Genomic DNA, 922,746 nt, shown 5'->3' with positions numbered 1-922,746 from the left:
CGTCTAGCAGCTCTTTTACGCCAAAATTATGCAGTGCACTACCATAAAATACGGGTTGCAATTTACCGTCTAGGTAATCTTTCTCATTAAATTCTGGATAGATACCTTCTACCATTTCAAGTTCTTCTCGTAATGTTTGAGCGCTTTCAGTTCCAATTAGGTTGTCTAATGCCGTATCATTTAAATCGTCTATAGAAGTAGTTTTATTAATGTCTTTAGAAGACTCTCCAGTAAACAATCTTATGTTTTTTTCAAAAAGATTATAAATTCCTTTAAGATCATATCCCATTCCTATAGGAAAACTCAATGGTGTCACTGTGAGTTGTAACTTTTGCTCAATTTCATCTAGTAGGTCAAAGGCATCTTTTCCTTCCCTATCCATTTTATTGATGAATACAATCATAGGAATGTTGCGCATTCTACAAACTTCAACAAGTTTTTCAGTTTGCTCTTCCACACCTTTTGCAACGTCTACTACGACTATGACACTATCAACAGCTGTTAAAGTTCTAAAGGTGTCCTCGGCAAAATCTTTGTGTCCTGGTGTATCTAGAATATTAATCTTTGTGTCATTATATTCAAATGCTAGAACCGATGTAGCTACCGATATACCACGTTGACGCTCGATTTCCATGAAGTCACTAGCCGCACCTTTTTTAATTTTATTGCTCTTTACGGCTCCTGCTTCCTGAATAGCACCTCCATAAAGAAGAAGTTTTTCTGTAAGTGTAGTTTTACCTGCATCTGGGTGAGAAACAATACCGAAGGTACGTCTTCTATTAATTTCTTTTTGTAAGGACATGAATGATTAATTATTCGGAAATGCAAAAATACAGCATCCTTGATTAATCAATGGATTGTTTGATTGATTTGCTAATTTCTATTTTTTATAAAGTTGTCTATGGATAACTCATGAAATAACCAATTTTTTATAATTAACAATAGGGATATAACTGATGTTTTTTATCGAACTTGTAAAATGTTAATTATCACTATTTAAACGATAAAAATTGTCATTTTAACGATTTTTTATGATCTTAACAGTAATATTTCTAAACTAGGCATTACATCGAATATATTTATTTATTATCGAATGATTCTATCAAGTTAATAAAAAGAATTATGAATAACACTACTCAGTTTTTTAAAAATATACCGATTGCAAAAAAACAAGCATTTATTAAGGTGCTACTATTTTTTCTATACGGGTTCTTTCTTAATAGTATGTATTCACAAAGTCCTGTAGATTTAAAAAAGACTTTTATTTTTTCTACGGATGATGTTGAGGATGTGTCCAAAACAGTTAATGTCTATAAAAAGATTATTTCATCAAAAAAGAAATCTAAAACTTCACCTTCCTTTACATCCAAAACGGTTACTACTCTAGATCTAAATGGACCATTCCCAGGTAATGATTATAGTTTAGATGTTCTTATTAATTTTATATACCAACCTGCTGCCTTAGACTGGCAACTTGTAACCACATCAGGATCTTTTACCAGTGCAACTATTACATTCTCTCAAAATCCAACTGGTGCTCCTAATGGTGTTTACGATAATGGTCAAGAAAGATTAGTTATATATAATGAAGCAGGAACTGGTATAATTTCCGCTCCGTTTTTAGGAAACACTTCGAATCCAGCCCCATTTGGGCCGTTTAATGTTGTTTATGGTACTAATAGTTTTACTATTACTAGTATAGATGGTATTACCTACAATATAACAGAAACAAATGGTAATCCTATTCTAACCGATAACTTTGAAACTTTTTTATTAAACTTTAGATATTTACATCAAGGTACAGGTGTGGTAACAGAAGCTATACGTTATATGCAAATTAGCGTCACAGATCCTGTTAACACTCTATCTGCGACTACAGAACTATTCCCTCATTATCCACCTGTAGTTATAGATGATACGGCATCAATAACAGCAAATGCTGCGGCACCAATAACGGGTAATTTATTGTCCAACGATACTGATAATTCGCCAAATCCACCAGGAAATGTGTTAAGTGTTGCAGATGTTAATGGATATGTGGCAGAAGTTGGTATGCCTTATAATTCAACCTATGGTACCTTAACTGTTCAAAGCGATGGTTCCTATAGTTATCAGGTAGATACAAGTAACATAGCAGTTCTTGGTATAAGGAATGGTGAGACATTAGAAGATATAATTGCTTACCGAGCAGCAGATGGTCTCGGATTCAGTGATACTGGATTCATTACAGTTACAATTAATGGAGTGACTGAGCCACCAGTAGCAACAGATAATGCAAATTCTGTTATTATAGGTTCTAGTCCTACAGCAACTGGTAATGTTATTACAGACGATGATGGTAATGGTCCGGACAATACAGATAGACCATTTGCAAGGTTTATTTGGGAGAATGAGTTTTCTGCCACAGGTGGTGAAGTTGGATATTCTCCTCCTATAGATGGTGAAAATAGATTAAATACTACAACAGGTGTAACTATATCATTTACATCAACAGATCCTGATAATGTAGGTACTATTAATAGAAATCAAGTTGTTCATCAAACTAGAACAAATGGAGGGCATACGGGATATTTAGGATATCAAATTAATGGTGCTACTAACCCTGTAGCTTCGACAACTACAACAATTGATTTTGATGCTCCAATTGTAAGTTTAAGTTTTGCGGCTTCTGATATAGACCAAGACCAAAGCTTTAATACAACATGGCAAGATCAATTCACCGTGACCGCATTTTTAGATGGGGTTCCTGTGGCCTATAACGCACAGGTTGCAGGAACAGTAATACAAAGTGGGAATTCATTTTATGGAACAGGTTCGGTTCCTGCCTCTGAGGCAATGGGTAATGTAAATTTCTTTTTTCCCGATCCTATAAATCAGGTTGTTATTGAATATAATTATGGCCCTGACGTTACAGTGCCAGATCCTAATCCTCAAATTGCTGCAATAACAGATCTCATTTGGCAAGCAACTGATGTTCCTAGAGTGTCAGAGGTAGATAATGATACAGCAAATGTTGGTAATGTTATTGCAACCACTTATGGATTTATTACAGTTAATTCAGATGGATCTTATACTTACAATGTAGATCCTGCTAATCCAGCGGTCGTGGCATTAAGTCCAGGTTCTACGCTCACAGATACAATTCCTTATCAACTTATAGATTCCTTAGACAACTCAGGTGCAACTTCGGACGCAAACCTGATTATTACAATAATTCAACCAGCCCAAGCAGACGCTAATGATGACGATTTTTCTTCTTCTCCAATTAATGGTACATCAGGTGGGACAACTGCAACAGTGTTTGGTAATGATACCAGTAATGCAGATCCCGCTAATGATGCAAATATTAATGATAACATTAGTATTACTAATGATGGAGGTTTAACAGGTGTCACGATTAATACAGATGGTACTATTAATGTTCCACCAGGAACAGCTGGAGGTTCGTATACAGTAACCTATCAAATTTGTTTAAATTCTCCGGACGACTCGGTATGTGACTCTGCTATTGTTACTATCGAAGTTTTTGAGTCTCCCGTTGCGCAAGATGATGTGAGTGTTGATAATAATGTAGGTGTTACTGTATTTGTAAATCCTTTTGCAGATAATGGTAACGGAATAGATAGTGATCCTGATGGAACCTTAGATCCTACTTCTGTCAGTCTTGTAGTTCCTTCGGGTGTAACCATGATCATTACTGATAGTGATGGGGATTTTATTGGATTTACTGTCCCAGGTGAAGGAACTTGGGAAGTTAATCCGATAAATGGAGAAATAAGTTTTACACCAGAAACAGGTTTCAATGGTTCTCCAACTCCAATTCAATATACAGTCGATGATAATGATGGTTATATTTCCAATCCAGCTTTTGTAACTATAATATACAATATTCCACCAGTAGCAGATGATGAGATTCTATCAGACCAAACGATCAATACACCGATTACGGTAGATGCGTTAGCAGGCGATGATGATCCAGATGGTGATAATGCAAACTTGACAATCACTGAGGTAGAAGGTCAGGCGATATCGGTAGGTTCACCAGTGACATTGGCTGATGGTACGGTAGTAGAATTAAATCCAGATGGGACCTTAAATGTTATTCCAGCGACAGACAGCACAGAGCCAATCAGTTTTGAATACACAGTTGCAGATGAAGACGGTTTAACCGATACAGGTATGGTAGATATAACTTTCACTCAGTTACCACCAGTAGCAGATGATGAGAGTTTAACAGATCAAGCTATAAACACACCTATTAATATCAATGTGTTAGACGGTGATGATGATCCAGACGGCGACAATGCTAATTTGACGATTACCGAGATTATTGATCCAGTAACAGGAGTAGTAACTCCGATAGCACCAGGATCGACAGTAACCTTAAGTGATGGTACTACGGTAACCCTTCAGACAAACGGGACCTTAGATGTTACACCGGCGACAGACAGTACGGAGCCGATTAGTTTTGAGTATACCCTAGAAGATGAAGACGGTTTAACCGATACGGGAATGGTAGATATAACCTTCACTCAGTTACCACCAGTAGCAGATGATGAGATTCTAGCGGACCAGACGATCAATACTCCAGTGACGGTAGATGCGTTAGCTGGCGATAATGATCCAGATGGTGATAATGCAAACTTGACAATTACCGAGGTAGAAGGTCAGGCGATATCGGTAGGTTCACCAGTGACTTTGGCTGATGGTACGGTAGTAGAGTTAAATCCAGACGGAACCTTAAATGTTATTCCAGTAACGGATAGCACTGAGCCGATTAGTTTTGAATACACAGTTGAAGATGAAGACGGTTTAACCGACACGGGCATGGTAGATATAACCTTCACTCAGTTACCACCAGTAGCAGATGATGAGATTCTATCAGATCAGACGATCAATACACCGATTACGGTAGATGCGTTAGCAGGCGATGATGATCCAGATGGCGATAATGCAAACTTGACAATCACTGAGGTAGAAGGTCAGGCGATATTGGTAGGTTCACCAGTGACTTTGGCTGATGGTACGGTAGTAGAGTTAAATCCAGATGGGACCTTAAATGTTATTCCAGCGACAGACAGCACAGAGCCGATCAGTTTTGAATACACAGTTGCAGATGAAGACGGTTTAACTGATACAGGTATGGTAGATATAACTTTCACTCAGTTACCGCCAGTAGCAGATGATGAGAGTTTAACAGATCAAGCTATAAACACACCTATTAATATCAATGTGTTAGACGGTGATGATGATCCAGACGGCGACAATGCTAATTTGACGATTACCGAGATTATTGATCCAGTAACAGGAGTAGTAACTCCGATAGCACCAGGATCGACAGTAACCTTAAGTGATGGTACTACGGTAACCCTTCAGACAAACGGGACCTTAGATGTTACACCGGCGACAGACAGTACGGAGCCGATTAGTTTTGAGTATACCTTAGAAGATGAAGACGGTTTAACCGACACGGGAATGGTAGATATAACCTTCACCCAGTTACCACCAGTAGCAGATGATGAGATTCTATCAGACCAGACGATCAATACTCCAGTGACGGTAGATGCGTTAGCTGGCGATAATGATCCAGATGGTGATAATGCAAACTTGACAATTACCGAGGTAGAAGGTCAGGCGATATCGGTAGGTTCACCAGTGACTTTGGCTGATGGTACGGTAGTAGAGTTAAATCCAGACGGAACCTTAAATGTTATTCCAGTAACGGATAGCACTGAGCCGATTAGTTTTGAATACACAGTTGAAGATGAAGACGGTTTAACCGACACGGGCATGGTAGATATAACTTTCACTCAGTTACCACCAGTAGCAGATGATGAGATTCTATCAGATCAGACGATCAATACACCGATTACGGTAGATGCGTTAGCAGGCGATGATGATCCAGATGGTGATAATGCAAACTTGACAATCACTGAGGTAGAAGGTCAGGCGATATCGGTAGGTTCACCAGTGACATTGGCTGATGGTACGGTAGTAGAATTAAATCCAGATGGGACCTTAAATGTTATTCCAGCGACAGACAGCACAGAGCCAATCAGTTTTGAATACACAGTTGCAGATGAAGACGGTTTAACCGATACAGGTATGGTAGATATAACTTTCACTCAGTTACCACCAGTAGCAGATGATGAGAGTTTAACAGATCAAGCTATAAACACACCTATTAATATCAATGTGTTAGACGGTGATGATGATCCAGACGGCGACAATGCTAATTTGACGATTACCGAGATTATTGATCCAGTAACAGGAGTAGTAACTCCGATAGCACCAGGATCGACAGTAACCTTAAGTGATGGTACTACGGTAACCCTTCAGACAAACGGGACCTTAGATGTTACACCGGCGACAGACAGTACGGAGCCGATTAGTTTTGAGTATACCCTAGAAGATGAAGACGGTTTAACCGATACGGGAATGGTAGATATAACCTTCACTCAGTTACCACCAGTAGCAGATGATGAGATTCTAGCGGACCAGACGATCAATACTCCAGTGACGGTAGATGCGTTAGCTGGCGATAATGATCCAGATGGTGATAATGCAAACTTGACAATTACCGAGGTAGAAGGTCAGGCGATATCGGTAGGTTTATCAGTGACTTAGCCGATGGTACGGTAGTAGAGTTAAATCCAGACGGAACCTTAAATGTTATTCCAGTAACGGATAGCACTGAGCCGATTAGTTTTGAATACACAGTTGAAGATGAAGACGGTTTAACCGACACGGGCATGGTAGATATAACCTTCACTCAGTTACCACCAGTAGCAGATGATGAGATTCTATCAGATCAGACGATCAATACACCGATTACGGTAGATGCGTTAGCAGGCGATGATGATCCAGATGGTGATAATGCAAACTTGACAATCACTGAGGTAGAAGGTCAGGCGATATCGGTAGGTTCACCAGTGACATTGGCTGATGGTACGGTAGTAGAATTAAATCCAGATGGGACCTTAAATGTTATTCCAGCGACAGACAGCACAGAGCCAATCAGTTTTGAATACACAGTTGCAGATGAAGACGGTTTAACCGATACAGGTATGGTAGATATAACTTTCACTCAGTTACCACCAGTAGCAGATGATGAGAGTTTAACAGATCAAGCTATAAACACACCTATTAATATCAATGTGTTAGACGGTGATGATGATCCAGACGGCGACAATGCTAATTTGACGATTACCGAGATTATTGATCCAGTAACAGGAGTAGTAACTCCGATAGCACCAGGATCGACAGTAACCTTAAGTGATGGTACTACGGTAACCCTTCAGACAAACGGGACCTTAGATGTTACACCGGCGACAGACAGTACGGAGCCGATTAGTTTTGAGTATACCCTAGAAGATGAAGACGGTTTAACCGATACGGGAATGGTAGATATAACCTTCACTCAGTTACCACCAGTAGCAGATGATGAGATTCTATCAGACCAGACGATCAATACTCCAGTGACGGTAGATGCGTTAGCTGGCGATAATGATCCAGATGGTGATAATGCAAACTTGACAATTACCGAGGTAGAAGGTCAGGCGATATCGGTAGGTTCACCAGTGACTTTGGCTGATGGTACGGTAGTAGAGTTAAATCCAGACGGAACCTTAAATGTTATTCCAGTAACGGATAGCACTGAGCCGATTAGTTTTGAATACACAGTTGAAGATGAAGACGGTTTAACCGACACGGGCATGGTAGATATAACCTTCACTCAGTTACCACCAGTAGCAGATGATGAGATTCTATCAGATCAGACGATCAATACACCGATTACGGTAGATGCGTTAGCAGGCGATGATGATCCAGATGGCGATAATGCAAACTTGACAATCACTGAGGTAGAAGGTCAGGCGATATTGGTAGGTTCACCAGTGACATTGGCTGATGGTACGGTAGTAGAATTAAATCCAGATGGGACCTTAAATGTTATTCCAGCGACAGACAGCACAGAGCCAATCAGTTTTGAATACACAGTTGCAGATGAAGACGGTTTAACCGATACAGGTATGGTAGATATAACTTTCACTCAGTTACCACCAGTAGCAGATGATGAGAGTTTAACAGATCAAGCTATAAACACACCTATTAATATCAATGTGTTAGACGGTGATGATGATCCAGACGGCGACAATGCTAATTTGACGATTACCGAGATTATTGATCCAGTAACAGGAGTAGTAACTCCGATAGCACCAGGATCGACAGTAACCTTAAGTGATGGTACTACGGTAACCCTTCAGACAAACGGGACCTTAGATGTTACACCGGCGACAGACAGTACGGAGCCGATTAGTTTTGAGTATACCTTAGAAGATGAAGACGGTTTAACCGACACGGGAATGGTAGATATAACCTTCACCAGTTACCACCAGTAGCAGATGATGAGATTCTAGCGGATCAGACGGTCAATACTCCAGTGACGGTAGATGCGTTAGCTGGCGATAATGATCCAGATGGTGATAATGCAAACTTGACAATTACCGAGGTAGAAGGTCAGGCGATATCGGTAGGTTCACCAGTGACTTTGGCTGATGGTACGGTAGTAGAGTTAAATCCAGACGGAACCTTAAATGTTATTCCAGTAACGGATAGCACTGAGCCGATTAGTTTTGAATACACAGTTGAAGATGAAGACGGTTTAACCGACACGGGCATGGTAGATATAACTTTCACTCAGTTACCACCAGTAGCAGATGATGAGATTCTATCAGATCAGACGATCAATACACCGATTACGGTAGATGCGTTAGCAGGCGATGATGATCCAGATGGTGATAATGCAAACTTGACAATCACTGAGGTAGAAGGTCAGGCGATATCGGTAGGTTCACCAGTGACATTGGCTGATGGTACGGTAGTAGAATTAAATCCAGATGGGACCTTAAATGTTATTCCAGCGACAGACAGCACAGAGCCAATCAGTTTTGAATACACAGTTGCAGATGAAGACGGTTTAACCGATACAGGTATGGTAGATATAACTTTCACTCAGTTACCACCAGTAGCAGATGATGAGAGTTTAACAGATCAAGCTATAAACACACCTATTAATATCAATGTGTTAGACGGTGATGATGATCCAGACGGCGACAATGCTAATTTGACGATTACCGAGATTATTGATCCAGTAACAGGAGTAGTAACTCCGATAGCACCAGGATCGACAGTAACCTTAAGTGATGGTACTACGGTAACCCTTCAGACAAACGGGACCTTAGATGTTACACCGGCGACAGACAGTACGGAGCCGATTAGTTTTGAGTATACCCTAGAAGATGAAGACGGTTTAACCGATACGGGAATGGTAGATATAACCTTCACTCAGTTACCACCAGTAGCAGATGATGAGATTCTAGCGGACCAGACGATCAATACTCCAGTGACGGTAGATGCGTTAGCTGGCGATAATGATCCAGATGGTGATAATGCAAACTTGACAATTACCGAGGTAGAAGGTCAGGCGATATCGGTAGGTTTATCAGTGACTTAGCCGATGGTACGGTAGTAGAGTTAAATCCAGACGGAACCTTAAATGTTATTCCAGTAACGGATAGCACTGAGCCGATTAGTTTTGAATACACAGTTGAAGATGAAGACGGTTTAACCGACACGGGCATGGTAGATATAACCTTCACTCAGTTACCACCAGTAGCAGATGATGAGATTCTATCAGATCAGACGATCAATACACCGATTACGGTAGATGCGTTAGCAGGCGATGATGATCCAGATGGTGATAATGCAAACTTGACAATCACTGAGGTAGAAGGTCAGGCGATATCGGTAGGTTCACCAGTGACATTGGCTGATGGTACGGTAGTAGAATTAAATCCAGATGGGACCTTAAATGTTATTCCAGCGACAGACAGCACAGAGCCAATCAGTTTTGAATACACAGTTGCAGATGAAGACGGTTTAACCGATACAGGTATGGTAGATATAACTTTCACTCAGTTACCACCAGTAGCAGATGATGAGAGTTTAACAGATCAAGCTATAAACACACCTATTAATATCAATGTGTTAGACGGTGATGATGATCCAGACGGCGACAATGCTAATTTGACGATTACCGAGATTATTGATCCAGTAACAGGAGTAGTAACTCCGATAGCACCAGGATCGACAGTAACCTTAAGTGATGGTACTACGGTAACCCTTCAGACAAACGGGACCTTAGATGTTACACCGGCGACAGACAGTACGGAGCCGATTAGTTTTGAGTATACCTTAGAAGATGAAGACGGTTTAACCGACACGGGAATGGTAGATATAACCTTCACCAGTTACCACCAGTAGCAGATGATGAGATTCTATCAGACCAGACGATCAATACTCCAGTGACGGTAGATGCGTTAGCTGGCGATAATGATCCAGATGGTGATAATGCAAACTTGACAATTACCGAGGTAGAAGGTCAGGCGATATCGGTAGGTTCACCAGTGACTTTGGCTGATGGTACGGTAGTAGAGTTAAATCCAGACGGAACCTTAAATGTTATTCCAGTAACGGATAGCACTGAGCCGATTAGTTTTGAATACACAGTTGAAGATGAAGACGGTTTAACCGACACGGGCATGGTAGATATAACTTTCACTCAGTTACCACCAGTAGCAGATGATGAGATTCTATCAGATCAGACGATCAATACACCGATTACGGTAGATGCGTTAGCAGGCGATGATGATCCAGATGGTGATAATGCAAACTTGACAATCACTGAGGTAGAAGGTCAGGCGATATCGGTAGGTTCACCAGTGACATTGGCTGATGGTACGGTAGTAGAATTAAATCCAGATGGGACCTTAAATGTTATTCCAGCGACAGACAGCACAGAGCCAATCAGTTTTGAATACACAGTTGCAGATGAAGACGGTTTAACCGATACAGGTATGGTAGATATAACTTTCACTCAGTTACCACCAGTAGCAGATGATGAGAGTTTAACAGATCAAGCTATAAACACACCTATTAATATCAATGTGTTAGACGGTGATGATGATCCAGACGGCGACAATGCTAATTTGACGATTACCGAGATTATTGATCCAGTAACAGGAGTAGTAACTCCGATAGCACCAGGATCGACAGTAACCTTAAGTGATGGTACTACGGTAACCCTTCAGACAAACGGGACCTTAGATGTTACACCGGCGACAGACAGTACGGAGCCGATTAGTTTTGAGTATACCCTAGAAGATGAAGACGGTTTAACCGATACGGGAATGGTAGATATAACCTTCACTCAGTTACCACCAGTAGCAGATGATGAGATTCTAGCGGACCAGACGATCAATACTCCAGTGACGGTAGATGCGTTAGCTGGCGATAATGATCCAGATGGTGATAATGCAAACTTGACAATTACCGAGGTAGAAGGTCAGGCGATATCGGTAGGTTTATCAGTGACCTTAGCCGATGGTACGGTAGTAGAGTTAAATCCAGACGGAACCTTAAATGTTATTCCAGTAACGGATAGCACTGAGCCGATTAGTTTTGAATACACAGTTGAAGATGAAGACGGTTTAACCGACACGGGCATGGTAGATATAACCTTCACTCAGTTACCACCAGTAGCAGATGATGAGATTCTATCAGATCAGACGATCAATACACCGATTACGGTAGATGCGTTAGCAGGCGATGATGATCCAGATGGTGATAATGCAAACTTGACAATCACTGAGGTAGAAGGTCAGGCGATATCGGTAGGTTCACCAGTGACATTGGCTGATGGTACGGTAGTAGAATTAAATCCAGATGGGACCTTAAATGTTATTCCAGCGACAGACAGCACAGAGCCAATCAGTTTTGAATACACAGTTGCAGATGAAGACGGTTTAACCGATACAGGTATGGTAGATATAACTTTCACTCAGTTACCACCAGTAGCAGATGATGAGAGTTTAACAGATCAAGCTATAAACACACCTATTAATATCAATGTGTTAGACGGTGATGATGATCCAGACGGCGACAATGCTAATTTGACGATTACCGAGATTATTGATCCAGTAACAGGAGTAGTAACTCCGATAGCACCAGGATCGACAGTAACCTTAAGTGATGGTACTACGGTAACCCTTCAGACAAACGGGACCTTAGATGTTACACCGGCGACAGACAGTACGGAGCCGATTAGTTTTGAGTATACCTTAGAAGATGAAGACGGTTTAACCGACACGGGAATGGTAGATATAACCTTCACCCAGTTACCACCAGTAGCAGATGATGAGATTCTATCAGACCAGACGATCAATACTCCAGTGACGGTAGATGCGTTAGCTGGCGATAATGATCCAGATGGTGATAATGCAAACTTGACAATTACCGAGGTAGAAGGTCAGGCGATATCGGTAGGTTCACCAGTGACTTTGGCTGATGGTACGGTAGTAGAGTTAAATCCAGACGGAACCTTAAATGTTATTCCAGTAACGGATAGCACTGAGCCGATTAGTTTTGAATACACAGTTGAAGATGAAGACGGTTTAACCGACACGGGCATGGTAGATATAACTTTCACTCAGTTACCACCAGTAGCAGATGATGAGATTCTATCAGATCAGACGATCAATACACCGATTACGGTAGATGCGTTAGCAGGCGATGATGATCCAGATGGTGATAATGCAAACTTGACAATCACTGAGGTAGAAGGTCAGGCGATATCGGTAGGTTCACCAGTGACATTGGCTGATGGTACGGTAGTAGAATTAAATCCAGATGGGACCTTAAATGTTATTCCAGCGACAGACAGCACAGAGCCAATCAGTTTTGAATACACAGTTGCAGATGAAGACGGTTTAACCGATACAGGTATGGTAGATATAACTTTCACTCAGTTACCACCAGTAGCAGATGATGAGAGTTTAACAGATCAAGCTATAAACACACCTATTAATATCAATGTGTTAGACGGTGATGATGATCCAGACGGCGACAATGCTAATTTGACGATTACCGAGATTGTTGATCCAGTAACAGGAGTAGTAACTCCGATAGCACCAGGATCGACAGTAACCTTAAGTGATGGTACTACGGTAACCCTTCAGACAAACGGGACCTTAGATGTTACACCGGCGACAGACAGTACGGAGCCGATTAGTTTTGAGTATACCCTAGAAGATGAAGACGGTTTAACCGATACGGGAATGGTAGATATAACCTTCACCCAGTTACCACCAGTAGCAGATGATGAGATTCTAGCGGATCAGACGGTCAATACTCCAGTGACGGTAGATGCGTTAGCTGGCGATAATGATCCAGATGGTGATAATGCAAACTTAACAATTACCGAGGTAGAAGGTCAGGCGATATCGGTAGGTTCACCAGTGACTTTGGCTGATGGTACGGTAGTAGAGTTAAATCCAGACGGAACCTTAAATGTTATTCCAGTAACGGATAGCACTGAGCCGATTAGTTTTGAATACACAGTTGAAGATGAAGACGGTTTAACCGACACGGGCATGGTAGATATAACCTTCACTCAGTTACCACCAGTAGCAGATGATGAGATTCTATCAGATCAGACGATCAATACACCGATTACGGTAGATGCGTTAGCAGGCGATGATGATCCAGATGGCGATAATGCAAACTTGACAATCACTGAGGTAGAAGGTCAGGCGATATCGGTAGGTTCACCAGTGACTTTGGCTGATGGTACGGTAGTAGAGTTAAATCCAGATGGAACCTTAAATGTTATTCCAGCGACAGACAGCACAGAGCCAATCAGTTTTGAATACACAGTTGCAGATGAAGACGGCTTAACTGATACAGGTATGGTAGATATAACTTTCACTCAGTTACCACCAGTAGCAGATGATGAAGTAGCTACTACAGATACAGAAACCTTGATCAATATCAGTGTATTAGACGGTGATGATGATCCAGACGGCGACAATGCTAATTTGACGATTACCGAGATCATCGATCCAGCAACAGGAGTAGTAACTCCGATAGCACCAGGATCTACAGTAACCTTAAGTGATGGTACTACGGTAACACTTCAAACTAATGGAACATTAGACGTTACGCCTGGATCAAATTTAACAAGTGTTAGTTTTGACTATACGCTAGAAGATGAAGATGGATTAACTGATGTAGGTAATGTATCCATAACTGTTGTTATTGATTGTGACGATGTAACATCTGGAACGGTTGATGTCTGTCTAATTTTGACCAGCGATCCAGCAAACTCAATTGGTTTTGAGGACTGTGATGGTGACGGTGTTACTAATTCTGCAGAATGCGCAGACGGAACGGATCCAAACGATGCGTGTAGTTATGATCCAGCAAGTGTAACAGTATCAGTAACAAGTGGTGTAGATTGTGACGGAGATGGAGTAACGGATGCTGATGAGATAGCAGCAGGAACCGATCCAAACGATGCATGTAGCTACAACGTAGCAGATATTACGGTATCAGTTACTAGCACAGTAGACTGTGATGGCGATGGAGTGATAGATGCCGATGAGATTGCAGACGGAACCGATCCAAACGATGCTTGTAGTTATAACGTAAGTAGCGTAACTGTACCAGTAACCAGCACAGTAGACTGTGATGGAGATGGAGTAATCGATGCTGATGAGATCAATGGTCCAGATGGAGATCCAGGTACACCAGATGGTACTAACCCTAACGATCCATGTGATTACAACTTGTCACAAATAACAGTAGCAGTAACAAGCACAGTAGACTGTGATGGAGATGGAGTAACCGATGCTGATGAGATAGCAGACGGAACCGATCCAAACGATGCGTGTAGTTATGATCCAGCAAGTGTGACTTTAGCAGTAACAAGTGGTGTAGATTGTGACGGAGATGGAGTAACTGACGCTGATGAGATAGCCGCAGGAACCGATCCAAACGATGCATGTAGTTATAATGTTGCAGATATTACAGTATCAGTTACTAGCACAGTAGACTGTGATGGCGATGGAGTGATAGATGCCGATGAGATTGCAGACGGAACCGATCCAAACGATGCTTGTGATTATGATCAAGGTAGTATTACAGTTCCAGTGACCAGCACAGTTGATTGTGATGGAGATGGAGTAACGGATGCTGATGAGATCAATGGTCCAGATGGAGATCCAAGTACACCAGATGGAACTAACCCTAACGATCCGTGTGATTACAACGTGTCACAGATAACAGTATCAGTAACGAGCACAGTAGATTGTGATGGAGATGGAGTAACGGATGCTGATGAGATAGCAGATGGAACTGATCCGAACGATGCGTGTAGTTATGATCCAGCAAGTGTAACAGTAGCGGTAACAAGTGGAGTAGATTGTGACGGAGATGGAGTAACTGACGCTGATGAGATAGCTGCAGGAACCGACCCGAACGATGCGTGTAGTTACAATGTTGTAGATATTACTGTAGCAGTAACAAGTACTGTAGACTGTGATGGAGATGGAGTGACAGATGCTGATGAGATTGCAGACGGAACCGATCCAAACGATGCTTGTAGTTATAACGTAAGTAGCGTAACTGTACCAGTAACCAGCACAGTAGATTGTGACGGCGATGGAGTAACTGATGCCGATGAGATCAATGGTCCAGATGGAGATCCAGGTACACCAGATGGTACCAACCCTAACGATCCATGTGATTACAACGTGTCACAAATAACAGTAGCAGTAACAAGCACAGTAGATTGTGATGGCGATGGAGTAACCGATGCTAATGAGATAGCAGACGGAACTGATCCAAACGATGCGTGTAGTTATGATCCAGCAAGTGTAACAGTATCAGTAACAAGTGGAGTAGATTGTGACGGAGATGGAGTAACGGATGCTGATGAGATAGCAGCAGGAACCGATCCAAACGATGCATGTAGCTACAATGTTGCAGATATTACGGTATCAGTTACTAGCACAGTAGACTGTGATGGAGATGGTGTGATAGATGCCGATGAGATTGCAGACGGAACCGATCCAAACGATGCTTGTAGTTATAACGTAAGTAGCGTAACTGTACCAGTAACCAGCACAGTAGACTGTGATGGAGATGGAGTAATCGATGCTGATGAGATCAATGGTCCAGATGGAGATCCAGGTACACCAGATGGTACTAACCCTAACGATCCATGTGATTACAACTTGTCACAAATAACAGTAGCAGTAACAAGCACAGTAGACTGTGATGGAGATGGAGTAACCGATGCTGATGAGATAGCAGACGGAACCGATCCAAACGATGCGTGTAGTTATGATCCAGCAAGTGTGACTTTAGCAGTAACAAGTGGTGTAGATTGTGACGGAGATGGAGTAACTGACGCTGATGAGATAGCCGCAGGAACCGATCCAAACGATGCATGTAGTTATAATGTTGCAGATATTACAGTATCAGTTACTAGCACAGTAGACTGTGATGGCGATGGAGTGATAGATGCCGATGAGATTGCAGACGGAACCGATCCAAACGATGCTTGTGATTATGATCAAGGTAGTATTACAGTTCCAGTGACCAGCACAGTTGATTGTGATGGAGATGGAGTAACGGATGCTGATGAGATCAATGGTCCAGATGGAGATCCAAGTACACCAGATGGAACTAACCCTAACGATCCGTGTGATTACAACGTGTCACAAATAACAGTAGCAGTAACGAGCACAGTAGATTGTGATGGAGATGGAGTGACCGATGCTGATGAGATAGCAGATGGAACCGATCCAAACGATGCGTGTAGTTATGATCCAGCAAGTGTAACAGTAGCAGTAACAAGTGGTGTAGATTGTGACGGAGATGGAGTAACGGATGCTGATGAGATAGCAGCAGGAACCGATCCAAACGTTGCATGTAGCTACAATGTTGCAGATATTACGGTATCAGTTACTAGCACAGTAGACTGTGATGGCGATGGAGTGATAGATGCCGATGAGATTGCAGACGGGACCGATCCAAACGATGCTTGTAGTTATAACGTAAGTAGCGTAACTGTACCAGTAATCAGCACAGTAGATTGTGACGGCGATGGAGTAACCGATGCTGATGAGATCAATGGTCTAGATGGAGATCCAGGCACACCAGATGGTACCAACCCTAACGATCCATGTGATTACAACGTATCACAAATAACGGTAGCAGTTACAAGCACAGTAGATTGTGATGGAGATGGAGTAACGGATGCTGATGAGATAGCAGATGGAACTGATCCGAACGATGCGTGTAGTTATGATCCAGCAAGTGTAACAGTAGCGGTAACAAGTGGAGTAGATTGTGACGGAGATGGAGTAACTGACGCTGATGAGATAGCTGCAGGAACCGACCCGAACGATGCGTGTAGTTACAATGTTGTAGATATTACTGTAGCAGTAACAAGTACTGTAGACTGTGATGGAGATGGAGTGACAGATGCTGATGAGATTGCAGACGGAACCGATCCAAACGATGCTTGTAGTTATAATGTAAGTAGCGTAACTGTACCAGTAACCAGCACAGTAGATTGTGACGGCGATGGAGTAACTGATGCCGATGAGATCAATGGTCCAGATGGAGATCCAGGTACACCAGATGGTACTAACCCTAACGATCCATGTGATTACAACGTGTCACAAATAACAGTAGTAGTAACAAGCACAGTAGATTGTGATGGCGATGGAGTAACCGATGCTGATGAGATAGCAGACGGAACCGATCCAAACAATGCGTGTAGTTATGATCCAGCAAGTGTAACAGTATCAGTAACAAGTGGAGTAGATTGTGATGGAGACGGAGTAACGGATGCTGATGAGATATCAAACGGAACCGATCCAAACGATCCATGTAGTTACAATGTTGTAGATATTACTGTAGCAGTAACAAGTACTGTAGACTGTGATGGAGATGGAGTGACAGATGCTGATGAGATTGCAGACGGAACCGATCCAAACGATGCTTGTAGTTATAACGTAAGTAGCGTAACTGTACCAGTAACCAGCACAGTAGATTGTGACGGCGATGGAGTAACTGATGCCGATGAGATCAATGGTCCAGATGGAGATCCAGGTACACCAGATGGTACTAACCCTAACGATCCATGTGATTACAACTTGTCACAAATAACAGTAGCAGTAACCAGCACAGTAGATTGTGATGGCGATGGAGTAACCGATGCTGATGAGATAGCAGATGGAACCGATCCAAACGATGCGTGTGATTATGATCAAGGTAGTATTACAGTTCCAGTGACCAGCACAGTAGATTGTGATGGAGATGGAGTAACGGATGCTGATGAGATTAATGGTCCAGATGGAGATCCAAGTACACCAGATGGAACTAACCCTAACGATCCGTGTGATTACAACGTGTCACAGATAACAGTATCAGTAACGAGCACAGTAGATTGTGATGGAGATGGAGTGATAGATGCCGATGAGATTGCAGACGGAACCGATCCAAACGATCCTTGTGATTTTGATCAAGGTAGTATTACAGTTCCAGTGACCAGCACAGTTGATTGTGATGGAGATGGAGTAACGGATGCTGATGAGATCAATGGTCCAGATGGAGATCCAAGTACACCAGATGGAACTAACCCTAACGATCCGTGTGATTACAACGTGTCACAAATAACAGTAGCAGTAACCAGCACAGTAGATTGTGATGGAGATGGAGTAACCGATGCTGATGAGATAGCAGACGGAACTGATCCAAACGATCCGTGTGATTTAAATGTTGGAAGTATTACGGTTGCTCAATCAGGAGACTATTTGTCAGCAGACTGTGATGGTGATGGAGTGACTAATGGAGACGAATTAACAGCAGGAACAGATCCTAATGACCCATGTGATTACGATGCATCACAACAGGATGTGTCTGTTACTTCTCCAGCGTGGCAAGGTGCTGATTGTGATGGTGACGGTGTTTCAAACGGTACCGAATTAAATGATGGATCCGACCCACAAGATCCTTGTAATTATGATGTGAACAGCCAAGATTTAACATTAGTAACATCAGTTTGGAATGCGCTAGACTGTGATGGTGATGGTGTTACTAACGGTGATGAAATAATCGATGGGACTGATCCAATTGATCCTTGTGATCTAATAGTAGGAAGTATTACTTTAACTCAAGGAGGCGATTTTCTAGATGCAGATTGTGACGGTGATGGAGTTACTAATGGTGATGAGATCGCAGACGGTACTGATCTAAATGACCCTTGTGATTATCTTACCACTAGTCAGACAATAACTCCAAGTGATGAATGGGCTATGTTAGATTGTGATGGTGATGGAGTAACTAACGGACAGGAATTAATAGACGGGACTGATTCTCAAGATCCATGTGATTATGACTCAATATCACAAGACGTAAGTCTAGCATCAGGAGCATGGGATGCCTTAGATTGTGATGGAGATGGCGTATCCAATATTGATGAATTATTCCCTCCAAACGGTGGAGATCCTACAGATCCACAAGATCCATGTAGCGTTAATCTAGATGATCAATCAACAACACCTTCTCAAGAATGGTTAGATGCAGATTGTGATATGGATAATGTTCCAAATGGAGTGGAACTTACAAGAGGCGATACAGATGGAGATGGTGTTCCAGATGTTTTTGATACCGATGATGATGGAGATGGTGTAGATACGATTTTTGAAGACTATGATGGTGATAATGATCCTACCGATCAAGACTCTGATGGAGATGGCATACCAGACTACCTAGATACAGACGATGATGGCGATGGAATTGATACTATGGATGAAGGGCCAAATCCAGATGGAGATGGTAATCCAAACACAGGAGATACTAGTGATATCGATGGTGATGGAATTCCAGATTATCTAGATTCAGATCCACGTCGAATAAGAGTATGGAATGCAGTTACGCCTAATGAGGATGGTAGAAATGATTATTTCATATTAGAAGGAATTGAGAATTTTGAGAATACAGTTCATATCTATAATAGATGGGGTATTGAGGTTTATAACACTGAGAATTACGATAATGAAACTCGTAGGTTTGAAGGTGTTTCAGAAGGACGAGTTACTGTCGAGCAAGGTGAGAAATTACCGACTGGTACATACTTCTATGTAGTAGAATATATAGATGATTTTGGGAAAACTCAGAAATTGGCCGGTTATTTATACATCAGATAAAATGAAAATAAATCTAGGCTTAGATGGAAGTCTAAGTCTAGATTAATTATTAAGAATACAAGCATGAAAAAATTAATAGTTGTCTTTGTTTTTTTCGCTTTCGCGAAAGCGTTAACAGCTCAACAGGATCCACAGTACAGTCAGTATATGTATAATCCGATAGTTATAAATCCGGCCTATGCTGGTAATCGCGGTGTAGCGAGTATAGTTGGATTACATCGTAGTCAATGGGTTGGATTGGATGGAGCACCACGCACACAAACTTTGTCGTTTCATACTCCTATTGCCAATAGTAGAGTAGGGTTAGGTTTGAGTGTTGTGAATGACGAAATAGGACCAGCTGATGAGACCTATGTAGCGGCAGATTTTAGTTATACGATTCCCGTAGGAGACGAGGCAAGATTAAGCTTTGGACTTAAGGGAGGAATCCACGTGTTAAATGTTGATTTTAATAAGCTAAATATTTTTGATCCAGGAGATCCTAGATTGAGTGAGAATGTAGACAATAGATTGTCACCTACTGTAGGATTAGGACTGTATTATCATACGGAGAGGTTTTACGTAGGATTGAGTTCGCCTAATTTATTACAGACGGATCATTTTGATGAAGATAACGACACGAGTTCAGCCACGTTTATAGCAGAGGAGCGTATACACTTATTTGGAACCGTGGGATATGTTTTTGATTTAAATGATAACATTAAGTTCAAACCAGCTGGACTAGTAAAGATGGTACAAGGAGCACCTTTACAGGTTGACTTAACGGCAAATTTCTTATTCAACGATAAGTTCACAGTAGGAGCGGCCTATAGATGGAGTGCTGCTGTTACTGGATTAGTAGGATTTCAAATAAGTGATCAAATGATGATAGGATTTGCCTATGATCGCGAGACTACAGAATTAGGTAATGCGATATACAACGACGGTAGTTATGAATTATTCTTGCGATTTGAATTGTTCAACAGCTACGATAGAATTATCACGCCAAGATTCTTTTAATAAAATTAAAAAGTTACAATGAAATATTTAATTGTTATACTAGGATTAGTTTCCACGATATCTCTCGCTCAAGATAGAAATGTAATAGAGCCAGATAAAGTATATGATGAGTATGCTTTTATAGATGCACAACAAATGTATTTAAATATGGTGGAGGACGGTTACGGGACAAGTAATGTCTATAAAAAATTAGGAGATACTTATTACTTCAATAACGACTATTCAAATTCACACAAATGGTATACAAAACTATTTGAGAATAACGATGGGGCGATAGAAAGTGAATACTATTTTAGATATGTTCAAAGTTTAAAAGCGGTAAAGGATTACGATAAGGCTGATGCGTTATTAATAGAGTATCAAAAAATTAAAGGAGCTGATTCTTTTACTGAAATTTTTGTAAACGATAAAAATTATCTTGAGATGATTGAACTTCAATCATGGAGATATAACATTAAAAATTTAGAGATAAATAGTGAGTCTCAGGAATTTGGAACCGCTTATCTTAATGGGAGTAATGAAGTGGTATATGCAAGTTCAAAGGATTCTGCTTCTATGATTAACAGACGTCATAAATGGAGTGAACGACAGTTTTTAGATTTATATGTTGCTCAAATTGATAGTGCAAGTTTAGAACTTGTTAATCCTAGAAAATTTGGAAATGGCGATCAAAAATTGAATACTAAATTTCATGAAAGTAATGCAGTATTCACGAAAGACGGTCAAACGATCTATTACACCAGCAATAATTATTTCAATAAAAAGTATAAGAAAAGCAAAGATGAAATAAATAAGTTGAAAATATTTAGAGCTAGTAAAACAGAAGACGGATGGGGAAATATAGAAGAACTAGCAATCAATAGTGACGAGTGGTCAACAGCTCACCCAGCTTTAAATGAAGAAGAATCTAGGTTGTATTTCTCTAGCGATAGACCTGGAAGTGTAACAGGTTTGGATGGAAAGAGTAGTTCAGATATCTGGTATGTTGAAATAGATTCGACAGGCACCTTATCAGAGCCTGTGAATCTTACTGCTGTAAATACAATAGGAAAGGAGTTATTCCCATTTATTTCAGAAAAAGAGGATCTTTATTTTTCATCTACGGGACACATGGGATTAGGAGGATTAGATGTTTTTGTGACTTCACTTGCAGAAGCCCATGATAGCGAAAAGTTAAAAATCACCAATGTAGGAAAACCAATTAATAGTTCTTACGATGACTTTTCATTTGTCATTAAGGATAGCACTATGACGGGTTACTTTAGTTCAAATAGAAAATCAGGACAAGGTCTTGATGATATATATAGTTTAAGGCAAAACAAGCCTTTAGCTTGTAAGGACGAAATAGTAGGAGTAGTAACAGATGAAGAAACGGGAGAATTGATCCCAGGAGCAACCGTTGTTCTTTTAGATGTAGATAATAACGAGGTAGAACGAGTAATTGTTAAAAAGGACGCGGCCTATTCCTTTACAGTGCTATGTGAATCAACATATTCTATCCAAGCATCCAAAGAAGAGTATGCTCCTTCCGATGCAGTGACAACGACGCCAGATGTTATTGCTACGATAGTATTACCTATATCTTTAAAAAGATCTATTGATGATAAAATCCAAAAATTCCAAGTCGGTGATGATCTAGCTAGCGTGCTCGATATACCTATGATATATTTTGACTTTGATAAATCTAATATAAGACCTGATGCAGAAGTTGAACTGCAAAAAGTGTTACAATTTATGAAGGCATTTCCTACTGTTAAAGTAGATATTAGATCCCATACAGATAGCCGTGCGCCAGATTTATATAATATGAAATTAAGTGATCGCAGAGCCAAGTCTACTAGGGCTTATTTAATAATGAAAGGAATCAATGCAGATAGATTGACAGCTCAAGGTTATGGAGAATTTCAATTGGTTAACGAATGTTCAAATGGTGTTGATTGTACCGAGGAGCAACATCAACTTAACAGAAGATCTGAGTTTATCGTGGTAGGTAAATAATTAAATTAATCTTATAGCTGCAGTTTTAATTCTATTATTGAATATACATTTTCTAAATATGTTATTCCTATGCTTTGTTGGGCCATTGTAAAGGTTTTAGGAGAAAATGTTTCAATAATTAAAGTTTGACTGCGGCTTTTAACTGCTAGTTGCTTGTTCATTATATTTGTGAAATACAAAAGGTAAATCATGATTACACTTAAAGATTTAGCCAGCACTCTAGGTGTTTCAGTATCTACTGTTTCTAAGGCATTAAAGGATAGTCCAGAAATTAGTCAGGATACTATTAAAAGAGTGAAAGAAATCGCAAAAGAATTAAATTATCGCCCAAATACACTAGCACTTAGTTTAAAAAATAGACAAACTAAAACCTTAGGTGTAATCATTCCAGATATCTTAAACCCTTTCTTTGCAAACACCTTATACGGGATTGAGCAACAGGCAAATAAATTGGGGTATAATATTATTACATGTATCTCAAATGAGTCCTTTACAAAAGAAAATGACTCGATAAACTTATTGTCAAATGGTAGTGTTGATGGATTTATACTCTCAATTTCACAAGAGACCCAGGCCAAAGATGATTTAAACCACCTGAAAGATTTACTTAGACAAGATGTTCCTATAGTAATGTTTGATAGGACCTCACAATCGATTGAATGTGATAAGGTGGTAATAGACGACTTTATGTCGACCTTCAACGCTGTTAATATGTTCATTGAAGAAGGTCGTAGGAAGATAATACTTATAAATACTTTAGGTGATTTAAGCGTTGCAAAACTTAGGGTTTTAGGATATAAAACCGCTCTAGAAAAATCAAGTAATACTAATCAAGAACCTATCATCATCAATGTTGACAATGCAAAAGATGTAAGAGGATACATAAAAAATATGTGTGAAGTACATCCTGATGTTGATGGAGTCCTATGTATTGATAATAAATCGGGATTAGTAGCGGTAAGCGCTCTTAATAGACTCAATTATAACATTCCTAAAGACGTATCAATTGTAGGTTTCTCTAGCGAGGAATTTTCATATTTGTCGGATCCTGTTCTATCTACAGTTACTCAACACGGTGAAGAAATAGGTGCCGTTGCGGTAGATATGCTAGTTGATCGTTTAACTGGGAACAAGAAAAAACCAGTTTCTACAACTACAGTAGATTTTACGATTGATCACAGAGGAACTACCCTAAAAAAGTCCTAGATCGGGATATTCAATCAGTGATTTATCATCAATTCTCTTAACAAATTACTAAGAGGTTGATTAAACTTCTTTTGTAAATTTGAAACAAAATTTTATAAATGGAGCAAGTCATACTGGTAAATGAAAACGATGAAAAAGTAGGCCTTATGGAAAAAATTGAGGCCCATGAAAAAGCATTATTGCATCGTGCGTTTTCCGTATTTGTAGTAAATGATAAGCAACAAATTATGTTGCAGCAACGAGCATTACACAAGTATCATTCACCAGGCTTATGGACTAACACATGTTGTAGTCATCAACGAGATGGTGAGACTAATATTGAAGCAGGTAAAAGAAGATTACAAGAGGAAATGGGATTTTCTACAGAGCTTAAAGAGCTTTTCAATTTCATATACATAGCTCCGTTTGATAATGGCCTTACAGAACACGAATTAGATCACGTGATGATAGGTTACTACAATAACGAGCCTGTAATTAATCCAGATGAAGTGGCAGCTTATAAATGGATGACAGCTCAAGAAATTAAAACTCATATGGATGAAAATCCACATGAGTATACAGCTTGGTTCAAAATTATTTTTGATAAATATTACAAATTCATCTCATGAGATTAACAGCATATCGTAAAGCGCATTTTAATGCAGCACATAGACTGTTTAGACCAGATTGGTCTAGTGAACAAAACGAATCAATATTTGGGAAATGTAGCAATCCACATTTTCACGGTCACAATTACGAATTAGAAGTAGGTGTGACAGGTGAAGTTGATCCAGAAACTGGTTATTTGATTGATTTGAAAATACTTAAAGATATCATCAAAGAACAAGTAGAAGATGCATTTGACCACAAAAATCTCAATGAAGAAGTTCCTGAATTTAAAACCTTAATTCCTACGGCAGAACATATTGCCTATGTCATTTATCAAAAAATAAAACCTAAATTAGATCCTAAATACGATTTGAGTATTAAATTATACGAGACACCTCGTAACTTTGTTGTATATTCAGGTGATTAATGAAACTATATCCGCTACAGTTTAAACCTATTTTTAAGTCCAAAATTTGGGGTGGAGATCAATTAAATACACTCAAAAAAATCAATCCACCTATTAACCAATTAGGAGAAAGTTGGGAAATTAGTGTTGTGCCCGATGATGAATCTATTATTACCAATGGTAATTATAAGGGGCAATCGCTCACAGAATTGATTGAACAATATCCCTTACAACTGTTAGGAGCTACTAGTGTAAACAGATTTGGAAATCAGTTTCCTTTGCTTATAAAATATATAGACGCAGCACAAGATTTGTCCATACAAGTGCATCCTGATGATAGTGTAGCGCAAAAGAAACATAATAGTTTTGGTAAAACTGAGATGTGGTATATCATGCATGCCGATGAAGGTGCCCGATTAATTATGGGTTTTAATGAGGATTGTGATAAGGGCGCTTTCGCGAAAGCGATACAAGAAAAATCCTTATTAGATTTATTAAATAAACAGCAAGTTAAAACAGGCGATGCATTCTTTATCAAGCCTGGATTAATTCATGCTGTAGGTGGTGGAATAACCCTTGCTGAAATTCAACAAAGTAGTGATGTTACCTATCGGGTCTATGATTTTGACCGCAAGGATGATGAAGGTAATACCAGAGAATTACATATTCAGGATACCATTGATGTTGCTGACTATAACAGAGTTAAAGGTCACCATATTAATTATGATCCCTTAAAAACTGGTAGTCAAAATCTTGCGATAAATAGATACTTTAAAACAGACTATGTGAGTTTTGATGATCACTACCAGATAAACCCAGCACAGCTCGAATCTTTTGTAGTGCTTATGAATGTGGGTAATACAATTATCGAAATTGAGGTAGATGATGAAAATGTAACCTTAAAACCAGTAGAAACCGTTTTATTGCCAGCGAGCCTAGTAGCTGTTGATTTGCATTCAACCGTAGGTGCAAAAGTGCTACAGGTTTCTATATCATAAGATTAATAAATAGGTTATTTTTGCCATAAATTCACAATTATGGCAAGCATAAGACACTTAAAGCAAGATATCAACTATGTACTAGGCGATATCATTGATGCGGCAATTATCCATCAAGGAGCGCATCCAGAATCTGATCATAAAAAATCTGAAGAAATTATAGACGATAGTATAAAAACTTTTGACGCTCTTATCGCACGTGTTAACGACCGCAGCGTAGAAAATAGAGCAAGTCATCTAAAACAAGTGAGAGTTGATTTACAAAACGAAGCTAACCAATTAGCTGATCGTATAAACGCTCTATAGTTCTTTATTAGTTTTAATTAATTCAGACAGTTGTTTTCCATAACGACTTGTCTGAATTTTTTTTGGCATCATTTGATAAGCGCTATCCAGTAGATCTGCCTTTGCATCAAATGCATCTTTTACAAGGATATATGGAGATACTTCGTAATCTTTGTGCAATTGAGCATAGTTAATCGCATATAGGACTTTTTTACGCAGGTATTTATCGTAAGCAGTTGTAAGTGAATCAATTTTTTCCTGAGAAACGTCTTCCATTGCATTCAATTGCATACTGCGTTGTACTAACTTAGTATAGACCTGATTTAAAGGTTTTTTGTTCGTCTCATAAATATTTAAAATATCTTGATTCTTTGAACCAGTAATTTGAGCGTTATCTTCAAACATCTCTAGGTCAGTTTCTATATTGATAATCGTATCCTCGGCAAAAAATTGTATACGGTCATCATATTTAACGCCATCTTTAATATCTAGATATAGATATAAAATTTCTGGATTTTCTAGTGGAGTCGTTAATTTAAATACAGGCTCACCATCTATTTTTATACTATCAACGTTGACGATGGTTGTATCTATTAATTTTTGAAGATATACGGTTCCTTGTTTTAGCCCTTTAATATTTCCATTAACGGTAAGAGTGCCTTTTGAATCAGAACAAGCCGTGATTCCAGCCAATAAAAGAATTAAGATGATGAGATTTTTCATTTCAAAAATTTGAGGTGCAAATATGCATTATATCCTTGTAAAATACTAGGCTGTTGCTGCCAGTTGCATAAGAATTGTGCAGGCAATAGCTCCTAGAGTTCCTACTACATATCCAAATACAGCAAGTAGAACTCCCACGCTGGTTAAAGATGGGTGAAACTCGGCAGCTACAACTGGAGCGCTGGCAGCACCACCTACATTTGCTTGACTTCCCACAGCTAGGAAAAAGTAAGGAGCTTTAATAAGTTTTGCCACGATTATTAATAACATCGCATGGAAAAACATCCACACCAGGCCGATTAGAATTAAGAATGGATTATCCATTATTTTAGTTAAGTCCATTTTCATTCCTATCGTGGCTACTAGTATGTAAATGAATATTCCGCCTATTCTACTTGCTCCTGTGCCTTCATAACGTTTAGCTGGAGTAAAAGAAAGTAAGATTCCAATCAAAGTAGCTATAGCAATAATCCAGAAAAAACCACTAGTCAAAAAGGACAAATAAATGTTACTAGCTATCGATTCATTTGCTTGAAAAGTTGAAGACAGAAACTCTGAAAGTAAGTGTGATACTGCCACAGCGCCAAAACCGATTCCAGACATTACAAAGATATCTGTGACTGTAGCTTCTCGCTTTACAGCAGTAGTATAATCGCTAACTTTTTGTTTGAGTTCTTCTATAGCTGTGTTATCAGCTTTGGTCCATTTATCGAACAGTTGACTTTTACCGATACCGAAAAGCAAAATTGCCATCCATAAGTTTGCTACAACAATGTCTACGATTACCATACCACCATATTTATCTTGGCTATATTCATATACTTCTAACATGGCAGTTTGATTTGCTCCACCACCTATCCAGCTTCCAGCTAGTGTAGCTAGTCCTCGCCAAACAGCGTCTGTGCCTTCACCACCTATAGCCTCTGGTACAAACGAACCTATTAATAGTACTGCTAGTGGTCCGCCAATAATAATTCCAGCGGTACCAGTCAAAAACATAAGTAGTGCTTTTGAACCTAAATTAAAAACGGCTTTAAGATCAATGGAAAGGGTCATAAGAACAAGTGCTGCTGGAAGTAAGTAACGACTGGCCATGTAGTAAAGGTAAGACTCCTTTTCAACTAGCTTTCCATTTTCAATAATTTGCCACGATTCACCAGATATAATTCCAGTTGTGCTCAAAAAACTAGGTAATAAATAGCACATGAGTAAGGCGGGAACATAAGTAAAGAATTTTTTCCAAAATCCGTCTTCTCTTGACGAGGCATAAAACACAATAGCAAGACAAATCATTAAAAGTCCAAAGACTATTGCGTCATTGGTGATTAATGGTGCTGGGTTTTCAATTTTAGGAATATCCATTGATACAGGCTTGTTTTAAAGGTTGCCTGCAAAATACAATGAAACGAGAATAATTTGTAACTATTCTGTTACAAACGTATGTACTTGATTAATTAGTTCAGGGTGAATAGGAAAGTTGGGCTCCACATAGCTTTTTGCTGCAACAATTTCATCATCACCAACTTTTTTAAATACATAATTCATGCCTGTAATAATCACCTTTTTAGAACTAGGTGATGCTTTATGTAACAGTTCAGTTTGCATGGTAGAAACCTGTCTGTTCTTATCACCGTTTAATAAAAGAATCGGACATTCTATTTTTTTTATCAGTTTTGTTGGGTCATATTTCATCCAACTTTTCATAAAAGGTTGGATTCCAGGATTTGCTACATTCCAAAGATCTCGTTCAATGTTTTTAACAGGTTTTTCCTGCTTTTTTATTTTGTCAAAGGTTGCTCTTGCTACCTTATCTAGACCTGGGATTTCTTTAGATATTTGATCTACTATTAAATCATCGATAGACTGGCCGTGACCTGCAATAGAAATTACCCCAGAAATGGATTCGTCATAAACTCTCATAGCTATCAGTGACCCTTGGCCATGTCCTAATAAATAAATCTTAGAGAATCTATCATCCTTATTAAAAGTTTTTACGGTAACTCTCGCATCGGTAATGAATGTGTTTAAAGTAACCTCATCCGTAGGTTTTCTATTTTTCATTAGTGTAAGAGTACGCTTATCATATCGATAACTAGCAATACCCTTAGATAACAAACTGTCTGCTAATTGTTTGTAGTGATTGCTTCTTGTTCTAGGCTCATTTCCATCTCTATCAACAGCGCCTTGTCCTGCAATAAAAATCACTAGCGGTACTGGTTGCAATGTATCGGGAACCAGCAGAGAACCTTGAATATTATCATTAATATTATAGATAGTAGGATCGATTTGTTCCTTTTGCAATTGACCTTTACTGAAAACGTCTTGTGCGTTTAAAGAAATACTTACAATAAATAAAGTGAATACTAGAAAATACTTCATTAGCTCTTACCTGGTTTTTGATATAAATAATAACTGTATGCAAAACTTGCAATTGCTATGCCAATGGTAGTTGACATGACAATAATAAACGTTGTTTGCATGGAGAATAGTATACTAGAAATTACAATTACGATCCCTGCTATTAAAAACCAGTATCCACCATAAAGATGTGTTTTTTTCCATACATCATTACTCTCTAGCGTCCATGGCGTGCGTATTCCAATGAAATAATTAGGTTTAATATGTCTCATATATAATCCCAATAAAACAAACAATAATCCCACACCAGCAAAGATTAATCTAGGTAGTTCTTTACTGAAGGTTGATGAATTTGTATGTGAACTGGCGTAAATAATGATCATGCAGATGGCACTCATAAAAACTGTAAGGCCTAATCTAAGTCCTGGCCATATCCTAGAATTATTGTTTTTAGGATCTAGTTGAGGTAGGTACTTAAACAAAAAATACATGACGCCACATAAAAGGATAGGAAGTATCCACAATTCCTTTTTGCTTCCCATTCTATCCACTTGTCCGCTAGAATTAAAATGCATGGCTACTTCTTCTGGTAATTCGCTGTAAATAAAGCCTAAATAAAGAAACGGGATTAGATTAAGAGCAATAATTAAGTACTCTATAAAATTTTTATTTTGCATATTTAAAGGTAAAAAAAATGAGTATTATCTTCTACTACCAATGTAATGAATAAATATTGAAGCGACTATATCACTATGGCAAGAGCAAAAGACATAATCAAAAACTTAGACGAAAGAGCTATAGATCGTATAGTAGAAATGGGCTGGGAAGACCGCACTCCATTTGATGCTATCGAGGCTCAATTCGGCGTTTCTGAAGGCGAGGTTATCAAAATCATGCGCAATCAAATGAAACCTAGTAGTTTTAAAATGTGGCGCGAGCGTGTTCAAGGTCGTTCTACAAAACATAGAGCACAACGCATGGAAGGCATTGATAGATTCAAGTGTTCTAGACAGCGATCTACAGGTAATAAAATAGCCAAACGTTAATCGCTAATTACCTTTCTAAAGGTTAAGTTCAATCGCGGTTTTATAGTCTTTTTCGTTTTGGCAATTTGATGTTTATAAAAATGTTGCGTGCCACCGCTCATTATTAGCACACTGCCGTGCTCTAGTTTAAACTTATATCGGTGTTGTTTAAGCGTGTTATGTTTCAGGTGAAAAAATCGTTCCTCACCAAAACTTACTGATGCAATTGTTGGATTTTCACCTAGAGCTTTTTCATCGTCTGCATGCCATCCGTTAGAATCATTCCCATCTCTATATAAATTAAGCAAACAAATATTGAAGTCGGTTTGAGCAAGTTGTTCAACATCTTTTTTAATCATGGCTAACGTTTTGGTCCAGGGTAAGGGTTCAAATTCAATACCCGAATATCCATAATTCAATTTTGGATCACCATATAATTGAGTAAGCCTAGGTTCTAGGTGCTCTTTTCCAAACAACTTTATTTTGTTCTGGCGCCATTTCGTTTCCTCAATAATTATACGCTGTAATGTGTCCGCTTTCGCGAAAGCGTAATAATTACCTACATAATGTAGTTCACCATCAGGTAGTTCGGGAAGATTACTAGAAAACAACTTATTATGCATGCATATAAAAACTAAAGGAAACCATAGCAAGATAGGGTAGTGGGTTATTATCTTGCAAGGCTTTTAAACAATAAATATGTACACTTCTAGAATAGCCGGAATGGGAAAGTATGTCCCTGAAAATGTGGTGACTAATGATGATCTTTCTAAATTAATGGATACAAATGATGCGTGGATTCAAGAGCGTACAGGTATTAAGGAACGACGTCATATTAAAAAAGGCGATGGAAATTCAACTGCAGTAATGGGTGTAAAAGCTGCCGAAATTGCTCTTGATCGAGCTGGAATATCTAAGGATGAGATTGATTTAATCATTTTTGCAACCCTATCTCCCGATTATTACTTTCCAGGATGTGGTGTCCAAGTACAAGATATGATGGGAATTCACACTTGTCCAGCCCTTGATATACGTAATCAATGTAGTGGTTTTATTTATGGAATCTCTGTAGCTGATCAATTTATTAAAACAGGTATGTATAAAAATGTACTTTTAATAGGATCAGAAAATCACAGCGGTGGATTAGATTTTTCTACTCGTGGTCGCGGTGTAACCGTAATTTTTGGTGATGGAGCAGGAGCCGCCGTTCTTACCCGATCAGAACAAGAAGGTCATGGAGTACTTTCAACACATTTACATAGTGAGGGGAAACACGCGCTAGAACTTTCTCTTAAAGGTCCTTCTACTAACCATTGGGTTCCTCAAATAATTGAGGAGAATCCACAAGAAGATATTCCTTACTACCCATATATGAATGGCCAGTTTGTATTTAAAAATGCAGTAGTCCGTTTTAGTGAAGTGATAATGGAAGGATTGAAAACTAATGGATTGGATGTTAATGATATTGACATGCTTGTGCCACATCAGGCTAACTTGCGTATCTCGCAGTTTATTCAAAAGAAATTTCAATTATCTGATGACAAAGTATACAACAACATACAGCGCTATGGAAATACGACTGCAGCCTCTATCCCAATAGCGTTGTGTGAAGCGTGGGAAGAAGGTAAAGTAAAAGAAGGAGATACGGTCGTTCTTGCAGCCTTTGGAAGTGGATTTACTTGGGGTAGTGCAGTAATTAAATGGTAGTTATCTTAGAAAAACTGATTAGTTATTCTATTTGAATTCTTTATATAAACAAAATCCCGAGCCTGCAAGCTCGGGATTTCTAGTTATCGTACAATAACACCAACCATTAATTATGAATTATACGAAACGTTAACCTTTGAATTTTTCTTTTTCAAACAATTCAATTATCAAATAAATCGTAAAGGGTTTATCACGTCCTTCAATTAAAAGACGCTAACTTTGTTGAAATGTTACAGCTTAAATCTTAAATATGTCTAAAAAAACACTTGTATTAGGAGCATCGCTTAAAACAGACCGTTACTCAAACATGGCTATAAATAGACTGGAATCTTATCAGGTTCCTACCGTAGCCATAGGTTTGAAAACTGGTGAGGTTGCAGGAGTAGCTATTGATACTGATCAACCCCAATATGAGGATATTCACACGGTGACTTTATATTTAAATCCAAAGAGACAGCAGCCCTATTACGATTACATTTTAAGTCTAATGCCTAAACGTGTCATTTTTAATCCTGGCACAGAAAACCCTGAATTTTATGAAATTCTAAGGTCAAATGGTATAGAGGTAGAAGTGGCGTGTACTTTAGTAATGCTAGGTACAAATCAATATTAATTATGTGCTGATTTAGAAGGTAGTAATATTGACGCAATCAATAACAACGAAAAGGTGATTGCACCATTTAATAAAAGAATAAAAAACCCAAATTCAAATCCCGCTTTTTCGGCTAGTACACTCACGGTATAGGCAATAAATGGAGATATTATCGCTATAACAGGAACGCTGTATCGATGAGGTTTAAACGAAGTGAGTATTCCAAAGCTAAACAAACCTAAAAGTGGTCCATAGGTGTAACCAGCAAAAACAAAAAGTTTAGTAATTACACTGGCATCTTGGATCACGTATTCAAAACTTACTATCACAAGAATTAATAGGATTGAAAACGCGATATGTGTTAACATACGTACTTTCTTTTGCCTAGATTCAGAGTAGTTTTTTTCTACGTTTAAAATATCGACAGAAAATGAGGTGGTAAGTGAAGTTAGAGCACTGTCAGCACTACTATAAGCAGCGGCAACAAGTCCTAGCATGAATACCAGTCCCAGTCCTATTCCCATATCACTTTGTAGCGCAATTGCAGGGAACAAGCTGTCCTTAGAAGCTTGAATGTTTTCTGCTTTGGCAAAAGCAGTTAATAGAACTCCTAGTACTAGGAATAATAAATTAACTACGGTAAGTACAATCGTGAACCAAAACATATTCTTTTGAGCGTCTTTGAGACTGCGACAAGTCAAGTTTTTTTGCATCATATCTTGATCTAATCCTGTCATTACAATTGCTATAAATGCACCAGATAAAAATTGTTTCCAAAAATATTGATCACTTTTCCAATCATCAAAAAAGAATACTTGAGAGTAGTTACTGCTGTTTATATAGTCAATTAAGCTATTAATAGAAGAAAATTCTAGTCTCTCATAAAGAAAATACAAGGCTACACCTACGGCTATAAGCATAAATAAAGTTTGCAAGGTGTCTGTCCATACAATTGTTTTAATACCGCTTTTAAACGTATACAACCAGATAAGAATAACAGTAAGAGTTACCGTTTGCCAAAATTCAATCCCTACTTGCATAGGATCAAAAACAAAAGTTTGAAGTACGCCTGCCACCAAATAAAGCCTAAAACTCGCTCCTACAACTCTACTCAATAGGAAAAAGCTGGATCCGGTATATTGAGCTGATTTTCCGTATCTATCATGCAGATAGGTATAAATACTAGTTAGATTGAGTCTGTAATACATGGGAAGCAAGACTGTTCCTATTACAAGATACCCTAAGGTATACCCAAGTACTACTTGAAAATACCCCATAGAATCTGCCTCAACATTACCAGGAATACTTATAAAGGTTACACCGCTCAATGAAGCACCTATCATCCCAAAGGCAACTATATACCATGGTGAAGAACGGTTACCTCTAAAAAAGGTTGCACTATCATTTTTACGACCTACTAAAAAGGAAATGCCGATTAGTACGGCAAAATAACCGATGATTGTAAATAATATCTGATTAGGACTCACTAACTTATTTTAATGGCGAATTTACAAAAGACATTGTTAGATATAAGATAGTAAAAATCTATAATTGGGAAATTAAGGTACTGGGTCATGACCACTGCCACCCCATGGATGACAGCTAGAAATACGTTTAATGGCTAGCCAGCCACCTTTAAAAAAACCATGCTTAATAAGAGCTTCTTTGGAATAGCTAGAACATGTAGGAGTGTATCTACAACTAGCAGGAGTAAAGGGAGATATCGCATTTTGATAAACCCAAATTATTCCTAGAAAAGGATATGTAAGCCACTTTTTCAATCTAATTTATTCGTATATAAAATTAAACAAGTTCAACATGAATTAAAAATGTGGCATTTTAATTTCTAGTTTAGAACTATTTATAACTATGCATAAATAGTAATCCCTTTAATCAACTATAATGATAATCATTTAAAAAACGATGATATCAAGATAGCTTTAAGTCTAAGCGCTTATAAGGTATAAGTAGTTCCGTCTGGACCATCTTTAAGTTGAATTCCAGCCTCTAGTAATTGATCCCTGATTTTGTCACTTGTTGCAAAATCACGATTTGCTCTAGCTTGTGCTCTTAAATCAATTAACAATTGCATAGCTTTATCTAAGTGTTCTGTTTCATCACCAATTAAGGATTCTTGAGAACTTTTTAGACCTAAAACATCATAGAAAAAATCCCTGAAAGTTTGCTGCAACACGGTTAAGTCCTCTTGATTTATAGATTCGGAACCGCTGTTAATTTTTTGAATTAAACTCGCTCCTTCAAATAATTCTGCTACTAGGATAGGAGTGTTAAAGTCATCATTCATTGCTGCATAACATTTCTCTTTCCATTCATTAATGGAAAAGCTACTAGTTTGAGAAACGGGTAATTTGTCTAATAAAGTAATAGCTTCATTAATACGATTATAACCTTTTTCAGCCGCTAGGATAGCATCATTACTAAAATCTAAAACAGATCGGTAATGAGCTTGCATCATGAAGAAACGCACTACACTAGGTGAAAAACCTTTTTCCATGAAGTCGTTATCACCGGTAAATAGTTCTTTAGGTAAAATACTGTTACCAGTTGACTTTGACATTTTCTTGCCATTAAGAGTCAGCATATTAGCATGTAACCAATAGTTTACAGGACTACAACCGTGTGCTGCTTCACCTTGAGCAATTTCACATTCATGATGTGGAAATTTAAGATCCATTCCACCACCGTGAATATCAAAGGTGTCTCCTAAATATTTACTGCTCATCACAGTACATTCTAGATGCCAACCGGGAAAACCATCACCCCATGGGCTAGGCCATCTCATGATATGATCTGGATTTGCTTTTTTCCACAAGGCAAAATCTTGAGCATTTTCTTTTTCATCCTGAGCATTAAGATCACGTGTGTTTGCGATCATATCCTCTAGATTTCTGCCGCTTAATTTTCCGTAACGATGATCAGTATTGAATTTAACGACATCAAAATAGACAGATCCGTTACGCTCATACGCATAACCTTTGTCAATGATGTTTTTGATAATTTCAATTTGCTCAACAATGTGTCCAGTTGCAGTAGGTTCAATGCTAGGTGGTAAGGCATTAAATTGCCTCATTACATTATGAAAGTCTAGGGTATACTGCTGTACCACTTCCATAGGTTCTAGCTTTTCTAGTCTAGCTTTTTTGGATATTTTGTCTTCTCCTTGATCAGCATCATCTGTTAGGTGGCCAGCATCGGTAATATTACGTACGTATCGAACTTTATATCCTAGATGCTTTAGATACCTAAATATCATATCAAAGCTTATGAAAGTACGACAATTCCCTAGGTGTACATTGCTGTATACAGTAGGTCCACATACATACATACCTATTCTTCCCGGCGTTATAGGAGTAAAAACTTCCTTCTGGCCATTAAGTGAATTGTAAAGCTTTACTTCATTGCTTTGGTATAATTCCATAATGTTGATTTATAAGGTAAAGATATTAGATGTTACGCTTTCGCGAAAGCGTAATCAATAACAAACTATCACGTAAAGAAGGTGATTCTAGAATTTGGTTTCTAGACTTATGTAATTCAGAAATTCCTTTTTAACTTCTGGCTTTTTAAATTCGCCTCCAAACTCACCCGTAACGGTACTACTTTCAATGTCGCGAATACCTCGACTATTTACGCAAAGGTGTTTTGCATCAATCACACAGGCAACATTCTCTGTTCCAAGAACTCTTTGAAGTTCCCTCACTATTTGGATATTTAATCGCTCTTGCACCTGCGGTCTCTTAGCATAATAATCTACAATACGATTCATTTTTGAAAGTCCAACCACAGTTCCATTTGAAATGTAGGCAACATGAGCACGTCCTACTATAGGTAGTAAGTGGTGTTCACAGGTAGAATACAATGTTATGTTTTTCTCGACTAACATTTCATTGTATTTGTATTTATTGTCAAAGGTGCTTGCCTTTGGTTTTTTATCGGGTCTTAATCCTCCAAAGATCTCATTAACAAACATTTTTGCAACCCTTTTAGGTGTTCCCTGCAGGCTGTCATCGGTCATGTCCATTCCCAATGTTTGTAAGATGTTATGAACATCTTTTTTAATACTCTCTATCTTTTCCTCATCGGTAAGACTAAAAGCGTCTTCACGTAGCGGTGTTTCTTCACTGGACCATGAGTGATCGTGGTCGTTTATATCATCCAAAAGATCTTCTACTTTCATAAAATACTATCGCTTTAAAAGCGTTAAAATGCGGTTGCAAAGATACAACTAAGGTCTTTAATTTAACTAATTAGAGTAGTAGGCGTGTTAATAATTAGCTTACAGTTAACGCTATGTTAATGAAAATTAAGATATTTGTTACTTACTCAAGATTTAATCTAAGTTCAAAGCAATGATTTCTATTAAAAAACTCTTGTTGAGTTTGCTCTTTTTTACAGTGGCAATCACAGCATACAGCCAGGTTCAAACTATTAATATGCCCACCAATGCAACTGAGAGATATGTAGGTTGTAACAATGCTTTTTTAAATGATAGTGGCGGTCCTGCAGGAAATTATGGAAATAATGAAAATGGTGAACTTATTTTATGTCCTATTATTCCGACAGATAGAATGCAATTCAATATAGGACTTATTGATATAGGTCCTAATGATGTTTTAACTATTTATGACGGTGATGATAATACAGCACCTGTTCTTTACACTGCATCAAATACAACTACTGCGCCAGGAGTGATAGAAGCATCTCCTACTAATTCGACCGGTTGTTTGTTTATCACCTTTGTCTCTGATGGTACAAATACGAATAATGCAGGTTGGAGAGCGACGCGAGGTTGTTTTGATCCTTGTCAAACCATTACGCCTTCTATTACAACAACTCCAGCAACCGATGCAGACGGAATTTTAAGAATATGTCAAGGTACTACTGTGAATTTTGACGGAAGCGCAACTTTTAGTTTAGATGGAACAGGAGCAACATACGAGTGGGATCTAGGAAATGGCAATGGAACAGTAACTGGGCAAATGGTGAGTGAAACGTATGCGAGTCCTGGAATATACAACGTTCAATTTACTGTAACTGATAATATTGGCTGTACTGATAGAGAGGAAATAGACTTAATAATCTTTGTTTCAACAGATCCTGATTTTACGGGTACTCAACCTGATGACACCACCATTTGTTTTGGAGATAGTACCGACATTACTGGAGTGGTCACGCCGGTTGAATTTGCGATAAACCCAACTCCGCCTGTCGCAGGACAAACTTTCCTTCCTGATGGTAGTGGTGTTTCCTATCAAACCTGTATAAATGTTGATATTTTTACTCCAGGTGCAGTGGTAACTAATGCATCTGATATCGTAGATATCTTCTTAGAAATGGAGCATTCCTATTTAGGAGATCTAGAGGTAACTATAATTTCTCCAAATGGGCAAACAGCAGTTCTTCATCAATATTCTAATGGTGGCGGAACATTTTTAGGAATCCCAATAGATAATGACTCAGACCTGAGCCCTGGTAGAGGATTTTTATACTATTTTACCGAACAACGAGCAGCGACACAAACATGGGCTCAGGCCGCAGCTGCAAACGCGACTATTCCTGCTGGTGATTATCTTCCATTTGATCCTTATACTAATTTAATAGGAAGTCCATTAAACGGTCAGTGGTGTATAGATATAGTAGATAATTTAACTTCGGACAACGGTTATATTTTTCAATGGGGTATTACTTTTGATCCAGCAATAATACCAGGTGAGTTCAATTTTACACCTGGTAGTAGCGCAACTAGATGGTTGCCAGATCCTTCTATTACAGCCACAAATGGTGATGTGATAACAGTAACACCTACTACTGAAGGTCTTAACTGTTATACTTATGAATTTACGGACAGCTTTGGTTGTATTTATACAGAACAGGTTTGTATAACTGTAGAACAGGAAATTCTCGATGCTGCACCAAATGACATTGTTGAATGTGGAACTTTAGGTACTACCGCTGTTGACCTTACGGTTAATACACCTATTGTATTAAATGGTTTAAATCCGGCCGATTTTTCAGTCGCTTACCATAATACCTTAAACGACGCAGAGAACGCAACTAACCCTATTGCAAATCCTAGTGCATACGTAACAACTACTTCTCCAGAGACTGTCTATGTCTCTATTACAAACCTAGCAAATAGTTGTATTGAAGTAGATCCAGCTGGTTTTCAAGTGTCGATTATAGACTTTGGAACAGTAACGATTCCAGATATTAACAGCTGTACGGCCCTTGTTAATTTTGACTTACAAGGTTATGTAAATAGTAGCTTGTCTGGCGGCGGCGGTGGAACGGTAGGAACTAATTTTACGATGACATTTCACACCTCGCAAGCAGATGCTACAACTGGAGCAAATCCTATACCGCTTCCTTATAACCAAGCTTCTGGTACTGTAACTATTTGGATAAGAATTGTGAGCACTGCTGATCCTTCTTGTAACGCAGTATTACCTTTTGATATAACAGTTAATCAAACCATTACAGGTCCGGTTAACGATATAGTGGTATGTGATGATGCTAGCAATGACGGTGTTGAGGTTTTTGATCTTACTACTCAAGATGCAGATGTTCAATCGGTAACTGGTGGTAACGTTACCTATTTTGAAACTCTGGCAGATGCTTCTGCAAATACAAACGCTATTACTAACCCAACTGGATACTCTAATATTTCTAATCCTCAAATTATTTACGCTAGGTTGGAAAATCCTATTGATCCATCATGTTCTGATGTAGCACAATTTGCAATACAAGTTGATTATTTAGGAGTGTATAATACAGCCTCTGATATGGTTGTGTGTGATGATGTCACTAATGATGGAATAGAAAACTTTGATTTAACTACTCAAGAAGTTGATATCTTAAATGGTCAAAATTCAGCAGATGTTACTATAACATACCACCTTTCTCAAGGCGATGCAGATGCTAATATCAATGCTATTGCAACTCCTTCTTCTTACACTAATGGAGTTGTAGGTGGTGAACAAATTTTTGTACGAGTAGAAGGCGTGCCTAATGCTGCTTGTTATACTACTGGAAGTTTCAATATTGTGGTTAATGAATTACCAGTAGCAACCACGCCAAATGATATGGTGGTTTGTGATGACACCAGTAATGATGGGGTAGAAATTTTTGACCTTACCTCACAAGACGCCAGTATTCAAACGATAACAACTGGAAATGTTAGTTACTTTGAATCAATGGCCGATGCTACTTCAAATACAAATCCAATTACTAACTCAACAGCTTATTCAAATACTTCAAATCCGCAAACAATCTATGCTAGGTTAGAAAATTCTAGCAATACCGCTTGTTTTGATGTAGTTCAATTCGCATTACAAGTGGATTATTTAGGTGTTTTTAATACAGCACAGGATATGATTGTTTGTGATGATACAAGTAACGATGGTATTGAAATATTTGATTTGACCTCGCAAGAAGTTGATATTCTAAATGGACAAAATCCAGTAGATGTTTTGATAACTTACTATCTTTCTCAATCAGATGCTGATGCTGCGACTAATGCTATAGCTTCTCCAAGTTCTTATACAAACAGTACAATAGGAGGAGAGCAAATTTTTGTAAGGGTAGAAGGTGTGTCTAATGGTTCGTGTTTTACAACAGGTAGTTTTAGTCTTGTTGTTAATGAGTTACCGGTGGCAACAAGTCCTGCAGATCTAGTGGTTTGTGATGATCCTTCTAACGACGGCATTGAGAATTTTAACTTAAGTTCACAAGATGCGGCAATTTTAAACGGATTGAACGCAGCAGATTATGTGATAACTTACTTTTCTTCTCAAGCTAATGCTGATTCAAATACCAATACTTTAAATTCAACAAGTTATGATAATACTGCAGCTACAGAGACCATTTATGTAAGAATGGAAAGTGTAGTAAATGCGACCTGTTTTTCGACAGTTAATTTTGATATAATTGTTAATCCAGCTCCTTCTATTATTAATGGTAATGATTTAGAATTGTGTGATGATATTTCAGGAGATGGAATAGAAGTTTTTGACTTATCTCAAAACGATGCCGTGATATTGAATGGTTTAAATCCTGCTGATTATACTATAACTTATCATGCGTCTCAAACCGATGCAGATTCATCTATAAATCCTTTAAATACCAATTATTCAAATACTTCCACTTCTGAAACGATTTACGCTAGCGTAGTGAATAATACAACAGGTTGTTCAAATACATCAAGTTTCAACATCACCGTAAATCCAATTCCACAAACGGTTACGGTTTCAGATCTTGAAGTATGTGACGATGATAATGATGGTGTAGGTATGTTTTCTTTAAGCGATCGCACTGCAGAAATAACTAACGGTCAATCGGGAGTAGTAACATTTTATGAGTCACAAGCCGATGCTGTTTCACAAACAAACTCATTAGATGGTAACAGTTACAATAATATTTCTAATCCACAAACCATCCATTATCGATTAGAAAATGCTTCAAACGGTTGTTTTGCTGTAGGTACTTTTGAAATAGAGGCACTTGCAGCGCCTAATGCGTTTGTTGCAACACCACTTGAATCATGTGATGATGGAACTGGAATAGCTACGGTAGATTTAACTACTGCTATCCCAGAGATAACAGGAGGACAAACAAGTGATGTAACCTTCCATGAAACCTCTCAAGACGCCCAGGATGGCATTAACCCATTGAATGCTAATTATGATTTTAGCGGTGATACAACTGTATTCGTTAGGGTTGAAATCCCAGGTTTAGGCTGTGAAGGATTTACCACCTTAGATTTATTGTTTAATGATTTACCAGATCCACAATTACTGCCGCAATATATTTTGTGTAGAGATGAAAACGGAGTTCTTATAAATGGACCTGAATTACTTGATACAGGTCTTAATAATCAAGATTATTCTTTTGAATGGACTCGAAATGGTACAATCATAGCTGGTGCATCTGATTCCTTTTTGAATGCAACAGAAGATGGAGATTATGAAGTGGTGGTGACAGACTTGTTTACTGGCTGTCAACAAACTGAAAGTACTAATGTACGTTTTTCGGGAATTCCTCTTTCCTATGATGTTGAGGTTACTACAGACCCTTTTGATTTTTCACATGATATTTTTGTAACTACAGAAGGTCCAGATCAATATTGGTTTAGTTTAGACGGTGGACCTTACCAAGATTCACCATACTTTAATGACGTAAGTCCTGGACCTCACACAATGGCAATTGCAGAACGAACTGGTTGTGGTGAAGTAGTTGTAGAGGTGTTTGTATATGGGTATCCTGATTATTTCACTCCTAATGCAGACGGCTATCACGACACTTGGAATATTATTGGAGGTGATAGACTACCAGGAACACAGGTATTCATTTTTGATCGTTATGGGAAATTCCTAAAACAAATAGCAACCGATGGTCCTGGTTGGGACGGAACTTTTAATGGAGAGCCTTTACCAAGTTCTGATTATTGGTTTAAAATTGAATATCAATTTGAAGGACAATCCGCAGAGGCTACTGGGCACTTTGCTTTAAAAAGATAATCTCTTCATGGTATACATTATTAAAGCCCGCATTTTAAATGCGGGCTTTTGCTTACTAGGTTTTAAAACTGCTTATTATTTATTTGATTACGCTTTCGCGAAAGCGTAATAACTAAACACTACCAAGCACAATTATTATAAAAATCATTTAATCCTAGGTATAAAAAAAGCTGCATCTATTGGAAATGCAGCTTTTTTCTTGTTAAGAGTTGACCTGTTATAAATTAAATCCTAAGGTTAATACGATATTAGTTAGACTGTTTTGTACGTTCCCAGAGGTGTCTAATCCTCCAGAAGCAAGGTTTTGAGAGAAATCTTGTTCGGAGTAATCATAAGACAAATCTAGAACTGTATTTCCCCATGAATATCCCAAACCTAAACTATAACCTGTAAGATCATCCACAATACTCTTATCCTTGTAAGGCGAATCAATCATTCTATAACCACCACGCAGTGACCAATTTTTAACGCGATATTCTCCACCTATTCTCAAAGTGGTAGCTGTGTCTAGATTGTTGGAAATAAATTGGTTGTTTTGAGAAAAAATGAAATCGTTTTCTGGAGAAAACTTCATATTCGTGTAATCTCTTATACCGTAGTCCAGACTTATAATCCCTTTTTTGCCAAAAACATAACTAGCACTTGCAGTCCAACTTCCTGGAAGCCTTAAATCGTAAGGGGCAAATAAGTTTTCTACCCTAGGAGCAACTACAGCATTAATGTTAGCTCCTGATGCTTCGATCTCCTGAACTAAGTTATCTTCAATAGTATACCATGTTGGCGACTCATAAGACAGGCCTAGTCGAAATTGCTTTGTAACCTTTGCTATCGTACCTAATTGAAAACTTACACCACTACCGTCTGTTCTTAATACATTGTCAAATCTAGTTCTAGAAACATTACCATTGCTGTTTTCGGTTGCGCGAGTAAACTTTTCATTAAATAAATAATGAATATTTACATTAAGACCTAAGCTAAATTTATTATCAATTTCTAAAGCTCCATTAAAAGATGTTTTGTTTTGATACCCATTAGAGTCTTCAAAATATGTCTGGTTGTATGGACCATTACCAGTGTTTGATACGTAATCAATATTATTTGGGTCGGTATCATCAACAGCGTTTATTATAAAAGCTTCATATCCTAAGAAGGCTTGTTGTGCGTCAAAACCTACATTTTCCCCAAGGAATCTATAAAGACCGCTTACTGTTTCTCCATTTTGTAACTGTAAATTGTCAAGAGTAATACCGTTAGCATTATTCAAGAAATATTGAGAAATAGAAGTGTCACTTACACCATTAAAAAAGAGCCTAGTGTCATAATTTCTTAAAGCGTCGTAATTGATACCTAGAGAAAATTTAGTAACACCAGATTCATTGTTGCCTTCAAAAACTAGGACACCACCTACTTGATTGATAGTTACATCAGTACTACCATCATTTGAAGTGCTTCCAAAGTAATCTGTGTCGGCATCTTGATTAAATACATTTAAACTTAATGAAACGTAATTATTTGCAAATACTGTTGAACCAGCAGGATTTACTCCAATTGCAGATAAATCGCCTCCTAATGATCCCATTGCTCCGCTAAGAGCTCTAAATCTAGCTGTTCCATATATATCTTGTGGAGTGTAAGTAAGTCCTTCTTGAACAGATTGAGCGCTTGAAAAAAGCGCACCCAGTGCGAGCGCGCCTATAATTATTGCCTTTTTCATATAATTTAACTTTCTAATTATCCTCTACGACCTCTAGAGCTTGATGAACGTCCACCACCTGAAGATCTACCACTAGATCCGCCACCTCTCATTCCTGAGGATCTTGAAGAGCTACCACTGCTTCTCATACCTGAAGAACGGCTTGTTCTTGAGCTACCAGATCTCATTCCACTGCTACGAGAACTAGAACTTCTTGTTCCTATTCTGGTACTACGTGTAGAGCTTCTTGATGTTCTTGAAATACTACTATTTCGAGAGGTTCTACTACTTCTAGATATCGAACTACTTCTTCTGTTTGAGGTGCTTCGTCCAGAATAGTATCTACCATTTGTGGTATTTCGACTTCCATAAGCGGCTCTACCTCTTGTATTTGAGTTTAGGCTATAACCTCTTGAAGATCTACCTCTATTGACATAAGCGAAATTATTTTGGTTGTAACCCCAGCCAGAGTTATTGGTATACCAACCATTTCCGTAACCCCAGCCTGGGAAAAATCCCCAATTATTCCAGCTGAGCCAAGCATAGTTATTCCAACCCCAAACAGGTGACCAATACCCGAATCCACCCCAGGCCCAGTTGTTAAACCTATAGCCAGGAGCACCAAAAATTCCCCACCTTGCTGAACCCCAACCGAATCCTGGGTTGTATCCCCAATTGTTCCAACCCCAACCAGGTGCTAAACCCCATCCATTATCTATATAATTTATATTAATTTGAGATGGATTTTCTCCCCATGCAGGATTACCGCCACCATAGGTAGCTGTAGCATCTGGGTTTGAAGAATCATAACTACCTCCAGAATATGATTCCACATCAGTAAATACACTGTCGACTTCAAAGTTACTCCCAAATTGTTCACCTTCTTGTTCAAAAAGTCTTTCATAGTAGCCTGCGCTGTCATCTTGATATGTAGGAGTGTTCTCAACTTTTACCGATTCTGATTCACCATAGATGCCATCGTTATACGAAATGTTGTTATAGGTACCACAAGAAATGATCATAAAACTTAAAGCGAATAACAAAATCGCTGATTTCCATTTTTTTCTAAAATTGTAATTGATACTCATAACTTTTGATTTTTTTGATAGCATTTGATAAAAATAAGTAGTTTTGTTATCCTAATAATAAGGATTAACAAACTTCTAATCTAAGCACAATATTTGTGCCAAAAAATTAATAAATGTCTAAAAACCTAACAAGTAGAGCAGAGGATTACTCCAAATGGTATAATGAACTAGTAGTAAAAGCTGACCTCGCAGAAAACAGTGCTGTAAGAGGATGTATGGTTATCAAACCTTATGGGTTTGCTATTTGGGAAAAAATGCAAGCAGAATTAGATCGTATGTTTAAAGAAACAGGTCATCAAAACGCTTATTTTCCTTTGTTTGTTCCTAAAAGCCTGTTTGAAGCGGAAGAAAAAAATGCTGAAGGTTTTGCTAAGGAATGTGCTGTAGTAACTCATTATAGACTACAAAATGATCCTGAAAATCCAGGAAAATTACGAGTAGATCCACAAGCTAAATTGGAAGAGGAGTTGGTTGTGCGACCTACCAGTGAGGCAATCATATGGAATACTTATAAAGGATGGATTCAAAGTTATAGGGATCTACCTTTATTAATAAACCAATGGGCCAATGTTGTTAGATGGGAAATGAGAACAAGGCTGTTTTTGAGGACTGCAGAGTTTTTGTGGCAAGAAGGTCATACAGCTCATGAAACTAAAGAAGAAGCGATTCAAGAAGCAGAGTTAATGAATAATGTTTACTCTGATTTCGTTCAAAATTTCATGGCGATTCCAGTGGTTAAAGGTTTGAAAACTGAAAGTGAACGATTTGCCGGCGCCGATGAGACTTATTGTATTGAAGCTCTAATGCAGGATGGTAAAGCTTTGCAGGCAGGTACAAGTCACTTTTTAGGTCAAAATTTTGCCAAGGCATTTGATGTTAAGTTTACCTCTAAAGAAGGGAAGCAAGATTATGTATGGGCAACGTCTTGGGGAGTTTCTACTAGATTAATGGGTGCTTTGATTATGACTCACAGTGACGATAAAGGTTTGGTGCTGCCTCCAAATCTAGCACCAAATCAAGTTGTCATAGTACCCATATATAAAGGAGAAGATCAGTTGAAGGAAGTTACAACCGTTGCAGATGAGATGATGAAAGATCTTAGGTCACTAGGAGTAACTGTTAAATATGACAATCGAGATACCTTAAGACCAGGAGCAAAGTTTGCACAGCACGAATTACAAGGGGTTCCATTAAGAATTGCGATTGGCGCAAGAGATATAGCAAATGGAACGGTAGAACTCGCTAGAAGAGATGACCTGACTAAAGAAGTGGTTCCTTCAGAAGGAATAGCGATGCGTGTGAAAGAATTACTCAAAGAGATTCAAGAGTCATTGTTCAATAAAGCATTAGATTTTAGAGATAATCACATTACTAAAGTTGAAACATTTGAAGAGTTTAAAAACGTTTTAGAAAACAAAACGGGCTTTATAAGTGCTCATTGGGATGGGACGGCAGAGACAGAAGATAAAATTAAAGAACTGACTAAGGCCACGATTAGGTGTATCCCTCTTGATGCTAAGGAAGAACAAGGAACTTGCGTATTCTCTGGGAAACCTAGTACAAGAAGGGTATTGTTTGCTAAGGCTTATTAGGGGTCTAATTAATTGAAATTGAGAATATTAAAAATAACTTGAAAAATTTATTCATTTTTTTTACTTAATAGTTTGGCAAATCGTAAAAAGCTCTTATTTTTGCATCCGCTAAACGAGCAAAACTCAATGGCCCGTTCGTCTATCGGTTAGGACGCCAGGTTTTCATCCTGGAAAGAGGGGTTCGATTCCCCTACGGGCTACAATAAAACAAGTCTTTAGATAGACGATTTTTACAAAGATTATGGCAAATCACAAAAGTGCTTTAAAAAGAATTAGAAGAAACGAGACTGCTAGACTTAGGAATAAGCACCAGCACAAAACAACTCGTAATGCTATCAAAAAATTACGTGAGACTTCTGATAAAGGAGCTGCTGAAAAATTATATGTTGAAGTATCATCTATGATTGATAAATTAGCAAAAAAGAATATTATTCATTCTAATAAAGCAGGTAATTTAAAGTCTAAACTTGCAAAGCACGTTAATGCACTTTAATTAGTATCTGTTTAAAAAAATCAAAAGCTCGCTTCAAGCGAGCTTTTTTATTTATATAGTTTGTCTAAGCTACTGCGATTTAATAAACTTCCAAGTAATGATGTCATTATTAGACGTAACCGTTAGGAAATATACACCAGTAGCCAAGTTTGAAATGTCAATTTTGGTGAGGTTTTGATTTATTTCATGATGCTGCAGTAATTGTGTTCCAGATAGACTAGAAATAGTAACCGATTTTTCCACATCACCATTTCCTTCAATAAATATAAAGTCTTTGGATGGGTTAGGGTAAAACTCAATTTGAGATTGTTGATTTGGATCTAAGCTAAGGGTACTACTACCATATAGTTGTCCATAAACTTCATATTCTTGATTTACCATCATACTTCCACTTGAAGTATCCTCTGCTTTGTACACAATTAAAAGTGCCGCTTGACCGTTACTAACAATTCTGGGTAAAAATGCACTTCCATCAGCATTAACTGGTGCTGCAGATACACGCAACAATGAATTTCCTGTCACTCCTGTAGTAGTTACGGTTCTCATGAATATTTCTCTTTCGAACCTGTTTGAGAAAAAAGGATTTGCGTTGAAAACGACATAAAATGTATTGTCGTTCGGGTTCCAATCAACATCTGCAGCTGCAGCAAAATGTCTAGTGGACTGGGCACCTACTAGACTAATTTCAAACTCAGGGACTAGAATATTCATGGAATCATCATAGATAACTCCAAATACATCTATTTCTCCTGCTCGAGAATTATCAGCTTCATAAACAAAGATGTACCGATTGTCTGTCGTACTGTATGCAGCTCTTACCCATTTATTACCAAAACTGTTGCTGTTTATACTTCCTCTATTACTTAATTGATATTGGTTAACTAGATTACCATTTTCACTAACAATGGTAACAAAAGCCTCTTCTTGATTATTAATAGGTGATGCAACATAGGTAACAGCATATTCTCTTGCATTGGGATTGAAGATCACATCGGGTATGGACCCGTTGGTTTGTATACCGTTGGCAGAGTTGGTTATAGGAAAACTTGTGCCTATTTGTAAGCCATTTTGATTAAGTCTTTGACCATAAAGTTCCAAAGATCCATTAGCAGTACTTGTTGCTTGACTTACCATTATATAAGTCATAAAATATTCATTTAACAAGGAGTTATATACAAGAGCTGGTGTACGTGCATCGATTGAAGAATTTCCACTAGAGCCGGAATTTGTTATTCTATAATCACTCGATATTATAGAACCATTTTGATCTAATACCACACCATAAATTTCACTTTTATTGGCGTTAAGTTGTCCTTGGTAAACCACAAGAAAAGTATTGTTTGAGGAATTAAAAGCTACTCGAGGAAAACGATTCTCCAATGGAGCTTGTCCTAGATTTAAAGATGATATGAGAATATCATTCCCTAATACATTTCCGTTTAAATCGATAAATCGTCCAATTATTTGACTGTTATTTGCTACGACTCCATTGAAATCTGTATCGGCGCTTTCCCATACAGCAAGATAAGTGTGGTTGTTTGAATTGTAGGCTATGTCTGGAAAGTCAACACTTGGTGTAGTGTTTCCAAATCCTCCAGCATCACTTATTCTAAAATCATCGGGACCATAGAATTGAGCTTGACAAATGAAGGTGGTAAATAGTAAAATGTAAAATGTTTTCATGAGATTAGTTTACCATTAATGGCATCTCTATGAAATAGGTTAACAAGGGATTATTGTTTTTTTCGCTTTCGCGAAAGCGTGATATAGAGAACTATCAATAATAGTATGAAAGGAATCACATACCATAGGTTTTCCAACGGTGAATCTGAATAAATTATAGGGTTAGTGTCTCCAGTAAGTATGAAACCAGCCCAATAATAGGGATGTTTAAATTCTTCTTCGACTTGATTAGATACATATTCTTCCTGAGCTAGTCTAAGTGCAACATCTTTGGGTTGACCTTTTTTAAGATGAGAATAGAAGCTCTTCATAATAATCGATGTCTCTCTATCAGGAACACGCCACAAACTTGTTATGGTTGCTCTTGCACCTGCATATTGAAATGCTCGAGAAAGACTCATTGCACCTTCAATAGGATCTATTTTACCATAAGCAGTATTACAGGCGCTTAATGTTACTAAATCGGCATTTAAATGCAATTTGTAAATTTCCTCTAGGTTTAGAAAATCCTCATCTTTTTCACCCTGAAATAATAACCTTGCATCGTAATCATTCTCTTCGTCAATTACAGCATGCATAGCGAGATGGTGAACATTGTGGTTGGGTGCGTTCTCAATATATTTCTCTTTAGTAGCATCTTCATCAATAAAAAGAGTACCGTCAAATAATTTAGAAATATAGGTTGCTTCGTCACGTGCAAAGGGTAATGAATAAGAGCCAGATCGTTCAATAACAGCTGCTAGACTGTTGCTTACATTTGTGTAGGATGGTGTAATAATGAGCGAAGATGATGGTCTATGATCGCCATCAAATTGATGACTTTGAAGTTGCAATGAATAGCTTATATTTTTATCAGCATAATTTGAGACTAAGTAATGGAGCGGTAGGTTTTGAGTAGCGCCATATCGTGTAATTGTGACGTTAGTAAATTGTTTGTTGCCAATATTAATTGTGGGTAGTAACGGCTCTTTATTAGCGATTGACTGGATGGTCCTATGATTTATATTATTAAACTCCTCGTTGTTAAGTAGTCTAATGGTATAAGGATTTTGACTTACAGAATATAAATAAAGGCCATCGTCACCATTATAGTATACATGAGAGGTTTGCTGGCTTGCCAAACTTTTAAGAGATGAAATGGTAATTTGACCTTGCTTGTTAGTTGATAGGTAAGGATAGTTCTCTTCTATGTTTTGATTAACGTTATTAAGATCATTAACCAGTGTTGGATAACTAAATTGAGTTATAGAGTCCTTAGATTGTTCTTGAGAGATTTTCTTTATCCTTTTTTCGAGAGAGTACTTTTGCGAAAGCCACCTGAGGAGAACGGAATCATTTTTTACATTCTTATACAACCGTGACTTTAACTTTATTTCAACGGAATGGTTTTGTTCTAAAGCTATTACCGTTTTAAAAATATCGTCTTCATTTAAGGCATTTAATTGAGACAGTTCATCATCGATTTGAACCAGAGCGTTATTGATTTTGTCAATTTGTATTACATAATTACTATTATTATTTACTATTAAATTCATCTGATTTATTAATCCAGTACTTAATAGAAATAGCTCTTTACTTTTATGTAGTAATACGTCGTCCTGATTGTTAGTCGCTGTTTTATGAAGAGAATGGGCAAGCTTGATAAACCTTTTTACAGATGATTCACTTAAAGAGGTTTCTTTAAGTAATTCAGGTTTATTGATAAACGAATCGATATTTGAAATGCCTAGATGTTCATAGTAATCATTTAGACTTCTGATAATTGAATCTTTATTTCTTGATTGTATTTTAACCAAAGTGTTTAGAAAATAGTTATCTCTTATATGGTAACTGTCTTCAAGGGTTTTTGATTTTTCTAGATGCTTATTCAAATAAAATACAGCACTATCTATTCTTTCGTTTGCAAGATGGTACTCGACAAGGTTTTTATACGCATTAATAGGGTTGATGTAATTATCATTTTGAAAATTACTAACAAGTTTAATAGCTTTATGTAATAGAGTTGCTATTTCCTTATCGGATGAGTCAACATGTTTTAAAAGGTATCTTGCCTTGCGCTCGTAAGCTATCCTTTGCCAGTGAGCCATAGTAATGTATTCATCAGAAAATTCAGAATATTCATTTCTAGAAGTTTGATAAATACGACTGGATTCGTCATAATATTTAAAGAATAGGGAATCAGATTTTACGTTTGTTGCATGCATCATGTACCTGTCCATGAGGATTTGTTTATCTATTGCATCTCTTTCTGCAGGTAGGTTTTCATACATGTGTAGATAAAGTTGAAACTTATCGTAATCACCTAATGCATGATAAGTGTCTGATACGTTATCGATTAAATCTAGAATTTGAAACAGATAATCCTTTCCTTTGTATTTTGGGGTTAAAAGGGGTTCAATTTCCTTGAGTACTTTAATTTTTTCAAATCCGTTATCCATTACTTGTGTACAGGAAAGATGGTTTTGATAAAGAGATAATTTTGCTGTTTCTAAAAATTCAAGATTTTCTGGGGTAGATTCTGTTTTGATTAAAGAGTCAATTTTTCTTACAGTGGGCTTTATGTAATCATCAATCGCAACACTACAGTCACTAGTTCTAAGCAATCCATTTACCAAGTAATCAATTGCTGGTAATTCTATTTTATAATCTTTATACTCTAAAGAATTATAAATCTTTAAGAACTGCTTTATTTTCAGGACCGCATTTTCTACATCATTTTGGTAGTATCTAAATGAGTAATTAAGTTTATAAATTTCATTTAAATAATTTAAGTCTTTAACCTTTACCTTGTCATAATAAAAGGTTGTGCTGTCTAAAAGTGAAATGAGTGATGGATTAATATTATTAACAGCTATACTATCCTGAACTTGTTGATAGAACTTTTTACTCAAAGAGTCATTAACTTTATCGGTTTCAATAATATTCTCAACGTGAGTATTTATCTGTTTGTTAAAGCTGCTGTCTTCAGTTTTTTTACAAGCCAATAAGAAAAGCATAAGACTAGATGTCAAAAGGTAAGAGATGATTATGCTTGTTTGGTTGGTTCTCATAGCCTAAAAAATTAAGGATTTATTCTTTTAAAGTTTGTAATAGAGATTGAGCCTTTTTGTAGTTATAGCTTTGATTATCAATTATTTTATCAAGTACCAAGATTGCTTTTTCCTTCTCACCAATTTTTACGTAAGAAAGGGCTAGGTACCAACGTGATCTTGCGTAGAAGTCATCTTGTAATTTTTGATGTTTTTTATATAGCTCAATTGCTGAAGTATAATCTTCATTTCCCAGCGCGGCATTAGCTTGATAAAACAAATAGAAGCTTTGATTATCTTGATTGTATATGCTGTCAAATTGTTTATATGCCACTGCATAATTTTTACTTTCATAATTGTAAAAAGCTCGACTCACTTGATCATCTCCTATTGTTTCGCCTCTTTCTATATTTACTATTACATTGCGATAAGGAGTGTAATATTGGTTATAAACTTCGTCATTTGAAGGAGAACTATTCCATAACAATATAAATAGCAAGATGCTAGCCGCCGCAACAAATGGTATGATTGTTTTTATAGATAATTTTCTAGATAATTGCTGTTTATCTCCATGTGTACTTTCGAGTTTGTCAAACAAATTCCTCAATTCTGCAGATTTTGATTTAATTAATGCAGCACGCATATCAAGTGCGTCTTGATAGGATTTTTTGAACTCTAGGTCAGTATTAACGAGTTTTTCAAATTCATTTTTCTGATAATCGTTAGCCTTATTATGTATAATTAATTGTATGAGCTGTTCTTTATCCATCTGCTTTGTTTGCTAATTCTTTAAGTTGTTTTAAACACCTGCTTTTTTGTGCTTTGACTGTATTTTCACTACTATAATTCTCGGTTGCTAGTATTTCTTTAATACTCAAACCTTGTAAATAAAATAACTCAAGAATATTTCTGCATCTAGTGCCTATATTGTTTAATGCGGTGTATAATTTATTTTGATTTTCAGTCAATGATTGTTCTTCAAAGAACATCATGGGGTTTTCTTGTTTAATGTCATTATCAGTATCAAGGTTAACATAAGTACCTTTAGATTTATAGTATTCCATCATCTTATAATTCCCTATTCCAAATAAATAGGTCTTTAAGCTACTAGTAAGTGTAGTTAATTTACCGGTAGCGACATTTTGATACAGTTGAACAAAACTGTCTTGATATAATTGATCAACATCATGTAGTGGAATACCTCGTTTAAGAGCGTATCCTTTAAAATCTTGCTTGTAATGCAAATAGATTTTTTCATAATAGGATCGATCTCCAGATTTTAGAAGGTAAATGGTCTCTTCTTGTTGATGATTCATTATCCGTTGGTTAGAGGAATTAAAGTTACAAATTTTTAGGTTTTGTTAACCTTTTATTCCTGCTCTTCATTAAGGAGTAAATCAATTAAAAACTCTAATCATGAAAAATCTTTGTACCCTGTTAACGTGCTTATTTATGTTAACAGCCTTTAATGGTCAAGCTCAATTCTTTAAAAAATTAAAGAAGAAAATTGATCAAAAAGTCCAGCAGACTGAAAAGAAAATAGAAAAGAAAATAGATAAAGGAGTAGACGACCTTTTATTTGGCAACGATAGTGCGAATGATACTTCACCTATAGTGAAAGAAGAATTAGAAATGGTTGAGTTTAAAGACTCAATGTATTATGACAATCAATCTACTTTAAAATCATATTCAAAATTTGATTTTACACCAGGAGAGAATCTTCTCTACTTTGAAGATTTTTCCAATGTGCTTATTGGAGATTTTCCCACTAGCTGGCATACAAACGCAGGAACTGAAGTAGTAAAGCTCGAGGAATTCAATGAAAAATGGCTAAAAATTGGGGCAGGATCAAGGACTATCGTTATAAGTGAGATCGCCAATAATTTACAATCCGATTTTACACTAGAATTCGACTTTGTTTATGATTTTAAAATGGACGAATATGCATTTAAGCGACACTTTGATGTCATACTTAGTGATCTTGAAGATCCATATAGTTATTTGTCAAAGCCTTATAAAGGTAATTCTTACACCTATTTGCGTATAGGCGCAGGCTCTGGCGGTGGTGGTAAAGGAGCGATACTTTACAAAAAGACAACAAGTAGATCTACAGATGCGTCTACAAAACAACCTCATGCGGTATTATCAAACAAAACTGCACAACCTTATCAAAAGCACCACGTTTCAATTGTAAAAAAGGATACTCGCATAAAAATGTATATCAATAGTGAAAAAGTAATTGATATGACCCAAGCGGTACAACCGGATGTGCTGTATCAAACAATCCGATTTGCTAGTAATGTTTCACCGGCAAATCAACATTTTTATATCAGTAATATTAAATATGCTGGACAGGTTGAAATTCCTACAAGTTTGTTTCATAACGACTCTTATCAAGCTCATGGAATAACATTCCAGTCAGGAAGCGCAAGTTTAAACCCAGAATCCTACGCTACTATCAAGGCAATTGCTCGAGAGATTGAGAATAATCCTGAGAATTCATATCAAATTATAGGTCACACTGACAGTGATGGGCAATATGATGATAACATCACGCTTTCGCGAAAGCGTGCAGAATCAGTTTATAATGTCCTCATTAATGATTTTAATATCACCCCAGATATCTTGTCAATAGATGGAGTTGGTGATGCGCAACCACTTACAAATGAAACAACAGCGACGGCCAAAGCAATAAATCGTCGCGTAGAAATAAGAAAAATTTAATCAATCAATCATGAAAAAAACAGTAATAACGGCAGCCGTATTTATGGTTGTCACAGCCCTAGCTATGGCCGGAAATGAAGTAATCAATGCTAAAATTAAGGATGGAGTTTACACATCAGATCATGGAGATATTCACATTTTAAACTCAAGATCAAATAAGAAAACGGTAGGCCTTTACAAAGGAGTAGGTCATCTGTTACTATCCAATTTTACCATTTCAGGTCGAGGAAGAGTCTACACAGGTAGCTTTTCAAATGGAAAAAAAATTGGACAAGTTTCTTTCACTCCACAATCTAATCAAGCTTGGAAAGGAGATTGGAAATGGAAAACAACCACAGGTAGAAATAAATGGGATGGTAAATGGGATGGAACTTTTAAAACCAGTTCAAAACTTAAAGGATTACACATGTGGAACACCTTTAAAACAGATTTCGGTACACTAGACCTCATTCATAATCCTGAAGGTAAAGTTGCTGGTTTCTTATATAAGGATGGTCAGGAGTACTTTGTTCACGGTGGTTTTAGTGGTGGATCTCAAATGAAGTTCTACGCCTATATTTCAAATTCAGAAGACACAATAAAGACCAGCGGTCCTTTTGATATAGTGATGGATTGGGATTATGGCCTATATGGAACTATCACTTCTAAAGGTAGGCAGCATACTAATATACGAGGAAGTGAGAACGGTCAGACTGTAAATATTACACTACAAACCATTAAGAATTATAAAAATCGCGGTTTAATGCATGGTGAGGAAAGGGGTAAGGTCACAATAAGCGCCTCTTTATTTGATGAAAAAGGAAGGCATTGGACACACACATTATATAAAGATCAATCTAATATTACCTATAAAGAAAATAAAGAAAAACAGGTTGATCAACAATATAGCAATCTTGTTAATTATTATAATGGTGGTAAAGGATATTACAAAAATCCAATTCTCAACTTAAACTTCACGCATAAAAGACTACGTAGCATTAGTAATGCTTCAGATCGTTTAGTGGCTCATTCAATACCTATGAAGGATATATTGGATTATTTGACCTACAAAAGAAATTCTAATAGCTTTCAAAATGCTCCCGATGGTCGTAAGAAGATCTCAAATTCAGATCACACTTTTTGGCTCTCAGAATCTAACGGTAAACGCAAGGTACGCGGTTATGCCTTCATTAAATACGGCAATAATGATAAATGGGCGTACTTCTATACAATTCAACTTAATTAAATCAATATGAAAACTTCAAGATTAATTGCAATTGCGATATTACTTTTTGGTATCGCTTTCGCGAAAGCAGAATCAAATACAACATCAAACATGGAACCTACTACGGTTCTCAACTGGACAGGAACCTATGAGACTAATTTTGGTCAAATTATCCTATTGCAAAGAGGTAATTACGTGGTAGGCACATATAGTGATCGAGGAACTATAAGGTCTATCAGAAAAAGCGGAAGAAAGCTAAACGTTGTTTTTGATAACAATGGAACCTTAGGCTACGCATACTTAGAAAAAACTGTGTTAGGTTTTAAAGGCACCTGGAAATGGAGTACAGGTGTAGTACAAGGAGATTGGAACGGGAAAAAAGTAAGCGATGCACCACAGAATTACCATAAAGGAAAATGGAAAACTAAATTCGGTACGCTAGACTTTATTGATAGTAAGTCTGGATTTATGGTCGCTCATTATGGAGATAAGGGAGGAATGATTTGGGGTAAGAAAAATCCATCGACCCGAATTTTTAAAGGTCAGTTTAAAAATAAAGAATCAGGTAAAATCAGGCCATGTTCCTTTATTTTTTCTAACAGTTCATTCAAAGGTAAATACGATAATTTGGAATATGGAAGTTGGAATGGTAACCGTACACAGTTACCAAATTCTGATGTAAGAACAGGAACAAATCTAGGAAAGGAGTATAAGATTAAAATCACCCTAAATGGTTTTAAATGTTGGAATTCAGACAATTTAAGAAAACGAGAACGTGGTTTTTTAGGTTTTAGAAATCAATTAAAGATGGGAAGTAATCTACAAGATTATGAAAAAAGAGAGAATACAGGAAAGGATTCTTGGATCTTAAAAAGTATTAACTGGCGTCAATGGTACAGTAGTAATGATATCAATAACTATCCAGAAGGACAATTATTTAATACGAGCGGTTACTTTGTTTACAACGTTTATGAAAAACAATTACCCAAAATATCTATGGCAAATGAGTTTGTATTTATAGAAAGTCTTAGAGCTCTCAAACGCAGTGATTTTAGATCAAAAAGAAATATTGATATGAAAGCGGTTATTGATTTGTTAACCGGTAAAACTAGTGAAAGCAATTATGCTCGTGGTAGTAATGGTAGATTCAGAATTCCAGATAGTCCTGATCACTTTAAAATTGAAGTGAAAAATGGTAAGCGTATATTAAATGTATATGGTGATATAAAAGAGCCCAAGAAGAAGAAAATTCATTTTGGATACTATTACACTATTGAGCTTATATAAAAAGAAAAATCCCGCACTAGCGGGATTTTTTTTATTCTTTGTTAGCGTTTAAATTATCTCTAGGTTGTGTGTATTCTTTCTTGTCCTTAACCTGATGATTAATTTTTTTGCCATGCGTTTCTTCTAGATTAATGGCTTGTTCTTTTTTGCTCGTTTTTTCCGGCGTTTTTCCTTCTGTATTCATAATCTTTTCTTTTAAAGATAAAGAAGTTTACGTATTAATAAGAGTATAATAACTGGTTTAACAAAGGATTACATCTTGTTTAATTATTTGTTAGCTTTTTTTGCATCTAATAATTGTCTATTAAGCCTTTGCTCTTTTTCAAGCGCATTTCTGCGGTAATTCTCATATTCTTCTTCTATTTGAGCCAATTGTTCTTGAGCAGTTGATGTTAAACTGTTGCTGTTTTTGAATTTATAGATAAAGCTTATTAGTAATATGGTTAAAATCCCAATTATTGACCATAGAATAATATTATACATACTTTTCTCTAGTTGAATACCTAGCAATTCCATACTATCTTGTCCTTTTTCCAGGGCGGCAATGTCAATTTTACTAGCTTCCATTTGATCGTTCAACTCTTGTATCTGGCTTACTTGATCTTCGATACGCTTATTCAAGTTATTAATTTCAATATCTTGATCTTCTGCAGTTGTTGTGACTTCTTTTTTAAGCTTGTTAATCTTATCAATTTCAATAACTCTATATTCTTGATATCTGTTAGAGGATTCTATAACTTCATTGAACTTATTATTCAATTTTTCATGGGTCGCGATGGAATCCTGTGCTAGGATGGATGTGTGTGTAATAAATAGTATTAGTAAAAAGAAATAGAATTTCATGTTTAGGGATACTTAAAAGTTTTGTTTCAAAGATTTTGCAAAAATACGCAGTATTACAACGAACTATTTTTAATATTATTCTAAATAAAAAAGACGCCTAATTAGGCGTCTTTAATTATTGGTTTGTTGTTGTATCTTTTAGTTGTCTGGGTTTCCATTACCACAGTCAGACATACAGTGTGTGTTAGTACGAATGTTGAACTGATCTTGAACTTCAGCACCGTCTACCCATATTCCGTGAGTTTGATCTATACAACCGTGCTCATTTACACTGTAGATTACAGCGTAAACTGATGTACAGTAACAATCTCCGAAATGGTTATTGTTGAATCTATACTTTACACTTTCTGTATAAGCTCTAAAACAGTTACGGATTCCATAGAAACATGGGTTGATTAAGTTGTTACTGTCTCTAGGTAAGGCATCACAAGTAGAATCTACATTCATATAGATTGAATGTAAGTACCATCCATCATTCAATTCTAATTCAAGATATGTTTTATTAGAGTCCATATTTACAGTGAATTCACCGTATCTTTTTGAGTTGGAAACTTTAAGAGCTTCTCCTACAAAACAAGCTCCAGAGTTAGAACCACCAATGATTCCAAATTTTCCTTCTTCCACTTCTGTAGTCATCGCTTCATAAGGAACAGGAGAAACTGATTGTTCAGGATTAATATGTTGTGAGATTAAATTGTCTGCAAGAGCAATATTTTCAACATGATCTATAAATTCTTGCTCGCTTAATTTTGCAATTTCTATTTGATCATTCTGACCTTCTAGAGCGTTTGCATCTTCAACTTGTGAACAAGAAGCAGCTAGTAAAACGATAGCAAATAAATAGTATAATTTTTTCATCACGATTGTAATTTGTGGTCCAAAAGTACAATTACAAAATACTTAACAAGTCTTAATTTATGATTTTTCGATTAGGACTCTTTTAAACACGTTAAACTGAATGTTTTGATAAAAAGGTGATTTTTTTACTCTTTAAAAGTTCTTATTTATCAGGGAAATGACGCTTTTGAAGAGTGTTTTTTTAAAATATTTCACATTTGATTAAATGTGGGTATTAGTCAATCGACCAAAGTGATTAAATCAGGATGAAGTGCAAAAATAAAGCCTCAATGTGAATTGAGGCTTTATTTAATAGGGAAGAATGTTTAATCATTCATACTAATTAGAAACTCTTCATTGTTTCTTGTCTGTTTAATTCGTTGTGATATAAACTCCATAGCCTCAACCGGATTCATATCAGCTAGGTATTTTCTCATAATCCACATACGTTGTGATACGCTTTCATCAAGAAGTAAGTCGTCTCTACGTGTAGACGATGAGGTTAAATCAATGGCAGGGAATATTCTACGATTAGAAATATTCCTATCTAACTGTAGTTCCATGTTACCGGTTCCTTTAAATTCTTCAAAGATAACCTCGTCCATTTTTGAACCAGTTTCTGTCAATGCCGTTGCTATGATGGATAATGATCCACCACCTTCTATATTACGAGCAGCTCCAAAGAACCTTTTAGGTTTGTGTAAAGCATTAGCGTCCACACCACCAGAAAGTACTTTACCGCTGGCAGGTTGAACAGTGTTGTAAGCTCGTGCTAGCCTGGTAATAGAATCTAATAGGATAACAACATCATGACCGCATTCAACCATTCTTTTTGCTTTTTCTAGAACAATGTTAGCTACCCTTACGTGATCATGCGCCTCTTTATCAAAAGTTGAAGCAATTACTTCTCCGCTTACATTGCGTTGCATGTCTGTTACTTCCTCAGGACGTTCGTCTATAAGTAATATAAGTTGGTATACTTCAGGATGATTGGCTGCTATAGCATTTGCTATATCTTTAAGTAGCATTGTTTTACCCGTTTTAGGTTGCGCCACAATCATACCACGTTGCCCTTTTCCTATAGGGGCAAATAAATCCATTACTCTAGTTGAAATACTGGATTGTCTCTCGGCTATATTGAATTTCTCATCTGGAAATAATGGAGTGAGGTGTTCAAAAGATACTCTATCTCTAACAACCTTTGGATCTAATCCATTGATTTGAGAAATCTTAATTAAAGGAAAGTATTTTTCACCTTCTTTAGGTGGTCGTACCATACCTAATACTGTGTCACCTGTTTTTAATCCAAATAATCTTATCTGTGATTGAGAAACATAAATATCATCTGGGCTAGATAAGTAGTTGTAATCACTGCTTCTTAAAAATCCATAACCATCAGGCATCATGTCAAGAACACCTTCACTCTCGATGATTCCATCAAATTCAAAATCTGGATCTCGATAGCGATTACGGTTATCTTTATTTCCTTTAGGAACATTGTTACCGCTGTTGTTGTTTCGGTTATTGTTCTTATTGCGATTGTTGTTCTTATTTCTAGTGTCATTATCGTTACGATTCTCATTACGATTCTCGTTACGATTGTCATTAGACTTTTTATTATTCTTATTAGAATCGTTGGTTTTTGTTTCTTCTGTGTTATTCTCTTTTTTAGAAGGCTGACTTTTATTAGAAGAAGTGTTAGATTCCTTATCCTTTTCTGCTGACTTTGGATTGTTGTTTTTTCTTGGTCTACGTTCTTTCTTTTGTTCGATATTTTTAGTAGGCGCAGTCCTTGATTCCTTTTTTGGATCTGGTTTAGACTGCTTTTTAGGTGAATCTTCACTTTTGTTGTCTAGGTCTAGGTTTTCTAGAACTTTAGGGTTTTCTGCTTGAACATCTAGAATTTTGTAAACTAAATCCAACTTGCGCAGGGATCTATACTTAGGTACGTTTAAATCCTTGGCAATTTCCTGTAATTCAGGTAATTTCTTTGATTTTAAATCAGCTATTTGAAACATTATTTGTTAAATGATAAGATTATAAGGGAACTAAATCAATTTTATCAGAAAAAATTGACGCGTCTAGGTGGTCTAGAAAACAGTAGTTTAACACCTAATACACTGCAAGTATACTTAAAAAAATGATATTAACTACTGTTTTTAATGGCTAAGTTTTATTTTTGCTCAATAGAAAATATGTAATGATACAACGTATACAATCTATTTACTTAATACTGGCAGCACTAGTTTCTGGTGTATTAGTTTGGGTAGTAGATGCTTATCTTAATGGCGATAGTAATGAATTTCTAGGTGTAGACGATTCAGTTTACTTTGGTACTTTTATGGTAAGTGCTGTTTTATCTATATTTGCAATCTTCCTATTTAAAAATAGGCAGTTACAATTTGTTATCAATAGACTCAATATACTGATTAATCTTATTTTGCTAGGAGTTTTTGTATATCGAGCCCTAACTTGGTCTGGAGGAACGGCGGTTTCTGAGAAAGGCCTTGGGATGTTCCTTCCTGTATTATCTATCGTTTTACTTGCCTTGGCAAACAAGGCCATACGGAAGGATGAACAACTCGTAAAATCAGCGGACCGATTGCGATAACGATTTTATCTTAGTGATATTAGTGAAAAAACCTGCGAGGCGCCACCTTGCAGGTTTTTTGTTTTAAAACAATTTAAAGCTCGCTTTCGCGAAAGCGTAGTAGAAAAATCACGATTCATCTAGAACGATTTACCTGTCCTTTTCAATAACCTCAAGATTACTAATCTTACCAGCATTAATTTCAAATCGCAACATTGTTCGTTTTTTATGAAATCCATGAATACCTACGGCGCCAGGATTCATGTGCAGGCAATTGATCTTTTTGTCCATCATAACTTTAAGAATATGACTGTGACCACAGATAAAAATATCTGGTGGATTATGGTATATCTGCTCTTTTACTCGCATATTGTAACGACCTGGATATCCACCTATATGAGTAATCCATACGTCCATACCACCGCAATTAAACCGTAAGTGTTCTGGAAATTGTAATCGCGCTTTGTCATCGTCAATATTACCATACACAGCCTTAAGTGGTTTTATTTGGGACAACTGATCGGTCACCGTTAAATCACCAATGTCTCCTGCGTGCCATATTTCATCTGTCTCGAGCGCATATTTTAATATGAAATCATCAATATGGCTGTGTGTGTCAGAAAGTAATAGGATTTTCATGAAATTTACTTTATCGCAAAAGTAAGGAGTAAAGCAGTCAATAGTTACCTATTTTCCTCAAACAGCCGCTTATCTTTGCAGTATGAAATCGAATCGGTTTTTTATAGAATTTGCCTATAATGGAACAAATTATCACGGCTGGCAACGACAGCCAGATGCTATTACCGTTCAAGAAAAACTGGAAGAAGGTATGCAGCTGCTGTTGCGTGAGTCTATATCACTTGTAGGAGCTGGTAGAACTGATGCTGGTGTTCATGCAAAACAAATGTTTGCGCATTTTGAACTAGATGATCCTAACAAATTGGATAATATCGTTTATAAACTAAATAGATGGTTGCCAGATGATATATCGGTCTTTACTGTTGTTAATGTGAATGAAACAGCTCATGCAAGGTTTGATGCTACTGCACGCAGTTATGAGTATCATTTTCACTTAAGACCAGATCCTTTTTTCAATAACAATTCACACATTCTATATAGATTGCCTGATTTTAATAAAATGAATAAAGCAGCTCATTTGTTACTAGAGTATAACGATTTTGAATGCTTCTCTAGGTCAAACAGTGACGTACACACGTATTTGTGTGATTTAATGAATGTATCATTTGAGCATCAAAAATACCATGTCATTTTTCATATTAAAGCTAACCGATTTTTGAGAAATATGGTAAGAGCCATTGTAGGAACCTTATTAGAAATAGGGTATGATAAAATGTCGGTTGAACATTTGCACGAGGTTCTTAAATCCAAAAACAGATCCATGGCAGGTCCTAGTGCACCAGCCCAAGGACTTTACCTGAGCAGGGTTCATTATCCGGATCATATTTTCAAAATAGAAGATTAAATTGTGATATCGTTAAAATCGATAGAATAATCAGCGCTTAAAAGGGTTATTGTCTTACTTTTAAAAAATAAAATTTGAAGCTTTAAAGAAGCTAAAATCATATGGCAGATAAAACAACAGGAAATGCATTTAGCCTGCGTTTATTTAAACGCATCCTAGCCTATACAAAACCTTATCGTTTTACGTATTACTTTGTAGCCTTGAGCGCAATTTTACTTGCAGCAGTTTCAATCGCTATGCCTTATTTGTTCAAGGTGGCTATCGACGAACACATAGTTCCAAAAGAGTATGAAGGTTTTACCACTGTGCTCGCAATGATGATAGGTGCTTTAATGATAGAGGTGCTGTTGCAGCTTAGTTTTATATTTTATGCAAACTGGTTGGGCCAGCAGGTTATTAGAGATTTACGCTTGAAGCTTTTTGACCACATGATGGGTTTCAAAATGAAATATTTTGATACTAGTGCAGTTGGAAAATTAGTAACACGTGCAGTAAGTGATATTGAAACCATTGCAAGTATATTTTCACAAGGTTTATTTGTGATGATATCCGATCTACTTAAGATGGTTGTTGTCTTAGGTTTTATGTTCTTTTATAGTTGGCGATTAACCCTAGTGGCATTAATAGTGATGCCCTTTATTTTGTATGCCACACGAGTATTTCAAAAAGCTATGAAAAAGGCGTTTGAAGAGGTGCGTACTCAGGTTAGTAATCTTAATAGTTTTGTTCAAGAAAGGGTGACCGGTATGAAAATTGTTCAAATTTTCAATCGCGAAAAAATAGAATACGAACGTTTTAAGGAAATCAATAACAAGCATCGCAACGCATGGGTGCGCACCGTATGGTACAACTCTATCTTTTTCCCAATTGCCGAAATGGCCTCAAGTATTACTATTGCTCTTATCGTTTACATAGGATTTGTGGTTAATTTGGACCAAGGTTCTCTTTTAGTAGAAATAGGTACCATTGTTATGTTCATAGATTTATCTCAAAAACTATTTAGACCTTTGAGGCAGATAGCCGATAAATTCAATACCTTACAAATGGGAATGGTGGCAGCAAATCGTGTGTTTACCATAATTGATACCGATTCTAAGATTGAAGACGAAGGTACCATGCTGGCAGAAAATCTTAAAGGTGCTATTGAATTTGAGAATGTGAATTTCGGTTATGTAGAAAATGAACCAGTTATAAAGAATTTGTCATTCACAGTTAATCCAGGCGAGACAGTAGCTATAGTAGGAGCGACAGGTGCTGGTAAATCCACAATCATTAATTTGTTATCGAGATTTTATGAAATTAACAGTGGTGTGATTAAGATTGATTCCGCTTCCGCGAAAGCGTACCAACTACACTCACTGCGGTCACAAATTGCAGTTGTTTTACAAGACGTTTTTCTCTTTGCCGATACTATTTTTAACAATATTACACTGCAAGATCCATCCATCACCGAAGAAGACGTAATTGAAGCTGCTAAAAAAATTGGAGTTCATGACTTTATTATGTCTTTGCCTAATGGTTATCAGTACAATGTGAAGGAGCGTGGCGTTATGTTAAGTTCTGGTCAACGTCAATTGATCGCCTTTTTGAGAGCCTACGTGAGTAAGCCTAGTATTTTAGTTCTAGACGAAGCTACAAGTTCTGTTGATGCTTATAGTGAACAATTAATTCAAGATGCCACAGACATCATTACCAAAGGACGCACGTCCATAGTTATTGCGCACCGATTGGCTACTATTAAAAAAGCAGATAAAATAATTGTAATGGATGCTGGTGAAATAGTCGAGATAGGTTCACATAAAGAATTGCTGCAAAAAGAAAATGGCTATTACCGCAATTTATACGAGGTTCAATTTTTACAGCAAGAAGTAGCCTAAATCAGGAATTTAAATACAATCATTCCTATAATCATAGCTAGAACAACAAGTATAATAAGACCTATATAAGAAACTATAGCTACTACAAAGAATAGTAAACTTCTCATTACCGTTTGGGCCAGATCTAGTTTAAAAAGTTGTTGATACACATAAACGTTGTACAAAAAAAGCGTGAGCAATGTAAATATTGTGTATACTCCATAATAATCTGGTGCAAGAACTAAAATAGCTATAGCAATAGGTGTAGTAGCAATGGCATATTGACTATAGGAATACATTTGAATGACCAGCTGTTCGGTATAATTGTATTTCTTCTTTCCCCAAAATGTTATTCTACCCCAAAGAGCATATATAGGTATTGATAACAAGACTATTATAGACATGTAGTTTTGAGTAAACTCAGTAGATTGAGAAAAAGCATTTGCCTGAGTTATCGCGTCTTTTTCAGGAATGCCCATTCTTTTGTACATATCAATTAAATCGCTCGTATTTAAAAATTCTATTTCGGTATGTTTCATTACAAATACCGTAATTCCAGTGAAAAACAAGCTTATAAATAAATACCTGATAGCGTCTACATAATTCATGCGACGTCCCTTAATGTATCCATTGATGACATCACGAGGTTTGGTAAACATATCTAAAAAAGTTCTCACAAATTTTGTGTCTATCCCTAAATACATATCGCCAAAATCAGCTGCTACATTGCGCATTGTGATTCTGTTTTCAATCCATTTTGAACCACAATTAGAGCAATAGTTGTGCTTCTCGTAGAAGATGTGGTTACAATTTTTACAAACTCGTTCCATTAATTTGTTTTAAATGCTTTTAGGTATTCTGGATTGATCAAATAGATGCCGCCTAGAACAAAAACCGCTGTAATAATGATAAATATTATTTGAAGTGTACTAAAGATGATACTCGATAGAATGGCTTTGAGTACCGTTTGTCCTAAACTTAATTTGAAAATTCTTTTGTAATACCAGCCTATTTGAATGACGCTAATAAGAGATATTGGGATGGATGTTGCTCCATAGCTAATATCAAGTACAATCATTAAAGGTGTAAAAATTACAGTAACCATATTGAGTAGCCCAAAAGCATATACAAATAATACAAGATGTTCTACAAAATTATACTTACGTATATCAAAAAATACAAGCCAGCCAGTAAACGCGTACAAGGGCAAGAATAAAGAAGTTAACGCACCCAAATAGTCATAGAAATAGTTGAATAACTCGAGTTTGTTCGTTTCACTTATATCGACTAGGTTTAATAATTCTGGGAAAAAGTTCTTAAGAATAAACATTTGAAGACCGATGAGTGTAAGACTTATTAAGTACCAATTTATGGGATTTACAAATCTTTTACGTTGACCTTTTATGTAGTTGTCAATTACAATTTCTGGTTGAAGTATAAGAGCTTTGAAAGTTGATATTAATACATTGTCAGTACCCAGGTATCGATCAAAAAATTCTCTGGTAATCGTATTTATGGTAAGCCGTTTTGTAATCCATTTTGAGCCACATTTTGGACAGTAATCATGTCCATGATATAGCATTTGGTTGCAATTTCTACAGCTACGTTCCATAAATTAGGATAATAAAGTCTTCATTTTTTCGGCGAGTTTATTCTCGTCTTGAAACGTTTCTAATTCCTCTTCATGAGCTAGAGATACTTGGCCTGTTTCTTCACTTACAATAACCGCTATAGCATTTGTCCTTTCAGTAATACCTAGAGCTGCTCTATGTCTAAGGCCAAATCTACTAGGTATTTGTTTACTATTGCTTACCGGTAAAATGGCTCTAGTGGCAGTGATTTTATTATCCTCTACAATCACAGCGCCATCATGTAAGGGACTGTTTTTATAAAAGATACTACGTAGTATTGGAGCATTGACAAGAATGTCCATATTGTCTCCTGTGTTTTTTGCAAAATCCATAGAAACGTCCCGTTTAATAGCGATAAGCGCGCCTGTTTTGGTTTTACTTAATGTAAAACAGGCGCTTACAATTTCATCTACAACATGATGTTGTGCTGTCGAATCTTCTCTAAAAAACTTCAATTGGCGTAGCAACTTTTTTCTACTAGTGAAGTTTGTTGTTCCTATCATCAATAAGAAACGCCTGATTTCTTGTTGAAAAACTACAACTAGGGCAATAAAACCAGCACCTACAAAGGCACCTAGTGTTAACCCTAAAAGCTTCATTTCAAGAGTAACCGTGATTTGATAAATCACCAAAAAGATAATGATCCCGATGAAGATATTAATCGCAGCAGTTCCTTTAACTAACCGGTATATGTAGTAAACCAAAAAGGCAAATAATACAATATCAATTAAATCTACAATTCTAAAATCAGGTAGGCCCATAAGTTGTAAAAATAGAAATTAATTTTCTTGCAGTTCTTCAAATAGTTTAATGCATTCCATGGCAGGCGCCACATCATGTACTCTCAAAATTTTAGCACCTTGTTGTAAACAAATCATGTGTAGGGCAGTAGTTCCATTTAACGCTTTGTCCGAGGTTGTATCCAATGTTTTATATATCATTGACTTTCTTGAAACTCCTGCTAGAATAGGAACTTGGTGCGCTTGCAATAAACTCATGTTTTTAAGCAAAGTGAAATTTTGCTCTCTAGTTTTAGCAAAACCAAAACCAGCGTCAATTACTATATCATTGATTCCTAGCGCGCGTGCTGCAGCGATTCTATCAGAAAAATAATAATTTATCTCATGAATGAGGTCATCATATTCAGTAAGAGTTTTCATAGTTTGTGGTGTGCCGCGCATGTGCATCATAACATAAGGTACTTGTGCTTCTGCTACCACGGGTAGTATGGATTGGTCAATAAGTCCTGCGCTTATATCATTGACTAGGCTTGCGCCGTGTTGTAGGGCCTTTTTAATCACGCTTCCGCGAAAGCTGTCACAACTCAACCCTTTAATGTTAAAGCTTTTTGCAACAAGTTCGATGACAGGAATAACTCTTCTAATCTCTTCTTGCTCACTAATATCAGTCCCATCAGGTCTAGAACTGTAACCACCTATATCAATGAAAGTGGCTCCTTCATCGAGCATGCGTTCCACTTGGGTGAGTACATCTTTATCAGACTTGAGCTTACCACCATCATAAAACGAGTCTGGAGTAACGTTTACAATACCCATGGTATGAGCTTTTGAAAGATTGATTAGTGTGCCAGCACAATTGATAGTCGACATGAAATAGGGTTATGTGAAAAAATGAAACTAAATTTACACCAAATTTAAACCTTTATGTCAGATACAAGTAAGCAATACGATGTCGTTATCGCACAATGTCGCGAGTTGTTTTCTAATAAAATGAAAGATTATGGAGCTGCGTGGCGCATTCTCAGGCTTCCATCGCTTACTGATCAAATTTTTATCAAAGCGCAACGTATAAGAGGTTTACAAACATTAACCGAATCAAAAATTGACGAAGGTCAAGAAAGTGAGTTTATTGGAATTATCAATTATTCATTAATGGCGCTCGTACAATTAGACAAAGGTGTAGTGGATCAACCAGATTTAAATCTGGAACAGGCACTAGAGCTTTACGACCATCATGCTTCAATTACTAAACAATTAATGATGGATAAAAATCACGATTATGGTGAGGCATGGCGTGATATGAGAGTAAGCTCGCTTACCGACCTCATACTGCAAAAACTGTTACGAGTAAAGCAAATTGAGGATAATGAAGGTAAAACCCTTGTTTCTGAAGGTCTGGATGCAAATTATCAAGATATGATCAATTATTCTGTGTTTGCTATGATACATTTAGGAGACTCATAATACATGAATTTCTCATCAAAAATATTAGAAGAGGCTGTTAACCAAGTGTCTCAATTACCTGGAATAGGTAAGAGAACAGCATTGCGTTTAGTCCTGCACTTAATGCGACAGCCAGAACAACAGACCGATGCGCTCGCTCAATCCTTATTGAGTATGCGCAACGACCTCAAATTTTGCAAAAAGTGTCACAATGTAAGTGACAACGACCTTTGTGAAATTTGTATTAGTCATAATCGTGATCAAAACTTAGTTTGCGTGGTAGAAGATATACGCGACGTAATGGCCATAGAAAACACTAGTCAGTATAAGGGTTTATATCATGTTTTAGGTGGGAAAATAAGTCCCATGGATGGTGTAGGACCACAAGATCTTAATATTCCTAGCTTGATTAACCGTGTAAAGGAAGAAGGAATACAGGAGCTTATTTTTGCGCTTAGTCCTACTATTGAAGGAGATACTACTAATTTTTATATCTACAAACAACTGTCAGATCTAGAGGTGAATACATCAACCATCGCACGTGGTATCGCAGTAGGAGACGAGTTAGAATTTGCCGATGAGGTTACCCTAGGTCGCAGTATATTGCATCGAGTGCCCTATGAAAACTCTATGAAAAGCTAGATGGAGTTAAGTGTAGTAATTCTCAATTATAATGCAGCACCGTTCTTACGCTTATGTTTGGATAGTGTCATTAGAGCTACACAAAAAATTTCTAGTGAGATTATAGTCGCTGATAACTGTTCTACTGACGATAGTGTTCAACTGGTTAGAGAAAAATATCCGCAGGTAACCTTATTGCCTTTTGGCTCAAACTATGGTTTTTCCAAAGGAAATAATCTAGCCGTTAAACAAGCTCGTGGTACTTACTTATGTATTCTCAATCCCGATACCATAGTTGGTGAAAATGTGTTTTTGAATTGTCTCGCTTTCGCGAAAGCGAACTCATATTTAGGATTTGTAGGGACCCAACTCATTGATGGATCAGGCACCTTTTTACCAGAAAGCAAAAGGCATTTACCTACTCCAAAAGTTGCAAGAGCAAAATTTTTAGGCCACGACGACAAGTATTATTTCAATGATATTGATAAAGATTCAAGAGGTCCTGTTGAGATCCTGGTAGGAGCCTTTATGTTTTGTAGGAAGAAAGTTTACCAAGATTTAGGAGGATTTGATGAACGATATTTTATGTATGGCGAGGATATAGATCTGTCATACACCGCATTAATCAATAATTTGCAAAATTATTATTTAGGTGACGCTCTCGTTGTTCATTTTAAAGGTGAGAGTACTGTAAAGGATAAAAAATACCTAAAGCGCTTTTACGGCGCGATGGAATTGTTTTACGACAAATATTTCAAACGCAATTTACTTGAAAAGCTGGTTGTTAAAATAGCAGTAAAAGTTTTATCCATTAAGCCTATAAAAAATACTCAGCCTAATCCAAAAATTAAGAAAAAGATTCTGGTGACAAATCAGGTTAATAAAGGGTTGCCTAGTTTTGATGAGGTGTGTTCTATGGATACATTGCCTGCGACTTCTTGTAGCAATACTGCGTTATATTGGGACATTAATTCCCTTTTAATAGAAGATGTCCTTCACTATATGAAAGATAACCCTAGGTCATTCTTGTATAGATTTTTAAGTTTGGATAGGAGTACAGCGGTAGGAAGTGACGACAAAAACAGTCAAGGAAAAATAGAAATATTTTAAAATTAATCTTGATTTATTGAGAATATCGTAATTGATACTTATCGAATTCTTAATTTGTTGTGAATACACTAAACGCTCTATTTAATTGCTTACTTTTGTAAACTAATTGAAAACGTTATAGTAGCTGTAAAATCATGGCAACATTTGAATTAAAATTACCTAAAATGGGAGAATCGGTAGCAGAAGCTACCATAACCACATGGCTTAAAAATGTAGGTGACACCATAGAAATGGATGAACCTGTACTAGAAATAGCTACCGACAAGGTAGATAGTGAAGTGCCTAGTGAGGTAGATGGTGTTCTTAAAGAAATCCTATTTCAAGTAGATGATGTAGTTCAAGTAGGACAAACTATTGCGATTATAGAAACTGACGGAGATTCAGCTACAGACGCTGCATCATCCTCCAGTAACGATTCTACGCCGGCCGAGGCAACTGTACAACCTGTTGAGGCTGTAAAAGCCGCTACAGCACAAGTTGATAAAGGAATGGCTACTGCTGGTAAGGTGGATAACGACTACGCAAACAGCGATTCTTTTTACTCTCCGCTTGTTAAGAATATTGCCAAAGAGGAGAACATTTCACTAGAAGAATTAGAGGCGATTAATGGGACAGGAAAAGATGGACGCGTTACTAAAAACGATATCCTAGCTTACGTAGAAGATAAAAAAGCTGGTAAAACAGCTCCAGCACCTGCAGCAGCTACAACAGCTGCAGCTTCAAAACCTGCTGCTGCTCCAGTTAAGGCTGCTCCAGTATCAGTCAATGGAGAAGATGAGATCATTGAAATGAGTAGAATGGGTAAACTAATCTCTCATCACATGATAGCTAGCGTGCAAACTAGTGCACACGTACAAAGTTTTATAGAGGCAGATGTAACCACAATATGGAACTGGCGTAAAAAGAATAAGGATGCTTTCAAAGCTAGAGAAGGCGAGAATTTAACCTTTACACCAATCTTTATGGAAGCTGTAGCAACAGCTCTTAAGGAATTTCCAATGATGAACATATCAGTTGATGGTGATAAAATAATAAAAAGGAAGAACGTTAACCTAGGTATGGCAGCTGCTTTACCAGATGGAAACCTTATTGTTCCGGTAATCAAAAATGCAGACCAACTTAATTTGGTCGGAATGGCAAAATCGGTTAACGATCTTGCAAATAGAGCTAGAAATGGTAAATTAAAACCAGACGATACACAAGGTGGTACCTATACGGTGACCAATGTTGGTACCTTTGGTTCTGTACTAGGAACACCAATCATTAACCAACCACAAGTTGGTATTCTAGCACTAGGTGCGATTAGAAAAGTGCCAGCAGTAATAGAAACTCCAGATGGTGATTTTATAGGTATAAGAATGAAAATGTTCTTGTCTCACAGTTATGACCATAGAGTAGTAAATGGAGCTCTAGGTGGACAGTTTGTTCAACGAGTGGCGCAGCTACTAGAAAGTTTTGATCCTAATAGAACTATTTAAATACTTGAAAATTATAGTTAAACTAAAAAAACCACCTAAGTATTTAGGTGGTTTTTTATTAAATTGCTACGTATGATTAAATATTTTTTTCTCCTATTAGCCTTTTTAATTATCAACTCACACACAAGCATTCACGATTTAAGAACTTTGTATCTGTTTACTATGCCTAATACTGATGCACAACCGGGTGATTATTATAAAGATATTCATAATGATCAAGATAAATTTGTTGGAACTTGGGTATATGAAGATAGCTACAGAAAGGTAGAAATATCTATTAATCAACGAGAACGTGAAGGTTTTGGTTGGAAGACTAAGTGCTTTGTAGATTTATTACAACTCGAATATAAATATTATGAAAATGGTGTGCTGGTTAAAGAATCTGATCCTCGATTTAGGATAGGAGATGATGCCTTCCAGCAAATAGTTTTTACCAAAGTTAATTTAAATCAAGAGATCCATTTAAATGGGCAGTCTGTGGGAGCAGACCTTGGTTATAGTGTTGTATACGGAAGGTATGATGAGTATTTCGGTGAGTTGTGTGAACATCCAGGTTTCAAACAGTTTTCACTTAAGTATGAAACCACAACAAATAACGTTAATGGTACAACCACCGTAGGATCTATTCATTATAAGAGATTTGGTAGAAGTATTAAACAAAATGCTTTTGGTCGTGGTTGTGAGTATGATTTTGTGCTACCAGAAGAAATGACTTTAATAAAGCAATCTTAATATTAACCATGTACTATAATTCAAACCACCTAAGTATTTAGGTGGTTTTTTATTTAATCATCTTGATAAAACCCTTATAGAAAGATTTATTTTTGCAACATGGAAAAAGACTTGTATTTGCCGCAGATAGAATTTTTTAAAGGAGCACGAGTACTTCACTATTTTGAGTTTGTTGAACCTCAGGAATACAAAGATCCAGAGTTTTTTACCGTAAAAGAAGTTCATGCTTTGGTCATATGTGACTATGAAGGTGAAGAAACCATGCTGTTCTACCTAGACGATGGTCTAGAAGTGAATGTAGAGTTTGAATTTATGATTCCTTCACAAGCTAAAGAACAAGCCAAAGCAGATTTTTCAGGTATCGATATACAGTGGAAAAATAAATAATCTATCCTTCGAGTAAGTTGATTAAACTCTATCAATTCATTATCAGTTTTTTTTAATCAACGTATCTTATTAATAACCTAGTGTCTTTCAATTATATGTAAAAAGAGCATGGTTGTTTATTACATCATTATTTATAGAGATGCTCAAATTGTCTAGCTATTTTTACCGCATCGTGATAGTGAATGACGTGTTTTCTAGCTTCTTTACCTAGTTCAATTATGGTGCTGGGATTTTCTATAAGTTCGCTCAGTTTATCTACAATATCCATCACATCTGGCGTTGCGTCGATAACAGGAATTTTATCAATGTTATGAAATTTAAAATAAGGTTCACCTGCACCTGCAAAAACAACTTTGCCTCGTAACATGGCTTGCAAGGCGTTGTATCCTTGGTCATAGCATAGTACTTGATCCAGTAAAACATGTGCTTTTTTATAGCTGGTAATGTAATCGGTATAGGGTAAATCTTCAGCTATGGTAATATTCACTTTACTCTTGTATTTCTCTTTTACAATCTCTAGAGCTTTCTCAAAATAATTGATACCTTTTTTCCAGTAATTACCGCGATTAATACCCATAAATATTTCAATCACACTAAGATCGTGGTTTATCTCGTCTGGGATATTTTCAACGACTACAGGAGCAGCTATGATACTAGTTGCCTTATTTTGATCAGTGAGTGCCATGGCATAGTCCGTATTACTGGGAACGATATTCACACAACGCTTCATCAATTTGTTATAATTATCGCGATATCCTTTACCCAAATATTTGTAGGTGTGATCAAGAACTGCTTTTCCTTCTGGAGCATTTTCGGCTGCCTTAAGAATTGAATAGTCTTTATGTTGGTTTACTAGGTAGCTGCTGTATTCACAATCATCACCACAGGCAATTAAAAAGACCTTACTGTTGTTTTCCAGTAATCGTTGCATCATTTGCCATTCTATGTTGGGTGCACAACCTAATGCGTTTGAATTAATGAATTGAATTATATCAAAATTTGCTAGTTTTTTTTCGCTTTCGCGAAAGCGAGCTAATCTCAAATAGTCTTCTAGATTGTTACCAGTAAGTTTCCACCACGCTACTTTTATCTTTTCTCTAAACCAATTGCGCCTAAAATAATCGCTACCTAAGTCGACGTCTACGGGAAATTTTTTAAACCCATCACCATCACCAGCAATAACAACCTCGTGACCTAGAGATTGTAAACCGTGTTTAAGGGCATTGTGGTAACCGCTGTACTCGCCTATGAGTAAGATGCGCATAAAAAACTATCTTTGAGGTAAAGATAACACGCTTGAATAGATACACCATTGATGATTTAGAGATTCTCATTGCGACTATGAATCGCGGTGATCTTAGTTTTTTGGAACGTATTTTTTCAAAGCCAATAAGTGAAATTACTGAGAATATCATTATTGTCAATCAAGGTACGGTAGTTTTGGACAGTGAATACTCCAATATACAAGTAATCAATGATGCGCAATTAGGATTATCTCGCAGTAGGAATATAGCAATTCAAAATGCAAGTAAACCCTTGTGTTGGATTCTAGATGATGATGTACAGCTATTGCCAGGCGCAATTGAATCAGTCATTGAGTCGCATAACACAAACAATACAGCTATAATAACTTTTAAAACAAGGAGTGATGATAATGAGCCGTATTATACGCTGGGTGATGTTAGTAAACAGCATGATAGGAAAAGTATAAGAAAAGTGCTTTCTCCAGAAATTACTTTCAAGCATAAAGAGATTATCAATAAATTGAGTTATGATGAAAGATTTGGTCTAGGAAGTACGTTTGAAGATTCAGAGAATTATATATTCTTAAAAGAGGCTCTAGATAAAGGTGTCTCGTTGATGTCTGATCCCAAGTTCGTTGTTAAGCATCCTAAAACAACAAGTAGTGACATGGTTGTCACAGATAGGGTTATAAAGGCAAGAGGTGCTTTAGCCGCGTTTGATAATCGACCGGTTAAATTAATGGCATTGAAATATATGTTTTTCTTACTACGTAAGGGATATGTTGTTAATTTGCCTGTGTTACTCAAAAAGTATCAGGTGTTTGTTCAAGGAGCCAATGCCTATCTTAAATCATCCAAGTAATGAAGTTAGAAATATTAGACATACCAAAAATAACCGACCCTAGAGGAAATCTTGCGGTAATTGAAAAAGACTCTATTCCTTATAAAATAAATAGGGTTTATTACTTGTATGATGTTCCTAGTGATTCATACCGCGGTGGACACGCGCATAAAGAATGTTTGGAATTGTTGATTGCAGTAAGTGGTAGCTTTACTGTTACTTTATTTGATGGTAAAACTACTCAAGAGGTTGTTTTAAACAAACCAGATAAAGGACTTTTAATTCCTACCATGATGTGGCGAGAACTTAAAGATTTTTCGAGTGGTTCTATGTGCCTAGTGCTTGCCTCGCATGAGTATAGTGAGTCAGATTACATAAGAGTAAAAAAAGACTTCGTCAAAGCTGTTACAGGTGATAGCTAGTTATATGAATACTAGTCTTTTCTTGTTTTAAATTGATGTAAGTAGTAAAGTAATTTACCAGGTAAATTTAGTAGAAATAATTGCTTTACGGTAAGCGAGTTTTTATCAATTTTCTTTTTGATCTCTTCAAAGGAATCAGATTGCCCATACATTTTGTGTTCTATAGCAATGCGCCAAAGATTGGTTTGAATAAAAGCATGCAAGGGTAAGTTATTACTATCATCTAAATGGATGAATTCTGGGTGCTTTCTGTCTTTTATTGCAATAGACGAGCTTCCTGATAAGGTTCTGTCTATGTGAACTGTAACCGAGGTGTTAAAGCCAATTTTATAGAGTTTTCCTAGACGAATAAATAATTCTGTATCCTCACCATGAGTGAGCTGTGTATTGTAGTTACCTGTTTTCTCAAAAACTTCAACATTACAGGCAAAGCTAGAACTACTCAAAGGAAAACTTTTAAATGAGTAAGTAAACAAATCCTCTAGAATTTGTGTTGTTTCTACGGGTTTTGAAAAAACATTTGATTTTATATAGTTGTTAAAGTGAGTGATATAATTACTCGCGACAACTTGAATGTCTTTGTACTGTTTAAAAAGCTGATCCAGAAGTTCCAAATGATTGTTTTCCCAGTAATCATCTGCATCTAAAAAGGCGATATACTGGTGTTCATGATCAACAGCATAGTTAATAGCGATATTTCTTGCATTGCTTACACCTTTATTAATTGTAGTTACGATATTGATTCGTGAATCAGAGAAACGTTCTTCAACTATCGCAATACTATTATCGGTGCTACCATCATTGACTATCAACAAGTCAAATTCTGTTAGACTTTGGGATAATACACTTTTTAAACACCTTTCTATCGTGCTTGATTTGTTATAAAGTGGTATTGCAACTATCCAATTCATGCTTTTATTGACTTTATAAAATGGTATAATTTTAAAATGTCAAAAAACCTAAGATTAGGATTTTTTCCTAGAATATTTTGTTCTAATCTAGGTTTAAAAAATGTAACCACGCTTGTGAAAACGCTGCTTAGACCTAATGAGTTTATCCGTTCATAAAGAGTTATTACCGGTCTAGATGCTCCATCCAGTTGACCATTTTTATATTGTAAAGCGGTGTTTTTAATTCCTTCAATGGACTTATTATAAAAAACTCTGTTTTCTTCTAAGCCTAAATGTATAATGCGAGTGGACGCATGATTGATTTTAATTTGCTCTTCTTTAAATCGTTTGGCGAGCCAGATATCTAGTCCATAACCCTTAGGTACATTTTTAGAAATGTCTAAGAACTGCTTTTTTTGAATAATGAAACAAGCAGAAACGAAGTATTTATAGATCTCATTATTATTACTAGGTTTACGTTGTTCTCTTGAAATACCATATTTCCATCTTAAAGAATGGTTGGGATTATTAAGGGTCTCTTGGTAAGTTACCGTAGCGTATACTAATTCAAATTCATCAAGATGAACGAGGAACGAGCTTGTGAAATTAATAGTTGGTATTTGTATATCTGCATCAATAAATAAAATCCAATCGGTAGTGGCAGCTTCTGCTATTTTTCTGCGGCTTTCTACGTCACCTAAATTTTGAATACCGTTTAAACAGGTTACTAGTTTGTGTGAGCTCACATTTATAGGAATAGTAGATGCATCGTTATAAATGATAATTTCATGAATAACATTGCTGTAATAACGTACTAATTGATCAATTAATCTATTAGGATCATCATTGAAGGTTGGTATTCCTATGGTGATTTTCAATATTAAACCGCTTTTTGAACCACTTCAAATATTTCCCCATTGTCACATTTTAATGTCTTTGAGGGATATTTTAGAATAAGTGCATAATCATGCGTGGCCATGAGAATAGTATTACCATTTTTATTTATGGTTTGTAGAACTTCCATCACCTCAACACTTGTTTGTGGATCTAGATTACCGGTTGGCTCGTCAGCAATGATAAGTTCGGGATCATTAAGCAAAGCTCTGGCTATAGCCACTCGTTGTTGTTCTCCGCCGCTTATTTCATAAGGGTATTTAAAACCTTTGGTTTTCATACCTACTTTATTAAGAACCTCTTCAATTTTATCGTTCATTGCTTTTTTGTCCTTCCAGCCTGTTGCTTTGAGCACAAATTTTAAATTTTCATTGATGTTGCGATCGGTAAGTAATTTGAAATCTTGAAAAACAACTCCTAGCTTACGACGCAGGTGTGGTATTTCTTTTTCGCGCAAGCGAGCTAAATCAAAATCGACAATAGTACCGGATCCTTTTTTTAAAGGTAGATCACCGTATAAGGTTTTCATTAAGGAGCTTTTACCGCTTCCCGTTTTACCTATTAGGTATACAAATTCTCCTTTTTCAATATTCAAATTGATGTTTTTGAGAATCATAGTGTCTCGTTGAAAAATATCAACTTCATTTAAAGATAAAACAGGGTTTGACATAAAAAACAGTTTCTTACAAAGTTAATCATTGATGTGGAAAACATTATGAATAATTAAACAGTCTTTCCTGCGTTGTATTGTAGTAAGTGTCTAATTTTACCTTACCATAAAAAAGGATTTATGTTAAAGAAAATTGCTATCGCGGCTATTCTAATCATGGGAATCGCCATGCCGTTGCAGGCTCAACAATCTAAAATTTATATTGATGATCTAGCGATGTATAATCAAGCGCTAGATTTATATGACGAGAATCAATACCTAGCAGCACAACGGCTGTTTGAGAAGGTGTCACGCGAGGTAGATGATGAAAGTATACAGTCTAATGCCGCTTATTACATCGCAAATTGCGCAGTCAGACTTAATCAAAAAAATGCAGACCAACTCATAGAGCAGTTTGTGGAGAAATACCCGACTAATCCTAAAAAAAATAACGCCATTATTGATGTGGCCGATTATTACTTTGATAATGGTAACTACAATCGCGCAGCAAAATGGTATACTAGGGTTGATAAAAGCACGCTTTCGCAAAAACAAACGACTAGATACTATTTCAACACAGGATATACTCTCGTACAATCAAAAAAATACGACGAAGCAAAAAAGTATTTAAACAGAGTGAGCGATGATCCTACCTATGGAAGCAAAGCAAAATATTATTTGGGTTACATCGCTTATGAAGGAAATGAACTGCAAGAAGCAAGTGATTTGTTTGATCAAGTTGAAGAGTCACCAGAAGTTGATGAAAAGCTATCTTATTATCAAGCCGATCTTAATTATAAACTAGGAAACTTTGATAAAGCTATTCAACTAGCCCAGGAGCAATTACCCAAATCTAACCGCAAGGAACAATCAGAGCTTAATCGTATTATAGGTCAATCCTTATTCAATCAAGAAAAGTATAACGAGGCATTGCCCTATCTAGAAAAATATGAAGGTACCCGTGGCAAATGGAATAACAACGACTACTATCAATTGGGATACGCTTATTATAAAATGGGCAATTATTCTATGGCTATTGAGACTTTTAATAAAATAGTTGACGGGACTAATGCTACAGCACAAAATGCCTACTATCATTTAGGATTAAGTTATATTAAAGTTGATCGACGCGAGGATGCACTTAATGCTTTTAAAAAAGCAAGTGAAATGAATCTTGATGAAAAAATTACAGAAGATGCTTCTTATAACTATGCAAAACTTAGTTATGAAAACGGGAATCCTTACGATAGTGTGCCATCTGTAATATTAGGTTATTTGGAATCATATCCCGAAAACCAGCATTCTGATGAAATGAATGAGTTTTTAATCGATTCTTATTTCTCTTCAAAAAATTATGCCGAGGCTTTAGACCTTCTAGAAAATGGCAGAATTAAAGGAAATGAAGCGACTTATGCAAAGGTTGCCTTTTACCATGCTATCAACTTATACAATGATTCCAAATATAGCGATGCAGTTAATCAACTAGATAAAACTGTAAAGTATACAAATCAGGGTGAGCTTAAAAAACGTGCTTATTTCTGGAGAGCAGCTTCTTACTATATGGTAAACAATTATCAGGCAGCACTTGATAATTATAAAATGGCAAAGGCATCTTCATCTCGTATTATCGAGGATGATCTTATTGATTACGATTTAGGATACACTTATTTTAAGCTCAAAGAATACGATAATTCGATAACTACATTTACTTCATTTACAAATAAACCAAATGTAGATCAAGTAAGATTGAACGATGCTTACTTAAGAATAGGAGATGCTAATTTTGTGACTAAGAAATACTGGCCAGGAATGGAAGCTTATAACAAGGCTATTTCAATGAATGGAAGAAATGCAGATTATGCCGCATTTCAAAAAGCCATTTCTTATGGATTTGTAGGTAAGCCAGATAGAAAAATTGAAGATCTTAAAACCTTTTTGAATAAATTTAAAAGATCACCTTATAGAGACGATGTGTTGTATGAATTAGGTAATACCTATATCAACAATAATCAGGTTAATAATGGATTACAAACCTATGATCAGTTAATCAGTGAGTTTCCACGTAGTTCATTTACCTCACCAGCGATGATGAGAAAAGGGTTGCAACTTTATAACGATGGTAAATTAGATGCAGCTCTTAGCGTTTTTAAACAAGTAGCAAGTAAATATGCTGGCACACCGCAAGCTGCAGAAGCAATTAGCAGCGCCAGACAAGTTTATATCGATCAAGGTAAAACGGCAGAGTATGCTACCTGGGTAAGAAGTTTAGAAGGTGTTGAAATTACAGATAGTGAACTTGATGATACAGCCTATGAAAGTGCAGAACAGCCTTTCGTGCGAGGTGATATGCAAGGTACCGCTCGTGAAATGAAAAAGTATTTAGATCAGTTTCCTAATGGTAAACATGCCGTTCAAGCTCATTTTTATTTAGCACAGGCACAGTTCTCTTTAGATCAAAAACAAGAAAGTATACCTCATTATGAGTACGTGATTTCTAAAGAACGTAGTCAGTTTACCGAACAAGCATTGGCTCGATTAAGTGAGATTCATTTAAGTGATAACGCTTTCGCGAAAGCGATACCAGTTCTTAAACAATTGGAACAACTAGCAGATTTTCCTCAAAATGTTTCTTATGCAAGGTCTAATTTAATGAGGGCTTTTTACGAAACTGAAGATTATTCACAAGCCATCGTTTATGCAAATCAGGTGTTGAATGATGCAACTGCAGAAACTGCTGTGAAAAACGATGCTCAAATTGTTATCGCTCGTTCTTCATGGAAACAGAACAAGGAATCTGATGCAAGAGCCGCTTATGAAAACGTAAGACAGAATGCGACTGGAAATCTAGCGGCAGAAGCAACTTACTTTAAAGCTTATTTTGAAAATAAAGATGGTAATCACGACGAGGCAATTGCAACGGCAAACAGCCTAAGTAAAAACTATGCTGGATATAAATTGTGGAGTGCCAAAGGCCTGGTTGTTATGGCAAAAAGTTATTACGCCAAAGGTGAGACACTAAACGCTACTACTATTTTAGAAGCTGTCATTAAGAATTTTACTAAGTATCCAGAAGTGGTGGAAGAAGCTCAAAAAGAACTAGATTTTATTAAAACTAAGGAAGCAAAAACAAACTCATCTGTAGTGCCAGCGAGTCAAAATTAAAGTGAGAAACACAGTTATTGAATTGCTTAAAAAATTGAATCATATGAAATTTTATATATCATTTTTAATCTCGACTGTAATACTAGGGACTAGTGTTGCTATAGCTCAAGAAGAAGAGGAAAACCAGCTTAACGGTGGTACCATTACTGTAGTCAAACCTTATGATCCTACCATAAGCGACGCATTTAAGGTGAAAAGCGTTCCTAATGTAAATGATACTACCAAAGTCAAGAAAAAGCCTGTTACCTACAGTATATTCTCTGTGCCAGTAGCTAGTACGTTTACACCTGCTACAGGAAAATTAGATCGTTTAAAACCTAAACGTAAAGAAAAATTTTATCGTAATTATGCTCGCTTAGGTTTAGGTAATTATGTAAATATACTTGGTGAATTTGCAACTAATTTTGAAATTGATAGAGATAGTGATGTAAGTGTGTTTTTTAACCATAATTCTTCTCAAGGTGGTATTGATGAGGTACGACTGGATGATTCGTTTTCTGATACCGGTCTAGACGTATCTTATGGAACTAGATCTAGAGATATGAACTGGAGCATTACTGCTGGCGGTAGGTATCAAACTGCAAACTGGTATGGTGTTTATGATAACGTGCCTACTCAACCAGAAGAAGATCTAGATGTTGCAACTTCTTATTTTAGTTATGGAATAGGAGGACGAGCTAGCTTTTTTGATAGTGTATTTAAGGAAGCTGATGTACAATTGACCGGAGTGAGTTCAGGAAATGATGCGAGTGAATTTAGAGCAAGATTGCGACCACAACTAGGTTTTGATATTATGGATACTGAGGTTGGTCTAGGTGTGGAATTGGATTATTTAAGCAGTTCGTTTGATCAACAAGTTTTTATTCCTGTTGCAACTGATTATGGATTATTCAACGCTGGTTTATACCCTAGTGTCAATTTATACGGTGATAATTACAAGGTAGAACTAGGAGCACGCGTGAACTATGCTACCGATATAGAAAATTCAGAATGTGATATTTATGTATATCCAGACATAACAGCAAGTTATATCCTCGCAGAAGAAACCGTAGTTGCCTTTACCGAGATTGGTGGTGGATTTGACGTAAACTCATTACAACAATTTGCAGATGAAAATGTGTTCATAGCTCCGGCACTTACTATTGCGCCTACAGACAGACAGCTAGATGCAATTGCTGGATTCAAAGGAAAACTAGGAGTATTTGGTTATAAAGTATTTGGAGGTTATAGAATTGAGAAAAATCGTAATTTTTATATTACCGATGACGGTTCACGTTTTACTATTGGTGATTTACAATCTTATGATTACGGGAATGTTTTTTATACTTCCTATGGAGATTTGAATACAGTATTATATGGAGCTTCTTTAGGAGTGACCTTAAATACAGCGCTCGATGTAACTTTAAATGTTACAGGAAGATCTTTTGATGTAAGTGAAGGTGATGCTTTTGAAAATATAGCATCCAATCTGCCAGAACTTACTGCAGATCTAACAGCTAATTATAAAATTGATGAAAAATGGAGTACAGGCCTAACTTTATATTATGTTGGAGAGAGAGATGCCTATAGAATAGGAGTTGGAAAAGAGACCATTGATGGATTTGTTGATTTAAACCTAGACGTCAACTATAAAATCAACCCTAAGTTAACCGCTTTTTTAAGAGGGAATAATCTCACCGGTGGTAACTACCAATACTTTAACGGTTATCCAGTTCAAAATTTACAGGTCTTAGGAGGAATCGTCTATAAGTTTGATTTTTAATTTTCGCTTTCGCGAAAGCGAGTGAGTAATACCCATAAATAAAGCACTGATTTTTTCAGTGCTTTATTTGTTTTAAAACATCAAACAATGTGAATTGAATCGTGGGATATAGCTATTCATTATATGAAACTTTGATAACTCTGTATTATTTTTAACCCATGAGAAGAATACTACCTTTATTGCTAGCTATTAGTTTAATAGCCTGCGAAAAAAAGCAATCAATAGATTTATTAATAACTAACGGAACCATTTATACCGTTGACGATAATTTTTCTACCGTTGAGGCTATGGCTATATCAAATGGTCAAATTGTAGCTACTGGTGATAGTAAAGATTTGATTGAAAAGTATGAAAGTAAAACTATCCTAGATGCCTCGGGTAAGTTCATCTACCCAGGATTAATAGATGCGCATTGTCACTTTTTTGGTCTAGGACAGCAAGCACAGCGAGTAGATCTTATGGGGACTACTAGTTTTGAAGACGTAATACAGCGAGTAGTAACTTTTCAAAATGAAAATAATCGTGATTTTATAATTGGTCGAGGTTGGGATCAAAACGATTGGGAGATTAAAGAATTTCCAAGTAATGAAAAATTAAACGAGCTTTTTCCAGATATACCTGTTGCACTCACCAGAATTGACGGTCACGCAATGCTAGCAAATCAGGCAGCTCTTGATGCTGCGGGAATAGATTCTAATACTCCAGCAGATGGTGGAGCAATTATCATGAGCGATGGTAAACTTACAGGAGTACTCGTAGACAATCCTATGGAGTTAGTTGAGGCTGTATACCCTAAACCATCTACTCAAGATATGGTTGACGCTCTTTTAACTGCTCAAAAAGAGAATTTTAAATATGGACTTACTACCGTAGATGACGCTGGTCTTCATAAAGATGTTATTGAAGTGATTGATAGTTTACAACAAGTTGGTGATCTAAAAATGAAAATGTATGTCATGATTAGCAATACTCCTGAAAATTTAGATTATTACCTAAACAAAGGAATTGTTAAGACCGATAGACTTAATGTTAGATCTGTTAAATTCTATGCCGATGGAGCGCTGGGAAGTCGTGGAGCAGCCCTTAAAGAACCCTACAGCGATAAACATGATCATTATGGAGCCTTGCTTAGTCCTATTTCAAAAATAAAGGAAATTGCATCTCGTATAGCAGCAAGCGATTATCAAATGAATACCCATGCAATTGGTGATAGCGCAAACTATGTTGTTCTAGAGACTTATAAGGAATTATTGAATGGTAGTTCTAACAGAAGATGGCGCATCGAGCATGCTCAAATAGTAGATCCTTATGATTTTAACAGCTTTAATCAAGATAATATTTTACCATCGGTGCAGCCTACTCACGCCACTAGTGACATGTATTGGGCACAAGATAGAGTAGGAGCTGAGCGTATTAAAGGTGCTTATGCTTATAAAACCTTATTAAAGAAGTCAGGAATAGTCGCTCTAGGAACCGATTATCCTGTAGAACAAGTGAATCCTTTCTTAACATTCTATGCCGCAGTTGCTAGACAGGATACAAGCGGTTATCCAGAAAATGGTTTTTTACCTGAACAAAGTTTGACTAGAGAAGAAACTTTAAGGGGTATGACTATATGGGCTGCCTATTCCAATTTTGAAGAAAATGAAAAAGGTAGTCTTGAAAAAGGTAAGGCAGCAGACTTTATAATCACTGAAAAGAATTTAATGACTATTCCAGTAGAGCAAATTCCAGATTTTAAAGTAAATGCTACCTATATTAATGGTGAAAAAGTTTATTCTGTAGCAAACAATTGATTCATATCCTTAAAGGCTTTAAACTCAAGAGCATTCCCACTAGGATCTAGAAAAAACATAGTAGCTTGTTCACCTGGCAAGCCTTCAAATCTTATATAGGGTTCAATAATAAACTCGATGTTTTTTTCTCGTAATGCTTGCGCAAAAGTGTGGAAAATATCCCATTCTAGTACCACACCAAAATGAGGTACAGGGACAGACTTACCATCGACAGCATTGTGAGATAATCCTGGAGCATTGTCCGATATATGAATAACCAATTGATGTCCAAAGAAATCAAAATCTACCCAATGATCACTGCTACGACCTTCTTTGCATCCTAAAGTATCACGGTAGAAGGATCTAGTTGTTGTTATTTCTTTTACAGGAATTGCTAGATGAAAAGGAGTGAGTTTCATTTTTGTAAGTTTTGTTGCTTTAATTTACTATTTATTTAATAAGAAGTTGAACAGCAATTAGCTAAATCCTTTTTTGAATAATTTCCTTACGCGCTAAAAGTTCTATTCAAAAAAACCACCTTTTTACAGGTGGTTTATCATGTAATTTTTAGGTTTATTATAAAATTCCATCTACAATTCCATAATCCACAGCCTCATCTGCGCCCATCCAATAGTCGCGATTAAAGTCTTTCATAACTTTTTCATAAGGTTGACCGCAATTAGCCTCGTAAATTTTAGCAAGGATATCACGTGTCTTAAGTATTTCTTGAGCTGTTATTTCAATATCGGCACTAGTACCTCTTCCACCACCACTAGGCTGGTGAATCATCACTCTACCATGTTTTTGTATAAAACGTCTTCCTTTTTCACCACCAGAAAGTAAAAGAGATCCCATACTAGCAGCTAGACCACTACAAACAGTACTTACAGGACTTTTTATTTCTTGCATAGTATCATATATTGAAAATCCAGCCGTAACATAGCCTCCTGGACTATTGATTACAAATGTTATTTCTTCATTACTTATTGAGTCTAATAAAAGTAATCGGTCTACACAGTGCCTCGCCGACTTGTCATCTACCATTCCCCAAAGAAAAACTTTACGTTGTTCTATAAAATTGTCGTCTATTCTATCTTGAAGTTTGATCGTTTTACTCATGTATGAAATTTATTTAGGCTAAAAATACGTAATTACGCTTTCGCGAAAGCGAGATATAACAAAAATTTACCGCTATATCACTCCTTCGTCTTTGCCATATTCGTTTTTATAAATTTTAATAATTAAAAGTAATAAGCTTACTAATAGTGGACCAAAAACTAATCCGATGAACCCAAACAGTGGAACACCGACCAGAACACCGATTAGGGTAACAACAGGATGGATGTCAGCTAGCTTTTGTTGGACAATCAGTCTAAATACATTGTCCGTCGCACCTACAACCGCTGCTCCATAAATTAAGATTCCTATGGCTGCTCCTGTATCACCCTTGGCAAATAGAAGTGCTGCAACAGGTATAATCCCTAAAGCCGTACCAACGAAAGGTATCATGCTACCAATTACAGTTATGACAAACCAAAAAAATGGATTTTCTACTCCAAAGATAAAATAGCCAATAAGTGCCACTATTCCTTGTAGAAGCGCTACCAGTGGAATTCCTATAGCATTTGACTTTACAAGATTGTTGCTTTCTTTTCCTAGTAATTCAATATTTCTTTTTTTAAGTGGTAGGTAAATGAGAATAGCTTCCTTCCATTTTTTGCGATTAATAAGCATAAAATAGAGTATAAAAAACATTACCGAAATGGAGAAAATGGTTTGAAAACCTGAACTTGCAATGTCTTGAATATGTGTTGCGATCCAATCCTGGATAGCTTCCATATTAATGCTGTCGGATAAACTCATCGACGTTAGTTCTTCCAGCTTTACTAATTCACTTTTAATAGTTTCGGCTATTTTGTTGCTATTATCCAGTGCGGTTTTTACACGACTGCTTAAAAGGTAGGACATACCAGCTAGTGGTATTACCAGCGCAATGAATGTAAGGAGAAGCAACAGTCCTGCTGTAAGACTCGCATTCCAATTTTTTTTCTCTAGCTTAATTTGTAATGGCTCTAGAATAACGTATAGGGTGACTGCTCCCATTATTCCACCTATATAGACCATCATTTCCTTGCTTATAAGAATAAGTAAAGCAACAATGACGGTAAGTATGAATAACTGTCTTATGGTTTCTGGCGGAATGCGGTTGCTCATTTAGTGATTTCTTAAAGCTTCAATTAATTCCTGCTTATCCATCTTGGAACGCCCTTCTATTCCTATTTCTTTTGCTTGATCATATAGCTCTTCCTTGGTTCTTTCTTCATAGGGTTTTGCTTTACCACCTTTTTCACCGCTATTTTCAGAATTTGCTATTCTTGCAGCTTTTTCCTTACTGTAGCCTTGATCTTTTAAGGCTTCATACTGCTCTTCGTTTTTAATGCTAGGTCTTGACATTTTTATTTTAAAGATACTATGACCTTACACTAGCTAGAGTTAAAAAAGCTGCAATTAGGATTTTTCTAAGAATTTAAGGACTTGTTCAATGACTTCTGGAGTATGTAGGCTGTGACCACCAGTTTTTGATGTATAAACAGTGCTATTAGTAAAGCCAGTAGCAATATTATTCATCGATTCATAGGGTACGATTAAATCTTTTGTGTCGTGAATTAAAAGTACGGGCGTTTGAATTTTTGTTGCAAAGGAAGATGTCTTAAACTCAGCAATGTGGTATCCAAATTTTTCTTTTAAAAGTTGATCGAGAAGATTCCATACTCGCTTGTTGAATCCTACTACTTGTTGATAACCTTTCATGATAACCTCTAGCTCATCAGGACTGCCTAAAAGAATTATTTTTTTTATGAAGTCGTGAGGTGTTTCGCTTTCTTGTAATACAGTAGCCATAGCACCTACACTATGAGCTATTACAACTTCTGGTTCATATAACTCGATAATACTTCTTATAACCCTAGAGTATTTGATCGCGTTAAAAAATTTACCAGTAGTTTTACCATGAGCCGGTGCATCAATGGCGATGATGTTGTAATCTTTTTTTTGTAAGGGTTCTATTAAATAGCGCCATCTTGCGCTATTTGATTCCCATCCATGAGGTAATAGAATCGTAGGTCCATCTCCTTCCCAATGGTAAAGCATTACTAAACCATCTTCATACGAAACACGTTGTTGACGAGCGGTATTTAAAAATTCTTGCTGTTGTGATGTTATAAATCCCTTTCTTGGGATGCTAAAGACGTCTAGTGCAAGTTGAGCTGCTTTTTTTGGTGCTATTACCGCAAGGATATTAAAATAAAAGCCATACAACTTTGGTATGGCCTTAGATAAGAATTTTTTCATGGTACTCTTTTTACCAGCTTACAAATACGTGAACCGGTTTTTCATTATCAGGAATCATTGTTTTTTCTACCGTGGCACTCATATCGTACTTAACTTCTACCGGTAAATTATCCTTGCTTACTGTAAAATAAAAATTTTGATCATTGACCCATACTACCGCGTCGTCAATCATGTTATCTACATTAGAGATTTTATAAGCAGCAGCGATTTCCTTAAAGGTACTGTTGATTGTTATTCCTTTTTCGGTCTTATAACGATCATCGTGTATTCTAATATTCGCTATAGTTGATGTGCTATCCAGAGCTTGTAAAGGAGAGATGGATAACAAGTGCTTACCACCTTTCTCATATACCTCAATATCAGCTGCTCCATTAGAAAATTCATCTCCTTTAATAGGATTGATAATACTATCATTTGCAAATAAGCTGTCTAGTTGGTACACTTTAGTATCCTTTGTGATGTGTCCTACACGATCTTTATTCCATTCAAAAGGATCTTGTGTTTTACCACAACTAGTTAAAACGGCAGCTATTACAGCAATAAAAAGTAATTTCTTCATAATTTTCATTCTACCGCAAAAGTAGGAATTTGAGTTGTTACTTAATTGGTTTTTAAGATTATTTAAGCGCTTTACCTAAAATTCCTAAAACGCCCCTTATAAATGTAGCGCTTGTAAGAACTTTTACAATTGGATTTTGTCTTGTGCTTCTTCTCGAGCTAGATCTACTCGCTTTTTCCTTTTCTTTTTTAGCTTTTTCTTTTATGTCTTCCTCGTGAGCTCGTTCTATTTTAGCTTGTAAAATTTCTTCGGCACTTTCTCTATTAATATCCTCGTTGTACTTGTCTGTCAACTCCGAATCTGCAATTAAATCCGATAACTCTCTATCGGTAAGTACGTCCATTCTACTTTCAGGAGCTCTTAATAGGGTAGCGGCAAGTGGACTAGGTCTTCCTTTTTCATCTAGAGCACTTATTAAAGCTTCTCCTATTCCAAGTGAAGTTAAAACCTCTGCAGTGTCATAAAAATCGGTTTCTGGATAATTTTGTGCCGTCAGTTTTATCGCTTTTCGATCTTTAGCCGTAAATGCTCTTAAAGCATGCTGGACTTTTAATCCTAGTTGACTTAATACACCATCAGGAATATCAGTAGGATTTTGAGTTACAAAGTACAAACCGATACCTTTACTACGAATCAATTTAACGATGCTTTCGATTTGATCTAGTAAAGCTTTGCTAGCATTGTCAAATATGAGGTGAGCTTCATCAATGAATAAAATTAATTCAGGTTTGTCGCTATCGCCTTGCTCTGGAAAAGTAGAATAAATCTCAGCAAGTAATGAAAGCATGAAGGTAGAAAATAACTTTGGCCTATCCTGAATATCAGTAAGTCGAATTACATTGACATATCCGTGTCCGTTTTTATCCTTGCGAACTAAGTCTTTTACCTCAAAGCTACGTTCGCCAAAAAACCTATCAGCACCTTGTTGCTCCAGTTCTATTAATTTCCTTAGAATTGCTCCAGTTGATGAAGTTGAAATGCGGCCGTAATTTTCAGTAAATTCTGCTTTCCCGGCACCAGTAGCATATTGCAAGACTTTTCTTAAGTCATTTAAATCTAATAAAGGCAATTTATTATCATCACAATATTTAAAAACTACAGAGATAATTCCTGCTTGGGTTTCAGTAACATCTAGTATTCTAGAGAGCAATACTGGACCAAATTCACTTACTGTAGCTCTTAGTCTAATTCCGTCTTGTTCTGATATGGTCATTATTTCGACTGGCGACTTACGTTTTTTAAAATCTAACCCAATCTTTTCATGTCTTTCGTCAATTTTGGGATGACCTGGACTTTCTGCGGCTACACCAGATAAATCACCTTTGATATCCATTAGTAGACTAGGAACACCTTGTTGAGAAAGCTGCTCTGCAATGATTTGTAATGTTTTAGTTTTTCCTGTACCAGTAGCTCCTGCGATCAGGCCGTGGCGGTTCATTGTTTTAAGAGGGATTTTTACATGTGATCCTGTAATCGCTTCACCATCTAACATGGCGGCGCCCATTACAATGCTTTCACCTTTCGGATTATAACCAGTAGAAATTACTTCAGTGAATTTTTCTCTATTACTCATCTATTACAGTATATATGATTGAGGTAAAAATATAATCATTTGTTCAACTACGAAAAAAAAGGAAGTCTATAAAAAGGATAATATCTATATGTGGTTGTGGAAATAAGATGATTCCATCGATATAAGTTATCGTGAATTACTTATGTTACCTACCAATATATTGTATTTTTGTGGCATGAATCAAGAAGTAGTGCAGGATCAAGTAGAAAAAGGCCTTATGTTGCCATTAATGGAAGAATTCTACACGATTCAAGGAGAAGGATCACATACAGGAAGAGCGGCTTACTTTATAAGAGTAGGCGGCTGTGATGTAGGTTGTCATTGGTGTGATGTAAAGGAAAGTTGGGATCCAGAGAAACATCCGCCTACTGCTATAGATAAAATTATAGAAAACGCTTCAAAATACAGTAAAACAATTGTGATTACTGGTGGAGAACCGCTCACTTGGGATATGGGACCATTGACCCAAGGTCTTAAAGAAAGACAAATGCAGGTGCATATTGAAACTAGTGGAGCCTATCCGTTAACGGGTGATTGGGATTGGATTTGTTTATCTCCTAAAAAGGTAAAAATGCCTGTTCCTGAAATATATCCTAAAGCCCATGAGCTTAAAGTGATTGTATACAATAAACATGATTTCGCTTTCGCGAAAGCGGAAGCAGAAAAAGTTTCTTCAAGTTGTAAATTATACATACAACCAGAATGGTCGGTGAGAGAAAAAATGATCCCATTAATTACAGATTTTGTGATGCAAAATCCTGAATGGCAAGTCTCTTTACAAACACATAAATATTTAAATATTCCTTAAAAAACGTATTTAGAGCAGTTTTAAAACACTTTTTTCAAACACAAGTATATTAATACTGTTGATAACTTCGTTTATTAAAAGCTCTAAAATCAATTATTTACTTTAATTGGTTGTTATCTTTGTTTTTGTAGCAAATTTTATACAGACAAATGAGCGAAGAAAACAAGAAGAATTATGGTGCCGATTCTATTCAGGCACTTGAAGGAATGGAGCACGTGCGCATGCGTCCTTCTATGTATATTGGAGATGTAGGAGTAAGAGGTTTACACCATTTAGTTTATGAGGTGGTAGACAATTCCATTGATGAGGCACTAGCTGGTCATTGTGATAATATCGAAGTTATTATTAATGAAAACAACAGTATTACTGTAACTGACGACGGTCGTGGTATTCCTGTAGGTATTCATAAAAAAGAAGGAGTAAGTGCACTTGAAGTTGTAATGACTAAAATAGGTGCCGGAGGAAAATTTGATAAAGACTCCTATAAGGTTTCTGGTGGATTGCATGGTGTAGGTGTAAGTTGTGTTAACGCACTTTCCGATCATTTGAAGGCAACAGTGCATCGTGATGGGAAAATTTGGGAGCAAGAATACGAGAGAGGTAAATCTCTTTATCCCGTAAAAGCAGTTGGCGATACTGATAAAACAGGTACAGTGGTAACCTTCCTGCCGGATCGCAGTATTTTTCAACAAACTACAACTTATAGTTACGATACTCTTGCAAATCGTTTAAGAGAACTAGCATACCTTAATAAAGGAATCACAATTATACTTACCGACAAAAGAGAAACCGAGGAAGATGGTTCCTTTAAAGGTGAGACATTTCATTCTCAAGAAGGACTTAAAGAATTTATACGTTTCCTAGATGATACCAGACATCCAATAATCGAGGATGTAATCTCTATGGAAGGCGAGAAGAATGGTATTCCTGTTGAAGTAGCTATGATTTATAATGATAGTTATGCAGAGAATTTACATTCTTATGTGAATAACATTAATACGCACGAAGGTGGTACTCATTTAAGTGGTTTCCGTCGTGGATTAACAGGAACCCTTAAAAAATATGCCGATAACTCGGGAATGTTAGATAAATTGAAGTTCGATATCACAGGAGACGACTTCCGTGAAGGTCTTACAGCTATCGTTTCTGTCAAAGTTGCCGAACCTCAATTTGAAGGTCAAACAAAAACTAAATTAGGTAACAGGGAAGTTACAAGTGCTGTCTCGCAAGCGGTATCTCAAATGCTAGAAGATTATCTTGAAGAGCATCCTAATGATGCCAAGGTAATTGTACAAAAGGTGATTCTTGCAGCGCAAGCTAGACATGCTGCTCGCAAGGCTCGCGAAATGGTACAGCGTAAAACCGTAATGAGTGGTGGTGGACTGCCAGGTAAATTATCTGACTGTTCTGAAACTGACCCTACTTTATGTGAAGTATTCCTTGTTGAGGGAGATTCTGCAGGTGGAACAGCAAAACAAGGTCGTGACCGTAATTTTCAAGCTATACTGCCACTACGAGGAAAGATTTTGAACGTTGAAAAAGCGATGTCACATAAGGTCTTTGAAAACGAAGAAATCCGAAACATTTTTACCGCATTAGGTGTTACTATAGGTACTGAAGAAGATTCTAAAGCCTTAAATTTAGAAAAGTTACGCTATCATAAAATTGTCATCATGTGTGATGCCGATGTCGATGGATCTCACATTTCTACTTTAATTTTGACATTCTTTTTCCGTTACATGAAGGAGTTGATTGAGAACGGTTACGTGTATATCGCAACACCGCCATTATACCTAGTTAAAAAGGGAGCTAAAAAACGTTATGCTTGGAATGATAAAGAGCGTGATGAAATCGCCGAAAGTTTCGGTGGTGGAGCAAACATTCAACGTTATAAGGGTCTTGGAGAAATGAATGCAGATCAGTTGTGGGATACCACAATGAATCCAGAATTCAGAACTCTAAGAAGGATTACAATTGATAGTATGCCCGAGGCTGATCGTATTTTCTCAATGTTAATGGGTGATGAGGTGCCGCCTCGTCGTGAGTTCATAGAGAAAAATGCGGTTTATGCTAACATTGATGCATAACAACATTCAAACTTAATTAAGCGCCTTTACCGAATGGTAAGGGCGTTTTTGTTTACTAAAAAGACCGTTTTAAGTAATTTTGTCTTTCTTTGGGATTAAATATTTATGTTATGAAGAATACGATATTCATATTATGTGTTTTGTTCGCTTTCGCGAAAGCGAAATCACAAGATAATTTTTCAGAAATACTTGCAGCCGGTGTTGATGCTGCAAATCTATACGCAAAAGATTATGCTACACCTGCAGCAGAATCTCTTACCTTTAATATAGCATCTGGATGGTACGATGATGCTCGAGTGTTGAAACCTGGTAAATTCAAAATTCAATTACGAGCGCAGGCAACATTTACCCCAGATGAGAAAAAGACGTTTTTACTGGATCCTACAGAATATGAGCGCATTATTCAAGAAAGTTATAATAATACCAATGGACCTGTAGCCAATATTAATGTTTCGTTTGGTGATGGCTCAACAACTCCTAGGTTAATCGCAACCGCACTAGGAGAAAATGAAATGCCACAACAACTTGTTGTGGAATCTAGAGAAGCCAATACAGGAGCATTGTTACAAAGAGATGAGATTGATCTAGCTCAAGGTTTAAGTTCAGAAGGATTAGAATTTGTTCCTACTGCCTTCTTACAAGCAGGAGTAGGATTAGGCGCAGGTCTTGAACTTAAAGCCAGATTTGTTCCAAAGGTAAAAACAGATGAATTTGAAACTGGATTTTACGGTGGTGCTTTACAATGGGAGTTTACTAAACTTTTTGATAGAGAAGATGGTAATGGAGTAATTAATGGTGCTCCCATCACTATTTCGGCTCTTGTGGGCTACAGTAGGTTAGATGCTTCTTATGATTTTGAAGATGGTGCAATTGTAGATGGAAGAAATCAAAGTATTGAAACTCAAGTCGATGTTTTTAATGTAAGTTTAATCACAGGTACAAATTGGGACGTTTTTAATTTATATGGTGGTATCAATTACATTTCTGGAAGTACAGAGACAAGACTACTAGGTGATTACACTTTTACCAGCAATACGGTTATTTTCCCTGTAAGTACCACGGTGAGTGATCCTGTGACAGTAGAGTCTGATACAACAGGGTTATTAGGAACTGTAGGTGCAAAATTAACTTTGGGAGCATTTAATTTACATGCAGATTATACCTTTGGTGAATTCAATACGGCTACTGCGTCTATTTTTGTTCGATTATAATCGTGTACCACCTACTTTTACAAGGAATTATGAACACAATTAAGTTTCATAGGTTATTTTTGTAGGACTATTGAAAAATACATTTAATTTAACTAAAATCATACATAAATGAAAGTTACCGTAGTAGGAGCTGGAGCAGTAGGTGCCAGCTGTGCAGAGTATATCGCAATTAAAAATTTTGCAAGTGAGGTAGTGTTACTTGATATTAAGGAAGGTTTTGCCGAAGGTAAAGCTATGGACTTAATGCAAACCGCATCTCTTAATAATTTTGATACAAAAATCACAGGAACTACTGGTGACTATTCAAAAACTGCAGGTAGTGATATCGCAGTAATTACTTCGGGTATTCCTAGAAAACCAGGAATGACTCGTGAGGAATTAATAGGAATTAATGCAGGTATCGTAAAATCTGTAGCAGCTAGTCTAGTAGAACAGTCACCTAACGTAATTCTAATTGTGGTTTCTAATCCTATGGATACCATGACTTATCTAGCACACCAAGTAACTGGTCTACCTAAAAATAGAATTATAGGTATGGGTGGTGCCCTAGATAGTGCTAGATTTAAGTACCGTCTAGCTGAAGCTCTTGAAGCGCCAATAAGCGATGTTGATGGTATGGTAATCGGTGGGCACTCTGATAAAGGAATGGTTCCATTAACAAGATTAGCTACTCGTAATTCTGTGCCAGCAAGTGAATTTCTTTCTGAGGAAAGACTAGAGCAAGTTCTTCAGGATACAAAGGTAGGTGGAGCAACTCTTACAAAATTATTAGGTACTAGTGCTTGGTATGCTCCAGGTGCAGCAGTATCTGGTCTTGTGCAGGCTATCGCTTGTGATCAAAAGAAAATCTTCCCTTGTAGTGCTTTGTTAGAAGGTGAATATGGATTGTCTGATCTTTGTATAGGTGTTCCGGTTGTTTTAGGTGCAAATGGGATAGAAAAGATCGTAGAAATTGAATTGAGTGATGCAGAAAGAAGTGCATTAACTGAAAGTGCAGAAGGTGTTAAGAAAACAAATGGATTGTTGGCTTAAACTATCATTATAATATAAAAAAAACCGCTTCAATGTTGAAGCGGTTTTTTTATGACCATTTTTAAATTTTAAGCGATTCTTAAGTAAGGATTGATGTTGGTTTTATCGCTTTCGCGAAAGCGTACTTAACAAAGTCGTTTTTTAAATAGATTCCTTTTTTGGGATCCTAGATCTTGTGTAATCACCTTGTATGTAATGAATTACTAATAAAGTAGGTTGTTGTGAATAGCTGTTAGAGTCTACTTAAATAAAGAGCTGGAAAGTGTTATATTTGGCGCGTGAGAATGAAATGGATCTTATCAATTATCGCTAGCCTATTTTTAATAGGCGCGTGTGCTTATTATTCACCTGAAGAGGTTGAGTATAAAGTGGAGATAGGATTTACTAGTAATGTTACCAGAGATTTTCAAAATGCTGTTTTTGAAGAAGTAGCACAATATTTAAAAACTACTAACGAGGATGTTACACTTATTAGAAGTGGTAATTCTATCAAAATCGAGCTAAGGGGTGATTCGCAAAATGCGGAAAAGTGGCGAGCTCAAGTTGCTCAGGTTGTTCAGAATTACTTTACAATTCGATTACAAGGCTATGAGGGATCTGTAGATGTTTCCGTAGCTCAAGTTCTTGAAAATGAAATTCCTTCTTCTGGTTTAGGAGATGATGTTGTAGTCTTTGAAATGAAAAACTCTTTAGAGAGAACTCCTCAAAGCGTGCTCCATGCCATTGAGTTAGAGGCGTTGATTCTAAGCAGTAATTATAGATTAACAGCACATACATTTAATAATTACAATTCAGGTGTTTCGGGATCTTTTATAGATCAACTACCCGACAGTCGTGCAGGACCTATCGCATTTGTATAATCGTTTAAGCTATTACGATGATGGTAGTAATAGTTTATTCTTACCATCACTTAACAGATTAAAATCTGTTACCAATTATCAATTAATTTATAGAAATCATGCAAAACAAAGGATTGATCAGATTTTTTGCGATCATTTTTGCTGTAGTAAGTATTTACCAACTTACCTACACATTTATTACAAACAAGGTAGAAGACGATGCAGAAGCATACGCAGCTACCGTAGTTCCAGCAGATGCTGAGAACAAATCACAACTTAAAAGCGAAGCAGTAAAAAGTTACTTAGATTCAGTAGCAAAAAAAGACGTTTGGGGTGGTTATACCGATTATGAAAGTGCCAAAAAGCAAGAGCTTAAAAAAGGTCTGGATTTAAAAGGTGGTATTAACGTAATTCTTCAAATTTCAGTAAAAGACATTCTTATCGGAATGGCAGATGAGTCAAATGACCCTGCATTTAGAAAAGCTCTTGCTGCTGCAGACGAGCGTATTAAGGATGGACAAGATGACTACATTAACTATTTCCTGGAAGAATTTAATAAGATTGAAGGAGCTCAACTAGCGTCTCCAGATATTTTTGGAACGCCAGAAATGGAAGATGCATTTGAAATTGATTTTCAATCTTCTAATGCAGATGTAGCTGCTGTGCTTAAAGAGGAATTAAAAGACTATTTAACTAGTGCTCTTGATGTAATTAGAAAACGTATTGACCAATTTGGTACTACTCAACCAAATATTCAACAACTAGGGACATCGGGTCGAGTATTAATCGAATTGCCAGGAGAAACTGATGTAAAACGTATTAAAGATATTCTTACTAAGGCTGCTCAGTTAGAATTTTGGCATGTTTACAAGCAAGGTGAGATTAGTGATTATATTGTTGCTTCTAATAATTATTGGAAGGAAAAATTAGCGGCTACTAGTAATGTAGTTGAGGCTGATGCTGTTGCTGGAGATTCAACAGTTGTTGAAGAAGAAGATCCTGCTGACTTAAGTGCACTTTTAGATGGTGATGATGAGACAAGCGAAGAGGTAGCAGAAACTAATTTAGACGAAAATCCAATTTTAGGAAGGTTAGTTCGTCCATCATTTATTGGTGGTTTAGGAGTTTTCCGCGCAAGCGATATTGATCTTATTTTAGATTATTTAAATGATCCTCAATCAAGAGCGAGACTTTCTCCTGAAACTCGTAATGCAAAATTTGCTTTTACTTTACCTACCCTTGATGAAAATCTAGGATTTGAAGTATCAGATTTATTTGCTCTTGTTGGTAACGCAGAAGATGAAGCGCCACTTGCAGGTGGTGTTATAACCGATGCTAAACAGGATTATGATCTTGGTGCAAAAGTGATCGTGAGTATGACGATGAACGGCGAAGGGTCAAAGGTTTGGGAAGAAATGACTGGATATGCCTTTAACAATCGTTCACAAGTTGCGGTTGTTTTAGACAACACCGTTTACAGCGCGCCTAGTGTAACAACAGGTCCAATCTCTGGTGGAAGTACTCAAATTTCAGGAAGCTTTACTGTTCAAGAGGCTAAAGATCTTGCTACAGTTTTAAGAGCTGGTAAATTACCTGCAAAAGCAGAAATTATTCAAAGTGATGTAATTGGACCATCATTAGGTCAAGAAGCTATTGATAGTGGTTTAATGTCATTTGCACTGGCACTTGTTTTAGTTCTTATATGGATGTTCTTCTACTATGGTAGAGCAGGTTTGTATGCAGATATAGCACTTGTGGTAAACATCTTATTCATATTTGGAGCATTAGCATCTTTAAAAGCAGTTCTTACTTTACCTGGTATCGCCGGTATCGTACTTACAATTGGTATTTCGGTTGATGCTAACGTACTTATATTTGAACGTATACGTGAAGAACTTGCTAAGGGTAAATCACAAGCCGATAGTATTAAAGATGGATTTAATAATGCATTAAGTTCCATTTTAGATGCGAACATTACTACATTGTTAACCGCTATCATACTTTACATTTTTGGAACAGGTCCTATTCAAGGATTTGCAACTACCTTAATGATTGGTATTCTTACTTCGCTATTTACAGCGGTATTTATTACTAGATTATTTGTTGATGGTTACGTTAAGAACGGTAAAACGTTAACGTTTGCATCTGGTGTAACAAAGAATTGGTTTAGAAATGTAAATATTGACTTCTTGAAGAAGAGAAAGGTAGCTTATTTAATTTCTTTGGTGGTTGTTATAGGTTCTATTGCTTCTTTGGCAATCAACAAATTAAACTTAGGAATTGATTTCTCAGGTGGTCGTACGTATGTCGTTCGATTTGATCAAGAAGTAAATGCTACTGAGATTACTAAAATATTAAGCTCAGAGGATTTCTTAGGTTCTGCCGAGGCTAAAACTTATGGTGATGCAAATCAGCTTAAAATCAGTACAAAATATGGTATTGATCAAGACGACAGTGTTATAAGTGATGAGATTGAAAACAAGTTGTATGTGGCTCTTAAAGATTTCTTACCGGCTGATATGACTCAAGCGCAATTTGCAGATGTAGGTTCTGAAGTAAAAACATCAGGAATTATGTCTAACTTCCAGGTAGGTCCTACTATCGCCGATGATATCCTTAAAGGATCTATCTATGCGATTCTAGGTTCATTGGCAGTTGTATTCTTATATATTCTAATACGTTTTAAGAGGTGGCAATTCTCTTTAGGAGCTGTTGTTGCTGTTTTCCACGATGTGGCTATAGTTCTTGGTGTATTCTCTGCGTTGTACAAAGTTTTACCTTTCAATATGGAGATCGATCAAGCATTTATTGCAGCTATTCTTACGGTAATTGGTTACTCACTTAATGATACGGTTGTAGTATTTGATAGAATTAGGGAATTTATCAATGAAAGAACTGGAATGGCATTTGGTGAAACGGTGAATAGAGCGATTAGTAGTACTATATCTCGTACATTGAATACCTCGTTAACTACTTTAATTGTACTGCTTGCTATTTTTACTTTCGGTGGTGAGTCTATTAGAGGATTTATGTTTGCTTTAATTGTAGGTGTGGTTGTAGGTACATATTCTTCTGTTTTCATTGCGACTCCAGTAATGTATGACACAATCAAAAAATCAAATGGTAAAATTGAAGCCGATAAAAAGGATGAAGAATAAATTCAATTAGATAATAGTAAGAAAAGCCTCTTAATTATTTAAGAGGCTTTTTTCTTTATATGATCAGTTCAATAGTATAACTGATCGTTGTAAATATTATGTTAATTCAATTTAGAAAAATTACTAAATAAATGCGACAAAATGATTAATTTGCAGTTTCAATACATAGTAAACCAAAACCTATGAAACTTAACATCTTAACTATTCTTGCATTTTTATTTATAAGCGTTGGGGTAAGTGCTCAGAACACCTTTATAATGAATGATGCTAATTACACTTCCTGTTCCGGAAGTTTTACCGATTCTGGTGATTTAACAGGTAATTATTCTAACGGAGAATCCTTTGTAACAACAATATGTTCTCCATTTCCATTGGACGCTATTCAAGTATCCTTTAATTCTTTTGATTTAGCCTCAGGAGATTTACTTATCATTTATGATGGAGACACCGCTACAAGTCCAATTATTGGGGTGTTTTTAGGTACTAATTCGCCAGGTACGGTGATTGCTTCACCACCTGCAACAAATCCATCAGGTTGTTTAACTTTTAGATTTATATCCGATTCATCCAACACAGCTCCCGGATGGGAAGGTACTATTCAGTGTGTAACTAACTGTCAATCTATTAGTAACACCGTTACTTCTACACCTGCGCCAGACGGTGACGGTATTATTAGAGTATGTCAAGGTGATACGGTATCTTTTACTGGGACTACACAATTCAGTCAAGATAGTACTGGAGCTACCTATGAATTCAGACTTGCAGATGGAACTGTAGTTTCTGGTCAATCTGCTTCAGAGGTATATAATTCACCTGGAATTTATGAGATTGATTATGTTGCGTTTGATCAATTAGGCTGTCGTGATAGACAAACTATCGATGCAACTGTAATAGTAAGTACTACACCTGATTTTTCTGGTGTTGTAGCTGCAGATACTTCCCTTTGTTTTGGAGAGTCCACGACTATAACTGGTAACGTATCTACAACTCAATTTTTTGCTGATGTTGCTCCTCCAATAACGGGACAGACTTTTCTTCCGGACGGAAGCGGTGTAGCCTATCAAACTTGTATTGATGTTTCAGGATTTCCTGCAGGTTCTACATTTGCAAGCGCTAGTGATTTAGTTAATGTATTTATAGATATTGAGCACTCCTACATGGGTGATTTAGATATTACTTTGACGGCTCCAAATGGATCTCAAGTAAAGTTTTTAACTTTTCCGAATTCTGGTGGTGGACGTTATCTAGGTAATGCTTTAGACGATGGTACTACCACTCCAGGTGTAGGTTTTGTTTATACGTTCACTGAAGCTGCAACTCAAACTTTGGATCAATCAACTGGACCAGTTGCATTTGGAACTCCTATGCCTGCTGGTAGTTACTCTCCAGAGGATCCATTCTCTAACTTTATAGGTACTCCTCTTAATGGTCTGTGGTGCCTAGATATTGTAGATAATTTATCTATTGATAATGGATATATTTTTGAATGGGGAATTAACTTTAATCCTGCCATTATTCCAGCTGCAGGAAGTTATGAGCCTTCTGAGGTACTTACTGAATGGCAAACCAATGCAGATATCACTGCTCAAACAGGAAATGATATTACAGTAACGCCTAGCGTTGCCGGACAAAATTGTTACAGTATTGATTTTACAGATGATTTCGGATGTACTTATACAGAAACTATTTGTATAGATGTTGCTCCTGAAATTACGTCGACTACTCCTAATGATATTATAGTTTGTCAATCCTCTGGTGCTGCAACTGTTGATCTTACTGTAAGAAATACAGATGTCCTTAATGGGCTTGATGCAACTTTGTATGATGTGACTTTTTATAATTCACAAGCCGATGCAGATGCCGATTCTAATCCTATTTTAAATAGTACGGCTTATGATGTGACAACAAACGAAACTGTTTTTGTGAGAATAACTGATAATACTTCTGGTTGTTTTAATACAGAGACACTTGATGTTACCTATAACACATCAGCATTTAATTCAGTAAATGACCTTGAGGCATGTGATGACCTATCGGCAGATGGTATTGAAAATTTTGATTTAACAAGTCAAGAAGCTGGTATTCTAGGTTCTCAAGATCCTGCTGATTATGTAGTTTCTTATTTTAATACTCAAGCTGATGCTGACGCAAATACCAATGCTATCACAACGCCACAATCTTATGATAATGTTTCAAATCCAGAAACAATTTACGTAAGAGTTTCTAACGCACAGGATCAAGATTGTTATGCAACAGGTACGTTCGATCTAGTTGTTCTTGATTTGCCGAATATAGGAACAGCGTCTGATCTTACAGAGTGTGATAATGCGCCACTGGACTTAAGAACTGCATTTGTATTATCAGCTCAAGATAATGCAATTTTAAATGGTTTAAGCCCTGCTAATTATTCTGTTACTTATCACCTTTCTATAACGGATGCCGAAGCAGGATCAGGATCATTATCAGATACAGATGATATCAATGATGGATCTACTATATACGCTAGATTAACAGATGCTAATACAGGATGCTTCAATGTATCAACCTTTGATGTAGAAGTTGAGACATGTGAGGTGATTTTACCAGAAGGTTTCTCTCCAAATGGAGATACTATAAATGACACTTTTGTTATACCAAATATTGAACAGTTTACAAATTTTGAACTTAAGGTCTTTAACCGTTATGGTACGGTTATTTATGAAACTAGAGCTCAAAACTACCAGGAGTTTGCAGGTATACCTAATAAAGGACCGCTTGCAGGTGATGGTTTATTACCTGTAGGTACTTACTTCTATACGATTCAATTTAATGATAGCGAAGTTGAAGATGTAGCTAGATGGTTGTACATTAATTATTAAACTTTATCTATAGATAGATTTTAAACTGTCTTTAGTCTCTCATAAAAAACCTCTTTGAATCAAATCAAAGAGGTTTTTTTTATTGACTAGAATTGAATGATTGCGTTTGATAGGACGTCAACTATAATTACTTAGTTAGTATTGACTATTTAATACGATTGTATATAAGGTGATCTCCGGCCTTCCAGTCATTTTTAGAGGTCGTTCCAGCAGGAACTTCAATTACCTTATCAATTACATAATAGCTTTGATGAATAGAATCAGAATAGGGTGTAGTATTCTCATATATCTGCGTAATTGAATTGGTCGAATCTACATAAACTATGTCCAAAGGAATGGACGTATTTTTCATATAGAATCCCGCTTGATAGTTGTGCTTTAATAAAAATAGCATACCTTGATTAGGCAACAAACTATCACGCCACATCAAACCTTTGGCGATTTGAAGGTCAGTTTCTGCTATTTGAAGCTTTATAGAGCTCAAAGTATCTAACGTATTTTGATCAATTATATACGCCTTTGCTTGGTATTTGAATGTTAAATCTTCTTCAGAAAACTGTTGATTAAATGGTTTTTTACAACCTATCATACAAAATAACATTGCACTCAGGAAGATTTTGGTCTTTTTCATCAATATCTATCTATCCTTAACCAGTGTTTGCTGTGGTCTGAACATTAAGTATAAACCAATAAGGATAAAAGGAATGCTTAAAAGCTGTCCATTGTTTAAAAATATTCCAAACATTTCCCAACCATCATGACTTGTTTGCTCCTCTTTAATATACTCTATAAAGAATCTTACTGTAAATAGTAGTACAAAGAACATTCCTAGAAGATATCCTTGTTTATTCCTTTTGTCTGTTTTCCAATAAGTAAAGTACAAAATTATAAATACGAAAACATAACAAATAGCCTCATACAGCTGCGCAGGATGTTTCACGGGAACTTGTTCCAATAATGTTGCAAATTGTGGGTTGTTCACCAACTCGTCAATAGCTTTATCTCTGTCTGGAATTTGAGTTTGCTGTAACAATGAGTTCATCTTATCGGTGCTCTCTCTTACAAATTTGAATCCAAAACCATTGGTTACATCACCATTTATTTCACTATTAAATAAATTACCTAATCTCACAAAAGTTCCACCAATTGCCGTAGGTATTACAATACGATCCAAAATCCAAAAAGGCGTTTTACGATTTAGATGTTTGCGACTATAAAAGTACATGGCAATGATAATTCCTAGTGCAGCACCATGACTAGCCATTCCCATGAAACCTGTGAACTCAAATTCAGGTTCAAACCTAAAAGGTAGAATTACATGTAAAAAGTCATTGAAAAACACCTTTGGTTCATAAAATAAAAAATGGCCAAACCGAGCACCCACAATACAACCTATTACTGTATACATAAATAATGGGTCCAGCTTTTCAGTGGATAGTTCCTCTCTTTTAAAAATAGGTTTAATAATATACCAGCCTAGAATAAAGGCAATAACATAACTTAAGCTATAAAAATGTAATTTAAAAAATCCTAAATCTATTCCTTCAAGTGGATTCCAGACTATGTATAATGATTGCATGTAGAATATTTTCTGGGACTAAGTTAAGGTAATCCTCTTAATTTAATGATCTTATTTCTTCCATTTGATATTACAACCTATACTAGGTTTTTGCTCTGGTGAAACCACTTTGTTACCTAGTAGAGCATCTAGAGCTTCTCGCAATGATCTGCCAGTAAGTGGTATGCCGTTCCCTGGTCTTGAATCATCTAATTGTCCACGGTATACAAGCTTTTCATTTCGGTCAAATACATAAATGTCAGGAGTGCAAGCAGCGTCATAATTACGAGCTACCTCTTGCGTTTCATCATACAAGTAAGGGAAAGGATAGTTTTCTCGATCTGCAACTTCTTTCATAAAATTAGGACCATCCTGTGGATAGTTTTCTATATCGTTGCTAGAAATCGCTACAAAACCAAAACCAGCAACACGGTAATCATTTGCCACACGAACTAACTCATCATTTACATGGATTACAAAAGGACAATGATTACAAATGAACATGACAACAGTCCCGTATTCTCCTTTTATGTCTGTAAAATTCATGTGATTTTCAGTTACCGTGTCTAATAAAAAGAAATCTGGTGCTTTTGTGCCCAGTGGTAACATGTTAGAAGGTGTAAGAGCCATTTGTTTTTATTTATAAGTAGTAAAGTATGTCGGTTTGTTACGCTTTCGCGAAAGCGGAATAACTACAATCTTTAAAGTAATTTATTAATATTTGTTTACAAATTTAATGGTGAATGTTAATCATTTAAACAGAATTGTTATCTCATATCTTAAAACCCTATTAAATCCCTCGGGCTTGTCCTAGAACATTATTATCTTGAAAATAAAAATGAAAAAATCATACGATACCGTAGTTGAAGCTACACAGGACTTAAAAGACAGAGGATTTTCAATAGATTTTGATCTTGTAGAAGATGGTGTTCATAGTAAAGAACTTAAAAAAGAGTGGAAAGCTGGTGAATTAGAAGTAGTGGAGTTTCATCGTTTTGAAGGAATGACTAATCCTGGAGATAACATGATTTTATACGCCATTGAAACAAAGGATGATCAAAAAGGTATATTATTAGATGCTTATGGCGCAGACATCGAAATCTCTCGTGAAATGATTGAAAAATTAAGAATGAATGAATAAGCTTACTTGGTCTGAATTTGAAAAGGTGGATATGCGTGTAGGTACTATTATAGATGCGCAGCCTTTTCCAGAAGTTCGTAACCCAGCTTATAAGTTGTATATAGATTTTGGTGATTTAGGAGTAAAAAAAACCAGTGCTCAAATTACAAATCGTTACAAATTACAGGAGCTCATTGGTAAACAAGTGATTGCCGTTGTGAATTTCCCGCCTAAACAAATCGCAAATTTTATGAGTGAATGTCTAGTGCTAGGAGTAGTAGGAGTTGATAAAGATGTAATATTACTTCAACCAGGTGCTCATGCAAAAAATGGTGATAGAATAGGATAGAAGTGATTACCGTGTTATTGCAAGGATTATTAATTTTTTACAATTGAGGTTGAGCAAAAAATACTATAAAAATAAAACCAGGTGCTCTAAACCATGAAATTACAGCCATTAGTTTTTGGAGTTTTGATTGTTTTCTCTTCTTGTAAGGAAAGCAACATTTCTTCTAAAGAAGTCACAAGAAAACAGGACACTTTATTTAATAATAAACAGCTTGTATTAGATGATAGTATTCCTGTAGCTTTTCATTTTGATTATCCAGTTGGGAAACCTGACGCAATTGGTTATTATAATGCTCAACCTTTTGGAGAGAATTATCACTTAGGAGATGATTGGAATGCCGTCACTGGTGGTAATTCTGATCTAGGCGATCCTATTTTTGCCATAGGAAACGGTCAAGTGGTTGTGGCAAAGGATTATTCAGGTGGTTGGGGAAATGTTATTGTTATTAAGCACAGGCTTAAGAATGGAGCGATAATAGAATCTTTATATGCTCACTGTAGAAGAATGATGGTAAATAGAAATGATATCGTTAAAAAAGGCGAGCAAATAGGTACCATAGGTAATGTAAATGGATTGTATAAAGCGCACCTTCATTTTGAGATACGTGACAGCTTAAATATGGGAATAGGGGATGGCTATTCATCAAATAGTGAAGGCTATTTGAACCCTACCGAATTTATAAAAGGCCACAGATAAGAATTAATAAAAATATCCTTATTCACTAGACGTTTATGAATAAGGATATTTTTTTTGATTTAGATTTTACTACATCTGTTCTGCAAAGAATATAGCGTTCATTAGTAATTTATTTGTACCATACCAAAATGCCCTGAATTGAGTATTGTCTGTAAAACCAATTACATCACCACGGCCATAATTATTATGTCTAAATGGAACACTATTTTTCAATGCTTCTAGATTAATATCACTTATATAACCACTCATTAACGGTGAATTGGTGTAAGTAATAGGGTTTCTAAAAGAATCTTTATGCGGTTCTATGAATAATCTGGTATTGCGAAACATAGGTAACTGATCATCTTTAAAACCGAAAGCAATAGGATGTGAACGATCTAATTTCGTTTCAAAAATAGCACCACCTATATTTTGCGCACCATAGAAAGCAGATCGCTGTTCAAAAGAAATATTTTCTGCTGGGTTCTCTGTTGATCTAAATTCAAGAGGTAACATTTTTGAACTACTCATCCATCTTAAGGCACTTCTATAACCGATAAGCGTTCCTCCGTCACGAGTCCATGCCTTTAATTGGTCGATCACCTCATTTTCTGGACTACCGTAGGTATTAGGAACGATAATGGTGTTGTATTTAGATAAGTCTCTACGATTAAGGTCATTGATGTCGATCTTAGTTAAAGGGATGTCATAGCGTTGATCAAACAGATGCCATATCTCTCCTGCATCGTATGGATTTATACCATCGCCTATTAATAAAGCAACTTTAGGTAGTTTAAGCGCTCTGAATTGACGTGAGCCTAAATCAATTCCTGTAGTTAAGCCAGATTGAACTGGGTATATGTCTACTTTATTATCTTGTTGTAATTCAAACAATAACTCAGCTAGAGCAGTTTTACTCAATGATTGATTTTGCACTGGAATTAAAATTGTTCCATAATCATAATCACGTCCTTCAATAGAAAACGGTTCCATAGCAACTTTTGACCGAATACCTTTTGATAAAAGAGAGTTAAGAACCTTTGGGGTCTTGTACTCATTCCATGGCATTAGGTAGGCGTAGGCATATTTTGACCGTATGTTAACTTTAGCATTTGCGCCTGCTGAACGCGCTTGTTGAACGTAATCTGATTCAACGTAATCCATATCAAAAGCTAATGGGAATGTCCAAGCGCTAATGTCATAGAATAAACTATCTTGAAATTGAGTGCGCTTTTCAAACATTGCATTAATCAAACGGCTATTTTTCTGATTTTTTGGAATTACATATGCATAACCTTCTTTAAAAGTTTTTCCATCAATGGTTTGTTCTCCTAAATATCTGTCAACTTTGATTTTATGTCTTTTCAGTATTTCAGCAAGAGCATCAGTCCTACCAGCATCAGTGTGATCTCCAAAAATTATTGATTTTCCCATACCAAATTTCCCTTTGCCAACTTCTTTGCGAGCATTGCTATAAAAATCTTGATGGTAATCTAGAATTTTTTCTCGCATACTTACTGCTGCTTTCAACGTACTAATTCCAGCCGTGTATTGATTGCGTATAGTGAATGGAAAAGTGAGTACACCATTATCACTATTTTGAGCGTGACCGCGAGAACTCGCTTGTTCAAATAGTATACCTATAGAACCGTTGATATCTGGAAAAGTAGAGCCTTTACCATAATAAAAGTCGTCATAGCTTTCTTCAGTATAATACAAGGATCCTATCTTGTCTAACTCGGCAGCGTGATAGTTTCCTATTTCACGAGTTAATTGCTGATTCATTGCAGGTGTTAATGGGTGCGTGCGCGATGGAATTCCCGGTTGAAAAAAGAAAGTAGCATTGGTACCCATTTCATGATGGTCGGTAAGAATGTTGGGCATCCAGTTGTGAAAAGTTTCAATACGGGCTTGTGATTCTGGAAGTTGAACTGGTAACCAGTCACGGTTCATATCAAACCAATAATGATTAGTACGTCCACCTGGCCATGCTTCACTGTATTCTCTATCATACCCATCAGGAGTTACATTTTTATTTTTGTGTTGATTTACCCAACCTGCAAAACGTTGTAAGCCATCTGGGTTAAAACTTGGGTCAAATAAAATAACCGTGTTTTTTAGGAGGTTGTTTATTTCATCACCTTGTGCAGCTGCTAGATAATAAGCTAGTAGTAAAGCTGCATTTGATCCACTAGCTTCGTTACCATGTATAGAAAAACCTTGGTAGACTACAATCGGCATGTTGCTTACATCTGCTTCATTGCTGTTGGAAAGAGCTAGGTGTTCTTTTTGAATAGTGTCTAGGTTAGCATGATTTTCAGGAGACGTTATTGTAAGTAGCAATAAAGGTCTGTCCTCAAAAGTATAACCTCGATTTTCTATGGTAATTCTATCTGATTGTTGGGCTAGTACACGCATGTATTCTACAAGTTTGTCGTGTGTCACATGCCACTTACCTGGAACATATCCTAAAACGTCTTGTGGTTTAGAGATTTTGGAATCATAAGAGATGTCTTGGGGTAAGTAATAATCTAAGGTTGGGTTGACTAGTGTAGGATTTGATTGCGCTTTCGCGAAAGCGATACTAAAAACACAGCTTAAGATAACTAGTATATGGCGAGTAATTTTCATGTGAATGGGAAATTTTTTTAAAAATAAAAAAAGCCTTCCGTAGGGAAAGGCTTTAAGATATATTTAAGACGATAAGTTTTATATGTCATCAAATTCTACATTAGTAAAACTTGCAGGGTGATTAGGCTCTGCAGCGTTATCATGAGCAGCAACTACATCTTCCTTTTTATAGTCTGATTGATGGCGCTCACTTATAACTTCGTCACCTTTTTCTTTAACTATGAAATTAGTAACCTCATTTAAAGTTTCAGTGAATTCAGCAAAATCTTCTTTATAAAGATAAATCTTGTGTTTTTTGAAGTGATAGCTACCGTCGTCATTGGTAAATTTTTTACTTTCAGTGATGGTTAAATAATAATCATCTGCTTTAGTAGAACGAACATCAAAGAAATACGTGCGACGACCTGCGCGTACAACTTTTGAAAAAATATCTTCCTGCTCTTTGTAATCTCTATCGCTCATTTGAGTTTTTCATGGTTTATGGCTCAAAAATATAAAAAAATGTTTAAGCCAAAAGCATTATGCTTTTTAAGTGTCTAAAATACTGATAAGCAGTACTTTGTTTTTGATGTTAATGTTGATTTATGTTAATAACAAGAAGACTTATTTATCTTTTAACAACTTTAAAGGGAAACGAGTAGCCTGTACAGTGAGATTAGTTGGGCTTTAATCTTGTTTTTCTAACATTTGATTTTCAAATAATTCAGCATAGTAACCTTGTGCGTTTACTAGGTCTTGATGCGTTCCTTTTTCTATAATTCTACCGTCGTCTAGTACGAGAATTAGATCAGCGTTTTTAGCGCTGCTTACACGGTGACTAACGATGATTGTAGTGGTGTCTTTTGTAACCCTTTTTAAATTGCTTAGAATCTTTTCTTCAGTTTCGGTATCCACCGCACTCAAACAGTCATCAAATAGTAAGATTTGTGGTTTCTTAATAATTGCTCTAGCTATTGAGACACGCTGTTTTTGTCCACCGCTCAAGGTTATTCCTCGTTCTCCTAGAACGGTATCGTAACCTTTTGTGAAGTTGGTTATGTTTTTGTGTACGGCTGCATTTTTTGCTGCTGCTATAATCTCTTCTTCTGTTGCATCTACCTTACCAAATGCTATGTTGTTTTTAATTGAGTCGCTAAATAAGAATGCGTCTTGTGGGACATATCCAATGGCTGCTCTTAAATCCTCCAGATTAAGTTCCTTAATAGGAGTTTCGTCAATTTTTATAGAGCCTTTTTCAATGTCGTATAACCTTCCTAAAAGTTCTAGTACGGTTGATTTACCGCTACCCGTTTTACCTAAAATGGCAAGTGTTTTTCCTGCTGGAACATTAAAGGAAACCTCTTTAAGTGCAGTAATATTAGTATCATCATAGGTGAAACTTACTTGATCAAATTCAATATTTCCTTTTACTGGCGATCGCTGTGGCTGTAAATTTTGAATTGCAGGTTCAATATCTAGGAATTCATTAATTCTTTTTTGAGAAGCTTCAGCTTGTTGTATCATATTAGTTACCCAGCCAACTACTGCTACTGGCCATGTAAGCATGTTTACATAGATAAGAAATTCGGGTATGGTCCCTACATCAATAACTCCGTCGATCACTTGTTTACCACCAATATATATGACCATGATATTACTCAATCCAATTAATAATACCATTAATGGAAAAAATAGGGCTTGTACACGTGCTAGGTCTATGTTTTTTGCTTTACTTTCATTTGCAATTTCTTCAAATTGTTGAAACATTTGACCAGATAGATTGTAGGCTTTTATTACAGAAATACCACTGAAGGCTTCTTGCGAAACCGTATTTAAATTAGATAGGTATTGTTGTACTAGCGTGGATCTTTTGTTGATTTCCCTACTGATAACGTAGATGGCTACTGCCAGAAAAGGAAGTGGTATAAGAGTGTACAACGCTAGGGTAGGAGCTGTAAAGTACATTCTAGGTATAACTACTGCAAATAATGTGATCATGTTAATGCTGTACATTATCGATGGTCCCATATACATTCTTACCTTGGATACATCCTCGCTTATACGGTTCATTAAATCACCGGTACGATTTTGCTTATAAAATCCTAGAGAAAGTTTTTGATATTGCTCATACACTAGATTTTTTAAGTCGTATTCTAGGTGTCTTGATACAACTATAATTAGTTGTCTCATGACAAAAGTTAATCCAGCAGCGAGAAGAGTCGCACCGATTATCCATGCAATGTTAATTAACAATTCACTTCTTAAAAATTCTTTGTCTGTAATTTTACCAGATCCATAATCATTAAGTAGGTTAATGATTTTACCTACGTATTGAGGTAATACTAGTGAAAACAGTCTGGCGGCAATGGTGACAAGGATTCCACCTATAAGTTGCCATTTGTATTTTGCAAAGAGCTTATTGAGCTTTTGTAGTTCTTTCATGTAATAAAAAAGTGACCAACAACAGGCCTGTTGTAAAATGGGTGTAATTTACATTTGGTATATTGTCCATGTGCTAAAATCACGTTATTTTTGCACGCCTTTTCTAAACAACACAGGCAATTAAAATTTCAATATGTCACAAGACTATACAAGCGTTGAAGAAATGATTCAACAGGATCCCGTTTTTGGACAGGTTTCCTTTAATAATCATGAACAAATTGTTTTTTGTAATGACAAAGATACTGGATTACGTGCCATTATCGGAATTCATAACACAGTTTTAGGTCCTGCATTAGGAGGAACTAGAATGTGGCAATACAAAAACGAATGGGAAGCCCTTAATGATGTACTACGATTATCACGTGGTATGACATATAAAAGTGCCATTACAGGATTAAATTTAGGTGGTGGAAAAGCCGTAATTATAGGTGATGCCAAAACCCAAAAGACTCCAGAATTAATGCGCCGTTTTGGTGAATTTGTGCACTCGTTGAGCGGTAAGTATATTACTGCAGAGGATGTAGGTATGGAAACTGAAGATATGGATACTGTGAGAGAAGTCACTCCATATGTAACAGGTATTTCACAAGATAAAGGTGGAGCAGGAAATCCTAGTCCAATTACCGCTTATGGTGTCTTTATGGGAATGAAGGCTGCTGCAAAATACAAATACGGTAGTGACATTCTTGAAGATAAAACGGTATATGTTCAAGGAATCGGTAATGTAGGAGAAACTTTGGTAGAATACCTTACTCAAGAAGGAGCTAAAGTGGTCGTATCAGACATTAATCAAGGGAAATTAGAAGAAGTTAGAGATAAGTATGGTGCTACTATTTATGGTGGGACTAATCTTTATGCTGAGAAAATGGACATCTACGCACCTTGTGCATTAGGAGCTACTGTAAATGATGATACAGTTGATCTATTAAACTGTGATATCGTTGCTGGTGCTGCAAACAACCAATTAGCCGATGAGCAAAAACACGGTAAAAGATTGCAAGAGCGTGGTATCTTATATGCACCAGATTTCCTTATCAATGCAGGTGGGATTATAAATGTCTATGCCGAGCTTGAAGGGTATGATCGTACCGAAATCATGCGCAAGACTGAAAATATTTACACTACTACTATTGAAATTCTCAATAGAGCTCACGAGACTGGTGTAACTACTCATCAAGCTGCGCTTGAAATTGCACAAGCTCGCATTGATGCTAGAAAACAAGAACAACTAGCTTAATAGTTGAAAATGAATTAAGGTGTCTTATAGGAAGGACTTTATTTTTAATTTGTTCGCTTTCGCGGAAGCGAACCTATAAGACATCTTTAATAAATAAAAACGCATGGTGATTACCACCAGCAACAACCTTTAAAAAGGAAAAAAACGTTCTTTATGCTTACTAGAAGACAACTACGAATTAAAGTGATGCAAGCTGTATTTGCATTTCAGCGTCAACAACCAGATGAATTAAAAAGTCTAGAAACCTTTTTAAACACAAGTATGACGCAAACGTATACCTTGTTTCTATACATGGTACAACTTTTAGTAAAACTACATGAGCACGCAGTTGATAAACACGAGCTTGCTCAAAACCGTCATATCGCTACCGATGCTGAACGTAATCCCAGTCGTCATTTAATTGATAATAAAATTCTACTTAAGCTTAGAGAAAGTCAAGAGCTGGTTGATGCCCTAGAAAAACGTAAAATCGACCCATGGCATCTAGATTCAAAATACATACATAATCTATACGATAAGATTATAAGCAGTAAGGAATTTGTTTTATACGCGATGGAGGAAGAGCCGTCGTTGAAAAGAGATTTAAAATTCCTACTTAATGTCTATGAAAATCTTATCGCTCCTAGTGATGAGATCATGGATTATTTGGAGGATATCAATATTACTTGGATGGATGACTATCCACTTGTCAACAGTAATATAATCATGTTCTTGAGAAAGGTAAAGCCATCTAAGGATGTTAAAATGCCAGTTCTGGTTAAGGATCAAGATGATATCAAGTTTGCTATGGATTTGTTTAGAAAAACAGTCCTTAATAGTGAGGAATTAGAAGGTCGTATAGAAGGTAAAACACCTAATTGGGATAAGGAACGTATTGCACCTATCGATAGTATACTTATTATGATGGCCCAGGCAGAATACTTGTACTTTCCTAGTATTCCAACAAAGGTGACTTTGAACGAATATCTAGAGATCGCCAAGGATTACAGTACTCCTAAAAGTAGCACTTTTGTAAATGGTATTCTAGATAGGTTGCTTAAAGAACTCACAGCTCAAGACCTTATCAATAAAGTAGGTCGTGGTTTGATGTAGTAAGACGGTATTTGAAACTTTGTTAATCTTATAGTTGCGCACTTTGCTTTCAGGTTGGATTTAATTACATTTGCTAGACTTAAAATTTAATTGAAATGAAAAAAGTAATAATGATGTTTGCAGCAGTAGCTGCAGTAGCTCTTACAAGTTGTAACAATGAATCTAAGGCTAAGATCGATGAGGCAAATTTAACTGCAGCAGCAGCTAGTAAAGAAGTTGCAGCAGATTATCCTGTAATGACTTTCAACGAGGTTGAGTATGATTTTGGTACTGTAGAAGAAGGAACTGTTGTTGAACATGAGTATACTTTTAAAAATACAGGTACAGCACCGCTTGTTGTAATAAGTGCAAAAGGTAGTTGTGGTTGTACTGTTCCTACTTGGTCAAAAGAGCCTATCGCTCCAGGTGAAGAAGGAAGTATGCTAGTAAAGTTTAATACAAACGGAAAGCCTAACAATCAAACTAAAACCGTTACCATCAAAGCAAACACTGAAAGTGGTACTGAGTCAATTAGAATCAAAGGTTTTGTAAACCCAAAGGCTAAAGCAAGCCCTAACGCTTAATTATTTTAGATGGATCAAATTCTTGCATTTGCACCTTACATATTAGTAATTGGGATTTTTTATTTCTTAATAATTAGACCACAATCGCAAAAACGTAAGGCTGAAAAGGAATTCACAGAATCTCTTAAAGTAGGAGCCAAGGTTGTTACTACTAGTGGTATTCACGGAAAAGTGAATCAAATCAATGAGGAAAAAGGTACTTTGGTTATTGAAACAGGTGCTGGAAAAATCACTTTTGAACGTGCTGCTGTAAGTGCAGAACTTTCTAAAAAAATAAACGAACCTAAATCAGACAAGAAATAAGTTTGAAATAGGAAATCATAAAAAAGCCCTAATGCATTTGCATTAGGGCTTTTCTTTTTGTAGAAATATTTTACTATTTAGGTTTGTCCTGACTTTTAGCAATTTGGATAGTCTCGTTTATATACTCTTTTAGAATAACGGTATCAAACTGTTCACCTTCTTTTAATTGTATGTTTCTTAGGAATTTAGTTTTTCCAGGTTGTGCGTTTCCCAAAACTTTATAAGAATCAGATAATAACGCACCTTCATGAAACCAAATAGCGCAGTGATTTTTAAATCCAGCTAAACCAATTAAATTACGTTTACCATAACCATAACATGGTGCGCCCCATTTAATAGACGCCTCTAGATCAGTCTCTTCAAGAAGAATAGCAGCATGTTCAAGCTGCTCTTTCCATTTTGGAAATTGTTCTATGTATTCGGCAGTATTAGTTACTTTAGTTTTCATTGATAGAGGATTATAATGTAGATTATATGAAGTCCATCATAATTACAATGGATTTGTTCACTACGCATTAAATCAATTATTCAGGCTGGGCGACTAGTTCAGCAATTTTAATAATAACCTCAGTTGCCTTGACTATGCTTTCTAAAGGAACATATTCATATGGTCCATGAAAGTTGTGTCCACCGGCAAAAATGTTAGGACATGGTAATCCCATGTAGCTTAATTGAGATCCATCAGTTCCACCTCTAATGGGTTTAATGAGTGGAGTGATTCCTAAATCTTTCATGGCTTTTTCAGCAACATCAACTATATGCATTACAGGCTCTACTTTCTCTCGCATGTTGTAATATTGATCGTTGATTTCAATACTTACAGCCTCTCTGTCGTACTGCTCGTTTAGGTCGCTTACCAATTTGAGTAGCATGTCTTTTCTAGCTTCAAAATGCTCTTTATCGTGATCGCGTATGATGTAATGTAATTCGGTTTTTTCTACACTACCTTTCATATTATGTAGGTGGAAAAAACCTTGATAGTCCTCTGTATGCTCAGGAGTTTCTAATTTGGGTAATGATTCAATAAACTCACTTGCCACATACATAGAATTAATCATTTTGCCTTTGGCATATCCAGGATGAACAATCTTACCATGAAAAGTCACTACGGCGCCAGCGGCATTAAAATTTTCATATTCTAATTCACCTACTTGACTACCGTCCATTGTGTAGGCCCAATCGGCACCAAATTTTTCTACATCAAATTTATGAGCGCCACGACCAATCTCTTCATCGGGTGTAAAACCTACTTTGATAGCTCCATGCTTAATTTCTGGATGGTCGATTAAATATTTAACCGCTGTCATGATTTCGGTTATACCAGCTTTATCATCTGCTGCTAAAAGTGTAGTACCGTCTGTAGTAATAATAGTTTGACCTATATAGTTTTTAAGAGATTCAAAATAATCTGGAGATAAAATGAGATCGCTTCCTTTAAGAGGAATATCACCACCATCATAATTTTCAATTATTTGCGGTTTGATATTCTTTCCTGTATAATCAGGAGTGGTGTCAAAATGAGAAATGAATCCAATCGTTGGTACCTCGTGATCGACATTTGACGGTAAAGTAGCCATAACGTAAGCATGTTCATCTATTGTAACATCACTCATTCCCATATCGATCAACTCTTGATGTAATTTACGAGCAAGGTCCCATTGTTTATCTGTACTTGGTGTCGTTGGGCTTGAGGCATCACTTTCGGTATCAATGCTTATATAGCTTAAAAATCGCTCTAGAACTTCTTCTTTATTCATCATTTTTTATTTGTTAAGTAAAGATAATGGTGTTCACGCTTTCGCGAAAGTGGAGTAACCACAATTTATAGACAATAAAATCGGGCAACATTCCCTACTATGCTACCCGATGTAAAAATCACCTAATTGAAGTTAATTTATCTGTATCTGACTGAAATAGGTCATTTAATGAAAATATAGTTTGAATTTATGTATGATCAATAAATGGTGAAAATCAGGCCAGTTTTTGGCCTGATTTCTATGGTTCAATTATGAAAATTACTACAAAAACATAATTGAGAATTGTACTATTTTTTAATCAAGTTCTGCGTTGCACTATTACCATTTGATGTAAATACTTTAATCAGATAAATTCCAGTTGTCGCAACTCAAAGGTCAATTTACCCAAAGGTAAAGAGGCAAACTGTATGCTATTAGCGCCTTGAGGTTGAGCAGTCCATTCAGTATGATTTTTTATGCGGTATTCAAAATTTCCACTAGTCAAACCTCGCAAACCATTAACATTATAGAAAATGGTGGTAGGCGTATTTTTATTTTCAATTATATACTTGTCACTTTTCTCCTGTGTTTTTCCGTCTATCTGAACTTCAGTAAAGTAATAATCAGGAATATAAAGCGGTTTAAATACCTTTTCTTTTTGTATGCTGAATAATTTTAATGGAGTATTCATGTAGAGATAATCTCGAGCCATGGTCATATTCACTATTGAAAATGATGGAATACCATCACCTGCATATAAAGTGTTAAAACTGCCTCTAGGTATATGGTAACGTTGCAATACATTATCTGTGCATATTCATAAATAATCACCATCTACGGCTAGTGCGTTGATTACTTGTGACGCTAATCCTGCATCAGTAGTTATATGATCTACTACTTTTTCACCATTAATTTTGTAAAGTCCATTTTTAAAACTACCAGCCCAAACATTTCCACTGTTGTCTTCTATTAAATTGCGTGTAAGTATCGGATGGTTTTTAAAGGCGATAGGATTTAATTGTAAATCTTTAGTAAGCATGTGTAAGCCTTCTATTGATGCCAGATACGATTGATCACTTTTGACGGTATGAAGCGCAGTGTAACTCCTTATGTTTTGTTGAAAAAGAAACTCGTCTCTTTTAGTAAACCCATTTTCTTTTAGTAAACGAGCCGCGATAAAACCGGCAGATGCATATAGTATTGTATCTGTACCTATTAGTGACGCCTTTTTTACAGTGGTTTGTTGGTTTTTAAGTCTGGCGATTTTTCTTGTAGCCAGATTATATCTGTAGTTGTATAGTTTCTGGAAAACAAATAGATCTGAGTTTTGTTTATCATATAACAATGTAGAAACTGCGGTAGATTTAGGGAATTTGATGACTTCCATTTCTTCAGTTTTGGAAGATACTATTCCTATATTTCCATTCTCAAAACCTACTGCAACGTGATCATTAGAAAGCTTTTCAATGCGTGTAGGCAAAGTAGCTGGAAGTGTGTGCTCACGCACATGAATGTTAGGCACAACTATGAGACCGTTGTGCAAAGTGCTTATCCAAATGTTCTGATCATTGTCGATAAATGTGTCAGTTGTAAAAAAGTCCTGAAGGATAGATTGATTTATAAGCAGATCGCTCCCGTTGCGCTCACAGATAAGAACACCTTTATTGGTACTAAAAAATAATTGATTATCATGGGCATGAACGGATTGAATTCTAACGTCTTTGAAATCTGCTGGAGTGTTTAGAGAAGTCCATCCATCATTTTCTCTTATAAATACCTTGAGCGATTCACCTAACAATTCTTGAATTAAATACAAGTTACCATTAGGTGAAAAAACGGTTCTTATAGGGTGTGGTCTCAATGCTTCATCATGAAGTGAGCTAGGTAAAAGATATTTGTTTGTAACCTGACTATTTTTAATAATCTTAAAATATTTCCCACAGGTTGAAAGATGTTTCCATCATGCTGAGCGACTAGACCATAGCTAAAACTATTTTGTGGAATATCAGAAACTTTTTTTCTTTAGTTTTTAAATTAATAGTCACGCGAGATTTAAAGTAACTCTCGACAAGTTCTTCCTTATTAGCAACTAGATCACCAAGTGATCCTTTAAATTCTTCATTGACATTTGCAAAAAGCACAAATTCATCATCTTTAGCATAAAAAATCTGTCCAGATAAGTTCATGCACCATACTCTATACATTTGATCAACGAATAAATTAAAAACTGATAATCCTACTTGTTCAGGATGTGCATAGGATTGAAAAGTTGTACCATCGTAACGCACCAAACCTTTATTAGTAGCTAGCCATACAAATCCCTTTGCATCTTCCTCCATGGAATAAATCTCGTTACTCGGTAGTCCTTGTGCTTCAGTAATTGATAGCGTTACAGGTTCTTGTGCTTTTAAACATATGGTGCTAAGCAGGAAACTTACAACTAGTAATAATTTAAAAAAAATGGATACTCCTCATCAATTTATAAAAATACGATTAAGTATCTCATGAAAATAAAATCTTGCTCAATCTCTGTATGAGTTGCTCAATGGTAATTTTATAGGAATAAAATACTAGATATGCTCAAAAAAAGGACGATATACAATTGAAGAAATTAAAGGTTTCAAGAAATCAAATTGACGACTTTCTTCTCTAGTGAACTATCGTGCAATTATAGTTATCACGCTTCCGCGAAAGCGAAATAAAAGAGCTAGTGATATTAGCTTTTATTAAAAATGAAGTTTTGTAAAAGTGAGAACAATTAGTGCGTCACGAGTCCTAACTCTTTCCCTTTCTGTAACATCCACTCTCGTGCAGCTTCGTATTCGTTAGGGATTTTTCCATCCAAAATAGCATCTTTAATACTTGCTTTAATCATTCCAATTTCTCGACAAGGTTTGAGGTTAAAGGTTTTCATAATTTCCTCGCCACTTACAGGTGGTTGGAAATTGCGTATACGATCGCGTTCTTCTACTTCGACAATTTTGGTACGTACTTTCCTGAAGTTATTATGATAACGCTGGAATCTCTTTGGATTCTTAGTTGTGATATCTGCTTCACATAGAGTCATTAAATCCTCTATATGATCACCTGCATCATGAACTAGCCTGCGCACAGCACTATCGGTTGCGCTTTCATCTATAACAGCTATAGGTCTTGAACTCATGCGAACCATTTTTTGTACAAATTTCATTTTGTCATTCAATGGCATTTTAAGGCGTTTAAAAAGATGGTATACCATTTTTGAGCCTTTGAACTCATGCCCATGAAATGTCCAACCTACTTTTTTAGAAAATCTTTTTGTAGGAGCTTTGCCTATATCATGAAGTAATGCAGACCAGCGTAACCAAAGATCATCGGTGTTTTTAGAAATATTATCTACAACCTCTAGAGTGTGATAAAAGTTGTCTTTATGTGTTTGACCTTCAACTTCTTCAATGCCTTTTAAGGCAGTCAATTCGGGAAGAAAACGCTCAAGTAATTTACTTTTTTCCAAAAGTAAGAAACCATAAGAGGGAACATCACAAAGCATGATTTTGTGAACTTCGGTCACGATACGTTCTTGAGAAATGATGTCTAATCTTTCTGCGTTTTGTTTGATACTATCAAAGGATTTTTCTTCAATTTTGAAATCTAGTTGACTTGCAAAACGTATTGCACGCAGCATTCTTAAAGGATCGTCGCTGTAAGTGATGTCTGGATCTAATGGAGTACGTATTAATCTGTTTTCTAGATCTTGTATACCATTGAAAGGATCAATCAGGCGACCGTAGTTATTATCATTGAGAGAAAACGCCATGGCGTTTATAGTAAAGTCTCTGCGGTTTTGATCGTCTTTTAATGTGCCATTTTCTACGAATGGTTTACGACTATTACGATCATAGCTTTCCTTGCGTGCTCCAACAAATTCTAACTCAAGATCTCTTGTTTTGAGCATGGCCGTGCCAAAATTTTTAAAAACAGTCACTTTTGGATTGTCTTCTAAGAGACTGGCTACTTTTTTAGCTAGTTCTATACCGCTACCTACAGTTACGATGTCAATATCTTTTTTTTGACCTCTTTTTAAAAAGTAATCCCGCACAAATCCACCTATAACATAAGTTTCAAGTTGTAGTAATTCACTAGCTTGATTAATGACCTTGAATATAGGATGCTCAAGTGCTTTTAAATAGTGAGTTTGCGACATTACTTTCTAATAATTTTAAAGGTACCGTTATTAGAGATTTTTATAATTGATGTAGGTTGGTGGCGTTGTCGTTGTTTATTCGATCCTTTTTGAGCTTCTTTTTCAAGTGGGTGAACTTCAATTTTTTCTGTAGTATCTTCTATGGAAATAATTGAATCAACTTGATCGATTAAAGATTGAGAAATATCTTCCAATTTTTCTGGCATGTTACCTTTTAGAAAATTGGAAGAAGCGATCAACAGCGGGCTGCGTAGTTTGCTTGTGACTAATGCTGTGAATCTATCGTAGGTTATTTTAAAAGGAGTACTGTTGTCTTCTAGTATAAGAGCTGGCGCTATGTTTTTTGGTTTATCTAGGACTAGTGTAACAGGTCTTTTACTAGTGTCTATGATATTCCAAGCAGGATCAGGCACTTGTTCTACATAACGCTCGAGTACATGATCTTTATCTACAAGAACTTCATAAAAAATAGCCTCATCACTAGTTACTAATCCTAGAGTTTTTTCAACCGCTTCTATGTCTTGTGCATCACAGCATAAATAATAATAACCGTCCATAGGAAGAATAAGGGTATGACCTTTTTTTAAATGATCAACTGTTTTATCTATGGTTTCTTTAGGAACTCTAGGTCGATTATCAGGCTTTTTCTTTTTCATGTTCAAATCACATTTTATCTAACGAACATCCCTTTTATGTATTGAAAAGAGTGTCAATTTTATGAGAGCAATTGGTCCAGGTATGCTCTAAAACTGTATTTCTAATATTGCCTTTGAGGTTATAGGCTTCTTCAATTAAAGGAATTACCTCTTTATAGGAGGCGTTAATATCAAATATGAACCCATTTTCTCCATGCGTAATAATATCAGTAGAAAATCCAGTGTTTGACGCTACAGGAACACAATTTGACATCATAGCTTCTAACAAAGGTACTGGTCCACCTTCTAAAATTGAAGGTGACAAAAATACATCCATCTTATCGTAAAATTCAGGAAATTTTTCATATTCCATATCTTTAAGATAGGTGAAATTAGGAAGAGCCAATAACTCATCAAATTTTGTATATCGCTCCCAATTACTACCTAATAGAAGGAACTCTCTTTGAGGCATATTTTTTACTACATCAAATATTAAATCTGGATTTTTACGTATTTGAAATCCAGAGCATAATCCCACAACTCCTTTACCTGTACGCTCATGTGGATAGAATGTTTTTTCACTGGTAGCAATATGAATTACCTTAAGTATTTCTGGTCTTACTCCATCCTCGATCAACATTTTCTTGATATTGGAATTTAAGCATATGACATAATCTGCTTGATTCAAACCCCAAACCACATGTGTTTTTGAGTATTTTTTACTCCAGCTAGGATGGGTGAACATCACAATATTCTTTTTAAAAATGATGTTTGGTTTGCGTCGCAAACTGCGGCAAAAGTGGTTTTGATAGATGTGGTAATAGCCATCAGTATCTGGAATTCCTTTGATCTTATCATTCCAATGAACTCTGGCGTCAAGTTGAGAATGTTTTGATAATCTACGAACTTTAGCTCCAAATATCCATGTTTTATCCTTTTCTCGGGCAATGTAAGTAACAGTGCGCACTGCACCTTTTTTATAATTTTTGGATTTGAAAAGGGTCAAAATAATTGAAACAATATATTTCCATTTATGGGCAAATAGGAAATACATACGTTCTTTAAAATCGTCTTGTTGGTTTTTCATTTTTAATTTATTGAACAGGCTTTAACAAGTTTTGATATAATTCAAGCGTCTTTTGAGCCATTATCTTAGAATCATATTTTTCTTTTACTAATTGAAAGTTTTGATCGAGCATTTTTGCAAAGGCACTTTTATTGCCTATCACGTGATTCAAATGTTCAATTAATTTAATACTATCGCCTACTGGTGCTATAAAACCATTTACGCCATTTGAAATAACTTCAGGAATACCACCTGCCATAGTACTTACGATTAAGGTCTGGTAATACATGGACTCATAGATAACCTGTGGTAATCCTTCACTTTTTGAGGTAATGAAGGAGATATCGGCTTGCTTAAGGTAAACGGCAGCATTTTCTTGTTCATGCAAAAAGGAAACTCTTTTTTCAAGTCCTTTACTCTCAACAGCCTCTAGAATGGGTATGGAATGTTCAGTGTGTCTACCAATTTGAACAAAATGCACGTCCTCACGATCTTTAAAGTATTCTACACACTTTATAAATAATGGTAAATCTTTTGGTTTAGTGTGATTTGCAATATGTAAAACTAGGGTAACGTCTTTGGAAAGATTTAAGGATTCTCTTAAATTAATTTTAGGCTCGAATGTGTCTAATTTATCTAGATTAGATCCATTGTAAATCGTGACAATCTTATTTGAGTTAACGATTGATTTTTGGCTTACCTTTTTCACTTCATTAGATACACAAATCACTCTTTTAAAAATGGGATGATTGTATTTATAAAGAGTTTTTTTACGGTTTTTGATAGGAAAACTAGTTTTCTTACTCATTACCGTTTTAGGTAACTTAAAAAAGTACGAGGCTAGTATGACCAAAAACATAGCAACGGGATCGTGCACATGTATAATGTCAATTTTCTTCTTTTTACAAAATTTACCAAAGCTTAAAAAGAACAAGGGGTCAACTTTTAACCTTAATTTCTTCTCAATCACTGGACTATTGAGTTCTTTAAGTTCTGTGCCTAATTGACTTCCCAATGGACAAAACACGGTGCTTTCATGCCCCATTTTATTCAGTTCAGTAGTCAAATTAATGATGTGATTTTCGCCACCACCACGACTCATCATTCCAGAAAGATGAACTACACGTAAGACTGTTTTACTCATGTATTGATATTATTGTTTGAAGTGAGTAATGGTAAGACATGATGACCTGTTGCTATAAATAAAATTCAAAGATATGATTTAAACTAGACCTTTCTGTAACTTTTAGATATCCATCTAGCTTTGTTAGCAGGTGGATATGTCGTTTCTTTGTCTACCATTGTAATACTATATGTTTAAAGAGAGGTTTTTTTCTAGTTCGCTTTCGCGAAAGCGAATACAACATTTACTAGAGTTGTTTTACGATTCTGAAAATAGATTAGGAGATCCACGTAATACTATAAAGGTAATTGAATGGGAAAATGAAAAGTATGTCGTAAAATCCTTCAAGAAACCAAACTTTATAAATCAGTTTGTTTACAGATTTATAAGAAAATCAAAGGCAAGAAGATCCTATGAAAATGCGGTTTATTTAACTGAAAAAGGAATAGGAACCCCACAACCAGTGGCTTATCTAGAAAAACTAGGGATTTTTACTTTAAAGGATAGTTATTACATATGTTATTATGGGGAACATGACTTTACCTTTAGAGAACTTATTAATGATGATTCACTTCAAGATAAAGAACAAATTCTCAAGGAGTTTGCCTCTTTTATGTATGAAATGCATGAGGCCGGTATTTATTTCCTAGATCATTCTCCTGGGAATACCTTGATTAAGAAAACTTCGCAAGGGTATACTTTTAGTCTGGTTGATTTAAACAGAATGAAATTTTTTGATATACCTTATAATATGAGATTGAAGAATTTTGAGCGATTATCGCCCAAAAAATGGATGTATGATATAATGGGTAAGGAGTATGCTAAATTATCTAATAAGGATGCTCAACATGCTATTGAATCCATGTGGGAAAGTGTGCAAAAATTTCAAGATAAATTTCACCGTAAAAAAAGATTTAAAAAGAAATTAAAAGGACTGTTTAAATCATGAAATTAAAGGAATTACCGGGTTCAATACTAGAAGCGTTCAGATTGCGCAGTACGAGTGTAGCAAATCTTATAAAGAATCAGGAGCAAGTCATTCCTGCTATTGTAAGTTTAACTAGTATCCCTAGCAGATTAAGTACACTTGATCTTACCATACGTAGTATGATGAGACAAAAATATGCTCCTGAAAAAGTGGTGCTGTGGTTGCATCATGATTTAAAGAACAGCTTGCCTAACAAACTAGCCAAATTACAAGGTCCTTTTTTTCAAATTGAATACGTGCCCTACAGGTTTTCTCACCGTAAACTAATCCATAGTCTAAAGAAATTTCCAGAAAAAACCATTATTACTTGTGATGACGATGTCATGTATCAAGATGATACAATCAAAAAGTTATGGGACTTTCATTTAAAATATCCCGATAATATAATTGGTAATCGATGTCGTAAAATGACATACGAGAATAATAGGGTAAATAGCTATTCACAGTGGCCTTTTATACATGATGTAAAAGAACAAAGTATTCACAATATGCCTGTAGGAGCATTTTGTGTTTTGTATCCTTTTAATTCTTTACATGAGGATGTTCATAATGTTACCTTGTTTAATGAATTAGCTCCAAAGGCCGATGATCTCTGGTTTAAGGCGATGGCTTTAAAAAATGGAGTCCTTTCTTTACAAAATGAAAATTATCCTGATATACCTATTCCTATAGCGAGGACTCAAAAGGTGGCCCTTAAAAAAGAAAATAAAGGAAAGGATTTTAATAGAGTTCAATGGCAACGAATTTGCGATTATTACAATTGGAACCCAACCGCAATAGAAACTCTTATTTGATTACTTAATCCCTCGTCTGAGTAACCATAATTTTACGTATCGCATAAAAATCATATAACTGCGCAGATAAGCAATCGTAAATCCTACAAATCCGTCAAGAAAACCTTTTTGAACAAAAAAGTGCTTGAAAAAGCCCCACATAGGTTTGATGACTATGTGGTATGCGGTAATTTTGCCTACTTTTTTATCAAAATCTTTAGCTTGCAAATCAGCGTAGCGTTGTAATTTCTTAACATGGTGATCCATACTCACATATTTATAATGTAAGAATCTGTTTTCCAGTTTTCCTACTGGACCATCAGCAATTATTTCAGAATGAACGTGTTTGTCTTTATACTTACACTTAGATTTCTTAAATAATCGTATTACCTTGTCATTTTTCCAGCCACTGTAACGTACTTGTTTACCCATGAAGAAATTACGTCTACCAATCCAATAACCAACATAATCAGATGTATCGAGAGTAGGGTATAGGTTCAAAATTTCTTCCTTCAATGCTGGTGTAACTCGTTCATCAGCATCAACTAAAAGTATCCATTCATGTTTTGCTTGAGGAATAGCCCAGTTTTTTTGACTAGCGCTGTGCTCGTAATTACGAGTCAGTAATTTGGTGAAATAAGGTTTTGCTAGTTCTATCGTATTATCGGTACTGTTTGAATCTACTAAAATGACTTCATCGCAAAAATCAACAGATTTTAGGACATCAACAATGTTGTGTTCTTCGTTAAAAGCTGGAATGATTGCAGTGATATTATATTTGGTCATAAGTGGATATAAACATAATAGTTCTTCAGCAAAAATAAACTTACTGATTAGATAACCACTAGATATGCTTAAATTTGTTTAGATTTTGAAAGAAAACTAGAACTATGTCTTCAAACCCGACAATTTCTGTCATTATAAGTACTTACAATTCGATACCCTGGTTGGAAAAGACCTTATGGAGTTATGAGCAACAAATCTTTAGGGATTTTGAAGTAGTTATAGCAGATGATGGTTCTAGGGATGATACAAAAGAATTCATTGAAAACTATGCTAAAGATTCACGATATCCTATAATACACGTGTGGCACGAGGATAATGGATTCCAAAAAAGTCAAATATTGAATAAGGCTATAATGGCTTGTAATGCAAATTACGTTGTAATGAGCGACGGTGATTGTATTGCTCGTGAGGATTTTCTTCAAATCCATTATGAACGTAGGGAACCTGGTTATTTTTTGAGCGGTGGTTACTATAAGTTGCCTCTAGATATTTCTCAAGCCATAACAAAAGATGACATTTACACGCAACGATGTTTTGATGTAGAGTGGTTGAAGGAACGAGGTTTACCAGCATCCTACAAAAATCAAAAGCTTACAGCTGGTTTTGTTACGGCTAAGGTTATGGAAAATTTGACTCCGACTAATGCTAGCTGGAACGGTCACAACAGTAGTGGTTGGTTAGAAGATATAAAGAAGGTTAATGGATTTGACGAGCGCATGCAATACGGTGGTCAAGATAGAGAGTTAGGAGAACGTTTATTCAACCTAGGAATAAAGTCAAAACAAATACGCTACAGCGCAATTTGTTTACATCTTGATCATGCACGAGGTTATAAAAATCAAGAATCTATCGATAAAAACAAGGCTATAAGAAAGTCTACTCGTGATGAAAAGAAATCCTTTACTCCATTTGGGATAAATAAAGAATAAGGATTTTTAGTAATGATGATTTAAAAAGCTTTTAAGATCTTTTTGCATAATACCAGCTTCAAAATGAGAATACAAACTTAAAGCCTTCTTTTTGAATGTACTTGCACTTTGGTTGTTGTAAAGATCTGGTTTGTAATCCATCAAATGAACGCTTACGTGATTTTTTCCATCTTCACCTATGTTCCAGGAAGATTTATTAATCCATGGGGCAAAAATTGCAAAGGTGTTAATGTCTAGTGCTTTTCCCATATTTATGGCACCACCTTCGTTGCCAATTATAGCAGTGCAATGGTGAAGAATTTTAAGGAAGTCACGTATGTTAGGAGCAAAAGCATCTAAAAAGATGTGTTCTTTCGTTTTAAGTGAACACAGTTCATACAGTTCTTTAATTTGGTCGATTTGATTAGGGATGTAGTTGAACAATATTTGAGTCTCTGTGTTCTGGACTATAAAATCTAAAAGACTAGCTAACTCCTTAAAAGGTAACGTTTTTTCCTTACTACTACCCAAAGCGCTTATCATCGTTACGGAATTAGTTAAGTCTAGCCCTTTTTGTTCCAGCCACTGTTTTCCTTGTTCGATTTCATCAACTGTCAAATGAATCTTTGGTTTAAGGTGCCATTGAATATTTTTTTCTAGCGGTTTTAATAAGATCATTCTACTACCTAGAGCTACACCTGTTTTATAAATACCTCTATTTGGTTCGTTTTTAACCACATCAGTATAAGCAAGTGATGAAAACCATTTTTTATACCCTATTCTTCTAGTAGCATTTACGATATACGAGAGCAGGGCACTGTTGTTTTTACCATAACTATCAATACACAACTGATAATTGTTTTTTTTAAGCTTTTTTGCAAGTTTTAGGATACTTGTGAAGCTTTCAAAATCCTTATTGGAAGCCAATATAAGATTATCTACCGATGGATGGTTCTTTACTAAAGAAGCAGCCATCGGTGTGATAAGATAATCTATTTGACAATTGGGATAGGTGATTTTTAATTGATCTGCTATAATTGTACTCGTGAGCACATCACCCAGCATCTTATATTGAATAAGTAATATTCTCACTATACTGCTACGTTGTACTCGCGTAGAGCATCGTTAAGCGAGGTTTTTTTATTGGTACTTTCTTTACGTTTACCAATTATGATCGCACAAGGAACATTGTAAGTCCCTGCTGGGAATTCCTTAGGGTAGCTACCTGGAATTACAACCGATCTAGCAGGAACATGGCCTTTGTATTCTACTGGTTGATCTCCAGTTACGTCTATAATTTTTGTTGAAGCGGTTAGAACGACATTGGCTCCTAGTACTGCCTCTTTTTCTACTCGTACACCTTCTACCACAATACAACGGGACCCGATAAAAGCATTATCCTCTATGATAACTGGAGCAGCTTGTAAAGGTTCTAGTACGCCACCTATTCCTACACCACCGCTCAGGTGCACATTCTTACCTATTTGGGCACAACTACCTACCGTTGCCCAAGTATCTACCATAGTTCCTTCCTCTACATAGGCACCTATATTTACATAACTAGGCATCATAATAACACCACTTGAAATATAAGCTCCATGCCTAGCCACTGCATGTGGTACGACACGTATTCCTTTTTCTTTATATCCAGTTTTTAAAGGGATTTTATCATGAAATTCAAGTGGACCACATTCTATTGTTTCCATTTTTTGAATTGGGAAATATAGAACTACCGCCTTTTTAACCCATTCATTAACTTGCCAGCCATTTTCGGTAGGTTGTGCTACTCGCAATGTTCCACGATCTAGCATGTCTACCACTTCTCTAATTGCCTGCTGGGTAACGCGATTCTCTAATTGAGTGCGGTCTTCCCAGGCTTCTTCAATGATATTTTTTAATTGATCCACTACTTTTAAGTTTTTCACAAATATAAGTAGTAGCAGTTAGTGATGTGCTTCATATTAGATTGATTATTTTTGCAAACTCATGGCTAGAGCACTTTCTATAGATTACGGTAAAAAAAGAACAGGCATTGCAGTTACAGATCCCTTGCAACTTATAGCATCAGGTCTTACCACTGTAAACACCTATGAATTAGTACCATTCATTGAAAATTATTTACGTAATGAGGAAGTAAGCACTATCGTAATAGGTGAACCTAAACAAATGAATGGAGAACCTAGTGAATTAGGAGATGTGATTGACGCTTTCGCGAAAGCGTTACAAGAAAAATACCCATCCATAGAAATTACGAGAGTGGACGAAAGATTTACCTCAAAAATGGCTTTTCAAACCATGATTGATAGTGGTTTGTCAAAATCCAAAAGGCGTAATAAAGCCCTGGTTGATGAGATCGCAGCAACAATTATTTTACAAACGTTTTTGGATAGTAAAATGTAAAACTTGCTGAAGCCGTAAATAAAAAAAAGGTATAATGATAAGGTGAATGATGTTGAGGAAGGATATTGGAATCCTAACCGAAATGGGCCTTTAAATAAAAAAATATGATTTATCCAGTTGTCGCCTATGGCGATCCAGTTTTAAGAAAAGTCGCAAAGGATATTCCTCAAGATTATCCAAAATTAAAAGAAATCATTGAAAACATGTGGGAAACCATGTATGGCGCTAGTGGAGTAGGTCTGGCAGCACCACAAGTAGGTATGCCACTACGATTGTTTGTTATTGATGCAACCCCATTTGCCGATGATGAAGAACTTACTGAAGAGGAAAGAAACCAACTTACTGGTTTCAAGAAGGTTTTTATTAATGCTCAAATTGAAGAAGAAAATGGAGATGAATGGGCATTCAATGAAGGTTGTTTAAGTATACCTAATGTAAGGGAAGATGTATTTAGACCAGAAGAGGTTACTATTTCTTATTTAGACGAGAATTTTAATAAACATACAGAAACTTATACAGGTCTAGCTGCTCGTGTTATACAACATGAATACGATCACATTGAAGGTATATTATTTACTGATAAACTTTCAAGTCTAAAAAAGCGATTGATAAAAGGAAAACTGGCTAATATATCAAAAGGTAAGGTTCGTGTTGACTACAGAATGAGGTTTCCTGAATTAAAAGGAAGACGTTAACCATTAGTAAAATTGCTTTTACATATATTTGCCACCCAAAAAATAATTCGCAATGAGTTTAGATAATATTTTATCCATAACAGGAAAACCAGGATTGTATCAACTTAAATCAAAGGCACGTAGTGGCTTTGTAGTAGAATCTTTAATAGATAAGAAAACTTCGATTGTAGGAATAAACCACAATGTGAGCGTTTTAAAGGATATTTCCATATACACTTATTCTGAGGATGTACCACTTAAAGAGGTATTCTCTAAGATAGCTGATAAGGAGGAAAAGGGACCTGCCATTTCTCATAAAGCCTCAAAAAATGAATTGCAAGATTATTTTTCACAGGTTTTGCCAGAATATGATGAAGATCGAGTTTATGCCAGCGATATTAAAAAGGTAATTCAATGGTATAATCTTTTACAGTCAAATGACTTGCTTGCTGCTCTTGATGAAGAGGAGTAGTCAATAAAGAAGAATTTAATTATAGAATCCTAGAAATATTATTGTTTCTAGGATTTTTTATTTTTTAAACAAAGGAATTCGGTATAGAATACCATACGTGTAACCTACGCCTATACCATTAAGATCATTGGTAACTCCAAATCCTGGAATGTGCAGATTATCAAAATCATCTGGAGTGCTCTCGTTGATTAGGAATTTTAATTGAACGTTTGCCATTAAATAAATGTTGTTAAACACTTCAACCTTCATTCCTCCTTGTACTTCAAACCAAATAGCAGTAAGACCAGTGAATTCTCGTTGTACTTGTTGACTTAATATAGGGAAAAGGGTATTGTCCGAGTTGTATTCATATCTGTACAATTCGTGACCAAAGCTAGCAACACCTATACGAGCACCACCGTATATCATATTGTCCATCTCTAACCAATTGTTGTAGAAATTATAATCAATTCCAGCTTTGAAGAAAGAACCACTTGTTTCATATTCAATGCGTTCTAGGTCTTTGGTAATAGTTTCATTACCTAATTCTCCAGCAACATATAAGGATGGAGTTAATCTAAAATCACCTAGGATTTGAAAACCTTGATAATTGTCATCAAAGAAACTTCTTGCTAAACTAGCTGCATCTATTCCAACTCTTAATCCATATTTTTTTTGAATTGAGTCTTGAGCTTGCTCGATTTCTTTCTCTTCTTGTGCTTGTAAAACCGTACAACACAGAAGGAGGAAAACTATATTAATGACGTATTTCAACATGAATAATTTGGTTGTCTTCAATGGTAGTTTCATTAACAACTACACTATTAATCCAATTGTTAGTGCCAGTCTCAGGTGCAACTTGTGCGGTTAAATTATCATACACTACTCTAAAACCACACGCTCGACTTACGTACTCTTCTCTAGTATCAAAGGTAAAAGTAATAGCATCCTGATTTTCATTCTCATTTTCAATACGTTCAAATCTATATGTAACAGTATTTACATCAATCGGTAGCGGTATTGATATTGAGTCTGTTGCAGTTAACAAAAGATCATTGGTAGAATTAAGAGGAACTTCGGTATCCACATTTTCTAATAAAACTCTCAGCTGTGAAACAACCTTGTTGTCTGATGGAATACTGCGATCTTTAAATACTATATTGATACGAGCGTTTGCTGGTTGATCCAGTGTGCATAAATCATCTTTTTCACATCCTGATACAAGGAAAAAAATGGCCCAAATCAGAATAAAAGTCGCCTTAAATTTACTCATTGATTAAACTTTCTAAAAGAGTAGTGGTTTTAGGGTAACTAGGTCGGTGAATGTAATCTGATTGAACTATTTCACCCTTCTTATTTATAATGGTGTAGGTAGGAAAGCCTTCCAGATTTATTTGTTCTTGAACAACTGGTCCTTCCTGATCATTTAAAAAGTAATGTTTTCCTTTAATATTAAATTGTGCAATACTAGGTAAGTAAGCTTTTTTCTCACTAGCATGACACAAGTAAACAAACTCAACATCATCTTTAAACTTTTCATGTAGCGCTGGCGATGCTTCCTTAAATTCGGCTTTACAAGGTCCACACCAGGTTGCCCAATTATCAATGTAAATAACTTTTCCTTTGGAATTAGAAATAATTTCATTCAAATAATTTGACGGTTCTGTAGATGTGAATTCTAGAATTTCTGATTCCTTAGGTATTTCTGGGCGCTCAAGTAATTCTTTTTCCTTTTCATATTCTCTTTTTAAAATAGCTAGGAAATCACTTCCTTTAAGTTGCTGTTCAATAGCTTGTTGATTGTTTTGATAAAAATCCAAATCGTGATTTTCAAAGGTTTTTAAAGCAGTTGAAAAAGTAGCATATTGGTTAAGTATGGGCTTTGAGCTATCCTTTATAATTTGTTTTGATACAATAGAGCTTAAGGAATCTGGGGAAACTCCTGGTTTGTCAAAGACTAGTCTTTCTCTTAAATAGTTTTTATAACTACTTGCAATAGCATTAGTTAATGCACCATAGGTAAGATCATCTTTAGTGAAATCTGGTAAGTTTTTCATGCCTTCAAAATATTCACTATCAATTGCTGGTATTTCTTTTCCTATGTAGTTAGCGTAATTTAAAAACTCTAATCTAGCATTGACTAGAAAGTATTTGTCGTTTGCATTGATTACTTTCTTGAACTCTTCTGGTATGTTAGGGTTATTAAGGTAATTCTTGTTGTATTGATGAAACTCATCTTCCTTTTTTAATAGATAAATATGTAAATCCATAGGATCCTTGTCGGCTCCTGGCTCATAAAATGGATCTACCTTGATGGGGTTATTCTCAAAATAGTTCTTTACAGCCATGAATTCTTTCGTGCGAGAACCATCTAACTTAATCGTGTTGTTCTCTGATTGTGCTCTGTTTACCGTTCCACTAATGGTTAATGAATCACCAGGAACTAGAAAAAGATTTATTTGTTGGCCTGCATAAGCTATTGCTGTGGTAGGCTGTTCAATGTCTAGTGTAAGATTGAATGTGCCATTTTCATCAAATTGGGCTTGTGAGTTTTCGTATTTGTTTTGTTCACGATCAAAATAATAAACAATGAAAGAATCAGGAGCTTCATTAATACTATCCGTAAATACGATTGAGCCATTAATTAATGTGGATGAAACGGCAGTATTATCTTCTTTATTATCGACATCCTTTTTACAACTTGCTACCAATAAAACTAATGATAGTAACAAAACAATATTTTTCATAATTACGATTTTAAAGTAAGTAGCACTACATTCTCTACATGGTGCGTTTGCGGGAACATATCTACAGGTTGGATTTTATCAATTTTATAATGTTGCTCTAATAACGCGAGATCACGCGCTTGTGTTGCACTGTTACAACTCACATATACAATTTTTGGTGCTTGTAAGTTAAGCAATTGTGCAACAACATCCTTATGCATACCATCTCTTGGTGGATCTGTTATAACCACATCTGGTGCACCGTTTTCTTCAATAAATTGTTGAGTAAACACATTTTTCATATCACCAGCATAAAAGGTGGTGTTTTCTATATTGTTTACTTGCGCGTTTTCTTGCGCATCTTTAATAGCTACTTCGACCGCTTCAACTCCTACCACGTGTTTTGCTTTTTTTGCTACAAATTGTGCTATAGTTCCAGTTCCTGTGTATAAATCATAGACTAATTCGTCTCCTTTTAATGACGCAAAATCTCTTGTTATTTTATACAATTCATAAGCTTGTTCACTATTTGTTTGGTAGAATGATTTGGCGTTTATTTTAAATTTTAAACCTTCCATTTCTTCCCAAATATGGTCTTCACCATGGTAACAAATCACATCTTGATCATATATAGTGTCGTTTGCTTTTTCATTGATTATATATTGTAAAGATGTAATTTCTGGAAATTGTAATTTTAAGTGTTCAAGTAAAGCAATGCGTTTTGCTTCATCTTCTTGAAAAAACTGAATTACCACCATGTTCTCACCTGTTGACGCCATGCGCAGCATTAAGGTGCGTAACAATCCTGTACGTTCTCTAGGATCGTAGTATGATAAATTTTCCGCTTTCGCGAAAGCGTGAACACTCAATCTTATCTTCTCACCAATAGCAGGATGTAAATGACACTCATCTAGATGTAAAATTTTATCCCACATACCAGGAATGTGGAATCCTAAAGCTTTTTTATCCTGAATCTCTTTGTCACTGTTTATCTCTTCAAGAGTAAGCCAGCGGTTTGCAGAAAAACTGAATTCCATTTTATTGCGATAGTGGTATTGTTTTGCAGAACCCAAAATAGGTGTCACACTAGGTAATTCTAGATGGCCTATTCTAGTAAGATTCTCTACAACTTCCTTCTGTTTAAAATGTAGTTGCTCCTCATACTTCATGTGTTGCCATTTACAACCACCACACACACTAAAGTGTTTACATACCGGTGTTGTACGACGATCACTCTTACTTATAAATTCTGTTACGCGGCCTTCATAAAAGGATCTCTTTTTCTTAAAGGTTTGAATGTTTACCACATCACCAGGAACCGCATCGGTAAGAAAAATTACCTCACCATCTTCAGTTTTTGCTACGCTTTTACCTTTGGCACCAGCATCAACCACAGGTACGTTTAAAAAGGTTTTTTGTGCTCTTTTTCTTCTTTTGGACATAGGGCGTAAAATTAAACTTTATCTAGTGGAATTGAAGGTTTCTTAACGATATTTATTGGACAGTGCCTGTTAGATTTATTAACTTGCCCAACCAATAAATAGTAATAGTATGAACGTTCAAGTAGGAAATAAATCCCAACAATATATAGATCTAGAGGATAAGCATGGAGCTCATAATTATCATCCTTTACCAGTGGTTCTGGAACGAGGTGATGGAGTCTTTGTTTGGGATGTAGAAGGTAAAAAGTACTATGATTTTCTTAGTGCTTATAGTGCTGTGAATCAAGGTCATTGTCATCCAGCTATTGTTAATGCCATGACTGAACAGGCAAAAACATTAACACTTACCTCTAGAGCATTTCATAATGATAAGCTAGGTGTTTATGAAAAATATGTAACTGATTACTTCAAGTTTGACAAAGTTTTACCTATGAACACTGGCGCCGAAGCGGTAGAGACGGCTATAAAGATTGCGAGAAAATGGGCCTATGAAAAGAAAGGTGTTCAAGAACACGATGCCCAAATAATTGTGTGTGAAAATAATTTTCACGGTAGGACAACAACTGTGATTTCTTTTTCTAACGATGAAAATGCAAGAAAAAACTTTGGACCTTATACTCCTGGTTTTATTAAGATTGCCTATGATGATACTGATGCTCTTGAAAAGGCATTACAACAAGATAATATAGCTGGATTTTTAGTTGAACCTATTCAAGGGGAAGCAGGAGTGTATACTCCTAGTGATGACTTCATGATGCGAGCAAAGGAATTATGCGCTCAATACAACGCTCTTTTCATTGCAGATGAAATCCAAACAGGTATTGCTCGTACTGGTGCTTTACTAGCTGTATGTGGTAAATGTTCCTGTGAAGGTCATTGTGAAAGACAAGAAACGTACTCACGTCCAGATATTTTAATTTTAGGTAAGGCATTATCCGGTGGAGCTTATCCTGTAAGCGCTGTTCTTGCAGATGATGAAGTTATGAATGTTATACAACCTGGGCAGCATGGAAGTACCTTTGGAGGTAACCCTATTGCTGGTGCAGTAGCAATGGCGGCACTTGATGTTGTAAAGGATGAAAAGCTAGCGCAAAATGCTAGAGAACTAGGTAATTACTTTAGAAGCCGAATTAATGAATATATCGAAACTACCGATACAGTAACTCTAGTAAGAGGTCGTGGACTTCTTAACGCTATTGTTGTAAATGATTCGGAAGAAAGTGATACTGCATGGAATATTTGTTTACGTTTGAGAGATCATGGTTTACTAGCAAAACCTACTCATGGTAACATCATAAGATTTGCTCCTCCTTTGGTAATGACAAAAGAGCAGTTAGATGATTGTATTGAGATAATTATTAAAACTTTAAAGGAGTTTGAGTAAATTGCTACCTTAATAAATTAAATAATATGCAAGATCCTTTCAATCAACCTGAAAACCAAAGACCAGTAGGACAACCTCCTAAAACCTATTTAGCTGAATCGATAATTGTGACTATTTTATGTTGCTGGCCATTAGGAATCCCAGCAATTGTAAACGCAGCAAAAGTAGATAGGCTGTGGAATCAAGGTATGTACAATGAATCTAGACAAGCATCGGAAAAAGCAAAACAATGGTGTATTTACAGTGCTATAGGAGCAGCTGTGTTTATAGTACTTTATTTACTTTTTGTTCTTTTGGTAGTAGGATTGGACAACATTTAAATGAGTCTTAAAAGATTCTTTTTTATTGCAATTACAGTCACTTTTATAAGTGGCTGTTTTTATATTTACTATTCCTATAATCCATCAAATACAGCATTATTCCCAAAGTGTCCTAGTAAGGTGGTGACTTCTTATGATTGTCCAGGTTGTGGTTCGCAACGAGCAATACACGCTATACTTCATGGAGATTTTAAAACAGCTTGGGATTTAAATGCTCTATTATTTTTTTTAATTCCTTATTTAATCTTAGTTCTTTTAATGGAACATACATCTATGATTCCTATAAAATATCGTAAATATTTGATTGGGAAGTGGCCTATCTTGATATTACTTATAAGCATTATTGTTTTTACTATTTATAGAAATGTATAAAATAAAAAAGGCCCGCGTTAGCGAGCCTTTTTTTGAGTAATGTTAGAATATTATCTACAACCTGCTTGTTCCATTGCGTCGTACAGTGGTGCTAGTTGTTCCTCGGTCACATTAGGTTGATTAAGAGCAAAATCTATGTACCATTCGTAAAACTCACATTGGTTCATGTAAAATAAAACCAGAACTACCAATCCTATTATAGATAGTATTAATGAAATGATGGCCACCGTTTTAGCCGACTTCATTGCTTTTCCATTTGTATAGGCTTCCGGGTTTTGATTGTATTTTTTAAGTTCTTTATTTGCTATAACAAGAGCAATTATAGCTGCAATTGTCCCTATACCATAAAAGCAGCAACATAAAAATCCTGCTACAGATAAAAGGTATACAGCCGTTGTATTTAATTTTTGCATGATATTAAAATTTAAAAAGTAAAGGCTCTATTTAAAGAGCCTTTTAATTTATTATATAATAACTACTTATTCTTCGTCTTCAATATTGTCTAATTGATCTTCCATAGCATCAATCATTTCATCTGGAGCTCCAATTGATCTATAAAAATCAATTCCCTGCTCTAAACGTTCTCTTTCACTATATGCAAAATATGTGTAAGCGGTGTAAGCTGTTACCAGTCCAGAAACAATTAAGGATACTAAAGCTACGGTTTTTGCAGTTTTCATAGCTTTACCATTACTGTAAGCTTCAGGGTTTTCATTATATTTTTTCAGTTCCTTGTTTGCGATAATAAAAGCTATTAAAGCTGCCACAAATCCTAGTCCCCAGGCGCAACAACATAAAAATCCTACAATGGATAAAATGTAGACTGCGGTTGTGTTGAGTTTTTGCATGATGATAAATTTAGGTTAATTGAATTATAGGTTTAAAAGTAAGTCCAAAAGTTACGTTATTCTAAATAAGTTTTCAAAAAACTTTTAAAAGATAATTAACTAGTATGGTTCCTATAGTAAGTACGGTCAAAACTAATTTAATTTTTTCTCCATGCTTGATTTTAATGAAGAAATCTATAATCAACACAGAAAAAAGTAAGAAAAGAAAGTATATGGCTGGATACATGTAAAAAGCATTTACAAATTCACCTTGAAGTAAAAAAGAAATGGACCGCTGGATTCCACATCCAGGACAGTCCATTCCTAATATTTTTTTACTCATACAAGGCAGCATCCAGCTGTCATCTAGGATGAGGTTTATATTCATGTTTAATTAGCAATACTTATTTTGATAGCTGCTTCTTTGTTTGCCTCGGTAGTTACTTTAACTATGTATAAGGCGCTCGACAAGGTTGCAGTGTTAAACGTGTATTCTGTTTGAGCTGTAGATGGTTTTTCATTAAAAATTAATCGTCCAGAAAGATCATACAACGATATATTAGAAACCTTTTGCAGCTCTGGATTATATACAGTTAAGTTTTGTTTTCTGTTATTTTGAAATACTGTGAAGCCTAGTTCGTCAATAGTATCATTAGATAAAGTGTTGCTAGTGTCTTTAAATCTAATCTCAAAACGATCCATTGACGCATGACCTGAAGGTAATTGTATCCCTTGTGAGCTTCTCGTTATGTTATAATACACATCATCAATGGTGTCATAAATATAAATATTGTTAGGCGTAAAATTAATTTGTTCTACAACTGAAAAATTGAAAGTAGCATCATTAGATGCGTTTTGATCAACTAGTAGTCCTAGAGGAATGCCCATGTCTTCATCATATTTTTGACCTGCAATTGAAAACGCACCACCTTCTACATTAACAAAAATATCAGTATCCAAGAGCCCTGGAACTCTAGCATCCACAGCTGAGTCGTAGTTAAGAGAAAGGTTGTCTCTAAAGGTTAATAATAATTGTCTAGTGTAAGTATCATTTATGATTACATTCATTCTAAATTTAGGCGACTGGTTAGCATAAGCACTATTTTGTGCGCCACCGTTTCCAGAACCTCTTAGCATTAAGGAGTTACCACCACTTTCTCTAACAAAATCTCTTTGAGTGTTAGTAAATACGATTTGGTCTTCCCCATTAGCTCCTGATGGTAAAGCCGTTCCGGTAGTTAAATTAGCAATAGGAGGGAAATAAGTTCCATTAGGAGCGGTAAAACCGCTTGCATTTCGTCTTATCATAAATCCTTGTCCTACAGGAGCGTATCTAAGTGTTGCTCCTACTGGGCTTGCTAGTCCAGGTGATGTGTTTGTAATTGGATTACCACTATTGTCGTATGAATAAAAGGCAGCAGGAACATAATTACCTTCAGTAGCAAATATCCCTGACCCTGGTGCCGTTACATCATATCCATCAGGTGAATAAATACCATATCCTCCTTCATATGCAGTAAGCATGTGACTACCAGAGGCATTAGATTGCCAGAATAAAATAGATGGATCTAACTTTGTGTCATCTACTGTAGCAACTTCTGCAGGATCGCTTCCTACACCATATCTTACAGTCGAATTTTCAAATAAAAATTGTTTTAAATCAAGTGCGCTTGGATAAGGATTACCTACTAGTGAAACCTCGTCATCTGCCACACCTACGGTAATATTACCATTATTAGGACGTCCTCTAAAATCATATCGTTGTCCGATTTGACCATTTTGATATTCTCTAAGATTAGGATTTACTGCAATCCCATTAGTTCCAGAAACACCTTTCATGCTAAAACCATATCCAGCATTCACAAAACCACTACCACCTAGATAATTCCATCCTGAATAGGCATTTCCTGGTATTGCGTTCCCTGCACTGTCATAATTGTATATCCATCTACTTGCAATTTCAAGAGGATTGGTTGCTGTCCCATCATCTGAAACACCATCGCGAGCATTATAATTTAAGAAATTAGCGTTTTCTGCAGTAATAGTCCTATTGAAATAATTTTCATCATCGGCAGCTGTTCCAGTAAGGATTCCTGTAGGATAATAGATTTGAGTCATTGAAAAACCTTCGTTTCCAGATGCTGTTGCCACATCACCTACTGGTGCAGACCAATAGTTGTAATTAAACTGATCAGCGGTACCTTCTTGGAAAATAGAAATAAAGCCGTCACCAGCATTACTTACATTGTCATTTTGAATAAGTTGCGCTTCTTCTCTTAGGTAAATTCTAGAGTCGGCATCATTTAAATCAATGCTTCCTTTAGAAAATAGATTGACTCCTTGAGAATAGATGAAATTATCACCTACCACAACAACTTGGGCAGCTGCGGTTATTGCGTATATGCTTAAAAATGCGGTAATTATAAAATTTTTCATACTACTCTTATTATAGAACAAAAATAAACTTTTACCATAGAAATCTTAAAAATTATGGTTAAAAGACCATGTTTCAATGTGGTTTATCGATAAAAGGACTATTTTTGAGCCCAAAACGATGGTCAAGCAATCCATAAACGGTATTTTAATTTTTTTAGGTGGAGTTCTACTTGCTTACGCTCTCATTGATGAAAATACTTCGGTATACATAAAAATTATTGGATTAGTTTTGTTGATGTTTGGGGCTTATAGAGCAAGTCAACATTGGGTTAAAACTAAAGATGATCATCTAGATTCTGATGAGTCGTAAATTCAAAAAAGGGGATAGGATAACCTTTATCGACGACGATGTACGTGGTGTTGTCGCTTTCGCGAAAGCGGAATCACTTACCATAATTACAGATGAGGAAATAGAAATCCAAGTAGATCCCAAGCAGGTTATTCTAGATCAAACATTCCAAATAGGTGCCGTGGATATCTCTATGGCAGAAGAGCCTAAGAAAAAACAATCGAAAAAAAGGAAAAAAGGGCAACTACCACCGATAGAAGTCGATTTGCATATTCATCAACTAACTAATAAGGATGCTTACATGCAACCGCATGAAAAGTTAGATTTACAACTGCAGGTAGCTCGTTCTAAAGTGGAATGGGCTCTACAAAACAGAATTCCCAAATTAATTTTGATCCATGGAGTGGGAACTGGTGTATTAAAAACCGAGCTCGAGTATTTACTTAATCGTTATGAGCATTTAACTTATTATGATGCCGACTTCAAGAAGTACGGACTGGGTGCAACTGAAGTGTATTTCTATCAAAACAAGTCCTAGTTTGTTATTACTGTATTTACTTCGCCGGTAGTTTCAATGATAAGTACGGGAGAAATGTAGGTTCCAAAATCAAAAGTTCCTAGTAATACCTCATTGTTGCCATCGGTTAGAATCAAATTGGATATTGTAATATCAAGATTCGAGGATCTGCTATAACTATTAGGGATAGCGGTATCTATGGTTGTTGTAAATGTATCGCTTACAGCAGGATTCAGGTAGTTTGGAATTCCATTTGTTATGTCATTTCTCGGGTTTAGATCACCGTCAACATCTTCTTGTGAGGTAAGGATTCCATCGCCGTCATCATCTGTGTCTAGGTAATCCAAAATCCCATCACTGTCTGTATCACGACTGAGAGCTAGATCTATCATGCCATTGGTGATTACCACGCCTTCATCTACTGTAGGTACGTTGTCACCATCATCATCTAGATCTATTATATCAGGTATGCCATCATTGTCGTAGTCTCCAGTTTCAAGTTCGTTAGGTATACCGTCATTGTCTGTTTCACTATTAGTTATTGTGACAATTGAAATATCACCAGCTGTTGCTGTAAACACATCTAGTACGTCAATTCCTTGAATGGGAATATTATTACAGTAATAATCAGATGGGATATCATCTGATAATTTGCGGTATTCAATAGAGTTGTTAGTTCCTACTGAGTAGTTTCCATAGGTGTTGTTTTCTAATAAAATACCGTCGGTCGTAGAAAACTGAATGAAGATTGTTTCTTGACCGTTGTTTTTGTAAAAAATGTATTCATTACTATTCAAAAAATCTGATTCGCATGCATCAACTGATACATTTTCAAAATCAAATTCTTGCACGATAACATCGCCATCATCGCAGCTAAAAAGAAAAATGGGTAATAAGTAAAGTAACTTCTTCATGGATACAAAAATAGAACTTAAGTATTAACGTGAGTTACTATATAATATTCTTAATTAATTTATTTTTGCTGTTATGAGAAAAGTATATCTAGACAGCGCAGCAACAACTCAAATGAGACCAGAAGTTATTGAGGAAATGACGAAGGTAATGACCGAAGTTTATGGTAACCCTAGCTCAACTCATAGTTACGGAAGAGAAGCCAAATCTTTGATTGAAACGGCAAGAAAGAATGTTGCAAAGGTATTGAACGTAAGTGCTGCCGAGATCATTTTTACATCTGGTGGTACTGAGGCTGATAACCTTGCTATAATTAGTTGTGTGCGGGACTTAGGTGTTACTAGAATTATTTCGACGCCTATTGAACATCATGCTGTCTTATACGCTATTGATCAAGCCTGTGAAAAACATGGCGCTACTAAGGTTCATGTAAGATTAAAAGAATGTGGAACGCCTGACGAAGAACATCTAGAGGAATTGTTGAAAGAGTCAGATGAGAAAACGCTAGTTTCTTTAATGCATGTGAACAATGAAATAGGAAATAAAATAGATATAAAATCAATAGCAAAATTATGTAAACAGTACAATGCTTTGTTTCATAGTGATTGCGTGCAATCTATTGGTCACTATGAATTAGATTTTTCAGAAATTCCCGTAGATTTTACAGCCGTGAGTGCTCATAAGTTTCACGGTCCTAAAGGAGTTGGATTTGCTTTTGTAAGGAAAGGATCAGGATTACAAGCATTAATTGTAGGTGGTTCACAAGAGCGTGGTGTAAGAGCTGGTACTGAAAGTGTTCATAATATAGTAGGCCTAGACAAATCATTACAAATGGCTTATGATAATCTAGAAGAAGAAAGAAGTTACGTTCTAGAACTTAAGAATTACTTCAAAGACCAATTAATAAGTAATGTGCCAGGTATAAAATTTAATGGTAATTGTTCCAAGGAAGATAAAAGCACCTTTACCTTATTGAATGTGTGTTTACCGATTCCTGCAGACAAAGCTGCGATGCTTCTTTTTACTTTAGACCTGAAAGGAATTGCTTGCTCAAAAGGAAGTGCGTGTCAAAGCGGAGCACAAAAAGGAAGTCATGTGCTTAGTAACGTTCTTAAAGGAGAGGATTTAAATAAACCTAGTCTAAGATTTAGTTTTTCAATCTACAATACTAAAGAAGAATTGGATTACGTAATAAATGTTCTCAAGGAGTATATCGAGCAATTTTCAACTGCTACAGTCTAGCTAGTAATCTTATATTAAAAACTCTAGGAGTTAATCTTACAGGCACCGCGTATTGTGCCTGACTAGCTACATCTCTCACCCAAAGATTTGATATTTGATTTTCGTAATTGAATATGTTATAGATTTGAGCACCTATAGAAAGTTCGGTAAAGTTGGCTAACCAGCTGTCATCTCTAGCAACTTTATTAGGTCCTACAAGCTCGAGTTGTACGCCAAGGTCTGCTCTAAAGTAATCTTTAAGCCTAAATTGAAAATCATAAGGATCTGCATAACTAGGTGATCCGCCTGGTAACCCTGTACTATAAACCATATTCAAGTAGGCTCTTAAATTAGGTATTGTAGGAACATAATCTTGAAATAGGAATGCAGCCTTTAGTCTTTGATCAGTAGGTCGATCAATAAATCCTCGATTGTCCAAGTTTTCTTGGGTACACATGTATGCAAGAGATATCCAGCTTTCAGTTCCTTTGATAAACTCGCCATTCATTCTTGTTTCTACCCCATAGGCATAGGCCGTAGCATTGTTGTTTGCTCTATATCGTAGCCTAACATTTTCAAGAGTGTAGGTATTCACATCCCATAAATCTTTATAATAAACCTCGGTAGTCAGTTTAAATGGTCTTATTTCGTCTTTTTTAGAAGACCAATTAAAACTCCAGTCATTCCCTAGAACAATATGAACTGATTTTTGTGCCTCGACTTGTGGTTGCACCGTTCCCTGTTGATCTCTTAACTCTCTATAAAAAGGTGGTTGATGGTATAATCCACCAGATAGCCTGAACAACATATCTGTTTTCTTCCAATACGGTTTTATAGCAAATTGAGCTCTAGGTGAAAATACAGTTTGAGTATTACTATCAACTCCATCGCCGGCTACAGTCCATGTATGAGATCTTATCCCTGCATTCCAGAAGGTTTCGTGATCTCCTAGATATCCACGGCTACTATATTGTATAAAAGCCTGTACTCGATCGATGGTAATATCATTATCGGCCCTTGCAGATTCAAACGGTACTAAAGGAGCTGTATATGAAAAATAAGGTTGTTGGTTTCTAAATTCTGGTAATGGTGGCCTTACGCTAAATCCGGCGCTATCTATAACCGTATATTCCCTTAACCTATCTCTAATGTCTTCCTTGTTAAATTTAATACTAGCATCGATAACGTCTTTATTTTTTTTGGAGCTAGGTATGGTGTAAGTTGATTTAAGTTGTGCAGTAGTGATAAGTGCATCTAGATTATTACGTCCATGATCTAGTTCACTTCCTATGGAGGTTGTAAAATCTACTTCTCCTAGATCACTTCCTCCTATATCTGTATTTGGGCGACCGATGCTATACCTTGCAAGAATGTCATAGTATTCCTGTTCTTGAGTGTGATAAATACTAGATATTAACCTTACATTCAAGTTATCATTAACATCATAACTGGCTTTTATTGCGCCAAAGTAGGTCTCGTACCTATCGTTTTCTTGACCGTCATAGTCAATAATTAAAGCTTGAGCATCGTTTACTGTACCAAAATTTGTTTGAGAGGTAAGTGGTTCAAATTCATAATCATTGATAGCAATGTTTCCCAGGAAGCTTAATTCAAATTTAGGAGATAATTGATAGGTGAGGTGTGTTTGAGCATCAAAAAACCTTGGAATGGTAATGGCTTCAGTTTCTCTAGAGTTCACAAATAAGCTATTGTCTCTATATCGTACTCCTAGAGTTGCTGTTAACGCTTTCGCGAAAGCGGTACCTTCTACATAGCTGTTTACTCCTAATAAAGAAGCGTCGATTCCAGCAGCAAATTGGGTAGGACGACGGTATTCAATATCCAAAACAGAGCTTAACTTATCACCGTATCGTGCTTGAAATCCACCAGCGCTAAACTTCACATCTCGTACCAAATCAGAATTGACAATACTCAACCCTTCTTGTTGACCACTACGTATAAGAAAAGGTCTGTAAACCTCAATCTCATTTATATAAACTAGATTTTCATCAAAATTTCCACCTCTTACATTGTATTGAGTGCTCAATTCATTGTTGCTACTAATACTAGGTAAGGATTTAAGAAGATTTTCAACACCAGGTTGAGCACCTATCATATTCCTTATAATGGCAGGTTTAATTTTTGTAATCCCTCTAAGTTCATTGTCTCTTATCGCATCTATTTCGATAGGCTTAAATTCCTCAATAGTAGATTTAATAACCGGATTAAGTTCAAAAACCTGATTGTTTGCCAGTTTTAAATTTTTTATGATAATAGTTTCATAACCAATTGCAGAAAACTTTAATTCGAGTAATTCGTTTGCTGGCACTATGATTTTATAGAAACCGCTGTTGTCTGTTGCGTTACCAATTAAGGTGCCTGTAATGCTTACATTAATGTCACCTACTGGTAAGTTTTTTTCGTTTAGAATAACACCGGTAATTGTGGCATTTTGACTAAATGAAAGAAATGATAATAATAAAAAAACCGAGGTTAAAAGCTGTTTCAAAAATTAGTTTTTACGGTAAAAGACTGCATCAAATGTAGTGCTATTTCCCACATTATCCGTTACAATCACTTTTAGGTTGTTTTCTCCATCTTTAACGACTCCATCTTCAAAATCGTGTACCAGTAATTTTGTTTTATAGTCGTACTCCATTAAAATGAATTCTCCATTAACTGTTGCACGATATCCTTTGATACCAGTTTGTGCATCATCAATTTTAATTTTCAAAGTCTTATGATTAGATATCCACTGTTTGTTTTTAAAGCTAATTGGGGTAATGGTAGGTGGCGTGTAATCCTTGCTTACTGCATAGGTGCCAAAGTATCTGGTGCTACCTGTAAGAACTCCATTTTTAATTTTTGAAGAAGTGTAGTAAACGCTTCCCCAATCAGTAACTCGTCCTATATAATACTGTTTGAGATTTTCTTCCTTTTTAGATTTTAGGTTGTAATTGATATAAATATTCTTGTGTAAGGGTATTTCATCCTGATGAATTTTTACTGTATCGCTATTTACTTTGATATCTAATAAACTGTTCTGGTAAAGAGCTCCTTTAGGGATTGACACATTAAAAGCACCGTCGTTGTAAGTAAAACTTTCTCTATGATTTACATAAGACAAATGCGAATTGTCTGGAATCATTCTTTCTCCTGGTGGTTGATCAGTGGTGATTTTTAAATGAATGCTGGTTGTGTTGTCTTTGAAGTCCATTACTTCAACTTTAAGTTGATTGGTTACACCGGCATCATAGCAACTTAAAACACCATAATCTATATGATCTTCATAAAGACTTAAAGGAGAACCTTCTGGAATAAACAATTTTGTAATTCGACTTTTAGTCTTTTTAAAATGGTTATAATCGATAAGACGGTTTAAATATCGAGTCTCATTAAAAGCATAGGTGTCAAAAGTGATTTGAAAATTTTTAGTGCCGTTAAGGTAGGATTTAATGCGGTAAACTCCATTTTGGTTAGCGGCTCCATTCTGTCGATCATTAGTGTTTACTCCTATACCTATTTGCCCATAGGCTTTGAAATTTTCCGTTTTAAAATCGCCATTTTTTAAAGGGATCAATCTTATCAATTCGGGTTGATTGCGACCATTGATGGTGCTGTTTTCATCTAGAGGATAGGCCATAACCTGTTTAACAATAGGAGCCTTGGTGTCTGGGATTTCTATATCCATTAACATTGGATTGATCGGTTTTGCAGCACTATCCCTTATTTCAAAATGTAAGTGAGGACCACCGCTACCACCACTATTTCCGCTATAGGCGATTATATCTCCTTGGTCTACTCGTAACTCTAAGTCTGTTGGAAACAGTTGGATTTCAAAACTTTCTTTTTCATATTGCCTTTTCTTTACGTATTCCTCTATTCTGGGAGCAAATTTTTCTAGGTGCGCATAGACACTAGTATAACCGTTAGGATGCGTCACGTACAAAGCTTTACCATAACCGTATCTTTCAATTTTAATACGGCTCACATAACCATTTGCCACAGCATACACTTTGGCACCAGTTCTTTGATTTGTTTTTATGTCTAGACCACTATGAAAATGATTTGACCTTAACTCACCAAAAGTCCCGCTTAGTTTCATGTCTATATCTAAAGGATTGATAAAATATCCTTCAAGAATTTTTTTGTTGGTTTGGCTTTCGCCGAAATGGAACATGCACATTATGAAAAAGGTAGAAATAAATAAACGTTGCATCATGGCACTAATATAGGTTTAGCAGGATTAATTTTACAAATAATGTCAAAGTTTGTTCCACTTTTGTTTGAAATCTCTAGGTATAATTTTAGATTTGTAAATACAGCAGAAAATAATGCCGTATGAATGATCTAACATCTCAACTTTCTTCTATAGAGTTAAAAGTAAAGACTTTATTACAAGAAAATGCTAGGTTGCGACAGGAGTTAATGGATGAAAAAACACTTACTTCAACATTGGAAAAAGACAATAATGAACTTTTACAATCGTTAAAAGCAACAGAGGATAAGATGGTAGCTCTCAAAACGGCAAACGCAATGCTGGGTAGTGACGAGTACAAAACAAAAACAAAGCTCAAGATAAATGCACTTGTTAAAGAAATTGATAAGTGTATAGCTCAACTTACGTAAACTATGAGTCAGAGGCAAAAAGTCAAAATTTCTATTGCAGATAGAGTTTATCCTCTTACCATAGAACCTTCTCGAGAAGAAGGTCTTCGTATAGCTGCAAAGAATATAGAAAAAATGATACAACAGCTGGAGAATAATTATGCCGTAAGGGATAAACAAGATGTTCTAGCTATGTGTGCTCTACAGTTTGCAGCTCAAGCAGAGCAAATTAAAATAGATAAGAATAGTGATGTTGAAAATGCTAAAAAAATGCTGGATAATATCGAGCATTTACTAGATAATCACCTTTCTTAAGACGTTCTTTTAAAATAATAAAGTTACTACCTGCACTGGTTCAATTTTTTGGTGAACTCAACACTATAATTCTTTAAAAAAGGTGAGTCGTGGTTGTAAAAGCATGCTGGTTATAATGCCAGACCCTTGATCAATCAGTTAGCCTTAAACTTTATTTAAGGAGTTCATTCAAAACCCAACTAGTGCAGGTTTTTTTATATATAGTCAACAACCATGGATACAACAGGTATAATAATCGCCATAGTGGCGCTAATAATAGGATTAGCAATAGGATTTTTAATTGCAAAATCTATAATTGAAAAAGGAAAAGCATCAAAAATTATTGCCGATGCAAAAAAGGAAGCAGACAGCCTTCTAAAAGATGCCGAAATTAAAGGCGAAAAGCTTTATAATGATAAAACCTATAAAGCAAAAGAAAAATTCATCGAGCTCAAATCAAAGCATGAGAAGGAAATCATGCAGCGAGAAAAGAAAATGAACGACGCCGAAAAGAGAACTCGAGATAAAGAGTCAAAGGCTTCAAGTGAATTATCAAAAAATAAAAAACTCAATCAAAGTTTAGAGGATAAACTTAAGGATGTTGAAAGTAAGCGTGCAAGCGTTTATAAGCGTCTAGATGAGGTTGAAAAGCTGCACGAATCTCAAGTAAAGCAGCTTGAAGTTATAAGTGGAATGTCTGGTGAAGATGCAAAGAAACAACTTGTAGAGTCACTTAAGGATAAGGCAAAGACAGAAGCCATGAGCATTATCCAGACAACTATTGAAGAAGCCAAAATGACTGCTCAACAAGAAGCACGTAAGGTTATTATAAACACTATTCAGCGTATAGGGACAGAAGAAGCTGTAGAGAATTGTGTTTCCGTCTTTAACCTAGAAAGTGATGATGTTAAAGGTCGTATTATAGGTCGTGAAGGTCGTAATATCAGAGCGATTGAGGCGGCAACTGGAGTTGAGATAATAGTAGATGATACTCCAGATGCAATTATCTTATCTTGCTTTGATGCAGTAAGAAGAGAAGTAGCTAGACTTTCCTTGCATAAATTAGTAACTGATGGTAGAATTCACCCAGCTCGTATCGAAGAGGTAGTTCGTAAGACTCGTAAACAAATAGACCAAGAAATAGTAGAGGTAGGTAAACGTACCGTTATTGATTTAGGAATTCACGGTCTTCATCCTGAACTAGTAAAAATGGTAGGTAGAATGAAGTATCGTTCTTCCTACGGTCAAAACTTATTACAGCATAGTAGAGAAGTAGCCAAATTATGTGGAACCATGGCGAGTGAACTAGGACTTAATCCTAAACTAGCTAAACGTGCAGGTCTTCTGCACGATATAGGTAAGGTGCCTGAAACTGAAGATGAAACTCCTCACGCTATTCTCGGTATGAAACTTGCCGAAAAAAATGGTGAAAAACCTGAAGTTTGCAATGCTATTGGTGCTCACCATGATGAAATCGAGATGACATCTCTATTATCACCTATAGTACAGGTTTGTGATGCCATAAGTGGTGCTAGACCAGGTGCGCGTAGACAAGTTCTGGATTCTTATATTCAACGATTAAAAGACCTTGAAGATATAGCCTTTGGTTTTCCAGGAGTAGAAAAAGCTTATGCCATTCAAGCAGGTAGAGAATTACGAGTTATGGTAGAAAGCGAGAAAATTAATGATGAAAAAGCGGCACAGCTTTCTTTTGAGATTTCTCAAAAAATCCAAACGGACATGACCTACCCTGGTCAGGTAAAGGTTACTGTAATACGAGAAACGAGAGCGGTAAATATTGCCAAGTAATTTTAAAAATGCTAACAAATAATAAAACCGTTCTGATCTCTCAGAACGGTTTTTTAATTTGATTTAGAAAAATCCCCTACAACCTTCCTAAACCTCATAAGTTTTTTGGCTTATGACTTTGAGAATCAGCTCAATTTTTTGTGAAGTAAAAGTCCCCTAACTCTCTTACTCCATGAACTTGATTGCTTTCTCTTTGTCAAAGATGAGAAGAATATCTAATTCAAAAAATACCCCATATAGGGTAAATTTTTATTCATTATAAATATTGTCATATCCCTTTTCTGGAACTTCAAAGAATTTCCCTGTTACATATCTGTAATGACGATCTAGATTTGAGAGCTCTTTCAAATCTTCCTTGTCAAAATTTACAGCGGCAGCAGCTAGATTTTCTTTAATACGCCCTTCATTGGTTGATTTAGGAATAACCGCTGTACCACGATTTGCTGACCAGTTGATAAGCACTTGACCTTCACTAGCATTGTGTTTTTGAGCAATGTTTTTGATCGCATCAAGTTCAAACATGTTGGGCTCATCAGCTTGTTTCATACCTTCGGATCTGTCACCACTACCCAATGGAGAATAAGCTGTTAAGTGAATTCTATTTTTACTGCAGTATTCAAAAAGCTCGTTTTGTTGTAGCAAAGGGTGTAACTCAACTTGATTCATTTCAGGAGTCTCGTCAGTCTTGCTCATTAAATCTTCAAGCTTTTTGATTGAGAAATTGGAAACTCCTATATGTTTTGCCTTTCCTTTTTGCTTCAATTCGGTCATAGCTTCCCACGTTTTATGGATAGGAGCTTCATCGGGTGTTAAGTAATCCTCAGGTTTTTCAGGGTTCTTTACATCGGGTTTAAATGCAACGGGCCAGTGAATTAGGTATAAATCTAGGTAATCCAGTTGCAAGTCTTTCAAGGTTTGATCTAGGGCAGGTTCAACATCTTCTGGTAAGTGAGCGTTGTTCCATAGCTTTGATGTGATCCACACATCTTCTCTTTTTATTTCTCCCTTTGAGAAAACCTCATTGAAAGCTTCACCAATTTCTTTTTCATTTCCATAAATGGCAGCACAATCTATGTGTTTATACCCGTTTTCTAGTGCTGTGATTACGGCTTTTTTCACTTCACCTGGTGCAGATTTCCATGTACCTAAACCTATAGCCTGGAGTTCATCCCCATTTCTAAATTTTAATGTTTTCATTTTTGTTTTTTGTTAAAGTTAGCTTTCGCGAAAGCGATACCCAAAAATGAATGCTAGTTTATAAAAACTTTAATAGGTTACTGTTTTGCCCAAGGATGATATTGATGAATCACTTGTTCTAGGTGCTTGCGGTCAACGTGCATGTAAATTTCGGTTGTAGTGATACTTTCGTGCCCCATCATGGCCTGAATCGATCTTAAATCGGCACCATTTTCTAGTAGATGAGTGGCAAAGCTGTGTCTAAAAGTGTGTGGACTTATAGTTTTTTTAATACCTGCGAGTTGCGTTAATTGCTTTATTATATGAAAAATCATAGCCCTGGTAAGACCTTTTCCTCGACGATTAAGAAATAAAGTGTCTTGATGTTTTAGGTCTATTTTTTGATGAACGCGTACTTCATCACGATATAAGTTGATCGCCTTAATAGTATATTCACTTACAGGGACAAACCGCTGCTTGTTACCTTTACCTATAACTTTAATAAATCCTTCCTCAAAAAGTAGGTCACTTAATCTTAATGTAATTAATTCACTTACCCTAAGACCACATCCGTATAATGTTTCAATGATAGCGCGATTGCGTTCACCTTCTGGGGTAGATCTATCTATGGCAGCGAGTAGTTGATCAATTTCTTCAAGGGTAAGAGTATCTGGTAGCTTGCGTCCTATTTTTGGACTTTCAATCAAATCCATAGGTTGGTCTTTTCTATAATTTTCTAATATTAAATAGAGAAAAAAAGCTTTTAAACTACTTGTTATCCTTGCTTGTGAACGTGGCTTAACCTCTTTAGATATATGGTAGATAAACTCTTTAAGTTGTTCACTGGAGATGTTTTCTGGTTTCACTGTTTGATCACTCTCAGTAAGGTAATTCTTGAGTTTATTGAGATCCCTAGTGTATGCTTTTATAGTGTTTTCTGATAGTCCACGCTCGATTCTAGAGTAAGATTTAAAGCTTTTTATTATAGAATCCCAAGCGTTGTATTTCATTTATATTCAATTAATTATGATCTTAAAAAGGGCTTTGTTATTAACTAGTTTTAACAGCTCTTAAAAATAATTTAAGTTATGTGTGTTTAAATTTCCAGTAATCTTGTGCAACAAAAATAAATAACTATGAAAAAATTACTTTTTACAATTGCTCTAGCGGTAAGTGCTATTACTGTTCAGGCACAAGAAATCGACTTTGGAGTTAAAGGTGGTGTAAACTTTGCAAAGTTGCAAGGAGATTCTGTTGAAGATACTGATGGTCGTACTGGTTTCCATGTAGGTTTAACAGGTGAATACATGTTCAATTCTTCTTTTGGGTTGCAAGCAGAGGCTGTTTACTCACAACAAGGTTTACAATCGGAAGCAAATGGGGTAGAGAGTAAGTTAAAGTTGGATTATATCAATATTCCAATTTTGGCTAAATTTTACATTGCAGATTCTGGTTTTTCAATCGAAGCAGGACCACAATTTGGAATTCTAGTAAATGATGAGTTCACACAAGAAGGCGGACTAGTAGATATAGAACAAGACGCTGATGCCGAAGAGTTGGATCTAAGCGCTGGTGGTGGATTTGCATATAAATTCAAAGAGGGAACATCGCTTGAAGGATTTATGATAAGTGCTCGTTATATGATTGGTTTGAACAATGTGTTTGAAGATAATGATACGTTTGGAGATGATATCACCAACTCTAACCTTCAACTTTCAATAGGATACAAGTTCTAGAACGATAAGGAAAAAGAAAAATGAAAGGCCTGTTATTTATTAGATAACAGGCTTTTTTAAGTTTACGCTTTCGCGAAAGCGTAACTACCGATATATTTACCATATGAAAGTACTTATACTTAATGGACCTAATTTAAACTTGCTAGGGAAACGCGAGCCAGAAGTTTATGGAGCAGAAAGTTTTGATGATTATTTAAAAGCTTTAAGGGCAAAACTACCTCATGTCACTATTGAATATTACCAAAGTAATGTAGAAGGTGAGTTGATCAATCAATTGCATAAAGCCGATCGTCATGGATACGAGGTGATCTTATTTAATGCAGGCGCATATACGCATACATCGGTTGCGATAGCTGATGCTGTTGCAGGAATAACCACACCAGTTATTGAAGTTCATATCTCAAATGTGATGAAAAGAGAAGAGTTTAGACATGTGTCCTATATATCTAAACATGCCGCAGGAGTGATAAGTGGTTTTGGATTATTAGGTTATGAATTAGGTATGCATTATCTATCCATAAGATAATAGTGCATTAATATTCTATTAACAATAACCTCATTTCAAACAGATATTTTTACTTCATTATTATTTTAAACAATCAATCATGAAAAAAATGTTATTTGTAGCTGCGTTTGCAGTATTTGGAATGGGTATGTCAAACGCTCAAGAGGAAAATACAGGTGGTTACTCCCAAGGCGATTTATTTGTTACTGGATCAATTGGAATAAGTACAGAAAGTACTGGCGATCGTAAAGAAAACACTTTAGAATTCGCACCATCAGTTGGATATTTTGTTTCTGACAACATCGCTATAGGATTAGGATTAGGATTATCATCTTCAACATTTGAGGAGCCTGGAGTCGTTGATTTTGAATCAACTACAATAGCCATCGAGGCTACAGGAAGATATTATGTAACTCCAAGTAGTCAATTTTCTTTATTTGGACAATTATCGGTTGCTTACCTTTCTGTTGAAAACGAGCAAGGTGCTTTTGAATCTAATACCGATGGTTTTGGACTAGGTATTGCTCCAGGTGTTAGTTACTTCATTTCAAACAACTTTGCGCTAGAAGCGACAGTGGGAATTTTAAGCTATTCATCTGTTGAGCTAGATGGAGCTTCTGATTCTACTAATTCATTTGATTTAGGTCTTAATTTTACTAATGTTAATTTGGGATTAGTATACAAATTCAATTAATAGATCATTTACAGAAATTAAAAAGCCCGTTGAGTTTTCTCAATGGGCTTATTTGTGTTAACATAATTTTCACATTATGGTAGTAGCATGGAAATTAGTTTTACTCCGTAATTTTAAAAAATCAACCAAATGAAAAAAATTCTTTTAACGGTATTGTGTGTCGCTGGTTTTGCCTTTACAACAGATGCTCAAAATGACAAAGGTGACTTTACTCTTGCTCCTCAATTAGGATTAAACCTTTCCAACTACAGAAGTAATGTAGATTTAAACAATGATTTGAGAGTAGCTATGGTAGTTGGAGTAACTGGAGACTATTATTTTAGTGATCGATGGAGTTTTAGAACTGGATTACTGTATGATGCAAAAGGAACTGATGTTGAAAATAATATTGATAAGCTTAATTATTTATCTATTCCATTGCAAGCAAACTTTCACTTTGGGGATAACAGAAACTGGTATGTAAATTTTGGTCCTTCTTTAAATGTATTATTAAGTGCAAAAGGTGAGCTTTCTGATGGTAGTGAGATTGATTTAAAGGATCAAGTCTCTAGCCTAGATATAGGTTTAGGTTACGGGATAGGATATAAATTTGATGTTTCGGAGAATACAGAATTATTTTTCCAAGCCCAAAGTTTTTATGGACTAAGCCGAATTAATGAAAACAATAATGATTTTGGTCAGGATGTGAAGTTGTTTAACATCTCAACAGCTATTTCTGCTGGACTCATATTTGACTTATAATTAAAAATAAGTGTAATAAAAAAGCCCGTTGAGTTTTCTCAACGGGCTTTTTTTTTAAATTTCAAATTTACAGTCCAGGATAACTTCCTGTAATGATCTCTATACCATCGATCACCCATCCTACAACGAAGAATCCAAATGTGATAATGAAGAGAACATTCCAGTACCATGGGCTCTTTAAGAACCATCTGTGTGCTGCAAATCCTCCTAGGAAAAACCATAAAAGAATAGCAACTGTTTGATCCTCTGACCAAGCAACCGCAGCGGGAGAAGTTAATGTTGTTGTAGCTACTTCCATCGTTTCTGTATCGCTAATTGCTACAGTTTCAGAAACAACTTGTCTTTCAACTGGGAATGAGGCAAAGGCAAATTGACTCATTACCATGAATAAACCTACTAATACTAAAGTAAATTTTGTTTTCATAAAATTTGTTTTATTGGTTACATTTACTCAAATATATACCTTTTTATGAAATCATATTTAATCGGTTTAATTTTAGTTTTATTCAGTTTAATATCTAACGCTCAAAATTATGAATACATGGGACTGCTCAAATTACCAGATAGTTCTCTCATAACTTATAATCTTAGTTTTAAAGAAGAAAACGGAAAAATTAAAGGGTTTTCTTACTCTGATATGAATGGTGAGCACGAGACAAAGTCGGCCGTAGTAGGGAAGTATGATAGTGAAGAGAATAAATTGGAATTTAGAGAAGTCGAGATTATTTACACTAAATCTAACATTAAGGAGATAGATTTTTGCAACGTTTATTTCACAGGTGATTTAAGAAAATTAAACGGGAAAGCAGAAATTAAAGGAACCTTTAAGGGATATTATGACGATCTTACTAGTTGCATAGATGGGGAACTTGTAATGCAAGCGGCAGAGAAGGTTAAAAAGCGAAATGAGAAATTTCAAAAAAGAGTGAATAGAACCAATAAAGTTCCTGATAGCATTAAACAGAAAATTAATATGAGTAAGATGTTCAATAGATTCTCTAAAAATCAATTAAAAGGTGGAGAAAATTTGAACATTATATTAAAAGACAAGAATATTAAATTAATAATTTGGGACGATCAAGAAGCAGATGGAGATAAAATAGAATTATCCATCAATGATCGCAAAATATTGAAGGACTTTGAACCTAGTACAACTAAAAAAATAATTCCTTTGGAATTTATAGATCCTGTGAACACTATTAAAATTAAAGCCTTAAATATTGGAAATAAACCACCCAATACTGCAAAAATTGCAATTGAAGCTAAGGATGGTCAAATAATAGATGTGACTTCACAACTAAAGGTAGGTGAAGATGTAACTTTTACCTTTTTTAAAGAAAAACCAAAAATTCAAAAATAACACCACTTAACAGTTTTTGTTATTTAGGGTTAAAGCCTGGTGGTCAATAGTGTAGCTGGTGGTTTTGTGTGTTTTATTTGTGGTCAAAACCAAAACACCAAACTATGAAACAGTTACTCATTACCTTGCTTTTTTTGTCCGTGACACACGCTTTATGGTCACAAGAAACAGAAAGAAAATCAACTTCTATTCTATTTGATCCACCTGTTGAAAATAGGTGGGAATTAGGAGCTACTGCTAGAACGTTATTATCGTATCAAACCTATCAAAATACCAGATACAAATACGATGATAAATTTCTAGGTCTAGGACTAGGTATTTATGCAGATTATAAAGTAAATAATGTGTGGAGTTTAAGATGGGAAGCTGGCGTTGATGCTAATTTAGGTCTTACTCCTTATCTTTCCTTTCAAACTCATCATCGATTTGCAAATCGATGGCGCATTTATGCAGGTGCAGGAACATTATTCAATACAAACGCACAAACTCTTGTTCAGCGTGATAGATATGGTCGTGTGATTGTAAATCCTTATTTACAATTTGGATTACAATACGACTTATCAAAAAGATGGCGTATTGACTTAAGATATCAACAGAATTTATTTGATTACCAAAGAGCTACTTTTAGCAATAATCTTCATAAGGAAGGCGAGGTAGGAACATTAAGCTTGGGTACGTCTTTCCGATTCTAAAAAAAACAGTCAATAAAAAAATCCTTGTTCTGTAGATAAGAACAAGGATTCTTTATTAATTGTATAATTAATAAGGTCTTATAGGTGAATTACTTCATCATAAGCATCTGCTACAGCTTCCATCACAGCTTCACTCATAGTTGGGTGTGGATGAACTGCCTTTAAAATTTCATGACCAGTAGTTTCTAATTTACGTGCAACAACAGCCTCTGCAATCATATCAGTAACTCCAGCGCCTATCATGTGACAACCTAACCACTCTCCATACTTAGCATCAAATATTACTTTTACAAAACCATCGCTTGCGCCACTAGCTTTTGCTTTACCACTTGCGCTAAAAGGAAATTTACCTACCTTAAGCTCATAACCAGCTTCTTTAGCTTGTGCTTCAGTCATACCTACACTGGCAATTTCTGGAGTAGAATAGGTACAACCAGGTATGTTACCATAATCTAATGGTTCCACATGCATACCAGCAATTTTTTCAACACATAAGATTCCTTCTGCACTAGCAACGTGTGCAAGTGCTGGTCCAGCGGTGATGTCACCTATTGCATAGTATCCAGGAATATTAGTCTGGTAGTATTTATTAACAAGCACCTTACCTCGATCAGTAGAAATACCAACCTCTTCTAATCCAATATTTTTAAGGTTAGTTTCGATTCCTACGGCACTCAATACGATATCTGCTTCTAGAACCTCTTCACCTTTTTTAGTTTTAACGGTAGCTTTTACACCATCACCACTAGTATCTACTTTTGTTACTTCGCTGGAAGTCATAACTTTAATTCCAGACTTCTTAAAGCTGCGTTCCATTTGTTTAGATACATCTACATCTTCTACAGGAACAATACGATCTAGGTATTCTACAATAGTGACCTCAGTTCCCATTGCGTTATAGAAATAAGCAAATTCAACACCTATAGCACCAGATCCTACTACGATTAACTTTTTAGGTTGTTCCTTTAAAGTCATAGCCTCACGGTATCCAATCACTTTTTTACCATCTTGTGGAAGCGATGGAAGAACTCTAGACTTAGCTCCAGTAGCTACAATTACGTGATTTCCTTCTATGGTTTGAGTAGAACCATCCTCGGCTTTTACCTCAACTTTTTTACCTTTTTTAAGTGTTCCATAACCCATGATGACATCGATTTTATTCTTTTTCATCAAGAATTGAACACCTTTACTCATGCCATTTGCAACATCGCGAGAGCGGTTTACAACGGCATCAAAATCTTTATCTACATTATCTGCCTTAAGACCATAATCTTCAGCATGTTTTAGGTAGTTAAAAACATCGGCACTTTTAATAAGTGCTTTAGTAGGAATACAACCCCAGTTTAAACAAACTCCACCTAGAGATTCTTTCTCTACTATGGCAGTTTTCATACCTAGTTGTGAAGCACGTATAGCTGTTACATATCCGCCTGGTCCACTTCCCAAAACGATTACATCATATTTACTCATGTCGATCTTTTTTTTAGAGTCACAAAAATATGCAATAAAGCAATACAGATTGTAAATTTGCCCAACCTTATTCCTATGTATAAAACTATAATACGACCACTGCTTTTTAACTTTGATCCAGAGGCAGTACATCATTTTTCATTCAAAAGTGTTAAGTTATTAAACAAGTTGCCTGGATTTAGTTCGCTTTCGCGAAAGCGCTACCACAACAACCCAAAGTCATTAGAAAGAGAATTATTTGGAATCAAATTTCCAAATCCTGTTGGAATGGCTGCTGGATTTGACAAAGATGCCAAGGCTTTTAAAGAATTTTCAAACCTAGGATTTGGGTTTATTGAAATAGGAACGCTTACACCTAAACCACAAGACGGAAATCCCAAACAACGACTTTTTAGGCTTAAGGATGATGCTGCAATTATTAATAGAATGGGCTTTAATAATGGTGGTGTTGATGCTGCAGTTGAACGATTGAAGAAAAATCCAAGACCTGGTGAAAAAGGGCATGTGATTATCGGTGGAAATATTGGAAAAAATAAGATCACTCCTAACGAGGAAGCTGTCAATGATTACATCATTTGCTTTGAAAAACTATTTGAGTATGTAGATTATTTTACTGTCAACGTGAGTTCACCAAATACGCCAGGTTTACGTGAATTACAAGATCGCAAACCGTTGACTCATATTTTACAGACCCTAGAAGATATTAATAATAAGAAGCCAGTACGTAAACCCATATTATTGAAAATAGCCCCAGATCTTACTGATGATCAATTGATGGATATTATAGGTATTGTGGAAGATACAAAGATTGATGGTGTGATTGCTACCAATACAACTATAGAGAGAAACAAATTAAAATCTGCAGAGAGCTTACAAAATGAAGTCGGTGGATTAAGTGGTGCGCCGCTTACTAATCGCGCAACCCAAGTCATAAGTTTTTTACATTCAAAGAGTAATGGTGCTTTTCCCATTATAGGAGTAGGTGGTATTATGAGTGAACAGGATGCTCTAGATAAACTTAATGCTGGGGCAAGTCTCGTACAGTTGTATACCGGATTTATTTATGAAGGGCCTGGATTAATAAAAAGGATTAATAAGGCAATTATTGATCAAGGTTAATGATAGAATCTTTAGTTTCTTTTGCGCTTGCCACACTATTACTTGCATTTAGTCCTGGGCCAGATAACATTTTTGTCCTTACACAAAGTGTTGCTCGTGGTAGTAAAATAGGAATTGCCATTGCAACTGGATTAATAACAGGTTGTATTGCTCATACTTCTTTAGTAGCTTTTGGGTTTGCGATTGTAATAAGGGATAATGAGTGGTTATTGCTAGGAATAAAAATAGCCGGTGCCATTTACTTGCTTTATCTTGCCTTTCAAGTATTCAAATCTGATCCATCTATCTCATTGAAAGATTCTCAAACTTCTCAAGGTAATTGGTGGGACATGTTCAAAATAGGAGTAACTATGAATATTTTGAATCCCAAGGTAAGTTTGTTTTTTCTTGCTTTGCTACCACAGTTTGTAGTTCAAAATGACACTCCTGAATGGATTCAAATTTATATTTTGGGAATAATTTTTATGTCAGTTTCCTTAGTTGTTTTTTACAGTATTGCATTATTAGCAGGTCGCGCAGCTATGTTTATTAAAAACTCTAACTGGTTTCCATTCTTTATGAAATGGTTGCAAATAGTGGTGTTTGTAGGTATTGCCGTTTTAATTCTAATACCTTAAGTTTTAGTTATTATACTATTACAATAAAAAAACAAACATTAGAAACTGACCATGGACAACGCTTTTTCTTTCAATCTTTTCGTTACATTTTCTGGGTAAGTCTTAGTTCCAGCAAAAATACCTGCAACATAATCTGCAAATTCTTGACCATATTTATTAAGAACAATGTTCCTCAATTTAGGATGAGAGTAGAACCATTTGGCCAATTGTTGAGCGGTTTTTATTTGAGGTAATAAATCTTCATTCAAAAGCTCCAAATAACGTTCACCAGCACTTGTGATGTTGTTAGCGTTTTCAATGATGGATTGTGCAGCAAGATTACCACTTCTTATGGCATTTGAAATACCTTCGGCTGTTAATGGATCGGCAAAACCTGCCGCATCACCTGTGAGAAATACGTTGTTTTTTACAAAACCATCTGTTCTTGGTGTTACAGGAACATTAAACCCATGCTTATCGATATGAGTTACTTCATTGATTCCTATGCGCTTCATGTAGTCCATACACAAGCTTTTCAAATCTGTTTTCTTTTTTTCAACACCAAAGGCGCCTACACCTACTGATAAATGATCTTTTTTTGGAAAGCTCCATCCGTAACCACTTTTAATGGCATCAATATCGAATCGAACGATGTCTTTGTGCTTTTTAAACTCTGCATCAGTTACGTAAACCTCGTATTCTAATGCAGGAGCAAGATGTCTAGTCTCATTTTTCCAGCCAGACATCCTTGCAGTAGGACTGTAAACACCATCGGCCGCTATAATTGCTTCAACATTCCAGCTTCCTTTATCCGTAACAACTTGAATCACTTGATTATCATGATTGATCGCTGTCAATTTAGTTTCATCTTGTAATTGAACACCAGCTTCCTGAGCCTTTTTAGTAATTAAATGATCAAATGAATCTCTCATTATCATGGTTACCATAGGTTCTGTAGAGCTAGTTTTTATGGATTTACCATTCTTGAAGTAAATATCAATAGTGTCAAACTGCCTTTCAATAACGGATGAAATATCAAACGACATGGAGTTTAATCCTCGATATACCAGTCCGCCACCACAAACTTTGTAACGAGGTAGTTTTTGTTTTTCAATGAGAATGCATGAAATACCAGCTATTCCTAATTTATAAGCTGCGCTTGCACCTGCTGGTCCTGCACCTATTACTGCTACTTGAAAGTTTACTGAACTCATAAGCTGAGAATTGATTGATTAGAAGTTTAAAATTCAAGTTTAAAAATAGATAATTAATCAAAAATCATTTACGCAATCGATTTCATAAAGCTGATCGAGCATCGTATCTTTACCGGTCGATGGAAAAGGTGAAACTTATTGAATGTCCTAGAGACGCCATGCAGGGAATAAAACCTTTTATTCCTACTGATAAAAAAATACAGTACATTCAATCACTGCTGCGTTGTGGCTTTGATACGATTGACTTTGGAAGCTTTGTTTCCCCAAGAGCAATTCCTCAAATGGTTGACACTGCTCAAGTTTTAGCAGGATTAGATTTAACTAAAACAGAAAGCAAGTTACTCGCTATTGTTGCAAACGTAAGAGGAGCTCAAGATGCTTGTCAACATCCTGAAATTGATTATTTAGGATTTCCTTTTTCAATTTCTGAGAATTTTCAAATGCGGAATACGCATAAGACAATAGAGCAATCTGTTGAAACTCTTAAGGAAATTCTAAACATTGCTCATACTTCGGGAAAACAAGTCGTAGTTTATATTTCAATGGGATTTGGTAACCCTTATGGTGATCCATGGAATGTAGACATAGTAGGTGACTGGGCAGAGAAATTAGCAACAATGGGAGTTCAAATCCTTTCATTGTCCGACACCGTTGGTACCAGCGATCCATCCACTATAGATTATCTATTCTCAAATTTAATACCTATGTATCCGCATGTGGAGTTTGGGGCACATTTACATACTACTCCTACCACATGGCATGAAAAAGTCGATGCTGCCTTTAAAGCAGGATGTCGTAGGTTTGATGGTGCTATTCAAGGATTTGGTGGCTGTCCTATGGCCAAAGATGATCTTACAGGAAACATGCCTACAGAAAAAATGGTGAGTTATTTTAATAACGTAAAGGCGCACTCAAATGTAAACGCTATGTCATTTGAAAGTAGCTATAATGAGGCAACTAAGTTATTTTCTGTATTTCATTAAAGAGTTAAAGATACCTTTTACATTTTATAAGCATAGTTAAACACTATCTTAACGAGATGCTGGTTGAACAGGTCTTACCTTTACAATAAACCTTATTTATATGGCATTCTTAGGTCCCTTGATTAAGACAGCGCTCAGTATTCATGAAAATTTGACCTCGGTTACAGACCATGTAAAATCACAGGAAAAGGTCCTGCGTAACATGCTCATCACAGCTCAGGATACTTCGTTTGGTATTTACTATGATTTTGATTCCATTGTAGAAAGTGATGATATTAGGCACGCTTTCGCGAAAGCGATACCCTTTTATGACTATCATAAAATGAATGATCGATGGTGGCAACAAATGAAACAAGGGAAACCCGATATTACATGGCCAGGTGTACCTAGTTTTTTAGCTAGATCAAGTGGTACAACCGGTAAAAAGTCAAAGATGATACCTGTAACTGATGAAATGATAACAGCCATTAAGGATGCTGGAACCTCACAGGTAAGCGCATTAAGTAATTTTAATTTAGATCCTTCAATTTTTGAAAAAGAGGTTCTCGCTTTGGGAAGTTCTACTGATCTTGACCATAAAAATGGGTTTACTATAGGCGAGATTAGTGGAATATCGGCTAGTCAAATTCCAGAATTTTTGAGTTCCTTTTACAAGCCAGGAAAGGAAATTGCAAGTATAGATGATTGGGATGAACGGGTGCATCAAATCGCAATTCAATCTGAAAATTGGGATATTGGAATGTTAAGCGGTATACCATCCTGGATTGAAATAATGCTTAAAAGAGTGATGGAATATCACAAGGTTGATTCTATCCATGATGTGTGGCCTAACTTGTCTGTGTACACCTCTGGTGGAGTTGCCTATGAGCCGTATCGCAGCAGTTTTGAAAAACTGTTTTCTAAACCTGTTCAAATTGTAGATACTTATCTAGCTAGTGAAGGTTTTATAGCAAGTCAACAAAGACCAGAAACCGACGCGATGCAACTTGTTACTGATGGTGGTATTTATTTTGAATTTGTTCCATTTAAACCTGAATACATAAATCCAGATGGAAGTATTGTTGAAGATGCTCCAGTTTTACATTTAGGCGCAGTGGAGGAAAATGTGGATTATGCATTAATAATTTCAACGGTATCTGGTGCCTGGCGTTATTTAATAGGTGATACGATTAAATTTACTGATGTTGATCGCGCTGAAATTAAAATCACAGGAAGGACAAAGTTTTTTCTAAATGTAGTAGGTACTCAATTATCCGTAATTAAAATGGAAACAGCGATAACAGATCTGCAAAACAAATTTGATACAGCAATCAAGGAGTTTACAGTTTGTGCCAAAAAAAATAAAGGCGAGTTTTATCACGTTTGGACGTTAGGAACAACCACTGAAGTAAGTGAGGAAGAGCTAGCATCACATCTTGATGATTTACTTCAAAAAGCAAATAAAAATTATAAAGTTGCAAGGTCTAAGGCCTTAAAGGGTGTAATAGTTCATAAAGTTGCACCAGAGATATTTTCAAAATGGAATGATTACAACAAGAAGAAAGGTGGTCAGGTAAAAATGGAAAAAGTTATGAAAGAAGATACTTTTAAGGAATGGGAGCAATTTTGTAAATCGACCATTACTTAGGCGCAAGCTCTTCTCTAGTTGGTTTCTCACCAGTATCACCATATCTATTAATCAACTCTAAAATTTCCTCGGGAGATAAATAAAATTTACGCATGTGATTTTTATAAGTCTCAGATAAACTAGTGTGGTTTAAAATAAAATTCTTGGTTTTGATTATATGCTCTCCCATGCCATGTCTTACAGCATATTCATCGGCAGTGCGTTCTACTTCTTGAATGTGTGCGGATGAATACAAATATTTAATCCCAAAAATTAACATTCCTAAACTGCTCCTTTTACGATAATCCATCACATGACCTAATTCATGACCTAACCAACCTACAAGTACGTCATAAGGAATTTCATTCACAGTGAAAATTTCGTTTTCTACTCTAAACTCCTTACTTATTAGGATAATATAACTACGATGTTTTCTTCTTTTTAAAAAGCTTATCCATTTGGGTTGAGCTTGCATAAAATTTTTACGCACCATATTATTAAACTTAAATTCAATAGGTGTGTGATAAAGTTCAGGAAAATAACTAACAGCTTCATTTACTGCATCAATAATACTAGCTGGAGCCTTTATTTTAGAATATGACATATTTTCTAAATTAGTATTTAGTACAAAAAGTGTCGTGAAAATCAGGTTAAAATAATTGATTTCAATACAGAACAAGTCTAATTAAAACAGCATATTTGCATCACAAACTAACAAGTGTTAGTTTTGTTTTAAATCAACGACTTATTCAAAGTGAATACATTTCATAACATAACATTATCTGAGGTCTATAAAGAAACTGATGATACGACGGTACTTGCTTTTGACGTACCCGAAGAACTTAAAAAAGAGTTTAATTATCGTCAGGGACAGTTTTTGACATTGCGAGCATCAATCGATGGCGAGGATGTTAGACGCAGTTACTCTTTATGCAGTAGTCCTCTTGATGATGAGTGGAAGGTAGCCGTGAAGGAAATTTACCAGGGTAAATTTTCAACTTTTGTAAATCGAAAGCTTAAAGCTGGTGACTCAATACAAGTAGCAGCGCCTAGCGGTGATTTTGGTATTGAATGTTACAGTGAGGTAGAAAGTAAGAATTATGTCGCTTTTGCTGCTGGTTCGGGTATTACACCTATGCTAAGTATAATTAAAACACATTTGAAAAAAGAACCACTCGCTAAGTTCAAATTGTTTTATTTGAATAGAACTGCTAGCTCAATCATTTTTAAGGAAGAAATAGAAGCTCTTAAAAATCAATATTTGAGCAGGTTTGAAGTGTTTTATTTTTTGAGTAGAGAGCACCGCGATATACCTTTATTTAACGGCCGCTTTGATAAGGAAAAGATGCAAACTCTTACTCAAACTTTGATTAATGCGCCGCATACTGATCATGCTTTTATTTGTGGACCTGAAGAGATGATTTTTCTAATTCGCGATGAATTAGTTGCTGCTGGGATGAAGGCTGAAAATGTTCATTACGAATTGTTTGTAAGTGGTTTAAGTGAAGAAGATAAAGCAAGAGCTGCAGCTGCCCTTGAACAAAAAGTGGATGGTGTTGAGGTCACCATTATTGATGGAAGTAAAGAATTCCATTTTGTTTTAGGTGAGGATTATGATAATGTATTAGACGGAGCGATTGCAGCAGGAGCCGATCTTCCCTATGCTTGTAAAGGTGGTGTGTGTAGTACGTGTAAGTGCAAGGTTAAAGAAGGTAGTGTAGCTATGAAAGTTAATTATGCTCTTACTGAAGAAGAGGTAGCCAAAGGTTTGGTACTTAGTTGCGTAAGTGTTCCGACTAGTAAAAAATTAGTAGTTGATTATGATGTTTAATTTAATAAGTACTTATTTTTAATAGGAACTATTGATAAAACATTTAAGTTTAATTCACATTACAGTACCTTATAGGTAATGAAGTGATAATATCGAGAAATTATGAGTGAAGCAGAAATTAAAAGTTTAGAAGCACAGTTTGAGGCTAAAATCGCAAATGATGAAAAAATTGAGCCGAAAGACTGGATGCCAGAGAAGTATCGTAAAACTCACATACGTCAGATTTCACAACATGCACATTCTGAAATCGTAGGTATGTTACCCGAGGGAAATTGGATCACAAGAGCACCTTCACTCAGACGTAAGGCTGCGTTATTAGCCAAAGTTCAGGACGAGGCAGGTCATGGGTTGTATCTATATAGCGCTTGTGAAACCTTAGGAATTTCGAGAGAAGAATTATACAATCAATTACATACAGGAGCAGCCAAATACAGTTCTATTTTTAATTATCCTACTTTAACTTGGGCTGACATGGGAGCTATAGGTTGGTTAGTAGATGGTGCTGCTATCATCAATCAAGTGCCATTGTGTAGTACGTCTTACGGACCATATGCAAGAGCTATGGTGCGTGTTTGTAAGGAAGAAAGCTTTCACCAAAGACAAGGTTATGAGATTATGCTTTCGCTTTGTAACGGTACAGAAGAGCAAAAACAAATGGCTCAAGATGCATTAAATAGGTGGTGGTGGCCATCCTTAATGATGCTTGGACCAGAAGATAAAGACAGTGTGCACACTGAACAATCCATGAAATGGAAGCTTAAACGCAAAACTAATGATGAGCTTAGACAACAGTTCATTGACCAAACTGTTCCACAAGCCGATATTCTAGGACTTACTATACCAGATCCTGAATTAAAATGGAATGAAGAAAAAGGAGGTTATGATTTTGGTCCAATAGATTGGGATGAGTTTTGGCAAGTAGTTAAGGGTCATGGACCAATGAACAAAAAAAGACTGGATGATCGCAGAAATGCTTGGGAAAAAGGAAAATGGGTGAGAGATGCTGCGATGGCATACGCTCAGAAACAAAACGAGCGTAAAAATAAGCAAGCTATCTAATCAAGAACTTAATATATTATGAGTAAAGAAATTCCATTATGGGAAGTATTCATTAGATCTAAAAATGGTCTAGAACACAGGCACTGTGGTAGTTTACATGCCGAGGATGCAGAAATGGCACTCAATAATGCTCGAGATGTGTATACACGTAGAAATGAAGGTGTGAGTATTTGGGTGGTAGAAAGTAAACATATAACTGCAAGCAATCCACAAGATAGTGGAGAGTTGTTTGAGCCTGCTGCAGATAAGGTGTACAGGCATCCTACTTTTTATGAGTTGCCTGACGAGTTGAAACATATGTAATATGCTAATACTATAAGAGATGTTTGGGAAAAATTGGACATATTAGTTCAGAAAGGAAATGGAAATAAGAATGTTAATTTTCACTTCATCTTAAATGAGAATTACGATTAGATATTCTTATAGTTATTAAAATATATAACTCTTTTGATAAGGCATTTTTTAAATTAGTAATGACCCCATTAATTGAGATTAAGATAAAATAAGTCTATACCTAAAACTAGACTTTAATTACAACTAGCGAAAATGAAACCGATAAGAGAATTAAACCCACAATTCCTAGAGTCCAAGGAAAATAAACAACACCTGATAGACTATCTTTTAGGTGTTGCCGATAATTATTTAATCTTAGCTCAACGACTAGGTGAACTATGTGGTCATGGACCTAATCTAGAACCTGATATCGCTATTACAAATATTTCGCTCGATCTTTTAGGTCAAGTTCGCAGTTTTTATCAGTATATATCTCAAATAAAAGGTGACGGAAGTACAGAGGACGATATTGCCTTTTTAAGAAAAGAGCGTGAGTATAGAAGTGTATTACTGGTACAACAACCCAATACAGATTTTGCCTATGTAATTGCAAGACAGTTTTTCTTTGACGTTTATAATAAAATGTTCTTGAATGCCTTGCAACAAAGCGCCGATGAAACACTGAGAGCACTTGCCTTTAAGGGTATTAAAGAGGCAAGTTATCACGAACGTTTCTCAGGAGATTGGTTAAAGAGATTGGGTGATGGAACAGCGGAAAGTCATGATAAAGCTCAAAAAGCGGTTAATGATCTTTGGGTGTTTACGGATGAACTTTTTCAAGTAAATGAATCTGATTCAGCAATGATTGATGCTGGCGTAGCTCCAGATATGCTACAATTAAGAGAATACTATTATGAAAAAGTAGAAAACTTGCTAACAGAGGCAACCCTGGAAGTTCCAGAAGTACCTTACTTTCAAAAAGGAGGGAAAAACGGACTTCACAGTGAGTACATGGGATACATCCTTGCAGAAATGCAATATATGCAGCGTACCTACCCGAATAGCAAATGGTAGTATTGAGTGAATCCTCTACAGTAAGTTATAACGGCGGTTAAAAACTTTTTTGATAGCACTTTCGTTTTAAATTACTGGCAGTGATGCTTTTAAAATAAAGAACATTTAAAAATTTAATTGTTTAACAAGTATTTAGTTTTATGTGAGCGTTCAAATATTGAGTTTAACCCATTTTTAAATTGAAGCAAAGATTATTTTCATAGTATTGGCTAACTAAAGAAATAAAATATTTACAGACATAGTGATGAGTAGTGATTCTAAAACAAATTCTTATGAATTAAATTCTGAACAATTTTTGGACTTACCCAAAGATGTTCTAGATATTTTAGAGTCCGTTTCTGATCCAGAGATTCCAGTCTTGAGTGTTATTGATTTAGGTGTAATCAGAAGTGTGCAGTTAGATGAAAATCATGTAACCATTAAACTTACACCTACATATAGTGGATGTCCGGCAATGGATGTTATAGGAGATGATTTAGATCGCGCTTTCGCGAAAGCGGGCTACACAACCACCGTACAACTTATCATGTCGCCGCCATGGACAACCGATTGGATTACAGAGCGTGGTCGTAAAGCTATGGAAGAATATGGTATAGCTGCTCCTCTAGAACCAACTGCCGATAAGGATGTTCTACTTAATAATAAAAAGTTGGTCAAATGCACCAACTGTGGTTCTACTAATACAAAACTAGTCAGTCAATTTGGTTCAACAGCTTGTAAAGCAATGTTTCAATGTGATGATTGTCTAGAGCCCTTTGACTATTTCAAGTGTTTGAAGTAAGAAGAGGTTTATTCTTTAACTAATTTAATGACGGCAGACCTACCGTTACCGATAACTTTCAAAAAAAAGATTCCTGGAGAAAGGTTATTTAGTTTTATGACACCTTCGTGGTACTCGCCACTGTATAATAGTATACCTGTTACCCCAAATAATTCAAATTTTCCATTTTCTAATTGTGAAATGTGTAATTCATTATGGTTATTTATAGGATTGGGATATACAGTAACAATTTCTCTAGAATCATTAATCGACGCTGAAGAATCAAATGTGCTGGTCCATTCTTCAGTAAAAACAGCGGGATTATAATCAAAGAAAATTCTTGCTTGGGCACTAATAACATCACCTACTGAAAAACCAGCACGAGGTTTAATACGGTATTTTATATAGCCTTGACTAGCTTGTTCATCTACCGATTGTGGAACTAGTTGAATATTATCAAAATACCAGTCTAATTCGTTACCAATTATAGTATAAGTATAATTATGACTACTAGAAAGCATTTCTAGTGTCGTTAAATCAAGCATGGCATCTAGCGAGGACAAAATTCGTACAAATTGGGCATTTGCAGTTCCTTCATTTTGAAACCGTATGGTGTATTCTAAAAAATCACTGGTAGAAAATAAATTAATAGGAATTAAAGGACCTCTTATTTCAGTAATATCGTTAGGATCATATGAAGCTATTACACTAACATCAATGTTTTGAGTGTTGTTACCCGTGTCTACATCTATAGATGTGGGTAGTATAGTAGTATTATGAGAGAAAACATCTCCTATTTGTACACCTGTGATTGGCGTGTCCATAACTACATCTATCTCTTTTTGAGAAAAATAGGGTATGGAGTAATTCATAATAAACCCAGAAGTTGTTGCCGTAGCAACTCCATTCACCAATAAGTCATTGCCATTTTGATCAAACACATTTAGAATACTTGCGTTTGAATCTGCGGTGAATCGTAAATTACCTGTGCTTATTCCAGGGCTGCGGTTGTCAATTGTAATTCTACATCTACTGGCAAATCCTGGATTTGGTGATGCCACATTTGTTAGGTATACAGCAGTGTCTCTATTTGAACTTGAATTTTCTGTTAGGGCAAATGGAGCGTAAAATGTTTGATTGATCGTCGTGGTAATATCGTCGTAATCTGGTGTTGTTATAGTGTAAAAACTTGAATTATTAGTAAGTATTGCTTTGACATCGTTCAATTGGATCCCTGGATTACTATCAAAGCGTCTTACTATACCATCATTACCAGAGTTAATTATCAAACTACTAGTAGGATCATTATCTTTAATAAATTCAAAATCGACATATGGGACATTGACTTCATTTGTGTCACGCATACCATTGTTATTTTCATCTAAAAAAGCACTTGCCTCTATGGTGCCAAAATCTGATGACACAAAACCGTGGCTCATATTAAAATTAAAGGCAAGAGTACCGTTAGGGATAAAGGGATTATCACCATCTGTAAGTTGATAGGTACGTGTACCATTTGCAGGTAGTGAATTAACGTCTATGATGGCACCGTAAGTGAAATTACCTGTACTATTATTCTGTAGAAAACTATTATCAAAATACCACCATCCAGTTTCATTTGTCATCAAAAAATCTGTATTACCAGCACTATCATATAAATTTATCCTTACCTGTGGTAAGAATGTATCTATTCCTGCATCGTATTGACCGTTCAAATTGTCGTCAATATAAATGACACCGTAACTAGGTGATTCTAAAACAAAATAATCAGTTGGACCATCGTCAATACTGTTTCCTTGAAAATCCCTACCGTCAGAAAGTTCTGTAATTGTAGTAGTTCCATCACTAGCAGTAAGAGTAGCTTGAGTGTTGCGCAATCCTATTCCTGCATAATTGTCTCCAGACAATGGTATACGACCTGTTAAATATACCTGAATACCAGGTGGCAAGGTAGATGGAGTGACCACTACATTCTGTAAAACTGCATCGGGATGATTGATCGTGACATTAGTATAGGTTGCTGTAGGAGATAAATTTGATATATAGTAAGTAACATCTGCATATCCACCCATCGGCCCATTACTCACCACTAATTCAAAATCTATATCGCCTTGTTGGGAAAATCCTAAAGCGCTCCATAGCACTATTATGACAGAGAAGTATTTCATGGCTGGTAGTTTGTTTGAAAATATAAAAGATTTTGAACTCTTCGATTAACTTAGAGTTAAATCTACATCGATTTTAATTCCGCTTTCGCGAAAGCGTACTAACCATTAACTTTACATAAATTAATAATCATTTATTCATCAACCCAGGTTTAGCCCTAGGTAGAAATACATAAAACATATGTCAAACAGTATTTTGCTTCAAATTGAAAACAATATCGCCACCATAACTCTTAATAGACCCAAGGTTTTTAATTCTTTTAATAAAGAAATGGCCCATGCGATGCAAGATGCTTTGGATCGTTGTAAAGAAGATGATGTGCGTGCTGTAATGATTGTTGGAGAAGGGAAAGCTTTTTGTGCTGGTCAAGACATTCAAGAGATTACTGATCCAGAACTTAATCCTGGTTTTAAAGCTATACTAGACGACCATTATAATCCTATCGTGATTAAGATACGTGAACTAGAAAAACCTGTTGTAGCTGCAGTAAATGGTGTTGCTGCTGGTGCTGGAGCAAACATCGCATTGTGTTGTGATGTGGTAATTGCGACAGAAAGTGCTGCGTTTATTCAAGCATTTAGTAAAATAGGGTTAATTCCAGATAGTGCTGGGACCTGGTTCTTACCACGATTAATTGGTTTTGGTAAGGCGAGTGCTATCGCTATGCTAGCCGATAAAATTACCGCAAACGAGGCTGTACAAATGGGTATGATTTATAAAGCGATAAAAGATGATGAGTTTTTAGCTTTCGCGAAAGCTAAAACAGAAAAACTAGCAAACCTACCTACCATTGCCCTGGCTAATACAAAGAAAGCATTCAACGCAAGTTATTCAAACAACGTTGAACAACAATTAGCCCTAGAAAGTAAACTTCAAATTGAAAGCGCACAAACCGAGGATTACAAAGAAGGTGTTGCAGCTTTTATGGAAAAACGGAGTCCAAAGTTCAAAGGAAATTAATATAAAAACGAACCTATTAGTCTGTAAAATAGTTCTTTAAGGTAGTTTAATAAAACTTTAACAAAACCACTTTTCATAAGTTGACGTAAATAGAATTGAGAGCCGATTAACTTTTAATTCTCACACTTATGAAAAAAAATAAATTTTACTTACTATTTGCCGCTATGGCAATCGTAGGGCTGGTCGTGATCGCAGCAGATCATATTGACGCGCCTGCAGTACAAGGTGGTACAAGTGATATCACCGATTTTTATGCCTTCCAAGGTGAAAACTCTAATAACATTGCATTTGTTGCAAATGTGCAAGGGTTATTATCGCCAAATGCAACTGGAGCAGCATCTTTTGATGAAAACGTGTTAGTTGAATTCAACATTGATACCGATGGTGATAATGTTGAAGATCTAGTAATACAAGCTATTCCAAAGGATGGGCAAATGTATGTTTTTGGTCCAGATGCTCCTATGGGAACTGGTCTTAACAGTAGTGTTCTTACCAATTCAAACAATCAACTAGTAGTGGATATTACGCCGTATGGTCAAAATGCTATTGTTGAAAGTTCAAATGGAATGATGGCGTTTGCAGGTCCTAGAGATGATCCTTTTTTCATGGACTTTGCTCAATATGGCGAGATCATCGCCGGAAATGCTACAAGTTTTAATAATCCCGGTACTGACACCTTTGCTGGTACTAATGTAATGTCGATTGTAGTTGAGGTGCCTAAGTCTATGATAGGTGGATCAGGAACTATCAATACTTGGGTAGAGACTAAAAGAAAACAATAACCTTAAAACGAATTAATATGAAATCTAATATTTTTAAGATATCGATTCTAGTTGTCTCTTTAGCTTTTACAGCTGTTAGTTGTAGTGATGACGACGATATAAATACAACTCCACAAGGACCAGATTTTTCTGGAACATTTGTACAACAAGATCAAATGGGAAGACCAGCGGTTAATACTGTCTTTGTGTCTTCTGGAATGAAAGATAATTTTAATACCACAATTCCATCTAATCAAAATGCAATGTTTCAAACGATGTTTGAAAACAATCTTACTGGATTGAGTCCAGCCTTTGCAAATCCTGGTGATCAAAATGCTTTAGGACAAGATGCTGCTGCCTTTACAGGTTTACTTGCTACAGATGTCCTTAATGTATCACTAGATGGGACTACAACCTTTTTTGATGGGACTAATGTGTTAACGGGTCGTGCTCTAACTGATGATGTTATTACAGTAGAACTTTTATTGATTTTTGGAGGTGAAGATTTTTCTGAAAATCCTGGTTTATCAAATGACAATGTTGATGCTAATGATAAACAATTTGATAGTTCTTTCCCTTACCTAGCTTCACCTTGGTAGGTGAGTAGCTAGTTGATATCTATTCCCCATTTACTTAGAGGCGAGTTTTTTAAAGGTTCTCTTAATGAAAAGCTCGTCTCTTAATATTAAAAATCTTAAAAACCTAAAAATGAAAATTACTATTTACTCATTGCTCGCAATGTTACTCGCCATGTCTATAAGTTGTGAAAACACCTTCAAAACTGGTAACGAATATGCAGAGTATCTTAACCAAACACCAGATTTAAAGTCGCAACTTGAAGATGCACTATTCTGGACTAACAAAATAAATGAAACACCTAATCAACATCCTTATTACGTAAAAAGAGCAAATGTCTATTCTAGTCTATTTGATCTCACTGCAAAAATTGAATATCTAAAATTAGCAGAGGCTGATTTGAATCAAGCTGTTGAATTAACACAAAATAGAGAACCGGGCTACTTAAGATCCCTAGCTTCAAATTACATATCTCAACATCGCTTTAAAGAAGCTCTAACGTTATTGGAAGATGCAGAAAATATAGGAGATGGTCTTTTAGCTACTCAAAAAATGTTATTTGATGTCCATTTGGAACTAGGAAACTATTCTCTAGCAGAAAAACAGTTAGATGCCATAAGAAACGATGGTGGATTTGATTACTTTATAAGAGTAGCAAAATGGGAAGATCATAAGGGTAATTTGGATAATGCTATTTTTAATATGGAAAAGGCTACCAAAATTGCAGAATCCTCAAACTTGTCTTCTCTCAAATATTGGTCCTATACAAATCTTGCGGATTTTTATGGTCATGCTGGTGAAATAGAAAAAAGTTATAATCATTACTTAAAAGCATTAGAGTTAAAGCCAGAGGATGCCTATGCTAAAAAAGGTATCGCGTGGATATTATATTCCCATGAAAATAAAGTGTCCGATGCAAATGATATTATAGATCATTGTTTGTCCTACTATAAGTCTCCGGATTTGTATCTATTAAAAGCCGAAATTTCTGAATACTCAGGTAATGCAGTTGAAAAAGAAACAGCATTAAACCAATATAAATTGTTAACTAAAGATGACAATTATGGTGATATGTATAATGCTTATGACATCGCAATTTTTATTGATGAGGTTAAACAACCAGAGGTTGCTCTAGAAATAGCAAAAATTGAAGTAGCAAACAGACCAACTCCTATGGCATATGATTTACTTGCCTGGAGTTATTATAATCTTGGAGAAACAGAAAAAGCTATTGCAATAATAGATGACAAGGTGTATGGTAAAACTTTTGAACCATTGGCATTATTACACATGGCTAAAATTTATAAAAATGTTAACCGTGCAGAAATTGTTCAAGAAATGAAAAAAGAATTACTTGCGAGCTCATATGAATTAGGACCTGTGACAACTTCTAAGATTAAAACTTTATAATGAAAAACGCCTTTTTTTTAGCTACATTTTTAATAAGCTCCTTATTGCATGCACAACAGTTTTCAGGAACAGTTGTATCAGAATTTAATCAACCATTACAGGATGTTTATATAGAAAACCAACGAACCCAAGAACACACTCATAGTAATGAATTAGGTAGGTTCGAATTATTGAATACAAGAATTGGAGATACTGTCATGTATAGGTCTTTAGGTTATTCTACCCAACTATTAGAAGTTGAAACCATGTTGGATAATAAAATTGTTTTGAAGTTGAAACCAGTAGAGCTTAAGGAACTGGTTGTAGCCTCTCAAAAGAATCTTACTTCCACAGTTTCCAAAATAGATCTTGAAATTGCACCTGTAACATCATCTCAAGAAATCTTAAGGAAAGTACCAGGTCTTTTCATTGGTCAACACGCTGGTGGTGGTAAAGCTGAACAAATTTTCTTACGTGGATTTGATATTGACCATGGAACTGATGTAGCAATCGATGTGGATGGCATGCCGGTGAATATGGTATCACATGCTCATGGACAAGGTTATAGCGACCTTCATTTTTTAATCCCAGAAACGATAGATGTTATTGACTTTGGTAAAGGCTCGTATTACGCTGATAAAGGAGATTTCAATACAGCTGGATATGTAAGTTTTAAAACCAAAGATTATCTACAAAAGAATAGTTTGAGCCTGAGTCTTGGACAATTTAATACACTGAGAACAGTCGGTATGTTTAACCTCTTAGATAAAAAGAGCACTGATAATGCTTATCTAGCTGTAGAATACCTAGAGAGTGATGGTCCATTCGAATCTCCACAAAATTTTAATAGAATCAATTTATTTACAAAGTACATAAAGAACCTAGCTTCAGGAGATCGAGTAGAACTTACGGCTTCTCATTTCACAAGCCGTTGGGATGCATCTGGTCAAATTCCTCAACGAGCAGTTGATAGAGGAGAAATTACGCGTTTTGGTGCGATAGATGATACGGAAGGTGGTGATACTTCAAGAACTAATTTCAATATAAGTTTCCAGTCAATTCTTTCGGAAAACACAACCTTAACCGCCAATGCTTTTTATTCTAATTATACTTTTGAACTTTTCTCAAACTTTACTTTCTTTTTAGAGGATCCTATTAATGGTGATCAGATTAAACAACGTGAGAATCGTGATTTATATGGTATAAATACAAAGTTTAACTACAACCAGAATTTCTCAAACTTTGATCTTGATTTGAGTTATGGTTTTAGTTTAAGGCACGATGTTAATAATGATGTTGAATTATCCAGAACAGCAAACAGAAAAACAACTCTTGAAGTGTTACAGTTAGGTGATATTAATCAAACCAATACAAGTGCCTATGTAGAAGCAATGTTGGATTTTGGTAAGTTTAAAATTCAGCCAGGTGTGAGATTGGATCATTTCAATTTCTTATATAACGATCAGTTACAAGAAAATTATGAAACCCAATCTGAAACTGAAACCCTTCTTAATCCAAAACTAAATTTATACTATACTATAAACAATGATTTTCAAGTTTACGCTAAATCTGGTTTAGGATTTCATTCTAATGATGCCCGAGTAGTTGTAGCTAATCAAGGTGAAGAAATATTACCAAGATCCTATAACGCGGATTTAGGATTGACCTGGAAACCTGCACCTAGGTTATTAGTAGAAGGCGCTTTGTGGTATTTGTTTTTAGAACAAGAGTTTGTGTATGTTGGTGATGCCGGGATAGTTGAGCCTAGTGGAAAAACAAGAAGATACGGGATTGATTTAAGTACTAGATACCAATTAAACGATTGGCTTTTTCTAAATGCAGATGCAACTTATACTAAAGCAAGAGCTATTGATGAACTTGATGGAGAGGATTTTATTCCTTTGGCTCCTGACTTTACATTGGTCTCTGGTTTATACTTTAAGGATATTAAAAATTTCTCAGGTGGCCTGCAAATGAGATACATCGATGATAGGCCAGCAAATGAAGACAACACTATCATAGCCGAAGGTTATACAGTGTTTGACTTAAATGTGTCTTATGAGTTTAATAAGCTCACACTTGGAGTTAGAGTAGAAAATCTATTTGATATTGATTGGAATGAGGCGCAGTTTGCTACTGAATCTCGTTTAAGAAATGAATCTGCGAGTACAGAAGAATTACATTTTACTCCAGGCACACCTTTTTATATAAGAGGTATTGCTACATACACATTTTAAAACCTTTATATGTTTAGAATATACTGATTACTAGCCGATGGTTTGATTGAGATAATTTTAAGGTTTTTATTTTCTAATTGTAATAGTTAATTGGTTAGTTAGTTGGTTGAAAAAGCGCTCGTATATTGAATACGGGCGTTTTTGATTTCAATTAATGTTATTAAAAAGAATTCACTGAACTAGTTTAAACGGAATCTTCAAATTTGATATAAGAAAGTTCAATAGCTGGACAAGGCAATTAATAAATTAGTCCTTAAACGAAGGAGAAAAATTTACTTTAAGAAGAATTATAGAATTAATGAAAAATGAACCCTTTAAGGATTTGAATTTACTACTCCTAGAGTATGTAGTTGGTCCATAGTAGGAGATTCACTTCCGCCTTTTGGTTCTAGAGTTATCCCAAAAGCTTCACTACTATATTCATTTTCAAACTTAAATAGTTTGTCTTCATCATCATTGAAACTGTCAATAGTTCCTAAACTAGTCGGAGTAAGCGGATTTAAAGTTAAAGACCATATTTGCCATACTTTACCTGTTGGAGTTTCTGGTAGGCCAGAACCGTCAATATAAATAGAATTATCTTCCCTATTCCAGTATACCTTAGCATAAGAGTCGGCAAAATTACCTTGACCTCCTAAAGGTATCGTAATGACGTCTTTACTTCTTATAGCATCTAAGGTATTTTGTGTTTGAACTAGAGCTTCCTGAGAGTCTTCAAACTTAATTTCAAGAATTCGATTTTCTCTCTCTGTTAGTTCTAATTCGCCTTGTAAATCAACTTTGGACTGATAATTATAAACTAAGCCAGCTGCTAATAAAATACTTGCTGCCCAACCGGTATAGGTAACCCAATTATATCTAGTTTTTAACGGTATTACTCTTTTATCGTTTGAGTTTACGTGATTTAAAATATTGTTGAAGGAAACTGTTCCTGGAGCTACTGATGCCGTTAATAGCAAAATCGCTTTTTCAATTTCTTCAACTTCTTTTTTAATTTCAGGATGTTCATACATCATGTCATGAACTTCTTGATTTTCCTGTTCACTAAGTTTCCCAGCTACATATAGCTCAAGAATTCCAGATTCTATGTATTCTTTAACATCCTTCATTATAATACCATATCGCGTAATTGTTTGATGCAATTACGATTCCTAGTTTTAATCGTCCCTATAGGATTGCCTAATTCCTCAGCGGCTTCTTTATGAGTGAAACCTTTAAAATAAAGCAATTCTATAAGTTGTTTACAAGTTTCACCAAGGGCTTTTACATAATTTTTGATGCCTATAGCGTCCGTCTTGTTATCCAGATTTTCATTGTCTGGTATAATATCTACGAATAAACTAGAGTCTAGGTTTTTACGTGATTGTTTAAAAGCTTTGGATCTTGTCTTGTCAATTGCGCTATTACGCGCTATATTAAGCATCCAGGTAAAAAACCTTCCTTTTTTAGAATTGTAAGTTTCTGCGTTGTTCCAGGCTTTTAAGAATGAATCCTGTAAAAGCTCAGTCGCCATTTCTTCATTTCTCACGATATTCATGATGACACCATAGATACTATCGCTATACATTTCGTATAGCTTTTCAAAAGCATCAACCTCTTTATTTTTAAATCTTGTTATAAGATTATCTAGTGATGTCATTAATTCAATTTACCGGTAATGTGTAAAAATAGAAAAACTTAGTGGTATTGCATATTTTGATAATCAATAAGTTTATTTTTCTAAGTTATTTCTTAACAAGTATGATTTATTCCCAATCCTTATTGGTGCGGTAAACTACTCCTTTAAATAACGCAACTAAAGTTTTGTCCTTGTAAACCTCAACAATATTGAAACCTACTTTATTTCTAGTCTCATTAAGAGTGCAAGTTGCTATCAAATAATCACCTGCTTCTAGTGCTTCAATATGATTGATGCTAGTTTCAATAGAGACCGCATACTTGCCATGTGTATTTGCAGTAAAACCAAAACAACTATCTGCCAAGGAGTAGGTAATGCCACCGTGAGCTTTACCCATGCTATTAAGCATTTCGGGTTTTACAGTCATTCCCAATGTAACTTTACCTACCTCACATTCTAAAATCTCGATACCTAACCATTGTGAAAATGGATCTAGGCTAAGCATTTTTTTAGGTATTTCTTTTCCGTCCATATTCTACAGTGTTGATAATTTCAAAGTGGTATTATAATTTCTCATAGTTGAAGAAACTTTGAGTTTCTTCTCCATAAAATGGTTAGTCAATTTTGTTTTACCAAACCCGATAGTGCAGTAAAAAAATATGATATTTTCTGTTATTTTGATGAACTCCTTTTCATTAGAAAAAGACTCCATTAATTCACAATTTTCCTTACTGGGGTAATCATCAAGAAATCCAAAAGACATGAATTTTTTCTCTACCTCACATAGCTTTTTAAATGGATTAGAATCTAATATTTCTATAATATTAGCTTGTTCAAAAACTACTACAGGAATGTTCAGGTTAAAATTTTGAGATATAGTGTTTGATATGAGAGTAGAACATTCTGTACTGCTAAAATCAGAATCAAAGACAATGTTTCCAGATTGTATGTATGTCACTAAGTTATCAAAAGGAAGAAAGCTTAAAGCTTTCCTCAATTCAGCCATTGGAAGTTTGTTTTTGCCGCCTACATTAACACCTCTTAATAAACCTACGTATCTCATTAAATATCAAATTGCTTACCGTGCTCATTCAATTTTCTTAAAAGAGGTGAACAGCGGTAACGGTCCTCACGATACAGATCGTATAACGAGTCTAATTGATTTACACACCATGAAATTCCTTTTTCATTAGCCCATGAGAGTAATCCTTTAGGGTAATTAACGCCTTTAGTCATGGCGGTATCAATATCAGTAGCGTTTGCTATATTTAAAAACAAAGCATCGGCAGCTTCATTAATAAGCATGACAAGGATTCTATCTTGAATATTCTCGATAAGTTTTGTCTCTTTGTTTGGTTGTTGTTTTCCATAGAAATTAGCGGCTTCATCATTTTTATAATCATAAAAACCTCTACCACTTTTTCGGCCTAACCATCCAGCTTCAACTAACCTTTTTTGAGAAAAGTTAGGTTTGTATCTAGGGTCGTAATAGAAAGCCTTAAATACAGTCTCAGTCACTACATAATTTACATCATGGCCTATGAAATCTGTAAGCTCAAAAGGTCCCATTTTAAAACCTAAACTCTTTAAAGCGTAATCTATGGTAGGAATATCGGCAATGCCTTCTTCAAAAATTCTTATAGCTTCTCCGTAAAAAGGACGTGCTACACGGTTAACGATAAAACCTGGTGTGTCTTTTGCTACTGCCACAACCTTACCCCATTCTTTTATAATAGCAACACTAGTGTTTAAAGTTAAGTCACTAGTTTGTACCGCTGGTATAACTTCTACCAATTTCATTAATGGAGCAGGATTGAAAAAATGAATACCTACACAACGATCAGGTTTGTCTAGTGATGCAGCAATACTCGCGATACTTAAACTACTGGTATTTGATGCGATGATACATGATTCAGAAACAGTTTTTTCAATAGTTTGAAAAACCTTTTTCTTAATGTCAATATTCTCTATAATGGCTTCTATGATGAGGTCTGCTTTCGCGAAAGCGGAGACAGCATCCACATACGTGATATTACTTAGAATTCGGTTTTTCTCATCTTCATCGATACGTCCTTTTTCTACCAATCGATTCATGATTTTTTCATGAGAGGCACGGGCATTATCCAGAGCATCTTGATTCGTATCAAAAAGTGCAACCGTGCATCCAGCGGTAGCTGCAACTTGTGCAATACCACGACCCATTGTTCCAGCGCCTATAATTCCTACTGTCTTAATTTTCATAGATTAATTTTGATCTTCAAATTTAAGAGTTTGAGGATACTTCTACCGAGTTTCTTATTTGTATTTTTGATGAAAATCATTTTACTTTTCCGCTTTCGCGAAAGCGTAATTTATATACTTTATGAAAAAAACATATATCATCGATGGTGTACGAACGCCAGTAGGAAATTACAAAGGAACGCTCTCAAAAGTACGTCCAGATGACATGGCGGCTCTTGTTATAAAAACTGTTGTTGACAGGAACTCTAGTATTCCAAAAGAAGCCTATGCCGATGTTATTATGGGATGTGCTAATCAAGCTGGTGAGGATAATCGTAATGTAGCACGTATGGCTGGATTACTTGCTGGATTGCCATGGAGCGTTCCAGGAGAAACAGTTAATAGATTATGTAGCTCTGGTTTAAGTAGTGTGGTACACGCTCATCGTGCTATTCAGACTGGTGATGGCGATGTGTTTGTATGCGGTGGTGTAGAAAATATGACACGTGGTCCTTACGTCATAGCAAAACCTAGTAGTGCTTTTGGTAATGACAGTAAGATGTATGATAGTAGTTTTGGCTGGAGATTTGTAAACCACAAAATGGCCGAAATGTATGGTGTGGATGGAATGGGAAATACAGCCGAAAATCTTGTAGAGAAATTTGGTATATCTCGTGAAGATCAAGATGCCTTTGCAGCATGGTCACAGCATAAAGCTACTGCTGCACAACAAAATGGAAGATTTGCTAAAGAAATTGTAGCTGTCGAAATACCGCAACGTAAAAAAGACCCAATTGTCTTTGATCAAGACGAATTTATAAAACCTACTACTTCCAAAGAAATACTTGCAAAGTTACGTCCAGCTTTCAAGAAAGAAGGTGGATCAGTGACTGCTGGAAATTCTAGCGGACTTAATGATGGTGCTGCTGCATTAGTTATTGCTAGTGAAGATGCTGTCAAGAAGTATGATTTAACGCCTAAAGCTCAAGTATTGAGTAGTGCTGTAGTAGGAGTAGAACCTCGTATAATGGGAATAGGACCTGTAGAAGCTAGTAATCGTGCGCTTGAAAAAGCAGGATTAACTATGAATGATATGGATGTTATAGAGTTAAATGAAGCATTTGCATCACAGGCACTAGCTTGCACTCGTTCATGGGGACTGGCAGATGATGACCCTAGAATTAATCCTAATGGTGGAAGCATCGCTATCGGTCATCCACTTGGAATGACAGGAGCTAGGCTTGCAAATACCGCGGCGTTGGAATTACAACTTACCGGGAAACGCTATGCGCTTATTACCATGTGTGTAGGTGTAGGTCAAGGTTATGCGATGGTGATTGAGAATGCTAGTTTGTAAGGTAACTGTCTAAGTATCAAATCCTAGTTAAATTTTAAACTGGGGTTTGATAATTAATCTAATCTTTCAATAAAGATGCTCGAGGATCTTTCAGAGCGTAAATAAACTGTACCAGTATCTTGAGTACGTCTGGTTGCTACAGTAATTTTATCCATGGTATTTAATTCAATAATTTCGGTGATACTAATGCTGCTATAATCAGGTGTAGAGCTATTTGCAGAAATCATTTCTTGACTGCGATAGATACCACCAGTTTGAGTGCCATTTATACGTAATGTAGATTCTACAGCTAGCAATGCTTGATTGTTATTACCAGAAAAGCCTTCTAACGATATATTGACAACAACCTTATACCTGCCAGTTTGGCCTACAGTCAAAGTTGTATGGCCAGATTCTTGATATACGGTTGCGTTGTCATTAAAATAAGTGCTAGTACATAATTGAGTAGTTGTCCAGCCTCCTGTATTTAAATTATTGGAACTTGTGGAAAATAGAAGGTTCGTGAATTTAGCCATAGAGCCTACAACCCCAAAAATGGGTTCCCATTTACCGTCCTTGAAATAGTAGTAACCTTCACCAGTAGTAAGATTTGTATTGTAGACTATGGTCCCGTTTTCCGTACCTGTGGGAAGTGGATCTACCGTTTGTAAATCTAGGATATTTACTTTAGGGAAAAGTACACCGCTTGTTCCTGTAGAATCTTCTATATGCAGGCTAGTTCCTGCGGCAGGATGACTGGTTCCTATACCTACTTGAGCATGAATTGGTAGGGATAATAGGATTACTAATAAAACTGTAATTGTCTTCAAAAGAATAGGGATTAAGTTGTAAGTCGAATGTTTTATCTGATTTTTTCTATTATAAATGCAGAGCCTTTTTTGTCTCGTTGATAAACAGCTGCAGTACCTTCTAGATTGGAACAATTAATAGAGATTTCATCATTTTCATCAAGATTTAAAATTTCTGAAAATGAAAGTGTACCATCATCATCACCGGTACCATTTCGATCCATCTCAGAACTTCGGTGAGAACTACCTTCAAACCTCAATGAATTCATCGAATCTTTTATTCGAATTCTTCCTTGTATGGATGAAGATCCAGCTGTGGCATCATCTTGTTCTAAACCTATAAAAACGGTGATTTTGTATCTGCCAGATTTTTTTACTTTAATTCTAGTTACACGATTATTAGCATCAGTTACTTGTTCAAAAAGATCTAGATTATCATTAAACACAACGCCATCCATAATTTCCACATCTACACCGGCAGGAGTATTAAGGTTAACATCGTTAGTCGTCTCTATATTTTTAAGATTCTGAAATTTCGCAGCTCTTTCAGAGAACAACTGTAAAGGCGCCCATACAAAGCCAGTCCAATAAAAAAATCCTTGACCAGTGAAGGAGTTAATGTTATAAACCATGGTTCCTACATGTGTGCCTATCGGTAAAGGATCTATGGTATTAAGATCAATGAGGTTAGCATCGGGTAGTTTTACACCTTTAGTTCCGCTGGAATCATCTATGTGAAGAATAGTCCCAATTGCAGGATTAGTAGTGCCTATTCCTACTTGAGCCTGACCAAAAAAAGACAGTATGGAACACATTAATAATAACCACAGGAATTTCATTTCTCATTTTTTTTGCAAACGTATTGTACAGTCTAGGTTTACGAGTAAATGGATCATGCGGTTTTATTTAAATCTATAATCGGTATTATTCTTGGTTTAACAGTTTTATTTTCAATCAATAGTAAATCCAATTTCTTACAAAAAATTTAAAGAATTTAAATTAACTAACAAATGTTAGTCTTGTACTGTTATCATTTATTATTTTCGTAACAATCAATCATGCGAATTTTGAATTAAGGGCTTTATCATCTTTAAAAGCCTGATAACAACACGATATTATGATTTTACCTTCTTATATAAATGGACAATGGTTAACAGGAGATGATAGAAATGCTCGTAATATGTACGACGCTGTTACAGGTGACGTAATAGGCTTAACAAGTACAGAAGGGTTGGATATCGCTAGTGCCTTGCAATATGGTAGAGATAATGGTAAAATCCTTAGAGATATGACCTTTCAGCAGCGTGGTAATATGATTAAAAAACTGGCGCTTTATCTTACCAAGCGCAAGGAACAGTTTTACGAGATTAGTTACCGCACCGGTGCAACGAGAGTAGATAGCTGGATAGATATAGAAGGAGGATTTGGTAATCTATTTGCAAATGCCAGTTTGCGTAAACTCTTTCCAGACCAAAGTTATGCTGTAGAAGGTGAGCCTATTGATTTATCCCGTGGTGGACGCTTTATGGCACACCACCTTTTAGTACCTAAAAAAGGAGTAGCAGTTCATATCAACGCATTTAATTTCCCTGTTTGGGGAATGCTAGAGAAATGTGCCGTAAACTGGATGGCAGGAATGCCAGCAGTGGTATTACCAGCACCTCAAACAGCTTTCCTAACAGAGGCTGTAGTGCGTGAGATTATCAATAGCGGTATTTTACCAGAAGGATCACTGCAATTGTTATCTGGGCTTACTACAAGTATTTTGGACACTGTACAATCTCAAGATGTAGTCACCTTTACAGGTAGTGCTGCCACAGGTCGTAAACTTAAAAATCACAGCCAGCTTCTAGAAGAGAGTGTTCCATTTACAATGGAAGCAGATAGTTTAAATGCTTGTGTTTTGGGAGAAGATGCGGTTCCTGGAACAGTAGAATTTGACCTGTTTATTAAAGAAGTACGTAAAGAGATGACCGTAAAATGCGGCCAGAAATGTACTGCTATACGTCGCATTATCGTTCCAGAAAATCTGGTTGAAGATGTTCAGATCGCTTTAGGAAAGCAATTAAGTCGTACTGTTATAGGTGATCCTAAACTAAAGGAAACACGCATGGGTGCGTTAATTAATAATGATCAGCGTGATACAACCATCAGCCAAATTAAAAAACTAACCGAGACAGCAAACATCGTTTATGGTGATTTAGATAATGTTGAGGTTCATGGCGCCGATGCCCAAAAAGGCTCGTTCATGTCTCCAATTTTGTTGAGAGAAGACAACCCATTCAAAAACATTGCGGTTCACGAGATTGAGGCTTTTGGTCCTGTGAGTACCATCATGCCTTACAATGGGATTGAAGAGGCAATCGAGTTGGCTCAAATGGGTAAAGGTTCTCTGGTGAGCAGTGTGGTTACTGGTGATGACGCTTTCGCGAAAGCGTACACTGTAGAAGCTGCATCGCATCATGGAAGAATACTATGTTTAAATGCCGAAAGTGCCAAACAATCCACCGGACACGGATCACCGCTACCGTTATTAGTACACGGTGGTCCTGGTAGAGCAGGTGGCGGCGAGGAAATGGGCGGACTGCGCGGTATCAAACACTACATGCAACGTTGTGCGGTTCAAGGTAGCCCGACGACACTCACAGAAGTCACAGGAATATACCAACCTAATGGTGCGTACAAAGAAGCCGAAAAGCATCCTTTTGCCTATCATTATGAAGATATCAAACCTGGTATGAGTCTGCAAACGCACAAGCGTACTCTTACTGATACGGATATTCAAAACTTTGCTAATCTTACTTGGGACCATTTTTATGCCCATACAGATATCACCAGTTTAGATGGTAGCATTTTTAAAAAGCGCACAGCGCATGGTTACTTTATCATTAGTGCCGCTGCTGGTTTGTTCGTTTATCCTAATAAAGGCCCAGTAAGTGCCAATTATGGACTTGAAGATATTCGTTTTTTAAGACCGTTATACCACAACGATACGATTTATGTGCGATTAACTTGTAAAGAAAAACGCGAGCGCGATGTAAGCGGTCGTGAGCATCCTAGTGGTATCGTAAAATGGTATGTTGAGGTTTTTGACGCAGAGCCAGTTGATTATGAAAACGGTAAAACGGACGAAGAAGCACAAGCTCTCGTTGCGGTTGCGACTATTCTTACGATGGTAGAGAAAAAGCAAACAACATTTCCAGAAATCAATGAACGTTTTATGCGTTCCGCTTTCGCGAAAGCGAACCCAGAAACAAAACCATTATGGGGCAGCATGACCATGCAGCACATGGTCGAGCATCTAGAGCATGGTTACAGAATTGCTAGTGGTGAGATTCAAGATTTTGAAGTAGCAACACCAGAAAAATATCTAGAAAAAGTGGCGGCAACCTTATGGAATTATGAGAAAATGCCGCGTGATTTCAAGATGCCATTAATGAAACAAGATGGAAGCCTAGAGGAGCTACAACATGAAGACCTGGCAACCGCTATTGAAAAACTTTTTGAGGCTCGTAATGGGTACATAGATTACTTTAAGCGTAATCCAAAAGCTACTACAAAGAATGCTGTTTTTGGACCGCTTTCTAAATACGAATGGAGCTTGCTGGAGCGTAAACATGTAACGCATCATTTGGAACAATTTGGACTGTTGTAAAGACTACGTGGTTCTTAAGTAACTCTTAATTTATAAAATTAATTAACAATTGTATTAAATCAACGTATTGATTTTAAATAACTGTAAATCAACACATTGATTAGTGTTTATAAATTGTTTAACGACACTTTAAGCTTTTCTATATACTATTCGTTTGATCATCACATTATGTTGCTATCAAATAAATAAGTTATGATCAAGAAAATTTTTATTGCTACAGGAGTAGTTCTGTTAACAACGAGCTGTGTTTCAAAAAAGAAATACACCGAGCTAGAATCACAGTACAACACCACTGTATCTCAACTTCAAAAAACACGAGTTGAAAAAGAACAATTAGAAAATCGCATGAATGAAATAGAAATGCGAGTGGATCGATACAATGCCAAGATTGCTTCTCTCAAAACAGAGAAGGATGGGATGTTAGTTTCACAGGATAACGGTGATCTAGTTATGTCTGAAAACAATAAAAAAGCGATGAGGGCAACTTTGAAAGATGTGCCAGCGGCAAAACTAGCCGGAGCAACCACTTTAAAAGATTCTCTTAATGTCGCTATCGCTCACAATATGTCCAAAAAGCTTTCTGGTCTACCTGAAAATTCAGATTTAAATGTATCGGTTGATGAAACCGTTGTAATGATAGACATAGATGACGACATGTTATTTAAAGACAGTAGTTACAGAATAGGAAAAGATGCAGATGGTATTTTAAATCGAATTGCACAAGTAGTTAACAGTGAGCCATCGTTAGAAGTTCTTATAGTTGGTCATACAGATAGTAGAACAGTAAAAGAAGGAAGTTATATTAAAGACAATTGGGACCTGAGTACCGAGCGTAGCGCATCAATTGTAAGAAGATTAGAAAACAAATTTAATGTTTCGCCTGATCAATTAATTGTTGCAGGTCGAGGAAGTTATGATCCAGTAGTAGCAAATGATAGTAGAGAAAACATGGCTAAAAATAGACGTACACAAATCGTAATTATGCCTAATCTAGACAAATTTTTTGCTTTATTAGAAAGTGAAGTAGCCGCAGTAAATAGAACTAACGACTAATCGTTTAACAATAACAGGAAATGTTATGCCTCTTGTGTAAACAAGAGGCTTTTTTATGGTTATATCTTTATAAAAACGCCAAAGAAATCTTAGATTTGAATTACAAATAAAGTATTGAAAATTATGACCGCACCTTACGTAACATCTCAAACTGATAATGGGATTACAACTATTGAGTTTTTTCACCCAGCACACAATTCATTACCTAGTGATGTGCTTGCAAATCTTGCACAATCAATAGAAGACGCAGGTAAAGATGAAGAAGCCAAAGTGATAATTTTGAAGTCTGGTGGAGCGAGAACGTTTTGTGCAGGTGCCAGTTTTAAAGAATTGGTTGCAATTGAAAATAAGGAGCAAGGTCTGGAATTTTTTAGTGGTTTTGCTAATGTAATTAACGCCATGCGTAAATGTCCCAAATTTATCATTGGGCGTGTACAAGGAAAAACTGTTGGTGGTGGAGTAGGAGTAGCTGCTGCTACCGATTATTGTTTTGCCACTCAATATGCTGCTATAAAACTAAGTGAACTTAATATAGGTATAGGTCCTTTTGTAGTGGGGCCAGCAGTAGAGCGTAAATTAGGTTTAACCGGTATGAGCCAGATTGCTATTAATGCTAATGAATTCTATTCACCGCAATGGGCAAAAGATAACGGTTTATTTGCTCATGTTTATGAATCTACAGAAGAGATGGATGAGGCAGTTCTAAAATTTGCGCAACATCTAGCGACTTATAATCCAGATGCCATGGCCGAAATGAAAAAAATGTTTTGGACAGGTTGTGAAGACTGGGATACTTTATTGATCGATAGAGCTAAAATCTCTGGGCGATTAGTCTTGAGTGAATTTACTAAGGAAACATTAAAAAGGTTTAAGTAAATAATTTGGTAATGAGGGCAATTTACCTTTCTTTTCTTTTCGTTTTTACGGCTATCCTGAGTGGTAAGGCTCAAAACTGTGATTGTAAAACATCGCTGAATGAGTTTGCAGAAAAATACAAACAAACTATTTCTTATAAACAACAGACAAAGGATAGAAAGGTCGAGGAAGCTTATAAAGCTAAGTTAAATGTTCTATTAGCAGAAGTTGATTCAAACACTACTCACTGGGAATGTTTCATAAAAATTACAGATTTAAAAGATGTAATAAGAGATGAACATAGTAGAGTACGTGGTACTGGAATTTCTGATACCATAAACATTAAGAATTCTATTTTTTACAAAAATCTTCCGCGCTATCAAGGTGATTTAAATGCTCTTAAAACTGAACTCAACCAGAAGCCATTTGAAGATATTGAAGGCGTATATTATAGTGAAGGTTCCACCTTTGGGGTTGTGAAAGATCAAGATAAATACCTAGGAATATTATTAAAAACTCAAATGGACCATTGGGAACCAGGTATGCAGTTTTTTGAATTAATTCCTTCTCTGGGAGATAAGTTTAGGATATCCTTTATAAAATCCGATTTTTCACTGTTTGCAAGCTCTAGAGCAGAAAGAGTAGTTAACGGGAGATTCGTTTTCTACGGTATTTATAAAGATAAAACACAGCCATACCATTATAATGCACCAGAAAGTGATAGCCTTTATTATTACAAACCGTTAAATAAAAAGGTTGGTTATATGCGTATAGCTACGTTCAGTTGGGCCAATGATAACGTAGCAGTAGCAAATAAGTTTATAGATGATATTTTTCCAAATTTAGAAGTAAATCACCTTATCATCGATTTGCGCAATAATGGTGGTGGTACAGATCAAATAGGTAAACCATTGAGAAAGGCCATCAAAAAGTATGCAAAACGCAACAATATATATGTTCTTGTAAACGGTAAGTCTGGAAGCAATGCAGAACAAACAACTCATTTCATAGGTGAATTAATAAATGGTACAGTATTAGGTGACAGTTCCATGGGAGTAATTGCTTATGGTTTGAATTATGGAGATTTAATTTCAATAGGCGATAATTGTTATTCATTTTATTTGTCCGACCTAAAATTCAATGAGTTTTTTGAATTTGAAAGTAGAGGCGTTCCAGTTGATGTCAGACTAAAAAATGATGAGAACTGGATTGATCAAACCATAAAATTTATTGAAGGCTCGTAATTTTAAATAGAGCAGTTAAAGATTAAAGTTATTACTAAAGTTATCGTCTATGCATTTTCATCATTAATTCAAATTCATGGACTTGTAAATTCTTAAAATTGAAGGTCTTAGTTAACACTACATATTAATCTTTTGATTTTTAGGTTAATTGCATTTCGTTTTGGTAAAATATTGTAGTAAAAATTTTTAGTAAACGTCATTTTTTTTCTTCAAAAAACGTAGATAACCGAATATCTATGTAATGTATCGATTGTATTTTATTGAATAGTAGTGTTTTACGAAATTCACGAGTCCCAATCGATTTATTATGAAGACTTTGTACGTATTTTTTAGTTTTATTTTTTTAGGGTTAGTAGGTCTTTCACAAAACATAAACTATACTGCCAGGATAACAAGATTTCAAGGTAATGGTTGTGGCAATGACTTTGGATTTAACACTACAGAAGAATATACGGCATATGGATATCATAGAGATAACACAATAGCTGAAATTTCCAGTGGTTGCGTACAAATTGATGATAACGGAGCTTACAATAGAACTGGGACGTTCGCATCTAGAACTAGAAACAATGTTCCAGCTACACAAATAATTGGAAGAATAGATGCATGGGAAGATGATTCAGGTTCTAGATGTACCTATCAATCAGGCGATGACTGTAGAACTCAACAAACAAGCACATTCAACCTTACACCAGTAGAGTATCAGAATACAATTAGTAATCAAACAGTAGGTAATGCAGATCATCGAATGAATCTTTATTACTCTTATATATATTCTACGACTTCATTAACTTTGGCAACTGAAAACACTCAATCTACTTTAAATGGTGGTGGTACTCGACCTTTTTGGGGATCATTAGGTAGTTGGGCTTTTAGTGGTAATGATTGTGCAGCTTCTGGTACCATAACACATAATCAAACTTCTTCCTTTAGTACTACAGTCTCTTGTCGATCGCAGGTAAGTTTTAGATGGCGTGTGAGTAGTGAGGCAAATTATGATTTTCTCGAAGTATATGTTAATGGTGTAAGAAGGCAACGTATAAGCGGCACAGTAGGATGGACATTGGTTACTTTACCGCTTGACTATGGAAATAATACTATAGAATGGCGCTATGTTAAGGATGGAAGTGTTTCAGTAGGAGAGGATCGCGGATTCGTTGATCAAATAAGCTTTACAGACGCTACTAGTTTGAATGCAGGAACGATTACAGGAGCTTCTTCTTATAATATAATTGCTAACACCGTGAACTTAAGTTCAACAAGTAACGCCGAAGCCTACAGTACCTCTGTTAATTATCAATGGCAGTGGAGTAACAATGGAGTTACGGGATGGGTAAATGTAGCAGGAGCATCGTCACTTTCTTATATTCCTCCTACAGGTCTTACCACTACTAGATTTTATAGGCGACGCGCTCAAGATATTTGTGGAAATACTAGTTATTCTAATACTGTGATTATCCAAATACTTCCGCAATTTGTTTACGATTCTGGAAGTTGGGACCCTTATGACCCTGGATTATCAACTCCTATAGCAAGTAATAGTTCGCATTCAGTCATAGTTAGGGAAAACACAACTCAAACTAACTCTTTTACAACAGGAACCTTACTTATAGATCCATTAGTTACCCTTACTACTTCTGGTGATGTAGGTATTGAGGTCACTGGACCTGTAAATCTTAATGGAGTATTAGATTTAGGATTAGATGGACAATTTGTACAAACTAACAGTTCAGTTTTAAATGTAGGGGCAAGTGGTGAATTGAGAAAATGGCGAGAAGGAAATCCTAACTTGTATAGGTATACTTATTGGGGTAGTCCTGTCTCAAATACTGGTTCATCTAGTAATGCAGGTTTTGATGTTTCAACTGTTATGAAAGATGGAACTACAGGAATCCCTCGAGATTTAAGTTTTACAAATACAAACACTCCAGATGGAATACCTGGTGATGCTACTAACGCAGCTACCATCTCAGGAAGATGGCTTTATGCTTTTAGGGATCAACCTGGGAATTATTCAAACTGGGAACAAATTTCACCGTCAACCAGTTTACTTGCTGGAGAAGGATTCACAATGAAAGGGACACATCTTTCCACAGGAGTACAACCTTTTATATTTCAAGGTATTCCAAATAACGGTAATATTAATTTGCCGATTACAGTTGGAAATATTTATTTAATTTCGAATCCATATCCTAGTGCTATTGATACTCATCAATTCTTGTTAGATAATCCAGACTTGGACGGTACTGTTTATTTTTGGGAACATTATGGAGGCAATTCTCACCTTTTAGCCGAATACCAAGGCGGATATGCAACCTATAATTTTTCAGGTGGTGTAGGTGCTCCATCCATTGCCACTCCGGCTAATGGTGTTTCAACATCAGGAACTGCAACTAAAACGCCAGGACGTTACATCCCAGTTGCGCAAGGATTTTTTGTAGAAACCGTTGGTAGCAATCCCATTAATTTTAATAATAATCAAAGAATTTTTGTCACAGAAACTTCTGGTCAAAGCGTATTTGTCAAAGCTGGTGGGACAGCCACTCTAGGTCCTCAACAACAGGATATAAGATCAAAAATTAGATTAGGATTTACTGGACTTTCAGGTGGGCACAGACAGTTATTATTAACAGTTGATCCATTATCATCAGATGGTGTTGATAAATATTATGATGGAAAAGCCTATGAATGGCTGTCAAATGACATGGCATTTGATTTAAATGGAGAGAACTATATGATTCAAGGTGTACCTAATATCGATAATAGTGATAGCTTACCTCTAATTGTAGAAATTAATGACGCAGGTAATTATACCATCGGAATCGATGAGCTTGAAAATTGGGATAGTAATCAAGATATTTATTTGTTCGATAGCTTACTCAATAATTATCATGATTTACGAAATGCAAGCGCAAACATACAATTAAATGCTGGTCAATATATAGGACGCTTTTCTATAAAATTTGAAAATACGACTCTTTCAATTGATGATTTTAATTCAATCAATGACATCCTTTCAATTTATCAGCCGTATGGTGAACAAAAAATTGTAATTCAATTACTAGATGACAATTATCAATTAGAGTCTGTAAACCTTTTGGATATCAATGGAAAAGCTATCGTTAACGTGAATTCTTCCACTTTAAAGAACAGCAGTCAGAATTGGGAAATAACCACTGCTAATATGGCAACCAGTACTTATATCCTTCAATTGAAGGTAAATGGTCGTTACTACACAGAAAAAGTAATTATCAATTAAACCTACGCATATATTTATTTGAGAAATTATCAGAGTTGGTTTAATTTAGCTTTATGTCATGTTATTCATTTAAAGGTCATATCCCAGTAGTTCACGAGAGTAGTTTTATTCATCCTCAAGCAACTGTCATAGGCAATGTTATCATAGGTAAAAATTGTTACGTAGGCCCTAGTGCGGTAATACGTGGTGACTGGGGTGAAATCATTTTGGAAGATGGTGTTAACGTACAAGAAAATTGTACGGTGCACATGTTTCCTGGTAAAAGTATCCGCTTTCGCGAAAGCGCACATGTAGGACACGGCGCAGTTATTCATGGAGCTAATTTAGGTCGTAATTGCTTAATTGGAATGAATAGTGTCATCATGGATGATGCTGTCATAGGCGATGAATGTATAGTAGGAGCTATGAGTTTTGTAAAGGCAGAATCTATTTTTGAACCGCGTAGTTTGATTGTCGGTAATCCTGCAAAAAAAATCAAAGACGTTAGTGATCAAATGATAGATTGGAAAACCGCAGGAACTAGATTATACCAGCAATTGCCAAATGACTGTCACGATACGATGCGACAAGTAGAACCTTTAAGAGAATTACCTAAAAATAGACCTGTTCAAGAGGACTTTTATAAAACACTTCACGAGATTAAAAAATCATAATACTAAATCAGCCATACAGGCTATTCTATAATTCCTAAAAAGAAGCACTTATTAACTCTATATACTTGTGTAACTTTGCATTTACCAATTAGCTACTAATGAGTTTTTTCAAAAAGATATTCAATAAAGAAAAAAAAGAAACTTTAGACAAAGGTCTTGAGAAATCAAAATCCAGTTTCTTTGATAAATTAGGTAAAGCCGTTGCAGGTAAGTCAAAGGTAGATGAGGATGTTCTAGATGATCTAGAAGATGTACTTATATCTAGTGATGTAGGCGTGGCGACTACGGTAAAAATAATTGATCGTATTGAAGAACGAGTAGCTAGAGATAAGTACCTAGGCACCTCAGAACTTAATTCAATCCTGCGAGAAGAAATCGCTGGATTAATGAGCGAGGTCAATTATGGTGATGCCATAGACTTCACTATTCCAAACACTGATGGTCCATATGTTATCATGATTGTTGGAGTTAATGGTGTAGGGAAAACCACTACAATCGGAAAACTGGCACACCAGTTTAAACAAAAAGGCAAAAAGGTCGTACTAGGAGCAGGAGATACATTTAGAGCTGCTGCAGTCGATCAATTAGATATTTGGGCAAATAGAGTAGGAGTAGAGATTGTAAAACAAGCGATGGGTAGTGATCCTGCTAGTGTTGCTTTTGATACCCTACAAAGTGCCGTAGCTCAAAATGCTGATGTGGTTTTACTAGATACCGCTGGACGACTGCACAATAAGGTCAACCTGATGAACGAGCTCAGTAAAATTAAACGAGTTATGCAAAAGGTGCTGCCTAATGCGCCTCACGACGTCATGCTCGTCTTAGACGGGTCAACCGGTCAAAATGCTTTTGAGCAGGCAAAACAATTCACCGCTGCTACCGAGGTTACTTCACTTGCTGTTACCAAATTAGATGGTACTGCAAAAGGTGGTGTGGTAATAGGTATTTCAGATCAATTTCAAATACCCGTGCGCTATATAGGTGTAGGTGAAGGCATGGATGATTTACAAGTCTTCAATAAAGTTGAGTTTGTAGATAGCTTCTTTAAACAGTAACTACATTCAAAACATCTTGTTTATCGATAGTTTGCTATTTTTAAGCAAATTTTCAAAGATGAGGTATTTTTCAATTTTCTTTTTGGCTGTGCTTGCAGCGTGTCAATCCACTGATGTAAGCAAGAAAAAAGATGATTTCAGAGAATTTAAAGTAATTGATAGTCAGTATATTTCAAAACAAGACGTATTTGAAGGTGTGCTGGATGAGGTATTACGCTTTCGCGAAAGCGAAATAGGGAAGAAGTCCTCTATATTGATAGGTCCATACGTCCTTGAAAAATCAATTCCTGAAATTCATACTGCCATCGCAGAAGGAAAGTTTACCTATGAACAACTTACACTGTATTATTTAAGTCGTATTTACGAGTACGACCGTCTTAATAAAAAAGCGATCAATTCCGTAATCCGAATTAATCCTGAGGCTATCGAGCAAGCAAAAAAGGCAGACTCTCAATTAAAGGATAAAGGAACCGCGCTAGATATTCAATATAGTATGTGGGGTATTCCTGTTCTAGTTAAGGATAACATCAATGTATCGGGAATTGCCACTACAGCTGGTGCAGTTGCATTGCTTGAAAATGACGCACGAGATGCAAAAATTATTACAAGACTTAAGGAAGAAGGTGCGGTTATTCTAGGTAAAGCAAACCTGAGTGAATGGGCCTATTACTTTTGCGGTGATTGTCCTAGTGGTTGGAGCGCCGTTGGTGGACAAACATTAAATCCATATGGGCCTAGAAAATTTGATACAGGTGGATCAAGTAGTGGTAGTGGCGCTAGCGTTGCTGCAAATTTTGCAGCGGTTGCAATAGGCTCTGAAACGGCAGGAAGTATATTATCACCATCCTCGCAACACGCGCTCGTGGGATACAAACCTACAGTAGGAACACTAAGCGGAAGCGGTATTGTACCTATTTCTAGTTATTTAGATACTGCCGGTCCTATGGCCAAGAATGTCATGGACAATGCAATCCTACTTAATGCTATGACTCAAAATGTAGAAGTAATATCTAAAAAGGAAATCGCTGGATTATATGAATCTAGTTTAAAAGGAAAACGTTTTGGTGTTTTTGCTGGCTTTCAAGAAAACTCATTGTTTTCACAGGCTATTAAGAATATAGAGAGTTTAGGGGCAACTGTAGTGGTTCTAGAAGAAAAGGATGTTTCATTAGACGGTTTTATAAGCTTACTTGATCAGGATATGAAACGGGATTTGCCTAACTATTTTACGGGATATGCAAACCAATCGTATCGTGGATATGATTTAGAACGCTTAGTGAATTTTAATAAAATCGACTCGGTAAAAACCATGCCTTATGGTCAACGTTTATTCGATAATATGATCAAAAGAGATTTAATGAGTGAGGAAGAATTACAAAGTCTTAAAAGAAAGCTTACCACGGCAACTCAAGATTACTTTTATTATTATACAAGAAAAAATAACCTCGATGGTTTTCTTTCCATTAATAATTACACTGCGGCACAAGCAGCTGTAGCATTTTTTCCTGCCATGACAGTTTCTATGGGATATGACGACTCAGGACAACCATACGGTTTAACATTTATTGCACCTACCGAAGAGGATGCCTTGTTGTTCAAGTGGGCAGCAGCTTATGAAAAAGCAACCAACCATAGACAAGCGCCCAAAGGTTATTAATTGAAATATATGAGTCAAGAAAATCAATCTGTTTTATTTACTCCAAAAGGATTAAATATAACTACCAAAATAGTAGCTTTTTACGCTGCATTTTATATAGTTACTTCCATAGTTCCTTTTTTAACGGGCGAAAGAGAGTCCAACGTACTCATGCCAGATAACTTATACACACCAGTATATTTTATAGCTGCAATTCACGCTGTTGTTTTACTTATTAGTGTAGTAACTTTATGGCTTAAGAAACAATCTTGGGTGGTTACATTATTTCTTATTGCGGTAATTCTAGCTTGTAGATTTGCGTATCAAGAAATTGCAAATTGGGTTTACGCCACTTTTTGATTAATTCTATAAAACATATACTAATATTTATAGGATTCCTATGTCTGTTTTCTCAATCACCTGATTATAGACAACAAACTATTGAATTTAGAAAAAAGCAAAATGCAATTTTTAAATCTGGTGATAAATCACCATTATCACAGGATGATAAAAAGGAATTTGTTGCGTTGAAATACTACCCTTACGACCCGGAATATGTAGTTGAGGCAAATTTCACTCCTGTTGACGAGGATTCCACCATTCAAGTAACCACAACAATGAATCAAGTAAGTGATTATGAAAAGTACGGTTATTTAGATTTTAATTTAAAAGGAGAGAGTTATAGGTTGCTAGTCATGTATGGGCCACAATATCGCAATCATCCTGAATATCACAATTTTTTGTCTCTTTATTTTACTGATCAAACTAATGGTGATGAAACCTATGAGGTTGGAAGGTACTTGGAATTAAGAGCTCCATTAAAGAAAAAGGTTGTTCTCAATTTTAACAATACGTACAATCCTTATTGCGCTTATAGGTATGGATATTCTTGTCCTATTCCGCCTAAAGAAAACCATTTAAACACCAAACTACAGGCAGGAGTGAAAAAGGGAATTTTGAAAAAGAAAAGGTTTTAAAATAGATATCCTAGACCAATTGTAAACTCCTCAAATCGTTCCAGGTGCTGGTAATTAATGCTTGCGGTAAAATATTCTTCTCCGATTTTGATACTTCTTGAAAATTGAGTAGAAAATATGTTAGTACTTTTAAAGTAATCGTAGTTTGTATAGTGTCCGATACCTAAAAACAATTCTCCAGCCAAACCAACTCCAACTCCAACCTCTTTAAAATTATTAAGATTATTTGAGTAATCCACATAGGGTAATCTTATATATAAGCTGTGGTTTTTGAATATAGATGAATTCTTCGGAAACCCTAGGGTTAGACTGTGGTAATTGAATTGTAAAGATTCATTACGGAATAATTTTGAGTCTAAATCAATAAACTGATAGTAAGGATCGGTTCTTGAAGATGTTTTTATATAAGTACTAATAAACCCATTTATAAAGAGTCCATTTTCAAAATCACTACCCAAGGACATACCAAAGTTTACTTTTGGAATGAATTGATAATAATCCTGATAGGAGACTCCAATTAATTCGTTATTAATTAGTTTAAATAAACTAATTTTTTGATTGGTGCGATACAATCCACATTCTATCACTATTTCTTCAGAGCTGCTAATTAATATTACGTTTATAATATTCAATAACCCTACTTTAACCTCTTGACTCTCATAACCTACATAACTAAAAACCAAAACATCGCCATCATTGACCATGATGGAGTAAAATCCATCAAAATTTGTCGTACTATATCTTTCTGTTCCTTTTACAGTTATGATTGCACCACCTATCGGGCCATCAGGATCACTAATTACACCAGTGACAGTTCGATTTTGTGCAGTTGTCATACCAGTGAAAATTAGCAATAGAAAAGTGAGAAGAAGATACCGCATATATTATTAAAGATAACTAAATAACAACAATTTTATCCTATAATTTACTTTAACAACATATCCATTACTTCATCGTATTTTTGCAGCCGATATGAGAACAAAGTCAAGAAAGAAAAATAGGATTAATGTTGTAACATTAGGATGTTCCAAAAACGTTTACGATAGTGAGGTTTTAATGGGGCAACTTAAAGCGAGTGGAAAGGATGTCGTTCACGAAGAAGAAGGTAATGTAGTGGTAATTAATACTTGTGGTTTTATTGATAATGCCAAAGAAGAATCTGTTAATACCATACTTGAATTTGTTGAGCGTAAAAATCGTGGTGAGGTGGATCAGGTATTTGTCTCTGGATGTTTGTCAGAAAGATATAAACCAGATCTAGAAAAGGAAATACCAGATGTTGATCAATATTTTGGAACAACCGAACTTCCATCACTTCTCAAAGCACTTGGTGCAGACTATAAACACGAGCTTATAGGAGAGCGAGTGACTACTACACCAAAAAACTACGCCTATTTTAAAATTGCCGAAGGTTGCGATAGACCATGTTCTTTTTGTGCTATACCTTTGATGAGAGGTAAGCATAGAAGTACACCAATTGAGAATTTGGTAATCGAGGCAGAAAAGCTAGCTGCATCGGGTGTTAAAGAGCTCATTCTAATTGCTCAAGATCTAACTTATTACGGCCTTGATTTATACAAAGAGCGCAAACTGGCAGACCTTTTACGCGCTTTGGTAAAAGTAGATGGTATCGAGTGGATTCGCCTTCATTACGCCTTTCCTACAGGTTTTCCTATGGATGTTCTTGACGTTATGAATCAAGAACCTAAAGTTTGTTTTTATTTAGACATTCCACTTCAACACATTTCTACAAAGCTGTTGAAGTCCATGCGTCGTGGTACTACTTATGAGAAGACTAATGCGTTGTTGTCACGCTTTCGCAAAAGCGCACCCAATATGGCAATTAGAACTACTTTAATAGTAGGTTATCCAGGAGAGACAGAAGAGGATTTTCAGCTGTTGAAGGATTGGGTAAAAGAACAAAGATTTGAACGACTAGGCTGTTTTACCTATTCTCATGAAGAAAATACACATGCTTATCAATTAGAGGATGATGTACCTGAAGAGGTTAAACAGGAAAGAGCCAATGAAATTATGGAAATTCAATCTCAAATTTCGTGGGAACTTAATCAAGAAAAGATAGGTCAAGTTTTTAAGGTCATGATTGATCGTAAACGAGGTAATTATTTTGTGGGTCGTACCGAGTTTGATAGTCCAGATGTTGATAATGAGGTACTCATTGAGGCTGCAGATCATTATTTGTCTGTAGGTAGTTTTGTTAATGTGAAAATTACGGCTGCTCAAGACTTTGACCTTTATGGAGAGCCTATGTCTTAAAAATAAATCATGGAACTTAAATTTGTAACAGCTCAATCATCTGACTTTCCAGTTGTGGTCGAATTGTTACAAAAAGCGGCACGTCACCTTAAAGAATCAGGTGTTGATCAATGGAGCTATTGGTTACAACCACCAGAGGATAAACTTCAATGGGTGCAACAAGGAGTTAATGCTGCCGAATTTACCTTAGTCTATTCTCATTCAATTCTAGTAGGGATGTTCCGATTAATGAAGGAGGACATTCCTTATTGGGGAAAACAAGATATCGCCGCATTCTATATTCATTCGTTTGTGATTCATCCAGATTATACGGGAAATCGTATAGGTGTTAAATTGATGAAAGCTATAGAAAAAATGGCTGCTAGTCATAGAATAGGTATACTTAGGTTGGATTGTCTAGCTAACAATGAAAAACTATGTTCTTATTATAAAGGTATGGGATTTAAGCCAGTAGGAACAGTCCACATGCCACACTCTACTAATCAATTGTTTGAAAAACACCTTTAATTGCCCTTACAATAAAAATCATGGACTTTTTCCTGTTCACAATATTTTAAACGGTTAAGAACTTTAGAGCTGATGGTTTTATTTTGAGTAAAGAAATTAATTAATCTGAAAATTGAAGTCTCATTGAATTTCATAATGTTATTGTTTTTTAAATACATTACAAAGTTCTTTTATGATTTACCTTAGTTATAGGTTATTATTTCCTGATTTCAGGTATAAATGTCCTATGATTTGATTTCAAGACTGTAGTATTTGCTTGTAGTATCTGTACACAATCCATCACCTTCATACGATTCGTCCCAAAACTCAGGTTCTACGTATAGTTCAACCTCAATAGAATAGCGGCCAGGTTGTGATGGAGTGCCAAAAAGGACCAACTCTCTTCCGTAAACTTCGTAATCCATTCCAGCAGGTAAATGATGAACAGTAAAATAGTAGTAATAGCCGTTGTCGTTAGGATTATTATCAATTTCGGCATTCAAACTGTCTTCGTAATATGAATCTACAACGCCTGTTGAAAGTTTTGTATCATTAAGTTGCGGTTTTGCACCCCAAATGTCGCAATCGTTTATGATGTTACACGAGACTGTAGTAATAGCTAAAATTAAAATTAACAGCAGCTTTTTCATATTCTTATTTGATATCGTGAAATGACATCAAATTTTAGACCAAACTCTAATAAATACTACCGTCTGGATTTACTAATTCACCAGAATTATTTTTCAAAATAAGAATGGAGTTTTTTAATTGCCATTTAATAGGCTGGCCCTTAATGTTTATAGAACCAGAATGCGAATTTTTTGTAATACTTTTTTCTAGTGATAAGATTACCTTACCCAATGAGTTATAAATGTCGGTTCGGTTTTTATAACTGCGATAAAAGCTTTGATCCCCATTAATGATTAGTGTGCCTTCGGAAAGTGCTATCTTATTTTCATCTACTTTTTGAGTTACAACCTCATCCTTATTTTCTACAACAAGTTCTTGTAGTTTTTCTAGACCAACCATTCTTTCTTCATAGCTTTTGTCAATCTCCATAAGGGCTTGCTCGCTTAGGTCTCTTTCTCGTTGAATTCTTTCTAACTCTTTTTTAAGTTCTTGTTCTTTTAATTTGTTTTGTATGGCTTGTGCTTTTCTTTTTTCTTCTTCAATTAATGCTAGCTTTTCTTCTTGAGTAAGTTTAAGTTGCGCAATTTGGTCTCGTTGTATTGCGGCACTGTCTTGCTTTATTTGAACCAGTTCTCTACGCATTTCTTCTTCTTTTTGTAACCTTTCTTTTTCGGTTCTGAAAGCTTCTTTTCTACTTTCTTTAATAGCGGCAATTGTTTCTTTAGTTTCTTTAATCTTTTGATCTCTCAATTCGCTTTGTCGTTGTAGTTTTTCTCTTTCTTTTCTTATAGAATCCAGTCTTCTTTGCTCGATTAAGTTTTTATTTTTTATTGCCTCAATTTGCTGTTTGAGAAGCTCTTTATCGTTATTGATTTTATCTAATCTTGCTGCTTCCAGTTCTTTTTTACGTTCTAGTTTTTCGGTTTCGACCTTTTTAAGGCGATTCAATTTTTTTGCAGCAGCAATTGAATCTAATTCGTTCTTTTTAATTCTTTGCTCTTGTAAACGCTCTTGCATTTCCTCTTGCCTTTTAAGGATAGCTGCTTTCTTTTTCTCTCTTGCAATACTTGCTCGGTCTCGAGCTGCTTGTTGTTTAAGTTCTTGTTTAGTTCTTATGCTTGTTGACTCAGTAGATGTATGGTTTGAAGCTGTTGAGGTATTTTGATCTATTTGGATTGTAGGTTCTTTTATTGGTGGATTGCAAGTTCCTGCAGTTAACAGTTCATCCTTTTTACTGTCTATCTTAATACATATGTCTGCTATACCGTTTTGACTTGATAAATTGAATGATTTTTCATTATTCAATTTATCACTAAAGTATAGGCCTAATTCAGTAGTTGTTCCACTTGTACGCTTATAGGATGTGATTCTTGTAGAGATATTGTGTTCTTTCTTAAGTTTTTTGATTAACTCAAATAAGGTTACACGATCGGTACTTTTATCTATTTTATAGATTAATTCAGAAACGTTTTTTGATTCATTGCTCGCAGAATAAAGGTTGCAATGAAATAAGAAACATGATAAAAAAAGTGCCCACTTACATTTCCCTAATAATGCTTTCATGAGAGGTTGATTATAAGTGGTTAAAGTTACATAAAAAATGACAGGCTTTCCAAAAGCTAATTTGTTGTAGTTGAGAAAGTTTATCTATTAAAAATGACTTTTATCTAATAGATTTAAATCTCCAGAGTTATAAATGGTTATTCATAAACTTTCAAGTCAATAATAATCTATTTTTCCAACTTCTTAATTAACCATAAGTTTAATACATGTATGCTTTGTTAATAGGCTTAAAAGTTTACTTTTGTTTATTCATATTTTGTACTTATGATTAATATTACATTACCAGACGGTAGTATCAAACAAATGGAGAGCGGCTCAACACCTATGGATGTCGCAATGAGTATTTCTCAAGGATTAGCGCGCAATGTTATTAGTGCTAGCTACAATGGGAAAAAAGTAGAAACAAAAACACAGCTTACCGAAGATGGAGATCTAATTCTTTACACTTTTAAAGATAAGGAAGGTAAAGAAGCCTTTTGGCATTCAACCTCACATGTTATGGCTCAGGCTATTGAAGAATTGTTTCCTGGAGTGAGTTTAACAATAGGGCCAGCTATAGATAATGGATTTTACTACGATATAGACTTTAAAGAGCACAGTATTTCTGAAAGTGATATTCCAAAAATTGAGGCTAAAATGTTGGAAATCGCACGAGGTAAACATGAGTTTGAAATGCGCAGTGTTTCAAAAGAAGATGCGCTAGATTTCTACAAAAAACAAAATAACGAGTATAAGGTAGAACTTATAGAGAACCTTGAGGACGGGACGATTACCTTTTGTGATCACGATTCATTTACTGATTTGTGTCGCGGTGGTCACATTCCTAATACAGGAATAATTAAAGCTGTTAAAGTCATGTCTATTGCTGGTGCATACTGGCGTGGTGATGAAAATAATACACAACTTACGAGAGTTTATGGTATTTCTTTTCCTAAACAAAAGGACCTTAAAGAATATCTAGAATTACTTGAAGAAGCAAAAAAACGTGACCATAGGAAATTAGGTAAGGAATTACAGTTATTTACTTTCTCACAGCGAGTAGGTCAAGGTCTTCCTTTATGGTTGCCAAAAGGTGCTGCATTACGTGAGCGATTAGAGAACTTCCTAAAAGCAGCTCAAAAGAAAGCTGGTTATGAAATGGTGGTAAGTCCTCATATAGGCTCAAAAGAATTATACGTAACGTCAGGACATTATGCTAAATATGGTGAAGATAGTTTTCAGCCTATTACTACACCAGCTGATGATGAAGAGTTTCTTCTTAAACCGATGAACTGCCCTCATCATTGTGAAATTTATAAAAGTACACAATGGTCATACCGAGATTTACCAAAACGCTTTGCTGAGTTTGGGACTGTTTATCGTTATGAGCAAAGTGGTGAGCTACATGGTCTTACTCGAGTACGTGGATTTACTCAAGATGACGCTCACATCTTTTGTATGCCAGAACAACTAGATGAAGAGTTTAAAGCAGTTATAGATTTAGTATTATACGTTTTTGGTTCGTTAGGATTTGAAAATTTCACCGCACAAGTGAGTGTAAGAGATCCGCAAAAACCAGAAAAATATATAGGCGACGTTAATAACTGGGAAATTGCAGAAAACGCGATCATCAGCGCGGCACGAGATAAAGGTTTAGATTATGTCATTGAAGAAGGTGAAGCTGCTTTCTATGGTCCTAAACTTGATTTTATGGTAAAAGATGCTCTAGGCCGTAGCTGGCAGTTAGGAACTATACAAGTAGATTACAATTTGCCAGAAAGATTTGATCTGTCTTATAAAGGAGCTGACAATGAGTCACATCGACCAGTGATGATTCACCGTGCGCCATTTGGATCAATGGAGCGCTTTATCGCAATTTTACTAGAGCACACAGGTGGTAACTTCCCATTATGGCTTATGCCAGAGCAATGTACTATACTGTCTCTCAGTGAGAAATATGAAAATTATGCAAAAAAGGTAGCAGATTCTCTAGGAAATTACGAAATTCGCACTATTGTTGATAATCGTGCAGAGACCATGGGTAAAAAAATCCGTGAGGCCGAAATGAATAAAATCCCTTACATGATCATTGTTGGGGAACAAGAAGAAAAGAATGGCACTATTTCTGTACGTAAACATGGTGGAGACGATTTAGGTAGTATGGATGTTTCCGCTTTCGCGAAAGCGATACAAGAAGAAATCGATGCTACCATGAAAAAATTTGAAGTTTAATTAAAATTATATAGCCATAGCAATACGTAGACGCAGAAGCCGCGGACCGGCTCGAATTATTAAAGAAGATAAGCACGCAATTAATGAGAAAATTCGTGCAAGAAAAGTTAGATTAGTAGGTCAAGGTGAACCTAGAGTAATGGACACCCGTGACGCATTGAAAGAAGCGCGCGAGCAAGAACTAGATCTTGTTGAGATTTCTCCTAACGCAGAACCGCCAGTAGTTAAAATTCTTGACTACAAGAAATTTGTTTATGAACAAAAGAAGCGTGAAAAAGCCATGAAGGCAAACGCAAGTAAGGTGGTTATTAAGGAAATACGTTTCGGTCCTAATACAGATGATCACGATTATGAGTTCAAGAAAAAACACGCCGAGAAGTTTTTGAAAGAAGGAGCTAAATTAAAGGCCTATGTTTTCTTTAAAGGACGTTCTATAATCTATAAAGATCAAGGTGAAATATTGTTGCTTAGACTTGCTCAAGATCTTGAAGATCTAGGTAAAGTAGAACAAATGCCTAAAATGGAAGGTAAACGTATGAATATGTTTATCGCTCCTAAGAAAAAATAAGACGAACTTTTTGCTTGATCGCATTAATAATTCAAGGAAAAATAATATTTTTGCAGTCCTCTTAAAAGAGGGCTGTTTTTTTATGGTCGTTTTTTAAGTGGAAATGCGAGAAATTAAAAAAGGAAATTATGCCTAAAATGAAAACTAAATCTAGTGCAAAGAAGCGTTTTAAGCTTACTGGTACTGGAAAGATCAAAAGAAAGCACGCTTTTAAAAGTCACATCCTGACAAAGAAAAGCAAGAAAAGAAAGTTAGCTCTTACTCACGATACACTTGTGCACAAGAGTGATGAAAACAATATCAAGTTACAACTTAATCTTAAGTAAGCTGTAGACCTTGATGGTTTATTAATTAATAAAAACCCAATAGTTAGGCTTTTAAAAGTGCTGTTCAAACAGTCGCCTACTATTAAAAAATTAAAATTATGCCTAGATCAGTAAATGCTGTAGCTCGTAGAGCTCGTAGAAAAAAAGTCCTTAAGCAGGCAAAAGGTTACTTCGGACGTCGTAAAAACGTTTGGACAGTAGCAAAGAATGCGGTTGAGAAAGCAATGTCTTACTCTTACCGTGATAGAAGAAATAAAAAGAGAACTTTCCGTCGTTTATGGATCACTCGTATCAATGCAGGTGCTCGTTTACATGGAATGAGTTATTCTCAATTTATGGGTGCTGTAAAGAAAAACGATATAGAACTTAATCGTAAGGTTCTTGCAGACCTAGCAATGAATAATCCAGAGGCTTTTAAAGCTATCGTGGAAAAAGTAAAATAAGGTGTAACCACCTCTCGCATCAAATTAAATCCCGATCTGATATCAGATCGGGATTTTTTTTTAGCGCGTTTTAATTTACTTGTCCTAGCGTTTTTGTGAAGATCCTTATTTAGGTTCCTTTCTTCATAAATGATATACTCTTTTACGCAACCTTTTAAGGAAATGTGGATCTATTCTAAAAACGCAACCATGAAAAAATTACTATCACTTTTAATTATTACACTATTTTTTGTGATTTCTTGTGAGGATCAAGGAATGTTTTACAATGACTCGTCATTCCCAGAACCATTTTCAGGCGATCAGTATAATGAAGTTACAGAAAATCCTTTTCTTGACGTTACTGAATTTCCAATTTCTACATTCTCAATAGATGCCGACGGTGGATCTTATTCTAATGTAAGGCGCTTTTTACAGCAGGAAGCGGTTTTGCCACCTGTTAATGCTGTGCGCACTGAAGAAATCATTAATTATTTTGATATGAATTATGATGATGATTTTTCAACTAGTCCTATAACTATAAATGGAGAGATTACAAGCTGTCCATGGACAAATGGACATAAGCTTGCTAGAATAGGTATAAAAGGAAAGGATATTGATCTTACAACCGTTGCAGGTAGTAATTATGTTTTTTTAATTGATGTCTCAGGAAGTATGTCTTCGCCAGATAAACTTGGTTTGCTTAAATCTGGGTTTAAATTTTTGGTGGATGAACTCAATGATGATGATATTGTTTCAATTGTTACTTATGCTGGTGCAGATAGGGTGGTTTTAGATGGCGCTCCAGGAAGTGATAAAATAAGAATAAAACAAGCTATTGACGATTTAGGTTTTGGTGGTGGAACTGCAGGTGCAAGAGGTATCATTACGGCTTATGAAATAGCACAATCCTATTATATAAATAATGGAAATAATAGAGTGATTCTAGGTACCGATGGTGATTTTAATATTGGAGTATCTGATCAAGAAGGTCTTATTGAACTTATAGAAGATAAAAAAGAATCAGGTGTCTTTCTAACAGCTTTAGGTGTAGGTAGAGGAAATTTAAATGAAGGAACCTTAGAGCAATTGGCTAATAAAGGAAATGGGACCTATGAATATATTGACAAAACAGAACAGTTGCTGAAAGTTTTTGTTCACGAACGAAACAAATTTTTTACCGCTGCTCAGGATGTAAAAATTCAAGTAGAATTTTCTCCAACTGAAGTGCAAAGTTATCGACTTATTGGATATGCAAACAGATTGCTACAAGATGATCAGTTTGAGGATGACGAGGAAGATGCTGGGGAAATAGGTCGCGGGCAATCCATTACCGCCTTTTATGAGATTGTACCTGCATCAACAGCAGGAAGTGCTAATCAACCTAGTCTCAAGGTTAATCTAAGATATAAAGAGCCAGTTAACTTAACCAGCAATTTACTAGTGGAAGAACTCTTAGATTCTAATCTTGATTTTAATGCGAGCTCATCACAGCAAAAATTAGGTGCTGCTGCAGCTAGTTTTGGAATGAATCTTAGGAACTCTAGCTATAAAGGCAGTTTCAATTACGGTGATATAGAACAGGTTTTACAGTCGGTACAATTGAGTGATCCACATGGATACATTCAAGAGTTTAAAGAGCTTGTTCAACTTGCTGATAGACTTTAATGGTATAGAGTTTATATTAGGTTATCAATGAAAAAGGGATGCAAGCACAGCATCCCTTATTTTTGTACAATAATTACTACTTAATTGTATTCTTAGATGATGTGAAATTATAGAATAGAGTAGGATAGAAGTGCTAATTAAACAGTAATCTCGTAATAAAGTTGTGTGAATTTTTAAGAGTTTAATAAGTTAACTAAACTTATCTCTAGAACAAGTAAGCATAACTTATTTGAAATCCTGAACTGTTATGACCGCTATTGGGAAATTTTAAACCTGCATTTGAGGTATGTCTTAAGCTATAGGTTATAATAAATTCATGCTCATCTACTTGATATTGTGTTCCAATACTCAAAACATCTGAAAAAGAAAAACCTCGTTTCAGTCTTTCGGTAGTTTGTGTGCCATACATAGGACCTATACGAATTTGAATAAATGGTTTTATTTCGAAATTCCAGTTGTAAACTGTTTTCAGTCCTGCATGTGCTACGTATTCGTTAAATGATCTTGCCTGTGTGAATCGATCACGTCTTTCTTGAAAATTTTCTTGATCTGGTGTGATAAAATAAAAATTAAGCAATTGATGATCTACCTGATATAGTGCCGTCTCAATTGAGGTGTGAAAGGTCCATTTGCCACTTTGCCATTGCTGCCATTCATAAAATATGTGAGCCGACTTTGTTTCATAAATATAATCGTTGCTCGTTCCAGGAAAAGATTGCTGTGTGTGCCAACCATATCCGATACCGATTTTCCTGTTTCTAGCCGATTTTTCTGATGAAGTTTCTTGTGCTTGAACCGATATACTTACTATTGAAACAAGTAAGAAAATGAAACTATTAATTAATCTTGTAAACACCACCTAAACTTAAATTAGCATAATGAGCCACACTTAATTGAGATGTGACACTCCATTTATTCCAGTTGTAAGTGGCACCTAGATCAAATCGATAAGACTGTTTAGTTTCACCAAGAGCTATAAGGACCTCGTTAAATAAGTTCAGAAATGTACCTTCACTTCCAGTAAGTCGATAATCAATCCAACTATTTGTATAACCTACACCACTAGAAAATGTCCAATTGTTATAATCCTTACTTGCAATTAATTGGACAATAACAGCATGTGAGTCAATTAAAGCACCATCAATGGTTGTAAGCGCTGTTCCTTGATTTGATTCTATAGTATAAGGGTCAAATATTAAATTAAAATCAAAAAGAGAATAATTGGCTAGAACTGCTAGCTCAAAATCACGATTTGAACCAAAGAAATATTGGCTTAGATTATGTTTAAGCCCAATACCGTATAAACTAAAATTAGATTTATCCAAGGTGATTTTTGGCGCAAATCTTACAAGCAATTCAGTTTCGGCCCATAAGCCTACGTTAGCTTGTAAAAATGGATGTCCTAGTACTTCAGATGATATGCCTTCAAAAACTTGAAGTTCATACTCTTCACCTTCCACGGTAAAATCGAAAAACGTTCGTTGTTCTGGACCTAAGGCTGTAGGAATTTTAGCCTCTGTGCCGCCTCGTATTCTCAAATTGTTGAATTGATCGTTATTTACTGTGAAGAATTGTTTTTTCTCAGGAGCAACTAGCGCATTAGCATGTAGGCCTATGCTCGTCTTAAATTTGGGTAGTGCTTTAGCACTGTAATACCAGGCTGCTCCTGCTTGCGTAACACTGGCTTCGGCTGCTGGTTCAATATACCCATCCAAATAGACAAGTAAATCTTCTAAAACAACTTCAATATCATTTTGAGCTCGTAGTGTTTCCGCTTTCGCGAAAGCGAGAAAAACAATAACTAACGGGACAAATTTTTTCATAGATTGAATTTTAAGGAATTTACCTTATTTGATGTAGGTACTATTAAAACTCCTGACAGACTTCTCTTCAATACGCCATAATAAAAACGGTAAAGAGGTTAAACCACCATAAATGAAATAAACTGCCTTACCTAGTGCCAAATATTTACCTATAAAGAAAAATGTAGTTAAGAACGCCACAGCTCCTATTATAAATCCTATCGAGATGATTAGCTGATTTGTTTCGGCTTTAATCTTTTTAATAGGTGTTGATTGTTGTGTGTGGCAATGACTGCACTGTGATGCAATTGAATCACCGTATTTCATTTTGATTTCAACACGGTCTTTTCCCTTAATCTTTAAATTGAAATGGTTGCCACAACTGGTACACCTTGTGTATAAGTTCATGAAGTTCTTGGTTAACTGGTTTTCAAATATAAATAACTTATTCAAGGTTTTATAAACCTTAAAAAGCGATTACCTTTGCGCCCTTTAAAATACAGCAGTTCACAAGCATGGCTAAAATTTTCAACAACTTTACAAAATCTCCAAAAAACGATATTCTTGCGGGAATTACGGTATCGCTAGCTATGATTCCAGAGGTAGTGGCCTTTGCTTTTGTGGCTGGTATTGATCCATTAGTAGCACTTTCAGGAGCATTTATAATAGGATTAATAACCGCTTTATTTGGTGGTCGTCCTGGTTTAATATCGGGCGCTGCTGGTGCCGTTGCAGTGATATTTGTTGATCTCATTATTAAAGGTCATGAAAAGGGTATGGCCTTTGAAAACCCAGTAGAAAATATGGGTTTTTACTACCTATTTGCCACGGTAATCTTAATGGGTATTATTCAAATAGGAGCAGGTGTTTTTAAGATAGGTAAATTCGTTAGGTTAATACCACATCCAGTAATGATGGGATTTGTGAATGGTCTTGCGGTAGTGATTTTCATGGCCCAAGTAAAGATGTTTTCACATAAAAATCCAGTTGTGGGAGAAGATGGAGTTACGCGATATGTATCCACTTACATGCAAGGAACTGAATTGTGGACGATGATTGCGCTTGTGTTATTAACCATGGGAATTATATGGTTATTACCTAAACTTACTAAAAAGATACCTGCAGCATTAACCGCAATCATAGTTACAACTGCTGTTGTTGTGATAAGCGGTATGGAAGTAAGTACAGTAGGTTCTTACATAATTGAAGGTGGTGGGACAGGTTTAAAGGGTGAATTACCTACTTTTAATACTGATCTTTGGAGCAACTTACCAATCAATTTTAAAACTTTTCAATTCATCCTTCCTTATGCTTTTCTTGCCGCTGCAGTTGGTTTGATTGAATCCTTGATGACCATGAATTTAGTCGATGAACTTACCGAGACACGTGGTAGTGGTAATCGTGAATGTGTGGCGCAAGGTGCAGGTAATATTGTGAGTGGACTTTTCGGAGGAACAGGTGGTTGTGGGATGATTGGTCAAACAGTAATTAATATTAATGCCGGTGGTCGTGGTAGACTTTCTGGGGTTATGATGGCAATTACCTTGTTAACTTTTTTATTGTTTACAGATAAACTAATAGAGCAAGTTCCTATCGCAGCATTGATAGGTGTAATGTTTATGATGGTTATTGACACCTTTGCTTGGTCAAGTTTCAGGATACTTAATAAAATTCCAAAATCTGATGCTGCTGTTCTGATAACAGTATCAGTAGTTACAGTAATTTTTGATCTTGCAATTGCTGTTTTTGTAGGTGTTATTATAAGTGCTCTTGTTTTTGCTTGGGAAAGCGCCAAAAGAATTAGAGCGAGAAAACGTATTGAAGATGATGGAACCAAAGTGTATGAAATTTGGGGCCCATTATTTTTTGGATCAGTGACTGATTTTAATAAGAAATTTGATCCTAAAAATGATCCGCAAAAAATTAAAATAGATTTTATCGAATCTAGGGTTCAGGATCATTCAGGAATTGAAGCATTACGAGAGGTCGTAAATAAATATCAAGCACAAGGAAAAGAAGTGAAGCTGACCCATTTAAGTCCTGAGTGTAAAGAATTACTCATGCGTCGTAATCCTGAATTTGATACTATTATTGAAAGCAGTGTTGAGGATCCACGGTACCATATTGCTACCGATTTATTAGATGCAGAGGTTTAAGGAAGAATATTTTAATCTTCCTCTTTAAAACTTCTCAGGTAGATTTATTTTAATTATTGATTAACACAAAATGCGTGCAATGTATGGCATTGTTGCATGGATTTTCACGTAATAATAATTTGGATAATGCTACGAGAAGTGATTTAAATCAATTGTGTTGAACTCTCATTAACATAATTTTAAGTTTTTAGACTTGAGGCTTACGTTTTAATTCATTGATTAATAAGGGCTTTTGAATTCATGTTAATTCTTGTTTAAACCAGTTATATTCTGCGTTTCAAGTTGAGATTTGCTATTTTTGGGAAAACTACGCAATCGATGGATATCAACTTTAATAAAAACGAAGATCACAATAAATTACTATTAAGTACTCTCAAAAAAAGATTTGCTCAAGTTTCATTAGGCGGTGGGCAAAAACGCATAGATAAGCTTCATGCTAAAGGTAAGCTTACTGCAAGAGAAAGAATCGATTATTTATTGGACGATCCATCCAATGCTATTGAAATAGGAGCCTTTGCTGGTGAAGGAATGTATGAGGAGCATGGTGGTTGTCCTAGCGGTGGAGTAGTCGTTAAAATTGGTCATGTTCAAGGTAAACAAGTCATCGTAGTCGCAAATGACGCTACGGTTAAAGCAGGAGCCTGGTTTCCTATTACGGGTAAGAAGAACCTTAGAGCCCAAGAAATTTCGATTGAAAATAAATTACCGATTATCTATTTAGTAGATAGTGCAGGAGTGTACTTGCCTATGCAAGATGAAATATTCCCAGACAAGGAACATTTTGGTCGCATCTTTCGTAATAATGCAGTTATGAGTAGTATGGGAATCACTCAAATTGCTGCTGTTATGGGTAGCTGTGTTGCTGGTGGCGCTTATTTGCCTATAATGAGTGATGAGGCTCTTATAGTCGATAAAACAGGTAGTATCTTTTTAGCAGGAAGTTATTTGGTTAAAGCAGCCATTGGAGAAAGTATCGATAATGAAACCTTAGGTGGTGCAACTACTCACTGTGAAATAAGCGGTGTAACTGATTATAAGGCTAGCGACGATAAAGATGCCTTAGATAAAATCAAGAATATTTTTGACAAAATTGGAGACTTTGAAAAGGCTGGTTTTAATAGAAAGGAATCGGTAGCGCCTTCTCTGGATCCAGAAGAGTTATTTGGTACGCTTCCGCGAAAGCGTAGTGATCAATATGATATGATGGATATCATCAATCGTATGATCGATGCCGATACATTTGAAGAATATAAATCTGGCTATGGCCAAACCATCGTAACTGGATATGCTAGAATTGATGGATGGGCAGTTGGTATAGTGGCTAACCAAAGGAAAATTGTAAAAACCAAAAAAGGTGAAATGCAATTTGGTGGTGTAATCTATAGTGATAGCGCTGATAAGGCAACCCGTTTTATTGCCAACTGTAACCAAAAGAAAATACCTTTAGTGTTCTTACAAGACGTGACTGGCTTTATGGTAGGTTCCAAGTCAGAACACGGTGGGATCATAAAAGACGGTGCTAAGATGGTAAATGCTGTTTCAAATAGTGTGGTGCCTAAATTCACTGTAGTAGTAGGAAACAGTTATGGTGCTGGTAATTATGCTATGTGCGGTAAAGCCTATGATCCTAGATTAATCGTTGCGTGGCCTAGCGCAGAGCTTGCAGTAATGTCTGGAAATAGCGCTGCCAAAGTTCTCATGCAAATTGAAAAAGCATCGCTAGAAAAATCGGGTGAGAAACTAAGTGAAGCAGATGAAAAAGCCTTGTTTGACAAAATCAAAAATAGATATGACGATCAGGTTTCTCCTTATTACGCAGCTGCAAGGTTATGGACTGATGCTATTATAGATCCGCGCGATACACGCAAGTGGATTTCTATGGGAATAGAAGCCGCAAATCATGCACCTATTGAAAAGGATTTTAATCTTGGGGTGATACAGACTTAATTATAATATTGCTACATGATCTGTAGTTATTATCTTGATCCAAAGGCTAAATCCTACAATGACCATAAAGAGGTATTTTAAAATTGCGCTATTTGCCCTTTTAGCTTTTATAGTCTACAAGGTCGCGAGTTGGTTTGTTTTTGAACCAGATCGTATAAACGCTTTTCATCTTGTACCTCATGATGCAATGTTTATCATTGAAACGCGCGAACCTATTAGTAATTTAGAAATTCTTTCTCAAAGTGAATTATGGGATCATTTGCAATCGAATGAGCAAATTGCATTGATGAGTGAGAAGTTAAACTCATTGGATTCTCTTTTTCAGTCAGAAAGAAATTTATTTAATAAAATAGGAGATAGAGATCTTATTATAAGTGCTCATAAAATCAGTTTTGACGATTACGGGTTTTTATACGTAGCCGATTTAAGGCAGTATTCAAAAATTGATTTGATTAAAAATAACATTAGCCAATTAGTTAATGAGAATTATAGTGTCTCTAAAAGAGAATTTAAAGGGCATGTAATTCAAGAGATATTGGATACAAATACAAATGAGGTTCTTAGAATAACCTTTATAGAAAATCAATTAGTAGCAAGTTATACACCTCGATTGGTTGAAAGAAGTATTACCACAAGCAAAAATCCTAAATTAAGTACCGACTTGAATTTCATAAAAGTGAAAAACGAGATTCAAGATGATGGCTTATTCAGGTTTTACTTGAATCACAATCAGCTCAGTAATTACTATGGTCTTTTTGTTAATGAATCCAGTGATATTATTGATATTCTTGAAAGAAATTTTTATTACAGTGGTTTTCAAATAGAAGAAGAAAGTGATCGATGGTTAAAGGCAACTGGCTATATAAGCGGTAATTCGACTGCACAAGCCTTTATAAAAGCATTAGACAATTCTGGAACAGGTAGCTTAGATGCCACTACTATTTTACCAAATGATACCGCACTTTATATAAGTTTTGGGTTTGATGATTTTCAATTTCTACATCAGGATTTTATTTCAATTTTAAAGAAACAAGAAAATAAAACAGTTGAAGAATATGAAAATGGTAAAAAGAAGATAGAAGAATTTCTGGATATAGATCTAGATCGTGATATGTACTCTTGGTGGGATGATGAATTTGCTTTTGCTACTCTAGATAATAGCAATAATTCTAATTATAAGAGTAACCAAGAAAGTATAATAGCTGCCATTAAATATAACGACGAGGATGTAATGCAGGAGCGGCTAAGATTTGTTCAAGAACAAATTCGTAAAAAATCTCCTGCCAAGTTCAAAACGGTTTATTATAAACAACATGCAATAAATTTTCTTGATATAAAAGGCTTTTTTAAATGGGTGTTAGGAGGAATGTTTGAACGAATTGAAAAACCATATTATACAGTTATTGATGACTATATAGTCTTTTCTAACAGTCCAGTAACACTCAAAAAAATGATTGATGACTACGAGGACAAAAACACATTGATTTACAGCGATTATTACATGGATTTTATTGATGAATTCAGTACCCAAAGCAACGTGTTTTTTTATATAGATACTAATAAACTAGCTCATGTAGGAAGTGAATACTTAAATAAAGAAACTCAACTATTGCTTAATAAGCAACACGATTTTTACTCACAATTTACCCAACTAGGTTTTGAGTTAAAGGCAAAGGAGGATTTATTTAAAACAAGAGCTGTAATGAGATATGATCCTGATTACGATAATCAGGTGCAAGAATTAGAGCAACAGGTTTCACCAGGAATTGAGTTGGTGCGTAATGTGGTAAATCTAGATAAAGAAACAATATTTCAGCTTGACCTATTTCCTTCAGATTTTACCGCTAGTGATTATGAGCAATTCTACTCAAATGGTCAGCTTAAATTCAAAGTTCCTTTAAGTGATGGTTTACCTAACGGTAGATATAGAGAATATTATATCACTGGTGAGTTGAAAATTTCTGGACGCTTTAAACTAGGTAAGCAAATTGGCAAATGGAAAGCCTTCTATCCTAATGAAAAACGCTTTCACCAAAAAAGCTTTTAGCCCTATTTACTAGATTAAATATTACATGCCGTAAAGTAAAATTTGATGCTTACTACTTTCCAGTAAACCAGCATTGAATCAAAAATGATTTAAAAAAGCTTTTGATTTTTTAGTCTATTTCATACCTAAAAATATTACTACTTTAAGAATTATAAGTAAGCTAACAACCGTTAGTTTTCTTATTTTTATCCCATGGCAAAAATGGAAGATTTTGTTTTACCCAAAATGGGTGAAAGCATAACCGAAGGAACTGTACTCAATTGGATGGTACAACCAGGAGAATCCTTTGAAGAAGGAGATATTCTTGTTGAAGTAGGTACTGATAAAGTTGATAATGAAGTACCTGCGACTGCTAGTGGTATCATGCAGGAGCATTTATTCAATTCAGGAGACGTGGTTGAAATAGGTGCTGTGATTGCTCGATTTGAGCCAGTAGAAGGAGCAGTAAGTTCAACAAAAAAAACAGACAATTCCGCACAAAAGGCAACTCAAAAAACGAGTTCTGAGAAACCAAAACAAACACCTCTCAAGCCTAAAAAAGCCGTAACCAGTTCAATTAGTAATACTCAAACCTCATTTGTCAATGTTGATAGGTTCATAAGCCCGTTAGTAGAAAGTATAGCAAGAGAGCATCATATTTCGTATGAGGAATTAGCTCGTATTCCTGGCACTGGTAAAGATAATCGTCTACGCAAGAGTGATGTAATACAATATTTGAATGAAGGCAGGCCTTATCAATTTGCACAATCAGTATCGCCAGAACCAGACCCAACAGCATATAGAATTCCCCAACTCAATTTAGATAAGGGAACTGGTCGTATTGTAGAAATGGACCGCATGCGTAGCATGATTGCAGATCACATGGTGTATAGTAAACACACTAGTCCACATGTTACTGCCTATGTTGAAGCAGATTTGACTGATGTAGTACGCTTTCGCGAAAGCGTGAAAAATGAATTCCAAGAAAAACACGGCAACAAACTGACCTTTACGCCATTATTCGTTAAAGCTGTTGCCAGCGCTATTAAAGAATTTCCAATGATTAATAGTAGTCTGGATGGCAAAAATATTATCGTAAAAGAGGAAATTAATGTTGGGATGGCAACGGCGTTACCTACCGGTAATTTAATAGTGCCTGTAGTTAAAAATGCCGATCAGAAAACACTACCTGAACTAGCTGCCGATGTAAATCGACTTGCCGGGCTAGCTAGGGATAATAAACTAGGTGGTGATGATATAAAAGGAAGCACCTTTACAATTAGTAATGTAGGGACCTTTGGTTCCTTAATGGGAACACCCATTATCAATCAACCAGAAGTCGCAATATTGGCAACTGGGATTATTAAAAAGCGTGCCGAAGTAATCACAGAAAATGGAGAAGATCGCATCGAGATTCGCAGTATGATGATGTTAAGTTTAAGTTTTGATCACCGTGTTGTTGACGGTTATTTAGGCGGTAGCTTTTTGAAAAAGGTAGCTGATAACATGGCTCTTGTTCCCGATCTTAAAGATTTATAACACTATAAAATCACTGTCTACATTGATAATGTGATGTGGACAGGTAAAACATTTAATATGAGTAATTTTATAAATGATACTCAATTTAAGGAAAACCTTAAAAAGGCCTATCGTAATCTAGTTACTGCCAAAGCAATGGCAGAGCATTACGAAGACAATTTTAAGCTGGTTTCAAAATATGTACATGCCACTAGCCGTGGTCATGAGGTGATACAAACTGCAATCGGAATGCAATTGCTACCTCAAGATTTTGCATTTCCCTACTATCGCGACGATGCCATGCTGCTCGCAATAGGTATGAAGCCTTATGATTTAATGCTACAGTTATTAGCTAAAAAAGATGATCCCTTCAGTGGTGGTCGTACCTACTACTCACACCCGTCATTGAACGACGAGGACAAGCCTAAAATTCCTCATCAAAGTAGCGCAACAGGAATGCAAGCAATTCCTGCAACAGGTGTCGCAATGGGAATGTGGTACAAGGAAAGTCTTGAAGAATTGAAGCAAGATGACGATGTTGACATGCCTATCGTCGTTTGTTCACTAGGTGATGCCAGTGTAACCGAAGGTGAAATAGCGGAAGCCTGGCAAATGGCAGCCCTTAAACAATTACCTATTCTATATCTAGTACAAGATAATGGCTGGGATATAAGTGCCAATGAAGCAGAAACACGTGCACAAAATGCTGCCCAATATGCATCAGGGTTTCATGGCTTAGAGTCGGTAAGTATTGATGGGACAGACTTTGAGGAATCATATAAAACCCTTGAAAAAGTTATTGAAACTATCAGGACAGAACGCAGACCATTTGTAGTTCATGCCAAGGTGCCATTGCTTAATCATCATACAAGCGGTGTTCGCATGGAGTTTTATAGAGATGATCTTGAAGAGGCACGTAGTCGTGACCCTTATCCACGCATGCGTGAGCTTATGGGTAAATATGGATTTAGCGAGCTGGAACTGGATGAAATGGACGCTTTCGCGAAAGCAGAAGTAGAGCAATCTCTCAAAAATGCAATAGAACAACCAGACCCAGAACCAGCAGATTTGTTTACGCATGATTTTGCACCTACACCGATTACTGAGGAAAAAGGAGAACGATCGCCAAAGGACGCAGAAAAAGTAGTCATGGTGGACTGTGCCTTGTTTGCAGTTGAAGAATTGATGCGCAAGCATCCTGAATGCTTACTTTATGGGCAAGATGTAGGAGGAAGATTAGGTGGTGTTTTTAGAGAAGCAGCTACACTAGCTCAAAAGTTTGGTGATAATCGAGTTTTTAACACTCCTATTCAAGAAGCCTTTATAGTAGGTAGTACAGTAGGAATGAGTGCGGTAGGATTGAAACCAATAGTTGAAGTTCAGTTTGCAGATTATATATGGCCAGGTCTGAATCAATTATTTACCGAGGTCTCAAGATCATGTTACTTGAGTAATGGTAAATGGCCGGTATCAATGATTTTAAGAGTGCCTATAGGTGCCTATGGTAGTGGTGGTCCTTATCACTCATCATCTGTAGAAAGTGTTATAACCAATATACGAGGTCTTAAAATAGCATATCCTTCTAATGGTGCCGATTTAAAAGGACTGATGAAAGCAGCTTATTACGATCCTAATCCTGTGGTGATTTTTGAACACAAAGGTTTGTATTGGTCCAAAGTGCCAGGAACAAAAGGAGCAACTAGCATAGAGCCTAGCGAGGATTACGTCCTGCCATTTGGTAAAGCATGGGTTTTACAAGAAATTTGGAAACAAGAGGAAGAGGAAACCTTGTCGATAATTACCTATGGAATGGGTGTTCACTGGGCTATGAATGCTACTCAAGAATTAGGAGTTCAGGATAGAGTAGAGGTAGTCGATCTACGTACTCTACATCCGTTGGACTATCAGACTGTATTTACCAGTGTGAAGAAATGCGGTAAATGTTTAATTGTAACCGAAGAACCTAGTGATAATGGGTTTTCGCGAGGATTGCAAGGTCGTATTCAAGAAGAATGTTTTAAAGAGTTAGACGCACCAGTAATGCTTATAGGAAGTGAGAATATGCCTGCGATTCCTTTAAATAGTACGCTAGAGCAAACCATGATTCCTAGTACTGAAAAGGTTAAAGTTATGATTGAAAAAGTCTTAAATTATTAATTGATGAAAATTCAAATTGAACGTAAGAATGATGATTTTTTGATGGAAGCAACAGGCTCCTCAGGAAATACAGTAATGATCGATCATAGTGGCGCAACTCCTGTACAAGGAGTAAGTCCAATGGAACTTGTTTTAATGGGAGTAGGTGGCTGTAGCGCAATTGATATTATTGATATTCTTAAAAAGCAACGTCAATCTATCACTAGTTACAAAGTTGAGGTGGAAGGAGATCGATTTGAATTAGATAATGCAAAACCATTTAAGTCAATCACTTGTGCTATTCATCTGGAAGGAGATATAGACGATAAAAAGGCTGCTCGTGCAGCGGCTTTAAGTTTTGAGAAATACTGTAGTGTTTCTAAAACTTTTGATGCTGTAGTTGCGATTAACTATAAAGTAATAGTAAACGGTACCGAGATTGAGTAATTTTCATATTAAAAAGCCCTTAAAAAATTAATTTTAAGGGCTTTTATACTAATTCTAAAAATTTTTATCTAGCTGGCTCTGGAGGAAATTGCTCTAATATTTCTTTAACCATTTCATTGGTTCGTTCTATTTTGTCTTGTGGTGTGGTCTTTAACGGCGCTGTTCCTATACCTTGCCAAATAAGCTCTTTTTTACTGGTGTCAATAAAATCTATATAAAGAACGCCTTCGGTAACTCGGTTTACGCTATTGCCCCATGGGCCACCCCAAAAGCCGCCCCAGCCCCAGCCCCAGCCGACATTCCAACCCCAGTTGTTATATACATCAACACGCTCCTTGGCATCAGTGAAAATATTAATCATGAAATCAGGATTTTGAGATTTGGTAAATCCTTTTGCTTGCATATTCGCATCAATAGCTCTAAGAATACGTTTTTTATCAAGTTCGCTTACATCGGCTTCGTCAATACCTTGTTTGTAGTAGGCGTACGTTTGATACTTGTTAAAATCTGCATTTACATCATAATCTTGAGTAACTCGTACTGTTTGACAACTAGCAGCTACTATTGTTATTAATAAAAGGGTAAAAAATCGTTTCATAGCTATTGGGTTTTGCGCTTTCGCGAAAGCGATATCAACTTTCACGATTTGCTAATTAATATTTTTAATTAAGTTACTGTCTACTTTATTAGGTAACGTGACTTTCAAATCTGGATTAAGTTCCATTGCTCGTTTAATCGCAAATGTTGCATTTTCATTACGAGCCCAGTTTCTTCTTGCTATTCCATTATTAACGTCCCAGAAAAGCATACTCTCCAAATTATTTTGAGCTTCTTTACTACCATCAATAACCATACCGAATCCACCATTAATTACTTCGCCCCAGCCTACACCGCCGCCATTATGAATGGAAACCCATGTAGCACCTCTGAAGCTATCGCCTATTACATTATGTATAGCCATGTCTGCTGTAAATCTAGAACCGTCATAAATGTTTGATGTTTCACGGTATGGTGAGTCTGTACCTGATACATCGTGATGATCTCGGCCTAAAATTATAGGGCCTATTTCTTCTTGCGCTATGGCTTGATTAAAAGCTTTGGCTATTTCTATTCTTCCTAAAGCATCTGCATATAAAATACGTGCTTGCGATCCTACTACAAGTTGATTTTGTTGTGCGCCCTTAATCCATTGGATATTATCTTGCATTTGTTGTTTAATCTCCTGCGGAGAGTTTGCTGCTAGTTTTTCTAAAACTTGAGTAGCAATTTCATCTGTTTTTTTAAGATCTGTAGGATCGTTACTAGCACAAACCCATCTAAATGGGCCAAACCCAAAGTCAAAACACATAGGTCCCATTATATCTTGTACGTATGATGGGTATTTGAATTCTGTAGTTTCTCCTTTGATGTTAGCTCCTGCACGACTGGACTCTAATAAAAAGGCATTACCATAATCAAAGAAATAGGTTCCTTGATCAGTATGTTTATTCACAGCAGCAACGTGTCTTCTTAAAGAATTTTGAACCTGACTTTTAAATTCTTCAGGCTGTTCACTCATCATTTTATTTGCCTGTTCAAAAGATAGATCTACCGGGTAGTAACCGCCAGCCCATGGGTTGTGTAAGCTAGTTTGATCGCTACCTATCGCAATTTCTATTCCTGCTTCATGGAAGGATTCCCATACATGAACGACGTTTCCTAGATAAGCAATTGATAAAGGTTCTTTGTGTTGTTGGGCAACTTTTACTCGTTCTACTAACTCATGTGTGTTGTCAATTACAATATCCACCCATCCTTGTGAATGTCGAGTTTGTACCGCCTTTGGATTCATTTCGGCACAAACGGTGATACAACCTGCAATATTTCCAGCTTTTGGTTGTGCTCCACTCATTCCTCCTAATCCAGAAGTAACAAATACATTACCTAATGGAGATTTTCCAATTTTTCTAAAGGCGTTTAATACAGTTATAGTGGTACCATGAACGATTCCTTGAGGACCTATATACATGTAGGATCCTGCTGTCATTTGACCGTATTGGGTGACACCTAGTGCATTAAATTTTTCCCAATCATCAGGTTTAGAATAATTAGGTATCATCATTCCATTTGTAACAACACAGCGAGGAGCCTTTTTATGTGAAGGGAATAACCCCATTGGGTGACCGCTGTACATGACTAAAGTTTGTTCATCGGTCATTTCGCTCAAATATTGCATAGTGAGTAAATATTGAGCCCAGTTTTGAAAAACAGCACCATTACCACCGTAAGTGATAAGTTCATGAGGATGCTGTGCGACCGCGTGATCAAGATTATTTTGAATCATGAGCATTATTCCTGCAGCCTGTTTAGAACGAGCTGGATAATCGTCAATAGATCTAGCTTTTATTTCTTCCTTAGGCATGAAACGATACATATAAATTCGTCCATACTCGTCTAATTCCTGTTTAAACTCTGGTAATAAAATGGAGTGAAATTCAGGTTTAAAATATCGGAGTGCGTTGCGCAATGCAAGTTCTTCTTCTTCTTTATTGAGAATTTTTTTTCTTTTAGGAGCATGGTTTACTGAGTTGTCATAGACATATGGGTCTGGTAAAGATTCAGGAATACCCTGTTTTATACTCTGTTGAAATATGTCTAAATCAAACTGACTGTTGTTATTGATAGTTTTGTTCATTATTTCTGGCTGTTTGTTTTTTTATTGTAACCGTATGGGCAGTGTCTGCATCCACTTTCACAACAATAACCTCTTTTTAAATGGTATTGTTCAGTGAAACAACGATACCCTTCTGGTGTTAAGTAGTAATCTCCTTCCTCAATGGGAATATGTTTTTTCATGGCTTAAAAATACTATTTTACGGTGGTATGACCGTAAGGATAATAGGCTTTTGACTTAATAAATACTACCTTTATCACAATGATAGTGGTCGAAATTTCATTTCTTAAAAATTATAACGGTATAACGCTATATCCATTTTTATTGGTTAAATCCAAAGCGCTTAAAAATGATCCGGTTTTTATGAATCATGAAAGAATTCACGCCAGGCAACAGCTGGAGCTTTTAATCGTCTTTTTCTATTTATGGTATCTGTTGGAATATCTAATATTAAGAGTTAGTAAATCACATGATCTAGCCTATAGATCAATAAGATTTGAAAAAGAAGCTTATTGTATGGAAACGGAGCTACAATACTTAAAAAAGCGAAAACCCTATGCTTTTTTACATTATTAGCTTGCTACCTTTGTCCTATGCAAGATTATGGAGTAATACAGTCTGAAAATCAGTTTTTTAAAACACTTAATAACGTTTTAATAGATATTAAGCGAGAAGACTTATTGCATCCTGAAGTATCTGGTAATAAGCTTAGGAAATTAAAATATAACGTATTACATGCACAAGAAGAATCCATCAATACCCTAGTTACATATGGAGGAGCTTTTTCAAATCAAATAGCAGCCACAAGCGCCGCTGCAAAAATTGCTGGTTTATCTAGTATCGGGATTATAAGAGGAGAGGAATTGGGTTTAAATCTAAAAAAAACCTTAGCAAGTAATAATACCTTACTCACAGCTCACAACAATGGAATGAAATTTCACTTTGTAACTAGAGAATCTTACAAGCAAAAGGATGATCAATACTATCGAGAACTTTTTAAGGAACACGGTAAACTTATGATTATCCCAGAAGGTGGAACTAACCAACTGGCAATTCAAGGAACCAAAGAAATATTAACCGACCAAGATAAATCTCATTATGATTTTATTGCCGTGGCTGGCGGAACAGGTGGAACTGCAGCAGGTATTATTGAAAGTAGCGCACCTAACCAAAAGGTTTTGGTGTTTTCTGCCTTAAAGGGAGGTTTTTTAAAGGAGGAAATAAACAAGCTTACTCTTCGTTCTAATTTTCAAGTGTTTTCTGAGAATAGATTTGGAGGATACGCAAGGTCTGATAATGAACTGATTAAATATATGAATTCACGCTTTCGCGAAAGCGGAGTACCACTTGATCCCATATACACTTCAAAAATGATGTTCCATCTAGAAGACCTTATTTTAAAAGGTGTTTTTCCTAAAGATTCTCGTATTTTAGCAATTCATACAGGAGGATTACAGGCGATCGCTGGTTACAATCAAATGTTGAAAAGAAAAAGAAGAGAAGAAATTACTTATGAGTTTGAAATTTAAAAATTTGCTGATCATTTTCTTTGGAGTGATGCTATTAACATCGTGCGGTGGTAGTAAAAAAGTAGTGACTACAAAGAAGAAAAAGACAACTCAAACAGTCACTCAACCAGATTCGACGCCACAAGCCATAGGTCAACAAGAAGAAGATAAGGTTACTAAAACTACAAAGCCTGATAGTAAAGATAAGGTGTCCACTTACATAGATTTATTTGCTAATACCGCCATGCGAGAGATGAAACTTTATAAGATACCAGCTAGTATCACGCTAGCTCAAGGTATTCTAGAAAGTGGATCTGGTGAAGGTCGTCTAGCTGTAGAGGCTAACAACCACTTTGGAATAAAATGTCATAAAGGATGGACTGGTGGACGTATATATCATGATGATGATAAGGCGCAAGAATGTTTTAGGACCTATAATGATCCAGACTATTCTTATCGTGATCATTCTCTATTTTTGAGAGATAGGAAAAGATATGCAGGTTTATTCAAATTACAACCAGATGATTACCAAGGTTGGGCCAAAGGTTTAAGAGCTGCTGGATATGCCACAGATAGACGTTACCCTCAAAAACTCATAAGTTTAATTGAGCGTTATGAGCTATACAAGTACGATAATATGGTACTAGGAAACCCTACGGATTCTAAAACCAGAACTATCACCGATGTAAGACCAAGTGTACAAGCATCGCACAAAGTTGTAGCCGGCGACACACTTTATAGTATTTCAAGAAAATATAATATTACAGTAGATCAATTGAAAGCCTTTAATGGTTTAAAGGACAACACTATTAGTGTAGGTCAAGAACTATTTGTAGAACCTCTTCCTAAAGATTTTTAATGTCATTTATTTATCAACGTAGTAGTGCCTTATTTAATGAGGCAAAAAAATATATTCCTGGTGGTGTAAACTCACCGGTACGAGCATTTAACGCAGTAGGCGGTGATCCCGTATATGTCAAAAGCGCCAAAGGAGCTTATCTTCAAACTGAGGATGGACATGAAATTATAGATTATATAGCTTCATGGGGTCCAATGATATTAGGTCATGCCTTTGAGCCCGTAGTGAATTCGGTAAAAGAGGCTGTTGACCGTGGTACTTCCTATGGTATGCCTACTGAATTGGAGACCAAAATTGCTGCTCTTGCCATTGAAATGGCTCCTAATATTGATCAAATTAGAATGGTAAACTCTGGTACCGAGGCTTGTATGAGTGCAGTAAGGCTAGCTAGAGGTTACACAGGTCGAGATAAAATTATCAAATTTGCAGGTTGCTACCACGGGCATAGTGATTCCTTTTTAATTCAAGCTGGTAGTGGTGCGGTGACTTTTGGGAGTCCAAATAGTCCTGGAGTAACAAAAGGAACAGCTCAAGATACTTTACTTGCCCAGTACAACAACCTTGATCAGGTTGCACAGCTATTTGAGCATAATAAGGATCAAATTGCCTGTATCATTCTAGAGCCTATTGCTGGTAACATGGGTTGTATAATACCACAGGAAGGGTTTCTACAAGGATTAAGAGAATTGTGTGATCAAAATAATGCACTACTCATTTTTGATGAGGTGATGACTGGTTTTAGGCTAGCTCGTGGTGGTGCACAAGAGGTAACAGGTGTAAATGCAGACATTGTTACCTATGGTAAAGTCATAGGTGGCGGATTACCTGTAGGAGCATTTGCAGCACGTCAAGAAATTATGAATTATTTAGCGCCACTAGGTCCAGTTTATCAGGCTGGTACATTAAGTGGTAATCCACTAGCGATGAATGCCGGATATGCAATGTTAAATCATTTGAATAAACATCCAGAAGTGTTTGATAGTCTTTCTCAAAAAACGGAGTATTTACATAAGGGAATTCAAGAAGTTCTAGAGAGTAAGGGAATCGAGTATCAGATTAATAGATTTGGATCGATGATGTCAGTTCATTTTACTCCAGATCCAGTAGTGGATTTTGAAAGCGCAGCCAAAGGAAACAATGAGTGGTTTAAAAAATATTTTCATGGATTGCTAGAACGAGGTATTTATTTGCCACCTAGTGCATTTGAAAGCTATTTCTTAAATGATGCTCTTTCTTATCAAGATCTAGACAGAACTATTGAGGCTACTCAGGAAGTAGTTAAAAGCTGGTAACATAACTTTTGCTACTTTAGTGAGATGGAAGCATTTTTAAAATTCTTTGAAACAATGCCCATCTACTATAAATTGGTGTGGCTGATAGGTTTGATTACCCTTTTCTGGATTCTTGAAGGATACTATAGTTTTTTAAAATCACCTTATGATAAATGGAAGCATGCTCAAACAAATCTTGCCTTGCTTTCATTTACTATGATTATTAATGTAGCATTTGGTTTACTGACTGCTGGTGTTTTTATTTTTCTAGAGCAAAATAGTTTAGGTGTATTAAATTATGTGAGTTTGCCTATATGGTTAGAACTAGGCATAAGTTTATTAGTACTAGATCTTGTTGCTCAATATGGCATTCATTTTTTACTACATAAAAGTAGTGTTTTATGGAGGCTTCACACGGTACACCACAGTGATACTTTTTTAGATGTTACTAGTGGAACTAGACATCACCCTTTGGATTTTATGTTAAGGGAATTTGCAGCTTTGATAGCAGTAGTGATTACAGGTATGCCTATAGGTTTTTATCTTATATATAGGATCATTACAGTATTTTTTACTTATTGGAGTCATGCAAATATTAGTTTGCCTAAAAAACTGGATAAAACACTAAGCTACCTAATAGTAACACCTGGTATGCATAAATTCCATCATCATGATAGTATGCCTATAACAGATACAAATTTTGGGAATATTCTGAGTATTTGGGATCACATATTTGGAACCTATTACTATGGTGATAGCCAAAATATCAACTACGGATTGGACATTGTCGATAGTAAGCGCTCAAACGATTTTAAGTATCAGTTAGGTTTGCCTTTTAACAAAACTATCCAGTATAAAAACAAAGAAGGCTCTCAAAATTGAGAACCTTCTTTTAATCGACCAATCTATATTATTATTTCGGAGATTGTTTGCTTTTTAATAAGTTGTACTTTTCTGTACCTAGTACTTCTTTAAGGCGCTTTTCATAATTACTTTGTACATCATTTAAAGTTCCTTGCAAGTCATTCGTTTCTCCTCTTTGCGCTTCTCTTTCTATACGAATAACCATTGATTCGCGATCTCTAACTATTTCTCGTAGCTCGCTTACCTTTTTCTCATCCAATTTAACAGCATCAACAATCAATTGAACTTTTGTTTCTATTTTCTTATTGAATTCTTTAACTCTGATATGAGTTTGCGCAGAAACTTCCTGTTGTTCTGCCGTAATAGTTTGTTGTGAATATGCACTTACTGAACACACAATGGCTAATAAGAATATGATCTTTTTCATTTGATGGTATTTGTTGAGTTTAAAAATAAACAAATAATATAAACTAGCCTTATCAATAATTAAAACTTAGTTTAATTACTCATTTCTTCTACGTTTATGTTTCTTTCTGCCTTCAGTTCTCTTTCTTTTATGCATTTTCTGCCACTTTTCGTATTGATCGGCTGTTAGAATTGATTTCATTTTTCTTTTAAATTCAAGTTTTTTATCTAATCTAGTGTTTAAACGATTGAACTTTTCGTCATTACTCAAATTTTTCATTTCCTCGCGATTTTCTCTCAAGCTTTGACGTTCCAATTCTTGATTTGCGATTAATGGTTGAATACTATTGATTTGCTTGTCCGACAAATCTAGTGCTACAGCCATTTTTTTAACTTTAAGTTCTGCGCGTTGTTGTGGTGTAAAATCATTTCCTTTTTTTGGAAGTGGGCGTTGTGCTACGGATATCGCTGTCACAAAAAATGAAGCGATTAGAATGATGTTTTTCATATTTAAAATTTTATTTGTCCTTATGACTGGCTTATAGTTGAAAAGTTTAATCAAAGAAAAACCGCTAGTATTTACTAGCGGTTTTATAATCTTAACATTGTACCAGTTCAGGCTACACTAATTCGATAAAAAGTCCATCATCTGTTTTCTCAACTTTGGCTACCTTTTTACCAGTCAATCCTTTTACTGTTTTATCCCATTTCTTATTAGATAATCCACTGTCAGATTTAAGCGCATTCAACTCTACTTTGCCTGATTTTTTTAATAGTTCATATACCATTTTTTCATCATCATTGAGGTCGACGTTTAATTTTTTCTCCGGTCTCATCTGTGGGAAAAATAAAACTTCTTGAATGGATGGGTTGTTGGTTAAAAACATAATTAGTCGATCCATTCCTATTCCTAATCCAGACGTAGGTGGCATACCGTATTCTAGAGCTCTTAAAAAGTCTTGATCTATAAACATCGCCTCGTCATCACCACGATCGGCTAGAGCCAGTTGAGCTTCAAATCGCTCGCGTTGATCTATAGGATCGTTAAGCTCACTATAAGCATTGGCTATTTCTTTACCACATACCATCAATTCAAAACGTTCCGTAAGTTCTGGATGATCACGGTGTTCCTTGGTTAACGGTGACATTTCTTTAGGATAATCAGTAATGAAGGTAGGTTGAATAAAGTTTCCTTCACATTTTTCACCAAATATTTCGTCGATGAGCTTTCCTTTACCCATTGTGTTATCTACTTCTATTCCTTCCGCTTTCGCGAAAGTGTACAACTCTTCCTCGCTCTTACCGGTAATATCAAAACCGGTGAACTGTTTGATAGCATCAGTCATGGTGACTCTAGGGTATGGAGCTTTCCATTCAATGGTATGATCGCCAAATGTACTTTGAGTAGTGCCATTTACTGCAACCGCGCAATGTTCTAATAATTGCTCGGTAAAATCCATCATCCAGTTATAATCTTTGTAAGCCACATAAATTTCCATGGCTGTGAATTCTGGATTGTGTGTGCGATCCATCCCTTCATTCCTGAAGTTTTTACTGAATTCATATACACCGTCAAATCCTCCTACAATCAATCTCTTAAGATATAGCTCATTTGCAATACGCATATAAAGAGGAATATCAAGAGAGTTGTGATGTGTGATAAAAGGCTTTGCAGCCGCACCACCAGGAATAGGTTGTAAAATTGGAGTCTCTACTTCAAAATATTCACGCGAATTGAAAAATTCACGCATGGCATTAAAAAGTTTTGTTCTTTTGACAAATACATTTTTAACATCTGGATTTACTACTAAGTCCACATATCGTTGACGATAACGTTGTTCTGCATCATCAAATTTGTCATAAACTTTTCCATCAGCATCTGTCTTTGCAAAGGGTAGTGGACGCAAGGTTTTTGTAAGCAATGTGAAATTAGTGACTTTTACAGTCATTTCACCTACCTGTGTTTTAAAAAGCTCGCCTTCTATTCCTATAATGTCACCTATATCTAATAATTTTTTATAGACTTCATTATAGAGCGTTTTGTCATCACCGGTACAAATTTCATCACGATTAAAGTAAACTTGTATACGACCTTCTGAGTCTTGAATTTCGGCAAAACTAGCCTTACCTTGTATACGTCTAGAGGTTAATCTACCAGCGATGTTTACCTTTTTACCTTCTTTAAAATCGGCTTTAATTTGTTTAGTAGAATGGTCTACGGGATAAAGCGCTGCTGGATAAGGATCTATTCCCATCTCACGCAGTTTTGCCAATTTTTCACGGCGTACGATTTCTTGTTCAGAAAGTTGCATAAATAGGTGTTTTTATAAGCCTGCAAAGGTAAATTAAAACAGAAAAGTAACTTTAATAAGAATGTGAAAAATGAAAAGAACATTATTAAGAGTACTTTGATTGTCTAATAGTCTGTTGCTAAATAAAAAACATGTGCTTTTTAACGAGTTCTTTTCAGCTCAAAAAAACTGATTATAAAGTAGTTAACCTAAGTGTATTTAAATGTGTTTAAGTCACTACTAAAAACTGATCGTTGTGAATTCATCTAGATTCAATAAGCTGAAGAAAAAAATGTAACATTTGTCATTTTATACAGTCATATTACTGCAATCACATCACCTTTAAATTATAATATATGAGCGTTTGGCGAGTAATTTTGGCCATTATTTTTCCTCCACTTGCAGTAATTGGTAAAGGCTGTGGTTCTATTTTGATTGTATTGATATTAACCTTGTTAGGATGGGTTCCTGGTGTTATTGCTGCGTTGATCATACTAAATAATCCCGACAGATAATATAAATATTTAGCGATTTATTATAAGTTTAACCAAAGTTAATATTACCTTTGCAAAATGAATAAAAAGGTCTTCTTTCAGGATTTAGGGGTCGGTGACTATAAACAGACCTGGGTTTATCAAGAACAACTCTTCAAAGAAATTCTTGATATTAAAATTGAAAATAGGAAAGAAGATTCCAAGAATCCTACACCTAATCACCTATTATTTGTAGAACATAATCACGTTTACACGCTGGGTAAAAGTGGTGATCTGGATAACCTTCTTGCCAATGAAGCCGTTCTTAAACAAATCAATGCCGATTTTTATAAAATTAATCGTGGCGGAGACATCACCTATCATGGTCCTGGACAGATTACAGGTTACCCAATTCTTGACCTAGAAAATTTCTTTACTGACATTCATGAATATTTACGTTTACTAGAAGAAATCTTCATTAAAATTTTGGCCGATTACGGCCTTAAAGGTGAACGTAGCAATGGTGAAACTGGCGTATGGCTGGATGTAGGAACGCCATTTGCACGTAAAATTTGTGCTCTAGGAGTACGTGCTAGTCGTTGGGTTACCATGCATGGTTTTGCTTTTAATGTAAATACTGATCTAGGTTATTTTGACCATATTATTCCTTGTGGAATAGAAGATAAAGCAGTAACATCTCTAGCAGCAGAGCTAAAAAGACCTGTAGATCAAGAGGAGATCAAGCAAAAAATTAAAACCTATTTTGTTGAGCTTTTTGAAGCAGATCTTGTAGAAAAGTAATTCTCGTCTTCTTGCCGATCATGTAAATTGAATTAACATTCTTTACACATGAATTACAATATCCTTAAGTAGTCTCAATGATGTACTAGACTACTTTTATAGGTATGACCCTATCAATTGAAGATATACGTGCTTGTATTGAAGAGCCTGAATATGCTGCACAGCTGGCAGATTTGGTTTATGTAACAGACCAACATTTAAATATTCATAGGAAAAAATACGGTCGTGGATATTCCTACCTAATTGATAATGAATCTAGATTAACCGATAAGGCTCAACTTAAAAGGATTAAATCGTTAGTGATACCGCCAGCTTGGCAACAAGTGCGAATAAGTGCTATCGATAATGGGCACTTGCAAGTAGTTGGACGCGATGCAAAAAACCGTAAAGTATATCTCTATCATGACCTCTGGAATTTAGTTCGTAATCAAACAAAGTTCTTTAAAATGTCCGCTTTTGCGAAAGCGTTACCAAAAATTAGAAAGCAACTAGTAAACAGTCTTCAATTGGCAGGAATGACGAGAGAAAAATGTCTTGCGCTAGTTATAAAAATAATGGATGAAACTTATGTGCGCATAGGCAGTTCAGGATATGCTAAGCGCAATGGGACATATGGATTGTCTACGATGCGCATGCGTCACTTAACTGATACAGGATCAAAAATTATCTTTGACTTTAAAGGAAAACATCAAATTGATCAACATGTTGAAATTGATGACGCACAGCTGGTAAAAGCGATACAGCAATGTGAGGAAATTCCTGGTTGGGAACTTTTTCAGTATTACGATGATGACGGGAACCATCAATCTATTGAAAGTCATGACGTCAACGATTATCTGCATACCATCGCAGGAGATATTTTCTCGGCAAAGGATTTTAGAACATGGGGCGCGACTAGAGAATTCTATACTTTTTTACTACAATCACCTGATTTGAATACTGAAAAAGATAGAGAAGCTAATCTACTGCAAGCCTATGATGCTGCTGCCGAAGCTTTAGGTAACACGCGTAGTGTATGTAGAGAATATTATGTTCATCCTCATATCGCTGATGTTTATAAACAATCTGGTTTTGTAGATGAGAGGAAAGAAATTAAAGAATTAAAAGATCGTACCTATTTTACGGCTATTGAAACTAGAATTCAACAGCTTATAGATGATTTTGAAATTGAATTTAAGCCATCAATTTAAGAGCGTTACCACTTATATAGTAGGACATCATCACCATCTAAAGTGACTAGGTAATGCCATTTACCAGCAGTTTTTACAGACGCCGTAGTATTACCGTAAACAGGAAATCCATTAAGTAAATCACCTTTTTGGGAGAATATGTAAACCTTATTTTCTGCGTTATCAACTAGTGATATGAAGCTTTTGTTCTTGTTCTCATAAACCGAAATGTGCTCATAGCTACCATAAGGTATTTCAACTTTATTCTTATTGATAAACAGATTATTATCGTTGTAACTCACTCTTTGGGACTTTGAGCTATCAAAAGAGTTACCATACTTATTGAAATTTTCAAATGCTACTTCTCCATTAAGAGGATTAATTGAGAAGAATTTACCGTCTTGATCTAGTCCAACCAATTTATTTTTAAGCTGTTTGAGTTTACCTTTCAACGCAATAGGAACTGTAACCTTAGTTCTGGTTTTTCCAGTACGACTGATAAGGGCTATTTTATTTTCTGCTTTAGCAAACGCGATAAAATCTTTGTTGTTTACCCTAATATGTTGTGGTGATGTTAGAATTTCTCCATCAGGTTGATAATTAAAGCCTTTAACAGCATTACCATTTATATCATACATGAATAATCTTGAACCCTGAGTTACAACAAATCGGTAATTACGGCTGTTGTCATAATCAAAAACACTTACCGGTTGATCTATACCGTTTTTAAATTCTAATGGATATTTATTTACGTCCTTGCCATTGCGATCTAGATAGTAAATTGCTTTTTCAGTTGTGAAAACTAACTGTTTGCGACCATTTTTATAGCCGTCAACAACTTGTATCTCGCCTAATATTTTTCCTTTCAACTGTTTAGACCAGTGTCGTTTACCCTTGTCTGATACTAAGTGAAGTTTTAATTCGGCGTCTTGAAAGGCAACATCATATCCTTTAGTTAAATGATTGGGGAATAGGAATGGTCCTGCAATAATACTCGAGCCTGATTTATAAGTCATACTCTGTTGAACGCTACCACTGTTTAACTCATCGTTTACAACTGGTATATGGAAATTATAATGAGCGTATTCGTTTTCATGTACGTATTGAGATATAATAAATGGATAAGTTTTACTTGACAGTTGCTTTAAAATCTTGCTGTCGTTTTTACTTAGCGTAGAGTTTTGCTTATAAAATTCTATACTACTAATTGAAGTGTAGCTACTTGAGCTATTTATCGAACTGTTTAGGTCTTGCCACCAAATTTGATCGGCCAAAGTACTTTTGTTGGTAATTGCAGCAATGATTTGCTCGGGTGTAGTTGCTTTTTCAGACAATATAAAGTGAGATCCTAAAACAGTAATATATGAATAGTTTTTTTGAGGTAAAATAGGAGATAAGCTACTCGTATTGATAGGTTCTCTTAATTCATAAATGGTTGTGTTACGATACTCAAACTTGGCTGTGGATAAACTATCCAGATTGAGAAAGAAAGTTTCGTAAGGTTCTAGTCCAAAAGCTACAACGTGCTCCTTATCCCAGCTTATTTTACTTAACTCATAACAGTTGTCTAAAATATTTTTTACAGTAGCAGTAACCTCGTGATTAATTGATTTTTGCCTGGACAAATTGGATATGATTTCTTGATGATTCTTATAAGTAGTAGTTTCTACATTGGTGAAATTAAGAGGTAATATTTCAGATATGTGGTTAGTTCTAGCAGTCAGGCCATCATAAAGTGCATGGCGCATTGATGTACTGTCTGAATACGTGAGAATACCAGAGAATTGTATCGCAAGATCGTTGTTTTCTGGTTCTACTTGATACCAATGAGCATAGTTTCCCTTATCATTTATATTGAGACCATAGATAAATTCTTTAAGCCAATTTCTATCACTGGCTTTTACATATAAGGATACCGAATTACCACTAGTTTTTTCATATAAAGATTTGAACTCGTCATTAAACACATAATCATCAAGTTCTCGTCTTATTTGACTTTCAATTATAAGTTTTGAACTACTAGCGAGATGCAATCCTTTATGATTAAGAAAATAAAAATTAGTACTATCTGTTTTTGATTGATAGTATTTTGTTTCATTGTAATTAAAGGTTGATGTAGTATCCCTATAATTTGGTAGGTCCGAAGAAATTAAAGAAATCACCACTTCATTTTTACCTTCAATGCTTACTGTGATTAGATTGTTATCACTTTCTTTATATAATTCTAAAAAGCTACCTGCATTTTTAATTTCTTGTAGTCTATCTAGATTTTTTATTTGGTTATATAGAGCGTTATTTTCTATAAAACTAAATACATCCTCCATGTTATTTGCGTCAATAATGATCTTAGAATCATGTGGTATACGATGGAGGAGATTTAAATCTATTTGGGAGTCTTTTTCACAGCTAGTAATAAGCAGAACCAAAACAAAGATTCTCAAAAAGTTTTTCATAGACCTAGTTTTATACAAAGGTAAAAGTTATATGAAATAACACACAGTTCAAACAAAACTATTATAAATCCAGACTTAATTGATCTGGTAAAAGTTTAAAGCTTTTTCTATGGTATTTTGTACTACCATATTGTTTAATAGCGTGGCGATGTGCAACTGTGGGATAACCTTGATTTTTATGCCAATCATAATTAGGGAATTCCCTAGATATTGTTTCCATAAAATCATCTCTATATGTTTTGGCGAGTATGGAAGCAGCTGCGATGTTGAGGTATTTTCCATCACCTTTAATCACTGTTGTGTAAGGTATTTCGTTGCATGGTTTAAAACGATTGCCATCAACGGCTATATGTTCAGGTTTACTTTCAAGACCCTTTATTGATTGATGCATTGCAAGAATACTTGCATTCAATATATTAATCTCATCGATTTTCTCCATCATTACATGCGATACATGAAATGATATTGCTTCTTTTTCTATAATAGGTCTAAGTTCATACCTACGCTTTCGCGAAAGCTTTTTACTATCATTCAATTCAGGACATTTAAAGTCTGGTGGTAAAATAACAGCAGCAGCAGTGACGGGTCCGGCAAGACAGCCACGTCCAGCTTCATCAGTTCCTGCCTCAATAAGATTGGGTTTTACTTGTAATAAAAGCATACTGCGAATGTAATTAATATCAATTACCTTTATAAAAACACATTACTTAATTTGAATGTGCAAAGAAGGAATACATGAAAACTATTCGAATTTTAAAACGTAGTTTATCTATAACAGGATTAGTTCTTACCCTACCAATTATCGGTATGGTGTTTAGTAAAGAGGTGAATTGGGGTTTGCTGGATTTCTTAGTTATGGGTGTGATGCTGTTTACAACAAGCGTTCTGTTGCATTATATTTGGTTTTCTCACACTTCTTCAAAATGGAGGTACGGCCTAATTGTACTAGCTCTCATTGCTTTTTTCTTACTTTGGATAGAGCTTGCTGTTGGTATTTTTAATTAATCTATACCTATGGATTAATAGGAACTCAATAACTTCTAATTGCTATCGTTATCTTACTTTTGAGCCGTGATTAAAAAAATGAGATTTCTTTTATTTCTATTGATGGCTTTTCCTGTACTTTCTATAGCACAAGAAAAGGAGTTGATATCAGCTGGAGAAGTTCGAACTTCTGATAGATTTACATCTTTGAACGGAGATCAAAATACAGATCAACCTGGCGTTCAAGTTAAGGGAGATAAGCCACCGATTACAGATTACCTAATCATATCTGCACAACGTGATACGACTCACGTAGATACCACTTTACACATTTACAAAGATTATAAATTCAATTATTTGCGCAAGGATAATTTTGAATTACAACCTTTTCACAATATAGGTCAACCTTATAATGAATTAGGAAAGTCCTATTCATTAAATACACTCACTCCATCAATGGGTGCGCGAGCTAGGCATACAGGATATTTAGAAGTACAGGACATGCAGTATTATAGAGTGCCTACTCCTTTAACCGATTTATACTTTAAAACAGCAGTGAATCAAGGACAGCAATTAGACGCTACCTTTACAAGTAATATTTCTCCTCAATTTAATTTCTCTATCGGTTATAAAGGAGTGCGCAGCGCAGGAGACTATGCTCGCACACTTACTAGCACAGGGATATTTAAATTCACGGCAAATTATGTTTCAAAAAATAAGAAGTATAAAGCTATAGCACATACAACCTTTCAAGATTTATCTAATCAAGAGAATGGTGGTATTGTGGCTAGTGCCGTTCAAGGATTTATTGATAACGATGAGGATTTTGATGATAGAGGACGATTAGACCCTAATCTAGAAAATGCGGAAGGTACATTGAACGGTCGTCGATTTTATATCAATCATGAATATGAGTTTCTAGGTAAAAAGGATTCAACCAGTTTCTACAGCGCAAGATTGTACAATGAAATGTTTTATGAAGATAAATTGTACAGGTTTGAGCAGTCTTCACCAGATGAAGAATTTCTAGGAAATGCCTTTGGGAATGCAATTAATGATAAAACAGATTTTGAACAAGGAGATATAGAAGTAGGTTTACTCTATGATCATCATTTGTTAGGTCATTTTAAAGCAGGATTCACCAGGCAGGCATATAATTATGGTTATAATCGTGTTCTTGATTTTGGGACTTCTTCAATTACCAATAGACTCAAGGGTGAAACGTACCAATTATCAGGAACGTTTAGTAAGAATTATAAAGGATTTGATATTCAAGGTGATGGTGGTGTAATACTATTTGGTGATTTAACGGGTCAATTTTTAAATGCATCGGCTAGTTATGATTTTAAGTTGTTTAAACTTAGTGCTTCTTTAGATTTGAGCTCGCAATCTCCTAATTTTAATGCGCTTTTATTCCAAAGTGATTATGAAAATTATAATTGGCAAAATGCTTTTGACAATATCGAGAAGCAACAATTTTCTATTGATTTAAAATCAGATAAACTTCTAGATGCACAGTTAAGCATTACTAGAATTCAGGATTATGTTTACTTCACCGAAAATCAGTTATTGGACTCTGATTTGAATACAGTAGGTTATAATGCAGCTCCTCAACAATTTGATTCTGAAATTACGTATTTAAAATTGAAGTTGCACAAAGGATTTAAGTTCTTGACCCATTTTGGTATGGATCATACCGTCATGCTTCAGTCTGTTGACCAAAATCAAGAAGTATTAAACTTACCAGAAGTAGTTACTCGAAATACCTTTTACTATGAGAATAGGTTTTTTAAAAGAGCTTTACAACTGCAAACCGGTTTTACATTAAAATATTTTACTTCCTACAATATGGATGGATACGATCCTGTATTAGGGGAATTCTATACGCAAAACAATCAAGAGTTTGGTGATTTTCCTATGATTGATGTTTTCTTAAATGGTAAGATTAGACAAACAAGAATATTCTTTAAGGCAGAACATATCAATGCACTCTTTGGTAAGCAGGATTACTTCAGTGCTCCATTACATCCTTATCGTGATTTCACTTTTAGATTCGGTATAGTGTGGAATTTCTTTTTATAAAATTGTATTAAAAACGTTAAATAATTATGTTTCAAGTGGTTGATTTTGAGTAAAATCAGCTGTTTTTCTTTAACATTTACAAACTCTCTTATGAATTCATTAAAACCGAGGTGTAAGATTCTTCGTAAATATGTATGAATTCAAAAACAATTACAATGAAAAAGTATTTTTTATACAGCGGTTTGCTGTTAAGTACACTAACCTTATTTAACTGTTCTGACGATGATGATGTTGTAGAAGGACGTTTTGACCGAGCAGAACTCTATGTAACCAGTACAGCAAGTGGTGACATCACAGTCTATGACTTTTCTGATGATGATCAGGTTGAAACTACAACTCTTACGACATTAAGTACCTCTAACGAAGGTATTGAGTACGATGGTGATACAGACGAGTTATTTGTTGCATCACGTAGTGCTCTTAACTTAAGTGTTTTTACAGATGTAGAGGCTACTATTGAATCAGGAGCTGTTGCAGCAGCAACAGGTATTACCGCGACGGCTGCATTTAACAGTCCTAGAGCACTAGCTATTAATGGTGACAATGTAGTAGTAGCAGATAATGGTACTAATCAATTATTCGTTTATACTAGAACATCAAGCGGTTTGCAATTGCGTAATACGTTTGATATAGCTTTTGATTTATGGGGCGTTGAGTTTGTAGGATCAGATTTATATGCGGTAGTTGATAATACCTCAGATCTAGCAATTTTTACCAATTTCCTATCAAATACAACTGATGGTTCACTAGCTGCAACCAAACAAATTACGATTGAAGGAATCGTAAGAACACACGGTATTGCCTATGATGCACAAGATGACTTATTAATCATGACCGATGTAGGTCTGGCTTCTAGTGATACAGATGGTGCATATCACGTTATTGATAATGCGCTTTCTCAAATAGCAGGAGTTGCAAATGGTGGGACTTTGGCACTATCATCTCAAACAAGAGTTGCAGGTTCAAATACGTTTTTAGGTAATCCAATTGATGTTGATTACGATACCGAATCAAATACCATTTTTATTGCAGAGATTGCTAATGGTGGTGGACGAGTACTTGCATTTGACGTAGCACAATCTGGAAATGCTAATCCAGCTATTAACAACATGCTTGCTGGTTGTAGCTCATTAGATTTCTACGGGAACGACTAATTCTCAAATTCTATAAAGAAATATTAATTGTTGCGCTTGTTCGAGCGCAACAATTTTTTTTTGCTCTATATTTGGCGATCATGAGATATAACCAATACATATCCATATTACTAATCGCCCTGTTTACTAGCATGCAATTGATGAACTTGCATAGCTGGTCACATGATGATGATCATGAAACAGATTGCGAGGTATGTGTTATATCTCACGAGTTTCAGGAACTTCAATATGATTTTCCACAATTAGGGACGTGGACTCCATCTATTCAAAATCACATCCCTGTTGATGGTGTTGTTGTTTATTACGCTTCCGCGAAAGCGAACTCAACATCAAACATTCTCTTTACGCGACCGCCGCCAGTACTAGCCTAATTCCGCTTTTTGAATTAGTTATTACAATCCCTTACTATGTTTAAATATTTATTAGTAGTCATTTTTATGGCTACTGTTGCAATGTGTAAAGCACAAGATTGCAAGAACACCCTTAAAGGTAAGATTACCGATTTTCATAATAATAAACCACTAGAACTAGCCCAAGTATATGTAGAGGAGCAAGAGCGTACTTATACATCAAACTCAGCTGGTGAGTATCAAGTAAATGACTTGTGTACAGGGGTTTACCATCTTATTATTACTCATATTGATTGTGATAAAAAATCAATTGAGGTCCTTGTAAATCAAGATAGAATCTTAAATATTACTCTCGAACATCATATCAATGAACTTGATGAGGTACAGGTTGTTGCCGATGTTCATGATGATCATGCAACTACTCAAAATGCAACTCGTATTGATAAGGAATTAATTCAAAAGTATAGCGGTGCAACCCTAGGAGATGCGCTAGAAACTGTGCCTGGAGTGTCATCACTGAAAACAGGTCAAGGTGTCGTAAAGCCTATCGTGCACGGATTGTATGGTAGTAGAATTACCATTGTAAATAATGGTGTGAGGTTACAAGATCAAGAATGGGGAACAGAACATGCTCCAAATATTGATCCCAACACAGCATCTTCTATAAGAGTTATTAAAGGTAGTAGTGCCTTACGTTATGGTGGCGACGCGGTAGGAGGAACTATAATAATAGACCCAGCTCGTGTAATAAGTAAGGATACTCTTATGGGTAACGCAATCTTAACCGGTCAATCGAATGGTCGTGGCGGAGCTATAACTGCTGGTATACAGCGATATAAAAAGTCTGGCTGGTATCAACAGGCAAATATTACTTTCAAGCGACTGGGAGATTTTGAAGCCCCAGATTATATTCTTTCTAATACGGGTTCTCAAACAGCTGCTACTAGACTTGCAGTTGGGTATAAGCAATTTGAATACGGTTTAAGTGCTGAATATAATTTTTACGATACTGAATTAGGTATTTTAAGAGCATCTCACATTGGTAATACCGCCGACTTAGTGCGTAGTATAAATTCTGGTGAACCTGCTATCATTAATGAGTTTACTTATGATATTGATGAGCCAAAACAAGAGGTCATACATCACCAAGTTGCTCTTAACGCTTTTAAACGCTTTAGAAATCTAGGAAAGTTTGAATTCAACTACCAGTATCAACTTAATAACAGAAAAGAATTTGATGTACGTCGAGGTGCGCTTTCTGAACGTGCTGCACTAGATATTGATTTAAAAACACACAATTTTCAAGGATATCTAAATATTGACGCTAGCGATAAATGGAATCATGAACTAGGATTGGATGCCGTTTTACAAACCAATTCACCAGATGCAACAACTGGTGTGCGTCGTCTTATTCCCGATTATAATTCCATTAAGGTAGGTGGTTTTGTAGGAACTCAATATCAATTTACAGATAGACTAATGATTGAGGCTGGTGCTAGATACGATCATTATTCAATAGACGCTAAAAAGTTTTATATCACCTCTCGTTGGGAATCTTTGGGATATGATGTGCGATTCGCACAGTTTGAACGATTTAGAGAATCTATCCAAGTTTATACTGAACCAGAATTGGATTTTGATTTATTCGCATTTTCAAGTGGTGTTCAATACTCATTTAGAGATCACTTTGATATAACCTTTAATGTGTCTCACTCACAGCGTGCTCCAAATCCAGGAGAGCTTTTTAGTGAAGGATTGCATCACGCTCTAGCAACTATCGAAATAGGTCGTTTAGAATTAAATAAAGAAGTGTCAAATAAGATCAGTGCTAGTTTTCATGCTAACTATAATAACTGGGATGTAGAACTTGCACCTTATTACAATCGTATTAATGACTTTATACAATTAGTTCCTAATGGAGTACAGCTTACGAATCGAGGTGCGTTTGCAGTCTATGAATATGAACAGTTAGATGCTGTTCTTGCTGGTGTTGATATAAGTGCTAGTTACCATATAAAAAGGAAAGAAACGATAAAACGATCTCCATATAATAGAACAATCAACGTTACTAAGAACTGGATATCGTTAGGTGCACAGTTCTCTTACGTATATGGAGAGGATGTGAAAAACGATAAACCCTTAATCGATATTCCACCAGCTCAGTTATTAACTAAAATCGAAATTGAGGATGTTTTTACGGAAGGCTTGCAGGTAGAAATTGCAAATCAGCAAGTATGGAAACAAAATAGATTTCCTGACAACGATTATGAAATCACTTATGCAGCAGATAATGGGAATGCAGTTACTGAAACTGTAGAAATATCAGAATCTCCAGATGCTTACAACTTATGGAACCTAGGTCTAGCTTACTCCATTAAGTCACAAAATAATAAACCTAACTTGAGTTTTAGACTTCAAGTGAACAATGTACTTTCTACCAAGTACAGAGATTATCTCAATCGACAACGTTTTTACGCAGATGAAATAGGTAGGAATTTCATCGCACAAATTTTGTATAATTTTTAAATTTTTAATTATGAAAAAAGTTCTTAGAACTACAACCGCTTTAATGATGACAGCTGTACTATTTGTAAGTTGTGACAACGACGATGATAACCCAGATATCATCAATCCAGAGGAATTAATAACTACGGTTGAATTAACTCTAACAAATGACAATGATGCGACAGATATTGTTGTGCTTGAAGCGTTTGATGAAGATGGGGAAGAAGGTCCTATCGCTCCAGTAGTTCGTCAAAATGGTGCCCTTACGGCAAATGCAACCTACTCAGGTATGGTAAGATTTTTAGATGCCAGTGATCCGGCAGATGTTGAGGATATTACTGTTGAAGTAAGAGACGAAGCAGATGAGCATGAAGTATTCTACGTGACTGATGTTGCTGGTGTAGCGATTGCTAAAAATGATGTAGATGGTGGTGGTAATCCATTAGGATTGGATACTACAGTTACTACTGGAGCTGCTGGTTCAGGTAACTTTACTATCGTATTACGTCATGAACCTACTAAGCCTAATGACGGTACTCTAACTGGAGCTGGTGGCGAAAGTGATATTGAAGTAACATTCCCACTTACAGTACAGTAGTTTATTAGATTTATTGAATGAAAAAACCCTTGCTGTTTTAGCAAGGGTTTTTTTAATATGTGATATTTAATTAATCTACAGTATCTTCAATATCGTCTGCAACATCTTCTACTGCATCTTCTACTTTTTCTCCTGTTGATTTTTCTCTACAACTTGAAATACTTAACGTAAAAGTTGCAACAGCTACTAGAATTAAAAATTTCTTTAACATAATAATGATTTTAAAAGTTAGTGTTGATGATTCTATTATAAAGGTTTTCTACCGCTTATAATATTAATTAAAATTACAATTACTGCAATTACTAATAGAACGTGTAGTAATCCGCCAGTTGACATGCCTGGTACAATTCCAAACATACCCAATGCCCAAACGATAACACAAATGACGGCTACTAACCATAAAATACTTCTCATAATATATAGTTTTTGTTTTTGATTAATCTAAAAGTACTTATGATTTTGATGTTGATTTCTAAATAAATTAATAATTACGATTAATTTATGTTAAATCAATAGAAAGTCAAATTTAATATTGAGATGGGTTTTTCATCACATCCTGAGCTCGTTGTTTATGTCGTTCTAATTTTTCTTTATCCATTTTATTTAGAGTTCCCAGCATCATGTTCATGCGCTGGTTGTTTTTGAAAAACTCTTGTTTGTCATCTAGAAAATTCCAGTATAGCGAATTAAAAGGGCAAGCATCCTCTTCAGCATTTTTCTTACTTACTTTGTATTTACAGCCTTTACAATAGTTACTCATTTTATTGATATAACTACCGCTAGAAACATAAGGTTTAGTCGCTACAATCCCACCATCAGCCCATTGAGACATTCCTCTAGTATTAGTTATTTCAACCCATTCAATAGCATCAATGTAAACTCCTAAATACCAATCGCAAACTTGGTTGGGATGAGTTTGTGTAAGCAGTGCATAATTACCAGTTATCATCAATCGTTGTATGTGATGAGCATAGGCATTGTCTAGTGAGTTATTTATGCTGTGTTTAAGACAATTCATATCAGTTTCACCAGTCCAGTAAAAGTCTGGTAGATCGTTCTGGTTGTCAAGTTTGTTTGATCTAGCGTAACTTGGCATTTCCTTCCAATATATTCCACGCATGAACTCACGCCAGCCCAAAATTTGTCTCACAAATCCTTCAACTTGTGAGATGTCAATCTTGCGTTTGTCTTCTCTCCATTTATCAACTACTTTTTCTATAACCTCTTTAGGATGAAGCATCTTAGAATTTAGGGCAAAGCTTAATCTACTGTGGTATAAATACTCCTGATTGGTATGCATGGCATCCTGATAATCGCCAAAATGAACGAGTAACTCATCACAAAAATAATTGAGTACTTTAAGTGCATCAGCTCGTGAAGTAGGCCAGTTGAAATTACTACTATCAATACGTCCAAAAGTTGAAATATCTTCTTCTTTTAGCATTTCTACAATATCACTTACATCCTTACGAAATCCTTTTTCTTTCGGAATTTCAGTATCACCATCCCATTTGTTTCGATTGCTTTTATCGTAGTTCCATTTTCCGCCTTCTGGTTCCTTGTCACCTACAATCATGATATCGTGTTTCTTGCGCATGTCACGATAGAAATATTCCATAGTCATGCGTTTTTTTCCTTCAAAAAACTTTTCTACATCCTTTCTTTTGGTGAAAAAATGCTCAGTATCATATCCTTCCCATTCTATATCTAAGGACTTGCAAAAGTCTCGCAATTGTTGGTCCAATCGGTATTCGTCAGGAGCTAGGTACTCAAATTTTTCAATGCCGTGTTTATCAATAATATGGTTGAGGTTGTCTACAAGGTTGTGCTTGTTCTCGCTTTCGCGAAAGCGGAAATATTCTACCTGCATTCCACGATCCTCTAACCACGATGAGAACTCGCGCATCGCCTGAAAAAATCCTACAACTTTTTGAATGTGATGCTTTACATAATCTGTTTCTTGGCGCATTTCTGCCATATGATAAATAATGTGATCTTGATCGCCGTTATACCATGAATGCTTGTAGTTAAGTTGATCTCCTAGAATAAGACGTAATGTTTTTTTGGGCATGATGTAACGTTTTTAAAGATTTGAATACCTATTTATCAAAGATTTAAGTATGAAAAGGTCTAACTATTTTGTTTTGTTTGTAACGGCTATTTGGTTATTATTACTGGCTTATCTCAGCTTTTTTACTAAAGTCGGTTTAACAACCTTGTTAATTGTTTATACCATAGGTCAAGGATTTTTAACTGCTTGGTTTCTTCCAAAATATGCTAAGAAGAAGCGTTGTTGTTAACGAATTCAACGTTTCCAATTAAAATAACTTTTCCTGTAACCATTTTTTGCGATACTTATGTTCATTGTCATAACGATCGGCTTGTAGTTTAATATTAAAAGTTCTATTTCTGGGATCATTACCTACACCACTATTATACATCCAGTTTCCATAGTTTGAATGCACGTCATAGTCTATTAAAATGTGCTCAAAGTAAGCAGCACCTAGTCGCCAGTCCTGTTCACGATGCATACTCCAGTAGCTGGCTACATTTTGTCTACCACGATTGCTCATAAAACCTGTAGCTGCTAGTTCTTTCATGTTTGCGTTTACGAAGTCTTCATGCGTTTCACCATTGATCCATTTTTCTAATTCTCGCTCGCTAGCTTTCCATTCATAATCTCTGTGTAATACTCCACCTAGATTGAAAATATTATGTTCATGTTTTAATGAAACATACTTAAAGAAATCACGCCAAATCAATTCAAAAACTAACCAGTAAGTATCTTGGTTTTTCTTTACTTCTTTTTCAAACCGTTTTACTTCCCAATATATCTGTCTGGCACTTATGCATCCTAAGGCTAGCCATGGACTGAATTTACTACTATAATCAGTTCCTAATAATCCGTTTCTTGTTTTCTTATAGTATTTCAATTTTTCAGTATCCCAGAAATAGTGGTCTAAACGATCCCATGCTGCAATCTCACCACCTTCAAAAGGAAAAGCACTGTTAGGGTGTTTTTTAAACTCCTCAAGTCCCAAATCAGCAAGGGACGGAATAGGAGTGAAGGTTACTTTGGGCATTTCTTGTTTGTAACCTTCAATATCTACTGTATTACGCACTTCGCTTTGTTTCTCACACTTCTTGCGGAATTCTGTAAATACCTTAGGAATTTGTTGCCAGTTGTCAAAAGGTACGTCTTCTGGGTGAAATAAAAATTGATCATAAACGCGATGACCTTTTGGTTTACAGTCCAAGGTCGAAAGTGCTTTACCTAGAGCTTCTTCTTGCTCTACTTCGTCACGCGTCCATTCTTTTTGTAGATAGATATCAGTTATTTCATACTCTTCTACTAATTGCGGAATTATATTTTCTGGTTTGTCGTGAAATAGTAATAAGGGAATTCCATGCTCTTCTAATCCTTTACGCAGGTCGTTTAACGCTTCACGAATAAATTGTGCTCGGTATTTTCCTGTTTTTCCGAAAGGTACTTTAAAGGGCAAGTTCATTCCAAAATCACTCTCCTGATAATACCGTGGATCAAAAAAGTATACAGCTATTACATCACCCTTATTTTCACAAGCTGCTTTCAGACTTACATTATCCTGAATACGTAAATCGTTTCTATACCAGATTAAATTCATTCTTGTTTTGTTTTACTTATTTCTACTTTCTACATTTCTTACTACAATACACTACGTTGTCCCAGTTCTTTTCCCACTTCTTACGCCATGTAAATTCTCGTTCACAAGAAGGACAAACTTTAGTAGGCAAACCATGTGGATTACGAGCTTTTTGTTTCATTTTTATTATAGGTGATGGGTTTTACATCAGTTTCAATTTGAGCGTAAGTATACCGATGAGTGAGAGAAGCTTTGCCATAGGCGTCAAGACCATTAATTATAGTACTTTCTGCTTCTTCAAGATTCAAAAACCCATCTTCAAGGATGTAATCTTCCTTTAAAAAAACGTCAGTAATTTTACATATAACTAGACGACATTGATTTTCATCAATAAGAATATCATTTACATAACTAGCAGCAACTTGTATGTTCGAATTTGCAACGAAAGGAGCCTTAAATCCAGTTCGTTCTATTTTTTCTATATCTAATTCTTGAAACTCTGAAATGTCAACAGGGAATTTAGCGCTTGTGCTATGAGCTTTCTTTATAAGTGAGGGATTAACGTGATTTAATGTTAGGTAACCCGTTGCTTTTAAGTTTTCATAAGTGTGACCAGCTCCATATCCCAAAGGCCTAAGTATGAAGCAAAATAGAGCAGGATTGCTTCCTAAATGGGTGACGTTGCTAAATATTGCTAGGTTATCAATTCCTTCTTTTGATCGAGTGCCAATCAAATGAGCCGGCTTGAATCCGGTAAGACCTGTTATCAAGTTTCCTCGATAAAACCGATCCATTTCAGATATATCTTCTGATGAAATGTGTTTCATTTGTTTAACTATTACAATCAAAAGTAAAACAAATATTACTTAGGGTACTTTATAAAAACTTAAAGTTTAAATGCAAATGTGGTATATAAAAAAACCGAACTGCTTCAACTAGTTCGGTTTTAATATGAAAAAATGATATTCTAATTTTTTATGAACTGGGTAGAATAATTGTGACTAGAGGTCTGTACTTTAATCAAGTAAACACCTTTTGCTATTGAATCTAAACCTTGTACACGAGTTTTGTTAGAGTCAATTTTCTCAGATTTAACTAATTTTCCTGATACGTCATAAATACTAAGTTGTGCATTTTCAAACTCTACAGAGTTTAATTCTACATTTAATATTCCTGAACTTAATGGATTAGGATATATTGATAGTGCGTTGCTATTCGTAATGTCGCCCTGTGTCAATGTTGAATTTTGAAAAACTAACTCAAATCTATTGCTGTCTACACTAGCATTATCTGATGGTGAAATTTGAAAATTAATTAATGTACGATTGTTCATGTTTAATGGATGAAGTTGAGAAGTATAAGTATCTCTTAAGTAAACTTGATTTCCATTTAAGTCCTCAACTGATATTTCAAAAGTATAATCAGTAACTAAATAGTTTGATATGTGTAAAGGAACAACTTCATCCAATGTTGGAAGAACACGTCTTTCAATACTTAATTTTTGAGAACCTTTGTCAATGCTTATGTTGGCATTTAATCCATTTACTTTTACGGCATCGTCTAGATTTATATTATCATCATATTGATCGTTAAATTCAATATATAAACCATCACTTTCTGATTGATTGGCTTGTAATCTTGAAGTTTGATAAAGCTTTACAAACACAAATTCAGAATTTAAATTAGATCTAAAGACACCTGCGTTTGAGGAACCCGTTATTTTGTTAGTTTCTTCGATCGTTACATTTGGATTTGTTGTAGTAGCAGTCATAAATACCGCTTGTCCTGGCTCTAGTACTTGGGTAGTATTACCTACAGTTCCTACTCCTGAAGTCATGTCAATAGTAGAGTAAGTTCCTCTAGGTCCAATTGTTGGATCCCAGTAATACATGTCATTACCTACACCAGATTTAGTCACAGTACTTAAATCAAGTTTTGCTTGGTAAGGATTTGCCATTGAGAAAAACTCTCCCGTGTTTAATGTAGGGCTACTAGTAAAAGAACCTGTGTGTAAATTTCCTCTAGCTCTTAAGGTAGTTGCTGTTACTGCAGCAGTATTGTTGGACAAATCTGTATTTCTATCTCCTCTAATCATTATGCGATAAAAGGTTCCTGGAACAAATTGTTCTGTTTTAGTATTTGAAACAGCATCCCAAGTTTGAGAATTACTTATCCATTTGAATAAACTAGGGTTACCACTTGACGTTTCATCTAATCCAGTAGTTGAATTAACCGTTCCTATTGTTCCGGCTGTTCCGGTTATATGAGTACCAAACCCTGATAGAGCCGAACCGCTTTCTTGCCACCCGTCAAAAACGGTTGAACCACTTACAGTAGGACCTATAAATCGGAAAGCTCTATTACCAGCTGGAATAAACTGTTCTACCATAACTTCACCTGTTATTGAAGCTCCTGTGCCTAGTGTATTAAGTACCGCGGTATGTTGTGCATTGCTCTTAAATACTAGATTATTATTGGTAGTCAAGTTTCCGTTAAGAACTTCTAATGATTTAAGTATTTCTAAAGTTCCTAACACCTCTACACCACTAGTATTATTGGCTTTTAAATGGTCAATAAATCCGTTACCAGTTATAAATTGCTGGACATTTGCATTGAGTTCTATAGAATGCTCACCATTAATTTCACCATTTACATCTGCATGTCCTTTAATACTTACTGTGTTATTATTGACCATGAGTGTGGACTCATCATCCATATAAAGATTATTAAATTCGGCTACGTCATTTAGTATAGCAGTATTACCATCATTGATATAAAGGTTATTACTGCTGCTTATTGAGGACGATGGATCATTTGTCCAGGATGTTCCATCCCAAAGATAAACTACGGATTCGCAAGAGGTTGATAAGGTAAACCCATCTCTTGTTACCGATCCATCAGAAGTGAATACCAAGGTTATACAACCGCTGGTTGTTGTTGCGGCAATTGAAGTGTGTAATAAGTCCCCAGAACCGTTTGCAGGAGAGTCATTACGATCCCAACACCACGCGTTTCCTCCATTAGGCGGTGCGATTATAGTTCCCGAAGTGGAATCTCCGTCATAAATTGTCAAACCATCATAACATCCAGATCCATTATTTTCAATGTTAAATTCAGAAAAGTTGATAACTACCTTTTCTCCTGGTGTGTTTGGACAGATTGTATATACTTGATTTTCATCATCACCGTATTCTGCACCAGTTCCTCCTGAGTCAGCAAGACTTGCTCCACACCAATCGGCACTAGTAGTTACGTTTAAAACTTGAAAACTACTTGCACAATTTGCTCTTACATAGATATCATAAGAAGTGTTTTGAGTAAGATTAGAAAGAGTATGTGGGATAGAAAATACATTGGCAGTACCTACTGCAGGTACAGCGGCTCCAGAATTTACGATTACTACTTCCCATTGGTTACCTGCAGGACTGTTATTCTCTAACCAGCTTATGGTAACTGAATCAGATGTAATAGCATCTGTTTGAAGATTAGAAATATTACTACATCCTGGCGTTGAAACTGCAATAGTATAATCTTCCACTTCACCATACGTAAAGGTTTCACAAGAAGTAGAAATGGTATCATATTGCATGATAACGCGCAATCTTGTACTACCAGATAATGCGTTTGAAGGAATTGTGATGGTCCCTGAAGCAGGAGTGCCTGTGGTGTTTCTTTCCGTATACACAGTTTCATCTTGGTCATCAAAATCTCCATCTTGGTTGAAATCTATGAAGACAGCATATCCTTCTGTGTAGGCAGGTCCGTTCCAAGTAGGAGTAATAGTAATTGGATAACTAGAACCAGGATCAACATTAGCTATTAAATTAGTATAATCGCCGTAACCACCAGTTTCAGCAGTTGTAGAATTATCGATGGAACTAAACTGAACGCGACTTATAAACTCATCTGATTGATCTGTACCATAGGATTCACAGTACGTAACAACAGTTGTAGAAAAAGTGATGACAGAACTGTAAGAGCTTTGCGAACTACTACATACACTTCTTACTCTTAATTCGTAAGTGGTAGATGATGTCAATCCGGTAAGTAAATATTCTGCTCTATTTGTACTTGCGGTATTCCATGTTGATGTTCCGCTTTCGCGAAAGCTTACCTCGTAGCCAGCACCAGGAATAGCATCCCAATTTATAAAAGCACTTGAATGAGTAGCGTTTACAGCGGTTACATTAGTAGGAGTAGTTGCTACGCAAGGCGCGTTACTGGCCAGTCCAGTGACAATTAATGAGAAATTCTGACTACCTGTGGCAAGAGAGCCTTTGTGCGTTACTGTAATGGTGTAACTGCCAGAAGGATTATCAACATCAACACGCTCATATGGATCTCTGTTATTATCGCCTTTACCATTTGTGGTTACTCCTGTTAATCTCCATGGAGTGAATGTATCGTTGTTTTGAGTAATTCTAATGTCAAGATCGTTAATCAGTTTAGGACTATTATCGTTAACATTAGTTGTTGCAGTACCAGGTAAATCAGTCCAAGATATTGATGCTTGTAGCGTGTCAAAGTTGTTAGAATTTACAACTATTTGATACGTTTGACCTGAACTTAATGAAAGCTCTGAAATTATAGATGTGTCGCCGTTTGCGGTAATAACTTCTGCAGCTTTTTTAGCATTTAATAATCCCCAACCGAATACTGCATCTGGTCCCGTAGTGCCTGCGTCATCTGCGGTGTGTAATGCCAATCCTTTTAAAGTAGCGGCACGCATGAATGTATTATTTACATCGTTATAGTGTTCTTGAAGTAATAAAAGAGAACCAGCAACATTAGGTGATGCCATGGATGTACCACTTATACTATCGTAGTCATTGTCGCTTGATTCAAAAGTAGAGTAAACACCTGTACCATTTCCTGTAATGTCTGGTTTGATGCGTAAATCATCTGTAGGTCCTTCACTAGAGCTAGTGTTTATGGAAACACTAGATAAACTACCATCGGGATTCACAATTGCGTCTCGAGCATTGGCTACAACCAAATTATTTTTTGAAGTTTTGAATCCTGTTAATTTATCATACTGACCATTGTTATCAAGAGGAGCATTATTTGCTGTGTTATCATTACCGTCATTACCGGCTGCTGTCACCATCAAGTAGTATGGTGTATTGTAAAGTAAATCGTCCCAATCTCTAGAAACATCTATATATCCTCCAAAAAGATAATCTGGTAACTGTGCATTTCCATTTTGATCTCTAGCTGCATATCCATAGGAATGGTTTGAAATAAGCATTCCTTGTTGTGATGCTGTTAGTGCTTCAACATAGTCATTGTTCCAGTCGTAGCCTACTGCGCTAGCACTAGGTGCCATTCCTTTTGCATCTGCTTGAGCTCCATAGGCGATTATGGTACCTGTAACATGTGCTGCATGAAAGTTTAATGAGGTTGTAGCGTCTCCTACAGAGAAACGATTTGATCCACCAGGTCCATCGTATTCTATGTGTGTTGTCCTTGCAACTCCACCATCCCAAACGTGTGCTACTAAATTTTGACCATCCAGATCGAGGTTAAGACCACCATTGGCATGTAGAAAATTGGTTCTTGTACTACGTGCTGCATCGGTGTTGTAAGTGGTGTAATAAACAGGAACTCCATTAATGATTCTTTGTATCTCGAATAACCTACCATCGTCAGTTTGGTTTTTTACTTTCAGGTTATTTTGGTTAATGAAATTTTGTACGGCTTCGCTTTGCTTTTCGTTTTCAGCATCAGCTTGTTTTTTGAGTTGTTCTAGTGCTTGCTGATTCGAATTCCTAACAATAACCTCTTTTTGTTTAAGAGTTTGGGAAAAACTAAGAAAGCTCATCAAACTAAATATGAGCAGTATAGATAGAGTAATTGTTTGTTTCATAGGGATTATTAGTTGACATTCAATAATATCCAAGAAACACGATAAACGCAATTAAATTTAGGATGAAATGCGTTAAAATATTTTCCTTTCGTTTTAATAAGTTGATATTCAATTTATTGAATGGTTGTTAAATTGGATGAATTGTAATTAAATCGTGTAGTTTAACGATTTTTTAACATTAGTTAAAACCTTGAAATATTGTAGTTTAGAGGTCTGATATTATCAATATGAAAGAATATTTTGATGTGAATAGAGCCACTTGGAATAAGAAGGCTATTGCACATTATGAAGGAGATTTTTATGATAGGGACGGTTTCGCGAAAGCGAAAAATTCATTGAACTCTTATGAAATCAAAGCACTAGGTGATGTAAGAGGGAAATCGATACTTCATTTACAATGTCATTTTGGTCAAGATTCACTGAGCTGGGTTCATCTAGGAGCAAATGTGACTGGCATAGATATATCGGACGAGGCTATTGAAATTGCTAAAAATTTAAGTGCAAATTTGAACTTACCAGCTAATTTTATAAGATGTAATGTTCTAGACACGAGTACCTATGTGAATGACACATTTGATATTGTGTTTACTAGTTATGGTGTGATAGGCTGGTTGCCAGATTTACAGCCTTGGGCGCAAATGATCGCACAGCGGCTTAATAAAGGTGGTGTTTTTTATATCGTAGAATTTCATCCCATCGCGTGGATGTTTGACTACACCACAAAACCCGCAATTATGAAATATCATTATAGTCAACAAGACGTAATTTACGAGGAATATCAAGGAACCTATGGCTCTTCAAAATCTGATATGATTTCTAAAGAGTACGGCTGGAATCATTCCTTAAGTGAGGTTATACAAGCGCTTATAAATGCAGGGTTGACTGTTGATTATTTTAATGAACATGATGGAAGTCCTTATGAAGTCTTTCCCAATATGTATAAAGGTAATGATGAACTGTTTTATTTAAACGAACAACTTTATCCTTTAATTTTTGAGATTAAAGCTGTCAAACCTAATTAAAATTTAATCTCGAGTGTTGCATAGTAATTGCGATTGGGACTAGGTATAATTCCTGGTCCTGGATATCCTGTTGCTCTCCTTGTAAAATATGCCTGATCAAATAGATTATTTATTCCTGTTTCTAGCTTGAAACGCCCTAACTTATAACTAGCTGATACATCCATTACTTGGTAACTAGGGATAGCGCCTATAACACCGCTAAGATTTCCTTCTTGAGCATTTGATGCATCGGTAAATTGTTGTGATAAATGCGTAAACTGAATACTAGAGGTAAAGTTTTTGTAGCCAAATTTTAATCCGGTTTTAAAGTTTAAACTAGGAACAAACTCTAGTTCATTACCTTCAATTCCATTAACATCGCTAGACACATATTCTGACTGAATAAGCGATGTATTGAAGAATAGATTTGCTACGTAAGAATTGTTCTTAATGAAGAGTTCGTTTAGATTAAAATCAACTAAGGATTCTATACCATATATGATGGCATTACCTACATTTCCTCTTTCTGTTTTTACACTACCATCATTTTGAGCACGTTGAACAAATCCAATCCTGTCGTTGTAGAAAAGGGTAAAAATATTGGCATCGTATGAAAAAACATTCTTGTAATTCCCTCTTACTCCTAGATCACCAGTAAATCCTTTTTCGTCAGAAATATTGGGATTAATTATAAATGCTGGGTTGACAGTATTTATATCGGCAAAGGTTACAGATCGGTAATTTTGTGATAGATTTCCATAAAACTCGATGTTCTTATTAAGCTTATAACTGGAACCTAATCCTACTAATAAGAAGCTACGTTCGTTAGTTAAGTCTTCACTTACCCGTTCTCTTAATATTACATTTCCTGCAGCATCAGTATTGATTCTTTCAAAAAATCCATCACTTTCTGTTTTAATGTATTCTAATCTAAAACCTGGAGTTACAGACCATTTATCATTAATGTAGAAGATGTTTTCACCAAATAAAGACAGGTTTAAATTAGGGTTACTGTAGGCATTTTGATTAGGGTAATTAGGAAAGCGGTCTGTCTGAAATTCAAAATTTGGATCACTGCCTTCACTTCCAGGACCTTGTTGCGAACTATTGTCTGCATTGTAATATTTTGAACCTAATAAAAGGATAGACTTTTTTCCAGCTATCTGGTATTCAGTCAAAAACTTTAGTTCTATCCCATAATTTTTAAAATCGTTTTTTATCAAATCTCTTTCCTCTCCAGGATCAATGGAGCTCACTCTATTAGAGCGATAACCTAACGCATCTCTACTGGCATCCAATCCGAAAAGACTAGCACTCAACCTCGTACTATTTGAAAATTTATGATCTACTCTCAAATTCCAAAGTAACCAATCTACTTCAAACCAGTTTCTACTTCGATTACTTTGATACGGATTTTCTTCAAACATGGCATCGGTAAGTCCACCTGCTTGTTGGGCAATATAATTCAATAGGGTTACTTCACCAGTAACACTAGTTTTATCATTAAAGTCATAACCTATTTTTGTAAATAGATTACGAGAATTAAAACCGGAATTTGGTCTAAAACCATCACCTTCTTTATAATTAAAATAGGTGTAATAACTAAGCTTATTCAAAGTACCACCGGCACTTGTGAAATTGGTGTACAAGCCGTTATTACCTATTGTGTTTCTGGTAACTAGTTCGAGTTTTTTATTCTTTGGAGCAGATTTCATTTTGAAATTAACTAATCCGCCAAACTGAGTACCGTATTGTAAGGACGCGGCTCCTCTTATAATTTGAATTTGCTCTAGACCTTCAGCAGGTGGTGCGTAATAACTTTCTGGGTATCCTAGAACATCAGCACTTATATCATAACCATTTTGCCTCGTGTTAAAGTTTGATGTTCTATTAGGGTCTAATCCACGACCACCAATGTTTAATTGTAATCCTGCATCATCATTTTGATAAATATTTAATCCAGTTACTTGAGCATATATTTGCCTAGCGTTGTTGGATGCCAGATTAGCGGTTGATTGATTAACTAAAACCACCTCATTTTTTTTACCGGCATATATAGAAGTTCCTTCAACATCTTTAAGACGCTGAAGCTCAAAAATTTTCGCTTTTCGTGCATTGATTTCAACCTCAGTTAGTGTAGATCCTAACGGAGATAGGGTAAAATTGAATGTGCTTTTTTGATTGAGGTCGATCCTTGTCTCAACACTTTCATATTCAAATGCATACAAAACCACTTCAAGAACTTGTTGCTCAGTTGTGAAATTATACTCACCCTTAATATTTGTAGTAGCAAGAGTTTTTCCTGTTTTTTCATAGATGGTAACACCTGTAACAGGTTTACCAGTATCAACAGAAGTGATGATACCAGTTACAGTTGTTTGTGATATAACTGCAAGAGGTAACAACAACGCTATGATATAACTATAAGCCTTTAATCTCATCATTAAATGGAATTATCCAGTTTTTGTTTTTAAATGATTCTTTTTCCTTGGTCAAGTCTACTTCAGGATCAATAAACCTAGTGCTTCTCCTACCATTAAGTGCTACATAACTATCTACATAGATAGCAATATTAGAATGGCCTTGTTTGGTAAAATGATCCTCTAAAAAATGAGCGTATTCCAAGATAAAATCAGGTTGAAAACTCATTTGTTTAATTTGGAACGAACTCAAAAAATCAGTGTTATCCACCATAAAACTTTCTCCCGATTTTTTGTCTACGACCTTAAAAGAGGTGTATCCTACCTTTTCAATTAACATTACACGCCATGAGAATCTAAAACCTTGTTCGTGCCAGAATAACTCTCCGGGATATAGTAAATGTCTAAATGGTAGTAGCAGTTGTATAGCTATAACCGAGCTCACAATGATCAAGTTTACTCGTGATGGTTTATAAGATATCGGTTTAGGTTTGATCCAGGTTTTTATTTTTTCAGGTATTATGTTCTTGATTGAAGCTAGTACTTGCTCGTGGAATGATGCGTCAAAAAAGATGAGAGCACTTACAATCATAACATAAGGAAACATGCCGATTGGAAATAAAACTCGTGTGAATACATGGAAAATGATAACCAATATATAAGCAAACCACCTTGTTCGTTTATATAGTAGAAGGAATGGAATGGTTAAATCGTATAACATACCAGACCAGCTCATGGCATAATAGAACCAATCCTGCTGCATTAAGTTTTCGCCGATAAACGCAAGATCATATTTAGATTTTAGCCAGATTTTTAATGGCATTGCTCGCAGTAACCAATCAGAATTAATTTTGGCCAGACCAGCATAAAAGTACACAATCGATATCAATACTTTTAAGCTCAATATAGTCCATCGAGGAATGGAGTGTGGTGATGGTTTTTTATTCGCTTTCGCGAAAGCGTAATTATCAATACTAAATCGTCTACCAGCAGGCAAAAAAATAAGTACAAAACTGACTACGCTAATAAAATAATAATGATTGAGATAAGTAGTTTTGTCCATAAGTTCTATGTAAGTAAAACTCAGGAAGAATGTGACAATCGCCCATTTGTATTTCCAGCCTAACGCTACAAAGAGAGCGCTTAGCCCACAAATGAAGAAAATGAGATAGGTAAAATTACCCAATGGTTTTACCCATTCAAACCCGTAATAGGAAAAATGAAATTTTGGTTCTAGATATAGCTTTTCAATCCAGCCATTACTCCAAAATCGGATAATACTTAAAAACATTATTATACCAAATCCTATCCTAAAAACAGCCAGTGGCGCTGAATTTGTAGGTTGTGATAAATAGGATTTAATCTGTTCTTTCATGGGCTGCAAAAGTAAAAGCTGATTTCCTAACTTGTTGAAAGAAAATCAGCTTTTATCACTTGGTAGTTTTACATTTTGTTAATCACCATCGGCATCAACATAATCAACATTAATGTTTAATAACTGTAGCATGTCAACTTTTAGTAATACGACAGCTCGTTGCAATTCATCATAAGTTTGCAACATTGCAGTATTATTGGTGTTCACTTGAGATGAAAGATTAGCGTCAAGAGTACTTAATTGATTTTGTGCAGTCTCGAACTGATTACTTATCTCTGTAGACAAAGAATTGTTGGCATCGGTTTCACTAGCCGTAACATAATCTGAAAGGCTTAATCCTGTAGTTGAGCTGTTATAGTGTTGTCCTGTAAAAAACTGTCTAACAGCATTTAAAGCTGTTGTCGCTAGTTGTTTGCTATATACTTCACTGTATAACCCTTCTACACGATCTGGTAAAGAACTGCTAGAAAATATTCCTGCTGGAATCCCTATTTTGTTTGCCCTTAATCCTTTTTCATAATAAAAAATGTAATCATTAACCAGTCTATTCAATGCGCTAGTAGCTGTATTTTCTGTACTATTCACAAATGAATCTCTAAAACCGTTATTCCAATCATCAAGAACCTCCTGAGTAAGAGATTTCATGGCTGCCGACAGATCAATTAAATATTGCTTGTTAAGGCTTGCATTACTATCAGTAGTATAAAAGTCTATAATCTCCTGATCATCATTTCCTGTTCCGTATATCATATATTCAACAGCAGGAAAACCAACAGCATCATTATTATTTACAGCATTTAAATCGGCATTTCCATCTAAAATGTTGTTTTGAATATCTGTTACATTCGTTGGATAAACATTCATTTTAAAAGCTAGTTGAACCTCTTCAGCTTTTCCAATGTTATACATCTCAACATACTGCCAGGTTGTATAGGCATTTAACCATGCTGTTCTAGTTGCATTTAAACCAGCAAGATCTGGCGAAGTACTAAAGCTTGCTATTTCATTTTCCAGTGTGGCTAAATCATTGTTTAAATCTGTGAATGCAGGAATGATTAAATTATCAGCAATATTCGTCATCATTCCAGACCTGTCAAAGTTATTTTGATTACCGTTATCACTAGAATCATCACTTGAATCGCATGATATAAAAGCAATCATTGTAATGAATAAAATTCCAATTTTTCTCATATTGTTATAATGGTACTTTTTAAATTTTAATTCTACGTCGGTTGGATAGATGAGTTATTACTAATAATCTAATTAATTGTGTGCTTCTTCAACAGTAAAGTCAAATCTTGAAGCAATATCAGCTGCCATAGCGTCAATCTCAGCATCTGTTAGATCCCAAAAACCATTACCGTCTAGCAATGTGTTAATAAATGCATCCACTTCTGTTTTTGAGAAATATGGTATTTCACTATTAGGTTGTCTAGTAAATTGTAGGCTGTAGATGAAGCCAAATCCTTCTGATAAATCGTGTAGTCCAGCAGCTGGATTGGCACCTCGAGTTTCTTTACCATCAATTAGATAGAAAACAGCCATTCTAGCAATCACTGTAGAAACTTTTTCTCTAATAATGTTAGCTTGTTGATCTCTAAGATCATAATCTCCAGCCACGATGGCAGCTCTACCCAATTTGAATGCGTCATAGATATCTTGAGCAATACCAGTAAAGTCTGCATCTCCTTCTGTTCTTTCCAAATACTTATTTAAAAATGAATCAACATCTAGAACTGGGTTTAACGCATTGTCAACACCATACAAGTATCCAAACGCCTCATCCCACTTATGCTCCATATTGGTGTAGTTCTTATCAGTTACCAATACACCGTTAGTGTTGTCTTCGCGGTTTGTTCCAGCATCTAATACAGATGTTGATAGATAATTATTAAGCATTTGATCGGCCATCAAAGCACCTATTAAACCTTTAGCTACTGCTTGATCGTATTCTAGACCATCTTCATTGAAGTATCTAACGGTTCCACCACCAGCTTCCTGTAATTGTCCAGCTACACCAGGGCTAGCCGTTGTGCTTACCAATGCGCCGTTATCGTATAATTCGTTTACCTGACTTGAAATCCAACCATCAAAATCAGCTCTGATGCTAGATTGATCTACAGAGTTAGAAGAGAAATAGTCAGAACTAGCGGCTACTTTGGAACGTACACTTTTTGTACTGGAATTTAAAGCAGGATCAGAAAAGTTGTTTTGCCCTTGAGTATGGTCAAATTGAGCCTGTAAGGTATTTAAAGAAGTAGAAGGTTCTTTCAATCCATCTAGAACTTCCTCGGCCATAAGTATTCTATCAGTTTGACCAGAATATGAAACACTAGTTTGTCCATTTCTTTCAAACGAATAATTACTAGGAGCGTTTACACTTGTGATTGTATCATCATCATTATCACAGCTTATTATCATCGTAGCTGTTGCAGCAGCAAGAAGAAGTTTAGGGATAAATTTCATTAAATATAATTTAGACTTAATTAAAATAATTGCATGCAAAAATATTACCCTTATTTAGAATAAATAAAGATAATTTAGGTTTTTTTAAGTTTAATTTTTAAGTTACTGATAAATAGTATTTTAATTTCAAGGTTTTGCTCTAGTATAGGTCTTGATTGCTTTAGTATTTATAATTTCTAAAGCTCATGCCCGTCAAATTATTATCTATTTTGATAATTATGGTGATCAATTTTTCCAAAATACCAGTAACTGTCAAGATTTTTTGTCTAATGTATTAGCTTATAAAAGTTAATTATCTTCTACAATATCAAACAACTAAAAGGACCTTCTTTACATATCTAAAGCACAAATTAATTAACTATATTTGCATGCAATTAATTCTAATTGCATGATTTCCCACGATTCAAAATTTTTAGGAGAAGGACTTACTTATGACGATGTTCTTCTTGTTCCGGCATATAGTGAGGTTTTACCTAGAGAGGTAAGTATTAAAACTCAATTTACACGTAACATATCGCTCAACACTCCAGTTGTAAGTGCTGCTATGGATACAGTTACTGAAAGCCGCATGGCTATTGCAATGGCGCAAGAAGGAGGAATCGGAGTATTGCATAAAAACATGACTATAGAAGCGCAGGCTCAAAAAGTACGTCGTGTGAAACGTGCGGAAAGCGGAATGATTATCGATCCTGTTACATTAACTATTGAAGCAACAATAGGCGATGCTAAAGCGAGTATGCGTGAGCATTCAATTGGAGGCATTCCTATTGTTGATGAACAAGGATTTATAAAAGGAATCGTTACTAATCGAGATCTTAGGTTTGAAAAGGATAACGAAAAGCCTGTAACTGAGGTAATGACTTCAGAAAACTTAATTACTGCAAAACAAGGTACAAGCCTTGAAGATGCTGAGGAAATTCTACAAGAACACAAAATTGAAAAGCTCCTAGTAGTTGACGATGAAAATAAATTGATCGGTCTTATTACTTTTAGAGATATCACAAAACTTACATTAAAACCTAATGCCAATAAGGATGAGTACGGTAGGTTAAGAGTGGCAGCTGCAATAGGTGTTACACATGATGCTGTAGATAGAGCTGCTGCACTAGTAAAAGCAGGAGTTGATGCTGTTGTAATTGATACAGCACATGGGCATACAAAAGGTGTGGTTGAAGTATTAAAAACTGTAAAAAAGCAATACCCTGATCTAGATGTGGTTGTCGGTAATGTAGCTACTGGTGAGGCTGCTAAATATCTTGCTGATGCTGGTGCCGATGCAGTCAAAGTTGGTATAGGGCCAGGTTCTATTTGTACCACTCGTGTGGTAGCAGGTGTAGGTTTTCCTCAACTTAGTGCGGTGATGGAAGTAGCTCATGCATTAAAAGGAACAGGAGTTCCAGTTATTGCCGATGGTGGAATACGCTATACAGGAGATATTCCAAAAGCTATCGCAGCAGGAGCAGACTGTGTAATGCTAGGTTCATTACTAGCAGGAACGACAGAGTCTCCTGGTGAAACCATTATTTACGATGGACGTAAATTTAAATCTTATCGTGGAATGGGATCGGTTGAAGCTATGCAACACGGTTCCAAGGATCGATATTTCCAAGATGTAGAGGACGATATTAAAAAATTAGTTCCTGAAGGAATAGTAGGAAGAGTTCCTTTTAAAGGAGATCTAGTTGAAAGCATGACTCAATTTATAGGAGGCTTGCGAGCTGGAATGGGTTATTGTGGTGCAGGAGATATCCATGCTCTTAAATCCAGTGGGAAGTTCGTTAAAATTACTGCCGCCGGTGTTCACGAAAGTCATCCTCATGATGTGACAATTACTAAAGAAGCTCCTAATTATAGTCGTAAGTAATATGAAAATTATTTGCATAGGGAGAAATTATACGGAACACATCGCCGAGCTCGAAAATGAAAAGCCTGCAGAGCCTGTAGTGTTTCTTAAGCCAGATACTTCAATCTTATTACACAAACAACCTTTCTTTATACCAGAATGGACAAACGACGTACACCATGAGGTAGAGGTTGTTGTAAAAATCAATCGAATAGGTAAGTATATCGAACCTCAATTTGCTCATAAATATTATGACGAAGTGGGACTGGGAATTGATTTTACAGCTCGTGACGTACAATCCAATTGCAAGAAAAAGGGACTACCATGGGAAAAGGCTAAAGCATTTGATGGAGCTGCTGTGGTATCACGCGATTTTATAAACAAGGAAAATCTAGGAGATCTCGATAATCTAAAATTTCAGTTATATAAAAATGAGCAACTGCAGCAAGATGGAGATACGTCTCACATGTTATGGAAAATAGATGAGCTCATAGCTTATGTATCTCAGTTTTTCACTCTTAAAATAGGCGATTTGATTTTTACTGGAACTCCAGCAGGAGTTTCTAGAGTTCAAGAGAACGACATACTTACAGGAACATTAGCAGGTCAAGAAATGTTCCGCATTAAAGTAAAATAATATGCTGGCAACGCTCATCACAGTTGGAGATGAAATCTTAATAGGTCAAATAGTAGATACTAATTCTGCTTGGATGGCACAAGAACTTAATAAAATTGGAGTTCAAGTCAATGAGATAATAACTACTAGTGACGATAAGGATTCTATGATATCCGCTTTCGCGAAAGCGGAATCACAATCAGATATCGTACTCATTACTGGTGGTTTGGGTCCTACTAAAGATGACGTGACTAAGCTTACACTAGCTGAGTATTTTGATGACACTCTAGTCAAAAATGAAGAAGTGCTGGAGCATGTCAAGTATTTGTTTGAGCATTATGTCAAAAAGCCGATGGAGGCTTTAAACGAGAATCAAGCACTAGTACCATCAAAAGCAAAACTGCTTAAAAATAGTTACGGGACCGCTCCTGGTATGTGGTTAGAAAGGAATAATACTGTATTTATTTCAATGCCTGGAGTTCCTTTTGAAATGAAGCACTTGATGAGTGAACATGTGTTACCTGAAATTAAAAAAATAGGTAACCTACCATTTATTTATCATCGTACTATAATTACTGCTGGAGTAGGAGAGAGCACCATTGCTACTAAAATTGCAGATTGGGAAAATGCTTTACCTATAGATATTAAACTAGCTTATTTACCATCACTAGGTACTGTAAGGTTAAGGTTGTCATGTGTAGGAGCACAAGAAGAAGAAGTTAAACAACGAGTTGATTCACAGGTAGAGCGATTATACGAGCTTATAGGAGATATTGTAGTAGGTGAAGGGAATGATGATTCACTGGCAGTTCAAGTAACCGAATTATTTAAAAAGTCAGGAAAATCATTGTCCACTGCCGAAAGTTGTACCGGTGGTAAAATTGCTAATCTATTAACTGAAATTCCTGGAGCGAGCCAAATATTCAAAGGTAGTACTGTAACATACGCTACTCAGTCCAAGGTTGATGTGTTAGGTGTAGATGCATCTATTATAGAAAAACATTCTGTTGTAAGTGCTCCTGTTGCACAAGCTATGGCAGCTGCAGCTCAGAGGATTTTCAAAAGTGATTATGCAATTGCTACTACAGGAAATGCAGGTCCATCCAAAGGAGATAGTGATGCGCAAGTAGGAACAGTGTTTATAGGAATCGCTACACCAACTAATACCTATGCAATGGAATTTTTTATGGGAAATCATAGAGAACGAGTTGTGCAAAAGTCTGTAAATAAAGCTTTTGAGATGTTACAGCAGGAAATATTAAAAAGCTTGTAAATTATACTTGTGGGATTGAATAAATATTCGTTATTTTGCAGTCCGATTTTAAACACAGATAATCATGTCACGAGTTTGTGAACTTACTGGTAAGAAGGCGATGGTAGGAAACAATGTTTCTCACGCTATGAATAAGACTAAGCGCAAGTTTAACGTTAATCTTTTCAAGAAGAAATTTTATCTACCAGAGGAAGATAAGTGGATTACTTTAAAAGTTTCTGCTAAGGCAATTAAGAATATCAATAAAAAAGGAATTACTCAAGTAGTGAAAGAAGCTCGTGCTGCGGGAATCTTAACTAAGTAATTCATAAAGATTAGATAAGATGGCAAAGAAAGGTAATAGAATACAAGTAATTCTAGAGTGTACTGAGCACAAGGCTACTGGGCAACCTGGAACTTCTCGTTACATCACTACAAAGAATAAAAAGAATACGCCAGATCGTTTAGAGCTTAAAAAGTTCAACCCGATCTTAAAGCGCATGACTGTTCATAAAGAAATTAAATAAGTAAGACATGGCAAAGAAATCAGTAGCGACTCTTCAAACTGGGTCAAAAAGATTAACTAAGGCGATCAAAATGGTTAAATCGCCTAAGACAGGTGCCTATACTTTTGTAAGTGCTATCATGGCACCAGAACAAGTAAACGATTTCTTAAATAAGAAATAAGTTGGTTAGTTAAGATGATGAAGCCCGTATAATGCTAATTATACGGGCTTTTTATGTTGCCTTTTATTAAATAGAGATTGTTGTATTTATTTTCAAGCTTACTAAGTAAATTGAATAATCTTTCTTGTCCAAGAATAGTATCCACGTTAGTTTAACGAGTCTCTATCTTTCTTCTTTTCATTAAAGGATTTTTTAAAGTCCCTTCTTTTTCTAGAATTTCTATTTGCTTGCTGTTTACGATTCCAGCCTAAAAAAATGAAGAAAGCAACTACTACTGCTATTATGTAGATCCAGTCTTTCGTATTTGAGAAAAAATCTTCCATTTTTTATTTAGGATTTCTAATGTCGCTTTCAATTAATCCGTCTCTTAAACGTATCACTCGGTGCGCGTGTTCTGCAATATCTTCCTCATGAGTTACTAGAATAACTGTGTTGCCATTAGCATGAATTTCATCAAATAAAGCCATAATTTCAACACTAGTTTTTGAATCTAGGTTACCTGTAGGTTCATCGGCTAGAATGATGGAAGGTTTATTTACAAGAGCACGGGCAACTGCTACTCTTTGTCTTTGTCCACCGGATAATTGATTGGGTTTGTGATCCATTCTATCTTCAAGACCTACACTTTTAAGCACTTCGCTAGCTCGTGCGTGTCTATCTTTTTTAGATTTCCCTGCATACACCATAGGAAGAGCTACGTTGTCAAGAGCTGTGGTACGTGGCAGTAGATTAAAGGTTTGAAAAACAAATCCTATCTCACTATTTCGTATGTCTGCTAGTTGATTGTCATTAAGGCTAGAAACAGCGGTACCATTTAAAAGGTACTCTCCAGATGTAGGCGTATCTAAACAACCTAACAAATTCATGAAGGTAGATTTTCCACTACCTGATGGTCCCATAAGGGCGACATAATCACCTTTTTTGATATCTAAATTTATTCCCTTAAGGACGTGAACGGTTTCTTGACCTAGTTTAAAATCACGTATTATATTTTTTACCTCAATGACATTTTCACTCATATGTATTTTTCTTACTGCTAAATATAGGACGTATATAGTAAAATGTTGTTACAAAAATATATGAAAAGATTGCTGTCGCTGTTCTGGTCTTGTCCAGATAAAACCCCACTTGAAAGTGTCAATACTTGCTGTTACTCTAGGATGTTTTTGTAGTGTTTTCCATGCGTAATTCATGTCTTTTGACCAATTGATATCATCTAAAATAAAAATAGTTTGATCATGACTGTGTTTTAATAGCTCGTTAAAATAAGCTACGGTAGCTGTGCCATCATGATGACCATCTAAAAAGATAAGGTCGTAATTAGATTTACACTGGTCGCTGTGTAGAAAGTCTAAAAATTGATTGTTATGAACCTTAACGTTAAGGTGATTTTTAAGTCGTTCACTCGCAAATTGTGATACTTCTTTTGATCCTTCTACTGTATCTATTAAGGCTTTAGGTTGTGCTGTAGAAAGGGCGTGAGATCCTAGACCCAAGGAAGTACCTAGTTCCAGTGCATTTTCAATCTTAAAATAACGAGCAATTCTAAAAAGAATTTTTGTCTTTTTTATTGTGCTGCAGTTGTGTCTTAAGATTTCATCCGTTTTCCTAATATTATTTTTAAAAATCCTACTTCCTGCACCGAAATCTTCAACTTTTAAAATTTGTTTGTCGTTTTTTACGCTTTCGCGAAAGCGTAAAAGCTCATCGTACTCCTGGTATCGTTTTTTGTCATACAAACATTGATGCTGAAAATCGAAAATAAAAGGAGAATGAATCCCGTGTAAATGAATGGATTTAAGCAAATGAGGAATGTAGTTAAGAAACACCATTAAACTACATCGAACTAATTTCCTCACTTAACTCAAGCCATTCCATCTCTATTTCCTCGAGTTCTTCTTTGATTTTTTCCAACTCAATAGAGTTTGCAGTCATGGATTCTGGAGTGATTTCTGGATCCAAGAAACTGTTTTGCAAACGTTTTTTTTGTTCTTCTAATTTCTTGATCTTGTTTTCTAATCGTGATAGTTGTTTTTGTTGTTCTCGACTAGGTCCTTTTGAATTTTCTGTACTTGATCCAGTTGAGGTCTCTTTTATAAGAGCAGGTTCACTTTCTTTCTTCTCTTTGTCTAATTCTATATCTGTGGAACCAACATAAGTGCGGAAGTCGCTGTAGTTACCAGGGAAATCTGTTATCGTTCCTGATGGATTGAAAACAAACAGGTGATCAACAATTTTATCCATAAAATATCGATCATGGCTAACAACAAGAATACATCCTGGGTAGTCCATTAGAAAATTTTCTAGAACATTCAAGGTAGGTATGTCCAGATCATTTGTAGGTTCATCAAGGATTAGAAAATTAGGGTTTTGAATAAGAATGGTACACAAGTACAATCTTTTACGTTCACCGCCAGAAAGTTTTTCTACAAAATCGTGCTTTTTCTTGTTGTCAAACAAGAATCTTTCAAGTAGTTGACTGGCACTTATTATTTTTCCTTTATTCAAGGGAATATACTCGCCATATTCTTTAATCACATCAATAACCTTTTGTCCTGGTTTGATGTTGATACCAGCCTGTGTGTAGTATCCTATTTTTACAGTTTCACCAATAACCACTTTGCCAGAATCAGTAGGAAGATTTCCAGTAAGCATGTTTAAAAAGGTGGATTTTCCTGTTCCGTTTTTTCCAATGATACCTACTCTTTCACCACGCTTGAAGTTGTAAGAGAATTCGTTAAAAATACACTTGTCACCAAAGGATTTTGATATTTTATGTAGCTCGACAACCTTGGTGCCTAATCGCTGCATGTTTATTTCTAACTCAACATTGTGATCCTTACGTCTTTTATGCGCTACTTCTTTTATCTTGTAGAAATCGTCAATTCTGCTTTTGGATTTGGTGGTTCTAGCTTTGGGCTGTCTGCGCATCCAATTGAGTTCTTTTTTAAATAACTGCTGAGCTTTTTCTTGAGTAGTTTGTTCTAGATCTAAACGTTCTTGCTTTTTTTCAACATAATACCCGTAGTTTCCTTTATATGTGTACAAATTCCCTTGATCTAGTTCTATAATTTCATTGCACACTCTATCTAAAAAATACCTATCATGAGTTACCATTAAAAGAGTATAATCTTCTTGTTTAAAAAACTCTTCTAACCATTCTATCATTTCAAGGTCTAGATGGTTAGTAGGTTCATCAAGTATAAGAAGTTGTGGATCTGATAATAAAGCTATGGCCATTGCAACTCGTTTTTTTTGGCCACCGCTCAATTTTTTAATCTTTTGATCTAGGTCATTGAGTTTTAGTTTAGCTAAGATCTGCGTGTATTTGGTTTCAAAATCCCAGGCGTTTGCGGCATCCATTGCATCCATGCACTTCTGAAGATTCTCTGTATCTTCTGGATTTTGAAGGGCTTTCTCGTATTCGTTGGTAATACGAATAGTAGGAATATCGCTTTCTAATATAGCTTGTTCAATAGTGATTTCTCCAGATAAATTAGGTTCTTGTGATAGAAATGCTGTTTTAAGGCCATTTCTGTAATTTACTTGACCTTTATCGGGTTGTTCTTGTCTAGCAATAATGTTAAGTAAAGATGTTTTACCTAGACCATTTTTGGCAACAAACCCTATTTTTTGTCCTTGATTAATCCCTAGTGAAATGTTTTCAAACAATACACGTTCTCCATAGGCTCTCGAAACATTTTCAACAGTGATGTAATTCATAGGTGTTTATTTGTTGCAAATATAATCTGTATGACACTGCCTTTTTTTAATAACTCTTTTATTGAGCAGTTAAATGAAAGTTTAAATTATGAACAATAAAGAGTAACTAAAAAAGTGAGTATGAAAGACTAAAGACTTAAATCAAGGTAAAGAGAGAAGTATCTTCGTTAAAAGGTTTGTCAGTTTTTAATAAGGAGTATATTTGTAAAAATAGTGTTAAATCCCAGCTATGCACAGTAAAAGCCTATTATTGCTAGTTTTTGTAGTGATTGCAACTGCCTCTTGCGTGCCTATTTCAAAAATTACCTATCTTCAGGAATCAGGAACTAGTAAAAATGATTCTTTAATCGAAGTTAGGCGTGTACAATCTCCTTATCGACTTCAGATTAACGATGTTTTATCGATACAAATAAAGTCTGATAAAGATGTAGATACAGAACTTATAAGTTCGTTTACTATTTCAAATAATAATAGTGCAAACAATAATCCGCAACAAGGTAGTGCATTATATTTTAATGGTTATACGATTGATATCCATGGTGATATACGTGTTCCAGAGCTAGGTAAGATAAAAGCAATAGGAATGACGGTGGAAGAATTGCAAGATTACATTACTAAAGAATTAACAGAGAAATACTTTAAACCTGAGGCTAAAATATTTGTAACGGTAAAGTTGGATGGGCTACGATACACAATGGTTGGAGAAGTTACAAGTCCTGGTCAAAAGCGGATTCTCAGAGAACAAATAAGTATTGTAGAGGCTATAGCTGATGGTGGTGGAGTGCCGATTACGGGTGATTTAACAGATGTCAAAATCGTAAGACAATACCCAGAAGGAGTTCGCACTCATACAGTAGATTTAACAAGATTAGATGTTGTGAATTCACCTTATTACTTTTTAAGACCTAACGATATGATTGTTGTTAATCCATTGCCTCAAAAATCAATAGGGACTGGAACAACCGGACTGTCAACTTTTACCACTATATTGAGTGTATTTACGGCTACAGTAGGAACTGTTTTGTTAATCAATAGTTTAAGCAATTAATATGTCTGAAGAAGCTAAAGATTTAGATGCCTTATCTGGTATTTTTGATATCAGGCAATTTTTAAACAAATTGATTAAGCTATGGTGGTTTTTTCTACTTTGTTTAATAATTGGATTGTCCTATGCTTATTATAAAAATCAGTTTATTCAAACCTATTACAGCGCTTCTTCATTAATAAGTATAAAAGATAATACCAATCCATTATTTACAAGTAATCAAAGCCTCACTTTTAATTGGGGAGGAACGACAGACAAGGTAACCACGGTCATTACGAAATTCAAATCGAGAACACATGCCGAGCGTGTTGTAGATGAATTACAATTTTACATCAATTATATCAAAGAAGGCGAGTATTATAATGTTGACGCTTATAAAGCGACACCTTTCTTTATTTATGCTGATACCGCTAAAGCACAACTTTACGGGAAGAACATCCGTATTAATGTGCTAGATCAGGATAATTTTAAATTAAGCGCTTCTTTTTCAGCAGAAACTTCTCTGGCCTATGATTATACCAATAAAGAACATGAACAGGTAAAAACGCCTGTTGGAGAATGGTCACAGCAATTTAAATTTGGTGATAGTATTCAACTACCTTTTCTTAATGTAGTCATTGAAAAGACAAGTGAAAACATACAAACCGGGCAATGGTTATTTAACTTTGGTAACTATTGGTCAACTGTAAATAAATATAAGGGTATTCGTATCATGCAGAAACCCGATGGAAGTTCTATTCTTGAATTATCACTTTCTGGGACAAATAAAGCCAGGCTCATCGATTATATAAATACGAGTTCTATTGTACTTGAAACAGAAGAATTAGAGCTTAAAAATAAATTTGCGACTGCTACAATACGATACATCGATAGTAGTTTAGTTGCTCAAATTAAGTCGGTTAAAGCAGCTGAGGACGACCTAGAAGATTTTAAAGGAAAAACCACCTTAATAGATGCTCAAGTGCAATCTACAGATCTTAATCAAAAATTGACTAATTACGAGAAGCAAGAAACAGGGCTTAAAAGACAGTTGGATTATTATGAAAATTTAGGAAATTACCTAAGAAATAAAAATGATTATACCCTTATTCAGGCTCCGTCAATAGTTGGAATTGAAGAATCCAGTATAGGTGGTGCTGTAGCAAGATTGGTAAGTTTGTCTGAAGAACGTAAAAAAAGAGAATTTTCCATGCGTGCAGATGCACCTGTTTTTCAAGAAATTGATAGAGATATAAATACCGTAAAAGAAGTGATTTATGAAAATATCAGAAGTTCCAAATCCTTGTTAAATAGAGATTTGAATGACTTATATGGTAAAATAAATCAGATCGAATCACAAATAAAGAAATTACCAAAAGAACAACAGACTTTTTTACGCAAACAAAGACAATTAGAAATTGAGCAAGACGCTTTCAATATTTTTAAGGCCAAAAAGGCAGAAGCAGAATTGGTTAAAGCAGCCAATGTAAGTGATGTATTTGTCATAGACAAAGCTAGAGACACTGGTGATGGTGGATCTAGGCGTGACGGTAATATCAATTACTTAATTGCCTTGCTTATGGCTGTAGCAATTCCAATAATATTAGCTTTTATACTCACAATTTTAGATAATTATCTTCACGTACCTAAGGACCTCGAAAGGCTTTCAACAATTCCATTAATTGGCGTTATAGGGAAAATGGATCATCCTTCTAATTTAATTGTGAATGACCAGCCTAAGTCCACCATTGCAGAAGCCTTTAGAGGGATAAGGTCTAGTCTACATTTTATGTACAAAGGAGAAGCACCTTACGGATGTCGAACAATCATGGTCACAAGTAGCGTAAGTGGTGAGGGAAAAACTTTTATGAGTATTAACCTTGCTACGGTTTATGCTATGAGTGGTAAGCGTACCTTGCTGATTGGCCTAGATTTAAGAAAGCCCAAAATTTTTGATGATTTCGGGATAGAAAATACAGTAGGTGTCTCCAATTATCTGGTAAATGACGCTAGCTTGGAACAAGTAATTCATAATACTCGAGTTGACAATCTAGATTTAATACTATCGGGTCCAGTACCACCTAATCCTAGTGAGCTTATTTTGAGTGAACGTGCAGGGAAAATGATTGAAGAGCTTAAAAAATCCTATGATTATATAGTTTTGGATACACCTCCATTAGGTCTGGTAGCCGATGCTCTTGAGATCGCTAAACATGCCGACGCTTCCTTGTATATGGTGCGTCAAGGATATACTAAAAAAGGAATGTTGCAAGTACTTAATGACAAGTATGATAAAAAGGAAATTCAAGATATCAGTCTAGTTTTTAATTACTATGATGAGCGAGGTAAGTACGGTTATGGTTATGGATACGGTTACGGTTACGGTTACGGTGCTTATGGTAATGGATATCATGAGAATAAAGTGAACCAGCCGTGGTATAAAAAGCTGTTAGAAAAGATTGTGCTTTCGCGAAAGCGTAATTAAAATTAAATATTTCAAATACAACTTATATTGTTTGAATGACCAAAGAACTAGAAACAAAAGTATATCAAAGAGGTAATCGATTACATCTATCACAACTTGTGAAAGAAGTAATCAAAGACCTTGCTACATCTCGATTTCTTGCCTTTCAACTAGCCAAAAGAGATATATCTTCTTCCTATCGACAGTCTTTTCTAGGAATAATTTGGGCATTCATTACACCTATTTCTACTGCTCTCGTGTGGATATTCATAAATAGTTCTGGTACGGTAGATTTAAAAGATACTGGTGTGCCTTATCCTGTTTTTGTATTTACGGGAACCTTACTGTGGTCTATTTTAACCGAGTCCATTAACATGCCACTAAGTGCCACAAATGGAGCAAAAGGTTTATTGAGTAAAATTAATTTTCCTAAAGAGGCACTTATATTATCTGGTATTTATAAGATATTATTCAATAGTATTTTTAAGTTCTTATTGCTCATTTTCTTCTTTTTATATTTTCAGATAATTCCGGGATGGAATCTCGTGTTTTTTCCTTTCACATTTTTGTTTTTAATGATTTTTGGAGTGTGCTTAGGGCTGTGGATTACACCTCTAGGTATGCTGTATAATGATGTAGGTAAAGCTATTGCAATGGGACTAAGATTTGTCATGTATGTGACTCCTGTAGTCTATACTATACCAGATAGCGGTATTATGAAAACTATTATGGAATACAATCCTCTCACGCCGGTACTTGTGTTGAATAGAACTATCATTTTAAATCAAGAGTTATTATTTGTCGATTATTTTTTATGGCTTGTAGTGATTACGCTACCTATTTTGTTACTCGCTCTTGTGATTTATAGAATAAGCATACCTGTAATAGTAGAACGTTTAAGTGCATAGATGATGGAGAAAGAGGTACTGGTTAAGGTAGAAGGATTATCAAAAAAATTCTGTAAAAGCCTAAAAAAGAGTTTGAAGTACGGTATGCAGGACCTTGCGGCAAATTTATTAGGTAAACCTACCAGTGATGAGTTACGGCCAGATGAATTCTGGGCACTTAAAGATATCAACTTTGAATTACGTAGAGGAGAATGTTTAGGTCTTATAGGGCATAATGGAGCTGGTAAATCTACTTTACTTAAAATATTAAATGGATTGATCAATCCAGACCACGGTAAAGTGACCATGCGTGGTAGAGTAGGAGCACTTATCGAGCTAGGAGCTGGATTTAATCCTATTTTATCTGGTCGAGAAAATATCTATAATAACGGTGCCATACTAGGTTTTTCTAGAGCAGAGATTGATGATAAGGTAGAAGAAATTATAGACTTTGCAGAGATAAGAGAGTTTATAGACATGCCGGTTCAAAACTATAGTTCAGGTATGCGTGTGCGACTAGGTTTTGCAGTAGCAGCACAAATGGAGCCCGATGTGTTAATTATAGATGAGGTGCTTGCGGTTGGGGATTTAGGGTTTAGAATGAAGTGTTACGACTATCTAATCAATAAACTTAGTAAAAACGTTGCATTAATTTTGGTGTCTCATAATATGGTAGATGTTATGAGATTATGTGAGATAGGCGTTGTGTTGAATAAAGGCAGAATGGATTTTATCGGTGAGCGTAATACAGCTGTCGGATTATATAATACTCTAGGAAAAACTAAGGTAGAGAGCAAAGGAGACTGCATGACAGTTGGTTTTCTTAATCAATCTAAAGGCATTCAGACTTTCAGTACTGGAGATGATGTAGTTTTTGAAATAGTGATACATTCTAAAAATAAAATTAAGAATGCTCGTATAATGTCTCATCTAGAATTCTCAAATGTTAGATTAAGTTCTATCTCATCAAAATACCTAGATTTTGTTGTTTCATTAGAGGAAGGAATGAATACATTTCACCTCAAGTATAAGAATATACCTTTATTAATCGGAGGTTATTTAGCGAATTTTGAGGTTTATGGTGAACAACTGAAGGATTTTATTGCTTCAGCAGATACAATTTCCTTTCAAATTACCGCGCCTGATGTTGACTATTTTGGTAATGGAAGATGTCACGTTTTCGCTTTTGATCATGAATGGAGTAAAATAAACTAAAATGTATTTTTTTAATTATCTTCCAGATGAAAACTCTAAATTGATTTTAGATTTTCTTATTGAATACAACCTTGATATATCAAATAAATATCTTTTCGATTCGAAGTTGATGAAAGATATTCCTAGTAATGATTTTTTTTCAAATTTATCTTTCGAATCAATTCATTTTAAAGATTCTTTGGAAAATAATGGTTTAATAAATTTTTGCACTTTTTCTTTAAGCAAATTTAATTTTGAGGAAAATAAAGTGGTTTCGATAAGAAGGAACAGTGTCGACTTATTTCTTGATGCATTCTTATTAAGAAATTGTGGTTGTGTAAATGTAGATGAGGAAATATATTCTTTGAACGCAGCTAATATACAAAATGACATTAAATCAAATCATTTAGATGTAGCAAAAACCGTCTATTCCTTAAACGATTATGATAAAATAAATACTAATCATCTGGTTCTAGATTATAATAACCTAATAGGGTTAAGATCTAAGTCAAAACAAATCGAAGAATTTAGAAAAGTATTAAATTTTCTAAATATGGAAAGTAGTGATGATGATTTAATCACTAAATTATCAAATGCCTTAAATAAGACATCCTTTCAAAAAAATTCTTACACAAAAATTGATTACGGTTATATTCATTTCAAAGGGTTGAAGTTAATCTTAAAAAAATCGAATCTTTACACGCTCAACAAAAAAAACGGATACAAAAAATCTTTTATACAATCAATTAAAAAGTATTTTTCATCTCAAAATCTTTCTTTTTATGATACTTATTGGAAAACTAATTCTTCTAAAGGAGGTAAATGGGTTTATGGAATTAATATAATCAACCATTTAATTGACAATTATAGTTTTAAAAGTATTCTGGATGCAGGTTGTGGTAGTGCTGATGTAACACGTTATTTACTTGAAAAAGGGTATGATGCTAAAGGTATAGAGTTATCAGGAGAGGTGCTTAAGGAAAATGCTAGAGACCTATTAAAATTAAATAAAGTACAACAAGGTTCTTTAAGCCAACTACCGTTTGATGATAACTCGTTTGATGTGGTTTTTTCGAGTGAAGTTTTAGAACATATACCCGAAAAAGATATCAAAAAGACAATCTCTGAATTGATACGCGTTTCACGTAATTATTTATTCTTAACTATCAGTTTGAGGCCTAGTAGTAACTTTAATAAGTATCACGTAACTCTTAAACCTAGAAAATGGTGGGAAGAAATGTTTCTTTCCATGGGTTGCGAAAAGGATCACACTTTGGTAAATAAACTTCAAAAAAAAGGTAATGATTTGAGTTTAAAGGAAGTATTGATGGAAGGGCCAACCAAAAGCCATATCAAGGAGATGGAATGGTTTATTGAACAAAATAGTTATTCTCTAAACAGCGAAATAGAACCATGGTTTTTCATTTTTAAAAAAAATGAATAATAACAATCTAATAATTACATCTGGTCCGAGTCAGCTTATGATTCAAATCGCTGCGATAAGTGAGTTAAATTATAAACTCACAGATTTTCATGTTCTCTACATAGGAGTGGAAAAACATCGTTTAGAAGCGATTTTAAAGCTAATGTGTCGGGCTTTCAAAATGAATTTTATAGGTTCAATTGATAATTTAGATAATCCATCGCCAGTATTTCATAAACCTAAATTTAGTTTAAGTTTTGTAAAGCATTTGTTTTATGCTCCTTATAGGAAGTCTAAAGAAATAGGAGAGATTTATCCTGTTTTAAAAAATTATAGAAGTAGTGTTGTGTCTATACCTTATCGTCATAAGATGAAAGGTGATGTAATGATTTTACATCATTTGAAACCAAACAAAACCATTATTACTGCAGATGGTGTAGTTAATACTCCTACAAAAAGATACTTTGGGTATTGGGAATGGTTTTTTATAAAAACTGATTTAAATAAAATTCCTACCAAGACGAAAATTTATACTCCAAAATATTTGAAAGAAGAAACGTTAAAGCTGGGGCCTGTTGTTGTTCTTGATGTCAATAATATGAATTCAATTAGAAATAAAATTCGTAATCTTTTCATTTCAAACGGAAATATCTCAAGTATAGATTTGCGAAATTACAAAGCCATTATCTTTTCTCAGCATTTAGCTCTATCAAAAGTTTGCACTGAAGATGAGGAGGTTAATTTTTATTTGAAAATTGTCGATTATTTTAACTCTCAAAATTTGACCCCTATTTATTTCAAACCACATCCTAGAGATAGCGGAGTTAAATTGAATAGTTTAATAGAAAAATTTAATAGAACCGGTAGTAGGGTAGATTGCAGCAAATTAGATATAGTAGCAATGCCTATAGAATTGTTTCAATCAAACGATAGTACACAACTAGCCACAGCTAATTCTTCTGCACCGTTAGGTATCGGAAGTGATTCAAATTTAATTTGCTTTTATATGGAAAGCTTTAGAAAGGATTTTAAAGAAGATATCATAAACTTTGCGTCCAATAACAAAGCAAAATTGATTAATTTAAAATAATCTTCTCTATGCAGGCTTACACCACCATTATCACCACTAGTCATTACTTTTATGCAAAGGCGCTCTATGATAGTATAAAAATATATGATTCTCATCTTAATTTCCATGTCTTAGTCGTAGATAACGAAAATGAGGTAGAGCCATATGAGAACATCGTAATCCATAGATTAAAGGAAATAAAAAAAACTTTTCCAGACGACTATGCTTTAATTGAAAAGTATGAAATTGATAAAGCGAGCAACTTAAGGTGGGCTTTAAAGCCTTTACTACTTAAGTATTTGTTATTAACTCAGGGATATGACAAGACTATTTTTCTTGATCCAGATTTATGTTTCTATAATAATCCTTTATTTTTATTTGAAGAATTAAACAATCATAGTGTGTTAGTCACTCCACACTGGAGATCTAGTGATGCATTTATTGATTCTGGAAACTTTGACTTGCTGTTTACAGGTGGTCTTTTTAATGCAGGGTTTTTTGCTTGTAATAAAAAAGCAATAGCTGTACTAGACTGGTGGCTTAAATGCTGCAGTTATAGAATGGAAAAGCAAAATGGTTTTTATGTAGACCAAATTTATTTGAATCTTATGCCTATTTATTTTCCTAATCAAGTCAAAGTATTACAGCATAAAGGTTGCAACGTGGCAAATTGGAATATGATAGAATGTCCAAGAGTAAAAAAAGAAAATGAAGTGATTATAGAAGGTACCTATCCTATAGTCTTTATTCATTTCACTAACGGAACCATTTCAACCATACTTAACGGTAGAGATGCTTTATTAAAACCTCTACTTGAAAAGTATGTTACGTTATTAAAAAAACATAATCGAGATTTTAAAACGTCACAAATGGATAATTCTTCAAAACAAAGTTGGATTAACCGTTTTAAAAAATTGAAAAAGTAACACATGAACAGTTTTACGAAGCTTCATTTTTCTACCTCGCAACTAGATTTGTATTACATACGTACTTCTATCTTTAATGCGCTTTGTAAATCATTACCTATGTTTAAAGGTGATTTACTCGATATAGGTTGTGGTAAGATGCCTTACAAGGAATACATTCTTGAAAATGCAGCTGTAGATTCATACTTAGGTCTAGACATTGAAAACGCTTTAATTTATGATGAAACCGTAAAGCCTGATGTAACCTGGGATGGAGTTCAAATGCCTTTTAAAGACGCTAGTTTTGATACTGCTTTTGGAACTGAGGTTTTAGAACATTGTCCAGAACCTGATGTGACCTTAAAAGAAGTTTATCGAGTTTTAAAATCAGATGGCGTTTTTTTCTTTACAGTTCCATTTTTATGGAACCTGCATGAAGCACCAAACGATTATTATAGATATACACCTTTTGCATTAGAACTTCATTTGAAAGAAGCTGGTTTTCAAGATATAGAACTATATGCTACCGGAGGCTGGCATGCTAGTATGGCTCAAATGTTAGGGTTATGGGTAAAACGTAGTCCTATGTCTTCTTTAAAGAAAAAAATAGGAGCTACCTGTTTAAAACCTATTATTAAAGCACTAATTAAATGGGATAGCAAACAAAAGGTAGAATTAAAAGACGGACAGATGATAACTGGTCTGTATGGTACAGCTATTAAAAAGTAACATATGAATATCGCTATATTTTCTCCATCTCAAAATCCTTATAGTGAAACCTTTATTCAGGCTCATAAAAATCACTTACATGGTAAGGTATTCTATTATTATGGTACAGGTGCCACAATAGCACTAGAGAAGGTAGGTCGCATCTATCAACCAGCCGGACTTAAGCAGCAATTATTGTTAAAAATAAAAGGAAAGAAACAAGAATCACCTTGGGAACAACTGGCCCTACACCTCAAGTCAAATCAAATAGATTCTATATTAATTGAATACGGTACACACGCGCATCACCTCTTACCGCTACTAAATCTTATTGATATTCCTGTGGTTGTTCACTTTCATGGATATGATGCTTCTATGCAATCTGCCATTGAGAGTTCAAATCAATATAAGGAAGTATTTCTACGAGCAAATCATGTCATATCGGTTTCTCAAGATATGAAGGAGAAATTGCTAAGTATAAACTGCCCAGAAGATAAACTTGTATTAAATACCTATGGACCACGTGATGAATTTTTTAAAGTAGAAGCACAGTTCTCAAAAAAGCAACTCATTGCTGTAGGTAGGTTTACAGATAAAAAAGCTCCTTATTATACCATTCTTGCTTTTTCTAAAATAGCAAAACAACATCCAGATGCTAAGCTTATCATGGCAGGCAAAGGAGAACTTTTAAATACCTGTAAAAATCTAGTACAGCACCTCAATCTTCAACAGCAAGTGCTGTTCCCAGGAGTAATAGATGCTAGCGCATTTAAAAACTACTTAAAAGAGTCTAGAGCATTTGTGCAGCACAGCATTACAGCATCAAGTGGTGATATGGAAGGAACGCCACTTGCCGTTCTAGAATCTAGCGCTGCTGGACTGCCGGTAATTTCAACCACTCATGCTGGTATTAAAGATGTAGTTCAACACAAAATCAGTGGTTTGCTATGTGAGGAGCATGATGTTACTACTATGGCTGCACACATGGATACATTACTATCTCATAGAGAACAGGCTATAGAAATGGGTAAGAACGCAAAAAATCGAATTAAAGATGATTTTACACTGGAAAAACATATTACTACTTTAAACAATTTACTTAAAAGCAAGTAGGGTGATGTCAGACCTAGTAACCATAATCATCCCTACTTTTAATAGAGCTCACACCATAAATAGAACTCTAAATAGTATTTTCAAACAATCCCATACAAATTGGGAATGTATTGTTATAGATGATGGTTCTACAGACGATACTTTAAAAATAGTAGAAGAACAAGTAAGAAAGGATTCGAGAGTTAAACTATTTCAAAGACCACAAAACAGGCCCAAAGGAGCAAATGCATGTCGTAACTTAGGCTTAGAAAATGCACATGGAGATTATATCAACTTTTTAGATAGTGATGACACGTTACATCCAGACAAGTTGAGCATACAAATAGACGCTATAAAAAACACGCCTTATCAATTCTCTGTATGTCAGACCATGCTTATTGATGATGATTCAGGACATGAATTAGGATTGAGATCATCATTAGTGAAAGCAGCACATCCAATAGATGACTATATTACGTTTAGAAGCTTCTGGACTGTGCATCCACCACTTTATAAATCTGCATTCATACAGCAGTACAGATTTGATGAATCTTTACAGCAGTCTCAGGAATATGAATTCACTATTCGTATTTTAAGCGGTCAACCGGTTTATCATACTACAGAACTTGTTCTGGCTTATCTCCATATCCATGCAAATAGGATGTCTAGTAGTGTTACAAACAGTATTTCTAAAATCAGGTCCAATCTCAATGTAAGATTAAACTGTTTTAAAAATAGCAACATCAATCTTTTACCTAGTACCCACGACCATCTGTATGAGTATATTTTTGATTTTTACAAAGAACTGATATTAAGTAAAGAATGGTCAAAGGCTTGGATAGCTTATGTCTATCTGGTACGATGTTCTTCATTTTATTTTCGCTTAAAGCGAAAACGAATACAACACCTCACAAGATGGTTTCTAGCGCTTCCTAGTTATTATCTAAGCAATAGAGGAACTAGGTTCTTGAGGTATATTGAATATAAGTCATAAAAATCTAGCCTTTTGCGGTAATAAAAGAAAGAGACTTGTATTTTAGCATTTATAAACCTAATCGCATTTCTAAATCATGAACGTGTCTGCTGTAATACCGTGCTATAATAGTGGAGATACTATTGAACGTGCTGTAAAGAGCTGTTTATCTCAAACCTATACCATAGATGAAGTTATAGTAGTTAATGATGGCTCTGTAGATAGTTCTAAAAAAGTAATTGAAGAGCTATCAAAGATAGATGCTAGAGTGAAGGTTATTCATCAAGAAAATCAAGGAGTATGCATAGCCCGCAATAATGGAATTGCAGAAGCAACTTGTGAATTCATACTCACTCTAGATGCAGACGATTTTTATGAATCAAATTACGTAGAAGAAACCATTCGACTGTTTGAAGAAAATCCTAATTATGGTGCAGTCATGACGGGTTATAGGATAATAGAGAATGGTGTCAAGTCCAAGGCTTATTATTTCAAACCAGTAACTCTAGCTACTTGCTTATATAATAATGGTATGCACGCTTGTGCCCTTTTTAGAAAAAAAGCAATGATAGATGCTGGATTATATGATCCAGCCATGCTATATGCTCATGAAGACTGGGATTTGAACATCAGGATATTAAAATTGGGTTATGAGTTTGGAATAGTAGATAAGCCATTATTTAATTATACCCAATCAATTAACTCTAGATCAAGCGTTACTAAGCAGCAAGATATGGAGATGAGGATGTATATGTTAGATAAATATAAAGCAGATTTTACAGAGCATCTCGAAAAGGTATATGCTTCCATGACTGTGGAATTACTACAATTACGTAAAGAGAACAATCGCATTTTAAACAGTACTTCTTTTAAATGGAGTCATAAGCTTATTCAATTGTGGCGGAGAGTAACCTCTTTCAAAACTCGTTCTTAAATGCGTGTAAGTGTCATCATACCTGCCTATAACGCGGCACAATTCATAAAGCGTGCTATTCAATCTGTTTTAGACCAACCAGAAACGGTTGAGGTTCTAATTATAAATGATGGCAGTACAGATGAGACTAAAAATATAGTATATTCTTTTAAAGACGATAGAGTATCACTTCTTGAGCATGAAAATGGCATAAATAAAGGAAGAAGTGCCTCTAGAAATTTAGGACTCTTAAACGCTACCTGTGATTATATCGCATTCCTAGATGCAGATGATTATTTTCTTGCTAATCGATTTAGTAAAGACAAAACAGTTTTTGATTCACATCAAGATTGTGGAGCTGTTTATAATGCTGTAGGTTATGATATACGAAATAATCAATACGACTATTTGAAAAATAGGCTATATACAGTTACTGAAGAAGTGCCACCAGAGCAATTGTTTCTAGGATTGGTAGACGGTTTATTTGGTCACTTTCAAATAGATGGTTTTACTATCAAAAGAGAAGTCTTGAAATCCTCTGGGCTTTTTAATGAACAACTCGCCGTAGCAGAAGATACTGATTTCTTTTGGCGAGTGATACTTGCTACTCCTACTTATTCCAGCAATATAGATAATCCAGTAGCCATGAGAATAGTTCATGATAATAATAGTTTTTACCGAGAAGATTTATATCAAGGATATGACTATATGGCTTATGAATCTGTTATTAAATGGGCCTCTCAAAATAGTATAAAAACTGAAGTTATAGACCGTATTTTACGTAGGGTATGGATTATTAAACATAAAGAAAATAAGGATTTATGGCATGAAATTAAATACTGGTGGCGTGTTCATACCTTGCACCAGAGATTGTTTTTTTCAAAACTAAACATTAAGTATTTTCCTTTAGTGAGAAGAAGAAAGCAAATGAAGGACTTGCTATTTAAAAAATGAAAGCTATAAATTCAAATATTACCGCAGTAATACCTTGCTATAATGATGGAAAGTTCATTAGACAAGCAGTAGACTCATTGCTAGCGCAAACACTTTTGCCAGAACAGATAATTATTGTTGACGATGGTTCTAAGGCAGAAACAAGAAAAATACTAAGATCCATAAATCATCCACTTGTTGAAATAGTTTATCAAGAAAATCAAGGGGTATGTTCTGCAAGAAATAATGCGATAGCCTTAGCAAGTACAGACTATATTTGTACACTAGACGCTGATGATTATTTTGAACCTACCTTTTTAGAAAAAGCACATAAAATCATATCAACTAGAGCAAACGTTGCTGTAGTTTGTTGTCATTATCAGAGATTCGGTAATAATAATTTAGAAAGAGATGTCATAAAACCTTTGGGTGGAAGTGTAGCGAATTTTCTAGTTCAGAATAATGGTATAGCAAGTGCTCTATTTAAAAAGTCTTGCTGGGAAGAAGTAAACGGTTATGATGTAAGCTTTGATAAAGGATATGAAGACTGGGATTTCTGGATTTCAATTTTAAAAAAAGGATGGAATATGTATGTTATTCCAGAAAAACTATTTAACTATAGAATTAAAGAAAATTCCCGTGATCAAGTAGCAAATGCAAACTTTGATCAAGAATTAAAACTAAAGATTTATAGTAAGCATCAAGATTTATATCTGCTACATGCAGAAAATATCTTTGCCCAATTGAATTTCAAAAACAACCTTCTCAAGAATACAGTTTCTAAAACTAAAAATAGTCTAGATTATAAAATAGGAGCAAGTCTTTTAAAACCGCTTAGATTTGTAAAAAGCTTATTTAATTGAGTATATGAATGTTTCAGTACCGCTTGTTTCTATTATAGTTCCTTGTTATAATCAAGCTCATTTTCTTAATGAGTGTCTTCAATCTGTTTTAGAACAAACCTTTAAAAATTGGAGCTGTATCATTGTTAATGACGGCAGTCCTGATGATACGGAACAAGTAGCACATGAGTGGTGTGCAAGAGACGAGCGTTTTTCATATATCTTTCAAGAAAATAAAGGTCTGAGCGCAGCACGTAATACGGGAATTGCTGCCACGCAAAGCACTTACATATTACCTCTGGATGCGGATGATGTAATTCATAAAAATTATTTAGCACAAACTATCAAAAAACTAGAAAGTACGCCAGATGTCGGGATAGTAGGTGTTTACAGTAAATTTTTTATTAATACCATTGATAATGTGGTGGACGTACATCAACCTAAAGGTAAAGATGTAAAATATCTACTTTACGTAAATCAACTAGTTGCTACTTCATTATACCGTAGAATTTGCTGGGAACAAGTAGGTGGATATGATGAAAGTATGCGTGATGGTTTTGAGGATTGGGAATTTTGGTTACATATCACTAAAAAAGGCTGGAATTATGCTGTTATTCCACAAGAGCTCTTTTATTATCGAAAAAAAGAATCTTCTATGCTAACTACCACTATCAAAACAACTGCAGAACAGGTAAGGTATTACATAATGAAAAAGCATAAAGAACTTTATATAGAGGATTTTGAAAACTGTATAACAGTTCTATTTCATTATATTACTACCAGTCGCAAAAAAGAACAACGACTACAGCAATCTATAGAATACAAATTAGGAAGTATTATCACTAAACCTTTTAAAATGTTAGGCTTTTTCAAGTAAGAGTATGAAAATATCTGTAGTTATAAGAACTAAAAATCAATCTCCTGCATTGGGATTTTTACTACGTAATCTTAAGGAACGTTACACAAGTGATATAGATGAAATTGTGGTTATAGATAACAATTCTACGGATGATACACCTTCTTTATGTCAGCAATATCATGCGAGATATGTGAAAATAGAACAGTTTAGTTATGGAGGTAGTGCAAACACTGCTGCTACTGAGGCTAAAAATGAGATTATTGTGATTTTTAGTGCACATTCTTATCCCGTAAGTCATGATTTTTTCAAGCTTATTAAAAAGCGCTTTCTAGCTAACCCTAACCTAGCAGGTTTACGTTGTTTGCACAGCACAAATGATTACAGAGCTTTTATTAAAGGTGTTCAGGCTGTTGATAATGCCAATCGTGCAGGATTGATTTTTTCAGGTTCCGCTTTTGCGAAGGCAGTATGGGAACAATACCCATTCAGAGAAGACGTAGCTACTTTTGAAGATAAAGAATGGTCTAAGCGCGTCCTGTCAAAAGGTTTTGATATTGAATTTGTTCCTGCAATTTTTCACTACGAGATCAAGCGCACCAGAGCTCAGGAATATTTTAGATTTAAAAATGATGTGATAGGTAACTATCAACTGTGGCATGAAGAGGTAAAGACTTCTAGTGCTTTTAAAGGTCTTATAGCTACTATTTTTAAGACATTTTATAATGCCATTATTCAATTGTATTATGCGATAAAACGATTTACATATATCCTTAGATTTAATTTTAATAAACCATCCAAATTTTGAATAGACAAAGGCATCATAATAATTTTGATTTTTTAAGGTTTGTTTTTGCGTCTTTTGTCATCATTACCCATTCTTTCGCCTTATTAGGAATGGAGAAAAAAGAATGGATGCTAGGAATAACAAATGGGCAGATTAGTTTCTCTCAATTAGGTCTTGCAGGTTTTTTCACCATTAGTGGTTATTTTATATATAAAAGTATGCTGCGCAGTGATAGTGTACTGCATTATCTTAAAAAGCGTGTTTTAAGATTATTTCCAGCCTTACTGGTGGTTCTTTTATTAAGTCTTGTTGTTCTACCTTTTTTTTATCGTGGAGATAAAAGTATTTTTAATGAGTTTGGATACTGGACTTATTTACCATATAATCTTTCTCTATATCTCTTTCAAGGGCCAGTAGAAGGAGTTTTCAATTCATTACCATATCGATCATTTAACGGATCCTTATGGACTATCAGGTATGAGTTCTCTATGTATTTATTTGTATTGTTGTTCTTTTTTATCAAGAAGGCTCGATATCATAGATTTTTAGCCACGTTCCTTTTAATACTTTGGTATGTCATTTTTACTTTTGGTATGAATCGTTTTGGAGCGTCTAATTTTTTAGGAATGACAGGTTATCCATTATTTAACTTGGGAGGATATTTTGTGGCAGGTATATTTTTGGGGACTTTACAGCGCAAACTCTTTAATGATAAGAGATTACTTTTGTTTGCTCTTATTCTTTTAGTTGTTTCAGCATATTATGGTATGTATGGTTATGTGAAACATGTGGCATTATCATTTCTAATTCTAGGATTAGGTTTTTGGGAAAGTAAACTAGCCTATTTTAAAGACTATGGTGATCCATCTTATGGAATTTATATTTATGCGTTTCCTATTCAGCAAATACTTATATATTGTTTTTCACCTAGCTTAGAAATATTGCTTTTAGGCTCTTTTAGTTTAGCGGTCTTTTTTGGTTATATTTCATGGCATTTAATAGAAAAAAGAGCACTTTCCATTAAGTAGTTTTGCGTTTGTATTATCAACTTAACAATTTAAAGAAATTTTGAATAAACAAGGGAAGTTAAATTTGATTTTGACACTATAAAATTATTATAAATGAAATGGTTTCTTTTAAAAATATGGTCATGGTTTACACCTAAAAAACCTCAATACTTATCTCATGATAATTTTTGGGTTCAGGATGTCGGTTTTTCGAAAATTGAAGATCGTTTTTCTTTCTTTCTAAATATTTGTGATCAAAAAAATGTAATTCATTTTGGTTGTACAGATTGGCCCATTTTTGAACCATCTTACAATCTGCATATAAAATTATCAAAAGTTGCAAATAAATTACATGGTTTTGATGTAGATATCGATGGTATTGAAAACTTGAAAAAGTACGTAAACCAACCTTATTTCAGCAAAATCGGAGAGGTAAAAGAGAGCTATGATGTTTGCCTGATTCCTGAAACTATAGAACATGTAGATAATGTAGCAGAATTTTTAAAAAACATATCCAAAGTTCAAGCAAGTACTTTTTATATTACAGCACCTAATTGCTTTGCACAGACTCACATGCAACGTAACCACTATTTAGAAACATCAATAAAGGAAGTAGTACATCCAGATCATAATTGCTGGTACAGTCCTTATACCCTTAAAAACGTAATAGAGAAATATTCTACACTTCAAGTTGAAGAAGTTTTTCTATTAAATAAAGATACTATGGTGTGTTGCAAAGCAGTTCAGAAGAGGTAAGATGAGCTCATTAAAAAAAAGAATAAAATTTTTGTTCGGTTATTTTTTATTTCTGTGTTTTAAAACGAAAAAGATTCCAAAAATTGTAAATTCCGATATAATCTTTTTTTTACCTTATTATCATTTAGGTGGAGCTGAACAGGTTCACCTTGATATTATTAAAGCTATATCCAATAAACAAGTAACTGTAATATTTACCCATTTATCTGCAACCAATCATTTTAAAGAAAAGTTTTCTAGTCATGCTTATATAATAGAATTAAATTCAATTATTAATAAAAAAAGTTCTTTTCTCAATAAAAAACTATTTAAAACTATTGCGAGAGCAATAAATTCAAGCGAAAGTATAACTAAGGTTTTGGGTTGTAACACAGATTATTTTTACGAAATATTACCGCTGTTAAATAAACCTGCTATAGATTTAATTCACTCTATTGCACCCAACGACACTAGAAAAGCGATGTTTGCTGAAGCTGATTCTTTACTTTCAAAACGTATAGTTATTAATAATTATACAAGAAATCAATTGTATGAAATTGTAAAAACTCATACTGGAAATATCACTCAACAAAATAAGATTAATGTTATTCCAAATGGCGTTGAAATAAATAATAATTATTTAAGTGATAATGACCTTAAATATAGAATAGGATTTATAGGAAGATGGTCCTTAGAAAAAAGACCTGAACTATTTCTAGAGCTTGCAAAAAAACTTAAAATCGATTTTCCTCATTTGGAGTTCGTAATGGCTGGTAGTGCTATGAATTTACATGATGAAGAAATTACTAAAGCTGGTGTGAAAAATTTGGGAAGTATTAAGGACAAACAAAAGCTAAAGAATATCTATAAATCCTTAGATTTTTTAATAATAACCTCTACGTACGAAGGTTTTCCCATGGTTATGATGGAATCTATGCCTTTTGGGGTTATTCCTGTTTGTACAGATGTGGGTGGAATCCACGAGCATATTAACCATGAAGTCAACGGTTTTTTGATAAACGAGGAACAAAATAAGGATATAGTCTTATCAATGGTAAATTTAATCTCTTATTTGTATCAAAATCAAAAAATAATATCTAAAATTTCGGAAGAAACAGCAAGCTATGCAAGTCAAAATTTTGATATTGAAAAGTTTAATGATTCATATAAGAAGTTGTTATTAGAATGAAACTACTTACCCTTTCTATCCCTAATCATCATTTCTTTCAATGGATCAATCAATTGGAAGATAGCGATATTGAGGTATACTGGATGGATGTAACCGATTCTGGATACAGCCCTAGAATTCCTTGGGTAAATCAAATTACTGGCTGGCGTCTAAAAAAAGATTATCCTGGACGCACGTTTCTTAAGAGACATGCTCAACGATTATATAGTTTCCTAAATAAATACAATGAACGTAGTGCAGAAGAAAAACTTCAATCAATAATCTCAAAGTTACAACCAGATCTAATTCATTGTTTTGAAATGAGGCTTTCAGGTGTTCCTTTTCAAAAAGTATGGGACTCAGTAAACACTCCAATTATTTATAGTTCTTGGGGTAGCGATGTGTATGATTTAAAAAATTTAGGTTTATCTCAAAGTGAGGTAACAACCTTTTTAAAAAGGGTCGATTTTTTAATTACCGATTGTAAAAGGGATTACTCATTAGCTCAAGAATTAGGGTTTTCTGGAAATTTTCTTGGTGTTTTACCTGGTAATGGTGGTATTAACCTACCCTTAGAAAATAGCTTGGCTATTGAAGAGCGTTCTTTAATAATGATTAAAGGATATGACGATGGAGTTGGGCAAGCTCGAGTAGCTCTACAAGCTCTAGAGCTTGTTAATAAAGAGCTTATTGCTGATTATAAGATATTTATTTACAGTGCAGATGAGCTAGTGTTGAGATACGTTGATAAATCACCCTTATTTCAAACCGTTTCTAATACTCTTATCAAGAGAGGAGATTTTATACCCAATGATCAACTGCTTAAAAAGATGGGAAGAGCACTGTTACATATAGGTTTAAGCACAAGTGATGGAATGCCTAATTCCTTGTTAGAAGCTATGGGAATGGGTGCGTTTCCTATTCAATCTAATCCTGGTGGATCTACTCAAGAAGTTATAGAGCATAATAAAAACGGATTTATAATTCATGATCCTAAAAATGTTGAAGAGGTTAAAAAAGCAATTGAAATAGCTTTAAAAAAAACAAATTTGATTCAAAAAGCTAGGGACTTCAACACGCGTTATATTGATACTTACTACAATCGTGGTAAATTGCGAGCATCAATTCAAGAGATTTATTCATCTATCTATAACCAATAATGACATTCTCCTATTTAATCGTTACGAGAAATAGACCTAATGATTTGGAAATTACCTTAGGGAAGCTTCAGGAACTAGTTCGTTCTAATTTTGACGAAGTTCTTGTATTTATTGATGGTTGCAGTAAGACAGAATATCTCAAAAATCGATTTCCATGGGTGAAATGGACAATTTCTAAGGTTCAGTTAGGAGCTTCTCCTGCTAGGAATAAGCTTTACTCTTTGGCTCAAAATGACATTCTAATAGGCTTGGACGACGATGCTCATCCTTTAGAGGTAGACTTTAAATCAAAAGTGATATCTCGCTTTCGCGAAAGCGAGAAAACAGCTATCATCGCTTTTCAGGAAATTACTGGGGTTTTTAAAGACGATCTTGATGCTCTTTCAAAAAAGCGTAAAGGAGCTGATTATTACACTAATGAGTTTGTAGGTTGCGGTTTTGCGATTAGGAAAGAAGTATATGATAGTATAGCTGGTTTTCCCAAATGGATGGATATTTATGGTGAAGAGACTGCAGTCGCTTTGCAGGTGTTAGATAGAGGATTTGACGTTCTTTACTCTTATGATATAGCTGTGAATCACAGAAAGGATTCCCTAGCTCGTAGAAAAACAGGAGCCAACTATTTTAGATTTGAAAAACAATTAATTAATACCATTGCTTTATACATAATCTACTACCCAAAGCCAATTAAAAAAATACTTAAGGTTATCTGGCACAATGGTAGAAAGTATGCCTTTCAAGATGCTACTTATTTAAAATGTTATTTTCGAGCTGTTTTTAAAGCGATAGGTAGAGTGCCAATGTTCATAAAGAACCGAAAACCTGTAAAAGGATCTACTGTTATCAGGCGTAACAATTTACAAGGAATACAGTACTAATGTTGTTTAATTCACTTGATTTTGCGGTTTTTCTACCTGTAGTCTTTTTGATTTACTGGATATTACTTAATAGAAATTTACGGATTCAAAATCTATTTTTATTAATTGCTAGTTATTTGTTTTATGGCTGGTGGGATATACGTTTTCTAGGGTTAATTGTTTGGAGTTCATTAGTTGATTATTGGATAGGAATTTCCTTATCTCGTGTTACTAAGCCCCAATATAGAAAACTACTTTTATCACTCAGTTTACTTATGAATATTGGTTTGCTTGGTTTTTTTAAGTATTTCAATTTTTTCATTGAAAGTTTTGCTCAGGCTTATAGTTTATTTGGCGCTCAAATCAACCCATCAAGATTGGATATCATCCTTCCAGTAGGAATTAGTTTTTATACCTTTCAAACATTAAGTTACACTATAGATGTATATAGGAAAAAGCTGACCCCAACGAAAGACATCGTAGCTTTTTTTGCTTTTGTTAGTTTTTTTCCACAGCTCGTTGCAGGACCTATTGAACGAGCAACTAATTTACTACCTCAGTTTTTTAAAAAGAGAAAATTCAATTACACTACCGCTACAGATGGTTGCAAACAAATTCTTTGGGGCCTGGCAAAAAAGGTGATTATAGCAGATCAATGCGCTCGATATGCAAATGATATATTTAACAATCACGATCAATATTCGGGTAGTACACTTGTAGTAGGAGCTTTTTTCTTTACATTCCAGATTTATGGGGATTTTTCAGGATATTCCGATATCGCAATAGGTACCGCAAAATTATTCGGATTTAATTTGAAGAAAAATTTTGCAACCCCTTATTTTTCAAGAGATATAGCCGAATTTTGGCGTAGGTGGCATATTTCTCTATCAACATGGTTCAGAGACTATTTGTACATTCCTTTAGGAGGAAGTCGAGTAGGTAAGTGGCTCAATGTGAGAAATGTCTTTATTGTTTTTATTGTTAGTGGCTTTTGGCATGGAGCAAACTGGACATTTGTCATATGGGGAACCTTCAATGCAATCTTGTTCTTACCACTACTTTTAAGCAACCGTAATAGAAGTAATCTGGATACCGTAGCATCTGGGAGATTTATTCCTCATATAAAGGAAGTTTTTCAGATATTCATAACATTCCTTCTTACAATGGTAGCTTGGATATTTTTTAGAGCAGATAATTTATCTCACGCTGTTTCCTATATTTCTAAGATTTTCTCTAGCTCTATAATTGTTTTACCTGAAATAAGGCCATTTAATACGTTTTTATACTTGCTATTCTTTATTTTGTTTGAATGGATAGGTCGTGAACGGGAACATGTATTAAATCATAGATTTTTCAATTCTTATAAATGGTTTAAATATCCATTATACTTTATACTGATGGCGCTTATACTTATTCATAGTAATGGTACTCCAGAAGAATTTATATATTTTCAATTCTAATGAGGAGGTTTTTACTACATAGTATTATATTTTTAATCGCTTTTTTTGTTTTTGATAAAGCAGCTTATTTTATTTTATCAAGTCATGCTAAAATTCAAGAAGACAATAGGTTGGAGTTGCTCTTGAACGGCGAGCTTCAACATGATATTATCGTTTTGGGTTCTTCCCGTGGAGCTAGCAATATTGATGCATTTCAATTAGAAAAACACTTACAAAAAACTACCTATAATTTGTCTTATCGTGGTAGCGATGTGCGATTTCAAGAATTAATTTTCAGAAAATACCTAGAGCATCACAGTGCACCAGAGAAAGTTTTATTGGTGGTTGATAATCCTTATGCAATTTTAAAAGAAACTACTTTGGGCATGCGCTATGATAGACTTTACCCATTAGCTCATTACAATGAAGTGAATTCCATTTTAATTGAGGAAAATCAGCATTCATGGGTATCTTCATTTTTGTATTTCCTTAGAGTTCATCCCAATCAACTAGTGTTTAATAAAGAAAAACAGAAATCAAAATTTCCTTTTAATGCAAGAGGTTCACAGCTTTTGCCAGATAAAAGTACTTCTTCTAACAATCTAACTTTTGAAACAACAGTAAACTACTCAAATAAAAATATTGATCCGGCAAAGGTTAACTCCTTTAAAGAAATTCAAAAATTATGTTTGAAAAATGATATTCAATTATATTTCGTTTTTTCACCAGACTACTATCAGTTTAACGAAAGATTTTACAATGAGTTTAAAACAGAGTTTAATTCTAATGCAAATTTTATAAAATACTCGATTCAAAATACTGAATACAAGAATGCTTCGAACTTTTATGATATATCCCATTTAAACCATAGAGGAACTCGTATTTTTACTCAAGAAGTTGCAGAATCTTTATTAAAGACCAATTAATACTTAAAGGAAAATGAAAACCATAGGCTTTATCCCACTAAGAGCAGGATCAAAAGGAATACCTGGAAAAAATAAAAAGAAAATGTTAGGTAGGCCATTATTCTGTTGGTCTTTAGGAGCTGCAATAGCTTCACAATTAGATGAGGTTTATGTGTATACTGATGATTCGGATATCTTAGACTTTGTTAAACGAGAATACCACTGGACAGATAAAATAAAAGCAGTCAAACGCCTGAGCTCAAACGCCACGGATACTGCCAGTACAGAAAGTGCGATGATCGATTTTATTAGGGATGAAGATCCTGATTTTGATATTATATGTCTGCTACAAGCTACATCTCCTTTTACTACTGCCGTAGATATCAACGCTTGTTTACAAGAAATTAAAAACGGCAAGCACAGCGCTATGACGGTGGTGAATACACATCGTTTTACCTGGAGTTCAAACGGTGAGCCTCAAAATTATGATGTGTTTAATAGACCTAGACGTCAGGATTTTGAAGGGCTGTTGATTGAAAATGGGGCTGTATATGTGACTGTAAAAGAGAAGTGGTTTGAGACTAAAAATCGTGTTTCTGGTGAAATAGGTTTAGTTCATATGCACGAGGATTCTTTAACCGAAATTGATAGTAAGTCCGATTGGGATGTTGTAGAATTACTGCTTTCGCGAAAGCTAAAACAAAACAAGCAAACCCAACCTATAACACACCTAGTACTGGATGTTGATGGCGTGTTTACCGATGGCTGTGTTTATTACGATAGTCAGGGAGAACTCATGAAAAAATTTGACATGAGAGATGGTATGGGATTAGAAATTTTAAGACAAAACGAAGTTGAGGTCATGGTGATGACTTCAGAAGATTCAGACATAGTCGCAAGTAGGATGAAAAAACTTAAAATTGAAAATACGTATTTAGGCGTCAAGGATAAATACAGTCTTTTATCTAGAATTGCCAGCAATAAAGGAATTGCTTTTTCAAATATTGCCTATGTAGGTGATGATGTAAATGATCTGGCAAACATTTGTGCAGCAGGATGGTCTTTTACGCCTCACAATGCAACTAGAGAAGTCAAATCACACGCTGATGTTACTTTATCCAACGATAGTGCATCGGGTGCTATACGTGAGGTATGCGAATTCATCATGAGATACAATAACAGGTTTTAGTGAACTTAAAAAGATCCAGTTTTATCCAGACTCAAGATTACCTTTAATGTTATTCTAAATACAAAGGCTGTCTAGCGTAGTACTCCTATTTTTGTGTGATTATTAAACGTAAGTTATGAAGCACATTATCTATGATTTTCTTATTGAAAGTGGATTTACACCTCAAGTTGCGAGTTATTTAAATATGCTGGCACTTCTGCTTCTGTTACTTGTTGTAGCCTTAATACTTGACTTCATATTTACCTTAATTTTTAGGAGAATATCCAATGTAGTTGCTACTAGGACTAAAACAAACTTTGATGATATTTTAATCGATAACAAGTTACCTACCTATGCAGCTCATATAGTGCCGTTACTTCTAGTTTATGAAGCTGTCCCTTATATTTTTACAGATTTTGACTATGTGTCCAATCTAGCTGAAAAATCAATTAGAATACTAGGTATCTTACTTAGTCTATACATCATTAAAAGCTTTTTGTTATCCATAAGGAATTACCTAAAAACTATTGATCGTTATAAAAATAAACCTATCTATAGCTACATACAGGTTTTTATGATTGTGGCCTGGTTGCTTGCGATTTTCTCCATTTTTGCAACACTAACGGGAGTTTCTTTTTGGAAATTCATAACCGGACTAGGTGCGGCATCGGCAATTATAATTTTGGTATTTAGAGATAGTATTTTAGGATTTGTTGCCAGTATTCAAGTTACTGTGAACGACATGGTGCGTATAGGCGATTGGATAACCTTTGAAAAATACGGTGCAGATGGTGATGTAATAGAAATTACCCTAGCTACAGTAAAAGTTCAAAATTGGGATAAAACTATTACCACTATTCCAACCTATGCCTTGATTTCAGATTCATTTAAAAACTGGAGAGGAATGACAGCATCTGGAGGAAGAAGGATTAAGCGATCTGTAATTATTAAAGCGTCAACAATTAAGTTTTTAACTCCTATAGAAATTCAAAAATTAAAGGATATTCAGTTAATTACGGATTATCTGGAACAAAGGGACGAAATCATTAATACACACAATGAACAAAATCAAATTAATAAAGAGGCATTAATTAACGGCCGTAACATGACCAATTTTGGTGTATTTAGGAAGTACCTACAAACTTATATTGAAAACCACTCGGCGGTTCATAAAGACATGACGTATATGGTCAGGCAACTAGAACAAACACCACATGGAATACCGTTAGAAATATATTGTTTCAGTAAAGATCAACGATGGGTCAATTATGAATATATAATGGGAGATATTTTTGATCACGTTCTTGCGTCGGTAAAATTCTTTGATTTAGAGGTTTATGAATATCATACAACTACAGACCAACTCAAATAACCAAAAAGTTAACTCAATTTGAGAAATATACTTTCTAAATAATCACATTTCCTTACCTTGCGATAGTTAATTTTCTCCTAATGAACTATCACAAACCCTATGTAATTGCAGAGATTGGATGTAATCATAAAGGTGATATGGAAATCGCCAAGGAACTTATAAAAGTTGCTGCAATTTTTTGTAAAGCCGATGCAGTTAAATTTCAAAAAAGAAATAACAAAGAATTATTAACTGAAGAGCAATATAACGCACCACATCCCAGTCCTATCAATAGTTATGGTGATACCTATGGAGCACATAGAGAATATCTAGAATTCAACGTGCAGCAGCACCAGGAATTGATGGATTACTGTGAGGAAATGGGAATTACTTACAGTACTAGTGTTTGGGATACAAGTAGCGCACAAGAAATAGCCTCGTTGAATCCTGAGTTTATAAAGATTCCAAGTGCTTGTAATAATCATTTTGAAATGCTAGAATGGTTGTGTGATCATTATAAGGGTGAAATACACTGTTCTACAGGAATGACAACACCCGATGAAATAGAACAACTAGTGCAATTCTTTGAGCGTAAAGGTCGTGCCCAAGATCTCGTACTATACAATTGTACTAGTGGATATCCAGTACCTTTTGAAGACATTTGTTTGTTGGATATTACTACACTTAGAGAAAAATATCAAAGCAGGATCAAACAAATTGGATTCTCTGGCCATCATTTAGGCATAGCTGCCGATGTTGCTGCCTATACATTAGGTGCTCCCATAGTAGAACGTCACTATACACTGGATCGCACCTGGAAAGGTACAGATCACAGTGCCTCATTAGAGCCTAATGGTTTGCGTAAATTAGCGAGAGATTTAAGAGCTGTACACAAGGCATTGACTCATAAATCACAAGATATATTGCCTATTGAACAAGTTCAACGTGATAAACTGAAATATAGAAAGTAAAATGTCAAAAAAGGTTTGGATCTTATTTCCTGACGGCGTTGGATTACGCAATTTTGCCTTCACAAATTTCAAAAATATTGGTGATAAATTAGGTTATGACATTACCTATTGGAACAATTCAGTTTTTGATCTTGAAAAGGAATTTGGATTTGCACAAATCAACATTCCTAGTACCAAAATTCACCCTAAAACTCCAGTAATTAATCACGCAAGGAAAAGGGTAGAGTTAGCGCTTTCGCGAAAGCGTGATAACGATGATGTGTATCCAACTTATAGATTTCCTTTAAAATGGAATAACCTTAAGAATTGTATCAAAAGTAGCTTTGTAAAGTTCCATGAAATTTTTTCATCTACTGATTCGGGTTGGGAAAACCTGATAAATAAAATGTATGAGGCTGAAAGGAGTACAGATCGCTATAAGGTATTAAAAGAACAGCTCAAGAAACACAAACCAGACTTAGTTTTTTGTACGACTCAACGTGCTACTCAAGGAATAGCACCGGTACTAGCAGCTCAAGATCTAGGAATACCTACAGCGTGCTGGGTTTACAGTTGGGATAACTTACCTAAAGGGATGTCTACTATTGAGACTGATTATTATTTTGTATGGTCAGAATTGATGAAGGAGCAGTTGCTACACTACTATCCAAAAATAAAAAGTAATCAAGTTTATGTGACTGGAACACCTCAATTTGAGCCACATTATAGTGAAGAACTCTATATTTCTCGCGAACAGTTTTTGAGCGAGCATAATTTAGATAAAAACAAGGAATACATTTGTTTTTCTGGTGATGATACTACCACTTCGCCACTGGATCATCTTTATTTAAGGGATACTGCTATCGCTGTTAAAAATCTCAACGCTCGTGGTTATAACTTGGGAATAATATTTAGACCAGTACCAGTAGATGATTCTAATAGATACGATGAGGTTTTGAAAGAACATGTTGATGTTATTACCACTATAAAACCTTTATGGAAACCAATGGGTAATTCTTGGAATCAAATGATGCCTACCAAGGATGATTTTGCACTATTGGTAAATACTTGCAGACACTGTGAATTGGTAGTTAATATTTGCAGCAGTATGGTCTTTGATTTTGTCATACATGATAAACCGACCATTTACCCCAACTATGAGCAACCAGAACTTAAAAAAAGTATACGCGATATCGGACAAAATTACAAATATGTGCATTTTAGAACGATGCCTGATACGGCTGTAGTTTGGGCTCATAAAATAGCAGATATTGAGACTGGAATTAAGCATTTACTTGAAAATGTGGTAAATCCCGTGCAGGATTGTAAAAAATGGTACGGCGTTATTAATCATCCTAAGCAACCAGAATTAGCAAGTGAGCGAATTTGGGATGGGATAGGACAAATATTAAATTAAATGCACATCGCCTACCTAACACCAGAATTTCCTCATAAACGTACTGGCCACGCTGGTGGAATGGGCACTAGTATCAAAAATCTAGCAGAACAAGTGGCTATAATAGGGTATAAAGTCAGTGTCTTTATTTATGGACAAAATCGTAGCGAAGTATTCACTGAAAAAGGAATAACCTTTCATAAAATAGAGAAAATCAACTATCCTATTGGAGGATTTTACTTTTATCGTAAACATATAGAAAGCTATATAAATTTAAACTGCGATACTGTCGATATAATAGAAGCTCCTGATTGGACTGGGATAACAGCTTTTATGAACTTGAAAAAACCTTTGGTGATAAGGTTTCATGGTAGTGATACTTATTTCTGTCACATCGAGAAACGTCCACAAAAGAAAAAAAACTTTTTTTTTGAAAAATGGGCTGTTAAAAAGGCACAAGCTTACATCGCTCCCACAACCTTTGCAGGAGAGAAATCAGTTCAATTATTTAAGGCTGATGTAAATAAGTTGAAAATTATACCTTATGGTTTACAACTAGAAAAATTTGTAAATAACAATCCCGATCAGTTTACTGCTTTTAATATACTTAACATAGGTACTATAATTCGTAAAAAGGGTTTATTTCAATTGGCTCAAATGTTCAATGAAATTCACAAATCCTACCCTAAATCAACTTTGACACTAATTGGTTCTGATAGTGCTGATGTTTCTACTGGTTCTAATTCTACTTGGGAATTGGTAAAACAAACCTTTAGTCCAACAGCATTACTCAACGTTACTTATATGGGAAAAGTCCCCTATAATCAAACCCAAGACCTTATTAAAAAAGCACATATTTGTGTCTTTCCTTCTCTTGCAGAAACCTTGGGTATGGTAACGATTGAAAGTATGGCACTTAAAAAAGCAGTGGTAAATACAAATATTGGCTGGGCACAGGATTTAATTGAGCATGGACATGACGGTTACATGCATCATCCAGATGATATAGAGAGCTATATTGAGTCTATAACTAAACTTTTTGAAAGTAAAGATACTTTACTTAATGTGGCCGTTAATGCTAGAAAAACGGTAGAAAGTAAATTTGACATCAGAAAAATAGCAAGTAAGAACCTTGCTTTTTACAAAAGCGTCATTGGTAAATTAAATTAATCAATGATTGTTTTTAATTACATAGAAAATACAATCACTGATATTGAGAGTGATATACTTATTACTCGATCATCCTCGGGTAAAATATTAGATTCTTTATTTGAATTGGCTAAAAAATTTCCAAATCGTTGGATAGCATGGAAAAACTCTACACCTGTTGATTGGGATGACTTTGATTCTCAAAAATCAGTGACTTATAAAATGTTGAGTTCTGGTAAAGCACCAGATTTTATCGATACTGGATTGGGGTATGTAGAAGATACTCCTTTTATTAATTATTCAGAGAATCATTGGTATCCTACATGGATTATGAGCGCAGAACAGGGAATGATTCACGCAACGGTACTAAATAAAATCAAGCACTTTAGAAGTTCGGCCGACTTTGAATATGATATTAATTTGTTGGCTAGAATATTTCAACATCAAGGAATACTTTGTTATTCCAATCTTAAGAAGAACCCAACTCGATCTAACTACTTTAAGGCCTACAAATTAGTGGGGCACACGATGAAAAAAGGATGGTTGCCGTTTTTGCTGTTGTGTCACCTTAAGTATGACAAGAGATTTCCTTTTTTCGCTTTCGCGAAAGCGATATTTCTTAAAAAGATAGTTCCTATTGTAGACTTTTTGGAATTACAAATTAATCAGGTTGAACCATTTATAAATACTCAGTATGATGTTATAATCCCAACGATGGGTAGGGCAAGTTATTTGTATGATGTAATTAATGATTTAGCTAACCAAACCTTATTGCCACAAACCGTTTACATAGTAGAGCAAAATCCTAATAAAGAGGCAAGTACAGAGCTGGATAGGATTTTAAATGGTTATTGGCCCTTTTCAATTGATCACAAGTTAATTCACAAAACAGGAGCTTGTAATGCTCGAAATATTGCTCTTGAAAAAACAAGGGCAAAATGGGTATTACTATTTGACGATGATGCTAGACTAAAACCCAATGTTTTGGAGAATATGGTTAGCCTAGCAGAAAATTTAAACGTAAAGTGTATCAATGCTGCTTATTTACAAAAAGGGGAACACGAACATCAAAAAACATGGAAACAATGGCCCTATTTTGGTTCTGGTTGTTCCTTAATTCATCGAGATATAGTTGATCGATGTAAATTTGACAAAGCTCTTGAACATGGGTACGGCGAAGATGTAGATTTTGGAATGCAAATTAGGAGAGCAGGATATGACGTGATTTATGCACCACAAATTCAAATTCTACACTTAAAAGCGCCTGTAGGTGGATTTAGAGAGAAACGTATTTTTCCCTGGTCAACTGATAACATTCAGCCCAAACCATCTCCTCATATCATGTATTTTAGAAAGAAAAACTATTCTGTAAATCAATTGAAAGGTTATAAATTGGTACAATGGTTTAAAAATTATGGGAAACTAGGGTCGTTTTTGCCTTGGGGACATAATAGACTCTTTAATAAAGCATGGGAATCAAGTAAAAAGTATGCAAATAGTTTATGATAAGCGTTTTTACCGATATTGAGATCCTGTCAACTAAAAATAGAGGCAAGGTTCATCCCTTACTTTTTGACTTACATTATCTTGAGCATACCCATCCAATAGTTCACAAGTATTACCAACTGGTAAACACCGTAGAAAAGGCAGATATAATTGTCTTTCCTATCGATTATTTAAGAATTAAAACGAAGGAAGAACAGCAGTCTTGGAAGTTTTTGAATCATTTAGCTATTTCAAACGGTAAGAAGCTTCACGTTTATACAGGTGGTGATTATGGTAAAACATTTAGCAAGGATTATATAGTAACTTGGCGTAATTCAGGATATCGAAATACTAATCAAAAAGACACCATAATCATACCTAGTTTTATAGCAGATCCCATTGGAATTCATATTAGACAATTAAAATGGATTACAAAGAAAGAAAAACCTGAAATTTCATTTACTGGATTTGCCACGCACAGTAGGAAGGAACGTTTTAGATACAACTTAAGCTATTTAAAAAACCTGATGACATCATTTAGATCTTTCAATCCTGATAGGCCTATATTCTTTAATGCTGCAAAACAAAGATTTCTCAAATTAAAGGCGTTAGAGAGAGATCAACAAATCGCGACTCGATTCATTTATAGAGAACGATATAGGGCAGGAGCGACCTCAGAACAGGAAAGGCAACAAACCTCTCAAGAGTTTTTTGATAACTTGAACAACTCACCTTATGCCTTTTGCATGAGAGGAGCAGGAAATTTTTCTGTAAGATTTTACGAAGCATTGGCTTTAGGAAGAATCCCTGTTTTGATTGAAACCAATAATGTGCTACCACTAGTAAACGAGATTAATTGGTCTAATCATGTATGCCTTATAAAAGAGGATGAGAGTATGATTAAAAAATTAGTTCAATTTCATAATTCATGCTCAGAAGAACGTTTTATAGAACTACAGCAAAATAATCGTAAACTGTTTGAAAATTATTTAGTCAGGCATAATTTCTTTTACCACGTAAAAAATCAAATTGACGTATGAAATTTGCTCTAATTGTTTGTACTTACATGCGACCACAGTCTTTGATGAGGTTGTTACACAGTGTACGATCTCAAACATTACTTCCGTCTCAAGTAATAATTGTAGATGGAAGTTTGAACGATGATTCCTTAAATGAACTAAAAACCTTTTCTCTTAATGGGTTAGAATATTTTAAGGTAGGAAATGAAGATCGCGGTTTGACCAAACAACGTAATTTTGGTATTGATCGAGTTTCTGAAGATATTGATGTTGTTGCATTTTTAGATGATGATGTTGTATTAGATAATCAATACTTCAAACAGTTAGCATCAACGTATCAAGAGTATCCTAATGCTCTTGGAGTAGGTGGCTACATAACTAATGAGGTAGCATGGCAACTTCAAAATGAAAACAGTAATGCAACAGATTTTTATAATTTTGATGGTTACGTAAGAAAAGAAAGTAGTAGGTATAAGCTACGTAAAAAGTTAGGTCTGGATCATCATACACAGCCAGGCACTTATCCACCATTTGGTCACGGTAGATCAATAGGGTTTTTACCACCATCCGGAAAAACCTATAAAGTAGATTTATTTATGGGTGGTGTAGCTAGTTACCCTAAACAAATTGTTGATGCTCATAAATTTTCAACTTTTTTTGAAGGCTATGGATTGTACGAAGATGCCGAGTATACCTTGCGGTTGAGCAATGAAGGTAGCTTGTATGTGAATACCCTAGCAACTTGTCAGCATTTTCATGCACCTGATGGTAGACCTAATCATTACAAATATGGTAAAATGGTGGTTCGTAATGGATGGTTTGTATGGCGTACCAAATATCCTAATCCAAGTTTTAAAAATAAATTGAAGTGGCATAGCATTACGCTTATTCTTATTTTAATTAGGATTCTCAATATATTTACCACGAGTAATCGTAAAGAGGCATTTACTGAATCATTAGGTAGAATAGTTTCTTGGGTAAATTTATTTTTTTCACGGCCTAAATAATGAAGTTTTTAAAAGACATAAATAGGTACACCAATTACAGTGGTAAACCAGCATTATTAATGTTGTTAACTCAACAAGGCTTATGGGCTTTATTTCATTACAGATTATTCAACAAAGTTTACCGATCAAATTTGCCTGGAGTAATTAAACTCCCAATTTTATTAATAGGTGCAATAAAACTGAAATTTATTGAAATAATAACTGGAATAACCTTGCCCTATAGCGCAACAATTGGTCAGGGTTTGTATATAGGGCACCATTCAGGAATCATTATAAATGCAAAAGCGGTGATTGGAGAAAATTGTAACATATCGCAAGGTGTTACTATTGGGGTTAGTGGCCGTTCGAACAAAAGAGGAGTTCCCATAATAGGTGATCAAGTTTATATAGGTGCAAATTCCACGGTAGCTGGTAAAATCAAAGTAGGTGATAACGCTGTTATTGGAGCCAATAGTTTAGTAATTAAAGATGTTGACCCTAGTTCGACAGTTCTTGGAGTGCCAGCTGTTAAGGTTAGTAATAACGATAGTTCTGGATACGTATGAAGTTAGTAGTAGTATCAGACGCGCCAATAATTAAACATAAAGATCAAAAACAAGCTTACGCACCCTACGTCAAGGAGATGAATTTATGGTTCAGTAAAGTAGATGAGGTACAAATCATCGCACCTACTCGATATAATAAACCTCTTCTTACACAGCCATTTGATCGTCAGGATATTCAAGTAACTAGCTTGCGTCGGTTGGAATTCCACAGGATAAGTATGGCTGTTGTAAGTCTTCTTACTATGCCATACCAGTTGGTGGTTTTGATTTTCGCTTTCGCGAAAACGGACCATATTCACTTGCGTTGTCCTGGTAATCTAGCACTACTGTCATGTCTTGTTCAAATACTTTTTCCTAGAAAAAAGAAAACAGTGAAATATGCCGGAAATTGGGATCCTAAAGCACGACAACCCATGGCTTATAGATGGCAGAAACGAATATTATCCAACACCTTATTAAGTAATAATATTACGGTTTTAGCATATGGGGACTATGTCAATCAATCAAAAAATATAAAGCCTTTTTTCACGGCATCTTATTATGAAAAAGATAAAGAACCGATTGTTAAAAGGGATTATACCGGTGAATTGAATGCTTTATTTGTTGGCACGCTCAGCGAAAACAAAAGGCCTTTAAAAGTTGTCCAAATAGTAAAAAACTTAAGAAATGAAGGTGTGCCAGTCACCTTGGATATTTATGGTAATGGACCACTTTTTGAATCTTTGAATGATTATATCAGAAAGAATAAACTGAATCCATTTATTCACTTACATGGAAATCAACCATTGTCATCGGTTACTCAGGCGTATAAAAAAGCACATTTTGCATTTTTATTATCGCGTAGTGAAGGATGGCCCAAAGCCGTTGCCGAACCTATGTTTTGGGGTTGTATTCCAATTGCAACAGCTGTAAGTTGCGTGCCTTGGATGTTAACAGGTGATGATAATCAAACAAGAGGAATTTTAATCAAAGAGTTATCCAATGCAAGTGAAATTATTAAAGAGTATTTAAATCGTACTAATAAACTTGATGAAATGTCTAACAATGCGGCAAACTGGTCTAGGCAATACACACTAGATAAATTTGATTATGAGATTGAAAAACTTCTTTAAAGTCCTTCGTTTTGAGCGATACGTACCTTTTTAAATAACTCAGAACTATATACAAAGTCGGTTACAGCCTTGTTATCAGTCCTAAATATTTCCTTATTCGTTCCTTCCCAAGCAATAAGCCCATCTTTTAAAAACACAATAGTTTCACCTATTTCCATTACGGAATTCATGTCGTGGGAAATAATCACTGTAGTGATATCACGTTCATGAGTGATTTCCTGTATTAAATTATCGATTATTGTTGCTGTTTTTGGATCCAAACCACTATTGGGTTCATCGCAAAACAAGTATCTAGGATAATTAACAACAGCTCTGGCAAGTGCAACACGTTTTTGCTGACCACCAGAAATTTCACTAGGCATTTTTTTATTAAGTCCAGGAAGATTTACACGCTCCAAAATTTCATTTGCTCTTTCTTGTCGCTCGTTCTTCTTCATCTTAGTAAACATGCGCAGCGGGAACATAACATTCTCTTCTACCGTCATGCTATCAAATAGAGCACTATGTTGAAATAGCATACCCATTTCTTTACGTAAATCGCTTTTACGTTCAATTTCCATCTCTCCTAAACGCTCGCCATCGTAAATAATCTCACCAGCATCAGGCTCAAATAACCCCAGCATATTTTTAAGGAAAACCGACTTTCCCGAACCACTGGCACCTATTATCATATTCGTCTTTCCCTTAAGGAAAGTAGCATCTATTCCTTTAAGAATTTCCTCACCATTGAAGCCTTTTTTTAAACCTTTAACTTCTATCATGTCAATAATAATTGAGTGAGTAAATAGTTTGCAATTATAATCGAGACGCAGGTCCACACAAAACTTGTCGTACTTGCTTTCCCAACTTCTAGTGCGCCTCCTTTCATGTAATAACCATGATAGCTAGGAATGGTTGCGAGCAAAAACCCAAAAACGATTGTTTTTATAAAAGCATAGGCAACATGCCACGGTATAAAAGTATCCTGTAAACCAACTACAAACTCTTCTAGACTAACTAGATTACCATAAACGCTGGCTAAAAACCCACCAAAAATTCCTATAAACATGATAATAGCAATTAAAAATGGATAGAATGCAAGCGCTACAATTTTAGGAAATATCAAATAGTTCAAAGGATTAATTCCCATCACCTCAAGGGCATCAATTTGCTCAGTAACTCGCATGGTTCCTATACTCGATGTAATGTAAGAGCCTACTTTACCAGCCATAATCACACTAATAAATGTAGGCGCAAATTCTAGAATTATTGATTGCCTAGTGGCAAATCCAATCAATGATTTAGGAATTAATGGATTGTCTAAATTGAGCGCTGTTTGTAATGCTACAACCGCACCCATAAATAAAGAAATAAAGGCGGTTATACCTATGGATCCTATTACTAGATCATCTATTTCCTTTAAAATCAATTCTTTAAGAACGATAGCTTTCGTAGGTCTTTTAAAAACACCTAAAAGCATCATCATGTATGTACCTATATGCCTTAAAAATCTCATGCGTTGGTAAAAGTAGCTAAAAAAATAACCTTGTGATTTAATGCCTTCTTAAACTTAATGGAAAATTCACTTTGTACCTTTGCGCAAAATGATAAAAATGAAACGACAATCAGTTCTTTTAGTATTGTTAACACTGGTTATAGGTTGTAGTACGCTTTCGCGAAAGCGTGATGCAAACCAAGTATCGTCAACATCATCTACAGGAATTCAACAACCTAAATTAGTAGTTGGAATCGTTGTAGATCAAATGAGGTACGATTATCTCACTAAATTTTATGATTACTATGGAGATGATGGTTTTAAGCGTCTTATGAATAATGGATTTAATGCCGTTAATCATCATTTTAATTATGTACCTACCTATACGGCTCCAGGTCATGCAAGTATTTATACGGGTACAACACCTGCAAATCATGGAATAATTGGAAACAATTGGTACGATAAGGTAGCAAAACAGTCCATCTACAACGTTTATGATAATAATCGTGTTTCTATTGGAACTAATGGAGAAGACGGTAAAATGTCACCTGAACGTTTGTTGACATCAACCGTTACCGACGAATTGAAACTACATACACAAGATCGTGCCAAGGTTATTGGAATAAGCATTAAGGACCGTGGAGCTATTTTACCTGCAGGTCATCTAGCCGATGCTGCATTCTGGTTTAAAGGAAAAGATGAGGCTAGATTTATTACCAGTAACTTTTACAAAGAAGAGTTACCACAATGGGTAGCAGACTATAATGATAGTGGTAAGGCAAAATCATACTTAACTGAATGGAACACGCTTTATCCAATAGAAACTTATAAAGCTAGCGGTACCGATCTTAATAATTATGAAAAACCACCTAGAGGTAAAGAAAAAGCTGTGTTTCCTTATGATTTAAAAGAACTAGCAGCAGAAAACGGAAATTACGATTTACTCAAAGCAACACCTTTTGGAAATACTGTGGTTGCAGATCTTGCTATTGCAGCTCTTGAAGGTGAACAACTAGGAAAGGATGATGTAACAGATTTTCTTGCAGTAAGTTTTTCTAGTACAGATTATATAGGCCATCAATATGGTGTTAACTCTGTCGAGGTAATGGATACTTATTTGCGACTAGACCTGGAAATAGCAAGATTTTTGAAAGAACTAGATGATAAAGTAGGTGTAGGAAATTATACTTTATTTCTTACTGCCGATCACGGTGCAGTACACGTACCAGCTTACTTACATGATGAAGGCTTACAAGCAGGTTATTTTGATTCTAGAACATTAAGGGAAAAACTTAAGGATCATGTAAAAAAAGAGTTTGGTAATGATGCCATCATTGAAAATGTATCCAACGAACAAGTCTTTTTAAATTATAAAGTTTTAAATGATATAAATATTGATAATAAGTACATCCAACGTTACATTGCCGATTATCTTTTGGGATTAGATAACGTACAAAAAGTGTTTACTAGGTATGAAATGACACAAGGTAGTTTTACAGAAGGTACAGCAGCTCTCATACAAAAAGGATTTCATCAAAAACGTAGTGGTGATGTCATGTACGTACTAGATAATGCGGTAATATCTTATTCAAAAACAGGTTCTACTCATGGAAGTGCTCATGCTTACGATACACATGTGCCTTGCATTTTTTATGGAGCAGGAATAAATGCCGGTCGTACAGCAAGGCCTATTTTTATTACAGATATAGCACCTACGGTTTCAACACTGTTAGGTATAGCTTTTCCTAATGGCTGTACAGGAACTCCAATTAACGAAGCTTTATTTGAAAAATAACGAGTTAATACGAGAACTCTAATATATTTGTCATTCAAAACAAACAAAATGAAAAACATACTTTTAATTTTAGCGTTGATCGCAGGAACTACTGTCTGTGCACAAGCATATCGCGGTAAAGGAGATCAAAAAATTCAAGTAGGTGCTAGTTTTCAGGAAAATGCTACTGGAATAGGTGTAACCTATGATTATGGAGTAGGAGAGAACTTTTCTTTAGGTCTAGCTGCAAATTATGCACTTGGTCTAGACGATGCGGTAGATGCAGATTTTGATGAGAGATCTACTCTTGCATTACGATTTAATGCCAATATTGGAAATGTAATAAATCTTGATGAGAACTTTGATTTTTATCCAGGTCTTCATTTCTCTACAAAGAATTTTGGCGGTCACGTAGGTGCACGTTATTTCTTTACAAATGGATTTGGTCTTTACACTGAAGCTGGATTTCCTCTTGCTAAATATAAAACAGAAGATCTTACTCCAGCCGAAGAATTATACAATCAGTTTGTATTTAATATAGGAATGAGTTTTAATTTTTAAATCTCAATTTCTTTCTGATTCCACGCCATCTATACCGGCGTATAAAACGACCTTGATCTTCTGTTACTAATGGATCAAGGTTGTTTTTTTTACTTGATAGGTATCCTGAGAGGTATGAAAAAAACAAAGAGAACTTCTTTTTGTTTAAACTCATTTTTAAAGCCGTAATCATCGTTAACCACCAACCGTAACGCATTTTGTAAAATGCTTCACCTTGAAGTTGCCAAGATCCTTTTCTATAAGCTGCACCAGTAGGTTTAAGATGTTTCACATGTAAGTTTGGCACCGTGATAACCTTAAAGCCATAATATCGCGCTAGCATTTCGTCAATAGTATCCCATCCAATCGATGGTCGTAAACCATTTATTTGCTTGAAACAAGAAACTCGATAAGCTTTTAATGCTCCACGTATATGGTCTGGATTATTTTGATTTTCAATTATCCAATGTCCTTTTTGATGGATAACGCAATGACCACCTACCATACCAATTTGTTCATTTGATTTAAATGTTGAAACCAGAGTTTTCAAGTAGTTTGCAGGGAAAATAAGATCTGCATCAAACTTACAAACAACATCAAATTCATCTAAATTTAATCTCGATAAACCTTTTTCAAAGGCACGTATAACCTTACTTCCAGGTATATTTTGATCGCTTGATTTGTTAGTTAAGATTTCTAAGGGTAAGTCGGCAGAAAATTCATGAGCAATATTGCTGGTATCATCGGTGCTATTATCATCAACTAGAATAATTTTTGAAGCCTTATGAGATTGATTCTTTAAGCTTATTAGGGTTGATTTGATATAGTCTGCCTCGTTATGGGCTGGTATGATGATTGCTATTTTCACAAGTTTCAAAAATAATGGAAACCTACTTATCCTAATGAAGTTGTTGCTACTAAAATTGCTATTTTTGATAGATACAGATTATTATGCAGCTTACTACACCAGTTACAATAAAACCATCATCAACACCTATAAATAATGACTCACAATTGATATTTATAGGAAGTTGTTTTGCTCAAAATATTGGTGAAAAATGTATTTACTTTGGTTTCCCTACCTTGATAAATCCCATGGGTATATTGTTTAATCCAGTGAGTATAGCTAGAATTTTTGAACGAGTACGAGATGAAAGATGGTATCAATCAACCGATGTTGAAACACCTTTTTGTTACGAGGTTCATTCTCAAATGAATCACGAGGATGAAACACAATTACTTGAAAATTTAAATCATCAATTAAAACAACTTAAAAAACAGCTTAGTAACACCTCCCATTTATTTGTGACACTGGGAACCGCATGGGTTTACAAGCATAAAGAATCAAAAAAAATAGTTGCAAATTGTCATAAACAACCACAGTATATATTTGAGAAACTGCTTTTATCCATGCAAGAGATTAATCAGGCACTTGACACGATAGAGCAAGTAGCTAAAACTCACAATCCAAATGTGAAAATTATATATACTGTTTCACCAGTACGGCATACACGAGATGGAATGGTGGAAAATACCCGTAGTAAATCCCGATTACATGAAGGTGTTTTGGAGCACGTATCAAACGACGTTTCCTATTTCCCAGCTTATGAGATTGTCCTTGATGAGTTAAGAGACTATCGATTTTTCAAGTCGGATATGATTCACTTAAATGAAGTTGGAATAGAGTATGTGTGGTCTCGCTTTCGCGAAAGCGTAATAGATACAAAACTCGATCAACAAATGTCTATTGTTGAGAAATTTAGAAGGTTGGAAGCTCACAAACCTCAAAATAAATTGAAACACGAGGAAATGGTAAAAGAAATGAAGGATAAAGTGATATCCTTATATCCAAAGGTACAATTGAAATGAGAAAATATGTATTAGGTGTTTTATTGGGAGCGATCCTAGTTGGGTGTTTTTATTATTGGAACCAAAGAAACTCTGAAAGGGAACAATTGATCGCGCAAACCTCTTTAATTCAAGAGCAAATTAATCATGTGAGTAAACTGGTGGTTACCGAAATTAATTATGCCAAGGTTTTTAATTATGAGGATACTAAAGAGTATGGATTGGACCTTTTTTACAGTAAGAAAAAGGCCTTGCTTATTTCAAATGCAGAAGTTCAAATTGCTTATGATTTAAGTGACCTAAAGGTTGAAATTAACGAAAGCCTAAAAGAAATAAGAATTACATCAATCCCTGAACCTGAAATTAAGGTAGATCCAAATTTAACCTATTATGATATTGAGGAAGGAATCTTAAATAAATTTACTGCTAGGGATTTGAATAAAATTCAACGTAGTGTCAAAGCAGATATTAAACGCCAGGTTCAAAATTCTGATGCTATGAAAAATGCTCAAAACAGATTGTTGAGTGAACTCACACAAATCTATGTTTTGAGCAATTCGCTAGGTTGGACTTTAATATATAATGAGAATCCAGTTGATTCACTAGATGCTCTAGAGTTAGTTATACCTTAATTAGGCATTATTTTGTGAGCGACTACAAGCTCTTTATCAAATTGTGCCTCGAGTAATTGATAGTATTTATTGAAAATATCCTTCTTAATGGCACATGTCTGACTATTAACTTCAATCCTCCTTTTAAATTCCTTGTCATCTATTTTATTGGATATGTAATCTTCCGTGATTTTAGGACGTTCTCGCTTACAAGCTGCATATTCATTATAGGCTTGAACGTACCTCTGATAATCTGCACTTTGGGTAACCTCATTAAGAACAGTTTGATCACTTTGCTTACTGCTATCCTGGTTACATGAAAGAATTAAAAATGATCCTAGAATAAAAATTAATTTTCTCATTTGATTTGTTTTTTAATTGCTCGTAAAAATAGGAATCAACTTGATTAATTTCAATTTCTTTTAAGGGGTAAGATAGTAGTAGCAGAATTTTATCTAATGAAAAAACTCTCAGGTAGCTCTGAGAGTTTTTAAAGGCATCGGGTTTAATTTCAATCCAAATGAAAACCAAAATATATATCCTCAAACCTAGTCCCGACGTCGTTTCTTTTTAAATTCAGATATCATTTTACGTCTAAATTCTACTTCACTTTTTTTGAGTAGTAAAAATCTTTTTGCTCCGATAACAGCAATTATTTCCTTACTTCGATTCTCAAAACTTTTTAAATTTATTTCTTTTTCAAGAGCAATTACCTTATTTACGTAGGATTGTGCTTGTTGATCACTCATTGCTTGCATGTTGTCATCAATTTCATTGATTAGAGCTCGTTTTTTCTTTTCAAGAGCTCGACGCTCCTGTTTAATTTCATTGTAGATGGGCCAAAACTTTGCAGCCTCATCAGTGGTGAGTTCTAATTTATCGGTAACATAGGCAATGAATAAAGTTTCAATGCGATTTTCCCTTTCTTCTCTGTTTGATCTATCACCTCGTTGTGCAATAGCGGTTGTACTTATTAAAAGCACAGCCAGAATTATAATATTTTTCATTCTATAAATAGTTCTTGTAGTTCTACATCGTTTAAGTATTCATGCAGGTCATCATCTTGCACATTTACTTCAACTTGTTCTATAAAATCATCGGTAAGTATCTCTGCCCATTGATAGTCGGATGATAATATGTCATCTGGAGCAAGATAATCAGCAAGCTCAGTCCCGGTTAAACCATCGGTAGTTACTAATTCATCACTAGGTTCATTGGTAGTTGGGAATAGGTATAATAATACTGCAATAGTAGCAGCTACAGCCAGTAAAGGAGTAAGTAATGAAATTACCTTACTTCTTTTAGATTCATCATTAATAGAAAGCGGTTGATTCATTAATTTTTTATCCAGTTGCTCCCAATAATCTTCAGGAGCCTGAAAACCACCGTGCATGGATTGTTTCCTATCTGTATCTTCGGCAATCTTATGGAGTTTAAACTCTAGATTGTCATAGTATCCATCAGGGATATTAAAACCGTTATGTTGATTTTTCTTTATCATTCTATTTCTTAGACTTTAATCCAACTCAATAGTTTGATGAGTCTTTATAAACTGTTCTACCTTTTTTGCTGCGAGATGGTAGCTGCTTTTCACAGCACCTTCTGACAGTTCTAGTATGTGAGCGATCTCACTAAATTTTATTGAGTCGTAGTACCTCATATTAAAAATTTCACGTTGTCTATCTGGTAGACTTGCTAGGGCTTTTTGTAAAGCTATCAATACTTCGTCTTCAGTAAAATATACATCGGCTGTTAGGTTTTGAGTGAGCTTTTGAACCAATTCTTCACTAGTAATTTGCATGGAACGAGCTTTCTTATTAAGCAAGGTCATACTTTCATTATAAGCAATACGATACATCCAAGTGCTCAATTTACTGTCTCCTTTAAAATTCTTAATACCTTTAAATATTTTGATAAAAACATTTTGTACAACATCATCAGCATCTTCATGAGTTATTACAAGTTTACGTACCTGCCAGTATATTCTTTTACTGTAGCACTGCACAAGTTGCTTGTATCCTAACTGCATGCGCTGCGGATTGTTAATGTTCTCTAAAATTTCCTGATCAGAAATTGCCCTCATACTTACTCTTTGACTATAGAAAGTTTCAAAGGTTTAACGATTAAAAATTATTTATTACCGCATTTAAATTAGTATAATTTTTAAAATTGGATTTCAAAAACGTTGTCCTTTCAGAATATGCTTAAATATTTCAGTATAATATGATATCCATAATTATTAATCATTATTTTAGTAATCTTAAAATACCAACCACAGTTATATGGAATCACAACACAATGAGCAGTACGATTCTCAATTTGAATCATTAATTCAGGTCAACGACTCAACTAGAGCCACTTTTTACAGAAAAACTTACATGCATGTTGCCCTTGCAGTATTGCTTTTTATTATAGTTGAAGCTGTTTTTATCAGAATAACTCCGCTTGTTGAATTTATGATGAGCATGCTTAATGGCTGGCGATGGTTACTGGTTCTAGGAGTATTTATGCTGGCAACAAACTATGCTGAAAAAATTGCGCATACTAGTCATGATAAAACACAGCAATATTTGGCTTTACTACTATTTGTCGTTGCCGAGGCTGTTATTTTTGTTCCTCTAATCACAGTTGCAATTTACGTGGGTGAATTACAACAATCAAATTTACTCAATCAAGCTGCAGTAGTAACTTTAGGATTATTTACTGGATTGAGTGCGGTTGTTTTATTTACAAAAAAAGATTTTTCCTTCTTACGTAGTATTCTAGTAGTAGGTTTTTTTGTAGCTATAGGAATCATTATAGCCTCGATGATTTTTGGATTTGATTTAGGCTTGATATTTTCTGGTGCTATGGTTATTCTAGCAGCAGGATCGATATTGTATCAAACATCAAATTTAGTTCACAAATATCATACGGATCAGTACATTGGCGCAGCACTTGGATTGTTTGCTAGCCTTATGTTGTTATTCTGGTATATCATTAATATTTTCCTTTCTCGCGATTAATTTAAAGGTATTCATATTAATTGAGAAAAGCTCAGAGTGGCTTGCGCCGTATGTTCTAGGAGCCTTAGGATTATTGATTGTACTGTTTTTTGCACAATTAATATTGATAAAATTACAGCGCAAGAAAGACTTCATCTGGTACAGGCAAATGTTTGTGTATAAGAAGTTACCGCTTTCGCGAAAGCGTATTCTAGAAAACTATCCGTTCTATAAACGACTGTCCAGTAAGTATCAAAAGCAATTTGAGCATCGAGTAGCTCATTTTATAAGTCAAAAGAATTTTAAAAATCGATACGGTGAGAGCGTCACCGATGAACAATTTGTCCTTCCTGCATGTGTAGCTTGTGAGCTCACTTTTGGTAGAAGACAGTACACATATGGAATGCTGGATACCCTATTGTTTTTTCCAGAGCCATTTACTAGTCCAACTAATAACGCATTGCATAAAGGAGAGTACAACCCAAGTGCTCGAGTACTTGCGATGAGTTGGCCTGATTTTCTACAAGGAATGGCCGATTCAAATGACAACTTGCATTTAGGATTACATGAGTTTTGCCATGTGCTGCATTTTGAAAGTGAACATAGTACCAATGTTGATGCACAAAGATTTCATAAACAGCATCAACTTATCTTGCGTAGATTGATGGATCCAGAAGTCAAAAAACGATTGGATAACACAGCTTTTTTTAGAGAATACGCTTTTACCAATCAGTATGAGTTCATGGCGGTATTAACTGAATATTTTATTGAGTCACCTAAACAGTTCAAAAGTAATTTTCCTATCCTTTTCAAATGCTATCAAACAGCCTTATTATACAAGGATGAATGGCTAGATTGGACTGTCGAATAGACTACCTTTTTTCACAATAAACTAGGTAATACCTAGGTGTAAACCTTCTTAAAAAAGGTCTAATTCCAAATTTCTTTACGGGATTTGTGAATTTAATACTATCGATAACTTCCCATCCCGCTTTTTCTAAAACATAATTCAGTTGCCAAGACTCAAACTCGTGATAATGTTGATCTCGTACATCATTCTTATTACGATAGGCGCTTGCAAACCATAATTTCATAGGAACACTTATAAAGAGCTTTTTGGTTTTGATCGCTTTTAAGGCGTTGTAAGGAGCTACTAGATGCTCAAATATTTCAAATGCAGTAACAGCATCGCCTGTAAAACCAGAAATAGCAGTAAGTTCATCATCTAGATCCTCACCACTTGTATTCACGACCTTATAGCCAGCATCGCTCATTATTTTACTAAATGGGTTTTCAACTCCTAAATCAAGAATGCTGCTGTTTTTTTCTAGATGTTTTTCTAAAAACTCAAGGGTTATTTGAAATCTTTTTTTAGGGAAGCTATTCTCGTACACGTTGGGTTAATTTCTACCTGCAAGTATAATGATTTTAACTCGTTAATGTGTGTTAAGCTCGAGCCTTTGTATAGCTATACAGGCACGACTTTTGTACTTTCACGGTCTATGAAATACCTTGCTTTTATAATGTCGTTTGTAAGCTTTTGGGTTTATTCTCAAAACACACCATCACAGACCTATGCCGATTTTTTGTCTGCAACTGCGCGACTTCAATTCCAGAACGATTCTGAAAATGTAACAGGAGAAATATCGTTTGATATTCTAATAACATCTACAACTGATTCTTTATTTGTGGATGCCAAGAGTTTGAAAGAGCACGAGGTATTTCTCAATGGCAATCTTGTCAAGTCAGATTATAATGGTGAGCGTATCTTGTTGCGTTCTCGCTTTCGCGAAAGCGATACTATCAACCTACGCATAAATTTCACCAGTGAGCCTAAAAAAGCCATGTATTTTATTGATGCCACAGGAGATGGGTCTTGGAGTCAAATTTGGACTCAAGGACAAGGTAAATATACCAGTAACTGGTTACCTAGTATTGATGATATGAATGATAAAATGTTATGGAATTTACAAATTACAGCTCCTAATCATTTAACTTCTTTATCAAATGGTGTTCTTACTCAAAAAAAGGAATTAGGTAATGCAATACAATGGAATTATAGCATGGATCAACCCATGAGTAGTTATTTAGTTGCCATTGTGATTGGTGAATATGATAGCTATAAGCTATTTAGTGAAACTGGAGTTCCAATTGAGTTATATTATTACAAAGGAGAAAAAAATAAAGCACTTGCTACCTATAAAAAAACAAAAGATATTTTCGATTTTTTAGAAAGAGAAATTGGTTACCCGTATCCATGGCAAGTTTATAGACAGGTCCCAGTGAAGGATTTTCTGTATTCTGGAATGGAGAATACTGGTTTAACAGTTTACAGTGATAGCTTTTTTAACGATGAAATAGGATCAAACGACAGAAGTTATGTTACGGTAAATGCTCATGAAATGGCGCATCAGTGGTTTGGAAACTTAGTTACTGAAACAGAATCACAGCATCACTGGTTACATGAAGGTTTTGCCACTTATTACTCCATGCTAGCCGAGCAATATTTATATGGAGACAATCATTTCCTAAATCTACTGTATACCAAAGCAGAAAATCTTGTAGAGCAATCACGCACGGGTAAATCTACCGAGCTGCTTAATCCGGGATCTAGCTCATTAACTTTTTATGATCACGGTGCTTGGGCTTTACACGCATTAAAGGTTAAAGTAGGCGATAAAGCTTTTAAAACTATTATACGACATTATTTAACCACAAATGCCTATGACAATGTAACTACTTTTGATTTTCTTGAAAAAGTTACCGAAATAACTGGGCTAGATTTACTAGATTTCAGAGAGAGGTGGTTGTTAAATAAATCTTTCCCTGCAAAAGAAGCACTGCAAATATTAAGATCATATCCAGAAATGGAAGAGTTTTTTCAACTAAAAGCTAGAAGTATTTCAAATTTTAATGAGAGTTTTACAAGTTTCAAGGAAGTTGCAAATGAAAGGGACAACATTCCTGCTCTAATTGAGATGATTCAACAGTTAACTCTTCATGATGATATTAGGAAATATGACTTGATCAAAAAAGTTTCTAATTATGACCTTCTTGAAGTGAATAGAGCAATTGTTCTGAGTACCCAGCAAATAAACGATTACAACCGTAGTGTAATTCAAACTTTAGTTGACGAACCAAGTTATGTAGCTAGGGAAAGTGCCATGTTTTTATTATGGCAGGATACAAAGAATAAGAAAGAACTCCTTTTAGATTTAAAAAGTCGCTGGGATGCATTAAGTCCAGAATTAAATATGTCTTGGTTAGTTCTAGCATTAAGTACACCAGAATTTACTAATGCAGAAAAACAACTTTATTTAAGTTTATTACGTGATTACACAGATTCTAAACACAGTATGATTACAAGACAAGCTGCGTTTGATTACTTAATTCAATTGGATATTATGTCTGAGGAGAATTATCGTGATTTAATCGCGGCCTGTTTTCATCATGTTTGGCGATTTTATAAGACTTCGCGAGAACATTTAAGAACTGGATTTAAGACAGAAGCAGGACGTGAGATTATTAAAAATTTAATGACTGAAATGTCTGATACTGATCAATTAAAAGTAGAACGAGTTTTGAGTCAGTAATAAAATAATTAAAGTAAGAAATCAAAAAACCCGTTTTCTATATAGAAAACGGGTTTTTCATGTTGCGGAGAAAGAGGGATTCGAACCCCCGGAGGTGTGACCCTCGCTGGTTTTCAAGACCAGTGCATTCGACCACTCTGCCATTTCTCCAGATTTGTCGAAAAGCTAACTGCTTTTGCGGGTGCAAATATAACTTCTTTTTTTAATTAGAAAAGCGCAAATGCAATAAAAATTTTATTTATCATGAGAGAGATGTGATTTTCCTGTAATCGGAATTGCAGAACCGTCAATTTTTGGTGGATTTTCTACGTTAATTTCCATCCATGCTTTAATATTAGCTGCCCATTCTCGTCTTTTAAAATGAGAGTTTCCTTCATAAATCCTTGCGTCTGCTATAACGCCATTGATATTTAACCCCATGTTTTTTCCTATGTATAGCGCTCTTGGTAGATGAAATTCTTGGGTAAAGACTAAAGCCGTGTCAACTTGAAAAATATTTTTTGCTCTAAACATAGAATCATATGTATCTAATCCTGCATGATCTAGAAATATAACTGAATCTGGAACACCTTTTTTATTCAAGTACTTTTTCATAGCATTTACTTCATCATACCCTTTTTGGGCATGATCACCACTCAACAGGAATCTCTCAATTTTTTTTTCTTGATAGGCCATTAGTGCAGCATCTACACGATCTTGTAATATTGCGCTCAAATTACCATTTGCTTTTACACTAGCACCTAATACAATCCCAGTATATGCATGAGGAGCTTCAAGAACTGATGTGTGAGTTATAGGTTGAGCAAGTCTTTTAATATGAAATTGAAGCCCTATTGCAAAGACAATTACACCAATAACTAAAAATACCAGTATGTTTAATAAACGTTTCATTATAAAATACTTACTGGTTTTTTATCGTCATCAACTGCTACAAATGTAAAAACACCTGTTACCACCTTTTCTCGATTGTAACTGTACATATCTTCCATAAAAATATCGGTTTCTACTACGCAGCTTGTTGTCCCTACTTTAATCACTTTACTTACTAATTCAATGATACTTCCTTGTGGAATTGGTTTTTTAAAATCAATTTGATCAGTGCTTATTGTGACTACTTTTTTTCTTGAGAATCGTGTGGCGCATATAAAACTAGATTCGTCCATAAGCTGTAGTGCAGTTCCACCAAAAAGAGTGTCATAATGATTTGTTGTATTTGGAAATACAGCTTTGAAAATTTGAGTAACAGATTTTTGTATACGTTCTTCTGTTTGAGTCATAGACTTAAATTATAGGACTTCGGCGATTTTAAACTTATAGGGATTGTACCTTTGAATCCGTATTTATTTACAATCACTGTTTGTATTTATGATGCTTTCGCGAAAGCGAGATTACACAAAATACTTTTAATAGAACGTTAATTGAGCATGGAAATTATTGACAATTTAAAATGGCGCTATGCCGTTAAACAATTTGATAGTACTAAAAAGGTAGATAATGATAAGTTAATGACTCTCGTTGAAGCTTTTAATTTAACTGCAACTAGTTATGGACTTCAACCGGTTAAATTAATGGTGGTTAAAGACCAAGCCTTAAAATCGATGATGGTAGAGAAAAGTTACGGTCAAAAACAAGTGGAACAGGCTAGTCACGTTCTGGTGTTTTGTACTCGTAAGATAGGTAGAGATGAGATCGTTACTTATTTTAATACAGTGAAGGATGTGAGAGGAACTGCTGATGATATTTTGAATCCTTTCAAGGAATTTCTCCTTGATTCTTTTTCAAAAAAGAAGGAAGACGAAATTGAACTTTGGGCTCAAAAACAAGCTTATATAGCATTAGGTAATTTACTCACAGTATGTGCGCAACTTAAAATTGATGCTTGTCCTATGGAAGGCTTTTTACCAAAGGAAATTGATCAATTGCTAGGTCTTGAATCTCTTGGGTTGAAAAGTGTTTTAATGCTTCCTATAGGCTACAGATCAAGTGAGGATTATATGGCATCTTTAAAGAAAGTACGACTGCCATTGAAGGAAATGGTTATGTTTAAGTAGGTTTGGCAAGATAATTGACTTTTGGTCGTTATTGTTTACATTTGAACTGATAACTGAATTATGATGAAGTATTTTGTTTTGTTGCTATTCCTAGTCGCAACTTTTGGCCTTATTGCTCAAGATGAGAATAATACGCAATACGAAGTTGAAATTGAAAACCAAATTACGGTAGATTCTTTAGATTGGTACACAGATTTTGATAAGGCATTAAAACATGCGGGAAAATCAAGGAAACCTATGTTGGTTTATTTCAGCGGTAGTGACTGGTGCACGCCTTGTAAAAATCTAGAACAAAAATTTTTTAATACACCTCGTTTTATTAATGAGAGTCAGAATTATATTTTGGTTTATCTAGATATACCTTTTAGAGATGATATTGTAAGTCCACAAGAGAAAAAAGCTAACAAAAAATTATTTGAAAAGTATAACAATAGTCGATACCCTACGCTTCTTGCGCTAGATCACAAGGGTAAAGAGAAAAACAGAATTGAAAACTTTTCAGGTGGCGATGCAAGATACCACTGGAACTTCATGGCGGAAAATGAAAAGATTTTTAGATTTTAATAATCTTCTTATTGAACGGTATATTCCGTGAAAAACACTTCAGATATTCTGAAATAACCAAAAGGAAAATTTTCTTCATTTACACTATTAACAATATTTCCTCTTACTGTTGCTGGTTGAGTATCAAATGGTCCACCCGATTCAGTTTGTTGAAGTAGTGTTTCATAAAAGCGATAACAATCAGAGTCAATACCTTTAATCCCTAGTGTGATAACAGTGCCCACTGGCAGATCCTCCATAAAGAAAATGGATGGTGCTCTATTACCATCGGTAAATTCATCATCACCCACATCTAGCTCATCATTGTATTGATCTTGATACGTGAATAGATAATTATCTCCTAATCCTACCGGATCATCATAAAGAACTGTAATGCGTGTAATTTCTGGATCTAAATTATCCAGTACAAGTTGCTCGACCGTTGCGATAGGTACTGTGCGTTCCAAAGTTTGTGATGCTGTATAAATATCACTACCATCTTCAACGATTAATGTGTAAACCTCGTTATCTATTAGGTTGATAGTATTAGATTCATAAACTCCACCACCTATGTGTCTGAAGTTGTGTGTTGTTCCATTACTTTCATTAATGACTACACTGGCATTTGTAACTATAGGGTTATTTTCTTCATAAAAGCCAGCAGTTCTAGAAAGTGATACTGTGCTAGTGGTACTTCCATCTTCATTGAGTTCTAGAGCTGCATCTATAACTAATCTAGGCGTTGCGGTGTCTAAATCGACTTCTACTACGTCTTCACAGGAAACAATGCCTAAGAACAAAAACATGATTATATAAAGATACTTCATGGTTTAAAATTTAAAATTATAAGTAACCGCAGGTACGATACCAAAAATCGATAGTCTGGTTGCTTCATTTCTAGCGGTATCTTCATTTTCTCCAAAGTTTATACTCACTGCATTTCTTCTATTGTATACATTGTATAAACTAAAAACCCAACTCGATTGCCATCCCTTTGTTAGATCAGGTTTTGGTGTGTAGGTTGCGCTCAAATCCAGCCTATGAATGTTTGACAATCTATTGCTATTACGTTCGCCATAAGTAGGAATAAATAAATTATCAAAGTTGTATTGACCGTTAGGAAATGTTACAGGTTGACCTGTTTGAAAGGTAAAGTTTGCTCCAAAATCCCATTTTTTATTCCAGTCGTAATTTGCAGTAATGGTGATATCATGAGTCTTATCCCACGGAGCACTGTACCACTTTCCATTATTAATTCCAGGTTCTATTTCACTGTGACCTGGAGTGCGTTGTTCACTGCGAGACAAGGTGTATGCTATCCAACCTTGTAAATCACCCTCATTCTTACGAAAAAGTAATTCAAGTCCATAAGCACGAGCTTCTCCTGCGAGCAGTATTTGTTCCACATCATCATTAGCAATTAAATCGGCGCCATCAATATAATCTAGACGATTGTCCACGGTTTTATAAAAACTTTCAATCTCTAAACTATAAGTATTGAAATTTTTAAAATATCCTATTGCAACTTGATGACCATCTTGAGGTTCTATATAAGTTCCACTAGGAGCATATAGATCAAAAGGAGTAGGAGCATTGGTGTTTGAAATTAAGTGAATATATTGAACAATACGTTGATAACTGGCCTTTATACTCGTGTCATCATTAAGAGAGTAAGCTACCGAAAAACGAGGTTCAAATGCATCAAAAAATTCAATTGTTGTACCACGGCTGTTTCTTGTCTCTCCTGTAGGTTCTGCACCTTCATAAATTCCCTGGCTTTCATTGTAAACAACAGGATCACCATCATACGTGCTTAAACGATCTTGACCTAATCGATTAAAGCTACTATACCTTATTCCTGCATTAATATTCAATTGGTCATTAATTTTGAATTCGCCATCTATATATAATCCATTTTCCCAAGCATATTTTTTAGTAAGTTGTCGTTCATTAACTCCACTTTCTTGTGTTGTAGGAACAATTTTCCCAGGATCAAATTCATAATATATTGAGTTCACTCCATAACGTAATTTGACCTTGTCATTCAGGTAATGGGTGAGGTCGTATTTAGCATTTAGATTTGTAATACCACTATCGAATTGAAATTCCACAAAATCTAATTCAAGGCCATAATTGTAGTCACTAAAAATTAATGATGCATTGGCAAATAATTTACTGTTGTAAATATGATTCCACCTTGCATTTACAAATGAATTTCCAAAGGTATTTCCAAATAAATCATTCACATTAAACACGTCTCTTCCAAAATAGCTTGAAAAATATAATCTATTCTTATCGTTTAAATTAAAACTTAATTTAGCGTTCAAATCATAGAAATAAGCCTTGTTATCTATATCAAAAAGAGGTAAAAATAAATGAGCATAACTACTACGACCACCTATTAAAAAGGACGACTTGTCTTTTTTTATAGGTCCTTCTAATAAAAGTCTACTAGCGACTAACCCAATTCCACCTGTACCACTTATTTCCTTTTTGTTTCCATCACGTTGGTATATTTCAAGAACGCTAGAAACACGACCACCGTATCTAGCAGGAATTCCACCTTTGTACAATTTTAAATCTTTAATCGCATCTGGATTAAATACAGAAAAGAACCCAAAAAGGTGATCACTACCGTATAAAGTAGCCTCATCCAGTAAAACCAAATTTTGATCTGCGGCGCCACCACGTACATTAAATCCAGCAGCTCCTTCACCAGCATTACTCACACCAGGTAATAAAGTAAGTGCCTTTATTAGATCGGTCTCTCCCAGAACGACTGGTATTTTTTTTACAGTATCTATATTTAGAGCGTTCACGCTCATTTGAGGTGATCTTGTGTTTAATTTTTCTACATCAGCTTTAATTACAATAGTTTCTAATTCTTCATTGGCTTCATCTAGAGCTATGTCAAGGACAGTATCCTTATTTAAGGAAATAATTTTTTCTTGACTAGTAAATCCTAAACTGGTAAACTGTACGGTGTATGACCCTACAGGAAGATTAATAGAGTAATAACCATATTCATTTGTGATGGTTCCTGTTTTTAATTCCTTAATAATCACATTAACATTGAGCAATGTTTCACTTGTGGCTGCCTCGGTAACAGTTCCAGAAAGAGTAGCTTTTTGTGAGTACGCTTTCGCGAAAGCGAGAACAAAAAAAACTAGGAGGATATTTTTTTTCAAAACCTATATTTTTCAAAAACAAATGTAAACTACACTTGTATTTAATGTGTTAGTAAAACCTTAAACACAGTTTATTATTGTAGCACAAAGTTGATACAGGTTCTTTTCTTTATGCATGCATAATACTTATCTTTACCCAAAACAAATCTATTCATGAAAGCACAATCCTTAATTGATCAATTAGAATTGCCAGTGGTGGCAGCGCCGATGTTTTTAATTTCTGGTCCACAACTGGTTATAGAATGTTGTAAAAATGGAATAGTAGGTACTTTTCCTGCCCTTAACCAGCGTAGTAGTGAAGGTTTTGAAGAATGGTTGATTGAGATTAAATCTAGCCTGAAGCAGTGGGAAGAAGAAACCGGTAAAAAGGCAGCGCCGTTTGGGGTAAATCTTATAGTTCACGGTAGCAATCCTAGATTAGAGGCCGATTTAAGATTGTGTGTTAAACATCAAGTACCATTAATTATTACATCTCTAGGTGCAGTGAGTGAGGTTGTAAATGCTGTGCACAGTTATGGTGGATTAGTATTTCATGATGTTATTAAAAAACGTCATGCGCAAAAAGCGGCTCAAGCTGGTGTTGATGGTTTAATCCTAGTATGTGCTGGTGCTGGTGGTCATGCGGGAACTCTTAACCCTATGCCGTTTGTAAGAGAAGTAAAGGAGTTCTATGACGGAGCTATTTTATTATCTGGAGCTATGAGTTCAGGACAAGATGTAGCAAGTGCCATGCAAATGGGAGCCGATCTTGCTTATATGGGAACGAGATTCATTAATACCCATGAGTCTAAAGCTACTGATGAGTATAGGGAGATGATTATTCAATCTGGCGCTAGTGATATCGTTTACACGGCTGCTATATCAGGTGTGCATGCTAATTTTTTAGGGGCTAGTTTACAAGCTGCAGGTATTACTGAAGAACAACTTAAGGCAACTGCCAAAATTGATTTTGGAAAAGAAATGGATACTGAGGCCAAGGCCTGGAAAACTATTTGGAGTGCAGGACAAGGATCTGCAACTATTAAGGATTCTATACCAGCTGGTGAACTTATAGATAGAATGAAATCTGAATTTAAAACGGCTATTGAAAAGCAAATAGAGACGCTCAAAAAGTACTCATAGAGCTATTTGAAATGATCGGTAACTGTTTTCATATTACCTTTGTCCTACTATGGAATTAGAGCCTGTTTTACCAGATTATTTTGAAAATTTCTATGGATATATTAAGTCGTTGCACTTGATTTTTGTTGTGACGTGGTTTGCGGCTTTATTTTATATTCCTAGACTATTTGTTTATCAAATTGAAGCTCATGATAAACCAGAGCCCAATAAAACGATCCTTTTAGATCAATTAAAAATCATGTCCAGAAGACTTTGGTTTATAATAGGATGGCCTAGTGCTATTCTTGCTACAACTTTTGCAATTTTGCTATTGTTGATAAGACCTTACTATCTAGAACAAGGGTGGATGCATGTTAAACTTGCCTTTGTACTTGCATTGATTATTTATCATATTAAGACAAATAGTATACTCAAAGAGTTAGATAAGAATGTGGTTAAGTGGACTTCAAACGGTATGAGGTTATATAATGAAGGTGCTACTCTTGTTTTATTTGCAGTAGTATTTCTAGTTATTTTAAAAAGTGCACTCAATTGGATTTATGGAGTAATAGGATTATTTGCACTTGCAGTGATTCTTATGATTCTTTTTAAAATCTACAAACGATATAGAAAAGCGTAATAAAAGCCAGTTGCTAGATCACGTTTACAACCGGCTTTTAAACCCTAAAAATTAACCTGTAATTATCTTACTCTTTGGATAACCTGCCCACGGCACATTGAATGTAGGATTTTGTTTTCTCAACAATGGTATTAGATTCACCACTGATTGGATAACCCATATCAGCTAGATCACTGCGTAATCCTTCCAATGCATTATGACTGGTGTATTCAAATGAAAGCTTACTAGATGGGACATCTAATTGAATGTTTTTTATTCCATCCAATTTTGATATACGTTTAAGTATAGCATTTTTACAACCGCTACATTTCAGGTTTTGTAATAATAAACTTGTTTCCATAAAGGATAATTTACTGTGTAAAATTAATTCTAGAATATTGGGAAAAAGATGATAATTGTCACCTTGAGAAAATTATATCAAGTATAATTTTGTTCTATAATTTTAAAACAGGTAGAGCATGAAATCCATTTTAATCCCGGTAGATTTTTCAAAAGAATCAGAAAAAGCATTACAAGTAGCAGCACGAGTTGCACATAAAATAAATGCAAAATTACTGTTATGTCACATGGCTGGTATTGAAGAACTAGTCATTAATCAAAACCAAGCACAAGCTGTTCAACAAAACATTTTTCAACTAAAACTAGCCGAGAAACAATTTAGTGAATTTACTGATAAGGAGTATTTAGAAGGATTAGTTGTAGAGCCAGTTTTACAAAAAGAATTGAACTTTGAAAGTATAGGTGAGTTTGCAAGCGATGTAGATGCCAGCTTAATAGTAATGGGTACGCATGGCGCAAGTGGCTTCAAAGAGGTGATATCTGGTAGTAATACCGAAAAAGTGGTACGCAGCTCTCAGGTTCCAGTTCTAGTGGTCAAGGAAAACGACCTTAATTTTAATCCAGAAAAAATAGTACTGGCTAGTAACTTTGATGAAGAAGTGATTCCTGCCTACAAAAAAGTTCTAGAAATAGCTGAAATGTTTGAATCAAGAGTGGAATTAGTATACGTCAATTTACCTGGTTCAAACTTTAAGAGTACTAATGAAATGGATGAAATTTTACTCAATTTCTTTACAAAGCTTAATCATCCTGAACCACTGAGTGCTATCAAAAAAGTGAATAGAATAGCAGATTACAGTATTGAAGAAGGCATCATGTCTTACGCACAGCTTTCACAAGTAGATGTTATCGCTATACCTACACATGGAAGAACAGGTGTTTCTCGATTACTTAAAGGCAGTGTAAGTGAAGATATAGCAAACCATTCAATTTTACCTGTACTAACATTGAAATTGTAAAAGTGGACGATTGTAACCCTTTACAATTATTTCATGAATGGCTAGTTACCGCTCGGGATCATCCACATGTTCCCGAGTGTAATGCCATGAGATTAACAACTATAAGTAACGACCTTGAAATCAGTAATCGAGTAGTGCTTCTAAAAGAATACAATTGGAAAGGTCTTACTTTTTTTACTAATTACAACAGTAATAAGGCTATGGATTTAATATCTAATCCTAATTGCAGCTTGGAGTTCAATTGGCCTAATATCTCTAGGAGGATTATTGTAAAAGGTCTAGCTTCTCAAACAGAAAGTGAAATTTCTGACAATTATTTTTTCAGAAGACCTAGAGAAAGTCAATTAAGTGCATTGGCTAGTAACCAAAGTGCTATCATCTCCTCAAGAAAACGTTTATTTGATAATCTTAATAAGGTTACTCAAATGAATGCAAATAAAGATATTGAGCGTCCAAGCCATTGGGGTGGAATTACTATCCGACCAAAGGAATTTATATTCATTACTTCCTTAAAGAGTAGGATACAAAAAAGCGAAATTTACAAGGTTGACCCTAATCACGTTTGGTCAAAAATAGATGAGTGGTGTTACAATTAAAATCCTTTACTCAATTTTAAGAGAGCGTTTTTATCGGTAATTTTAATACGCTTACCATCGGTAATAATCCAGTCCTCCTTTTTAAAACTAGTCAAGGTACGTATACAAGCTTCTTTGGCAGTACCAACTACGTTAGCAATATCTTCTCTGGTTAGAGTCATAGAAATGTAGCCTTCTTGATCAATTCCAAAATTTTTCTCTAAGTACATTAATGTTTCTGCAATGCGCTGCTTCACCGATTTTTGCGCCATATTTACAATTACATCATCAGCAAACTTCAAATCATCGGCCATTTGAATAAGAACAGCTTTTGTAAACTTTGGGTTGCGATTTATATTATTGATTAAATGTGTTTTTGGAATGTAGCACATTTCCATGTCATTTAATGCAACAGCACTTAAATTGGCCGATTCCTCGGTAATAACCGATCGCTGTCCTAATACTTCACCCTTAGTAGCAATTTTTACAATTTGGTCCTTACCGTTCTCACTAGTCTTGGACAATTTAGAAACACCATTTCTTACACAGAAAACGCCGTGTAGTCGCTCACCTTCAGCAAATATGACTTCACCTTTTTTAATAGATTTAGTTACTTTACTGTCACTTATTTCTTTGAGCTGTTCCTTTGATAAAGCCTTGAGAGAGTTAAGCTGTCTTATTACACAATTCTCACAACGACTTTCTTTATGATGATTCATATTATACTTGATCAAACAATGTGTAAAATTAATAAAACATCTACTAATGTTCAATTAAATAAAAACCAGCCGTACTTTACTTGAACAACATAACAGTAATTAAAAGTTTTTATTTACCCAAGTCTGGACGATCTTCATAGAAATCTTCAAAAGTTTTATCAGTCTCATAATCATCGGTCAAAATTTTATATACCATAGTAAGTAATAATAGTTGACCAATTAAGGTACCTGTAAAAATCCATTTAAAGGAAGTACCTAGTTGACTAGAAACGGTGAGGATTACTAATACTGCCGTCACCAAATAAACCCAAAATAGTGCATTAGTTTTCATAGAATTTTTGTTTTAAAATACTGAAATACAGTTTTTTAATTACTAATCATTTCATAATTTATTGTTCTAGGGTGACAAAAGTCACCGTTTTATTGCTTGTCTTGTGCTCACCTTTGTCCCAGGTATAAGCAATTTTAAGAACTAGATAAATGGAAAAATGTTTCCACTGTGGTGATCCGTGTATTACGGGTGCTATTGAACATGATCACAAGGTATTTTGTTGTCATGGTTGTAAGACGGTTTATGATATTTTGAATGAAAACAATTTATCCTATTACTACGATCTTGAACAACATCCAGGAGTGAGTCCGAGAGATTTTGAAGGAAAATTTGATTTTTTAGAAAATCAGGATATTGTTAATTCCATTTTAGAGTTTAATGAACAAGATACACAAATTGTACAGCTCCTTATCCCTTCTATGCATTGCAGTAGTTGCATTTGGGTACTGGAACATTTGCATAAAATCAACCCAGCTGTTACACAATCTCAGGTTAATTTTCCTGAAAAAACGGTAAGGATAGTTTATCAACCAGAGCATCTTAATTTAAAATCTTTGGTAATACTATTATCTAATCTAGGATATGAACCTTACATTTCTCTTGAAGATTCAAAAAAGTCAAAAAAAGTAAAAGACCGCAGTCTGATTTATAAATTAGGTGTAGCTGGATTTGCATTTGGCAATATAATGTTCTTGTCCTTTCCTGAGTATTTTGAAGTCAATGAATACTGGCTAGATCAATTTAAACACGTATTTAGATGGTTGATGCTTGCTTTTTCAATACCTGTGGTGTTTTATAGTGGTGTAGACTACTTCATTTCGGCTTTTAAAGGTATTAAATCAAGGATTTTAAATATAGACGTGCCTATCGCGATAGGGATAAGTGTACTTTTCTTAAGGTCACTTATAGAAATTATAATGGATTGGGGTACGGGCTTTCTGGATAGTCTTGCAGGACTCGTCTTTTTTCTTTTGTTGGGTAAATTTTTTCAACAAAAAACCTATGCCTATCTTTCGTTTGAACGTGATTACAAAAGCTATTTCCCTATTGGTGTTACAAAGATGGTAAAACCTCGGGAATGTGAAGAATTACGCTTTCGCGAAAGCGAGATCGACAACACAATAAATCAACCTAACAAGAGTAACCTAGACTGCGAGGTGCAAACGCCAGTTTATGAATTACAACCTGGTGATAGAATTCTGATTAGGAATGGGGAACTTATCCCTGTGGATGCTATTCTGATAAAGGGAAAGGCGCTTATAGATTATAGTTTTGTAACTGGCGAGGCACAGCCAGTGCCTAAACAATCAGGAGATAAAATTTATGCAGGTGGTAGGCAGGAATCTGGCTTGCTTGAGCTAGAGGTGATTAAAGGAGTCGAGCAATCGTATTTGACTCAATTATGGTCTAACGAAATTTTTAAAGACGAGTATAGTACACGGTTACAATCTATAACTGATCGAATAAGTAAAAGATTTACGATCGGGATTTTAAGTGTAGCGATCATTGCTGCTTTATTCTGGTTGTTATATGACAGTAGTATGGCGCTTAATGTTTTTACAGCGGTGCTTATAGTAGCTTGTCCTTGTGCCATTGCACTTGCCGCTCCTTTTACATTAGGTAATGTATTACGATTTTATGGTAAGGTAAAGCTATATCTTAAAAACAGTCATGTTATAGAAAAGATGTCTGAGTTAGATACAATCATTTTTGACAAAACGGGTACTTTAACCAGCGCTTCTAAAAATACAGTTCATTATGAGGGAATTGCACTGGATGATATGGAAAAACAATTATTGTCCAGTACTCTTAAGGCATCAAACCATCCCTTGAGTAGATCCTTATATAAAATTTTACAGGAGAATAACATTCAAACGTTAGACACTTTTCAAGAACATGTAGGACAAGGAATTACTGGTTCCATTGCATCTCAAACTATTAAAATAGGATCGGCGCGATATGTTGGTATTGATTCTTCAAATTCAATTGATGTAAGTGCCAGTAAAGAGACGGCAGTTCATATAGCAACAGATTATTCTTATAAAGGATGCTACATTTTTCAAACAGAATATCGCCCTGGAATGGCTCAAACTTTAAAAGAACTTGAGAAATCATATCAAATTGTGGTCTTATCTGGTGATAATGAAGGTGAATTACAGGCTTTGAAAAAAATACTACCAGAAAGTACTCGCTTTTTATTTAATCAAAGGCCTGATGATAAAATGCGATTTGTAAAAGAATTACAAAATAATGGTAGCAAAGTAATGATGATAGGAGATGGTTTAAATGATGCAGGAGCTCTTAAACAAAGTGATGTGGGTATCGCCATATCTGAAAATGTAAATGTTTTTTCTCCTGCATGTGATGGTATCATCGATGCTTCACAATTTCATTTTTTACCTCAGTATTTACAACTAGCTAAGAAGGCAAGGTCTATTATTTCATACGCTTTTATCTTTTCATTACTCTATAATCTTATAGGCTTAGGTTTTGCTGTAACCGGTCATTTGAAACCAGTTATTGCTGCTATTTTAATGCCTTTGAGTTCCATAAGCATTGTGGTGTTTACCACCTTGTTTTCTTATTACGCTTCAAATAAAATCAAACCATAATTAAATTATGAATAACCAATTATCGATACTCGCATCTAAGATACAGGCACTGAGAACACAGTGTTATGTTTCTCGGGAGAAGTCAGACCTTGTTCCTGAATTGGATCAACTGTCTTCCCAATATTTTTTGCTGCAACAAGAACTACTTCAAATAAAAAACTCATTGCTACTCCAAGAAGATGTCACAATGTTAAACCAATGGACCAAACTGCGCTTTGAAACTCAACTTATAGCTATGTATGCATTTGTTTAAAACAACAAAAAAAGATAGGTATTAAGTGACAAAAGTCACCATTTCAAGGTGGCATCTAGATCTAATTTTACCGTATAAAATAAGTCAGGTATGAACATCATTTATTTATTACTAGCCATAAGCGTGGTTGTTGCTATAGGATTTTTTATAGCCTTTGTGATCTCTGTACGCAGCGGTCAATATGACGACACGTACACACCATCAGTTCGCATGTTGTTTGATGATGAAGATGTGCTTCAAGACTAAAATGTAATTTTTAAAACCACTAATTAATTCAAGTATGGAACTGCAACAATTTTACTACGATAACAAGATTGTACGCAAATTTATAGTCGCAACTCTAGTTTGGGGTGTCGTAGGTATGAGTGTAGGGTTATTACTCGCATTCATGTTCATTTTTCCTAATGTAACCGACGGTATTTCATGGCTAAGCTTCGGTCGTTTAAGGCCTCTTCACACCAATGCAGTGATATTTGCATTTGTAGGTAATGCAATTTATGCAGGTGTTTATTACTCTACCCAACGACTGCTAAAAGCTCGTATGTGGAGTGATTTTTTAAGTAATTTCAATTTTTGGGGATGGCAACTTATTATTGTTGCAGCGGCTATAACCTTACCATTAGGTTATACAAGTTCCAAAGAATATGCCGAGCTGGAATGGCCTATAGATATTGCAATTGCAATTGTGTGGGTAGCTTTTGGAGCAAATCTTATAGGAACTATACTTAAAAGAAGACAACGACATTTGTATGTGGCTATTTGGTTTTATCTAGCAACATTTGTTACTGTTGCGGTACTTCATATTGTTAATAGCATGGAGCTGCCTGTAACCTTTTTAAAGAGTTATTCAGCCTATGCAGGTGTTCAGGATGCGCTAGTTCAATGGTGGTATGGTCATAATGCAGTTGCTTTTTTCTTAACTACACCTTTCTTAGGACTTATGTATTATTTTGTTCCTAAAGCAGCCAATAGACCAGTGTATTCATACAGGTTGTCCATAGTCCACTTTTGGTCTTTGATTTTCATCTACATATGGGCTGGTCCTCACCATCTGTTATATTCTGCACTACCAGATTGGGCACAAAATTTAGGAGTAGCTTTTTCAGTAATGTTGATCGCTCCATCATGGGGTGGAATGATAAACGGACTGCTTACGTTACGCGGTGCATGGGATAAAGTGCGCACTAGTCCAGTACTTAAATTTATGGTGGTAGCTATCACAGGATATGGTATGGCCACATTTGAAGGACCTATGTTATCGCTTAAAAACGTTAATGCTATTGCCCATTTTACCGATTGGATTGTAGCTCACGTACACGTAGGAGCTTTAGCCTGGAACGGTTTCCTAACCTTCGGTATGATATATTGGTTAGTGCCCAAACTGTTCAAAACAAAATTGTGGTCTAATAAATTAGCAAATGTTCATTTTTGGATAGGTACATTAGGAATCATGCTTTATGCATTACCCATGTATGTAGCTGGATTTGTACAGGCATTTATGTGGAAACAATTTAATCCAGACGGTACCTTAGTTTACGGTAATTTCCTAGAGACTGTAAATGAAATTATGCCTATGTACTGGATGCGTGCTATAGGAGGAAGTTTATATATAGTAGGTGCGTTAGTAGGAGTCTATAATGTGATTATGACAGCTCGTTCTGGTAAAAAAGTTACCGATGAACTTGCAGAAGCTGCTGCTCTACCTGCTGTAACCTCTAGTAGAACTGCCAAAGAAGGATATCACACTTGGTTAGAAAGAAGACCAGTCAAATTGACTATATACGCTACAATAGCAATTTTAATTGGTGGTGCAGTCCAAATTATACCTTCCTTACTGGTTGATGATTATGTTCCAACTATCTCGAGTGTAAAACCATATACACCTCTTGAGCTAGAAGGTCGTGATATATACATACGAGAAGGTTGTAATAATTGTCACTCTCAAATGGTACGTCCTTTCCGTAGTGAAGTTGAACGATATGGAGAGTATGCTAAGGCTGGTGAATTTGTATATGATCACCCATTCCTTTGGGGTAGTAAACGTACAGGTCCTGATTTGCTTAGGATAGGAGGAAAATACAACGATAATTGGCACTTTAATCACATGTATGATCCTCAAAGTACATCAGATGGTTCCATAATGCCAGCTTATAAATGGTTAATCACATCAAAACTTGATAAATCAAATACCGAGGCTAAAATGAAAGCCATGATTTCACTAGGCGTTCCCTATACACAGGATGATGTAGATCGAGCTCAAGAATGGATGGACGAACAAGGTAGTCAAATACAAAGCAACCTATCTGAAGATCCAGATTTCTTAAAAACTTACCAGGCAGATAAAACTAGAAAGCAACAACAAGGTGAGGAATTTGTAGAAATTAAAGATCGCGAGATAACCGCTCTTATTGCTTATTTACAGCGATTAGGGACTGATATAAAAGTTATAAGTAACGCAGCGCAAACTGCATCAAATTAATAAGTCATGCTCAAGTTTGTAAAACAAAATTTAGAACAGATTGATGGGGTAAGTATTTATCCCATGATCTCCTTACTCATATTCTTCGTCTTTTTTGTAGCACTCTTCTTTTGGGTAGCAACAGCAAAAAAGCAACATATTGAAGAGGTGAGTAACATACCCTTAGATGATTCTTTAACTACAAATATTAATAAACAATGAGAACCTTATCATCCTATATAAGAGTTGGTGTTTTTGCAGTCGTTGCATCAGGCTTGCTCATGTTTGTAGCTTCACCAGACCAACCGTTTTCAACATTTGAAAAAGTATGGTTTTGGCCGCTGGTTGCACTTTTGATAATACTTATGATCGCCGGTGAGGCCAGTATTTCAACTTTAAAAGCGGTCCTATACAACACCCTTGATAAAGAAGCAAAAGAGCGCTATGACCTTGCCGAAAAAACACGTAAGGAAAATCAATTTGCTAAAATAAAAAGAGTGTATAAAAAATCTCTAGATAGCAAACCTATTGAAAGCGAGCACGAGATTGTACTCGATCATAATTACGACGGTATACAAGAATTAGATAACAATTTACCGCCATGGTGGCTTTACATGTTTTATGCAACTATCATTTTTGGTGTAGTTTACCTAGCGCGATTCCATGTATTTAATGAGTATGACCAAGCATCAGAATTTGAAACTGAAATGGAAATTGCTCGAGCACAAGTAGAAGAATGGAAAAAAACGGCAAAAGATCTAGTAGATGTAAACACAGTTACATTATTGACCGACGCAAGTGATTTAAACGCTGGTAAGGAAATTTTTAATCAAAACTGTGCTGCATGTCACAAGGTTGATGGTGGTGGTGGAATAGGCCCCAATTTAACAGATTCCTACTGGATACTTGGCGGTGGCATAAAAAATATTTTCAATACCATTTCAGAAGGTGGTCGTAGTGGCAAAGGAATGGTGCCATGGAAGACTGAACTTAAGCCAGCACAAATTGCTCAAGTAGCCAGCTATGTCATGCAGTTTGAGGGAACCACACCAGCCGAACCTAAAGAACCTCAAGGAGAAATATGGAACAATCCTGATGCTCCTGATAAAATGATAATTGAAAATCCAGACAAAACGATAGTAACCGATAGTTTACAAAATAGTGTAGTAACTAATTCAAAATTTAATTAGGAAGTTTCCCAAAGTCCTTGGGACTTTGGGTCGGGCTTTCGACTATATCTCTTGCTACCACAAAAGGATGCCGTCTCAATCCCTAACTCAAAAGTATCCTAGTTCTTACGAATAAAATAAATAGTATGAAATCGCCAGAAGCTGAAGTTTTTAGAGACAGTATAAGCACCGTTACCCAAGACGGGAAACGCGCATGGATATTTCCTAAAAAACCTTCTGGTAGGTATTACAATTGGCGTAAGATTGTAAGCTATTTTCTGCTTACGATATTATTTATTTCTCCTTTTATCAAGATAAATGGTAATCAGTTTATCATGATAAATGTTCTTGAAAGAAGGTTTAATATTTTTGGTCAACCATTCTGGCCTCAAGATTTTCACCTAGTAGTCATAAGTATGCTTATAGGTGTTTTATTTGTGGTGTTTTTCACTGTAGCCTATGGTCGTATTTTTTGCGGTTGGATATGTCCTCAAACCATTTTTATGGAAATGGTATTTAGAAGGATTGAATACTGGATTGAAGGCGATCGTGGTAAGCAAATTCGACTGAAAAAAGCTCCATGGGATGCCGAAAAAATTAAGAAAAGAGTCATTAAATGGATTGTCTTCTTTATTATTTCGTTCTTAATAGCTAATGTTTTTTTAGCTTATTTGATAGGTAGTGATCAATTGCTTAAGTATGTGATTGATGGACCCAAGTACCACCTAAGCACATTTATTTCATTATTAATTTTTACAGCAGTTTTTTACTTTGTCTTTGCTTGGTTTAGAGAGCAAGTATGTGTTATAGCGTGTCCTTACGGTAGATTACAAGGAGTTTTATTGGATAATAAATCTATAGTAGTAGCTTATGACTATAAGCGAGGTGAAAAAGAAAAAGGGCGAGCAAAGTTTAAAAAATCAGAAAATCGTGAAGCCAGTGGTAAAGGAGATTGTATTGATTGTGCACAGTGTGTTCATGTTTGTCCGACTGGTATCGATATAAGAAATGGTACACAGCTGGAATGTGTCAATTGTACCGCATGTATCGATGCCTGTGATAGTATAATGGAAAAGGTGGGATTGCCTAAAGGTCTCATACGCTATGCAAGTGAGGAAAATATAGAGAAAAAAACAAAATTTGAATTTACTCCTAGGCTTAAAGGTTATAGTGTGGTGCTAGGTGTATTAATTGCGGTGCTAGTCGGTATGTTGTTTTTACGTAATGATATTGAGGCTAGAATCCTACGTCTACCTGGTCAATTGTATGAGCATAAAGAAGGTAGTAATATAAGTAATGTTTTTACCTACAAATTAGTGAATAAAACCACTCAAAATATTGAGGATGTTAGCTTTAAGTTATTATCGCATGACGGTTTTATAAAAGTGGTGAATGATGAGGTTAATGTACCAGCGCAAGAGCTCGCAGAAGGGACATTGTTTATTGAGATTGACTCAAACTTACTTAAAGAAGAAAAAGATAAAGTTGAAATAGGTATTTACAGTGGTTCACATTTAATTGAAACTACAACAACTACCTTTTTGGGACCTAGAAGTTTTAATTAAAAGGCATGAGGGATAGGAGTGAAAATCCCGCAGCTATGGTTATACAATAACTAATAGCGAGGAATTGTAACATATAGCCCGACAGCTACCTAAAGTAGGGTAGCTGGCATGCACAAATAATATAGGAGTTAAAAAGAATAAAATATGAAATGGAATTGGGGAACCGGTATTGTTCTAGGAATGATAGGATTTATTGCCTTTATCATGTTTATGGTAATAACCATGCTTACTGATAGCGATTATGATCACGATCTTGTAACTGAAAATTACTACGCAAAGGAGATGGCATATCAAGATGAAATTGATCAGGAAAAGCGTCTTGAAAGTTTATCCAAAAAAATTAATGGAAAGCGAACCAAGGAAGGTTGGTTAATAGAGTTCCCTGAAGAAATAAACGAGATTAATAGTTCTGGCACAGTGTTCCTATATAGACCGTCTAACCAAAAACTAGATACTCAATTTGATTTGAAATTATCTGGTTCTAACTTGCTCATACCTGATAACAAGCTGGTGGACGGTCGTTGGAACATTACTATTGAATGGACTACTAAAGATAATGCTTATCTGTATAAAGAATCTATTTTGTATTAATGATATATACTGCTTTCATACTGGGTCTATTAGGGAGTTTTCACTGTGTAGGAATGTGTGGTCCAATAGCTTTTTTACTGCCATTGGATAGAAAAAGCCGTACTAAAAGGTGGGGACAATTAATCAGTTATCATAGTGGTAGATTGTTCACCTATGCTACGATAGGAATGATGCTTGGGTATATAGGACGTGGTGCTCATTTATTCGGATTTCAGCAATATATTTCTATTGGTGTAGGAATATTAATGATCGCTACTGTGGTATTACCTTCTAAATTTTTACAGAGATTTTCTATAACAAAACCAGTTTATTTACTTATTGGTAAGGTGAAATCTAGTCTATCCCAACAGCTTAAAAAAAGAGGTTATGAAAACTTTTTTATGATGGGTTTTCTTAATGGGTTTTTACCATGTGGCTTAGTTTACATGGCCGTATTTGCTTCTGTTGCTATGAACAGTATGAGCGCAAGTGGAATCTATATGTTGATGTTTGGTCTAGGAACAATTCCTATGATGACTACTGCTATTTATCTAGGAAATTTTTTAACTGGACAGGTCAAAAAACGGGTAATTAAAATGATCCCTGTGGTTGTTGTAGTGATTGGAACTTTGTTTGTATTAAGAGGTTTAGGGTTAGATATACCCTATGTTTCACCATCAGAAAATGTAACTGTAGAGCAGGTAAGCTCTCAATATAAATGTCATTAATTTTATAATATTTTACTATGAATATGTATATGCTACCACTTGTGAATTGGACTTATGGAGCTGTAATTATTGGAGTCTTTGTGCTGGTTTGTATAGCTATGGTTGCCATAGTTATGAATTTAGCTAAAGGTGATAAAATGAAATAATATCTTTAAGAAGGTTTTGTTATAGCTTAAATAAAAAACTTAGTTGTCTCACAATTAGGTTTTTTCTATTTTTAGAGATCATTAAAAGATTTTTATGAGGCTAAAATTACTTTTCTTTTTCATCACACTAAGTATTACTGCTCACGGTCAAATTCAATTGAATCCAAACCCAGCTGATATAAATAGTGGTACTATAACTATAACTTATGGTGCTCAAGGCGATTATTCATTATTTGACCCTATGGGAGATCCTAACTTGCTGATCTATACTGGATTAGAAACTGATGGTATTCCTAGTACTTGGGATTATCATGATGACTTCAGTGACGCGTCTACCTTTGTCGTATTTAATTATGACGCTACTGCAGGCGCTTATGTGGCACAAATTGATATTGCAAACCGCACTTATCAAGAGGAGCCTAATTTAAATTTGACAACAATTCCAACTGGAACACAAGTAAATGATTGGTATTTTTTAATTATAACCACCGACTTATCTAGACAAAGTCCTGATTTGAAAGGGTCAGACTATGGATGGCAACCAAGTACTCTGAGTGAACAGAGTCCAAATATGGCTCAATTTGATGTTAGGGTAGTGGAGGATACCTTTTATTTTTCTAGACCAGATACTTACCGATTATCGACTTATGACCTTACTGGTAAATTGATTGCAGATGAAAAGGTTCTAGTAGGTACTACTTATGAGTTAAAAACCGATCTAGTTTCAGGGATTTATGTTACACGTATAGAGGATTCTAACGGCTTTATAAGAACTTTGAAGCATGTAAGATAGTGATAGCTCGTTTTTTACAGTACATAGACAGCATATTTGATCAACGATACTTCTTAAAAAGGAGGCGACAAAATATCTGGTTAAGGGTTTTACATTATACAGCATACTTGATTTTATTAATTCAAATCTTGTACAATAAACACTTCGAGGTATATGGACCTTATTACTTACTGATTTCTGCAATATTTATTCTGATTTTTCAAATCATAGTCAAAATAAATAAAGTAAATACAGATAAAGCTGGCTTTAAAAAACCCGAAAAAAAAGTAAACCATTTCTCAAAATTTGGATGGTTACTATTCTTGCTTTGTGTCTTTCTATATATTGTTTTATTTAAAGATATAATTGAATTTGGAGTCGATGATTGGCTTGAAAATAATATTTTTTATCTTATTGTAATCTTAATCGTTTTATTTATTGCTAGTTATAAAATTCAAATTGAGGAGCAAGCTATAGTTGCGATAAATGAGAATCAACTTATTTTTAGGAAAAATGATATTGAGTACTTTGATACTATTATTAATTTCAAAGAAATAAGATTGTCTGAGAAATTTGTAGCTGTTACTTCCATTGAAAATAGAGTAGATTATTTATATTTTTTTGATTTTGAAAAGGATTCATTATTGAAGCTTAAAATGTTCTTTAAACATCATATTCCTAGTATTGATGTAAAAATTGTAGAAGAAAAAAACGCGCCCTAAAAAGGCGCGTTTTTCATACTGATTTTAACTGTCTTTATTCTGAATAAATTACAGTGGCATTCTTAATAGCATCGTTAAGATTTGCTTTACTTGCTACATAAGTATTATTCTTATTAAATACTCTATCTGGACGTTCTCCAATAATTATGTATTCCACATCCATAGCTGGAGCATTGAGGTCTATTTGATCTTGTTTTCTTATAGTCTTCCCGTCTAAACTAGTTTCTGTTTTTTCTAGAGACGCAATAACATATAATTTTTTATTGGCAGCACGTACCTCTTCAATTTCTAATTCATGATCATAATCAGATACCTCTGCCTCTACAAGTAAGGTACGTTCATTCTTGTCTTCACCAGGCATATCTACGTCAATAACGGGAACTTCAACTTCTTCTTCTTCCATTACTACGACCACTTTAGGAACCTCTACCATTCTAGTTTCTGTCGTTAGATCGACATCTGCCCAGTTAACTTCATACTCTGGTAAATTCCCTGCTTCAGCTTCAACATCAACATCTACTTCGGGTAAACTTCCTTTTTCCGTCTTTTTTACATCGCAACTAGTTAATATGGCTGCACTTATAAAAAATGGTATAAAATATTTTTTCATGATTTTTTTTGATTTAATGTGATTATTAATTTCTGTTTTCTTAATTAAGATTATCTACTTGTTACGATAAACGCGTGTATAACTCCTGGGATAAAAAATATTAGAGTTAATATCAGGTTGATAAGAAAATCTTTGCCAAAACCTTTGGCTAGTCCTACTCCTAATGGTGGGATAAAAATGTTTAAGATGATAGTTAAAATTGACATAGTTTTTGTTTTTGATTCGATTCTAAATTACTATCGCAATATTGATAATATTATTAAAATCTAATCAATTGAAAAACTATTAACTTATTTTGTAATAAATTAACTTAAAAATAGGTAAGGTGATTTTAATTATTAAAGTATTACTGGTGTTTCTAACTCAACGCAGTAAAACTTTAATGGGAAATTTTCACAAAAAAACCATCTCAATATGAGATGGTTTAATAATATGTGATTTTATATGTTACTAGTTAAATACCGGTATACGAGGATGGCGATATTCCTCTCATCTCTTTCTTAACAGATTCATCTACATTAAGCGTGTCAATAAATTGCGCAATACTCTTACCAGTGATTTTTTCATTGGTTCTAGTAAGTTCTTTTAGTGCTTCATAAGGATTTGGGTATGCCTCACGACGCAGGATGGTCTGAATAGCTTCAGCTACTACCGCCCAGTTATTCTCTAAATCTTGTGCTATCGCCTGCTCGTTCAATAATAATTTACCTAAACCTTTTAATGTTGCTTGAAAAGCAATTAAAGTATGAGCTAGTGGCATTCCTACATTTCTTAAAACTGTAGAGTCTGTTAAATCTCGCTGCAGTCTAGATACAGGAAGTTTTGCGCTCAAATGTTCAAAAAGTGCATTAGCAATTCCTAGATTACCTTCAGAATTTTCGAAATCAATAGGATTTACTTTATGAGGCATTGCACTTGAACCTACTTCACCTTTTTTAATCTTTTGCTTAAAATAATCCATAGAAATGTAGGTCCAGATATCACGATCCAGATCTATTAAAATGGTATTAATTCTTTTTAAGGTATCAAAAAGTGAGGCCATATGATCGTAATGCTCTATTTGTGTAGTCGGAAAACTGTGTTTCAATCCTAATCGATTTTCCACAAAATCTTCACCAAATTTTTGCCAATCAATGTTTGGATAAGCAATGTGATGAGCGTTATAATTTCCAGTAGCACCACCAAATTTTGCCGCGTGCTGCACATGCTCTAGCATGTTAAGTTGTTCTTCTAAACGAACTACATACACATAAAATTCTTTACCTAATCGTGTAGGCGAGGCAGGTTGTCCATGAGTCCTGGCTAGCATTGGAATATCTTTCCACTCTATAGATAAATTATTTAATTTATCCTTAACCTCGTCTAATATAGGTAAGTAAGCATTCTCAACAGCATCTTTAATGGATAATGGAATGGCTGTATTATTTACATCTTGTGAAGTAAGACCAAAATGTATAAATTCTTTTACATCGCTTAGACCTAATCGATCAAACGCCTTTTTCAAGAAATATTCCACTGCTTTGACATCGTGGTTAGTAACCTTTTCAATGTCTTTTACTTCTTGAGCGTTTTCTTCAGTAAAGTTGCGATATAGATTTTTAAGTTCCTCTTGTGTCGCTTCATCAAGCGGCTGTAGTTGAGGTATTCCGCTTTCGCTTAAAGCGATAAAATATTCTACTTCAACTAGAACTCTATATTTAATAAGAGCATATTCTGAGAAGTAATCGGCTAGTGGTTCAACTTTTGATCTATAACGACCATCTACAGGAGAGATAGCTTGTAAAGCAGTAGGCATAATTTCTGTCTTTAAAGCACGCAAAAGTACGCTAAATTTCCGAGAGTATTAGGTGTTTATAGCATCTAATACTTTGGCAGCACTAGCACGATATCCCTTAGTTTTTGTTTGAGTAAGCAGTCTCTCAATTGTGGGAACTAATTCAGGATAAATCCATTCAAACTCCTTACCTAACTCATACAAGCTGTTTGTGGCCATTGCCATATTTGCTGTGCAATCAGTATGCGTTATCAAAGTATAGAAACAACCCGTTACAAAATGTTCACGTTGCTCTTTTGTTAGTTGTTTTTGAAATGGATGTGACCTTTTAGAATAATACTTTTTAGTTATTACTGAAGCTATTTTTGATAAAGACCTCATAGCCGACGAGTTGAGCTCTTGGTTATATAAGTTTGCGATCGCATCAATATGCTTCATAGTAGCATCTGGGAACAGTAAAAAAGACTGTTCTAGGCACCAGCATGCCTGATGACTTACTTTACTGTCAACTGTGCACAATGAGACAAGCTCTGGTATACAATTTTCTTTTACAACCAGTGTTCCTATACGCACACGCTCTTTTTTGTACGCCTTTAATGCGTTTAATTCAGTCTCGAGATCAATCTTTTTTATCATGATGTAAGAACAATAATTCTTCGATTTTTCTCATTCCAGTACTTGCTACATCTTCTATTAGCGTAAGACCATTTTTTGAGGAGAGCGCAGGATTAGGATCTACTAAAAAATGCTGGCAATTAATAGGAGTGTAATCTATCAAACCGGCAGCCGGATATACTTGTAATGAAGTTCCAACTACTAAAAACAAATCGGCTTTACTGGTGATGTCGATGGCCTTACTCATGGCAGGAACATCCTCGCCAAACCATACAATATGTGGCCTTAATTGATGACCAGCTGCACAACAATCACCTAGATGTAGATCATCCTCATGGTGTGCGATATCATCTGGATTTACCGTACTGCGTACTTTGCGTAATTCTCCATGTAAATGTAAAACGCTACTACTGCCAGCGCGTTCATGTAAATCATCTACATTTTGGGTGATTACAGTAACTTGAAAATTGCGTTCTAGCCCTGCGATAATATGATGAGCTTCATTAGGTTCAACCGTTTTTAATTGAGCTCTACGTTTGTTGTAAAAGTCGAGTACCAGCTCAGGATTGCGTTCCCAACCTTGTGGTGAAGCTACTTCCATAATATCATGTCCTTCCCACAAACCACCAGCATCTCTAAAGGTTGAAATACCACTTTCTGCACTTACTCCAGCTCCAGTTAAAACCACTAAATTTTTCACGTATTTCTTTTAGGATAAAGATATATAAAATAGTTGTTGTGGATTGTGGTGGTTACGCTTTCGCGAAAGCGACCATAGCATTATCTTTACCGACCCAAAAAAACAAAGGACATGAGAGTATCCTACAACTGGATTAAACAATTTATAAACATACCTCACAACATTGATAAACATACAGCCCTATTGACTTCACTGGGGCTTGAGGTTGAAGGCGTTGAGAAATTTGAAAGTGTAAAAGGTGGATTACAAGGCGTGGTTGTAGGTCATGTAGAAACTTGTGAAAAGCACCCAAATGCCGATAAATTAAAAATTACCACTGTCAACCTAGGTGAAAAGACGGTACAGATAGTTTGTGGAGCGCCCAATGTAGAAGCCGGTCAAAAGGTTCCTGTTGCCACAATAGGAACGGTACTTTACGATGATAAAGGTGAGGCGTGGAAGATAAAAAAAGGTAAAATACGTGGTGAGGAAAGTCACGGAATGATATGTGCCGAGGATGAATTAGGATTGGGAGAATCTCACGATGGGATCTTAGTACTAGATGATTCTTGTGAAGTAGGAACTCCATTAAGCGAGATTTATAAAATTGAGCAAGATCATGTGATTGAGATTGGACTTACTCCTAATCGTGCAGATGCCATGTCACACATGGGTGTAGCTCGAGATTTAAGAGCTGGTCTTGCAGTAGAAACTGGTGAACTTACCGAGTTTATTACACCATCGGTAAGTAGTTTTCATGTGGATGATCGCACATTACGTATCGATGTAGAAGTTGAAAACCCTGAAAAAGCACCAAGATATTGCGGAGTGACTTTAACGGGCTTACAGGTAAAAGAATCACCAGAGTGGTTGAAAAATAGATTAAAGGCCATAGGTCTAGCACCTAAAAATAACATTGTTGATATTACCAACTATGTGATGCATGAGTTAGGGCAGCCGTTACATGCCTTTGATGCCAATAAAATTACTGGTAACAAAATAATTGTCAAAACAGTCGAAAAGGACACGCCATTTATTACTCTTGATGGAGTGGAACACAAATTACATGAGGAAGACCTTATGATTTGTGATGATCAAAAACCCTTATGCATTGCAGGAGTTTACGGTGGAAAAAACAGCGGCGTAACAGAAAGTACAACTAGTATATTTTTGGAGAGTGCTTACTTTGATCCTGTAAGCGTACGTAAAACTGCCAAACGTCACGGGTTTAATACCGATGCTAGCTTTAGATTTGAGCGAGGTATAGATCCTAATATTACCGAATATGCTCTTAAAAGAGCGGTGACTCTTATTGAAGAATGTGCTGGTGGACACGTAAGTAGTGATATAGTAGATCATTACCCTGTAAAACTAGAAGATCATGAGGTGTACGTGACCTTTGAACAAATTAATAATTTAATAGGTCAAGAAATTCCTCGCGAGGAAATTACCACAATATTAAGTTCGTTAGAGATTAATGTGAATCACGCGACCGATGCTGGTATCGGACTCACAGTTCCTGCTTATCGAAATGATGTAACTCGTCCTGCCGATGTAATAGAAGAAATACTACGCGTTTATGGTTATGATCGCATTGAAGTAGGGACTAAACTTAATGCTACTATCGCTACCACTTCAAGAAAAGAAAATAACCGTATTCAAAATATTGCAGCGCAGCAATTAGTTGGATTAGGATTTTATGAAATGATGGCAAATTCTCTTACTGCTGAAAAATATCATCATTTAGGTGAACAAATTTCGGCTGATAACGAGGTACGCATGTTGAATCCATTAAGCAGTGATCTAGCGGTAATGCGTCAAAGTCTTATCTATGGAGGATTAGAGGCTATTGCATACAATATCAATAGAAGACAAGAAGACCTTAAATTATTTGAATTTGGAAAGTCCTATCACCAATATTCTAGTGGTCAATTTACAGAACAACAACATTTAACCCTATTTACTACGGGTAACGTACATTCAAATTCATGGATAGGTGGAGATCAACCAGCAGACTTTTTCTATTTGAAAGGTGCTGTTACGGCGGTTTTAAATCGATTGGGAATTACCACTTTAAATGAAAAAGCTACTAAACTGGAATTTCTGGGTGAAGGTATTTCACTTAATAGCGGAGCTAAAATTGCTGATCTAGGTGTGATAAGCAAGAAGTTCACCAGAGAGTTTGGCATTGATCAAACGGTGCATTACGCAAATATTTACTGGGACGAGGTTATTAAATTAGTTCAAACAGAAAATAAACCGATAACATCGATACCAAAATTCCCTGTCGTGCAACGTGACTTTGCCTTATTAATTAATGATGAAGTAAGCTTTAAAGAATTACAAACGGTTGCTTTAAACGCAGAACGTAAATTGCTTAAGGAGGTTAAATTATTTGATGTATATCAAGGTAAAAATCTTCCAGCTGGCAAAAAATCATATGCCCTTAGTTTCTCATTATTAGATGAGAATAAAACCTTAACTGATAAGCAAATCGACAAGGTAATGAATAAGATACAGCAATCACTTGAAAAACAAACTGGAGCAGTTCTTAGATAAGATTTGTTTTTTTAAGTAAAGTTTTTAACTCCTTTGCGACTATGGTTGTGAAGGAGTTTTGTTTTAAATTGAAACTTCAATTCTAATTTTAAGAATTAAAAGAGTATGCTTAGTAGAACAAACATTGAGGATCAATTGCGCAAGGTGAGAAATAAGGCAACCACTAGCGAAGATGTTTTAAAAGAAGTTTATGCTATTCTAGCTGAAGACAATAAACGGGAAGATGCTATTATAGCTAGGATGAAGAGTCCGCAAAAACCTACACCACGCAATCAATTTGATATTGATTTATTAGATGCTGATCGAATTTATCACGTTGACCAAATTAGAAAGATTTGTGTGGATTATAGATTACGTTTTTTAGATACAAAGTATTTTAAAAACGAGATTCCTCAAGAAGCTCTTAATGAAATCAAGCAATTAGAAAAAGATCATCAAATGACGATGAGCGGTTTTAAAATTGTCGCTCCTTCAAAACTTTTCAAGTTAGAAGATAAGGATGACCCTTTACTTTTTGCACCTATCGGTAATGGCTACTTTTACCTTATTCATAAATGGGGAAATGACTTAAATCCATTTAGAAAAGCATGGGCTTGGTGTGTAAAGAGTTTTGAAAACTTAATATTAACTACATTGGTAGTAAGTGGTTTACTGGCTTACATGATTCCAAACGGTCTTTTTAGTAATGATACTACATCTGTAGAATACCTTTTAATATTCTTTTTTACATTCAAATCAGTGGCTAGTATAGTCTTGTATTATTCCTTTGCTACTGGTAAGAATTTTAATGTTGCTATATGGAATAGTAAGTATTTTAATGCTTAGTTTCTCGATATAGATTTTGTTTTTGATTCAACTGCCCTGTTACCCAGGGCAGTTTTTTTATGCACTGTTTTACACAATGTTTTTCTATAGTTATGTATTGGTTGTAAACTTCATGTAAGCATTTAAAATCACTCGTTTCAGGTGGCAAGTTCTTACTACTTTTAAAACAATACAGTAGCAAGGTATCGATGCATGTAGTTTTAAAAATCAAACGAAGAAGGGCTATTTTGATATGAGATTACAAAATCTTTTACCGACCTTTGAATAATAATTGATCACTATGAATTACATCCTTGCCGACTTTAATCAGCATTTATCCTTATTACCATTTACGTATACTCGACCTACATCGTTACTTAGATGTGGTATACAAACCTTACAAGAAAAATGGGAAGCGTATTTAAAAAGCTCTGTTAGCTACTATACACAGGATTATTTACAAGAAAAATATCCTCTTGTCGAAAAGGATGATAACACGGTAATTGCAGGACACATTTTTGCCTCACAACCGTTAGTTGAAGCTATACAATCATTAAAACCTAATCAAAAACTGGTCGCAAATGATGAGATTATTGCTTACAGATCTTCAACTATTTCAATACCTACTATTGAATTAGAACAAGTGATTTATGCAGAAGAAGTTGATGGCTTGTATCACACTTGGGATATTTTTTCAAAAAATGGTGATCAATTAAAAGCCGACTTTAATAGAATAACTCAAAATAGGAGCTCACAACCTATTCCTGAAGGAGTTCAATCAATAGCTAGTGAAAACATTTTTATTGAAGAAGGCGCCAAATTACAATTCTGCATTCTTAATGCTACAGATGGTCCTATTTATATAGGTAAAAATGCTGAGGTTATGGAAGGTAGTATTATACGAGGTGGATTTGCATTATGTGATAATAGCTCGACAAAATTAGGAACTAAAGTATATGGTCCGACTACTGTAGGACCTCATAGTAAAATCGGTGGTGAAGTTGGTAATTCTGTATTACTAGGATATTCAAATAAAGGTCATGAAGGTTATCTGGGTAACTCTGTACTTGGAGAATGGTGTAATCTAGGTGCCGACACGAACACTAGTAATCTAAAAAACAATTACGCCGAGGTTAAATTATGGGATTATAAAACAGGTAGATTTGCTAAAACTGGTTTGCAATTTTGTGGTTTAATGATGGGAGATCACAGTAAATGTGGTATTAACACCATGTTTAATACTGGTACGGTGATAGGCGTGAGTGCTAATATTTATGGAGCAGGATACCCACGTAATTTTATTCCATCATTCACATGGGGTGGACCGCAAGGAACAATGACTTACAAACCTGCTAAAGCTTATGAGGTTGCCGATGTGGTCATGCAAAGGCGTAAATTGAGTTTTAACGATGTAGAACAACGTATTTTGAATTCTGTTTTTGAAAACACAAAAAAGTACCGTAAGGATTAATTGACTCTTATATATCGTTCAATACAAGGTTCAATACATAAATAAGATACTTCTAAAAACATGCCGTTAAAACTATAAGTAGCATCACAGTCTGATGTAGTTATGGTTTTGTTGCTATCATCAAAACTACCAGTAGTTGTTGCTTGTGTGAGTGATGCAAAGCAAAATCCTTGATTACAAAATAGAACATTGTTGTTGCTAAAGGTGAGAAATTTACCTGTAGTAGGTTGAAAGGATCCGCTGCCATCTCCTGGATCAGCGTATCTTGCCACAATTTCCCATTCACCAATTACATTTGTTTCTATCTGGATCTCATCATCTTCTTGGCAAGAAAATAGCAAAGGGATGATAAATAGTATAAGTAGTTTATTCATAACCGTTATTTTTAAAATAGATGTAAAACCTTTTAATTGGTTGCGTCCAGTTTAAAAATAACGGTATATTTTAATGAATGTGAGTAGTAACAAATTCTTTAAAAACTTGCTTGTGCAGCTCTAGATCCATGCTTGCAGATAAGGAAGCTCGCACGATATAGTCTTTATCCTCTTCTTTAGTTGTTCCTTGGGTTGAAGTTGCTGGCACTGTCCAATAACAACCTTTCAATTGTCCATAGCTTACACAAAACTTACTTTCATGCGGTATTTTATTAATCATAAGGTGAATCAACTTAAGATTCAAATTACGTTTATAATTTTCTCGTTCTTCAGGAGTGTTTCCTTGGGTAGGAAGATCTAAGGAAAATACTGAAGGTGTAAATCCTCGTTGTGCTAATTCTTCAGAAACAAAGTTGATTTTTGCTTCAGGAAGTGTGTCTTCTATAAAATTTACAAACTCTCTGGTATTGAGATAAGCGCCTTTAATACGATCATTCATTCCTGGTAATTGTTCTGCTAGTAATTCATATTGCAAGTCAGTAGCCTCGTTGTCGCATAAATTAAGATGCTCACTTACCTTAAGCATTAAAGATTTTGCATTAGGATTACCTATACAATAACCAGCCGTACATTTTCCACCGCTAGGAAATTTTGATCCACTGGCATATGAAATACTACGCACATTTTCTAAGAGCTCTCCAGCTTTCATGAACTGGATGTTGGGGCAAAAAGTTTGATCAAGAATAAAAACCGGATCTACAGCAACACTTCCTGTTGGTGTTTTTCTTTCTTGTAATAACACTTTTTTGAGCGCATCAAGTTCAGGAACTTCAACTCTAGGATTTGTTGGTATTTCTGCTATAATGTAGGGAATAGCATCTTGTTTAGCGATTTCAACAAGTACTTTTTCGGTACTATTTACCATGTCGTTTTCACCATCCACTGGTAAATCCATAATTTCAACATGGTCCAGCGTTGCTGCAACTCTTCTAGCTTGATCATTGGTACCACCGTAACAATTAGGTGGTACAACAAATTTTATGGGTTTCCCAGGATGGTTTTCATTTGCATGGTCAATTAATCCCATCATAATAGCATACTGAATAGAAAGTCCACTGGATCCTACAACAGGAGCTTCATTTATTCCTGCGACTTCCTGTATAGTTTTAAGAACTTTTTTCTTGACGTCAGTGTCAATTGATGGAATTGAAAGATTAGAATTATTCACTAACGATTTTAAAACTTTAAGTGAATCAGCAGGCGTCATAGCGATAGTTTCTCTACGGCGCACGTGTTGAATATCTGCTATATAATGTTTATTAGAGTCATTATTTATACTTATGATGCTACCTAATCTTCCATGAGTAGTTATAGTAAAATCAGCGGCAGATTCTAAAGTTGTAGACAAGTTGTTGCCACCCTGTTTTATATGAACCGTACTACCAGCGTAATTGTCTAATGCTGATAAGCTATCTATTTTAATAGTTTCAAAATTATATCCATAAACCTCTCTTATTTTTTCAAAGTCAATGAATGCCGGTAATTCCTTATTAAATACTAGTCTTGTGTTTTTGTTTTCTAGTAAGTTTTTACGTAATACGGCTAGTATAGGAGCCGTACGAGAGGAAAAGGAAATAACTTGATGAGCATCAACGTCATTAATCTTTGCTAGAGTCCATTCTAGCACACACGACAAAGGATGTCCCAGTCTTATATAATCATAGGCTGTAGGTAATTCCTCTAATGATTTTCTTGAAGCATCTCCTTTTTCAAACAGTTGTTCAAACTGCATTAAAAACTCGGTTTTTGCAAGAGCTTCGTTATATATGTCTAATCGGTGTGTAGTAGTTTTTACCCATCCTTCAGGCATGTTTACCAATACCTTTTGAATAAAGGAAAATATAGATTCTTTCTGCATTGTTTATCGTTTCTCGTGCAAATTTAGTTTTTAAAAAATCGTTCAAAAAGCCTTTAACAGGAAGTTTGGATAGCTATTTAATCAAGTTTGATGAAATGCAATTGAGGTTGTAATAAGTACGCTTTCGCGAAAGCGTGATACTCACCACGCCTTAAAACAATTTTTTTCTCATTAAAATAATACCCAATGTACAGGTGATAAAGATTAATAGTAATGTTAAACCAATTACGGTCTCACCATAAAGTAGTTTTCCTGTGGCAAATAGTAAACTATATACACCTGTTATTCCAAGAAGGAACCCTAAAGTTTTAGCAGGGAAATTATGGAATTTTGATTCTTTGCCATAGATGAGATTATTAAACCTATTTAAGGTTTCGCTGTCACTTTTTTCAGTCAAGAACGTAACCGTTAACCATGCAATAGATGTTATTAAAACATTGATGCAAATCATTTTCCAGCTAGCGAGTTCTCCAAATATTTGATATTGTAATGATGTGAGGTCACTGTTATTTAAGAAAAATACTAACGCCACTAGGAAGGAAATGGTCATTGCTGTTATCTCTGACCACGGATTTATCCTGTACCAAAACCACCTAAGAATAAATAGTAATCCAGATCCAGCACCTATTTGAATGATAAGATCAAATGCAAATTTTGCTTCCTCCAAAACAAAGGAAAGCAAGGCGGCTAATAACATCATTACTAGCATGGAAACTCTACCGACAATAACTTTTTCTTTTTCAGTAGCTTCTGGATATAAAAACCTAGCATAAAAATCATTGACAACATAGCTAGAACCCCAATTCAAATGAGTAGAAATAGTGCTCATAAATGCTGCGATTAACGAGGTAACAACTAGCCCAAGTAAACCAGCAGGCAAATAAGTAAGCATAGCTGGATAACTGAGGTCATCCTTTATGAATGAAGGATCTAGATTAGGAAATGCAAGTGATAACGATTCGAGGTTGGGATAAATAATTAGAGAAGCTAGTCCTATAATGATCCATGGCCACGGTCTCAATGCATAATGTGCTAGATTAAAAAATAGAACAGCCCATGTAGCGTTTTTTTCATCTTTTGCGGCAAGCATGCGCTGCGCTATATAGCCTCCACCACCAGGTTCTGCACCTGGATACCAAGTGCTCCACCATTGAACAGCGATAGGAATAAGAAAAATACCCATCACCATATCAGTGTTAGAAAAATCGGGTATCAAGTCTAGTTTATCTTGGACATTAGGATGAGCAATTAAGTTTTTCATACCATTTATTTCAGGTAGATCTAGAATATACCATGTAGCCCATATCGAACCTACCATTGCTATAATAAACTGTATGAAATCTGTTATTAATACACCTTTTAATCCTCCTAAAAGCGAATAGGCAACTGTAACTACACAAGCGTATACTAGAGTTGTGGTTGCATCAAAACCAAACATAACGTGACCAATTTTTATAGCAGCAAGGCATACAGTAGCCATTATAATGATATTAAAAACTACACCTAAGTATAATGCTCTAAAACCTCTAAGGAAAGCAGCGCTTTTGCCGCTGTACCTTAATTCATAAAATTCTAAATCGGTGGTAACACCACTGCGACGCCATAATCGCGCATAAAAGAATACAGTAAGCATACCAGTTAGTAAAAAAGCCCACCACACCCAATTACCCGAAACACCATCGGTACGAACTAATCCTGCTACTAAATTTGGAGTGTCGGCAGCAAAGGTGGTGGCGACCATAGAAAATCCTAGTAACCACCACGGCATATTTCTACTGGATAAAAAGAAGGAAGAACTGTCTTTTCCACTGCTTTTTGAGACCCAAATTCCTACTAAAAGGGAGATTAAAAAGAAGCTGATTATGAGCGTAAAGTCTATGAATTCCAGTTCCATGTAAAAAAGTTATTAACGATAACGTTTGAATTTTCTCTAAACGCTAAATATAGATTAATAGCGATCATTTTTTTAGGAAAAGTTAATAGATTAGCTTGGTTTTTATTAAAAACGTAATGAACAAAAGCTTTAAAAAAATAGGTTTAATGACCTCTGGAGGTGATTCTCCAGGAATGAATGCAGCAATAAGAGCGGTGGTTCGAACATGTGCCTACCATCAAGTAGAGTGTTTGGGTATATACCGTGGATATCAAGGACTTATTGAAGGTGATTTCAAGGAAATGACACCACGTAGTGTCAATAACATTATAAATAAAGGAGGAACGGTTCTTAAAAGTGCACGTTCACAAGAATTTCGCACTGTAGAAGGTCGTAAGAAAGCTTATGAACAAGTTAAAGCATCGGGAATGGAAGCTCTTGTGGTCATAGGTGGTGATGGTTCATTTACTGGTGGAATGGTTTTTAACGAGGAGTTTGATTTTCCAGTAATGGGAATACCTGGAACTATTGATAATGATATATACGGTACTCAATTTACTTTAGGATATGATACCGCATTGAACACAGTAGTTGATGCTATTGATAAAATTAGAGATACAGCGAGTTCGCATAACAGGTTGTTCTTTGTTGAGGTCATGGGTCGTGATGTGGGACATATTGCACTAAATGCTGGGATAGGAGCTGGAGCTGAAGAGATTCTTATTCCAGAAGAGGATATGGGTAAGGACAGACTTGTAGAAAGTTTAAAACGCAGTCGTAAAAACGGAAAATCATCGAGTATAGTTGTGGTAGCCGAAGGAGATACGACAGGAGAGAATGTTTTTGACCTAAAAGATTATGTACTTCAAAATATGCCAGAATATGAGGTAAGAGTATCAGTACTTGGACACATGCAACGTGGTGGAACTCCATCGTGTTTTGACCGTGTTTTAGCTAGCCGTATGGGTGTAAAAGCTGTGGAGAGTTTACTAGAAGGTAAGACTAATTACATGGTAGGAATTCAAAATAATAAAATGGCCTTATGTCCACTAGATAAAGCCGTTAAAGGTAAAACAGAAATTGACACAGAATTACTTAGAGTAAGTGATATAGTGACAATATAAAATGCTTTTCAAGATGTTTATTATCTATTGAAAAGTGCTAACAATTTAATATTTCAAAACAACATTTAATTACAATAAAATGAGTAAAAAATTAAGATTAGGAATAAACGGTTTTGGTAGAATAGGTCGAATCGTTTTTAGAGCAACTTTAAAAAGAGAAAATGTAGAAGTAGTTGCTATCAATGACCTTGTTCCAGTAGAACAATTAGCTTATTTATTAGAATATGACTCAGTACATGGTCGTTATGGCGGTACTATCGAAATAAAGGATGGAAATTTAATCGTAGATGGTGTAGAGGTAAGAGTAACGAGTGAAAGAGATCCAAAAAATCTTGCATGGAACGATGTTAACGTTGATGTAGTGGCAGATTGTACAGGTATTTTTACCGACCTAGATACAGCACAAGCTCATATCGATGCTGGTGCAAAAAAAGTGGTAATATCTGCACCATCAAAGACTGCACCTATGTTTGTAATGGGTGTAAATGACGATAAACTAACTGCGGATCATCATATCGTTTCCAATGCTTCATGTACAACAAACTGTTTGGCACCTATGGCAAAAATCCTTGATGATAATTTCGGTATTGAAGAGGCGCTTATGACTACCGTTCATGCAACAACTGCAACACAAGCCACTGTTGACGGACCTAGCAAAAAGAACTATAGATTGGGTCGTAGTGCTATGAATAACATTATTCCAACTTCTACAGGAGCAGCAGTTGCTGTTACTAAAGTAATCCCAGAACTTAAAGGTAAACTTACTGGTATGGCATTTAGAGTGCCTACTGTAGACGTTTCGGTTGTTGATTTAACAGTAAAACTAAGTAAGGAGACTAGCTTAGAGGAAATTAATTCCGCTTTCGCGAAAGCGGCACAAAACGAATACAAAGGGATAGTAGGTTATACCGATGAGGCTGTAGTTTCTCAGGATTTTGTAAGTGATGACCGCACTAGTATTTATGATTCTACTGCAGGAATCGAACTTAATTCAACATTTTTCAAGTTGGTGAGTTGGTACGACAACGAGTTTGGTTACTCAAACAAATTGGTAGACCTAGCTGAAAAGGTAAATTCATTATAATGATTAAAAGAAAACGGCTGCAAAACTATTTGATTGCGGCCGTTTTTTGTTTTACCCTTAAAACTAACCCTTATGATACTTATCACCGATAGTGGTTCTACAAAATGTGATTGGATAGCTCTTGATAATGATGGAAATCAATTATTCAAGTCTAGGACAAAAGGTATGAATCCGGCTATTCTAACTCTGGAACAACTAGAAGATCGCATAAATGAATCAAGTGAGCTCATTGCTTCGAAAGAAAAGGTTGAAAAAATTTTTTTCTACGGTGCTGGTTGTGGTACCGAAAAACCTAGATTGGCGCTTCAAAATTTATTGGAGAATTATTTTCAACAAGCAAATGAGGTCGTTGTTAAAGAAGATACTGCAGCTGCCGTATATGCCGCGGTAGGAGACAGGCCAGGTATTGTTTGTATTTTAGGAACTGGATCTAATTGCTGTTTTAGCGATGGTACTCATATTGAACAACGCGTGGTTTCATTAGGCTATACCTTAATGGATGATGCAAGTGGTAACTGGTATGGTAAGCAGTTGCTCAAAGATTACAATTACGGTAAAATGCCAGGAGTATTAATGGAACGATTTGCGGCAGAATATAATACAGATCCGGATTACATTAAGTACAATTTGTATAAACTACCAAATCCTAATGCCTATCTAGCAAAGCACGCTGAGTTTATTTTTAAAAATCTAGAAGAACGATACATCAAAAAATTGTTGCGTAAAGGATTACGAAAGTTCTCACGCAACATGATTTTACAATTTCAAGAAGAATTAAAACAGTATAAAGTTCATTTTGTAGGAAGTATTGCTCATTTTGCTGAAAAGAGAATCAAGCAAGTTGCAAATGAGTTTGATTATGAAGTGGGTAACATTGTGCGCAGGCCAATTGAAGGTTTAGTGGATTATCACATTGACAAAATCAAACAACAACAAAATGTATAAAAAAAACCGAGCTCGAAGCTCGGTTTTTTTATACTGTTAATTCTTATTAATTATAGTCGTAGATAAATGTTCCAGCGGTTATGACAATAACATTAGCAGGATTTCCATCTTCGGCTACTGTAAATTCAAATGTACCTTCAAATATGAGGTTAGAAGAACTAGTAATTACTAATTCACCACTCATTGGTACAGAGGTGTAATCAACTCCGTTAGTGTCGGTGTAACGACCGATATAAGTGCCTCCTAAACCTTCTATATCATAAGTGCCAGGAGTAATATTCAATGGAAATTGAATGTTGATTTGTTCATTTAAGCTATTACTGAAAGCAATACTTAGTTGATTATTGATTTCAGCTGATGCAAAAACGTCGGCTACAAACTGATTACCGTCTAATAGAGCTTCACATTCATCAAAAGAGGTTGTAATGTCGTATGTAATGTTTTGAAAAACACCATTTGTAATTATTACATCGGGATCTACTCCTGCAATATCCGACATGACACCTTCAAATGTACCGTTTGCAATTTGATTTGTAGTATCATAGGAAGTGATTGTTACAGTACCACTCATTGGAACATAGAGGCTGTTAGGACCAGAAGAATAGAGTATAAGCGCACCAGTGTTTGTGTTATTTGCGTCTACATTAAAGGAGCCAACAGCAGGATTAAATACCTGAATGGCTAGAGTAGGATTTCCCAAAGTACCTACGGTAAAACCATCTTCAGTTTCCTCAGCTTCGACTGTACTTGAATAGTCATTGAATTGACCATCAATTTCTGCGGTGAAAACGGCATTTAAGTTACCACCACCATTATTACCACCGTTAGGATTTAATCCTGGATCCAGTGGTTCTATATCTGTAGTACATGCTACAACAGAAAGAATTAAAATTAAAAAAGGTAAAGTTCTCTTTAACATATCGATTTTTTTAGTTGTTTTTAGTTGTTAATTATTAAGATCTTGACTTTCATAAGCACCAGCATCAGGATTGCTTCCTCGCGTAATGTTTAGAATATCAGTGTTACTAGCTGTAGTTGGATTGGCAATGCCATTAGCACCAGACGAATTGTCAATTCTCATCAAAAATCTGGCAGGGTTTTCAAATTCCGGATCGATGTTTAGAATGTTGTTCTCGTAAAGTAATGGGTTGTTAAAATCGTAATTAGGATTACCGTCTAAATCATTAAATACATCATTGATTCTTAACAAGCTATGGTTAAAATTAAAATTGAACAAACTATTTTCAGTATCAGCTAGGGCAATCTCAATATTCCTATCTCCATATACGATACAATTAGAAAACGTAGCTTCTATAAGATCTTCACTTAATTCAGAATTAGGAAAGCCGTTTGTTATTAATAATGTTGCATCTTGTCTAAAGCTATTACGCCAGTAATTTGAAATGGTACAATTATTAAAGTTGTAAGAACCACCTAGTCTTGCTATCACGGTACTTTGACCACTGTTATGAAAAATACTATTAGAGCAATCAACATCGGCAGTGGTGGCGATTAAAGCGCTGTTTGAACTGTTTAAAATCTGACTGTTGTTTATTTTTAAGGTAGCACCTGAAGAATTAGGATTAGAATTATCCATCAAAATCCCTACACTGGCATTTTTGATGGTAACATGATTGAATTCATGATTTAAGCTACCTTGTGTAAGCCAAATTGTTCCCCATTGACCAGGTAAGTCTGCAAATGATGGTTCAAGTCTATCACCTTCAATTATTATTTCGTTTTCTAGATCTTCTGTTGAGGAGAAATCTCCCAAAGCTTTTACGGTGGCTTCATTAGTGGCTATTATCCCACTATTAGCATGAAAATGAAGTCTTGCCCCAGGTTGAATAGTCATGGTCCTATTATTAGGGATTGCTGCATAACCATATATTACATAAGGTTTTTCATTTGTAAAATTGAGTTGACTGTCATCTAGAACAAAACCTTGAATTCTAATTTCCTCACCATCCTGTGTAGTTCCTAGTGGTAATGTTCCTATCACTCCATCGGCATCACGTTCAGGAAATAAGAAGATAGCATCTTGTATAAGAGTTACTAATTCTACTTTTTGTTGCAACGCGCCACTATCAAATTCAATTTGATCTTCATAAACAAATTGAGTGTCGTTTGTAAAATCAGTAATATCTACAGTTGTTTCAATAAAAACAAATAAGGAATCCTTTGCTAGTAATTCGACATTTTCAAACACTTGACCAGGTATTCCATCAACGTTTAATCGGTATTTTGAATTAGTGCCATCGGCTAGTGCTACTCTAGGAATAACTATGTTGTCTGAACTTCTATTGTAAACTTTGAGTGTTCTAGTGCTGCTTCCAATTGTAGAAAATACAGTATCTAGAAACACAGTATCTTGAGAAAATTCTAGATTTCCTGTACTAGGTTCAAACGAAAAATCATCCCTACACGAGGTTCCTGTGATCAATAAAATTAGAATTCCTAAGACGCCTAAAAAGTACTTCATACTATTTCACTTCAAATAAATCTCTAATTTCTTGAGAGATCTTAATAATTTTTCCATCAGGGTTTACAGCGCACCAATCTGTTTTTGAGCTTGCTAGTAATTGACTACTATCTGCATTGTAAATATTTACCAAACGTTCATATCTCACATTTGTTGCTCGTCCTACCTGTGTCTTAATAATAATTCGGTCACCGATAACCGCTTGACTTTTATAGTTAATGGTATGCTTTACTAAAAACCATAATACCTCTTTTTGTTGTTTTTGGTTGGACTTTGAAAACCAATGCTCCAGTGCGATATCATTAACCCATTGCACATAGATTACATTATTTACATGCCCATTTTGATCTATATGTTCGTCCGTTACAAAAAGCTCTTTCGAGTAGATAGGAAGTTCCTCTTTCACTATTGTAATTCAATTTCAAAAAGAGTGTTCCATCTTTTTCCTGTTACATAGAACTTACCAGTTTCATTACGGTAAGCGATTCCATTAAGTACGTTATTGTCTTTATCCCAATTAGGTATCTCATTGCGTAAATCCTTAACATTAATAAATGATTCTACAGCACCATTTTCTGGATTTACAACCATGATTAAATCATTTTGATACACATTGCAATAAATTTTACCATTTACAAATTCCAATTCATTGATCTTATCAATGCGTCGATCATTACTAGTAACTTCAATGTACCCTAACTCTTCATAAGTGTTTGGATCTATCCTCCAAATTTTGGCACTACCATCACTTTTCAGTAAATGTTTGCCATCGTTAGTAAGACCCCAGCCTTCTTTACTCTCGTTGTATCTAAATTCATCTAACTTGTTCAAGTTAAGATCATAAACATATCCTTTGTTACTGCGCCAGGTAAGTTGATAAATTTTATTGTTTAAAATGGTCATACCTTCTGCAAATTCATTGGCAGGTAATTCGATTTTTTTAATTACCTCACCGGTAGTTGGATTGGTGATTCTTAAATCACTCTCACGATATTGTCCGGTACTTTCATATAAACTGTCTCCATAAAATTCTAGACCTTGTGTATAAGCTTCAGTCAAATGTGGAAACCTATTAGTCACTACAGTTTTAATCATATTAGGCTGTTTGTTGGAATACTGAGTAACCTGTGTTGTGGCAGCCGTTATTTTCCCGTCTTTATAAATACGAGCTTTATAGGTAATGTTACCTAAAGGTTCGTTAGCCAGCTTTCGCGAAAGCGTACTACCCGAAACCTCTTTTAAAAGTTGAGCATTGCGGTACCATTTTATACTGTCCATACCTATACCAGCGTCATCGATAAGGCTAATTTTTATTTCATCATTCTGTGTATATACCGATTTTGGGTTGGAAATTTCTAAACTGTAGTTTGAAGAGAATTTTTCCAGTTCAGTCTTACATCCTGATAATGAGAGTGCTATTGTCGCAATTATAGCGATCGATTTTAATTTCATAGTACAACTTAAAATTCAGTCGAAATATACTCATAAAAATACAGTTAATCCTTTGTGACAGTCATACAAGATTATATATTTGCACCGGGCAAGTCCTACACAACCAGCTCCTGCTGAACTCCTCCAGGGCGGGAACGCAGCAAAGGTAAGCGGTCGTAGCGGTGTGATGTAGGTAGCTTGCCTTTTTTTGTACACTTCATTGAAATTTAACTACCTGATATTAAGACTAATATGAATAAAGTGGTTCTTGTTACTGGCGCTTCATCTGGTATTGGTAAATCCATAGCTACACATCTTTCATCACTAGATTACAAGGTGTATGGTACAAGTAGAAATCCTAATAAGTATTCTAATTTACCTTTTGAATTAGTCGCACTTGATGTTCATGATTTAGAATCGGCACACAACTGTGTTGCGTCTATTTTACAAAAAGAAACTACCATTGACGTCTTAATTAATAATGCAGGTGTAGGTATTACTGGACCAATTGAGGAAACTCCGATTGATGAGGTAAAACATGCTATGGAAACTAATTTTTATGGTCCTCTTAGGGTGTTAAAAGCTGTTTTACCAATAATGCGTAAACAAAAAAGGGGACAAGTTATAAATATTACTAGTATCGCTGGATACATGGGATTACCTTATCGAGGGATTTACAGTGCTTCAAAAGGAGCGCTAGAAATAGCGACTGAAGCATATCGTATGGAGTGTGCTCACCTCAATATTCATTTTAGTAACCTAGCACCTGGAGATTTTGCTACAAATATCGCAGCAGGTAGGTACCACGCACCCGTTGTTGCCGGTAGTGATTATGAAAAAGGTTATTCCCACACCTTAAAGCTCATAGATGAACATGTGGATGATGGTAATGATCCAATGGAGGTTGCATATACAGTCGAAAAAATATTAAAAGCAAAAAATCCCGGAATTCACTATAAAGTAGGAAGCTTTTTACAAAAGTTCTCTATCGTTCTCAAAAAAATCCTACCTGAAAAAATGTATGAGAACATGCTTAAAAAACACTATGGTTTATAATGCATAATTTTAAAACAAGTTGGCTTTTTCCACCTGTTACAAGAATTTTAAGTGGATTATTTATCATAATTGGTTTGGTAGGGATTACTTCAAATGTTGTAGTTGGAATTTGTATCACACTTGTTGGTTTTGCTATATTACTTTCACGTAAAGGCGTTTTATTAGACAAGAATCAAAATCGATTAAAATCATACACTCAAGTATTATTTATCAAATTTGGAACATGGGAAACATTAAGCCCATACACGGATATATCGGTACTTTCCTTTACAGAAAAAACGACCTTGACAAGTAGATCAATGGTTACTAGCAGTTCCAAAAAACAAGTTTTTAGAATTTGCTTACTCACTGAAAATCATTATCAAAGATTATTACTATTACAACTTGAAGATGAGCAAGCAGCCCAATACGAGGCTGAAAAACTAGCAGATCTTTTTGGCTTTAAAAAACGAATATTTAGTCCAGGAAGAATCTAATTAGGATTGATTTTTATCAAATCCTTTTATGGTCTGTTTAATAAAGTCATCAGGATAATTCTCATCACCTTCAAATCCCAATTCTAAATAAGGATCATTGTAGGGTTGATGAGCCGTTTTAAATAAATAATCCCATATACTTAAGGATAGACCAAAATTAACACCATAAGGATGTTCTTTAGGAAGCTTTTTTGCATGATGCCATAAATGCATCTTGGGATTGTTAAAAACATATTTTAATGGTCCATAATCCCAGTTTAAGTTAGCATGATTTAAGTGACCTATTAAAATGGCAATCATGTGTACCACAAAAAACTCTTGTATTCCAAATCCAATCATTGCCAGTGGTATATATTGTAAGCTCTTATATATTATAGTTTCCATAAAATGGAATCTAAATTGAGCGGCAAACCCCATTTCCTTAACACTATGATGCACCTTATGAAAACGCCACAAAGCAGGCACTCTGTGAAGTAGCCTATGAATATTCCATTGGATAAAGTCTGCTATTATGAACATCGTTAGCAACTGTGCCCATACTGGCCAGGATTGTATTTCAATAGCTACTAGATTGGTAATGCCTATACCTCGCAATCCATCATTAAACAGCGTCACAAAAACATCACTGACTGCGTTATAGCCTATAAGTGAAAACAAAAAGAAATTAAATAGTAAGTAAAAAAGATCCAACCAAAAGTCCTTGCGAACTACCGACTGCTTTTTTCTCCATGGAATAATTATTTCCAAGACATAAACAACCATGGATAGTAATAACAATCCATAAAAATAGCTACCCCATTCAGGATGTGTAACCTCATGAATTATATAATTAAAATAGCCTTTAAAACTACTTATAAAAACGTCTACATATTTATACATAAATCGATTACAAAGATATTGTCCTTAGATTACAAACTACAACGTTGTATTATTTATAAATCTGATAACATCATAAAAAACAATTGTGAATGTATTTTAGTACTCAAATTTATTTCATGAAACATATCTATTTACTTTTCTTTTTGCTAATTGCATTGGTTATAACATCATGTAATTCAAAAGATAATGCGGATGTTGCCGTTCCAGAAAAGGTGTTTGATTGGTCAAGCGCACATGTTTATTTTTTACTTACAGATAGATTCAAAAACGGTGATACCACTAATGACACTATTATAAATAGAGACCTAGAGACAGGAAAACTTAGAGATTTTAGAGGTGGTGATTTTGCAGGGATTATACAAAAGCTAGATGAAGGTTACTTCTCTGATTTAGGAGTAAATGCAATATGGCTTACACCTATTTGGGAGCAAATTCATGGCAGCGTTGATGAAGGAACAGGAAATACTTATGCTTTTCATGGATATTGGGCAAAGGATTGGACAGCTATTGAACCTAGCTATGGAACTTACGAGGAATTTAAAACCATAGTTCAAAAAGCTCACGATCAGGATATAAGAGTTTTACTAGATGTGGTTATTAACCACACAGGTCCTGTAACCGAGTTAGATCCCGTTTGGCCATCAGATTGGGTGCGAACTACACCTACCTGTACCTATCAAGATCAAGCGACAGCTGTTGACTGTACACTAACTAACAATTTACCAGATATTTTAACGAATAGTAGTAAAGAAGTCGAGTTACCAGAAATCTTAATCCAGAAATGGAAAAAAGAAGGTAGATACGAACAAGAAATACAGGAAATCGATGCCTTCTTTGAGGAAACCGGTTTACCACGTACACCTTCTAATTATCTTATTAAATGGGTTACTGATTATGCACGTGAAACAGGGGTAGATGGATTTAGAGTAGATACTGTTAAACATGTTGAAGAAGATGTATGGCAAACCTTTATTGATCAATCCAAAAAAGCATTTGAAAAATGGAAGTCCAACCATCCTGATTTAATGATTCATGACGATGAGTTTTTCGTTTTAGGTGAGTTGTATGGTTGGGAAGTAGCAGGTGGTAGACCTTTTCCATTCAGTGACGAGAATCAAGTAGATTATTTCGATTATGGTTATGACGGCATGATCAATTTTGGTTTCAAAAGACATGCACAGGCTAGTTATGAAGAATTATTTAGTAAGTATGATAGCTTTCGCGAAAGCTTACTAAACGAAGATCCAAATGATAAAGCTTACTTCATGAACTACATAAGCAGTCATGATGATGGGCAACCATTTGATCCTAGAAGAGAAAAAAGGTATGAAGCAGCTACAAAGCTACTACTAGCTCCAGGAATGGCACAAACCTACTACGGTGATGAAACTGCAAGACAATTGATAGTTGACGGAGCTTTGGGTGATGCTAATCTACGTTCTATGATGAATTGGAATGCTATCGACAACAATTTGTTGTCGCATTATCAAAAGTTAGGAACATTTAGATCTAATCATCCTGCTGTAGGAGCCGGAAAACATTTTAAACTAGAACACGATGGACAAGGCGTGTTGTTCGCCCGTTTTTACAATAAAAATGGAGTCGTTGACGACGTACTAATAGGAACTGGTTTAACTAACGGTCCAACTACTATCGAAGTTAAAAAAGTATTCCCTAATGCAACTGAGATTAGAGATGCTTATTCCGATAAAATACTTTCTGTAGAAGATGGAATGGTGTCCATACAAGTGGTTAACAACACAATCCTATTAGAGTCCTTTTAAGTATTACTATACTTTAGAATAAAAAAAACGGCTGGGAAACCAGCCGTTTAAAGTTTACTTTGATACCTTGTATCAAATAGCTCTTGAGGTTCAACTTTGGGTTTTTCCTTAGTTGAATTGTCATCAGTCATTACCTTTCTTTTGTAATCACTATAACCATTGGTTAGATAGTACTCTTTCATTGTTTGCTTTTTTTTTTCAAATTTAATATGCAAGCACAGTTTTTTGTCTTAACGAATTGTTATTTAATGATTACTAAATGAAGGAGTTAAACTTAAAATCTTCTTAATAAAATTAAGTTCTGAAAACTTGTAACAATCAGTCTTAAATTCTGTTAATTCATATTTCATTAATACGCTTGCCCTTTTAAGTTCAATAGATTTAAAAGAAAAACTAGCAACATGAATTTAACCCAACGAGAAGCAAGAGAAAAGTACCTAGAATTAACCAGAGAAATTCAAACTGGAATCCTTCAAACCGCACTTGATAAATTTCCTATTCACTCAATTCCCATGACCTTAAAAAGGGTAGAGGACGATGGAACCATTTTATTCTTTAGCAAAAAGGATAGTGAGCACAATCAGAATATTCAAATTGATGCAGAATCTCAAATTGTGTTTTCAGATCCTTCAAGCCACCAGTTCCTAATTGTATATGGAGAAACGATAATTTCTCATGACAGAGAATTGATTAAAGAGTTGTACTCAAATATTGATAATAATTGGTTTGAAAATGAAGAGGATACTTCCATTACTATTTTAAAATTTCAACCATTTGAAGGTCAGTATTGGGATACTAAAAGCAATGCACTTAGCAATATGATTAAGCTCGGTTTTACAGCCATAACCGGTACACCTACTGATATAGGAACAAAAGGAAAATTAACTCTATAACCAAAATACTATGAACATCTTTGAAGCCATAAGAGAAGACCATGAGAAACAACGTGATTATTGTAAGAAGTTACTAGACACCTCTGGTGATAGTGAATTTAGAAGAAACATTTGGGAAGAGCTTAAAAAAGAGCTCCAAATCCATGCCGACGCAGAGGAGAAGTACTTTTACGTTCCTTTATTTAAGGATGACCTTACACAAGATAAAGCCAGACACAGCGTCGCCGAACATCATGAAATTGATGAGTTAATAGAAAAATTGAATGACACAGACTTTGATAGTAGCGCATGGCTGGCACACATGAAAAACCTAGCCGATAAAGTAATACACCACCTTGATGAAGAAGAGCACGAGGTTTTTCAACTTGCAGGAAAATCACTATCTGAAAATCAAAAGAAAAGCCTAGCGTCAGACTATAAGGACGCCATGCAAAGCAATAGGTAAATACAAAAACGTCACCATAAAGCTATGGTGACGTTTTACTTTTTGGTAAACTTGAAAATAACAGCTTTAAAAACATAGTTTAAACAGCAGTACTCCAATTATTTATCTCTAATCGTTTACCAGGCCTTTTTTCTATATAGACTCTTAAAATTTGAGAGGTGTGATAATTAGGCTTTTTAGATTCAATATAGCTTTCTGCTTGTTCTACCGATTCTATAGATTCATGATTGGGTACAAACCCAAAACCTACATACTCACCATCCTTGACCATCACCAAACAAAATTCATCTTCGGTTCTACCTTGTTCTTGAATAAAATAAGTAGCATTGGTCTCTTGTAAAGCTTTAATCGCTTGATTAGCTCGTATGTTATATAGTTGAACAAGTTCCTCTTCTCTACATACTCCTTTACATGATTTTATTTTATAATGGCTGGTGCAATGTTCTTTAGTGTTAAAACTACAATATCTAGGACACAGATTATATTCCTCACACAATTGTTCCAGCTGTTCTACGGCGTGTGCTCGACTGTAATGAGTAACTAATCTAGAGTCGTAGGATTTCATAACTCCTACCGCAAACTGAATTACGCCTTTTTGATTTTTATAATGTAAAATCTGGTAGGAACGTCTTGGTTTTTTTTGTGCAGCATTATATTTTGGGTAGTAGTGAAGAATAAGTTCTGCCTCTTGCAACAGCGCAACCAATTCACTACCAGTTGGAATATGTTCAATGTGATGAATTTCTTGACACATATGATAGGACTTACTGCGTTTGTTATAAAAATGAGAGAGTACCCTTTTCTTTAAATTAATTGCTTTTCCTACATAAATGACCTTCTGTGCTTGATTTTTAAAAAGATAAACTCCGGGAATTTCTGGTAACTCATTAAATTGAGATCGGTCTAGGTGTGGTGGAAAAGTTCCCTCACGACTTTTGGGCTTAAGAGCCTTTAGCATCACTTCGCTTGCATCGGGTTTTGTAAGCAGTAATTTAAATAATTCTACCGTTGCATCAGTGTCACCTTCAGCGCGATGCCTGTTTACAAGATCGATACCTAATGAATTACACAAACGTCCTAAACTATAACTAGGAAACCCAGGAATAATTTTTCTAGACAATCTTACCGTACATAATTTTTTACGGGTAAATGGTAGTTCCAACCTTTTAAATTCATTGCGTAAAACGTTGTAATCAAAACTCACATTATGTGCTACAAAAACAGCATCCTTAGTAAAATCTAATATATCCTGAGCTATCTCCTCAAAAAGCGGAGCGCTACTAGTCATTTCATTATCAATGCCTGTGAGACTAGTAATAAAATCAGGAATAAGCATTTGGGGATCCACTAGACTGGTATATTTATCTAGTATTTTTTCACCTCGCAGGCGCACCATACATATCTCTGTGATGCGATTTCCGCCCAGTCCACTACCTGTAGTTTCTAGGTCTACTACAACAAAATCTTGCTCTTGTAAATTCATAATTGGAATAGTTCCAAAAATAGGAATAATTCCAATTATAACGATGTGGAAAATGAAAATTTAACACCTATAAGTTTTAAGTTGTTTAACTACTACAACTTAACATACTGCAGCCCACTTTAGTTTTGGCCCATTCAGGTCTTTTGGCATAGTATTTTTCAAATTCTGGTTGCTCGTCATATGGATGTTGCAATACCCGATAAACTTCGTTGAACATGGTATAATTCCCTTTTTCAGCTTGATCAATAATTTGTTGAGCTATGTAATTACGCAGGACGTATTTAGGATTTGTTGTAATTAATTTTTCAGATCTCGCTTTCGCGAAAGCGAGATTAACAACATCCTCATCATTATTAGTAAACTGTTTGGATTCAAGAAATTTAGAATAATCTAGTTGAATTCGTGACTTATAAACCGATAACCAGTCCAACCATCTTAATCGATGAGGTTCACTTAATTGTTCAAAATCATAAAAAGCAATGGCAAGTTTATCTAGCATAATGATAGTATCCATGTTTCTGTCCAAATGCTGCAATTCCCTGAAAAAGAACGTGTAATCTACCTCGTGAAGATGAAGGGTTCGTATGAGCTGTGTTACTAATTGTTGATCAATACTATCTTTATGAAGAAAACCTAGCTTATTCCTCATCATATCAAGATGTTTTTCTTGATATTGAATTTTGTAATTGTCTAAAACTTGTTCTAGTCCAGATTGATCATCGATTATTTCATAGAGTGCATTTGCCAGCTGAAGCAAATTCCACAATCCAATTTCAGGTTGTGCACCATAACGGTATCTTTTGTGTTGTCGGTCAGTCGTATTTGGAGTCCAACCGTGGTCATAAGGTTCTAACCATCCATACGGTCCATAATCAATCGTAAGGCCCAGGATACTCATGTTATCTGTATTCATTACCCCATGAACAAATCCTACTCGTTGCCAGTGGATAATCATGTCCAATGTGCGTTGAGCCACAATTTCAAAAAATTCTAGATATCCTTTTTTATCAAGTGTAGTGACCTGTGGAAAGTGATGCTCAATCGTATAATCCAGCAGTTTTCTTAAGTTTTCTTGATCTCCTTGTGCCGCAAATAATTCAAAATTACCAAACCTTATAAAACTAGGAGCTACCCGACAAACTATCGCACCTTGTTCATACTGTGGATTTCCATCATACATAACATCCCTTAATACTTGTTTACCAGTTGTAGCTATTGTGAGTGAACGTGTGGTTGGAACGCCAAGGTGATGCATTGCTTCTGCACACAGGTATTCTCTTATAGAGGACCTTAAAACTGCATATCCATCTCCATTTCTTGAATAGGGTGTAGGTCCTGCCCCTTTAAGTTGAAAGGTTTGCAATCCAATATCCGTTTCTAGTTGAAAAAGATTGATAGCGCGACCATCACCCAATTGACCAGCCCAATTACCAAATTGATGACCAGCATAGGCCATTGCATAAGGCTTGCTATTTTCTATAATTTGCTTACTGCCAAATACAGCTTTAAATTCATTGCTAGCCACATAAATGGGATCCCAACCTAGCTCTTCGGTTAGCGATGATGTATGTCGTACCTCACTATCAATAAAGTGTTCTGGTTGTACAAAAGAGTACGCTACTTGACTTACTTGTCGTCGGTAATTTTCATCTACTGGATCTGCAGGTAAGGTAGATGTAAACGCATTAATAGGTTTCAATTGGGTCATGTGGTAAAAATAAGAATTAGGCGTGTGGCTTAGGTTCAAAATAAGTTAAGAATAAAAAAAGCGGTTTTAAAAATTTTTAAAACCGCTTATCATAAAAATCAATTACTCTTTAATTAATGTCGAATCGATCTAGATTCATTACTTTACTCCATGCTTGTACAAAGTCGTTTATAAATCGCTCCTTGGCATCGTCACTGGCATAAACTTCAGATAAAGCTCTTAATTCTGAATTTGATTCAAAAATAAGATCTGCTCTAGTTGCTTTCCACATTACTTTATTGTTGGAACGATCGATGATTTCAAACAGATTGTTTTCTCCTTCAACAGCTTTCCATTTATAATCCATACTTAAAAGATTGCGATAGAAATCATTAGTAAGTACACCAGGATTATCAGTTAAAACTCCTAAATACGAATTATCGTAGTTTGCTCCTAGGGCTCTCAAACCACCTACGAGGACCGTCATTTCTGGCGCACTTAATGTAAGTTGTTGAGCCTTGTCAATCAGTAATTGTTCTGGGGTAAGCGTATATTCTTTTTCTTGGTAGTTTCTAAAACCATCGGCGATAGGTTCTAGCAGGTTAACACCATCAATATCTGTTTGTTCTTGTGACGCATCCATTCTACCAGGTGTAAAAGGAACTTTAATGGTATATCCTGCTTTTTTTGCAGCGTCTTCTATAGCTACATTTCCACCTAGAACAATTAAATCGGCTATAGAAATTTTTGTAGTATTGGAATCAAAATTTGATTTTATTTCCTCATAAACTTTTAAAACTTTTTTAAGTTGATTCGGGTTGTTTGATTCCCAGCTTACTTGTGGTTCTAATCTTATTCTACCGCCATTTGCTCCACCACGTCTATCACCATCTCGGTAAGTAGCTGCGGCAGCCCATGCTGTTGAAACTAATTCACTAGTACTTAAACCAGAGTTTTTGATTTCTTTTTTAAGTCGATCAACATCTTTAGTAGAAACCAGTTTGTGATCTAAAGCAGGAATAGGATCTTGCCAGATAAATTCTTCCGCAGGAACTTCAGGTCCTAGGTAAGTGGATTTAGGACCCATATCTCTATGTGTTAGTTTGAACCACGCTTTCGCGAAAGCTTTATCAAATTCCTTTGGGTTTTCATAAAATCTTTTAGAAATCTTACGATACTCTGGATCTTTAATCATCGATAGATCAGTTACGAGCATGGTAGGTTTAACTTCTTTATCCTTATCAAAGGCATGTGGATACATTTTTTTAGGATTTACAGCCTCGTATTGATGTGCGCCACCAGGACTTTTTACTAGTTTCCATTCATTTTCAAAAAGTGATTTAAAATATCCATTACTCCATTGTGTAGGAGTAAGAGTCCAGGTTACTTCAAGACCCGACGTAACAGCATCGGCTCCTTTACCAGATTTAAAAGTGCTGCTCCATCCTAATCCTTGTTCTTCAATTCCTGATTCTTCTGGAGCGTTTCCTAAATTCTCACCACTCGCGGCACCATGTGTTTTACCTAAGGTATGTCCACCAGCAATAAGAGCAACTGTTTCCTCGTCGTTCATTCCCATACGTCCAAAGGTTTTACGTATGTCGTGTGCTGCAAGTACTGGATCTGGATTTCCATTTGGTCCTTCTGGGTTTACATAAATTAATCCCATTTGTGCAGCAGCAAGTGGTTGTTCTAGTTCTCTTTCTTCATTGAATCTATCGTCACCTAGCATTTCATTTTCTGAACCCCAATAAACACTTGTTTGTGGTTCCCATGTATCTTCTCTACCAGCAGCAAAGCCTAGTGTTTCAAAGCCCATGGATTCAAAGGATACATTTCCCGCCAGAATCATTAAATCTGCCCATGAAATTTTTTGACCGTATTTTTGTTTAACTGGCCAAAGTAATCTTCTTGCCTTATCTAGGTTTGCGTTATCAGGCCAACTGTTTTGAGGAGCAAAACGTTGTTTACCTTCTCGTGTACCACCACGACCATCACCAGTTCTATAAGTACCGGCACTGTGCCATGCCATTCTTATGAATAATCCACCATAGTTACCAAAGTCTGCTGGCCACCAATCTTTTGAATCGGTAAGTGCTTTTTCTACATCAGCTTTTAAAGCCGCATAGTCTAAACTTTCAAATTCTTTTTTGTAATCAAAATCTTCTCCTAGTGGATTTGATTTATCGCTGTTTTGTCTAAGGACACTTAAATCTAATGAATTAGGCCACCATTCTTGATTGGTTTTTCCTTCTCCTTTAATTCTGTTTCCTGTTGATTTAGGTTGGTCAAAACCAAATGGACAGCCGCCAGATTCAGACGTTGAAGTCTTGTCTGAATAACTGTTAACATGCATGGTAAAAGCTACGGATGCTATAGCTACCAGTGCAATTGCGGAAATTATTAAAATCTTGCGCATAGTGTATTGTTTAATTGAATTTGGTACAAAACTAGGCGCGTTGTTTTATTTATAAAAACTAAAAAATCAATGTTAATATCGACATGGTAGATATTATATTTGTATATGAACATTCAACAGTTTAAATACATTCTAGCGGTGGTTGATTTAAGAAATTTTGAAGCCGCAGCTGATAAATGCTTTGTAAGTCAATCTACCTTAAGCACGATGATTGCAAGGTTTGAAGATGAAATTGGAATTAAAATTTTTAATCGTAAGTCCAAACCTGTTTCGGTCACTCGTGAAGGAGCTATAATCGTTGAACGTTTAAGGACTATAAACAATGATATTGGACTGTTAGGAGCACTGGTTAAAGAGTTGAAAGGTGAGCTCATGGGTGAATTAAAAATAGGGGTGATTCCCACAATAGCTCCTTACTTATTACCCTTATTTTTACACAAGTTTGCCACTAAATTTCCTTATGTAAATTTAATTGTGGATGAATTACAAACTGACGAGATCGTAGCAGCTATAAAAAATCGATCTTTAGATATTGGCTTACTCGCTTTACCTATAAAGGATAAAGATCTTAATGAAAAAGAATTGTTTGTTGAACCGTTTTTAAGTTATGATTGCAGGGAAAAATCTACTGAAGGACCTATTTCTATTAAAAATTTAGATTATTCCAAGTTGTGGTTATTAAAACAAGGTCATTGTTTACAAACTCAAGTACATCAAATTTGTGAACAGTCTTCTCGACAGGTTGATGAAGATTCTAATCTCGAATTTAGATCTGGATCGCTAGACGGCCTTATAAGATTTACCAAAGCAAGTAATGGTTTAACTATATTACCGCAAATAGCTACCTTAGATTTTACCGAGCATGATCAAGGTAAATTGGTACATTTTGATACACCTGTTCCATCCAGATCGGTAGGAATAATTACTCATAAGTATTTTGTGAAGAAAACGCTACTTAATAAACTCCAATTGATGATTCAAGACATCATGAAGGAAGTTATTTCTGAAATTCCTGAAAACAAAATTATTCATCCATTAGAATAACTTGAATTTATAATTCAATGTAATTAATTGAAAATTCTAGTTGGCTTATGTCATCTTTAGCCTCATTAATTCTAGAATTTGTGTAATACAGTTTATTGTCGTGTAGTGTAAATGTGTCTGCCCATTTTATGTTTTCGCCCTGAGCTAAAACAGACAGTTTTCCTAGATTAATATTATACTGCATAATCTTATTTTTTTCAAGATCAGCTAAATAAAGTATTCCGTTGCTATCTATTATCATTCCATCTGGAGCTGGAGTTTGTGCCACAAACTGCACGTTGTTCTTTATGATATTTAAATTGCCAGAGTTAAGTGACTGCGTTGAAATCTTATATAATTTATAACCTGTAAGTGCATGAAAATATAATTCGTCATTTACAGTATCTAGGGCAATACCATCGGAATGAACCGTGTTTTTCCAATCACCGTTGTCAAAAGTAAGTTTGTTTACTTGTGCTAACGTAGATTCATGATTATCCAAAACTCTGATAGAATTTCCAGATTCCATATCAATAATGACGAGACCGGCATGACCAGAATCTGTACAATAAATTTTATTTAATTTTTTATCAACTCTAAGGTCATTGATATATGAGTCATGATGATAACTACCTTGAGACAGAAAGTATGTGTTGAGCAGTTGATTGGTATTTAAATCAAAATCATAAATTCGAGGTTGTCCAATAACCCCTTTGAACAATGGGTTTCTTGTATCTAGAACATATAAATGGTCTTCAAAGGCTACCACCGATTGAACCGCAACAAATAAGCTATCATGGATAGGAGCTCCTAGTTTCCAGTTGTTCCAATCTTTACTGGGATAAGGTGTCGCAACCCCAGAATCTGAAATTTCAACGACTGAATTTTCAACATTGTTGCGCCATCTAGGAAAATTAGCAAATAATCTTCCTGTATTTGTAGCAGTTACACCAGTCACTTGTTGACCTTTAAAGGAAATTACTTGGGTAATTTGTTTTTTCTGTTCAGTTTGACAGCTCAAGAAAATAATACTCAGTAAAAACGGGATTACTTTATTCATGACTAATGGATTCATTACATCAACAAAGATAATCCTGTTGAATACCTAGATGAATTAATATGTTGTTAATAGACAAAGCCTTTGAGTATTCTCAAAGGCTTTGTTCACTTAAATTCTAATTTTTACTATATCACGGTGATAATGTCGTCCTGATTCAAACGAGATTTAGGTAGCTTGGCATTAAAATCATCTTCAGATCGGTAACCCAATCCAACCATAACAATAGAAGAAAAGCCTTTCTCACGTAAACCTAACTCTTCATCTAGGGCTTTCATATCAATACCTTCCATAGGTACAGCATCTATTCCAAGTGCAGCCACACCTAGAAGGAAATTACCAATGTTTAAATAAACTTGTTTTTCCATCCAATGTTGGGCATCCTTTAAGTCATACCTATGAATATTAGTAAATAATTTTTTGGCTCCTAGGTTTTGTTCCTTTAAATCTTCATTTGCAAAACGACCATCTTCATCTTCTTTATCTGTTACTTCGCTTAAATATTGATCGCTAATTTCAGTTTTTGTACAAAACAAGACAACATGTGAAGCTTGAGTCACTTTGGATTCATTAAAGCTAAAAAATCCAGCGGTTCCTTTTGCAAGTCGTTTTTTTCCTTCTTCACTTGACGTTAATACGAAATGCCAAGGTTGAGAATTAATTGATGAAGGGCTCCACTGAAGTAATTCTTTAATTTTTTCTTCATTTTCCTTAGATATTTTTTTAGAAGGGTCAAAAGATTTTGTTGTGTATCTCCACTTTAATGCTTCTATAATGTCTGTATGTTCCATATCAATATTGTACTATAAAAATTATAGTAGCAAAAGTAACTATAGTGTTATTGGTGAGCAATAACTATCTAAAATGATAGTAATATTTTAACGCTGTAAAAATCATTAACACTAAAATAAAGTATTGTTAATCAGTTATTTATGATTAGTTGTTGTAGAGTATTAATCTTGTGTTAATAGAGTTTATTGTATTAATTTTTTAAGATTCTTCTCAAGAAAATTGTCAGAATTTGATGTGGTTTTTCATTCTTATTGTGAAAATAAAAAAATGAAAAACCACATTATGGACTTTAATTATGTTTAATGGTTTTGTTTATAACGTCTTGCCATTTTTCAATAGATTCAATTTCACCACTAGGCAAATAACTTAAATTGATATCATAAAAATCTAAAAAAGTACTAGGTAGGTTTTTGTCCTTAGGATAGAGTATCATCACGAGCTTATCTATAGTTCCCTTTTTAGAATTATGTCGTTTAGTTTCGGCATGACTCATTTCATCAAGGTTAACCACTTCCTGATCTATGAGGTGCTTTGTATGAAGGTGAAAATACAATTTCATTTTATTCTGGTCTATTCCGATATGATAGTTACCACAAGACTCGCTATAATCGAGTTGTGCTTGATGTTTCATTAAGAAAGTATCAAATTCCTTCTTTTCTAAATTTTGTTTTCTTTTACGTGAGCTGTATGTGAGTAAAAACGGTATTGCACAAATTGCAACACAAACGATGCCTATAAAGGCTATTCCTGTATTCATCATTTTATTTTAAATTGATAGTATGTTTTTTAGTACTGTAAAGGTTACAGCACTTTATCGTAGCTTTAATCTGATTCAGATTAAAAAGCTTCTAACTACCAGAAGTAATGAAAAGGAAATATTAGGTCTGATTTTCTATACCTAAATGATATAGAAAAATGATAATTGGTATATTGTTTTACTCTTGCCTTTGTTTCATTTGAAAATATAAGAGAGCTATGGAATGATGGTGATGTCTTACTTCTAAAATCATTATAGTCGCTGTATTCAGTAAGACTAAAAATGCTGCTATCCGAAGGCGTAGCATGGGCGAATAGGTCATTCCCAACAGATTCTATTTTATCTGTGGATATGTTATTTTCTTGAATAGAAACATGTGAAATATTAACTGTATTAATGCAGTTAACTATTCCAAATACATAAATGGCAGCAAGTACAATAGCACTTAAAATATGAGTTCTTTTCTCCTTCAAGTTTTAGAAAAATTCAGATGCCAAAAGTAGTAGTATCCTTGAAGGATAAATCTTAAAAAAATAAAAAAAGCTATTTACGAATACCGATTAGATTTAATCTATCTAATGCTATACGCTATTAGGTGTCGTATAAATTTCGCTCTTCTATAGTTCAAAGCTGTTTAAACAGTTTCCTTGATGTCATTGATGAAAAGAGCTAGTTTATCTACAGTAACGTGCTCCATAATTACAATTTTATACCATTTAGGTGATACATGATTGTCTGGTACTAGACCATATTTTTTTACCAATTCTGGATTTAAATAGCTGGATCCTATCGTAACGATGTTCGACATGGGGTTACGATAGTATTTTATGTTAAGTTGCTCTAGCTCCTTACAAATCCATTCAGCTCTTTTTTGAAGTATAAATATTTTTTCCTGCCAACCATAAGGTCCATTTTTTGCCAATATCATCCACACCGCGATAGCATTGGCTCCTGAACGGCTACCTACAAGTGTAAAATCTTGACCTTCCACATAACTTGCTTCTTGGGTGTTTACATACTTCATAAAACCTTTCCTTATCAAGAAAATTCCTGTTCCATAAGGAGACTGTGCCATTTTATGAGCATCAAGTGTAAAGGATGTGATTTCAGGATTTTTAAAGGTAAGTAAGTTGTTTTTAATGGTAAAAGGGTAGTAAAAACCACCGTAAGCACCATCTACATGGATTTTATATTCACACTTCAGTTTTTTTAAAGAATCTATTATTGTTTCAATATTATCAACTGATCCATACATGGTTGTCATCATGTTTGCAACCACAATAAAGTATTTTATACCCTTGTTTTTTGCGCTAGTAAGAGTTTGCTCGACACTTGCTGCTGTAATTTCCCTAGTATGTTCATTTACATCATATTTGTGAATATTGATCGATAATAGATTTGCAGCTTTATCCATGGAATAATGGCTGTCTTTACTACAAACAATTGCTATCTCATCACGAGATGCATTCATTTGTTGCATGTAATAGTTACGATAAATCCAAATGGCCTGAATATTAGCTTCAGTTCCTCCTGATGCTACGTAACCATCTTGTTCATATGGTATTCCTTTTAAAATATCTACAGCACAAATTTCAATAAGATCCTTTTCAATTGCATGTGTACCTTCAAAAAAAGATTCGGAATTTCCTAAAGTATGACAACCTATGTGATTGGGATTTTTCACCAGTGCGTACATAAAAGGAGCGTCTTTAAGAAAGGTAGCATCTTGATTAAAAACCTTGTCGTCTAAATAGGAAGCAGGTACCCCTATAACTCCTTCCTTGTCATAATTTATATTTTTATCTAATGCATTAAATACAATCTTCTTAATCTCTTCTTCGGATTTTTTAGTCCAAAATTGTGTCATTATAGCTGTTTAAAAATAGCCCCAAAAGGGCTGTAAAAATTATGACGAAGGTAAGATTTCTTAAATAAGTGACTTGTAAAAACAATAAGATTATGATTCAGATTTTTACTTTATAACTTTCAATTTAAACCGTTGATCCCAAGTAATGCATTTTAGATTAATGGGATATTTTTTTTAAAGTTTCAGGATTCTTAAAAAAATAATCTTTCTCAATATGAGTGAGGAAAAAATCATATAAATCTTGTTGGGATTCAAATTTTTCCTCTCTTATTTGATTATTGACTTCACTATAGGTAAGAGAGTTGTTTATCATTGAGATCCCATAAAATTGGTAACTCAGACCAACTTCATCTTCCGTGATTATAGTCAAAATTTTTCTTTCTCTTATGGTAGTAGGGTAGGCGATTAACTCCTCTTGATCATCTCCATCTATTAGAGTTAACTTGTATCTTTTCTCAGTGTGACGTTCTATTTTTACGGATTCTTTCGGGTTATTTGTTGGGCTCCATAAACCCAATAACTCACTATCAATTGCCTCATTGTTGGGTAAAGAAAATTCAGATTCTAATGTGCAACTGGTTACTATTAGAAAGAGTAGTAAACAAAATATAGGAGTTAACTTTTTGGTCATTTTTACACCTTTTATATTCAGCTTAAAGATATGGATTAATAAGCTTTTTCCAAGGTGATTGTTTGATTTACAGTTGCTTGATTTGATTACGCTTTCGCGAAAGCGTACCTAAAATACATCCTCATTAACAATTACAATCCAAAATGATTGATGGGACCATTGCCTTTTCCTAATATCTTATCCTTAGCATTTAAAATTGCCGAATTGATGTATTGGCATGCATTGTCAACTGATTTCTCCAAGGAATATCCTTTACTTAAAAAAGTAGCGATGCTAGATGATAAACTGCAGCCTGTGCCATGAGTGTGACGGGTTTCTACTTTAGGATTTTTGAACAGAATGGTTTGAGCGGTTTCAAAGTTGTATAAAATATCAACCATTTCATCAGGAGCATGATCCATATGACCGCCTTTTAATAAGACTGAGGTCCGGTATTTTTTACCAAGTTGTTGAGCCGCTTCTTGTGCATTTTTGGGATTAATTTCTTGTTCTAGTAGTAGTTCTGCTTCCTTAGAATTTGGTGTGATCAAATAGGCTTGTGGCAGTAATGATTTCAAGCTTTGCAGCGCCTCGTTGGTGATTAATCTATCACCTGAAGTCGCTACCATCACAGGATCTATTACCACATTTACTGCCTGATACTCTTGTAGCTTTTTTGAAATAAGTTTAATCACCTCACAAGAATGTAACATGCCTATTTTTACCGCTTGAAAGGTTATGTCGGTAAAAACAGCGTCTAGTTGTTTTTCTATATGATCAATCGGTATAGGGTGAATATCAAAAACGCCTTGCGTATTTTGTGCTGTTGTGGCTGTAATCACACTGGCAGCAAATGCACCACAAGCAGAAATACTCTTTATATCTGCCTGTATACCAGCACAGCCACCACTATCGCTACCGGCAATGGTAAGTACTGTATGGTAAGTGTTTTTTAAATTTCCCATTGTTCCTTTCTATAAGCGCTATCCCAAAACATCCACTCTAATTGTGATGCTTTTAAAAAGGCTTGGTTCATCATTTCGAGTTCTTCTTGATTAGCTGTTTGTGCATACTTGTTTGCAATATTGATTGCTTGTTCTACAGATCCTGCAAACTCCTCACCACCATAGGTGTTAATCCATTCTTGGTAAGGATTATTATCTTTATCGGTTTGGTTGTCAAGAATATAATCGCCTATTTGTTTGTAAATAGTAAAGCATGGTAAAACAGCTGCTATACTTACTGCAATAGATTTTTCATGAGCAATTCTAGTCAAATAACTGGTATACAGCTCACAAGTAGGTGATGCTATTGTGGTAAACGAATCGGCATTTACAAAATGTTGATGAAGAGCATTTTCAACATGTATGATTCCTGTTGCTGCATCTAGAAAAAACTGGGTTTCATTTTCATCACGGCATTTTATTCCAACAAGGGCAAGAACTTTTTTGTATTGTGCTAAATACAAGGCATCTTGATTAATGTAAAACTGAAATACATCTTTAGATAATGTACCTTGCATAAGTTCTTTTATGAAAGGCTGATTTTGAATCTTAGCAAGAATACTACCGGTAGATTTATTTATTTGTTGGTACCAATTCGACATAATAATTTTTTAAAATTTTCAGTTGCTTGTTGAGGTTGCTCAGAGGTTGATATAGCGGATACCACAGCAATTCCTTCTGCACCACTTTCTATAAGTACTTCTGTATTTGAATGGTCAATTCCTCCTATACATATAATGGGTTTGTTGCTTATGGACTTTATTCTTGATAAACCTGAAATTCCTAATGGCTTTTCTAAATTTTCCGTTTTAGTCGCCGTGCTAAATACAGGAGAAAGACCTATGTAATCAATCTCTAGGCTATTAGCCTTAAGAGCTTGTTCCTCATTGCTTACTGACCAACCGATAATTTTATCTGATCCTAAAATTTTTCTAGTGATTGCTGGTGGTAAATCCTGTTGACCAATATGAACACCATGGGCGTTGATGCTTAAAGCGATATCAATTCTATCGTTAATTATCAATGGCACATTGTAATAATCACAGATCTCTTTTGTTTTAAGGGCGCGATTATAAAAATCTCTAGTATCCAGAAGCTTTTCCCTAAGTTGCACTATAGTAACACCACCTTTTAAGCTGGATTGTAGCGTGTCGAAAAAGAGAGCATCTTCTGTAATGCGCTCATCAGTCACATACATAAGAGAATAGTCTGCTTTATTCATATTCTATGTGAGTTGAAACAACGCGTCTATAAAATTCATTTGAAAGCTACCAGGTCCATTGGATTTAGACTCAGCTTGCTCACCAGCCTTACTCATAATTTCCATTCCATCGCGAGCTCCTTTATGTATGTCTTTGTTAACTGCTACACAAGCGCCTATAATACTGGTTGCGGTACATCCCATTCCTGTTATTTTAGGCATCATCGCACTTCCACCCGTAATTTCTTCAATTTTGTCACCAGTCACGACATAATCTGTAGCTCCACTAATTACAATCGTATTATTCAGCTTTCGCGAAAGCGTGCTAGCAGCATCCACTGCGTTATTAGAGTCTATCGTGCTGTCAACACCTTTTGTGTTTGAACTTAATTGTGCCAGAGCCATAATTTCTGATGCATTACCACGAATTACGTCAGGTTGGTAAGTTTCTGCTAGGTGAAGAGCGGTTTGCGTACGGTAATTTGACGCGCCTACTCCAACCGGATCAAAGACGATAGGGATTCCATTTGCTTTTGCTTTTTTCATTGCTTGCTCCATGGCAGCTACCCAAGATTTACTAAGAGTTCCCATATTGATTACTAAAGATGATGAGATCGTGGTTATATCTTCAACTTCTTCTATTGCATGAGCCATCACTGGTGAAGCTCCTATAGCTAGTAAGGCATTAGCAGTGTTATTCATAACCACGTAATTGGTGATATTATGAATAAGTGGTGATTGCGTTTTGATTAAGTCAATGGTCGTATTCATATGCTTTGTTGGGTCATTATTATATTAAAAAAGCCACTTTCACGGTAATGAAAGTGGCTTGTAGGTTTATGCTTATTTACTAGTTACAAGTCTCGTTTTCCTCCGCTGTAATTACACATCTCAGGTTCATAGGGTATAATCTCAGCACAACGGCACCCCTAACGATTGGTGTAAAGTTACTATATAAAAAAGTGTTTGTTATGATTTTAATATTTGTTTTACATCTAGTAGTATCAACTATTCTTAAGTATAGGGATAAAATTATATGCCCAAGAATTGACTTATTGATTGTAAACTCTCATAAATAGGAGAGGAGACTAGGCAATCGGTACATTTACTGTAGGTCATTAAGCAATCTATAAAATCAGTTAGCATATGAAAAAGTAAACCGATACCAATGATATTGAATGGCTTGCGGAAAAACAGTAACACCACATAAAATGCCATCGCATAAAAAGTATGCAGTGGATGAAAGTTTATACTACATCTATTTTCTTGAAATATGGGATTTGCTACTAGATGATCAAGATCTACCAGCATGGTTGCGAGAAGAATAAAATAAGCCCGTTTCCAATTTTTCCTAAAGAATATATAGGCAATGAAAAAAGGAAAACCAAAATGTAAAAAATAATGAACTACAAATTGCATGGTGCCGTATAAATCTAGATTTATTATAAAATGGAAATTTACAATTAAAAAAACACCTCCTTAAGAGAGGTGTTTTTTAATCATATTAATAAAAACAAATTCCTTAGGAATTTTGTTTTTCACACCATTTTCTAGCATTTACAAATGCTTCTAACCATGGAGAAACTACATCGTCTTTACGGTCTTTAGGATAGTGCGCCCAATTCCATGGGAATGTAGAACGTTCTAGGTGTGGCATCATTACAAGATGTCTACCATCCTCACTGTTCAACATAGCAGCGTTGTAATCAGATCCATTAGGATTTGCAGGATATCCCGTGTAGGCATAAGTGGCTGGGATCTTGTAATCTTCTTTTTGTTTAGGTAACAGGAACTTTCCTTCTCCATGAGCTGCCCAAATTCCTAAGGTTGTACCAGCTAGTGATTCTAGCATAATAGAATTATTTGCTGCAATTTCTACGCTAGTAAAGTGACATTCAAATTTGTTACTATCGTTATGAAGCATTTTTGGTTTGATGTCGTGGTCTGGATTTATCAATCCTAATTCCACAAATAATTGACAACCATTACATACTCCTAAACTCATCGTATCTGGTCGTGCAAAAAAGTTTTTCAATGCCTTGTTTGCCTTGTCGTTATATAAAAATGCACCGGCCCAACCTTTGGCACTTCCTAAAACATCGCTGTTAGAAAAACCTCCAACAGCAGCAATAAATTGCACATCTTCAAGAGTTTCACGACCGCTTATAAGATCAGTCATGTGAACATCTATAACCTCAAAACCAGCAAGGTGCATTGCTCTTGCCATTTCTCGTTCACTGTTACTTCCTTTTTCTCGGATTACAGCTGCTTTTATTTTGTGCTTTGGTAGTTCGGGTAGTTTTCCGTCAAAGGATGCGGGAAATTGGTAATTTAAAGGCTGCTGCTCATAATTAGCAGCTCGTTCATCGGCCTTACCGTTAAAGGATTGTTCACGATCTAATAGGTGAGAGGTCTCGTACCATTCTTTGCGATATTCTGCCACGTCAAGAACAAGCTCATTAAGCTCTATAACAGGCTTGTTTGTCGCTGTACCTATCTTATAAAAAGGCACTCCACAATCTTTTAATTCATTATCTATATCTTGGGTGGTTTGTAAGACCACACCAATGTTTTCTGAGAATAAAACCTTTATTAAATCGTCTCCAATGCCTGAAAGGTCAAGTTTCATTCCCACCTTGGTTGATGGAAAACACATCTCTAGTAATGTAGTTACAAGACCACCACTTCCTATATCGTGACCAGCTAGTACTTTATCAGATTTTATGAGAGCTTGAATTTGTGACCACGCTTTCGCGAAAGCGGAACTATCTACAACTGTCGGACATTCATTACCTATTGCATCACAAACTTGTGCAAAACTAGATCCACCTAATTTGTGAGAATCACCACTTAAATTAATGTAGTAAATAGGAGCATTATCATCTGGCTGTAGAACGGGTTCTACAATTCGTGTGATATCATCTACAGCTGCCACGCTACTAATGATTACTGTTCCAGGAGATAAAACATCTTTATCGGCATATTTTTGCTTCATACTCAAGGAGTCCTTTCCTGTAGGTATATTAATTCCTAATTCGATAGCAAAGTCACTTACCGCTTTTACTGCTTGATATAGTCTAGCATCCTCTCCTGGATTGTTACATGGCCACATCCAGTTTGCACTCAAACTTACACCAGATAGACCTTTCTCAACCGGAGCAAATACTAAATTACTCAATGCCTCTGCAATGGAATTACGAGATCCAGCGATAGGATCGATAAGTGCACTCACAGGACTGTGACCTATGGTAGTCGCAACACCTTTTTTACCTTGATAATCCATAGCCATCACACCTACATTATTAAGAGGTAACTGCAATTCACCACAGGTTTGTTGTTTTGCTACGCGACCTGTTACACAGCGGTCTACTTTATTTGTTAACCAGTCCTTACTTGCGACAGCTTCTAGTTTTAAAACCTTTTTAAGGTAAGAGGTCAATTCATCTTGAATGTACTGTACGTCGTTATATTTTCTGTTTATGGTGACATCATCCATAATGGTCTTTGGACTAGAACCGAACATGTCTTCTAGAGCAAGATCCATCGGGCTGCGCCCATCTTTTTCACTAAAAATAAATTTATTGTCACCGGTAACTGTTCCTACTTTATATAAAGGAGCACGCTCACGTTGAGCTATACGTTCTAGTACTGGAGTATCACTAGCTTCCATTACTAATCCCATACGTTCTTGGCTTTCATTACCTATAAGTTCTTTGCGAGAAAGAGTAGGATCACCTACCGGTAATTTGTCTACATCAATTACTCCACCTGTTTCTTCTACAAGTTCTGATAAGCAATTTAAATGTCCACCAGCACCATGATCGTGAATGGATTTAATGGTGTTGTTGTCGCTTTCTACCATTCCTCTAATGGCATTAGCCGCACGTTTTTGCATTTCGGGATTGGATCGTTGAACAGCATTTAATTCAATACCGCTATCCATTGAACCAGTATCGGCGCTACTTACGGCAGCACCACCCATTCCTATACGGTAATTATCACCACCCATGACGATGATATCATCGCCAGCATCGGGTGTTTTTTTAAGAGCTTGATCTTTTTTTCCATATCCTATTCCACCAGCAAGCATGATCACCTTGTCGTAACCTAAATAACGTGGATCGTGGGAAGATTGGTTTTCTTGGTCTACATGTTCGTCATGTTCGAATGTAAGTACAGAGCCTGCTATTAATGGTTGTCCAAATTTGTTGCCAAAATCACTTGCTCCATTACTGGCTTTGATAAGTATGTCCAATGGAGTTTGATACAACCATTCACGTGCTTCAAAATCGCGTTCCCATGGGCGTTGATCATTTAATCGTGAATAACTGGTCATGTATACAGCTGTTCCTGCAAGAGGCAAAGAACCTTGTCCACCAGCTAGTCTATCACGTATTTCTCCACCGCTTCCTGTAGCAGCACCATTAAATGGTTCTACAGTGGTTGGGAAATTATGGGTTTCTGCTTTTAATGATATTACAGATTCAAAATCCTTATTGACGTATTTATCAGGTTTATCTGCGCTGGCAGGAGCAAATTGTTCTGCTTGTGGACCTTGAATAAATGCAACGTTATCACTGTAAGCACTAACTATTTCATTAGGGTTTTGTTTACTAGTTTCCTTAATTAATTTAAATAAAGAAGTAGGTTGTTCTTTACCATCGATAATAAAGGTACCATTGAATATTTTATGACGACAATGCTCAGAGTTTACTTGTGAAAAACCAAATACTTCAGAATCGGTTAACTTTCTCCCTAAACGCTCGGCAAGTTGATTTAAATAATCAATTTCATCATCACTTAAAGCTAGTCCTTCCTGCATGTTGTAAGCTGCGATGTCATCAATTTCTAATACTTGATCAGGAGTAACATTAATATCAAATTGAGATTGATTTAATCCATCAAATTTAACTAGTAACATGCGGTCGTAGTCGGCATCGGGCAGACAGGAGTTAAACTCCTCTATACGCTGTATACCTGGAATTTGCATGTTTTGAGTAATTTCAACAGCATTAGTAGACCATGGAGTTATGGTAGTTGCTCTAGGACCTGTATAGGTTCCTGGAACTGCATCGGCCTCGATTTGAGGAGCATTACCTAGTAGCCAAACTAATTTTTGAAGGTTGTCGTTAGAGAGAGCTTGCTGTGATTGTACAGCATAAATTTTCTTTGTGGGTTCACCGAAAAAAAGGATCATTGCGAGCGTTTTAAAGCTAGTTGCAAAGATAGCTTTTTACTACATAGATTTCATGACTTTATTCTTAGTAAGTTGGCTTTTAATAACGTGTTATTCACAATCAATTCGATTTAGTTTTTTATGTGTGATTATGGGTTTAAATGGTTGTTAGATAATGTGTTGCTTATGTAAGTCGCTAAGTATGCTTGTAAGAAACCACAGTCGTTGATAGAGATGTGCTATTTTTGGTAATAAATTAGAAATTTTGCCACAGAATTTTTTATCTACACCTATAGAATATTTAAATGGAGTAGGGCCACAACGAGCTAAGTTGTTGCGCACAGAATTAGGTATTGATACTTATGGAGATCTGGCAAATTTGTTCCCCAATCGATATGTAGATAAAACCAAATATTATAAAATCAATCAATTAATTGACGGTAACACACAAGTACAAGTAATTGGTAAAATCATTAGTATCAAAACCGTTCCTACAGGTAAAGTAAGCAGGCTAGTAGCGACGTTTATAGATGATACTGGTAAAATGGAGTTAGTTTGGTTTAGAGGCCAGAAGTATTTTAAAGATAATTTAAAACTTAATCAGCCTTATGTGGTGTTTGGTAAAGTACAGCGCTATGGCGCAACTTTTAGCATGGCTCATCCTGATATGGAATTGCTTAAAGATCACCAATCGCGTGCTCAACAAGCAATGGCTCCTATTTATCCCAGTACCGAGACTTTGGCCAAAAGAAAAATTACCAACGTATACATGGTAAAATTGATGAGGTCGCTGTATAGAGAAATACACAACAGCTTTATTGAGACCTTATCTGAAGAGGTACTATCAGGTTACAGCTTAATGGGGAAAAATCAAGCAATGAAAGAAGTGCATTTTCCATCAACTGCAAGGCATTTGCAAGCTGCCAGATACCGGTTGAAGTTTGAGGAGTTGTTCTTTATTCAAATGGAGTTACTTCTTAAAAATAAAGTGCGCAAGTCTAAAATTAAAGGATACCCGTTTCAAGAAGTAGGTGATAATTTTTTAGATTTTTATAATAATCACTTGCCCTTTGAATTAACAGGTGCTCAAAAAAGAGTGGTTAAGGAAATACGAGCCGATATGGGAACAGGCGCCCATATGAATCGCTTACTTCAAGGTGATGTAGGATCTGGAAAGACTATAGTTGCGGTACTTACTTGCCTTCTTGCTATTGATAATGGATTCCAAGCCTGTATAATGGCTCCTACAGAAATTCTTGCGCAGCAACATTATGCAGGCGTAGCTGAATTATTAGAAAAAACAGACCTGTCAGTCGGCTTACTAACTGGTAGTGTAAAGACTAAAGAGCGTCGCGAACTTCATGAAAGACTAGAAGATGGCTCCTTACATATTTTAATAGGGACACATGCACTTATTGAAGATAAAGTAAAGTATAAAAATCTAGGTGTTGCGATTGTAGATGAACAACATCGATTTGGTGTAGCTCAACGAGCAAAACTGTGGAAGAAAAATGAATTACCACCACATGTCCTGGTAATGACCGCAACTCCTATCCCACGTACCTTGGCTATGAGTGTTTATGGAGATTTAGATGTATCTGTAATTGATGAATTGCCACCAGGACGTAAGGAAATAAAAACCGTACATCGTTACGATAAAAATAGGCTAGGAGTCTTTAAATTCATTAGGGATGAAATTACCAAAGGTAGACAAGTATATGTGGTGTATCCCTTAATTGAAGAATCTGAAAAATTAGACTATAAGGATTTACAAGACGGATATGAAAGTATCGTGAGAGAATTTCCTTTACCGGATTATAAGGTAAGTATTGTCCATGGAAAGATGAAGCCAGAAGATAAAGACTGGGAAATGGATAGGTTTGTCAAAGGAGAAACACAAATTATGGTAGCTACAACCGTTATTGAGGTAGGTGTAAATGTTCCTAATGCAAGTGTAATGGTAATTGAAAGTGCCGAACGTTTTGGTTTGTCGCAATTGCATCAATTACGTGGTAGAGTAGGACGCGGTGCCGATCAAAGTTTTTGTATTCTTATGACTGGATTTAAGTTAAGCAAAGAAGCTCGCACTAGAATGGAAACTATGGTGCGTACTACCGATGGGTTTGAGATTGCCGAAGTAGATCTTAAATTAAGAGGTCCAGGAGATTTAATGGGAACACGACAAAGTGGTATCATGAACTTGAGAATGGCCGATCTAGTGAAGGACCAACAAATTCTTGCTATTGCAAGAGAGGCTGCAAGTAAAGTGTTGAAAGAAGATCCTGCTATTCAATTAGATAAAAATCAACCTATCAAACGAGTAATGGCCTACTTACAAAGTAAAAAAGGCTTTTGGAAATATATAAGTTAATCAACCTAACTACTTTAATGAAAAACCACTACGTTCTTATTCTAACATTCATAATTGTCATTCTCACCGCTTGCAAATCAGATGAAGATAAAATCAATTACATAGTACCCATTCAAGCTGAAAATCTTGCTGTTGATATTGAAGAAGCCCTTAATAATTATGATGCAGATTTCCTTAAGAATAATTTTAATATCAATTCTTTTACTAAAAAAATTAGTTTTAAAAAAATACCAAAACACACTCGAAGTAGTGTAGTTTATTTTCTGCGTCGATTAGTTAGAGATGCGTTGGGGTCAATTGCAGAAACGAATAAATTGAATAATCAAAAAACAGAACTGATTGAACTTTATCAGAAAGACAATGCCGTGAGAGCTATTTATAGTATATCAGATAGCACAGGCACAAGCGCCGATAATGTAGTTTTTTATCTTCAACCTAATAATCAAGGGGATTATTACATAGCAAATCATTACCACGTAGCTTCTGGTTATAGTATTTCACAACTTATACAAAGTGCCCTGTCCATGCAAGTAGATGTTCCTTTAGGAAAACAGCTAGAGATGATGGATGCCTACCAAACTCTTGCTGAGGCAAGGCATCAATTAAATCGTGGGAATCCAGATGGAGCTTTAGATTTAGTTAGAGAAATAAAAAGCCCTTACAGTAATTATGTAATCCTTAGATCAGGTATCATTCAAGTTTTACTACTAATTGATAATAATGAATTGATTTACGAAAAGTTAAACTATGAAATTGAATTTAATCCTAATGAGGTAAGTAAGAAATATTACCTGTATCATTTGTCTCTTTTGAATGATCAAAACCGTGATGATTTAAGCGAGGAACAATTGGATGCTTTGACAGATTACAGTGAGGTTTTGTTTACTCATTAATTCTATTTGAGCACATAAAGAGAACAGTGAGCTTTTTAAAACTCAAAGTATCGTTAAAACAGCGGTGTCTTCTTTTTTAATGCATTTATGCGCTGTATTTTCACTACTCAAAGTAATGTCATGAATATTCAAAGTATTAAAACACTGGGTCAATTAAAGGAAGCTGGATGGAAATCAAAATCCATAAAGGATGAGCTGCGTGATAACTTGATTGATAACATTAAAAATGATGTAGTCACTTTTAAAGGAATTCATGGATATGAAAATACTGTGATTCCAGAACTAGAGCGTGCCATCCTATCTAAGCATAATATTAATTTACTAGGTTTAAGAGGACAGGCCAAAACTAGGCTCGCAAGGCTCATGACTCAGCTTTTAGATGAATACATTCCTTTTATAGGTGGCAGTGAAATACATGATGATCCTTTAAATCCGCTTTCGCGAAAAGCGAAACAACTTATAGAAGAACATGGCGATAACACGCCTATTGAATGGTTACATAGAGATGAAAGGTTCTATGAAAAATTAGCCACTCCAGATGTTACTGTTGCCGATTTGATAGGAGATATCGATCCTATAAAAGCAGCTAATCTCAAGTTAAGTTATGCAGATGATAGGGTGATTCATTATGGTATGATACCACGAGCAAATCGCTGCATATTTGTAATTAATGAGTTACCTGATTTACAGGCGCGCATTCAAGTTGCCTTATTTAATATTCTTCAAGAAGGAGATATTCAAATTCGTGGTTTTAAATTAAGGCTACAACTAGATATGCAATTTGTATTTACTGCAAATCCAGAAGATTATACCAATCGTGGTAGCATTGTAACACCTCTTAAAGACCGTATAGGCTCACAAATACTTACTCATTATCCAAAATCTATTGAGATTGCCAAAACCATTACCCAACAAGAAGCTAGTAATGACGATCGTCTAAAAAATCACATTCACGTACCTGAACTTGCTAAAGATTTGTTAGAACAAATAAGTTTTACAGCACGAGAAAGTGAATACGTAGATGAAAAAAGTGGAGTGAGTGCACGTATGAGTATCACCGCATATGAAAACCTATTAAGTACTGCCGAACGTAGGTCGCTAATGAGTGGCGAAAAAACAACCACTATACGATATAGCGACTTTTTAGGTGTCATACCATCCATCACGGGTAAAATAGAATTGGTTTATGAAGGAGAACAAGAAGGAGCCGCATTTGTAGCGCAAGAATTAATTGCTCAGGCTACAAAAACACTTTTTCCAATATATTTTCCTGAAATTAAAAAGCTTACCAAAGCTGATGAGCAGACCCCATACGATACTCTTGTGCAATGGTTTTTTGACAATAACGGGATTGAATTACTTGATGAGTTGTCCAATGAGGAATATGAGCATTTGTTGAATGAAGTTACTCCACTAGAAGATTTAATAAACGAGTATCAACCCGATGTAGCCAGCGAGGACAAATTCTTTTTAAAAGAATTTTTACTTTGGTCCTTGGTGGAATTTGATAAACTAAGCAAGCACCGATTTAAAGAAGGATACCAAATTAACGATTTGTACAGCAGTTATTTAAAGGGATTATAATCGTTCTAGTAAACCTTCTAGAATTCCAGTAAATTCATTCCTTTTACGAGCTAGTTTAAGTCCTTGGTCAATTACCAATTTTGCTTCTTTTTTGCGGTTTAAACGTAACAGTAAAAAGGCTTTTGTCTCTAGAGCACTTACCGTTTCTTCTAGTTCAATACTGCGATTTATCATGACGAGAGCAGCTTGTACGTCCTGTAAATGAGACGATTCACTAGTATAGTTCCATGCAGTGGCATTAAGTTGCGCCGCATCATACCATATTTTATCAATACCTTCATAAGATAATTCTTTTGAATGCCCTTCCTTGATAGAAAATTTACTGGGTTTACCGCGATAGGGTAAAAGATCACTGGTTACAGTCATTGCATCATGTCTTTGAATTAACTGGATAAGTCGTGCTCTTTTCAAAGTACCGGTTGTTTGACCTAGTTTTCGTCCGTTTTTAATGAAATAATAAGTAGGTATACTAGTTACGTGTAAAATATCATCGGCTGTGTTATTATCTGTGTCTAGATAGTAAATGTCAACGTCTACTTCCTTTTTAATACTGTTTATTATGGGTTTCATGTATTGACATGGTCCACACCAGGTAGCAGTAAAAAAAAGAATTACCATGCGATCGTTCTCCTGCATTACAGTCTCATCCATGGTTGCATCTGTAACATAGGTTTGAGCTTGTGCCGGCAACATCCAGCCCATGGACATTAGGATGAGTAATGCTATGCGGTTGAACATTAAGCTAGTTTTTTAAGTAGACTTTCAATAGCCTCTACTTTTTGATCGCCTGCCACCTTTTGAGCCATTTTAAGTGCTTTTTTAGCCTTTTTTGATTCGCCTAATTTGTACAGGATATAAGCTTTTGTCACGGTATTCACTAGGGAAGGTTCTATCTCTATGCTGCGTTCTGCTAGCATCAGGCCGTAACGCAAGTCTGCTTTATTATTCAGGTTCAGAAATATAGATTCACTCAGCTTATTTAAATTATCTACACTGTTCCATACTTTTTGAGCGGTTTTTACCGTCAATTTCTTATGATCACCAGCAACTATTTCTATTGAACTAGGTACAGGCAGGTAGTCCAGTTTTTCTCCCGTTGCTTCACTATTTTTAAACTTGTTTATTTCTTTCAAAAGGTGACTTTTGGAACGTCCACCTATTAATTCACCCATTTTTACGCCATTTTTTATAAAATATATAGTAGGCACGCTGTGAATGTTGAGAACATCATTGGTCACGTTGTGATCAATATCCAGATAATATACCGTAATATCCAGATTATTATCCTCATTTAACTCTTTAAAAATAGGTTTCATCATTTTACAAGGACCGCACCATGCCGCGGTAAAGGATACGACTTTAAGTTGCCCATCGCTTTTCATTGCGGTAGTTTCAAACGTATCATCTGTTATATAATCCTGTGCTTGTATGGTCCCACCTAGTGAAATAAAAAGTAAGAGGAAAAGTATTCTGTTCATTGTTCTTGTTTGTGAGTAAAGCTAACTAATTTTATGCCATAATTATTGTGAGTAGATGGACTGAAAAAGTTCAGTAGTATTTTTGAGAGTACGCTTTCGCGAAAGCGTAATTAAACCAACTATTCACACGGATAAAAGTAAGTTCCTTTTATCACAAAAGTATCAATTTATGACTACACGCCAGGAAAAATTAGAAGCTCTTGATAGATTGCTTACCATTATGGATGAACTGCGAGAAGGCTGTCCATGGGATCGTAAACAAACATTGCAATCACTACGTCATTTGACCATTGAAGAAGTCTATGAGCTGGGAGATGCTATTCTAGATGATGATCGAGAAGAAATTCCTAAGGAACTGGGTGATTTATTATTGCACATTGTTTTTTATTCCAAGATAGGTAGTGAGACTGGTGAGTTTGATATTGCTAGTGTTGCTCATGGAATTTGCGATAAGTTGGTTTCTAGGCATCCACATATTTACGGAGATGTAAAAGTGGAAAACGAGGCCGAGGTAAAGGCAAATTGGGAAGCTCTTAAACTTAAAGAAGGTAAAAAGAGTGTGTTAGAAGGTGTTCCTAATTCTTTACCAGCGCTAGTGAAAAGTGCACGTATACAGGAAAAAGTGGCTGGTGTAGGGTTTGACTGGGAACGACCAGAACAGGTAAAGGAAAAGTTACAAGAAGAACTGGCAGAGCTAGAAGTTGAGGTCCTAGCAGGAGAGAAGGATAAAATTGAAGCCGAACTAGGAGACGTGCTCTTCTCACTTGTAAATTATGCCAAACATTTAGGTGTAAATCCAGAAAATGCACTAGAGCGAACTAATAAAAAATTCATCAAACGCTTTTCTTATCTGGAGAAAAAAGCAGGTGAGGCTGGTAAACAACTACATGATATGTCGCTGGACGAGATGGATGTGTATTGGAACGAGGCTAAAGAGTTGTAAGTGGGGAATTACGATTTGATTGTCCTTAAAAATTAGAGGAATTAAAAAAGCCATCTTGAAAAAGATGGCTTTTTTATAGATTACAAGTTATTACTTAAGCTTCACACGTAGTACATTCCTTTTGTTGTTTGAATTTTTGTGCAGCATTCATACTGTGCTGGTAATACAGTGACTTAAGGCCTAATTTCCATGCATTAATATGAATTTTATTAATCTCTTTAATAGGCATATCTGGATGAACGATTAAGTTAACCGACTGACCTTGATCAATATGATTTTGACGGTTTGCAGCTTGATAAACGATATCGTTTTGATCTAATTCAGGGTAAGTTCTAAAAACATCTTTTTCTTCTTCTGTTAAGAAATCCAAATGCTGTACAGATCCATCATGATCGCGAATATCTCTCCACACTTCTTTGTTGTTCATTCCTTTTTCTTCTAAAAGCTCTACAAGAAATGGGTTTTTGATGGTGGTCTTAATTTTTGCAATATCTTTTACATAAATATTAGACCAAATAGGTTCAATTCCTTGAGATACCTGACCCAAAATAAAGGCACTAGATGTAGTAGGCGCTACTGCGTTAAGTGTCGCATTTCTACGGCCATAACCTTTAAGAACCTCAGGTTCTCCAAACTTTTTGGCTAGTTCCTCACTTGCTTTGTAAGAGCGATCTTTTATTTCTCTAAAAATTTCACTGTTCAGATTGAATGCTTCTTGACTTCCAAACGATAAACGTTTTGATTGTAAAAGTGAGTGCCATCCTAATGCTCCTAAACCTAAAGAGCGATTTGTTTTTGCAAAATTGTAGGCGCGCTCCATAAATAAGAACGTTTGACGATCATCTCTATTTTCAGAATCTCTATACGCTTCTAATTTTTCAACAAATTCAGTGATAATAGCATCTAGGAAGTAGATCATGGTTTCTACCGCATCAGTATCTTTCCAATCATCATAGTGCAATAAATTAACGCTTGACAGTACACAAACGAACGACCAGTCGTCATTTGAAGGTAGCATTATTTCTGTACATAAATTGCTGGCATAAATAGGAAGGTCTTTGTCTTGGTAAACATCAGCAGCACCTTTATTAGCATTATCTGTAAAGAAAATGTATGGATAACCCATCTCACCACGACGTTGAAGAACTTTGGCCCAAATGGCTCTTTTTTCAGTGTCACCACCAATCATTTCTTCCATCCAGTCGTTAGTCACAGTTACACCGTGAGTAAGACTTTGAATTGGGTTTCCTTCAGTACCTATTTCTAGAAACTCCATGATGTCTGGATGTTCTACAGGTAGGTAAGGAGAGAATCGGCCACGACGCACTGATCCTTGACTTACTACATCGACCATTGACTCAAACAATTGCATGATGTGTACAGCACCAGAAGCTTCTCCATTATTTTTTACAGCCGCACCACGATGACGTATTTTACCAAAATAACCTGATGTACCACCACCTAATTTTGACATCATACCAACTTCTGACTGCGTATATAGGATGTTACCCATATCATCATCGATATGAGATCCAAAACAACTTATAGGAAGACCGCGACGTTTACCAAAGTTTGACCAAACTGGAGAGGCTAATGAATAGAAACCTCTAGACATGTAGTCATAAAACTTATCTGAAAAACCTGGCATGCCTAAGATTTTTTCAGCATGATCTGCGATTTCTCTAATACGTTGTTCAGGAGTTACTCCTTGGGTTAAATATCCTGATTCAAGAAACCTACGACTGTAATCGTTTAACCAGTAAAACGGCTCTTGTCGTTTTTCCTTACTTTTCTGTAGGGTTTCTTTACGTGCTTTTAGTAATTGTTCTGCAGCCGATGGTGCTGCTTGTTGCTCTTGAACCTTTTGTTCTTGCTTGTTTTCTTGAATCATAATTAAAATAAGTCGTCGCTGGTTATACTTTGTTTTCTTTTTGTGTAGTTAATAGATCTTTTTACAAAAAAGTCTACGTGCTTGGTGGCAATGATTTCTTCATCAAACCATTCTGTTTGACCGAGAAGTTCTTCATCTACTTCAAAGATGGCCTCATTACCAATGCTGATTAGGGAACGATTGAAACGGTTTTTGATAAACTCGTTTACAACCGCTTTAGGAAGAAAGTCAAGTTCACCTGCTTCAAAGATCCAATCTACAATAGCTTTTTCTGCCTCGTAGGCTTCTCTACAGATGTTTTGAATTTTTTCGGTATAGGATTCATTGAACCACTCTGGACGCTCGTCTTGGAAAATTTTAATTAGATCGATACCAAAGTCACCGTGTATTTGTTCTTCTTTAGATGTTGCCTCAACCACATTTGAAATTCCTTTAAGCATATTTTTATGCTTGTTAAAGGCCATGATGATCAAGAATTGAGAGAAAAGGGAAACATGTTCAATGAAAATAGAGAATAGAAGAATAGATTCTGCATATTCTTTATCGCTTTCACTTTTTGAATTACGTAAAGCGTTTTCCAAATACTGAACACGCTTCATAATTACAGGATTTTTCTTAAGCTTTTTAAACTCTTCATTTAATCCTAGAATTTCAAGTAGGTGTGAATAGGCATCTGCATGACGTACTTCACTTTCAGCAAATGTGGATCCTACTGACCCTATTTCTGGTTTAGGCATGCGATGGTATATATCGCCCCAGAAACTTTTAACCGCAACTTCGATTTGAGAAATAGCGAGCATCGTATTCTTGATGGCACTACGTTCTACATCGGTTAGTCTAGATTTGAAATCTTGAATATCGCTTGTGAAGTTGTATTCGGTATGTATCCAGTAAGAGTGTCTAATTGCAGGAACGTATTCATATAATTGTGGATACTCATATGGTTTTAGGTTCACTCGTTTTTCAAAGATATTGGAACGACGTCCCATAGCTCTTTTTTCACGGTATATGATATAGGCTTTAGCTACATCATGAAAACCATTTTCCATCAAGGCCGTTTCAACATAATCTTGAATTTGCTCAACGGTAGGAATAAAACTAGCATCTTTATCCTTAATGGTACTTAATTTCTTGTAAACGGTAAGCGCCACATTTTGTGCGTCTTTTTCTTCACCATTTCCTTGCGCGTTCATTGCTTTTAAAACTGCCAATGTTACTTTATCCAGTTCAAAAGGAACAACGCTAAAATCTCTCTTTCTAATCGATGCTATTTCCATGCCCTATTTCTTCTTTAAATTAACGTTAAGTAAAATTGCGTATAAATTATTGGTGTAACTAGAAGGAGCAATTGAGGTTGTTCACAATGTTTTCAACAATAGCTTAAAGTGTTGTAATACAGTTCTTTATATTAAATTTACTAGGTTGTTAAGCTAAGTTGTTGATAGTCTGTTCAAAGGTTTAACAAACCTTTATTTTGCAAAGGCTTAGCCAAATTTCAAATGTTAGAAAACTCTTAAAATCTACTTTTTTATTTTTTGTTGATAGTTTACTTTTTTTCAAAATTTAACAATTACAAAGGACCAAAAACGTCAATATTTAAAGTTGGCACTTTCAAAATGAAATGATATACGATGAGAGAATTTCTATAGAGTAGAAAAATCAATTTTTTAAATGATCTAAGTTTAAAAATGAACTTCTCCATACCACATGCGTGAAATAAAAAAGGAACCCATCTTTGAGTTCCTTTTTATAATTCTAGTTAACCATTCAACTATAAAGATTGTATCACATACATATATAATGGCATGCCCAAAGTGATATTGAAGGGAAAGGTTATCGCTAGCGCCATAGGTAAGTATAAACTGGGGTTGGCTTTAGGTGCTGCTATACGCATGGCCGCAGGAACTGCAATATAACTTGCACTCGCTGCCAGTATGGCTATTAAAAATCTATCGCCTGGTTCTGAAAGTACAAATTGTGAAACCCAAGCGATAAAGATTCCATTTATAATTGGAATTATTAGAGCAAATCCTAAGGCAAACCAACCTTTCTTAATTAATGCACCAATTTTTTTACCGCTTTCAATACCCATATCTAATAAGAATACAGCAAGAAATCCTTTAAAGATATCTGTGGTAAAAGGTTTAATATCGGCTGCCTGTGCGTCGTTGGCTAATATTCCGATGACTAAACTACCCAGAATCATTAAAACGCTACCATTAGTTACCGCATGCTTAACTATCTTGCTCGTATCCTTATCTTTTTTATTTTTCTTCTTACTACATATCCTCATTAAAAGAACACCTACTATAATAGAAGGAGCTTCCATCAAGGCCATTACTGCCACCATGTGTCCGCCAAATTCTATTCCTTCCATTTCTAGGAAACTTATTGCAGTTACAAAGGTTACAGCACTTACTGATCCATAGGCTGCAGCAATTGCTCCAGCGTTTTCTAGGCTAAACCGAATTCTTAATATGAAAAAAGTGTAGACCGGTACGAGGGCAGCCAGAGCAATACCCATGATCAATGCCCATAAAATATCGTTTGTAATAGGACTGTGAGAAAGTTCTTGTCCACCTTTAAAGCCTATGGCTAATAGAAGGTATAGTGAAATGAATTTTGAAGAGGTTCGCGGAATTTCTAGGTCGCTTTTGATTTGTGAAGCAATAAGACCTAAAATAAAAAATAATAAGGCAGGGTTTGTTAGGTTATCTGCCAGTAAATGTAAATCCATAAGTATTTAGTAATCTTAGAATTAATCTAGAACCTCAATTTCTATAGTTCCTTTAATGCGTAACTTTTTGCCGCTTTGTTTAATCTCTTTGTAAAATTCTCGGTAAGATTGACGTTCTTCATTTAGTTGTGCCACGCGGTCATCATCATAACTTGTATCTTCATAAAGATTACCTTCAGCTATCGAAAGTCTATGTAGTTTATGGAAATTAATTTTTTCTTTGATTAACGCATTAATGATATCCAAAGATTCTTGCGGTGTAAAAGTCCCTTCTACGAGATTGACTTTGTGGTTAATCATTACAGACATATTACTTGTTTTTAGAGTTAATAAATTTTAATGAAATGAGTAAGAAAATAATACCGCTAGAAAATAGTAAGGGTTTAAAGTGATAGGTATTATTCCAATAACTGTATACAACAGCAACGAGTAAAATTGTTAAAAAGCTAGAAACCGATAAAACTTGTAATCCTTTACTTATTTTTGTCTTATCAATTTGAATGCTAATAAGTTGCGCGGTTGTTTTCAACCGGATTAACTTTCTCTTTGAATTATGATTGGAATACAGGTTTTGTGTTCTTGCCATAACATGCTCTCATTTACGGTGCAAAGGTTGAACATCATTTGCATATATTTTTATTTATATTTTTTATCTTTACCATAAAACAAGTTTATGCATTACACCTTACATCAATTACAAATTTTTATAGAGATTGTTAAGCATAGAAGTATTACAAGGGCATCTGAAAGTCTTTTTTTAACCCAGCCAGCAGTATCCATACAGCTTAAAAAATTTCAAGAGCAGTTTCCCTTACCCTTAACTGAAGTAGTTGGTAGACAGCTTTATGTAACTGATTTTGGTGAAGAAATAGCTCGCACAGCGATCAATATTCTTGAACAAATCAAGGAAATGGAGCACAAGGTTCAACGCTTTCAAGGAAAATTGGCTGGTACTTTAAAAATCTCTGTAGTCTCTACCGGTAAGTATTTAATGCCTTATTTCTTATCAGGTTTTATAGATGAACATCCACAAATTGAGTTTAAAATGGATGTGACTAACAAACAAAGAGTAATAAAAGATTTGGAGGAGAATCTAGTAGATTTTGCTCTTGTTTCTGTATTGCCAGAGCATTTATCGCTTAAAACCTTTTCTATATTTAAAAATGAACTTTTCTTAGTAGGGAACAAAAAAAGAATAAATAAATTAAAGGAAGGTGAAGATATTTTCATGAGTCAACCACTGTTATACAGAGAATCGGGTAGTGCTACTCGCAATGCGATGGAAGATTTTTTAAAAGCAAATGAATATCCAATTACAAAGAGAATTGAATTAACTTCAAACGAGGCACTTAAACAAGCTGTAATAGCTGGACTGGGTTTTTCAATTATGCCCAAAATAGGAATCAAAAATGCTCTTGAAATGGGATTGATCGAGACCGTTGATTATCCAGGCTTACCTATAGAAACAAAGTGGAACTTAGTATGGCTAAAAAACAAAACGCTTACACCAGTGGCGCAAGCGTATATTGATTACTTATCTGATAATAAAAGTAAGATTATCGACGAGCATTTTAAATGGGTAGTAAGTTAAACTGTCATAGAAAATAACTGTGTATCAGGTTTTTTTCTATTAAGTCTTAAATCAAACGGTAGGCATATATTTCTAACAAAGGGTTTACCTTTTTCAGTAATAATAACACCGTTTTTATCCAGAATAACTAGTCCGTCGGCTTCCAATTCTTTAAGAGCTATAAGAACATCTGGAACTTCATCAAAATAATCTGAGTTTGAAGTCCAGTTAGTAGAAAATTGACACATTAATTTCAAAATATGCCTTCTTATAATCATATCTTCTTCCGTAAGGATATGACCTCTAAAAACAGGTAGTATACCTAGGTCTACTGCTTGCTTGTAGTCCTCTATGTTTTTATAATTTTGTGCAAATCCTGACCAGCTGTCACTTATTGAGGAAACACCTAGACCTATCATTAAATCTGTTTTGAAACTGTTATAACCCATGAAATTACGATGTAGTTTACCGTTATGGATAGCAGCAGCAAGAGTATCATCGGGCAGTGCATAATGATCCATGCCGACCTCTACATATCCTGCTTGTGTCAATAAGAGTTTTCCCGTTTCATACTGCGCTCTTTTAATCGTAGGATGTGGTAAATCCTCGTCCTTAAAACCACGTTGTCCATTACCTTTAATCCATGGCACGTGTGCATAACTATAAAAAGCAATGCGATCTGGTTTAAGTTCTATCGTTTTTTCAATTGTCGATATTACATCTTCTAAGGTTTGAAAAGGTAAACCGTAAATGATATCGTGTCCTACACTACTATAACCTATGTCCCTAGCCATTTGAGTAGCTTGTTGAACATTTTCAAAAGGTTGAACTCTATTTATAGCTTTTTGAACCTTGAGATTGTAATCTTGAACACCGTAACACACTCTAGAAAAACCTAAATCATGTAGAACTTTTAAGTGTTCGTATGTGGTATTGTTAGGATGTCCTTCAAAACTGAACTCTACATTATCATCCCGATATGCATTTTTAAAAATGCCGTCAATAAGTTGTTTTAGATTCTTTGGTGAGAAAAATGTTGGAGTTCCACCACCCAAATGAATTTGTTTGATTCTAGGTTTTTGCTCCATTAAATCTAAGTACAAATCAAATTCCTTTAAAACACTTTCAATATAAGGTGTTTCGACCTTATGATTTTTAGTAATTCTTTTGTTACATCCACAAAAAGTACACATGCTTTCGCAAAAAGGTAGGTGTATGTATAATGAGATGCCTGTATTTATTCCGCTTTCGCGAAAGCTTACTTTAACAGATTCCTTCCAGGACTCAACGTCAAAAGTAGTATCATCCCAATAGGGAACTGTAGGGTAACTGGTATAACGAGGACCAGCTACGTTATACTTTCTAACTAAATCCATTTCTAGAACAATAGATTAACTGCTGTAATGAGGAAGCAAATGATTAAACTTGCTATAAGTGCCTTTAATACACGTTCTGGTTTTTGAACTGTTAGAATAGAAGCATTTACGATATTACAAATCGTTACCACAAGAAATATTTGAATCATTTGTGGGACACCACTACCATTATTGAAAATGGACAATACCGCAAATCCTCCCAAACAGGTTGATGCTATAATAGCTAGTGCAGCATACATCATGAAGTGATTTTCCCAGTCGGTTTTTAAATTGTTATACAAAGTGCTCATACCTATAAATTTTAAATTTGATACAAATCTAGAACCGACTACAAGCCATAAAGGATGACTTTTGTCACCCTAAAGAGTGATAAAGTTTTCCTAATTAGTAAAACACTGATACTTTTATTATTACGCCTGTTTTATTTTGGGCATTTAAATAGTATATATTGAAATATTTCTACCTATCCGTAATACTGATAATCCTAAGTTGTTCTTCTCTTAACGCTCAAGAAAAAAAGGGAACTATTGAAGATCTTAAAGAGTTTTTTACTTTTTACCCGAATCGTAAAGCTGTAGAAAAAGATAGTAGTTTATACCTACAAAAATTTATCGCAGCACCAGTGATAAGTTATTCTCCAGAGACCAGTTTTGCTTTTGGAACAGGAGCAAAATATTTATTCAAATTTAATGGAAGTGGCGAGGAAACTAGAACCTCAAACATGCCGATCACCTTACAGTATACGTTAAACAATCAATTCTTTTTGTATTCAGGATTTGAAGTTTTTACCAATCAAGAGAAATGGGTGATTGAAGGAAATTTGTTGTTCCAGAATTACCCTAGGCTTTATTACGGTATGGGAAACAATTCACCTGAAAGTAATGAAGAACAGTATAATTATTATCAGTTTTTATTTGAGCCTATATTTCTCAAGCAAACCTCACTAAGGTATTTATTTCTAGGAGCTGGTGTAAGGTATAATGTAATCTATGATGTTGAAATAGAACCTGGAAAACTCATTGATCAAACTAGACCTAGTGGTTATGATGGTTCAACATCGGCTGGTGTAGAAGCTGCATTATTATACGATAGCCGTAGTAATATATTAAATGCTCAAGACGGATGGTATTTGGAATTTACACATGGTAAATATTTTGAAGCAGTAGGTGGTACTCATAAGTTCAATCTTACTCGTTTTGATTTAAGACATTATATTGACGTATCACCAAATAACCTTGACATTCTTGCAATACAAACAATAGGTAGATTCACGCGAGGAGATATTCCTTTTTCAGAATTTTCCTTTTTTGGTAGTAGTGAAATTATGAGAGGTTACCGTGAAGGTAGGTACGTGGACCGCGATTTACTAGCTGGTCAAATAGAGTACCGTAAAAACTTTAAAGATAGTAGGATAGGGCTAGTGGCTTTTGTAGGTGCCGGAGATGTCTATAATAATATATCTGATTTTCAGTTTGACAGCTTAAAATTTAATTATGGTGCTGGACTAAGATTCATGCTAGATAAATCAGAAAATTTAAATCTAAGATTTGACTACGGTCGTGGACAAAATGGCGCTAGTAGTTTTTACTTAAGTATTGCTGAAGCTTTTTAAGTATCCTTAATTCAAATGAAGCGGATAATCAATATCTAATAAGGATAAGAATTCATCTTTTTTTGTAACTCCATTTACCAAAGCCTTGAGCTTTGTAAATTCTTCACCATTAAAAACAAGCGTAAGATTCTTTTGTTTAGTGTGAATTGGAATGCGACGTTTTTTATTTTTCATCATCTCAGAGTTATTCCAAAACGACATAGGAATGTCATTGATATAATTTTGAAATGTTTCAAACTCATCCACAGTGAACTTAAAAATGAAATTAGAAAAAACAAGCGAATAACAATCACAACCATTGCAATAGTTAAGTTCACCAAATTGATTTTTTGTAATTAATTGAAGTTCGTGATTCATGAAAAATAATTAATCGGTTATAAACCCTTTATTTACAGTGCAAATATAATCTATTTTTAATTATTCTAAATAAAATTAGAGTGTTAAAGTTCATTTATCTTTATTTATTCTAAATGCATATTGCTGGTAATTAACAACTTATTGAATATTCTTCTTGTAAAGTGTTATATCTTTAAATAAAAATCAAAGATTATGGCAATTAGATTAGGAAATACTTGTGGAAATTGTTCAAACTTGAACGCAGATAATACATGTAAAATTCATGAAGTGGCAGTGAGCAGTAGTTACACTTGTAACAGTTTTGATATGCGTGCCGATCTTAATAATGAACACGATTGCGCACAATGTGCTAGATTCAAGTCATCTTCTTGTCCTCATCCAGAAAAGGCAAGCGCAGGAATGATGTGTGAGGCTTGGGCACCAGAAAAAGTTACTGCTTAATAGGCTTCCAACTTACTGAATATTATCCTTACGGACTGGATTAATAACAGTCAGTAAGGATTTTTTGATTTTTGTACAGTTGTTCTAGTTGGATATCAGGATTCTCTTTGTTCCATAATTCTAATAAGTCTAGAACTTCGTTTTGCATGGATAAAGATCCGCAGATCATGATTACTGCACCTTGTATTAGATCAGTAGTGATTTGTTCTTTGTGTTCAGCTACTTTATGTTGTACGTATTCTACAACTTCGTTTTCTCTAGAGTATGAAATATGATAATTAGATACTTGTTGCTTTTTATGAGCATCTTCTAGATATTCTCCATAAATGGAAAGACTCTCTATGTTTTTTCCACCCCAATATAAATCTACAGGTATGTTCGTCTTATTTTCATCCAGCATTCCTAGAAAAGGTGCTATTCCAGTTCCATTTGCTACCATAATAATTTTTGGAGCATCTTTAGGAAAATGAAAGTTGGTATTTGTTTTAATTGTGGCCATGATATCATCGTTTTTATGGCAGTTTGCTAGATAAGTGGAACACAGTCCGTGGTCGTGCTTTCTAATACTTAGGACTATTTTGTTTTGAATACGAGCTATCGAGTACTGCCGTGCCTTTGCTGTTTCATTTGCGTAAACCTCTAACAAATCTCCAGATTGATAGTCATTATAACTAGTAGGTTGTAAGCTTATGATAAAGGATTCATCCTTATTTAATGGGCTGCGATGAGTTACCTTAAATTTTTGTTTCTCAATATTGCTTTTAGGAAACTGGTCAACCTTTAGTTCCATAGGAAAACCTGATTTTTGTTGCCATAACTGCAGCCACTGCTTACAAGTTTCTTCTGGGTGGTGTTCTTCGTCTACCTCAGTGAACGGCAGGTATGGTTTCATATTCTCATCTTTTACTAGACGATTATAAACTTGTTTTCCAAACTCATTGTATTTTGGATAGATAGAAGAACCAAATCCTACTACAGACACAAATAATGATCTAGGTTGATCAATTTTTTCTAGTTTATCAAAAAACTTCCTAGCATTAGTAGGCGCATCGCCATCACCATAGGTTGCTGTAAAAATGATGAGGTGTAAGGCACGCTCGTATTGCTGGTAATGATTAAGATCACTTAAGAATACTTTTTTACCTGTCCTTAAGAGTTGTTGTGTGAACGCTTTCGCGAAAGCGTAAGTACTACCACTTTCAGACCCAACTAAAACGATATATTCACTATCCTGTGCGCTTGAAAGTTCTAGCTTGTAATTTTTCTTAGGCCTACGTTTCCAATAAATGACACATCCTGAAATAATAAAATACAGTATTCCTATACAGGATATTCCCAAGATCACAGACCACAGCGGCGATGCGCTCCCAGTATGGAAAAGGGTACTGTAATAAGAAACAAGTGCTGTAAAAGGATTTTCTACCTGATCGATGACTTCACCAGTGTGTTGTGCGACCAGAACACTTTTTTCCTTTAAATAAATTTCATAATAATCTATGGGATCACTTGAAAAAGGAAAGTTTACTTCTTTAACCTGATCAAGGGTCGTGGTCTTAAAAAAGGCTTGATTTTCAATTGTTTGTTGCAGTAATTCCTCATCGGGCGATAAACTCCAATCTAAAGATTGATTCTCAACAGGAATCAAATCAAACTGTTCCAGTGAAAGATAAACACCAGTGACAGCAATAATAAGAATAGGTATCAAAAGCCAGCGACTAAGTATTACGTGGTATTTTTTATGGAATTCCTTATCCTTTATCGAGGAAAACCATTTGCTAAATCCGCCCTGGCGCTGTGCTAATAAAAATATCCCAGATACGATTATTAAGACTAATAAAAAGGTGGAAATACCTATAAAACCTCTTCCTATTGATTTAAGGAATAGGGATCTATGTAAGTTTGTGAACCAATTGTAAATACTAGGTCGCGTTATTTCATCACCCAGAAACATGCCTGTTTTGGGATTTATGTAGCCGGTAACGCTTGTACCTTCTTTAGTTACAACATCGGCCAGTACAAGGCCTTGCGAGGTTGTAGAAAGTGTAATAAGCTCGTCGTATTCTTGGTGTAATTTATGAATAGTTTGTCCTAGGCTTATTTCACTTAAATCGATTTTATCTGGTTGTTTTAAGTCATAAAAAATCGGTTCAGTTGAAAGTACTAAACCTGTAATCGCAGCTACTACCAAAAAAAGGGAGGAAATAGCTGCGAGTACAAGGTGACTGTATCTATATATAGATGTAATCACTTATTTATTTTTGAGGCATTAATCTCACGTATCTAATCCAACCTGTACCGTCAACTTTAGATTTGAGATTACCATCAGTTAAATCTAGTTCCAAATCTACTTCATTGTAATCTTGATCCTCTACAGCAGTTTCAAAACGTAGTTTGTGATTGGAATTTATGTATTGTGTAGGTATTTCAAGCACACTAATGGAACGCTCACCGCCAGCGATAGTCTCACCAGATATGGCGTCGATATCTGGTCTATGCTTACCGTAGAATTTCCACCATGAGTCAATCTCGCTATACCATTCTGGATCCTTTCCATGAACATAAATCGTTTCTTTATATTCTCCTTCTTTATCGGTTACAGATACTACTATGTAGGCACCTTCACCGGTATAATTTTTCATTTGAATCATACATTTTACGGCCGTTTTTGAAACGGTAGAAGCAGTAAAAGATAGACAAATCAAGGCAACAAGGGCCATGTATAATATTCTCATCATTTTTTCATTAGGGTTTTAGAAAATCTAGATTAGCATTTTCGTTCATCAATAACTCGTTTTCTAGAGCTAGGTCATAAACTGTTTCATCAAATGCAGTAGTAATTTGGGTACTTGCACCTTGATCGATTAAGAATTTTAATAACTCAGGATTCTTAGTTTGCATAGCCGCGAGATGAAGCGTCGTCATACCATCCTTATCAAGATCGTTTATCTTTTCTTTGGAAACGGTACTAATAAAATTTAATAGTTTCAAGTTATCTTTTTTAACAGCTTCATGCCAGATGGTTGTTTCTGTTGAAATAGGAGTACTAAGTTCAATTCCGGCATCTGTAAGTAATTTCCATTTTTTGATGAAGTCATCATGTCTAGAGCTGTTATAACTTTGAATTAGATGGTAAACCATGGATTGACCTTCCTTGTCTACAACAAGAGCGTTAGCCTTGTTTTTAAGAAGTAAGTCAACTATACTTGCTCGATTGTAACGCACAGCATGAGTTAAAGCGCTATATCCATTCTCATCTATTATATTAATATCATTTACTTTGTCTAATAGATAATCTATAACAGTGTTATCGTTACTACGTGCAGCATTCATGAACGGCGTGATACCTTCTTTATTGGCTTGATTAATATCTACATTTTTATCTATGAAAAAATCAAATAATTTTAAATCTTTATTTCTTCCTGATAAATAATGCAGGGCATTTACTCCGTCATTATTTACAACATTAGGATCAATACCCAATTGTTCTAAATATTGATAGTCCTCTAGAGAATTTGAGTTTCCTCGTGTACCTCTTGCTGCAAATAAGAAGGCATTTCCACCATTCTCATTTTTGCTTTTATAGTCTATCCCTTTTTCAACCAATAGATTAAGAAAATCAGGATTAACCTTTTTACTAGCATAATTAAATATGTTGTTCCCATCATAATCGGTTGCGTTTAGGTCAAATCCTTTACTTATGAAGTAGGATAGGAGCTTCTCATCTTTTAAAGATGGAGCAATTAGAAGAAGAGCGTTAGCACCTTGTTTGTTAACTTGTTTAGGGCTACCACCGTTTTCAAATATAAAATCATACAAAGCCGTGTCTTGCTGTCCAGCATTCGCTGTGAAATTAAGATAGGTATAACCGTGACTGTCAATCACATCTGTATTGGCTCCATTGCTCATTAAGTATTCTAGGACTTGTAGATTCCCTTTATAACCGGCCCAAAAGATATATGTTCTTCCGTCGTGTGTAAGTTTGTTTACATCATTTCCTTCTAACGATAACAAATGAAAGATTACATCATTATCAGCTCCCGAGTTAATCGCGTATACAACAGCATCAAAGGCATTTTGATTCAATTGAGTTGCGTCGTTTCCGGCCGCGATGTCTTGTTTTACTCGTTCTAGACTAGGTTTTGAATTCCAGTAGGATCTTTCTAAAAATACATTGTTTTGGGCTATTGAAAACGAGCTTACAACAACGCATAGGATTAAGTTTAAAATTCCTTTCATTATTTAGGGTTTGAGATTATGAATGATTCAATAATAGGATCAATTTGATCTTTAGTTTTAATTTTTTCATCAAATAAATGCTTGAAAAGCACTTTATTATCTACTTTTTCATGTAAACGTAAATCCGTGTTGCGGTTGTAAACTTCGTCCCATTTAGAACGTACGGTACTCCATTTGTCGTTATTATCTTTCCACCATTGAGCCGCCGCTGCACAACGACTATCGTCTACTCTTTTGTAGGTGTTATAACCTTTTTCGGCTGCTAGTACTTGATCCTCTTGTCCTTCTTTACGTATGATCTTTAAGTTGTCTTGATCATGTACCCATCCATAATCCGTAATTTCGTGACGATTACCTCTCATAGTTACGTTGTAATCGCTACGAGCAGTATATTCTCTGCGAGGTAATGGAGCACTAGTGGTATTTTCCCAATAGCTTTTACCATCAACATGCACCCAGGTTCCTGTACCTTCATATCTAGGACTATCATCAACTTGATATACCTTTTGAGTCCATTGACCCTTTACGTCCTTTTTGTTTAATTGAATAAAATCCCATTTGTTGTCGGCGTTGTATTCATATAAATCTGTATTCTCATACAGCCAATCTTGCCTCCAATGTTTCACGATATATGGATTTGAAGGATCTCCTACTTGAAGTAAGTGTTGAATTTGGATTTTGTCTTTTTCATCAGTAACCAATTGAGCCCATTCTAGTCCTTTATCAACTTTGGTTTTTGAGGGCTTATATAGTGAATCTTGGGAATAATTAAAGGTTTCCGCAAAATTAAAAGTGACTTCAAAACAGCCACACATTTGTTTAATGGCATAAGCATCATCATTCCTTTTACTAGGAGCAGTTGCTGCAATAGAAATTAATAGAACACCAAGTATTAAAACTTTTTTCATGATTAGTACAAATTTTTTATTGCTGCAAAAATAGTTGTTTTTATTGATTCTAAATAAAAATAAAATATATATTTGCGCCTTATTAAGAATCATTCTAATTAATAATGAAGTTTAAGTTTAATGTTTTAATCGTTTTAATTCTCGCTTTCGCGAAAGCGAACTCACAACAAACAGTTGTTATTGATACAACTGAGGTAGAGTCGCTAGACGAGATTGTGGTGACCGGACAGTATAATCCACAATCAATTAAAAAATCGGTTTACAACGTGCGAGTCATTAAAGCAGAACAAATCAAACAAATAGCTGCTGTTAATGTAGCGGATTTGCTCAATTTTAATCTAAATCTTAATGTAACACCTAGTGCTTCAACAGGTAGGAGTACAGTAAGTTTTTTTGGATTAGATGCTCGTTATTTTAATGTTCTCATTGATAATGTTCCCATAGTGAGTGATAATGGTGTAGGAAGCAACATTGATCTCACGCAAATTAATCTAGACGATGTTGAACGTATAGAAATTGTTGAGGGATCTATGGGAGTTCAATATGGTGCTAATGCCGTATCGGGTGTTTTAAATATTATCACCAAAAAATCTGATAAAAACAAATGGAGAATCAATCTCTCCTTGCAAGAAGAAACGGTAAGCGACGAGTACGCATGGTTTGATGAAGGTAGGCATGTACAAGGTGCTACAATTTCACACAACATTAATGATAATTGGTATGCGAGTGTAGGAGTAACCAGAAACGATTTTGCTGGTTTTTTTAATAATAAGAAAGGGCGTGATTATTTTGAGAATGATGGTTTGCGAGGTTACGAGTGGTTACCTAAGGAACAAATTACCTCAAACGCATTGTTAGGCTATAATAATAGAAAGCACAAGTTTTTCTATAAATTTGAGTACTTTGACGAGACTATCAACTTCTTTAATTCTACAGTAAGAAGTAATTTTAATAGCCAGAATTCAACCATAAATCCATCTGCTACAGATAGGATTTATAAAACTTCAAGAATATTCAATCACCTTAATGGCTCTGGTACATTTGATTCTGGTTTAAGGTATAGTGTTTCATTATCCTATCAAGAACAAAAAAGAAGATTGAATGAATTTAACTATTTCATTCTTTCCAGAGAACGAACTGCAGAAATAGATGAAGTTAACCAATCTGGGAAATTTTTGTATTCAAAAGGTACATTAGGGAATCTTTTCAAAACGGATCGTTTTAATGCTCAGGTAGGTTATGAAATAACTTTACAAGAAGGTTTTGATAGGGAAGCTGCAGGAGAAAACATCTTAAATCCTAAAACTAGAAACATCAATGATTTTGCTGGGTTCATCTCTTCTGAAATAGGTTTAAGTGATAAGTTAACTATACGTCCTGGTATACGTTTCATTTATAACTCTCAATTTGATAACAAGGCGGTTTATGAATTAACAGCAAGACAGTTGTTTGAAAAAGGGTTTGAATTAAGAGCCAATGTAGGCACATCGTATAGGGTTCCTGATTTTACTGAGCTTTATTATTACTTTGTTGATGCTAACCATGATGTTCAAGGTAACGAGAATTTAAAACCGGAAGAAGGTTTAACTACTTTCCTAAGTTTAAAAAAGAAAACCTGGTTTGATAATTCTTTGATTAGATTAGAAAATAGTGTAAAACTAACTTACATCGATTTATCTGATCGCATTGAACTATCCATTGTAAATACGAATCCTTTACAGTACCGATATGTGAATATAGATAGTTATCGTTTTATAGGATTAACTAATACTAATTCACTTAAATTAAAGAACTGGAGTACCTCTTTAAATGCAACTGTTTTTGGTATATCTAGAGAGCTAGCAAGTGAAGATAATGCTAGTGACGACTACTTGTATCAATTCCAATTGAATGCCAGTCTTAATTATCATTACCCTAAGTGGGATGCGGTTTTCTCGCTACTTGTAAATTATAACGGAAGACAGCAAGATTTTAGGGTTACAGGTTCAGACAGTGACGGTAATTCAACTTTTTCCAAGATTGAAACAGATGCTTATTCATGGTTAGATGCATCGATAAGAAAATCCTTTTTAAGTGATCAATTAGAGGCTACAGTAGGAGCGCGTAATTTATTTGATATTACTCGTGTAGATACTAATTATACCTCTAGTGGCGGTGCACACAATACAGCAACAAATTCTATTTTACTGGGTTACGGACGATCTTTTTATTTAAAACTTTTATATAAACTTAATTTTTAAAACATGAAAAATAATCTTTTAACAGCTTTAACTATTATAAGCATTCTACTATTAGGTAGTTGTAGTGAAGACGATGAGCCTATGGGACCAATTGTAGTAACCGTAGATGGCGCTACAGTTTCTCCAAATGTAGGTGGTCCTAATATGCCCAACCAGGTCTTTTTTGATTTGAGTACCAATATCGCAACCGAGGTTAACCGAACCTCGTGGGATTTAGGATTTAGTTCTATGCAAGATAGGGTTATCATAAACGGGTCTATCCTCATGATGGCCGCTCGCTTATCTACTAACGATATGACTGCAGTAAACTCAACCAATCCTGAAGTGCAACAATTACAACCACAGGCAGAAGTAGGTAATTTCAATCCAGCGAATATGGAGTTTATCGATGCACCAGATGGGAATATATCAGGAACCGCTATAGATGCAGTCTCTTCAGTAGATTCAAACAACAACGTTTATCTAATCAATCTAGGCTATGAAGTAGGTGTAGATCAACCTAATTCTGGTTCTTCAAACTACAAAGGAGATGCTAGAGGTTGGAAGAAGATTAGAATCTTAAAAGACGGTGAGAATTATTTATTGCAATATGCTAACCTTGACGATACTACCTTTCAAACAACTACCATTAATAAAAACCCTTCCTTCCACTATACTTTTTTCAGCTTTAACACAGAATCAGTAGTGAGTGTTGAGCCACAAAAAGAAGAATGGGATTTGTGCTACACCGTATTTACAAACGAGGCTGTTTTTGGTGGACAAAGTTATGGAGCCTATGCTTATGCAGACTTTATAACCAATAACATCAAGTCGAGTGCGCGAGCTTATATGATTGATGAAGCTGAGGAAGGTATCACCTACGAGGACTTTAGTTTATTAGATGTTGTGGATAGCAATTTTGAAAATGATCAAAGAAGTATAGGTAGTACATGGAGAAACGGCGGTGGTCCTAGCGCTTCACCATCACTTATAGAAGATATTTTCTATGTCATTCACGATGCCAATGGAAACTACTACAAACTCCAATTTCTTGCACTTACAAGTCCTAGTAATGAAAGAGGATATCCTCAATTTGCTTACAAGTTATTGGAAGAATAATTTTCTTTTTCATTTAGACTCTTTAAATATTGAATTAGCTCAGTGTTTATTTTTTTAGGTAAAGCCTGTCCAGTAAATGGATGGGCTTTTTTTCAATGTAAGCAGTATGGTTATGAGATCTTAATATTATTGATTGAGTTTGCTAGTTCAATTACTTCAAAACAAAAAAACCACGACTGCTGTCGTGGTTTATCGTTTTTTTGTGGAGTCGGGCGGATTCGAACCGCCGTCCAAACAAGTGAATCAATCGCTTTCTACATGTTTAGTTTCTAATTCATTTCAGTCCTAGAGCCGGTCAGAAACTACCAAAACTAGGCTTGGCTTCAATTAAATTTCTCTACCGCATCAAAGCACTGCTGTAGATAGGTTTACTTTTACGAAGTCCCATAACCAACCGCCGCAAACCAAGGCTGTTGAGAGACTTCCTGCTTGTCTACCTAGTAGACCGAGGCGTAATCTTACTATGATTCAGATTATGCAGCTAGGGCGTAGTTATTCTCGCCGTTTAAAAAAGATGAAAAATGAGATTTACGAGCTGTTTCCCAGCGCTCGACATGCTTACCATTAATCCAGTCTCGCTGTCAAAACCAGTCGACCCCAGATTGTTTTCAAAAAACAAAACCTAAAATTAATTTAGGAGCGCAAATATATCATTTACACTCATTAATTAGCCTAAAAACTATGCCAAAAAAAAGCCCTGTCTAGATGACAGGGCTTTTGCTTTCTAGGGAGAAGAAAGCTATTCCACAAGTATCGTGTTGTCTGTACTTGTAGGATTTAAAGGACAAAAATACACATACTCTCCAGCTTCTAGTTTTGTAGGGTTAGACTGTTGGGTTTCTCCTGTTTTAACAGCTTGCGTTACATAGGCAGTTTGAATGTGATTTTTAGGGTTACTTATGTCGGCACCTTTTTTTACTAGTACAAATCCAACCTCATGACCTACATTCTCGTTTGATACATCAAAGATGTACGTACCCGGTTTAAGAGTAATTTGTTTTTGAACAAACTCTCCTTTGATTTGATCTAGTTGAACGTGAGCTACTTCCTGGGTCATCTCATCGGAATGCTTTTTCATTTTATCTTGTGCTTGCACACCATAAAAGCCTAAAAATGCGATAAGTACTACTACTAAATTTTTCATGTTTATTGTTTTATAAATTTATAAGACAAAGATCCAGATAGACCTTCCTATATAATTGGAACATATTTCCGTCTTTATGGTGTTTATTTCCCATTTTAAATTGATTGCGATTAATTATCTTGCTACTTTATAATCTACCTTATGAAATTTGCCATTATTAGAGAAAGAAAAAATACGCCAGATCGCCGCGTAGTTTTTTCTCCACAACAATTACATGTTCTTGATCACGCTTTCGCGAAAGCGGAATTCCTAGTAGAATCATCACCAATAAGAATTTTTGACGATGCAGCCTATACTCGCGAGGGAATTACTGTAACCGATGATGTTACCGATGCCGATGTGATGATAGGAGTAAAGGAAGTACCGGTTGAAAATTTAATACCTGGAAAAAAATACTTTTTCTTTTCTCACACGATAAAAAAGCAGCCCTATAACCGAAAGTTGTTGCAAGCCATTCTAGATAAAAAAATAGAACTGTATGACCATGAAACCATAGTCGCAAAAAACGGAGGTAGGTTAATAGGTTTTGGAAGATATGCTGGTATAGTAGGTGCATACAATGGCTTTAGAGCATTAGGTTTAAGAGACGGAAGTTTTGAATTGCCCAAAGTAGAATCACTTCCTGATTACAAGGCTCTTAAAAAAGAACTAGCACGCATAAAATGCAATCTACCACCTATACATATTGTAATGACAGGAAGTGGTAAAGTGGCAGGTGGAATTAGAGAAATCCTAGAGGAACTTAAAATTCATGAAGTAAAACCCAAGGAATACTTACAATTGGGTCAATTCAAAAGTGTGCAAACCTTGTTTACCCAACTGGATGTGACGGATTATTACATGCGTAAAGATGGATATAAACCTACTAGAACCGAGTGTTATAACAATCCTGAATTATTGAAAAGTGATTTTATGAAGTATGCTAGGGTAACCGACATGCTTATTACAGGTCATTTTTATGGAAACGGTGCTCCTTACTTTTTTACAAGAGAAGATATGAGAAATGAAGATTTTAATATCAACCTTGTAGCCGATGTAAGTTGCGATATTGATGGTCCTATTGCTTGTACAATTAGACCTAGCACTATTGCACAACCTATTTATGGTTATGACCCACAAACTGAAAAGGAAGTAGATTATAAGAAAGAGGGCGCTATAACTGTAATGGCGGTAGATAATCTACCTTGTGAATTACCCAAGGATGCAAGTGAAGGTTTTGGTGAAATGTTCTCTAAGTATGTGATTCCTGCTTTTTTTAATGAGGATAAAGATGGAGTATTGCAACGTGCAAAAATTACTACTAGTGATGGTCAATTGACAGAGCGCTTTGCCTACTTACAAGATTATGTAGACGGTAAAGAGTAATAACTTTTGTAACCTTAGACTATAAAAAAGCCGTTCCTATCAAATAGGAACGGCTTTATATTTTAAGTAGCTAATTACCAGCCACCAGAGGCACCACCACCACCGAAGCTTCCACCGCCAAATCCACCACCGAATCCGCCGCCAAAACCACCGGAAGATCCACCACCAAAACTACCACCAGAATATGAGCCACGTCCCATATTACTTAAAATAATGACATCTAATAAGGAAGTGCCGCCACCACGATTACTGCCATTATTTCCTTTGCGGCTGCTTAATATAATAATGAATAATATAAAAGCTAGTACGATAAAGAATGACCATGGAAAAGGCGCTTTGTTTAAATCTCTGTCTTCTACAAATTCACCATTTAAATATTTAAAAATGGCATCGGTGGCTTGATCCAGTCCTTGATAATAATTACCTCTTTTGAAGTTGGGTACTATAATTCGATTAATAATACGTTCACTTTCTAGGTCTGTCATGCGGTATTCAATGCCGCGTCCTGTATTAATATCAATTTTACGATCGCCATAAGCCATCAGGATAAAAATCCCATTGTCTTTATCTTTTTGTCCTACCTGCCATTTTTCACCCCAGCGAGCTCCTAGTAAAGAGATGTCTTCTCCATTTGTGCTCTCTACAATTGCAATTACAATTTGTGTGCTTGTTGTATCGGCATAGTTGATCAATTTGCGGTCTAGCGCTGTGAACTCCTGCTTGTTGAGTATTTTATAATAATCGTAAACAGCTCGTTGTTCTTTTACTACTGGTTTTTCTGGGATATTAAATTGAGCCTGTAGAAGAACAGGGAATAATACCAATAAGTAAAGTATCCTCTTCATCAAATCGTTCCTTTTGATATTTCGTCACTCAACTCATTGGTATCGTCCACATCCCATGGAAAATATTGTGCTAGTTCCTTACCTATAAGCTCTATACCTTTTATGATTCCTGTTGAGAATTCGCTTTCGCGAAAGCGTGATGCCATCACATCCTTTATTTGATCCCAAAGGTTGCTGGGTACTTTATTATCGATACCCTTATCGCCGATGATGGAGAACTTGTGAGAATCTACAGCAAGATAAATAAGTACGCCATTTTCTTCTTTGGTGTTATCCATTTTGAGTAAATGAAATACTTCTTGAGCCCTGGATATAGCATTTTCACAGGTACTCTCAAGATGTACTCTTATTTCTCCACTGGTTTTATTTTCTGCTCGTCTTATCGCAGCAATAATCTCTTTCTCTTCTTGTGCGGTAAGAAATTCCTCAACGTGGTTGTCCATATTATTCGCCAAATAAGCCTTCTACATCAGGAGCATTTTCTGCACCTTCATCTGCTTGATAATAAGGAGAAGCATCAAAATTAAAGATACCGGCAAGCAGGTTTCCTGGGAAACGTTTGATGCGAGCGTTGTATTGTTTTACAGCACCGTTATAATTGTTACGTTCCACATTAATGCGGTTCTCTGTACGTTCTAATTCATTAATAAGTTCTTTAAACTGCTCGTTTGATTTAAGATCTGGATAATTTTCATAGGTTGCTAATAATCTACCTAAACCTGAACTTACTTGACTTTGTACCTTGGAGAACGCTTGAATTTGTTCACTAGATAAGTTGTCGGCATCTACTTTTATTGAAGTGGCCGCTGCACGAGCTTCAATCACACCGATCAATGTTTCTTGTTCAAATTCGGCATATTTTTTTGCAGTAGCTACGATATTTGGAATTAGGTCATTCCTACGTTGATAACTACTTTCAACATTTGCCCACGCGCCAGAAACGCCTTCGCTTAAATTAATAGTACCATTGTACCAACTGCCTGCCCAAATTGCCATAACGACAACTAAGCCTACAAGACTAATTAAACCTATGCCCAAACAGCCTAAAGATCCTTTTTTCATATTGATTGAATAAATATTAAAGTAAAGTTACGATAACTGTTTTAAGTGCTCAAATGTTTGAGAAGTTAGTTAATTTTGCAAGCTTATTCTAAATAATAGATGATACCAATTTTTCTCCCATTTATAGCTGTAGTATTGGGGTTTTTTGCTGCTATGGCATTAAAAAACATCAATTCTAATAGTATTAAACTGGTACTTGCATTTTCAGGAGCTTTTTTATTGAGCACTACGGTGCATGAATTCTTACCAGAGGTGTTTGAAGATGGAAGTCGCTATGGTGTATACATTGTAATAGGAGTTTTTATTCAAATTATTCTAGAATTTTTTTCAAAAGGAGCCGAGCATGGTCACTTACACATAAATAAAGAAGTTCCTAGTTTTCCTACCGCATTGTTTGTGAGTTTATGTATACATGCTTTCTTAGAAGGTATTCCTTTGAATGCTAGTCAAAGTATGGTGTATGGAATTGCTGTACACAAGATTCCTATTGCTTTTATTTTTTCGAGCTTTTTATTACAACAAGGATATGGCGTATTTAAATCAGCATTGCTAGTATTTATTTTTGCCTTAATGTCACCGCTAGGAACGCTTCTTAATGAATATATCTTATTTGACGATGAATTAGTCACTATCATTAAGGCCATAGTCGCAGGTATTGTTTTACATGTTTCTACTACCTTAATTCTTGAAGCAAGTGAAGCTCATAAATTTAATCTTGCAAAAATGTTGGTAATGATTGTAGGAGCCGCAATGGGATTGTTGTTATAATCAATAGAACTGAAAACTGTATTTTTATTGTCACATCACTCGCGAACAGTGTTGTTCTACTGTAACGAAAACCATTTTGAGTCATGAGATTATTGAAATTCTTATTTGTTGTATCCCTGCTTTGGAATTGTTATTCGTGTTATAGTTATCGCGTGCTTCCTACTCATTATGAAGAATACGGGAAGGAGATTACAACTATTGACGCTTTTGTAATAGGAGACTCATTGAAGCAGGAACTAAAAATAATAAAGGCCTCAGGACTTTTTAATGTAATGTCAGATAGTACTGAAGCTAATGTGGTTCTAAAATTGTATCCACTTAAGAGAACTCCAGTATGCGGTCAACCTTTGACTTTATCCATGATTACCTTGGGCCAAGTGCCTGTATATATGCCAGATTATTATCAATTTAAGTTTGATGAAATAAGGAACAATGAGGTTACTGAAAAGGAATTTACCCTACAAATCACTCAGCGAGTATGGTTTTGGGACATGTTTGTTTTCAATAAAAAATTTGATGAGAAGGCTGGCTTATTATTGAAAAAAGAATACTACCAGAATCAATAGGGACTACTATTGAAATTGATTTTATTTTTTCCAGCATATCATCATACGCCAATTCCCATTATAATCCTTAATCATCTTTGAATCAAACCCTAGTGAACTAGCTAGTTCGTTCATTTCATTTGAAAGATATTGATTAATTTCAAAGTAAACGCGACCTTTTTCTGTAAGTCCATGAAGGGCAAGTTCTAAAATTTTTCTATAGAAAAGTAACGGATTTTCATTTTCCACAAACAATGCGAGATGAGGTTCATATAATAATACATTATTATGGATTTCCTGTTTCTCAACATTCCGTACATAGGGTGGATTACTTACGATGACATCAAATTTGTCAGGTAAATCCGTAGTGGTTAAAATAGATTGTTCTATAAAATGTACCTGAACTTTTAAGTTGGTGGCATTTTGTTTTGCGATTGATAAAGCTTCCTTAGAAACATCCAATAAGGTGACATCACTTGAGATCAGTTCTTTTTTAAGACTTATACCTATACAACCCGTTCCAGTGCCTATATCTATAATTTTTAAAGAAGACTCGTTATTTAAATCATTCACGATGAGCTGCACGAGCTCTTCAGTTTCTGGTCTTGGAATTAAAGTGTTTTCAGTTACCTTAAACTGCCTGCCATAGAAATGTGCTACACCAGTAATATATTGAACAGGAATATCCTGCTTTAACTTTTCAAGCGCTGTAATTAAAGTGCCTTCTTGATTTTTGGTCAGTGGCTCTTGTGATTTTAGTAATATATCAGACCTAGAAAAATCTAATAAATCCTCACAACATATTTTAAAAATGGAATCAATTTCAAAGTCAGGATAATTATTTGACAATGCAATTCTAAATTCGTTTTTTACCTCCTGTAGGTTCATGGTATCCTTATTTACCAGTTCCTTTAAATTGCTGGTCTTTACTAGCAAACAATACGTTGAATGTAGTAAGGCTACCGTAAATACGAGTAATATATTGCTGTAGGTCTATTTTAAGTTGATCGTCTAATTCCTTTGAACTATTAATCTTTTGTTCCATAACACGCAGTCTATCTCTTAACATTACTATTTTATGCCAAAATTTATCGATAGGGATCTCCTTTGATTGTAAATCGGTGTCTTTAGGTTCTAATATCAATTTTCCACCTTTGAACTTATCTGCAAGCGGTACAATTTGACTGGTATCGCTGTAACGTTCAAGAATATATCTTAGTGATTTTTCAACTTCATAAAAACTAACTGTATCAACATCATCTTCACAGGCTTCGATGACTTCAAAATCATCATCTATATCAATAGTTTCAATTCCAGACTTTTGAAAGCTTACCCAATAATGTTTTGAAGTAACATTGGTTACCACACCAAAACCTAATTCATCATGTTCAATTCTAGAGCCTATTCCTAATAATTTCATAAGTAAAAGATATACGTTTAATTTTGCCTGTAAATTGCGCAAAAAATAAGTACTATGAAAAAAATATTGAAGTTTTTATTGAAAGGTTTTATAGGTGTTGTTGCATTATTACTTATTGTTTTTATAGTATTGAAACTTACGTTTAATGAAGAGGTGCCAGAAGGAACCACAGGAAAACCTGCCGATGAATTGGCCATGAAAATGCTGGATGCAATTAATCACAAAGAATTTACTCAAGCTAGTGAATTACATTGGACATTTAGAGGAGTTAATAGATATCGATGGAAATTACAGCAAAATCTAGTTGACGTTTATTGGGATGATTATAGGGTTGCGTATCAAACCAGGTATCCGCAAAGTAGCTTTGCATTTAAAAACGAAGTAAAACTAGAAGGAAAGGAAAGAGAAGAAGCTATAGCCTATGCTGAAAAAAACTTTAATAACGATAGCTTTTGGATGGTAGCGCCTCATAAACTATTTGATGCTGGTGTAAAGCGCTCTGTCGTACAAGTTGATGATAAAGAACAATTATTAGTACAATATTCTAGTGGAGGATCAACGCCAGGCGATGCTTATCTCTGGGAATTGGATGAAAATTACCAACCAGTAGCTTTTAAAATGTGGGTAAGTATAATACCTCTAGATGGAATAAGAGCTACATGGCAAGACTGGGAAATGACAGATGGTGGTTTTCCGCTTTCGCGAAAGCGTAGTCTCTACGGTATTGAAATACCTATAACTCAGGTTAAAGTTGTTCCTTAATCCTTAATAATTCATTCATTTCTTTTTCGGCGATTTGGATGTTTCTATAATCGGCCGATATTCGATTGTATTTAACAGTGAACAGCAACAACGTTTTAACCGCGAGAGAATAAAGAAGAACAATGCCAGCGTCATAATCTTCAAAAAGGAAGAATGTAATTATAAAAATAATTCCTGTCGCAATCGCGCCTATTAAACTACTACGAGTATAAAGTCCCATGGTAATCATAAGGGCAATAAAAAACTCAATCATAGGAACAATCGGGATAAATAATTGCAGCACGGTACTCATGGAGTCTTCACCTAAATATGCTTCTGTGTCTTTAAGATATTGGTTGAAATGAATAATATGATCTAGGGCATGAAAAAGAAGATACAGTCCTAAACCAATACGTAAAATGGTATACAAATAAACTGGAAAATCATTTTTACCGTGGTAGGTCATAGGGGAATTTTTGATAAAATTAAAAGTAAAATTTACTTTAGTTTTAAAACTATATTTTTTTAGATAAAGCCTATTATTATTAGGATGAACGCCTACATTTAATCGAGCGATTTGTGATAAATGTCAAGTTTTTTCACTTATGTTTACTAGATGTAATAAGAATAGAGGCAAAGACTTAACAAGATTTAAACTTAGTTTGAAATAAATTTTAGAGCGGTTTAGGTAACTTCGCGAGATTGACTAAAATTATGGGATATTCAGACGAGATTATTGAAGTAAAAGGAGCTCGAGTTCACAATTTAAAAAACATTGATGTTAACATTCCTAGAGAAAAACTAGTAGTTATTACAGGATTATCAGGTTCTGGAAAATCTTCCCTTGCATTTGACACCATCTATGCCGAAGGTCAAAGACGTTATATTGAAACATTCAGTGCCTATGCCAGGCAATTTTTAGGAGGATTAGAACGACCAGATGTGGATAAAATTGATGGTCTATCACCTGTCATAGCCATTGAACAAAAGACGACTTCAAAAAGCCCACGAAGTACAGTAGGAACGATTACCGAAATTTATGATTTCTTACGCTTGCTCTATGCTAGGGCGAGTGATGCATATTCCTATAACACCGGTAAAAAAATGGTTAGTTATAGCGATGAACAAATCAGGGATTTAATTATTAAGGATTATAAGGACAAACGTATAAACATTCTCGCACCAGTTGTGCGAGCTCGAAAAGGTCACTACAGGGAATTATTTGAACAAATTGCAAAACAAGGATTTGTAAAGGTGCGCACCGATGGTGAAATCGTGGACATAACCAAAGGAATGAAACTAGATCGTTACAAAACTCATGATATTGAAATTGTAATAGACCGCATTCAAGTAGGTGATACAGAACAGGATATTAAACGACTAGATGAGGCTATACGCACAGCTATGTACCATGGAAACGACATTACTATGGTAGTGGCTCATGGAGATAAGGAAGGACGTTTTTTTTCTAGATCACTCATGTGTCCTGAAACTGGTATCTCATATCCAGAGCCAGAACCCAATAACTTCTCTTTTAATTCGCCTAAGGGAGCTTGTCCTACCTGTAACGGTATAGGAACCCTGTATAAGGTTAATGAAGAAAAAATTATTCCCAATCCTAGTCTAAGTATTTCAAAAGGTGGACTAGCTCCTTATCCAGACAATAAGAAGAATTGGATATTTAAACAACTTGAACTTATTGCTAAAAAGTTTGACTTTAAACTTACTGATCCTATTGAGAAACTACCCAAGGAGGCTGTACAAATGATCCTGTATGGCGGCAATGAAAGTCTCGAAGTAAATTCAAAAACACTTGGAGTTTCTCGTAAATACAAGATTGATTTTGAAGGTCTTGCTAATTTTATAGAAGCAACTTATAACAATAACGATAGTGCTGGTTTACAACGATGGGCCAAAGGTTTTATGGATAAAGTAACCTGTCCTACCTGTGAAGGAACACGTTTAAGAAAAGAGTCGCTTTACTTTAGAGTAAATGAAAAATCCATTGCCGATCTGGCAAACATGGATATCGCATTACTGGTAGATTGGTTTGATGATTTAGAGAGTTCGCTTTCGCGAAAGCAAAAACAAATAGCCACTGAATTACTTAAAGAAATTAAAGAAAGATTACAATTTTTACTCGACGTTGGGCTAGACTATTTAAGCTTAAATAGGAGCGCAAAAACATTATCAGGAGGCGAGGCACAACGCATACGACTAGCGACGCAAATAGGTTCACAATTAGTAGGTGTTTTATACATTCTAGACGAGCCTAGTATAGGTTTACATCAGCGAGATAATGAAAAATTAATCAATTCCTTAGAATCACTACGAGATACCGGTAACAGCGTGATAGTCGTGGAGCATGATAAAGATATGATTGAACGTGCCGATCATGTAATAGACATAGGTCCTAGAGCTGGAAAATACGGTGGATCAATAATTAGTCAAGGCAGTCCAAAAGATATTCTTAAATACGATACACTTACTGCACAATATTTAAGCGGTACCAAAGAAATTGAAATACCCCAAACGCGTCGTAAAGGAACTGGTGAAAAATTGGTATTGAAAGGTTGTACAGGTAATAACCTTAAAAATATTTCAGTTGACTTTCCATTAGGCAAAATGATCGTAGTGACGGGAGTTTCTGGAAGTGGAAAATCTACTTTGATTAATGAAACTTTGTATCCGATCTTAAACGCACATTTTTTCAATGGTGTAAAAGTGCCAATGCCTTATAAAAGTATCAAAGGACTTGAACACATTGATAAGGTCATAGATATCAATCAAAGTCCAATTGGTAGAACGCCGCGATCTAATCCAGCTACTTATACTAAAACCTTTGATGAAATAAGATCGCTATTTGCCAAGACTCCTGAAGCGCAAATAAGAGGTTACAAACCAGGTCGTTTTAGTTTTAATGTTGCTGGTGGACGATGTGAGACCTGTAAAGGTGGTGGATTACGAGTAATAGAAATGAACTTTTTACCAGATGTTTATGTGAACTGTGAGACCTGCAACGGAAAACGATTTAACAGAGAAACTCTTGAAATACGCTATAAAGGAAAATCTATAAGCGATGTACTTGAGATGACAATAAATGAGGCAACAGATTTCTTTGAATCTATTCCAAAAATATATCGCAAGTTAAAAACAATTAAAGATGTTGGGTTAGGTTATATAACATTGGGACAACAATCTACGACATTATCTGGTGGTGAGGCGCAACGAATAAAACTGGCTACCGAATTATCAAAAAGAGACACCGGTAATACCTTTTACATTTTAGATGAACCTACTACAGGATTACATTTTGAGGATATAAGAGTACTCATGGATGTGCTGAATAAGTTGGTGGATAAAGGAAATACAGTACTTATTATTGAACATAATATGGATGTTATTAAAATCGCAGATCACCTTATAGATATAGGTCCAGAAGGTGGTCGTGGTGGTGGAGAAGTAGTTACAAAGGGTACTCCTGAACAAGTATCAAAACACAAAACCAGCCATACAGCTAGATTCTTAAAAAAGGAATTATAACTCTTTTAAGAGATCCTTTAGTTAATTTATGACTAACTTCTTAGCTAGATTATAAACTCTAGTTAAGTAGTCTTAAAAGCCCTTGTTTAAAGGACTTTTGTGGTTAATTTCACTATATGGAAAGAATATTAGTAGCAGGTGCAACAGGTACCACAGGAAAACAAGTTATTGAATTATTAAAAAACGATCAATATTTTGAACCAGTAGCAATGGTGCGCAAGCCTGAACAGGTAGATCAGTTTAAAACTAACGGGATTGAAACTGTTTTGGGTGATTTAACTAATGATTTAAGTCATACAACAAACAACATAGATAAGGTGATTTTTGCAGCAGGATCAAAAGGAAAGAATGTTGAAGAAGTTGATAAAAATGGCGCGATTAAATTAATTGACGAAAGTCAAAATGCAACGGTAAAGAAATTTGTGATGCTAAGTTCTATGGGAGCAGACAACCCAGAGCAGGCTTCAGATTTACAAGAGTATCTAAAAGCTAAACAAGCCGCAGATAATTATTTAAAAAATTCAAATTTAAATTACTCAATAGTGAGACCAGGCTCATTAACCGATGATAATTCTAACAATAAAATAGAATTGCAATCCAAGTTAAATAAGCATGGAGAAATTCCAAGAGCTGATGTAGCAAAGGTCTTAGTAAAAGCATTACACGATGATGTAGCAAATAAAGAAACTTTTGAAATAATTAAAGGGGAAACATTAATTACAGATGCGCTAGAACCAGTACAACAATAATATCTCGATAATTGATTTAAACACCCTGAAAATGCAATCATTTTCAGGGTGTTTTTTTATATCTGAATTTTTAATATTTGCCTTTGTCCTTCAACGAAATATTGGAGAATATAAATCCCTGCCGAATATTTTTTTAGGTTAATATTCTCTTGAGACTTTTCTGTAATCCATTCTTGAGCAAATTGACCATTTACATGATACAATCGCAATTGGATTTCAGCTTTTGTGGTGTTGGTTACTAATAAATCTTTGGTTGCTTGGTTATAGCTTACTTGAATGGGCGTTTTTAAACTATTATGTGATAACGTTGTGAAATTAATGCAGTCACTTTCTTCCGTACAGCCTGACTTCGTAATACTAACTTTATAAATACCATCTGTGGTAGGAGTATAGGAGTGACTGGTAGCACCCGAAATTGATAAATTTGTGGAACAATCAATCCACCTATAAGTTGCTGTTGGATCATTTGTAACAGTAAGTGACGAACCTGTGTTTTGAATACTTGAGTCTATGTAATTAAGTCCTGCTTTTGCGGCCATATAAGCGGTACATAGTTTTATGATGTCGGTGCAGTAAGACATATCTAGATTATTAAATCTATCTCTAGTGGTATGGTATTGATTGTTTTGATCGTTCATAGACCATGCTTCACCGATTAGTAAGGCAGTATAATTTTCATCCCAAAATACCTTGTGATCGCTCAAAGGTGTTCCTGGATTAATGACATTGGCGTTTAAATTCCAATTTGTTCCATATTGGTTTAACATTTGTACGATATCATCTTTCATAGCTAGGCTGTTAGCGACATCTCTCACGTCAATATCAAAATCATTATCACCATCACCATCGTATCCTATCATATCTAGATTGAGTACTGCTTTTATATTATCATTTCTGGCTCTTGCTGCTTGTGCATAATTACGTGCTCCTATTAAACCTTGTTCCTCCTCATCCCAAAATGCATATACAATCGTGTTATCCGTACACTGCTGGCTTAATAATTCTGCGATTTCTAAAACAGCGATAGTTCCAGTAGCATTATCGTCTACGCAGTAGTTAGTAACTGTATCATAATGAGCACATATTATATAAATGTCGTTGGGATTAGTAAGACCAGTTTGCGTTGCTATAATGTTAGTTCCTCTAGTGCTGTAATTTATAGTAGTAACATTCAGGTGGGGCAGGGCATTCAATCTTTCAACAAGATAGTCTTTTGCAATATCGTTTTGATTGCTCTCGCGATTAATTATGATTTGCGCATTACCATTTACCGTAGTAGATACTTCACCTGCAAATTCTTGAAGTCGGGTAGTAATTCTATTGGTATCAACTTGATCAATGATGTGTTGAACATTTTGTGATAAGGAAATCCCAGAGCTTATTAAGAATAAGAGAAAAAAAATACGCATATCACAAAGATAAGTTAGCCAATATAAAAAAAGCCATCTCTAGAAGAGATGGCTTTGTGTAATAAAATGGAGAAATGATTACATCATTCCGCCCATTCCTCCTGGCATTCCACCTGGCATTCCAGCGCCACCAGCAGGTGCATCTTCTTTAATTTCTACTAGCGCACATTCTGTTGTAAGAATCATACCACTAACCGATGCAGCATTTTCAAGAGCTACACGCGTTACTTTCTTAGGGTCAATGATACCAGCTTTAAGCATATCAACATATTGATCATTTTTAGCATCATAACCTTGAGCTCCTTTAGATTCAAGAATCTTAGAAACTACAACGCTACCTTCACCACCTGCATTTTCAACGATAGTTCTTAATGGAGCCTCTATAGCTCTAGCTACTATTGAAATACCAGTTTCTTCATCTGTATTAGCGCCTTTAAGCTTAGATAGAACTGATTTAGCTCTTACTAGGGCAACACCACCACCAGCAACAATACCTTCTTCAACAGCTGCTCTTGTTGCATGTAATGCATCATCAACGCGATCTTTCTTCTCCTTCATTTCAACCTCACTTGCAGCACCTACATAAAGTACAGCAACACCACCAGCAAGTTTAGCTAGACGTTCTTGAAGTTTTTCTTTATCATAGTCAGAAGTCGTGTTCTCGATTTGAGATTTAATTTGACCTACACGAGCTTTAATAGCTTCATTATCACCGTTACCATTAACAATTGTAGTGTTATCTTTATCAATATCCACTTTTTCTGCTGTTCCTAGCATGTCAATAGTAGCATTCTCAAGAGTAAATCCTCTTTCCTCGCTAATCACAGTTCCACCTGTTAAGATAGCGATGTCCTCTAGCATAGCTTTACGACGATCACCAAAACCTGGTGCTTTAACTGCAGCTATTTTAAGAGCTCCTCTTAGCTTGTTTACAACTAGGGTAGCAAGTGCTTCACCATCAACATCTTCTGCGATGATAAGTAAAGGTTTTCCAGTTTGAGCTACAGGCTCTAATACTGGCATTAAATCCTTCATGGTAGAAATCTTCTTGTCAAAAAGAAGAATGTAAGGATTCTCTAATTCAGTGGTCATTTTTTCTGAATTAGTTACAAAGTATGGAGATAAGTAACCACGATCAAACTGCATACCTTCAACTACGTCTACATAAGTATCGGTTCCTTTTGCCTCTTCTACTGTGATTACACCTTCTTTTCCTACTTTGCCAAATGCAGTAGCGATTAATTCACCTACAACATCATCATTATTAGCACTGATCGAGGCAACTTGTTTTATTTTATCACCACTATCATCAACTTTCTCTGATTGTTTGTCTAGATCTTTAGTAATCGCCTCAACTGCTTTATCGATACCGCGTTTAAGATCCATAGGATTTGCACCAGCAGCCACATTTTTAAGGCCTTCTTTTACGATAGCTTGTGCAAGTACGGTTGCAGTAGTAGTACCATCACCAGCTAGATCGTTGGTTTTTGATGCTACCTCTTTAACCATTTGAGCACCCATGTTTTCCAGCTCATTTTCTAGCTCGATTTCTTTAGCTACACTTACACCATCTTTAGTTACGACTGGCGCTCCAAATGATTTTCCTATTACTACGTTACGACCCTTTGGTCCTAATGTTACTTTAACAGCATTAGCAAGTGCATCTACACCACGCTTAATACCATCTCTAGCTTCTAAATCAAATTTTATGTCTTTTGCCATGATTGTTTTTTTTGAATTTACGCTTTCGCGAAAGCGTACTTAATTAAAAATTAAATTGAAAGGTTAGATTAAACGATTGCAAGGATGTCGTCCTCTCTCATCATAAGGTAATCAGTACCTTCTAATTTTAGTTCGGTACCGCTATACTTACCGTAAAGAACTGTATCACCTACTTTTACAGTCATCTCATGATCTTTCTTACCATTTCCTACAGCTACTACTTTACCTTGTTGAGGTTTTTCCTTTGCTGTGTCTGGAATGTACAGACCACTTGCTGTTTTTTGTTCAGCCTCCATAGGCTCAATTAAAACTCTGTCTGATAAAGGTTGAATATTTAATCCCATTTTTAAAATGAATTTTTAGTTGTTTTTATGCCTGCCTATATTCTAATAATGTGCCATTTTGTGGTTACTGACAAAATGCCGTAAATAAAAAAATCCAGCTCGTGGAGCTGGATTTTTTGTCAGTTAAAAGAACTGTTTATTCGTTCGTGTCAGTTTCTTGTGTTGTTGCATCACCAGAATCTGATGGTAAAGCAGGAGTTTCTACTTGAGCATCAGGATCGGCAACTTTAATAGTTGACGTACTAGAGCCTTGAAGTTTTGCAGTACTAGCTAATAAAATAAGTACTAGAAGTAACGTTGATAAAACCCAAGTACTGCGGTCTAGGAAATTTCCTGTTTTTTGTACACCACCTAACTGCTGTGTTCCACCGCCGCCAAAGCTTTGTGAAAGTCCACCACCTTTAGGATTTTGAACCATAATTACTACGATAAGTAAAAAGGCAACTAAAATGATAAGACCTGCAAAAATGTAATATGTTGTCATTATGGATTACTTTGTAAATTCTTTATTTCTTGAATTTGGTCTGCAAAGAAACTACTTTTTTCTGGATACTGCAATTTTAAAATTTCATATGCTTTAATTGCTTTCTTATAGTTTTTTTGCGCAAGATAAACTTTGGCTAGAGTTTCAGTCATGAATTGCTCTGGAGCCATATTTTGATCTGCCAGATTTTGAATTTTAGTTTCACTGGCTACTGGTTTAATTTTCTTAGGTTTGGTTTTAAGAAACTTATCAATAATATCCATGGAACGTTGATGAGATTCCTCAACGCTATAACTATTTTCACTTGAAGCGTCTTGGATATCATCTGTTTCTTTAGCAACTGATTTCTCATCACTTCTTTTGATGGGAGAGAGCGATGTGAGCTTGAGCCATTCACTAAAGCTGTAAGCATCACTTTGTTCAAAATTCAGTGTTTGATCAGTATCCTTTTTAACAAATAAGTCATCATCTGTTACATTGGTAAAATCGCTGTTTTCATTAAAATCTTCTTGAACAACGTTAAACTCTTCTACTTCAATTTCTAACGAATTAAGCTGCTCTTGTTGCCTTTTGATCTCAGTACTTATTCTATTTTGAATAAAACTTTTGGAAGTAATATAATCAAAAAGAACAGCGCGGTCCGAGGTATGCGCGGCCGTTCTTTGAAGTTCCTGATTGTATGAAGGGCTATTTTCTAATTTTAAACCTTTAAGAAATACAGATCTTAAACTTTGAAAGTACGGGTACTTTTCTAGTGTAGTTTGAATGTCTCCTAAATCGTTTAATGAAAGCTCGTCAGGAGTGGCAATCAAAGTATGTAAACGATCCTTGGTTACCATGAAGTAAGTGTTTCATTCACGATATCTTGTGTGATCTGTGTAAATATCACATCGAGAGCTTCATCTAAAGCACTACCATTAAGTAAAACATTTGCAGGGTAGTCATAGAAGAAGCTAAATTTTTTCTCAAAGCTTTGCTCTTCATCCTTGGTGTTAGTAAATCTTACATTTACTTCTATAGTTAGCCTATTTTGACTCGCAGTATTGTTTGCGGTTGCAGTCATAGGAGCGATGTAGTACCTGGTGATTTCACCTTGGTAAATGTAGTCACCACCGCTGTTGACAATACTTAACCTTGTTTGATCCTGAATTAAATCTTGTAAATTAAGCGTGAAAGTACGCTCGATACCAGGTTCAATAGGGTCCAGGTTACCAAAAAAATCTACCTGAAAAGTGTTGACATTATCAGGAATGGAAGTTTGATTGAACCCATATTTAATACCGCAGCTGGTAACCAAGAGAAGGGTTACTACTAAAAAGGTTATTTTCTTAAAGGTCATACTGCTTAATTTTTCGGTATAAGGTGCGTTCTGAAATTCCTAAATCTTCTGCGGCTGCTTTGCGTTTTCCCTTGTGACGTTCAAGAGATTTTTTAATTAATTCAATTTCCTTTTCCTCTAAGCTTAAAGATTCTTCTTCTTCAATTTCTTGAGCAAAATCATACCTGTCTGATACAGATGAAGCTATGGAAGATTGAGGTTGATATTCTACAGGTAATTTATCCTCATGAAAAGAATCTTCATTGGTTATTTCATAGGCATTATCAATAACTTCTTCATAGTCTGTACTAGAATCATTATTGTTGCCATAAATGCGTTGAATTAAACCAGAATTCTCTTCTGACACATCTTTCATGTTACCGCTAGCCATCAAATCGTGAGTGAGCTTTTTAAGATCATTTAAATCATTTTTCATATCAAACAGCACTTTGTAAAGTATTTCACGCTCGTTTGCAAAATCACTGTCGGCTTTTTTGTTTTCTCCTACCACGGCAGGTAAATGAGTCCCAGTGTCTGGTAGATAATTACGTAAGGTAGCTACATTGATATTACGTTCCTGTTCAAGAACGCTTATTTGCTCGGCAATGTTGCGTAATTGTCTGATATTTCCACTCCACCTGTAATTGGTTAATAAGCGTACTGCGTCCTCATCTAATCTGATAGTTGGCATTTTGTACTTGGTGGCAAAATCACTAGCAAATTTTCTAAATAACAAATGAATATCACCTTTACGCTCGCGTAATGGTGGTAAGTGAATTTCTACTGTACTTAATCGGTAATACAGATCTTCTCTGAATTTCCCTTTCTCGATAGCTTCAAACATTTTGACGTTTGTGGCTGCTACAATCCTAACATCAGTCTTTTGAACTTTTGAGGATCCTACTTTTAGAAACTCACCATTTTCTAGAACTCGCAACAATCTTACTTGTGTAGGTAGTGGTAATTCACCTACTTCATCTAAGAATATGGTTCCGCCATCGGCGACTTCAAAATAACCAGATCTTGTTTGTGTAGCTCCAGTAAAAGCGCCTTTTTCATGCCCAAAAAGTTCAGAGTCTATGGTTCCTTCTGGGATTGCACCACAGTTTACGGCTATATATTTGGCGTGTTTTCTAAAGGATTGAGAATGTATAATTCTAGGAATACTTTCTTTACCAACACCGCTTTCTCCCGTTACTAATACTGAAATATCAGTAGGAGCAACTTGCAGGGATTTTTGAATAGCACGATTAAAACTAGGGTCGTTACCGATTAACTCAAATCTTTGTTTTATAGCTTGTATCCCTTCCATAAACTATTATTTAATCGTGATTGGGCCTGTCATATCACTATATCCAACAGCTTCACCTATAAGAGTTGCGCTAGTGCAGTTTGTTATTTTGACCATTACAAAATCGCCAACCTTAAAATTACCTTTTGGAAAAACGGTCATGTAATTTTGAGAGTTGCGTCCTGCCCAATGTTGATCAGATCGCTTAGACTCTTTTTCAATAAGTACCTCTACAGTCTTTCCTACAAAGTATTGAGCTCTTTCTAGACCAGTACGACGTTGTACATCGATTATCTCTGATAAACGTCTTTTCTTTACTTCTTCCGGAACATCATCTTCCATTTTTCTTGCAGCCATAGTACCAGGTCTCTCACTATATGCAAACATGAAACCATAGTCATACTTTACATATTCCATAAGGCTTAAAGTGTCTTGATGATCTTCTTCGGTCTCAGTTGGGAATCCAGCGATCATATCTTGAGAAATTGCGCAATCCTCAATAATGTCATGAATACGATCAATTAAATCCATGTATTCTTGACGGGTATGCAGTCGATTCATTTCTTTTAATATACGATCACTTCCTGACTGTACAGGTAAGTGTATATAATTACAAATATTACGATGTGCTGCCATAGCATGGAGAACATCATCACTAATATCTTGTGGATTGCTTGTAGAAAAGCGTACTCTTAAATTAGGTTGAGCCTTAGCAACTATATGCAGAAGTTTGGCAAAATCTACTGCAGTCGCCTGTGCCATTGGGCTAGCTTTTTTAAAATCTTTCTTAAGACCACCGCCATACCACAAATACGAATCAACGTTTTGTCCTAGAAGAGTTACTTCCTTAAAACCTTTGTTTACCAAATCTTGAATTTCTTCTAAGATAGATTGAGGATCACGACTACGTTCACGTCCTCTTGTAAAAGGAACCACACAAAAAGTACACATGTTATCGCAACCTCTAGTTATGGATACAAATGCAGTGACACCATTACTATGTAATCTTACAGGAGCAACATCACCATAGGTTTCTTCTTTAGATAAAATTACATTAACTGCATCACGACCTTCATCGATTTCTGCTACAAGATTTGGAAGGTCTTTATAGGCATCTGGTCCTACAACCATGTCTACAATTTTCTCTTCTTCAAGAAATTTAGATTTAAGTCTTTCTGCCATACAGCCTAGAACCCCAACTTTCATGTTTGGATTTTCGCGCTCTTTTACTCGATTAAATTTCTCTAATCTTTTACGAACTGTTTGTTCTGCTTTCTCACGAATGGAGCAAGTGTTAACCAGAACTAGGTCTGCTTCTTCAAGAGTGTTAGTAGTGTTAAAACCTTCTTTAGCCAAGATTGATGCAACAATCTCACTATCTGAGAAATTCATTTGACAACCGTAGCTCTCTATGTATAACTTACGGCCATTCTCTTTTTTATCATTTAATTGAACAGTAGTTCCTTGCTTTTCTTCTTCAATTACTTTTTCCATCGTCTCCTTAGTATTTCACCTTTTTTAGGTGGTGCAAAGATAGTTTGTTTTTTTGGTTTAATGACAATCTGTCACCTTAACATTCTAACAGATAGTTATGCTCTTTCTAAGGAAAAGGTTCAAAAGTTGGTTTGCCTATTAATAACCTAAAAAGAATACTACGAACAGGGAGAATTATCTTTGATTATTTGGTTTAAAAGAATATTTAAAGGTAAAATACTGAATAATAGATTTTTATAATTCTAAAAAATATTGGTTTAACAATTATTTAGACTCTCTAATTATTTTAACTATAACTTTGCATTTCAAATTTCAAAACTTAATGGCAAAAAATCTTGTAATAGTAGAGTCGCCTGCCAAGGCAAAAACTATTGAAAAATTTCTAGGAAAAGATTTCAAAGTAGCATCTAGTTTTGGTCACATTGCTGACCTTCCTGCCAAGGAATTAGGTGTTAATGTCGATAAAGATTTTACACCTAAATATATTGTTTCTAGTGATAAAAAAGATCTGGTTAAAAAGCTTAAAAAATTAGCTGCCGATTGCGAAATTGTTTGGTTAGCGAGTGATGAAGATCGAGAAGGAGAAGCTATTGCATGGCACCTTGCTGAACAACTAGATCTCAAAAAAGAAAAAACAAAACGTATTGTGTTTAATGCGATCACTAAAAGCGCTGTTCAAAAGGCAATTGATAATCCTAGAACGATAGATTATGATCTTGTAAATGCTCAACAGGCTAGACGAGTGCTAGACCGTATAGTAGGATATGAGATTTCTCCTATATTATGGAGAAAGGTCAAAGGTGGTGCAAGTGCTGGTCGTGTGCAAAGTGTGGCAGTTCGATTAATAGTAGAACGCGAGGATGAAATCTTGAAGTTTAATTCAACAAACTTCTTTAGGGTTGATGCGGAATTCCTTTCAAAAGAAGGTAAGCTAGTCAAAGCAAAATTACCAAGTTCACTTGATTCTACTAAGGAAGCAGAGGAGTTTTTAGAATCCAATAAAGGAGCTACTTTTAAGGTTTCAAATCTAACCAAAAAGCCAGCTAGTAAATCTCCAGCGCCACCATTTACTACATCAACATTACAGCAAGAGGCTTCAAGGAAATTATACTTCAATGTAAGTCGTACCATGCAACTTGCACAACGATTGTATGAAGCTGGATTGATTACTTATATGAGAACCGACTCGGTTAACTTAAGTAATGAAGCAAAAAACGGTGCCAAGGAGGAAATAAATAAGGCATACGGAGATAAATACCATAAAGAGCGTAATTATAAAGGAAAGTCTAAAGGAGCTCAAGAGGCTCACGAGGCTATAAGGCCAACTGATTTTGCAGTCCATAGTGCAGGAGCCGATAGAGATCAAATCAGATTATACGAGCTCATATGGAAAAGAGCTATAGCCAGCCAGATGAGTGATGCTAAACTTGAAAGAACCAACGTTTCTATAAGTGCTAGTACTCACGATAAAGAATTCACTGCAAATGGTGAAATCGTAAAATTCGAAGGTTTTTTAAAAGTATACCTAGAAGGAACTGATGATGAAGACCTAGAACAAGAAGGACTGTTACCAGATTTAACCGTTGGAGATGTTTTAGATTCAAAGTCTATAACTGCTACCGAGCGTTTCTCACGACCACCATACCGTTACACGGAAGCTTCATTGGTTAAAAAACTAGAAGAATTAGGTATCGGTAGACCTTCTACATACGCACCTACAATTACGACCATTCAAAATCGTAAGTATATTGAAAAAGGTCAAGACACAGGAGAAGAAAGATCTTACAAACAATTCACTTTGGTTAATGAAGAAGTTCAGATTCAAGAATTAACTGAAAAAACTGGATCAAATAAAGGTAAAATGATTCCTACTGATGTAGGAAGAGTTGTGAATGACTTCTTAGTAGAGCATTTTGGTGATATCTTAGATTATAATTTTACAGCCAAAGTAGAAGAGTCTTTCGATAACATCGCCGAAGGGAAAGAAGAATGGACTGATATGATGCAGTCTTTCTATAAAGACTTTCATCCAAAAGTTAAGGACGTAGCAGAAAATGCCGAACGAGAAGTAGGTGAACGTATCCTAGGAACACATCCTGAAAGCGGTAAACCTATAAGTGTTCGATTAGGAAGGTTTGGAGCTATGGCTCAAATAGGTACTGTAGAGGATGAAGAGAAGCCTCAGTTTGCTAGCTTACTGCCTTCTCAAAATCTATCGACGATTACTTTAGAGGAAGCTTTAGAGCTATTTAAACTTCCTAGAACTTTGGGTGAATACAATGGGCATCCTGTTGAAGTTAATCAAGGGCGATATGGTCCATATGTTAAATTCAACGGTAAAACATTTGTTTCCTTGGAGAAAACAGATGATCCTATGAGTATATCACTAGATCGTGCTATGGAGCTTATAGAAGAAAAAGAAAAGGCCGATGCTCCAATTTATGAATATGACGGCCAACCGGTTACTAAAGGAGTTGGTAGATTTGGTCCATTTATAAAATGGAGTGGTATGTTTATTTCAGTAAACAAAAAGTACGACTTTGATAACCTGTCTAATTCAGATATTGAAACTTTAATTAAAGATAAGATTCAAAAGGAAAAAGACAAGCTGATAGTTGATTGGGAAGAAGAAGGCATAAGAATTGAAAAGGCTCGATGGGGTAGGCATAATATCATTAAAGGTAAGACTAAGGTGGAACTAGCAAAAACTATCGATCCGTTAAGTATTACTCTAGAAAAAGCTCAAGAATTAATTGCAAAAAAAGCTCCTAAAAAGAAAACAACTAAGAAAAAAACCACTCGTAAGAGTACTAAAAAATAAACATGTCTCTGGATTTTTTAAACCCAGTTCATGAGCTTGCGGTGGCTCATGCAATGTTGCAACCACCAGCCACTTTAGGACAAACAATAAAAATTCATACAGAGCAAGATGGTATGCCAGACTTGCAAAATGTGGATTTGGTGATCATCGGTCTGTTAGAAAACCGTAAGGATAATAATGCCTTGATTCAAGTTAAAACCTTGGATCATATTAGAAGAAAGCTGTACGAATTGTATCCAGGAAACTGGACATCAACCATAGCCGATTTAGGAGATGTTTTTCCTGGTGAAACTGTTGAAGATACCTATTTCGTGGTAAGACAGCTTACCGAATTTTTTCTCTTAAGAAAAATTATACCTATATACATTGGTGGTAGTCAAGATCTTATGTATCCTATGTATCGAGCATTTGATGAGCATTATACAATGATTAATGCGTTGAATGTTGATTGTAGGTTTGACTTAGGCGATATCAATGCGCCCATTACCTCACGCAATTACGTTGGTAAAATGGTGACGGAACAACCCTATAATTTATTCAATTATACCAACCTTGGTTTTCAAACCTATTTCAATTCGCAAGACGAAATTGAGTTGTTGCAACGCATGTATTTTGAAGCAGATCGATTAGGTGCGTTGGATCAGGATATCACCTTGGCAGAGCCTCATATGAGAGATGCAGACTTGGTAGGTATCGATTTACAATCGGTTCGTAGTGGTGATCTCGCTTTCGCGAAAGCGAACCCTAATGGATTTAATGGTAAGCAAATTTGCAGTCTTTCCAGGTACGCTGGAATTAGTGATAGGTTAAAAGTATTTGGTGTTTTTGAGACTGTTCTGGAGGCAATAGATACACCTGCGCAGTTGGTAGCAGAGATAGTTTGGTATTTTATCGAAGGTTACAATTATCGCAGCGGTGAGTATCCATTGAATATCGATGATAATGTATTAAAGTATCAGGTACCTGTTGAGGACGAGATACTTATATTTTACAAGAGTAGTAATACTGGGCGCTGGTGGATAGAAATACCTTTTATTCAAGGAGTCAATAATAAATTAAAACAACATACGTTATTACCTTGTTCTTATAAAGATTATCAAGAAGCTTGCAATCAACATCTTCCTGATAAATGGTTAAGAGCTAGGAAGAAAAACGAATTTTAGCAACATTTTATCGATAGTTTCTTTAAATTAATCATAAAAAAAAGTTGTGGAATTATAAATAAAATAATAGGTTTACGGCCTTAAATCTCATAAAGATAACTTAAGATACCTTATGAAAAAGTTTTTTGTCCTTATAGCAGTGGCAGTTTTTGTAGCTAGTTGTGGAAAAGGAGACCGCGGAATGGTAGTAGGTGCCAAAGGAAAGAAATGGCATCCTGAAAAGCCTTATGGTATGACGCTTATACCAGGTGGTGCGTTTATAATGGGTAAAAGTGATGATGATATCGCTGCTACTAGAAATGCGCCAGCTAAAACTGTTACAGTACCATCTTTCTACATGGATGAAACTGAGATTACAAACGCAGAATACCGTCAGTTTACAAACTGGGTACGTGATTCTATTTTTAGAACAAATCTAGCTATTATGGCAGATGAAAATGGTGCTACTCCTGGTGATGATGGAATAGGGGAATTTGCCTTTCTTGATGGTGAAGAAGGAGAGCTTACTCCTTGGGAGCAATACCTACAAGATAACTACGTAGGTCTTGGTCCAACAGGATATGAAGGAAGAAAGTTAAATCGTGATGTTGATCTTATTTGGGATACAGAGGAGATTCCAGACGAATTTTATGCTGAGGTTTATGACAATTTCCTAATCCCTTACGAGGAAGCTTATAATGGAGAACGTACTATCGATACGGACAAATTACAGTTTATGTACACAGAGTACGATGTAGAAGCAGTTGCTCGTAATCGTGACAAATCTAAATCTAGAAAAGACTTTATAACTCAAGAGCCAGTTCCTGTATATCCAGACACTACAGTATGGATTAGAGATTTTAACTATAGTTACAATGAGCCAATGCACAATGATTACTATTATCATGAAGCTTATAGTAATTATCCTGTAGTAGGAGTAAACTGGAAACAAGCTAAGGCGTTCTGTCAATGGAGAACACTTTATCACAATGGGTATAGAAAGCAACGTAATCTAGAAAGAGTATTTGAGTACCGTTTACCAAGTGAGGCAGAATGGGAATATGCTGCTCGTGGTGGATTAGAAGGAGCTACTTATCCATGGGGTGGTCCTTATGCAAAAAATGATAGAGGTTGTTTCCTTGCTAACTTCAAGCCATTAAGAGGTGATTACGCAGCAGATCAAGCGGTTTATACGGTAGAAGCAGATGCTTATGAACCAAATGATTACAACTTATATAACATGTCAGGTAATGTATCAGAATGGGTGAATTCTTCATATGAGCCAGGAGCTTATGAATTTATGAGTTCATTATCGCCTGTAGTAAATGATAAAGAAAATAAACGTAAAGGTGTTAGAGGTGGATCTTGGAAGGATGTATCATACTTCTTACAAGTAGGAACTCGTGACTACGAATATCAGGATAGTGCAAGAAGTTTTATTGGTTTCCGTACGGTACAAACGTATCAAGGTACTGATATAACTCTTAATGCAGCTACTAACTAATACCCCTTAATTAATTAAATCTTAACTTAACAACTTAACTAAACACTTATTTAAAAATGGCACAGTCTAAAACAACTAAGAAATTATTTAACATGGCTTACGGTATCGGAGCCTCAATTGTAATTATCGGTGCATTATTCAAAATTCTTCACTGGGAAATTCCATTAGGTGGTGGAGCTAAAATTGGTGGTGGTACCTTACTTGCTATTGGTCTGATTACTGAAGCTTTAATTTTCTTTATATCTGCTTTTGAACCTGTAGAAGATGATCTTGATTGGTCACTTGTTTATCCAGAATTAGCTGGTGGTCAAGCAGTTGGTGGGAAAAAGAAAAAAGTAGAAGAGCCTAAAGATGCACAAGGTCTTTTATCAAAAAAATTAGATGAAATGCTTAAGGAGGCTAAACTTGATTCTGAACTTATGTCTAGTTTAGGAGACAGCATCCGTAGCTTTAAAGGTGCAGCAGAAGGTATTAAGCCAACTACTGAGGCTATGACTTCTACTAAAAAGTATTCTGAGGAAATGGCTCTTGCAGCTGCTCAAATGGAATCTTTAAACAGTCTTTACAAAGTACAAGTAGAGAGCGGTGCTAAACAAGCTGAAGCTAATCAAGCAATCGCTGAAAACGCTACTAAACTTCAAGAGCAAATGGCTGGACTAGCTAATAACTTATCTTCATTGAACAGTGTGTATGGTAACATGCTTGGAGCAATGAAAGCATAATTAGTTCGCTTAATTAATTTAACAACAACTAATTAAAAAGTTATGGCAGGAGGAAAACAGTCCCCAAGACAGAAGATGATTAACCTGATGTATCTGGTTTTCATCGCGATGCTTGCTCTTAATATGAGTAAGGAAGTTCTTAATGCATTTGGTCTATTAAATGCAAACATAGAAGAAAGCAATGTTGCTGCGACAGCAAAAAATAGTAATGCTATGAGTGGTCTAGCACAATTAGCTAGTGACCAGCCTGAAAAATATGCTCCACTTAAAGCAAAGGCAGATAAAGTAGATCAATTATCTACTGAATACTATCAATATCTTCAAAATATTAAAGAAGAAATGGAAGGTTCGGTTGAGGATGCTACGGATTATCAGGTTATGGATAAGGCAGACTTTCTTGATCAGAAGTTCTTTGTAGGTGATAAATTACGCCCTGAAGGAGAAGAATTTTTATCTAGAATGACAGAATATCGTGACAACATGAAACAAGTTGTTGCAGATAATGCAGAGTTAAAAAGTGAATTAGATAATAAATTCACACCTAATGCTGAAACTAATCGTGATGGTAAAGAAGTTGAATACATGGACTATCACTATAAAGGTTTTCCATTAATTGCTTCAATTGCTAAGATTACATTATTGCAAAGTCAGGTTAAGAATATTGAATCTGAAGTTTTAAGTAAATTAACAACTGGCGCTCTTAAGGAAGAAGTGAGTATGAATAAGTATACTACTCTTATGGAGACTCCTAAAGCTGCTTACTACAATGGAGAGACTTTTGATGGTCAAATTGTTTTAGGAAGAAAGGATGCTACATTAAAGCCTAAAAGAGTTGAGCTGAAATTAGATGGTAGAACGTTATCTGAAAATCAATACGCCATTGAGGATGGTCGTGTTGTACTAAAAGTTGGTGCAGGTTCGGTTGGTGATCACAAAATCACAGGTCAGTTGATATTTGAACAAGATGGTGAGGACTTACCTGTTGATGTTGAACAATCTTTTGCTACTATTGCTAAGCCTAATTCGGCAACTATATCTGCTGATAAAATGAATGTAGTATATCGTGGTGTAGATAACCCAATGACCATTACTTTTGCAGGAGTTCAAAGTGGTAATGTTAATGCATCTGCTCCTGGTTTAAGAAAGCAAAGTGGTTCTAGTTATATCATGAGTCCTGGTGCTGGTAAAGAAGTTAAGATTAATGTTACTGGTAAATTATCTACTGGTGAAACAGTTTCTGATTCTAAAACTTTCCGTATCAAAAACTTACCAAGACCTACAGGTATGGTAGCAGGTGAATACGACGATGTTAAAAAAGGACGTCAACAGCTTGCTATATCTGATGTTGACGCTAAGTTCTTAAACTTTGACTTTGAATTAAAGCCTAGAGTTACAAGTTTTATATTTAAAGTACCTGGCCAGCCTGCTATACCAGTAAGTGGTAATAGATTAAATGGTGCTGCAAAAAGTGCTTTAAATAGAGCTCGTAAGGGTGATATCGTTCAATTTGCTAAAATTAAAGCTGCTATTCCTGGAGTTAAGGTAAACCTTCCAGGTGTATCAAGTGTAGCTGTTGAACTTACAAACTAATAAATTAATAGTATCTCAATAATGAAGAAGATAATCGTTTTAATAGCTGCTGTAGCCTTTACAGGAACTGCTGTTGCTCAAAACAATATTCTCAATGCCAAAAGTCCAGAGGAATTTGGGAAATTGACGGAAGAACAGGTTGAAAATAATAACGATACACCGTTACCTTATGGATATGTGGAACAACGTGATGTGTTATGGCAAAGAACTGTATGGGAAACCATAGATCTTGATGAGCGTATTAATTTTCCTCTTTATTATCCTGTAGACACTATTAGAGTAGGTAAAGACCGTCGTTCTTTATTCCATGTATTAACTGATGCTGCTATAAAAGGAGATCTACCTTTATATGCTGATTCTTATTTCAATGAGAAGAGAGAATATGCTGATATAGAAAACTCATTGAGCAGTCAAACAATTTCTGAAGCTGGTATCAATATCCTTAATGATGAAGGTATTATTCTTGAAGAAGGAGTAAGACCTCTAGATGTAGATACTACTTACAACATCCCTGGTTTTGATCAGTATGTTAATGTAGTAACTGTAGGTGCAGACAATGTTAAAGAATACAGAATACGTGGTGTATGGTATTTCGATGCTCGTCAATCTGAATTACGTTATCGTTTAATCGGTATATGTCCTGTTACTCCAGATGCTAACTTTATGGACTCTGATGAAGGTGTTGAATTATTTTGGGTTTACTATCCAGATGCTCGTCAACTACTTCATGAGGCTAAGGCATTTAATACACTTAACAGTGCACGTCCTATCTCATTTGATCATATTTTAAATTCACGCAGATTTAATGCGTTAATCTATAAAATGGACAATGTTCAAGGTGATCGTGAAATCGAACGTTACATTGCAGATAACTCGTTAATGCAGTTATTAGAATCTAGAAGATTAAACGAAATAATTAGAAATTTCGAATTAGATATGTGGAATTACTAAAACCACATAATTAAAATTATAAAACCTCGCTGTAAAGCGAGGTTTTTTTTTGACGTAAATTTGTTGTTCATCTTTTTATATGAAAGACACTTTAATTATTGGTGGTGGAATCTCAGGTTGCACTCTTGCCTGGCAATGGTACTTTAATGATAAATCATTCACCTTAGTTACGGATCAAAAAAAAGGATCTAGTGCAGTTGCAGCTGGCGTCTATAATCCAACTATTTTAAAAAGGTTTACTAGTGTATGGAAAGCTCAGGAACAGCTTGAGTATATGTTGCCTTTTTACCAAAAAATAGAAAAGGAATTAGACTGTAAATTACTTCATCCCTATAAAATCTTAAGAAGATTACATGACAATAATGAACAGAAAACTTGGGTTGCAAAATCTGAAAAACCCGAATTAAAACCTTTTATGAAAAGTTCCATTTCTACTTTAAATATTGATGGAATTACTGCACCTTTTGGTTTTGGAGAGGTTACTCAAACGGGTTGGTTAGACACACTAACCTTCATGTCAAAATCCTATGAATTCTTTAAAAATTTAGATAGTTTTTATGCAGGTAATGACAACGGTCTTTCTGTTGATAATCAATCTGTGATTTTTAATACAGAAGTCTTTGATCATGTAGTTTATGCAGAAGGTTATGCCATAAAGGATAATGCAAAATTTAATAATTTACCCTTGCAAGGTAATAAAGGAGAAATCATGCTTATAAAAGCACCAGATTTAAAGCTTAATGCTATTATCAAGGCCGGTGTTTTTATTATGCCTTACAAGGACGATATGTTTTGGGTAGGAGCCACGTACAATAGGCATGATCTGTCTGATAATATTTCACACGCAGGCGCGCAATTTCTTTCCTCTCGTTTGGAAAAAATTCTCAGGGTACCTTATGAGATTGTCGAATATAAATGGGGCATTAGACCAACCACGGTTGATAGGAGACCTTTTTTAGGAGCGCATCCTAATCTTAAAAATCATTATGTTTTTAATGGAATGGGTAGTAGGGCAGTGTTGATTGCTCCTTGGGCTAGTGAACAACTCCATAATTGTATTTTCAAAAACACATCATTACATCCAGAAATGGATATTCAAAGATTTAGGTAAATAATTGTTTATTTTCCATTTAAATAAATATGTAGCTTTTAACTGCCAAAGTTTTAAGGTTTACTAGTAGTTACGCATCTTTGCATCCATAGAATACTTTCATGTTAAACATTCATAATTTACACGTTTCATTTGGTGGTGAGACACTTTTTCAAGAGATCACCTTTCGTTTAAATGCTGGTCAACGAGTTGGACTTATTGGTAAAAATGGTGCTGGTAAATCTACCTTACTCAAAGTAGTTGCTGGTGACCTAGAGTACGATGAAGGTCAGGTAGCTATGGAAAAAGGTACCAGTATAGGTTTCTTAAAACAGGATATTGATTTCGTACAGGGAAGAACAGTTCTTGAAGAGGCTTATACCGCTTTCGCGAAAGCGATACAAATCGAAGCTCAGTTGGAAAACATCAATGAGCAACTTGCCACACGCACCGATTATGAAAGTGAAGGTTACAATCAACTCATGATCGATTTGAGTGATTTAACTCATGAGTATGAAATTATTGGCGGATATCATTATAAGGGAGAAACTGAAAAGATTTTAAAAGGACTAGGTTTTCAACCAGAACAATTTAATAAACTAACTGATGAACTTTCAGGTGGCTGGCGCATGCGTATTGAGCTGGCAAAATTATTATTAGAAAATCATGATATCCTGCTTCTGGATGAACCTACCAACCACCTAGATATCGAATCTATACTTTGGTTAGAGCAATTTTTGCAAAATTATCCAGGAGCTGTAATGATTGTAAGTCACGACAAGATGTTTTTGGACAATGTTACCAACCGTACTATAGAAATCAGTCTAGGTCGTATTTATGATTATCCAAAGCCTTATACCAAATTTCTAGAACTACGTGCCGAAATTAGAGAACAACAAGAGGCTACATTCAAAAACCAACAAAAGGAAATTGAACGTACTGAAAAGCTGATTGAAAAATTTAGAGCCAAAGCAAGCAAAGCGACCATGGCACAGTCACTTATAAAAAAGTTGGACCGCATGGATGTGGTCGAGATTGAGCAAGAGGATAATGCAGCTATGAATATCCGTTTTGCGGCATCAGTTCAACCTGGTAAAGTAGTTCTGGAGCTAGAAGATGTTTCAAAAAACTATGGTGCCAAAACGGTATTGAGGAATGTAAACTTACTACTTGAAAGAGGTAAACGAGTAGCGTTTGTAGGGCAAAACGGAATGGGAAAATCTACACTTGCAAAAATTATTGTAGGTGATATTAATGATGCTCAAGGGAATGTGAATTTAGGACACAACGTTCAGTTGGGTTATTTTGCACAAAATCAGGCAGAATATCTAGACGGTGAAAAAACCATTTTAGATACCATGCTAGATGCTGCAGACGATACTAATCGTGTCAAAGTAAGAGACATGTTAGGAAGTTTCCTTTTTAGAGGAGATGAAGTGGAAAAAAAGGTCAAGGTATTAAGTGGTGGAGAACGCAATAGGCTGGCACTTTGTAAATTATTGCTACAGCCATTTAACGTTCTGATTATGGATGAGCCTACAAACCACCTAGATATACAGTCAAAAAATGTATTGAAAAAAGCCCTACTTAACTACGATGGTACATTAATAGTCGTTTCTCACGATAGAGAATTTTTACAAGGGCTTACTGAATTGGTGTATGAGTTTAGAGATCACAAACTTCAGGTGCATTTAGGCGATATTGATTATTATCTAGAACAACGCAAGGCCATGGATATGCGAGAGATTGAAAAAGTCTCAAAGGATAGTAAGAACGATAAAGAGGTAAGTGGTACGCTTTCGCGAAAGCAAGAAGAATCACAACCTGAAAAAAAATTAAGTTACGAGGATCAAAAAAAACTGAAATCGCTCAACAATCGTTTATCAAAAGCAGAATCAAACATAAACCGATTAGAAAAGGAGATTAAAGAGATTGATCTAGAATTACAAGTGAATTATGATCAAACCGTTGCCGACCCTAAATTCTTTGATTCCTACCAAGCTCTTAAAACAGAATTAAAAGACTGGAATCAAAAATGGGAATCCCTATACGAGGAAATTGAATCCTTTTCCTAGTCTTTAAGTTTTCCTTAACCGCAGCAGTATGATATTATTGTAGTTTTGGCACTACTTTAATATTTGTATATACATGCGAACTGCTTTACGTATTGTTCTAGGCTTGCTTATTATTCTTGGTGCAGCCTATGGTGCTTATTCTATTTTTAATAGCAAAAAGAAACCAAAACCTAAGATCAAGAAAGAGGTTAAGATTGTTCAAGTTGATACCGTAAAAAATACTACTGTACCTATTATTATTCCTGCACAAGGTAACTTACAAGCAAAGGATAGAATTGAATTATATGCCGAAGTTTCTGGTGTGTTTAAACCTGTAAATAAGCTCTTTAGAACAGGACAGGAGTATAAAGCTGGAGAGACTATTATACTTATAGACAATACCGAATTTTACGCTCAGGTTCAAAGCTTGCGCAGTAGTTTGAATAATCAAATTACAGCGCTCATGCCAGATTTACGACTTGATTATCCCGAGTCGTTCCAGCAGTGGCAGGATTACCTTAATAACTGGAACATTAATGCAGCCACAGCAGCATTACCAGAGCCAAAATCGGATAAGGAAAAATATTACATAACTGGTCGTAATATTTATACAACCTATTACAATATTAAAAATTTAGAGCAACGATTAGGTAAATACCGCATAAGAGCTCCTTTTACAGGAACTTTGACCGAGGCTAATGTTACCGAAGGTACACTAGTGCGCAATGGTCAACTATTAGGTGAATTTATTAAATCGGGAACCTATGAACTACCGGTAGCGGTAAGTAGTGAATTTGCTGACTTGCTAAAAGTTGGGGAAAAGGTAGTTCTTGAAAATGTTACAAGGACTAAAACCTATACAGGTACTATTACTAGAATAAATGCTAAAATCGATCAAGCTAGTCAAACTATTGACGCTATAATTGAAGTAAGTGATGCAGATTTAAAAGAAGGAATGTTTGTTCAAGCTCAATTAGAAGCCGAGAAAATTGATCAAGCAATTGAAATTAGTAGGTCTCTATTACAAAATGATAAGGCGTTGTTTACTGTTCAAGATAGTGTGCTTAAACTTATGGAAGTGAATCCTGTCTATTTTAGTGATAAAACAGCGGTAATAAAGGACGTTCCTGATAATACTGTTATCATTTCAAAGTCTTTACCTGGTGCTTATGAAGGCATGCTTGTAAAACCAGAAGAGGAGTAAGGAGACATGAAAAAAATCATCAGTTATTTTATAGAACATCACATCGCAGTTAATGTGATGATCTTTGCATTTTTAGTGTTTGGTATCATCGGTGCTTTATCTCTTAACTCTTCCTTTTTTCCACTAGTAGACTCAAAAATTATTACCATTAATGTGGTCTACCCAGGAGCTTCTCCTCAAGAAATAGAAGAAGGAGTAGTTTTAAAAATTGAAGACAATTTAAAAGGGATTGAAGGTGTAGATAGGGTTACTAGTGCATCACGAGAGAATGCAGGAACTATTACGGTAGAAATAATAAAAGGTTACGATATCGACTTTATGCTGCTCGAGGTTAAAAATGCAGTTGATAGAGTCCCATCATTTCCCACAGGAATGGAGCCGCTAGTAGTAGCCAAACAAGAAAATGCTCGACCTACTATATCTTTTGCTGTAAGCGGTAAGAATATACCTTTAAAAACGCTTAAAACAATAGCTCGTGATATTGAAAATGATCTTAGAGGAATAGACGGTATTTCTCAAGTTAATATTGCAGGTTATCCAGCCGAGGAAATTGAAATTGCTGTTAATGAAAATACTCTGTTGGCTTATAATTTAAGCTTTCAAGAGGTTGCAGATGCTGTTGCTAGTAGTAATTTACTGGTTACCGGTGGAAATATTAAAACCGATGTTGAGGAGTATCTAATTAGGGCAAATAGCCGCAACTATTACGGGACTGAGCTTAACTTTATTCCTGTACGTACCAATATTGATGGTACTACTTTAAGATTAAGCGATGTAGCTACTGTGCGAGACCGTTTCTCTGAAACACCAAATGCATCCTACTTTAATAATGAACTTGCAGTAAATGTAACCATTACCAGTACTAATTCTGAAGATTTAATTGATAGTGCCGATAAGGTTAAGGAGTACATTGAAGGATTCAATCAACGTTCTTCAAATGTACAGTTAAACGTAGTGAGTGATCAATCAATTACCTTAAATCAAAGAACAGCATTACTGGCAGAAAATGCTGTCGTAGGGATGATTTTAGTCTTAATATTTCTATCGGTTTTTTTAAATGTAAGATTGGCTTTTTGGGTAGCTTTTGGACTACCAGTAGCTTTTTTAGGAATGTTCATGTTTGCAGGGCAGTTTGATGTCACCATTAATGTGCTTTCCTTGTTTGGGATGATAATCGTGATAGGTATATTGGTGGACGATGGAATTGTGATTGCCGAAAATATCTATCAGCATTACGAGAATGGTAAAAGTGCCATAAAAGCTGCCGTTGATGGAACACTAGAAGTGATTCCACCTATTTTGAGTGCGATTACAACAACGATACTAGCCTTTTCTTCCTTTTTATTTTTAGATAGTAGAATAGGTGAATTTTTTAGTGAGGTTTCCGTTATTGTTATGTTGACATTACTGGTGTCTCTAGTTGAGGCATTGATCATTTTACCAGCTCACCTGGCACATTCCAAAGCGCTGGCAGATAAACCTAAGGAACCTAAAAGTAAACTAGGACAATTCTTCAAAAAAATGAGAGGAATTAACGACTACGGTGATAGGTCCATGGCGTGGATGCGAGATAAACTTTACGCGCCTGCTTTACGATTTACCCTACGCAATAAGTTTTTGACTTTTAGTTTTTTCTTAGCGGCTATTTTACTCACTTTAGGAAGTATAGGTGGTGGAGTTATTGGAGTGACTTTATTTCCTAGAATTGCCAGCGACAGAGTAAGTGTAGAACTGGAAATGCCTAATGGAACAGCCACTGCAATTACAGATTCTATTATTTCACATATAGAACAAAAAGCGCAAATTGTAAATCAAGAATTAACCGAGGAATACCTAACCGATGATGTTTATGGTGATAGCATTATGTTATTTGAAAACATCATAAAAACACAAACCTCATCTTCTTCTGCTGGATTAACGATAAACCTATTGCCTGGTGAAACTAGACCAGAATCTCTCAACTCAAATATTGTTTCTAACCGATTAAGGGAACTAGTAGGAGATGTTCCAGGTGCTGAAAGACTGGTCTTTGGATCAGGTGGTAACTTTGGCGGTAGTCCTGTTTCAGTTTCTTTATTGAGTAATGATATTCAGGAATTGAAATCTGCGACTGAGGAATTAAAGGAAATTTTAATAAGCAATCCGTTGCTCAAGGATGTTACCGATAACGATCCTGCTGGAATAAAAGAAATACGACTTAACTTAAAACAAAATGCTTATGCGCTAGGCCTTAATACACGAAGTATTATGACTCAAGTAAGAGCTGCTTTTTTCGGTCGCGAGGCGCAACGATTCCAACGAGGTCAAGACGAGATTAAAGTATGGGTGCGCTACGATCGTGAAAACCGAAGCAGTATTACTGACCTAGATGAATTGAGAATAGTAACGCCAGCTGGAGATCGTGTGCCTCTTAGAGATATTGCAGAATACACAATTGAACGTGGCGATGTTGTCATTAATCACCTTGACGGTCGTAGGGAGATCCAAGTTTCTGCTGATTTAAAGGATCCTAATCAAAGCGCCACAGATATCCTAACAGACATTCAAGAAAACATTATTCCAGAATTACAGACCAAGTACCCGACCATATCACCTAACTATTTAAATGGACAGGCACGCGAGGCACAGAAGATTAGTTCCAGTGCTGGCGCTGTAATGCCTATAATTTTATTATTAATTTATATAGTAATCGCATTTACCTTTAGAAGTTGGACACAACCTATCATGCTATTATTACTTATTCCTTTTAGTCTAGTGGCAGTAGGTTGGGGACACTGGATTCATGGTTTTCCTGTGAATATTTTATCGATGCTAGGTATTATCGCATTAATAGGTATTATGGTAAACGACGGTCTTGTGCTCATCGGTAAGTTCAATAATTACATTAAGGAAGGACTAGATTTTGATGATGCCCTTTATGAGGCTGGAAAATCACGTTTTAGAGCCATATTTTTAACCTCTATAACTACCATTGCTGGTCTTGCACCCTTACTGTTAGAAACTAGCCGACAGGCGCAATTTCTTAAACCTATGGCGATTTCAATATCTTACGGGATAGCTTTGGCCACGATTTTAACCTTATTATTGTTACCGTTATTTTTAAGTTTCGGAAATCGTAGTAAGCTCGCTATGCGCTGGCTTATAAAAGGTGAATCCTTAGCTCCTAAGGAAGTGACACCGGTAAAAAAAGAACAAGATAGCACAGTGGATTATGAAGAATAAAAGTAGGTTCATTTTAATAGCTTTTTGTTTCTACGCTTTCGCGAAAGCGTACTCACAACAGTCACCAGCAAGCTTGTTAACCAAGCAAGAGGCAATCGCACAAATGCTAGAAAATAATTACGGAGTTAGAATTGCTGAAAATCAAAAACTCATTGCTGAAAATAATAAAGGGATTCTGAATTCTGGATACCTGCCTACCGTTAATGGAACAGCAGGCGCCAATTATGAACAAACGGATACCGAAGTAGACTTTGGCGGTGCCTTAAATCAAGATGGATCGGTAAGGGATAATGTAAACATTCAGGATGCTGAAACGAGACGCTACAATGCTGCTATCAATGTCAATTACACATTGTTTGATGGTTTAGGTAGGTTGTATAACTACAAGCGTTTAAAAGAATTATATAACTTATCTGAATTACAAGCTAGACAAACCATAGAAACAAATGCCTTGCAATTGATGTCTGTCTATCTAGAGGTAGCACGTATTAGAGAAAACGTACAAGTTCTAGAACAGGCACTGGATATATCCTTAAAGCGAGAGCAAAGAGCGCAGTACCAGTTTGATTATGGACAAGTAAACAAACTTGAGGTTCTTAATGCTAGAGTAGATATTAATACCGACAGCATTAACTTGCTAAATGCTCAACAACAATTACGTAATGCAAAACGAGATTTAAACTTGATCATGCAACGTGATATAGAAACGTCGTTTGCAGTAGATACCACCGTAACATTACTCAATGAGCTCGAGATTGTATCGTTTATTGAAGAGGCTAGTGAGAACAACGTACGTTTATTACAAGCCGATCGCAACGTGATTGTAAGTGAATACGATATTAAAACAGCAAGGTCGCTTATGTTACCTCGAATAGGTCTAACAGGTTCTTACGGATGGAATCAAACTGACAACCCGGCTAGTGCATTTTTCCCAAGCACTACAAATTTGAGTACTTCATTGCAGTTGGGTGCAAATCTTACATGGGATATTTTTGACGGTGGTACATCAATCACTAATTATCGAAATGCGCAAATTCGATTCAAGAATGAAGAATTGCTTAAAAAACAAATAGGCGACGAGGTAAAGAGAGATATCGCAAATGCTCGCGGAAATTACAACAACGCTTTACGAATTTATCAAATGCAGGAGCAAAACTTGATTACTAATCAAAACAACTTCACGAGAACTGAAGAGCGTTATAAATTAGGTCAAGTATCGTCGGTGGAATTTAGACAGGCCCAGGTAAACTTGTTAAACGCTCAAACAACAAAAAATCTTGCTAAGTACGATGCCAAACTTGCCGAGTTACAATTACTACAACTCACAGGACAATTATTAAATGTGGAGTTATGATAGAGCATTTTTTTATGTGTCCGCATTGTTGGCAAGAAATTTCGATGTTACTAGATCCAGCCTATTCACAAACTTATGTGGAAGACTGTGAAGTGTGCTGCAATCCTATTGAGATTAAGGTGGTGTTTGATAACGGTAGTTTAGAAAGTTTTAACGCTACAGAATTAGGTCAATGATTAACTTGTAATAAAAAAATGAAAACAGTTATACATAGAGCGGAAACTAGAGGAGCTGCTAACTTTGGTTGGTTAGATGCCAGACACACTTTTAGTTTTGGTAGGTATTATAATCCGGATAGAATGAGCTTTGGCGTTTTACGGGTTTTAAACGACGATAGAATTGCAGGTGGAGCAGGATTTCCTACTCATCCACATGATAACATGGAAATTGTTACCATTCCTTTGGAAGGTGCTCTAGAACATAAGGATAGTATGGGAAATACCGCTGTCATAGAAAAGGGCAAGGTACAAGTAATGAGCGCGGGAACAGGTGTGCAGCACAGCGAGTATAATAAAAATGAAAATGAGGAACTCAAGCTATTGCAAATATGGATGATTCCCAATAAACAGAATGTAACGCCTAGGTATGATGAAGTCGCGATAAGTGAAATCGCTGTTGAGAACGAACTCTACCAAATTCTATCACCTAATCCAGATGATGATGGTGTTTGGGTACATCAAAACAGTTGGTGGCATATGATTCAAACCACAAAGGACAGCCATCTTACTTATAAATTTAAAGATGAAACAAACGGTCTGTATATTTTTTTAATTAAAGGATCTATAACTATAGATGGCGAACAATTATCTACAAGGGATGGTATCGGTATATTCCAGACTTCATCTTTTGATTTTAATATTACCCAGGATAGTGAGGCTTTATTTATGGAAGTTCCGTTGAAGTTTTAAAATAGTAAATAAAAAAAGGCTGCCCATAGTGGCAGCCTTTTTATTTATATCATTGCGTATTACCTGTCTAAATCATCGGCGATGTCTTCCAATCGTTTCACTGTGTTTACGGTAGATTGAACTTCATCCTTCTGAGCTTGTAAGATACTCACTATGGTAGGAGGCAATTCACTCTTATGTTCGAGCACATTTTCATATTCTTCGATGGTTGCTTTTTCACCTCTTAAACATTCCTCTAGTATAGTTTCTTCTTTGTTAGAAGAAAGAGCTGCTTTCAAATTAGTCCAGCTGCGATGCATATCACCAGTAAAGGATCCTGATAGATGAGCCTCACCGTTTACATTATTCATTTCGTTAATTAAAGCACCTGCATATTCAGTTCTTCGTTGTGCTTGAGAAATAAACCATTTTTTTAATTGGACATTATCTACAACTTCGGCAGCATTTTCATAACCATGTTGCGCGTCGTAACTTTTTTCAATTAGATTGTTCAGATAATTTTCTGTTTTTACTGTATTGCTCATAATTTTTTATTTTGAATTTACATAGAATAATAGAGCATGTTCTTAAAATTCAATCAATTGAAAATCTTTTAACAACTGTTATGTTTTATTATGAAAGATTCTCTCCAAAATATTTGGTTAGAAGTGAAAAAGGGTTGTATATTTGCCATCCCAAATGAAACAAACTTTGTTTCTGAGTTATGACAGAGTGTTTAACTTAGTTTGTTGATATCGCGAGGTAGAGCAGTAGGTAGCTCGTCGGGCTCATAACCCGAAGGTCGCTGGTTCGAGTCCAGTCCTCGCTACTATTTAAAGCTCCTGAGAAATCAGGAGCTTTTTTCGTTTTAGGTGGTAGTCCGACTTAAAGTTCATTAGATGTCGGTAAATGGACATTGATGTTCTGATGTTTCGGTTAAAAAAATAGAAACCATCAAGTACAACCATTTGAACTTACCAGTATCAATACACTTTTTGGATGATAAACAAATTAAGTATATTTATGATGCTACGGGAACAAAGCTTCAAAAACAAATCTACGTGAACAACACCTTAACCAGCACAAAATCCTACGCAGGTGCTTTTATATATGAAAAGAGTTCCTCAGGTGGTAGTGAGCAGTTACATTTCTTCTCTCATGCAGAAGGGTATGTTGAAAAAGTAGATCAAGTTTATTACAAGTATTTCTATCAATATAAAGACCATCTTGGTAACGTGAGACTCAACTATGCTAAAGGTCCTGACGGTTTAATGATTAAAGAAGAGAATAACTATTATCCCTTCGGAGTGAAGCATAAAGGGTATAATACTGTGATTGTAGGTCGTGATCATAACTACGGTTACGGAAACAAAGAACAACAAGACGAACTTGGGCTGGATGGTTTTAGAGCTGTAGGAAATCCTCCATTAGTAATTAAAAGTGCTAATTATACTTCAGGGCTGAAAGGGACATATAAACCAGGTTACATTGGTTTTATCGGCGCTTTAACTGCGATGAGTGCTGCGGCAACTATTCGTATTCCTATACCTGCATTTTAAAGAATATTACATGACAAAAAAACAAATAATCACAATTTTAGTTTGTGGAATTCTTCTAGTAATAGCTGGGTATAGAATTTTTAGCGCTTTGGATTTGGTTAATGACAACAAGAATGTAGATCAGCCAGAAATTAACAAATCTTTTTTTTACAAAGATTCAGGAAATATAAAACATGTTAGATCACAAAGAAACAGAAATAGCTCTATTTACAGTATTTATAATATCAATAATTTTGATTATGGCTTAATAATATCATCATATGATATTGACTCAGATGTTATGCTTGATAGTATTATATCAAGAGTAAATAAAGACCCCTATGATCGATTTAATTATGGTCAAGGAAGTATTTTTAAATCTGATTTTTTTTATAATTATCATCCAGATACTTTTATTAATAAGATTGAGATTAGAAGTGTTAATTTTGAAAAAGCTGAAATCGAATACAAAAAACCTTATGTTTTTAACCTAAAGACACCTGTTTTAGACGAGATAGGCTTGTCTTTAAATAATGATAAAAAATCCTTTGTACTAGTAGAAAATAAATCATTTTCTAAAACCTACTCTTTAGAAATATCTATTATTAAAAAAGGTAATAAGGTATATCTCTTCATACTAAAAGCAATTAATAAAAACATAGAAGCAAGAGGTCAAATCAATTTATCACAGATTATAAATATAGAAAGTATAGTCAAATAATGTTTCTCCGCTAGCGCCGAGTTCTACTCGGTGAAACACGCAAAGAGGAAAAGGAAGGAAAGGTTATGTTAAAGGACGGACAGGTATCGTAAATATTAAGTACTAAATATAAACATAATGTAACTAGCTATGTCCTTTATGGTAGTGTCAGATATTATTATAACAAGCAAGGTGAAATCGTAAAAACTAAATAAAAGATGAGAATTTTAAAAGTGATATTTCTTTACATACTATTTATTTTATTGAGTTGCTGTAATGCGATTGATATTGATTCAAAAGAAAATATTTATGAAATTATAATAACCCATTTTGAGAACGATCCAAGTGTTAGTAAAGAATTGGAAGATAATTATGTTTTTGAAATAAGCAAGATTAGTAAAAGGAATAAACAATCTTATATTTTTATGACTTGGGACAATAAAGAAGTTGTGCTCCCAGATTCGTTATTCAATTACAATTATATTTCAAGAAATAACAGGTTATTTTATTGGCACGATTCTACTTTAAATAAAAATAGACATTCTTTCTATGATTTATTGCTCAAAAAGGGGAAAAAGTTAGATTCATGTATGTGGTACTCTAAAATCACTAAAGAGGAATGTAATGATTATGAAATTATAGTAAACCCTCCAACTTTTATTGGAGCTTATGATATTTTATCTAGAGGACAAAAATTAATAGCTAAGAAAAAGATATTTCGTTAGATAGGGTAGGTAATGTCGGTAGTGTCTCAAATTAGGACATACATAATTAAATAAAGGAGTTTAAATTATTGAAAGACAGTAATTAGTAAGTGTACTAGTTGGTACTAATCTTTACTAAAACGATAAAAATGTTCCAAAGTTGGAACAGTATTAAAATATAGTGGTTTAGGTTAAGGCGTAATTATAATGGCTGTCCGAATCTTCTGGATAGTAATAAAAATCCAACTTTTTACCCGACACCGTTTTTCTCAAAATTATTAAGTTTTTAAAAAATGAAAAGTATATATACAAACATAGTACTCTTACTTTTACTAATATCTGCTAGCTGTTCATCAAGTAAGAGCCTTCTATTTAATTCAAAAACTTTAAATTTTGAAAACTGTCTTTCAAAAGAAAAAAATTATAAGTATATTGAATTAAACCTATCTAAAGGTTTTATCAAAAAAAAAGTAGAAAACCATGGGTTTTGCGAGTATAGATTTGAATACCAAAATAAATCAACAATTTATGTTTCAACTGATATTTATAGTGGATCGAGGTTAAACTCTGATAATCTTTATTCAATTGGTGTGAATACATATGCAATTTCAAGAAGTATTACCCTAGTGGATACTATAAAAAACTCTGGAAAAGATAGAAATAACCTGTATTGGTTAGAGTATGTATTGGGAGATGTGGTTATAGGTTACGTCAATGTACCAGAAGAGCAAAAAGAACAATTTGAAAAAGCAATAGCCTCGCTAGACAGAAAATAGTAAATGTATTAAGCCACTGCTTTTTTTCATATAAACACATATTGAGATCAGATAATCAAAATCTCACACTTCGGAGTGGTTTTTTGTGCATATGTCTTTTTCGTTTTAGGTGCTAGTCCGACTTAAAGTTCATTCGATGTCGGTAAATGGACATTGATGTTCTGATGTTTCGGTTAAAAAAATAGAAACCATCAAGTATAATCATTTGAACTTACTAGTATCAATACATTTTTTGGAAGATAAGTAAATTAAGTATATTTATAATGCTACGATAACAAAGCTTCAAAAACAAATCTACGTGAACAACACCTTAACCAGCACAACATCCTACGCAGGTGCTTTTATATATGAAAAGAGTTCCTCAGGTGGTAGTGAGCAGTTACATTTCTTCTCTCATGCAGAAGGGTATGTTGAAAAAGTAGATCAAGTTTATTACAAGTATGTCTATCAATATAAGGGTCACCTTGATAACATTAGACTATCCTATCAGGACATGAACAACAATGGTAATGTAGATAGCTCAGAGATCAAGGAAGAGAATAATTATTATCCTTTTGGACTTGAACATAAAGGGTACAACAATGTCGTTCAGAACAGCAATAGTACGGCTTCCAAATTTAAGTTCCAAGGTGTTGAGCACGAAGAAGCTTTAGGTTTGGATTTATATGAAATGGACTGGAAGTCGTATGATCCTGCCCTCGGGAGGTTCATAACCATAGACCCTATGGCGGAAGAAAGGAACTGGCTAACGCCTTATAACTTCGTACAGAACAATCCAATATTGAGAGTTGACCCAAGTGGTTTATTAGATGATGATGGCGAAGTTGATGATATAGTAGAAGAAGGAATAGCCAATGGTTTTATTCATACGAAACGTAATTATAAGAAAAGAAATAATGTTTTTAACGTGAATGGTACAGATGAACCTTCACTTAAAGAGTTTGATCATTTTCAAGAGGTAATGTCAAGAATAATAGGAGTTGAAAGTTCAAGTTTTGGTTTAGGTAAAGAAATAATTAATGAAGATAATGAAGTTATAGGGCAAGATATACAAGCTGTTATTTTGAATAAATATGAAGGGAATACCGACATTGAAGCTAAAACTACTGTTAAAACTATATTTGACACATATAGCTTTCCAAAAAACGGAGTGCTTTTAACACACAATTATTTGACTGCAACCCATACTCACAGATATACTCCTCGAGACAATAGACCAGGAGCAAATGATGTTTGGGATCCTTCAGATATAGATAGATCAACGTCTAGAAAACAAACAGGTTTAATTCAATACATAATATCAGGTGGACGCAAACAAAAATTTACAATCAGTAATTAAAGTAGTATTAGTAATTTTAATATTTTCAAGTTGCTCTTCTTACAAAATGGATTCAAAGAATCTATTTAGAAATGCAGCTAAAGTTTTTGTTGAACAAGATTTATTTAAAGGTCAATATAATGTCTATGAAATTTCAAAGTTCAATAAAAACGGTACTACTTATGTTAAGTTTTTACCAGAATTAGACAATATTTCAATATTTCAACATCAGCAAAAAGTTAGGATGATAGATATTCCGACAGACTATGTAGAAACTGAAAACAAGTTGTTTTTGATTTATTCAAAAGCTGATCATTACAATAAAAATGTACTTGATAAAATACATGAATACAAATACTTGGATTCTACTTTAATAAAAGCAAAACTTGAAAATAGAACTGTAAGTGATGAAGATTGGCCAGAATTAACTCTTAATCATTCAATCAAGGCGATTTATTACAAGGTTATAAAAGTTGGAAAAAAAGTCTCCTTTAAAATAGTGGATAATATCCCTAATTAGAATTTAATAATAGCAATAATTGATTGAAAAACAGTAATTAGTAAAGACACTAGTTACTGTTTTTTTATGCAATCGATTTAAGTTTTACCTTATTGATAAGCGCATCGAGAGTAAAAAGAACCTGCTTATTATTGTCATCATTCATTTATAAAATCCTAAGTAGACTTGTTAAGTGTATTCCGCTTAGCTACACATTTATCTTACCATCTTCACTATAAAAAAAGCTCCTGATTTCTCAGGAGCTTTCATTATGATAAAATGAATGCCTTAATTATTTCAGCTTTTTAATACTATATTCTTTAACTAGGTTTTCTGCCCATAAAATACCGTCCAAAAGGGAATCCAGTACGATAAATTCTTTTTTGAAAAAACTACTCTCAAATTCAGCATTTCTTTTGTTAATACCTGTTTGAGTGATAATTCCAACACCTATTAAATTTTCTATCATCGCAGACTCTAAATAAGTGGTAGGCATTACATTGTAGTCAAACGTTCTATTTGATAAATAAACCACAGGTCTATTTTCATAGTGTTCTTGTATGACTTCATCCAGATCTTTATTTTTATCTGGAGAAATTATGGTCCCTTCCTTTACTTGAGAAATAATGTAATTCTCAAAACAGTAAAGTTCTGCATATCCTAAATCCTTGTAGATTATTTCTTTCATTCTGTCCAATAAAATAATGCCTAAAAAGCAACTTGATTAATCAAAGATTTTTTTTGGTAGGTTAAAAAATAAACAAATGTTTAATTTTTTGCAAAAGTAACACTTAAAATTAGTTCAAAAAAAACGGAATGTCAAGAGATTAAGAAAACCTTGTAGTTGTCAACTTTCTCGATGAACTTCATCCTTACCGTATGGTACGAAATGATAGCCTGCATACCCTAAAAGAGATCCCATAAAACCTCCCATTAATACATCACCTAGGTAGTGAACGCCCAGGTACACACGGCTGTATACCACTAGTATACCCCAAATGAGAGCAATAATACCCAGCCACTTAAAATGATTCTTGAACTGGAACCATAAATAAACAGCCACAGCCATGGCATTGCTCGCATGCCCACTATAAAACCCATAACGGCCACCGCTTTTACCTACCTTTGAAATTAACCCTTCAAGAGCTGGTTCTCTAAAAGGTCTTAACCTTAAAACTAGAGTTTTTTTGAATAGGTTAGCTAGCTGGTCACTAGCAGCTATAACTAGCGCAATAGTAACTAGGGCAATAAGCAAATTCCGCCATCCCATTTTTTTATAAAGAAAGTACAAAAAGACCAAGTATAATGGTATGGCATAAAATTTATGGGTGACCACATTAAAAAATAAATCAACTTGATCATTTCCCCAATCATTAAGAATTACCGTAAGGTCCCAATCTATTTGTTTGATATCATTCATTGTTTTCGTAGAATTCCATCTGTTCGTCGTAGAATCTAGAAGCTTCTTCAATTAAATTCTTAGTTTCCTCTTCAAGATCCTCTTTATCAGCTTTACTTATTTCTTCCAAAAACTCGATACTATCATCCTTTAAATTGATAATAAATCTGGGATATTCTGTGTGTATGATAAAAATATCATCTGGATAACTGGCGTTATCTCCTAAAAGAAATCTAGGTATTGTCATAATGCTTATATTCGATTACAAAGAAACAAATTAAATCGGTCTATGTGACAGTAGCCCATAAAAAACTAACTTTGCTGCATGCAACAACAATTAAGAGCAGATAATCTTCAAAAATCTTATAAAGGCCGTCCAGTTGTAAAAGGAGTGTCTTTCAATGTTAATCAAGGAGAAATAGTTGGTTTGTTAGGCCCTAACGGAGCAGGTAAAACAACTTCCTTTTACATGACCGTTGGTTTGATTAAACCTACTGGTGGTGATGTTTGGTTAAACGATCAAAAGATTACAAAATATCCTATGTACAAGCGAGCTCAAAGCGGTATTGGATATCTAGCCCAAGAAGCTTCTGTTTTTAGAAAACTAAGTATCGAGGACAACATTTTGGGAGTTTTACAGCTTACAGATCTTAGCAAAAAAGAGCAAAGAGAGCGTTGCGATATGTTGCTAGAGGAATTTGGTTTGACCGAGCGTCGCAAGCGTCGTGGTGATTTATTATCTGGTGGAGAGCGCAGGCGTACCGAGATTGCACGAGCACTAGCCACAAACCCAAACTTTATTTTACTTGATGAGCCCTTTGCAGGAGTAGATCCAGTAGCAGTAGAAGATATACAACGTATTGTTGCTCAATTGACTAAAAAGAACATCGGTATTTTAATTACCGATCACAACGTTCAAGAAACACTAGCTATTACAGATCGTACCTATTTGATGTTTGAAGGTACTATCCTTAAACATGGAGTTCCAGAAGAACTAGCAGAAGATGAAATAGTGAGAAAAGTTTACCTCGGTCAAAACTTTGAACTCAGAAAAAAGAAAATCTTTGAAGATTAGGATTTTTTACTGCCTATTAATTCAGTAATCATACTCAATGCCACGTACAAGATTATAATGCACGGTATGGCAAGTAATCCCAGCAACGAGAGTAAAACTATACAAGTAACTAAAAAACCATATCTCAATTTATTTTTAGCAATTGAGAATGACTTAAACTTGAGTGCAAACAAGGGTAATTCGGCATTCAAAATAAAGCAGCTCAATGCAGTAATGGCTAGCAGGACCCATTCATTAGTTAATGAAAAATAAATCCAATCTATTTGAGTAGTCTGTGCGATCAAACCTAGCGATATAATGAATAGAGCATTAGCAGGAGTAGGAAGACCGATAAAGGAATCAGTCTGGCGAGTATCAATATTAAATTTAGCCAGTCGGTAGCAGCTAGCAGCCGTTATAAAAAAACCAATCCACGGTATATAATAAGCCATGACATGTTGCTGCGCACTCGCTGTAGTAAACTCAACACCTGTTTCAAACAAAGTAATACCAGTAGCATCCTGTAACAATTGAAACATAACAATTCCTGGTACTAGTCCGCTAGTAACCATATCTGCTAGAGAATCCAATTGTTTGCCCAGCTCACCTTGCACCTGCAATAATCTAGCAACTAGTCCGTCAAAGAAGTCAAACCCTATACCTATCGCTACAAAAAGCAATGTCATCTGTAGATTATCATGAAAAGCATAGACAGCAGCCACGCATCCAGACAATAAGTTAAGCAGTGTAATTAAATTAGGTACCTGTTTTTTCATAACACAAATATGCACAAAAACCAGTGCTCTACATAGAACAAAGCAATATCAGTCGATAATAGTAGTTATTACATCAGAAAAACGGATATTTGCGTACAAGAATGGCGTTGAAAAAAATTGTTATTACCTGTTTGTTTGTGATGTGTTTCGCTTTCGCGAAAGCGCAATCTACAGCAGCCTACTCAAATGAATTTATCAATATAGGTGTAGACGCCGCTGCGCTAGGTATGAGTAATGCTGTGGTCGCTCAAACCGATGATGTAAATTCGGGATACTGGAATCCGGCAGGACTCATGAGATTGGAACAAAAGGAACTGTCACTCATGCACAGTAGCTACTTTGCAAATATTGCCCAGTACAATTATGCAGCATTTGCGATGCCCATTGATGATCAAAGTAGTTTTGGGGCATCACTTATTCGTTTCTCTGTTGATGATATTTTAAATACCACTCAATTAATTGATTCACAAGGAAACATCAATTACGATCGTATTTCTACCTTTTCAACTGCCGATTGGGCATTCACAGTAAGCTATGCACGCGAGGCAAAGTTGGACGGTTTTACCTATGGTGGGAATTTTAAAGTGATACGTAGGGTTATCGGAGAATTTGCTAATTCTTGGGGATTTGGGTTTGATGTAGGAGCTCAATTTAAAAGAGGTGATTGGGAAATAGGAGTGATGGCACGTGATATTACTACTACCTATAATACATGGACCATCGATGAGGAGAAGTTTGAAGAAGTGAGAGGTGCCGTTGAAAATCAAAACCAAGATCTTCCAGAAACTACTGAAGTTACCTTACCTAAATTACAAATAGGTGTAGCAAGAACTTTTGAATTTCACTACGACCATATTCTCACTGCCGAGGTTGATTTGAACATGCGATTCATCCAGACTAATGATATTATTTCTTCATCTAGTGTAAGTGCTACGCCTGCCATTGGGCTAGAATACGGTTATATAGATATGGTATTTGTAAGAGCTGGCGCTGGTAACTTTCAAAACGTACAAGGTATTGATGGTGACGAGACCCTAAATTTTCAACCGAATATCGGAGTTGGATTTAAGTATAGAGGTATATCTGTGGACTATGCACTTACAAATATTGGTAACGGTGATGATTTGTATAGCAATGTATTTTCTGTAAATATCGATTTGTCTGTATTCTCGCGATAGTATTAAAATTAACTAGCAATCTTAATGAAGAATTTTTTAAATCCAATACTTAGCGTTTTATCAGGATTGTTACTTGCGTTTGCCTGGCCTACTAATGGATTTGCTGGTTTGTTGTTCATTGCTTTTATACCCTTGTTTATAGCTCATTACCGACTTAATAAAACAGCTATTAAGGCGGTGAAATGGAAGGTGTTTTTGCATGCGTACCTTACTTTTTTCATTTGGAATATCATTACAACAGGTTGGTTGTACTATAGCAGTGCTTTTGGAATGTGGTTTGCTGTTTTGGTGAATAGCCTGCTTATGGCACTCGTTTTTTTAGTGTATCATTTAGTTTCTAAAAAAGTGAGTAGCTTTACTTCTTCATCATTTTTTATTGCTATTTGGTTATCCTTTGAATACTTACATTTACATTGGGATTTTTCGTGGCCGTGGTTGCAATTAGGTAATGGTTTTAGTGAATCTGTGAGTTGGATTCAATGGTATGAATTTACAGGTGTTTTTGGAGGAAGTTTATGGGTGCTTGTGGTAAATACATTACTATATAATGCCTGGTTACAATACTCTAGCAGAAAAGAAAATTCAGTTTCAACTAAAGGAATTACTATACGTTATGGTATTCCTGCAATACTACTTATCGCTGTACCGATATCCCTATCACATTTTCTGTCTATTAATAGTATAACAAATGATGTTGAAGGAACAGAGATAGTAATCTTACAACCAAATATAGATCCTTATTCAGAGAAATATGACATTTCTAATTCTCAAATGGCAGAGAATTTAATGACTCTCGCTGTAGATTCTATCACTGCAAACACTAAACTTATTATCGCTCCAGAAACTACTTTGGCATCTGGTATGCGACTTACTGGAATTAATAGAAATCCTGCTCTTAATAGGATTAAACGTTTTCTATTTGATTATCCTAATACCTATTATTTGGGTGGTGTATCATTAGGCGATAGCTTCAAAAATAAAGACAAAGCCACTTCACAAACTAACTATATTAAAAATGGCGATTTTTACTATAACGACTATAATAGTGCGGTGTTTATGAATTCCACAAATCCAGTGGAACTTTATCATAAATCTAAACTGGTTGTAGGAGTTGAAAATTTCCCATACAAGAACGTGTTACAACCAATATTAGGAGACGTGATGTTGGATTTAGGTGGTACGGTTGCCACAAAAACGACACAAGAAGATCGTGAAGTTTTTATTACTAGAGACAGTTTAAAAGTAGCTCCTATTATATGTTATGAGTCTGTGTATGGTGAATATGTAACCGGCTATGTAAATAATGGTGCTCAATTTTTAAGTATTATTACCAACGATGGTTGGTGGCAAAACACTCAAGGTCATAAGCAACATTTAAGTCTAGCAAGATTGCGAGCTATTGAAACTAGAAAATGGATTGCTCGCAGTGCAAATACTGGAATTAGTGCTGTCATTAATGATTACGGTAAGATCATCACCACATTAGGATACGAAAAAAAAGGAGCGCTTAAAGGAACCATTTATCCCAATAACAAAATCACATTTTACGTGAAGCACGGAGATTTTATCGCACGGGTAAGTGTCTTTTTAATGCTTGGGATATTTCTATTCTCTTTTACTCGTCGTGGTGTCATGAAGCGCAAATAGGCTATTGTCCTTTAAAGAATAAGACAGTGCTCAAAGTTTTGACAATTATTCTAATGTCAAGAAAAACACTACGTTTTTTTATATAGAACAGGTCGTATTGTAATTTACGCAAGTGATCATCATCGGTCTCACCATATTTTGCCTTTACTTGTGCCCATCCGGTTAAACCAGGTTTTATAACATGTCTGGTATCGTAAAAGGGGATTTTTTTGGATAATTCTTTAACAAAAATTGGACGTTCTGGTCTAGGTCCAATGATACTCATGTCGCCCTTAAGAATATTTATAAATTGCGGGAATTCATCAATTCTTGAACGTCTCAAAAACCTTCCGAATTTGGTAATTCTAACATCGTTCTTTTTTGCGAATTGAGCGCCTCCTTCTTCGGCATTGGTCACCATAGATCTAAACTTATAGATATAAAAACCAGTTCTATTAATGCCTACACGTTCTTGTTTATATAGTAAAGGGCCACGATTACCCAGCAAGTTTCCTAAAAGTACTATGGGTAGTAGTAGAATTCCAAATGCCAATCCTATACATGACAATACAATGTCCATGGTTCGATGATAAAATCGATACAAGGCATTTTGATTGTTTCTGGCAAAGGGGAAAAACCTATAAAAGTCTTTACCTATAAATTGCACGGGTACTCGTTCAGTCATTTCTTCATAAACTTGTGTGTATTCTCGTACTTCATGACCGTATTCCACCAATTCAATAAGCCAGTTATAAACTTGGGGTGTAATACCATCAATTTGATTGCCTGAAACGACAACACCTGTGGCTTCATTTGATTTGAGTAGCTCTTGCGCTTGTGTTATAGTAAGTTCGTTTAATTTTATAAACTGGCCTTTAAGACTGGCTTGTGTGTTTGTGTTTAAGTAACCGATTACCTTATAATAAGGATTTGCTTCTTCTAAATTTTGAGCTACTAATGTGATATCTTCAGCGTTTCCTAATAAAACAATTTTTTTGTCAAATCTAGAACTGGCAAAAAGTTTAATATAGATTGAACGCCACAGCAACATAGAAACAGTTAAAGCCAGATAGAAAAACAATATTTGTAACCTGTTTTCTGGTAAGGTAGGTGTAAAAAAGGGCGTAAGTAAATAGGCAAGTGAGGTTAAACTACTCGCGGTTATTACACTGTTCAAAGTACTTGTTATTCGACTAGCTCTTACTAGATTGTATAGTTCAAACAAAGTATTGAAAAACAGTAAATAAGCTGTTAATACTATGGTCCAGCTCCACTGCTCTGCAGTTATTCTAAAATAATCAAACTCAAAATAAAAACCGACTATTTCTAGGGCAGTCAATACTACCAGTACATCTAGAACTCGTAATAGAATTTTACGTTCAGAAATCTCAAAGTGAATCGAATTTTTTGAGGGCACGGTTTCGATTTAAAAAAACCAAAGATAAAATTATAAACTAGGTTAACAACTCTTTCCATAGAACTTGTACCTGATCCCAATCATAAATTTGAACATAGGATCTAGCATTTTTACTAAGCTTACTAGCAAGTTCAGGTTGATCAACTAATACTTTTATATGTGAAACCATGCCATTAACGTCTTGTGCTTCACATAATAACCCGTTCTTTCCTGATTTAATGATGTATGGAATTCCGCCCACATTTGTACTTACAATAGGCAATCCCAGCGCCATTGCTTCTAAAAGGCTCACTGGTAAATTGTCAAAATTTGTGGTGTTTATAAACACATCGTAATTTTTGCTCAATGAGATCCAATCGTTTTTGCTTAAAAGACCTGTAAAATTTATTGAAAGCCCTAATGAATCTGCCATTTCTTTACATTCTTCTAGGTTTCCATCTTTATCGGGCCCTACCATGCATAATTCGGCATTAGGGTAAACGGATTGTAATTTATGAAGTACTTGTACCGCCATTTTGGGTTGGTAAATGTGCGCAAATGACCGCACCCATAATAATTTAGGATTGGCTGCCTGGCGATGTAAAAAAGGATAGTTTTGTAACTCTATGTTATTAGGTATGTGAACGATTTTTTGAGTGATCGCTTTCGCGAAAGCGTCCTTTAAATAATCACTAGGACTTACCACTTTGTAAGCCTTATTGAGAAACTTCAATGTAGTTTTAGGATGGGATTTTAAACGTTGAGGTAAATTACCACCATGCAATATCGGAATGTATTTTAGATTCATTGTTCTGCATACTCGGGCTACAATTACGGCGTACCAAAAGTTCAAGGTGCTGTAGGTGTCTATAAGGACATAGTTAGTTTTTGAACTGTTTTTATACACGGTATATACCATTTCTAGTAACCTTGACAACTTGTTTTGTTTAGAACTAGCTGTTACAACCTCATAGCCTAAATTTTTCAATAAAGGAGTCAAGGTGTCAATGGTTGTTAAGGATTTACCACTACCTGACAGTTGATTTCCTATGTAAACAATACGTGTCATGCGCTAGTTGCTGGTTCGAGTACTGGAGTAGGATCTTTTATTTTGTTAACTTTCTTTGTAGGGTAGGTAACGTATAAAAGTGAGAACCCGTAAATAAATGCAGGTGCTGCTATCCTCATGGCGCTGTGGTTTATTGTTGCAATCCAAAATATAAGAAATGGATAAAAGTAAATATTTCCTCGATTTGTAATGCGATACAATAAGGGCGTGATTATTAATACAATAATGGAAAGAATACCGATGCTACCGTGTTCTGATAACAATCGGCTGGTCTCGTTGTGTGAAGCTGCGACAATTCCATCTTTTTGGGCTCGATAATATTTTACTTGTCCTGCGCCTATTCCTGCAATCGGGTTTTCAAAGAAGGCTTGTAGTTCAATAAGAATCAACTCTGTTCTACCAGTAGATAAATCATCTTTGGCTCTACCGGCGGCATCCTGATTAGCATATCTTTTATCTATCATCCCATTAGTAGCAAGCGATGTATAACCCCAAGCTAGCAATAAACCTACAGCAAGAACGCCTAGTTTAGGAAGGAATGAGAATTTAAATTCGGATCGTTTTAAAAATATTACAGTAATTAAAAGTCCTGCAATCATTAAAAAGGCAGTGATCACTCCACCACGTGAAAAGGTTACCCAACCTCTATAAGTCATGGCGATAAAGAGTATGATGTCAATGATATTGTGCAGTCTGTTTTTAATGATAATAAACCGTGCAAAGGATATGAACATACCGATTCCCAAAACCGTTGCCACTTGATTGGGGCCATAACCACCTGAAGCAGCAAAGTTGGAAGCTGTATTAGTAACAACATCTCTTACATCTGGCGTTACAAGGAATAAGTAAAAGGTAGTCATTACCAATGGGCAAATTCCTAATTTGAGCATGCTATCCAATCTTTCACGAGGAATTTTTCTATAAAAACAATAGATCGCAGTAACACCTAGACATACCGGACCACTCAAATTAAAGGCTACAGCTTTACGTAAACTTTCTCCCAACGGAATGTTTTGCGAGGCAACCACAATGCTGGGAATCAATAACAATAAATAAAATACAAATGGAATACTGCGCAGTGAAAATCCTTTAAAAAATATACCTAATCCTATTAAAACAATAACCAAATATTTGATCATTTCATAAAAGAATAATGCGCTATTCATGCGCAGGAAAACCTCTAAGGTAACGAGATAAAAACTTGCTAGTAAAACTTCTTGACCACGATCTTGATTACTTAACGCTCTTAGTATAAAGTATCCTGTAATTCCATAAAAGTACACTTTGACCAAAAACGGAATAGCTATCATAAAGATAGTAAGCACAATATGTGCAATTATTAAAACCGGATAAGAAAGCTTTTCAATTTTAAACATGCGACTTATACAGGTTTACAAGTTGATTGATGTAGGATGTAGCCCCATAATTCAAAAGTACGTGCTTATTAAAAGCAGTACTCAGTTGTTCCCTTTCTTCTTTTGAATTTATTAATTCCTCGATAGCATTATTTAATTCTAGAGGTTGATTAGCTGCTACTACCTTACCGTAACTTCCAACAACCTTTTTACAAGCACCTACATTAGTCGTAATTACCGGAAGTTTGTATAATCCATACTCAAGTAAGGCAACTGGAAGACCTTCTGACTTTGATGAAAGAACGCCAATGTCGCACTGATCTAGAATGGAGCCTATTTCATTTCTAGCGCCTAAAATATGCACTCGATTTTCTAATTTTCTGCTCGAAATATAATTTTTTATTTGCTCACTATATTCATCGTTAAAATCCTTACCTACTAAAATTAAATCCCAGTCACTTTCTATTTTCTCAAAGGCCTGGAGCAAATTGAGATGATCTTTCTGAGGTCGTAAATTGGCTAGGTGAACAATACGCCTACCAGGCTTGCCCGGTAGACTAATTTCTGTAATATCTGATTCAGTTTTTTGAGCAAAGTTTTTTAAGTATACCGCATTGTTTTTACCCAGAATATTTTTGTGCCATTCCAACAAAAGCTCATTGACAACAATATTTTGCGACGATAAATTACTAGCCCATTTGATCCATCCCTGCGGTCTACCCTGTAACTGTTCGGCATTGCCGTAATGATCATGCCAAATATAGATGAGTGATGGTAGAGCCTTTTTAATCAAACCAGCAAGGAAAAACGAGGTTGCATGCGCATGAATATGGGTGATGTCGTTTTTCTTGACATACTTATAAAGTTTATAAATACCTCTTATACCCAACTTGCCTTTGCGATTCAAGAATATGTAGCCTACTTTTTTATCTATAGTTTTCTTCAAAAGCCCTTCGGCACGAGTTACACATAAATGAGAATCATATCCATGCGCCGCCAGTTCATTGGCGATTGAAACAGCCATTCTTTCGGCACCACCAGCATCTAAACTATCTATTACTTGAAGTATTTTCATAGTAATATGGGATCACCTTTACGGTTAATCCATTTGCTTTTTAATCTTAAGAAGTTCGGCCTTGACGTTTTCTAATTTTTGAATAATATCAAATTTATCTAATTGATTTTTGTGTGTACGCATGTATTCGCGGGCACCTTCAAGTGTAAAACCTTGTTCCTTTACTAATCGATAGATGGTTTGTAAATTTTTAATGTCATCTTTAGTAAATTTCCTATTACCCTTAGCATTTTTCTTGGGTTTTAATACATCAAACTCCTTTTCCCAATACCTGATTAATGATGGATTGACATCAAAAGCTCTAGACACCTCGCCTATACTGTAATACAATTTTTCAGGTAGGTCGATATGCATTAATCTAGAGAAATATTTTCTTGCTGCGATTTCTTCAGCAATTCGTTAAACTCTTCAGGAGATAAATTTCCATAATAGAAATTGATAGGATTGATGCGCTCTCCATCCTTAGACACCTCATAATGTAAATGAGGAGCTTGCGAGCGTCCTGTACTACCTACATAACCAATTATGTCACCACGCTTCACTTTTTGTCCTACACGCACGTTGTAAGGATTTTTAGCATTTAAATGTGCGTATAACGAGATGTAACCAAAACCATGATCAATTCTTATATGATTTCCATAACCCGAGCTGTTCGCATCTGCTCTTGTAACAACACCATCACCAGTTGCATACACAGGTGTTCCTCTAGGAGCAGTAAAATCCATTCCATAGTGAAACTTTCTTGTTTTATTAAAAGGATCGGTTCTATACCCATAACCACTTGCCATCCTTGTTAAATCCTGATTACGTACAGGTTGAATCGCTGGAATAGAAGCGAGAAGTTTTTCTTTGTCCTTGGCTAATTCTGCTATTTCATCAAGCGATTGTGATTGTATAGCCACTCTTTTTTTAAGTTGGTCAATATCTTTTTTAAGCTGTATAACTCGTTCACTGGTATTAAAACCTTCAAGGTCCTTATATCTATTTACACCACCAAAACCAGCCATGCGCTGCTCGTCACTTATAGGCGCAGCGTCAAAATAGATACGGTATATAGTATTATCGCGCTCTTCAACCTCGGCAATGACTTGCGCCAGATTGTTTATTTGTTCATTTGCTTTTTCAACCTCGAGCTTCATAAATTCATTTTCAGCCTTGGCGTCAACCAGCGCAGGAGACTCCACGTATTGATTAATGATGAAGAAGAATAATAGGCCAAAAAGCATACTCGCAGCGAGGAATCCTATAAATCTAAAAAATACATGACGCTTCTTGCGTTCCACCTTTCTATAGGATAGAGTTTCAGAATCGTAGTAATACTTAATTTTAGACATGCTTTTTATACTATTTTTGCTGTGTTGAAAACGGTATTGTTTTTAGTTTATTACGCTTTCGCGAAAGCGTAATAATAAAAATCAAAATAAGTAGTAAAGGTACTTAATTGATGCAGGAAATTGCCCTTACCGATTTTTACAAAAATATAAAATTAAAACTCATAGACCACCAGTATGAATTCTAAGCAGATAAGACAGACCTTTCTAGATTTTTTTGCTGAAAAAAGTCATCAAATTGTACCCAGCGCACCTATGGTGTTAAAAGACGATCCTACCTTGATGTTTACAAACGCAGGGATGAATCAATTTAAAGAGTACTTTCTAGGAAACTCAGAGCCAAAGAATAACAGAGTTGCCGATAGTCAGAAGTGTTTGCGAGTAAGTGGTAAGCATAACGACCTAGAAGAAGTAGGAGTTGATACCTATCACCATACCATGTTTGAGATGCTAGGTAACTGGAGTTTTGGTGATTACTTTAAGAAAGAAGCTATTGATTGGGCTTGGGAACTGCTTACAGAAGTATATAAAATTCCTAAAGATCATTTATACGTAACTATTTTTGAAGGCGACGATGCCGAAGGATTATCGCGCGATACCGAGGCATATGATTTCTGGAAACAACACATTGCTGAGGATAGAATCCTAAACGGTAATAAAAAAGACAACTTTTGGGAAATGGGCGCGCAAGGACCATGTGGTCCTTGTTCTGAAATTCATGTTGACATTAGAAGCGACAAGGAAAAACAAGAGGTTGACGGTGCTACACTAGTCAATATGGATCATCCACAAGTGATTGAAATTTGGAATCTTGTATTCATGCAGTTTAATAGACTTGCTGATGGTTCTTTAGAAAACCTTCCTGCACAGCATGTAGATACTGGAATGGGGTTTGAACGTTTGGCAATGGTTTTACAAGGAGTAAAGTCAAATTATGATACTGATGTTTTCCAACCACTAATTAGAGAGATTGAAACTATTACTGGTCATGCTTATGGAAAAACAGAGCAAGAAGATATTGCAATACGTGTAATCGCAGATCATGTGAGAGCAGTATCTTTTTCTATTGCTGATGGTCAATTACCGTCAAACAATGGTGCTGGTTATGTTATAAGAATGATCTTAAGAAGAGCTATAAGATATGGCTTTACATACTTGGATAGAAAGGAACCTTTTATTTATCAATTAGTAACGACCTTATCCAAGCAATTAGGTGAGGCGTTTCCTGAGTTGAAATCACAGAAGAACTTAATTTTAAATGTGATCAAAGAAGAGGAGATTTCTTTCTTACGTACCCTAGAAAATGGTCTAGCCTTGCTTGATAGCATGATTGCTAACTTAAAATCACAAGGCCAGGATACGCTAGAAGGTAAAAAAGCATTTGAACTTAATGATACTTATGGTTTTCCAAAAGAGCTTACTCGACTTATTCTAAGCGAGCAACAACTCAAAATGGATGAAGAAGGATTTACTGCGGCCTTAAAAAAACAACAAGAAAGTTCTAGAAAGGCAAGTGAAACAGAAACGTCTGACTGGGTAATACTAGGTGATGATGATACACAAGAGTTTATTGGTTATGATAAACTAGATGCCAAAGTACGTATATCAAAATACAGGAAAGTAACGACTAAAAAAGATGGTGATCGCTATCAACTTGTCTTTAACATGACACCTTTTTATGGAGAAAGTGGTGGACAAACAGGAGACAAGGGATATATTGAAGGTGTAAATGGCGATACGGTATACATCATTGATACTAAGAAAGAAAACGGGCAAACAGTGCACATAACTAAAAACCTGCCTAAAGAGTTAGGAGGAACGTTCATCGTTCAAGTTGACCAAAAGCAGCGTTTTAGAACCAGTGCGAACCATACAGCTACACACCTTTTACATCAAGGGTTGCGTAAAATTTTGGGAACTCATGTAGAACAAAAAGGAAGTATGGTACGCAGTGCTAGTTTGCGTTTTGACTTTTCACATTTTTCTAAAGTAACCATTGAAGAACTTAAACAAGTTGAGGATTTTGTAAATGCTCGTATTGCTGAACAATTACAACTGGAAGAAAATAGAAACAATACCTATGAAGATGCCATCAAAGATGGTGCGATAGGTTTGTTTGGCGAGAAATATGGAGACGTAGTACGTACCATAAAATTTGGAAGCAGTTATGAATTATGCGGTGGTACACATGTTAAAAACACCAGTGATGTGTGGCATTTTAAAATCACAAATGAATCTGCAGTAGCTGCAGGAATACGCCGTATTGAAGCTATTACTGGCGATGCAGTTAAGGATTTCTTTTATGATCAATCAAAACATTTTGAGCAGATTAAAGCCCTGTTAAAAAACGCAAAAGAACCTGTAACAGCTATTCAGTCCCTACAAGAAGAAAATTCGAATCTTAAAAAAGAGATTGAGGAATTAAAAAAAGCCAAGGCAGGCAATCTAAAACAAGAGTTGATTAATAGCGCAGAAGATATAAATGGTGTTCAATTTATTGCTTCAAAGACTGATCTAGATGCAAAGTCTGTTAAAGACCTGGCTTTTTCAATCGATCAAGAGATTACTAACTTGTTCCTAATCATTGGATCAAACGCAGGTGATAAAGCAACACTTACTGTAATTATCTCAAAGAATCTTGTAGATCAAAAGAAATTAAACGCTGGACAAATTGTAAGAGAACTAGGTAAGTTTATACAAGGTGGTGGTGGTGGACAACCCCATTTTGCAACAGCAGGAGGAAAAAATCCAGCAGGAATAGATCAAGCGCTACAAGCGGCTAGAGAATTATTAAACTAGTTTATGAATAATGAAATAGTCATCCATCGTTATTCTAGTGATGATGCTACTTCATGGAATAAATTTATAGATTCATCTCTTAATGGGACCTTTATATTAAAACGATCTTTCATGGAGTACCATGAGGATCGTTTTAAAGATTATAGCCTAATGGTTTATAGGTCACAAACTCTTATTGCTGTATTACCTGGCAATAGAGTAGGAGATAAGTGGTACAGTCATCAAGGTCTTACTTATGGCGGTATAATTCTAGACCATGAGTTGTCAAAGGATGTTCTTAACCAGGTTATGAATCAAACGGTGTCTTATCTAATTTCAAATGAAATTAAGGATATATATATCAAACAACCGTTTAACTCATATTCTCAAATCAACCGTTTTATAAATGAGGCAATTGAAAGTATAGACTTTCAGCCATTTAAAAGGGTTAATAATGCCTACCTTGAATTGAATGTTGATTTGTCTATTTCATCTAAACGGACCGCTGGTTATCGCAATGGTAATTGGAATCATTTAATTTTTCAGGAAAATGATAACTGGGGTGAATTTTGGAATCAAGTATTAGTACCCTTGTTGCAACATAAATATGCTGCTAGTCCTGTTCATAGTATTCAGGAAATTGAAGAGTTGAAGAGTAAATTTCCCGAAGAAATCAGACTTTATACTGTTTCTAATCAAGAGGGAATAATTGCCGGTGTCGTAATTTTCATCAAAGGGAACATTGCAAGAGCTCAATATATGGCAAGTACAATCGAGGCAAGATCATTAAGGGCTATGGATTTTTTATATTTAGAAACTATAGAAGTTTTAAGACAGTGTAATATCACTAAATATGATCTAGGTGCCGTAGATGATCCTAATGGAGGAATAAATAAAGGCCTCGCTAAAAATAAGAAGGAGATGGGAGCGAGTTTTGAAATACAAACGGTTTGGCATTTTAAACCACATAAAAAATAAAAAAACCAGCGCTAATCAGGCGCTGGTTTTAGGCTATTTTATCAAATGAATCTTTTAACAATCAAAGTCGATTAAGGAATATTTTTCTTTTTCATAGCAAGAAAAACTCTAGTTTAAGTTTTTCTTTATATCGAATATTACAATAATTATTTCGTTTGTTATGTAATTCATTACAAATGTACGGTGGTGTTCCATTTCAAGGTGTTACATTTGGGTTAAGCATAGTTAATGAGTGTTATTTTAATGTAAATCATTGGAAAAGAAAGCCTTTCATTTTGCCGTTATACAGGTTGTAGTATTCGGAGTTTTCATAATACTAAGTTTTATTCCTCGCACAGTCTCTAATGATATCAGTTCATGGATATCGTATCTCATGACCTTTTTTGCAGTGATTGTGATAGCTGGATCTATAGCAAGTTTGTTAAGTTTTAAAAGACCTTTTACTGTAAAGAAATTCATTGTTACAATAATCAACTTTGGGTTTTTAATTTACCTGACTTATAGATGGTTTTTAAGCGAGATACCTGTATAGGAAACTCTTTATATATTCGTAATAAATAATTTTTGTGCACATTCCATTTCTCGATTTAAAAAAAATACAAAACCGATTTCTACCTCAGGATATGGAATCTATAAAAGAGTTGCATGAATCTGGTAGGTATATTGGAGGTCAATTTGTAGATACATTTGAAAAGGAATTTGCAAGCTATTGTAACGTTCAGTATTGCGTGAGTACTGGTAATGGATTGGATGCCTTGAGTATTATCCTAAGAGCAGAAACCGCTCTAAATCGACTTCCTAAAAACGCTAAAATTGCGGTGCCAGCAAATACTTATATAGCAACTATTTTAAGCGTTGTTCACAGCCATCACACGCCTGTATTATTTGAAACAGAGCAGTGTGTCGTACAGGTTGATGATCTTAAAAAAATTAAAGAAGACTATGATGCTATTATAGTTGTGGATCTATATGGAATCATGGTAGATGATGATGTGTACGCTTTCGCGAAAGCGAACCACAAAAAAATATATACCGATACAGCACAATCTCACGGTGGTCGTACAAGTAGTGGTAAAACTAGTGGAAGTCTTGCAGCGGCAAGTGCCTTTTCTTTTTATCCTACTAAAAATTTAGGAGCACTAGGTGATGCAGGCGCTATCACCACAAACGACCAAGAGCTAGCTGCAATGTGTCGCAAAATCGCCAATTACGGGCGTGATTCCCAATTTTTAAATAGTGAAGTAGGAGTAAATTCACGCATGGATCCTTTACAGGCCCTATTTTTGAGTACGCGATTACAGGTTTTAGAAAACGACAACAACTCTCGTAGATCCATTGCATACAAATACAGTCAAGGTATTGATAACAAAAAGGTGCAGCTACTAAGCACGCAATTAGCAAATCGTTCAGTGTTTCATATTTATCCAATTTTCGTAGAAGATAGGGTAGCCTTTATAGACTTCATGAAACATCATGGAATACAAACTGGATGTCATTATGAGGTACCACCTCATCAACAAAAAGCATTTTCTAAGTGGAATGACTTACAATTTCCCGCCACAGAAAGTAGACATCAACAACAGGTAAGTCTTCCATGCCATCCTTTGTTAGATACTCAAGAGGTTCATCATATTATACAAACCATAAATTCTTATTGATGCGCAGGCTGTTTTTATTGTTTAATAGAAATATGCTGCTTAAAATGGCAAGTTGGAATAGTATTTTTATTCTTGTCAGGATTGCGCTAGGTGCTGTTATGTCTAATCTTTTGGCTCGATTTGTGGGTGATGCAGGATTGGGTTATTTAGGAAACTTACGTAATTTTTCTCAAGGACTTCAAAGCCTGTCCGTTCTAGGATTGGAAAACGGTCTTACTAAAAACGCTGCTGCGTTAAAGAATGAGCCTAAACTACTAAGCAAAACTTTTACAACAGCATGGATAGCAACTTTTATAGTAAGCGTATTAACCGCCATAGGTATAAACTTTACAGCTAGCTGGCTGTCTTTGTATTTATTCGATCGTGATAGTTATTCATTTGTCTTACGGATCTTTGGCTGTTCATTACCATTTTACTTTGTTTTTGTTGCAGTAAGTTCCTTGTTACAAGGATTTGAGTGGTTTAAGACCTATGTGGTTCTTAATATTATCGTTGCCTTGTCGGTATTTGCTCTGGGCGCTTATTTGATTGTAAATGAGAATTTATACGGTGCGCTGCTTAGTATAGCCGTGACACCTTATGTTCAATTTATTTTGGCTCTTTTTGTGTACTTCTTTTATTTAAAAGGTAAAAAAGGAATGCTCACCTTTTCAATTGAATGGAGTAATGAGCAAGCACTACAGCTCTTTAAATACAGTATTATGGCTTTAGTGAGCGCTATACTTATACCGCTTGTAAATATTGAAGTGCGCAACGAGGTTATTGATCAAGTAAGTGACCATGCAGCAGGATGGTGGGAATCTGTTCAACGTATTTCAGGATATTACATGGTATTTGTTACCACGTTAATCAGTTTATACGTATTACCTAATTTGAGCAAGGATTCTAGTTTTAAACAATATAGAAGTACGATTTGGAATTTTTATAAAACCATACTTCCTGTAGTTGTAGCTGGACTTATATCTGTTTATTTATGTAGAGATTTAATTCTTGAATATTTATTCACGTCAGAGTTTTTACCTGCTTCTAGCATGTTTAAATGGCAATTGTTAGGTGATTTTATAAAGGTCATCACCACCGTAATGGCTTTTAGGTTTATCGCATTAAATGATCTTAAACGCTATCTAGTGGCTGAACTTATAAGCATTTTTTGTTTCTATCTTTTTACGATGGTTTTATTACCGTACTATGGAAAAAATGCCGTAGTAATGGCTTACTTTTTAAATTACATATTTTACTTTTTAATTTTGATCTTGCTTTTGAGAAAAGAATTGTTTGGTTCGTTGGAGCAATAAACAAAATTATTTCACACTCATACTTACCATATCATTTAAGCATTTAATCTGCAGGACACCATGCTCTTCCGATTTTGGATAGAATAGAATTGATTTTTCAGTATTAGGCTCCAAGTCAAAGAAATTATCAGAAAAATGACCATCTATACTAGAAAAGACAAATAGATCCTTTACAAATACATTTGAAACGATCGTAATTTCATAAAAGTCATTACTCTTTGGACTTTTTATTTGGATTTCTGCTTTAGGTAATTTGAGATCTTTTGGTCTTGTTAAAGTTTTAATGCTTTTGTGATTACCAAATTGGTAAGACACGTAAATTTTGTTTAGATCAAGATTTAAATGTTTTAAGGAAAGCGCATGAATGAGCTCGCTAGAACCAGCTTTGACTGAGCATATAGAACTATCGATGGTATCAACAAAAAGCGATTTGCCCGAAAAGTCTTTGATTTCGATTTTGAAATCGCCTACTTCTGTCTCGAGATTATCATTTACCACATATGTTTTCAACGTATCATTTTTAACTACGTTACTAATTAGAACATTCTCAAAATCACGTTTTACCTGATAGTGTAAGGCTTTCCAGTTGCCAAAATAATCGATACTGGACCAGCTTACCGCTGGCCAGCAATCGTTGAGTTGCCAGTATAGGGTTCCCATATTGTAAGGTCGCGCACGACGATGCGCTTGAATACCTTTAGAAATTCCATAAGCTTGTACGAGCTGACTCACGTACACGTAATCTTCATCATTTTCTGGTTCGGGAAAATCGCGCTCCATGTAAGTTTGTATAAGCTCGTCACCTCGAGCGTGTTTTTGGTGTGTAGCATATTCCTTTGACTTAATATCTACTTCACCAGATGAATTAATGTAGCGAATGGTTTCATAAGAGGGATGCGCCTGAAAACCAAATTCACTCATAAACCTTGGCACATGCTCTTCAAAATGCTCAAACGGGTAAGCATCGTGCCACACGCGCCAGTCATGTGCATCGCCATTAAACTCATATTTAGGATTGCCACGACCGTATTGTGGTGAGCTTTCCCAGTAGGGTTCTTTGGTCATTTCGGCTACGTATTTCGGCATGTCTATTTGAAAAATGTTTCGGTAGTCTTCCCAAATACTGTCACGTTCTTGATGACTGCGACCTTCTTGCCAGCCCCATCGATGCCAGCCTTCTCGGCTTTCATTGTTACCGCACCACATTACAATGCTCGAATGATCTCGTAATCTAGTAAGTTGTTGAGTGACCTCTTTTTTTACGCTTTCGCGAAAGCTATCTCCACTAGGATACATCGCACAAGCAAACATAAAATCTTGCCATACCATTATTCCTTTTTCGTCACATTTTTCATAGAAAACATCACTCTCATAAATACCGCCACCCCAAACACGTAGCATGTTCATATTTGCATCTACAGCGTCATTTAAAAGCTTTTCATAATGGTCATCCGTGACCAAATCTTGCATGCTGTTTTGTGGAATGTAGTTTGCACCTTTTGCATATACCGGAACGTCGTTCACCTTGAAATAAAAGCTGGTTCCGTATTCGTCTGGCTCATTTACCAATTCTACTGTGCGCAGTCCCTTATTAATTGTTTTTTGATCAATAAGATTTTCATCTTTAAAAATGCTAATCTCTACCTCATATAAATAGGGTTCACCTAGATTATGTGGCCACCATTTTTTAGGATTTTGTATTTCAAAATGCAGTTCTTGAGTAGCTGTTTTTGTGGCTACCGTCAAGGAGTCTGTAATTTTATATGGATAAATACTGTCGTTGATTTTAAGAGAATAGGTAAGCGGTGAGAAAACAGGTTTTGATAATGTCACTTGTGCCGAAAGATTTGCAATAGAATCATTAAGACTATTTTGCTTTAAGTAAATATCCTTAATTTTAAAATCGTTGAAAGCCTCAAGATGAACTGGTTTCCAAACACCCATAGTGTTTAGGTTTGGACCCCAATCCCAACCGTATTGAAATTGTGCTTTACGTGTGTAAATACGATTTCCTTCTGGTAATTGATACGGATTTGCTGCTGCTTTTTGAAGTTCTATTTCTAAAGGAGACTTTATGGTAACGTAAAGCTCATTTTCTTTTTCTATAAATGGCTTTACATCTATCTGCCAGTTGAGAAAAGCATTGTCGGTGTCAAGAATCTTATGGCCATTGAGCTCAATGCTGGCATACGTATCAATGCCTTCAAAGTTTAAAGTAATATGTTCTTTAGCAAGAATTTCTTTGTTTACCTTAAAAATGGTTTTGTAAACCCAGTTTTCCTCAGTAATCCACTGTAAACCATCTTCATTATTCCCTTGAAAAGGATGCTCGATAAGTGGTAATAACTCCTTGTGAACCGTTGATGGAATACTTACAGAGTCTGATACTAAACTATTGTCAGCTTCTTTTAATAAGGACCAGTTATGGTTGAGATATTTACGCTTTACATGGGGTTGTTTATCATTACATGAGACTAGTGAAATCACTATGATTAGGAGCCAACTATATTTCATGCGTGATTCGATTAAGGATTGCTTTAATGCTTTCAATGTTGGATGTGATTTCTATGTTTTCTTGAAGAAATTTAGGTGTATTCATAGGCACTTTCTCTTCACTGGTTTGCTCACAGATTGCTGTAGCGCTTGCGTGGATTTCTTTGAAGTTCGCTTTCGAGAAAGCATCACTATTACTAGCATTAATGCCACCACCAGGCATAATAATGAGTTCATCGCCTGCTTGTTGCTGTAACTCTATTAATAAACTAATACCTTCAAAAGCACTAGCTTGCTGACCAGAGCTGAGTATGCGATGTGCACCTAAATTGATTAAATCAATCAAGGCCTGCTGTGGATTTTCTACGTGATCAAAAGCTCTGTGAAAGGTAAAGGGTAATGGTCTAGAAAGCTCTATGAGTTCGCTAGTACGTTTAATATCCACTTTAAAATCCGAAGTCAATACTCCAGAAACAATACCAGCGGCACCTAACTCTTTGCAAAGTTGAATATCCTGTTTCATGATTTCAAACTCGTCTTTGCTGTACACAAAATCACCAGATCGTGGTCGTATCAATACCATTACAGGAATACTGAGGTCTGCAATTACCTTTTTGAGCAATCCAAAACCTGGTGTAATTCCACCTACGGCTAGCTCGCTACACAACTCTATACGATGAGCGCCAGCCTTTTGAGCATTGATGGCACTTTGATAATTTGCCGCGCAGATTTCTAGTAGCATATTATTTTTTTGAATTTAAAATATCAGTAACAATTTTAATGTCATGATGATTTAAGGTCTTCATTTTTTTTGAATAATTCTTTGATAGTAAAGATTCTAATAAATGATCAGCAATTTTCTTTCTTACAATTTCAGTCTTTTCTGTTACACGTTTAATTAAGAAATCTATTAATTTTCTGTAGTGCGGAATCACTTCATGATCCACTTTAAAAGTTTTGGAAATTCCAGATTGAATATCGTACTGCATTTTATTGACGTGCAATTCGAAGAATGATTCTCCCAATTCATAATTTGATATTCCTCTATGAGCGACGAAATTATGCCTCGCGTTCATCAGTTCTTTGTGATGATCAAAATATGATTGGTCTTGAAAGATGGACTCTTCTAGTTTTGGAAGTTTGCTAAACTTTCTATCTGTGAAAGACTTACCATAGGTGATTACAAATGAAATAAACAAAGAATTTTGAACGACTTCAGAATCAATTTTACCCATTTCTTCTAAATATTTTCTGCAATCATTTAAGTCAAGTAAAATACCATGATAGCCAATTAATTTTTTGCTTATATCATATGATATTTTAAAAACAACTTTCTCTCCTGTATTTTTTGACTTTAATTCCTTTTCCAGCCTAGATGCAAAATTTTTATCTTCTTCTTTCATTTAAACATTTTTATCACTTGATAATAATTTCGTCAATAAATGTCCAGGCTTTATTTCCAGCGCCTTGTGCACCATCTGGGATGATACCGTAGTTGGGAATAATAAGTTTGAAATTATTATACTTTGGTGTAAAAGATTTCGGCTTGTACACTTTGTAGGTAAAGTCAATTACACTTTGTTCAGAAGTCTGAACTTGTTGTTTGTCAACAACAATATTTCCATCTTCTAGGGTAAGAAATGTTTGAAATTCCTCTGGCGCATAAATCCACTGTCCAGGTGCATGGTAAAATCGTAATTGGATTTCATTTACTTCTGTAGGTTCATCAAATGCTATTTCAACTTCGAGGTCATCACCCCAAAAGCCCAACCATTCTTTATCACCATAACGTGTATCACTACCTACAATTCCATTGATAAGTCCGTTTGCACCACTACCACTATAGGATTTATGTGGTGGATGATTAATTGTAATAGTGGCGCCTACACCTTTATGATAAAGGAATTCTTGAGAGAATAAACGTCCAAGCGGCTGAGAATTGTCAAATACTTGAGCTTTTACAATCATGTTTTCCTTAAATGGAATAGGTGATTCATAAATAGTTGAATTGGCATTTGGCTCAGTTCCGTCAGTAGTGTATCTGATTTCTTTACCTAAGGTTTTAGTGCTTAATTCATATTCTTGATCCTTATTCAAATTTCCTTCAATTTCATATAAATGATTTGCATAATTAATATCCATGGCGTCTAGCCGTGGCAGCATTACTTCTAGGTTATTGACAAACAAGTTATAATCTCGTTTTTCTACTGGAGACCAAGCGACCTCACTTAGCGCAAGCATACGTGGGAAAGCCATGTATTCTACTTGATTTGTAGTAGGCATGTACTCAGTCCATACATTTCCTTGTACGCCTAAAACGTGCGTTATTTCTTTATCACTAAGTTCATCTGGAATTGGATTGAACCTATAAACTTTTTCTAATGGTAAAAAGCCGCCTATAGCTAGTGGTTCATTTTCATTATCGCTTTGGTAATAGTCAAAATAACAATGAGAAGTAGGCGTCATAATAACATCGTTACCTGTTTTTGCAGCGTCTATGGCACCTTGCATGCCGCGCCAACTCATAACCGTGGCATCCTTTGCTAGTCCGCCTTCTAGGATTTCATCCCAACCGATGATTTTCTTGCCTTTTGAAGCTAGGTATTTTTCAAAATGTTTAATGAAGTAGGATTGTAATTCGTATTCATCTTTTAATTCCTTTTCTTTGATAAATCGTTGTGCGATTACACTTTGTTTCCACTGTGTTTTTGGTGCCTCATCGCCGCCTATGTGAATGTATGGTGATGGAAATAAGGCTGCTACCTCGTCTAGTACGTTTTCTAGAAACTCAAAAGTCTCTGGATTGGGGCAATAAATGTTGTCAAAAACGCCCCATTCTGTAGCTACATTCACACCTTTATTGGCGCATCCTAGTTCTGGATAGGCAGCAATGGCCGCTTGAGCATGACCAGGTAATTCGATTTCTGGAATGATGTTGATGTGTCTCGCTTTCGCGAAAGCGATAACCTCACGCACTTCATCTTGTGTGTAGTATCCACCATATCTAGTCGTGTTGTACTTGTGCGGTGTATCGTTGTAATGTCCTAGTAAAGTACTGTCACGGTAAGCAGCCACTTCTTGAAGTTTAGGATATTGTTTGATCTCGATGCGCCAGCCTTGATCATCAGTTAGATGCCAGTGAAAATTATTCATCTTTAACATCGCCATAGCATCGATGTATTTCTTGATAAACGCTACTGGAAACATATGTCTAGAAACGTCGAGATGCATACCACGATATTTAAAACGTGGTTCATCCTCAATGGTTAGTGCTGGTAAGTGAATTTCATCCTTGTCATTAAGTATGGGGAACAACTGGATGAGCGATTGTACCGCATAGAAAGCGCCTGCATCCGTACGGGCATGAATAAGTATTCGTTCAGGATCGATTTTCATTCGGTACCCTTCGGTACTATCGATCTCTTCATTGAATTTCAAATAGATGTAGTTGTCTTCCTTATCATCATAATCGTTTAACTCGTCAAAACCCATTTTATCAAAATGATCAAGTAAGAACTTGCCAGCCATAGGAAACTCAGGATCAAACCTAAACGAAGTGTTTTCATGAAACGTAAAATATCCATCATTTACCTGCAAGGATTGCGGCGCTGGAATGATACTGGGACTTTTAAGGTCTACATGTCTAGTGGTTTTGGTACAGGATAATACTGTTAATATCAATATGGTGATTAGTAGAATTCTTTGAAGCATTATTGTAATTTAGAGTCGACAAAATACTTGCAGAAGATAGTACAATTTAATGAGTCCTGAAGAACAAATACTAGCATTAAGAAATGAATTGCGAGAACATAATTACAACTATTATGTAAACGACAATCCTACCATTTCAGATTTTGAATTTGATAAGAAATTAGAGCAACTCAAACAACTCGAGGCAGCAAATCCTGAGTTTTTTGACCCTAATAGTCCCAGTGTTAGGGTAGGTGGTGAAATCACTAAGAATTTTGAAACCGTGAAGCATGAATACCGCATGTATTCACTAGATAATAGTTATAGTAAAGAAGATTTACTGGATTGGGAACAGCGATTAAGAAAAATTGTTGATGGTCCTATTGAATATGTATGCGAGCTTAAATACGATGGTGCTAGTATAAGTTTGAGGTATGAAAAAGGAGTTTTTGTAAAGGCAGTTACTCGTGGAGATGGTACTCAAGGTGATAATGTTACTGCCAATGTGCGTACCATTAAGTCGGTACCATTAAAACTACGAGCTAGTGAAGTGCCTGATAAATTTGAAATTCGTGGTGAGATTGTGTTACCGTGGCAAGGATTTCATAAAATGAATCAAGAACGTGAAACCCAAGGATTAGAACTATATCGCAATCCACGTAATACCGCTAGTGGTAGTTTAAAATTACAAGATAGTAGTATAGTTGCACAGCGACCACTGGAATGTTTGTTATATCAACTTGCAGGAGATAACTTACCGGTGCAATCACAATACGACAGTTTGAACCTAGCGCGTGATTGGGGTTTCAAAGCGCCTGCAGAATCTCAATTAGTGCAGAGTATTGATGAGGTGTTGCAGTATATAGAACATTGGGATGTTGCAAGAAAGGATTTACCTTATGAAACAGATGGAGTTGTTATAAAGGTAAATAGCCTGCAACAACAAGAAGAGCTGGGCTTTACGGCCAAGGCACCACGATGGGCAATGGCTTATAAATTTGCCGCAGAACAGGTGAGTACTAGACTTAATGAAATCACCTATCAAGTGGGTCGTACTGGTGCCATAACACCAGTAGCAAATCTAGAACCGGTTGAAATTTCAGGTACTACGGTAAAAAGAGCGAGTTTACATAATGCCGATCAAATTGAAAAACTAGATATTAGAGTAGGAGATGAGGTCTATGTAGAAAAGGGTGGAGAAATTATCCCTAAAATTGTTGCTGTAGAGCTTACTAAACGGCCAGATAATTCCCACCCTACTGAATATGCTACACGATGTCCAGAATGTGATACAGAACTAGTCCGTAAAGAAGGCGAAGCCCAACATTTTTGTCCCAATGAATTAGGATGCCCACCACAAATTAAAGGTAGGATTGAGCATTTTATATCAAGAAAGGCAATGGATATTGATGGAATAGGAGCAGAGACCGTTGGTCAACTCGTTGATGCAGGACTAATTTCTAACTATGCCGATTTATATGACCTTACCGTTGAACAAGTTCTGCCTTTAGAACGTATGGCTCAAAAGAGTGCAGAGAATATGATTAACGGGATACAAGCAAGTAAGCAAATTCCATTTGAGCGTGTTCTTTTTGCTTTAGGAATACGGTACGTAGGTGAAACAGTGGCAAAAAAACTAGCCAAACATTATAAAAGCATGGATGCTCTCATAGCTTTACCAGAAGCACCTGATAAAGAAAATCTAGACTTATTTGCCGATGTTTCCAGTCCTATAGAAAAGAAGTTAGAAGAACTAACTGCTATCCCAGAAATAGGCGACCGCATAGCACAAACTGTTGTAGAATTCATAGTTGACGAAAGGCAGCAAGCCATTCTAGAACGGTTAAAAAATGCTGGATTACAATTCTCATTAAGTGAAGAGCAGTTAGAAGGTCAAACTGATAAACTAGTTGGTAAAAGCTTTGTAGTTTCTGGTGTTTTTGAAATGTCGCGTAATGATCTAAAAAAACTTATTGAGGATAATGGTGGTAAGGTAAGCAGCTCGCTTTCAAGTAAAACAGACTTTCTCATTCGAGGTGATAAAATGGGACCTTCAAAACTTGACAAAGCTGAAAAACTGGGTATTACCATGATTAGTGAACAAGAGTTTTTAAAGATGCTGTAATTATGAGATTACTGATAGTTTTTCTACTCGCTTTAAATAGTTTTTGGTTGAAATCCCAAACCTATTCCTATAGAACTATCACAAATAATCAAATGATGGTAAAAGGTAAGGTAGGTAAATATCCTATAACCTTGTTCATGGAATATCAAGGTTTTTGTGAATATGAAAGAGAATATACAGGTTGGTATAAATACGATTCAAGTACTCAATCAATACCCATACAGGTTTATTTTTCAACTTATCCAGAAAATGAGGAATTCATCATTTATGCAAAATACGATGGCGATTTTCAACTAGAAATTGATGAAGATTATAATTGTCATCCAGTAAATTATGACGAGAAGTTTTATGGAGACTCTGATGATGGTATATTCAATAACATGAGCTGGAATAAGAAAGGTTCCTCACAAGTTTGGGAAGTTACCTTTGAAGAAGATGTGGCAAGTAAATTTTGGGATTTAGGGGAATATGATACCTACCTCACGGTTGACGATGATCTGGTATTAGACTTTGGAACGATGGGTTTTGAATATGTATATGAAGTACACATAGAAGGATTTAAAGAAGTTCATGACATTACTCACATGCTTATCACCGTTATAGAACCCAGTAAGCCAGGAGGAAATGGTCGCGGTATGTGTGGAGCAGGCGATGAAATTTATTTACTCTATCTACGGCTTGATAAGCAGAACAAGCTACTGTTTTCAGATTCTGAAAAAATTCAAAGTTGTTACGAACATATGGAAGAATCTCCTGTTACGTATGATACTCAATTCCCAGAAAGAGGATTTAAAAGGTCAAAATAATGTTTCTATAAATTATAAACCGTTCCAGCTTGATTGTTAATATCTGTCTCGTTTAAGTAAAGATCTATTCTACCTAGATACATCCCATAGCAACCTACTTGATTAACAACCACGTTTTTTCCTTCTTTATTAAGGATCAATTCGGGTTTTTCTAGAAATGTATGAGTGTGACCACCAATTATTACATCAATATTTGACGTCGCTGCTGCTAGGCTTACATCACTTACAGTATCTGATTTATAGGAATATCCCAAATGCGACATGCAAATAACTAAATCACATCCTTTTTCCTTTTTGAGTATGCGTGCTTGATCTGTAGCGATATCTATAGGATCTAGGTATTTGGTTTCTTTATAGTTGGTTTTATTTACTAATCCGTCTAGTTCGATTCCTAATCCGAACATTCCTATTTTGATGCCGTCTAGTGTCACTATCTTGTTTTCTAATGTATGACCATCCATTATGGTATTCTTGAAATCATAATTGGATATCACAAAGTCAAAATTGGCATGTGGAAGCTGCTTGTACAACCCATCTATTCCATTATCAAAATCATGATTACCAATTGTTGCCGCATCATAACCCATCATACTCATGAGTTTAATTTCTAGCTCTCCACCATAGAAATTGAAGTATGGGGTTCCTTGAAAAATATCACCACAATCCAACAAAAGAGTATTAGGATTCTCCTTTCTAATTTGATTGACTAAAGCTGCTCTACGAGCAACACCACCACGACCATCATTGCGTCCTCCTACAATAGGTTCAATGTGGCTGTGAGTATCATTAGTATGTAAAATGGTGATCTTTTTGCTTTTCTTAGTTATACTACTTACTTTATATAAACTGGTTGCAGTAGAAAAATTGGCAAATAAACCCATTCCAGCTACCGCAGCTGTCGAACTTTTAAGAAATGTACTTCTTTTCATGATTAATTTGCTTTAGTAAATCTATTGTCGGATTCAAACTTAAGAGTATCCACCTTTTTGAAATAGTCAATCATGGCATTTCTTATTTTATAATCAGTTTTTGTTACCGTTGTATTGTTAAAAAAGTTCATGCTATCACCGCCGTTATACAAGTAATCACTGGTAGCAACATAATAGATCTTTTCAGTTAAAGGTTGATCGTTAATAGATACATTATTCAGGCTACTATCAGCATTTAAAGAAATTTTCATGCCGGAGAAAGGATGAGCTCTTTCTCTATCTACTATATATTTGATAAGTTGCTCCATTTGAGCTTTATTAAGCTGTGCTACCACAACCTCATTTTCAAAAGGCATTATTTCATAGGCTCTTTTGGTTGTTACCTCACCAGCTGGTAAGGGAGCTCTTATTCCTCCGTGATTTAGTAAAACAACATCAATGTTGGTATCTAACCTACTTTTAACAACAGGATTAACTTGTTCCACAATGATTTCACATAGCATATTTCCAAGCGCTGTGTTCAGTGGAGTATCATTTTTGTGCATGCTTTTAGGATTATAGCAAAGCACTCTATTCATTTCTTGATTTATTTTTTCGCCATAAGGGGCAATAAATTGCGCGATACTATCTTCTTGAGCTAGTGAGTCGTTTATTTCTATTCGTTTATAGTCAACGGTATCTAAATGAACGTTTGTGTTTGAATTGCAACTAGTTAAGAGTGTGGTTAAGAAAAGCGCTTTCGCGAAAGCGAGATAAACACCTAATTTCCTATCTGTTTTAAGAGGAAAGTCGTAGCAAAAAGCCATGTGAAATATTCTATTTTTGTTTCCACAGTAAAAGTAAATGTTTTTTAAAGGAATAAAGCGTAGATCGCTGAGGAAAGCGATAAGAAAATTGAAATCGCAAAACAGGAATGGTGTTCCTGTGGTACCTAAATCATTGTTAGTCATTACCTCTAGCGCTAGTCAAATTGCCTATCATGATATTTTAAGGTGGTGTGAACAACTTAAAATTGACGATAAAAACTTGACAGTTTTAAATCAAGTAACTGATAAAAAGAAATTACATGAAATGGATGGTATTCCGTTTGATGAAAAGTCTATTAAATGGAATGCAACCGTTGTTGATGAGCAACTAGTCGAGGCGCTTGAAAAAAAACACGATTTACAAATATTACTCATAAAAGATCCCGATGAACTAGCTACATTTGTGACGATCAAGGCACAGGCAGCTCTTAAAGTAGCTATCAATGATGCACGAGAAGAGCTCTATGATTTGTCAATTAATGTGTCATCGAACGACAAAGACGTATTTGTAAAAGAAATAGCAAAGTATATAAAAATTTTAACCCGATAATATGCAACAACTTAAAGGAACAGGAGTAGCACTTGTAACTCCTTTTAAAGCAAATGGTGATGTGGATCACAGTGCTTTACAGTCCGTAGTGAATTACCAAATTGATAATGGTATAGAATATCTAGTTGTCTTAGGAACGACTGGAGAAAGCGTTACCCTTTCTAAACAGGAAAAACAGGGTGTTGTAAAAACCGTGGTTGAAACCAATGCAGGACGATTGCCCCTTGTAATAGGTATAGGTGGCAGTAATACAGCTGTTGTAGTAGATGAATTAAAACAAACTGATCTTTCATCTTTTGATGCTGTACTTAGTGTCTCACCTGCTTACAACAAACCTACTCAAGAAGGTATCTATCAACACTTTGCAGCAGTCGCACAAGCTACTGATAAGCCTATTATTTTATATAATGTTCCTGGAAGAACAGCGAGTAATATGGCTGTTGATACCGTAGTTCGATTGGCAAATGATTATACAAATATTGTAGCGATAAAGGAAGCAGCAGGAGATCTTGTAGCTGCCATGAAAATGATAAAACATACACCAGATGATTTTCTCGTGATATCTGGAGATGATATGATCGCCAACGCAATGACTCTTGCGGGTGGTGCTGGAGTGATATCTGTAATCGGTCAAGGATTGCCTAGCGATTTTAGCGAAATGATTAGACTAGCTTTAAAAGGTAATGCAATAGATTCATATAAACTGCATCATAAACTTGAAGCTAGTATCGATTTAATTTTTGCCGAAGGAAACCCTGGTGGTATTAAGGCAATGCTAGCCCATCTCGATTTATGTGAAGAACATTTAAGATTACCACTAGTGCCAGTTTCACAAAAATTGAGAACTAGTATAATTGATTTCATGAATGCGTACTAAAACGTATTAACTGTCGTTCACAATTAAAATTATAAGGAGTGTTGTGAATACATTACTTTTGCAGCCTATCAATACCGTAGTATGAAACAAATTGTTTTAATATTTTTTATCTTTTTAGTTCTTGTGTCTTGTGGTCCTTATCAAAAGGCATTAAAATCAGATGATCCTAATGTCAAGGTGAGTATGATCGATACATTAATGAAGAAGGAGAAATATAGTAAGAGTATCGATCTTTTTGAACAGATCATTCCCTTATATAGAGGTACTGACAGTGCTGCTCCTATGGCTATTAAGTATGCCAAGGCGCTTTATGGAGATAGAAGGTATTTAAGTAGTGCTTATCAATTTGAGCGATTTGTAACTTCTCACCCTTTAGATAACAATGTGGAGGAAGCGATTTTTTTAGGAGCCAAGAGTTACTATCATATGTCTCCTGTATATTCTAAAGATCAATCTGATACTAACACGGCACTTGTTAAACTGCAAGATTATATAAATGCTTACCCAGAAGGGACGTATAATGAAGAAGCTAATGTTCTTGTAGCTGAATTAAGAGAGAAATTAGATCGCAAGGCCTATGAAATTGCTAAACAATATCATCACAGAGGCGGAATTTATATTAAAGCAGCCATTGCAGGTTTTGAGAATTTTATAATCGATCATCCAGGATCAAATTACCTAGATGATGCACATTATTATCTTTTTGAATCTCAGTATATTTATGCTGTTAATAGTTTTGAAAATTTAATTCCAGAACGATTAGCGCTTGCTAAAAAATATTATAATAACTTTGCACGCAGATTTCCTAATAGTGAATATAAAGAAGATGCACAGGAGATCATGGCCGAAATAGAAAAATTTGAATCAGAGAATTTGAGTAATTAATATGGATACTAAAAATTTAGACGCAGCAACTACAACTATTACCTACAATCGTGATGCCCTTACTTCACCTACTGGTAATATGTATGAAGCGATTTCAATTATCGCTAAAAGAGCTGAGCAGATTAAAGGAGATATCAAGGAAGAGCTTATTGAAAAGCTAGAAGAATTTGCTACCTACAATGACTCACTAGAAGAAGTTTTTGAAAATAAGGAGCAAATAGAAGTATCTAAATTTTATGAGCGTTTGCCAAAACCTACAGCTATTGCTGTAAAAGAATGGTTAGATGGTAAAATCTATCATAGAGATACTAGCAAATCTTAATTAAGATATGTCTATACTAAGTGGTAAAAAAGTATTACTGGGTGTAACTGGTGGTATTGCTGCTTATAAAACAACATTTTTGACGCGCCTGCTTATTAAAGCAGGCGCTGTCGTTAAAGTGGTGATGACTCCTGCTGCGCGAGATTTTGTTACACCGCTTACTTTATCTACACTTTCAAAGAACCCAGTTCATTCTCACTTTACCAATGAAGATGATGAAAATGATACATGGAATAATCATGTGGAATTAGGTCTTTGGGCCGATTTAATCATTATTGCACCAGCTACAGCCAATACCTTGAGTAAAATGGTAAGCGGTACAATTGATAATTTACTGCTTGCGGTATATTGTAGCGCAAAATGCCCTGTTTACTTTGCCCCAGCCATGGACCTTGATATGTATAAGCATCCATCAACGCTCCATAATTTTGAAAAGTTGGAATCTTATGGTAACCTTATGATTCCAGCAGGTGAAGGAGAACTAGCAAGTGGTTTGTCGGGAAAAGGACGTATGGCCGAACCTGAAGAAATTATCACTTTCGTTGAAAACGATATCTTGTCAAAATTACCTCTGCACGATAAAAAAGTTCTAATAACGGCTGGCCCTACTCACGAGGCTATCGATCCAGTGCGCTTTATTGGAAATCACAGTTCAGGAAAAATGGGTGCGGCCCTTGCTGTACAGGTTGCAGAAATGGGTGCACAGGTACATTTGATCATGGGGCCAAGTTCGGTCATCGTAGAGCATTCCTTAATTCAGCGAATTGATGTGACTAGTGCTAGAGATATGTACGATGCAGTGCACAAGATAGTATCAAAAATGGATATTGCTATCTTTAGTGCTGCTGTTGCAGATTACAGGCCTAAAGATGTCGCTTCAAACAAAATAAAAAAGAAGGAAGACACGTTACATATAGAATTGATCAAAAATCCCGATATTTTAGCAAGTGTAGGAGCGTTAAAAAACAAACCGTTTCTTGTGGGGTTTGCTCTAGAGACTAATGATGAGTTGAATCACGCTTTCGCGAAAGCGGAAAAAAAGAATACTGATTTATTGGTTTTAAACTCTATGAGAGATAAAGGTGCAGGTTTTAAAAAAGACACCAATAAAATTACCTTGATTGCTAAGGAAAAGGAAGTCATTCCATTCGAACTAAAAAGTAAAGTTGAGGTTGCAAAAGATATAGTTAATGAGATTGTTAAAAGGATTAAGTAGTCTGTTTTTGTTATTAAGCTTTTTATATGGCCACGGCCAAGAGCTTAATGCTACTGTACAAGTTAATGCTCAAGGAGTAGCTCAACCAGATTTATCCATATTTAAAACATTAGAAACTTCTATGCAGGAGTTTTTAAATAATACTAAATGGACGGATAACGAATATGAGGATGAAGAAAAAATCACTATGTCTCTTGTATTTGTTGTCAACGTATATGACAATGATAGGTTTGAGGGTAATTTTCAAGTGTCGGCATCTCGTCCAGTTTTTAATAGTACCTATAGCACACCTATTTTTAATTATAAAGACAATGATGTGAGGTTTGAATATGTAGAATATGCTCCTTTCTTTTACAACAAAAACCAATATGAAAATAACCTATTGTCATTAGTCTCTTTTTATGCTCTTACTGTAATAGGAATAGATGCAGATACATTTGAATTTAAAGGTGGGGAATCTTATCACAGAGAAGCACAACAAATTGTGAATCTATCTCAGTCAGATACTTCGGTTCGTGGTTGGAGACCAAATGATGGACTTATTTCAAGGTACCGTCTCAATGATGATTTATTATCTGATACTTATGTAGAATATCGTAAAGTGATGTATGAATATCATTTATTAGGTATGGATAAGTTTGCAGAAGACCCTAAAAAGACAAAGGAGAAACTAAAAACAATTTTAGTGCAATTTGAGGAGTTGAATAAGCGCAGACCTAATAGTTTATTACAACGTACTTTCTTTGATGCAAAAGCCGATGAGATATCTAGAATCTATTCTGACGGTCCTGCGGTAAACATTAGAGATTTAAAAACGTTGCTACAGAAACTAGCGCCCAACCAATCGTCTAAATGGCGTACAATTCGTGTGTAAACATTTTTCTATACCATTACTTTAGATTAATTTAGTTCTTTATGTTATTTGTCTAACTGGAATTATTAAATCGTTTAAAGTAAGTTGCTTACCTCTATACATATACAGAATTTTGCCTTGATTGAACATCTAGATTTGGATGTGTCAACTGGCCTTACAACTATTACTGGAGAGACGGGTGCGGGAAAATCAATAGTTCTAGGTGCACTTGGTCTTATACTAGGTCAACGCGCTGACTTAAGTGTGGTACGTGATTCTGATTCAAAATGTGTCGTTGAAGCTCATTTTGATTTATCATCATTAGATTTAAAAAAAGTTTTTGAGGATCTTGATCTCGATCATGAAAATCATACTATTTTAAGAAGAATAATACTACCGTCAGGGAAGAGTCGTGCTTTTGTTAATGATTTGCCAGTTACCTTATCTGTACTACAGCAACTAGGTGGATACTTGATTGATATACACTCTCAACATGATACTCGTGATTTAATAAGAGATTCCTTTCAAAGAGAGGTGTTAGATGCTCATGTTGCATTTGAAACTAAAAATAAAAAGCGATCATTTTTAAAGGTGTTGAGTGATTATCAAAGGTCATTTACAGAATTTAAATCTTTGAAACGGGAATTAAAAACTCTCGAAGAAAAGGAGCACAACTTGATCAAAGAAAATGATTATAATATCTTTTTACTTGGTGAGTTAGAAGACTTTAATTTAGAAAGTATTGACCTAGAGTTACTTGAAGAAGAGCAAGAGCAACTGGGTAATGTTGAGTCAATAAAAGAAGGGTTGGGAATGGCGTTTAAGATCGTTAATGAAGATGATCATGGTGTCGTGGAACAATTACGATCTTCTATTGCAGCCATTTCTGGGATCAAAAGATTCTCGTCTTTATATAATGAAATTGATCAAAGACTTAGTTCAACGTTAGTGGAGCTTGAGGATATTGTTGAAACTTTAGAAAGAGAATTTGATAATATAGAGGCAGACCCTTCAAGGCTTGCCGAGATTGATGAAACTCTCAACACTATTCAAAATCTATTTAAAAAACACCAAACTGATTCAATTTCTGAGCTTATAGTGATTAGAGATGAGCTCGCCGCTAAAGTGTTAGAAACATCGAGTTTAGATAAGAGAAAAACAGAACTCAATAAACTATTAAGCGAAAAGCACGATCAATGCACGGAGCTATCTAGCGAATTAATGGGAATGAGAATCATGTATAAAGATTCTTTGGAGAAGAAGTTGGATAGTCAAATACAATCTTTAGGGATGCCACATGCGCAATTAAACTGTAAAGTTGAATCATCTGATAGCTTCCACAACTTAGGTAAAGATGTAGTAGGCTTATTATTTACTGCAAATATGGGATCAACCTTGAAGCCTATTGAAAAAGCAGCTAGCGGTGGAGAGTTATCTAGAGTAATGCTTGCTATTAAATCACAACTGGCAGTGAATAAAAAATTACCAACTATAATATTTGATGAGATTGATACTGGGGTGAGTGGTGCAATTGCCGAAAAAATGGCATCTATTATGCAGGTGATGAGTGAGTCTATGCAGGTTATAGCTATAACTCATTTACCACAAATTGCAGCAAGAGGTCACGAACACTTATTGGTTGAGAAAAAAATTGATAACGAAAAAACTATTAGTAATATAAGCAAATTAGATGCTTCTGCTAGAATTGAAGAAATTGCACAAATGTTAAGCGGTGGAAAAATTTCTGATGCAGCACGAGAAAATGCAAGAGTACTTTTGCAATAATCTTATATTTGCCACCTAATCAAAAATTATGTCTTACAACTTACTTAAAGGAAAGCGCGGAATAATCTTCGGTGCGTTAGATGAAAATTCGATAGCTTGGAAAACAGCTCAATTAGCTCATGAAGAAGGAGCAACTTTTGTTTTGACTAATGCTCCTGTCGCGATGCGTATGGGGCAAATAAATAAATTGGCAGAACAAACAGGAAGTCAGATTATCCCAGCTGATGCAACAAATTTAGAAGATTTAGAGAAATTGATAACTGAGTCGGTTGAGATTTTAGGAGGTAAATTAGATTTTGTTCTTCACTCTATAGGTATGAGTGTTAATGTAAGAAAAGGAAATCATTATACAGATCAGAACTACAATTACACGGAAAAGGGATGGGATGTAAGTGCCTTATCATTTCATAAAGTATTACAAACATTGCATAAAAATGATGCAATGAATGAATGGGGTAGTATTGTTGCACTTACCTATATGGCTGCTCAACGTACATTCCCAGATTATAACGATATGGCAGATAATAAAGCATATTTAGAGTCAATTGCTAGAAGTTTTGGATATTTCTTTGGTAAAGAAAAGAAGGTAAGAGTAAACACGATTTCACAATCACCTACACCAACTACAGCTGGTAGTGGAGTTAAAGGTTTTGAAGGATTCTTAAGCTATGCTGAAAAAATGAGCCCTTTGGGTAACGCTACTGCTCAAGATTGTGCCGAATATACAGTGACTTTATTTTCTGATTATACTAAAAAAGTAACCATGCAAAATTTATTTCACGATGGTGGCTTCTCAAATACTGGTGTAAGCCAAGAAGTGATTGAGAAATTTTAACAAAACAATACCTAATTATAGGAGCCTCGCAGTAGCGAGGCTTTTTTTTTGAATATTGAGGAGGTTTTTAATAAAAAGTTAAAAAAGATAACATGTTAGATAATTGTTAAGTGAAAGTTAAATAGTATCTTGTGCAGACAAATTAAAATCAAACTTAACATGAAAACAAAATTACTTGTTCTAGTAGCTTTTCTATTTAGTATAGTCAGCTACAGCCAGTGTGATTATGTTCTAGAACTTACCGATAATCTAGGTAATGATTGGGTTTCTGGGGCGAATCTTACGGCTAACACGGGTGTGGATGTCACCGTTGCAGGTGTAACAACCACATTCCAAATCCAAACCGGTAATGCTGGGACTCCAGTAACCGAAACGTATAACATTACTGTAAATACAGGAGACGCGGTAAACGTGGACTATCGTCCTACAAGTTTTCCAGGAGACGGTACGTTTAGATTATTAGATTCTGAAGGTATTGTTCTTTATGATGCTGGATTTAACAATCCGGGAGGAACGGCGTTATATGCGGCTCCTGCGAGTTGTCCAACTTGTCCCGTAGTAACTGCACTTGTAGTTAACAATGCAGCTGCCGATTCGATAGAATTAGGCTGGACAAATGGAGGTTCAGAGTCAGAATGGGAAATAGAATTCGGAGTGAGTCCATATACTGTAGGATCTGGAGGTACTGTGGTTTCTGCAACTTCAAATCCTTTCACGGTTCCTGGATTAACTTCAGAAACAACTTACGATTTTTATGTAAGAGCAGTTTGTACACCTGGAACTGATATAAGTAACAGTCAAGGACCTATACAAGGTACTACGACGGAATCTTGTCCTGCTCCTGGAGCTTTTGCACCTATTACTGAAAGTGCGTTTGAAATACAATTTACTTGGGACGCAAGGGGTAATAGTAATCCTACATTTAATGTTAATTATGCTCCAACAGGAACTATTACAACTCCTGGTACCGGTCAAGGTCAACAAGAACAGCAATTTACTGCTCCACTTGCGATTGTTAGTGGATTAATGTCAGATACTGAATATGAATTTTGGGTTCAAATTGATTGTGGAAATGGAGATTTAAGTAGTTGGTCTGGACCTTATGTGGCTACAACAGCGATATCTTGTCCTGTAGTAACAGGCCTTACAACTAGTAATATACAAACTACAAGTGCTGATATTTCATGGACTGCCGGTGGAGTAGAGACGGAATGGGAAGTTGAATGGGCTGTGGCCGGAGTTATAACTAATCCAGGTACAGGGCAAGGAACAACAGTTTCTCCTAATCCTACCACACCGTCAACCTCACTGTCAGGATTGACTGATGCAACTGTGTATGAAGTTTATGTACGTGGTATTTGTGATCCTAATTTACCTGATTTCAGTAGTTGGGAATTAGTGTCTTTTACTACATTATGTTTGCCGTTTTCTTCTCCTTTAACTGTTGATTTCGAAACAGGTTTTACGCCTACAACAAATACATTTCCATCAGCTGGAGATGCATTTACCAATGAAAATTGTTGGGAAGCTAGTTCTTCGGCGAATTTTGTTTGGGTTTTAGCTCCAGGTACTTTAACAGCATCAGGAGGAACAGGTCCAGCCCCATCAGTTACAACAGGTAACTATTTTTATACAGAAGCTTCGAGTGGAACAGCAGGTGATACTACTACATTAGTTTCACCTCAGGTTGACCTTTCTGGACTTACAGCCCCAGCGGTTTCTTTTGACTATCACATGTTCGGTGGTGATATAGGTACACTTGACGTAATTGTAAGAACAGGAGGAACAGATACTAATATTTTCTCAATATCAGGTGAACAACAAACTTCAGATACTGATCCATTTGAATCATTAATATTACCATTAGCGGCTTATGCAGGTCAAACTGTTCAAGTAGTGTTTGAAGCAACATCAGCTGGAACATTTGAAGGTGATATTGCAATTGACAACGTAGGTTTCGTTGAAGCACCTTCTTGTCCGAGACCACTTAGTTTAGTTGTAAATAGCGCAACTTCTGACTCTGTTGAATTAGCATGGACAAATGGTGGAACAGAAACTGAATGGGAAATAGAATATACTGCGCCAGGTGCAGGTCAAGGATCAGGTACTGTAGTAACAGCTATCACAAATCCATTTACTGTATCTGGATTAACAGATAATACAGGTTACGAATTTTATATAAGAGCAGCTTGTTCAACTACTGACTTCAGTACATGGACAGGACCTATAGGTGTGCAAACATTATGTTTGCCATTTACAGCCCCAGCTGTTATTGATTTTGAGACAGGTTTTACGCCTACAACAAATACATTCCCTGGCACAGCTGATGCTTTTACCTCTGAAAACTGTTGGGAGGCAAGCTCATCGGGATCATTTGTTTGGGTTTTAGCACCTGGTACATTAACAGCTTCGAGTGGAACTGGACCAGCTCCTTCAATTACAACAGGTAATTATTTTTATACAGAAGGTTCCAACGGTTCAGCTGGAGATACTACAGAATTAGTTTCTCCTATTTATGATCTATCTGCATTAACAGTTCCTGCTGTTTCATTTGATTACCATATGTTTGGTGGTGATATAGGAACGCTTGAATTATTTATTAGAGCAGGTGGAACAGATACAAGTGTGTTCTCAATTTCTGGAGAACAACAACAGGCTGATACGGATCCTTTCCAAAACTTCCTTGTTTCATTAAATGCGTTTGCTGGTCAAAGTGTTCAACTGGTTTTTGTTGGGACTTCTGCTGGTACTTTTGAAGGAGACATTGCTATAGATAATATAGAGCTATTAGAAGCTCCGGCTTGTCCAACTCCTTTTAATTTTGCAACAGTAACTAATTCATCAGATTCGATTGAATTTTCATGGACAGCTGGTGGTTCTGAAACAGAATGGGAAATTGAATACACAGCGCCTGGAGCTGGGCAAGGATCTGGAACAGTTGTTACGGCTACTACAAATCCATTTACAGTTACTGGTCTTACTGACAATACAGAGTATGATTTTTACTTAAGAGCTATTTGTTCAACAACAGATCAAAGTAGTTGGACTGCTAATGCAGTATTAGCAAGAACAGCTTGTAATGCTTTTAGTATTCCATTTACTGAATCATTTAATTCTACAAGCAGTACTCAAGATTGTTGGACTGTATTAGACATAAATGGTGATGGTGATCAATGGCAGTTTGATGATACATTTGCACCTAGTGAAGGAGATGAATCTGCTTCTATGAACACTGATTTTAACGGAGGTGTTGATGATGATTATCTAATTTCTCCAGCAATTACATTGACTGGAAATGAGAGAGTGAGATATGATTATAGAGTTCGTAGCGCTAATGAACCTAATGATATGGAGGTTCTTATCTCTACAACTGGTACAAATGCTGCAGATTTTACAACGCAACTTCTTCCAGTAACTCAATATAGCAACACAACGTACATAACAGAAACTATTGATTTGTCTGCTTATTCAGGTGATGTATATGTTGCTTTCAGAATACCACCAAATGGTACTGATGGTTGGGTTATGTACATAGATAACGTAAGATTTGAAACGATACCTAGTTGTAACGAGCCTATAGCAATTAATACATCAAACATAACAACTGATGCTGTTGATATAGATTTTACAGAACAAGGCACTGCTACTTCTTGGGAAGTTGAATATGGACCAGCAGGATTTGTATTAGGGACAGGAACATTAATAACGGTTACTACGAATCCTTTTACATTAACAGGATTAATTGATAATACGGAATACGATGTATATATCAGATCAGCTTGTCCATCTGGAGGATTTAGCCCTTGGTCGGTGTCAACATCATTTAGAACTTCGTGTAATGCATTTAGTGTGCCATTTAACGAAACCTTTGATAGCACTAGTGCTACTCAAGGATGTTGGACCGTTCTAGATGAAAATGGAGATGGAGATCAATGGGATCTAGATTACTCTTTCAACACCTTCCAAGGTGATGAGGTGGCTGCAATGAATACAGACTTTAATGGTGGTGTAGATGATGATTACTTGATATCACCTGCAATTACACTCACTGGTGGCCAGCGTTTGATTTATCAGTATAGAGTGCAAAGTGCTAACGAACCTAATGATATGGAAGTACTTTTATCTACAACTGGTAATGCAGCAGCAGATTTTACTAACACTATTGTGCCTGTGAATTTGTATTCTAATACAACTTACCAAGAGCAGGTAGTTGATTTATCATCTTTTACTGGTGATGTTTACATAGCATGGAGAGTACCACCTAATGGAACTGATGGTTGGAGAATGTATATCGACGATGTCGTAATCGAAGACATTCCTTCGTGTCCAGAAGTATCTGCAATTACTATTGGAAATATTACAGCTACTGGAGCAGAGGTTAGTTGGACAAATGGTGGTTCTGAAACTGAATGGGATATTGAGGTAGTACCAGCTGGTACAACTCCTACAGGAACACCAACTGATGCTGGTGTTACAACTAATCCTTACACATTATCTACATTAACTTCAGGTACAGATTATGATGTCTATGTACGTGCTGTATGTTCAGTTGGAAACACAAGTCCTTATGAAGGTCCAGTTACCTTTACTACAAGTGCTGTTTGTGGTGACACGGTTTACGACACGGGTGGAGCTACTGGAGATTACTCAAATGGAGAAAACTATACAATTACTTACGTACCAGATGTTGCCACTAACATCGTTGAGTTAGACTTTACATTGGTAGATCTAGAGAATTGTTGTGATACTCTTACTATTTATGACGGATTAGACACAAGTGCTCCTGTGCTAGAAGCTGATTTAGAGAACCCAGCAGTTTTCCAAGGACTTAATACGGATGGTGCGATTACAATAGAGTTCACATCAGACGGTAGTGTAACTGCTGCTGGTTGGGAAGCAAGTTATAACTGTATACCTAGGCCATCTTGTGTGAACGTATCTAACATCGTATTAGACAGTTCTACAGCCTCAAGTCTTACAGTAAGCTGGACTGATAATAATATACCAGTTTCTACAGCATGGGAAGTAGTTGTGTTACCTCAAGGTAGCGCTGCACCGGTTGCTGGTACAAGTAATGCGACTTCAATACCTTATACAGAATCAGGATTAAGCGCTGATACAGAATACGATGTTTATGTAAGAGCAGACTGTGATACAAACTTTATTGGCCCTGTAACCTTTAGAACTGACTGTTCTCCGGTAACAAGTTATCCTTATGCAGCAGATATGTCTCAAAATGCTCCTAATAATTGTTGGGATGAAGCAGGTTCAGGTGATATAACTAGTGGCCCATCTAATTTTGGTGCTTCTGATTGGAGAGATGGTAGAGCGTATACCGACATCAACGGAAACGTGATCAACTCTAATGCGATGAATTTATATCAATCTGTGGATCAAGAATGGTTAATTTCTGAAGATTTTGACTTATCAGGTACTTCCAATGATGAATTAGTGATAGAAGTGGCTGTTACCAACTGGACTTTTTCTGGAACTTCTACAGCTTCTGATACAGATACGATGGGATCTGACGATCAAGTAGATCTTATGGTTTCGACAGATAATGGTGCGACATGGAGTTCAATCTTTACTTGGACATTGGCTAATCAGCCAGCTGTTACAGGTACTAGAGAAACGATAGACATAAGTGCCTACACAGGTATTACAAGGTTTGCAATATATGCAACCGACGGTGCTGTGGATGATACTGAAGATTATGACTTCCATGTAGGTGTTTTTGAAATAGATGCATCTGCAAGTGTTGACAACACTCAGGAATTAGGATTTACTTATTATCCTAACCCAACGGTGGACATAGTTAACATATCAGCAGTAAATACTATTGATAGCATAGTAGTAACAAATCTTAATGGTCAGCAAGTAGTAAGTTACAAGCCAGCATCTCAAAACGCTGTGGTGGATCTTTCTACTTACTCAACAGGAATGTACTTGCTTCAAGTTTCAAGCAACGGAGCTACAAAAACTGTACGAGTGATTAAAGAATAGATTTAATTTAATTCAAATAGAAGGCCGCCTTGTGCGGCCTTTTTTTATGCTTTCGCGAAAGCGTAATAATCAGTAAAAATTAAAAATCGATTAGCTTACTAGATAAAGAACATTTTGTCGGTTGAATATTGATTACATCGAATATGTTAAGATACTGTTATCATGTGTTTGGAGAATTCACTATTTTGAACGGATAATTTAACAAAATTTAACCCATGAGAAAAATTTACTTATTACTAAGTGCTCTCTTGATTACATTCGCCGTCTCGGCTCAATGTAATTATACCTTAGAACTTACCGACAACCTCGGTAACGACTGGGTTTCAGGAGGTAACCTTACGGCAAATACTGGTGTTGATGTCACCGTGGCCGGAACAACCACCACTTATGCTATTCAAACTGGTAGTGCAAATCCACCAGCTGTTGAGACTTACAGCATAACAGTTAATGACGGAGATGCGTTGGTTATTGATTATCGACCAACACAATTTCCAGGAGATGGAACATTTAGATTATTGGATTCTGAAGGAATATTAGTCTATGATGCAGGATTTAACAATTCTGGAGGTATGGCTATTTTTAGTGGTAATGCCACTTGTCCAACTTGTCCAGCTGTAAGTAACATAACGGCAGGAAATGTTGTCGCTGATTCGGCAGAGATAGCTTGGACTGCTGGAGGAAGCGAAACGTCTTGGATAATAGAATATGGTATTAGTCCCTATACTTGTGGTTCTGGTGGAACTCAGGTTACTGTAAATTCTAATCCAGCAACGCTTTCAGGTTTAAGTTCTGTTACATCATATGATGTTTATGTAATTGCTGATTGTGGTAGTGGAGATTTCAGTGCTTGTCAAGGTCCTGTAACGTTTACAACAACAGAATCTTGTCCATCTGCTTCAAACTTTGCTCCTGTAACAAATACTTCTAATAGTATCTCATTTGTATGGGATTCAAATGGTAACCCAAATCCGGTAGTTAATATTGAGTACGCTTTACAAGGAGTGATAACTACACCAGGAACTGGTCAAGGAACTGTTGTTCAGCAATTTACTGCTCCTTTTGCAGATGTTACTGGATTAGCTTCTGACACGTGCTATGACTTCTTTGTGCAAATTGACTGTGGAGCTGGTGATTTAAGTTTATGGTCTGGACCGTATCAAGCTTGTACTTTAATAAGTTGTTTTCCGGTTTCTAGTTTAGAATCCGTTTTTGTAGGTCCAGATTCTGCTGATATTTCATGGTCTGCAGGACAAACTGGGTCAACAGAATGGGAAATTAATTATGCTCCTGTAGGAACGATTACCACTCCATTTGATTCACCTGCTCAAGGTACCGTGGTAACATCAAATAGTGCAAATTACTCAATTACTTCTTTAACTCCGGATACTGAGTATGATGTTTATGTAAGAGAGGTTTGTGATCCTAATTTACCAGATTACAGTACAGCAGAACAAATAACAGTTTTTACTCAATGTCTTCCTTTGACTGCTACAACTGCCATGCCTTATGTGGAAGATTTTGAATCTTTTACTGGTACAACAAATTTTTCAAGAGAAAACTGCTGGTCAGCAGAATTTGTTTCAACCAATACATTCAGTCAATATGAATGGGCTGTTACCACTTCAGGTACAACACCTTCAGCGGGAACTGGACCTGATGCTGCTAACAGCGGTACTAATTATATGTTTACTGAAACTTTAGGTTCAGATGGAGATACTGCAACATTATTTTCTCCAATTATTAATGTAGATGGTTTAACTGAACCATCTGTTCAATTTGCTTATTTCTTATATGGAGCAAATATGGGAAGCTTAAGTGTTGATGTTTGGGATGGAAGTGCTTGGCAAACAGGATTATTTGCGACTTCTGGACAAATTCAAACTTCAGGATCTGATCCATGGGAAAATGCGATCATTAACTTAGCTGGTTATACTGGTGATATTCAAGTAAGATTTGTATCTACCAGAGTAGGATTTACAACTGGAGATATGGCAATTGATGACTTCAGTATAGAGGAAGCTCCTGCTTGTGCACCAGTTGCTTTATTAGGTACAGGTGTATTAAATGCAAATGATGCTGAAATTCTTTGGACTAGTCAAGGATCAGAAACATCATGGATAATTGAATATGGTCCAACTGGTTTTACACCAGGTACAGCTTCAACAGATCCTAATGTATTTGAAGTTACTGCAGGTACAAATCCATTCACTTTAACAGGTCTAATGCCTAACACAGCTTATGATTTCTACGTAGTTGCAGACTGTGGTTCTAGTACATTAAGTACACAAACCGGTCCAGCAACCTTTAGAACGGCGTTTTTACCACCTCAAGGAGTTACGTGTCCTAATGGTGACAATGTATTTGCTTTTCAAGAAGAGTTTGAAAACAATGATAATGGTTGGACGGGTGACATAGGAGTAGGAACCACTACTGCTGGTTTATGGAATTTTAATAGAGCGATTTCACCAACTTCTACAGGCACAGGTCCTGACGCTCCTTTTAGTGGAGGCGGATTCGCGTATTTAGAAACTAGTGGAACATTTACAGTTGCTGAAATAGTTTCACCAGCAATTGATCTAAGTTTTGCAACTGATAGTGCTGAACTATCTTTCTATTATTTTGCTTATGGTGCTGAAGTGGATACGTTTGAAGTAAATGTTTCTAACTCACCTACAGGTCCTTGGACTAATGTATTTACTGCGCAAGGTCAATTACAAACTGCTGGATCTGATCCGTGGGCACCAGTAGGTGTTAATCTTGATGCATACCTAGGACAAACAATTTATTTACAAATTACAGGTCAAGAAGCTCCTGGTAGCACTGGATTTGCAGCTGATATAGCTATAGATTTAATGAGAATAGAAACTTGTGGAGCCTTTTGTTCTCCACCTAATCAAATAGCATTATCCAATATTACCGATACAACTGTAGATATTGACTTTAATGATACCAATGCTACAGCTGCTTCTAATTTTGAATATATTGTAGTACCAGCTGGAAGTACACCACCTGATGCAACTACTAGTGGTACAGCAACTTCAACAACAACAGGAAATACTGCAACAGGTCTTACGGCATTTACCGATTATGACGTTTACGTAAGAACAGATTGTTCTGGGGCTGCTGGATTCTCTTCTTGGTCAGGTCCAGTAAGTTTTCAAACAACTTGTGCAGCGTTTGCAGCTCCTTATTTTGAAGGATTTGAAGCTTTTACAGTATCAACCTCTTTTGTAGAAGAAAACTGTTGGAGTACTCCTCAAACAACTGGATATACTTGGGATGTGAGTACTGGTGGTACAGGTTCTACGAATACTGGTCCATTAGCAGCTTACAATGGAAATAATTATTTCTTTACTGAAGCTTCTTCTGGAACGACTGGAGCAGTTGCAGAGTTAGATTCTCCTTTGATTGACTTATCTGCACTTACTACACCTACCTTGACATTTGCTTACCATATGTGGGGACCGGATTTTGATAATCTTGCAATCGATATTAATGATGGTTCTACTTGGATATTAGATGTGTTCACACTTACTGGACAACAACAGACTAATCAGGCTGATCCATGGCAGATTGCACAAGTAGATTTATCTGCTTACGCGAATATGACTATTCAAATTAGATTTAGAGGAACGAGAGGAACTTCGTTTGGTGGAGATATATCTATCGATGACGTAACTGTTGATGAATTACCTACTTGTCCTAACGTATCTGACTTGAACGCTGACTCAATTACTTCTACTGAAGCTAATTTGTTCTGGAATGAAAATGATTCGGCTACTTCATGGGAATATGAATATGATGTAACTGGATTTACTCAAGGATCAAGTGCTACGGGAGTACAAACTACAAGTACTAATACAGGTGAATTAATTAGTGGTCTAGCTCCAGATACAACCTACGATTACTATGTTAGATCTGCATGTCCTAATGGTGGATTTAGTAACTGGGTAGGTCCTTTCTCATTTACAACTAGGTGTGCGCCGTTAACAGCTCCATATGCTAACGATTTTGATTCAGACCCAATAGATGGTTTAAATAATTGTGAGTCAAATTTAATTGTAGGTAGTGGAACAACAGCTGCACTAGTAGAAGTTGAGGACTTCATTGCAAATTCTGGTTCGCAACATATTTACATGTACAGCGGTAGTCCAGCAGCTACTGAAATCTTCTGGATTTCTCCAGAATTCTCTGACTTAAGCAATGACAAACGAGTTAAATTCCAAGCTTATGATCGTGATACAGGAGGAATTGAAGTTGGAGTTATGACTGACCCTACTGATTCTTCTACCTTTACAAGTGTTCAAACTTTTGCCAATGCTGATTTACCGGATGATCAATATGAACTGATAACTGTAAACTTTACTAGTATTACAACAACTGGTGGATTTGTAGCTATTAAATTCAATCCGTTTGGAGCATTTGATGCTATGTATATTGACGACTTTGTGTACGAAGTACAGCCTAGTTGTTTAGAACCAGCTAATTTATCAACGGTTGCTGTTGCAGACACTACTGCAGACCTTGATTGGGATGCAGGAGCAACAGAGACAGAGTGGGACGTAGTTGTAGGTCCAGTAGGTTTTGACCCATTAGACCCAGCCACTTATGCAATTCCATTAGTTAACGTACTGACAAATAGCAATGTTCAGGTTACAGGATTAACACCTGAAACCGATTATGAATTCTACGTGCTAGCTAGATGTGGAGCTGGTGATGAAAGTGTTTTCACAGGTCCTGAACTATTTACAACAACTTGTGCAGCTTTTACAGCTCCTTATTTCAACGGATTTGAAAATATGGCAACAAGCACATCTTTTGTTGAAGATGATTGTTGGACAGCTTCATCTGATAGCGCATACGATTGGAATGTTGATGGTAGTGGTTCTACACCTTCTACAGGAACAGGACCTCTTAATGCAAATACAGGATCAAATTATTTCTATACTGAAGCATCAAGTGGTACAGTAGGAGATACTGCAACCTTAGTTACTCCGTTGATTGATCTATCAGGATTAACAACGCCATCGGTAGAGTTCTTTTACCACATGTTCGGTGGTGAAATAGGTACACTAGACCTTGAAATTTATGATGGTACTTCTTGGACAAATATCTTTACTGTTGGTCCAGGTCAACAGCAAACAGCTCAGGCTGATCCGTGGTTACCACAATTAGTTGATCTAACTGCTTACGCTGGTCAAACGGTTCAATTTAGATTCATAGCTACATCAAATGGTACCTTTGAAGGTGATATATCTATTGATGATTTTAAAGTGGATGAATTACCTGCATGTCCTAATCCATCTGTTCTTACTGTAGCAAATGTTACTGACGCAAGTGCAGATTTAAGTTGGACTGAGAACGGCTCATCTACATCTTGGATTGTCGAGTATGGCCCTTGTGGATTTACACCGGGAACGGCTTCTACCGATCCTAACGTGTTTGAAGTAACAGCTACAACGAATTCTAATTTTGTAATTACAGGTTTAACAAGTGAAACTTGTTATGAATTCTATGTTACTGCAGATTGTGGTGGAGGAACTTTAAGTAACCCAACTGGTCCTGGAACATTTACCACGGCTTGTTCAGCATTTGTAGCTCCATATTCAGAAGGTTTTGAGTCTTTTACAGTTACCACTTCATTTGTTGAAGAAAATTGTTGGAGTACTCCTCAAACATCAGGATACACTTGGGATGTTAGTACAGGTGGTACTGGATCAACTAATACAGGTCCTACAGCTGCAGCGACAGGATCTAATTATTTCTTTACTGAAGCATCTTCAGGAAGTGCAGGTTCTGAGGCAGAATTAGTGTCCCCATTAATAGACATGACTGCATTAACTAATCCAGCATTAAGTTTTGCATATCACATGTGGGGTCCAGATTTTGATACCTTACATGTTGATGTGAATGATGGTTCAGGTTGGGATCTAGATGTGTTCACTCTTGTTGGACAACAACAGGTAAATCAAACAGACGCTTGGCAAACTGCTATAGTTCCACTAGGAGCATACAACGGTGCTACAATTTCTGTTAGATTTAGAGGTACACGTGGTGCTTCTTTCGGTGGAGATATAGCTATAGATGATGTAGCTGTAGAGGACTTCAACGGCTGTTTGACTCCGTCTAGCATTACTGTTGCTAATATTACAGCGACAACTGCAGATGTATCTTGGACAGCAGGTGGATCTGAAACTGCATGGGAATATGTTGTAGTTACAGCTGGTTCTGGAGCTCCTACAGGTGCGGGAACATCTACAACAACAACTACCGTGACTGAAAGCGGTCTTACTGCTTCTACAAGTTATGAAGTTTATGTGCGTGCAGATTGTGGAATGGGTAACTTTAGTACGTGGGTAGGCCCAATTACCTTTAGTACTGCATGTTTACCGGTTACATCATATCCTTATGCGGCAGATATGTCTCAAAATGCACCTAATACTTGTTGGGATGAAGCAGGATCTGGTGATATAGCTTCTGGTCCTTCAGGATTAGGAACTTCTGACTGGAGAGATTCAAGAGCCTATACAGATATTAATGGTACAGTGGTTAATTCAAATGCACTTAACTTATTCCAAAATATAGATCAGGAATGGCTAATCTCAGAGGATTTTGATTTATCAGGAACTTCTAATGATGAACTTACGATTGAAGTGGCCGTTACTAACTGGACAACTTCTGGTATCTCTGATGCTACAGATACTGATACAATGGGATCTGATGATCAGGTTGATTTATTAGTTTCTACTGATAATGGTGTGACTTGGACTTCTCTATTTACGTGGACAGTGGCAAATCAGCCTGCTGTAACAGGTACTAGAGAGATAATTGATATTAGCGCTTACAGTGGAATTACAAGATTTGCAATTTACGCAACTGATGGTGCAGTTGATGATGTTGAAGATTACGATTTCCACGTAGGAGTATTTGAAATTGACGCAGCAGCTAGCGTTGATAATACTCAGGAATTAGGATTCACTTATTATCCTAACCCAACTATAGATGTTGTAAATATTAACGCGGTGAATACCATAGATTCTGTTACAGTAACGAATCTAAGTGGTCAACGTGTTGTTAGTCTTAAACCAGCGTCTCAAAATGCGGTAATTGATCTTTCGACTTATTCTACAGGAATGTATTTAATTCAGGTTACTAGTAACGGTGCAACTAAAACTGTACGAGTAATTAAAGAATAACTTCATTTCTTTATACTTAAAAGGCCGCCTCGTGCGGCCTTTTTTTATTTGTATTTTTGAAATGTGAAAAGCATAGATTATTCATTTATAATTCCCGTTTACAATCGGCCAGACGAGCTTGAAAAATTGTTGAAGAGTCTGGAAAAATTAAATTTCGACAGATCTTTTGAGGTTGTGATTATAGAAGATGGGTCTACTTCAAAGTCTGATATAGTATGTTCTCGCTTTCGCGAAAGCGTAAATATTTCATACTATTTTAAACCGAACTCTGGGCCTGGTGATTCTCGTAATTATGGTATGAGTAGAGCGCAAGGTGATTATTTTATAATTCTGGATAGTGATTGTTTGATACCAGAAAATTACTTGAATGAAGTTGATGAATTTTTAAAAAACGATTTTGTACATTGTTACGGAGGTCCAGATGCAGCACACGAGAGTTTTACCGATTTACAAAAAGCGATCAACTATTCAATGACATCTTTCCTTACTACAGGAGGAATAAGAGGTGGTGGTGAACAACTAGGTAAATTTCAACCGAGAAGCTTTAATATGGGATTGAGTAAAAAGGCTTTTGAGGATACTGGTGGTTTTGGTACGATTCATCCTGGTGAAGATCCTGATCTAAGTATACGGTTATGGCAATCTGGATATGAAACTAAGCTTATTAAAAAGGCATATGTTTATCATGAAAGAAGAATATCGTGGACTTTATTTAAAAAGCAAGTTGAAAAATTTGGAAAGGTTAGGGTAATTTTAAATAAATGGCATCCACAAACATCAAAAGTTACCTTTTGGTTTCCCTCTCTTTTTATATTGGGAGCTATGTTTAGTATTGCTTTTTCACTGCTAGGTTATGTTGAATTGTTATTAGTCTATACCGCTTACTTTTTTCTTATTTTTATTGATGCTACGATTAAGAATAATATAAGTGTAGGATTCAAAGCTGTGTATGCAACAATGGTACAGTTCTATGGATACGGTATCGGTTTCCTTACTTCTTTCATAGCTATTAAAATTCTAAACAAACATGAGAAAGAGGCCTTTCCAAAACTATTCTTTAAATGATTAAGGCAAGTAAAAATAATTATGGGGTCCTTCTCATATTCATATTAGGAAGTGCGATAGTTTGGTTCATTTTAAAATATGGAAGTACTTATCAAGATACTGTAGATATTGAAATTAATTGGGATAATTTACCAATCGAATACGAATTTGAAAATCAAAATAATACTATTACTGTTCCTGCTGTAGTACGAGGTTCGGGTTATAGTATTATTTATAGGAAGCTGTTTAATTATCAAGTAAATTTAAATTTTAAAGAATGGGTGAGGACTGATTCTAATCCACATTTTATTCCTAACGATGCATTTATTGCAATTAATCAAATGACTGATGGTTTAAGTTTGGTTTCTTTGAGTAACAAACCAGTTACTGTTGATGTTTATAGGAAACTTAGTAAAAAAGTACCTATCGATAAAAACTTAATCATTGATTTTAAAGATGCCTATAGACTAGTTAAAGAGCCTATATTTTCTATTGATAGTGTTCTTATTTCTGGTGCAGAAGGTGAATTAGCAGATTTTAAGAACTTGGTGTTGGATAAAGAATCTATCACGTTAGATCGTGATACAACAACAGTTCAAGTAGATTTAAATAAATATTTCACAGCAGCTAAAGTTGCTCCTAATGAATTAACCATTACCTTTATAGCTCAACCCTATACGGAATTTACTACCACCAAAAGCTTAAAGGATATTTCGATTCCAAATAATTATTACCTTACTGTTGATAGTTTACAAGTAAAAGGAAACAAACCATTGAATACTGTGGTTAATCGTAAGGATTTATCAATAACCTTAGAGCTTCCAAAAATATTATCAGATTCATTGATGCTTATACCTTCAGTTTCTTCTAACATTAAAGAACTACAAGGGTTGAGAACTATTCCAAACACTGTAATGATAGTATCAAAAAAATGAGAGTAATAGGTATTACAGGAGGAATCGGAAGTGGAAAAACCACGGTGGTTAACATGTTTAAATCATTCGGTGTACCATTATTTATCGCAGATGATGAAGCTAAACTAATTTTGGCTAAAGATAATACTGTAATTAATAAAGTAAAATTGTTACTAGGAGACGACGCTTACGTCAAGATTGATGGTGTTGAACAACCTAATAGAAAGTTTATTGCTTCAAAAGTTTTCAATGATAAAGAGTTATTGAAAGAGCTTAACAAAATTATACATCCTGCAGTTAGATTAAAATTTAATGATTGGGTAGCCGCTCAAGATGCTGTTTATGGAATGTATGAAGCCGCTATTTTATACGAAAGTGGTGGAGATTCCATTTGCGATTCTGTTGTTTTAATTACTGCACCAAGATCGGTAAGAGTGCAAAGGGTCATGGCGAGAGATAAGGTTACTGAAGAGGAAGTGTTCGCTAGAATGGAGAATCAGTGGACTGAATTAAAAAAATTAAATAAAGCAGAATTTGTACTTCCAAATAAAGATATTGAACAAACGAAACGTTTTGTATGTTATTTAAACGATTTTTTGTTAAATAATTGAATTATACTCAGTAAAAATTAAAGTTAATACTAGGTTAAAAGCTTTTTAACAGAATTAATACTCATTAATTTTGTTTCGTGAATAATATTAAGGGAGTTTTCTTTAATCTGATAGTAATGGGTATCGCGTTAGGTGGTATCCTAGTTATACAGATATATTGGATTGTGAATGGGCTGTATGAGAAAGAGCAACAGTTTTCATTTGCAATTAAGCAAACATTAGCAGAAGCGGCATCTCAATTAGAAGAAAAGGAGGTTGAACGCTATTACGATTTATTTCAAAGTTTAAAGGATAGTCTAGGTGGTAATCCGGACTCTAGAACAGTGCGTGAATTAATTTTAATTCAACGTAATGAAGAATTAGAGGAAATAACAACCTACTCCAATAGTTTACTCACAGAAAATTACAAACTCAATCCAAAGCTATTAGACATAGATCTAGATAGTGTAACCTTTACCAAATTATTTAATAAACAATCTAAAGTTTCTCAACAAGCTAAAACTATTGATGGTTTAAAAGCTAGCCAGCGCAATTCTTATGAACAACTTTCAAAAATGGAGGAATATGAAAAGCGTTTAATTGGTAATATGGTGTCTGAGTTTAATAGTTACTTACCACTTACTCAAAGAACTTCAGTTGATGAAGTAAGAGAGTTGTTAAAGAAGGAACTTAAAAAAAGACAGATAGACACAGACTTTGAATTTGCCATATACCAAGATGGTCTAGCGACTCGTATAAGTTCAGAAAATTTTGATTTTCTAACGGATGCAACCTGGAGTTATCCCGTATTTACCACTAATTCAAAGGATGTAGAACCTTATGAGTTATCCATTAATTTACCAGGTAGACAAAAGTATCTTTTGTCCTCCATTATTTGGATGGCTTTGCTTGTATTTCTTTTTACGTCTATAATAGGTATGGCTTATGCTCATGTTTATACTCAGTCCAAAAAACAAAAAGAAATTTCTCAAATTAAAACCGATTTCATTAATAACATGACACATGAGTTTAAAACTCCCATCGCTACAATAAATCTAGCCCTGGATAGTCTTAAACATCCTAAAATAGCGAGCGATCCAGAAAAAATTAAGAATTACCTGGGTATGATTAGGGAAGAGAACAAACGCATGCACAGTCAGGTTGAGAATGTTCTTCAAATTTCAAAATTGGAGAAAAGTGATCTTAATTTAGAAAAACACAGAGAAGATGTTAATGAACTTGTTGAAGAGGCAATATCTCATATTCAATTGATTTTAGAAGAAAAAAATGGAGTTGTAAATACTTATTTTGGAGCCTTAAAGACTGAGGTTTTAGTCAATCAAAGTCATACTCTCAATGTGTTTGTCAACATTTTAGAAAACGCTATAAAATATTCTGAAGAAGCACCAATAATTGATGTGTTTACAGAAAATATTAAAAATAAAGTCGTTATCAAAGTTAGAGATAACGGTATAGGAATGTCCAAGGCTGCTCAAAGAAAAATTTTCCAAAAATTTTACCGAGAACATACCGGAGATATTCATAACGTAAAAGGACATGGTTTAGGTCTGGCCTATGCAAAACGCATACTAGATGATTGTCATGGAGAAATTTACGTAGAAAGCACTAAAGGTGTAGGAAGTACATTTAGTATTCACTTGCCTTTACTAACCTAAATATTAACTAAATAATTACTACTTATGGAAACTGAAAACAAAAAAATACTATTAGTTGAGGATGATCCAAATTTTGGAACTGTTCTTAGAGATTATCTTGCTATGAACGACTTTGATGTGGTTCATGCGAAAAACGGAATGGAAGGTTTCGAAAAATTTAAAAAGGATAATTACGATTTATGTATTCTTGACGTGATGATGCCTTATAAAGATGGGTATACTCTAGCTAAAGAAATACGTGAAAAAAACGAAGATGTACCTATCATTTTCTTAACAGCAAAAGCCATGAAGGAAGATGTATTAAGAGGTTATAAAGTAGGTGCTGATGACTACCTGAACAAACCTTTTGATAGCGAAGTCTTACTTATGAAAATTAAAGCTATACTACAGCGTAAAGGACAAGATAGTATTGCTGATAGTAAAGAATTCGAATTTCAAATAGGTAACTTCCATTTAAATTCTAAACTTAGATTCCTTACTTATAATGATGATGAACCTATAAAATTATCACCAAAAGAAAACGATCTTCTGAGGTTACTAGCGCTGCATATCAATGATCTTATGCCTCGTGAATTAGCTCTAACAAAAATCTGGAGAGATGATAATTACTTCACCTCAAGATCTATGGATGTTTATATTGCAAAACTGCGTAAGTATCTTAAGAAGGACGATAATGTTGAGATTGTAAATATACACGGAGAAGGATTCCGTTTACTTATAAAAGATCAAGTAGATTATTAATCAAATCGATCTGTAAGTAGTTTATGTACTCGCTGTACAATTTCAGTATGGCGAGTACTATAATTAAACCAGTGAACTTGGTTATCCTTGCGGTACCATGTCATTTGGCGTTTAGCAAATCTTCTAGAGTTACGTTTAATTAAACGAATAGCCTCGTCAAGATCTATTTTATTTTCAAAATAAGGAAACAGTTCTTGGTATCCTACGGTTTGTAAAGCTGTAAGTTCTTTAAAAGGCAAAAGGCTTTTAGCTTCTTCAATTAATCCATTATCGATCATTAAATCTACTCTTTGATTAATGCGATCATATAACGTTTCTCGAGGAGCTTCTAGTCCGATTTTAATAGTTTGAAAATTGCGTTCTTGTTCATTACCAGATCTCAATTCCTGCATCGTTTTACCACTTGCTCTATACAAAGAAAGAGCTCTAAGTAATCTCCTAGAATTATGCATATCTACTTGATTTGCGTATTCTGGATCGACTTTTATTAACTCTTGTTGTAAACTGGATATACCTTTTTCTTTTAATTGAAGCTCTAGCTCATCAAGTATTGAATCAGGAACATCAGGAAAGTCATCTAGACCATGTGTAACTGCCTTTTCAAATAAAGCGCTTCCACCTACCATTATGACAACATCGTTTTCCTCAAAAAGGTGATTTAAAATTGTTAACGCTTCCTTCTCAAAATCTCCTGCACTCATGGGATTATGAATACTACGGTCTTGAATAAAATAATGAGTCGCAGCTGCTTGTTCTTCTAGGGTAGGAGCAGCGGTCCCTATATTCATTTCCTTGTAACACTGCCTGCTATCGCAGGAAATGATAGCTGTTTGATACGCTTTCGCGAAAGCGATACTTAAATCAGTCTTTCCAATTGCTGTAGGTCCAACTATGGTAAGAAGTGTTTTTTTAGTCATGGAGCTCATAACCGCATTTGTGACAAAATTGAGCACCATCCTGATGTTTTTTTGCTAAACAATTTTGACAGACTTGAGTATTTACATGTCGATAATTGGGATTGTCTTTTTTTACTTCTTTCGAATATTCTGCACTTACGATACCTGTAGGCACAGCAATTATTCCATATCCCATTATCATAATCACTGTGGCGATAAATTGCCCTAACGGTGTTACTGGAGCAATATCTCCAAATCCTACTGTGGTAAGTGTGACAATGCACCAATAGATACTTTTTGGGATGCTATCAAAGCCACTGTCTGCACCTTCTACAAGATACATAAGGGTTCCCATTATTATAGAAACAACTAGCACGGCAAATAGAAATACGGCAATTTTTGGTCCGCTTGCGCGTATGGATTTGGATAATTTATCCGCTTCACCAATGTATCTTGTTACTTTTAAAATTCTAAATACGCGTAGTAATCTTAAAGCTCTCACTGCAATAAGAGCATTGAGGCCTGTTATAAATAGGGTAAGATATAAGGGTATTGTAGAGAGTAAATCTATAACTCCATAAAAGCTAAAGATATACTTAGATGGTTTATTGATGGATATGATCCGTAGTATGTATTCAATAGTAAAGAAAATGGTTATAATCCATTCTGCAATAATAAATTGATTAGCGTATTCTTCACCTATTCCAGGAACACTTTCTAGCGCTACCAGAATTACGCTCATTAGGATGAGAATAAGTAATACTACATCAAAAATCTTCCCTGCTGGTGTATCTGCCTCATAAATGATTTCATGGACTTTTTGACGCCACAGGGAAGATGTTGTATTGTTGCTCATATATTATCTAGGATATCGTGCTGGCATAGCCTCGTGCATGATTTCATACACTTTATCAAAGATATCATCTTTACTAGGTTTTGAGAAATAATCACCATCTGTAGAGTAGGCTGGTCTGTGAGCTCTTGCGCTCAAACACTGTGGTTTGCTATCTAGATATCTCCAAGCGTTTTGCTCATCAACAATTTTTTGAAGGATAAAAGCGCTAGCTCCACCAGGTACATCTTCATCAATAACTAATAATCTATTGGTGTTTTGTACACTTTTTACTATATCGTGATTAAGGTCAAAAGGTAACAAGGACTGAATATCTATAATTTCAATATCTATTCCTACTCGTTCAAGTTCCACAGCTGCTTCCTCAATAATACGCAAGGTTGAACCATAAGAAACAACGGTAATATCACTACCTGTTTTTATGGTTTCAACAACTCCTACAGGAGTTCTAAACTCTCCTAAGTTTACAGGTAATTTTTCTTTAAGACGATATCCGTTTAGACATTCAACGATAAGGGCAGGCTCATCGCTTGCCATAAGAGTGTTATAGAAACCAGCTGCCTTGGTCATGTTTCTAGGTACTAGAACATGAATACCTCTTACTAGATTAATGATTCCACCCATTGGTGAACCACTGTGCCAAATTCCTTCTAGGCGATGACCTCTAGTTCTTATAATTACTGGAGCTTTTTGTTTACCGGCAGTTCTATATTGAACAGTAGCTAGATCATCACTCATGATCTGTAAGCAGTAAAGTAAATAATCTAGGTATTGGATTTCGGCAATAGGTCGTAATCCTCGCATTGCTAGACCGATTCCTTGTCCTAAAATAGTAGCTTCTCTAATTCCGGTGTCTGATACTCTTAATTCACCGTATTTTTCTTGCATTCCTTCAAGACCTTGATTAACGTCTCCTATTTCTCCAGCATCTTCACCAAATACCATAACCTCTGGATGGGCAGCAAATAATGCGTCAAAATTATCTCTCATGATAACTCTAGCATCTACCTCATTGCTGTCCTCATTATAGACTGGATCTACAGCTTGTATGTTGACTACAGCCTTATCAGACTTACTAAAAAGATAATCGCTGTATTTAGGTTGAATGGTCGATTCATAATCACTCAAAAATGCTTTAAGTTGATCAATTTCATCATGATTTTCTCCTATTGTATATCGTAAGGTTTGTTTTATAGTTTCAAAAACCTCTTTTCTAATAGGCTCTTTAGTTTCTTTTAATTTAGAAATTAAAGGTTGAATGAAAACTTGATTATCACTTACGTTCGCAACTTTTTCTAGGTGCTGTACCGCTTCATCTCTTTCTTTAAGAATAGGATTGATGAATGCAGTCCACGCTGCTTTTTTACCGTTACGTACTTCTTTTTTAATGTCTTTCTCTAAGGCCGACAGCTCATCATCTGTAGCAAAGTCATTTTCAATCAGCCATTTTCTAAATTGTGCGTTACAATCATATTCTGCTTCCCAAGCTAGTCTTTCTTCATCCTTATAACGCTCATGAGAGCCACTAGTACTGTGACCTTGTGGCTGTGTGAGTTCATCCACATGAATCATTACCGGTACATGCTCTTCTCTAGCAATTTTACTAGCTTTTTCATAAGCCTCAACTAGAGCTACATAATCCCAACCTTTAACTACGATTATTTCATAACCCTTGCCGTCTTCATTTCTTTGAAAACCTGCCTGAATCTTACTTATACTTTCTTTTGTAGTTTGATGACGTGCATGAACCGAGATTCCATAATCGTCATCCCACACGCTGATTACCATAGGTACTTGCAGGACTCCGGCAGCATTAAAGGTTTCCCAAAAATGGCCTTCACTTGTACTTGCGTTACCTATCGTTCCCCAGGCAACTTCATTACCTTTATTTGAAAATCCATTATCTGCAGGAATAAGGTCATTGTGACGATATACTTTACTAGCTTGTGCAAGACCTAATAATCTAGGCATTTGTCCAGCAGTAGGAGAAATATCGCTACTACTATTTTTTTGATCGATTAATCTTTTCCAATTTCCTTTCTCATCAAGACTGTGTGTCGCAAAGTGACCACCCATTTGTCTTCCTGCGCTCATTGGTTCCTCTTTGATGTCGGTGTTTGCATACAGTCCAGCAAAAAACTGCTCGATAGTAAGTTCACCTATAGCCATCATGAAGGTTTGATCTCGATAATAACCGCTTCTAAAATCACCATTTTCAAAAGCGCGAGCCCAAGCAAGTTGAGGCAGCTCTTTTCCATCACCAAAGATTCCAAATTTAGCTTTTCCTGTAAGTACTTCGCGGCGACCTAGTAGACTACATTCGCGACTAGTTACCGCAATTTTATAATCTTTAAGGACTTCGTTTTTAAAGTCTTCTTTTTTTAGAGAAACAGTAGGGTTTTCAGTTGCTTGCATAGAATTTTATATTACTGCAAAAATACGGAGATTAAAGCCCGTTTGCAATAGCGTAAAATTAGTACCACCTACGAGTAAATAGCCCTATAAAAGTGTTAACATCTAGCGTTACTATGAACCTTATTTTCTCATCATAATTAGGTTGCGCAATCTCCCATCCATTATTGTTGTACACAGGAAAATACAACTCAAAATAATCTTGCAATAGGTTTAATCTAATCCCAGTGTCATACACAAATCTTGCGCTTGTACCCTTGTTTTTAACAGCTCCTACATCACCATAAACAAATATGTATTTCCATATACTGTACGATGAATTTAAGGTGGTAATCCACTGGTTTGCAAATGCTGGATCCAATTGAGCTTTGAAACCACCTTCGGCAAGAATTAATTGTTGCGAGAATAGGCCATCATCTTCAGACCTACCATAATAGTTATAATCAAAAAGATAATCCGTAGGTCTATCTAGGGCAAAGGAGAAAAAATCATCATTGGATCTTGTATCGTTATATAGAAAAGTTCCCATGAATACTCTAAAATTGAGTTGTCTATTATCTTTATAGAGTCTGCGCCAGTCTAATCTAAAACTTGCTTTTGAAAAACGTTCACTAATCTCGGTGCCAAAACTATAACTAAAAGATCTTCTAAGGTTACGGTCTGATTGATTGAAACTCAATGCAAAAACATTATAATCAGGATCTTCTTCAAGAGATTCATCATTGCGATCTCGTTGAACAAATACGTTTCTAAAATTAAGGCTTTGTCTTTTATTACTACGCAAGTCTTTAGGTCTGTAATTAAAACTTAACCACGCACTTCCTCGTCTATAAAGTAAATCTGGAGCATAAGAAAATTGATTGGCACTTAGTCCGTATCTCATAGAAAAAAGGCTGTTGTTTCTATCTTGAAATGGATGCTCATAGCTTAATCCTATCGATCCCACTAATTTGCCTGAGTTTGTCCCATAGGCAGGTTTAATGCTATATCTAAAAGGTTTTGACAGTAAATTACCATTGTAAAATCTAGAACCTATAGCCAATCCATCGTATATATTAAATGTAATATCTGGCATCAAGAAAACTTGAGATTTTTCAGGGTCTTCAATGTCCTTGAATAGCCTAAATTCCAAGGGCCTATTAAATGCAGGAAATGGTTTTAGAGTTTTGTAGTTATCTCTTGGGTTAAATTCAGGAATTATTTCCTCATAGTTAACTACAATTCTATTGGCGGCACCTAATTTCTTGTTTTGTATCGCTTTTCGCGAAAGCGTAATAGAAGTATCACCTATAAATCCATTAATCCATTCTTTATAAACAATACTATCATTTTTGAGTGCGTAGATAGGAATAGGGATAGGATAAACGCTCTTATTCTTAATCGTTACAATTACTGAATCTTTGTATTTCTCTATGTTCCTTAATTTCCAATCTAGCCTTTCGTGACGAGTTATAAAGTAATCAAAAAACCAATCAATTTCTTTATCTGTTTGTTCATTCAAATATTTTTGAAAATCCCGACTATTTTGTGAATTTGACGGTGATTGACTATAGAGCTTTTTAATCGAATTTTCAACGGCATTATTACCTAGATAGTCGTTAAGATATGCTAATCCTATTGCAGCTTTAAAAGGAATGGCGAGTTGTTGATTGTATTTCAATAAACTATCAGCAGGAGTATTGGGTGCTTGATCTAGATTAAGTCTTTTTGTATTCAAGTATAAAAAGGCATACCTGTCATTAAACCTTAGTTGTGAAACATTGAATCCTCGTATTCCCCAAAAATCACTTAGTTTACCACCAATTTTTAAATTTGGGTAATATTGTTCCTGGTATTTCATTATGGTATGGATTATTATACCTTGTTTTAACCAGTATTCATCTCTATTGTGAGTACTTATTCCTTGTTCTACCCATTTACGAGTAAGTGCTTTGAGCATTTTTATTTCATAGGTAAAACCTGCTGGAAATGGGTTAATAAAACTAGGTAAAGAGCTTAAGCCATATACAGGATTTTCTTTGTAAAATTTATCTGAAATGAAGAGTTCCCTACTCGGAGATTTACCTACATGATCATTCAAAAAACTAGCTATTCTATCTATAAAAACCACTTTCATTTCAGTGGGAACACTTTCATCATCAATATCAGTGGTTAAATCCACTTGATTAGTGCTATAACGTTTAAAACCGTCGGTTGATTCTAGGAAGTATAACCTAGCACTAGAGCTTGTTAAACCTTCAAATAGATAGCTGTTACGATTTTCCTGCTCAACTTGGGTAATCATTTTTAATGAAGAAATAGCCTTGAGACGAGAAGGAACGTGAACTGAAATGCTCATCTGGGTAGGTGCGCCATAAAAATCATTTAAATCTTTATGAGAATAAAACTGCCATTCTCCATTTACAAATGGCGCAGGATGCAGGTACCAATATTTGAGTAGATATTCATTATCGCTACTCTTTCCATAGCCAGTAAAATCATCAAGAGGAATTTTTACTTTGTAAGTTATGTTTACACTGCGTGATGTTTGTGGTGCGATGGGCTCCAATAATTCTAAAATAACAACGTCTGGATTAGATTTTGGTCTGCTTACGATATAGTTTTCAGTATTTAGACTAGAGATATCTGTAAAGCCTTTATCCTCATCAGATGAAAATTCAAACCGATTTTTAAAATCCTCAGCTAGTCTTATAGCTAAAGGAGTCTGTAAGTTACTGAAGGCATTAGCCCAATCTAATAAATACACTTTATCCCAAGAGATATCACTTGTATTAACGAAAGTTATTTCTTGTTCAATGGTCAATTCCCTAGCATCATCATCAAGCTTAACCACAAGGTTAGTTTGATGCTGCGACCAGCCATAAATGGACAATAGTAAAGTGAGAAATACAAGAAATCTTGTTTTCAAAGGTGCTTTTTTAGAGTTTACTTTCAAATATGATGTTTAAATATTAAAAAATCATCACAAAAATCACCTATTTCTAAGTTGATTTTTGTGATGATTACAAAAGTGCTTAGTCTAAGATACTAGAAATTAGGACTCAAGCTGTATTTTGCGTAGAAGTCATTGATAATACTCACTGCTTCTTCACTAGTATCGACTAAATGAATCAAATTCAAATCTTCTGGAGAAATCGTATGAAATTTCTTGTCAAGGGTTTCTTTTACCCAATCCAATAATCCACTCCAAAATTCGGTACCAACTAAAATGATTGGGAATTTTGCAATCTTATGAGTTTGAATGAGTGTAATAGCTTCAAATAATTCATCAAGGGTACCAAATCCACCTGGCATAACCACAAAACCTTGTGAATATTTGACAAACATTACCTTACGGGCAAAAAAGTAATCAAAATCAAGGCTTTTATCATGATCGATATAAGGATTGTCATGTTGTTCAAACGGCAAGTCGATATTAAGACCAACAGATGTTCCTCCTGATAAATGAGCGCCTTTATTTCCTGCTTCCATTATTCCAGGACCACCACCGGTAATTACACCATAACCATTTTCAACGATACGTTGTGCAATTTCAGTTGCTAGTTTATAGTACTTATTATCAGGTTTTAATCGAGCACTTCCAAAAATAGAAACACATGGCCCTATACGGCTCATACGCTCATAACCCATTACAAATTCAGATAAGATTTTAAAGGTTGCCCAACTATCATTTGTTTTTAAATCATTCCAACCTTTTTCATTTATTTCTCTGCGCATGTTCTATTATTTATTACAAAACAAACATAATCACAACTATTCACATAATTGTTAATACATGTTTATATAATAGGTTATTTAAAAAAATAAGTCTTTTTATCTTCACGTTTCAAAGTAAATGAAGTGGATCTTTTAGAAAAGTACTTACCTAAATTAACCGTAGCACCTATACATGCCTTATTAAAGGAATTTAAGGTTCAATTAAAAATTGTTCATGAAAGAAAAACTAGGCATGGAGATTATCGTCGTGATGCGAGTGGATTGCATCATATCACTATAAATAGTAATTTAAATAAGTATCGATTTTTAATAACACTTGTACACGAGCTAGCCCATCTAGTTGCTTTTCAAAAATATGGACGAAATATCCAACCACATGGAGTAGAGTGGAAGCACACATTTCAAAAAATGATGATACCTTTTTTAAGGCCCGATATTTATCCAAGTGATCTTTTACCAGTGGTAGTCAAGCATTTTAAAAACCCCAGAGCTAGCAGTGATACTGATGCATTGATGAGTATTGCGTTGCGTCGTTATGATCCCGAGACCGATAAAAATTATATATTTGAATTACCGTATGGCAGTAGGTTTGTTGCAAGTAATGGCAAATTATACCAGCTAGGTAAAAGACTGCGCAAAAGATATGAATGTCTTGAGCTCGATTCAGGTAAAATGTATGTTTTTCAACCCAATGCTCAAGTAACCTTAATGAAGACAAATGAGTAAGAACAGGTACGCCGTTATTATGGCCGGTGGAGTAGGATCCCGATTTTGGCCAGTAAGCAAACAAAAATTTCCTAAACAATTCCACGACATGCTGGGAATTGGTAAGTCTTTGTTACAAATGACTTATGATAGATTAAGTGCTACTATTCCTGTAGACAATATTTTAGTTTTAACCAATGCAGACTATGTAGAGTTGGTTAAAAAACAGTTGCCGCTCATGCAGGATACACATATCGTGGCAGAGCCTGCTATGCGTAATACTGCACCATGTATTTTACTAGCAGCTCTCAAAATTCAAAAAATGAATCCCGATGCTACAATGATCGTGGCTCCTAGTGATCATTATATTGAAGAAGAACATTTATTTAATGAGAATTTAGAAACGGCTTTTGATCACTGCTCACAAAATTATTATGACCTAATGACATTGGGAATCACTCCTACATCGCCTAATACAGGTTATGGTTATATTGAATTTGAACCTTCATCTAATCAAGTAAAAAAGGTAAAGCAGTTTAGAGAAAAGCCTAATCTTGAAACAGCTAAAGAATTTTTGGCAAAAGGTACTTTTTTATGGAATGCCGGTATTTTTATCTGGCACGTTGATGGTGTCGTTTCCGCTTTCGCGAAAGCGCAACCTGCATTAACCACATTATTTAAAAACGGTTATGAGGTTTACAACACAACCCATGAAAACGATTGGTTAGAAGAAAACTATCAAAAAGCTGAAAATATATCAGTTGATTATGCGATACTAGAGAAAAGTAATCACGTAAACGTAATTCCAGCACATTTCAGTTGGAATGATTTAGGGACATGGGGTTCATTATTTGACAAACTCGAAAAAAACAGCGACAATAATGCAATAGTTAATTCTAGTGTAACCGCTATAAATTCAAGTAACAACATCATAAAAACTGATACTAATAAAAAGGTAATCATTCAAGGACTGGAAAACTATATAGTTGTTGACGAGGATGATGTACTCATGATAATACCACAAACAGCTGAGCAGGAGATTAAACAAATCCGCCAAAGTGCAATTAATAAATACGGAGACGAAATAGGATAATGGAGCAAAATAATCCAACACAACCTAGTGACAAACTCGAGGAAAATCAACAAAAGATTTCTGGGATTTGGGATAATGTAAAGGCTTTTTTAAATGAATTGCTAGACATACGGAAAGATAGTGATCGTAGTGAGACAGTTGAATCTGTGCGCAAGGATATTTCCTTTCAAGGACACAACGCATGGATTTTGATTTTCTCTATCATGGTAGCTTCTATCGGATTAAATGTAGGATCTACCGCAGTTGTGATTGGAGCCATGTTAATCTCACCACTTATGGGACCTATTGTAGGAATGGGATTGGGTACAGCGATTAATGATGAAAAAATGTTACGTCGTTCCTTAATCAATCTCATGGTAATGATGGGATTGTCTCTTATTACGGCAACCATCTATTTTAAAATTTCGCCTTTTGTTGAGTTTAATGATGAACTTAAGAATAGGACATTCCCTACTTTTCTAGATGTGCTTATAGCCATATTTGGTGGGCTCGCGTTAATTGTTGCAAAATCAAAAAAGGGTACTATGTCAAATGCTATAGCAGGTGTTGCAATTGCCACAGCCTTAATGCCACCATTGTGTACGGCAGGATACGGAATTGCGATGTGGGATATAAGTATTTTTGGAGGCGCCATATATTTATTCTCTATCAATGCGGTTTTTATAGCATTATCGACATTTGTAGTCTGTAAGTTGCTTAATTTTCCAATGGTTAAATATGCTAATCAAGCAAAAAGAAAGCGTATTTCACGTATTGCTACTGCAGTTGGGATCATAGTTCTGTTACCATCGGTTTTCTTTTTTTATCAATTGTATCAAGACCAGCTTAACAAACAAGCCAGATTAGAATTTGTAGAATCCCTAAACTACAAGGGATCTATTTTTACACCTATTTGGAACGAGGAAAAGAAGGAGCTCATAATGAGCGTAGTTGGTAAAGAAGTTCCAGAAGAGAAAATTAAAGAATGGGAAGATCAATTCTACCAAATGGAGGATCTTGAAGAATGTACCGTGACCTTTGTTCAAGGTAGTCGTACAATCATAGATTCACAGAATGAAGATCTTGCCAAAATTCAAGAGGAACGTATTGAAGATTTTAAACTTATACGAGATAAAGATTCTCGCATTGAGGCGCTTGAAAATCAATTGAGATTAGTTAGTAATAAATTTAAGGATAAAGATATCTTACTAGATGAATTGGGGTATTTATATCCTCAAATAGGTAGCATGGGACTAGCTATGAATCATACTAGAGATTACGCAACAAAAAAAATGGACAGTACCGAGGTGATTACGATTTCTTTCAAAGATTCACTGCTAGATGAGGAGAATAAAAAAGTAATCAAAGAGAACATCTACAATTGGTTAAAATATCGATTGAAGAGTGAGCGTGTTCAGGTAAATGAAGTGAAATATCAAGCTATGGATTCATTAAGTCTGTAATACGACTTTAGATGATAGGTATCTAAACAAAATAAAAAATCCGTTTTGCACAGTTGCAAAACGGATTTTTTTATGGAATTCAATTATTAACTAATCTCTAGTTAACTTCTTGTATTTTATTCGTTTAGGAGTTACATCACCTAAACGTTTTTTCTTGTTTTCTTCATATTCGGTAAAACTACCTTCAAAACTGTAAACTTGTGAGTCTCCTTCAAATGCGATTATGTGTGTACACACACGATCAAGGAACCATCTATCGTGAGAAATAATTACGGCACAACCCGCAAAGTTTTCCAGACCTTCTTCAAGCGCTCTTAATGTATTTACATCTAGATCATTGGTAGGCTCATCCAGTAAAAGGACGTTACCTTCTTCTTTTAGGGTCATAGCTAGGTGTAAACGGTTGCGCTCACCACCAGACAGCGTTGAAACTTTTTTATTCTGCTCTGATCCAGAGAAATTAAATCTACTTAAATAAGCTCTAGAATTTACCATACGACCACCCATCATTATCTGGTCTTGACCATCGGCAAAGTTTTCCCAAATACTTTTTTCAGGGTCTATATCGCTATGACTTTGATCTACGTAGGCAAGTTTTACCGTATCTCCTACATTAAATGTACCGCTATCAGGTTGCTCTTGTCCCATTATCATTTTGAAAATGGTGGTTTTTCCAGCACCATTAGGTCCTATAATTCCCACAATTCCGTTTTGCGGTAAAGTAAAATTAAGGTCTTCATATAATAACTTATCTCCAAAGGCCTTGCTCACGTGTGATGCTTCAATCACATTAGTTCCTAGACGTGGTCCATTTGGTATATAAATTTCAAGACGTTCTTCCTTTTGTTTTACATCTTCATTCAACAATTTGTCATAGTTATTTAAACGCGCTTTTTGTTTAGCTTGTCTACCTTTTGCACCTTGACGAACCCAGTCTAGTTCTCGCTGTAGTGTTTTACGACGCTTGGACTCTTGCTTTTCTTCTTTGGCAAGTCGTTCACTTTTTTGATCTAACCAGCTAGAATAGTTTCCTTTCCAAGGAATACCTTCACCACGATCCAATTCAAGAATCCATCCAGCCACGTTATCAAGGAAATATCTATCGTGAGTTACCGCTATGACGGTACCTTTATACTGTGCTAGGTGTTGTTCTAGCCACAAAACAGATTCTGCATCGAGGTGGTTGGTAGGCTCATCCAGTAATAAAATTTCTGGCTCTTGTAATAGCAACCTACATAATGCAACACGACGACGTTCACCACCAGACAGGTTTTTAATTTGAGCGTCACCAGGTGGCGTTCGCAGTGCATCCATTGCGATTTCTAGTTTGGTATCCAGATCCCATGCATTGAGTGCATCTATTTTATCTTGAAGCACAGCCTGTCGATCCATTAATTTTTGCATTTTATCGGCGTCTTCATAGACTTCTGGTAGTCCAAATTGATCGTTAATGGAATTGTATTCCTCAAGAACAGCAACAGTTTCTGCAGCTCCTTCTCTTACAATGTCCATAACTGTTTTATCATCGTCTAGTTGAGGTTCTTGTTCTAGATACCCTACATTGTAACCGTCTAGAAAATGAATATTACCTTGGTAATCTTGCTCAACTCCTGCAATAATTTTAAGTAAGGTAGATTTACCAGAACCATTAAGACCTAGGATACCAATTTTGGCACCGTAGAAAAAACTTAAATGAATATTCTTTAGTACTTGTTTACCAGTACTTCTGTAGGTCTTGGAAAGACCTTGCATGGAAAAAATTACTTGTTTATCGTCACTCATGGGATGATGTTTTTGTCTTTAAAATTGTAAATAATTGTTGTAGAGATTGTTCTAGGTATCGCTTTCGCGAAAGCGTAATAACCTCACCACCTTTTAATTTTATAAGCAGCCCTTTTTCTTCAAGAGATAATTTTTGTAACTGGTTAAAGCTAAAACCGTTTGTTTTTCTACCTAGTAATTGTAAAGTTATTCCTTTACGGTTGTATGAAATGAAATGTGTACTGCGAAAAGAGTTCATGTTTATATAAAAAAACAGGGCTATCCCTATTCCTATACCCAAGTACGCTACGTATTCTTCTAAACTTGTGAACAGTAAAAGCACACCAGCAACTATAAGAATTATTCCTATAGAGGTGAAAGCGACATACTTTCTAGCAGTTTGATCTTGAAATACGATACGATGCTTCAATTTAAACGCGACCTTTTAAAGCATTGAAAACCCATGCAATAGCAAAAAATCCCACTCCTACTGCTGCAAATCCATAACCAGCTACCTCACTGTACTTAAATGCTCCTAGTGCGATGAGCCCTAATCCAATAATGATCATGATTAAAGTAGCCCATCCTAATACTCCGTTTTTGTTTAATGCCATAATCAAATTTAAAGTACAAAGATAAGTTTCATCTAGCGATAATAATAAAGTAAGACGTCTGTAGTAAAATAAAATAATACGTAAAACCACCATTTACTGTTTGAATTTAGTGGTTGTTTTAAAAAATAGTAATGGTATATGGAGTTTTAGGGTTGCTTACTTTCACTATATCTCAAATCAATACTTACAATGATCAATACTCCTGTCGTATAACATAAAATATCATACCAGGAAAAGCTAGTGCCTATTATGATTCTAGCTAGGTGATACTTCTCTAAATTTAAAATAGAAATAATGTTTATGTATTGTAGTATTTCTACCAGGTAACAAAATGTCAAACTTATTATAGCTGTTGATCTTGCAGACCATGAAAAGAAAATTTTGAACAAACAATAAATAAAAATAGCCACAATAACATCGCCCATATACGGCCGAATAAAAGAATCATTTATAAAGCGTTCAATGATTACCATTATAGCAAATGAACAAATAGCAAGAATAATGTGAATTTTATTTTGCATAGTTACTGTACATGATAAAACTTATACTAAGAAGTACCGTATAGGCGACCAATTGGAATAGCAACGCTATGTTATGTGTAAGCGAACTTATAGTATCGATAATGTCGATGAATAATTCATAAGGTGAAGTAAGTAAATCCCAACTATTAAATCTTAATTCTCTACCTAAATAAATACCCAGCGAGCAAAGTACGATTAAAGTGATAGTGATTAAAGGAAATAGTAAAGGATGGCAATCCCATTCTCTTTTAATCAATGCATTAACCTCAAACAATCCATTACAAAATATGACAAGACCACACCATCCAAACAAACCATAATTCACAATATCATAATGTAACCACATATCCTGCGAGTTAGAAATATGAATCATATCTGTAACCATATAAGGCGCATTGGGTAGAAATAATAACCATACCATTAAAAACCCTACAACAATAGCTCGTTTAGTATATGTAGAAGTCGTTGAGGATTTTGGAGTAGGAAAGTAGAGTTCGCTTTCGCGAAAGCGTGATTTATCATCATTAATCCTATAAAAAATAGAATTGGTCTGTAACCAAAAAACCATTTGGATAAATGTGCTTTTTTGAAAGGTTGTGGTGATCCTTATGATAAGTAAAGGAATAATGGCTAGAAATAAATTCCATACCATAAACAAACCATAGATACTCGTTGTTACCTTAATACGAACCATGAGCATAATCAGACTTAAAATACTAAGAACTAGAATTAATTTACTAGAATATTTATGCATAGCTGATGATAATTTGGGCATACCAGTAGGCGATAGGTATGTTAATTAATAGGCAATAGATAGCAATTATTCCTAACTGACAATTTCTTTTATTAATCATAATTGTAATGACAGCAATGAGTAATGCTATCAAAGAAATAATTACGCTAAAAATGACGTATAAGTATCCCAAAATATAGATGTAATAATGCGGAAACATCAATCCACAAAGAAATATTATGGTACCCAAGACAAGACAAGACCATCCTACTCGAATCACCAACCATAATTTGGGAACAGTTTTTAGTTTAGTAAGTGTCATGATTTTCTAATTGAAGGTCCAGATAGGTTTTGCTTTGCCAGTCTTTTTTAGTTGATTTTTCACTTATTTTAGGCGAATACACTTCCTTTATTATTTGTTTTTTGATAGATGGATTTTCCTCAAGAATAAGCGCGTTTCCAGGATATAGTTCATAGAACAATTCAGTATCAATATGATTGTTTTTTATATTGTAAGAAGTCATTATTGCGTCCCAATTTACCCAACTATACATTACTAAGAGTAGAGTAGCGATATAGGAATTGCGTCGCAGTAAATAGGTAAAGGTAAGTTTGTGCTTGATTTTAAGGTATACTGTAATTATCCCAATAACACATAAGAATAAGTAGATCATCACTCCTAATCTTTTAGGAGTGAGTCCAAAATTAATTATGTAGGTATAATTTTTAATACATACGCTACCGATTAGGATAAGATTTAAAACTAACCATGAATAAGCTATTTTGCGCAGTGATTGATTTTTCTTGAAAAAATTAAGCTGTCCCCTGAAAAAATAAACGATGATTATAAGAGCCAAAATAATACTAGCTATACTGGTATAGACTCCTTGATGAACAGCATTAGATAGGGATGTAGCAGGTTGATAAGTTATTTGAGTAATAAATACAAATTCTGTAATTAAGAAGAAAATCAATAGAACGTTAAGCGCTATTAAGGAATAAGTTCCTATTTTATTTTGCTCTTTGCATAATGAAAGGTCTAAATGCGAAGGAAATAGCAGCTCATTTTTAGAATTCTCATCAAATTTGACTAACTCCTCAACAGGTTGACCCATAGAAATGTTCGCTGTGAGTAAAGAGCCTAAAAATGCTGTAAAAATCCATAAACCATTGAGAAATGAAAAATCGATATTATCCAATATATTTTGCATGACAGGATTTGAGTTGGCATACAGCAAGAGAAATACTATTAGGAGAAAAGTTGGGATGCCAAAGTACTTTAAGTATTGTAGGAAGCTAGTACTAGATTTCTCCTTAATTTGAGTTGTTTGTGGCTTTTCAAAAAAGCGATGTAATGAACCGAATAGTATATTGAAAATTCCATTTATCCACTTGATGTAAATACTCGATTGGTAATAAACAACAGCTCCTATGGTTTGTATCCCCATAAGGCAGTACATAAAATTATTAAGTTTATTACTGTGCCAACTAACTGCTATGGCAGTTCCTAGCCACAAGCAAGCACTAACTAGTACAGGTTTTTTAAGGAGAACAAATTTTTGTTGAAGTACCAGAATAATTAATATAAATACGGTGTAAAAAACAGTATTTAATCCCATTCCTTGCGAATAAAATAGGTAAGCGAAGACGATACCACCTAATATTGATAAAATTGATTTCATGATGCTATAATTTATAAGTTGTTTTAACTGGTTTTAATTGTGAAATCGGAAAGTGTAATAGATCCCGATAATTTTTGTGATAAACCGGCAATGATTCCCGACCATTTTTCAAAGCAGTCTTAAATAAGGAGTAGGAGTCTGGATAAAATAGAATACCAGCTAATAAAGCAATAGGTATGTAGTAACTGCGCTTGCCGTTACCGAATAACCAAAATTGCATCGCAATTTCATTAGAAGTGTCTATATCATATCCTGTGATTAGATGGAAGATGTCATGATCTTCACATTTAGGCTGTGGTGTAAAATCATGTTTGAGTAAAAAGCATCCCAAATGAAATCCCAGTGTGGTATAATGATATTGCAGCAGTTCTTTTACAGATATATCCCACGGTGATGCAGGTTTAATCGCGATATAAATCTGACTAGATATTCTAAATAGAGACGAAATTAAGACTTCTCTAATGGTTTTTAAAGTACTTTGAATTTCAAAGTAAATAGGTAAAAAAAATAGTTTATTCATAATTAGCCATTTTTAATTAATTTTTCTAACGCATTAATATGAGAGGTAAAGGCTTCTTTACCGTGCTGATTTATAATGTACTTGGTATTTGGTTTTCTACCTATAAAAGATTTCTCAACTCTTATATATTTTTCTTTTTCTAAAGCTTTGGTATGACTAGCTAGATTACCATCAGTAACTCCTAACTCTTCTTTAAGTTGTTTAAAATCTGCAGCATCGTTAACTATTAGAATAGACATGATTCCTAATCTTATTCTATGATCAAATGCTTTATTTAACTTGTCAATGATACTCACTGGTTATTGCTTGTCGTATTTAATATACATAATACTTCCATATAAAATATGGCAAATTCCAAAACCAGCCACCCAAAAATAGAGACCATATCCAATGAACACTAAGTTCAATAACCCCAAAATAGCGCAAGTAAGACCTAAATACTTAACTGTCCCTAGTGTGAAATGAGATGCATTCATGCAGGCTAGTCCATAAAAGATAAGCATGCACGGTGCAACTAATCCTATAAATCCATAGTACAGCATGATTAAAGTAAACAAACCACCTATACTTAATGGAGCTAAAAAATTAAGAACCAATCTTATAGATTGTTTCGTCCATATTTTTTGGTTATACTTTTTAGCTTTTGCTTTAGTTAGGAAAAAAGCAGTTATTACAGCAAGAACAAGTACTACGATTGCTACAAGAATGATTTGAACACTCGTATTTTGATTAAAAGGTGTGGATATCATTCTGTCGAATGAATCGGTGTAGCCATTGATTTGAGCTCTTTGTAAAATAAAAAAACCGATTATTCCACCGATAATGGCATAAAAGCCTGCTAGTATGCCGCTCAATCCTGAAAGCGATATGAATCGTGTGGACCGATTCATGATGTTTTTAATTTCGGCGATGTCTTGTAGGTACTTTTCTTTTGTCATTTTAAAAGAACTTTGAAATACAAAGTAAAAGTAAATATTTAATTCTACAAAGTTTTAGAATCAAAAAGCCTGAATTATTTCAGGACTTTTTTACATTATTTAATTTAATCTTGATCATTTTGATAACCATCAGGCCTCTTCCACCTCACAGGATCGGCAGGATCTTTTTTGAATATAAATTCTTCTTTAGGTAATAATTTTAAAGCTTCCTTTACTGCCTTTTCCAACTGTGGATCTTTGCCTTTTACAGTTTCTTTAGGTTCTTGTATCACTTCTATATCCGGCGATACACCTACTCCTTCAACAGCCCAATTCCCTTGCAAATCGTAAAATCCACCTCTTGGAGCAACCATTCTTCCTCCATCTATAAAGTTAGGAGTGTCCCATGTACCTACTAGTCCACCCCAAGTCCTTGTACCTACCAATGGACCTAACTGAGCTTTCTTAAACATATATGGTAGTAAATCTCCTCCAGATCCAGCTCTTTCATTTATGATCATCACTTTAGGTCCAAAAATTCCTGCCATAGGCGTGGTCCAAGGTTTTCTATCTCCTGCTTTACTATTAAAAAAACCGAATGGTTTTCTTTTCAAAATATCGATTATATAATCTGCAGCGCTACCACCACCATTATTTCTTTCATCAATAATGACCCCTTTTTTATCTTGTTGACTGAAGTAATATCTGTTGAAGGATACAAATCCAGCTTGTGAGGTATTAGGCACGTAAACGTAAGCTAATTGACCATTGGACATTTCATCGACTTTGCGTCTATTGTTTTCAATCCAATTTTCTGAACGTAATCCTCTTTCTGATTGAATAGGTTTAATCATTAGTTTTCTTGATGTCTTACCACTTGCTTCCTTTGATACTGTAATTTGTATTTCACGGTTAGCTGTTTGTTCAAATAATTTATAAATGTTAGAATCTGGTGATACTTTAACACCATTTACCTCAATGATGTAATCTCCTTCTTGAATATTTAAACCTGGGATTGATAAAGGGGCAACAAGATTTGGGTTGTAAGCTCCAGTTGAATAAATTTTGGAAATTTGATAACCATTTTTTTTCAACGTAATATCCGCACCTAAAAGGCCTGTAGGAACTCGATTAACATCAGGCAGGTCACCGCCTGAAACATAGCTGTGACCTATTGCTACTTCACCGCTTATTATATCAATGATATAGTTTAAGTCTGTTCTATGTTGGGCATGTTTTACCCATGGTGAGTACCACTCATAAATTTCATCCCATGGAGCTCCATGAATATTGTCGACATAAAGAAAATCCCTCATATATCTCCATCCTTCTTTAAATATTTGTTGAAACTCTTTTTGAGGTTCTACAAGCATTTTAAGATTCGTTTTTATTTTATCATCATTCTTTACAGTCTTTGAATTTGTTGAAGTGCTTTTCCAGGTATTCTGTGAATAGAGTAAAATTTGATTACCATCGATTGAGGTTTTAATTTTTGAAACATCATCAATAAACAGATCAAATTTCTCTTTAGGAATATTATATTTTATTAATTCACCTTTATTTTTCCCTACTTTACAATCACTTTTTCGTAAAATAAAAAGCTCATTTTCAGGTCCGGCAAACATCTCAACATACTGTTCTGTTGGTAATTTTAAACTCACCATTCTTTCAAATATTCCATTTTGATTTATGACTACATTCTTTGCTTCATTTGCATTATTGGAATCATTATCTTTTTCTTGAGAAGCAGATTTCTCTATACTTTCATCACTACTTATAGTCACAGGAGCTTTATCTGTTTTATTTAAAACAACAGCATAAAGATTGCGTGAAGTTTTTGGGTCATAATTACTCATGTCTAACCAACCTGATTCAAGTCCATAATCTGTACTTGCAAGTGTATAGACGTATTTACCGTTTTTATCCCATACAGGACTTATACAATCAGCCAATGGATGGGTTATTTGAAATGTATTTTTATTTTCTATGTTGTGTACTTGAATAGATTTAAAATGACTTTCCTGTTGTTTTGAGTAAGCCACCCATTTACTATCGGGTGACCAGGTAGGATTCATCGTTCGGTTGGGGTGAGCATAGGTATCAGTATCTGCAATATAGCTTTTAGAGGTTTCTAAATTAGTTATCCAGAGATTGTAGTGAGTATCTGTAAAAGCGATGTATTTACCATCAGGAGACCAAGCAGGCTTAAAAAAGAAAGTGCTTTGTGGGATTGAAATCTCTTGTTCTACTTCTCCAAAAATATCAGTAATGTACAGCTTGTATTCACCTGTGCGATCGCTAAAATATGCTATTTTATCTCCTTTTGGAGACCAAATTGGATTCCTATCTGCAGAAGATGAATTTTTTGAAATATTTCTCCATGAGCCATTTTCTTTAGGTACAGTAAAAATCTCACCTCTATGTTCAAACAGCACCCGTTTACCATTAGAAGAAATATCAGCATTTTGTAAATCTTTGTCCTTTATCTCACTCCAGTGCGGTCGGTAATCATTGATGTCGGCCTTTACATTAATAACAATTTGTTTTGTATCACCATTTATAGGATTGAGAAGTTTCAAAAAGCCAGCGTGTTCATAAATAATTTGATTCTTATCTGCATCAAGACTTTTTACATCAAATTTTTTATGAAAGGTAATTTGTTTTTCTTCTTTTGTATGAATATTGAATGACCAAATATTGGAAGTGTAATCCCGTTCCGAAAGGTAGTATACGGTATCATCTATCCATACTGGATCCAAATGCCTTTCTTGATCTTTTTGTGGCGTTGTTTGTAATTCAAAATTTGAGAGGTTAACAATCCATATGGGCATGGCTTGTCCACCGCGATAGTTGCGCCATTCTGGATCCCAGCTGGTAATTGGCGTATAAGCAACATACTTTCCATTAGGCGATATTTCTCCGTAACTAGCTCGTGTTAAGGGCATTTCTTTTGGAAATGCATCATTGATTCCTATGGTGTAAAACTTATTAAGTCTGGTAGGAGTTCCCGATCTACCACTTCTAAAAATAATCTCTCCATCAGGAGACCAGCCTTGTACAAAATCTCCTTCAGGATGGTAGGTTAAACGTTCAGGTGAACCTCCATTCGTGGGAATCACATACACATCTATATTTCCATCATATTGTCCCGTGAATGCTATATGTTTACCATCTGGAGAAAAATGAGGAGCACTTTCATAGCCTTCATGTGAAGTTAATCTAATAGCTTGACTACCATCGGTACTTGATAACCACAAGTCGTTAGCATAAACAAAAGCAACTTTATTTTCATGAATAGTTGGCTGTCTAAGCAACCTACTACCTTGAGCAAAAATTAAAATAGGGAAGAAAAGGAAGAAAATAGTTTTCATAATTTTATTTTAGTCAGAGCTTAAATTTACGAAATTACGCTTTCGCGAAAGCGTAATAACCACTAAATTAACCACATGAATCCGGCAGAAGATTATATCTACAAAGCTCCAGAACCTTTCAATCATATTATGATGGACTTACACGTATTGATAAGTTCAAATTTCCCAGATGCCGTTCTAAAATATAAATGGAGTTTGCCTTTTTATTACCTAAAGGGAAATATCATGTTTTGTTATATAAATTTTAGAAAGAAATATGTGGACCTAGGACTCGCATATGGCAGTGAATTATCCAATAAACACAATAAATTGGTTGCTGGTGAAGGGCGTAAGCGCATGAGGTCGTTGAGGTATTTTTCTATGGACGATATGGACAATAAAGTGTTGTTAGAAACCTTGATAGAATTACAAAATCTAAGACTGAATAGATAACTAATTAAATAGACAGTTATACATGAAGAGGTCTAAAATTTTATTGATCATTGCCGTTATTTCTCTAGTCGTAGCATTTTATTTTTATCGGGATTACAGCAACTTTTCATCAATTAAACCAACTAACGTTCATTTTGAAAATCGTATCGAAAAATATAGTATTCAAGGAATCGATGTATCACATCATCAAGGAGTAATTGAATGGGATAAGGTGACCTATCCTAATCCAGAAAGAAGCTTACAATTTGTTTTTATGAGGGCAACTGTAGGAGTGGAAAAAGATAAAAGGTTCAAAAGAAATTGGGAAGAATCACAAGTCTTAAACATAAATCGTGGTGCCTATCATTATTATTGGGCCAATGTTAACAGCACTCAACAAGCAAAAAATTTTATTAAAACGGTAGATTTAAAGAAAGGTGATTTACCACCTGTTCTTGATATTGAAGAGGTCTCTAGTATACAATCAATAGAAAACCTGAGAAAAGGACTTAAAAATTGGATTTCCATAATAAAAAAACACTATGGAGTAGCTCCTATTCTTTATACAGGAGCTAGTTATTACAAGGATTATTTATCTAGCGATGATTATTTTAAAAATTATCCTAGGCTGTGGATTGCCAATTATAGCTATCGTGGTCAACCAGAAGGTGATTGGGATTTTTGGCAGTTTACTGATAAACTTGCTGTTCCAGGGATAAAGCCTCTTGTTGATGGCAATGTTTATCGCCACGATGAGAACACATATAATAAACTATTAATTAATTAGGTTGGATAAATGGATTACTCCATTTTTCATCAGTATAGACTGAGTTGCCTGAGAGGGTTCTTAAAAAGCTAATGAGATCTTCCTTTTGTGTTTCAGTAAGTTGTAAATCTTGACCAACTGGTCCATTAGGCCCTACAGAAGAGAACAATAAAGGGTCTAATAATTGTTGGTTTGCTATATCAATTTGATTGTAATGGTTGACCATCTCTAACAGCGTTGACAAAGAGGCGTCGTGCATTAAAGGACCATTTAAATTTCCCATGGGATCGGTGAGATCACGTAGGCTAGGAGATCTAGTATTATCATGATCATTTAAATTCGGATTGTTAAGCACTCCTATTACACCATTATTATGGATGTCATCTCTTATGGCAAACTCAGGACCTGCATGGCAACTCACACAACCTGCACCACCATTGACAGCTGGCGTATTAAACAGTCTTTTACCACGATTTTCAGATGGGGTAAAATTTGGAAATGGAGTATTGATATTTCCAGTTTGAACAAGACCTTCATCAAATTTTGAATCAAAAGACTGAATGCTTAAAACAAAATTAGCCAAAGACTCTTGAATGCCTTCTATTGTTACTTGTTCATTGCCGTATACTTGTTTAAAGAGTACTGGATAATACTCTAAGGATTGTAGTTTTTGAACCAAAGACTCCAAAGTATTTGAGTCATTGGAACCGCTAAAACCCATCTCTACATGATCTTGAATAGGTTGTAATACTTGATCTTCTATAGAACTAGCTCTTTCATCCCAAAAATAAGAAGTTCCTGGTCTATAACCGGCATTTACTAGCCGCATACTGTGCCTTGTAGTAATTCCATTAACACCTATACTTGCCATGTTAAGATCGCCAAAAGCATGAGACTGAATATGGCAACTTGCACAAGAAATAGAATTATCAATAGATAAGTTTTTATCGTAAAATAAAACTCTACCTAATCGCGCTTTTTCATTTTCAACATCATTTCCTGTATTTACGAATCTTATATAGTTAGGTACTTGCGTGTTTTGATAGGGTAGTGTTGTAGATAAACTGATGTTTGTAAAATGATTATTAAGGATTTCTTGCTCAGTTAAAATTACTTCATCATTAGAGTCTTGACAACCTATAAAGATGGTACTCAAGATTAATAAACAAATCGAAACTATAAAATGACTTTTTCCCATTTTCAACTAACTTTTAAGTTTAGACTTAGATATCTAACAAAAGTTTAACAATTTAAAAGAGAAATAAAAAAAAAGCGCCTCAAAAAATGAGACGCTTTACTATTTTTTTGAGATAAATTATTAGTCAATAGCAGCAATTAAAACTCCATCTACAGTTTCCTTAGTTGTTTTTGCTTGTTCAGCGGCAACAGAACTATCTCCTGATCTTATGATGTTTAAAGTACCAATCTTAAAATTGTTAAGATCTACTTGAGCTCCGTTTAAGGCCTCTACCATTAAAGACTTTTCGTAATTAAATTTTGAGAAAGAAACTTGTGTATTTCCTTTAACCGAAAGTGCTTTTAAAGAGTTAGTGTAGATTCTAATTTTAAGAGGTTTGGCGCTTGTACCATTTTGTCTAACGATCAGACTGTTGTTATCAGTTGATATCGTAAAGTTTTTAAGATCTTCTTCATTGAGATTAAACATAACCTTATCCGATGTAGAGTTTACGAATTCTACTTCAGCATCAGCGTGAATTTTTACACGTTTAAGATCATCTGTGTTTTTTACGGTTTGAGCGTTTGCAATTCCGGCTACCAGAATAACAAACAAAAAAAGTAACTTTTTCATAGCATTTTATTTTGTTGTTCTTATTAAAAGACATGCAAAGTTCCTTTTTGTTACAGTTATAAAAAACTGTTTTACAATTTCTTAAACATAACTTGAATATATCGAAATAAAAAAGTCAGGCGATCCAATGATAGCCTGACTTTGAACGTTGTGTTAACGATAGTTAAAACGAACTAATTGTTTTTCTGATAGTTACGAGTCTTGTCAGTAAACCTTCTAAATGTTGTAGGTCGAGCATGTTTGCGCCGTCACTTTTTGCGTTTGCTGGGTCAAAATGTGTCTCTATAAACAATCCATCTACATGGTTTACGACACCTGCTCTAGCGATTGTTTCAATCATATCTGGTCTTCCACCAGTTACTCCACTAGATTGGTTAGGTTGTTGTAAACTATGCGTCACATCTAGTACTGTAGGAGCAAATTGTCTCATGGTAGGAATTCCTCTAAAATCAACAATCATATCTTGATAACCAAACATGGTACCGCGATCAGTAATCCAAGCCTTATCGCTACCAGAGTCCTTTACTTTTTGAACTGCATGTTGCATAGCTTCGGGTGACATGAATTGCCCCTTTTTAAGGTTAACCACCTTACCTGTTTGTGCAGCTGCAACTACTAGATCGGTTTGTCTAACTAAAAAAGCAGGTATTTGCAGAACATCCACGTATTGAGCCGCTTTTTGTGCGTCACTTACTTCATGGATATCGGTAACCGTAGGAACATCAAATGTTTTTGAGACTTTTTCAAGAATTTTTAAAGCTTTTTCATCACCTATTCCAGTGAAGCTGTCAATTCTGCTGCGGTTTGCTTTTTTAAAGCTTCCTTTGAATATGTAAGGGATTTTTAAATCATCTGTTATACGCACAACTTTCTCAGCTATTCGTAAAGCCATTTCTTCACCTTCGATAGCACAAGGGCCAGCAAGTAAAAAGAAATTATTACTATCGGTATGCTTAAGTTTTGGAACTTGTTTTAAATCCATAATTTTAATTCTGTACAATTACTTTACGACCACTTTTTTCCCATTGTTGAATTCCTCCTGTTAGGTCGTAAATTTTTAGAAATCCATTTTCCTCGAGAATTTTGGCGCAACGAGCACTTTGACCACCTTTATTACAATAGAGTAATAATGGTTCCTCTTTATCTAGTGAAGATAAAATCTTTTCGAGATCTGTATTTTCTATCTCCATATTAACTGCGCCTTTAAGATGCTTTTTATTAAAATCAAGATCTTTACGCACGTCAATAAGCTTTACCTTGTTAGTTTCAATTAAGGATTCAGCCTCTTCGGGTGAAATTTTTATAATTGTACCTGGTTTATCTTGAAAACAAGAACTTATGGAAATAGAAAATAGAATTACAAAAAATAATCGATATATAGTTTTCATTAAATGTGCGTTGTTTCTCCTTCCCACTCCATAAATCCACCTAATAGATTATAGGTGTTTGGTAGTCCCAATTGATTCATAATTTGACAAGCTTGAGCGCTACGACTACCAGCACGACAATATACATAGTAGTTTTTAGAAGCGTCCATGCCGTTTACAGCATTCATGAAAGTTTCTGGTTCATAAATGTTATAGTGCAGGGCACCAGGAATAATTCCTTCTTCAGTTACTTCTTCTTTTGTTCTAACATCTAGAATGATAGCGTTTTCATCGTTAGCGATGAGTTTTCTCCATTCCTCTTGATTAATATCTTTCATAATTTATATATTACAAGAACTAGTAGTGACCAATTCTTGATTTTTTAATTCAGTTTTTTTGATGGCTCCATAACCACCTAATACATTTTTAAATTTAAAACCTTGTGATTGAGCAATACTGGCAAAAATCACTGACCTATATCCACCAGCGCAATGAACTGTATACACTTTAGTATTATCCAAATGTTTCAATTCGGAATGAACGTTATCCAGAGCATGTAAAGGTACTCCATTGACATGACTGCTTTCATATTCACCAGGTTTACGACAATCTAGTGGTTGTTCAATCATTCCAGACTCTAGTCCATCGATAAATTCTTGAGCTGTAATATCTTCAATGCTTGAAATAGAATATCCGGCAGTTTTCCAACTACTAATTCCTCCTTTAAGATAGCCCTGAGAATTGTCGTAACCTACTCGCGCTAGTCTAGTCACTGCTTCTTCTTCTCGACCTTCAGGTGCGACTAGAATAATTTTTTGATCAATATCTTCTATTAAAGCTCCTACCCAAGGGGCAAATTGTCCATCTAGACCTATGAACCAACTTCCAGGTATGTGTTCTTTGGTAAATTCTTGAGGACTGCGTACATCAAGTACTAGATATTCTACATCGTCTGCGAGCGCTTTAAACGATTTTGCATTAATAGGTGTATTTCCTCTTTTTAATATCTCGTCAATACTGCTGTTCACACCCTTGTTCATCCACACGTTTTTAGGGAAATAAGAAGGCGGTGCAGCAATTCCTGTAGTAACTTCTTTGATAAAATCCTCTTTAGTTAAATCAGGATTAAGAGCATAATTAGTTTTCTTTTGATTCCCAAGAGTATCGCTAGTTTCTTTACTCATATTCTTACCACAAGCACTACCAGCACCATGAGCAGGATAAACAATGATGTCATCTGGTAAGGGCATGATGTGATTGCGTAGACTATCATATAAATGACCTGCAAGATCTTCTGTGCTTAGATCTGATTTCACTGCAAGATCAGGACGACCTACATCGCCTATAAAAAGTGTGTCACCTGTAAATATTGCCTCTGCTTTACCTGTTTCATCTTTTAATAAATAACAAGAGGACTCCATGGTGTGTCCAGGAGTGTGTAACAAGGTAAGTGTAATGTCACCGATAGAAAAACTTTGTTGGTGTTCCGCTTTCGCGAAAGCGTAACTAGTACTGGCATTAGGCCCGATAACAATCGTGGCACCAGTTTTATCTGCTAGATCTACATGACCAGATACAAAGTCTGCATGAAAATGAGTAAGAAATATATATTTAATGGTAGCTCCTTCTTTAGCAGCTCTATCAATGTAAGGTTGTACCTCACGTAGTGGATCTATTACCGCAGCCTCGCCATTACTGGAAATGTAATAAGTTCCTTGAGCTAGGCATTTTGTATAATATTGTTCCAATATCATAATTCTAATTTTAAGACAAAAATAAGAAATTATGATAGGGATATGTACCTTGAATTAGGTCAAGTCAATAGATTATAACAATATACCTATTTAATACTGCAACCTATGGCTCTCGTATAGGTATTTTCTATTTTTTTGTTGTTTAAAAGCGCTTGCAATGCATCTTCTAAAAAATGATTTTTAACTTTACTCGCATCCTTATGATTATCGTCTATTGCTCCTATGTATCGAACTACGTTTCTAGGTCCTTCCTTTTTTAGCAAATAAACATGCGGAGTTTTTGTGGCACCATATTGTGGATATATTTTTTGGCCTTCATCAAATAGATAAGGAAATGTAAAACCTTTTTCTCGAGCTCTTACAATCATGTTCTCATAACTGTCTGCAGGATAAGTTTCGGTATCGTTAGGATTGATTGCAATTACAGGATATCCTAATTCTTTATACTTTTTATCAATTGCGATAATTCTATCTTCATAAGCCACACTATAAGGACAATGATTACATGTAAAAATTACAATAAATCCTTTGGCCTGTTTGTAATCTGATAAGGACACCATTTTACCATCGATATTTTTAAGAGAAAAATCTGTAGCAACATCACCTACTTTATAACCAGACTCTTGTATAGTGGCAGCAACATCATATCCCATTACTTTGGTGTCTATTACACCACTGGTAATGACAACAGCCACAAGTATTACTGCACTTAAACTTAAAAATTTCACGATTTTCATAACCTATCTAAATTGTGCAATGGCTTCTTCCAACTGGTCGTAGGTCACTGCTTTGTTTATAAAATATTTTTCTTTTCCTTTTTTTATAAGGGTTGCTGGTATGGCACCATCCCAATGATCGTCTACCATGGGTATCCACTCTGCGGCATAGGGATCATCTAGTAGGTAAACGGCACTTTTAATTTCTTCTTCTTTAAGAAATGGATTTACCGTTGAAGTTACCTTTTCTACATCGTCTAAGGATATAAGAACTACATCTACATCATCATATTTAGTGTTTACTTTCTCAAAATAGGGTAGCTCCTCTACACAAGGCGCGCACCAGGTTGCCCAAAAATTTATAACCTGAATCTTTTCACTAGGCTCATTGATGATATTAATAAAGCCTTCTCTTTGAATGACTTGGGTTGTGCTTATGGGTTTATCCTCTTTGCAGGAGAGTAATCCTAATAAAATGAATAAGTAAAGTGTCCACTTCATAATGCAATATTAGACAGGTAGTTTCACATGTGATGTGTGATTAACGATTGTTTGATATGGAATTAAGGAAACTTTAAAATTATAAGGGCAGTTTACTCTTCATTTTCTCTACCACCTTAAACGCTGCAGGACAAATGGCTGTGTTTTTTACCGTCAAAGTTCCTATTTGATAAATTTTGCGCCTATCGGTGTGCGGATATTCTCTACAAGCTTTGGGCCTTACCTCATAAATAGAACAATAATTATCTGCTCCTAGAAAATGGCAAGGCACCTGTTTAAGCACATAGTCTTTATCCTCGTCTATACGCAAGTAATCATCAATAAAATCGGATGGTTTCATCCTAAAGTGCTTAGCGATGCGCGCTATGTCGTTGTCGGTAAATAGAGGACCAGTTGTTTTACAACAATTTGCACAAGTTAGGCAGTCCACTTCCTCAAAAACCTCATCGTGAGTTTCTTGAACTATATAATCTAGGTTTTTGGGCTTTTTTTTGCGTAATTTTTTAAAATACTGAGTGTTTTCAGTCTTTTTTTGAGAGGCAAGTTGGGGTAATTTTTTTAAATAATCGTCCATTAATTGCAATTCCCGGTAGGCATTCCAGAGTTATATCCCAGTTCCTTTAACTCACTTATGATACTGCAAAACAAATTTCTAGACCAGTACATGCTTGTCCTTTGTTTTGCAGCCGATAGATCACCTTGTATCTCGTTAATTTTTTGCGCAGTACTGCTTTCTAGATATTTGGCATAGGCTGCCTTTTGTTCCTCAGTCATGGCAGCTGGATTTTCACGCAATTGAATTCCCGCTTCGGATTTATAAAATTTAATCAGTTGCTCTAGGTCATATTTTTCTGTGATAATACTACGATACTCTGCCGCTAGTATTCCCTTAAATTGGGCTACACTTTCCTTCTTGTTGTTTTGATGTTTTTTCCAGAAACTTTCAGGAACCGATTGTGATTGAAAAGCATCCTTAATTTGATTGAGCATCATATCATAAGCTTGATTATATTCTTCATCAATTCCACCTACTTCAAAATATTCCATTACGAGAGCTTGGTAGGATGGTGATTGCGCTTTCGCGAAAGCGGAACCAAAGACTACTAGAGCGATTACAAAAGCTTTTTTCATGATATCAAAATTATTTATGGTACAAGTTTACTAAAATATTTACCGATCAATCCAAATGTAAGTTACAAAAAAAACTGCCCGATAAACGGACAGTTTTTAAGGATTAATTGCTCATTACACGATGACGTTCACGAGCTAATAACGTATTTTTAAGTAGCATTGCTATGGTCATAGGACCTACACCACCTGGAACAGGTGTTATTGCACTTACCTTTTTGGATACATTCTCAAAATCAACATCACCAGTGATGTAATAACCTTTTGCAGCACTTTCATCAGGAACACGAGTAATTCCCACATCGATAATTACTGCATCATCTTTAACCATTTCGGCTTTGAGAAAACCGGGAACTCCAAGCGCTGAAATGATAATATCAGCTTGTGAAGTAATTTGAGTAATATTCTTAGTTTGACTGTGAGTAAGTGTTACGGTTGAGTTTCCTGGGAAACCTTTTCTTCCCATAAGAATGCTCATAGGTCTACCTACAATATGCGATCGACCTATTACTACAGTATGTTTACCTTTAGTTTCAATGTTGTATCGTTCTAATAATTCGAGAATACCAAAAGGAGTAGCAGGGATAAATGTACTCATATCTAGTGCCATTCTTCCAAAATTGGTTGGATGAAATCCATCGACATCTTTGTCTGGATCTACAGCCATTAGAACTTTTTGGGTGTCAATTTGTTTAGGTAAAGGAAGCTGAACAATGAACCCATCAATTTCAGGATTTTGATTTAATTTTTTAATCTCTTTAAGCAATTCGGTTTCACTGGTAGTATTAGGCATTTTAATCAACGTGCTCTCGAAACCTACACGCTCACACGCTCTTACTTTACTGCCTACGTAGGTAAGACTTGCGCCATCATTACCTACAATTATTGCTGCAAGATGAGGTACTTTTTCACCTTTATCTTTCATTTCTTGTACTGCAGCTGTGATTTCATTCTTGATATCATTACTGGTCTTTTTACCGTCTAGTAGGATCATGATGCTTTTTAATTAATCGACTGTAAAATTGAAGAATTTGATTGATTTTTAAAAGTTTTGAAGTAATAGGTTTTCACTAGTTGTTAACGAAAACGTTTTATTAAAGACGGAGTGATAAATCATTTGTTTTAATACGTATGATAAAATCAATTACCAATCAAACCGCAGGTAAGAATAACTTAATGCTCATGATTTTATGTTATTCACGGGTAAAACTGGAGTCCAAACCAATTATTGTATTACAATAACTTTAAAAGCTGTAGCAATAGCGAAGTTCACTCGATATGAGAGAATTCAATTTATGTAGATCAATAAAGACGAAAAGCTCTTTTAAAATAGGGTAGGAGATATTTTTATCTCATTTTACCCAATGCATTCATCATTGCTTTTCCTTTACCGCCTTGCATCATTTTCATCATCTTGCTCATTTGGTCAAATTGTTTGAGCAGTTGATTTACATCTTTAACCGTACTACCACTACCTTTTGCAATACGTTTTTTACGGCTACCATTGATAATTTGTGGTTTAGTACGTTCTTCAGGTGTCATAGAATGTATGATAGCTTCAATACCTTTAAAAGCATCGTCGTCGATATCTACATTTTTAAGCATTTTTCCAGCACCAGGTATCATTCCCATAAGATCTTTAATGTTACCCATTTTTTTGATCTGCTGGATCTGACTTAGGAAGTCATCAAAACCGAACTGATTTTTAGCAATCTTTTTATTCAGTTTACGAGCTTGTTCCTCGTCAAATTGTTCTTGCGCTCTTTCTACAAGTGAAACAACGTCTCCCATTCCTAGGATACGATCTGCCATACGTGATGGATAGAAAACATCAATGGCTTCCATTTTTTCACCTGTACCTATGAATTTAATAGGTTTGTCAACAACCGATTTAATAGACAAAGCAGCACCACCACGAGTATCACCATCTAGTTTAGTAAGAACAACTCCATCAAAATTTAAACGATCATTAAATGCTTTAGCTGTATTCACAGCATCCTGACCTGTCATCGAGTCTACTACAAAAAGAGTCTCTTGTGGTTGAACAGCAGCGTGTACTTGAGCAATTTCATTCATCATTTGCTCATCTACTGCTAGACGACCAGCGGTATCTATAATAACAACGTTAAAGCCGTTTTGTTTTGCATGAGCTATTGCAGCTTGAGAAATCTTAACTGGATCTTTTTCGTCACGATTAGAATAAACCTCAACACCTATTGATTCACCTACTACATGTAATTGGTCAATGGCTGCAGGTCTATAAATATCACAGGCAACTAATAAAGGTTTTTTGCTTTTTTTTGTTTTTAAGAAGTTAGCCAGTTTACCAGAGAATGTAGTTTTACCACTACCTTGTAGACCAGACATTAAAATAACAGATGGATTACCCGATAGATTAACACCGGTTACTTCACCACCCATTAATTCTGCTAGCTCATCTCGTACAATTTTTGTAAGTAATTGACCAGGCTTTAATGAGGTAAGAACTCCTTGTCCAATCGCTTTATCTTTAGCCTTTTTAGTAAACTCCTTGGCAATTTTAAAGTTTACATCGGCATCAACTAGGGCACGTCTTATTTCTTTAAGCGTGTCAGCTACGTTAACTTCAGTAATACTACCATGCCCTTTAAGGACGTGCATGGCTTTATCTAACTTATCGGATAAATTATCAAACATAGGTATACCTCATTTTTAAGGAATGCAAAGGTAACATTTCTAGTAACGTGTTTCAAGTGAATTAGCTAGGTTCAACATAAGAAAATGTTTCTTACCTGCGTAAAAAGCAAACAGCCTTGTACCAATAGGTTACAAGGCTGTTTTTATAGGATTGTAAAGAATTTACTTAATTGCTACTAGTTCAAGGTCAAAAACCAAATCCTTACCAGCTAGTGGATGATTAGCATCTACCACAATGTGATCATCATGCACTTCACTCACACGTAGTTGACGTTCAGTACCATCTGGATTTTGAGATACTAATCCCATACCTACTTGTGGTTCAATTTCTTGAGGTAAGTTTGCTCTATCCACTTTTTGGAAAAGTTGATCGTGTATTTCACCATAAGCATCTTCCTTGTTTATCGTAATAGTTTTTTTCTCGTTCACCTTCATATCGATAAGACCATGCTCAAAACCAGGAATTAATTGACCTTGTCCTAAAGTTACCTCTAAAGGATCACGCTCTAGGCTACTATCAAATATTTGTCCGTCGGTTAATTTTCCTGTGTAATGTACTTGTACAGTATCGTTTTCTTTTACTTGACTCATTGTAATTGTCTTGTTATTAGGCTTCAAAAGTATCAATCTAAATACCGCTAGACGAATTATATTTAGATTTCTCTTTGCTTTAAGAAAGACTTAACGTTCTTAATGTGTTAAACGTTAAATCGTGAATCGGTTTTATGCTTTTTTGATCATTTTATCCATAACGAATACGTGAGGAAACGTTATTCCTCCTAAGAATGCAACTATAATAGACAGCAAGAATTGAGTTCTTTCTTGAAGAAAAAAATACAAAACACCTAAAAATATTAATGAAGCGATCCAATACAGTGAACTGTATTTAATATAACTCCAAACATGTGACCGATTTGAGTCGCCATATAAAAAAGTGATTTGAGTGTACATAGAAGGTATACTGTGCCATAAAACAAAATAGATGGCAAATCCCCATAATAGACTACTTGTATTAAAAATAATAAAGATGACAGCGAGATATAATAATTCCTTAGCAATTGTCTTTAAAGGAAGACCTCGTAGTTGATAGGCTCCAGTAGCAACGAGGATAACGCATGTAGCAAGAAGTGCATAGTACAGTTGCTGCTCAGTTATGTTCACGGAAACTATTTCATTGATAACATTTAGACTTTGACTGGAATTAATTTTGAATAGCATCAATAGGATTAATAATCCATAAGCCGCTACAAATAGATTGTTTTTCCAGGAAGCAGGTAATTGGTATTTTTCAAAATGTTCTTGTCCAAAATGATATCCACTTACCAGTATAAAAAGTCCAAGGGTAATTTGTGGTAAAAGAAAAAATCCTACAGTTCCTAGTAACACCACAACTAAATATTTCAATATGAATGAAAGTATCCTTTTAGTAGAACGTTCACTTTTGTTAAGGTGAATTCGCACATCATTAGCGCCATGTATGACTCCAATTGATAAAATTAATACCAACCCTAATCCATTTTCCCAATCTTCCGAAATACGCGTTGATACCCATAAACAAAGGAAACTTAGTATTAAAATGATACGGTATAAACCTAGGTAAGACATTTTTTTGTTTAAAATTAACATTATAAAGTTAAACAAATATGTTTAAAGTTTTGTAATTTTAGTTCAACAAAAACATTTTATTATGAATACTTTATTATTACTTACCGAAGTTTCAAAAATCGCTCCCAATGATTATGTAGGGTTTTCGTTTTTTGTAGGCTGTATGGCTATGATGGCTGCCAGCGCCTTCTTTTTTCTTTCTATGAATTCTTTTGATAGAAAATGGCGTGTCTCTATTTTAGTTTCAGGATTGATCACTTTCATTGCTGCGGTTCACTATTGGTATATGAGAGATTATTGGTCTTCTTTTGCAGAGTCACCAGTATTTTTTAGATATGTGGATTGGGTACTTACGGTACCTTTAATGTGTGTTGAATTTTATTTAATTCTTAAGGTCGCTGGTGCAAAGAAATCTTTAATGTGGAAACTCATTTTACTTTCAGTTGTAATGCTTGTAACAGGATACTTTGGCGAAGCAGTTGATAGGGACAATGCCTGGTTATGGGGATTAGTTTCAGGATTAGCTTACTTCTGGATTGTTGCAATCATTTGGTTTGGCGAGGCAAAAAAACTCGCACAACAAGCAGGTGGCTACGTTTTGAGCGCTCATAAAACCTTATGCTGGTTTGTACTAGTGGGATGGGCCATTTACCCGATAGGTTATATGGCAGGAACTCCAGGTTGGTACGAATCGATTTTTGGAGGATTGGACCTTGATGTTGTGTACAACATAGGTGACGCTATTAACAAAATTGGGTTTGGGTTAGTTATCTACAATCTAGCTGTACAAGTTCAAAGTAAAAATGCTTAGTCACTAGATTTACTTTCGTTTTCCCCTTTTAAAAGACCTGTTGTGCCACAGGTCTTTTTTTGTGGATGATGTTTTTGGGATTACGCTTTCGCGAAAGCGAGTACAAATTAACACTGCAATAAAAATAAAAAGCCTAAAAACCAATAAATAAGAGTACTTTTGCAGCCTGAAATTAAGGTACTATAATGAAAGACATCAGAAATATCGCGATTATCGCACACGTTGACCACGGTAAAACTACCCTGGTAGACAAGATTTTACACCATTGTGAGATTTTTCGTGAGAATGAATCTACTGGAGAATTAATCTTAGATAATAATGACCTAGAACGTGAGCGTGGTATTACCATTCTTGCAAAAAACGTTTCGGTTACCTATAAAGGAACTAAAATTAATATTATCGATACTCCTGGTCACGCCGATTTTGGTGGTGAGGTAGAACGTGTTCTTAACATGGCCGATGGGGTTTTGTTACTAGTTGACGCTTTTGAAGGTCCAATGCCGCAAACTCGTTTTGTTCTTCAAAAAGCAATTGACATGGGACTTAAACCATGTGTAGTTGTAAACAAAGTAGATAAAGAAAACTGTACACCAGACGAAGTTCACGAGGCTGTATTTGACTTGATGTTTGAATTAGGTGCCGAAGAATGGCAAATGGACTTCCCAACGGTATACGGTAGTGCCAAAAATAATTGGATGAGTGACGATTGGCAAGATCAAACAGATTCTATCGAGCCGTTACTAGATATGGTAATTGAGCACATACCTGCTCCTAAAGTGAGTGAAGGTACTACTCAAATGCTTATTACTTCATTAGACTACTCTAGTTATACAGGTCGTATTGCGATAGGTAGAGTTTCTAGAGGTACTCTTAAAGAAGGGCAGCAAGTAACCTTGTGTAAACGTGATGGTAGCCAGATGAAGTCTAAAATCAAGGAGCTTAACGTATTTGATGGAATGGGCCGTGCCAAAGTAGCCGAAGTTCAAGCAGGAGATATTTGTGCTGTTGTAGGTTTAGAAGGTTTTGAGATTGGAGATTCTATTGCCGATTATGAAAACCCTGAAGCTATGGAAACTATAGCGATTGATGAGCCTACAATGAGTATGTTGTTTACTATTAACGACTCACCATTCTTTGGTAAGGATGGAAAATTTGTAACTTCTAGGCACATTAAAGACCGTTTAACCAAGGAGCTTGAGAAGAATCTTGCTCTACAAGTGCAAGATACAGATAGCGCTGATAAGTTTATGGTTTTTGGTCGTGGTGTGTTACACTTGTCGGTTCTTATAGAGACTATGAGAAGAGAAGGATATGAGCTACAAATCGGGCAGCCACAGGTTATCATTAAAGAGATAGATGGTGTTAAATGTGAACCGGTAGAAGAACTTACCATTGACTTACCAGAAAACGTAAGTGGTAAAGCTGTTGAAATGGTTACTATGAGAAAAGGTGAAATGACTAGTATGACTCCTAAAGGTGATCGTATGGTTATTGAATTTAAAATTCCATCTAGAGGTATCATAGGATTAAGAAATCAGTTAATTACTGCGACAGCTGGTGAGGCGATTATGAATCACCGTTTTATAGCATTTGAACCATTTAAAGGAGAAATTCCAGGTCGTATCAATGGATCATTAATCTCGATGGAAAAAGGTACAGCTATCCCTTATTCATTAGATAAACTTCAAGATCGCGGTAAGTTTTTTATAGCGCCTGGTGAAGAGATTTATACAGGTCAAGTGGTAGGTGAAAATTCAAGAGCAGATGATCTTGTCGTTAACCTTACAAAGACTAAAAAATTATCTAACGTGCGTAGTGCAGGTGCGGATGATAAGGTGAAAATCGCTCCGCCGATTAAATTCACTTTAGAAGAAGCACTGGAATACATACAAAAAGATGAGTATGTAGAGGTAACACCTAACTTCATTAGACTACGTAAGATTTTCCTTGATGAGAATGAACGTAAAAGAAGAGCGAAAGAATTAGGTTAAAAACTTCGTTTAAATAATTACAAAAGGTCTGTGAGCAATCACAGACCTTTTTTTTATGATCATTTGTAATTTTTACAAGTTTGATTTCGAACAATTTGTAGAATACATCATATAAAAGTCTATAATTCAACTAAATTGGTTGAAAATCATTTATTATGAATTACGTCAAATTTCTATTGTCGCTGTGCTTTACCATGATACTTGCTGCTTCTTGTGAAGAAATAGAAGAGGAAAGTGAAATTAAAGATGTTAGACTTTATGGACCAGTGTACCAGTTTGATGAAGAACAAAAGGACCTCATTGTAAAAAATGTTTACGATGTAGGTGATTGCATATCATTTGTAAATGATGATGAATTAGAACTACAAGCTTGTGTGCAAAGAGTAAATAAAGGAATTAGTCAGCGAGGAGGAACTACTGGCTGGTATTCAATACCTAGATATCAAACAGAATATTCAACCATTCATTTCACGATAGAAGATCCTAGAACTAGTTTTGAAACTACTCTGGCTTACGTTGCAGATTTCTCAAGATTTGGCAACTTTAATGTGAAATTACTATTCAGCTACTATAATAATAATGCAACGCAATTTACTGATGGAGTAGTGCTTAATGGTTTTTTTGACCAACCCGAACAAGTGATGACCATTGGTGAGAGAACGTTTTATCGTGTAGTTGAAATCAACTCAGGTACAACATTAGAATATGTTGATTCACATACCAATATTGCGATTAATGTGAATAAAATATGGTATGATATAGATTATGGTATTGTTGGGTTTTCTACAGTTCAAAATGAAGATTGGCTCATTAAATCTTAATAAAAAAAGGCCTGTGAACCATCACAGACCTTTAAATAAAAACGTTATTGTTTTTTAGTTTTCTTGTTCTAGAGCATCCCAATACTCATAGGCACGTCTTAAGTGTGGAATGACTATGGTACCGCCTACTAAGGTTGCGATTGACAAAGCCTCAACAACTTCTTCTTTTTTAAGACCAGCTTCTTTACTAGCTTGTAAATGATAGCGCACGCAGTCGTCACATCTTAAAACAGTACTTGCTACTAGACCTAAAAGTTCTTTAGTCTTCTTGTCCAAAGCACCTTCAGTAAAAGCGTTTGTGTCTAGATTAAAAATACGTTTGATAACTTTATTGTTATCTTCAAGAATAGCATCGTTCATTTTGGCACGATAACTATTGAATTCTTCTACAATATTACTCATAAAATTAAATGCCTTATTAGGCTACTTTTTTACGTTGTCTATAAAGTACAAACATAGATATGAAAACACTTAACTCGTATAAAATTAACACAGGTATAGCAACTATTATCTGACTTTGAATATCAGGTGGTGTTATCACAGCAGCAACGATTAGGACAATTACTAGTGCAAACTTGCGGTATTTGCGCATAGCTTGTGGTGTACACAATCCTACTTTGGTTAAAAAGTACACAATTATAGGTAGTTCAAACATGATTCCGCAGGAAAGAACACAGGCTCTTACTAAACCTATATAACTATTTAAATCAGGTTCAAACTTAATAAGTTCTGATAATTCATAGGTAGCTAGAAAATGCACTGATAACGGAGCGATCAAATAATAACCGAACAATGCACCAGTAAAGAACAGTAATGAGCTTGCGATGATAAACCCTTTAGAATATTTACGTTCATTTGGTTTAAGCCCTGGAGAGATAAAATTCCAAAACTGCCATAAAATCCATGGAAAAGCGGTTATAAATCCTACCGTAATCGAAGTCCAAATGTGAGCACTGAATAAATCAGGCATTTTTCTGGTTTGAGTAGCAAAATTTAAATTAGGATCACAAAATTCACTTTCAAATCCTAGCCATTTAGCAAACTCACAAAATTTCTGGTAACTGATAAAATCATTTTTACTAGGTCCCAGAAGAACACCGTCGATTACTACGTCTTTAAAAATGAAGGCAACAATTGCCATTAAGAGCACGCCACCTATAGATCTTATAATTGCCCATCGCAATTCCTCTACGTGATCAAGAAATGACATGTTGTTAGGGTCTACTTTTTTTCTAGCCATGTTATAAGATACCTTCTCTTATTAAATCATGAATATGGACAACACCTGCGTACTCACCGTTATTGGTAGCTACTAGTTGAGAAATATTGTATTCCTCCATAGTTTCTCGAGCCTCAACTGCCATCGCATCTGTATCGATAGTTTTAGGGTGATCGCTCATTATATCGTGAGCTTGTAAATCGTCTATATTACGACCACTAGTGAGCATTCTTCTTAAATCGCCATCAGTAATAACACCTATAGCCTTAGACTCACTAGTCACAACCGTCATCCCTAGCATGTTTTCTGAAATATTAATGATCACTTCACGTAAACTAGTGCTTGCAGATACTTCAGGCTTTTTATTTTGAGAAACAAGATCATCAACCCTTAAATAAAGTTTTTTACCTAAAGCGCCACCTGGATGATATTTTGCAAAATCCTTATCACTAAACCCTTTTAATTCTAGCAGACTTACCGCAAGAGCATCACCTATAACTAGTTGAGCAGTTGTACTGGTAGTAGGAGCAAGGCCGTTGGGACAAGCCTCTTCCTCAATAGGAGCATGTAGGATAAAGTCTGCTTCCTTACCTAAAAAGGAATCTTTATGACTAGTAATTGCTATCAAAAGGTTGCCAAAATCCTTTATTAGTGGAACAAGTACTTTTATTTCTGGAGTGTTACCGCTTTTTGATAGGCACACAACAACATCATTTTTCTGTATAATTCCTAGGTCACCGTGTATAGCATCAGCGGCATGCATGAAAATAGCTGGTGTCCCAGTACTGTTCATGGTAGCTACCATCTTTTGCGCGATTATAGCGCTTTTACCTATTCCAGTAATGATGACCCTACCGTTTGAATTATGTATGGATAATACCGCTTTCGCGAAAGCGGAATCAATACTATTTATTAAATTATTAACAGCTTGTGCCTCAATGCTTACTGTTCTTTTTGCAGCTTCAAGAGCTTTATTTTCTAAATCCAAGAGTGATAAGATTTAATAGTAATTTGAAATATTCTAATTTAGTCGTAAATTTAGCTTACAAAGATAACAAAAACACAAGCGCCGGATGGCAGAAACACAAGTCTCTCTAGAAGAAAGCCTCAAGAAATATTTTGGATTTGATAAATTCCGTGGATTACAAAAAGATGTAATCAAGACCCTACTTAATGGTAATGATGTCTTTGTCATCATGCCTACCGGTGGTGGTAAATCATTATGTTATCAGTTACCTGCACTTATGCAAGATGGTACCGCAATCGTGGTATCACCCTTGATAGCTTTAATGAAAAATCAGGTTGATGCAATACGTGGAGTTTCTGACAGTGATGGAGTAGCGCATGTACTCAATAGTTCACTATCAAAAACAGATGTTCAACGTGTAATGAATGATATTACTAGTGGTGAATGTAAATTGTTGTATGTAGCACCAGAGTCACTGACCAAAGAGGAATATGTAGAATTTCTCAAGGAGCAAAAAATATCTTTTCTTGCGGTAGATGAAGCGCACTGTATAAGTGAATGGGGTCATGATTTTAGACCTGAATACCGCAACCTGCGTAAAATCATTGATAGAATAGGAGCTAACATTCCAATTATTGGTCTTACGGCAACAGCAACTCCAAAGGTGCAAGAGGATATTTTAAAAAACCTCCAAATAACAGATGCTACCACTTTTAAGGCAAGTTTTAATAGACCTAACTTATTCTATGAAGTACGTCCTAAAACAGCTCAAGTAGATGCAGATATTACTAGATTTATTAAACAAAATGACGGTAAGTCTGGTATCGTTTATTGTTTATCTCGTAAAAGGGTGGAAGAGCTTGCCCAAGTACTGCAAGTTAATGGTATAAAAGCAGTTCCTTATCATGCAGGGCTCGACGCAAAAACAAGAGCAAATCACCAAGACATGTTCCTAATGGAAGACGTTGATGTAGTAGTCGCGACAATTGCATTTGGGATGGGAATCGATAAACCTGATGTACGTTTTGTAATTCATCACGATATACCAAAGAGTATAGAATCTTACTATCAAGAAACTGGTCGTGCAGGAAGAGATGGTGGTGAAGGACACTGCCTTGCCTACTACTCTTATAAAGATATTGAGAAGTTAGAAAAATTCATGTCGGGAAAACCGATTGCTGAACAAGAAATCGGTCATGCATTACTTCAAGAAATGGTAAGCTATGCAGAAACTAGCATGAGCCGCAGACAGTTTATTCTTCATTATTTTGGAGAGCAGTTTGATCCACAAACAGGTGAAGGCGGTGACATGGACGATAACATGAAAAACCCTAAACCTAAAAAAGAAGCCGTTGAGGATGTAAAAAAATTACTCAAAGTAATTTCTGATGCTGGTGAAAGATACAAGGCCAAAGACATAGTCAATATTATCAAGGGTAAAACTAATGCCATGATAAGCAGTCATAAATTGGATCAACATGATTTTTTTGGTAGTGGTAAGGATAAAGATAAAAACTACTGGATGGCGCTGGTACGTCAAATAATGGTTGCAGGATATATACGTAAGGATATTGAATCCTATGGTACCTTAAAAATGAAGAAAGAAGGTAAAGAATTTTTACTTTCTGGATCAAGTTTTATGATGACCGATGATCATAGTTATAGTGAAAGTGATGATAAGGTAATTGGCTCTGGAAAAGGCGGTGCTGTTGATACTCAACTTGTCAAATTTCTAAAAGATTTACGTAAAAAGGTAGCGGCACAAAAGAACGTACCACCGTATGTTGTTTTTCAAGATCCTTCTATTGATGACATGGCTACGAAATATCCAGTTTCTCTGGAAGAGCTCGCAAATATTCATGGTGTAGGTGAAGGTAAGGCTCGTAAATACGGTACGCCTTTTATTGATTTGATATCAAAATATGTTGAAGATAACGATATTACAAGACCAGATGACCTTGTAATTAAAAGTACAGGTTCAAAATCTGGAAATAAACTTTACTTCATCACTAGCATTGATCGTAAACTAAGTTTTGATGATATGGCTAGTGCAAAGGGAATGGAGATGAATGAGCTTATAGGTGAACTTGAAAGTATCGTATATAGTGGTACAAAATTAAATATTCAATATTGGATTGATGAAATGCTTGATGAAGATCAACAAGAAGAACTTCACGATTATTTCCTAGAATCAGAAAGTGATAAGATTGATGTGGCTATGGATGAATTTGACGGTGACTATGAAGAGGAAGAATTGAGATTATATCGATTAAAATTTATAAGTGAAGTAGCCAATTAGGGTTATAAAACATAAATTATTGTGTATTAAAGCTTTAAACAAATCTGTTTAAAGCTTTTTTATTTATCTATTAATCAGTTCGTTATAATTTCGTTTGGATAGTTAAAACCTAACTGGCACGGCTTTTGAAATCCAATTATTAGAGGAAGCCGAAAATCATTATAGAGTAGGCATCATTAAAACATAAAAATCATGAAAAAAGTATTACTATTTATGGCACTAGGTTTAATGTCTTTGAACTATGCCTCAGCTTTTGAAATCAATAAGAGTGACAGTCATGATTTTGAAAATCATAACCGTAGAATACGTAATTCACAAGCAGTTATTTTTAATCATCGAGGAGTGGATTATGCAATATCTCCTACAGGTAGATTATCATTTGACGCAGGTATCCGTAGTAGCGATCGCAGAATAAGAGGAAGAAGAGTCGCTACAAGAAATAACTTAATAAGATATAATCGATACGGTGAGGTCACTAAAATTGGAAATACTCGTATTTTCTATGATTCTCGTGGACGTGTAAGAAAAGTAGGAAACATAAGAGTAGATTATACAAGAGGTTGGTTAAGTAGAGTAGGTGGACTTGATGTGCGCTACAACCGTCGTGGAAAGTTAATTGCTGCTAGAGGATATGTTAATCCATATAGAAACAGCGGTACAAATCAAGATTTTGGTCACTTCCCAGATGAGGACGATGCATTCGATAATGGAGTTTTCTTTGAAAGAAAGTCTCAATAATAACAAACAGCCGCTCAACGAGCGGCTGTTTTATTTACAATTTAGATTATTATAAATCCTCAGGTTCTAAATTCCTAAAAGAATATTTATAACCTCCGTAAGCCGCAAAACCATAAAATAATATATCCATAACACTAAAGGTTTCTGCCATTATTGGAAAAAATAATGACCAGTCAAATAGGTTTAATGTTTCCATATAACCCAATCCTTCACTATCTGCTATCATTCCTATAATACTGAGAAAATTTCCAACGACGCAGCTCAATAATGCAATTGAAGCTCCAATAATTCCAAAATATTGTTCAACGCCTTTTCCAGCAACACGGTTAGCAAACCCTACTGCAAACCCTATTGCCACAGCCATGTAACCTATTTGGTAACCGGTTGAGTTTGTGATTAGAGCCCATAAAATAGAACCAACTATTCCTGTGATCAATGCAGCTGTTATTCCAAGAGGTAAATTTTGTTCTGTTTTAAGTTTTTCGAATTGTTGTGAAGTGATTTGTAATCCAGCTTCTACTGGTGTAGTACGATTTATGTAGGTCGGGTCCTTTTCATATTTCTCGCAAACTGGATCAAAATTTGCCCTTTCATTAGTAAAGCTACACAGCATACCTTTTTCAAGATCCATTTTACGATTTACACATTGATTACAGAATGCGAGTTGTTCTGCTCTTGTCATAATTTGGTTGGTTTAAAAGTTTGATGTGGAAATTACTTAATATTACTCATCTTTCCAAAGTAGAAATCTCAAAGAAATACTTAATTGAACAACGTATCTTTGCAACTATAAAAATTTAGAAATGCAAGAAGGATTATACGCAAAATTTGATACTACCAAAGGTGAAATTTTGGTGCAATTACATTATGACAAAACTCCTGGAACTGTAGGAAACTTTGTGGCACTAGCCGAAGGTAATTTAGAGAATCAGGCTAAGCCTCAAGGAACACCTTATTACGATGGATTAAAATTTCATCGAGTAATTCCTGATTTTATGATTCAAGGTGGTGATCCACAAGGAACAGGTGCTGGTGGACCAGGATATAAATTTGATGATGAGTTCCATCCAGAATTACGTCACGATGGTCCTGGAGTTCTTAGTATGGCCAATGCTGGTCCAGGAACAAATGGTTCTCAGTTTTTCATTACACATGTAGAAACAGCTTGGTTAGATGACAAGCATACTGTATTTGGAAAGGTGATGGAAGGTCAAGATGTAGTTGATGCGATAGAACAAGGAGATGAAATTAAAAAAGTATCTATCTTAAGACAAGGTGAAAATGCCGAAGCGTTTAACGCAGTAGAATCTTTTAGACAATTTGAAGGAGCAGCTCGAGCAAGAGAAGAGCAAGCCAAAAAACAAGCAGAACAAGAATTAGAAGAGATCGCAGCTGGATTTAATAAAACTGAAAGCGGATTGCGTTATCAAATAATCAACCATGGAGAAGGCAAACAAGCAGAAAAAGGTAAAACTGTAAGTGTACATTACAAAGGAATGCTTGCAAATGGAAAGGTATTTGATTCTTCATACAGTCGTAATCAGCCTATTGATTTTCCATTAGGGATGGGACAAGTAATCCCTGGTTGGGATGAAGGAATCTCTCTATTAAAAGTAGGAGACAAAGCAAGATTAGTTATCCCTTCTCACTTAGGATATGGAGCTTCAGGAGCTGGTGGAGTAATCCCACCAAATGCTGTTCTTGTTTTTGACGTTGAATTAATGGACGTAAAGTAAAATAGAGCTTCCAGATTTTATAAATAAGCCAGGTTATAAATTACCTGGCTTTTGTGTTTTATTATAGTTTATAATCCTGTTAAAGACTTCAATTCTTATTTTTACAAAAACTAATACTCAATAATGAATCCTAGGAGAATTACTGAATTATTTAATATTAAATATCCCATTATTCAAGGTGGAATGATATGGGCAAGTGGTCACAAATTGGTAAGTGCTGTAAGTAATGCAGGTGGATTAGGTTTACTAGGTGCAGGATCCATGTATCCTCATGTACTTAAGGAACACATTCAAAAAACTAAAAATAGTACTGATAAACCTTATGGAGTTAATATTCCATTATTGTATGCAGATTTGGATCAAATTCTCGAAATAATTATTGAAGAAAAAGTGCCTATCGTTTTTACAAGCGCCGGAAATCCTAAAACGTACACACCTATTCTGAAGGAAGCTGGTATAAAGGTGGTTCATGTAGTGAGCTCTGTAAAATTCGCATTAAAAGCTCAAGAAGCTGGAGTTGATGCAGTAGTTGCAGAAGGTTTTGAAGCTGGTGGACATAATGGAAGAGAAGAAAGTACGACGCTTACTTTAATACCACAAGTTGCCAAAGCTATTGATATCCCGCTTATGGCAGCAGGTGGAATAGCCACAGGTCAAGGAATGCTTGCAGCAATGGCTTTAGGAGCCGATGGTGTACAAGTAGGAAGTAGATTTGTAGCCACCCATGAAGCTAGTAGCCATATGTCTTTTAAACAAGCAGTTGTTGATGCTGGTGAAGGAGCCACTCATCTCACCTTAAAAGAGCTTGCCCCAGTACGTTTATTAAGAAATAAATTTTGGCAAGATGTTCAAGAGTTATATACTTCAAATCCAAGTATTGAAGATCTTAAACAATTATTAGGAAGAGCTAGGGCAAAAAAAGGAATGTTTGAAGGAGATATGAACGAAGGTGAGTTGGAAATCGGACAAATTTCTGGACTTATAGACGATATTATTCCAGCGGCACAAGTTGTTGAAAATATGATAAACGAGTTCAATACCGCAAAACAAGAATTATCTAAAGTCAATTTCTAGTGGGAAGAGCTCAAACCGCCCAAGAGGAAAATTGGAATGTCGCAACGCATGGGATAGGAATTTTTTTATTCCTAGCCTTTTCTATCTATTATGTTTTTTCAGATTATCAAACTGATTATTTCAATTTAAAACTGGGAACAGTAATTTATTTTGTATCACAAGTTTTCTTATACAGCGCATCCACAGCCTATCATTACGTAATTCCTGGTAAGCTGAAATTTAAATTGCGTAAAGCTGATCATATTGCTATATACTTGTCCATAGCAGGAACCTATACGCCTATTTGTCTATCGGTTTTATGGGATAGCAATGGGTCTACTATTCTTATTGCTGTCTGGTCTATCGCTTTGTTCGGCACCATATGGAAATTGTTTTTCACAGGAAAATTTGAAGCCTTTTCCAGCTTACTTTACTTGGTAATGGGATGGTTAGTCGTCCTAGATATTGACACGGTCACTAGAGAGTTTTCTGAGGATCAACTTACGTATCTAATCGCTGGCGGAGTCTTTTTTACAGTAGGAATAGTTTTCTACGCTTGGAACAAACTATATTTTAACCATGTAATTTGGCATTTATTCGTTTTGGCAGGTAGCTTCAGTCACTACTTACTAGTATTTACCTTATAATGTTTTCTTTTTCACCTTTTCTGCAGCTCGATTGGTCTTTAATGAAATACTATCACCTTTTGTGATATTCAAATTATTTTCTGGTTTTGTAACGATAGCGGTATAAGTATGAATGGTGTCTCTACGATTTTTGAGAGGAATTAATTGAATTAAATCTACCTTTTCTTTTGCAGGAATGGTTTTAATTATTGGTCGGTCTGCACTACGCCTAAAACCTTCACTTTTAACCATAAAGAACAAATCTAAATCCTTATCGGTAATATTTTCTGCGACGTAAGTAATGCTGCGACGGTCCTTTTTAATTGTGATTAGTATTCCTTCATGAGGATTTTGTTGAGAACCTAAAAAAAAGAGAGTAAGAATTGTTAATAATGCTTTCATGAATCTGTTTACTTTTAATAAGCATATACCATGCCTAAAAATTGTTAACCGGTATATTTGTAAAAATAATAATAATCATATTGGAATAGGGTATGGTGTAATTACCAGTTACTTGAAAGTTGATGGTTACGCTTTCGCGAAAGCGTAATAAATAACCTACCTCATTTTAAAATCATAGCACAATTATATGCAATTACAACTGCACAGGCCAATTTGTTTTTTTGATCTTGAAACTACTGGTGTTAATATTTCTAAAGATAGAATTGTAGAGATATCCATACATAAAATATTTCCTGATGGCGAGGAAAAGACCTATACATATAGAGTAAATCCAACTATACCCATTCCACCTGCTACCACGGCTGTTCATGGTATTTCTGACGATATGGTAAAAGATGAACCTACCTTTGAGCAGCTAGCTCACGAGATCAATAATATCATTAAGGACAGTGATCTTGCTGGTTATAACAGTAATCGTTTTGACATACCATTGCTGGCAGAGGAAATGCTGCGTGCAGGCGTAGATTTTGATATGGGAAAAAGACATGCCGTGGACGTCCAAAACATATTTCATAAAATGGAACAACGTACCCTAGTGGCAGCATATAAATTTTATTGTAATAAAGATTTGACTGATGCACACAGCGCAGAAGCTGATACCATAGCCACCTATGAAGTGCTTAAAGGTCAATTGGATAAATATCCTGAGTTAGAAAATAATATTAAGTATTTATCAGAATTTTCAACCCAACGTAAATCTGTCGATTTTGCTGGAATGATAGTATACAATAAGGAAGGTGAGGAGTGCTTTAATTTTGGTAAACACCGCGGTAAAAAAGTGGTAGATGTCCTTAATCAAGAACCAGGATATTACAGTTGGATACAAAATGCTGACTTCCCGCTATACACTAAAAAAGTTCTCACTGCCATCAAACTTCAAGGTTTCAATAAATAAGATGTTGTATGTTGATTCCTCACGAGGATTATCATCAACAGCTTACTGAGAAGAAATTGTATAGTTTTTTTAATTACATTTGGGTAAAGTGCTCCAAATTTGAAAACTATACAGAGGTATTTACTATTTATTCTAATTATAAGTCACTTCTTAGGGGCTCAAGAACTTCCACCTATACAAAACTTTGATCCTGTTACTTATCAAGCAGGTAATCAAAATTGGATGATAACCCAGGATAGGTCAGGCTATATCTATACCGCAAACAATCAAGGGTTACTAGAATATAATGGTTCACACTGGAACCTTTATAAAACACCTAATGAAAGTATTATGAGGTCTGTTCACGTGCGTGATGATCTCATCTTTACAGGTTGTTATAGAGATTTTGGATATTGGAGCAGGAATAACAAAGGCCTGCTAGAATACACTTCTATTGTCAAGAAAAGCAATATTGAATTAGGAGAAGACGAGGAGTTCTGGAGCATTCAATCTGCAGGTAATCAAATTCTTTTTCAATCTTTATCACATATCTATGTTTACAATATTGAAACTGGTGGAATAAAACCTATTGTAAGTGATGAAGTGATTCATAAGTTTTTTAAAACAGGAAACAACTACTATTTTCAAGTCCTTAATAAGGGTTTGTATCAACTGGAGAATGGAGCATCAGTTCTTAAATATCCTTCTACTGCCATAGGTACAATAGGTTTTGTTCAATTGTTTACACAAAACAATACGCTACTGGCGATTACCTCACAAGGTGAAATACTTCAATTAGAAGATGGTCAAATAACAAATAAGACTTCGATCGCTATAAATGAAGGACTTGCTGTTTATGATGCAATTCTTCTTAAAAATGGTAGTATAGCTTTGGGAACTATAGCAAATGGATTGATGGTTATTTCACCGCAAGGTGAATTACTTTATCAAATAAATCAAGCACTAGGTTTGCTTAATAATACCTGTCTAAGCATATTTGAAGATAGTAAAGAACATCTATGGATAGGTTTAGACAAGGGCGTTTGTACTATACAACCTAATTCAGGGGTTTCTGTTTTCAACGATTACAAAGGAGTATTAGGTACGGTTCATACTGCTTTTAAATTAGAGGATAATTTATACGTTGGTACCAATCAAGGTCTATTTAATAAAAAAGGGAATGATAACTTCAAGTTTGTGCAAGGAACACAAGGGCAAGTTTGGAGTTTAGACTTTCTTGATGGTGTATTATTCTGTAATCATAATATTGGATTATTTGTTGTTGAAGAAGATAAAGTAACTCCAATTTCAAATTCAACCGGTTTTTGGAAGACCTTAAAAATAAAGGAGAATACGTATTTATCTGGTAGCTATAAAGGTTTGTATCTATTAGAACGTAAGGAGTCTGGATTTGAGTCAACTCCAATTAAAGGCTTTTCGATCAGTTCCAAAGCTATTGCCATTGATGCAGACGATACGGTTTTTATTAATCACGAATATAAAGGAGTTTATAAGATAACTTTAAACGACGCATTAACCACAGCATTATCAGTTGAGAAAATTGAAACCCTGCCAAAGGGAATTGGTTCGGATATTATAAGTTTCAAAGGAGATATTATATACTCAAAAAGAGGAACTGTTCATGTAAAAAAGCGAACCGATTCTAATTTCAGGCCTAATGCTAAACTCAGTAAAATAGTCGAAGACGTTAATTACACGTCGGCATCGCTAGTGGAAGAAAATGGATTGCTATGGATGTTCAATCAAAATAATATTTTTCAAATAGATACCGAGGATATAAACGGTAGCTTTTCTATAAAGGAAATTCCATTTCAATATAATTTTAGAAGAGAAAAAATAGGATATGAAAATATTCATCATATTGGGAATGATGATTATCTGCTAGGAACAAGCTTCGGTTATTTAAGTTTGAATACAGAAAATTCTTCAGATGAATATTATAAACCAGTAATTACTTCGGTGGTTACTAGGGATAACAATTCAGAAAAATACCGATCTTTAATTGATGGAGTTGATTTTAATAATAATATAGGAACGATATCCATTAGATATACGGTGCCTACGTTTAATATTTTAGATCAAGTAGAATATAGTTATAAATTACAAGATGAATCATGGTCTACCTGGTCAACAAATGCCTCGACGCAGCTTAAAAATCTTTCGTTTGGAGATTATACTTTTAAGCTTAAATCTCGTATAAATGGAGCAGTCCTTGAGGATACTGCGTCTTTTAATTTTACTATTCAACGACCAGGTTATTTGTCAAATACTGCTATTGTAATTTATGTACTCTTAACCATCGTATTAGTTGGCTTATTAAATGGATTTTACATTTGGTATTTTAAGCGAAAAAAGAATGCAGCCCTTCAAAAGCAACAGCAAGAGCTCGAGTTGAAAAACCTTGAGAATGAAAAACGAATTGTTGAGTTACGTAATTCAAAACTTAGAGGCGACATTGAACTACGTAATAAAGAATTGGCTGTGGCAACTATGGCAATGATTAAAAAGAATGAAACTCTTAATGAACTTAAGTCGCAGTTGTCTAAATTACCTGAAGCAACCGAAACCAAATCACTACGTAATCTGGTAGATAAAAACCTGAACAGTAAACAAGACTGGATAACCTTTGAGGAAGCCTTCAATAATGCTGATAAAGATTTCTTTAAAAAGATAAAAGAACGTCATCCTAATTTAACCTCTGGTGATCTACGGTTATGTGTCTATTTGAGGTTGAATTTATCTTCTAAAGAGATTGCTCCTTTACTCAATATTTCTCCTCGTAGTGTTGAGATTAAACGATATCGTTTGCGTAAAAAGTTGGGATTGGACCGCGATATCAGTTTGTCAGGTTATATTGTTGATATTTAAATTATACCATCTGCTGTAATTTTAATACAACATTACCTATACAGAAATTTATAAATACACAAATTTTATCAGCCTGTGATATTTTAAACATCTGAAAATAAATCAGATAGTATTTTTTACGCTTTCGCGAAAGCGTAACTCTTCAATTGCATGTTTGTTGCATTTTAGTAAAGGTGATTTTCTTTTGTTTTTTTAAAACAACTTTTACATTTATCGATGTAAACGTTATCGGTTTGTTAATGACAGCGTTTACGAAATCGTTTTCAATTCATAACCAAATTATTTTACATGAATAAGAACTTCATATTAACATTCCTTTTACTTGCTGTGGTTTTTCAATTACACGGTCAAAATCAAAAGGTCGAATTAGTTTCAAATGCTAGTGGTCAAACTCTTACCGTAGATGGTCAACCCTTTATGATAAATGGTATGAATTGGGATTATGTTCCGATTGGAGCAAACTATTCTTATGATTTTTGGTCACAACCGGATGACTTTATTAAAGAAGCTCTTGATGCTGAGATGTCGCTGCTGCAAAATATGAACGTTAATACCATTAGAGTATATAGTGGAATTCAACCTAAATGGGTAACATATATATATGAGAATTATGGAATATACACCCTTCTAAATCATTCATTCGGTAGGTATGGTTTAACTATAGATGGTGTTTGGGTGCCCAACACAGAATATAGCGACCCTAAAACAAAGCGGTTCTTACTAAATGAAGTAAAAAAGCTTGCTAATGAATTTAAGGATACGCCAGGATTATTAATGTTCATGTTAGGTAATGAAAATAATTACGGTTTGTCATGGGGTGGTGCCGAAACTGAAGATGTTCCTATAGGAACTGATGGAACCATTAAAAAGAGAGCTAGGGCTATGTATTCATTAATGAATGAGGCTGTTCTCGAGATAAAATCAATAGTCTCAAACAAACCTGTCGCTATTTGTAATGGGGATTTGTTATTCCTTGAATTAGTGGCAGAGCATGCTCCAGATATAGATGTTTACGCAACAAATATGTATCGTGGAGTATCCTTTACCGATGCTTTTGAAAGAGTAAAGAATGAACTTGGCAAACCAATAATGTTCTCAGAATTTGGATCAGATGCTTTTAATGCAATTGCAATGCAAGAAGATCAAAAGATGCAGGCTTATTACATGGTTAATAATTGGAAAGAAATTTATGAAAATGCTGCTGGTTTAGGTAAGGCTCAAAACTCAATAGGTGGATTTACATTCCAGTTCAGTGATGGATGGTGGAAACGAGGACAAACTAAGGATTTAGACATCCATAACACTGAAGCTAGTTGGACTGCTGGTGGTTACACATTAGATACTAAAAATGGATCTAAAAACATGAATGAAGAATGGTTTGGGATTTGTGCAAAAGGTAGACCTAACGCGAGCGGTTTATACACGCTATATCCTAGAGCATCTTACTACGCTTTAAAAGATGTACATGATTTAAATCCTTATGCTCCGGGTGTTTCATTAATTACTGTATCTGAATATTTTAAATCAGTAAATCTAATGGAATATGTATTGAAAGCTAGAGGCGATAAAGCTGCGGCCGGAAATGGAGGCGATGGTCAGGTTTTGAGAATAAGTAACCTAAGTGCTAGGTTCACTACATTTAATACTGGTGGTGATTTAATTACTACACCAGACAATCCAGATCCTGATAGTAATGCTTTACCTAATCAACTAGGCTTTGATCACATGCAGTCCTACTTTGTCGGAGTTGAAGGAAAGCCAGCGGCCAACATGAGGGCAGAAGTTAATGTAAACATCACAGGTAATGTTGCTCAAAATCCAATAAACGAGATATTCTACGAAAACCGGGTAAGACCTGTTGTGGTTGATGATACTAATGATGAGGAAATCAATATAAACGATTTAAACAGAGTCCAAATTTATCAAGCAGAATTTGAATGGAATGCCAAAGATTTTGATTTAAGGGGCTTCTATAGAACAGGTCATTATCATTGGGGTTATGAAGGAGATTTCTTTAATTTATATAGAGAAGCAAACTACGGACCTAATCTTGATATTTATGGAGGAGAATTCCTTGGGGCTGAAATAGACGGGAAAGGAATTTTCGAAGGTTTAAAAGCAGCTGTTGGGCCGCAACTTTGGTGGGCAGCAAATCCTACTATGATGTTCAAATACAGGAGACAATTAGGGAAATGGGATGTAGCTGGTGTTTATCAACGTGATTTTGAACGTGATATTGATATTGATCCGAATACTGGAAGAAGAGTCATTGATCCTGTGCAAGCTCGTAGTGGTATTATACCGCCTTGGCCTACTGAGCGTGCTACGATTGCAGTAAATAGACAAGTTGGTAAACTAGGAATTACTGTAGGAGGAATTTGGGGTGGAAGTCCTCTTAATGGTATAAGCTATCAAGATGTAACAGGAACTTCAGGTAATTATACTGTTTTTGAAGACCGCATTCAATCTTCCGATAATTGGGGTGGAAAACTTAAGCTTACTTATGAAAATGGCAATTTTAGATGGTACGGAATGGCCTCTACAATGGGATTAGTGGCCAATGCAGGATCTGATCAAACTCAAACTTTTACAGGATGGAGACTTATCGATAGCGGTAGCGGGAATCAAAATAGTGTACTATCAGGTATTGCTTACAATGTTGGAAACTTTCAAATAGCGCCTAATTTCATGTGGCGTAAACCACTAATTGATGCCATGCCTAATGATGTAGATGGACCTGGAAGATTACGTAACTGGATAGACGATCCTTTTGTTGTTAGAGATGGTAATAGAGAAACAACCGCTGGTGAAATTTTGTTCACTTATGACCCAACTCCAGGAACTTGGATGTATGAATGGGATAATGATAGAGCGGAAGATGCAAAGTTTGCGATGAATTTAGGATTTGTTTACCGTCACTTACCTACAACCATGGATGCTCATATTGGATTTCAAGCAGATCGATCCTTTTTGATATTCCCTAATTCAGCACCAGCTGAAGATTTATGGGAAATTCATTCTAGAATGGTGTCCAAGGTGAGCCCTGATTTAGGTTTGATCGCAAACTGGTATTATGGTAATGGTCAAGCAAATGGTGATAGCGACAGATTGATTACACGATATGGTGGTGATTTGCGAGCTATTTATAAAAACTTTATGCTACAAGCTCACGCAAAATTTAACGATTGGGGTCCATACGATTACCATCGAGATTTTAACCTGACATTTCCTTATCAATTTATGGTGGATATTTCAACTAGTATTAGTAAACCAGACTGGTTTATATTACCTAGTACTCGTATAGGTATAAGAGGAACTTGGAGATCATTGAATGAATTCTCACCAAGGTATGCACCAGCGGCTATTCCAGCAGATACTTTCCCTCCAATTAATCCGATAAGCGCAGTAGGTTTTCCAGATGGTTTAGAATGGGAAATCAGAACGTACGTTCACATTAACATAGGTCAATAAAAAATGCAAATGATGAAAAATAGAGTATATAAATTAAAAGCGATCGGTAGTTTTTTAGCTTTAATAATGGTATTAATCAGTTGTGAAAGAGATTTTTCTGATGATGCTGTTGAGGCTGGATTTCCAACTACAGGAGAGATTTTTACTGATAATTTTGTAGCAATGGGAAGCAATTTTTACTTTCCGTTTCAAGGTGCAAAACCAGATGTTTTTTCAGTCGATAATCAGGTAGCATATGAAAGTAACTCTTCAATAAGAATAGACGTTCCTAATGCAAATGATCCAGACGGTAGTTTTGCTGGTGCTATATTTAGAAGTGATGCCGGACCTAGAGATTTAAGTGGTTACGATGCTTTGACATTTTGGGCTCGCGCAACACAAGGAGTTACAATAGGTGAAATGGGATTTGGTGTTGATTTTGAAGGTGATCGATTTAGAGTAGCTAGAACTAATGTGAGCCTGAGCACAGCCTGGCAAAAAATTATAATTCCTATTCCTGATGCGTCAAAACTTACTCAAGAAAGAGGTATGTTCTGGTTCAGTGCAGGTACACAAGATACAGGAGGAAATGCCTACACTTTTTGGGTAGATGAGGTACAGTTTGAAAAATTAGGAACCATAGCGCAACCACGACCTCGTATTTTGGAAGGACAAGATCAAGTGACATCTTCTTTTACTGGTAGTGATTTACATATAGGAGGACTTACTCAAACTTTAAATTCAGCAAATGGAGACATCACGGTTACAGCTGCACCTGCGTATTTTGATTTTTCATCTTCTGATAACAGTGTTGCTACAATTGATTCCAGTGGAATTGCAATGGTAAGTGGACCTGGAACAACTGTTATTTCTGCAAGCCTTGCAGGAATTGATGCAGCAGGATCGTTGACGATCAATTCATTAGGAAATTTTACTAGTGCACCGGTCCCAACAAGAGATCCTAGTAATGTAATATCAGTTTTTAGTGATGCTTACAACAATGTTCCGGTAGATTACTATAATGGATTTTTTACACCAGATGGACAGACCACTCAAGGTGGTGCTCCACCAGCTAATTTTGGTGGTGATAACGTCATAACATATACAGATTTAAACTTTGTAGGTATAGGAACCTTTCTTAATGTTCCTGCTGTAAACGCTTCTTCAATGACTCATATACACGTTGATCTACAAGTAAGAGAAACTATTGATCCAGGAGATTTTATTAGACTTCAATTAATTAATAACGTAGGTGGTAATGAAAGTTCTGGAAGCGTAACATTAAGTAGTAATCAATTACAAGAAAACCAATGGGTAGGTTTTGATGTGCCTTTGGCAAATTTTACGGGACTAGCATCTAGAGATCAGTTAGGTTTAATTTTCTTCGTTTCAGATAGTACAATTTCAAATCTTTTTGTTGATAATATTTATTATTATACGGTACCTACATCACCAGTAGTTGCTGCACCTACTCCAGTAGATCCTAGTAGTAATGTAATATCGCTTTATAGTAATGCCTATACTAATGTACCTGTGGACACATTTAGAACTCCTTGGTCATCTGCTGCAACAACGCTCACTGATGAAGTGATAGCTGGCGATGATGTTAAAAAGTACGCTACCTTAGGCTTTGCTGGAATTGAAACTACGTCAAACACCATTGATGCAACTGGAATGACACATTTTAGAATTGATACTTGGTCGGCAGGTTACACTCAATTTAATATAAAACTCGTTGATTTTGGAGCTAACGGAGTTTTTGGAGGTGGAGATGATACAGAACATGAGGTTAGCATCACCAGTCCAGCGACCGGTCAATGGGTAAGTCATGATATACCGTTATCAGATTTTACTGGATTAGTAAATAGGGACAATATTGCTCAATACATTATTGTGGCACAGCCATTTGAAGGGACTGATGTTTTTGTAGACAATATTTATTTTAGAAATTAAGAAGATCAAATTATGAAAACATATTTGAAGATTTTATTACCAGCTGTTTTTGTAGCAGCCTTTTATTCCTGTGAATCGGATGATCAACAGCAGGTGACTACCATGAATAGATTAGTGCTAGAGGATAATTTTGATAATCCTGGTGCACCGGATTCTAACCTTTGGGATTACAATATTGGTGATGGAACTGCGCAAGGCATTCCTGGATGGGGAAATAATGAATTACAGTATTACACAGATCGAGCAGAAAATGTCATTGTTGACGACGGTGTTCTTAAAATAACAGCGCTTCAAGAGAATTTTCAAGGTTCTGGATATACAAGTGCACGTATTTTGACAAAGGGTAAGTTTCAAAAAACCTTTGGGAGATTTGAGGCTCGTATGAAGTTACCATGGGGACAAGGAATTTGGCCAGCTTTCTGGTTATTAGGAGATGATAATAATGGAACTCAAGTCTGGCCACAAATAGGTGAAATAGATATCATGGAGTATCGAGGTCAAGATCCTACCATAGTTTTAGGGACCGTACATGGCCCTGGTTATAGTGGTGCAAATTCGATTTCAAAATCATACGATTTAATAACCGAAAGATTCGATACAGATTTTCATGTTTTTGGAATTGAATGGGGTCCAGATTACATCAATTATTATGTAGATGATGTTTTATATAATCAAATTACTCCCGATGATGTTCCTGGCGAGTGGGTTTTTAATGATAATGAATTTTATATCATTATAAATATGGCCGTTGGTGGATCTTTCGTTGGATCGCCTAGTTCTAGTACCGTTTTTCCACAGGTTTTAGAAGTCGATTATGTACGTGTTTATGAATAGTATGTAGAAAAAATAAATTTTTAATTTAAGCAGGATAGTTTTTGTTTTTACGCTTTCGCGAAAGCGTAACAATATGAAGCTACTAGGACGATTACATGCCGATTGTTCCAAAATTTTTTTTGTAAAATATTGATTATTATTTAGTTAATGAAGTTAGGAAGTCAAAATATTTCTTTTAAAGAAAAGGAAGTTAAGGGAAGTCTTGTTGATATAAAAGGTGAGAGTTACTACAAAATTAGTAATGTAGATGCGATGCGTCCATTCTTTATGAGTATTGTGAGCGCTTACAATCACTGGATGTTTATATCTAGTAATGGAGGTTTAACAGCTGGTCGTAAGAATAGCGATCACGCATTGTTTCCATACTATACAGATGATAAAATAACCAGAAATGCTGATTCTACAGGCAGTAAAACGATCATAAAAGCCACAATTGAGAATGAAACCTACCTGTGGGAACCATTTTCTGATAGGTATGAAGGTATATACAAGACTACCAGAAATCTTTATAAAAATAAATACGGTAATAAAGTACTGTTTGAGGAAATTAATCATGATCTTAAGCTTACCATTAAGTACAGCTGGAACTCATCAGATCAATTTGGTTTTGTAAGAATATCAGAGCTACTCAATCATAATGAAACAGTAATACAATGTGAAATTCTTGATGGATTACAGGATTTATTACCAGCAAATGTAGGAGAGGATTTACAAAAAGCATCTAGCAATCTAGTTGACGCATACAAAAGGTCTGAGCTACATGCAGATTCAGGTATAGGATTACTCACTCTTAGTGCTGTAATCGTAGATAAAGCGGAGCCTAGTGAATCGTTGATGGCAAACATATGTTGGTCGCTAGGATTGGATAATGCAACTTATTTACTTTCTAATAGACAAGTCAACGATTTTAGAAAAGGGAAAAGTCTATTCAATGAGTATGATATTAAGGCAGAAAAAGGTGCCTATTTTAATGGTAGTTTCATTGATCTTGAAGCAAATGAATCCAAAGAATGGATGTTTATTGCTGATGTAGATAAAACCATAGGTGATGTTCATGAAATTGCACAACAAATTGAATCTGATAAAAACCTGTATCAAAACATACTTGCCTCAATTGAAAAAGGAACTGAACAACTTATAGCTTTAACCGCCGCAAGTGACGGAATACAGTTAACTGAGGATCCTTTAATCAATAATAGACATTTTGCTAATACCATGTTTAACATCATGCGTGGTGGAATCTTTGATGAAGGTTATAACATTGAAAAACTTGATTTTAAAAGTTATCTGGAAGAAGCGAATAAACAGGTTTATGCTTCACTAAAGGAGCAAATAGAAAAATTACCTAGTGTTTTTACCTTATTTGATTTACAACACTTTGTAGATGTATCCAGCGATATAGATTTAAAACGACTGTGTTTAGAATATTTACCTTTAAAATTCAGTAGAAGACATGGAGACCCTAGTCGTCCATGGAATAAATTTTCAATCAATACTCGTGATGAAGTAGATGGGTCAAAGATTCTTGACTATCAAGGTAACTGGCGAGATATTTTCCAGAATTGGGAAGCGCTTGCACACAGTTATCCTGAGTTTATGGAAGGAATGATTCATAAATTTTTAAATGCCACTACGTTTGACGGTTATAATCCTTACCGAGTAACAAAAGGAGGATTTGATTGGGAAACGATTGAAGAAGATGACCCATGGTCTTACATAGGGTATTGGGGCGATCATCAAATCATATACTTACTTAAATTTTTAGAGTTCCAAGAAAATTATCACCCAGGAGAATTAATCAGTTATTTCTCTCAGGAATTATTCGTGTATGCCAACGTACCTTATGTTATCAAACCTTATCAAGACATTTGTAATAACCCTAAGGATACGATTGATTTTGATCATAAGGCACAAGAGTATATAGAGAATCAAAGATTAGAAATAGGAGTAGATGGGGCTTTATTAAAAAGCCAAAATGAAACTATTTATAAGGTTAATTTCTTAGAAAAATTACTTGCAACTGTTCTGGCCAAAATGTCAAACTTCATTCCTGAAGCTGGAATATGGTTAAATACCCAACGACCAGAATGGAATGATGCAAATAATGCTCTAGTAGGTAATGGTGTAAGCATGGTAACTCTCTGTTACTTACGCAGGTTTTTGAACTTTACTCATAAAATACTAGATCAATCAGAAGAAGCTACCTATTCTTTTTCGCAAGAATTTGTCGTTTACTTCGAGTCACTGCTTACCACATTAAACAATTATGAGAAAGTTCTTAACGGAGCTATTGATAATAAAACAAGGAAATCAATACTTGATGAATTAGGTATCGCAGCAAGTGAGTACCGTCATTTAATTTATAACCAAAGATTTTCAGGTAATAAAACTGAGGTAAAAACCGATACGGTAAAGAGATTTGTACAAATCTCACTCAAATATTTAGATCATAGTATCGTAGCAAATAAGCGTAAGGATAATTTATACCACGCCTATAACTTGATGACTATAAAGGGTGATGAAATAGAAATTTCTTATTTATCAGAAATGTTAGAAGGTCAGGTGGCAGTGCTCAGCTCTGGATATTTGAATGCCCATGAGTCACTTGATGTACTAAACGCCTTAAAACAAAGTTCTTTATTCCGTGTAGATCAATACAGCTATATACTATATCCCAACAAAGAGCTTAAAGGTTTTACTGATAAGAACATTATTCCAAAACATCTAGTTGAATCTTCTCAATTACTTCAAAAACTAGTAGAAAATAATAACAAGCAAATCATTACTCAGGATGTAATTGGAGATTATCACTTTAGCGGTCAATTTAATAATGTCGATAGCCTTCGAAATTCAATTAAAGAATTAGATGAAAGCTATGCACCGTTGATACATCAAGAGTCTTCTTTACTAGAGGAAATTTTTGAAGAAGTGTTTAATCATAAAGAATTTACTGGTAGATCGGGAACCTTCTTTGGTTATGAAGGTTTAGGATCGATTTATTGGCATATGGTTTCTAAGCTATTATTAGCTATTCAAGAAACTGTTTTAGCAGCCATAAAAGAAAACATAGATCCTAAAACTATAGGCTTTTTACTAGATCATTACTATGAAGTTCAAGCAGGAATTGGAGTTCATAAAACACCGCAATTATATGGTGCTTTCCCTACAGATCCGTATTCTCACACACCTGCAACAAAAGGAGCTCAGCAACCAGGGATGACTGGTCAAGTAAAAGAAGATATACTTTGTAGAATAGGAGAGTTAGGTATCATCGTGACAGATGGTAAAATTCAATTTGAACCAAAATTGTTAAGAGCTGCCGAATTTCTCACCTCAAGTACAGAATTTAAATATTTAGATGTAAATCAAGAGGCACAATCTATAGCTATATCTAAAAATTCTCTCGCATTTACCTACTGTCAAGTACCAGTAATTTACCACAAGAGTAAAGAAAATATCATTCGTCTACACCTGTCTGATGGTAATGTTATTGAGCAAGGTGAAAGACAACTTACGGCACAGCACAGTCGTGAGATTTTTAAACGATCAGGGCTCGTGAAGATGATAGAAGTACATGTATTTGAAGATTTAAAATAGAATAGTTTTTACGCTTTCGCGAAAGCGTAAACAATAACCTAAAAATGATAAATAAAAAATGAGAATTCCATTGACATTATTTCTTCTATTACTTCTATTAAATAGTTGTAAAAAAGAAGTCGTGGAACCATCTCTAAAAACCTATAAGAATATGACTGCTCAAGAGTTGTTGTCCCAATCAAATTATCAAGCCATGTGCTATGGTGGATACAGGGAAATGACTCGTGATAAGCAACCAACGATCGATCAAATAAAAGAGGATTTAAGAATTTTAAATGCTATGGATGTGAGACTTATTCGCACCTATAATGTACAGTTGCCGCACGCCACCAACGTTTTGAAGGCAATAAGACAACTAAAAGCTGAAAATCCTGATTTTGAAATGTATGTCATGTTAGGAGCATGGATCGATTGTAAAAATGCGTGGACAGGAAAGCCCGTGAACCACGATATTGAAAGTGAACAAAATGAAGACGAGATAGGCAGAGCTGTAGCCCTAGCTCAAGAATATCCTGACATTATTAAAATAATCGCAGTAGGAAACGAGGCAATGGTTAAATGGGCGACCAGTTATTATGTCCAGCCAGACATTATCTTAAAATGGGTAAAACATCTCCAGGATCTTAAAAAACAAGGACAGCTACCTACCAATTTATGGATTACAAGTTCAGATAATTTTGCAAGTTGGGGCGGCGGCGATACACAATATCATGTGCCAGCTTTGAATGAATTGATACGCGAGGTTGATTTTATCTCCATCCATACTTATCCTATGCATGACACGCATTACAACCCTGTTTTTTGGGGTGTCCAAGAAAATGAAGCGCGACTTTCTAAAGAAAAGCAAATCGAAATAGTTATGCAGCAATCCTTGCAGTATGCTATTAATCAGTATGAAAGCGTGGTTAATTATGTACAGAGTATAGGTGAAGATAAACCTGTCTATATAGGTGAAACGGGCTGGGCGAGTTTCTCTAATGAGTTATATGGAAAAACAGGTTCAAAAGCAGTTGATGAATACAAAGCAGGTATTTATTACAAGCTTATAAGAGAATGGTCTATAAAGAATCAGGTTACTTGTTTCTATTTTGAGGCTTTTGATGAGAAGTGGAAAGACGCTGAAAATCCGCAAGGAAGTGAAAATCACTTCGGATTGTTTTCTGTAAACGGTCAGGCAAAATATGCTTTGTGGGACCTCGTAGATCAAGACCTATATAAAAATCTCTCTAGAGATGGTAATCCAATCAATAAAACCTTTAACGGAGATGAGATTGCCCTGCTTAAATCAGTGAGTACACCACCAATAAAAAGAGGACAATAATGAAGAAGAGCTTACTTTCTTTACTAGTAATTGGTAGCCTGTTGAGTTGTACAGAGCAAACACCCTTTGATATTACGGTGTATGAAACATCAGCCGCTGGTAACAGTCTTTCTCAAGTTCAAGTTTTTGAACAGTTGGATAGTGTTTGTACCATAAACATTAATCCAGATAAAACATATCAAAAGATTACTGGATTTGGAGGTGCGTTTACTGAAAGTAGTGCTTATCTATTAAACAATTTAAGTAAATCAAAACGGCGTGAGGTATTAGAAGCCTATTTCAGTGCAGATGGTGCAAATTATTCCCTAAATAGAACGCACATGAATAGCTGTGATTTCTCTTTATCCCAATATTCATATGCTCCTGTAGCAGACGATTTGCAACTCCAGCATTTTAGTGTTAAAGAAGATGAGGCCGACATTATACCCATGATTAAAGAGGCTATGGAAATCTCACCCGATGGATTTAAATTGTTTGCATCACCATGGACAGCGCCGCCATGGATGAAGGATAACAAGGAATGGGTAGGAGGAAAGCTACTGCCTGAATATTATGATACGTGGGCATTATTTTTTTCAAAGTACGTAGAAGAATATGAAAAAAGAGGTATTCCTATCTGGGGTTTCACAGTAGAAAATGAACCACACGGAAATGGTAATAATTGGGAAAGCATGCATTACACACCCGAAGAAATGACCCAGTTTGTTCAACATCATTTAGGTCCACATCTAGAGGAAGAGGGATATGGCGATAAAATCATTCTAGGTTATGACCAAAATCGTGCAGGAATTAGAGAATGGGTAGATGTGATGTACGCCTCGCAAGAAAGTTCTAAATACTATGATGGTACGGCCATTCACTGGTATGAAAGTACCTATGAAGTCTTTCCAGAAGAATTACAGTATGCGCATGCAAAAGCACCTACTAAATACTTGATTGAAACAGAAGGATGTATTGATAGCGAAGTGCCAGCATGGAAGGATGATGCCTGGTACTGGAAAAAAGAAGCTACAGATTGGGGTTGGGATTGGGCACCAGAGGACCAAAAACATTTGCATCCTAAATACGCTCCAGTAAACCGTTATGCTAGAGACATTATTGGATGTTTGAACAATTGGGTTGACGGTTGGGTAGATTGGAACATGGTTCTAGATAAACAAGGTGGTCCTAACTGGTTTAAAAATTGGTGTGCCGCTCCAGTATTAGTAGATACAGAAAGTGATGAGGTGTATTTCACGCCACTGTATTACGTAATGACTCATTTCAGCAGGTTCATTAGACCAGATGCAGTGGTGCTGGATATTAAGTGGACTGATACAGATTTAATCGCTACAGCAGCGCAAAACCCAGATGGATCCATTGTGGTAGTAGTTTTTAATGAAGGAGAGAATAAAAAGAACTTTGAACTGGATGTTGAAGGTGTTCGCTTTCGCGAAAGCGAAACTAAAATTACTGTAGACGCTCAAGCAATTCAAACGATTGTAATCAAACCTAAAAATTAACTCATGGCTTATTCAACTTCGACAAAGGTCCCTATGGCTCAAAAAATTGCATTTGGTATTGGAATGTTTGCCAATCAAATGTTTCCTGCCATTTTGGGAATTTTTATGGTAGTACTTGTTGAAGATTTAAAGTTCACAGGTTTGTTATGGGCGATGATTTATTTGTTCCCTAGATTATTTGATGCTATAACAGATCCTATTATGGGATTCATCTCTGATAATACCAAATCTAAATGGGGTAGAAGAAGGCAGTATGTTCTAGTAGGAGGAATTGTAATGGGTATCGCGTACATTTTTATGTGGCAATTATTTAAAGAAAATTCTGTTCAGTATAATTTTTGGTACTTCTTTTCGTGGTCTGCGCTTTTTTATCTGGGACTTACTTTATTTAGCGTTCCTTATGTGGCAATGGGCTATGAAATGAGCGAGGATTTTCATGAACGCACAAATATTATGGCGATTGCTCAATGGATAGGTCAATGGGCATGGGTATTTGCGCCATTATTTTGGATTATCATGTATGATGAATCATGGTTTCCATCTGCCGACGTTGCTGCAAGAGAATTAGCGATCTGGGTAGCGATTCCATGTGCTGTTTGTGCCATTGTGCCTGCTCTTTTTATCAAAAGTAAATCTACTTTGAATGAAGATTATGAGCCACTTACATTAAATAACATAGGTGGAAGTTTTATGAAAATTATTGAGAGTTTTAAAGAGGCTTTCAAAATAAAAGAATTTAAAAAGCTATGTATTTCTACCTTCTTTATTTTCAATGCATTCAATACTGTAGCCTCACTTACTTTTTTTGTAATCGTGTATAAACTTTTTAATGGAAATGCAGGTGATGCTGGTATATGGGTTTCCATGTTTGGGTGTTTGGGAGCACTAGGAACCACCTTTTTAGTAATTCCTGTGGTTGCTCGAATGTCAAAGAAATTTGGTAAGAAAAAGGCCTTTATGATTAGTCAGTTCATTTCCATTATAGGATATGTGATGTTGTACTTTCTTTTTATTCCTGGTAAACCTTGGATGTATATCATTGCCTTACCTTTTTTCTCTTTTGGAATAGGTAGTTTATTTACCATTATGATGTCCATGACTGCCGATGTAATAGACATTGATGAATTAAATTCTGGTAAACGTAGAGAAGGGATATTTGGTGCTATCTATTGGTGGATGGTTAAAGTAGGATTTGCTATAGCTGGTGCATTAAGTGGTGTAATTATTTGGATCGTAGGATTTGAAGCCGAAATACCTACAGTGGAACAACAAGCATCAGTCGATGGATTGCACGCATTCTTTTGTTTTTTCCCATTAATAGGTACTCTTATTGCCATGTATGTAATGAAAGACTACAGCGTTACTGAAGACCGTGCCAATGCAATAAGGAAAGAATTAGATAAGAGAAAATCTGATATTGAAAATACAAGGGACACTTATGGTTCAAATAGTTTTTTGGATGTCAATTCAGAAATCCAACTAGTGCCTTATACTAGTCCTTATAATTTTGATAGGGTTGAGCTACCACAAATCAAACTGATGTTTAGAGAACTTCTATCTAAAGGAGTTAAGGGATTATCATTTAGTCCCTATGTTAAGGGACAAAATATAGGAGATTTACTTTCTGAAAATCAGATAAGGAGGCGTATGAAAATTATCCAACCTCATACTGAGTGGATAAGATCTTTTTCATGTACGGAAGGAAATGAGTTAATTCCCAATATCGCTCAGCAATATGGTACTAAAGTTCTTGCAGGAGCATGGATCAGTGAAGATCTAGAACGCAATGAGCAAGAAATCGAGGCATTAATAAAATTGATTCAAAACGATAAAGTACAGGTTGCTGCTGTAGGTAACGAAGTTCTTTTGAGAAATGATATTTCTGAAGAACAACTTATCGAGTACATAAATCGTGTTAAAGCAGCTACAAGTAATAAAGACGTTTTAATAGGCTATGTTGATACCTATTTTGAATATTATCAAAGACCCTTACTAGTTGAGGCTTGTGATATTTTATTAGTCAATTGTTATCCATTTTGGGAAGGAATCGCAATAGATGAATCTTTAGATTATTTAAGAACTATGTATGGTGTTGCCAGCAGTGTTTCTAAAGGTAAAGAAGTTGTTATTGCGGAAACGGGCTGGCCTAGTCAAGGACAGTCGGTTGAGCGCGCACATCCATCTCATTTTAATGCTATCAGATATTTTATTGAAACACAAACCTGGGCTACAGATAATGATGTTTCTGTGTTCCATTTTTCATCATTTGATGAATCATGGAAGGTTCGATTTGAAGGTGAATTAGGAGGAAGATGGGGACTATGGGATGAAAATGAAAAATTAAAATATTAATACGATAATTTAAAATGATGTTGGGACTTGAATGAAACCCTTAGTTGTGATAATTAAACTGAAATTTTTAAGCCTTTGGTAATGACATTTTTAATTAAATACAAAATATTTCAAACGATATAGTTGTGTTTTTAAATGAAATTTTCAACTCAACAAAACCTCAACAAACAGGAACTAATAGTGATAAACCATAATAATGGGTTTGTGTTAAAGATTTGAAAATCAAATAATTGAAAATTGTTGTAATAACAAGAATGTTAATTTTAAACTGTATAATTTATGTATTGTGGATTTATAAGGTAACACAATATCAACATATTAACTTTAAACAATAACTTAAACTCGAAAAAAATGAATAAAATTACTTTTTTACTTTTTGTTTTTATAGGGACCATTGGTTTTTCCCAATCTATGCCTATAGACTTTGAAGTTGCCGAAGATGATGCTTGGGGCGCTTTTAATGGAACAGTGGCTACTGTGTTGCAAGATCCTACGGATGCAAGTAATACCGTTTTAGAAATGATAGGTGCAGGAGTTGATTTTGATGGAGCAGCTCTTAATTTAGATACTTATGTTGATTTATCTGATGATGCTAATAACACCATTTCTTTAAGAATTTGGGCTCCAGATGCCACTACTAGAACACATTTATTGAAATTAGAAGGAGGAAGTTCAGGAGCAACAGAGCTTACCTTTACTACTACTATGATGGGATGGCAAACTGTGAATGTTGATTTTGGACCTGGATTAGGTACTGAATATCCAATTATAGTAATATTCACCGATAGCACTCCTGGAAATACAGCTACAGGAACTTATTATATAGATGATATCAATGGGCCCAACGGAGCAGTAATCCCTAATACTCCAGTGCCAGCAACGGCAGCTCCTAATCCTACAGCACCAGCAGCTGAAGTACTTAGTATTTATTCTGATACTGGTGGATATACCAATACTTGGAATGCTGACTATTCTTTTGGATCAGTGAATACAACTGATTTAGGAAATGGATCGGTTAACAATACTTTATTGTTCAATCTTGCTGCTGGTGGATGGGGACAAGGAACAAATACAGTAACGGACATAAGTGCCTACAACTATTTACAATTTGATTATTGGGCCGATTCTAATTCTACAGAAATTAGATTTTTCTTAATTGATGACAATGGTGGTGTTGTTGAATATTGGTATGAGATTGGCGGTAGTGCTCCGCAAGAAGCGATTGCAAATGACACTTGGACTCATGTAGAGATTCCATTGTCTTTCTTTGAGATGAATGCACCTAATAATCAAGCAGGAACTGGAGGTTTTTCTAAGGCAAACTTACTTCAATGGAAGATAGATGCCTCAGATAATTTACAATCTGATTTTGTTTATGTAGATAATATTTATTTCTCTCAAAATCCAGTAAGCGCTGCACCTACAGCACCTACAGTAGCGGCACCGTCGCCTACTGCTCCAGCATCTGAGGTTATAAGTATGTTTAGTAACGTTTATACTGATGTACCAGTAGATACATGGAATACATCATGGAGTGCAGCTACTTTAATGGATGTTCAAATAGCAGGTGACGATGTTAAATTTTACTCTAACCTTAATTTCAACGGTATAGAAACTGTAACTAACTCTATTGATGCTACAACGCCAGGTATGATGTTTTTTAATATGGATGTTTGGACGCCTGATGCGACTGAGTTTAGAATAAAACTAGTAGACTTTTTAGGTGATGGATTTGGTGGAGCAGGTGATACCGAGGCAGAATTAATCTTTACTCCTGCACAAGGTTCATGGGAAACAATTTCCATTCCTTTATCTGACTTTGCTGCTGCTGGTATGACTTCTTTTACAGATATTAGTCAATTAATCATCGCAGCTCAACCTGCCGGTACGGCAACAGTATATGTAGACAATGTATACTTTTCCCAAAATGCTCCAAACTCTACAGGTGGAAATATGCCAGTAGTTGCTGCTCCAGCTCCTACAGCGCCTCAAGTTGATGTAATCAGTTTGTTCAGTAATGTATATAATGATGTTCCTGTTGATACATGGAATACTTCATGGAGTGCAGCTACATTTTCTGATGTTCAGGTAGCCGGAGATGACGTAAAATTGTACGAAAACCTTGATTTTAATGGAATCGAAACAGTAGCAAGTCCAATAAATGCTACCGCAGCAGGAATGATGTACTTCAATATGGACATATGGACACCAGATGCAACATTGTTCAGAATAAAGTTAGTTGACTTTTTAGGTGATGGATTTGGTGGAGCAGGAGATACCGAAGCAGAACTAGCATTCACTCCTGCTACAGGTCAATGGGTGACTTTATCCATACCTTTATCAGACTTTAGCGCTGGTGGAATGACTTCATTCTCAGATATTAATCAATTCATAATTTCTGCACAACCAGCTGGTGGTGCTACGGTCTATGTTGATAATGTTTACTTTTCTGTAAATCAAGTGGCTAGCAATCAAGATGTTGTTTTAAATGATTATACCGTTTATCCAAACCCAAGCGTTAATCAGTGGAATATCACCTCAAGCAATCAATTAATTGAGGAAATAGCTGTCTTTGATTTAACTGGAAAGATGGTGATGAGCAACAAGGTAAATAGTGAATCAATAACTATTGACGCAAGTTCATTGAGACCTGGGATTTATATAGCACGCGTTACATCGGCTAGCAGTGTTTCAAGTTTAAAATTAGTAAAGGAGTAATTTAGTTTCAAGTTGTAGATTGAAAAAGCCAGCTTTTATAGCTGGCTTTTTTTATTGGATATTATTTTAAATACTTTCCTAGATCTAAAAACTCATACTTAAAAAATTTTACCTGGATTCATGATCCCTTTAGGATCTAATTGGTTTTTAAGCGCTTTCATAATTGCAATTTCGGAAACTGATTTGGAAAATTTCAGGTAGGCTTTTTTATGATTTCCTATACCATGTTCTGCGCTTACAGAACCATTTAAAGTTTCAATTTCTTGATATACAAGATGGTCAATAGCTTCTTTGGTTGCTTTACTGGTGTCATTTTTTCCTATCATTAGGTGTATGTTACCATCGGCTACATGACCAAATGCATATACTTGTGTAGCTATTCCGCTTTCGCGAAAGCGTAAGTAACATCGTGCTATGTAACGTCCTATTTCGGGTATAGGAATACTTATATCAAAATGCTGGTCATAAGGCATGAAATCAACCAAATTATTTACGTCTTCTCTTATTCTAAAGAACCAGTCTACCTCGCTTTGTGATCTCGCTATAACGGCATCTTCAATAATTTCTTCTTCCAGTGCGTTCTCCAATAAATGCTCTAGTAATTGAATGTCCTTATCGGGATGAGCTCCTTGGATTTCGATTAAAACATAATACTCATAGTCATAGGGAAGCGGTGGTCTTACTGCATCACTGGCACTTGTTAATTGCTCATAGGTGTTTTTCCAGATAAGTTCAAAACCTGTAAGTTTACCTGATGCTCCTGCATCTATATGTTTGAGTAATTGGATAACGCTCTCATATTTTTTTAATCCAACATAAGCTGCATACCTACTTTTAGGTTTTTCTACAAGTTTGACAACTGCTTTAGTGATTATTCCTAGAGTTCCTTCACTTCCTATAAATAGTTGTTTAAGGTCATAACCACTATTATCTTTAATAATTTTACGTAGGTTGGATACTATTGTACCATCAGCTAGTACCACTTCTAAACCTAGGATTAAATAGCGTGTCATGCCATATTTTAAAACACGCAAACCACCAGCATTAGTAGCAATGATCCCACCAATTTGTGCGCTTCCGCGAGCTCCAAAATTTAATGGGAATAGTAATTCCTGCTTATCTGTAGCGCGATGTAATTCTTCTAGAATAACGCCAGCTTGTACGGTTGCAGTTCGGCTTTCTGAATCAATTTCTTCTATTTGATTCATTCTTTCGAGAGAAATTACCACGTCGTTCTCTTTGGTTTCAGTGCTACCTACAAGATTTGTTAATCCGCCATGAGTTACTACGGCTAGTCCATGATCATGACAAATTTTAAGGATGGTGCTTACTTGTTGGGTAGATTCTGGTAATAGGACACAAGCTGCTGCTAGTGGCTCATCCATGTGCCATATATGATGATATCGGCTTTTTAAGCCTGCACCGTGAATGATTTGTTTAGTAGATAGGTGATCGGCAAAAAGGGTATGAATCATCCTTTGAAAATTGATTTCAATACATTCATTAAATGCTGTTCCATGATATCATAACTACCATCGGCAGTAAAAAAGTCTTTAACATCATGTAGGATTTTTTCTACTTGAGGTTTTGATAGGTTGTTATGCTTAATGTATTCCTCAATGCGAACTATACTTTTATAATCTGCATCACGTCTAAAAATTAATAGCATTTCTTCATATCGCTCTTTATCAAAGTGCGTTTGCATCCACTTTAATTCTTCACAAGATTGGGAAATATCAATTTTTGAACAATAAAGAATTAAGTAAACACGAAATTGTTCCATAGTCCAGGATAGGTGGTCGGTAGTCATCATAGCTTGGGATTTATGATTAAATATACAACATAAAGATCTTTTAGTTTAACTTTCTATCCACAATTGACCTCGATGTGGTTTAAGGGCATCTCGTACTGGTGGCATAACATCTTCATTAACTCCTAGAAAAGCGATGTAATGATTTTCATTTAATTTTTCAACACCATTTCCTAGGCTGTTAATACCTTCCATAGTCACATACTCCTTTAAATGAATAAGGTGATGCTGTGCTGTTTTTTGTGCATGAGGACCTTTAAAATCCCAAATTAATTTTAGTTTTCTCATAAGACGTAATCACCTGTTTTTACACTTTTTCCAGTTTCGGCAAATATCTTAAAATCTTGCATATGTTGGAGCGTTTGTGAGGTGAAAACCTTCGGGTTTGCTTTGGCTGCTAGTCGCATCATCCCGGTGAATTTAAAGGTAGAACTAGCTTGCCAAAGGGTTACTTTATGTTGTGAGTTGTTGTTTTTAATTACGCTTTCGCGAAAGCGGTTACATTGTTCATTAACTACTCCACGAGTACGATAAGTCGCTGCCCACAAGTGAGGTAAGTCTAATTGTGTGATTTCCTCAATCATTGAAATAGTAGCAACGCTGGTTTTAATTCTCATACTACGTTTACTACCTACTTGACCTGTTTGTGAGCTTAAGTTTTTAAAAGAGACAAGCCCTTTTTGCCAGTGCTGAAAATAATCCTGTTCCTTAAATAACTTCATAACCTCATCGATAGGTTTATGAATGGTAATCTCATTTGAAGTTTTGATCATATCATTATGGTCGTAAATTGTTAATAGTACTTAACACTAAGAGGCAGAAAGGGCTTTGTATAGGAAATCACATTGGTTATTTTTGCATGCTTATGAATCCAGGCTCTATGAATAAATTATTTGTTTTTTTATTTATAATAGTAAGTAACTTAATACTTGCTCAAAATATTGATGACAAAACATTTTTAGTAATTGATGGTCAAGAATTTGACGCTGGTACTTTCAAGCGCTTGTACTTAAAAAATATTGATATAGTACAGGATGAATCTCAAAAAGACATAGATAATTATTTAGAACTGTACATAGATTATCGTTTAAAACTTATGCAAGCCTATGAACTAGGTCTTGATAAAGAGCCTGAATATTTAAATGAGATAAAAAAACAACGATCAAGTCTAGCGAAGAATTACCTTACTGATAACGAGGTGACTGATGCTTTGGTCCAAGAGGCGTACAACCGAAGTATTGAAGAGGTTAACGCCAGTCATATCATTGTTAAACTGGATAAAGGATCTTCACCACAGGATACATTAAAAGCTTACAATAGAATTTACCAACTATATCAAAGAGCACAAAAGGAAGATTTTGCAAAATTAGCACGTGAAACTAGTGAAGGCCCTAGTGCAGGAAATGGCGGTGAGTTAGGATGGTTCGGCGGATTTAGAATGACTTATGATTTTGAAAGTGTGGCTTTTAAAACTCCTGTAGGATCTATAAGTAAACCCTTTAGAACTGAGTTTGGATACCATATTTTAAAGGTGAACGATCGCAGGCCTAATCGTGGTGAAGTTACGGTTGCCCACATAATGACCTTTGATAAACCAAATGCTACAACCCAAGATGCTGCAACAAGAATTCAAGATATTTATGAGCAGTTAGAATCGGGTAAAAATTTTGGAGAATTAGCAAGAGAATTTTCTGATGATTTAAATAGTGCCACAAAGGGTGGTGAGTTAACTCGATTTGGTACAGGCGGTTTGAATAGTGTCATATTTGTAGATAAAGCCTTATCTATTGAAAAGGAAGGATCTTATACAAAACCCTTTGAAACCAAATTTGGTTGGCATATTGTAAAATTGTTGGAAAAGCATGACTTGCCAAAATTTGATGAGATTAAGAAGACCCTAGAAAACAAAATTAAACGTTCTCCTAGGTCAAGAAAGATTACCAAATCATTTGTAAATAAATTGAAATCTAGCTATCAAGTTCCCCAAAAATTAAAGGTGCCAGATTATATTTTAAAGGAATTTAATGATAGCATTCTAACGGGTCAATGGTTGCAAAATGTTGAGGATAGAGAAAGGAAAGTTCTGACTATTAATGATACAGATATCATGTCATTTGACTTTTTCAATTTTGTTGAAAATCAGCAAATGAAGAATCCACAATTTTACAAAACGGTTAATGAACAAGTTCAGTTTTACTTTGATTTATTTGTTGATGACCAAGTGATGAACTATTATGATAAACACCTAGAGCGTGATAACAAGGATTTTGCATTTGTGTACAACGAGTTTAAGGAAGCAAACCTGCTTTTTAACCTTATGCAGAAAAAAATATGGAACAAGGCAAAGGAAGACAGCATCGGTCAACGAGATTATTACAACAAGCACAAGGAAAAGTATGAGTGGAAAAGAAGGCTGGACATCATTTTGACTCAAAATACTAGTAAAGAGGTTGCTACTGAGGTACAACAAATGCTCAAAGATCAAATACCAGTTGATGAAATTAAAGAAAGCCTGAATGAAAATGGTAGAGTAAAGGTAATTGTGAGTACAGGAGTAGTAGAAGAGAGCTTTAATAGATTACCAGACAATTTTGAAGTCAAGGAAGGCGTTTCTACTATATATCACAATGAAGGAGATAGTTTTTACAAAGTAGTCTATGTAAAGTCCATTAAACCTTCTGCTCCAAAAACCTTTGAAGAAGCTGTAGGTAATGTAATTAATGATTATCAGCAGCAATTAGAAAAGGAGTGGTTATCCTCGTTAAGGAAGGATCGTAAAATTAAAGTGAAGAAAAACATCTTCAAGAAAATTAAAAAACAACTAGCAGCTTATAGTGAATAGATATTTATATTTCATATTACTAGTATTCTCTATCACTTCATGCGATTACTTTGTAAAAGAGGCTGATACTAATGCAGTGGTTACCGTAGGGAAACATATTTTGACTGCGTCAGATATCAATGAGCAGCTTCCTAGTGATTATACTGTTGAAGATAGCATTGCAATTATCTCTAGGTACGTTGACAATTGGGCAACCGAAAAACTCATGTATGATCAGGCGTTGTTAAATATAGAAGAAGATAGGCAGGAACAATTAGATCAATTGGTCAATACATATAAAACGGAATTGTTTACACAGGAATATCTTACGAAAGTAATTAAGCAAAATCTTGATACTATCATCAATAAAGAACTGATAGCTGAGTACTATGAAGATAAAAGTGAACAATTTTTACTTAATGAAGACGTCATCCAGTACTTGTACGTTTATGTCGATAACAATTATCCAGACATCAATAAATTGAGAGCACTTATAGGTAACGCTGGCGAAAAAGAAATCAATCAATTGGATAGTTTAAAGTTAGGATTCAAGAGGTTTTACTTCAATGACACAACATGGGTTAAAAAGAGTGAAGTCTATGACAAAGTAAAGGCTATTAACCCTAATAATGAGAAATGGTACATCAAAGAAGGAAGTTCCTTCAAATTAGAGGACAGTCTTGGTGTATATTTGGTGAAATTCAAAAAAATAAAGAAAAAAGGAGAGGAAGCGCCTTTGGAATACATAGCGCCTGTAATAAAACAGATTATACTCAATAGAAGTAAAGTGCAGTATGTAAAAAGACTTGAAAAGGATATTTTGAATGATGCAAAACAAAGCAATGAAATTAAAATTTATAAGTAGTGTACTAGCAAGTTTGTGTTTTTGGTTAAATGCAACAGCGCAAACACAAACAGATGTAGCTGCTACGGATCGTGAAAACGTTCAAGAAACGTATTTACAACTACAAGATTCTGTAAAACCTAGTAACACAAACCGTTTTTTGATAGATGGTGTAGCTGGAGTGATCGGTGATTATGTAATATTAGATAGTGATATTAAAAAGCAGCAATCGCAAGTTGAACTACAACAAGGAAATTTAAAACTTTCAAAGTGTGAACTCATTGAAAGTCTTATCCGCGAGAAAATGTATGCCCACCATGCTATTCAAGATAGTATTAATGTTAGTGATGCAGAGGTAAGAAGCCGTACTAATGATATGTTGCGTTTCTTTAGACAAAGATTAGGTAGTGATGAAGAAATAGTAAAATACTACAACAGGGAAAGTATGGATGCCGTTATTGCCGAGCTTAATAAACTTAATCGTGACGGTCTTCTAGCTAACCGCATGCAGCAACGACTTACTGAGCAAGTAGAAATTACACCAGAAGAGGTTAGACAATTTTTCTATAACATTCCAGAGGACGAGAGACCACTCTTTAATACTGAAGTAGAATTTTCTCAAATCATCGTTAAACCACAACCGGCAGAAGAAGATGTTAAGGATGTAATTTCAAAATTAAATAGATACCGTGACGACGTTATAAACAACGGCGGTAATTTTGCTGCAAAGGCTGCATTGTACTCTGATGATACAGGAACCGAAAGACAAGGTGGTATTCTAAGTCTAACAAGAAAGGATCCTTTTGTGGCAGAATTTAAAGAAGTAGCTTTTTCAACACCAGAAGGTGAAGTATCAGAACCATTTGAAACTCAGTTTGGGTGGCATATCGTTTATGTAGAAAAAATTCGTGGTGATTATCGTGATGTTCGTCACATACTATTACGTCCGTTTATCTCTACTACCCAAGTGAATAAGGCTCGTGAAGAACTTGACAAAATGCGTGACAAACTTATCATTGGTGACATCACGTTTGAAGATGCTGCCAAAGAAATAAGCGATGAAGAAGAAACTTCAAAAAATGGTGGAATTTTAACCAATCCATCAACTGGTGATAAAAGATTTGATCTTACAAAAATTGATCCGTCTTTATCAGCACAGTTACAATTTCTGGAAGAAGGAGATGTGAGTGGAATTATTGACGAAAAAGACGATTTAGGTAGAGTGTTTTTCAAGATTTTAAAAGTTAATAAGCGTATTGAGGATCATAAAGCAAACTATACTCTCGATTTTCTTAAAATTAAAGATTTAGCCTTGCAAAAGAAACGTGTAGACAAAATACGTGAATGGCAAGAAGAGAAGTTACAGGATACCTATATTAAGATAGGTGATCAGTTTAAAGAATGTGATTTTGTGGTAGACTGGACAAAATAATTTTCAAATAAAGTATGTGATTAGTATGCTTTCGCAGAAGCGTAATAAAAACAATCTAAATTAATAAACCAACAAACTATGTCTGATGTAGCAGCGATTGATAATCTAGTCAAAAAGCACAAAGAATTAAAAAAGGAAATAGGAAAAGTCATCATTGGTCAAGAACGAGTGATCGACGAAATTCTTATCTCCATTATTTCTGGAGGACATGCTTTACTAGTAGGAGTTCCAGGGCTGGCCAAAACACTTATGGTGAATACAATTTCACAGGCTCTAGGACTACAATTCAAACGCATACAGTTTACGCCAGACCTTATGCCTAGTGATATATTAGGAAGTGAAATACTGGACGAGAATAGGACCTTTAAATTTATAAAAGGACCTGTGTTTTCTAATATTATTCTAGCCGATGAGATCAATAGAACTCCACCTAAAACTCAAGCAGCCTTACTAGAAGCTATGCAGGAGCGCAAGGTTACAGTTTCTGGTCATAATTATGTTTTAGATAAACCTTATTTTGTACTTGCCACACAAAACCCTATAGAACAGGAAGGAACTTACCCTTTACCAGAAGCGCAATTGGACAGGTTTATGTTTTCTATCAAACTCGAATACCCTAGCTTTGAAGAAGAGGTAAATGTTGTAAAATCTACTACAAGCGACCACAAACCAACTGTAAATCCTTTATTCACAGCTCAGGAGATTATTGATTTTCAGCAATTGGTACGCCGTATTCCAGTAGCAGATAATGTCATTGAATACGCAGTAGGACTAGTAGGGAAAACAAGACCTAATGGTGAAAATGTTCCTGAAATCATAAAGGAATATATAGATTGGGGTGCTGGACCACGTGCATCGCAAAATCTTATTCTAGCTGCCAAAACTCACGCAGCTGTTAATGGTAAGTACAGTCCAGATATTGAAGATGTACAAGCCGTAGCAAACGGTATCTTACGTCACCGTATTATTAAAAATTACAAGGCCGAGGCAGAAGGTTTTACAGAAGAAAGTATCATTGCCCAGATTCTGTAATAACCATTTCTACTAGAAATTAATTAATCGTTTTAAATCTTGGTTAATACTAATCGACAGAAACGTTGCTTAGCGCTGTCATAGTACTATTCAAGGGGGCTATAAAATCTTAAGATTTTATGGCTTTATGCTAGTTGAATACTATCGCTTTCGCGAAAGCAAACCCCTTATTATCTCTGTTTTTATTCTATTTAGATTCGTTTTATATTGATAATCTATTAATGATAACGAATATTAATTGACTATTTGGTAAATTTTATCTTATCAAATAGTTGATTTAATGGAAATATTTCACTGTTTTTTGATTGTCGTTGATTATTTTCAATTATGAAGTCTGTTTTGTAAATTCGCAACACCTAAAAAACGGATAAAAAAACACACATATGGCTTTTGATATTGACATGATAAAAAAGGTGTATGCAAACATGCCAGAACGAGTAGATAAAGCTCGTGAATTGACTGGTAAACCGCTTACACTTGCTGAAAAGATTTTATACTCACACCTGTGGGATGGAAACCCTGAAAAGGTTTTTACACGTGGTAAAGATTATGTAGACTTTGCTCCGGACCGTATTGCTTGTCAAGATGCAACAGCCCAAATGGCTTTACTTCAATTTATGCAAGCTGGTAAGGATAAAGTAGCTGTTCCTACAACAGTGCACTGTGATCACCTTATTCAAGCTAAAGTAGGTGCCGATACGGATCTACAAAATGCACTTAATACAAGTAATGAAGTATTTAACTTCCTTGAAAGTGTATCAAACAAATATGGTATTGGATTCTGGAAACCAGGTGCAGGAATTATTCACCAAGTAGTACTTGAAAATTATGCCTTTCCAGGTGGAATGATGATTGGTACCGATTCACACACTGTAAACGCAGGTGGATTAGGAATGGTAGCAATAGGTGTAGGTGGTGCCGATGCAGTAGATGTAATGGCAGGTATGGCCTGGGAACTTAAATTTCCTAAGTTAATTGGAGTAAGGTTAACTGGTAAATTATCAGGTTGGACTGCACCAAAAGATGTAATCTTAAAAGTTGCTGAAATTCTTACCGTAAAAGGAGGAACAGGAGCTATAGTTGAATATTTTGGACCTGGTGCAAAGAACTTATCTTGTACAGGTAAAGGTACTATTTGTAACATGGGTGCAGAAATAGGTGCAACTACTTCAACCTTTGGATACGATGAATCAATGGAACGCTATTTAAGAGCGACAGATCGTGCAGATATTGCTGATGCTGCAAATGAGGTGAAAGAATATCTTACAGGAGATGATGAAGTATATGCAAATCCAGAACAGTACTTTGACCAAGTAATTGATATCGACTTAGATAAATTAATGCCACACTTAAATGGTCCTTTTACTCCAGATCTTGCTACTGAAGTTGGTACAATGAAGCCAAAAGCTGAAGAAAATGGATGGCCTTTAAAGGTGGAATGGGGTCTTATAGGATCTTGTACAAACTCTTCATACGAAGACCTTTCTCGAGCAAGCAGTGTTGCTCAACAAGCACTTGATAAAGGACTTAAAACTAAAGCAGAGTTTGGTATTAATCCAGGATCTGAACAAGTTCGATTTACTGCAGAGCGTGATGGAATCTTAAAGGTTTTTGAAGATTTAGATGCAAAAATATTTACGAATGCTTGTGGACCATGTATTGGTCAATGGGCTCGTTATGAGGATCCAAAAAATGCACCTAAAAACTCAATCGTTCACTCGTTCAATAGAAACTTCGCCAAGCGTGCTGACGGTAATCCAAACACACACGCTTTTGTAGCTTCACCAGAAATGACTGCTGCAATAGCAATTGCTGGTAGACTAGACTTTAATCCAATTACTGATAAACTTATCAATGAAGATGGAGAAGAGGTGATGCTAGATGAACCTACAGGATGGGAATTACCACCTAAAGGATTTGAAGTAGAAGACGATGGTTACCTTGCACCAGTTGAAGATGGTAGCGGAGTAGAAGTAGTAGTTGCAGACGATTCTGATAGATTACAATTATTGACTCCTTTTGTGCCATTAGGAACTGAAATTACAGGTGCAAAACTGTTAATCAAAGCATTTGGAAAATGTACTACAGATCACATTTCTATGGCTGGTCCATGGTTACGTTACAGAGGACATTTAGATAACATTGCAAATAATACTTTGATTGGAGCGGTTAATGCTTTTAACAAGCAAACTAACTTAGTGAAAAATCAACTTACTGGAGAATACGATGCTGTACCAAAAGTTCAGAGAGCTTATAAAGCTGACGGTATCAAGTCTGTAGTGATAGGTGATCATAATTATGGAGAAGGTTCATCAAGAGAACACGCAGCTATGCAGCCTAGACACTTAGGTGTAGCAGCTGTAATAGTTAAATCTTTTGCTCGTATCCATGAAACAAACCTTAAAAAACAAGGAATGTTAGGTCTAACGTTTGCAAATGAAGCAGACTACGACTTGATCCAAGAAGATGATACTTTTAACTTCTTAGATTTAGATCAATTTGCACCAGACACTCCACTTACTTTAGAAGTTGTACATGCTGATGGGTCGACGGATCAAATCAAATTAAACCACACTTATAATAAGGCTCAAATTGAATGGTTCCATAAAGGAAGTGCCTTAAATAAGATTAAAGAAGAAAACGCAGCTTAATTAAGTTGTTATCTTAAATTTAAAATCCTCTTCTTACTGAAGAGGATTTTTTTTATTAGAATTAGGATAAATTTTTGTCTTTAAATAACTGTCTAAGTGTACCTTACATAAAAATATTATTGTGTTTAAATTCTTGGGTGTTTTTTTAAAAATTATTGCAACAATTGGGGTAGTCGCTATTATTGCTCTAGCTATTGCCATTGAAGTATATGCAATATCTGATATTTATCACGCTCTTATTAATATTGCCAGCGGTTACTCTGAAGAAGATACCATTATACAAGATTGCTTAAAGTCTCTAGACCTTGTATTATTAGGTGTTATCTTTTTTACTGTTGCCATGGGACTATTCGAATTATACGTTGCCAAAATCAAAAACTTACCATCGTGGCTCGTTATTGAAACATTAGACGATCTTAAATCGTTACTCATTAAAATGGTAATTTTTGTAATGGCTATTTCGTTTACGGGTAAAGTTGTTACATACTCCGAAGGTATTGAAATACTTTATCTAGGCGCGGGATTCTCATTAGTTACCTTAGCTCTTACCTATTTTATAAATAATAAATAAACCTGATGTTTTACCTAGACAGGTTTCGTATTTTGCTAGCTTTATTTATTGATTTCAATGTCTAAACAAATTACTACTCTTACTTTTTTTAAATACCCTAAATTAAAGGACAAGATATGGGCATTTTGGATGATGCAATTTGCGCATAGCGCATTGCGCCGACAAAGCGGATTACAGTCATACAAATTATTAGGAAGTGGTAAAGAAGGTTTTAGTCCATGGCCAGATTGGAGTGTTTACGGATTAATACAAGTATGGGATTCGCATAAAGAAGCCCAAGAATTTTTTGATTCTTCTAGTCTTTATAAGAAATATCTTAATCACAGCGAGCAGCAATTGACCTTTTACATGAAAAATATTAAAGCATATGGTCAATGGTCAAAGAAAAACCCTTTTGAACAGCATTCAGATGTGGATACCAATAATCCCTACCTCACAGTAATAACAAGAGCTACTATTAAACCGCACATGCTTAAAAAGTTTTGGGATTATGTACCTATTTCTCAAAAAGGTTTAAAAGAAAATCCTAGTTTATTATTTACCGCAGGAGTAGGAGAACGCCCTTTTACTCATATGGCAACGTTTAGTCTGTGGGACGATGCAAGGGCTTTAAAAAAGTTTGCTTACAGAGGTAATAACCATAAACAAGCCATACAGCAAACTCAAGCACTACAGTGGTATAAAGAAGAAATGTTCTCTAGATTTCAACCGTATTTGATTACAGGAAGTTGGCAGGGCTTCACGATTCCAGAACTGCTATCGTTTAAAGAGACTTAAAAAAGTTCTTTACAAAGGGCCATGAGGTAAGTGACTTCATAAATCCTAATTCAGCAAGAAGGCTGCTTTCTTCATCTAGAAAAGCCATGATATTTTGTACACTGTTGCGCAGGTACATTTTACTAAATATCTCAGGTCCAGAAGCTTCATTCTCGTGTAAAACGCGCAGTAGAGTTTCGTCAAAAACTTCGTACTTTTTATTAGTCATTTTATAGGAAAGAGGTCTGTTTTCTAGATAATTATTGACCAATTGTCGGGCAAGTCGTTCACTATTTTTAAAACTATAACCAGTACTTGCCTTTACCCAGCCGCCAGCAGTTCCTATTGTAACTACATTCTTATTTTTAAAGGGTTTATAATCATGACTGGTCATAGGAATAATCCCTTTTTCTTCCTTGGTTATCTTATAATCACTGATTTTTAAAAAGTCTGTAATATAGGTTTCAAGGTACTGATCATAAATATTGTCTTCCACCAGATTTTTAGCAAAGTAGGTATACTCCACTAGCGCCTTTCTTTTAGAAAACGGAAGTATATAAACAAAGCTAGTTGTTCCCGGATCTACCAGTTGATAATCCATTTTAGTAAATTCCTTTGGGTCAAAATAATCTTCAGAGGTTTCAATGAACCAACCCTTGAAGTGTTGCAACAAAGTAATCCCAGTTGATGGTATGACCTCTAATGGTCTACTATCTAGAACTAAATCCGATGAGATAGTTCCCTTAGCGTGATTCACATATATTTTGTCATCTTGATGATTTGGGTTTGCTTCCCGATCTATGTTTAAAACCTTGGATTCAAGGTAGGTATAATTGGAATTTTGTTGTAATTGCGCTTTCGCGAAAGCGGAAAACTTCACATTTTCTATTGATTTATATAGGTAAGGATTCATGGTAAGGGATAATTCCTCATCTACTGTGTGAAATCTACATTTTTTCCAACTGGCAATGATTAAGTCGTCATACTTACCAGGACCTTTTTCCCAAAAGCTCCATGTTTTTTCTTGAGTTAAAGACCCGTATGGATCAAGTATAGCCACTTTTAAATGTGGCGCATTCTCGAGCAATTGTAGTACTACATGACTACCTGCACACCCCATTCCTATAATGGCTATATCGTAATGATTATCCATAACACAATTGCAAAAATGAGTTGAACGCTATATAAATGCAGAGATATTTTTAAATCTCCTTTAAGTTTGAAGAATTGTAATACATATTGCAATGCAGCAGCGATTAAAAACCAGCATATATAATTGAACCAGCCTGCACCATTATTAAAATGCCAAAATCCAGCCACATCACAAATTTGCTCTAGAAAGAAATCCAGAACCACCATGAGAAAAGCACCTGCAAGCGGAATCATAAAACGTTGAGTTATGTATTTTCTACTTATTTCATAAGTGATGAATGATAATAGTGCCCAGTTACTTCCAATAAGGTAGGGTATACCATCTAATTTCCAGCCCATGTTAACACCATAGTGATAATCTCCAAACAAATATCCTGTGTGTACACCTATCCACTCTACACTCATTCCTGTGATAAAACAGAGCCCAAAAAGCAATGCCTTCTTTACCGAATTCACTGGGAAAAACCAAACGCACAAGATGGCCAGATAAACTAGAGTAAAGGGTGATTTTGGAAAGAAAAAATCCTGATTACCCATCGCTATACCTATAAGCGCACTTATATGTATTACCCATAGCATGATGATAGTAACAGTTTTAGGCATTTGTATTTGGGATTAAATCTGCAGTAATTTTTGCACTTAATAAACATAAAGGTATTCCGCCACCTGGATGAACCGATCCTCCTACATGGTACAAATTCCCAATCGTTTTATTAAAATTAGGATGTCTAAGGAAAGCAGCAAATTTATTATTGCTAGCTGCTCCATATAAAGCACCTCGATAACTACTCGTATTTTTTTCGATACCTTGTGGTGTAAGAACATATTCGACATCAATCAGCTCTTCAACATCGATGTTAAGACATCTTTTGATTTTAGATAGTATGTTTTTTTTAGCCTTTATTACAAGTTTTTCCCAGTCTTGCCCATAATCACCAGGTGTATTAATCATCACAAACCAATTTTCACATCCTTTAGGGGCATCTTGAGGTGATTGTTTACTTGTTATGTTTATATATACTGTAGGATCCTCGTATAAAGATTTATTATTAAAAATAGCCTCAAATTCTGCTTTGTAATTTTCACTAAATAAAATGTTGTGAAGATCCAATTGAGGAAAGAATTTTTTAATTCCCCAGTAAAATATAAGAGCGCTACTACTGCGTTCCTGCTTTAATGTTTTTTCGGGAGCTTTAATGTCTTTTAATAATTGACGGTAAGTAGGAAATACATCCATGTTAGACAATACGATATCAGCATCGTGAATACCTTTTTCGGTGATGACTCCAGTGACTTTATTATTGCTGTGATTGATCTTTTTTACGCTTTCGCGAAAGCGAAATTCAACACCTACTTTTTGTGCTAGTTCAAACAGAGACTGCGAGATACGATGCATACCACCTTGAGGATAATAGGTTCCTAATCCTAATTCTAAATAGGGAATCATAGACATGATTCCAGGTGTGAGATAGGGTGATGAACCATTGTAGGTCGCGTATCTATTGAATAGTTGGTTAAGTTTTGGGTTGGAAAACTTCTTGTTTTCCTGATCTAATGTGTTATTAATTCCAAGAAAAGGGATTTTTAAAATAGCTTTAAGTGTTTGCTTACTGAAGTAGGTATTTGACTTGTGTAGTGATTTTTCTAAAAATAAACTTTTTGTGCTTTCATACTTTATCTTACTATTTTGAAGGTATTTAGATAAAGTTTTTTGTTTTTCGTCAAAAATTTCAGCAGCTTTTACAGCAAAGTTTTCAAGATCAGCAGGAGCTTCAAAACTTGTTCCATCTTCCCAAAAGTAATGACAGGCAGTTTTCTTTTTGATGTAATTAAAATCTACCTCTACATTAGGAAACAATTGATGTAATTCGTCAATTAAATGAGGTAAAGTAAAAAGTGATGGTCCTAAGTCAAAACGATATTTACCTAGTTCAATAGCGTGTAATTTCCCGCCAGCGTAGTCGTTTTTTTCAAATACACTTACTTGATATCCTTTTTTCTTAAGTCGCAAGGCAGCAGCTAGGCCGGCAATTCCAGACCCTATAATGATAGCCTTTTTCATTATTTGAAATACTTGAATGGCACTACTAGCATTCCAAAATTTTCACCATCTTTTTTTCCTAGATGTTTGTGATGAATTTTGTGAGCTCTACGTAAACCTTTAGCATATTTATTGTTTGCTTTTCTCAGCCATTTGAAGCGTTGATGTATGAATATGTCATGAACAATGAAATAGGCGATACCATAGGCTAGAATTCCAGCACTTATAGGTAGTGCCCACCATAAGTCATATTCACTATGTGCTACCTTTAAAGCAATACTTACAGCTGCATAAAAAACAAAGAAGAAATCGTTTTTTTCAAACCAGCTGTTATGTTTTTTGTGATGGTGATCCTCATGTAAATACCATAAAAATCCATGCATCACATACTTGTGCATCCACCAAGCATTGAATTCCATAACACCGAATGTGGTCAAGAAAATGACAATCCAGAGTACTATTTCCATATAATTAAATCAAGTTCAGGCGACAACTTACATAACCTTTGGCTAATAAACCAATTTTTTCATAATTAGGAACGCGTATTCTTGTGTTTCTTATTTCTCTAGATGGAGTACGTTCTAATCTTGTAAGAAGTCTACGATAATAAACATAAGCAGTGTAAACTCCCAACTTTGCCTCTACTGGTAGTCGTTGAATTCCTCTTAACCCTGCATCAAAGTCTTCTTTAATCTCGGTTATCAATCTTGCTTTATCTTCTTCTGATAAATCGTGTAGGTTGGTATTTGGAAAATAGCTACGTTCTAGTGTATCTAAATCTGCTTTTAGATCCCTTAAGAAATTTACCTTTTGAAAGGCACTTCCCAGTCTCATAGCATCTTGTTTTAGGTCTTCATATTTGTCTTCATCACCTTTTACAAATACTTTTAAAGACATAAGTCCTACTACATCGGCACTGCCATATATGTAGTTGCGATATTCTTCATCAGTTAGATACACTGATTTATCAAGATCAAGGCGCATACTGTTTAAAAAAGCACCATACATATCTGGAGTAATATTGTATTTATTTACGGTTTCTTGAAAAGAATTTAAAATAGGATTAAGGCTTATTTTATCTTCTATAGCTCGTTTAACGTCTTCTTCAAAACGGTCTAATAATGTTCTCTTGTCATAATCATGGAATGTATCCACTATTTCATCTGCAAATCTTACAAATCCATAAATGTTATGAATATCTTGCCTTATGGAAGGACCTAACATTTTACTTGCTAGGGAAAATGACGTACTGTAACGATGCGTTACAGCCTTACTACATTCTCTTGAAACTTGATCGAATAAACTTTTCATTTTATAGCGAGTATTTTTTAACCAACTGAGCGGTTAATTTTCCTGAAATTAATGATGGTGGTACTCCAGGTCCAGGAACCGTGAGCTGACCTGTAAAAAATAAGTCTTTAACTTTTTTGCTTCTTAAGTTAGGTCTTAAGAAAGCTGTTTGTAATAGTGTATTTGCCATCCCATAGGCGTTTCCTTTATAACTATTGTATTGTTCTTTAAAGTCATTGACACAAAACGACTCCTTAAATATAATGCTGTTTTTGACATTTTGATTTGTTCTCTTTTCAAATCGGTCCATGATTATGTCAAAGTATTGTTCACGTAAAGCAGGAGTGTCCTCTAAATTTGGAGCTAGTGGAATTAAGAAAAAACCATTTTCGCAACCATCAGGCGCTGTACTTTCATCAGTAACCGAGGTAAAGTTTGCGTAAAATAAAGGTTCTTCTGGCCATTGTGGTTGCTCATATATTTCGTTGGCATGTTTAGTGAAATCTGTATCAAAAAACAGATTGTGATGCTCAATATTTTTTAATTTTTTATCAAATCCAACATAAAATATCAGTGAGCTAGGTGCAAATGTTTTTTTATCCCAATATGATTCACTGTACTGTCTATATTGAGGCTCTAATAAGGTTTCTGAATGATGATAATCTGCTCCTGATACGATAGTATCAAACAAATGTTTTTGATCATTAACCATGAGACCGTAGGCATGATTATCTTCATTAACAAGGATCTTCTGTACTGGAGCATTGGTTTTTATTACAACACCTAATTCTTCTGCAAGCTTTTTCATGGCTAGTATTACTTCATACATACCTCCTTTAGGATGCCAAGTACCCAGACCAAAATCGGCATGATTCATAAAGTTATAAAAGCTAGGAGTGTTACTTGGTGTCGCTCCTAAGAATAACACAGGAAACTCCAATATTGAGATTAACTTAGGGTTTTTGAATTTTTTACGTACATCCTTTGATACATTACCTACAAAAGCGCCTAGCTTCTTTACTGTTTGTGGAGTTACTAATTCTAGTGGTGATTCTCCTGGACGATAAACAAGATTTTTAATGGCGATATCGTAGTTTTCACTAGCCTTATCCATAAATTCTTGAAGAGGTTGTGAACTGCCTGGCTCAATATCTTCAAAAGTGGATTTAATTTCATCTAGATTGTCAGCAATGTTTATTTTGTCATTTTCAAAATAAACAGTGTAGCCTGGATTCAATTTATCCAATTGATAATAATCAGATGGCTTTTTATCAAAGTCTGCAAAGAATCGCTCAAAGATATCTGGCATCCAGTACCAAGAAGGACCGATATCAAAAGTAAAACCATCTTTTTCTAATCTTCTTGCTCTACCACCAACTGTTTCATTCTTTTCGTAAATGGTTACCATATTACCTTCCTTTGCAAGGTAACAGGCGGCTGAAAGTGATGAGAAACCAGAACCTATAATTGCTATCTTTTTATTCATTAGTTATAAGTTCAGGAATTTGTTCTAATAAGTTTGTAATACCAGGAAATACGATTTGATTTTTACTTAAATCGCTTGGCTTGATCTTTTGAGCTAGATGACCTAAAATCCATAATTTAATGTCGTCACCTTTAGCTACTTTTCGATCAAATTGCCTCAAAAAAGTAGGTAGTTGTTTTTCAGTAGGTTGTACCGTTATGTATGTAATATATGTAGGTGTTATTCCTCCTTTTTTAAAGAAAGGTAGAGAATCTAGCATCATACTAGCACCAAGATATACTGTGTTGCAGCCTCTGCGTAACAGTTCATAATTTAGAAATAACAAGCCTAAATCATGCATTTCATTTTCTGGTAAGAATAAAACAAAAACATGATCTGTTGCCTCAAAATGTTTGTATTGGTATTTTTCCAGATTTACCAGCACTTTTTGTTTAATTAAATGGCTTATAAAGTGCTCATGAGCAAGATTAATTGTTTTAGATTGCCACAAATATCCTAGTTCTTCAAGAAATGGAACAAACAAATTATAGAATACTCCTGTAAATCCGACTTCATCCAAAACACTCGTGTAAATACGTTGGAACATTTCTTGATCAAAATTTACCATAGCCAATTTTAGCTCCTGAATAGCATGATCATTTCTATTGTTACGTTCTGCGTATTTTCTAACCTGTGCCTCAATTTCTTCACCGCTCAAGCTGGCAATAGTAGAAATTTTAATACCAGCGTTTCTTAGGTAACTTACGTTAAGAATTTTTTGCAACATACTTAAATCGTAGGTCCTGATATTCGTATCAGTTCTATCTGGTTCTAATAAGTTATACCTCTTTTCCCAGATTCTTATAGTATGTGATTTAATACCGCTTAGGTTTTCTAAATCCTTAATGCTGAACTTGCTCTTGATCAAAACAAAATTTGTTTAATTATAACGATGGTAAAGTTAAACAAAAATAAAGTACTTTAAACAGTACTTTGTAATTTGTTTAACCTTTTGTTCTATAATCAACATTAAAAATTAAAAATGGGTCAAAAAAAAATCCTTATCGTATTTGATAAGGACTTTAAGTACCCGGGATGGGACTTGAACCCACACGCAACTAGTGCACACGGCCCTCAACCGTGCCTGTCTACCAATTTCAGCACCCGGGTAGAAAAAAAGCCCTATGAAAATAGAGCTTTTGTTTTTGAAAAATCTGTGACTTGGCTGGGGTTCGAACCCAGGACCCTCACATTAAAAGTGTGATGCTCTACCAGCTGAGCTACCAAGTCATTGCGCGTTTGCGGGTGCAAATATACTACCTATTATTGATTTACAAACAACTTTTTGAATTAATTTTGAAACAAATTTGAATCCCTTTAATAATCAAGGTTTTGAGAATGAAAAAAATTTTTCTTTTAGGATACATGGGTAGCGGTAAAAGTACGATTGCCCAAAAATTAAGTCAATTAACAGGAATGGATCAAATAGATCTAGATGACTATATAGAAAAGATGGAGCAAAAACGTATCAATTCAATATTCCAAGAAAAAGGAGCTATTCATTTTAGGAAAATAGAACGTACGTATTTAACCGAGTTAGCTGAATCTAGTACATATCAAATTATTTCTTTAGGTGGAGGTACTCCTTGTTATTACAACAATATGGAATACCTCAATCAATTAGGACATATTACTATCTATTTACAAGCTAGTATTCCTAGTTTGACTAGTCGATTATACGAGGAAATGAATAAACGACCGTTATTGTCCTCTATATCCGATAAAAATGAACTTATGGAGTTTATTGGAAAACATCTATTTGAACGCAGGCAGTATTATTCTAAAGCCCAGCATCAAATTAATACCGATAATAAGACAATCGACGATATTTCTCGAGAGATTGTTGCTCTATTATTTTAGTAAGACTTTACTGTCATTAGAATCAAAGAAAACTTCAACGTGTTCCTTTAAATTTGTAGATAATGAAATTCCTTTAAAATCAGCTTTTACAGGGTATCTTTTATGATTACGATCCACAAGTACAGCAGTTTTCATTTTTTTGATGGGAGTGTCTAAGAAATGTTTTACACTATATATTAAGGTGGATCCACTATTTAGAACATCATCACATAAGACCACAACTTTATCTTTATATAAGTTTGAATCTAGAGAAGTAGAAATAGGAGATAGAGGATTTTTCTTATCAATTTTCACTTCACATATAGTTACTGTTCCTTGTAGTATAGAATCTAATTGAGCTTTCAAAAGCGAGGCAAATTGGAAGCCTTGCCCTTTAATTCCTGCAAGTATTATTTCATGCTCTTCATAAAATACTTCTGCGACTTGAAAAGCGATTCGGCGAATTTTATGTTGAACTTGATCGTGTGTTAAAATTGTATTCATTTCTTTTTAAATTGTATAAACACTTCTTTGTTTTTTCTGTCTGGAACAGAGTTGTAACAAGGTTCTAATGTCTCTATTTTAAATAGTGGTTCAAATAATTTACGATATTCTTCCATTGTTCCGCCAAAAGGAGGTTCACTTCGATTCTTATCTATAGTAAATAAAACACCTGCAAGTATTCCATTGCTGTTGAGTAAATCACTCATTTTAATAGGGTAGCTTTCGCGAAAGCGTAATTCCAATGCGCATAAAAACGTTTGTTCGATAATTAAATCATAGTTTCCCTGATGATTAAAGAAATTTTCTTTAATGAGTTTAAGGTTATGAGACTTTGGGAGTCTACTTTCTAAATTTAAAAGAGGTTCACTGGCTATATCAATAACGGTAATATCGCTAAATCCTATTTTATGTAGGTACTCGGCCTCGTATGAATTCCCTGCGCCAGGTATTAGAATCTTTACATTTTTATTAGTGATTCCATCAACATATTCTTTAATTGGAGTTGAAATTTGACCCAAATCCCATTTTGCGGTATTATTCAGGTATCTATCATTCCAGTATCGTTGATCTAATTCCATGTTACTCCTCTTCTTGATTAAGTAAATCAGTTAAATCACGTCTGTCTTTTTTTGTAGGTCTTCCTTCTCCTTTACGGCGGTAGTAATCTTGGCTGAGGTTAACTAAATCGCGAGCTTCAAAATTTTCCTTTGGTGTACGATCTACTCTATAAAGATCAACTAATTTGTTACCTACCCGATTAGCCGGTAGGTCTATAACTTCTACTTTATATTCAATTTGATCTTTACGCAAGGTGATTAAATCTCCAGGATAGATATCTCTAGACGGTTTTACAGCTACATCATTCACTTTTATACGACCCTTTTTTGCGGCATCAGTTGCTTTGCTACGTGTTTTAAAGTATCGTACAGACCACAAAAATTTATCTACTCGCATAAGATGTCTTATTATCACTCGTTAACACAACAAAAATAGCGAGAAATGCTATCTTTGACCACTAATAAAAAAAGTATGATGAAAAAACTTTTAAGACTAGGCTTATTAGCTGGTTTTGTACTTGCGGTTTTTGCATGTAATAATGACGACGATGATACAGGTATTCAAATACGAGATAGAGACGAAGTAGATCTAGAAGATCAAGCGGCGCTTTTAGATTATCTACAAACCCATTATTATAATGAAGATGATTTTGCAGCTAGCCCTACCAATGACGTTGACATTATTTTGAGAGAAATCGACGATCCTTCTACTCAAACACCACTTATTAATCAGGTCGAAACTCGTACTATAGAACGAGAAGGAGTTAATTATACTTATTACTTACTTAAATTAAGAGAAGGTAATCCTAGTGATCCACAAATAACTTATGCAGATAGCGCTTTAGTGAGTTATGAAGGTAGACTATTGGATAATACTTTATTTGATGCTGCACAAAACCCAATTTGGTTTGATTTACCTAGATCTATTGAAGGTTTTGCTAGAGCAGCACAAGAATTTAAGGGTTCTCAATCGGTAACGGCAAATCCCGATGGTACTATTACCTTTGACGGTAGTGGTATAGGTGCAGTTTTTATGCCTAGTGGTATTGCCTATTTTAATAGTTCTCCTACTGGAATTCCTGCATATTCGCCTTTACTTTTTACTTTCAAAGTTCATGCTGTTAAAATCAATGATCATGATAATGATGGTATTTTATCTAGATATGAGGATCCTAATAATGATGAATTGATCACAACTACTAATGATGATACGGACAGCGATCGTATTGCAAACTTTGAGGATCGTGATGACGATGGGGATGGAGTAGGTACCATCTTTGAAAATGCAGACCCTAACGGTGATGGGAATCCTGATGATGCAGAAGATTTAGACGGTGATGGAATACCAGGCTACCTTGATGCAGACGAAGTGAATATTGATTTAGACGGTGATGGAATTCAAAATAGATTTGAAAACCCAGATCCTGATGGTAACTTTTTACCTGGAGATGCAGTAGATACTGATGGTGATGGTGTTCCTGATTATTTAGATCCAGACGACGATGGTGATGGGATCCCAACTAGTCAGGAAAATGCAGATCCTGATGGTAATACAAATCCAGATGATGCACGAGATAGTGACGGTGACGGAATCCCAGATTATCTAGATGCAGACTCATAAATAGAATAAAAAAATCTACCAACAGGTAGATTTTTTTTTGAGTTGAGTTTGTAAAAAACACAAGTTTCAAAATTTTTCTTTTCTATTTAATCAAATTAAATAGGACAAGATGACTCATAGTTTTACTCACGAATTTTAAACTAGTAGTCATGAAAAATTTAGTCATCATTATAATCTTAATTATCTCTAATCATTCTTTGGTTAATGCCCAGACTAACCAAAATCCGAATTCCTTGCCAATAGAAACCCCATTTTTGAAGGTTGGAGTAGGTGCGTATATTCCATCGTCAGAATTAGGGCAATTTATTGATGTGTCTCCTTCTTTTGAAATATCTCTTCAGTTTCCAAACTCAAGAAAACACCGAAGCATAGAGGCTGTATTACAATTAGTAGTGCCGCAGCAAAACAACTATTTTCTTTTACAAGGCGAACAAAGAAATGAGGAAATAGAAGCCACAACTATATTAAATGCTTCACTAAGATTAAATAAGACGTTATTAAGCTATCCGTCTTCTGCATTGGATTTAGGATTTGGAATGGGGATGGCTTCAATCTTTATAGATCCTGTTACTAATAGCGCTGCACAAGGGCTTGATTACAGCAGTATAAATTCCTTTTTAGCACTCAGTTCTTTAAGTTATAACTTTGAGTTTAAGGATTCGAGTGTATTGTTTATATCCATAGATTTACAATATACACCCTTTAAAATGGAGCGTGGAATAACGAAAAACTTGACATCTTGGACTTTGATTCCTAAAGTTGCTTATAGGTTTTAAAAAGAAAAACTGTATCTAAAAGTAATTACTATTAGATACAGTTTTATAATAGTGGTAATTACAATTACTTGCGCTTAATTACCTGTTGAGCTTTGGCTGCGATATTTGCAGCATTTAAGCCATATTTTTCAAGTAATTGAGCAGGAGTTCCACTTTCTCCAAAGGTGTCTTGAGTAGCAACAAATTCTTGTGGTGTAGGATGGTGCTGTGCAAGTGTGCGTGCAACACTTTCTCCTAGTCCACCTAGATAATTGTGTTCTTCTGCTGTTACGATACAACCTGTTTTCTTTACTGAATCTAAAATAGCTTTTTCATCTAAAGGTTTAATGGTGTGAATATTAATCACCTCGGCAGATATACCTTTTTCATTTAATTCTTTAGCAGCTTCTAGAGCTTCCCAAACTAAATGTCCAGTTGCCACTATAGTGACATCTTTTCCATCTTGTAAATGAACAGCTTTTCCAATTTTAAAGCTTCCGTTTTCTGGAGTAAAGTTAGCTACTTTAGGTCGTCCAAACCTAAGGTAAACAGGTCCATGATGATCTGCGATAGCAATCGTTGCTGCCTTTGTCTGATTGTAATCACAAGTGTTTATTACAGTCATTCCTGGAAGCATTTTCATAAGACCGATGTCTTCAAGAATTTGGTGTGTAGCACCATCTTCTCCTAGTGTAAGACCAGAGTGTGATGCACAAATTTTTACATTCTTATCAGAATAAGCGATGCTTTGTCTGATTTGGTCATAAACACGACCCGTTGAAAAGTTAGCAAATGTTCCTGTAAAAGGAATTTTACCACCTATTGTTAAACCAGCAGCGATACCCATCATATTGGCTTCTGCAATTCCTACTTGGTAGAAACGGTTTGGGTGCTGATTTGCAAATTCATTCATTTTCAATGATCCTGTAAGATCGGCGCAAAGAGCCACTACATTCTCATTTTTATTTCCTAGTTCAGTAAGACCAGCTCCAAAACCTGATCTTGTATCCTTATTTCCTGTGTTTTCGTAAACTTTCATAATGGTGAACAGATTTTGATTAGTAATCTCCTAAAGTTTCTGGGTTTTGAGCAAGAGCACTTTCTAATTGCTCATCATTAGGTGCTACTCCATGCCATTTGTGTGATCCCATCATAAAATCTACACCATTACCCATTTCAGTGTGAAGTAGGATGCAAATAGGTTTTCGCTTTCGCGAAAGCGAAATAGCCTCACGTACTCCATTTACCACAGCTTCAATATCATTTCCTTTTTCTATGGTAAGTACTTCCCAACCAAAAGCCTCAAATTTATTTTTCAGATCACCTAGTGATAATACAGCATCGGTAGAGCCATCAATTTGTTGACCATTTACATCGATTGTAGCGATTAAATTGTCTACATGATTTGCACTAGCGTACATGGCAGCTTCCCAAATTTGACCTTCTTGAAGTTCGCCATCACCATGCAAACTGAATACGGTTTTGTCATCGTTATTCAATTTTTTTGCAAGAGCGGCACCTATAGCTACACTCATTCCTTGTCCTAGTGAACCACTAGCAATGCGTATACCTGGTAGACCTTCATGAGTGGTAGGATGTCCTTGTAGGCGAGTGTTTAGTTTTCTAAAAGTATTTAACTCTTCTACAGGGAAATATCCAGCTCTCGCAAGGACACTGTAGTAAACGGGAGATATGTGCCCGTTTGATAAGAAAAATAAATCTTCATTAACTCCATCCATACTAAAATCTGGATCGTGATCCATGATCTCATTATAGAGAGTAACGATAAACTCTGCACAGCCTAGGGATCCACCTGGGTGACCACTATTTACTGCATGAACCTGTCGTACTATGTCGCGGCGTACTTGGGTTACGATGTCTTTTAATTGCTGTATATCAGCCATTTTAATTGTTTAATTTGATGATACTGCAAAAGTACGTTTCTAATCTTCCTTTTTACGAATTTTGCACAGTCAATTATTAACGAGTAGCAAACAATTTAATAGAATCTCGGAAAGTTAAAGACTCGATTATTCTTTTAAACGGTCTTTAACTTAGATGAATTGAATTAACTAGTCGTATAAATCACGTTAAAACCTATCTTTGCCACGCATGAAATTTGACTTATTACATAACGATCCTAACAGCCAGGCTAGGGCTGGTGTAGTTCACACTGACCATGGTGCAATTGAAACGCCCATATTTATGCCTGTAGGAACCCTTGCAACAGTCAAGGGTTTACATCAAAACGAACTTAAAGATGTGGTTAATCCAGATATAATTCTGGCAAATACCTACCACTTGTATTTGCGACCAGGAACTGAAATTCTAGAAAAGGCCGGTGGTGTTCATAAATTTATGAATTGGGATAGACCAGTTCTTACAGATTCTGGTGGTTATCAAGTTTATTCCTTGAGTGCAAATAGAAAAATTAAAGAAGCTGGAGTGAAATTTAAATCACATATCGATGGTTCTTACCACTTCTTTACACCAGAAAGCGCTATGGATATTCAACGTACCATTGGTGCAGACATCATCATGGCATTTGATGAATGTACTCCTTATCCTTGCGATTACAATTATGCTCGTCGATCCATGCACATGACCCATAGATGGTTAAAAAGATGTATCGATCATTTTCACAATACTCCTAGTAAATATGGTTATAACCAAACCTTGTTTCCTATTGTACAAGGTAGTACGTATAAAGATTTAAGAGCTCAAAGTGCTGAATTTATTGCCAATGCTGATCAGCCAGGTAATGCTATAGGTGGTTTGTCAGTAGGTGAACCAGCTGAAGAAATGTATGCTATGACCGAGGTGGTAACAGCTATTCTTCCAAAAGATAAACCGCGTTACCTAATGGGTGTAGGTACTCCTATAAATTTATTGGAAAATGTGGCGCTAGGTGTAGATATGTTTGACTGTGTAATGCCTACTCGTAATGCACGAAATGGTATGATTTTTACAGTCAATGGTACCATGAATGTAAAAAATAAAAAGTGGGCCGATGATTTCTCACCACTAGATGAGCATGGTACTGCTTGGGTAGATCAATATTATAGCAAGGCATACGTAAGACATCTTTTTACCGTTAATGAAATGCTAGGTAAACAAATATGTACCTTGCACAATCTTACTTTTTATCTATGGCTCATGCGCGAGGCGAGAAAACACATACTTGCTGGTGATTTTAGAACCTGGAAGGATAAAATGGTAAAACAAATGGACAATAGATTATAGTATTGAATATTTTAGATAAATACATATTAAAAAGGTATTTAGGTTCATTTATCCTGCTGTTATCGTTATTCCTACCGATAATGGTTACAGTGCACCTTGCAGAAAAAGTGGGAAAGATACTTAGTAAAAATGCACCACTTGACGAGACCTTGTGGTACCTTCTGGATTTTACTATTTATTTTTCAAATTTTTTATTTCCTTTATTTCTGTTTATTTCTACGATGTTTTTTACATCAAAATTGGCTAATAACACAGAAGTTATTGCATTTTTAAGTTCTGGAGTTTCATTCAATAGATTCCTTAAGCCATACATAATTGGTGCAACGATAGTTTGTACAGGAGCCTTGTTGTTTAGTTCTTTTTTGGTTCCTAATGCCGCTCAAGGATTTAATGAATATCAATACAAGTACTTTAAACGAACAGATAGTCAAAAAACATCTGATGTTTATCGTCAAATTAATGATAATGAGTACATCTATGTGAGTAATTACCAGCCTTCAAGAAAAAAGGGCTACAATTTCACCCTAGAACATTTTGAAGCTGACTCACTTAAATTTAAAATTTCTGCTAGTAGTATTCAGTTTAACGACACTTCCTATACGCTCACAAGTTTTAAAAAACGTATTATTCTTGAAAACAGTGAAAAAATCGAACAATACGGTAAGTACGACACTCTTTTACCTTTTGAAATTGATGAACTTACACCAGTAGAATATGTAGCCGAAACTAAAAATTTCTGGGAACTGAATGAATTTATAAAACAAGAAGAAAAACGAGGTAACGCTAACATGAACTTATACTATGTAGAAAAGTACAAGCGTACTAGCATACCTGTAAGCGCCTTTATTTTTACCCTTATAGCCGTTGCGGTAAGTAGTGTAAAAAAACGTGGAGGAATGGGAATGAATCTTGCCATAGGGTTAGTAATCGCTATGACCTACGTATTTCTAGACAAAGTTTTTGGAACCATTGCAGAGAAAAGCACATTTAATCCGTGGTTTGCAGTGTGGTTTCCAAATATATTTTTTGCAATTGTAGCTATATTTTTATTGCGTAATGCCAGACGATAGAGTAGTTAATTATCTTCATTTACACCTCATTGTTTTTATTTGGGGTTTTACCGCTGTTTTAGGAGCTCTTATAAGTATTGATTCCATTCCTTTGGTTTGGTACCGTATGTTGCTAGCGGTGATTTTTATTTTTATCTATATAAAGATTAAAGGGATCTCGTTACTAGGAGATGGAGTTAATACGCTTTCGCGAAAGCGTATTCTATCATTCTGCTTAGCAGGTTGTGTAATAGCCTTACACTGGGTTACTTTTTTTGGTGCCATTAAAGTTTCTAATGTGTCCATCTGTTTGGCAATGATGAGTACAGGAGCCTTTTTCACGGCCTTGTTAGAACCTCTATTTACACCTAAAAAATTTGTTGGCTACGAATTAATCTTCGGGATTATAATTATTGGAGCATTATATTACATATTCACGGTAGAAAGTAATTATATAGAAGGGATCTTGCTAGGATTGACAAGTGCACTGTTAAGCGCTGTTTTCAGTATTATGAATGTAAGTTGGGCCAAAGTTTATAATCCTACCGTTATTTCTTTTTATGAGCTGGCCAGTGGTGTCGTTCTACTCTCTTTATTTTTCTTGATATTACCAATAGACTTTGTAGCTCCAGTAGCATTGTCTGTTTACGATTGGTTATGGTTGGGAATTCTAGCTTCCGTGTGTACAGCCTATGCCTTTATTGCCAGCGTTAAAGTAATGAAAGTATTAAGTGCTTATACGGTGATGCTTACCATTAACCTAGAACCGGTTTACGGAATTTTACTTGCCTATTTTATTTTCAAAGAGCAAGAGCAAATGACACCCGAGTTTTATTTAGGTGCTGTAGTGATTCTACTTGTTATTATAGCAAATGGTATCATAAAAACAAGACTTAAAAAGAAACAAATAAGTCAATAAAACTTCCTAGTGTAGTTTAATATTTGACATCTTTATAAGTGTTTTTAAAAACCGATATAGTCTTGAATTATCTATTAAAGACTTTTTCAGGGTTTTACAACCGTTCCCAAATCCAAAAAACTCATCGTTATTCACTTTAAGTTTTACTACATTTGTTTTTCGAATTATAAAGTCCAAAAGGATAATGGAATATTTAGATTTTGAATTACCGATTAAGGAACTAGAAGACAAGTACAAGCAAACACTTGAGATAGGAGAAGGAAGTGAGGTTGATGTGACTGATACGGTTAAAAAAATAGAAAAAAAGATTAAGGCCACTCGTAAAGAGATTTACAAAAACCTAAGCCCGTGGCAACGTGTTCAAATATCACGTCACCCTAATCGCCCTTATACACTTGACTATATTAAAGCCATTTGCGGTGATACTTGGTTAGAACTTCATGGAGATCGTAATGTAAAGGATGATAAAGCCATGATTGGTGGTCTGGGTAAAATAGGAGACCAGTCCTATATGTTTATAGGTCAACAAAAGGGTTATAATACTAAAACAAGACAGTACCGTAACTTTGGAATGGCAAATCCTGAAGGTTATAGAAAAGCGTTACGTTTAATGAAAAGTGCCGAGAAATTCGGGATTCCTGTAGTGGCATTAATCGATACTCCAGGTGCTTATCCAGGTCTTGAAGCAGAAGAACGTGGTCAAGGTGAGGCAATTGCACGCAATATCCTTGAAATGACACGACTTAAAGTGCCTATTATCGTAATGATTATAGGAGAAGGAGCAAGTGGTGGAGCACTAGGAATAGGAGTAGGAGATAGAGTTGTAATGCTAGAAAACACGTGGTATTCCGTTATTTCACCAGAAAGTTGTTCATCAATCTTATGGCGCAGTTGGGAATATAAAGAACAAGCTGCCGAGGCTCTTAAACTTACCAGTACCGACATGAAAAAGATGAAGCTTGTAGATGAGGTACTTAAAGAACCTCTAGGTGGTGCACACCGAGATCGTGATGCTATCTTCAAATCGGTGGCAGACTGTATAACGAGACATTACACAGAATTAAAAGAATTAGAATCCAGTAAACTTGTAGAGCAGCGTATGGATAAATATGCTGATATGGGTGTGTATAAAGGATAATTCTTAACTCATAAATATTAGGCGCTTTTATGAAAATAAAGGCGTCTTTTTTTGCGCTTTTTTTCAATAAAGAAGTTATCAACTACAAATAGTAATATAGAAAAATCACATTTTTTTTTGAGCTAGTGTAAACTTCCTATTTAACAAAATTTTTTGTACCTTATTAACAGGTTATTAAATGCTTTTTAAACACGATTGTTAGTTAATGGTGAATAGACTAGCTAGTATAAACCTACTTTAAAAACTACCTTTGAAAACTATGGAAAAAATACAAGTACGTTCTAATAAAATCTCTGGAAACAGTCCGGTTATCGCCCTTGAAAAAGGTAAGATACCACCACAAGCTGTTGATTTAGAGCGTGTTGTGCTAGGTGCGTTGATGATTGATGGTAAAGGTGTAGATGAGGTAATTGACCTGCTTTCACCAGAGGTTTTTTACCAAAAAAGCCATCAACACATCTTTGAAGCGATTGATATTCTTTTCAAAGAAGGTAAACCTATTGACTTATTAACCGTAAGCAGTCAATTACGCAAGCAAGAACGTATTGAAGCAGTTGGCGGTGATCATTACTTGGTGCAATTAAGTCAATTAGTGAGCTCAACAGCGCACATTGAATATCATGCCCGTATTATCCTACAGAAACACATTCAAAGGCAGCTTATTTCGATTTCTTCAGAAATTATTGAAGATGCCTATGAAGAATCTACCGATGTATTTGACTTGCTGGATACTGCCGAATCTAAATTATATGAGGTCACCCAAGGTAATATTAGAAAAAGTACCGAGACAGCGATGGATCTCGTACGACAGGCAAAACAAAAAATAGAAGAAATTGCAAACCGCGATGGATTAAGTGGAATTCCTACAGGATTTACTGATCTGGACAAATTAACCAGTGGTTGGCAACCTAGTGATTTAATTATTATCGCAGCACGTCCAGGTATGGGTAAAACAGCCTTTACTTTAAGTATGGCTCGTAATATTGCGATTGGGTCTAATACTCCTGTAGCTTTCTTTTCTTTAGAGATGAGCTCGGTACAGCTTATTACACGTCTTATTTCCGCCGAAACTGGATTAAGTTCAGAAAAGCTACGTACTGGTAAATTAGAGAGCTATGAATGGGAACAACTTAATGTAAAGGTTAAAGATCTTGAACAAGCTCCTATTTATATAGATGACACTCCATCGTTATCCATTTTTGACCTTAGAGCAAAATGTCGCCGTCTAGCATCACAATACGGTATCAAGCTTATCATGATTGATTACTTGCAATTAATGACCGCACAAACAAACAGTAAAGGTGGTAATCGTGAGCAAGAAATATCAACTATTTCTCGTAACCTTAAAGCCCTGGCCAAAGAACTTAACGTGCCTGTAATTGCATTGTCACAGTTATCTCGTGCTGTTGAATCTCGTGGTGGTACAAAACGACCATTACTTTCAGACCTTAGGGAATCTGGAGCCATCGAGCAAGATGCCGATATCGTTTCTTTCATTTATAGACCCGAGTATTATGGTCTAGAAGAATGGGATGATGATGATCGTGGACCTACCAAAGACCAAGGTGAATTTATTGTAGCAAAACACCGTAATGGTGCTACTGATAGCATACGATTGAAATTCTTAGGTAAATTTGGTAAGTTCGATAACTTGGACGATTTCTTCTCATCGCCACAGGAAATTGGTTCCAAAATGAATGCAGCAAATGACGATACATTTAAATCTGATAATGCAGGAATAAGACCTTCCAATCCAGGAGATGCTTTTGGAATTGATAATGACGATCTAGCTTTTTAGAAATTACAATTCATTTCTCGTATCCTATTTGTATTTTAGTACCAGTTGAGAGATTTCGGCATGGATTATGAAGCTGTGCTCATGCGGCACGATAGAGTTTAGTTTAATTACGCTTTCGCGAAAGCGTACACTAAAAATTCCATCTTGACATGACGAGTTCTCCAATCTTAAACTTGAATAGGTTACCATGATTAAAAATTATATAAGTTGTATTCTTTTATGCCTAATTGGTCTGTTTTCTCATGCGCAATATGTTCTGGTTCCCATGGATGCCGATACTCAAAAAGATCATTTAAAAGCCTATGGAACGGCTTATTGGGTGCTTGAACAAGGTATAAAAGTTAAATGGTTACTTAATTATAGAGGTGGTTCCTTCTTAATTCCAGAAACTGATGGGATAAAAAAAGAACTTACTATACGTGGGGTAAGTTACGAATCATTAAATGAAGGCGAGACAGCACAAATCCTTGAATTCATTGCTAGCCCGTCGCAAAATATGCAAGAAGTGGTGCTAGAGAAGGCACCTAAAATTGCAGTATATACTCCTACAGGAAAACAACCTTGGGATGATGCGGTTACCATGGTACTTACTTATGCCGAAATTCCATATACCAAGGTCTATGATAAAGAAGTTTTAAATGATGAATTGTTATTGTATGACTGGTTGCACTTGCATCATGAGGATTTTACAGGACAGTATGGTAAATTTTATCGCAGCTTTAGAACTGCGCCGTGGTACATTCAAGAAAAGAAGGAAGCAGAAGAACTGGCTGCAGAGCTGGGATATAACAAAGTAAGTGAGGCAAAACTTGCCGTAGCAAAAAAGATAAGAGATTATGTAATAGGTGGTGGTTTTATGTTTGCCATGTGCAGTGCTACAGATAGCTTTGATATAGCGCTAGCAGCAGAAGATGTTGATATTTGCGAACCCATGTTTGATGGTGATGCTAGTGAACCAGATTACCAGTCAAAGATTGATTTCAATAAAACTTTTGCTTTTACTGATTTTTTACTGGAACGTTCTCCCATGGTTTATGAGTTTAGTAGTATAGATATGACTACTAAACGTAAGGTAGCAAAGGAGTTGGACTACTTTACTTTGATGGATTTTAGCGCCAAATGGGACCCTATTCCAACCATGCTCAATCAAAATCATACTTCGCTAGTAAAAGGGTTTATGGGGCAAACTACCAGTTACACAAGAGAAGAAGTAAAAAAGAATGTACTAGTTCTCGCTGAAAATAAATCAAACGGCGAGGTTAAATACTTACACGGAATACGAGGTAAAGGCTTTTTCACTTTTTATGGTGGTCACGATCCAGAAGATTACCAGCATAGGGTAGGAGATCCACCTACAGAATTAAAACTTCACCCTACATCACCGGGCTATCGTTTGATTTTAAACAATATTTTATTTCCTGCAGCTAGAAAGCAAAAGCAGAAGACTTAATTTATAAAGTTGTAGTGGAATGGAAATATAAAAAGCCTGTTTGTACACTTACAAACAGGCTTTATGGTATTAGGTTGTTTTATTTTAACCAATAATACTGTTTAATGTAGCGCTAGGGCGCATTGCTGCTGATTCTTTTGCAGCATCTGGACGATAATATCCTCCAATATCCATAGCAACGCCTTGCGCATCAATCAATTCTTTATTGATTACCTCTTCATTATCAGATAATTCTTTAGCTAGTGAACTGAATTGTGCACTTAGTTCTTCATCTTGATTTTGAGAAGCTAATTCTTGGGCCCAATACAGGGCTAGATAAAAATGCGAACCACGGTTATCTAACTCATTAACCTTTCTTGAAGGAGATTTTTTGTTAGTTAAGAACTTCTCTGTTGCGCGATCCAAGGAATCTGCAAGAATCTGAGCTTTCTTATTATCGTATTTCTCAGCTAGATGTTCCAGAGAAACCGCAAGAGCAAGAAACTCGCCTAAAGAGTCCCATCTTAAGTGATTTTCTTTTTCAAACTGTTGCACGTGTTTTGGAGCAGATCCACCAGCGCCAGTCTCGAATAATCCACCACCGTTCATTAATGGAACAATAGATAGCATTTTGGCACTTGTGCCCAATTCTAGGATTGGGAATAAATCTGTATTGTAATCTCTAAGTACATTACCGGTAACCGAGATGGTGTTTAAACCATCCTTCATTCTAGCTAGCGTGCGTTTTGTAGCTTCAACTGGTGAAGCGATTGAGATGTCCAAGCCTTCTGTATCATGATCTTTGAGGTATGTATTTACCTTTTTAATTAGTTCAGCATCGTGTGCTCTATTCTCATCTAACCAGAAAATAGCAGGGTCATTAGTTGCTCTGGCTCTAGAAACTGCCAGTTTAACCCAATCTTGAATAGGAGCATCCTTAGTTTGACAAGCTCTCCATATATCACCTTCTTCTACATCGTGTTCTATAATGACAGTACCATTTTCAGAAACTACTTGCACTTTACCGTTTGCTTGTATTTCAAATGTTTTATCGTGTGAACCATATTCTTCGGCTTTTTGAGCCATTAGACCTACATTTGGAACCGTACCCATGGTAGTAGGATCAAATGCACCATGTTCTTTACAAAACTGGATAGTTTCCTGATAGATTCCAGCATATGAACTATCTGGAATCACCGCTTTGGTATCTTGAGTTTCTCCTGCCTTGTTCCACATTTGTCCAGATGTACGTATCATTGCCGGCATTGAGGCATCAATAATTACATCACTAGGTACATGTAAATTAGTGATTCCTTTATCGCTATTTACCATTGCGATATCAGGACGTTGCTCGTATACTTTTTCAATTTCCTTTTCAATAGCAGTTTGAACATCGCCTGGTAATTGATCTAATTTTGATAATAAATCACCAAACCCATTATTTACATCTACACCAGCCTGCTCTAATTCGGTACCAAATTTTTCAAATACTGGAGCAAAGAATGTGCGCACCGCATGGCCAAAAATGATAGGATCAGAAACCTTCATCATCGTTGCTTTCATATGCAGTGAAAAAAGTACGCCTTGACTTTTTGCATCTTCAATTTGTTCCTTCAAGAAAGATAAAAGAGCATTCTTACTCATGTAAGTAGCGTCTAGTATTTCTCCCTTTTGAAGATTTAAACCACTTTTAAGAACTTCAGTTTCTCCATTATTTTTTACTAATTGAATGGAAACCGAAGTAGATTCTTCAAAGGTGTGAGATTTCTCGTTGTGCGCAAAATCACCTGCAGACATAGTTGCAACATGTGATTTTGAATCAGAACTCCATGCACCCATAGAGTGTGGATTGTTCTTTGCGTATTGCTTTACCGGTTTAGGAGCGCGACGATCAGAGTTACCTTCACGTAAAACAGGATTTACTGCACTACCTTTAATCTTATTATAACGTTTTTGAATTTCTTTTTCCTCCTCGGTTTGAGGATCTTCAGGGTAATCAGGTAGGTTATAACCTAGTGCTTGTAATTCTGCAATAGCAGCAGTCAATTGTGGTATTGATGCACTTATATTAGGTAATTTTATAACATTGGCGTCTGGTTGCTTTACAAGTTCACCTAGCTGTGCGAGAGCATCTTCTTGTTTTTGATCTTCAGTTAGGTTTTCTGGGAAAGTAGCAATAATTCTTCCAGCTAGAGAAATATCTGCTGTATCAATATCGATACCTGCTGGAGCAATAAATTTTTTAATGATTGGTAAAAAAGAAGCGGTTGCTAGTGCTGGTGCTTCATCCGTTTTTGTATAGATAATTTTAGGTAAATCTGCCATTGTAATTATTCTGTTTTTTAGAGTAATAAACAAGTATTTAAGCTTGTAAAAAAGAATTGCAAATATAAGTAATAGCAGTGATTTCTTATAGTACAATTAACGCATTACTCGTTAACATATTCCTATATTTGAGTTATGAAAAAATATTTTTTCAAAGCACTTGCATCAATTAATAAAAAGCTGTTACCCAGTTTTACTAAAAAGAGATTAGATCTAAGCAAGGCAACCAAATGGCAAATGGCGCTTTTAGGTTATAAGTTATGGGTAACAAAAAACGCACTAGATTAATGTTTTATAAAGGTATAGACCAGCTTAACCGAGTAGTTGAAATCGCAAATTTACCTGAACGTATCGTTTCACTGGTTCCATCTCAAACCGAATTGCTAGTTGATCTAGGATTAGAAGATAGAATTGTGGGCGTTACTAGGTATTGCGTACACCCAGAAAACTTACGCACTGATAAAGTTGTCGTAGGTGGTACTAAAAAAATAGTACTAGAACGTATTTATGAGTTACAGCCAGATTTAATTATTGCAAATAAAGAGGAAAACACCCTAGATATCGTAGCTGCTTGTGATCAAATAGCTCCTACTTATGTAAGTGATATTTTGACATTGGAAAACGCTTACGAGATGATTCATGATATAGGAATGATGACAGGAAGTTCTTTCAAGGCAAAATCCTTAGTTCGTACTATTAAAATGGAATTCAACAAGCTTAAAGTGAATTCAGCAAAAAATGCAGTTTACTTAATTTGGAAGAATCCATACATGGCAACGGGTAATGATACATTTATTCATCATGTTTTAAGACAAGGTGGATTTGAAAATTTATGTAAAGACCTACAACGATATCCAGAGTTTTCACTTGATGAGTTAATAAAATTACAACCAGAATTTATCCTACTATCTAGTGAACCCTATCCTTTTAAAGAGGAAGATAAACAAGAACTTATTGAAGCATTTACACTAGCACCAGCATCCGACGCTTTAAAACCGAAGGTTATTCCTAAAATTGTACTAGTTGATGGTGAGATGTTCTCGTGGTATGGATCACGTTTAAAACTTGTACCGGAATATTTGAGCAAACTACAAGATCAACTCAACAATTAATTTCAAAGAAAAAAACCTGCTCATGATATGAACAGGTTTTTTTATTAGGTTCTATAAAAGTATTATTTATTGAACTTGTTTTTATAATCAGTAATTGCTTGTTGTACGATCTCCATTGCTTTTTCACGACCTTGGAATTCTTCTACATCAACAGTTTTGTTCTCTAACTTTTTATAATCTTCAAAGAAATTACGCATTTCTTTTTTCCAGTATTCTGGTAATTCGCTTACATCATTAAAGTGAGCAACCGACATGTCATTTGCGGCAACGGCTATAATTTTATCATCCATTTCACCACCATCCATCATTTGCATTACACCGATAACCTTTGCTTCAACCATACACATAGGTACGATTTCAATTTGTGAAAGAACTAGAATATCTAGTGGATCTTGATCGTCACAATAAGTTTGTGGTATAAAACCATAGTTAGTTGGGTAGTACATTGAAGAGTAGATCACACGATCTAAAATCAACATTCCTGTTTCCTTATCTAACTCATATTTTGCGCGAGTATTCTTTGGTATCTCAATAATTCCATTTACAATTTCCGGAGCTTTTTCTCCGTACGACACGTCGTGCCAAGGATGTACTTGCATAATCTTTTGTTTGTTTAAGCGGCTGCAAAAATAATGTTATTTCGCTTTCGCGAAAGCGTAAACGCGACAAACCTTGATATAATATTGTTATTCAATGAAATAATGACCCTATAATAACCCATTCTTAACCTTTATGTGGTGTAAAACCTACGTTAAACCTCAAACAATGTAAGTCCAACTATACAAAACAGACTATTTTTATTGTATGAATTACCAAGAACGATACGGTACCAGATTTGAAATTCACAACCCAAAGGACAAAGATCCCTTTGACAAGCTCTTTGATATTTTCAAGGAGTTAATCACTCACACCTCTGGTGATTTTGATGAAGCTATTGAATGGTTGCGTGAATTAGATAAGGAATATCACCTAACCACTGCAGAATATACGATAGACGATTTTATTGAGGATTTAAAACAGCGTGGTTATATACGAGAAGAAATTGATCCATCAAAGGGACAAGATGGATCAGATGACGGTGATGGATCTGGAAGATTCACTATTACTGCAAAAACAGAACAATTATTACGTAAGCATGCTCTAGAGCAAATTTTTGGTAATATGCGTAAGGGCGCAAGTGGGAACCACAAAACATCAAAATTAGGAACCGGAGATGAGCACAGCGGTGATTTTAGAGCTTATAAATTTGGTGACGACCTAGGTTCTATTTCCATGACAGAGAGTTTACGTAACGCACAAATTAATCACGGTATAGGTAACTTTAACCTTACTGAAGAAGATCTAGTAGTAGAGGATACACAGTTCAAGGCTCAAATGAGTACGGTATTAATGATAGACATCTCTCACTCCATGATTCTTTATGGAGAAGATCGAATAACACCTGCCAAAAAAGTGGCTATGGCACTGGCCGAATTAATAACTACTAGATACCCAAAAGATACTCTTGATATCATAGTATTTGGTAATGATGCGTGGCCAATTAAAATTGCAGATTTACCTTATCTAAAAGTAGGACCCTATCATACTAATACCGTCGCTGGATTACAGCTTGCACTAGATTTACTGCGACGTAAACGTAATACAAACAAGCAAATATTTATGATCACCGATGGTAAGCCTAGTTGTTTAAGATTGAGTGACGGTAGGTATTATAAGAATTCTAATGGTCTAGATGAATACATAGTTGACAAGTGTTACAACATGGCAGCACAGGCTAGAAGGTTGCATATACCTATAACTACGTTTATGATAGCAAATGATCCCTACTTACAACAGTTTGTAGACGCGTTTACCGAAGCAAATAAAGGTAAAGCCTTTTATACGGGCTTAAAGGGATTAGGTGAGATGATTTTTTCTGACTATGAGCGCAATCGTAAAAAGCGTATGAAATAAGTAGTTTATAATCTTTAATTGTGGTTTACGGTGTAGTCTACATTCTTTTTATATATTTGACTTACCAAAAACTATACAATGAAAAAACTTTTAGTATCCTTTGCAGTATTCTTCTGCGTGAGTATCATAGCAACAGCCCAAGAATTTTCTTACGGTCTATTAGGTGGAGTTAACATCTCAAAAATTAACAATGTAGGTGGTGGTGAATTGGAAGACAACGCGGTTTCTTTTCACGCTGGTTTAAATGGATTGTTCACCTTTGATGATCGCTGGAGTGCTGAAACCAGTATACTTTACAGCAGAGAAGGAGAAACTTTTGAAATAGGTAATACAGAATCAGAGATTAATCTTGATTTTATCAATATACCTTTACACGTACGTTATAGAGTTTGGAACAATCTTACCGTTCATGCAGGACCACAAGTTGGATTTCTTCTTAATGCTACTCAAAGTGTTGCTGGTGGAAATGAAGTAGACATAGATGATGAGGTGACTGTAGATTCTAATCTTTCTGTTTCTTTAGGTCTAGGATACGATTTCCCAGAATTAGGTTTATTCCTTAAAGCAAATTTTGCTGAAGGTGTTACAGACCTATTTGATAATGAAGAATTCAAAAATGATGAATACACAAGATTAGTTAGATTCTCAGTAGGTTATAGATTTTAATTAATAACATACATTATACTATAAACCTCAACATGAAAATGTTGAGGTTTTTTTATTATAGGTATTTCTATAAACTTAAGGTGGTCGTATACGTCTAGGTAGTTAAAGTGAATTAAATAGTGTTTATCGAGTGAAACCTTAAATTATAGTATCTATTTAAACAAGTTCTATAGCATAATTAAATAGGTGGAGTATTAATAAAAAAACCTGCTCAATAACGAGCAGGTTTATATATATAATCACTTAGTAAAAAATTATTCCTTTTCCTTAAGAGCTGGTCTTGAATCAGCATTTGCTAGTTCCCAAGCTGTAACAAAAATCAACTTAGCACGTTTTTGATAAAGATCATATTCAATTTTATCTGGAGTATCAGTAGCCTTGTGATAATCTTCATGTACGCCATTGAAATAAAATATTACAGGTACATTATTTTTAGCAAAATTGTAGTGGTCACTTCTGTAATAAAAGCGATTAGGATCGTTTTTCCCGTTATACTTATAATCTAATCGAATATCCATGTCATATTTTGCTTTGGCAGCTTCACTCATATCATGTAAATCTTGAGAGAGCATATCACTTCCTATTAAATAAACATAATTAGGATCATCCTTTTGTTGAGGATCTATACGACCTATCATATCAATATTCAAATTTGCTATGGTATTTTCTAAAGGATAAATAGGATTCTCAGAATAATATCTACTACCATATAAACCTATTTCTTCACCTGTAACATGTAAAAATAGTAAGGAACGTTTAGGACCTTTACCATCATTTTTTGCTTGTTTAAATGCTTCAGCAATTTCAAGTAAAGCAATAGTACCGCTTCCATCATCATCGGCACCATTAAAAACTTCACCACCTTCCATTCCTACATGATCCAAATGAGCACTAATAACAAGTACTTCTTCTGGTTTTTCAGAACCTTCTATATACGCCAGTACATTTTCTGAATCGTTTTTAATTTTTCTAAAGTAGGAGGCAGGTACTGTTTGAAAGTAAGCGCCATCATTTAATCCACCGGGAACACCCATTTTTTTATACTGCTCTCTCAAATATTCGACAGCTTTTTTCTGACCAGGCTCACCTGTATAACGACCTTCCATTTCGTCGCTAGCATAGAAGTATAATTGCTCTTTTAGTTCTTCAACGGTAATTGTATTCGCATATTTCATCACTTCTTCTTTGGAAGACATGGATGAATTAATCATACTTGAATTTTCACTAGAATTTGAACCAGACGCGTCAGCATCGGTACCTTTCATAGTATTACACGATGCAGCAAGGGCAAATCCTGCTGTGGCATATAATATGGTTTTTAAACTTAACATAAAGTGGTATTAATCGTTACTTCTTTTTATCTTCTTTTTTCAGGACTTTATATTCCTCATAACATTCACTAATAGCATCTAGGATTTGTAAATCACTAGCTTCTTCAATGAACTTTTTAGAGTATTGGCAATTACGTAGAATTTCATCAATACTAACCTTATCCATTTGAAGAAGGTTCATCAATGTTTCTCTGTCGTACTTACTTTGTAATATGTTTCTTACCTCGTCTGCTTTCTTTATTTCTCTAAGCTTTTTTAGAGATTTACCTTTCTTACTAAAGGTGTTATATAGAAAATCAGCTGGATTAAAAATAGATCCTAATACTTTGGTTACCGCTCCTGGTTCCTCATCACCTGCTTCATACCCTTTTTCTAGACCACTTATGCTATATCTACGCTTGCTATAAATAGGAGCTTTTTTTGCATCGATCTCTAAATAACCGGTTAATTGAATTTCCTCTACCACCACTTCCTCAAGAGCAATCCCTTTTTCGGTCATAGAAATAGTTACATTTCCAAATTTTATCCAGTCGTTAGTAACAGGTACATTTATAGTTTGAAAACCTAAATAGGAAAAGAAAAGTGTGTCATTTACCTTGGCAGTAATGGAAAACTCTCCAGCTTCATTGGTAACGGTTCCTTTAACTTGATTAAGGTTAACAATATTAACATTTACAAGAGGAGAATTGTCCTTTGCATTAAGAACTACACCAGTAACTTTAGTTTTTTTTGCGATAGTTTTTACTGTATCAACTTTGACTGATGTACTGTCTTGGGCAGTAGTGGTGTTAAAGAAAACTCCAAAACACAAAATTAAAAATAGTAGATGCTTCATTCTATAAGCTAAAATAATTCAATTGAGTTCAATACTCTATAAATTCTCAATATATTAACGGCCGTTAACATCCTCTTCCAAATATGAAATGAGCTTTCTGAAGGCTCGAGCACGGTGGCTTATTTCACCTTTTTCGGTTAGTGACATTTCTGCAAAGGTCTTATCTGCTTCATTAGGTTTAAAAATTGGATCGTATCCAAAACCTTTTTCACCTTTCTTCTCGTCGGTGATAACACCTTCACAAACACCTTCAAATAACAATTGACAGCCTTGTAATGACAAAGCTATGGCAGTAACAAATCTCGCATTTCTATTGCGAGTATTTTCTAACTTGTCTAAGACCAATTGCATATTTGCCTCACTATCACGTTCAGGACCTGCATATCTTGCACTATATACTCCTGGTTCACCATTTAGGGCATCAACTAGTAAACCTGTATCATCTGCAAATACAGGCATCTTGACTCTATTTACAAGATATTCTACTTTCTGAATAGCATTACCAGAAATTGTTTCAGAAGTTTCAGGAATGTCTTCCTCAAAATTAATATCCTTTAAACATACCAGCTCAATATTAGCTGGCATTAAAGCTTGAATTTCTTTTAATTTATTTTGATTGTGGGTAGCAAATAATAATTTCATCACGTTAAGCTTTTTGCAATGGTTTGTAACAATTCTACATGAACCACATGCTTTATATCCGGTCTATGTTTTTCACATTTTGTGCCAAAGAGAGTATCAATACGTTCTTTTTCACGTTCAATAACCTTATCGTTCACGTATTCATCTTTAGTTCCAGATATATGTATGATTCTATCACAAAAAGTTTCAAAATGTTGGCCATCATTTTCGTTAAGCTCTTGTGGTAAACTACCACTTTGAATAATTAAGGCCTTTACATTGTAAAAGTATTGTGACATAAACCTAGTAGCAATTGAAACACCTTGTGAATATCCCATCAAAACAATTCTAGGATCGCCCTTAATATTTTCTTGTGTAATTACCTTATCAAGGTAATTAAGAACATTATCCATTTCTTGCATGGTATTTTCTCTAGTAAGCCAGCTTGCACCTACATGTTTAAAATCAGAGCCTTGATAATACTTTGAAGGAGCCTGAGGAATTATAAAATAGTGATCGTCTTTAGGAAAATTGATAAAATATTTTTTAAAGTATTTTGATAAGTATCCCAATCCATGAAAACATATCCAGATACATTTTGTGGTATCCGTTAATTCGTTTAAAGTATCGTAACTATTGGTATGATTATATAAGACAGTTTTAACCATATATTTATATTGTAGGCTTATTTTTGGGTAAAGATATGGACAAACAAAATATACTAGACCAGTGTAATACCATAAGCCGTAATACACTAATGGAAACACTTGATATTGAGTATGTAGATGTTACAGAAGATACACTTACTGCACGCATGCCGGTTACTCATAAAGTTTATCAACCTGACGGAGTTCTACATGGTGGTGCCAGTGTAGCTTTGGCCGAGTCGGTAGGTAGCGCGGCTAGTTTTCTCTTTCTGGATACCGAAAAATATACTATAAGAGGTCTAGAAATAAGTGCCAATCATACGCGATCCATTAAAGAAGGATATGTTTATGCCACCGCATCTTTTATTCACAAAGGACGAACTACTCAACTATGGCAAATAAGAATAACAGATGATCAAGATAGGTTAATCTCTTTGTGTAAATTAACAACTATTGCTCTTTTAAAACAATAACAGTGAACAGTCCTTTCTTACATCAAGTATCACAACTTTTAGCCCAAGAGTTACCCTTTTTTGTACTTAAAAAAAGTAATGAAAATCGCGTCAATTTATTCTATCAATCTGATCAAGAATGGCATAGAACTACACCTCTTGAAGAAGATTATATTGTATTTGCTCCTTTTTTAAAAGAACAACATAGTGTTTATATACCCGTAGAAAATAGTATAAGTTTTCCTTGGACGCATCAAAAGATTGAAAGTACTCTTCCAGAATTTGATAAAGAAGTAAATAAAGATGAGTATATAATGCTTGTTAACAAGGCTATTAATAATTTACAAGAAGGAGACTTAAAGAAAGTAGTGCTTTCGCGAAAGCAAACTATTCAAAGTCATTTGTCACAAGTAAAATTACTTGAACGCCTGCTCAATTTGTACCCAACGGCAAACAGCTACTTTTTTTATCATCCTAAAGTAGGTGCCTGGATGGGAGCAACTCCAGAATTATTATTAAAAATCGAAAACACGACTTTAAAAACCATGTCATTGGCTGGAACAGTAGCTTATGATGGAGTGACCGATATTTATTGGGGAAAAAAAGAGAGAGAAGAACAACAGCTAGTCACTGATTATATAGTTGAACAACTCAAAATGACTGATGCAACAGATATTGAAACATCACAACCTCAAACTGTACAAGCAGGAGCAATTTGTCACTTAAAAACTGATATTAAGGCACAAATTAACCCAAATGATATGTATAAGTATCTTAATGCTTTACATCCTACACCAGCTGTATGTGGTATGCTTACAAAACAAGCTTTGCAATTTATTAAAGAAAATGAAGGATACAACAGGTCCTTTTATACGGGCTATTTAGGAGTGGTGAATAACAACAATAAGAACGCAGAGTTTTTTGTCAATTTAAGATGCATGGAACTGAATGATAAAACGGCTACATTGTATGTGGGTGGCGGCATAACAGCATTAAGTCATGCCCAAGCAGAATATCTAGAAACAGTGAATAAAATGGGTACTATGCTTCGTGTTTTATAAAATACTTCTAAAAGCAGTACGTATTAAACTGGTCTTGAATGAGAAGGATTTTGCATACTGAGCATTTCTTCTAAATGATAGTATGATACTATAAAATGCTTTTTTACCATAGATTCCCGTTTGATAGAAAAGTACAAAACTGTAAAAAATCAAGTATTTTATAAGGATCATAATTGGGCTGATTTACACTTTAAATATCGATAAATTTTATGGACCTAGCAATTTTTAATTTCCCAAATACTGGATTATTTTTCTGATTTGCCGTTTATTTCGATTAAAGACGTTTTAAGATAGACCAAAAGAGTATCGAGCTTAAGCTTTAATTAAGCGTTAATATCAAGGAAATGTAATTGCCTGCTATTACCTTTGTGGTATATGTTGCCAGAAATAATTCATGCCCAGCAGGTAGTTTTGCTTTTTAAGAAACGACAAATTAAGCATATTGTGATATCTCCAGGATCACGTAATGCACCACTTACCATCGGTTTTACTGAGGATAGTTTTTTTACCTGTTATAGTATTGTAGATGAACGTTGTGCAGGACATGTAGCTCTAGGAATGGCACAACAGTTAAGAGAACCTGTGGCTCTTTTATGTACAAGTGGTAGCGCTTTGCTCAATTACTATCCGGCAGTTACTGAGGCCTATTATAGTGAAATACCTTTAATCGTTTTAAGTGCCGACAGGCCGCCGCATAAAATAGATATAGGAGATGGTCAAACCATAAGGCAAAAACACGTTTACTCCAACCATATTTTATACGATTGCGAGCTTACCATGATTCATGATAAAATACAGGTAGAATCAATCGCAACTAATGAAAGATTACTTAATAAAGCCTTAAACACCACCATAGCTAGGTCTGGTCCAGTTCATATAAACATTCCTTTTGAAGAACCGCTGTACAATAGAGTAGAGAAGTCTACCATTAAAGACGTTAAAACTATTGACATCCTTAAAGAGGAAACATCAATAATTCCAGATGAATTCTATAAACATTGGGATAATAGTTCTTCAAAATTAATCATACTTTCAACCTTAAATGTTGACGTTCTTACTGAAGCCGATTTAAACAAACTTACATCAGATCCTAGTGTTTTAATCATGAGTGAGGTAGGATCCAATATCCGACATGACAAAGTGGTATGGGGAATAGATACCTTAATAGCTCCTATTGAAAATATAGATGAGGAAATTACTCACCTACAACCCGATATGGTGGTAACTATAGGAGGAATGATTGTAAGTAAAAAAATCAAACAATACTTACGCAAGTTTGAAACCAAAATTCATTATCACGTAGGAAAAAGAAGAGCCTATGATACTTTTTTTAAACTTGCTGGTCATATAAAAGTAAAACCTTCTACATGGGTTCAATCCTTACATACTAAAACTGTAAATAGTCAATATCAGGAATACTGGTTGAAAACTTTTAAGAATAGAATTGAAAAAAGGAAATCCTATTTTGAAACTATGCCTTGGTGTGACTTTAAGGTTTATAAATTGTTATTCCAGAATCTTCCTGATAACATACTACTTCAATTAGGTAATAGCAGTACGGTGAGGTATGCTCAATTATTTCCTATGAATACCTCACATAAAATTTATGCAAATCGTGGAACAAGTGGAATTGATGGAAGCACCAGTACGGCTATAGGAGCAGCAATGGCAAGCGACAGACCCTGCATTTTTATTACCGGTGATCTTAGTTTCTTTTACGATTCAAATGCATTATGGAATAACTACATACCCAAAAACTTTAAAATCATAGTTATCAATAATTCTGGTGGTGGTATTTTTAGAATATTACCAGGCCATAAGGATACTCATGAATTTGATACGTATTTTGAAACCAAACATGATTTAACTGCTATACAGTTGTGCGAGATGTACCATATAGGGTATCACAAAGTAGGTGATGAGGCCGCTTTCGCGAAAGCGTACCAACAATTTCTATCAAAAAATGATAAACCACAATTGTTAGAAATAGTTACTCCAAGTAAAGTGAATGACGAGATTTTATTAAATTATTTTAAATTTTTACGATAACATTTATTTAACTAACTTTAGCCTTTAACTTTTTAACTAACGAACATTATTATGAGTAAATTTGATGAAAGAGTAGAGAAGTACGTTAAAGCTTACAAGGAAAAAGTAGGTGGAAAACTGGACGAGGAACTACTTAGAAAGGTTACTAAGGGATTAGGTCCTTCTATTTATAATAAAGATGCTGAAACCGTAAGCGCAGAAAGTAGTGAAATGCAACGTGTGGTAGACAACTACTTGAAAAAGAAATTAGGTTTATCAGGTGATAACTTAATGGATTCTGTTGAAGCTGTGATTGAAAAGTACGGAAAAAGTGAACGAGCTAAATATCGTGCTATTATTTATTACATGCTTTGTGTACACCACGGTAAGGAGTCAATTTACAATTAAGACTATACTATTATATAATAAAAGCCCATCACACTGTGATGGGCTTTTTCATTATATTATTTTTTAATTTGTTGGACCTCTTCAACGGTAACCATCTTTTCAGTTGGATTCCAGGTGTCAATGATATAATTAAGTACATCGGCAACCTCTTCATCATCTAGACCTTGGTACTGCATTATATTGTTATAAGTAACTCCATTTACTACAATTTCTCCCTTTAGGCCATATTTAACGGCATGAATACTTTCTTTACGTTTACCAGTGATCCAGTCACTAGGATTGAGCGGTGGAAATGCTCCTGTAACTCCTTTACCATTAGTCAGGTGACAGGTAACACATAACTCTCTATAAATTTCTTTACCGCGTTGGGCGCTTTTTTCAATCGCTGTAAGTTCTTTCTTAGTCGGTTCTTTTAACTTGATTGTTTGTTTCTTTTCTTTATCTGTTCCACATGAGCACAGTATAAGTGCAGTAAATAAACAAGCTAATATATTTTTCATATCTGAAAATTTAGATTAATCATTAATTAGGTGTTATACGATAAATACCCTCTGATTCCACTGAAATGTATATGTAATTATCTGGACCGATGGAAACATCTCTTACGCGACCAATACCGTCAGCTATTTTTTCTCGTTTGGTCACTTTTCCATCTACGTTGTATAAAAGTTCTAGGTATTGAAACTTTAATGAACCAGCTAGATAACCTCCATTCCAATCTCCATAAGCTTGGTTATTAATTATGGCAAATCCACTAGGTGCAATACTAGGTTTCCAATACCAATCGGGTTGTTGCATTCCTTCTTTTTGAGTCAAATTTGTAAAAGTAGAACCGTCATAATTGATTCCATAACTAATTACAGGCCACCCATAATTAAGTCCTTTAACAATAGTATTAATTTCATCACCGCCACGTGGTCCATGTTCATGATCCATAACTTTACCAGATATAGGATGAGTGGTAAGCCCTTGTGGATTTCTATGACCATAACTGTAAATGGCAGTTTTGGCACCTGATTCATTTACAAATGGATTGTCTTTAGGAATAGATCCGTCGTCCATTATTCTATAAATCTTTCCTCCATCTCTTGTTATATCTTGTGGGTTTTCGTCACGATTACCGCGATCACCAACACTAAAGTATAAATGACCTTCCTTATCCCAAGTAAATCTAGAGCCAAAATGTTGTCCAGCTTTTGTGTTAGGTACAGCCTTGTACAAGACGTTAAGATCCGTAAGTTCATCATTAATTAATTTTGCTCTGGCTATAGTTGTATTTCCACCAGATCCCTGACCTGATGTACTTGCATAACTTAGATATATAAATGGCTGCTCCTTATAATTAGGATGAACAGTTATATCCATCAAACCACCTTGACCACGTATATACACCTCTGGGATATTTTTTATTTCATAATTCTTCTTGCCATCAAAGCGAAAAACCTGGCCCTGTTTGGTAGTGTATAATAGCTCATTATTTGGCAACCAATCCATTCCCCAAATGATACCATCGTTTTCTAAAACTTGTTTGATTATGTAATCTTTTTGATCATCAATAAGTGGTACATCGGTATCAGGAACCTGATTATTCGAATCTGCGACTGTCACATTTTTATTGATATTATCGCTAGACTGTGCGATTTCCTTTTTAGGTGAATCTTTGCAGGCAACAAATAATAGTATAGAACAAACTGAAAAAAAGTATAGTAATTTCATAAAAGCCGAATTAAAAAATAAAAGTAACTTGTTGTAATGGGGTTAAAGTTAAAATAATAAAAAAATCCCCAAGTTGTTCACTTGAGGATTTTGGGCTAATTCAAATAAATCTCCTACTTATTTAAAGGTGTACCGCCTTTTACGGTTCCAGTTATCAGCATAAGTAGGCAAATTGCTGATTCTGTTATTAGTTTGAGCTTGTGCGTTTAAAAAACTGTTCTGTGTATTTTTCATTTTTCTATTTATTTAATTATCAAACAAGATGCCATTTTCCTGCATCGTTAGATGAGTATTTCTGTGATTTCTTTACTGCCGTTATTTTCGGTTTTTGAGTGAGTAAATTGGATAAACGTTTCGTTAACTTCATAGCATTACTTTCATTTATAATAGTAGACGTATTTAATGTCTGTTTGTTACTATTATAAATGTTATTATCATGTTAAATAAAAAAAGCCTCTTAATAACTAAAAATTAAGAGGCTTTATCGGTTTTTTGGTTGTCGATTTTTATCGATAACGTCTTTTACGATTCCATTCATCAGAATAAGTTTTTGTGTTACTTATACGGTTATTGGTAGCTGCTCCAGCATTTAAGAAACTCGGATTTTTCATAGTATTTAGTTTTAAAAGGTAATAATCAGTTTGGTTTTTAAGACAGTGCCCATTCTTCAAATGTGAAAACACTTGGGTTTGATTCTTTTCTTTTTCTAGAAAGAAGAGGGAAGTCTGTCGTTAAATCAGTTAAGCGGTCTGTAATTCTCATGATCTTTTGTTTTGCGGTTACAATTACATGACGACCAATAAATTAATTTGTTACAGTACTGTGTAATACAAAGTAGTAATTTAACAAATTATACGATGTAAATAATGAAATTATCGATGAAATGAAGTGATGTTCAGTGATTATGACACCAGTTCCCAGATTTTTTCTGACGAAAGTCTAAAGGAGCCTACAAAATCCCAGTTACATTCGTGTGGTGCTATAACCGAAAGAAAAGTATTTTGTTTTTTGTCACGATATAGGTGGTAGGTTTCTCCAACTATTGGTTCAAAAGAAAAACGTGAGCCGTATACAAGTTGGTTTGCTTCAAATTTTGAAACCATGGCTTCATACTGCGCCTTTAATTGATCAAATTGCGACTTGAATTCGTGGTTAACCTTATTAATATTAGATTGTTTCCATGAAGTGATGTCGGGTGTAGTTATTTTAGGAGCTCCTACACCACTTGCATAGGGAAGTAATGCAGCATTGTACTTACCCGTTTCTTCATCATAAACTACGCTATCCGGTTTTTTCTCCTTGCTCATGATACAAATTTACAAGCAATCAATATATTTTGTGTAAGATTAACAAGAATTTCTTAAACGAAAATCGAGATAGTTGCAGCTATCTCGATTGAAAACAAAATAAATTCCCCTACAAATTTATTTATGTCTAAATATACTAATTTTCATTGGTGTCGTCATCCCTCATTTTTTAAAGGTATCCTTTTATTTTCTGAATTGAGAGCATGGTCGTTTCAAGCCAGCTGTGTAAATAAATAATATGAGGGTATTTATATAATCGCTTTCGCGAAAGCGAGCTACTCACATATATTAATATCTATAATGAGGAATTGATTATTCAAGATGTAACTTTCTAGTCGCCCATAATACCTATAACAAAACGATTTATGAAATTCATTGATTTTGCTCCAAAAGCTGTATCTAAAACATTTTGGAAAGGTACAACCTATGAAACATTGGACGATGTAATGCCTAGAGTGGAAGAGTGGTTGCGCAAAAATTATTCATTTGAAATAATTAATGTAGAAACTATAGTACAACAATTTCCTAGAGGTAAAGAGTTGAATTCTAAAGCAAGTTATCACTTGAACCTTCATAGTGGTATCACAATTTCAATGCAAATTATACGAGTTTGGTATAAAGACTAGTTTTATCTTTGCAGTCCTTAATACTACAATTATGAACTGGAAAACTGCAATCGAATTTGAAGATATTACTTACAAAAAGTCCAATGGTGTAGCTCGTATAGCGTTTAATAGACCAGAGGTGCGTAACGCTTTTAGACCTAAAACCGTAAGTGAACTTATAAAAGCATTTTATGACGCTCAAGAAGATCTTTCGATAGGTGTAGTTATATTAACTGGTGAAGGACCATCACCTAAAGACGGTGGTTGGGCATTTTGTAGTGGTGGTGATCAACGAGCACGTGGAGTAGATGGTTATAAGGATGATGAAGGAACAGGTCGATTGAATATTCTTGAGGTTCAACGTATGATACGTTTTATGCCAAAGGTGGTAATTTGTGCGGTACCTGGTTGGGCTGTAGGCGGTGGTCATAGTTTACATGTAGTTTGTGATATGACACTGGCCAGTAAAGAGCATGCTATTTTTAAACAAACAGATACCGATGTAGCAAGTGTAGACGCTGGTTATGGTAGTGCTTATCTAGCAAAAATGGTAGGTCAGAAAAAGGCTAGAGAAATATTCTTTTTAGGAAAAAATTATAGTGCTCAAGAGGCAATGGATATGGGTATGGTTAATGCTGTCGTACCACATGATGAACTGGAACAGACTGCATACGACTGGGCACAAGAAATTCTCAAGAAATCGCCTACAGCGATAAAAATGGCAAAATTTGCCATGAATGCTACCGATGATGGAATGGTAGGACAGCAAGTTTTTGCAGGCGAGATGACCCGATTAATTTATATGACTGATGAAGCTCGAGAAGGACGCAACGCATTTCTAGAAAAACGAGCACCTCAATGGGGTGATAACAAGTACATCCCTTAATCAAAAACCTTAAGCAGGCTTTTCACAACTTTTTACTACGTCATCAATCGTAAATTGAAGATGTTTAGGTAATAAATTGTCCTTTGGTAGGACACTTAATTGCCTGTCGTCATTTGAGTCAAATACGTGTTTGAGTAAAGGATTTTCAAAGCCTATTGTTATCGCAATGTCTTTAACCAATTCACTGTGATGTATAAGATCATTACTTCCTAAATGAAAAATACCTCGCCTTCTGCGATTTATGATGTAATGAATTTGTTGAGTAAGCTTTTGAATATAGGTAGCATTGATTACAACGTTTGAAAATACTTCAATGGCCTCTTTTTTCAATAATTGTCCTTTAATAGCCTTAAGTCTAGGACTGTTGTAACCGTAAATCATAGGAATACGGCAAATCACATATTTTTGTGGTGGTAATCTTAAAAGTGCGTTCTCTATTTTTATTTTGAATCTCCCGTAAATACTTTCCGAAAAAGTTTTGTCGTATTCGTAACTGGGAAAATTTGTGAATCTGTCAAAAACATTGGCACTTGATAAAAAAATGAGACGACAATTACTTTTGTTAACATAATTCATCAATTGGTTATGAAGGTACAATTGACTATTTACATTTCCTCTTACACAGCTTATAATAAATTCTGGATGTAGTGAGTGTAAAAGGGTGTCTACCTCTTCTTGCTCCATATCAAACCAATGAAAATGCTGGTTAGATTCATAACCAGCATTTTCAGTTTTATATGTTGCGTGTACATTATAAAATGGAGCAAGTTCTTTATAGAGAGCATTTCCTATAAAACCACTACCTCCTAAAATCAGTATTCTTGAAATAATTCTTATTTTTTGTAGAATGGTAATTTAACAACTGTTGCAGGTATTAACTTTTTACGAACCTGGATGTGTATTTTGCTACCAGGCGTTGCAAAAACTGGCGGTACGTAACCCATTCCTATTCCTTTGCCTAAGGATGGTGACATGGTACCGCTAGTAACCATTCCCAAATCTTGTTGGTTACTATCTTTGATTTCATAACCACCACGTGGTATTGCCCTTTCATCCATTTCAAAGCCTACCAATTTGCGATCTACTCCTTTTTCTTTATGCTCCAATAGCTGTTCGTGGTTTACAAACTCTTTGGTATATTTAGTAACCCAACCTAGTCCTGCTTCATAAGGAGATGTCATTTCACTGATATCATTGCCGTATAAACAATAGCCCATTTCTAACCTTAGAGTATCTCGGGCTGCTAGACCAATAGGTTTAATATTAAAACTAGCACCAACTTCTAGTACCTTATTCCATATTTGTTTTACTTCCTTATTCTTACAGTAGATCTCAAATCCACCAGATCCTGTGTAACCCGTTGCGCTTATGATCACATGATCGATTCCTGCAAAATCTCCTATTTCAAAATGATAAAATTTGATAGCGCTCAAATCAACGCTGGATAAGGCTTGCATTGCTTCAACAGCTTTGGGACCTTGTATGGCTAGTAACGAATAGTCTTCACTTAAATCACGCATGGTTGCTCCCATGGTGTTGTATTTTGAAATATGATCCCAATCTTTTTGAATGTTTGAGGCATTAACGACGAGCATATATGTTTCGTCTTTAATTCGGTATACAATCATATCATCTACAATACCACCTGTCTCATTAGGTAAATAAGCATATTGTGCACGACCAACAGTTAATTTAGAAGCATCGTTTGATGACACTTTTTGCACCAATTCTAGTGCATTTGGACCTTCAATAAGAAATTCTCCCATGTGGGATACGTCAAAAACTCCTACGTGATCTCTCACAGTTTGATGTTCTATATTAACACCTTCATATTGTACAGGCATATTATAACCTGCAAATGGTACCATTTTGGCTCCTAATTCTATATGTGTATTGGTAAGTGCGGTATTTTTCATAAATCCATTATTCTGTAGAACAAATGTAAGAAGTCAACACTGTAATCAATGGTACTTTTTAAAGAATATTAACCCTATTTAAAAGCTGTTACAAAAAGCTTATTTTGCAATTCTAAATTATAAGGTTTTGAAAATATTAAGCGGCGAGCAATTAGCTCAGGCAGATGCTTCTACAATACAAAAACAGCAAATTTCAAGTATTGATTTAATGGAGCGTGTTGCCACTCTTGTCTTTGAACGTTTACATCAACGACTTAATGGAGCTCCTGTTCCTATTAAAGTATTTTGTGGAATAGGTAATAATGGTGGTGATGGTCTAGCAATCGCAAGACATCTCATCCAGCATGGATATCATGTAACCACTTATGTTACCAACTGCAGTAAAAAGCGCAGTAAGGATTTCCTTGTAAACTATGATAGAATTAAGGAGGTTACAAAAGACTGGCCTATTCTATTAAGTTGTAAAGATGATTTTCCAGAAATAGGTCAACAAGACATCGTGATAGATGCGATTTTTGGTACAGGAATAAATAGGCCCATTGATGGTTGGATGGCAGAATTTGTTGAGCACATTAATAATTCAAGAGCCTTTAAAGTAGCTGTTGATATGCCTAGCGGCTTGTTTGCAGATCAAGCGCAAAATGATGCGCCTGTTATTCGTGCCAATCATACTTTTACCTTTCAAACTCCTAAACTATCTTTTTTCCTTCCCGAAACAGGAAATTTAGTAGGTACTTATGAAGTGATTAATATTGGACTAGATCCGGAATATATGATGCAGGTACAGCCACTTGCAAATCTTGTAGACAAGGATCTAGCCCAGCGCATGTATAAAAATCGCAACCCTTTTTCTCATAAAGGAGATTACGGTCATGTGCTTGTTATGGCTGGTAGCGAAGGCAAAATGGGAGCGGCAGTTCTTGCTTCTGGGGCAGCAATAAATGCAGGTGCTGGAAAAGTTACGGCTCTTATTCCAGAAGACGGTAATACTATATTACAATGCTCGGTTCCAGAGGTAATGAGCATTTTAAGTTCTGGCGAATCTCACATAACTAATTTTGATCACGAATTACAGAATTATGTTTTATGTGTAGGTCCTGGTCTGGGATTAAAAGATGATACTTTCTCCGCTTTCGCGAAAGCGATATCTAAACAAGCATCACCGGTGGTTATTGATGCCGATGGAATCAATTTATTGTCAAGAGATCTAGATCTTTTAAAGAAAATTCCAGAAAACTCTATTCTCACGCCGCATGATGGAGAACTTAAAGGTTTAATAGGAGAGTGGAAAGGGAGCTATGATAAATTATCAAAAGCTCAAAAATTCTCTATGGAACATAAAGTCATTTTAGTCCTTAAAGGAGCATTCACTTTTACCGTTACACCACAAGGTATGTTTGTTAATGATTCTGGCAATCCAGGTATGGCAACAGCAGGCAGTGGTGATGTATTAAGCGGTGTAATAGCGGCATTTCTTGCACAAAAGTATGATCCAATTACTGCCACATTGTTTGGTGTTTATCTGCATGGAGCTAGTGGTGATCTAGCTGTTCAAACCTATGCACATGAAGGTCTTAAAGCTAGCATTATTAGCAATTTTATAGGACCAGCCATTCTTAACTTATTTAGACAACCACAGCAACAACCACCACAGCAGCAATAAATTATTTAATCAAAACTACAAAACTTAACATCTACCAAGACTTATGAAGCATACAATATCATCTGCTCATATTAATAAAAACAAACTATCCGAGATTGCTTTTCAAGTAACTGAATTAGAACTATCGGAAGATGCCAAGCAACGAATTTTAAAAGGTCGCAAGTACCTCGATGAAAAATATGGCGCCATGGAGGCGCCTACTGCATACGGTATCAATACTGGGTTTGGTTCCTTATGTGACACTCGCATTGAACTACAAGATATAGAGAAGTTACAGAAAAACTTAATCATATCACATGCTTGTGGTGCCGGCAAGCCTGTTCCTAAGGAGATTATAAGGATCATGCTTTTTTGTAAAATACAAAGTCTATCGTACGGCCATAGTGGAGTAAGTATAGAAGTTGTTGAAAGGTTGATTTTTTTCTTTAATAATGATTTATTACCCGTTATTTATGAACAAGGTTCATTAGGAGCTAGTGGTGATCTAGCGCCACTCGCGCACATGGCTTTACCGTTGCTAGGTTTAGGGGAAATATATATTGACAATGAAGTTAGAGATGCGAGCGCTTTGAAAAACGATTATGGTGTGGAGCCTTTGAACTTAAAGTCTAAAGAAGGTTTGGCCCTTATAAACGGTACTCAATTCATGCTTGCTTATGCTATTAATGGATTATTGAAGGCAGAACAGCTATGGAACTGGTCTCACATCACCGCTTCATTATCAATCGATGGGTTTAATTGTTCATTATCTCCATTTTTACCTCAAAGTCATCTAATTAGGCCACATGCTGGACAATTAGAAAGCGCTCAATTATTACTAGACTTACTAGATGGAAGTGAGATAGCACAGGATGCTAAGGATAATGTACAAGATCCATATAGTTTTAGATGCGTACCACAGGTACATGGTGCTAGCAAGGATACTTTAAACTTTGTTACTAAAACCATTGTTACAGAACTCAATTCAGTTACTGATAATCCTAATGTTTTTCCAGATTCAGATGAAGTGATTTCTGCTGGTAATTTCCATGGTCAACCACTTGCCTTAGCTTTGGATTATATGGCAATCGCTCTTAGTGAAATCGCAAACATAAGTGAGCGACGTACCTTTCAGTTAATGAGTGGTAAAAGAGGACTCTCTTCTTTTCTTGTGCACAACCCAGGCTTGAATAGTGGGATGATGATCATGCAGTATACTGCAGCCAGTATTGTAAGCAAAAATAAATCTCTAGCTAATCCTAGTTCTACTGATAGTATAGTATCCTCAAATGGGCAGGAAGACCATGTGAGCATGGGAGCAAATGCAGCAGTTAAATTATATGAACTTTTAGATAATTGTCAAACTGTTTTGGGAATTGAACTTATCGCTGGAGCAGAATCTCTTTCTTTTAGAAAAAAACAAACCTCTCCATTTCTGAAGAGGATAGTTAATTCTTTACGTGATTATGTGTCTCAACTCGATGAGGATCGTATCATGTATAGCGATATAAAAGCTGCTAGAATATTTCTTGAAGAAACTAAAATTGATTTTTAAACCAATTGATATTTGAGCTCTTTATTTCTTATAGAGTTTTCAATTTGTTTATTGGTCCATATAAGTGCATCCTCTGGGGTAATGAATGATTTAAGCTTTCCTGGCTTAAAAAATTTTGCTTCTAGAGCGATGCTACTCATTCCATAAATTCTATTTTCAACTATTGCCACACTACATAGATTGTCAAATTTTTTATTTTCTAAATGTATCATTGGGTCTACAGAATAGTTGTTCTCTCTTACACTTATATAACCTATAGGATGATGAACCCCATAATGATAAACGATATTATTTCTTAAAGTCTCGTTCAATTTTTTATCAAAGTGAACTCCTTCGTTGATTGTTCCAATTACAAGATCTGGGTAAAACTCAAAGCGGCCAAAATCTAAATCTACTGTTTTCATATTCCCTATTTTTAATTGATGGAGTAAATGTATTTTGATACCTAATCATTATTAATTTTGGAAAATCATTTAGCTTACTATTCGATTAAAAACATGTTTTTAGGATTTGAAGTTATTTGTTTTTAACAATTGTGCAATAAATAAAAAAAGGCCACTCTAAAAAAGAGTAGCCTTTTATAGCATATATTAAAAATAACTTATTCCGTCGTACTTGCTTTTTCAATATTAATGACAAGTTCATTGGTTTTTTCATCCAAGTCCATAGATATTGAATCTCCTTCTTGAAGTTGATTATTAACAATTTCCTCTGCAAGAGTATCTTCAATATGTTTTTGAATAGCTCTTTTCAAAGGCCTAGCACCATACTGTTTGTCAAAACCTTTATCGGCAATATAATCCTTTGCTTTCTCGCTTAGTTTTAATTCGTATCCTAAATCTTTGATACGTGCTAGTAATTTTTCTAGCTCGATATCAATAATTTTATGAATATCCTCTCTTTCTAAAGCGTTAAACACAATTACATCGTCAATTCTGTTTAAAAATTCAGGAGCAAATGTCTTTTTAAGGGCAGCTTGAATAACACTACGCGCATTCTCATCTGCAGCGCTCTTACGAGCTGCTGTACCAAATCCTACACCTGAACCAAAATCTTTAAGTTGTCTAGCACCTACATTACTTGTCATAATTATGATGGTGTTTCTAAAATCGATTTTGCGTCCTAAACTATCGGTAATGTAACCATCGTCAAGAACTTGCAATAACATATTAAAGACATCTGGGTGAGCTTTCTCAATTTCATCCAATAGAACCACGCTATATGGTTTTCTACGTACTTTTTCAGTGAGCTGTCCACCTTCTTCATAACCTACATATCCTGGAGGCGCACCTATAAGCCTGCTTATAGCAAATTTCTCCATGTATTCACTCATATCAATTCTGATTAATGAGTTTTCAGAATCAAATAGCTCTTTGGACAAAACTTTAGCAAGTTGTGTTTTACCTACACCAGTTTGCCCTAGGAATATAAAAGATCCAATTGGTTTATTAGGATCTTTTAAACCAGCTCGATTACGTTGAATAGCTTTTACTACCTGTTTTACAGCCTTTTCTTGCCCAATTACTGAACTACCTATAGTTTCATTAAGGTTGCTCAATTTCTTCATTTCTTGGGTAGCTATTCTGTTAACAGGAATACCTGTCATCATGCTTACAACTTCAGCCACGTTTTCTTCGGTAACTGTATCCTTATGATTTTTAGAAGCTTCTTCCCAGGCATCTTGAGCATCTTTAAGCTGTTGTTCTAGCTTTTTCTCATCGTCTCTTAATCGGGCAGCTTGCTCATACTTTTGTTTTTTAACAACATTAGTCTTCTCCTCGCGTACTTCTTCCAGCTTTTGTTCTATTTCGACAATTTGGTCTGGAACTTCGATATTTGTAATATGAATTCTTGAGCCTGCTTCATCTAAAGCGTCTATAGCCTTGTCTGGCAGAAACCTATCGGTCATATATCTATTGGTCAACGTTACACACGCTTCAATAGCCTCAGGCGTATACTCTACATTATGATGATCTTCATATTTCTCTTTAATATTGTTAAGAATAGCTATAGTTTCCTCAACGCTAGTTGGTTCTACCATCACTTTTTGAAAACGTCGTTCAAGAGCGCCATCCTTTTCAATACTATTACGATACTCATCAAGAGTTGTTGCACCTATACATTGTATCTCACCACGTGCTAGCGCTGGTTTAAACATGTTTGAAGCATCTAATGACCCAGCAGCACCACCAGCGCCGACTATGGTGTGAATTTCATCAATGAATAAAATAATATCATCATTTTTTTCAAGCTCATTCATTACCGCTTTCATACGTTCTTCAAATTGACCTCTGTATTTCGTACCAGCAACTAGGCTAGCAAGATCAAGAGTTATCACTCTTTTATCATATAAAATACGTGAAACTTTACGTTGAACGATTCTCAGGGCTAAACCTTCGGCTATAGCACTTTTACCAACTCCAGGTTCACCTATTAATAAAGGATTGTTCTTTTTACGTCTACTCAAAATTTGAGATACACGTTGTATTTCTTCCGTACGACCTACAACAGGATCAAGTTTGTCGTCTTCTGCTAGTTTGGTTAAATCACGTCCAAAATTATCTAGAACAGGTGTCTTACTTTTCTTGCTACCTTTTTTATCGGCATTTCCTGAGAATAAGTTTTCTCCATCATCCTTACCTGCTTCATTAGAATCATCATCGCTAAAACTTTGTGCGAGTGGTTCATCAGTGTAATTATCATCTTCAGACAATAAGGTTTTAAACTCCTCTTTTACACCATCGTAATCTACTTGCATTTTGTTGAGCAATTTAGTCGTAGGATCGTTTTCATTGCGTAAAATGCACAATAGTAAGTGTGCAGTATTAATAGAGGAACTTTGAAACAGCTTTGCTTCTAAAAAGGTTGTTTTAAGTGCTCTTTCTGCCTGTCTAGTGAGGTGCAAATTCTTTTTTTCATTTGCTTTCAATTCCGAACTAGGATTTGCCGGACTCAATATTTCTACTTTTCTACGTAGTAAATCTAAATCGACACTTAAATTTCCTAAAATTTGAATGGCCTTTCCATCTCCATCTCTCAAAAGACCTAACATAAGATGTTCAGTGCCTATAAAATCGTGACCTAACCTTAACGCCTCTTCTTTGCTATAGGCTATCACGTCTTTGACTCTCGGTGAAAAATTATCATCCATATAACTTGCTTCTTTGGCTAAATTTAATGAATTAAATCGTTCAAAAGCCGTACCGTTTTATAAATTACGGTTAATATAAAGTTTAAGTGGTTGGGTTCGCTTTCGCGAAAGCGTAATAAAACACCTGATTTGAAACTATTTAAACGCAAGTAGTCTAACTTTAAAACATGATTTTAGGCATCGTTAATCTAAGTTAAAACTTATAAACAGGATTTCTTAAAATGTGTTAATAAAAAACAGGATAAAGTAGGCCTAAACCCTTATAAATACTAGCTGTTTGCTTATCTTGCTTGTTCATAATTTAAAACACTGATAATTCATGGCAGATGGAGAAAAGTTGATCCCGATTAATATCGAGGATGAAATGAAGTCAGCATACATCGATTACTCGATGTCGGTCATAGTGTCACGTGCACTGCCAGATGTGCGCGATGGGCTAAAACCAGTTCACCGTAGGGTTCTTTATGGAATGTACGAGCTAGGTGTACTATCTAATAGAGCTTACAAAAAAAGTGCAAGAATTGTAGGAGAGGTACTTGGAAAGTACCATCCTCATGGAGATACATCGGTATACGATACAATGGTACGTATGGCGCAAGAATGGTCATTGAGGTATATGATGGTTGATGGTCAGGGTAACTTTGGTAGTGTAGATGGAGATCCACCTGCAGCCATGCGTTATACTGAAGCCAGAATGCGTAAAATAAGTGAGGAAATGCTCGCTGATATCGATAAGGAAACTGTAGATACTCAACTTAATTTTGATGATACGTTAAGCGAGCCTACTGTTCTTCCTACAAAAATACCTAACCTGCTCGTAAATGGAGCTAGCGGTATTGCAGTAGGTATGGCTACTAATATGCCACCTCATAACTTATCTGAAGTGGTAGATGGTACAATCGCCTACATTGAAGATAACGATATTACAGTGGATGAACTCATAAACCATGTAAAAGCACCAGATTTTCCAACAGGTGGAATTATTTACGGTTATGATGGAGTAAAAGAAGCCATGCATACTGGGCGAGGTCGCGTTAAAATAAGAGGTAGAGCACGTATTGAAGAGGTAAAAGGACGTGAATGTATTATCGTTGATGAGCTGCCATATCAGGTAAATAAAGCTGATATGATTAAGAAAACAGCCGATCTTATCAACGAGAAAAAACTTGAAGGAATCTCTTCTATAAGAGACGAATCCGACCGTAAAGGTATGCGTATCGTATATGTTCTTAAAAGGGATGCTATACCTAATATCGTAATTAATAAATTGTATAAGCATACTGCTTTACAATCAAGTTTTAGTGTGAATAACATTGCTCTTGTAAACGGTAGACCGCAATTACTTAATGTAAAAGAGATGATCCATTATTTTGTGGAGCACAGACATGAGGTAGTAACTCGTAGAACAACGTTTGAATTGCGTAAAGCTGAAGAACGAGCACATATCCTTGAAGGATTAATTATTGCTAGTGATAATATCGATGAGGTTATTGCACTTATACGTTCCAGTAAAAATGGAGAAGAAGCACGAGAAAAGCTAATTAAGCGTTTTGAACTTTCTGAAATTCAGGCTAGAGCTATCGTTGAAATGCGATTAAGACAGCTTACAGGACTAGAACAAGATAAATTACGATCAGAGTATAACGACCTTTTAGAAACCATCGCAGACCTTAAAGATATTCTTGCTAAAAAAGAGCGTAGAATGGCTATTATTAAGGAAGAACTTCTCGAGGTTAAAGAGAAATTTGGTGATGAGCGCCGATCAAAAATCGAGTATGCTGGTGGTGATTTGAGCATCGAAGATATGATACCAGATGAGCAAGTTGTAATTACAATTTCACATGCAGGTTACATTAAGCGTACTAGTTTGAATGAATATAAAATTCAGAATAGAGGTGGAGTAGGACAGAAGGCAAGTACAACGCGTGATGCAGATTTCCTGGAAGATATTTTTATAGGAACAAATCATCAATACATGCTTTTCTTTACTGAAAAAGGTAAGTGTTTCTGGATGAGAGTCTATGAAATACCAGAAGGTAGTCGTACTTCCAAAGGTAGAGCTATACAGAATCTAATTAATATTGAGCAAGACGATAAGGTTAAGGCAGTAATTTGTACTCAAGATCTTAAAGACGAAGACTATATTAATAGTCATTATGTGATAATGGCTACTAAAAAAGGTCAGGTTAAGAAAACTTCTTTAGAACAGTACTCAAGACCTCGTTCAAATGGTATTAATGCAATTACTATTAAGGATGGGGATACCTTGTTAGAAGCAAAACTAACGACTGGAGATAGCCATGTAATGTTAGGATTGAAGAGCGGTAAAGCAATTAGATTTGATGAATCAAAAACTAGGCCTATGGGTCGTAGTGCGAGTGGAGTTAGAGGAATAAGACTTGCGCACGACGATGATGAGGTTATAGGAATGGTATCTGTAAATGATATGGATTCTAATATTCTTGTCGTTTCTGAAAAAGGATACGGTAAAAGGTCAAGCCTAGAAGATTATCGAGAAACTAATCGTGGAGGAAAAGGTGTAAAAACAATCTCTGTTACTGAAAAAACAGGAAGTTTAGTGGCTCTTAAAAATGTAACTGACTCTGATGATTTAATGATTATCAATAAGTCTGGTGTTGCGATTAGAATCAATGTCTCTGACCTAAGAGTTATGGGAAGAGCAACACAAGGAGTAAGGCTTATAAACTTAAAAGGTAACGATTCGATTGCTGCAGTTGCAAAAGTTGTTAAAGATGAAAACGACGACGATAGCCTTGAGGCAACGGAAAACGATGGCACAACTGTTGTTACCGATGATAGCGAAGAATAACAAAAATTTTAAAATGAAAAAAATAGTAACTATTATGTTTCTTTTTTGTGCAGTAATTGCCACTGCACAAAAGAAGCAATTCAAAAAAATAGCAAAGGCAGTAGATAGAAATGACATCGCAACTGCAATGGAAATTTTCAATACTCTAAATGAAAATGAAATAGAAGCTGATTATAAAGATGAATATGCATTTTACAATGCATTCACTCTTTTTACAAATGCACCTGACGATGTTGATCAGCTATTATTAGCTATGGATGAATTGAAAAAAGCTGAAGAGTTAGGATTTGATGATGAGGTTAAATTTAGTTTTGTTGAAAGTTTAGGAAGACAATTGCTAGTTAAAAATGCAAGTAAATTAGCAAATTCAAATCCGCAAAAAGCTCTTTCAATAGTTAAAAAACTAGCTTCCTTTTATCCAGATGATCATTCAATGAAATTTAATGCTGCTAATTTAGCGTACTCCACTGGAGAATTTGATGAGGCTTTATTTTACTATGAAGAATTGTTTAATAATGGTTTCTCAGGAGAGCAAGATATTTTTAAAGCTACTAGGGTAAAGGATGGGAAAGAGGAGATATTTCCTAATAAAGTCTTAGTAGAAGCTGCTATTGCTAAGGGAGAATACAAAAATTTAATAGTTGAGAAATCACCTTCTAATAGAGGAGTAATAGTTAGTAATTTAATCTGGCTTTACAAAAACTCTGGTCAAGATGCCAAAGCAAAAGAGGTTTTTGTAAATGCGTTTGATAGATATCCAAATGATGAATCTTTGAAAATAAACAAGGCAGATATGTATTTAACCTTGGGTATGATGGATGAATATAAAAAAGCTACTAAGGCGCTTGTAGATGAAGTTTCGGACCCAAAAGTTTTTGATAATCTTGGATTAGCCGCCGTTCAAAATAAAAATTATGATGAAGCTATTAAATATTTTAATTTAAGTTTATCTAAGAACCCTGATAATTTTGTTACCTTATATAATTTAGGCGCTATATATTTAGAAAAAGGAAACTTGGATTCTACTTCGTATGATGATCAAGAAAAGTTATACAAAAGCGCAATCGATGTTTTTGAAAAAGCTTTAAAAATCAAGCCGGAAAACGCAAACGTAAAAGGTACTTTATTAAGCTTATACGGAGCACTTGAAATGCAAGATAAAATCGATGCTCTTCAAGGAAAATAAAAAGTTTAAATTTCACGCTTTCGCGAAAGCTTAAAATAAAGATTATTAAAAAAGCCTCTCAATATTATGAGAGGCTTTTTTAATTAGATAATTTTTTTGATTACCCTTAACTTGTGAGTATGCGAATTACTTTCTACATTGAAAATACCACTTTGATCTAAGCGATCTATTCTTATCTTGCCGTGGGCATGGATAATGTAATTATCTTGCATAACGACTCCTACATGAGTGATTAAGCCTTCTTTATTATCAAAAAAGGCCAAATCACCTGGTTCTGATTCCTCTATAAAGCTTAAAGCTTCGCCAATATTTGCTTGCTGTGAAGCGTCTCTAGGAATGGAATGCCCGTTCAATCTATATACTAATTGTGTAAATCCGCTGCAATCGATACCCAATGGATTACGTCCACCCCATAAATATGATGTATTTAAAAAGAGTAAAGAGTTTTCGACTATTTTAGATTTTTCAATTTCTGCAAAATCACGATATTCTCCATTAAACGTGTCTCCTAAAAAAGCAGAAGAGCTTATTTGCGCACCAATACATATTGTAGATAACGATCCATCTTCATGTGTTACATGAGAAATTAAATCAGTACAATATGATTTGGGAAGTTGATGAATGCTATGATAGTCTTCTGACTCAATTTCCCTCAATTGTTTATTATCTATCCAACCTTCATATTTATCATGTGCAAGTCGTATCCTAGACCAACTTTTTCTTGGTTCGATAATTTTGAATATTTCCCCATATAGTACCTGAGATACTAGCTCACTTTTGTCACTAGCTTCAGCTCTTAACGGAGCAATTGAAATTGGGCAAATACCGTATCTCATGTATTATAACATTTCTATAACCATAGCGCTTGCACCACCGCCGCCGTTGCAAATAGCAGCAGCTCCTAATTTTCCGCTTTCTTGTTTAAGCACACTTAATAATGTAGTTACTATACGAGCACCGCTACAGCCTAATGGATGCCCTAGTGAAACCGCACCACCATACACATTAACGTTCTTATCATTAAGTCCCAATAGCTTCATATTTGCTAATCCAACAACTGAAAAAGCCTCATTGAATTCAAAATAATCTATTTCATCTTGAGAAACACCTGCTTTACTTAAAGCTTTGGGTAAAGCTTTTGCAGGAGCAACTGTAAAATGCTCAGGACTCAGTGCTGCATCTGCATATCCTTTTACGTAAGCAATTGGACTAAGACCTAATTCTTTAGCTTTATCTTCACTCATCAAAAGTAACGCGGCAGCACCATCGTTGATCGTAGAGGCGTTTGCCGCTGTCACTGTACCATCCTTAGTAAATGCAGGGCGTAATGAAGGTATTTTATCCATTTTGACATTAGAGTATTCCTCATCTCTATCAACTACCAAATCATCACCACGGCGCTGTGGGACATGAACTGGAACTACTTCATCACTAAACTTTCCATTTGACCAAGCTTCACTAGATCTGTTATAAGATTGAATTGCAAATTTGTCTTGATCTTCTCTTGTAAAACTATGGTCGATAGCACACTGGTCAGCACATACTCCCATAGCATTTTTATCATAGGCATCAATTAATCCATCTCGCTGCATTCCATCGACTAGAGTGCTAGGGCCAAACTTTGTAGCATTTCGTAAGTGTGTATAATGTGGTATTTGACTCATGTTTTCCATTCCACCTGCAATGACAATATCAGCGTCTCCACAAGCTATTGATTGTGCTGCCATCATTATAGATTTCATTCCACTCGCACAAACTTTATTTACAGTAGTACAAGGAGTGTTTTTTGATATACCTGCTCCTAGAGCTGCTTGTCTAGCAGGTGCTTGACCCGTATTTGCTTGAACAACGTGACCCATAAAAACTTCTTGAACGAGGTTTGGATCAATCCCAGATTTATCTATTGCTCCTTTGATTGCTATGCTACCTAATTGTGTTGCAGGGATGGTTGATAACTTTCCCATAAAGCTACCAATAGGTGTTCTTGCGTAGGATACAATTACTACTTTATTCATGATGTTTATCTTTACCTGCGAAAATACATAAAAACACTGCTTTTTAAAATTGTAAAGTGGTTAATTCAACCTTAAAGTAAAGGATGTCGTTTATAAAAAAATATTTTAAAATTGAACATTTGGCTTTATTTGTCATTTTGTTTCTGTCTTCGGTTTTAATTGTTCTATTAACTCCGGAAAGTAATAGATTTTCATTGCGATATCAAAACGGTGAACCTTGGTCACAGGATGTTTTATACGCGCCTTTTGATTTCCCTGTTTACAAAACGAATGAGGAATTAATTTCAGAAAAAAAACAAGCAATAGAAAGTCAATTTCCGATATATACTTTTAAGAAAGTATCACTTGAAAATAAAAATCTTATTCTTGCGAATAGTGAAAAAGTTATTAGTGAAAATCTGAATAATGATATAAATGAAATAATACTTAACTCTTACGAAACAGGTGTTATTTCTGATACCTTGATCAATCGAACTATCATATTAGTTAAGAATGGTGAGGAAAGTATTATTAATACGGATAAACTTATTAGAAGAACTGAACTAAAAAAGAAAATAAGAAATTTACTTCCTGATTCATTATTTAATGTTTTTAATGTCCCTGAAGAAAATATTTTCTTTGATAAGGAAGAAACGAATAAGAGGATTAATACTGCTATTTCAGATATTTTACCTATTGACTATTGGGTGAAACAAAATAGTAGAATAATAGCTAAAGGTGAAATAGTTCAAGGTGAAAAGTTGAAAGTGCTAGATTCCTTAAATCGAAATTATGTAAAGAATTCAGACGTCAAAGATCGACTGATTAGTAAAATTAGTAAAGGAGCAATACTTTATGTTCTATTACTAGCGTTTTATCTGTATATCAAAAAATTTAATGGAGCACTTTTATTGATTAATAAGAATATTATTTTCATTTTATTCAATACATTATTGTTCATTTGTTTAGGAATATTTTTCTCGTATAGTTATCCTGATTATATATTAATTGTACCTTTTGTAATTTATTCTTTGATTCTTCAATCATTTTTTTCTACAAGATTGGCTTTATTTTGTAGTGTCTTAGTAACACTTGTCATAAGCCTTAATGTTTTAAATCCCCTTATTTTTATAACACAACAAATATTGATTTCAATTGTAGCCTTAACCTCAAATGCAAAAATTTATAATCGAGCTAATTTATTTGTAGTAGTTGTTAAAATTCTAATTGTATCTACAATTATTTGGATTTCATTTTCATTATTTAGTGATGCGGATTTCACTATTAAATGGGAAAAATTAGGGCAGATAGTAATCAGTAGTATTCTCGTCCTAATGATTTATCCTCTCATATATGCTTATGAAAAAGTTTTTAATATGACGAGTGATATTTCATTACTTGAATTAGGAGATACCAATGCTCCATTGTTAAAAAGATTATCCAACGAAGCGCCAGGAACCTTTCATCATTCTTTGAATGTAGCTAATATAGCAGAATATCTTGCAAGTGAAATCGGAGCAAATTCGATGTTGGTTAGAGTCGGTGCTTTATATCACGATATAGGAAAAATTAGCAATCCGACTCTTTTCATCGAAAATCAAACTAATGGAATTAATCCTCATGATGATCTAGCACCCAAAGAAAGTGCAAGGATAATAATAAACCATATATTACTAGGAGTAGAGTTAGCTAAGGAGTACAATATTCCTGATAGAATAATTGACTTTATAAGAACCCATCATGGAGATTCTCTTGTCAAATATTTTTATCATAAAAATAAAGAGCTCGATCCAAACACAGTTAAAGAGAATTTTAGCTATCCCGGCCCTAAACCATTCAGTAAAGAAACAGCATTATTAATGATAAGTGATAGTATAGAAGCAGCTTCAAAGAGTGTACAACAACCGACTGCACAAAAATTTGATAGACTAGTGGAAACTGTTATAGATGGACATTTAAATAGTGGTCAGTTTGATAATTCTGATTTAACTTTAAAAGAAATTAAAAAGGTCAAACTATTGATAAAAAAGAAGTTAAACAGTATTTATCATGTTAGAATTGAATATCCCGAATAAAAAACGTAAAAATGTTTTGTGAAAACTAATTCTTTGACGTAGATTTGCAACCGCTTTGAGAAATTGAAGTAAGTTCTTAAATTTTTGGAGAGGTGCCAGAGTGGTAATGGAGCAGATTGCTAATCTGTCAACGCGCAAGCGTTGCCCGGGTTCGAGTCCCGGTCTCTCCGCAGCATTCTCCAATGTTTTTCGGGGTGTAGCGTAGCCCGGTCATCGCGCCTGCTTTGGGAGCAGGAGGTCGCAGGTTCGAATCCTGCCACCCCGACTTAAAGCCTTATCATTATTTGATAAGGCTTTTTTATTTGTCTTATTTAAATTCTTTTAATTACTAATCTCAATAATTCAACTATGCATTTTGTAAATTGCATATGAACTATTGTGCCCATGAAAACTGAATTACACGATTTACGTAAAAACTATCAAAAAAGTGAATTGATAGAATCAGATGTTCCTAATAATCCTTTTTTGTTATTTAAGGATTGGTTTGAAATGGCTAAAGAACATCCAAAAATTGAAGAAGCAAACGCTATGTCTATTGCGACATTAGGTAGTGATGGTTTTCCAAAAAATAGAATTGTATTACTCAAAGAAATTCTTGATAATGGATTTGTTTTTTACACAAACTATGAAAGCGAAAAATCAAAAGCTATTGGAAATTATCAAAAAGGATGTTTACATTTTTTTTGGCCTGCTTTAGAAAAACAAATTATTATAAAGGTTACTATTTCAAAGGTATCTAAAGAACATTCTGAGAATTATTTTAAAAAGAGACCTAGAGAAAGTCAGTTAGGTGCTTGGGCTAGTGAACAAAGTTCACAGATAGCATCTAGGGAACAGCTGGAATCCAAACTCAAGACTGTTAGAGAAAGATTTGAAAACACTTCAAAAATTCCAATGCCTGAATTTTGGGGAGGTTTTATTTGTAAACCATATAGTTTTGAATTTTGGCAGGGAAGGCCAAATAGATTGCACGATAGACTACTTTTTGAACAGGTAAATTCAATTTGGGAAATGAAAAGACTACAACCTTAATGAAAAAATTAACGCTCATCAGGCACGGTAAATCTACTTGGGAATATCAAGTAAGAGATCACGACAGGGTTCTTAAAGAACGTGGTATACAAGATGCACATTTGATAGGTAGCTATTTGAAAAAAAATTCATTTAATTCAGATATTTACATGTCAAGTAGTGCAGCACGTGCACTACAAACTGCAACTCTCGTTTGCGAGTACCTTGATTATAATTTAAAATCTCTTTCAATTAATAGGAGTTTATATACTTTTAGCAAGGAAGAATTAGAATCAGTTGTTCTTAATGCAAATGACGACCTTGATCATATTACAATATTCTCTCATAATCATGGAATTACTGAATTTGTAAATCACTTTGGAGATATTTACTTTGATAATGTTCCTACTACGGGCTGTGTAACTCTTGAATTTTCAATTAATTCATGGAAAGACTTGAATCCTGGTAAAACGATTTCACATATTTTCCCAAAACAACTTCGTTAATGAATACTTACTACAATCGTGAATTAAGTTGGTTAAAATTCAATGAAAGAGTACTCCAAGAGGCAGAAGACCAATCGGTACCTTTAATTGAAAGACTTAGGTTTTTAGGGATTTTTTCCAATAATTTAGATGAGTTTTTTAGGGTCCGATATGCCACCATTCAAAGAATATATAAGGCAGGAAAAAATGCAACTAAATCATTAGGAGGAATATCAGCCGGAGATTTATTAGAAGAGATTAATAAAGAGGTTATATCAATCCAGGCGAGAAGTTTTACCGTTTTAGAACAGCTGGAAAACGAATTAAAGCAAAAAAATGTATTAATTGTAGATGAAAAGGAATTGCCAAAACAACATGAAGGCTTTATAAGAAGTTTTTACAATGAAAAAATAAGTACCGCAATTTCAACCATTGTTCTTAAACCGAATCAGCCGCTACCTAGTTTGAGAGATGGTTTGGGATATCTAGCAGTAAGAATGGTTTTAAAAAATGAAACAACGCAGTATGCCATTATTGAGATACCAAAATACTTAAATCGATTTGTAGTTCTTCCTAGGTTAGAAAATGATGATAATCAATATGTAATTTTATTGGATGATGTAATTAGACATCGACTACATTATACATTTGATATGTTTGATTACAAATATATCGAAGCTCATATGATCAAAGTTACTCTTGATGCAGAGCTGGAAATGGATATTGACCTAAAACAAAGCCTTTTAGAGAAAATAAGACGTAGTGTAAAGGATAGAAAAGATGGTGATATAGTACGATTTGTGTATGACAAGGAAATAAATAATAAAACTTTAGAATTTCTTCTAAATAAATTACATCTTGACGACGTAGATTCCATAATTCCTGGTGGTAGGTATCATAACCGTAGGGATTATTTAAAATTCCCAAGTCTAGGTAGAACGGATTTATTGTACGAACAGAAATCGCCATTACCGGTATTGGACATACCAGCAAGAGGTTCCATTTTTAAGATAATTCAAGAAAAAGACATCTTACAATACACGCCTTATCATACGTTTTCCAATACAATTAGGTTTCTACGAGAGGCTGCACTAGATCCATACGTTACTACCATTAAAATAACTATTTATCGACTTGCAGAAATATCACAGGTAGCCTTTGCATTGATAAATGCCGCTAAGAATGGAAAACAAGTCACAGTATCGATAGAGTTACAAGCGCGATTTGATGAACAGGCAAATATCAATTATGCGGAACTCATGCAAGAGGAAGGAGTTAAACTCATATTTGGAGTTCCTGGGCTTAAAGTACATTGTAAGGCATGTGTAGTAAACAAGGTGATTAAAGGTAAAAACACTAGACTTGGATTCATTTCAACGGGAAATTTTAATGAAGCAACCGCTAGGATTTATACCGATTACACCATTTTTACATCTAACAAGAAAGTTCTCAAAGAGGTAGAACGAGTTTTTGACTTTTTTGAAGTTAATTATAAATTACATAGATATAAACATTTACTTGTTGCACCACATTATTTAAGAAACGGTATTGAACGATTGATTCGTAAAGAGATCGCTTTCGCGAAAGCGGGAAAAAAAGCCTTCATAAGGTGTAAATTAAATTCGATATCCGATTTCAAGATGATTGATTTATTGTACCAGGCGTCAAATGCAGGTGTTGAAATAGAATTAATTGTACGTGGTATTTGTTGCCTGATACCAGGAGTTCCTGGAATGAGTGAAAATATCACAGTCAAAAGTATTGTAGATAGATATTTAGAGCATCCTAGAGCCTACTACTTTCACAATGATGGGAATGATCTATTGTATATCTCAAGTGCAGATTTCATGACTAGAAATCTAGACCATAGAGTAGAGATAGCTTGTCCCATTTATGATAACGAAGTGAAAAGACAAATATTAGAAACTTTAGAGATTTGTTGGAATGACAACGTAAAAGCTAGACTGATCGATGAGAATCAAAATAATAATTATGTAAAACTTTTAGAAGACAAATCTGTAAGATCTCAATACGAAACCTATACTTATCTTAAGAATCAATAATGAGTTTTAAATCTGTTAAATATGGTGCCATTGACATAGGTTCTAACGCAATTAGACTGCTTATCGCAACAGCAAATACTATGACAGGAAATCCACCAAACTTTAAAAAAATTAGTTTGGTAAGGGTACCTATTAGATTAGGTCAAGATGTATTTACTACTGGTGAAATAAGTGAAGTAAATTTCAATCGTATGGTAGACGCCATGAAGGCATACAAACTGCTCATGCAAGTGCATAAGGTTGAAAAGTATAAAGCCTATGCAACGAGTGCCATGAGAGGTGCCCAAAATGGCCAAGAAATCGCAGATTATATTAAAGAGAATTGCGGTATTAAGATCGAAATTATTGATGGATCCCATGAAGCGGCTATAATTGCAATGACCGATTTACATAATGTGATAGACGAAAGAAAGGTTTATTTATATGTCGATGTAGGTGGTGGTAGTACGGAATTTACTCTTTTCGCTTATGGGAAAGAGGTCGTTTCTCGTTCCTTCCAAATAGGTACTGTTAGACTACTTAATGATATGGTAAATAACTCTCTTTGGGCAGAGGCAGAGAATTGGGTAAAAGAAGTTTGTAAGCCATATTCCAAAATTGAATTAATAGGTTCTGGTGGTAATATTAATAACATATTTAAAAGTAGCGGTAAATCTCAAGGAAAACCACTTTCTTACTTTTATCTAGCTAGTTACTATGAAAAGTTACAATCGTATACTTATGAAGAACGTATCTACAGTTTGAATATGAATCAAGATCGTGCAGATGTTATCATACCTGCTTGTAGAATTTATCTAAGAGCAATGAAATGGAGTATGGCCAAAAATATTTATGTACCGAAGATTGGATTGTCCGATGGTATCATAAAATCGATATATAATGCAGATAATCGGATATAATTCTTGGCAACAATATATTTAAGCAGCATTAAACTATTAAACAGTACTTTTGAATTAAATAATTAGAACACATGAAAAATATTATTTTATCCTTATTTGTGATTTTTATTTCTCTGAATGCCTATTCTCAGGTAAACGGTGAAGCTCAGTATGGATTTAGGTTAGGTCTTAATTACTCAAATTTATCGGGTGATATTGAGGATGCCGATTCTAGATTAGGGTTACATGCAAATTTCTTTGCTGTTGTACCATTAAGTGATTCCTTTAGTTTACAGCCTGAAATTGGACTTTCTGCAATAGGTGTTAATGAAGAAGAGCTGCGATTAGAAAACGGAGATAATGTTCAATTTAAAACAAATTGGTTACAAGTAGGTGTTCTTGCCAAAGTAGATTTAGGAGAAAAAATTTATCTATTGTTAGGACCACAAGCAGGAGTAAACGTTACTGAACGTGATAATAATGATTATTATAACTGGGATATTGCTGGTGTAGGTGGAATAGGGTACAACCTAGATGAAAATTGGACTTTGGACTTGAGATATAGTTATGGATTCGCTAACATTTTTGATAGGGAATTTGGTGAAATAGCTGAAGCGAATAACAGATACTTTCAATTAGGTATAGCTTACAAGTTATAAAATCAGTTGTCCTATGATATCAAAAAAGCAGCCGTAGAGCTGCTTTTTTTTTATTTAAAATCGAGATCAAATGTTTTTCTTAGTAATTCTAGCGCGGGATTTTTCTCAGACAATTTTTGATACTTTTCTTGCTCTGTAAAAACATATTTTTTGGTTACCTGCTCATCTACTATGATATCAAAATAAATATTGTAATTGTTTAACTCCCTTTTCAAATGTTCCAAAACCGTACCTTGATTTTTTTCAAGATCCTCTTTCATTGATTTGTTGGGAAATTTTAGGCGTATACCTGATTTTTCTATCAATTCAGGATCATCTGCATTGAGAATACTAGCTAAAATACGCTGGCCTTTATTCTCTAAATAATCCACGTATTTATTCCATACTAGATTTAACTCCTCTTGACTAAAGGGTTTTGTAGGTAATTCATCATGTTTAATTACTTTTTGAGCAGCTTTGGCGACGTGCTCATTTTTCACCTTTATAGCTTTGATAGAACTACTACTTACAGTTTCTTTAGTTTTAGAAGACAATCTTTCTCTAGCAGCTTTTAATTGAGCTTCACGATCATTGGTATCCACAAAGTTTTGGGAATTCAAATGAGGTGTCTTCTTTGGTACAGGACTGGTTGATTCTATAGGCTTTTCAGAATTCCTGTAAGTTGATGGCTCTTCAGATATTACTTTTGAAGGTGCTGCTTTCGTAACGTGAGCTGTTTCCTGTTTTTGTTCCTCAGTAGGTTTTACATCATCTATTAGGATTTCTGTAAACTTTTCAGGACCTACTATGTAGCTATTGGAGTTTTTTTTTTCTCCATCCTGAAGGATAGAGGCTAGTTTCATTATAGCTAGTTCGACATGTAATCGTTGATTTCTACTAGCACGGTAGTTAAAATCGGCGTTGTTTGCTATTTCTATAGCCTCACGCAGGAAACCTAAATCTGTATGAGAAGACTGACTTTTATATTTTGCTTTAGTTTTTTCACCTAATTCCAAAAGCTGGATAGTGCGCTCATCTTTACAAACCATGAGGTCCCTAAAATGACTTGCAAGACCACTTATGAAATGATGACCATCAAAACCTTTAGCTAGTATTTCATCATAAGTAACTAGAAGATTAGGGATGTCGCCATCTAGAATCAAATCGGTTACCTTGAAATACGTATCACGATCTAAAACATTTAAATTTTCTGTTACAGCTTGTACAGTAAGATCTTTACCAGAAAAGCTTACCACTCTATCAAAAATTGACAAGGAATCACGCAGTGCACCATCTGCTTTTTGAGCAATTATTTGCAACGCTTCTTCCTCAGCACTTATTCCTTCTTGTTGCGCTATTCTTTTAAGGTGATCTCTCATAGCACCTACCGTAATCCTTTTAAAATCAAATATTTGACATCTAGATAATATGGTAGGGATGATTTTGTGTTTTTCGGTAGTGGCTAAAATAAAAATAGCATGAGATGGTGGTTCCTCAAGGGTTTTTAAGAACGCATTGAAGGCAGCATTTGATAGCATGTGAACCTCATCGATGATATATACTTTATATTTTCCCACTTGTGGAGGGATACGTACTTGATCGACAATACTACGTATGTGCTCTACACCGTTGTTTGAGGCAGCATCTAATTCAAAAATATTGAAAGCAAAGTCCTCATCGGGACTGTAATCTCCACTTTCTTGATTTATTTTTTTGGCAAGAATTCTGGCACAGGTAGTTTTTCCTACACCTCTAGGTCCTGTAAATAGTAACGCCTGCGCTAGATGATTGCTTTTTATAGCATTCTCTAGAGTTTGAGTAATTGCCCTTTGACCAACAACATCTTCAAAGGTTTCGGGTCTGTATTTACGTGCGCTTACTATAAACGGTTCCATAGGTCAAAGATATACGTAGAACATTATTTTGCCGTTTATTTTGAGTTTGTTTTTTATTGATTTATCAACAAAAAAATAGGTAATTTTGCTGCGCAGGTCGCCTTATCGTTCCAGTATTTACAGGAAAGGAAAGTCCGGACACCACAGGATAGCATAACGGTTAATGGCCGTCGTTGTTGTTATGCTTTCGCGAAAGCGTAATCGTAATAGCAATAGGACTAGTGCAACAGAAAGTATGTACAGATAATGCTGTAGTGAAACCAGGTAAACTCTATGCGGTGCAATGTCATGTAGGTCAGAGTTTGAGCGTTATCCGCGCGATTTTGATGGGTAGGCAGATAGAGGTAAGTAGTAATACTTATCCCAGATAAATGATAAGGGTCTCAATAATGAGATACAGAATCCGGCTTATAGACCTGCTTTTTTATTCTTCTTCATCTTCATGATAAAAGAAACTAAAAACTGTGCCGCCGTATCGACGACTATCTTTAAAGTATGAATGAGTACTTAAATCTGAGTGTTTTGAATGCTCTACTATAAGCATTCCATCAGTATCTAATAATTCTTGCTGAAAGATTAATTCTGGTACTTTAAGAAATTCCTCATCACTGAAACCGTAAGGAGGATCTGCAAAAATGAGATCGTACTTACCTTTATGTTTGCTTAAAAAACTGAACACATCGGCCTTTACAACGTCAATATTTAAGTCGAGATCGGTTGCAGTTTTTTTGATAAAACTGGTACATGCAGCATGTTTATCAACTGCTAGTGAACTACTTGCTCCACGACTACAAAATTCATAACTCATATTTCCACTACCTGCGAATAGCTCTAATACTCTGGCATCATGTATTTCAATCTGATGTCTTAAAATATTAAATAGAGCTTCCTTAGCCATATCTGTCGTAGGACGAACAGGTAGATTTTTTGGAGCTTGTATTCTTCTTCCCTTATGTATTCCAGAAATTATGCGCATATTAATTCTTTGAGATAATTGATGTTTTCATTTTTTTCCACATGTCGTATATATTTATACAGTACATCAAATAATTCTTCATCAATTTTTTCACCTTTTACGGTTACTACTGTGGTTTCTACATCGCAATTAAACTGTTGTAACGAAAATACGGTATAGTATAGTAAATCTTCTTTGGACTCATAAGGGTAGCTGTTATGAGCAACTAATTTATCGTCTTTATAAACACTTAAGTAAAAATGATTAGGAAGAAGGTTTAAATAAGCATGGTTTTGCCTTTCAATGTTTTCTTCTTTTTTCAATATTTGAGTACTTAAGTGGTAGTAGTTAAGATCGCCGTGTTTTTCAAAAAAGAAGTTATTCAAGTTGCTATATGCAATATAAACAGTAGTTAGTTCTTTGAGATTATCATGACTGATTACATCAGTTTCTAATAATTGAGTTGTGTATTTAAGGTAGTCTGCACTATTTGACGGATCAAAGTAGGCATTGGGAACACAGGTGAAAATAGGGTGGTGGTAATAGATATTTACTTTGGAAAAAGATTTGTTTACAAAATCTTCTTCGTTATAAATCAATTCTATCTCTTGAAAAAGTTCTATAGGATTGTTGGAGTATTTAAAGCTCTTATCGTAACTGTTTTCTACGCGATTACCTATATGAGTAAAAAAAGAAAGTCCATTCTGATGAATCAGAACGGACAACTCTTTTAAAATATTTTCAGACTTATTAGTTATCTGCATACTTTCTAGGCCAGTTACCACTTGTTGTAATTTCATCCAAGCTTCCTACATAGATAGTAGATCCATTTACAGCCTCAACAGCTTTTACCTCAAGTTCTGCTTTTACGAGCTTTTCAGGCTGATCAAAAAGTATTTCTTTTTTATCGGCTGTAGCTTTAAATACAGGTATCATTTGGTCTTTATCAGGTACAAGACCTGTTTCCAATTTGATTTTACCAGGAGCATTTTCTATACCATAATCAAGAAGTTTTGCAACGTCAGTATTTTTGAATAATGAATCTTTAACAGATTTAAAGCCTAACGTGTCAATAATAGTAACCTCTTTAGTATATCCACCTGTTTCAGGATCTAATCTAAATTTGATGTTACGTTCTCTATCTACAACAGTACTATCTCGTTTAGTAGTAAGAGCAAATTGAGCAGTATCTACAAATTGTGTAAGGTTATTGATGTTCTCTGCATACTTACCAGTTATCAGTTTGTGAGCTGTTTGAGCTTCTCTTAACTTTATAAGTTTACTAATTACCTTTTTATACCTTTCTTCTTTTACTTTTTCAAATTCTACGGGTTCAGCAATGGATTGATACAGCTTGTATCCAAAGAATCCGCTTAAACCTAAAAGTATAAGAATAAATATAGGGTGTGCTTTCTTAGGAATTTTGTTAATAAATACAGCAAACAGTATCAGAACGACTAAACCTGCTAATACTGATAGTACAAAAGTCAACATATGTTCAAAAGTTTTTACTTGTTTTCAAAGCAAACAAATCTACAATATTTTTTGTCTAGTCCTAACGACTAGTGTGAAATTTGGGTTAAGTTTACCCACAGTTTTTCTACAAACCTTATATGGACGTATCCTCTTTCTATAAAGAATTAAAAGATCAATTTCCCTTTGAGCCTACAAATCAACAAGATATAGCGCTTCATCAGTTAAGTGATTTCATTCTAGATAAAAAAAATAAAGACCGTACTTTTTTATTAAAAGGTTACGCAGGTACCGGAAAAACTACTCTTATTAGTGTATTAGTTAAGGCTATTTGGAAAGTAAGAGTAGGAACTGTACTTCTAGCGCCTACAGGTAGAGCCGCCAAAGTAATAAGCAATTATTCATCCAGACAGGCAGCCACCATTCACCGAGAAATTTATTATCCAAAAGGTCAAGGTAGCGGCAGTGTAGAATTTACACTTAAAAAAAATAAACATCGTAATACTTTATTTATAGTAGACGAAGCATCGATGATACCAGATGTAGTCTCCGAAGGGAAATTATTTGGAGCTACGGGATCATTACTGGACGACCTTATACAATATGTCTACGAGGGAAGTAATTGTAAATTACTGATCATTGGAGATACAGCACAATTACCGCCAGTAAAACTAGAAGTAAGTCCAGCTCTTGATGAAAGAATAATTGAACAACGTTATTTAAAAGAAGTCACAAGTATTGAATTAGACGAGGTTAAACGACAAACCGATAAATCTGGTATCTTGTATAATGCTACAGGTATACGTAATCATATAGAGGAACAAGATTATAATTTTAAATTCAACGTACAGCCTTATGATGATATTAAACGATTAATTGATGGACATGAAATCATTGATACTATTAATAGTGCCTATGATATCAACGGTCATGAAGAAACAGCAATAATTGTAAGATCAAATAAAAGGGCAAACCTTTATAACCAACAAATAAGATCTAGAATTTTATTCAGAGAAAGCGAGCTAAGTGCCGGCGACTTCCTTATGGTCGTAAAAAATAATTACCATTGGCTCAAACCTACAAGTGATGCTGGATTTATTGCAAATGGTGATATCATAGAAATATTAGAGATATTCTCATTTAAAGAATTATATGGTTTCAAATTTGCTAATGTTAAGGTGCGTATGGTAGATTACCCTGACATGAAACCCTTTGAAACCACTTTGTTACTTGATACATTAACATCAGAATCGCCTAGTTTAACCTATGAGCAAAGCAACAAATTGTATCAAGAGGTAAGGATGGATTATCTAATATTACCTAAATGGAAGCAGTATAAAGAAATTAAAGCCAATCAGTATTTTAATGCTCTACAAGTTAAATTTTCTTATGCAATTACCTGTCACAAATCTCAAGGAGGACAATGGGAAAATGTGATCGTTGAGCAACCCTATTTACCAGATGGACCTAGCAAGGATTATTTAAGGTGGTTGTACACGGCATGTACAAGAGCCAAAACAAATTTGTATCTTATAGGCTTCAATAAGGATCATTTTATTGAATCATAGTTATGGAAACATTTTTTAGCATTTTCACCAGCGTTTGTTTGGGTATAGGATTGTCTGCCAGTGCAGGATTTAGAGTATTCGTTCCTTTGTTATTTTTGAGCTTTGCCGGATACATGGGTTGGATACCCTTAAATGAAGATTGGTCCTGGGCAGGTAGTTTAACAGCTGTAATTGTCCTAGCAGTTGCAGCCGTAGTAGAACTTCTTGCTTATTACATACCTTATGTAGATAATCTTTTAGACACTATTTCGGTTCCTCTCGCAACTATTGCAGGTACTGCAGTAATGGTGAGTGTCGTAGGAGATTTGGACCCAGTTTATACGTGGACTTTGGCCATCATTGCTGGTGGTGGAACAGCAGCTGCTATATCAAGCACTACAACTGCAGCACGAGCAACAAGCACAGCAACTACTGGTGGATTAGGTAATCCAGTAGTAAGCACAGCCGAGGCTGGATTAAGCGGTATTCTATCAATTCTCTCCTTACTCGCTCCAGTTGTCGCTGTCATTATTGTAATATTGATCTTTCTCGCCATGAGAAAGTTATATAAAAAATTGTTTAAAAGAAGTTCGCTTTCGCGAAAGCAAACTAACAAAAAACTAACAAATTGAGAACAATAGCCGTAATACCTGCACGCTATGAAGCAAGCAGATTTCCAGGTAAATTAATGAAAGATCTAAGTGGTAAACCTGTAATTATACGCACCATGCAGGCCACTCAACAAACAGGTCTATTTGATGATGTAATGGTCGCAACCGATAGTGAAACCATCTACAAAACTGTTGAGGAGAATGGAGGTAAAGCGGTAATGAGCACTAAAAATCATGAATGTGGTAGTGATCGTATTGCCGAAGCAGTCGAAAACATATCTGCCGATATTGTTATCAACGTTCAAGGAGACGAACCGTTTACTAATAAAGACGATCTAGCCTCATTAATAGAAGTGTTCAAGAATGATCCTTTAAAAAATATATCACTCGCATCTTTAATGCATGAAATTAAAGGTGAGGAAATGATAACTAATCCTAATAATGTAAAAGTTATAGTTGATGAAAATGATCACGCTATTTACTTTTCAAGGTCGCCCATACCTTATCATCGAGATAAATTATTACCAGCTACCTACTACAAGCATATAGGGATTTATGCGTTTAGGAAACAAGCGTTACTTGACTTTTATCGCAGTAAGGCAACACCACTAGAATTGTTAGAAAAACTAGAATGCTTGCGCTATATAGAGCAAGGGAAAAAGATTAAAATGGTGCGCACTCAAAAATCTAGTATTGGAATTGACACACCAGATGATTTAATTGAAGCAAATAAATTGTGGGACTGCTCTAAATAGCGATTCCTACGGGTAACATTTCCTTGTATTTAATTCTATTTTTTCTCACAAATCCAGCAATTTTAGGGTGAGTAGGTACAACTTTTAATTCTTTTTCAAATTTAATGTTGTCAAAAACAGCTGTAAGAAATTCATCCTTAAAAGAAAAGTTCTCTTCTAGAACTTCAGGGATAATTAATTTGGTTAAAAATATTTTGCGATCTTGTTGAGCATACTCGATACGAGCCATTTCTCCATCCACAATACATTCATACTGACGTAAAAACTCATTGTCAGTAATTTCTAAATTTACCTTTGTACTCATTCTCTCTTATTTAAAATCAGAAGAAATTCTGATCGTTTTACTACCTATATTTGATTATATTACTGGTAGGTTAGTAAAAGTTTTTTGAATAGTTGAATTACAAATATACTAAAAAACAGACATATACAAGTTAAGTTCTTTGTAATTATTTATAAATCAGATATATAAGCATCAATGAAGTGTTCGGTATATTTCATGCCAGGAATGGCAGCATCACCTCAAATTTTTGAATACATAAAATTGCCATCAAAACAATTTGATGTTCATCTAATGGAATGGATTCTACCTGTTAAAAATGAATCTATTAGGGACTATTGTATCAGACTTCTAGATCAAATAAAGCATGAATATCCTGTTTTAATAGGAGTATCATTTGGTGGTGTGATTGTCCAAGAACTTTCAAAACTGCTACCTGTAAAAAAAATGATTATCATTTCTTCCGTTAAATCTAGCAAAGAGTTCCCTAGACGCATGAGGTTAAGTAAAGTTACTCATCTTCACAAGGCGTTACCTACAACTCTCATTAAGCATTTTGGGACTATCGCTTCTTACTCAAAAATATTGGCACCTAAAAAGATAGAAATGTATAATAAATACCTATCTGTAAATGATCCATTATATATGGACTGGGCCTTGAACACAATCATTAACTGGGACCAAGAAAAAGCACCAGATAACTTAATTCATATTCATGGTGATAGTGACCCAGTTTTCCCCATTAAATATATTGAAAACTGTATTACTGTTGAAGGGGGAACACACGTTATGATTATAAATAGATTTAGATGGTTTAATGAGCATTTACCCCAACTTATTTTGGATAATTAACACTATCGATTAACCACTAGTCTGGTTAAAATTATATTTTTATACAAAATTTTGAAGATGAAGAAACTACTTATAGGTATAGGATTAGGTATGGTTACTGTTATTGGATTAAGCATGATCCAAACAAGCGATAGCGACGAATCGGTAACAATTGAAAAAACACCAACTCTAAAGACGGATAAAAAACTGGTAAATGATTACAACGTTTACAGTTTCAATGTGCCTGAAAACCTAAATTTTGCTGGTGAAACAGTTCCTTTAAATATGCCAGATATTAGAGAACGTGCCGATAGAGAATTCCTTGTAAATACCTACTGGCAGTCTAATGGTATTTTGTTAATTAAACGAGCTCAAAAATATTTTCCAATCATTGAACCCATTTTACGTGAATATAATATTCCTGATGACTTTAAATATCTAGCCGTAATTGAAAGTGGTCTACAACCAGTTACTTCACCTGCTGGCGCCAGCGGCTTTTGGCAAATAATGAAGGCAACAGGAAAGGAGTATGGTCTAGAAGTAAATAGTAATGTCGATGAGCGTTTTCACATTGAAAAAGCAACACGTGTAGCATGTGAATATCTTAAGAATAGTAAAGAGCGCTTTGGAAGTTGGACTCTTGCTGCAGCAGCATATAATGCTGGTAACGCAGGCATTAATCGAGAGTTAGAAAAACAACAAGTGGATAATTATTATGACCTTGCACTTAATCCAGAAACGGGTCGCTATATGTTCAGAATAATGGCCATCAAAGAGATTTTGCAAGCTCCAGAAAAGTTTGGTTTCAATGTTGAACCAGATCATGCGTATCAACTAGTTCCTACAAAGGATGTAACAGTTGATTATGAAATTGAAGATTTGTCCGCTTTCGCGAAAGCGCAAAATATCAACTACAAAATTTTAAAGATTCACAATCCGTGGTTGCGAGAAGGCAAATTGAACAATCAATCTAAAAAAGTGTACCAAATTAAAATTCCTGAGGCAGGCTATTATAACTGATGATTTTAGATTGGGTTTACCGTAATTGGTTTTTTACAGCACTAGTACTTAATTATGTAGTAGCGTTGACAGGTGCCTTTTTTTTAATAAAAAGCAATCAAAACCCACGTAAAACGGTTTCATCCCTTCTCTTTCTTATTGCGCTTCCATTTATTGGTCTTATAATCTATTACTTTTTTGGTTTAGAATATAGGAAGTCTAAAATTTTTAAACGTAAGGACTTAGATGCTAATGTCTTAGTAAAAGAATGGAACGAGCGTTTACAAATCTCAGATCAACGTATTCATGAGCTGGATGATCAAGCCCTAATGGATCGTTTAAAAATGGTTAAGTTGCTCAAACATAACCAAAACGCCTATCTAACTCTGAAAAATGACGTCAAGGTCTTAATTAATGGAAACGCCACTTTTGAATCCATATTTAAGGATATTGATGAAGCCCAAGATCACATTCATCTAGAATATTTTATTTTCAATGACGACAATATTGGGAACGCGTTTATAGATAAGTTAATTGAGGCTAGAAATCGTGGGGTAGAGGTCAAGCTTATTTATGATTCTGTAGGTAGTGATTTATCACGAGCAGGTAAAAATCGTATGAAAGATGCTGGTATTGATTATCATTCTTTCATGCCAGTGTTGTTTTCAGATTTTACGAGAAAAGCCAATTATAGAAACCATCGTAAAATATGTATCATAGATGGCCATATAGGTTATCTAGGAGGAATTAACGTAAGCGATAGTTACGTAAATAAGAAAGGAGATACTGGAAGATTATACTGGAGAGATACTCATTGTCGTATTGAAGGTCATGCAGTAAAATCGTTACAAGTACAGTGGTTGTTAAACTGGTATTTTGTTTGTCAATGTGACAAAGAGGAACTACCACATGAAATACCATCAAGTTATTTTCCCGAAATTGATGAGGTAGAAGATGTTGCTGTTCAAATAGCTGCAAGCGGTCCCGATACTGATTGGGCCAATATAATGGAAGCACTTTTTATTGCGATCAATACCGCGCAACGATGTGTGAGAATTACCACTCCTTACTTTATACCTAATGAATCCATTTTAACCGCTTTAAAAAGTGCTGCAAGATCTGGAATTGAAATAGAAATTCTTGTTCCTAGAAAAGGTGATAGTTGGGCTGCAAGATATGCTAGTAGATCTTATTTCACCGAAATATTAGAAAGTGGAGTTAAGTTGTACTGGTACACTAAAGGAATGCTACATGCAAAAACTATGGTGGTTGATGATCATTTTGCTACGATAGGAACCTCAAACATGGATTACCGTAGTTTTGATATAAATTTTGAAATCAATGCTTTGATGTACAATGAACGAATAAGTAAGGAATTGAATGATTTATTTGATAAGGATTTACTTGACAGTGAACAAATTATACTAGAAAGGTGGGAAAAAAGAAATAAACTGAACAAATTTAAAGAGTCTTTTTGTAGATTGTGGGCTCCATTACTATAACATGAAACCAAAAGCCAAAATGTCTCTTACAACTATTTTATTATTACTTCTATTAGGATTACTTGCTGGATTATTGAGCGGTAGCGTGGGCGTAGGCGGTGGTGTTATCATGGTGCCATTAGCTATTTGGTTCTTAGGTTACAATCAACATGATGCACAAGGGTTAAGTCTTGCAGTTCTTGCGGTTCCAGTGACCTTTCTAGCAGCTTATAATTATCATAAAGCTGGTGAAGGATTAGACTGGCGATATGCCCTAGTAATTGCAGCAGCCTTTGTAATAGGTGGCTATTTTGGTTCAAAGATAGCAGTCAAAATAGACCAGCAAACTTTAAAAAAAATATTTGGGGTTGTTTTAATAATTGTTGCTATTAAAATGATTTTCTTCTCGCAGGCAAAGCCAGCCGAATAGATATTAAAAGTATCTTAAATGCCAATTCAAGATTTATTTACTTGTATTTTTATATCATCAAAATATTAAAATACATGAAACGTTTATTTTTATTCTTATTGATTTGTGCAACTACAGCTGTTACAGCACAAATACAAACTCCGCAACCTAGTCCTGCGGCAAAGGTCATGCAAAAGGTAGGTCTAACAGATATTACTGTTGAATATTCTAGACCAGCAATGAGAGGTCGTACGATATTTGGAGACTTAGTACCATTTGACAAAATATGGCGCACAGGAGCAAATGCAAATACGACTATCACAGTTGGAGACGATTTTACCTTTGGAGGGACAGATGTTAAAGCAGGAACTTATGCTGTATTTACTAAACCTGGTAAAAAACAATGGGATGTTTACCTGTATAGTAAAACAGACAATTGGGGTGCACCAAGATCTTGGGACGAATCATTAGTCGTGGCAACTGCAACAGTGCCAGTTCAAGAAATGAACTTAACTCAAGAAAGTTTTACAATAGGGATTAATGAATTATCTATGGATAGCGCTCATTTGCAAATTAGTTGGGAAAATTCATTAGTAGCTATTCCAATTACCGTACCTACTAAGAAGAAAACCGAGGAAAGTATTATGAAAGTAATGTCTGGCGAGGCACAACCTTCGGTTAATGATTATTATAGTGCAGCCGCTTTTTACTACGAAGCGGGAACGAACCTGGAACAAGCTCTAGAATGGATTACCAAAGCAACAGAAATGAATGATAAGGCTTTCTGGATGTTCACTAGGAAGTCCTTAATAGAAGAGAAGCTGGGTAAAAAGAAAGACGCTATAAAGTCTGCTAAAACAGCCCTAGCCTTAGCAAAGGATCAGAAAAATGCTGATTATGTAAAAATAAATGAAGACAACTTAAAGCGCTGGGGCGCGATGTAAGTTGGATCTTGTTAAATAAAAAACGCTGTTCAACTGAACAGCGTTTTTTATTTTACCGCTTTATAGTTATAACAAGTTTTAATTATAAAACATCGTGTCAAGAGATGGGTAAATCTCGACAAGCGTGATAATTCTAGTAGCTATCATTAAAAGGCAAATTAAAATACTTATAACTAAAGCAGGAATTTTCAAACTTTTCTTAGTAACTGCTAGTGCAAGTGCAATTGGTACAAAACCGTAAACTATGCCTGTGGCAAATTGAATTAAGTAAGTAGTTTTATTAAAATTTAAATTGAGTAAGCTTATAAGAATTAGGTGTATCAACATGAAAATAAGGACACCTATTAAAATATAACTACTTCTAGTGAGGTTAGTTTTTATTTGGTTTACTCTAGATTTAGGTAACGATATTAATTCGCTATCCTTAAAAGGATTATGGTCTTCTGACTGTTCCATTGAGCTTATATTCTATTTAAGTGTGGTTCATTATTATAATCGCCTAATTGAATTAGGAAAGCAAATACAATCGTTAATATTGCACCTAGTGGATTAAGCCATAAGAAAGGTAAAATCTCGATACCTGGTACAAATTCATGTAAAATAGCACAAGTGGCTACAATTACTTGTGACAGGCATGCTGCAATAAAAATAGCCTTACCTTTAATATGTTTTATATACAAAGCAACAAGAAAGATACCTAAGATAGTACCGTAAAAAATGGAGCCTATAAAGTTTACTAGCTGTATTAAATTATCAAATAATGATACAACTGATGCAAATCCTATAGCTGCAATTCCCCAAGCCAGTGTAAACCACTTTGACATACGCACGTAGTGATCATCATCACGTTCTGTTTTACTGAATCGTTTATAAATATCAACAGCCGTGGTGGACGATAAGGCATTTAATTCTGATGCAGTAGAACTCATCGCTGCACTTAGGATAACAGCAAGCAATAATCCTATTAAACCTTTAGGTAAGTGATTGAGGATAAAATGTATAAACACAAAATCTTTGTCATTTGTTTCAATACCTTCATCTGCCTTTTCAATAAGAATTCTTGCTTTACTTCTATTGTATTCTTCCTCGGCGCGCAGTCGGTTTAATTCTACTTTTAAATTGTCATTTTCATAACCATCAGCAAGTATAGCAGCGTATTGCTTTTGAGTTTGTTGCTTTTCTTCTAGTATGGATTTGTGATTATTCTGTAACTTAATGTATTCCTGCTTATACTCGCTTTCTAACACGGCTTGTTCTCCTGCTGGATTGAAGTTTAGTGGTGTAGCATTAAATTGATAGAATACAAAGACCATTACACCTACTAGTAGAATAAAAAATTGCATCGGGACTTTAAGTAAGCCATTGAAAAGCAAACCTATTCTCATTTGTTTTACCGATTTTCCAGATAAATATCGCTGTACTTGAGATTGATCGGTCCCAAAATAACTAAGCATAAGAAAGGTAGCTCCAAATAACGCACTCCACACATTATACCTATCTTGATACGAAAAATCAAAGTCTAGAATTTTCATTTTATCTGCATCACCAGCCATTTGCAACGCATTGTCAAAGGTTACGTTCTCTGGTAATGCTGTTACAATTAAAACAAAGGCTGTAATCATTCCTGCCATGATAACAATCATTTGTTGCTTTTGAGTAACATTAACCGCTTTGGTACCACCAGACACTGTATAAATGATTACTAGAATTCCTATTAAAATATTTAGGTATTTCAGTTCCCAACCAAGTACGGAACTTAGGATAATAGCCGGTGCATAAATCGTTATTCCTGCGGCAAGACCACGTTGTATAAGAAATAGTATAGAGGCTAGAGACCTCGTTTGTACATTAAACCTATTCTCTAAAAATTCATAGGCCGTATAAACTTTGAGTTTATGGTAAACAGGAATAAAACTTATACAAATTATCACAACCGCTATCGGTAGACCAAAATAAAACTGAACGAATTCCATTCCTTCTGTATATGCTTGTCCTGGAGTACTTAAAAAAGTGATAGCGCTGGCTTGTGTTGCCATGACTGATAACCCAACAGTCCACCATCGGGCATCACCTCCTTTTAAATATTGTTCACTACTTTGTTTTCCTCTAGTTTTATAAACACCATAAAATACGATAAAGGCTAGAGTAGAGGCTAGAATAAACCAATCAATTGTTCCCATACCTCATACTAATTAAATAGAAAATCACCGCAAAAACAATGTTTGCAGCTATAAGACCTATATATACCTTGCTCCATTTTTTAGAATTTCCTTTCTTCATCTTGCTGTTTAATTGGTTCCTTTTCGATACTTAAACTCAACATGTTTGCAAGCAACTTATAAGCTCCAGAAACTCCGGCAGGTAACTCTCTAAATAAGCTCAAACCCGTGTAAACGATATGTCCATCACCGTATTTACCTACTAGTAAACTTCCTTTAGTCATAGGTTCACCAGCGTCATTCATACCTAGAATAGGTGTAAAATTATCGTTCCATTTTTCAGGAAAATACAAACCTCTTTCTTGAACCCATCCTTCAAAGTCTTTATTCGTAATGCGATTAGGCTGATTCATGATTCTGTGATCTGGTGCAAGAAAAGTCACAGCAGCATTTTCATCTGTTACACGCTTTCGCGAAAGCGTAATATCTAACGGTCCTAGTTCATTATCACCGATACCGCGATTAGTATTGTACTGCATGATGAGTGTTCCACCTGAGGCTACATAAGTGTCAAGGATATCCTTTAACGCCGCCATTTCTTGTTTGTAAACGTTAAAGGCTCTTATTCCAATTACTACGGCATCATAATCTGAAAGATTTGCAGGGACTTCTGAAGGATCAAAAAAGCTTACCTGGCTGCCCATCGCAGCTATTGCTTGACCTACTTGATCACCAGCACCATTAATATATGCGACCGAGTTTGCAAAGTTAGTTATACCTGGTTGTACGAGTTGAACTTCGTTATTACGCACCCATTGTTGATTAGGAATATGTTCATAATTAATGGAAATTACCTCTTGGGTATAGGATTTATCATTTACGGTTAAAATAGCGCTGGCTAATCCTTTACTTGCTTGTGATGGGGCAGTTACAATAAAGTTATATTGTTTTTGATCTCCTTTTAAAAGGTCATCAATATTGATATGCTCTGGCTTTACCTTCCAATCAGTAGGTACACATAATTCAAGTTTCGTATTTCTAAAATTTTTAAAGGCGTGTACATTAACAGTTATCTCTTGTTTTTGGCTTTGAGTGAAAATAAAAACAGGATTATCGATGGATAAAGATACTTCTGGAGTAATTTGAAGAGGTTCTCTAATCTCACCTCTTACAGGATCAGTTCTTTTATGAATCACGGGTATTTTGAAAGGAATGGCTTGATCCTTAACCCTAATAATTCCTCTTACTAAAAATGGACTATCTAATTCTGGTTTTCCTATTTGTTCTGGATTATTTACTACGTACATACCTACAGTACCTTTTTGTTTAAGATAGTAAGGTGTAGTAGTTTCAAAATAGGAAGGAACCTTCAACTTTTCGGTTAGTTGCTTTGACTCATATTCTGAAAGTATAATATTGTTTTCTTTAATTTCTACTAGGTTGCTAGGGATGAATTCAATTGAAAAATCAATTTTAGACCTATTGGTTATCTCGATAAAAACATCACTTTCATTACCAATAGCAATTTGTTCATTTCTGGTAGATGCCACCATATAAATTCCAAGAATATTATTCAGAATATGATCAATTTCTTTTAATTTAATTGTTTTCCAGTGATCATTTTTAATTTTGGAAATATTTGATCGCAGTTCTAGTAAAGAAGGAATGCTAGCTTCTGGATTTTTAAAATCGTAATTTGAAACCAGGTTTTCATGTAAATCTTTAATCTTTTTTCCTCCCTTGACTCTTGTCCAAGTGGTATTTATTCCTGAAAATAAATCAGATTTATCTGTTGGAAAATCACCATCTATAAACTCTATATATTCCTTTTGTGGCGACCTGTCTCCACTACTACCAAAGCCTTGTGACTTGTGTTCACTTCGACTTAATGCTGCAATTTCATGATTTGACAAACCTTTATAATCATAAAAAGGATTTGAGTTTATAGCGAGTAAATTTTTCTTGTCTGCTTGTTCAAAAGCCTCTTGACTACCATAAAACCACCAGCTCGTATTAAAAAACAGTCTGCTAGGTTGCCAAGTTTCGAGTGTTTTTAATTGATTTCCAAAGGCATTTTTATCTCCTGCAGCCTTAAAAGCTTCAACACTAAAAATAGCACTAGTTGTATGATGTCCATGAGTGGTGCCTGGTGTTCTATGATCAAAACGATTGATAATTATATCAGGTCGAAATTGTCTAATAATACGTACAACATCTTCCATAACTTGAGTTTTGTTCCAAATTTCAATCGTCTCCTCTGGATGTTTTGAATACCCAAAATCATTTGCTCTGGTAAAAAACTGTTCGCCGCCATCTATGTTTCTTGCCTCAAGTAGTTCTTGAGTTCGTATCATTCCTAGTTGTTCTCTTAATTGTGGACCAATGAGATTTTGACCACCATCTCCACGTGTAAGAGATAGATAAGCAGTTCTTGCCATTCTCTCGTTGGCTAAATAAGAAATTAGTCTTGTATTTTCGTCATCCGGATGAGCAGCTACGTAAAGTACTGTTCCCAGAAACCCTAATTTTTCAATATCGTGGAAAATTTGGGATGTAGTAACTGGTTTAGGAGTAAGGCGATTTTCTTGTGCAATTATGGGGTATGCAATCAAAATACCGCATACAAAAAGGAGGATCTTTTTCATACGGTGTGAAGATAAAAATTTAAGAGGTAATAATGAATGTAAAAGGCGTGCTTTTGACAATCAAAATAGCGTTATTCTTACTTAGTTAATTACTTGGTTTAGTAATTCCCAAAGTTCATCGTGAAAAACTATAGGTACTAGTTCATTGGCAGGGCTATCTCCCATACGCACAACAACCATATCCAGACTAGGAATAACATCGATAATCTGACCATTTTTTCCTAATGCACAGATCATATCGTCAGGAGCTGATGGAGTTAGTGAGGTAGGAAAAGAATTTGGTGATGAAGGAAAAACGATAGAGTTTTTACCATTAAGCCACCATAAATAGCCATAAGAAGGATTTAGGTTTTGAGAGGTGGATACCATGTCATTAAAATAAGTAGAATCACCCAGTACGGTTGTTGAATCCCATTGACCTTCGTTAAGAGTTAATAGACCAAATCTAGCCGCATCTCTTGCTGTAGAATAATATGTACTTCCATAGCCACCACTTAAAGGTAGCCAGAATCCATTCATCCCAATCTTATTTTCAATAGAGCTATCAGTGTAATTATTTAACGACGTTCCAGTAGCTACTTCTATAACATCTTTGAGTAGGGTATAAGTTGCATTGTGATAATACCATTGTGAACCAGCATCTGATAAATAGGTCAAACATCCAGGATTAGTACAATCTGAATTTGAGACGTTATAATCTATTCCTGTAGTGAACGTTAATTGATGAAATAAGCTAATTTCATCTTCTTTATCACTAGGCATGGTTGTCCAGCCTGGACCTAGATAATCACTTGTTTTATCGGCAATGTCCAGAAATCCTTCTTCTTGAGCAACTCCTACCATAGTGCCCGTAAGAGATTTTGATGCACTTGCCCAGTACCAATTGGAATTTGCCGTGAATGGCTGAGATTGTAGGTCTGTATTCCAATATTGCTCAACTATTATTTTACCGTTCACAAGAACTATAAAAGCTCTTGTTTCATTGTTTTCTAGAAAAGTAAACAGGTCGTTTAATTTTTGATCGTTCCAGTTTAAGGATAGTGTAGATTGAGTTTCCCAATCATTCGAATCAGAAGGAGGAAAATACATTCCAGTTTCTTGAATTTGATCATGAACGTTATTATCATCACTAGAACAAGCTAAAAAAGATAGAAATAGGAGGAAGAGTAAATATTTCATGAGAGGTATTTGTCTTTTCTGACTATAAAAAGGCGATTAAGTTTAAACTAATTAAAAGAATTTATTTTTTCTTCCTCTTCTTCAAGCTTTTATAATACTCATCTAGTACGCTTTTTCTACCTATAGTGTTTGTAATGATATCCTTTTCCAAATTCCATCCTCTAGCAGGGCTGTATTCACGGCCATACCATATTATTTGAAGATGTAGGTCGTTCCACTTTTCTTCTGGAAATAAGCGTTTAGCATCTTTTTCTGTTTGTACCACATTCTTCCCATTAGATAAGTTCCAACGATACATTAATCTGTGAATATGGGTATCAACAGGAAAAGCTGGTATCCCAAATGCTTGGGAAAGAACTACAGCAGCTGTTTTATGACCTACAGCTGGAAGCTCTTCTAATTCTTTATAGGTTTGTGGTACAAGACCATTATGTTTGTCTATTAAGATTTGCGATAATCCATGAATTCCTTTTGATTTCATAGGAGATAAACCTACTGGTTTAATGATTTCCCTTATTTCATCTACGCTTAATTTTACCATATCATATGGATTATCAGCTCTATCAAATAGTAAAGGTGTAATTTGATTAACTCTCACATCTGTACTTTGAGCACTCATTAATACAGCAATTAATAACGTATAAGGATCAGTATGGTCTAAGGGTACAGGAATTTCTGGATACAATTCCTCGAGTTTATTTATGACGAAATTAACTTTGTCTGCCTTGTTCATTGTTGTAATTTAGAGCTTAAACAAAAATACGATTATGACCACTTTAAAAGCCGGAGATAAAGCTCCAGATTTTTCTATACCTAACCAAGACGGAAAGGAAATTTCTTTATCTGATTTTGCAGGAAAAAAGCTTGTCCTATTCTTTTATCCCAAAGCAAGTACTCCTGGATGTACTGCCGAAGCTTGTAATTTACGTGATAACGTAGATCGTTTTCGCGCAAGCGGATACGAAATTTTAGGAGCAAGTGCCGATAGTCAAAAAAGACAATTGAATTTTAAAAATAAACATGAACTTTCTTACGACCTTTTATCTGATGAGGATCATACGCTATTAAATGCTTATGGTGTTTGGGGTCCTAAAAAATTTATGGGTAAAGAGTATGACGGAATTCACAGAACAACATTTGTAATAAATGAAGAAGGAATTATTGAGGATGTGATATCAAAAGTTAAAACAAAAGATCACACAGCTCAAATATTAGTCGATTAAGTATTGTACAAGGATAAAAAAGCCTCAATTTAAATGAAATTGAGGCTTTTTTTATTTTTATCAAATCTATTCAGTTACACAGGAGCATCTTCATTTTGCTCTTTTGCTGAACTTTCGTGTCCAAAGAAATGTTGATTTTCAATAAGATTTGCAACTCCATTAGGTAGCATTTCTTGCCATCCATCCTCTCCATTTTCAATCATACGTAAAACTTCTCTAGAAAATATATGTCCTATTGAGGCATCATAATCTTCTATGTCTTTAAGTTTTCCGTTGTATTTAAAGAATTTATACAATTCTTTCATTCTAGGATGAACTTTTAGGTTTTCACTGGTAATCATCTCTCCGGTTTCAGCGTCTTTCATTGGATATAGGTAGACTCTTAAATCCTTAAAGAATAATTTACCAAATGCTTCTAGAATTCCACCACTTAAATGAGTATAGTATTTGGTGTCAAAAATATCGACCAGATTATTCACACCCATAACTAGTCCAATTCTAGCTTTGGTATAATTATTAAGATATTCTACTAATCGGTAATATTCTTTGAAGTTTGAAATGAGTACTGTGTGTCCTAGTGAACAAAGCAATTCTGCTCTATGTAAGAAGTCTTCTTCATCAATTTCACCACTAGCTTTAAGATTGGAAAGGGTGATTTCAAATAAAGTTTGCAGCTTTTCTTCAGTTACTGTTCCAGATTGTATAAAGCGTTTTTTTGCAGTTTCATACATATCCATATTTACTTTGGTCACTGGTCGGAAAGAACCTCGTAAACAAAGTACATTTTTCTTATAAAGTATGCGGGCAGCTAGTATGTTATTACCATCTGGTCCAAAAACAACAGCCTCGGTCATTCCGTTTTTAATAAGCTGTAAACTCATCAAACGGTTGTCTACATTTTCAAATCTAGGACCAGAGAAATTGATCATATCAATTTCAATTTTATCCATATCAATGTGATCGTATAGGTATTTCAATAATTTTTTAGGCTGATCATATTTATAGAAGGCACCATAAATAAGATTAGTTCCTAATATACCTAATGTAATTTGTTGTAGTCTAGCATCACGTTCCTTAAATCTTACGTGCAGAATAATCTTTGAATATTCCTCACCAGGTGAAGCTTGAAATTTAATACCAACCCAACCATGACCTAGATATTTTTTTGCAAAGTCTATGGTTGCAACTGTATTGGCATAGGTGAAAAACATTTTCTCAGGATGCTTTTCTCTAGATAAACGATCCTCAATAAGCTCTGTTTCGTATTCTAACATACGTTGCAATCTAGCCTCGGTTACGTAACGACCATCATCCTGAATACCATAAACAGCATCAGAGAAGTCTTTATCATAAGCACTCATAGCTTTTGCAATAGTTCCACTAGCGCCACCAGATCTAAAAAAATGGCGAACTGTTTCTTGACCAGCACCTATTTCGGCAAATGTTCCGTAGATGTTTTTGTTAAGATTTATTCTTAAGGCTTTATTCTTTAACGATGGGATGGATTCAAAATCCTGATCTCCAGGTAAACTGCTAGGCATATTAGTACGATTACAAATCTGTTAGTACAAAGGTATGAAACCACAGTAGTACTCAAAAAAATTATCTCTAATTTTAAGCCAAATTATGAAAACGAAAATTACCATATTAGGCTCAGGTACATCACAAGGAATTCCCGTAATAGGAAGTACGCATCCAGTATGTTTAAGTGATGACCCTAGAGACAAAAGATTACGCGTGAGTGCTATGATCGAGACAGAAGGAATAAGATTTATCATTGATGTAGGTCCAGACTTTAGACAACAAATGCTAACCAATAAAGTGACTGAAATTGATGCCGTGCTTTTTACTCACGAGCACGCAGATCATACAGCAGGTCTAGATGACCTAAGGCCATTTTACTTCAGGCAAGGTGACCTTGATTGTTATATGACTCATCGTGTACACCTAGCCTTACAACAACGATTTTCCTACATGTTTGAAACCGTCAATAAATATCCTGGTGTAGCTACACTAGATGTTCATGAATTTGATAAAGACGAGTTTGAAGTTAAAGGGATTAGGGTAACTCCTGTTCTTGCAGATCATGGTTACATTCCAGTTCATGGCTTTAGAATTAATGATGTTGCCTATATGACCGATGTAAAAACCATTACCGATAAAGAATTAAAAAAATTGGAAAACTTAGATATTCTTGTAATTAACATGCTTCGTCACGAACCTCATAATACGCATCTTAATTTGGATGAAGCTTTGGAGTTAATTAATAAAATATCACCACAAAGAACCTATTTTACTCACATAAGTCATCATCTTGGTTTTCATGCCGAAGTAGAGCCCACATTACCAGATAATGTGTACCTTGCTTACGATAATTTAGAAATTACGACTTGATCTATGAAAAAGAATCTCTATCTCTATTTATTCATTTTTGCTTCACTTATAGCTCTTATTTTTTATGTAAACGGTAGAAAATATCAAACCCAGCTAGAACAAAAAATAGTGGAACTAAAAAAGGAAGCTGATAAACAAGAAGAAAAGCTAGAAACAGTTCAGGCCCAAATTGCCATAGCCGACTTTATCACGATAAAAGGCAATCCTGAAGCCGAAAATTATTTTCTTAAATACAATCTTACAAGTTCTCAAGTTGAAGCCTTACTTTATGATAAATTACTAGAGCTCAATATTAAAGATGGTGGTAACCCTTTGATCCCTTATATTGGAGCCAATCGAGGATTTGCTATTGACCAAATACAAACCCTAAACCATAAATGGATAGCAGCTAATTTTACTGATGGTGATCAATGGGGTGATGTTTTACTTAAATATGACATTGATCAAGATCAGGAAGTGACGTTTGAAACCATCGAGACCGTTTTATATACCAAGAATAGAGGCTAAAAGATGCGTTTTTCTAACCATTCCTTCATATCGTAAAAATTATCTCTAGAAACCCCATGTCCTATTGGATAATTTTTATATAAATAATCAGCTTTTAATTCACTCATAAATTTAGGAGCTTCACTGGCCCAATCCAGCGGTATTACTTGATCCATAGTTCCGTGAGAAATAAAATAATTGGTCTTTTTTACGCTTTCGCGAAAGCGTGCCACCACATCATCCTCATTTTCAATAAGCTCTTTATTTAAGTAGCCACTCATTGCAACCACATTATTAAACATTCCCAAATGTTTAAAACTTAACGCATAAGACAAAATAGCACCTTGACTAAAACCAAGTAAATTAATGTTATTAGGATCTATAGAATAGGAATTCTTAAGCTCTTCTATAAATGTATCTAACAGTTCCATGCTTGATTTTGCTTGATCGAGATCACTAAATTTTCCTCCTGCTGCATCAAAATTAATGGCGTACCATGCTGCACCATAAGGTGGGATTTCATAAGGAGCTCTGGCACTCACTACAAAGATCTTAGGATCTATTTCGGAAGAAAAGGAAAATAAATCATCCTCATTACTACCATATCCATGAAGTAATAGGAGTAAAGGAGCATTTTCTTGAACTGCTGGACGTATTATATGTTTGATGGAGAGAGAAGTATTTGTCATATTATTTTATAAAACTAAACCATTTTTGAAAGTAATCACCAATAAAAGGTAAGGCTATCATTTGATTGCGCAATGCGCTCAATAAGCCTAAAACCGCGACAAGTACAATAAGCGAAATGATAAGCAGTGCAAGCCAGCCCTGTTCTATTATAGGTGTAAAAGCATTAATTAAAATTGCAACTATCCCTATACCAAACATTTGTCGTAAATGAAAGGCAGCAAATTGTTGACCTTTACCATTGTTCAGTAATATGGCAGTTCCTAAAATTGCTATGAACAAGAAGATATGTATAAATAGGCCAAACACACTACAATAGCCTAGTATAGCAAGGCCTTTTCCAGGAGGATTACTCATATATTTTTATTTTTTTACCATTAATTATTCCTAAAACGCGACCACGCGTTTTACATCCTAATAAAGCACAATTCTTTGATGTTGATACTAGGTCGGTGCTAGTTATTGTATCGTTTTCTGAATCTGTGAACATCGTTATTACTGCTTTATGATTCGCTTGTATTCGAGGTCGCTCAATTGGAAAAACATCATAAGCTCCTGTGAGGAGCTTTACACTAGTATAGGTATCAACGACAGCGTTTAATGCTTTAAATGTTACTTCTATAGCCGTAGAACCCGATTTAGCTCGATCAAATTCTAGTTTTTTATGCTCAATATCTAGTGGTATATGATCAGATGTAACCATTTGTACCTTACCTGATTTTACATCTTGGAGTAGTGCTGTTTTTTCTTCTTCATTACGCAGTGGTGGATCTAATTTGAAATTTGCTTCAAAGCCTAATAAACTTTGACTGTCTAGAAGAAGATTATTAATACTTACGCTACATGAAGCAGATAATCCCTGACTGCGTGCTTCATCAATCAAATTTACACTCTCAGATAGACTGACCGTTGGAAAGTGGAGCAATCCACCCGTATAAGATAGAATTTGAAGATCTCGAGCCACTTGAACGGTTTCGGCCATGGCTGGTTTAGACTTTAAACCTAATAAGGCTGTTGTAGAATCTTCATTTACCATACCTTTTCCTGCTAGATCCGAATTTTCAGGGTATGATTGTATCACAGCATTAAATCCTGTACTGTATTGAAGAGCAACTTTCATCAAGTTGGCATTGGTTATTGATTTTTTAAAGTCATAAAACCCTGCTGCACCAGCTTCTTTCATATCATATAGTTCTGCTAGATGTTCACCTTTTTGAGATAAGGTCAAAGATCCAATAGGTATAAGATCTACTGGCTGATCACTCAAGTAGTTTTTCAAGGATTTAATTTGCGATCCTTCTTCTGGATTAGGTTGATTATTAGGGTTAAGTAATACTGTTGTGAAACCACCAATTGAAGCTGCATTTACAAGGTTATTAAGCGTTTGTCTTTCTTCAAAACCAGGTTCACCAGAACATACACTACTATCTATCCAGCCTATAGAAATGTGTAATCCTTCAACGTTTATGATATGTTCAATTTGTTGATCTTCACTAATATTAGAAGCTATTTTTTTTATAATTCCATCTTCAATAAGAATATCTTGAATTGTGTCATGATGATCAGAATATTCATCAAGAATTTTTGCTTGCTTTATCAGTATCATTTCAAATATTTTAATATCAAGGTTTCAAGTAAAAAGAAAAGTAATGCACCGCATACGAACCATTGCCATAATGAGGTTATTTTTTCCTCGCTGCTTAATTGACTCATTAAATCTTTGACAGAGCTGTAGGTATCTAAAGATTGTAATTCGTAAAAACTTTGTTTATTTTCTAATCTATCATTATTAAAACTAATATTTCCAACAGCAACACCTGAATAACTTAAGGTATAATTTCCTGCTGATAAGTCAATACCATCAGTTTGAATTTCTACTTTATTATTAAAAGCCTTTTGTAGAGGAATTACTTCGATTTCTTGATTACTTATAGTAACAATCTCATCCTGTTTTACATTTACAGGAATAGTGATTTTATCCGATTGATTTGTTTTATAAAACAGTCGTCCAGGTGACAAGCTACTTATTGCAAAATTGTAAAATATGGGAACAATAAGAGGTGAGCTTTTAAAATTTGAATTGGACTCATTTAAGCTAGAAGTAAAAATATAGGTACCGTCGTCCTCGTACAAAAAGGAGGAATTATCCTCATAGGTTAAAATGGAAGGAACAGGTTTTGATGGTAAAATAACTTTTGAAACCGTTGGGTATTGAAAATTTGATACTCTTTTATTAAAAACTCCTTTGAATAAAGGATGCTCAAAATTGATATTTGTAATTTTCTTGTCTGCATTTACCTGCTGGCTTAAAGGAGTAATTCCTAAAAAAGCAGTTGTCATTTCTGAACTAGGAATTATTACCAATTTTCCTCCATTTAATTTAAAGCGTCTCAATGTCGATTCTAATTCACTAGAGAAGTCGTCTAGTTCATTTAATATTATAAGATTTTGATCGGGTATAAGATTATAATTAAGTTGATTTGAATTAACACTTGTTAGATTGAACTCATCACCCTTGTATAGCTTTTTAAGAAAATCATCCTTTTCATTATTAATTGCAAGAATATTGACACGTTGCTTTTCTTGTTCACTTATATACAACGTATTATCAAATTCTAAATCGTTTGACTGTATATTAAGTTGACCTGTTAAAGGTTCACCAAGAGTATAATTGAATTGAGCTATCGCTTTTTTGTTTTCAAACTCAACGGATGTTTTTGCAATAAGTTTTCCTTTATGATTTAGAGCTATGGAAATAGCATTCTCAATAGGTGAACTTGAAGATAATAGAACCTTAAGTTCTTTATTTATACCAGTTTCCTTAAAAATAAACGCACTATCAATTGCAATGTTAATTTTATCTGGGGCATTTACCTGAATAATCCTTACAGATGATAATTTTGACGTATCTAATGGTTCTTCATTTAATTTTTGAAAGTCAGAGATTAATATGATCTCCTTTACATTCTTTTTATCACTAAAAAGACTATTCGCTTTGAGCAAAGCTTGATTTAGATCAAATGGTTTTTTGGAGTAATTAAGGTCTAATAAATTATTTTTTACTTCTTTTAAGGTAACATTCTTGAATTCACTGTCATTTGTAATTAAATTAAAAGATTTTGAGCTAGGAATAGTTTCTATAAGCTGTTGAACACTTTGCTGTAATAAACTACCATTAGCTGCCTCTCTTTGCATAGAAAATGAGTTGTCCAAGTATATAGAGGTTTCTTTTTCCTTAATAGCCGTTTTGCTTCCAGGTATAAATGGTTGTGCAAAAGCAAGGACAATACAAGCAACAGCGCATAGCCTCGTTAATAAGGTAAGCCATTTTTTAATGGTGCGACTTTTTCGGGTCTGAGAAATTAACGGTTTGAGAAAAGCAACATTTGTAAAAGCTACTTTTTTAAACCTTCTTAACTGAAATAAATGAACAAGAATAGGTATTGCTAAAAATAAAAGTGCCCAAAGAAGTGTAGGATTCTTAAATACCATTCATTATAACCTTGGTTCAAAGATAATTCTTTACCTCAAACCAAAATAAATATCTTGTTCTATATTACTTTATTTTTTTATCGAAAAGGTAAATGTAGTTCCTTCATTGACTTTTGATCTACATTTAATAACACCACCCATTTTATCTACTAAAATTTTTACAGTAGAAAGTCCTATACCATGACCTTTTTTACCTGCTCTATCGGCAGTGTTTAGTGTGGTAAACAACTCAAATATTTTATCTTTTTTGTCGTCAGGTATTCCCACGCCATTATCTTCTATACTTATCCAATAAAATTTCGGAGTCTCTTTAGTTTCAACTCTAACTTCAATAAGGTCCTTATCATTGTACTTGATACTATTTCCTATCAAATTGAGTAGAATTTGTCGTAGGGCCGAACTATCACACTTTAACTGCAAATTATTCTCAGGCATTTTAAAGTTAAAATCCTCTCGTTGCCCGATCATATCCTCTATATCCTCAAGCAAGCTATAAATATCAATCTCGTCTTGAGTATTGATAATCAACTGCTCACTTTCATAGTGATTTAATATATTTTCAATGTAATCACTCATTGAAAAAGCAGCCTCCTTCATTCCAGAAAGGTATTGAGAATCCTTATCATTCAACTTGCCATTCAATGAAGCTTTAAGCATATCACTAGTCATAATTATATTAGCCAAAGGCATTTTTAAATCATGCGATACAGTGTGTGCAAAATTTCCAAGCATTTTGTTATTTTCCTGTAATTGTCTTGCTTTTTCTTTTAATTTTAAATTAGCTCGTTTTAATTCAAATTGTCTTTGAGCAAGATCAGCAACCATTAGCAAGTTTTTACGTTGCTCATCGGTAAATTTATGAGGAACATTATCTAAAACACAAATAGTTCCATATGGCAAACCGTTCCCATCTTTTAACGGTACTCCAGCATAAAAAATGAGAGGATCTGCCGCTTTTACAAATGGATGATCTGCAAATTCTGGCTCCTTTCTTGTGTCTTCTATAAGAAATACTTCTTGATTAGAATTGATTGCATGAGAGCAAAAGCTCAGCTCTCTAGGAGAAGAATTAAGTTGTAATCCATGTTGTGATTTAAACCAAACTTCGTCTTTGTCAACAATGCTTATCAAACTTTTAGGTACATCGGTCAGTTTACAAGCTAATTCTGTAAGTTCATCAAAATCCTTTTGTTTGCTAGGATCGATGTGATACGATTTAAGCACCTCTATTCTTGCTTTCTCGTCGGTATGTAGTGGTGCTAGTGCCATTAGGTTGTTTGTTAAAAAAAACTAAGTAAAGATACAACAATAAGTTTCATTAGTTTTCTATTAACAAGAAAAGATAACCAAATATTTTGTTTGTTCTAATCGTAATAAAATTACAATTCTTTAAACACTCCTAATCCAAATAGCGCAAAATCATATTTAATAGGATCTGATGGGTCAAATTTTCTCAACGCATTTGTGATTTCAATCACTGATTTAGCATCGTTTTGTTTACGAGTCAACAAGTTAAGCTGCCTACTTATATTCCCGGTATGAACGTCTAATGGTAAGTATAAGTCTCTCGCTTGTATTTCGTTCCAAATGCCTAAATCCACACCAGCCTTATCTTTTCTTACCATCCAGCGTAAAAACATTAAAATTCTTTTGGCTGCACTGCCTTTCATAGGGTCGCTCACGTGTTTTTGTGTTCGATTTAAATGTTCAATTTGAAAAAAATCATGTTTAAACAAAGAAATAGCTTCTAGAAGGTTGGTGGAAGATTTTAACGCTTTCGCGAAAGCGAACTCTAAACCACCGTATTCATTTTCAAAACGTTGTAAGGCTCTCAAGAAAGTCTTCAAATCTTCACTATTAAAGGTTCTATGTACAAAGTTTGTAATCGATTTTAAATCTGCTTCTTCAAAGTTTTTAATGAAATCTGCCGGAGAATTATCGAGCAGTTGCATCATTTTATTTGCGTTGTTTAAAATAGACTTGCGATTTCCCCAGGCAATAGTAGCAGTTAAAAATCCTGCGATCTCAATGTCTTTTTTATCAGAGAATTGATGGGGTATTTTTATAGGATCAAGTGGTATAAAGTCAGGAACATTATATTGTTCTACTTTTTTATCTAAGAATTCTTTAAGCTCTTTTTTATTCATTTAAAAAACGTCCATCGCTCATGGTTAACTTTCTGTCAGCCAGATTTGCGAGCTCCTGATTATGTGTTACGATAACAAAGGTTTGTTGAAATTCTTCTCGTAAACTTAAAATTAATTGATGTAGATTATCAGCAGTTGATGTATCTAAATTTCCTGTGGGCTCATCGGCAAAAATAACTTCGGGACTATTCATCAATGCACGAGCAACTGCTACACGTTGCTGTTCTCCACCAGATAATTCACCAGGTTTATGATGTAGTCGATCACTTAATTGTAAATATTCCAATAATTCTTGAGCTCTTTTCTCGGCTGTTTTTTTATTTGTTTTTTTGATAAATGCTGGAATACATACATTTTCAATAGCAGTAAATTCGGGTAACAATTGGTGAAATTGAAATATAAAACCTAATTGCTCATTTCTAAATTTACTCAATTGATTGCTAGATAGTTTGAGAATATCGGTGCCATTTATATGTAAAGAGGTGTTCTTATTTTTATCTGGTTGCTCTAGCGTTCCTAAAATATGTAATAAAGTAGTTTTACCAGCTCCAGAACTACCTACAACACTAACAATTTCACCTTTTTCTATAGTAAGATCAACACCCTTGAGTACTTTTAGGTCTCCAAAAGTTTTTTGAATATTTCTTGCTTCAATCATAGTACAACAAATGTAACGCTTTAAGCATTTTTGTTGATCACTTGTAGCGCTTTATTAAAGTCAAGGAAATAAGATAACCTAACAGATATGGTGTGATTAAAATCTTCTTTTAATAAATTGTCAAAGCTTTCATTGAATCCTAATTGTGCTTGTTGTTCAACATTATTAAGCCTATTACGGTATAAAACACTTACTTCACTACCTGGAGCAAACCTGTATCTAAAACTTAAGTCTAAATTCCAAACATTAAAATCTCTATCTGGATTGTCTTCATCGTCTAGTCTAAAGGTTGAAGGTGCGGTATCGCCACTTGCCTGCAGTTCTTGTAAGTCTTCGGCAAAATCTGATCGTTGCCAAAAGTTTCTGAATGTTAGATTTAATGCCAATCGATTGCTCAGATTTAAATTACCGGTAAGCGTATTTTCTACGCTGTGGTCATATCGTCTACTAAAAATACTGCGTGTACTGTTACCATCATTTAAAAGTGTAACATAACTTAAACGGCCATCATTTTTAAACCAATTTATCCTATAAACCAGTAAAAATTTATCAGAAAATCTATAACGAGGAGAAATAGAAAAGTCGTAACTAAGCTGCTCGTCATTCAAACGCTCATTAATTCCTGCATTAGCATCAATTGCCAGCTTTTTACGATAATCGCTAGAAATAAAACCACCCATAAAAAAACGAGCTGGATAGTTGGTAAACAATCCATCAATTCTACTTTCAAAAAGATCCTTACTTTCTGTAGCGTAGGTGAAATTTGCTCCAAATGCAAAACGCTCTTTAGTAAAGAAAAATGGATTGATATTAAATCTACTACCTGTATGAATTCCTGGGTTATAGGCTCTATTGTGATCTATGTCTAGTTCAATATTCCAATTATTAAAAATACCTTGAGGTAAGAATCTATTATATTCTAACTCAAATGAGAAATTATTATAGTTGTTTCTAAATTGTTGTCCGAGGTCATTTGGATCAAATGTAGTATCAGCAAAATAATGTTCAATTCTAGGTCTCCAATTTCCTGTAATTTTTTGAACAACAGCGCTGGTTGAAAATCCAGTAGAAGTATCGTCGCTTAAAAAACGATTGGTCATGCGTGCACGACCAAAATAACGTACGGTATTTTGATTATTGTTATGAGTTACTTCAATAGCTGTGGCATTAGCATCAGTAAAACTACCATCTCGCAATGTAGATGCATTAGTAAGTGAAACTGCGCTATTATTTCCATAGGTTTGATCAAGAACCAGTACATTGTAGTTCACCAGTGTTTCAGTTCTTACTTCTCTTATATCACCTGTATTAGAATCTTCAATGATAGCATCAGTTGGTCCAGTAACAGCATTAAGTACACCTATACCTAGTCCTTTTGAAGTTCGACCAGAAACTTTTATTGCATTTAATAGATCGGCAGATCTTGGATTTTCTATTACTGTTTCACCTTGTTCAAGTCCCAAATTACCTCTTTGCGTAGGACGTTGTCCTATACGACGTGAAAAGAAAATATCTCCTTTTCTAAAAAGTTCTGTTCCTTCAATAAAAAATTGTCTGTTTTCTCCAAAAACTTGTTCAAACGGTCCTAAATTCAATACTACTCTATCAAATGCAGCCTGACCAAAGTCTGGTATTAATGTAGCATCTAGGGTAAAAGCATCATTAATTCCATACTTTATATCCATACCAGCGTTGAAGACAGTTTCTGACTGAAGCTTGTTCCAATCGCTTTGGGTACTTACAAAAGGGTATAGGTTTAATCGTAATGGTGGATCAATGTCTTCAATACCAGTAAGTAACGCGTCGTATTGATTTACGTTTCCTTCAGTAATATTAATAGGATTGTAACTGTAGTCCTCATTCAAATGCCTAATTCTTCTAAAAATATTGAAACTCCAATCTTGAACATTTACTTCAGGAAACCTTAAGGTGCGGTAAGGTATTTTCATTTCAACATACCAGCCATTATCATCAATACTGGTTTCACTTAAGAAAACAACATTAAAGCTAAAATCTTCTCCACCATTTGTTGATCTAGCATCACCTAGCGCATTGGCACTGGTAGCATAAAATCTAGTTTGATCAATACCGTTATTGTAAGTATTTATCCAAATAGAAAATAAGTCTGCCTGAACATTTATTTGATCTCTCTGGGAAAATTGTCTCAATATTTCCTCAGGATTCTCGTCATACATAAAACCAGCCACATAAACCGCTTCATCGTCATAGGCAATTTTAAATTCGGTACGATAATTTTGTCTTTCAGGCTGTAGATTTACAGGTTCCACCATAACAAAATTAGCTCCGGTAGTCACGCCTTCCCATTGTTTTTCAAACGGTTTACCGTCAATTTTAGGAGCATCATATATACGTGTTGCTCGGTACTTTTTACGAGGAATTTCTAATGTATCTAGGGTTTCTTGTGAGTACGCTTTCGCGAAAGCGGAACTTACAAAAACTATTATAATAGTAAAAAAGAGGTGTTTTTTCATGTCTAATCGCAAAACTAGTCGCAGAATCCATTAATTATTTTAAAGACTTGTTAATATGCAGACATATATAAGGATTGTGAGTAACTTGCTGTAAAAAAAAATGGAGGAAGCGATTTTTGCAGGTGGTTGTTTTTGGTGTACTGAAGCGGTATTCCAAAAATTAAAAGGAGTAGAGAAGGTGGTATCTGGATTTTGTGGCGGTCATATAAAAAATCCACCGTATAGGGAAGTAGTTCAAGGTCGCACAGGCCATGCAGAATCTATACTTGTAAGCTATGACCCAGATACAATTGATTACTTAACGTTATTGAAAATACACATGGCAACTCATGATCCTACAACATTAAACAGACAAGGTTATGATGTAGGTGAACATTACAGGAGCGCTGTATTTTACCTGGATGAAAATCAAAAACAAATCGCCGAAAACTATATAGAACAATTGAATAATGATGGAACTTACCCAGATCCCATAGTGACAAAAGTTGAACCGGCAACCGATTTTTATCCAGCCGAGGATTATCACCAGGATTATTATAAAAACAATAGGGAACAAGGTTACTGTCAAGTCATAATAGATCCCAAAATAAGAAAATTAAAAAACCAATATAGCACCCTACTAGCCGATGAAAATAATTGATGAATTTAAAGAGTTTGCCATTAAAGGCAACATGGTCGATATGGCCGTGGGAATTATAATAGGAACTGCGTTTAATAATGTAGTTCAAACCCTAGTTAAAAAGGTTGCATTGCCACCACTAGCTTACTTGACTGATGGGTTGAATTTCGAGGATAAAAAATACGTGTTAAAAGCTGCAGCTACTAACGGAGCTGGCAAGGAAACTAGTGAAATAGCTATCTACTACGGCGAACTATTTGAAGTGTGTATTGATTTTTTGGTAATTGGTATTACTGTGTTTTTTGTAATTAAAATGTTGAATAAACTGAGAAACAAGTCGCACAACCCTGAAGAAAAACAAGTATCAACTCCTAAAAATATTGAACTTCTTAATGATCTTAAACTTTTGATGAAGGAGCAAAACGAATTGCTAAAGAATAAACAATAAAAAACGGGCCTAGAGCCCGTTTTTTTATTTCTTACTAATTATTTAATTACTTCATCGTCTTCCAGAAGATCAGTTGTTTTCTTTTTCTTAATTGATTTACTGCGCAATTTGAAATTAAGAAACTCAACAAACATGGAAAAGAAAATGGCAAAGTATAAATATCCTTTAGGAATTACTCCACTCTCATTACCAAACACGACAAGATCGGCCATATGAGCACCTTCTGCAATAAGCATAAATCCTATCAGTAATAAAAATGCCAGACCTAGCACTTGAACCGATGGATGCTTGTTTACAAATTTACCTACTGGATGTGCAAACAGAAGCATTATAATTACTGAAAGCACAACGGCAATTATCATAAGAATTAAAGCTCCATCTGGATCGTCACTTAATCCACTAGTCATTCCTACTGCGGTCAGAATACTATCAAATGAGAAAACGATATTAATCATTGTAATCTCAAAGATTACTTTACTTAAAGTATCAGTTCTTTTCTTTTTAAGCTCACGTTGATCGTGTCCTATGTCTTCTACTTTTTCATAAATTTCTTGTGTGGCTTTGTATAAAAGGAAAACACCACCAGCAAATAAAATTAGAGACTGTCCAGTAACGGACCCTGATATCCAGCCATAATCAAAGGTAAACCAGCTACTTTGTAATGAAATAAGAATACTTATTCCAAAAAGTAATACGATACGTAAAGCCATGGCAAGGATTAATCCAATATTGGTTGCCTTTTTACGTTTGTCGTCTGGTAGTTTTTCAGAAGCTAGTGAGATGAAAATGATATTATCAATTCCTAGAACTATTTCAAGAAAGGTTAAGGTTAATAATGCCATCCAGGCATCGGCAGATTGGAAGATCTCAAACATGATGTGTTTTATTTGATTTTAGTTGCTGTTCCTGAATATACTTGTTCACGACCAGATTGTTTAAATTCAAAGGTATAAGAATCTTTTGATGTGTTCAATATTTTAAAAAGATAAGCTCGAGAATCGGCGTTTGAATCTGGATTAATAGGAATTATACGCCATTCACAATCATTTATCCATTCAACGCGAGAACTGTCTATTTCATTTTCAAATTTTTCAATTTGCAAATTTCCGATTCTGGTGAATTCAGTTTTAAATTTTTTTCCACCAGATTCTTGTTCCCAAATGAAGGTACCTTCTTTAAATGATTCACAGTCTACTTGATTTTCATAACAAGCTGAAAAGAGTAAGAGAAGAGGAATGTAATAAATGAGTTTTTTCATAATTCAAAAATACTACCCAGTTATCTTAAAAAAATCTTAGGGTTCGTAACTCTCAAAACTTCCATCAGAAAAAAGCAAAATTACCTTTTGTATATTTTTCCCTAATTTTTGTGAATTGACTTGAGATGGTAAAGGACTTATTTCATTCTTTTCTTCATTCTTTGGAACAGATTGTTCTTTTACTACGTCCTGATCAAAAAGAGAATTATTAATAATAGGAGCAGAGGTTGATTTGATCTCTTTGGAAGCTTTGGCTTTCTGTCCATTCATCAACCAGTATAAATCCACATCGGGAAATTCTTTCATAACGTTTAGAATAAAATCCAAACTAGGTTTGTTTCTTCCAGATAATATATGCGAGATACTGCTACGACCTACATTGATTTTCTCTGCAAAAGTTGAAGCTGTAAGATCATTTTTTTCAATAATCTCTTTAATTCTTTCAGCAATACTTGTCGGGTCACTCATTTGTTACAATTGTAAACAATCTTGTATAAGATTTATATTATACAAATGTAAACAAAAGAAATTAATTATCACATCCTATTAAAATCATAAGCCAAATATTAAATTAAAACTTTAGATAAATATACATAAAAAACTAGTAGACAATAATAAAAATATATTTAAAATCATTTTAATGAAAAATAGAAGCAATGACATATCAAAAAATGCCTATTAGTTTACAAATGTAAAAGACAATCAGATTTTACCTGTTTACAATTGTGTAATTACATTGTTTACAAATGTAAAGATGTCTGTTTTTACTTATGTAAACTGTTTGATGCTTACTTTTGATATAATCTTTAAAAGCTGTATACATTGTTAACTAGATATTATAAATATGAATTGTTTCAACAAGAACTGGATCGTATTGTGCGTAAAGAATCTTCTCCCTTTTCTTTAAAAACCATTGGATATTCTGTACTTAAAAAACCTATTTATTTACTTCAAGCTGGGTCAGGTTCCATTAAGGTTTTTATGTGGTCTCAAATGCATGGTAATGAATCTACAACCACAAGAGCCTTGTTGGATTTGATAGATCAGGATGGTTTTAAACCATTGTTGGATAAAATAGAATTGTATATTATTCCTATTTTGAATCCAGATGGCGCTGAAAATTGGACAAGAGAAAATGCCAATAAAGTTGATTTAAATAGAAATGCTGTTTTAAAGGATCAACCAGAAACCATGATTTTCTTTGAACAACTTGAGCTTATAAAACCCGACATGGCCTTTAATTTACACGGGCAGCGCACCATATTTGGTACAGAAGATGGCAGTAAACCATGTCAATTATCTTTTTTGGCACCTGCCTCGAATGATGAAAAGTTGTTTAATCCAGCTAGGCTAAAAGCTGTAAAAGTTATTAATTCTATTTATTCTCAACTACAACCAGATTTAAATACCGCCATCTGCAGATATTCTGATGATTTTAATGAGAATTGTTTTGGCGATTATTTAACGTCAAGAAATATTCCTACCGTGCTTTTTGAGGCCGGTCATGCCGGATTAGATTATCATAGAGATGAGATAACCAGTATTATTAAGAATGCCATACTTACAGCTTTACAATCATTGTATGAAAAAGAAAATACATCAGATAATCAACTAGTTGAATCATATTTGTCTATCCCTCAAATTTCTAAAACCTTTTGTGATATTATATTACGCTATGAACAAGACAATAAAACAGTATTTACATCCATAATGTATAAAGAGGTTTTGGAAAAAGGTCAACTAATTCTCTCGCCGCGAGTTAATGATATCAATCCAGAAACGGTGCGCAATGCACATAGGATAATGGATGTGGATGGTCAACTTCCTGAAGATTTGAAGATTGACGAGAATAATATTGTTAAATCTGAAGTTTTAGGTATTAAAAATTTGATAATTATTTAACAAAAACTCCATTTTGAAAGAATATTTGTATTGTTTCTATTAATTTTGCCTGAAAAGAATAACGTTAGACTAATAAAATGGCTAAAATAGACGAAATAGACAAGCAAATCCTTGATGTTTTAATTGAAAACACTAGAACTCCATTTACGGATATAGCAAAAAGATTAAACATATCAGCTGGAACCGTACATGTAAGAGTAAAGAAAATGGAAGAATCGGGTATTATAAAGGGTTCTTCTTTAACTGTTGATTACCATCAGCTAGGTTACACCTTTATCGCTTATATAGGAGTTTATTTGGAAAAAACGAGCCTTACACAATTTGTGTTGAGTAGGATAAAGGAGATTCCTTTTGTTACCGTAGCACATATTACCACAGGAAAATTTAATATTTTCTGTAAAATAAGAGCCAAAGATACTACCCATGCAAAACGTATCATATTTCAACTAGATGACATAGATGGGGTGAGTCGCACTGAAACTATGATAAGTCTAGAGGAAAGTATTAATGATAAAAAGCGTTTACTACACAAAGTTTTTCAAGATTTATAATTAGATTTTTACTTATTATGCTTTCGCGAAAGCGTAATTAACATAAATTAATGTAAATCAATATATTTTAAGAGTCTGCTAAAGCAATTTTAGCAGGCTCTTAGTGTAAATAACCATGTGCTATTGTCAACTTTGTAACAACTAAAAAAACAAAAAAAATGAAGAAAGTTGCAATTTTGGCCACAGATGGCTTTGAAGAAGTAGAATTAACTAGTCCTAAACAAGCGCTTGAAAATGCAGGTGTAAAAGTAGACATTGTAAGTCCTAAATCAGGAGAGATTAAAGCATGGGCAGATGGTAATTGGTCTGAGAGTTATAAGGTTGACAAAACTCTATCAGAAGTAAATGCGAGTGATTATCATTCACTCATGTTACCTGGTGGTGTTATAAATCCAGATCAGTTGAGAATGAATGAAGACGCTATAAAATTTATTCAGACATTTTTTCAACAAAAGAAACCAGTAAGTGCAATTTGTCATGGTGTACAACCGTTAATTGATGCAGGAGTGGTAAATGGAAGAAAATTGACAAGCTATCCATCATTGCGCAAAGATTTAGAAAATGCAGGGGCAAACTGGGTAGATGAAGAGGTTGTAGTAGATGAAGGATTTACGACCAGTAGAACTCCAGATGATCTTGACGCTTTTAATGACAAATTAGTCGAAGAGGTAATGGAAGGTAAGCATGAAGAGCAACATGCCTAATCACTTTACCTTATTGAAATAAAAAATCCCGCAACTACGGGATTTTTTTATGTTTGATTACTATTGATTAAGCATTACTGGCATAACAAGCATGGTAACTTGTTCACCGTCATCCAGTCCGTCTAATGGTGTCAAAATACCGGCTCGATTAGGTAAGCTCATTTCGAGAGATACTTCATCACAGTTTAGATTATTAAGCATTTCTATTAAAAATCTACTGTTGAATCCTATTTGCATATCATCGCCCTGGTAATCACAAGTAAGGCGCTCATCGGCTTTATTTGAGAAATCGAGATCTTCGGCACTTATATTAAGTTCGGCACCAGCCATTTTAAGTCTAATTTGGTGCGTTGTTTTGTTGGAAAATATACTTACACGTCTTACAGAATTCAAGAATTGAGTTCTTGATATAGTTAAACGATTAGGGTTTTCTTTAGGGATAACAGCTTCGTAATTTGGGTATTTACCATCTATTAATCGACAAATGACTGTAGTATTTTCAAAGCTAAACTGTGCGTTACTGTCATTGTATTCAATATCCACTTCAGATTCATTACCCATTAACATTGACTTTAAAAGATTCAATGGTTTCTTAGGCATTATAAATTCTGCTGTTTGATCAGCTTTTAGATCTTCTCTTCTATAACGTACAAGTTTGTGAGCATCAGTAGCTACAAATGTCAAGCTTTCATTGTTGAATTGAAAGAACACACCACTCATAACAGGTCTCAAATCGTCGTTTCCAGTTGCAAATAATGTTTTGTTTATTGCAGTGGCTAGTGTATCGCCCATAACGACTGTTTTAGAAGGGTCTTCTAATGAAACAGCTTTAGGGAATTCATCGGCACTAGCACAGGCTATTTCAGACTTACCTTTGTCATGACTAATAGTCATTTTTTGATCCTCAGCATGAAAGGTTAAGGGTTGTTCAGGAAAGGTTTTAAGAGTGTCTAAAACAAGCTTAGCTGGAAGTGCTGTATTACCATCTTCTCCACTTTCTACTTCTAAATTGGTTATTATAGTAGTTTCCATATCACTAGCTGATACTTTTAGGGTGTTACCAGAAAGCTCAAACAGGAAATTATCTAATATGGGTAGTGTATTATTATTGTTTATAACACCGCCTATTAATTGAAGGTTTTTTTGCAAATAGGAACTAGAAACAATGAATTTCATATTTATTTGTGATTAAATCGTGATAAGATTACTCTTATTTTGTTATATAAATATTAAGGACTATTTAAAATAATGTAATTTATACATTAAATTGCGAACTTAATATAAGAAGCAACTAAGTTACAATTAATAACCCAATTATGTTTTCTTAAATTATCAACAAATATCAAAAATCAAATGAAAAAATTCTCCTTTTTACTTTTCATAGCTTGCATATCACAAGTAATGATAGCACAAACACCAGAACAGCGTGCTCAAATTACTAAAGATTATGATAAACAAGCTACTAATCAATTGTATACAGAACTTTTACAAAAAGAGCAGCAAGCGCAACAACGTGTTGAGCAATACCTTGTTGAGCATAATGTAAAGCAAATAGAAACTACTGAAGACGGTAATGTTAGAATGATAACTGATGTTGTTGAGGGAATTCCGGTTTACACGATTACCGAGAACTTCACTGGTGCTCGAGCGATGGGTGCTGAAAAGCTGTATAATGGAGGTTCATTGGGGCTTAATATTGAAGGTCAAGGAATGTTAGCTGGTGTGTGGGATGGTGGATATACACGCCAAACACACGTAGATCTTATTAACAGAGTAACATATGGGGAGCCTAACAAATCTTTAAGCGATCATGCTACACACGTAGGTGGAACGATAATTAGTTCTGGTGATAATAGTATAGTTAGAAGAGGAGTTGCTCCGCAAGCTAGTATCGTTTCATATCGTTTTGATTCTGATACAAGTGAAATGTTACAACAAGCTTTGTCTGGTATGTTAGTTTCAAATCATAGCTATGGTTTAGATTCTTCATCTTCTACACCAATCTCGGTTTATGGTAAATATGACAATTTTGCTAGATCCTTTGATTTGTTATGTTTTCTCAATGAATATTATTTACCGGTAGTAAGCGCTGGTAATGATAGGAATAGTGGACTAAATTTTAATGACAACGGTTATGATTTGTTGACAGATAGATCACTAGCTAAAAACGTTTTGACGGTAGGAGCTGTCAATACAATTGTAACATATAACGGTCCTAGTTCTGTCCAAATGAGTAATTTTAGCACGTGGGGTCCTGCTGATGATGGTCGTATTAAACCAGATATCGTAGCCAAAGGGGTTAGTGTAAATAGCACAACTTCTAATAGTGATACAAGTTACGGAGTTAGACAAGGTACGTCAATGTCTGCACCTATGGTAACTGGTGGTATTCTTTTGCTACAGCAATTGTATAATCAGCAGAACTCTTCTTTTATGAAAGCAGCAACAGTTAAGGCACTCGTTCTTAGTACAACACTGGAAGCCGGTTTAAATCCTGGGCCTGATTATTCATTCGGTTGGGGACATATGAGTGTTGAAAATGCAGCGTATGCTATTCTTAATACTAATGGAGATTCTGATATCAAAGAATTGAATTTAGCGAATGGAGGAACTTATTCCTCTTCTGTAACTTCAAACAATGGTCCTTTAAAAGTAGCTATTTCATGGACAGACGCAGCAGGTACTGAAAATAACGGTCCAGAAGATGACTCGACGCCAGCTCTTGTTTACGATTTAGATATAAAGTTGACTGATAGTAACGGTAATGATTTCTTTCCTTGGAAATTAGATCCTTCTATTCCTTTTGCTGCAGCCACTAAAGGAATAAACAATGTAGATAATGTTGAAATAGTTGAAATAGATGTACCTAACGGGACTTATACGATAACAGTTAATCATAAAAATAACTTACCTACTAATGGGTTAGATTTTTCAATGGTTATTACTGGAGCCGATACAGGTACTTTATCTTCATCTCAAGTAGCAGGAACAGAATTCCAAATCTATCCAAATCCGGCGACATCATCTATAACAATCTTAGCCTCTTCATTTAATGACAGTAAGAAAGCTGTTGTAGATATGTATGATATGCTAGGGCAGAGAGTTTTTAGTAAAAACTACAACGTAAATGGTTCATTAGATGAAACCATCGATATATCTAATTTAAATAGCGGTATTTATATCGTTAGAGTAAGTAATGGTTCATCTATTACTTCTCAAAAGTTAGTTATAGAATAATGGCTACCCATCTTTTAGGAATAAAAAAAGCTGACTATCATAGTCAGCTTTTTTTATGGTATATATTTTACAGTGAGACCTCAGAATTTGAGAACTCCTGAAGACTATTGATCAATCGTTCTCTAACTATATTCATCATTCTTTTATTTAAGGCACTACTATTTGTGATGTAGGTTTTATATTCTTCAGTTGTAAATTGACCTATAATGATACCTTTTAATGAGTTTCTAAATTTTTGATCTTTATTTACCGCATTTTCAATATAATCAATACGTTTAGGTACATCAAGCCCATAGAATACGTTTTTATGTTTTTTGACATAATTTTTAAAAACAAGTATCAATAGGTCATGTTGTAGTTTAGAAATTGGTCGTAATGTTTTGTTTTGAAAATACTCATCTGCACTCATTCCTTCCGTAATTTTTGCATTGGGTATTTCTGGTCTTAAAGCAACCAAATATGCGTCTCTTGTTTTCATAAGTGTAGTTTTGTTTAAAATTAGACGATAATCTAAATGAATGCTTATAAGTTTTAAGGTTGTTTTCCATTGTTTGTCAACAGCTTCTTTTTTACTCAGGTTAACTGTAAGAATTTTATCTTTACATCTTGTATGAAACAATATATACTGGTTCTATTGCCTCTTCCATTAAGTCGCATTTTTACCTATGAGGTAAGCTCTGATGCCTTTCATTTAGCGCAAATTGGAATACGAGTGGCGGTACCTTTTGGAAAGAATAAAATACAAACCGGTATCGTTGTTGGTTATACTGATGATGTCCCAACGGAATATGAGGTGAAATCTATTGAGTTTTTCTTAGATGAAGAACCTATCATTACGATTGAACAATTAAAATTATGGAAGTGGATTTCCCAGTATTACATGTGTAGCATGGGGCAAGTAATGAAAGCAGCATTACCCAAATCCTTTCTGCTTGAATCTGAAACCACCTTGGTTTTAAAGGAGGATTCTATCTATTCTCAAGAAGATCTTACTGATAATGAGTTTTTAATCGTTGAGGCCCTGGAGAACAAGGCAGTTCTTAAAATAGAAGATATTATGAGTATTACAGAACGTAAAACTGTGATGCCTATCATCAATAATTTGATCGCAAAGGATATTCTAACCTTAAAGGAGGAAGTAAGAGAAAGATATAAGCCTAAGACCGAAAATTTTGTACGACTTCACGAAAATTATGCTAATGATAATGATTTAAGAACCCTTTTAAATACTCTAGAAAGAGCTCCAAAGCAAAAAGATGTTATACTAGCCTTGTTTACGCTTAGGGCTAAATATGGTGACTTTATAAAAAGAAGTGTTTTAATAGAACGCTCACAATCATCTAGTAATACCATCAAAGCCTTATTGGATAAAGAAATTCTTGTACAAGAAGCATTTAGAATTGATAGGGTTAAGTCAAATAAAGAAAAGGGTAGTGAACTAAAAACTTTAAACACAGATCAACAAAAAGCTATAGATAATATTAAGTTAGGATTTGAGAATTCTAAACCCGTTTTATTACACGGTGTAACTTCAAGTGGTAAGACCGAAGTTTATGTACGTTTAATACTTGAAGAATTAGAAAAAGGAAATCAAGTACTTTATTTGCTACCTGAAATCGCTTTAACCACTCAATTAATTTCTAGATTACAAAATTACTTTAAACATAAAGTACTCGTTTATCATTCTAGGTATACTACTAACGAGAGACTAGAAACCTGGAATCATATTCTAGCTTCAAAAGAACCCTACGTGATAATAGGTGCACGTAGTGCTGTATTACTACCATTTTCTAAATTAGGCCTGATCATAGTGGATGAAGAGCATGAATCAAGTTTTAAACAATTTGATCCTGCACCTAGATATAATGCGCGAGATACTGCAATCGTTCTGGGTCAACTTTTTAATTCTAGAATCCTATTAGGAAGCGCTACACCATCATTAGAAAGTTATTATAATGTAAAAAGCTCAAAATATCATTTAGCCGAGTTAAAAAGAAGGTTTAATAATGTTTTAATGCCAGAAATCAATATGGTGGATCTCAAACAGAAACACCGTAAAAAGAAAATGAAAGGACATTTTTCAGACACCTTGATAGCGGCCATTCACGAGTGCTTTGAAAATCAAGAACAAGTAATTTTATTTCAAAACAGGAGAGGATATTCACCCTTTATGGAATGCAATACATGTGGGCATTCTCCTCAATGCCCTAGGTGCGATGTTTCTCTTACGTATCATAAATATAAAGGACAGTTAAGGTGTCATTACTGTGGATTTCATACTGCAGCACCTACTCAATGTGCCTCATGTACGAGCAATGATTTATCAACAAAAGGATTAGGGACAGAACAAGTTGAACAAGAATTTAAAGAATTGTTTCCTAATCATAGTATCTTAAGAATGGATTTAGATACTACTCGAGGAAAAAACAGTTATCAAACCATAATAAATCAAGTAGAAAATCAAGAGGTTGACTGTCTAGTAGGAACACAAATGCTCACTAAGGGATTGGATTTTAGAAATGTAGCGCTAGTTGGTGTTCTTAATGCAGATAGTATGCTTAATTTCCCTGACTTTAGATCTCATGAACGTTGTTTTCAATTACTCACTCAAGTAGCAGGACGCAGTGGTCGTACTAATAAGCGAGGTAAAGTATTAATTCAAAGCTATTCACCAGATCATCAAATTTTACAACAGGTAAGTGTTTATGACTATCATACAATGTACAAACAACAAGTAGAGGATAGGTATCAGTTTAAATATCCGCCGTACTATCGTATGATAAAAATAACTTTTAAAGCCAAAGATATTACTAGAGTGCAAGAGGCTGCGAATTGGTTTCACAAAGGTCTGCAACCTCTAGAAAGTGTAGGTCAATTGTTAGGTCCAGAATTTCCTGCTGTTGCCAGGATAAGAAATCAATATTTGATGAATATTTTTCTCAAGGCCGATAAAAAACACAGTATTGCTTCTATTAAAAATCATATCAATAAAGTCAAATCCAGTTTTGAATCCATAGCTCCATATAGATCAGTGAGGTGTGTGATAGATGTAGACCCTTATTAAAAAATGGAGTTCTATTACGCTTTCGCGAAAGCGTAAACTAAAAAAGCACCTCAAATGAGATGCTTCTTTATCCTAATTGAACCTACTATTTAAAATTGAGACAACGCCTCAACTAATTCTGATTTCCTGTTGCGGGAAAGAGGTAACACATCGGTTCCTAATTCAACCGCTTTGGAATTGAACTTTTCTACTTTTCTAAGATTTATAATATAAGACTTGTGAATTCTCATAAAATCTTCTTCTGGAAGAAGGTTTTCAAAAGACTTCATTGTCGAGAGTACGACAAGATTATCTTCCTCGGTAATCAACTTTACGTAATCTCCAAGAGCTTGTATGTATCGTAGCTCTTTAAGGTACACTTTACGTTTTTTAAGATTGCTTTTAACAAAGATGAATTCTCCACGATCTTCAATCATTTCGTTTTTCACCTTGTGTGCTAATAGTGCACGTTCTACAGCATATAAAAACCTATCCTTTTTTATTGGTTTCTGTAAGTAATCGATTGCCGCATAATCAAATGCTTTAAAGGCATACTTAGTTTGACCAGTTACAAAAATAATTCCCGGTTTTTCTGCGATATCATCTAATAAATCAAATCCTGTAAGTATGGGCATTTCGATGTCTAAAAATATGAGATCAACGGATTGATTCTCTAGAGCAGATTTAGTCTCGACTGCATTACTAAACTCACCTACTAATCTAAGGTTAGGGTGACCTTCTATTAATTTGACGATTGAAAGTCGTTGGATACTTGAATCATCCACAACAAAACAATTAAGCACTGCGTTACTCATACTTATTACTTTTGATTTCTTGGACAATTCTACACACTTTTCTGATGAAATGCAAAAAAAAAGTACATTTTATCGAATAAATTTGATGTTTAAACGAATTGCTTCTTAAAAACTTGACTTCTAAATCATTGTTAATCAGTTGTTAATGATAACATTGTTAATAAAATTTTGTTTAAACTTTTATTTTTAAGCATTTACATAATTATAATCAATTGTTAACTTTTTAAAGCAGGAATAAAAACAAGTTGTATAAATATTATTAAAAGTGTACTTTTGCAGCCGTTTAAATACAATTAATATGAATCAATACGAAACTGTTTTCATTTTGAATCCCGTTTTATCTGAAGATCAGGTAAAGGAAGCAGTAAAGAAATACGAAGATTTCCTTACTAGCCGTGGAGCAAAAATGGTATCAAAAGAAGATTGGGGACTAAAAAAATTAGCTTACCCAATCCAAAACAAGAAAAGTGGATTTTATTCTCTTTTTGAATTCCAAGTTGAAGGTGAGGTAATCAACGATTTTGAAGTTGAATTCCGTCGTGATGAGCGCGTTATGCGTTATCTAACTGTGAAACTTGATAAGTATGCTATCGAGTGGGCAGAGAAAAGAAGAAGTAGAATGTCTAAAAAACAAAAAGCTTAATCATGGCAACATTACAACAACAAGCTAAAGGTAAAAAAGATGGTGACATCCGTTACTTGTCTCCTCTTAATATAGAAACTCAATCTAGAAAAAAATACTGTCGTTTTAAGCGTAGCGGTATTAAATACATAGATTACAAAGATGCTGATTTTTTACTTTCATTTGTAAACGAACAAGGTAAGTTATTACCTAGACGTCTTACAGGAACTTCTTTAAAGTATCAGCGTAAAGTGGCAGTTGCAGTAAAAAGAGCTCGTCACCTTGCATTAATGCCTTACGTAGGAGATTTACTTAAATAATTAATCAGTTTAACAATATGGAACTTATATTAAAGAAAGACGTAGAACATTTAGGTTTTACAGATGACGTAGTGACTGTTAAGCCTGGTTATGGTCGCAATTACCTTATCCCAAATGGACTTGCGGTAATGGCTACAGCTAGTGCAAAGAAGCAATTAGCAGAAACTCTTAAACAAAGAGCTCACAAAGAAGCAAACAATATCAAGAACGCACAATCACAAGCTGATAAATTAAACGCTCTTGAATTGAGTATCCCGGCTAAAACTGGTGATGGTGATAAATTATTCGGTTCTGTAACTACTGCAGATGTTTCAGACTATCTTGCTAAAGAAGGTATAGAAATCGATAAGAAATTCATCTCTATTGCAGGTGGTAGTATCAAAAGATTAGGCCCATACGAGGCAACTGTACGTTTCCACAGAGAAGTACAGTCTAACTTTAGTTTTAACGTAGTTGAAGCAAAGTAATCTTTCAAATTAATAACATAAAAGCCGTTTCAATTTATTGAAACGGCTTTTTTAATAAGTCTTTTTATGAAATACCGTAGACTCACAAAAGAACAGTTGGAAGAAATGCACGAGGAATTTATTAATTTTCTTGCTGCTCAGTCCATTGATAAAAAAGAATGGGATGATATAAAAAATACTCAGCCTCATGTTGCAGAACAAGAGATTGATGTGTTTTCTGATCTAGTTTGGGAAGGTGTATTAAATAAAGCAGAATACCTAGAACACATATCGGCCCAATCAATGAATCTTTTTCACACAGGCGAAAAGGAAATGAGTCTTATATCTATCATTATAGGTAATAAAGAAATTGACATTACCACTACCGAAGGATATAAATGGTTGCAAGATAATTTACTGGATGAATCAGTTAAACTATTCACTGCTACAAAAGCTTACGGAGAATTTCCAAATGAGGATAAATTTAAAATTATTGAATCTGGAGCAGTAATAACAAAAGGACAATTATATCAGTACTTTGAAAATCTCGTTGAATTAGGTAATTAAAGTTTTATACCGAACCTGCTAAGCATTTTCTTTTCAAACCACCAGAAAAATTCAAATTGACCAAAAAGCCATCCCATGGCTACTAATAATATTTGGTAGATAGGAAAAATGATGAGCAGTCTGGCAGGCCAGTATATCCATTTGGATAATTGATCTAGTCCAATATAATGCAATAATGGATTTGAAAGTCTCGCAGATAAGGATCCTGTAATTGCAAAAACAATAAATATCGCTACCATGCGGTATTTTTTTGTTATACCCCATTTGTCATACAATTTTCCAAAAAAGTACAAGCACAATCTGTAAAACAAATAGGCAAGTATTAAGGTAACACAACAGACAAATACAAATTCATAAATAGCATCTTCAAATATATTTGGTATCAAATTTATAGCTACAAAGTATCCACTAAATAATAATCCAACTACACCTAATACGATATAAATAAGTTGCCAATTTTTCTCTATATCCCAATTGCTTTTTATTCTATTCATGGGAGCAAAGTTAAGGCTTACATCAATTTTTGATTATACTTTTTTTCAAAGAATAGGAAGTAGTTATATAGCAACCAATTTACTTCATACCCATAATCAATTTTACTTTCATAGTCGATTCTCCATACGTACAGGTTAGGATCAAATCTTGTCGGATTAAGAACTCTTAAATTATATTCCCTTACTTTAAATTGATTAGTAATTTCCATTGAGGATTGGGTGTAATATCCTCTTTGTGGTTGTGTACCCAGCCATCCATAAAATCCTGGTTCAATAATTATTATTTCATAGTCCAGGCTATCATTGGCAATACGTATGGTATCGTTAGTAATAACATTTTTATTATTCTTTACGTGATTTGATTCTTTTAAAGCACTACAAGATATAAGAATTGCTATTAGCCCTAGTGTTGTTATAATATTTTTCATGGTAATAATTTAAAACAAAAATGATAGAAACTATATAGCTATTAAAGTACCATTTAGTAAAGACTGCATTTTATTGAGTAAAAAAGCCCTACTTATAAAAGTAGGGCTTAATTATGAGAAATAGTTAGGGATTTATTTTCCAAATAGTCCACCTAGAAGTCCACCTAGACCACCTTTTTTCTTATTGCCACCTAGCACCATTCCGGCCACATCGTCAACAATGCTTCCATCGCCATCACTGTCTAATAAAGTTTCAATAAATGATTGATCATGTGATCCAGATTGTCCCAAAACAGATCCTAGTAAATCACCTATACCATTCGATTGCGTTTGAGAAGTCTGTTTTTGCTTACCTAGCATACCCATTAAAATAGGAGCTGCAATTTTTATAATTTTACTTACCGACTGCATGTCCATCCCACTAGATTGTGATAATGCAGATTCAATTCTAGGTTGTTTAGCACCTAGAACATGTCCCAATATTCCAGCACCGTCATTCTCTAACTCGTCTGGAGAACCTGGACCATCACCAAAAATTCCTCCTAGCATATCGAGAACACCGCCAGAGCTATGTTTAGGATTTTCTAGCGCATTATTTAAAGCAGCTGCCCCTTCAGGAGTACTTGCATTACGTTGCATCGCGCCCAGTATCAAAGGCATAGCCTGTGAAAGTACATTGGCAGTTTTATCTGCTGGTTGTCCTGTTTTTTGAGATGCGCCTTGTATCAAAGTCTGACCTAGGTCAGATTGTAAAAGATCTAAAATTGAAGCCATTGTTTATTAATTTGATTTGTTTTTAAAATTACGATTTATGGTGAAAGGAATTCAAAAATATTAATTGTTAAAAAAATTAGTAGATTAAAGGTGTGAAAATACGATTAAAAGAGTGTTTTTATTGATTCGCTTTCGCGAAAGCGTAAAAATGATTCACCTTTTACTGTTAACTAAAAGTGTAAACTTGATTAAAAATCTATTAGTTATATAATTCTATCGACTTATTTTTACTGAAATAGAAGAATTAAAATATGGGAACATTTATAATAGAAGGAGGACACCAATTAAAAGGAGACATACAACCGCAAGGAGCCAAAAATGAAGCACTTCAAATTTTATGTGCTGTATTGCTTACTGATGAACCTGTACGTATTGATAATGTTCCTGATATTATTGATGTAAATAAATTAATAGCTCTATTAAATAATCTAGGTGTAAAAGTCACAAAAAACAGTTCAGACTCCTATACCTTTCAAGCCGATGAAATCAATTTAGATTTTCTTCAATCTGAAGATTATAAAATTCAAGGAAGAGGATTAAGAGGTTCCATTATGCTAGTAGGTCCATTGCTCGCTAGATTTGGTAAAGGATACATTCCTAGACCAGGTGGTGATAAGATAGGAAGACGTAGATTAGATACTCATTTTGAAGGCTTTATAAAACTGGGAGCTACTTTTAGATACAATAGAGAAGAATACTTTTATGGGGTTGAGGCCGAAGAGTTGCATGGGACTTATATGTTATTAAATGAGGCATCGGTGACTGGAACTGCAAACATTGTCATGGCAGCCGTACTAGCTAAAGGTGTCACAACTATTTACAACGCGGCTTGCGAGCCTTACTTACAACAATTATGTAACATGCTTGTGCGCATGGGTGCCAAAATAGATGGGATAGGATCCAATCTATTAAAAATTACGGGAGTTGAAAAATTAGGAGGAACTAAACACCGAATCCTACCTGATATGATTGAAATTGGAAGTTGGATAGGTCTTGCTGCCATGACAAAAAGTGAAATTACTATCAAAAATGTAGCTTATGATGAGCTGGGAATAATTCCAGATACTTTTAGAAAATTAGGTATAACGATAAATAGAGTAGGAGATGATATTCATATTCCTGCTCATGAAAATGGTTATGAAATACAAAACTATATAGATGGTAGTATCTTAACTATTTCTGATGCTCCATGGCCAGGTTTTACCCCAGATTTATTGAGTATTGTTCTTGTAGTAGCCACGCAAGCTCGCGGTAGTGTTCTTATTCATCAAAAAATGTTTGAAAGTAGACTTTTCTTTACAGACAAATTAATCGACATGGGAGCAAAAATAATTCTTTGCGATCCTCATAGAGCGAGTGTGATAGGTCATGATTTTAAGTCCTCTTTAAAAGCGACAACAATGACAAGTCCAGATATTAGGGCTGGGATATCTTTATTAATCGCCGCACTAAGTGCCAAAGGAACTAGTACTATCCATAACATTGAACAGATTGATCGTGGATATCAAAATATTGACTCTAGACTTAAAGCTATTGGAGCTAAAATTGAACGCGTTGGTTCTCAATTTTAAAACTAATTAACTTTATTAACGTAAAGTGTTGGTGATTAAAAGACTAAAAACCTTACCTTTAAAAAAAGGCAAGGTTTTTGGTATTTAATTGTTATGAGAAGATTCCTATTTTTATTGTTATTAGTCGCGGTTCCTTATGTACTAAATGCACAGGAATTACCGGAGTCGACTAATAAAAAAATTAAACCTGTTCCAGAAACGGAATCAGGAGGAAGTTTATTATTTCCAGAAAATGAGGAGTCTACTGTATTGAAAAGACCTAAAAAGGAACCCAAAATTAATCTGAGACAGGAAACAGACCTTACTAATCCAGGTATTAAATTTAAAGAAAAGACAAAGCTTAAACAAGATGCACCCATGGGACCAGGTTTTGTAAGCGATACCTTTCTAGGGGAAATAAGAACTGGGGAAACCATCATAAAATTGATGTGTAGAGATCATGGTTATCAAGATGGCGATCTAGTACGTATATGGGTAGATGATAAGGTGGTAATTGAGAAGATTTATTTAAAATATGCTTACCAAGGTGTACGAATTCCGCTTAAGCAAGGATTTAATAAAATAGAGATAGAAGCTCTTAATCAAGGTGAGTCAGGTCCTAATACGGCAGAGTTTGTAGTGATGAACGATAAAGGTGAGGTTATTCAAAAAAATGAATGGAATCTTGCTTCTGGTGTTAAAGCTTTGCTTGTTGTTCTAAAAGAATAGTTTCCAGACGATCAGTTACATCAATTACCTTTTGATTTTTAACATCATTTAATTGAAATGGGCCTATTTGTGTGCGTACAAGTCTTAAAACAGGAAAACCTACCTTGCTACACATTTTTCTTACCTGTCTAAACTTTCCTTCGTTTAATGTGATAGAAATCCAACTTGTAGGACCGTGTTTTTCGTCTCTAATATAGGTATGAGTTAAATTGTAATCTGGTTCTTGGCTTAAAGCAGCTTCACATGGATTTGTGGTATAAGGTTTACCGTTTACGGTAATAACTACGCCATGTTTTAATTGTTCTATTACGGATTGAGTTATCTTCCCATCTACTTGAGCGTGATAGGTTTTTGACCATAGTTTTGATCTGTTGATAATATCACTTGTTTTGCCACAAGTGGTTAGTAAAAGTAAACCTTCAGTCTTTTCATCTAGTCTACCTATTGCCATTATGTTATTGGGAAACGAGCCCAACTCTTTTAAAAACCTTTTTCTTTTTTGTTTTCCATCATTAGTGAGAAATTGACTCACCATGCGGAACGGTTTATAAACTAAAAAATGTTGAGCATCCATAATAATGTAGATGCACAAAGATATCTGATCTAAGTAAAATTTAGGAATTTGATAGTTTCCTATTTCGAAAAATAGGAAAATAACTTCTAGCTTCTATAGATTTTTTTCTTAGATAGTTTAATTGTCTTGAAAGTCCAAGATTACAAGTATTGTAGCGACTTAATAGTTCTTGTTTTTCCTTTTCCATAACGCAACATTTTACTAGAATAAAAGTAAAATAGTTCTAGCGTAACCCATTAAATTTAATGAGAATAATTAGTTAACTATTTGTAAAATTTACAATTCTAAGAATAGGTTTCACCATGTTGTGAAGCGTCTAGTCCTCTCTTTTCTTGATCTTCTCTCACTCTTAATGGGATTATTTTATTTACTATCCAATATAATATCCAGCTGCCAGCAAACGTAAATATAGAAACGCCTACAAGAGATATCATATGCCATGTAAAAGTAGTTGTCTCTCCATAAATCAGCCCAACTTCTTTGGCAAAAACAGCTGTAAGGATCATTCCTACAACACCACCTACACCGTGAGAAGGAAAAACGTCTAGTGTATCATCAAGATCGGTTTTGTTTTTAAATCTAATAGCCCAATTACTTATTAGTGCTGCGATAAATCCTATAAAAATAGACTGACTAAGTGATACAAATCCAGCTGCTGGAGTTATGGCTACTAATCCTACTATAGCTCCAATACACGCATTTAAAGCACTCATCTTGCGGCCAGAAAATCTGTCATAAAAAACCCAAGTAATCATAGCGGTGGCACTTGCAAGATTTGTATTTGCAAATGATATTACCGTATCCATATTTACACCTAGAGCAGATCCTGCGTTAAAACCAAACCAGCCAAACCATAATAAAGCTGTTCCTAAAATGATGTAAGCCGTGTTAGTAGTCTCGTGTGTAATCTTTTTACGTTTACCTAAGAAAACTGCACCAGCAAGTGCAGCAAATCCAGCGCTCATATGAACGACTGTCCCGCCTGCAAAATCTAGTACACCTAGATTTCTTAACAATCCATCCGGATGCCAAGTCATGTGAGCTAATGGGGTATAGATAAATAAGATGAACAGAACAATATAAAGGATGTAAGATCTAAATCTTATTCTACCAGCAAAACTACCAGTAATAAGAGCAGGAGTGATAATGGCAAATTTTAATTGAAAAAAGGCGAATAACAAAAAGGGAATAGTAGAACCAAAATTTGGATTAGGTGATAGAGTTACATTTTTAAAATTGAAATAAGTCATTGGGTTACCTATTATTCCTCCAATACTATCACCAAAGGCTAGACTGAATCCAACAATCACCCAAAGAACACTCACAATACCTAAGGCAATAAAACTTTGTAACATCGTGGAAATCACATTTTTCTTGTTAACCATTCCACCATAGAAAAAAGCTAGTCCAGGAGTCATAAGTAATACAAACGCACTAGCAACTAACATCCATGCAGTATCACCCGTATCAATTTGAGTACTTAATTCCTCTATCTCATAAGGTTCTCCCAAAATAAGTGAGATAATAATAAGTACAAGTAAAATGATAAAGTTCCATTTTTTTCCCATTCTTAAAACGTATTGAATTAAGGTTTTAAAATTAGGAGTACTTCAAATCAGATTAATAGATAATAAAGAAAATTTCAATTCAATTCTATTGGTAAAATTATTAAGTCCCTATAAATCAAACATATAATTCAGTATTGTAGAATTGGATTATAGTAATTAAATAGAAATATCTCAAAAGAAGGAATAAATTATCAAGAATATGATAAAATTAAAACCATCGTTGCTGGAATTGCGTAAAGACTATATCGTTTTCGTTTAATTCTTAAAAAACAGCACATAAAAAAACCGCCTTTAAAAGGCGGTTTTTTTATGTGCATTTATGAAAATTTAAGCTAGTACTTGCTGTACTTTATCTGCAGCTTCTTGGAATTCAACTGCACTCTGTACGTCTAGTCCAGAGTTATCTATCAATTCCTTAGCGATTTCTGCGTTAGTACCTTGCAATCTTACGATGATAGGCACATTGATTTCATCACCCATATTTTTGTAAGCGTCAACAATTCCTTGTGCTACTCTATCACATCTTACAATACCACCAAAGATATTAACTAGGATAGCTTCTACTGCTGGATCTTTAAGAATAATTCTAAAAGCTTCCTCTACACGTTTAGCATCTGCAGTACCACCTACGTCAAGAAAGTTTGCTGGTTCTCCACCAGCCATTTTAATTAAGTCCATGGTAGCCATTGCTAGTCCAGCACCATTTACCATACAACCTACGTTACCATCAAGATCTACATAGTTAAGACCAACTGCTTTAGCTTCTACTTCGGTTGCATTTTCTTCACGAGTGTCTCGCATCTCTGCGATGTCTTTGTGACGATAAAGCGCGTTTTCATCAAGAGAAATTTTACAGTCTACAGCGATTATGCGGTCATCACTTGCTTTTAATACAGGGTTGATTTCAAATAAAGAAGAATCAGAACCTACATAGGCGTTGTAAAGAGCATTGACAAATTTTGTCATTTCTTTGAACGCTTTACCACTTAGACCTAGGTTAAAAGCTATTCTTCTAGCTTGGAAACCTTGTAAACCGTGAGCAGGATCAATAGTTTCAGTAAAAATTAAGTGTGGAGTTTCTTCAGCAACAGTTTCAATGTCCATTCCACCTTCTGTAGAATACATGATCATATTTTTACCAGCTGCACGATCTAATAAAACAGACATGTAAAACTCTTCTGGTTCACTGTCTCCAGGATAGTAAACATCTTCAGCTACAAGGACCTGGTGAACTCTTTTTCCTTCTGGCGGAGTTTGAGGAGTAACTAAGTCCATTCCTATAATTTGACCTGCAATTTCATTAACTTCATCTAAGTTTTTTGCAAGTTTAACTCCACCACCTTTACCGCGACCACCAGCGTGAACTTGTGCTTTAATTACATGCCATCCAGTTCCGGTTTCTTCGGTAAGTGCTTTTGCTGCTTCTACAGCTTCTGCAGCAGTAGTTGCTACTTTACCTCTTTGAACAGTTACACCGTATCCAGCGAGTATTTCTTTTCCTTGATATTCGTGAAGATTCATATATAGAATTTAATGTCAATTAATAATTTGTAGCAAAAATAAGAAATGAGCCTTAGAATTGACAGTATAATTTAGGCCTATTTTATTAAGGTTTTATCAAAGTACTTTGTTATTTGATCTACGCTTTCGCGAAAGCGTAATAAATACATCCCAATTTTAAAAGATAAGTTTCTACTCCGTTGTAGTTATAACTTTTTCTACTCTTGCAAAACGATCACAGTTGCGCACCCAAAGTGCGGTGTTTTTTAAATCTTCTCTACCAGAAATATGATAAAAATTACAAGGAATTGTATCTGTATTTGATTTTGAAAAATCAACATTACCATATTTAAGAATAAGCTGGATACTTAACGTGTCTAATTGTTCACTTTTAAGTAATTCTCTAACTTCTGGGGACAATCTTATAGATTTTTTACCTATATCATTTATCACTCTAGATTCGGGCATCCAAGTGCATTGAGTGCGTTTTCCTGTCCAAAAAAATAACAGAAAGACCATTCCAATTGCAAATCCACTCATGTACAGTCCCCATCGTCTTATTTTTCTCATAACTTATTTAAAAGATGAGCAAATTTACATCGCTATGTGGTAAGTCATACCATTGTCCAACGGATTTATTTGTAAGAATACCGTGGTATAAATAAACGCTACATTTTAAACCTTTATCGGTTCGTAATGTGTGTTCAATACCACCATCACCACCGATATTAAGAAGATAAGGTGTAAAGATATTACTTAGGGAGATCGTTGCTGTACGACTATATCTACTAGGTAAATTAGGTACACAATAATGTGTAATATTAAATTTATCATAGGTAGGCGAGGAGTGAGTTGTTAATTCACTGGTTTCAAAACATCCACCCATATCGATACTTGTATCAATGATTACAGCACCCGATTTCATATTTTCCACCATAGGCTGTGATACTACCACAGGTGTACGATCTTCACCACTTAATGCTCCAATAGTAACGTCACATCGACGCAAGGCTTTGGCTAAATATTTAGGTTGAATAGTGGACGTATAGATATGATTACCTACACGATCCTGAATTCTCCTCAAATTGGTAATGGAATTATCAAAAACCTTTATCGTGGCACCTAGACCTTGAGCTGTTCTTGCGGCAAATTCACCTATTACACCAGCTCCTAGAATTACAACGTCAACAGGAGGAACACCTGTAATATTACCAAATAACTGACCGGTTCTATTTGATCCAGTTGCTAGTAGCTCCGAAGCTATCAATACTGATGCAATTCCTGATATCTCCCTAAGCGCATTTACGGCTGTAAATCTTCCCGATTCATCGGTTATGAATTCGTAAGCAAGAGCTGTGATTTTTTTTGAGGCAAGTTTTTTGAAATATGCTTTACTTCTAGTTTTTAATTGAAGACCAGAAAACAAAGTTGCATTAGGCTTTAATAAGTCTATCTCATCTAAAGATGGTGGAGCAACTTTGAGTACCATGGGACAAGAAAAGACTTTATTTTTGTCTGATGTGATTTCTCCACCAGCATTTATGTAATCTTGATCGGTAAAATTACTTCCTAATCCTGCACCTTTTTCTATAATTATTTTATGTCCGTGTGCTGTAATTGCAGCAACAGCATCGGGAGTGAGACAAATCCTTCTTTCAATTTCTTGATTTTCTTTAGGTATACCTATGATTAAATCTCTACTAGTTCTAGTAATTTCTAATCGCTCCTCTTGAGGTATAAGTTGGTCTTTTGTAAAAGGTGTAGAGATATTAGACATATGATAAAAACTATTAGATCCACTTATCGGATGGCTTGTGCATTTCCTCGTCTAATTTAGAACCTTGTTCATCAAGTCTTGCTCTCACGATGTCTCTTGCTGTATAACTTAAAAAGATGGCACCTATAACTACGGGTACCATAAAATATAAGTCTCTTTGATCTACAAACTCAATAGATGGGTCTAATACAGTATATACTTGTATGGCATACATTCCCATAGGTATTAATATGGCATGATACCACCAATGTTTACAGGTTAAAAACCAAATTAAGGTTATTAAAAAAGGAAATAGTTTTTGAAAAAACACCCAAAGTGCAACATAGAGATCTCCTCCAAATGGTTCAGTAAGAGAGTTTACGAAATCTGAATCAACATAATCTTCTGCATCAACAAATTGATAGAAATGAAAAAGATAAGGTAGACTTGCAAGAAAGACGATAATGATATTACCACCTAATACCTTTCTTTTCTTATTGGTAGAGTTGTTGGACATTTATAGGTTTAATGACTAGTTGCTGCAAATTAGTCAAAAAAAAGTAATTCAAAAAAAAATCGGTTACTTATTCAGTAACCGATTTTTTTATAAAAGAGTAGATAGTACTATAACCATCTTAAGTTTTCTCTGTTTAATACTTCACCTAGACGCTTCTTCTTGATTTCTTTAGAAGTTTTAGAAGTTTCTTCTTTAGCAGTATCTGGAGTGAACTGTACAGCTGCACCAGCTAATGATACTGTGAATAATGCTAAAAATGCGAAGGCTTGAATCTTTCTTGATTTCATAATGTAGGGTTTTAAATAGTTAGGTTTTCAATTAAGATGATTCAAATGTAGAATCACTTTATCGTGTAACCAAACTCCTACATGATAAAAAAGTTTAACGAAAGTAAAAAATCGTTATATAGTTTATGTGTTGCATATCGATAAAGTACAATTTATCTAAAGTTCAATTAAAATTTTTTAATATATGTTAAACGTTCTAGAGTTAAAATCTACAAAATTAATTGTAACTGTTTTAAAATCAGTTAATAAAGGCTTTGCTACCTGTGGCCATTCTATAAAATGAATACCTATTTTGTCGATATAATCTTCCATTCCTAGATCGAGCAACTCTTCTGTTTGGTTAATTCGGTACAGGTCATAATGAAAAATATCGCCGAATGGGCACTTATATTCGTTTACCAGTGAAAATGTCGGTGAAGATATCTCATCTTTCGATTTAAGTACTTTGCACAATTCTTTTATCAAAGTTGTTTTGCCTGAACCCATTTCTGCTTCAAAACAAATTATAATAAAACGATTAAAAACGGATTGTTCTATATTAAGGTCTCTTAATAGTTTTTTGGCAGCCTGGTTAACGGTATCTAAAGTATATGCGTATTCCATTATCTAGGTTCAAAAGTTGCTACTGGTATTAACATTTCTTCCATAGACACACCACCGTGTTGATATGTATTACGGTAATAACTCACGTAGTGATTGTAATTATTAGGGTAAGCAAAAAATAAATCTCCTTTGGCAAAAATGAAACTACTACTCATGTTGATCTTAGGAAGTTTTATAGTAGCTGGGTCTTGAGCTGCCAGAACATCTTTGTCTTCATATGTTAAACTACGACCTGTTTTGTATCTCAAATTCAAACTCGTATTCTTATCACCAATTACTTTACTAGGTGTTGTCACATTTATCGTACCGTGGTCAGTGGTTAGGATTAGTTTCATACCCAATTGCTGCGCACGTTGTATGATTTCTAGTAAAGGTGAATTTTTGAACCAACTTAAGGTTAAGGAACGGTATGCTTTGTCATTACTAGCGAGTTCTTTTATAACCTCCATTTCAGTTTTAGAATGAGAGAGCATATCGACGAAGTTGTAGACCACAACGGTAAGGTCGTTATCTTTTTGAGATTTAAAATTATCTGCAAGTTTTCTCCCGTTATTTTCGTTGGTGATTTTATGATATTGCCAACTTACATCTAATCTTAATCTTTTTAACTGAGCTTCTAGAAAGTCTGCCTCGTGCATATTTTTACCGCCTTCATCAGTATCATCTTTCCAATATTCTGGATGACGTTTCTTCATATCTTCAGGCATTAAACCACTAAATATGGCATTTCTAGCGTATTGAGTGGCTGTAGGTAAAATGGAGCAGTATGTTTCTTCTTGTTGTTTTTTATAATGATTGTTAACTAGCCCTTCAAAAGCTTTATATTGATCATACCTTAAATTGTCAATAACCACAAATAAAACCTGTTCCTTGTTTTTTAAAGTAGGAACAACCTTTTTCCTAAATAATTGATGACTTAATAAAGGAGCTTCTTCTTCATCTTCAAACCATTCTGGATAATTACGATCGATAAATTTGCAAAACTGATGATTTGCTTCGGTCTTTTGAGCATTTAATATTTCTCTCATACCACTATCCTCAATATCCTCTAATTCTATTTCCCAATAAAGTAGTTTTTGATAAAGCTTTACCCATTCTTCATAGGAATTGATCATGGATAATTCCATTGATATTTTTTGAAACTCTTTTTGGTAATCACTAGTTGTTTTCTCATTAATCAACCTTGAGTGATCCAAATTCTTTTTTACCGACAGTAATATTTGATTAGGGTTCACAGGTTTGATAAGATAGTCAGCAATTTTTGCTCCTATTGCTTCTTCCATGATGTACTCCTCTTCACTTTTAGTGATCATGATGACAGGAAGCTGTGATTGTTTTTCTTTTATCTCTGTAAGAGTTTCTAGACCTGTAAGTCCAGGCATATTTTCATCAAGAAAAACAATATCATAGTTGTCCTCATCAATAGCTTCAATGGCCTCTGTGCCGCTCACGCGAGTATCAACTTTGTAACCTTTACTTTCTAAAAAGAGTATGTGAGGTTTTAATAAATCTACCTCGTCATCTACCCATAATATTTTGATATTATTCATACTAGTATCTTTGCTTTAAAATGCCTGTCGTTTGAAACAACAAAACAAACTTAAAATATTAAACGATCCTATCTATGGATTTATTTCTATTCCTAGTAGAGAGATCTTTCAGTTAATTGAGCATCCTTACTTTCAAAGGTTGCGTAGAATTACACAAATGGGATTAAGTTATCTGGTTTACCCAGGTGCTCATCACACTCGTTTCCATCATGCCTTGGGATGCATGCATCTCATGCAAAAAGCAGTCCAAGTATTACGATCTAAAGGTGTTGTGATTGATGATAAGGAAGAGGATGCTCTTTATAAAACCATTTTATTACATGATATAGGTCATGGACCATTCTCTCACGCTCTTGAATATAAGATCGTTAAAGGTGTTACTCACGAGCAGCTATCTTTAAATTTTATGCAAGCTCTTAACGAGGAGTTTAACGGTAGTTTAACGCTTGCTATTAAAATTTTTAAAGGAGAGTATCATCGACCGTTTATGTTACAATTAATCTCTAGTCAATTAGATATGGATCGACTGGATTACCTTAAACGAGACAGTTTTTATACAGGAGTTGCAGAAGGAAATATAAACAGTACTAGGCTTATCGCGATGCTTAATGTTGTTAATGATGAGCTTGTAGTAGAAGAAAAGGGTATTTATAGCATAGAGCATTTTTTGACTTCGCGCAGGCTTATGTACTGGCAAGTGTATTTGCATAAAACAGGGATCGCTGCCGAGCATTTATTACAATCTTTTTTCAAGCGATTAGTTGAATTGTATGAGTCTAAAATATCCGTTGCATTACCAGACCGTATCGAGTACTTTATTACTAGAGAAAATTTTGATCAGGCTAGTGCTCATGATTTAAAGATGTTTGCAAGGTTAGATGATACTGATGTTTTTACTGCGCTTAAAATGAATGTCGATCATGAGGACTTTGTGCTCAGGGAATTAAGTAATATGCTTCTTAATAGACAATTACTCAAAGTCAAGTTTAGAGATGCTCCTGTTTCAGAAAAGAAATTGAATAGTAAAATTATTCAACTTCAAAAGCAATATAAATTGTCTGAGGATCAGGCTAGTTATTTCGTTTTTCAAGGAGTGGTTAAGCATACCGCTTTCGCGAAAGCGAACCCTATTAAAATTCTCACCAAAACAGGAAAGGTTAAGGAATTACTTAAAGTAACTAAAGAAGATAGTTTCAAAGCTCTTACCAAAGTTGCTCAAAAACATTACTACTGTCATCCTAAATTAAATGATAATTCAAAGTAATTATTTGTTTTATTGTGGATAACACAATATGAGTATGTTGTTGCTACGGGATTAATATTACATTAGTTTACTTATTTTTGCCACAATGAAGTTTACAGTCCAACAAATAGCTGACATTCTAGAAGGAATCGTAGATGGAGATGAACAACTAGAATTAAGTAAATTATCCAAGATAGAGGAAGGAGAAAAAGGAAGCTTGTCCTTTTTATCAAATCCTAAATACACTCCTTATATATATAACACACAAGCCAGTGCTGTTATCGTGAATAAAGACTTCCTGCCAGAACAGCCGGTAGACACCACACTCATTAAGGTTGAAGATAGTTATAAGGCTTTTTCAAAATTGCTTGAATATTACCAAATGGCCAAAATGAGTAAAACAGGTATAGAACAACCTAGTTTTATTCATGAAACGGCACAACTAGGTGATGATGTCTATGTAGGTGCTTTTGCTTACATAGGAGAGAATGTAAAAATAGGTGATGGAGTAAAGATTTTTCCACAATCACATATAGGTGACAACGTTACTATAGGTGATCATTCTGTAATTTTCTCGTCGGCTCAAGTATTATCAGATTGTGTAATCGGTAATCGAGTAGTTATCAATTCTGGTTGTGTGATAGGAGCCGATGGTTTTGGTTTTTCACCTAATCCTGATGGTACTTATAGTAAGGTGCCACAAACAGGTAATGTAATTATTGAAGATCATGTTGATGTAGGTGCTCTTTCAACTATTGATAGGGCTACTCTAGGTAGTACTATAATAAGGAAAGGAGCCAAGTTGGATAACCAAATTCAAATAGCTCACAATGTTGAGATAGGTGAAAATACGGTTATTGCAGCCCAAACGGGCGTTGCAGGTTCTACCAAGGTAGGTAAAAATTGCAGGATAGGTGGTCAAGTAGGAATAGTAGGGCATATCACAATAGGTGATAATGTCGGTATCCAAGCTCAAAGTGGAGTAGGAAGAAATATAAAATCAAATTCAAATATACAAGGATCGCCAGCCTTTGATTACGGTGATTGGAACCGTTCCTATGTGTATTTCAAAAATTTGCCAAAAATCGAAAAACGCATTACTGACCTAGAAAAACGTTAGTCATTATGACTGTCACAGACATTAATCAAACAACAATCGACCGTGAGGTCACCTTATCTGGTGTAGGATTACATACAGGTAAAGAAGTAACTCTAGTATTTAAACCAGCTCCGGCAGATCATGGTTATGCCTTTCAAAGAGTTGATCTTGAAGGAGAACCAGTTATTGAAGCGCTAGCTGCTTATGTAACTGATACTAAAAGAGGAACAACCCTTGATAAACGAGGAGTGCAAATCAATACTTGTGAGCATGTACTTGCTGCCCTTGTAGGACTGGAAATTGACAATTGTCTTATAGAAATCAATAGTAGTGAACCACCAATTATGGATGGATCCTCTAAGTTTTTTATTGAAGCTCTTGAAAAGGCTGGTATCAAGGAATTAGATGCAAAACGTCAAGAATTTGTAGTCAAGGAAATCATTTCTTACAAAGATGAGGAAACAGGTAGCGAGATTATTTTGATGCCTTCTGATAAATACCAAGTAACCACAATGGTTGATTTTGGTACTAAAGTATTAGGTACTCAAAATGCTACTCTTGAAAAATTATCAGATTTTAAATCTGAAATATCAGAAGCAAGAACCTTTAGTTTTTTACATGAATTAGAGATGTTACTGGATCACGGACTTATTCAAGGTGGTGATCTTAATAATGCGATAGTTTATGTAGATAAAGAGATTTCTGAGAAAACTATGAACAGCTTAAAAAAAGCGTTCAACAAGGAAAATATAAGTGTAAAACCTAATGGTATTTTAGATAACCTAGAGTTACATCACCCTAATGAGGCAGCACGCCATAAATTATTAGATGTAATCGGTGATCTTGCTTTAATAGGTTATAGAATACGCGGTAAAGTTATTGCAACAAAACCAGGTCACTTTGTTAACACTCAATTTGCAAAGAAAATGGCCAAGATTATAAAAAAGGATATTCGAGAAAATGTACCTGATATTGATGTCAATCAAACACCACTTATGGACGTCAATCAAATTATGGCTATGTTACCTCACCGTCCACCATTCTTGTTGGTAGATAAAATTTTTACCTTGACTGATAGTCAGGTAATCGGACTCAAGAATGTGACCATGAATGAACCATTTTTTGTAGGTCACTTTCCTGGACAACCGGTAATGCCAGGTGTTCTTATAGTAGAGGCAATGGCTCAAAATGGTGGTATATTAGTTCTAAGCACCGTTCCAGATCCTGAAAACTACCTCACTTTCTTTATGAAAATCGATAACGTTAAATTTAAACGTAAAGTAGTACCTGGAGATACCCTAATATTTAAATGTGATCTAATTACTCCTATAAGAAGAGGAATTGCTCACATGCAAGCATATGCTTATGCAAACGGCGTTTTATGTGCCGAAGCAGAGCTTATGGCTCAAATTTCAAAAGAAAAATAAATGAATCAACCTTTAGCATACGTACATCCAGGAGCAAAAATTGCAAAAAATGTAGTCATTGAACCATTTGCTACTATTCATAACAATGTAGTAATAGGTGAAGGTTCCTGGATAGGATCAAACGTTACTATCATGGAAGGTGCCCGCATAGGTAAAAATGTAAGCATTTTTCCAGGAGCAGTAATATCTGCAATACCGCAGGATAAAAAGTTTGAAGATGAAGAAACTACCACTGTCATAGGAGATGGTACTACCATTAGAGAATGCGTAACGATTAACCGTGGTACTAGTGATAAAATGAAAACTATCATTGGTAAAAATTGTTGGATTATGGCTTATTGCCATATTGCACATGATTGTGTTGTAGGAGATAATTGTATTTTCTCAAATAACAGTACACTCGCAGGTCATATAACCGTAGGAGATCACGTGGTGCTTGCGGGAATGGCGGCCGTTCAACAATTCTGTCAAATAGGGAATCATGCATTTGTTACCGGTGGATCGTTGGTGCGTAAAGATGTACCACCATACGTTAAAGCAGGTAGAGAACCTCTTAGTTATGTAGGTATTAATTCAGTAGGATTAAGAAGACGAGGTTTTGAACTAGAAAAAATACGAGAGATTCAAGATATCTATCGCATTTTATATCAAAAGAACTATAACGTTTCACAAGCGGTTCAAATTATCGAGGCAGAAATGAGCGCTTCAAACGAGCGTGATGAAATTATAGAATTTATTAAAAACTCTAAGCGAGGTATCATGAGAGGATACGTGCGCAACAATTAATAATATATGGCAAATACAAGCGACATTAGAAAAGGATTATGTATACGTTATAATCACGATATATATAAAATCATTGAATTTTTACACGTAAAACCTGGTAAAGGACCAGCGTTTGTAAGAACAAAACTTAAAAGTGTAACTACTGGTAAGGTTATCGATAATACCTTTTCTGCAGGTCATAAAATTGATGAAATCCGTGTTGAAACTCATACATTCCAGTATTTGTATAATGATGGTGAGGCCTACCACTTTATGAATACTGATACCTATGAGCAAATCCAGCTACCTGAAAGTAGTCTAGATGCTCCTGGTCTTCTTAAAGAAGGTGAAAATGTGAAAATTCAAATTAATACAGAGGACGACTCACCACTTTCAGTTGATATGCCTCAATATGTAATATTAGAAGTTACAGCGACAGAGCCTGGTGTAAAAGGTAACACAGCAACAAACGCTACAAAACCAGCTACCGTAGAAACAGGTGAACGAGTAATGGTTCCTTTATTTATCAATGAAGGTGATAAGATAAGAATCGATACAGAAAAAGGAGCTTATCACGAGCGTATTAAGGAATAGGTGAAATTCAATCAAACTCATAGACTAGATTTTATTGCTGACCTGATCAAATGTGAATTTGTTGGGCCAGCAGACTTTCCTGTAACAGGAATGAACGAGATTCATGTTGTTACTCCAGGAGATATTGTATTTGTTGATCATCCTAAATATTACGATAAGGCATTAAACAGTGCAGCCACCATTGTTTTGATAAACAAAAAAGTGGATTGTCCAGATGGAAAAGCCTTACTAATATCAGACGATCCTTTTAGGGATTTCAATAAGTTGACTCAACATTTTGTTCCTTTTAACGCTTTCGCGAAAGCGAACACAACAATAGCCACCACGGCATTAGTTCATCCCACAGCTAGTCTAGGAAATGAGGTAGTCGTAGGTGAAAACACGGTTATACATGCCAACGTATCGATAGGCGATCGTTGTATCATAGGTGATAATGTTATTATACACGCTGGTACAGTTTTAGGCGGAGATGCTTTTTATTATAAAAGGAGAGAAGCTGGATATGACAAACTATTGAGTAACGGTAGAGTAGTCATTGAAGATCAAGTTGAAATAGGTGCTTTGTGTACCATTGATAGAGGTGTCTCTGGCGATACTACTATTGGTTATGGGTCAAAGTTGGACAATCAGGTTCACATAGGACATGATACCGTTTTGGGTAGACATGTACTTATAGCCAGTCAAGTAGGAATTGCGGGCTGTGTAATCATTGAGGACAACGTAAAATTATGGGGTCAGGTAGGTGTGCGCAGCGATGTTAAACTAGGAGAAGGTTGTGAGGTTATGGCACAAAGTGGAGTGTCTAAAGACATTCAACCAGGCGAGGCCGTATTTGGTTCACCAGCAATTAATGCAAAAGAAAAGTTTAAAGAGTTGGCTGCCCTAAGAATGTTGCCTAATTTAGTCAAAAAATTATAAGAAGTGTCAGCAAAAAAAATAGTTCAATCGTTTTTAGATTCTCAGGTATTTGTAGATAGTTCACAATTCCCAGAATTTTTTCATAAAGATTTAAAAGTATACTGGCATTCCAGTTCAGGATTCAATGTGTTCGATTATCAATCTTACCTAGACTTGTACAAGTCAAATACGGATAATTACGAGGTTATGAGAACTGATGTTACTCATATTCTTGCAAATAATAAAAGCGAAGTTGCTGCGCGATTCACACTTTACGTGCGTACCTTTGAAAATCCTAATGAAGAAATGCCTATAGGCTATTTTATTAGTATTTTTAAAGTTCAAGATGACAGAATTATTGAAGCGCATCATTCTAGTCATCCTAGTGAAAAAGAAAGTTAATTTAATAAGTATAAATACATATAAATGAGTGTTTTAGTAAATAAGGATTCAAATATTATAGTTCAAGGATTTACTGGTAGTGAAGGTACTTTTCATGCTGGTCAAATGATTGAATACGGTACAAACGTTGTAGGTGGAGTTACTCCAGGTAAAGGTGGTCAAGAACACCTAGGTAAACCAGTTTTTAATACGGTTAAAGAGGCTGTTGAAAAGGTAAACGCCGATACAACAATTATTTTTGTTCCACCAGCATTTGCTGCTGATGCTATTAAGGAAGCTGCTGACGCAGGTATCAAAGTAATCATTACTATTACTGAAGGTATTCCTGTGGCAGATATGGTAAAAGCTGCTGATTATATCAAGGATAAGGACTGTAGATTAGTTGGTCCTAACTGTCCTGGTGTAATTACTCCAGGTGAGGCAAAAGTTGGAATTATGCCAGGTTTTGTATTTAAAGAAGGTAAAGTAGGAATTGTATCAAAATCTGGAACACTTACTTATGAAGCTTCTGACCAGGTAGTAAAACAAGGTTATGGTATTTCTACAGCAATAGGAATTGGTGGTGATCCAATTATTGGAACGACTACAAAGGAAGCCGTTGAATTATTTATGAATGACCCAGAAACTGAGGCTATCGTAATGATAGGTGAAATAGGTGGTCAGTTAGAAGCTGATGCTGCTAGATGGATTAAAGAAACAGGTAATAAAAAACCAGTTGTTGGTTTTATCGCAGGTGAAACTGCTCCTGCTGGACGTACAATGGGTCACGCAGGTGCTATTGTAGGTGGATCTGAAGACACTGCTCAAGCTAAGAAGGCAATTATGAGAGAATGTGGTATTCACGTTGTTGATTCTCCAGCTGAGATAGGTAAAAAAGTTGCTGAAGTTCTAGGAAAATAATTATAGATTTTCTTAAAACTCAATGGAACACACTGTGTTCCATTGAGTTTTATTTTTATAAATACCAAACCTTATGAAATTACTGGAAGGAAAAAATGTAATCATCACTGGCGCAAGCCGTGGAATAGGTAAAGGGATTGCACGTGTTTTTGCAGAAAATGGTGCCAATGTTGCTTTTACCTACGCAAGTTCTGAAGCACCTGCTCTAGAATTAGAAAAAGAGTTAACTGACCTAGGAGTTAAAGCAAAAGCTTATAAGAGTAACGCTGCAGACTTCAATCAAGCTCAGGAACTCATAGAAGCGGTCTCGAATGATTTTGATACTATAGATGTATTGATAAATAATGCTGGGATAACTAAGGATAATTTACTTATGCGTATAAGTGAAGAGGATTTTGACAAGGTGATTGAAGTAAACTTAAAGTCTGTTTTTAACATGACTAAAGCTGTACAACGTACCATGTTAAAACAACGTAAGGGAAGCATTATCAATATGAGCAGCGTGGTTGGTGTTAAAGGTAATGCAGGACAAACCAATTATGCCGCATCAAAAGCTGGTATCTTAGGTTTTACAAAATCTGTTGCTCTGGAATTGGGATCTCGTAATATACGTTGTAATGCCATTGCTCCAGGTTTTATTGAAACTGAAATGACCGGTGCTCTAGATGAGAAAACGGTACAAGGATGGAGAGACGGAATTCCTCTTAAAAGAGGTGGTACTCCAGAAGATGTGGCAAATGCATGTGTATTTCTAGCTAGTGATTTATCTGCTTACATTACTGGTCAAGTACTTAATGTTGATGGTGGAATGTTAACTTAAACCATTAATTATCTTGCAAACTGCTTATTATTTATGGATAGGAGTAGCGGTAATCGCTAGTGCATTATTTGCTTGGTATTCCTATTTTTTTAAAGAAAAGCGTTTATCAAATAGTTTATATTACTTAGCTGTACTTAGGTTCATTTCTGTTCTAAGTGCAGCTTTTTTATTGATTAATCCAAAGTTTGTTACAAAATCCTTTCAGGATGAAAAGCCGGTTCTTTCCATTCTATTGGATCAATCTAAATCCATAGATTATCTTAATGCTAGCGAACAACTCAACTCGGATTATCAAAGCTTGATTCAAAATGAAGATTTAGTTGAAAAGTTTGAAATAAGAACATTTGCACTAGACGATAATTTTGAACCCTTTGATAGTTTAAATTTTAAAGGTGACGCTACTAATATCTCAAACGGGTTATCCAAGAATCAAGAGCTTTTTAAATCAAGAAATAATGTTACTTTACTGCTTACAGATGGAAATCAAAGTAGAGGTAGGGATCTAGCTTTCACCAAATTAAATAATCCAGAATCACTTTTTCCTATAATTTATGGGGATACGACTGTTTATGACGATTTTAGAATAGGACAGGTAAATGTTAATAAATATTCTTATTTAAAAAATGAATTTCCTGTTGAGATATTTGTTCAATATTCAGGAGACGTATCAAGAGAATCGAGACTCACAATCAAGAATGGTAACCAAATTGTTTATCGAGAAAATCTAACATTCTCCAAAAATAATTCTAGTACTGTAATTTCGGCCTTATTAGAAAGTACTTCCATAGGTACACAACGGTACCAAATCGCTATAGAACCTTTCACAGAAGAGAAAAATACCTCTAACAATTATAGAAATTTTGCTGTTGAAGTAATCGATCAACAAACCAAGGTGGCCATTATTACAGCTAGCATGCATCCTGACGTAGGTGCGTTGCGTAAAGCCATTGAAAGCAATCAACAAAGAACAGTTGAAATTGTGAATCCCGATAAAGTTTCTAATCTAAATGAGTATAACTTAATTATTTTTTATGGTGTCAACCAGGACTTAAAGCCAATTATAAAGCAGGTAAAGTTATTGGGTAAAAACACTTGGTGGTTACTGGGAGAATCTCCAGATATTCAAATGATCAACTCTTTACAAAACGCCTTTTCAATCGAAAACTCAAAGGATGTTGATGAGGTGCAACCCATTCTTAATGAGAATTTTACGGCCTATAATGTTGATTCATTTTCATTTAATGATTATCCACCAGTAAGAGCACCTTTTGGAATGGTAAGTTTTAATACACCTATTGATATACTTTTCTACAAACAAATAGGATCTGTAGAAACAGCCGATCCTTTATGGTTTAATTATGAGGAAAATACCAACCGACATTCTGTTACAATGGGTGCAGGATTATGGAGATGGCGATCACAAAGTTTTATAGAGTCAACCTCTTTTACAAATTTTGACGATTTAGTGAGTAGTCAGGTGCAACTACTAGCAAGTAATAAAAAACGTAAGCGACTAGATGTAGATTATAATTCCTTTTATTATCAAAACAATGAAATAGTAATCAATGCTATATTTTTAAACAAAAACTACGAGTTTGAAGACAGTGGTATTCTAAATCTTTATTTAACTAATCTTGAAACTAGTGAGAAAATTATCAGGCCATTTGTTCTCTCTAACAATACCTATAAGGTAAATCTTTCAGATATAGAACCAGCAGATTATAACTTTACAGTAAAAGTTGAAAATGATGTTTTAACTCAATCTGGAAAAATAAGCATACTCGAGTTTGACATTGAAAAACAATTTACCAGTGCGAGTTCTAGCTCTTTCAATTCTTTAATTGATTCTAGTAATATTTTTTATGCTGGCGAGACCAATAAAGTACTAGATGAACTACTTGATGAATCTAAGTATAAAACTATCGAAAAAGCAACTCTTAAATATTCCTCTTTAATTGATTGGCACTATTTATTAGGAGTTTTGCTTTTGTCCTTAGGACTAGAATGGTTTATCAGGAAATACAACGGATTAATTTAAAATTAGATTATGGAAAAATTACCAAAGGCAGCAATTCTATTTGCGATAGGAATTGTACTAGCTATTATTATTTTATTTAAAAGTTCAGTTAATATAGGTGCTGGTGAAGCAGGTGTTCTATTCAACTTCTTTTCTGGTGTTGATACCAGTAAAACCTATGGAGAAGGATTTCATATCATTGCACCGTGGAATGATATGACGGAATTTAGAGTGAAACAACAATCATTTTCTGATAGTATGGAAGTACTTTCGGTAAACGGTCTTAAAGTAACTGTTGAAGGTACGGTGTGGTTTCAACCAGAATATGATAACCTACCTAGGTTGTATAAGGAAAAAGGAGCAAATTACGTTGAAACTATCCTTGATCCGGCCATTAACGCTGCTACCAGATCAGTAGTTGGTCGTTACACTCCTGAGCAACTTTATTCCTCTAAGAAGGAAATTATTGTAAGTGAAATCATGTCTGAACTTACTAAGGAATTAGAAGGCCAATACCTTACCGTGAACAAGGTATTTGTAAAAGAGGTTAAGTTACCACCTAAAATTAACGATGCTATCGAACGTAAGTTAAGACAGGAACAAGAAGCTCAAGAGTACGAGTTCAGGCTGGTAAAGGCTCAAAAAGAAGCAGAACGTCAAAGAATTGACGCACAAGGTAAGGCCGCAGCAAATGATATTTTAAGTAAATCACTTACTGATAAAATTTTAATGGAAAAAGGTATTGAGGCTACTTTAAAACTTGCTGAATCACCTAATTCTAAAGTGATCGTTGTAGGTAGTTCTGACAACGGTGGTTTACCTATAATCCTAGGAAATCAGTAGTTTTAAATAATTGCGGATTAAAAAAAAGACCTGTTTTAACACAGGTCTTTTTTTATTGAAATTAGTAAAGCATATTCCGAGTGTCCGTAATTCCAGTTATCAACCATTTATCATTGTAATAAACCATGGTAAATACGTTGACACCACTATGTGAAAATTGACCATTAACATGAAATTCGTAGGTTGTATGGACCGTTGCAATATCCTCAAAAGTAGTATGACTAATTTCTATAAGCGTTTCCTTAAAGGTCATGTTTTCTGGAATATTTAAAATGCTATTCACAAAGTCAGACTTACTCGCCTTTTCCATTGAATTTCCTTTAGAACGAGACTTAATATAAGAGAATAGCATCAGATTATCGGCCATGGACTGGTCTAGGGCAACGCTATCCTGCTCGTGAAATGCATCGAAAAATTCACGTACAGCCTCCACAGGAGACTTTTTTATCGGCTTCACCATTTCATTAATAGAGTCCTGTGCAATGGATTCTTGTTCTACCGGTTGTTGAGAGTACGCTTTCGCGAAAGCGAAACAAACACAAACCATCATTAATAAAGCTTTCCTGTTCATAATATCTAATTGAATGGTAATATTAGTATTTTTACTTCATAAAACAAGATTATGTCTGTAGCAAAGAAGCAATATAAAAGAATAACCGTTAAATCATTATCCGAAATGAAGGCCAATGGAGAAAAAATCTCTATGCTAACTGCTTATGATTATACCATGGCCAAAATAGTAGATAGTGGCGGCGTTGATGTGATTCTAGTAGGAGATAGCGCTAGTAACGTAATGGCAGGTCACGAGACTACGCTACCTATAACACTAGATCAAATGATTTATCATGCGAGTAGTGTTGTAAGAGCCGCAGAGCGCTCGCTGGTTGTTGTAGATTTACCTTTTGGTAGTTATCAAAGTGATCCTAAAGAGGCCTTGCGCAGTGCGATTAGAATAATGAAGGAAAGTGGCGGACACAGCGTTAAACTTGAAGGAGGAAGAGAAGTAAAGGAATCCATAAAACGTATTTTACACGCAGGAATACCGGTAATGGGCCATCTAGGACTTACACCTCAAAGTATATATAAATTTGGTACTTATACAGTACGTGCTAAAGAAGAAGCCGAAGCGGAAAAGCTTATTGAGGATGCATTATTACTCGAAAAATGGGGTTGTTTTGCCCTAGTGCTAGAAAAAGTTCCCGCTGCTCTTGCAGAAAAAGTAGCAAGTCAATTAAGTATACCTGTAATTGGTATAGGTGCTGGTGCTGGAGTTGATGGTCAGGTATTAGTTTCTCATGATATGTTTGGAATGACACATGAATTTAATCCACGTTTTTTACGTAGGTATTTAAATCTTTATGAGGAAATGGGTGATGCAGTAAGTTCCTACGTTAAGGATGTTAAAGCAAAAGACTTTCCTAATGAGAATGAACAATACTAATTAAAATAACAAATAAAAAAGGTGCTTGTAAACGCACCTTTTTTATTATAAGAACTTAATGTATTCTACATCGATACTATAATTACCTACAATACCATCGGATATAGAGAAATTATATCTTAAAACTTTTTTTAAGTTTTCTTTATCAATTTCTCCAGGAATAATGTTGTGAAAAAGGACACGCTTGAAATGATTGATGGGTAGCTTTATGGTCTTCCAAGTATTCTTATGCATACGAATCATATATCCGTATTTTTCTTGTTGAACACCTGGATTGAACTCTATTTCAAAAGCAACGGGTCTACCATCGGTTCTCAATTTAATTTCTATGAATTTCACCTCACTTAAATCTTGTTCAAGTTTGTGAGATCTCAACATGCTCCACGAGGAATTATTGACGGATTTAATGGTACCACAAAATTCTACATAATGATCGTGTTGAATTATTTCTCCAGTGCTTTTGCCACCTGTAAGTGAATCGGTAAGTGGAGTCCATTTAAATCTATATTCCATATTCCTTCCAAACTTTATTTCGGTAGGGATTAATGGTTCTAGGGTTTTCATGTATTAAAAATTTAAGGGGAAACAATTTTAATACAGAAAAAGGGGAATGAATATGTATTTACTTGGCTATTTCTCTAAAAACGTTTAACTGCCGTTAATCTCGTTGAAAAAAGCATAAATCTCCTAAATTTCCTTCTGATTCAAACTCAAAGTAACCTTTTCTACTCCTAGAATTAAGATATTGAAACTTTAATTCTTTACCTTTTATTTTTCTAAAATCGATATCATTGATGATCCATTGAGGATATCCACCCAATTGAATTAAAGGTGTAGGTGTGATGATTTGGCTTTTTGCTGTTTTATATAATGTCCAAGGAAATTCAGGAGCAAGCTTTACTATTAATTTATGTAATTCTGGATATCTATGAATTACCTCTTCCCAAATCGGTAAGCTTTTTACGGTTACTGTCTGGTAGTATTCTTGTATAGGGAACTCGTCATAATCAATCGTGCTTAATTCACAATAGGGACCGATTGAATTCGCTTTATGTTCATCAAAATAAAAAGCTTTAGACTCGCCATTAATAGGGAATACTCCTCTTAATGGTATGATCAAGCCTTTAGAATCTTTTTTTTGAATTTTTAAAAATACATTTTGGTCTATGTCTTTAACCTTATTATAACCTGTAGCCGTAATGACAATTTTATTCAGTTCTTCTTTTAATAAAGCTAAATCCTTTTCTGGAATTTTAGCTTTTTGCGCCATCTCCTTCATTAAAGACTCGCTCGTTTTTGATGATTTACCTATCATCGCTTGCAACCATTTAAACATAGTAAGGAGAGATTGATGAGATTAATTTTTTTTCATTCTAGATGCCAAAGCACCAGCAAGTAAAGCTATAAATATAAATCCGAGTGACAACCATTCTGGAAAATGTATATGATGAACTAATAACATTTTGATTCCCACAAAACTCAGTATGGCTACTAGACTATAATGAATGTATTGGAACTTGTTTAAGAGATTGGTTAGGAAAAAGTACATACTTCTCAATCCCATTATGGCAAGAATGTTACTTGTGAAAACCAAAAAGGGATCAGCCGTGATAGCTAGAATAGCCGGTATAGAATCTAGAGCAAAAAGAACATCGGTCAATTCGATGACCACCAAGGCCAAAAATAATGGGGTTGCAATTCTTTTACCCATTTTTCTGATAAAGAGCTGCTGCCCATTAATTTGATCGGTAACCGGTAAAAATTTGCGTACTAGTTTATAGATGGGACTTTGAGCAGGATCAAATTCTTCGTCATTGTTCTTGAGCATTTTAAAAGCCGTATACAGTAGAAATAACCCAAAAACATAAGTCATCCAGCTTACCTTGTTAATTAAGGCAACGCCAAACAAAATCATTAAGGCTCTAAAAACTAAAGCACCAACAATTCCCCAAAACAAAACTCGGTGCTGGTATTTGAGAGCAATATTAAAGGAGCCAAAAATAACCGCAATCACAAAAATGTTGTCTATGCTTAACGACAACTCAATAAGATATCCAGTAATATATTTAATAGATGCATCAATGGCTGTCATGTTTTCAGGATTGTCTACAAGTCCATTGTCATATATCAGGTAAATGGCACCTGTAAAAGCTACAGCGATACTTACCCAAAGAGCAGTGTATTTACTAGCCTCTTTGGTTCCTATAACATGAGCCTTTCTATTAAAAACAAAAAGGTCAAGCATCAAAAAGATGCTGACCATTATTATAAATCCTGTCCAAATCATGATGTAAAAATACTTAAGGTATTCTCACTTGTGCAGTGTCTGGATCAAAAAACTTTATCGCGTCGCTCATTGATATAGCTTGTAAAGCTTTTTTATCATTTACAAGAATAGGAAAGCGCAATAATTCTGGTTGATTGCGTAAAACATCAACACCGTCATTAAATTCAATACTATCACCACCTTGATATTTCTCATGACTGGTGTCAATTAAATCAATGATATCACATTCTAGCAATTCAATAAGTTCTGCATATATAGTTCCAGTAATATCAAATTTATTTATATCACGTTGATTAATTGATTTGCCACTACTCACTAGGTAAGCATACACTTCCTTGTGTAATTTTTTATTAGAATCGTAAAAAATACTTACTTCACGACTGGATTTTGCAAGAACTCCCATTTTTAATGTTTTACTATTGTCGCCTTTCTCTTCTCACATTGAGTTTTTAGTTGAGTAATAACTTTTGAAATTCCTTCTTCAAAATTATCGTGCGACTCCTCGGCAAAAAGTCTTGGTCCAGGAGCACTTAATCTTATTTGGGATATCATACCCGTTTGATCACTCGATGTATTTTCTGTTTTGAAAAACACGTCTGCACGTGTTACCCAGTCATAACGTTCAAAAATCGTTTGTAGCTTTTCTTTGGTATAGTTTTCTAGTCTTTCACTTCCAGAAACTCCGTCGTAATTAAACTGTATAGTCATAATTTTTATTTTAAAGATACAACAGTTGTTATAGAATTTCTTTGTTTTTAGTTTACCTTAATATCACTTTAGCACTCTTTATAAATTTTGTTAATTTACTGTCAATACCTTTATATATTTATAAGTTAAAGTATCAGCAACCTTAGTTATCTTGCACTCAATGAAAAGGATAGCTGTAACTCTTTTAGTATTATTTTATTTCGCTTTCGCGAAAGCGCAATTATCATTTTGCGATGGTGAAATTGGACCAACCATTTTTACCGAAACCTTTGGATCAGGAACTACCAATGGACCTGCTTTACCAGCAAATGTAACTACCTACACATACGTTAATAGTGGTATTCAAGATGGAGAATATACCATCTCTAGTAATATGCAACAATTGAGTAGTTTTTGGGATGCTCCAGATCATACAGGAGATCCTAATGGAAAAATGCTTTTAGTAAATGCCGATTTTACCGCAGGTTTATTTTATCAAACTCCGATAACAGGCTTGTGTGAAAATACACCTTATGAATTTAGTGCCTGGGTGATCAATATTTTGGATAACAACAATCCTTGTGGCGCTGGAGAAATTCCTATACAAGTAAGATTTGAAATTTGGGACATTACCGATTCCACCTTACTAGCAAGCGGTGCAATGCCACCTGAGTCATCACAACCTGCACCTACATGGAAGCAATACGGTCTTACTTTTACCACTGCAACCGGACAAAATGGATGTATTTTAAAACTAATAAATGAAGGTGCTGGTGGTTGCGGTAATGACCTAGCCATCGATGACATCGTTTTTAGAACTTGTGGTGATACCACACAAATAATTGATGCGGCTAATAATACGGTTGTTACAAAATGTGAGGATGATCCTGCACAATCCATTACTTTATCGGCAAGTACGGTAAGTTCCATATTCACAACCCCAGAGTATCAATGGCAGCAAAGCGATGATGGTGTTATTTTTACTGATATTTTAGGACAGAATGGACCTACTTTTACTACACCTAATTTAAACGACACTATTTTTTATAGAGTCAAAGTAGCTGAAGATGCTGTTAATTTATCCAATTCACAATGCGTGAACTTTTCTGATGTTTTCGAATTTCGTGATGTTACAGTTCCGCAAGCAGTTCCAGTTCAAAATCCAGTGATTGCTTGTGATGGTATTTCTGAAGAAATGGAAGTCACCTTGCCTAATGGGACCACGGCTTTTTGGTATACCGTTCCTACAGGTGGAACCTCTATTCATGATGTTTCCAATGATTATACCACAAACATCCCAGGAACTTATTACGTTGAAACTGTTGATATTCAAAGCGGTTGTGTATCAAATTCTAGAGTTGCTATTGATTTCCTAGCCTTCAATAGTCCAAATGTTACGAGTCAAGATTACGAAATTTGTCCTGATGAAACGGTAGTCCTAGATCCTCAATTCTCACCAGCAAGTTACGTATGGAGCACTGGAGAAGGTACACCAACTATTGACGTTGATACTGAAGGAATTTATACCGTAGAAGTAATTAACAACGACGGTTGTTCTTCTACAGCGACATTTACTGTAACAATTACCGAAGCTCCTATAATTGATGAAATAATCGTTATTGGAAATGATTTACAAGTAACACTGTCTAATACTGACTTGTCAAATTTTCAATACAGTATTGACGGTTTAAGGTGGTCTGATTTGCCAAACTTTGATATTACTACTTTTACTCAAGTCACTGTTTTTGTTCGTGATAGACTAAATTGTACGGTAGTTCAACAAGAATACAACAGAATAATTATACCTCAGTTTTTTACTCCTAATCAAGATGGTTTTAATGACTATTTTAATTTTGAAGGGTTAAGAAACTTTCCAGATGCCAGACTCCAAATATTTGATAGACACGGTAAGTTGATCAAGGAGATAAATGATATCGCGGTTAGAGTAGGATGGGATGGAACATACAACGGGCAACCTTTACCAAGTAGTGATTACTGGTTTAAATTGGACTATGATAATAAATCTATCACGGGTCATTTTTCACTAATACGTTAATTATTAGAATATTAAGTGTTTTAAGAATTTAAATAGGTAACTTTAAAATAAAAATGCGTTTCTCTCTATTAATAGGTTTACTTTTTATAATAGGATGTAGTTCTTCTAAAACTTATACGGTCGAAGATTTTAATCGTGTAAAGGGTATTGCGACTAATGACTTTAAACTTGATGTAACTGTAGCGTACCCTTTTAATACAAATGCTACTAATCAAGTATTAACCCAAGTCACGATGCAAAGAGGTGATTCTCCCAATCGTATAAACCTATCAGGTGAGTCTGTAACTTTTGAGGTAAGAAATGATTCCTTGTTTACTCAACTTCCTTTTTATGGAGAACAAAGGCTTTCTACACATTATATGTCTAATCCTGGAATTGTAGTGGAAGCTCCCATAAGTGATAATGAAATCATTATTAATGAAGAAAGAAAGATGATAACTAGAAAATTTAATGCTTCTGGTAAGGATGAGAACCATGAGTTTGTTATTGAATTTTTAAAACATGGATTTTCAAAAATTTATGTTACTTCTACTAGTAGAACTTTCATGAATTATGATGCTCAATTGGTTGATCAATAAAAAATACCGCTACCTTGAAATAAAGATAGCGGTACTTTATTAACCAACATTTCTAATTAATCTATTGTATATCTAAATCGTTCTACTTCGCCACGACTGTTTTTCATTTGAATCAATAGTGTCTCTCTAGGATTTACTTCTCTTAAAATTTCTTGTAGATCGTCAATATTAGTAATTTCATAATCATTCACCTTGGTGATGATATAATCTCTCATGTCATATCTAGATAATTCACCTGTTGTTCTTGTGATACGCACGCCTTTTTTAGTATCAAATATCTTTTGATCCTCTTTAAAAAGATTACGTACTTCCATTTCAATTTGAGGAATGAGAACCGTATTGTTTTTTGTTATTTCAATTTGAGCTTGTTTTTGAACTCCATTTCTTAGGTAACTCACATAAACAATATCACCTGGATTTTTACTTGAAATGTATCCGGTTAAATCGGCAAAGGTTTTCATTTTTAAACCATCAATACTTTTAATAATGTCACCATTTTTTAGATTCGCTTTTGCAGCACCAGAATTTTCAACCACTTTGGCAACATATATTCCTTCACTCTCATCAATTCCCATTTCATCAGCAATGTTACCATTGAGGTCTGTTCCTGATATTCCTAGCATCCCTTTCTGTACAAATCCAAATTCCATAAGATCCTCGATAATCTTACGAGCGTTATTTGATGGAACTGCAAAAGAGTATCCTACATAGGAACCAGTTCTACTAGCAATTGCGGTATTGATACCAATTAATTCCCCATTTTGGTTGACTAATGCGCCACCTGAGTTTCCTGGGTTAACAGCAGCATCAGTTTGAATAAAAGACTGCATTTTTCTATCGCGTTCATCTAGATCACGTCCTTTTGCACTTATAATCCCAGCGGTAACAGTACTTGTAAGATTAAAAGGGTTTCCTACAGCTAGTACCCATTCACCAATTTTAGCTTGATTACTATCACCAAAAACTACATAAGGTAATTCTTCATCAGCTTCTATTTTTAATAGGGCAATATCACTATTAGGTTCAGTTCCCACGAGTTCTGCCTTGTAGGTTTTGTTATTGTTTAATGTCACTTCTAGACTTTGTGCATTTTCAATAACGTGATTATTAGTTACGATATACCCATCACCGGTTATAATAACACCGCTACCAGTTCCTACTGCCTGGCGATAAGGTGTTCTACCATACATAAGATCGGCAATAGACATACCACCACGAGCTATAGTAGTATTTTTTACGTGGACCACAGCATGCACTGTTTTTTCTGCGGCTTCGGTAAAATCGATACCTTCTATAGAATTAGTGTAATTAACATTCTTTACAGGAAGTACTGGTGTTTGTACCTCATTAGCAACTTGTTGTGATTGTTGTGCGGCAATTTGTGACTCTGGTTCAAAGGCTATTTTATAAGTACCTAAAACAACAGCGCCACCTAAAACAGCCATACCGAAATTTTTGATTAAACTTTTCATTTCTTTCTTTTTTTAGCTTCTTATTGAACTTAAAATTATTTAATTCATTGTTTTTATACCGTCAAATTAACCTTAATTAACAATGGATTGATAACATATTAAACAATGCATTTACATCCTTAATTTTAGTATAATTGATAGTATTTTTGCATCATGGATTCACTCACCTTTTATAAGTATCAAGGCACTGGAAACGACTTTGTCATAGTAGATAATCGCGATTTATCTTTTACCAAAAAAGATGCCAAAACAATTGCACGTATCTGTGACAGAAGATTTGGAATTGGTGGTGACGGTTTTATCTTATTAGAGAATCATGCTCATTTAGATTTTAACATGGTTTACTTCAATTCAGATGGTAATGAAAGTACCATGTGTGGTAATGGTGGTCGTTGTATAGTAAGTTTTGCTCATTTTTTAGGAATCTTTGAAAAACAAACCACCTTTAACGCTATTGACGGTAAGCACGATGCGGTCGTTAATGACGACGGAACCATAAGCCTTCAAATGATTGATGTCAATAAGGTAGACGATAATAAAGAATATTGCTTTACTAATACAGGATCGCCACACCATGTGCAATTAGTGGCAGACCTTGATAATTATCCCGTTGTTGAGGCAGGAAGAAAGCTGCGACATGAAGTTTATGGTGATGATGGTGCCAATATTAATTTTGTTCAACCTATCTCTCACGGTACTTATAAAGTGCGTACTTATGAACGCGGTGTAGAGGATGAAACCTATAGCTGTGGTACAGGAGTAACTGCGGTTGCTCTAGCCATGCATGCTACGAGTCATACGACAAATACAAACGTTTCACTAGTAACTCCAGGTGGCGAGTTATCTGTGCGTTTTGTAAACAAGGATAATGGTTATACTGATATTTGGCTTTCGGGTCCAGCCCAGCAAGTGTTTAAAGGAAACATTAATATATGATGTTGAGGAATGAAACTTGTTACCTGCGCGCTGTTGATCTGGCTGATATGGAATACATCTATCAGCTAGAGAATGATCCTGAATTATGGGAAGTAGGGAATTTACTAGCTCCTTACTCTAGATTTACGATACGAGAGTATTTAGAAAATGCTCACCGAGATATTTATGAAGTTAAGCAGCTGCGACTAGCCATTTGTACCCATAGCGATCAAATTGCTGGTTTGGTAGACCTCTATGATTTTGATCCATTTCATAATCGTGCCGGAATTGGAATTGTTATCGATACACCTCATCGTAAAAAAGGTCTCGCGCGTGCTGGTTTACAACTCATGATTGAATATGCTTTTAAACACCTTAGATTACACCAACTACATGCTAGTATATCTACGGATAATGTAGCTAGTAGAATGTTGTTTGAGAGATTACGCTTTCGCGAAAGCGGAATAAAAAAAGACTGGATCGCTACTCCAGATGGTTATAAAGACGAACTGATTTATCAATTGATTAATGAATAAATACCGCAAAATTATTTTAGGAGTAGTCCTTGTAGGACTGTTGTTTATGGCAGGATTTGCCTATAAAGTTTATACCACTTTCTTATCACCCAATACCAATTTTGAATCTGAAACCTATGAGGTATTCATACCAAGTGATGCAGATTATAACAAGGCATTCCTAATTTTTGCCGATGCTGTAGAAGATCGAGACGCGTTGCATCAAACGGCTGTTCGCAAAAAATATCATGAAAATGTAAAGGCAGGTCGATTTTTAATTAAAAAAGGAAGTTCTAACAACGATATCATTAATACGCTGCGCAGTGGTAATACTCCAGTAAAAGTTAGATTTAATAATCAGGAACGAATTGAGGATCTAGCAGGAAGGCTTGCGACTCAAGTAGAACCAGATAGTTTAAGTTTATTAAAAGCGTTTACAGATTCTACTTTTCTTAATAAGGCAGGAGTAAGTAGGGAAGAGGCCTTAACCTTATTTTTACCTAACACGTATGATAGTTATTGGAATACCACCGCAACCTCTTTAAGAGATAAATTATACAGCTATCACCAGCAATACTGGAACGAGAATAGAAGAAGTCTTGCTAGCAAGCAGCGCCTTTCTCCATCACAAGCCTATATTTTAGCAAGTATTGTTCATAAGGAAACAGCAATGAAGGATGAGCGTGCAAGAGTAGCTGGTGTGTATTTGAATCGTCTAAAAAAGAACATAAAACTAGATGCAGATCCTACCGTAATCTACGCCAAAAAGAAAAAGGACGGTGATTTCAATCAAGTCATTAAACAGGTTCTATACAAGCATTTAGAAATAGATAGTGAATACAACACCTATAAAAATGCTGGATTGCCACCTGGTCCTATCGTAACACCCGATATTGACGCTATTAATGCTGTTCTACAACCAGAAAATCACGATTACTTTTACTTCGTTGCCGACGTTCAAAATTTTGGTTACCACAAATTTGCTAAAACACTTACACAACACAATATTAATGCAGCTGCCTATCGCAGGTGGATTAAAAGGAATAATAAATAATAAGAAAAAATAGGTTAACTACCTAATCAAGGAACTACATCGCCTGTTTATTTAAGCAATTTGTTTTTCAAAAGCGATATAGTGCGTTGTCTGGTTATGGTATAAAGGAATGATGTTCACTTTACATTTGTAAGTGGTACCATCTTTTCTATGATTTACAATCACCTCACTAAAAGGTTTATGTTGTTTAATTTTAAAACGTATACGGTTTTTAGTAGTTTCTTTAGTTTGGTTTCCTTGTAGGAATCGTGGTGTTTTGTTTATTGCAAATTGAGTAGAATATCCTGTCATTTCGGAAAATCCATCATTTACCCAAATTATCTTTTGATCTTTATCAGTGACGATAATCGTTTCATAATCCATTGACTCAAATAGATTTTCAATGTTGTTATTCCATTGATACTCCTTAGCTAAATTTTTTATGGAGAAGAGATCTTGTTTTCTTTTAAGAGCAGAAGTGTAACGGTGATTACCATCCATGAAGATATCCCAAGACAGGAGTGGCATCATTTTAGGTTCGGCTGTTTCTAATTGTTTTTGAATGAATTGGTATTCTTTGTCATTTAAACTGAATAAGTAAATGTCAAGGCACATTAAATCTGTTAGGCTGTTGCTCATTGTTGCTGTTTTTTGGTGACTAGTTCAACAACATTATCGATTATTTCAATTTTAATGAAATTATCGATATTAAAACTCTGTTTAAGCCAAGTATTTTTCTTCAAACCAAAATGTTCCAAAAGGAACAACTGACATAACCAAGGCTATTAAAGTAGTTTTAAATTTCCATTTAAGTTGTGCTCCAACTAAAATGGCAACTACTACATAAGCCAAGAATAAAAAACCATGTGCCATACCAGCAATTTTGTTGGGGAAACCAAAGTCAGCCAGGTATTTCAATGGCATAGTAACAAATAAAATAAGAAGGAAGGAATAGCCTTCAACAATAGCAAGATATTTAAAGAATTTAAGCATCTTTTTTCAGTCTTTTATCAGTGAGTGACAAAGGTAATTCAGAATCCTTTCCATACAGTTTAATTTCTTGAATATCTGCCGGTAAATAATAGCCTTCTTCCATTAACGCGCGTTTTACTCGTCCTATCACTCGACCGCGCGTGCTATTTGCTTTCCAACCAAAATCTAATGTATCTACCCAAAAGAAAACTTTTAAATTAACAGTACTCGTTGCAAGCTCATCTTCTATTACATAATTCACATGGTTCTCATCACTTATTACCTTTTCATCCTTTTCTAGAGCTCGCATAATGGTCGATTTAGCCAGTTCTATATCCTCGTCATAATCAATTCCTACTACAAAATCCCATCGATAGAATCCGTCTTCAGTATAATTGGTAACCGGTTGAGTTATCACATCTGAATTTGGGATATAAACATCCTTACCATCAAATGATTTTAATTTTGTGTATCTAAACATCAATGCTTTTACTCTTCCAAAATTATCACCTATCTCCACAGTATCATTAACATTGAAAGGACGATTAAAACTTAAAATTACTCCTGCAATAAAGTTTTGTCCTATATCTTTAAAAGCAAATCCCAGTACCACGGCACTTGCACCAGCAGTAGCAAGTATACCGGCGCTTATATCTCCCAATCCAGCAGCGCGTAGAGCAACCATAATAAAAACAATGATAATAGTAAAACGTATGGCACGTCCCAAGAACCTGCTCATCAAGGGATCTTTAGTGCGCAATTTTACACTACTGGTTGTTAATCGCCCAATTAACGTGGCGATTAAAGTACCCAGTATGATAATAGCGAGACCTAAACCCAATCTAGGTAAAAAGGCGATGAAATTGTCGTACATCTGTACGGTAGTATCCCAGATTTTTTCGTCTACGGGTACTTCATTTAGTTCTTGGAAATTCAACATACTTAAAATTACATAGAGCTGCTTATTAATTTGTTAAGCTTTAACTAAATAAGCTTTTATTAAGTGATCGACCTTATTTTTGTGGCATGGAGAATAAAAAGATAGTCATTATTGGTGCTGGAGTAAGTGGACTTGTAGCTGCTCAAACTCTTAAAAATCAAGGATACGAACCTATCATATTTGAAAAAAACACTCATCCAGGTGGACGTGTACACACTATTGTTGAGAACAACGTAATTTTGGATTTGGGTTTTCAAGTAATGTTAGATGAATATCCAGCAGTAAAAGATTATTTAGATACGTCATCTTTAGACTTAATCAAATTTGCTCCTGGAGCTGTAATCTTTAAAGACGGCCGTACCTACAAATTAGGTGATGCCTCTAGAGACCTTAATTTTTTATTACCTACTATATTTGCTGGAATAGGTACCCTAGGAGATAAATGGAAGGTTTTTACGCTTTCGCGAAAGCTTAAACAAAAATCACTATCGGACATATTTTCTACACCTGAGATAACGACCGAACAATACTTGAAAGATTACGGTTTTTCAGATAAAATTATTGAAAATTTTTTCAGGCCTTTTTATGCAGGAATATTTCTTGAGGATAAATTGGAAACGAGCAGCCGCATGTTTGAGTTTGTTTTCAAAATGTTTGCAACAGGAAACGCAACTATTCCTGCAAGGGGAATTAAGGCTATTCCTGAACAACTCGCAAATGACATTGATATCAATTACAATAAAGAATTACTCGAGGTAGTCGGGAATCAATTAACGTTTAAGGATGGTAGTCAAGTTCAAAGCGATTATACTATAGTTGCTACTCCAGCAAGTGATGTGGTACCTAACTTACGTAACCAACAACAAGACTGGAAACAAACTACAGTATTTTATTTTAAGACCGACCATGAAGGATTCAAACAGCCTATCATTGGATTGCTCACTGGTAATGGATATGCTAATAATTTCCATTTTTTACATGATGTATTCCCAAATCATCAAAAAGTAATAAGTATTACGGTGGTTAAGGATTACACACAAACCGAAGAAGAGCTATCTAGTTTGCTTGCTCAAGAATTGAAGCAGGAAACTGGAATAGAGCTAGGTGACATGATCAAATATTTCAAGATTAAGAAGGCGTTACCAGTGCTTAATAACCTTAATTATGCGTTACCAAGTACTGAAACGCAACTTACGCAACATGTATTTCTTGCCGGTGATCATTTGAGTAATTCCTCTTTAAATGCGGCCATGCTTAACGGTGCCGCTGCAGCACAAGCTGTGATCGATAAGGCTGAAAATAGGGTAGTAGTAGGTTAATTTCCTACTATTCCTTGGGTATTTATATGAAGAGGAATTTTATATTCCTCTTCGTTTCATTTCTTCTTTAATTAATAGCAATTCACGACCCATTTGTCCTGCGACAGAAGTGTTTTCTTGAGCTCTTCGAATCAAATAAGGCATCACGTCTTTAATTGGGCCAAAGGGTAATATTTTAAAAGTGTTATGACCTTTATGTGCAAGATTATAGGTTAGATTATCGCTCATTCCATAAAGTTGACCGAACCAAACGTCGTTATGGTTAGCAGGTATTCCTTTTTCTTTAAGAATATCCATGGCTAGTAGTGTACTGTGTTCATTATGAGTTCCTATACATAATTTGATGCGGTCTAGTCGATCAAGAATAAACTGCATAACGTCATTGAACATCGCATCGGTTGCTTTTTTATTGATACAAATAGGAGATTGATAGCCCATTTCGGCAGCACGTTCTCTTTCTTTCTCCATATAAGCACCGCGAACTATTTTGGCTCCTACAATAAAATTATTTTGGGTCGCATCTTCATGTAGGTTTTTAATATATTCTAATCTATCATGACGATAGCATTGTACCGTATTATAAATTATGGCTTTGTCTTTATTATAACGCAACATCATATCACGTATCAAATCATCGGCTGCGTCTTGCATCCAACTTTCCTCACCGTCGTAGAGCAATGCCACATCGTACTGAGCAGCGGTTTTTGAAATTAAGTCCACACGCTGCTGTATGCGTTCCCATTCTGCTTGTTCTTGACTAGTAAGAGTTTGTTTTTCCGTAACTTTCTGCCAGATATAAAAGCGGCCAATACCGGTAGGTTTCACTACTTCAAAGGAAAGCGCTTCACTGGTAGAAGCTTTTTTAATAAGTTGGATTTTTTTGTCCACAACCTTATCAAATTCTGTTTCCTCTTCTTTACCTTCAACGCTATAATCCAGTATGGAGCTCACACCTTTACTGTACATTTTTTCTACAAGTGGCATACATTCATCCTCGGTAGTACCTCCGCAGAATTGTTCAAAAATGGTGCTCTTAATAAGCCCTTTAATGGGTAGGTTTAGATTAAGAGCTAGTACAGTAGCTTTGGAACCAAAGTTTACTAACCATGGTTTATCCATCATTTTAAAGATGAAATGAGATTTTTTTAAATCTGTATTACTCTTTAATGCAAATGCACGTTCTGTATTATTAAAAGGATTGTCTGCCATAATGCAAATATAATTGCGAAAACGATTTAGGAAACTGATAATTTTGTCGTAAAAATCGACTTTTTCACACAGTCGGACTTACTTTTGGCAATGTTAAGAAAATTACCGGTTTTGAACGATTTTTTAGCGGTAAGCTTTCGCGACCGTAGCCTATAAATAGGCGAGGGAAGCACAGTTTTAATCAAAGTAAAAATATTTGACTCTACATATGGAATCAATTGAAAATCATCTATTCAACATCTATTTTCAAGAAGAAAGCTACACTAAGCTTAATGAGTACCTACAAACTAAGCATCCTAGCTCTATTTTCATTATGGTCGATGAAAACACAATGGATCATTGTTATCCAGTTTTTATGCCAGAATTGAAAACTGAAAGTAGAATTGAAGTAATCGCAATTGATCCTGGAGAAGAACATAAGTCAATTGAAACTTGTAGTGGTGTGTGGAGTGCGATGGTCGAATTAGGAATAGACCGTAACAGTCTTGTAATCAATCTAGGTGGTGGCGTAATTACAGACCTAGGTGGATTTGTAGCTAGCACCATTAAAAGAGGTGTAGATTTTATACACGTTCCTACCAGTTTATTAGGTATGGTCGATGCAGCAATAGGCGGCAAAAACGGTGTAGACTTAGGACCACTTAAAAATCAAATAGGAGTTATTGTTCCACCTATAATGACTTTAATTGACACAAGATTTTTACGTACTCTAGATGAGCAGCAATTAGTCAATGGAAGCATCGAAATGTTTAAACACGGTTTAATAGCTGATAAGGCATATTGGAACGATATGATTAATGCCGGTAAAAACTATTATAATGACATATTTGATCATTTAATTTTTCAAAGCGCCGTAATTAAAAACGACGTTGTAGTTAACGACCCTACTGAAAAAGGGGCTCGTAAAGCTCTTAACTATGGGCATACAGCAGGTCATGCTATCGAATCTTTTTGCCTAACTCAACCAGATCAACCTGATGTTTTGCACGGCGAGGCTGTGGCTGCAGGAATACTTGTAGAGTCCTTCTTAAGTACGAGATATACCGGTTTATCTCCATTAGAATACGATTCTATTAAAAACTGGTACAAAGGACTTGGCTTTACTTTTTCATTTACTGACCGTGATATACAAGATATGATTCAATTGATGGCTCATGATAAAAAGAATGTCAATGGAGAAATACGATTTGTTCTTTTGTCTAGCATAGGCGATTTTGTCACTGATCAAAAGGTGGAAAATGAGGATATTGTTTTAGCTTTCCATGAATTGGCTACAGTTTAAACGTTATTCACTTTCTGAAAAGCTCTTTTTTAAGTTAAAAATGTCTAGAAGAAGTTGAGGTGTAATTAGTTTTTTCTAATTTTAGAACACCTCAAAATTCTAGTCTTATGAAAAATGTTATTGTAGACTACAAAAAGCTCACTCCAGAAATGGTTGCGTTACTCGTAGAAAAGTATCCTGCTGGTTACGGCGATGAAGACATCATAACCTTCAAAAACCATAAAAATGAAACCATTGAAGCGGTTGAAGTATTAACTGAGGATACAAAATACTTGGTTAAAATCTCCAAACGCCTCAGTGCTCAAATGGATGCTTTTGACCTTGACGATTACGATGAAAGAAGTATGGATGACCCAGATGCTCTACCTGAAATGGATGCGCAAGGAAAAAAGGTTTGATCGTTACTTAAACATATCCATACCTGGAATGTTAGGCATTCCATCTTTTGCAGCTGCCGCTACTTCTTGGTCATAAATACCTTCAGCTTTGCTTAATGCCTTATTAAGAGTTAAAATTAAATAGTCTTCTAACTGTTCTTGGTCCTCTAGCAATTCTGGATTGATAGAGATGTTTTTAATTTTTCTACTAGCTGTAACCGTAACATTTAATAGATTGTCGCTGGACTTCTCATCTATTAATACAGTATCCATACGTTGTTTAGTAGCTTCTACTTTTTCTTGGGCTTCTTTGATTTTTCCCATCATTCCCATCATATCTCCAAACATAGATCTAAATTTTATTTGCAAAAATAGACATTTATAACCTTACAGTCATGATTTGAAATGCTTATTGAATAGTGAGTTAACGATGACAATTGCTTGGTAATATCTGTGTATCTTGCGCCGGTTAAAAAAAGAGCATACATGAAGTTACCTGTGGCAAAAAAAATACCGCACGTTCACGAAAAACACGGACATCAAAGAATCGACCACTACAACTGGATGAGAGAAAGAGACGCACCAGAGGTTCTTTCGTATCTGGAACAAGAGAATGATTATTACGATGCCATGACAGCTCATACCGATGATCTTAAAGAATCTCTTTTTCAAGAAATAAAAGGTAGACTTAAAGAAGATGATGAATCGGTTCCTTATCTATTTAACGGATATTGGTATTATACCAAAATGGAAGTAGGTGAGAGCTACCCATATTATTACAGGCGTAATGACGCCACTCAAAAAGAAGAGCTGCTATTTAATGTAAATGAAATGGCTCAAGGTCACGACTTTTACAAGTTTACCGGGATGAATATCTCGCCTGATAATAAATTGGCCGCTTTTGGAATTGATACAAAGGGTAGAAGAGAATATACTCTTATGGTAAAAAACCTTGAAACAGGTGAGTTACTGGATGTAGCTGTTCCTCTAACCACCGGTGGTTCCACTTGGGCAGCAGACAACAATACTCTCTTTTTTACAAGAAAAGATCCAGAAACTCTAAGAGCAAATCGCATTTTTAAATATAAATTGACCAACCCTGATAATGATGGTGAATTGGTTTTTGAAGAAGAAGATGAGATTTACAACTGCTTTGTGTATAAAACACTGTCGCAGGAGTTTATAATGATTAAATCCTCTTCTACCTTGTCTGATGAGGTACGTTTTATAAAATCTAATCAACCAGACGCTGATTTTCAATTATTTCAAGAAAGAGAAAAGGAATTAGAATACAGTGTAGCACATTACAAGGATCATTTTTTCATCATGACTAATAAAGATGGAGCTACCAATTTTAAAATAATGCAAACGCCCTTGCACCTTACCGAAAAGGAAAATTGGGAAGACTTAATAGCACATGATAACGATGTTCTTCTAGAGGATTTTAATCTATTTGAAAAGTTCCTTGTAGTTTCAGATCGCTTTAATGGACTTAATAGGATTAGGATTAAGGCATGGGATGGCACGTCCGATTACTTTCTGCCTTTCGATAATGAAACGTATACGGCATATACTGGTGCCAATCTACAGTTTGATACAACAAAATTACGCTATGTCTACAACTCATTAACAACTCCAGCAAGCGTTATAGAGTTTGATATGGAAACCAGAGAGAAAAAGGTACTTAAAACACAACCTGTAGAGGACGCAGATTTTGATCCTAGTAATTACACGTCACAGCGAGTTTGGGCTACTGCACCTGACGGCACCAAAGTACCAATAAGCTTGGTTTACAAGACTAGTATGAAAAAGGAAACCGGTAATCCGCTACTTCTATATGGTTATGGTAGTTATGGAGCAACTATAGATCCTTACTTTTCAATAGCTAGACTCAGCTTACTTAATAGAGGCTTTATATACGCTATCGCCCACATACGCGGTGGTGAGTATTTGGGAAGAACTTGGTATGAAGACGGTAAAATGTTTAAAAAGCGCAACACGTTTACAGATTTTATTGCATGTAGTGAACATCTCATTAAAGAAGGCTATACTTCCAATGAACAATTGTATGCTAGCGGTGGTAGTGCTGGTGGACTACTTATGGGAGCGGTTATAAACATGGCACCACAACTATACAACGGTATATTAAGTGCTGTACCATTTGTCGATGTCGTTAGTACCATGCTTGATGACACTATTCCATTAACAACAGGTGAATATGACGAATGGGGTAATCCCAACCATAAAGACAGTTATGAATACATGCTCAGTTACAGTCCTTACGATCAAATAAAGGAGCAGGATTATCCTAATATTCTCGTTACAACGGGTTATCACGACTCACAAGTTCAATACTGGGAACCAGCAAAATGGGTAGCCCGCTTACGCGAAAGCAAAACAAACGACAAACTTCTCTTGTTCAAAACCGACATGAAAAGCGGTCACAGCGGTGCATCTGGTAGGTATGATGCACTCAAAGAAGTAGCGCTTGAGTATGCTTTTCTTCTTGATTTAGAAGGAATTACAGACTGATAATTTTTGTGTAACTTTGCCACGTTTGTGCCAAAAAATGGACACACAGTAAACCCTATATATGAACCAAGATATACAAGCCTACGATAATGTGTTGCAACTCATAGGAGAAACACCACTTATTAAGCTTTCAGAAAAAGTAGCCCCATATTCAGGTAATTTTTATGCAAAAGTAGAGGCTTTCAATCCAGGACACTCTTCAAAAGATAGAATTGCTTTACATATCATAGAAGAAGCAGAGCGAAAAGGAATCTTAAAACCAGGCGATACAATTATAGAAACTACAAGTGGTAACACGGGTTTCAGTATTGCTATGGTAAGTCGTATAAAAGGGTATGACTGTATTCTGGCTGTAAGTTCAAAATCAAGTGCCGATAAGATTGACATGCTTAAATCTATGGGTGCCAAAGTTTATGTATGTCCAGCACATGTAAGTGCCGATGATGAACGCAGTTATTATCAAGTAGCAAAGCGTTTACACGAGGAAATTAAAGACAGCATCTACATTAATCAATACTTCAATGAACTTAATATAGACGCTCACTACAACAGCACAGGTCCTGAAATTTGGAAACAAACAGCAGGTAAAATCACACACCTTGTAGCTTGTAGTGGTACAGGAGGAACTATATCAGGAACAGCTCGATTTTTAAAAGAACAAAATCCAGATGTTCAAATTTTGGGAGTTGATGCGTATGGTAGTGTTCTTAAAAAGTACCACGAGACTCAAGAGTTTGATAAAAACGAGATTTACCCATACCGAATAGAAGGACTCGGTAAAAACTTAATCCCTACAGCAACAGATTTTGATGCTATAGACAGCTTTACCAAAGTAAAAGATGAAGACGCTGCTCACATGGCTCGTTTTATATCGCAGCATGAAGGATTATTTGTAGGTTATACTAGTGGTGCAGCCATGCAAGCTACAAAGCAATTAGCTGCTCAAGGAGTTTTTGATAAGGATGCAGTTGTTGTAGTTATTTTTCCAGATCATGGATCTCGTTATATGAGTAAAATATACAACGATAAGTGGATGGAAGAGCAAGGTTTCTTTGATTCGGTATCAACAGCTACTCAGCAACACATTGAGTACGTTAAATAAGTAGTTACCTTACCTTAAATTACTTGTATTTTCTTAGAGTATCAAATATGATTTTTTGATACCTACATTTTTATTCTTAAAAGTTACTGGATATCCGACTGTTATCAACAATTATTGATAATTTAACGTCGCTGTAAGTGCGCAATATCCGTTAAGTTTTGCAGTATATCGTATATTTGCCGATTAGAAATCGGTTTTATGAAGGATTTATTTGAGAAAATTTACAAGGATAAAGGACCACTAGGAAAATGGGCAAGTGTAGCCGAAGGTTACTTTGTGTTTCCTAAATTAGAAGGACCTATTGCAAATCGCATGCAGTTTAATGGTAGAGAAGTTATTACATGGAGTGTAAACGACTACCTAGGTCTTGCCAATCATCCTGATGTAAGAAAAGTAGATGCAGAAGCTGCCGCAGAATACGGTAGTGCCTATCCTATGGGTGCTCGTATGATGAGTGGTCATACTGATTTACACGAACAACTTCAAAACGAGCTAGCAGAATTTGTTAATAAAGAAGCTGCATATTTATTGAACTTTGGGTATCAAGGTATGGTTTCTACAGTTGATGCGCTTGTTTCTAAAGATGACGTAATCGTTTATGATGTAGATGCTCATGCATGTATTATCGATGGTGTGAGATTGCACCACGGTAAACGTTTTACTTATAAGCACAATGACATTGAATCTATTGAAAAGAATTTACAACGAGCTACCAAAATCGCTGAACAAACTGGCGGTGGTATACTTGTAATTTCAGAAGGTGTTTTTGGAATGCGTGGTGAGCAAGGTAAATTGAAAGAAATTGTTGCACTTAAAGAAAAATACAACTTCAGACTCTTTGTAGATGATGCACATGGATTTGGAACTCTTGGTGCCACAGGTGCTGGAGCTGGTGAAGAACAAGGAGTACAAGATCAAATCGATGTTTACTTTGCGACCTTTGCAAAATCAATGGCTAGTACTGGTGCTTTTATAGCGGCAGATCAAGAAATTATTGATTACTTAAAATACAATTTAAGATCGCAAATGTTTGCCAAATCTCTGCAAATGCAATTAGTTAAAGGAGCATTGAAGCGATTAGATATGCTGCGTTCTATGCCTGAACTTAAAAACAAGCTTTGGGAAAATGTAAATGCTCTTCAAGGTGGTCTTAAAGAAAGAGGTTTTGATATAGGAACTACACAATCTTGTGTAACACCTGTATACCTTAAAGGAAGTATACCAGAAGCAATGGCTCTCGTTAAAGATCTTAGAGAAAACTTTGGTATTTTCTGTTCAATTGTAGTTTATCCAGTTATTCCTAAAGGATTAATCCTATTAAGATTGATTCCTACAGCTTCACATACCATGGATGATATCAATGAGACATTAGACGCATTCTCTGCTATTCGTGACCGTTTAGAAGGTGGTGTTTATAAAAGATTAAGCGCAAGCGTTGCAAAAGCAATGGCTTAATTCTTACATTTTATATATAAAAAACCCGATGTTACAACATCGGGTTTTTTGTTTTACTCGCCTATCACGCAACCTTTTTGATTATTTTACATCTCAAGTAAAACCGACTGTATGAAAAATCTTTTCCTTTGTAGTTTTTTAATGATGATAGTAGCGTGTACACCTCGTTTAGAAAACGATACGCGATTATATTTAGAAGCTACTATTATTGAACCTGATGGTTCCAGAGCAACCGATGTAGAAGTGGTACTGTCCAATTATCGTATCATAAACAGATTGTTTTCTAGAGACAACGCAAAGTTTTCTGAGCCAGATCGTGATTTCATTTTAGGAAGAGCTTTTACAGACGATGAGGGAAAAATTCAAATGACAGCCTTGTCAGCAACTAATTCTCTTTTTTATCTAACCGTATATAGAGATGACCAACCTTTACAAGATTATCGCATTAATAAAAAATCATTTACAAATTTAGAATTACTTATTCCTGAAGTTCCTATTAAGGAAGAACTCGATGTGATTTTAGTTTTTCAAAGTTCTACAGGAGTGAATAACGATCTTGACATACAAATTATAGCAGAATCGATGGACTGTCCGTTACTTTATGAAAATAGAACTTTTCAATTACCCAATTCTATAGAGAACTTTGAGTGTAATCCTCAATTTATAGGAGTTCCAGCTTCTGAGAATCCACAACAAGCTCCTGTAACCACACTAGCTCCATCACAAATGGAAGTAAGCATTTTTAATGGTACCAGTACCACAACAAGCACTATTCAAATTGATGCAAATACACAAACCTATGTTATCAATTACTAGAAGTTTTTTTATCACTTGTTTGTTAGTTCTAGGAATTTTTAATCAATCCACAGCTCAGGAACAAGATAATGATCCTGTATTAAATGATTCCACCAGCGAGGATGAAGGTCGCAGAATATTTGCATTTGACTGGTACTTACAACAGCCCATTCCTACAGGTGATTCCTTTGTTGGGTCCAATTTTATAGGTAGGCTGGGATTCGGAACAGGATTACAGTTTTATCCGTATAAAAACGTGTATCTAGGCGGAGCCTTGAACTTTGATTACTTCAAAAACGATAACCCTTTAGACACAGGAACTTATGACAGGTCGCATCGTTTTAATGCCTATTTTTTTGCCGGTTATGAGTTTGTTCTTCACAACAAGTTTAGAGTTGGAGTAGATGTAGGTTATGGTTACACCCAATTTAGAAATCGACAATCTCCCGAACAAGGTAATGGAGTTTTTAGAGACTCAGGCTCCTTACTCAAATTTCGTTCGGCGCTAGAGTATCATTTTGCAGACTCGTTTTCTATGGTACTTTCACCTAGTTTTGAGCAAGGTTTTTATGATATAAAAGCTTCACCTAATCTCATTGAAAATTTTGAAACTGCTAGCTTTTTCACTTTATCGCTAGGAGTGAGGTATCATGTTGACAATTTATCCAATGCTCAAAAAAGCCGCCAAATTATAACCGAGGATCAGGAACTTAAAGACTTATTAAGTCGGGACCATGATGACTTATCTATTAGTGAAAAACGTCGTAAATATTTCTTACTAAAAAAACAGAAACGAATTAATAGAAGAAATGCTAGACGATCCAATTTGCCCTAATTGAATAAGAGGTTTTAAATTAGATTTATAGCAGTTATGCGATAGGTAAGTGTTGATCACGCTTTCGCGAAAGCGTAAACAGAAAAACACCCAATTACTATACAGTGCATCAAGAGACCATTTTAACAAGCCAAAAAGATCTGAAAACCTAGTCATCATCCCACAACCGTCAGTCTCAAAAAAAGGTGCCGGAAATTAGCTATTATGTTGATGTGTAATGAACTGCCATAACAAGCATATTCAATAGTGAAATCAGGATGATATTGTGAATGGATTTTCAAAACTTCCAACCATTAAAAAAGCGCTAGAATGAGTTGCTTTTTTTACCTTCTTCTTTGTTGAAATCTGGCTTATTGCTTTTACCATACCTTCCACCATTTTGATTTTTGGACTTTTACTTTTTCAATATTTGAATTCTTAATTGGTACTGATTTATGCATTAATTCTCTCCCTTTTTTTAAAATAAAGGTTTTTAAATCAAGTTCATAGTCAGTTTTATCATATTTTTCTCCTCTATCATTATAATTCCTATCGTAAAGTTGTCCCTTTAAAATTCCATTCTCGATTCGATTATTTCTTATTCCGTCCCAGTTATGAGTGTCAATGCGCCTAATATCGTTAGGATCTTTAATTATGACTATAGAATTTGGACATAAAAATAAAATTAGACCATCATTATATTTTAATCTTTCTGATACATAATCAATTTCGTTGATCGGATTAATAGTTTCCACATCAACTATGTAATTAGTTTTTAACTCGTTTGTTGTTGATATTAAAAAATATCTGTTATCCTTTAAATTGATTATTTCAATCTCTTTTTCGATTTCTCCCTGAAATCCGTAAACCCATTTTTCTCCGTTCTTTTTTGTGAATTCAATTGGAATGCAGTATTCTGATAAACATCCATTAATAGCTAAGTATCCATCCATATACGCTGGTGGATATTTTAGAATATTATATGGATTTTGATTTTCAGTCAAGGTTGTTCAGCTTACACATAAAGATTAAGGTTTAAATGGTTGCTCGGTTTAGAACGAAACTCACCAAGTAAACACCAAACTGAAAATTCGCGAGGATTTTCAGAAGTAGTCAAGAATGAGCAATAAATCATATGTGGATTTATAACCCGTTTTTTACTCGATAAATTTTTTAATAACTTGTATTAAATTCGGTTTAAATACTTGAAATTTATCTTCGTAAACAGATTCCAAGTATTCTTTACCTATATATTCTTTTCCGTTTTTGTCAGTTAATATTGTCTTGCAATATAAATACCTATATCCAGTTTTACCCATTTTGATTTTCAAGATTCCGCTCCGAATAAAATCCGATTCGAAATTTTGACTTTTCAATGTTTTCCAAACTGTCTCTTTAAGTCTTGGTAATTGTCTGAGAATTGGTTTTATTTCAAGTACATTTGGTTCAACAGTATTATTCCAAAAGTCAAGCGTTAATTCATTCACATTCTTTTCAGATGCAGAATTGAAAATCCAATCAGCCATATATCCTTTACTATAATAAAAAGTTGTGCTGAAAAACTGTTGAGTTATGGTATTCGGTAATCCATTAAGTCTGTTTACTTTTGGCAATATTAGTTTCTTTATTCGTTTAGCTTTTTAACAATCTTTTCAGTTAGACTGTCAATCCTTTTATCAAGAAAAATAATTGTTGGTCCATATACATTGTTTATCGCAAGCAGTCCATAATTCTGATTAAATAAAATCGGTCCAGTTGCGTCATCTGCATAATCTATTGTATCATAAAATTCAAACCTCAAATTCTGAAGTTTGTTATTTGTGAAAGGTTTTCTATCAGTTTTTACAAACTTGTCAAATCCGAAAAGTAGAGTATCAGTGTCTCTTATTTTGCTTATTTCTATTGTTTTTGTCGTGTCAATTTGATTTACATATTTAAAATATAGTATGTTATCTGTTTTGTTGAAAGTCAAATTAAACTTTTCACTTTTCTCTTCTGCTCCAAAGAATATTGTTGCATGTATTTCAGAGCTCCATTCTAAATTTTCGTCAGAACATCCCAAGCATAGAGCGAATATTAATATGTACGTTAATAGGTTTCTCAAAATGTGTTACGACACGGAAAGCTTATGGCCAGTTCACTCAGTTCTATAGTGTACGGCAGTCGTTGGTTTGATTAGTGATTGGTTTTCTCAAAGATACCCAAATTATAAATAAAACAGAAGGAGAGAGGACTGAGAAAATGAGCCTATTGAATAATGAAATCAGGATTATTTTGTGATTCAAATTATGCTAGAAACTAGTCGTAAAAACACTTGGTTTTTAGCTTAGTTCATTGTTGGCAGTAGTTTTTTATCCTTAATTGTTCCAATAATCACCATTTTTAATTTTTTCAGAAGCTGTTTTGATGAATTGATTATATTTTCCAATTGGTTCAAATTCCAACAACTCTGGATTTTCAGCCAACCATTTTTCGATAATTCCTGAAGTCCAAATTTCAGGCAACTTTTCATTATCTAGATAATTTGACATAAAAGCAAATTCATTTACCATAGTCAGTTTATCAAAATCATATTCCGTTTTATCTGCTGGGAAATGTTCAATGATATATGACTGATGACAACATTGTAAATGTTCTGCATAAAGTTTGGTGAAAATTAGAGTCAAATATTTTTCATGAGCACTTTTGTCGATAGTTCTCAATTCTCTAAATCCTTTAATGATGTTTTCGGGAATTGAGTCCAAAGCAGATGTGCCTTTTGGTGTGAAATTCAGAGCAAATTCAGAAACATATTTCTCATAATTTCGAGTTTCCGATTCCGATTGAGTTTTCAATTCAGAAACATATTTCTCATAATTTCGAGTTTCCGATTCCGATTGAGTTTTCAATTCAGATTCAGAGTGGATTCTGTTTTCAGTTTTTTCTTGTTTCTGATTACAGTTAAACAGCAAAAATAAAATCGGTAGAAAAAGGACTTTGTTTAAATTCACAATGTTTCTCTTAAATTCACCACAACACGCACAGGTTATGGCGAGTTCACACAGCATTTTTGGCCTTTTAAAGTGTACGGTAGCTGTTGGTTTGGTTAGTATTTAGTTTTCTCAAATATACTTAATTAGAAAAAAACATAGTAGAAATTTTCGGATGAGCAAAAACCGAGCAATTGCGTATAGCTCTTGTTACCTGCTTGCTTATTCGCTATGAAATTTCACTACTGTCTGATAATCATCATGTGAACCAAAATGGCCGATGCAATAACTTACAATAGCATCCATTTCATACAAATTTTCTACAATAGATTCTTGCTCTTTACTTAGGTTTCCAAGTTTTAATAGCCCAATTATTCCTAAGGTTCTCAGTTCTGGTGCAAATGATGTAAGAAACTCGTTCAATTTGTTTACGTTTTTTCGTTTTACGTACTTAAGCATTTTCTTCGTTTCCTTTGATTTGTTTTGCTCTTTTATTCCACAATCAATGGCAACTTTGTACTCCTTTATCATTTGTTTTTCGAGGTCTAGTAGTGTGAAATTTGAGTCGTACATTTTGTTATGTGCTTCAATAAATTTCAGGATTTCTTCGTCTGAGTGATATAGTTGTTCGGTGCGGATATTTTTTTCTCTTTTTACCTCTGAAACCCAACCAAACTTAACGATTTCATTTTCACTAAGTATATTGATTACTAAGTTATTTGTAAGATAAAATCTATTTTGATAAAAATTTAGACCAATTTCTCTTTTAAATTTTCGATACGAGTAGATTTCCGTTGAGTGCGAATTTGGTTTGTCGAGAAGACTGTCTATTTCAGTTATTCGTTTATGATTAGAAATTGTCTCTACAATTTTTGGAAAAATGTCTTGTGATTGCACTACGGCTGATGATAGAAATAATAATATGATTAAAATTTTTTGCATGTCTGTTCTCAGCTTGCAGGTAACACGCTCAGATTATGGCGAGTTCACGCAGAAAGAGTTGTATTCTAAAGTGTAGGGTAGTCGTTGGTTTGGTTAGTGTTTTGTTTTTTGAAAGATACCAAAACCACAGAAAATTTCGCAGGCATTTTCGGATGAGCAATGCCTAAGCTATTGCAAATAGGTCGTGTTCTAGATCATATTATCTTTCAGCTAAATAAACTTTTTCATCGATGAAAATCTTGATCAGAGTATCCTTGTCTCGTTCTATGTTCGCGACAATGACTGGTTGCGTAGCGTAAACTATTCCACAATAGGGAGCTCTAACTGTTTCGCCACCCCATATTATGGGTTCTAACTTAATTTCAATGTTCTGGTTTTTATATTTTTGAAAATCAAATATCATTGTTCGCGCATCTATTTGACTAGATATCTCCACTTCGCTAATTTTATCTAAATTTTCGAGAATTACCTCACCATCAAAATTTGGTTTCATTTTTTTGATAATTTTTTTCGAAGCATCTTTCAAAACAATTTCAGCAAGCCAAGCTGGGTTATCATCAATTGCTGAGATAATAGTCATTTTTTGACGATCTGGGATTTCTGATTGGGATTTAATCGTGATATTTTTCGTAGATGTGATTATTGGAAGCGATGATTCCTTATCAAAAATTAATGTAAGTGTGCTGTCATTTAATTGGTAAATACCTTTGTGCTTCACGACCTCATTGCCATTACTTTCAATAATTCTAAATTTCGAGTCTGTGAGTATTATTTTCGATGCTAAGGCATTATTTTTAGAATAATACATCTTTGTAGCACAGCTAGAAAGTACAATCCCTATAAATACTAAGTAATAAATCGTTCTTGTGGTCATATGATGCACAACGGTCTAGTGTAACCGTCAGTTACGGGTTTAAAGTTAATGATTTCCGGTTTAGCACAGTTGTTAGCAATTCCTAGTGGATTCGGACGCAGTCTGAATCTGCTGTAATAGTGATTATATATTGTGGTAAAACGTTTTTTTCTTACATCTTAATATTCCTGTCGAGCCAATTCTTTGCAAAAAGCTTTTTATCATCAGCCAAAAATTCTTTTAGGGATACTTTTTCAAAATATGTACAACCAGAACAAACAGAAACTAATTCATCAGAATTTTTTATTTCAGAAATCAAATTCAATTCAGTTTCATTTAGTTTGTATTTTTTGACCTCGGTTAGTCTTTCAAGTATTATAACCGACATATATTTTTCCGCGTTATTTTTAGATTTCAGTCGTTTAGAAATCCACTTGTAATTTTGGTTATATAGTTTTTGAGTATACTTTTCTACCGTTTTTGAAGGTTGACCAGCAAAGTAACAAGCAAATCCAACCATTTCATTTCTATCCACATTTTCTTGAGCGTTCATAACGCTAAAAATTCCTATTAAAAATGTAATTATTATAATTTTAGCTCGCATTTTTCTCAATTGTTTTTACAACACGCACAGGTTATAGCGAGTTTACTCAGAATACTTCGCCTTCTATATAGTGCGGTAGTCGTTGGTTTGGTTAGTGTTTTGTTTTCTCAAATATACCCAAACGGTGTGAAAAAGAATTGTATTTTACCTCAGTTCTTCTTAATTGTATGTATGCAGTACGCTTTCGCGAAAGCGGAATATCAACCTAAATCTCTAATTTCAATAAGTATCCAAGAATACATTTTTATGTCATTTACATAGAAGTATGAAATTGCAGCAAACAATTTTACAGAATGGATATGATAAGTAATATTACACTGATACAAAGTATAAAACAAAGAATAGTAATGAACCTGATTCTTCTATTTTCCTTTATCATTTTATTCTTAATATCAGATTTGATTAAATTTAATTCGGCATCAGAGATATTGGGTGATTGTTGTTTGTACTTACCTGTATCCTTACCACGACCACCAATTCGATTTTTTAATCTGGCTTTGGACTTTTTTGAAGAAAGTAACTGTTTGTTGTTTTTTAATTTTCTATTTAAATCTATTAAGTGTCCAAGTCCTAATGCCATTTTTTCTAATGCTTTAATAGGCTATTTACTAGGTAAAAATAATTTCATGTCCTTAATTTCTACCTCGTCAAGATGTCCCATTTGAAGCTCATCCTGCGTTATTAAATGCATGTGTACAAAGCTATCGTGATGTGTAAAAATTCCCTTGTGCTCGGTAGAGTAGAAGCCTACAATCCCAACAGCCTCATCGTGTAATTTATAATTTACTTGACCTTGGTGTGCTTCCTGCGGTGATGAAACTACAGCACCATCAGGTAGGTTTTGAATATGAATGTGAGCGCTTGCAACATGACCAGCGAGCTTAAAAGCAAGTGGTTTTTTCATGTCCTTGACCTGGTTACTGATGAACGTTTCTAATTGTTTAATGTTCTTTAGACTAGCAGGAACGTCCACTTGTTGCCATTCTTTTACATGGGTATAAACAAAAAAGGGCGCACCGACTTTATAAGTTTTGGTCACTTTCATAGCGGAATCTGTCACCACGGTAGACACGTAACTACTACCATCGTTGATGAGTAATTCACCTTGTAGGTAACTCACGGGACCAATCCCATAAAGTCCTTTTTTATTGGAAATACTATCTAACTGTATGTTACTGCCCAGTTCACCTTTCCACATGACATTTCTCATGGCACTCACCACTTCAACGTCGGCATAGGTTTTTTCTTCCTCAGTGGTTTTTTTCTTCTCGGCTGAATGACAACCTAAAAGTAGGCTGGCTAGCACAGCAATTGCAGTATATGGTAATTTCATAGGATTTGTGATGGTCATACTTTTAGTAAAACTAAGATACAGCAATCTAATCAAACCGTTTTTCTGCCTGCAAGGACTACATTATAATAAGGGTTATTGGTTTTTACGCTTTCGCGAAAGCGTAATCCTTATAGAGTAAGTTTGTACCTATCATTTTAGGTACTGTTTTTTGTGTAGCCGTTACTCTTGAGTTTCATTTTTAATACTTTAATAGTTTTCAAAATTTCGGTTCTATTTTTTGCATCCTTTATCCACTTAGGTAGTTGGCTTATGACACTTCTATTAATATTTGGCTTTCGTTCTCTTAATTCTGCACGAACATAATCTTCTAAAAATTTTAAGTGATTAAGGTTCTGAGCCCACAATACATTTTTACAACACGAGGCTTGTAGATAGTCTTTTAATTCAATTGACGAAATTGGGAACGATTGATATAGCATCGTTTGATTCTTAAGTTCCTTATTAAATCCACAATGAATACAAACAATTCTAGGAGGAATGTAGTCTATGGGTTTCTTACAATTTGGACATTCTATCGTACGGAATTTTCCAAATTCAGTTAACAATTTTCCATTATCGTTAAATCGCTCATTCATTTGAAGATGAATTACCTAGAACTATTCTATTTAGTCTAGTTAATCGGTTGGTTTAGTGTTTAAACTATAAAAATAATATATAATAACAGGTTGAAAAATCGTGAGTATCTTCAGAAATAGGATAGAACAAGCAATCACTAATTGCCCTTGTTTTTAAAAGTATTTATTTTACGTTTTTATTTATTTCAAACATTTTTTTATAAATAGCATTCAGATTTATTGTTCCTTGCAAACCATAATCTTGAATTTCCTTGACTTCCCCATTTTCGTAAGTGACTTTTAATATTCCGTTAAGGATTAAAGATAATAATTTTCGAGTAGCACTGACGTTAGCAATTCCAAGTTGATTGGCAGTTAGTAGTACATTTGGCAATACGGATTATATAGATTTATAGGTTGTTTTAATTTCATTCTTAAACTTCCATTCTAAATATGTTCTGATACCGAAGAAGAAAGGAAAACGTGCTTTAGATCCGCCTGAATAAATGATATTATAAGAAATTCCATTACTTCTAGGTACTACTTCAAAACGTAAAAGAGAGATCAATTTTTTGTCTTTCTTCCAATCTCGTATTAAATATCCGTTTTCTCCACCAGTGTAGGACCATTCAAGTTTGTCCAAACTATTTTTCACAATTTCAATATTTTTTCTTTTAGAAAATTGATTTTTAAGCGTTTTAAAATTTCTTTCTGTAAGAAGTTTATATAGAAATAATAATGTTAGAAAAGAATATAACGTAAGAATAACTAGGGCTAAAATTGGTAATTCAGAGATTTTATGATTTCTAAAAAGTATATTAATTAAAAATGATACTGGAGCAACAGATATCAATAAAAACCCCATAATACTTAAGAACCAATAATCGTTATTTACTTTTATTTTCTTCAAATGGATTAGTTATTAATTACCTACAAAAGCCTTTGAGAATGACAAGTTCAAACAAAATGCGTGGCCTACCATAAAGTAAAGAAGTTATTGGTGTGGTTAGTTTTTTGTTTTTCAAATATACCCAAATCGTAAAAGAAATAGCACGAATGAAAACTCCAAAAACTAGCCTTCTTGGTTATTATATCAGATTGCTCTATGATTTGCTTTATACTAGAAATTAATTGAAAAAAATGCTCTTAGGTTATCTCTTTATTGATTAAGGTATTCAAGTCGATTAATAAGCTCTTTGTACAGGCCAGTTATCTTCATATCCAATTAACCATTTTCCAGTAGCTAACTCTTCTTCTGTGGCAAGACAATCATTTAATTGCGATTTTATAAGGCTTTCATCCATATCCTGACCTATGAAGACAATTTCATTCTTCCTATCTCCATATGTACTATCCCAATCCTTTTCTATTTCTTGTTGATTATTAATAAAAACTGAATTATTAAACCTCTCACCAAAAGACATACTAGCCCACCAAACTCCAGCACTGTCTGTTCTTAAAGAGCCACCTGCTTGTCCCCAAACAAGTGCTTGTTTAGGACGTGAGGCTATCCAAAATAAACCTTTACTTCTAATAATATTCATCGGGAATTTGTTTTGTATAAAGTCTCTAAACCTTATAGGATCAAAAGGCTTTTTAGAACGATAAACAAATGAGCCAATACCATATTCTTCAGTTTCTGGAGTATGTTCATCTTTGTTAAGCTCTTCTATCCATCCAGCACTTTGCTCTGCTTTTGCAAAATCAAACAAATTAGTATTCAATATCTCTTTTGGATTTATCCGGCTAAATGAGGACTCAAGAATCTTTGCAGATGGATTCAATTTTCTAATAGCAGCTTTTAATACTCCAAGATGATCGGCGGTAACCAAATCGGTTTTGTTTAGCACGATAACATTGGCAAATTCGATTTGGTCTGTTAGTAAGTTTACAATGGTTCTAAAGTCATTCTCAATATCGGTAAGTTCTCGATCTATTAATGTTTCTGGACTTCCAAAATCTTTGAAAAAATTAAAAGCATCTACAACTGTGACCATGGTGTCTATATAACTAAATCGAGATAAATCGATACCGCTTTCTTCATCTATAAAAGAAAAGGTTTGTGCTACAGGAACCGGTTCACTTATACCTGTACTTTCTATAAGTAAATAATCAAATCTATTTTCTTTTGCCAATCTTTCTACCTCTACCATTAAATCCTCACGTAGAGTACAACAAATACAACCGTTGCTCATTTCAACGAGTTTTTCCTCTGTACGGGAAAGGGTGTTTTCGCTTTTTACCAAATCAGCATCCACATTTACTTCGCTCATATCGTTTACAATTACGGCTACCTTTAACCCTTCCTTGTTATGCAAAATATGATTAAGTAAAGTTGTCTTTCCTGCACCTAAAAATCCGCTCAAAACGGTTACTGGCAATTTCTTATGCATACCTATTTGTATTAAAAATTTTTAGCAAAAATAGTTCAAAATGATACTAATGCAACTTTGTTGCGTTTGTGTTTCTGTAAGAACTTACTTTATTGTGATAGTGAAAAATTTGTAATGGCTACTATCACATTAGTAAAATTGAGTTCATGCAGAAATTATAGGCCTTTACAATGCATTGTAGTCCATGAATTAATTGCTATTTTATTTATTCTTAAACATGCGCAAATCAATACCGATAAAGTAGGAGTAAGGAGTAAGAAAACAAACCCTTTTTATAGTAACATCAGGATTACCTGATGATCTATGTTCTACAGGTTTAATTAAATAGAAAGTGCTAAATAGCTACGTTTTTTATCTCAGTTCTTTGTGGTGTGAAAGTGTTCATTTTTCTAATAAAAGAACTTTTTAATCTTACTTATAAACATTTGGATCGTGTTTCTCCATGTAAAATTCTGGATTTGGAATTTCTGTAAATCCGAATTTCTTGTATAACCATTCAGCCGTATTAGTGAGTAGAATCCAGCGTCTTAACCCTTGTAGGTTGGGATGATTCATAATTTCTTCCATGAGCCACTTGCTCAAACCATTACCGCGATATTCATTTAAAACATAGACGTCACCTAGGTAAGCAATAGTAGAGAAGTCTGAAATTACCCTAGCAAAACCAATTTGTTGACCTTGATCATATACACCAAAACACAAAGAATTCTCAATCGACTTCTTTACAGTGTCTATAGGAATACCAAGTGCCCAATCGGTTTCTTTAGAAAGAAATTCGTGAATACTTATTAGATCCAATTTGCTTTTATCTGTCGAGATAGTAAAATTATCTTTATGAGCTTCTCTATGGGTCATGATTGGTTGTAATTAAGAAGGTCGCATAAGGTTTCAACAACAAATTTATAGCAATAAGAAATGATTTGAGTAATTAGATAATCATTATAATCCTTGCAGCACCTAAAACAAATACACTATTGATAAAGAACATATCTAGGCGGTTTTAAACCATTTAAACGCAAGTGGACAAGCATTTGACCTCTATGATGGGTAATATGATCGGTAAGTAATAATAAAATTTGTCTTTTAGTTCTATTGGCACCAAAATAATCCAGTCGCTCGCTTAATTTATTCGTATCAAAACTCTTGATAAACGTTATAGTAAGATTAAAGGTTTCTTTGATTTTGGCAATCATCTCCGCTTTACTTTTTTTATCCACTTTTAGTTCTGTATCGGTGTTCCAATCTCTAGCAGGTCTTCCGCCCATTAAGGATTGACTGTGCCAATCCATGGCCCAACCTATATGCATTAAGTTTTCGGCAAAACTGAGAGATTCTTCAGTAGGGCGATAGGAATATTGCTCTTCGGGCATGGTTTCTGCCACCAGAATCAAATATTCTTTAGATCGTTCCAGCCGTTCAATATATTCATTGATAAAGTCATCTTCTTGCGCTATGGCAGGTTGCACAGCAAAAAGCAAAGCAACTAATAGAGTGAAATAAAAAAAGTACGAGGTATTTTTCATGGAACTAAGTTATTTTTTTCAGAAGAACATTTAGGTTTTTTAATTACTGTTCAAATAGGTTTTCTAGGTGGAGAGATTCTGTTTCGATAAAATAAATACTCCATTCACCGTATTCATAATTACCTAAATTTTCCGCACGGCTAAAAAAGAAATACTTGCCGTCTCTAGAAAATCGAGGACTGCTTTCCTCATCCTTTGTGTTGATAAGGCTCCCTATAGGTTTGGCCTTGCTCCAACCGTCAACTGTTTTTTTTGAAATGAATACATCTTCACCACCGGTTCCTCCTGGAGCATCGTAAGAGTTAAAGACAAGATACTCACCATTTGGAGAAAGTACAGCAGAATAAATCCAGGTTTTATCATCTTCAAAAATGCCATTAATCACTTCGGGTTGTGAAAATGTTTCTCCATCATAAGTAGTTGTATACAGTTTTACACTTTGTGTACCGCGCATCATCGTGGTGTAATAGTACCTGTAATTGTCGTTGGTAAAAAAGAAATTATTGTTGGATGACGGCCATTCTTCCTCTTTAATTTGAACTTCATTAATAGGTTCTGGTAAAGGTTTTGGATCGCTCCATCCATCTTTAGTTTTTTCCATCATCCAGATATTCATATCAAAATTCCCTTGATTGGGTTTATCAGGAATCGGTCGTTCTGATCCAAAGAAAAAATACTTGCCATCAGGAGAAATAAAGGCCGTTTCGTCACGGTCTGTCGAGAATTCGGCTAGGGTAGGAGTTGACCAGGATTCATATAAAAATCGAGTGACATAGATCTTTTGTTTTTCTCCTGGAGCTCTTCTAGAAAAGTAGGCTGTAAGCCCATCTGGAGTAAAAGTTATATCAAACTCGCTATTGTCACTAGTTGAAATTACTCCTTTGGCAAAAGGAGTAGGCGTGGTGATAGGTTGCGAGGCATAGGCTATTTGGGATGTTTTTTCCTTACTGTCACAGCCTATCAAACCGAGGACTATAGCAACTGCTAGGGTTACAATAAAATACTTCAAACTCTTTTAATTTTTTGATTGATTGACAGCATGCACGACTAACCAGTCGTTAAGCATGAGTCATAATCTTTTAAAGATAGATAAAAAAGAGTTTATGAAAGGTAATCAGTTGTTGTAAAATATGTTACAGTTCATTTACTTCATTTAAGGTGTACAATTGGAACTCTACATCCATACTTTTTAGGTATTCTTCAAGGCTTTGGTCAAATCCAACTTCTTTTCTCCTTAAATTAACCGAATCTGCATTTTTAACAGGCCACAAGAAATAGATCCATGCCCCTTGTTTATTGGCTTTTCCTTTGATTTGTGTTCCATAAATCTGTTCTTGACCTTGCTCCATCAGGTTCCTATCTTCCATCATTGCTAGGGATGTTTGAGCGATGTCACCAGCCGCTGCAGCCTCTCTAATCAATGGTAAATAGGTGCCTATTTGTTTGGAATGTTGTATGACGTAAAAAGCCGCTTTGTTTGCAGGTTCTCCTACTAGGGATTTACCAGGATAACCATATTTTTCAATGATTTTTTCGATATTAGCAAGATTAATACTGTCAATTTGTTGCATGAGTTCAAATCGTTTATTTCCTTCAATATCCGATTCATTGATTTGCATTTGTACTAGTAATTCTGCTTTTCTTTCATCACTTACATTTCCATTTACAAGTTCCCTTATTCCTTGATCTTTGATTAAAATGGTTTCCAGTTCATTTTTCAAATCCATATTCCTTTCCACGTGATCGGAGTGATCCTTAACATCTTGTTTTTTACAACTTATAAAGCTTATCGTTAACACGATAATTACCATTTTATGAATATTCATTTTCATATTGTTATAAGGTTACAAGTAGGCTTAAGCATTAAATTGTGGTTAAAGATACCATGTTTTAAGTAACAGGAATAGGAAAACCTATGCCTATAGATACTTGCTCATTAAACGTATGACACTAATTATACACTAGGATGGTGGTGTTTACGCTTTCGCGAAAGCGTAATCCATAAAGGTCTATTTTGATCAAGTAGGATCTATCTGAAAAATGTTTAAATACCTCTGTTTTTAATGATTCACTTTGTACTTACCAGCCTCGATTTGAAATGTTTTCATTAATCTAGTCCATGTATTGATTTGAGCAATCGCTAAAGTTAAAGTGATGATCTCATCATTGATGAAAAAACTACTTAAATCATTGTATTGAGCATTTGAAATAGGTTTACCATTAAGTGTAGTGAGTACTTCTGTAAAACGCAATACCGCTCTTTCCTTATCGGTAAAAAAGTTTGTTTCTTCCCAAACCACGAGCGTAGACAAACGTAAATCGGTTTCTCCCAGGTTCTTCAATTCTTTGTAATGCATATCAACACAGTAGGCACATCCATTAATTTGTGCTACCCTTAGGCGCATTAATTCTAATAATGTTATATCTAGGTTTGAGTTATTGATATAGTTTTCTAAACCTATTAGTTTTTCCAATACGTTATTAGGGATTTCTTTAAATGATATTCGTTCCATGTTTTATTTGTTTTATTCGGAACAAATGTATTTTTCAGAAATACGAAATAAGTTAAGATATCTTAATAAACAAGTTTTGCTCTTATCGTGCTTAAATGTTGAGGTGTGATTTCTAAATAGGAAGCGATCATGTATTGTGGTACGCGCTGTGCGAAGTCAGGTAGAGCTGAAATGAATTTTTCATACCTGCTTTTACTGTCCAATTTAAGATAGAACTCGCTGCGCCTTTGAATGGCGATAAGCCAATTTTCGGTTATTTTTCTGAATGCTCGTTCAAGATTGGGAATTTTCTCGAATACGTGTTCTAGATCAGATTTTCTTATTAGTAATACAGTGGTATTTTCCAATGCTTGTATGTAACTCTCAGATGGTGTTTCACTTTTATAACTATGCCAATTGGTATGCCACCAATTCTCCATAGCAAATTGAGTTATTTTTTCATTTCCATTACTGTCAATGTAAAAGGTTCTAGTTAAACCGTTTAAAATAAAGTACTGATATCTACAAATATTGCCTGATGCTAGAAGGAATTCAGATTTTTTTGTTTTACGAATTTCCATTAATCTGAAAATAAGATCAACTTCTTCCTTAGCTATATAGGCATATCGATTTAAATACTTGGATAATTATTCTTTTTCGGTCAGCATTTTTAATTATTAATAGCTTAACTGGGTTATGTGCAAATATATTTTCATAAACTAACTATCTTATTATCATTTTATATAAGGTTTACCTATATCAAAAGTAGCTAATCTGTGTTCTATAAGGGATCTTCGTGCCAATTGATGAAAGTCTACAGTATGTTGAAAAATGTCAGGATGTAATTGAAAACGATAATTATGAAGCTTTTGTTCTTGATTCAAAAAATACCAATATTTAATAGCATGGATAAGTCCATTAGTTGTTTTCATAATCCAATGTTCTATAGCTTCTTGCTTTTCTGAACCAGTAATTTCATTTTTTTCTAAATCGATAATATCCATATATTCTCTTTTTGATTCAGAATAAGGAGATCGATATATTTTCCAATCAAATTTTGCAAGTTTAGTATCTATTTTAAAATCCCTTTCAATGTCATGATAATTGGAACCATCAACTTCAAGACCTATTTTTAAATCTGGATTGGCAAAATCAATAAAGAAATTTTTGACAGGATATTGTGGATATAATGGAACATTTATATAAGATATATCTTCCCAAGTCCTTTTTTCTAAATAAGAAAAACTAGAGTACCAATTAAATGGATATTTTCCGTAAAAAGCGAGTCTATTTTGAGAAAAATATTCTGTTCTTTTTGATTTCGATATTTTATAATATTCTCCATAAATAAGCCATTTGTCTTTAATACTTCTAGCATTATTGTAAGCTTGTTTTAATTTTTCAATTTGGTAATAATATTCAAAAACCTTTGATAAATTCATTTGATGACATTTAAAATTCATCATCAAAAATGAAGAGAGAACATTATAAAATTGTCTTCATATTATGGTTTTATTTTAAGTTTATTTTTGTTATGAAACTATTACGCCATGAACAGAAAAATCTAAAGAATTGATATCATGCTGAAAAAACGAGTAATTGAATATGTAATGAAAATTGAATAAGACAATTTTCTCTTTAGATTTTTGCTCTAATCGTTTTTATTTTTTCATTTTAAAATTTAGACTCTCTTTTTTAAAATGATATCCGATTTCTTCAAAACTTCTCTCTTCAATTATTTTCTTTTCTTTATTTGATAAAACAAAGCTCATTTTTGTTATCCAAGTATTTGAAACATTTGAGAAGTCAGGTTCGATTATTTTTTCGTCTGAGTCTAATTCAATTTCATATTCTTTTGTAAGCAGTAATAGTTTAGAGCCGCGTGAAGTTTTTAAAGATTTACGAGAGAGTATGGTACAATTCATAAACAAAAAACCATTTAAATTTTGAAAACTGATCCAAAGTTGACCTTGTTTGGATTCTGCTATTTTTTTACCCGTAATGTTTTTAATTTTCCCTTCGGTATAGGTATCAACGTGTAACCTTTCCATAGCTCTAATATTTCCAAGAGCAGCTAAAATTTGATCTTTTTTTCTTAAAAAACTCATGAACTGTAATTTTCAAGTAGGTTTTAAATGACCGAAAAACATACATGCATGGTTTGTTTATTTAGAAACATGTTATTCCAGAGTGCAAGTTGGTCTTTGGTGTGGCTAATGCTTATCCTTTCAAATATACCCAAATCATCAGGAATCTAGCTTTGTTTTTTGATGAGTCTACCTAGATTGCTTATTTATAACAACTGATAATACTTAGATACTTTATTCTTTAAATAAACTTTTGAATGTGCTGTCCACGGAATAAATGCAACCAGAATTATCTAGTCTCAGCAATTGAGGATTTTCATCAAATGGTAAAAACGGAATTTTTAGAAGTTAAGTTTTGTAAAATACTTGCATCTGTTAATGTGTCTTTTTCCAAATAAAGAAATACTTTACAAGCTCCACAAGTGTTACATAAATCCCTAAAACTCATTAATTCTACCTGACTAAAATCAGTAATACTAGTATGCATGGGTTGAAAAACGACAGTTGCAATTTTAGTAAGTTTATTATTGGTCGTCACTTGGGCAATACTCTTTTTTAATTCAGTTCTTGCATGATCAAAATTAGCAACCAACAGCCTATCATTTGAGTATTTTAATTGTGGATAAGAAGTAATGGATTTTAAAGTTCGAATATTTCTAATTTCAATCTTATCCAGGTATAATTTGACATAAAGAATGTCCTTAGGAAAAAACATATTGAGTTAGTAGTATTTGTGGTTACAACATAATTTATAATTTGAAGGAAGATTTAATAGGGTAGAACATAATAGTGCTCATTTAACTCTATAAAAATGGTTTATAGTCTGCATTACCCAAATTTTGACAAACTTCTGATTATACACCAAGCACCGAAGTATTCTTCATTTTTCTTATAAAGATATCTTTGATACAGTTGATTTCTTTCTTAAATTTTAAATCTTCTCTAGTAGCGAAATATAAGGTATTTGAAACGGCTTTTTTACCGCGCCAGACAAGTTTTACTTTATTACTTTCAATCGATGATTTGACCAAAAAATCGGGAACAATGGCAAATCCGTTGTTATTTTCAATACATCTTATGATAGAACCAATATTCGGTAAAATATAATTAGGTTTAAAATCTACTCGCTTCTTAAAACTCTCGTACCAAAAGCGTCTGAAATGTTCCATTTCATTGGAAGCACTGTACCATACTCTTGTTTTTAATTCGGATTCTAAAAGATCGAAATTCTGTTCCTCGATTAATGCTGTAATCTGTTTGACATCTGTATCGCTACCAGCAACCATAACAATATGTTCTTGCGCAAACGCCTCGTACTGTGTAAGCGTGTACTTATCATGTTTACGAGGTGTGATAACTAGATCAAGCAAACCTTTATTCAAATCTTTCATTAGGTCTTGATGTTCTCCAAATTTTGCCACTAGATTAAAGGGTAAAGTAGGCACTTCATTTTCAAGAATAGTTTGGAACGTTTCTGTACACATGCCTATATTAATAGAAGGAATAACATCTTTTGAAGTTCTTTTAAAGTGCTGTTCGGCGCGTTCTAATTTTTTAATAGGTTCAATGATATTGCTGTACAAGAGCTTGCCGTCTTCAGTAGGAATCATTTTCCTAGATGTACGTTCAAATAGTTTTTTACCAATGTAGGACTCGAGCGCATTTAAATGAACACTTACTCCTGGTTGTGAGGTATATAAATATTCGGCTGCCTTAGTCAAGGTATGTTTTTCATAAATCGCTATGAAAGTCCTATACCATTCTAAATTCATCATGTATTAAAATATTTATACAAATGTATAATTTATATTATTTTTATAATACATGTACTGCCTGTAGTTTTGTCTAAAATTTGAATTTAGAAACAATGAAAAATATCTTTATTATCAATGGTGGTCATGCTTTTGCACATTCACCTGGCCGATTCAATAGAACCTTACTAGAAACTACAGTTTCCTATTTACAGTCTACTGGTAATTATGCAATCAAAACCACTCAAGTAGGCGATAGTTATGAGTTACAAGAAGAAGTGGAGAAATTCGTTTGGGCCGATGTTATCATTTATCACACGCCTATTTGGTGGTTTCAACTACCTTTTGGTTTTAAGGAATACCTGGATAAAGTTTTTACAGCCGGCCACCAAAAAGGAATCTATAAAAGTGATGGTAGGAGCAGGAGCAATCCTGCAATAAACTATGGTACAGGTGGTAGTTTGCATGGTAAAAAGTACCTACTTACCACCAGTTGGAATGCACCGCAAGAGGCCTTTACTCTTAAAAATGAGTTTTTCAATCAAACCAGCGTCGATGACGGTCCTTTGTTCGGTTTTCACAAAATGAATCAATTCATCGGTCTTAGTTTACTAGGCACTACTCATTTTCATGATATTGAAAAAAATGCCGATGTTGAAAAGGAGCGAACTAAATACCAACATTTTTTGGACCAACATTTTAACTAGATAAAGTCTGAGTATTACCAAAAAGGGTCTTGAATTAGTACGCTTTCGCGAAAGCGTACTCAACAACCCAACAATTTTTAACTTAATGATTATCTAGATTGTTTTGCGGGATCCTGTAATTCTTGCAGATATACCTTATTGATGGGTTGTGCAGCGTTGGTTATCAAAATTAATAGAAGTGCTTTTTCAATCTTAAAAAGGGCTTTTCAAATACACGATAGGAGATGATACTCACAAGTATCGTGAGCAGTAATGCGCTAGCCGATAGTAATAGCCAATGCGAGAATTGCAATACGGGAATAAATTTCAACAGCAACAAGATGATAATAGTATGGTATAAGTACAAACCATAGGTGTATAAACCCAACTTTGTCAACCAGGAATTGTTACTTATCCTTAGCGGATTGCTTCCCAAGGTAAAGAGTATACAAACTGAGAAAAGTATTCCCCATAATAAAGGAAAAAGATAATCTATTTGTTCCCATTCTAGGTTAGGTATAGTGAAAACTACGCCTAGTGTTATTAATGCAAAAAGGTATTTGACTGCCTTAGGAATTTTATTGAGTTGCTCAATCGTGTGTTTTTTATACATGAACAAGTACGCTGGTATAGCACCAAAGGCAAAATAGTCCAGATGTGTAAATAAATCTATGGGAGCAATGTCGTAATAAGCATAAATAAACCGCACCATATGAGCGAGCAATATGCAACAAAGCGATAGAGGAAGAATGCGTTTGACTGGCAGCAAATAGAATAAAATGCCCCAAAGAATGTAAAAATGTTCCTCTATACAAATGGACCACATTACTCGTAAAGGAGCACCATCGGGAAATTGATCGGTGATCATCATCATATAATTTTCAGCAAATAGTAAGGATACCCATAGCCTAGGTTCATAGCCTTGATTTTCAAAAGGAATGTGGAATAGCCTGAGTAAATAAGGCGATAAGTAAGCAAATGCTACTAGCAAATAAAATAACGGCCAGATCCTAAGAATTCTGCGTGCAAAAAACTTTTTAAGGGATATACTACCACGGTTTTCCTTTTCATAAAGTAGGATGTAGGTAATGAGAAAACCACTCAATACAAAGAAGAAAATAACACCTATAGAACCGCTTTTCAAGAAAAAATCGACATAGGGAATATTGGTTTTAGGTAAATGCAATAGAAACACCAGTAAAAAGGCAAAAAAACGCATGGCGTCAAAGGTGTGAAAATGCGTTCTACTCATTCCTTGTGGTGGTTGTATCTCGTGTTGGGTTTTAAGTTTCTAAAAGTACAATTTCAATAGTTATTTGATCGATTATTCCATAACGAATAGCGACTTTACCTTATAATCAGTTTATTTATGGAATGTTTTATTCAATCAATAGCTGCTTAATTGTGTAACGTACAAGTAACCGTTAACCCAACGCAGAAGTTGCGAGGCAGGTTGTGCACTCCAAAAATTGCCCGACTGTGTTGTCCTTTCTCTTCCAGAATTTTTAAAAACAAATCAGAGGCTCCATTAACTACCTGCGGTGATTCATCCCAATCGGGCGCAGCTTGATAATACCCATCTATGTGGTTAATTCCTAGTAGATTATCAAAACCTATTTTTTCCTTTATTTGCGCTAGTACATTTAACGCGCACAATTCCATGGCTTGATATCCTTGCTGTGTGGTCACTTCTTTTCCCAGTTTTCCTTGAAATTTATAGGTTCCATTTAAAATGGGAAATTGTATCGCTATATAGGCAATACGACCTCTTACATTAACTGAAACATAACTACCATCTGGAGTGGAAGCTTCTGGTAAGTTGTAGCCTAATTTTTTAAATTCTTCAGTTCGTTCATGATGGCTGTGTGTGCAGGTTTAACGTGTTTGTTGTTATAGAGTAGTGGTGTGGTGTTTACGCTTTCGCGAAAGCGGAATAAACTTCCTACTATTAGGTACGATTACTCATTGTCAAGAGCTAAAAACTGCGGTAACTATTGCATACAGAAAGCCTTTATGACTGTTTGCTACTGCTTTTGAATATAAAAATAGCGCCGATAATAATTAGAAGATAACCTACCAACAACAAGGTCAAAAGGTAGGATTTATTGCGTTGCATTACTACGTAATCGGCAATTCCTGCTTTCCAGAAGATCCATTCATCTGCCATGCGCGATGCGATATCATAATTACCCGTTTCCAAAATAATGATACCGTCTTTGGATTTAAGGTCAATTCTAGCCGCCGTATTGATGGCGTTGTTACCGCTACCATCGTGCCCAATTATTTGAGAGTCTGGGTCATTTTGACTATAAAGATGAGGTCCCAAACCATAAATACCAGTGGTGCCTATAAAGGTTTCGGCAGTGGCCATTTCATTAATAGTTGAGCTTGAGAGCACAGGATTTTCAGACACATTTGCGTTTAAAAATTTAGCTAGATCGTGAGTAGTAGTGTACAATCCGGCTGCAGCTAGTGCGGTGAACCTGTTCATAGGTCGTACCTCACCGTTTTCTTTATAGACCTGGGCTAGTTGTTTATTGGTTGCGTCCTGATATTGAAAGGTAGAATGGTACATTTCTAACGGATCAAAAACCTCATTTTTCATATACTGGGTAAAGGGTTGACCGCTTACTTCTTCAATAAGTAATTGTAGGATGGTATAACCAGCGCCAGAATACAAGTACTGGCTTCCAGGTTCAACTCCTACAATAGCCACACCATCAGAGTAATCTGTGTCGGCAGCTTTATTTAGGGATTCTTCAATGGTTTGTATGCTGTCAGTAGCCGCAAAACCACTGTAACCTAAATCGTCAATCAATCCTGAGGAATGTGATAATAAGCGTCTTACTGTTACTTTATTGTTGTCAAAATCACTGTCGGGTAGTTGCCATCGAGTTAGGTACTTATCAACCGGTGTGTCTAGATCTATGTTACCTTGCTGTACCAGTTTTAAAACTCCAAACGAGGTGATCCATTTACTTATAGAGGCAACAGGAAAAACGGTATTTTGATCTACGTTACCTTGTTGGGCATAGAAATATTCTTGTGAAACCTCACCGTTTTCTATAAGAGTCATGGCAAAATTGCCCACGAACTCTTGATCAACCACATCCTGGGTAGCGTTTATAAAACTATCAGAAGTTTTTTTTGAGGTGATAGGGCGCAATAGAAAGCCGTCAATAAATCCAAAGCCTACAAATGCTGTCCAAATTACAAGTGCTAGTAAAACGAGCGCAATTCTTTTTATTTTTTTCATTGGTTAGTGTTGCTTGTGTGGTTTAAAGCTAGTAAAAAAATGGCGTGTAGTTTGATTTTTTATTGATGTTGCAATCACGATTAGCTAAAAACCGCCTAAAGAAACATCATTACAGATTCAAAGGTGGATACTTCCTTATCAGGCAGGTAATTTATTTACTTTTAAAAGTATCCATTTTCCATCACAATTCATTTCCCAGTCTTCAGCTTCTTTATCAAGATCTATATACCAATAATTTAAACCCTTCTGAAATCCATTTCCCATTAAAGAAGAATCAATAATGATGTTCAATATGGAGAAAAGGAGAAGCAACACGACAACTGTTTTATAAATTGAGTAAAAAATAAATTTTAATCTAGATTTTTGAATTAGTCTGAGAGCTAGTCTATTAATCCATGTGATTAAAATACTCCAAATGATAATATTCACGATTAATCCAGAAACACTGTAGAAAAATTCCATCGAACTTCCTAAAGATGTCTTTTTAAAAATAAAGGGACTTCCAAAATAAGTAGGAAAAACTTCTTTTCCTTGACAGGAATACTCAATACCAAAAATTAATGACAATACTATTCCAGTCGCAATAACAATTATAATAATATATTTAATCAACTTTATCACTATTGATTGCTTGAGGTTGCTGGTATTCAAAGAGTCTTGAAAAAACTCTATTGCTCTATTCTACATCTGGTTTTTTACTGTTTAGGCTCCAAATTTTGTTAATTTCATTAGTATCAAGACGATTAATGAATTCTATCAATTTTTCTTCTTGGTCGTTGTCAAAGAAAATTAAATAAAGAATAAGAGAATTAACATTGATTTGCTGGTAATGGTTAATTCTAATATTGGTTTTTTCGATTAAACAGTCATCTAGGTAATCAAACAATTCTGTGTCTTCAATCAATAATGTAAGCTCTTCAGCACTTGATTTAAAAAGCTTGATATGTTTAGCATCAAAAATTAGCTTACCCATTAGAGGTAAATCGGTAAGGTTTTCAATTTTCATTTGAATAATAGGATTTTTCACTTGATTTAGCGAGTGCACAACAAACTATATCCGCGAGGATTTACGTTAGTAAGTTAGTGCCTAGCAATTAATTTTATACATTGTTAGCCACTGTGTTTTTATTATTCAGTTATAAATTCGTTTTTGTTTTCTCGAATGTATTTTATTCTTAATTCTCCAATTTTTTCGGAATCATAAAGGTTATAAAATTCAGTGTCCAAATCATTGAGCGGATTGTCTTTATAGGATTCACTAAAACTTTCCATCGTTCCATCGTCAAATTCCTCAAGTCGTTCCTTATTTTCCGAGTAAATTTTATTCGCCCGCTTTGTCAATTCCGAAAACTTTTCAGCTCCAATTGTCATAAATCCAATTTCCGCCATTTGAGCATATTGTCCGCTCGAATTAAAGTAGAATTGATTAAATCCACCATTATTGACTTCTCCTTCGATTATCCAAGTCGAGAAGAAGGCTCGCTGTCCTATTGAAAGTTTTTTTACATTACTTAATTCATTTTCATAGTCATCTCCGATAATCTCGTAAATGTTGTCAAAAATTGCTTGTTCAATCCGATCATCAGGAATTGAGTCCAAAATTTCAGTTGTCATTTCCTTGTAGATTTTCCGATTTTTGAATTCATCAATGCTGTTTTTGGACTGTTCAAGAAACTGTTCAAATTCAGCATCTTCTTTTGTTTTTTCAGGTTCATTTTTCCCTTTACAACCAAAAAAGTTAAGTATAGAAGTTAAAAGCATTATGGTTAATATTTTTTTGCTCATTGATTGGCTTACATTGTGGCCAACACGCACAAGTTATGGCGAGTTCAGGCAGAATGATATGCTTTCTAAAGTGTACGGTGGCTGTTGGTTTGGTTAGTATTTTGTTTTCTCAAATATACCTAAATAGAAGAAAACATAGCAGGAGTGAGGACTGAGAAAACAAGCATATTTCATATTGAATTCAGGATAGCCTTATGATCCAAATTATGCTAGAAACTAATCAAAAAAACGCTTGGTTTTTAGCTTAGTTCATTGTCAGAAACAGTTTTTAATTTCGATATGATTGTTATTCCCAATTCCAGAAATGCATTACTCCAGCTTAATTCATTTTTCTGTGCATATAACAATACTTGGTTAGGCCAACCTTGATTTGAGCCATTAATATTGTGTTCAGATTCAAGGTAATCTTTTAGCAAGGAAGTGAAGGACTTTTTATCTGTACCAGCTTCAAATCCGTGAATAAATGAAGTTATAGTGTTTTTATCAATTGGATTTATCCACATAGAAGTTCTATTGATGAATAAATCTAGTGTTTCAATTTCTTTATTAGTCATTTAGTTCTTTTTGATCAATTCATTTGGGTCAAAACCGTACAAAAATTTATTCAATAGTCCATTTGAGCTTTCTAGTTCGACAATATCCATTAGCTCCTCAATGTATGTGCAGACTCTTTCTCGGTCTTCTGTGTCCAACTCCATATAAACGTCCGAGAACCTTGAAAGTCCAATTCTAATTTTTTCTTGATATTTTTCGTCAGTCGGATTATCAGATTCCGCAAGAGTTTTAAATTCAGACGCAACTTGGTTTATTTTTTCCGTAAAAATTGGTCGCATTTTTTCGTCAGCAATTCCTGGATACTGTTTTTCAGCTAAGAACTTTTCCTTTGCAATAAATTCTGCAAACTTTTCATTCGCATTTATAGGTGTTTTCATTTCATTCGAACTTCTTCCGCAAGCAGAAAGTGTTACTAGAATTATTAAAATTTGAATTGATTTCGACATTTTTCAAATTGTATACAACACGCACAGGTTATGGCGAGTTCACGCAGAATGCTATGCCTTCTAAAGTATACGTAGCTTTTGGTTTGGTTAGTAATTAGTTTTTTCAAATATATTGAATTCCATACTAATAAGGTAGTAGTGAGGACTGAGAAAACAAGCATATTGAATAGTGATAACAGGATTGTGTTAGGATTCGAATTATGCTAGAAACTAATCTAAAGAACACTTGGTTTTTAGTTTAGTTCATTGTTGTGTGTAGTTTTTATTCCATATTTATTGGTGGTTCAGCTTGTCCTATAATTTCTCCACCGAAAGTTATTAATTCAAATAATCTTGAAACTGCTGTGCTCAAGTTGTCTTGATTGCAATAATATCCGTTTATTTTTCCGTATTCTGTATAGTTGGAAATATTAAATCCTTCCTCAATATCATTGTACCAAATTATTTTCCGACCACAAATCGCCACAACCCAAAATCCGCCACCTTCATTTCCAAAGCTTGGTTCGCTCCATTTTTCGGGACTTATATTTATTAGATTCCAAAAATTAAGATGTTTTCCTTCCAATTCATATTCAGCATTCCAGATTTCAGAGTAGAGTTCCTTTTCTGTTATTGGTTTCCACATATTTAATTCAATTTGGTTTTTTTCAAATTGCATACAACACGCACAGGTTATGGCGAGTTCACGCAGAATGCGCAGCATTCTAGAGTGTACGGTAGCTGTTGGTTTGGTTAGTAATTAGTTTTCTCAAATATATTGAATTCCATACTAATAAAGTAGCAGTGAGGATTGAGAAAATGAGCCTATTGAATAGTGAAATCAGGATTATGTTAGGATCCAAATTACACTAGAAACTAATCAAAAAAACACTTGGTTTTTAGCTTAGTTGATTGTTGTGTGTAGTTTTTATTTTTCCCATTATTCCCTCGTCAGTGTTTTTGTCAATAAATCCGCTTTCTAATCCAGACCTAATATCCAAATTCTGATGCTCAATTATGTTTTCTCCAAATGCGAATTTTTTCCGTATTTTTTTTAAATCAAGTACCTTATCAAAATACATCCAATCCGCTTTATTTTCAGACCAAGCTTTTCCATAAAACGTAATTCTCGTATTTTGATTAATTAATTTTTTCGCTAAACGCCTCAACTCAGTCGAACGAATTGAGTTTGAAAAGTCAGAGAAATAATTCTCAAATTCAATTAATTTTTCTCCGATTTTAAATTTAAAACCGAGACTGTCTACAACAATTCTGCTTAAAGTTCCATTCAGTTCAGAAACTGATTGGTATGAGTTTAAATTCCGCCGTAATGATTTCAGAATTCCATTGTCAGGATTCAGTTTAATTTCGGAATCTAACTCCGATAATAATTTGTGTTTTTCAATTGTAAAGTTCGTCATTCTCAAATTACTGCCAACGCCCTGTGTATGAAACGTATCGTATAAAAAGATACTAACTTTTCGGATTAACACAGAGCCGAATTTTTATATTTTGTTATTAATTTTTCTCTTATAACAAGCCGAATAAAAAAATGGTGGACTTTCTAAATATACACAAACCTTACGGCCTAGCACTTATTATCGATGTTTTATACACCTTGTTGTGCATAGTTTTTTATTTCTTCAATTTCCGTTATAATATCAGTTTTATCAATTAATTTATCTTCATAAAACACTTTCTCTTTTGTGGGTTTCCAGAACGGAAATAACCATGTCAAAGAAGTGCTTAATTCTTTATATTTTGATTCTCCAATTTCAATTTCAGTCTTTTTTTTATAACAAGTTTTTCCTTTGTAATATTCAGTGATTCTTTTTCTCTGAGTTAGCAAATCAAATAAATCCTGAATAATATCATTCATATTATCAAATTCAGGATTATAGTGTCTATGATTAAATCCGCTTCCAATTGTTATTTCCCAGTTATCACAAGAAATCCAAATATCAGTATCAATTATTGTCAGATGAGTAGCTTCATATCCATCATCATATTTTTCAATATCAATATTCAATTTATCTCCTAAGTGATGCTTTAAGAGACTTTGAGTTTTGTTAAATATAATTTGATGAATTTTCATTTTGCGTAATTATGCACTACACGCACAGGTTATGGCGAGTTCACGCAGAATGCGCAGCATTCTATAGTGTACGGTAGTTGTTTGTTTGGTTAGTTATTCGTTTTCTCAAAGATATTGAATTTCAGACTAATAAATTAGGAGTGAAGACTGAGAAAATGAGCCTATTGAATAGTGATATCAGGATTGTGTTAGAATCCGAATTATGCTAGAAACTAATCGAAAAAACACTTGGTTTTAGCTTAGTTCATTGTTGTGCGTGGTTTTTTATTCTTTTACTATTACTAAAATTTCTTTCAGAGTTTCAGTCGCATAGATATACTTATCATTCTTAAAATCCCAGAACTCATTTGCGAGCGATAATTCCGAACCTTTTATATTTTGAAAATCAAAGAATAGAGTCAAGCTGTTAATAACAATCTTTCTTTTGTCAGCAGTTTGTAATACTGTTGGATAAAAACTCATTCTTAATTCTTCTGCATTTTTTGATTTATCTCTAACCTCTTTCGATAACGAAAATTCACTCTGATTGATTGATTTCACTTCATCTATGTAGATTACTGTTTCGAACAAATCAAAATAATATCCCATTGGTGGATTTTTTGAGATTCGTATTCTTGCGAAATCGTGTATCATTCCATTATTCAGTTCTATTTTGGCAGGAATTAATTTATCCGAATTCCAATCATCTGTAATTCCAATTTGGTCAATTTGTTTTCTTAATTTCTCATTTAATACTAAATGTCGATTATAAAATTCAACTAATAACTCTTTTGAGTTTTTAGTCAATTTATTATACATATTCTTTTCTTTGAAATAATCAGTGTTACAACCCGAGCATTTATACAAATCCGTAGTTCCAATTGTCTCAACTTTCTCAACGTTCGCTTTATATCTTGTCCCAATAAGTTCTTCCGAAAAAGCAAATATTTTTTCTTTATTGCAGGCAGGACAGCCTTTTTTCATTTTCTTCTTGAAGATGTTAAACATTCGGTTTGGTAAAATTGTACCCAACACGCACAGGTTATGGCGAATTCACGTAGAAAGCGTAGTGTTATATAGTGTACGGTAGCGGTTGGTTTGGTTAGTATTTAGTTTTCTCAAATATATTGAATTCCATACTAATAAAGTAGGAGTGAAGACTGAGAAAATGAGCCTATTGAATAGTGAAATCAGGATTGTGTTAGGATCCAAATTATGCTAGAAACTTACTATAAAAGCACTTGGTTTTAGCTTAGTTCATTGTTGTAGCACAGGTTTTATTCCTCCGTTTCAATTTTCCAGTTTTCAGTATTCAAAACTCCATTTATAATTTCATAATCAGGTAGTTTCTCAAAATTAATTCTCAATTTCGTTCCAATATAATTTTTAAACACAATATTGTCAATTCCGAAATCGAGATTTATATATTCTGTTTTAAAATCTTTGTCAATTATTACAATTTGGTCATAATCCGCAATAATGAATTGGTCTTTTGTTGGTGATTCTGCTAATTCTCTAAATTCAGTTTGTTGGTCAAAAAAGAGGGTTTCTTTTTTATCAATATCCAATATAAAAAGTCCATCACTTGTCAAAACTGCAACTTGATTTATTCTTTCCGCTATTGCAGTTTTTTTTGGTTCTCCACGAAAAGCTCCAACCCATTCAATTCCGTCTTTTGTGGTGAATTTTGTCCAACTCCATATTTGACTTTTCCAAACTGTATTTAAGTCAAAAGTTTTCTCCTCATACTCTCCAGAAGTAGGTTGGTAAATAAATTCAGCTTTCAATTTTTCTTTCAGTTTTTGGTTTGTTCAAATGTTTGCCAACGGTTTGCGGGTATGCGCAGTTGCGTGCCTTAGCCTTGTCTTACCAAATATACCTAAACCGTAGAAAATTTTGTGATGAACAAGAATCGAGAAATTTCGTATAGCCCTTGTTGTGCATAGGCTTATTCGCACTTTTGATACTTTCCCAATTCAATCCGCGTTGCTAATTCTTCGCAACATTTGGATTTGTTTCTTAATGTTTTCTCTCGCTTCTTTTCTTCGTTTTTCGATTAGCTTATCATAATCAATTCCAGAATTTGGTGGTGGCAGTGGCGGTAATAGTTCACGAGGTTCAGCAATATTCGAGGACAGTCCGCAGTCATTTACTTTAAAATACGTTGTGTTTGCTCCAAAAAGAACCCATTCTCCGTCTTTATCGACATAAGGTCCACAAGTTCCAAAATTTTTTCCATTTAGAATTTGACCAGTTTTCAAATCTCCTTTAAAAACTTCGCAAACTGTAATTTTATAACCGATTTCGTTTTCATCAATTATAACATCTGCTATGATTACATCATCAGCGTATTCGTATTCTTTAGGTGTTGCTTTTTTCCAATGAGGAAGTGGTGCACACGTACAATATTCCGCTCTATTTGGAATAAAAATCAGTTTAAAAAGAAGAATATAAATTTTAGCCACAATGTTTTTTTAGCTTATGCACAACACGCACAGGTTATGGCGAGTTCACGCAGAATGCTTCGCCTTCTAAAGTGAACGGTAGCTGTTGGTTTGGTTAGTTATTCGTTTTCTCAAATATACTTAAATCAATACGAATAAAGTAGGAGTGAAGATTGAGAAAATGAGCCTATTGAACAGTGATACTAGGATTGTGTTATGCACTGTAATTCAAAAGTTCAATGAAATTAAAAAGTGTTATAATGAGTTGTATTTTATCTCAATTCTCTGTTATAGCCTGACTTTTTTCATTCTCTATGATTCTACATTGTTCAAAGTCCATTTCGGGATACGACTCATTTGCCCAATCGCTTAACATTCTTAAAACAGGTAAAAGTCCAACCGCTTTTTCAGTCAATGAATATTCAACTCTTGGTGGAATTTCAGCAAAAGACTGTCTTAAAAGCAATCCATCATTTTCTAATTCTTTCAATTGGTTCGTAAGTACCTTTTTTGAAATTGTTGGAATTAGTGTATTGAGCATTCCAAATCGCATAGATCCATTTGATAATAAATATATAATAATCGGTTTCCATTTATTACCAATTATGTTCATCGTATGAACAAGGGAACAAGCATTTGGATTGTCTATATATTTTCTAGCCATTAGTTACTTTTTGGTTACCACATATTTATTCAAATGCAGGCACAATAGTTTCTAAATTAAACCATTATTAGTTTCTTTGTGAAACAAATGTAATTAAAAATTTAAAATGAAAAATATTTTTATAATCAACGGACATCAAAAATATCCATTTTCTGAAGGAAAATTAAACGCTGCTTTAGTTGAAAAAGCGGAAAGCTACTTTAAGAGCAATGGTTACAATATCAAGAAAACCACAATGGCAGTTGATTATGATGTCAATGAAGAAATTGAAAAATTCAAATGGGCAGATGTAGTCTTTTTTCAGACACCATTGAACTGGATGAGCGTAAGTTGGTCGTTTAAAAAATACATTGATGAAGTATTTTCCATGGGTATGATGGGCGAAATGTCTGATGGTGATGGTAGAAGTAAAGAAGCGCCAAAGAAGAATTACGGACTAGGAGGAAAGCTAAAGGGAAAGTATATGATGTCAGTAACAGCAAATGCACCAAAAGAAGCTTTTAATAATCCAGATGAAACATTTTTTAATGGAATAAGTGAAGATGAACTTTTAAAACCAATACATCTTAATTTCAAATGGTTTGGTCTTGAAGCATTACCCACATTTATGGCATATGATGTAATGAAAAATCCAGAAATAGAGAATGATTTTAATCGTTTTGAAAATCATTTGAAGGCAAACTTTTAACGTATTTAATATGAGTAGACCAACACCAAAAAGTAAAGCCCCAGAATTACGGTTTTCATTATTAGATGGAAATCAATGGAATTTGGCAGATCAAAATCCTGAAAACTTTACGTTACTAGCATTCTATCGAGGATTGCATTGTCCTTTATGTAAAAAGTATTTGCAACAATTACAAGAGTTGTTACCCCAATTTGAGCAACGAGGCGTTAACGTCGTAGCTGTAAGTATGGATACCGAAAAGAGAGCTCTTCTTTCTCAACAAAAATGGGAATTATCTAATCTTACTTTGGGCTATGGTTTATCTGAAAAATCAGCAAGGAATTGGGCTTTGTATTTAAGTGCATCTGTAAAAGATGGTGAACCAAGTCAGTTTAGTGAACCAGGGCTATTTTTAATTGATAGTAAAAATGAAGTTTATTATTCAGCAATAAACAGTAATCCTTGGGGAAGACCTTATTTGCCTTCTTTTGTAAAAGCGGTGGATTATATTGTTCAGTCAGGCTATCCTGCGAGAGGTGAAATGCTTTAGTTCAGCTTATAGGTAATATTAAATATAACCGTTAGTTACGGGATAAATTAGCAAGTATTTTCGGATAAAGTACAGACGTCAGTAATTACCGAGTGGATTCGGACTAAGTTGGAATCCACCGTAATTGCTGTTATACATTGTTGTGTGTAGGCTTTTTAGTCCGAACAACTATTGTATTCGCTGCTAAATCTCCGATGCGTTTATTTTGTTTATTATTCGCTGCAATTATTAATCCAATCAGAAAGATGTAATCGATAAATCCGAGAAAAAATCGACCGAACGCTTGTCCGATTCCGATTGATTTAAATTCATTCTTTACTACTTTTAAGTTCAAAAATCTTTTTCCAATTGTTTGTCCCCAAATTCCCTCGCTAATTGGCCATAAAAAGAATCCAATTAGAAACATTCCAAAAGCTGGTAAACCATTCAAATTATATCCAACTTCGTCTTCCAATGGTGTCCCAAAGAAAAATCCAAGAATAAATCCGATAATTCCAAAAATGTAAAAATCAATAATGAAGGCTAAAATTCTGTATCTTTTTTTTGCGATTTCAAATCCGCTATTCTGCGTTTCAAATTGGTTTTCAATCGTAATTTCTGTCATTCGGTTTTCTTTTTTTCAGCTTACACACAACATACACAGGTTATGGCGAGTTCACGCAGAATGCGTAGCATTCTAGAGTGTACGGTAGCCATTCTTGCATCCGACGAGTGCGCTTTCGCGAAAGCGGCATGAGAGGAATGCACAAATTTGCTATAACCGAAGTTGTGGACGGTACCAGTAACGCTGGTTAGTGTTTATTTGTTTAGGTTATAAATATAGTTAGATAAAAGCAAATTACAGCGACTTGTCTCCGACGAGCAAACGCAGTTTGCGAGAGGAAGACACGCGTGGTTCTAACTTATAAGTTCAGGAGAGAATTGAGCGCTAGCGAAATGGCCTGAACGACCGTAGGTATCGTCCAGAAACGGTTTTGTGGCTATGCGTAGTTGCGTGAAAATCCGCGAGGATTTTCCGACGTAAACCGAAGATAGCAAAATTGCTGTTAAATTTCGATTAAGAATTCAACAGCAATGGGCTATACACGGTGTTGTCAATAGGCTTTTCTAATACACAACTTGAGTTATAGTTAAAGTTTTATAACTTCCATTTTTTTGCTATTTCAAATTTTCATATTCATCCGAATTCGATGATTATCTAATTCTCACCTTTATTTATCTAATTGGCTATATTTTGAATTAACGTTGTTAATTCTTGGGTAGTTCCATAATCTAAATCAATATTAAAAACATCATCACCTAAAACCGTAATAGGTAGACTTCCAAACTTTAAATAATTATCTTCATCTACGCTTATAGCGATTAGTGTTGCGTTTAGACCTGTTGGTATTGAATTCTCGTATGTTGACAGGGCTGTTCTAGTATCATTTAATGAGCTAATCATAATTACAGATGGAAAATCTTCAATCACCATCCAAACGGTAGTTTCTGAATAATCTGTAACGTCAGATACGCTAACCTCAAACTGTGTTGGTGTGTCGCCTGCCATGTCATATAAAACATCGCAATTTGCAAATCCTTGATCCAAACCTGAAATGAAAAATATCCCATTACCTAAATCAGCTTGTGAGTTTGTCCCTAATTCCCAGTCCACCATTTCTCTATTATCCACGATACTGGATTCTCCTTTATAGTATTGCATTTGGTTTTCATAGCCTGTTATATCTGTCTGTACAGGTATTTGAGCTTGAATAGCCCAAGGATTTACATTTATACTAGAGCCATTTTCGTCTTCAAAAGTCAAACTAAAACTTCCACCAGTCACTAAAATTTGATTATTAGAACTTGTTTGAACATTAGCTAATATCATATCTTCAAGAGTTAAATGTTCTCTTAATTTGACTGTTACTGGTGTTCCTATTAGATTGTTATTATCATCAGTAAATGCGTTTGCATTTATTGATATAATCGTTCCATCTGCTCCAGTTACCGTTTCATCAGTTGTAGGGTCTATTGTAAATGTTTGTGCACTCGGTTTTAATGCTTGTATTAAACCATCCATGGACGAGTACGTGTCTGCATTGATTACTTCTGAGTTGTCATCATTGTTTTCACAATTAAATAATAAAAGTGAAAGCACTATGAAAGTTATTAGTGATGTGATGTTGATTTTTTTCATAATTAGTTGATATTTATTTTTAACAAGATGTGTAAAATGTAGAAAGGTTGCGCGAAATACTATAAAAGACCTTATTTTACATTAAATAACAACATATAAAAACTGTTCAAGCTTGTTGGTAACACGCACGATTATGGCAAGTTCAAGCAGAATAAGTAGCATTCTAAAGTGTACGGTAGCCATTCTTGCATCCTACGAGTGCGCTTTCGCGAAAGCGGCATGAGAGGAATGCACAAATTTGCTATAACCGAAGTTGTTGACGGTACCAGTAACGCTGGTTAGTGTTTAATTGTTTAGGTTATAAATATAGTTAGATAAAAGCAAATTACAGCGACTTGTCTCCGACGAGCAAATGCAGTTTGCGAGAGGAAGACACGCGTGAAACTAACCTATAAGTTCAGGAGAGAATTGAGCGCTAGCGAAATGGCCTGAACGACCGTAGGTATCGTCCAGCAACGGTTTTGGTCATGGTGTCGTAGCATCCCGTAGGGTGCTATACACTATACACGTTGTTGTGTGTAGTTTTTAAAATTTCCTTTTGATAATCCAATAATCGCTTTTTCAATAAAAAATACCCTCTTGATAAAACAAAAGCATAATTATTCATTGCTGTAAATATGATTTTTAGATTATTGTCAAAGTATTTATCATTACCGAAATATTGCCATTGTTTCGAAAGATATAATTCAAAATTATCTTTGATCTCTTTCGTTATTACTGTTTGATACCTATTGTCCGATAACAATTCTTTAATGCCATTTTTTAATTTTACTTCAATTGGTTTGATTCTTGCGAAATTTGAACGAATCTGATCAAAAGGAGTCGTCAACTCTACAAATTGCAATTCATTTGAAAGTTTTATGTAAGGTTCGTATTTGGTACCGAACTCTTTATCAAAATCGAAAAAATCTCTATAAAGATTTTCCAATTCAGGAGTGTCAATAGCTTTTTGTTCGATTCGTTTAAAAAAGTTAAAAATTCTAATGTCGTTTTGCTTGATTTGATCATTTATCATTTTCAGTTCTTTATCAAGATTCTCTATTAGTTCTTTACTATCTTTCTGTTTGTACTTTTGTCCATCGTAGTCAAATGTTTTAATTGGAATTGCTTTTTCAGCAATTTGCTTAATAGTCTCAATGTCATCTTGTAGGGCTATTGCAGTATAAACTAAATCAACCATGTCGTCAGAGAATATTTCATCTATTCCCACTAATTCTTTAATTGATTTTGCAGCATTTATATCAAACAGAATAGGATTTTTATTGTCATAATAACTATTGTACATCTTAGAAAATGAGTTTTTTGAAAACTCATTTCTGTATTCATTTTTGAACTCTTCAAATGGAATAGAAATCGGTTCTCCTTGATATTGAACATTGTTGAAAATCTTATTGGTAAGTTCTTTTTGAGTTTTAATAATGTTCTTGAAAACCTTAGATGCAGGAATGAATTCTGTCTCTTGAGAAGACATTCCTGTTTTTTCTAACATCTCTATCCTATCTTCAGTACTTGGGTGTGAAGCCCATTGATCTTTAATTACTAATTTGGATTTATTGAATTTGTTTAATTCCTCATATGTAACCTTAGGGAGACTATTTTCAATTTTTATATTACTGTCTTCAGCAAGAAAATTCATTACAAATAAGTGTTCTTTATATAAATTCTCGCTTTTTTGATTTGAATTAATTTTTCCGTCATAAAAGGACAAAACATAATTGAAAGAATGGTCTGCTATTGACATTCTAAGTAATGAATTCTTTAATGGTTCAAACCCAGTTACGCTAGAAGCAATTTCATCTGCATGAAATTCCATTTCTCTTGACAAACCCATATAGCTTTTGTTTACTATTTCATAAACTAGCCTTAGAATCGCCTGGACTCCTTCTATAATTTTCACAGCCAAAACAACAAAAATTGAAAAATAGCCACTTACATTAGCCCAGCTTTGAATTAGCCTATCGTAGGATTCATTATCGTAAAGTAGATTGTAAATTACTTGATTTACATTATAAACATAGCTTCCTACTTTCATTGTTTTTTGAGAAAAATGGCCAAACTCATGACTCAAAATTGCTGTTAATTCTGCTTTAGATACTACGTTAACAAGTCCCAGTCCTATTTGAAGATTCTTTCTTACAGGCAAGAACATACTCCAAAAACTAGAGTCATAGAAAACTGCTGCATTCACATCAGTTGATAGATAAACTTTTTTAGGAAATGTTGTACCGACCTGATTCACTATATTTTTAATAAGATCGAAAAGTTCAGGTTCATCTTCTTTAGTAATTTCGAAGAGATGAGATCGATCAACTTTGTGTGATCTAAATATAAACTTTAGTAAAAAGATTAAAACAAGCACACCTAAACTTGCTAATCCAATTCCCAATGCTATTGTGATGAACATTGGTCGGATAGCTATTAACATAATACCTCCATAGATGCATAAAAAAGTTAAACCAACAGCCAAGACTAACATTAGGACATAAGTCAAAATGAAAAATGTAATGGACATTATCGCTTTGGTAGTTTGAGCCTTAAACTCTGATGAGATTTTAATTTCTTTTTTTGTCATTGATTCATTTCTTAATCACACACAACACGCGCAGGTAATGAAGAGTTCGCGCAGTATTCTTAGCTTTCTATCGTGTAAGGAAGTTGTAGTTTGGTTAGTTATTCGTTTTCTCAAATATATTGAATTCCATACTAATAAAGTAGGAGTGAGGATTGAGAAAATGAGCCTTTTTTATAGTGAAATCAAGATTGTTTTATGATCCAAAATATGCTAGAAACTTATCAAAAAAACACTTGGTTTTTAGTTTATTTCTATGTTGCTTACGTTAATGTTAATGTTGTTCAAGCCAGAAGTCATTGACAATTTCTTTGTCGTCTAACTTTACAACCAAAAAATTAGGATCAATTAAAGACCAACCAGCAGCATATAACATTAAAGTATCTGGTTGAGAATTTTCAGCGTACCAATTATTCCAATGGTCTAACATTTCTTCTCTAATTTCTTTTGATTTGCCAACTGTCGAAATAATGTCTAAAGAATCAGGAACTTTTATATTGGCAGGTAATCTAAGTTCAATTCCGTCTTTATAAGGATTTCCAAGTAGTTCTATAATGTCAGATTTAGTCATACCTTTTTCAAGATGATTTTCAATTAAATCATCAATCTTACCTGCTCGTGTATTTTGAGAGAGTCCATTTCCAACTTCGGAATTTTCCAACCATATTTTTTGGTCGAACTGCGAGGAATATTTATTTGATTTATCTGAACAAGACAGAAAGCATACAAGGAACACTAAAGTAAGTAAAATAAGAGTCTGTTTTTTCATAATGATTGCCAACACGCACAGGTTATGGCGAGTTCACGCAGAATGCGTAGCATTCTAGAGTGTACGGTAGCCATTCTTGCATCCGACGAGTGCGCTTTTATGAAAGCGGCATGAGAGGAATGCACAAATTTGCTATAACCGAAGTTGTGGACGGTACCAGTAACGCTGGTTAGTGTTAAATTGTTTAGGTTATAAATATAGTTAGATAAAAGCAAATTACAGCGACTTGTCTCCGACGAGCAAACGCAGTTTGCGAGAGGAAGACACGCGTGGATCTAACTTATAAGTTCAGGAGAGAATTGAGCGCTAGCGAAATGGCCTGAACGACCGTAGGTATCGTCCAGCAACGTTTGGGCTATGATTTCGTTGTGGAATTTCACGCAGTGAACATTCCGCCCGAAATCTAACCTTAACTTAAAAGTAAGGATTTCCGTTTAGGAAATCCGCCACAATGAATTATAGCCAGTGTTACCCAACGTTTTTTTTATTCAGATTGCCATAGAACGACTTTGGTTTAATCCAGCTATATAGAGATCTAATTTTTAACTTCCAATCTTTTTCAAATAAGTCATTCCAATAACTATCTTTCGGATAGATTATCTTGTCAATTTTCCCATAATGGTCGTCATATTCAAATTTATTCCATTCCTCTTGGATGGATGCCAATCCAAAATACTTTTCAAAATTTTCAAGTCCTTTTGTTCCCATTACGTGTCCAGATATCAGATGAATTATTTCCGATTTGTTAATTACAAGAATGAAAATACATTCATCATCTAAAACAAGCCTTGGACTAATTCCGATTAGTTTTATTTCATTCAGTTTTAGTCTAAATGACTTGCAGTATTTTGCTATTCCAGTTTCTTTTGAAGGGAATTCTGTAAATTTTAATTCAGTGTCTGTTATTTCAATTCCAGAAGTCATTTCTCAAATGTTGGGTAACACGCACAGGTTATGGCGAGTTCACGCAGAATGCGCGGCATTCTAGAGTGTACGGTAGCCATTCTTGCATCCGACGAGTGCGCTTTTTTGAATGCGTCATGAGAGGAATGCACAAATTTGCTATTTCCGAAGTTGTGGACGGTACCAGTAACGCTGGTTAGTGTTTAGTTATTTAGGTTATAAATATAGTTAGATAAAAGCAAATTACAGCGACTTGTCTCCGACGAGCAAACGCAGTTTGCGAGAGGAAGACACGCGTGGTTCTAACTTATAAGTTCAGGAGAGAATTGAGCGCTAGCGAAATGGCCTGAACGACCGTAGGTATCGTCCAGCAACGGTTAGTATATGAAAAGTAGGCGATTTCGAAGCGCGAAACTTTCAGTTAATCGCAAAGTTTGATATGAGCCAAAAGCCTTGGTTTTACTACTATTTCGCCTATTTTTTATATACATTGTTAGCAACTGGTTTTTAATAATTCCAATAGTTTTCAGGTGAAGATGCTGTCGTGTTCAATTCTCCTTTAATTAACGATTTTAAAAGTTTGAATGAATGTTGATATCTATCTTTAACTTCTGAAATTCCATTAGATTCGTTCCATCTAGAGTCATTTACAGTTTTCTCAAATTCTTTTTGATTCTCAAATTCCATTTTTTCAGTTTCAGAAAGTATTGTCATTGCTCTTTTTCTTAATTGGTGCAAATTGCTTCCTGTTATATAATCGTCTGATGAGTCAATTTTGTCAATTATTAAATCTATCAATTTTAATATTTGAGATTTGCGTTCGTCTGTTGTTAGAAATTCTTCAAGTAACATTGACATTCCGCCATAAATCATTGGTAAAGATTGTAATGCCAATTCACACTTATATTCATTAATCCATTCTATTGAATCAAGTTTTTGATTTTCAATTTCATTTATCAAGCAGAGTTGCATAGCTTCAACAAATCCATCTCTTGCCCAAAAACCTATACCGTTAATGTCAACGAAGCTACTTGCCATATTCTATTTTCGTTTTTTCTTCAACTTGTTGCTGGACGGTAAGTTCAGGAGAAAATTGAGCGCTAGCGAAATGGCCTGAACGACCGTAGGTATCGTCCAGCAACGGTCTCGTATAACCGTCAGTTACGGGTTAAAGTACGCAAATTTTTCGGTTTGGCACTGACGTTAGCAATTCCGAGTGGATTCGGACGTAGTCGAATCCGCCGTAATTGCGGTTATACATTGTTGTGTGGCGTTTTTTCATTTATTAGTGGTTTGTATTCATTCAGTTGATGCCATTCCTCAATTATATTCATTTTCCGAAATCTTTTACTAATCAGTAATTTCAGAACATTATTTTGGTCAGTCCGTCTTATTTTAATCCAAAGTGGAATCTCGTTTTTGTAAGTTACTAACCAATCGCACACTTCATTCAGCTTAATTTGTTTTCCGATTATGTTCGGAAGAGACCAAAGTCTCATTATATCATCAGAATTCGTTTTAGGGTCTTGTTTTTCTTCAGGGTCAAATTCGACAATGTATTCAGTACTGTCAAAGTTTTCAATCGAATAATTTTCAACTCTAATTTCAGTCAGAAATTTAGTCAATTGGCTTTTAAGAAATATTGAATTTGATTTTTGCATTTAGTTTCTTAAATGACACACAACACGCACAGGTTATGGCGAGTTCACGCAGAATGCGCAGCATTCTAGAGTGTACGGTAGCCATTAGCGTTAATTTGCTATAACCGTAGTTGTTGACGGTACCAGTAACGCTGGTTAGTGTTTAGTTGTTTAGGTTATAAATATAGTTAGATAAAAGCAAATTACAGCGTATGCTGTGCGTGTTGCTGGACGGTAAGTTCAGGAGAGAATTGAGCGATAGCGAAATGGCCTGAACGACCGTAGGTATCGTCCAGCAACGGTCTCGTATAACCGTCAGTTACGGGTTAAAGTACGGAAATTTTTCGGTTTAGCACAGACGTTAGCAATTCCGAGTGGATTCGGACGTAGTCGAATCCGCCGTAATTGCGGTTATACATTGTTATGTGCTGGCTTTTAATCTTCATTTAGTTCAGTACAAATCAATCTGTATGCCGTGAAATATTCAATGTCATTATAAATATTAGATTCCATATGGTCTAATTCATTTAGGACTAATTCATTTTCCGAACATTTTCTTCGTAGACAACCACCAAAAAAATCAAAATCCATTGGATTACGTTTTGTAGCGAGTTTACCAAGTTCATAATGGTAAGTTACAGGTCTTTCTATATTATCTCTTGATATCTGTGAAGCGTCAACGAAATTTATATCAAAGATTGGCTTCTCAACATCGTTGTTTTCTATTCTTTTTCTGGGTTCAAAAAGCTCAACTGCATATTCTCTCTTTTCTTTTAGACTACTTCTCAAGTCTTGATAAAATTTATCTATCAAATTTTCATACCTCTTATGTTCCTCTTTTCTTTTATTTATTTTTAATAAAGATTCTTTATCATAGATGAAATCATACTCAAAAATGGATTCATAAAATACTTCTGAAATTTTAAGAATTTCCTCAAGACTTTTTTTGTCTATTAAGCTTTCTATTTTTTCAATTTCTTTAGTGAAGTCGGTTAGTATTTTCTTTAGTTTGATTAAAATTTTGTCGAAGTATTTATTCAAAAAATCTTTATGTCTGTGTATTATTTCAGAGACCGCATACTCCATTGATTCGAACTTGTAGTCATTATCTTTATGGTATCTTAAATAAACAATTTTATCACTGCCACCATTGTAACCAAAAAGACAAGATGAAATAAATTGTCCTTTGTGTTTCCTTATCGGATGTCCTACGAGTTCGTTGCGTATTTCTCTATTAATTAAATAGTTTGAATCCTTTTTTAAATCTCCTTTGTTTATTCCACATTTGAAGATAATTAGTAATTCTTCGATGAAATCTTGTTGGACATATATACTTTGAAGTAAGCTAATTTGATTAGAAAATCGGTCGGCGTAGGATTTTGAGTTTCTATTATCAAATATTATGTCAAAAGTATCTTGAAAATAACCTAAAATATCTCCGAAATAATTGGTTTGGACTTCAGGTGTGAACTTGATTTTCTTTTTACAGAACTCATATTCCCAAATAAATGAATTCCAAATGTCAGCAATTCGGTCAAGTTTATATGTTACTTCTTCTTTCAATTCTCAATGTTCTGTTCAGCTTGCACATAACACGCACAGGTTATGGCGAGTTCACGCAGAATGCGCAGCATTCTATAGTGTACGGTAGCCAATAGCGTTAATTTGCTATAACCGTAGTTGTTGACGGTACCAGTAACGCTGGTTAGTGTTTAAATGTTTAGGTTATAAATATAGTTAGATAAAAGCAAATTACAGCGACTTGTCTCCGACGAGCAAACGCAGTTTGCGAGAGGAAGACACGCGTGTATCTAACTTATAAGTTCAGGAGAGAATTGAGCGCTAGCGAAATGGCCTGAACGACCGTAGGTATCGTCCAGCAACGGTCTTGTATATGAAAAGTAGTGGGTTTTTATGAACTAACTTTTCGGTTTATAACTGACCTTTATTTCATTATTTATCTTTCGTTTTAGCACTTAAACCGCTATTTTTTATATACGTTGTTGCAAGTAGTAGTTTTTTCTAATCTTTTAAAAATTATATTTCACACCTAATTGTGCTCTCCAACGAGAATTGAATAAATCTGTAACATAAGGGTCTGTTCCTTCTGGGATATTGAACTGGAATTGCGGTTCATTATTTTCTATACCTCTAAAATCTAAAAGACTAAAACTGGAATTGACTACGTTAGGCACAAATACCAATCGTCCCCAGTCCTTATTGATAAAATTAAATACATTAAGCATATCTACAGATAAAGATATTTTATCACCATTCTTTAATGCTAGTCCATATTCTAATTTCATATCCAATTCGTGGTTCCAAGGTGTTCTTGCTCCATTACGCTCTGCAACTTGTCCTCTTCGTTCTCTTAGATAAGGGTCTCTTTCGATAAAAGCATTTAATCGTTGCCATTGTTCGGTAGCACTTACAGTTACATTTCCAGAAGCATCGACTATATCAATTAAATTAATTTCAGAGGCATCTCTTGGAACATAAATAATATCGTTTCTTGAAGAACCATCACGATTTAAGTCGCCTCTATATACATATGAAAAAGGACTTCCTGCCCTTCCGTTGTATAGAAAAGCGATAAATCCTGTGCTATTTTTTCCTATGTTAAAATTATATGAATGGCTACTTACAAATTTATGTCTTAGGTCAAAATTTGAAAAGGATAACGAAGGGTCATTGGCAATTAAGGCTTGATTCCATTCAAAATTTGCTGCTGGCGAACTGCGTACGGTACTGGATATATCTTTACTCATCCCATATGTGTAACCAAAATATCCGCGGTAACCACCTGCCTGTTTGCTAAGACCAAAAGTTATGTTGTATCTAAACCCTTTGTCCGTATTGGTAAGTAAAAATACATTTGTAAAATTCGGGTTAATCTTTATATCATCTCCTGTTTCTAAAAAATAGGGACGATTATCAGCTCCACTAAAATTACCAACGTTGTTTTGTCTATTAATGGATTGAAAAAGCAACCCATTTACCACTTCTGTATAAGTACCTTCTATATCTATTGTCCATCGATTTGGCAATTTGGCTTTAAATGCAATATTTGTTTTCCAATCTCTTGGAAGACTAAAGTCAGGATCTAAAAGATTTATTTCAGCCAGATTAGGTTGTAGGCTTCTTAAATCTTCCAAGTTTTCGGTTAATGCTACGGCTTCGTCTGGCCTTAAATCAATATTAAAATATTCTGTACCCGAAATATATTCCGCGTATGCAAACCATAAATAAGGTATTCTACCTGAAAAAAGTCCTGTACCACCTCTTATGGTAAACTTTCCATCTTCATCGATTTTATAGTTGAAACCAAATCTTGGATTAAGCTGTGGTGCTTTTGATATGGTGTTGTCAAATCTTGAAAATTCTGGTGTATTGCGTACTTCTTCACTCACAGGCAATCGTTGTGTTAAATATTGACCATCTAACCGAATACCAGCAGTTATTTCAAGTTTTTCATTAATACGGAAATTATCCTGAAAAAAGGCAGCAGCTTCTAATACGCCAATAGTGGCTGAAGGACGATTGCTTACAAAATCAAAACTATTATTATTTACGTTGTAAACTCCTCGTATTCGTGCTGGTCTGTCATTTAGAAAGTCGTCAACTGAGCGATATTCCCAGCGACCGTTCCACGCAGAGAGAAACCCATAATCTACATCGTGCAATTGACCAAAAACTCCAGTTGTAAAATGGTGTTGACCAGAATCGAAAGTATATGTATCCGCAATTTGTAGCGTAGAGAAATCGGTGTTGTACACAGAGGCCTCGCGATAGGTTCCTGCAAAAATACGAGCAGCAGATGATGTAGCAATTTGAATGTGAGGGAATACACGTCCTTCAAAATCACGATTTTCTTGTACTGTATTATATCCAACAGAAAGTTTATTTGTGCTTCCGGACTTGAAATTTGATTTTAATTCTACAGCAAGACTATTGGCAACACTGTTATGTCTATATCCTTGATTTCCAAAATTGAAGAACGTACTGTTCCATTCCAGATTATCAGTAAAACTATTGACGTAATTATTACGAAGCGTTATTTTATGTACGTCGGACAGGTTGTAATCTAATCTTGTAAATAATTTTGTACTTGCGGTTTGTAGGTCTGCATTTTGAAAAGTGCCAGGGTCATAATTATACTCATTTAATAATCTATCTCGTATTGCTGTCACATCTTCTAAAGAAATATCAGATGTGCTGCTACCAGGCGCATTTAGAACAGGAAAGTTGGATAATGCCTGTTCAAAATTAACATAGTAAAACAACTTATCTTTTACTATAGCACCTCCAATACCACCACCAAATTGTGCGTCAAAAAATGATTCTACATTCTGTTCAGCACCACCAGCAAATCTACCTATCAAATTTTGATTGTTTCCGTAGCCATAAACTTCGGCTTTAGTTGTGTTAGTTCCATTTTTGGTCACTAAGTTGATACTCGCTCCGTTGAAATTACCAATACTTACATCGAATGGTGATAGTTTCACGCTAACTTGTTTAACGGCACCAAGTCCAATAGGTTGACTTCGGGATAAACTTCCTGGTGTTCCGTTTGCAGAGGAACCCGACGCACCGCTTGCAGGTTCTTGAAAGCCTATGATATCGTTATTGGCTATTCCGTCAATATTTAAGTTGTTAAATCGGTTACTTGCTCCGCCAAAAGAGTTTAGATTGTTTTCGGGAAGATTTTTTGTCAAATCCTGAATACTTCTATTAATGGTAGGTGTTGCCTTGATATTTTTACGATTTAACAAGGTTTCATTTCCGCTTTTCTTTGGGGTAGATTCTGCAGTTATTACAACTTCTTGCAACGAAGTGTTTTCTTCTTGTAAAATAAAATCCTTTATGGTAGTGGTACCCAAATTAATGGTAATATTAACTTCCTCTATGGTTTTGTAGCCCAAAAATGAAATACTTATTTTATATGAATTTCCTGGTGGAATATTGTTAAGTCTATAAAAGCCATTTTCTTGCGATATGGCACCATAATTAAAATTGGTTTCTGTGTCTGTCAGAACGATATTGGCAAAAGGTATGGAATTATTTTGACTGTCTTTTAAACTACCTTGAAGGTTTCCTGTGGTTTCTTGGGATAAAGCTATAGCGCTTAATAATAGTAAAAATAGAGTAGTTAGGTTGTATTTCATTTATTATAAAAAATATTAAGGTTTTAAATTCGTTATTTAAGTTTTTGTTTTTGGTACTAAATATAAATACGAAAAGTCGAGAAGTAAGGTTTTAAATTACAACCTTTGGGTAGAATCTTTATTATTTTTCAGTTTTATTGTTCAGAGGAATGTTTCTTGAGCTATTACTTGCAACACGCACAGGTTATGGCGAGTTCACGCAGAATGCGTAGCATTCTAGAGTGTACGGTAGCCATTAGCGTTAATTTGCTATAACCGTAGTTGTTGACGGTACCAGTAACGCTGGTTAGTGTTTAGTTATTTAGGTTATAAATATAGTTAGATAAAAGCAAATTACAGCGTATGCTGTGCGTGTTGCTGGACGGTAAGTTCAGGAGAGAATTGAGCGCTAGCGAAATGGCCTGAACAACCGTAGGTATCGTCCAGCAACGGTTTCGTATAACCGTCAGTTACGGATTTATATGCGTTAATATTCGTTAAGCACTGACGTAAGTAATTTCGAGTGGATTCGGACGTAGTCGAATCCGCCGTAATTGCGGTTATACATTGTTGCCATTAGTTTTTTTTCGCTTTTGCTTTATTCATTAAAAGTCCTTGCATCTTTTGTCCGTATTCGTTTTCAACTTTAATGTCAGCTTTCCAAGTAATTTCTTTATCGTTTAATTTAATTTCATATTTATATCCGCCATTCTGCAATTTCAGTGTGTCAGGATTGTGAAGCTTTTCCGGATTGTATGTCACACTATCTACCATAATTACTCTTGATTTTTCCAAATTCATATTGTAACCAACAAATACAATTTCGCCCTTGATTTTTGAGTTCAGCTCGTAGGTGTTTTTGTAATCGGGAATGTCTCTTACAGATATACTGTCAAATACATATTTAGTTTCAATATCCGCAACAATTTTTCGTAAACTATCATTTTCCGCACGCAGACTTTCCAGTTTAGCGATAGTGTTTTCGGCTTGATTTATATCAGTACAGCCAAATATCATAAAGGTCAGAAGTACAATTAGTGTAGATTTGGTCATTTTTTTCAAATTAATGGCAACACGCACAGGTTATGGCGAGTTCACGCAGAATGCGCAGCATTCTAGAGTGTACGGTAGCCATTAGCGTTAATTTGCTATAACCGTAGTTGTTGACGGTACCAGTAACGCTGGTTAGTGTTTAGTTGTTTAGGTTATAAATATAGTTAGATAAAAGCAAATTACAGCGTATGCTGTGCGTGTTGCTGGACGGTAAGTTCAGGAGAGAATTGAGCGATAGCGAAATGGCCTGAACGACCGTAGGTATCGTCCAGCAACGGTTTAGCTATGAACAGTACGGTGGCAAACTGGCGTTTGCTTTCCGCCACGCACATAGCGAAATCTTTTTGTTTTGATTTATTTTTTGTTTTGTCCAAAGCTAAATCCAACAGATTTAGCGACTTTATAAAAATACGCAAACCCTGAGATTAAGATCAAAGTCCGTATTGTTTATAGGTTGTGTTGTGCGTAGGTTTTTTTAGAGTTTGTGGGTTCTCCAACTACAGTCCCGTTCATTTGGATTTGTTGTTAAACAAGTTTGAAATTTTATTAGTTTCCATACCTCATTTTTTTTCTGGACTATAAATTTTATAGAATTAAAAGATTTTTCTGCCCAAAAATAAATTTCATATTTCGATTTATTCACTTTGATTGATTCAATAGAAACTGCTTTTGCAACATGCGAATATCTAGGGGGCTGTCGAAAATTTAAACCGGATATCGTTCTATTTTGTTTTCCAAAAGCGTATTGTTCAAACAATACATTGAAGTCCTTTACAAATCCTTTCTCTTTATAACCCGAATTACCAAATGCTTTAGTTTCTAGTTTGTCTGCTTTAGAAGCAAACTCTTGGCACATTTCTATGACTTGTTTTTCTTCCTTTTCCATTCTTAGTTTATTTCCATTTGATTTACAGTTAAAACTTAAGACAATAATCAAAGAGCAGAGAATCGCTGTATGTTTTCTCATTTAATTTGTCAACTTACGCACAACGGTCTCGTATAACCGTCAGTTACGGGATTAAAGATAATGTTTTTCGGTTAAGAACTGACGTTAGCAATTCCGAGTGGATTCGGACGCAGTCGAATCCGCCGTAATTGCGGTTATACATTGTTGTGCAACGTTTTTTATTCAATTTCTACTCCGTTTAAATTCCATTTATAAATTCGATTGTCCCAATCAGTTGCTTTCACAAAATTGTCTTTAACTTCGAAGTCATCTTTTCCATTTTGCGAAACAAAAATATCAGCTCCACCATTTTGCCATATTATTTTTCCGTCATTGTTAATTCGCGTTATTTCCAATTCTCCGTGAATTATAAAACCGTTTTCTATTTTAAATATTTCAAATGCAGTAGCTATATCAACTTTTGTTTTCCAATTCAGATTTAGAGTAGGTAAGTCCAAACAAAAAACTGAATCGCAACAGCATATTAAAACCCGATTAGATTCAATAATTTGAGAAGTTTTGTGCAGTCCAGTTGCTCCGTTTTCAGCTCCAATTATCGCACTATTTATTTCAGTTCCGTTTTCTGATATTTTTATTCCGATTTTAGTCGGTAATTTGAAATCAGATTCCGTTAAATAGTTATTTAAATATTTATTCAGATTGTCCTTCGAGTCTGGATTATAGTCAGATTCGTTTAATAACTCAACTTGGTATTTTCCTATTTCGAATGTCATTTCAAATGTTGCACAACACGCACAGGTTATGGCGAGTTCACGCAGAATGCGCAGCATTCTAGAGTGTACGGTAGCCATTAGCGTTAATTTGCTATAACCGTAGTTGTTGACGGTACCAGTAACGCTGGTTAGTGTTTAGTTGTTTAGGTTATAAATATAGTTAGATAAAAGCAAATTACAGCGTATGCTGTGCGTGTTGCTGGACGGTAAGTTCAGGAGAGAATTGAGCGATAGCGAAATGGCCTGAACGACCGTAGGTATCGTCCAGCAACTAGTTTATATAAGCAATATACCAAAAATTAGCACTATACCACCCAAAATGTAAGTATATAAATAGGTTTATTACATTTTTATTATATTGCTGTATAAATGGTATATACACATGTTTGATGACTTTAAACAATTCCTAGCTATAAAACGTTACAGTCCAAACACCGCCAAAACATATCTAGGGTTACTCAATTCCTTTCAACAGTTTTTAGGTGAAACTATACCCATTCATCAAGCTGATTCTAGTGTTATAAGAAAGACTTTTACTCAAAAAGTTCTTAAAGAAAACCTGGCCTATTCTACCCAAAAACAACTTGCTAGCGCTATAAGATTATACCTAAACACCATGCACAACAGGTCCATCGAATTAACCACCGTAACACCTCGTAAACCTCAAAAAGTATTACCCGATGTCCTAAGCGCACACGAGATCAACTTAATTTTAAATTCAATTACCAATAAAAAACACCACACAGCAATACTCGTGATATATGCATTAGGATTGCGTAGTGGCGAGCTCATTAACCTTAAAATAAGCCACATAGATGGGCAGCGTGATCAGGTCAAAATTGTGGCCAGTAAAGGTCGCAAGGATAGGTACTTGCCTTTACCCAAGGATCTGAAAGTAAGGTTGAGAGAATACTACAAATTATACAAGCCCAAAGAGTACTTGATAGAAGGATATAATCACAGTCGCTATAGTGCATCTAGTCTAAGAGCCGTACTGGCTAAAGCTCTAGAGAAATCAGGAATAAATAAAAAGGTTACTTTACACACCTTGCGACATTCCTATGCCACTCATCTTATGGAGGCTGGTGTGAATATTAGAGTGATTCAAGAATTACTAGGTCACAACGATATTAAAACGACCTTGATATATACACACGTATCTCGCATTCATTTGGACAAAGTTCCTAATGTGATGCAGTTTTTACAATAAATGCAAGGTATCCTTAATGGGTACTTAATGCGAGTAGGGCACTCATAGGCTTAAAGCTCTACACTGCCTTTTCCTTCACGCACCAATACCGGTTCATCACCAGTAAGGTCAATTATAGTAGATCCTATATTACCACCATAACCGCCATCTATGACTATATCAACAAGATGGTCCCATTTCTCCCAGATCAGGCTGGGATCTGTAGTATATTCAATTACCTCATCATCGTCCTTTATAGAAGTAGAAATTATAGGACGACCCAGCTCACGCACCAGGGCAATCGCTATAGGATGATCAGGTACACGTATACCTACAGTTTTCTTTTTCTTAAAAACAGTAGGTAAGTTATTATTGCCCGGCAAAATAAAAGTATACGGTCCTGGTAAATTTCTTTTAAGTAATTTAAAAGTACCGCTATCTATTTGACTTACGTAATCGCTTAAATTACTTAAGTCCTCACAAATAAATGAGAAGTTGGCCTTTTCTAATTTTACACCCTTAATACGAGCCACTTTTTCTAGGGCATTTTTATTGGTAATATCACATCCCAGACCATAAACCGTATCAGTAGGATAAATTACAAGCGCACCATTGCGCATGGCATCGGCAACGCGTTTAATTTCTCTAGGATTAGGATTATCCTCATAAATTTTAATAAAATCGGCCATATTAATCCCTTAAAAATAAATAGTGCAAGCTAGATAGGGTAATTATTGCTGTAAGTACCGCGATAAACAATTGCGTCCACAGTCTAAGTTGTTCTACATCGGGTTGTGGTACAGGTTGATAGCGATGTCTACCATTGCGATCAATTTTAATACCCATTCTATCCTTAGGACTGCATAACTCTACCCAGCTGCGGTAGGCAATCACAGCGGCAAGTATAAAAACGGCAGCCAGTACAATGGCTACAGTAGCAGTTCCTAGTTCCATCCAATTCATCATATAGGGTAGTAGTGTGTAAAAAATGTATAGTTAAATATACGTAAAAAATTAATCTGCTCGGTTTACTTCGCTCTCTAATTTTAGAACGTTGCTACCGTCTTCTTGTTCGATATACAAGGCTTTATTTCCTTCTTCACCTTCTCTAGTTACCTCATTGCCGTCTATGGTACGTGTCACTTTTTTGGTAAATGTGGACTGTACAGTACCGGTTGCAGTACCATTTCCCCATTCCCATTTTACTTTGGTTCCTTCCTTTATCATAGCTATTTTTATTTTAAAGGTAGTTGATCATTACGCTTTCGCGAAAGCGTACTAACAAAACATTACCACCACATTGTGACAGTTTTAAGGTTGTACCTATATCGTTGTTAAAAACGCTTTAAAAAGGATTTTGTTGCTTTTAATTTACCAGCATAAGGTGGATATTTTAAAGTAATATCCAGCCAGTTTTTCCTGTGTACCACACTTTTATAATGACTGAAACAGTCAAAACTGTGCTTGCCGTGATAGGCTCCTATACCGCTGTTGCCCACACCACCAAAAGGCAATCTATCGTTCACAAAATGAACTATACAATCATTAATCACGCCACCACCATAACTATAACGTTTTGTAAACCAATTAATAAACGATTTTTGAGTAGCAAAAACGTAACCACTCAAGGGTTTTTCATATCTGTGAATCCACCTTTCAATATCGTCTTGTTCCTGATAACTAATGACGGGTAGTATGGGACCAAAAATTTCCTGTTGCATGACAGCGCTTTCCTCACCAGGCTCGTCAAGTAGAGTAGGAGCTAGGTACAACTGCTCTAGGTTGTAATCACCACCGGTGATAAGTTGTTCACCATCTAGGTAAGAAAGTAATTTTTCTAAGTGGTCCTTGCGATTAATACGGCCATAATCATGACTAGATTGCGGTTGTTCTCCATAAAACTGTGCTATGCTTATTTGCAATTGTTTAACCAATTCCTGTTTTACGCTTGCATGAACCAGTATGTAATCAGGTGCAATACAAGTTTGACCAGCATTTAGAAACTTGGCCCATACAATTCGTTTTGCGGCCGTTTTTATCGCAGCACTTTGGTGAACGACACAAGGGTTTTTACCGCCTAATTCTAGTGTTACAGGAGTAAGATGCTGTGCGGCTGCCTGGTAGATAAGTTTACCTACTTGTGGACTGCCAGTAAAAAAAATGTAATCCCATTTAAGGCTTGTAAGCTCTTTGGCAACTGCGGCATCACCTTTACATACGGTTACATGTTCAGGAGAAAAGCTTGTAGCAATAATTTCCTCGAGTAATTGAGAGGTGTGTGGTGCAAATTCACTAGGTTTTAAAACCACAGTATTACCAGCTCCTACAGCTCCTATTACTGGAGCTAGCGCTAGTTGAAAGGGATAATTCCACGGTGATATAACGAGAACGTTCCCATAAGGTTCGGGATATTGTCTGGCCTGGGATGGAAAATTAAGTAAGGCCGCACGTACTTTTTTAGGTTTTGTCCAGCGTTTAAGTTTGTAAAGAAACTTGCGCAATTCGGCCATGACTACATTATACTCAGTAACATAGGCTTCAAACTCACTTTTACCCAAATCTTTTTTAAGTGCGTTGTATACGTCTTGTTCTCTAGTCTCTAACGTGTTTTTTAATCGCTGTAAACTTTGGGTTCTATAATTTAATTCTTTAGTAGCTCCAGTTTTAAAAAACTGCTGTTGTAAACGGTGTGTGTGGGATACATTCATAGGTAATTATTTACTTGCAGCAAGCCACAAATTATCATGATCGGGTACTGGTGCCACGATTGTAACAGGTTCTTTCTTAACAGGATGAATAAACGACAGTTGTCTGGCATGCAGGTGTATACTGCCATCCTTATTGGACCTGCGTGCACCGTATTTAAGATCTCCTTTTATAACGTGACCTATTTTGCTTAATTGACATCTTATCTGGTGATGTCTACCTGTTTCTAGCGTTATTTCTAACAGTGTATAACGTTCTAACTGTTTAATGATTTTATAGGTAAGTACGGCCTTTTTTGAATCGGGCACTTCATGATCGTGAGCATAACTTTTATTTTGTTTGGTATTGCGCACTAGGTAATGAACGAGCCGTTCTTCTTTAGATTTTGGCGTTCCTTCTACAAGTGCCCAATAGATTTTTTCAGTTTTATGATCAGCAAATAATTTGTTCATGCGCGGTAACGCTTTTGAAGTACGTGCAAAAACTACAACACCGCTAGTAGGTCGATCTAGCCTGTGTGTCACACCCAAATAAACAGCACCTGGTTTATCGTATTTGTGAGCTATATATTTTTTAATAGCATCGGGTAGAATAGGATCACCAGTTTTATCACCTTGAACTAGTTCACCAGATTCTTTGTTGACCGCAATTAAATGGTTGTCCTCGTGCAAAATGCGGTGTTCAATATTCTTTCTACTCATAAAGGATAAAGATAAGAAGGTATCTACCTTGATTTACGATTTGTTATTAAGTTATTACAAGAAGTTGTTCAGCGTGGTAACGTGGTGATACTTCCATCGCTACTTAAATCAGCTTTATTAGGGATCATGACCTAATTTCACTTGCAGTATTTCCATTAGGTAGATTCCTTTTGAATCAAGATGCGCTCTTTGGACAAGTGTTTCCCATCGTTTAATTGAGCTATAAATTTCACTAGTTCTTCTCTTAACTTACAGTGTAATTCCCATGCCGAATTAGCATCCTGAGCACTACAAAGCGCTCTTATGGCTATTGCTTTTTCAGTTACTTCGGTAACTTGGACAACAGGTGGATGTTCTTCATCATACTCTTCTTCTTGTTTTAATAATTCAGAGAACTTTTCACGCACTAGCTGTACGTCGGTATTATAATCGGCATAAACAACAATGGGCTGTAAACGGTGAGCATTGGTCATGGACCAATTTTGGAATGGCTTTGAGATAATGTCTTTAAGAGGAATAATAAGCCTACGACTGTCCCAGGTACGTGTAACCATGTAGGTAAAGCGTATGTCTTCTACATAACACCATTCGTCACCTATATACAAAGTGTCACCAATTTTGCACGGTCTTGTAAGTGCAATTTGTATTCCTGCTATGATATTACCTAAGGTATTTTGTGCTGCTACACCTAATATTATGGTAATCAAACCAGCAGACGCCAGTAAGGAAATACCTAATTTTTCTAAAGATCTAAACTGTGATAATACTACCGATATGGCAACAAAGATGATAATGATGGTCAATAATCGTCGCGCTACCGAAATGTAAGTCATCATCATACGAGCTTGTGTGTTTTCCTCTATAGATGAATCGCCTATTTTATGTTCGGCAATGTAGGTCATTACAGCATTAATAAAACTCATGAGCAACCAGGCAATGGAAGCAATTACCAGTACCAAAAGGATTGCGTAAATAGTACTAGAATAAGGTCCAGAAAATGAAATGAGTTTATTAAGTATGATATAAAAGAATAGCATGCTTAGGGCTATTCCTGCTGGTTTGGCTAACTTATTAGCTGTTGTTCTTAGCCAAGCTCTGTCTGACTTAAGTAACAACCTTCTTGTTACATAGCTAAAAACTCTTCCTACAGCATATGCCATAAAGAAAAGGAGAATGGTCGCTAAAAATTTCCAAACAGGAAAACCTAGAAATGAAACTCTGGCCCATTGAGGCATGATACGATCAAGTTTTCTAGGACCATACTCCTCATACAAGGGTTCAATATTTTCTACCGTATTGGATGCTATCATCCAAAAAGCACCATAATCGTCTAATTTAACACGTTGTATGCGTAGGACTACATCGCGGTTGTTTAAATCTACTTCTCCAAAAACCACACTTCGTCTAGGGTTTCCAGCAATAGCTCCGTTTGTTGAAGTAGTTATATCAATTTGTCCATCGGGTCTATCTGATATGTTGTTCCAATCAATTTTGACTCGTTGATTGAGCACGAAATAAAATTTCTCTGCGAGAATTGCCGCTTCTTTTTTAGTTACTTCCTTGGGAAAAAGATTTAAGTTAAGGGCATAACCGGCTTCTTCAAAGTTGTTGTTTCTACAGCTAGATATAAATTGTTCTAGTGTTGCCTGTGGTGTTTGAAAGTTTAAATGATTAGGTGGTAATCCAATGTTTTCATTTAGTCTATTAACAATGTAAAAAGCCTCGTTATACGCTCCAATAGGATTTGATTGGTAGGTACCTGCTTCAGATATGGTATCGGATAATTTAGGAAAATCACGAGTTGGCTCAGCTTCTTTTTCCTGACTGTTTCCTAGGATAGAAAATACCAATAAACCAAAAAGTAAAAACCTATGAAAACCTGTTTTTAACATAGTTCATAAGGTAGATATATTTCGTGTTTTGACGTATTAGTGATTTGTTAAATCCTATCAGTAAGTAGTAATTTTAAGTGTGTTTTATAATTCAGAAGTAATAAAAAAGGCCTTGATTAAGATCAAGGCCTTTCTTGTACTATATCGTAGTTCAAATAAAGAAACTACAACCAAACTCGTGGTTTGTTTTTGAGTTTACTTTACTTCTTCAAAGTCAACATCTTCTACATCACTTGTATCGTCACCAGCTTGTTGTTGAGCACCAGCATCAGGACCAGGTTGACCACCTTGAGCCTCGGCTTGAGCTTTATACATTTCTTCACTAGCTGCAGTCCATACAGTATTCATTTTCTCAAGAGCAGGATCAATTTGTGCGATATCCTTAGTTTCATAAGCTTTCTTCAACTCTTCAAGAGCTTCTTCAATTGGCTTTTTCTTATCATCACCTAGTTTATCACCAAATTCTTCTAATTGCTTTTCAGTTTGGAAAATCAACTGGTCTGCTTGATTTAATTTATCGGCTTTTTCTTTAGCTTGCTTATCAGCTTCAGCATTAGCTTCAGCTTCTTGCTTCATTTTTTGGATTTCCTCTTCCGTAAGACCCGATGACGCTTCGATACGAATGTCTTGTTTCTTACCAGTAGCTTTATCCTCGGCGCTTACCTTAATGATACCGTTGGCATCAATATCAAAAGTCACTTCAATTTGCGGTGTACCACGACGTGCTGGTGGAATACCATCTAAGTGAAAACGACCAATGGTCTTGTTATCTGTAGCCATAGAACGCTCACCTTGAAGTACGTGAATTTCTACACTAGGCTGATTATCAGCTGCTGTAGAGAATACTTGTGACTTTTTAGTAGGAATAGTTGTATTAGCATCGATAAGTTTAGTCATAACGCCACCCATAGTTTCAATACCTAGAGAAAGAGGAGTTACATCTAGAAGTAATACATCCTTAACATCACCTGTAAGTACACCACCTTGAATAGCAGCACCAATTGCTACAACTTCATCAGGGTTTACACCTTTAGAAGGCTTTTTACCGAAGAATTTTTCAACTGCTTCTTGTACTGCTGGGATACGAGTAGATCCACCTACAAGTATGATTTCATCGATATCACCAGTAGAAAGATCTGCTGCTTTAAGAGCAGTTCTACATGGTTCAATAGTACGCTTTACTAAATCATCAATTAATTGCTCAAATTTTGATCTTGTAAGCGTTTTTACCAAGTGTTTAGGACCGCTAGCGGTAGCAGTTACATAAGGTAAGTTAATTTCAGTTTGAGCACTTGATGAAAGTTCAATTTTAGCTTTTTCTGCAGCTTCTTTAAGACGTTGTAACGCCATTGGATCTTTACGTAAGTCCATTTGCTCAGCTGCTTGGAATTCATCAGCTAGCCAGTTGATGATTGCTTCATCTACATCATCACCACCTAGGTGTGTATCACCATCAGTCGATAATACTTCAAACACGCCATCTCCTAATTCAAGAATAGAAACATCGTGAGTACCACCACCAAAGTCAAATACAACGATTTTTTGATCTGTATCTTTTTTATCTAGACCGTATGCAAGTGCAGCAGCAGTAGGTTCGTTGATAATACGCTCTACTTTAAGACCTGCGATTTCACCAGCTTCCTTAGTCGCCTGACGTTGTGAGTCGTTAAAATAAGCTGGTACAGTAATTACAGCTCCTGTTACTTCAGTACCTAAGTAATCTTCGGCTGTTTTTTTCATTTTCTGTAGGATCATAGCACTCAATTCTTGTGGAGTGTACAATCTTCCATCTATATCAACACGTGGTGTGTCGTTGTCACCTTTTACCACGTTGTAAGGTACGCGATCAGCTTCTCTTTGAGATTCAGAGTATTTGTTACCCATGAATCTTTTGATAGAGTAGATGGTTTTTTCTGGGTTAGTTACTGCTTGTCTTTTTGCAGGATCACCCACTTTAATTTCACCACCTTCTACAAACGCAATTACAGATGGGGTTGTGCGTTTTCCTTCTGCATTAGGTATTACAGTAGGCTCGCTTCCTTCCATTACCGAAACACAGCTGTTTGTTGTACCTAAATCGATTCCTATTATTTTACTCATTATATCAATTTTAAGTTTTATTCAAATTTTTACACTCTGCATAAGTCAATGTTTGTGCCAAGCAAATGCCAGTGACAGGATGTCATAATTACAGAAAAGCTGACAGTGCACCATTACTTATCTGTATACAAGAGTTCTACTTATCAATAATTGCCCATGTACCGAATGACACTTTTAAACCACTGTAACAATTATTAAAAATAGGGTTGGATAGTGCTACAATTTTTCGGCTATGACAAAGGATAAAAGTATATTTGAATTTCGAATGAAAAAGAAACAACATGGAAGCAATCAGCGTTTTTGACATGCTTAAAATAGGAGTAGGACCTTCTAGTTCACATACTTTAGGACCATGGCGTGCAGCCAATAGGTTTCTTGAGAAATTACGTAAAGTGAATAAATTAAAGCAAGTACAACGCATTCAAGTGGATCTTTATGGAAGCTTATCCTTGACCGGTCGCGGTCATGCCACCGACATTGCAGTGATGATGGGATTGATGGATAAAGATCCTGTGACTTGTGATATTGCTCAAATTCCGCACGATGTAGCGGCTTTAAGTAGTGAAAAATGTATCAAATTAAATGACGGTATTCAATTTGAGTTTGATCCAGTTGAAGCCATAACCTTCCACCGTAAATTTTTACCTTATCATCCTAATGGATTAAGATTTAAAGCCTTTTACAAGGATGGTAAATCCAGAACCGAGCATTTTTATAGTATAGGAGGCGGATTTGTAGTTCAAAAGGAACGCAAGCGAGCTCAAAAGAAAAAAGTGACATTCAGTTGTTTTCCTAGACCGGTACAAACAGCAACAGAATTATTAAACTATTGCCATCGAGACGGCATGGCAATAAGCGAGGTCGTTTTAGAAAACGAACGATACATGCGCAGTGATGAAGAAATCAATAAAGAGTTCAAAGCTGTTTGGGACGTCATGCTCGATAGTATGTATACAGGTTGCCATACCGAGGGAACTTTACCAGGTGGATTAAACGTAAGACGTCGCGCTTATGACAACCACCTAAAGCTTCAAAAAGGTAAACCTTATTCTAATAAAGAAGAGTGGATTGAAGCCATACGCGATACCGAAGTGAAATTTAGAGAAATCTTAAAATGGGTGTCCTGTTTTGCCCTTGCGGTTAATGAAGTAAATGCATCCTTGGGCCGTGTGGTAACAGCTCCTACCAACGGTAGTGCTGGTGTTATTCCATCTGTAATCATGTATTATATGGTAATTGAAAACCACGACGCAAACTTTGAGGACATCAAAAAGTTTTTACTGGTAGCTGGTGAGGTAGGAGCTTTATTTAAAAAAGGAGCGACCATAAGTGCTGCAATGGGTGGTTGCCAGGCAGAAATTGGTGTAAGTAGCGCAATGGCAGCTGCTGGATTAACAGAACTTATGGGTGGCACACCAGACCAAGTTCTTATGGCTGCGGAAATTGCCATGGAACACCACCTAGGACTTACCTGTGATCCTATTGCAGGATTGGTTCAAGTTCCTTGTATAGAACGCAACGCTATGGGAGCAATTAAGGCTATAAATGCTTGTGAACTAGCTCTCGACGCCGACGCCTCACATGCCAAAGTACCTTTAGATAAGGTTATTAATACCATGTGGCAAACGGCTCAAGATATGAATTCCAAATACAAAGAAACTAGTGAAGGCGGACTTGCAGTTAATGTGAGTTTGAGCGATTGTTAATTAGAATTTTTAATATTTTCTTTATTACGCTTTCGCGAAAGCGTAACAGCTATTAACTTTATGAGTCTAATAGTTGATAATGACAAACGAGCAAATTCTTACCCATTCACTACCGGACATTGAAAGCTTTTCATTTGAGAAACATCCTAAGCGTTTTTTAAATAAAAAACTCATAGCCAACACCTTATACATGATACCACTTGCTATAGCGGTAGGCTTTTTGTTTTATAATTTTTCAGAATTTCCTTGGTTGGGCTGGAGTGGATTAGGTTTATGGGCTTTTATACTTTTGTTTTCATTATTTGTGAATTATAAGGAATATTTTGTTCGAGGTTATACTTTAAGAGAACACGATATAACGTATCGCAAAGGATGGATCTTTCACCATCAAATCACAGTACCCTTCAATCGCATTCAACATACTGAAATCAATCATGGACCTATAGACAGACTCTTTAATCTTTGTGAGCTAGAGATTTATACCGCTGGAGGTTCTTCTAGTGATTTATCCATAAGCGGTCTGGATCCTAAAGATGCTCAAAATTTAAAATCATTTGTAGCAGGAAAAACGAGCACACATGTTTGATTTATCAACTCCACAGCGACAAAGCAAAAAAGTTATTGCTCTGTATGCCTTTAAGAGCTTAAGGGGTTTTATATTCTTTTTCGTTTTTGCAGCTTTTGGGATGCGAGGATTTCTTGAAGGGCTTGCTTTTACAGGATTAGTACTTTTTGTTGCGGCTACCAGCTTAATAGGACCAGTAATTCAATACTTGTTTTTCAAATTTCACATAGAACAAGATGAATTTATACTGAATAAAGGATGGTTATTTAAGGAAAAAAAAGCGGTTCCGCTAGAACGCATTCAATCTGTAAATCTAGAGCAAAATTTGCTACAACGTATACTTAAGGTATACAGTGTACAAATAGAAACAGCTGGTTCCAAGGAGAAAGAACTGGAGATTAAAGCACTGGACGAGTCGGCAGCGCTTTCTCTTAAACAAGCTCTACTCGACATAAGTAACCAAAGGGTAGAGCAGGAGAAAACTGAAGTTACAGAACCAGAAAAGAAAACAGTAAATCCTACTTCCAACGAGGTTTCATCTACCTTGCTAAAATTAAGTTTCTTAGATCTTTTCAAAGTAGGTATGACCCAAAACCACTTGCGCAGTGGTGGCGTAGCAATAGGTCTTGTAGTAGGAAGTTATTTTAAATTTCAGGATGTAATTAAGCAGTTTTTCGGAGATTATTTAGATGGTTGGGAATGGGAAAATCTAATGAGTTTTGCTAGTTTGGGTATGCTATTTAGTTTTTTATTGATATTCTTGGTATTCTCCATAGTGGTAAGCTTAATAACTGTTTTTAGTAATTACTATGGTTTTAAGGCTGTAGTTTATCAAAGTCATCTTGAACTTTCTATGGGATTAATCAAGCGTCAAGAAATCCGTGTTCCTATTGAGAAAATTCAATCTCTCGAATTTAGAACAAACCCTTTAAGACAGTGGTTAGGCTATTCTACAGCCTATATTTATCAAGCTCAGTCAGATGCTAATAAGGCTTCTAAAGTAAGTATTCCTGCCTGTAAAAAAGAGCATATTAAAATACTACAAGAAACGGCTTTTAAGGATAGCGTTGTTGATGCTACTATTGATATTCCATGTAATGGTTTTTCATACATGAGATTAGCAAGTTATATCATGCTTGCCACTTTGATTCCTACGTTGGTTCCGCTAGCATATTTTGGAGATTATAACTGGGTGGTACCTATGCTTATACCAGCGGTATTGATTGTCTTTTGGAGCTATATGTATGGTAGCAATAGTGGTATAGTCACAGATAAAGATTTTATAGGATTTAAAAAAGGCTGGTTATTCAAGAGCTTTTCTATAAGTCCTGTATTTAAAGCGCAAGCAGTAGAAAAATGGGACAGTATTTTTATAAGAAGGCGTGAAGAAATGCATGTTAAGTTTCATACAGCCTCTGGCAGTAATGGGTTGAGGTATTTTAAAAAAGACGCTGTTAACCACTTACTGAATTATATAAATAATACGGTAATAAAAAGCAATCGTAATTGGATGTAACAATTTTTAATGAAGGCAGCATTGTTCATCATTACATTGACAATACTTTAAATGAAATAGGTGTAAACCTGCAAGCACAATAGCAACGCCATAAGTAACAGATTCTGCCAAGGCTATAATTTCTATTTTCTCATTAACAATTAAGAGAAACAGTAAACTATAAGTTGACCATAAAACGTACTTCATCCAGTTCCTAGAACTTTTTTGTAGGGTTTGCTTGATAGCTATAAAGGAAACAAACAGAAATATAAAATCAAGATAATCCCACCAGATAGGTGCTGCGGCGTGATTATGATGATCAATCGTGCCATGAGTGTGCGCATGTGCGATAAAAAGAATAGGAGTTGCTACACAGTGTATGATACACATAATGCTTGCTGTAGCTCCATATACATCAGGTTTTAATAAGTTTACTTTCATTTTTATATTTTAATGCAACACAGTTGCAAAAGTAAGAAGTAAAGTTGGTAGTAACTCTATGAAAGTATAATTTTGCGTTATGGGCATACAACGTAAGACATCGACAATTGGACTGTTGCTTGATCAATTTAAGAAAAGTAATCAAGCTATTGCAGCTGTAGAATTAGTTGATCGCTTAAAAGAAAAAGTAAACAAAACTACGGTATATCGTGCATTAGAAAGGCTAGAGGATGATGGCTTAGTACATTCTTTTTTAGACCGTGATGGGATTAAGCGTTACGCTATTTGCCAGGATTGTAATAAGGATTCACACGTGCATAATCATCCTCATTTTCAATGTACGAATTGTGGTAAGGTAGATTGTCTAGAAGAAGCCTCGGTAAATATTCCTAAAATCTCAGGTCGAACTATACACAAGACTGATGTGCTACTTCAAGGAATTTGCGAAACTTGTTCAGTTTAAAATTCCACAAATTCCAAATGAAGGTACTTTGTTGGGCGTTATAACTAATGTCTTAAAAAGGATTAATCCTCATTTTGATAAGCTCCAGAGGAATAGGTGAGTTCGTAGCTGTGTGTGTAAATTTCAAACACAATTCCAAATGGATCCTCAACATAAACCATTTTATACGGTTTTTCATTAGGATAATATTCTCGTATAGGCATACGTTGTTTTCCTCCAGCATCCACAATACGCTCAGTTAATTTTTCAATCTCAGGATCTTGAACACAAAAATGAAATAATCCTGTATTGAAAGGATTAAATTCTGGTGCTTCTTTTTGACCAAAAGGGAATGCAAAGAGTTCAATACCTATTCCGTCAGATGTAGATAAATGAGCAATTTTAAAACTTTCCCAATCTTCACCAAACACATCAATACACATTTGACCAATGGCCGTGTCAGTCTCTTTTTTCACTGTTGAAGGTGGCATAATTACATACCAACCCATTATTTCTGAGTAAAATACAACTGCTTTATGAATATCGGGTACTGTAATCCCTATATGGGAAAATGATTTAGGATATGGAGTCATCTTTTTTATGGCAAGGTAGAAATTTGACAAACAAGGTTTCTTACTATTCTCCTAAAGTATTTAAGTATAGAGCCAGAATAAGACCTATAGCAGTAGCTACTCCACTCCAGTATTTATTCTCCTTAAAAGCCTTTGGAAATACTTCTATCGCCAGGGAAGCTACAACTGCACCGCCAGCAAAACATTTTATGTAGTTTAAATAACTCTTTGGAACATCATCCAATAGGAAATGACCTATTAAAGCTGCCATAGATAAGATTATGGCGGTAGCGATCCATAGAATTAATATTTTCCGTTTGGAAGAGGTGTTTTCAGCCATCTCCTTAGCACCACCAGCTGCTTCGGGTAAATTTGATAATAGGATGGAACCAGAAAGCGCTGCCACAGATAATGGGCTTGCACTTATCAAAGCAACTCCTAAAGCTAGGTTTTCTGGTATGCCATCTAAAGTAATGGCAGCCAGTAAACCAGCACCGCTATTAGATCCCCATTTTTCTTTGATTAAATAGTCCAAACCTGTGAAAATAGTAGCGCCCAAAAATACACAGAGCAACGTGATCCCAACAGAATCGTTCTTCAATGAAGGATGAATTAATTCCAAGATTGCTGAAACTAATAAAGCTCCACCAGCCAAAGCGACTAAAAAACCTTCCAGTTTTTTAGACAGTGAACCATAAATACCCCAAACGGCTCCAAGAATTAAAGCTGCAGAAACTGTAAGAATTACGATAAACGTCATCATATTAAAGCCCAAGTTACGGACTTAATTTTATTTAAATTTCAGCTTTATGTTTCCTTTAATTGTTTAAGGATATAGAAAGATGAATAGGGTGTAGGTTAATCGGATGTTTCTCCCATAAAAAAGCCTTGAACAATCGTTCAAGGCTTTTTTTAGAATTAAGAGAAGTTTAATCTGCTTATTCTTCCGATGTAACCTCAGTTGTTACTTCTTCTTGTTGGGCCAATTGACGTTCAAGTATATTAACCTGCTTTTGTTTTTCTTTTACCACGTCTAGCTCTTTCTGTAGATCTGCAATATTTTTCTTTTGTGCAAGTATTAATGGATTTTTGTCATCCTTAGAATTAAAAAACTGAAGGTTATTTTGCAGTTGTAAAATTTCCTTTTTTATCTCATCCTGACGTTTTCTCAAGTAAAAACGCTCGTTTTTAAAGTCTCTTTCATTACCATTTTCTAACGAGCTCAATTTGTTTTGATATTTTAGCATTTCTGCATCTACCTCACTTAAACCAGCTGCTTTAAATTTAGCTTTAACGAGTTTCTCAAACTTATCTTGAATAAAACGTTTTGAGTAAGGCACGCGTCCTATCGCAGACCATTGATCCATGAAAGATTGAATATCCGACTGCATAGCCTTTTTATCATCCTGTGGCAACATTTCCTTTAAAGCATCATAAATCTTAAGCTTTGCTTCGTAATTTTCTTTCTCTTCTACAGTAGCAGCTTCTTTTTGAGCATTCTTTTTATCAAAGAAAGCGTTACAAGCCTTTTGAAAACGTTTCCAAATCTTGTCACTATCTTTTCGAGGTACGTGACCTATTTTTTTCCAGTCTGCCTGAATACGCTTCATAACCTGTAGGCTTCCAGCGAAATCTTCAGAGTTTTGATGTTCTTCGGCAATAGCGATGAGATCCATTTTCTTTTTAAGATTCTCATTTTGCTCGTCTTTAAGCTCTTTATAAAAGTTGTTTTTGGCTCTATTGAATTCCCTAGTTACCGATCTATATTGATCCCATAAATCATTATTCACATCTTTAGGGGCTGCTCCTGTATTTTTGAATAACTCCTTGAGTACGTCAATCTCTTTTAAACGGTCTTGCCATTCTTTATGAGATTTAGCACCTGTTTCAGTTATTTTTTGAACCTCGGCGATGATGTTTTCCTTCACCATCTTATTGTGTTCTTGCTGCTTATCACGCTCCTTATAAAATTCTTGACGTTTGTCATGAATTACTTTTGTAGCTGCTTTAAATGATTCCCAAGTAGGGTCTCTGTGTTCTTGTGCTACTGGACCTACATCTTCTTTCCACATGCGGTGTAATTCCTGAAGTTCACGTAGCGCTTTGTGAATGTTGTCTTCTTGTCCTAATTCTTCAGCGCGAGCTATTATTTTATGACGTAGTTCAAGGTTACGTTCAAAGTCTTTATCACGTAATTCTTTAGAAAGGTCTATGTAGTCATAAAAGTTTTGGGTAGCAAGTCTATAATCTTCCCAAGTGATGTTGTAAGCATCATGCGGGATAGGACCTGTAGAACGCCAGTTTTCTTGTAAATCATGAAACTTTTTGAAAGTGGTACCAATGTTTTCCTCTTCGGTAATCAAGGTTTTAATTCCTTCAATAATCTCACGACGTTTTACAAGATTAGCTTCTTGCTGTGCACGACGTTTTCTTTGAAATTCTCCTTTTTCCTTACGATATGTACGGTGTAAATCGTTAAATACCTTAGTAAGCTCGTTATTATATTCGAACTGTGGTGCTAGTGGATCGTCAGAAGGTGGATTCTCTTTTTCAAACTTTGCCTTTTCTTCCTCGTGAATCTCTACATCACGTTTTTCAAAGTTCTTCTTAATTTTTTCGGCCTGATCTCTAAAACTATTGATGGGATATTCTTGCATCAGTTGACGCAGCTCATCAATAAGTTCCTTTTGATTCATGGTCTCGTATTCCTTTTCAGGGATTTCTACCGTATTATCCTGATTTTCATCCTTATCGGCTTCTTCATTTTCATCGATGATAGGATCAGTAGCATTTTGTACAGCTTCACTTTCTTCCACCATGGTGTCTTCATGAGTAGTAGAATGGTCTTCTGCTTTTTGAGAAGCTTTGTTGGTGCCATCAACTGTCGTAGTTTCTTTAACAGGTTCCACCTCGATGTGCTCCTTTTTAGATTCTTCTGCCTTTTTTTGTTCTGCGATAAAGGCATTTTCAATCGCATTAGTCTCGTCGGATAGATGCTTTGCATCATTTTGTCCATCTGCTTGTGGCAGGTTGTCGTTCTTGTTCATTTTTTTCATTTAAAAAATAGGTGGGCAAGATAATCAGAATGATATGCAATTACAACGTTATGATGCCTTACTTATTCCATATTTCCCAAGCTTTTTCAGCCTGATGTACTAGCATTTGTTTTCCGTTAATGACCTGTGCGCCGTGAGCACTTGCCTTTTTCATAAAAAGAGTTTGTGGTGGATTATAAACTAAATCATAAAAAACATGTTGACCTGTTACCTGATCATAAGGAATTTCAGGTGCAACTTCGATATCTGGATGAGTGCCTAGCGGAGTGGTATTGATAATTAACCCAACCATTTTCATCACTTGAGGTGAAACGGATTTATAGTCTATCGTAAATTCATCCTTAGGATTTCTGGAAACAAATAAATAAGGAATTTGCATAGATTCTAGCGTATAGGCAACAGCCTTTGAAGCACCGCCAGTACCTAATATAAGCGCATTCTTTTTGATGGGTAAAAAAGGGGATAAGCCCTTGCCAAATCCGTAGGCATCCGTATTATAACCGGTCCACCTGTTATCTTCAATAGCTATAGTATTAACAGCACCTATATCTCTCGCCTCTGGACTTATCTCGTCCAGAATATCCATAATATCTTGTTTGTAAGGTATGGTTACATTCAAACCACGTATAATTTCAGATTTACCAGCTGTGGTGCGTGTTTGTAAGTCATAGGTTACGCTTTCGCGAAAGCGAACTAATTCACTAGCATCAGGAATTTCAAAATTTCTATACTCATGATCTTGTAAGCCTAATGATTCGAATTTTTCTGTAAAATAGGATCTAGAAAAACTGTAATCTAATCGCTTACCGATTAATCCAAAAATGCTATGCGGGATTTGCTTTATTTCCATATCGACTAAGTAAATACACAATTAAATATCCTATTAAAATCATAGCAATTGCTATCCATGTTTGAGCAGTTGCAAGATCGGGCCAGTACCTGTTGTAATCTACTAAAATCTCATTACCACTAGCATCTAAAGAAATTTCACCTGTAACTGTGCGTTGATAAATGGCTTGTTTCCAAGGCCATACAACTCCTAAGGATCCTGTTATAAATCCTATAATCATAGCGTTAGTCTGATTACGAAAGTTTTTCATCGTCCATCCCAATAGATGAGATAAACTTACCAAGCCAAAAATAGAACCAGCAACAAAGACTACCAAGATCAATAACAAATCCATATGAACACTGTCGTACCACCATGAGAAATCCCATCTCGCGATTGCTACCATGGTGTTGAATAAAGCATTAATACTATCCACCAGTAAAAGAACGTAATTACCTAGAAGAATAAGGATGAAGCTACCACTCAATCCAGGTAAGGTCATACCGCAAATACTCACCATCCCACAAAAGAAAACAAAAAACAAATTAGTGTTTTGTGTAGCAGGATCGAGTAATGATGTTCCCACGCCTATGGCTATACCTATCATTAAAATGATGATATTTTGTCGAGTCCAACTGTTATAATTACGGGCGATATAATAAATGGAACCTAATATCATCCCAAAAAATAAAGCCCATATAAGAATAGGGTAATATTCTAATAATACATCAAACCCTATAGAAACAGTAAAGTAGCTTATAGCTTCACCCAGGAGTAATAGGCTTAAAAACCTACCGTTTACATAATGAAAGAAAGACCTGAATCTACCGTTAAAAAGTAACTTAAGTGCTTTGAGATTGAGTTTTTGAAGGCTGTAAATAAATTCTTCATAGAAACCAGTAACGTATGCCACAACACCGCCGCTCACGCCGGGAACTTTGTTTGCAGTTCCCATAGCGATACCCTTGAGTATAAGTAATAACTTATCGGTAAAACTACGAGTAGGTTGACGCACGTGTTATTGTTTTTTAGCAGCCCATTTTTCTAAGATAAAAATAAGTGCAAAACCTAGCAAGGCAAGAATAAAAACTAACAGTATTTTAGGTTCTCCATCAAAGTATTGGGGTAAAATACTTTTTTCCAAAAAAGGAACTTCCTCGCCGTGACTATTCACTCGTGTGCTTATAACCTTCTTCCATGGCCATAATTTGTTGAGAGAACCAATCATAAAACCTGTAAGCAAAGCCAGTGTTGTATTTTCTTTATTCTTGAATAACCAGGTTAATATTCTTGAAAAAATCTTTAAACCAACGATACAACCAAGGGCAAATAACATCAAGTTAGTCAAGTATTTACCGACTAAAGACCAATCTCCTTGTGACAAGGCTTCAACTAGACCAGATATACTGCCTATAATTACTTTATAACTTCCTAAAAGAAGTAATAAAAAAGCACCCGAAACGCCCGGAAGTATCATAGCTATTATTGCTATGAATCCTGAAAAAATAATGTACCACCAGGTATCTGGTGATCCTATAGGTTCTGCAATTGTAATATAATACGATATTGCTGTTCCTATTATAATGGCAAGCAGGGCAGTGCCGTTCCATCTTTTGATTTGTCTGGCTATGTATAGTATACTCGCTACCACTAAACCAAAGAAAAATGCCCATACTAGAACTGGATAGGTTTCAAGAAGATAACTAATGAGCTTTGACAGGCTTACAACTGCTATTCCAATTCCTAATATTAAACTAAGTAAGAATTTTAAGTTGTACTTTCTAATTACACCACCAAAACCAATAAGTTTTATGTCTTTAATAGCCTGAAAACTCAACCCGTCAATAGTGGCTATAAGTTCCTCGTAAATTCCCGTTATAAATGCTATAGTTCCACCAGAAACACCTGGCACGACATCGGCAGTACCCATGAGTACACCTTTGAGCATTGTATTAAGATATTTTTTCAAAATAAACTTATTTAAAAAAAGCCGGTTCAAAAATGAAACCAGCTTTATGTTTATCTGTGTATGGTCTGTTTACGATCTGGACCTACACTTACTATTTTAATAGGAATTTCTAGTTCCTTTTCTAAAAACTCAATGTATGCATTGAGCTCTTTAGGAAACTGATCTACCGATGTCATTTGAGTAAGATCTTCTTCCCAACAGGAAAATTCACTATAAATTGGAGTGATGTTTTCCGCTTCTATATTATAAGGCAAGTGCTCTATGGTTTCTCCTTTATACTTATAAGCCGTACAAACTTGTAAAGCGTCAAAACCTGAAAGGACATCTCCTTTCATCATCATAAGTTGAGTTACCCCATTAACTTGACAGGCATATTTTAATGCAACTAGGTCTAACCAACCACAACGTCTCGGTCTTCCTGTTACGGCACCAAATTCATGACCTACCTTAGCCATTTTTTCTCCTGTTTCATCAAAAAGTTCAGTAGGGAATGGACCGCTACCTACTCGTGTTGTATATGCTTTAAAAATACCAAATACTTCACCTATTCTGTTAGGAGCAACACCTAAACCTGTACAAGCTCCGGCTGCAGTGGTGTTTGAAGAAGTTACAAAAGGGTATGTTCCAAAGTCAATATCTAACAAACTACCTTGAGCACCTTCAGCAAGGATTGATTTCCCTTGTTTTTGTGCTTGATGTAGGTATTCTTCAGAATCAATGAATGTCAATTCCTTTAAACGTTCTATAGCGGTGAAGAATTCTTCTTCTAATTCTTTAAGGTCGTATTGTATATCAACATTATGGAAACCAATAAGATCTTCATGCTTATCTGCAAGAGCGCGGTATTTCTCCTTCCAATTGTCCAATTCTATATCACCTACACGGATACCATTTCTACCTGTTTTATCCATATAAGTAGGACCAATTCCTTTAAGGGTCGAACCTATTTTTGCTTTACCTTTTGCCGCTTCACTTGCTGCATCTAGTAGTCTGTGAGTTGGACAAATGATATGCGCCTTCCTAGAAATTATTAATCGTTCAACATAATTGATGTTGAATTGTTTAAGACCGTCTAATTCTTGTGCTAGAACTACAGGATCAATTACTACACCATTTCCTATCACGTTGATAGCTTTGTCGTGAAAGATACCACTAGGGATTGTTCTTAATACGTGTTTGATACCATCAAACTCTAAAGTGTGACCAGCATTGGGTCCTCCTTGAAATCTTGCAATGATATCGTAGTTAGAAGTTAAAACGTCTACTATTTTACCTTTTCCCTCGTCGCCCCATTGCAAACCGAGCAATAAATCTACTGCCATTATTGATTGTTTTCCGTTGAATTTTTAACGCCGTAAAAGTATAAAGAATGATTGGTTATTTGGACATCAAAAACCTCTTCAATTGTCTTTTTTATTGACTCAATTCTAGGGTCACAAAATTCAATAACTTCATTGGTGTCTTGAAGTATTAAATGATCGTGTTGTTTGTCAAAATATGATTTCTCATAATAGGACTGATTTTGACCAAATTGGTGCCTGCGCACCAATTTACATTCCATAAGTAAATCTATCGTATTATAAAGTGTGGCGCGACTTACGCGATAGTTTTGTTCCTTCATTTTAATGTATAATGACTCTACATCAAAATGCTCATCACTGGCATAAATTTCAGCCAGGATGGCAAAACGTTCAGGTGTTTTCCTGTGTTTGTTATCACTAAGAAATTGAGTGAAAACATTCTTCACGATTTCCTGCTCCTTTTCCAAATTGTTAATAATTTCACTCATTATTACGATCTCGTTACTTTGTCTATTCCGTTTATTTTATTCAGATTTTGCATCAACGTTTGTAAAATCTTTTTATTAGTCACTACTACTGTAATCTCACCTTTAAAAATACCATCATCACTACTGAAGCTGATACTTTTGATATTTACGCTCATAAATTCTGAAATGACTTGTGTCACTTCTTGAACCAATCCCAGTCTATCTATTCCTGTAAGTACAAGATCTGCCTTGTGTTCACGTTGCGTTGAATCAATCCATTTTGCACTGATAATTCTATATGCAAATTTACTCTGTAAACTAATAGCATTAGGACAATTGTTTTTATGAACCTTAATACCTTCACTTACTGTTGTAAATCCAAAAACGGAATCTCCTGGAATTGGATTACAGCATTTAGATAATGTGTAATCTAATTGAACTTGTTCTTTACCAAATACTATGTCGTCGTAATTTTCGGTAACTTCTTGTTTATCCAAATCCGGATTAGACTTTGGCTTACGGATTTTGTTTTTTATAAAACTGTATAAAGCGTTACTACGACTACTAGCGTACTCTTTAATGGCTTTGTTGTCTATAACACCTGTTCCTACTCGGTAAAATAGGTCTTGACTGGTTTTTAACTTAAAAAAGTTCACCATTTCATTGATCACATTATTATCCAAGTTGATTTTTTGGGACTTCAGTTTTCGCGCAAGCACTACTTTTCCTTCATCGGCAATTAGTGTTTGATCTTCTTTTAAAGCACTTTTAATTTTGGAACGTGCACGTGCCGTTGTTGCATAGTCCAACCAGTTTTTAGTAGGTTTCTGGTTTTCTGAGGTGATAATATCCACCTGATCACCACTTTTTAATTCGTGAGATAGCGGTACTAATTTACCGTTTACTCGCGCGCCACGAGTGCGCATACCTACTTCTGTGTGAATGGCAAAGGCAAAGTCTAATGGAGTAGAGCCTTTAGGTAATGATTTTAAATCACCTTTTGGCGTAAATACAAATATCTCCTTACTGTATAAGTTGAGTTTAAATTGTTCAACAAAATCAACTGCGTTTACCTCTGGGTTTTCAAGAGCGTCTTGTAAACGATTCAGCCATTCCTCGAGTCCGTCTTCTTGGTTACCTTGCTTGTATTTATAATGCGCTGCGTAACCTTTTTCAGCTACTTCATGCATGCGCTCTGATCTTATTTGAACTTCTACCCATTTGCCATCTGGGCCCATCACCGTGATGTGCAACGCTTCATAACCTGTAGATTTTGGCGAGCTTATCCAGTCTCTAAGCCTTACAGGATTGGGTCTAAAATGATCTGTTACTACTGAGTATACTTTCCAAGCCAGAAATTTTTCATTTGCACGATCACTTCTAAAAACAATTCGTATTGCAAATTTATCGTAGACCTCGTCAAAGGAAACACCTTGTTTAAGCATCTTTCTACGTATACTAAAGACTGACTTATGCCTACCGTATATCGTATATTCAAGGCCTTCTTTATTAAGACTATCGTCAATAATATCACTAAATTCTTTTATATAACGATCTTGTTCTTCTTTACTTTCCTTAATTGAGTTTTGTATATCACTATACACCTCAGGTTCAGTATATTTAAGACCTAGGTCTTCAAGTTCTGTTTTAATGTTGTAAAGACCTAAACGATGTGCAATAGGAGCATAGATATAGAGCGTTTCAGACGCTATTTTAACCTGTTTATAATCAGGCATGCTGTCCATTGTTTGCATGTTGTGCAAACGGTCTGCAATCTTAATAATGATTACACGTACATCCTCGTTAAGGGTAAGCAGCATTTTTCTAAAATTCTCTGCTTGTGTAGAAATATCACCATCCTTTTTAAGATGCGCGATTTTAGTAAGACCATCAACAATGCGAGCGATTGTCGGATTAAAAAGACGCTCTATGTCATTGAGAGAGTATTCTGTATCTTCAACAACATCATGTAATAAGGCTGCTGCTATTGCTGTGGCATCCAGACCTATTTCTTTGGCTACAATTTTTGCAACGGCAATAGGATGGAAGATGTAGGCCTCGCCAGATTTACGACGCTGTGGTGCATGAGCTTCTACAGCAATATCAAAAGCCTTACGAATAAGTTTTTTATCCTCATCGGTAAGAGTTTGATAACTGATCTTGAGCAAGTCTTTATATCCTTGCGCAATAAGTTTGTTTTCTTCGGCTATTTCCACTTCGGTCATAAAGTAAAAGTAGTGCAACATATCGACACATACAATAGCTGGAACTAGATATAGCTTATATTATAATAGGTAAATACCAATAAAGAAGAGATATAAATAAAGTGACCCATTAAATAGAAAATGAAGCACAAAAAAAACAGGTCAATTTGTTATTTGACCTGTTTTTAAATTATTAGTTATTGTCTTTAATAAAGACCTGCGTTCCCATTATTGAAGTAATTAAAATCGTGATTGTTATTTATTTTTAATAGTGATTCATAAATCATTTTTATCACGTTTTCAACATCATCACGGTGTACCATTTCTACAGTGGTGTGCATGTATCTCAATGGCAACGATATTAAAGCACTAGGAACTCCACCATTAGAATAGGCAAATGCATCAGTATCGGTTCCTGTACTGCGCGAGGTAGCTCTTTTTTGATAGGGAATATCTGCAGCATCTGCAGCATCCATAATCAAATTACGCAGGTTATTTTGTATCGCAGGAGCATAGGCTAATACGGGTCCTTTACCTATAGCAGCATCTCCATTTTTCTTCATGTCGATCATTGGAGTAGTGGTATCGTGAGTAACATCAGTGACGATGGCAACATTAGGTTTAATGGTTTGTGTAATCATTTCGGCACCGCGCAAACCTATTTCTTCTTGAACAGAATTTGTTACATACAATCCAAAGTCCAGTTCCTGATTATTCTCTTTCAGTAATCGAGCTACTTCGGCAATCATAAAACCACCCATACGATTATCAAGGGCACGACAAACAAATTTGTTACCGTTTAAGACAAAGAACTCATCTGGGTAAGTGATTACTGATCCCACGTCAACACCTAGTTCTAATACCTCGTCCTTTGTAGTACAACCACAATCAATAAATATATTATCTGGTTTAGGAGCTTTTTCATTGGCTCTACTACGAGTATGAATAGCTGGCCATCCAAAAACGCCTTTTACGATACCCTTTTTGGTATGAATATTTACCACTTTAGAAGGAGCAATCTGGTGATCAGAACCACCATTGCGTATTACGTAAATAAGTCCATCATCGGTGATGTAATTAACGTACCAGCTTATCTCATCTGCATGACCTTCAATGACTACTTTATATTTTGCATCGGGATTTATAACTCCTACAGCCGTACCGTAATTGTCAGTTATAAATTCATCTACATAAGGTTTTAAATAATCCATCCAAACACGTTGACCATTCCACTCATAACCAGTAGGCGAGGCTGTGTTTAGGTAATTTTCTAGAAATTCAAGGGATTTTTTATTAAGAAGACTTTTTTCTGCCATGGATTAAAATTTAAAAACGTGAATATACTGCGCACTTAGCACTTTTTATAGTGGCATCTTTATTATTTTTGGAATGCCTTTTGAACAGAGGTAACTGCTATGAAAAAATTACTTTTTATTCTATTGGTTTGTTTTGTGTACGCTTTCGCGAAAGCGCAATTACCAGATACACTTAAGGTAAAAGTAGACAGCGTAAAATCCAGCTCGCCAGAATATTATTTTATAGACGGTGATTCAGTGAGTGCTGTGGAACTGGACCAAATTATGCTTATTCAAAAGTTGAAATTTGACCATAAATACGAACGTATAAGGTATTTAATCTTAAAACGTAAAACTTTGAAAGTGTGGCCCTATGCAAAACTAGCAGCAGAAAGGTTACAGGAACTGGATAAAAGGCTAGCGACATTAGAAAATACTAGAGATAAAAAACGATATGCAAAAATGGTCGAAAAGTATATCGAGGAAGAATTCACTGCCGAACTTAAGAAATTGACACGGACTGAAGGGCAAATCCTTATTAAATTAATTCACAGACAGACAGGCGACACTGCATTTGAACTGATTAAGCGATTACGTAGTGGCTGGAGTGCATTCTGGTTCAATAACACGGCAAAGATTTTTGATATTTCATTAAAGGAAGAGTACAAACCACATATGGTTGTAGATGATTTTTATATAGAAGACATTTTAATAAATGCCTTTAGACAGGAAACTCTTGAGGAACAACAAAGTGCTATTCCTATCGATTACTTTGAAGGCAAGTCCACCTGGAAAGCTTATACCGAGGCTTTACCAGCTAATTACGACAGCATTCAACTTGCCGAAAGAGCTAAAAGGATAAAAAAATATCGCGAGAAAAAGGCAAGACAAAGAAAGCGTAAACAATCTTAGAATGAGTGTGTTTACCTATTAACAGGTTTATTATATTCTCATTTTCTACTAGGTGTTCTTAAATTTCTCATAATTTTATAGTATCATTGAGCGATTAATTAATAAACAAATGAGAAAATTTACCTTTTTACTATGTTTCCTTATGACTGGTGTAGCTTTTTCACAGACTACGCTAGATGTTGTGCGGTTAAATCTCGCTAGAACTTCAATGCAAGATGTTGATGGAGATTTTGAAGAAACAGATATTTCTAACGTTAATTTAGAAATTTTATATCCTACACCATTAAGTTCCAAAACGACCTTAGTTACTGGTCTAACTGTTGAGAATACTCAAATAGACAACTTATTTAGTCTACAAGGAGCAAATTTCCCTAACATTTTTAATTCATTAGAGGATGATCGACTATTGATGACTAGATTAAATTTAGGGGTGAAAATGAAACATAGTAGAAAATGGACGGGTAATTATGTGTTGCTACCAAAATTTGCTTCAAATTTTGATGGTGATTTAGATAATGCTTTTCAATTTGGCGCTATAGCCTTTATGGAGATGAAGAAAAACTCCAGAAGAGTTTACCGTTTTGGAATGTATTCTAGTACCGAAGAATTTGGACAAATAATTACGCCATTGGTTGGTGTGTATTATAGAACTAAAAATAGAAAGTTTACTTTAGACGCTTTATTACCTATTAAAATGGAGGCTAACTATTATTTCAGTAAGAAATTTGCTCTAGGTGCTGATTTAAGGACAAGTGTTAAATCTTATTTCCTTAATGGTTATTCTCAAGATTTATATGCTCAAGAAGAATCAATTAGATTCGGTTTGTATGCTTCCTACGGATTGTTTAAAAACCAAGTATTAGCTCGTATTAAAGCAGGTTTTGATACTACTGACTATGGTGTGTATAACACAGGAGATAAAGTAGGAGCACAGGTGTTAACTTTCCAGGTGAGTGGTGATGATCGTAATAGATTAAATGCCGAATTTGACAGTAGCTTTTTTGTAGGCTTGGATCTTATTTACAGAGTTGGTCTATAAGTATAATTAAAGATAGAAAATAAAAAACCCTTCTGACAGAAGGGTTTTTTTTGTCCTTTACATGAAATAATAAATTGCTAACATTGTTTTGTTTAATTATTAACATAAATTGTTAGACATTCGTATACCTTTAAAAATAAAAGTTTTAGAAATGGAGTACGTGATTATCGCCCTTAAAATAATTGTAGCTGTAAGTTTATTGAATGTTTGGTTAGTTCAAAGAAACAAGAAAACAAAATGGAGAGGTGGCGACGCCGATACGCTAGTTGAGGAATTCAAAGTTTATGGATTACCTGTGCAAGTATGTTATATTGTTGGTATCCTCAAGGTGTCATTATCTTTATTATTGATAGCTTCTATATGGGTAAGTGGAATTGAAAGCTATGCGGCTTTAGGGTTGGCTGCCTTGTTGACTGGATCAGTAGTTATGCATTTAAAAATTGGTGATCCGCTTTATAAATCTTTTCCAGCAGCCTTCTTTCTGACCTTGTGTCTATTTATTTACTTGTATTAGATATAGGTGTAAAATTTAAAGGCTAAGAACGCATTTAACAAGGAGAAGAGTAGAGCAGGAGCTGATAATGGTAGGCTGTCCTTAATTCTAAGTCGGGTAAAGAAACCTAACGCCATTAAAACGGCTAGTCCTAACGCTCCTATAAAGGATAACCACCAAACTGACATTAAGTAACCTATAACCAGACTGGATCCACCTAATATTTGAAGTAATCCAGTAATTTTGCGATATTGAGGTATACGGAATCTAATGAACTCTGCTTTCATTTTTTTCGAATACAAACAGCTGAATCCATAAAATATAAAACTAAGCCCAGAGAATAATGTAACAACTAGTAAAGCCTTCATTTGTAGTATATATGAAGTACAAGCTAATTACTGAATTTTCAAATTATCCCAAAAAAGATATAAAAGATAAAAGCCACTTGCGAGAGCAAATGGCCTTTATACACTAGTCAAAACAACTTCTTTATAATTTACAAAACTTAACTTGGATAATTAATCCAGTACAAATGTAGTGCATAAAGCTTAACGAACTAATTACGAAAAGGTTAGAGATCTTTCATTGTTAACATTTGTTAAAATATTTATTGAGGCTTATTTGTTAACATTTCCCACGTTATCAATATGTTATGCACGCATAATACCGAAATTAAGTTTTAAATGGATCATTTAATATTTTAGATGAAATGTAAGATAATTCTGTTGTATGAATCGACGAAATCACGGTTTGCTATGCATAATTATCATTTATTCAAGTAAAAATTAAAAAAGCGTACGCTCAAATTACGTATAATTAAGAATCATTCAATATATAATAGGTTTGTTGAGATTTTCATAATGCAGTATGATTATTTGTACTTTAAATATGTGATTCTTTAATTATAGGTAGATTCTTATCAATATAATCATATAACTCAGTAATTAATGATGCTTTTGGTATTAATAACTGCATTTAATGAATTTATCGTAATTCGATATTTATACATAATCATATTGAACTATAATAAATATTATGTCAAATAGAAATATAGCATTCTGAGAAGAATACTGTATTAGTTACTTCCATCTGCAAATAACCTTATTACTACTATATGGTATTCTTACTACCATCATTGGTTGTGTTATAGCCATAGTTACTAGATCCTCTTTACCTGGTCCTTCTACTTCAAAATAATACATCATAGTATTTTTTTCTTTAGAAATAACCGGAGATTTAATTTGATAACCACCCGTATTTCTTGTACCAGCACATACTACGGCAATAAATTCTTTGTCAAAATCAATATTAGAAACGGATCCTAATTTGTCATTTCTATAACTATCAACGTATTGTGTCCATTGGTCTTCATCATCGAGTATTCGAATTTTTTGATCTGTACAGTCACTTATTTGTGATTGATACAGTATTTCATATCCGGTTTCTCGTCTTTCTTTTAACTCATTGCTAACACCGCAAGAGTTCAAATTAATCATTATTATGCTTGCTATAAATAGCCTTGTGATACAATTCTTCATATAGTGGAACTATTTTATGTATATCAAATTCTTGTGCCTTATTATACGCTGATGTTTTAAAATTACTCAAAGTGTCATCATCTTTCAATATTTTAATAGCATTTAATGCCATTTCTTCTACATTACCTACATCACTTGTATATCCTGTAATACCATTTTCATTAACCTCTGGCAATCCACCGGTATTTGAAGAAATGACCGGTGTTTTATTAGCCATTGCCTCTAGCGCCGCTAGTCCAAAACTTTCTTTTTCAGATGGTAGCAAGAATAAATCTGTAAAACAAAGAATACGGTCTATTTCGGTACTATTTCCTACCCATTTTATTTTTAATTGTAAACCTAGTTTTTTAGCATATTCCTCAGCTGCAGCTCTTTCTGGCCCATCACCGACCATTATTAAAATACTAGGTATTTCCTTACTTATTTTTTCAAAAATACTTACGACATCTTGTATGCGTTTTACAGGTCGCATGTTACTCAAATGAGTTATAATACGTTCTTGAGGAAAGGCCATCATGCTGCGGTCACAATCTTTAAATTCCTCAGAATACCTACTCATATCAATAAAATTAGGCACGATTTCGATTGAAGTTCTTATGTCAAATAATTCTAGCGTGTCTTGTTTTAAGCTATCTGATACTGAAGTTACTATATTACTATTATTGATACTAAACGTTACGGAAGGCTTATAGACAGGATGATTTCCTACTAAGGTTATATCAGTACCATGTAACGTGGTGACCATTGGTAGTTCTATTCCTTGTTCCTTAAGCATCTGCTGAGCCATATAACCTGCATAGGCATGTGGTATGGCATAATGAACATGTAGTAATTCTATGCCATATTCTTGAACCACATTTACCAATTTACTACTTAATGCTAAATCATAGGGTTGATAATGAAATAAGGGATATTCTTCAACACTTACTTCATGAAAATAGATATTACGAGCCAGTAAATCTAAGCGAACAGGTTGATGGTACGTAATAAAGTGTACTTCGTGATCACGTTTTGCAAGGGCAGTTCCTAACATGGTCGCTACTACTCCACTTCCTCCAAAGGTTGGATAACAAACTATGGCTATTTTCATATTTATATTTTATTCAATAATGTGATCATAAATCACCTGCTGAATGTTAGTTCTAATGTTTTCCTCAATTAAAAACTTATTATTCGCGTCAGGATGAATACGATTTGCTAAAAAGACATACACAATTTCGTTTTCTGGATCAGCCCAGGTGTAAGCTCCAGTAAAGCCACTATGACCAAAACTTTGCATGCTCACACATCCACAAGTTGGGCCTACTTCATCTAATTGAGGTTTGTCAAAACCGACTCCTCTCCTAACCTCTTGATCACAGTAATAACAGAAATTAAATGTATTTATAGTCTCTTCTTTGAAATAGCTCTTACCGCCATAGTAGCCTCCTTGTAAATACATTTGCATCATTTTGGCAATGTCGTTTGAGGTAGAGAATACACCTGCATGTCCGCCAATACCACCTTGCATAGCAGCACCTTGATCGTGCACAAAACCATGAACCAGTTGATCTCTAAATACGGTGTCATTCTCAGTAGGTACAATTTCTGATTTATCAAATTTATTCCTTGGTAAATACGTTGTATTCTCCATACCCAATGAGGCATAAAAATGGTTCTGAGTAAGTTCATTTAAATCTTGGTTATAATAGCCTTCGATGAAATCCTTAAGGATGTAGTAAGGAAAATCACTGTACTTATATTCCAACTTTTCGCGTAAGCTAGATAATCTGATGCTATTTGAAATGCTGTCTTTTAAAACAGATTTTCCATATAAATTATCTGCAACAATTAAAGAATAGCCACCTTTTTTAGTATTGCTATATAATTGTTTTAAAGGTTTTTGTGTAATACTATCTAAAGTGTTGCTATAGAATGGAATCCATGGTTTTAATCTTGCATAATGACTTAACATTTGCTTGATTGTAATATTCTCTTTATCGGTGTTTCTATATGCTGGTAGTAATTCACCTAAAGTATCATCTAAGCTTAAAATGCCTTGTTCTTGAAGTTCCATCACCAAAGGTAAAGTAGCCACAATTTTGGTAACTGATGCTATATCATATTTATCACTACTACTTACACGTCTTCTTTTATCGTAAGTATGGAATCCATAACTGGTATCAAACACAACCCTACCCTTGCGAGCTACCAAGACCTGCATTCCAGGTGCACCTTGATGATCAATTGTATGATTAGCAATGCTATCAATTTTGGCGATCATAGCACTGCTTAAACCTGCACTTTCTGGTATAGTTGAATAGGATAATCTACCAATACTAGGAATATAAATACCAGTACCTACTTTGGATTCTCCACTCGTAACCGGTAGCTTACCCTTAAAATCTCTTGCGCCAAAGATCATTTGAGCACTTACCTGTTGACTTACTTCACTATTTTGATAAGAAGCTATTATGGATTCAAAATTGGTTGTAGATTTTAATTTTCTAAACGTGTACGGATTTACAAAAGCGTCCAAGATTACATCGTGTTTTCTTGCAATCTCATACATCCAAGTTAACTCTTTATCAGAAATATTATATGATTTCCACGGTGAATCATTGGATTTATGAAATCCAATTATAACCGTGTTATAGCCAGAAAGCTTATTCATGAGTTCATCAAGACGAGCAGCTCTTACAAGATCTACTTTACTATACTTATTAAGTTGCTCTATAAAAGCGTCTCCATGATCATCTCCCATTTGAACATAAGCTATTTTCTTAGTCTCTAAGTTTTTTAAGGGTAGTAAATTACTTGTGTTTTTTAATAAGGTAACCGAGTTTGAAATGGTTTTCTCATACAATAAAACATCCTGATTCGTAATCAGGTCCTCTTGCAATCCAGACAACTCTATAGGTTTGTATTGATGCAAACCAACTAAATATTTAGCTTGCAATATTTTAACAACAGATTGTTTTAAACGATCTTCAGTAATCTCACCATTTTTTAAAGCTTCTTCGATTTTATCAATAGCTTTTGGAACATTTTCTGAAATTAACAGCACATCGTTACCAGCTTTGAAAGCAGCTAGGTCAATGTCACCTGGAGAACTGAAATTGCTTGCTCCTTTCATATTTAGTGCATCCGTAAAAATGAGTCCTTGAAATCCTAAATCCCTTTTCAGTAAACCAGATACTACTTTTTCACTTAAACTAGTTGGATATCCTGCTCTAGTTTCCAAGCTAGGAACATTTAAATGAGCAACCATTACGCTAGCTAAATTGTTATCAATAAGTCTCTTATAAGGATACAGTTCTATTTCATTAATACGCTTTGCATCAAAACTTACGGTTGGCAAGGTTTTATGACTATCTTGATCAGTATCACCGTGACCTGGAAAATGTTTAGCACTAGCAAGCACACCTACGCTCTGCATTCCATTCATAAACGCAAGTGCTTTTCTGGTAACATTACCCACATCCTCACCAAAACTTCTGTTACCGATGATAGGATTATCTGGATTGGTATTAATATCCACGTCTGGAGCAAAATTGATATGAACACCCAAACGCTTGCAGTGTTCGCCTATTCGTTTACCCACTTCGTAGGTTAATTCATCACCTGGATTGGCACCCAACGTCATGTTCCATGGATAAGCAAATGTATTCTCTAGCCTCATAGCAAGTCCCCATTCGGCATCCATACCTATCATAAGAGGTACTTTGGATAAGGCTTGTAACTCATTGGTTAACGGAGCTTGCAGTTGTGGCGTTCCTTTTGAAAAGATTATTCCGCCTATTTCATGATTCTTAATCAAATTACGCACTTTATCGATATGCGCTTTTTCTTTATTAGAAAACAAATCAACCATAAACAACTGACCTATTTTTTGCCTAGTTGTCATCTGATTGTAAATACTGTCAACCCATATTTGTTGAGCAATTACATCATCTGCATGCAATGGATTTACTGATTGTGATATTTCGGATTTTAATGATTTTGATTCCAGTGTTGGTGACTGCGCTTTCGCGAAAGCGATACCTAAAAATACAAGGCTAACTAGATAGTAGTTATAATGTTTTAAATTCATAGAAGTCTAAAGAATTACAGTAAATCAATAACTGTTCCTAATAAGGAAAGATAAGGAAAACTGTATCCTTGTGTGTGATGAATTTGCTAAAAGTTCTGTGGTTTTTAAACCGTTTTTTAACGATTAGGGATTCATCAAATCAATATGTCTATCGTGAAATCCTAGAAAGTATAAAACTCCATCCAGGCCTATACTGTTTATAGCGCTTTGAGCATCTTCTTGAACTTTGGGTTTTGCATGAAAGGCAATTCCTAGACCAGCAAGATTAAGCATGGGTAAATCATTAGCACCATCGCCTACTGCAATGGTTTGTGCAATGTCAATTCCTTCTTTTTGAGCTATTTCTTTTAGATATTCAGCTTTTTTAGAACCGTCTACTATCTCACCTATGTAATTACCGGTGAGTTCACCATCTTTAATTTCCAATTGATTGGCATACACATAATCCATGCCTAGCTCTTCTTTCAAATAGTTTCCAAAATAGGTGAAACCGCCTGAAAGGATAGCCGTTTTGTAACCATAACTGCGCAAGGTCTCAATGAGTCTTCTGGCACCTTTTGTTATAGGTAATTGCTGCGCCACTTCATTTAGAGTACTCTCTTTTAAACCTTTTAAAAGCTTCATTCGTTTTTTAAAACTCTCTGAAAAATCAAGTTCTCCACGCATGGCACTTTCCGTAATTGCTCTTACTTCATCTCCTACTCCTGCGAGATCGGCAAGTTCATCAATAACTTCAGTCTGTATGAGTGTAGAATCCATATCAAAACAAACCAATCTTCGGTTGCGCCTAAACATGTTATCCTCTTGAAAAGCTATATCAAGATCCATTTGTTCTGAGATTTTCATGAAACTCTCAGTCAGTTGTTCCTTATTCCCGATTTTCCCTCTTATTGAAAGTTGGATCGATGCACGCTTGTACTCATCTTGATGAATTAATGAGGTACGACCGGTCAACCTTTTTATTGAATCGATATTCAATCCATTTGTTGATATGATATCTGTCACAGCGCTTATTTGTTGTGCAGTAAGCTGTTCTCCTAATAGAGTAATGATATAACGATCTTTCCCTTGAAGATTTACCCAGTTTTCATAATCTTCATTGGATATTGGTGAAAACTTTACTTGAATATCTAATTCATAAGATTTAAAAAGTAAGTCTTTTAAAACACCAGCAGATTTTTCTCCTGCGGGAATTTGAAAAAGAATACCTAATGAAAGGGTTTCATGAATATTGGCCTGACCAATGTCTAGAATTTTTGCACCGTAATCCGACAAAGCACCGGTGAGAGCTGCTGTAAGTCCTGGTTTATCTTGTCCAGAAATATTAAGTAAAAAAATATCATGTGACATGGCAGTAGTTGGTAAATGGATTTTTGTTACTTGAAAAATCTGGCGTGCCAGCTCTCGCTAGCTGGAACTTCCCAGTGTTCACGGTATTCTCCTACATTTTGCACCAAATTATTAAATACGATAGTCTTAGCAGATACACTGCGATCCTTAGCCATTTTTTTAAAAGCAGCAAGATCTTTGTGAGCAAGATATTGTCCCGTTTTAAATGTAACGTTCATTTTATCCATAAGGTCAATACCGAACTCTTTTTCTATGGATTGAATAAAATGAACCGATGCGTCTATAGAACAACCGGTAGCACCTGCCTTTGACTCGTCTAATCCTAGTACAATAAAACGATTGTAGGGATAATCTACACCAGCATTCAAATCTTTGCCGTGAGCGGTCCATTGATTAAGAAAAGTATTCATTTGTGGTTTAAGAGTTTCAAGCTCTTCATCAGTAAATGGTCTATCTGCCTGGTAAATCCAAACTCTGGCATCATCAGGTAATTGATTGAACTCTACTAGCATTTTATTTTCTTTTTCGGTAATTATAATAAGTAACGGCAAACATAATTGCCATCCCTAAAATTAAATCAATGATGAATTTAATGAAACTAAATGGGCGTTCTTCCATATAAATATAGAAGGCGCTCATTATCAGTGCATACACGCTTCCACCTATAAAAGCACTTATAAGTACTTTTCCATAAGGTAATTTGTTAGACATACTTATTTTTTAAATGCCTTGCACCATTTCAAGTACGTTCATATCGCGATATTCTTGAATACGACCGTCATAAATAGTTGCCTCGTAAATAGTGAATTGGTATTTTTTACCATCGGTTGCTGCGTCATATAACAGGTGATAATTTTCTACAGTAGATAGCCATAGGATTTTAACAATATTCCCATTACTTTCTCTCACAGTAATTACAGGAATCATATCGCTTGAGATGCTTACAACAGTTCCTACAACAACACCTGATTCACTTGAGTCTTCCTCTTCATCCATAGACTCTATTGCCATGGTTGTAAAAAGCTCTGCAGCTTTAGGACAATTTGCCATAAGCACTATGGCCATTTCCTCACCTATTGCTTCACCATTTTGTTCATTAATATCTAGTCCTTTAGATTTAAAAAGCCTGTAGTTTTTCATCACCACATTAACTACGGTTTTTTCAAAATAGGCTTCCGCTTCACCTGGACCTTGTTCACTAGCGTTAATGTCATCTTTAGTCAGTTGCTCACAAACCTTGTCGGCTAAGGTATTGATACCTTCTTCATTAAACTGCTGTGCTTGACTAGTAATTACTAGTAATAAAAACAAGATGGTAGATAATAGGTGTCTCATGTTATAGATCTTCTGCGTTTGCGATTAATTCTGCGACATCAAGCACTTCTACCTTACCTTCCTTTTCTGCTGCCTTAATACCATCAGTCATCATCGTGTTACAAAATGGACATCCTGCAGCGATAATTTCGGCACCGGTTTCTAGAGCTTCCTCAGTACGTTCAATGTTTATGTCTTTGTTACCAGGTTCCGGCTCCTTAAACATTTGAGCACCACCAGCACCACAACACAACCCATTACGTTTACTGCGCTTCATTTCTAGTAATGCTGCATCTAGTTTTTCTAATAACTCTCTAGGAGCTTCATATTCATCATTTGCTCTACCTAGATAACATGGATCATGATAGGTAATTTTTTTTCCTTTAAACTTACCACCTTCAATTTTTAAACGACTTTCTGCTATTAATGATTTTAAAAATTGGGTGTGATGTACTACTTCATAATTTCCACCTAGTTCTGGATATTCGTTTTTTAGCGTATTAAAACAGTGTGGACAAGCTGTTACTATTTTTTTGATTTCATAACCATTAAGAACTTCAATGTTCATCATGGCTTGCATTTGAAATAAAAACTCGTTTCCTGCTCGTTTAGCGGGATCACCGGTACAGCTTTCTTCGGCACCTAGAACGGCAAATTCAACGCCTGCTTTATTCAATAACTTTACAAACGCTTTGGTTATTTTTTTTGCTCTATCGTCAAAACTACCACTACAACCTACCCAAAACAACACTTCTGGTTGCTTTCCTTGTGCTAAAAACTCTGCTGCTGTAGGGACTTTTAATGCTTCGCTCATTGTATATTTTGTTTGATGATTACGCTTTCGCGAAAGCGTAATTTAAATCACTTAATCTATTTCTTTTATTCGTTTGCCCAGTTTAATCGATCCATTTGATTGTAAGGCCATGGTGCACCGTTATTCTCAATATTACCCATCGTAATATTAAGCTCATTAGGCGCTGCACTATTTTCAAGAACTAAATACCTGCGCATTTCCATAATGATGCTAAGTGGATCAATTCCTATAGGACAAGCTTCTACACAGGCATTACAGGTAGTACAAGCCCAAAGTTCTTCGGTTGTGATGTGGTCATTCAGTAAGGTTTTACCGTCGTCCTTCCACTCACCTTCTTTATTAATCACCGCTCCTACTTCCTCTAAACGATCACGAGTTTTCATCATGATGGCTCTAGGGCTTAATTTTTTACCAGTAATATTTGCAGGACATTCACTCGTACAACGACCACACTCCGTACATGTGTAGGCATTTAATAATTGAACTTGATTAAGGTCAAAGATATCTTGAGCTCCTAAACTTTCTGGTTCTCCTTCTTCTGCTGATGGGTCTGGAGCAGCAAACGGATCTGCGTTAGGATCCATCATTAGTTTTACTTCCTTGGTTACGGCATCCATATTAGTAAACTTACCTTGTGGAGTAAGTTTTGCCAAGTAGACATTAGGAAATGCTAGTAATATATGTAGGTGCTTAGACCAGTATAAATAATTAAGGAATATCAGTATACCAACTATATGCAGCCACCATGCAGCTCTTTCAACGATAATAAGAGTACTATCGGCCATGCCTTCAAATAAAGGAACTATAAAACCACTTATTGGGAAGGATCCATATATTTCTCCTGCGTGTGCATATCCTTCAACTCCTCTTGTTTGTAGAATAAAGTCTGTCGCATTCATGGTAAGGAACAAACTCATAAGAACAACCTCAAAATACAAGATGTAGTTTGCATCATTTTTAGGCCAACCTTTTAATTCTCCCATCATGAAGCGTTTAATGTTCATTACATTACGGCGTAACCAAAAAATGACAACCGATACTAGAACTAAAAAGGCAAGTATTTCAAACGTGAAAATTAAAAAGTCATAGAAGCCACCAAGGAATGGAGCAAAAATTCTATGTGATCCTGTCAAACCATCAACTATAATTTCAAGTACTTCAATGTTGATGATAACAAAACCTATATAGACAACCACATGTAGAAAACCAGATACAGGTCTACGTACCATTTTTGATTGTCCAAACGCTATACGCAGCATTTGCGCCATGCGTTCCTTTTTATTATCAGATCGATCAACTTCTCGACCTAATTTAATGTTGCGTATCATACGCTTGATGTTTCTAGCGAATAAACCTACTGCGGCCACTAGAATAAGGGCAAAAACAATGATGGAAAGTATCTTCATAGTGCTTTATCTGTCTCGATTTTCTGGTTCTTCATATTCTCCTGGTTTCTTTCCAAACACAGAAAAATGAACATAACGTTTAGGGTTTAATTTAATATCTTGTAATAATTCTTCGGCTTGTCTAGTTGCCTTTTCTAAATTCACGTATAGTTTGTCGTCGGTCATAAGTTTTCCTAAACTTCCTTCACCGTTTGAAACTTGATCAAGCAAATTGTTGAATTTACCTACCGATGTTTCTAAACTTTTAATGGTACCAGCTAGTTCAATTTGTGCCAATGAATCTGACATAATTGCAAAATTACTACTTGTTTTGTCGAGATTTTTAATGGTCCTATCTATCGCCTCTTTATTATCTCCTAGAATTTGATTGGTATTACGACTTATCCCTTTAAACTCTCTGAGTACATCTTCAATTTCGGCAAGGCTGTTTGTGATTGATGTTCTTGTATCTTTATTTAAGGTCTTGTGTAAATCACTCATTACCGAATCTGACGTGGTAATCAAATGTTCAATCTTGTCCTTAAGAGGCAGGAACTCATCCATTACCTTTCCTTGTAGTCCTTCATCAATCTTAGATGATAAGGTGTCACCATCTTTGGCGATAGGTCCGTCCGACGAAAAATTTGGAACGATAGCAAGTGCTTTTCCTCCTATTAAACCAGTGCTATATACACTCGCTGTACTTTCTTTTGAAAAGTTAAATGAGCCGTCCACATGAAAACTTACTAACAATCTTCCACTTGAATCTAGGAACTGAATATCGTCAATATTTCCTACTCGTAGCCCATTTATAGTAACAGGAGCCGACTTTGTAAGGCCTTCTACATTGTCATAAACCGCATAGAAATTACGATCGTCTTGTAATAAATTACGACCTTTAAGATATTGATATCCAAATATAAACAATGCGATTGAGGCAACAGTAAGAATACCTACCTTAACTTCTTTAGAAACTTTCATCTTTACAGATTTTCACAAATGTAAAGATAATAAGCTCTTTGTAGTATACAACTATATTAACAACGAGTTATCACAAGCGACTGCGCTCGCCATTTTCATACTTAACTATAAAGGCAGATTTATATCCTAGCTTAACCGCTTTCTTCTGTAAATCTTGTGCTTTTTTAAGATCATTAAAACTACCTGTAAAATATCTGTAGATGGCTCCTTCTTGTTCTCTAGATATGGCTGGTAACTTTTTAAAATTGTATGACTTTGCCTCTATTTTGTTTTTACTAGCTGCTATTTGAACCTTATAAATAGTGTTATTAGATTCAACTGTTTCGCTTAAATCCGTGATGTCTTCTATTACAAAATCATTGAGACTGCGATTTGCTTTGTATTTAATGACTGCATCATAAATGGCGTGCGCCACCTTTTTTTGACCCGTCGAACTACTTAAAAATTTACGTTCCTCAGCATTTGTAATAAAACCTGTTTCTATAAGAACACTAGGCATGTAGGATAATCTTAATACTGCAAATCCAGCTTGTTTTACACCGCGGTTTTTTCGTTTTAAATCTGCTTCAAAATTTGATTGAACCTTGGACGCCATCTCAATACTATTGTCCAAGTATTCTTCTTGCACAATCAGATTGCTGGCAAAACTTGCAGGATCATTAGGGTCAAAACCGGCATACTTTTCTTCATAATCTTCCTCCAGTAGAATTACTGCGTTTTCTCGTTTTACAACCTCTAGATTATCGGCATTACGATGTAATCCCAATACCCAGGTTTCATTCCCTTTGGCACTGCGAGACGCTGCTGCGTTACAGTGAACTGATATAAAAAGGTCTGCCTTGGCTTTATTAGCAATATCTGCTCGTTGGTATAATTCTAAAAACTTATCAGTTGTACGTGTATATACGATTTCAATATCCGTATGATCTTCTAATTCTTTACCCAAATATTTCACCACTTTTAGGGCAATATCCTTTTCACGTACGCTAGAAACTAATTTACCTGGATCCTTACCACCATGACCAGCATCTAATACTACGGTAAACTTTTTTGCCGGCTTTGTAATGGTGGAATCCACAGGTTCATTACCTGCGTGCAGCTGTAAAGAACCTAGAAATAGCAATAGAGCAATATATATCTTCATAAAATCGAATTCGTTTTCCTTATTAACGTACTTGTTATTTGCTTTATACAATTGTTATACCATTTTATAACGGTAAGCTGGCTCATAGGTACGCTTTCGCGAAAGCGTAATAACCAAACTTTCTTGTACTTCTACCAACTTACTGTAATTCAATAGGATCTATCCTGCGGTATACATCCCTGTAATTAATTCATCTACCTACAAAATTTATACGTAGTTTTGGCGTTTCAAAAACAAGACTATTCTGTAACGAAATTACTAATAAGAAGATTGTACCATCCATTGAGGACACTTTTATTTTTCACCGTCTTTTTAACAGCTTTAAATTACAGCTGGAGCCAGGAATTACCTAGCTCCAACACGCCTATTCCAGTAAAGGAAGAACCAAAACCTGAAGAAGAAAAGGAACTTAAGGTTAATGCAGAAGACCTTATTAAACCACAAGACAGTACTAAAAAAGATAGTACCACAACTGAAAAGAAACCATTTTTAGAATATAAATTAGTTTCAAAAGCTAGTAGAAAGCGTATCGATAGACGTAACAATATTATTACACTCTATGATAATGCCATTATTGAATATGGTGATACCAAGCTTGAAGCTGGTAAAATAGTGATTGATAATAATACAGGTGATGTGTTTGCTTACGGGATTGTAAATGACAGTACTCAAGCCTATGAACAAAAACCTGTCTTTACTCAAGGAACTAATGTCGTAGAACCAGATAGCATCATTTTTAATAAGGATTCTAAAAAAGCACTTACCTATAATTCAAGGACTACACAAGGCGAGTTTAATGTATTTGCAGAGACTACTAAAAAAGTGAACGATTCTGTTTTTTACATGAAGCGTGCTCGTTTTACTACTTCGTCAAATCCTGATAATCCAGAATACTACTTTCTTGCTCAAAAGATCAAATTTGTTCCTAAAAAGAAAATTGTAACAGGACTTGTCAATATGTGGATTGCCGATGTTCCTACTCCTATAGGATTACCGTTTGCTTATTTTCCAATGACCGAGGAACGTAAAAGTGGAGTAATCGTTCCCAGCTTTGGTAACAATGTAAATCAGGGTTACTTTTTACAAAACGGTGGTTATTATTTTGCTATTAATGATTATGTGGATCTTACCGTATTAGGTGATTATTTTACTAATGGTAGTTATGGTTTTCGAGTAGAGAGCTCTTATGCCAAAAGATACAGCTTCAATGGTAATTTTAGATTTTCATACGAAAATCAGGTACAAAGTGAGCGCGGATTTTCAGACTTTAGAAAATCGACTATCTATAATATTAACTGGCAACACAGTCAGGATCCAAAGGCAAATCCAGACTCTAGATTTAGTGCTAGTGTAAACCTAGGTAGTTCTAGATTTTATAGCAATAGCTTTAACCAAATTAATCAAGCGGCTACCTTAAACAACAATTTTAGTAGTTCGATTAACTATTCTAAAACCTTTCAAGGAGAACCTCAGGTTAATTTTAATATAGGTGTAACCCATTCACAGTTAGTACAAACTGGTGAGGTAACCATGAACCTACCTAATTTTCAAGGAAGCGTTTCTCGAGTTTTCCCGTTTGCTCCTAAATTCGGTGCAAAGAAAGGGATTATCGAGAACATCAATCTACAGTATAATGTACGTGCTGAAAACCGAATCACTACTACTGACGAGGATTTTCTATCTGATAGAATGTTTGAAGGTGCGCAAAGCGGTATTCGACACACAATTCCAGTTGCTACTAACTTTAAGGTAGGTCCTTTTAGTGTTTCGGCAAATGCCAATTACGAAGAAACTTGGGTATTTCAAACCACTAAAACTACTGCGGTGATTAATGATCAAGGCTTAGCCACTACTGAAATTGATACGCTATCTGGTTTTGATTCGTATCGTACCTATAGGTATGGTGCTAGTGTAGGTACTACAATATATGGTTTATGGGAAAACAGCAATAAAAAGGGAAAGTATCAGGCTATACGTCACACGATAAGACCTAATATTTCGTATTCGGCAAATCCTAGTTTTGATCAATATTACGATCGTGTTCTTACTGAAAGCGGTCAAGATATTTTTCCTGAGGAACGATTTGCGAGCAGATTTGACCGTACCCTATTTGGCGCACCAGGACGCAACTTCTCTAGTTCAATAGGGATAGGTGTTCAAAATAATTTAGAGGCTAAGGTACGAGAACGAGACACCACAAAAACAGAACCTAGAAAGGTGCAACTTATTAAAAGTTTGAATTTTCAAACAGCCTATAATCTCGCTGGTGATAGTTTGCAGTGGAGTCCCATAAATATGAGTGCAGTAATTCCTATTACTAAAAAGATTGACTTAAACTTAAATGCTAATCTAGATCCGTATGCTCTAGACGCTAACAACCGTCGTGTAGATGAGTTTAATATCAATAACGGAGGTAGCTTGTTTAGATTAACCAACGCTGGAGCTCGATTAAACTTTACCTTGAGTGACAAGGACTTTACTCGCAGTGAGGACGATGAAGAAGATGATCTTGGTGATGAAAAAGTAGAAAATAGATCTTTATCTCAAGGTGGTCGCGAGGACGACCTCTTTGGAAAACCACTGGATTATGCCGAAAACTATAAAAACAAAAAGCAAGATCCAGAAGAAGTGAATGTTGACGAAAAACGTTATCGTTTTAAAATTCCGTGGCGTCTTAATATTGCTTATACGATGACGTATAATAATGCGGCAAGACAAAATGAAATCAACCGTCAATCTTTAATGGTGAGTGGTGATGTGGAATTGTCACCGCGCTGGTCTGTAGGAGGAAACACAGGTTATGATTTTGCAAATAATGGTATTTCATTCACGACACTACGATTCAATAGAGATCTAGAAAGTTTCAGAATGAGTTTTAACTGGACACCTATTGGTCCTAATCAATCTTGGTTCTTCTTTATTGGTATCAAGGCAAGCGCCCTTAGTGATATTAAATGGGATCAACGTCGTCAACCAGATCCTCAATTTTAAGTAAGCCTTTTAAAAATCAATAGGTTCTTTCATTTGCTCTCGTAAATACTGATTGCATTTTGAAAAATGTCGGTTTCCAAACCAATAACCTCTGTTGGCACTCAATGGACTAGGATGACCACTTTCTAGAATAAGGTGTTTCTTTTTATCGATCCATTTGGCTTTCTTTTTAGCATAGCCACCCCAAAGCATAAACACCACTCCTTCTCTTTCATCAGCTATTTTTTTAATTATAGCATCTGTGAATCGTTCCCAGCCTATTTTTTGATGACTACCAGCTTGTCCAGCTCTTACTGTGAGTACGGCATTTAAGAGTAGAACACCTTGATCTGCCCATCGTTCTAAATTACCCGATTTGGGATAAGGCTTTTGTAAATCGGTAGTTATTTCTTTAAAAATATTTATCAAGCTAGGAGGATGAGCAATACCATCAGCTACAGAAAAGCATAAACCATTAGCTTGTCCTGGTCCGTGGTAAGGATCCTGACCTATAATAACGACTTTAACCTCTTCAAACGGAGTGCGATCTAGCGCTGCAAATATTTTGCTTCCTGGTGGATAGCACGTGTGTTCCTCGTATTCTTTTCTCACATAATCAGTAAGTTCCTCAAAGTACGGCGCATCAATTTCCTCGCGCAGCATTTCCTTCCAACTAGGATCTAATTTAATGGACATAAAAAACGGCTTTAGGCTAAAATAAATCGCTTTATCGGTTCTTAAAAAGCTCGCCTTCATTTCTTATGAACAATTCCAAAAGAACGACTCAGAAATCTGTCAATAGTTTTTATCAAAGCACGTGTAAATTAACGTGGTCGTCACCTAACAAAATCCTATTTTTGCAAAAACAAAATCAACATGCTAATAATAGGCGTAGCAGGAGGAACAGGTAGCGGTAAAACCACTGTTGTACAACAAATGGTCCATGAATTCCCAGAGAATGAGGTTACTGTTATCTCACAAGACAGTTATTACAAGGACACTAGTCATTTGAGTTATGAAGAACGAGTAAAAATCAATTTTGATCATCCAGAAAGTATTGATTTTGATTTATTGGAAAAGCACATCAAACAACTGCGTAAAGGAATTACGATTGACCAGCCTATTTATTCCTTTGTAGATCACAATCGTACGGGTGAGACTGTTCCTACAGCTCCTAGCCAAGTTATAATTGTAGAAGGTATTCTTATTCTTACAATGCCTAAAATACGCAAGCTGTTTGATATCAAGGTTTATATAGACTGTGACAGTGACGAGCGATTAATTCGCAGGTTAAAACGAGATATTGTAGATCGAGGCCGCGATATGAACGAGGTGCTAGAACGTTATCAAAACACCTTAAAACCTATGCACCAACAATTTATTGAACCTACAAAGGCCTATGCCGATGTGATCATACCTACCAATCGTTTTAATAAAGTAGGTGTTAAAATTTTACGCACTATTATTGATCAAAAAATTGCGTAATTGCTTATTTTAGTGAGGTATGAATTGGAAATCCATCAAAAAGAATAAATACTACCAGTTTTTTAGCAACAAGTATGTGCTTATAAGCTTGTTTTTTATTGTGTGGATTCTATTTCTAGATGCCAATGCTTTGTTTACCTCTCATTATGAAATTGATAAGCAAATTGCCGAGAAAGAGCAAAATGCTGCCTTTTTTAGAAAAGGTATCAAACGCGACAGTGCACGCATCAGTCAATTAAGTACGCAAAAAGGTCTAGAAAAATTTGCTAGAGAACGCTACTTAATGAAAAAACAAAACGAAGAAGTTTTTATCATAGAACATCCAGACTCTGTTAAACAAAAAGAGAATGAGTAAATTATTTGAAGAATTTTCACCGGTTACCGCCAAGGAATGGAAACAAAAAATACATGTAGATCTTAAAGGTGCCGACTATAACGAGACCTTAATCACGCATACTGCCGAAGGTATCGATATCAAACCTTTTTATCACAGTGATGACGCCACTCCTATTCAAGTACCTACTCGTGCTACGCAAACAGGCAGCTGGTATATATCACAATCCATTTATGCAGGTGATGCCGCTGTAGCCAATGAAAAGGCTAAGGACGCTTTGTCTCGAGGTGCCGAAGGCGTACTTTTTATTATACCTAGCAACTCAATCGATATAGAAGTGTTGTTTAAGGATTTACACAGTGTAGGTATTCAAGTGCATCCACAGTTTTTGGACCTTGCGTTTTTAGAAAAATTGCAACAAGCACAACCTAAATGCTATGTTCATTTGGATATCATCAATCAATTAGCGAGTGACGGTAATTGGTTTGAAAACTTAAAACCCGATCATGAAAAATGGTTGGCTTTTCTTTTACAACATCCAGGTTATTTTTCAAATGTTACTGTAAACACTAGTTTGTATCAGCAAGCAGGTGCTTCTGCCGTGCAGGAACTGGCTTACTATATGGCTCATTTAAACGAGTATTTGAATCACCTAGAACATTATGATATGATATCCGCTTTCGCGAAAGCGGAAAAAAGAATCAACATCGATACCGCGATAGGCAGCGATTACTTCATGAACATTGCCAAATACCGCGCTTATCGATTAGTTACCAAATCTTTAGGTAAAGCCTATGGACTGGAGTTAGAAGCGTACATCACCGCATCGCCTAGCCTGCGTAACAAATCCTTATTGGATTATAACGTAAACATGCTGCGCACCACAACCGAGTGTATGAGTGCTGTATTAGGTGGCTGCGATACGATCTATAACCTACCGTATGACGCCTTTTTCAATAAAGAAAATGAATTTGGAACACGTATAGCGCGCAATCAGTTGCTTGTACTTAAAGACGAAGCTTACTTTGATAAAATTCACAATGCTGCCGATGGCGCTTATTTTATAGAAGACCTTACCAAACAACTAGCCGAGAAAGCCAATAACTTGTTTAAGGAAGTAGAAAAAGCCGGCGGATTTGTACAAGCCTTGTTTGACGGTACGGTGCAGCGCAAACTCAAAGAAAGTGATGCCAAAGAACGCGAGGCAATAGAAACAGGGCAAAGAGTTCTTGTAGGCGTAAATAAATACCCTAATCAGGATCAAGGAATGCAAGAGGAATACGAGCTGTATCCTTATGTAAAAACCAAACCTAGAAAAACACTCATCGCTCCTATCGTCCCTAAACGACTGGCAGAAGATTTTGAGAAACAAGCCTAATTGAAAACTGGAGTAAAAGCCTACTTACAGCACACACAAATGAAAAGAAAAGACCTTTCACAATTAGAAATAGATTTTAACGGCGACTCAAAAAAAGTGGCAAGCGCTGCGAGTTTTGACACTGCCGAAGGTATCGCCATAAAAACCAATTATTTACCCGATGATATTGATGATGTTGAACATCGTGATTTTGTAGCAGGAATAGCGCCCAACTTGCGTGGTCCCTACTCTACCATGTATGTAAGAAGACCATGGACAGTACGTCAATACGCTGGGTTTTCTAGTGCGACAGAATCTAATGCCTTTTATAGACGTAACCTCGCTGCTGGACAAAAAGGGTTGTCTGTAGCCTTTGACCTGGCAACACACCGTGGTTATGATAGTGATCACGATCGTGTAGTAGGTGATGTAGGTAAAGCTGGTGTTGCCATTGATAGTGTTGAGGATATGAAAGTCCTTTTTGATGGTATACCTTTAGATAAAATGTCGGTTTCCATGACCATGAATGGTGCTGTGTTACCGATTATGGCCTTTTATATTGTGGCCGCTATGGAACAAGGCGTGGATCAAGAAGACCTAGCCGGAACCATTCAAAATGATATTTTAAAGGAGTTTATGGTGCGTAATACATACATCTATCCTCCTACTCCTAGCATGAAAATTATCTCAGATATTTTTGAATACACTAGTAAAAACATGCCTAAATTTAATTCGATATCCATATCGGGTTATCATATGTATGAAGCTGGTGCTACTAGTGACCTAGAGCTAGCCTATACCCTATCAGATGGATTAGAATATGTGCGCAAGGGACTAGCCGCTGGACTGGATATAGATTCCTTTGCTCCTAGATTGTCCTTTTTCTGGGCGATTGGAATGAATCACTTTATGGAAATCGCCAAAATGCGTGCAGCGCGCATGCTTTGGGCTAAAATGATCAAACAATTTGAACCTAAAAATGCCAAATCACTTGCACTGCGCACGCACTGTCAGACCAGTGGTTGGTCACTTACTGAGCAAGATCCATTTAACAATGTAGCTCGTACCACGATTGAGGCTGCAGCAGCAGCCTTTGGTGGAACACAAAGTTTGCACACTAATGCACTGGATGAAGCCATTGCCTTGCCTACCGATTTTAGCGCACGTATAGCTCGTAACACCCAGTTGTTTTTACAAGAAGAAACAGGCATTACTAAAACGGTAGATCCTTGGGCTGGATCCTACTACGTAGAAAAACTCACGCACGAGATCGCTCACAAGGCGTGGCAACTTATTGAAGAAGTTGAAGAATTAGGCGGAATGACCAAAGCTATTGAGGCTGGTATTCCTAAAATGAGAATTGAAGAAGCTGCTGCTAGAAAACAAGCCCGTATAGATTCGGGAATTGATACTATTGTAGGTGTAAATAAATACCCTAGTCCCGACGAGGACTTGATTGATACACTCGAGGTTGATAATACCGCGGTGCGTAATGAACAAATAGAACGACTGTCACAAATACGTGCTAGTCGTGACGAGGCTGCAGTACAGAACGCCTTACAAGCACTTACACAGGCTGCAAAAACAGGTGAACACAATTTATTGGAGCTTGCTGTACAAGCTGCACAACACCGCGCTACCTTGGGTGAGATTTCTGATGCGCTGGAAAAAGAATTTGGCCGTTATCGAGCACAGATCAAGAGTGTACAAGGCGTTTATAAAAAAGAGATTATGAATGATCACGCTTTCGCGAAAGCGCAACAACTAGCAGACCAATTTGCACTAGAAGAAGGCCGTAGACCACGAATTATGATTGCCAAAATGGGTCAAGACGGTCACGATCGTGGCGCCAAAGTAGTCGCTACAGGATATGCTGATGTAGGTTTTGACGTGGATATAGGACCACTGTTTCAAACACCAGCTGAGGCTGCTAAACAAGCTGTAGAAAACGATGTTCACGTACTAGGTGTGTCATCACTTGCTGCTGGTCACAAAACGCTCGTACCTCAAGTGATGGAAGAACTTAAAAAGTACGGTCGTGATGACATCATGATTATTGTAGGTGGTGTGATCCCTAGAAAGGACTATCAGTTCTTGTTTGATGCTGGCGTGGCGGCAGTTTTTGGACCTGGAACCAAAATAAGCGATGCTGCAATTGATATCCTAAACCTACTGTTGGGTAATCACCCAGAATAAAGAACAATTTGTACAGGTGTTTTTTTACATCTATGCATGATAAAAGAGCTGTTTATTATAAACGGCTCTTTTTTTTTAAAACTGTATTGGTTATTGTTAAGAGAATGATTGTTTTCAACTAACTGTTTATAAGTGTTTTACAAGAATGTGATTGGATAAAAGGAAGATTCTGAAAATAAGATGCTAGCAAGGCTGATTGTTGAAATCCTGGTCAAAAAATACCCGTTTTGGGGTATTTTTATTTAACCAAAGTGTTATAAATTTGAGTTACCTAACAATGACCAACCTTCATGCCCTACACCATAAACTTGTTTTTGAACCTGTATATGTACCAGCAATTGTATAACGATTGCACCTTTTAAATGTATTAGTCTAAACAGTATCCAAAACCGTAGGAACTGAAGTAATTAAATTAAAATGAAAAGAAAAGTTATTGCCTTTGGCTTATTTACGCTAATGTTAATTTCCTTGAATTCCTTTGATAGCGATACTTGCGACTCAGGTTATACCGAAATAGAAAACAATGGCGAGACTATATGCATACCTGACTATTTAGTAGGTATTGAAACTAAAGAAGGAATGGGAACTACCTTTTACCACAGCAAAGAAGGAGTGATAGAATACAAAAATGGTATTTGGACCAATTATCTGGGAAAAGACATCACTGAAGTTATCGAGAAAACAAAATAACTGAGATAACAAAGGCTACAATAAAGCTAAGACACACTATAGAATTCAAAGTGTATTGTTTGAACTTGTTGTATTCGTTATCATTCATACTGTAATAAATACCATATACTTTTAATGAATAGATCCTATTATAATAACTCAATATTTGAATTTATAACGGAAGATAAAAATTCAATCCTAGGAAAATTAAGCTTGAATCATTCCAATAGACAATTAGAAGACCTACAAAAAAATGCATGGGTTAAACAAATCGAAATTTTAAAAGATCAACTATCTGGTTTAGAAGGTGAAATCTACTTTGAATTTGCAATTCCTCGAATGGGAAAACGTGTCGATAATATTGTAATTATTAAGGATTCAATTTTTGTTATAGAATTTAAAGTTGGAGAAACAGATTATGAAAATTATGCACAACTACAAGTATTAGATTACACATTAGATTTAAAAAATTTCCATGAAGGCAGTCATAATGCAAGATTAGTGCCTGTATTATTAGAAACTAAAGGTGCTGATAATGATTGTAATATTAAGAATGTTTTGGATCACACTGAAGTAGTTAAATCAAATAAAAGCAATTTAGCCTATAGCATAAATAAGTTTACAAAGAATAGAACGAAAATAATCGATTGTGTAAACTGGGAAATGTCACTATATAAACCTACTCCAACTATAGTAGAAGCTGCACAAGCTCTTTATAAAGGTCATAATGTTGAAGATATATCTAGGTCTGATGCAGGAGCTATAAATTTATCAAAAACAGCCAACTGTCTAAATAGAATTATAGAAGATTCTAAATCTAAAAATAAAAAGACAATTTGTTTTGTAACTGGTGTTCCTGGTTCAGGTAAAACATTAGCAGGATTAAACATTACCAATGAGAGAATGAATGCTGATGAAGATGAACACGCAGTATTTTTGTCAGGGAACGGGCCTTTGGTAGATGTTTTAAGAGAAGCACTAGCCAGAGACATAGTGTTCAATTCTAAAATTAATGGGACACCTATCAAAAAAGAAAATGCTAAAAGAAAAACAAATGCTTTTATACAAAACATTCATCATTTTAGAGATGAATATTTAAAACATCAATTTGAAGCGTTTGAAAAAGTAGTTGTTTTCGACGAAGCACAACGTGCTTGGAATAAAAAACAAGTAAGCTCTTTTATGAAAAGGAAAAGAGGCGAAGAAAATTTCGATATGTCTGAGCCTGAATTCTTAGTTGATGTTATGAATAGACACAAGGATTGGTGTACCATTGTTTGCTTAATAGGTGGTGGAAAAGAAATAAATACCGGTGAAGCCGGTCTTGAAGAATGGATTAACTCATTTCAGCGAAATTTCAAAAACTGGAATATACATTATTCAAATTTAATTATAGAAAGTAATAACTATATAAGAACAAATGAGCAAAGAACCTGGTTATTGGAAAATGCCAATTCCGAAAGAGAATTACATTTATCCGTTTCTTTAAGATCATTTAGGTCCGAAAAACTTTCAGCTTTTGTACACGAATTACTGGAATTAAATATTGATAAAGCAAAACATCTATATTCTGAAATTTATAATGACTTTCCGATATTACTCACAAGAGATTTATCTGTAGCCAAAAGTTGGATTAGAAATAATGCTAAAGGAACTGAAAGAACAGGTTTAATAGCCTCTTCTGGGGCTCGTAGACTAAGACCTTTGGGAATTGATGTTAAAAACGAAATATCCGCACCAAATTGGTTTCTAAACGGAAAAAAAGATATTAGATCTTCTTATTTTTTAGAAGAAGTAGCAACTGAATTTGATATTCAGGGCTTAGAAATAGATTGGTCTTGTTTAGCTTGGGGAGCAAACTTCTACTTAAAAGATAATACTTGGGAATATCAAAATTTTAAGGGTACTAAGTGGATGAAAATTAATAAAGAAAAAAGCAAAGAGTACTTAAAAAATACATATAGAGTTTTATTAACCAGAGCCAGACAAGGTATGATAATTTATATACCAAATGGCTCATTTAAAGACCATACCAGACCAAGTGAATTTTATGATTATACCTGGCAATATTTTAAAAATATTGGAATTAAAGAAATCTAAAAACGAAATATAACTTTAACTAAGCAATTGCTGGTTTCTGTATAATTCTGAAAATACAAGCAGATTTTCTGAATGGCATGTATTTATGATTTAGGTTATAAATCATACATATTAAGTTACAAAACAATTTAATTATATAAACAAAACTATATGAAAAAAAAAATACTACTTCTGATTTTTGCAGTCTCATTCTTTTCTTGTAATCAGTTGTCGGAAGAAGAACGATTAATTCATAACCAAAAAGTTATTTCAGGAATTGAAAGGAAAAAATCTGACCTAGATAAAATTTTGGCTAACATCGATGAGCAATCCAAAAAACTCTCGACCGAATTTGATGATGTTTATTCTTTTAAAATAGGACGTTCCTCTTCTACAAAACGAGCTCAAATTGCTGAACTTGAAAAAAAATCAAGGATAATTTATAATTATCGTTTAGATATTATTAACCTTAAAAATAAACTTGATGTTCTTCATAAAACTTTTGAATGGCAAGAAAGCCCAAAAACAGTTCTTGAAAAGTTATTTGAAATAGCTAAATACGGTAACTATAATCAAACAATCTTTCTTGTTGATCCTTATGATGAAAATGATAACAAGGTTGACAAAATTGCATACATTTCAGCGTATCCAGTAGAGGAAAAAGATGAGTTTATGCAAAATTTTAAATATGGTCGAATTATTGGGACTCCAATAATTAAAGAAAAGAAAGCAGAAATAGAATTTTTATTTGGACTAAACGCTGATTATAAAAGAACAATGAAATTAGTTAAACGAAATGAGAGTTGGTATTTGTCCAGTTATTAAGAAATAAATGCTAGTTAAATGTGTAGTTCACTCCACAGTATTTTTAAACTTTCTTAAGCTAAAATGAAACATTACTTATTAAAAATAACTTTGTGCTTGCTTTTTATATTTACGAGCATTTCTTCTTATAATTTGTACAATCTAGAAAACTTCAAGCGATCTTTAAAAAAAGACTTAATAGAATTATCAGATATTAAATATGGTTTGTTCAATGTTGATAAATGGAAAGACCAATTGGCCACAATCATTATAAACAGACTAGAGGAATTGAATTTAAAAGGAAAAGATAGAGAAGTAGCTGAAAAGAAAATTAAAAAACTGCTTTATGAGGTAATCGAAAATTTTGAGATCTCATATAAGAGGCAGAATAGAGAAAATTCTTTTTTTGGCATATCCTATGAAAATATTGGTGCAGATGTTTTTAATATTTTTGGAAGACTAAAACAACATGTTCCTGAGATTACGGACCAAATAATTAATTTTTTAGAAAAAGAAGAAAATCGAGAAAGTATTAAAGATTATATTCTTTTACAATTAGATAAGTATAGAAATAGTACCTTTCAAAAGGTAGACTACGAACAATTCAATTTAATATTATCAAAATACAGAACTGATAACAAAAATGATTGTTCAATAATTATAAAAAATTCGATAAGGAATTATAACAAACAAATTAATTCATTTCTTGTAGTTACTTTCATTTGTTACATGGTAATACTGTTATATACTTTATTGTCAAAGGAGCATTCAACTTTTAATTTCATAATATTTATAATTACTGCACTTCAATTTTTGCTCTTAGGGGTGCTTCTTCCAATGATTGATATTGATGCAAGAATAGGCATAATGGAATTTGAGCTTATTGGAGAAACAATATCTTTTAAAGACCAAGTATTGTATTTCAAAAGTAAAAGTATTGTAGAAATGTCGAAATTAATGCTTTCTCAAGAAAAATTCGAGGTCACAGTCGTAGGAATCTTAGTCGTGACTTTTAGCATTATTTTCCCTTTATTAAAAATAATTTCTAGTTTAGGATTGATGTTCCATGGGCAGTTAGTGAATAACAAAATGATTTCATTTTTAGTATTCAAAAGTGGAAAATGGTCAATGGCAGATGTGATGGTTGTTGCAATATTCATGTCCTATATAGGCTTTACAGGAATTATCTCTAGTCAACTTAATCAATTGGAAAAAATATCTAAGAGCTTAAATATTTTGACAACAAATAATTCTGAATTACAACATGGGTTTTATTTTTTCTTAGGATTTGTAATTTTAAGTATTTCGATTTCTCAATCGATAACTAATCTATATAAAGAGTCTTTAAATTATAATTAATTGAACTAAAACCGTTGAATTCGTTATCCTAAAATCTAATTATATTCTATTAAAATAAAGTTTGTAGGTCGTTTGTAGTACAAATAAAACCAGTAAACTAATCAAAAGCTGTTTGTAAGAAAGTTAAATCTAAGTATTTTAGACAGAGTCCTCAAATGGCAAAGTTATTTCTAAACATTACTCATGTTTTATATTATTATCCAAATTACGAACATAAACTCATTCTTGATATTTGAATAAAATTGAATTGGATTAGAAAGAAATACGATTATTTAAGTTACTTGTAGAGTTCATGGAAATTAAATACTGTTGGAGATGCAAAATGGAAGTTCCCATGTTAAATGAAAAAGAATATGTTATTGCTTCTAAATTATATACAAAAGGTTTTAAAACCCTGAGAGAAGGCAGGCAAGAACGTTTTAAAGAGTTGTTAGATTATTATAATGATTTAACCGGTTTTGGAGAAACTGAACCTAATGTAATTATGCATCATGCTATAGCTTTGTTTGGTCCAGATTGTGAAAACTGTGGAAAACCATATAGAACATCAAAAGCTAAATTATGCGTAGCTTGTGGAAACAAAAGAGACTAAACTAAGCAAAAAATGGACGTAACAGGAGCTACCTTGCTCTCCAGATCGACTTGTAGTTGATGATTAACGTGGTTCATAAATAGATAAGATATAAAATAATCAAAATTGAAAGTCTTAAAAAGAAATGTCCGTAGCTAACTTAGAATCATGTCGTCCAGCAGTCATTTCTTCTGTAATTGGTTATTATCAGCAGGCATTATTGCTTTGTATTACGCTTTCGCAATAGCGATATAGAACATCACTTCACTCCTACTTTTTTATTGAGATGTCGCGTTAGGCAGATACAATTGCCAGATGCCAGGTGTTGTACTTTGCTTATCTTTAGATTTAATTACTATTATGGATATTGAGAAAAATAAAGAAAACGCTATCGCTTTTTATAAAATGGCTTATCTAGGCAATCCGAGTAAAGCTGTGGAACTTTATGTAGGCGATACTTACATACAGCACAATCCACATGTGGTTGACGGTATCCAAGGTTTTATTGAATATTTTGAAAGAATGCAACAAGAGTATCCTAATAAAACTATTGAATTTGCACGTTGTATAGGTCAGCATGATCTGGTTGCTTTACATACGCATCAAGTATGGCCTGGTAATGATGAGTACGTGACTATGGATTTTTTTAGATTTGATAAGGATGGTAAGATTTGTGAACACTGGGATGCTATCCAACAAATACCGGATCAATTGGCCCATTCAAATACGATGTATTAATTAGGTGAACTATGAAATTGAATCTTGTATTTTGTTCTATATGCTTGGTAATAGCTTCTCTAAAAACATCCGTTTTTAATTTCCCTAATGACTTGAAACGTAATAATTTAAAGGGTTCTATTAAAAGTTATACTGAACATTCTTTAAATCATGCTACAAGTACTTCTTTTGAAGATACTTACCACTTTAATGAAGAAGGTTTTGTTACTCATATTGATCATTATAACTATAGGTATGTAGAGCAAGATTCTCTAGCACTAGGTGAAATAACCTACTTTGAAAAGGTTAGTAATACGGAGCGAAACTCTAAAACTATCGCCGTGGATGACGGACAGGTTTCTAAAATCAAAAAAGAAGTACTAGTCAATGATAGTACATTACACATTTACACTAAATCTATTACAACTAAGTATGAGCTAAAGACAATTCATACTTGGGATAAAGATTACAAAATCCTTTCCTCTACGACTACTGGTAAAAAATGGAACGATATGAATAATAGCTTGTACTCCAAAGTAGTTTTTTCTTATCGAGACAATCAACTTGTAGAAATGAAGGTAAGTAATGACAGTACACGTTTACCCTTTAAAAAATCCAAAGTAACCGAATCTGGAACTGATGAATTCGGCAATTTTTTAAAGCGAGAATATTTTGATTCAGAGGATGGTTTGCAACACACGGTAACAAGATCCTATGAATATTATTAGAATCGTATTTTCTTTTATGATTCTTCTCATTATTAGATTACTTTAATCTACAACCTGTTCGGAATCTATCGTATTTTTAATAAATGAAATGGATAATTTTAATCATCGCAGGATTATTTGAAGTGGCCTTTGCATTTTGTTTAGGTAAAGCCAAAGAATCATCTGGAACCTTAATGTATATGTGGTACGCTGGATTTCTCGTGGCATTATGTGTAAGCATGGGATTGCTTATTAAAGCAACTCAAAGTTTGCCCATAGGTACTGCCTACGCCGTTTGGACTGGTATAGGTGCTGTGGGAACCGTGCTAGTGGGAATATTTGTTTTTAAAGAACCTGTTACCTTTTTACGACTGCTATTTTTGACCACCTTAATTGCATCAATTGTAGGATTGAAAGTAGTTTCTCATTAAAAAACAGTACAAGGCTATGACAGAAAAAGAGAAAATGCTCTCGGGATTACCTTATAACTCGCAGGATCCTGAATTATTAGAACGATATTTTAAGGCTTGTGAATTACTTAGTAAAATCAATACATTAAATCCTCGTTTGATCGAAGAAAAGGCTGAATTACTCAGCGAGCTACTAGGAAACAAATATCCTGGTGTTTGGATTGAATTTCCATTTTACTGTGATTATGGCGAAAACATTTCTATCGGTAAAAATACCTTTGTGAATACCAATTGTATGTTTCTAGATGATAATCGTATTTAAATAGGTGATAATGTTTTAATAGCACCTTATGTTCAAATTTATACAGCTACACATCCTCTTAAAGCATCGGATCGTATAAAATCAAACAGTTCAAATAGTACTTACATCACCACTACCCAACCTGTCGTAATTGGTAATAATGTATGGATAGGTGGTAATAGCGTTATTTTTCCTGGTGTTACTACAGGTGATAACGTTACCATAGGCGCCGGTAGTGCAGTCAATAGGGATATTCCCAGTAATGTACTAGCTATGGGAAATCCTTGTAAGATTATTAAAAAATTGGAGTAATTAAGCTTTTAAACGATCCTTAACGTATTCAATTTTGGTTTTTCCATGAGGTTTTGGTGAACCGTCTTCACCTAAATTAACTAGAACAATATTTTCAATTGTAATAATGGTTTCCCTAGTCATTTTATTACGTACCTCACATTTAAGGTCTATAGAAGTACGACCAAATTTGTTAACCTCTAGACCTATCTCAATGATGTCACCTGGTTGAGCACTTGCCGTAAAATTAATTTCACTCATAAACTTAGTGACTACCTTTTGATTTTCGAGCTGAATGATTGCATAGAGAGCAGCCTCTTCATCAATCCATTCTAGTAATCTACCACCAAATAAGGTTCCGTTAGGGTTTAAATCTTCTGGTTTAATCCATTTACGAGTGTGAAAATTCATAGGCTTTAATTTGTAGTAAAGGTACATAAAACCACTAGCACGGGTTTTAAATACATGCGGTTGTTGACAAAAGTTTATGCTTAAACGTTTGAGTAGTCACACAGCTAGTTACAATCTCTTATTTTTGCATACATTCTACTTTTATGAAGCACATTACTAGTCCACACAACGCGTTGATACGTCAGGCAGAACAGCTGCAGCGTAAAAGCAAAGCACGTAAAAAGGAACAGCTGTTTCTTATAGAAGGTGCTCGTGAAATCACACTTGCCATTAAAGGTGGTTATCAGCTACAAACTCTATTGGTGTGTCCTGAAATATTTAACCAGCAAGAACAAGTTTCCAAGGAATTTGTACAGGCTCAACTTGGCGTGAGTAAGGATGTAGAACTAATAAGCGTAAGTATTGAGGTTTATGAAAAGCTAGCTTATCGCAGCGGTACTGAAGGTTGTATCGCTTTCGCGAAAGCGAAAACATTACAGCTTACTGATCTTAACTTACCAAACAATGCCCTTGTCCTTGTTGCTCAATCTATTGAAAAACCGGGAAACTTAGGCGCTTTACTGCGCACAGCAGATGCCGCTGCGGTTGATGCTGTTCTACTAGCAGATCCTAAATGTGACCTGTATAATCCCAACGTTATACGATCTAGTGTAGGTTGTGCGCTCACTGTACCAATTGCAAGTACTAGCACTAGTGAGATTTGTGAATTTTTAAGAATGAAAGAGATTGATCTATACGCTGCTACTTTACAAACTAGTATTCCATATCATACAGCCAGTTTTAAGAATTCCAGCGCTATTGCTGTAGGAACTGAAGCTACTGGACTTACAGACGAAATGAGAGATGCAGCCAAGGCAAACATCATCATTCCTATGAGTGGTGAGATTGATAGTATGAACGTATCAGTAAGTGCTGCCATTTTATTATTTGAAGCAAAACGTCAAAGAGATTTTTAATCATGACTCCAACAGTTTTATTTTATTGCATAATCGGTATTCTAGTATTTGACTTTTTACTGAATGAGGTTTTGTCCTTTCTTAATTATACTTGGTATTCAAAACCTATACCAGCAGTCCTGTCCGATGTTTATAAACAAGAGGAATACGAGAAGTCACAAGCTTATAAAAAGGAGCGCTTCAAATTTGGTACGTTAAATAGTTTCATTTCTATTGTTGGTATTTTGGTATTTATATTTCTAGATGGATTTGCCCTAGTAGATCAATGGTGTCGTAGTATTACCAATAATGAAACCGTGGTTAGTTTGTTATTTTTTGGCGTGTTGTTTATGGCTAGTGATTTACTTACTACTCCTCTATCCTATTACAGTACTTTTGTTATTGAAGAAAAATATGGCTTTAATAAAACCACAAAAAAACTATTTTTTCTGGACAAGATAAAAGGCTGGTTTATGACACTAATTCTAGGTGGTGGATTACTTACTGTTCTTATTCTTATTTACAATTGGGCAGATTCAAATTTTTGGTGGTACGCGTGGATCGTCATTTTTATCGTGAGTATATTACTTAATATGTTTTACGCCCGATTGATCGTTCCTATATTCAATAAACAGGCACCTTTGGAACAAGGTAGTTTAAGAGATAAAATATCTGAATATGCCAACCAAGTAGGTTTTGAACTTACTAAAATCTTTGTGATTGATGGTAGCAAAAGAAGTACCAAGGCCAATGCTTATTTCAGTGGTTTTGGAAGTGAAAAACGGGTGACCTTATACGATACGTTAATTGATCAATTAACTGAAGAAGAAATAGTGGCTGTTCTTGCACACGAGGTTGGTCACTATAAGAAAAAACATATTTTATACAACCTACTAGCTGGTACGCTTACCACAGGATTTACTCTATATTTATTTTCTCTTGTGGTGGACAGCGATTTGATGGCACAAGCATTGGGTGTTTCAAATTCATCATTTCACATAGGACTAGTAGCCTTTTTCTTGCTGTATTCACCTATATCTATGATTACAAGTATTTTTATGAACATCCTTTCGCGCAAATTTGAATATCAAGCCGATGCTTATGCAGTGCGTACTTATAAAGCAGCGCCTTTAATCACAGGATTAAAGACGCTAACTAAAACTAGTTTAAGTAATTTAACACCGCATCCGGCTGTAGTGTGGTTTCAATATTCACATCCTAGCCTGCTGCAGCGTATTACTGCCATGCAAAAGATTAATTAAGTGATGCCATATCAATAACAAAACGATATTTGACATCATTTTTTTGAACGCGTTCAAAAGCAGTATTTATTTCATTGATATCAATCATTTCAACATCGCTAGTAATATTGTGTTCTGCACAGAAATCAAGCATTTCTTGAGTCTCCGCAATTCCTCCTATTAAGCTACCTACAATACGTTTACGTCTTAAAATAAGGTTACCACCGTGGAAAGGTTCTAGCGGTTCTATGGCACCTACTAAACATACTGTACCGTCTGGTTTAAGCAGTTGTAAGTACGGATTTAAATCGTGACCTACGGGAATAGTGTTTAGAATAAAATCAAAGGTCCCAAAATGTTTTTTCATGTCCTCCTCGTCCTTTGATATAATAACACCATCGGCACCTAATCGTTTTGCATCTTGTGCTTTTTCTGGTGAAGTGGTAATCATATAGGTCTCGGCGCCTAGAGCATGAGCAAACTTAATTCCCATGTGCCCTAATCCACCTAATCCTACAACACCTACTTTATCTCCTTTCTTTACATTCCAATGACGCAAAGGAGAATAGGTAGTAATTCCAGCACAAAGTAGTGGTGCCACTGCTTTAGTATCCAATTTCTCTGAAACACTCAATACAAATTCCTCCCTTACAACAATGTGAGTAGAGTAACCGCCAAAGGTGTGTCCACCCAAGTGTTTATCCTTACTATTGTAGGTACTTGTGCTACCGTTTTCACAAAAATGTTCCATATCATCATTACATTGAGAACATTCTTGACAACTATCCACCATACAGCCTACTCCTACTAGATCACCTGCTTTGTATTTACTTACTTCAACACCTACTTCTTCTACTCTTCCTATGATCTCATGGCCAGGTACGATAGGATATTTTGCGTTACCCCAGTCGTTATTTTTGGCGTGAATATCGCTGTGGCATACACCACAATAAATGATTTTAATTTTAACGTCATTACTAAGTAATTCACGTCGTTCTATAGTTAAAGGTTCTAAATCTTTATCTGATGCGTGAGCACCATATGCTTGTACTTTCATAAAAATGTTTAAAGGATTTACGCTTTCGCGAAAGCGCAAAAATAAAATCAATAATTAGGATATAGGCTCCATTTTAGGATAATCTAGATAACCTTCTTTCCCTGGAGTATAAAGAGTATCCTGATCAACCTCATTCAAATCGGCATCCTGTTTAAATCGTTCCACCAAATCGGGATTTGCAACAAATGGACGTCCAAAGGCAATCATATCGGCTTTTTCATTAGAAAGATCCTTAATGGCAGTAGACTTATCGTATCCACCACAAAGAATATTGATTCCCTCAAATTTAGATTGCAGGCTTGTTCGTATATCTTCAGGTAGAGGATTTGCTCCCATTGCCTGATGATCGAGTAAATGAAGGTAAAGTAGATTCAAAGAATTGAATTGTGATACCAGGTATTCAAAGTCTTGTTTTTGAGATTCCCAAGGACCTACATCATTCATGGCACCATTAGGACTTAAACGCACTCCTACACGATCTGCACCTATAGCAGCTACGGTTCGTTTGGCAATTTCAAGAATTACCTTACTTCGGTTTTTAACACTACCGCCGTACTCGTCCTCTCGTTTATTAGAGGCTGGATTAAAAAACTGTTCTAGTAAATACCCATTTGCTCCGTGAATTTCTACACCGTCAAAATCGGCAGCGATAGCATTTTGAGCAGCCTGAACAAACTCTTCAATTACTTGTTCTATATCGCTTGACGACATTTCATTAGGTACTGGTATTTCTAGCTCGCCCTTGCCATCTACCCACATTTTTGTGTTTTCTGGAGCGATAGCACTAGGCGCTACAATTTTTGCATCATTGGGCATGTTATCTGGATGAGACACACGTCCTGTGTGCATGATTTGCAAAAATATTTTTCCTCCATTAGCATGCACTGCCTTAGTCACGGCACGCCATGCATCAATTTGTTGATCGTTATAAATTCCAGGTATCCTTGCATAGCCTACTCCATTAGGAGATGGAGATGTTCCTTCAGTAATCAATAAACCTGCAGATGCTCTTTCGCCGTAATAGGCAGCCATTATAGGTGTAGGAATGTGATCCTCGGTAGCACGACTACGAGTCATTGGTGCCATCACTATTCTATTTTTAAAGTCTTGTGCGCTGGTTATTTTGCTATAAAGTATATCACTACTACTCATATTCTTGTTTTAGGTTAAAGATAGTTGGCGTGTATTCTAGGTTCACCCAACTAGACGTTAAACTGATGCTAGTTCTATGTTAAAAAAAAAACCAGCAATACTGCTGGCTTTAAGCTACATCTTGATTTGATTACTTTAAAGTAATCATTCTTTTAGGCTGTGGTAAGGCTTCCTCTTTTTTAGGTAAACTTATAGTAAGAATACCGTTTTCATAATTAGCTTCAATGCGATCTTGATTTACTGTTTCTGGTAAATTAAAACTGCGCTTAAAAGATTTTTTAGAAAACTCCTTACGAGTGAATTGTTCTGTTTTTTCTTCTTTTGAAGTTTCAACTTCCGATTCAATTGTCAAGACATCCTGATCGATTTCAATGTTTACATCTTCCTTTTTAAATCCAGGAATACTCATTTCTAGTGAGAAAGCATTATCTGCTTCAATTACATTAACAGCAGGAATGAATGGCTTTTCATTAATAATACTACCACCATTAAAATCTTGATTAAACATTTCATCAATTAAAGATGGTAACCAGTTGTTAGTTCTTTTTGTAAGTGTCATATTTCAATTTTTTATTTATTCAACTTATTTGACCTGTGATAGGCAAATTGAATACCAATTGAAAAATAAGACAAAAAGACAGTTTCAGGCTGTTTTAAAATGCCATTGTGGCATTAGTTATAGTCTCTTGAGTGTATTTCTATGAGTTCACTAGCAGGAATGTCACCATTTGGATAGCGTTCCATCATTCTAAGTAAGGTGTCAATCGTCGACTTTCTAAAGCCATAAGTAAGACCTAGTTCATATAAAAATTGTAATTCTTTATCATCGACGTGACCATCAATATACATCATGATCATAAGACGATGAAAATGTACAATGCGTTGTGTAAAATCCTTAGGAGGTTTTTCAATTTGAGCAGATGGATTTTTAATCATGTCTACAACATCAACTTCTTCAAATCCTAGTCTTTTACCTACATTAAGGACAAAAGAGATTTCTTTACTATCTAATTTTCCGTCTCGATGAGCCATCAAGATAAGTTGGTTAAGTAAGTCTTTTTTAAGTGTTGTAGAATCGCCCATAATTTCTTTGTGTGGTAGCAAGGTATTAATTATTTGTGAAATATAATATGCATTAGCATAGCATTAACCTAGCTTAACCTAAAACCGACCTACATTTATAATCACATGAAAAAATTATTTACCAAGGTTAATTCGTTTTATAATATTTTGACCGGTAGTATAGCCTTCTATCCTACCTTTTATTCTATTCTGGCTATTTTTCTGGCTTTCTTCATGAAATATATTGAAACGGTAGATGCTTCTAAACAATTGATAGAATGGTTTCCTGGATTAGAAATAACTGATGTTGATACAGCTCGTAATTTACTTACTACCTTAATAGCTGGTGGAATAAGTATGCTAGTTTTCACCTTTAACATGGTGATGCTTCTACTCAGTCAGGCTGCGGCAAATTATTCTCCGCGTGTATTACCTAGTTTGATCTCAAATAGAAAGCATCAATTGATACTAGGAGCTTTTTTAGGAAGTATATTATACAACATTATTACTTTAATTGGGATTGATGAACCTACACAAAATCAGACTATTCCTATTTTAAGTGTTTTACTAGGCTTAACAGCAGCTATTATTTCGCTTGCGGCATTCGTATTTTTTATTCATAACATTTCTTCTAATATTCAGATAAATAATATTTTGAAAAATGTGTTTTCCAAAGCATTAAAACGTTTGAATAAAGTAATCGATTCTAATTACAAGGATGGTTCATTTTCTAACACCGATGATTGGATCACATTTAAAGCAAAAAACAGCGGTACGCTGCAAAATATTAGTATTTCGGGTCTCAAAAAGATAGCTAAAGAGCAAGATATCAAGATTAAGCTTTTACAGATAAAAGGTACTTACCTACTCGCTAATAGTCCCTTGTTTAAAATTAATAAAGAAATAGGCGAAAAAGTTACTGACGAGATTCAGGAGTATTTTTTATTTAGAGAACCTGAATTGGTAAGTGACAATTATGTTTTAGGTTTTAAGCAAATTACAGAAATTGCGGTAAAAGCTATGTCTCCTGGAATTAATGATCCAGGAACTGCTATTAATGCCATCAATTATCTTACACAGCTTTTTTGTGTAAGAATGAATAAACCAGATCTAGAACTATTAATTGAAGACGACAAGGAGTTAATTGAAATAAAAACGGTTTCTTTTGAAGAGCTTATTTATACTACTTGTGCAGCGCTGCGTACTTATTCTAGAAATGATGTAATAGTTTCCTTGAAAATGATGTCCATGTATGAACAATTGCTTCAAAATCCAGCTTCTAAGGAAGATTATTATAAGAGTATTCATAAGCAAGCAGAGCTTCTCATGCACGACTGTAAAGAACATATAGAGAATACAGGCGATCTTGAAAAGCTCCAGAATTTATATGAGAAAATTGCCTCCTAGAGTCTTTCCCAAGTTTGAGTTCTATATAAGAATAAAATGTAACCACGCACATTTAGTTTGTTCTCATCCTCTTCATCTAGCCAAAGTTTTGCTTTATAGGTTTTTCCATTTTCTGGATCTAGGATAGTACCATCTTCATATTCATCATCCTCCTTTTCAAAACTCTTTAATATCTCTAATCCAATGATAGGTGCGTCTTTTAAGTCACCGTCACAATTCTCACACAATGGTTTAGCAGGAGCATCTGGATCAAGAATCTTTACTACTTTGCCATAATACTTATTACCTTTTTTATAGATTTCTACATGGGATTTGACGATTCCTGTTTTATCGTCTATCGTTTTCCAAGTTCCAGTAATATCTTTTTCTTGAGCATTTACTTGCAAGACATTGAAAAAGCTCGTTAGTGATAACAATAGTACAAATGCGTATTTCATAGTTTTAATTTTTTAAATAAAAAAAGCTGTCTCAAATAGAGACAGCTGGAATATACAATAAGGTTGATGGATTACAATCCTAATAAACCTTCTTTTAACTCTTCATCTGCTGGATAATCACCTAACCAGATTCCAAATAGTCCTTTTTTAAAGTCTAATCCTGGAATGGTGCCTAGCTCTTTACCATTTTTTGACACTTTAGTTCCTTCACCTGGAATGTAAAACAATACAAACTCATCACCTTTTACGATTTCTTCATTAAAGAGAGCGATAAATTTTTCAATTTTACCTGAAAGGGCTTTGTATTCCTTACTAGAACAACTATTCTCAAAACCTTCTTCTATAGAACTTATCATGTTATCTTGAGTTACTAACTTACTCACGATATCTAATGTGATTGCCATTGATTGATCAGAACTTGTAAGTGTCTCACCGTCATCGCTTTTTTCAGTTACATAAAGTCCACCTACATAAAGGTCGATAAACACTTTTTCTCTTAAACCAGCACCGTTTAAGGTAAGTTCCTTACCGTACTTAGAAAGAGAACCTTCTACTTCAACTCCTTCTACAGTTTGTTGTGCTTGAGTAGTAAAGGTCATGAAAGCCGCAGCTAAAATAAAAATGTATTTTTTCATTGTATGTTGTTTAATGTGTTACAATATACTAAGTGTTATTCAAATTCCGTGCCTTTAACGATCTTAGAGATGCATTTAATTCAAAACCAACCAGTAAAAGATTGGAATTCAACCAGATGTAAACCATTAAAATAATTACAGCTCCTATCGAACCATAAATTTCGTTGTAGGTAGCAAAGTTTTCTAGATAGATACCATATAAATAAGAGGCCGCGAGAATCAAAACTGTAGTTACCGTTGCGCCTATTGAAAAGAACCTGGTTTGTCTACCAGTTTTAGTACCAGCATAGTATAAAGTTGCTATAAAAACATACAGCATGAATATTAAGGTTGCATATCTAATAAGTTGTAACCACACACTACTGCTACTTTCTGATACGTATTCCCTAGCTTGTAATTCACTTAAAAAATATTCCACTGCAATGGTTAAAACAACACCTACAAATAAAAACAACACAAGCATGATAGAAACCAGTAAGGAGACTGCATATTGCCTGAAGAAACCTCGATTCAAAACCGAATGATAACTGCGCTCAAATCCATCAAAAATGGCATTTACTCCGTTTGTCATAAAAATTAGGGAAGAGAAAAAAGCTATCGTCAATAAGCCTGTATTTTCCTTTAAAGCGATTTCGGTAAAAATTCCATCAAAAGCACCAGCTGCTTGATAAGGCAATAAATCATTCAAAAATCTAATTACGTCTTCTTGAAAATTATTAATAGGTACAAAGGGTATCAGGTTAAGGATAAATAGTACAAAAGGAAAAATGGCCATAAAAAAACTATAACTAATAGAACTAGCACGTGCGCTAAAAGCTCCATTAGTTATTCCTTCGGCATAGGTTTCCCATAAATCCCACGCAGTCATTCCTTCAAAACCAGGAAGATGTATAGAATCTGCCTTATCAATCAGTTTCTTTAAAAAGGGAAAGCGTTGAACTATTTTAACCTTTTTACTCATGCATTGCTTTCAGGCTCAAATCCATATTATAAACGCTGTGAGTAAGTGAACCACTAGAGATAAAATCAACTCCACAATCTGCATAGTTTTTTGCAGTATCCAGGGTTATTCCACCACTGCTCTCAGTTAAACATTTGTCGCCTATAAGGGCTACAGCCTTTTTAGTGTTTTCGTAATTAAAATTATCAATTAAAATACGATATACACCATCAACACTTAAGATTTTTTCAATTTCTTCTAGACTTCTGGCTTCAACAATAATCTTAAGATCTTTCTTGGTATCTATTAGGTATTGTTTAGTTTTTTCAATAGCTTCTACTACTCCACCAGCAAAATCAATATGATTATCCTTTAACATGATCATATCGTAGAGACCAAATCTATGATTAACGCCACCACCTATATCAACTGCCCATTTTTCAAGAGCTCTTATTCCAGGAGTGGTTTTTCTAGTATCCAGGATTTTGGTATTTGTTCCCTTAAGAACATCTACAAATTTTCTGGTTTTTGTAGCGATGGCACTCATTCTTTGCATGGCGTTAAGCACTAGTCTTTCGGCCTTTAGAATAGACTGTGATGAACCCGATACATAGAATGCTTCATCACCATACTTAACAGTATCACCGTCTTTCATTAAAAATTCTACTTGTAAATCGGGATCTACTTGTTGAAATACCGCTTTCGCGAAAGCGAGACCAGCAATTACACCATTATCCTTTACGAGTAAACGAGCCTTGCCAGTTGCAGTACTTGGAATACAGGATAGACTTGAGTGATCACCATCACCTACATCCTCACGCAAAGCATTGGTAATAATACGTGTGAGTTCGTCTTGAAATTCCTGACTATTATAATTCATAATATGGTTTAAAGTTCAAAAATACGGTTTTAGAAACATTGTGACGAATATGAAGCTACCTCCTTACTTTTGCACTATGAAAATTACGCTCCTTGCCGTCGGTAAAACCGATGATAATCGTATTGCAGATTTGATAGACGTGTATCAAAAACGCCTACAACACTATGTGAATTTTGAAATGGAAGTTATACCAGATCTCAAAAACACAAAAAATATGAGTATCGAACACCAAAAAAATGAAGAAGGAAAGTTGATATTGAATAAGATTGACAAGAGCGATTTTGTCACCTTATTGGATGAAAAAGGAAAAAGCTATACCAGTAGTCAGTTTGCTCAATTAATAAATAAACGTAGTGTTTCTGGATTAAAACGTTTGGTCTTTGTCATAGGTGGACCCTATGGTTTTTCTCAAGAAGTGTATGAACGAAGTCAATCTAAACTATCCTTGAGCGCCATGACCTTTTCACATCAAATGGTACGATTATTTGCTGTAGAACAAATTTATCGAGCGTTTACCATTCTACGTAATGAGCCCTACCATCACGAGTAATGATAATTTTATCAAAAATCCCGACTTAAGTATGGCGAGCAGCGTATTTTTGTCTAAGGATTTATGAGTAAGATATCACAGAAAACACTAGAAGATTTAGAATTTCCGTCAGTTTTAAAACAGCTGGCAGCAAATTGTGTGACCGATGACGGTAAGGAACAAGCCTTACTTCAAAAACCACATGTAAATAAAAATGCAGTGCTTACTGCTTTAAACCACACTAATGAGTATGTGGCGTCCTACTCTAGTGAATATCAAATTCCAAATCATGGATTTGATCCTATTGAACGAGAATTACAACTTCTAGGTATAGAAAACAGTACGCTAGAGAAAGAAGGTGTACGCAAACTAGCCTCGTTACCCAAAACGATTAATGAGCATCATAAGTTTTTTAGAAAAACGGTTGAGCATTTCCCGTCTTTAAGTGAACGATTAGAAGGTATACCCTATAACGAACTGATTCCTGCTCGTGTGGATGATGTTATTGATAAATATGGCGAAATTAAAGATGATGCGTCACCAGATTTAAGGAACATTAGACGTTCTATGAATGCCGTGCGTGGACAATTGAATGGAAGTTTTGGACAAGCGCTAGCCCATTATGGTCAGCTAGGATATCTAGATGACATTAAGGAAACCGTTATGGAAAACCGCAGGGTTCTAGCAGTTAGAGCTATGTACCGTCGTAAGGTAAAGGGTAAAGTAATGGGTAGTTCTAAAACGGGTAGCATTGCCTATATAGAACCAGAACGCGTATTAAATCTAAGTAGACAACTTGCAGAGCTCGAGATAGAAGAAAAGGACGAAATTAAACGTATTCTTAAAGAACTTACCGACTTCTTAAGGCCTTTTATCCCAGATTTTGAAACCTATAGAGATTATTTAATTCATACTGATATTATAAGTGGTAAGGCAAGATATGCCCAAAAAATACAAGGCATTTTACCCATGATGGTCAATCATCGTGAGTTAGAACTGGTTGATGCCTACCACCCTTTGTTGTTGGTTGCAAATCAGGCTCGTGGAGAAAAGACCTATCCACAAACTATAAAATTAGATAAGGATAATCGTATCATAGTAATTTCTGGACCTAATGCTGGTGGTAAATCTATCACATTAAAAACAGTAGGATTATTACAAGTAATGATTCAAACAGGAATGTTGATACCCGTTCATGAAAAAAGCAGAGTTTGCCTATTCAAGAAAATACTTTCTGATATAGGAGATAATCAAAGTATAGACAACCACTTGAGTACTTACAGCTATCGACTTAAGAACATGCGTGGTTTTTTAAAAACAGCCGATGAAAACACCTTATTCCTCATAGATGAATTTGGTACAGGATCAGATCCAGAGTTAGGAGGAGCACTAGCTGAAAGTATGTTAGAAGAATTACACAGCCGTTCTTCCTATGGAATCATTACGACACACTATACTAATCTAAAAATGCTGGCAAATGAGGTTCCAGAAATGAACAATGCCAATATGTTGTTTGACTCTCGATCCTTGCAACCTGTTTATCAACTGCAAATGGGTGAAGCAGGTAGCTCGTTCACATTTGAGGTGGCGCAAAAGAATGGTATTCCTTATAGTTTAATTAATAAAGCTAAAAAGAAAGTCGAACGAGGTAAAATACGCTTTGATAAGTCCATTGCAGCCCTGCAAAAAGAACGTTCTCATTTAAGACGTAATAATGAGAATTTAAGGGACAAAGAGATCGAAGCTACCAAAAAGGCTAATAAACTGGAAGTTACTCAAGAAAGAGTACAGCAAAAACTTCAGGACTTTCAAGAATTGTATGATAATTACCAGCGTTTTATTCAATTAGGTAAAAAATTTGATCAACTTGCTGCAACTTTTAATAAAGATAAAAAGAAAAAGAAACTGCAGGAAGAACTTATGAAACTGGTGATTACAGAAAATGTAAAACATCGCCCTGCTCAAAAGAAAAAACCAGCAAACAAAACTCAAAAATCTAGAGATAAACAGATTGAAAATGAAGTTATTCAAAAGGTTCAAAAAATAAGAAGTCAAAAAGTAAAAGAACGAGTAAACAATGTGACACCACCACAACCTAAGGTGGAACTTAAACTTAATGACAAAGTAAGGCTACTCGATTCAAAATCTGTTGGTACGATTGATAGTATTGAAAAAGGTAAAGCTATCGTGAATTATGGATTGTTCACTACTCAAGTAGACCTAGAAAAATTAGAGAAGGTAAAATAATGCAAGACAAGAAAATCATTTTATTTGATGGTGTTTGCAACCTGTGTAATGGTGCTGTTGTCTTTATTATTAAGCGCGATAAAAAAGATGTTTTTAGATTTGCGGCCTTGCAAAGTGAGATAGGAGAAAAGTTATTGAGAAAACATCAAATAGATCCAGAAAAAACCGATTCTATCATTTTGGTTGATGATAATAACGCTTTCGCGAAAGCGGGAGCAGCACTACGCATTGCTCAACAATTATCTGGACTGTGGCCAGCACTCGCTATTCTAAGAATCGTTCCCAGATTTATATCCAACGCAGTTTATGACTGGATTGCCTCAAATCGATATCAATGGTTCGGTAAAAAAGAAAGTTGCATGATTCCAACACCAGAACTTAAAGCTAAGTTTTTATAGCAAAAACCAAAAGAGTTTAAAAACAGTTACTATATTTAACAAATATTTAGTTCCTGTGAACAAATCTTTTCAAAATCCCCTACTCTTCTTGCTGTATAGCGCTGTGTGCTGTACCTTATTTTATTATATCTACACAACCACAAAATTTGTTGATAATAAAGAAGATACGTCTAACAAAAATCTACAACTTGAGCAAGAAAGGAGTTTTACAGAAACTTCAAATACAGAAATACTACAAACCGATAGTTTAATAGATAATTCCATTAAAGTTTCCGATAGTATTTCAACAACAAATAAAGAAGACGTTTCTATTGATAATAGAGTATCAGGAGTTAGAGATGAAGTGATTAACAATGTAAGAAATTTAGATTACGATATTGACTTTAAAATTATTAATCCAGATGATTCTGTAGCATTTGATTGTGGTTCACAAGTCAATATGTATTACAACCAAGCCAAGATTAAATTACCGTTTAATTGTAGTCGCTACGGTGTAACTGTAAAAGAACTACTAGAAAAGTACCCGACTAATATTGTCACCATTCACAGTTATCAAGATGAAAATGAGGTAACAAACGCTGCTGAAAATCGAGGTAATTACATTGCCAGACTATTAAGAAGTACAGGAATATCTCGTGATAGGATACTTGTTCGTCCTCATGTTGCTTCTATTCCATTTGAAAACGGCATGGCAGCTAGTGGTATTAAATTGATTATAAGTTCAAAATAGGATACAATGGAAATTTTTCAGAATGAGTTCATAGTGGTATTAGTTTTATTCCTAATACTACTAGGCGCATACCTTATTGGACGTAGTGCCTCTTCCATCAAAGAGCCACCTAAAAAATCTTCCAGTAAAAAGTTTGATCAATCTAATATGCTAGATACGGAAGAGTTAACGGATTACATACAACCAGGACAAATAAGAGCTAGACAAACTAGGGATAGAACTGGAGAATTGATTGATCCTAGACTGAGTACTGACGATACTAATAGTTTTCAAGATTTCCCACTCGGGAAAGGAAACGCTCAAAATGCTGATGACTTAAAGAAAATCACAGGAATAGGTCCAGCCATAGAGAATAAATTGAACAGCATCGGCATTTTCCAGTTTGAACAACTTGCCTCAATGACTGATGATCAAGAGAAGGAAATAACTGAATTAATAGCTTTTTTTCCTGGTAGGATTAAAAGAGATAACTGGAAACAACAAGCAAAAGAATTATTAAAGTAAAAAGCTCTAATAATCTAGTTATTAGAGCTTTTTTGTAAACTATATATCTTAATAATTGCTTATCTACGACGTCGCTGGTTATTACGATTATTCTTTTTACCGTTATTTCGTCTGTGATTGTTATTACGACTTCTATTAGAATTGGTATTACGGTAAATAAGAGATTTAGATTCTAGTAAATCTTCATCTTTTGCAGCCAGGTTTATAGCTCCGTCACTCATTTCATAAAGGTGACCAAATATTACTGAATCATCTACACTGTCTTTATTCCAGTTAAGAAAAGACTTTTTCATATGATTGGCAATAATGAAGGTCAAGGCTTCACGTTTTTCTCCTTTTTCCCAACTTACGGCAACATCAATCATATTCTGAATATTATTCCCATAGAAACGATATTTAGGTCGTTTTTGTGGATATGACATTCTTTCTGGGCGTGCCTCTAGCTCTTCCTTATCTGGTATAGGGTATGGTGATTCAACATCTAGATCAAAGTCTGCAATGATGAATAATTGATCCCATAGTTTATGTTGAAAATCTGGTACGTCTCTTAAGTGTGGATTTAAATTACCCATTACACCAATTATGGCATGTGCCATTTTATTACGCTCTTCTTTTGAGGGTAATGATTTACAGTGTTCAACTAGTTTTTGAATATGTCTTCCATATTCTGGAATATTAAGCTTATTACGCTCAGTGTTGTATTCTAATGAAGATATCAAAATAGTCTTGATTTAAATTCTGTGAAGTAAGGTGCAATGTAAGCAATAACTTTGAATTACAAACTTATCACGCCTTCCACTTTTCCTACTTCCTTATATTTTGCAATGACAGCATCTGGACTAGGCATATTTACCACTATAGACAAGCTTGTGTAAGTGCCTTTTGAAGAGGCTTTTGTGTTAATCACCGCGCCAGTACCATCAAAAATGTTCTCTATTTGATCAATTTTACTTTGATCTGATGGAACTATAAATTTATACATGTATTTACTAGGCCAGCTAGACGTATCTGCTAACTGCTCTTTCAATTTTTTGTAAAATTCGTCTGAGTTTTTGTGTGTTGCCATAAAGTTGTGCAAATATAATTCAAGAGATCGGCTATACGTAGCGTTAGATTTAGTTATTTTGTAACCTATGAATGAAATTAAGCGAATTCTATTAATTGGTGGTCCAGGAACTGGTAAAACTACCTTAATTCAAGCTATAGAGGAATCTGGACATGTTATTCATCCTGAAATTTCTAGACAAGTTACAGCTCAAGCGAGAGAACGTGGCATAGATCAACTATTTCTTGTAGAACCGTTTGCATTTAGCGATGCTTTGTTAGAAGGCCGTATCCAACAATTCCAACAAGCGCAAAAGGGAATTAACTTCTATGATCGAGGTATTCCTGATGTTCCAGCCTATCATGTATATAAAGACGAAGAAATTCCACAACGATACGAACAGGCTTGTGAGGATTATCGATATGATAAGGTGTTTTTTTTACCGCCTTGGAAAGATATTTATCAAACCGATGAGGAGCGCTATGAAACCTATGAACAGGCTGTAACCATTGCCCAAATTTTGACAACGTATTACAATAATTTGAATTATGAACTTATAGAAGTTCCTCATTTACCGGTTGATCAGAGATTAAAATACCTTTTGGAACGTATTTAAATGATAGATTACGCTCGCGAGATATTAAAAAACACTTTTGGCTATGATTGCTTTAAAGGTAATCAGGAAGAAGTTATATCGAATATCTTAAAAGGTAATGACACCATAGCACTCTTACCTACTGGTGGTGGTAAATCAGTTTGTTACCAGGTTCCTGGGTTAACAATGAATGGTATTACCATTGTAATATCTCCACTTGTTGCTTTAATTAAAGATCAAGTACAATCTTTAAGATCTAGACAAATTAAAGTAATAGAAATTACAAGTGGTATAAGCCATCAAGAACTCGATGAACGGCTGGATAATTGTATATATGGTAATTATAAATTTTTGTATCTCAGTCCAGAGCGTTTACAACAAGACCTTGTTCAACAAAGACTTCAAAAAATGCCCATAAACCTAATAGCAGTTGACGAGGCACATTGCATCAGTGAATGGGGACATGATTTTAGACCAGCTTATAGAGGTATTAAAATTTTACGTGAATTGGGAATAGCAGCACCAATGGTGGCACTTACAGCAACTGCTACTACTCAGGTGCAACAGGATATTGCCATTAATCTGGAATTAAAGGATCCTGTAGTTATAAAAAGTAGTTTTAAACGCCATAATATTAAGTATCAATTTGTACAAACTGAGAACAAGCTTAGTGTATTAATAGAATATTTAAAGGAGCTTACTGGCAGCTGTATAATCTACATGCGCAGTAGAAAAAATACAGTTGTCCTTGCTAATCAACTTAAAGCACGCGGTATTACGGCAACTCACTATCACGGTGGACTTACACCCAAACAACGAGAACAGCACACCCAATCATGGATGAATAACAGTTCTCAAGTTATGGTTGCCACAAACGCGTTTGGAATGGGTATAGATAAACCAGATGTAAGACAAGTGTATCACCTACAATTTCCCGATAGTATTGAAAGTTATTATCAAGAAACAGGACGTGCTGGACGTGACGGTAAACCCTCAAATGCCATTTTCATATTTAATCGTAATGATGTTAATCATGCTCATCATCAATTTGTGGCTTCTCAACCCGATAAACATTACTTAAAAAAGATTTACAAACATTTACATAACTATTTAAATATTGCTTTTGGAGAAGGTTATCAAACCACTCATTACTTATCGTTTTCTCAATTTTGTAAAACCTATGACTTGTTAGGATTACCTGCCCATACAGCACTTAATACTCTAGATAGATTTGGAATTATAAAGTTGTCTCCTGTATTTAAAAGAAAGTGTTTAGTACGCTTTCGCGAAAGCGCAGAAAAAACAAGACAGTTTGCCCAAACTAATGATTCCTATTACGCAATCATCCAAGCTATTTTGCGCACCTATGGTGGAAGCAGTAATCAAAATATAAGTGTTCAAATACCGCTCATTGCTCACAGAAGTAATACTACTGAAGCTCAAGTTATACAAACTCTATCAAAAATGCATAAGCAACAGCTAGCCGATGTTACTTTGATAAACACTGATAATTCTATCACTTTTTTAGAACCTAGGGATGATGATCGAGCGATTAATAGAATTTCAAGAGAACTAGAGATACAGAATTCCCACAAAACAGAAAAGCTACAGGCTCTTGTTAAAACAGTATTTAATACAGAGATTTGTATAAACAAAATGCTACTCTCCTATTTCGGAGAAAAGAATACTGAAAATTGTGGATCTTGTAGTAACTGCGTTATTATTAATGAGAGTAACTTGTTGCCTTTTTTTAATCAACCAACTACCCTATCACAAGTTTCCATTTCAAGTGGTATTACCATGGAAAATTTGATTTCATCAGTAAAATCCTTGATGGAGAACAATAAACTTAAAAAAGTACAGAACAATTTATTTCAAATAAATGAGTAAGAAATTAAATATCGTTTTTTACGGTACTCCAGAATTTGCAACTGGTGTACTTAAAAAATTACACGAATCCAATCATAATATCAAAGCAGTAGTTACTGCACCAGACAAACCTGCTGGACGTGGTAGAAAACTACAACAAAGTGATGTAAAAAAGTTTGCGGTAAATAATAATATACCTGTTTTGCAGCCTACAAATTTAAAATCACCTGATTTTATTGAACAATTACAAGAAATCAATCCAGATTTACAAGTGATTGTGGCGTTTAGAATGTTGCCAAAGGTGGTTTGGTCCTTACCTGTAATGGGTACGTTTAACCTGCACGCGAGTTTGCTTCCTGAATATAGAGGTGCCGCACCTATAAATTGGGCTATTATTAATCAGGAGCAAAAAACGGGAGTGACTACATTTTTTATAGATGATAAAATTGATACAGGAGCTATAATCGATCAAGTCGAAACGCAAATTGAAAAGAATGAAAATGTAGGTAGTCTTTATGGTCGTTTAATGAATTTGGGAGCAGATTTATCTCTTAAAACGGTAAATGATATAGCAAATAATAAAATTAGTACTAGAGTTCAATCAAATTCGAGCTCGTTAAAAGCAGCTCCCAAATTAAATAATGAGAACACCTTAATTGATTTTACCAAATCTGCTGCTGAAGTTACCGCTTTAATAAGAGGATTATATCCATATCCTGTAGCCAAGGCATTGTTTTATAATAATGATGACGAACTACGATGTAAAATTCATACTGCGGTAATTTCTGAAGAAAAATCAGATCATGTACCACCAGGAACTTTGTTACTAAAGGACAAAAAACTCTTTATTGCTACAAATGATTATTTTATCGAGGTAAATCAATTACAATTACCGGGTAAAAAAGCGATGGAAGTGAAAGACTTATTAAATGGATATCAGTTTCATCCTAATGCTAGATTCTATAAGGGTTAAGACGAAATAGGTTTTTTTTGCGATAACTTATTAACAATTCCTCATACTTATAAACAAAATAATGAGAAAATCAAGCTATTACTTGTATGAACGCGAATTACCTCTAAATTTGTTATACGTTTTAGTTTAACCAACATTTTAATTTAATTACTATTATGAACAAAACAGATCTTATCGAAGGAATGGCAGAAAGCGCTGGAATCTCAAAAGCGGCTGCAAAAAAAGCTTTAGAATCATTTTTAGGAAGTGTAGAAAAAAGCCTTAAAAAAGGAGACCGTGTATCTCTTGTAGGTTTTGGTTCTTTTTCAGTTTCTAAAAGAGCAGCTCGTGAAGGAAGAAATCCTCAAACTGGTAAAACAATCAAAATCGCTGCAAAAAATGTAGTGAAGTTTAAAGCTGGTAGCGACTTACAAAAAGCAGTAAACTAAGAATTCTTTAGTTTAACTTATAGAAGACCTCACTTATAGTGAGGTTTTTTTTTGCTTTTAACCCGATAAAATTCACCTAAAAACATGTTTTTATGGTTATGTAAGAATTTTTGACTAAGTTAGAGTACAAATAAAAACCAAAAAATGAAAATAGTAGCACCAGACCGCGGACATCTATTGGTTTCAGAACCTAGTGTAATAGGTGATTACTCGTTTTCTAGATCTGTAGTCCTAATTACTGATTACAATGAAGCAGGAGTTGTAGGTTTTATCTTAAACAAACCACTAGACTGTACTCTTGACCAACTATTACCTGAAGTAAGTGTCAATTTTGAGGTATTTCAAGGTGGACCAGTTGATACTGATAACCTATATTTCTTGCATAATGTTCCAGAATTAATTCCTGATTCGCATCTTATTAAGGATGATATTTACTGGGGCGGAGACTTTAATGTGGTTATTGATTTAATTAATAAAAATCTAATTGAACCTAGTAATATTAAATTCTTCTTGGGATATTCTGGATGGGAATTAGAACAACTAGATAATGAACTTAATGCTAATTCGTGGGTCGTAGTGGAAAACACAGATAAAAAGAAACTACTAACAAAGAATATGATAGCGTTTTGGAAAGAAAAAATGAAAACATTAGGTGGTAATTATCAATTATGGCTTAATGCTCCTGAAAATCCTAATTACAATTAGAAAAGTTTTTCTTTCAATAAGCTCAATAATTCAGTAGCAGCATCTCTAGAATATTTTTTCTTACGATATTTTGAAATACTTTGAATTCCTTTAATGACGTTAGTAGTAAAAATTTCATCTGCTCTCTGTAATTCAAAGGGTGTTATTGTCTCTTCTACAATTTCATAGTTGATCATTTTTTTCAATTGATCAATAACCTGCTCTCTCATTATACCATTCAAACATCCATCAGATAAAGGAGGTGTTTTTATAATATTATCTTTTCTTAGAAATACATTGCCACTAATTGTTTCAATAATCATTTTATTATGATTCATTAAAAACATGTCATCGTAGGAGTTTTCTTTGGCAAAAATACCGGCAAGAATATTCACCTTTTTATCAATAGTCTTTTGATTGCTCAATAAATCAGCATATATATAGAAGTCCTTAAAAAGCTCTACTTCGCAATTTTCATTATTCTCAAAGGAACTATCCAATGGTTCCATTACCATAGAGAAATTGACTTCTCTCGAATTTGGGGTATACTTTCCTCCTTCTTTTCGCCACACACTAATCCTAAATCTTAAATGATCTGTGTTTTCAAAATTATTATTTGATATAAGATCAGTGAAAGATTTTTCAAAATATTCTGGTGTAAATGATTCTGGAATAAGCATTCTCATGATTCTCATTCCAGACATAAGCCTGAAATAGTGATTTTCAAAGAACAATGCCTTGCCTTTGAACAGTCTTAGTGTTTCAAATACTCCATCACCATAAAAAGTACCGCGATTATTAAACGGTATGAAGCTCTTATCTTTTGAAACCAACTCTCCGTTGAGAACGATCATAAAAAAATCCCTTTAGAATAAAGGGATCAAAGATATAATGTATTTTAGTAAGTTATCTAGAACCTAAGACTTTTTTAAGACCTGCAATTTGATTTTCCCAAAACATTTTTTGTTCCTCAACTTCATCGTCGTCGTCACCAAAATCCGTGATTATTAAAGACACGTCCTTAGTAATTTCATCAACTTGAATTCTAAGTTCAAAATATTTTTTAGTATCCTCATCATAATCCCATTGGAATCTAGCTCTTTCACCTGAGACTCTTTTTATGATTTTTGCCTTCTCTTCTTGACCATCCCATATAAATTTAAAGAATTCACCACGGCTGTTCACATTGTCTGCAAACCATTCTGACATACCGGAAGGTGTTGCAATGTAATTATATAATAATGAAGGAGATACTTGTATTACGAATTCTAAGTCAAACTTGATTGGTTCATCCATGGATTAAGGTTTTGCTGGCAATATAAAGTATATTTATAAAAGTTAAAATTTTTAAGAAGAAAATTAAATCTAAAAAAGCTTTGGAATAGAATAATAAATAACAGTATATTTGCACCCGCTAAACCAGAATCACGGCGTGGTAGCTCAGCTGGTTAGAGCGCAGCACTCATAATGCTGAGGTCGGCGGTTCGAGCCCGCCCCACGCTACTTTAAAAACCGTTTCCTTAGGAAACGGTTTTTTTGATTAGTAATCTTCAGAGTTTGATTTTTTAATAATCATACCCTAACCCTAGAAATTCTCACGCATTTATTTTTCCTAAGGATTTATTATTATTTATAGAAAACATAAATATCGAATTATTATCAATTGTTAATAATCTCCAATTATTTCAAAATAATAATTGTAACCAAGGTTAATTAGATCGATAAAATGCATATTTAATCTGTATTTTACCGATTTATCGTTTAAAAACATTTTTTTATCGTTAAACGGATATAGTTTTAGTCCGGATATTAAAAAATGTTAGTATGAAAAACATTACCCCTACGATTAAAATGAATTGGTTAACCCTAATAATCATATTCATAGGTTTTTATTCAATTGGTCAAACCAGTCAAGTAGATGTAGAAATTAACTGGCCACAATGGTCTGGTGAAAACTATGTCATCATATATGACAATGCAGGTAACGAAATAATTAGAATTTGTAATCCAACTAATTGTTATAATGGTAGTTCTGTTGCTTATTCTACAACAATAGATCTAGGATGTTTACCTAACGGCACTTATCGAGCTAGGTTGTGGGATAGATATAATGATGGATGGAATGGTTCAGGGTATATCCGAATTACTAGCGGAGGATCTGTTGTTTTTGATCAAAACTTACCTAGTGGAGCATCAGGAAGCAGTTATAATTTTACTGTTAGTGGCGGTGGAGGAACCTGTGGTAGCACCACACAAGAAATTAATATTCAAGGGTTAGGTAATGATATTGTAAATAACGACACTACGCCTAGTTTAACAGATGGTACAGACTTCGGAACAGTTGTAGATAATGGAACAATAACAAGAACCTTTACTGTTCAAAACTTAGGAGTGGTTGACCTAAATCTAGGAGCCAATTCAGTTTCTTTATCTGGGGTAAATGCTGCAGATTTTAGCATTGATAATCAACCAAATGCAATAATACCAGGAAATTCAAGCTCAACTTTTGATGTTTCTTTTTCTAGAGCAACTTATGGTATAAGTAATGCCACACTTACGATCACTAATGATGATGCTGATGAAAATCCTTATGTGTTTAATATTACAGGTGAATCTGTAGCAGCAGAAAATACATTGTATTATGAGAATTTTGACAATGGACCTGCTGGATGGAGCAGTAATACAGCTGGTACTGTTTGGACACTAGGAAATGAAGGTGACACTGGTGAAAAAGGTGAAGGTGATTACTGGTACACAGATAATTTTAATAATTATCCTAGTAATGCAAATGCCCGTATCACTAGTCCTATTATCTCTACTATAGGATGGGTAGACATGAATTTTAAAATTGATTTTAGAACAAATACCAATGACAATGATGATGGTATGCGTGTCGAATATAGTGCAAACGGTGGAACTACATGGAATGTGTTAGGAAGTGTAGGCTCAGGAGAAAACTGGTATAATGAAACCGATGTAGATGGTTTTGCTAATGGAGCCGATGCTTGGGCGCTTGACAACTCTGTACTTGATCCTTCTCTAAGTAGATTTGAAGAGGCTACTCACAGTTTACCAGCCGTTTTAAATAACAATCCAACTGTTAGATTTAGAATAGTTTTTAGATCAGATGGAGACAATACAAGAGATGATGGAGTATTATTCGATAATATCATAATTACAGGTACTCCTTTAACACCTATGGTTGCTCCAGATGGTCCAGCCGATGTTGATGATAATTTATCGCTATGGTTACGTTCTCAAGATATTCCAGCGACTGATGGCGATTTACTTACTGTTTGGGAAGATCAAGCTCTAGATAATGATGCATTTGAAAACCCTTCCGATGCCCCTAATTTTGCCAATAATCCAGTTGAAAACATCAATTTTAATCCTACAGTTAGTTTTGATCGTTCTGCAAAACAACATATGAGAGGTAAAGGAGGTTTCAATTCTGACGAATACTGGATTGTTGTTAGAAGTAGTTTAGATATGTCAGGTAGTATATCCAATGAAACTATGCTTTTAGGAGCTAAGGCTGCTCCTATTAACCCTGCAAAGGATCCAAGTGGTCTAGGTTGGGGACCTACAAGTGCTAGATATAACAATGAGATATTAGCACACAATGTTAGTACTGTATCTGAAACTGATGCTAATGAATACAGTTATGGTCGTGCTTATTCAAATCCAACTAGAACTTTTGATGATGTACATATTATCAATGTAAAAAACAACCCTTCTGATAGTGGTACTGAAATATATATTAATGGAAGAAAAGTTGATAACGTTACTGGAACAACCACAGTAAGTGGGCAAACATTAAATTTTAAAGAATTTGAAAACAAGCCTTTTTATTTAGCAGCAGGAAGATATGAAATGAATGGATTGCCATTTGATACACATTTAGATGGACAAATCACTGAAGTTTTTAGTTATAGAAATAGACTTAGTTCGGCTGTACAACAACGTATTTATTCCTACTTAGCTATTAAAAACGGTGTTTCTCTTAAAAACCCATCAAGTACTAGTGATGATCATCAAGCAGATTGGGATTATTTAAATAGTGATGATGCTGTTATTTGGGATTATGCAAGTAATTCTGGTTACAATTGGGATGTGGCTGGTATCGGAAGAGATGATAAATCTGAACTTACTCAAAAACAATCTCAAAGTGAAAACTCCACAAGCATTGTTGCTATAGGATTAAATAATGTAGAAGATATAGGAACAGATAACAGTCAAAACTTCAATAATGATCAAGACTTTCTAATTTGGGGTCATAATGGTCAAGACACTAATTTGAGAAGTGGAGATATAAGTCATGATTTAGGTATTACAGATGCGGTAAATACGAGAGTTCAGAGAATGAATCGAGTGTGGAAAATCAATGAAGTGGCAACTGATATTCCAGTAACTGGAATTAGAGTTGCTACAAGTGACCTTTCCGGTTTACCAGCTCTAACAACTGATATGGAATACGTTTTATTAGTTGCAGATGATCCTAACTTTACCACTAATTTCGAAACAAGATTTTTCTGGGAAGATGGTGCCTACCAAAGAACGCAATATGATTTTGATGGCACTAAGTATTTTTCAATAGGTGTTTCCTATGTTGAATTTGAAGATAGATCAGTTGTATTTGATGGTGTTGATGATCACATAATTATTGATAATGGTACTGGATTAGGTAGTACATTTTCTGCTAGTGCATGGGTTTTAAGTGCTGGTAGTAACGATTTAGGTAATCATAGAACTATTGTTGCTAAACGTGAAGGTACTAGTGGATTCCAACTTTCTTTGAGACCGGATAATCGTATACGAGTTGTTTGGTACAATCCATCCCAACAAAGAATAGTTTCTAATACAGCAATTAATGACAATGCATGGCAACATATCGCTGTAACCTATGACGGTTCTGACGTAAGTATTTATATAGATGGTATTCTTGATAATACAGCTGCGGTAACTACTCCAGTTGCGGATAGTAATGTACTGGCAATAGGAGCTCGCGTACATGAAGATGGTTCTACCTATGATCACTGGGCAGGTGAAGTTGATGAAATTAGAATGTGGGATATTGCGCTTTCTCAAAATCAGATCAGGTACATCATGAATCAAGAGTTGGAAAACAACACTGACCTTGTAGCTGGTACTGTAATTCCTTTTACCGTTACAAAGAATGAAATAAATACAGTAGATTGGTCAGAACTTAAGGCGTACTACAGCATGAATAGCTTTATAGGTACAGCATTAAATGATCAATCAACAAATAGAGGTTATGGTAGAATGGCCAATGAAAACTATTACGACCTTAGGGTTCAAACTGCACCTCTACCATATAAATCAAATACAAATGGAGAATGGGAAAATAATTCTACATGGGAAAATGGTTCCTTATTATTTACTCCAGGAAGTACTCGAGTTGTAAATGGTATAGTACACAAGGTTGACTGGAATATTGTTGAAACCACACATGATGTTGAAATTCTGAATACAGATGCTACACTTTTAGGTTTGTTTGTACTTAATAATCAATTAGATGTTGAGAATGATCATGGACTTACTGTTACCCATCATTTAGAAATAGATGGTACTATAGATTTGAAAGGAGAATCACAACTTATACAGACTGTTGACAGTGATTTAGAACCTACCAGTACTGGAAATCTAGAGCGTGACCAACAAGGTACTAATGTTCAATTTGATTACAATTATTGGTCATCTCCAGTAAGTTCAATAAATAATACTACCATAAACCATGGTTACACGATTGCAGGAGAACTTAAAGATGGAACTATCGTAGAAAATCCTAGAGATTTAAACTTTACTGCTAGATCTGTTCGCGATGGTGCTCCTGGTGATGCTACAACTGCTGCTACCATATCAGGTCGTTGGTTATACAAGTATAATAATCTAGCTCAAAACACATATAGCGCATGGCAATATGTAGGTCCTAATGGTAGCATGCAAGCAGGTGAAGGTTTTACAATGAAAGGAACAGGTGCATCAACTAGTGATCAAAATTATGTTTTTGTAGGAAAGCCTAATAATGGTGATATTACATTACCTATCAATGCAGGTAATGATTACCTAGTAGGTAATCCATATCCTAGTGCCCTAGATGCTCATGAATTTATTGAGGACAATCCTAATTTAGACGGTACATTATACTTTTGGGAACATTGGGGTGGTAATAGTCACGTACTACAACAATATCAAGGTGGTTATGCCATGTATAATTATTCAGGTGGAGTGCCAAATGCAACACTTGGTACATCAAATCCTTTAGTAAATTCAGGAGGAACTCCTACCAAAAGACCAGAACGTTTCGTACCTGTAGCACAAGGATTCTTTGTAAGAGGTGTTTCTAACGGGACAATACGCTTTGAAAATGATCAAAGACAATTTGTAAAAGAAAATTCTGGGAACAGTATTTTTGTAGCTGCTCCAGGTAGTGGTGCTGTTGCACAAGGAAATAATGAGTACAACACAGATAGCGATACTCGAATGAAGTTCAGAATTGGTTTTGATGGTGCAGGTGGAATTCACAGACAAATACTTCTTGCTATCGATCCTGCTAGTACTTCTGGTTTTGACAGAGCTTTTGATGGTATACAACAAGACACTCAATTTGAAGATATGTCATTTGATCTTAATGGAGACAAATTAAGTATACAAGGAATTCCATCAATTGACAACGGTGTTGAACTACCTTTAAATATTAAATTATCAAGTACTGACAGTTTTGTTATAGGTTTAGATGCGATAGAAAATGTTCCTACTAGTCAAGTTATTTATGTGAAGGACGCTGTATTAGGAACCTATACCAATCTTATGAATGGAGATTATACAAGTCCAGTTCTTAATGCAGGTAATCAAAATGGAAGATTTTCCATAGTATTCAATGACCCTTCTACCCTATCTAACGATACGGCAGCAGTTTCAAACGATATGGTTGTTTATCAACCACAAGAAAACCAAACTATAAATATTCAAACAAGTAATGGTTTATTGGTAGAACAACTTTCTTTAGTAAATATGCTTGGTCAGGTAGTTGTATCGGTACAGAATGATGAAAACAATGAGTTAACTACTCTAAACACGGATTCATATGCAGCAGGTACTTATATACTAAATATGAATACTAACAGAGGTAATCATACTGAAAAAGTGATTATCAAATAATTGTACAACCATCAATAAAGAAAAAAGCGGCTTAGTAATTAAGCCGCTTTTTCGTTTTATATGTTTTGTAAGACTAACTTAATCTAGCAATGATCTCATCAATAGTTAGTGATTCTTGACTACCTTCTATCATATTTTTAAGGGTAAGTTTACCAGTAGCAATTTCATTTTCCCCTGCCAAAATCACATAGGGAATATTATTCTTATCTGCATAACTCATTTGCTTTTTCATTTTTGCAGCGTCTGGATATAATTCTGTTTTAATTCCGCTTTCGCGAAAGCGAGACAACCACCCAGAACAATGTGCAGCTTCCATCTCTCCAAAATTGATAAATAAAACATCTACACCAGCCCTAACAGAGTCTGGGAACAAATTAAGTTCTTCTAAAACCAAGTAAATTCGATCTAATCCAAAACTTATTCCTACACCACTTACATCCTTTAATCCAAAAATACTGGTCAAATCATCATATCTACCACCACCACCGATGCTTCCTATCTTAACACTGCCTGGAGCAGCAACTTCAAAAATACAACCCGTATAGTAATTTAAACCACGAGCCAATGTGATATCTAAATCTAACGTTGCGGTTTTTAACTGATTTAACTTTAAGGATTGATTTATAAATTCAAGTTCTTCAATTCCTTTCATTCCTATTTCAGAACTTGATAATAGCCCTTTCATCGCTTCTAGTTTTTCCTCATAACTTCCCGTAAGTGTAAATACTGGTTGAAGTTTTTCCAAGGCTGTAGATGAAATTCCTCGTTCTTGCATTTCTTGTTTAACACGCTCCTCTCCTATTTTATCCAACTTATCGAGTGCAACAGTAAAGGGAATCAATTGATCTGCCGCACCTATGATTTCTGCAAGGCCGGCTAAGATTTTACGATTGTTTATTTTAATGGTAACACCATTAACTTGTAGGCTAGTAAAAACATCGTCGTATAACTTAATAAAATCAACTTCCTGTAATAAAGAATTACTACCTACAACATCGGCATCACACTGCGTGAATTCACGATACCTACCTTTTTGAGGTCTGTCTGCACGCCATACATTTTGAATTTGGTACCTTTTAAAGGGAAATGTAATATCGTTTTGATGTTGCACTACATATCTAGCAAATGGTACGGTAAGATCATACTTGAGCGCACGATCACTTAACTGTGAAATCATAGCATTTGAATCCTTATTATTCAATAAGTCTTCATCTACCTTATCCAAATAATCTCCGTTATTAAGGATCTTAAAAATCAATCGATCTCCTTCTTCTCCATATTTACCCATTAATGTGGATAAGTTCTCAAAGCTAGGAGTTTCAATAGGCATAAAACCATACAATTCAAAATGTCTTTTTATGGTTTGAATAATATAATTTCTACGTTGTACTTGCAACGGATTAAAATCTCTGGTTCCTTTAGGAGTAGAAGGTTTCTGTGCCATAATTTTTTTTCTGAGTGCAAATATACTGTGTATATACCGTGTTCATAAAGTCATCTTAAGTCTTTGCAACTTTTTTAACCGAATCTCGTAACTTTTCACTCTTTATGTAGTCCTATTGACATGTTCAAATTATTCCGACAGAATATCAGTATTGCACAGCAGAGTATTAAAGGGCAGTTGCTGCGTACCGTGCTCACCGTATTAATAATCGCCATAGGAATAACAGCTCTTGTGGGTATTCTAAGCTCTGTTAACGCTCTTAAAACTACTATTACTAATGGCTTTGAAGGAATCGGTGCCAATACGTTTAATATCCAGCAATATGAATTAGGATTCAGAAGTCGAGGTGGTGGAAAACGCACACAGGTTAATCCTATAATCTCCTATTCCCAAGTTAAAGAATTTGAAGAGCGTTATGTGGATCCATTGACTCAAGTAGGTGTTTCCTTTCAGGCTACTAGCCAGGCCGAAATAAAAAGCGAGGATCGTAAAACAAAACCTAAAGTAATTGTAGCTGGAGTAAATGAACATTATGTAGAAAATGCAGGTATAGAATTAGGGCAAGGTAGACCCTTTACTTCTATCGATATTCAAAAAAATGCAAGGGTTTGTTTGATAGGTAGTGATATGGAAGATGCTCTCTTTCAAGGATTAAATCCTATAGGTCAACAGTTATCCATACGTGGCAATAAGTTTACGGTTATTGGAATGCTCAAGGAAAAAGGAGCCACTTTTGGAAACAATCAGGATCTTAGAGTCTTAATTCCAATAGGTATGGCGAGATCAATTTATACGTCGCCTAATATCAATTATAACGTGAGTGTAAAGGTGTTTGATGCAAATTATATGGATAAAGCTCAAGATAAAGCTACCATACTCATGCGTAGTATAAGAAACCTAACACCCGTTCAAGAAAATAATTTTGGCATAGTACGCAGTGATAGTTTTCTAGCTTCCTTCAATGAGATATCAGGAGCACTTGGATTTGCAGCCTTCTTTATTTCGATTATTACGATTTTTGGTTCAAGTATTGCTTTAATGAACATCATGCTTGTTTCTGTAACAGAGAGAACTAGAGAAATAGGTGTCCGTAAAGCACTAGGAGCTAGACGCAGTACAATTTCCTGGCAGTTTTTTATTGAGACCTTTCTTATCAGTCAATATGGTAGTATTACAGGAATCTTATTAGGTATGCTCATAGGTTACTCCATGTCTACCTTTGCCTTTGAGATTCCATTTGAAATTCCGGTTTATCCGATCATTTATGCAACCATCGTTTCTATTTTAATCGCTATTCTTTCTGGACTTTTTCCTGCAATAAAAGCAGCAAGGTTAGATCCTATTGAATCACTGCGATATGAGTAATCACATACTCGTTGCACCCTATTCCAGTCCAGTAGGAATTCTTTTAATTGGAACTTTTGACGATCATCTGGTGTTGTGCGATTGGAAGTATAGAAAGCAACGAGATCAAATCGATCATCGATTGACTCAATATTTTAATGCAAGCCTTGAGTATAAGAAAACGAGATTCCATCAAACCATTTTCCAGCAACTCGAGGATTATTTTAATAAAGGTTTAAAAAAGTTCACAATTCCTATATTACTAGCAGGAACCAATTTTCAAAAAGACATTTGGAATACATTACTGGACCTAGAATATGGCGAGGTTATTTCTTATGGTGCGCTTTCGCGAAAGCGTAATCAACAAAAAGCAATAAGAGCCGTAGCCGCTGCAAATGGTGCTAACGCGCTTTCCATAATTGTACCTTGTCATCGAGTAGTTGGCGCAGACGGCAGTCTTACGGGATATGCTGGTGGCTTAAAAGCTAAGAGGTATTTGATAGACCTAGAAAGGAAAAATAGTGATACAGGTCAAATGAAACTGTTTATTTAGTCTTTTTCACATATTGAGTGAGAATAACAATGTATTGACTATTCACTCTACCTTCAATGTGATTTTCGTTTTCATGATCCAGATTAATATTATGAACTGCGGTTCCTCGCTTTGCAACAAAACTAGTTCCTTTTACATCTAGATCCTTTATTAAAACAACGCTATCACCTTTTTTTAAAACGTTACCATTACAGTCTTTATGTACTATTTGCGGTGTTTTAATTAATCCAGAATCTGCCCAATTTTTTACTTCTTCTTCCATATACATCATTTCTATCAAATCGCGAGTCCATGAAAACTGATTAAACTGATGTAATAGACGATAGGACAACACTTGGATCGCAATTACTGGATGCCAAATGCTATCATTTAATAATCTCCAATGATTTTCATCAACAGGAATAACCTCATTGATTTGTTCTTCACAATTTGAACAGATTATCACCTCATTTTCAAACTGATCAAATCCAGTATTTTCAACTTCAAATTGAACCAAATTCTGTTCACTGGAACATAGTTCGCATTTATGATTGGCTCTGTTTAGTAATTTGGCGTCAAGTTTAGACATTGTAATCTGGATTTAAGGCGCGGCAAATGTAAGATTTAAAAAATTGTTAAATAACTCTTATTACATTGAATTAGAAGGTAAGAAATTACGGTAGAAACAGATTTCTGTTCTATTTTGTCCTCAGTAATAAATTTTAACCAATCATGAGGAAACCATTCCAAATTGCGCTCATCATATTCTTGATCGTCGCCCAAGGAGCATTAGCTCAAAATCCAACGATTACATCAACCAGTAAATCACTTTTAAACAACAACCGAGCAAAAGCGCTCACTACCTCAAAAAAACTTAAAAAGAACAATATTGAGGAAGCTTTTCTAAGAAAACTAACCGAGACAGAAAATGGTCAAATCGACAATGAATATGAGTTTCTAGAAAGCTTTATAAAGTTACCAGGTTTTGAACCTTATCTATATGCTGGATGGGATTCAAATATATTTTTAGGTGATTATAGAGATGAAGGATTTTCACCAGCCAAACTTAAAGTACTTAAAAAAATAAAAGCTCTTAATACTAATGATGTAACCATACGAGATGGTTACAAATATGTCCAATCATTAGTTTTAAACAATTTAAAGGAATTTGATGATCGACAAGATATTAAGCAATCTATTCCTACAGTAGAAAATTGGGAATTTGTAGGACCTTTTGAAAACCTAAATGAAAGTGGTATGGACATCCAGTATGAGCCAGAACTGCAAGCTGTTTCAGCAAATGGTTTTGATACTAAAGGTAACGGAATAGTTAATTGGTATAAACCTAACTTAATTAAAGATCGACCTTATTTCTTCTTTGTAAATCATGATGAATATGGTGATAAAGTAAGCTATGCTCAAACTTTCATAAACTCTGATAAGGATCAAAGAGTTACTATGTCTTTAGGACGCGGTGGTTTGATCAAAGTTTTTGTGAATGACGCACTTGCTTTTGAAAGTGATGAAGATGTGCAAACCGAAATGGATGCAAACAGATTTAAAGTATCACTTAAGAAAGGTGTTAATAGAATTCTTATCAAAATGGCTTCTAGTGATACGAATTATTTCATGTTAAGATTTATGGATGATGAGAATAACATCCTTCCACTTAATGGCGATCTTTCTAATAAATCTTATACCAAACAAACCATATCAGATATAAATCCAGAGGTAATTACACATCCTTTTGAAAGCTTTTTTGAAAATAAGATTCAAGAGAATCCGGATAATGTTATCAATATCTTCAGTTTATACAGTACTTATTTAAGAAATGGTCGAGTTAAAAAAGCCAGAGCTTTTCTAGAGCCATACATTGAGAAATATCCTAATAGTACTATTATCAAGGTATATTTAATTGAAGCATACGCTTTTGGCGATGATGAGAAAGATGAAAAAATGCTTCAATATCTTGAAGATCTTAAAAGAGAGGATTCAGATTATTATCAATCCTTAGTTCTAGAGTTTTTAGATACAGAGAAGCTGTTTAAGAAAGACGTGAAATCTTTCGAGACTTTTATTAAAAAGGTAAAGAAAGCTACTACACTTGAACAAACTAGATTAGGAACTGACTTCTTTCTTGCGATAAGAAAAGAAGAACCATTAAAAGCTAAAGCAGTTATTGATCAAATCGTAAGTAGCGATAGAGTTAGTTTGAGCACTAAGGTTACTTTTATCAATTTCTATAAAACCCTTTTTAAAAATGAAAATCTTTTTGAAAAGCAATTAGAAAATCTTGAGGATGATTACTTTACCTGGCAAATAATGAATAAGCTAGGTTCACATTACTACCAATCTGGTCGTAAAAGAGAGTATGAGAAATTCATGACAAAGCACTTAGGCCGTTATGACTTTATGAATGCTAATGTTCAACGATTAGCTCGAATTAAATATGATCTTGGAAAATTTGATGAATCACTGGAGATACTTGATAAAGCTTTAGAAAACTACCCTTATGCTTTACGAGTAAGAGAAATGAAAGGTGATATATACCTAAAAAAGAACGACAAAAAGAATGCCCTTAAATGGTATGAAGAAAAATTGGCTCGCAGTGCGTCAAACTTGAGTTTAAGACGTAAAATTTTTGATCTTAAAGACAAGAAAGATCCATTTGAAATAGTAAAGGAAAAAGATAGGTATGAATTCATCGAGGCAAATCGTGGACAAAAGACTGAAAATGAATACGGCCTTACTATTCTTTCTGATGAAAATTTAATCATGCTTTATGAACGAGGCGGATCTCGTTTTTACGCTAACTACATTTATGAAATCACCTCAGATAATGGTATTGAAATAATGAAAGAATACGATCTAGGCTTGTATGGTAATTATTATATCGATAAATCAGAGATCGTGAAACCTAATGGTTCTGTAGAACAAGCAGAGCGCAGTGGATCAAACATGGTTTTTAATAATCTTGAAATTGGAGATGTCATTTATATATCCTATGAATCAGAATATGGTAGCTATGGACGCTTTTATAAAGATTATGATAACGTATTCTCTGCTCAAGGTTACCACCCTATCAAGGAATATTCGTTAAGAATCATAACTGAAAATAATCAGCCTTTAAACTATGAGGTTCTTAATGGGAATATGACCTTTAAAAACATAGAGGTTGACGGTATGAAAGGATATGAATGGACAGCAAATAATGTACCTGGAATAGGAACTTCAGAAGACTACATGAAGCCTATGTCTGATATAGGGACTAGAATTCATATAAGTACTATTAAAGATTGGAATGAAATATCGGACTGGTATTCTGATCTTGTGAGAAGTCAAATTGAAGTAGAAGATGAAGTGAAAAACGTTATTGCAAAAATTTTCCCGAATGGTCATGCAGGATTGACTGATGAGCAAAAAGCAAAAACTATTTACGACTTTATTACTGATGAGTTTACCTACAGCTATGTAAGTTTTAAGCAAAGTGGTTATGTTCCTCAAAAGCCTTCAAAAACTATTACTTCAAAGTTGGGTGATTGTAAGGACTTCTCTACCCTATTTGTGGCTCTTGCGAGTCAAGTTGATTTAGATGCCAACTTAGTTCTTATCCTGACATCTGATTACGGTGAGAATTCATTGAGATTACCTTCAAGAGATTTCAATCACTGTATAGTTAAGTCAAAAATTGATGGTGAAGAATATTTCATTGAATTAACGGATAAGTTCTTACCATTTAAATCTTTTCCTGAGACTTTAGATGGGGCCATTGCACTAGAAATTCCATTTAACGCAACTGGATCTACTAACGACATTTTCAATCTTAAAGAAGTAAATTTTGAACCAAGTATCGTTACTACCGATGCCATAGTTACCGTAACAGATGATAATTATCAAGCTACCATAACAACTGATGTTTCAAGTAGTGCTAGTTCTTATCTACGTAGTTTATTAGATGAAGAAAGTGAAAAACTTAAAAAAGAGAATTTAGAAAGCTTCATTAAAAATAGATCAAATGAAGAGATAAAACTCAATGAATTAATTACGGCAAACTATGAGCATGAATCTAATAAAGCAATTTTAAAAGCACAGGTTGAAGTAAAAGCTAAACCGGCCAAAATAGGCTCTTTAAAAACATTTAAAATTCCTTTATTTTCTCAACCGTATACCAAAGGAATTGTAGAAAAAGATGAAAGACAGCACGACATAGTTTATAAATACTATGAGAACGCTAATAAGTACATTGAAACTACTTTAATTGAAATTCCATCAGGTAAGCAGTTCATAGAAATACCTGAAAACAAGTCTTTTAATTATAAAAATCATAGTTATTCAATGACTTTCAATAAGATTTCAGCAAATAAAGTAGAGGTCAAAATTATATCTGAAACCGACACAGCCGATATTTCTAAGGAAGAATATGCTGCGTTTAAATCTTATGTAAACAATATAATGGAAACTAGAGAGCAATATTTTGCTTACAAATAAGAACTAGAATAATCATTTTAAAGGGTGTATCTATTAGGTACACCCTTTTTTTATTCTATCACTTAACAATTACTTAAAGCTATGTAATTTTAACCTTTAATAGTTTTTTCTTATTTTTAAATACGATATTAATATTTGTAACTAATCCTAAGTAGCATAATAACAGCTAATTTTGAGAACATACTTAACAAGTTTAATTTCGATTATTAACCTAAAATAAACAACTATGAGCTCTAACAAACCACATGGAGAAGCCTTTGACATCAATGATTCCGATGCTTCAAAATGCCCCTTTTTAAGCGGGAATCAAAGTCAAACGGCTGGTCATGGAACAAAAAATCGTGATTGGTGGCCTAATGAACTTAAATTAAATATATTACGACAACACGATCCTAAACATAATCCATTAGGAGAAGACTTTAACTATGCCGAAGCATTTGCTAGCATTGATTACGACGAATTAAAAAAGGACCTTACACAATTAATGACAGACTCTCAAGATTGGTGGCCAGCAGATTATGGACATTACGGCGGATTAATGATAAGAATGGCATGGCATAGTGCTGGTACCTATCGTGTAGGTGATGGTCGTGGTGGCGCATCAACAGGTAATCAACGTTTTGCCCCAATTAATAGCTGGCCAGATAATGGAAACCTAGATAAAGCGCGTTTATTATTATGGCCTATAAAGCAAAAGTACGGTAGTAAACTTTCATGGGCAGATCTTATGATTCTAGCAGGAAATGTCGCTTTAGAATCAATGGGATTCCCAACCTTTGGTTATGCAGGTGGTAGAGAAGATATTTACGAACCAGAACAGGATGTTTACTGGGGAACCGAGACAGAATGGGGTGAAAACGCAGCACGATATGATGGAGAAAAAGATCCGTTAAAACGAGATCTAGAAGATCCACTTGCCGCAGTTATGATGGGTTGGATCTATGTAGATCCTGAAGGACCAGACGGTAATCCAGACCCTATAGGATCGGCAAAAGATGTAAGAGAAACTTTTGGCCGTATGGCGATGAACGATGAGGAAACAGTTGCTCTAGTTGCCGGAGGACATACATTTGGTAAAGCTCACGGTGCTGCAGATCCAGGACAATACGTAGGTGTGGAACCTCATGGGGCTTCAATGGCCGAAATGAGCACAGGATGGAAAAATACTTTTCAGTCTGGTGTACTTGATGATGTAATTACTTCTGGTATCGAAGGAGCCTGGACACCTAATCCAACTCAATGGGATGCCGACTATTTTGATGTCTTACTTAACTACGATTGGGAACTTACAAAAAGTCCAGCAGGAGCGCATCAATGGACTCCTACAAAAGAATCCCAAGCAAGAATGGCACCTACTGCTGGCGGTAAAGGGAAACAAGCGCTCATGATGACTACGGCAGATATTGCTTTGAAAGAGGATCCTGAATACTTGAAGATTTCAAAAAGATTTCATGAAGATCATAAAGCCTTTGAAGAAGCTTTCGCGAAAGCGTGGTTTAAACTTACACACAGGGATATGGGACCAAAAGACCGTTATATAGGTCCAGAAATTCCGAAAGAAGATTTATTATGGCAAGATCCAATTCCTAAAGTAGATTACAAGTTAAGTGATACCGATATTCATACGCTAAAATCTATGATTGAATCCAGCGAATTAACTATTTCGGAAATGGTTAGAGTAGCATGGGCTTCTGCATCTACATATAGAGACTCTGATAAACGAGGTGGAGCAAATGGTGCTAGAATTGCATTACAGCCGCAACGCAGCTGGAAAGTGAACAATCCTAGTGAATTGAATAAGGTTTTAGATGTATATCAAAAAATAAAAGAAACCTTTAATGGAGAAGTGTCTCTGGCAGATTTAATAGTACTTGCAGGAAATGTAGCTATAGAAAAAGCCGCACACCAAGCAGGATACAGTGTAGAAGTACCATTTACTCAAGGAAGAGGTGATGCACTACAAGAGCAGACAGATATTGAACAGTTTAATTATTTAAAACCAGCAGGTGATGGTTTTAGAAATTATAAAAATGCTAATGTTGATGCAAAAGCTGAAAATCTTCTTGTAGATAAAGCAAATCTATTAACACTTACTGTCCCTGAAATGACTGTTTTAGTAGGTGGAATGCGAGTTCTAGGAGCAAATTATGATCAATCTGATTATGGTGTTTTTACTGAAAATGTAGGAAGCTTATCTAACGACTTTTTCAAGACCATATTAGACATGAGATATACTTGGAAAGAAACGTCAGCAGAAGAAACTCATTTTGAGGGAAGAGATCGAGCTACAGGTGAATTAAAATTCAAAGCTACAAGAGCCGACTTAATTTTTGGTTCCAATACTGAATTAAGAGCTGTATGTGAAGTTTATGGAGCCAATGATGGTGAGGAAAGGTTTGTAAACGATTTTGTAAAAGCATGGGCAAAAGTTATGGATCTAGATAGATTTGACGTATAAATTATTAAAAATTCTAAAACGGGACTTGGATTATAATACCAGTCCCGTTTTACTTATTCCCTATGACTACCACCCTACTTACTGCCATACAACAGAATCAATCAGAACAAGTTTTAGAAATACTAAAAAGACAACCTGAAATTGTAAATACTACAGATGCAAGAGGTTTTACACCTCTTATTTTTGCCACCTATTTTGATAGAGTTGATATTTCTAAAATATTAATCGATCACAATGCAGTCATTGATCAAAGAGATGGATCAGGAAATACTGCTCTCATAGGAGTTGCGTTCAAAGGAAATATGACACTTGCAAAACTGTTAATCGAAAATGGAGCCAACATAAATGCTACAAATAATTTAGGATACACTCCATTAATTTTTGCCAGCTTGTATAATAATATTGAAATGGTTCAATTTTTAATTGATAATCAAGCCTTAAAGGATATTAAAGATAACGAGGGAAAAACTGCATTGGAATATGCAAGAGCAAAGAAATTCTCGGAAGTTATTTCAATACTATCTAGGAATGAATAATGCTCATTTGTTAAAATTTACTTTTAAAATTTTCTATTTTAAATGTTTCAGAATAAAATCTAAAGTTTCATTCGTATTCAAATTGTTTTTTAAAGACAATGAATCGTAAGAAATAGGAATAGAGAGTCCTTCACGCTCTAGCTCCTGAACTATACCACTATACTCAAGGGAACATTTACCTCTCAATTGTAGTTCTATTGATTGATCCTCTTTAAAAAGGTCATAAATCTTTTTTAAACCTGATAAGTAAAGAGCATCTTTAGTAAAACCACCACCACGATGAACTCTTAAAGTGATAGCAAATGCTTTATCCCTATCTAACTTGTATTTAGTATGAAGCAGGTCAAAAGTGTCAGTGAATGTGTATCCTTTAAGTAAGGAATCTACAGCTATTACTCGATAGGCTAGTTCTCTTAATCGATCGATTGTAAGATTATTTGTCATATACTCTGCCATTACAGCGAGCCCTTCTTGAGTTTCAACATTATTAGGAAAACCGTTCTTAAAGACCTTTAATGGCTGTTCCAATGCATTAAAAGTAGTTACCAAATGTACTCCTATCTCATGGTGAGCCAATACATTAAGCTGGTGTTTACTAAATTTAGAATTACGTTTCAGTATTAAAGCCTGGTCAATATTGGAGACCATGGCACTTGCGCTCATAGCACTACTTGTCTTAATAGTAAAGTCAAAATTGTAATTGACTTTATAGTCTTCAAAAAAACTTATAGCTTCCTCCGTTGTGAGAAACTCATCTTCTTTTTGATTCTCTTCAATATTATCGGTATAGTGAAGTATAAAACGAGCATTTTCTACCATTTTTTCAGTTGGCGTACCGTAATACCTCAAACTGTTATAATAAAATTTGTTACCTGTATCTCCTATGGTCTCGATACATTCAACCATACCACTGTAATAGTAAATGATATCTTTGTAAAAATCCCTAATAATCTCGTTGTCAATACGCTCCAACCGTTGACTAAAAAATAGTCTGTGTAGTTTATAGGGATTAAATTTTATCTTACGATATTTAAAATTGGGTTCGTAATTGTATCTTTTCTGAAAAAACGTTTTCTTCTCTTTTGCAATATTCTGTGGATTGATATAAGCTAGTAATTCTAGTTTACCTATCAACCTATCTAGACTGCGATCTATTTCAATTATGGAATTTGATGCACTATTCATTCTTACTTATTTCAATCCATATGTTGTTTGAAAATTATGCGCATGAGATTTGATATAATATCTTAAAAGATCTTGAACCGATTTAATAACATCAGGAAATAATTGCCCTGTGAGTTCGTTGCAATAGATTTTAGAAATTTCTGTTGCTAGAACTAGTGTATTTTGAGTATTTGCGGTTATAAATTTTAAGAAATATCCGTTACCTTGAAAAACATCATTAATATTACACCTGACCTCTTGATCTATTGGTAAGGGTAAGTCATCTAACATTTCTTGCCATTCAGTTATAGCAACTCTGTATCTATCTTCATCTACATTTGAAGTACCTATATTAAACACTGGAACTTCTCTATCCCATCTCTTGTAATTATAACTGTGCATGTCATAAACGACAACCGCAGGATACATTTCTTCAAGTTTATGAGAAAGAGCTTTAACTACTCTATAGAAGTTGTTGTGTTTTTGAAGTTGTTGTTCTTTCTGCTTTCGCGAAAGCGGAGTGCTCCACAATTTTTTACCCCATGCAGAATCATAGATCGCAGTATCTGGAGCTCGATTAAGATCGTACTCAAACCTACTGTCTAAACCTATAAGAGTAATTGGTGTATCAGAAATCATTTGACCTGTCGCGGGATCTTCCTCATACCTACGCTCATATTCTGAGTGTAAGCATTGCGACCATAAGGAAGCATCAAAATGATGTCCGTCATGAACGGCTGCTGCAAAGAAAGGAACATAATCGTCTATCTTAACAACAAAAGAATAATCAAATGCTACCGCATGAAAGGTTTCTTCCTTTCTAATTTTTTCTATGATTTCTTCAATACTCAGTTTAATCATCTTGTAGAGATAACTTGAGTTTGTTACGACGTTCTTGAGCCTTTTTTTCGGTTTCAACTACTTCTTCAAAATAGTTGATTACCTTTTCCTGCAATTTTGTTTTGTTGACTTTATTAATGTACGAAATTCCACCTGGTGACATTACATTAACTTCTACGAGCATACCATTGATCACATCAATTCCAACAAAATAAAGACCATCCTTAACTAATTTTGGACCAATTTTATTGCAAAGATTCTTTTCTGCTTTTGTGAGAGCATGTTTTTGAAATGAACCACCTGCGCTTATATTAGATCTGTGGTCATCACCACTAGGTACTCTTTTTACTGCACCTATAGGTTTACCGTTGAGTAACAATATACGAACATCGCCATTATCTGCTCCCTCAATATAATCTTGAAGTATTACATAATTAGTGGTTCCATCCTTATTATCAATATAAAAATCTAGCAAAGAGTTAACATTTTGCATTGCATTTTTTTCAATCATGATCACACCACTTCCACCATAGCCATTGAGAGGTTTCATAATCATTTTGTCCTTTGGATTTTCCTTAATCACGCTTTTAAGGTACTTCTTGTTTTTGGAAACATGAGTAACTGGAATGATTTCATTGTTTGGATCATCAAAACAAGCAGTGTACAATTTGTTGTTTGCCTCGCGCAATCCCTCAATATCGTTTACTATAAAGACATCTTCCTTTACACTATCTAGAAAATTTAAGGCTATGGGATCAAGAGGTGGATTTGCTCTCATCATGATTATATCAAAGCCAGCTAGAGGAAGCATTTTTTCTTTAAACTCAGCTTTTTTATAAAACGATTTCATTTGAGCAGGAACTTTATCCATTTTACGTATAACCTTAGAAAAAGCATAAGCTATACTACCACGTATTGTTAGGTTAGATGGCGTTGCAATGGCCACTTTATGACCTCTTTTAACACATTCATGAATTAGGGTAAGGGAACTATCGGTCTCAGAAACGATTTCTTCCCATGGATACATAATAAAACAAATATTCATAAGATATAATTGTGGCTTGATTGCATGTGCAAACTACTAAAATATACAGTAATCTTGTAATGATTTCTGAAAAATAGACTCTATTTATAGAAATCTAGAAATTATCGTGTGCCTAAATGTGAAAAATCATTTTCAGGATGTGCGGTCCATTCTGACGTATTCCATGAGGCGTTAGGATCTGTAATTGATGCTATTCTCCTGATACCGTTTAGGTAGGTATCTTGTCCATCTACAGCATAACCAGTTCCAGGGTCAGTTCCTGGAATACCCACCACGTCGATAATATTATTTGATAAATCAGTTAACAAAACAGGATCGTCACCATTAAAGTCTAATGGGTCACCAGCATTAGGCACATTATAATCTATAACTGATGCTGAAACTTCAGTTTGCAGCACATTCGCAATTACAAAAGTGTCTCCGGGAGCGATACTTCCAGTAATGAATATTTCACGATCGGTACCTCCAATGGGAAAATCACCACCGTTCCTAAAAATAATTAATTTAATGGTCGATAAATCAATAGTACTTGAAGTACCATTATAAAGTTCAATAAATTTATTGTTACCACCACCTTCAATATATTCAGATATAATGAGTTGTGAAGTAACCGTAGAACAGTTAATTTGTTGCCATGAGTTTGTTACTCCATCATAAATTTCTAAACACTGTTGGGTTGTGTAATTTACGTAAACTAATGTCCCATCGCTTGAAGCTGTTGTATTGATACTAGCTTGTTGTGCAGGTGTGACCAAAGGTATTTGCATACCGCCAAAACTTACACTGGTTTGAGCATTTATATCTAAAGCAACCGCACTATCAGGTAAATTGGTATTAATACCTACTTGACAATAAACTTTTCCTAATACTAAGGAAGTAAGTATAAGGAATAAAAAAGATTTACGGATTACCATATAATTCTACGTTATCAATTACCCAAAGCTCATTATCATTATCATTATACATTACGATTGAAAAAACCAAATTAGCGCTATTTGGGATTCCTGTAATCGTAACTGTAGAATAACCACCAGCTCCAGTTGGCGTAACTACCGAGGTGCTTATATTGTCACCATCATAATTTAGAGAGTAAGATCCAGTAGCCGAAAAATCATACCGTCGATTACTATTTCCTAAAATTTCTAATTCATAACTATAAGTTGAACCACCATCGGTACTAACATATACATCTATATAATCTCCTCCATCTGCACCATTACCGGTAGAACTTAAACTAAAGCTAGCCAATCTAAATGTAGCTGTTACCGAGGAGAAACCACTAGCATCAACACTTCCAAAATCTATATCAGCATAATCATTATTAACTCCATATGATCTAGAGTCAATATAGGTAGGTGTATTGGGCGCAGTTCCTACTCCCGTCTGTAAGCTACCCGTAGCATTATCGGTGTAATTTAATGTAGGTAAAGCTGGAGTAGTCTCAAAATCTTGTATTCCCAATAAAACAGGTACACCATCATCATCGTAAACATCCCAAAGATCAGTATCATCTGTACCTATTGAGTTTGTTCCTAATCCACCAGTAACATTTGTAATGGTAAAAGTTAGGTTTGCGGTTCCATCCAATAGCAAGTTATCTTGAACATTAAATACGGTTGTCGTGTATGGCGAGGTTTGATTGGCTGGTATAGTTATCGTAACAGGTCCTGTTTCTTGCAATCTAGAATAGTCATCACTTGAGATCGTTACATCAACAGCTGTAGTTGAAGTATAAGGATATTCAAAAACTAAATTAATATCATCGGGTACGGCTCCTTCAGATATTGTAGATAATTGTGGATCAAACTCAACTATCGTTGGCGCATACTCAATTTGAGAACTATATGAACTAATTGCCTCGATCCCAGGACTGGCTCCAGTTGTTGTTGTAGGCGTAATTCCTAAATAGATGTAGTTACCAGCATCTGCTGTTGTGATGGTATAAGTACTATTAGTTGCTCCTGCAATAGGTGTTCCTACACCAGAATTGGTAGTATTAGTATACCATTGATATAACGGTAAACCTGGTGTATCATTTTCATTATCAGTTTGGAAACTGCTGTTAGTTTCATCGTAGGTGGTTGACAATGTTTCACCTACAAGATTTTCAGATGATATCACGACGTTAGTAGCTACAGGTGGTTGATTCATACAGTAAACATCATCCCAACCAGTCAATTGACTATAAATTTGTAAACATCTTAAAGATCCATCAGATAGATAAATCATCATTCCATCAGGAATCGGTGTGGTTATAGCAGCACGCTGGACCAATGTCACAGTAGGTAATTTTAAACCACCGTATACACCTGTACTTATTTCTGCATTTATATCTAGCGCAGCAGCACTATTAGGTGTGGTAGTTCCTATTCCTACTTGTCCAACTGAGAGTTGAACAGAACATAAAATGAGTATAAAATAGAAAAACTTCAAAATCAATATTTTAGCATTATAAAGCTAAATGGTTTTGAAGTTTTTAATGTTAATTCATTGTAGTTTTTCGATAAACTACCTTAAACTTTTTATTAACACAATGTTAAGAAGTCACTTCGTCTAGGTTATCATCCCAATTTTTAACATCTGGCTCACCAAATTTTCCCAGACTCTTTGCCACTACCGATGCTACTGTAGCATCTCCAGTAACATTAACTGTGGTTCGCAACATATCAAGTGGCCTATCTACCGCAAATATTAAAGCTAGTGCTACTGGTAACAATTCTGATGGAAAGTCAATAGACTCTAATACGATTACAAGCATCACCATGCCTGCTCCTGGAACAGCTGCACTTCCTATAGATGCTAATAAAGCCGTTAAAATTATAGTTAATTGTCCAGCGAGACCTATCTCAATATTAAGAGCTTGACAAACAAATACCGCTGCCACTGCTTGATATAAACTTGTCCCATCCATATTAATGGTTGCTCCTACCGGTAGTACAAAACTGGAAACATCTTTTTCAACACCCATGTGTTCTTCAACACGTTCCATGGTAACTGGTAAAGTTGCCGCACTGGAACTGGTAGAAAAAGCAAGTAATTGAGCTGGCGCCATTTTGTTAAGAAACCAAAACGGTGACTTTTTTACATAAAGGGCAAAAATCAGACAATAAACTACGATCATTAAGAACAATCCTGCTATAACAGTAAGTGCATAATATAATAAGGCCAATAAGATTTCAGGATCATCGGCACTTACAACAACATTTGCTAGTAAAGCAAATACTGCAAATGGAGCAGTGAGCATAATTAAATCAACCATTTTCAATACTACATCGTTTAAACTGTCAAAAAAGTTCTTAAGTGGTTGCGATCTCTCCTCTCCTATTAATAACATACTTATGCCTAGAAAAATGGCAAAAAATATGACCTGTAACATTAAACTGTTATTGGACATAGCGCTCACAGCATTATCTGGCACCATATCTACAAGAGCTTGTAAAGGACCTGCATCTTTTTGAGCAGCAGCAGTTGCCAGCTTTCCTTGAATATTCTCATTACCCTCGTAAGTACGACTTAATTTTTCTATTGTTTCTTCAGAAACTCCTGATCCAGGTTTTACCAGATTGACAATTCCCAATCCTATAGTTATAGCAATTACAGTAGTTCCTATATAAATAAGAATGGTGCGCAATCCCATGTTGCGAAATTTGGCGATATCCTTTAAATCGGATATACCTTTAATAAGCGATGCAAGAATTAAGGGTACAGCAATTAACTTTAATAAATTGACAAATATTTTACCAAATGGAGCTATCCAATCACCTACAAAATCTTTTCCTCCATCCCATTGAGCCATTCCTATACCGAATAGGATTCCGACTACCATTCCAATTAATATCTGCCAGTGTAAAGCTAATTTCTTCATATAAATTGTTTGTTGCTCACGAATAGTTCGGTAGGTTGGACCGCTTTCGCGAAAGCGTAATTATTATAATTTTATTGTTTTTGATCTAAGTAGATGATCTAGAATAGTTATTGCAGCCATAGATTCTACAATGGGAACTGCACGAGGAACTACACAAGGATCATGTCTACCTTTACCTTTCATAATCACTTTATTACCTTCATGATCAATAGTTTCTTGATCCTGCATAATGGTGGCAACTGGTTTAAAGGCAACTCTAAAATAAATGTCCATTCCATTTGAAATTCCACCTTGAATTCCACCACTCAAATTGGTCTGGGTTGTGCCATCTTCATTGTAAAGGTCATTATGCTCACTACCTTTCATTTTGGCCCCACAAAAACCGCTACCGTATTCAAATCCTTTAACAGCATTAATAGAAAGCATGGCCTTACCCAAATCGGCATGTAACTTATCAAATACGGGTTCTCCCAATCCTGCTGGAACATTTTGAATTACACAGGTTATCGTGCCGCCTATAGTGTCGCCAGATTTGCGTACTTGCATAATTTTTTCTTGCATAGCCTGTGCAGTAGAAGAATCTGGACAACGCACATCATTTGAGTCGATTTGTGAAAAATCTAACTCCTGATACATTTTGTTTATAAATAAATCTCCTACACTACTAGTGAAGGCATTTACCTTAATATCGCTTAGTACTTGTTTTGCAATTGCTCCAGCAACTACTCTACAAGCTGTTTCACGAGCGCTACTGCGACCACCACCGCGATAATCTCTTACACCATATTTATCCTGATAAACTTTGTCGGCATGACTAGGTCTATAGGAGTCTTTGATATGCGAATAATCTTTTGACTTTTGATTTTCATTTACAATTTGAAAGCCTATTGGTGTTCCTGTAGTTTTACCTTCAAAAATACCTGAGTAAAATTGAACTGTGTCACTTTCTTTACGTTGAGTAACTATTTTACTTTGACCAGGTTTACGCCTGTCTAATTCGTATTGAATCGCTTCTAGATTGATTTCAACTCCCGAAGGACATCCGTCAATAACACCACCGATAGCCACACCGTGTGATTCTCCATAGGTGGTGAGTTTAAATATGGTACCTATTGTATTTCCTGCCATGTAAGCAAATATAATGAGTCTGTAATATTAGATTTGGATTGAAAAGCACTTTATTTGCTTATATACTATTTAAATATGTAGATTAGCCCGTATGAAAAACAAATCAATAATAAGTTTGGCTGTTGTAGCTTTTTTTGTAATTGCCTGTGGATCAATAAAAAATACAACCACTAAAGAAGAAAAAAAAGAATCTAACCAAGTAGAGGAAGTAAAAGATTTAAGATCTTTATTTTCTGAAGGTGATTCTCAAAAGGCCTTAAATATTTTAAATGAAACCGTTTCAAAAAGTAAGGATTCTAATAAAGTGGAAGAAGCTCTATACTTAAAAGGATTTTATTTTCATGCTAACGATGACCTTACCGCTGCAATTGATGTCTACAACCAACTAGACGAATATGACGCTGACAACTCTTACCTAACTAAAACATCCAGTTTACGAAAACTCATGGATATTAAAGAAAGTATGAGTCAGGTAACTGAAAAGAAGGACTCTTTAGAAACTTTCCTCATGATAAAATCATTTCCTACATTGAAGGAATGTGGTACTTCTAATACTGATAATTTATTGCGTGATTGTTTTAAATCTACAGTAAACGGTATTGTCGTTAACAATTACGATACTAGTATCGGTGAAACATTTACCCTAAGTAATTTCAACAGAATTTACGTTAATTATGAAATAAACGATCAAGGACAGGTTTCCAGTATTAAATCGATAACAAGAAACACTTATAATCCTTATTTAACTCTTGAAGCAGAAAGAATGGTGGCCCTACTAAATATCATAAAGCCAGCAATGAATCAGGATGACGAACCCATGAAAATAAAAGTATCTTTACCAATAACTTACAGAACACAATAACATGTCAAAACTTAACTATCTACTAGCCACAGCCTTATTATTCATTATTGCATCATGTTCCAGCGATGATGAATCTCCTAGAACCGATTTTGATTATTTCCCTAGCTCTTTGAATAGCTCTTGGAATTATGATGTTACTACTGATGGAGTAGTTTCTCAAGATGTATTAACTATTTCAAATGAAACGGGTTCCAGCTTTTCATTACAAAGTAATCCAGATCCTGCTAATGGTTTAATGAGTACTATTTTGACTAGTGGTACATTAACCAAAGAATCAGGTAGGTTATTAGGATCTGGAAATTTGAATTTAGGTTTTCAAGGATTGAACGATTTTGATATTTCTATTAACAATGCGCCTCTTTATGATCAAAATGCAGGAGCAAATCAAGAGCTTTTCTCCACAACCGGTATGACAACTCAACCTGTTCAAGGTTATGATTTAAATATCGTTTATACAGCAAGAACAGTCCAGCAAAGTGATGTGACTAGTCTTCAAGTAAATGGTTCTAACTATAGCGATGTATTACACAGTCAATTAATAGTAAATGCTACCATAACTAGCGATGTTCAAGTAGCAGGATTTACCACTACCGTACCAGTAATGAACGCACAAGATGTTATTGTAATTGATAACTACTGGGTTGAAAATGTTGGTCTAATCAAATCGGATGTAGTATTTACATACCAGCTTGAAGATTTTAGTAGTTTAGGTGTCAATCTACCTATTCCTAGTACGGATCGTATAGAATCAAATCAAGAACTTACAGCCTATAATATCAATTAAGAATACTGTAGTTTCAATACTTTTAGAGCCTCACGATATCCGATTTCAAAAATAGCATCGGCTTGTGAGGCTTGAAATAAATGGTAACTCTCTAATTCTTGCGGTGCTATCACCCATTTGCAGTATTTAAACTTTTTTAAAGACCTATCGTGCATTTTTAAATTTACGGCGCGATTAATCACATCAATAGTTCTTTTGAAATCGTTTTTATTCATTTCCTTTAAGGGACATACATATACTCCATACATCTCATCTACCCTATTCTCAAGTGGTTTACAAGGAAAATTATCAATAATTCCTCCATCTGTGTATAGGTCATTGTCAATTTCAACTGGTGTAAAAACACCTGGAACTGCCGCACTAGCTAGAACAGAAGAAATTAAATCACCGTCACTGAATACTTTCTTTTGTCCTGTGATCAAGCTTGTAGCTGTTACAAACAACTTACGCTCTAGCTTTTCAAAAGAATTATCGGGAAAATACTTAATTAGGTAATTTCTGAACACATCGCTATTGACAAAGCCAGCTTTACTACGCGCAAATGTTGAAAACGTAAATAGTTTTATTTCCTTGAACATACTTAATATATCCTCTGGTTCATAACCTGCACAATACATTGCACCTACAATAGCACCAGCACTTGAACCTGAAACCTCATCTGGAAACAGCTCAAATTCCTTCATTGCTTGTAATGCTCCTGCGTGTGCGACACCTCTATGACCACCGCCAGATAGTACTAGACCTTTTTTCATTATTATTTGTTGGTTTGTATATAAAGGATTTCTTCAGTAGCTAGATCCTTAAAGTTCATTAAAAATCTTTAAAAGCATCTTCTTCATATGAAGGTTGAGAATAAGATGGATTGTTTTCAGATTTAAAATTAAAAGTGTTATTGCCTATACCTTTAGGATTTGGGCCCCAATTGTTGTGACCAGGTTGAGAGTCTTCCGCTAGGTATATAATCAAAATAATAGAACCAACAAAAGGTATTAAACTTAAAAAATAGTTCCATCCACTTCTGCCTGTGTCATGTAATCTTCTTACAGTTACAGCTAGCGAAGGAATAAAAACGGTCAACATATATAATGACCACAAAATGAGAATTAAAATGAGCCCATCTTCACTTTGATTGACTGCAAAAGGTATTAATAGTAAATACAAACCAAATACTACGAGTACATTGAACAATACCAAAAACCAATATTCCGATCTTCTAGATCTACCTGTAAAAACAGCATATTTGTTGAAAACATCTTTTAAAGAATCTTTGATACCATAAGCATCAGATTCCTTTTTAAAGGGTTCACGATTACGCCTGGATCTGTATTCTGGTTGTGATGGTATTGTTTCCATTTGTCTTGATTAGTTCAACAAATGTACATCATAGAAACGTTTTACTATAAAAATATAGTGGTTAGCTAGTTCATAAGATCTCTCAATTGATTAGGCAGCTCAAGAAAACTGCTCATACCATTTTTACTCATTTGATCCTTGCATCTTTGCCAGTCCTGTTTCTCAATGATTTGAACGGGCTGTTCTTCTTTAATTTCAGACTCTAGAGAGACTTTTAAGTATAATGGGTAATGATCACTTCCTACATAAGGTCTGGTTTCCATAGCGACAAACCTAAAGTCATTGCTTACTAGAATATGGTCCAGTGGCCATCTTAATGGAAAATATTCTGCATGATATGAATTATAAAAACCACGTCCCTTTTTAGGATCTAATAATTTACCAATCCGTTGTGTAAGCTGTGTAGCATCTGACCAAATAACATCATTAAAATCTCCCATAATCACAACTGGCAATTCACTTTCATGAGCCTTTAAAGCCACGAGCATGAGTTCCTTGTCCCTATCAGAAGACATAGGATTGTGTTGTGGCATGGGCGGTGTTGGGTGCACTGCATATAGTTGGATGATTTCCCCTTGTGAAGTTGTAGCCTTAGTCTCAATTGAAGGTATCTCTTTATCCACTAAAAAATTAATCTTTGTATCTGATAAGGGTAATTTACTATAAAGTAACATTCCATAGGTATTATCTTGTGGTTGTTCCACCACAAAAGGATACTTATTCTGTAATTTAGTTCTAAAACTATTAGCCCACTTTTGATCAGTTTCAAGTGCAAGCACTATATCTGGATTTACATCTTTAATATCCTTAATTACTATAGATTGATCCTTATTTTTCTGTAGTACATTAACAACGTAAAGCGATATATCATCTTGTTTATTGGATACTTTCTGAGTTTCTAATAATTCTGTAGGATATAAAAATGTATATGGAATTATTTTGGTCAATTGAAAACCAAAACAAGCTAATAAAATCAAGATATAGGTATAGTCGTTTATGAATTTCGGCTTAAAAACAAAAAAGTATAGAACTATGGCAATGAAGGTAAAACTGGTAAGGAGTAAATGAGGAAAATCAAAAATTCTTATCCACCAAAAATCTGCCGCTACTAAGGGCATTAATGATAAAAGAGCTGCAACAATACCGAGTACTTGAAATAATTTTCTCCAATTCATGTTTTGAAGTTACCGAAGCTTACAGAAATTGGTGGTAATACTTTGTTAATTAGATAATTATTTGAATTTCTTTACACTTTATTAAAGAAAAAATGAATCTAATTGATACGTGTTGTTTGGTTTTAGTTACGCTTTCGCGAAAGCGTAATACCTAAAGAGTGTACTAGTTTGCTTACAGTAATAAAAAACTAACTAAGCTTGTTTTTCAGGTTTCTCACCTAGAGCATATTTAAATCCTAATCCGATTACCTGACGTACTTGAAAACCTTTAATGGTGTTATCGTCGTAAATCGTTTGAAAGGCAAAATTACCGCTTATATAATCGTTAACCTTCAGAAAAAGATTGAAAGTAAAATCAATATCCACATTCTCAGGTTCGTCCAAGTAGTCACTGTATAAGCTTAGAACATTTTCCATATGAATATTTTTTGCTACCTCGAGCTTTGAATAGCCACGAAGAGAAGCACCTACTTCCCATCTCGCGGTCTTATTGGCTTCAACTCCAAAAAAAGGATCATAGCTTTCAACCGCAGCAGGATCATTCAAGTCAACATCTGTAAATCTGGATGATACGGTTATCAATCTTGTTGTAGCCGGTGCTACATTAAGATTAAGGGTTTTGGACTTTTTCCACAAAATACCTAGACCTAGTTGAAAATACGATGGCGAAAAACCACCAGAAATTTCTGTTCTATCTTGAATGGTACTCACGCTGCCATCTGGATTGACCTCTTCTTTATTTGAAAATTCATACCCTGAGATAAGTTGTGTTCTAAAATTGAAAATTGTACTATAATTCCAAAAACTCTTATTTATTTGATTACCCACGATACTTGTAACCTCAAATCTATCGGTTGTCTTGCGTAAAAAACGTTGGTCCTTAACCTGTGAAAGTCCAAATTCTAACAGCGCCCTCGTATCCCAGGACAGTTTATCTTTTTTATACTGTATATCATATGTAAGACTTACATCACCTGAAATATTAGTTACTCCACCACCTTGCCATTCATCATTAAAGGCACTTTGATTAAATATAAAACTCGCTCTACCCCATGATGCCCAATTGGTAGGTTTTGTGACTTCTGTGGAGTCCATTGGCACTTGTTTTTGAGCAAACGATAAATAGGAACTTATAAATACTAAAAATAATAAGGAAACTTTCAATGTAATTCTGGCTTATTTTCAAATATATTAAACCTGTATTTAAGCAAAAAACTACATCAAAATATTAAGTTTTCTTTAAGTTTTAGTAGGTTTCTCAAAAGCAATATTTTACGACTACCTAATCTGGTTAATCCCTAAAAACAAAAAATGCGCCTTTTTAACTGGCGCATTTTTATTAGATACAGGTTTGTAACCACTTACATATTCCTTCTATACTGCCCACCTACTTCAAATAGAGCTTCTGTAATCTGCCCAAGCGAACAAACTTTAGCAGCTTCCATTAAATGTTCAAATATGTTTTCATTCTTAACAGCGGCTTCTTGTATGGCAGATAGCTGTTCTTGTTGCGCTTTCGCGAAAGCGGTATGCAAATTATCCTTTGTAGCAATTTGAGCTTGTTTCTCCTCTTCTGTCGCGCGGATTACCTCTGCTGGCAACACCGTAGGACTACCTTTACTGCTCAAGAAAGTATTTACACCAATTATTGGAAATTCACCAGTATGCTTTAACATTTCATAGTGCATACTTTCTTCCTGAATTTTGCTACGCTGGTACATGGTTTCCATAGCGCCTAGAACTCCGCCACGCTCTGTGATGCGATCAAATTCTGTCAAAACGGCTTGCTCTACTAGATCGGTCAATTCTTCAATGATAAATGAACCTTGAATAGGGTTCTCGTTTTTAGCAAGACCTAGCTCTTTATTAATAATTAACTGGATTGCCATCGCACGACGTACACTTTCTTCTGTAGGTGTTGTTATCGCCTCGTCATAAGCATTTGTGTGCAACGAATTGCAGTTATCGTAAATCGCATAAAGTGCTTGTAAAGTGGTTCTTATATCGTTAAAGTCAATCTCTTGTGCATGTAACGAACGACCACTAGTTTGGATGTGGTATTTCAACATCTGTGCACGAGCATTTGCTCCGTATTTGTGTTTTAACGCCTTAGACCAAATCTTCCTTGCTACACGACCTATCACGGAATACTCTGGATCAATCCCATTACTAAAGAAGAAACTTAGGTTAGGACCAAATTTATTAATGTCCATACCACGGCTTAAGTAGTATTCAACATAGGTAAAGCCATTAGCTAGTGTAAATGCTAGCTGTGTAATTGGGTTGGCACCAGCCTCGGCAATGTGATAACCAGAAATAGAAACACTATAGAAATTACGAACTGCTTTTTCGATGAAATATTCTTGAACATCACCCATTAATCTAAGGGCAAACTCGGTAGAGAAAATACAAGTATTTTGAGCTTGATCTTCTTTTAGAATATCTGCTTGTACAGTACCACGTACTTGGTTAAGTGTTTCAACTTTTATTTTATTATAAACCTCTGGTTCTAATATCTGATCACCAGTAACTCCTAGAAGCATCAAACCTAATCCATCGTTACCTTCTGGTAAATCACCATGGTACTGTGGCCTTTCTAGATCTAGATCATCATAAAGCTCTTTTAATTTAGCCTCTACTCTATCTTCTAGACCATTTTCTTTGATGTACTTCTCACAATTTTGATCTATCGCAGCATTCATAAAAAAGCCTAATAACATAGGTGCTGGACCATTAATAGTCATAGAAACCGAAGTTGCTGCGTGAGATAAATCGAATCCGGAATACAGTTTTTTAGCATCATCTAGACAGCATATGCTTACTCCTGCATTACCAATTTTACCGTAAATATCTGGTCTGTGGCCTGGGTCATTACCATAAAGCGTTACACTATCAAAAGCTGTACTCAATCGCTTGGCTGGCATGCCTAAACTCACATAGTGGAAACGACGGTTTGTACGTTCTGGTCCACCTTCACCAGCAAACATACGTGTAGGGTCTTCTCCTGTTCTTTTAAATGGATACAATCCTGCGGTATATGGAAACTCGCCAGGTACGTTTTCTTGTAAACACCATTGTAAAATATCACCCCAAGCGCTGTATTTAGGTAACGCAACTTTTGGAATTTGTTGGTGTGACAAACTTTCTGTGTGCGTATCAATTTTTATTACCTTATCACGTACCTGAAATTCATAAACAGGTTGTTTATATCGATTAACTTTTTCACTCCAACCTGTAATAATTTCCCAATTGTATGGATCCAGGTCTTTAAGAGTCTTATTGAATTGGGCGTTTAATAAATCAATGAATTCTTTATCTGAAGAATTAGCTTGATTTAAAATCTCATCTTCGTTTAACCCTTTTTCGGCTAATAAAGAATCAGTTTGATTCTCATTCTTTATATCGAGAACTGTAATAATAGTTTTGAAAACACCAAATAGCTTTTGAGCAGTTTCAGATTGAGCTTTGGCCGTTGCGTCGTACGAGCGATTATTTTCTGCGATTTCACTTAAATAACGTGTACGTGCTGGTGGAATTACAAATATCTTCTCGCTTTGTGATTTGTTTAATTCACTTTGTGGTTTTAAATCAACACCTGTTTTATTAGTGACTTCTAACATTAAAGCCTCATATAAGGCATTCATACCAGGATCATTGAATTGACTAGCAATAGTACCAAATACTGGTAGCGTTTCAGGATCTGTTTCCCATAAATTGTGATTGCGCTGGTACTGTTTTTTGACATCTCTTAAAGCATCTAAAGCACCTCGCTTGTCAAATTTGTTTATGGCAACGACATCGGCAAAGTCTAACATATCGATTTTCTCCAGCTGTGTAGCCGCACCAAATTCTGGAGTCATCACGTATAAAGACACGTCGCTGTGTTCTAATATTTCTGTATCACTTTGCCCGATTCCACTAGTTTCTAGAATGATTAAATCATAATTAGAAGCTTTAAGAACATCTACTGCTTCTTGCACGTGTTTTGATAGTGCAAGATTAGACTGTCGCGTTGCTAGTGAACGCATGTAAACACGATCGTTGTTGATTGCATTCATGCGTATGCGATCACCCAACAGCGCTCCACCAGTTTTACGCTTTGATGGGTCAACTGATATTATACCTATATTTTTCTCTGGAAAATCGATTAAAAATCTACGAATTAACTCGTCTACTAATGAGGATTTACCAGCTCCACCTGTTCCTGTTATACCTAAAACAGGTGCTTGACTATCAGTTTTATCTGCTTCTGCAAAGTGTTTTTCAAAATCCTCATGCCTATTTTCTGCTAGCGATATCAATCTCGCAATAGTAGGCACGTCGTTTTGCAATAATTCTCCGTTTAATTTCGCTTTCGCGAAAGCGGGAACTGGAACGTCGCATCGTTTTACTAGATCATTGATCATTCCTTGTAGTCCCATTTCACGACCATCGTCTGGACTGTAAATGCGCTCAATTCCATAATCCATCAATTCCTGAATCTCGCTAGGCAAGATTACTCCACCGCCACCACCAAATATTTTAATATGACCAGCTCCTTTTTCCTTGAGTAGATCATACATGTATTTGAAGTATTCATTGTGACCACCTTGATAGGATGTCATTGCGATGGCATTTGCATCCTCTTGAATTGCTGTGTTTACCACTTCTTCAACACTGCGATCATGACCTAAATGAATTACCTCACAACCGGTTGATTGAATAATACGGCGCATTATATTAATAGCGGCATCATGGCCATCAAATAGACTAGCAGCTGTTACAATTCTTACTTTATTTTTTGGGGTATATGGTGTTTGATCTTGCATGACGCTATTTCTCAATTTTTGTAGTGCAAAATTACGAAATCGTTAGCGTAAAACGTATGAGTTTTTGAATTTGATTTTAACCAAAGCTCAAGGCCTGACTTTGATTTAAAAAGAAAAACTCCCGTATTAAATTCGGGAGTTTTCTTTATTTATTGGATATCAGCTCTTTTCACATAATCCCCATTAAAAATAAATTCTTCTTGAGGTTTTCGAGAGCGTTTTCCATGCTCCATTTCTTCTAAATCATCAGGTAGCTTACTAGGATCACCACCGTAATGTCCTATGGCAATTGCAGTTGTAAAATGATACTGTTCTGGGAATTGGAATTCAGATTTTGCTTTTTCGTGATCAAATCCTGCCATCTGGTGAACAGCTATTCCCATTGATTGAGCTTGAATAGCCATAGTTGCTACATATTGTCCAAGATCATAAAGGGCATGAAAGTTATTTTTACCATCTGGATTTTTAGTATCCATTACTGCTAAAGCGAGAGCTGGAGCGTCTTGAGCCCATTGCTGGTTAAAATCGTCCAAGCAATCAAAAATTCTGTCGTAAGCCTCGCTTCCTTTGATTCCATAAACAATATTCCAAGGTTGCCAATTGTTACAGCTAGCAGCCCAACGACCAGCTTCAAACAAACTATATAAATCTGTTGCAGTTACTGGAGCATCGGAAAAAACTCGTGGACTCCAGCGATTTTCTATTATTTCGGTAATTGGATGGTCGGTAGGTGTTTCCTTAAGTAATGGTGCTTTATCTTGCATTTTTTATTTTAAAAATACAACCAGCACCTTATAATCACTAGGCTATTAAGATTGTTTAACTGCAAACGATTGAAAAATTAACGCTTTTTATAATTTGTTGTGTATGACTATAGTTGCATCCTCAACGCGTTGCATTTGCTGCATGTCGTTTTCATCAAGCATTATATCAAAAGTATCTTCCACATCCAAAACAATATCAACAAGGTGAGCGCTATTGATTCCTAGATCTTGCATGAGATGGCTTTCCGGTTTAATAGAACTTTCTGTCACATCCTGTGGCAAGTAAACCTTTACAATTTCTAATAATTTTTGATGTATTTCTTGAGTTGTCATTGATAATTTTTAAGGTTTAAAGGTAGATAAAATTGCACATGCATTTACGTCTCCAAACCCAAAACTTGCTTTGGCCAACGAATGAATTTTAGTTTTAATAGGTTTTAATGGAACTTTTTCTTTATCAACTACAGAAACAATTTCCGGATGTAATTGAGAAATATTGATATTAGGATATACCACTTGATGATGAAGTTGTAATGTAGAACCTACAAGCTCTATACTGCCAGATGCTGCTAGGCAATGACCTATTGTGGATTTGAAAGAATTTATGAATGGAAAATCCTTGCCTGACCTATTTAAAGCTGCAGACCAATTTTTCACCTCAAAGCCATCTTTACTAGTAGCTGTAATGTGACCATTAATAACATCGATTTGAGAAGAGTCTATTTTTGATTCGATTAAAGCTGTTTTAATACAAGCTTGTACTGCAAGACCATTGGGAGCAGTCATTGAGCCGCCATTAGTTTGTCCACCGCTATTTAAATGTCCTCCTTTTACCTCTGCATAGATGGTTGCCTTTCTGGATAAGGCGCTTTCTAATGTTTCTAATACTAAACAGCCTGCTCCACTACCAGGAACAAAACCGCAGGCATCATGTGAAAATGGTCTACTAGCCATCTCAGGCTTGTCATTGTATTTAGTAGGTAAAATACGCATAGCATCAAAGCCGCCCCAAATGTAGGGTCCAGAATCACTACAACTACCGACTAACATGCCACGAGCCTTACCTGACTTTATTCGATCGTATCCCATCAAAAGAGCTTCGGTACCGGTAGAACAAGCGCTGCTGTTTGTGGTCACCCAATTACCTAAACCTAATTCACCACTTATCCAAGCGCTTACACCACTACTCATAGTTTGGATAACACTAGTGCTACCTAAACGCCTTACGTTGTTGTCATCTATGTGGTGTATTGCCTCTCTAAACTTATCTCCACCACTTTGTCCTGTGCCAAAAACAACTCCTATGTCTTCACGATAGGACTTGTTTTTAAAACCGATACCAGAATTCTCAAAGGCTTGTTTAGCACTAATTACACCATACATTAAACCAGTTGCAAGCAGTCCTCTTTGTTGTAGCGCTGTGAAATGTTGGTCAATAATTTCTTGGGTGAGTTGCGGTTTCCCAGCTACTTGACACTTAAATTGTAATTGTTCTAATTTCTTTTGATGTTTTAAGCCTGATGTACCAGTAAGTAAAGCTTTATGAAAGTCATGTATGGTAATAGCATTAGGTGCTACTACACCTAGTCCAGTAATTACTACTCTTCTATCTTTACTCATTAATGTTATTTATTTAAATGTACTACATAAAACAGACATGTTTGTGATATTTATGTAATAGAATTCATATTAATTGAAGATATCTTGTAAACCGTTCTCCCTTAGTTTTGCTTTATGAAAAAAGCTGTAGCACTCGTAATATATCTCTTAATAACTAGTTCCTTTGCGCAGAATGATATGATCATTGAGCGAATCGAATTTGAAGGCTTGAAAAAAACTAAGGAAAGCTTTCTAAGATATTTAATTAAAACCAAGAAAGGTAATGTTGTTAATTTTAAAACACTTAATTCTGATTTAGAGCGTCTTAATCGTTTAGCTGGAATAGCAAAAGCTACCTATCAATTAACTAATAATGAAAATAGAACTACAATAGCATTTTCAATAGTTGAAAACTTCACTATAATTCCTGGAGTTCGAGTATCCCAGGCTAGTGATGATAGTTTTTCTTATAGATTATCCTTATTTGAATTTAATTTACTGGGCCGCAATCAAATCATCGGTGGTTTCTATGCCAAAAACGTTTTTAACAGTTATGGATTGTACTGGGAAGCACCCTACGCTATTTCCAATAAATGGGGAATTGGTGTAAACTATATAAGTAATATTACAAGAGAACCCGTTTATCAAAATAATGAAGAACAAATATATAAATTCAATAATCCTAACGCTAGCCTATATGTGCTCTATGAACATAATTTCCACAACAATTTTCAATTAGGAGTAAAGTATAGCGACGAGCGTTATGAAAGAATTGAAGACCTTACTATCCTTAATTTACCAGAACACATTGAAGAGAAGAGATATAGCATATTAAGTGAATATGAGAATAATCACATCAATATAGATTATCAATATATTGAGGGATCAAGGAATCAAATTAACCTAGAATATAAAACAGGGATGATTGATGAGTTGAGCAATACTCTTCTAGTAAGATGGGATTCTGAAAGATTTTATCGCATTGCAAAAAAAGGAAATTTGGCTAATAGAATCAGGCTAGCCTATTCTAGTTTTAATGGTAGTGAATTTGCACCTTTCACCATAGATAATCAACTTAACCTACGAGGTTCGGGAAATACAGTTGATCGTCATACCGGTGCCATTACTGTAAATACTGAATACCGTCATACCTTGTTTGAAAAAGGTTGGTTTGTTTTACAAAGCAATACGTTTGTAGATGCAAGTGCAGTGAGAAAACCACTTGCAACTATAGAAAATGCTTTTAGCGCTGATGGATTAAACGTTTATTCAGGAATAGGATTTAGATTTATACATAAACGTATTTTCAACGCGGTGATACGAATTGACTACGGTGTAAGAATTGCAGGAGATTATAATAGCTCGGGAATCACCTTCGGTATAGGACAATATTTTTAAAAGTGGTCAGTAATCATACCACTCAATGTTCCACGAGCAATAATTTCTTTATTCTCATTCCTCATATTTACTTGAACCTTTAGTTTATTAAATCTATAATAAACTAATGTAGAAGAGACTATTACAACTTCATCGGGTAGTACTATTTTTTCGAATATCACATGATTTTCTGTCATCACTATACTAGCATGCTCTAATGATGGATTAAGGTAAATTCCAAAACAAACTAACCCGATTTGAGCCATACATTCTGTCAAGATTACGCCAGGAGTTACTGGATTATTCTTAAAATGATGTTTGTAGAATGATTCGCTTTCGCGAAAGCGGTACCATCCAACTACTCCATTTTCATGAATTTCATTGATGCCATCTACAAAACAGAAATCCTTACCGTAGGGTAACCTTTTAAGTATATCGCCTTCCTTCATAATTATCGTAAATGCTCGCCACCATCGACTTTTATAACATCTCCATTAATCCAAAAACTTGCAGGATCACACATAAGCTCTACTACTCTCGCGATATCTTGTGGTTGAGTTAATCTATTAAATGGATTGCGTTTTTTAGTTTTCTCAATAATTTGATCAACGCCGGGAATTCGAGACAAGCTTTGAGTTAAGGTTACTCCAGCTTGAATACAAATACTTGTAATTTGATAAGGCGCAAGTTCAACGGCCAGACTGCGAGTGATAGATTCCAATGTAGTCTTGGCGGCACTTACCGCAGCATATCCTGGAAGCACGCGACTACCTCCTTCGCTTGTAAAACTGATAATTCTTGCTGGTTTATCAAATAAGTCCTTTTTCAATAATTGCATTGACCAAGTATATAACGATAAACCCATAGAACTAACTGTTTGCTCAAAATCTTGACTAGTTAAAGAGTCTTGTTCTTTACTAATGGGTTTTAAGTTCCCTTTTGCAATACTATGCAAGAGAATATGTAATTTAATGTTTTTAGTTACCAAGGCCTGTGAAATCTCATCCACCACTATGGATCGCGTTGCATCTTTATTAAATGCAATAAGCTCTATTCCATAGGATTTTAATTGTTCAAAATCGCTGTTCACTTTCTCCATCATCATTCTGCTAGCTCTATAGACGATTATTAAATTCATATCTTGTTGAGCTAATTCTAAAGCACTAGCATAGCCTAATCCTGAACTACCTCCTAATATAAGAGCCCATTTATTATAATATTTTTTTACCATTCTAGTAATACTCTTTGTGCAGTAAAACCAGGACCAAAGCTAAGCATAAGACCCAATTCACCAGCAGTTATTTCCTTATTCATGAATCGCTCTAACACAAATAACACAGTAGCACTACTCATGTTACCGTACTGTCGTAAGACTTCTTTGGTATCATCAATATTTTTGCCCAATGGTTCAAATAAATCTTGAACCGTTTGTACTATCTTTTTACCACCCGGATGAAACACCAAATGAGACAAATCATCAATTGTTTTATCATAGCCTTTTAAAAAAGGGTGAATAATCGATTCAAAATGTGAAGCAATTGTTTCAGGAACTGTTTTATCCAGCACCATTTGAAGACCTGTGTTAACTAATTCAAATCCCATCATGTGAGTAGCATCAGGAAAATGATACATGCCATTACCTATTACTTTTGGACCTTTATCATTTTTATGGGAAGACATGAGAACACAAGCACATCCATCTCCAAATATGGCTGCACTCACAATATTTGCCATACTATAATCTTGCAGTTGAAAAGTAGCTGTAGGCGCTTCAACAGCAAGTATGCAAGCACGCTTATTTGGGTTTGCCTTTAAAAATTCAGTAGCATAGATCATTGCCGAAACACCAGCCACGCATCCCATTTCTGTGACAGGTAATCGCACAATATTTTGTTTCATATCGAGCTCATTTATTAAATAAGCATCAATAGAAGGGATCATAATTCCAGTACAACTTACTGTAATAATATAATCTAGATCCTGTGCCTGCCAATTTGCCTTTTCTAATGCATTTGTGATCGTTTTCTTAGCAAGAGGAACTACCTCTCTTTTGTATATATCATTACGTTCTTGAAAACTACTTGCGGTAAAGACCTCTGTAGGTTCCATAATGGAATAGCGCTTGTCTACTCCAGCACCTTCAAAAATTTTAATAGCCTTACGTTTTAATCTAGAATCTTGCTCAGACAACCAGGTGTCAACAAAGGGTAAAATATCTTTAGTTTCTTTGTAGTACTGCGGTGTAGATGTACTTACGGCATTTATTGTTACGTTCATTCAAGAGAGATTAGCCATACATATCTAAAGGACCATTTCCAATTTAATCTATAAGAGGTAAATTTTGCTTCTTGTGCGTATTTCCTGAAATCAGATTTTTTAAAACCTGAAGCTATACTGATTAAACCATCATGTCTGGAGATATAGTTCTTGATAAAAATAGGGCTTAAATATTTAAAAAAAACAAAAGCTAGATAATGTCTATGTAAATCGTTGATAATAATATGTTGAGTTCCCAATTCCTTTGCTTTTTTTAAAAACTCTATAATTTGGGTATCTGTGAAATGATGAAAAGTTAAGGTACTTATGAGTATATCACACTTAATGTCTTGAGCGGTTAAATCAAGGATATCGCTTTCGCGAAAGCGTACTCTATCATAACCTTTACTTAAATTGCGTGCATTATCAATGCTTTGTGCACTTAAATCTATACCTAAAAATTCAATCTCGCTATTATCAAGATGATCGTGTAGATAGCGCAACATACTTCCATTACTACAACCTAAATCAACAATATTGAGATTTTTATTTGTTGATTTATTAATGATGTTTTTAATAGCTTTAAGTGTAAACCTATAACCACCTAGTAAATTATTTACTTTATTAATATCCTCTACCGCTGCCTTTAATGTATCAGGATTGATATCGGTCGCATCCATAAGTTCTGGAAGATCATTACGTAGATCGCGGTTATAACGAATATGTGACAGATTGGCCATGGGTATGTTTTATGATGGTTGGTAGGACCTTTGGAACATGTTTGATAATCTTAAAAGCAAATTTATTAATACTAGGTTGCAGTAGTAATGATTGTAATTTTTTACCAGCGTATAATCTCGAGCCAAACGTTCCTTCCCATTCTCTTGTGTAACCTTGCAACATCTCCTCTTGAGAAAGTTGTTTTTCTAATCTACGTTTTAAAAATTTAGAAGCTATAAAGGCACTATGAATAGCCATTGCCATTCCATTGCCGCATAGCGGATGTATTAAACCAGCTGCATCACCTACAGCAAGACAATCATTAACAACAGCAGACTTTTTTTGAAAACTGATTTGAGAAATTGAAAGTGGATTTTCCCATAATGGAGATGCCTTCTCAAAAAATGATTCTAAGTAACTGTTTTTTGACAGCACCTTTCGTTCAAAATCTTGAACATTTTTATATTCAGAGAACTCCTTATTATTTGCCAAATAACACAGATTAACCGTATCATTCTCTACCATGGAAATGCCAGCATATCCTCCATCAAAATGATGTAATCCTACTTCATTTTTATCCATTTCATAATTATAATGTCGTTTAATTGCCAGCCATGGTGTCTTGAACTTGATAAATTCACGATCTAGACTTTTGTCTAAGATTGATCTTTTTCCTGTTGCTATAAGAACTTGGTTTGCAGTGAATTCATCTTGTTTGGTAATAACCTTAAATCCTGTCGAGTCTTTTATGACATTAACTACTTTATCCTTATTGTGACAACCTTTGACAATTACCTTATCATACAGTGCCTTGTCTAGGCAAAATCTAGATACACCAACGGCTCCCAATGGCAAACTAGTTTTTTGAGAAAAGTTAGAATTTAGTGTAAGGTGAAGTTTAGAAATAGAAACATCGGTAAGAGACTGAATATTTATTCCTAATTGATCAAATAATGGAAGTACTTCATTGCTTAAATACTCACCACATAATTTATGTCTAGGATAAGTATCTGGATCGATTAATAGCACATCATAATCTTTACCTAATAATATGGCAGCGGTAAGACCAGCCAATCCACCACCGGCAATGATTATGTCATAAGAAGATTTCACCTAGTAAAAGTAGGTGCTTTGGATATATTAAAAGAAAAAATAAACTTAATAATTTAGGACAACTACTTTAATTTCTTACGTTTTTGAATAAATTTTAAAACGAAGTACAAAACAAGCAGTGAAGCAAAAATACCAAACATTAATTGGCTTATCATGCCAAGGCTACCGTCTGTAGGACCAAAAAATGCCAGTAGACCAAAAAGAATAGTAAGGATTAATAAGGATGGCCGAAACATGTCAGCCTCTTCCATAAATTTCATTTTCATTTCCCCATAATTTGTTAGCTAGTTACTTACAATATTAGGGATAATATTATTCTCAAGCTAATATTCCAGAAGATTTTTTATAACTTCATCTAACTTGTAATTAGCTAGATACTGATTTTCTAACCCTTTTTCAAATGGTATTGGAGTATTTAAACTTCCTACAACTTTCACAGGAGCATCCAGATACTCAAAACAAACATCGGCGATGTGTGCTGCTATGTCTTTCATAACACTTCCTACGGCACTATCTTCTCCTAAAACAATTACTTTTCCTGTGCGTTTCACCGAATTTTCAACAGCATTATAATCGATAGGTGCAAGACTGCGTAAATCTATGATGTCTATATCAACATCCAATTCTTTTTTAGCGTCAAGAGCCCAATGCACACCTAATCCATAGGTAATAATACTTATGTCCTGTCCTTGTGATAAATGCGCAGCTTTTCCAATAGGAAGGTTATAGTAACCATCTGGAACGTCCTGATAAACTGATCTATAAAGCGCCTTATGTTCAAAAAACATCACTGGATTGGGATCTTCTATAGCACTTATTAGTAATCCTTTGGCATCTATTGGGAAGGCTGGATACACGATTTTTAAACCTGGTGTTGTGAAGAACCAACTTTCGTTAGTTTGCGAGTGAAAAGGTCCTGCTCCTACTCCAGCTCCACAGGGCATGCGTACCACAACATCGGCATTTTGCTGCCATCTGTAATGAGATTTTGCTAGATAATTAACTATCGGATTAAAACCACTACTCACAAAATCGGCAAATTGCATTTCTACAACTGCCTTCATGCCAGCAATGCTCAATCCCATTCCTGCCTCTACTATTGCACTTTCACAAATAGGCGTGTTACGCACTCTACCAGAACCAAATTCTTCTAGAAAACCTTCTGTAATTTTGAAAACTCCACCGTAATCTGCGATATCTTGTCCCATGATTACTAGGTCTTCATATCTTTTCATGCCTTCAAACAGACCATCTTTAATGGCATCAACTAGTCTGATATTTTGTGTTGATTTTTCAGGTTCTATCTCTTTGTATACATGTGGTTTATAGACGTCATCAATTTCTCGTAACGTGGATGGTGTTGGGTACGCTTTCGCGAAAGCGGTGTCTAAACCTTCATTTATATCAGTTTTAATTTGTTGCTTTATAACCTCTATTTGATCAGTTTTAATTATACCTTGATTTAATAAGAATTCTTCAAAACGAGTAACAGGATCTTGTTGTTCCCAATAAGCCATTAAGTCCTCTGGAACATATTTTGTACCACTAGCCTCTTCATGCCCACGACGTCTAAATGTTTTGAATTCTAATAAAATAGGTCTAGGATTTTCTCTAATATCATCAAGAATACGACTTACGGTAGTGTATACTTCTATAATGTTATTTCCATCGATAATGTGGGATTCTATACCGTAACCTAGACCACGATCTGCTATATGTTCACAAGCGTATTGTTCTTGAGTAGGTGTGCTTAAACCATACCCGTTATTTTCTACACAAAATAAAACAGGTAATTGCCAAACGCTTGCAACATTGAGTGCCTCATGAAAATCGCCTTCACTTGTTCCTCCTTCACCAGTAAATACAGCGGTGGCTTTTGAAGTATTTTTAAGTTTCTGTGCTAGTGCAATACCATCGGCAACTCCTAATTGAGGTCCTAAATGAGATATCATTCCTACTATGTGGTATTCTTGTGTGCCGAAGTGAAAGCTGCGATCTCTTCCTTTTGTAAAACCTTCTACCTTACCTTGCCATTGAGCAAATAATTTCCAAAGCGGTATGTTCCTATTTGTAAAAACACCTAAATTACGATGCATAGGTAAAATATACTCATCCTGCTGCATAGCAAGTGTAATACCACATGAAATAGCTTCTTGCCCAATTCCTGAAAACCACTTTGAAATTTTACCTTGTCTGAGCAAAATAAGCATCTTCTCCTCAATCATTCGAGGTAACAACATGCTTTTATATAATTCAATTTGCTTGTAATCAGGTAATTCGTTTTTAAATAAATCGGTTAAAGTCTTTGGGCTGCTTAAAACTCCGTTCATGAGAGAAAGGTTACAATATTTCTTAAATCAAATGTAACGAAATCGATTTCAAAAAGCTTTTGTTTATAGAATAAAATAGGTGTGTTATTTTTGACCTCGATTTATGAAGAAACATCTTCTTTTATATGTAGTAGTTGTACTGTTTATTTTTCCAAAAATTTACGGTCAACAATCTGATTACAGTTTAAATTTAAATGAGCCTTTAGAATTTAAACATGAGTCCTTATTGTTACCTACCTTTTTAATTGCCTCTGGTGCTTTTGGTATAAGAAAGGGTCCTATTAGAGATTTAAGTGTTGAAATAAGAGAGTCTCTTAAACCAGATGGTTCAAAAGTAACAGTGGACGATTACCTGCCTGCCGTAGGAATAGCTAGTGCTTATGGTTTGGAATTTGCAGGATACAAAGGTCGTTACGATTGGAAAAACAAAACAGGTGTTCTTTTAGTGTCTGGATTATTCATGTATTCTAGCGTAAGGATAACTAAAAATAATATAAGCGCTCGCAGACCTAGTGGTAGATCAGTAAGTACATTTCCTTCTGGCCATACGGCGCTCACTTTTATGGGTGCAGAGTTTTTACATCAAGAATACGGTCACCGCAGCATATGGTTTAGTATAGGTGGTTATTCAATAGCCACTCTCACTGGTTTTTTGAGAATTTATAATGACAAACACTGGTTCAATGATGTTCTTGCTGGTGCTGGAATAGGAATTCTTTCAACAAAATTAGGATATTGGTTATATCCTATGATAAAGAATATTATATTTAAGGATAAAAATAAAGTTGAATACTCTAGCCAGTCAAAGAAAAGCTATACTATTCAATTTGCTCCGATTGTAAAAAATAATGAGTTACAATTGGGAGCATATATACAATTTTAATAATTTAAGACATGACAAATATTCCTAGTGTAGATCTAGCTGATTTTTTAAGTGATGATCCCGTAAGAAAAAAGAAGTTTATCACAGAAATAGGAAATGCTTATGAGGAAATAGGTTTTGTTTCCTTAAAAAATCATTTTTTAGATGATGAACTTACAGAGAAGTTATATAATGAGGTGGAGAAGTTTTTTAAACTTCCTACCGATGTAAAAAAAGGATATGAACGTGAGGACTTAGGTGGTCAACGCGGTTATGTTTCTTTTGGAAAAGAACATGCTAAAGGAAAGAAAGAAGGAGATTTAAAAGAGTTCTGGCACTTTGGACAAGAACCTGCTGCCGATGCCAATTTAACGGAAGAATATCCTGACAACGTTCAGGTCAAAGAACTTCCTCATTTTAATGAAGTTGGAATGCAGGCGTACAGAATGCTAGAAAAAACCGGTATCTATGTATTACGTGCACTTGCCTTGTATATTGGTAAACAAGAAAACTACTTTGACCACTGGGCTAGTAATGGGAATTCGATTTTAAGACCTATACATTATCCACCAATTACCGAAGAGCCAGATAACGCAGTGCGTGCTGGCGCACACGGCGATATTAATTTAATAACCTTACTTATGGGTGCTAGTGCACCAGGTTTGCAAGTAAAACATAAAGACGGTCGTTGGATAGATGCAATCGCAGGTGAGGATGAACTTGTTATCAATGTAGGCGATATGTTGGAAAGACATACTAACAATAAGTTGCGATCTACTATACATAGAGTAGTAAATCCTCCAAGAGAGTTATGGCATACTAGCCGCTATAGCATACCATTCTTTATGCATCCTAGAAGTGAAATGCCTTTAGATTGTCTTGAAGAATGTATCGATGATAATAATCCAAAACAGTATGATGATATTACTGCTGGTGAATTTCTACATCAAAGATTAGTTGAAATCGGATTGATCAAAAAATAATTACAAAAAAATAGCCGCTTTAAAAGCGGCTATTTTTTTGTAAGTATAAACTTGGTTACAACTTTTTAGCGTTTTTAACCTTCTGTTTAGTAATAGCTAATTCAAGTACTTGACTCATATCAGACACATAATGGAACGTCAATCCCTTTAAGTACTCTTCCTTTATTTCTTCAATATCCCTGCGGTTTTGCTCGCAAAGTAAGATCTCTTTAATCTTAGCACGTTTAGCTGCTAGAATTTTCTCTTTAATTCCACCGACAGGTAGCACTTTTCCTCTCAAAGTAATTTCACCTGTCATCGCAATGCTTTTCTTCACTTTGCGCTGCGTAAATAAAGACACTAGAGAGGTTAACATCGTAATACCAGCACTAGGACCATCTTTTGGTGTTGCACCTTCTGGTACGTGAATGTGAACATTATACTTCTCAAATACCTCTGGATTAATTCCTAATTGATCGGCATTTGATTTAATATATTCCATGGCAATAGTGGCGCTTTCTTTCATAACCTTTCCTAGATTACCTGTGATCGATAGTTGTCCTTTACCCTTACTTAATATGGATTCAATGAATAAAATATCACCACCTACTCTTGTCCATGCTAGTCCAGTCACTACACCAGCAACATCATTATTTTCATACTTATCTCGTAGAAGTTTTGGAGAACCCAAAACCTCTATGATAGTATCGTTTGAAACCTTGATGTCGTAATCGTCTTCCATGGCAATACTTTTTGCAGCATAGCGTACCATTTTTGCAATTTGCTTATCAAGAGTACGTACACCACTTTCTCGAGTATAGCCTTCAACGATTTTTTCAATCTGTGGTTTACCTAATTTTAAATGCTCCTTATTAAGTCCGTGCTCTTTAAGTTGTTTAGGAAGTAAGTGTTGTTTTCCTATTTCTACTTTTTCTTCAATGGTATAACCAGTAACATTGATTATCTCCATCCTATCACGTAAAGCTGGTTGAATAGTATTTAAACTATTACAAGTAGCTATAAACATAACCTTACTCAGGTCATAACCCATTTCCAGGAAGTTATCGTAGAACTCACTGTTTTGTTCTGGATCTAATACCTCGAGCATAGCACTTGATGGATCACCATTATGACTGCTACTTAACTTATCAATTTCATCAAGAACAAAAACTGGGTTTGAGGTTTTGGCCTTTTTGATACTTTGAATAATTCTACCAGGCATGGCACCAATATAGGTTTTTCTATGACCTCTAATTTCCGCTTCATCACGCAAACCACCCAGAGACATTCTTACGTATTCACGGCCTAAAGCTTCTGCAATAGATTTACCTAGTGAAGTTTTACCAACACCTGGAGGACCGTATAAACACAAAATTGGAGATTTCATGTCATTACGCAATTTAAGTACTGCTAGATATTCTATAATACGTTTTTTAACGTCATCTAGACCATAATGATCGCGATCTAAAATTTTCATCGCTCTCTTTAGGTCAAAATTATCTTTACTAAATTCATTCCATGGTAACTCAAGGAAAAGGTCTAGATAGTTGCGTTGAATAGAGTATTCTGCAACTTGAGGATTCATACGTTGCATTTTGGCCAACTCCTTATCAAAGTGCTCTTTTACCTTATCATCCCATTTCTTCTTCTTAGCACGCTGGCGCATATCATCAATTTCTTGATGTGAGCTCACTCCACCACCCAATTCTTCTTGAATGGTCTTCATTTGTTGATGAAGAAAATATTCTCGCTGTTGTTTATTTATATCACTTTGAACCTTAGATTGAATGTCGTTTTTAAGCTCCAGTTTTTGAAGCTCAATATTCATATATCTTAAAGTTTCAAGAGCTCGTTCCTTAAGATCATCCATCTCTAGCAACTGCTGCTTCTCTCCTACCTTAAGATTCATATTAGAAGACACAAAATTCACTAAAAACGAATCAGACTCGATATTTTTAATAGCAAAAGTCGCCTCTGATGGAATATTAGGACTTCCCTTAATTATCTCTAGTGAAGATTCTTTAATCTTGTCAATAATTGCTTCAAATTCCTTATCTCCTTTTTCTGGTCTAGTATCACCTGTAGGTCTGGTACTAGCTTCCATATAAGGCTCGGTTTTAACGAGAGTATCTATCTCAAAGCGTTTTTTACCTTGAATAATGACCGTTGTATTACCATCAGGCATTTTGAACACCTTAAGTATACGGGCTACAACACCTGTTTTGTGTAAATCTTCAAAAGTAGGATCTTCAATTTCCTCGTCTTTTTGAGCTACAACACCTATAGGATTGTTGTTACGATTTGCGTCTTGTAATAACTGAATAGATTTGTCACGACCAGCGGTAATTGGAATTACAACCCCAGGAAATAATACCATATTACGCAACGGTAAAATTGGTAGTACTTCTGGAATAGATTCTCTATCCATCTCCTCTTCATCTTCCTGACTCAATAACGGGATAAATTCCGCATCTTGATCAAATTCTTGCAATGACAAGTTGTCTATATTGAATTTTTTAGGTTTAAACATAATAACATTTAGGTAGACAACCTGTCATAGGGCTGCCTGTACGTTTAATTTAAATATTTTTTTCTCCGTTTTCGCAAAAGCGCAATCCCAAACCACAACTAACTGTAAAACAACTATATTGACCTTAACTATCAAGTATAACCTTACATCGAAAGAAGGGAAAAGGGTCCTTTTTCTGATATAATTTTCAAATTTCTTGCCACTTACTGTAACACACTTAAAAAAGTAGCATCTTTATAACGTAACACTGACCAAGTGACTTTAACAGAAACAGAAATATCCATTTATGACTTGTGCGAGCAAGGTGATCGTAGAGCACAAATGAAGTTGTACGACCAGTATGCAAACGGTATGTATCATGTTGCATTGCGCATTGTACAGCAAACTGATCTAGCGCAAGATATTATGCAAGAAAGTATGATATCAGCTTTTAGAAAAATGAATCAATGGAATAGAGAAAGTACCTATGGTAGCTGGTTAAAAAGGATTGTAATTAACAACAGTTTGTCTCACCTGCGCAAAGCAGGAAAAATGCCTACTGTAGATTATGAAGAAGTATCATATGAAATGGAACAACAACCAGATGATACAGGGATTGATATGGAACAAGCCGGAATGACCGCTAGGAAAGTACTGGAAATAATGAGTGAACTAAAAGAAAATTATAGACAAGTACTTACTCTAAACTTGATTGAAGGAATGGATAATGAAGAGATATGTGAGATTCTAGGTCTTTCAAATGGACAATGTAGAACGATGATATCTCGTGCAAAACAAAGTTTAAGAAACAAAATTGAGGAATATGAAGGATGATATGAAGAGCTGGTTTCAACAGCAAGATTTTGACACCACACCATTGCCTAATGGTCATAGAGAAGCTTTTCTTGAAAAACTAGAAGAGTTATGTGATGAGGAAACAAAGGTAATTCCATTACCTATAGATAAGGATGGTGATAGGGATAACACTTTTTCATTATCAAAAATTCTAAAATGGAGTGCTGCTGCAACTCTAGCAGTTTTACTAGGAATAGCAGGTTTAAAAATGACGCCCACCGATACAACTGTTACAGAAGTGTCGCCAGAGATTGCGCAAACTCAAACGTTTTTCTCTAGTACGATTAAAAATGAACTAGAACAACTTAATACGTTACGTACTGCAGAAAATGCGGTAATTATTGAAGAGGCGCTAGCTGCTATTGAAAAGCTAGAACTACAGTATGAAGAAATCAAGCAGGATTATCGAATAAATAAGGATAGTAAAGTTGTCATCGCAGCGATGATAGAAAACTTTCAAAATAGAATACAAGTACTTGAAATAGCTCGTGAGCAAATTAAACAACTCGAAGAACTCAAACTAGAAAAAGAAAATGAAAACATTATTTAATATAGTATTCTTACTTATGGTACCAGTAGTAGCTTTAGCTGGTCCTGATAAAGGTAAGTACACCAAGACAAAAACCCTTAATAAGTCATTCCCGGTTAACAAAACCTGTATGCTCCAGGTAGAGAACAGTTTTGGAAACGTTTCAATGACAACATGGGATAAAGCGCAAATAGACATCAAAGTCGTAGTTGAAGTAAGTGGCGACGACGAAGATGATGTTGTAGAGAAATTAAGAGAGATCAATGTAGATTTTGATACAAGTAGCTCTAGAGTAATCGCAAGGACCGATGCCGATTTTAGTAATCGAAATCAAAGTTCGAGCATTTGGAATGCCTTGTTTAGTAGTAATAGTAACAGAGTGACAAATATGAAAATTGATTATATCATAAAATTACCCAAAACCGCAGATATTGACATCGCAAATGACTACGGCAACGTTGAAATTGATGACTTGTTTGGACATGCAAAAATTCAATGTGATTTTGGGAGAATTGATATAGGAAACCTTCATCACGAGGACAACTTACTCAAATTTGATTATTCTAAAAACTGTCACTTTGATTATATCAAGTCAGCTACTATAAGAGCAGATTTCAGCGGATTTGAACTAGAAAAGGCGGACAAAATTGAATTTAGTGGTGATTACACTACAGGAAAGTTTGGTGAGGTGGATCAATTGAATTTTCGTAATGACTTTACAACTGTTCAAATAGAATCTGTAAGAACGGTCACAGGTCGCGGTGATTATTCTACCGTAAAAATTGATAATGTGTCAGAGTATGTCAATTTGAATACAGAATTTGGAAGTGCAAGAATTAGAGAATTAGGGAGAAATTTTAAAGAAGCAATCCTAAGAGCAGAATATACCAAAGTGGATGTAGGTGTAAATAAAGATGCATCATTCACCTTTGATATCGATACCGAGTTTGCTGGGATCAATCTGTCCAATGATATCATAACAACCAGATCTAATAAAGATATGACCGATAAATCAAAAGCAGGACATTACGGTAGCTCTAGCGCTAGCAGTACCATCAATATCAACAGTAGTTTTGGTGGAGTATCACTTAAAATCAATTAATTAAATCCAAAAATCATGAAACATATAACATTACTTTTTATAGCCCTTTTAAGCGTACAATTATCTCAGGCTCAATGGTGGGGAAAAGATAAAATTAAAGGAAACGGTGAGGTCATTTCAAAAACCTTTGAAGTAGGTGATTATGACAAGGTCAATGTAAGAAATAGCATTGATGTAACATTAGTTGCTGGAAAAGAAGGCTCCATTGAAGTAAAGGCCGAGTCTAATATCATGGAACATATAGAGATCGAGGTGAAAGGCGGTAGATTAAAAATTGGTATTGAGGATGGATATAATGTGAGTACTCGCAAGGGAATCTATGTTACAGTACCTGTTCAAGAAATTGAAGCTTTATCACTGGCAGGTAGTGGCGATATTCATTCAGAACTTGTTTTAAAATCATCTAATATGGAAATAAGTGTTGCTGGATCTGGTAATATAGAAGTTGAAACAGAATCAAGAAACCTAGAAGTAAATGTTGCTGGTAGTGGTGATATAATTTTAAAAGGCCGTACTGAAAATCTAGATGCTAGTGTAGCTGGTAGCGGTGATATTGAAGGGTTCGGTCTAAGAGCCAATAATATTGATGCTAGTATCGCAGGAAGTGGTGACATAAGTGTTTATTGTAATGGAGGTACCATTAATGCAAGTATTGCAGGTAGTGGTGATATTGTGTATGATGGAAAATCCAGTAAGGTTAAAACTTCTATCATAGGAAGTGGCGATGTAGAAAAAAGATAGCATTCCTTATAATTAAATAAAAAGCCGTCTAGTACTTTACTAGACGGCTTTTTATTTGTAACCTAAACGGTTTTACTTAATTTTTCCTGTTCGATAAAGCAGCACTACTCCAATGGTAAAAAAAGCAACTAGAAATAATATACTTTCTCTCATGCTGCCAGTGTACTGATTTACCAATGCAAAAATACCCATTCCAATCACAATTCCGATTTTCTCTGAAACATCATAGAAACTAAAAAAGGAGGCTGTATCAATGGTATTTTCAGGAATCATTTTTGAGTAGGTACTCCTCGACAAACTTTGAATTGATCCCATTACTAATCCCACAAATCCCGCGGTAACATAAAATTGTAAAGGTGTGTATACAAAATAACCGTAAATACATATACACACCCATAAAATATTAATAACCATTAAAGTTTTTATATTTCCATGCTTTCGCGAAAGCTTACTAGCCAACCACGCACCAGGAATAGCAATAAGTTGTATTAACAAAATACTTACAATTAATCCTAGTGTACCATCACGTTCACCAGTCTCCTCATTCATAGGCCACAGAACTTCTTCAGTTCCAAAATAAGTTGCGATTAACATTACAGTTTGTACAGCCATACTGTAAATAAAAAAAGCTCCTAAAAATCTTTTCAATTGTCCTAGATGATCTAATTGATTCCAGATTTTCCTGAGCTCTTTAAATCCATTAGTAAAAATGTTTTTGACTTGAGAGGTATCCTTTTTTGTTCCTAACGGAAGGTATGCATAAGTATATTGAGCAAATCCTATCCACCAAAGACCAGTGAGGACAAAGGAAAGTCGCGGTGCATCTAGACCTAGAATACCTTCTTCTGGATAAAAGCCACCTTGTATGAGCGCTAGACACAGTAATAGTAAGATCACACTACCTATATAGCCATAAGAAAAACCTTTGGCGCTTGCAGCATCTTGTTGGTCTGGGTGAGCAATATCTGGTAAATAGGAATTGTAAAATACTAGGGATCCCCAAAAACCTACCAGTGCTAGCAAGTATAGAAGTAAACTTACATATAGATAATCAAAACTAAACCATGCTAATCCACAACAACTTAAAGCTCCTAAATAACAGAAAAACTGTAAAAACCTTTTCTTTTTACCAGAATAATCGGCTATTCCTGAAAGTATAGGTGATATTATCGAAACTATTAAAAAGGCAATTGCCGTTGTTATAATAATGATATTTTCATTGGTTACTGATTTTAATAAATCAGGAACGTTGCCTTGTTCATAAGCTTTAGTACTTATATAGCTGTAGAAAATTGGAAAAATAGCGCTCGCTATAACAAGTGAGTAAACTGAGTTTGCCCAGTCATAGAATGCCCAGGCCTTTATAAGTTTTTTGTGACCCTTTGGTAAAGTTGGTTTCATAAAAAAAGGCGCTCTTTTATGAGCGCCTTAAAAGTAAAGATTCAAAATTACTTGAATGAAGTAACTCCGTATTTTTTTGCTTCTTCTTTTGCTTTAGGAGCAAGTTGATTAAGAAATTCTATTCGACTATCGTTAGATGGATGCGTACTTAGAAATTCTGGTGGAGCTTGTCCACCACTAACCGCTTTCATGCGTTTCCATAATTCTGGAGCTTCATATGGATCGTATCCTGCTATAGCAGATAGATAAAGACCTATTTTATCAGCTTCAGTTTCATGAGATCTTGAGAACGGTAACATTCCTCCTAATTGAGAACCTAAACCATAAGCTTGATTCAAAATTTGTTGAGTTTGTTGATTTGCTCCTGCAACTTGTGACCCAACAGCAACACCTACTGCACCAAGCGCTTGTACCTGAGCTGCACTCATACGTTGCGCACCGTGATCTGCAAGTGCATGTGCTACTTCATGTCCCATTACTACTGCAACACCGCTTTCCCCTTGACAGATTGGTAAGATACCAGTATAAAAGACAATTTTACCACCAGGCATACACCAGGCATTTACGGTTTCGTCCTTAACTAGATTATATTCCCATTTGTAGTCCTTTAAATAAGCTTCTTCTCCTAGAGCCGATAACCATCGTTGTGCAGCAATTCTAATTTTATTACCTACATCTTCAATCATCTTTGCCTCAGAAGTTCCTGTAACCACATTATTTTGATTTAAAAAATCGTCATATTGAGCAAAAGCCATTGGAAACAATTGCGAGTTTGACATAAAATTTAAAGTCTTTTTACCTGTAAAAACATTTGTTTTACAAGATAACAATAGAAAAAGACCGGCCAGTATTATTGTTCTATTCCAACTCATAGGTAGGTTTATTTTTTATTAGCAACTATTTCTTGTACTTTTTTAATATCGATACCATGATGAGATTCGTTGTGTAAAACCTCTTCTTGATAAAGTACGATTACTTGAGGACTTTGATGTACTACATTAAGTTTTTGAGCAATAGCATTACTCACTTCTCTAAACTGGAGCAGATCAAGATAATAATAACTTACATCTACATCATTTTTGACATAATTATTTTCAAAATTCTTAAGAACCATCCTTGAAATACCACAACGCGTACTATGTTTAAAAATAACTTTAGGCTTTAATCTAGAATTGCGAATTACATTATCTAATTGATCTACTGATTCAAGAGAGTCCCAAGGAATTCCAGTAATTTCATCCTTGGCAATATCTCTTTGTGATTTGAAAAATTTATCAAAAATTCCCATGTAAATAGGTTATTAAACTGCTACAAATATAGTTCTTGTTCAATAATGATCGTATTATCAATAACTTAAATCAGACAAAATGTCTTGTTAAACTCAGTAATTAATGTCTTTTTGTCAAGAATTAAACAAGGTACAACAGTTGCTAATGTAGGAATAAAAATGAATACTATGAATTTAAATAAATTAACTATAAAGTCTCAAGAAGCGATACAACAAGCTCAACAAATTGCGCAAGAGGCTCAACACCCAAGTATATTAAACGAACATTTATTTAAGGGCATTCAACTTGTAGATGAGAATGTCCTTCCTTTTATTTTTCAAAAATTAGGTGTTCAATTATCCATAATTAGTCAATTAATAGACACGCAATTAGAATCTCTATCAACGGTAACCGGAGGAAACTTACAATTTTCGAGAGATACGGCAAGTACACTAAACAATGCTATATCTATCGCTGGTAAAATGAATGATGAATATGTTTCTATTGAACATTTATTATTAGCCATATTTGAAGGTTCAGGAACGGTATCAAGGATACTGAAAGATCAAGGAATCAATGCAAAAGATTTAAAAGCTGCAATTGAGTCATTAAGAAACGGCAATCGAGTGACTTCATCCAGTGCCGAGGAGACCTATCAAAGTCTTAGTAAATATGCCAAGAATTTGAACGATCTCGCTGATAAAGGAAAATTAGATCCCGTAATAGGTCGTGATGAAGAAATAAGAAGAATTCTTCAAATACTTTCTAGAAGAACCAAAAATAATCCGATGTTAATTGGAGAACCAGGAGTAGGTAAAACTGCTATTGCAGAAGGACTTGCTCATCGTATAGTGGCTGGTGATGTGCCTGAAAATCTCAAAGAAAAACAAATATTTTCTTTAGACATGGGTGCCTTAATAGCTGGTGCAAAGTATAAAGGTGAATTTGAAGAGCGTTTAAAAGCAGTTGTGAAAGAGGTTACGCAAAGTAGCGGTGATATTGTATTGTTTATTGATGAAATACATACTCTGGTAGGTGCTGGTGGTGGCGATGGAGCAATGGATGCTGCCAATATTTTAAAACCTGCACTAGCCAGAGGAGAATTGAGAGCTATTGGAGCGACAACCCTTGATGAATATCAAAAATATTTTGAAAAGGATAAAGCTTTGGAACGTCGCTTTCAAAAAGTTACTGTTGATGAACCGGACACAGAAAGTGCTATTTCGATCTTAAGAGGTATCAAGGATAAGTATGAAGCACATCATAAAGTACAAATAAAAGATGATGCTATTATTGGTGCTGTAGAGTTATCACAACGATATATTACAAATAGGTTTCTTCCAGATAAAGCTATAGACCTGATAGATGAATCTGCAGCTAGATTAAGAATGGAAATCAATTCAAAACCAGAAGAATTGGATGTTCTCGATCGCAAAATTATGCAGTTGGAAATAGAAATTGAGGCAATCAAAAGAGAAAATGATGAAGTCAAACTTAAGTCACTGAACTCTGAATTGTCCATTTTAAAAGAATCTAGAAATGAGCTCAATGCTCAATGGGAAAATGAAAAATCTGTAATTGATGCTATACAAAATCTTAAATCAGATATTGAGAATTATAAATTGGAAGCAGAACGTGCAGAAAGAGAAGGAAACTATGGAAAAGTAGCAGAATTACGTTACGGAAAAATCAAGGAAGCGCAAGAACAATTGGTAAAACTGCAAGAACAAGCTGCGCTACAAGACAGCTCGCAAGCCCTAATTCAAGAAGAAGTAACATATGATGACATTGCAGAGGTGGTTGCTAGATGGACAGGAATACCGGTGACAAGGATGCTTCAAAGTGAAAGAGAAAAACTACTCAACCTAGAAACTGAATTAAATAAACGAGTTGTAGGACAACATGAAGCTGTCGAAGCTGTGAGTGATGCAGTGCGTCGCAGTCGAGCAGGTTTACAAGATCAACGTAAACCAGTAGGTTCTTTTCTATTTTTAGGAACAACTGGTGTAGGAAAAACTGAACTTGCTAAAGCTTTGGCCGAATTTCTATTCAATGATGAAAACGCCATGACACGAATCGATATGAGTGAATATCAAGAACGGCATAGCGTAAGCAGACTTGTGGGTGCTCCTCCTGGATATGTGGGATATGATGAAGGAGGACAGCTCACTGAAGCAGTAAGACGTAAACCTTATTCAGTAATTCTTTTAGATGAAATTGAAAAAGCTCATCCAGATACTTTTAATATACTATTGCAAGTCCTAGATGAAGGTAGACTTACTGATAATAAAGGTAGAGTAGCCGATTTTAAAAACGCCATAATCATTATGACATCAAACATGGGTGCCCACGCTATACAGGATAAATTTGAAAACGCAAATGTGATTGATGAACAATTAATCGATCAAACCAAAAATGAAGTTCTTCAAGCTCTCAAAAAACAAGTAAGACCTGAATTTATCAATAGAATTGATGATATCGTCATGTTTACACCACTTACAAAAGCTGAAATAAAAGAAATTGTAAAATTACAATTGAAGAGTGTAACTAAATTGCTTGCAAAACAAGGAATTACAGTTGACGCCACAGATCAAGCTATCAATTTATTAGCTGTTAAAGGATTTGATCCTCAATATGGTGCACGACCAGTAAAAAGAGTAATTCAAAAAGAGATCATGAATGAATTGTCTAAGAAAATACTCTCTGGAGAAATTAGTACTGAAAGTATTGTTTTAATTGATCAATTTGATGACCACTTGATTTTCCGTAATCAAGAAGATAAGATTAGTGTATAATATAAATTATCACAAATTAATTAACCCGAGTTTGTACTCGGGTTTTTTGATTTTACGCTTTCGCGAAAGCATAAATAGGAAAACTCATAGTTAACACAAACAATCAATTCTTTAAAAAACACTCTACAAAAAGAGCTTTTAATCAGAGAAAAATTCCTTTTAACGATTGTTAAACAATTGTGATAATTAATTTCTAGAAAAAACTTTGTGCTAGATATTTTCGTATGTATTTCAAAGAGAAGATATGAGATCCCTAGTTTATTTTTTCATTTTTTTAGGTTCACTTTACGCCACTTCACAAGTAAAAATTGGTGATAATCCAAATAGTATAGATCCTTTTTCGATTTTAGAATTGGAAAGTACATCCAATGTACTTGTTGTTACACGGGTGACAACTGCCGAGATGAATGCGATTACACCGCTTAACGGTGCTATAGTATACAATTCTACCGAAAATTGTTTGTATCAATATAGGTCTGGAAACTGGGAAAGTCTTTGTATTGGAGGAACTTTGACAGATAACAATGACGGTAGTTATACTTTTACAAATATCAACGGAGGTACTGTTGTTATTGATACCAGTGCAAGCTCTGATCCCTACAATAATGTTACATCAGGTTTGAGTGCATTGAACGTTCAAGATGCTATTGATGAATTGAATACGGCAACTAGAAGTATTGTATTAATTGATAACGCAGATGGTACTTACACTTTCAGTGATGCAAATGGAAATATTGTCACTATTGCAGATACGAGTATCTCTACTCTTATTGACAATGGTAATGGTACTTATACCTATACAGATGAAACTGGCACGCAAACTATAATAGACACTACTTTCTTGGAAACTGTCACTTCCCTAGGCCTTAATGCAAGTGAAACAGCCTTGGAGTATAGTGATGAAGACGGCGTAATTACTACTATTAATTTAACCAATGTTGTACAAAACTTAGAAACTTTAACCTCATTAGTTGAAAACACAGATGGTACTTTTACCTATACTGATGAAGATGGCGGCACTACCGTTATCGATGTTACCAATCTGGAAACGCTTACCTCTATCGCGCTGAATCCTGATAATACTAACATCGATTACACCGATGAGGATGGTGTTGTAACTCAGGTTGATCTTACAGCTTTAGTACAAAACCTAGAGACTTTAACCACTATCGTTGAAAACACAGACGGTACTTTTACCTATACTGATGAAGCTGGTGGTAGTACCGTTATTGATGTTACTAATCTGGAAACACTTACTTCTATAGCGTTGAATGCTGATGATACCAACATCGATTACACCGATGAGGATGGTGTGGTTACACAGCTTGATCTTACAGCTTTAGTACAAAACTTGGAGACTTTAACCACTATTGTTGAAAACACAGACGGTACGTTTACCTATACCGATGAAGATGGTGGTACTACTGTTATTGATGTTACCAATCTGGAAACTCTTACCTCTATCGCGTTAAATGCTGATGATACTAACATCGATTACACCGATGAGGATGGTGTGGTTACACAGCTTGATCTTACAGCTTTAGTACAAAACTTAGAAACTTTAACCACATTAGTTGAAAACACTGATGGTACTTTTACGTATACCGATGAAGATGGTGGTATTACCGTTATTGATGTTACAAATCTGGAAACACTTACTTCTATAGCGTTGAATGCTGATGATACCAACATCGATTACACCGATGAGGATGGTTTCGTAACTCAGCTTGATCTTACAGCTTTAGTACAAAACCTAGAAACTTTAACCACTATCGTTGAAAACACAGACGGTACTTTTACCTATACCGATGAAGATGGTGGCACTACCGTTATTGATGTTACTAATCTGGAAACGCTTACCTCTATTGCGTTAAATGCTGATGATACTAACATCGATTACACCGATGAGGATGGTGTCGTAACTCAGCTTGATCTTACAGCTTTAGTACAAAACCTAGAAACTTTAACCACTATCGTTGAAAACACAGACGGTACGTTTACCTATACCGATGAAGATGGTGGTACTACTGTTATTGATGTTACCAATCTGGAAACTCTTACCTCTATTGCGTTAAATGCTGATGATACTAACATCGATTACACCGATGAGGATGGTGTGGTAACTCAGCTTGATCTTACGGCTTTAGTACAGAACTTAGAGACTTTAACTACTATCGTTGAAAACACAGACGGTACGTTTACCTATACTGATGAAGATGGCGGCACTACCGTTATTGATGTAACGAATCTGGAAACACTTACCTCTATAGCGTTAAATGCTGATGATACCAATATCGATTACACCGATGAAGATGGTGTGGTTACACAGCTTGATCTTACAGCTTTAGTACAAAACCTAGAAACTTTAACCACTATCGTTGAAAACACAGACGGTACTTTTACCTATACTGATGAAGATGGTGGTACTACCGTTATTGATGTTACCAATCTAGAAACGCTTACCTCTATTGCGTTAAATGCTGATAATACTAACATCGATTACACCGATGAGGATGGTGTGGTTACTCAACTTGATCTTACAGCTTTAGTACAAAACTTAGAAACTTTAACCACTATCGTTGAAAACACTGATGGTACTTTTACCTATACCGATGAAGATGGTGGTACTACTGTTATTGATGTTACCAATCTAGAAACACTTACCTCTATCGCGTTGAATGCTGATGATACTAACATCGATTACACCGATGAGGATGGTGTAGTTACTCAGCTTGATCTTACGGCTTTAGTACAAAACCTAGAGACTTTAACCACTATTGTTGAAAACACTGACGGTACTTTTACCTATACTGATGAAGATGGTGGCACTACCGTTATTGATGTTACTAATCTGGAAACACTGACTTCTATCGCGCTGAATGCTGATAATACTAACGTCGATTACACCGATGAGGATGGTGTGGTTACTCAACTTGATCTTACAGCTTTAGTACAGAACTTAGAGACTTTAACCACTATCGTTGAAAACACTGATGGTACTTTTACCTATACCGATGAAGATGGTGGTACTACTGTTATTGATGTTACCAATCTAGAAACACTTACCTCTATCGCGTTGAATGCTGATAATACTAACATCGATTACACCGATGAGGATGGTTTCGTAACTCAGCTTGATCTTACAGCTTTAGTACAGAACTTAGAGACTTTAACCACTATCGTTGAAAACACTGATGGTACTTTTACCTATACCGATGAAGATGGTGGTACTACTGTTATTGATGTTACCAATCTAGAAACACTGACTTCTATCGCGTTGAATGCTGATAATACTAACATCGATTACACCGATGAAGATGGTGTGGTTACTCAGCTTGATCTTACAGCTTTAGTACAAAACCTAGAGACTTTAACCACTTTAGTTGAAAACACTGATGGTACCTTTACCTATACTGATGAAGATGGTGGTACTACTGTTATTGATGTTACTAATCTGGAAACACTGACTTCTATCGCGCTGAATCCTGATGATACTAACATCGACTACACCGATGAAGATGGTGTGGTTAC

General features: G+C 35.2%; 856 protein-coding genes, 8 tRNA genes, 4 other RNA genes, 3 pseudogenes and 1 riboswitch (2 of these 872 cut by a window edge). Of the genes and pseudogenes, 430 read left to right on the top strand and 441 right to left on the bottom strand.

Annotated elements, in window-relative coordinates:
- Window positions 1-802 carry the 5' portion of a peptide chain release factor 3 gene (locus HCN53_RS07160; protein WP_105019639.1) on the bottom strand. The gene continues 800 nt to the left of window position 1, outside the view, so the window shows 802 of its 1,602 coding nt (coding positions 1-802); the start codon lies at window positions 800-802; its stop codon lies off the left edge, out of view.
- 320 nt (window positions 803-1,122) lie between these two features.
- Here HCN53_RS07160 and HCN53_RS07155 point away from each other — a divergent pair, with 320 nt between their 5' ends.
- The 14 genes and pseudogenes from HCN53_RS07155 to HCN53_RS07100 all read left to right on the top strand — a co-directional run bounded on the left by HCN53_RS07155 (window position 1,123) and on the right by HCN53_RS07100 (window position 26,621).
- Window positions 1,123-6,627 carry a beta strand repeat-containing protein gene (locus HCN53_RS07155; protein WP_167342519.1) on the top strand — a complete coding sequence of 1,835 codons (5,505 nt, stop codon included), beginning with the start codon at window positions 1,123-1,125 and terminating at the stop codon, window positions 6,625-6,627.
- Window positions 6,603-6,707: pseudogene (locus HCN53_RS13180) on the top strand (hypothetical protein); the annotation flags it as partial. The gene HCN53_RS07155 and the pseudogene HCN53_RS13180, both read left to right, overlap by 25 nt.
- A gap of 45 nt (window positions 6,708-6,752) precedes the next feature.
- Complete coding sequence (locus HCN53_RS07150; RefSeq protein WP_167342517.1) at window positions 6,753-8,399, top strand: Ig-like domain-containing protein; 1,647 nt, start codon at window positions 6,753-6,755, stop codon at window positions 8,397-8,399.
- A gap of 41 nt (window positions 8,400-8,440) precedes the next feature.
- A complete protein-coding gene (locus HCN53_RS07145) occupies window positions 8,441-9,514 on the top strand; it encodes an Ig-like domain-containing protein (RefSeq protein WP_167342515.1) in 1,074 nt (357 codons plus the stop codon).
- Window positions 9,490-9,594 (top strand): annotated as a pseudogene (locus HCN53_RS13175) (hypothetical protein); the annotation flags it as partial. The gene HCN53_RS07145 and the pseudogene HCN53_RS13175, both read left to right, overlap by 25 nt.
- Before the next feature lie 45 nt (window positions 9,595-9,639).
- On the top strand, window positions 9,640-10,323 hold the full coding sequence (locus tag HCN53_RS07140; RefSeq protein ID WP_167342514.1) for an Ig-like domain-containing protein: 684 nt from the start codon (window positions 9,640-9,642) through the stop codon (window positions 10,321-10,323).
- Window positions 10,324-10,364: 41 nt separating this feature from the next.
- Window positions 10,365-20,120 carry an Ig-like domain-containing protein gene (locus tag HCN53_RS07135; RefSeq protein ID WP_167342512.1) on the top strand — a complete coding sequence of 3,252 codons (9,756 nt, stop codon included), beginning with the start codon at window positions 10,365-10,367 and terminating at the stop codon, window positions 20,118-20,120.
- A 63-nt stretch (window positions 20,121-20,183) separates the two neighbouring features.
- The gene (locus tag HCN53_RS07130; RefSeq protein WP_167342510.1) at window positions 20,184-21,119 is read left to right on the top strand and encodes a type IX secretion system membrane protein PorP/SprF; all 936 of its coding nucleotides are present in this window, start codon (window positions 20,184-20,186) and stop codon (window positions 21,117-21,119) included.
- 18 nt (window positions 21,120-21,137) lie between these two features.
- Window positions 21,138-23,117, top strand: a complete 1,980-nt coding sequence (locus HCN53_RS07125) for an OmpA family protein (protein ID WP_167342509.1) — start codon at window positions 21,138-21,140, stop codon at window positions 23,115-23,117.
- 189 nt (window positions 23,118-23,306) lie between these two features.
- On the top strand, window positions 23,307-24,323 hold the full coding sequence (locus HCN53_RS07120; protein ID WP_167342507.1) for a LacI family DNA-binding transcriptional regulator: 1,017 nt from the start codon (window positions 23,307-23,309) through the stop codon (window positions 24,321-24,323).
- Between the two features lie 98 nt (window positions 24,324-24,421).
- The gene (idi, locus tag HCN53_RS07115) at window positions 24,422-24,931 is read left to right on the top strand and encodes an isopentenyl-diphosphate Delta-isomerase (RefSeq protein WP_105019603.1); all 510 of its coding nucleotides are present in this window, start codon (window positions 24,422-24,424) and stop codon (window positions 24,929-24,931) included.
- On the top strand, window positions 24,928-25,338 hold the full coding sequence (locus tag HCN53_RS07110; RefSeq protein ID WP_042277355.1) for a 6-pyruvoyl trahydropterin synthase family protein: 411 nt from the start codon (window positions 24,928-24,930) through the stop codon (window positions 25,336-25,338). Before idi ends, HCN53_RS07110 begins: the two co-directional genes overlap by 4 nt.
- A complete protein-coding gene (locus tag HCN53_RS07105; protein ID WP_167342505.1) occupies window positions 25,338-26,315 on the top strand; it encodes a type I phosphomannose isomerase catalytic subunit in 978 nt (325 codons plus the stop codon). The genes HCN53_RS07110 and HCN53_RS07105 overlap by 1 nt, the downstream gene beginning before the upstream one ends.
- Before the next feature lie 39 nt (window positions 26,316-26,354).
- Window positions 26,355-26,621, top strand: a complete 267-nt coding sequence (locus HCN53_RS07100; protein WP_042277359.1) for a hypothetical protein — start codon at window positions 26,355-26,357, stop codon at window positions 26,619-26,621.
- On the opposite strand, the gene HCN53_RS07095 is transcribed toward HCN53_RS07100, so the two are convergent.
- The 4 genes from HCN53_RS07095 to HCN53_RS07080 are packed head-to-tail and all read right to left on the bottom strand — an operon-like array spanning window position 26,616 to window position 30,358.
- The gene (locus HCN53_RS07095; protein WP_167342503.1) at window positions 26,616-27,323 is read right to left on the bottom strand and encodes a DUF4369 domain-containing protein; all 708 of its coding nucleotides are present in this window, start codon (window positions 27,321-27,323) and stop codon (window positions 26,616-26,618) included. The two genes, HCN53_RS07100 and HCN53_RS07095, sit on opposite strands and share 6 nt — an antisense overlap.
- 45 nt (window positions 27,324-27,368) lie before the next feature.
- Entirely contained in the window at window positions 27,369-28,685 is a 1,317-nt protein-coding gene (locus HCN53_RS07090) for a DUF819 domain-containing protein (protein WP_167342501.1), read from the bottom strand.
- Window positions 28,686-28,745: 60 nt separating this feature from the next.
- Complete coding sequence (locus HCN53_RS07085; protein ID WP_167342500.1) at window positions 28,746-29,702, bottom strand: alpha/beta hydrolase; 957 nt, start codon at window positions 29,700-29,702, stop codon at window positions 28,746-28,748.
- The gene (locus tag HCN53_RS07080; RefSeq protein WP_167342498.1) at window positions 29,702-30,358 is read right to left on the bottom strand and encodes an SdpI family protein; all 657 of its coding nucleotides are present in this window, start codon (window positions 30,356-30,358) and stop codon (window positions 29,702-29,704) included. Before HCN53_RS07080 ends, HCN53_RS07085 begins: the two co-directional genes overlap by 1 nt.
- A gap of 75 nt (window positions 30,359-30,433) precedes the next feature.
- On the opposite strand from HCN53_RS07080, the gene HCN53_RS07075 reads away from it, so the two are divergent.
- Window positions 30,434-30,727 (top strand): TIGR03643 family protein, encoded by a 294-nt coding sequence (locus HCN53_RS07075; RefSeq protein WP_060523929.1) that lies wholly within the window; start codon window positions 30,434-30,436, stop codon window positions 30,725-30,727.
- On the opposite strand, the gene HCN53_RS07070 is transcribed toward HCN53_RS07075, so the two are convergent.
- Entirely contained in the window at window positions 30,724-31,329 is a 606-nt protein-coding gene (locus tag HCN53_RS07070) for an alpha-ketoglutarate-dependent dioxygenase AlkB family protein (RefSeq protein WP_167342496.1), read from the bottom strand. The genes HCN53_RS07075 and HCN53_RS07070 overlap by 4 nt on opposite strands.
- A gap of 76 nt (window positions 31,330-31,405) precedes the next feature.
- Here HCN53_RS07070 and HCN53_RS07065 point away from each other — a divergent pair, with 76 nt between their 5' ends.
- Together HCN53_RS07065 and HCN53_RS07060 are read left to right on the top strand one after the other, a co-directional pair.
- On the top strand, window positions 31,406-32,413 hold the full coding sequence (locus HCN53_RS07065) for a 3-oxoacyl-ACP synthase III family protein (RefSeq protein ID WP_060523933.1): 1,008 nt from the start codon (window positions 31,406-31,408) through the stop codon (window positions 32,411-32,413).
- A gap of 250 nt (window positions 32,414-32,663) precedes the next feature.
- The gene (locus HCN53_RS07060; protein ID WP_105019596.1) at window positions 32,664-33,026 is read left to right on the top strand and encodes a CoA-binding protein; all 363 of its coding nucleotides are present in this window, start codon (window positions 32,664-32,666) and stop codon (window positions 33,024-33,026) included.
- On the opposite strand, the gene HCN53_RS07055 is transcribed toward HCN53_RS07060, so the two are convergent.
- From HCN53_RS07055 to folE, 4 genes are all read right to left on the bottom strand, one after another.
- Window positions 33,023-34,492 carry a sodium:solute symporter gene (locus HCN53_RS07055; RefSeq protein ID WP_167342494.1) on the bottom strand — a complete coding sequence of 490 codons (1,470 nt, stop codon included), beginning with the start codon at window positions 34,490-34,492 and terminating at the stop codon, window positions 33,023-33,025. The two genes, HCN53_RS07060 and HCN53_RS07055, sit on opposite strands and share 4 nt — an antisense overlap.
- Before the next feature lie 72 nt (window positions 34,493-34,564).
- On the bottom strand, window positions 34,565-34,786 hold the full coding sequence (yidD, locus tag HCN53_RS07050; protein ID WP_042277375.1) for a membrane protein insertion efficiency factor YidD: 222 nt from the start codon (window positions 34,784-34,786) through the stop codon (window positions 34,565-34,567).
- A gap of 173 nt (window positions 34,787-34,959) precedes the next feature.
- The gene (cysS, locus tag HCN53_RS07045) at window positions 34,960-36,444 is read right to left on the bottom strand and encodes a cysteine--tRNA ligase (RefSeq protein WP_167342492.1); all 1,485 of its coding nucleotides are present in this window, start codon (window positions 36,442-36,444) and stop codon (window positions 34,960-34,962) included.
- Between the two features lie 87 nt (window positions 36,445-36,531).
- On the bottom strand, window positions 36,532-37,203 hold the full coding sequence (gene folE / locus HCN53_RS07040) for a GTP cyclohydrolase I FolE (protein ID WP_167342490.1): 672 nt from the start codon (window positions 37,201-37,203) through the stop codon (window positions 36,532-36,534).
- 256 nt (window positions 37,204-37,459) lie between these two features.
- Between folE and HCN53_RS07035 the strand changes: the two genes are divergently transcribed.
- Window positions 37,460-42,541, top strand: a complete 5,082-nt coding sequence (locus HCN53_RS07035) for a T9SS type B sorting domain-containing protein (protein ID WP_167342487.1) — start codon at window positions 37,460-37,462, stop codon at window positions 42,539-42,541.
- Between the two features lie 217 nt (window positions 42,542-42,758).
- Here HCN53_RS07035 and HCN53_RS07030 read toward each other — a convergent pair whose 3' ends face one another.
- A complete protein-coding gene (locus HCN53_RS07030) occupies window positions 42,759-44,255 on the bottom strand; it encodes an OmpP1/FadL family transporter (protein WP_167342486.1) in 1,497 nt (498 codons plus the stop codon).
- Window positions 44,256-44,272: 17 nt separating this feature from the next.
- A complete protein-coding gene (locus tag HCN53_RS07025) occupies window positions 44,273-45,322 on the bottom strand; it encodes a hypothetical protein (RefSeq protein WP_167342485.1) in 1,050 nt (349 codons plus the stop codon).
- A gap of 113 nt (window positions 45,323-45,435) precedes the next feature.
- Between HCN53_RS07025 and proS the strand changes: the two genes are divergently transcribed.
- From proS to rpsT, 3 genes are all read left to right on the top strand, one after another.
- Entirely contained in the window at window positions 45,436-46,914 is a 1,479-nt protein-coding gene (gene proS, locus HCN53_RS07020) for a proline--tRNA ligase (protein ID WP_167342484.1), read from the top strand.
- A 128-nt stretch (window positions 46,915-47,042) separates the two neighbouring features.
- Window positions 47,043-47,114 (top strand) — tRNA-Glu (locus HCN53_RS07015).
- A 41-nt stretch (window positions 47,115-47,155) separates the two neighbouring features.
- Window positions 47,156-47,407 carry a 30S ribosomal protein S20 gene (gene rpsT, locus HCN53_RS07010; RefSeq protein ID WP_042277382.1) on the top strand — a complete coding sequence of 84 codons (252 nt, stop codon included), beginning with the start codon at window positions 47,156-47,158 and terminating at the stop codon, window positions 47,405-47,407.
- Window positions 47,408-47,476: 69 nt separating this feature from the next.
- Here rpsT and HCN53_RS07005 read toward each other — a convergent pair whose 3' ends face one another.
- Genes HCN53_RS07005 through HCN53_RS06990 form a run of 4 tightly spaced genes read right to left on the bottom strand, consistent with a single transcriptional unit; the run spans window position 47,477 to window position 53,435 of the window.
- Window positions 47,477-49,090 (bottom strand): T9SS type A sorting domain-containing protein, encoded by a 1,614-nt coding sequence (locus HCN53_RS07005; RefSeq protein ID WP_167342483.1) that lies wholly within the window; start codon window positions 49,088-49,090, stop codon window positions 47,477-47,479.
- Between the two features lie 50 nt (window positions 49,091-49,140).
- Complete coding sequence (locus tag HCN53_RS07000; protein WP_167342482.1) at window positions 49,141-52,140, bottom strand: CHAT domain-containing protein; 3,000 nt, start codon at window positions 52,138-52,140, stop codon at window positions 49,141-49,143.
- Window positions 52,141-52,159: 19 nt separating this feature from the next.
- On the bottom strand, window positions 52,160-52,888 hold the full coding sequence (locus HCN53_RS06995; RefSeq protein WP_167342481.1) for a tetratricopeptide repeat protein: 729 nt from the start codon (window positions 52,886-52,888) through the stop codon (window positions 52,160-52,162).
- Window positions 52,881-53,435: an RNA polymerase sigma factor gene (locus tag HCN53_RS06990; RefSeq protein ID WP_105019587.1), complete on the bottom strand. Its 555-nt coding sequence runs from the start codon at window positions 53,433-53,435 to the stop codon at window positions 52,881-52,883. The genes HCN53_RS06995 and HCN53_RS06990 overlap by 8 nt, the downstream gene beginning before the upstream one ends.
- A gap of 136 nt (window positions 53,436-53,571) precedes the next feature.
- Between HCN53_RS06990 and HCN53_RS06985 the strand changes: the two genes are divergently transcribed.
- The 3 genes from HCN53_RS06985 to HCN53_RS06975 are packed head-to-tail and all read left to right on the top strand — an operon-like array spanning window position 53,572 to window position 57,334.
- Window positions 53,572-54,843 carry an OmpA family protein gene (locus HCN53_RS06985; RefSeq protein ID WP_167342480.1) on the top strand — a complete coding sequence of 424 codons (1,272 nt, stop codon included), beginning with the start codon at window positions 53,572-53,574 and terminating at the stop codon, window positions 54,841-54,843.
- A 10-nt stretch (window positions 54,844-54,853) separates the two neighbouring features.
- Window positions 54,854-56,068: a hypothetical protein gene (locus HCN53_RS06980; RefSeq protein ID WP_105019585.1), complete on the top strand. Its 1,215-nt coding sequence runs from the start codon at window positions 54,854-54,856 to the stop codon at window positions 56,066-56,068.
- 6 nt (window positions 56,069-56,074) lie between these two features.
- Window positions 56,075-57,334 carry a hypothetical protein gene (locus HCN53_RS06975; protein ID WP_167342479.1) on the top strand — a complete coding sequence of 420 codons (1,260 nt, stop codon included), beginning with the start codon at window positions 56,075-56,077 and terminating at the stop codon, window positions 57,332-57,334.
- Between the two features lie 31 nt (window positions 57,335-57,365).
- Here the strand turns inward: HCN53_RS06975 and HCN53_RS06970 are convergent, their stop codons facing one another.
- From HCN53_RS06970 to rho, 4 genes are all read right to left on the bottom strand, one after another.
- Window positions 57,366-57,518, bottom strand: coding sequence for a hypothetical protein (locus tag HCN53_RS06970; RefSeq protein WP_167342478.1), 153 nt, complete (start codon window positions 57,516-57,518; stop codon window positions 57,366-57,368).
- 83 nt (window positions 57,519-57,601) lie between these two features.
- A complete protein-coding gene (locus HCN53_RS06965; RefSeq protein WP_167342477.1) occupies window positions 57,602-58,177 on the bottom strand; it encodes a hypothetical protein in 576 nt (191 codons plus the stop codon).
- A gap of 138 nt (window positions 58,178-58,315) precedes the next feature.
- A complete protein-coding gene (locus HCN53_RS06960) occupies window positions 58,316-59,035 on the bottom strand; it encodes a hypothetical protein (protein WP_167342476.1) in 720 nt (239 codons plus the stop codon).
- Window positions 59,036-59,340: 305 nt separating this feature from the next.
- Window positions 59,341-61,032, bottom strand: a complete 1,692-nt coding sequence (gene rho / locus HCN53_RS06955; protein ID WP_167342475.1) for a transcription termination factor Rho — start codon at window positions 61,030-61,032, stop codon at window positions 59,341-59,343.
- Window positions 61,033-61,214: 182 nt separating this feature from the next.
- Here rho and HCN53_RS06950 point away from each other — a divergent pair, with 182 nt between their 5' ends.
- On the top strand, window positions 61,215-61,625 hold the full coding sequence (locus tag HCN53_RS06950) for a DUF4293 domain-containing protein (protein ID WP_042277404.1): 411 nt from the start codon (window positions 61,215-61,217) through the stop codon (window positions 61,623-61,625).
- A gap of 129 nt (window positions 61,626-61,754) precedes the next feature.
- Here the strand turns inward: HCN53_RS06950 and HCN53_RS06945 are convergent, their stop codons facing one another.
- Window positions 61,755-62,243 carry a metallophosphoesterase family protein gene (locus HCN53_RS06945; protein ID WP_167342474.1) on the bottom strand — a complete coding sequence of 163 codons (489 nt, stop codon included), beginning with the start codon at window positions 62,241-62,243 and terminating at the stop codon, window positions 61,755-61,757.
- An 82-nt stretch (window positions 62,244-62,325) separates the two neighbouring features.
- Here HCN53_RS06945 and truA point away from each other — a divergent pair, with 82 nt between their 5' ends.
- Window positions 62,326-63,087: a tRNA pseudouridine(38-40) synthase TruA gene (gene truA, locus HCN53_RS06940; RefSeq protein ID WP_167342473.1), complete on the top strand. Its 762-nt coding sequence runs from the start codon at window positions 62,326-62,328 to the stop codon at window positions 63,085-63,087.
- A gap of 101 nt (window positions 63,088-63,188) precedes the next feature.
- Complete coding sequence (locus HCN53_RS06935; RefSeq protein WP_105019579.1) at window positions 63,189-64,964, top strand: ABC transporter ATP-binding protein; 1,776 nt, start codon at window positions 63,189-63,191, stop codon at window positions 64,962-64,964.
- Here the strand turns inward: HCN53_RS06935 and HCN53_RS06930 are convergent.
- From HCN53_RS06930 to folP, 4 genes are read right to left on the bottom strand one after another with little or no spacing between them, the layout of a single operon-like run.
- Entirely contained in the window at window positions 64,961-65,773 is an 813-nt protein-coding gene (locus HCN53_RS06930) for a DUF3667 domain-containing protein (RefSeq protein ID WP_042277411.1), read from the bottom strand. The two genes, HCN53_RS06935 and HCN53_RS06930, sit on opposite strands and share 4 nt — an antisense overlap.
- Window positions 65,773-66,555: a DUF3667 domain-containing protein gene (locus tag HCN53_RS06925; RefSeq protein WP_167342472.1), complete on the bottom strand. Its 783-nt coding sequence runs from the start codon at window positions 66,553-66,555 to the stop codon at window positions 65,773-65,775. The genes HCN53_RS06930 and HCN53_RS06925 overlap by 1 nt, the downstream gene beginning before the upstream one ends.
- 3 nt (window positions 66,556-66,558) lie before the next feature.
- The gene (gene cdaA, locus HCN53_RS06920) at window positions 66,559-67,335 is read right to left on the bottom strand and encodes a diadenylate cyclase CdaA (protein WP_060523974.1); all 777 of its coding nucleotides are present in this window, start codon (window positions 67,333-67,335) and stop codon (window positions 66,559-66,561) included.
- Window positions 67,336-67,353: 18 nt separating this feature from the next.
- Window positions 67,354-68,184, bottom strand: coding sequence for a dihydropteroate synthase (gene folP, locus HCN53_RS06915; RefSeq protein WP_167342471.1), 831 nt, complete (start codon window positions 68,182-68,184; stop codon window positions 67,354-67,356).
- A 54-nt stretch (window positions 68,185-68,238) separates the two neighbouring features.
- Between folP and HCN53_RS06910 the strand changes: the two genes are divergently transcribed.
- The 6 genes from HCN53_RS06910 to HCN53_RS06885 all read left to right on the top strand — a co-directional run bounded on the left by HCN53_RS06910 (window position 68,239) and on the right by HCN53_RS06885 (window position 73,085).
- Window positions 68,239-68,778 (top strand): DUF1599 domain-containing protein, encoded by a 540-nt coding sequence (locus tag HCN53_RS06910; protein WP_167342470.1) that lies wholly within the window; start codon window positions 68,239-68,241, stop codon window positions 68,776-68,778.
- Window positions 68,779-68,781: 3 nt separating this feature from the next.
- Window positions 68,782-69,399 (top strand): recombination mediator RecR, encoded by a 618-nt coding sequence (recR, locus tag HCN53_RS06905; RefSeq protein ID WP_167342469.1) that lies wholly within the window; start codon window positions 68,782-68,784, stop codon window positions 69,397-69,399.
- Complete coding sequence (locus tag HCN53_RS06900) at window positions 69,400-70,488, top strand: glycosyltransferase family 2 protein (RefSeq protein ID WP_167342468.1); 1,089 nt, start codon at window positions 69,400-69,402, stop codon at window positions 70,486-70,488. It begins immediately after the preceding gene.
- A 134-nt stretch (window positions 70,489-70,622) separates the two neighbouring features.
- Entirely contained in the window at window positions 70,623-71,966 is a 1,344-nt protein-coding gene (locus HCN53_RS06895; protein ID WP_167342467.1) for a dihydrolipoamide acetyltransferase family protein, read from the top strand.
- A gap of 72 nt (window positions 71,967-72,038) precedes the next feature.
- Window positions 72,039-72,698: a DUF6705 family protein gene (locus HCN53_RS06890; RefSeq protein WP_167342466.1), complete on the top strand. Its 660-nt coding sequence runs from the start codon at window positions 72,039-72,041 to the stop codon at window positions 72,696-72,698.
- 99 nt (window positions 72,699-72,797) lie between these two features.
- The gene (locus HCN53_RS06885) at window positions 72,798-73,085 is read left to right on the top strand and encodes a hypothetical protein (protein ID WP_042277429.1); all 288 of its coding nucleotides are present in this window, start codon (window positions 72,798-72,800) and stop codon (window positions 73,083-73,085) included.
- Between the two features lie 127 nt (window positions 73,086-73,212).
- Here the strand turns inward: HCN53_RS06885 and HCN53_RS06880 are convergent, their stop codons facing one another.
- Complete coding sequence (locus HCN53_RS06880; RefSeq protein ID WP_167342465.1) at window positions 73,213-74,349, bottom strand: glycosyltransferase; 1,137 nt, start codon at window positions 74,347-74,349, stop codon at window positions 73,213-73,215.
- 32 nt (window positions 74,350-74,381) lie between these two features.
- Here HCN53_RS06880 and HCN53_RS06875 point away from each other — a divergent pair, with 32 nt between their 5' ends.
- Window positions 74,382-75,191, top strand: a complete 810-nt coding sequence (locus HCN53_RS06875; RefSeq protein ID WP_167342464.1) for a glycosyltransferase family 2 protein — start codon at window positions 74,382-74,384, stop codon at window positions 75,189-75,191.
- Complete coding sequence (locus tag HCN53_RS06870; protein ID WP_105019572.1) at window positions 75,191-75,592, top strand: sugar 3,4-ketoisomerase; 402 nt, start codon at window positions 75,191-75,193, stop codon at window positions 75,590-75,592. Before HCN53_RS06875 ends, HCN53_RS06870 begins: the two co-directional genes overlap by 1 nt.
- 11 nt (window positions 75,593-75,603) lie before the next feature.
- On the opposite strand, the gene HCN53_RS06865 is transcribed toward HCN53_RS06870, so the two are convergent.
- Genes HCN53_RS06865 through HCN53_RS06855 form a run of 3 tightly spaced genes read right to left on the bottom strand, consistent with a single transcriptional unit; the run spans window position 75,604 to window position 78,046 of the window.
- Window positions 75,604-76,503 carry a glycosyltransferase family 2 protein gene (locus HCN53_RS06865; protein ID WP_167342463.1) on the bottom strand — a complete coding sequence of 300 codons (900 nt, stop codon included), beginning with the start codon at window positions 76,501-76,503 and terminating at the stop codon, window positions 75,604-75,606.
- Complete coding sequence (locus HCN53_RS06860; protein ID WP_167342462.1) at window positions 76,500-77,360, bottom strand: glycosyltransferase family 2 protein; 861 nt, start codon at window positions 77,358-77,360, stop codon at window positions 76,500-76,502. Before HCN53_RS06860 ends, HCN53_RS06865 begins: the two co-directional genes overlap by 4 nt.
- A gap of 2 nt (window positions 77,361-77,362) precedes the next feature.
- Window positions 77,363-78,046, bottom strand: coding sequence for a cell division ATP-binding protein FtsE (locus HCN53_RS06855; protein ID WP_042277440.1), 684 nt, complete (start codon window positions 78,044-78,046; stop codon window positions 77,363-77,365).
- Between the two features lie 120 nt (window positions 78,047-78,166).
- Here HCN53_RS06855 and HCN53_RS06850 point away from each other — a divergent pair, with 120 nt between their 5' ends.
- The 3 genes from HCN53_RS06850 to HCN53_RS06840 all read left to right on the top strand — a co-directional run bounded on the left by HCN53_RS06850 (window position 78,167) and on the right by HCN53_RS06840 (window position 84,745).
- Entirely contained in the window at window positions 78,167-81,187 is a 3,021-nt protein-coding gene (locus HCN53_RS06850; protein WP_167342461.1) for a tetratricopeptide repeat protein, read from the top strand.
- Between the two features lie 43 nt (window positions 81,188-81,230).
- A complete protein-coding gene (locus HCN53_RS06845) occupies window positions 81,231-82,949 on the top strand; it encodes a TonB-dependent receptor (protein WP_167342460.1) in 1,719 nt (572 codons plus the stop codon).
- A 158-nt stretch (window positions 82,950-83,107) separates the two neighbouring features.
- Window positions 83,108-84,745 carry an amidohydrolase gene (locus HCN53_RS06840; RefSeq protein WP_167342459.1) on the top strand — a complete coding sequence of 546 codons (1,638 nt, stop codon included), beginning with the start codon at window positions 83,108-83,110 and terminating at the stop codon, window positions 84,743-84,745.
- Here the strand turns inward: HCN53_RS06840 and HCN53_RS06835 are convergent.
- The 7 genes from HCN53_RS06835 to HCN53_RS06805 form a co-directional block, all read right to left on the bottom strand.
- Window positions 84,724-85,143: a VOC family protein gene (locus HCN53_RS06835; protein WP_167342458.1), complete on the bottom strand. Its 420-nt coding sequence runs from the start codon at window positions 85,141-85,143 to the stop codon at window positions 84,724-84,726. The genes HCN53_RS06840 and HCN53_RS06835 overlap by 22 nt on opposite strands.
- 157 nt (window positions 85,144-85,300) lie before the next feature.
- A complete protein-coding gene (locus HCN53_RS06830) occupies window positions 85,301-85,843 on the bottom strand; it encodes a ClpP family protease (RefSeq protein WP_042277452.1) in 543 nt (180 codons plus the stop codon).
- A 72-nt stretch (window positions 85,844-85,915) separates the two neighbouring features.
- Window positions 85,916-86,938, bottom strand: coding sequence for an AI-2E family transporter (locus HCN53_RS06825; RefSeq protein ID WP_060524005.1), 1,023 nt, complete (start codon window positions 86,936-86,938; stop codon window positions 85,916-85,918).
- Window positions 86,939-87,178, bottom strand: a complete 240-nt coding sequence (locus HCN53_RS06820) for a Rho termination factor N-terminal domain-containing protein (RefSeq protein WP_042277457.1) — start codon at window positions 87,176-87,178, stop codon at window positions 86,939-86,941. It lies immediately after the preceding gene.
- 54 nt (window positions 87,179-87,232) lie between these two features.
- The gene (locus HCN53_RS06815) at window positions 87,233-88,075 is read right to left on the bottom strand and encodes an alpha/beta fold hydrolase (protein ID WP_167342457.1); all 843 of its coding nucleotides are present in this window, start codon (window positions 88,073-88,075) and stop codon (window positions 87,233-87,235) included.
- A gap of 10 nt (window positions 88,076-88,085) precedes the next feature.
- Window positions 88,086-88,634, bottom strand: coding sequence for a membrane lipoprotein lipid attachment site-containing protein (locus HCN53_RS06810; protein WP_042277460.1), 549 nt, complete (start codon window positions 88,632-88,634; stop codon window positions 88,086-88,088).
- Between the two features lie 58 nt (window positions 88,635-88,692).
- Window positions 88,693-90,207: a helicase HerA-like domain-containing protein gene (locus tag HCN53_RS06805; protein WP_167342456.1), complete on the bottom strand. Its 1,515-nt coding sequence runs from the start codon at window positions 90,205-90,207 to the stop codon at window positions 88,693-88,695.
- Between the two features lie 175 nt (window positions 90,208-90,382).
- Here HCN53_RS06805 and HCN53_RS06800 point away from each other — a divergent pair, with 175 nt between their 5' ends.
- The 7 genes from HCN53_RS06800 to HCN53_RS06770 all read left to right on the top strand — a co-directional run bounded on the left by HCN53_RS06800 (window position 90,383) and on the right by HCN53_RS06770 (window position 102,200).
- Entirely contained in the window at window positions 90,383-91,015 is a 633-nt protein-coding gene (locus tag HCN53_RS06800) for a 7-carboxy-7-deazaguanine synthase QueE (protein ID WP_167342455.1), read from the top strand.
- A 149-nt stretch (window positions 91,016-91,164) separates the two neighbouring features.
- On the top strand, window positions 91,165-93,102 hold the full coding sequence (gene gyrB, locus HCN53_RS06795; RefSeq protein ID WP_085775188.1) for a DNA topoisomerase (ATP-hydrolyzing) subunit B: 1,938 nt from the start codon (window positions 91,165-91,167) through the stop codon (window positions 93,100-93,102).
- Between the two features lie 110 nt (window positions 93,103-93,212).
- The gene (locus tag HCN53_RS06790) at window positions 93,213-94,313 is read left to right on the top strand and encodes a DUF6588 family protein (protein WP_167342454.1); all 1,101 of its coding nucleotides are present in this window, start codon (window positions 93,213-93,215) and stop codon (window positions 94,311-94,313) included.
- A gap of 108 nt (window positions 94,314-94,421) precedes the next feature.
- On the top strand, window positions 94,422-95,345 hold the full coding sequence (mdh, locus tag HCN53_RS06785; RefSeq protein WP_042277468.1) for a malate dehydrogenase: 924 nt from the start codon (window positions 94,422-94,424) through the stop codon (window positions 95,343-95,345).
- Window positions 95,346-95,629: 284 nt separating this feature from the next.
- Window positions 95,630-96,205, top strand: coding sequence for a hypothetical protein (locus HCN53_RS06780; protein ID WP_167342453.1), 576 nt, complete (start codon window positions 95,630-95,632; stop codon window positions 96,203-96,205).
- A 98-nt stretch (window positions 96,206-96,303) separates the two neighbouring features.
- Window positions 96,304-99,342 (top strand): protein translocase subunit SecDF, encoded by a 3,039-nt coding sequence (secDF, locus tag HCN53_RS06775; RefSeq protein ID WP_105019561.1) that lies wholly within the window; start codon window positions 96,304-96,306, stop codon window positions 99,340-99,342.
- Window positions 99,343-99,524: 182 nt separating this feature from the next.
- Window positions 99,525-102,200 (top strand): gliding motility-associated C-terminal domain-containing protein, encoded by a 2,676-nt coding sequence (locus HCN53_RS06770; protein ID WP_167342452.1) that lies wholly within the window; start codon window positions 99,525-99,527, stop codon window positions 102,198-102,200.
- Window positions 102,201-102,345: 145 nt separating this feature from the next.
- Here HCN53_RS06770 and HCN53_RS06765 read toward each other — a convergent pair whose 3' ends face one another.
- Genes HCN53_RS06765 through HCN53_RS06755 form a run of 3 tightly spaced genes read right to left on the bottom strand, consistent with a single transcriptional unit; the run spans window position 102,346 to window position 104,388 of the window.
- Entirely contained in the window at window positions 102,346-102,831 is a 486-nt protein-coding gene (locus HCN53_RS06765; protein WP_167342451.1) for a DUF192 domain-containing protein, read from the bottom strand.
- Between the two features lie 6 nt (window positions 102,832-102,837).
- Window positions 102,838-103,779 (bottom strand): prolipoprotein diacylglyceryl transferase, encoded by a 942-nt coding sequence (gene lgt, locus HCN53_RS06760; RefSeq protein WP_060524018.1) that lies wholly within the window; start codon window positions 103,777-103,779, stop codon window positions 102,838-102,840.
- 51 nt (window positions 103,780-103,830) lie between these two features.
- Entirely contained in the window at window positions 103,831-104,388 is a 558-nt protein-coding gene (locus HCN53_RS06755; RefSeq protein ID WP_085775182.1) for a thioredoxin family protein, read from the bottom strand.
- Window positions 104,389-104,596: 208 nt separating this feature from the next.
- Here HCN53_RS06755 and HCN53_RS06750 point away from each other — a divergent pair, with 208 nt between their 5' ends.
- The 3 genes from HCN53_RS06750 (at window position 104,597) to HCN53_RS06740 (ending at window position 105,923) form a co-directional block, all read left to right on the top strand.
- Window positions 104,597-104,899 carry a phosphoribosylpyrophosphate synthetase gene (locus HCN53_RS06750; protein WP_105019558.1) on the top strand — a complete coding sequence of 101 codons (303 nt, stop codon included), beginning with the start codon at window positions 104,597-104,599 and terminating at the stop codon, window positions 104,897-104,899.
- Complete coding sequence (locus HCN53_RS06745) at window positions 104,892-105,227, top strand: tRNA-binding protein (RefSeq protein WP_167342450.1); 336 nt, start codon at window positions 104,892-104,894, stop codon at window positions 105,225-105,227. The genes HCN53_RS06750 and HCN53_RS06745 overlap by 8 nt, the downstream gene beginning before the upstream one ends.
- A 93-nt stretch (window positions 105,228-105,320) precedes the next feature.
- A complete protein-coding gene (locus HCN53_RS06740; protein ID WP_167342449.1) occupies window positions 105,321-105,923 on the top strand; it encodes a M23 family metallopeptidase in 603 nt (200 codons plus the stop codon).
- Window positions 105,924-105,992: 69 nt separating this feature from the next.
- Here the strand turns inward: HCN53_RS06740 and HCN53_RS06735 are convergent, their stop codons facing one another.
- The 3 genes from HCN53_RS06735 to HCN53_RS06725 form a co-directional block, all read right to left on the bottom strand.
- Entirely contained in the window at window positions 105,993-108,533 is a 2,541-nt protein-coding gene (locus tag HCN53_RS06735; RefSeq protein WP_167342448.1) for a M14 family metallopeptidase, read from the bottom strand.
- A 78-nt stretch (window positions 108,534-108,611) separates the two neighbouring features.
- Entirely contained in the window at window positions 108,612-108,995 is a 384-nt protein-coding gene (locus HCN53_RS06730; RefSeq protein WP_060524027.1) for a PUR family DNA/RNA-binding protein, read from the bottom strand.
- 204 nt (window positions 108,996-109,199) lie between these two features.
- Entirely contained in the window at window positions 109,200-110,954 is a 1,755-nt protein-coding gene (locus HCN53_RS06725; protein WP_167342447.1) for an ABC transporter ATP-binding protein, read from the bottom strand.
- 133 nt (window positions 110,955-111,087) lie between these two features.
- Between HCN53_RS06725 and HCN53_RS06720 the strand changes: the two genes are divergently transcribed.
- From HCN53_RS06720 to yajC, 4 genes are all read left to right on the top strand, one after another.
- Window positions 111,088-112,191, top strand: a complete 1,104-nt coding sequence (locus HCN53_RS06720; RefSeq protein ID WP_167342446.1) for a Glu/Leu/Phe/Val family dehydrogenase — start codon at window positions 111,088-111,090, stop codon at window positions 112,189-112,191.
- A 153-nt stretch (window positions 112,192-112,344) separates the two neighbouring features.
- A complete protein-coding gene (gene nusB, locus HCN53_RS06715; protein ID WP_105019553.1) occupies window positions 112,345-113,283 on the top strand; it encodes a transcription antitermination factor NusB in 939 nt (312 codons plus the stop codon).
- Between the two features lie 95 nt (window positions 113,284-113,378).
- Entirely contained in the window at window positions 113,379-113,846 is a 468-nt protein-coding gene (locus HCN53_RS06710; protein WP_042277496.1) for a DUF1573 domain-containing protein, read from the top strand.
- A 9-nt stretch (window positions 113,847-113,855) separates the two neighbouring features.
- Window positions 113,856-114,149: a preprotein translocase subunit YajC gene (gene yajC / locus HCN53_RS06705; protein WP_042277499.1), complete on the top strand. Its 294-nt coding sequence runs from the start codon at window positions 113,856-113,858 to the stop codon at window positions 114,147-114,149.
- A gap of 73 nt (window positions 114,150-114,222) precedes the next feature.
- Here the strand turns inward: yajC and HCN53_RS06700 are convergent, their stop codons facing one another.
- From HCN53_RS06700 to HCN53_RS06660, 9 genes are all read right to left on the bottom strand, one after another.
- The gene (locus tag HCN53_RS06700) at window positions 114,223-114,597 is read right to left on the bottom strand and encodes a DUF1801 domain-containing protein (RefSeq protein ID WP_105019551.1); all 375 of its coding nucleotides are present in this window, start codon (window positions 114,595-114,597) and stop codon (window positions 114,223-114,225) included.
- A 76-nt stretch (window positions 114,598-114,673) separates the two neighbouring features.
- The gene (gene pepT, locus HCN53_RS06695; RefSeq protein ID WP_167342445.1) at window positions 114,674-115,909 is read right to left on the bottom strand and encodes a peptidase T; all 1,236 of its coding nucleotides are present in this window, start codon (window positions 115,907-115,909) and stop codon (window positions 114,674-114,676) included.
- A gap of 340 nt (window positions 115,910-116,249) precedes the next feature.
- Window positions 116,250-116,684 carry a hypothetical protein gene (locus HCN53_RS06690; RefSeq protein WP_167342444.1) on the bottom strand — a complete coding sequence of 145 codons (435 nt, stop codon included), beginning with the start codon at window positions 116,682-116,684 and terminating at the stop codon, window positions 116,250-116,252.
- An 18-nt stretch (window positions 116,685-116,702) separates the two neighbouring features.
- Window positions 116,703-117,746: a hypothetical protein gene (locus tag HCN53_RS06685; protein ID WP_167342443.1), complete on the bottom strand. Its 1,044-nt coding sequence runs from the start codon at window positions 117,744-117,746 to the stop codon at window positions 116,703-116,705.
- A 112-nt stretch (window positions 117,747-117,858) separates the two neighbouring features.
- Window positions 117,859-118,224, bottom strand: coding sequence for a hypothetical protein (locus HCN53_RS06680; RefSeq protein WP_167342442.1), 366 nt, complete (start codon window positions 118,222-118,224; stop codon window positions 117,859-117,861).
- Window positions 118,225-118,643: 419 nt separating this feature from the next.
- The gene (locus HCN53_RS06675; RefSeq protein ID WP_167342441.1) at window positions 118,644-120,068 is read right to left on the bottom strand and encodes a CCA tRNA nucleotidyltransferase; all 1,425 of its coding nucleotides are present in this window, start codon (window positions 120,066-120,068) and stop codon (window positions 118,644-118,646) included.
- Window positions 120,068-120,724 (bottom strand): L-threonylcarbamoyladenylate synthase, encoded by a 657-nt coding sequence (locus HCN53_RS06670; protein WP_060524041.1) that lies wholly within the window; start codon window positions 120,722-120,724, stop codon window positions 120,068-120,070. The genes HCN53_RS06675 and HCN53_RS06670 overlap by 1 nt, the downstream gene beginning before the upstream one ends.
- Window positions 120,725-120,758: 34 nt before the next feature.
- Window positions 120,759-121,790: a glycosyltransferase family 4 protein gene (locus HCN53_RS06665; RefSeq protein ID WP_167342440.1), complete on the bottom strand. Its 1,032-nt coding sequence runs from the start codon at window positions 121,788-121,790 to the stop codon at window positions 120,759-120,761.
- 7 nt (window positions 121,791-121,797) lie between these two features.
- Window positions 121,798-122,913, bottom strand: coding sequence for a glycosyltransferase family 4 protein (locus tag HCN53_RS06660; RefSeq protein WP_167342439.1), 1,116 nt, complete (start codon window positions 122,911-122,913; stop codon window positions 121,798-121,800).
- Window positions 122,914-123,082: 169 nt separating this feature from the next.
- Here HCN53_RS06660 and HCN53_RS06655 point away from each other — a divergent pair, with 169 nt between their 5' ends.
- Both HCN53_RS06655 and HCN53_RS06650 read left to right on the top strand, forming a co-directional pair.
- A complete protein-coding gene (locus HCN53_RS06655; RefSeq protein WP_167342438.1) occupies window positions 123,083-123,841 on the top strand; it encodes a lipopolysaccharide kinase InaA family protein in 759 nt (252 codons plus the stop codon).
- The gene (locus HCN53_RS06650) at window positions 123,838-124,674 is read left to right on the top strand and encodes a glycosyl transferase (protein ID WP_240919330.1); all 837 of its coding nucleotides are present in this window, start codon (window positions 123,838-123,840) and stop codon (window positions 124,672-124,674) included. Before HCN53_RS06655 ends, HCN53_RS06650 begins: the two co-directional genes overlap by 4 nt.
- On the opposite strand, the gene HCN53_RS06645 is transcribed toward HCN53_RS06650, so the two are convergent.
- Window positions 124,675-125,439, bottom strand: a complete 765-nt coding sequence (locus tag HCN53_RS06645) for a glycosyltransferase family 2 protein (RefSeq protein WP_167342437.1) — start codon at window positions 125,437-125,439, stop codon at window positions 124,675-124,677.
- A 104-nt stretch (window positions 125,440-125,543) separates the two neighbouring features.
- Here HCN53_RS06645 and HCN53_RS06640 point away from each other — a divergent pair, with 104 nt between their 5' ends.
- Window positions 125,544-126,368: a glycosyltransferase family 2 protein gene (locus HCN53_RS06640; RefSeq protein ID WP_167342436.1), complete on the top strand. Its 825-nt coding sequence runs from the start codon at window positions 125,544-125,546 to the stop codon at window positions 126,366-126,368.
- A 6-nt stretch (window positions 126,369-126,374) separates the two neighbouring features.
- On the opposite strand, the gene HCN53_RS06635 is transcribed toward HCN53_RS06640, so the two are convergent.
- On the bottom strand, window positions 126,375-127,439 hold the full coding sequence (locus HCN53_RS06635; RefSeq protein ID WP_240919329.1) for a glycosyltransferase family 9 protein: 1,065 nt from the start codon (window positions 127,437-127,439) through the stop codon (window positions 126,375-126,377).
- A complete protein-coding gene (locus HCN53_RS06630; RefSeq protein WP_042277527.1) occupies window positions 127,439-128,254 on the bottom strand; it encodes a 2,3,4,5-tetrahydropyridine-2,6-dicarboxylate N-succinyltransferase in 816 nt (271 codons plus the stop codon). Before HCN53_RS06630 ends, HCN53_RS06635 begins: the two co-directional genes overlap by 1 nt.
- Window positions 128,255-128,333: 79 nt before the next feature.
- Here HCN53_RS06630 and ruvX point away from each other — a divergent pair, with 79 nt between their 5' ends.
- The 3 genes from ruvX (at window position 128,334) to HCN53_RS06615 (ending at window position 129,893) form a co-directional block, all read left to right on the top strand.
- Window positions 128,334-128,747: a Holliday junction resolvase RuvX gene (ruvX, locus tag HCN53_RS06625; protein ID WP_060524059.1), complete on the top strand. Its 414-nt coding sequence runs from the start codon at window positions 128,334-128,336 to the stop codon at window positions 128,745-128,747.
- 104 nt (window positions 128,748-128,851) lie between these two features.
- The gene (def, locus tag HCN53_RS06620) at window positions 128,852-129,442 is read left to right on the top strand and encodes a peptide deformylase (RefSeq protein ID WP_042277532.1); all 591 of its coding nucleotides are present in this window, start codon (window positions 128,852-128,854) and stop codon (window positions 129,440-129,442) included.
- Window positions 129,443-129,494: 52 nt separating this feature from the next.
- Complete coding sequence (locus HCN53_RS06615; RefSeq protein ID WP_042277534.1) at window positions 129,495-129,893, top strand: DUF5606 domain-containing protein; 399 nt, start codon at window positions 129,495-129,497, stop codon at window positions 129,891-129,893.
- Window positions 129,894-129,950: 57 nt separating this feature from the next.
- Here the strand turns inward: HCN53_RS06615 and HCN53_RS06610 are convergent, their stop codons facing one another.
- The 4 genes from HCN53_RS06610 to rlmD are packed head-to-tail and all read right to left on the bottom strand — an operon-like array spanning window position 129,951 to window position 134,040.
- Entirely contained in the window at window positions 129,951-130,649 is a 699-nt protein-coding gene (locus HCN53_RS06610; protein WP_167342435.1) for a DUF6048 family protein, read from the bottom strand.
- Window positions 130,630-131,145 (bottom strand): DUF6452 family protein, encoded by a 516-nt coding sequence (locus HCN53_RS06605; protein WP_042277539.1) that lies wholly within the window; start codon window positions 131,143-131,145, stop codon window positions 130,630-130,632. The genes HCN53_RS06610 and HCN53_RS06605 overlap by 20 nt, the downstream gene beginning before the upstream one ends.
- Window positions 131,138-132,619 (bottom strand): TlpA family protein disulfide reductase, encoded by a 1,482-nt coding sequence (locus tag HCN53_RS06600; protein ID WP_167342434.1) that lies wholly within the window; start codon window positions 132,617-132,619, stop codon window positions 131,138-131,140. Before HCN53_RS06600 ends, HCN53_RS06605 begins: the two co-directional genes overlap by 8 nt.
- Before the next feature lie 2 nt (window positions 132,620-132,621).
- Entirely contained in the window at window positions 132,622-134,040 is a 1,419-nt protein-coding gene (gene rlmD, locus HCN53_RS06595; RefSeq protein ID WP_167342433.1) for a 23S rRNA (uracil(1939)-C(5))-methyltransferase RlmD, read from the bottom strand.
- Window positions 134,041-134,149: 109 nt separating this feature from the next.
- On the opposite strand from rlmD, the gene rocD reads away from it, so the two are divergent.
- From rocD to HCN53_RS06580, 3 genes are read left to right on the top strand one after another with little or no spacing between them, the layout of a single operon-like run.
- A complete protein-coding gene (rocD, locus tag HCN53_RS06590) occupies window positions 134,150-135,424 on the top strand; it encodes an ornithine--oxo-acid transaminase (RefSeq protein WP_167342432.1) in 1,275 nt (424 codons plus the stop codon).
- Between the two features lie 26 nt (window positions 135,425-135,450).
- Window positions 135,451-135,744 carry a CD225/dispanin family protein gene (locus tag HCN53_RS06585; RefSeq protein ID WP_042277545.1) on the top strand — a complete coding sequence of 98 codons (294 nt, stop codon included), beginning with the start codon at window positions 135,451-135,453 and terminating at the stop codon, window positions 135,742-135,744.
- Window positions 135,745-136,116, top strand: a complete 372-nt coding sequence (locus HCN53_RS06580) for a DUF2752 domain-containing protein (protein WP_167342431.1) — start codon at window positions 135,745-135,747, stop codon at window positions 136,114-136,116.
- A gap of 50 nt (window positions 136,117-136,166) precedes the next feature.
- Here HCN53_RS06580 and HCN53_RS06575 read toward each other — a convergent pair whose 3' ends face one another.
- The 4 genes from HCN53_RS06575 to HCN53_RS06560 form a co-directional block, all read right to left on the bottom strand.
- Window positions 136,167-136,529 carry a CCC motif membrane protein gene (locus HCN53_RS06575; RefSeq protein ID WP_042277548.1) on the bottom strand — a complete coding sequence of 121 codons (363 nt, stop codon included), beginning with the start codon at window positions 136,527-136,529 and terminating at the stop codon, window positions 136,167-136,169.
- Between the two features lie 66 nt (window positions 136,530-136,595).
- Window positions 136,596-136,964: a CCC motif membrane protein gene (locus HCN53_RS13085; RefSeq protein WP_240919409.1), complete on the bottom strand. Its 369-nt coding sequence runs from the start codon at window positions 136,962-136,964 to the stop codon at window positions 136,596-136,598.
- A gap of 73 nt (window positions 136,965-137,037) precedes the next feature.
- Window positions 137,038-137,331, bottom strand: a complete 294-nt coding sequence (locus tag HCN53_RS06565; RefSeq protein WP_042277552.1) for a DUF2752 domain-containing protein — start codon at window positions 137,329-137,331, stop codon at window positions 137,038-137,040.
- 2 nt (window positions 137,332-137,333) lie between these two features.
- On the bottom strand, window positions 137,334-139,379 hold the full coding sequence (locus HCN53_RS06560; RefSeq protein WP_167342430.1) for a T9SS type A sorting domain-containing protein: 2,046 nt from the start codon (window positions 139,377-139,379) through the stop codon (window positions 137,334-137,336).
- Window positions 139,380-139,455: 76 nt separating this feature from the next.
- Between HCN53_RS06560 and HCN53_RS06555 the strand changes: the two genes are divergently transcribed.
- Both HCN53_RS06555 and HCN53_RS06550 read left to right on the top strand, forming a co-directional pair.
- The gene (locus tag HCN53_RS06555) at window positions 139,456-139,689 is read left to right on the top strand and encodes a hypothetical protein (RefSeq protein ID WP_240919408.1); all 234 of its coding nucleotides are present in this window, start codon (window positions 139,456-139,458) and stop codon (window positions 139,687-139,689) included.
- Complete coding sequence (locus HCN53_RS06550; RefSeq protein WP_167342429.1) at window positions 139,679-140,206, top strand: Smr/MutS family protein; 528 nt, start codon at window positions 139,679-139,681, stop codon at window positions 140,204-140,206. The genes HCN53_RS06555 and HCN53_RS06550 overlap by 11 nt, the downstream gene beginning before the upstream one ends.
- Here HCN53_RS06550 and HCN53_RS06545 read toward each other — a convergent pair.
- Complete coding sequence (locus tag HCN53_RS06545; protein WP_105019531.1) at window positions 140,203-141,099, bottom strand: hypothetical protein; 897 nt, start codon at window positions 141,097-141,099, stop codon at window positions 140,203-140,205. The two genes, HCN53_RS06550 and HCN53_RS06545, sit on opposite strands and share 4 nt — an antisense overlap.
- Window positions 141,100-141,172: 73 nt before the next feature.
- Between HCN53_RS06545 and HCN53_RS06540 the strand changes: the two genes are divergently transcribed.
- Window positions 141,173-142,339, top strand: a complete 1,167-nt coding sequence (locus HCN53_RS06540; RefSeq protein WP_167342428.1) for a cysteine desulfurase family protein — start codon at window positions 141,173-141,175, stop codon at window positions 142,337-142,339.
- Here the strand turns inward: HCN53_RS06540 and HCN53_RS06535 are convergent.
- Together HCN53_RS06535 and HCN53_RS06530 are read right to left on the bottom strand one after the other, a co-directional pair.
- On the bottom strand, window positions 142,329-144,827 hold the full coding sequence (locus tag HCN53_RS06535) for a carboxypeptidase-like regulatory domain-containing protein (RefSeq protein ID WP_167342427.1): 2,499 nt from the start codon (window positions 144,825-144,827) through the stop codon (window positions 142,329-142,331). The genes HCN53_RS06540 and HCN53_RS06535 overlap by 11 nt on opposite strands.
- Window positions 144,828-144,830: 3 nt before the next feature.
- Window positions 144,831-146,498, bottom strand: coding sequence for a M23 family metallopeptidase (locus tag HCN53_RS06530; RefSeq protein ID WP_206063937.1), 1,668 nt, complete (start codon window positions 146,496-146,498; stop codon window positions 144,831-144,833).
- Window positions 146,499-146,659: 161 nt separating this feature from the next.
- Here HCN53_RS06530 and HCN53_RS06525 point away from each other — a divergent pair, with 161 nt between their 5' ends.
- From HCN53_RS06525 to rny, 4 genes are all read left to right on the top strand, one after another.
- Window positions 146,660-146,947 carry a hypothetical protein gene (locus tag HCN53_RS06525; RefSeq protein WP_042277567.1) on the top strand — a complete coding sequence of 96 codons (288 nt, stop codon included), beginning with the start codon at window positions 146,660-146,662 and terminating at the stop codon, window positions 146,945-146,947.
- Window positions 146,948-146,950: 3 nt separating this feature from the next.
- The gene (locus tag HCN53_RS06520; protein ID WP_042277571.1) at window positions 146,951-147,241 is read left to right on the top strand and encodes a cell division protein ZapA; all 291 of its coding nucleotides are present in this window, start codon (window positions 146,951-146,953) and stop codon (window positions 147,239-147,241) included.
- A gap of 55 nt (window positions 147,242-147,296) precedes the next feature.
- A non-coding RNA gene (gene ssrS, locus HCN53_RS06515) (6S RNA) lies at window positions 147,297-147,407 on the top strand.
- A gap of 47 nt (window positions 147,408-147,454) precedes the next feature.
- Window positions 147,455-149,029, top strand: coding sequence for a ribonuclease Y (gene rny, locus HCN53_RS06510; protein WP_060524081.1), 1,575 nt, complete (start codon window positions 147,455-147,457; stop codon window positions 149,027-149,029).
- Window positions 149,030-149,278: 249 nt separating this feature from the next.
- On the opposite strand, the gene HCN53_RS06505 is transcribed toward rny, so the two are convergent.
- Window positions 149,279-150,226, bottom strand: a complete 948-nt coding sequence (locus HCN53_RS06505) for an aldo/keto reductase (protein WP_167342426.1) — start codon at window positions 150,224-150,226, stop codon at window positions 149,279-149,281.
- Between the two features lie 77 nt (window positions 150,227-150,303).
- Entirely contained in the window at window positions 150,304-151,215 is a 912-nt protein-coding gene (gene xerD, locus HCN53_RS06500; protein ID WP_167342425.1) for a site-specific tyrosine recombinase XerD, read from the bottom strand.
- A 126-nt stretch (window positions 151,216-151,341) separates the two neighbouring features.
- Here xerD and HCN53_RS06495 point away from each other — a divergent pair, with 126 nt between their 5' ends.
- The 4 genes from HCN53_RS06495 (at window position 151,342) to HCN53_RS06480 (ending at window position 153,881) form a co-directional block, all read left to right on the top strand.
- Window positions 151,342-151,941 carry a porin family protein gene (locus HCN53_RS06495; protein WP_167342424.1) on the top strand — a complete coding sequence of 200 codons (600 nt, stop codon included), beginning with the start codon at window positions 151,342-151,344 and terminating at the stop codon, window positions 151,939-151,941.
- Between the two features lie 103 nt (window positions 151,942-152,044).
- The gene (aroQ, locus tag HCN53_RS06490) at window positions 152,045-152,467 is read left to right on the top strand and encodes a type II 3-dehydroquinate dehydratase (protein ID WP_167342423.1); all 423 of its coding nucleotides are present in this window, start codon (window positions 152,045-152,047) and stop codon (window positions 152,465-152,467) included.
- A gap of 79 nt (window positions 152,468-152,546) precedes the next feature.
- The gene (locus HCN53_RS06485; protein ID WP_167342422.1) at window positions 152,547-153,140 is read left to right on the top strand and encodes a porin family protein; all 594 of its coding nucleotides are present in this window, start codon (window positions 152,547-152,549) and stop codon (window positions 153,138-153,140) included.
- A 129-nt stretch (window positions 153,141-153,269) separates the two neighbouring features.
- Window positions 153,270-153,881 (top strand): porin family protein, encoded by a 612-nt coding sequence (locus HCN53_RS06480; RefSeq protein ID WP_167342421.1) that lies wholly within the window; start codon window positions 153,270-153,272, stop codon window positions 153,879-153,881.
- Between the two features lie 67 nt (window positions 153,882-153,948).
- On the opposite strand, the gene HCN53_RS06475 is transcribed toward HCN53_RS06480, so the two are convergent.
- Complete coding sequence (locus HCN53_RS06475) at window positions 153,949-154,305, bottom strand: TM2 domain-containing protein (RefSeq protein ID WP_105019522.1); 357 nt, start codon at window positions 154,303-154,305, stop codon at window positions 153,949-153,951.
- A 45-nt stretch (window positions 154,306-154,350) separates the two neighbouring features.
- Between HCN53_RS06475 and HCN53_RS06470 the strand changes: the two genes are divergently transcribed.
- Window positions 154,351-155,241, top strand: a complete 891-nt coding sequence (locus tag HCN53_RS06470) for a hypothetical protein (protein WP_105019521.1) — start codon at window positions 154,351-154,353, stop codon at window positions 155,239-155,241.
- A gap of 104 nt (window positions 155,242-155,345) precedes the next feature.
- The gene (locus HCN53_RS06465) at window positions 155,346-155,933 is read left to right on the top strand and encodes a porin family protein (RefSeq protein ID WP_167342420.1); all 588 of its coding nucleotides are present in this window, start codon (window positions 155,346-155,348) and stop codon (window positions 155,931-155,933) included.
- 78 nt (window positions 155,934-156,011) lie between these two features.
- On the opposite strand, the gene lpdA is transcribed toward HCN53_RS06465, so the two are convergent.
- Entirely contained in the window at window positions 156,012-157,403 is a 1,392-nt protein-coding gene (gene lpdA / locus HCN53_RS06460; RefSeq protein WP_042277586.1) for a dihydrolipoyl dehydrogenase, read from the bottom strand.
- A gap of 75 nt (window positions 157,404-157,478) precedes the next feature.
- Between lpdA and HCN53_RS06455 the strand changes: the two genes are divergently transcribed.
- On the top strand, window positions 157,479-158,522 hold the full coding sequence (locus tag HCN53_RS06455; protein ID WP_167342419.1) for a quinone-dependent dihydroorotate dehydrogenase: 1,044 nt from the start codon (window positions 157,479-157,481) through the stop codon (window positions 158,520-158,522).
- Window positions 158,522-159,139, top strand: a complete 618-nt coding sequence (locus HCN53_RS06450; protein WP_167342418.1) for a LysE family translocator — start codon at window positions 158,522-158,524, stop codon at window positions 159,137-159,139. The genes HCN53_RS06455 and HCN53_RS06450 overlap by 1 nt, the downstream gene beginning before the upstream one ends.
- 38 nt (window positions 159,140-159,177) lie before the next feature.
- On the opposite strand, the gene HCN53_RS06445 is transcribed toward HCN53_RS06450, so the two are convergent.
- Window positions 159,178-160,332, bottom strand: a complete 1,155-nt coding sequence (locus tag HCN53_RS06445; RefSeq protein ID WP_167342417.1) for an NAD(P)/FAD-dependent oxidoreductase — start codon at window positions 160,330-160,332, stop codon at window positions 159,178-159,180.
- Window positions 160,333-160,451: 119 nt separating this feature from the next.
- Here HCN53_RS06445 and HCN53_RS06440 point away from each other — a divergent pair, with 119 nt between their 5' ends.
- Both HCN53_RS06440 and HCN53_RS06435 read left to right on the top strand, forming a co-directional pair.
- Window positions 160,452-161,315 (top strand): hydroxymethylglutaryl-CoA lyase, encoded by an 864-nt coding sequence (locus HCN53_RS06440; RefSeq protein WP_042277593.1) that lies wholly within the window; start codon window positions 160,452-160,454, stop codon window positions 161,313-161,315.
- Window positions 161,316-161,415: 100 nt separating this feature from the next.
- The gene (locus tag HCN53_RS06435) at window positions 161,416-162,942 is read left to right on the top strand and encodes a GH3 auxin-responsive promoter family protein (RefSeq protein ID WP_167342416.1); all 1,527 of its coding nucleotides are present in this window, start codon (window positions 161,416-161,418) and stop codon (window positions 162,940-162,942) included.
- Here HCN53_RS06435 and HCN53_RS06430 read toward each other — a convergent pair.
- The gene (locus tag HCN53_RS06430; RefSeq protein WP_105019514.1) at window positions 162,935-163,525 is read right to left on the bottom strand and encodes a hypothetical protein; all 591 of its coding nucleotides are present in this window, start codon (window positions 163,523-163,525) and stop codon (window positions 162,935-162,937) included. The two genes, HCN53_RS06435 and HCN53_RS06430, sit on opposite strands and share 8 nt — an antisense overlap.
- 150 nt (window positions 163,526-163,675) lie before the next feature.
- Between HCN53_RS06430 and HCN53_RS06425 the strand changes: the two genes are divergently transcribed.
- From HCN53_RS06425 to paaD, 5 genes are all read left to right on the top strand, one after another.
- Window positions 163,676-164,752 carry a 2Fe-2S iron-sulfur cluster-binding protein gene (locus HCN53_RS06425; RefSeq protein ID WP_167342415.1) on the top strand — a complete coding sequence of 359 codons (1,077 nt, stop codon included), beginning with the start codon at window positions 163,676-163,678 and terminating at the stop codon, window positions 164,750-164,752.
- 102 nt (window positions 164,753-164,854) lie between these two features.
- Window positions 164,855-165,811: a 1,2-phenylacetyl-CoA epoxidase subunit PaaA gene (paaA, locus tag HCN53_RS06420; protein WP_060524110.1), complete on the top strand. Its 957-nt coding sequence runs from the start codon at window positions 164,855-164,857 to the stop codon at window positions 165,809-165,811.
- An 18-nt stretch (window positions 165,812-165,829) separates the two neighbouring features.
- On the top strand, window positions 165,830-166,114 hold the full coding sequence (paaB, locus tag HCN53_RS06415; protein ID WP_042277605.1) for a 1,2-phenylacetyl-CoA epoxidase subunit PaaB: 285 nt from the start codon (window positions 165,830-165,832) through the stop codon (window positions 166,112-166,114).
- 243 nt (window positions 166,115-166,357) lie between these two features.
- Window positions 166,358-167,158, top strand: a complete 801-nt coding sequence (gene paaC, locus HCN53_RS06410; protein WP_167342414.1) for a 1,2-phenylacetyl-CoA epoxidase subunit PaaC — start codon at window positions 166,358-166,360, stop codon at window positions 167,156-167,158.
- A 244-nt stretch (window positions 167,159-167,402) separates the two neighbouring features.
- On the top strand, window positions 167,403-167,939 hold the full coding sequence (gene paaD, locus HCN53_RS06405) for a 1,2-phenylacetyl-CoA epoxidase subunit PaaD (protein WP_085775140.1): 537 nt from the start codon (window positions 167,403-167,405) through the stop codon (window positions 167,937-167,939).
- An 8-nt stretch (window positions 167,940-167,947) separates the two neighbouring features.
- Here the strand turns inward: paaD and HCN53_RS06400 are convergent, their stop codons facing one another.
- Window positions 167,948-170,086 (bottom strand): T9SS type A sorting domain-containing protein, encoded by a 2,139-nt coding sequence (locus HCN53_RS06400; RefSeq protein WP_167342413.1) that lies wholly within the window; start codon window positions 170,084-170,086, stop codon window positions 167,948-167,950.
- A gap of 178 nt (window positions 170,087-170,264) precedes the next feature.
- Here HCN53_RS06400 and HCN53_RS06395 point away from each other — a divergent pair, with 178 nt between their 5' ends.
- The 5 genes from HCN53_RS06395 to HCN53_RS06375 all read left to right on the top strand — a co-directional run bounded on the left by HCN53_RS06395 (window position 170,265) and on the right by HCN53_RS06375 (window position 176,007).
- Window positions 170,265-171,044 carry an enoyl-CoA hydratase-related protein gene (locus tag HCN53_RS06395; protein ID WP_167342412.1) on the top strand — a complete coding sequence of 260 codons (780 nt, stop codon included), beginning with the start codon at window positions 170,265-170,267 and terminating at the stop codon, window positions 171,042-171,044.
- Between the two features lie 128 nt (window positions 171,045-171,172).
- Window positions 171,173-171,826 carry a DUF4331 family protein gene (locus HCN53_RS13125; protein ID WP_167342411.1) on the top strand — a complete coding sequence of 218 codons (654 nt, stop codon included), beginning with the start codon at window positions 171,173-171,175 and terminating at the stop codon, window positions 171,824-171,826.
- A gap of 17 nt (window positions 171,827-171,843) precedes the next feature.
- Complete coding sequence (locus HCN53_RS06385) at window positions 171,844-172,404, top strand: DUF4331 family protein (protein ID WP_060524122.1); 561 nt, start codon at window positions 171,844-171,846, stop codon at window positions 172,402-172,404.
- Window positions 172,405-172,513: 109 nt separating this feature from the next.
- The gene (locus HCN53_RS06380; RefSeq protein ID WP_167342410.1) at window positions 172,514-173,791 is read left to right on the top strand and encodes a tetratricopeptide repeat protein; all 1,278 of its coding nucleotides are present in this window, start codon (window positions 172,514-172,516) and stop codon (window positions 173,789-173,791) included.
- On the top strand, window positions 173,791-176,007 hold the full coding sequence (locus HCN53_RS06375; protein WP_167342409.1) for a TonB-dependent receptor: 2,217 nt from the start codon (window positions 173,791-173,793) through the stop codon (window positions 176,005-176,007). The genes HCN53_RS06380 and HCN53_RS06375 overlap by 1 nt, the downstream gene beginning before the upstream one ends.
- A 314-nt stretch (window positions 176,008-176,321) precedes the next feature.
- Here HCN53_RS06375 and HCN53_RS06370 read toward each other — a convergent pair whose 3' ends face one another.
- The 5 genes from HCN53_RS06370 to HCN53_RS06350 all read right to left on the bottom strand — a co-directional run bounded on the left by HCN53_RS06370 (window position 176,322) and on the right by HCN53_RS06350 (window position 179,866).
- The gene (locus HCN53_RS06370; protein WP_167342408.1) at window positions 176,322-177,116 is read right to left on the bottom strand and encodes an anti-sigma factor; all 795 of its coding nucleotides are present in this window, start codon (window positions 177,114-177,116) and stop codon (window positions 176,322-176,324) included.
- Window positions 177,116-177,646 (bottom strand): RNA polymerase sigma factor, encoded by a 531-nt coding sequence (locus HCN53_RS06365; RefSeq protein ID WP_060524130.1) that lies wholly within the window; start codon window positions 177,644-177,646, stop codon window positions 177,116-177,118. Before HCN53_RS06365 ends, HCN53_RS06370 begins: the two co-directional genes overlap by 1 nt.
- A 106-nt stretch (window positions 177,647-177,752) precedes the next feature.
- Window positions 177,753-178,157: a PaaI family thioesterase gene (locus HCN53_RS06360; RefSeq protein ID WP_167342407.1), complete on the bottom strand. Its 405-nt coding sequence runs from the start codon at window positions 178,155-178,157 to the stop codon at window positions 177,753-177,755.
- Window positions 178,158-178,160: 3 nt separating this feature from the next.
- Complete coding sequence (locus HCN53_RS06355) at window positions 178,161-178,688, bottom strand: DUF1697 domain-containing protein (RefSeq protein ID WP_167342406.1); 528 nt, start codon at window positions 178,686-178,688, stop codon at window positions 178,161-178,163.
- On the bottom strand, window positions 178,688-179,866 hold the full coding sequence (locus HCN53_RS06350) for a 3-hydroxyacyl-CoA dehydrogenase NAD-binding domain-containing protein (protein ID WP_167342405.1): 1,179 nt from the start codon (window positions 179,864-179,866) through the stop codon (window positions 178,688-178,690). Before HCN53_RS06350 ends, HCN53_RS06355 begins: the two co-directional genes overlap by 1 nt.
- 121 nt (window positions 179,867-179,987) lie before the next feature.
- On the opposite strand from HCN53_RS06350, the gene HCN53_RS06345 reads away from it, so the two are divergent.
- The gene (locus HCN53_RS06345) at window positions 179,988-181,202 is read left to right on the top strand and encodes an acetyl-CoA C-acyltransferase (protein WP_167342404.1); all 1,215 of its coding nucleotides are present in this window, start codon (window positions 179,988-179,990) and stop codon (window positions 181,200-181,202) included.
- 53 nt (window positions 181,203-181,255) lie between these two features.
- On the opposite strand, the gene HCN53_RS06340 is transcribed toward HCN53_RS06345, so the two are convergent.
- Both HCN53_RS06340 and HCN53_RS06335 read right to left on the bottom strand, forming a co-directional pair.
- A complete protein-coding gene (locus HCN53_RS06340; protein WP_167342403.1) occupies window positions 181,256-182,011 on the bottom strand; it encodes a hypothetical protein in 756 nt (251 codons plus the stop codon).
- 32 nt (window positions 182,012-182,043) lie between these two features.
- Window positions 182,044-182,829 (bottom strand): hypothetical protein, encoded by a 786-nt coding sequence (locus HCN53_RS06335; RefSeq protein ID WP_167342402.1) that lies wholly within the window; start codon window positions 182,827-182,829, stop codon window positions 182,044-182,046.
- A gap of 278 nt (window positions 182,830-183,107) precedes the next feature.
- On the opposite strand from HCN53_RS06335, the gene paaZ reads away from it, so the two are divergent.
- The 10 genes from paaZ (at window position 183,108) to HCN53_RS06285 (ending at window position 196,377) form a co-directional block, all read left to right on the top strand.
- The gene (gene paaZ, locus HCN53_RS06330) at window positions 183,108-185,645 is read left to right on the top strand and encodes a phenylacetic acid degradation bifunctional protein PaaZ (protein WP_167342401.1); all 2,538 of its coding nucleotides are present in this window, start codon (window positions 183,108-183,110) and stop codon (window positions 185,643-185,645) included.
- A gap of 192 nt (window positions 185,646-185,837) precedes the next feature.
- Window positions 185,838-186,698, top strand: a complete 861-nt coding sequence (locus HCN53_RS06325) for a flagellar motor protein MotB (protein WP_167342400.1) — start codon at window positions 185,838-185,840, stop codon at window positions 186,696-186,698.
- Window positions 186,699-186,821: 123 nt separating this feature from the next.
- Entirely contained in the window at window positions 186,822-187,574 is a 753-nt protein-coding gene (locus HCN53_RS06320) for an enoyl-CoA hydratase/isomerase family protein (protein ID WP_060524157.1), read from the top strand.
- An 11-nt stretch (window positions 187,575-187,585) separates the two neighbouring features.
- Window positions 187,586-188,797, top strand: a complete 1,212-nt coding sequence (locus HCN53_RS06315) for a S41 family peptidase (protein ID WP_167342399.1) — start codon at window positions 187,586-187,588, stop codon at window positions 188,795-188,797.
- A 307-nt stretch (window positions 188,798-189,104) separates the two neighbouring features.
- Window positions 189,105-192,056 carry a T9SS type A sorting domain-containing protein gene (locus HCN53_RS06310; RefSeq protein WP_167342398.1) on the top strand — a complete coding sequence of 984 codons (2,952 nt, stop codon included), beginning with the start codon at window positions 189,105-189,107 and terminating at the stop codon, window positions 192,054-192,056.
- 53 nt (window positions 192,057-192,109) lie between these two features.
- A complete protein-coding gene (locus HCN53_RS06305; RefSeq protein WP_167342397.1) occupies window positions 192,110-192,709 on the top strand; it encodes a transferase hexapeptide repeat family protein in 600 nt (199 codons plus the stop codon).
- Between the two features lie 98 nt (window positions 192,710-192,807).
- Window positions 192,808-193,764, top strand: coding sequence for a signal recognition particle-docking protein FtsY (gene ftsY, locus HCN53_RS06300; RefSeq protein ID WP_167342396.1), 957 nt, complete (start codon window positions 192,808-192,810; stop codon window positions 193,762-193,764).
- A 58-nt stretch (window positions 193,765-193,822) separates the two neighbouring features.
- Window positions 193,823-195,421: an amidase family protein gene (locus HCN53_RS06295; protein ID WP_167342395.1), complete on the top strand. Its 1,599-nt coding sequence runs from the start codon at window positions 193,823-193,825 to the stop codon at window positions 195,419-195,421.
- A 9-nt stretch (window positions 195,422-195,430) separates the two neighbouring features.
- Window positions 195,431-195,760 (top strand): hypothetical protein, encoded by a 330-nt coding sequence (locus tag HCN53_RS06290; RefSeq protein ID WP_167342394.1) that lies wholly within the window; start codon window positions 195,431-195,433, stop codon window positions 195,758-195,760.
- Window positions 195,757-196,377, top strand: a complete 621-nt coding sequence (locus HCN53_RS06285) for a DUF1684 domain-containing protein (protein WP_167342393.1) — start codon at window positions 195,757-195,759, stop codon at window positions 196,375-196,377. The genes HCN53_RS06290 and HCN53_RS06285 overlap by 4 nt, the downstream gene beginning before the upstream one ends.
- Here HCN53_RS06285 and HCN53_RS06280 read toward each other — a convergent pair.
- Window positions 196,374-197,213, bottom strand: a complete 840-nt coding sequence (locus tag HCN53_RS06280; protein ID WP_167342392.1) for a carboxypeptidase-like regulatory domain-containing protein — start codon at window positions 197,211-197,213, stop codon at window positions 196,374-196,376. The genes HCN53_RS06285 and HCN53_RS06280 overlap by 4 nt on opposite strands.
- A gap of 136 nt (window positions 197,214-197,349) precedes the next feature.
- Here HCN53_RS06280 and rimO point away from each other — a divergent pair, with 136 nt between their 5' ends.
- Complete coding sequence (rimO, locus tag HCN53_RS06275) at window positions 197,350-198,654, top strand: 30S ribosomal protein S12 methylthiotransferase RimO (RefSeq protein WP_167342391.1); 1,305 nt, start codon at window positions 197,350-197,352, stop codon at window positions 198,652-198,654.
- Window positions 198,655-198,663: 9 nt separating this feature from the next.
- Window positions 198,664-199,161, top strand: coding sequence for a GNAT family N-acetyltransferase (locus tag HCN53_RS06270; RefSeq protein WP_167342390.1), 498 nt, complete (start codon window positions 198,664-198,666; stop codon window positions 199,159-199,161).
- A 224-nt stretch (window positions 199,162-199,385) separates the two neighbouring features.
- Here the strand turns inward: HCN53_RS06270 and HCN53_RS06265 are convergent, their stop codons facing one another.
- Together HCN53_RS06265 and HCN53_RS06260 are read right to left on the bottom strand one after the other, a co-directional pair.
- Window positions 199,386-199,790, bottom strand: a complete 405-nt coding sequence (locus HCN53_RS06265) for a hypothetical protein (protein ID WP_105019487.1) — start codon at window positions 199,788-199,790, stop codon at window positions 199,386-199,388.
- A gap of 46 nt (window positions 199,791-199,836) precedes the next feature.
- Window positions 199,837-201,333, bottom strand: coding sequence for a hypothetical protein (locus HCN53_RS06260; RefSeq protein WP_167342389.1), 1,497 nt, complete (start codon window positions 201,331-201,333; stop codon window positions 199,837-199,839).
- Window positions 201,334-201,597: 264 nt separating this feature from the next.
- On the opposite strand from HCN53_RS06260, the gene thrS reads away from it, so the two are divergent.
- The 5 genes from thrS to HCN53_RS06235 all read left to right on the top strand — a co-directional run bounded on the left by thrS (window position 201,598) and on the right by HCN53_RS06235 (window position 206,525).
- The gene (gene thrS / locus HCN53_RS06255; RefSeq protein ID WP_085775115.1) at window positions 201,598-203,544 is read left to right on the top strand and encodes a threonine--tRNA ligase; all 1,947 of its coding nucleotides are present in this window, start codon (window positions 201,598-201,600) and stop codon (window positions 203,542-203,544) included.
- 79 nt (window positions 203,545-203,623) lie between these two features.
- On the top strand, window positions 203,624-204,112 hold the full coding sequence (gene infC / locus HCN53_RS06250) for a translation initiation factor IF-3 (protein WP_105019484.1): 489 nt from the start codon (window positions 203,624-203,626) through the stop codon (window positions 204,110-204,112).
- 128 nt (window positions 204,113-204,240) lie between these two features.
- Window positions 204,241-204,438, top strand: a complete 198-nt coding sequence (rpmI, locus tag HCN53_RS06245) for a 50S ribosomal protein L35 (RefSeq protein ID WP_042277675.1) — start codon at window positions 204,241-204,243, stop codon at window positions 204,436-204,438.
- 98 nt (window positions 204,439-204,536) lie between these two features.
- Window positions 204,537-204,881 (top strand): 50S ribosomal protein L20, encoded by a 345-nt coding sequence (gene rplT, locus HCN53_RS06240; protein WP_042277677.1) that lies wholly within the window; start codon window positions 204,537-204,539, stop codon window positions 204,879-204,881.
- A gap of 189 nt (window positions 204,882-205,070) precedes the next feature.
- Window positions 205,071-206,525, top strand: coding sequence for a vWA domain-containing protein (locus HCN53_RS06235; protein ID WP_167342388.1), 1,455 nt, complete (start codon window positions 205,071-205,073; stop codon window positions 206,523-206,525).
- A gap of 205 nt (window positions 206,526-206,730) precedes the next feature.
- On the opposite strand, the gene HCN53_RS06230 is transcribed toward HCN53_RS06235, so the two are convergent.
- The 3 genes from HCN53_RS06230 to HCN53_RS06220 are packed head-to-tail and all read right to left on the bottom strand — an operon-like array spanning window position 206,731 to window position 208,735.
- Window positions 206,731-207,381 carry an acyloxyacyl hydrolase gene (locus HCN53_RS06230; RefSeq protein ID WP_167342387.1) on the bottom strand — a complete coding sequence of 217 codons (651 nt, stop codon included), beginning with the start codon at window positions 207,379-207,381 and terminating at the stop codon, window positions 206,731-206,733.
- A complete protein-coding gene (locus HCN53_RS06225; protein ID WP_167342386.1) occupies window positions 207,362-208,348 on the bottom strand; it encodes a DUF6588 family protein in 987 nt (328 codons plus the stop codon). Before HCN53_RS06225 ends, HCN53_RS06230 begins: the two co-directional genes overlap by 20 nt.
- A gap of 24 nt (window positions 208,349-208,372) precedes the next feature.
- Window positions 208,373-208,735, bottom strand: coding sequence for a hypothetical protein (locus HCN53_RS06220; protein ID WP_167342385.1), 363 nt, complete (start codon window positions 208,733-208,735; stop codon window positions 208,373-208,375).
- Window positions 208,736-208,842: 107 nt separating this feature from the next.
- Here HCN53_RS06220 and HCN53_RS06215 point away from each other — a divergent pair, with 107 nt between their 5' ends.
- From HCN53_RS06215 to HCN53_RS06190, 6 genes are all read left to right on the top strand, one after another.
- Window positions 208,843-210,483, top strand: coding sequence for a SulP family inorganic anion transporter (locus HCN53_RS06215; RefSeq protein ID WP_167342384.1), 1,641 nt, complete (start codon window positions 208,843-208,845; stop codon window positions 210,481-210,483).
- A 318-nt stretch (window positions 210,484-210,801) separates the two neighbouring features.
- Window positions 210,802-212,430: an acyl-CoA carboxylase subunit beta gene (locus HCN53_RS06210; RefSeq protein WP_085775110.1), complete on the top strand. Its 1,629-nt coding sequence runs from the start codon at window positions 210,802-210,804 to the stop codon at window positions 212,428-212,430.
- A 58-nt stretch (window positions 212,431-212,488) separates the two neighbouring features.
- A complete protein-coding gene (locus HCN53_RS06205; protein WP_167342383.1) occupies window positions 212,489-214,477 on the top strand; it encodes a DUF3352 domain-containing protein in 1,989 nt (662 codons plus the stop codon).
- A 192-nt stretch (window positions 214,478-214,669) separates the two neighbouring features.
- Window positions 214,670-215,995 carry a dihydrolipoamide acetyltransferase family protein gene (locus HCN53_RS06200; RefSeq protein ID WP_167342382.1) on the top strand — a complete coding sequence of 442 codons (1,326 nt, stop codon included), beginning with the start codon at window positions 214,670-214,672 and terminating at the stop codon, window positions 215,993-215,995.
- A gap of 57 nt (window positions 215,996-216,052) precedes the next feature.
- Complete coding sequence (locus HCN53_RS06195; RefSeq protein ID WP_167342381.1) at window positions 216,053-218,131, top strand: thiamine pyrophosphate-dependent enzyme; 2,079 nt, start codon at window positions 216,053-216,055, stop codon at window positions 218,129-218,131.
- Window positions 218,132-218,134: 3 nt separating this feature from the next.
- Window positions 218,135-218,557 carry an OsmC family protein gene (locus HCN53_RS06190; RefSeq protein ID WP_167342380.1) on the top strand — a complete coding sequence of 141 codons (423 nt, stop codon included), beginning with the start codon at window positions 218,135-218,137 and terminating at the stop codon, window positions 218,555-218,557.
- Window positions 218,558-218,621: 64 nt separating this feature from the next.
- On the opposite strand, the gene HCN53_RS06185 is transcribed toward HCN53_RS06190, so the two are convergent.
- From HCN53_RS06185 to HCN53_RS06175, 3 genes are read right to left on the bottom strand one after another with little or no spacing between them, the layout of a single operon-like run.
- Entirely contained in the window at window positions 218,622-219,200 is a 579-nt protein-coding gene (locus tag HCN53_RS06185; RefSeq protein ID WP_317168810.1) for a DUF4136 domain-containing protein, read from the bottom strand.
- 6 nt (window positions 219,201-219,206) lie between these two features.
- A complete protein-coding gene (locus HCN53_RS06180; protein WP_167342379.1) occupies window positions 219,207-221,231 on the bottom strand; it encodes a urocanate hydratase in 2,025 nt (674 codons plus the stop codon).
- Window positions 221,231-221,392, bottom strand: a complete 162-nt coding sequence (locus HCN53_RS06175; RefSeq protein ID WP_167342378.1) for a DUF5522 domain-containing protein — start codon at window positions 221,390-221,392, stop codon at window positions 221,231-221,233. Before HCN53_RS06175 ends, HCN53_RS06180 begins: the two co-directional genes overlap by 1 nt.
- Before the next feature lie 411 nt (window positions 221,393-221,803).
- Between HCN53_RS06175 and HCN53_RS06170 the strand changes: the two genes are divergently transcribed.
- From HCN53_RS06170 to HCN53_RS06155, 4 genes are read left to right on the top strand one after another with little or no spacing between them, the layout of a single operon-like run.
- Window positions 221,804-222,739 (top strand): 1-aminocyclopropane-1-carboxylate deaminase/D-cysteine desulfhydrase, encoded by a 936-nt coding sequence (locus HCN53_RS06170; protein ID WP_167342377.1) that lies wholly within the window; start codon window positions 221,804-221,806, stop codon window positions 222,737-222,739.
- A complete protein-coding gene (locus HCN53_RS06165) occupies window positions 222,723-223,577 on the top strand; it encodes a glucosaminidase domain-containing protein (RefSeq protein WP_105019468.1) in 855 nt (284 codons plus the stop codon). Before HCN53_RS06170 ends, HCN53_RS06165 begins: the two co-directional genes overlap by 17 nt.
- Window positions 223,577-224,869 (top strand): glutamate-1-semialdehyde 2,1-aminomutase, encoded by a 1,293-nt coding sequence (gene hemL, locus HCN53_RS06160; protein ID WP_167342376.1) that lies wholly within the window; start codon window positions 223,577-223,579, stop codon window positions 224,867-224,869. Before HCN53_RS06165 ends, hemL begins: the two co-directional genes overlap by 1 nt.
- A 24-nt stretch (window positions 224,870-224,893) precedes the next feature.
- Window positions 224,894-225,730 carry a sterol desaturase family protein gene (locus tag HCN53_RS06155; RefSeq protein ID WP_167342375.1) on the top strand — a complete coding sequence of 279 codons (837 nt, stop codon included), beginning with the start codon at window positions 224,894-224,896 and terminating at the stop codon, window positions 225,728-225,730.
- A gap of 31 nt (window positions 225,731-225,761) precedes the next feature.
- On the opposite strand, the gene HCN53_RS06150 is transcribed toward HCN53_RS06155, so the two are convergent.
- The 3 genes from HCN53_RS06150 to lysS form a co-directional block, all read right to left on the bottom strand.
- Window positions 225,762-226,139 carry a hypothetical protein gene (locus tag HCN53_RS06150; protein ID WP_042277696.1) on the bottom strand — a complete coding sequence of 126 codons (378 nt, stop codon included), beginning with the start codon at window positions 226,137-226,139 and terminating at the stop codon, window positions 225,762-225,764.
- Between the two features lie 75 nt (window positions 226,140-226,214).
- The gene (locus tag HCN53_RS06145; RefSeq protein WP_167342374.1) at window positions 226,215-226,625 is read right to left on the bottom strand and encodes a hypothetical protein; all 411 of its coding nucleotides are present in this window, start codon (window positions 226,623-226,625) and stop codon (window positions 226,215-226,217) included.
- Window positions 226,626-226,737: 112 nt separating this feature from the next.
- Window positions 226,738-228,429 carry a lysine--tRNA ligase gene (gene lysS, locus HCN53_RS06140; protein ID WP_167342373.1) on the bottom strand — a complete coding sequence of 564 codons (1,692 nt, stop codon included), beginning with the start codon at window positions 228,427-228,429 and terminating at the stop codon, window positions 226,738-226,740.
- Between the two features lie 335 nt (window positions 228,430-228,764).
- Here lysS and HCN53_RS06135 point away from each other — a divergent pair, with 335 nt between their 5' ends.
- From HCN53_RS06135 to HCN53_RS06125, 3 genes are all read left to right on the top strand, one after another.
- Entirely contained in the window at window positions 228,765-228,923 is a 159-nt protein-coding gene (locus tag HCN53_RS06135) for a YqaE/Pmp3 family membrane protein (RefSeq protein ID WP_082586949.1), read from the top strand.
- A 57-nt stretch (window positions 228,924-228,980) separates the two neighbouring features.
- Window positions 228,981-229,682: a lipoyl(octanoyl) transferase LipB gene (gene lipB / locus HCN53_RS06130; RefSeq protein WP_105019463.1), complete on the top strand. Its 702-nt coding sequence runs from the start codon at window positions 228,981-228,983 to the stop codon at window positions 229,680-229,682.
- Between the two features lie 104 nt (window positions 229,683-229,786).
- Window positions 229,787-230,872 carry a DNA topoisomerase IB gene (locus HCN53_RS06125; RefSeq protein ID WP_167342372.1) on the top strand — a complete coding sequence of 362 codons (1,086 nt, stop codon included), beginning with the start codon at window positions 229,787-229,789 and terminating at the stop codon, window positions 230,870-230,872.
- A gap of 5 nt (window positions 230,873-230,877) precedes the next feature.
- On the opposite strand, the gene HCN53_RS06120 is transcribed toward HCN53_RS06125, so the two are convergent.
- Complete coding sequence (locus HCN53_RS06120) at window positions 230,878-233,304, bottom strand: hypothetical protein (RefSeq protein WP_167342371.1); 2,427 nt, start codon at window positions 233,302-233,304, stop codon at window positions 230,878-230,880.
- A 61-nt stretch (window positions 233,305-233,365) separates the two neighbouring features.
- Window positions 233,366-233,965, bottom strand: coding sequence for a ribonuclease HII (locus HCN53_RS06115; RefSeq protein WP_167342370.1), 600 nt, complete (start codon window positions 233,963-233,965; stop codon window positions 233,366-233,368).
- 74 nt (window positions 233,966-234,039) lie between these two features.
- Here HCN53_RS06115 and HCN53_RS06110 point away from each other — a divergent pair, with 74 nt between their 5' ends.
- The 6 genes from HCN53_RS06110 to HCN53_RS06085 all read left to right on the top strand — a co-directional run bounded on the left by HCN53_RS06110 (window position 234,040) and on the right by HCN53_RS06085 (window position 240,977).
- Complete coding sequence (locus tag HCN53_RS06110; RefSeq protein ID WP_167342369.1) at window positions 234,040-234,309, top strand: hypothetical protein; 270 nt, start codon at window positions 234,040-234,042, stop codon at window positions 234,307-234,309.
- A gap of 78 nt (window positions 234,310-234,387) precedes the next feature.
- Window positions 234,388-236,370 carry a putative porin gene (locus tag HCN53_RS06105; protein ID WP_167342368.1) on the top strand — a complete coding sequence of 661 codons (1,983 nt, stop codon included), beginning with the start codon at window positions 234,388-234,390 and terminating at the stop codon, window positions 236,368-236,370.
- A 155-nt stretch (window positions 236,371-236,525) separates the two neighbouring features.
- Window positions 236,526-237,524 (top strand): hypothetical protein, encoded by a 999-nt coding sequence (locus tag HCN53_RS06100; RefSeq protein ID WP_060524232.1) that lies wholly within the window; start codon window positions 236,526-236,528, stop codon window positions 237,522-237,524.
- A gap of 80 nt (window positions 237,525-237,604) precedes the next feature.
- Complete coding sequence (locus HCN53_RS06095) at window positions 237,605-237,895, top strand: hypothetical protein (RefSeq protein ID WP_105019457.1); 291 nt, start codon at window positions 237,605-237,607, stop codon at window positions 237,893-237,895.
- Between the two features lie 36 nt (window positions 237,896-237,931).
- On the top strand, window positions 237,932-240,400 hold the full coding sequence (locus tag HCN53_RS06090) for a TonB-dependent receptor (protein WP_240919406.1): 2,469 nt from the start codon (window positions 237,932-237,934) through the stop codon (window positions 240,398-240,400).
- A gap of 10 nt (window positions 240,401-240,410) precedes the next feature.
- Window positions 240,411-240,977, top strand: coding sequence for a type 1 periplasmic binding fold superfamily protein (locus HCN53_RS06085; RefSeq protein WP_240919405.1), 567 nt, complete (start codon window positions 240,411-240,413; stop codon window positions 240,975-240,977).
- 70 nt (window positions 240,978-241,047) lie between these two features.
- Here HCN53_RS06085 and HCN53_RS06080 read toward each other — a convergent pair whose 3' ends face one another.
- From HCN53_RS06080 to HCN53_RS06050, 7 genes are all read right to left on the bottom strand, one after another.
- Window positions 241,048-241,188, bottom strand: coding sequence for a hypothetical protein (locus tag HCN53_RS06080; protein WP_167342367.1), 141 nt, complete (start codon window positions 241,186-241,188; stop codon window positions 241,048-241,050).
- Window positions 241,189-241,223: 35 nt separating this feature from the next.
- A complete protein-coding gene (locus HCN53_RS06075; RefSeq protein ID WP_105019456.1) occupies window positions 241,224-241,391 on the bottom strand; it encodes a lmo0937 family membrane protein in 168 nt (55 codons plus the stop codon).
- Window positions 241,392-241,503: 112 nt separating this feature from the next.
- Complete coding sequence (locus HCN53_RS06070; protein ID WP_167342366.1) at window positions 241,504-243,048, bottom strand: cryptochrome/photolyase family protein; 1,545 nt, start codon at window positions 243,046-243,048, stop codon at window positions 241,504-241,506.
- A gap of 247 nt (window positions 243,049-243,295) precedes the next feature.
- Complete coding sequence (locus tag HCN53_RS06065; protein WP_167342365.1) at window positions 243,296-244,621, bottom strand: DASH family cryptochrome; 1,326 nt, start codon at window positions 244,619-244,621, stop codon at window positions 243,296-243,298.
- 22 nt (window positions 244,622-244,643) lie between these two features.
- On the bottom strand, window positions 244,644-244,781 hold the full coding sequence (locus HCN53_RS06060) for a DUF2256 domain-containing protein (protein ID WP_082586950.1): 138 nt from the start codon (window positions 244,779-244,781) through the stop codon (window positions 244,644-244,646).
- On the bottom strand, window positions 244,762-245,427 hold the full coding sequence (locus HCN53_RS06055; RefSeq protein WP_167342364.1) for a flavin reductase family protein: 666 nt from the start codon (window positions 245,425-245,427) through the stop codon (window positions 244,762-244,764). The genes HCN53_RS06060 and HCN53_RS06055 overlap by 20 nt, the downstream gene beginning before the upstream one ends.
- A gap of 140 nt (window positions 245,428-245,567) precedes the next feature.
- Entirely contained in the window at window positions 245,568-250,466 is a 4,899-nt protein-coding gene (locus HCN53_RS06050) for a S8 family serine peptidase (RefSeq protein ID WP_167342363.1), read from the bottom strand.
- 227 nt (window positions 250,467-250,693) lie between these two features.
- On the opposite strand from HCN53_RS06050, the gene HCN53_RS06045 reads away from it, so the two are divergent.
- A complete protein-coding gene (locus HCN53_RS06045) occupies window positions 250,694-251,488 on the top strand; it encodes a class I SAM-dependent methyltransferase (protein WP_167342362.1) in 795 nt (264 codons plus the stop codon).
- Here HCN53_RS06045 and HCN53_RS06040 read toward each other — a convergent pair.
- From HCN53_RS06040 to HCN53_RS06025, 4 genes are all read right to left on the bottom strand, one after another.
- Window positions 251,485-253,911, bottom strand: coding sequence for a TonB-dependent receptor domain-containing protein (locus HCN53_RS06040; protein WP_317168809.1), 2,427 nt, complete (start codon window positions 253,909-253,911; stop codon window positions 251,485-251,487). The two genes, HCN53_RS06045 and HCN53_RS06040, sit on opposite strands and share 4 nt — an antisense overlap.
- Window positions 253,889-255,262 carry an HTTM domain-containing protein gene (locus tag HCN53_RS06035; protein WP_167342361.1) on the bottom strand — a complete coding sequence of 458 codons (1,374 nt, stop codon included), beginning with the start codon at window positions 255,260-255,262 and terminating at the stop codon, window positions 253,889-253,891. The genes HCN53_RS06040 and HCN53_RS06035 overlap by 23 nt, the downstream gene beginning before the upstream one ends.
- A gap of 78 nt (window positions 255,263-255,340) precedes the next feature.
- Entirely contained in the window at window positions 255,341-256,453 is a 1,113-nt protein-coding gene (locus HCN53_RS06030; RefSeq protein WP_167342360.1) for an imelysin family protein, read from the bottom strand.
- A gap of 72 nt (window positions 256,454-256,525) precedes the next feature.
- Window positions 256,526-257,728, bottom strand: a complete 1,203-nt coding sequence (locus tag HCN53_RS06025; RefSeq protein WP_167342359.1) for a DUF4856 domain-containing protein — start codon at window positions 257,726-257,728, stop codon at window positions 256,526-256,528.
- A 388-nt stretch (window positions 257,729-258,116) separates the two neighbouring features.
- On the opposite strand from HCN53_RS06025, the gene guaB reads away from it, so the two are divergent.
- The 6 genes from guaB to HCN53_RS05995 all read left to right on the top strand — a co-directional run bounded on the left by guaB (window position 258,117) and on the right by HCN53_RS05995 (window position 262,126).
- On the top strand, window positions 258,117-259,592 hold the full coding sequence (guaB, locus tag HCN53_RS06020; RefSeq protein ID WP_167342358.1) for an IMP dehydrogenase: 1,476 nt from the start codon (window positions 258,117-258,119) through the stop codon (window positions 259,590-259,592).
- Between the two features lies 1 nt (window position 259,593).
- Window positions 259,594-260,208, top strand: coding sequence for a fumarylacetoacetate hydrolase family protein (locus tag HCN53_RS06015; RefSeq protein ID WP_167342357.1), 615 nt, complete (start codon window positions 259,594-259,596; stop codon window positions 260,206-260,208).
- A 1-nt stretch (window position 260,209) separates the two neighbouring features.
- The gene (locus HCN53_RS06010) at window positions 260,210-261,460 is read left to right on the top strand and encodes a competence/damage-inducible protein A (RefSeq protein ID WP_167342356.1); all 1,251 of its coding nucleotides are present in this window, start codon (window positions 260,210-260,212) and stop codon (window positions 261,458-261,460) included.
- Window positions 261,461-261,524: 64 nt separating this feature from the next.
- A complete protein-coding gene (gene rpmB / locus HCN53_RS06005) occupies window positions 261,525-261,764 on the top strand; it encodes a 50S ribosomal protein L28 (RefSeq protein WP_042277739.1) in 240 nt (79 codons plus the stop codon).
- A 19-nt stretch (window positions 261,765-261,783) separates the two neighbouring features.
- On the top strand, window positions 261,784-261,966 hold the full coding sequence (rpmG, locus tag HCN53_RS06000) for a 50S ribosomal protein L33 (RefSeq protein ID WP_042277742.1): 183 nt from the start codon (window positions 261,784-261,786) through the stop codon (window positions 261,964-261,966).
- 7 nt (window positions 261,967-261,973) lie between these two features.
- Window positions 261,974-262,126: a DUF4295 domain-containing protein gene (locus HCN53_RS05995; RefSeq protein WP_082586952.1), complete on the top strand. Its 153-nt coding sequence runs from the start codon at window positions 261,974-261,976 to the stop codon at window positions 262,124-262,126.
- Window positions 262,127-262,272: 146 nt separating this feature from the next.
- Here the strand turns inward: HCN53_RS05995 and HCN53_RS05990 are convergent, their stop codons facing one another.
- Genes HCN53_RS05990 through HCN53_RS05975 form a run of 4 tightly spaced genes read right to left on the bottom strand, consistent with a single transcriptional unit; the run spans window position 262,273 to window position 265,849 of the window.
- Window positions 262,273-262,449 (bottom strand): hypothetical protein, encoded by a 177-nt coding sequence (locus HCN53_RS05990; RefSeq protein WP_157539265.1) that lies wholly within the window; start codon window positions 262,447-262,449, stop codon window positions 262,273-262,275.
- A gap of 3 nt (window positions 262,450-262,452) precedes the next feature.
- Entirely contained in the window at window positions 262,453-263,145 is a 693-nt protein-coding gene (locus HCN53_RS05985; RefSeq protein ID WP_042277744.1) for an ABC transporter ATP-binding protein, read from the bottom strand.
- A 48-nt stretch (window positions 263,146-263,193) separates the two neighbouring features.
- On the bottom strand, window positions 263,194-263,931 hold the full coding sequence (locus HCN53_RS05980; RefSeq protein WP_206063936.1) for a class I SAM-dependent methyltransferase: 738 nt from the start codon (window positions 263,929-263,931) through the stop codon (window positions 263,194-263,196).
- A 31-nt stretch (window positions 263,932-263,962) separates the two neighbouring features.
- Window positions 263,963-265,849 carry an ABC-F family ATP-binding cassette domain-containing protein gene (locus HCN53_RS05975; protein ID WP_167342355.1) on the bottom strand — a complete coding sequence of 629 codons (1,887 nt, stop codon included), beginning with the start codon at window positions 265,847-265,849 and terminating at the stop codon, window positions 263,963-263,965.
- Between the two features lie 229 nt (window positions 265,850-266,078).
- Here HCN53_RS05975 and HCN53_RS05970 point away from each other — a divergent pair, with 229 nt between their 5' ends.
- The 32 genes from HCN53_RS05970 to HCN53_RS05815 all read left to right on the top strand — a co-directional run bounded on the left by HCN53_RS05970 (window position 266,079) and on the right by HCN53_RS05815 (window position 300,372).
- Window positions 266,079-266,897 carry a polysaccharide biosynthesis/export family protein gene (locus HCN53_RS05970; RefSeq protein WP_167342354.1) on the top strand — a complete coding sequence of 273 codons (819 nt, stop codon included), beginning with the start codon at window positions 266,079-266,081 and terminating at the stop codon, window positions 266,895-266,897.
- A 1-nt stretch (window position 266,898) separates the two neighbouring features.
- Window positions 266,899-269,358 carry a polysaccharide biosynthesis tyrosine autokinase gene (locus tag HCN53_RS05965; RefSeq protein WP_167342353.1) on the top strand — a complete coding sequence of 820 codons (2,460 nt, stop codon included), beginning with the start codon at window positions 266,899-266,901 and terminating at the stop codon, window positions 269,356-269,358.
- Between the two features lie 35 nt (window positions 269,359-269,393).
- The gene (locus HCN53_RS05960; RefSeq protein WP_167342352.1) at window positions 269,394-270,245 is read left to right on the top strand and encodes an ABC transporter permease; all 852 of its coding nucleotides are present in this window, start codon (window positions 269,394-269,396) and stop codon (window positions 270,243-270,245) included.
- A 3-nt stretch (window positions 270,246-270,248) separates the two neighbouring features.
- Window positions 270,249-271,439: an ABC transporter ATP-binding protein gene (locus tag HCN53_RS05955; RefSeq protein WP_167342351.1), complete on the top strand. Its 1,191-nt coding sequence runs from the start codon at window positions 270,249-270,251 to the stop codon at window positions 271,437-271,439.
- Between the two features lies 1 nt (window position 271,440).
- The gene (locus HCN53_RS05950; protein ID WP_167342350.1) at window positions 271,441-272,862 is read left to right on the top strand and encodes a class I SAM-dependent methyltransferase; all 1,422 of its coding nucleotides are present in this window, start codon (window positions 271,441-271,443) and stop codon (window positions 272,860-272,862) included.
- Entirely contained in the window at window positions 272,855-273,931 is a 1,077-nt protein-coding gene (locus HCN53_RS05945; protein WP_167342349.1) for a polysialyltransferase family glycosyltransferase, read from the top strand. Before HCN53_RS05950 ends, HCN53_RS05945 begins: the two co-directional genes overlap by 8 nt.
- An 8-nt stretch (window positions 273,932-273,939) precedes the next feature.
- On the top strand, window positions 273,940-274,836 hold the full coding sequence (locus tag HCN53_RS05940; protein WP_167342348.1) for a hypothetical protein: 897 nt from the start codon (window positions 273,940-273,942) through the stop codon (window positions 274,834-274,836).
- A gap of 3 nt (window positions 274,837-274,839) precedes the next feature.
- The gene (locus tag HCN53_RS05935) at window positions 274,840-275,544 is read left to right on the top strand and encodes a class I SAM-dependent methyltransferase (protein WP_167342347.1); all 705 of its coding nucleotides are present in this window, start codon (window positions 274,840-274,842) and stop codon (window positions 275,542-275,544) included.
- A gap of 3 nt (window positions 275,545-275,547) precedes the next feature.
- Window positions 275,548-276,636 carry a glycosyltransferase gene (locus HCN53_RS05930; RefSeq protein ID WP_167342346.1) on the top strand — a complete coding sequence of 363 codons (1,089 nt, stop codon included), beginning with the start codon at window positions 275,548-275,550 and terminating at the stop codon, window positions 276,634-276,636.
- 4 nt (window positions 276,637-276,640) lie between these two features.
- Window positions 276,641-277,609 (top strand): glycosyltransferase family 2 protein, encoded by a 969-nt coding sequence (locus tag HCN53_RS05925; RefSeq protein WP_167342345.1) that lies wholly within the window; start codon window positions 276,641-276,643, stop codon window positions 277,607-277,609.
- A 76-nt stretch (window positions 277,610-277,685) separates the two neighbouring features.
- A complete protein-coding gene (locus HCN53_RS05920) occupies window positions 277,686-278,522 on the top strand; it encodes a glycosyltransferase family 2 protein (RefSeq protein WP_167342344.1) in 837 nt (278 codons plus the stop codon).
- Window positions 278,523-279,455 (top strand): glycosyltransferase family 2 protein, encoded by a 933-nt coding sequence (locus HCN53_RS05915; RefSeq protein ID WP_167342343.1) that lies wholly within the window; start codon window positions 278,523-278,525, stop codon window positions 279,453-279,455.
- Window positions 279,452-280,297: a glycosyltransferase family 2 protein gene (locus HCN53_RS05910; RefSeq protein WP_167342342.1), complete on the top strand. Its 846-nt coding sequence runs from the start codon at window positions 279,452-279,454 to the stop codon at window positions 280,295-280,297. The genes HCN53_RS05915 and HCN53_RS05910 overlap by 4 nt, the downstream gene beginning before the upstream one ends.
- A 4-nt stretch (window positions 280,298-280,301) precedes the next feature.
- On the top strand, window positions 280,302-281,153 hold the full coding sequence (locus tag HCN53_RS05905; RefSeq protein WP_167342341.1) for a glycosyltransferase family 2 protein: 852 nt from the start codon (window positions 280,302-280,304) through the stop codon (window positions 281,151-281,153).
- A 4-nt stretch (window positions 281,154-281,157) separates the two neighbouring features.
- Complete coding sequence (locus HCN53_RS05900; RefSeq protein ID WP_167342340.1) at window positions 281,158-281,940, top strand: glycosyltransferase; 783 nt, start codon at window positions 281,158-281,160, stop codon at window positions 281,938-281,940.
- Window positions 281,937-282,947 carry an acyltransferase family protein gene (locus tag HCN53_RS05895; RefSeq protein ID WP_167342339.1) on the top strand — a complete coding sequence of 337 codons (1,011 nt, stop codon included), beginning with the start codon at window positions 281,937-281,939 and terminating at the stop codon, window positions 282,945-282,947. Before HCN53_RS05900 ends, HCN53_RS05895 begins: the two co-directional genes overlap by 4 nt.
- A gap of 93 nt (window positions 282,948-283,040) precedes the next feature.
- Window positions 283,041-283,682 carry a class I SAM-dependent methyltransferase gene (locus tag HCN53_RS05890; RefSeq protein WP_167342338.1) on the top strand — a complete coding sequence of 214 codons (642 nt, stop codon included), beginning with the start codon at window positions 283,041-283,043 and terminating at the stop codon, window positions 283,680-283,682.
- A gap of 1 nt (window position 283,683) precedes the next feature.
- Window positions 283,684-284,850: a glycosyltransferase family 4 protein gene (locus HCN53_RS05885; RefSeq protein WP_167342337.1), complete on the top strand. Its 1,167-nt coding sequence runs from the start codon at window positions 283,684-283,686 to the stop codon at window positions 284,848-284,850.
- On the top strand, window positions 284,847-285,989 hold the full coding sequence (locus HCN53_RS05880; RefSeq protein WP_167342336.1) for a glycosyltransferase: 1,143 nt from the start codon (window positions 284,847-284,849) through the stop codon (window positions 285,987-285,989). Before HCN53_RS05885 ends, HCN53_RS05880 begins: the two co-directional genes overlap by 4 nt.
- Window positions 285,989-286,867 (top strand): glycosyltransferase family 2 protein, encoded by an 879-nt coding sequence (locus HCN53_RS05875; protein ID WP_167342335.1) that lies wholly within the window; start codon window positions 285,989-285,991, stop codon window positions 286,865-286,867. Before HCN53_RS05880 ends, HCN53_RS05875 begins: the two co-directional genes overlap by 1 nt.
- Window positions 286,867-288,306, top strand: coding sequence for an MBOAT family O-acyltransferase (locus HCN53_RS05870; RefSeq protein ID WP_167342334.1), 1,440 nt, complete (start codon window positions 286,867-286,869; stop codon window positions 288,304-288,306). The genes HCN53_RS05875 and HCN53_RS05870 overlap by 1 nt, the downstream gene beginning before the upstream one ends.
- A complete protein-coding gene (locus HCN53_RS05865) occupies window positions 288,306-289,211 on the top strand; it encodes a hypothetical protein (RefSeq protein WP_167342333.1) in 906 nt (301 codons plus the stop codon). Before HCN53_RS05870 ends, HCN53_RS05865 begins: the two co-directional genes overlap by 1 nt.
- A gap of 13 nt (window positions 289,212-289,224) precedes the next feature.
- Window positions 289,225-290,379: an acylneuraminate cytidylyltransferase gene (locus tag HCN53_RS05860; RefSeq protein ID WP_167342332.1), complete on the top strand. Its 1,155-nt coding sequence runs from the start codon at window positions 289,225-289,227 to the stop codon at window positions 290,377-290,379.
- Between the two features lie 115 nt (window positions 290,380-290,494).
- Entirely contained in the window at window positions 290,495-291,730 is a 1,236-nt protein-coding gene (locus tag HCN53_RS05855) for a mechanosensitive ion channel family protein (protein ID WP_167342331.1), read from the top strand.
- 80 nt (window positions 291,731-291,810) lie between these two features.
- The gene (locus HCN53_RS05850) at window positions 291,811-292,680 is read left to right on the top strand and encodes an N-acetylneuraminate synthase family protein (RefSeq protein ID WP_167342330.1); all 870 of its coding nucleotides are present in this window, start codon (window positions 291,811-291,813) and stop codon (window positions 292,678-292,680) included.
- Between the two features lies 1 nt (window position 292,681).
- Window positions 292,682-294,076: a UDP-glycosyltransferase gene (locus HCN53_RS05845; RefSeq protein ID WP_167342329.1), complete on the top strand. Its 1,395-nt coding sequence runs from the start codon at window positions 292,682-292,684 to the stop codon at window positions 294,074-294,076.
- Window positions 294,077-295,225 carry a glycosyltransferase family 4 protein gene (locus HCN53_RS05840; RefSeq protein WP_167342328.1) on the top strand — a complete coding sequence of 383 codons (1,149 nt, stop codon included), beginning with the start codon at window positions 294,077-294,079 and terminating at the stop codon, window positions 295,223-295,225.
- A 3-nt stretch (window positions 295,226-295,228) separates the two neighbouring features.
- Window positions 295,229-296,710 (top strand): glycosyltransferase family 2 protein, encoded by a 1,482-nt coding sequence (locus HCN53_RS05835; protein WP_167342327.1) that lies wholly within the window; start codon window positions 295,229-295,231, stop codon window positions 296,708-296,710.
- On the top strand, window positions 296,707-297,729 hold the full coding sequence (locus HCN53_RS05830) for an exostosin family protein (RefSeq protein WP_167342326.1): 1,023 nt from the start codon (window positions 296,707-296,709) through the stop codon (window positions 297,727-297,729). The genes HCN53_RS05835 and HCN53_RS05830 overlap by 4 nt, the downstream gene beginning before the upstream one ends.
- Window positions 297,726-298,715: a glycosyltransferase family 2 protein gene (locus HCN53_RS05825; protein ID WP_167342325.1), complete on the top strand. Its 990-nt coding sequence runs from the start codon at window positions 297,726-297,728 to the stop codon at window positions 298,713-298,715. The genes HCN53_RS05830 and HCN53_RS05825 overlap by 4 nt, the downstream gene beginning before the upstream one ends.
- Window positions 298,715-299,260, top strand: coding sequence for a serine O-acetyltransferase (locus tag HCN53_RS05820; RefSeq protein WP_167342324.1), 546 nt, complete (start codon window positions 298,715-298,717; stop codon window positions 299,258-299,260). Before HCN53_RS05825 ends, HCN53_RS05820 begins: the two co-directional genes overlap by 1 nt.
- On the top strand, window positions 299,257-300,372 hold the full coding sequence (locus tag HCN53_RS05815; RefSeq protein ID WP_167342323.1) for a glycosyltransferase: 1,116 nt from the start codon (window positions 299,257-299,259) through the stop codon (window positions 300,370-300,372). Before HCN53_RS05820 ends, HCN53_RS05815 begins: the two co-directional genes overlap by 4 nt.
- Here HCN53_RS05815 and HCN53_RS05810 read toward each other — a convergent pair.
- Both HCN53_RS05810 and HCN53_RS05805 read right to left on the bottom strand, forming a co-directional pair.
- A complete protein-coding gene (locus HCN53_RS05810; RefSeq protein WP_167342322.1) occupies window positions 300,369-301,133 on the bottom strand; it encodes an ABC transporter ATP-binding protein in 765 nt (254 codons plus the stop codon). The two genes, HCN53_RS05815 and HCN53_RS05810, sit on opposite strands and share 4 nt — an antisense overlap.
- Window positions 301,130-301,867, bottom strand: a complete 738-nt coding sequence (locus HCN53_RS05805) for an MlaE family ABC transporter permease (RefSeq protein WP_042277797.1) — start codon at window positions 301,865-301,867, stop codon at window positions 301,130-301,132. Before HCN53_RS05805 ends, HCN53_RS05810 begins: the two co-directional genes overlap by 4 nt.
- A gap of 97 nt (window positions 301,868-301,964) precedes the next feature.
- On the opposite strand from HCN53_RS05805, the gene pafA reads away from it, so the two are divergent.
- Together pafA and HCN53_RS05795 are read left to right on the top strand one after the other, a co-directional pair.
- Window positions 301,965-303,641 (top strand): alkaline phosphatase PafA, encoded by a 1,677-nt coding sequence (gene pafA / locus HCN53_RS05800; protein WP_167342321.1) that lies wholly within the window; start codon window positions 301,965-301,967, stop codon window positions 303,639-303,641.
- Window positions 303,642-303,689: 48 nt separating this feature from the next.
- Entirely contained in the window at window positions 303,690-304,181 is a 492-nt protein-coding gene (locus tag HCN53_RS05795) for a porin family protein (protein WP_167342320.1), read from the top strand.
- Here HCN53_RS05795 and HCN53_RS05790 read toward each other — a convergent pair.
- Complete coding sequence (locus HCN53_RS05790; protein ID WP_167342319.1) at window positions 304,171-305,028, bottom strand: glycosyltransferase; 858 nt, start codon at window positions 305,026-305,028, stop codon at window positions 304,171-304,173. The genes HCN53_RS05795 and HCN53_RS05790 overlap by 11 nt on opposite strands.
- Window positions 305,029-305,111: 83 nt before the next feature.
- On the opposite strand from HCN53_RS05790, the gene HCN53_RS05785 reads away from it, so the two are divergent.
- Entirely contained in the window at window positions 305,112-306,029 is a 918-nt protein-coding gene (locus HCN53_RS05785; protein WP_167342318.1) for a GSCFA domain-containing protein, read from the top strand.
- Entirely contained in the window at window positions 306,026-306,640 is a 615-nt protein-coding gene (locus HCN53_RS05780) for a DUF4230 domain-containing protein (protein WP_167342317.1), read from the top strand. The genes HCN53_RS05785 and HCN53_RS05780 overlap by 4 nt, the downstream gene beginning before the upstream one ends.
- On the opposite strand, the gene HCN53_RS05775 is transcribed toward HCN53_RS05780, so the two are convergent.
- From HCN53_RS05775 to HCN53_RS05760, 4 genes are all read right to left on the bottom strand, one after another.
- Window positions 306,637-306,981 (bottom strand): hypothetical protein, encoded by a 345-nt coding sequence (locus HCN53_RS05775; RefSeq protein ID WP_042277804.1) that lies wholly within the window; start codon window positions 306,979-306,981, stop codon window positions 306,637-306,639. The two genes, HCN53_RS05780 and HCN53_RS05775, sit on opposite strands and share 4 nt — an antisense overlap.
- Before the next feature lie 186 nt (window positions 306,982-307,167).
- Complete coding sequence (locus tag HCN53_RS05770) at window positions 307,168-307,626, bottom strand: hypothetical protein (protein WP_042277805.1); 459 nt, start codon at window positions 307,624-307,626, stop codon at window positions 307,168-307,170.
- Entirely contained in the window at window positions 307,623-308,120 is a 498-nt protein-coding gene (locus HCN53_RS05765; protein WP_167342316.1) for a hypothetical protein, read from the bottom strand. The genes HCN53_RS05770 and HCN53_RS05765 overlap by 4 nt, the downstream gene beginning before the upstream one ends.
- A gap of 15 nt (window positions 308,121-308,135) precedes the next feature.
- Complete coding sequence (locus HCN53_RS05760; RefSeq protein WP_105019410.1) at window positions 308,136-308,702, bottom strand: RNA polymerase sigma factor; 567 nt, start codon at window positions 308,700-308,702, stop codon at window positions 308,136-308,138.
- A 199-nt stretch (window positions 308,703-308,901) separates the two neighbouring features.
- Between HCN53_RS05760 and HCN53_RS05755 the strand changes: the two genes are divergently transcribed.
- Both HCN53_RS05755 and HCN53_RS05750 read left to right on the top strand, forming a co-directional pair.
- Window positions 308,902-309,624, top strand: coding sequence for a Bax inhibitor-1 family protein (locus HCN53_RS05755; protein WP_042277810.1), 723 nt, complete (start codon window positions 308,902-308,904; stop codon window positions 309,622-309,624).
- 103 nt (window positions 309,625-309,727) lie between these two features.
- A complete protein-coding gene (locus HCN53_RS05750) occupies window positions 309,728-310,474 on the top strand; it encodes a zinc-dependent peptidase (RefSeq protein ID WP_167342315.1) in 747 nt (248 codons plus the stop codon).
- Between the two features lies 1 nt (window position 310,475).
- Here the strand turns inward: HCN53_RS05750 and HCN53_RS05745 are convergent, their stop codons facing one another.
- Window positions 310,476-310,997, bottom strand: coding sequence for a class I SAM-dependent methyltransferase (locus HCN53_RS05745; protein ID WP_167342314.1), 522 nt, complete (start codon window positions 310,995-310,997; stop codon window positions 310,476-310,478).
- Window positions 310,998-311,105: 108 nt separating this feature from the next.
- Here HCN53_RS05745 and HCN53_RS05740 point away from each other — a divergent pair, with 108 nt between their 5' ends.
- On the top strand, window positions 311,106-313,196 hold the full coding sequence (locus HCN53_RS05740; protein ID WP_167342313.1) for a M1 family metallopeptidase: 2,091 nt from the start codon (window positions 311,106-311,108) through the stop codon (window positions 313,194-313,196).
- A 65-nt stretch (window positions 313,197-313,261) separates the two neighbouring features.
- Here HCN53_RS05740 and HCN53_RS05735 read toward each other — a convergent pair.
- From HCN53_RS05735 to HCN53_RS05725, 3 genes are all read right to left on the bottom strand, one after another.
- Window positions 313,262-313,346: transfer RNA gene (locus tag HCN53_RS05735), tRNA-Ser, on the bottom strand.
- 84 nt (window positions 313,347-313,430) lie between these two features.
- Window positions 313,431-314,087, bottom strand: a complete 657-nt coding sequence (locus HCN53_RS05730; protein WP_167342312.1) for a vancomycin high temperature exclusion protein — start codon at window positions 314,085-314,087, stop codon at window positions 313,431-313,433.
- The gene (locus HCN53_RS05725; protein ID WP_105019405.1) at window positions 314,087-314,473 is read right to left on the bottom strand and encodes an acyl-CoA thioesterase; all 387 of its coding nucleotides are present in this window, start codon (window positions 314,471-314,473) and stop codon (window positions 314,087-314,089) included. The genes HCN53_RS05730 and HCN53_RS05725 overlap by 1 nt, the downstream gene beginning before the upstream one ends.
- Before the next feature lie 147 nt (window positions 314,474-314,620).
- On the opposite strand from HCN53_RS05725, the gene HCN53_RS05720 reads away from it, so the two are divergent.
- Together HCN53_RS05720 and HCN53_RS05715 are read left to right on the top strand one after the other, a co-directional pair.
- Window positions 314,621-315,247, top strand: coding sequence for an NAD(P)H-dependent oxidoreductase (locus tag HCN53_RS05720; RefSeq protein WP_060524347.1), 627 nt, complete (start codon window positions 314,621-314,623; stop codon window positions 315,245-315,247).
- A gap of 63 nt (window positions 315,248-315,310) precedes the next feature.
- Window positions 315,311-315,811, top strand: coding sequence for a thioredoxin family protein (locus HCN53_RS05715; RefSeq protein ID WP_167342311.1), 501 nt, complete (start codon window positions 315,311-315,313; stop codon window positions 315,809-315,811).
- 8 nt (window positions 315,812-315,819) lie between these two features.
- Here the strand turns inward: HCN53_RS05715 and HCN53_RS05710 are convergent, their stop codons facing one another.
- Complete coding sequence (locus tag HCN53_RS05710) at window positions 315,820-316,617, bottom strand: DUF4249 family protein (RefSeq protein WP_105019403.1); 798 nt, start codon at window positions 316,615-316,617, stop codon at window positions 315,820-315,822.
- A 3-nt stretch (window positions 316,618-316,620) separates the two neighbouring features.
- The gene (locus tag HCN53_RS05705; RefSeq protein ID WP_167342310.1) at window positions 316,621-318,978 is read right to left on the bottom strand and encodes a TonB-dependent receptor; all 2,358 of its coding nucleotides are present in this window, start codon (window positions 318,976-318,978) and stop codon (window positions 316,621-316,623) included.
- A 153-nt stretch (window positions 318,979-319,131) separates the two neighbouring features.
- On the opposite strand from HCN53_RS05705, the gene HCN53_RS05700 reads away from it, so the two are divergent.
- Window positions 319,132-320,100 carry an NAD(P)H-dependent flavin oxidoreductase gene (locus HCN53_RS05700; protein ID WP_060524355.1) on the top strand — a complete coding sequence of 323 codons (969 nt, stop codon included), beginning with the start codon at window positions 319,132-319,134 and terminating at the stop codon, window positions 320,098-320,100.
- Window positions 320,101-320,149: 49 nt separating this feature from the next.
- Complete coding sequence (locus HCN53_RS05695) at window positions 320,150-320,719, top strand: CopD family protein (RefSeq protein ID WP_042277827.1); 570 nt, start codon at window positions 320,150-320,152, stop codon at window positions 320,717-320,719.
- A 67-nt stretch (window positions 320,720-320,786) separates the two neighbouring features.
- On the opposite strand, the gene HCN53_RS05690 is transcribed toward HCN53_RS05695, so the two are convergent.
- On the bottom strand, window positions 320,787-321,059 hold the full coding sequence (locus HCN53_RS05690) for a heavy-metal-associated domain-containing protein (RefSeq protein ID WP_167342309.1): 273 nt from the start codon (window positions 321,057-321,059) through the stop codon (window positions 320,787-320,789).
- Between the two features lie 118 nt (window positions 321,060-321,177).
- On the opposite strand from HCN53_RS05690, the gene HCN53_RS05685 reads away from it, so the two are divergent.
- On the top strand, window positions 321,178-322,017 hold the full coding sequence (locus HCN53_RS05685) for a universal stress protein (protein ID WP_167342308.1): 840 nt from the start codon (window positions 321,178-321,180) through the stop codon (window positions 322,015-322,017).
- 2 nt (window positions 322,018-322,019) lie between these two features.
- Complete coding sequence (locus tag HCN53_RS05680) at window positions 322,020-322,613, top strand: pyridoxal 5'-phosphate synthase (protein ID WP_167342307.1); 594 nt, start codon at window positions 322,020-322,022, stop codon at window positions 322,611-322,613.
- On the opposite strand, the gene HCN53_RS05675 is transcribed toward HCN53_RS05680, so the two are convergent.
- On the bottom strand, window positions 322,610-323,311 hold the full coding sequence (locus HCN53_RS05675; protein ID WP_060524360.1) for a Crp/Fnr family transcriptional regulator: 702 nt from the start codon (window positions 323,309-323,311) through the stop codon (window positions 322,610-322,612). The two genes, HCN53_RS05680 and HCN53_RS05675, sit on opposite strands and share 4 nt — an antisense overlap.
- Window positions 323,312-323,420: 109 nt before the next feature.
- Window positions 323,421-323,642 carry a hypothetical protein gene (locus HCN53_RS05670; protein ID WP_105019397.1) on the bottom strand — a complete coding sequence of 74 codons (222 nt, stop codon included), beginning with the start codon at window positions 323,640-323,642 and terminating at the stop codon, window positions 323,421-323,423.
- A 149-nt stretch (window positions 323,643-323,791) separates the two neighbouring features.
- On the opposite strand from HCN53_RS05670, the gene HCN53_RS05665 reads away from it, so the two are divergent.
- From HCN53_RS05665 to HCN53_RS05620, 11 genes are all read left to right on the top strand, one after another.
- Entirely contained in the window at window positions 323,792-326,254 is a 2,463-nt protein-coding gene (locus HCN53_RS05665) for a heavy metal translocating P-type ATPase (protein WP_167342306.1), read from the top strand.
- A gap of 343 nt (window positions 326,255-326,597) precedes the next feature.
- A complete protein-coding gene (gene ccoS / locus HCN53_RS05660) occupies window positions 326,598-326,753 on the top strand; it encodes a cbb3-type cytochrome oxidase assembly protein CcoS (protein WP_082586956.1) in 156 nt (51 codons plus the stop codon).
- Between the two features lie 34 nt (window positions 326,754-326,787).
- Window positions 326,788-328,986, top strand: a complete 2,199-nt coding sequence (ccoN, locus tag HCN53_RS05655; protein WP_167342305.1) for a cytochrome-c oxidase, cbb3-type subunit I — start codon at window positions 326,788-326,790, stop codon at window positions 328,984-328,986.
- A 6-nt stretch (window positions 328,987-328,992) separates the two neighbouring features.
- Complete coding sequence (locus tag HCN53_RS05650; RefSeq protein ID WP_042277839.1) at window positions 328,993-329,187, top strand: CcoQ/FixQ family Cbb3-type cytochrome c oxidase assembly chaperone; 195 nt, start codon at window positions 328,993-328,995, stop codon at window positions 329,185-329,187.
- Window positions 329,184-330,155, top strand: a complete 972-nt coding sequence (locus tag HCN53_RS05645) for a cbb3-type cytochrome c oxidase N-terminal domain-containing protein (RefSeq protein ID WP_167342304.1) — start codon at window positions 329,184-329,186, stop codon at window positions 330,153-330,155. Before HCN53_RS05650 ends, HCN53_RS05645 begins: the two co-directional genes overlap by 4 nt.
- 125 nt (window positions 330,156-330,280) lie before the next feature.
- A complete protein-coding gene (gene ccoG, locus HCN53_RS05640; protein ID WP_167342303.1) occupies window positions 330,281-331,699 on the top strand; it encodes a cytochrome c oxidase accessory protein CcoG in 1,419 nt (472 codons plus the stop codon).
- A gap of 144 nt (window positions 331,700-331,843) precedes the next feature.
- Window positions 331,844-332,290, top strand: a complete 447-nt coding sequence (locus tag HCN53_RS05635) for a FixH family protein (protein WP_167342302.1) — start codon at window positions 331,844-331,846, stop codon at window positions 332,288-332,290.
- The gene (locus HCN53_RS05630; protein WP_167342301.1) at window positions 332,290-332,997 is read left to right on the top strand and encodes a sulfite exporter TauE/SafE family protein; all 708 of its coding nucleotides are present in this window, start codon (window positions 332,290-332,292) and stop codon (window positions 332,995-332,997) included. The genes HCN53_RS05635 and HCN53_RS05630 overlap by 1 nt, the downstream gene beginning before the upstream one ends.
- A gap of 17 nt (window positions 332,998-333,014) precedes the next feature.
- On the top strand, window positions 333,015-333,143 hold the full coding sequence (locus tag HCN53_RS13120; protein ID WP_262496541.1) for a hypothetical protein: 129 nt from the start codon (window positions 333,015-333,017) through the stop codon (window positions 333,141-333,143).
- A 94-nt stretch (window positions 333,144-333,237) separates the two neighbouring features.
- Window positions 333,238-333,936, top strand: a complete 699-nt coding sequence (locus tag HCN53_RS05625) for a hypothetical protein (RefSeq protein WP_167342300.1) — start codon at window positions 333,238-333,240, stop codon at window positions 333,934-333,936.
- 107 nt (window positions 333,937-334,043) lie between these two features.
- Window positions 334,044-334,637 carry a hypothetical protein gene (locus HCN53_RS05620; protein ID WP_167342299.1) on the top strand — a complete coding sequence of 198 codons (594 nt, stop codon included), beginning with the start codon at window positions 334,044-334,046 and terminating at the stop codon, window positions 334,635-334,637.
- A 34-nt stretch (window positions 334,638-334,671) separates the two neighbouring features.
- Here HCN53_RS05620 and HCN53_RS05615 read toward each other — a convergent pair whose 3' ends face one another.
- The 5 genes from HCN53_RS05615 to HCN53_RS05595 all read right to left on the bottom strand — a co-directional run bounded on the left by HCN53_RS05615 (window position 334,672) and on the right by HCN53_RS05595 (window position 338,336).
- Window positions 334,672-335,247 carry a hypothetical protein gene (locus HCN53_RS05615; protein WP_167342298.1) on the bottom strand — a complete coding sequence of 192 codons (576 nt, stop codon included), beginning with the start codon at window positions 335,245-335,247 and terminating at the stop codon, window positions 334,672-334,674.
- 50 nt (window positions 335,248-335,297) lie between these two features.
- Window positions 335,298-335,453 carry a YqaE/Pmp3 family membrane protein gene (locus HCN53_RS05610; protein WP_082586957.1) on the bottom strand — a complete coding sequence of 52 codons (156 nt, stop codon included), beginning with the start codon at window positions 335,451-335,453 and terminating at the stop codon, window positions 335,298-335,300.
- A 248-nt stretch (window positions 335,454-335,701) separates the two neighbouring features.
- Window positions 335,702-337,042, bottom strand: a complete 1,341-nt coding sequence (purB, locus tag HCN53_RS05605) for an adenylosuccinate lyase (RefSeq protein WP_410505439.1) — start codon at window positions 337,040-337,042, stop codon at window positions 335,702-335,704.
- 48 nt (window positions 337,043-337,090) lie between these two features.
- Window positions 337,091-337,657 (bottom strand): adenylosuccinate lyase, encoded by a 567-nt coding sequence (locus HCN53_RS05600; protein WP_240919404.1) that lies wholly within the window; start codon window positions 337,655-337,657, stop codon window positions 337,091-337,093.
- Window positions 337,641-338,336, bottom strand: coding sequence for an SIR2 family NAD-dependent protein deacylase (locus HCN53_RS05595; protein WP_167342297.1), 696 nt, complete (start codon window positions 338,334-338,336; stop codon window positions 337,641-337,643). Before HCN53_RS05595 ends, HCN53_RS05600 begins: the two co-directional genes overlap by 17 nt.
- A gap of 111 nt (window positions 338,337-338,447) precedes the next feature.
- On the opposite strand from HCN53_RS05595, the gene pheT reads away from it, so the two are divergent.
- From pheT to HCN53_RS05580, 3 genes are all read left to right on the top strand, one after another.
- Window positions 338,448-340,874: a phenylalanine--tRNA ligase subunit beta gene (pheT, locus tag HCN53_RS05590; protein ID WP_167342296.1), complete on the top strand. Its 2,427-nt coding sequence runs from the start codon at window positions 338,448-338,450 to the stop codon at window positions 340,872-340,874.
- A 105-nt stretch (window positions 340,875-340,979) separates the two neighbouring features.
- Entirely contained in the window at window positions 340,980-341,699 is a 720-nt protein-coding gene (locus HCN53_RS05585; RefSeq protein WP_042277862.1) for a hypothetical protein, read from the top strand.
- Window positions 341,700-341,979: 280 nt separating this feature from the next.
- On the top strand, window positions 341,980-343,149 hold the full coding sequence (locus HCN53_RS05580; protein ID WP_167342295.1) for a GlmU family protein: 1,170 nt from the start codon (window positions 341,980-341,982) through the stop codon (window positions 343,147-343,149).
- On the opposite strand, the gene HCN53_RS05575 is transcribed toward HCN53_RS05580, so the two are convergent.
- From HCN53_RS05575 to HCN53_RS05565, 3 genes are all read right to left on the bottom strand, one after another.
- Window positions 343,146-343,523: a hypothetical protein gene (locus HCN53_RS05575; protein WP_167342294.1), complete on the bottom strand. Its 378-nt coding sequence runs from the start codon at window positions 343,521-343,523 to the stop codon at window positions 343,146-343,148. The genes HCN53_RS05580 and HCN53_RS05575 overlap by 4 nt on opposite strands.
- A 70-nt stretch (window positions 343,524-343,593) precedes the next feature.
- A complete protein-coding gene (locus tag HCN53_RS05570) occupies window positions 343,594-345,441 on the bottom strand; it encodes a cystathionine beta-synthase (RefSeq protein ID WP_167342293.1) in 1,848 nt (615 codons plus the stop codon).
- A 151-nt stretch (window positions 345,442-345,592) separates the two neighbouring features.
- The gene (locus HCN53_RS05565) at window positions 345,593-347,335 is read right to left on the bottom strand and encodes a sodium:solute symporter family protein (protein ID WP_167342292.1); all 1,743 of its coding nucleotides are present in this window, start codon (window positions 347,333-347,335) and stop codon (window positions 345,593-345,595) included.
- A gap of 116 nt (window positions 347,336-347,451) precedes the next feature.
- Between HCN53_RS05565 and pfkA the strand changes: the two genes are divergently transcribed.
- From pfkA to HCN53_RS05550, 3 genes are all read left to right on the top strand, one after another.
- Window positions 347,452-348,438, top strand: a complete 987-nt coding sequence (gene pfkA / locus HCN53_RS05560) for a 6-phosphofructokinase (protein WP_167342291.1) — start codon at window positions 347,452-347,454, stop codon at window positions 348,436-348,438.
- Between the two features lie 79 nt (window positions 348,439-348,517).
- The gene (gene gap, locus HCN53_RS05555) at window positions 348,518-349,522 is read left to right on the top strand and encodes a type I glyceraldehyde-3-phosphate dehydrogenase (RefSeq protein ID WP_105019380.1); all 1,005 of its coding nucleotides are present in this window, start codon (window positions 348,518-348,520) and stop codon (window positions 349,520-349,522) included.
- Between the two features lie 72 nt (window positions 349,523-349,594).
- A complete protein-coding gene (locus HCN53_RS05550; protein ID WP_105019379.1) occupies window positions 349,595-350,467 on the top strand; it encodes a BadF/BadG/BcrA/BcrD ATPase family protein in 873 nt (290 codons plus the stop codon).
- 46 nt (window positions 350,468-350,513) lie between these two features.
- Here HCN53_RS05550 and HCN53_RS05545 read toward each other — a convergent pair whose 3' ends face one another.
- From HCN53_RS05545 to HCN53_RS05530, 4 genes are read right to left on the bottom strand one after another with little or no spacing between them, the layout of a single operon-like run.
- Window positions 350,514-351,386: a DUF6252 family protein gene (locus tag HCN53_RS05545; protein ID WP_167342290.1), complete on the bottom strand. Its 873-nt coding sequence runs from the start codon at window positions 351,384-351,386 to the stop codon at window positions 350,514-350,516.
- Between the two features lie 27 nt (window positions 351,387-351,413).
- On the bottom strand, window positions 351,414-352,949 hold the full coding sequence (locus HCN53_RS05540; protein ID WP_167342289.1) for a hypothetical protein: 1,536 nt from the start codon (window positions 352,947-352,949) through the stop codon (window positions 351,414-351,416).
- A 1-nt stretch (window position 352,950) separates the two neighbouring features.
- Window positions 352,951-353,355: an acyl-CoA thioesterase gene (locus HCN53_RS05535; RefSeq protein ID WP_240919403.1), complete on the bottom strand. Its 405-nt coding sequence runs from the start codon at window positions 353,353-353,355 to the stop codon at window positions 352,951-352,953.
- Window positions 353,355-354,401, bottom strand: a complete 1,047-nt coding sequence (locus HCN53_RS05530) for a glutaminyl-peptide cyclotransferase (protein WP_167342288.1) — start codon at window positions 354,399-354,401, stop codon at window positions 353,355-353,357. The genes HCN53_RS05535 and HCN53_RS05530 overlap by 1 nt, the downstream gene beginning before the upstream one ends.
- A gap of 86 nt (window positions 354,402-354,487) precedes the next feature.
- Between HCN53_RS05530 and ffs the strand changes: the two genes are divergently transcribed.
- The 3 genes from ffs (at window position 354,488) to HCN53_RS05515 (ending at window position 355,912) form a co-directional block, all read left to right on the top strand.
- Window positions 354,488-354,587, top strand: an RNA gene (ffs, locus tag HCN53_RS05525) — signal recognition particle sRNA small type.
- 45 nt (window positions 354,588-354,632) lie between these two features.
- Entirely contained in the window at window positions 354,633-355,436 is an 804-nt protein-coding gene (locus HCN53_RS05520; RefSeq protein WP_042277878.1) for an SDR family oxidoreductase, read from the top strand.
- Complete coding sequence (locus tag HCN53_RS05515; RefSeq protein WP_060524408.1) at window positions 355,436-355,912, top strand: hypothetical protein; 477 nt, start codon at window positions 355,436-355,438, stop codon at window positions 355,910-355,912. The genes HCN53_RS05520 and HCN53_RS05515 overlap by 1 nt, the downstream gene beginning before the upstream one ends.
- On the opposite strand, the gene HCN53_RS05510 is transcribed toward HCN53_RS05515, so the two are convergent.
- On the bottom strand, window positions 355,913-356,791 hold the full coding sequence (locus HCN53_RS05510) for a sterol desaturase family protein (protein WP_167342287.1): 879 nt from the start codon (window positions 356,789-356,791) through the stop codon (window positions 355,913-355,915).
- Window positions 356,792-356,907: 116 nt separating this feature from the next.
- Here HCN53_RS05510 and HCN53_RS05505 point away from each other — a divergent pair, with 116 nt between their 5' ends.
- Entirely contained in the window at window positions 356,908-358,575 is a 1,668-nt protein-coding gene (locus tag HCN53_RS05505) for an alpha-amylase family glycosyl hydrolase (RefSeq protein ID WP_167342286.1), read from the top strand.
- Window positions 358,576-358,622: 47 nt separating this feature from the next.
- On the opposite strand, the gene HCN53_RS13115 is transcribed toward HCN53_RS05505, so the two are convergent.
- Window positions 358,623-358,757 carry a hypothetical protein gene (locus HCN53_RS13115; RefSeq protein ID WP_258150540.1) on the bottom strand — a complete coding sequence of 45 codons (135 nt, stop codon included), beginning with the start codon at window positions 358,755-358,757 and terminating at the stop codon, window positions 358,623-358,625.
- A 219-nt stretch (window positions 358,758-358,976) separates the two neighbouring features.
- On the opposite strand from HCN53_RS13115, the gene HCN53_RS05500 reads away from it, so the two are divergent.
- Both HCN53_RS05500 and HCN53_RS05495 read left to right on the top strand, forming a co-directional pair.
- Complete coding sequence (locus tag HCN53_RS05500; RefSeq protein WP_105019375.1) at window positions 358,977-359,468, top strand: pyridoxamine 5'-phosphate oxidase family protein; 492 nt, start codon at window positions 358,977-358,979, stop codon at window positions 359,466-359,468.
- 10 nt (window positions 359,469-359,478) lie between these two features.
- Window positions 359,479-359,913 carry a hemerythrin domain-containing protein gene (locus HCN53_RS05495; RefSeq protein ID WP_042277886.1) on the top strand — a complete coding sequence of 145 codons (435 nt, stop codon included), beginning with the start codon at window positions 359,479-359,481 and terminating at the stop codon, window positions 359,911-359,913.
- 79 nt (window positions 359,914-359,992) lie between these two features.
- On the opposite strand, the gene HCN53_RS05490 is transcribed toward HCN53_RS05495, so the two are convergent.
- The 3 genes from HCN53_RS05490 to katG (HCN53_RS05480) form a co-directional block, all read right to left on the bottom strand.
- A complete protein-coding gene (locus tag HCN53_RS05490; protein WP_167342285.1) occupies window positions 359,993-361,396 on the bottom strand; it encodes an exonuclease domain-containing protein in 1,404 nt (467 codons plus the stop codon).
- Window positions 361,397-361,481: 85 nt separating this feature from the next.
- Window positions 361,482-363,104, bottom strand: a complete 1,623-nt coding sequence (locus HCN53_RS05485; protein WP_167342284.1) for a protein adenylyltransferase SelO — start codon at window positions 363,102-363,104, stop codon at window positions 361,482-361,484.
- A gap of 109 nt (window positions 363,105-363,213) precedes the next feature.
- Entirely contained in the window at window positions 363,214-365,502 is a 2,289-nt protein-coding gene (gene katG, locus HCN53_RS05480; protein ID WP_167342283.1) for a catalase/peroxidase HPI, read from the bottom strand.
- A gap of 105 nt (window positions 365,503-365,607) precedes the next feature.
- Here katG (HCN53_RS05480) and HCN53_RS05475 point away from each other — a divergent pair, with 105 nt between their 5' ends.
- Entirely contained in the window at window positions 365,608-366,546 is a 939-nt protein-coding gene (locus HCN53_RS05475) for a LysR substrate-binding domain-containing protein (RefSeq protein WP_167342282.1), read from the top strand.
- 7 nt (window positions 366,547-366,553) lie between these two features.
- Here the strand turns inward: HCN53_RS05475 and HCN53_RS05470 are convergent, their stop codons facing one another.
- The 12 genes from HCN53_RS05470 to purL form a co-directional block, all read right to left on the bottom strand.
- Window positions 366,554-367,585 (bottom strand): L-dopachrome tautomerase-related protein, encoded by a 1,032-nt coding sequence (locus HCN53_RS05470; RefSeq protein ID WP_167342281.1) that lies wholly within the window; start codon window positions 367,583-367,585, stop codon window positions 366,554-366,556.
- Window positions 367,586-367,710: 125 nt separating this feature from the next.
- Entirely contained in the window at window positions 367,711-368,373 is a 663-nt protein-coding gene (locus HCN53_RS05465) for an oxygen-insensitive NAD(P)H-dependent nitroreductase NfsB (protein WP_042277895.1), read from the bottom strand.
- A 290-nt stretch (window positions 368,374-368,663) separates the two neighbouring features.
- The gene (locus HCN53_RS05460; RefSeq protein ID WP_167342280.1) at window positions 368,664-369,131 is read right to left on the bottom strand and encodes a hypothetical protein; all 468 of its coding nucleotides are present in this window, start codon (window positions 369,129-369,131) and stop codon (window positions 368,664-368,666) included.
- A gap of 95 nt (window positions 369,132-369,226) precedes the next feature.
- Window positions 369,227-369,604: a hypothetical protein gene (locus HCN53_RS05455; RefSeq protein ID WP_167342279.1), complete on the bottom strand. Its 378-nt coding sequence runs from the start codon at window positions 369,602-369,604 to the stop codon at window positions 369,227-369,229.
- A 161-nt stretch (window positions 369,605-369,765) separates the two neighbouring features.
- Window positions 369,766-370,998, bottom strand: a complete 1,233-nt coding sequence (locus HCN53_RS05450; protein ID WP_167342278.1) for a pyridoxal phosphate-dependent decarboxylase family protein — start codon at window positions 370,996-370,998, stop codon at window positions 369,766-369,768.
- Window positions 370,999-371,155: 157 nt separating this feature from the next.
- Window positions 371,156-371,629, bottom strand: coding sequence for a hypothetical protein (locus HCN53_RS05445; RefSeq protein ID WP_167342277.1), 474 nt, complete (start codon window positions 371,627-371,629; stop codon window positions 371,156-371,158).
- 131 nt (window positions 371,630-371,760) lie between these two features.
- On the bottom strand, window positions 371,761-372,573 hold the full coding sequence (gene thiD, locus HCN53_RS05440) for a bifunctional hydroxymethylpyrimidine kinase/phosphomethylpyrimidine kinase (protein ID WP_167342276.1): 813 nt from the start codon (window positions 372,571-372,573) through the stop codon (window positions 371,761-371,763).
- A complete protein-coding gene (gene tenA, locus HCN53_RS05435) occupies window positions 372,561-373,214 on the bottom strand; it encodes a thiaminase II (protein WP_167342275.1) in 654 nt (217 codons plus the stop codon). Before tenA ends, thiD begins: the two co-directional genes overlap by 13 nt.
- Entirely contained in the window at window positions 373,190-373,834 is a 645-nt protein-coding gene (gene thiE, locus HCN53_RS05430) for a thiamine phosphate synthase (RefSeq protein ID WP_167342274.1), read from the bottom strand. The genes tenA and thiE overlap by 25 nt, the downstream gene beginning before the upstream one ends.
- A gap of 3 nt (window positions 373,835-373,837) precedes the next feature.
- Complete coding sequence (thiM, locus tag HCN53_RS05425; RefSeq protein WP_085775009.1) at window positions 373,838-374,584, bottom strand: hydroxyethylthiazole kinase; 747 nt, start codon at window positions 374,582-374,584, stop codon at window positions 373,838-373,840.
- 80 nt (window positions 374,585-374,664) lie between these two features.
- Window positions 374,665-374,754: riboswitch (TPP riboswitch) on the bottom strand.
- A 91-nt stretch (window positions 374,755-374,845) separates the two neighbouring features.
- On the bottom strand, window positions 374,846-375,232 hold the full coding sequence (locus HCN53_RS13070) for a DUF6122 family protein (protein WP_167342273.1): 387 nt from the start codon (window positions 375,230-375,232) through the stop codon (window positions 374,846-374,848).
- A 103-nt stretch (window positions 375,233-375,335) separates the two neighbouring features.
- Window positions 375,336-379,010 (bottom strand): phosphoribosylformylglycinamidine synthase, encoded by a 3,675-nt coding sequence (gene purL, locus HCN53_RS05415; protein WP_167342272.1) that lies wholly within the window; start codon window positions 379,008-379,010, stop codon window positions 375,336-375,338.
- Between the two features lie 244 nt (window positions 379,011-379,254).
- On the opposite strand from purL, the gene recG reads away from it, so the two are divergent.
- From recG to HCN53_RS05400, 3 genes are all read left to right on the top strand, one after another.
- Window positions 379,255-381,360, top strand: coding sequence for an ATP-dependent DNA helicase RecG (recG, locus tag HCN53_RS05410; RefSeq protein ID WP_167342271.1), 2,106 nt, complete (start codon window positions 379,255-379,257; stop codon window positions 381,358-381,360).
- Between the two features lie 17 nt (window positions 381,361-381,377).
- Window positions 381,378-382,253, top strand: coding sequence for a hypothetical protein (locus tag HCN53_RS05405; RefSeq protein ID WP_167342270.1), 876 nt, complete (start codon window positions 381,378-381,380; stop codon window positions 382,251-382,253).
- 120 nt (window positions 382,254-382,373) lie between these two features.
- Window positions 382,374-383,837: a magnesium chelatase gene (locus HCN53_RS05400; protein WP_085775005.1), complete on the top strand. Its 1,464-nt coding sequence runs from the start codon at window positions 382,374-382,376 to the stop codon at window positions 383,835-383,837.
- On the opposite strand, the gene HCN53_RS05395 is transcribed toward HCN53_RS05400, so the two are convergent.
- Together HCN53_RS05395 and HCN53_RS05390 are read right to left on the bottom strand one after the other, a co-directional pair.
- Complete coding sequence (locus HCN53_RS05395; RefSeq protein ID WP_240919402.1) at window positions 383,832-384,575, bottom strand: thioredoxin family protein; 744 nt, start codon at window positions 384,573-384,575, stop codon at window positions 383,832-383,834. The genes HCN53_RS05400 and HCN53_RS05395 overlap by 6 nt on opposite strands.
- Entirely contained in the window at window positions 384,575-385,315 is a 741-nt protein-coding gene (locus HCN53_RS05390) for a thioredoxin family protein (RefSeq protein WP_167342269.1), read from the bottom strand. Before HCN53_RS05390 ends, HCN53_RS05395 begins: the two co-directional genes overlap by 1 nt.
- 169 nt (window positions 385,316-385,484) lie before the next feature.
- Here HCN53_RS05390 and mazG point away from each other — a divergent pair, with 169 nt between their 5' ends.
- A complete protein-coding gene (gene mazG, locus HCN53_RS05385) occupies window positions 385,485-386,258 on the top strand; it encodes a nucleoside triphosphate pyrophosphohydrolase (RefSeq protein ID WP_167342268.1) in 774 nt (257 codons plus the stop codon).
- A gap of 94 nt (window positions 386,259-386,352) precedes the next feature.
- Here mazG and HCN53_RS05380 read toward each other — a convergent pair whose 3' ends face one another.
- From HCN53_RS05380 to HCN53_RS05365, 4 genes are all read right to left on the bottom strand, one after another.
- The gene (locus tag HCN53_RS05380; protein ID WP_042277924.1) at window positions 386,353-388,149 is read right to left on the bottom strand and encodes a ribonucleoside-diphosphate reductase subunit alpha; all 1,797 of its coding nucleotides are present in this window, start codon (window positions 388,147-388,149) and stop codon (window positions 386,353-386,355) included.
- 2 nt (window positions 388,150-388,151) lie between these two features.
- The gene (locus HCN53_RS05375) at window positions 388,152-389,426 is read right to left on the bottom strand and encodes a ribonucleotide-diphosphate reductase subunit beta (protein ID WP_060524456.1); all 1,275 of its coding nucleotides are present in this window, start codon (window positions 389,424-389,426) and stop codon (window positions 388,152-388,154) included.
- A gap of 494 nt (window positions 389,427-389,920) precedes the next feature.
- Entirely contained in the window at window positions 389,921-390,886 is a 966-nt protein-coding gene (locus HCN53_RS05370) for a sodium-dependent bicarbonate transport family permease (RefSeq protein WP_105019355.1), read from the bottom strand.
- A 21-nt stretch (window positions 390,887-390,907) separates the two neighbouring features.
- Entirely contained in the window at window positions 390,908-391,186 is a 279-nt protein-coding gene (locus HCN53_RS05365) for a hypothetical protein (protein ID WP_240919401.1), read from the bottom strand.
- Between the two features lie 373 nt (window positions 391,187-391,559).
- Between HCN53_RS05365 and HCN53_RS05360 the strand changes: the two genes are divergently transcribed.
- On the top strand, window positions 391,560-392,477 hold the full coding sequence (locus HCN53_RS05360; protein ID WP_105019352.1) for a LysR family transcriptional regulator: 918 nt from the start codon (window positions 391,560-391,562) through the stop codon (window positions 392,475-392,477).
- Here HCN53_RS05360 and hemN read toward each other — a convergent pair.
- Window positions 392,474-393,832, bottom strand: coding sequence for an oxygen-independent coproporphyrinogen III oxidase (gene hemN / locus HCN53_RS05355; protein ID WP_167342266.1), 1,359 nt, complete (start codon window positions 393,830-393,832; stop codon window positions 392,474-392,476). The genes HCN53_RS05360 and hemN overlap by 4 nt on opposite strands.
- Window positions 393,833-393,834: 2 nt before the next feature.
- Window positions 393,835-394,122 (bottom strand): hypothetical protein, encoded by a 288-nt coding sequence (locus HCN53_RS05350; protein WP_167342265.1) that lies wholly within the window; start codon window positions 394,120-394,122, stop codon window positions 393,835-393,837.
- 158 nt (window positions 394,123-394,280) lie between these two features.
- Here HCN53_RS05350 and HCN53_RS05345 point away from each other — a divergent pair, with 158 nt between their 5' ends.
- Window positions 394,281-395,444: a BamA/TamA family outer membrane protein gene (locus HCN53_RS05345; RefSeq protein WP_240919400.1), complete on the top strand. Its 1,164-nt coding sequence runs from the start codon at window positions 394,281-394,283 to the stop codon at window positions 395,442-395,444.
- A 6-nt stretch (window positions 395,445-395,450) separates the two neighbouring features.
- Here the strand turns inward: HCN53_RS05345 and HCN53_RS05340 are convergent, their stop codons facing one another.
- Window positions 395,451-395,801, bottom strand: a complete 351-nt coding sequence (locus tag HCN53_RS05340; RefSeq protein ID WP_105019348.1) for a DUF6686 family protein — start codon at window positions 395,799-395,801, stop codon at window positions 395,451-395,453.
- Between the two features lie 192 nt (window positions 395,802-395,993).
- Between HCN53_RS05340 and HCN53_RS05335 the strand changes: the two genes are divergently transcribed.
- A complete protein-coding gene (locus HCN53_RS05335; RefSeq protein WP_042277939.1) occupies window positions 395,994-396,242 on the top strand; it encodes a hypothetical protein in 249 nt (82 codons plus the stop codon).
- 40 nt (window positions 396,243-396,282) lie between these two features.
- Here HCN53_RS05335 and HCN53_RS05330 read toward each other — a convergent pair whose 3' ends face one another.
- From HCN53_RS05330 to HCN53_RS05315, 4 genes are read right to left on the bottom strand one after another with little or no spacing between them, the layout of a single operon-like run.
- Window positions 396,283-398,490, bottom strand: coding sequence for a PepSY domain-containing protein (locus HCN53_RS05330; RefSeq protein WP_167342264.1), 2,208 nt, complete (start codon window positions 398,488-398,490; stop codon window positions 396,283-396,285).
- Between the two features lie 4 nt (window positions 398,491-398,494).
- Window positions 398,495-398,977, bottom strand: a complete 483-nt coding sequence (locus tag HCN53_RS05325; RefSeq protein ID WP_167342263.1) for a DUF2271 domain-containing protein — start codon at window positions 398,975-398,977, stop codon at window positions 398,495-398,497.
- Between the two features lie 7 nt (window positions 398,978-398,984).
- A complete protein-coding gene (locus HCN53_RS05320) occupies window positions 398,985-400,478 on the bottom strand; it encodes an ankyrin repeat domain-containing protein (RefSeq protein ID WP_167342262.1) in 1,494 nt (497 codons plus the stop codon).
- Complete coding sequence (locus tag HCN53_RS05315) at window positions 400,478-401,386, bottom strand: DUF6607 family protein (protein WP_167342261.1); 909 nt, start codon at window positions 401,384-401,386, stop codon at window positions 400,478-400,480. The genes HCN53_RS05320 and HCN53_RS05315 overlap by 1 nt, the downstream gene beginning before the upstream one ends.
- A gap of 104 nt (window positions 401,387-401,490) precedes the next feature.
- Between HCN53_RS05315 and HCN53_RS05310 the strand changes: the two genes are divergently transcribed.
- Together HCN53_RS05310 and HCN53_RS05305 are read left to right on the top strand one after the other, a co-directional pair.
- Window positions 401,491-403,626 (top strand): TonB-dependent receptor plug domain-containing protein, encoded by a 2,136-nt coding sequence (locus HCN53_RS05310; RefSeq protein ID WP_167342260.1) that lies wholly within the window; start codon window positions 401,491-401,493, stop codon window positions 403,624-403,626.
- 3 nt (window positions 403,627-403,629) lie between these two features.
- Window positions 403,630-404,724 (top strand): HmuY family protein, encoded by a 1,095-nt coding sequence (locus HCN53_RS05305; protein ID WP_167342259.1) that lies wholly within the window; start codon window positions 403,630-403,632, stop codon window positions 404,722-404,724.
- Between the two features lie 200 nt (window positions 404,725-404,924).
- Here HCN53_RS05305 and ssrA read toward each other — a convergent pair.
- Both ssrA and HCN53_RS05295 read right to left on the bottom strand, forming a co-directional pair.
- Window positions 404,925-405,323: a transfer-messenger RNA gene (ssrA, locus tag HCN53_RS05300) on the bottom strand.
- A 140-nt stretch (window positions 405,324-405,463) separates the two neighbouring features.
- The gene (locus tag HCN53_RS05295; protein WP_167342258.1) at window positions 405,464-405,868 is read right to left on the bottom strand and encodes a plastocyanin/azurin family copper-binding protein; all 405 of its coding nucleotides are present in this window, start codon (window positions 405,866-405,868) and stop codon (window positions 405,464-405,466) included.
- A gap of 141 nt (window positions 405,869-406,009) precedes the next feature.
- Here HCN53_RS05295 and HCN53_RS05290 point away from each other — a divergent pair, with 141 nt between their 5' ends.
- Complete coding sequence (locus tag HCN53_RS05290) at window positions 406,010-407,233, top strand: NAD(P)-dependent oxidoreductase (RefSeq protein ID WP_167342257.1); 1,224 nt, start codon at window positions 406,010-406,012, stop codon at window positions 407,231-407,233.
- Window positions 407,234-407,307: 74 nt separating this feature from the next.
- Here HCN53_RS05290 and HCN53_RS05285 read toward each other — a convergent pair whose 3' ends face one another.
- From HCN53_RS05285 to HCN53_RS05275, 3 genes are read right to left on the bottom strand one after another with little or no spacing between them, the layout of a single operon-like run.
- A complete protein-coding gene (locus tag HCN53_RS05285) occupies window positions 407,308-408,078 on the bottom strand; it encodes a TPM domain-containing protein (protein ID WP_167342256.1) in 771 nt (256 codons plus the stop codon).
- On the bottom strand, window positions 408,078-408,521 hold the full coding sequence (locus HCN53_RS05280; protein WP_167342255.1) for a TPM domain-containing protein: 444 nt from the start codon (window positions 408,519-408,521) through the stop codon (window positions 408,078-408,080). The genes HCN53_RS05285 and HCN53_RS05280 overlap by 1 nt, the downstream gene beginning before the upstream one ends.
- 1 nt (window position 408,522) lies before the next feature.
- Window positions 408,523-409,140 carry a LemA family protein gene (locus tag HCN53_RS05275; RefSeq protein WP_042277951.1) on the bottom strand — a complete coding sequence of 206 codons (618 nt, stop codon included), beginning with the start codon at window positions 409,138-409,140 and terminating at the stop codon, window positions 408,523-408,525.
- Window positions 409,141-409,239: 99 nt separating this feature from the next.
- On the opposite strand from HCN53_RS05275, the gene HCN53_RS05270 reads away from it, so the two are divergent.
- Together HCN53_RS05270 and HCN53_RS05265 are read left to right on the top strand one after the other, a co-directional pair.
- Window positions 409,240-409,908, top strand: a complete 669-nt coding sequence (locus HCN53_RS05270) for a ZIP family metal transporter (protein ID WP_240919399.1) — start codon at window positions 409,240-409,242, stop codon at window positions 409,906-409,908.
- An 83-nt stretch (window positions 409,909-409,991) separates the two neighbouring features.
- The gene (locus HCN53_RS05265; protein WP_167342254.1) at window positions 409,992-410,474 is read left to right on the top strand and encodes a hypothetical protein; all 483 of its coding nucleotides are present in this window, start codon (window positions 409,992-409,994) and stop codon (window positions 410,472-410,474) included.
- A gap of 21 nt (window positions 410,475-410,495) precedes the next feature.
- Here HCN53_RS05265 and prmC read toward each other — a convergent pair whose 3' ends face one another.
- The gene (prmC, locus tag HCN53_RS05260) at window positions 410,496-411,341 is read right to left on the bottom strand and encodes a peptide chain release factor N(5)-glutamine methyltransferase (protein ID WP_167342253.1); all 846 of its coding nucleotides are present in this window, start codon (window positions 411,339-411,341) and stop codon (window positions 410,496-410,498) included.
- Window positions 411,342-411,348: 7 nt separating this feature from the next.
- On the bottom strand, window positions 411,349-411,873 hold the full coding sequence (locus HCN53_RS05255; protein ID WP_085774980.1) for a hypothetical protein: 525 nt from the start codon (window positions 411,871-411,873) through the stop codon (window positions 411,349-411,351).
- A gap of 54 nt (window positions 411,874-411,927) precedes the next feature.
- Here HCN53_RS05255 and HCN53_RS05250 point away from each other — a divergent pair, with 54 nt between their 5' ends.
- A complete protein-coding gene (locus tag HCN53_RS05250) occupies window positions 411,928-412,635 on the top strand; it encodes a DUF868 domain-containing protein (RefSeq protein WP_167342252.1) in 708 nt (235 codons plus the stop codon).
- Here HCN53_RS05250 and HCN53_RS05245 read toward each other — a convergent pair.
- Complete coding sequence (locus HCN53_RS05245) at window positions 412,619-413,080, bottom strand: DoxX family membrane protein (protein ID WP_105019335.1); 462 nt, start codon at window positions 413,078-413,080, stop codon at window positions 412,619-412,621. The genes HCN53_RS05250 and HCN53_RS05245 overlap by 17 nt on opposite strands.
- Window positions 413,081-413,328: 248 nt before the next feature.
- Here HCN53_RS05245 and uvrA point away from each other — a divergent pair, with 248 nt between their 5' ends.
- Together uvrA and HCN53_RS05235 are read left to right on the top strand one after the other, a co-directional pair.
- Window positions 413,329-416,157, top strand: coding sequence for an excinuclease ABC subunit UvrA (uvrA, locus tag HCN53_RS05240; RefSeq protein WP_167342251.1), 2,829 nt, complete (start codon window positions 413,329-413,331; stop codon window positions 416,155-416,157).
- A gap of 116 nt (window positions 416,158-416,273) precedes the next feature.
- Window positions 416,274-416,906 carry an SDR family oxidoreductase gene (locus tag HCN53_RS05235; RefSeq protein WP_167342250.1) on the top strand — a complete coding sequence of 211 codons (633 nt, stop codon included), beginning with the start codon at window positions 416,274-416,276 and terminating at the stop codon, window positions 416,904-416,906.
- A gap of 56 nt (window positions 416,907-416,962) precedes the next feature.
- Here HCN53_RS05235 and HCN53_RS05230 read toward each other — a convergent pair whose 3' ends face one another.
- The 8 genes from HCN53_RS05230 to miaB form a co-directional block, all read right to left on the bottom strand.
- On the bottom strand, window positions 416,963-418,315 hold the full coding sequence (locus HCN53_RS05230) for a M28 family peptidase (protein WP_167342249.1): 1,353 nt from the start codon (window positions 418,313-418,315) through the stop codon (window positions 416,963-416,965).
- Window positions 418,316-418,393: 78 nt separating this feature from the next.
- Entirely contained in the window at window positions 418,394-420,037 is a 1,644-nt protein-coding gene (groL, locus tag HCN53_RS05225) for a chaperonin GroEL (protein WP_042277968.1), read from the bottom strand.
- A 68-nt stretch (window positions 420,038-420,105) separates the two neighbouring features.
- The gene (gene groES / locus HCN53_RS05220) at window positions 420,106-420,381 is read right to left on the bottom strand and encodes a co-chaperone GroES (RefSeq protein ID WP_042277970.1); all 276 of its coding nucleotides are present in this window, start codon (window positions 420,379-420,381) and stop codon (window positions 420,106-420,108) included.
- Between the two features lie 136 nt (window positions 420,382-420,517).
- A complete protein-coding gene (gene secG, locus HCN53_RS05215; protein ID WP_060524504.1) occupies window positions 420,518-420,865 on the bottom strand; it encodes a preprotein translocase subunit SecG in 348 nt (115 codons plus the stop codon).
- Window positions 420,865-421,704 (bottom strand): hypothetical protein, encoded by an 840-nt coding sequence (locus tag HCN53_RS05210; protein WP_167342248.1) that lies wholly within the window; start codon window positions 421,702-421,704, stop codon window positions 420,865-420,867. The genes secG and HCN53_RS05210 overlap by 1 nt, the downstream gene beginning before the upstream one ends.
- Entirely contained in the window at window positions 421,698-422,204 is a 507-nt protein-coding gene (lptE, locus tag HCN53_RS05205; protein ID WP_085774974.1) for an LPS assembly lipoprotein LptE, read from the bottom strand. The genes HCN53_RS05210 and lptE overlap by 7 nt, the downstream gene beginning before the upstream one ends.
- Window positions 422,194-423,495, bottom strand: a complete 1,302-nt coding sequence (locus HCN53_RS05200) for a sigma 54-interacting transcriptional regulator (protein WP_167342247.1) — start codon at window positions 423,493-423,495, stop codon at window positions 422,194-422,196. Before HCN53_RS05200 ends, lptE begins: the two co-directional genes overlap by 11 nt.
- A gap of 6 nt (window positions 423,496-423,501) precedes the next feature.
- A complete protein-coding gene (gene miaB / locus HCN53_RS05195) occupies window positions 423,502-424,968 on the bottom strand; it encodes a tRNA (N6-isopentenyl adenosine(37)-C2)-methylthiotransferase MiaB (protein ID WP_167342246.1) in 1,467 nt (488 codons plus the stop codon).
- A 322-nt stretch (window positions 424,969-425,290) separates the two neighbouring features.
- On the opposite strand from miaB, the gene topA reads away from it, so the two are divergent.
- From topA to HCN53_RS05130, 13 genes are all read left to right on the top strand, one after another.
- On the top strand, window positions 425,291-427,789 hold the full coding sequence (topA, locus tag HCN53_RS05190) for a type I DNA topoisomerase (protein ID WP_167342245.1): 2,499 nt from the start codon (window positions 425,291-425,293) through the stop codon (window positions 427,787-427,789).
- Window positions 427,790-427,791: 2 nt separating this feature from the next.
- On the top strand, window positions 427,792-428,952 hold the full coding sequence (locus tag HCN53_RS05185) for a formimidoylglutamase (RefSeq protein WP_167342244.1): 1,161 nt from the start codon (window positions 427,792-427,794) through the stop codon (window positions 428,950-428,952).
- Window positions 428,953-429,064: 112 nt separating this feature from the next.
- Entirely contained in the window at window positions 429,065-430,435 is a 1,371-nt protein-coding gene (gldK, locus tag HCN53_RS05180) for a gliding motility lipoprotein GldK (protein WP_042277979.1), read from the top strand.
- Between the two features lie 56 nt (window positions 430,436-430,491).
- Window positions 430,492-431,157 (top strand): gliding motility protein GldL, encoded by a 666-nt coding sequence (gldL, locus tag HCN53_RS05175; RefSeq protein WP_060524512.1) that lies wholly within the window; start codon window positions 430,492-430,494, stop codon window positions 431,155-431,157.
- A gap of 42 nt (window positions 431,158-431,199) precedes the next feature.
- Window positions 431,200-432,747, top strand: a complete 1,548-nt coding sequence (gene gldM / locus HCN53_RS05170; RefSeq protein WP_085774970.1) for a gliding motility protein GldM — start codon at window positions 431,200-431,202, stop codon at window positions 432,745-432,747.
- 21 nt (window positions 432,748-432,768) lie between these two features.
- Complete coding sequence (gldN, locus tag HCN53_RS05165) at window positions 432,769-433,698, top strand: gliding motility protein GldN (protein ID WP_042277985.1); 930 nt, start codon at window positions 432,769-432,771, stop codon at window positions 433,696-433,698.
- 79 nt (window positions 433,699-433,777) lie between these two features.
- A complete protein-coding gene (locus tag HCN53_RS05160; protein ID WP_167342243.1) occupies window positions 433,778-434,809 on the top strand; it encodes an NAD(P)/FAD-dependent oxidoreductase in 1,032 nt (343 codons plus the stop codon).
- 101 nt (window positions 434,810-434,910) lie between these two features.
- Entirely contained in the window at window positions 434,911-436,863 is a 1,953-nt protein-coding gene (locus HCN53_RS05155) for an ABC-F family ATP-binding cassette domain-containing protein (protein ID WP_167342242.1), read from the top strand.
- A 73-nt stretch (window positions 436,864-436,936) separates the two neighbouring features.
- A complete protein-coding gene (locus tag HCN53_RS05150; protein ID WP_105019321.1) occupies window positions 436,937-438,046 on the top strand; it encodes an efflux RND transporter periplasmic adaptor subunit in 1,110 nt (369 codons plus the stop codon).
- A gap of 6 nt (window positions 438,047-438,052) precedes the next feature.
- Window positions 438,053-441,268: an efflux RND transporter permease subunit gene (locus HCN53_RS05145; RefSeq protein ID WP_167342241.1), complete on the top strand. Its 3,216-nt coding sequence runs from the start codon at window positions 438,053-438,055 to the stop codon at window positions 441,266-441,268.
- A complete protein-coding gene (locus HCN53_RS05140; RefSeq protein ID WP_167342240.1) occupies window positions 441,258-442,622 on the top strand; it encodes a TolC family protein in 1,365 nt (454 codons plus the stop codon). The genes HCN53_RS05145 and HCN53_RS05140 overlap by 11 nt, the downstream gene beginning before the upstream one ends.
- Window positions 442,619-442,798: a CPXCG motif-containing cysteine-rich protein gene (locus HCN53_RS05135; RefSeq protein WP_167342239.1), complete on the top strand. Its 180-nt coding sequence runs from the start codon at window positions 442,619-442,621 to the stop codon at window positions 442,796-442,798. Before HCN53_RS05140 ends, HCN53_RS05135 begins: the two co-directional genes overlap by 4 nt.
- 18 nt (window positions 442,799-442,816) lie before the next feature.
- Window positions 442,817-443,530, top strand: coding sequence for a pirin family protein (locus tag HCN53_RS05130; protein WP_167342238.1), 714 nt, complete (start codon window positions 442,817-442,819; stop codon window positions 443,528-443,530).
- Window positions 443,531-443,589: 59 nt separating this feature from the next.
- On the opposite strand, the gene HCN53_RS05125 is transcribed toward HCN53_RS05130, so the two are convergent.
- Window positions 443,590-444,054, bottom strand: coding sequence for a ferritin-like domain-containing protein (locus HCN53_RS05125; RefSeq protein ID WP_167342237.1), 465 nt, complete (start codon window positions 444,052-444,054; stop codon window positions 443,590-443,592).
- A gap of 211 nt (window positions 444,055-444,265) precedes the next feature.
- Here HCN53_RS05125 and HCN53_RS05120 point away from each other — a divergent pair.
- From HCN53_RS05120 to HCN53_RS05090, 7 genes are all read left to right on the top strand, one after another.
- Window positions 444,266-444,338 (top strand) — tRNA-Met (locus HCN53_RS05120).
- 139 nt (window positions 444,339-444,477) lie between these two features.
- Window positions 444,478-445,068: a hypothetical protein gene (locus tag HCN53_RS05115; RefSeq protein WP_167342236.1), complete on the top strand. Its 591-nt coding sequence runs from the start codon at window positions 444,478-444,480 to the stop codon at window positions 445,066-445,068.
- A 10-nt stretch (window positions 445,069-445,078) separates the two neighbouring features.
- Window positions 445,079-445,768 (top strand): hypothetical protein, encoded by a 690-nt coding sequence (locus HCN53_RS05110; protein WP_167342235.1) that lies wholly within the window; start codon window positions 445,079-445,081, stop codon window positions 445,766-445,768.
- Window positions 445,769-445,965: 197 nt separating this feature from the next.
- Window positions 445,966-446,472, top strand: coding sequence for a hypothetical protein (locus tag HCN53_RS05105; RefSeq protein ID WP_167342234.1), 507 nt, complete (start codon window positions 445,966-445,968; stop codon window positions 446,470-446,472).
- Between the two features lie 569 nt (window positions 446,473-447,041).
- On the top strand, window positions 447,042-447,227 hold the full coding sequence (locus tag HCN53_RS05100; protein WP_167342233.1) for a hypothetical protein: 186 nt from the start codon (window positions 447,042-447,044) through the stop codon (window positions 447,225-447,227).
- Between the two features lie 298 nt (window positions 447,228-447,525).
- Window positions 447,526-448,566: an RHS repeat-associated core domain-containing protein gene (locus tag HCN53_RS05095; protein WP_167342232.1), complete on the top strand. Its 1,041-nt coding sequence runs from the start codon at window positions 447,526-447,528 to the stop codon at window positions 448,564-448,566.
- A 46-nt stretch (window positions 448,567-448,612) separates the two neighbouring features.
- Window positions 448,613-449,065, top strand: coding sequence for a hypothetical protein (locus HCN53_RS05090; protein ID WP_167342231.1), 453 nt, complete (start codon window positions 448,613-448,615; stop codon window positions 449,063-449,065).
- 271 nt (window positions 449,066-449,336) lie between these two features.
- On the opposite strand, the gene HCN53_RS05085 is transcribed toward HCN53_RS05090, so the two are convergent.
- From HCN53_RS05085 to HCN53_RS05075, 3 genes are all read right to left on the bottom strand, one after another.
- On the bottom strand, window positions 449,337-449,732 hold the full coding sequence (locus tag HCN53_RS05085) for a hypothetical protein (RefSeq protein ID WP_042280425.1): 396 nt from the start codon (window positions 449,730-449,732) through the stop codon (window positions 449,337-449,339).
- A 159-nt stretch (window positions 449,733-449,891) separates the two neighbouring features.
- Window positions 449,892-450,464 carry a phosphatase PAP2 family protein gene (locus tag HCN53_RS05080; protein WP_042280423.1) on the bottom strand — a complete coding sequence of 191 codons (573 nt, stop codon included), beginning with the start codon at window positions 450,462-450,464 and terminating at the stop codon, window positions 449,892-449,894.
- Complete coding sequence (locus HCN53_RS05075) at window positions 450,457-450,690, bottom strand: hypothetical protein (protein WP_042280421.1); 234 nt, start codon at window positions 450,688-450,690, stop codon at window positions 450,457-450,459. Before HCN53_RS05075 ends, HCN53_RS05080 begins: the two co-directional genes overlap by 8 nt.
- A gap of 78 nt (window positions 450,691-450,768) precedes the next feature.
- Between HCN53_RS05075 and lptB the strand changes: the two genes are divergently transcribed.
- Window positions 450,769-451,518, top strand: a complete 750-nt coding sequence (gene lptB, locus HCN53_RS05070; protein ID WP_042280419.1) for an LPS export ABC transporter ATP-binding protein — start codon at window positions 450,769-450,771, stop codon at window positions 451,516-451,518.
- On the opposite strand, the gene HCN53_RS05065 is transcribed toward lptB, so the two are convergent.
- On the bottom strand, window positions 451,515-452,273 hold the full coding sequence (locus HCN53_RS05065) for a CDP-alcohol phosphatidyltransferase family protein (protein ID WP_167342230.1): 759 nt from the start codon (window positions 452,271-452,273) through the stop codon (window positions 451,515-451,517). The two genes, lptB and HCN53_RS05065, sit on opposite strands and share 4 nt — an antisense overlap.
- A 101-nt stretch (window positions 452,274-452,374) precedes the next feature.
- Here HCN53_RS05065 and HCN53_RS05060 point away from each other — a divergent pair, with 101 nt between their 5' ends.
- Both HCN53_RS05060 and lnt read left to right on the top strand, forming a co-directional pair.
- Window positions 452,375-453,451 (top strand): PorV/PorQ family protein, encoded by a 1,077-nt coding sequence (locus tag HCN53_RS05060; RefSeq protein WP_167342229.1) that lies wholly within the window; start codon window positions 452,375-452,377, stop codon window positions 453,449-453,451.
- A 24-nt stretch (window positions 453,452-453,475) separates the two neighbouring features.
- Window positions 453,476-455,098, top strand: a complete 1,623-nt coding sequence (gene lnt, locus HCN53_RS05055; RefSeq protein WP_167342228.1) for an apolipoprotein N-acyltransferase — start codon at window positions 453,476-453,478, stop codon at window positions 455,096-455,098.
- A gap of 1 nt (window position 455,099) precedes the next feature.
- On the opposite strand, the gene HCN53_RS05050 is transcribed toward lnt, so the two are convergent.
- Genes HCN53_RS05050 through HCN53_RS05025 form a run of 6 tightly spaced genes read right to left on the bottom strand, consistent with a single transcriptional unit; the run spans window position 455,100 to window position 461,306 of the window.
- Complete coding sequence (locus HCN53_RS05050) at window positions 455,100-456,494, bottom strand: sugar transferase (RefSeq protein WP_240919398.1); 1,395 nt, start codon at window positions 456,492-456,494, stop codon at window positions 455,100-455,102.
- Between the two features lie 37 nt (window positions 456,495-456,531).
- Window positions 456,532-457,542, bottom strand: coding sequence for a glycosyltransferase family 4 protein (locus HCN53_RS05045; RefSeq protein WP_167342227.1), 1,011 nt, complete (start codon window positions 457,540-457,542; stop codon window positions 456,532-456,534).
- Complete coding sequence (locus tag HCN53_RS05040) at window positions 457,539-458,918, bottom strand: O-antigen ligase family protein (RefSeq protein WP_167342226.1); 1,380 nt, start codon at window positions 458,916-458,918, stop codon at window positions 457,539-457,541. The genes HCN53_RS05045 and HCN53_RS05040 overlap by 4 nt, the downstream gene beginning before the upstream one ends.
- Window positions 458,911-459,972 carry a glycosyltransferase gene (locus HCN53_RS05035; protein WP_167342225.1) on the bottom strand — a complete coding sequence of 354 codons (1,062 nt, stop codon included), beginning with the start codon at window positions 459,970-459,972 and terminating at the stop codon, window positions 458,911-458,913. The genes HCN53_RS05040 and HCN53_RS05035 overlap by 8 nt, the downstream gene beginning before the upstream one ends.
- A gap of 24 nt (window positions 459,973-459,996) precedes the next feature.
- Window positions 459,997-460,326, bottom strand: a complete 330-nt coding sequence (locus tag HCN53_RS05030; protein ID WP_167342224.1) for a MerR family transcriptional regulator — start codon at window positions 460,324-460,326, stop codon at window positions 459,997-459,999.
- Window positions 460,326-461,306, bottom strand: coding sequence for a M23 family metallopeptidase (locus tag HCN53_RS05025; protein WP_042280406.1), 981 nt, complete (start codon window positions 461,304-461,306; stop codon window positions 460,326-460,328). The genes HCN53_RS05030 and HCN53_RS05025 overlap by 1 nt, the downstream gene beginning before the upstream one ends.
- 174 nt (window positions 461,307-461,480) lie before the next feature.
- Here HCN53_RS05025 and alaS point away from each other — a divergent pair, with 174 nt between their 5' ends.
- Complete coding sequence (gene alaS / locus HCN53_RS05020; RefSeq protein ID WP_167342223.1) at window positions 461,481-464,102, top strand: alanine--tRNA ligase; 2,622 nt, start codon at window positions 461,481-461,483, stop codon at window positions 464,100-464,102.
- Between the two features lie 3 nt (window positions 464,103-464,105).
- Window positions 464,106-465,059 (top strand): GNAT family N-acetyltransferase, encoded by a 954-nt coding sequence (locus tag HCN53_RS05015; protein ID WP_167342222.1) that lies wholly within the window; start codon window positions 464,106-464,108, stop codon window positions 465,057-465,059.
- Window positions 465,060-465,329: 270 nt separating this feature from the next.
- Here HCN53_RS05015 and HCN53_RS05010 read toward each other — a convergent pair whose 3' ends face one another.
- Window positions 465,330-465,518, bottom strand: coding sequence for a hypothetical protein (locus tag HCN53_RS05010; RefSeq protein ID WP_167342221.1), 189 nt, complete (start codon window positions 465,516-465,518; stop codon window positions 465,330-465,332).
- Window positions 465,519-465,682: 164 nt separating this feature from the next.
- On the opposite strand from HCN53_RS05010, the gene HCN53_RS05005 reads away from it, so the two are divergent.
- Together HCN53_RS05005 and HCN53_RS05000 are read left to right on the top strand one after the other, a co-directional pair.
- The gene (locus HCN53_RS05005; RefSeq protein ID WP_240919397.1) at window positions 465,683-466,717 is read left to right on the top strand and encodes a DegT/DnrJ/EryC1/StrS family aminotransferase; all 1,035 of its coding nucleotides are present in this window, start codon (window positions 465,683-465,685) and stop codon (window positions 466,715-466,717) included.
- A 44-nt stretch (window positions 466,718-466,761) separates the two neighbouring features.
- On the top strand, window positions 466,762-468,012 hold the full coding sequence (locus HCN53_RS05000) for an O-antigen translocase (RefSeq protein ID WP_240919396.1): 1,251 nt from the start codon (window positions 466,762-466,764) through the stop codon (window positions 468,010-468,012).
- Between the two features lie 6 nt (window positions 468,013-468,018).
- Here HCN53_RS05000 and HCN53_RS04995 read toward each other — a convergent pair whose 3' ends face one another.
- Genes HCN53_RS04995 through HCN53_RS04980 form a run of 4 tightly spaced genes read right to left on the bottom strand, consistent with a single transcriptional unit; the run spans window position 468,019 to window position 474,216 of the window.
- Window positions 468,019-470,526 (bottom strand): beta-mannosidase, encoded by a 2,508-nt coding sequence (locus tag HCN53_RS04995; protein ID WP_167342219.1) that lies wholly within the window; start codon window positions 470,524-470,526, stop codon window positions 468,019-468,021.
- Complete coding sequence (locus HCN53_RS04990; protein WP_167342218.1) at window positions 470,516-471,247, bottom strand: copper homeostasis protein CutC; 732 nt, start codon at window positions 471,245-471,247, stop codon at window positions 470,516-470,518. Before HCN53_RS04990 ends, HCN53_RS04995 begins: the two co-directional genes overlap by 11 nt.
- Before the next feature lies 1 nt (window position 471,248).
- Window positions 471,249-471,908: a hypothetical protein gene (locus tag HCN53_RS04985; protein WP_042280395.1), complete on the bottom strand. Its 660-nt coding sequence runs from the start codon at window positions 471,906-471,908 to the stop codon at window positions 471,249-471,251.
- Window positions 471,909-471,921: 13 nt separating this feature from the next.
- Complete coding sequence (locus HCN53_RS04980) at window positions 471,922-474,216, bottom strand: beta-N-acetylhexosaminidase (RefSeq protein ID WP_167342217.1); 2,295 nt, start codon at window positions 474,214-474,216, stop codon at window positions 471,922-471,924.
- A 49-nt stretch (window positions 474,217-474,265) separates the two neighbouring features.
- Between HCN53_RS04980 and ligA the strand changes: the two genes are divergently transcribed.
- Both ligA and HCN53_RS04970 read left to right on the top strand, forming a co-directional pair.
- Complete coding sequence (gene ligA, locus HCN53_RS04975; RefSeq protein WP_167342216.1) at window positions 474,266-476,320, top strand: NAD-dependent DNA ligase LigA; 2,055 nt, start codon at window positions 474,266-474,268, stop codon at window positions 476,318-476,320.
- A gap of 2 nt (window positions 476,321-476,322) precedes the next feature.
- Complete coding sequence (locus tag HCN53_RS04970; RefSeq protein ID WP_167342215.1) at window positions 476,323-477,126, top strand: hypothetical protein; 804 nt, start codon at window positions 476,323-476,325, stop codon at window positions 477,124-477,126.
- A gap of 5 nt (window positions 477,127-477,131) precedes the next feature.
- On the opposite strand, the gene HCN53_RS04965 is transcribed toward HCN53_RS04970, so the two are convergent.
- Window positions 477,132-478,055 (bottom strand): metallophosphatase, encoded by a 924-nt coding sequence (locus tag HCN53_RS04965; RefSeq protein WP_167342214.1) that lies wholly within the window; start codon window positions 478,053-478,055, stop codon window positions 477,132-477,134.
- A 2-nt stretch (window positions 478,056-478,057) separates the two neighbouring features.
- Window positions 478,058-478,861 (bottom strand): 5'-nucleotidase C-terminal domain-containing protein, encoded by an 804-nt coding sequence (locus tag HCN53_RS04960; protein WP_167342213.1) that lies wholly within the window; start codon window positions 478,859-478,861, stop codon window positions 478,058-478,060.
- An 88-nt stretch (window positions 478,862-478,949) separates the two neighbouring features.
- Between HCN53_RS04960 and HCN53_RS04955 the strand changes: the two genes are divergently transcribed.
- The 15 genes from HCN53_RS04955 (at window position 478,950) to HCN53_RS04885 (ending at window position 504,348) form a co-directional block, all read left to right on the top strand.
- Window positions 478,950-479,411 carry a DUF6913 domain-containing protein gene (locus HCN53_RS04955; protein WP_167342212.1) on the top strand — a complete coding sequence of 154 codons (462 nt, stop codon included), beginning with the start codon at window positions 478,950-478,952 and terminating at the stop codon, window positions 479,409-479,411.
- A gap of 1 nt (window position 479,412) precedes the next feature.
- Window positions 479,413-480,288 carry a 4-hydroxy-tetrahydrodipicolinate synthase gene (dapA, locus tag HCN53_RS04950; RefSeq protein ID WP_167342211.1) on the top strand — a complete coding sequence of 292 codons (876 nt, stop codon included), beginning with the start codon at window positions 479,413-479,415 and terminating at the stop codon, window positions 480,286-480,288.
- Window positions 480,289-480,369: 81 nt separating this feature from the next.
- Window positions 480,370-481,173: an outer membrane protein assembly factor BamD gene (locus HCN53_RS04945; protein ID WP_167342210.1), complete on the top strand. Its 804-nt coding sequence runs from the start codon at window positions 480,370-480,372 to the stop codon at window positions 481,171-481,173.
- A gap of 1 nt (window position 481,174) precedes the next feature.
- A complete protein-coding gene (locus HCN53_RS04940) occupies window positions 481,175-481,495 on the top strand; it encodes a DNA-directed RNA polymerase subunit omega (protein ID WP_042280383.1) in 321 nt (106 codons plus the stop codon).
- 7 nt (window positions 481,496-481,502) lie between these two features.
- Window positions 481,503-482,711, top strand: coding sequence for a bifunctional phosphopantothenoylcysteine decarboxylase/phosphopantothenate--cysteine ligase CoaBC (gene coaBC, locus HCN53_RS04935; RefSeq protein WP_105017674.1), 1,209 nt, complete (start codon window positions 481,503-481,505; stop codon window positions 482,709-482,711).
- A complete protein-coding gene (locus HCN53_RS04930; RefSeq protein ID WP_167342209.1) occupies window positions 482,686-483,585 on the top strand; it encodes a DUF4835 family protein in 900 nt (299 codons plus the stop codon). The genes coaBC and HCN53_RS04930 overlap by 26 nt, the downstream gene beginning before the upstream one ends.
- A 117-nt stretch (window positions 483,586-483,702) precedes the next feature.
- The gene (gene recN, locus HCN53_RS04925; protein ID WP_240919395.1) at window positions 483,703-485,349 is read left to right on the top strand and encodes a DNA repair protein RecN; all 1,647 of its coding nucleotides are present in this window, start codon (window positions 483,703-483,705) and stop codon (window positions 485,347-485,349) included.
- Between the two features lie 28 nt (window positions 485,350-485,377).
- Window positions 485,378-486,184, top strand: coding sequence for an enoyl-ACP reductase (locus HCN53_RS04920; protein WP_042280378.1), 807 nt, complete (start codon window positions 485,378-485,380; stop codon window positions 486,182-486,184).
- Window positions 486,185-486,343: 159 nt separating this feature from the next.
- Entirely contained in the window at window positions 486,344-492,187 is a 5,844-nt protein-coding gene (locus HCN53_RS04915; protein WP_167342207.1) for a T9SS-dependent choice-of-anchor J family protein, read from the top strand.
- 215 nt (window positions 492,188-492,402) lie between these two features.
- Window positions 492,403-499,383 carry a fibronectin type III domain-containing protein gene (locus HCN53_RS04910; RefSeq protein WP_167342206.1) on the top strand — a complete coding sequence of 2,327 codons (6,981 nt, stop codon included), beginning with the start codon at window positions 492,403-492,405 and terminating at the stop codon, window positions 499,381-499,383.
- Between the two features lie 72 nt (window positions 499,384-499,455).
- Window positions 499,456-500,448 carry a glycosyltransferase gene (locus HCN53_RS04905; protein ID WP_167343253.1) on the top strand — a complete coding sequence of 331 codons (993 nt, stop codon included), beginning with the start codon at window positions 499,456-499,458 and terminating at the stop codon, window positions 500,446-500,448.
- Window positions 500,445-501,362, top strand: coding sequence for a hypothetical protein (locus HCN53_RS04900; RefSeq protein ID WP_167342205.1), 918 nt, complete (start codon window positions 500,445-500,447; stop codon window positions 501,360-501,362). The genes HCN53_RS04905 and HCN53_RS04900 overlap by 4 nt, the downstream gene beginning before the upstream one ends.
- On the top strand, window positions 501,359-501,952 hold the full coding sequence (gene coaE, locus HCN53_RS04895; RefSeq protein ID WP_167342204.1) for a dephospho-CoA kinase: 594 nt from the start codon (window positions 501,359-501,361) through the stop codon (window positions 501,950-501,952). The genes HCN53_RS04900 and coaE overlap by 4 nt, the downstream gene beginning before the upstream one ends.
- 77 nt (window positions 501,953-502,029) lie before the next feature.
- Window positions 502,030-503,607, top strand: coding sequence for a sensor histidine kinase (locus tag HCN53_RS04890; protein ID WP_235784024.1), 1,578 nt, complete (start codon window positions 502,030-502,032; stop codon window positions 503,605-503,607).
- A gap of 24 nt (window positions 503,608-503,631) precedes the next feature.
- Window positions 503,632-504,348: a response regulator transcription factor gene (locus HCN53_RS04885; RefSeq protein WP_042280367.1), complete on the top strand. Its 717-nt coding sequence runs from the start codon at window positions 503,632-503,634 to the stop codon at window positions 504,346-504,348.
- Here HCN53_RS04885 and miaA read toward each other — a convergent pair.
- The 5 genes from miaA to HCN53_RS04860 form a co-directional block, all read right to left on the bottom strand.
- Window positions 504,345-505,274 (bottom strand): tRNA (adenosine(37)-N6)-dimethylallyltransferase MiaA, encoded by a 930-nt coding sequence (gene miaA / locus HCN53_RS04880; RefSeq protein ID WP_317168802.1) that lies wholly within the window; start codon window positions 505,272-505,274, stop codon window positions 504,345-504,347. The two genes, HCN53_RS04885 and miaA, sit on opposite strands and share 4 nt — an antisense overlap.
- Complete coding sequence (locus HCN53_RS04875; protein WP_105019257.1) at window positions 505,258-506,100, bottom strand: ion transporter; 843 nt, start codon at window positions 506,098-506,100, stop codon at window positions 505,258-505,260. Before HCN53_RS04875 ends, miaA begins: the two co-directional genes overlap by 17 nt.
- Window positions 506,101-506,103: 3 nt before the next feature.
- On the bottom strand, window positions 506,104-508,512 hold the full coding sequence (locus HCN53_RS04870; RefSeq protein ID WP_060524605.1) for a thiamine pyrophosphate-dependent enzyme: 2,409 nt from the start codon (window positions 508,510-508,512) through the stop codon (window positions 506,104-506,106).
- 58 nt (window positions 508,513-508,570) lie between these two features.
- The gene (locus HCN53_RS04865; RefSeq protein WP_167342203.1) at window positions 508,571-511,417 is read right to left on the bottom strand and encodes a M1 family metallopeptidase; all 2,847 of its coding nucleotides are present in this window, start codon (window positions 511,415-511,417) and stop codon (window positions 508,571-508,573) included.
- Window positions 511,418-511,536: 119 nt separating this feature from the next.
- The gene (locus tag HCN53_RS04860; RefSeq protein ID WP_042280361.1) at window positions 511,537-512,226 is read right to left on the bottom strand and encodes a TIGR00730 family Rossman fold protein; all 690 of its coding nucleotides are present in this window, start codon (window positions 512,224-512,226) and stop codon (window positions 511,537-511,539) included.
- 123 nt (window positions 512,227-512,349) lie between these two features.
- Here HCN53_RS04860 and HCN53_RS04855 point away from each other — a divergent pair, with 123 nt between their 5' ends.
- From HCN53_RS04855 to HCN53_RS04845, 3 genes are read left to right on the top strand one after another with little or no spacing between them, the layout of a single operon-like run.
- Window positions 512,350-512,952 carry a SprT-like domain-containing protein gene (locus HCN53_RS04855; protein ID WP_042280358.1) on the top strand — a complete coding sequence of 201 codons (603 nt, stop codon included), beginning with the start codon at window positions 512,350-512,352 and terminating at the stop codon, window positions 512,950-512,952.
- A complete protein-coding gene (locus HCN53_RS04850) occupies window positions 512,945-514,024 on the top strand; it encodes a mannose-1-phosphate guanylyltransferase (RefSeq protein WP_167342202.1) in 1,080 nt (359 codons plus the stop codon). The genes HCN53_RS04855 and HCN53_RS04850 overlap by 8 nt, the downstream gene beginning before the upstream one ends.
- Window positions 514,024-515,466, top strand: coding sequence for a DUF389 domain-containing protein (locus HCN53_RS04845; protein WP_167342201.1), 1,443 nt, complete (start codon window positions 514,024-514,026; stop codon window positions 515,464-515,466). Before HCN53_RS04850 ends, HCN53_RS04845 begins: the two co-directional genes overlap by 1 nt.
- Before the next feature lie 90 nt (window positions 515,467-515,556).
- Here the strand turns inward: HCN53_RS04845 and ettA are convergent, their stop codons facing one another.
- The 10 genes from ettA to HCN53_RS04795 all read right to left on the bottom strand — a co-directional run bounded on the left by ettA (window position 515,557) and on the right by HCN53_RS04795 (window position 525,585).
- The gene (ettA, locus tag HCN53_RS04840) at window positions 515,557-517,248 is read right to left on the bottom strand and encodes an energy-dependent translational throttle protein EttA (protein ID WP_105019254.1); all 1,692 of its coding nucleotides are present in this window, start codon (window positions 517,246-517,248) and stop codon (window positions 515,557-515,559) included.
- Window positions 517,241-517,657: a hypothetical protein gene (locus HCN53_RS04835; protein WP_167342200.1), complete on the bottom strand. Its 417-nt coding sequence runs from the start codon at window positions 517,655-517,657 to the stop codon at window positions 517,241-517,243. The genes ettA and HCN53_RS04835 overlap by 8 nt, the downstream gene beginning before the upstream one ends.
- A gap of 1 nt (window position 517,658) precedes the next feature.
- A complete protein-coding gene (locus HCN53_RS04830) occupies window positions 517,659-517,841 on the bottom strand; it encodes a CAL67264 family membrane protein (RefSeq protein ID WP_042280350.1) in 183 nt (60 codons plus the stop codon).
- A 146-nt stretch (window positions 517,842-517,987) separates the two neighbouring features.
- Window positions 517,988-518,266, bottom strand: coding sequence for a DUF2809 domain-containing protein (locus tag HCN53_RS13170; RefSeq protein ID WP_167342199.1), 279 nt, complete (start codon window positions 518,264-518,266; stop codon window positions 517,988-517,990).
- Between the two features lie 85 nt (window positions 518,267-518,351).
- Window positions 518,352-519,137, bottom strand: a complete 786-nt coding sequence (locus HCN53_RS04820) for a DUF1361 domain-containing protein (RefSeq protein ID WP_167342198.1) — start codon at window positions 519,135-519,137, stop codon at window positions 518,352-518,354.
- Window positions 519,138-519,403: 266 nt separating this feature from the next.
- Window positions 519,404-520,777 carry a DUF4153 domain-containing protein gene (locus HCN53_RS04815; protein ID WP_105019250.1) on the bottom strand — a complete coding sequence of 458 codons (1,374 nt, stop codon included), beginning with the start codon at window positions 520,775-520,777 and terminating at the stop codon, window positions 519,404-519,406.
- 4 nt (window positions 520,778-520,781) lie between these two features.
- A complete protein-coding gene (locus HCN53_RS04810; protein ID WP_167342197.1) occupies window positions 520,782-521,297 on the bottom strand; it encodes a hypothetical protein in 516 nt (171 codons plus the stop codon).
- A 2-nt stretch (window positions 521,298-521,299) separates the two neighbouring features.
- The gene (locus tag HCN53_RS04805; RefSeq protein ID WP_167342196.1) at window positions 521,300-521,593 is read right to left on the bottom strand and encodes a winged helix-turn-helix domain-containing protein; all 294 of its coding nucleotides are present in this window, start codon (window positions 521,591-521,593) and stop codon (window positions 521,300-521,302) included.
- Between the two features lie 3 nt (window positions 521,594-521,596).
- On the bottom strand, window positions 521,597-522,235 hold the full coding sequence (locus HCN53_RS04800; protein ID WP_105019248.1) for a hypothetical protein: 639 nt from the start codon (window positions 522,233-522,235) through the stop codon (window positions 521,597-521,599).
- Between the two features lie 104 nt (window positions 522,236-522,339).
- Window positions 522,340-525,585: a S41 family peptidase gene (locus HCN53_RS04795; protein WP_167342195.1), complete on the bottom strand. Its 3,246-nt coding sequence runs from the start codon at window positions 525,583-525,585 to the stop codon at window positions 522,340-522,342.
- A 75-nt stretch (window positions 525,586-525,660) separates the two neighbouring features.
- On the opposite strand from HCN53_RS04795, the gene HCN53_RS04790 reads away from it, so the two are divergent.
- The gene (locus tag HCN53_RS04790) at window positions 525,661-526,017 is read left to right on the top strand and encodes a DUF1801 domain-containing protein (RefSeq protein ID WP_167342194.1); all 357 of its coding nucleotides are present in this window, start codon (window positions 525,661-525,663) and stop codon (window positions 526,015-526,017) included.
- A 22-nt stretch (window positions 526,018-526,039) separates the two neighbouring features.
- Window positions 526,040-526,783 (top strand): glycoside hydrolase family 25 protein, encoded by a 744-nt coding sequence (locus HCN53_RS04785; RefSeq protein ID WP_167342193.1) that lies wholly within the window; start codon window positions 526,040-526,042, stop codon window positions 526,781-526,783.
- Here HCN53_RS04785 and HCN53_RS04780 read toward each other — a convergent pair.
- The 14 genes from HCN53_RS04780 to HCN53_RS04715 form a co-directional block, all read right to left on the bottom strand.
- Entirely contained in the window at window positions 526,776-527,918 is a 1,143-nt protein-coding gene (locus HCN53_RS04780) for a cytochrome-c peroxidase (protein ID WP_240919394.1), read from the bottom strand. The genes HCN53_RS04785 and HCN53_RS04780 overlap by 8 nt on opposite strands.
- A gap of 162 nt (window positions 527,919-528,080) precedes the next feature.
- Window positions 528,081-528,572, bottom strand: coding sequence for a GIN domain-containing protein (locus tag HCN53_RS04775; protein ID WP_167342191.1), 492 nt, complete (start codon window positions 528,570-528,572; stop codon window positions 528,081-528,083).
- A gap of 163 nt (window positions 528,573-528,735) precedes the next feature.
- Window positions 528,736-529,554: a 3-deoxy-8-phosphooctulonate synthase gene (gene kdsA / locus HCN53_RS04770; protein WP_042280334.1), complete on the bottom strand. Its 819-nt coding sequence runs from the start codon at window positions 529,552-529,554 to the stop codon at window positions 528,736-528,738.
- Between the two features lie 4 nt (window positions 529,555-529,558).
- Entirely contained in the window at window positions 529,559-529,960 is a 402-nt protein-coding gene (locus HCN53_RS04765; protein ID WP_167342190.1) for a rhodanese-like domain-containing protein, read from the bottom strand.
- Complete coding sequence (locus tag HCN53_RS04760) at window positions 529,960-530,277, bottom strand: rhodanese-like domain-containing protein (protein ID WP_167342189.1); 318 nt, start codon at window positions 530,275-530,277, stop codon at window positions 529,960-529,962. The genes HCN53_RS04765 and HCN53_RS04760 overlap by 1 nt, the downstream gene beginning before the upstream one ends.
- 3 nt (window positions 530,278-530,280) lie before the next feature.
- Window positions 530,281-531,693 carry an MBL fold metallo-hydrolase gene (locus HCN53_RS04755; protein ID WP_167342188.1) on the bottom strand — a complete coding sequence of 471 codons (1,413 nt, stop codon included), beginning with the start codon at window positions 531,691-531,693 and terminating at the stop codon, window positions 530,281-530,283.
- A gap of 86 nt (window positions 531,694-531,779) precedes the next feature.
- On the bottom strand, window positions 531,780-532,430 hold the full coding sequence (locus HCN53_RS04750; protein WP_105019241.1) for a redoxin domain-containing protein: 651 nt from the start codon (window positions 532,428-532,430) through the stop codon (window positions 531,780-531,782).
- Window positions 532,431-532,433: 3 nt separating this feature from the next.
- Entirely contained in the window at window positions 532,434-532,910 is a 477-nt protein-coding gene (locus HCN53_RS04745) for a redoxin family protein (RefSeq protein ID WP_167342187.1), read from the bottom strand.
- 79 nt (window positions 532,911-532,989) lie between these two features.
- Window positions 532,990-533,484, bottom strand: coding sequence for a YkgJ family cysteine cluster protein (locus HCN53_RS04740; RefSeq protein ID WP_105019239.1), 495 nt, complete (start codon window positions 533,482-533,484; stop codon window positions 532,990-532,992).
- A complete protein-coding gene (locus HCN53_RS04735) occupies window positions 533,484-534,041 on the bottom strand; it encodes a DUF2059 domain-containing protein (protein ID WP_105019238.1) in 558 nt (185 codons plus the stop codon). Before HCN53_RS04735 ends, HCN53_RS04740 begins: the two co-directional genes overlap by 1 nt.
- Window positions 534,042-534,144: 103 nt before the next feature.
- A complete protein-coding gene (locus HCN53_RS04730) occupies window positions 534,145-535,032 on the bottom strand; it encodes a bifunctional 5,10-methylenetetrahydrofolate dehydrogenase/5,10-methenyltetrahydrofolate cyclohydrolase (protein ID WP_042280318.1) in 888 nt (295 codons plus the stop codon).
- Window positions 535,033-535,385: 353 nt separating this feature from the next.
- Window positions 535,386-536,714: a signal recognition particle protein gene (gene ffh, locus HCN53_RS04725; protein WP_042280317.1), complete on the bottom strand. Its 1,329-nt coding sequence runs from the start codon at window positions 536,712-536,714 to the stop codon at window positions 535,386-535,388.
- Between the two features lie 162 nt (window positions 536,715-536,876).
- Entirely contained in the window at window positions 536,877-537,305 is a 429-nt protein-coding gene (locus HCN53_RS04720; protein WP_105019237.1) for a peptidylprolyl isomerase, read from the bottom strand.
- Window positions 537,306-537,437: 132 nt separating this feature from the next.
- Window positions 537,438-538,319: a Brp/Blh family beta-carotene 15,15'-dioxygenase gene (locus tag HCN53_RS04715; protein WP_167342186.1), complete on the bottom strand. Its 882-nt coding sequence runs from the start codon at window positions 538,317-538,319 to the stop codon at window positions 537,438-537,440.
- An 82-nt stretch (window positions 538,320-538,401) separates the two neighbouring features.
- Between HCN53_RS04715 and HCN53_RS04710 the strand changes: the two genes are divergently transcribed.
- From HCN53_RS04710 to HCN53_RS04700, 3 genes are all read left to right on the top strand, one after another.
- Window positions 538,402-539,130, top strand: a complete 729-nt coding sequence (locus HCN53_RS04710; RefSeq protein ID WP_042280311.1) for a bacteriorhodopsin-like — start codon at window positions 538,402-538,404, stop codon at window positions 539,128-539,130.
- Window positions 539,131-539,315: 185 nt separating this feature from the next.
- Complete coding sequence (gene typA / locus HCN53_RS04705) at window positions 539,316-541,121, top strand: translational GTPase TypA (protein WP_042280309.1); 1,806 nt, start codon at window positions 539,316-539,318, stop codon at window positions 541,119-541,121.
- Window positions 541,122-541,276: 155 nt separating this feature from the next.
- A complete protein-coding gene (locus HCN53_RS04700) occupies window positions 541,277-541,942 on the top strand; it encodes a hypothetical protein (protein ID WP_146105021.1) in 666 nt (221 codons plus the stop codon).
- A 54-nt stretch (window positions 541,943-541,996) separates the two neighbouring features.
- On the opposite strand, the gene HCN53_RS04695 is transcribed toward HCN53_RS04700, so the two are convergent.
- Genes HCN53_RS04695 through HCN53_RS04685 form a run of 3 tightly spaced genes read right to left on the bottom strand, consistent with a single transcriptional unit; the run spans window position 541,997 to window position 544,149 of the window.
- A complete protein-coding gene (locus tag HCN53_RS04695; RefSeq protein WP_060524643.1) occupies window positions 541,997-542,344 on the bottom strand; it encodes a carboxymuconolactone decarboxylase family protein in 348 nt (115 codons plus the stop codon).
- Between the two features lie 16 nt (window positions 542,345-542,360).
- Complete coding sequence (tatC, locus tag HCN53_RS04690; RefSeq protein WP_042280304.1) at window positions 542,361-543,182, bottom strand: twin-arginine translocase subunit TatC; 822 nt, start codon at window positions 543,180-543,182, stop codon at window positions 542,361-542,363.
- Between the two features lies 1 nt (window position 543,183).
- Window positions 543,184-544,149 (bottom strand): SIS domain-containing protein, encoded by a 966-nt coding sequence (locus HCN53_RS04685; protein WP_167342185.1) that lies wholly within the window; start codon window positions 544,147-544,149, stop codon window positions 543,184-543,186.
- Between the two features lie 85 nt (window positions 544,150-544,234).
- Here HCN53_RS04685 and recQ point away from each other — a divergent pair, with 85 nt between their 5' ends.
- Together recQ and HCN53_RS04675 are read left to right on the top strand one after the other, a co-directional pair.
- A complete protein-coding gene (gene recQ, locus HCN53_RS04680; protein WP_060524644.1) occupies window positions 544,235-546,427 on the top strand; it encodes a DNA helicase RecQ in 2,193 nt (730 codons plus the stop codon).
- Between the two features lie 192 nt (window positions 546,428-546,619).
- Entirely contained in the window at window positions 546,620-547,165 is a 546-nt protein-coding gene (locus HCN53_RS04675) for a hypothetical protein (RefSeq protein ID WP_167342184.1), read from the top strand.
- A gap of 49 nt (window positions 547,166-547,214) precedes the next feature.
- Here the strand turns inward: HCN53_RS04675 and HCN53_RS04670 are convergent, their stop codons facing one another.
- Window positions 547,215-547,847: a hypothetical protein gene (locus HCN53_RS04670; protein ID WP_167342183.1), complete on the bottom strand. Its 633-nt coding sequence runs from the start codon at window positions 547,845-547,847 to the stop codon at window positions 547,215-547,217.
- A 121-nt stretch (window positions 547,848-547,968) separates the two neighbouring features.
- On the opposite strand from HCN53_RS04670, the gene HCN53_RS04665 reads away from it, so the two are divergent.
- From HCN53_RS04665 to trhA, 3 genes are all read left to right on the top strand, one after another.
- A complete protein-coding gene (locus tag HCN53_RS04665) occupies window positions 547,969-548,901 on the top strand; it encodes a peptidylprolyl isomerase (RefSeq protein ID WP_042280300.1) in 933 nt (310 codons plus the stop codon).
- Window positions 548,902-549,024: 123 nt separating this feature from the next.
- Window positions 549,025-549,975, top strand: a complete 951-nt coding sequence (locus HCN53_RS04660; protein ID WP_085774907.1) for an NAD(P)H-dependent flavin oxidoreductase — start codon at window positions 549,025-549,027, stop codon at window positions 549,973-549,975.
- A complete protein-coding gene (gene trhA / locus HCN53_RS04655) occupies window positions 549,975-550,601 on the top strand; it encodes a PAQR family membrane homeostasis protein TrhA (protein ID WP_167342182.1) in 627 nt (208 codons plus the stop codon). Before HCN53_RS04660 ends, trhA begins: the two co-directional genes overlap by 1 nt.
- On the opposite strand, the gene HCN53_RS04650 is transcribed toward trhA, so the two are convergent.
- The gene (locus HCN53_RS04650; protein ID WP_167342181.1) at window positions 550,596-550,982 is read right to left on the bottom strand and encodes a hypothetical protein; all 387 of its coding nucleotides are present in this window, start codon (window positions 550,980-550,982) and stop codon (window positions 550,596-550,598) included. The two genes, trhA and HCN53_RS04650, sit on opposite strands and share 6 nt — an antisense overlap.
- Between HCN53_RS04650 and HCN53_RS04645 the strand changes: the two genes are divergently transcribed.
- The 11 genes from HCN53_RS04645 to HCN53_RS04595 all read left to right on the top strand — a co-directional run bounded on the left by HCN53_RS04645 (window position 550,981) and on the right by HCN53_RS04595 (window position 572,532).
- Entirely contained in the window at window positions 550,981-551,130 is a 150-nt protein-coding gene (locus HCN53_RS04645; protein WP_167342180.1) for a hypothetical protein, read from the top strand. The genes HCN53_RS04650 and HCN53_RS04645 overlap by 2 nt on opposite strands.
- Before the next feature lie 39 nt (window positions 551,131-551,169).
- The gene (locus HCN53_RS04640) at window positions 551,170-551,937 is read left to right on the top strand and encodes a 3'-5' exonuclease (RefSeq protein WP_042280296.1); all 768 of its coding nucleotides are present in this window, start codon (window positions 551,170-551,172) and stop codon (window positions 551,935-551,937) included.
- 99 nt (window positions 551,938-552,036) lie between these two features.
- Complete coding sequence (locus HCN53_RS04635; RefSeq protein WP_167342179.1) at window positions 552,037-554,805, top strand: LuxR family transcriptional regulator; 2,769 nt, start codon at window positions 552,037-552,039, stop codon at window positions 554,803-554,805.
- Window positions 554,806-555,093: 288 nt separating this feature from the next.
- Complete coding sequence (locus HCN53_RS04630; RefSeq protein WP_167342178.1) at window positions 555,094-558,276, top strand: glycoside hydrolase family 2 TIM barrel-domain containing protein; 3,183 nt, start codon at window positions 555,094-555,096, stop codon at window positions 558,274-558,276.
- Between the two features lie 12 nt (window positions 558,277-558,288).
- Window positions 558,289-560,208 (top strand): carbohydrate-binding protein, encoded by a 1,920-nt coding sequence (locus tag HCN53_RS04625; protein ID WP_206063934.1) that lies wholly within the window; start codon window positions 558,289-558,291, stop codon window positions 560,206-560,208.
- Window positions 560,209-560,220: 12 nt separating this feature from the next.
- Window positions 560,221-561,042 carry a family 16 glycosylhydrolase gene (locus HCN53_RS04620; protein WP_167342177.1) on the top strand — a complete coding sequence of 274 codons (822 nt, stop codon included), beginning with the start codon at window positions 560,221-560,223 and terminating at the stop codon, window positions 561,040-561,042.
- Between the two features lie 147 nt (window positions 561,043-561,189).
- Window positions 561,190-564,639 carry a hypothetical protein gene (locus HCN53_RS04615; protein ID WP_167342176.1) on the top strand — a complete coding sequence of 1,150 codons (3,450 nt, stop codon included), beginning with the start codon at window positions 561,190-561,192 and terminating at the stop codon, window positions 564,637-564,639.
- A 58-nt stretch (window positions 564,640-564,697) separates the two neighbouring features.
- Window positions 564,698-565,960 carry a glycosyl hydrolase family 17 protein gene (locus HCN53_RS04610; protein ID WP_146105020.1) on the top strand — a complete coding sequence of 421 codons (1,263 nt, stop codon included), beginning with the start codon at window positions 564,698-564,700 and terminating at the stop codon, window positions 565,958-565,960.
- Entirely contained in the window at window positions 565,960-567,462 is a 1,503-nt protein-coding gene (locus HCN53_RS04605) for a glycoside hydrolase family 30 protein (protein ID WP_167342175.1), read from the top strand. Before HCN53_RS04610 ends, HCN53_RS04605 begins: the two co-directional genes overlap by 1 nt.
- 3 nt (window positions 567,463-567,465) lie before the next feature.
- Entirely contained in the window at window positions 567,466-569,814 is a 2,349-nt protein-coding gene (locus HCN53_RS04600) for an MFS transporter (RefSeq protein WP_206063933.1), read from the top strand.
- A 351-nt stretch (window positions 569,815-570,165) separates the two neighbouring features.
- On the top strand, window positions 570,166-572,532 hold the full coding sequence (locus tag HCN53_RS04595; protein ID WP_167342174.1) for a T9SS type A sorting domain-containing protein: 2,367 nt from the start codon (window positions 570,166-570,168) through the stop codon (window positions 572,530-572,532).
- Between the two features lie 98 nt (window positions 572,533-572,630).
- On the opposite strand, the gene HCN53_RS04590 is transcribed toward HCN53_RS04595, so the two are convergent.
- From HCN53_RS04590 to HCN53_RS04575, 4 genes are read right to left on the bottom strand one after another with little or no spacing between them, the layout of a single operon-like run.
- Window positions 572,631-574,007, bottom strand: a complete 1,377-nt coding sequence (locus tag HCN53_RS04590) for an FAD-binding oxidoreductase (protein WP_167342173.1) — start codon at window positions 574,005-574,007, stop codon at window positions 572,631-572,633.
- The gene (locus HCN53_RS04585) at window positions 574,004-574,345 is read right to left on the bottom strand and encodes a hypothetical protein (protein ID WP_167342172.1); all 342 of its coding nucleotides are present in this window, start codon (window positions 574,343-574,345) and stop codon (window positions 574,004-574,006) included. Before HCN53_RS04585 ends, HCN53_RS04590 begins: the two co-directional genes overlap by 4 nt.
- A gap of 45 nt (window positions 574,346-574,390) precedes the next feature.
- Window positions 574,391-574,630 carry a hypothetical protein gene (locus HCN53_RS04580; protein WP_042279447.1) on the bottom strand — a complete coding sequence of 80 codons (240 nt, stop codon included), beginning with the start codon at window positions 574,628-574,630 and terminating at the stop codon, window positions 574,391-574,393.
- The gene (locus HCN53_RS04575; protein WP_240919393.1) at window positions 574,627-575,115 is read right to left on the bottom strand and encodes an SRPBCC family protein; all 489 of its coding nucleotides are present in this window, start codon (window positions 575,113-575,115) and stop codon (window positions 574,627-574,629) included. The genes HCN53_RS04580 and HCN53_RS04575 overlap by 4 nt, the downstream gene beginning before the upstream one ends.
- A 107-nt stretch (window positions 575,116-575,222) precedes the next feature.
- Here HCN53_RS04575 and HCN53_RS04570 point away from each other — a divergent pair, with 107 nt between their 5' ends.
- From HCN53_RS04570 to HCN53_RS04540, 7 genes are all read left to right on the top strand, one after another.
- Window positions 575,223-577,184, top strand: coding sequence for a peptidylprolyl isomerase (locus HCN53_RS04570; RefSeq protein ID WP_167342171.1), 1,962 nt, complete (start codon window positions 575,223-575,225; stop codon window positions 577,182-577,184).
- The gene (locus tag HCN53_RS04565) at window positions 577,177-578,028 is read left to right on the top strand and encodes a hypothetical protein (protein WP_167342170.1); all 852 of its coding nucleotides are present in this window, start codon (window positions 577,177-577,179) and stop codon (window positions 578,026-578,028) included. The genes HCN53_RS04570 and HCN53_RS04565 overlap by 8 nt, the downstream gene beginning before the upstream one ends.
- On the top strand, window positions 578,006-579,439 hold the full coding sequence (locus tag HCN53_RS04560) for a peptidylprolyl isomerase (protein WP_167342169.1): 1,434 nt from the start codon (window positions 578,006-578,008) through the stop codon (window positions 579,437-579,439). The genes HCN53_RS04565 and HCN53_RS04560 overlap by 23 nt, the downstream gene beginning before the upstream one ends.
- 78 nt (window positions 579,440-579,517) lie before the next feature.
- Window positions 579,518-580,471, top strand: a complete 954-nt coding sequence (locus HCN53_RS04555) for an AAA family ATPase (RefSeq protein ID WP_167342168.1) — start codon at window positions 579,518-579,520, stop codon at window positions 580,469-580,471.
- A gap of 383 nt (window positions 580,472-580,854) precedes the next feature.
- Entirely contained in the window at window positions 580,855-583,122 is a 2,268-nt protein-coding gene (locus HCN53_RS04550) for an aconitate hydratase (RefSeq protein WP_167342167.1), read from the top strand.
- Between the two features lie 121 nt (window positions 583,123-583,243).
- Window positions 583,244-583,693: a YqhA family protein gene (locus HCN53_RS04545; RefSeq protein ID WP_052510381.1), complete on the top strand. Its 450-nt coding sequence runs from the start codon at window positions 583,244-583,246 to the stop codon at window positions 583,691-583,693.
- 57 nt (window positions 583,694-583,750) lie between these two features.
- Window positions 583,751-584,470 carry a DUF3291 domain-containing protein gene (locus HCN53_RS04540; protein ID WP_167342166.1) on the top strand — a complete coding sequence of 240 codons (720 nt, stop codon included), beginning with the start codon at window positions 583,751-583,753 and terminating at the stop codon, window positions 584,468-584,470.
- Here HCN53_RS04540 and HCN53_RS04535 read toward each other — a convergent pair.
- The 9 genes from HCN53_RS04535 to HCN53_RS04495 all read right to left on the bottom strand — a co-directional run bounded on the left by HCN53_RS04535 (window position 584,457) and on the right by HCN53_RS04495 (window position 591,687).
- On the bottom strand, window positions 584,457-585,602 hold the full coding sequence (locus tag HCN53_RS04535) for a lycopene cyclase family protein (RefSeq protein ID WP_167342165.1): 1,146 nt from the start codon (window positions 585,600-585,602) through the stop codon (window positions 584,457-584,459). The genes HCN53_RS04540 and HCN53_RS04535 overlap by 14 nt on opposite strands.
- Window positions 585,581-586,204 (bottom strand): carotenoid biosynthesis protein, encoded by a 624-nt coding sequence (locus HCN53_RS04530; protein WP_167342164.1) that lies wholly within the window; start codon window positions 586,202-586,204, stop codon window positions 585,581-585,583. The genes HCN53_RS04535 and HCN53_RS04530 overlap by 22 nt, the downstream gene beginning before the upstream one ends.
- Complete coding sequence (gene crtD / locus HCN53_RS04525) at window positions 586,197-587,663, bottom strand: 1-hydroxycarotenoid 3,4-desaturase CrtD (RefSeq protein WP_167342163.1); 1,467 nt, start codon at window positions 587,661-587,663, stop codon at window positions 586,197-586,199. The genes HCN53_RS04530 and crtD overlap by 8 nt, the downstream gene beginning before the upstream one ends.
- On the bottom strand, window positions 587,663-588,109 hold the full coding sequence (locus tag HCN53_RS04520) for a sterol desaturase family protein (RefSeq protein ID WP_105019212.1): 447 nt from the start codon (window positions 588,107-588,109) through the stop codon (window positions 587,663-587,665). The genes crtD and HCN53_RS04520 overlap by 1 nt, the downstream gene beginning before the upstream one ends.
- Before the next feature lie 4 nt (window positions 588,110-588,113).
- Complete coding sequence (locus HCN53_RS04515; RefSeq protein WP_060524690.1) at window positions 588,114-588,953, bottom strand: phytoene/squalene synthase family protein; 840 nt, start codon at window positions 588,951-588,953, stop codon at window positions 588,114-588,116.
- Window position 588,954: 1 nt separating this feature from the next.
- The gene (locus HCN53_RS04510; protein ID WP_167342162.1) at window positions 588,955-590,418 is read right to left on the bottom strand and encodes a phytoene desaturase family protein; all 1,464 of its coding nucleotides are present in this window, start codon (window positions 590,416-590,418) and stop codon (window positions 588,955-588,957) included.
- Window positions 590,411-591,325 carry a MerR family transcriptional regulator gene (locus HCN53_RS04505; protein ID WP_105019210.1) on the bottom strand — a complete coding sequence of 305 codons (915 nt, stop codon included), beginning with the start codon at window positions 591,323-591,325 and terminating at the stop codon, window positions 590,411-590,413. The genes HCN53_RS04510 and HCN53_RS04505 overlap by 8 nt, the downstream gene beginning before the upstream one ends.
- Window positions 591,326-591,484: 159 nt before the next feature.
- Window positions 591,485-591,567: transfer RNA gene (locus tag HCN53_RS04500), tRNA-Leu, on the bottom strand.
- Window positions 591,568-591,614: 47 nt separating this feature from the next.
- Window positions 591,615-591,687 (bottom strand) — tRNA-Lys (locus HCN53_RS04495).
- A 108-nt stretch (window positions 591,688-591,795) separates the two neighbouring features.
- Between HCN53_RS04495 and HCN53_RS04490 the strand changes: the two genes are divergently transcribed.
- Entirely contained in the window at window positions 591,796-592,317 is a 522-nt protein-coding gene (locus HCN53_RS04490; RefSeq protein WP_167342161.1) for a shikimate kinase, read from the top strand.
- Here the strand turns inward: HCN53_RS04490 and HCN53_RS04485 are convergent.
- From HCN53_RS04485 to HCN53_RS04475, 3 genes are read right to left on the bottom strand one after another with little or no spacing between them, the layout of a single operon-like run.
- Complete coding sequence (locus HCN53_RS04485; protein WP_042279412.1) at window positions 592,309-592,800, bottom strand: phosphoribosyltransferase family protein; 492 nt, start codon at window positions 592,798-592,800, stop codon at window positions 592,309-592,311. The two genes, HCN53_RS04490 and HCN53_RS04485, sit on opposite strands and share 9 nt — an antisense overlap.
- Window positions 592,797-593,378, bottom strand: a complete 582-nt coding sequence (locus tag HCN53_RS04480) for an SAM-dependent methyltransferase (RefSeq protein WP_167342160.1) — start codon at window positions 593,376-593,378, stop codon at window positions 592,797-592,799. Before HCN53_RS04480 ends, HCN53_RS04485 begins: the two co-directional genes overlap by 4 nt.
- Window position 593,379: 1 nt before the next feature.
- On the bottom strand, window positions 593,380-593,754 hold the full coding sequence (locus HCN53_RS04475; protein ID WP_167342159.1) for an RNA-binding S4 domain-containing protein: 375 nt from the start codon (window positions 593,752-593,754) through the stop codon (window positions 593,380-593,382).
- A 78-nt stretch (window positions 593,755-593,832) separates the two neighbouring features.
- On the opposite strand from HCN53_RS04475, the gene HCN53_RS04470 reads away from it, so the two are divergent.
- A complete protein-coding gene (locus HCN53_RS04470) occupies window positions 593,833-594,978 on the top strand; it encodes an FKBP-type peptidyl-prolyl cis-trans isomerase (protein ID WP_167342158.1) in 1,146 nt (381 codons plus the stop codon).
- 149 nt (window positions 594,979-595,127) lie between these two features.
- Window positions 595,128-595,754, top strand: a complete 627-nt coding sequence (locus HCN53_RS04465) for a hypothetical protein (RefSeq protein WP_167342157.1) — start codon at window positions 595,128-595,130, stop codon at window positions 595,752-595,754.
- 64 nt (window positions 595,755-595,818) lie between these two features.
- Here the strand turns inward: HCN53_RS04465 and HCN53_RS04460 are convergent, their stop codons facing one another.
- Both HCN53_RS04460 and HCN53_RS04455 read right to left on the bottom strand, forming a co-directional pair.
- Window positions 595,819-596,772, bottom strand: coding sequence for a transketolase family protein (locus HCN53_RS04460; protein WP_167342156.1), 954 nt, complete (start codon window positions 596,770-596,772; stop codon window positions 595,819-595,821).
- Between the two features lie 19 nt (window positions 596,773-596,791).
- Window positions 596,792-597,637, bottom strand: a complete 846-nt coding sequence (locus HCN53_RS04455; protein ID WP_167342155.1) for a transketolase — start codon at window positions 597,635-597,637, stop codon at window positions 596,792-596,794.
- Window positions 597,638-597,845: 208 nt separating this feature from the next.
- Here HCN53_RS04455 and tgt point away from each other — a divergent pair, with 208 nt between their 5' ends.
- The 5 genes from tgt (at window position 597,846) to dnaB (ending at window position 603,880) form a co-directional block, all read left to right on the top strand.
- Window positions 597,846-598,976: a tRNA guanosine(34) transglycosylase Tgt gene (gene tgt, locus HCN53_RS04450; RefSeq protein ID WP_042279403.1), complete on the top strand. Its 1,131-nt coding sequence runs from the start codon at window positions 597,846-597,848 to the stop codon at window positions 598,974-598,976.
- Window positions 598,977-598,978: 2 nt separating this feature from the next.
- Complete coding sequence (locus HCN53_RS04445; protein ID WP_060524710.1) at window positions 598,979-600,046, top strand: LptF/LptG family permease; 1,068 nt, start codon at window positions 598,979-598,981, stop codon at window positions 600,044-600,046.
- Entirely contained in the window at window positions 600,033-600,944 is a 912-nt protein-coding gene (locus HCN53_RS04440) for a DMT family transporter (protein WP_167342154.1), read from the top strand. The genes HCN53_RS04445 and HCN53_RS04440 overlap by 14 nt, the downstream gene beginning before the upstream one ends.
- Before the next feature lie 184 nt (window positions 600,945-601,128).
- Window positions 601,129-602,082, top strand: a complete 954-nt coding sequence (locus HCN53_RS04435; protein WP_060524714.1) for an acetyl-CoA carboxylase carboxyltransferase subunit alpha — start codon at window positions 601,129-601,131, stop codon at window positions 602,080-602,082.
- A 259-nt stretch (window positions 602,083-602,341) separates the two neighbouring features.
- Window positions 602,342-603,880 carry a replicative DNA helicase gene (gene dnaB / locus HCN53_RS04430; protein WP_042279399.1) on the top strand — a complete coding sequence of 513 codons (1,539 nt, stop codon included), beginning with the start codon at window positions 602,342-602,344 and terminating at the stop codon, window positions 603,878-603,880.
- A 24-nt stretch (window positions 603,881-603,904) separates the two neighbouring features.
- On the opposite strand, the gene HCN53_RS04425 is transcribed toward dnaB, so the two are convergent.
- A complete protein-coding gene (locus HCN53_RS04425; protein ID WP_167342153.1) occupies window positions 603,905-604,069 on the bottom strand; it encodes a hypothetical protein in 165 nt (54 codons plus the stop codon).
- Window positions 604,070-604,145: 76 nt separating this feature from the next.
- Between HCN53_RS04425 and HCN53_RS04420 the strand changes: the two genes are divergently transcribed.
- Entirely contained in the window at window positions 604,146-605,330 is a 1,185-nt protein-coding gene (locus tag HCN53_RS04420; RefSeq protein ID WP_167343249.1) for an asparagine synthetase B, read from the top strand.
- Between the two features lie 84 nt (window positions 605,331-605,414).
- Here HCN53_RS04420 and HCN53_RS04415 read toward each other — a convergent pair whose 3' ends face one another.
- A complete protein-coding gene (locus HCN53_RS04415; protein ID WP_167342152.1) occupies window positions 605,415-607,634 on the bottom strand; it encodes an NADP-dependent isocitrate dehydrogenase in 2,220 nt (739 codons plus the stop codon).
- Between the two features lie 135 nt (window positions 607,635-607,769).
- Here HCN53_RS04415 and HCN53_RS04410 point away from each other — a divergent pair, with 135 nt between their 5' ends.
- Together HCN53_RS04410 and HCN53_RS04405 are read left to right on the top strand one after the other, a co-directional pair.
- The gene (locus HCN53_RS04410) at window positions 607,770-607,922 is read left to right on the top strand and encodes an SsrA-binding protein (protein ID WP_105019200.1); all 153 of its coding nucleotides are present in this window, start codon (window positions 607,770-607,772) and stop codon (window positions 607,920-607,922) included.
- Window positions 607,895-608,746 carry an ABC transporter substrate-binding protein gene (locus HCN53_RS04405; protein ID WP_240919392.1) on the top strand — a complete coding sequence of 284 codons (852 nt, stop codon included), beginning with the start codon at window positions 607,895-607,897 and terminating at the stop codon, window positions 608,744-608,746. Before HCN53_RS04410 ends, HCN53_RS04405 begins: the two co-directional genes overlap by 28 nt.
- Before the next feature lie 62 nt (window positions 608,747-608,808).
- Here the strand turns inward: HCN53_RS04405 and HCN53_RS04400 are convergent, their stop codons facing one another.
- Window positions 608,809-609,345, bottom strand: coding sequence for an inorganic diphosphatase (locus tag HCN53_RS04400; protein WP_105019198.1), 537 nt, complete (start codon window positions 609,343-609,345; stop codon window positions 608,809-608,811).
- Window positions 609,346-609,550: 205 nt separating this feature from the next.
- Here HCN53_RS04400 and HCN53_RS04395 point away from each other — a divergent pair, with 205 nt between their 5' ends.
- Both HCN53_RS04395 and HCN53_RS04390 read left to right on the top strand, forming a co-directional pair.
- A complete protein-coding gene (locus HCN53_RS04395; RefSeq protein ID WP_042279394.1) occupies window positions 609,551-610,699 on the top strand; it encodes a vWA domain-containing protein in 1,149 nt (382 codons plus the stop codon).
- 78 nt (window positions 610,700-610,777) lie between these two features.
- Entirely contained in the window at window positions 610,778-611,365 is a 588-nt protein-coding gene (locus tag HCN53_RS04390; protein ID WP_042279393.1) for a porin family protein, read from the top strand.
- Window positions 611,366-611,619: 254 nt separating this feature from the next.
- On the opposite strand, the gene HCN53_RS04385 is transcribed toward HCN53_RS04390, so the two are convergent.
- Genes HCN53_RS04385 through HCN53_RS04370 form a run of 4 tightly spaced genes read right to left on the bottom strand, consistent with a single transcriptional unit; the run spans window position 611,620 to window position 614,820 of the window.
- Window positions 611,620-612,696: a M28 family metallopeptidase gene (locus tag HCN53_RS04385; protein WP_373420740.1), complete on the bottom strand. Its 1,077-nt coding sequence runs from the start codon at window positions 612,694-612,696 to the stop codon at window positions 611,620-611,622.
- Between the two features lie 16 nt (window positions 612,697-612,712).
- Window positions 612,713-613,531 (bottom strand): carboxypeptidase-like regulatory domain-containing protein, encoded by an 819-nt coding sequence (locus tag HCN53_RS04380; RefSeq protein WP_105019196.1) that lies wholly within the window; start codon window positions 613,529-613,531, stop codon window positions 612,713-612,715.
- 54 nt (window positions 613,532-613,585) lie between these two features.
- The gene (rdgB, locus tag HCN53_RS04375) at window positions 613,586-614,173 is read right to left on the bottom strand and encodes an RdgB/HAM1 family non-canonical purine NTP pyrophosphatase (RefSeq protein ID WP_042279390.1); all 588 of its coding nucleotides are present in this window, start codon (window positions 614,171-614,173) and stop codon (window positions 613,586-613,588) included.
- A complete protein-coding gene (locus tag HCN53_RS04370) occupies window positions 614,173-614,820 on the bottom strand; it encodes an alpha/beta hydrolase (RefSeq protein ID WP_042279388.1) in 648 nt (215 codons plus the stop codon). The genes rdgB and HCN53_RS04370 overlap by 1 nt, the downstream gene beginning before the upstream one ends.
- Before the next feature lie 35 nt (window positions 614,821-614,855).
- Here HCN53_RS04370 and HCN53_RS04365 point away from each other — a divergent pair, with 35 nt between their 5' ends.
- Both HCN53_RS04365 and HCN53_RS04360 read left to right on the top strand, forming a co-directional pair.
- Window positions 614,856-615,272, top strand: a complete 417-nt coding sequence (locus HCN53_RS04365) for a hotdog fold thioesterase (RefSeq protein ID WP_060525105.1) — start codon at window positions 614,856-614,858, stop codon at window positions 615,270-615,272.
- A 2-nt stretch (window positions 615,273-615,274) separates the two neighbouring features.
- Entirely contained in the window at window positions 615,275-616,312 is a 1,038-nt protein-coding gene (locus tag HCN53_RS04360; RefSeq protein ID WP_167342151.1) for an isochorismate synthase, read from the top strand.
- Here the strand turns inward: HCN53_RS04360 and HCN53_RS04355 are convergent.
- Complete coding sequence (locus HCN53_RS04355) at window positions 616,307-616,483, bottom strand: hypothetical protein (protein WP_167342150.1); 177 nt, start codon at window positions 616,481-616,483, stop codon at window positions 616,307-616,309. The genes HCN53_RS04360 and HCN53_RS04355 overlap by 6 nt on opposite strands.
- A gap of 204 nt (window positions 616,484-616,687) precedes the next feature.
- On the opposite strand from HCN53_RS04355, the gene menD reads away from it, so the two are divergent.
- Window positions 616,688-618,361: a 2-succinyl-5-enolpyruvyl-6-hydroxy-3-cyclohexene-1-carboxylic-acid synthase gene (gene menD / locus HCN53_RS04350; RefSeq protein WP_167342149.1), complete on the top strand. Its 1,674-nt coding sequence runs from the start codon at window positions 616,688-616,690 to the stop codon at window positions 618,359-618,361.
- Between the two features lie 51 nt (window positions 618,362-618,412).
- Complete coding sequence (locus tag HCN53_RS04345) at window positions 618,413-618,748, top strand: DUF2853 family protein (RefSeq protein ID WP_042279379.1); 336 nt, start codon at window positions 618,413-618,415, stop codon at window positions 618,746-618,748.
- 56 nt (window positions 618,749-618,804) lie between these two features.
- On the opposite strand, the gene HCN53_RS04340 is transcribed toward HCN53_RS04345, so the two are convergent.
- The 3 genes from HCN53_RS04340 to HCN53_RS04330 all read right to left on the bottom strand — a co-directional run bounded on the left by HCN53_RS04340 (window position 618,805) and on the right by HCN53_RS04330 (window position 621,771).
- Window positions 618,805-619,248: a c-type cytochrome gene (locus tag HCN53_RS04340; protein WP_167342148.1), complete on the bottom strand. Its 444-nt coding sequence runs from the start codon at window positions 619,246-619,248 to the stop codon at window positions 618,805-618,807.
- Between the two features lie 22 nt (window positions 619,249-619,270).
- Entirely contained in the window at window positions 619,271-620,464 is a 1,194-nt protein-coding gene (locus HCN53_RS04335) for a PQQ-dependent sugar dehydrogenase (RefSeq protein WP_167342147.1), read from the bottom strand.
- Between the two features lie 902 nt (window positions 620,465-621,366).
- Entirely contained in the window at window positions 621,367-621,771 is a 405-nt protein-coding gene (locus HCN53_RS04330; RefSeq protein WP_167342146.1) for a DUF2452 domain-containing protein, read from the bottom strand.
- A gap of 365 nt (window positions 621,772-622,136) precedes the next feature.
- On the opposite strand from HCN53_RS04330, the gene HCN53_RS04325 reads away from it, so the two are divergent.
- The gene (locus tag HCN53_RS04325) at window positions 622,137-622,397 is read left to right on the top strand and encodes a hypothetical protein (RefSeq protein ID WP_042279369.1); all 261 of its coding nucleotides are present in this window, start codon (window positions 622,137-622,139) and stop codon (window positions 622,395-622,397) included.
- 31 nt (window positions 622,398-622,428) lie between these two features.
- Complete coding sequence (locus tag HCN53_RS04320; RefSeq protein WP_167342145.1) at window positions 622,429-623,262, top strand: 1,4-dihydroxy-2-naphthoyl-CoA synthase; 834 nt, start codon at window positions 622,429-622,431, stop codon at window positions 623,260-623,262.
- 9 nt (window positions 623,263-623,271) lie between these two features.
- Here HCN53_RS04320 and HCN53_RS04315 read toward each other — a convergent pair whose 3' ends face one another.
- Together HCN53_RS04315 and gcvT are read right to left on the bottom strand one after the other, a co-directional pair.
- Window positions 623,272-624,054: a sugar nucleotide-binding protein gene (locus HCN53_RS04315; RefSeq protein WP_317168814.1), complete on the bottom strand. Its 783-nt coding sequence runs from the start codon at window positions 624,052-624,054 to the stop codon at window positions 623,272-623,274.
- A 41-nt stretch (window positions 624,055-624,095) separates the two neighbouring features.
- Entirely contained in the window at window positions 624,096-625,178 is a 1,083-nt protein-coding gene (gcvT, locus tag HCN53_RS04310; protein ID WP_167342144.1) for a glycine cleavage system aminomethyltransferase GcvT, read from the bottom strand.
- Window positions 625,179-625,305: 127 nt separating this feature from the next.
- Between gcvT and HCN53_RS04305 the strand changes: the two genes are divergently transcribed.
- Complete coding sequence (locus HCN53_RS04305; protein ID WP_167342143.1) at window positions 625,306-626,841, top strand: NAD(P)H-hydrate dehydratase; 1,536 nt, start codon at window positions 625,306-625,308, stop codon at window positions 626,839-626,841.
- A gap of 43 nt (window positions 626,842-626,884) precedes the next feature.
- Complete coding sequence (hutH, locus tag HCN53_RS04300; RefSeq protein ID WP_167342142.1) at window positions 626,885-628,375, top strand: histidine ammonia-lyase; 1,491 nt, start codon at window positions 626,885-626,887, stop codon at window positions 628,373-628,375.
- Here the strand turns inward: hutH and HCN53_RS04295 are convergent.
- Together HCN53_RS04295 and HCN53_RS04290 are read right to left on the bottom strand one after the other, a co-directional pair.
- Window positions 628,372-628,779: a hypothetical protein gene (locus HCN53_RS04295; protein ID WP_042279359.1), complete on the bottom strand. Its 408-nt coding sequence runs from the start codon at window positions 628,777-628,779 to the stop codon at window positions 628,372-628,374. The two genes, hutH and HCN53_RS04295, sit on opposite strands and share 4 nt — an antisense overlap.
- 197 nt (window positions 628,780-628,976) lie before the next feature.
- On the bottom strand, window positions 628,977-631,526 hold the full coding sequence (locus HCN53_RS04290) for an ATP-dependent Clp protease ATP-binding subunit (RefSeq protein ID WP_167342141.1): 2,550 nt from the start codon (window positions 631,524-631,526) through the stop codon (window positions 628,977-628,979).
- A gap of 319 nt (window positions 631,527-631,845) precedes the next feature.
- Here HCN53_RS04290 and gyrA point away from each other — a divergent pair, with 319 nt between their 5' ends.
- On the top strand, window positions 631,846-634,356 hold the full coding sequence (gene gyrA / locus HCN53_RS04285; RefSeq protein ID WP_105019183.1) for a DNA gyrase subunit A: 2,511 nt from the start codon (window positions 631,846-631,848) through the stop codon (window positions 634,354-634,356).
- A gap of 13 nt (window positions 634,357-634,369) precedes the next feature.
- A complete protein-coding gene (locus HCN53_RS04280; protein ID WP_167342140.1) occupies window positions 634,370-635,542 on the top strand; it encodes a tetratricopeptide repeat protein in 1,173 nt (390 codons plus the stop codon).
- Between the two features lie 83 nt (window positions 635,543-635,625).
- Here HCN53_RS04280 and HCN53_RS04275 read toward each other — a convergent pair whose 3' ends face one another.
- Window positions 635,626-636,378 carry a C40 family peptidase gene (locus HCN53_RS04275; RefSeq protein ID WP_167342139.1) on the bottom strand — a complete coding sequence of 251 codons (753 nt, stop codon included), beginning with the start codon at window positions 636,376-636,378 and terminating at the stop codon, window positions 635,626-635,628.
- Between the two features lie 3 nt (window positions 636,379-636,381).
- Complete coding sequence (locus HCN53_RS04270; protein ID WP_167342138.1) at window positions 636,382-637,557, bottom strand: acetyl-CoA C-acyltransferase; 1,176 nt, start codon at window positions 637,555-637,557, stop codon at window positions 636,382-636,384.
- An 83-nt stretch (window positions 637,558-637,640) separates the two neighbouring features.
- On the opposite strand from HCN53_RS04270, the gene HCN53_RS04265 reads away from it, so the two are divergent.
- The 8 genes from HCN53_RS04265 to HCN53_RS04230 all read left to right on the top strand — a co-directional run bounded on the left by HCN53_RS04265 (window position 637,641) and on the right by HCN53_RS04230 (window position 644,707).
- Window positions 637,641-639,611 carry an HD family phosphohydrolase gene (locus HCN53_RS04265; RefSeq protein ID WP_167342137.1) on the top strand — a complete coding sequence of 657 codons (1,971 nt, stop codon included), beginning with the start codon at window positions 637,641-637,643 and terminating at the stop codon, window positions 639,609-639,611.
- Between the two features lie 86 nt (window positions 639,612-639,697).
- Window positions 639,698-639,781 (top strand) — tRNA-Ser (locus tag HCN53_RS04260).
- Window positions 639,782-639,801: 20 nt separating this feature from the next.
- Window positions 639,802-639,876: transfer RNA gene (locus tag HCN53_RS04255), tRNA-Pro, on the top strand.
- Between the two features lie 119 nt (window positions 639,877-639,995).
- The gene (pdxH, locus tag HCN53_RS04250) at window positions 639,996-640,643 is read left to right on the top strand and encodes a pyridoxamine 5'-phosphate oxidase (RefSeq protein WP_167342136.1); all 648 of its coding nucleotides are present in this window, start codon (window positions 639,996-639,998) and stop codon (window positions 640,641-640,643) included.
- Window positions 640,643-641,128, top strand: coding sequence for a SixA phosphatase family protein (locus HCN53_RS04245; protein ID WP_167342135.1), 486 nt, complete (start codon window positions 640,643-640,645; stop codon window positions 641,126-641,128). The genes pdxH and HCN53_RS04245 overlap by 1 nt, the downstream gene beginning before the upstream one ends.
- A complete protein-coding gene (gene ppk1 / locus HCN53_RS04240; RefSeq protein ID WP_167342134.1) occupies window positions 641,128-643,170 on the top strand; it encodes a polyphosphate kinase 1 in 2,043 nt (680 codons plus the stop codon). The genes HCN53_RS04245 and ppk1 overlap by 1 nt, the downstream gene beginning before the upstream one ends.
- Complete coding sequence (locus HCN53_RS04235; RefSeq protein ID WP_181072608.1) at window positions 643,170-644,069, top strand: exopolyphosphatase; 900 nt, start codon at window positions 643,170-643,172, stop codon at window positions 644,067-644,069. Before ppk1 ends, HCN53_RS04235 begins: the two co-directional genes overlap by 1 nt.
- A gap of 71 nt (window positions 644,070-644,140) precedes the next feature.
- Window positions 644,141-644,707, top strand: a complete 567-nt coding sequence (locus HCN53_RS04230) for a porin family protein (RefSeq protein ID WP_105019176.1) — start codon at window positions 644,141-644,143, stop codon at window positions 644,705-644,707.
- 50 nt (window positions 644,708-644,757) lie between these two features.
- Here the strand turns inward: HCN53_RS04230 and HCN53_RS04225 are convergent, their stop codons facing one another.
- A complete protein-coding gene (locus HCN53_RS04225) occupies window positions 644,758-646,581 on the bottom strand; it encodes a DNA polymerase III subunit gamma/tau (RefSeq protein WP_167342133.1) in 1,824 nt (607 codons plus the stop codon).
- Window positions 646,582-646,670: 89 nt separating this feature from the next.
- Here HCN53_RS04225 and rnpB point away from each other — a divergent pair.
- An RNA gene (gene rnpB, locus HCN53_RS04220) (RNase P RNA component class A) lies at window positions 646,671-647,008 on the top strand.
- Here rnpB and rsmD read toward each other — a convergent pair.
- From rsmD to HCN53_RS04205, 3 genes are read right to left on the bottom strand one after another with little or no spacing between them, the layout of a single operon-like run.
- The gene (gene rsmD / locus HCN53_RS04215; RefSeq protein WP_085774863.1) at window positions 647,006-647,557 is read right to left on the bottom strand and encodes a 16S rRNA (guanine(966)-N(2))-methyltransferase RsmD; all 552 of its coding nucleotides are present in this window, start codon (window positions 647,555-647,557) and stop codon (window positions 647,006-647,008) included. The genes rnpB and rsmD overlap by 3 nt on opposite strands.
- On the bottom strand, window positions 647,548-648,336 hold the full coding sequence (locus tag HCN53_RS04210; RefSeq protein WP_167342132.1) for a DUF3822 family protein: 789 nt from the start codon (window positions 648,334-648,336) through the stop codon (window positions 647,548-647,550). The genes rsmD and HCN53_RS04210 overlap by 10 nt, the downstream gene beginning before the upstream one ends.
- Complete coding sequence (locus tag HCN53_RS04205) at window positions 648,287-649,030, bottom strand: hypothetical protein (protein WP_240919391.1); 744 nt, start codon at window positions 649,028-649,030, stop codon at window positions 648,287-648,289. Before HCN53_RS04205 ends, HCN53_RS04210 begins: the two co-directional genes overlap by 50 nt.
- A 119-nt stretch (window positions 649,031-649,149) precedes the next feature.
- Here HCN53_RS04205 and HCN53_RS04200 point away from each other — a divergent pair, with 119 nt between their 5' ends.
- Genes HCN53_RS04200 through kdsB form a run of 3 tightly spaced genes read left to right on the top strand, consistent with a single transcriptional unit; the run spans window position 649,150 to window position 651,922 of the window.
- Window positions 649,150-650,577, top strand: coding sequence for an ATP-dependent RecD-like DNA helicase (locus HCN53_RS04200; protein ID WP_167342131.1), 1,428 nt, complete (start codon window positions 649,150-649,152; stop codon window positions 650,575-650,577).
- Between the two features lie 2 nt (window positions 650,578-650,579).
- Window positions 650,580-651,188: a DUF4126 domain-containing protein gene (locus HCN53_RS04195; protein ID WP_042279329.1), complete on the top strand. Its 609-nt coding sequence runs from the start codon at window positions 650,580-650,582 to the stop codon at window positions 651,186-651,188.
- The gene (kdsB, locus tag HCN53_RS04190) at window positions 651,185-651,922 is read left to right on the top strand and encodes a 3-deoxy-manno-octulosonate cytidylyltransferase (RefSeq protein WP_167342130.1); all 738 of its coding nucleotides are present in this window, start codon (window positions 651,185-651,187) and stop codon (window positions 651,920-651,922) included. Before HCN53_RS04195 ends, kdsB begins: the two co-directional genes overlap by 4 nt.
- Here kdsB and HCN53_RS04185 read toward each other — a convergent pair.
- On the bottom strand, window positions 651,915-652,226 hold the full coding sequence (locus tag HCN53_RS04185; protein WP_042279325.1) for a GNAT family N-acetyltransferase: 312 nt from the start codon (window positions 652,224-652,226) through the stop codon (window positions 651,915-651,917). The genes kdsB and HCN53_RS04185 overlap by 8 nt on opposite strands.
- Window positions 652,227-652,400: 174 nt before the next feature.
- On the opposite strand from HCN53_RS04185, the gene HCN53_RS04180 reads away from it, so the two are divergent.
- The 5 genes from HCN53_RS04180 to HCN53_RS04160 all read left to right on the top strand — a co-directional run bounded on the left by HCN53_RS04180 (window position 652,401) and on the right by HCN53_RS04160 (window position 656,866).
- Window positions 652,401-653,054, top strand: a complete 654-nt coding sequence (locus HCN53_RS04180) for an alpha/beta fold hydrolase (protein WP_240919390.1) — start codon at window positions 652,401-652,403, stop codon at window positions 653,052-653,054.
- A gap of 57 nt (window positions 653,055-653,111) precedes the next feature.
- Entirely contained in the window at window positions 653,112-654,053 is a 942-nt protein-coding gene (locus HCN53_RS04175; protein WP_167342129.1) for a lytic transglycosylase domain-containing protein, read from the top strand.
- Complete coding sequence (cls, locus tag HCN53_RS04170) at window positions 654,053-655,534, top strand: cardiolipin synthase (RefSeq protein WP_317168799.1); 1,482 nt, start codon at window positions 654,053-654,055, stop codon at window positions 655,532-655,534. Before HCN53_RS04175 ends, cls begins: the two co-directional genes overlap by 1 nt.
- A 19-nt stretch (window positions 655,535-655,553) precedes the next feature.
- Window positions 655,554-655,943 carry a sulfite exporter TauE/SafE family protein gene (locus HCN53_RS04165; protein ID WP_060525115.1) on the top strand — a complete coding sequence of 130 codons (390 nt, stop codon included), beginning with the start codon at window positions 655,554-655,556 and terminating at the stop codon, window positions 655,941-655,943.
- Between the two features lie 74 nt (window positions 655,944-656,017).
- A complete protein-coding gene (locus HCN53_RS04160; protein WP_105019169.1) occupies window positions 656,018-656,866 on the top strand; it encodes a DUF2911 domain-containing protein in 849 nt (282 codons plus the stop codon).
- Between the two features lie 78 nt (window positions 656,867-656,944).
- On the opposite strand, the gene HCN53_RS04155 is transcribed toward HCN53_RS04160, so the two are convergent.
- From HCN53_RS04155 to HCN53_RS04135, 5 genes are all read right to left on the bottom strand, one after another.
- Window positions 656,945-657,322, bottom strand: coding sequence for a hypothetical protein (locus tag HCN53_RS04155; RefSeq protein WP_167342128.1), 378 nt, complete (start codon window positions 657,320-657,322; stop codon window positions 656,945-656,947).
- Between the two features lie 5 nt (window positions 657,323-657,327).
- Window positions 657,328-659,046, bottom strand: a complete 1,719-nt coding sequence (locus HCN53_RS04150; protein WP_167342127.1) for a sodium:solute symporter — start codon at window positions 659,044-659,046, stop codon at window positions 657,328-657,330.
- An 80-nt stretch (window positions 659,047-659,126) separates the two neighbouring features.
- Window positions 659,127-661,670 carry a PIG-L family deacetylase gene (locus HCN53_RS04145; RefSeq protein ID WP_167342126.1) on the bottom strand — a complete coding sequence of 848 codons (2,544 nt, stop codon included), beginning with the start codon at window positions 661,668-661,670 and terminating at the stop codon, window positions 659,127-659,129.
- An 81-nt stretch (window positions 661,671-661,751) separates the two neighbouring features.
- Entirely contained in the window at window positions 661,752-662,849 is a 1,098-nt protein-coding gene (locus HCN53_RS04140) for a serine hydrolase (RefSeq protein WP_167342125.1), read from the bottom strand.
- Window positions 662,850-662,910: 61 nt separating this feature from the next.
- Complete coding sequence (locus HCN53_RS04135) at window positions 662,911-663,582, bottom strand: endonuclease III domain-containing protein (RefSeq protein WP_167342124.1); 672 nt, start codon at window positions 663,580-663,582, stop codon at window positions 662,911-662,913.
- 34 nt (window positions 663,583-663,616) lie between these two features.
- Between HCN53_RS04135 and bcp the strand changes: the two genes are divergently transcribed.
- Window positions 663,617-664,072 (top strand): thioredoxin-dependent thiol peroxidase, encoded by a 456-nt coding sequence (gene bcp / locus HCN53_RS04130; RefSeq protein WP_042279312.1) that lies wholly within the window; start codon window positions 663,617-663,619, stop codon window positions 664,070-664,072.
- Between the two features lie 74 nt (window positions 664,073-664,146).
- Here the strand turns inward: bcp and HCN53_RS04125 are convergent, their stop codons facing one another.
- The gene (locus tag HCN53_RS04125) at window positions 664,147-665,613 is read right to left on the bottom strand and encodes a TonB-dependent receptor (protein ID WP_167342123.1); all 1,467 of its coding nucleotides are present in this window, start codon (window positions 665,611-665,613) and stop codon (window positions 664,147-664,149) included.
- Window positions 665,614-665,698: 85 nt separating this feature from the next.
- On the opposite strand from HCN53_RS04125, the gene HCN53_RS04120 reads away from it, so the two are divergent.
- Together HCN53_RS04120 and HCN53_RS04115 are read left to right on the top strand one after the other, a co-directional pair.
- Complete coding sequence (locus HCN53_RS04120) at window positions 665,699-666,466, top strand: MBL fold metallo-hydrolase (protein ID WP_167342122.1); 768 nt, start codon at window positions 665,699-665,701, stop codon at window positions 666,464-666,466.
- 3 nt (window positions 666,467-666,469) lie between these two features.
- Window positions 666,470-666,973: a hypothetical protein gene (locus HCN53_RS04115; RefSeq protein ID WP_167342121.1), complete on the top strand. Its 504-nt coding sequence runs from the start codon at window positions 666,470-666,472 to the stop codon at window positions 666,971-666,973.
- Here HCN53_RS04115 and HCN53_RS04110 read toward each other — a convergent pair.
- From HCN53_RS04110 to HCN53_RS04075, 8 genes are all read right to left on the bottom strand, one after another.
- Entirely contained in the window at window positions 666,970-667,641 is a 672-nt protein-coding gene (locus HCN53_RS04110) for an alpha/beta hydrolase (RefSeq protein ID WP_167342120.1), read from the bottom strand. The genes HCN53_RS04115 and HCN53_RS04110 overlap by 4 nt on opposite strands.
- Before the next feature lies 1 nt (window position 667,642).
- On the bottom strand, window positions 667,643-667,996 hold the full coding sequence (locus HCN53_RS04105) for a hypothetical protein (RefSeq protein WP_060524860.1): 354 nt from the start codon (window positions 667,994-667,996) through the stop codon (window positions 667,643-667,645).
- Window positions 667,989-669,245, bottom strand: a complete 1,257-nt coding sequence (locus tag HCN53_RS04100) for a dihydroorotase (RefSeq protein WP_167342119.1) — start codon at window positions 669,243-669,245, stop codon at window positions 667,989-667,991. Before HCN53_RS04100 ends, HCN53_RS04105 begins: the two co-directional genes overlap by 8 nt.
- Entirely contained in the window at window positions 669,242-671,131 is a 1,890-nt protein-coding gene (locus HCN53_RS04095) for a BatA domain-containing protein (RefSeq protein ID WP_167342118.1), read from the bottom strand. The genes HCN53_RS04100 and HCN53_RS04095 overlap by 4 nt, the downstream gene beginning before the upstream one ends.
- Before the next feature lie 69 nt (window positions 671,132-671,200).
- Window positions 671,201-672,400, bottom strand: coding sequence for a sensor histidine kinase (locus HCN53_RS04090; RefSeq protein ID WP_167342117.1), 1,200 nt, complete (start codon window positions 672,398-672,400; stop codon window positions 671,201-671,203).
- A gap of 110 nt (window positions 672,401-672,510) precedes the next feature.
- Window positions 672,511-673,278, bottom strand: a complete 768-nt coding sequence (locus tag HCN53_RS04085; protein ID WP_167342116.1) for a TIGR02757 family protein — start codon at window positions 673,276-673,278, stop codon at window positions 672,511-672,513.
- Window positions 673,271-673,936 carry an ABC transporter ATP-binding protein gene (locus tag HCN53_RS04080; protein WP_167342115.1) on the bottom strand — a complete coding sequence of 222 codons (666 nt, stop codon included), beginning with the start codon at window positions 673,934-673,936 and terminating at the stop codon, window positions 673,271-673,273. Before HCN53_RS04080 ends, HCN53_RS04085 begins: the two co-directional genes overlap by 8 nt.
- Window positions 673,937-673,956: 20 nt before the next feature.
- Window positions 673,957-676,428: a DUF5916 domain-containing protein gene (locus HCN53_RS04075; protein ID WP_167342114.1), complete on the bottom strand. Its 2,472-nt coding sequence runs from the start codon at window positions 676,426-676,428 to the stop codon at window positions 673,957-673,959.
- A gap of 100 nt (window positions 676,429-676,528) precedes the next feature.
- Here HCN53_RS04075 and msrA point away from each other — a divergent pair, with 100 nt between their 5' ends.
- The gene (gene msrA / locus HCN53_RS04070) at window positions 676,529-677,068 is read left to right on the top strand and encodes a peptide-methionine (S)-S-oxide reductase MsrA (RefSeq protein WP_105019156.1); all 540 of its coding nucleotides are present in this window, start codon (window positions 676,529-676,531) and stop codon (window positions 677,066-677,068) included.
- Complete coding sequence (gene mscL, locus HCN53_RS04065) at window positions 677,055-677,495, top strand: large conductance mechanosensitive channel protein MscL (protein ID WP_060524872.1); 441 nt, start codon at window positions 677,055-677,057, stop codon at window positions 677,493-677,495. Before msrA ends, mscL begins: the two co-directional genes overlap by 14 nt.
- Before the next feature lie 38 nt (window positions 677,496-677,533).
- On the opposite strand, the gene HCN53_RS04060 is transcribed toward mscL, so the two are convergent.
- From HCN53_RS04060 to HCN53_RS04050, 3 genes are read right to left on the bottom strand one after another with little or no spacing between them, the layout of a single operon-like run.
- Window positions 677,534-678,370 (bottom strand): TerC family protein, encoded by an 837-nt coding sequence (locus HCN53_RS04060; protein WP_105019155.1) that lies wholly within the window; start codon window positions 678,368-678,370, stop codon window positions 677,534-677,536.
- A gap of 8 nt (window positions 678,371-678,378) precedes the next feature.
- A complete protein-coding gene (locus HCN53_RS04055) occupies window positions 678,379-678,753 on the bottom strand; it encodes a hypothetical protein (protein ID WP_042279279.1) in 375 nt (124 codons plus the stop codon).
- 36 nt (window positions 678,754-678,789) lie between these two features.
- Complete coding sequence (locus tag HCN53_RS04050; protein ID WP_167342113.1) at window positions 678,790-679,221, bottom strand: helix-turn-helix domain-containing protein; 432 nt, start codon at window positions 679,219-679,221, stop codon at window positions 678,790-678,792.
- Window positions 679,222-679,575: 354 nt separating this feature from the next.
- On the opposite strand from HCN53_RS04050, the gene HCN53_RS04045 reads away from it, so the two are divergent.
- The 3 genes from HCN53_RS04045 to HCN53_RS04035 all read left to right on the top strand — a co-directional run bounded on the left by HCN53_RS04045 (window position 679,576) and on the right by HCN53_RS04035 (window position 681,910).
- The gene (locus HCN53_RS04045; RefSeq protein ID WP_167342112.1) at window positions 679,576-680,655 is read left to right on the top strand and encodes a M14 family zinc carboxypeptidase; all 1,080 of its coding nucleotides are present in this window, start codon (window positions 679,576-679,578) and stop codon (window positions 680,653-680,655) included.
- 77 nt (window positions 680,656-680,732) lie between these two features.
- A complete protein-coding gene (locus tag HCN53_RS04040; RefSeq protein ID WP_042279275.1) occupies window positions 680,733-681,206 on the top strand; it encodes an Lrp/AsnC family transcriptional regulator in 474 nt (157 codons plus the stop codon).
- Window positions 681,207-681,364: 158 nt separating this feature from the next.
- Window positions 681,365-681,910: a type 1 glutamine amidotransferase domain-containing protein gene (locus HCN53_RS04035; protein ID WP_167342111.1), complete on the top strand. Its 546-nt coding sequence runs from the start codon at window positions 681,365-681,367 to the stop codon at window positions 681,908-681,910.
- Window positions 681,911-681,970: 60 nt separating this feature from the next.
- Here the strand turns inward: HCN53_RS04035 and dnaN are convergent, their stop codons facing one another.
- The gene (gene dnaN, locus HCN53_RS04030) at window positions 681,971-683,086 is read right to left on the bottom strand and encodes a DNA polymerase III subunit beta (protein ID WP_060524879.1); all 1,116 of its coding nucleotides are present in this window, start codon (window positions 683,084-683,086) and stop codon (window positions 681,971-681,973) included.
- Window positions 683,087-683,263: 177 nt separating this feature from the next.
- Between dnaN and HCN53_RS04025 the strand changes: the two genes are divergently transcribed.
- A complete protein-coding gene (locus HCN53_RS04025; protein WP_167342110.1) occupies window positions 683,264-685,147 on the top strand; it encodes a S8 family serine peptidase in 1,884 nt (627 codons plus the stop codon).
- 67 nt (window positions 685,148-685,214) lie between these two features.
- On the opposite strand, the gene HCN53_RS04020 is transcribed toward HCN53_RS04025, so the two are convergent.
- Window positions 685,215-685,625, bottom strand: a complete 411-nt coding sequence (locus HCN53_RS04020; RefSeq protein ID WP_042279269.1) for a hypothetical protein — start codon at window positions 685,623-685,625, stop codon at window positions 685,215-685,217.
- Between the two features lie 132 nt (window positions 685,626-685,757).
- On the opposite strand from HCN53_RS04020, the gene priA reads away from it, so the two are divergent.
- The gene (gene priA / locus HCN53_RS04015; protein ID WP_167342109.1) at window positions 685,758-688,211 is read left to right on the top strand and encodes a primosomal protein N'; all 2,454 of its coding nucleotides are present in this window, start codon (window positions 685,758-685,760) and stop codon (window positions 688,209-688,211) included.
- 89 nt (window positions 688,212-688,300) lie between these two features.
- On the opposite strand, the gene HCN53_RS04010 is transcribed toward priA, so the two are convergent.
- Entirely contained in the window at window positions 688,301-689,005 is a 705-nt protein-coding gene (locus HCN53_RS04010; protein WP_042279474.1) for a LytR/AlgR family response regulator transcription factor, read from the bottom strand.
- 298 nt (window positions 689,006-689,303) lie between these two features.
- Between HCN53_RS04010 and rpsF the strand changes: the two genes are divergently transcribed.
- From rpsF to HCN53_RS03990, 4 genes are all read left to right on the top strand, one after another.
- Window positions 689,304-689,648 (top strand): 30S ribosomal protein S6, encoded by a 345-nt coding sequence (gene rpsF, locus HCN53_RS04005; protein WP_042279266.1) that lies wholly within the window; start codon window positions 689,304-689,306, stop codon window positions 689,646-689,648.
- A 2-nt stretch (window positions 689,649-689,650) separates the two neighbouring features.
- Window positions 689,651-689,947 (top strand): 30S ribosomal protein S18, encoded by a 297-nt coding sequence (gene rpsR / locus HCN53_RS04000; protein WP_042279264.1) that lies wholly within the window; start codon window positions 689,651-689,653, stop codon window positions 689,945-689,947.
- Window positions 689,948-689,964: 17 nt separating this feature from the next.
- The gene (gene rplI, locus HCN53_RS03995; RefSeq protein ID WP_042279262.1) at window positions 689,965-690,414 is read left to right on the top strand and encodes a 50S ribosomal protein L9; all 450 of its coding nucleotides are present in this window, start codon (window positions 689,965-689,967) and stop codon (window positions 690,412-690,414) included.
- Between the two features lie 66 nt (window positions 690,415-690,480).
- Complete coding sequence (locus HCN53_RS03990; RefSeq protein ID WP_042279260.1) at window positions 690,481-690,960, top strand: DUF6495 family protein; 480 nt, start codon at window positions 690,481-690,483, stop codon at window positions 690,958-690,960.
- Here HCN53_RS03990 and HCN53_RS03985 read toward each other — a convergent pair.
- From HCN53_RS03985 to HCN53_RS03975, 3 genes are all read right to left on the bottom strand, one after another.
- On the bottom strand, window positions 690,957-691,454 hold the full coding sequence (locus HCN53_RS03985; RefSeq protein ID WP_167342108.1) for a DUF6787 family protein: 498 nt from the start codon (window positions 691,452-691,454) through the stop codon (window positions 690,957-690,959). The genes HCN53_RS03990 and HCN53_RS03985 overlap by 4 nt on opposite strands.
- A gap of 17 nt (window positions 691,455-691,471) precedes the next feature.
- Window positions 691,472-691,882 (bottom strand): DUF6146 family protein, encoded by a 411-nt coding sequence (locus HCN53_RS03980; protein ID WP_105019147.1) that lies wholly within the window; start codon window positions 691,880-691,882, stop codon window positions 691,472-691,474.
- Between the two features lie 132 nt (window positions 691,883-692,014).
- Window positions 692,015-692,656 (bottom strand): DUF937 domain-containing protein, encoded by a 642-nt coding sequence (locus HCN53_RS03975; RefSeq protein ID WP_167342107.1) that lies wholly within the window; start codon window positions 692,654-692,656, stop codon window positions 692,015-692,017.
- 251 nt (window positions 692,657-692,907) lie between these two features.
- Here HCN53_RS03975 and murA point away from each other — a divergent pair, with 251 nt between their 5' ends.
- Both murA and HCN53_RS03965 read left to right on the top strand, forming a co-directional pair.
- The gene (gene murA / locus HCN53_RS03970) at window positions 692,908-694,227 is read left to right on the top strand and encodes a UDP-N-acetylglucosamine 1-carboxyvinyltransferase (protein WP_167342106.1); all 1,320 of its coding nucleotides are present in this window, start codon (window positions 692,908-692,910) and stop codon (window positions 694,225-694,227) included.
- Window positions 694,228-694,320: 93 nt separating this feature from the next.
- Complete coding sequence (locus HCN53_RS03965; protein ID WP_052510373.1) at window positions 694,321-694,935, top strand: hypothetical protein; 615 nt, start codon at window positions 694,321-694,323, stop codon at window positions 694,933-694,935.
- Here HCN53_RS03965 and HCN53_RS03960 read toward each other — a convergent pair.
- The 9 genes from HCN53_RS03960 to HCN53_RS03920 all read right to left on the bottom strand — a co-directional run bounded on the left by HCN53_RS03960 (window position 694,904) and on the right by HCN53_RS03920 (window position 703,290).
- The gene (locus HCN53_RS03960) at window positions 694,904-695,470 is read right to left on the bottom strand and encodes a pseudouridine synthase (RefSeq protein WP_240919389.1); all 567 of its coding nucleotides are present in this window, start codon (window positions 695,468-695,470) and stop codon (window positions 694,904-694,906) included. The two genes, HCN53_RS03965 and HCN53_RS03960, sit on opposite strands and share 32 nt — an antisense overlap.
- A 323-nt stretch (window positions 695,471-695,793) precedes the next feature.
- Window positions 695,794-697,077: an ammonium transporter gene (locus HCN53_RS03955; RefSeq protein WP_167342105.1), complete on the bottom strand. Its 1,284-nt coding sequence runs from the start codon at window positions 697,075-697,077 to the stop codon at window positions 695,794-695,796.
- A 327-nt stretch (window positions 697,078-697,404) separates the two neighbouring features.
- Window positions 697,405-698,598, bottom strand: coding sequence for an ADP-forming succinate--CoA ligase subunit beta (sucC, locus tag HCN53_RS03950; protein WP_060522378.1), 1,194 nt, complete (start codon window positions 698,596-698,598; stop codon window positions 697,405-697,407).
- Window positions 698,599-698,769: 171 nt separating this feature from the next.
- The gene (locus HCN53_RS03945; RefSeq protein ID WP_105019142.1) at window positions 698,770-699,147 is read right to left on the bottom strand and encodes a hypothetical protein; all 378 of its coding nucleotides are present in this window, start codon (window positions 699,145-699,147) and stop codon (window positions 698,770-698,772) included.
- A 7-nt stretch (window positions 699,148-699,154) separates the two neighbouring features.
- Window positions 699,155-700,354, bottom strand: a complete 1,200-nt coding sequence (locus tag HCN53_RS03940) for an alanine dehydrogenase (RefSeq protein ID WP_167342104.1) — start codon at window positions 700,352-700,354, stop codon at window positions 699,155-699,157.
- A 13-nt stretch (window positions 700,355-700,367) separates the two neighbouring features.
- A complete protein-coding gene (locus HCN53_RS03935) occupies window positions 700,368-700,850 on the bottom strand; it encodes a hypothetical protein (protein ID WP_042279246.1) in 483 nt (160 codons plus the stop codon).
- A 107-nt stretch (window positions 700,851-700,957) separates the two neighbouring features.
- The gene (locus HCN53_RS03930) at window positions 700,958-701,137 is read right to left on the bottom strand and encodes a hypothetical protein (protein WP_042279245.1); all 180 of its coding nucleotides are present in this window, start codon (window positions 701,135-701,137) and stop codon (window positions 700,958-700,960) included.
- A 177-nt stretch (window positions 701,138-701,314) separates the two neighbouring features.
- Complete coding sequence (gene tsaE, locus HCN53_RS03925; RefSeq protein ID WP_167342103.1) at window positions 701,315-701,740, bottom strand: tRNA (adenosine(37)-N6)-threonylcarbamoyltransferase complex ATPase subunit type 1 TsaE; 426 nt, start codon at window positions 701,738-701,740, stop codon at window positions 701,315-701,317.
- Complete coding sequence (locus tag HCN53_RS03920) at window positions 701,740-703,290, bottom strand: response regulator (RefSeq protein WP_167342102.1); 1,551 nt, start codon at window positions 703,288-703,290, stop codon at window positions 701,740-701,742. The genes tsaE and HCN53_RS03920 overlap by 1 nt, the downstream gene beginning before the upstream one ends.
- 31 nt (window positions 703,291-703,321) lie before the next feature.
- On the opposite strand from HCN53_RS03920, the gene HCN53_RS03915 reads away from it, so the two are divergent.
- From HCN53_RS03915 to HCN53_RS03865, 11 genes are all read left to right on the top strand, one after another.
- The gene (locus tag HCN53_RS03915) at window positions 703,322-704,554 is read left to right on the top strand and encodes an HD domain-containing protein (RefSeq protein ID WP_167342101.1); all 1,233 of its coding nucleotides are present in this window, start codon (window positions 703,322-703,324) and stop codon (window positions 704,552-704,554) included.
- An 85-nt stretch (window positions 704,555-704,639) separates the two neighbouring features.
- Window positions 704,640-705,653 carry a UDP-3-O-(3-hydroxymyristoyl)glucosamine N-acyltransferase gene (gene lpxD, locus HCN53_RS03910; protein ID WP_167342100.1) on the top strand — a complete coding sequence of 338 codons (1,014 nt, stop codon included), beginning with the start codon at window positions 704,640-704,642 and terminating at the stop codon, window positions 705,651-705,653.
- Between the two features lie 5 nt (window positions 705,654-705,658).
- A complete protein-coding gene (locus HCN53_RS03905; RefSeq protein ID WP_042279234.1) occupies window positions 705,659-707,059 on the top strand; it encodes a bifunctional UDP-3-O-[3-hydroxymyristoyl] N-acetylglucosamine deacetylase/3-hydroxyacyl-ACP dehydratase in 1,401 nt (466 codons plus the stop codon).
- Window positions 707,060-707,845 (top strand): acyl-ACP--UDP-N-acetylglucosamine O-acyltransferase, encoded by a 786-nt coding sequence (lpxA, locus tag HCN53_RS03900; protein ID WP_042279232.1) that lies wholly within the window; start codon window positions 707,060-707,062, stop codon window positions 707,843-707,845.
- Window positions 707,846-707,851: 6 nt separating this feature from the next.
- On the top strand, window positions 707,852-708,418 hold the full coding sequence (gene efp / locus HCN53_RS03895) for an elongation factor P (RefSeq protein ID WP_060522383.1): 567 nt from the start codon (window positions 707,852-707,854) through the stop codon (window positions 708,416-708,418).
- The gene (locus tag HCN53_RS03890; RefSeq protein ID WP_167342099.1) at window positions 708,419-709,336 is read left to right on the top strand and encodes a UDP-3-O-(3-hydroxymyristoyl)glucosamine N-acyltransferase; all 918 of its coding nucleotides are present in this window, start codon (window positions 708,419-708,421) and stop codon (window positions 709,334-709,336) included.
- A 3-nt stretch (window positions 709,337-709,339) separates the two neighbouring features.
- Window positions 709,340-709,717, top strand: coding sequence for a hypothetical protein (locus HCN53_RS03885; RefSeq protein ID WP_060522385.1), 378 nt, complete (start codon window positions 709,340-709,342; stop codon window positions 709,715-709,717).
- Window positions 709,718-709,741: 24 nt separating this feature from the next.
- A complete protein-coding gene (gene sucD / locus HCN53_RS03880) occupies window positions 709,742-710,617 on the top strand; it encodes a succinate--CoA ligase subunit alpha (RefSeq protein WP_060522386.1) in 876 nt (291 codons plus the stop codon).
- 73 nt (window positions 710,618-710,690) lie between these two features.
- On the top strand, window positions 710,691-711,437 hold the full coding sequence (gene fabG, locus HCN53_RS03875; protein WP_042279226.1) for a 3-oxoacyl-[acyl-carrier-protein] reductase: 747 nt from the start codon (window positions 710,691-710,693) through the stop codon (window positions 711,435-711,437).
- A 13-nt stretch (window positions 711,438-711,450) separates the two neighbouring features.
- Window positions 711,451-713,475: a hypothetical protein gene (locus HCN53_RS03870; RefSeq protein WP_167342098.1), complete on the top strand. Its 2,025-nt coding sequence runs from the start codon at window positions 711,451-711,453 to the stop codon at window positions 713,473-713,475.
- Window positions 713,476-713,484: 9 nt separating this feature from the next.
- Window positions 713,485-714,297, top strand: coding sequence for a prohibitin family protein (locus tag HCN53_RS03865; RefSeq protein WP_105019134.1), 813 nt, complete (start codon window positions 713,485-713,487; stop codon window positions 714,295-714,297).
- A gap of 61 nt (window positions 714,298-714,358) precedes the next feature.
- Here HCN53_RS03865 and HCN53_RS03860 read toward each other — a convergent pair whose 3' ends face one another.
- Window positions 714,359-714,868 carry a nuclear transport factor 2 family protein gene (locus HCN53_RS03860; RefSeq protein ID WP_167342097.1) on the bottom strand — a complete coding sequence of 170 codons (510 nt, stop codon included), beginning with the start codon at window positions 714,866-714,868 and terminating at the stop codon, window positions 714,359-714,361.
- 51 nt (window positions 714,869-714,919) lie between these two features.
- On the opposite strand from HCN53_RS03860, the gene panB reads away from it, so the two are divergent.
- On the top strand, window positions 714,920-715,738 hold the full coding sequence (gene panB / locus HCN53_RS03855) for a 3-methyl-2-oxobutanoate hydroxymethyltransferase (RefSeq protein WP_042279222.1): 819 nt from the start codon (window positions 714,920-714,922) through the stop codon (window positions 715,736-715,738).
- A gap of 45 nt (window positions 715,739-715,783) precedes the next feature.
- Here panB and HCN53_RS03850 read toward each other — a convergent pair whose 3' ends face one another.
- From HCN53_RS03850 to HCN53_RS03830, 5 genes are all read right to left on the bottom strand, one after another.
- Window positions 715,784-716,302, bottom strand: a complete 519-nt coding sequence (locus HCN53_RS03850) for a CIA30 family protein (protein WP_167342096.1) — start codon at window positions 716,300-716,302, stop codon at window positions 715,784-715,786.
- Window positions 716,303-716,396: 94 nt separating this feature from the next.
- Window positions 716,397-717,074 carry a hypothetical protein gene (locus HCN53_RS03845; protein ID WP_167342095.1) on the bottom strand — a complete coding sequence of 226 codons (678 nt, stop codon included), beginning with the start codon at window positions 717,072-717,074 and terminating at the stop codon, window positions 716,397-716,399.
- Window positions 717,075-717,095: 21 nt separating this feature from the next.
- Window positions 717,096-718,028: a TerC family protein gene (locus HCN53_RS03840; RefSeq protein ID WP_167343244.1), complete on the bottom strand. Its 933-nt coding sequence runs from the start codon at window positions 718,026-718,028 to the stop codon at window positions 717,096-717,098.
- Window positions 718,029-718,038: 10 nt separating this feature from the next.
- On the bottom strand, window positions 718,039-718,428 hold the full coding sequence (locus HCN53_RS03835; protein ID WP_167342094.1) for an arsenate reductase family protein: 390 nt from the start codon (window positions 718,426-718,428) through the stop codon (window positions 718,039-718,041).
- A gap of 2 nt (window positions 718,429-718,430) precedes the next feature.
- Window positions 718,431-718,733 (bottom strand): HPF/RaiA family ribosome-associated protein, encoded by a 303-nt coding sequence (locus HCN53_RS03830; RefSeq protein WP_042279210.1) that lies wholly within the window; start codon window positions 718,731-718,733, stop codon window positions 718,431-718,433.
- Window positions 718,734-718,893: 160 nt separating this feature from the next.
- Between HCN53_RS03830 and HCN53_RS03825 the strand changes: the two genes are divergently transcribed.
- Together HCN53_RS03825 and HCN53_RS03820 are read left to right on the top strand one after the other, a co-directional pair.
- Window positions 718,894-720,768 carry a T9SS type B sorting domain-containing protein gene (locus HCN53_RS03825; protein ID WP_167342093.1) on the top strand — a complete coding sequence of 625 codons (1,875 nt, stop codon included), beginning with the start codon at window positions 718,894-718,896 and terminating at the stop codon, window positions 720,766-720,768.
- A gap of 53 nt (window positions 720,769-720,821) precedes the next feature.
- A complete protein-coding gene (locus tag HCN53_RS03820; protein ID WP_167342092.1) occupies window positions 720,822-721,346 on the top strand; it encodes a DUF4251 domain-containing protein in 525 nt (174 codons plus the stop codon).
- A 56-nt stretch (window positions 721,347-721,402) separates the two neighbouring features.
- Here the strand turns inward: HCN53_RS03820 and HCN53_RS03815 are convergent, their stop codons facing one another.
- Window positions 721,403-722,818, bottom strand: coding sequence for a trypsin-like peptidase domain-containing protein (locus tag HCN53_RS03815; RefSeq protein WP_085774824.1), 1,416 nt, complete (start codon window positions 722,816-722,818; stop codon window positions 721,403-721,405).
- Between the two features lie 153 nt (window positions 722,819-722,971).
- Here HCN53_RS03815 and dapF point away from each other — a divergent pair, with 153 nt between their 5' ends.
- From dapF to mltG, 3 genes are read left to right on the top strand one after another with little or no spacing between them, the layout of a single operon-like run.
- Window positions 722,972-723,754, top strand: coding sequence for a diaminopimelate epimerase (dapF, locus tag HCN53_RS03810; RefSeq protein WP_105019126.1), 783 nt, complete (start codon window positions 722,972-722,974; stop codon window positions 723,752-723,754).
- A complete protein-coding gene (locus HCN53_RS03805) occupies window positions 723,754-724,269 on the top strand; it encodes a GNAT family N-acetyltransferase (protein ID WP_082586985.1) in 516 nt (171 codons plus the stop codon). The genes dapF and HCN53_RS03805 overlap by 1 nt, the downstream gene beginning before the upstream one ends.
- A complete protein-coding gene (gene mltG / locus HCN53_RS03800) occupies window positions 724,262-725,302 on the top strand; it encodes an endolytic transglycosylase MltG (protein ID WP_167342091.1) in 1,041 nt (346 codons plus the stop codon). Before HCN53_RS03805 ends, mltG begins: the two co-directional genes overlap by 8 nt.
- A 51-nt stretch (window positions 725,303-725,353) precedes the next feature.
- Here the strand turns inward: mltG and HCN53_RS03795 are convergent, their stop codons facing one another.
- The 3 genes from HCN53_RS03795 to HCN53_RS03785 all read right to left on the bottom strand — a co-directional run bounded on the left by HCN53_RS03795 (window position 725,354) and on the right by HCN53_RS03785 (window position 727,193).
- Window positions 725,354-725,920: a PAS domain-containing protein gene (locus tag HCN53_RS03795; RefSeq protein ID WP_167342090.1), complete on the bottom strand. Its 567-nt coding sequence runs from the start codon at window positions 725,918-725,920 to the stop codon at window positions 725,354-725,356.
- Between the two features lie 81 nt (window positions 725,921-726,001).
- The gene (locus tag HCN53_RS03790) at window positions 726,002-726,274 is read right to left on the bottom strand and encodes a DUF3817 domain-containing protein (protein WP_042279193.1); all 273 of its coding nucleotides are present in this window, start codon (window positions 726,272-726,274) and stop codon (window positions 726,002-726,004) included.
- Window positions 726,267-727,193, bottom strand: a complete 927-nt coding sequence (locus tag HCN53_RS03785; protein WP_060522399.1) for a mechanosensitive ion channel family protein — start codon at window positions 727,191-727,193, stop codon at window positions 726,267-726,269. Before HCN53_RS03785 ends, HCN53_RS03790 begins: the two co-directional genes overlap by 8 nt.
- 86 nt (window positions 727,194-727,279) lie before the next feature.
- On the opposite strand from HCN53_RS03785, the gene HCN53_RS03780 reads away from it, so the two are divergent.
- A complete protein-coding gene (locus HCN53_RS03780; protein WP_167342089.1) occupies window positions 727,280-728,512 on the top strand; it encodes an FAD-dependent oxidoreductase in 1,233 nt (410 codons plus the stop codon).
- Window positions 728,513-728,551: 39 nt separating this feature from the next.
- Here the strand turns inward: HCN53_RS03780 and HCN53_RS03775 are convergent, their stop codons facing one another.
- Window positions 728,552-729,721 carry a proline dehydrogenase family protein gene (locus HCN53_RS03775; protein ID WP_167342088.1) on the bottom strand — a complete coding sequence of 390 codons (1,170 nt, stop codon included), beginning with the start codon at window positions 729,719-729,721 and terminating at the stop codon, window positions 728,552-728,554.
- A gap of 208 nt (window positions 729,722-729,929) precedes the next feature.
- Between HCN53_RS03775 and aroB the strand changes: the two genes are divergently transcribed.
- Together aroB and HCN53_RS03765 are read left to right on the top strand one after the other, a co-directional pair.
- Complete coding sequence (aroB, locus tag HCN53_RS03770; RefSeq protein WP_167342087.1) at window positions 729,930-731,003, top strand: 3-dehydroquinate synthase; 1,074 nt, start codon at window positions 729,930-729,932, stop codon at window positions 731,001-731,003.
- A gap of 107 nt (window positions 731,004-731,110) precedes the next feature.
- The gene (locus HCN53_RS03765) at window positions 731,111-731,401 is read left to right on the top strand and encodes a hypothetical protein (RefSeq protein WP_167342086.1); all 291 of its coding nucleotides are present in this window, start codon (window positions 731,111-731,113) and stop codon (window positions 731,399-731,401) included.
- 3 nt (window positions 731,402-731,404) lie between these two features.
- Here the strand turns inward: HCN53_RS03765 and HCN53_RS03760 are convergent, their stop codons facing one another.
- Window positions 731,405-731,728: a YbaB/EbfC family nucleoid-associated protein gene (locus HCN53_RS03760; protein WP_105019119.1), complete on the bottom strand. Its 324-nt coding sequence runs from the start codon at window positions 731,726-731,728 to the stop codon at window positions 731,405-731,407.
- Between the two features lie 138 nt (window positions 731,729-731,866).
- Here HCN53_RS03760 and HCN53_RS03755 point away from each other — a divergent pair, with 138 nt between their 5' ends.
- The 5 genes from HCN53_RS03755 to HCN53_RS03735 all read left to right on the top strand — a co-directional run bounded on the left by HCN53_RS03755 (window position 731,867) and on the right by HCN53_RS03735 (window position 738,099).
- The gene (locus tag HCN53_RS03755; protein WP_167342085.1) at window positions 731,867-733,912 is read left to right on the top strand and encodes a S9 family peptidase; all 2,046 of its coding nucleotides are present in this window, start codon (window positions 731,867-731,869) and stop codon (window positions 733,910-733,912) included.
- A gap of 61 nt (window positions 733,913-733,973) precedes the next feature.
- Entirely contained in the window at window positions 733,974-735,014 is a 1,041-nt protein-coding gene (locus HCN53_RS03750; protein WP_167342084.1) for a PLP-dependent cysteine synthase family protein, read from the top strand.
- Between the two features lie 198 nt (window positions 735,015-735,212).
- On the top strand, window positions 735,213-736,469 hold the full coding sequence (locus tag HCN53_RS03745; RefSeq protein ID WP_060522405.1) for an aminotransferase class I/II-fold pyridoxal phosphate-dependent enzyme: 1,257 nt from the start codon (window positions 735,213-735,215) through the stop codon (window positions 736,467-736,469).
- Window positions 736,470-736,580: 111 nt separating this feature from the next.
- A complete protein-coding gene (locus HCN53_RS03740) occupies window positions 736,581-737,285 on the top strand; it encodes a hypothetical protein (protein WP_167342083.1) in 705 nt (234 codons plus the stop codon).
- Window positions 737,269-738,099: a porin family protein gene (locus HCN53_RS03735; protein ID WP_167342082.1), complete on the top strand. Its 831-nt coding sequence runs from the start codon at window positions 737,269-737,271 to the stop codon at window positions 738,097-738,099. Before HCN53_RS03740 ends, HCN53_RS03735 begins: the two co-directional genes overlap by 17 nt.
- A 359-nt stretch (window positions 738,100-738,458) precedes the next feature.
- Here the strand turns inward: HCN53_RS03735 and HCN53_RS03730 are convergent, their stop codons facing one another.
- From HCN53_RS03730 to HCN53_RS03700, 7 genes are all read right to left on the bottom strand, one after another.
- Window positions 738,459-739,082 (bottom strand): hypothetical protein, encoded by a 624-nt coding sequence (locus tag HCN53_RS03730; RefSeq protein ID WP_167342081.1) that lies wholly within the window; start codon window positions 739,080-739,082, stop codon window positions 738,459-738,461.
- 153 nt (window positions 739,083-739,235) lie between these two features.
- Window positions 739,236-739,691, bottom strand: a complete 456-nt coding sequence (locus HCN53_RS03725) for a hypothetical protein (RefSeq protein ID WP_167342080.1) — start codon at window positions 739,689-739,691, stop codon at window positions 739,236-739,238.
- 11 nt (window positions 739,692-739,702) lie between these two features.
- Window positions 739,703-740,140, bottom strand: coding sequence for a hypothetical protein (locus HCN53_RS03720; RefSeq protein WP_167342079.1), 438 nt, complete (start codon window positions 740,138-740,140; stop codon window positions 739,703-739,705).
- Window positions 740,141-740,435: 295 nt separating this feature from the next.
- A complete protein-coding gene (locus tag HCN53_RS03715) occupies window positions 740,436-741,068 on the bottom strand; it encodes a hypothetical protein (protein ID WP_167342078.1) in 633 nt (210 codons plus the stop codon).
- A gap of 201 nt (window positions 741,069-741,269) precedes the next feature.
- Window positions 741,270-741,989, bottom strand: a complete 720-nt coding sequence (locus HCN53_RS03710; RefSeq protein WP_105019113.1) for a hypothetical protein — start codon at window positions 741,987-741,989, stop codon at window positions 741,270-741,272.
- A 199-nt stretch (window positions 741,990-742,188) separates the two neighbouring features.
- Entirely contained in the window at window positions 742,189-742,863 is a 675-nt protein-coding gene (locus tag HCN53_RS03705) for a hypothetical protein (protein WP_167342077.1), read from the bottom strand.
- Between the two features lie 151 nt (window positions 742,864-743,014).
- Window positions 743,015-743,446: a hypothetical protein gene (locus tag HCN53_RS03700; protein WP_167342076.1), complete on the bottom strand. Its 432-nt coding sequence runs from the start codon at window positions 743,444-743,446 to the stop codon at window positions 743,015-743,017.
- Between the two features lie 126 nt (window positions 743,447-743,572).
- Here HCN53_RS03700 and HCN53_RS13110 point away from each other — a divergent pair, with 126 nt between their 5' ends.
- The gene (locus HCN53_RS13110) at window positions 743,573-743,707 is read left to right on the top strand and encodes a hypothetical protein (protein ID WP_258150524.1); all 135 of its coding nucleotides are present in this window, start codon (window positions 743,573-743,575) and stop codon (window positions 743,705-743,707) included.
- A gap of 25 nt (window positions 743,708-743,732) precedes the next feature.
- On the opposite strand, the gene HCN53_RS03695 is transcribed toward HCN53_RS13110, so the two are convergent.
- From HCN53_RS03695 to HCN53_RS03620, 16 genes are all read right to left on the bottom strand, one after another.
- On the bottom strand, window positions 743,733-744,026 hold the full coding sequence (locus HCN53_RS03695; protein ID WP_105019110.1) for a hypothetical protein: 294 nt from the start codon (window positions 744,024-744,026) through the stop codon (window positions 743,733-743,735).
- 21 nt (window positions 744,027-744,047) lie between these two features.
- Window positions 744,048-744,797, bottom strand: a complete 750-nt coding sequence (locus HCN53_RS03690) for an acetolactate decarboxylase (protein ID WP_240919388.1) — start codon at window positions 744,795-744,797, stop codon at window positions 744,048-744,050.
- A 137-nt stretch (window positions 744,798-744,934) separates the two neighbouring features.
- A complete protein-coding gene (locus HCN53_RS03685; protein ID WP_167342075.1) occupies window positions 744,935-745,375 on the bottom strand; it encodes a hypothetical protein in 441 nt (146 codons plus the stop codon).
- Between the two features lie 163 nt (window positions 745,376-745,538).
- On the bottom strand, window positions 745,539-745,748 hold the full coding sequence (locus tag HCN53_RS03680; protein WP_167342074.1) for a hypothetical protein: 210 nt from the start codon (window positions 745,746-745,748) through the stop codon (window positions 745,539-745,541).
- 6 nt (window positions 745,749-745,754) lie between these two features.
- Window positions 745,755-746,264 carry a hypothetical protein gene (locus HCN53_RS03675; RefSeq protein WP_167342073.1) on the bottom strand — a complete coding sequence of 170 codons (510 nt, stop codon included), beginning with the start codon at window positions 746,262-746,264 and terminating at the stop codon, window positions 745,755-745,757.
- Between the two features lie 274 nt (window positions 746,265-746,538).
- On the bottom strand, window positions 746,539-747,747 hold the full coding sequence (locus HCN53_RS03670; protein ID WP_167342072.1) for a GTP-binding protein: 1,209 nt from the start codon (window positions 747,745-747,747) through the stop codon (window positions 746,539-746,541).
- 411 nt (window positions 747,748-748,158) lie between these two features.
- Complete coding sequence (locus tag HCN53_RS03665; protein WP_167342071.1) at window positions 748,159-748,602, bottom strand: GNAT family N-acetyltransferase; 444 nt, start codon at window positions 748,600-748,602, stop codon at window positions 748,159-748,161.
- 116 nt (window positions 748,603-748,718) lie between these two features.
- Window positions 748,719-749,270 (bottom strand): DinB family protein, encoded by a 552-nt coding sequence (locus HCN53_RS03660; RefSeq protein WP_167342070.1) that lies wholly within the window; start codon window positions 749,268-749,270, stop codon window positions 748,719-748,721.
- 43 nt (window positions 749,271-749,313) lie between these two features.
- Window positions 749,314-750,279, bottom strand: coding sequence for a PD40 domain-containing protein (locus HCN53_RS03655; RefSeq protein ID WP_167342069.1), 966 nt, complete (start codon window positions 750,277-750,279; stop codon window positions 749,314-749,316).
- Between the two features lie 124 nt (window positions 750,280-750,403).
- The gene (locus HCN53_RS03650; protein WP_240919387.1) at window positions 750,404-751,096 is read right to left on the bottom strand and encodes a DUF6624 domain-containing protein; all 693 of its coding nucleotides are present in this window, start codon (window positions 751,094-751,096) and stop codon (window positions 750,404-750,406) included.
- A 234-nt stretch (window positions 751,097-751,330) separates the two neighbouring features.
- Window positions 751,331-751,783 (bottom strand): carboxymuconolactone decarboxylase family protein, encoded by a 453-nt coding sequence (locus HCN53_RS03645; RefSeq protein ID WP_167342068.1) that lies wholly within the window; start codon window positions 751,781-751,783, stop codon window positions 751,331-751,333.
- 62 nt (window positions 751,784-751,845) lie between these two features.
- The gene (locus tag HCN53_RS03640) at window positions 751,846-752,343 is read right to left on the bottom strand and encodes a Crp/Fnr family transcriptional regulator (protein ID WP_167342067.1); all 498 of its coding nucleotides are present in this window, start codon (window positions 752,341-752,343) and stop codon (window positions 751,846-751,848) included.
- 153 nt (window positions 752,344-752,496) lie between these two features.
- A complete protein-coding gene (locus tag HCN53_RS03635; protein ID WP_167342066.1) occupies window positions 752,497-753,204 on the bottom strand; it encodes a hypothetical protein in 708 nt (235 codons plus the stop codon).
- A gap of 219 nt (window positions 753,205-753,423) precedes the next feature.
- A complete protein-coding gene (locus HCN53_RS03630; RefSeq protein ID WP_167342065.1) occupies window positions 753,424-753,870 on the bottom strand; it encodes a hypothetical protein in 447 nt (148 codons plus the stop codon).
- A 298-nt stretch (window positions 753,871-754,168) separates the two neighbouring features.
- A complete protein-coding gene (locus tag HCN53_RS03625) occupies window positions 754,169-754,564 on the bottom strand; it encodes a hypothetical protein (protein ID WP_167342064.1) in 396 nt (131 codons plus the stop codon).
- Window positions 754,565-754,703: 139 nt separating this feature from the next.
- On the bottom strand, window positions 754,704-755,624 hold the full coding sequence (locus tag HCN53_RS03620) for a LysR family transcriptional regulator (RefSeq protein ID WP_167342063.1): 921 nt from the start codon (window positions 755,622-755,624) through the stop codon (window positions 754,704-754,706).
- A 92-nt stretch (window positions 755,625-755,716) separates the two neighbouring features.
- Here HCN53_RS03620 and HCN53_RS03615 point away from each other — a divergent pair, with 92 nt between their 5' ends.
- Window positions 755,717-756,307, top strand: coding sequence for an NAD(P)H-dependent oxidoreductase (locus HCN53_RS03615; RefSeq protein WP_167342062.1), 591 nt, complete (start codon window positions 755,717-755,719; stop codon window positions 756,305-756,307).
- A 169-nt stretch (window positions 756,308-756,476) separates the two neighbouring features.
- Here the strand turns inward: HCN53_RS03615 and HCN53_RS03610 are convergent, their stop codons facing one another.
- The 15 genes and pseudogenes from HCN53_RS03610 to HCN53_RS03540 all read right to left on the bottom strand — a co-directional run bounded on the left by HCN53_RS03610 (window position 756,477) and on the right by HCN53_RS03540 (window position 767,489).
- Entirely contained in the window at window positions 756,477-757,538 is a 1,062-nt protein-coding gene (locus HCN53_RS03610) for an acyltransferase family protein (RefSeq protein ID WP_167342061.1), read from the bottom strand.
- 146 nt (window positions 757,539-757,684) lie between these two features.
- Window positions 757,685-758,053, bottom strand: a pseudogene (locus tag HCN53_RS03605) (RidA family protein); the annotation flags it as partial.
- 244 nt (window positions 758,054-758,297) lie between these two features.
- The gene (locus HCN53_RS03600; RefSeq protein WP_167342060.1) at window positions 758,298-759,542 is read right to left on the bottom strand and encodes a serine hydrolase domain-containing protein; all 1,245 of its coding nucleotides are present in this window, start codon (window positions 759,540-759,542) and stop codon (window positions 758,298-758,300) included.
- Between the two features lie 138 nt (window positions 759,543-759,680).
- Complete coding sequence (locus HCN53_RS03595) at window positions 759,681-760,154, bottom strand: hypothetical protein (protein ID WP_167342059.1); 474 nt, start codon at window positions 760,152-760,154, stop codon at window positions 759,681-759,683.
- A gap of 64 nt (window positions 760,155-760,218) precedes the next feature.
- Window positions 760,219-760,548 carry a hypothetical protein gene (locus tag HCN53_RS03590; protein WP_167342058.1) on the bottom strand — a complete coding sequence of 110 codons (330 nt, stop codon included), beginning with the start codon at window positions 760,546-760,548 and terminating at the stop codon, window positions 760,219-760,221.
- A 122-nt stretch (window positions 760,549-760,670) separates the two neighbouring features.
- Window positions 760,671-761,327: a DUF4375 domain-containing protein gene (locus tag HCN53_RS03585; protein WP_167342057.1), complete on the bottom strand. Its 657-nt coding sequence runs from the start codon at window positions 761,325-761,327 to the stop codon at window positions 760,671-760,673.
- 239 nt (window positions 761,328-761,566) lie between these two features.
- Window positions 761,567-761,881 (bottom strand): hypothetical protein, encoded by a 315-nt coding sequence (locus HCN53_RS03580; RefSeq protein WP_167342056.1) that lies wholly within the window; start codon window positions 761,879-761,881, stop codon window positions 761,567-761,569.
- On the bottom strand, window positions 761,882-762,259 hold the full coding sequence (locus HCN53_RS03575; protein WP_240919386.1) for a DUF4844 domain-containing protein: 378 nt from the start codon (window positions 762,257-762,259) through the stop codon (window positions 761,882-761,884).
- 331 nt (window positions 762,260-762,590) lie between these two features.
- Window positions 762,591-762,986 carry a hypothetical protein gene (locus HCN53_RS03570; RefSeq protein ID WP_240919385.1) on the bottom strand — a complete coding sequence of 132 codons (396 nt, stop codon included), beginning with the start codon at window positions 762,984-762,986 and terminating at the stop codon, window positions 762,591-762,593.
- Window positions 762,987-763,206: 220 nt separating this feature from the next.
- Window positions 763,207-763,728 (bottom strand): hypothetical protein, encoded by a 522-nt coding sequence (locus HCN53_RS03565; protein WP_167342054.1) that lies wholly within the window; start codon window positions 763,726-763,728, stop codon window positions 763,207-763,209.
- A gap of 188 nt (window positions 763,729-763,916) precedes the next feature.
- Window positions 763,917-764,402 carry a hypothetical protein gene (locus tag HCN53_RS03560; protein ID WP_167342053.1) on the bottom strand — a complete coding sequence of 162 codons (486 nt, stop codon included), beginning with the start codon at window positions 764,400-764,402 and terminating at the stop codon, window positions 763,917-763,919.
- A 264-nt stretch (window positions 764,403-764,666) separates the two neighbouring features.
- Window positions 764,667-765,365, bottom strand: a complete 699-nt coding sequence (locus HCN53_RS03555; RefSeq protein ID WP_167342052.1) for a hypothetical protein — start codon at window positions 765,363-765,365, stop codon at window positions 764,667-764,669.
- A 293-nt stretch (window positions 765,366-765,658) separates the two neighbouring features.
- Window positions 765,659-766,168 (bottom strand): hypothetical protein, encoded by a 510-nt coding sequence (locus HCN53_RS03550; RefSeq protein ID WP_167342051.1) that lies wholly within the window; start codon window positions 766,166-766,168, stop codon window positions 765,659-765,661.
- A 189-nt stretch (window positions 766,169-766,357) separates the two neighbouring features.
- Window positions 766,358-766,846 carry a hypothetical protein gene (locus HCN53_RS03545; RefSeq protein WP_167342050.1) on the bottom strand — a complete coding sequence of 163 codons (489 nt, stop codon included), beginning with the start codon at window positions 766,844-766,846 and terminating at the stop codon, window positions 766,358-766,360.
- Window positions 766,847-767,102: 256 nt separating this feature from the next.
- The gene (locus tag HCN53_RS03540) at window positions 767,103-767,489 is read right to left on the bottom strand and encodes a winged helix-turn-helix transcriptional regulator (protein WP_167342049.1); all 387 of its coding nucleotides are present in this window, start codon (window positions 767,487-767,489) and stop codon (window positions 767,103-767,105) included.
- Between the two features lie 106 nt (window positions 767,490-767,595).
- Here HCN53_RS03540 and HCN53_RS03535 point away from each other — a divergent pair, with 106 nt between their 5' ends.
- A complete protein-coding gene (locus tag HCN53_RS03535) occupies window positions 767,596-768,177 on the top strand; it encodes an NAD(P)H-dependent oxidoreductase (protein WP_167342048.1) in 582 nt (193 codons plus the stop codon).
- Between the two features lie 10 nt (window positions 768,178-768,187).
- A complete protein-coding gene (locus HCN53_RS03530) occupies window positions 768,188-768,706 on the top strand; it encodes a redoxin domain-containing protein (protein ID WP_167342047.1) in 519 nt (172 codons plus the stop codon).
- 130 nt (window positions 768,707-768,836) lie between these two features.
- On the opposite strand, the gene HCN53_RS03525 is transcribed toward HCN53_RS03530, so the two are convergent.
- The 13 genes from HCN53_RS03525 to HCN53_RS03465 form a co-directional block, all read right to left on the bottom strand.
- Window positions 768,837-769,310, bottom strand: coding sequence for an RDD family protein (locus HCN53_RS03525; protein ID WP_167342046.1), 474 nt, complete (start codon window positions 769,308-769,310; stop codon window positions 768,837-768,839).
- A gap of 615 nt (window positions 769,311-769,925) precedes the next feature.
- Window positions 769,926-770,885, bottom strand: coding sequence for a hypothetical protein (locus HCN53_RS03520; protein WP_167342045.1), 960 nt, complete (start codon window positions 770,883-770,885; stop codon window positions 769,926-769,928).
- 493 nt (window positions 770,886-771,378) lie between these two features.
- Window positions 771,379-773,457, bottom strand: a complete 2,079-nt coding sequence (locus HCN53_RS03515) for a M48 family metalloprotease (RefSeq protein ID WP_167342044.1) — start codon at window positions 773,455-773,457, stop codon at window positions 771,379-771,381.
- Window positions 773,458-773,728: 271 nt separating this feature from the next.
- Window positions 773,729-774,115 (bottom strand): hypothetical protein, encoded by a 387-nt coding sequence (locus tag HCN53_RS03510; RefSeq protein ID WP_167342043.1) that lies wholly within the window; start codon window positions 774,113-774,115, stop codon window positions 773,729-773,731.
- 576 nt (window positions 774,116-774,691) lie between these two features.
- On the bottom strand, window positions 774,692-775,147 hold the full coding sequence (locus tag HCN53_RS03505) for a hypothetical protein (RefSeq protein WP_167342042.1): 456 nt from the start codon (window positions 775,145-775,147) through the stop codon (window positions 774,692-774,694).
- A gap of 486 nt (window positions 775,148-775,633) precedes the next feature.
- A complete protein-coding gene (locus HCN53_RS03500; RefSeq protein ID WP_167342041.1) occupies window positions 775,634-776,164 on the bottom strand; it encodes a hypothetical protein in 531 nt (176 codons plus the stop codon).
- 215 nt (window positions 776,165-776,379) lie between these two features.
- The gene (locus HCN53_RS03495; protein WP_105019068.1) at window positions 776,380-776,787 is read right to left on the bottom strand and encodes a hypothetical protein; all 408 of its coding nucleotides are present in this window, start codon (window positions 776,785-776,787) and stop codon (window positions 776,380-776,382) included.
- 414 nt (window positions 776,788-777,201) lie between these two features.
- On the bottom strand, window positions 777,202-778,329 hold the full coding sequence (locus tag HCN53_RS03490) for a hypothetical protein (protein ID WP_167342040.1): 1,128 nt from the start codon (window positions 778,327-778,329) through the stop codon (window positions 777,202-777,204).
- Window positions 778,330-778,796: 467 nt separating this feature from the next.
- On the bottom strand, window positions 778,797-781,931 hold the full coding sequence (locus tag HCN53_RS03485; RefSeq protein ID WP_167342039.1) for a TonB-dependent receptor: 3,135 nt from the start codon (window positions 781,929-781,931) through the stop codon (window positions 778,797-778,799).
- 555 nt (window positions 781,932-782,486) lie between these two features.
- Window positions 782,487-782,963 (bottom strand): hypothetical protein, encoded by a 477-nt coding sequence (locus HCN53_RS03480; protein WP_240919384.1) that lies wholly within the window; start codon window positions 782,961-782,963, stop codon window positions 782,487-782,489.
- 179 nt (window positions 782,964-783,142) lie between these two features.
- Window positions 783,143-783,379, bottom strand: coding sequence for a hypothetical protein (locus tag HCN53_RS03475; RefSeq protein ID WP_167342038.1), 237 nt, complete (start codon window positions 783,377-783,379; stop codon window positions 783,143-783,145).
- Between the two features lie 59 nt (window positions 783,380-783,438).
- Window positions 783,439-783,849, bottom strand: a complete 411-nt coding sequence (locus HCN53_RS03470; RefSeq protein WP_167342037.1) for a hypothetical protein — start codon at window positions 783,847-783,849, stop codon at window positions 783,439-783,441.
- A 239-nt stretch (window positions 783,850-784,088) separates the two neighbouring features.
- Window positions 784,089-784,721: a hypothetical protein gene (locus HCN53_RS03465; RefSeq protein ID WP_167342036.1), complete on the bottom strand. Its 633-nt coding sequence runs from the start codon at window positions 784,719-784,721 to the stop codon at window positions 784,089-784,091.
- A gap of 304 nt (window positions 784,722-785,025) precedes the next feature.
- Here HCN53_RS03465 and HCN53_RS03460 point away from each other — a divergent pair, with 304 nt between their 5' ends.
- Complete coding sequence (locus tag HCN53_RS03460; protein WP_167342035.1) at window positions 785,026-785,853, top strand: tyrosine-type recombinase/integrase; 828 nt, start codon at window positions 785,026-785,028, stop codon at window positions 785,851-785,853.
- Between the two features lie 50 nt (window positions 785,854-785,903).
- On the opposite strand, the gene HCN53_RS03455 is transcribed toward HCN53_RS03460, so the two are convergent.
- The 7 genes from HCN53_RS03455 to dnaK form a co-directional block, all read right to left on the bottom strand.
- On the bottom strand, window positions 785,904-786,521 hold the full coding sequence (locus tag HCN53_RS03455) for an L-threonylcarbamoyladenylate synthase (RefSeq protein WP_060522442.1): 618 nt from the start codon (window positions 786,519-786,521) through the stop codon (window positions 785,904-785,906).
- Window position 786,522: 1 nt separating this feature from the next.
- Entirely contained in the window at window positions 786,523-786,795 is a 273-nt protein-coding gene (locus HCN53_RS03450) for a hypothetical protein (RefSeq protein ID WP_167342034.1), read from the bottom strand.
- 51 nt (window positions 786,796-786,846) lie between these two features.
- Window positions 786,847-787,059, bottom strand: coding sequence for a DUF2945 domain-containing protein (locus HCN53_RS03445; protein WP_042280261.1), 213 nt, complete (start codon window positions 787,057-787,059; stop codon window positions 786,847-786,849).
- 107 nt (window positions 787,060-787,166) lie between these two features.
- Entirely contained in the window at window positions 787,167-788,540 is a 1,374-nt protein-coding gene (locus HCN53_RS03440; RefSeq protein WP_167342033.1) for an aldehyde dehydrogenase, read from the bottom strand.
- A 6-nt stretch (window positions 788,541-788,546) separates the two neighbouring features.
- Window positions 788,547-789,239 (bottom strand): RluA family pseudouridine synthase, encoded by a 693-nt coding sequence (locus HCN53_RS03435; protein ID WP_105019054.1) that lies wholly within the window; start codon window positions 789,237-789,239, stop codon window positions 788,547-788,549.
- 155 nt (window positions 789,240-789,394) lie between these two features.
- The gene (locus HCN53_RS03430; RefSeq protein ID WP_167342032.1) at window positions 789,395-791,131 is read right to left on the bottom strand and encodes a mechanosensitive ion channel family protein; all 1,737 of its coding nucleotides are present in this window, start codon (window positions 791,129-791,131) and stop codon (window positions 789,395-789,397) included.
- 195 nt (window positions 791,132-791,326) lie between these two features.
- A complete protein-coding gene (dnaK, locus tag HCN53_RS03425; protein ID WP_042280255.1) occupies window positions 791,327-793,231 on the bottom strand; it encodes a molecular chaperone DnaK in 1,905 nt (634 codons plus the stop codon).
- Window positions 793,232-793,512: 281 nt separating this feature from the next.
- Here dnaK and HCN53_RS03420 point away from each other — a divergent pair, with 281 nt between their 5' ends.
- The 3 genes from HCN53_RS03420 (at window position 793,513) to HCN53_RS03410 (ending at window position 797,018) form a co-directional block, all read left to right on the top strand.
- Window positions 793,513-794,937 carry an L-serine ammonia-lyase gene (locus tag HCN53_RS03420; protein ID WP_167342031.1) on the top strand — a complete coding sequence of 475 codons (1,425 nt, stop codon included), beginning with the start codon at window positions 793,513-793,515 and terminating at the stop codon, window positions 794,935-794,937.
- Between the two features lie 79 nt (window positions 794,938-795,016).
- Window positions 795,017-795,523 carry a PH domain-containing protein gene (locus tag HCN53_RS03415; RefSeq protein WP_042280254.1) on the top strand — a complete coding sequence of 169 codons (507 nt, stop codon included), beginning with the start codon at window positions 795,017-795,019 and terminating at the stop codon, window positions 795,521-795,523.
- Window positions 795,516-797,018, top strand: coding sequence for a PH domain-containing protein (locus HCN53_RS03410; RefSeq protein WP_167342030.1), 1,503 nt, complete (start codon window positions 795,516-795,518; stop codon window positions 797,016-797,018). The genes HCN53_RS03415 and HCN53_RS03410 overlap by 8 nt, the downstream gene beginning before the upstream one ends.
- Before the next feature lie 6 nt (window positions 797,019-797,024).
- Here the strand turns inward: HCN53_RS03410 and HCN53_RS03405 are convergent, their stop codons facing one another.
- Complete coding sequence (locus HCN53_RS03405; RefSeq protein WP_167342029.1) at window positions 797,025-797,438, bottom strand: MerC domain-containing protein; 414 nt, start codon at window positions 797,436-797,438, stop codon at window positions 797,025-797,027.
- Between the two features lie 79 nt (window positions 797,439-797,517).
- On the opposite strand from HCN53_RS03405, the gene HCN53_RS03400 reads away from it, so the two are divergent.
- Window positions 797,518-797,901, top strand: a complete 384-nt coding sequence (locus HCN53_RS03400) for a Fur family transcriptional regulator (protein WP_167342028.1) — start codon at window positions 797,518-797,520, stop codon at window positions 797,899-797,901.
- A 62-nt stretch (window positions 797,902-797,963) separates the two neighbouring features.
- On the opposite strand, the gene HCN53_RS03395 is transcribed toward HCN53_RS03400, so the two are convergent.
- The 10 genes from HCN53_RS03395 to HCN53_RS03350 form a co-directional block, all read right to left on the bottom strand.
- Complete coding sequence (locus HCN53_RS03395; RefSeq protein WP_167343239.1) at window positions 797,964-798,473, bottom strand: lactoylglutathione lyase family protein; 510 nt, start codon at window positions 798,471-798,473, stop codon at window positions 797,964-797,966.
- 43 nt (window positions 798,474-798,516) lie between these two features.
- Window positions 798,517-799,215 (bottom strand): ZIP family metal transporter, encoded by a 699-nt coding sequence (locus HCN53_RS03390; RefSeq protein WP_167342027.1) that lies wholly within the window; start codon window positions 799,213-799,215, stop codon window positions 798,517-798,519.
- Between the two features lie 175 nt (window positions 799,216-799,390).
- Window positions 799,391-801,499 carry a DUF349 domain-containing protein gene (locus HCN53_RS03385; RefSeq protein WP_167342026.1) on the bottom strand — a complete coding sequence of 703 codons (2,109 nt, stop codon included), beginning with the start codon at window positions 801,497-801,499 and terminating at the stop codon, window positions 799,391-799,393.
- 67 nt (window positions 801,500-801,566) lie between these two features.
- Entirely contained in the window at window positions 801,567-802,358 is a 792-nt protein-coding gene (locus HCN53_RS03380) for a shikimate dehydrogenase family protein (RefSeq protein ID WP_167342025.1), read from the bottom strand.
- On the bottom strand, window positions 802,333-803,352 hold the full coding sequence (locus HCN53_RS03375; RefSeq protein WP_167342024.1) for a DUF368 domain-containing protein: 1,020 nt from the start codon (window positions 803,350-803,352) through the stop codon (window positions 802,333-802,335). Before HCN53_RS03375 ends, HCN53_RS03380 begins: the two co-directional genes overlap by 26 nt.
- 3 nt (window positions 803,353-803,355) lie before the next feature.
- Window positions 803,356-804,306, bottom strand: coding sequence for a DUF368 domain-containing protein (locus HCN53_RS03370; RefSeq protein ID WP_308736870.1), 951 nt, complete (start codon window positions 804,304-804,306; stop codon window positions 803,356-803,358).
- Between the two features lie 50 nt (window positions 804,307-804,356).
- Window positions 804,357-805,628: an adenylosuccinate synthase gene (locus HCN53_RS03365; RefSeq protein WP_167342023.1), complete on the bottom strand. Its 1,272-nt coding sequence runs from the start codon at window positions 805,626-805,628 to the stop codon at window positions 804,357-804,359.
- The gene (locus HCN53_RS03360) at window positions 805,628-806,095 is read right to left on the bottom strand and encodes a Fur family transcriptional regulator (RefSeq protein WP_042280240.1); all 468 of its coding nucleotides are present in this window, start codon (window positions 806,093-806,095) and stop codon (window positions 805,628-805,630) included. Before HCN53_RS03360 ends, HCN53_RS03365 begins: the two co-directional genes overlap by 1 nt.
- Before the next feature lie 2 nt (window positions 806,096-806,097).
- Window positions 806,098-808,299 carry a RelA/SpoT family protein gene (locus HCN53_RS03355; RefSeq protein ID WP_167342022.1) on the bottom strand — a complete coding sequence of 734 codons (2,202 nt, stop codon included), beginning with the start codon at window positions 808,297-808,299 and terminating at the stop codon, window positions 806,098-806,100.
- A gap of 185 nt (window positions 808,300-808,484) precedes the next feature.
- Window positions 808,485-809,594 carry a M42 family metallopeptidase gene (locus HCN53_RS03350; RefSeq protein WP_167342021.1) on the bottom strand — a complete coding sequence of 370 codons (1,110 nt, stop codon included), beginning with the start codon at window positions 809,592-809,594 and terminating at the stop codon, window positions 808,485-808,487.
- A gap of 99 nt (window positions 809,595-809,693) precedes the next feature.
- Between HCN53_RS03350 and HCN53_RS03345 the strand changes: the two genes are divergently transcribed.
- The 3 genes from HCN53_RS03345 (at window position 809,694) to HCN53_RS03335 (ending at window position 812,038) form a co-directional block, all read left to right on the top strand.
- A complete protein-coding gene (locus tag HCN53_RS03345) occupies window positions 809,694-810,485 on the top strand; it encodes a DUF4294 domain-containing protein (RefSeq protein ID WP_167342020.1) in 792 nt (263 codons plus the stop codon).
- A gap of 109 nt (window positions 810,486-810,594) precedes the next feature.
- Entirely contained in the window at window positions 810,595-811,524 is a 930-nt protein-coding gene (locus HCN53_RS03340; RefSeq protein WP_042280237.1) for a hypothetical protein, read from the top strand.
- A gap of 151 nt (window positions 811,525-811,675) precedes the next feature.
- Window positions 811,676-812,038, top strand: a complete 363-nt coding sequence (locus tag HCN53_RS03335) for a DoxX family protein (RefSeq protein ID WP_105019276.1) — start codon at window positions 811,676-811,678, stop codon at window positions 812,036-812,038.
- Here the strand turns inward: HCN53_RS03335 and HCN53_RS03330 are convergent.
- The 12 genes from HCN53_RS03330 to HCN53_RS03275 all read right to left on the bottom strand — a co-directional run bounded on the left by HCN53_RS03330 (window position 812,035) and on the right by HCN53_RS03275 (window position 824,615).
- The gene (locus HCN53_RS03330; RefSeq protein ID WP_240919383.1) at window positions 812,035-812,304 is read right to left on the bottom strand and encodes a DoxX family protein; all 270 of its coding nucleotides are present in this window, start codon (window positions 812,302-812,304) and stop codon (window positions 812,035-812,037) included. The genes HCN53_RS03335 and HCN53_RS03330 overlap by 4 nt on opposite strands.
- A gap of 792 nt (window positions 812,305-813,096) precedes the next feature.
- On the bottom strand, window positions 813,097-813,513 hold the full coding sequence (locus HCN53_RS03325; RefSeq protein WP_167342019.1) for a protease complex subunit PrcB family protein: 417 nt from the start codon (window positions 813,511-813,513) through the stop codon (window positions 813,097-813,099).
- The gene (bshA, locus tag HCN53_RS03320; protein ID WP_167342018.1) at window positions 813,506-814,645 is read right to left on the bottom strand and encodes an N-acetyl-alpha-D-glucosaminyl L-malate synthase BshA; all 1,140 of its coding nucleotides are present in this window, start codon (window positions 814,643-814,645) and stop codon (window positions 813,506-813,508) included. The genes HCN53_RS03325 and bshA overlap by 8 nt, the downstream gene beginning before the upstream one ends.
- A 9-nt stretch (window positions 814,646-814,654) precedes the next feature.
- The gene (locus tag HCN53_RS03315) at window positions 814,655-817,627 is read right to left on the bottom strand and encodes a glycoside hydrolase family 3 N-terminal domain-containing protein (protein WP_167342017.1); all 2,973 of its coding nucleotides are present in this window, start codon (window positions 817,625-817,627) and stop codon (window positions 814,655-814,657) included.
- 123 nt (window positions 817,628-817,750) lie between these two features.
- Window positions 817,751-818,977, bottom strand: coding sequence for a phosphoserine phosphatase SerB (gene serB / locus HCN53_RS03310; RefSeq protein ID WP_167342016.1), 1,227 nt, complete (start codon window positions 818,975-818,977; stop codon window positions 817,751-817,753).
- Window positions 818,978-819,003: 26 nt separating this feature from the next.
- On the bottom strand, window positions 819,004-819,489 hold the full coding sequence (locus HCN53_RS03305) for an ABC transporter ATPase (protein ID WP_167342015.1): 486 nt from the start codon (window positions 819,487-819,489) through the stop codon (window positions 819,004-819,006).
- 1 nt (window position 819,490) lies between these two features.
- Complete coding sequence (locus HCN53_RS03300) at window positions 819,491-819,688, bottom strand: hypothetical protein (RefSeq protein WP_060522463.1); 198 nt, start codon at window positions 819,686-819,688, stop codon at window positions 819,491-819,493.
- 9 nt (window positions 819,689-819,697) lie between these two features.
- Complete coding sequence (locus tag HCN53_RS03295; RefSeq protein ID WP_167342014.1) at window positions 819,698-820,312, bottom strand: hypothetical protein; 615 nt, start codon at window positions 820,310-820,312, stop codon at window positions 819,698-819,700.
- A 1-nt stretch (window position 820,313) separates the two neighbouring features.
- Window positions 820,314-821,105 carry a (Fe-S)-binding protein gene (locus HCN53_RS03290; protein ID WP_042280229.1) on the bottom strand — a complete coding sequence of 264 codons (792 nt, stop codon included), beginning with the start codon at window positions 821,103-821,105 and terminating at the stop codon, window positions 820,314-820,316.
- 65 nt (window positions 821,106-821,170) lie between these two features.
- Window positions 821,171-822,511 carry a (Fe-S)-binding protein gene (locus HCN53_RS03285; RefSeq protein WP_042280228.1) on the bottom strand — a complete coding sequence of 447 codons (1,341 nt, stop codon included), beginning with the start codon at window positions 822,509-822,511 and terminating at the stop codon, window positions 821,171-821,173.
- A gap of 6 nt (window positions 822,512-822,517) precedes the next feature.
- Complete coding sequence (locus tag HCN53_RS03280) at window positions 822,518-823,471, bottom strand: MlaD family protein (protein ID WP_105019030.1); 954 nt, start codon at window positions 823,469-823,471, stop codon at window positions 822,518-822,520.
- A gap of 70 nt (window positions 823,472-823,541) precedes the next feature.
- The gene (locus HCN53_RS03275; protein WP_085774726.1) at window positions 823,542-824,615 is read right to left on the bottom strand and encodes an N-acetylmuramoyl-L-alanine amidase; all 1,074 of its coding nucleotides are present in this window, start codon (window positions 824,613-824,615) and stop codon (window positions 823,542-823,544) included.
- 219 nt (window positions 824,616-824,834) lie between these two features.
- Between HCN53_RS03275 and HCN53_RS03270 the strand changes: the two genes are divergently transcribed.
- Window positions 824,835-827,606, top strand: a complete 2,772-nt coding sequence (locus HCN53_RS03270; RefSeq protein ID WP_167342013.1) for a putative LPS assembly protein LptD — start codon at window positions 824,835-824,837, stop codon at window positions 827,604-827,606.
- 9 nt (window positions 827,607-827,615) lie between these two features.
- Here HCN53_RS03270 and ung read toward each other — a convergent pair whose 3' ends face one another.
- Complete coding sequence (gene ung / locus HCN53_RS03265; RefSeq protein WP_167342012.1) at window positions 827,616-828,281, bottom strand: uracil-DNA glycosylase; 666 nt, start codon at window positions 828,279-828,281, stop codon at window positions 827,616-827,618.
- A gap of 180 nt (window positions 828,282-828,461) precedes the next feature.
- Between ung and udk the strand changes: the two genes are divergently transcribed.
- The 14 genes from udk (at window position 828,462) to HCN53_RS13150 (ending at window position 840,886) form a co-directional block, all read left to right on the top strand.
- The gene (udk, locus tag HCN53_RS03260; protein ID WP_042280226.1) at window positions 828,462-829,070 is read left to right on the top strand and encodes a uridine kinase; all 609 of its coding nucleotides are present in this window, start codon (window positions 828,462-828,464) and stop codon (window positions 829,068-829,070) included.
- Between the two features lie 19 nt (window positions 829,071-829,089).
- Window positions 829,090-829,425 carry an FtsB family cell division protein gene (locus HCN53_RS03255; RefSeq protein ID WP_167342011.1) on the top strand — a complete coding sequence of 112 codons (336 nt, stop codon included), beginning with the start codon at window positions 829,090-829,092 and terminating at the stop codon, window positions 829,423-829,425.
- Entirely contained in the window at window positions 829,418-830,782 is a 1,365-nt protein-coding gene (locus tag HCN53_RS03250; RefSeq protein WP_167342010.1) for a methylmalonyl-CoA mutase subunit beta, read from the top strand. Before HCN53_RS03255 ends, HCN53_RS03250 begins: the two co-directional genes overlap by 8 nt.
- A 39-nt stretch (window positions 830,783-830,821) precedes the next feature.
- Window positions 830,822-832,957 (top strand): methylmalonyl-CoA mutase, encoded by a 2,136-nt coding sequence (gene scpA, locus HCN53_RS03245; RefSeq protein WP_167343238.1) that lies wholly within the window; start codon window positions 830,822-830,824, stop codon window positions 832,955-832,957.
- Window positions 832,958-833,374: 417 nt separating this feature from the next.
- Window positions 833,375-833,647, top strand: a complete 273-nt coding sequence (locus tag HCN53_RS03240; protein ID WP_167342009.1) for a hypothetical protein — start codon at window positions 833,375-833,377, stop codon at window positions 833,645-833,647.
- A 114-nt stretch (window positions 833,648-833,761) separates the two neighbouring features.
- A complete protein-coding gene (locus HCN53_RS03235; RefSeq protein WP_167342008.1) occupies window positions 833,762-835,726 on the top strand; it encodes a DUF2075 domain-containing protein in 1,965 nt (654 codons plus the stop codon).
- Between the two features lie 150 nt (window positions 835,727-835,876).
- Window positions 835,877-836,530 (top strand): hypothetical protein, encoded by a 654-nt coding sequence (locus HCN53_RS03230; RefSeq protein ID WP_167342007.1) that lies wholly within the window; start codon window positions 835,877-835,879, stop codon window positions 836,528-836,530.
- Window positions 836,531-836,593: 63 nt separating this feature from the next.
- On the top strand, window positions 836,594-837,868 hold the full coding sequence (locus HCN53_RS03225) for a paraquat-inducible protein A (protein ID WP_167342006.1): 1,275 nt from the start codon (window positions 836,594-836,596) through the stop codon (window positions 837,866-837,868).
- 334 nt (window positions 837,869-838,202) lie between these two features.
- Complete coding sequence (locus HCN53_RS03220; RefSeq protein ID WP_240919382.1) at window positions 838,203-838,460, top strand: hypothetical protein; 258 nt, start codon at window positions 838,203-838,205, stop codon at window positions 838,458-838,460.
- A gap of 339 nt (window positions 838,461-838,799) precedes the next feature.
- On the top strand, window positions 838,800-839,177 hold the full coding sequence (locus HCN53_RS03215; RefSeq protein WP_105019024.1) for a nuclear transport factor 2 family protein: 378 nt from the start codon (window positions 838,800-838,802) through the stop codon (window positions 839,175-839,177).
- 11 nt (window positions 839,178-839,188) lie between these two features.
- Entirely contained in the window at window positions 839,189-839,884 is a 696-nt protein-coding gene (locus HCN53_RS03210) for a hypothetical protein (protein ID WP_167342004.1), read from the top strand.
- A gap of 83 nt (window positions 839,885-839,967) precedes the next feature.
- A complete protein-coding gene (locus HCN53_RS03205) occupies window positions 839,968-840,294 on the top strand; it encodes a DMT family transporter (RefSeq protein ID WP_167342003.1) in 327 nt (108 codons plus the stop codon).
- Between the two features lie 16 nt (window positions 840,295-840,310).
- A complete protein-coding gene (locus HCN53_RS13065; protein WP_240919381.1) occupies window positions 840,311-840,595 on the top strand; it encodes a maltose acetyltransferase domain-containing protein in 285 nt (94 codons plus the stop codon).
- Window positions 840,596-840,886, top strand: a complete 291-nt coding sequence (locus HCN53_RS13150) for a DapH/DapD/GlmU-related protein (RefSeq protein ID WP_317168813.1) — start codon at window positions 840,596-840,598, stop codon at window positions 840,884-840,886.
- Here HCN53_RS13150 and HCN53_RS03195 read toward each other — a convergent pair whose 3' ends face one another.
- Window positions 840,887-841,276 carry an acyl-CoA thioesterase gene (locus HCN53_RS03195; RefSeq protein WP_042280216.1) on the bottom strand — a complete coding sequence of 130 codons (390 nt, stop codon included), beginning with the start codon at window positions 841,274-841,276 and terminating at the stop codon, window positions 840,887-840,889. It lies immediately after the preceding gene.
- A gap of 143 nt (window positions 841,277-841,419) precedes the next feature.
- Here HCN53_RS03195 and HCN53_RS03190 point away from each other — a divergent pair, with 143 nt between their 5' ends.
- Window positions 841,420-842,232 carry a TrmH family RNA methyltransferase gene (locus HCN53_RS03190; protein WP_167342002.1) on the top strand — a complete coding sequence of 271 codons (813 nt, stop codon included), beginning with the start codon at window positions 841,420-841,422 and terminating at the stop codon, window positions 842,230-842,232.
- Window positions 842,233-842,234: 2 nt separating this feature from the next.
- Window positions 842,235-843,473, top strand: a complete 1,239-nt coding sequence (locus HCN53_RS03185) for a M48 family metallopeptidase (protein WP_167342001.1) — start codon at window positions 842,235-842,237, stop codon at window positions 843,471-843,473.
- Here HCN53_RS03185 and HCN53_RS03180 read toward each other — a convergent pair.
- From HCN53_RS03180 to HCN53_RS03165, 4 genes are all read right to left on the bottom strand, one after another.
- On the bottom strand, window positions 843,466-844,509 hold the full coding sequence (locus HCN53_RS03180) for an NAD(P)-dependent alcohol dehydrogenase (protein WP_167342000.1): 1,044 nt from the start codon (window positions 844,507-844,509) through the stop codon (window positions 843,466-843,468). The genes HCN53_RS03185 and HCN53_RS03180 overlap by 8 nt on opposite strands.
- Window positions 844,510-844,563: 54 nt before the next feature.
- Window positions 844,564-845,661 carry an alkene reductase gene (locus tag HCN53_RS03175; protein ID WP_167341999.1) on the bottom strand — a complete coding sequence of 366 codons (1,098 nt, stop codon included), beginning with the start codon at window positions 845,659-845,661 and terminating at the stop codon, window positions 844,564-844,566.
- A 130-nt stretch (window positions 845,662-845,791) separates the two neighbouring features.
- Window positions 845,792-846,220 (bottom strand): Hsp20/alpha crystallin family protein, encoded by a 429-nt coding sequence (locus HCN53_RS03170; RefSeq protein WP_167341998.1) that lies wholly within the window; start codon window positions 846,218-846,220, stop codon window positions 845,792-845,794.
- A 113-nt stretch (window positions 846,221-846,333) separates the two neighbouring features.
- Complete coding sequence (locus HCN53_RS03165; protein WP_060522481.1) at window positions 846,334-846,744, bottom strand: TerB family tellurite resistance protein; 411 nt, start codon at window positions 846,742-846,744, stop codon at window positions 846,334-846,336.
- 105 nt (window positions 846,745-846,849) lie between these two features.
- Here HCN53_RS03165 and HCN53_RS03160 point away from each other — a divergent pair, with 105 nt between their 5' ends.
- A complete protein-coding gene (locus HCN53_RS03160) occupies window positions 846,850-848,130 on the top strand; it encodes a DUF2254 domain-containing protein (protein ID WP_167341997.1) in 1,281 nt (426 codons plus the stop codon).
- Here the strand turns inward: HCN53_RS03160 and HCN53_RS03155 are convergent.
- The 4 genes from HCN53_RS03155 to nadC all read right to left on the bottom strand — a co-directional run bounded on the left by HCN53_RS03155 (window position 848,127) and on the right by nadC (window position 851,022).
- Window positions 848,127-848,567 (bottom strand): DUF2147 domain-containing protein, encoded by a 441-nt coding sequence (locus tag HCN53_RS03155; protein ID WP_167341996.1) that lies wholly within the window; start codon window positions 848,565-848,567, stop codon window positions 848,127-848,129. The two genes, HCN53_RS03160 and HCN53_RS03155, sit on opposite strands and share 4 nt — an antisense overlap.
- Window positions 848,568-848,638: 71 nt before the next feature.
- A complete protein-coding gene (locus tag HCN53_RS03150) occupies window positions 848,639-849,202 on the bottom strand; it encodes a chalcone isomerase family protein (RefSeq protein WP_167341995.1) in 564 nt (187 codons plus the stop codon).
- 28 nt (window positions 849,203-849,230) lie between these two features.
- Window positions 849,231-850,163: a YihY/virulence factor BrkB family protein gene (locus HCN53_RS03145; RefSeq protein WP_167341994.1), complete on the bottom strand. Its 933-nt coding sequence runs from the start codon at window positions 850,161-850,163 to the stop codon at window positions 849,231-849,233.
- Window positions 850,156-851,022, bottom strand: coding sequence for a carboxylating nicotinate-nucleotide diphosphorylase (gene nadC, locus HCN53_RS03140; RefSeq protein WP_167341993.1), 867 nt, complete (start codon window positions 851,020-851,022; stop codon window positions 850,156-850,158). Before nadC ends, HCN53_RS03145 begins: the two co-directional genes overlap by 8 nt.
- Before the next feature lie 76 nt (window positions 851,023-851,098).
- On the opposite strand from nadC, the gene rlmH reads away from it, so the two are divergent.
- From rlmH to HCN53_RS03115, 5 genes are all read left to right on the top strand, one after another.
- Window positions 851,099-851,572: a 23S rRNA (pseudouridine(1915)-N(3))-methyltransferase RlmH gene (rlmH, locus tag HCN53_RS03135; RefSeq protein ID WP_167341992.1), complete on the top strand. Its 474-nt coding sequence runs from the start codon at window positions 851,099-851,101 to the stop codon at window positions 851,570-851,572.
- Window positions 851,573-851,635: 63 nt separating this feature from the next.
- Window positions 851,636-853,798 carry an endonuclease MutS2 gene (locus tag HCN53_RS03130; RefSeq protein ID WP_167341991.1) on the top strand — a complete coding sequence of 721 codons (2,163 nt, stop codon included), beginning with the start codon at window positions 851,636-851,638 and terminating at the stop codon, window positions 853,796-853,798.
- A complete protein-coding gene (locus HCN53_RS03125) occupies window positions 853,798-854,196 on the top strand; it encodes a thiol-disulfide oxidoreductase DCC family protein (RefSeq protein ID WP_105019010.1) in 399 nt (132 codons plus the stop codon). The genes HCN53_RS03130 and HCN53_RS03125 overlap by 1 nt, the downstream gene beginning before the upstream one ends.
- Window positions 854,197-854,251: 55 nt before the next feature.
- Window positions 854,252-854,926, top strand: a complete 675-nt coding sequence (locus HCN53_RS03120; RefSeq protein ID WP_167341990.1) for a hypothetical protein — start codon at window positions 854,252-854,254, stop codon at window positions 854,924-854,926.
- A 6-nt stretch (window positions 854,927-854,932) separates the two neighbouring features.
- A complete protein-coding gene (locus tag HCN53_RS03115) occupies window positions 854,933-855,430 on the top strand; it encodes a hypothetical protein (RefSeq protein ID WP_167341989.1) in 498 nt (165 codons plus the stop codon).
- A 59-nt stretch (window positions 855,431-855,489) separates the two neighbouring features.
- On the opposite strand, the gene HCN53_RS03110 is transcribed toward HCN53_RS03115, so the two are convergent.
- Entirely contained in the window at window positions 855,490-856,149 is a 660-nt protein-coding gene (locus tag HCN53_RS03110) for a DUF4290 domain-containing protein (protein WP_167341988.1), read from the bottom strand.
- Between the two features lie 56 nt (window positions 856,150-856,205).
- The gene (locus HCN53_RS03105) at window positions 856,206-856,496 is read right to left on the bottom strand and encodes a DUF493 family protein (RefSeq protein WP_042280186.1); all 291 of its coding nucleotides are present in this window, start codon (window positions 856,494-856,496) and stop codon (window positions 856,206-856,208) included.
- Between the two features lie 67 nt (window positions 856,497-856,563).
- Here HCN53_RS03105 and HCN53_RS03100 point away from each other — a divergent pair, with 67 nt between their 5' ends.
- The 5 genes from HCN53_RS03100 to HCN53_RS03080 all read left to right on the top strand — a co-directional run bounded on the left by HCN53_RS03100 (window position 856,564) and on the right by HCN53_RS03080 (window position 861,045).
- Window positions 856,564-857,091, top strand: a complete 528-nt coding sequence (locus HCN53_RS03100) for an AAA family ATPase (protein WP_105019006.1) — start codon at window positions 856,564-856,566, stop codon at window positions 857,089-857,091.
- Window positions 857,092-858,960, top strand: a complete 1,869-nt coding sequence (locus HCN53_RS03095; protein WP_167341987.1) for an ATP-dependent DNA helicase RecQ — start codon at window positions 857,092-857,094, stop codon at window positions 858,958-858,960.
- Complete coding sequence (fmt, locus tag HCN53_RS03090) at window positions 858,953-859,912, top strand: methionyl-tRNA formyltransferase (protein ID WP_167341986.1); 960 nt, start codon at window positions 858,953-858,955, stop codon at window positions 859,910-859,912. The genes HCN53_RS03095 and fmt overlap by 8 nt, the downstream gene beginning before the upstream one ends.
- Before the next feature lie 155 nt (window positions 859,913-860,067).
- Window positions 860,068-860,340: an HU family DNA-binding protein gene (locus HCN53_RS03085; protein WP_042280177.1), complete on the top strand. Its 273-nt coding sequence runs from the start codon at window positions 860,068-860,070 to the stop codon at window positions 860,338-860,340.
- Between the two features lie 144 nt (window positions 860,341-860,484).
- Window positions 860,485-861,045: a YqgE/AlgH family protein gene (locus tag HCN53_RS03080; RefSeq protein ID WP_167341985.1), complete on the top strand. Its 561-nt coding sequence runs from the start codon at window positions 860,485-860,487 to the stop codon at window positions 861,043-861,045.
- Here HCN53_RS03080 and HCN53_RS03075 read toward each other — a convergent pair.
- Both HCN53_RS03075 and HCN53_RS03070 read right to left on the bottom strand, forming a co-directional pair.
- Entirely contained in the window at window positions 861,042-861,878 is an 837-nt protein-coding gene (locus HCN53_RS03075; protein WP_167341984.1) for an aminotransferase class IV, read from the bottom strand. The genes HCN53_RS03080 and HCN53_RS03075 overlap by 4 nt on opposite strands.
- A gap of 52 nt (window positions 861,879-861,930) precedes the next feature.
- Window positions 861,931-862,320: an START-like domain-containing protein gene (locus tag HCN53_RS03070; RefSeq protein WP_042280172.1), complete on the bottom strand. Its 390-nt coding sequence runs from the start codon at window positions 862,318-862,320 to the stop codon at window positions 861,931-861,933.
- Between the two features lie 133 nt (window positions 862,321-862,453).
- On the opposite strand from HCN53_RS03070, the gene HCN53_RS03065 reads away from it, so the two are divergent.
- Together HCN53_RS03065 and HCN53_RS03060 are read left to right on the top strand one after the other, a co-directional pair.
- Window positions 862,454-862,527, top strand: a tRNA-Met gene (locus tag HCN53_RS03065).
- A 321-nt stretch (window positions 862,528-862,848) separates the two neighbouring features.
- Complete coding sequence (locus tag HCN53_RS03060) at window positions 862,849-868,206, top strand: LamG-like jellyroll fold domain-containing protein (RefSeq protein WP_167341983.1); 5,358 nt, start codon at window positions 862,849-862,851, stop codon at window positions 868,204-868,206.
- Window positions 868,207-868,279: 73 nt separating this feature from the next.
- On the opposite strand, the gene hisS is transcribed toward HCN53_RS03060, so the two are convergent.
- Entirely contained in the window at window positions 868,280-869,650 is a 1,371-nt protein-coding gene (gene hisS, locus HCN53_RS03055) for a histidine--tRNA ligase (protein ID WP_167341982.1), read from the bottom strand.
- 120 nt (window positions 869,651-869,770) lie between these two features.
- Here hisS and HCN53_RS03050 point away from each other — a divergent pair, with 120 nt between their 5' ends.
- On the top strand, window positions 869,771-871,015 hold the full coding sequence (locus tag HCN53_RS03050; RefSeq protein ID WP_042280168.1) for an ABC transporter permease: 1,245 nt from the start codon (window positions 869,771-869,773) through the stop codon (window positions 871,013-871,015).
- Window positions 871,008-871,547 carry a methylated-DNA--[protein]-cysteine S-methyltransferase gene (locus tag HCN53_RS03045; RefSeq protein ID WP_167341981.1) on the top strand — a complete coding sequence of 180 codons (540 nt, stop codon included), beginning with the start codon at window positions 871,008-871,010 and terminating at the stop codon, window positions 871,545-871,547. Before HCN53_RS03050 ends, HCN53_RS03045 begins: the two co-directional genes overlap by 8 nt.
- Here HCN53_RS03045 and HCN53_RS03040 read toward each other — a convergent pair.
- On the bottom strand, window positions 871,540-872,115 hold the full coding sequence (locus HCN53_RS03040) for a PhnA domain-containing protein (RefSeq protein ID WP_167341980.1): 576 nt from the start codon (window positions 872,113-872,115) through the stop codon (window positions 871,540-871,542). The two genes, HCN53_RS03045 and HCN53_RS03040, sit on opposite strands and share 8 nt — an antisense overlap.
- 143 nt (window positions 872,116-872,258) lie before the next feature.
- Between HCN53_RS03040 and HCN53_RS03035 the strand changes: the two genes are divergently transcribed.
- From HCN53_RS03035 to HCN53_RS03025, 3 genes are all read left to right on the top strand, one after another.
- Entirely contained in the window at window positions 872,259-876,014 is a 3,756-nt protein-coding gene (locus HCN53_RS03035; protein WP_167341979.1) for a DUF3857 domain-containing protein, read from the top strand.
- A 226-nt stretch (window positions 876,015-876,240) separates the two neighbouring features.
- Complete coding sequence (gene katG, locus HCN53_RS03030) at window positions 876,241-878,472, top strand: catalase/peroxidase HPI (protein WP_167341978.1); 2,232 nt, start codon at window positions 876,241-876,243, stop codon at window positions 878,470-878,472.
- 62 nt (window positions 878,473-878,534) lie between these two features.
- Entirely contained in the window at window positions 878,535-879,008 is a 474-nt protein-coding gene (locus tag HCN53_RS03025; RefSeq protein WP_167341977.1) for an ankyrin repeat domain-containing protein, read from the top strand.
- A gap of 33 nt (window positions 879,009-879,041) precedes the next feature.
- Here the strand turns inward: HCN53_RS03025 and HCN53_RS03020 are convergent, their stop codons facing one another.
- From HCN53_RS03020 to aroC, 7 genes are all read right to left on the bottom strand, one after another.
- A complete protein-coding gene (locus tag HCN53_RS03020) occupies window positions 879,042-880,193 on the bottom strand; it encodes a flavohemoglobin expression-modulating QEGLA motif protein (RefSeq protein WP_167341976.1) in 1,152 nt (383 codons plus the stop codon).
- A gap of 6 nt (window positions 880,194-880,199) precedes the next feature.
- Entirely contained in the window at window positions 880,200-881,033 is an 834-nt protein-coding gene (locus HCN53_RS03015) for an N-formylglutamate amidohydrolase (RefSeq protein ID WP_167341975.1), read from the bottom strand.
- The gene (gene gshB / locus HCN53_RS03010; RefSeq protein WP_167341974.1) at window positions 881,026-882,057 is read right to left on the bottom strand and encodes a glutathione synthase; all 1,032 of its coding nucleotides are present in this window, start codon (window positions 882,055-882,057) and stop codon (window positions 881,026-881,028) included. The genes HCN53_RS03015 and gshB overlap by 8 nt, the downstream gene beginning before the upstream one ends.
- A 101-nt stretch (window positions 882,058-882,158) precedes the next feature.
- Complete coding sequence (locus tag HCN53_RS03005; RefSeq protein ID WP_167341973.1) at window positions 882,159-882,971, bottom strand: lamin tail domain-containing protein; 813 nt, start codon at window positions 882,969-882,971, stop codon at window positions 882,159-882,161.
- A complete protein-coding gene (locus HCN53_RS03000) occupies window positions 882,958-884,490 on the bottom strand; it encodes a hypothetical protein (RefSeq protein ID WP_167341972.1) in 1,533 nt (510 codons plus the stop codon). The genes HCN53_RS03005 and HCN53_RS03000 overlap by 14 nt, the downstream gene beginning before the upstream one ends.
- Window positions 884,491-884,593: 103 nt before the next feature.
- Entirely contained in the window at window positions 884,594-885,922 is a 1,329-nt protein-coding gene (locus HCN53_RS02995; RefSeq protein ID WP_042280146.1) for a dicarboxylate/amino acid:cation symporter, read from the bottom strand.
- A 63-nt stretch (window positions 885,923-885,985) separates the two neighbouring features.
- Complete coding sequence (gene aroC, locus HCN53_RS02990; protein WP_105018991.1) at window positions 885,986-887,050, bottom strand: chorismate synthase; 1,065 nt, start codon at window positions 887,048-887,050, stop codon at window positions 885,986-885,988.
- Between the two features lie 91 nt (window positions 887,051-887,141).
- Between aroC and HCN53_RS02985 the strand changes: the two genes are divergently transcribed.
- Together HCN53_RS02985 and HCN53_RS02980 are read left to right on the top strand one after the other, a co-directional pair.
- Window positions 887,142-887,912, top strand: a complete 771-nt coding sequence (locus tag HCN53_RS02985; protein WP_105018990.1) for a tetratricopeptide repeat protein — start codon at window positions 887,142-887,144, stop codon at window positions 887,910-887,912.
- A 1-nt stretch (window position 887,913) separates the two neighbouring features.
- Window positions 887,914-888,696 (top strand): chorismate synthase, encoded by a 783-nt coding sequence (locus HCN53_RS02980; RefSeq protein WP_105018989.1) that lies wholly within the window; start codon window positions 887,914-887,916, stop codon window positions 888,694-888,696.
- Here the strand turns inward: HCN53_RS02980 and HCN53_RS02975 are convergent.
- The 8 genes from HCN53_RS02975 to HCN53_RS02940 all read right to left on the bottom strand — a co-directional run bounded on the left by HCN53_RS02975 (window position 888,693) and on the right by HCN53_RS02940 (window position 898,416).
- The gene (locus HCN53_RS02975) at window positions 888,693-889,448 is read right to left on the bottom strand and encodes a patatin-like phospholipase family protein (protein WP_042280139.1); all 756 of its coding nucleotides are present in this window, start codon (window positions 889,446-889,448) and stop codon (window positions 888,693-888,695) included. The two genes, HCN53_RS02980 and HCN53_RS02975, sit on opposite strands and share 4 nt — an antisense overlap.
- A gap of 58 nt (window positions 889,449-889,506) precedes the next feature.
- Window positions 889,507-890,049 (bottom strand): DUF805 domain-containing protein, encoded by a 543-nt coding sequence (locus HCN53_RS02970; protein WP_105018988.1) that lies wholly within the window; start codon window positions 890,047-890,049, stop codon window positions 889,507-889,509.
- A 65-nt stretch (window positions 890,050-890,114) separates the two neighbouring features.
- The gene (locus HCN53_RS02965; RefSeq protein WP_167341971.1) at window positions 890,115-891,224 is read right to left on the bottom strand and encodes an endonuclease/exonuclease/phosphatase family protein; all 1,110 of its coding nucleotides are present in this window, start codon (window positions 891,222-891,224) and stop codon (window positions 890,115-890,117) included.
- 192 nt (window positions 891,225-891,416) lie between these two features.
- Window positions 891,417-892,319, bottom strand: coding sequence for a DUF3078 domain-containing protein (locus HCN53_RS02960; protein ID WP_105019272.1), 903 nt, complete (start codon window positions 892,317-892,319; stop codon window positions 891,417-891,419).
- Window positions 892,320-892,585: 266 nt separating this feature from the next.
- Complete coding sequence (locus HCN53_RS02955) at window positions 892,586-896,032, bottom strand: methylmalonyl-CoA mutase family protein (protein ID WP_167341970.1); 3,447 nt, start codon at window positions 896,030-896,032, stop codon at window positions 892,586-892,588.
- A gap of 149 nt (window positions 896,033-896,181) precedes the next feature.
- Complete coding sequence (locus HCN53_RS02950) at window positions 896,182-896,796, bottom strand: nitroreductase family protein (protein WP_167341969.1); 615 nt, start codon at window positions 896,794-896,796, stop codon at window positions 896,182-896,184.
- Window positions 896,797-896,883: 87 nt separating this feature from the next.
- Window positions 896,884-897,129, bottom strand: a complete 246-nt coding sequence (locus HCN53_RS02945; RefSeq protein WP_167341968.1) for an acyl carrier protein — start codon at window positions 897,127-897,129, stop codon at window positions 896,884-896,886.
- Between the two features lie 9 nt (window positions 897,130-897,138).
- On the bottom strand, window positions 897,139-898,416 hold the full coding sequence (locus HCN53_RS02940) for a beta-ketoacyl-[acyl-carrier-protein] synthase family protein (RefSeq protein WP_167341967.1): 1,278 nt from the start codon (window positions 898,414-898,416) through the stop codon (window positions 897,139-897,141).
- Window positions 898,417-898,530: 114 nt separating this feature from the next.
- On the opposite strand from HCN53_RS02940, the gene HCN53_RS02935 reads away from it, so the two are divergent.
- Window positions 898,531-899,793, top strand: coding sequence for a POTRA domain-containing protein (locus HCN53_RS02935; RefSeq protein WP_167341966.1), 1,263 nt, complete (start codon window positions 898,531-898,533; stop codon window positions 899,791-899,793).
- Here HCN53_RS02935 and HCN53_RS02930 read toward each other — a convergent pair.
- The 7 genes from HCN53_RS02930 to HCN53_RS02900 all read right to left on the bottom strand — a co-directional run bounded on the left by HCN53_RS02930 (window position 899,790) and on the right by HCN53_RS02900 (window position 906,191).
- A complete protein-coding gene (locus tag HCN53_RS02930; RefSeq protein ID WP_167341965.1) occupies window positions 899,790-900,221 on the bottom strand; it encodes a 3-hydroxyacyl-ACP dehydratase FabZ family protein in 432 nt (143 codons plus the stop codon). The genes HCN53_RS02935 and HCN53_RS02930 overlap by 4 nt on opposite strands.
- A gap of 2 nt (window positions 900,222-900,223) precedes the next feature.
- Window positions 900,224-901,003, bottom strand: coding sequence for an SDR family oxidoreductase (locus HCN53_RS02925; RefSeq protein ID WP_167341964.1), 780 nt, complete (start codon window positions 901,001-901,003; stop codon window positions 900,224-900,226).
- On the bottom strand, window positions 900,997-902,049 hold the full coding sequence (locus tag HCN53_RS02920; protein WP_167341963.1) for a type III polyketide synthase: 1,053 nt from the start codon (window positions 902,047-902,049) through the stop codon (window positions 900,997-900,999). The genes HCN53_RS02925 and HCN53_RS02920 overlap by 7 nt, the downstream gene beginning before the upstream one ends.
- Window positions 902,046-902,768, bottom strand: coding sequence for a methyltransferase domain-containing protein (locus tag HCN53_RS02915; protein WP_105018978.1), 723 nt, complete (start codon window positions 902,766-902,768; stop codon window positions 902,046-902,048). Before HCN53_RS02915 ends, HCN53_RS02920 begins: the two co-directional genes overlap by 4 nt.
- Complete coding sequence (locus HCN53_RS02910; RefSeq protein ID WP_167341962.1) at window positions 902,740-903,861, bottom strand: NAD(P)/FAD-dependent oxidoreductase; 1,122 nt, start codon at window positions 903,859-903,861, stop codon at window positions 902,740-902,742. Before HCN53_RS02910 ends, HCN53_RS02915 begins: the two co-directional genes overlap by 29 nt.
- Before the next feature lie 62 nt (window positions 903,862-903,923).
- Window positions 903,924-904,112: a hypothetical protein gene (locus HCN53_RS02905; RefSeq protein ID WP_167341961.1), complete on the bottom strand. Its 189-nt coding sequence runs from the start codon at window positions 904,110-904,112 to the stop codon at window positions 903,924-903,926.
- A 72-nt stretch (window positions 904,113-904,184) separates the two neighbouring features.
- Window positions 904,185-906,191: an alpha-ketoacid dehydrogenase subunit alpha/beta gene (locus HCN53_RS02900; protein WP_167341960.1), complete on the bottom strand. Its 2,007-nt coding sequence runs from the start codon at window positions 906,189-906,191 to the stop codon at window positions 904,185-904,187.
- Between the two features lie 103 nt (window positions 906,192-906,294).
- On the opposite strand from HCN53_RS02900, the gene HCN53_RS02895 reads away from it, so the two are divergent.
- Entirely contained in the window at window positions 906,295-907,074 is a 780-nt protein-coding gene (locus HCN53_RS02895) for a phosphatase PAP2 family protein (RefSeq protein WP_167341959.1), read from the top strand.
- A gap of 11 nt (window positions 907,075-907,085) precedes the next feature.
- A complete protein-coding gene (locus tag HCN53_RS02890) occupies window positions 907,086-908,036 on the top strand; it encodes an isopenicillin N synthase family dioxygenase (protein ID WP_060522524.1) in 951 nt (316 codons plus the stop codon).
- 55 nt (window positions 908,037-908,091) lie between these two features.
- Here the strand turns inward: HCN53_RS02890 and lon are convergent, their stop codons facing one another.
- Entirely contained in the window at window positions 908,092-910,545 is a 2,454-nt protein-coding gene (gene lon, locus HCN53_RS02885; RefSeq protein WP_060522525.1) for an endopeptidase La, read from the bottom strand.
- Between the two features lie 255 nt (window positions 910,546-910,800).
- Here lon and HCN53_RS02880 point away from each other — a divergent pair, with 255 nt between their 5' ends.
- From HCN53_RS02880 to HCN53_RS02865, 4 genes are read left to right on the top strand one after another with little or no spacing between them, the layout of a single operon-like run.
- Entirely contained in the window at window positions 910,801-911,358 is a 558-nt protein-coding gene (locus tag HCN53_RS02880) for an RNA polymerase sigma factor (RefSeq protein WP_240919380.1), read from the top strand.
- Window positions 911,348-911,929, top strand: coding sequence for a hypothetical protein (locus HCN53_RS02875; RefSeq protein ID WP_167341958.1), 582 nt, complete (start codon window positions 911,348-911,350; stop codon window positions 911,927-911,929). Before HCN53_RS02880 ends, HCN53_RS02875 begins: the two co-directional genes overlap by 11 nt.
- The gene (locus HCN53_RS02870) at window positions 911,913-913,010 is read left to right on the top strand and encodes a hypothetical protein (RefSeq protein ID WP_105018972.1); all 1,098 of its coding nucleotides are present in this window, start codon (window positions 911,913-911,915) and stop codon (window positions 913,008-913,010) included. The genes HCN53_RS02875 and HCN53_RS02870 overlap by 17 nt, the downstream gene beginning before the upstream one ends.
- Before the next feature lie 15 nt (window positions 913,011-913,025).
- Window positions 913,026-913,751: a head GIN domain-containing protein gene (locus HCN53_RS02865; RefSeq protein ID WP_042280101.1), complete on the top strand. Its 726-nt coding sequence runs from the start codon at window positions 913,026-913,028 to the stop codon at window positions 913,749-913,751.
- Window positions 913,752-913,823: 72 nt separating this feature from the next.
- Here the strand turns inward: HCN53_RS02865 and HCN53_RS02860 are convergent, their stop codons facing one another.
- The 3 genes from HCN53_RS02860 to ytxJ are packed head-to-tail and all read right to left on the bottom strand — an operon-like array spanning window position 913,824 to window position 916,440.
- The gene (locus HCN53_RS02860; protein ID WP_167341957.1) at window positions 913,824-915,152 is read right to left on the bottom strand and encodes an MFS transporter; all 1,329 of its coding nucleotides are present in this window, start codon (window positions 915,150-915,152) and stop codon (window positions 913,824-913,826) included.
- Between the two features lie 47 nt (window positions 915,153-915,199).
- On the bottom strand, window positions 915,200-916,024 hold the full coding sequence (locus HCN53_RS02855) for a M48 family metallopeptidase (RefSeq protein ID WP_167341956.1): 825 nt from the start codon (window positions 916,022-916,024) through the stop codon (window positions 915,200-915,202).
- Between the two features lie 8 nt (window positions 916,025-916,032).
- Window positions 916,033-916,440: a bacillithiol system redox-active protein YtxJ gene (gene ytxJ, locus HCN53_RS02850; protein ID WP_105018969.1), complete on the bottom strand. Its 408-nt coding sequence runs from the start codon at window positions 916,438-916,440 to the stop codon at window positions 916,033-916,035.
- 168 nt (window positions 916,441-916,608) lie between these two features.
- Here ytxJ and clpB point away from each other — a divergent pair, with 168 nt between their 5' ends.
- Both clpB and HCN53_RS02840 read left to right on the top strand, forming a co-directional pair.
- Window positions 916,609-919,215 carry an ATP-dependent chaperone ClpB gene (gene clpB, locus HCN53_RS02845; RefSeq protein ID WP_167343236.1) on the top strand — a complete coding sequence of 869 codons (2,607 nt, stop codon included), beginning with the start codon at window positions 916,609-916,611 and terminating at the stop codon, window positions 919,213-919,215.
- 244 nt (window positions 919,216-919,459) lie between these two features.
- Window positions 919,460-922,746: the 5' portion of a beta strand repeat-containing protein gene (locus HCN53_RS02840; RefSeq protein ID WP_167341955.1), read on the top strand. Its footprint extends 1,396 nt past the window's final position; the window shows 3,287 of its 4,683 coding nt (coding positions 1-3,287); it begins with the start codon at window positions 919,460-919,462; its stop codon lies off the right edge, out of view.

It is taken from the genome of Nonlabens sp. SY33080, from assembly GCF_011784885.1.
In the GTDB taxonomy this organism is placed as follows: domain Bacteria; phylum Bacteroidota; class Bacteroidia; order Flavobacteriales; family Flavobacteriaceae; genus Nonlabens; species Nonlabens tegetincola.
Note: the sequence above shows the minus strand (reverse complement) of the source record. Positions and strands in the feature narration are given on the sequence as shown.

What these genes read in the sequence shown, in the direction of transcription:
- HCN53_RS06015 (WP_167342357.1), top strand. Translation starts at nt 259,594, where the DNA reads ATGAAAATTATTTGCATAGGGAGAAATTATACGGAACACATCGCCGAG.
- HCN53_RS04570 (WP_167342171.1), top strand. Translation starts at nt 575,223, where the DNA reads ATGAATAAATTATTTGTTTTTTTATTTATAATAGTAAGTAACTTAATA.
- HCN53_RS07075 (WP_060523929.1), top strand. Translation starts at nt 30,434, where the DNA reads ATGGCAAGAGCAAAAGACATAATCAAAAACTTAGACGAAAGAGCTATA.
- HCN53_RS03585 (WP_167342057.1), bottom strand. Translation starts at nt 761,327, where the DNA reads ATGAGCAAAAAAATATTAACCATAATGCTTTTAACTTCTATACTTAAC.
- HCN53_RS06850 (WP_167342461.1), top strand. Translation starts at nt 78,167, where the DNA reads ATGTTAAAGAAAATTGCTATCGCGGCTATTCTAATCATGGGAATCGCC.
- HCN53_RS05485 (WP_167342284.1), bottom strand. Translation starts at nt 363,104, where the DNA reads ATGACCCAATTGAAACCTATTAATGCGTTTACATCTACCTTACCTGCA.
- HCN53_RS06600 (WP_167342434.1), bottom strand. Translation starts at nt 132,619, where the DNA reads ATGAAAAATATTGTTTTGTTACTATCATTAGTTTTATTGGTAGCAAGT.
- HCN53_RS03750 (WP_167342084.1), top strand. Translation starts at nt 733,974, where the DNA reads ATGAACCAAGATATACAAGCCTACGATAATGTGTTGCAACTCATAGGA.
- HCN53_RS13085 (WP_240919409.1), bottom strand. Translation starts at nt 136,964, where the DNA reads ATGCAAAAACTCAACACAACCGCAGTCTACATTTTATCCATTGTAGGA.
- HCN53_RS04985 (WP_042280395.1), bottom strand. Translation starts at nt 471,908, where the DNA reads ATGAAAGAAGAAGATAAAAATTTTGCATCTAGGCTGGAAAAGGAATTA.
- HCN53_RS04625 (WP_206063934.1), top strand. Translation starts at nt 558,289, where the DNA reads ATGAAAAATAGAGTATATAAATTAAAAGCGATCGGTAGTTTTTTAGCT.
- HCN53_RS05305 (WP_167342259.1), top strand. Translation starts at nt 403,630, where the DNA reads ATGAAAAATAATCTTTTAACAGCTTTAACTATTATAAGCATTCTACTA.
- HCN53_RS06800 (WP_167342455.1), top strand. Translation starts at nt 90,383, where the DNA reads ATGAATCAAGAAGTAGTGCAGGATCAAGTAGAAAAAGGCCTTATGTTG.
- HCN53_RS06825 (WP_060524005.1), bottom strand. Translation starts at nt 86,938, where the DNA reads ATGAGCAACCGCATTCCGCCAGAAACCATAAGACAGTTATTCATACTT.
- HCN53_RS03635 (WP_167342066.1), bottom strand. Translation starts at nt 753,204, where the DNA reads ATGAATTTATCAAAGGTTTTTGAATATTATTACCAAATTGAAAAATTA.
- hutH (WP_167342142.1), top strand. Translation starts at nt 626,885, where the DNA reads ATGAAGCATACAATATCATCTGCTCATATTAATAAAAACAAACTATCC.
- HCN53_RS06945 (WP_167342474.1), bottom strand. Translation starts at nt 62,243, where the DNA reads ATGAAAATCCTATTACTTTCTGACACACACAGCCATATTGATGATTTC.
- HCN53_RS03820 (WP_167342092.1), top strand. Translation starts at nt 720,822, where the DNA reads ATGCGTTTCTCTCTATTAATAGGTTTACTTTTTATAATAGGATGTAGT.
- gldK (WP_042277979.1), top strand. Translation starts at nt 429,065, where the DNA reads ATGAAAAAGTTTTTTGTCCTTATAGCAGTGGCAGTTTTTGTAGCTAGT.
- HCN53_RS06195 (WP_167342381.1), top strand. Translation starts at nt 216,053, where the DNA reads ATGAGTAATTTTATAAATGATACTCAATTTAAGGAAAACCTTAAAAAG.
- HCN53_RS04135 (WP_167342124.1), bottom strand. Translation starts at nt 663,582, where the DNA reads ATGAACAAGGCAGACAAAGTTAATTTCGTCATAAATAAACTCGAGGAA.
- clpB (WP_167343236.1), top strand. Translation starts at nt 916,609, where the DNA reads ATGAATTTAAATAAATTAACTATAAAGTCTCAAGAAGCGATACAACAA.
- HCN53_RS04145 (WP_167342126.1), bottom strand. Translation starts at nt 661,670, where the DNA reads ATGAAAAAGATCCTCCTTTTTGTATGCGGTATTTTGATTGCATACCCC.
- HCN53_RS04160 (WP_105019169.1), top strand. Translation starts at nt 656,018, where the DNA reads ATGAAACGTTTATTTTTATTCTTATTGATTTGTGCAACTACAGCTGTT.
- HCN53_RS06765 (WP_167342451.1), bottom strand. Translation starts at nt 102,831, where the DNA reads ATGAAAAAGACCAAAATCTTCCTGAGTGCAATGTTATTTTGTATGATA.
- HCN53_RS04590 (WP_167342173.1), bottom strand. Translation starts at nt 574,007, where the DNA reads ATGATTCATACCCTTTTTGCCGATCACCTATCTACTAAACAAATCATT.
- HCN53_RS04940 (WP_042280383.1), top strand. Translation starts at nt 481,175, where the DNA reads ATGGATACTAAAAATTTAGACGCAGCAACTACAACTATTACCTACAAT.
- gcvT (WP_167342144.1), bottom strand. Translation starts at nt 625,178, where the DNA reads ATGAAAAATACCGCACTTACCAATACACATATAGAATTAGGAGCCAAA.
- HCN53_RS05670 (WP_105019397.1), bottom strand. Translation starts at nt 323,642, where the DNA reads ATGAAAACTAATGCACTATTTTGGGTTTATTTGGTGACGGCAGTATTA.
- HCN53_RS06205 (WP_167342383.1), top strand. Translation starts at nt 212,489, where the DNA reads ATGACCATAAAGAGGTATTTTAAAATTGCGCTATTTGCCCTTTTAGCT.
- HCN53_RS06360 (WP_167342407.1), bottom strand. Translation starts at nt 178,157, where the DNA reads ATGGACGGAAAAGAAATACCTAAAAAAATGCTTAGCCTAGATCCATTT.
- HCN53_RS03835 (WP_167342094.1), bottom strand. Translation starts at nt 718,428, where the DNA reads ATGGGAGTTCTTGCAAAATCCAGTCGTGAAGTAAGTATTTTTTACGAT.
- HCN53_RS05855 (WP_167342331.1), top strand. Translation starts at nt 290,495, where the DNA reads ATGAAGCACATTATCTATGATTTTCTTATTGAAAGTGGATTTACACCT.
- recR (WP_167342469.1), top strand. Translation starts at nt 68,782, where the DNA reads ATGAATTTCTCATCAAAAATATTAGAAGAGGCTGTTAACCAAGTGTCT.
- HCN53_RS05065 (WP_167342230.1), bottom strand. Translation starts at nt 452,273, where the DNA reads ATGAAAAAACAGGTACCTAATTTAATTACACTGCTTAACTTATTGTCT.
- HCN53_RS06350 (WP_167342405.1), bottom strand. Translation starts at nt 179,866, where the DNA reads ATGAAAATTAAGACAGTAGGAATTATAGGCGCTGGAACAATGGGTCGT.
- HCN53_RS06370 (WP_167342408.1), bottom strand. Translation starts at nt 177,116, where the DNA reads ATGAAGGATGTTAAAGAATACATAGAATCTGGAATTCTTGAGCTATAT.
- HCN53_RS06575 (WP_042277548.1), bottom strand. Translation starts at nt 136,529, where the DNA reads ATGCAAAAATTAAATACAACGGCTGTATACCTTTTATCTGTAGCAGGA.
- HCN53_RS03050 (WP_042280168.1), top strand. Translation starts at nt 869,771, where the DNA reads ATGTTCAAATTATTCCGACAGAATATCAGTATTGCACAGCAGAGTATT.
- HCN53_RS04910 (WP_167342206.1), top strand. Translation starts at nt 492,403, where the DNA reads ATGAGAAAAATTTACTTATTACTAAGTGCTCTCTTGATTACATTCGCC.
- HCN53_RS03985 (WP_167342108.1), bottom strand. Translation starts at nt 691,454, where the DNA reads ATGAATAGAATAAAAAGCAATTGGGATATAGAGAAAAATTGGCAACTT.
- HCN53_RS03345 (WP_167342020.1), top strand. Translation starts at nt 809,694, where the DNA reads ATGAAAAAATTACTTTTTATTCTATTGGTTTGTTTTGTGTACGCTTTC.
- HCN53_RS06190 (WP_167342380.1), top strand. Translation starts at nt 218,135, where the DNA reads ATGAAAATTCAAATTGAACGTAAGAATGATGATTTTTTGATGGAAGCA.
- HCN53_RS03590 (WP_167342058.1), bottom strand. Translation starts at nt 760,548, where the DNA reads ATGAAAATTGAAAACCTTACCGATTTACCTCTAATGGGTAAGCTAATT.
- HCN53_RS04735 (WP_105019238.1), bottom strand. Translation starts at nt 534,041, where the DNA reads ATGAAAAAAGCTTTTGTAATCGCTCTAGTAGTCTTTGGTTCCGCTTTC.
- HCN53_RS06400 (WP_167342413.1), bottom strand. Translation starts at nt 170,086, where the DNA reads ATGAAATACTTCTCTGTCATAATAGTGCTATGGAGCGCTTTAGGATTT.
- HCN53_RS04900 (WP_167342205.1), top strand. Translation starts at nt 500,445, where the DNA reads ATGATTAAGGCAAGTAAAAATAATTATGGGGTCCTTCTCATATTCATA.
- HCN53_RS05150 (WP_105019321.1), top strand. Translation starts at nt 436,937, where the DNA reads ATGCGAACTGCTTTACGTATTGTTCTAGGCTTGCTTATTATTCTTGGT.
- HCN53_RS03175 (WP_167341999.1), bottom strand. Translation starts at nt 845,661, where the DNA reads ATGAGTAGTAGTGATATACTTTATAGCAAAATAACCAGCGCACAAGAC.
- HCN53_RS06610 (WP_167342435.1), bottom strand. Translation starts at nt 130,649, where the DNA reads ATGTTGAAATACGTCATTAATATAGTTTTCCTCCTTCTGTGTTGTACG.
- HCN53_RS05960 (WP_167342352.1), top strand. Translation starts at nt 269,394, where the DNA reads ATGACCAAAGAACTAGAAACAAAAGTATATCAAAGAGGTAATCGATTA.
- HCN53_RS02925 (WP_167341964.1), bottom strand. Translation starts at nt 901,003, where the DNA reads ATGGTAAAAAAATATTATAATAAATGGGCTCTTATATTAGGAGGTAGT.
- HCN53_RS03555 (WP_167342052.1), bottom strand. Translation starts at nt 765,365, where the DNA reads ATGAAAAAAGGCTGTCCTGCCTGCAATAAAGAAAAAATATTTGCTTTT.
- HCN53_RS06090 (WP_240919406.1), top strand. Translation starts at nt 237,932, where the DNA reads ATGTTTAAATATTTATTAGTAGTCATTTTTATGGCTACTGTTGCAATG.
- rny (WP_060524081.1), top strand. Translation starts at nt 147,455, where the DNA reads ATGGATACAACAGGTATAATAATCGCCATAGTGGCGCTAATAATAGGA.
- HCN53_RS05845 (WP_167342329.1), top strand. Translation starts at nt 292,682, where the DNA reads ATGTCAAAAAAGGTTTGGATCTTATTTCCTGACGGCGTTGGATTACGC.
- HCN53_RS05025 (WP_042280406.1), bottom strand. Translation starts at nt 461,306, where the DNA reads ATGTCTAAAATTAAGTATTACTACGATTCTGAAACTCTATCCTATAGA.
- HCN53_RS05400 (WP_085775005.1), top strand. Translation starts at nt 382,374, where the DNA reads ATGAATATTCAAAGTATTAAAACACTGGGTCAATTAAAGGAAGCTGGA.
- HCN53_RS04670 (WP_167342183.1), bottom strand. Translation starts at nt 547,847, where the DNA reads ATGACAAGAGCAGAACAACTCGCATTCTGTAATCAATGTGTAAATCGT.
- HCN53_RS03015 (WP_167341975.1), bottom strand. Translation starts at nt 881,033, where the DNA reads ATGATTAAACTGAGTATTGAAGAAATCATAGAAAAAATTAGAAAGGAA.
- HCN53_RS04455 (WP_167342155.1), bottom strand. Translation starts at nt 597,637, where the DNA reads ATGGCTGATATACAGCAATTAAAAGACATCGTAACCCAAGTACGCCGC.
- HCN53_RS06655 (WP_167342438.1), top strand. Translation starts at nt 123,083, where the DNA reads ATGTTTAAAGAGAGGTTTTTTTCTAGTTCGCTTTCGCGAAAGCGAATA.
- HCN53_RS06235 (WP_167342388.1), top strand. Translation starts at nt 205,071, where the DNA reads ATGAAAAAATTACTATCACTTTTAATTATTACACTATTTTTTGTGATT.
- HCN53_RS06200 (WP_167342382.1), top strand. Translation starts at nt 214,670, where the DNA reads ATGGCAAAAATGGAAGATTTTGTTTTACCCAAAATGGGTGAAAGCATA.
- HCN53_RS06465 (WP_167342420.1), top strand. Translation starts at nt 155,346, where the DNA reads ATGAAACAGTTACTCATTACCTTGCTTTTTTTGTCCGTGACACACGCT.
- HCN53_RS05015 (WP_167342222.1), top strand. Translation starts at nt 464,106, where the DNA reads ATGAATAATGAAATAGTCATCCATCGTTATTCTAGTGATGATGCTACT.
- HCN53_RS05940 (WP_167342348.1), top strand. Translation starts at nt 273,940, where the DNA reads ATGCAGGCTTACACCACCATTATCACCACTAGTCATTACTTTTATGCA.
- HCN53_RS05930 (WP_167342346.1), top strand. Translation starts at nt 275,548, where the DNA reads ATGAATATCGCTATATTTTCTCCATCTCAAAATCCTTATAGTGAAACC.
- HCN53_RS04055 (WP_042279279.1), bottom strand. Translation starts at nt 678,753, where the DNA reads ATGAAAAAACTCATTTATTACATTCCTCTTCTCTTACTCTTTTCAGCT.
- HCN53_RS06745 (WP_167342450.1), top strand. Translation starts at nt 104,892, where the DNA reads ATGAATAAGCTTACTTGGTCTGAATTTGAAAAGGTGGATATGCGTGTA.
- ccoS (WP_082586956.1), top strand. Translation starts at nt 326,598, where the DNA reads ATGAACATCATTTATTTATTACTAGCCATAAGCGTGGTTGTTGCTATA.
- HCN53_RS04410 (WP_105019200.1), top strand. Translation starts at nt 607,770, where the DNA reads ATGAAAAAATATTTTTTCAAAGCACTTGCATCAATTAATAAAAAGCTG.
- pepT (WP_167342445.1), bottom strand. Translation starts at nt 115,909, where the DNA reads ATGATGAATAAAGAAGAAGTTCTAGAGCGATTTTTAAGCTATATAAGC.
- HCN53_RS04830 (WP_042280350.1), bottom strand. Translation starts at nt 517,841, where the DNA reads ATGGCATTAAACAAAAACGGAGTATTAGGATGGGCTACTTTAATCATG.
- HCN53_RS05245 (WP_105019335.1), bottom strand. Translation starts at nt 413,080, where the DNA reads ATGACCTACCACGGTAAAAATGATTTTCCAGTTTATTTGTATACCATT.
- HCN53_RS03535 (WP_167342048.1), top strand. Translation starts at nt 767,596, where the DNA reads ATGAAAAATATTTTTATAATCAACGGACATCAAAAATATCCATTTTCT.
- thiD (WP_167342276.1), bottom strand. Translation starts at nt 372,573, where the DNA reads ATGGGAAATTTAAAAAACACTTACCATACAGTACTTACCATTGCCGGT.
- rplI (WP_042279262.1), top strand. Translation starts at nt 689,965, where the DNA reads ATGGAACTTATATTAAAGAAAGACGTAGAACATTTAGGTTTTACAGAT.
- HCN53_RS04970 (WP_167342215.1), top strand. Translation starts at nt 476,323, where the DNA reads ATGAGATTACTGATAGTTTTTCTACTCGCTTTAAATAGTTTTTGGTTG.
- HCN53_RS05465 (WP_042277895.1), bottom strand. Translation starts at nt 368,373, where the DNA reads ATGGAACATACAGACATTATAGAAGCATTAAAGTGGAGATACACAACA.
- HCN53_RS06165 (WP_105019468.1), top strand. Translation starts at nt 222,723, where the DNA reads ATGAGTTTGAAATTTAAAAATTTGCTGATCATTTTCTTTGGAGTGATG.
- HCN53_RS03385 (WP_167342026.1), bottom strand. Translation starts at nt 801,499, where the DNA reads ATGAACAAGAACGACAACCTGCCACAAGCAGATGGACAAAATGATGCA.
- HCN53_RS06315 (WP_167342399.1), top strand. Translation starts at nt 187,586, where the DNA reads ATGAGGGCAATTTACCTTTCTTTTCTTTTCGTTTTTACGGCTATCCTG.
- HCN53_RS03790 (WP_042279193.1), bottom strand. Translation starts at nt 726,274, where the DNA reads ATGCTTAAATTCTTTAAATATCTTGCTATTGTTGAAGGCTATTCCTTC.
- HCN53_RS05550 (WP_105019379.1), top strand. Translation starts at nt 349,595, where the DNA reads ATGATACTTATCACCGATAGTGGTTCTACAAAATGTGATTGGATAGCT.
- HCN53_RS04745 (WP_167342187.1), bottom strand. Translation starts at nt 532,910, where the DNA reads ATGAAGTGGACACTTTACTTATTCATTTTATTAGGATTACTCTCCTGC.
- HCN53_RS05515 (WP_060524408.1), top strand. Translation starts at nt 355,436, where the DNA reads ATGCATAATTTTAAAACAAGTTGGCTTTTTCCACCTGTTACAAGAATT.
- HCN53_RS05085 (WP_042280425.1), bottom strand. Translation starts at nt 449,732, where the DNA reads ATGAAAGAAATAATCTACAAGGATTTAGGATATGCAGAACTTTACTGT.
- HCN53_RS05325 (WP_167342263.1), bottom strand. Translation starts at nt 398,977, where the DNA reads ATGATGAGAATATTATACATGGCCCTTGTTGCCTTGATTTGTCTATCT.
- ccoG (WP_167342303.1), top strand. Translation starts at nt 330,281, where the DNA reads ATGAAATCGCCAGAAGCTGAAGTTTTTAGAGACAGTATAAGCACCGTT.
- HCN53_RS03525 (WP_167342046.1), bottom strand. Translation starts at nt 769,310, where the DNA reads ATGACAGAAATTACGATTGAAAACCAATTTGAAACGCAGAATAGCGGA.
- dnaN (WP_060524879.1), bottom strand. Translation starts at nt 683,086, where the DNA reads ATGAAATTCATTGTTTCTAGTTCCTATTTGCAAAAAAACCTTCAATTA.
- HCN53_RS03865 (WP_105019134.1), top strand. Translation starts at nt 713,485, where the DNA reads ATGGAAAAATTACCAAAGGCAGCAATTCTATTTGCGATAGGAATTGTA.
- HCN53_RS04700 (WP_146105021.1), top strand. Translation starts at nt 541,277, where the DNA reads ATGAATTACGTCAAATTTCTATTGTCGCTGTGCTTTACCATGATACTT.
- HCN53_RS03580 (WP_167342056.1), bottom strand. Translation starts at nt 761,881, where the DNA reads ATGACTAATAAAGAAATTGAAACACTAGATTTATTCATCAATAGAACT.
- HCN53_RS06180 (WP_167342379.1), bottom strand. Translation starts at nt 221,231, where the DNA reads ATGAACAAAACTATCAATAACAACAGTCAGTTTGATTTAGACATATTT.
- HCN53_RS02985 (WP_105018990.1), top strand. Translation starts at nt 887,142, where the DNA reads ATGAAAAACAAATCAATAATAAGTTTGGCTGTTGTAGCTTTTTTTGTA.
- HCN53_RS03860 (WP_167342097.1), bottom strand. Translation starts at nt 714,868, where the DNA reads ATGAACAGGAAAGCTTTATTAATGATGGTTTGTGTTTGTTTCGCTTTC.
- HCN53_RS04820 (WP_167342198.1), bottom strand. Translation starts at nt 519,137, where the DNA reads ATGCCCAAATTATCATCAGCTATGCATAAATATTCTAGTAAATTAATT.
- HCN53_RS03965 (WP_052510373.1), top strand. Translation starts at nt 694,321, where the DNA reads ATGAGAAGATTCCTATTTTTATTGTTATTAGTCGCGGTTCCTTATGTA.
- HCN53_RS03565 (WP_167342054.1), bottom strand. Translation starts at nt 763,728, where the DNA reads ATGACGAACTTTACAATTGAAAAACACAAATTATTATCGGAGTTAGAT.
- HCN53_RS13115 (WP_258150540.1), bottom strand. Translation starts at nt 358,757, where the DNA reads ATGAAAGAGTACTATCTAACCAATGGTTATAGTGATTACAAAAGAAAG.
- HCN53_RS06735 (WP_167342448.1), bottom strand. Translation starts at nt 108,533, where the DNA reads ATGAAAATTACTCGCCATATACTAGTTATCTTAAGCTGTGTTTTTAGT.
- efp (WP_060522383.1), top strand. Translation starts at nt 707,852, where the DNA reads ATGGCAAATACAAGCGACATTAGAAAAGGATTATGTATACGTTATAAT.
- HCN53_RS03660 (WP_167342070.1), bottom strand. Translation starts at nt 749,270, where the DNA reads ATGAAAAATACCTCGTACTTTTTTTATTTCACTCTATTAGTTGCTTTG.
- HCN53_RS04185 (WP_042279325.1), bottom strand. Translation starts at nt 652,226, where the DNA reads ATGAGTACAAAGGTAAATTTAGAAATTACTGACAATGAGTTTTTACGT.
- recQ (WP_060524644.1), top strand. Translation starts at nt 544,235, where the DNA reads ATGGCAGAAACACAAGTCTCTCTAGAAGAAAGCCTCAAGAAATATTTT.
- lgt (WP_060524018.1), bottom strand. Translation starts at nt 103,779, where the DNA reads ATGCAATCATTATACATAGTCTGGAATCCACTTGAAGGAATAGATTTA.
- HCN53_RS05030 (WP_167342224.1), bottom strand. Translation starts at nt 460,326, where the DNA reads ATGCATATCGACCTACCTGAAAAATTGTATTACAGTATAGGCGAGGTG.
- HCN53_RS04875 (WP_105019257.1), bottom strand. Translation starts at nt 506,100, where the DNA reads ATGAGCAACAATACAACATCTTCCCTGTGGCGTCAAAAAGTCCATGAA.
- HCN53_RS05990 (WP_157539265.1), bottom strand. Translation starts at nt 262,449, where the DNA reads ATGGAAGATTTTTTCTCAAATACGAAAGACTGGATCTACATAATAGCA.
- HCN53_RS04960 (WP_167342213.1), bottom strand. Translation starts at nt 478,861, where the DNA reads ATGGCTTTTTGCTACGACTTTCCTCTTAAAACAGATAGGAAATTAGGT.
- HCN53_RS07000 (WP_167342482.1), bottom strand. Translation starts at nt 52,140, where the DNA reads ATGAGAACCAACCAAACAAGCATAATCATCTCTTACCTTTTGACATCT.
- HCN53_RS06665 (WP_167342440.1), bottom strand. Translation starts at nt 121,790, where the DNA reads ATGAAAAACCAACAAGACGATTTTAAAGAACGTATGTATTTCCTATTT.
- HCN53_RS03670 (WP_167342072.1), bottom strand. Translation starts at nt 747,747, where the DNA reads ATGCATAAGAAATTGCCAGTAACCGTTTTGAGCGGATTTTTAGGTGCA.
- HCN53_RS06925 (WP_167342472.1), bottom strand. Translation starts at nt 66,555, where the DNA reads ATGGAACGTAGCTGTAGAAATTGCAACCAAATGCTATATCATGGACAT.
- HCN53_RS06605 (WP_042277539.1), bottom strand. Translation starts at nt 131,145, where the DNA reads ATGAGTAAATTTAAGGCGACTTTTATTCTGATTTGGGCCATTTTTTTC.
- HCN53_RS04320 (WP_167342145.1), top strand. Translation starts at nt 622,429, where the DNA reads ATGAACTGGAAAACTGCAATCGAATTTGAAGATATTACTTACAAAAAG.
- HCN53_RS02965 (WP_167341971.1), bottom strand. Translation starts at nt 891,224, where the DNA reads ATGAATTGGAGAAAATTATTTCAAGTACTCGGTATTGTTGCAGCTCTT.
- HCN53_RS03130 (WP_167341991.1), top strand. Translation starts at nt 851,636, where the DNA reads ATGAGTAAGATATCACAGAAAACACTAGAAGATTTAGAATTTCCGTCA.
- gap (WP_105019380.1), top strand. Translation starts at nt 348,518, where the DNA reads ATGAGTAAAAAATTAAGATTAGGAATAAACGGTTTTGGTAGAATAGGT.
- rplT (WP_042277677.1), top strand. Translation starts at nt 204,537, where the DNA reads ATGCCTAGATCAGTAAATGCTGTAGCTCGTAGAGCTCGTAGAAAAAAA.
- HCN53_RS13120 (WP_262496541.1), top strand. Translation starts at nt 333,015, where the DNA reads ATGAATATGTATATGCTACCACTTGTGAATTGGACTTATGGAGCTGTA.
- HCN53_RS04035 (WP_167342111.1), top strand. Translation starts at nt 681,365, where the DNA reads ATGAAGAAAGTTGCAATTTTGGCCACAGATGGCTTTGAAGAAGTAGAA.
- HCN53_RS06480 (WP_167342421.1), top strand. Translation starts at nt 153,270, where the DNA reads ATGAAAAAAATTCTTTTAACGGTATTGTGTGTCGCTGGTTTTGCCTTT.
- HCN53_RS05890 (WP_167342338.1), top strand. Translation starts at nt 283,041, where the DNA reads ATGAAATGGTTTCTTTTAAAAATATGGTCATGGTTTACACCTAAAAAA.
- udk (WP_042280226.1), top strand. Translation starts at nt 828,462, where the DNA reads ATGCTAATAATAGGCGTAGCAGGAGGAACAGGTAGCGGTAAAACCACT.
- HCN53_RS05710 (WP_105019403.1), bottom strand. Translation starts at nt 316,617, where the DNA reads ATGAAGTATCTTTATATAATCATGTTTTTGTTCTTAGGCATTGTTTCC.
- rsmD (WP_085774863.1), bottom strand. Translation starts at nt 647,557, where the DNA reads ATGCGCATAATTTCTGGAATACATAAGGGAAGAAGAATACAAGCTCCA.
- rpsR (WP_042279264.1), top strand. Translation starts at nt 689,651, where the DNA reads ATGGCAACATTACAACAACAAGCTAAAGGTAAAAAAGATGGTGACATC.
- HCN53_RS07005 (WP_167342483.1), bottom strand. Translation starts at nt 49,090, where the DNA reads ATGAAAACATTTTACATTTTACTATTTACCACCTTCATTTGTCAAGCT.
- HCN53_RS03845 (WP_167342095.1), bottom strand. Translation starts at nt 717,074, where the DNA reads ATGTTTAAATGGTTGCAAGCGATGATAGGTAAATCATCAAAAACGAGC.
- HCN53_RS04715 (WP_167342186.1), bottom strand. Translation starts at nt 538,319, where the DNA reads ATGTCTTACCTAGGTTTATACCGTATCATTTTAATACTAAGTTTCCTT.
- HCN53_RS03625 (WP_167342064.1), bottom strand. Translation starts at nt 754,564, where the DNA reads ATGTTTTTTCCTAAGGACATTCTTTATGTCAAATTATACCTGGATAAG.
- HCN53_RS06580 (WP_167342431.1), top strand. Translation starts at nt 135,745, where the DNA reads ATGAGTCTTAAAAGATTCTTTTTTATTGCAATTACAGTCACTTTTATA.
- HCN53_RS05795 (WP_167342320.1), top strand. Translation starts at nt 303,690, where the DNA reads ATGAAAAACATACTTTTAATTTTAGCGTTGATCGCAGGAACTACTGTC.
- cysS (WP_167342492.1), bottom strand. Translation starts at nt 36,444, where the DNA reads ATGGAATTATACCAAAGCAATGAAGTAAAGCTTTACAATTCACTTAAT.
- HCN53_RS03035 (WP_167341979.1), top strand. Translation starts at nt 872,259, where the DNA reads ATGAGGAAACCATTCCAAATTGCGCTCATCATATTCTTGATCGTCGCC.
- mazG (WP_167342268.1), top strand. Translation starts at nt 385,485, where the DNA reads ATGACTACACGCCAGGAAAAATTAGAAGCTCTTGATAGATTGCTTACC.
- HCN53_RS03250 (WP_167342010.1), top strand. Translation starts at nt 829,418, where the DNA reads ATGAGTAAATTATTTGAAGAATTTTCACCGGTTACCGCCAAGGAATGG.
- yajC (WP_042277499.1), top strand. Translation starts at nt 113,856, where the DNA reads ATGGATCAAATTCTTGCATTTGCACCTTACATATTAGTAATTGGGATT.
- HCN53_RS03690 (WP_240919388.1), bottom strand. Translation starts at nt 744,797, where the DNA reads ATGACCATCACAAATCCTATGAAATTACCATATACTGCAATTGCTGTG.
- HCN53_RS03515 (WP_167342044.1), bottom strand. Translation starts at nt 773,457, where the DNA reads ATGACAAAAAAAGAAATTAAAATCTCATCAGAGTTTAAGGCTCAAACT.
- HCN53_RS06985 (WP_167342480.1), top strand. Translation starts at nt 53,572, where the DNA reads ATGTTAACAGCCTTTAATGGTCAAGCTCAATTCTTTAAAAAATTAAAG.
- HCN53_RS07120 (WP_167342507.1), top strand. Translation starts at nt 23,307, where the DNA reads ATGATTACACTTAAAGATTTAGCCAGCACTCTAGGTGTTTCAGTATCT.
- HCN53_RS03630 (WP_167342065.1), bottom strand. Translation starts at nt 753,870, where the DNA reads ATGAGTTTTTTAAGAAAAAAAGATCAAATTTTAGCTGCTCTTGGAAAT.
- HCN53_RS03600 (WP_167342060.1), bottom strand. Translation starts at nt 759,542, where the DNA reads ATGAAAAAAATAAAAAGAATTGCGCTCGTTTTACTAGCACTTGTAATT.
- HCN53_RS03935 (WP_042279246.1), bottom strand. Translation starts at nt 700,850, where the DNA reads ATGTCCAACAACTCTACCAATAAGAAAAGAAAGGTATTAGGTGGTAAT.
- HCN53_RS03080 (WP_167341985.1), top strand. Translation starts at nt 860,485, where the DNA reads ATGAAAATAGTAGCACCAGACCGCGGACATCTATTGGTTTCAGAACCT.
- HCN53_RS05970 (WP_167342354.1), top strand. Translation starts at nt 266,079, where the DNA reads ATGCACAGTAAAAGCCTATTATTGCTAGTTTTTGTAGTGATTGCAACT.
- HCN53_RS03455 (WP_060522442.1), bottom strand. Translation starts at nt 786,521, where the DNA reads ATGGCCGATTTTATTAAAATTTATGAGGATAATCCTAATCCTAGAGAA.
- HCN53_RS04795 (WP_167342195.1), bottom strand. Translation starts at nt 525,585, where the DNA reads ATGAAAACTATTTTCTTCCTTTTCTTCCCTATTTTAATTTTTGCTCAA.
- sucC (WP_060522378.1), bottom strand. Translation starts at nt 698,598, where the DNA reads ATGAATCTTCACGAATATCAAGGAAAAGAAATACTCGCTGGATACGGT.
- HCN53_RS04755 (WP_167342188.1), bottom strand. Translation starts at nt 531,693, where the DNA reads ATGATATTGGAACAATATTATACAAAATGCCTAGCTCAAGGAACTTAT.
- HCN53_RS03295 (WP_167342014.1), bottom strand. Translation starts at nt 820,312, where the DNA reads ATGAGACACCTATTATCTACCATCTTGTTTTTATTACTAGTAATTACT.
- HCN53_RS06110 (WP_167342369.1), top strand. Translation starts at nt 234,040, where the DNA reads ATGAAAACTATTCGAATTTTAAAACGTAGTTTATCTATAACAGGATTA.
- HCN53_RS05765 (WP_167342316.1), bottom strand. Translation starts at nt 308,120, where the DNA reads ATGATAAAGAAAAATCAACATAACGGTTTTAATATCCCTGATGGATAC.
- HCN53_RS06380 (WP_167342410.1), top strand. Translation starts at nt 172,514, where the DNA reads ATGAAAATTACTATTTACTCATTGCTCGCAATGTTACTCGCCATGTCT.
- HCN53_RS06215 (WP_167342384.1), top strand. Translation starts at nt 208,843, where the DNA reads ATGGCTAAAATTTTCAACAACTTTACAAAATCTCCAAAAAACGATATT.
- HCN53_RS04560 (WP_167342169.1), top strand. Translation starts at nt 578,006, where the DNA reads ATGAAATTAAAATTTATAAGTAGTGTACTAGCAAGTTTGTGTTTTTGG.
- HCN53_RS06840 (WP_167342459.1), top strand. Translation starts at nt 83,108, where the DNA reads ATGAGAAGAATACTACCTTTATTGCTAGCTATTAGTTTAATAGCCTGC.
- HCN53_RS06260 (WP_167342389.1), bottom strand. Translation starts at nt 201,333, where the DNA reads ATGAAAGCATTATTAGGGAAATGTAAGTGGGCACTTTTTTTATCATGT.
- HCN53_RS06615 (WP_042277534.1), top strand. Translation starts at nt 129,495, where the DNA reads ATGAGTTTAGATAATATTTTATCCATAACAGGAAAACCAGGATTGTAT.
- HCN53_RS04270 (WP_167342138.1), bottom strand. Translation starts at nt 637,557, where the DNA reads ATGAATAAAGTAGTAATTGTATCCTACGCAAGAACACCTATTGGTAGC.
- HCN53_RS04385 (WP_373420740.1), bottom strand. Translation starts at nt 612,696, where the DNA reads ATGTTAAGTTTAAAAACCATATTATATGCCACAGCAGGATTTGCCCTT.
- HCN53_RS05130 (WP_167342238.1), top strand. Translation starts at nt 442,817, where the DNA reads ATGAAAACAGTTATACATAGAGCGGAAACTAGAGGAGCTGCTAACTTT.
- HCN53_RS06815 (WP_167342457.1), bottom strand. Translation starts at nt 88,075, where the DNA reads ATGAAAAAATTCTTATCTAAGGCCATACCAAAGTTGTATGGCTTTTAT.
- HCN53_RS03640 (WP_167342067.1), bottom strand. Translation starts at nt 752,343, where the DNA reads ATGGAAATTCGTAAAACAAAAAAATCTGAATTCCTTCTAGCATCAGGC.
- HCN53_RS02890 (WP_060522524.1), top strand. Translation starts at nt 907,086, where the DNA reads ATGACAAATATTCCTAGTGTAGATCTAGCTGATTTTTTAAGTGATGAT.
- HCN53_RS05475 (WP_167342282.1), top strand. Translation starts at nt 365,608, where the DNA reads ATGAACATTCAACAGTTTAAATACATTCTAGCGGTGGTTGATTTAAGA.
- HCN53_RS05630 (WP_167342301.1), top strand. Translation starts at nt 332,290, where the DNA reads ATGATATATACTGCTTTCATACTGGGTCTATTAGGGAGTTTTCACTGT.
- HCN53_RS03815 (WP_085774824.1), bottom strand. Translation starts at nt 722,818, where the DNA reads ATGAAAAGTTTAATCAAAAATTTCGGTATGGCTGTTTTAGGTGGCGCT.
- HCN53_RS03430 (WP_167342032.1), bottom strand. Translation starts at nt 791,131, where the DNA reads ATGTTAAAAACAGGTTTTCATAGGTTTTTACTTTTTGGTTTATTGGTA.
- HCN53_RS06095 (WP_105019457.1), top strand. Translation starts at nt 237,605, where the DNA reads ATGAGATATAACCAATACATATCCATATTACTAATCGCCCTGTTTACT.
- HCN53_RS04295 (WP_042279359.1), bottom strand. Translation starts at nt 628,779, where the DNA reads ATGAAAACAGTAGATTTAGATTTTGGCCGCTTTGAGTTTTACCCAGAT.
- HCN53_RS03095 (WP_167341987.1), top strand. Translation starts at nt 857,092, where the DNA reads ATGATAGATTACGCTCGCGAGATATTAAAAAACACTTTTGGCTATGAT.
- ppk1 (WP_167342134.1), top strand. Translation starts at nt 641,128, where the DNA reads ATGAATACTTACTACAATCGTGAATTAAGTTGGTTAAAATTCAATGAA.
- ftsY (WP_167342396.1), top strand. Translation starts at nt 192,808, where the DNA reads ATGAGTTTTTTCAAAAAGATATTCAATAAAGAAAAAAAAGAAACTTTA.
- HCN53_RS06105 (WP_167342368.1), top strand. Translation starts at nt 234,388, where the DNA reads ATGAGATTTCTTTTATTTCTATTGATGGCTTTTCCTGTACTTTCTATA.
- HCN53_RS05685 (WP_167342308.1), top strand. Translation starts at nt 321,178, where the DNA reads ATGAAATCCATTTTAATCCCGGTAGATTTTTCAAAAGAATCAGAAAAA.
- HCN53_RS06080 (WP_167342367.1), bottom strand. Translation starts at nt 241,188, where the DNA reads ATGTTAAAGAAATTTTTAATTCTAGTAGCTGTTGCAACTTTTACGTTA.
- HCN53_RS03205 (WP_167342003.1), top strand. Translation starts at nt 839,968, where the DNA reads ATGAAATGGATAATTTTAATCATCGCAGGATTATTTGAAGTGGCCTTT.
- HCN53_RS05730 (WP_167342312.1), bottom strand. Translation starts at nt 314,087, where the DNA reads ATGAAACGTTTATTAAACATACTGGTATTTTTAGTTATTGGTGTAATT.
- HCN53_RS03180 (WP_167342000.1), bottom strand. Translation starts at nt 844,509, where the DNA reads ATGAAAGTACAAGCATATGGTGCTCACGCATCAGATAAAGATTTAGAA.
- HCN53_RS03740 (WP_167342083.1), top strand. Translation starts at nt 736,581, where the DNA reads ATGAAAAATCTTTTCCTTTGTAGTTTTTTAATGATGATAGTAGCGTGT.
- HCN53_RS03415 (WP_042280254.1), top strand. Translation starts at nt 795,017, where the DNA reads ATGACAAACGAGCAAATTCTTACCCATTCACTACCGGACATTGAAAGC.
- HCN53_RS06075 (WP_105019456.1), bottom strand. Translation starts at nt 241,391, where the DNA reads ATGAGAAGTATTTTATGGTTAGTAGCCGTCATTTGTGTTATCGTTTGG.
- HCN53_RS04695 (WP_060524643.1), bottom strand. Translation starts at nt 542,344, where the DNA reads ATGAGTAATATTGTAGAAGAATTCAATAGTTATCGTGCCAAAATGAAC.
- HCN53_RS04665 (WP_042280300.1), top strand. Translation starts at nt 547,969, where the DNA reads ATGCAAGAAGGATTATACGCAAAATTTGATACTACCAAAGGTGAAATT.
- HCN53_RS05395 (WP_240919402.1), bottom strand. Translation starts at nt 384,575, where the DNA reads ATGTTCAACCGCATAGCATTACTCATCCTAATGTCCATGGGCTGGATG.
- HCN53_RS04815 (WP_105019250.1), bottom strand. Translation starts at nt 520,777, where the DNA reads ATGAAATCAATTTTATCAATATTAGGTGGTATCGTCTTCGCTTACCTA.
- paaC (WP_167342414.1), top strand. Translation starts at nt 166,358, where the DNA reads ATGAAACCGATAAGAGAATTAAACCCACAATTCCTAGAGTCCAAGGAA.
- HCN53_RS03410 (WP_167342030.1), top strand. Translation starts at nt 795,516, where the DNA reads ATGTTTGATTTATCAACTCCACAGCGACAAAGCAAAAAAGTTATTGCT.
- HCN53_RS04400 (WP_105019198.1), bottom strand. Translation starts at nt 609,345, where the DNA reads ATGCAAGTACATCCTTGGCACGACGTGTCGTACGGAGAAAAAGCTCCG.
- HCN53_RS04615 (WP_167342176.1), top strand. Translation starts at nt 561,190, where the DNA reads ATGAAGTTAGGAAGTCAAAATATTTCTTTTAAAGAAAAGGAAGTTAAG.
- HCN53_RS03960 (WP_240919389.1), bottom strand. Translation starts at nt 695,470, where the DNA reads ATGGTGAGTCAATTTCTCACTAATGATGGAAAACAAAAAAGAAAAAGG.
- HCN53_RS04535 (WP_167342165.1), bottom strand. Translation starts at nt 585,602, where the DNA reads ATGGATAATCATTACGATATAGCCATTATAGGAATGGGGTGTGCAGGT.
- HCN53_RS05915 (WP_167342343.1), top strand. Translation starts at nt 278,523, where the DNA reads ATGCGTGTAAGTGTCATCATACCTGCCTATAACGCGGCACAATTCATA.
- HCN53_RS03105 (WP_042280186.1), bottom strand. Translation starts at nt 856,496, where the DNA reads ATGGCAACACACAAAAACTCAGACGAATTTTACAAAAAATTGAAAGAG.
- purL (WP_167342272.1), bottom strand. Translation starts at nt 379,010, where the DNA reads ATGATCCTTTTTTTCGGTGAACCCACAAAGAAAATTTATGCTGTACAA.
- HCN53_RS04470 (WP_167342158.1), top strand. Translation starts at nt 593,833, where the DNA reads ATGAAAAAACTTTTAAGACTAGGCTTATTAGCTGGTTTTGTACTTGCG.
- HCN53_RS06050 (WP_167342363.1), bottom strand. Translation starts at nt 250,466, where the DNA reads ATGAAACAAACAATTACTCTATCTATACTGCTCATATTTAGTTTGATG.
- HCN53_RS03450 (WP_167342034.1), bottom strand. Translation starts at nt 786,795, where the DNA reads ATGAATTGGATGGAACTAGGAACTGCTACTGTAGCCATTGTACTGGCT.
- HCN53_RS05585 (WP_042277862.1), top strand. Translation starts at nt 340,980, where the DNA reads ATGCTTAGTAGAACAAACATTGAGGATCAATTGCGCAAGGTGAGAAAT.
- gyrA (WP_105019183.1), top strand. Translation starts at nt 631,846, where the DNA reads ATGGCAGATGGAGAAAAGTTGATCCCGATTAATATCGAGGATGAAATG.
- HCN53_RS05925 (WP_167342345.1), top strand. Translation starts at nt 276,641, where the DNA reads ATGTCAGACCTAGTAACCATAATCATCCCTACTTTTAATAGAGCTCAC.
- HCN53_RS05820 (WP_167342324.1), top strand. Translation starts at nt 298,715, where the DNA reads ATGAAGTTTTTAAAAGACATAAATAGGTACACCAATTACAGTGGTAAA.
- HCN53_RS05275 (WP_042277951.1), bottom strand. Translation starts at nt 409,140, where the DNA reads ATGAAAAAAGGATCTTTAGGCTGTTTGGGCATAGGTTTAATTAGTCTT.
- HCN53_RS03760 (WP_105019119.1), bottom strand. Translation starts at nt 731,728, where the DNA reads ATGTTTGGAGATATGATGGGAATGATGGGAAAAATCAAAGAAGCCCAA.
- HCN53_RS06355 (WP_167342406.1), bottom strand. Translation starts at nt 178,688, where the DNA reads ATGAGATACGTAGGTTTATTAAGAGGTGTTAATGTAGGCGGCAAAAAC.
- HCN53_RS03930 (WP_042279245.1), bottom strand. Translation starts at nt 701,137, where the DNA reads ATGAAATCAAGAAAGATTCAAGCCTTCGCATTTTTAGCATTATTCACA.
- HCN53_RS04085 (WP_167342116.1), bottom strand. Translation starts at nt 673,278, where the DNA reads ATGAATAAAAAAGAGCTTAAAGAATTCTTAGATAAAAAAGTAGAACAA.
- HCN53_RS05645 (WP_167342304.1), top strand. Translation starts at nt 329,184, where the DNA reads ATGAGAACCTTATCATCCTATATAAGAGTTGGTGTTTTTGCAGTCGTT.
- truA (WP_167342473.1), top strand. Translation starts at nt 62,326, where the DNA reads ATGAAATCGAATCGGTTTTTTATAGAATTTGCCTATAATGGAACAAAT.
- HCN53_RS06270 (WP_167342390.1), top strand. Translation starts at nt 198,664, where the DNA reads ATGGAACTTAAATTTGTAACAGCTCAATCATCTGACTTTCCAGTTGTG.
- HCN53_RS05545 (WP_167342290.1), bottom strand. Translation starts at nt 351,386, where the DNA reads ATGTTAAAGAGAACTTTACCTTTTTTAATTTTAATTCTTTCTGTTGTA.
- HCN53_RS04605 (WP_167342175.1), top strand. Translation starts at nt 565,960, where the DNA reads ATGAAGAAGAGCTTACTTTCTTTACTAGTAATTGGTAGCCTGTTGAGT.
- HCN53_RS05255 (WP_085774980.1), bottom strand. Translation starts at nt 411,873, where the DNA reads ATGAAATTATTAGGAATAGGCTCTAGAATTGAACATGATGAATTAGGT.
- HCN53_RS03405 (WP_167342029.1), bottom strand. Translation starts at nt 797,438, where the DNA reads ATGAAAGTAAACTTATTAAAACCTGATGTATATGGAGCTACAGCAAGC.
- HCN53_RS03980 (WP_105019147.1), bottom strand. Translation starts at nt 691,882, where the DNA reads ATGAAAAATATTATAACAACACTAGGGCTAATAGCAATTCTTATATCT.
- HCN53_RS04540 (WP_167342166.1), top strand. Translation starts at nt 583,751, where the DNA reads ATGTCTAAACAAATTACTACTCTTACTTTTTTTAAATACCCTAAATTA.
- HCN53_RS03060 (WP_167341983.1), top strand. Translation starts at nt 862,849, where the DNA reads ATGAAAAACATTACCCCTACGATTAAAATGAATTGGTTAACCCTAATA.
- HCN53_RS04210 (WP_167342132.1), bottom strand. Translation starts at nt 648,336, where the DNA reads ATGAAATTACAACAAGTGGTAACTGGCCTAGAAAGTATGCAGATAACT.
- HCN53_RS03005 (WP_167341973.1), bottom strand. Translation starts at nt 882,971, where the DNA reads ATGGTAATCCGTAAATCTTTTTTATTCCTTATACTTACTTCCTTAGTA.
- HCN53_RS04140 (WP_167342125.1), bottom strand. Translation starts at nt 662,849, where the DNA reads ATGAAATATTTACTCTTCCTCCTATTTCTATCTTTTTTAGCTTGTTCT.
- HCN53_RS06830 (WP_042277452.1), bottom strand. Translation starts at nt 85,843, where the DNA reads ATGAGTAAAACGATCAAACTTCAAGATAGAATAGACGACAATTTTATA.
- HCN53_RS04555 (WP_167342168.1), top strand. Translation starts at nt 579,518, where the DNA reads ATGTCTGATGTAGCAGCGATTGATAATCTAGTCAAAAAGCACAAAGAA.
- HCN53_RS05075 (WP_042280421.1), bottom strand. Translation starts at nt 450,690, where the DNA reads ATGACAATACCTAGATTTCTTTTAGGAGATAACGCCAGTTATCCAGAT.
- HCN53_RS03380 (WP_167342025.1), bottom strand. Translation starts at nt 802,358, where the DNA reads ATGGAAATAAAGCAAATCCCGCATAGCATTTTTGGATTAATCGGTAAG.
- rpsT (WP_042277382.1), top strand. Translation starts at nt 47,156, where the DNA reads ATGGCAAATCACAAAAGTGCTTTAAAAAGAATTAGAAGAAACGAGACT.
- HCN53_RS05105 (WP_167342234.1), top strand. Translation starts at nt 445,966, where the DNA reads ATGAGAATTTTAAAAGTGATATTTCTTTACATACTATTTATTTTATTG.
- HCN53_RS04075 (WP_167342114.1), bottom strand. Translation starts at nt 676,428, where the DNA reads ATGAAAAAACACCTCTTTTTTACTATTATAATAGTTTTTGTAAGTTCC.
- HCN53_RS03705 (WP_167342077.1), bottom strand. Translation starts at nt 742,863, where the DNA reads ATGACCACAAGAACGATTTATTACTTAGTATTTATAGGGATTGTACTT.
- HCN53_RS03160 (WP_167341997.1), top strand. Translation starts at nt 846,850, where the DNA reads ATGAAAAAATTATTTACCAAGGTTAATTCGTTTTATAATATTTTGACC.
- HCN53_RS03170 (WP_167341998.1), bottom strand. Translation starts at nt 846,220, where the DNA reads ATGACACTTACAAAAAGAACTAACAACTGGTTACCATCTTTAATTGAT.
- rlmD (WP_167342433.1), bottom strand. Translation starts at nt 134,040, where the DNA reads ATGTCCAAAAGAAGAAAAAGAGCACAAAAAACCTTTTTAAACGTACCT.
- HCN53_RS04380 (WP_105019196.1), bottom strand. Translation starts at nt 613,531, where the DNA reads ATGAAGCATCTACTATTTTTAATTTTGTGTTTTGGAGTTTTCTTTAAC.
- HCN53_RS06010 (WP_167342356.1), top strand. Translation starts at nt 260,210, where the DNA reads ATGCTGGCAACGCTCATCACAGTTGGAGATGAAATCTTAATAGGTCAA.
- HCN53_RS04025 (WP_167342110.1), top strand. Translation starts at nt 683,264, where the DNA reads ATGAAAAAATTCTCCTTTTTACTTTTCATAGCTTGCATATCACAAGTA.
- HCN53_RS04760 (WP_167342189.1), bottom strand. Translation starts at nt 530,277, where the DNA reads ATGAAAGATATTAATCAAGAGGAATGGAGAAAACTCATCGCTAACGAT.
- aroQ (WP_167342423.1), top strand. Translation starts at nt 152,045, where the DNA reads ATGAAAGTACTTATACTTAATGGACCTAATTTAAACTTGCTAGGGAAA.
- pafA (WP_167342321.1), top strand. Translation starts at nt 301,965, where the DNA reads ATGAAACGACAATCAGTTCTTTTAGTATTGTTAACACTGGTTATAGGT.
- lpxD (WP_167342100.1), top strand. Translation starts at nt 704,640, where the DNA reads ATGAAGTTTACAGTCCAACAAATAGCTGACATTCTAGAAGGAATCGTA.
- HCN53_RS04465 (WP_167342157.1), top strand. Translation starts at nt 595,128, where the DNA reads ATGAAAAATTTAGTCATCATTATAATCTTAATTATCTCTAATCATTCT.
- HCN53_RS04245 (WP_167342135.1), top strand. Translation starts at nt 640,643, where the DNA reads ATGAAAAAATTAACGCTCATCAGGCACGGTAAATCTACTTGGGAATAT.
- menD (WP_167342149.1), top strand. Translation starts at nt 616,688, where the DNA reads ATGTTGCCAGAAATAATTCATGCCCAGCAGGTAGTTTTGCTTTTTAAG.
- HCN53_RS03230 (WP_167342007.1), top strand. Translation starts at nt 835,877, where the DNA reads ATGAAAAAAAAAATACTACTTCTGATTTTTGCAGTCTCATTCTTTTCT.
- HCN53_RS03685 (WP_167342075.1), bottom strand. Translation starts at nt 745,375, where the DNA reads ATGAATGAGCGATTTAACGATAATGGAAAATTGTTAACTGAATTTGGA.
- HCN53_RS05375 (WP_060524456.1), bottom strand. Translation starts at nt 389,426, where the DNA reads ATGGAAATAGCATCGATTAGAAAGAGAGATTTTAGCGTTGTTCCTTTT.
- HCN53_RS03195 (WP_042280216.1), bottom strand. Translation starts at nt 841,276, where the DNA reads ATGAATTTTCACACTCGTAAATGGATTAAACCAGAAGATTTAAACCCT.
- HCN53_RS06930 (WP_042277411.1), bottom strand. Translation starts at nt 65,773, where the DNA reads ATGGAACGAGTTTGTAAAAATTGTAACCACATCTTCTACGAGAAGCAC.
- HCN53_RS06495 (WP_167342424.1), top strand. Translation starts at nt 151,342, where the DNA reads ATGAAAAAATTACTTTTTACAATTGCTCTAGCGGTAAGTGCTATTACT.
- gldM (WP_085774970.1), top strand. Translation starts at nt 431,200, where the DNA reads ATGGCAGGAGGAAAACAGTCCCCAAGACAGAAGATGATTAACCTGATG.
- HCN53_RS03225 (WP_167342006.1), top strand. Translation starts at nt 836,594, where the DNA reads ATGAAACATTACTTATTAAAAATAACTTTGTGCTTGCTTTTTATATTT.
- thiM (WP_085775009.1), bottom strand. Translation starts at nt 374,584, where the DNA reads ATGAATACGACCATTGACTTAATCAAAACGCAATCACCACTTATTCAT.
- HCN53_RS05230 (WP_167342249.1), bottom strand. Translation starts at nt 418,315, where the DNA reads ATGCGTATTTTTTTTCTCTTATTCTTAATAAGCTCTGGGATTTCCTTA.
- HCN53_RS05090 (WP_167342231.1), top strand. Translation starts at nt 448,613, where the DNA reads ATGGATTCAAAGAATCTATTTAGAAATGCAGCTAAAGTTTTTGTTGAA.
- HCN53_RS05510 (WP_167342287.1), bottom strand. Translation starts at nt 356,791, where the DNA reads ATGTATAAATATGTAGACGTTTTTATAAGTAGTTTTAAAGGCTATTTT.
- HCN53_RS05715 (WP_167342311.1), top strand. Translation starts at nt 315,311, where the DNA reads ATGAAGTATTTTGTTTTGTTGCTATTCCTAGTCGCAACTTTTGGCCTT.
- HCN53_RS05760 (WP_105019410.1), bottom strand. Translation starts at nt 308,702, where the DNA reads ATGAGGGCAATTTCTGATCAGGAAATTTTAGAGAACATTAACAATCCG.
- katG (WP_167342283.1), bottom strand. Translation starts at nt 365,502, where the DNA reads ATGCGCAAGATTTTAATAATTTCCGCAATTGCACTGGTAGCTATAGCA.
- HCN53_RS05155 (WP_167342242.1), top strand. Translation starts at nt 434,911, where the DNA reads ATGTTAAACATTCATAATTTACACGTTTCATTTGGTGGTGAGACACTT.
- HCN53_RS07130 (WP_167342510.1), top strand. Translation starts at nt 20,184, where the DNA reads ATGAAAAAATTAATAGTTGTCTTTGTTTTTTTCGCTTTCGCGAAAGCG.
- HCN53_RS13125 (WP_167342411.1), top strand. Translation starts at nt 171,173, where the DNA reads ATGAAAAAAAATAAATTTTACTTACTATTTGCCGCTATGGCAATCGTA.
- HCN53_RS04230 (WP_105019176.1), top strand. Translation starts at nt 644,141, where the DNA reads ATGAAAAATATTATTTTATCCTTATTTGTGATTTTTATTTCTCTGAAT.
- HCN53_RS06585 (WP_042277545.1), top strand. Translation starts at nt 135,451, where the DNA reads ATGCAAGATCCTTTCAATCAACCTGAAAACCAAAGACCAGTAGGACAA.
- folE (WP_167342490.1), bottom strand. Translation starts at nt 37,203, where the DNA reads ATGAAAGTAGAAGATCTTTTGGATGATATAAACGACCACGATCACTCA.
- HCN53_RS07065 (WP_060523933.1), top strand. Translation starts at nt 31,406, where the DNA reads ATGTACACTTCTAGAATAGCCGGAATGGGAAAGTATGTCCCTGAAAAT.
- HCN53_RS06135 (WP_082586949.1), top strand. Translation starts at nt 228,765, where the DNA reads ATGAGCGTTTGGCGAGTAATTTTGGCCATTATTTTTCCTCCACTTGCA.
- kdsA (WP_042280334.1), bottom strand. Translation starts at nt 529,554, where the DNA reads ATGGATTTAAAACAAGTTCCAAAACTTAAGCATACCGATAGTAATAAT.
- gldL (WP_060524512.1), top strand. Translation starts at nt 430,492, where the DNA reads ATGGCACAGTCTAAAACAACTAAGAAATTATTTAACATGGCTTACGGT.
- HCN53_RS05145 (WP_167342241.1), top strand. Translation starts at nt 438,053, where the DNA reads ATGAAAAAAATCATCAGTTATTTTATAGAACATCACATCGCAGTTAAT.
- HCN53_RS04290 (WP_167342141.1), bottom strand. Translation starts at nt 631,526, where the DNA reads ATGGATGATAATTTTTCACCGAGAGTCAAAGACGTGATAGCCTATAGC.
- bcp (WP_042279312.1), top strand. Translation starts at nt 663,617, where the DNA reads ATGACCACTTTAAAAGCCGGAGATAAAGCTCCAGATTTTTCTATACCT.
- HCN53_RS06725 (WP_167342447.1), bottom strand. Translation starts at nt 110,954, where the DNA reads ATGAAAGAACTACAAAAGCTCAATAAGCTCTTTGCAAAATACAAATGG.
- HCN53_RS04095 (WP_167342118.1), bottom strand. Translation starts at nt 671,131, where the DNA reads ATGGTATTTAAGAATCCTACACTTCTTTGGGCACTTTTATTTTTAGCA.
- HCN53_RS02995 (WP_042280146.1), bottom strand. Translation starts at nt 885,922, where the DNA reads ATGAAGAAATTAGCTTTACACTGGCAGATATTAATTGGAATGGTAGTC.
- HCN53_RS03735 (WP_167342082.1), top strand. Translation starts at nt 737,269, where the DNA reads ATGTTATCAATTACTAGAAGTTTTTTTATCACTTGTTTGTTAGTTCTA.
- HCN53_RS04485 (WP_042279412.1), bottom strand. Translation starts at nt 592,800, where the DNA reads ATGAATACAATTTTAACACACGATCAAGTTCAACATAAAATTCGCCGA.
- HCN53_RS05000 (WP_240919396.1), top strand. Translation starts at nt 466,762, where the DNA reads ATGGCAAGTTGGAATAGTATTTTTATTCTTGTCAGGATTGCGCTAGGT.
- HCN53_RS06085 (WP_240919405.1), top strand. Translation starts at nt 240,411, where the DNA reads ATGAAAAAAGTTCTTAGAACTACAACCGCTTTAATGATGACAGCTGTA.
- HCN53_RS05860 (WP_167342332.1), top strand. Translation starts at nt 289,225, where the DNA reads ATGAAAACCATAGGCTTTATCCCACTAAGAGCAGGATCAAAAGGAATA.
- HCN53_RS03070 (WP_042280172.1), bottom strand. Translation starts at nt 862,320, where the DNA reads ATGGATGAACCAATCAAGTTTGACTTAGAATTCGTAATACAAGTATCT.
- HCN53_RS06750 (WP_105019558.1), top strand. Translation starts at nt 104,597, where the DNA reads ATGAAAAAATCATACGATACCGTAGTTGAAGCTACACAGGACTTAAAA.
- rho (WP_167342475.1), bottom strand. Translation starts at nt 61,032, where the DNA reads ATGTTTCAAATAGCTGATTTAAAATCAAAGAAATTACCTGAATTACAG.
- HCN53_RS03330 (WP_240919383.1), bottom strand. Translation starts at nt 812,304, where the DNA reads ATGAAAGCAGAGTTCATTAGATTCCGTATACCTCAATATCGCAAAATT.
- HCN53_RS05135 (WP_167342239.1), top strand. Translation starts at nt 442,619, where the DNA reads ATGATAGAGCATTTTTTTATGTGTCCGCATTGTTGGCAAGAAATTTCG.
- HCN53_RS04390 (WP_042279393.1), top strand. Translation starts at nt 610,778, where the DNA reads ATGAAAAAACTTTTAGTATCCTTTGCAGTATTCTTCTGCGTGAGTATC.
- HCN53_RS05010 (WP_167342221.1), bottom strand. Translation starts at nt 465,518, where the DNA reads ATGAATTTCTTTACAGTAAAAGGTCTTTTAAAACTTAACAAACTTGCT.
- rdgB (WP_042279390.1), bottom strand. Translation starts at nt 614,173, where the DNA reads ATGAAATTATTATTTGCTACCCACAATCAAAATAAATTAAAAGAAATT.
- HCN53_RS05315 (WP_167342261.1), bottom strand. Translation starts at nt 401,386, where the DNA reads ATGAAAAAAGTTTTAATACTTGGTGTTCTATTAATTTCTATTGCAGCA.
- rpsF (WP_042279266.1), top strand. Translation starts at nt 689,304, where the DNA reads ATGAATCAATACGAAACTGTTTTCATTTTGAATCCCGTTTTATCTGAA.
- msrA (WP_105019156.1), top strand. Translation starts at nt 676,529, where the DNA reads ATGGAGGAAGCGATTTTTGCAGGTGGTTGTTTTTGGTGTACTGAAGCG.
- HCN53_RS04370 (WP_042279388.1), bottom strand. Translation starts at nt 614,820, where the DNA reads ATGGTTAAAACTGTCTTATATAATCATACCAATAGTTACGATACTTTA.
- HCN53_RS04200 (WP_167342131.1), top strand. Translation starts at nt 649,150, where the DNA reads ATGGACGTATCCTCTTTCTATAAAGAATTAAAAGATCAATTTCCCTTT.
- HCN53_RS03645 (WP_167342068.1), bottom strand. Translation starts at nt 751,783, where the DNA reads ATGGAACGAATATCATTTAAAGAAATCCCTAATAACGTATTGGAAAAA.
- HCN53_RS02960 (WP_105019272.1), bottom strand. Translation starts at nt 892,319, where the DNA reads ATGGACTCCACAGAAGTCACAAAACCTACCAATTGGGCATCATGGGGT.
- HCN53_RS03420 (WP_167342031.1), top strand. Translation starts at nt 793,513, where the DNA reads ATGGAAGCAATCAGCGTTTTTGACATGCTTAAAATAGGAGTAGGACCT.
- HCN53_RS05335 (WP_042277939.1), top strand. Translation starts at nt 395,994, where the DNA reads ATGGCAATTAGATTAGGAAATACTTGTGGAAATTGTTCAAACTTGAAC.
- HCN53_RS04340 (WP_167342148.1), bottom strand. Translation starts at nt 619,248, where the DNA reads ATGAAAAATATATTAGCTTGTTTATTTACTGCACTTATACTGTGCTCA.
- HCN53_RS05040 (WP_167342226.1), bottom strand. Translation starts at nt 458,918, where the DNA reads ATGTTTAAAATTGAAAAGCTTTCTTATCCGGTTTTAATAATTGCACAT.
- HCN53_RS05310 (WP_167342260.1), top strand. Translation starts at nt 401,491, where the DNA reads ATGAAGTTTAAGTTTAATGTTTTAATCGTTTTAATTCTCGCTTTCGCG.
- HCN53_RS06475 (WP_105019522.1), bottom strand. Translation starts at nt 154,305, where the DNA reads ATGAAAACAAAATTTACTTTAGTATTAGTAGGTTTATTCATGGTAATG.
- HCN53_RS03775 (WP_167342088.1), bottom strand. Translation starts at nt 729,721, where the DNA reads ATGGCAGACAATCCTTTTAATAATACAGAACGTGCATTTGCATTAAAG.
- HCN53_RS07080 (WP_167342498.1), bottom strand. Translation starts at nt 30,358, where the DNA reads ATGCAAAATAAAAATTTTATAGAGTACTTAATTATTGCTCTTAATCTA.
- HCN53_RS06345 (WP_167342404.1), top strand. Translation starts at nt 179,988, where the DNA reads ATGAAAAAAACATATATCATCGATGGTGTACGAACGCCAGTAGGAAAT.
- HCN53_RS03280 (WP_105019030.1), bottom strand. Translation starts at nt 823,471, where the DNA reads ATGAAAGTTTCTAAAGAAGTTAAGGTAGGTATTCTTACTGTTGCCTCA.
- HCN53_RS04435 (WP_060524714.1), top strand. Translation starts at nt 601,129, where the DNA reads ATGGAATATTTAGATTTTGAATTACCGATTAAGGAACTAGAAGACAAG.
- HCN53_RS04980 (WP_167342217.1), bottom strand. Translation starts at nt 474,216, where the DNA reads ATGCTTCAAAGAATTCTACTAATCACCATATTGATATTAACAGTATTA.
- HCN53_RS07070 (WP_167342496.1), bottom strand. Translation starts at nt 31,329, where the DNA reads ATGCATAATAAGTTGTTTTCTAGTAATCTTCCCGAACTACCTGATGGT.
- HCN53_RS05200 (WP_167342247.1), bottom strand. Translation starts at nt 423,495, where the DNA reads ATGGAAGGGATACAAGCTATAAAACAAAGATTTGAGTTAATCGGTAAC.
- HCN53_RS03665 (WP_167342071.1), bottom strand. Translation starts at nt 748,602, where the DNA reads ATGACCCATAGAGAAGCTCATAAAGATAATTTTACTATCTCGACAGAT.
- HCN53_RS02955 (WP_167341970.1), bottom strand. Translation starts at nt 896,032, where the DNA reads ATGCAAGATCAAACACCATATACCCCAAAAAATAAAGTAAGAATTGTA.
- HCN53_RS06560 (WP_167342430.1), bottom strand. Translation starts at nt 139,379, where the DNA reads ATGAAAAATTTTATAATTACCGCATTTTTAAGCATATACGCAATAACC.
- HCN53_RS02870 (WP_105018972.1), top strand. Translation starts at nt 911,913, where the DNA reads ATGAAAACATTATTTAATATAGTATTCTTACTTATGGTACCAGTAGTA.
- HCN53_RS03440 (WP_167342033.1), bottom strand. Translation starts at nt 788,540, where the DNA reads ATGAATGTATCCCACACACACCGTTTACAACAGCAGTTTTTTAAAACT.
- rpmI (WP_042277675.1), top strand. Translation starts at nt 204,241, where the DNA reads ATGCCTAAAATGAAAACTAAATCTAGTGCAAAGAAGCGTTTTAAGCTT.
- tatC (WP_042280304.1), bottom strand. Translation starts at nt 543,182, where the DNA reads ATGGCTAGAAAAAAAGTAGACCCTAACAACATGTCATTTCTTGATCAC.
- HCN53_RS06855 (WP_042277440.1), bottom strand. Translation starts at nt 78,046, where the DNA reads ATGTCAAACCCTGTTTTATCTTTAAATGAAGTTGATATTTTTCAACGA.
- HCN53_RS04040 (WP_042279275.1), top strand. Translation starts at nt 680,733, where the DNA reads ATGGCTAAAATAGACGAAATAGACAAGCAAATCCTTGATGTTTTAATT.
- HCN53_RS03365 (WP_167342023.1), bottom strand. Translation starts at nt 805,628, where the DNA reads ATGGCAGTAGATTTATTGCTCGGTTTGCAATGGGGCGACGAGGGAAAA.
- HCN53_RS04490 (WP_167342161.1), top strand. Translation starts at nt 591,796, where the DNA reads ATGAAAAAAATTTTTCTTTTAGGATACATGGGTAGCGGTAAAAGTACG.
- HCN53_RS06865 (WP_167342463.1), bottom strand. Translation starts at nt 76,503, where the DNA reads ATGAATTGGATAGTTGCAATACCACTTTATAACAAATCAAGCACGATA.
- ettA (WP_105019254.1), bottom strand. Translation starts at nt 517,248, where the DNA reads ATGAGTGACGATAAACAAGTAATTTTTTCCATGCAAGGTCTTTCCAAG.
- HCN53_RS06935 (WP_105019579.1), top strand. Translation starts at nt 63,189, where the DNA reads ATGGCAGATAAAACAACAGGAAATGCATTTAGCCTGCGTTTATTTAAA.
- HCN53_RS06030 (WP_167342360.1), bottom strand. Translation starts at nt 256,453, where the DNA reads ATGAGAAAAATTGGAATTTTATTCATTACAATGATTGCTTTTATATCA.
- HCN53_RS06975 (WP_167342479.1), top strand. Translation starts at nt 56,075, where the DNA reads ATGAAAACTTCAAGATTAATTGCAATTGCGATATTACTTTTTGGTATC.
- HCN53_RS04125 (WP_167342123.1), bottom strand. Translation starts at nt 665,613, where the DNA reads ATGCCTAGCAGTTTACCTGGAGATCAGGATTTTGAATCCATCCCATCG.
- lysS (WP_167342373.1), bottom strand. Translation starts at nt 228,429, where the DNA reads ATGCAACTTTCTGAACAAGAAATCGTACGCCGTGAAAAATTGGCAAAA.
- HCN53_RS06740 (WP_167342449.1), top strand. Translation starts at nt 105,321, where the DNA reads ATGAAATTACAGCCATTAGTTTTTGGAGTTTTGATTGTTTTCTCTTCT.
- HCN53_RS04235 (WP_181072608.1), top strand. Translation starts at nt 643,170, where the DNA reads ATGAGTTTTAAATCTGTTAAATATGGTGCCATTGACATAGGTTCTAAC.
- HCN53_RS02875 (WP_167341958.1), top strand. Translation starts at nt 911,348, where the DNA reads ATGAAGGATGATATGAAGAGCTGGTTTCAACAGCAAGATTTTGACACC.
- HCN53_RS03520 (WP_167342045.1), bottom strand. Translation starts at nt 770,885, where the DNA reads ATGAAAAAAATCAACATCACATCACTAATAACTTTCATAGTGCTTTCA.
- HCN53_RS07140 (WP_167342514.1), top strand. Translation starts at nt 9,640, where the DNA reads ATGGTAGATATAACCTTCACTCAGTTACCACCAGTAGCAGATGATGAG.
- HCN53_RS05045 (WP_167342227.1), bottom strand. Translation starts at nt 457,542, where the DNA reads ATGACACGTATTGTTTACATAGGAAATCAACTGTCAGGTAGTGGTAAA.
- HCN53_RS07105 (WP_167342505.1), top strand. Translation starts at nt 25,338, where the DNA reads ATGAAACTATATCCGCTACAGTTTAAACCTATTTTTAAGTCCAAAATT.
- HCN53_RS05825 (WP_167342325.1), top strand. Translation starts at nt 297,726, where the DNA reads ATGAAATTTGCTCTAATTGTTTGTACTTACATGCGACCACAGTCTTTG.
- HCN53_RS05875 (WP_167342335.1), top strand. Translation starts at nt 285,989, where the DNA reads ATGACATTCTCCTATTTAATCGTTACGAGAAATAGACCTAATGATTTG.
- HCN53_RS03285 (WP_042280228.1), bottom strand. Translation starts at nt 822,511, where the DNA reads ATGAAGATACTTTCCATCATTGTTTTTGCCCTTATTCTAGTGGCCGCA.
- HCN53_RS05880 (WP_167342336.1), top strand. Translation starts at nt 284,847, where the DNA reads ATGAAACTACTTACCCTTTCTATCCCTAATCATCATTTCTTTCAATGG.
- HCN53_RS03400 (WP_167342028.1), top strand. Translation starts at nt 797,518, where the DNA reads ATGGGCATACAACGTAAGACATCGACAATTGGACTGTTGCTTGATCAA.
- HCN53_RS04415 (WP_167342152.1), bottom strand. Translation starts at nt 607,634, where the DNA reads ATGGCAGATTTACCTAAAATTATCTATACAAAAACGGATGAAGCACCA.
- HCN53_RS04155 (WP_167342128.1), bottom strand. Translation starts at nt 657,322, where the DNA reads ATGGAACAGTCAGAAGACCATAATCCTTTTAAGGATAGCGAATTAATA.
- HCN53_RS03085 (WP_042280177.1), top strand. Translation starts at nt 860,068, where the DNA reads ATGAACAAAACAGATCTTATCGAAGGAATGGCAGAAAGCGCTGGAATC.
- HCN53_RS06060 (WP_082586950.1), bottom strand. Translation starts at nt 244,781, where the DNA reads ATGAAACAAAAAGCTCGTAATCCACATGGTTTGCCTACTAAAGTTTGT.
- HCN53_RS04060 (WP_105019155.1), bottom strand. Translation starts at nt 678,370, where the DNA reads ATGTTTGAGATCTTCCAATCTGCCGATGCCTGGATGGCATTATTAACC.
- HCN53_RS07155 (WP_167342519.1), top strand. Translation starts at nt 1,123, where the DNA reads ATGAATAACACTACTCAGTTTTTTAAAAATATACCGATTGCAAAAAAA.
- HCN53_RS06835 (WP_167342458.1), bottom strand. Translation starts at nt 85,143, where the DNA reads ATGAAACTCACTCCTTTTCATCTAGCAATTCCTGTAAAAGAAATAACA.
- HCN53_RS06730 (WP_060524027.1), bottom strand. Translation starts at nt 108,995, where the DNA reads ATGAGCGATAGAGATTACAAAGAGCAGGAAGATATTTTTTCAAAAGTT.
- HCN53_RS03620 (WP_167342063.1), bottom strand. Translation starts at nt 755,624, where the DNA reads ATGATGAATTTAGAATGGTATAGGACTTTCATAGCGATTTATGAAAAA.
- HCN53_RS04640 (WP_042280296.1), top strand. Translation starts at nt 551,170, where the DNA reads ATGCAATTACAACTGCACAGGCCAATTTGTTTTTTTGATCTTGAAACT.
- HCN53_RS05445 (WP_167342277.1), bottom strand. Translation starts at nt 371,629, where the DNA reads ATGACCAAAAAGTTAACTCCTATATTTTGTTTACTACTCTTTCTAATA.
- HCN53_RS06810 (WP_042277460.1), bottom strand. Translation starts at nt 88,634, where the DNA reads ATGAAGAAATTACTTTTTATTGCTGTAATAGCTGCCGTTTTAACTAGT.
- HCN53_RS03905 (WP_042279234.1), top strand. Translation starts at nt 705,659, where the DNA reads ATGACTGTCACAGACATTAATCAAACAACAATCGACCGTGAGGTCACC.
- mdh (WP_042277468.1), top strand. Translation starts at nt 94,422, where the DNA reads ATGAAAGTTACCGTAGTAGGAGCTGGAGCAGTAGGTGCCAGCTGTGCA.
- HCN53_RS06525 (WP_042277567.1), top strand. Translation starts at nt 146,660, where the DNA reads ATGAATGATCTAACATCTCAACTTTCTTCTATAGAGTTAAAAGTAAAG.
- HCN53_RS03795 (WP_167342090.1), bottom strand. Translation starts at nt 725,920, where the DNA reads ATGAGCAACAGCCTAACAGATTTAATGTGCCTTGACATTTACTTATTC.
- HCN53_RS07085 (WP_167342500.1), bottom strand. Translation starts at nt 29,702, where the DNA reads ATGAAGTATTTTCTAGTATTCACTTTATTTATTGTAAGTATTTCTTTA.
- HCN53_RS04205 (WP_240919391.1), bottom strand. Translation starts at nt 649,030, where the DNA reads ATGTTGACTTTTGTACTATCAGTATTAGCAGGTTTAGTCGTTCTGATA.
- HCN53_RS04335 (WP_167342147.1), bottom strand. Translation starts at nt 620,464, where the DNA reads ATGAAATTACTATACTTTTTTTCAGTTTGTTCTATACTATTATTTGTT.
- HCN53_RS04515 (WP_060524690.1), bottom strand. Translation starts at nt 588,953, where the DNA reads ATGAAAAGTTTATTCGATCAAGTTTCAAGAGAATGTAGTAAGGCTGTA.
- HCN53_RS05785 (WP_167342318.1), top strand. Translation starts at nt 305,112, where the DNA reads ATGCAGCTTACTACACCAGTTACAATAAAACCATCATCAACACCTATA.
- HCN53_RS05830 (WP_167342326.1), top strand. Translation starts at nt 296,707, where the DNA reads ATGATAAGCGTTTTTACCGATATTGAGATCCTGTCAACTAAAAATAGA.
- pheT (WP_167342296.1), top strand. Translation starts at nt 338,448, where the DNA reads ATGAGAGTATCCTACAACTGGATTAAACAATTTATAAACATACCTCAC.
- idi (WP_105019603.1), top strand. Translation starts at nt 24,422, where the DNA reads ATGGAGCAAGTCATACTGGTAAATGAAAACGATGAAAAAGTAGGCCTT.
- HCN53_RS13065 (WP_240919381.1), top strand. Translation starts at nt 840,311, where the DNA reads ATGACAGAAAAAGAGAAAATGCTCTCGGGATTACCTTATAACTCGCAG.
- HCN53_RS02950 (WP_167341969.1), bottom strand. Translation starts at nt 896,796, where the DNA reads ATGCAAGATAAAGCACCATTACTTAAGGAAACACCTACCGACCATCCA.
- HCN53_RS03495 (WP_105019068.1), bottom strand. Translation starts at nt 776,787, where the DNA reads ATGCAAAAATCAAATTCAATATTTCTTAAAAGCCAATTGACTAAATTT.
- HCN53_RS03150 (WP_167341995.1), bottom strand. Translation starts at nt 849,202, where the DNA reads ATGAAAAAATACATTTTTATTTTAGCTGCGGCTTTCATGACCTTTACT.
- HCN53_RS04405 (WP_240919392.1), top strand. Translation starts at nt 607,895, where the DNA reads ATGGGTAACAAAAAACGCACTAGATTAATGTTTTATAAAGGTATAGAC.
- HCN53_RS04990 (WP_167342218.1), bottom strand. Translation starts at nt 471,247, where the DNA reads ATGCTACTAGAAATCTGCGCGGCAAATTATCAAAGTGCCATCAATGCT.
- mscL (WP_060524872.1), top strand. Translation starts at nt 677,055, where the DNA reads ATGAAAATAATTGATGAATTTAAAGAGTTTGCCATTAAAGGCAACATG.
- HCN53_RS03220 (WP_240919382.1), top strand. Translation starts at nt 838,203, where the DNA reads ATGTTAAATGAAAAAGAATATGTTATTGCTTCTAAATTATATACAAAA.
- HCN53_RS05920 (WP_167342344.1), top strand. Translation starts at nt 277,686, where the DNA reads ATGAACGTGTCTGCTGTAATACCGTGCTATAATAGTGGAGATACTATT.
- HCN53_RS06320 (WP_060524157.1), top strand. Translation starts at nt 186,822, where the DNA reads ATGACCGCACCTTACGTAACATCTCAAACTGATAATGGGATTACAACT.
- HCN53_RS06520 (WP_042277571.1), top strand. Translation starts at nt 146,951, where the DNA reads ATGAGTCAGAGGCAAAAAGTCAAAATTTCTATTGCAGATAGAGTTTAT.
- HCN53_RS04650 (WP_167342181.1), bottom strand. Translation starts at nt 550,982, where the DNA reads ATGAAAGCATTATTAACAATTCTTACTCTCTTTTTTTTAGGTTCTCAA.
- HCN53_RS06385 (WP_060524122.1), top strand. Translation starts at nt 171,844, where the DNA reads ATGAAATCTAATATTTTTAAGATATCGATTCTAGTTGTCTCTTTAGCT.
- HCN53_RS04740 (WP_105019239.1), bottom strand. Translation starts at nt 533,484, where the DNA reads ATGGACGATTATTTAAAAAAATTACCCCAACTTGCCTCTCAAAAAAAG.
- HCN53_RS04420 (WP_167343249.1), top strand. Translation starts at nt 604,146, where the DNA reads ATGGATGCCGATACTCAAAAAGATCATTTAAAAGCCTATGGAACGGCT.
- HCN53_RS05610 (WP_082586957.1), bottom strand. Translation starts at nt 335,453, where the DNA reads ATGTCAATTTTAACTATCATCTTAAACATTTTTATCCCACCATTAGGA.
- HCN53_RS06845 (WP_167342460.1), top strand. Translation starts at nt 81,231, where the DNA reads ATGAAATTTTATATATCATTTTTAATCTCGACTGTAATACTAGGGACT.
- HCN53_RS05945 (WP_167342349.1), top strand. Translation starts at nt 272,855, where the DNA reads ATGAATAATAACAATCTAATAATTACATCTGGTCCGAGTCAGCTTATG.
- rimO (WP_167342391.1), top strand. Translation starts at nt 197,350, where the DNA reads ATGAGAACAAAGTCAAGAAAGAAAAATAGGATTAATGTTGTAACATTA.
- HCN53_RS03045 (WP_167341981.1), top strand. Translation starts at nt 871,008, where the DNA reads ATGAGTAATCACATACTCGTTGCACCCTATTCCAGTCCAGTAGGAATT.
- HCN53_RS03765 (WP_167342086.1), top strand. Translation starts at nt 731,111, where the DNA reads ATGAAAAATGTTATTGTAGACTACAAAAAGCTCACTCCAGAAATGGTT.
- fmt (WP_167341986.1), top strand. Translation starts at nt 858,953, where the DNA reads ATGAGTAAGAAATTAAATATCGTTTTTTACGGTACTCCAGAATTTGCA.
- HCN53_RS04105 (WP_060524860.1), bottom strand. Translation starts at nt 667,996, where the DNA reads ATGAGTAATCCTCCTGGAAAAGGCCTTGCTATACTAGGCTATTGTAGT.
- paaZ (WP_167342401.1), top strand. Translation starts at nt 183,108, where the DNA reads ATGATTTTACCTTCTTATATAAATGGACAATGGTTAACAGGAGATGAT.
- ung (WP_167342012.1), bottom strand. Translation starts at nt 828,281, where the DNA reads ATGTCCATTAAATTAGATCCTAGTTGGAAGGAAATGCTGCGCGAGGAA.
- HCN53_RS03390 (WP_167342027.1), bottom strand. Translation starts at nt 799,215, where the DNA reads ATGATGACGTTTATCGTAATTCTTACAGTTTCTGCAGCTTTAATTCTT.
- HCN53_RS07110 (WP_042277355.1), top strand. Translation starts at nt 24,928, where the DNA reads ATGAGATTAACAGCATATCGTAAAGCGCATTTTAATGCAGCACATAGA.
- HCN53_RS03350 (WP_167342021.1), bottom strand. Translation starts at nt 809,594, where the DNA reads ATGGCAGAAAAAAGTCTTCTTAATAAAAAATCCCTTGAATTTCTAGAA.
- dnaK (WP_042280255.1), bottom strand. Translation starts at nt 793,231, where the DNA reads ATGAGTAAAATAATAGGAATCGATTTAGGTACAACAAACAGCTGTGTT.
- HCN53_RS07095 (WP_167342503.1), bottom strand. Translation starts at nt 27,323, where the DNA reads ATGAAAAATCTCATCATCTTAATTCTTTTATTGGCTGGAATCACGGCT.
- HCN53_RS05650 (WP_042277839.1), top strand. Translation starts at nt 328,993, where the DNA reads ATGCTCAAGTTTGTAAAACAAAATTTAGAACAGATTGATGGGGTAAGT.
- HCN53_RS05780 (WP_167342317.1), top strand. Translation starts at nt 306,026, where the DNA reads ATGAGAAAATATGTATTAGGTGTTTTATTGGGAGCGATCCTAGTTGGG.
- HCN53_RS03610 (WP_167342061.1), bottom strand. Translation starts at nt 757,538, where the DNA reads ATGAGTAGAACGCATTTTCACACCTTTGACGCCATGCGTTTTTTTGCC.
- HCN53_RS05840 (WP_167342328.1), top strand. Translation starts at nt 294,077, where the DNA reads ATGCACATCGCCTACCTAACACCAGAATTTCCTCATAAACGTACTGGC.
- HCN53_RS03650 (WP_240919387.1), bottom strand. Translation starts at nt 751,096, where the DNA reads ATGAATATTCATAAAATGGTAATTATCGTGTTAACGATAAGCTTTATA.
- HCN53_RS06980 (WP_105019585.1), top strand. Translation starts at nt 54,854, where the DNA reads ATGAAAAAAACAGTAATAACGGCAGCCGTATTTATGGTTGTCACAGCC.
- HCN53_RS03700 (WP_167342076.1), bottom strand. Translation starts at nt 743,446, where the DNA reads ATGCGAGCTAAAATTATAATAATTACATTTTTAATAGGAATTTTTAGC.
- HCN53_RS03290 (WP_042280229.1), bottom strand. Translation starts at nt 821,105, where the DNA reads ATGAGCGAAGCATTAAAAGTCCCTACAGCAGCAGAGTTTTTAGCACAA.
- HCN53_RS05985 (WP_042277744.1), bottom strand. Translation starts at nt 263,145, where the DNA reads ATGAGTGAAAATGTCATTGAGGTAAAAAATATAATACGTGATTTTAAA.
- HCN53_RS04280 (WP_167342140.1), top strand. Translation starts at nt 634,370, where the DNA reads ATGAAAAAAATAGTAACTATTATGTTTCTTTTTTGTGCAGTAATTGCC.
- HCN53_RS06325 (WP_167342400.1), top strand. Translation starts at nt 185,838, where the DNA reads ATGATCAAGAAAATTTTTATTGCTACAGGAGTAGTTCTGTTAACAACG.
- HCN53_RS05140 (WP_167342240.1), top strand. Translation starts at nt 441,258, where the DNA reads ATGAAGAATAAAAGTAGGTTCATTTTAATAGCTTTTTGTTTCTACGCT.
- HCN53_RS03955 (WP_167342105.1), bottom strand. Translation starts at nt 697,077, where the DNA reads ATGGGAAAAAAATGGAACTTTATCATTTTACTTGTACTTATTATTATC.
- HCN53_RS05125 (WP_167342237.1), bottom strand. Translation starts at nt 444,054, where the DNA reads ATGAGCAATACAGTAAAAACAGAAAATTATCTGAACAATCTAATTGAA.
- lon (WP_060522525.1), bottom strand. Translation starts at nt 910,545, where the DNA reads ATGTTTAAACCTAAAAAATTCAATATAGACAACTTGTCATTGCAAGAA.
- HCN53_RS04050 (WP_167342113.1), bottom strand. Translation starts at nt 679,221, where the DNA reads ATGAGTGACCCGACAAGTATTGCTGAAAGAATTAAAGAGATTATTGAA.
- HCN53_RS04010 (WP_042279474.1), bottom strand. Translation starts at nt 689,005, where the DNA reads ATGAGTAACGCAGTGCTTAATTGTTTTGTTGTGGATGATTCAAGTATC.
- HCN53_RS06640 (WP_167342436.1), top strand. Translation starts at nt 125,544, where the DNA reads ATGTCTTCAAACCCGACAATTTCTGTCATTATAAGTACTTACAATTCG.
- HCN53_RS03945 (WP_105019142.1), bottom strand. Translation starts at nt 699,147, where the DNA reads ATGAGAAAAATAAGACGATGGGGACTGTACATGAGTGGATTTGCAATT.
- HCN53_RS06645 (WP_167342437.1), bottom strand. Translation starts at nt 125,439, where the DNA reads ATGACCAAATATAATATCACTGCAATCATTCCAGCTTTTAACGAAGAA.
- panB (WP_042279222.1), top strand. Translation starts at nt 714,920, where the DNA reads ATGTCTGTAGCAAAGAAGCAATATAAAAGAATAACCGTTAAATCATTA.
- HCN53_RS05720 (WP_060524347.1), top strand. Translation starts at nt 314,621, where the DNA reads ATGGAAATTATTGACAATTTAAAATGGCGCTATGCCGTTAAACAATTT.
- HCN53_RS06880 (WP_167342465.1), bottom strand. Translation starts at nt 74,349, where the DNA reads ATGCGCATCTTACTCATAGGCGAGTACAGCGGTTACCACAATGCCCTT.
- HCN53_RS03210 (WP_167342004.1), top strand. Translation starts at nt 839,189, where the DNA reads ATGAAATTGAATCTTGTATTTTGTTCTATATGCTTGGTAATAGCTTCT.
- scpA (WP_167343238.1), top strand. Translation starts at nt 830,822, where the DNA reads ATGAAAAGAAAAGACCTTTCACAATTAGAAATAGATTTTAACGGCGAC.
- priA (WP_167342109.1), top strand. Translation starts at nt 685,758, where the DNA reads ATGAAACAATATATACTGGTTCTATTGCCTCTTCCATTAAGTCGCATT.
- HCN53_RS05975 (WP_167342355.1), bottom strand. Translation starts at nt 265,849, where the DNA reads ATGAATTACATCACTGTTGAAAATGTTTCGAGAGCCTATGGAGAACGT.
- HCN53_RS07025 (WP_167342485.1), bottom strand. Translation starts at nt 45,322, where the DNA reads ATGAGTATCAATTACAATTTTAGAAAAAAATGGAAATCAGCGATTTTG.
- dnaB (WP_042279399.1), top strand. Translation starts at nt 602,342, where the DNA reads ATGGAAAAAATACAAGTACGTTCTAATAAAATCTCTGGAAACAGTCCG.
- HCN53_RS06440 (WP_042277593.1), top strand. Translation starts at nt 160,452, where the DNA reads ATGGAAAAGGTGAAACTTATTGAATGTCCTAGAGACGCCATGCAGGGA.
- HCN53_RS06885 (WP_042277429.1), top strand. Translation starts at nt 72,798, where the DNA reads ATGGAAAAAGACTTGTATTTGCCGCAGATAGAATTTTTTAAAGGAGCA.
- HCN53_RS06550 (WP_167342429.1), top strand. Translation starts at nt 139,679, where the DNA reads ATGAGTCGTAAATTCAAAAAAGGGGATAGGATAACCTTTATCGACGAC.
- HCN53_RS06990 (WP_105019587.1), bottom strand. Translation starts at nt 53,435, where the DNA reads ATGAATCATCAACAAGAAGAGACCATTTACCTTCTAAAATCTGGAGAT.
- dapF (WP_105019126.1), top strand. Translation starts at nt 722,972, where the DNA reads ATGGATTCACTCACCTTTTATAAGTATCAAGGCACTGGAAACGACTTT.
- fabG (WP_042279226.1), top strand. Translation starts at nt 710,691, where the DNA reads ATGAAATTACTGGAAGGAAAAAATGTAATCATCACTGGCGCAAGCCGT.
- HCN53_RS05290 (WP_167342257.1), top strand. Translation starts at nt 406,010, where the DNA reads ATGAAATTTGCCATTATTAGAGAAAGAAAAAATACGCCAGATCGCCGC.
- def (WP_042277532.1), top strand. Translation starts at nt 128,852, where the DNA reads ATGATTTATCCAGTTGTCGCCTATGGCGATCCAGTTTTAAGAAAAGTC.
- hemN (WP_167342266.1), bottom strand. Translation starts at nt 393,832, where the DNA reads ATGGATTTAGTTAGAAAGTATAACGTAGCTGGTCCTCGTTATACCAGT.
- HCN53_RS06145 (WP_167342374.1), bottom strand. Translation starts at nt 226,625, where the DNA reads ATGAAAAACATCATTCTAATCGCTTCATTTTTTGTGACAGCGATATCC.
- HCN53_RS03990 (WP_042279260.1), top strand. Translation starts at nt 690,481, where the DNA reads ATGAAATACCGTAGACTCACAAAAGAACAGTTGGAAGAAATGCACGAG.
- hisS (WP_167341982.1), bottom strand. Translation starts at nt 869,650, where the DNA reads ATGGCACAGAAACCTTCTACTCCTAAAGGAACCAGAGATTTTAATCCG.
- HCN53_RS05935 (WP_167342347.1), top strand. Translation starts at nt 274,840, where the DNA reads ATGAACAGTTTTACGAAGCTTCATTTTTCTACCTCGCAACTAGATTTG.
- HCN53_RS06445 (WP_167342417.1), bottom strand. Translation starts at nt 160,332, where the DNA reads ATGAGTTCAGTAAACTTTCAAGTAGCAGTAATAGGTGCAGGACCAGCA.
- HCN53_RS05965 (WP_167342353.1), top strand. Translation starts at nt 266,899, where the DNA reads ATGTCTGAAGAAGCTAAAGATTTAGATGCCTTATCTGGTATTTTTGAT.
- HCN53_RS05500 (WP_105019375.1), top strand. Translation starts at nt 358,977, where the DNA reads ATGAATTTAACCCAACGAGAAGCAAGAGAAAAGTACCTAGAATTAACC.
- HCN53_RS04595 (WP_167342174.1), top strand. Translation starts at nt 570,166, where the DNA reads ATGAATAAAATTACTTTTTTACTTTTTGTTTTTATAGGGACCATTGGT.
- HCN53_RS04645 (WP_167342180.1), top strand. Translation starts at nt 550,981, where the DNA reads ATGAATCTGTTTACTTTTAATAAGCATATACCATGCCTAAAAATTGTT.
- HCN53_RS06295 (WP_167342395.1), top strand. Translation starts at nt 193,823, where the DNA reads ATGAGGTATTTTTCAATTTTCTTTTTGGCTGTGCTTGCAGCGTGTCAA.
- HCN53_RS04080 (WP_167342115.1), bottom strand. Translation starts at nt 673,936, where the DNA reads ATGATTGAAGCAAGAAATATTCAAAAAACTTTTGGAGACCTAAAAGTA.
- serB (WP_167342016.1), bottom strand. Translation starts at nt 818,977, where the DNA reads ATGTCACATGATATTTTTTTACTTAATATTTCTGGACAAGATAAACCA.
- HCN53_RS04785 (WP_167342193.1), top strand. Translation starts at nt 526,040, where the DNA reads ATGAAGAGGTCTAAAATTTTATTGATCATTGCCGTTATTTCTCTAGTC.
- HCN53_RS04660 (WP_085774907.1), top strand. Translation starts at nt 549,025, where the DNA reads ATGAATCCTAGGAGAATTACTGAATTATTTAATATTAAATATCCCATT.
- HCN53_RS05340 (WP_105019348.1), bottom strand. Translation starts at nt 395,801, where the DNA reads ATGAATCACGAACTTCAATTAATTACAAAAAATCAATTTGGTGAACTT.
- HCN53_RS03300 (WP_060522463.1), bottom strand. Translation starts at nt 819,688, where the DNA reads ATGTCTAACAAATTACCTTATGGAAAAGTACTTATAAGTGCTTTTATA.
- HCN53_RS03435 (WP_105019054.1), bottom strand. Translation starts at nt 789,239, where the DNA reads ATGAGTAGAAAGAATATTGAACACCGCATTTTGCACGAGGACAACCAT.
- mltG (WP_167342091.1), top strand. Translation starts at nt 724,262, where the DNA reads ATGAATAAATACCGCAAAATTATTTTAGGAGTAGTCCTTGTAGGACTG.
- HCN53_RS05675 (WP_060524360.1), bottom strand. Translation starts at nt 323,311, where the DNA reads ATGAATCATCATAAAGAAAGTCGTTGTGAGAATTGTGTAATAAGACAG.
- HCN53_RS05365 (WP_240919401.1), bottom strand. Translation starts at nt 391,186, where the DNA reads ATGATTAACCACAAAGTCAATCTCGTAGAAGGGACTTTTACACCGCAA.
- HCN53_RS06265 (WP_105019487.1), bottom strand. Translation starts at nt 199,790, where the DNA reads ATGAAAAAGCTGCTGTTAATTTTAATTTTAGCTATTACTACAGTCTCG.
- rocD (WP_167342432.1), top strand. Translation starts at nt 134,150, where the DNA reads ATGAACGTTCAAGTAGGAAATAAATCCCAACAATATATAGATCTAGAG.
- lptB (WP_042280419.1), top strand. Translation starts at nt 450,769, where the DNA reads ATGCAACAACAATTAAGAGCAGATAATCTTCAAAAATCTTATAAAGGC.
- aroC (WP_105018991.1), bottom strand. Translation starts at nt 887,050, where the DNA reads ATGGCAGGAAATACAATAGGTACCATATTTAAACTCACCACCTATGGA.
- gyrB (WP_085775188.1), top strand. Translation starts at nt 91,165, where the DNA reads ATGAGCGAAGAAAACAAGAAGAATTATGGTGCCGATTCTATTCAGGCA.
- secG (WP_060524504.1), bottom strand. Translation starts at nt 420,865, where the DNA reads ATGACAACATATTACATTTTTGCAGGTCTTATCATTTTAGTTGCCTTT.
- HCN53_RS06545 (WP_105019531.1), bottom strand. Translation starts at nt 141,099, where the DNA reads ATGAAGAAGTTACTTTACTTATTACCCATTTTTCTTTTTAGCTGCGAT.
- HCN53_RS06505 (WP_167342426.1), bottom strand. Translation starts at nt 150,226, where the DNA reads ATGAAAACATTAAAATTTAGAAATGGGGATGAACTCCAGGCTATAGGT.
- HCN53_RS06900 (WP_167342468.1), top strand. Translation starts at nt 69,400, where the DNA reads ATGGAGTTAAGTGTAGTAATTCTCAATTATAATGCAGCACCGTTCTTA.
- HCN53_RS05910 (WP_167342342.1), top strand. Translation starts at nt 279,452, where the DNA reads ATGAAAGCTATAAATTCAAATATTACCGCAGTAATACCTTGCTATAAT.
- HCN53_RS04100 (WP_167342119.1), bottom strand. Translation starts at nt 669,245, where the DNA reads ATGATACTGATAAAGCAAGCAAAAATTCTTGATGAATATTCTGATCAT.
- HCN53_RS04265 (WP_167342137.1), top strand. Translation starts at nt 637,641, where the DNA reads ATGTCGTTTATAAAAAAATATTTTAAAATTGAACATTTGGCTTTATTT.
- HCN53_RS04630 (WP_167342178.1), top strand. Translation starts at nt 555,094, where the DNA reads ATGAATAAGAACTTCATATTAACATTCCTTTTACTTGCTGTGGTTTTT.
- HCN53_RS02895 (WP_167341959.1), top strand. Translation starts at nt 906,295, where the DNA reads ATGAAGAAACATCTTCTTTTATATGTAGTAGTTGTACTGTTTATTTTT.
- thiE (WP_167342274.1), bottom strand. Translation starts at nt 373,834, where the DNA reads ATGAATAAAGCAGACTATTCTCTTATGTATGTGACTGATGAGCGCATT.
- HCN53_RS05160 (WP_167342243.1), top strand. Translation starts at nt 433,778, where the DNA reads ATGAAAGACACTTTAATTATTGGTGGTGGAATCTCAGGTTGCACTCTT.
- HCN53_RS06700 (WP_105019551.1), bottom strand. Translation starts at nt 114,597, where the DNA reads ATGAAAACTAAAGTAACTAATACTGCCGAATACATAGAACAATTTCCA.
- HCN53_RS06170 (WP_167342377.1), top strand. Translation starts at nt 221,804, where the DNA reads ATGCAAGATTATGGAGTAATACAGTCTGAAAATCAGTTTTTTAAAACA.
- HCN53_RS06780 (WP_167342453.1), top strand. Translation starts at nt 95,630, where the DNA reads ATGAAATGGATCTTATCAATTATCGCTAGCCTATTTTTAATAGGCGCG.
- HCN53_RS03215 (WP_105019024.1), top strand. Translation starts at nt 838,800, where the DNA reads ATGGATATTGAGAAAAATAAAGAAAACGCTATCGCTTTTTATAAAATG.
- HCN53_RS03940 (WP_167342104.1), bottom strand. Translation starts at nt 700,354, where the DNA reads ATGTCTAATATCTCTACACCTTTTACAAAAGACCAACTTATACCTCAA.
- lpxA (WP_042279232.1), top strand. Translation starts at nt 707,060, where the DNA reads ATGAATCAACCTTTAGCATACGTACATCCAGGAGCAAAAATTGCAAAA.
- ruvX (WP_060524059.1), top strand. Translation starts at nt 128,334, where the DNA reads ATGGCTAGAGCACTTTCTATAGATTACGGTAAAAAAAGAACAGGCATT.
- HCN53_RS05080 (WP_042280423.1), bottom strand. Translation starts at nt 450,464, where the DNA reads ATGAATGATATCAAACAAATAGATTGGGACCTTACGGTAATTCTTAAT.
- HCN53_RS04800 (WP_105019248.1), bottom strand. Translation starts at nt 522,235, where the DNA reads ATGACAAAAGAAAAGTACCTACAAGACATCGCCGAAATTAAAAACATC.
- HCN53_RS05185 (WP_167342244.1), top strand. Translation starts at nt 427,792, where the DNA reads ATGTCTCTGGATTTTTTAAACCCAGTTCATGAGCTTGCGGTGGCTCAT.
- HCN53_RS04195 (WP_042279329.1), top strand. Translation starts at nt 650,580, where the DNA reads ATGGAAACATTTTTTAGCATTTTCACCAGCGTTTGTTTGGGTATAGGA.
- HCN53_RS02975 (WP_042280139.1), bottom strand. Translation starts at nt 889,448, where the DNA reads ATGAAAAAAGGTCTAGTACTATCTGGCGGTGGTCATAGAGGTGTCGCA.
- HCN53_RS05285 (WP_167342256.1), bottom strand. Translation starts at nt 408,078, where the DNA reads ATGAAGAGGATACTTTACTTATTGGTATTATTCCCTGTTCTTCTACAG.
- HCN53_RS02970 (WP_105018988.1), bottom strand. Translation starts at nt 890,049, where the DNA reads ATGGAAACAATACCATCACAACCAGAATACAGATCCAGGCGTAATCGT.
- HCN53_RS06950 (WP_042277404.1), top strand. Translation starts at nt 61,215, where the DNA reads ATGATACAACGTATACAATCTATTTACTTAATACTGGCAGCACTAGTT.
- HCN53_RS03185 (WP_167342001.1), top strand. Translation starts at nt 842,235, where the DNA reads ATGACTCCAACAGTTTTATTTTATTGCATAATCGGTATTCTAGTATTT.
- HCN53_RS05470 (WP_167342281.1), bottom strand. Translation starts at nt 367,585, where the DNA reads ATGAATAAAGTAATCCCGTTTTTACTGAGTATTATTTTCTTGAGCTGT.
- HCN53_RS04150 (WP_167342127.1), bottom strand. Translation starts at nt 659,046, where the DNA reads ATGGGAACAATTGATTGGTTTATTCTAGCCTCTACTCTAGCCTTTATC.
- HCN53_RS03920 (WP_167342102.1), bottom strand. Translation starts at nt 703,290, where the DNA reads ATGAATAATATCAAAATATTATGGGTAGATGACGAGGTAGATTTATTA.
- thrS (WP_085775115.1), top strand. Translation starts at nt 201,598, where the DNA reads ATGATTAATATTACATTACCAGACGGTAGTATCAAACAAATGGAGAGC.
- ccoN (WP_167342305.1), top strand. Translation starts at nt 326,788, where the DNA reads ATGGAACTGCAACAATTTTACTACGATAACAAGATTGTACGCAAATTT.
- HCN53_RS04995 (WP_167342219.1), bottom strand. Translation starts at nt 470,526, where the DNA reads ATGAAATATAGTTGGCTCCTAATCATAGTGATTTCACTAGTCTCATGT.
- HCN53_RS06055 (WP_167342364.1), bottom strand. Translation starts at nt 245,427, where the DNA reads ATGAAACACATTTCATCAGAAGATATATCTGAAATGGATCGGTTTTAT.
- HCN53_RS02865 (WP_042280101.1), top strand. Translation starts at nt 913,026, where the DNA reads ATGAAACATATAACATTACTTTTTATAGCCCTTTTAAGCGTACAATTA.
- HCN53_RS06025 (WP_167342359.1), bottom strand. Translation starts at nt 257,728, where the DNA reads ATGAAATTTATCCCTAAACTTCTTCTTGCTGCTGCAACAGCTACGATG.
- nusB (WP_105019553.1), top strand. Translation starts at nt 112,345, where the DNA reads ATGCTTACTAGAAGACAACTACGAATTAAAGTGATGCAAGCTGTATTT.
- miaB (WP_167342246.1), bottom strand. Translation starts at nt 424,968, where the DNA reads ATGGAAAAAGTAATTGAAGAAGAAAAGCAAGGAACTACTGTTCAATTA.
- HCN53_RS03570 (WP_240919385.1), bottom strand. Translation starts at nt 762,986, where the DNA reads ATGCAATTTGAAAAAAACCAAATTGAATTAAATATGTGGAAACCAATA.
- HCN53_RS07035 (WP_167342487.1), top strand. Translation starts at nt 37,460, where the DNA reads ATGCCCACCAATGCAACTGAGAGATATGTAGGTTGTAACAATGCTTTT.
- HCN53_RS06965 (WP_167342477.1), bottom strand. Translation starts at nt 58,177, where the DNA reads ATGAAATTCTATTTCTTTTTACTAATACTATTTATTACACACACATCC.
- dapA (WP_167342211.1), top strand. Translation starts at nt 479,413, where the DNA reads ATGCAACAACTTAAAGGAACAGGAGTAGCACTTGTAACTCCTTTTAAA.
- HCN53_RS05885 (WP_167342337.1), top strand. Translation starts at nt 283,684, where the DNA reads ATGAGCTCATTAAAAAAAAGAATAAAATTTTTGTTCGGTTATTTTTTA.
- HCN53_RS06175 (WP_167342378.1), bottom strand. Translation starts at nt 221,392, where the DNA reads ATGAAAAAACATATTCCCATTGAGGAAGGAGATTACTACTTAACACCA.
- HCN53_RS04510 (WP_167342162.1), bottom strand. Translation starts at nt 590,418, where the DNA reads ATGAATAAAAAGATAGCAATTATAGGTTCTGGTTTCTCATCACTTTCA.
- HCN53_RS02915 (WP_105018978.1), bottom strand. Translation starts at nt 902,768, where the DNA reads ATGGCCAATCTGTCACATATTCGTTATAACCGCGATCTACGTAATGAT.
- HCN53_RS03355 (WP_167342022.1), bottom strand. Translation starts at nt 808,299, where the DNA reads ATGACCGAAGTGGAAATAGCCGAAGAAAACAAACTTATTGCGCAAGGA.
- HCN53_RS05955 (WP_167342351.1), top strand. Translation starts at nt 270,249, where the DNA reads ATGGAGAAAGAGGTACTGGTTAAGGTAGAAGGATTATCAAAAAAATTC.
- HCN53_RS05570 (WP_167342293.1), bottom strand. Translation starts at nt 345,441, where the DNA reads ATGCAGAAAGAATCTATATTTTCCTTTATTCAAAAGGTATTGGTAAAC.
- HCN53_RS02945 (WP_167341968.1), bottom strand. Translation starts at nt 897,129, where the DNA reads ATGACAACTCAAGAAATACATCAAAAATTATTAGAAATTGTAAAGGTT.
- HCN53_RS03025 (WP_167341977.1), top strand. Translation starts at nt 878,535, where the DNA reads ATGACTACCACCCTACTTACTGCCATACAACAGAATCAATCAGAACAA.
- HCN53_RS03465 (WP_167342036.1), bottom strand. Translation starts at nt 784,721, where the DNA reads ATGGCTACCGTACACTCTAGAATGCTGCGCATTCTGCGTGAACTCGCC.
- HCN53_RS04365 (WP_060525105.1), top strand. Translation starts at nt 614,856, where the DNA reads ATGGACAAACAAAATATACTAGACCAGTGTAATACCATAAGCCGTAAT.
- HCN53_RS05405 (WP_167342270.1), top strand. Translation starts at nt 381,378, where the DNA reads ATGAAAAACCACTACGTTCTTATTCTAACATTCATAATTGTCATTCTC.
- lipB (WP_105019463.1), top strand. Translation starts at nt 228,981, where the DNA reads ATGAATAAAAAGGTCTTCTTTCAGGATTTAGGGGTCGGTGACTATAAA.
- HCN53_RS05270 (WP_240919399.1), top strand. Translation starts at nt 409,240, where the DNA reads ATGATACCAATTTTTCTCCCATTTATAGCTGTAGTATTGGGGTTTTTT.
- nadC (WP_167341993.1), bottom strand. Translation starts at nt 851,022, where the DNA reads ATGAATTATAATAGTCAGGAATTTCAAGACGAACTCACACGTATTATT.
- lnt (WP_167342228.1), top strand. Translation starts at nt 453,476, where the DNA reads ATGAAGAATTTTTTAAATCCAATACTTAGCGTTTTATCAGGATTGTTA.
- ffh (WP_042280317.1), bottom strand. Translation starts at nt 536,714, where the DNA reads ATGTTTGATAATTTATCCGATAAGTTAGATAAAGCCATGCACGTCCTT.
- HCN53_RS05575 (WP_167342294.1), bottom strand. Translation starts at nt 343,523, where the DNA reads ATGAATAAACTACTTATACTATTTATCATCCCTTTGCTATTTTCTTGC.
- HCN53_RS05725 (WP_105019405.1), bottom strand. Translation starts at nt 314,473, where the DNA reads ATGACTCAAACAGAAGAACGTATACAAAAATCTGTTACTCAAATTTTC.
- HCN53_RS04870 (WP_060524605.1), bottom strand. Translation starts at nt 508,512, where the DNA reads ATGCAAGCAACTGAAAACCCTACTGTTTCTCTAAAAAAAGAAGACTTT.
- gshB (WP_167341974.1), bottom strand. Translation starts at nt 882,057, where the DNA reads ATGAATATTTGTTTTATTATGTATCCATGGGAAGAAATCGTTTCTGAG.
- murA (WP_167342106.1), top strand. Translation starts at nt 692,908, where the DNA reads ATGGGAACATTTATAATAGAAGGAGGACACCAATTAAAAGGAGACATA.
- gldN (WP_042277985.1), top strand. Translation starts at nt 432,769, where the DNA reads ATGAAGAAGATAATCGTTTTAATAGCTGCTGTAGCCTTTACAGGAACT.
- HCN53_RS05530 (WP_167342288.1), bottom strand. Translation starts at nt 354,401, where the DNA reads ATGAAATTAAAATCGATCGCTATAATTGCGACAATAGCACTCTCATTA.
- HCN53_RS03340 (WP_042280237.1), top strand. Translation starts at nt 810,595, where the DNA reads ATGAGAAAATTTACCTTTTTACTATGTTTCCTTATGACTGGTGTAGCT.
- HCN53_RS05380 (WP_042277924.1), bottom strand. Translation starts at nt 388,149, where the DNA reads ATGATTCAAGAAAACAAGCAAGAACAAAAGGTTCAAGAGCAACAAGCA.
- HCN53_RS04550 (WP_167342167.1), top strand. Translation starts at nt 580,855, where the DNA reads ATGGCTTTTGATATTGACATGATAAAAAAGGTGTATGCAAACATGCCA.
- HCN53_RS05690 (WP_167342309.1), bottom strand. Translation starts at nt 321,059, where the DNA reads ATGGAAACAAGTTTATTATTACAAAACCTGAAATGTAGCGGTTGTAAA.
- HCN53_RS03325 (WP_167342019.1), bottom strand. Translation starts at nt 813,513, where the DNA reads ATGATTAATTTGAACTCTTGCGGTGTTAGCAATGAGTTAAAAGAAAGA.
- HCN53_RS03305 (WP_167342015.1), bottom strand. Translation starts at nt 819,489, where the DNA reads ATGCTAGTAGAGTTCAATCAATTACCTGATGATGCCAGAGTTTGGATT.
- HCN53_RS06065 (WP_167342365.1), bottom strand. Translation starts at nt 244,621, where the DNA reads ATGAATTTAATCTGGTATAGAAACGATTTACGTATTCAGGATAATGTA.
- lptE (WP_085774974.1), bottom strand. Translation starts at nt 422,204, where the DNA reads ATGACCTTTAAGAAAATAACCTTTTTAGTAGTAACCCTTCTCTTGGTT.
- HCN53_RS06555 (WP_240919408.1), top strand. Translation starts at nt 139,456, where the DNA reads ATGTGGTTTATCGATAAAAGGACTATTTTTGAGCCCAAAACGATGGTC.
- HCN53_RS05810 (WP_167342322.1), bottom strand. Translation starts at nt 301,133, where the DNA reads ATGATAGAAGTTAAAGGTTTAAAAAAAGGCTTCAATGGTGAGGAAATT.
- HCN53_RS06430 (WP_105019514.1), bottom strand. Translation starts at nt 163,525, where the DNA reads ATGTCATATTCTAAAATAAAGGCTCCAGCTAGTATTATTGATGCAGTA.
- HCN53_RS03165 (WP_060522481.1), bottom strand. Translation starts at nt 846,744, where the DNA reads ATGGGCGATTCTACAACACTTAAAAAAGACTTACTTAACCAACTTATC.
- HCN53_RS04110 (WP_167342120.1), bottom strand. Translation starts at nt 667,641, where the DNA reads ATGACAAATACTTCTCTCTCCATCAAACATATAATACGTCCAGCAGTT.
- HCN53_RS05370 (WP_105019355.1), bottom strand. Translation starts at nt 390,886, where the DNA reads ATGGATTTACATTTACTGGCAGATAACCTAACAAACCCTGCCTTATTA.
- HCN53_RS05110 (WP_167342235.1), top strand. Translation starts at nt 445,079, where the DNA reads ATGACAAAAAAACAAATAATCACAATTTTAGTTTGTGGAATTCTTCTA.
- secDF (WP_105019561.1), top strand. Translation starts at nt 96,304, where the DNA reads ATGCAAAACAAAGGATTGATCAGATTTTTTGCGATCATTTTTGCTGTA.
- HCN53_RS04945 (WP_167342210.1), top strand. Translation starts at nt 480,370, where the DNA reads ATGAAACAAATTGTTTTAATATTTTTTATCTTTTTAGTTCTTGTGTCT.
- HCN53_RS06960 (WP_167342476.1), bottom strand. Translation starts at nt 59,035, where the DNA reads ATGAAAAAATTATACTATTTATTTGCTATCGTTTTACTAGCTGCTTCT.
- HCN53_RS03615 (WP_167342062.1), top strand. Translation starts at nt 755,717, where the DNA reads ATGAAAAATATCTTTATTATCAATGGTGGTCATGCTTTTGCACATTCA.
- HCN53_RS04090 (WP_167342117.1), bottom strand. Translation starts at nt 672,400, where the DNA reads ATGGCACTAGCACCACTACATACCGACGAGAAAGCAAGAATAGAGGTG.
- HCN53_RS04580 (WP_042279447.1), bottom strand. Translation starts at nt 574,630, where the DNA reads ATGAGAAAACTAAAATTAATTTGGGATTTTAAAGGTCCTCATGCACAA.
- HCN53_RS05295 (WP_167342258.1), bottom strand. Translation starts at nt 405,868, where the DNA reads ATGAAAAATTTAGTAGTAGTACTTATCGCATTTTTAGGCTTTTATGGT.
- HCN53_RS06895 (WP_167342467.1), top strand. Translation starts at nt 70,623, where the DNA reads ATGGCAACATTTGAATTAAAATTACCTAAAATGGGAGAATCGGTAGCA.
- HCN53_RS06710 (WP_042277496.1), top strand. Translation starts at nt 113,379, where the DNA reads ATGAAAAAAGTAATAATGATGTTTGCAGCAGTAGCTGCAGTAGCTCTT.
- HCN53_RS04330 (WP_167342146.1), bottom strand. Translation starts at nt 621,771, where the DNA reads ATGAGCAAGGAGAAAAAACCGGATAGCGTAGTTTATGATGAAGAAACG.
- HCN53_RS03275 (WP_085774726.1), bottom strand. Translation starts at nt 824,615, where the DNA reads ATGAAGATATATATTGCTCTATTGCTATTTCTAGGTTCTTTACAGCTG.
- pfkA (WP_167342291.1), top strand. Translation starts at nt 347,452, where the DNA reads ATGAACAAAAGCTTTAAAAAAATAGGTTTAATGACCTCTGGAGGTGAT.
- HCN53_RS04585 (WP_167342172.1), bottom strand. Translation starts at nt 574,345, where the DNA reads ATGATGACTACCGACCACCTATCCTGGACTATGGAACAATTTCGTGTT.
- HCN53_RS06680 (WP_167342442.1), bottom strand. Translation starts at nt 118,224, where the DNA reads ATGGAGGAAGATGCAAAGGGATTTGTATGGCTAGCTACTAATAAAGGT.
- HCN53_RS06970 (WP_167342478.1), bottom strand. Translation starts at nt 57,518, where the DNA reads ATGAATACAGAAGGAAAAACGCCGGAAAAAACGAGCAAAAAAGAACAA.
- HCN53_RS05815 (WP_167342323.1), top strand. Translation starts at nt 299,257, where the DNA reads ATGAAGTTAGTAGTAGTATCAGACGCGCCAATAATTAAACATAAAGAT.
- HCN53_RS07125 (WP_167342509.1), top strand. Translation starts at nt 21,138, where the DNA reads ATGAAATATTTAATTGTTATACTAGGATTAGTTTCCACGATATCTCTC.
- HCN53_RS06450 (WP_167342418.1), top strand. Translation starts at nt 158,522, where the DNA reads ATGATAGAATCTTTAGTTTCTTTTGCGCTTGCCACACTATTACTTGCA.
- cls (WP_317168799.1), top strand. Translation starts at nt 654,053, where the DNA reads ATGATTTTAGATTGGGTTTACCGTAATTGGTTTTTTACAGCACTAGTA.
- HCN53_RS06650 (WP_240919330.1), top strand. Translation starts at nt 123,838, where the DNA reads ATGAAATTAAAGGAATTACCGGGTTCAATACTAGAAGCGTTCAGATTG.
- HCN53_RS03315 (WP_167342017.1), bottom strand. Translation starts at nt 817,627, where the DNA reads ATGAATTTAAAACATTATAACTACTATCTAGTTAGCCTTGTATTTTTA.
- HCN53_RS04885 (WP_042280367.1), top strand. Translation starts at nt 503,632, where the DNA reads ATGGAAACTGAAAACAAAAAAATACTATTAGTTGAGGATGATCCAAAT.
- alaS (WP_167342223.1), top strand. Translation starts at nt 461,481, where the DNA reads ATGAATTCTAAGCAGATAAGACAGACCTTTCTAGATTTTTTTGCTGAA.
- HCN53_RS04775 (WP_167342191.1), bottom strand. Translation starts at nt 528,572, where the DNA reads ATGAAAAAGTTACTTTTTTTGTTTGTTATTCTGGTAGCCGGAATTGCA.
- HCN53_RS03145 (WP_167341994.1), bottom strand. Translation starts at nt 850,163, where the DNA reads ATGAGTAAAAAGGTTAAAATAGTTCAACGCTTTCCCTTTTTAAAGAAA.
- HCN53_RS03530 (WP_167342047.1), top strand. Translation starts at nt 768,188, where the DNA reads ATGAGTAGACCAACACCAAAAAGTAAAGCCCCAGAATTACGGTTTTCA.
- HCN53_RS06540 (WP_167342428.1), top strand. Translation starts at nt 141,173, where the DNA reads ATGAGAAAAGTATATCTAGACAGCGCAGCAACAACTCAAATGAGACCA.
- HCN53_RS07090 (WP_167342501.1), bottom strand. Translation starts at nt 28,685, where the DNA reads ATGGATATTCCTAAAATTGAAAACCCAGCACCATTAATCACCAATGAC.
- HCN53_RS13170 (WP_167342199.1), bottom strand. Translation starts at nt 518,266, where the DNA reads ATGGGCGATGTTATTGTGGCTATTTTTATTTATTGTTTGTTCAAAATT.
- HCN53_RS05905 (WP_167342341.1), top strand. Translation starts at nt 280,302, where the DNA reads ATGAATGTTTCAGTACCGCTTGTTTCTATTATAGTTCCTTGTTATAAT.
- folP (WP_167342471.1), bottom strand. Translation starts at nt 68,184, where the DNA reads ATGTCGACTATCAATTGTGCTGGCACACTAATCAATCTTTCAAAAGCT.
- HCN53_RS02930 (WP_167341965.1), bottom strand. Translation starts at nt 900,221, where the DNA reads ATGAAGGAAGGCGATATACTTAAAAGGTTACCCTACGGTAAGGATTTC.
- HCN53_RS05635 (WP_167342302.1), top strand. Translation starts at nt 331,844, where the DNA reads ATGAAATGGAATTGGGGAACCGGTATTGTTCTAGGAATGATAGGATTT.
- HCN53_RS05505 (WP_167342286.1), top strand. Translation starts at nt 356,908, where the DNA reads ATGAAACATATCTATTTACTTTTCTTTTTGCTAATTGCATTGGTTATA.
- paaD (WP_085775140.1), top strand. Translation starts at nt 167,403, where the DNA reads ATGAGTAGTGATTCTAAAACAAATTCTTATGAATTAAATTCTGAACAA.
- HCN53_RS04720 (WP_105019237.1), bottom strand. Translation starts at nt 537,305, where the DNA reads ATGAGTCAAGTAAAAGAAAACGATACTGTACAAGTACATTACACAGGA.
- HCN53_RS05495 (WP_042277886.1), top strand. Translation starts at nt 359,479, where the DNA reads ATGAACATCTTTGAAGCCATAAGAGAAGACCATGAGAAACAACGTGAT.
- HCN53_RS06070 (WP_167342366.1), bottom strand. Translation starts at nt 243,048, where the DNA reads ATGCCCAAAAAAACATTACGTCTTATTCTAGGAGATCAACTTAACTAC.
- HCN53_RS03825 (WP_167342093.1), top strand. Translation starts at nt 718,894, where the DNA reads ATGAAAAGGATAGCTGTAACTCTTTTAGTATTATTTTATTTCGCTTTC.
- typA (WP_042280309.1), top strand. Translation starts at nt 539,316, where the DNA reads ATGAAAGACATCAGAAATATCGCGATTATCGCACACGTTGACCACGGT.
- HCN53_RS04620 (WP_167342177.1), top strand. Translation starts at nt 560,221, where the DNA reads ATGAAAACATATTTGAAGATTTTATTACCAGCTGTTTTTGTAGCAGCC.
- HCN53_RS05565 (WP_167342292.1), bottom strand. Translation starts at nt 347,335, where the DNA reads ATGGAACTGGAATTCATAGACTTTACGCTCATAATCAGCTTCTTTTTA.
- crtD (WP_167342163.1), bottom strand. Translation starts at nt 587,663, where the DNA reads ATGAAAAAGGCTATCATTATAGGGTCTGGAATTGCCGGCCTAGCTGCT.
- HCN53_RS06290 (WP_167342394.1), top strand. Translation starts at nt 195,431, where the DNA reads ATGAGTCAAGAAAATCAATCTGTTTTATTTACTCCAAAAGGATTAAAT.
- HCN53_RS04180 (WP_240919390.1), top strand. Translation starts at nt 652,401, where the DNA reads ATGAAGTGTTCGGTATATTTCATGCCAGGAATGGCAGCATCACCTCAA.
- uvrA (WP_167342251.1), top strand. Translation starts at nt 413,329, where the DNA reads ATGGGATATTCAGACGAGATTATTGAAGTAAAAGGAGCTCGAGTTCAC.
- HCN53_RS05490 (WP_167342285.1), bottom strand. Translation starts at nt 361,396, where the DNA reads ATGAATTTACAAGAGCAAGATTTTGTTGTAGTAGACCTAGAAACTACA.
- lpdA (WP_042277586.1), bottom strand. Translation starts at nt 157,403, where the DNA reads ATGAGTAAATATGATGTAATCGTTTTGGGAAGTGGACCAGGCGGATAT.
- purB (WP_410505439.1), bottom strand. Translation starts at nt 337,042, where the DNA reads ATGCCTACTGCTTTACAAGCTATCTCTCCTGTAGATGGTCGTTATAGA.
- HCN53_RS03975 (WP_167342107.1), bottom strand. Translation starts at nt 692,656, where the DNA reads ATGGCTTCAATTTTAGATCTTTTACAATCTGACCTAGGTCAGACTTTG.
- HCN53_RS06115 (WP_167342370.1), bottom strand. Translation starts at nt 233,965, where the DNA reads ATGCTTTTATTACAAGTAAAACCCAATCTTATTGAGGCAGGAACTGAT.
- HCN53_RS03755 (WP_167342085.1), top strand. Translation starts at nt 731,867, where the DNA reads ATGAAGTTACCTGTGGCAAAAAAAATACCGCACGTTCACGAAAAACAC.
- HCN53_RS03255 (WP_167342011.1), top strand. Translation starts at nt 829,090, where the DNA reads ATGAATTGGAAATCCATCAAAAAGAATAAATACTACCAGTTTTTTAGC.
- HCN53_RS05320 (WP_167342262.1), bottom strand. Translation starts at nt 400,478, where the DNA reads ATGAAAGGAATTTTAAACTTAATCCTATGCGTTGTTGTAAGCTCGTTT.
- HCN53_RS03125 (WP_105019010.1), top strand. Translation starts at nt 853,798, where the DNA reads ATGCAAGACAAGAAAATCATTTTATTTGATGGTGTTTGCAACCTGTGT.
- HCN53_RS06365 (WP_060524130.1), bottom strand. Translation starts at nt 177,646, where the DNA reads ATGACATCACTAGATAATCTTATAACAAGATTTAAAAATAAAGAGGTT.
- HCN53_RS05835 (WP_167342327.1), top strand. Translation starts at nt 295,229, where the DNA reads ATGATTGTTTTTAATTACATAGAAAATACAATCACTGATATTGAGAGT.
- HCN53_RS03040 (WP_167341980.1), bottom strand. Translation starts at nt 872,115, where the DNA reads ATGTCTAAACTTGACGCCAAATTACTAAACAGAGCCAATCATAAATGC.
- groL (WP_042277968.1), bottom strand. Translation starts at nt 420,037, where the DNA reads ATGGCAAAAGACATAAAATTTGATTTAGAAGCTAGAGATGGTATTAAG.
- HCN53_RS06455 (WP_167342419.1), top strand. Translation starts at nt 157,479, where the DNA reads ATGTATAAAACTATAATACGACCACTGCTTTTTAACTTTGATCCAGAG.
- HCN53_RS04275 (WP_167342139.1), bottom strand. Translation starts at nt 636,378, where the DNA reads ATGAGATACGGTATTTGCCCAATTTCAATTGCTCCGTTAAGAGCTGAA.
- HCN53_RS04225 (WP_167342133.1), bottom strand. Translation starts at nt 646,581, where the DNA reads ATGGAACCGTTTATAGTAAGCGCACGTAAATACAGACCCGAAACCTTT.
- HCN53_RS05390 (WP_167342269.1), bottom strand. Translation starts at nt 385,315, where the DNA reads ATGAACAGAATACTTTTCCTCTTACTTTTTATTTCACTAGGTGGGACC.
- tsaE (WP_167342103.1), bottom strand. Translation starts at nt 701,740, where the DNA reads ATGGAATACGCATATACTTTAGATACCGTTAACCAGGCTGCCAAAAAA.
- HCN53_RS06565 (WP_042277552.1), bottom strand. Translation starts at nt 137,331, where the DNA reads ATGAATATAAACCTCATCCTAGATGACAGCTGGATGCTGCCTTGTATG.
- HCN53_RS06435 (WP_167342416.1), top strand. Translation starts at nt 161,416, where the DNA reads ATGGCATTCTTAGGTCCCTTGATTAAGACAGCGCTCAGTATTCATGAA.
- HCN53_RS07100 (WP_042277359.1), top strand. Translation starts at nt 26,355, where the DNA reads ATGGCAAGCATAAGACACTTAAAGCAAGATATCAACTATGTACTAGGC.
- HCN53_RS03020 (WP_167341976.1), bottom strand. Translation starts at nt 880,193, where the DNA reads ATGAATAGTGCATCAAATTCCATAATTGAAATAGATCGCAGTCTAGAT.
- HCN53_RS04120 (WP_167342122.1), top strand. Translation starts at nt 665,699, where the DNA reads ATGAAAACGAAAATTACCATATTAGGCTCAGGTACATCACAAGGAATT.
- HCN53_RS06910 (WP_167342470.1), top strand. Translation starts at nt 68,239, where the DNA reads ATGTCAGATACAAGTAAGCAATACGATGTCGTTATCGCACAATGTCGC.
- HCN53_RS03805 (WP_082586985.1), top strand. Translation starts at nt 723,754, where the DNA reads ATGTTGAGGAATGAAACTTGTTACCTGCGCGCTGTTGATCTGGCTGAT.
- HCN53_RS02935 (WP_167341966.1), top strand. Translation starts at nt 898,531, where the DNA reads ATGAAAAAAGCTGTAGCACTCGTAATATATCTCTTAATAACTAGTTCC.
- HCN53_RS05740 (WP_167342313.1), top strand. Translation starts at nt 311,106, where the DNA reads ATGAAATACCTTGCTTTTATAATGTCGTTTGTAAGCTTTTGGGTTTAT.
- HCN53_RS03780 (WP_167342089.1), top strand. Translation starts at nt 727,280, where the DNA reads ATGGAGAATAAAAAGATAGTCATTATTGGTGCTGGAGTAAGTGGACTT.
- HCN53_RS13070 (WP_167342273.1), bottom strand. Translation starts at nt 375,232, where the DNA reads ATGCAATTTGTAGTTCATTATTTTTTACATTTTGGTTTTCCTTTTTTC.
- HCN53_RS04020 (WP_042279269.1), bottom strand. Translation starts at nt 685,625, where the DNA reads ATGAAAACAAGAGACGCATATTTGGTTGCTTTAAGACCAGAAATACCC.
- HCN53_RS02940 (WP_167341967.1), bottom strand. Translation starts at nt 898,416, where the DNA reads ATGAGTAAAGATAGAAGAGTAGTAATTACTGGACTAGGTGTAGTAGCA.
- HCN53_RS02860 (WP_167341957.1), bottom strand. Translation starts at nt 915,152, where the DNA reads ATGAAACCAACTTTACCAAAGGGTCACAAAAAACTTATAAAGGCCTGG.
- HCN53_RS05265 (WP_167342254.1), top strand. Translation starts at nt 409,992, where the DNA reads ATGAGATTATTGAAATTCTTATTTGTTGTATCCCTGCTTTGGAATTGT.
- HCN53_RS03100 (WP_105019006.1), top strand. Translation starts at nt 856,564, where the DNA reads ATGAATGAAATTAAGCGAATTCTATTAATTGGTGGTCCAGGAACTGGT.
- HCN53_RS06805 (WP_167342456.1), bottom strand. Translation starts at nt 90,207, where the DNA reads ATGAGTAATAGAGAAAAATTCACTGAAGTAATTTCTACTGGTTATAAT.
- HCN53_RS05950 (WP_167342350.1), top strand. Translation starts at nt 271,441, where the DNA reads ATGTATTTTTTTAATTATCTTCCAGATGAAAACTCTAAATTGATTTTA.
- HCN53_RS06470 (WP_105019521.1), top strand. Translation starts at nt 154,351, where the DNA reads ATGAAATCATATTTAATCGGTTTAATTTTAGTTTTATTCAGTTTAATA.
- HCN53_RS05280 (WP_167342255.1), bottom strand. Translation starts at nt 408,521, where the DNA reads ATGGACAACCACGTTGAGGAATTTCTTACCGCACAAGAAGAGAAAGAG.
- HCN53_RS06100 (WP_060524232.1), top strand. Translation starts at nt 236,526, where the DNA reads ATGAAAAAGTATTTTTTATACAGCGGTTTGCTGTTAAGTACACTAACC.
- HCN53_RS03710 (WP_105019113.1), bottom strand. Translation starts at nt 741,989, where the DNA reads ATGCAAAAAATTTTAATCATATTATTATTTCTATCATCAGCCGTAGTG.
- HCN53_RS06120 (WP_167342371.1), bottom strand. Translation starts at nt 233,304, where the DNA reads ATGAAAAACTTTTTGAGAATCTTTGTTTTGGTTCTGCTTATTACTAGC.
- HCN53_RS03830 (WP_042279210.1), bottom strand. Translation starts at nt 718,733, where the DNA reads ATGACTATACAGTTTAATTACGACGGAGTTTCTGGAAGTGAAAGACTA.
- HCN53_RS03560 (WP_167342053.1), bottom strand. Translation starts at nt 764,402, where the DNA reads ATGAAAATTCATCAAATTATATTTAACAAAACTCAAAGTCTCTTAAAG.
- HCN53_RS05900 (WP_167342340.1), top strand. Translation starts at nt 281,158, where the DNA reads ATGAAAATATCTGTAGTTATAAGAACTAAAAATCAATCTCCTGCATTG.
- bshA (WP_167342018.1), bottom strand. Translation starts at nt 814,645, where the DNA reads ATGAAAATAGCCATAGTTTGTTATCCAACCTTTGGAGGAAGTGGAGTA.
- HCN53_RS05350 (WP_167342265.1), bottom strand. Translation starts at nt 394,122, where the DNA reads ATGAGCACTTTGTATAACAATTTAAAAACCGACTGGGAAAATCACTTC.
- HCN53_RS06890 (WP_167342466.1), top strand. Translation starts at nt 72,039, where the DNA reads ATGATTAAATATTTTTTTCTCCTATTAGCCTTTTTAATTATCAACTCA.
- HCN53_RS03445 (WP_042280261.1), bottom strand. Translation starts at nt 787,059, where the DNA reads ATGATAAAGGAAGGAACCAAAGTAAAATGGGAATGGGGAAATGGTACT.
- HCN53_RS04395 (WP_042279394.1), top strand. Translation starts at nt 609,551, where the DNA reads ATGAATTACCAAGAACGATACGGTACCAGATTTGAAATTCACAACCCA.
- coaBC (WP_105017674.1), top strand. Translation starts at nt 481,503, where the DNA reads ATGTCTATACTAAGTGGTAAAAAAGTATTACTGGGTGTAACTGGTGGT.
- HCN53_RS02905 (WP_167341961.1), bottom strand. Translation starts at nt 904,112, where the DNA reads ATGGAAGAGGCTGACATGTTTCGGCCATCCTTATTAATCCTTACTATT.
- HCN53_RS04575 (WP_240919393.1), bottom strand. Translation starts at nt 575,115, where the DNA reads ATGATCAAAACTTCAAATGAGATTACCATTCATAAACCTATCGATGAG.
- HCN53_RS05995 (WP_082586952.1), top strand. Translation starts at nt 261,974, where the DNA reads ATGGCAAAGAAATCAGTAGCGACTCTTCAAACTGGGTCAAAAAGATTA.
- HCN53_RS04520 (WP_105019212.1), bottom strand. Translation starts at nt 588,109, where the DNA reads ATGGAAATAGTACTCTGGATTGTCATTTTCTTGACCACATTCGGTGTT.
- HCN53_RS06150 (WP_042277696.1), bottom strand. Translation starts at nt 226,139, where the DNA reads ATGAAAAAGATCATATTCTTATTAGCCATTGTGTGTTCAGTAAGTGCA.
- hemL (WP_167342376.1), top strand. Translation starts at nt 223,577, where the DNA reads ATGTCATTTATTTATCAACGTAGTAGTGCCTTATTTAATGAGGCAAAA.
- HCN53_RS05805 (WP_042277797.1), bottom strand. Translation starts at nt 301,867, where the DNA reads ATGAGATTTTTAAGGCATATAGGTACATACATGATGATGCTTTTAGGT.
- HCN53_RS04750 (WP_105019241.1), bottom strand. Translation starts at nt 532,430, where the DNA reads ATGAAAATCGTGAAATTTTTAAGTTTAAGTGCAGTAATACTTGTGGCT.
- HCN53_RS04165 (WP_060525115.1), top strand. Translation starts at nt 655,554, where the DNA reads ATGTCTCTTACAACTATTTTATTATTACTTCTATTAGGATTACTTGCT.
- sucD (WP_060522386.1), top strand. Translation starts at nt 709,742, where the DNA reads ATGAGTGTTTTAGTAAATAAGGATTCAAATATTATAGTTCAAGGATTT.
- tgt (WP_042279403.1), top strand. Translation starts at nt 597,846, where the DNA reads ATGAAATTTGACTTATTACATAACGATCCTAACAGCCAGGCTAGGGCT.
- HCN53_RS05775 (WP_042277804.1), bottom strand. Translation starts at nt 306,981, where the DNA reads ATGAGAAAATTAATTTTTATTCTAGGATCATTTTTAATTCTTTCATGT.
- HCN53_RS03785 (WP_060522399.1), bottom strand. Translation starts at nt 727,193, where the DNA reads ATGTTGAATTTCCAAGAACTAAATGAAGTACCCGTAGACGAAAAAATC.
- HCN53_RS06720 (WP_167342446.1), top strand. Translation starts at nt 111,088, where the DNA reads ATGTCACAAGACTATACAAGCGTTGAAGAAATGATTCAACAGGATCCC.
- HCN53_RS05460 (WP_167342280.1), bottom strand. Translation starts at nt 369,131, where the DNA reads ATGAATACAGGAATAGCCTTTATAGGCATCGTTTGTGTTGCAATTTGT.
- HCN53_RS06335 (WP_167342402.1), bottom strand. Translation starts at nt 182,829, where the DNA reads ATGAAATTCCTGTGGTTATTATTAATGTGTTCCATACTGTCTTTTTTT.
- aroB (WP_167342087.1), top strand. Translation starts at nt 729,930, where the DNA reads ATGGAATCAATTGAAAATCATCTATTCAACATCTATTTTCAAGAAGAA.
- HCN53_RS06045 (WP_167342362.1), top strand. Translation starts at nt 250,694, where the DNA reads ATGAAAGAATATTTTGATGTGAATAGAGCCACTTGGAATAAGAAGGCT.
- HCN53_RS06155 (WP_167342375.1), top strand. Translation starts at nt 224,894, where the DNA reads ATGGAAGCATTTTTAAAATTCTTTGAAACAATGCCCATCTACTATAAA.
- HCN53_RS06870 (WP_105019572.1), top strand. Translation starts at nt 75,191, where the DNA reads ATGAAGTTAGAAATATTAGACATACCAAAAATAACCGACCCTAGAGGA.
- HCN53_RS03075 (WP_167341984.1), bottom strand. Translation starts at nt 861,878, where the DNA reads ATGATCGTTCTCAACGGAGAGTTGGTTTCAAAAGATAAGAGCTTCATA.
- HCN53_RS04675 (WP_167342184.1), top strand. Translation starts at nt 546,620, where the DNA reads ATGAAAAAAGTATTACTATTTATGGCACTAGGTTTAATGTCTTTGAAC.
- HCN53_RS05870 (WP_167342334.1), top strand. Translation starts at nt 286,867, where the DNA reads ATGTTGTTTAATTCACTTGATTTTGCGGTTTTTCTACCTGTAGTCTTT.
- rpmG (WP_042277742.1), top strand. Translation starts at nt 261,784, where the DNA reads ATGGCAAAGAAAGGTAATAGAATACAAGTAATTCTAGAGTGTACTGAG.
- HCN53_RS04930 (WP_167342209.1), top strand. Translation starts at nt 482,686, where the DNA reads ATGAGATTGTTAAAAGGATTAAGTAGTCTGTTTTTGTTATTAAGCTTT.
- HCN53_RS03540 (WP_167342049.1), bottom strand. Translation starts at nt 767,489, where the DNA reads ATGGCTAGAAAATATATAGACAATCCAAATGCTTGTTCCCTTGTTCAT.
- HCN53_RS04345 (WP_042279379.1), top strand. Translation starts at nt 618,413, where the DNA reads ATGAGTAAATTTGATGAAAGAGTAGAGAAGTACGTTAAAGCTTACAAG.
- HCN53_RS06675 (WP_167342441.1), bottom strand. Translation starts at nt 120,068, where the DNA reads ATGTCGCAAACTCACTATTTAAAAGCACTTGAGCATCCTATATTCAAG.
- HCN53_RS04325 (WP_042279369.1), top strand. Translation starts at nt 622,137, where the DNA reads ATGAAATTCATTGATTTTGCTCCAAAAGCTGTATCTAAAACATTTTGG.
- HCN53_RS02900 (WP_167341960.1), bottom strand. Translation starts at nt 906,191, where the DNA reads ATGAACGGAGTTTTAAGCAGCCCAAAGACTTTAACCGATTTATTTAAA.
- HCN53_RS03235 (WP_167342008.1), top strand. Translation starts at nt 833,762, where the DNA reads ATGAATAGATCCTATTATAATAACTCAATATTTGAATTTATAACGGAA.
- HCN53_RS03360 (WP_042280240.1), bottom strand. Translation starts at nt 806,095, where the DNA reads ATGAGTGAAATTATTAACAATTTGGAAAAGGAGCAGGAAATCGTGAAG.
- HCN53_RS06995 (WP_167342481.1), bottom strand. Translation starts at nt 52,888, where the DNA reads ATGGATAAAGAACAGCTCATACAATTAATTATACATAATAAGGCTAAC.
- HCN53_RS06660 (WP_167342439.1), bottom strand. Translation starts at nt 122,913, where the DNA reads ATGAGTAAAACAGTCTTACGTGTAGTTCATCTTTCTGGAATGATGAGT.
- HCN53_RS03850 (WP_167342096.1), bottom strand. Translation starts at nt 716,302, where the DNA reads ATGAAAACCCTAGAACCATTAATCCCTACCGAAATAAAGTTTGGAAGG.
- HCN53_RS04460 (WP_167342156.1), bottom strand. Translation starts at nt 596,772, where the DNA reads ATGAAAGTTTACGAAAACACAGGAAATAAGGATACAAGATCAGGTTTT.
- HCN53_RS04530 (WP_167342164.1), bottom strand. Translation starts at nt 586,204, where the DNA reads ATGCCTAAAACTGTTACTATCATCATGCTATGGGTAATACATATAAGT.
- HCN53_RS03395 (WP_167343239.1), bottom strand. Translation starts at nt 798,473, where the DNA reads ATGACTCCATATCCTAAATCATTTTCCCATATAGGGATTACAGTACCC.
- HCN53_RS04115 (WP_167342121.1), top strand. Translation starts at nt 666,470, where the DNA reads ATGAAAAAGAATCTCTATCTCTATTTATTCATTTTTGCTTCACTTATA.
- HCN53_RS03745 (WP_060522405.1), top strand. Translation starts at nt 735,213, where the DNA reads ATGAAGGATTTATTTGAGAAAATTTACAAGGATAAAGGACCACTAGGA.
- xerD (WP_167342425.1), bottom strand. Translation starts at nt 151,215, where the DNA reads ATGAAATACAACGCTTGGGATTCTATAATAAAAAGCTTTAAATCTTAC.
- HCN53_RS04765 (WP_167342190.1), bottom strand. Translation starts at nt 529,960, where the DNA reads ATGAAAACTATATATCGATTATTTTTTGTAATTCTATTTTCTATTTCC.
- HCN53_RS06375 (WP_167342409.1), top strand. Translation starts at nt 173,791, where the DNA reads ATGAAAAACGCCTTTTTTTTAGCTACATTTTTAATAAGCTCCTTATTG.
- HCN53_RS02855 (WP_167341956.1), bottom strand. Translation starts at nt 916,024, where the DNA reads ATGAGTTGGAATAGAACAATAATACTGGCCGGTCTTTTTCTATTGTTA.
- miaA (WP_317168802.1), bottom strand. Translation starts at nt 505,274, where the DNA reads ATGAGCTCCATGACTAAAAAAACACTTCTTACCATAGTTGGACCTACA.
- HCN53_RS03480 (WP_240919384.1), bottom strand. Translation starts at nt 782,963, where the DNA reads ATGACCAAATCTACACTAATTGTACTTCTGACCTTTATGATATTTGGC.
- HCN53_RS06395 (WP_167342412.1), top strand. Translation starts at nt 170,265, where the DNA reads ATGTCAAACAGTATTTTGCTTCAAATTGAAAACAATATCGCCACCATA.
- HCN53_RS03190 (WP_167342002.1), top strand. Translation starts at nt 841,420, where the DNA reads ATGAAGCACATTACTAGTCCACACAACGCGTTGATACGTCAGGCAGAA.
- HCN53_RS05770 (WP_042277805.1), bottom strand. Translation starts at nt 307,626, where the DNA reads ATGAAAAATATTATAATTCTGGCTGTGCTTTTAATAAGTACAACCGCT.
- HCN53_RS06530 (WP_206063937.1), bottom strand. Translation starts at nt 146,498, where the DNA reads ATGTTCCATTTCGGCGAAAGCCAAACCAACAAAAAAATTCTTGAAGGA.
- HCN53_RS07060 (WP_105019596.1), top strand. Translation starts at nt 32,664, where the DNA reads ATGTCTAAAAAAACACTTGTATTAGGAGCATCGCTTAAAACAGACCGT.
- pdxH (WP_167342136.1), top strand. Translation starts at nt 639,996, where the DNA reads ATGAAAACTGAATTACACGATTTACGTAAAAACTATCAAAAAAGTGAA.
- HCN53_RS03460 (WP_167342035.1), top strand. Translation starts at nt 785,026, where the DNA reads ATGTTTGATGACTTTAAACAATTCCTAGCTATAAAACGTTACAGTCCA.
- HCN53_RS03505 (WP_167342042.1), bottom strand. Translation starts at nt 775,147, where the DNA reads ATGACTTCTGGAATTGAAATAACAGACACTGAATTAAAATTTACAGAA.
- HCN53_RS04475 (WP_167342159.1), bottom strand. Translation starts at nt 593,754, where the DNA reads ATGCGAGTAGATAAATTTTTGTGGTCTGTACGATACTTTAAAACACGT.
- guaB (WP_167342358.1), top strand. Translation starts at nt 258,117, where the DNA reads ATGATTTCCCACGATTCAAAATTTTTAGGAGAAGGACTTACTTATGAC.
- HCN53_RS03240 (WP_167342009.1), top strand. Translation starts at nt 833,375, where the DNA reads ATGAAAAGAAAAGTTATTGCCTTTGGCTTATTTACGCTAATGTTAATT.
- cdaA (WP_060523974.1), bottom strand. Translation starts at nt 67,335, where the DNA reads ATGGGCCTACCTGATTTTAGAATTGTAGATTTAATTGATATTGTATTA.
- HCN53_RS05250 (WP_167342252.1), top strand. Translation starts at nt 411,928, where the DNA reads ATGAAAAAAATATTGAAGTTTTTATTGAAAGGTTTTATAGGTGTTGTT.
- HCN53_RS05850 (WP_167342330.1), top strand. Translation starts at nt 291,811, where the DNA reads ATGAACTATCACAAACCCTATGTAATTGCAGAGATTGGATGTAATCAT.
- paaA (WP_060524110.1), top strand. Translation starts at nt 164,855, where the DNA reads ATGAGTGAAGCAGAAATTAAAAGTTTAGAAGCACAGTTTGAGGCTAAA.
- HCN53_RS05615 (WP_167342298.1), bottom strand. Translation starts at nt 335,247, where the DNA reads ATGAAAAAATATTTTATACCATTTTTTATAAGTGCAGCCATATTAACT.
- HCN53_RS04355 (WP_167342150.1), bottom strand. Translation starts at nt 616,483, where the DNA reads ATGATCCTTATAAAATACTTGATTTTTTACAGTTTTGTACTTTTCTAT.
- HCN53_RS06485 (WP_167342422.1), top strand. Translation starts at nt 152,547, where the DNA reads ATGAAAAAAATGTTATTTGTAGCTGCGTTTGCAGTATTTGGAATGGGT.
- proS (WP_167342484.1), top strand. Translation starts at nt 45,436, where the DNA reads ATGTCTAAAAACCTAACAAGTAGAGCAGAGGATTACTCCAAATGGTAT.
- HCN53_RS05005 (WP_240919397.1), top strand. Translation starts at nt 465,683, where the DNA reads ATGGAATCTATAAAAGAGTTGCATGAATCTGGTAGGTATATTGGAGGT.
- HCN53_RS05600 (WP_240919404.1), bottom strand. Translation starts at nt 337,657, where the DNA reads ATGATAAAAAAGATTGATCTCGAGACTGAATTAAACGCATTAAAGGCG.
- HCN53_RS06770 (WP_167342452.1), top strand. Translation starts at nt 99,525, where the DNA reads ATGAAACTTAACATCTTAACTATTCTTGCATTTTTATTTATAAGCGTT.
- HCN53_RS05755 (WP_042277810.1), top strand. Translation starts at nt 308,902, where the DNA reads ATGGAATCACAACACAATGAGCAGTACGATTCTCAATTTGAATCATTA.
- HCN53_RS03485 (WP_167342039.1), bottom strand. Translation starts at nt 781,931, where the DNA reads ATGAAATACAACCTAACTACTCTATTTTTACTATTATTAAGCGCTATA.
- HCN53_RS06310 (WP_167342398.1), top strand. Translation starts at nt 189,105, where the DNA reads ATGAAGACTTTGTACGTATTTTTTAGTTTTATTTTTTTAGGGTTAGTA.
- HCN53_RS04425 (WP_167342153.1), bottom strand. Translation starts at nt 604,069, where the DNA reads ATGGTAACCTATTCAAGTTTAAGATTGGAGAACTCGTCATGTCAAGAT.
- HCN53_RS05235 (WP_167342250.1), top strand. Translation starts at nt 416,274, where the DNA reads ATGGAAAGAATATTAGTAGCAGGTGCAACAGGTACCACAGGAAAACAA.
- rlmH (WP_167341992.1), top strand. Translation starts at nt 851,099, where the DNA reads ATGAAAATTACGCTCCTTGCCGTCGGTAAAACCGATGATAATCGTATT.
- HCN53_RS04600 (WP_206063933.1), top strand. Translation starts at nt 567,466, where the DNA reads ATGGCTTATTCAACTTCGACAAAGGTCCCTATGGCTCAAAAAATTGCA.
- HCN53_RS06220 (WP_167342385.1), bottom strand. Translation starts at nt 208,735, where the DNA reads ATGAACTTATACACAAGGTGTACCAGTTGTGGCAACCATTTCAATTTA.
- katG (WP_167341978.1), top strand. Translation starts at nt 876,241, where the DNA reads ATGAGCTCTAACAAACCACATGGAGAAGCCTTTGACATCAATGATTCC.
- HCN53_RS04790 (WP_167342194.1), top strand. Translation starts at nt 525,661, where the DNA reads ATGAATCCGGCAGAAGATTATATCTACAAAGCTCCAGAACCTTTCAAT.
- HCN53_RS05580 (WP_167342295.1), top strand. Translation starts at nt 341,980, where the DNA reads ATGAATTACATCCTTGCCGACTTTAATCAGCATTTATCCTTATTACCA.
- tenA (WP_167342275.1), bottom strand. Translation starts at nt 373,214, where the DNA reads ATGTCGAATTGGTACCAACAAATAAATAAATCTACCGGTAGTATTCTT.
- ligA (WP_167342216.1), top strand. Translation starts at nt 474,266, where the DNA reads ATGAGTCCTGAAGAACAAATACTAGCATTAAGAAATGAATTGCGAGAA.
- HCN53_RS05060 (WP_167342229.1), top strand. Translation starts at nt 452,375, where the DNA reads ATGGCGTTGAAAAAAATTGTTATTACCTGTTTGTTTGTGATGTGTTTC.
- HCN53_RS05520 (WP_042277878.1), top strand. Translation starts at nt 354,633, where the DNA reads ATGAATAAAGTGGTTCTTGTTACTGGCGCTTCATCTGGTATTGGTAAA.
- HCN53_RS06305 (WP_167342397.1), top strand. Translation starts at nt 192,110, where the DNA reads ATGTCATGTTATTCATTTAAAGGTCATATCCCAGTAGTTCACGAGAGT.
- rpmB (WP_042277739.1), top strand. Translation starts at nt 261,525, where the DNA reads ATGTCACGAGTTTGTGAACTTACTGGTAAGAAGGCGATGGTAGGAAAC.
- HCN53_RS03500 (WP_167342041.1), bottom strand. Translation starts at nt 776,164, where the DNA reads ATGGCAAGTAGCTTCGTTGACATTAACGGTATAGGTTTTTGGGCAAGA.
- HCN53_RS05450 (WP_167342278.1), bottom strand. Translation starts at nt 370,998, where the DNA reads ATGACACAATTTTGGACTAAAAAATCCGAAGAAGAGATTAAGAAGATT.
- HCN53_RS04920 (WP_042280378.1), top strand. Translation starts at nt 485,378, where the DNA reads ATGTCTTACAACTTACTTAAAGGAAAGCGCGGAATAATCTTCGGTGCG.
- HCN53_RS06225 (WP_167342386.1), bottom strand. Translation starts at nt 208,348, where the DNA reads ATGAAAAAATTTGTCCCGTTAGTTATTGTTTTTCTCGCTTTCGCGAAA.
- HCN53_RS05035 (WP_167342225.1), bottom strand. Translation starts at nt 459,972, where the DNA reads ATGAAAATACTTCAAGTAATAGATAGTTTAGATGCTGGTGGTGCCGAA.
- HCN53_RS07030 (WP_167342486.1), bottom strand. Translation starts at nt 44,255, where the DNA reads ATGAAAAAGGCAATAATTATAGGCGCGCTCGCACTGGGTGCGCTTTTT.
- coaE (WP_167342204.1), top strand. Translation starts at nt 501,359, where the DNA reads ATGAGAGTAATAGGTATTACAGGAGGAATCGGAAGTGGAAAAACCACG.
- HCN53_RS03115 (WP_167341989.1), top strand. Translation starts at nt 854,933, where the DNA reads ATGGAAATTTTTCAGAATGAGTTCATAGTGGTATTAGTTTTATTCCTA.
- HCN53_RS05865 (WP_167342333.1), top strand. Translation starts at nt 288,306, where the DNA reads ATGAGGAGGTTTTTACTACATAGTATTATATTTTTAATCGCTTTTTTT.
- paaB (WP_042277605.1), top strand. Translation starts at nt 165,830, where the DNA reads ATGAGTAAAGAAATTCCATTATGGGAAGTATTCATTAGATCTAAAAAT.
- HCN53_RS05695 (WP_042277827.1), top strand. Translation starts at nt 320,150, where the DNA reads ATGGAATTAGAGCCTGTTTTACCAGATTATTTTGAAAATTTCTATGGA.
- HCN53_RS02920 (WP_167341963.1), bottom strand. Translation starts at nt 902,049, where the DNA reads ATGAACGTAACAATAAATGCCGTAAGTACATCTACACCGCAGTACTAC.
- HCN53_RS05665 (WP_167342306.1), top strand. Translation starts at nt 323,792, where the DNA reads ATGGAAAAATGTTTCCACTGTGGTGATCCGTGTATTACGGGTGCTATT.
- HCN53_RS07150 (WP_167342517.1), top strand. Translation starts at nt 6,753, where the DNA reads ATGGTAGATATAACCTTCACTCAGTTACCACCAGTAGCAGATGATGAG.
- prmC (WP_167342253.1), bottom strand. Translation starts at nt 411,341, where the DNA reads ATGAACCTACAGGAGGTAAAAAACGAATTTAGAATTGCATTGTCAAAT.
- HCN53_RS06125 (WP_167342372.1), top strand. Translation starts at nt 229,787, where the DNA reads ATGACCCTATCAATTGAAGATATACGTGCTTGTATTGAAGAGCCTGAA.
- HCN53_RS06820 (WP_042277457.1), bottom strand. Translation starts at nt 87,178, where the DNA reads ATGTCAAGACCTAGCATTAAAAACGAAGAGCAGTATGAAGCCTTAAAA.
- HCN53_RS06035 (WP_167342361.1), bottom strand. Translation starts at nt 255,262, where the DNA reads ATGAAAGAACAGATTAAATCCTATTTATCACAACCTACAAATTCAGCG.
- HCN53_RS04845 (WP_167342201.1), top strand. Translation starts at nt 514,024, where the DNA reads ATGGAGCAAAATAATCCAACACAACCTAGTGACAAACTCGAGGAAAAT.
- ytxJ (WP_105018969.1), bottom strand. Translation starts at nt 916,440, where the DNA reads ATGGGAATTTTTGATAAATTTTTCAAATCACAAAGAGATATTGCCAAG.
- HCN53_RS04710 (WP_042280311.1), top strand. Translation starts at nt 538,402, where the DNA reads ATGAATACTTTATTATTACTTACCGAAGTTTCAAAAATCGCTCCCAAT.
- groES (WP_042277970.1), bottom strand. Translation starts at nt 420,381, where the DNA reads ATGGGATTAAATATTCAACCTTTATCAGACAGAGTTTTAATTGAGCCT.
- HCN53_RS04850 (WP_167342202.1), top strand. Translation starts at nt 512,945, where the DNA reads ATGAGTAAGAACAGGTACGCCGTTATTATGGCCGGTGGAGTAGGATCC.
- HCN53_RS05700 (WP_060524355.1), top strand. Translation starts at nt 319,132, where the DNA reads ATGAAAGCACAATCCTTAATTGATCAATTAGAATTGCCAGTGGTGGCA.
- HCN53_RS06280 (WP_167342392.1), bottom strand. Translation starts at nt 197,213, where the DNA reads ATGACAACTGCACAAAATCGAACTGTCACTGGTGTAATTAGTGATCCT.
- HCN53_RS03470 (WP_167342037.1), bottom strand. Translation starts at nt 783,849, where the DNA reads ATGGAAAAGGAAGAAAAACAAGTCATAGAAATGTGCCAAGAGTTTGCT.
- HCN53_RS06670 (WP_060524041.1), bottom strand. Translation starts at nt 120,724, where the DNA reads ATGAAAAAGAAAAAGCCTGATAATCGACCTAGAGTTCCTAAAGAAACC.
- HCN53_RS06790 (WP_167342454.1), top strand. Translation starts at nt 93,213, where the DNA reads ATGAAGAATACGATATTCATATTATGTGTTTTGTTCGCTTTCGCGAAA.
- HCN53_RS05540 (WP_167342289.1), bottom strand. Translation starts at nt 352,949, where the DNA reads ATGAAGTACTTTTTAGGCGTCTTAGGAATTCTAATTTTATTGATCACA.
- HCN53_RS03335 (WP_105019276.1), top strand. Translation starts at nt 811,676, where the DNA reads ATGGAGTACGTGATTATCGCCCTTAAAATAATTGTAGCTGTAAGTTTA.
- HCN53_RS04610 (WP_146105020.1), top strand. Translation starts at nt 564,698, where the DNA reads ATGAGAATTCCATTGACATTATTTCTTCTATTACTTCTATTAAATAGT.
- HCN53_RS04915 (WP_167342207.1), top strand. Translation starts at nt 486,344, where the DNA reads ATGAAAACAAAATTACTTGTTCTAGTAGCTTTTCTATTTAGTATAGTC.
- HCN53_RS02980 (WP_105018989.1), top strand. Translation starts at nt 887,914, where the DNA reads ATGTCAAAACTTAACTATCTACTAGCCACAGCCTTATTATTCATTATT.
- HCN53_RS05625 (WP_167342300.1), top strand. Translation starts at nt 333,238, where the DNA reads ATGAGGCTAAAATTACTTTTCTTTTTCATCACACTAAGTATTACTGCT.
- HCN53_RS04440 (WP_167342154.1), top strand. Translation starts at nt 600,033, where the DNA reads ATGCCAGACGATAGAGTAGTTAATTATCTTCATTTACACCTCATTGTT.
- HCN53_RS04175 (WP_167342129.1), top strand. Translation starts at nt 653,112, where the DNA reads ATGAAGAAACTACTTATAGGTATAGGATTAGGTATGGTTACTGTTATT.
- HCN53_RS06755 (WP_085775182.1), bottom strand. Translation starts at nt 104,388, where the DNA reads ATGGCTCTTACACCTTCTAACATGTTACCACTGGGCACAAAAGCACCA.
- HCN53_RS04730 (WP_042280318.1), bottom strand. Translation starts at nt 535,032, where the DNA reads ATGATCCTACTAGACGGTAAAAAGACCAGTAATGATATCAAGAATGAA.
- HCN53_RS04860 (WP_042280361.1), bottom strand. Translation starts at nt 512,226, where the DNA reads ATGCGCAGAGAAATAAATGAAAAAGGTTGGAATGATTTAAAAACAAAT.
- HCN53_RS06210 (WP_085775110.1), top strand. Translation starts at nt 210,802, where the DNA reads ATGGATATCAACTTTAATAAAAACGAAGATCACAATAAATTACTATTA.
- HCN53_RS03695 (WP_105019110.1), bottom strand. Translation starts at nt 744,026, where the DNA reads ATGGCATTAGGACTTGGACACTTAATAGATTTAAATAGAAAATTAAAA.
- HCN53_RS03575 (WP_240919386.1), bottom strand. Translation starts at nt 762,259, where the DNA reads ATGAAAACACCTATAAATGCGAATGAAAAGTTTGCAGAATTTATTGCA.
- HCN53_RS05360 (WP_105019352.1), top strand. Translation starts at nt 391,560, where the DNA reads ATGCATTACACCTTACATCAATTACAAATTTTTATAGAGATTGTTAAG.
- HCN53_RS06040 (WP_317168809.1), bottom strand. Translation starts at nt 253,911, where the DNA reads ATGATGAGATTAAAGGCTTATAGTTATATCATAGCGTTGTTGTTACCT.
- HCN53_RS04810 (WP_167342197.1), bottom strand. Translation starts at nt 521,297, where the DNA reads ATGAATAAACTATTTTTTTTACCTATTTACTTTGAAATTCAAAGTACT.
- HCN53_RS04480 (WP_167342160.1), bottom strand. Translation starts at nt 593,378, where the DNA reads ATGGAATTAGATCAACGATACTGGAATGATAGATACCTGAATAATACC.
- HCN53_RS05210 (WP_167342248.1), bottom strand. Translation starts at nt 421,704, where the DNA reads ATGGTAACCAAGGATCGTTTACATACTTTGATTGCCACTCCTGACGAG.
- HCN53_RS03155 (WP_167341996.1), bottom strand. Translation starts at nt 848,567, where the DNA reads ATGAAATACGCATTTGTACTATTGTTATCACTAACGAGCTTTTTCAAT.
- HCN53_RS04965 (WP_167342214.1), bottom strand. Translation starts at nt 478,055, where the DNA reads ATGAAAAGAAGTACATTTCTTAAAAGTTCGACAGCTGCGGTAGCTGGA.
- topA (WP_167342245.1), top strand. Translation starts at nt 425,291, where the DNA reads ATGGCAAAAAATCTTGTAATAGTAGAGTCGCCTGCCAAGGCAAAAACT.